The 922,746-nt window shown below is 53.4% G+C and carries 776 protein-coding genes, 7 tRNA genes, 5 pseudogenes, 1 CRISPR repeat array and 4 riboswitches (2 of these 793 cut by a window edge); of the genes and pseudogenes, 435 read left to right on the top strand and 353 right to left on the bottom strand.

What is annotated here, in order from left to right; translation table 11 throughout:
- Positions 1-1,171, top strand: the 3' portion of a protein-coding gene (gene urdA / locus K5621_RS19205; protein WP_221050063.1) for a urocanate reductase. The gene continues 584 nt to the left of window position 1, outside the view; only the last 1,171 of its 1,755 coding nucleotides appear in the window; its start codon lies off the left edge, out of view; its stop codon occupies positions 1,169-1,171.
- Between the two features lie 130 nt (positions 1,172-1,301).
- Here urdA and mtnC read toward each other — a convergent pair whose 3' ends face one another.
- The 3 genes from mtnC to K5621_RS19190 all read right to left on the bottom strand — a co-directional run bounded on the left by mtnC (position 1,302) and on the right by K5621_RS19190 (position 6,439).
- On the bottom strand, positions 1,302-1,982 hold the full coding sequence (gene mtnC, locus K5621_RS19200) for an acireductone synthase (protein ID WP_100143278.1): 681 nt from the start codon (positions 1,980-1,982) through the stop codon (positions 1,302-1,304).
- Between the two features lie 169 nt (positions 1,983-2,151).
- Positions 2,152-5,283, bottom strand: coding sequence for an efflux RND transporter permease subunit (locus tag K5621_RS19195; protein WP_100143279.1), 3,132 nt, complete (start codon positions 5,281-5,283; stop codon positions 2,152-2,154).
- Between the two features lie 13 nt (positions 5,284-5,296).
- Positions 5,297-6,439, bottom strand: coding sequence for an efflux RND transporter periplasmic adaptor subunit (locus K5621_RS19190; protein ID WP_100143280.1), 1,143 nt, complete (start codon positions 6,437-6,439; stop codon positions 5,297-5,299).
- 471 nt (positions 6,440-6,910) lie between these two features.
- On the opposite strand from K5621_RS19190, the gene K5621_RS19185 reads away from it, so the two are divergent.
- The gene (locus K5621_RS19185) at positions 6,911-7,858 is read left to right on the top strand and encodes a LysR family transcriptional regulator (protein ID WP_100143281.1); all 948 of its coding nucleotides are present in this window, start codon (positions 6,911-6,913) and stop codon (positions 7,856-7,858) included.
- 139 nt (positions 7,859-7,997) lie between these two features.
- Positions 7,998-8,735, top strand: coding sequence for a TorF family putative porin (locus K5621_RS19180; protein ID WP_054744273.1), 738 nt, complete (start codon positions 7,998-8,000; stop codon positions 8,733-8,735).
- A 140-nt stretch (positions 8,736-8,875) separates the two neighbouring features.
- Here the strand turns inward: K5621_RS19180 and K5621_RS19175 are convergent, their stop codons facing one another.
- On the bottom strand, positions 8,876-9,340 hold the full coding sequence (locus K5621_RS19175; protein ID WP_342370133.1) for a GNAT family N-acetyltransferase: 465 nt from the start codon (positions 9,338-9,340) through the stop codon (positions 8,876-8,878).
- 83 nt (positions 9,341-9,423) lie between these two features.
- Positions 9,424-10,083, bottom strand: a complete 660-nt coding sequence (locus K5621_RS19170; protein ID WP_100143283.1) for a 7-cyano-7-deazaguanine/7-aminomethyl-7-deazaguanine transporter — start codon at positions 10,081-10,083, stop codon at positions 9,424-9,426.
- 168 nt (positions 10,084-10,251) lie between these two features.
- On the opposite strand from K5621_RS19170, the gene K5621_RS19165 reads away from it, so the two are divergent.
- Positions 10,252-10,998, top strand: coding sequence for a substrate-binding periplasmic protein (locus K5621_RS19165; RefSeq protein WP_221050062.1), 747 nt, complete (start codon positions 10,252-10,254; stop codon positions 10,996-10,998).
- On the opposite strand, the gene K5621_RS19160 is transcribed toward K5621_RS19165, so the two are convergent.
- Positions 10,995-12,353 carry an isochorismate synthase gene (locus K5621_RS19160; RefSeq protein WP_221050061.1) on the bottom strand — a complete coding sequence of 453 codons (1,359 nt, stop codon included), beginning with the start codon at positions 12,351-12,353 and terminating at the stop codon, positions 10,995-10,997. The two genes, K5621_RS19165 and K5621_RS19160, sit on opposite strands and share 4 nt — an antisense overlap.
- A 354-nt stretch (positions 12,354-12,707) precedes the next feature.
- On the opposite strand from K5621_RS19160, the gene K5621_RS19155 reads away from it, so the two are divergent.
- From K5621_RS19155 to K5621_RS19120, 8 genes are all read left to right on the top strand, one after another.
- The gene (locus K5621_RS19155) at positions 12,708-14,792 is read left to right on the top strand and encodes a TonB-dependent receptor plug domain-containing protein (protein WP_221050060.1); all 2,085 of its coding nucleotides are present in this window, start codon (positions 12,708-12,710) and stop codon (positions 14,790-14,792) included.
- A 2-nt stretch (positions 14,793-14,794) separates the two neighbouring features.
- Positions 14,795-16,144, top strand: a complete 1,350-nt coding sequence (locus K5621_RS19150) for an ATP-binding cassette domain-containing protein (protein WP_221050059.1) — start codon at positions 14,795-14,797, stop codon at positions 16,142-16,144.
- Positions 16,134-16,817, top strand: a complete 684-nt coding sequence (locus K5621_RS19145) for an energy-coupling factor transporter transmembrane component T (protein WP_229671979.1) — start codon at positions 16,134-16,136, stop codon at positions 16,815-16,817. The genes K5621_RS19150 and K5621_RS19145 overlap by 11 nt, the downstream gene beginning before the upstream one ends.
- Positions 16,804-17,358 (top strand): core component of ECF transporter, encoded by a 555-nt coding sequence (locus K5621_RS19140; protein ID WP_100143289.1) that lies wholly within the window; start codon positions 16,804-16,806, stop codon positions 17,356-17,358. Before K5621_RS19145 ends, K5621_RS19140 begins: the two co-directional genes overlap by 14 nt.
- Before the next feature lie 13 nt (positions 17,359-17,371).
- Positions 17,372-18,103, top strand: coding sequence for a DNA-binding protein (locus K5621_RS19135; protein ID WP_221050058.1), 732 nt, complete (start codon positions 17,372-17,374; stop codon positions 18,101-18,103).
- Complete coding sequence (locus K5621_RS19130) at positions 18,104-18,319, top strand: hypothetical protein (RefSeq protein ID WP_100143291.1); 216 nt, start codon at positions 18,104-18,106, stop codon at positions 18,317-18,319.
- A gap of 447 nt (positions 18,320-18,766) precedes the next feature.
- Positions 18,767-19,948, top strand: coding sequence for a cyclic di-GMP phosphodiesterase (locus K5621_RS19125; RefSeq protein WP_221050057.1), 1,182 nt, complete (start codon positions 18,767-18,769; stop codon positions 19,946-19,948).
- Between the two features lie 75 nt (positions 19,949-20,023).
- Positions 20,024-20,641, top strand: a complete 618-nt coding sequence (locus K5621_RS19120) for a paraquat-inducible protein A (protein WP_101055879.1) — start codon at positions 20,024-20,026, stop codon at positions 20,639-20,641.
- Here the strand turns inward: K5621_RS19120 and K5621_RS19115 are convergent.
- The 4 genes from K5621_RS19115 to K5621_RS19100 are packed head-to-tail and all read right to left on the bottom strand — an operon-like array spanning position 20,632 to position 26,186.
- A complete protein-coding gene (locus K5621_RS19115) occupies positions 20,632-20,937 on the bottom strand; it encodes a DUF3240 family protein (protein WP_025009174.1) in 306 nt (101 codons plus the stop codon). The genes K5621_RS19120 and K5621_RS19115 overlap by 10 nt on opposite strands.
- Entirely contained in the window at positions 20,934-23,987 is a 3,054-nt protein-coding gene (locus tag K5621_RS19110; RefSeq protein WP_221050056.1) for an efflux RND transporter permease subunit, read from the bottom strand. The genes K5621_RS19115 and K5621_RS19110 overlap by 4 nt, the downstream gene beginning before the upstream one ends.
- A gap of 1 nt (position 23,988) precedes the next feature.
- The gene (locus tag K5621_RS19105) at positions 23,989-25,011 is read right to left on the bottom strand and encodes an efflux RND transporter periplasmic adaptor subunit (RefSeq protein WP_221050055.1); all 1,023 of its coding nucleotides are present in this window, start codon (positions 25,009-25,011) and stop codon (positions 23,989-23,991) included.
- The gene (locus K5621_RS19100) at positions 25,008-26,186 is read right to left on the bottom strand and encodes a TolC family protein (RefSeq protein WP_221050054.1); all 1,179 of its coding nucleotides are present in this window, start codon (positions 26,184-26,186) and stop codon (positions 25,008-25,010) included. Before K5621_RS19100 ends, K5621_RS19105 begins: the two co-directional genes overlap by 4 nt.
- Positions 26,187-26,336: 150 nt before the next feature.
- Here K5621_RS19100 and K5621_RS19095 point away from each other — a divergent pair, with 150 nt between their 5' ends.
- Positions 26,337-26,861 (top strand): helix-turn-helix transcriptional regulator, encoded by a 525-nt coding sequence (locus K5621_RS19095; RefSeq protein WP_221050053.1) that lies wholly within the window; start codon positions 26,337-26,339, stop codon positions 26,859-26,861.
- A 404-nt stretch (positions 26,862-27,265) separates the two neighbouring features.
- On the opposite strand, the gene K5621_RS19090 is transcribed toward K5621_RS19095, so the two are convergent.
- On the bottom strand, positions 27,266-28,189 hold the full coding sequence (locus tag K5621_RS19090) for a YeiH family protein (RefSeq protein ID WP_100143297.1): 924 nt from the start codon (positions 28,187-28,189) through the stop codon (positions 27,266-27,268).
- Between the two features lie 215 nt (positions 28,190-28,404).
- On the bottom strand, positions 28,405-28,959 hold the full coding sequence (locus tag K5621_RS19085) for an aldolase/citrate lyase/malate synthase family protein (RefSeq protein WP_190533901.1): 555 nt from the start codon (positions 28,957-28,959) through the stop codon (positions 28,405-28,407).
- A gap of 146 nt (positions 28,960-29,105) precedes the next feature.
- On the opposite strand from K5621_RS19085, the gene K5621_RS19080 reads away from it, so the two are divergent.
- The gene (locus K5621_RS19080) at positions 29,106-30,644 is read left to right on the top strand and encodes a DUF3612 domain-containing protein (protein ID WP_221050052.1); all 1,539 of its coding nucleotides are present in this window, start codon (positions 29,106-29,108) and stop codon (positions 30,642-30,644) included.
- A 104-nt stretch (positions 30,645-30,748) separates the two neighbouring features.
- Here K5621_RS19080 and K5621_RS19075 read toward each other — a convergent pair whose 3' ends face one another.
- The 3 genes from K5621_RS19075 to K5621_RS19065 form a co-directional block, all read right to left on the bottom strand.
- Positions 30,749-31,066, bottom strand: a complete 318-nt coding sequence (locus tag K5621_RS19075; RefSeq protein ID WP_221050051.1) for a hypothetical protein — start codon at positions 31,064-31,066, stop codon at positions 30,749-30,751.
- Positions 31,067-31,217: 151 nt separating this feature from the next.
- Positions 31,218-33,128 (bottom strand): methyl-accepting chemotaxis protein, encoded by a 1,911-nt coding sequence (locus K5621_RS19070; RefSeq protein WP_100143300.1) that lies wholly within the window; start codon positions 33,126-33,128, stop codon positions 31,218-31,220.
- A 262-nt stretch (positions 33,129-33,390) separates the two neighbouring features.
- Complete coding sequence (locus tag K5621_RS19065) at positions 33,391-35,040, bottom strand: electron transfer flavoprotein-ubiquinone oxidoreductase (RefSeq protein WP_221051247.1); 1,650 nt, start codon at positions 35,038-35,040, stop codon at positions 33,391-33,393.
- Positions 35,041-35,272: 232 nt separating this feature from the next.
- Positions 35,273-35,408: riboswitch (molybdenum cofactor riboswitch) on the top strand.
- On the opposite strand from K5621_RS19065, the gene moaA reads away from it, so the two are divergent.
- The 14 genes from moaA (at position 35,396) to K5621_RS18995 (ending at position 44,750) form a co-directional block, all read left to right on the top strand.
- Entirely contained in the window at positions 35,396-36,376 is a 981-nt protein-coding gene (moaA, locus tag K5621_RS19060; protein WP_100143301.1) for a GTP 3',8-cyclase MoaA, read from the top strand. Its footprint overlaps the riboswitch before it by 13 nt.
- A 70-nt stretch (positions 36,377-36,446) precedes the next feature.
- Positions 36,447-36,977, top strand: a complete 531-nt coding sequence (gene moaB / locus K5621_RS19055; RefSeq protein WP_100143302.1) for a molybdenum cofactor biosynthesis protein B — start codon at positions 36,447-36,449, stop codon at positions 36,975-36,977.
- Positions 36,970-37,446 (top strand): cyclic pyranopterin monophosphate synthase MoaC, encoded by a 477-nt coding sequence (gene moaC / locus K5621_RS19050; RefSeq protein ID WP_025889198.1) that lies wholly within the window; start codon positions 36,970-36,972, stop codon positions 37,444-37,446. The genes moaB and moaC overlap by 8 nt, the downstream gene beginning before the upstream one ends.
- A 4-nt stretch (positions 37,447-37,450) precedes the next feature.
- Positions 37,451-37,699 carry a molybdopterin synthase sulfur carrier subunit gene (moaD, locus tag K5621_RS19045; RefSeq protein WP_044735499.1) on the top strand — a complete coding sequence of 83 codons (249 nt, stop codon included), beginning with the start codon at positions 37,451-37,453 and terminating at the stop codon, positions 37,697-37,699.
- A 1-nt stretch (position 37,700) separates the two neighbouring features.
- Positions 37,701-38,159 carry a molybdopterin synthase catalytic subunit MoaE gene (gene moaE / locus K5621_RS19040; RefSeq protein ID WP_039034613.1) on the top strand — a complete coding sequence of 153 codons (459 nt, stop codon included), beginning with the start codon at positions 37,701-37,703 and terminating at the stop codon, positions 38,157-38,159.
- A gap of 12 nt (positions 38,160-38,171) precedes the next feature.
- Positions 38,172-38,972: a molybdate ABC transporter substrate-binding protein gene (gene modA / locus K5621_RS19035; RefSeq protein WP_221050050.1), complete on the top strand. Its 801-nt coding sequence runs from the start codon at positions 38,172-38,174 to the stop codon at positions 38,970-38,972.
- Positions 38,973-39,638 (top strand): molybdate ABC transporter permease subunit, encoded by a 666-nt coding sequence (gene modB, locus K5621_RS19030; RefSeq protein ID WP_221050049.1) that lies wholly within the window; start codon positions 38,973-38,975, stop codon positions 39,636-39,638.
- On the top strand, positions 39,635-40,729 hold the full coding sequence (locus tag K5621_RS19025; protein ID WP_100143305.1) for an ABC transporter ATP-binding protein: 1,095 nt from the start codon (positions 39,635-39,637) through the stop codon (positions 40,727-40,729). Before modB ends, K5621_RS19025 begins: the two co-directional genes overlap by 4 nt.
- A gap of 122 nt (positions 40,730-40,851) precedes the next feature.
- Complete coding sequence (locus K5621_RS19020; protein ID WP_100143306.1) at positions 40,852-41,214, top strand: YgiW/YdeI family stress tolerance OB fold protein; 363 nt, start codon at positions 40,852-40,854, stop codon at positions 41,212-41,214.
- A 55-nt stretch (positions 41,215-41,269) separates the two neighbouring features.
- Positions 41,270-41,791: a PepSY domain-containing protein gene (locus K5621_RS19015; RefSeq protein WP_221050048.1), complete on the top strand. Its 522-nt coding sequence runs from the start codon at positions 41,270-41,272 to the stop codon at positions 41,789-41,791.
- 2 nt (positions 41,792-41,793) lie between these two features.
- A complete protein-coding gene (locus tag K5621_RS19010; RefSeq protein ID WP_100143308.1) occupies positions 41,794-42,471 on the top strand; it encodes a response regulator transcription factor in 678 nt (225 codons plus the stop codon).
- A gap of 49 nt (positions 42,472-42,520) precedes the next feature.
- Positions 42,521-43,783: a sensor histidine kinase gene (locus K5621_RS19005; protein ID WP_100143463.1), complete on the top strand. Its 1,263-nt coding sequence runs from the start codon at positions 42,521-42,523 to the stop codon at positions 43,781-43,783.
- 3 nt (positions 43,784-43,786) lie between these two features.
- Positions 43,787-44,467, top strand: coding sequence for a TIGR01621 family pseudouridine synthase (locus tag K5621_RS19000; RefSeq protein WP_100143309.1), 681 nt, complete (start codon positions 43,787-43,789; stop codon positions 44,465-44,467).
- 115 nt (positions 44,468-44,582) lie between these two features.
- The gene (locus tag K5621_RS18995; protein WP_039034620.1) at positions 44,583-44,750 is read left to right on the top strand and encodes a YqaE/Pmp3 family membrane protein; all 168 of its coding nucleotides are present in this window, start codon (positions 44,583-44,585) and stop codon (positions 44,748-44,750) included.
- Positions 44,751-44,835: 85 nt separating this feature from the next.
- Here K5621_RS18995 and K5621_RS18990 read toward each other — a convergent pair whose 3' ends face one another.
- Positions 44,836-45,492: an FMN-dependent NADH-azoreductase gene (locus K5621_RS18990; RefSeq protein WP_221050047.1), complete on the bottom strand. Its 657-nt coding sequence runs from the start codon at positions 45,490-45,492 to the stop codon at positions 44,836-44,838.
- Positions 45,493-45,600: 108 nt separating this feature from the next.
- Between K5621_RS18990 and K5621_RS18985 the strand changes: the two genes are divergently transcribed.
- Complete coding sequence (locus K5621_RS18985; RefSeq protein ID WP_221050046.1) at positions 45,601-46,485, top strand: LysR substrate-binding domain-containing protein; 885 nt, start codon at positions 45,601-45,603, stop codon at positions 46,483-46,485.
- On the opposite strand, the gene K5621_RS18980 is transcribed toward K5621_RS18985, so the two are convergent.
- The 5 genes from K5621_RS18980 to moeA all read right to left on the bottom strand — a co-directional run bounded on the left by K5621_RS18980 (position 46,454) and on the right by moeA (position 50,982).
- A complete protein-coding gene (locus tag K5621_RS18980; RefSeq protein ID WP_221050045.1) occupies positions 46,454-46,963 on the bottom strand; it encodes a M23 family metallopeptidase in 510 nt (169 codons plus the stop codon). The genes K5621_RS18985 and K5621_RS18980 overlap by 32 nt on opposite strands.
- A gap of 261 nt (positions 46,964-47,224) precedes the next feature.
- On the bottom strand, positions 47,225-48,031 hold the full coding sequence (locus tag K5621_RS18975; RefSeq protein WP_221050044.1) for a hypothetical protein: 807 nt from the start codon (positions 48,029-48,031) through the stop codon (positions 47,225-47,227).
- A gap of 3 nt (positions 48,032-48,034) precedes the next feature.
- Positions 48,035-48,694, bottom strand: coding sequence for a Bax inhibitor-1 family protein (locus K5621_RS18970; protein ID WP_221050043.1), 660 nt, complete (start codon positions 48,692-48,694; stop codon positions 48,035-48,037).
- Positions 48,695-48,977: 283 nt separating this feature from the next.
- Positions 48,978-49,730, bottom strand: a complete 753-nt coding sequence (gene moeB, locus K5621_RS18965; RefSeq protein WP_100143315.1) for a molybdopterin-synthase adenylyltransferase MoeB — start codon at positions 49,728-49,730, stop codon at positions 48,978-48,980.
- Positions 49,731-49,737: 7 nt separating this feature from the next.
- Complete coding sequence (gene moeA, locus K5621_RS18960) at positions 49,738-50,982, bottom strand: molybdopterin molybdotransferase MoeA (protein WP_221050042.1); 1,245 nt, start codon at positions 50,980-50,982, stop codon at positions 49,738-49,740.
- 274 nt (positions 50,983-51,256) lie between these two features.
- Between moeA and ftnA the strand changes: the two genes are divergently transcribed.
- Positions 51,257-51,781 (top strand): non-heme ferritin, encoded by a 525-nt coding sequence (gene ftnA / locus K5621_RS18955; RefSeq protein ID WP_100143464.1) that lies wholly within the window; start codon positions 51,257-51,259, stop codon positions 51,779-51,781.
- Positions 51,782-51,858: 77 nt separating this feature from the next.
- On the opposite strand, the gene K5621_RS18950 is transcribed toward ftnA, so the two are convergent.
- Both K5621_RS18950 and ribB read right to left on the bottom strand, forming a co-directional pair.
- Complete coding sequence (locus K5621_RS18950; protein WP_157929055.1) at positions 51,859-55,080, bottom strand: EAL domain-containing protein; 3,222 nt, start codon at positions 55,078-55,080, stop codon at positions 51,859-51,861.
- A gap of 251 nt (positions 55,081-55,331) precedes the next feature.
- On the bottom strand, positions 55,332-55,985 hold the full coding sequence (ribB, locus tag K5621_RS18945; protein WP_221050041.1) for a 3,4-dihydroxy-2-butanone-4-phosphate synthase: 654 nt from the start codon (positions 55,983-55,985) through the stop codon (positions 55,332-55,334).
- Between the two features lie 114 nt (positions 55,986-56,099).
- Positions 56,100-56,286: riboswitch (FMN riboswitch) on the bottom strand.
- A 211-nt stretch (positions 56,287-56,497) separates the two neighbouring features.
- Here ribB and K5621_RS18940 point away from each other — a divergent pair.
- The 3 genes from K5621_RS18940 (at position 56,498) to K5621_RS18930 (ending at position 60,129) form a co-directional block, all read left to right on the top strand.
- Positions 56,498-58,636 carry a S9 family peptidase gene (locus tag K5621_RS18940; RefSeq protein WP_425332450.1) on the top strand — a complete coding sequence of 713 codons (2,139 nt, stop codon included), beginning with the start codon at positions 56,498-56,500 and terminating at the stop codon, positions 58,634-58,636.
- A complete protein-coding gene (locus tag K5621_RS18935; RefSeq protein ID WP_025889227.1) occupies positions 58,633-58,908 on the top strand; it encodes a GIY-YIG nuclease family protein in 276 nt (91 codons plus the stop codon). Before K5621_RS18940 ends, K5621_RS18935 begins: the two co-directional genes overlap by 4 nt.
- 426 nt (positions 58,909-59,334) lie before the next feature.
- Entirely contained in the window at positions 59,335-60,129 is a 795-nt protein-coding gene (locus K5621_RS18930; protein WP_245003115.1) for a class I SAM-dependent methyltransferase, read from the top strand.
- 72 nt (positions 60,130-60,201) lie between these two features.
- On the opposite strand, the gene K5621_RS18925 is transcribed toward K5621_RS18930, so the two are convergent.
- Positions 60,202-61,359 (bottom strand): iron-containing alcohol dehydrogenase, encoded by a 1,158-nt coding sequence (locus tag K5621_RS18925; protein WP_100143321.1) that lies wholly within the window; start codon positions 61,357-61,359, stop codon positions 60,202-60,204.
- Positions 61,360-61,552: 193 nt separating this feature from the next.
- Here K5621_RS18925 and K5621_RS18920 point away from each other — a divergent pair, with 193 nt between their 5' ends.
- A complete protein-coding gene (locus K5621_RS18920) occupies positions 61,553-62,422 on the top strand; it encodes an AraC family transcriptional regulator (protein WP_221050039.1) in 870 nt (289 codons plus the stop codon).
- Positions 62,423-62,425: 3 nt separating this feature from the next.
- Here K5621_RS18920 and K5621_RS20110 read toward each other — a convergent pair whose 3' ends face one another.
- Positions 62,426-62,971, bottom strand: coding sequence for a prepilin-type N-terminal cleavage/methylation domain-containing protein (locus K5621_RS20110; protein ID WP_221050038.1), 546 nt, complete (start codon positions 62,969-62,971; stop codon positions 62,426-62,428).
- Between the two features lie 303 nt (positions 62,972-63,274).
- Here K5621_RS20110 and K5621_RS18910 point away from each other — a divergent pair, with 303 nt between their 5' ends.
- Entirely contained in the window at positions 63,275-63,616 is a 342-nt protein-coding gene (locus K5621_RS18910) for a hypothetical protein (RefSeq protein ID WP_100143324.1), read from the top strand.
- A gap of 94 nt (positions 63,617-63,710) precedes the next feature.
- On the opposite strand, the gene K5621_RS18905 is transcribed toward K5621_RS18910, so the two are convergent.
- The 4 genes from K5621_RS18905 to K5621_RS18890 form a co-directional block, all read right to left on the bottom strand.
- Positions 63,711-65,267 carry a tetratricopeptide repeat protein gene (locus tag K5621_RS18905; RefSeq protein ID WP_221050037.1) on the bottom strand — a complete coding sequence of 519 codons (1,557 nt, stop codon included), beginning with the start codon at positions 65,265-65,267 and terminating at the stop codon, positions 63,711-63,713.
- Positions 65,268-65,661: 394 nt separating this feature from the next.
- Positions 65,662-67,188: a tetratricopeptide repeat protein gene (locus tag K5621_RS18900; protein WP_221050036.1), complete on the bottom strand. Its 1,527-nt coding sequence runs from the start codon at positions 67,186-67,188 to the stop codon at positions 65,662-65,664.
- A gap of 165 nt (positions 67,189-67,353) precedes the next feature.
- Positions 67,354-67,674 carry an excalibur calcium-binding domain-containing protein gene (locus K5621_RS20170; RefSeq protein ID WP_167387660.1) on the bottom strand — a complete coding sequence of 107 codons (321 nt, stop codon included), beginning with the start codon at positions 67,672-67,674 and terminating at the stop codon, positions 67,354-67,356.
- A 168-nt stretch (positions 67,675-67,842) separates the two neighbouring features.
- A complete protein-coding gene (locus tag K5621_RS18890) occupies positions 67,843-68,016 on the bottom strand; it encodes a hypothetical protein (RefSeq protein ID WP_221050035.1) in 174 nt (57 codons plus the stop codon).
- Between the two features lie 352 nt (positions 68,017-68,368).
- Between K5621_RS18890 and K5621_RS18885 the strand changes: the two genes are divergently transcribed.
- On the top strand, positions 68,369-69,256 hold the full coding sequence (locus tag K5621_RS18885; protein ID WP_221051245.1) for a patatin-like phospholipase family protein: 888 nt from the start codon (positions 68,369-68,371) through the stop codon (positions 69,254-69,256).
- A 75-nt stretch (positions 69,257-69,331) separates the two neighbouring features.
- Here the strand turns inward: K5621_RS18885 and K5621_RS18880 are convergent, their stop codons facing one another.
- Positions 69,332-70,498: an MFS transporter gene (locus K5621_RS18880; RefSeq protein WP_100143329.1), complete on the bottom strand. Its 1,167-nt coding sequence runs from the start codon at positions 70,496-70,498 to the stop codon at positions 69,332-69,334.
- A gap of 342 nt (positions 70,499-70,840) precedes the next feature.
- Between K5621_RS18880 and K5621_RS18875 the strand changes: the two genes are divergently transcribed.
- From K5621_RS18875 to K5621_RS18860, 4 genes are all read left to right on the top strand, one after another.
- Positions 70,841-71,689: a PfkB family carbohydrate kinase gene (locus K5621_RS18875; protein WP_221050034.1), complete on the top strand. Its 849-nt coding sequence runs from the start codon at positions 70,841-70,843 to the stop codon at positions 71,687-71,689.
- Between the two features lie 298 nt (positions 71,690-71,987).
- Positions 71,988-72,692 (top strand): MOSC domain-containing protein, encoded by a 705-nt coding sequence (locus K5621_RS18870; RefSeq protein ID WP_219159191.1) that lies wholly within the window; start codon positions 71,988-71,990, stop codon positions 72,690-72,692.
- An 18-nt stretch (positions 72,693-72,710) separates the two neighbouring features.
- A complete protein-coding gene (locus K5621_RS18865; protein ID WP_039035737.1) occupies positions 72,711-73,046 on the top strand; it encodes a DUF4870 domain-containing protein in 336 nt (111 codons plus the stop codon).
- Between the two features lie 47 nt (positions 73,047-73,093).
- Positions 73,094-73,576 (top strand): hypothetical protein, encoded by a 483-nt coding sequence (locus tag K5621_RS18860; protein WP_144158165.1) that lies wholly within the window; start codon positions 73,094-73,096, stop codon positions 73,574-73,576.
- Here K5621_RS18860 and K5621_RS18855 read toward each other — a convergent pair.
- Positions 73,567-73,869 (bottom strand): DUF1145 domain-containing protein, encoded by a 303-nt coding sequence (locus tag K5621_RS18855; RefSeq protein ID WP_221050033.1) that lies wholly within the window; start codon positions 73,867-73,869, stop codon positions 73,567-73,569. The genes K5621_RS18860 and K5621_RS18855 overlap by 10 nt on opposite strands.
- Positions 73,866-74,453 carry a 16S rRNA (guanine(966)-N(2))-methyltransferase RsmD gene (gene rsmD, locus K5621_RS18850; RefSeq protein ID WP_025888876.1) on the bottom strand — a complete coding sequence of 196 codons (588 nt, stop codon included), beginning with the start codon at positions 74,451-74,453 and terminating at the stop codon, positions 73,866-73,868. The genes K5621_RS18855 and rsmD overlap by 4 nt, the downstream gene beginning before the upstream one ends.
- Before the next feature lie 225 nt (positions 74,454-74,678).
- Between rsmD and ftsY the strand changes: the two genes are divergently transcribed.
- From ftsY to K5621_RS18820, 6 genes are all read left to right on the top strand, one after another.
- On the top strand, positions 74,679-76,433 hold the full coding sequence (ftsY, locus tag K5621_RS18845) for a signal recognition particle-docking protein FtsY (RefSeq protein WP_221050032.1): 1,755 nt from the start codon (positions 74,679-74,681) through the stop codon (positions 76,431-76,433).
- Between the two features lie 3 nt (positions 76,434-76,436).
- Entirely contained in the window at positions 76,437-77,129 is a 693-nt protein-coding gene (gene ftsE / locus K5621_RS18840) for a cell division ATP-binding protein FtsE (RefSeq protein ID WP_025012145.1), read from the top strand.
- A 3-nt stretch (positions 77,130-77,132) separates the two neighbouring features.
- On the top strand, positions 77,133-78,098 hold the full coding sequence (gene ftsX / locus K5621_RS18835) for a permease-like cell division protein FtsX (protein ID WP_025012146.1): 966 nt from the start codon (positions 77,133-77,135) through the stop codon (positions 78,096-78,098).
- Positions 78,099-78,268: 170 nt separating this feature from the next.
- Positions 78,269-79,126 carry an RNA polymerase sigma factor RpoH gene (gene rpoH / locus K5621_RS18830; protein ID WP_028780766.1) on the top strand — a complete coding sequence of 286 codons (858 nt, stop codon included), beginning with the start codon at positions 78,269-78,271 and terminating at the stop codon, positions 79,124-79,126.
- 329 nt (positions 79,127-79,455) lie between these two features.
- Positions 79,456-81,615 carry a hypothetical protein gene (locus K5621_RS18825; protein WP_221050031.1) on the top strand — a complete coding sequence of 720 codons (2,160 nt, stop codon included), beginning with the start codon at positions 79,456-79,458 and terminating at the stop codon, positions 81,613-81,615.
- 10 nt (positions 81,616-81,625) lie between these two features.
- Positions 81,626-83,554, top strand: coding sequence for a toxin-antitoxin system YwqK family antitoxin (locus K5621_RS18820; protein ID WP_221050030.1), 1,929 nt, complete (start codon positions 81,626-81,628; stop codon positions 83,552-83,554).
- 8 nt (positions 83,555-83,562) lie between these two features.
- On the opposite strand, the gene menE is transcribed toward K5621_RS18820, so the two are convergent.
- The 5 genes from menE to K5621_RS18795 form a co-directional block, all read right to left on the bottom strand.
- The gene (gene menE / locus K5621_RS18815) at positions 83,563-84,981 is read right to left on the bottom strand and encodes an o-succinylbenzoate--CoA ligase (RefSeq protein WP_221050029.1); all 1,419 of its coding nucleotides are present in this window, start codon (positions 84,979-84,981) and stop codon (positions 83,563-83,565) included.
- 42 nt (positions 84,982-85,023) lie between these two features.
- Positions 85,024-86,067, bottom strand: a complete 1,044-nt coding sequence (gene menC, locus K5621_RS18810) for an o-succinylbenzoate synthase (RefSeq protein ID WP_221051244.1) — start codon at positions 86,065-86,067, stop codon at positions 85,024-85,026.
- Positions 86,067-86,855, bottom strand: a complete 789-nt coding sequence (gene menH, locus K5621_RS18805) for a 2-succinyl-6-hydroxy-2,4-cyclohexadiene-1-carboxylate synthase (RefSeq protein WP_221050028.1) — start codon at positions 86,853-86,855, stop codon at positions 86,067-86,069. Before menH ends, menC begins: the two co-directional genes overlap by 1 nt.
- The gene (menD, locus tag K5621_RS18800; protein WP_221050027.1) at positions 86,855-88,576 is read right to left on the bottom strand and encodes a 2-succinyl-5-enolpyruvyl-6-hydroxy-3-cyclohexene-1-carboxylic-acid synthase; all 1,722 of its coding nucleotides are present in this window, start codon (positions 88,574-88,576) and stop codon (positions 86,855-86,857) included. Before menD ends, menH begins: the two co-directional genes overlap by 1 nt.
- Before the next feature lie 148 nt (positions 88,577-88,724).
- Complete coding sequence (locus K5621_RS18795) at positions 88,725-89,789, bottom strand: LysR family transcriptional regulator (RefSeq protein ID WP_221050026.1); 1,065 nt, start codon at positions 89,787-89,789, stop codon at positions 88,725-88,727.
- 301 nt (positions 89,790-90,090) lie between these two features.
- Between K5621_RS18795 and K5621_RS18790 the strand changes: the two genes are divergently transcribed.
- The 5 genes from K5621_RS18790 (at position 90,091) to K5621_RS18770 (ending at position 93,045) form a co-directional block, all read left to right on the top strand.
- Positions 90,091-90,558 (top strand): hypothetical protein, encoded by a 468-nt coding sequence (locus tag K5621_RS18790; protein WP_221050025.1) that lies wholly within the window; start codon positions 90,091-90,093, stop codon positions 90,556-90,558.
- Positions 90,559-90,636: 78 nt separating this feature from the next.
- Complete coding sequence (locus tag K5621_RS18785) at positions 90,637-91,098, top strand: multiheme c-type cytochrome (RefSeq protein ID WP_100143341.1); 462 nt, start codon at positions 90,637-90,639, stop codon at positions 91,096-91,098.
- A 12-nt stretch (positions 91,099-91,110) separates the two neighbouring features.
- The gene (locus K5621_RS18780; protein ID WP_221050024.1) at positions 91,111-91,794 is read left to right on the top strand and encodes a 4Fe-4S dicluster domain-containing protein; all 684 of its coding nucleotides are present in this window, start codon (positions 91,111-91,113) and stop codon (positions 91,792-91,794) included.
- Positions 91,791-92,732 carry a cytochrome c nitrite reductase subunit NrfD gene (gene nrfD, locus K5621_RS18775; RefSeq protein WP_100143343.1) on the top strand — a complete coding sequence of 314 codons (942 nt, stop codon included), beginning with the start codon at positions 91,791-91,793 and terminating at the stop codon, positions 92,730-92,732. The genes K5621_RS18780 and nrfD (K5621_RS18775) overlap by 4 nt, the downstream gene beginning before the upstream one ends.
- 22 nt (positions 92,733-92,754) lie before the next feature.
- Positions 92,755-93,045: a cytochrome c3 family protein gene (locus tag K5621_RS18770; protein ID WP_100143344.1), complete on the top strand. Its 291-nt coding sequence runs from the start codon at positions 92,755-92,757 to the stop codon at positions 93,043-93,045.
- 193 nt (positions 93,046-93,238) lie between these two features.
- Here K5621_RS18770 and K5621_RS18765 read toward each other — a convergent pair whose 3' ends face one another.
- On the bottom strand, positions 93,239-93,664 hold the full coding sequence (locus K5621_RS18765; RefSeq protein ID WP_100143345.1) for an Lrp/AsnC family transcriptional regulator: 426 nt from the start codon (positions 93,662-93,664) through the stop codon (positions 93,239-93,241).
- Positions 93,665-93,804: 140 nt separating this feature from the next.
- Between K5621_RS18765 and yjeH the strand changes: the two genes are divergently transcribed.
- Entirely contained in the window at positions 93,805-95,070 is a 1,266-nt protein-coding gene (yjeH, locus tag K5621_RS18760) for an L-methionine/branched-chain amino acid transporter (RefSeq protein ID WP_100143346.1), read from the top strand.
- Between the two features lie 10 nt (positions 95,071-95,080).
- Here yjeH and K5621_RS18755 read toward each other — a convergent pair whose 3' ends face one another.
- Both K5621_RS18755 and K5621_RS18750 read right to left on the bottom strand, forming a co-directional pair.
- Positions 95,081-95,536 carry a tellurite resistance TerB family protein gene (locus K5621_RS18755; protein ID WP_100143347.1) on the bottom strand — a complete coding sequence of 152 codons (456 nt, stop codon included), beginning with the start codon at positions 95,534-95,536 and terminating at the stop codon, positions 95,081-95,083.
- Between the two features lie 145 nt (positions 95,537-95,681).
- On the bottom strand, positions 95,682-96,212 hold the full coding sequence (locus tag K5621_RS18750; RefSeq protein ID WP_100143348.1) for a DUF2780 domain-containing protein: 531 nt from the start codon (positions 96,210-96,212) through the stop codon (positions 95,682-95,684).
- 186 nt (positions 96,213-96,398) lie between these two features.
- Between K5621_RS18750 and K5621_RS18745 the strand changes: the two genes are divergently transcribed.
- Positions 96,399-97,103 carry a hypothetical protein gene (locus tag K5621_RS18745; RefSeq protein WP_100143349.1) on the top strand — a complete coding sequence of 235 codons (705 nt, stop codon included), beginning with the start codon at positions 96,399-96,401 and terminating at the stop codon, positions 97,101-97,103.
- Between the two features lie 24 nt (positions 97,104-97,127).
- Positions 97,128-98,540, top strand: coding sequence for a tetratricopeptide repeat protein (locus tag K5621_RS18740; protein WP_221050023.1), 1,413 nt, complete (start codon positions 97,128-97,130; stop codon positions 98,538-98,540).
- On the opposite strand, the gene K5621_RS18735 is transcribed toward K5621_RS18740, so the two are convergent.
- On the bottom strand, positions 98,537-98,836 hold the full coding sequence (locus K5621_RS18735) for a hypothetical protein (RefSeq protein ID WP_221050022.1): 300 nt from the start codon (positions 98,834-98,836) through the stop codon (positions 98,537-98,539). The genes K5621_RS18740 and K5621_RS18735 overlap by 4 nt on opposite strands.
- A gap of 323 nt (positions 98,837-99,159) precedes the next feature.
- On the opposite strand from K5621_RS18735, the gene K5621_RS18730 reads away from it, so the two are divergent.
- The gene (locus tag K5621_RS18730; protein ID WP_221050021.1) at positions 99,160-101,031 is read left to right on the top strand and encodes a methyl-accepting chemotaxis protein; all 1,872 of its coding nucleotides are present in this window, start codon (positions 99,160-99,162) and stop codon (positions 101,029-101,031) included.
- 24 nt (positions 101,032-101,055) lie between these two features.
- On the opposite strand, the gene K5621_RS18725 is transcribed toward K5621_RS18730, so the two are convergent.
- Positions 101,056-102,015, bottom strand: a complete 960-nt coding sequence (locus K5621_RS18725) for a LysR family transcriptional regulator (protein ID WP_100143469.1) — start codon at positions 102,013-102,015, stop codon at positions 101,056-101,058.
- A gap of 113 nt (positions 102,016-102,128) precedes the next feature.
- Here K5621_RS18725 and K5621_RS18720 point away from each other — a divergent pair, with 113 nt between their 5' ends.
- Both K5621_RS18720 and K5621_RS18715 read left to right on the top strand, forming a co-directional pair.
- Positions 102,129-103,334: a multidrug effflux MFS transporter gene (locus tag K5621_RS18720; RefSeq protein WP_221050020.1), complete on the top strand. Its 1,206-nt coding sequence runs from the start codon at positions 102,129-102,131 to the stop codon at positions 103,332-103,334.
- A gap of 199 nt (positions 103,335-103,533) precedes the next feature.
- Positions 103,534-104,130: a tRNA-uridine aminocarboxypropyltransferase gene (locus K5621_RS18715; RefSeq protein WP_221050019.1), complete on the top strand. Its 597-nt coding sequence runs from the start codon at positions 103,534-103,536 to the stop codon at positions 104,128-104,130.
- Positions 104,131-104,345: 215 nt separating this feature from the next.
- Here K5621_RS18715 and K5621_RS18710 read toward each other — a convergent pair whose 3' ends face one another.
- A complete protein-coding gene (locus tag K5621_RS18710; RefSeq protein ID WP_100143355.1) occupies positions 104,346-106,439 on the bottom strand; it encodes a putative bifunctional diguanylate cyclase/phosphodiesterase in 2,094 nt (697 codons plus the stop codon).
- A 213-nt stretch (positions 106,440-106,652) separates the two neighbouring features.
- Between K5621_RS18710 and K5621_RS18705 the strand changes: the two genes are divergently transcribed.
- From K5621_RS18705 to K5621_RS18695, 3 genes are all read left to right on the top strand, one after another.
- Positions 106,653-107,006, top strand: coding sequence for a hypothetical protein (locus K5621_RS18705; RefSeq protein ID WP_245003113.1), 354 nt, complete (start codon positions 106,653-106,655; stop codon positions 107,004-107,006).
- Positions 107,007-107,132: 126 nt separating this feature from the next.
- A complete protein-coding gene (locus K5621_RS18700) occupies positions 107,133-108,461 on the top strand; it encodes a M16 family metallopeptidase (protein ID WP_100143356.1) in 1,329 nt (442 codons plus the stop codon).
- A gap of 56 nt (positions 108,462-108,517) precedes the next feature.
- The gene (locus tag K5621_RS18695; protein ID WP_425332474.1) at positions 108,518-109,891 is read left to right on the top strand and encodes a M16 family metallopeptidase; all 1,374 of its coding nucleotides are present in this window, start codon (positions 108,518-108,520) and stop codon (positions 109,889-109,891) included.
- 68 nt (positions 109,892-109,959) lie between these two features.
- Here K5621_RS18695 and K5621_RS18690 read toward each other — a convergent pair whose 3' ends face one another.
- The gene (locus K5621_RS18690) at positions 109,960-110,937 is read right to left on the bottom strand and encodes a hypothetical protein (protein ID WP_221050017.1); all 978 of its coding nucleotides are present in this window, start codon (positions 110,935-110,937) and stop codon (positions 109,960-109,962) included.
- A gap of 276 nt (positions 110,938-111,213) precedes the next feature.
- Between K5621_RS18690 and K5621_RS18685 the strand changes: the two genes are divergently transcribed.
- Positions 111,214-111,771, top strand: coding sequence for a hypothetical protein (locus tag K5621_RS18685; RefSeq protein WP_100143358.1), 558 nt, complete (start codon positions 111,214-111,216; stop codon positions 111,769-111,771).
- Entirely contained in the window at positions 111,728-112,267 is a 540-nt protein-coding gene (locus tag K5621_RS18680) for a hypothetical protein (protein WP_221050016.1), read from the top strand. The genes K5621_RS18685 and K5621_RS18680 overlap by 44 nt, the downstream gene beginning before the upstream one ends.
- A 1-nt stretch (position 112,268) precedes the next feature.
- Here K5621_RS18680 and K5621_RS18675 read toward each other — a convergent pair whose 3' ends face one another.
- The 3 genes from K5621_RS18675 to exaC all read right to left on the bottom strand — a co-directional run bounded on the left by K5621_RS18675 (position 112,269) and on the right by exaC (position 117,445).
- Entirely contained in the window at positions 112,269-112,733 is a 465-nt protein-coding gene (locus K5621_RS18675) for a tRNA (cytidine(34)-2'-O)-methyltransferase (RefSeq protein WP_221050015.1), read from the bottom strand.
- 130 nt (positions 112,734-112,863) lie between these two features.
- Positions 112,864-115,728 (bottom strand): TonB-dependent receptor plug domain-containing protein, encoded by a 2,865-nt coding sequence (locus K5621_RS18670; RefSeq protein WP_221050014.1) that lies wholly within the window; start codon positions 115,726-115,728, stop codon positions 112,864-112,866.
- Positions 115,729-115,924: 196 nt separating this feature from the next.
- The gene (exaC, locus tag K5621_RS18665) at positions 115,925-117,445 is read right to left on the bottom strand and encodes an acetaldehyde dehydrogenase ExaC (RefSeq protein ID WP_071476350.1); all 1,521 of its coding nucleotides are present in this window, start codon (positions 117,443-117,445) and stop codon (positions 115,925-115,927) included.
- Positions 117,446-117,692: 247 nt separating this feature from the next.
- Between exaC and K5621_RS18660 the strand changes: the two genes are divergently transcribed.
- The 5 genes from K5621_RS18660 to dddY all read left to right on the top strand — a co-directional run bounded on the left by K5621_RS18660 (position 117,693) and on the right by dddY (position 124,515).
- Positions 117,693-119,489 carry a sigma-54-dependent Fis family transcriptional regulator gene (locus K5621_RS18660; RefSeq protein WP_221050013.1) on the top strand — a complete coding sequence of 599 codons (1,797 nt, stop codon included), beginning with the start codon at positions 117,693-117,695 and terminating at the stop codon, positions 119,487-119,489.
- 208 nt (positions 119,490-119,697) lie between these two features.
- The gene (gene acuI, locus K5621_RS18655; protein ID WP_221050012.1) at positions 119,698-120,681 is read left to right on the top strand and encodes an acrylyl-CoA reductase (NADPH); all 984 of its coding nucleotides are present in this window, start codon (positions 119,698-119,700) and stop codon (positions 120,679-120,681) included.
- A gap of 414 nt (positions 120,682-121,095) precedes the next feature.
- Positions 121,096-122,616, top strand: coding sequence for an acrylate reductase flavoprotein subunit ArdA (gene ardA / locus K5621_RS18650; RefSeq protein ID WP_100143365.1), 1,521 nt, complete (start codon positions 121,096-121,098; stop codon positions 122,614-122,616).
- Positions 122,617-122,642: 26 nt separating this feature from the next.
- On the top strand, positions 122,643-122,996 hold the full coding sequence (gene ardB / locus K5621_RS18645; RefSeq protein WP_100143366.1) for an acrylate reductase cytochrome subunit ArdB: 354 nt from the start codon (positions 122,643-122,645) through the stop codon (positions 122,994-122,996).
- A 274-nt stretch (positions 122,997-123,270) separates the two neighbouring features.
- Entirely contained in the window at positions 123,271-124,515 is a 1,245-nt protein-coding gene (dddY, locus tag K5621_RS18640; protein ID WP_221050011.1) for a dimethylsulfoniopropionate lyase DddY, read from the top strand.
- A 112-nt stretch (positions 124,516-124,627) separates the two neighbouring features.
- Here the strand turns inward: dddY and K5621_RS18635 are convergent, their stop codons facing one another.
- The gene (locus tag K5621_RS18635) at positions 124,628-125,482 is read right to left on the bottom strand and encodes a LysR family transcriptional regulator (protein WP_221050010.1); all 855 of its coding nucleotides are present in this window, start codon (positions 125,480-125,482) and stop codon (positions 124,628-124,630) included.
- Positions 125,483-125,595: 113 nt separating this feature from the next.
- On the opposite strand from K5621_RS18635, the gene K5621_RS18630 reads away from it, so the two are divergent.
- Positions 125,596-126,279: a TetR/AcrR family transcriptional regulator gene (locus K5621_RS18630; protein ID WP_245003112.1), complete on the top strand. Its 684-nt coding sequence runs from the start codon at positions 125,596-125,598 to the stop codon at positions 126,277-126,279.
- Here the strand turns inward: K5621_RS18630 and K5621_RS18625 are convergent.
- Positions 126,257-127,624: an ATP-binding protein gene (locus K5621_RS18625; RefSeq protein ID WP_221050009.1), complete on the bottom strand. Its 1,368-nt coding sequence runs from the start codon at positions 127,622-127,624 to the stop codon at positions 126,257-126,259. The genes K5621_RS18630 and K5621_RS18625 overlap by 23 nt on opposite strands.
- On the bottom strand, positions 127,624-128,310 hold the full coding sequence (locus tag K5621_RS18620; RefSeq protein ID WP_221050008.1) for a response regulator: 687 nt from the start codon (positions 128,308-128,310) through the stop codon (positions 127,624-127,626). The genes K5621_RS18625 and K5621_RS18620 overlap by 1 nt, the downstream gene beginning before the upstream one ends.
- A 208-nt stretch (positions 128,311-128,518) precedes the next feature.
- Between K5621_RS18620 and K5621_RS18615 the strand changes: the two genes are divergently transcribed.
- The 3 genes from K5621_RS18615 to K5621_RS18605 are packed head-to-tail and all read left to right on the top strand — an operon-like array spanning position 128,519 to position 130,398.
- Entirely contained in the window at positions 128,519-129,139 is a 621-nt protein-coding gene (locus K5621_RS18615; protein ID WP_229671975.1) for a Spy/CpxP family protein refolding chaperone, read from the top strand.
- 45 nt (positions 129,140-129,184) lie between these two features.
- The gene (gene fieF, locus K5621_RS18610; protein WP_221050007.1) at positions 129,185-130,054 is read left to right on the top strand and encodes a cation efflux pump FieF; all 870 of its coding nucleotides are present in this window, start codon (positions 129,185-129,187) and stop codon (positions 130,052-130,054) included.
- Between the two features lie 11 nt (positions 130,055-130,065).
- Positions 130,066-130,398, top strand: coding sequence for a hypothetical protein (locus K5621_RS18605; RefSeq protein WP_221050006.1), 333 nt, complete (start codon positions 130,066-130,068; stop codon positions 130,396-130,398).
- A gap of 51 nt (positions 130,399-130,449) precedes the next feature.
- Here the strand turns inward: K5621_RS18605 and glnG are convergent, their stop codons facing one another.
- The 7 genes from glnG to K5621_RS18570 all read right to left on the bottom strand — a co-directional run bounded on the left by glnG (position 130,450) and on the right by K5621_RS18570 (position 138,966).
- Positions 130,450-131,853 (bottom strand): nitrogen regulation protein NR(I), encoded by a 1,404-nt coding sequence (gene glnG / locus K5621_RS18600; RefSeq protein WP_093983933.1) that lies wholly within the window; start codon positions 131,851-131,853, stop codon positions 130,450-130,452.
- 16 nt (positions 131,854-131,869) lie between these two features.
- Complete coding sequence (gene glnL / locus K5621_RS18595) at positions 131,870-132,928, bottom strand: nitrogen regulation protein NR(II) (RefSeq protein WP_039034706.1); 1,059 nt, start codon at positions 132,926-132,928, stop codon at positions 131,870-131,872.
- 115 nt (positions 132,929-133,043) lie between these two features.
- Positions 133,044-133,595 (bottom strand): DUF4124 domain-containing protein, encoded by a 552-nt coding sequence (locus K5621_RS18590; RefSeq protein WP_221050005.1) that lies wholly within the window; start codon positions 133,593-133,595, stop codon positions 133,044-133,046.
- 71 nt (positions 133,596-133,666) lie between these two features.
- Positions 133,667-134,824 (bottom strand): iron-containing alcohol dehydrogenase, encoded by a 1,158-nt coding sequence (locus K5621_RS18585; protein ID WP_221050004.1) that lies wholly within the window; start codon positions 134,822-134,824, stop codon positions 133,667-133,669.
- Between the two features lie 12 nt (positions 134,825-134,836).
- The gene (locus K5621_RS18580) at positions 134,837-136,816 is read right to left on the bottom strand and encodes an FUSC family protein (protein ID WP_221050003.1); all 1,980 of its coding nucleotides are present in this window, start codon (positions 136,814-136,816) and stop codon (positions 134,837-134,839) included.
- A gap of 123 nt (positions 136,817-136,939) precedes the next feature.
- Positions 136,940-137,797 (bottom strand): DMT family transporter, encoded by an 858-nt coding sequence (locus tag K5621_RS18575; RefSeq protein ID WP_221050002.1) that lies wholly within the window; start codon positions 137,795-137,797, stop codon positions 136,940-136,942.
- A gap of 122 nt (positions 137,798-137,919) precedes the next feature.
- Positions 137,920-138,966 carry a toxin-antitoxin system YwqK family antitoxin gene (locus K5621_RS18570; protein WP_221050001.1) on the bottom strand — a complete coding sequence of 349 codons (1,047 nt, stop codon included), beginning with the start codon at positions 138,964-138,966 and terminating at the stop codon, positions 137,920-137,922.
- A gap of 225 nt (positions 138,967-139,191) precedes the next feature.
- Here K5621_RS18570 and K5621_RS18565 point away from each other — a divergent pair, with 225 nt between their 5' ends.
- Together K5621_RS18565 and K5621_RS18560 are read left to right on the top strand one after the other, a co-directional pair.
- The gene (locus K5621_RS18565) at positions 139,192-140,115 is read left to right on the top strand and encodes a C-GCAxxG-C-C family (seleno)protein (protein WP_221050000.1); all 924 of its coding nucleotides are present in this window, start codon (positions 139,192-139,194) and stop codon (positions 140,113-140,115) included.
- Positions 140,116-140,124: 9 nt separating this feature from the next.
- On the top strand, positions 140,125-140,622 hold the full coding sequence (locus K5621_RS18560) for a hypothetical protein (RefSeq protein WP_100143380.1): 498 nt from the start codon (positions 140,125-140,127) through the stop codon (positions 140,620-140,622).
- Between the two features lie 95 nt (positions 140,623-140,717).
- Here the strand turns inward: K5621_RS18560 and glnA are convergent, their stop codons facing one another.
- A complete protein-coding gene (glnA, locus tag K5621_RS18555; protein WP_100143381.1) occupies positions 140,718-142,127 on the bottom strand; it encodes a glutamate--ammonia ligase in 1,410 nt (469 codons plus the stop codon).
- Positions 142,128-142,582: 455 nt separating this feature from the next.
- Between glnA and typA the strand changes: the two genes are divergently transcribed.
- Positions 142,583-144,397, top strand: a complete 1,815-nt coding sequence (gene typA / locus K5621_RS18550) for a translational GTPase TypA (protein WP_221049999.1) — start codon at positions 142,583-142,585, stop codon at positions 144,395-144,397.
- A 185-nt stretch (positions 144,398-144,582) separates the two neighbouring features.
- On the opposite strand, the gene K5621_RS18545 is transcribed toward typA, so the two are convergent.
- The 3 genes from K5621_RS18545 to K5621_RS18535 form a co-directional block, all read right to left on the bottom strand.
- Positions 144,583-145,797 carry a 4Fe-4S binding protein gene (locus K5621_RS18545; protein ID WP_100143472.1) on the bottom strand — a complete coding sequence of 405 codons (1,215 nt, stop codon included), beginning with the start codon at positions 145,795-145,797 and terminating at the stop codon, positions 144,583-144,585.
- A 182-nt stretch (positions 145,798-145,979) separates the two neighbouring features.
- The gene (locus K5621_RS18540) at positions 145,980-146,630 is read right to left on the bottom strand and encodes a DUF2959 domain-containing protein (RefSeq protein ID WP_039034687.1); all 651 of its coding nucleotides are present in this window, start codon (positions 146,628-146,630) and stop codon (positions 145,980-145,982) included.
- A gap of 20 nt (positions 146,631-146,650) precedes the next feature.
- Positions 146,651-146,869, bottom strand: coding sequence for a hypothetical protein (locus K5621_RS18535; protein ID WP_028780047.1), 219 nt, complete (start codon positions 146,867-146,869; stop codon positions 146,651-146,653).
- Between the two features lie 182 nt (positions 146,870-147,051).
- On the opposite strand from K5621_RS18535, the gene K5621_RS18530 reads away from it, so the two are divergent.
- The 5 genes from K5621_RS18530 to K5621_RS18510 all read left to right on the top strand — a co-directional run bounded on the left by K5621_RS18530 (position 147,052) and on the right by K5621_RS18510 (position 150,592).
- On the top strand, positions 147,052-147,939 hold the full coding sequence (locus tag K5621_RS18530; protein ID WP_226684670.1) for a virulence factor BrkB family protein: 888 nt from the start codon (positions 147,052-147,054) through the stop codon (positions 147,937-147,939).
- On the top strand, positions 147,890-148,882 hold the full coding sequence (locus tag K5621_RS18525; RefSeq protein ID WP_245003111.1) for an alpha/beta fold hydrolase: 993 nt from the start codon (positions 147,890-147,892) through the stop codon (positions 148,880-148,882). Before K5621_RS18530 ends, K5621_RS18525 begins: the two co-directional genes overlap by 50 nt.
- Positions 148,879-149,316, top strand: a complete 438-nt coding sequence (dtd, locus tag K5621_RS18520) for a D-aminoacyl-tRNA deacylase (protein ID WP_028780049.1) — start codon at positions 148,879-148,881, stop codon at positions 149,314-149,316. The genes K5621_RS18525 and dtd overlap by 4 nt, the downstream gene beginning before the upstream one ends.
- A gap of 1 nt (position 149,317) precedes the next feature.
- Entirely contained in the window at positions 149,318-149,788 is a 471-nt protein-coding gene (locus K5621_RS18515; RefSeq protein ID WP_221049998.1) for a thioesterase domain-containing protein, read from the top strand.
- Positions 149,789-149,998: 210 nt separating this feature from the next.
- The gene (locus K5621_RS18510; RefSeq protein WP_100143384.1) at positions 149,999-150,592 is read left to right on the top strand and encodes an FMN-dependent NADH-azoreductase; all 594 of its coding nucleotides are present in this window, start codon (positions 149,999-150,001) and stop codon (positions 150,590-150,592) included.
- A gap of 244 nt (positions 150,593-150,836) precedes the next feature.
- Here the strand turns inward: K5621_RS18510 and K5621_RS18505 are convergent, their stop codons facing one another.
- A complete protein-coding gene (locus K5621_RS18505; protein WP_044735420.1) occupies positions 150,837-151,157 on the bottom strand; it encodes a rhodanese-like domain-containing protein in 321 nt (106 codons plus the stop codon).
- Positions 151,158-151,315: 158 nt separating this feature from the next.
- Between K5621_RS18505 and K5621_RS18500 the strand changes: the two genes are divergently transcribed.
- Complete coding sequence (locus tag K5621_RS18500) at positions 151,316-152,431, top strand: HD-GYP domain-containing protein (RefSeq protein WP_245003110.1); 1,116 nt, start codon at positions 151,316-151,318, stop codon at positions 152,429-152,431.
- Between the two features lie 100 nt (positions 152,432-152,531).
- Here the strand turns inward: K5621_RS18500 and K5621_RS18495 are convergent, their stop codons facing one another.
- From K5621_RS18495 to K5621_RS18380, 24 genes are all read right to left on the bottom strand, one after another.
- The gene (locus tag K5621_RS18495; protein ID WP_221049996.1) at positions 152,532-153,764 is read right to left on the bottom strand and encodes a beta-ketoacyl-ACP synthase; all 1,233 of its coding nucleotides are present in this window, start codon (positions 153,762-153,764) and stop codon (positions 152,532-152,534) included.
- Positions 153,761-154,486, bottom strand: coding sequence for a 3-ketoacyl-ACP reductase FabG2 (locus K5621_RS18490; RefSeq protein ID WP_221049995.1), 726 nt, complete (start codon positions 154,484-154,486; stop codon positions 153,761-153,763). The genes K5621_RS18495 and K5621_RS18490 overlap by 4 nt, the downstream gene beginning before the upstream one ends.
- Entirely contained in the window at positions 154,483-154,974 is a 492-nt protein-coding gene (locus K5621_RS18485; RefSeq protein WP_025010139.1) for a hotdog family protein, read from the bottom strand. Before K5621_RS18485 ends, K5621_RS18490 begins: the two co-directional genes overlap by 4 nt.
- On the bottom strand, positions 154,971-156,161 hold the full coding sequence (locus K5621_RS18480) for a beta-ketoacyl-[acyl-carrier-protein] synthase family protein (RefSeq protein WP_221049994.1): 1,191 nt from the start codon (positions 156,159-156,161) through the stop codon (positions 154,971-154,973). The genes K5621_RS18485 and K5621_RS18480 overlap by 4 nt, the downstream gene beginning before the upstream one ends.
- 31 nt (positions 156,162-156,192) lie before the next feature.
- Positions 156,193-156,876, bottom strand: coding sequence for a DUF3261 domain-containing protein (locus tag K5621_RS18475; RefSeq protein ID WP_221049993.1), 684 nt, complete (start codon positions 156,874-156,876; stop codon positions 156,193-156,195).
- Positions 156,873-158,129 carry an NAD(P)/FAD-dependent oxidoreductase gene (locus K5621_RS18470; RefSeq protein ID WP_221049992.1) on the bottom strand — a complete coding sequence of 419 codons (1,257 nt, stop codon included), beginning with the start codon at positions 158,127-158,129 and terminating at the stop codon, positions 156,873-156,875. Before K5621_RS18470 ends, K5621_RS18475 begins: the two co-directional genes overlap by 4 nt.
- On the bottom strand, positions 158,126-160,483 hold the full coding sequence (locus K5621_RS18465; protein ID WP_221049991.1) for an MMPL family transporter: 2,358 nt from the start codon (positions 160,481-160,483) through the stop codon (positions 158,126-158,128). The genes K5621_RS18470 and K5621_RS18465 overlap by 4 nt, the downstream gene beginning before the upstream one ends.
- Complete coding sequence (locus K5621_RS18460) at positions 160,483-161,334, bottom strand: LolA family protein (protein WP_221049990.1); 852 nt, start codon at positions 161,332-161,334, stop codon at positions 160,483-160,485. Before K5621_RS18460 ends, K5621_RS18465 begins: the two co-directional genes overlap by 1 nt.
- Positions 161,331-161,768: an acyl-CoA thioesterase gene (locus tag K5621_RS18455; RefSeq protein WP_221049989.1), complete on the bottom strand. Its 438-nt coding sequence runs from the start codon at positions 161,766-161,768 to the stop codon at positions 161,331-161,333. Before K5621_RS18455 ends, K5621_RS18460 begins: the two co-directional genes overlap by 4 nt.
- Complete coding sequence (locus K5621_RS18450) at positions 161,765-163,318, bottom strand: HAL/PAL/TAL family ammonia-lyase (protein ID WP_100143394.1); 1,554 nt, start codon at positions 163,316-163,318, stop codon at positions 161,765-161,767. Before K5621_RS18450 ends, K5621_RS18455 begins: the two co-directional genes overlap by 4 nt.
- Complete coding sequence (locus K5621_RS18445; protein ID WP_221049988.1) at positions 163,315-165,027, bottom strand: glycosyltransferase family 2 protein; 1,713 nt, start codon at positions 165,025-165,027, stop codon at positions 163,315-163,317. Before K5621_RS18445 ends, K5621_RS18450 begins: the two co-directional genes overlap by 4 nt.
- Positions 165,024-165,386 (bottom strand): ApeI family dehydratase, encoded by a 363-nt coding sequence (locus tag K5621_RS18440; RefSeq protein WP_221049987.1) that lies wholly within the window; start codon positions 165,384-165,386, stop codon positions 165,024-165,026. The genes K5621_RS18445 and K5621_RS18440 overlap by 4 nt, the downstream gene beginning before the upstream one ends.
- The gene (locus K5621_RS18435; protein ID WP_221049986.1) at positions 165,379-166,749 is read right to left on the bottom strand and encodes an AMP-binding protein; all 1,371 of its coding nucleotides are present in this window, start codon (positions 166,747-166,749) and stop codon (positions 165,379-165,381) included. Before K5621_RS18435 ends, K5621_RS18440 begins: the two co-directional genes overlap by 8 nt.
- A gap of 10 nt (positions 166,750-166,759) precedes the next feature.
- A complete protein-coding gene (locus tag K5621_RS18430) occupies positions 166,760-167,308 on the bottom strand; it encodes a COG4648 family protein (protein WP_221049985.1) in 549 nt (182 codons plus the stop codon).
- Positions 167,308-167,556: an acyl carrier protein gene (locus K5621_RS18425; RefSeq protein WP_025010131.1), complete on the bottom strand. Its 249-nt coding sequence runs from the start codon at positions 167,554-167,556 to the stop codon at positions 167,308-167,310. Before K5621_RS18425 ends, K5621_RS18430 begins: the two co-directional genes overlap by 1 nt.
- 9 nt (positions 167,557-167,565) lie before the next feature.
- Positions 167,566-167,820: a phosphopantetheine-binding protein gene (locus tag K5621_RS18420; protein ID WP_025010130.1), complete on the bottom strand. Its 255-nt coding sequence runs from the start codon at positions 167,818-167,820 to the stop codon at positions 167,566-167,568.
- Positions 167,807-168,604, bottom strand: a complete 798-nt coding sequence (locus K5621_RS18415; protein ID WP_221049984.1) for a lysophospholipid acyltransferase family protein — start codon at positions 168,602-168,604, stop codon at positions 167,807-167,809. The genes K5621_RS18420 and K5621_RS18415 overlap by 14 nt, the downstream gene beginning before the upstream one ends.
- The gene (locus K5621_RS18410; protein ID WP_221049983.1) at positions 168,601-169,329 is read right to left on the bottom strand and encodes a beta-ketoacyl synthase chain length factor; all 729 of its coding nucleotides are present in this window, start codon (positions 169,327-169,329) and stop codon (positions 168,601-168,603) included. The genes K5621_RS18415 and K5621_RS18410 overlap by 4 nt, the downstream gene beginning before the upstream one ends.
- A 243-nt stretch (positions 169,330-169,572) precedes the next feature.
- A complete protein-coding gene (locus K5621_RS18405) occupies positions 169,573-170,439 on the bottom strand; it encodes a DUF3014 domain-containing protein (RefSeq protein WP_221049982.1) in 867 nt (288 codons plus the stop codon).
- Between the two features lie 270 nt (positions 170,440-170,709).
- On the bottom strand, positions 170,710-172,785 hold the full coding sequence (gene recG, locus K5621_RS18400) for an ATP-dependent DNA helicase RecG (protein WP_221049981.1): 2,076 nt from the start codon (positions 172,783-172,785) through the stop codon (positions 170,710-170,712).
- A gap of 161 nt (positions 172,786-172,946) precedes the next feature.
- A complete protein-coding gene (locus tag K5621_RS18395; RefSeq protein ID WP_221049980.1) occupies positions 172,947-173,189 on the bottom strand; it encodes a YrhK family protein in 243 nt (80 codons plus the stop codon).
- A gap of 167 nt (positions 173,190-173,356) precedes the next feature.
- Positions 173,357-173,962: a hypothetical protein gene (locus tag K5621_RS18390; protein ID WP_221049979.1), complete on the bottom strand. Its 606-nt coding sequence runs from the start codon at positions 173,960-173,962 to the stop codon at positions 173,357-173,359.
- Between the two features lie 45 nt (positions 173,963-174,007).
- The gene (locus K5621_RS18385) at positions 174,008-174,376 is read right to left on the bottom strand and encodes a nuclear transport factor 2 family protein (protein ID WP_221049978.1); all 369 of its coding nucleotides are present in this window, start codon (positions 174,374-174,376) and stop codon (positions 174,008-174,010) included.
- 46 nt (positions 174,377-174,422) lie between these two features.
- A complete protein-coding gene (locus K5621_RS18380; RefSeq protein WP_221049977.1) occupies positions 174,423-174,890 on the bottom strand; it encodes a hypothetical protein in 468 nt (155 codons plus the stop codon).
- Between the two features lie 574 nt (positions 174,891-175,464).
- Between K5621_RS18380 and K5621_RS18375 the strand changes: the two genes are divergently transcribed.
- Positions 175,465-175,986, top strand: coding sequence for a DUF3332 domain-containing protein (locus K5621_RS18375; RefSeq protein WP_100143408.1), 522 nt, complete (start codon positions 175,465-175,467; stop codon positions 175,984-175,986).
- A 150-nt stretch (positions 175,987-176,136) separates the two neighbouring features.
- Here the strand turns inward: K5621_RS18375 and K5621_RS18370 are convergent, their stop codons facing one another.
- From K5621_RS18370 to gmk, 7 genes are all read right to left on the bottom strand, one after another.
- Positions 176,137-177,066: a calcium/sodium antiporter gene (locus tag K5621_RS18370; protein ID WP_100143409.1), complete on the bottom strand. Its 930-nt coding sequence runs from the start codon at positions 177,064-177,066 to the stop codon at positions 176,137-176,139.
- Between the two features lie 168 nt (positions 177,067-177,234).
- The gene (locus K5621_RS18365; RefSeq protein WP_221049976.1) at positions 177,235-178,890 is read right to left on the bottom strand and encodes an AMP-binding protein; all 1,656 of its coding nucleotides are present in this window, start codon (positions 178,888-178,890) and stop codon (positions 177,235-177,237) included.
- Between the two features lie 159 nt (positions 178,891-179,049).
- A complete protein-coding gene (gene trmH / locus K5621_RS18360; protein WP_221049975.1) occupies positions 179,050-179,742 on the bottom strand; it encodes a tRNA (guanosine(18)-2'-O)-methyltransferase TrmH in 693 nt (230 codons plus the stop codon).
- 57 nt (positions 179,743-179,799) lie between these two features.
- Positions 179,800-180,183 carry a RidA family protein gene (locus tag K5621_RS18355; RefSeq protein WP_025888534.1) on the bottom strand — a complete coding sequence of 128 codons (384 nt, stop codon included), beginning with the start codon at positions 180,181-180,183 and terminating at the stop codon, positions 179,800-179,802.
- A gap of 23 nt (positions 180,184-180,206) precedes the next feature.
- On the bottom strand, positions 180,207-182,315 hold the full coding sequence (gene spoT, locus K5621_RS18350) for a bifunctional GTP diphosphokinase/guanosine-3',5'-bis pyrophosphate 3'-pyrophosphohydrolase (protein ID WP_028780077.1): 2,109 nt from the start codon (positions 182,313-182,315) through the stop codon (positions 180,207-180,209).
- A 25-nt stretch (positions 182,316-182,340) separates the two neighbouring features.
- Positions 182,341-182,622, bottom strand: a complete 282-nt coding sequence (rpoZ, locus tag K5621_RS18345; RefSeq protein ID WP_100143412.1) for a DNA-directed RNA polymerase subunit omega — start codon at positions 182,620-182,622, stop codon at positions 182,341-182,343.
- Positions 182,623-182,681: 59 nt separating this feature from the next.
- On the bottom strand, positions 182,682-183,305 hold the full coding sequence (gene gmk / locus K5621_RS18340) for a guanylate kinase (protein ID WP_221049974.1): 624 nt from the start codon (positions 183,303-183,305) through the stop codon (positions 182,682-182,684).
- Between the two features lie 227 nt (positions 183,306-183,532).
- Here gmk and K5621_RS18335 point away from each other — a divergent pair, with 227 nt between their 5' ends.
- The 6 genes from K5621_RS18335 to K5621_RS18310 all read left to right on the top strand — a co-directional run bounded on the left by K5621_RS18335 (position 183,533) and on the right by K5621_RS18310 (position 190,616).
- On the top strand, positions 183,533-184,837 hold the full coding sequence (locus K5621_RS18335) for a hypothetical protein (RefSeq protein ID WP_221049973.1): 1,305 nt from the start codon (positions 183,533-183,535) through the stop codon (positions 184,835-184,837).
- A gap of 111 nt (positions 184,838-184,948) precedes the next feature.
- Positions 184,949-185,884 (top strand): NTP transferase domain-containing protein, encoded by a 936-nt coding sequence (locus K5621_RS18330; protein WP_221049972.1) that lies wholly within the window; start codon positions 184,949-184,951, stop codon positions 185,882-185,884.
- On the top strand, positions 185,877-186,947 hold the full coding sequence (locus tag K5621_RS18325) for a phosphotransferase enzyme family protein (protein ID WP_221049971.1): 1,071 nt from the start codon (positions 185,877-185,879) through the stop codon (positions 186,945-186,947). Before K5621_RS18330 ends, K5621_RS18325 begins: the two co-directional genes overlap by 8 nt.
- 99 nt (positions 186,948-187,046) lie before the next feature.
- The gene (gene yjjG, locus K5621_RS18320) at positions 187,047-187,760 is read left to right on the top strand and encodes a pyrimidine 5'-nucleotidase (RefSeq protein WP_221049970.1); all 714 of its coding nucleotides are present in this window, start codon (positions 187,047-187,049) and stop codon (positions 187,758-187,760) included.
- A 223-nt stretch (positions 187,761-187,983) separates the two neighbouring features.
- Positions 187,984-190,152: a TonB-dependent receptor plug domain-containing protein gene (locus K5621_RS18315; RefSeq protein ID WP_100143418.1), complete on the top strand. Its 2,169-nt coding sequence runs from the start codon at positions 187,984-187,986 to the stop codon at positions 190,150-190,152.
- A complete protein-coding gene (locus K5621_RS18310) occupies positions 190,152-190,616 on the top strand; it encodes a TlpA family protein disulfide reductase (protein ID WP_167387661.1) in 465 nt (154 codons plus the stop codon). The genes K5621_RS18315 and K5621_RS18310 overlap by 1 nt, the downstream gene beginning before the upstream one ends.
- A 158-nt stretch (positions 190,617-190,774) precedes the next feature.
- On the opposite strand, the gene K5621_RS18305 is transcribed toward K5621_RS18310, so the two are convergent.
- The 8 genes from K5621_RS18305 to K5621_RS18270 all read right to left on the bottom strand — a co-directional run bounded on the left by K5621_RS18305 (position 190,775) and on the right by K5621_RS18270 (position 200,357).
- Positions 190,775-191,716, bottom strand: a complete 942-nt coding sequence (locus tag K5621_RS18305) for an alpha/beta hydrolase (protein ID WP_221049969.1) — start codon at positions 191,714-191,716, stop codon at positions 190,775-190,777.
- A 25-nt stretch (positions 191,717-191,741) separates the two neighbouring features.
- The gene (gene caiE / locus K5621_RS18300; protein WP_221049968.1) at positions 191,742-192,332 is read right to left on the bottom strand and encodes a carnitine operon protein CaiE; all 591 of its coding nucleotides are present in this window, start codon (positions 192,330-192,332) and stop codon (positions 191,742-191,744) included.
- A gap of 65 nt (positions 192,333-192,397) precedes the next feature.
- The gene (gene caiD, locus K5621_RS18295) at positions 192,398-193,183 is read right to left on the bottom strand and encodes a crotonobetainyl-CoA hydratase (RefSeq protein ID WP_025010097.1); all 786 of its coding nucleotides are present in this window, start codon (positions 193,181-193,183) and stop codon (positions 192,398-192,400) included.
- 233 nt (positions 193,184-193,416) lie between these two features.
- Positions 193,417-194,973 (bottom strand): crotonobetaine/carnitine-CoA ligase, encoded by a 1,557-nt coding sequence (caiC, locus tag K5621_RS18290; RefSeq protein WP_100143421.1) that lies wholly within the window; start codon positions 194,971-194,973, stop codon positions 193,417-193,419.
- A gap of 80 nt (positions 194,974-195,053) precedes the next feature.
- Positions 195,054-196,280, bottom strand: a complete 1,227-nt coding sequence (caiB, locus tag K5621_RS18285; protein WP_100143422.1) for an L-carnitine CoA-transferase — start codon at positions 196,278-196,280, stop codon at positions 195,054-195,056.
- Positions 196,281-196,396: 116 nt separating this feature from the next.
- Positions 196,397-197,539, bottom strand: coding sequence for a crotonobetainyl-CoA dehydrogenase (gene caiA, locus K5621_RS18280; RefSeq protein ID WP_100143423.1), 1,143 nt, complete (start codon positions 197,537-197,539; stop codon positions 196,397-196,399).
- Between the two features lie 62 nt (positions 197,540-197,601).
- Positions 197,602-199,122: an L-carnitine/gamma-butyrobetaine antiporter gene (gene caiT, locus K5621_RS18275; RefSeq protein ID WP_100143424.1), complete on the bottom strand. Its 1,521-nt coding sequence runs from the start codon at positions 199,120-199,122 to the stop codon at positions 197,602-197,604.
- Between the two features lie 128 nt (positions 199,123-199,250).
- Positions 199,251-200,357 carry a hypothetical protein gene (locus K5621_RS18270; protein ID WP_157929059.1) on the bottom strand — a complete coding sequence of 369 codons (1,107 nt, stop codon included), beginning with the start codon at positions 200,355-200,357 and terminating at the stop codon, positions 199,251-199,253.
- 521 nt (positions 200,358-200,878) lie between these two features.
- Here K5621_RS18270 and fixA point away from each other — a divergent pair.
- The 5 genes from fixA (at position 200,879) to K5621_RS18245 (ending at position 205,916) form a co-directional block, all read left to right on the top strand.
- Entirely contained in the window at positions 200,879-201,652 is a 774-nt protein-coding gene (fixA, locus tag K5621_RS18265) for a putative electron transfer flavoprotein FixA (protein ID WP_221049967.1), read from the top strand.
- Between the two features lie 10 nt (positions 201,653-201,662).
- A complete protein-coding gene (locus K5621_RS18260; RefSeq protein WP_100143427.1) occupies positions 201,663-202,613 on the top strand; it encodes an FAD-binding protein in 951 nt (316 codons plus the stop codon).
- 60 nt (positions 202,614-202,673) lie between these two features.
- On the top strand, positions 202,674-203,966 hold the full coding sequence (locus tag K5621_RS18255; RefSeq protein WP_215773801.1) for an FAD-dependent oxidoreductase: 1,293 nt from the start codon (positions 202,674-202,676) through the stop codon (positions 203,964-203,966).
- Complete coding sequence (locus K5621_RS18250; protein ID WP_100143429.1) at positions 203,963-204,250, top strand: 4Fe-4S dicluster domain-containing protein; 288 nt, start codon at positions 203,963-203,965, stop codon at positions 204,248-204,250. The genes K5621_RS18255 and K5621_RS18250 overlap by 4 nt, the downstream gene beginning before the upstream one ends.
- A gap of 346 nt (positions 204,251-204,596) precedes the next feature.
- The gene (locus tag K5621_RS18245) at positions 204,597-205,916 is read left to right on the top strand and encodes an MFS transporter (RefSeq protein WP_100143430.1); all 1,320 of its coding nucleotides are present in this window, start codon (positions 204,597-204,599) and stop codon (positions 205,914-205,916) included.
- 47 nt (positions 205,917-205,963) lie between these two features.
- Here the strand turns inward: K5621_RS18245 and K5621_RS18240 are convergent, their stop codons facing one another.
- Entirely contained in the window at positions 205,964-206,611 is a 648-nt protein-coding gene (locus tag K5621_RS18240) for an MBL fold metallo-hydrolase (protein ID WP_100143431.1), read from the bottom strand.
- 343 nt (positions 206,612-206,954) lie between these two features.
- Here K5621_RS18240 and caiA (K5621_RS18235) point away from each other — a divergent pair, with 343 nt between their 5' ends.
- Positions 206,955-208,091, top strand: coding sequence for a crotonobetainyl-CoA dehydrogenase (gene caiA, locus K5621_RS18235; RefSeq protein ID WP_100143432.1), 1,137 nt, complete (start codon positions 206,955-206,957; stop codon positions 208,089-208,091).
- 68 nt (positions 208,092-208,159) lie between these two features.
- Here caiA (K5621_RS18235) and K5621_RS18230 read toward each other — a convergent pair whose 3' ends face one another.
- Genes K5621_RS18230 through K5621_RS18220 form a run of 3 tightly spaced genes read right to left on the bottom strand, consistent with a single transcriptional unit; the run spans position 208,160 to position 211,108 of the window.
- Positions 208,160-209,191: a porin gene (locus K5621_RS18230; protein ID WP_221049966.1), complete on the bottom strand. Its 1,032-nt coding sequence runs from the start codon at positions 209,189-209,191 to the stop codon at positions 208,160-208,162.
- A gap of 14 nt (positions 209,192-209,205) precedes the next feature.
- Positions 209,206-209,577 (bottom strand): cytochrome c3 family protein, encoded by a 372-nt coding sequence (locus tag K5621_RS18225; RefSeq protein ID WP_221049965.1) that lies wholly within the window; start codon positions 209,575-209,577, stop codon positions 209,206-209,208.
- 10 nt (positions 209,578-209,587) lie between these two features.
- Positions 209,588-211,108, bottom strand: coding sequence for an FAD-dependent oxidoreductase (locus K5621_RS18220; protein ID WP_221049964.1), 1,521 nt, complete (start codon positions 211,106-211,108; stop codon positions 209,588-209,590).
- A gap of 179 nt (positions 211,109-211,287) precedes the next feature.
- Here K5621_RS18220 and K5621_RS18215 point away from each other — a divergent pair, with 179 nt between their 5' ends.
- Entirely contained in the window at positions 211,288-213,042 is a 1,755-nt protein-coding gene (locus K5621_RS18215) for a sensor histidine kinase (protein WP_221049963.1), read from the top strand.
- Positions 213,017-213,628: a response regulator transcription factor gene (locus K5621_RS18210; protein WP_342370130.1), complete on the top strand. Its 612-nt coding sequence runs from the start codon at positions 213,017-213,019 to the stop codon at positions 213,626-213,628. Before K5621_RS18215 ends, K5621_RS18210 begins: the two co-directional genes overlap by 26 nt.
- Before the next feature lie 4 nt (positions 213,629-213,632).
- Here the strand turns inward: K5621_RS18210 and K5621_RS18205 are convergent, their stop codons facing one another.
- Positions 213,633-214,001: a YbbD-related protein gene (locus K5621_RS18205; RefSeq protein ID WP_083399806.1), complete on the bottom strand. Its 369-nt coding sequence runs from the start codon at positions 213,999-214,001 to the stop codon at positions 213,633-213,635.
- Between the two features lie 168 nt (positions 214,002-214,169).
- The gene (locus tag K5621_RS18200) at positions 214,170-215,690 is read right to left on the bottom strand and encodes a YifB family Mg chelatase-like AAA ATPase (RefSeq protein ID WP_221049962.1); all 1,521 of its coding nucleotides are present in this window, start codon (positions 215,688-215,690) and stop codon (positions 214,170-214,172) included.
- Positions 215,691-216,067: 377 nt separating this feature from the next.
- Here K5621_RS18200 and K5621_RS18195 point away from each other — a divergent pair, with 377 nt between their 5' ends.
- Positions 216,068-216,316, top strand: coding sequence for a hypothetical protein (locus K5621_RS18195; RefSeq protein ID WP_100143438.1), 249 nt, complete (start codon positions 216,068-216,070; stop codon positions 216,314-216,316).
- Positions 216,317-216,536: 220 nt separating this feature from the next.
- On the opposite strand, the gene K5621_RS18190 is transcribed toward K5621_RS18195, so the two are convergent.
- Complete coding sequence (locus K5621_RS18190) at positions 216,537-217,340, bottom strand: substrate-binding periplasmic protein (protein WP_221049961.1); 804 nt, start codon at positions 217,338-217,340, stop codon at positions 216,537-216,539.
- A 224-nt stretch (positions 217,341-217,564) separates the two neighbouring features.
- On the opposite strand from K5621_RS18190, the gene paeA reads away from it, so the two are divergent.
- The gene (gene paeA, locus K5621_RS18185; RefSeq protein WP_221049960.1) at positions 217,565-218,896 is read left to right on the top strand and encodes a polyamine export protein PaeA; all 1,332 of its coding nucleotides are present in this window, start codon (positions 217,565-217,567) and stop codon (positions 218,894-218,896) included.
- A gap of 102 nt (positions 218,897-218,998) precedes the next feature.
- Here paeA and ilvY read toward each other — a convergent pair whose 3' ends face one another.
- Positions 218,999-219,871 (bottom strand): HTH-type transcriptional activator IlvY, encoded by an 873-nt coding sequence (ilvY, locus tag K5621_RS18180; RefSeq protein ID WP_025010072.1) that lies wholly within the window; start codon positions 219,869-219,871, stop codon positions 218,999-219,001.
- A gap of 148 nt (positions 219,872-220,019) precedes the next feature.
- Between ilvY and ilvC the strand changes: the two genes are divergently transcribed.
- From ilvC to K5621_RS18150, 6 genes are all read left to right on the top strand, one after another.
- Complete coding sequence (gene ilvC, locus K5621_RS18175; protein WP_100143441.1) at positions 220,020-221,501, top strand: ketol-acid reductoisomerase; 1,482 nt, start codon at positions 220,020-220,022, stop codon at positions 221,499-221,501.
- Between the two features lie 412 nt (positions 221,502-221,913).
- Positions 221,914-223,590: an acetolactate synthase 2 catalytic subunit gene (gene ilvG / locus K5621_RS18170; RefSeq protein WP_039035773.1), complete on the top strand. Its 1,677-nt coding sequence runs from the start codon at positions 221,914-221,916 to the stop codon at positions 223,588-223,590.
- Complete coding sequence (ilvM, locus tag K5621_RS18165; RefSeq protein ID WP_025010070.1) at positions 223,587-223,844, top strand: acetolactate synthase 2 small subunit; 258 nt, start codon at positions 223,587-223,589, stop codon at positions 223,842-223,844. Before ilvG ends, ilvM begins: the two co-directional genes overlap by 4 nt.
- 36 nt (positions 223,845-223,880) lie before the next feature.
- Positions 223,881-225,737, top strand: coding sequence for a dihydroxy-acid dehydratase (gene ilvD, locus K5621_RS18160; RefSeq protein WP_221049959.1), 1,857 nt, complete (start codon positions 223,881-223,883; stop codon positions 225,735-225,737).
- A 1-nt stretch (position 225,738) separates the two neighbouring features.
- Positions 225,739-227,292, top strand: a complete 1,554-nt coding sequence (ilvA, locus tag K5621_RS18155) for a threonine ammonia-lyase, biosynthetic (RefSeq protein WP_039035775.1) — start codon at positions 225,739-225,741, stop codon at positions 227,290-227,292.
- Positions 227,293-227,419: 127 nt separating this feature from the next.
- Positions 227,420-228,550, top strand: a complete 1,131-nt coding sequence (locus K5621_RS18150; RefSeq protein WP_045283242.1) for a pyridoxal-phosphate-dependent aminotransferase family protein — start codon at positions 227,420-227,422, stop codon at positions 228,548-228,550.
- A 49-nt stretch (positions 228,551-228,599) separates the two neighbouring features.
- Here the strand turns inward: K5621_RS18150 and K5621_RS18145 are convergent, their stop codons facing one another.
- Complete coding sequence (locus tag K5621_RS18145; RefSeq protein WP_044735363.1) at positions 228,600-229,367, bottom strand: phosphatase PAP2 family protein; 768 nt, start codon at positions 229,365-229,367, stop codon at positions 228,600-228,602.
- A gap of 168 nt (positions 229,368-229,535) precedes the next feature.
- Complete coding sequence (creD, locus tag K5621_RS18140; RefSeq protein ID WP_221049958.1) at positions 229,536-230,957, bottom strand: cell envelope integrity protein CreD; 1,422 nt, start codon at positions 230,955-230,957, stop codon at positions 229,536-229,538.
- 250 nt (positions 230,958-231,207) lie between these two features.
- Between creD and K5621_RS18135 the strand changes: the two genes are divergently transcribed.
- Positions 231,208-232,173, top strand: a complete 966-nt coding sequence (locus tag K5621_RS18135) for a DUF3187 family protein (protein WP_100143447.1) — start codon at positions 231,208-231,210, stop codon at positions 232,171-232,173.
- Positions 232,174-232,237: 64 nt separating this feature from the next.
- On the opposite strand, the gene ubiK is transcribed toward K5621_RS18135, so the two are convergent.
- Entirely contained in the window at positions 232,238-232,492 is a 255-nt protein-coding gene (gene ubiK, locus K5621_RS18130) for a ubiquinone biosynthesis accessory factor UbiK (RefSeq protein ID WP_221049957.1), read from the bottom strand.
- 262 nt (positions 232,493-232,754) lie between these two features.
- On the opposite strand from ubiK, the gene rep reads away from it, so the two are divergent.
- Positions 232,755-234,767, top strand: coding sequence for a DNA helicase Rep (gene rep, locus K5621_RS18125; protein WP_221049956.1), 2,013 nt, complete (start codon positions 232,755-232,757; stop codon positions 234,765-234,767).
- A 27-nt stretch (positions 234,768-234,794) separates the two neighbouring features.
- On the opposite strand, the gene K5621_RS18120 is transcribed toward rep, so the two are convergent.
- The gene (locus K5621_RS18120) at positions 234,795-237,449 is read right to left on the bottom strand and encodes a sensor domain-containing phosphodiesterase (protein WP_221049955.1); all 2,655 of its coding nucleotides are present in this window, start codon (positions 237,447-237,449) and stop codon (positions 234,795-234,797) included.
- 221 nt (positions 237,450-237,670) lie between these two features.
- Here K5621_RS18120 and K5621_RS18115 point away from each other — a divergent pair.
- From K5621_RS18115 to K5621_RS18100, 4 genes are all read left to right on the top strand, one after another.
- Positions 237,671-237,747 (top strand) — tRNA-Arg (locus K5621_RS18115).
- 37 nt (positions 237,748-237,784) lie between these two features.
- Positions 237,785-237,860: transfer RNA gene (locus K5621_RS18110), tRNA-His, on the top strand.
- Between the two features lie 34 nt (positions 237,861-237,894).
- Positions 237,895-237,971 (top strand) — tRNA-Pro (locus K5621_RS18105).
- A 146-nt stretch (positions 237,972-238,117) separates the two neighbouring features.
- A tRNA-Pro gene (locus K5621_RS18100) sits at positions 238,118-238,194 on the top strand.
- Positions 238,195-238,353: 159 nt separating this feature from the next.
- Here K5621_RS18100 and K5621_RS18095 read toward each other — a convergent pair.
- The 12 genes from K5621_RS18095 to hemC all read right to left on the bottom strand — a co-directional run bounded on the left by K5621_RS18095 (position 238,354) and on the right by hemC (position 272,484).
- A complete protein-coding gene (locus K5621_RS18095; RefSeq protein ID WP_221049954.1) occupies positions 238,354-240,273 on the bottom strand; it encodes a bifunctional diguanylate cyclase/phosphodiesterase in 1,920 nt (639 codons plus the stop codon).
- An 8-nt stretch (positions 240,274-240,281) separates the two neighbouring features.
- Positions 240,282-240,989: a transglutaminase-like cysteine peptidase gene (locus K5621_RS18090; RefSeq protein ID WP_100143450.1), complete on the bottom strand. Its 708-nt coding sequence runs from the start codon at positions 240,987-240,989 to the stop codon at positions 240,282-240,284.
- A gap of 17 nt (positions 240,990-241,006) precedes the next feature.
- Positions 241,007-241,612: an OmpA family protein gene (locus tag K5621_RS18085; RefSeq protein ID WP_221049953.1), complete on the bottom strand. Its 606-nt coding sequence runs from the start codon at positions 241,610-241,612 to the stop codon at positions 241,007-241,009.
- On the bottom strand, positions 241,612-243,015 hold the full coding sequence (locus K5621_RS18080; protein WP_100143452.1) for a TolC family outer membrane protein: 1,404 nt from the start codon (positions 243,013-243,015) through the stop codon (positions 241,612-241,614). The genes K5621_RS18085 and K5621_RS18080 overlap by 1 nt, the downstream gene beginning before the upstream one ends.
- A 33-nt stretch (positions 243,016-243,048) precedes the next feature.
- Positions 243,049-244,431, bottom strand: a complete 1,383-nt coding sequence (locus K5621_RS18075; protein ID WP_100143453.1) for an HlyD family type I secretion periplasmic adaptor subunit — start codon at positions 244,429-244,431, stop codon at positions 243,049-243,051.
- A 1-nt stretch (position 244,432) separates the two neighbouring features.
- Positions 244,433-246,604: a type I secretion system permease/ATPase gene (locus K5621_RS18070; protein WP_100143454.1), complete on the bottom strand. Its 2,172-nt coding sequence runs from the start codon at positions 246,602-246,604 to the stop codon at positions 244,433-244,435.
- A gap of 102 nt (positions 246,605-246,706) precedes the next feature.
- On the bottom strand, positions 246,707-259,651 hold the full coding sequence (locus K5621_RS18065; RefSeq protein WP_221049952.1) for a retention module-containing protein: 12,945 nt from the start codon (positions 259,649-259,651) through the stop codon (positions 246,707-246,709).
- A gap of 249 nt (positions 259,652-259,900) precedes the next feature.
- Positions 259,901-268,213: a retention module-containing protein gene (locus tag K5621_RS18060; protein WP_221049951.1), complete on the bottom strand. Its 8,313-nt coding sequence runs from the start codon at positions 268,211-268,213 to the stop codon at positions 259,901-259,903.
- Positions 268,214-268,486: 273 nt separating this feature from the next.
- Positions 268,487-269,656, bottom strand: a complete 1,170-nt coding sequence (locus K5621_RS18055; protein WP_221049950.1) for a heme biosynthesis HemY N-terminal domain-containing protein — start codon at positions 269,654-269,656, stop codon at positions 268,487-268,489.
- Positions 269,653-270,762: a uroporphyrinogen-III C-methyltransferase gene (locus K5621_RS18050; protein ID WP_221049949.1), complete on the bottom strand. Its 1,110-nt coding sequence runs from the start codon at positions 270,760-270,762 to the stop codon at positions 269,653-269,655. Before K5621_RS18050 ends, K5621_RS18055 begins: the two co-directional genes overlap by 4 nt.
- A 51-nt stretch (positions 270,763-270,813) precedes the next feature.
- Positions 270,814-271,542 (bottom strand): uroporphyrinogen-III synthase, encoded by a 729-nt coding sequence (locus tag K5621_RS18045; RefSeq protein WP_221049948.1) that lies wholly within the window; start codon positions 271,540-271,542, stop codon positions 270,814-270,816.
- 12 nt (positions 271,543-271,554) lie between these two features.
- On the bottom strand, positions 271,555-272,484 hold the full coding sequence (gene hemC / locus K5621_RS18040; protein WP_100141806.1) for a hydroxymethylbilane synthase: 930 nt from the start codon (positions 272,482-272,484) through the stop codon (positions 271,555-271,557).
- A 202-nt stretch (positions 272,485-272,686) separates the two neighbouring features.
- Here hemC and K5621_RS18035 point away from each other — a divergent pair, with 202 nt between their 5' ends.
- Positions 272,687-275,110: a class I adenylate cyclase gene (locus K5621_RS18035; protein ID WP_221051240.1), complete on the top strand. Its 2,424-nt coding sequence runs from the start codon at positions 272,687-272,689 to the stop codon at positions 275,108-275,110.
- Positions 275,111-275,124: 14 nt separating this feature from the next.
- Here the strand turns inward: K5621_RS18035 and cyaY are convergent, their stop codons facing one another.
- Positions 275,125-275,454 (bottom strand): iron donor protein CyaY, encoded by a 330-nt coding sequence (gene cyaY / locus K5621_RS18030; protein WP_025011356.1) that lies wholly within the window; start codon positions 275,452-275,454, stop codon positions 275,125-275,127.
- Positions 275,455-275,534: 80 nt separating this feature from the next.
- Here cyaY and lptM point away from each other — a divergent pair, with 80 nt between their 5' ends.
- From lptM to K5621_RS17990, 8 genes are all read left to right on the top strand, one after another.
- A complete protein-coding gene (gene lptM, locus K5621_RS18025) occupies positions 275,535-275,684 on the top strand; it encodes an LPS translocon maturation chaperone LptM (protein ID WP_162887842.1) in 150 nt (49 codons plus the stop codon).
- Entirely contained in the window at positions 275,685-276,929 is a 1,245-nt protein-coding gene (lysA, locus tag K5621_RS18020) for a diaminopimelate decarboxylase (RefSeq protein WP_221049947.1), read from the top strand.
- A 49-nt stretch (positions 276,930-276,978) separates the two neighbouring features.
- On the top strand, positions 276,979-277,806 hold the full coding sequence (dapF, locus tag K5621_RS18015; RefSeq protein WP_039034028.1) for a diaminopimelate epimerase: 828 nt from the start codon (positions 276,979-276,981) through the stop codon (positions 277,804-277,806).
- Positions 277,803-278,438, top strand: coding sequence for a DUF484 family protein (locus tag K5621_RS18010; protein ID WP_025011355.1), 636 nt, complete (start codon positions 277,803-277,805; stop codon positions 278,436-278,438). Before dapF ends, K5621_RS18010 begins: the two co-directional genes overlap by 4 nt.
- Positions 278,438-279,334 (top strand): tyrosine recombinase XerC, encoded by an 897-nt coding sequence (gene xerC, locus K5621_RS18005; protein WP_100141808.1) that lies wholly within the window; start codon positions 278,438-278,440, stop codon positions 279,332-279,334. The genes K5621_RS18010 and xerC overlap by 1 nt, the downstream gene beginning before the upstream one ends.
- Positions 279,334-280,050: an HAD-IA family hydrolase gene (locus K5621_RS18000; RefSeq protein ID WP_221049946.1), complete on the top strand. Its 717-nt coding sequence runs from the start codon at positions 279,334-279,336 to the stop codon at positions 280,048-280,050. The genes xerC and K5621_RS18000 overlap by 1 nt, the downstream gene beginning before the upstream one ends.
- A gap of 79 nt (positions 280,051-280,129) precedes the next feature.
- Positions 280,130-280,600, top strand: a complete 471-nt coding sequence (locus K5621_RS17995) for an Sbal_3080 family lipoprotein (protein ID WP_025889827.1) — start codon at positions 280,130-280,132, stop codon at positions 280,598-280,600.
- 119 nt (positions 280,601-280,719) lie between these two features.
- Complete coding sequence (locus K5621_RS17990; protein ID WP_100141811.1) at positions 280,720-281,304, top strand: HupE/UreJ family protein; 585 nt, start codon at positions 280,720-280,722, stop codon at positions 281,302-281,304.
- On the opposite strand, the gene K5621_RS17985 is transcribed toward K5621_RS17990, so the two are convergent.
- The 8 genes from K5621_RS17985 to K5621_RS17950 all read right to left on the bottom strand — a co-directional run bounded on the left by K5621_RS17985 (position 281,274) and on the right by K5621_RS17950 (position 287,452).
- Positions 281,274-281,789, bottom strand: a complete 516-nt coding sequence (locus K5621_RS17985; protein WP_100141812.1) for an AlbA family DNA-binding domain-containing protein — start codon at positions 281,787-281,789, stop codon at positions 281,274-281,276. The genes K5621_RS17990 and K5621_RS17985 overlap by 31 nt on opposite strands.
- A gap of 64 nt (positions 281,790-281,853) precedes the next feature.
- Positions 281,854-282,555, bottom strand: a complete 702-nt coding sequence (gene ric / locus K5621_RS17980) for an iron-sulfur cluster repair di-iron protein (RefSeq protein ID WP_100141813.1) — start codon at positions 282,553-282,555, stop codon at positions 281,854-281,856.
- A gap of 127 nt (positions 282,556-282,682) precedes the next feature.
- On the bottom strand, positions 282,683-283,873 hold the full coding sequence (locus tag K5621_RS17975; protein ID WP_221049945.1) for a tetratricopeptide repeat protein: 1,191 nt from the start codon (positions 283,871-283,873) through the stop codon (positions 282,683-282,685).
- On the bottom strand, positions 283,857-284,516 hold the full coding sequence (locus K5621_RS17970; protein ID WP_221049944.1) for an energy transducer TonB: 660 nt from the start codon (positions 284,514-284,516) through the stop codon (positions 283,857-283,859). The genes K5621_RS17975 and K5621_RS17970 overlap by 17 nt, the downstream gene beginning before the upstream one ends.
- Positions 284,485-284,892, bottom strand: coding sequence for an ExbD/TolR family protein (locus K5621_RS17965; protein ID WP_025011347.1), 408 nt, complete (start codon positions 284,890-284,892; stop codon positions 284,485-284,487). The genes K5621_RS17970 and K5621_RS17965 overlap by 32 nt, the downstream gene beginning before the upstream one ends.
- A gap of 3 nt (positions 284,893-284,895) precedes the next feature.
- Positions 284,896-285,390, bottom strand: a complete 495-nt coding sequence (locus K5621_RS17960) for a MotA/TolQ/ExbB proton channel family protein (protein WP_221049943.1) — start codon at positions 285,388-285,390, stop codon at positions 284,896-284,898.
- Complete coding sequence (locus K5621_RS17955) at positions 285,387-286,715, bottom strand: MotA/TolQ/ExbB proton channel family protein (protein ID WP_221049942.1); 1,329 nt, start codon at positions 286,713-286,715, stop codon at positions 285,387-285,389. The genes K5621_RS17960 and K5621_RS17955 overlap by 4 nt, the downstream gene beginning before the upstream one ends.
- Positions 286,712-287,452, bottom strand: coding sequence for a DUF3450 domain-containing protein (locus K5621_RS17950; RefSeq protein WP_221049941.1), 741 nt, complete (start codon positions 287,450-287,452; stop codon positions 286,712-286,714). The genes K5621_RS17955 and K5621_RS17950 overlap by 4 nt, the downstream gene beginning before the upstream one ends.
- Positions 287,453-287,658: 206 nt before the next feature.
- Between K5621_RS17950 and K5621_RS17945 the strand changes: the two genes are divergently transcribed.
- The 10 genes from K5621_RS17945 (at position 287,659) to cas6f (ending at position 304,211) form a co-directional block, all read left to right on the top strand.
- Positions 287,659-290,121 (top strand): TonB-dependent receptor plug domain-containing protein, encoded by a 2,463-nt coding sequence (locus tag K5621_RS17945; RefSeq protein ID WP_221049940.1) that lies wholly within the window; start codon positions 287,659-287,661, stop codon positions 290,119-290,121.
- Positions 290,122-290,179: 58 nt separating this feature from the next.
- On the top strand, positions 290,180-291,952 hold the full coding sequence (locus K5621_RS17940; protein ID WP_221049939.1) for an ABC transporter ATP-binding protein/permease: 1,773 nt from the start codon (positions 290,180-290,182) through the stop codon (positions 291,950-291,952).
- Between the two features lies 1 nt (position 291,953).
- Entirely contained in the window at positions 291,954-294,803 is a 2,850-nt protein-coding gene (locus K5621_RS17935) for a M16 family metallopeptidase (protein WP_221049938.1), read from the top strand.
- A gap of 215 nt (positions 294,804-295,018) precedes the next feature.
- A complete protein-coding gene (locus K5621_RS17930; RefSeq protein ID WP_221049937.1) occupies positions 295,019-295,855 on the top strand; it encodes a BrxR family transcriptional regulator in 837 nt (278 codons plus the stop codon).
- Positions 295,856-295,968: 113 nt separating this feature from the next.
- Positions 295,969-296,958, top strand: coding sequence for a type I-F CRISPR-associated endonuclease Cas1f (cas1f, locus tag K5621_RS17925; protein ID WP_028781394.1), 990 nt, complete (start codon positions 295,969-295,971; stop codon positions 296,956-296,958).
- Positions 296,955-300,359 carry a type I-F CRISPR-associated helicase Cas3f gene (cas3f, locus tag K5621_RS17920; RefSeq protein ID WP_221049936.1) on the top strand — a complete coding sequence of 1,135 codons (3,405 nt, stop codon included), beginning with the start codon at positions 296,955-296,957 and terminating at the stop codon, positions 300,357-300,359. The genes cas1f and cas3f overlap by 4 nt, the downstream gene beginning before the upstream one ends.
- Before the next feature lie 14 nt (positions 300,360-300,373).
- Positions 300,374-301,636 (top strand): type I-F CRISPR-associated protein Csy1, encoded by a 1,263-nt coding sequence (gene csy1, locus K5621_RS17915; protein ID WP_221049935.1) that lies wholly within the window; start codon positions 300,374-300,376, stop codon positions 301,634-301,636.
- The gene (csy2, locus tag K5621_RS17910) at positions 301,633-302,520 is read left to right on the top strand and encodes a type I-F CRISPR-associated protein Csy2 (RefSeq protein WP_221049934.1); all 888 of its coding nucleotides are present in this window, start codon (positions 301,633-301,635) and stop codon (positions 302,518-302,520) included. Before csy1 ends, csy2 begins: the two co-directional genes overlap by 4 nt.
- Positions 302,521-302,531: 11 nt before the next feature.
- Complete coding sequence (gene csy3 / locus K5621_RS17905; RefSeq protein ID WP_071475679.1) at positions 302,532-303,563, top strand: type I-F CRISPR-associated protein Csy3; 1,032 nt, start codon at positions 302,532-302,534, stop codon at positions 303,561-303,563.
- Between the two features lie 9 nt (positions 303,564-303,572).
- On the top strand, positions 303,573-304,211 hold the full coding sequence (gene cas6f / locus K5621_RS17900; RefSeq protein WP_221049933.1) for a type I-F CRISPR-associated endoribonuclease Cas6/Csy4: 639 nt from the start codon (positions 303,573-303,575) through the stop codon (positions 304,209-304,211).
- A 150-nt stretch (positions 304,212-304,361) separates the two neighbouring features.
- Positions 304,362-307,749: direct repeats of the CRISPR family, unit length 28 nt; unit sequence GTTCACTGCCGCCCAGGCAGCTTAGAAA.
- 118 nt (positions 307,750-307,867) lie between these two features.
- Here cas6f and pbpC read toward each other — a convergent pair.
- Positions 307,868-310,153, bottom strand: coding sequence for a penicillin-binding protein 1C (gene pbpC, locus K5621_RS17895; protein ID WP_221049932.1), 2,286 nt, complete (start codon positions 310,151-310,153; stop codon positions 307,868-307,870).
- A complete protein-coding gene (locus K5621_RS17890; RefSeq protein WP_221049931.1) occupies positions 310,150-315,792 on the bottom strand; it encodes an alpha-2-macroglobulin family protein in 5,643 nt (1,880 codons plus the stop codon). Before K5621_RS17890 ends, pbpC begins: the two co-directional genes overlap by 4 nt.
- Positions 315,793-316,282: 490 nt before the next feature.
- Here K5621_RS17890 and K5621_RS17885 point away from each other — a divergent pair, with 490 nt between their 5' ends.
- The gene (locus K5621_RS17885) at positions 316,283-317,494 is read left to right on the top strand and encodes a tyrosine-type recombinase/integrase (RefSeq protein ID WP_221049930.1); all 1,212 of its coding nucleotides are present in this window, start codon (positions 316,283-316,285) and stop codon (positions 317,492-317,494) included.
- A 148-nt stretch (positions 317,495-317,642) separates the two neighbouring features.
- Here the strand turns inward: K5621_RS17885 and K5621_RS17880 are convergent.
- Positions 317,643-318,152 (bottom strand): annotated as a pseudogene (locus tag K5621_RS17880) (IS5 family transposase); the annotation flags it as partial.
- 433 nt (positions 318,153-318,585) lie between these two features.
- Between K5621_RS17880 and K5621_RS17875 the strand changes: the two are divergent.
- From K5621_RS17875 to K5621_RS17845, 7 genes are all read left to right on the top strand, one after another.
- The gene (locus K5621_RS17875; protein WP_221049929.1) at positions 318,586-320,310 is read left to right on the top strand and encodes a type I restriction-modification system subunit M; all 1,725 of its coding nucleotides are present in this window, start codon (positions 318,586-318,588) and stop codon (positions 320,308-320,310) included.
- Positions 320,303-321,523, top strand: a complete 1,221-nt coding sequence (locus K5621_RS17870; RefSeq protein ID WP_221049928.1) for a restriction endonuclease subunit S — start codon at positions 320,303-320,305, stop codon at positions 321,521-321,523. Before K5621_RS17875 ends, K5621_RS17870 begins: the two co-directional genes overlap by 8 nt.
- Positions 321,524-321,535: 12 nt before the next feature.
- A complete protein-coding gene (locus tag K5621_RS17865) occupies positions 321,536-322,393 on the top strand; it encodes a hypothetical protein (RefSeq protein WP_221049927.1) in 858 nt (285 codons plus the stop codon).
- Entirely contained in the window at positions 322,381-323,052 is a 672-nt protein-coding gene (locus tag K5621_RS17860; protein ID WP_145839090.1) for a hypothetical protein, read from the top strand. Before K5621_RS17865 ends, K5621_RS17860 begins: the two co-directional genes overlap by 13 nt.
- Positions 323,049-326,210, top strand: coding sequence for a type I restriction endonuclease subunit R (locus K5621_RS17855; protein WP_221049926.1), 3,162 nt, complete (start codon positions 323,049-323,051; stop codon positions 326,208-326,210). Before K5621_RS17860 ends, K5621_RS17855 begins: the two co-directional genes overlap by 4 nt.
- A gap of 11 nt (positions 326,211-326,221) precedes the next feature.
- On the top strand, positions 326,222-326,929 hold the full coding sequence (locus K5621_RS17850) for a M48 family metallopeptidase (RefSeq protein WP_221049925.1): 708 nt from the start codon (positions 326,222-326,224) through the stop codon (positions 326,927-326,929).
- A 117-nt stretch (positions 326,930-327,046) separates the two neighbouring features.
- Entirely contained in the window at positions 327,047-327,898 is an 852-nt protein-coding gene (locus K5621_RS17845) for a hypothetical protein (RefSeq protein WP_221049924.1), read from the top strand.
- 334 nt (positions 327,899-328,232) lie between these two features.
- On the opposite strand, the gene K5621_RS17840 is transcribed toward K5621_RS17845, so the two are convergent.
- The 7 genes from K5621_RS17840 to prmA form a co-directional block, all read right to left on the bottom strand.
- Positions 328,233-329,084: a YagK/YfjJ domain-containing protein gene (locus K5621_RS17840; RefSeq protein WP_107005230.1), complete on the bottom strand. Its 852-nt coding sequence runs from the start codon at positions 329,082-329,084 to the stop codon at positions 328,233-328,235.
- A 189-nt stretch (positions 329,085-329,273) separates the two neighbouring features.
- On the bottom strand, positions 329,274-329,495 hold the full coding sequence (locus tag K5621_RS17835) for a helix-turn-helix transcriptional regulator (protein ID WP_107005229.1): 222 nt from the start codon (positions 329,493-329,495) through the stop codon (positions 329,274-329,276).
- Positions 329,496-329,506: 11 nt separating this feature from the next.
- Positions 329,507-329,710 carry an AlpA family phage regulatory protein gene (locus tag K5621_RS17830; RefSeq protein ID WP_107005228.1) on the bottom strand — a complete coding sequence of 68 codons (204 nt, stop codon included), beginning with the start codon at positions 329,708-329,710 and terminating at the stop codon, positions 329,507-329,509.
- Positions 329,711-329,812: 102 nt separating this feature from the next.
- Positions 329,813-330,619, bottom strand: coding sequence for a DUF6387 family protein (locus tag K5621_RS17825; RefSeq protein ID WP_123117042.1), 807 nt, complete (start codon positions 330,617-330,619; stop codon positions 329,813-329,815).
- Between the two features lie 124 nt (positions 330,620-330,743).
- Entirely contained in the window at positions 330,744-331,049 is a 306-nt protein-coding gene (gene fis, locus K5621_RS17820; protein WP_025011339.1) for a DNA-binding transcriptional regulator Fis, read from the bottom strand.
- A gap of 14 nt (positions 331,050-331,063) precedes the next feature.
- Positions 331,064-332,035 carry a tRNA dihydrouridine synthase DusB gene (dusB, locus tag K5621_RS17815; RefSeq protein WP_100141824.1) on the bottom strand — a complete coding sequence of 324 codons (972 nt, stop codon included), beginning with the start codon at positions 332,033-332,035 and terminating at the stop codon, positions 331,064-331,066.
- Between the two features lie 152 nt (positions 332,036-332,187).
- Positions 332,188-333,069, bottom strand: coding sequence for a 50S ribosomal protein L11 methyltransferase (gene prmA, locus K5621_RS17810; RefSeq protein ID WP_221049923.1), 882 nt, complete (start codon positions 333,067-333,069; stop codon positions 332,188-332,190).
- 351 nt (positions 333,070-333,420) lie between these two features.
- Here prmA and K5621_RS17805 point away from each other — a divergent pair, with 351 nt between their 5' ends.
- The 4 genes from K5621_RS17805 to K5621_RS17790 all read left to right on the top strand — a co-directional run bounded on the left by K5621_RS17805 (position 333,421) and on the right by K5621_RS17790 (position 337,760).
- Complete coding sequence (locus K5621_RS17805) at positions 333,421-334,146, top strand: fumarate reductase cytochrome b subunit (protein ID WP_221051238.1); 726 nt, start codon at positions 333,421-333,423, stop codon at positions 334,144-334,146.
- 130 nt (positions 334,147-334,276) lie between these two features.
- The gene (locus tag K5621_RS17800; protein WP_100141827.1) at positions 334,277-334,942 is read left to right on the top strand and encodes a fumarate reductase cytochrome b subunit; all 666 of its coding nucleotides are present in this window, start codon (positions 334,277-334,279) and stop codon (positions 334,940-334,942) included.
- A gap of 65 nt (positions 334,943-335,007) precedes the next feature.
- The gene (locus K5621_RS17795; protein WP_221049922.1) at positions 335,008-337,035 is read left to right on the top strand and encodes a fumarate reductase flavoprotein subunit; all 2,028 of its coding nucleotides are present in this window, start codon (positions 335,008-335,010) and stop codon (positions 337,033-337,035) included.
- Entirely contained in the window at positions 337,032-337,760 is a 729-nt protein-coding gene (locus K5621_RS17790; protein WP_028781383.1) for a fumarate reductase iron-sulfur subunit, read from the top strand. The genes K5621_RS17795 and K5621_RS17790 overlap by 4 nt, the downstream gene beginning before the upstream one ends.
- Positions 337,761-337,908: 148 nt before the next feature.
- Here K5621_RS17790 and purD read toward each other — a convergent pair whose 3' ends face one another.
- Positions 337,909-339,204 carry a phosphoribosylamine--glycine ligase gene (gene purD / locus K5621_RS17785; RefSeq protein ID WP_221049921.1) on the bottom strand — a complete coding sequence of 432 codons (1,296 nt, stop codon included), beginning with the start codon at positions 339,202-339,204 and terminating at the stop codon, positions 337,909-337,911.
- Positions 339,205-339,338: 134 nt separating this feature from the next.
- The gene (purH, locus tag K5621_RS17780) at positions 339,339-340,928 is read right to left on the bottom strand and encodes a bifunctional phosphoribosylaminoimidazolecarboxamide formyltransferase/IMP cyclohydrolase (RefSeq protein ID WP_028781381.1); all 1,590 of its coding nucleotides are present in this window, start codon (positions 340,926-340,928) and stop codon (positions 339,339-339,341) included.
- A 276-nt stretch (positions 340,929-341,204) separates the two neighbouring features.
- Here purH and zntR point away from each other — a divergent pair, with 276 nt between their 5' ends.
- Positions 341,205-341,696: a Zn(2+)-responsive transcriptional regulator gene (gene zntR, locus K5621_RS17775; protein WP_028781380.1), complete on the top strand. Its 492-nt coding sequence runs from the start codon at positions 341,205-341,207 to the stop codon at positions 341,694-341,696.
- Positions 341,690-343,024, top strand: a complete 1,335-nt coding sequence (locus tag K5621_RS17770) for an SO_0444 family Cu/Zn efflux transporter (RefSeq protein ID WP_028781379.1) — start codon at positions 341,690-341,692, stop codon at positions 343,022-343,024. The genes zntR and K5621_RS17770 overlap by 7 nt, the downstream gene beginning before the upstream one ends.
- Positions 343,025-343,108: 84 nt before the next feature.
- Here the strand turns inward: K5621_RS17770 and K5621_RS20105 are convergent, their stop codons facing one another.
- Together K5621_RS20105 and K5621_RS17765 are read right to left on the bottom strand one after the other, a co-directional pair.
- The gene (locus K5621_RS20105) at positions 343,109-343,240 is read right to left on the bottom strand and encodes a hypothetical protein (RefSeq protein ID WP_096141150.1); all 132 of its coding nucleotides are present in this window, start codon (positions 343,238-343,240) and stop codon (positions 343,109-343,111) included.
- 419 nt (positions 343,241-343,659) lie between these two features.
- Positions 343,660-344,547 (bottom strand): DMT family transporter, encoded by an 888-nt coding sequence (locus K5621_RS17765; RefSeq protein WP_245003108.1) that lies wholly within the window; start codon positions 344,545-344,547, stop codon positions 343,660-343,662.
- 137 nt (positions 344,548-344,684) lie between these two features.
- On the opposite strand from K5621_RS17765, the gene K5621_RS17760 reads away from it, so the two are divergent.
- Positions 344,685-345,488 carry an AraC family transcriptional regulator gene (locus K5621_RS17760; RefSeq protein ID WP_221049920.1) on the top strand — a complete coding sequence of 268 codons (804 nt, stop codon included), beginning with the start codon at positions 344,685-344,687 and terminating at the stop codon, positions 345,486-345,488.
- Positions 345,489-345,850: 362 nt separating this feature from the next.
- Here the strand turns inward: K5621_RS17760 and K5621_RS17755 are convergent, their stop codons facing one another.
- Positions 345,851-346,240 (bottom strand): GreA/GreB family elongation factor, encoded by a 390-nt coding sequence (locus K5621_RS17755; RefSeq protein WP_167387625.1) that lies wholly within the window; start codon positions 346,238-346,240, stop codon positions 345,851-345,853.
- 225 nt (positions 346,241-346,465) lie between these two features.
- Positions 346,466-347,440 carry a LysR family transcriptional regulator gene (locus tag K5621_RS17750; RefSeq protein WP_100141892.1) on the bottom strand — a complete coding sequence of 325 codons (975 nt, stop codon included), beginning with the start codon at positions 347,438-347,440 and terminating at the stop codon, positions 346,466-346,468.
- 661 nt (positions 347,441-348,101) lie between these two features.
- On the opposite strand from K5621_RS17750, the gene K5621_RS17745 reads away from it, so the two are divergent.
- Together K5621_RS17745 and K5621_RS17740 are read left to right on the top strand one after the other, a co-directional pair.
- A complete protein-coding gene (locus K5621_RS17745; protein ID WP_221049919.1) occupies positions 348,102-348,569 on the top strand; it encodes a GNAT family N-acetyltransferase in 468 nt (155 codons plus the stop codon).
- Positions 348,570-348,887 (top strand): putative quinol monooxygenase, encoded by a 318-nt coding sequence (locus tag K5621_RS17740; protein ID WP_025011549.1) that lies wholly within the window; start codon positions 348,570-348,572, stop codon positions 348,885-348,887.
- Between the two features lie 58 nt (positions 348,888-348,945).
- Here the strand turns inward: K5621_RS17740 and K5621_RS17735 are convergent, their stop codons facing one another.
- The gene (locus K5621_RS17735) at positions 348,946-349,197 is read right to left on the bottom strand and encodes a hypothetical protein (RefSeq protein WP_221049918.1); all 252 of its coding nucleotides are present in this window, start codon (positions 349,195-349,197) and stop codon (positions 348,946-348,948) included.
- A gap of 206 nt (positions 349,198-349,403) precedes the next feature.
- Here K5621_RS17735 and K5621_RS17730 point away from each other — a divergent pair, with 206 nt between their 5' ends.
- On the top strand, positions 349,404-350,282 hold the full coding sequence (locus tag K5621_RS17730) for a radical SAM protein (protein WP_221049917.1): 879 nt from the start codon (positions 349,404-349,406) through the stop codon (positions 350,280-350,282).
- Here the strand turns inward: K5621_RS17730 and K5621_RS17725 are convergent, their stop codons facing one another.
- A complete protein-coding gene (locus K5621_RS17725) occupies positions 350,283-351,128 on the bottom strand; it encodes a mechanosensitive ion channel family protein (RefSeq protein ID WP_100141835.1) in 846 nt (281 codons plus the stop codon). It lies immediately after the preceding gene.
- Between the two features lie 123 nt (positions 351,129-351,251).
- Between K5621_RS17725 and K5621_RS17720 the strand changes: the two genes are divergently transcribed.
- Entirely contained in the window at positions 351,252-351,743 is a 492-nt protein-coding gene (locus K5621_RS17720; RefSeq protein ID WP_100141836.1) for a hypothetical protein, read from the top strand.
- A 19-nt stretch (positions 351,744-351,762) separates the two neighbouring features.
- Here the strand turns inward: K5621_RS17720 and ygiD are convergent, their stop codons facing one another.
- A complete protein-coding gene (gene ygiD, locus K5621_RS17715) occupies positions 351,763-352,542 on the bottom strand; it encodes a 4,5-DOPA-extradiol-dioxygenase (protein ID WP_221049916.1) in 780 nt (259 codons plus the stop codon).
- A gap of 413 nt (positions 352,543-352,955) precedes the next feature.
- Here ygiD and K5621_RS17710 point away from each other — a divergent pair, with 413 nt between their 5' ends.
- Complete coding sequence (locus K5621_RS17710) at positions 352,956-354,131, top strand: type III PLP-dependent enzyme (RefSeq protein WP_100141838.1); 1,176 nt, start codon at positions 352,956-352,958, stop codon at positions 354,129-354,131.
- A 73-nt stretch (positions 354,132-354,204) separates the two neighbouring features.
- Here K5621_RS17710 and K5621_RS17705 read toward each other — a convergent pair whose 3' ends face one another.
- Positions 354,205-354,417, bottom strand: coding sequence for an HP1242/YdcH family protein (locus K5621_RS17705; protein WP_100141839.1), 213 nt, complete (start codon positions 354,415-354,417; stop codon positions 354,205-354,207).
- Positions 354,418-354,723: 306 nt separating this feature from the next.
- Here K5621_RS17705 and udp point away from each other — a divergent pair, with 306 nt between their 5' ends.
- Positions 354,724-355,482, top strand: coding sequence for a uridine phosphorylase (gene udp, locus K5621_RS17700; RefSeq protein ID WP_100141840.1), 759 nt, complete (start codon positions 354,724-354,726; stop codon positions 355,480-355,482).
- Between the two features lie 57 nt (positions 355,483-355,539).
- Here udp and K5621_RS17695 read toward each other — a convergent pair whose 3' ends face one another.
- Positions 355,540-356,292 carry an outer membrane protein OmpK gene (locus tag K5621_RS17695; protein ID WP_100141841.1) on the bottom strand — a complete coding sequence of 251 codons (753 nt, stop codon included), beginning with the start codon at positions 356,290-356,292 and terminating at the stop codon, positions 355,540-355,542.
- Positions 356,293-356,706: 414 nt separating this feature from the next.
- Between K5621_RS17695 and K5621_RS17690 the strand changes: the two genes are divergently transcribed.
- From K5621_RS17690 to K5621_RS17680, 3 genes are read left to right on the top strand one after another with little or no spacing between them, the layout of a single operon-like run.
- Positions 356,707-357,168, top strand: a complete 462-nt coding sequence (locus K5621_RS17690; protein ID WP_100141842.1) for an NfeD family protein — start codon at positions 356,707-356,709, stop codon at positions 357,166-357,168.
- A gap of 22 nt (positions 357,169-357,190) precedes the next feature.
- The gene (locus tag K5621_RS17685; RefSeq protein ID WP_100141843.1) at positions 357,191-358,117 is read left to right on the top strand and encodes an SPFH domain-containing protein; all 927 of its coding nucleotides are present in this window, start codon (positions 357,191-357,193) and stop codon (positions 358,115-358,117) included.
- A complete protein-coding gene (locus tag K5621_RS17680; protein ID WP_100141844.1) occupies positions 358,114-359,061 on the top strand; it encodes an SPFH domain-containing protein in 948 nt (315 codons plus the stop codon). The genes K5621_RS17685 and K5621_RS17680 overlap by 4 nt, the downstream gene beginning before the upstream one ends.
- A gap of 72 nt (positions 359,062-359,133) precedes the next feature.
- Here the strand turns inward: K5621_RS17680 and rho are convergent, their stop codons facing one another.
- On the bottom strand, positions 359,134-360,399 hold the full coding sequence (gene rho / locus K5621_RS17675; protein ID WP_039034049.1) for a transcription termination factor Rho: 1,266 nt from the start codon (positions 360,397-360,399) through the stop codon (positions 359,134-359,136).
- 213 nt (positions 360,400-360,612) lie between these two features.
- On the bottom strand, positions 360,613-360,939 hold the full coding sequence (trxA, locus tag K5621_RS17670; RefSeq protein ID WP_100141845.1) for a thioredoxin TrxA: 327 nt from the start codon (positions 360,937-360,939) through the stop codon (positions 360,613-360,615).
- Between the two features lie 153 nt (positions 360,940-361,092).
- Here trxA and rhlB point away from each other — a divergent pair, with 153 nt between their 5' ends.
- Both rhlB and K5621_RS17660 read left to right on the top strand, forming a co-directional pair.
- A complete protein-coding gene (gene rhlB, locus K5621_RS17665; RefSeq protein ID WP_100141846.1) occupies positions 361,093-362,406 on the top strand; it encodes an ATP-dependent RNA helicase RhlB in 1,314 nt (437 codons plus the stop codon).
- Positions 362,407-363,336, top strand: coding sequence for a Ppx/GppA phosphatase family protein (locus K5621_RS17660; protein ID WP_100141847.1), 930 nt, complete (start codon positions 362,407-362,409; stop codon positions 363,334-363,336).
- 92 nt (positions 363,337-363,428) lie between these two features.
- On the opposite strand, the gene K5621_RS17655 is transcribed toward K5621_RS17660, so the two are convergent.
- The 11 genes from K5621_RS17655 to ubiE form a co-directional block, all read right to left on the bottom strand.
- Positions 363,429-363,965, bottom strand: a complete 537-nt coding sequence (locus K5621_RS17655) for a DUF6568 family protein (protein WP_221051236.1) — start codon at positions 363,963-363,965, stop codon at positions 363,429-363,431.
- 197 nt (positions 363,966-364,162) lie between these two features.
- A complete protein-coding gene (hemB, locus tag K5621_RS17650; protein WP_221049915.1) occupies positions 364,163-365,173 on the bottom strand; it encodes a porphobilinogen synthase in 1,011 nt (336 codons plus the stop codon).
- Complete coding sequence (locus K5621_RS17645; RefSeq protein WP_221049914.1) at positions 365,170-367,071, bottom strand: sensor domain-containing diguanylate cyclase; 1,902 nt, start codon at positions 367,069-367,071, stop codon at positions 365,170-365,172. Before K5621_RS17645 ends, hemB begins: the two co-directional genes overlap by 4 nt.
- Complete coding sequence (locus K5621_RS17640; RefSeq protein WP_221049913.1) at positions 367,064-367,867, bottom strand: TatD family hydrolase; 804 nt, start codon at positions 367,865-367,867, stop codon at positions 367,064-367,066. The genes K5621_RS17645 and K5621_RS17640 overlap by 8 nt, the downstream gene beginning before the upstream one ends.
- A complete protein-coding gene (locus K5621_RS17635; protein ID WP_100141851.1) occupies positions 367,864-368,376 on the bottom strand; it encodes a hypothetical protein in 513 nt (170 codons plus the stop codon). The genes K5621_RS17640 and K5621_RS17635 overlap by 4 nt, the downstream gene beginning before the upstream one ends.
- A 47-nt stretch (positions 368,377-368,423) precedes the next feature.
- Positions 368,424-369,179 carry a twin-arginine translocase subunit TatC gene (tatC, locus tag K5621_RS17630; RefSeq protein ID WP_100141852.1) on the bottom strand — a complete coding sequence of 252 codons (756 nt, stop codon included), beginning with the start codon at positions 369,177-369,179 and terminating at the stop codon, positions 368,424-368,426.
- Positions 369,180-369,189: 10 nt separating this feature from the next.
- Complete coding sequence (gene tatB / locus K5621_RS17625; protein ID WP_100141853.1) at positions 369,190-369,594, bottom strand: Sec-independent protein translocase protein TatB; 405 nt, start codon at positions 369,592-369,594, stop codon at positions 369,190-369,192.
- 6 nt (positions 369,595-369,600) lie between these two features.
- Positions 369,601-369,846, bottom strand: coding sequence for a Sec-independent protein translocase subunit TatA (tatA, locus tag K5621_RS17620; RefSeq protein ID WP_044735310.1), 246 nt, complete (start codon positions 369,844-369,846; stop codon positions 369,601-369,603).
- A 59-nt stretch (positions 369,847-369,905) separates the two neighbouring features.
- Positions 369,906-371,555 carry a ubiquinone biosynthesis regulatory protein kinase UbiB gene (gene ubiB, locus K5621_RS17615; protein ID WP_221049912.1) on the bottom strand — a complete coding sequence of 550 codons (1,650 nt, stop codon included), beginning with the start codon at positions 371,553-371,555 and terminating at the stop codon, positions 369,906-369,908.
- The gene (locus K5621_RS17610; protein ID WP_221049911.1) at positions 371,552-372,184 is read right to left on the bottom strand and encodes a ubiquinone biosynthesis accessory factor UbiJ; all 633 of its coding nucleotides are present in this window, start codon (positions 372,182-372,184) and stop codon (positions 371,552-371,554) included. Before K5621_RS17610 ends, ubiB begins: the two co-directional genes overlap by 4 nt.
- A gap of 1 nt (position 372,185) precedes the next feature.
- The gene (ubiE, locus tag K5621_RS17605) at positions 372,186-372,941 is read right to left on the bottom strand and encodes a bifunctional demethylmenaquinone methyltransferase/2-methoxy-6-polyprenyl-1,4-benzoquinol methylase UbiE (protein ID WP_100141856.1); all 756 of its coding nucleotides are present in this window, start codon (positions 372,939-372,941) and stop codon (positions 372,186-372,188) included.
- A 12-nt stretch (positions 372,942-372,953) separates the two neighbouring features.
- Between ubiE and K5621_RS17600 the strand changes: the two genes are divergently transcribed.
- Complete coding sequence (locus tag K5621_RS17600; protein ID WP_221049910.1) at positions 372,954-373,136, top strand: hypothetical protein; 183 nt, start codon at positions 372,954-372,956, stop codon at positions 373,134-373,136.
- Between the two features lie 76 nt (positions 373,137-373,212).
- Here K5621_RS17600 and K5621_RS17595 read toward each other — a convergent pair whose 3' ends face one another.
- Together K5621_RS17595 and rraA are read right to left on the bottom strand one after the other, a co-directional pair.
- Positions 373,213-374,235, bottom strand: a complete 1,023-nt coding sequence (locus K5621_RS17595; RefSeq protein ID WP_221049909.1) for a formimidoylglutamase — start codon at positions 374,233-374,235, stop codon at positions 373,213-373,215.
- 108 nt (positions 374,236-374,343) lie between these two features.
- Complete coding sequence (gene rraA, locus K5621_RS17590; protein WP_025011574.1) at positions 374,344-374,829, bottom strand: ribonuclease E activity regulator RraA; 486 nt, start codon at positions 374,827-374,829, stop codon at positions 374,344-374,346.
- A 334-nt stretch (positions 374,830-375,163) separates the two neighbouring features.
- On the opposite strand from rraA, the gene K5621_RS17585 reads away from it, so the two are divergent.
- The 3 genes from K5621_RS17585 (at position 375,164) to K5621_RS17575 (ending at position 377,144) form a co-directional block, all read left to right on the top strand.
- On the top strand, positions 375,164-375,406 hold the full coding sequence (locus tag K5621_RS17585; protein WP_100141858.1) for a YgjV family protein: 243 nt from the start codon (positions 375,164-375,166) through the stop codon (positions 375,404-375,406).
- A gap of 121 nt (positions 375,407-375,527) precedes the next feature.
- A complete protein-coding gene (locus tag K5621_RS17580; protein WP_100141859.1) occupies positions 375,528-376,040 on the top strand; it encodes a phosphatase PAP2 family protein in 513 nt (170 codons plus the stop codon).
- A 9-nt stretch (positions 376,041-376,049) separates the two neighbouring features.
- Positions 376,050-377,144 carry an MJ1255/VC2487 family glycosyltransferase gene (locus K5621_RS17575; protein ID WP_221049908.1) on the top strand — a complete coding sequence of 365 codons (1,095 nt, stop codon included), beginning with the start codon at positions 376,050-376,052 and terminating at the stop codon, positions 377,142-377,144.
- 43 nt (positions 377,145-377,187) lie between these two features.
- Here K5621_RS17575 and K5621_RS17570 read toward each other — a convergent pair whose 3' ends face one another.
- The 3 genes from K5621_RS17570 to ubiD all read right to left on the bottom strand — a co-directional run bounded on the left by K5621_RS17570 (position 377,188) and on the right by ubiD (position 379,971).
- Positions 377,188-377,568, bottom strand: a complete 381-nt coding sequence (locus tag K5621_RS17570; RefSeq protein WP_100141861.1) for a gamma-butyrobetaine hydroxylase family protein — start codon at positions 377,566-377,568, stop codon at positions 377,188-377,190.
- Positions 377,569-377,723: 155 nt separating this feature from the next.
- Positions 377,724-378,422, bottom strand: coding sequence for an NAD(P)H-flavin reductase (gene fre, locus K5621_RS17565; protein WP_221049907.1), 699 nt, complete (start codon positions 378,420-378,422; stop codon positions 377,724-377,726).
- A 67-nt stretch (positions 378,423-378,489) separates the two neighbouring features.
- Entirely contained in the window at positions 378,490-379,971 is a 1,482-nt protein-coding gene (gene ubiD, locus K5621_RS17560; RefSeq protein WP_054744491.1) for a 4-hydroxy-3-polyprenylbenzoate decarboxylase, read from the bottom strand.
- A gap of 211 nt (positions 379,972-380,182) precedes the next feature.
- On the opposite strand from ubiD, the gene K5621_RS17555 reads away from it, so the two are divergent.
- The 38 genes and pseudogenes from K5621_RS17555 (at position 380,183) to K5621_RS17370 (ending at position 422,822) form a co-directional block, all read left to right on the top strand.
- Positions 380,183-380,692: a hypothetical protein gene (locus K5621_RS17555; RefSeq protein ID WP_221049906.1), complete on the top strand. Its 510-nt coding sequence runs from the start codon at positions 380,183-380,185 to the stop codon at positions 380,690-380,692.
- Entirely contained in the window at positions 380,689-381,351 is a 663-nt protein-coding gene (locus K5621_RS17550) for an SDR family NAD(P)-dependent oxidoreductase (protein WP_221049905.1), read from the top strand. The genes K5621_RS17555 and K5621_RS17550 overlap by 4 nt, the downstream gene beginning before the upstream one ends.
- Before the next feature lie 79 nt (positions 381,352-381,430).
- On the top strand, positions 381,431-382,267 hold the full coding sequence (locus K5621_RS17545; RefSeq protein ID WP_100141865.1) for a thermonuclease family protein: 837 nt from the start codon (positions 381,431-381,433) through the stop codon (positions 382,265-382,267).
- Positions 382,268-382,443: 176 nt separating this feature from the next.
- Positions 382,444-383,691: a malic enzyme-like NAD(P)-binding protein gene (locus K5621_RS17540; RefSeq protein ID WP_221049904.1), complete on the top strand. Its 1,248-nt coding sequence runs from the start codon at positions 382,444-382,446 to the stop codon at positions 383,689-383,691.
- 228 nt (positions 383,692-383,919) lie between these two features.
- Entirely contained in the window at positions 383,920-385,833 is a 1,914-nt protein-coding gene (gene csrD / locus K5621_RS17535) for an RNase E specificity factor CsrD (RefSeq protein WP_221049903.1), read from the top strand.
- Positions 385,834-386,024: 191 nt separating this feature from the next.
- On the top strand, positions 386,025-386,909 hold the full coding sequence (locus K5621_RS17530) for a type IV pilus biogenesis protein PilM (protein WP_245003107.1): 885 nt from the start codon (positions 386,025-386,027) through the stop codon (positions 386,907-386,909).
- Entirely contained in the window at positions 386,906-387,505 is a 600-nt protein-coding gene (locus K5621_RS17525; protein WP_100141868.1) for a PilN domain-containing protein, read from the top strand. The genes K5621_RS17530 and K5621_RS17525 overlap by 4 nt, the downstream gene beginning before the upstream one ends.
- A complete protein-coding gene (gene gspM / locus K5621_RS17520; RefSeq protein WP_221049902.1) occupies positions 387,502-388,161 on the top strand; it encodes a type II secretion system protein GspM in 660 nt (219 codons plus the stop codon). The genes K5621_RS17525 and gspM overlap by 4 nt, the downstream gene beginning before the upstream one ends.
- Complete coding sequence (locus tag K5621_RS17515) at positions 388,142-388,468, top strand: general secretion pathway protein GspB (RefSeq protein ID WP_245003106.1); 327 nt, start codon at positions 388,142-388,144, stop codon at positions 388,466-388,468. Before gspM ends, K5621_RS17515 begins: the two co-directional genes overlap by 20 nt.
- Positions 388,468-390,147, top strand: coding sequence for a pilus (MSHA type) biogenesis protein MshL (gene mshL / locus K5621_RS17510; RefSeq protein WP_221049901.1), 1,680 nt, complete (start codon positions 388,468-388,470; stop codon positions 390,145-390,147). The genes K5621_RS17515 and mshL overlap by 1 nt, the downstream gene beginning before the upstream one ends.
- An 8-nt stretch (positions 390,148-390,155) precedes the next feature.
- Positions 390,156-391,067 (top strand): ExeA family protein, encoded by a 912-nt coding sequence (locus K5621_RS17505; RefSeq protein WP_221049900.1) that lies wholly within the window; start codon positions 390,156-390,158, stop codon positions 391,065-391,067.
- The gene (locus K5621_RS17500; protein ID WP_221049899.1) at positions 391,064-392,377 is read left to right on the top strand and encodes a tetratricopeptide repeat protein; all 1,314 of its coding nucleotides are present in this window, start codon (positions 391,064-391,066) and stop codon (positions 392,375-392,377) included. The genes K5621_RS17505 and K5621_RS17500 overlap by 4 nt, the downstream gene beginning before the upstream one ends.
- On the top strand, positions 392,374-394,128 hold the full coding sequence (locus tag K5621_RS17495; protein WP_100141873.1) for a GspE/PulE family protein: 1,755 nt from the start codon (positions 392,374-392,376) through the stop codon (positions 394,126-394,128). The genes K5621_RS17500 and K5621_RS17495 overlap by 4 nt, the downstream gene beginning before the upstream one ends.
- A gap of 2 nt (positions 394,129-394,130) precedes the next feature.
- A complete protein-coding gene (locus K5621_RS17490) occupies positions 394,131-395,351 on the top strand; it encodes a type II secretion system F family protein (RefSeq protein ID WP_100141874.1) in 1,221 nt (406 codons plus the stop codon).
- Positions 395,351-395,845, top strand: a complete 495-nt coding sequence (locus tag K5621_RS17485) for an MSHA biogenesis protein MshF (protein WP_221049898.1) — start codon at positions 395,351-395,353, stop codon at positions 395,843-395,845. The genes K5621_RS17490 and K5621_RS17485 overlap by 1 nt, the downstream gene beginning before the upstream one ends.
- Before the next feature lie 65 nt (positions 395,846-395,910).
- Positions 395,911-396,513, top strand: coding sequence for a prepilin-type N-terminal cleavage/methylation domain-containing protein (locus tag K5621_RS17480; RefSeq protein ID WP_100141876.1), 603 nt, complete (start codon positions 395,911-395,913; stop codon positions 396,511-396,513).
- 34 nt (positions 396,514-396,547) lie between these two features.
- On the top strand, positions 396,548-397,054 hold the full coding sequence (locus K5621_RS17475) for a prepilin-type N-terminal cleavage/methylation domain-containing protein (RefSeq protein WP_100141877.1): 507 nt from the start codon (positions 396,548-396,550) through the stop codon (positions 397,052-397,054).
- Positions 397,055-397,069: 15 nt separating this feature from the next.
- Complete coding sequence (locus K5621_RS17470; protein WP_221049897.1) at positions 397,070-397,585, top strand: type II secretion system protein; 516 nt, start codon at positions 397,070-397,072, stop codon at positions 397,583-397,585.
- A 108-nt stretch (positions 397,586-397,693) separates the two neighbouring features.
- On the top strand, positions 397,694-398,161 hold the full coding sequence (locus tag K5621_RS17465; RefSeq protein ID WP_221049896.1) for a pilus assembly FimT family protein: 468 nt from the start codon (positions 397,694-397,696) through the stop codon (positions 398,159-398,161).
- Positions 398,151-398,651 carry a type II secretion system protein gene (locus K5621_RS17460; RefSeq protein ID WP_100141880.1) on the top strand — a complete coding sequence of 167 codons (501 nt, stop codon included), beginning with the start codon at positions 398,151-398,153 and terminating at the stop codon, positions 398,649-398,651. Before K5621_RS17465 ends, K5621_RS17460 begins: the two co-directional genes overlap by 11 nt.
- The gene (locus K5621_RS17455; protein WP_221049895.1) at positions 398,651-399,487 is read left to right on the top strand and encodes a PilW family protein; all 837 of its coding nucleotides are present in this window, start codon (positions 398,651-398,653) and stop codon (positions 399,485-399,487) included. The genes K5621_RS17460 and K5621_RS17455 overlap by 1 nt, the downstream gene beginning before the upstream one ends.
- Positions 399,477-399,950, top strand: a complete 474-nt coding sequence (locus tag K5621_RS17450; RefSeq protein WP_229672031.1) for an MSHA biogenesis protein MshP — start codon at positions 399,477-399,479, stop codon at positions 399,948-399,950. Before K5621_RS17455 ends, K5621_RS17450 begins: the two co-directional genes overlap by 11 nt.
- Positions 399,943-403,398: a DUF6701 domain-containing protein gene (locus K5621_RS17445; RefSeq protein WP_221049894.1), complete on the top strand. Its 3,456-nt coding sequence runs from the start codon at positions 399,943-399,945 to the stop codon at positions 403,396-403,398. Before K5621_RS17450 ends, K5621_RS17445 begins: the two co-directional genes overlap by 8 nt.
- A 120-nt stretch (positions 403,399-403,518) precedes the next feature.
- The gene (locus K5621_RS17440; protein WP_221049893.1) at positions 403,519-404,961 is read left to right on the top strand and encodes an inorganic phosphate transporter; all 1,443 of its coding nucleotides are present in this window, start codon (positions 403,519-403,521) and stop codon (positions 404,959-404,961) included.
- Between the two features lie 208 nt (positions 404,962-405,169).
- Positions 405,170-406,219 (top strand): rod shape-determining protein, encoded by a 1,050-nt coding sequence (locus K5621_RS17435; RefSeq protein ID WP_025011854.1) that lies wholly within the window; start codon positions 405,170-405,172, stop codon positions 406,217-406,219.
- Positions 406,220-406,261: 42 nt separating this feature from the next.
- Complete coding sequence (gene mreC, locus K5621_RS17430; RefSeq protein WP_221049892.1) at positions 406,262-407,140, top strand: rod shape-determining protein MreC; 879 nt, start codon at positions 406,262-406,264, stop codon at positions 407,138-407,140.
- Positions 407,137-407,625: a rod shape-determining protein MreD gene (gene mreD, locus K5621_RS17425; protein WP_025011856.1), complete on the top strand. Its 489-nt coding sequence runs from the start codon at positions 407,137-407,139 to the stop codon at positions 407,623-407,625. The genes mreC and mreD overlap by 4 nt, the downstream gene beginning before the upstream one ends.
- Before the next feature lies 1 nt (position 407,626).
- Complete coding sequence (locus tag K5621_RS17420) at positions 407,627-408,229, top strand: Maf family protein (protein ID WP_044735292.1); 603 nt, start codon at positions 407,627-407,629, stop codon at positions 408,227-408,229.
- Positions 408,230-408,360: 131 nt separating this feature from the next.
- The gene (gene rng, locus K5621_RS17415; RefSeq protein ID WP_167387627.1) at positions 408,361-409,827 is read left to right on the top strand and encodes a ribonuclease G; all 1,467 of its coding nucleotides are present in this window, start codon (positions 408,361-408,363) and stop codon (positions 409,825-409,827) included.
- Complete coding sequence (locus K5621_RS17410) at positions 409,827-414,143, top strand: YhdP family protein (RefSeq protein WP_221049891.1); 4,317 nt, start codon at positions 409,827-409,829, stop codon at positions 414,141-414,143. The genes rng and K5621_RS17410 overlap by 1 nt, the downstream gene beginning before the upstream one ends.
- Positions 414,067-414,912: a carbon-nitrogen hydrolase family protein gene (locus K5621_RS17405; RefSeq protein ID WP_028781337.1), complete on the top strand. Its 846-nt coding sequence runs from the start codon at positions 414,067-414,069 to the stop codon at positions 414,910-414,912. The genes K5621_RS17410 and K5621_RS17405 overlap by 77 nt, the downstream gene beginning before the upstream one ends.
- 36 nt (positions 414,913-414,948) lie before the next feature.
- Positions 414,949-416,397, top strand: a complete 1,449-nt coding sequence (gene tldD, locus K5621_RS17400) for a metalloprotease TldD (protein ID WP_109247108.1) — start codon at positions 414,949-414,951, stop codon at positions 416,395-416,397.
- Positions 416,398-416,823: 426 nt separating this feature from the next.
- Positions 416,824-417,336, top strand: a complete 513-nt coding sequence (locus K5621_RS17395; protein WP_198552062.1) for a hypothetical protein — start codon at positions 416,824-416,826, stop codon at positions 417,334-417,336.
- 107 nt (positions 417,337-417,443) lie between these two features.
- A pseudogene (locus tag K5621_RS17390) lies at positions 417,444-417,648 on the top strand (alpha-amylase family glycosyl hydrolase); the annotation flags it as partial.
- Positions 417,649-418,137: 489 nt separating this feature from the next.
- Positions 418,138-419,538 carry a TolC family protein gene (locus tag K5621_RS17385; RefSeq protein WP_221049890.1) on the top strand — a complete coding sequence of 467 codons (1,401 nt, stop codon included), beginning with the start codon at positions 418,138-418,140 and terminating at the stop codon, positions 419,536-419,538.
- Positions 419,528-420,502 (top strand): HlyD family secretion protein, encoded by a 975-nt coding sequence (locus K5621_RS17380; protein ID WP_028781331.1) that lies wholly within the window; start codon positions 419,528-419,530, stop codon positions 420,500-420,502. Before K5621_RS17385 ends, K5621_RS17380 begins: the two co-directional genes overlap by 11 nt.
- A gap of 2 nt (positions 420,503-420,504) precedes the next feature.
- Positions 420,505-421,662, top strand: a complete 1,158-nt coding sequence (locus tag K5621_RS17375; RefSeq protein ID WP_221049889.1) for an ABC transporter permease — start codon at positions 420,505-420,507, stop codon at positions 421,660-421,662.
- Positions 421,659-422,822: an ABC transporter permease gene (locus K5621_RS17370; protein WP_221049888.1), complete on the top strand. Its 1,164-nt coding sequence runs from the start codon at positions 421,659-421,661 to the stop codon at positions 422,820-422,822. Before K5621_RS17375 ends, K5621_RS17370 begins: the two co-directional genes overlap by 4 nt.
- On the opposite strand, the gene hydF is transcribed toward K5621_RS17370, so the two are convergent.
- The 9 genes from hydF to yjgA form a co-directional block, all read right to left on the bottom strand.
- Positions 422,782-424,014, bottom strand: coding sequence for a [FeFe] hydrogenase H-cluster maturation GTPase HydF (gene hydF, locus K5621_RS17365; RefSeq protein ID WP_100144579.1), 1,233 nt, complete (start codon positions 424,012-424,014; stop codon positions 422,782-422,784). The genes K5621_RS17370 and hydF overlap by 41 nt on opposite strands.
- Positions 424,007-425,020, bottom strand: a complete 1,014-nt coding sequence (gene hydE / locus K5621_RS17360) for a [FeFe] hydrogenase H-cluster radical SAM maturase HydE (protein ID WP_221049887.1) — start codon at positions 425,018-425,020, stop codon at positions 424,007-424,009. The genes hydF and hydE overlap by 8 nt, the downstream gene beginning before the upstream one ends.
- Positions 425,017-425,628 (bottom strand): hypothetical protein, encoded by a 612-nt coding sequence (locus K5621_RS17355; protein WP_221049886.1) that lies wholly within the window; start codon positions 425,626-425,628, stop codon positions 425,017-425,019. The genes hydE and K5621_RS17355 overlap by 4 nt, the downstream gene beginning before the upstream one ends.
- Positions 425,625-427,079, bottom strand: coding sequence for a [FeFe] hydrogenase H-cluster radical SAM maturase HydG (gene hydG, locus K5621_RS17350; RefSeq protein WP_100144585.1), 1,455 nt, complete (start codon positions 427,077-427,079; stop codon positions 425,625-425,627). Before hydG ends, K5621_RS17355 begins: the two co-directional genes overlap by 4 nt.
- Before the next feature lie 67 nt (positions 427,080-427,146).
- On the bottom strand, positions 427,147-427,812 hold the full coding sequence (locus K5621_RS17345) for a cytochrome b/b6 domain-containing protein (protein ID WP_100144587.1): 666 nt from the start codon (positions 427,810-427,812) through the stop codon (positions 427,147-427,149).
- 10 nt (positions 427,813-427,822) lie between these two features.
- Entirely contained in the window at positions 427,823-428,140 is a 318-nt protein-coding gene (locus K5621_RS17340) for an iron hydrogenase small subunit (RefSeq protein WP_100144589.1), read from the bottom strand.
- Between the two features lie 10 nt (positions 428,141-428,150).
- Entirely contained in the window at positions 428,151-429,383 is a 1,233-nt protein-coding gene (locus K5621_RS17335) for a [FeFe] hydrogenase, group A (RefSeq protein ID WP_100144591.1), read from the bottom strand.
- A 284-nt stretch (positions 429,384-429,667) separates the two neighbouring features.
- The gene (locus K5621_RS17330; RefSeq protein ID WP_071238680.1) at positions 429,668-430,072 is read right to left on the bottom strand and encodes a putative periplasmic lipoprotein; all 405 of its coding nucleotides are present in this window, start codon (positions 430,070-430,072) and stop codon (positions 429,668-429,670) included.
- Between the two features lie 132 nt (positions 430,073-430,204).
- Entirely contained in the window at positions 430,205-430,738 is a 534-nt protein-coding gene (gene yjgA / locus K5621_RS17325; RefSeq protein ID WP_221049885.1) for a ribosome biogenesis factor YjgA, read from the bottom strand.
- A 148-nt stretch (positions 430,739-430,886) separates the two neighbouring features.
- Between yjgA and pmbA the strand changes: the two genes are divergently transcribed.
- A complete protein-coding gene (gene pmbA / locus K5621_RS17320) occupies positions 430,887-432,230 on the top strand; it encodes a metalloprotease PmbA (protein WP_221049884.1) in 1,344 nt (447 codons plus the stop codon).
- 82 nt (positions 432,231-432,312) lie between these two features.
- Here the strand turns inward: pmbA and K5621_RS17315 are convergent, their stop codons facing one another.
- Together K5621_RS17315 and K5621_RS17310 are read right to left on the bottom strand one after the other, a co-directional pair.
- Positions 432,313-432,660, bottom strand: a complete 348-nt coding sequence (locus K5621_RS17315; RefSeq protein WP_221049883.1) for a hypothetical protein — start codon at positions 432,658-432,660, stop codon at positions 432,313-432,315.
- Positions 432,661-432,762: 102 nt separating this feature from the next.
- A complete protein-coding gene (locus K5621_RS17310) occupies positions 432,763-433,623 on the bottom strand; it encodes a substrate-binding periplasmic protein (RefSeq protein ID WP_100144599.1) in 861 nt (286 codons plus the stop codon).
- Between the two features lie 318 nt (positions 433,624-433,941).
- Here K5621_RS17310 and K5621_RS17305 point away from each other — a divergent pair, with 318 nt between their 5' ends.
- Positions 433,942-434,166: a ribosome alternative rescue factor ArfA gene (locus tag K5621_RS17305; protein ID WP_221049882.1), complete on the top strand. Its 225-nt coding sequence runs from the start codon at positions 433,942-433,944 to the stop codon at positions 434,164-434,166.
- Positions 434,167-434,203: 37 nt separating this feature from the next.
- Here K5621_RS17305 and rimO read toward each other — a convergent pair whose 3' ends face one another.
- Positions 434,204-435,628, bottom strand: a complete 1,425-nt coding sequence (gene rimO, locus K5621_RS17300) for a 30S ribosomal protein S12 methylthiotransferase RimO (protein WP_100144601.1) — start codon at positions 435,626-435,628, stop codon at positions 434,204-434,206.
- Between the two features lie 234 nt (positions 435,629-435,862).
- On the opposite strand from rimO, the gene K5621_RS17295 reads away from it, so the two are divergent.
- Positions 435,863-436,570: an oxidative stress defense protein gene (locus tag K5621_RS17295; protein ID WP_025010213.1), complete on the top strand. Its 708-nt coding sequence runs from the start codon at positions 435,863-435,865 to the stop codon at positions 436,568-436,570.
- Between the two features lie 206 nt (positions 436,571-436,776).
- A riboswitch (Lysine riboswitch) is annotated at positions 436,777-436,948 on the top strand.
- A gap of 88 nt (positions 436,949-437,036) precedes the next feature.
- Positions 437,037-438,617 carry a Na+/H+ antiporter NhaC family protein gene (locus K5621_RS17290; protein WP_221049881.1) on the top strand — a complete coding sequence of 527 codons (1,581 nt, stop codon included), beginning with the start codon at positions 437,037-437,039 and terminating at the stop codon, positions 438,615-438,617.
- 83 nt (positions 438,618-438,700) lie between these two features.
- On the opposite strand, the gene K5621_RS17285 is transcribed toward K5621_RS17290, so the two are convergent.
- From K5621_RS17285 to K5621_RS17230, 12 genes and pseudogenes are all read right to left on the bottom strand, one after another.
- Entirely contained in the window at positions 438,701-439,831 is a 1,131-nt protein-coding gene (locus K5621_RS17285) for an HlyD family secretion protein (protein WP_221049880.1), read from the bottom strand.
- Positions 439,832-440,142: 311 nt separating this feature from the next.
- Positions 440,143-440,377: pseudogene (locus tag K5621_RS17280) on the bottom strand (DUF3302 domain-containing protein); the annotation flags it as partial.
- A gap of 122 nt (positions 440,378-440,499) precedes the next feature.
- A complete protein-coding gene (locus K5621_RS17275) occupies positions 440,500-441,012 on the bottom strand; it encodes a GNAT family N-acetyltransferase (RefSeq protein ID WP_221049879.1) in 513 nt (170 codons plus the stop codon).
- Positions 441,013-441,124: 112 nt separating this feature from the next.
- A complete protein-coding gene (gene ureG / locus K5621_RS17270; RefSeq protein WP_039033554.1) occupies positions 441,125-441,745 on the bottom strand; it encodes an urease accessory protein UreG in 621 nt (206 codons plus the stop codon).
- An 8-nt stretch (positions 441,746-441,753) separates the two neighbouring features.
- A complete protein-coding gene (locus K5621_RS17265) occupies positions 441,754-442,497 on the bottom strand; it encodes an urease accessory protein UreF (RefSeq protein ID WP_221051233.1) in 744 nt (247 codons plus the stop codon).
- On the bottom strand, positions 442,487-443,041 hold the full coding sequence (gene ureE, locus K5621_RS17260; RefSeq protein ID WP_221049878.1) for an urease accessory protein UreE: 555 nt from the start codon (positions 443,039-443,041) through the stop codon (positions 442,487-442,489). Before ureE ends, K5621_RS17265 begins: the two co-directional genes overlap by 11 nt.
- Before the next feature lie 35 nt (positions 443,042-443,076).
- A complete protein-coding gene (gene ureC, locus K5621_RS17255; protein ID WP_221049877.1) occupies positions 443,077-444,780 on the bottom strand; it encodes an urease subunit alpha in 1,704 nt (567 codons plus the stop codon).
- Positions 444,777-445,097 (bottom strand): urease subunit beta, encoded by a 321-nt coding sequence (locus tag K5621_RS17250; RefSeq protein WP_039033551.1) that lies wholly within the window; start codon positions 445,095-445,097, stop codon positions 444,777-444,779. Before K5621_RS17250 ends, ureC begins: the two co-directional genes overlap by 4 nt.
- Before the next feature lie 13 nt (positions 445,098-445,110).
- The gene (gene ureA, locus K5621_RS17245; protein WP_039033550.1) at positions 445,111-445,413 is read right to left on the bottom strand and encodes an urease subunit gamma; all 303 of its coding nucleotides are present in this window, start codon (positions 445,411-445,413) and stop codon (positions 445,111-445,113) included.
- 15 nt (positions 445,414-445,428) lie between these two features.
- Entirely contained in the window at positions 445,429-446,274 is an 846-nt protein-coding gene (locus K5621_RS17240) for an urease accessory protein UreD (protein ID WP_245003105.1), read from the bottom strand.
- Between the two features lie 215 nt (positions 446,275-446,489).
- A complete protein-coding gene (locus tag K5621_RS17235) occupies positions 446,490-447,392 on the bottom strand; it encodes a helix-turn-helix transcriptional regulator (RefSeq protein WP_221049875.1) in 903 nt (300 codons plus the stop codon).
- Between the two features lie 88 nt (positions 447,393-447,480).
- Entirely contained in the window at positions 447,481-449,373 is a 1,893-nt protein-coding gene (locus K5621_RS17230) for an alkaline phosphatase D family protein (protein ID WP_221049874.1), read from the bottom strand.
- 213 nt (positions 449,374-449,586) lie between these two features.
- On the opposite strand from K5621_RS17230, the gene K5621_RS17225 reads away from it, so the two are divergent.
- Together K5621_RS17225 and K5621_RS17220 are read left to right on the top strand one after the other, a co-directional pair.
- Positions 449,587-450,879: a sensor histidine kinase gene (locus K5621_RS17225; RefSeq protein WP_425332449.1), complete on the top strand. Its 1,293-nt coding sequence runs from the start codon at positions 449,587-449,589 to the stop codon at positions 450,877-450,879.
- A complete protein-coding gene (locus K5621_RS17220; RefSeq protein WP_100144621.1) occupies positions 450,876-451,406 on the top strand; it encodes a response regulator transcription factor in 531 nt (176 codons plus the stop codon). Before K5621_RS17225 ends, K5621_RS17220 begins: the two co-directional genes overlap by 4 nt.
- Before the next feature lie 120 nt (positions 451,407-451,526).
- Here the strand turns inward: K5621_RS17220 and K5621_RS17215 are convergent, their stop codons facing one another.
- Positions 451,527-453,572 (bottom strand): TonB-dependent receptor, encoded by a 2,046-nt coding sequence (locus tag K5621_RS17215; RefSeq protein WP_100144623.1) that lies wholly within the window; start codon positions 453,570-453,572, stop codon positions 451,527-451,529.
- Positions 453,573-453,746: 174 nt separating this feature from the next.
- Positions 453,747-454,343, bottom strand: coding sequence for a response regulator transcription factor (locus K5621_RS17210; protein ID WP_268239857.1), 597 nt, complete (start codon positions 454,341-454,343; stop codon positions 453,747-453,749).
- 266 nt (positions 454,344-454,609) lie between these two features.
- Between K5621_RS17210 and K5621_RS17205 the strand changes: the two genes are divergently transcribed.
- Positions 454,610-456,376 (top strand): sensor histidine kinase, encoded by a 1,767-nt coding sequence (locus K5621_RS17205; protein ID WP_100144931.1) that lies wholly within the window; start codon positions 454,610-454,612, stop codon positions 456,374-456,376.
- A 29-nt stretch (positions 456,377-456,405) separates the two neighbouring features.
- Here the strand turns inward: K5621_RS17205 and K5621_RS17200 are convergent, their stop codons facing one another.
- The 4 genes from K5621_RS17200 to K5621_RS17185 all read right to left on the bottom strand — a co-directional run bounded on the left by K5621_RS17200 (position 456,406) and on the right by K5621_RS17185 (position 461,645).
- Complete coding sequence (locus K5621_RS17200) at positions 456,406-457,548, bottom strand: putative sulfate/molybdate transporter (RefSeq protein WP_208243222.1); 1,143 nt, start codon at positions 457,546-457,548, stop codon at positions 456,406-456,408.
- Positions 457,549-457,812: 264 nt separating this feature from the next.
- Positions 457,813-459,213, bottom strand: coding sequence for a tetrathionate reductase family octaheme c-type cytochrome (locus K5621_RS17195; RefSeq protein WP_221049873.1), 1,401 nt, complete (start codon positions 459,211-459,213; stop codon positions 457,813-457,815).
- A gap of 12 nt (positions 459,214-459,225) precedes the next feature.
- A complete protein-coding gene (locus tag K5621_RS17190; protein WP_221049872.1) occupies positions 459,226-460,953 on the bottom strand; it encodes a DUF3373 domain-containing protein in 1,728 nt (575 codons plus the stop codon).
- 365 nt (positions 460,954-461,318) lie between these two features.
- Complete coding sequence (locus K5621_RS17185; RefSeq protein WP_025010197.1) at positions 461,319-461,645, bottom strand: c-type cytochrome; 327 nt, start codon at positions 461,643-461,645, stop codon at positions 461,319-461,321.
- A 557-nt stretch (positions 461,646-462,202) separates the two neighbouring features.
- Between K5621_RS17185 and phsA the strand changes: the two genes are divergently transcribed.
- The 4 genes from phsA to K5621_RS17165 all read left to right on the top strand — a co-directional run bounded on the left by phsA (position 462,203) and on the right by K5621_RS17165 (position 467,352).
- A complete protein-coding gene (gene phsA, locus K5621_RS17180; protein ID WP_100144630.1) occupies positions 462,203-464,482 on the top strand; it encodes a thiosulfate reductase PhsA in 2,280 nt (759 codons plus the stop codon).
- Positions 464,483-464,494: 12 nt separating this feature from the next.
- Positions 464,495-465,067: a 4Fe-4S dicluster domain-containing protein gene (locus K5621_RS17175; protein ID WP_039033542.1), complete on the top strand. Its 573-nt coding sequence runs from the start codon at positions 464,495-464,497 to the stop codon at positions 465,065-465,067.
- Positions 465,064-466,008, top strand: coding sequence for an NrfD/PsrC family molybdoenzyme membrane anchor subunit (nrfD, locus tag K5621_RS17170; RefSeq protein WP_221049871.1), 945 nt, complete (start codon positions 465,064-465,066; stop codon positions 466,006-466,008). The genes K5621_RS17175 and nrfD (K5621_RS17170) overlap by 4 nt, the downstream gene beginning before the upstream one ends.
- Positions 466,009-466,158: 150 nt before the next feature.
- Entirely contained in the window at positions 466,159-467,352 is a 1,194-nt protein-coding gene (locus tag K5621_RS17165) for a conjugal transfer protein TraF (RefSeq protein ID WP_100144634.1), read from the top strand.
- Positions 467,353-467,359: 7 nt separating this feature from the next.
- Here the strand turns inward: K5621_RS17165 and K5621_RS17160 are convergent, their stop codons facing one another.
- On the bottom strand, positions 467,360-468,103 hold the full coding sequence (locus K5621_RS17160; RefSeq protein ID WP_039033539.1) for a sulfite exporter TauE/SafE family protein: 744 nt from the start codon (positions 468,101-468,103) through the stop codon (positions 467,360-467,362).
- A gap of 75 nt (positions 468,104-468,178) precedes the next feature.
- On the bottom strand, positions 468,179-468,493 hold the full coding sequence (gene metJ / locus K5621_RS17155) for a met regulon transcriptional regulator MetJ (RefSeq protein ID WP_039033538.1): 315 nt from the start codon (positions 468,491-468,493) through the stop codon (positions 468,179-468,181).
- A gap of 215 nt (positions 468,494-468,708) precedes the next feature.
- Here metJ and metB point away from each other — a divergent pair, with 215 nt between their 5' ends.
- From metB to metF, 3 genes are all read left to right on the top strand, one after another.
- Positions 468,709-469,869 carry a cystathionine gamma-synthase gene (gene metB, locus K5621_RS17150; protein ID WP_039033537.1) on the top strand — a complete coding sequence of 387 codons (1,161 nt, stop codon included), beginning with the start codon at positions 468,709-468,711 and terminating at the stop codon, positions 469,867-469,869.
- A gap of 16 nt (positions 469,870-469,885) precedes the next feature.
- Positions 469,886-472,279 carry a bifunctional aspartate kinase/homoserine dehydrogenase II gene (locus K5621_RS17145; RefSeq protein WP_221049870.1) on the top strand — a complete coding sequence of 798 codons (2,394 nt, stop codon included), beginning with the start codon at positions 469,886-469,888 and terminating at the stop codon, positions 472,277-472,279.
- A 1,566-nt stretch (positions 472,280-473,845) separates the two neighbouring features.
- Positions 473,846-474,736 carry a methylenetetrahydrofolate reductase gene (gene metF / locus K5621_RS17140; RefSeq protein ID WP_100144644.1) on the top strand — a complete coding sequence of 297 codons (891 nt, stop codon included), beginning with the start codon at positions 473,846-473,848 and terminating at the stop codon, positions 474,734-474,736.
- Positions 474,737-474,819: 83 nt separating this feature from the next.
- On the opposite strand, the gene K5621_RS17135 is transcribed toward metF, so the two are convergent.
- Positions 474,820-476,730 carry a methyl-accepting chemotaxis protein gene (locus K5621_RS17135; protein WP_483414560.1) on the bottom strand — a complete coding sequence of 637 codons (1,911 nt, stop codon included), beginning with the start codon at positions 476,728-476,730 and terminating at the stop codon, positions 474,820-474,822.
- 208 nt (positions 476,731-476,938) lie between these two features.
- Between K5621_RS17135 and slyA the strand changes: the two genes are divergently transcribed.
- From slyA to K5621_RS17110, 5 genes are all read left to right on the top strand, one after another.
- Complete coding sequence (slyA, locus tag K5621_RS17130) at positions 476,939-477,403, top strand: transcriptional regulator SlyA (protein WP_221049869.1); 465 nt, start codon at positions 476,939-476,941, stop codon at positions 477,401-477,403.
- A gap of 13 nt (positions 477,404-477,416) precedes the next feature.
- Entirely contained in the window at positions 477,417-478,475 is a 1,059-nt protein-coding gene (locus tag K5621_RS17125) for an HlyD family secretion protein (protein ID WP_221049868.1), read from the top strand.
- A gap of 8 nt (positions 478,476-478,483) precedes the next feature.
- Entirely contained in the window at positions 478,484-479,512 is a 1,029-nt protein-coding gene (locus K5621_RS17120) for a DUF2955 domain-containing protein (RefSeq protein WP_221049867.1), read from the top strand.
- A 289-nt stretch (positions 479,513-479,801) separates the two neighbouring features.
- Positions 479,802-480,356, top strand: coding sequence for a c-type cytochrome (locus K5621_RS17115; protein WP_229671996.1), 555 nt, complete (start codon positions 479,802-479,804; stop codon positions 480,354-480,356).
- 9 nt (positions 480,357-480,365) lie between these two features.
- Entirely contained in the window at positions 480,366-481,418 is a 1,053-nt protein-coding gene (locus K5621_RS17110; protein WP_221049866.1) for a c-type cytochrome, read from the top strand.
- Positions 481,419-481,636: 218 nt separating this feature from the next.
- Here K5621_RS17110 and K5621_RS17105 read toward each other — a convergent pair whose 3' ends face one another.
- The gene (locus K5621_RS17105) at positions 481,637-482,032 is read right to left on the bottom strand and encodes a hypothetical protein (RefSeq protein ID WP_100144655.1); all 396 of its coding nucleotides are present in this window, start codon (positions 482,030-482,032) and stop codon (positions 481,637-481,639) included.
- A gap of 642 nt (positions 482,033-482,674) precedes the next feature.
- Here K5621_RS17105 and K5621_RS17100 point away from each other — a divergent pair.
- Together K5621_RS17100 and K5621_RS17095 are read left to right on the top strand one after the other, a co-directional pair.
- Entirely contained in the window at positions 482,675-483,055 is a 381-nt protein-coding gene (locus K5621_RS17100; RefSeq protein WP_221049865.1) for a GFA family protein, read from the top strand.
- Positions 483,052-483,258: a cysteine-rich CWC family protein gene (locus tag K5621_RS17095; protein WP_100144657.1), complete on the top strand. Its 207-nt coding sequence runs from the start codon at positions 483,052-483,054 to the stop codon at positions 483,256-483,258. Before K5621_RS17100 ends, K5621_RS17095 begins: the two co-directional genes overlap by 4 nt.
- A gap of 35 nt (positions 483,259-483,293) precedes the next feature.
- Here K5621_RS17095 and K5621_RS17090 read toward each other — a convergent pair whose 3' ends face one another.
- The 4 genes from K5621_RS17090 to uvrA form a co-directional block, all read right to left on the bottom strand.
- Positions 483,294-485,096 carry a DEAD/DEAH box helicase gene (locus K5621_RS17090; protein ID WP_221049864.1) on the bottom strand — a complete coding sequence of 601 codons (1,803 nt, stop codon included), beginning with the start codon at positions 485,094-485,096 and terminating at the stop codon, positions 483,294-483,296.
- Positions 485,097-485,265: 169 nt separating this feature from the next.
- On the bottom strand, positions 485,266-486,324 hold the full coding sequence (locus K5621_RS17085; protein ID WP_245003104.1) for a M28 family peptidase: 1,059 nt from the start codon (positions 486,322-486,324) through the stop codon (positions 485,266-485,268).
- Between the two features lie 73 nt (positions 486,325-486,397).
- Entirely contained in the window at positions 486,398-486,736 is a 339-nt protein-coding gene (locus tag K5621_RS17080) for a hypothetical protein (RefSeq protein WP_157929097.1), read from the bottom strand.
- Positions 486,737-486,743: 7 nt separating this feature from the next.
- On the bottom strand, positions 486,744-489,566 hold the full coding sequence (gene uvrA, locus K5621_RS17075) for an excinuclease ABC subunit UvrA (protein WP_221049863.1): 2,823 nt from the start codon (positions 489,564-489,566) through the stop codon (positions 486,744-486,746).
- Positions 489,567-489,784: 218 nt separating this feature from the next.
- Between uvrA and K5621_RS17070 the strand changes: the two genes are divergently transcribed.
- The 8 genes and pseudogenes from K5621_RS17070 to selB all read left to right on the top strand — a co-directional run.
- Entirely contained in the window at positions 489,785-491,152 is a 1,368-nt protein-coding gene (locus K5621_RS17070; protein ID WP_221049862.1) for an MFS transporter, read from the top strand.
- Positions 491,153-491,185: 33 nt separating this feature from the next.
- Positions 491,186-491,893 carry a single-stranded DNA-binding protein gene (ssb, locus tag K5621_RS17065; RefSeq protein ID WP_221049861.1) on the top strand — a complete coding sequence of 236 codons (708 nt, stop codon included), beginning with the start codon at positions 491,186-491,188 and terminating at the stop codon, positions 491,891-491,893.
- A gap of 910 nt (positions 491,894-492,803) precedes the next feature.
- Positions 492,804-495,818: a formate dehydrogenase-N subunit alpha gene (gene fdnG / locus K5621_RS17060; protein WP_157929098.1), complete on the top strand. Its 3,015-nt coding sequence runs from the start codon at positions 492,804-492,806 to the stop codon at positions 495,816-495,818.
- Between the two features lie 2 nt (positions 495,819-495,820).
- Positions 495,821-496,744, top strand: a complete 924-nt coding sequence (gene fdxH / locus K5621_RS17055) for a formate dehydrogenase subunit beta (protein WP_039033520.1) — start codon at positions 495,821-495,823, stop codon at positions 496,742-496,744.
- Entirely contained in the window at positions 496,741-497,382 is a 642-nt protein-coding gene (locus tag K5621_RS17050) for a formate dehydrogenase subunit gamma (RefSeq protein ID WP_221049860.1), read from the top strand. The genes fdxH and K5621_RS17050 overlap by 4 nt, the downstream gene beginning before the upstream one ends.
- Positions 497,383-498,297, top strand: coding sequence for a formate dehydrogenase accessory protein FdhE (fdhE, locus tag K5621_RS17045; RefSeq protein WP_100144673.1), 915 nt, complete (start codon positions 497,383-497,385; stop codon positions 498,295-498,297).
- Between the two features lie 67 nt (positions 498,298-498,364).
- Positions 498,365-499,786 carry an L-seryl-tRNA(Sec) selenium transferase gene (gene selA, locus K5621_RS17040; RefSeq protein WP_100144939.1) on the top strand — a complete coding sequence of 474 codons (1,422 nt, stop codon included), beginning with the start codon at positions 498,365-498,367 and terminating at the stop codon, positions 499,784-499,786.
- Positions 499,783-501,618 (top strand): annotated as a pseudogene (selB, locus tag K5621_RS20165) (selenocysteine-specific translation elongation factor); the annotation flags it as partial. The gene selA and the pseudogene selB, both read left to right, overlap by 4 nt.
- Before the next feature lie 69 nt (positions 501,619-501,687).
- Here selB and K5621_RS17030 read toward each other — a convergent pair.
- Positions 501,688-501,782: transfer RNA gene (locus K5621_RS17030), tRNA-Sec, on the bottom strand.
- Positions 501,783-501,923: 141 nt separating this feature from the next.
- Here K5621_RS17030 and fdhD point away from each other — a divergent pair.
- From fdhD to K5621_RS17005, 5 genes are all read left to right on the top strand, one after another.
- Positions 501,924-502,760 (top strand): formate dehydrogenase accessory sulfurtransferase FdhD, encoded by an 837-nt coding sequence (gene fdhD, locus K5621_RS17025; RefSeq protein ID WP_100144677.1) that lies wholly within the window; start codon positions 501,924-501,926, stop codon positions 502,758-502,760.
- A gap of 298 nt (positions 502,761-503,058) precedes the next feature.
- Positions 503,059-504,273 (top strand): selenium metabolism membrane protein YedE/FdhT, encoded by a 1,215-nt coding sequence (gene yedE / locus K5621_RS17020; RefSeq protein ID WP_221049859.1) that lies wholly within the window; start codon positions 503,059-503,061, stop codon positions 504,271-504,273.
- A complete protein-coding gene (gene yedF / locus K5621_RS17015) occupies positions 504,273-504,506 on the top strand; it encodes a sulfurtransferase-like selenium metabolism protein YedF (protein WP_025010175.1) in 234 nt (77 codons plus the stop codon). Before yedE ends, yedF begins: the two co-directional genes overlap by 1 nt.
- A 243-nt stretch (positions 504,507-504,749) precedes the next feature.
- The gene (locus K5621_RS17010) at positions 504,750-505,730 is read left to right on the top strand and encodes an NAD(P)H-quinone oxidoreductase (protein WP_221049858.1); all 981 of its coding nucleotides are present in this window, start codon (positions 504,750-504,752) and stop codon (positions 505,728-505,730) included.
- 365 nt (positions 505,731-506,095) lie between these two features.
- Positions 506,096-506,500, top strand: coding sequence for a hypothetical protein (locus K5621_RS17005; protein ID WP_100144683.1), 405 nt, complete (start codon positions 506,096-506,098; stop codon positions 506,498-506,500).
- Between the two features lie 886 nt (positions 506,501-507,386).
- On the opposite strand, the gene K5621_RS17000 is transcribed toward K5621_RS17005, so the two are convergent.
- The 6 genes from K5621_RS17000 to cutA form a co-directional block, all read right to left on the bottom strand.
- Positions 507,387-507,785 (bottom strand): DUF2391 family protein, encoded by a 399-nt coding sequence (locus tag K5621_RS17000; RefSeq protein WP_100144685.1) that lies wholly within the window; start codon positions 507,783-507,785, stop codon positions 507,387-507,389.
- Positions 507,782-508,813 carry an aldose epimerase family protein gene (locus K5621_RS16995; RefSeq protein ID WP_221049857.1) on the bottom strand — a complete coding sequence of 344 codons (1,032 nt, stop codon included), beginning with the start codon at positions 508,811-508,813 and terminating at the stop codon, positions 507,782-507,784. The genes K5621_RS17000 and K5621_RS16995 overlap by 4 nt, the downstream gene beginning before the upstream one ends.
- Positions 508,814-508,845: 32 nt before the next feature.
- The gene (gene galK / locus K5621_RS16990; protein ID WP_144438274.1) at positions 508,846-509,997 is read right to left on the bottom strand and encodes a galactokinase; all 1,152 of its coding nucleotides are present in this window, start codon (positions 509,995-509,997) and stop codon (positions 508,846-508,848) included.
- 230 nt (positions 509,998-510,227) lie between these two features.
- Positions 510,228-511,847 carry a cation:proton antiporter family protein gene (locus tag K5621_RS16985; RefSeq protein WP_100144689.1) on the bottom strand — a complete coding sequence of 540 codons (1,620 nt, stop codon included), beginning with the start codon at positions 511,845-511,847 and terminating at the stop codon, positions 510,228-510,230.
- A 127-nt stretch (positions 511,848-511,974) separates the two neighbouring features.
- A complete protein-coding gene (locus K5621_RS16980) occupies positions 511,975-513,786 on the bottom strand; it encodes a protein-disulfide reductase DsbD (protein ID WP_221049856.1) in 1,812 nt (603 codons plus the stop codon).
- The gene (gene cutA, locus K5621_RS16975) at positions 513,783-514,115 is read right to left on the bottom strand and encodes a divalent-cation tolerance protein CutA (protein WP_221049855.1); all 333 of its coding nucleotides are present in this window, start codon (positions 514,113-514,115) and stop codon (positions 513,783-513,785) included. Before cutA ends, K5621_RS16980 begins: the two co-directional genes overlap by 4 nt.
- Positions 514,116-514,315: 200 nt before the next feature.
- On the opposite strand from cutA, the gene K5621_RS16970 reads away from it, so the two are divergent.
- Complete coding sequence (locus K5621_RS16970; RefSeq protein ID WP_221049854.1) at positions 514,316-514,924, top strand: FxsA family protein; 609 nt, start codon at positions 514,316-514,318, stop codon at positions 514,922-514,924.
- A gap of 220 nt (positions 514,925-515,144) precedes the next feature.
- On the opposite strand, the gene K5621_RS16965 is transcribed toward K5621_RS16970, so the two are convergent.
- Complete coding sequence (locus K5621_RS16965; protein WP_221049853.1) at positions 515,145-516,509, bottom strand: MATE family efflux transporter; 1,365 nt, start codon at positions 516,507-516,509, stop codon at positions 515,145-515,147.
- A 249-nt stretch (positions 516,510-516,758) separates the two neighbouring features.
- On the opposite strand from K5621_RS16965, the gene K5621_RS16960 reads away from it, so the two are divergent.
- The 3 genes from K5621_RS16960 to K5621_RS16950 all read left to right on the top strand — a co-directional run bounded on the left by K5621_RS16960 (position 516,759) and on the right by K5621_RS16950 (position 520,437).
- Positions 516,759-517,049: a co-chaperone GroES gene (locus tag K5621_RS16960; RefSeq protein ID WP_025010152.1), complete on the top strand. Its 291-nt coding sequence runs from the start codon at positions 516,759-516,761 to the stop codon at positions 517,047-517,049.
- 58 nt (positions 517,050-517,107) lie between these two features.
- Positions 517,108-518,748, top strand: a complete 1,641-nt coding sequence (gene groL / locus K5621_RS16955; protein WP_039033505.1) for a chaperonin GroEL — start codon at positions 517,108-517,110, stop codon at positions 518,746-518,748.
- A gap of 613 nt (positions 518,749-519,361) precedes the next feature.
- Positions 519,362-520,437, top strand: a protein-coding gene (locus K5621_RS16950; protein WP_221049852.1) for an IS3 family transposase whose coding sequence is annotated in 2 segments (ribosomal slippage) — positions 519,362-519,611 and positions 519,611-520,437 — 1,077 coding nt in all. Because the reading frame shifts where the segments join, the coding sequence is not laid out codon by codon here.
- Between the two features lie 226 nt (positions 520,438-520,663).
- Here the strand turns inward: K5621_RS16950 and K5621_RS16945 are convergent.
- From K5621_RS16945 to K5621_RS16930, 4 genes are all read right to left on the bottom strand, one after another.
- Positions 520,664-521,146, bottom strand: coding sequence for a hypothetical protein (locus K5621_RS16945; protein WP_221049851.1), 483 nt, complete (start codon positions 521,144-521,146; stop codon positions 520,664-520,666).
- Positions 521,147-522,029: 883 nt separating this feature from the next.
- Positions 522,030-522,332: a hypothetical protein gene (locus K5621_RS16940; protein WP_221049850.1), complete on the bottom strand. Its 303-nt coding sequence runs from the start codon at positions 522,330-522,332 to the stop codon at positions 522,030-522,032.
- A gap of 381 nt (positions 522,333-522,713) precedes the next feature.
- Positions 522,714-523,334, bottom strand: a complete 621-nt coding sequence (locus tag K5621_RS16935; protein WP_221049849.1) for a hypothetical protein — start codon at positions 523,332-523,334, stop codon at positions 522,714-522,716.
- A 360-nt stretch (positions 523,335-523,694) separates the two neighbouring features.
- The gene (locus K5621_RS16930; RefSeq protein ID WP_221049848.1) at positions 523,695-525,209 is read right to left on the bottom strand and encodes a coiled-coil domain-containing protein; all 1,515 of its coding nucleotides are present in this window, start codon (positions 525,207-525,209) and stop codon (positions 523,695-523,697) included.
- Positions 525,210-526,197: 988 nt separating this feature from the next.
- On the opposite strand from K5621_RS16930, the gene K5621_RS16925 reads away from it, so the two are divergent.
- Positions 526,198-526,884 carry a cold-shock protein gene (locus K5621_RS16925; protein WP_221049847.1) on the top strand — a complete coding sequence of 229 codons (687 nt, stop codon included), beginning with the start codon at positions 526,198-526,200 and terminating at the stop codon, positions 526,882-526,884.
- Positions 526,885-526,994: 110 nt separating this feature from the next.
- Here K5621_RS16925 and K5621_RS16920 read toward each other — a convergent pair whose 3' ends face one another.
- Positions 526,995-528,020 carry a nuclease-related domain-containing protein gene (locus K5621_RS16920; protein WP_221049846.1) on the bottom strand — a complete coding sequence of 342 codons (1,026 nt, stop codon included), beginning with the start codon at positions 528,018-528,020 and terminating at the stop codon, positions 526,995-526,997.
- Positions 528,021-528,261: 241 nt separating this feature from the next.
- Here K5621_RS16920 and K5621_RS16915 point away from each other — a divergent pair, with 241 nt between their 5' ends.
- A complete protein-coding gene (locus K5621_RS16915; protein ID WP_221049845.1) occupies positions 528,262-529,209 on the top strand; it encodes a tetratricopeptide repeat protein in 948 nt (315 codons plus the stop codon).
- 86 nt (positions 529,210-529,295) lie between these two features.
- Here K5621_RS16915 and K5621_RS16910 read toward each other — a convergent pair whose 3' ends face one another.
- From K5621_RS16910 to K5621_RS16895, 4 genes are all read right to left on the bottom strand, one after another.
- Positions 529,296-530,936 carry a sigma-54-dependent Fis family transcriptional regulator gene (locus K5621_RS16910; protein WP_071238729.1) on the bottom strand — a complete coding sequence of 547 codons (1,641 nt, stop codon included), beginning with the start codon at positions 530,934-530,936 and terminating at the stop codon, positions 529,296-529,298.
- 190 nt (positions 530,937-531,126) lie between these two features.
- Complete coding sequence (locus K5621_RS20160; RefSeq protein ID WP_425332473.1) at positions 531,127-531,393, bottom strand: cytochrome c3 family protein; 267 nt, start codon at positions 531,391-531,393, stop codon at positions 531,127-531,129.
- Between the two features lie 123 nt (positions 531,394-531,516).
- Complete coding sequence (locus tag K5621_RS16900) at positions 531,517-532,707, bottom strand: DcaP family trimeric outer membrane transporter (protein WP_221049844.1); 1,191 nt, start codon at positions 532,705-532,707, stop codon at positions 531,517-531,519.
- 57 nt (positions 532,708-532,764) lie between these two features.
- Positions 532,765-534,294, bottom strand: a complete 1,530-nt coding sequence (locus K5621_RS16895; protein WP_240613089.1) for a flavocytochrome c — start codon at positions 534,292-534,294, stop codon at positions 532,765-532,767.
- Positions 534,295-534,840: 546 nt separating this feature from the next.
- On the opposite strand from K5621_RS16895, the gene K5621_RS16890 reads away from it, so the two are divergent.
- Positions 534,841-536,043 (top strand): IS4 family transposase, encoded by a 1,203-nt coding sequence (locus K5621_RS16890; RefSeq protein ID WP_221049843.1) that lies wholly within the window; start codon positions 534,841-534,843, stop codon positions 536,041-536,043.
- 296 nt (positions 536,044-536,339) lie between these two features.
- Here the strand turns inward: K5621_RS16890 and K5621_RS16885 are convergent, their stop codons facing one another.
- The 4 genes from K5621_RS16885 to K5621_RS16870 form a co-directional block, all read right to left on the bottom strand.
- Positions 536,340-536,660 (bottom strand): hypothetical protein, encoded by a 321-nt coding sequence (locus tag K5621_RS16885; protein ID WP_100144721.1) that lies wholly within the window; start codon positions 536,658-536,660, stop codon positions 536,340-536,342.
- A gap of 311 nt (positions 536,661-536,971) precedes the next feature.
- Positions 536,972-537,406, bottom strand: coding sequence for an HNH endonuclease (locus K5621_RS16880; protein WP_221049842.1), 435 nt, complete (start codon positions 537,404-537,406; stop codon positions 536,972-536,974).
- A gap of 48 nt (positions 537,407-537,454) precedes the next feature.
- Complete coding sequence (locus tag K5621_RS16875; protein WP_206191798.1) at positions 537,455-537,736, bottom strand: hypothetical protein; 282 nt, start codon at positions 537,734-537,736, stop codon at positions 537,455-537,457.
- 151 nt (positions 537,737-537,887) lie between these two features.
- Positions 537,888-538,544 (bottom strand): QnrA family quinolone resistance pentapeptide repeat protein, encoded by a 657-nt coding sequence (locus tag K5621_RS16870; protein ID WP_100144725.1) that lies wholly within the window; start codon positions 538,542-538,544, stop codon positions 537,888-537,890.
- A gap of 521 nt (positions 538,545-539,065) precedes the next feature.
- On the opposite strand from K5621_RS16870, the gene K5621_RS16865 reads away from it, so the two are divergent.
- From K5621_RS16865 to K5621_RS16730, 28 genes are all read left to right on the top strand, one after another.
- On the top strand, positions 539,066-539,824 hold the full coding sequence (locus K5621_RS16865; RefSeq protein WP_221049841.1) for a substrate-binding periplasmic protein: 759 nt from the start codon (positions 539,066-539,068) through the stop codon (positions 539,822-539,824).
- A 79-nt stretch (positions 539,825-539,903) separates the two neighbouring features.
- On the top strand, positions 539,904-540,383 hold the full coding sequence (tsaA, locus tag K5621_RS16860) for a tRNA (N6-threonylcarbamoyladenosine(37)-N6)-methyltransferase TrmO (RefSeq protein ID WP_100144729.1): 480 nt from the start codon (positions 539,904-539,906) through the stop codon (positions 540,381-540,383).
- A 568-nt stretch (positions 540,384-540,951) separates the two neighbouring features.
- On the top strand, positions 540,952-542,715 hold the full coding sequence (locus K5621_RS16855) for a hypothetical protein (RefSeq protein ID WP_221049840.1): 1,764 nt from the start codon (positions 540,952-540,954) through the stop codon (positions 542,713-542,715).
- A 4-nt stretch (positions 542,716-542,719) separates the two neighbouring features.
- A complete protein-coding gene (locus tag K5621_RS16850) occupies positions 542,720-544,627 on the top strand; it encodes an NHL repeat-containing protein (RefSeq protein ID WP_221049839.1) in 1,908 nt (635 codons plus the stop codon).
- 57 nt (positions 544,628-544,684) lie between these two features.
- Positions 544,685-546,574, top strand: coding sequence for a hypothetical protein (locus K5621_RS16845; RefSeq protein ID WP_221049838.1), 1,890 nt, complete (start codon positions 544,685-544,687; stop codon positions 546,572-546,574).
- 267 nt (positions 546,575-546,841) lie between these two features.
- A complete protein-coding gene (locus K5621_RS16840) occupies positions 546,842-547,873 on the top strand; it encodes a hypothetical protein (protein ID WP_221049837.1) in 1,032 nt (343 codons plus the stop codon).
- Positions 547,874-548,269: 396 nt separating this feature from the next.
- On the top strand, positions 548,270-550,225 hold the full coding sequence (locus K5621_RS16835) for a BCCT family transporter (RefSeq protein ID WP_221049836.1): 1,956 nt from the start codon (positions 548,270-548,272) through the stop codon (positions 550,223-550,225).
- Between the two features lie 81 nt (positions 550,226-550,306).
- On the top strand, positions 550,307-550,708 hold the full coding sequence (locus tag K5621_RS16830) for a hypothetical protein (protein ID WP_100144742.1): 402 nt from the start codon (positions 550,307-550,309) through the stop codon (positions 550,706-550,708).
- A gap of 576 nt (positions 550,709-551,284) precedes the next feature.
- Complete coding sequence (locus K5621_RS16825) at positions 551,285-553,717, top strand: TonB-dependent receptor plug domain-containing protein (protein ID WP_221049835.1); 2,433 nt, start codon at positions 551,285-551,287, stop codon at positions 553,715-553,717.
- Between the two features lie 64 nt (positions 553,718-553,781).
- On the top strand, positions 553,782-556,583 hold the full coding sequence (locus K5621_RS16820) for a M16 family metallopeptidase (protein WP_221049834.1): 2,802 nt from the start codon (positions 553,782-553,784) through the stop codon (positions 556,581-556,583).
- 41 nt (positions 556,584-556,624) lie between these two features.
- Positions 556,625-558,307: an ABC transporter ATP-binding protein/permease gene (locus K5621_RS16815; RefSeq protein WP_221049833.1), complete on the top strand. Its 1,683-nt coding sequence runs from the start codon at positions 556,625-556,627 to the stop codon at positions 558,305-558,307.
- Positions 558,304-559,077, top strand: coding sequence for a DUF3450 family protein (locus K5621_RS16810; RefSeq protein WP_221049832.1), 774 nt, complete (start codon positions 558,304-558,306; stop codon positions 559,075-559,077). Before K5621_RS16815 ends, K5621_RS16810 begins: the two co-directional genes overlap by 4 nt.
- Positions 559,074-560,333 carry a MotA/TolQ/ExbB proton channel family protein gene (locus K5621_RS16805; protein ID WP_221049831.1) on the top strand — a complete coding sequence of 420 codons (1,260 nt, stop codon included), beginning with the start codon at positions 559,074-559,076 and terminating at the stop codon, positions 560,331-560,333. Before K5621_RS16810 ends, K5621_RS16805 begins: the two co-directional genes overlap by 4 nt.
- Positions 560,326-560,730, top strand: a complete 405-nt coding sequence (locus K5621_RS16800) for a MotA/TolQ/ExbB proton channel family protein (protein WP_221049830.1) — start codon at positions 560,326-560,328, stop codon at positions 560,728-560,730. Before K5621_RS16805 ends, K5621_RS16800 begins: the two co-directional genes overlap by 8 nt.
- Positions 560,727-561,128, top strand: coding sequence for an ExbD/TolR family protein (locus tag K5621_RS16795; RefSeq protein WP_221049829.1), 402 nt, complete (start codon positions 560,727-560,729; stop codon positions 561,126-561,128). The genes K5621_RS16800 and K5621_RS16795 overlap by 4 nt, the downstream gene beginning before the upstream one ends.
- A gap of 3 nt (positions 561,129-561,131) precedes the next feature.
- Complete coding sequence (locus K5621_RS16790; RefSeq protein WP_100144758.1) at positions 561,132-561,800, top strand: energy transducer TonB; 669 nt, start codon at positions 561,132-561,134, stop codon at positions 561,798-561,800.
- Positions 561,797-563,176: a tetratricopeptide repeat protein gene (locus K5621_RS16785; RefSeq protein ID WP_221049828.1), complete on the top strand. Its 1,380-nt coding sequence runs from the start codon at positions 561,797-561,799 to the stop codon at positions 563,174-563,176. The genes K5621_RS16790 and K5621_RS16785 overlap by 4 nt, the downstream gene beginning before the upstream one ends.
- A gap of 194 nt (positions 563,177-563,370) precedes the next feature.
- A complete protein-coding gene (locus K5621_RS16780) occupies positions 563,371-563,943 on the top strand; it encodes an aminodeoxychorismate/anthranilate synthase component II (RefSeq protein WP_100144762.1) in 573 nt (190 codons plus the stop codon).
- 206 nt (positions 563,944-564,149) lie between these two features.
- Complete coding sequence (locus K5621_RS16775; protein WP_221049827.1) at positions 564,150-566,630, top strand: S9 family peptidase; 2,481 nt, start codon at positions 564,150-564,152, stop codon at positions 566,628-566,630.
- 138 nt (positions 566,631-566,768) lie between these two features.
- Entirely contained in the window at positions 566,769-567,911 is a 1,143-nt protein-coding gene (locus K5621_RS16770) for an HDOD domain-containing protein (RefSeq protein WP_221049826.1), read from the top strand.
- Positions 567,912-567,948: 37 nt separating this feature from the next.
- The gene (locus K5621_RS16765; RefSeq protein WP_221049825.1) at positions 567,949-568,854 is read left to right on the top strand and encodes an alpha/beta hydrolase; all 906 of its coding nucleotides are present in this window, start codon (positions 567,949-567,951) and stop codon (positions 568,852-568,854) included.
- 306 nt (positions 568,855-569,160) lie between these two features.
- Positions 569,161-570,378 (top strand): aspartate aminotransferase family protein, encoded by a 1,218-nt coding sequence (locus K5621_RS16760; protein WP_221049824.1) that lies wholly within the window; start codon positions 569,161-569,163, stop codon positions 570,376-570,378.
- Positions 570,379-570,480: 102 nt separating this feature from the next.
- Positions 570,481-571,500 (top strand): arginine N-succinyltransferase, encoded by a 1,020-nt coding sequence (gene astA / locus K5621_RS16755; RefSeq protein ID WP_039035546.1) that lies wholly within the window; start codon positions 570,481-570,483, stop codon positions 571,498-571,500.
- Positions 571,501-571,510: 10 nt separating this feature from the next.
- Entirely contained in the window at positions 571,511-572,971 is a 1,461-nt protein-coding gene (astD, locus tag K5621_RS16750; protein WP_101095569.1) for a succinylglutamate-semialdehyde dehydrogenase, read from the top strand.
- 83 nt (positions 572,972-573,054) lie between these two features.
- Positions 573,055-573,855, top strand: coding sequence for a DUF1338 domain-containing protein (locus tag K5621_RS16745; protein WP_221049823.1), 801 nt, complete (start codon positions 573,055-573,057; stop codon positions 573,853-573,855).
- A gap of 363 nt (positions 573,856-574,218) precedes the next feature.
- Positions 574,219-574,611, top strand: a complete 393-nt coding sequence (locus tag K5621_RS16740; RefSeq protein ID WP_100144777.1) for a hypothetical protein — start codon at positions 574,219-574,221, stop codon at positions 574,609-574,611.
- Between the two features lie 51 nt (positions 574,612-574,662).
- Positions 574,663-575,526 (top strand): hypothetical protein, encoded by an 864-nt coding sequence (locus K5621_RS16735; protein ID WP_221049822.1) that lies wholly within the window; start codon positions 574,663-574,665, stop codon positions 575,524-575,526.
- Between the two features lie 23 nt (positions 575,527-575,549).
- Entirely contained in the window at positions 575,550-578,987 is a 3,438-nt protein-coding gene (locus K5621_RS16730; RefSeq protein ID WP_221049821.1) for a zinc-dependent metalloprotease, read from the top strand.
- A gap of 106 nt (positions 578,988-579,093) precedes the next feature.
- On the opposite strand, the gene K5621_RS16725 is transcribed toward K5621_RS16730, so the two are convergent.
- From K5621_RS16725 to crp, 4 genes are all read right to left on the bottom strand, one after another.
- Positions 579,094-580,425 (bottom strand): ATP-binding protein, encoded by a 1,332-nt coding sequence (locus K5621_RS16725; protein WP_221049820.1) that lies wholly within the window; start codon positions 580,423-580,425, stop codon positions 579,094-579,096.
- The gene (locus tag K5621_RS16720) at positions 580,425-581,099 is read right to left on the bottom strand and encodes a response regulator transcription factor (RefSeq protein ID WP_100144785.1); all 675 of its coding nucleotides are present in this window, start codon (positions 581,097-581,099) and stop codon (positions 580,425-580,427) included. The genes K5621_RS16725 and K5621_RS16720 overlap by 1 nt, the downstream gene beginning before the upstream one ends.
- The gene (locus tag K5621_RS16715) at positions 581,080-581,427 is read right to left on the bottom strand and encodes a PepSY domain-containing protein (protein WP_100144945.1); all 348 of its coding nucleotides are present in this window, start codon (positions 581,425-581,427) and stop codon (positions 581,080-581,082) included. Before K5621_RS16715 ends, K5621_RS16720 begins: the two co-directional genes overlap by 20 nt.
- An 84-nt stretch (positions 581,428-581,511) precedes the next feature.
- Positions 581,512-582,147 (bottom strand): cAMP-activated global transcriptional regulator CRP, encoded by a 636-nt coding sequence (gene crp, locus K5621_RS16710; protein WP_025011303.1) that lies wholly within the window; start codon positions 582,145-582,147, stop codon positions 581,512-581,514.
- 356 nt (positions 582,148-582,503) lie between these two features.
- Here crp and K5621_RS16705 point away from each other — a divergent pair, with 356 nt between their 5' ends.
- Positions 582,504-583,286: a tetratricopeptide repeat protein gene (locus tag K5621_RS16705; RefSeq protein WP_373289266.1), complete on the top strand. Its 783-nt coding sequence runs from the start codon at positions 582,504-582,506 to the stop codon at positions 583,284-583,286.
- A gap of 155 nt (positions 583,287-583,441) precedes the next feature.
- Here K5621_RS16705 and K5621_RS16700 read toward each other — a convergent pair whose 3' ends face one another.
- A complete protein-coding gene (locus K5621_RS16700; RefSeq protein WP_221049819.1) occupies positions 583,442-584,398 on the bottom strand; it encodes a sensor domain-containing diguanylate cyclase in 957 nt (318 codons plus the stop codon).
- A gap of 14 nt (positions 584,399-584,412) precedes the next feature.
- Complete coding sequence (locus K5621_RS16695) at positions 584,413-585,408, bottom strand: response regulator (protein ID WP_100144791.1); 996 nt, start codon at positions 585,406-585,408, stop codon at positions 584,413-584,415.
- A 368-nt stretch (positions 585,409-585,776) separates the two neighbouring features.
- On the opposite strand from K5621_RS16695, the gene K5621_RS16690 reads away from it, so the two are divergent.
- Complete coding sequence (locus tag K5621_RS16690) at positions 585,777-586,580, top strand: crotonase/enoyl-CoA hydratase family protein (RefSeq protein ID WP_100144947.1); 804 nt, start codon at positions 585,777-585,779, stop codon at positions 586,578-586,580.
- A 92-nt stretch (positions 586,581-586,672) separates the two neighbouring features.
- Complete coding sequence (locus tag K5621_RS16685; protein WP_100144793.1) at positions 586,673-587,176, top strand: YqhA family protein; 504 nt, start codon at positions 586,673-586,675, stop codon at positions 587,174-587,176.
- Between the two features lie 75 nt (positions 587,177-587,251).
- Here K5621_RS16685 and K5621_RS16680 read toward each other — a convergent pair whose 3' ends face one another.
- Positions 587,252-588,259: a DUF3530 family protein gene (locus tag K5621_RS16680; RefSeq protein ID WP_221049818.1), complete on the bottom strand. Its 1,008-nt coding sequence runs from the start codon at positions 588,257-588,259 to the stop codon at positions 587,252-587,254.
- A gap of 235 nt (positions 588,260-588,494) precedes the next feature.
- Complete coding sequence (gene rapA / locus K5621_RS16675; RefSeq protein WP_100144797.1) at positions 588,495-591,401, bottom strand: RNA polymerase-associated protein RapA; 2,907 nt, start codon at positions 591,399-591,401, stop codon at positions 588,495-588,497.
- 343 nt (positions 591,402-591,744) lie between these two features.
- Here rapA and K5621_RS16670 point away from each other — a divergent pair, with 343 nt between their 5' ends.
- The 4 genes from K5621_RS16670 to K5621_RS16655 all read left to right on the top strand — a co-directional run bounded on the left by K5621_RS16670 (position 591,745) and on the right by K5621_RS16655 (position 602,348).
- Positions 591,745-593,139 carry a PhoH family protein gene (locus K5621_RS16670; protein ID WP_100144799.1) on the top strand — a complete coding sequence of 465 codons (1,395 nt, stop codon included), beginning with the start codon at positions 591,745-591,747 and terminating at the stop codon, positions 593,137-593,139.
- Between the two features lie 147 nt (positions 593,140-593,286).
- A complete protein-coding gene (locus K5621_RS16665) occupies positions 593,287-596,979 on the top strand; it encodes a response regulator (RefSeq protein WP_221049817.1) in 3,693 nt (1,230 codons plus the stop codon).
- A 60-nt stretch (positions 596,980-597,039) separates the two neighbouring features.
- Entirely contained in the window at positions 597,040-599,445 is a 2,406-nt protein-coding gene (locus K5621_RS16660) for a zinc-dependent metalloprotease (RefSeq protein ID WP_221049816.1), read from the top strand.
- A 119-nt stretch (positions 599,446-599,564) separates the two neighbouring features.
- On the top strand, positions 599,565-602,348 hold the full coding sequence (locus tag K5621_RS16655) for a M16 family metallopeptidase (RefSeq protein WP_245003101.1): 2,784 nt from the start codon (positions 599,565-599,567) through the stop codon (positions 602,346-602,348).
- Here the strand turns inward: K5621_RS16655 and K5621_RS16650 are convergent.
- Complete coding sequence (locus K5621_RS16650) at positions 602,345-604,153, bottom strand: protein kinase domain-containing protein (protein WP_100144805.1); 1,809 nt, start codon at positions 604,151-604,153, stop codon at positions 602,345-602,347. The two genes, K5621_RS16655 and K5621_RS16650, sit on opposite strands and share 4 nt — an antisense overlap.
- A 228-nt stretch (positions 604,154-604,381) precedes the next feature.
- Here K5621_RS16650 and K5621_RS16645 point away from each other — a divergent pair, with 228 nt between their 5' ends.
- Entirely contained in the window at positions 604,382-604,729 is a 348-nt protein-coding gene (locus tag K5621_RS16645) for a hypothetical protein (RefSeq protein ID WP_100144807.1), read from the top strand.
- 137 nt (positions 604,730-604,866) lie between these two features.
- Positions 604,867-605,523 carry a thiopurine S-methyltransferase gene (locus tag K5621_RS16640; protein ID WP_100144809.1) on the top strand — a complete coding sequence of 219 codons (657 nt, stop codon included), beginning with the start codon at positions 604,867-604,869 and terminating at the stop codon, positions 605,521-605,523.
- Between the two features lie 113 nt (positions 605,524-605,636).
- On the opposite strand, the gene K5621_RS16635 is transcribed toward K5621_RS16640, so the two are convergent.
- Positions 605,637-606,725 carry a porin gene (locus tag K5621_RS16635; RefSeq protein WP_221049815.1) on the bottom strand — a complete coding sequence of 363 codons (1,089 nt, stop codon included), beginning with the start codon at positions 606,723-606,725 and terminating at the stop codon, positions 605,637-605,639.
- A gap of 551 nt (positions 606,726-607,276) precedes the next feature.
- Between K5621_RS16635 and tcdA the strand changes: the two genes are divergently transcribed.
- Positions 607,277-608,110: a tRNA cyclic N6-threonylcarbamoyladenosine(37) synthase TcdA gene (gene tcdA, locus K5621_RS16630; RefSeq protein ID WP_221049814.1), complete on the top strand. Its 834-nt coding sequence runs from the start codon at positions 607,277-607,279 to the stop codon at positions 608,108-608,110.
- Between the two features lie 127 nt (positions 608,111-608,237).
- Positions 608,238-609,467: a peptidase T gene (gene pepT / locus K5621_RS16625; RefSeq protein ID WP_221049813.1), complete on the top strand. Its 1,230-nt coding sequence runs from the start codon at positions 608,238-608,240 to the stop codon at positions 609,465-609,467.
- 27 nt (positions 609,468-609,494) lie between these two features.
- Here pepT and K5621_RS16620 read toward each other — a convergent pair whose 3' ends face one another.
- On the bottom strand, positions 609,495-611,126 hold the full coding sequence (locus K5621_RS16620; RefSeq protein ID WP_221049812.1) for a sensor histidine kinase: 1,632 nt from the start codon (positions 611,124-611,126) through the stop codon (positions 609,495-609,497).
- A gap of 161 nt (positions 611,127-611,287) precedes the next feature.
- Here K5621_RS16620 and K5621_RS16615 point away from each other — a divergent pair, with 161 nt between their 5' ends.
- Positions 611,288-611,899, top strand: coding sequence for a superinfection exclusion B family protein (locus K5621_RS16615; protein WP_100144817.1), 612 nt, complete (start codon positions 611,288-611,290; stop codon positions 611,897-611,899).
- A gap of 81 nt (positions 611,900-611,980) precedes the next feature.
- On the opposite strand, the gene K5621_RS16610 is transcribed toward K5621_RS16615, so the two are convergent.
- Positions 611,981-612,109 carry a DUF3149 domain-containing protein gene (locus tag K5621_RS16610; RefSeq protein WP_071237139.1) on the bottom strand — a complete coding sequence of 43 codons (129 nt, stop codon included), beginning with the start codon at positions 612,107-612,109 and terminating at the stop codon, positions 611,981-611,983.
- A 279-nt stretch (positions 612,110-612,388) separates the two neighbouring features.
- Here K5621_RS16610 and K5621_RS16605 point away from each other — a divergent pair, with 279 nt between their 5' ends.
- From K5621_RS16605 to K5621_RS16595, 3 genes are all read left to right on the top strand, one after another.
- Positions 612,389-613,978 (top strand): bacteriohemerythrin, encoded by a 1,590-nt coding sequence (locus K5621_RS16605; protein ID WP_221049811.1) that lies wholly within the window; start codon positions 612,389-612,391, stop codon positions 613,976-613,978.
- Positions 613,979-614,108: 130 nt separating this feature from the next.
- A tRNA-Leu gene (locus K5621_RS16600) sits at positions 614,109-614,195 on the top strand.
- A 1,070-nt stretch (positions 614,196-615,265) separates the two neighbouring features.
- Positions 615,266-615,835, top strand: coding sequence for an acetate uptake transporter (locus K5621_RS16595; protein WP_100144819.1), 570 nt, complete (start codon positions 615,266-615,268; stop codon positions 615,833-615,835).
- Positions 615,836-616,094: 259 nt separating this feature from the next.
- On the opposite strand, the gene K5621_RS16590 is transcribed toward K5621_RS16595, so the two are convergent.
- Both K5621_RS16590 and metH read right to left on the bottom strand, forming a co-directional pair.
- Positions 616,095-616,634 carry an outer membrane beta-barrel protein gene (locus K5621_RS16590; RefSeq protein ID WP_221049810.1) on the bottom strand — a complete coding sequence of 180 codons (540 nt, stop codon included), beginning with the start codon at positions 616,632-616,634 and terminating at the stop codon, positions 616,095-616,097.
- Between the two features lie 667 nt (positions 616,635-617,301).
- The gene (gene metH, locus K5621_RS16585; protein WP_221049809.1) at positions 617,302-621,021 is read right to left on the bottom strand and encodes a methionine synthase; all 3,720 of its coding nucleotides are present in this window, start codon (positions 621,019-621,021) and stop codon (positions 617,302-617,304) included.
- 241 nt (positions 621,022-621,262) lie between these two features.
- Between metH and K5621_RS16580 the strand changes: the two genes are divergently transcribed.
- The 9 genes from K5621_RS16580 (at position 621,263) to K5621_RS16540 (ending at position 629,909) form a co-directional block, all read left to right on the top strand.
- The gene (locus K5621_RS16580; RefSeq protein WP_221049808.1) at positions 621,263-622,006 is read left to right on the top strand and encodes a histidine phosphatase family protein; all 744 of its coding nucleotides are present in this window, start codon (positions 621,263-621,265) and stop codon (positions 622,004-622,006) included.
- Between the two features lie 68 nt (positions 622,007-622,074).
- Positions 622,075-622,211: riboswitch (cobalamin riboswitch) on the top strand.
- 99 nt (positions 622,212-622,310) lie between these two features.
- Entirely contained in the window at positions 622,311-623,252 is a 942-nt protein-coding gene (locus K5621_RS16575) for an ABC transporter ATP-binding protein (RefSeq protein ID WP_221049807.1), read from the top strand.
- A complete protein-coding gene (locus tag K5621_RS16570) occupies positions 623,249-624,319 on the top strand; it encodes a FecCD family ABC transporter permease (RefSeq protein WP_221049806.1) in 1,071 nt (356 codons plus the stop codon). The genes K5621_RS16575 and K5621_RS16570 overlap by 4 nt, the downstream gene beginning before the upstream one ends.
- A gap of 17 nt (positions 624,320-624,336) precedes the next feature.
- Positions 624,337-625,401, top strand: a complete 1,065-nt coding sequence (gene cobT, locus K5621_RS16565; protein ID WP_221049805.1) for a nicotinate-nucleotide--dimethylbenzimidazole phosphoribosyltransferase — start codon at positions 624,337-624,339, stop codon at positions 625,399-625,401.
- Positions 625,401-626,177: an adenosylcobinamide-GDP ribazoletransferase gene (locus K5621_RS16560; protein ID WP_221049804.1), complete on the top strand. Its 777-nt coding sequence runs from the start codon at positions 625,401-625,403 to the stop codon at positions 626,175-626,177. The genes cobT and K5621_RS16560 overlap by 1 nt, the downstream gene beginning before the upstream one ends.
- Positions 626,174-626,770 (top strand): bifunctional adenosylcobinamide kinase/adenosylcobinamide-phosphate guanylyltransferase, encoded by a 597-nt coding sequence (gene cobU / locus K5621_RS16555; protein WP_221049803.1) that lies wholly within the window; start codon positions 626,174-626,176, stop codon positions 626,768-626,770. The genes K5621_RS16560 and cobU overlap by 4 nt, the downstream gene beginning before the upstream one ends.
- A gap of 74 nt (positions 626,771-626,844) precedes the next feature.
- Positions 626,845-628,494: a cobyric acid synthase gene (locus K5621_RS16550; protein ID WP_221051228.1), complete on the top strand. Its 1,650-nt coding sequence runs from the start codon at positions 626,845-626,847 to the stop codon at positions 628,492-628,494.
- Entirely contained in the window at positions 628,484-629,098 is a 615-nt protein-coding gene (cobO, locus tag K5621_RS16545) for a cob(I)yrinic acid a,c-diamide adenosyltransferase (RefSeq protein ID WP_025011252.1), read from the top strand. Before K5621_RS16550 ends, cobO begins: the two co-directional genes overlap by 11 nt.
- Before the next feature lie 454 nt (positions 629,099-629,552).
- Positions 629,553-629,909, top strand: coding sequence for a hypothetical protein (locus K5621_RS16540; RefSeq protein ID WP_144360944.1), 357 nt, complete (start codon positions 629,553-629,555; stop codon positions 629,907-629,909).
- Positions 629,910-630,195: 286 nt separating this feature from the next.
- Here K5621_RS16540 and K5621_RS16535 read toward each other — a convergent pair whose 3' ends face one another.
- From K5621_RS16535 to K5621_RS16515, 5 genes are all read right to left on the bottom strand, one after another.
- Positions 630,196-631,467, bottom strand: coding sequence for a hypothetical protein (locus tag K5621_RS16535; protein WP_221049802.1), 1,272 nt, complete (start codon positions 631,465-631,467; stop codon positions 630,196-630,198).
- A 415-nt stretch (positions 631,468-631,882) separates the two neighbouring features.
- Entirely contained in the window at positions 631,883-632,449 is a 567-nt protein-coding gene (locus K5621_RS16530; RefSeq protein ID WP_221049801.1) for an imm11 family protein, read from the bottom strand.
- Positions 632,450-632,523: 74 nt separating this feature from the next.
- The gene (locus tag K5621_RS16525) at positions 632,524-634,197 is read right to left on the bottom strand and encodes a hypothetical protein (protein WP_100144837.1); all 1,674 of its coding nucleotides are present in this window, start codon (positions 634,195-634,197) and stop codon (positions 632,524-632,526) included.
- Between the two features lie 12 nt (positions 634,198-634,209).
- On the bottom strand, positions 634,210-636,561 hold the full coding sequence (locus K5621_RS16520) for a carboxypeptidase-like regulatory domain-containing protein (protein ID WP_221049800.1): 2,352 nt from the start codon (positions 636,559-636,561) through the stop codon (positions 634,210-634,212).
- Positions 636,562-636,571: 10 nt separating this feature from the next.
- Complete coding sequence (locus K5621_RS16515; RefSeq protein ID WP_245003100.1) at positions 636,572-637,984, bottom strand: glycerophosphodiester phosphodiesterase; 1,413 nt, start codon at positions 637,982-637,984, stop codon at positions 636,572-636,574.
- A 288-nt stretch (positions 637,985-638,272) separates the two neighbouring features.
- Between K5621_RS16515 and K5621_RS16510 the strand changes: the two genes are divergently transcribed.
- The 4 genes from K5621_RS16510 (at position 638,273) to K5621_RS16495 (ending at position 641,011) form a co-directional block, all read left to right on the top strand.
- A complete protein-coding gene (locus K5621_RS16510) occupies positions 638,273-639,127 on the top strand; it encodes a cobalamin-binding protein (protein WP_483414563.1) in 855 nt (284 codons plus the stop codon).
- A 322-nt stretch (positions 639,128-639,449) separates the two neighbouring features.
- Complete coding sequence (locus K5621_RS16505; protein ID WP_052248079.1) at positions 639,450-639,824, top strand: curli production assembly/transport protein CsgE; 375 nt, start codon at positions 639,450-639,452, stop codon at positions 639,822-639,824.
- A gap of 12 nt (positions 639,825-639,836) precedes the next feature.
- On the top strand, positions 639,837-640,229 hold the full coding sequence (locus tag K5621_RS16500; protein WP_100144842.1) for a curli assembly protein CsgF: 393 nt from the start codon (positions 639,837-639,839) through the stop codon (positions 640,227-640,229).
- A complete protein-coding gene (locus K5621_RS16495; protein ID WP_025008874.1) occupies positions 640,226-641,011 on the top strand; it encodes a CsgG/HfaB family protein in 786 nt (261 codons plus the stop codon). The genes K5621_RS16500 and K5621_RS16495 overlap by 4 nt, the downstream gene beginning before the upstream one ends.
- A 205-nt stretch (positions 641,012-641,216) precedes the next feature.
- Here K5621_RS16495 and K5621_RS16490 read toward each other — a convergent pair whose 3' ends face one another.
- On the bottom strand, positions 641,217-641,831 hold the full coding sequence (locus K5621_RS16490) for a TetR/AcrR family transcriptional regulator (protein ID WP_100144844.1): 615 nt from the start codon (positions 641,829-641,831) through the stop codon (positions 641,217-641,219).
- Positions 641,828-643,276 (bottom strand): coniferyl aldehyde dehydrogenase, encoded by a 1,449-nt coding sequence (locus tag K5621_RS16485; protein ID WP_221049799.1) that lies wholly within the window; start codon positions 643,274-643,276, stop codon positions 641,828-641,830. The genes K5621_RS16490 and K5621_RS16485 overlap by 4 nt, the downstream gene beginning before the upstream one ends.
- A 199-nt stretch (positions 643,277-643,475) precedes the next feature.
- Between K5621_RS16485 and K5621_RS16480 the strand changes: the two genes are divergently transcribed.
- Entirely contained in the window at positions 643,476-643,859 is a 384-nt protein-coding gene (locus K5621_RS16480) for a SpoIIAA family protein (RefSeq protein ID WP_100144848.1), read from the top strand.
- A gap of 50 nt (positions 643,860-643,909) precedes the next feature.
- Here the strand turns inward: K5621_RS16480 and K5621_RS16475 are convergent, their stop codons facing one another.
- A complete protein-coding gene (locus tag K5621_RS16475) occupies positions 643,910-645,154 on the bottom strand; it encodes a lysozyme inhibitor LprI family protein (protein WP_221049798.1) in 1,245 nt (414 codons plus the stop codon).
- Positions 645,155-645,242: 88 nt separating this feature from the next.
- Between K5621_RS16475 and K5621_RS16470 the strand changes: the two genes are divergently transcribed.
- Complete coding sequence (locus K5621_RS16470; protein WP_100144851.1) at positions 645,243-645,674, top strand: universal stress protein; 432 nt, start codon at positions 645,243-645,245, stop codon at positions 645,672-645,674.
- A gap of 24 nt (positions 645,675-645,698) precedes the next feature.
- Here K5621_RS16470 and K5621_RS16465 read toward each other — a convergent pair whose 3' ends face one another.
- From K5621_RS16465 to K5621_RS16455, 3 genes are read right to left on the bottom strand one after another with little or no spacing between them, the layout of a single operon-like run.
- Entirely contained in the window at positions 645,699-646,262 is a 564-nt protein-coding gene (locus K5621_RS16465) for a DUF924 family protein (RefSeq protein WP_221049797.1), read from the bottom strand.
- A 25-nt stretch (positions 646,263-646,287) separates the two neighbouring features.
- Positions 646,288-647,766, bottom strand: coding sequence for a PH domain-containing protein (locus tag K5621_RS16460; protein ID WP_245003191.1), 1,479 nt, complete (start codon positions 647,764-647,766; stop codon positions 646,288-646,290).
- Positions 647,767-647,771: 5 nt separating this feature from the next.
- Positions 647,772-648,320 (bottom strand): PH domain-containing protein, encoded by a 549-nt coding sequence (locus K5621_RS16455; RefSeq protein WP_221049795.1) that lies wholly within the window; start codon positions 648,318-648,320, stop codon positions 647,772-647,774.
- A 283-nt stretch (positions 648,321-648,603) separates the two neighbouring features.
- On the opposite strand from K5621_RS16455, the gene K5621_RS16450 reads away from it, so the two are divergent.
- Positions 648,604-648,909, top strand: a complete 306-nt coding sequence (locus tag K5621_RS16450) for a winged helix-turn-helix domain-containing protein (RefSeq protein WP_373289265.1) — start codon at positions 648,604-648,606, stop codon at positions 648,907-648,909.
- 143 nt (positions 648,910-649,052) lie between these two features.
- Here K5621_RS16450 and K5621_RS16445 read toward each other — a convergent pair whose 3' ends face one another.
- Entirely contained in the window at positions 649,053-649,391 is a 339-nt protein-coding gene (locus K5621_RS16445) for a DUF2956 domain-containing protein (protein WP_100144860.1), read from the bottom strand.
- Between the two features lie 241 nt (positions 649,392-649,632).
- Here K5621_RS16445 and K5621_RS16440 point away from each other — a divergent pair, with 241 nt between their 5' ends.
- Positions 649,633-651,435: an ABC transporter transmembrane domain-containing protein gene (locus K5621_RS16440; RefSeq protein ID WP_425332448.1), complete on the top strand. Its 1,803-nt coding sequence runs from the start codon at positions 649,633-649,635 to the stop codon at positions 651,433-651,435.
- A gap of 2 nt (positions 651,436-651,437) precedes the next feature.
- Here the strand turns inward: K5621_RS16440 and K5621_RS16435 are convergent, their stop codons facing one another.
- The 3 genes from K5621_RS16435 to K5621_RS16425 are packed head-to-tail and all read right to left on the bottom strand — an operon-like array spanning position 651,438 to position 654,013.
- The gene (locus K5621_RS16435; RefSeq protein WP_221049794.1) at positions 651,438-652,187 is read right to left on the bottom strand and encodes a PepSY-associated TM helix domain-containing protein; all 750 of its coding nucleotides are present in this window, start codon (positions 652,185-652,187) and stop codon (positions 651,438-651,440) included.
- Positions 652,184-652,750, bottom strand: coding sequence for an FMN-binding protein (locus tag K5621_RS16430; RefSeq protein WP_221049793.1), 567 nt, complete (start codon positions 652,748-652,750; stop codon positions 652,184-652,186). Before K5621_RS16430 ends, K5621_RS16435 begins: the two co-directional genes overlap by 4 nt.
- A 42-nt stretch (positions 652,751-652,792) precedes the next feature.
- Positions 652,793-654,013, bottom strand: a complete 1,221-nt coding sequence (locus K5621_RS16425) for a porin (RefSeq protein WP_221049792.1) — start codon at positions 654,011-654,013, stop codon at positions 652,793-652,795.
- 402 nt (positions 654,014-654,415) lie between these two features.
- Here K5621_RS16425 and K5621_RS16420 point away from each other — a divergent pair, with 402 nt between their 5' ends.
- Positions 654,416-655,144, top strand: coding sequence for a DUF3581 domain-containing protein (locus K5621_RS16420; protein WP_221049791.1), 729 nt, complete (start codon positions 654,416-654,418; stop codon positions 655,142-655,144).
- A gap of 2 nt (positions 655,145-655,146) precedes the next feature.
- On the opposite strand, the gene K5621_RS16415 is transcribed toward K5621_RS16420, so the two are convergent.
- Positions 655,147-657,090, bottom strand: a complete 1,944-nt coding sequence (locus tag K5621_RS16415; protein ID WP_221049790.1) for a GGDEF domain-containing protein — start codon at positions 657,088-657,090, stop codon at positions 655,147-655,149.
- Positions 657,091-657,362: 272 nt separating this feature from the next.
- On the bottom strand, positions 657,363-658,961 hold the full coding sequence (locus tag K5621_RS16410) for a TerC family protein (protein ID WP_221049789.1): 1,599 nt from the start codon (positions 658,959-658,961) through the stop codon (positions 657,363-657,365).
- A gap of 559 nt (positions 658,962-659,520) precedes the next feature.
- Here K5621_RS16410 and K5621_RS16405 point away from each other — a divergent pair.
- The 9 genes from K5621_RS16405 to K5621_RS16365 all read left to right on the top strand — a co-directional run bounded on the left by K5621_RS16405 (position 659,521) and on the right by K5621_RS16365 (position 671,843).
- Positions 659,521-660,135, top strand: coding sequence for a CDP-alcohol phosphatidyltransferase family protein (locus K5621_RS16405; protein WP_100144874.1), 615 nt, complete (start codon positions 659,521-659,523; stop codon positions 660,133-660,135).
- Between the two features lie 25 nt (positions 660,136-660,160).
- Positions 660,161-661,930: a bifunctional alpha/beta hydrolase/class I SAM-dependent methyltransferase gene (locus K5621_RS16400; RefSeq protein WP_221049788.1), complete on the top strand. Its 1,770-nt coding sequence runs from the start codon at positions 660,161-660,163 to the stop codon at positions 661,928-661,930.
- Positions 661,930-663,315 (top strand): phosphatase PAP2/dual specificity phosphatase family protein, encoded by a 1,386-nt coding sequence (locus K5621_RS16395; protein ID WP_221049787.1) that lies wholly within the window; start codon positions 661,930-661,932, stop codon positions 663,313-663,315. The genes K5621_RS16400 and K5621_RS16395 overlap by 1 nt, the downstream gene beginning before the upstream one ends.
- Positions 663,308-663,736, top strand: a complete 429-nt coding sequence (locus tag K5621_RS16390) for a hypothetical protein (protein WP_221049786.1) — start codon at positions 663,308-663,310, stop codon at positions 663,734-663,736. The genes K5621_RS16395 and K5621_RS16390 overlap by 8 nt, the downstream gene beginning before the upstream one ends.
- Positions 663,737-663,755: 19 nt before the next feature.
- Complete coding sequence (locus tag K5621_RS16385) at positions 663,756-664,394, top strand: lysophospholipid acyltransferase family protein (protein WP_025889733.1); 639 nt, start codon at positions 663,756-663,758, stop codon at positions 664,392-664,394.
- A complete protein-coding gene (locus K5621_RS16380) occupies positions 664,391-665,314 on the top strand; it encodes a phosphatidate cytidylyltransferase (RefSeq protein ID WP_093983661.1) in 924 nt (307 codons plus the stop codon). The genes K5621_RS16385 and K5621_RS16380 overlap by 4 nt, the downstream gene beginning before the upstream one ends.
- A gap of 99 nt (positions 665,315-665,413) precedes the next feature.
- The gene (locus K5621_RS16375) at positions 665,414-666,271 is read left to right on the top strand and encodes a pirin family protein (protein WP_221051224.1); all 858 of its coding nucleotides are present in this window, start codon (positions 665,414-665,416) and stop codon (positions 666,269-666,271) included.
- Positions 666,272-666,624: 353 nt separating this feature from the next.
- On the top strand, positions 666,625-668,985 hold the full coding sequence (locus K5621_RS16370) for a TonB-dependent receptor plug domain-containing protein (protein WP_221049785.1): 2,361 nt from the start codon (positions 666,625-666,627) through the stop codon (positions 668,983-668,985).
- Positions 668,986-669,053: 68 nt separating this feature from the next.
- A complete protein-coding gene (locus K5621_RS16365; protein ID WP_221049784.1) occupies positions 669,054-671,843 on the top strand; it encodes a M16 family metallopeptidase in 2,790 nt (929 codons plus the stop codon).
- Between the two features lie 76 nt (positions 671,844-671,919).
- On the opposite strand, the gene K5621_RS16360 is transcribed toward K5621_RS16365, so the two are convergent.
- The 8 genes from K5621_RS16360 to K5621_RS16325 all read right to left on the bottom strand — a co-directional run bounded on the left by K5621_RS16360 (position 671,920) and on the right by K5621_RS16325 (position 682,794).
- The gene (locus K5621_RS16360) at positions 671,920-672,951 is read right to left on the bottom strand and encodes a site-2 protease family protein (protein WP_221051223.1); all 1,032 of its coding nucleotides are present in this window, start codon (positions 672,949-672,951) and stop codon (positions 671,920-671,922) included.
- Between the two features lie 111 nt (positions 672,952-673,062).
- Complete coding sequence (locus K5621_RS16355) at positions 673,063-673,425, bottom strand: DUF4144 domain-containing protein (protein WP_221049783.1); 363 nt, start codon at positions 673,423-673,425, stop codon at positions 673,063-673,065.
- A gap of 103 nt (positions 673,426-673,528) precedes the next feature.
- Positions 673,529-675,199, bottom strand: a complete 1,671-nt coding sequence (locus K5621_RS16350; RefSeq protein WP_221049782.1) for a flagellar assembly protein A — start codon at positions 675,197-675,199, stop codon at positions 673,529-673,531.
- 302 nt (positions 675,200-675,501) lie between these two features.
- A complete protein-coding gene (locus K5621_RS16345; RefSeq protein ID WP_221051222.1) occupies positions 675,502-676,539 on the bottom strand; it encodes a methyltransferase in 1,038 nt (345 codons plus the stop codon).
- 126 nt (positions 676,540-676,665) lie between these two features.
- Positions 676,666-679,857 (bottom strand): bifunctional proline dehydrogenase/L-glutamate gamma-semialdehyde dehydrogenase PutA, encoded by a 3,192-nt coding sequence (gene putA / locus K5621_RS16340; RefSeq protein WP_221049781.1) that lies wholly within the window; start codon positions 679,855-679,857, stop codon positions 676,666-676,668.
- 254 nt (positions 679,858-680,111) lie between these two features.
- Positions 680,112-680,690, bottom strand: a complete 579-nt coding sequence (locus tag K5621_RS16335) for a TIGR04211 family SH3 domain-containing protein (protein ID WP_167387688.1) — start codon at positions 680,688-680,690, stop codon at positions 680,112-680,114.
- Between the two features lie 127 nt (positions 680,691-680,817).
- Positions 680,818-682,086 carry an inorganic phosphate transporter gene (locus K5621_RS16330; RefSeq protein ID WP_100144898.1) on the bottom strand — a complete coding sequence of 423 codons (1,269 nt, stop codon included), beginning with the start codon at positions 682,084-682,086 and terminating at the stop codon, positions 680,818-680,820.
- A 27-nt stretch (positions 682,087-682,113) separates the two neighbouring features.
- Positions 682,114-682,794 (bottom strand): TIGR00153 family protein, encoded by a 681-nt coding sequence (locus K5621_RS16325; RefSeq protein ID WP_100144900.1) that lies wholly within the window; start codon positions 682,792-682,794, stop codon positions 682,114-682,116.
- Positions 682,795-683,026: 232 nt separating this feature from the next.
- Here K5621_RS16325 and K5621_RS16320 point away from each other — a divergent pair, with 232 nt between their 5' ends.
- Positions 683,027-684,511 carry a CYTH domain-containing protein gene (locus K5621_RS16320; protein WP_245003099.1) on the top strand — a complete coding sequence of 495 codons (1,485 nt, stop codon included), beginning with the start codon at positions 683,027-683,029 and terminating at the stop codon, positions 684,509-684,511.
- 83 nt (positions 684,512-684,594) lie between these two features.
- Here the strand turns inward: K5621_RS16320 and K5621_RS16315 are convergent, their stop codons facing one another.
- From K5621_RS16315 to K5621_RS16280, 8 genes are all read right to left on the bottom strand, one after another.
- Complete coding sequence (locus K5621_RS16315; protein ID WP_100144965.1) at positions 684,595-685,395, bottom strand: ion transporter; 801 nt, start codon at positions 685,393-685,395, stop codon at positions 684,595-684,597.
- A 71-nt stretch (positions 685,396-685,466) separates the two neighbouring features.
- Complete coding sequence (locus K5621_RS16310; RefSeq protein ID WP_100144902.1) at positions 685,467-685,793, bottom strand: hypothetical protein; 327 nt, start codon at positions 685,791-685,793, stop codon at positions 685,467-685,469.
- A gap of 6 nt (positions 685,794-685,799) precedes the next feature.
- A complete protein-coding gene (locus K5621_RS16305) occupies positions 685,800-686,450 on the bottom strand; it encodes a hypothetical protein (RefSeq protein WP_039034530.1) in 651 nt (216 codons plus the stop codon).
- Positions 686,451-686,456: 6 nt separating this feature from the next.
- Positions 686,457-687,146 (bottom strand): PspA/IM30 family protein, encoded by a 690-nt coding sequence (locus K5621_RS16300; RefSeq protein WP_221049780.1) that lies wholly within the window; start codon positions 687,144-687,146, stop codon positions 686,457-686,459.
- 11 nt (positions 687,147-687,157) lie between these two features.
- Complete coding sequence (locus K5621_RS16295) at positions 687,158-687,571, bottom strand: YjfI family protein (protein ID WP_025010359.1); 414 nt, start codon at positions 687,569-687,571, stop codon at positions 687,158-687,160.
- A gap of 79 nt (positions 687,572-687,650) precedes the next feature.
- Positions 687,651-689,378 (bottom strand): polyamine aminopropyltransferase, encoded by a 1,728-nt coding sequence (locus K5621_RS16290; RefSeq protein WP_221049779.1) that lies wholly within the window; start codon positions 689,376-689,378, stop codon positions 687,651-687,653.
- A 4-nt stretch (positions 689,379-689,382) separates the two neighbouring features.
- A complete protein-coding gene (locus K5621_RS16285) occupies positions 689,383-690,282 on the bottom strand; it encodes a DUF350 domain-containing protein (protein WP_039034533.1) in 900 nt (299 codons plus the stop codon).
- Between the two features lie 31 nt (positions 690,283-690,313).
- Entirely contained in the window at positions 690,314-691,264 is a 951-nt protein-coding gene (locus K5621_RS16280; protein ID WP_039034534.1) for a hypothetical protein, read from the bottom strand.
- A 235-nt stretch (positions 691,265-691,499) separates the two neighbouring features.
- Here K5621_RS16280 and glnE point away from each other — a divergent pair, with 235 nt between their 5' ends.
- The gene (gene glnE, locus K5621_RS16275; protein WP_221049778.1) at positions 691,500-694,355 is read left to right on the top strand and encodes a bifunctional [glutamate--ammonia ligase]-adenylyl-L-tyrosine phosphorylase/[glutamate--ammonia-ligase] adenylyltransferase; all 2,856 of its coding nucleotides are present in this window, start codon (positions 691,500-691,502) and stop codon (positions 694,353-694,355) included.
- Between the two features lie 61 nt (positions 694,356-694,416).
- Here glnE and zapE read toward each other — a convergent pair whose 3' ends face one another.
- The gene (gene zapE / locus K5621_RS16270; protein ID WP_221049777.1) at positions 694,417-695,535 is read right to left on the bottom strand and encodes a cell division protein ZapE; all 1,119 of its coding nucleotides are present in this window, start codon (positions 695,533-695,535) and stop codon (positions 694,417-694,419) included.
- Between the two features lie 184 nt (positions 695,536-695,719).
- On the opposite strand from zapE, the gene K5621_RS16265 reads away from it, so the two are divergent.
- Together K5621_RS16265 and K5621_RS16260 are read left to right on the top strand one after the other, a co-directional pair.
- Positions 695,720-696,061, top strand: coding sequence for an FKBP-type peptidyl-prolyl cis-trans isomerase (locus K5621_RS16265; RefSeq protein ID WP_025890081.1), 342 nt, complete (start codon positions 695,720-695,722; stop codon positions 696,059-696,061).
- A 100-nt stretch (positions 696,062-696,161) separates the two neighbouring features.
- A complete protein-coding gene (locus K5621_RS16260) occupies positions 696,162-696,983 on the top strand; it encodes an N-acetyl-ornithine deacetylase (protein ID WP_221049776.1) in 822 nt (273 codons plus the stop codon).
- Positions 696,984-697,036: 53 nt separating this feature from the next.
- Here K5621_RS16260 and K5621_RS16255 read toward each other — a convergent pair whose 3' ends face one another.
- Positions 697,037-697,951, bottom strand: a complete 915-nt coding sequence (locus K5621_RS16255; RefSeq protein ID WP_100144914.1) for a L,D-transpeptidase family protein — start codon at positions 697,949-697,951, stop codon at positions 697,037-697,039.
- Between the two features lie 635 nt (positions 697,952-698,586).
- On the opposite strand from K5621_RS16255, the gene K5621_RS16250 reads away from it, so the two are divergent.
- On the top strand, positions 698,587-700,311 hold the full coding sequence (locus K5621_RS16250) for a potassium/proton antiporter (protein WP_221049775.1): 1,725 nt from the start codon (positions 698,587-698,589) through the stop codon (positions 700,309-700,311).
- Positions 700,312-700,368: 57 nt separating this feature from the next.
- On the opposite strand, the gene K5621_RS16245 is transcribed toward K5621_RS16250, so the two are convergent.
- Positions 700,369-701,292 carry an LpxL/LpxP family Kdo(2)-lipid IV(A) lauroyl/palmitoleoyl acyltransferase gene (locus K5621_RS16245; RefSeq protein ID WP_221049774.1) on the bottom strand — a complete coding sequence of 308 codons (924 nt, stop codon included), beginning with the start codon at positions 701,290-701,292 and terminating at the stop codon, positions 700,369-700,371.
- A 105-nt stretch (positions 701,293-701,397) separates the two neighbouring features.
- On the opposite strand from K5621_RS16245, the gene hldE reads away from it, so the two are divergent.
- From hldE to K5621_RS16015, 45 genes and pseudogenes are all read left to right on the top strand, one after another.
- Positions 701,398-702,828 carry a bifunctional D-glycero-beta-D-manno-heptose-7-phosphate kinase/D-glycero-beta-D-manno-heptose 1-phosphate adenylyltransferase HldE gene (gene hldE / locus K5621_RS16240; RefSeq protein WP_221049773.1) on the top strand — a complete coding sequence of 477 codons (1,431 nt, stop codon included), beginning with the start codon at positions 701,398-701,400 and terminating at the stop codon, positions 702,826-702,828.
- Positions 702,828-703,655, top strand: a complete 828-nt coding sequence (locus K5621_RS16235) for a hypothetical protein (protein WP_221049772.1) — start codon at positions 702,828-702,830, stop codon at positions 703,653-703,655. The genes hldE and K5621_RS16235 overlap by 1 nt, the downstream gene beginning before the upstream one ends.
- Before the next feature lie 155 nt (positions 703,656-703,810).
- On the top strand, positions 703,811-704,290 hold the full coding sequence (locus K5621_RS16230; protein ID WP_221049771.1) for a TetR family transcriptional regulator: 480 nt from the start codon (positions 703,811-703,813) through the stop codon (positions 704,288-704,290).
- 372 nt (positions 704,291-704,662) lie between these two features.
- Positions 704,663-705,181 (top strand): Hcp family type VI secretion system effector, encoded by a 519-nt coding sequence (locus tag K5621_RS16225; protein ID WP_025890191.1) that lies wholly within the window; start codon positions 704,663-704,665, stop codon positions 705,179-705,181.
- 318 nt (positions 705,182-705,499) lie between these two features.
- A pseudogene (locus tag K5621_RS16215) lies at positions 705,500-707,580 on the top strand (type VI secretion system Vgr family protein).
- A gap of 6 nt (positions 707,581-707,586) precedes the next feature.
- On the top strand, positions 707,587-707,964 hold the full coding sequence (locus K5621_RS16210; RefSeq protein ID WP_221049768.1) for a DUF4123 domain-containing protein: 378 nt from the start codon (positions 707,587-707,589) through the stop codon (positions 707,962-707,964).
- A 155-nt stretch (positions 707,965-708,119) separates the two neighbouring features.
- Positions 708,120-708,776: a hypothetical protein gene (locus K5621_RS16205; protein WP_221049767.1), complete on the top strand. Its 657-nt coding sequence runs from the start codon at positions 708,120-708,122 to the stop codon at positions 708,774-708,776.
- Between the two features lie 262 nt (positions 708,777-709,038).
- Entirely contained in the window at positions 709,039-712,059 is a 3,021-nt protein-coding gene (locus tag K5621_RS16200) for a hypothetical protein (RefSeq protein ID WP_221049766.1), read from the top strand.
- Entirely contained in the window at positions 712,059-713,165 is a 1,107-nt protein-coding gene (locus K5621_RS16195; protein ID WP_221049765.1) for a hypothetical protein, read from the top strand. The genes K5621_RS16200 and K5621_RS16195 overlap by 1 nt, the downstream gene beginning before the upstream one ends.
- Positions 713,166-713,176: 11 nt before the next feature.
- Complete coding sequence (locus K5621_RS16190; RefSeq protein WP_221049764.1) at positions 713,177-714,328, top strand: hypothetical protein; 1,152 nt, start codon at positions 713,177-713,179, stop codon at positions 714,326-714,328.
- A 15-nt stretch (positions 714,329-714,343) separates the two neighbouring features.
- Entirely contained in the window at positions 714,344-715,462 is a 1,119-nt protein-coding gene (locus tag K5621_RS16185; protein ID WP_221049763.1) for a hypothetical protein, read from the top strand.
- 334 nt (positions 715,463-715,796) lie between these two features.
- The gene (locus tag K5621_RS16180) at positions 715,797-716,951 is read left to right on the top strand and encodes a hypothetical protein (RefSeq protein WP_221049762.1); all 1,155 of its coding nucleotides are present in this window, start codon (positions 715,797-715,799) and stop codon (positions 716,949-716,951) included.
- Between the two features lie 57 nt (positions 716,952-717,008).
- Complete coding sequence (locus K5621_RS16175; RefSeq protein WP_221049761.1) at positions 717,009-718,157, top strand: hypothetical protein; 1,149 nt, start codon at positions 717,009-717,011, stop codon at positions 718,155-718,157.
- Between the two features lie 15 nt (positions 718,158-718,172).
- Entirely contained in the window at positions 718,173-719,294 is a 1,122-nt protein-coding gene (locus K5621_RS16170; RefSeq protein WP_221049760.1) for an SEL1-like repeat protein, read from the top strand.
- 886 nt (positions 719,295-720,180) lie between these two features.
- The gene (gene tssB, locus K5621_RS16165; protein ID WP_025012103.1) at positions 720,181-720,669 is read left to right on the top strand and encodes a type VI secretion system contractile sheath small subunit; all 489 of its coding nucleotides are present in this window, start codon (positions 720,181-720,183) and stop codon (positions 720,667-720,669) included.
- A gap of 85 nt (positions 720,670-720,754) precedes the next feature.
- Complete coding sequence (gene tssC, locus K5621_RS16160) at positions 720,755-722,230, top strand: type VI secretion system contractile sheath large subunit (protein ID WP_025889984.1); 1,476 nt, start codon at positions 720,755-720,757, stop codon at positions 722,228-722,230.
- A gap of 5 nt (positions 722,231-722,235) precedes the next feature.
- Positions 722,236-722,664 carry a type VI secretion system baseplate subunit TssE gene (gene tssE, locus K5621_RS16155; RefSeq protein ID WP_051472870.1) on the top strand — a complete coding sequence of 143 codons (429 nt, stop codon included), beginning with the start codon at positions 722,236-722,238 and terminating at the stop codon, positions 722,662-722,664.
- A gap of 2 nt (positions 722,665-722,666) precedes the next feature.
- Complete coding sequence (tssF, locus tag K5621_RS16150) at positions 722,667-724,433, top strand: type VI secretion system baseplate subunit TssF (protein WP_221049759.1); 1,767 nt, start codon at positions 722,667-722,669, stop codon at positions 724,431-724,433.
- Positions 724,397-725,407 carry a type VI secretion system baseplate subunit TssG gene (gene tssG / locus K5621_RS16145; RefSeq protein WP_071237775.1) on the top strand — a complete coding sequence of 337 codons (1,011 nt, stop codon included), beginning with the start codon at positions 724,397-724,399 and terminating at the stop codon, positions 725,405-725,407. The genes tssF and tssG overlap by 37 nt, the downstream gene beginning before the upstream one ends.
- Before the next feature lie 15 nt (positions 725,408-725,422).
- Entirely contained in the window at positions 725,423-726,751 is a 1,329-nt protein-coding gene (gene tagH / locus K5621_RS16140; protein ID WP_100144116.1) for a type VI secretion system-associated FHA domain protein TagH, read from the top strand.
- Positions 726,751-727,281 (top strand): type VI secretion system lipoprotein TssJ, encoded by a 531-nt coding sequence (gene tssJ, locus K5621_RS16135; protein ID WP_025889986.1) that lies wholly within the window; start codon positions 726,751-726,753, stop codon positions 727,279-727,281. The genes tagH and tssJ overlap by 1 nt, the downstream gene beginning before the upstream one ends.
- 2 nt (positions 727,282-727,283) lie before the next feature.
- Positions 727,284-728,615 (top strand): type VI secretion system baseplate subunit TssK, encoded by a 1,332-nt coding sequence (tssK, locus tag K5621_RS16130; protein WP_071237773.1) that lies wholly within the window; start codon positions 727,284-727,286, stop codon positions 728,613-728,615.
- A 3-nt stretch (positions 728,616-728,618) separates the two neighbouring features.
- A complete protein-coding gene (gene icmH, locus K5621_RS16125) occupies positions 728,619-729,410 on the top strand; it encodes a type IVB secretion system protein IcmH/DotU (RefSeq protein ID WP_028781258.1) in 792 nt (263 codons plus the stop codon).
- A 10-nt stretch (positions 729,411-729,420) separates the two neighbouring features.
- Positions 729,421-732,009, top strand: a complete 2,589-nt coding sequence (gene tssH / locus K5621_RS16120) for a type VI secretion system ATPase TssH (RefSeq protein WP_071476947.1) — start codon at positions 729,421-729,423, stop codon at positions 732,007-732,009.
- Positions 732,009-733,565: a sigma-54 interaction domain-containing protein gene (locus K5621_RS16115; protein WP_221049758.1), complete on the top strand. Its 1,557-nt coding sequence runs from the start codon at positions 732,009-732,011 to the stop codon at positions 733,563-733,565. The genes tssH and K5621_RS16115 overlap by 1 nt, the downstream gene beginning before the upstream one ends.
- A complete protein-coding gene (gene vasI, locus K5621_RS16110) occupies positions 733,565-734,218 on the top strand; it encodes a type VI secretion system-associated protein VasI (protein ID WP_025012072.1) in 654 nt (217 codons plus the stop codon). Before K5621_RS16115 ends, vasI begins: the two co-directional genes overlap by 1 nt.
- 3 nt (positions 734,219-734,221) lie before the next feature.
- Positions 734,222-735,622 carry a type VI secretion system protein TssA gene (gene tssA / locus K5621_RS16105; RefSeq protein WP_071476949.1) on the top strand — a complete coding sequence of 467 codons (1,401 nt, stop codon included), beginning with the start codon at positions 734,222-734,224 and terminating at the stop codon, positions 735,620-735,622.
- 16 nt (positions 735,623-735,638) lie between these two features.
- The gene (gene tssM / locus K5621_RS16100) at positions 735,639-739,199 is read left to right on the top strand and encodes a type VI secretion system membrane subunit TssM (protein WP_221049757.1); all 3,561 of its coding nucleotides are present in this window, start codon (positions 735,639-735,641) and stop codon (positions 739,197-739,199) included.
- 75 nt (positions 739,200-739,274) lie between these two features.
- A complete protein-coding gene (locus tag K5621_RS16095; RefSeq protein ID WP_221049756.1) occupies positions 739,275-740,549 on the top strand; it encodes a type VI secretion system ImpA family N-terminal domain-containing protein in 1,275 nt (424 codons plus the stop codon).
- Positions 740,550-740,811: 262 nt separating this feature from the next.
- On the top strand, positions 740,812-741,330 hold the full coding sequence (locus K5621_RS16090) for an Hcp family type VI secretion system effector (RefSeq protein WP_025890191.1): 519 nt from the start codon (positions 740,812-740,814) through the stop codon (positions 741,328-741,330).
- Positions 741,331-741,636: 306 nt separating this feature from the next.
- The gene (locus tag K5621_RS16085; RefSeq protein ID WP_221049755.1) at positions 741,637-743,703 is read left to right on the top strand and encodes a type VI secretion system Vgr family protein; all 2,067 of its coding nucleotides are present in this window, start codon (positions 741,637-741,639) and stop codon (positions 743,701-743,703) included.
- On the top strand, positions 743,690-744,649 hold the full coding sequence (locus K5621_RS16080) for a DUF4123 domain-containing protein (RefSeq protein ID WP_221049754.1): 960 nt from the start codon (positions 743,690-743,692) through the stop codon (positions 744,647-744,649). The genes K5621_RS16085 and K5621_RS16080 overlap by 14 nt, the downstream gene beginning before the upstream one ends.
- Positions 744,636-748,115, top strand: coding sequence for a toxin VasX (locus K5621_RS16075; RefSeq protein WP_221049753.1), 3,480 nt, complete (start codon positions 744,636-744,638; stop codon positions 748,113-748,115). The genes K5621_RS16080 and K5621_RS16075 overlap by 14 nt, the downstream gene beginning before the upstream one ends.
- 2 nt (positions 748,116-748,117) lie before the next feature.
- On the top strand, positions 748,118-748,906 hold the full coding sequence (locus K5621_RS16070) for a hypothetical protein (RefSeq protein WP_221049752.1): 789 nt from the start codon (positions 748,118-748,120) through the stop codon (positions 748,904-748,906).
- A gap of 111 nt (positions 748,907-749,017) precedes the next feature.
- A complete protein-coding gene (locus tag K5621_RS16065; protein ID WP_221049751.1) occupies positions 749,018-749,800 on the top strand; it encodes a hypothetical protein in 783 nt (260 codons plus the stop codon).
- A 24-nt stretch (positions 749,801-749,824) separates the two neighbouring features.
- Complete coding sequence (locus K5621_RS16060) at positions 749,825-750,616, top strand: hypothetical protein (RefSeq protein WP_221049750.1); 792 nt, start codon at positions 749,825-749,827, stop codon at positions 750,614-750,616.
- Positions 750,617-751,289: 673 nt separating this feature from the next.
- Positions 751,290-751,808 carry an Hcp family type VI secretion system effector gene (locus tag K5621_RS16055; RefSeq protein WP_025890191.1) on the top strand — a complete coding sequence of 173 codons (519 nt, stop codon included), beginning with the start codon at positions 751,290-751,292 and terminating at the stop codon, positions 751,806-751,808.
- A gap of 321 nt (positions 751,809-752,129) precedes the next feature.
- On the top strand, positions 752,130-754,808 hold the full coding sequence (locus K5621_RS16050) for a type VI secretion system Vgr family protein (protein ID WP_221049749.1): 2,679 nt from the start codon (positions 752,130-752,132) through the stop codon (positions 754,806-754,808).
- A gap of 134 nt (positions 754,809-754,942) precedes the next feature.
- Positions 754,943-755,365, top strand: coding sequence for a hypothetical protein (locus tag K5621_RS16045; protein WP_221049748.1), 423 nt, complete (start codon positions 754,943-754,945; stop codon positions 755,363-755,365).
- Between the two features lie 45 nt (positions 755,366-755,410).
- The gene (locus tag K5621_RS16040; protein WP_221049747.1) at positions 755,411-756,274 is read left to right on the top strand and encodes a DUF4123 domain-containing protein; all 864 of its coding nucleotides are present in this window, start codon (positions 755,411-755,413) and stop codon (positions 756,272-756,274) included.
- On the top strand, positions 756,271-758,352 hold the full coding sequence (locus K5621_RS16035; RefSeq protein WP_221049746.1) for a phospholipase effector Tle1 domain-containing protein: 2,082 nt from the start codon (positions 756,271-756,273) through the stop codon (positions 758,350-758,352). Before K5621_RS16040 ends, K5621_RS16035 begins: the two co-directional genes overlap by 4 nt.
- 1 nt (position 758,353) lies before the next feature.
- Complete coding sequence (locus K5621_RS16030) at positions 758,354-759,463, top strand: DUF2931 family protein (protein WP_100142253.1); 1,110 nt, start codon at positions 758,354-758,356, stop codon at positions 759,461-759,463.
- 22 nt (positions 759,464-759,485) lie between these two features.
- Positions 759,486-759,770, top strand: a complete 285-nt coding sequence (locus tag K5621_RS16025) for a type VI secretion system PAAR protein (RefSeq protein WP_025886893.1) — start codon at positions 759,486-759,488, stop codon at positions 759,768-759,770.
- A gap of 100 nt (positions 759,771-759,870) precedes the next feature.
- Entirely contained in the window at positions 759,871-760,452 is a 582-nt protein-coding gene (locus K5621_RS16020) for a hypothetical protein (protein WP_100142252.1), read from the top strand.
- Positions 760,453-760,721: 269 nt separating this feature from the next.
- Complete coding sequence (locus K5621_RS16015) at positions 760,722-761,804, top strand: rhomboid family intramembrane serine protease (protein WP_100142251.1); 1,083 nt, start codon at positions 760,722-760,724, stop codon at positions 761,802-761,804.
- 198 nt (positions 761,805-762,002) lie between these two features.
- Here the strand turns inward: K5621_RS16015 and pntB are convergent, their stop codons facing one another.
- Both pntB and pntA read right to left on the bottom strand, forming a co-directional pair.
- Complete coding sequence (pntB, locus tag K5621_RS16010) at positions 762,003-763,487, bottom strand: Re/Si-specific NAD(P)(+) transhydrogenase subunit beta (RefSeq protein ID WP_100142250.1); 1,485 nt, start codon at positions 763,485-763,487, stop codon at positions 762,003-762,005.
- Positions 763,488-763,498: 11 nt separating this feature from the next.
- Positions 763,499-765,025 (bottom strand): Re/Si-specific NAD(P)(+) transhydrogenase subunit alpha, encoded by a 1,527-nt coding sequence (gene pntA / locus K5621_RS16005; protein ID WP_100142249.1) that lies wholly within the window; start codon positions 765,023-765,025, stop codon positions 763,499-763,501.
- A gap of 432 nt (positions 765,026-765,457) precedes the next feature.
- Between pntA and K5621_RS16000 the strand changes: the two genes are divergently transcribed.
- Genes K5621_RS16000 through K5621_RS15990 form a run of 3 tightly spaced genes read left to right on the top strand, consistent with a single transcriptional unit; the run spans position 765,458 to position 769,765 of the window.
- Positions 765,458-767,272, top strand: coding sequence for an assimilatory sulfite reductase (NADPH) flavoprotein subunit (locus K5621_RS16000; protein WP_221049745.1), 1,815 nt, complete (start codon positions 765,458-765,460; stop codon positions 767,270-767,272).
- Between the two features lie 32 nt (positions 767,273-767,304).
- The gene (gene cysI, locus K5621_RS15995; RefSeq protein WP_221049744.1) at positions 767,305-769,011 is read left to right on the top strand and encodes an assimilatory sulfite reductase (NADPH) hemoprotein subunit; all 1,707 of its coding nucleotides are present in this window, start codon (positions 767,305-767,307) and stop codon (positions 769,009-769,011) included.
- Positions 769,004-769,765, top strand: coding sequence for a phosphoadenylyl-sulfate reductase (locus K5621_RS15990; protein WP_221049743.1), 762 nt, complete (start codon positions 769,004-769,006; stop codon positions 769,763-769,765). Before cysI ends, K5621_RS15990 begins: the two co-directional genes overlap by 8 nt.
- A 520-nt stretch (positions 769,766-770,285) precedes the next feature.
- Here K5621_RS15990 and K5621_RS15985 read toward each other — a convergent pair.
- Entirely contained in the window at positions 770,286-771,776 is a 1,491-nt protein-coding gene (locus K5621_RS15985; RefSeq protein WP_221049742.1) for a S41 family peptidase, read from the bottom strand.
- A gap of 71 nt (positions 771,777-771,847) precedes the next feature.
- Positions 771,848-772,759 (bottom strand): phospholipase A, encoded by a 912-nt coding sequence (locus tag K5621_RS15980; protein ID WP_221049741.1) that lies wholly within the window; start codon positions 772,757-772,759, stop codon positions 771,848-771,850.
- Positions 772,760-773,143: 384 nt separating this feature from the next.
- Here K5621_RS15980 and cobA point away from each other — a divergent pair, with 384 nt between their 5' ends.
- Genes cobA through cysC form a run of 5 tightly spaced genes read left to right on the top strand, consistent with a single transcriptional unit; the run spans position 773,144 to position 778,693 of the window.
- Positions 773,144-773,965, top strand: a complete 822-nt coding sequence (cobA, locus tag K5621_RS15975; protein WP_221049740.1) for a uroporphyrinogen-III C-methyltransferase — start codon at positions 773,144-773,146, stop codon at positions 773,963-773,965.
- 18 nt (positions 773,966-773,983) lie between these two features.
- Positions 773,984-774,892, top strand: a complete 909-nt coding sequence (gene cysD, locus K5621_RS15970; protein ID WP_221049739.1) for a sulfate adenylyltransferase subunit CysD — start codon at positions 773,984-773,986, stop codon at positions 774,890-774,892.
- Positions 774,892-776,307: a sulfate adenylyltransferase subunit CysN gene (cysN, locus tag K5621_RS15965; RefSeq protein ID WP_221049738.1), complete on the top strand. Its 1,416-nt coding sequence runs from the start codon at positions 774,892-774,894 to the stop codon at positions 776,305-776,307. Before cysD ends, cysN begins: the two co-directional genes overlap by 1 nt.
- A 1-nt stretch (position 776,308) precedes the next feature.
- Positions 776,309-778,045: an SLC13 family permease gene (locus K5621_RS15960; RefSeq protein ID WP_025009978.1), complete on the top strand. Its 1,737-nt coding sequence runs from the start codon at positions 776,309-776,311 to the stop codon at positions 778,043-778,045.
- Positions 778,046-778,054: 9 nt separating this feature from the next.
- Positions 778,055-778,693: an adenylyl-sulfate kinase gene (gene cysC / locus K5621_RS15955; RefSeq protein WP_221049737.1), complete on the top strand. Its 639-nt coding sequence runs from the start codon at positions 778,055-778,057 to the stop codon at positions 778,691-778,693.
- Positions 778,694-778,707: 14 nt separating this feature from the next.
- On the opposite strand, the gene K5621_RS15950 is transcribed toward cysC, so the two are convergent.
- Complete coding sequence (locus K5621_RS15950) at positions 778,708-779,538, bottom strand: TIGR03899 family protein (protein WP_100142239.1); 831 nt, start codon at positions 779,536-779,538, stop codon at positions 778,708-778,710.
- Positions 779,539-780,047: 509 nt separating this feature from the next.
- Between K5621_RS15950 and hemG the strand changes: the two genes are divergently transcribed.
- On the top strand, positions 780,048-780,590 hold the full coding sequence (gene hemG / locus K5621_RS15945; RefSeq protein WP_221049736.1) for a menaquinone-dependent protoporphyrinogen IX dehydrogenase: 543 nt from the start codon (positions 780,048-780,050) through the stop codon (positions 780,588-780,590).
- Positions 780,591-780,602: 12 nt separating this feature from the next.
- Complete coding sequence (locus tag K5621_RS15940; RefSeq protein ID WP_221049735.1) at positions 780,603-781,127, top strand: cytochrome b/b6 domain-containing protein; 525 nt, start codon at positions 780,603-780,605, stop codon at positions 781,125-781,127.
- A gap of 68 nt (positions 781,128-781,195) precedes the next feature.
- On the opposite strand, the gene K5621_RS15935 is transcribed toward K5621_RS15940, so the two are convergent.
- The 4 genes from K5621_RS15935 to K5621_RS15920 all read right to left on the bottom strand — a co-directional run bounded on the left by K5621_RS15935 (position 781,196) and on the right by K5621_RS15920 (position 786,810).
- Positions 781,196-782,812: an AMP-binding protein gene (locus K5621_RS15935; protein ID WP_221049734.1), complete on the bottom strand. Its 1,617-nt coding sequence runs from the start codon at positions 782,810-782,812 to the stop codon at positions 781,196-781,198.
- 358 nt (positions 782,813-783,170) lie between these two features.
- Entirely contained in the window at positions 783,171-784,577 is a 1,407-nt protein-coding gene (gene ccoG / locus K5621_RS15930; protein ID WP_221049733.1) for a cytochrome c oxidase accessory protein CcoG, read from the bottom strand.
- Between the two features lie 193 nt (positions 784,578-784,770).
- Entirely contained in the window at positions 784,771-786,183 is a 1,413-nt protein-coding gene (locus tag K5621_RS15925; RefSeq protein ID WP_245003098.1) for a sigma-54 interaction domain-containing protein, read from the bottom strand.
- Between the two features lie 84 nt (positions 786,184-786,267).
- A complete protein-coding gene (locus K5621_RS15920; protein ID WP_100142233.1) occupies positions 786,268-786,810 on the bottom strand; it encodes a thioredoxin family protein in 543 nt (180 codons plus the stop codon).
- A 191-nt stretch (positions 786,811-787,001) separates the two neighbouring features.
- Between K5621_RS15920 and K5621_RS15915 the strand changes: the two genes are divergently transcribed.
- The gene (locus K5621_RS15915; protein ID WP_221049732.1) at positions 787,002-787,619 is read left to right on the top strand and encodes a LysE family translocator; all 618 of its coding nucleotides are present in this window, start codon (positions 787,002-787,004) and stop codon (positions 787,617-787,619) included.
- 387 nt (positions 787,620-788,006) lie between these two features.
- On the opposite strand, the gene K5621_RS15910 is transcribed toward K5621_RS15915, so the two are convergent.
- Positions 788,007-788,333, bottom strand: coding sequence for a DUF3144 domain-containing protein (locus tag K5621_RS15910; protein ID WP_100142230.1), 327 nt, complete (start codon positions 788,331-788,333; stop codon positions 788,007-788,009).
- A 332-nt stretch (positions 788,334-788,665) separates the two neighbouring features.
- Between K5621_RS15910 and ung the strand changes: the two genes are divergently transcribed.
- Positions 788,666-789,334 (top strand): uracil-DNA glycosylase, encoded by a 669-nt coding sequence (gene ung / locus K5621_RS15905; protein ID WP_100142229.1) that lies wholly within the window; start codon positions 788,666-788,668, stop codon positions 789,332-789,334.
- A gap of 114 nt (positions 789,335-789,448) precedes the next feature.
- On the opposite strand, the gene K5621_RS15900 is transcribed toward ung, so the two are convergent.
- Entirely contained in the window at positions 789,449-791,404 is a 1,956-nt protein-coding gene (locus K5621_RS15900) for a methyl-accepting chemotaxis protein (protein ID WP_221049731.1), read from the bottom strand.
- Positions 791,405-791,723: 319 nt separating this feature from the next.
- On the opposite strand from K5621_RS15900, the gene K5621_RS15895 reads away from it, so the two are divergent.
- From K5621_RS15895 to K5621_RS15875, 5 genes are all read left to right on the top strand, one after another.
- Positions 791,724-792,749 carry an ABC transporter substrate-binding protein gene (locus tag K5621_RS15895; RefSeq protein ID WP_221049730.1) on the top strand — a complete coding sequence of 342 codons (1,026 nt, stop codon included), beginning with the start codon at positions 791,724-791,726 and terminating at the stop codon, positions 792,747-792,749.
- Positions 792,746-793,753: a FecCD family ABC transporter permease gene (locus K5621_RS15890; RefSeq protein ID WP_221049729.1), complete on the top strand. Its 1,008-nt coding sequence runs from the start codon at positions 792,746-792,748 to the stop codon at positions 793,751-793,753. The genes K5621_RS15895 and K5621_RS15890 overlap by 4 nt, the downstream gene beginning before the upstream one ends.
- Before the next feature lie 8 nt (positions 793,754-793,761).
- Complete coding sequence (locus K5621_RS15885) at positions 793,762-794,490, top strand: ABC transporter ATP-binding protein (RefSeq protein ID WP_221049728.1); 729 nt, start codon at positions 793,762-793,764, stop codon at positions 794,488-794,490.
- A 40-nt stretch (positions 794,491-794,530) separates the two neighbouring features.
- Positions 794,531-795,340: a class I SAM-dependent methyltransferase gene (locus K5621_RS15880; RefSeq protein ID WP_221049727.1), complete on the top strand. Its 810-nt coding sequence runs from the start codon at positions 794,531-794,533 to the stop codon at positions 795,338-795,340.
- 107 nt (positions 795,341-795,447) lie between these two features.
- Entirely contained in the window at positions 795,448-797,445 is a 1,998-nt protein-coding gene (locus K5621_RS15875; protein WP_221049726.1) for a TonB-dependent receptor plug domain-containing protein, read from the top strand.
- 87 nt (positions 797,446-797,532) lie between these two features.
- On the opposite strand, the gene K5621_RS15870 is transcribed toward K5621_RS15875, so the two are convergent.
- Together K5621_RS15870 and K5621_RS15865 are read right to left on the bottom strand one after the other, a co-directional pair.
- Complete coding sequence (locus tag K5621_RS15870) at positions 797,533-798,093, bottom strand: PepSY-associated TM helix domain-containing protein (RefSeq protein ID WP_221049725.1); 561 nt, start codon at positions 798,091-798,093, stop codon at positions 797,533-797,535.
- Complete coding sequence (locus K5621_RS15865) at positions 798,083-798,550, bottom strand: DUF4920 domain-containing protein (protein WP_100142221.1); 468 nt, start codon at positions 798,548-798,550, stop codon at positions 798,083-798,085. The genes K5621_RS15870 and K5621_RS15865 overlap by 11 nt, the downstream gene beginning before the upstream one ends.
- A gap of 278 nt (positions 798,551-798,828) precedes the next feature.
- Between K5621_RS15865 and folM the strand changes: the two genes are divergently transcribed.
- Entirely contained in the window at positions 798,829-799,536 is a 708-nt protein-coding gene (gene folM / locus K5621_RS15860; protein ID WP_221049724.1) for a dihydromonapterin reductase, read from the top strand.
- A gap of 1 nt (position 799,537) precedes the next feature.
- On the opposite strand, the gene K5621_RS15855 is transcribed toward folM, so the two are convergent.
- From K5621_RS15855 to K5621_RS15845, 3 genes are all read right to left on the bottom strand, one after another.
- Positions 799,538-800,425 (bottom strand): universal stress protein, encoded by an 888-nt coding sequence (locus K5621_RS15855; RefSeq protein WP_100142219.1) that lies wholly within the window; start codon positions 800,423-800,425, stop codon positions 799,538-799,540.
- Between the two features lie 263 nt (positions 800,426-800,688).
- Positions 800,689-801,108, bottom strand: a complete 420-nt coding sequence (locus tag K5621_RS15850) for a VOC family protein (protein WP_039033140.1) — start codon at positions 801,106-801,108, stop codon at positions 800,689-800,691.
- A 50-nt stretch (positions 801,109-801,158) separates the two neighbouring features.
- Positions 801,159-801,761, bottom strand: a complete 603-nt coding sequence (locus tag K5621_RS15845; RefSeq protein WP_221049723.1) for an NADPH-dependent FMN reductase — start codon at positions 801,759-801,761, stop codon at positions 801,159-801,161.
- A gap of 139 nt (positions 801,762-801,900) precedes the next feature.
- Between K5621_RS15845 and K5621_RS15840 the strand changes: the two genes are divergently transcribed.
- Together K5621_RS15840 and K5621_RS15835 are read left to right on the top strand one after the other, a co-directional pair.
- Positions 801,901-802,539 (top strand): helix-turn-helix transcriptional regulator, encoded by a 639-nt coding sequence (locus K5621_RS15840; RefSeq protein WP_221049722.1) that lies wholly within the window; start codon positions 801,901-801,903, stop codon positions 802,537-802,539.
- Positions 802,529-803,242, top strand: coding sequence for a 16S rRNA pseudouridine(516) synthase (locus K5621_RS15835; protein ID WP_221049721.1), 714 nt, complete (start codon positions 802,529-802,531; stop codon positions 803,240-803,242). Before K5621_RS15840 ends, K5621_RS15835 begins: the two co-directional genes overlap by 11 nt.
- A 15-nt stretch (positions 803,243-803,257) precedes the next feature.
- On the opposite strand, the gene K5621_RS15830 is transcribed toward K5621_RS15835, so the two are convergent.
- Together K5621_RS15830 and K5621_RS15825 are read right to left on the bottom strand one after the other, a co-directional pair.
- Complete coding sequence (locus K5621_RS15830; protein WP_245003097.1) at positions 803,258-804,145, bottom strand: methyl-accepting chemotaxis protein; 888 nt, start codon at positions 804,143-804,145, stop codon at positions 803,258-803,260.
- A 342-nt stretch (positions 804,146-804,487) separates the two neighbouring features.
- A complete protein-coding gene (locus K5621_RS15825) occupies positions 804,488-806,023 on the bottom strand; it encodes an MFS transporter (protein WP_221049719.1) in 1,536 nt (511 codons plus the stop codon).
- 336 nt (positions 806,024-806,359) lie between these two features.
- On the opposite strand from K5621_RS15825, the gene K5621_RS15820 reads away from it, so the two are divergent.
- Positions 806,360-806,617 carry a putative hemolysin gene (locus K5621_RS15820; RefSeq protein WP_221049718.1) on the top strand — a complete coding sequence of 86 codons (258 nt, stop codon included), beginning with the start codon at positions 806,360-806,362 and terminating at the stop codon, positions 806,615-806,617.
- 24 nt (positions 806,618-806,641) lie between these two features.
- On the opposite strand, the gene K5621_RS15815 is transcribed toward K5621_RS15820, so the two are convergent.
- A complete protein-coding gene (locus K5621_RS15815) occupies positions 806,642-807,130 on the bottom strand; it encodes an acyloxyacyl hydrolase (protein WP_221049717.1) in 489 nt (162 codons plus the stop codon).
- A 141-nt stretch (positions 807,131-807,271) separates the two neighbouring features.
- A complete protein-coding gene (trpS, locus tag K5621_RS15810) occupies positions 807,272-808,273 on the bottom strand; it encodes a tryptophan--tRNA ligase (protein WP_221049716.1) in 1,002 nt (333 codons plus the stop codon).
- Positions 808,274-808,608: 335 nt separating this feature from the next.
- Between trpS and K5621_RS15805 the strand changes: the two genes are divergently transcribed.
- The gene (locus K5621_RS15805) at positions 808,609-809,208 is read left to right on the top strand and encodes a HupE/UreJ family protein (RefSeq protein WP_100142208.1); all 600 of its coding nucleotides are present in this window, start codon (positions 808,609-808,611) and stop codon (positions 809,206-809,208) included.
- A 74-nt stretch (positions 809,209-809,282) separates the two neighbouring features.
- Here the strand turns inward: K5621_RS15805 and K5621_RS15800 are convergent.
- From K5621_RS15800 to yjjX, 6 genes are all read right to left on the bottom strand, one after another.
- Positions 809,283-809,359 (bottom strand) — tRNA-Pro (locus K5621_RS15800).
- 112 nt (positions 809,360-809,471) lie between these two features.
- On the bottom strand, positions 809,472-809,924 hold the full coding sequence (locus K5621_RS15795; protein WP_221049715.1) for a SufE family protein: 453 nt from the start codon (positions 809,922-809,924) through the stop codon (positions 809,472-809,474).
- 3 nt (positions 809,925-809,927) lie between these two features.
- Positions 809,928-811,142, bottom strand: a complete 1,215-nt coding sequence (locus K5621_RS15790; RefSeq protein ID WP_221049714.1) for an aminotransferase class V-fold PLP-dependent enzyme — start codon at positions 811,140-811,142, stop codon at positions 809,928-809,930.
- Between the two features lie 79 nt (positions 811,143-811,221).
- Positions 811,222-812,262, bottom strand: a complete 1,041-nt coding sequence (locus K5621_RS15785) for an NADP(H)-dependent aldo-keto reductase (RefSeq protein ID WP_221049713.1) — start codon at positions 812,260-812,262, stop codon at positions 811,222-811,224.
- A 369-nt stretch (positions 812,263-812,631) separates the two neighbouring features.
- Positions 812,632-813,609 carry a bifunctional helix-turn-helix transcriptional regulator/GNAT family N-acetyltransferase gene (locus tag K5621_RS15780; protein ID WP_221049712.1) on the bottom strand — a complete coding sequence of 326 codons (978 nt, stop codon included), beginning with the start codon at positions 813,607-813,609 and terminating at the stop codon, positions 812,632-812,634.
- Between the two features lie 238 nt (positions 813,610-813,847).
- Positions 813,848-814,384 carry an inosine/xanthosine triphosphatase gene (yjjX, locus tag K5621_RS15775; RefSeq protein WP_221049711.1) on the bottom strand — a complete coding sequence of 179 codons (537 nt, stop codon included), beginning with the start codon at positions 814,382-814,384 and terminating at the stop codon, positions 813,848-813,850.
- 233 nt (positions 814,385-814,617) lie between these two features.
- On the opposite strand from yjjX, the gene K5621_RS15770 reads away from it, so the two are divergent.
- The 3 genes from K5621_RS15770 to K5621_RS15760 all read left to right on the top strand — a co-directional run bounded on the left by K5621_RS15770 (position 814,618) and on the right by K5621_RS15760 (position 820,289).
- On the top strand, positions 814,618-817,179 hold the full coding sequence (locus K5621_RS15770; RefSeq protein WP_221049710.1) for an acylase: 2,562 nt from the start codon (positions 814,618-814,620) through the stop codon (positions 817,177-817,179).
- A 416-nt stretch (positions 817,180-817,595) separates the two neighbouring features.
- Positions 817,596-818,909: an aromatic amino acid transport family protein gene (locus K5621_RS15765; protein ID WP_100142199.1), complete on the top strand. Its 1,314-nt coding sequence runs from the start codon at positions 817,596-817,598 to the stop codon at positions 818,907-818,909.
- A 15-nt stretch (positions 818,910-818,924) separates the two neighbouring features.
- The gene (locus K5621_RS15760) at positions 818,925-820,289 is read left to right on the top strand and encodes an L-serine ammonia-lyase (protein ID WP_221049709.1); all 1,365 of its coding nucleotides are present in this window, start codon (positions 818,925-818,927) and stop codon (positions 820,287-820,289) included.
- 2 nt (positions 820,290-820,291) lie between these two features.
- Here the strand turns inward: K5621_RS15760 and K5621_RS15755 are convergent, their stop codons facing one another.
- Positions 820,292-820,741 (bottom strand): GNAT family N-acetyltransferase, encoded by a 450-nt coding sequence (locus tag K5621_RS15755; RefSeq protein WP_221049708.1) that lies wholly within the window; start codon positions 820,739-820,741, stop codon positions 820,292-820,294.
- Between the two features lie 268 nt (positions 820,742-821,009).
- On the opposite strand from K5621_RS15755, the gene K5621_RS15750 reads away from it, so the two are divergent.
- The gene (locus K5621_RS15750) at positions 821,010-822,332 is read left to right on the top strand and encodes a dicarboxylate/amino acid:cation symporter (protein WP_100142259.1); all 1,323 of its coding nucleotides are present in this window, start codon (positions 821,010-821,012) and stop codon (positions 822,330-822,332) included.
- Positions 822,333-822,391: 59 nt separating this feature from the next.
- Here the strand turns inward: K5621_RS15750 and metK are convergent, their stop codons facing one another.
- On the bottom strand, positions 822,392-823,543 hold the full coding sequence (metK, locus tag K5621_RS15745; protein ID WP_100142196.1) for a methionine adenosyltransferase: 1,152 nt from the start codon (positions 823,541-823,543) through the stop codon (positions 822,392-822,394).
- Positions 823,544-823,988: 445 nt separating this feature from the next.
- Between metK and tkt the strand changes: the two genes are divergently transcribed.
- The 4 genes from tkt (at position 823,989) to fba (ending at position 829,575) form a co-directional block, all read left to right on the top strand.
- Entirely contained in the window at positions 823,989-825,983 is a 1,995-nt protein-coding gene (gene tkt, locus K5621_RS15740; protein ID WP_221049707.1) for a transketolase, read from the top strand.
- 131 nt (positions 825,984-826,114) lie between these two features.
- A complete protein-coding gene (gene epd / locus K5621_RS15735) occupies positions 826,115-827,131 on the top strand; it encodes an erythrose-4-phosphate dehydrogenase (RefSeq protein ID WP_025010017.1) in 1,017 nt (338 codons plus the stop codon).
- 87 nt (positions 827,132-827,218) lie between these two features.
- Entirely contained in the window at positions 827,219-828,394 is a 1,176-nt protein-coding gene (locus tag K5621_RS15730) for a phosphoglycerate kinase (protein ID WP_100142194.1), read from the top strand.
- 113 nt (positions 828,395-828,507) lie between these two features.
- Positions 828,508-829,575 carry a class II fructose-bisphosphate aldolase gene (gene fba / locus K5621_RS15725; protein WP_100142193.1) on the top strand — a complete coding sequence of 356 codons (1,068 nt, stop codon included), beginning with the start codon at positions 828,508-828,510 and terminating at the stop codon, positions 829,573-829,575.
- A gap of 163 nt (positions 829,576-829,738) precedes the next feature.
- On the opposite strand, the gene K5621_RS15720 is transcribed toward fba, so the two are convergent.
- Positions 829,739-831,154 (bottom strand): aminotransferase-like domain-containing protein, encoded by a 1,416-nt coding sequence (locus K5621_RS15720; protein ID WP_221049706.1) that lies wholly within the window; start codon positions 831,152-831,154, stop codon positions 829,739-829,741.
- A gap of 141 nt (positions 831,155-831,295) precedes the next feature.
- On the opposite strand from K5621_RS15720, the gene K5621_RS15715 reads away from it, so the two are divergent.
- From K5621_RS15715 to K5621_RS15685, 7 genes are all read left to right on the top strand, one after another.
- Positions 831,296-832,693, top strand: coding sequence for a cytochrome ubiquinol oxidase subunit I (locus K5621_RS15715; protein ID WP_221049705.1), 1,398 nt, complete (start codon positions 831,296-831,298; stop codon positions 832,691-832,693).
- Between the two features lie 2 nt (positions 832,694-832,695).
- Positions 832,696-833,703, top strand: coding sequence for a cytochrome d ubiquinol oxidase subunit II (cydB, locus tag K5621_RS15710; RefSeq protein WP_221049704.1), 1,008 nt, complete (start codon positions 832,696-832,698; stop codon positions 833,701-833,703).
- Positions 833,687-833,869, top strand: coding sequence for a DUF2474 family protein (locus tag K5621_RS20130; protein WP_240904979.1), 183 nt, complete (start codon positions 833,687-833,689; stop codon positions 833,867-833,869). The genes cydB and K5621_RS20130 overlap by 17 nt, the downstream gene beginning before the upstream one ends.
- A gap of 152 nt (positions 833,870-834,021) precedes the next feature.
- Positions 834,022-834,759, top strand: coding sequence for a DUF481 domain-containing protein (locus K5621_RS15700; RefSeq protein ID WP_100142189.1), 738 nt, complete (start codon positions 834,022-834,024; stop codon positions 834,757-834,759).
- A 221-nt stretch (positions 834,760-834,980) separates the two neighbouring features.
- The gene (gene nhaD, locus K5621_RS15695; protein WP_221049703.1) at positions 834,981-836,435 is read left to right on the top strand and encodes a sodium:proton antiporter NhaD; all 1,455 of its coding nucleotides are present in this window, start codon (positions 834,981-834,983) and stop codon (positions 836,433-836,435) included.
- A gap of 156 nt (positions 836,436-836,591) precedes the next feature.
- Positions 836,592-837,383 (top strand): hypothetical protein, encoded by a 792-nt coding sequence (locus K5621_RS15690; RefSeq protein ID WP_100142187.1) that lies wholly within the window; start codon positions 836,592-836,594, stop codon positions 837,381-837,383.
- Positions 837,376-837,984: a hypothetical protein gene (locus tag K5621_RS15685; RefSeq protein WP_221049702.1), complete on the top strand. Its 609-nt coding sequence runs from the start codon at positions 837,376-837,378 to the stop codon at positions 837,982-837,984. The genes K5621_RS15690 and K5621_RS15685 overlap by 8 nt, the downstream gene beginning before the upstream one ends.
- Here the strand turns inward: K5621_RS15685 and K5621_RS15680 are convergent.
- Together K5621_RS15680 and K5621_RS15675 are read right to left on the bottom strand one after the other, a co-directional pair.
- The gene (locus tag K5621_RS15680; RefSeq protein WP_100142185.1) at positions 837,981-838,526 is read right to left on the bottom strand and encodes a hypothetical protein; all 546 of its coding nucleotides are present in this window, start codon (positions 838,524-838,526) and stop codon (positions 837,981-837,983) included. The genes K5621_RS15685 and K5621_RS15680 overlap by 4 nt on opposite strands.
- 10 nt (positions 838,527-838,536) lie before the next feature.
- The gene (locus K5621_RS15675) at positions 838,537-839,358 is read right to left on the bottom strand and encodes a cytochrome c3 family protein (protein WP_100142184.1); all 822 of its coding nucleotides are present in this window, start codon (positions 839,356-839,358) and stop codon (positions 838,537-838,539) included.
- Between the two features lie 431 nt (positions 839,359-839,789).
- Between K5621_RS15675 and K5621_RS15670 the strand changes: the two genes are divergently transcribed.
- From K5621_RS15670 to K5621_RS15660, 3 genes are all read left to right on the top strand, one after another.
- Positions 839,790-840,539, top strand: a complete 750-nt coding sequence (locus K5621_RS15670) for a winged helix-turn-helix domain-containing protein (RefSeq protein WP_100142183.1) — start codon at positions 839,790-839,792, stop codon at positions 840,537-840,539.
- Positions 840,532-841,041, top strand: a complete 510-nt coding sequence (locus K5621_RS15665; protein WP_100142182.1) for a hypothetical protein — start codon at positions 840,532-840,534, stop codon at positions 841,039-841,041. The genes K5621_RS15670 and K5621_RS15665 overlap by 8 nt, the downstream gene beginning before the upstream one ends.
- A 126-nt stretch (positions 841,042-841,167) precedes the next feature.
- Positions 841,168-842,787, top strand: coding sequence for a hypothetical protein (locus K5621_RS15660; RefSeq protein ID WP_245003096.1), 1,620 nt, complete (start codon positions 841,168-841,170; stop codon positions 842,785-842,787).
- A 60-nt stretch (positions 842,788-842,847) separates the two neighbouring features.
- On the opposite strand, the gene K5621_RS15655 is transcribed toward K5621_RS15660, so the two are convergent.
- The 4 genes from K5621_RS15655 to K5621_RS15640 all read right to left on the bottom strand — a co-directional run bounded on the left by K5621_RS15655 (position 842,848) and on the right by K5621_RS15640 (position 846,678).
- Positions 842,848-843,561, bottom strand: a complete 714-nt coding sequence (locus K5621_RS15655) for an RNA pseudouridine synthase (protein ID WP_221051220.1) — start codon at positions 843,559-843,561, stop codon at positions 842,848-842,850.
- A 59-nt stretch (positions 843,562-843,620) separates the two neighbouring features.
- Entirely contained in the window at positions 843,621-844,295 is a 675-nt protein-coding gene (locus K5621_RS15650) for a hypothetical protein (RefSeq protein ID WP_100142180.1), read from the bottom strand.
- Positions 844,296-844,398: 103 nt separating this feature from the next.
- A complete protein-coding gene (locus K5621_RS15645; RefSeq protein ID WP_100142179.1) occupies positions 844,399-845,736 on the bottom strand; it encodes a Na+/H+ antiporter NhaC family protein in 1,338 nt (445 codons plus the stop codon).
- Between the two features lie 231 nt (positions 845,737-845,967).
- On the bottom strand, positions 845,968-846,678 hold the full coding sequence (locus tag K5621_RS15640; RefSeq protein WP_221049701.1) for a TetR/AcrR family transcriptional regulator: 711 nt from the start codon (positions 846,676-846,678) through the stop codon (positions 845,968-845,970).
- Between the two features lie 230 nt (positions 846,679-846,908).
- On the opposite strand from K5621_RS15640, the gene K5621_RS15635 reads away from it, so the two are divergent.
- From K5621_RS15635 to K5621_RS15615, 5 genes are all read left to right on the top strand, one after another.
- A complete protein-coding gene (locus K5621_RS15635) occupies positions 846,909-847,649 on the top strand; it encodes a nucleoside-specific channel-forming Tsx family protein (protein WP_221049700.1) in 741 nt (246 codons plus the stop codon).
- A 15-nt stretch (positions 847,650-847,664) separates the two neighbouring features.
- Positions 847,665-849,425 (top strand): aryl-sulfate sulfotransferase, encoded by a 1,761-nt coding sequence (locus tag K5621_RS15630; protein WP_221049699.1) that lies wholly within the window; start codon positions 847,665-847,667, stop codon positions 849,423-849,425.
- 48 nt (positions 849,426-849,473) lie between these two features.
- A complete protein-coding gene (locus tag K5621_RS15625) occupies positions 849,474-850,088 on the top strand; it encodes a thiol:disulfide interchange protein DsbA/DsbL (protein WP_245003095.1) in 615 nt (204 codons plus the stop codon).
- Between the two features lie 10 nt (positions 850,089-850,098).
- Positions 850,099-850,713 (top strand): disulfide bond formation protein B, encoded by a 615-nt coding sequence (locus K5621_RS15620; RefSeq protein WP_221049698.1) that lies wholly within the window; start codon positions 850,099-850,101, stop codon positions 850,711-850,713.
- 132 nt (positions 850,714-850,845) lie between these two features.
- Complete coding sequence (locus K5621_RS15615; RefSeq protein ID WP_100142174.1) at positions 850,846-852,135, top strand: O-acetylhomoserine aminocarboxypropyltransferase/cysteine synthase family protein; 1,290 nt, start codon at positions 850,846-850,848, stop codon at positions 852,133-852,135.
- Positions 852,136-852,266: 131 nt separating this feature from the next.
- Here K5621_RS15615 and K5621_RS15610 read toward each other — a convergent pair whose 3' ends face one another.
- Complete coding sequence (locus K5621_RS15610) at positions 852,267-855,341, bottom strand: DUF2339 domain-containing protein (protein ID WP_221049697.1); 3,075 nt, start codon at positions 855,339-855,341, stop codon at positions 852,267-852,269.
- Between the two features lie 252 nt (positions 855,342-855,593).
- Between K5621_RS15610 and mpl the strand changes: the two genes are divergently transcribed.
- The 5 genes from mpl to K5621_RS15585 all read left to right on the top strand — a co-directional run bounded on the left by mpl (position 855,594) and on the right by K5621_RS15585 (position 859,984).
- Positions 855,594-856,976, top strand: coding sequence for a UDP-N-acetylmuramate:L-alanyl-gamma-D-glutamyl-meso-diaminopimelate ligase (mpl, locus tag K5621_RS15605; protein WP_221049696.1), 1,383 nt, complete (start codon positions 855,594-855,596; stop codon positions 856,974-856,976).
- Positions 856,973-857,614, top strand: coding sequence for a flavin prenyltransferase UbiX (locus K5621_RS15600; RefSeq protein WP_025010042.1), 642 nt, complete (start codon positions 856,973-856,975; stop codon positions 857,612-857,614). The genes mpl and K5621_RS15600 overlap by 4 nt, the downstream gene beginning before the upstream one ends.
- Positions 857,615-857,621: 7 nt before the next feature.
- Positions 857,622-858,152: a hypoxanthine phosphoribosyltransferase gene (gene hpt, locus K5621_RS15595; protein ID WP_025010043.1), complete on the top strand. Its 531-nt coding sequence runs from the start codon at positions 857,622-857,624 to the stop codon at positions 858,150-858,152.
- Between the two features lie 126 nt (positions 858,153-858,278).
- Entirely contained in the window at positions 858,279-859,217 is a 939-nt protein-coding gene (locus tag K5621_RS15590; protein ID WP_221049695.1) for an ABC transporter ATP-binding protein, read from the top strand.
- Complete coding sequence (locus K5621_RS15585) at positions 859,214-859,984, top strand: ABC transporter permease (protein ID WP_221049694.1); 771 nt, start codon at positions 859,214-859,216, stop codon at positions 859,982-859,984. The genes K5621_RS15590 and K5621_RS15585 overlap by 4 nt, the downstream gene beginning before the upstream one ends.
- 1 nt (position 859,985) lies before the next feature.
- Here K5621_RS15585 and K5621_RS15580 read toward each other — a convergent pair whose 3' ends face one another.
- The 8 genes from K5621_RS15580 to sfsA all read right to left on the bottom strand — a co-directional run bounded on the left by K5621_RS15580 (position 859,986) and on the right by sfsA (position 866,637).
- Entirely contained in the window at positions 859,986-860,492 is a 507-nt protein-coding gene (locus tag K5621_RS15580; RefSeq protein WP_221049693.1) for a DUF4124 domain-containing protein, read from the bottom strand.
- A gap of 162 nt (positions 860,493-860,654) precedes the next feature.
- Positions 860,655-861,500 carry a pantoate--beta-alanine ligase gene (gene panC, locus K5621_RS15575; RefSeq protein WP_221049692.1) on the bottom strand — a complete coding sequence of 282 codons (846 nt, stop codon included), beginning with the start codon at positions 861,498-861,500 and terminating at the stop codon, positions 860,655-860,657.
- Between the two features lie 21 nt (positions 861,501-861,521).
- On the bottom strand, positions 861,522-862,316 hold the full coding sequence (panB, locus tag K5621_RS15570) for a 3-methyl-2-oxobutanoate hydroxymethyltransferase (protein WP_221049691.1): 795 nt from the start codon (positions 862,314-862,316) through the stop codon (positions 861,522-861,524).
- 77 nt (positions 862,317-862,393) lie between these two features.
- Positions 862,394-862,882 (bottom strand): 2-amino-4-hydroxy-6-hydroxymethyldihydropteridine diphosphokinase, encoded by a 489-nt coding sequence (folK, locus tag K5621_RS15565; RefSeq protein WP_221049690.1) that lies wholly within the window; start codon positions 862,880-862,882, stop codon positions 862,394-862,396.
- 1 nt (position 862,883) lies between these two features.
- A complete protein-coding gene (pcnB, locus tag K5621_RS15560) occupies positions 862,884-864,269 on the bottom strand; it encodes a polynucleotide adenylyltransferase PcnB (RefSeq protein ID WP_229672014.1) in 1,386 nt (461 codons plus the stop codon).
- A gap of 113 nt (positions 864,270-864,382) precedes the next feature.
- Positions 864,383-865,252 (bottom strand): tRNA glutamyl-Q(34) synthetase GluQRS, encoded by an 870-nt coding sequence (gene gluQRS, locus K5621_RS15555; protein ID WP_221049689.1) that lies wholly within the window; start codon positions 865,250-865,252, stop codon positions 864,383-864,385.
- Between the two features lie 68 nt (positions 865,253-865,320).
- Positions 865,321-865,764, bottom strand: coding sequence for an RNA polymerase-binding protein DksA (gene dksA, locus K5621_RS15550; RefSeq protein ID WP_100142164.1), 444 nt, complete (start codon positions 865,762-865,764; stop codon positions 865,321-865,323).
- 168 nt (positions 865,765-865,932) lie between these two features.
- On the bottom strand, positions 865,933-866,637 hold the full coding sequence (sfsA, locus tag K5621_RS15545) for a DNA/RNA nuclease SfsA (RefSeq protein WP_100142163.1): 705 nt from the start codon (positions 866,635-866,637) through the stop codon (positions 865,933-865,935).
- Between the two features lie 164 nt (positions 866,638-866,801).
- Between sfsA and pepB the strand changes: the two genes are divergently transcribed.
- Positions 866,802-868,079, top strand: coding sequence for an aminopeptidase PepB (gene pepB, locus K5621_RS15540; RefSeq protein WP_100142162.1), 1,278 nt, complete (start codon positions 866,802-866,804; stop codon positions 868,077-868,079).
- A 91-nt stretch (positions 868,080-868,170) separates the two neighbouring features.
- A complete protein-coding gene (locus K5621_RS15535; RefSeq protein ID WP_221049688.1) occupies positions 868,171-868,629 on the top strand; it encodes a GNAT family N-acetyltransferase in 459 nt (152 codons plus the stop codon).
- 1 nt (position 868,630) lies between these two features.
- Here the strand turns inward: K5621_RS15535 and thpR are convergent, their stop codons facing one another.
- Positions 868,631-869,179, bottom strand: coding sequence for an RNA 2',3'-cyclic phosphodiesterase (gene thpR / locus K5621_RS15530; protein ID WP_221049687.1), 549 nt, complete (start codon positions 869,177-869,179; stop codon positions 868,631-868,633).
- A 143-nt stretch (positions 869,180-869,322) separates the two neighbouring features.
- Between thpR and K5621_RS15525 the strand changes: the two genes are divergently transcribed.
- The 3 genes from K5621_RS15525 to mrcB all read left to right on the top strand — a co-directional run bounded on the left by K5621_RS15525 (position 869,323) and on the right by mrcB (position 876,456).
- Entirely contained in the window at positions 869,323-871,494 is a 2,172-nt protein-coding gene (locus K5621_RS15525; protein WP_221049686.1) for a putative bifunctional diguanylate cyclase/phosphodiesterase, read from the top strand.
- 64 nt (positions 871,495-871,558) lie between these two features.
- A complete protein-coding gene (gene hrpB, locus K5621_RS15520) occupies positions 871,559-874,114 on the top strand; it encodes an ATP-dependent helicase HrpB (RefSeq protein WP_221049685.1) in 2,556 nt (851 codons plus the stop codon).
- A 14-nt stretch (positions 874,115-874,128) separates the two neighbouring features.
- Positions 874,129-876,456, top strand: a complete 2,328-nt coding sequence (gene mrcB, locus K5621_RS15515; RefSeq protein ID WP_221049684.1) for a penicillin-binding protein 1B — start codon at positions 874,129-874,131, stop codon at positions 876,454-876,456.
- A gap of 100 nt (positions 876,457-876,556) precedes the next feature.
- On the opposite strand, the gene K5621_RS15510 is transcribed toward mrcB, so the two are convergent.
- The 3 genes from K5621_RS15510 to nfsB all read right to left on the bottom strand — a co-directional run bounded on the left by K5621_RS15510 (position 876,557) and on the right by nfsB (position 878,859).
- A complete protein-coding gene (locus tag K5621_RS15510; protein ID WP_100142156.1) occupies positions 876,557-877,294 on the bottom strand; it encodes a DsbA family protein in 738 nt (245 codons plus the stop codon).
- 140 nt (positions 877,295-877,434) lie between these two features.
- On the bottom strand, positions 877,435-878,076 hold the full coding sequence (locus K5621_RS15505; protein ID WP_100142155.1) for a DNA-J related domain-containing protein: 642 nt from the start codon (positions 878,074-878,076) through the stop codon (positions 877,435-877,437).
- 129 nt (positions 878,077-878,205) lie between these two features.
- Positions 878,206-878,859 (bottom strand): oxygen-insensitive NAD(P)H nitroreductase, encoded by a 654-nt coding sequence (gene nfsB / locus K5621_RS15500; RefSeq protein WP_221049683.1) that lies wholly within the window; start codon positions 878,857-878,859, stop codon positions 878,206-878,208.
- Between the two features lie 183 nt (positions 878,860-879,042).
- Between nfsB and K5621_RS15495 the strand changes: the two genes are divergently transcribed.
- Positions 879,043-879,405: an MbcA/ParS/Xre antitoxin family protein gene (locus K5621_RS15495; protein ID WP_100142153.1), complete on the top strand. Its 363-nt coding sequence runs from the start codon at positions 879,043-879,045 to the stop codon at positions 879,403-879,405.
- Between the two features lie 37 nt (positions 879,406-879,442).
- On the top strand, positions 879,443-880,189 hold the full coding sequence (locus K5621_RS15490; RefSeq protein ID WP_221049682.1) for an RES family NAD+ phosphorylase: 747 nt from the start codon (positions 879,443-879,445) through the stop codon (positions 880,187-880,189).
- A 63-nt stretch (positions 880,190-880,252) separates the two neighbouring features.
- On the opposite strand, the gene K5621_RS15485 is transcribed toward K5621_RS15490, so the two are convergent.
- From K5621_RS15485 to K5621_RS15475, 3 genes are read right to left on the bottom strand one after another with little or no spacing between them, the layout of a single operon-like run.
- On the bottom strand, positions 880,253-880,978 hold the full coding sequence (locus K5621_RS15485) for an amino acid ABC transporter ATP-binding protein (RefSeq protein WP_100142151.1): 726 nt from the start codon (positions 880,976-880,978) through the stop codon (positions 880,253-880,255).
- Positions 880,971-881,648 carry an amino acid ABC transporter permease gene (locus K5621_RS15480; RefSeq protein WP_044733837.1) on the bottom strand — a complete coding sequence of 226 codons (678 nt, stop codon included), beginning with the start codon at positions 881,646-881,648 and terminating at the stop codon, positions 880,971-880,973. The genes K5621_RS15485 and K5621_RS15480 overlap by 8 nt, the downstream gene beginning before the upstream one ends.
- A gap of 6 nt (positions 881,649-881,654) precedes the next feature.
- Complete coding sequence (locus tag K5621_RS15475) at positions 881,655-882,380, bottom strand: basic amino acid ABC transporter substrate-binding protein (RefSeq protein ID WP_100142150.1); 726 nt, start codon at positions 882,378-882,380, stop codon at positions 881,655-881,657.
- Between the two features lie 407 nt (positions 882,381-882,787).
- Here K5621_RS15475 and K5621_RS15470 point away from each other — a divergent pair, with 407 nt between their 5' ends.
- Positions 882,788-883,354, top strand: coding sequence for a phosphoribosyltransferase (locus tag K5621_RS15470; protein WP_100142149.1), 567 nt, complete (start codon positions 882,788-882,790; stop codon positions 883,352-883,354).
- A gap of 99 nt (positions 883,355-883,453) precedes the next feature.
- Here the strand turns inward: K5621_RS15470 and K5621_RS15465 are convergent, their stop codons facing one another.
- From K5621_RS15465 to K5621_RS15435, 7 genes are all read right to left on the bottom strand, one after another.
- On the bottom strand, positions 883,454-883,666 hold the full coding sequence (locus K5621_RS15465; protein WP_157929023.1) for a hypothetical protein: 213 nt from the start codon (positions 883,664-883,666) through the stop codon (positions 883,454-883,456).
- A gap of 134 nt (positions 883,667-883,800) precedes the next feature.
- Positions 883,801-886,446, bottom strand: coding sequence for an aminopeptidase N (gene pepN, locus K5621_RS15460; protein WP_245003094.1), 2,646 nt, complete (start codon positions 886,444-886,446; stop codon positions 883,801-883,803).
- 212 nt (positions 886,447-886,658) lie between these two features.
- Entirely contained in the window at positions 886,659-887,252 is a 594-nt protein-coding gene (gene lpoB / locus K5621_RS15455; RefSeq protein ID WP_170946744.1) for a penicillin-binding protein activator LpoB, read from the bottom strand.
- Between the two features lie 22 nt (positions 887,253-887,274).
- The gene (locus K5621_RS15450; protein ID WP_221049681.1) at positions 887,275-888,630 is read right to left on the bottom strand and encodes a COG3014 family protein; all 1,356 of its coding nucleotides are present in this window, start codon (positions 888,628-888,630) and stop codon (positions 887,275-887,277) included.
- On the bottom strand, positions 888,627-889,115 hold the full coding sequence (gene def / locus K5621_RS15445; protein ID WP_100142145.1) for a peptide deformylase: 489 nt from the start codon (positions 889,113-889,115) through the stop codon (positions 888,627-888,629). Before def ends, K5621_RS15450 begins: the two co-directional genes overlap by 4 nt.
- Before the next feature lie 22 nt (positions 889,116-889,137).
- The gene (locus K5621_RS15440; protein WP_025011529.1) at positions 889,138-889,350 is read right to left on the bottom strand and encodes a SlyX family protein; all 213 of its coding nucleotides are present in this window, start codon (positions 889,348-889,350) and stop codon (positions 889,138-889,140) included.
- 3 nt (positions 889,351-889,353) lie between these two features.
- Positions 889,354-890,328: a WD40 repeat domain-containing protein gene (locus tag K5621_RS15435; protein ID WP_221049680.1), complete on the bottom strand. Its 975-nt coding sequence runs from the start codon at positions 890,326-890,328 to the stop codon at positions 889,354-889,356.
- 205 nt (positions 890,329-890,533) lie between these two features.
- Between K5621_RS15435 and fkpA the strand changes: the two genes are divergently transcribed.
- Entirely contained in the window at positions 890,534-891,310 is a 777-nt protein-coding gene (gene fkpA / locus K5621_RS15430; RefSeq protein WP_221049679.1) for an FKBP-type peptidyl-prolyl cis-trans isomerase, read from the top strand.
- Between the two features lie 69 nt (positions 891,311-891,379).
- On the opposite strand, the gene K5621_RS15425 is transcribed toward fkpA, so the two are convergent.
- Positions 891,380-892,348 carry a zinc transporter ZntB gene (locus tag K5621_RS15425; protein WP_221049678.1) on the bottom strand — a complete coding sequence of 323 codons (969 nt, stop codon included), beginning with the start codon at positions 892,346-892,348 and terminating at the stop codon, positions 891,380-891,382.
- 403 nt (positions 892,349-892,751) lie between these two features.
- Here K5621_RS15425 and K5621_RS15420 point away from each other — a divergent pair, with 403 nt between their 5' ends.
- Positions 892,752-893,126, top strand: coding sequence for a YacL family protein (locus tag K5621_RS15420; RefSeq protein ID WP_221049677.1), 375 nt, complete (start codon positions 892,752-892,754; stop codon positions 893,124-893,126).
- A gap of 55 nt (positions 893,127-893,181) precedes the next feature.
- On the opposite strand, the gene K5621_RS15415 is transcribed toward K5621_RS15420, so the two are convergent.
- Both K5621_RS15415 and narQ read right to left on the bottom strand, forming a co-directional pair.
- Positions 893,182-893,811 carry a response regulator gene (locus K5621_RS15415; RefSeq protein WP_100142140.1) on the bottom strand — a complete coding sequence of 210 codons (630 nt, stop codon included), beginning with the start codon at positions 893,809-893,811 and terminating at the stop codon, positions 893,182-893,184.
- Positions 893,804-895,513 carry a nitrate/nitrite two-component system sensor histidine kinase NarQ gene (gene narQ / locus K5621_RS15410; RefSeq protein ID WP_100142139.1) on the bottom strand — a complete coding sequence of 570 codons (1,710 nt, stop codon included), beginning with the start codon at positions 895,511-895,513 and terminating at the stop codon, positions 893,804-893,806. Before narQ ends, K5621_RS15415 begins: the two co-directional genes overlap by 8 nt.
- Before the next feature lie 314 nt (positions 895,514-895,827).
- Here narQ and nrfA point away from each other — a divergent pair, with 314 nt between their 5' ends.
- Positions 895,828-897,231 carry an ammonia-forming nitrite reductase cytochrome c552 subunit gene (nrfA, locus tag K5621_RS15405; protein ID WP_221049676.1) on the top strand — a complete coding sequence of 468 codons (1,404 nt, stop codon included), beginning with the start codon at positions 895,828-895,830 and terminating at the stop codon, positions 897,229-897,231.
- A 92-nt stretch (positions 897,232-897,323) separates the two neighbouring features.
- Here nrfA and K5621_RS15400 read toward each other — a convergent pair whose 3' ends face one another.
- Entirely contained in the window at positions 897,324-897,866 is a 543-nt protein-coding gene (locus K5621_RS15400; RefSeq protein ID WP_221049675.1) for a hydrolase, read from the bottom strand.
- A 301-nt stretch (positions 897,867-898,167) separates the two neighbouring features.
- Between K5621_RS15400 and glnK the strand changes: the two genes are divergently transcribed.
- From glnK to K5621_RS15380, 4 genes are all read left to right on the top strand, one after another.
- Positions 898,168-898,506: a P-II family nitrogen regulator gene (glnK, locus tag K5621_RS15395; protein ID WP_100142136.1), complete on the top strand. Its 339-nt coding sequence runs from the start codon at positions 898,168-898,170 to the stop codon at positions 898,504-898,506.
- Between the two features lie 10 nt (positions 898,507-898,516).
- Positions 898,517-899,767 carry an ammonium transporter gene (locus K5621_RS15390; RefSeq protein ID WP_221049674.1) on the top strand — a complete coding sequence of 417 codons (1,251 nt, stop codon included), beginning with the start codon at positions 898,517-898,519 and terminating at the stop codon, positions 899,765-899,767.
- Positions 899,768-900,099: 332 nt separating this feature from the next.
- Positions 900,100-900,471 (top strand): hypothetical protein, encoded by a 372-nt coding sequence (locus K5621_RS15385; protein WP_245003093.1) that lies wholly within the window; start codon positions 900,100-900,102, stop codon positions 900,469-900,471.
- Between the two features lie 166 nt (positions 900,472-900,637).
- On the top strand, positions 900,638-901,792 hold the full coding sequence (locus K5621_RS15380) for a hypothetical protein (protein ID WP_221049673.1): 1,155 nt from the start codon (positions 900,638-900,640) through the stop codon (positions 901,790-901,792).
- 160 nt (positions 901,793-901,952) lie between these two features.
- On the opposite strand, the gene K5621_RS15375 is transcribed toward K5621_RS15380, so the two are convergent.
- Together K5621_RS15375 and K5621_RS15370 are read right to left on the bottom strand one after the other, a co-directional pair.
- Positions 901,953-903,242: a DUF4785 domain-containing protein gene (locus K5621_RS15375; RefSeq protein ID WP_221049672.1), complete on the bottom strand. Its 1,290-nt coding sequence runs from the start codon at positions 903,240-903,242 to the stop codon at positions 901,953-901,955.
- A gap of 10 nt (positions 903,243-903,252) precedes the next feature.
- Positions 903,253-904,110 (bottom strand): lipase family protein, encoded by an 858-nt coding sequence (locus K5621_RS15370; RefSeq protein ID WP_071238526.1) that lies wholly within the window; start codon positions 904,108-904,110, stop codon positions 903,253-903,255.
- Positions 904,111-904,672: 562 nt separating this feature from the next.
- Here K5621_RS15370 and aroG point away from each other — a divergent pair.
- Positions 904,673-905,728: a 3-deoxy-7-phosphoheptulonate synthase AroG gene (gene aroG / locus K5621_RS15365; protein WP_221051216.1), complete on the top strand. Its 1,056-nt coding sequence runs from the start codon at positions 904,673-904,675 to the stop codon at positions 905,726-905,728.
- 38 nt (positions 905,729-905,766) lie between these two features.
- On the opposite strand, the gene K5621_RS15360 is transcribed toward aroG, so the two are convergent.
- Positions 905,767-905,940 (bottom strand): hypothetical protein, encoded by a 174-nt coding sequence (locus tag K5621_RS15360; RefSeq protein WP_096142315.1) that lies wholly within the window; start codon positions 905,938-905,940, stop codon positions 905,767-905,769.
- Positions 905,941-906,259: 319 nt separating this feature from the next.
- Between K5621_RS15360 and K5621_RS15355 the strand changes: the two genes are divergently transcribed.
- Both K5621_RS15355 and K5621_RS15350 read left to right on the top strand, forming a co-directional pair.
- A complete protein-coding gene (locus K5621_RS15355) occupies positions 906,260-908,065 on the top strand; it encodes an ABCB family ABC transporter ATP-binding protein/permease (RefSeq protein WP_221049671.1) in 1,806 nt (601 codons plus the stop codon).
- 61 nt (positions 908,066-908,126) lie between these two features.
- On the top strand, positions 908,127-908,396 hold the full coding sequence (locus K5621_RS15350) for a hypothetical protein (protein ID WP_221049670.1): 270 nt from the start codon (positions 908,127-908,129) through the stop codon (positions 908,394-908,396).
- An 11-nt stretch (positions 908,397-908,407) separates the two neighbouring features.
- On the opposite strand, the gene K5621_RS15345 is transcribed toward K5621_RS15350, so the two are convergent.
- The 3 genes from K5621_RS15345 to K5621_RS15335 all read right to left on the bottom strand — a co-directional run bounded on the left by K5621_RS15345 (position 908,408) and on the right by K5621_RS15335 (position 910,744).
- Positions 908,408-908,626: a hypothetical protein gene (locus K5621_RS15345; RefSeq protein WP_100142130.1), complete on the bottom strand. Its 219-nt coding sequence runs from the start codon at positions 908,624-908,626 to the stop codon at positions 908,408-908,410.
- Positions 908,627-908,737: 111 nt separating this feature from the next.
- Entirely contained in the window at positions 908,738-910,228 is a 1,491-nt protein-coding gene (locus K5621_RS15340) for an FMN-binding glutamate synthase family protein (RefSeq protein ID WP_221049669.1), read from the bottom strand.
- A gap of 9 nt (positions 910,229-910,237) precedes the next feature.
- On the bottom strand, positions 910,238-910,744 hold the full coding sequence (locus K5621_RS15335) for a phosphoglycerate mutase family protein (protein ID WP_221049668.1): 507 nt from the start codon (positions 910,742-910,744) through the stop codon (positions 910,238-910,240).
- Between the two features lie 136 nt (positions 910,745-910,880).
- Between K5621_RS15335 and K5621_RS15330 the strand changes: the two genes are divergently transcribed.
- The 3 genes from K5621_RS15330 to K5621_RS15320 all read left to right on the top strand — a co-directional run bounded on the left by K5621_RS15330 (position 910,881) and on the right by K5621_RS15320 (position 912,927).
- Positions 910,881-911,459: a DUF5610 domain-containing protein gene (locus K5621_RS15330; protein WP_221049667.1), complete on the top strand. Its 579-nt coding sequence runs from the start codon at positions 910,881-910,883 to the stop codon at positions 911,457-911,459.
- Between the two features lie 114 nt (positions 911,460-911,573).
- Positions 911,574-912,323 (top strand): ferredoxin--NADP reductase, encoded by a 750-nt coding sequence (locus tag K5621_RS15325; protein ID WP_100142126.1) that lies wholly within the window; start codon positions 911,574-911,576, stop codon positions 912,321-912,323.
- Between the two features lie 13 nt (positions 912,324-912,336).
- The gene (locus K5621_RS15320; RefSeq protein WP_190534926.1) at positions 912,337-912,927 is read left to right on the top strand and encodes a glutathione S-transferase N-terminal domain-containing protein; all 591 of its coding nucleotides are present in this window, start codon (positions 912,337-912,339) and stop codon (positions 912,925-912,927) included.
- Here the strand turns inward: K5621_RS15320 and K5621_RS15315 are convergent.
- A complete protein-coding gene (locus tag K5621_RS15315) occupies positions 912,889-913,344 on the bottom strand; it encodes a hypothetical protein (RefSeq protein WP_221049666.1) in 456 nt (151 codons plus the stop codon). The genes K5621_RS15320 and K5621_RS15315 overlap by 39 nt on opposite strands.
- A 212-nt stretch (positions 913,345-913,556) precedes the next feature.
- Here K5621_RS15315 and K5621_RS15310 point away from each other — a divergent pair, with 212 nt between their 5' ends.
- The 5 genes from K5621_RS15310 (at position 913,557) to K5621_RS15290 (ending at position 920,234) form a co-directional block, all read left to right on the top strand.
- A complete protein-coding gene (locus tag K5621_RS15310; RefSeq protein WP_208128465.1) occupies positions 913,557-914,573 on the top strand; it encodes a Fe(3+) ABC transporter substrate-binding protein in 1,017 nt (338 codons plus the stop codon).
- 39 nt (positions 914,574-914,612) lie between these two features.
- On the top strand, positions 914,613-916,244 hold the full coding sequence (locus tag K5621_RS15305) for an ABC transporter permease (protein ID WP_101059765.1): 1,632 nt from the start codon (positions 914,613-914,615) through the stop codon (positions 916,242-916,244).
- The gene (locus tag K5621_RS15300) at positions 916,241-917,284 is read left to right on the top strand and encodes an ABC transporter ATP-binding protein (RefSeq protein WP_186298158.1); all 1,044 of its coding nucleotides are present in this window, start codon (positions 916,241-916,243) and stop codon (positions 917,282-917,284) included. The genes K5621_RS15305 and K5621_RS15300 overlap by 4 nt, the downstream gene beginning before the upstream one ends.
- Before the next feature lie 272 nt (positions 917,285-917,556).
- The gene (gene ggt / locus K5621_RS15295; RefSeq protein ID WP_232786073.1) at positions 917,557-919,200 is read left to right on the top strand and encodes a gamma-glutamyltransferase; all 1,644 of its coding nucleotides are present in this window, start codon (positions 917,557-917,559) and stop codon (positions 919,198-919,200) included.
- 98 nt (positions 919,201-919,298) lie between these two features.
- Positions 919,299-920,234, top strand: coding sequence for a Dyp-type peroxidase (locus K5621_RS15290; protein WP_208170708.1), 936 nt, complete (start codon positions 919,299-919,301; stop codon positions 920,232-920,234).
- 59 nt (positions 920,235-920,293) lie between these two features.
- On the opposite strand, the gene argR is transcribed toward K5621_RS15290, so the two are convergent.
- Positions 920,294-920,764: a transcriptional regulator ArgR gene (gene argR / locus K5621_RS15285; protein ID WP_025012091.1), complete on the bottom strand. Its 471-nt coding sequence runs from the start codon at positions 920,762-920,764 to the stop codon at positions 920,294-920,296.
- 285 nt (positions 920,765-921,049) lie between these two features.
- Between argR and mdh the strand changes: the two genes are divergently transcribed.
- Complete coding sequence (gene mdh / locus K5621_RS15280; RefSeq protein WP_025012092.1) at positions 921,050-921,985, top strand: malate dehydrogenase; 936 nt, start codon at positions 921,050-921,052, stop codon at positions 921,983-921,985.
- A gap of 77 nt (positions 921,986-922,062) precedes the next feature.
- Here mdh and K5621_RS15275 read toward each other — a convergent pair whose 3' ends face one another.
- A complete protein-coding gene (locus K5621_RS15275; protein WP_221049665.1) occupies positions 922,063-922,506 on the bottom strand; it encodes a DUF4124 domain-containing protein in 444 nt (147 codons plus the stop codon).
- Between the two features lie 91 nt (positions 922,507-922,597).
- On the opposite strand from K5621_RS15275, the gene pssA reads away from it, so the two are divergent.
- Positions 922,598-922,746: the beginning of a CDP-diacylglycerol--serine O-phosphatidyltransferase gene (gene pssA, locus K5621_RS15270; protein ID WP_145840185.1), read on the top strand. It continues 754 nt past the right edge of the window; 149 of the gene's 903 nt are visible here — the first part of the coding sequence; the start codon lies at positions 922,598-922,600; its stop codon lies beyond the right edge, outside the window.

Genomic DNA, 922,746 nt, shown 5'->3' with positions numbered 1-922,746 from the left:
CAAAGAGCTGTTTATGCAAGACACGCTAAAAGGAGGCGACTTCAAGGGTGATCCTGAGATGGTTAAGGTATTGGTAGACAATGCCGTTGATGCTGCCGAATGGCTGCGTGACTACGTCAAGGTCGAATACTATCCTAACCAGTTGTTCCAGTTCGGTGGTCACAGCGTCAAGCGCGCCTTGATCCCTAAAGGCCACACGGGCGCCGAAGTGATTGGCAAGTTTGCCAAGAAAGCCGAAGAAGTCGGTCTGCCTATTCACACTAACACTACCGCCGAGCGTCTGTTGATGGACAATAATGGTCGGGTTGTCGGTGTTGAAGCGACTAAAAATGGCAAGAAGATCACTTATCATGCCAAGCGCGGTGTTGTGGTAGCTACCGGTGGCTTCTCTGCCAACGTGGCTATGCGTAAGCAATACAATCCAGAGCTGGACGAGCGTTATGGTACGACAGGTATCTCAGGTGGTACAGGTGACGGTATTGTCATGGGTGAGAAGATCCACGCCGACACCCGTAACTTGGGTTATATCCAAACTTATCCAATCTGTAACCCAGAGACTGGCGCTATTGCCCTGATCGCCGACTCTCGCTTCTTCGGCGCGATTCTGGTCAACCAAAACGGTGAGCGTTTTGTGGAAGAGCTGGAACGTCGTGACGTGATCTCCCATGCGATTCTGGAACAGCCTGGTCGTTACACCTATGTACTGTGGAACAAGGACATCGACGATGTAGCCGGCACTATTGCGATGCACCAAGGCGAGTACAAAGACTTTACCAGCCGTGGCCTGATGTATGAAGTCGACAGCATTGAAGAAGCCGCCAAGGTGTTCAACATTCCGGTGGAAAACCTCAAGAAGACCATCAAGGATGTGAACCACTACGCGAAAATTGGTAAGGATGAAGCCTTCAATCACAGAGCCGGTCTGGTGGATTTGAGCAAGGGCCCATACTGGATCCTGAAAGCCACACCATCTGTACACCACACCATGGGTGGTCTGGTAACCGATACCAAGACCCACGTGTTGAACGAGCAAGGTAAGGTGATCCCAGGTCTGTTTGCTGCCGGTGAGGTAACTGGTCTGACTCACGGTACTAACCGTCTGGGTGGTAACGCCTATACTGACATCATCGTATTTGGCCGTATTGCGGGTCAGCAGGCCGCTGCTAACTGAGCTTCATTGACCGTTTCGAATAGGAGCTGACTCATACAGTTGAGAAGGGAAAGCTCCTGTCAGGAAAGGCATTTAAAACAACAAGGGGAGCCAATGGCTCCCCTTTTATCTACCTATCATTAATGCATTATCAGTCGATCTTCAGCTCGGAGAAGCTCTTCACTTGACGGAAATCGCCGGTGCGTTGTCCCGCTTCACGCGTCATCTGACAAGTGATCATCCCCGCCGCCGCTGCGGCCTTGAGTTCTTCCAGAACGTCAGAGACAAACAGTATCTGCTTTGGACTTAGACTGATGGTGTTGATGATGTTGCTGTAGGCTTGTTTATCCAGCTTGCCGCCAGTACGGGTATCGAAATGCCCATTGAACAGCTCGGTCAGATCGCCGCCATCACTGTGACTGAACAGCAACTTTTGGGCTTCCACAGAGGCGGAGGAGAAACTGTACACTCTCAGCCCTTGAGCTCTGTATTCCTTGATAGCCTCAATGAAGTCAGGGTAGATATGGCCGGTAAACTCATTCTTGGCATAGCCCTGTTTCCAGATCAGCCCCTGCAGCGTTTTCAGCGGCGTGGCCTTGCGGTCTTCGGCTACCCACTGCTGGAGTATTTCCGTTACTCGCGGCAGATCGGCATCTGGCTCCAGCGCCATCTCCTTGGTGTCACTGATGCAGTTTTCTACCAGAATATTATCCTGATAGCGCTCCAAAAATTCCGGCAATGCCTCGGCCGAATAGGGGAAAAGCACATCCTGAATAAAGTTAAGATCTGTCGTAGTGCCGGCGGTGTCGACGACTATGGCTCTGATACCCATAAGGTGAATTACTCCAAAAAGTGCTGTTTTCTGTGCAGATCCTAAGCTTTATTAGCGCGCTTGACCAGCTTCTTTAACCCTTTGTTGCCTACCCATATTCCAATTTGAAGTATTTGTACCGGCAACAAAAAGCCCGGCATATCAGCCGGGCTTTATGGTGATTACTGAATTACTCAGCCTGTTTTCGTAGTTTGCGTTCTTCACGCTCTCGCTTACTGAATAGGCGCTCTACCACCACGAAGAAGAGTGGGATAAAGAAGATACCCAGGAAGGTTGAGCTGATCATACCGCCCAGCACCCCAGTACCGATGGCGTTTTGACTGCCTGAGCCTACGCCCGTACTGACTGCCAGTGGCACAACCCCGAGGCCGAATGCCAGTGAGGTCATCAGAATCGGCCGCAGACGCACCCGCACCGCATGCAGGGTCGCATCGACAAGCTTGGAACCTTGTTCATAGTATTCCTTGGCGAATTCCACGATCAGAATGGCGTTCTTAGTTGCCAGACCCACAGTGGTCAACAGACCTACCTGGAAGAACACGTCATTTGGCAAGCCACGGCCATTCATGGCGATCAGGGCACCGATAATACCTAGAGGTACCACCAGAATTACCGCGAAAGGTACAGACCAGCTTTCATACAGAGCCGCCAATACCAGGAATACTACCAGAATTGACAGCGCGTAGAGCGCAGGCGCCTGGTTGCCTGACAAACGTTCCTCGTAGGAGAGGCCGTTCCATTCGATACCAAAACCGGGTGGCAGCTGCTTGACCATGTCTTCCATGATGTTCATCGCCTCACCTGTACTGAAGCCAGGAACCGTTGCCCCCTGGATGTTCATCGCCGGTAGACCATTGAAGCGTTCCAGACGCGGTGAGCCATACTCCCAGCTGCCGGTAGCAAAGGCAGAGAAGGGCACCATGTCTCCCTTGGCGTTGCGTACATACCAGGAGTCCAGATCTTCAGGCTGCATCCGGTATTTGGCTTCAGCCTGAACATAAACTTTCTTCACCCGGCCACGGTCAACGAAGTCGTTGACATAGGAACCACCCCAAGCGGCAGAGAGCACATTGTTGACATCACCTATGTTGACGCCCAGCGCTCGCAGCTTGGCATGATCTATATGCAGCTGATACATGGGTGCATCTTCCTGACCATTGGGGCGTACGCCCACCAGGTTGGGATTCTGAGCCGCCATACCCAGCAGTTGGTTACGAGCTTGAACCAGCTTTTCGTGTCCTTGGCCGTTTTTGTCCTGTAGGAAGAGGTCAAAACCGTTGGCCGTACCCAGCTCGATTACCGCTGGTGGCACGAAGGCAAACACAAAGGCTTCCTTCATCTGGCTGAACACCGCCATGGCACGGCCTGCGACAGACTGAACATCACTGCCGGGAGCAGTACGTTCTGACCAGTCTTTCAGCCCAACGAAGGCGATACCCATGTTCTGACCCTGACCGGCGAAACTGAAGCCCGCCACACTCAGAACCGACTTAACGTTATCATCTGCCAGGAACTGATCTGAAACCTTTTCCAGCACCTTCAAGGTGCTTTCCTGAGTGGAGTTGGTTGGCAGAATCGCTTGGGCAAAAAGAATGCCCTGATCTTCGTCCGGCAAGAAGGCGGTTGGCATGCGGATAAAGATCCAGCCGACGGCTACCACCAGTGCCAGGTAAACTGCGCTCATGCGGACAGAGCGTTTTATGATACCGGCAACAGTGCCTTCATATTTGCCCGTCATGCGATCGAAGCTGCGGTTAAACCAGCCGAAGAAACCGGTTTCGGCGTGGGTATGTCCCTTCTTCAGCGGTTTGAGCATAGTGGCGCAGAGTGCCGGCGTCAGCACGATTGCTACCAATACCGACAGTGCCATCGCCGATACGATAGTGATGGAGAACTGACGATAAATCACCCCGGTGGAACCCGACATGAAGGCCATAGGAACAAATACTGCCGACAGCGTCAGACCGATACCCACCAAGGCGCCGGTGATTTGTCCCATGGACTTCTTGGTCGCTTCTTTGGGACTGAGGCCCTCTTCGGACATTACCCGTTCAACGTTTTCCACCACCACGATGGCGTCATCCACCAAGAGGCCGATGGCCAATACCATGGCGAACATGGTCAGGGTGTTAATCGAGAATCCGGTGAAAGACAGGATGGCGAAGGTACCCAGCAATACTACCGGCACCGCAATCGTTGGGATCAAGGTAGCGCGGAAGTTTTGCAGGAACAGATACATGATGACGAACACCAGCACCACGGCTTCCAGCAGGGTATGAACCACACCTTCGATAGAGTTTTTCACGAATGGAGTAGTGTCATAGGGATACACAACCTGCATGCCGGCTGGGAAGAAGGGTTTCATCTCTTCCACTTTGGCGCGCACGGCTTCGGCGGTATCCAGCGCGTTGGCGCCAGTGGCCAGTTTGATCGCCAGACCCGTGGCAGGGCGTCCATTATAGAGTGATTCGATAGAATAACTCTCTGAGCCCAGTTCGACCTTGGCAACATCGCCTAGATAGACGTTGGCACCAGAGGTACTCGATTTGAGGATGATGTTGCGGAATTCCTCAGGCGTTTGCAAACGGCTCTGAGCCGAAATAGTCGCATTCAGTTCCTGACCTTGCACCGCTGGAGCGCCACCCAATTGACCGGCAGAAACCTGAGCGTTCTGCTCCCGGATCGCGGCGATCACATCCAGAGTCGTCAGGTTATAGTTGGTCAGTTTCAGTGGGTCGACCCAGATACGCATTGAGTATTGGGCACCGAACAGGGTAGTTTCACCTACACCAGGCACACGGCTCATAGGATCCTGAACGTTTGAGCCCACGTAGTCGGCGAGGTCGGCCTTGGTCATGGAGCCATCTTCGGAAATAAATGCGACCACCATCAGGAAGCCCGAACCGGACTTGTTAACCCTGATACCTTGAGCCGTTACTTCCTGAGGCAGCAAGGCCATGGCGGCCTGCAGCTTATTCTGTACCTGAACCTGGGCGATGTCGGGGTCCGCCTCGGCGTTAAAGGTCAGAGTGATTTCGGCGTTACCGAAGCTGTCACTGGTGGACTTGATATAGCGCAGATGGTCGAGACCTGTCATGCGTTGTTCAATCACCTGAGTGACAGAATCTTCCACCGTCTTGGCCGATGCACCTGGATAGTTGGCGGCAACCACAATGGTTGGCGGCGCAATGTCCGGGTACTGGGAAACCGGCAGGCCCTTAATAGCCAGGACACCTGCCAGCATGATAATAATGGCGATCACCCATGCGAAGATGGGGCGATCGATAAAGAAACGTGCCATAACTTCCGCCCTGTTATTGCTGATTTGCTGTCATGGGTTTGGCCGTCACTGGCATGCCGGGACGGATTTTCTGCAGCCCTTCGACAATCAGCTTGTCACCTGGCTTGAGGCCATCGGTAACTCGCCATTGATTATTGATCACATTGGCTGTTTTGATGACGCGAGCTTCAACCTTGTTTTCGGCGTTAACCAACATGGCCACTGCTTCACCCTTAGGATTACGGCTAATCGCTTTTTGTGGCACCAGAATCGCTTGAGGATCGATGCCGGTATTGAGGTTAGCACGTACATACATGCCTGGCAGCAGGGTGTGATCCGGGTTCGGGAACTCGGCTCTCAGAGTCACAGACCCCGTATTCTCATCGACACTGACTTCGGCAAACTGTAAGCGCCCCTTGTGATCATAGACAGAGCCATCTTCCAGCAGCAGAGTGACTTCGGCATCTTTGGCCGCTTCCAGCTTACCGGCTTTCAGCAGACTCTTGAGGCGCAACATCTGGGTGCTGGACTGAACGATATCCACATTGATGGGATCCAGCTGTTGGATGGTCGCCAAGGCTTGAGCCTGGTTGGCGGTCACCAGAGCACCGGCGGTAACGCTGGACTTACCGATTCGGCCCGAAATAGGCGCCTGAACTTCGGTATAGTTGACGTTAATGGTTGCAGTATTGATGGCTGCCTTGGCCACTTCTACCGCCGCCAGCGCTTCTTTATAGGAAGCATCTGCCTTGTCGTACTCTTCTTTACTTATGTATTTGGTCTTGAGCAGTTCCTGGTAGCGAATATGAGTCGACTTGGCTGAAGCCAATGCCGCTTCGGCGCGGGCCAGCTCAGCCTTGGCGCTCTGCAGAGACGCTTTATAAGTAGAAGGATCGATCTGATACAGGGACTCGCCCTGTTTTACATCTCCGCCTTCGGTGAAACTACGTTTTAAAATGATGCCATTGACTTGAGGCCGTACTTCGGCTTCAAGATAAGCTATGCTGCGCCCTGGCAACTGCACTTGCAGCGCCTGCGGAGCCGACTTGACTTCGAGGACACTGACTTCCATAGCGGGGGCCGCCTGATTGCTTTTGGCTTGTTCAGCTTCCGACCCACAGGCCGTCATCCATAACGCCATACTTACAACTGAGGCAACTTTTAATACATGCCGCATGATAACTCCTAATCAGTATCTGCTTGCCGGGAAGGGAATAATGTCTCGCGTGACAGCTTTCCTGGCGCAGTTAGTCAGCAAAAATGTCGAACCTATATTTATCGCACAAGCATTCTGTCTCAACAAGCTACAGGATAAGCGAAAAGTGTAAATGATTGAAAACTTTTTAATCAATAAACGACACTATTGCCATTTATTTACATTTAGTTGTGATATTTATGATTTCAACAACTTATGTTTCCAGTTTCGGCGTTTCCTTAACTAGGTCTGCATCCATTTTTTTGTCTGGGGACACCTTGCTCTTCCCGGTTACAGCAAGTGTTTTGAGGAGGGCGTGAACAAGGCTGAAATGAGAGAAATATCTCTGTTTCATGCTGGATCCCCCTCCGAGAGGCGAGTATTCTACTACTGTCACTATTATTTTATTAGTCACATAGAAATAAACCCACTGTCCCACAGGTGCAACAATAAATGGATCTAAACAGGGTACAAATATTTGCTCAAGTTGTTGAGCAGGGTAGCTTTACCGGTGCCGCCAAGGCGTTGGGGCTCACCAAGACCACCGTCAGCCGTAAAGTCGCCGAACTGGAAAAGGCGACCGGTGTTCAACTACTGTTCAGAACCACCCGGGCATTGAGATTAACCGAAGCCGGCTCTGAGTATTACAATAAGATCACCAAGATTCTGGTAGACCTGGAAAATGCCGAAGCCCAACTCAGTGCCAACCAGCAACGGGTCAAGGGTAATTTGAGGGTAGTCTGTCCGATTGAGATGGGGCAGTTGTTTCTCGGTCCGGTATTTGCCCGTTTTCTCGAGGCCTATCCGGATATCACCATAGAGGCTGAGCTGACCAACCGTAAGGTAGATATGGTTGAAGAGGGGATAGACATACTCTTCCACCTTTGTGGCATCGAAGATTCACGCCTGCAGCATTACCAACTGGTGAAGACCAGTACTACCCTGATGGCCAGCCCGGATTACCTCAAACGCCATGGTACTCCGCAGACTCCGGATGATCTCTGGCATCACAAGGGTATAGAGCAGGGCGGGATCCAGCTTATCAATGATGGCTGTTGGAAAATTTTCGATGGCAAGCAATGGCAGGTGATCACTCCTGAGGTGCAGCTCAAGGTCAATAATATTACTCTGGCTCGGGAAGCGGCCATCGCCGGCCTGGGGATCACTTGTCTGCCGCCGATGATCGCCGATGAAGCCTTGCAAAAAGGGACTCTGGTTACTGTGCTCGAAGATTTCCCCATGGAACACAACACCTTGCTGCTGTCTTATCCCAAACGAGCCTATTTGCCACGTAAATACATTATTTTTATAGATTTTATCTATCAGGCCTTGTTCGGTTACTGGGGTAACATGCTGCTGGAGATCCCCGAGTATGTGAAGCGCCCCGAAGGCTTCGAATAAGCCAGAATGACTGCGACGTTGCCGCAGTCATTCATAATTATTCACATTCATTCCTCCATGGTTCATTCAGCTAGATAACCTTGTTCACAACTTCTTCTTACTATCCAGGCTAACAACACTCAAGCTCTGGTGGATAAAGATGAACCCAACTCATAAGCTGTTTTTATCAGGTTTGCTGCTGTGCAGCAGTTCTATGGCACTGGCAGACGAAGCTCCCCGTTTCGCCGGTGGCAGTTTTGCCGGCAATCTGACCTTTGCCTCTGACTATGTGTTCCGTGGCGAGTCGGAAACTCTGGATGGCGATGTGCCAGTCGTTCAGGGGACTTTTAGCTGGAACCATGACGCCGGCTGGTATGCCGGGGTTTTTGCCTCCAACATTAAGTTTGCCGACCCCAACCTCGAAATCGTTACAGCACCTTTCATCGGCAAGAGCGGTGAGTTGGGTGATTCAGGCTTCACCTATGATGTCATGCTGTTCTCTTACCTCTATCCGGGCGCGTCCTACTCCAACTACACAGAGTTGTGGTTGAAACTCGGCAAGTCTTTCGGTCGAGCCCATCTGCAACTGGAAGTAACGCCGACTGTGGATGACTGGTTTGGTGTTGATGGCTGGCATGGTGTCAACTATGCCCTGCATCCAAGCTATAGCTTCGAGAACGGTATCAAGGTTTCCGGCTCAGTAGGTTATCAGGACCTGAGCGGTAATGGCGCCGAGGGATGGGGACACTGGAACCTGGGGGTAAGCAAGGAGTTCTATGGTTTCAACCTGGACTTACGTTACCACGGCAGTACGGTTGAATCAGACCACAAAGTTTATGGTACCCAGACAGAAATCTTCGATGACAGGTTAGTAATAGGTATCAGCAAAGCGTTTTAATGACTGCTTCCCTGCAGTTTTTAAGAGTACGCCATTTGGCGTACTCTTTTTTTTTAGGGAAAGTGCGAACAAGTTCCATCTGTGCTCTGCGTCGTTAACAGGCCTAGATGCAAGGCGTGGTTCGTAGTAGCAAGACGTTCTTAGCACATGCTCTTTTCAAAATAGAGGCGGTTGTCGGCAACATGCCCGGGTTCGGCGCGGAAGTCCACCACCTGATAGTGATGGCTGATCAGCATATTCAACATAGAGCGGAATTGGTTGCGGGTCTTAACCTGGATCTGTTTATACCCGGCCTGAGTGGCCCAACGTTCCTGAGCTTCCAGCATGCTACGCGCCAGCCCCAGACTGCGATAATCGGGTAACACACCGCCCAGCCAACTGTAAAAACACTGTTCGTCCAGCGCATAACCCAGTTTGAATCCAGCCAGCTCACCTTCCACAAAGGCCAACAACAATAAACAGTTGTTGCCTGTCAGTCGGCGTTCAAATTCTTGCTGTTGGTAGCCGGAATCAAACTCGGGGATCTGAGCACTCAAGGCCATGATCTCATTGATCTGTTGCTGATCAATCTCAGTAATAGCTTTGATTTCAATGGAGTACATCATTATTCTCTCAACGGGCCGCAAGTCTCACTGGTTGCGGGATAAAAACTGGCCAAAATTATAACAGGTCTGGCCAGTTGAATGCATCAGGAGAATTGCTGCTGGTTTTCCGTCTGTAAGATCTTATCTTGCAGCAGTCGCAGCAACACGCCATAGGCCGGCAGGAACAGTCCCAGACTGACCAACAACTTAAAGCTGTAGTCCACTGCGGCGATTTCCGGCCAGTTGGCGGCCATGAAGGGGTCACTGGAGGCGAAGAAGGCGATACTGAAGAACACCAGAGTATCCACCAGGTTGCCTATCAGGGTTGAGGCCGCCGGAGCGACCCACCAGGCACACTGGCGGCGAATTCGGGCAAACACCGCGATATCCATCAGTTGGCCCACTAGATAGGCGGCAAAACTGGCAAAGGCGATGCGGAATACAAAGGTGTTGAAGTCCGATAGTGCACCTAGCCCCTGAAAATTGCCCTGATGAAACAGTACGCCCATGGCGTAGGAGATCAGCAAAGCCGGTAGCATAGCCTTGAAGATGATCTGCCGGGCGGCGGCTTGGCCGAATATCCGTACCGTCAAGTCGGTTGCCAGATAGACGAAAGGAAAGCTGAAGGCGCCCCAGGTTGTGTGGAAGCCGAATAGCTGAAATGGTAGCTGCACCAGATAGTTACTGGCACTGATAATCAGAATGTGAAAACTGACCAAGAGGATCAGCGCGCGTTTGAGCTGCGCATTGGTTAACATTAACATATTGTGACCTTTTTAGTTGGTTGGGCGGGGTGAGGGAACCCGCATCTTCGGTTTTACCGAAAGGGCGCACATTATAGTGCCCAGAATCAGGCTGACAAGAGGGGAGCGTAAAAAATGTCCAGTCCATCTCAAGCTACTCTACACTGAAAAGGAAGACAGGAGAGTAAAATGAATCGAATCTGCTGCCTGTTGTTGGTCTTGCTAGTTTTTGCCTGGCCTGCGATTGCCGAACCGACCAAGATCCAGGTCGCCACCGCCAGTTGGGGCGGTTATACCGAAACCAATGGCGAAGGTTATTATTTTGAGTTGTTGCGACGGGCTTTCCCCGCGCCGGAATGGCAACTGGAAATTCAGTTTGTGCCCTTTCCCCGTTCCCTGTATATGCTGGAGCGTGAACAGGTGGACATGGTGTTGGGGCTTTATCTGGGAGATATTTCCAAGGGGGTCTACAGTGCTCAAAAGGTCGAAACCGAGGTGATAGATGCCGCAGTGACCCCCGAGCTGGCCAGTGTTTGGCAAGGGATAGACTCTCTGACTTCTCGCCGGGTTCAAGCCCTGATCGCCTATCGTTTTTTTACCCTGACTCAGGTCCCCATGTACTATCAGGAAACCAGCAGCCTGCTGGAGATGTTACGGCAGGTCAATGTCGGCAAAATCGATGCGGTGCTCGACTATAAACCGGATATGCTGCCGTTATTGCAGCAACTCGATCAACCTAGGAGATTGGTTATTATAGAGGACGTGTTGCGGGCCGATGTCTACTTTGCCTTTGCCAAAAACCCTAAAGGGCTCAAGTTAAAACAGATATTTGACCAGCAGTTTGCCGAACTGGAGCAGTCGGGTGAGCTGGAGGCTATCAAGCAGAGATGTATGGAGCAATTGCAATTGCGGATGCAGGAGCCACCCCCGCCTTAAAAATCCAACAGAATCGACATTATGGTGGCGAGCTTATTCTCTAACTCTTGCCATTCGGCTTGTGGATCTGAGCCTGCGACTATACCGGCGCCGGCGAACAGATTGATGCAGCCGGGCTCCAACAGGGCACAGCGAATGGCTACCGCAAACTCACTCTCATATTTATTCAGATAACCGCAGGCTCCGGCGTACCAGCCGCGCATATAACCTTCTCGTTGGCGCAGAAAACTGATAGCCGACTCCCGTGGCAGGCCGCCGACGGCCGGGGTTGGGTGCAAGGCTTGCAGCAGTTGAAAATCTTTTACTCCGTGCCGCAGCTCGGCGCGAATCGATCTGTGTAGGTGTTGAATATGGTTGAGTTTAAAGATGGTTGGCGTCTCATCGGCGCCGACATAACGGCTCAGCGGGGTCAGCGCTTTGACAATATGCTCCCTGACCAACTGATTTTCATGGCTATTCTTGCTGTCATCCAACAGTTGTTGCGCCAGACGCTCATCTTCTTCCGGTGTTAGGCCGCGAATGGTGGTGCCGGCTAGGGCTTCGGTATACAGCTCTTGCTGCTGGCGGCGATAGAGACGCTCGGGCGAACAGGAGATAAAGCTGCGCTGTGGGCTGAATTCGAAACCAAACTGAAAACTATTGGGGTTGCGCCCCTGCCAGCTGGCCAATACTTGCCAGGGATCCGGCGTGTCTTTCACCTGCAGCTGAGTCAGGCGCGACAGCACCACTTTGGGCGTGTTCTGGTTGAATCTGGGGGCGGTAACCTGTTCCACCAGTGTCTTCCAGCGCGGGTAGTCAGGTCTGTCATTGCGTGACAACTGTTCTGTCTTGGTCGGTGGCGTCATGGGTCGGGCTGGCATTAAAGCATCCAGCGCGGCTTGTGCCAGAGTTATTTCCGCTTGCTTGTCAGGCTGGCCCAAATTCAGGTTAACCAAGAGGCGGAAATGGTCCGAACTACGTCTCAGCTCGATTCTGGGTAACAGGAATCTGGCGCGACCAAACTCGGGCCAAGAGGCGATTTCGCGATCGAAGGCGACACCGCCATAGTAGCGGATCTCCTGATTACTGGAGTAGGCGCGCTGCTTTTCATAGACTTCGGCCAAGGCCTCGTCTGTGACTTCATCCTCGAAGCGAAAATCCAGGCAGCAGCCGATGGCAGCCACTTCTTCGAGTCGGTCCCTTCCTTGCCAGTAGACCCTCGGATAGCTGGGCTGGGAGGCCAGCCAGGAGATCAGCGGAATCGCCTGTACCTCAGCAGCCAATTGGACAATAGGCTCTGCTGGCGTCAGTTTGGCCAGTTGACACAGTTTGTCTTTGAGTGACGAAATGGCCTGAGGCAGGGTAAGTGCTGACAAAGGGGGGGACTCCGAACAATCCGAACAAAGGGATCCGGAAGCAGAAAGCGTCCGGCTAACAGTATCTTTAACACAAACTAAAGTTCCACACTCCGAGTGTCAAGCCATCGAAGGGGCCTGTGTGACGTGTAGCATGATCCCATTAATCAGTTTAAGTTAATGTGATGTAAGTGGACATTTTTGCTCGGCAAATTGTCTGGGTGGGACAATCTGTCTTATCGGCATTCGGTTTCGTACTCCCTACGAACTAATATCTCGATCTATATTGGTTTTTGCTGTTATTCAGCTTGTGGCTTTTTTGGGCGGCGCCAGAATAGCCCGGATAATTCCAACCTGAAATGACAGAAGAGCCTTATGTCCCATATACCGGTAAAACTCTCTGCCCTCGCACTGGCGTTGGGCTGTGCCATGCAGGCCAATGCGGCCCCTATTGAACGTGATCCTTTGGTGGACAACGCAATGGATGTGATAGTGGTGCACGGTGAGCGTGCCAACGCTACCGAAGTTGCTACTACCAGTTGGAGCATTTCCGAAGAGGAAATCCAGGCACTGGGAGCCCAGAGCCTGGATGAAGTGTTGAAGAATGTCCCCGGCGTTTACGTGCGTTACGGCGGCGAGGGCACTCCAAGAGTGGATATCCGCGGTTTCAAGACCCGCCATGTGACCCTGTTGATCAATGGCGTACCGGCCAATAGCGCCGATGATGGTCAGTTTGATCCCAGCGTGATCCCAACTAGTCAGATTGCCAGGGTTGAAGTCTCCGTTGGCCCAACTTCAGTACTCTATGGCCCAGGCGGCGCCGGTGGTGTTATCAACATCATCACCAAACGAGGAAGCAGCGCTCCTGCGTTATCCGGCAACCTGGAACTGGCAAAGGATGACACCTTCAAGGGTGATATCAGTGCCGCCGGTTCGGGCGACAACTGGCAGGGGCTTATCAGTGCTGGTTATCAGCACACAGATGGTTTTCCTATGTCATCTGACTATCAAGTCACTGAGTATCAAGATAAATATCTACGAAACAATGCAGATAAAGAACTGACCAACCTGTACGCTCAAGGCAGCTACTGGCTCAGTGACAACACTCAACTGATTGCCAATATGGCACTGCGCTCAGGCGAGTGGGGCAAGCCACCAAGAGATGGCAGCGGTAGCGGTCGGGTCAAGTTTGAACGGGTCGATGACTATGATTCACAGACTTTCCAACTGGGTCTGGCACACAAGTTCAATGATACTTTCACTTTCCGTGGCTTTGGTTATCACAACCAGAGCGACACCTATGAAACCGTTTACGGCGATGACAGCTACGCCGCATTGACCGACTCCCAGGACGGCCGCTCTACAGTGCAAGGCGCCAATCTACAGCTGATCACCGACTTCGACACCGCAGGCATGCTGACGACTTCAGTGATTGCTGAAAAGCAGAGCTGGGAAGCGCTAGCCGAAAGCCTGGGCTCCTCCAAGTCAGGCAGCCGCAAGGCCTCTGGTGGCGGTAAGGGATCCGGTGGTGGTTCTGGCGGTGGTTCGGGCTCCGGCGGTGGTAATGGTTCTGGTGGTGGCAGCGGCTCTGGTGGTGGTAGCAGTGCTAGCACTGAATTATTCGATGATTCGGCCTGGGTTTATACTGCGGCGGCCGAGTATCAGTTCCAATCAGAAGGCGATTGGGGCTTTACTCTGGGTGGTGCTTACCACGATATGGACAAGACCGAAGGCAACGAGAACGATTACTCGGCGCTGGCCTCAGGTTTCTGGCAAGCGGCCGATGAGACTCGTCTGAGCCTGAGTGCGGCTCGTAAGGTACGTTTCCCCTCGATGCGTAACCTTTATTCCCTATCTTCCGGTAACCAGGAGCTGGAAACGGAAATCTCCAAGCATGTTGAGCTGGGGCTGGAGCAGGGGCTGGGAATGAATACCGAGCTGCAGTTATACCTCTATCACACTGATGCCGATGATTACATTGCCAAAGATGTCAATGGCATGTACCAGAACATAGGCAACTATCGCTTCCAGGGTTTGGATACCGTGCTGTCCAACAACAGCATAGAGAATCTGGATCTGAGCTTGAGCTACAGCTATCTGAACGCCGAAGACAGAGACAGCAGCACAGGGTTTGATGGTCTGGACTATCGTCCCAAGCATCAACTGCGCTTCCAGTTGGGTTACAAGTTGCCGATCGAGACTCGCATCCACCTGAACGTAGAACGCATCATGGACCAGAACTACTACGATAAGGAGAAGATCGGCGGTCAAAAGGTGTGGCAGGAGAAATCCCTGGAGGATTACACCCTGGTGGACATCAATCTGGTACAGCCTTTGCTTAAAGACAACTTGGAACTCTACTTGCGAGCCACTAACCTGCTGGACGAGAATTACTATCAGAGCGATTCTCTGCCTCAGGCCGGTAGACAAGTCTTTGTTGGGATTAACTGGCAGATCTGATAATGCGCTTACTCGAACTCGAAGGGATCAATTTCAATTACGGCTGTTTGCAGCCTTTGATTTTGAGGGATCTGGATCTGAAAATAGAATCCGGCTCCTGCCACTGCATCAGTGGCCCCACGGGTTCGGGTAAGTCCAGTCTGCTGGCTCTGCTTGCCGGGCTGCAACATCGCCCCTGTGAAGGCGGTATTTTTAAGCGTCAGGGGCTGTTGGTGGGCCTGGTGATGCAAGACCCCCAAGTACAAATATTGCGCCAGACAGTCGGGGCTGAGGGGGCCTTTGCCCTGGAAAATCTCGGTGTACCCAGCGACCAGATGATCTCCCGGGTGCAGCATGCACTGCGCCGGGTGGGCTTGTTTGTTTCGCTGGAAACCCCAATTAGCAAGTTGTCTCTTGGACAAAAGTATCGCCTGATGATAGCCGCCCAGTTGGTGAGTGAACCGGCGGTTCTGCTGTTGGATGAACCTTGGGCGCAACTGGATGATGCCGGTGTCGATGAATTGCTGGCAGTGATCCGTAATCTGCGGGCTGAAGGTATGGCCGTTGTCTTGGTGGAACACAACGCGCAGGCTTTTGCCTCGGTTGTTGAACACTTCTGGCACTTGCACCAAGGTCGCCTGCTGCCCGGCAGTTATCGGGTTGAGCCCGGCAGCCATTTGCAACGGCTGGAGCCGGATCGGAGCCGGGAACTGGTCAGTGCCACTTCATTTGAATTTCGTTATCAGGGGCATACGCCCCTGTTTGTGTGTCAACAGGGTCTGTCTTTGGGCGCCGGTGAGCTGGTGACCCTGATGGGTAACAACGGTTCGGGCAAGAGCAGTTTACTGAAGGCGATAGCCGGTATTCAACCCGCGGTAGCGTCACTGCCGTTGCGGGTCTTCGGTCGTAAGCCCAAACCAGGCATCTTTGGTTCTATGCTGGGGCTGTTGATGCAGCGTCCCAACCGTCAGTTGTTTGAGGCCACAGTGATCGAGGAGATGCAGTTTGGTCTGCGCCGCTTCGACCTGCCGCTTTCCCGGGCCGAAAACCTACTTGAGCAGCTCGACCTGCTGCATCTCGCCCAAAGCTCGCCCCATACACTGTCCTATGGTCAGCAGCATTTGATCGCCTTGGCCTCCATCGCCTGTGTGACCCCTAGCTTGATGCTGTTGGATGACCCCTTGGCTGGATTGGATGGCGAATATCTGGGGCGATTGTGGCAGATCCTCAACTACCTGCGTGAACAGGGGAGCAGCATAGTGATAGCCAGCCACAGACCCTTGCCGAACTTGCCATCCAGCCAAGTTTGGCGGTTACAACAAGGACAGCTGGAGATAGAGGTTACTCCGGAGGAGGTTGCCTGTGTGGGTTAAAGGACGGCGCCACGGCCGTACTTCTCCTAAGGGGTTGGATTTAGGCATGTGGGGCAGCGCCACCGCTCTGTTATTGGTAGTGACCTTGTCATCGGCGGCGTTTCTTCTGCCTCAGGCGCAGCTTCCCTGGTTAGCCGCCATCAATTTGATCTTGGTAGTTCATGGCATGCTGCAGCGCGGCGCCATTGGCGGGGTGATCCGCTTTGTCTTGCTGCAACTCGGTTTTACTTTGGGGTTGTATGCACTGATGCACGGCGGCGAGCAGCTGGGCCAAGGCACCTTGGCCGTGGCCCGCATCACTCTAGCGCTGCTGCCGGGATGGTGGCTGTCGGTTTCCGTACGCCCGGAACGAATAGGCGAGGTGTTGTGCCTGGTCATGCCGGCCAAATGGGCCTTTGTGGTGGCTGCCTCCATAGGCCTGCTGCCCTTTATGACCCAGGAGATCGCCGAGATCTATCAACTGCAGCGGCTGCGGGGGGCGCGAATTGCCCCCAAGCAACTGCTCAACCCCCGCAATTGGCCGGAGCTGGCCTACTGTGTGTTATTTCCCCTCTTGATCCAACTGCTTAAATTGGCCAAACAGATGGCGCTGGCCGCCAAGAGCCGCCACTTTGGCCACACTTCCAAGCCTACCCATTGGCGGGACAACCGGAGCGAACATGGCAACAAATAAAACTAAAGGATTTCAACTGCAGGATGCGCTCTTTATCGGCTTTTGTGCCACCTTGCTGGTGGCGGTCAAGAGCATGCTCAGATTAAAGCTCGGCCTGTCGGGACATTCTATGTTGCTGATGAGCTTTTTCTATCTCACCTGTTACGGCATTGTTGGGCGCATGGGGGCCATGACAGCCTGCGGCGCCTTGGCCGGAGTAGTTGCCATGACTTTGGGGGTGGGCAAGGGCGGCCCGCTGATCTTGCTTAAGTTCGTGATCCCGGCCGTGTCGATGGACCTGGCGCTGCTGCTGTTGGCCAATGCGTTTAACTTGCGCTGGCGTTTCATCGCCCTGGCCTTGGTGGGCTGTATCGCCTGGGCCGCTAAAGGGCTGGTAGAGGATCTGCTGGTCGGCATGAGTGAGCAGGTGGCCTTGGTGCGTTTTGGTCTCAAGTGTTTACAAGGTGGGGCCTTTGCCATAGTCGGGGCGCTGCTGGTGCCCCCTGTTTTGAGACGCCTCAAGGCCCACGATCTTCTCCACAAAGATATTCAGACAGATTGATTAAGGTTGATTGATGAAAGATTGGCTGATTTGTATAGACGATACCGATGATATCGGCACTAAAGGCACCGGTGAGATAGCTTCTGAGATTGCTGAGTTGTTGACTCAACAAGGCGGGCAAACCTCCCTGGTGACCCGGCATCAGCTCTATGTGCACCCGGATATTCCTTACACTTCCCACAATAGTGCCATGTGCTTTGGTTATCGTGGCGAGCTTACCTTAGCGGCGATACGTGAAGTGGCCATAGCTCATCTGCTCAGGGAATCGGCCAGCGCCGCCGATCCTGGGTTGGCACTCTTGTCTCTAGCCGATTTCAGCGGCCAGGAAGCACTGATGGCTTTTGGCCGTGAGGCCAAGCAAGAGGTCAAGACCAAGGAGCAAGCCTACGGCTTGGCCGAACACTTGGGTATCAGTCTCAGCGAGCACGGCGGCACAGGGCAGGGTGTTATCGGCGCGCTTGCCGGCCTCGGGCTCAGGCTCACGGGGAATGATGGCCGGGTGAAAGGCCAGCTGAAATTGGGTCAGACAGATGACGCGGCGCCCTTCAGCGTTGCCGACATACTAAAGCGCTCAGAGCTCGATGGCGTATTGACCACAGATGGTGAGTGGTTACAGGAAACCGACACTGTCTGGCTTAGCGGCAAGGTCAAAGCCGTGTGGGCCGAGCATAGGTTTGCCCTCTTGGTCAGCAAACGTGGCGCCGAGTGGCACAATGCCGGTAAACAGCAGCTGAAGGAGTTCTGAATGCAGCAATGGTTTGAACTCAGGCAGGGTAAGCGATTGTTTCTCGGCGGCAACAGCAATCTACAGGCTGCCCGCGAGGTGGCTGTTCAATGTGCTTGTTTTACAGAGGATGACGAAGACGAGCAGATAGATGATGTGACCCGCTCCTGTTACAACTGCCAGTATCGCCGCTGGTTGAGTGAAGGGTTTCAGTGTCTTGGTCCGCTCTCTGAATGAGATTAGCCTCATAAAGCGACATTTTACCTCGATAGGTGCATAGGCAATTGGGGATTTGGCTTCTAAAATGAAGCCAAATCCGGGTGACCATATGGTTGGTAACGTCTCTTCTACCATTCTTCATCGGTGTTGACTCCTTCAGTGATAGGAAAAATCGGCTCACAACGAGAATCATGAAAGGTTTATCGGGATAAACTGACATGCTCTGTGTTGCGTGGGCCGTTTTTCTGCTTTTTTTGAGGAACTGGCAACTAAAGGATTACCGTTGCTGTTTGTCTTGTTATAGCGAGTGACTCTGTTTGGGTATAGTCTGGTTATATCATGGCAAGTAAGCCGGTATTCTGATGGTTGTATGCTCCGGTTGGCGTAAACATCCATGGGAATCGGTATTAACCCGGAATAAACGTCTTTTGGTCTGTTACCAAGAGCCATTGCCGGAGTGAAAGAATGACAGATGCGGTACCGACAGCAGCTCTTTTGAAGTTGCCTGTCACTCAATTGGGGATAGGCATGTATGTGTCGGCCATTGAAAATAATGGCCAGCTGACTATCGCCAATGCCGGCCAGATCAAGAGCCGTCAGGCGATCACTAAGCTCAGTAACAGCGGCATTCGTTTTGTCTGGGTTGATGTTGAGCGTTCCAGCGAAAGCTGCGGTCTGAAAAAGCAACGCCCCGGCCTCAATAGCAATCCACGCAAAACCTCGATTAACCACGAATTGGCAATGGGGCAGGCCAAACAGCTGCTCACTGAAGCCAAGAGCTTGGTGCGCAAAGTCCTCAGTGAAACCTTCGAAGGCAAGGCGATAGAAGTCGAGCCGTTTGCGGCGCTGGCGGACAATATGATCGAGTCGGTGATGCTCGACTCGGATGCGATGAAATGCATATCGGCGCTGAGATCCAAAGATGCCTACTTACTGGAACATTCGGTCAATGTCGCTTTCCTGCTGATTACCTTTGGTAAATATCTCAAGCTGGATCGCGAGATGCTCAGACAGCTGGCGATCGGCGGTGTTCTCCATGATATCGGTAAGATCAAGGTGAATAACAAGATACTGCACAAGCCGGGCAAGCTGACGCCGGAAGAATTTGAGCATATGAAGTTGCACCAAGTCTACGCCATCGAGATCATGGAACAGGCCAAGGGCTTGTCTCAAGTGAGCAAGGATGTGTGCCTGATGCACCACGAAAAACTCGATGGCAGTGGTTACCCAAGGGGTCTGAAAGGGGATGAGTTGACGCTGCATGGGCGTATGAGCTGTATTGTGGATATCTATGATGCCCTTACCGCCACCCGCTGTTATAAAGAGGCGATGAGTCCGGCAGCTGCCTTTAAAATTCTGCTCAGTCTGACCCCCTTCCATCTGGATGAGAGTCTGGTGTACGAATTCATTCGCTGTATCGGTGTCTATCCGGTCGGTTCTTTGGTGCAACTGTCCGATGGTCGGGTGGGCATAGTCTGGGAGTCCAAGAATAGAGATGCATTACATCCAGTAGTTAAGTGTTTCTATTCATTGAAATTTAAACGGTATACTGAAGTGACCATGGTGGATCTTTTAAAGTCGGATCTCAACATAGACAGAGGTGTGTCGCCCAGCTCATTGGATGTTGATCCCAAGCCTTTCTATTGATCTGGCTGCAAACTGGGTAAACTGATGGGCCCGCCGAGTGGTGGGCCTTTTTGTTGAGTTTGTGGAGTGACCCCGATGCGCCGAATTTTACCTATTATGACCCTGTTATTGTCGCTGGCCTTGCTGATCCCCGGGGTGACTCAACCTATTTTGAGTGTCAGCGGCACGGTGGAAAAGGCCGAACTGACCGAAGCCGGGTTGGACATGATTGCCGAAGCCGTCAGTGATGATTCCGGGCGCGACAGTGCCAGGGGAATGCTGGCGATGATCAGCGGTATGTTGGGGCTGAACAATCTTCAAGGTGAAATGGAGGTGTTCAACAAGACCCGCAGTATCTGGGGCACAGTGACCGAGCTGCATCAACACGGCAATACCCTGGTGGCGGCGCTGGTGATGCTGTTTTCCGTGATAGTGCCGGCCTGCAAGCTGGGGTTGATGCTGCTGGCTCAGGCGCCGCTGTCCAGTAAGGTGCGGCAGATCATCGACAGTATTACCGCGGCCATTGCCAAATGGTCCATGGCCGACGTATTTGTGGTGGCGCTTATAATCACCTATATGGCCGGTAACGCCTCGGCCGGCATGGGGGATTTGGTTCACACCCACGCCAGCCTGGAGTCGGGCTTTTGGTTCTTCCTCGGCTATTGCCTATTGGCCATCGCCGGCCAGTATTGGCTCAAACCTCGTCAGTCCTGACCCAGCACGCCGTCTGTCGCTATCGGTACTATCCAATAGCGGCAGGGGTTGTGGCGGCAAACTTCCGCGAGGGTTTGCAGCAGCGCCTGCTGTGACTCTTGCGGGTGCATCACCTCAAACTTGTAGAATTCCCGATAACCTTCCACCTGTTCCTTGAGATTGAAGTGGCTGTGCTCGCGGCTGAAGCCACAGATATTGATCAGGCTGAAGCCGGAGAGGTAGTCCAGCGACATCAGGGTGTCGACCACATCGTCTTTTAGATTGTGCTGCACTATCAGCACCAAGAGTTGTTTCATTGGCGTTTCTCCAGGGTTTGATACAGCAGCGGCAACAAATAGAGGGTGGTGATAGTGGAGGTGATCAGCCCGCCTATGACCACGATTGCCAGCGGCCTTTGAATTTCGGCGCCGGGCCCGGTGGCAAAGGCCAGCGGGATCAGGCCGAACATGGCGGTGGTGGCCGTCATCAGAATCGGCCGCAGTCGGCGGGCGGCACCTTGTTCGACCCGCTCACTGAGGCTGGCAAACAGATGCCGCGACTGTTCATAGTAACTGACCATCACCACGCCGTTGAGCACGGCTACCCCCAGCAGGGCGATAAAGCCCACTGAGGCTGGCACCGACAGGTATTCGCCCGAGATAAACAGGCTGAAGATACCGCCCATCATGGCAAAGGGGACGTTGGCCAGGATCAGCAAGGCCTTGGAGATATTGCCGAAGGTGGTGAACAGGATCAGGTTGATCAGCATCAGCGCCACGGGCACCACCAGCAACAGGTTACGGGTTGCCCGTTGCTGGTTCTCGAACTCGCCACCGAAATTCAGGCTGTAACCGCTGGGCAGAGACAGTTCAGCGGCCAGCTTGCCCTGTAGTTCTTCGACAAAGCCGACGATATCGCGGCCGCTGACATTGGTGGTGACCACGGCAAAACGGTTGCCTTGCTCGCGCTCAATCAGTATCGGCCCTTCGCGATAGCTTATTTGCGCCAGTTCACCAAGGGGCCTGAGGCTGGCATCCGGCATTACCAATAGCCTTTGCTCCAGTTGCGGCAGGCTGTTGATACCATCTGCTGCCTGGGCGATCAGCACGGGAGTTCGCTTCTTGCCCTGGATTATCTCGGTTATGGCCAGGCCTTCCAGTTGGCTCTTGAGATAGCGGCCAAACTCATCGGCACTCATGTTGTAACTGCGGGCCAAACCCTCCTTGAGACGGAGGTTGATAAAGGGGCTGCCTTCGGTCATGGCGGTTTTGACATCCTGACTGCCGCGAGTGGCGCTGGTCAGGTGTGCCGTCTCGCTGGCCAATCTTGAAAGCGTCTCATGATCTTCACCGAAAATTTTAATTGCCACATCGCCTATGCTGCCGGTAAGCATCTCGGAGACCCGCATCTGGATAGGTTGGGTGAAGTTGAAATTGATCCCCGGAAACTTGAGCACTTCGGTGCGTATGGCATCGATAAGCTCCTCCTTGCTGGCAAAGCGCCACTCCTCCACGGGTTTAAGTTCCATGAAGACATCGGTCTCATTCAGCCCCATGGGATCCAGCCCCAGCTCATCGGCGCCGGTGCGGGCGACCAACTGGCGTATCTCGGGCACAGTGGCCAGCAGGTGCTGCTCTATCTGAGTATCCAGTGCCAGCGAGGCCTGCAGCGAAATCGATGGGGACTTCTCCAACTGCAGAATAATGTCACCCTCATCCAGGGTCGGCATAAAGGTTTTACCCACCTGAGTAAACAGCCCCAAGCTCAGTACCAGTGCCACCAGTGCCGTGGCGCAAAACGCCTTACCGTGCTGTAACACCCACTGCAGACTGAGCAGGTAGCGCGCCTTGAGCCAGCCAATGGCCTTGGGTTCGTTGGCCGCTTTTTCATTGACCAGATAGGAGGCCAGCACGGGGATCACCGTCAGCGACAGTGCCAGTGCCGACAGCATGGCAAACACTATGGTGATAGCCACTGGGGTGAACAGTTTGCCTTCGAGGCCGCTGAGGGTCAGCAGCGGTGAGAAGACTATGATCACTATCAGGGTGCCTGACACCACAGGCACGGCCACATCTTTGGTGGCGCGGTAGATGAGGTGCAGCCTGGGCAGGCGTTTGCCGCCGGCAATCTGGTTGACCATGTTCTCCACCACCACCACGGAGGAGTCCACCAACATGCCGATGGCGATCACCAGGCCACCGAGGCTCATCAGGTTGGCCGACAGATTGAAGTAGCGCATCAGCATAAAGGTGGCCAGCGCCGCCAATGGCAGCGACAGTGATACCACCAATGCCGCCCGCAAGTTGCCGAGAAACAGCGCCAACAACAGAATAACCAACACCACGGCCTCAAACAGGGCATCTGAAATGGTGCCTATGGCTGTGCCTATCAGGTTGGCCCTGTCGTAGAACACATTCAGCTGGCTGCCGGGAGGAAGGGTCTTTTCTATCTGAGCCAGCTTTTCCCGTACCTGTTTGATGACCTGATCGGTATTGGCATCCTTGAGGCCGACGATCAAGGCCTCTGTGGTTTCTTCTCCATTACGGGTCACGGCGCCGTAGCGGCTGAGATGGCCTATTTCGACCCGGGCGAGGTCTTGCAGGCGATAGCTGCCGCCCTGATTGGTGGCAATCACCAGTTGTTGCAGGGCTTCCAGTGAGTCGATGCGCCCTTCGGTGCGAACCGTCAGGTTATCTGTCCCTAGCGTGATGCGTCCGGCACCGGTGTTGCTGTTGTTGCTCTCGATACGGGCTATCAACTCTTCCTGGCTGATACCGGCCTGAGCCAGGGCGACTGGGTCAGGGGTGATCTGCAGTGTCTTGGCAAAACCGCCGAGAATGTTGACATCGGCGACTCCGGGCACGGTACGCAGCAGCGGCCTGACTTCCCATTCCAGCAACTGACGGCGCTCCAGCAGCGACAGCGAGGGATTCTCCAGCGAAAACATAAAGATTTCACTGAGCGGGGTGCTCATGGGGGCGACGCCGCCTTCCAGATCGGCGGGCAATTTGTCCCATACCGCCGCCAAGCGTTCACTCACTTGCTGTCTGGCCCAGTAAATATCTGTGCCTTCGTTGAAGTCCAGGGTGATGTCGGTAATAGCATACTTGCTGGTGGAACGCAGTATCGCCTGCTTGGGGATCCCCAGTAACTCAGTCTCAACCGGTACTGTCACCTGGGCCTCTATCTCTTCGGCTGTCATGCCGGGAGCCTTGAGGATGATTTTCACCTGGGTCGGCGAGATATCCGGGAAGGCGTCCAGTGGCAGCCCCAGCCAGGAATAGGCGCCGGCACCACAGAGCAGCAGCGCTGTTATCAGGGTAAACAGCCTTTGAGTAAGGGAGAAACGGATAATGGCACTGAGCATGCTATTCGCCCCCCAAACCCAGGAGTATGCCTTTGACGGCCGCCACTGAGTCGCTCAGCACCTCGGCACCGACCAGTGTCTCATTGGGCGCCAGGAAGTAGCTGTCGGCGCTGGCGCCTAGCACTTGCACGTCGGTTGGCCGCAGCTTATTTTGGCTGTGACTCAGCACCTGGCTGCCAGTGCCCCAGGAATAGAGACTCTGTTTGGGTACCACCAAGGCATTGATGGCCTGCAGCGGAATAACCTGCAACTGCTGCCCGGGTTGCAGGCCGCAGCTTGGGGGAACGGCCTGGCTCCAGGCGTCGACAAAGCCCTGTTTGGCCAGCTGGTCCTTGCGACTTATCTGCAGTTGGCACTCTCCGGCCATCACGGCATTGACACTGTCTTTCTGAGCCAGGGGTAAACGCAGCTTAAGCCTGAGTTCGTCGGCGGGCAGTATCCCCAGCAGAGGGGCGCCGCTCATCAGTGGCTCACTGCTATCGCCGTATTGCAGCAGTCCGGCCATGGGCGCGTGCAATATCAGAGTCTCGGGATTGTCCCCCGGCTTAAGCAATTCACTGAAGTGCTGCAGGTGTTCATATTGCAGCAAAGCGTCGAAATACTGCTGGCTTATCTGCGACCAGGTTTCGGCACCTATGGCGCCGTTGGCCCGCAACTTTTGGTTGCGATCATAGCGCTGCTTGGCGAGCTTGAATGCCGCTTCGGCGGCGGTAAATTGCAGTTGAAAGTGGGCAATTTCGGCGCCCTTAAGTTGCACCAGCGCTTGGCCTTCATCGACCCATTCTCCTTCGGCCACCAACCAGCGTCGCTGTTGGATGGTTTCCGGTGCCGTGAGATAGAAGCTGCTGCCGGGCTGAGCCGCCAATATTGCCGGTACAGGGGCGGCCTCTATCTGTTGTACTTGGTTCACTGAGGTGAAGCTGAGTGTCAGCTTGCCTAGGTCCGCAACCGAGATTTCCTGCGCCCACAGCGGGGAGAAGAACAGTGTCGACACCAGTGTGCCAACCAGGGTTTTAGGGGTCATAGGGTAACTCCGAGCGCTTGCAGTTGTTGGGAATGCAGCTGGGCTTGTGCCAGCCGGTTGAGCGACAGCCTGGCTTGGGTATCCAGGGCCTCAAGATGGCGCCGCAGCCAGGACTCATACTGGGCTGGGCCTTGTTCGGCCGTGGTCAGCAGGGTTTGGCTGAGCTGTTTGCTCAGCTGCAAGGCTTGCTCCAGCCCTTGCTGCTCTTGTTGTAGCTGGGCTTGACGACGTTTGAGTTGCTGCAACTGCAGTTGGCTCTGCAGTAACTGCTGTTGTTGCTGTTGCTCCAGTTGCAGCCTTTGTTGCTGCAACTCGCCAAGCTGTTGCTGGTTCAGGCCGTTGCCAACAGGCAAGGGGATCTCCAGTGCCAGACCCAGAGACTGTTCATCCTGTCCCAGAGTTGCAGTGTTTTTGGCCGTGACAGACACCAGCCAAGGAGTGTCATCTCCTTCGAGTTGGGCGTTTGTGGTGAGCTGCTGACGTTGCTGCTGCAGCGCCAGCAATTGCCACATGGGATGCCCGGCACCGGCATCATCCGGCAGGGGGGTGTCACTTTCATCCAGTGACGGCAGCTGTTGCAGTCCGGTCAGGCGCTTGAGTGCCTCATTGGCTTCTTGTTGTTGTTGCTCCAGTGGGAGTTTAGTGAGCGACAACTCCAGCAATTCACGTTTTAACAGCAGTACCGCAGTTGCCGGCATTTCACCACTTTGGCTCAGGGCCTGTTGCCGTTGCAGCAGTTGCTGCAGTACCTGTTGCTTGTGGCGCAGTTGCGCCAGCTCCTGCTCGGCTTGTGCCTGTTGCCACCAATACTGACGCAACAGGCCTGAGAGATAGAGGCGCTGCAGTTGGCTCTGCAATTCCAGCATGCGTTCGTTAATGGGCTTGAGCTTGGCATTCTGGCGCTGCATGGCCGGCGACTGAAAAGGCAGGTTGAGTGAGAGCTCCTGCTCATAGCTGTTGTGGCTTTCCAGGCTGCCAAGATGGCTCAAACTGATGCTTGGCAAGCCTGTCAGCCAGTCCGAGCTGTGATATATTGGAGCCAATTGTGCCGAAGATGTGTGCAGCCTGTTTTGACTCAGGGACAAAAGGGCGTCTCTGTCTGTTTCCGGGGCCGCTCTCAGCTGAAACACCATTAACAGCAGGCTACAACCCAGATAGAGGGGGCGGATTTTCATGGGAGTGTCTCTTGGGGAAATACCAGCCGCCAGCCTGGCACTGATTTGGCCTGTTGTCTTCGGCGACCTGTATCATATTTGCACTTATGGGACATATGTACCATAAGTTAACTGCATGTTTTTTAAGCTTATTAATCGGGAGTTGCGTCAATGAAGGATCTGGTGATGATAGTGCTGCTCAGTGTGATCATGACGCTGAATCTGCTGGATGTGTTGTCAGATATGCAACTTGGTGTGCCGACTTATCACATAGTGCAGGAGGGCATTTTGGTGGCGCTTTCCGCCTGTGGCGCCCTGTATATCAGTTTTGATCTGCTCCGCCGCAGCCGTGAGATGCAGCTACTTAAGTCAAAGTTGGCCAATGCCGATGCCAGGATCTGCAATATCTCCAGTCGAATGCAAGCCGCCCGCCAGGAATACACCCAGGCGGTACAGCAACAATTTGAGCTCTGGTCGCTGACCCGCAGTGAGCAGGAAGTGGCTTTATTATTGTTGAAAGGCTTGAGTTTCAAAGAGATTGCCAGTGTTCGCAGCACCAAGGAGAAGACGGTGCGGCAGCAGGCCTCGGCAATTTACGCCAAGGCGGATGTCGATGGCCGCCATACCTTCTGTGCCTGGTTTATGGAAGACTTTATTCAACCCGTTGCTAGCGCCGATACTTCACAGGCGGCCTAAGATGCGGGTGGCATCTGTCGTTTTGGAGCGACTTTACACGAGTTTCTTGAAGCCAATCCTGCGGCGGCTGAGCAAGTAGGATTAGGTATTTCCCCGGCAACTTTCCTTCTTGCTAGCAGGCTATCCCCGTCTCAGAGAGCGGGTTTCCTGCCAGTTAATGTATATAAAAAGGAATAAAAAATTTTTTCTTAGTGCTTTGGGTTCTTTATTATTGAGAATCGATATTGGCACCCAGGCTCCACAGACACCAATAATAGCGGCATTATTTAACTGTGGAGGTGGCGGTGAAGCCTGGCTATATCCTGCTGTTTCTCTTGCTGGTGGTACTGGCATCGACCCAGACCCAAGGCTTGTTGCGGGCTCTGATAGAACTCAGTGCCTTCGTAGGCTTTTGTTACCTGTTTTCAACCCTGCCAGAGAATATAGCCAAGAGACGAGCTGCCGATAAGCAGCCAGAGGATCACGCCGAGAAGTAAGGGCTTACTACCGCTCTGTTGTAGTTTCCTGAAGGTGATACCACAGCCAATCAGGAACAAACACACTACCAGGGTGCGCTTCGCCAGCTCAAATAGCTCCTGATAGATAAATTGACCCTGAGGAAACAAACTGGTGATAACGATAGCCAGGCAGTAAAACAGAATAAATCCGGGAATATTGAGTTTCCCCTTGCCACCAAATAACAAGGCGCTGATTGCCGCCAGAGGCACTATCCACAAGGCACGTGCCAGTTTGATGGTGGTCGCTGTCTTAAGTGCTTCTTCACCGTAGGTGGATGCGGCGCCCACCACTGACGAGGTGTCATGAATGGCGATGGCGCTCCAAACTCCGAAGTCATGTTGGCTTAATTGCAGCAGATGACCTATCACGGGAAAAACGAACAGGGCAACCGAGTTAAGTACAAAGACGCAGGCCAGGGCAATGGCGGTTTGTTCGTTGCGGGCATTGATAGCCGGTGCCACCGCGGCGATGGCGCTGCCACCACAGATGGCGGTGCCACTGGCAATCAAGTGACCGACTCGCCTATCCAACCCCAAAACCCGAGTCAACGCCGTGCCCGCCAGCAGTGTCAGCAATATTGATCCCAGGATTAACGGCAAATTGCCTACAGAGGCGTCGATCGCCTGTTGCAGCGGAATACCAAAACCCAGGCCGACAATGGAGATGGCCAGCAGTTTTTTGGTCAGTTTCCCCAGATCCCAGTCCGATGGCAACCAGCCGAGATTAGCCAGCACAAATCCCACCAAGAGTGCCAGAGGTGAGGAGATTGAGGGGTGTAGGCAGGCGATGGCAAGCAGGCAAAACAGCCACTTTTTCTGCAGTTGGCTCATGGACAAGAGATAGCAAGATTCCGGGAGCGTTAGTATAAGTGAGGCAAAATGCTAGGAAAACTAAAATTAACTTAATATCCAGCGTAAGTTTTACTGAATCTCTGACTAAGACAACAGGATCAGGGAAGCCAGTTCCCCGCTCCTGAGTCGATGTCACGTCTGGCATAAGTTTGCTGTGTTTAATAAGGCCAAGTGCCTATGACGCTCTGTTGCGATTAGACCCGTGAAGACAACTGATATTCATGGCCATCTTTAGTGGTAAAGCGTTTGCAACTCTTGTTGCTGCGTGGTTGACCGCCATCATTGTGCAACAGGCTAATCCACTCACGCTTGAGTTTGTTGTCCTGACAGCGGCCATCGATGAGACAGCGTTCCAGCTGAATGTCTTCAATGGCGGCACAGTCGCGGCTGCCGATGCAGCCCTGACGATCGAAGCTCAGTTCCAGGTGACAGCCGCAATCATCCTTGAGCAGTATGGCTTCTGGCTCGCTGCGGTGGCCGCTCAGGGCGACAAACTGTTGTGGCTGTTTGAGGCCACACTGGCTGCCATCGGCAAAGCAGGCCAAGAGATGCTGATAGTAAACCACATAGCAAACCACCTCGGCATGTGAGCCGTTTGCCAGTGGGAACAGCCGGTCAAGCAGTTGCTTGGCATTGGCCATCTTGTCGGCGATATGGCGTTCACCGAGTGCTTCCACGGCAAAGACGGCTTCGGCGATGAAAGGGTTGTGCTCTTGATTGATTTTTTGCTGCATAGTGGAGATGTTCATCGTCTCGCCCTCGTGTTTTGCTTTCCTTGACCTGATGGCACTGTCGCCTCATGGCCGGACAATTCCTGTGAATTGCTTAATTTGTAGGCTAGCGTTTTTTTGATTACAATTTCACAATAAAAATTTTACAGTGTGAATTTTACAAAATGCGCCAAGACCAAAGCCTGATCCGTAAGTCACATTTTCTGGGTACTAAAATAAGAAACCTCAGAAAGCGCAATCACTTAACTATGGAAGACTTGTCGGCACGCTGTGTCAGGGTCGATCCTGAGTCGGCGCCGTCTGTGTCATACCTGTCGATGATCGAAAGGGGCAAGCGTGTTCCCAGCGCTGGTATGCTGGCGGTCATAGCCGCAGTTTTTCAGAAAGAGGTGAGTTGGTTTCTGGACGATGCGCCTGAGGAGCAGGCAATCACCCCGGACAAGGGGCGACGCGGCGGGGTCAGTGGTATGCCGCTGGAGCCGGGCTTCCTGTTTTCCAATGATATCCTGCAGATAGCCATTCCCGAGATGTTGTCACAAACGGGGATCAGCGGCCGCCAGTTTGCCCACCTGTTGATCCGCGCCCATCAGGAACACCATCAAAACCATTTCCCCGATCTGGAAAGGGCCGCCGAAGAGGTGGGTAAGAAGCGCCTGCCCTTGTCGGTAGAAGAGATGCTGGATCTCGCCGCGGCGCAGGGACTGAAGATCCAATGGTTCGCCCGGCCGGCAAAACTGCTGACGGATGCCCAGGGGAACAGTGCCGGGGAGTTGGTGACTTCCTACATGGAGCCGCCGGGAACGCTATTTCTCAACGAGATCCTCAAGTCTCAACCTACTAGGCTCAAGTACGATTTGGCGGTGCATTTAGGTCACTGTGTGCTGCACAATCGCGATGGGCTGAGCAATGTGTTGACCGTGGGCCGCAGTGGTTTCAGTGAAACCGATCCCCAGATCCAGAGTTCGTCTCTCAATGCCCAGGATATACTCCAGGCTTGGCGTGGTTTTGAGGCCAGTTTCTTTGCCGGGGCCTTGCTCTGCCCCAAGGTGGCATTCAGGCAACTGCTGGACAGGTACGGCTACGAGATAGATGCTCACCGATTGGCTGGGGTTTCTCCTTCGGTAGCGATGCGGCGTATGACAGTGGTTTCACCTTATCCTCACTGGCATTACTTCGATGCCTATGCGCCGGGCAAGCTAAAAGCTGTGTATCGCGGCAATGGTATTCCGCTGCCCTGGGGCAATATGCGGGCGGTGGCCGATCCTTGTCAGCACTGGGCGGTATTTCGGATGATCACCGAGCCCAAGGAAGGCAGTTCGGCGCAGATATCCATTCTGGATGTGGAGCAACAACCCAGGATCTATTGCTGTGAATCGGTCAAGGTCAAAGACTTGGCCGGCAATCATCATGTGCTCTGTGCCGGAATAGATCTCAATCCTGCCATTGAGGCCCAGGGGGAGGATGCCTTGTCATTGGCGCAGGATCTTAAACAGGCTTGTGTCGAGCAGGGCGGAGAAGGCGCCATTCCCAGAAAGATAAAACAGCAACTGTTGACGGTTGCACGGATCCTCAATATCAATTGGGTCGAGCGTGGTATCGCCGGTGATGCCAGATTGATCTGCTCCAGAGGTGCGGTTTGCCCAAGACGACCCTCCTGTTATGGCGAGCAGCCAGAGGTGAGCTTTCCCTGGCCCAAACAATAACCTTGGAACACTAAGAGAACCTTGGGTTGGCAAACACAGACCATAGATAACTCATATTCATCCATGGTGTGTTTTGAATGGCGCAGTTATTAACGGGTTTTAGCTTATTCCAATATGGCCATTAGAAAGCCTATGGTCAACAGAATGGCCATGATCAGTCTAAGGCTGCTCTGTTGTTTCTGATAGCGAATAATCACAGGATCTTGGCTGTTGGCCAGAGTGCCAGACTCCAGCGACTGTTTGACTCTTATCGCTATATTGGATGAATTATTTTCATCTATATGAGTAAGTTCAGGATACTGAACCCGTATATGTTTCAATAGTTGCTGCCAACGCCAAAGCTGCAAGACAAAGAAGAGTCCTGCCAGAATAAACATCAGCCAGGCGATATGTGACAGCGCCCATTCTATCTGTGGTTCCATGAATACTCTTTTATTAGCCGAAAGATAGTTGCGGCTATGTTATACCAATCAGCAGTAAGATTCAGAAGTGGCATGTGTACTCAAGGCTTTGCGGGAATGAGGTTCAGTATTCCCAACGGCAGTGGCAAGGCTGCCGTTGGGGAACCTGAGGTTAAACCTTGAAGCGGGCGACTAAAGTATCCAGCCTGCGGGCCAGATTGTTGAGTGCATCGCTGGCTGCTGCTGCGGCTTCAGCTGTTTGGGCAGTGCGCTGAGTTATCTCATTGATCTCACTGACGTTACGATTAACTTCCTCCACAACGGTGGATTGCTCCTCTGTGGCTGCCGCGACTTGGATGTTCATATCGCTTATCTGGGCAATTTGTCCCGAGATACCACTGAGCGCCTGACTGGCTTCATCCACGGCCTGCACCCCTTCATGGGAGCGATTGCGACTCAGCTCCATGGCACTGACGGCTCTGGCGGCTTCGGCCTGCAACTTATCTATCATCACCTGCACTTCATCGGTTGAGGCGGCGGTGCGGGAAGCCAGGTTGCGAACTTCATCGGCCACAACCGCAAAGCCACGGCCGGCCTCACCGGCTCTTGCCGCCTCAATGGCGGCGTTCAATGCCAGTAGATTGGTTTGCTCCGAGATGGCACGGATCACATCCAGAATGCCGCCGATGGACTTGGTGTGGGTCGCCAGCGACTCGATCACTTCGCCGACCTGAGCCACATCCTGCGATAATTGATTAATGGTATCCCTGGCATGGGTTACTACCTGTTGGCCCATTGCCGATTCGCTGTCGGCCTCTTTGGCTGTCAGCGCCGCCTGCTCGGCGTTGGCGGCAATCTCGTTAACGGTTGCCCCCATTTCGTTGATGGCGGTTACCACCATCATGGTACGTTCCTTCTGATCCTGGCTGTCGTTCATGGTCTGCTGGGCCTGCGCCGAGACATCCTTGGCGGATAGCCCTAACTGTTCGCTGGTAGCGGCCACTTCAATGACAGATTCCTGGATCTTGGAGATAAAGCTGTTGAAGCCTTTAGCGAGTTGGGCGATTTCATCCTCGCCGTCTACCGGCAAGCGTTGGCGTAAGTCGCCTTCACCTTCACCTATGTCGCGGAACATTTCGGCGATATTACTGATGGGGCGGCTAACAGAGCCGGCTACTAGCACGGCCAAGAAGATGAAGCCAGCGGCAATCAATACTGTCCATAACAGAATTTGATAGGCGGCCTCTTGCAACAGGGCAAAGATCTCTTCTTGCGGAACCTGAGCCACCACATACCAATCCATGGAGGGGATATAGCTGCTGGCAACCAGCATGTCGGTACCATCGACTTCGGTTTCGAGTAATTGGAAGTCACCCTTATTCAACAGCTTGCTGGTGCTGCCCGGGTAGAGATCCTGTAGATTTTTGTTATTCATCAAGCTCTTGTCAGGATGAAGTTGGATCTTGCCCTGATTGTCGGTGAGGAACACATAACCGCTTTGCTCTATCTTAAAGGAGTTGAGCAGGCGCACCATATCATCGAGAGACTTGGCCAGTCCCACCAAACCTCGGCCATCTGGCTGCTGATAGTTGATGAAAAGCTTCACTTCACCGTTGGCCTCGGTGAACACATTCATCATACGTTCCCGACGACTGTCTCTATAGACGAAGAACCAGCCATCCTGTTGTGGATTGAGGATCCGCAGGAAGCCGTCTTGGGTATAGTAGGCTCCGGTTTCTCGGTCGGCATAGGCGGCTTGAACCAGATGATATTGGCGAATCAGTCCCTGTAGTTGTGAAATGACCAGAGGCTCTTCAGCTTCCGGGCGTCCCTGCTCCAGCCAGTGGGTGAGTAATGGGCTGTGGGCCAGTTGTTCTGCGGCATGCATTGAGGGGCTGATCTCCAGATCCAATTTGTTGCGGATCTGCAGCATTAAGCTGGGCAGTTCTGAGCCTAGCATGCGTTGTTCGACGACTTCGCGGGCGCTACGTTGGCTGAGAATGCCAACTAAAATAGTCGACATCAGCACGGCCAGAGTCACCGTCAGTAAAATCTTTTGTTTGATGGTAAGCATGAGTTTCATAACGATCGCCTGTTCCATAACTGTTATTGCGTGGAAAACGGCGCCAACTTCGAGTCTGGTCGGCCTGAATGCCACTTGGCAGGGACTTCCCTTTAAGTCTTTGTAGAGTATAGGTGGGTCAGTTGTTTTATGGAGCTGGATCTTATTATGTGGGGACGAATTATGGACAAAAAAAACTCTTGTATCAATAGGGACTAATGTTGCCGGGGGTAAATAATAAACGCGCCTTAAAAGGCGCGTTTTTGTGGTTTACAGTCATCAATTACATATTGGGGTAGTTGGGGCCGCCACCACCTTCTGGCGTTACCCAGGTGATGTTCTGGCTGGGGTCCTTGATGTCACAGGTCTTGCAGTGAATGCAGTTCTGGCTGTTGATCACAAACTTGGGTTGTCCCTCGTCTTCAACCACCTCATAGACCCCCGCAGGGCAGTAACGCTGCGCCGGCTCATCGTATTTCACTAGGTTGACCGCAATAGGGATGTTGGCGTCTTTCAAACGCAGATGGCAGGGCTGATCTTCCTCGTGGAAGGTATTGGACAGATACACGGAAGAGAGCTTGTCGAAGCTAAGCTTGCCGTCCGGCTTGGGGTAGTCAATCTTGCTGTAGGCGCTGGCCTCACCCATCTGGGCATAGTCGGGATGCTCGTCCCTCAGGGTGACAGGGAACTTACCGCCAAACCAGTTTTGATCGATATAGTTAAAGGCGCCCCCCAGGAAGGTGCCGAACTTGTGCATGGCCGGGCCGAAATTACGCGAGCGGTAAAGCTCATCAAAGAGCCAGCTCTGCTCCAGCCGCTCCTGGAAGCAGTCAAGATCTTTACCGCCTTCAACCCCGGCGATAAGGCCTTCGGCCAGAGTCTCAGCCGCCAACATACCGCTCTTGATGGCGGTGTGGGTGCCCTTGATCTTGGCGAAGTTGAGTGTCCCGGCATCACAACCTATGACCAGACCGCCGGGGAAGCTCATCTTGGGTAGAGAGTTGAGGCCCCCCTTGGTAATGGCGCGGGCACCATAGCTCAAACGCTCGCCGCCGCTTAAGGTCTTGGCGATGACAGGGTGGGTCTTGTAACGCTGAAATTCATCGAAAGGGCTCAGATGCGGGTTCTTGTAGTTGAGGTCGATGATCAGTCCCACGGCAACCTGGTTGTCTTCCATATGGTAGAGGAAACCGCCGCCGCTGGCACCTTCCTGCAGTGGCCAGCCGCCACTGTGAACCACTTTACCCTGTTGGTGTTGTTCGGCCGGGATCTTCCAAATCTCTTTGAAGCCTATACCGTAATGTTGTGGTGTCTTGCCGTTATCCAGGTGGAATTTTTCTATCAGTTGCTTGCCCAGATGGCCACGGCAGCCTTCGGCAAACACAGTATATTTGGCGTGCAACTCCATGCCCGGCATATAGCTGTCTTTGGGCTGGCCATCGGCGCCTATGCCCATGTCGCCAATCAGTATTCCCTTGACGCTGCCGTCTTCATTGAGCAGCAATTCGCTGGCGGCAAAACCGGGGAATATCTCCACTCCCAGGCCTTCGGCTTGCTCGGCCATCCAACGGCAGAGATTACCGACGCTGATAATATAGTTGCCATGGTTGTGCATGGTCTTGGGTACTAGGCTGTTGGGCAGATGTTTGCCATCTTCGGCCGACTTGAGCAGATAGATCTCATCTTCTGTAACCTGGGTATGCAGGGGGGCTCCCAGTTCTTTCCAGTCACCGAAGAGTTCTTCCAATACGCTGGGTTCAAAGACGGCACCGGAGAGAATATGCGCGCCAACTTCAGAGCCTTTTTCGACCACACAGACACTGATCTCTTTGCCGCTGTCTTTGGAGATCTGCATCAAACGGCAAGCCGCAGCCAGTCCGGCTGGGCCTGCACCGACGATAACAACATCGAATTCCATTGATTCGCGTTCCATCATGTCACCTCTATCCTTCAAAGTCCCCCGATGTAAACGGGTGTTTTATTTTTATCCAGCTCCAACCTTACCTGAAAATCTATTCAGGGCACAGTATTTGATCGGAAAGCAGACGTTAGTTTTGATGAAATTTCTGAGTGAAGCTTGTCACAAAAAGTCCACGCAGATTTGAACCAGATCGGGAAATACATTTTTAGGGGTATGGTTCACCCCCCTTTTCGTCCTATAATTGGCGCAGACGGTTCTCCGAGCTTTTGGTCCTACGTCAGTGAAGATATGGTCCTTTAGCCGTGGCAATTTTGCCACCGGGGTGAGCAAAGAAATGCCCTCACCTCCCTGACTTGGAAAGGTGATCATGTCCCAATTACAAGACAATTTTGGTCGAAGATTTCACTATTTGCGGATGTCAGTCACTGACGTCTGTAACTTCAAATGCAGTTATTGCCTGCCGGATGGTTATCGCCCGGAGGGCAAGCCCTCTTTTATGACGCTCAGCGAGATTGAGAATCTGGTTGCCGCCTTTGCCAAAGTAGGTACCCGCAAGGTACGGATCACAGGTGGCGAGCCTACGCTGCGCAAAGACTTTACCGATATCATCCGCGCAGTTGCCGACAACAGCGAAATTCACACTATCGCCACTACCACCAATGGTTATAGGCTCGAGAAGCACGCAAAAGAATGGTATGACGCCGGGCTGAGGCGGATCAACGTGTCTGTGGACAGCCTAGACCCCAGGATGTTTTATCAGATCACCGGCGAGAACAAGTTCGATGAGGTCATGCGTGGTATAAATGCGGCGCTGGAAGCCGGCTTTGAGCGGGTCAAGATCAACGCCGTGCTGCTCAAGGATCTCAACGACAAGGATCTGCCGCGTTTCCTGCATTGGATCAAACATACCCCCATAGATCTGCGTTTCATCGAGCTGATGGAAACCGGTTTGGGTCACGACTACTTCAAGGCGCATCACTTGGCTGGAGCCGATATTAAGGCCAGACTCGAGGCCGAAGGTTGGCAGTATGATCAGCCTGCGGCCGAAGATGGTCCGGCGCAAAACTTCAGCCATCCTGATTATCGTGGCCGTATTGGGCTCATCATGCCTTATGCCAAAAACTTCTGCGCTAGCTGTAATAGGTTGCGGGTTTCTGCCAAGGGTAAGTTGCACCTGTGTCTGTTCACCGAACATGGTGTCGATCTTCGGGATCTGCTTCAGAGTCCTGAACAGCAGGATGAGTTGATTGCCCGTTTGCATCAGCAGTTGCAGCAGAAGAAAGAGACCCACTATCTGCACCAAGGCATTACCGGTGTGACCCAACACCTGGCCTCTATCGGCGGTTGAGGGTGGCGCTCGTCTGGGCGCCCGATACCTATCATCGCCATCTCGGTAGCATTCAGCAGCAGGAACTGACATGGGACATTGCATTCATACCCATTTTGAGCCCTTGAATATCGCCATTCTTACCCTTTCAGACAGCCGGGATCTGCAGACGGATACCTCCGGGCGTTTTCTGGTACAGGCACTGCAGGAGGCTGGGCATAACTTGGTCGAGCGTAAGCTCTGCCCGGATGATAAATACCAGATGCGCGCTATCGTCAGCCAATGGATAGCCGCGGCCAATGTCCAGGTGATCATCACCACCGGCGGCACCGGCTTTAGCGGCAGAGACAACACCCCAGAAGCGCTGCGGCCGTTGTTTGATGCTGAAATAGAAGGCTTTGGTGAACTCTTTCGCCACATCACTTACACTGAGCTGGGCACTTCTACTGTGCAGTCGCGGGCATTGGCCGGTATCGCCAATCAAACGGCACTGTTTTGTCTGCCCGGTTCCACCGGCGCATGCCGTACGGCCTGGAACAAGATCCTCAAAGAGCAGCTGGATGCCCGGCACCGGCCCTGTAACTTCGTATCCCATTTGAAAAAGGTTGCTATAGATGACTAATGCCTTTACCCATATCAATGCCGACGGCAACGCCCATATGGTGGATGTGACCGAAAAGTCGATCACCGAGCGCGAAGCCCGTGCCGAGGCTTATATTGAGATGTCAGCTGAGACGCTGCAGATGATCATGAGTGGCAGCCACCATAAGGGCGATGTGTTCGCCACTGCCAGAATCGCCGGCATTATGGCCGCGAAGAAAACCTCAGAGCTGATCCCTCTGTGCCATCCCTTGATGTTGACCAAGGTCGAGGTGGATCTGCAGGCCGAACCGGAGCAAAACCGGGTTAGGATCACCAGCCTGTGTAAGCTGGCTGGCAAAACCGGGGTTGAAATGGAAGCCCTGACGGCGGCCTCGGTTGCGGCGCTGACTATTTACGATATGTGTAAAGCGGTGCAGAAAGATATGGTGATTACCCAGGTAAGACTGCTGGAGAAACGCGGCGGTAAATCCGGTCATTTTAAGGTGTAACGATATGATTAAAGTGCTGTTTTTTGCTCAAGTACGCGAATTATTGGGAACGGCTGCCATTGAAGTCGCGAGCCAGCCGGGTTTGACGGCCGAGGCGCTGCGTGCCCAACTGGCGGCCACAGACGACAAGTGGGCCAGAGTGATGGCGTCCGACAAGCTGTTGGTAGCCGTCAACCAAACTCTCAGCCCTTGGCATACAGAGATCAAAGCGGGTGACGAGGTGGCCTTCTTCCCACCGGTAACCGGAGGTTGAGATGCAAAGCGATCGTATTTTGGTACAAACCGCCGACTTTGATGTCCCGGCCGAATATGCCCGCATCGCCGCCGATAATAGCGATGGCGCCGTGGTGACCTTTGTTGGCAAGGTGCGCGACTTCAACGATGGCAGTGCGGTTACCGACCTGACGCTGGAACACTATCCCGGGATGACAGAAGCCGTTTTGGGGCAAATCGCCACTCAAGCCCGTGAGCGCTGGCCGCTGAATCAGCTGACCATCATTCACCGGGTTGGCACTATGCATCTTGGCGAGCAGATAGTGTTTATCGGTGTCAGCAGTGCCCACCGCAAGGCGGCGTTTGCGGCTTGTGAGTTTCTCATCGATTTCCTCAAGACCAAGGCACCATTCTGGAAGCTGGAGGCCGGTGACAGTGGCCAACACTGGGTTGAGGCCCGCGATGCCGACGAGCAGGCCGCCAAGGCCTGGGAAAAGTAACCGGAGCGTTTGATGGTGCTATTGGAGCGATTGCTGAATTTGACGACCAAGGCCGTGCTGACCGCACTGGCGCTGCTCGGTCTGTGTCTGCCGGCTGCGGCGGCGCAAAGCGTTCATGTGGCTGCGGCGGCCAATATCAAGTTTGCCCTGGATGATATCGCCGAACGCTATCAGCAAGAGACAGGACGCCAACTCCAGATCTCCTACGGTTCTTCCGGTAACTTTGTAGCGCAGATAAAACATGGTGCGCCGTTTGAGCTGTTTCTCTCGGCCGACGAGCGTTATGTTGAGGCGTTGGCTGACGCCGGCATCACCCGTGACAAGGGTGTCGTCTACGCTTACGGGCGCTTGGCACTGGTGGCTCCCAAGAATTCGCCACTGAAACTGGATCAAGAGCTACTGGGGCTGCAACAAGCACTGGCCGCCGGGCAGATCAAGCGCTTTGCCATCGCCAACCCGGATCATGCTCCCTATGGCGAGCGCGCCCGTGCGTTGCTCAAGCAAAAGGGCTTGTGGCAGGAGTTGCAGGCCAACCTCATCTATGGCGAAAACGTTTCCCAGGCGGCGCAGTTTGCCTTGAGTGGCTCGACTCAAGGCGGCATAGTTGCCCTATCGCTGGCGGTAGCGCCGCAGTTTCAGGCGAGAGGTCACTATCTGGCGTTGCCGATAGATTCCCATGCCCCGCTGACCCAGCGGATGGTGCTGCTTGAGAAAGCCGGCGACGATGCCAAAGCCTTTTACGACTATCTGCAGGGGCAGGAAGCGCGACAAGTGTTCAGCGCCTATGGCTTTGCCCTGCCCGAGGGAAGCTGAATGGATTGGCAGTCGCTGTGGCTCTCGGTCAAACTGGCTGCCATCAGTGTCTTGGTGCTCTTGCCGCTTGCCATCTTGTTGAGCCGCTTGCTGGCCTACCGTGAGTTTCGCGGTAAGTCCTGGATAGAAGCGCTGATCATGGTGCCCCTGGTGTTGCCACCTACAGTGATCGGTTATTACCTTTTGGTAGGGCTTGGCAGTGAAAGCTGGCTGGGCCTATGGCTGCAGCAAACCTTGGGAGTGCAGCTGGTATTTCATTTCTCCGGCCTGGTGGTCGCCTCGGTACTGGTCAATATTCCCTTTGCGGTGCAGCCGATTCAAAGAGCCTTTGAAGCCATTCCTAAGGATGTGCGTGATGCCTGCGCCTGTTGCGGCATGAGTCGCACTAAGCAGCTATTCAAGGTGGAGTTGCCCTTGGTGTGGCCGGGGATTTTGACGGCCCTGGTGCTGTGTTTCTCCCATGTACTCGGCGAGTTTGGTGTCGTCCTGATGATGGGGGGCTCCATCGCGGGAGAGACCAAGACGATTTCCATCGCCATCTATGACAGTGTCCAGGCATTTGACTTCGCCTCGGCCGGTACTATGTCGCTGGTACTCTTGCTGTTTGCCATCACCACATTGGCATTGACCACAGGGCTGTCGCGGCGGCTCGGGAGATTGAAATGACCCCGACAGATCTGCATGTCAGCGTTCATCAAACCAAGGGGATCCCACTGCAGGCCGACTTTGTTTGCCGTGCCGGTGAAGTCCTGGCCGTGGTGGGGCCCTCCGGTGGCGGCAAGACCACGCTGCTGAGGATGATTGCCGGGCTCAATAAGCCGCAATCCGGCAGTATCCGCTATGGTGATAGACCCTGGTTTTCCGAGACGGTGAACCTGAGCCCACAGCAGCGCCATCTGGGGTTTGTGCCGCAGCACTTTGGCCTGTTTCCCAATCTGAGTGCGGTCGACAATGTTATCGCCGGGCTGGATCATCTGCCGAAGGCTGAACGCCGGGCCAGAGCGCTGGATTGGCTGGAGCGGGTCAATCTGCACGGTTTGCCGGATCGTTTGCCGGAGCAGTTGTCCGGTGGCCAGAGACAGAGGGTGGCACTGGCCAGAGCGTTGGCGCGTGAGCCGTCGGTATTGCTGCTGGATGAACCTTTTTCTGCGGTCGATCGCGAAACCCGTGAGCGCCTGTATCTGGAGCTGGCTCGGCTCAAGTCACAGCTGCATATTCCGGTGATCATGGTGACCCATGACCTCAACGAAGCCTTGTTGCTGGCCGACCGCATGGTGCTTATCAGCCAAGGGCAGTTGCTGCAACAGGGTGTGCCCCATGAAGTGCTGGCTAAACCCCGCAACGAGGCGGTTGCCCGGCAGATGGGTCTTAGAAACCTGTTTGACTCAGAAGTGGTGGCCCTGGAGCAGGAGCGGCAACTCACCTGGCTCAAGTTTGGCGAGCAACTGATTGCCTGTGACTATGATGCGCGCCTGAATCCGGGAGACAGGGTGCGTTGGGTAGTGCCCAATCAAGGCGTCAGATTCAACTCCATCAGCCGTGGCCGCCTGTGCCGCAGCTTCAATAAACTCAATGTCAGGCTCGAATCCCTACTGGTGATGGGCGAGTCTGTGCGCCTGCTGGCGGCAATCGAAGGCGTGGATCAGAATCTCAGCGCCGAAGTGCCGTTACATCTGGCGCGCAAGCTGGGGCTGGTTGCCGGCATGCAGACCGAAGTTGCGCTCAAATCCGAACAAATTCATATCCTTGAGTCTTAAGGCATACAGTTTTTCACGACTGTTGTTGATTAGATGATCAAAACTTAATTTAGCTTCCATCCTGGGTTCAAATGCTGAAATTTATACTACAGCCATTGAAACAACCACAAGGGTGAAACAAGATGCAAAAGTTAGCTTATTTATTGGTATTATCATCATTTTGCAGTGCCGCGGCTCTGGCTGCTTATACAGGGCCTGGAGCTGAAAACCGGGTCAATAGTGCGTCTCAGGTCGAGCAGGCCAATGACGACTCTAAAGTTGAACTGACTGGATACCTGGTGAAGAGCCTGGGCGATGAAACCTATCTGTTCCGTGATGACTCGGGTGAAGTGAAAGTCGAAATCGATCATGACTTGTGGCGCAATATTAACGCCGATGTGAAAGAAAGCACTCTGGTTAAATTGATTGGTGAGGTCGACAAGGAATGGAACGGCAAGGAAGTGGAAATTGAAAGTATCACCCTAATTGGTGACACTGCAAAGTGACCCATGGCTTGTATGAGTGGCTGGCCTTCAGTGCCAGCGCTCGGATGGAGGCAAAATGAGACGTTTATTGGCGGGGTTGGTGCTGTTTTCATCGGCGGCAGTCGCGTCCCCCACACTGTTGGAACTGTTAAACGATAATGACCGTATCCAACCCATAGAGCTGATGCAGCGTATTGAGTCCCAGTTTCCTGGGGTGATTGTCGAGTTTGAAACCGATGTGGAAAACGGGGCCTTGGTCTATGAAATCGACCTGATTAACCCGGATGATCGTACTACCACAGAGTTGGATTTGCTTGCCAGCAATGGTGAGATCCTCAAGCGTAAGGTAGAGCGTCTGGAGGCCGATGATATGGCTGAACTGGCGGTGGTCAAACTGCTGGTGCAGAAGCAGCTCAGTTTTTCCCAGTTAGTGGAAATGGCAGTACAAAACAGCAAGGCTCACCTGCTGGAGGCTCAACTGGATAAAGATCTGGGGATTGCCTACCTTGAGCTGAAAGTAATGGATGAACGTGGTAAGCATAAGCTGGCATTCGATATTGAAAAACAGCGGCCATTGCCTCTACTGAAATGGGACTGACAATGAAGATATTACTGGTCGAAGATGATGCAACTACTCGGGACTATATCGTCAAGGGATTCCTGGAGCAGGGGCACAACATTGAAACTGCAGTCGATGGCCATCAAGGGTTGCTGCTGGCGACCAGTAGTCAGTATGACTTGGTGATCCTGGATCGTATGTTACCCGGGCTCGATGGCCTCAAGGTATTGGCGGCGCTTCGGGCCACTGGTAATCAAACCTCGGTGTTGATCCTCTCGGCGCTCAGCCATGTCGATGAGAGGGTCAAGGGGTTGCGCGCCGGTGGTGATGATTATATGACCAAGCCGTTTGCCTTCTCCGAGCTGCTGGTACGGGCCGAGAAACTGATGTTGCGTGGTCAGTCACAACCGGCCAAGACAGATCTCAAGGTGGGTCTGTTGGAGATGGAGCTGCTGACCCGTAAAGTGACCCTAGACGGCACCGAACTGATGCTGCAACCCAAGGAGTTCCAGCTGCTCAAGTACCTGATGGAGCATGCCAATCAGGTGATCAGCCGTACCCTGTTGTTTGAAGCCGTATGGGACTACCATTTCGATCCCAGAACCAATGTTATCGATGTGCATATCGCCAAGCTAAGACGCAAGTTTGAAGAGCTGGGCCATGGTGAACTGATTGAAACCATAAGAGGGGCTGGTTATCGTCTCCGCCAAAGCCATTAAGCCTTACCAGAGCAGCGTATGGCGCATCACTATTTTCTTTTCTATGCTGGTGACGCTGATCATCGGCGCCTTGCTGTTCGCCCTCTATCAACAGTTGGTCACTGAGCAGCAGTCTCAGGTTGAGAAACACTTGGCCTCGGAGGCGCAGCGCTATCAACAGTTGGCCTTGAGTGTCGATCAGCGAGGCTTTGCGGCTCAGATCCGCGCCGCGGATCCGCAAACTGCGCTGATCGCCTGGCAGGGTAGCCCGGATATGGTGGGGGCGTTGACCTTTATGCCGGATGATATGCCGCTGTTGCCAAAAACCCGCGATTTCCCGATTCTTACCGGCGGCCCGGATAAACTGCATATTCTCACCGGCGGTGTGGTCACCACCCGCTATGGCCCTGTACTCATTGCCACCCGTACCGACCACCTGGCGACCCTGATCGAGAAGTTTCTCAGCGCCGCCGTTACCGCCGTGATGCTGACAGTGGTATTGACACTGGCCATGGGTTACCTGTTCTCCAAGGCACTGCTCAGGCGTCTGGTGCAATACAACCGCTTGAGTGAACGCATAGAGCGAGGCTACTACAACACCCGTCTGCCGGTGAGTCGCAATAGTGATGAATTCGATATGCTGGCGCGTCAGTTCAACCGGGTGCTGGATACGCTGGAACGTAACCTGACTGCGGTGCGCGGGGTGACAGACAATATCGCCCATGACCTGCGTACGCCTCTTTCACACTTGAGGATCGGGTTGGAACAGCTGCCGCAATACCCGGCGGAGGAACTCCCTGAACGCAGCGCCATCTTGATCGAAAAGCTGGATCACTGTCTGGCGACCTTCAACGCCATGCTGTCGCTGACCCGTATCGAAGAAGGGCAGCAAAAACTGGAGTTGGAGAGCTTCAGCTTGCAGCAGATGTGCACCGATCTGCTAGATATGGCTGATGTGTTGGCCGAGGCGGAAGGTCAGCAGCTCAAACTGGAAACTAATGAGGATTGCCGTATCACAGGCGATAAACACCTTGTATTCCAGGCACTGTTCAACCTGGTCGACAACGCCATTCGCTATGCGGGCGAGGGAGCCTGTATTACCATCTCGCAGCAAGCTAACCAGGTCATCATCAGCGACAATGGCCCTGGGATCCCTGAGGCGGAGCGTGAGCGGGTCTTCGAGCGGCTGGTGCGGCTGGATCCCAGTCGTCATAAACAGGGCACCGGCCTGGGACTCTCCATGGTCAAGGCGATCCTTTCGCGGCACAACGCCAGTATTTCGCTACAGGATAACCATCCCGGCCTTAGGGTCATAGTCACATTTCAGGTTTAACCCATGTATTCAGTGATAGCCACAGAACCCGACTTTATCCTGCTGGATAAGCGTCCTGGGGTTCATTTTCACAGCCAACACGGCGATGCTGGCTTAGTGGCCAGCGCCGAGCAGGAACTGGGCTATAAGCTCTATCCCGTACACAGGCTCGATACCTTGACCTCTGGCCTGTTGCTGCTGGCCCGTTCATCCGCGGCGGCGGCCGAATTTACCCGTATGTTCAGTGAACACAAGGTGCAGAAATATTATTTGGCGTTGGCCAAGGGTAAACCGGGTAAGAAACAGGGTTGGATCATAGGTGATATGGCTAAGTCCCGCCGTAGCCAGTACAAGCTGTTGCGTTCCACCGACAACCCGGCCGTTACTCAGTTCTTTTCTTGGTCGGTCGCCGAAGGGCTGCGACTGTACCTGCTTAAACCCCACAGCGGCAAGACTCATCAGCTGAGGGTGGCGCTTTCCAGCCTGGGAGTGCCGATTCTGGGGGATACTCTCTATGGCGGCAGCGCTGTTGAGGCTGATCGTGGCTACCTGCACGCCTATGCTTTGGAGTTTGAATGGCGCGGGCAAGTGCTTCGATACCTGAGTTTACCATCGCAAGGCGAAGTTTTTATGCAGCCGGGCGTTTTGAGTCAGTTGCAAACGCTTAAGCAACCCTGGGATTTGGATTGGCCCAAGCGCAAATGAATCTTGGGGCCGACCTTGCGGCTCACTCTCAGGGAAGGGAAAAAGGTTGCAAGCTGGGTGTCATGCTGCCAAGTTAAACGGGTTGTCCCTTTAATTCCTTGCCAGGAGTCATACCATGGATACCAACAAACTCTTGCTCGTCATTATCGCCATTTTGTTGCCACCGGTGGCGGTATTCCTCAAAGCCGGTGCCGGTAAAGACCTGCTGATCAATATCATTCTCTGCCTGTTCTTCTGGTTCCCCGGGCTGCTGCATGCACTCTGGGTGGTGACCAAGGACTGAGAACAAACGCTGAGACAGCGGCATTGGCCGGTCTTTGTTCGCGGCCAATCCGGGCTTTGGTTTCTCAAACGCAGAGGTTTGATTATTACATTTTTTGGGCCAGTTCCCTCAGTGAGGCGCTGGCCGCTTCGATGGAAGCCTGATGGCGCTCGTCGGCAAACTCCTGATATTCACTGCGCACTTCATAAAACTGCTCCACCCCCAGATAGTGGCTCAGGGTCTTGATGTGGGGACCCAGGTGATTCATTTCGGCGCGAATGCCTTCGTCGCCAAAGCCAAACTCGCCGCAGGAGTAAACCAACACCAGTTTCTTGCCGCTGAGTATCGGCCGCAGCGGAAAATCGCCACGCTTTAAGTCGAAGCTGAATGTGCGGTTGATGCGGATGACCTGATCAAACCAGGCCTTGAGTGCTGCCGGCATGCCGTAGTTGTACATGGGCGTTGAGATCAGAATGATATCGGCCTGCTGCAGTTCGTCGATAAGGCGGTCAGACAGTGCCAGCAGCCGTTGCTGCTCTGTGCTTTGCTGTTCCTCAGGGGTAAATACAGCGGCAATCCAATCTTGGGTGATGGTCGGCGGCGCTTGGTCACCCAAATCGTTATAGATGAATTCTGCTCCTTCATTTTTTGTCAGCCAGTGATCGCAAAATTGCTGCGCCAACGACTTGGAAATCGAATTATAGCTGGGCTTGTCATTGTCGGTTCTTCTCGCGCTGGCATCTATTCTTAAAAGGGTTTTCATCACTTTCTCCGTTTGTTTGCTCAGGGCATAACTATCTGGAATACCGCTCGAGTTGACAAAGGGTCATTTCTCACTTATAGATGAGTAAAATTCACTTATTTGACCGCAATGTTTGCCCATTTACCCACACTGAATAACTTGAGAGTGTTCGAAGCCGCCGCCAGGCATCTGAGCTTCAAGCTGGCTGCGGAGGAGTTGAGTCTGACTCCGACTGCCGTTTCCCATCAGATAAGAAATCTCGAGACTCAGCTGGACACCCGCCTTTTTATCCGTCAGACCCGGGCGGTATCACTGACACCGGCCGGAGCTGAGTTGGCAGAATCCTGCCGCCAGGCCTTGCTCGGCATAGCTCAGGGGATTGAACGTTTGGGAGTGACACCAAACCAGCTGAGAGTTTCCACCACCCATGGCTTTGCCGCCCTATGGCTGGCGCAGCGATTGCCGGACTTTCAGCAGCGTTTCCCCGAGATTCGGGTGTCGGTCAGCAGCAATGAAGGGCTGCAGCCTAGCGATCCTCTGGGTGAGACAGATCTCTGCATACGCTACGGCAAAGCGGCAGAAGGCGAAGAGGTGCTGTTCAGTGAGACCTTCGGCATTTACGCCAGTCCCGGTTATCTCAAGAGCAAGCAACATCAGGTGACGCTGTTGCAGACCCGCTGGCAGAACCCGGCTCTCGACGGGCTCGATTGGCAGCAATGGCAACAGACCTATCACGAGTTCAAGGGTGCCAGATTGCTGGAGTTTACCCAGGAGGATCACCTGGTACAGGCAGCTCTGGCCGGTGAAGGCCTGGCACTTGCCAGTTCTGTGCTGGTGGCCTCTTTGGTGGAGCGGGGATGGTTGAAACCTTGCTTGCCGGGCAAGGTGTTGCCTGGGCTCAGTTATCGGCTGCTGCCGGCACCCGGCCGCGAGCAGAGCCACAGAGTCAGGGTGTTTCTCGAATGGCTCAGGCAGCAGGCACTCAGCGGGGCGCCAGATAGGTCACAGGATTGAGATAAAACGCCTTCTTGTATCCCTGGGGCGCATCATCCATCAACCAAGGCATGGGCATCAGGCTGACTATGCTGTAGTGCAGATGGGGCGGCTTGCCTTTGGCATTGCCCGAGTCGCCGACCGTGCCCAGTTTGCTGCCCTGAGGTAGGTAAAAACCGTTCGGCTCCAGGCTGTCCAGATGGGCGAAATAATGCAACTTCCAGCCTGGCCCCAAGGCTAGCACTACCTTGCCGCCGAGACGCCACTCCCCTTGATAGAGGCGCAGCATGGGCGTCGGGGCCTGCACTTGAGTGCCGCGGGCGGCGAAGATATCTATGCCCTTGTGTACCCCTGAGGCGCCCCAGGGGTAATACCAGAAACTGTCTTTATGCCAGTCTTTGGCGCTGGCCTGGTGAACCGGCACCTGTGGGTTTTCCGGGATCAGGGCACCGGCAAAGATCAGCAGTAGCAGCAGGATAAAGCCATAACGTTTTTTCATTGCCGACACCTTCCTTAGCTTCAAAATTAACAGCAGATCGCTATTCGTGCTATCGAGCTTTAGTTCATCACGAGCCTATCAAGATAGCGCTTGGATGCAAAACCTATCCTGGTTCTGGAGCTTTACACTTGGCTTGCGTCCGGGAGTGCTATCACCGCTCTGCGCCAGAAAGATTTTCCGAGGACACCCGCCTGCGACATCAAGGGGTTGGGATCTCGGGTTATTCAGCAGCATCTCTGTAATCGAACATCCCATAATGCTTCAGTGGATTGGGACAAACAGTTCGTCCTGAATGGTCAGTTTATCTTGCTGCAAGCGGTAGACTGAGTCGAGCATGAAAGCCGCACTGCCTTGCCAGCAGAATCCGCCACTTCCTGAAATGCGTAATTGCTTATCGCGGCCCAGAGCCAGAGTAGAGAAGCCGCAAAAATCGCCACTGCCAAGCTTGCCGTCGGCAAAGGCCAGTTTGTGGCGCTCGGTGGCGGTTATCAGTTCGACATAGGGCGGTATCTGATCGCCGGCATCAAACTCGGTTTCCGCTTGCCCCGGAAACAGCCGCAAACAGGCCTGGCCCAACTGCCAGCTTGAGGGAATCGCCAGCGCATCCGCAGCACCTGCGATTGGGCAAGTTGGTTGACTGAAACTGCCGAGCTTTTGCTCTCTGTTGCTCTTACAGTTGGCGGCGTTGTATTGCAGGGCCGCCAGCACGGATTCACCCCCGAGGCGATAAAAGTGGCTACCCCAATTGAGCTCTTCATACTCGGCCAGGGCTATGCATTCGTTGAGCTGTCCGCTGCGCGACAGACCCAGCAAGAGATCGCTTATCAGCCAGTAGTAGCGGCGAACATCTTCGATGGCTGGCTCGGTCGCGCCTTTGATTTTGGGGAACAACTCATAGCCACATTCTTGATGAAAGGCGGCGAGTGCCGCCGTTGCCTGTTGATACTCGCCTTTGGCATAACCTTGCTGGAAATCACTCCTGGCCTTGGCCAGAGCCTGAGTGCTGCACTCGGCAGCGCTCAGAGAGGAAAAAGCCATAGAGAGCAGCAACAGCAAGAGTAAACGCATGGGTTAATTCCTTCTTCCCAGAATGCTCAAAATGCGCAGGAATAGGTTGATGATATCCATATAAAGCGCAGCGGCGCTGTCGATGGCGTTGTCGACCGTTTTTTCCTTGGCGTTGGCCTGGCCCCAGTCATAGCCAATGTAGCCGCAGAAGATTAGCACCACTATCCAGTCGATAATGCCGTGATGGGTCTTGAAGATAAATAGCTCTACCAGTTCGACAATGATCACCAACAGCAAGGCTATCGTCAGGGCGCTGGCTATGCGGGCAAAGAAGGCGGGAAACAGGGTACCCAATATCATCATCGCCAGGGTGACAATAGTAGTTATTCGCAGCGCCTCCAATACCAGAGTCGAATCATAGCTGCTGACCACCAGGTTAACTATCAGGCCGAAGGGAATAACGACTAGGTTGTAACCGAGAAAGCTTATCGCGGGCTGGGCTGAGCGTTCAAATAGATAGATGCCCGCCATACAACAGCCGAAGTAGCCGATAAAGAACAGCCAGGTTGGAATGGTAAGAATGATTTCGGGATTGATATTCAACACCATCAGGTAGTTGATCACAAAACCCCAGATCAGGGTCAGACCAACGACCAGGTTATATTTACCGGCACTGATCTGGCCCTTGTCGGTGCCATAGTTGCGTCGCAGGCTATTGTCCATAGCGAGAAGTTTCCTAGTTGTAGATTTCAGGCAAAATGAAAGCGCCACACGATATAGAAAAATATCAGGCTCAACAAGGCGCTATCGCCCAAAAGCTTGTGCGATATCTTCCTGCTTAGCAGAGACTATAGGCATAATCATGCTATAGAGATAAACCGTGGCTGACATTGTTGTGGGATGGGGTTTATTCGAAGCGGGCCGTGGCTTTAACTGGCTTGTTCCGGGCATTATCAAAGGATAGTCAGTAAAGAGGCTGCCCAGGCAGCCTCTTATTATTGCAGCCTCAACCGCAGACGGGGCAGTTGGCGATTTGCGGCAGCTTCATCTCGCGAAACTCCATGGTCATGGCATCGACCATCAGTAAACGACCGTAGAGCGGCTTACCGATCCCGCTGATGACCTTGATGGCTTCCACAGCTTGCAGGCAGCCCATCATACCGACGACCGGCGCCAAAATGCCCGACTCGACACAGCTGAGTTGCTGCTCGCCGAACAAGCTGCTGAAGCAGTGGTAACAAGGCATCTGTTGCTGATAACCGAAGACGGCGATCATCCCTTCCATCCGGATAGCGGCGGCGGACACCAAGGGTACTTTATGCCGAAAACAGCTGCGATTGAGCTGTTCGCGCACCGCAACATTATCGGTGCAGTCCAGCACCAGATGGTGCTCGGCAACCAGTTGATCCAATTCGGGATCATCCAATACCCCATTGATGGCTTCTATCTGCACATGGGGATTGAGTGCACTCAGGCTCTCTTTGGCCGATTCCACTTTGGGTTGGCCAATATTGCCATCCTGGTGCAATACCTGGCGCTGCAGGTTGGAAAGTTCGACAGTGTCGAAGTCCACTAGGGTCAACTTACCGACCCCGGCAACCGTCAGATACTGACCGGCAGCGCAGCCTAGGCCACCGGCACCTATCATTAGCACCTTGGCCTGTTTGAGCTTCTCCTGGCCTTCAATGTCCATCGCCTTGATGGAGATCTGCCGACTGTAGCGCAACATCTCGGCATCTGTGAGTATCTCGTCGGTCATATCGGCCTCAGCACAGCACGCTGTTATAGGGTTCTACTGTGACTCTGGTACCTGCAGGTGTGTCACCCTGCATCTGCTCCAGAATAATAAAACAGTTGGCCAGGCTCATGGAGGTTAGCATGCCGGAACCCTGAGAGCCGGTTACCGCCACTTCCAGTTCTCCATCCTGGTTGCGGCTTAAAATACCGCGCTGGTATTCCACTCGGCCGGGTTGTTTGCGGATTGGCGCAGTCAATTTGGCGTCCAGTAGTAACGGTTTATTTTGCGGCAGTCCCTGAAGTTTGTTCAACAGGGGCCAAACCAACTTGTAGAAGGTCACCATGGATGAAACCGGATTGCCTGGCAGGCCGCAGAATATCGCCTTGCCTATATGACCGAGGGCAAAGGGTTTGCCTGGTTTGATCGCCAGTTTCCAGAAGCTTATTTTGCCTTCCTCATCGAGGATCTGCTTGGTGAAGTCGGCATCACCAACCGAGACACCGCCTGAGGTGATCACCATATCGGCGCTGGCCGAGGCGTTGCGAAACGCTTGGCGGATAGCCTCAGGATCATCCGCAATAACCCCGAGATCCTGCCACTCGACACCGGCGCGGCTGAGCAGGCCCTGAATCGAGTAACGGTTGGAGTCGTAGATCTGACCGGGCGCCAACTCTGAACCCACAGGGCGCAATTCATCACCGGTGGAGAAGAAAGCGATTTTGGCCTTGCGGATCACTCTCAGACTGCTGATGCCTATGGTGGCCATCACTCCCATTTCGGCGGCGCCGATCAAGGTCCCCGCCTTGAGGACCTTGGTACCAGCCCGCAACTCTTCGCCGCGGCCACGGACATTATCTCCGGCCTGTTTGCAGGGCTCTATGGTGATCTGCTCGCCATTGGCCTCGGTTTTCTCCTGCATTTGCACTGTGTCGAACCCTACCGGCACTGAGGCGCCCGTCATGATGCGGACACAGCCGCCAGGCTGATACTCGCCTTCAAAGGGATGGCCAGCAAAAGAGCTGCCTAATAGTGTCAGGTTGCCCTTTTCGGGCAGATCGGTATAACGATAGGCGTAACCATCCATCGCCGAGTTATCGAATGGGGGCAAGTCTATGCTGCTGGCCAAGTCTTCTGCCAGCACTCGTCCCAGAGAATCCGACAGTTGCACGGTTTCTGTATCTTCCAACGGGGTGACTTGCTCGAGCAGCAGGGGGAGAGCGAGATCCGGGTGCATCAGCCCTGGATGGGCACAGACGTCTTGCGGCTTGGACATAGAGCAACCTTATTTGAGCTATTACTGAACCTGGTTGGCTATTATGCCATGCTGAAAGCGGATGACTATGATCTGCATGCCAGTTTTCGAGCCCTGGAGCCCGGCTTTTCCTTTTACTGTCAGCAGATTGCAACAAATGGCAAATGATAACTCAAGTTAAATGAAAAGTGTTTTCATTATAAATCATTGCCTTAGGTAAAGATTCTTGCATTTGTTGTGCCCCTTGATAACAATAGCGCCCATGAAACAGATACCCGAAATGAGAGGCAAGGATATGTTGGCACAAGCCATGATTGATAAGTTGAATGAGCAGATCAATATGGAGTTTTTCTCCTCTAACCTGTATCTGCAGATGAGCGCCTGGTGTGAAGACAAGGGCTTTGAAGGCGCGGCCAAGTTCCTGCGTGATCACGCCGATGAAGAGATGCAGCATATGCGTCGTCTGTTCACTTATGTGAGTGAAACCGGTGGTATGCCTCTGCTGGGCGCCATTGAAGCTCCCAAGGCTGACTTTGAATCCCTGCTGTCCCTGTTCGAGTACACCTATGAGCACGAACAACTGATAACCAGCAAAATCAATGCCTTGGCACATACCGCCTTCACGACTCAAGACTATTCTACCTTCAACTTCTTGCAGTGGTATGTGGCCGAGCAGCACGAAGAAGAGAAGCTGTTCAAGTCGATAGTCGATAAGATCCGTCTGGTGGGCGAAGATGGCAAGGCGCTGTTCTTGATCGACAAAGATCTGATGCAATTGGCCAGCGAAGCCGGCGCAACCGTGATGAATGCACAAGTGTGATCCGTTGGCTTGTTCGCGTTAGTCAGGCATAAGGTGAAGGCCTATGCCTGACCTCAACGTTTTTAAGAGCCTGAATGTTAATTGGGCTCTTCGCCGATAGGCATCAGACGTTTACTAAAGATGTCTCCTTCGAGTAGCAATTGAGTCAAGGCATCGAAGGGTAGTGGTCGGGACATGAAATACCCCTGGCCATAATCGCAGCCCATGGATTTCAAGAGTAACCATTGGGCCTGTGTTTCAATACCTTCGGCCACCAGCTGGAGTTCCAAGCTCTTGCCCATCATGACTATTGCTCGCACCAGATTGGCATCGGCCTCATTATTCAAGGCGTTATCGACAAAACTCTTGTCGATCTTGATGACTGAAATGGGGAACTTGCGCAGATAGCTCAAGGAGGAGAAGCCGGTCCCGAAATCGTCCATGTAAATAGTGATCCCCTGGCTGCGGATGCTACTGAGGATTTCCAGGGAGTTGGGGTTGTCATCCAACAACATGGACTCAGTGATTTCTATGTGCAATTTTTCAGGCTCGATACCATGCCGCTTGATCGCTTCGGCAACCAGAATGTCGAAACTTTCACCTCGGGCATTGATGCACTGACGACTGGAAACATTGATAGCAACTTCAAGGCGGATCCCTTTTGCCTGCCAGCGATTGAGATCTGTCAGTGCCTGTTCCAGCACCCACTCGCCAATGGGTTCTATCAAGCCTGTGCTTTCCGCTATCGGGATAAAGCGTTCAGGACTAATCCAACCATAATCGGGATCATGCCAACGCAGTAAGGCTTCTACCGAGGTGATCTTACCTGTTTCCATTGAAACTATGGGTTGGTAATGTAATTTGAATTCCTGACGCTGTACTGCCTGACGTAAGCGCTGTTCCAACTGCAGACGCTCCAACATGCTGGCATTCATGGCCGGGGTAAAGTATTTGTAGTTATCGCGTCCATCATCTTTGGCGCTATACATGGCGGTTTCGGTATTACGGGCCAAAGCATCAATATCCTCACCATCCTCCGGGTACACTCCGATACCAAAACTGACCGAGATCAGTGTCTCTTTACCATCGAGATCGAAGGCGCCGTTAAACAGAGCCTTGACCCGGTCGGCAATGGCCGACAGATCGATATCATTCTTGCAGTGTGGCAGTATGACGGCGAACTCATCACCGCCGATGCGGGCGATAAATAGTTGTTTGTCTGGCAATGACTCTAAGCGTCGAGCCACTTGTTGCAACAATAAGTCACCATGTTTGTGCCCCAACGCATCATTGATGTATTTAAAGCGGTCCAGATCTATCAGTAGGGTCGCTACCTTGTGGCCATGCAGCCTGGCTTGCAATAGCTCGTGGTGCAGACGTTCGTTGAACATCTTACGGTTCGGCAGGCGGGTTAAAGCATCAAAGTGGGACTGATACCAAATATCTTGCTCATATTTTTTGCGGTGGCTGATATCAACAAATAAACCTATGTGTTTGAGTATGTTGTTGTTATCGTCGCGAACCAGTGTAATGGCCAGGAATTCCGGATAGATCTCGCCGTTTTTGCGTTTGTTCCAGATCTCACCTTCCCATTTGTTATGGGTTAATAGGGTATCCCACATACTGGTGAAGAAGGCCTTATCATGGCGATGGGAATTGAGCACCGATGGGTTGCGCCCTTGCACTTCTTCCAAGCGATAGCCGGTAATACGAGTGAACGCAGGGTTGATCAGTTCAATATGGTTATCGGCATCGGTAATCACTATCCCTTCACCCGAATAGTCAAAGACGGCGGCCGCTTGTTTGAGCTGTTGATGGGACTTTTGCCGTTCATTGAGCATTTGCGACAAGGCCTGAGCCATGTCGGCCAATTCATCTTTGCCTTCAACATGGATAGCCAAATTCAGATTAGGATCTTTAGCCATCAAGTGCATATTGTCGCGGATAGCATAAATCCGCTTGAGCAGGTTTTGGCTCAGGGCTTGGCCAATCCACATCAAGATCACTACAGTGATGATCGAGCAAACCAGATACAGGCCGATTAGTTTCAGTGAGTGGTCTAATTGCTGGCTGGACATGGCCAGAATATCATCGGTGATATTGTCGGCCATGGCGTCCATTTGCTGAATTCGTTTGCTTGCCAGACGCCACCAGACTTCCGCGGGTACCGGGGGGCTGGGTTCACTCAAGGTCCTCAGGGCAGTGTGGATAGCTTCATCAGAGAGTTGTACTTGTTGATCTATGGTGCTGACTTTTACACCGCTGGCCCGCAGTTCGGTAACCAGCAGCATTTTTTGCGCATACTCTTTTAATTTATTATCGAGCGTATCTATGGCCTGTTGCTGTGTACTGTTTAAAAACGGCATTTGTTGCAGTTTGGCCAAGATCTGCTTAAGGGGAGTGAGCTTGTCGTAAAAGTCTATCCGATAGTGTTCATCTCCACGATACAAGAAATTTTTGAATTCATGTTGTAAGCCATCGTAGCCAATTAAGGCACTGAAATGTTCGACTTCGCGACTGATGAGATCCTGACGCCGTAATTGTTCACGGATCTTCGAGAGCTCTTGGCTTTCTTCATTGTCCAGCAGCTTTTCCAGGCTGAGTTTGTGGTTTTCCAGGGCTATGGATTGATAGAGCTCCAGGCTCTGGGCTTGTTCTGTCAGCAGGATTGCCAGTTGTTCATAGTTTTGAGTGCTAAATCGGCGTTGAGTCAAGAGTCGGTTGGCCAGCTCCCTTTCCCTCACAGCCAGCTCCTGCAGTCGCAGTAGGGCGGTCAAATCAGCATAGGCCATGGCTTGTTGCACATCGCCGGCCAAGGATTGCAGGTTGACTATACCCAGTAATAGTTCATCGTTGAATTCAGAGTAGAAGTTAAGCGAAATACTCTGCGCCTGGCTCAGCAGGCAGTTACGATTGAGTTCCAGCTGTTCGGTACGCTCATCGAGCATATCCAACTCTTTGAGCAGCTTTTGAATGGCATCAGGGTCGTGACTTAATTTTTCTGCCAACTGGCTGATATAAGGGGACTGATTGAGCTCACTAATCAGGGCCGATACTTTATGCTGTTGCTTGGTCAGCTCCTCGTTGAAACAGCTCCCGCGGCAGCTGATATAGGCAGAAGTGAGGCCTCTCTCCTGTTGTACTTCATAGAGTAAATTTGAAAGGCTTCTAGATATTTCAACCGCATAGCGGCTTTTCGTGGCTAGCTGGTAGTTCTGATACAGCTCAAGGATACGAATACAGCCCAACAGACAAAGCACCAGAATGGGTACCAAGGCGTACAAGAGCAATTTGTGCTTCAGGCTGAATTTGCTGAACACAGACAAGGTCTCCAGGGGGACTTATGAATAAAGAATGAGCTATGACCAATGCTTGGTTAATAAGCCGTGCGACCTCACATTGTTAGCACAGATAACGGAGGGCGGCGAACCCTTACTGAAGGATTTCTTAAGCTGGTCACGAAATTATTTGTATAGCGACCTTTGTTTGTAAATAAGTGTTTTATTTGATAAAAAACTGTTTCGCCATCTAGGGTCCACAGGGCAACTCCCCGTGGACCAATAGCGGGAACTTAGCCGGCGTTGGCCAGCAGAGATTCACGATAGCTGACAATATCCTCGATGGAGAGAACCGGCAGGTCGTGTTGGGCACCAAAGGCGATGATTTGTGGCAGTCTGGCCATGGTGCCATCCGGATTGGTCACTTCGCACAGCACTCCGGCGGGTTTTAGGCCTGCCAGTTGCATCAAGTCCACAGTGCCCTCTGTGTGACCGCGGCGGGTCATCACACCACCGGGCTGAGCCCGCAGCGGATAGACGTGCCCAGGGCGGGCCAGGTCTTCCGGTTTGGCGTTGTCGGCAATGGCGGTCTTGATCGTCGTCACCCGGTCGGCAGCGGAAACCCCGGTCGTGACTCCGACTTTGGCCTCAATGCTTACGGTAAAGGCGGTGCCGAATTGGCTAGAGTTGTTTTCCACCATGGGCGGCAACTGCAGGGCCTTGATTTTCTCGTCGGTAAGGCAGAGACAGACAATGCCGCTGCATTCGCGGATCAGCATCGCCATCTGGGCGTTGGTCAGGCTCTCGGCGGCGAAGATAAGGTCGCCTTCGTTTTCTCTGTCTTCATCGTCGACCACCAAAACACCGCGGCCTTGACGCAATGTTTCGAGGGCGGTTTCGACTCTTTCAATCGGGGTGCCAAAAGGCGCTAATAATGACTGATTCATGGTAAAAATCCTTAAATTACGGCTTGGGTTTTCCAGAATCAGGGCAAAGAAAGGAATAGTGGGCGTCTCTGCCGCTGGCAGAGACGTATCACTAAGCGGATCGCCTCGCGGCAATCTGATTCTCTTTCATCCGGACTGAGCCATCTAAATGGCAACACCGTCGGCTCTGGAATAGTCACGCTAGGTCGTGATGACACCAGATCTGCTGACCCCGCCAAAGTCTGGCGGGCGCTCGCGGGCTTTCATGTCGCTGACACGATTTACCGCCGGTGGGGAATTTCACCCCGCCCTGAGAATTGACCTGTCACTTGTATGTGGCAGGCGGCACCAGCATGCGCCTGTTACATACAAATGACAAGCGGACAGGGTCACATTTTCTGTGGGTGAAGGGGGAGCCTTTGAGAGTAGGGCTTAGATGGCAGGGCTTGCCGTTGGCGCCGGTCGGCGTCACTATATGCAGGCGGCCTGTAGTCGAGGGAGTAGGCCGCTGATATTAACGCTAAGGAAGAGTGATGAGTCGAGCAGGATCCCTGATGTTGGTTTTAGGCACAGCCTTGTGGCTGTGCGGATGCAGTGGAATGAATTCAGAAAATAAGCTGGTGGCACCGGTTGCCGAAAAACGTCCCCACACCATGAGTCTTCACGGTGTAACCAGGACAGACGACTATTATTGGCTGCGTGACGATGAGCGCAAGGCCCCGGACGTTATCGACTATCTGGAGCGAGAAAACGCCTATACCGCCGCGCGTCTTAAGCCTTGGGAACCGCTGAAACAGAAACTGTTTAAAGAGCTGACCTCCAGGCTGGAGCAGGATGAAAGCAGCGTGCCATATCGCTGGCATAACCATTGGTATTATCGCCGTTTCGAGGCCGGGCTGGAGTATCCGGTGATCGCCAGAAGCCGTGAGCTCAATGGTGAAGAGCAGTTGCTGCTAGATGTTAACCGGCGCGCCGAGGGGCAGGAGTTTTACGCCCTGGGCGGAGTGTCTGTCAGCCCGGATGAGCAGATACTGGCCTTTGCCGAGGATACCCTCAGCCGTCGTATTTACAGCGTTTATTTTAAAGATCTTGCCACCGGGGAACTGCTTGCCGACAAGCTGACGGGCGTCGATGGCCGGGTTGTCTGGAGCAATGACAACCGTTATGTGTTCTATATCGCCAAAGACCCACAGACTCTGCTGGGATACCAGGTTTTCCGGCACAAGCTGGGAAGCCCCCAGAGCGAGGATCTGCTGGTTTATGAAGAGCAGGACGATACCTTCTATATCTCTCTCGGCAAGAGTCTGGATGAATCCCTGATTGTATTGCACCACGAGAGCACCACGACCAGTGAAGTTTCCCTGCTCGATGCCAACGCCCCGCTCGGCGAATTCCGGGCGTTTCTGCCGCGGGAAGAGGGCCACGAATACAGCATCGCCAAGCGTGGAGATGAATTCTTCATCCTCAGCAACTGGCAGGCGACCAATTTCAGGCTGATGAAAACCACGGCTGCCGATGCCGACGACAAGCGCAAGTGGCAGCAGGTACTGGCCCATGATCCCGAGGTGCGCCTCGAAGACCTGTTATTGCTGGACGATTATCTGATAGTACAGAGCCGCAGCCAGGGGCTGAGCCATATCAAGGTCTATCCCCATACAGATCTCAGCCGCGGCTATGAATTGACCTTTGATGATCCGGCCTATGTGGTTGGTCTGGATATCAATCCCAGCCAGCACAGTCGCGAACTGAGGTTATATTACTCGAGCCCGACTACCCCCGAGAGTATTTACAGTTATCAACTGGATAAGCCGGGCGAGCGTAAACTGCTCAAACAGGAAAAGGTGTTGGGGGACTTCGAGCCCGGCAACTATCAGGCCGAGCGCTTGTTGATCCCGGCCCGTGATGGTGCCCAGGTGCCCGTGACTCTGGTGTATCGCAAGGACAAGTTCCGTAAAGACGGCAGCAACCCGCTGTATCAGTACGGTTATGGTGCCTACGGCCATATCATAGAGCCGGACTTCGACGCCTCTGTTCTAAGCCTGCTGGATCGCGGCGTGGTCTATGCCATTGCCCATGTCCGGGGCGGAGAGATGCTCGGCAGGCCTTGGTATGATGATGGCAGGCTGTTTAATAAACGAAACAGTTTCAATGACTTTGAAGACACTACCCGAGCACTTTTGGATCTGGGTTATGCCGCACCCGGCAAAGTGGTTGCCGCCGGAGGCAGTGCCGGTGGTTTATTGATGGGCGCCGTGGTCAATCAGGCTCCGGATCTTTACCTGGCGGTGGCCGCCCATGTGCCCTTTGTGGATATAGTCACCACCATGCTCGATGAGTCGATTCCGCTGACGACCAATGAATATGATGAGTGGGGCAACCCCAATGACAAGCCCTACTTTGACTATATGCTGAGCTACTCGCCTTATGACAACATTCGCCATCAGGCCTACCCGCATCTGTTGGTGACCACAGGGCTGCACGACTCCCAGGTGCAGTATTTTGAGCCGGCCAAGTGGGTGGCCAAACTCAGGGATTATAAGACGGACGACAATCTGCTGCTGTTACAGACGGATATGGAGGCCGGCCATGGCGGCAAGAGCGGACGTTTCCGGCAATTTGAAGATACCGCGCTGGAATATGCTTTCTTCCTCGGCCTGTTGGGGCTGGAATGAGTGGTGATAACTGGCAGCTGTATATCCTGCGCTGCGCCGGGGGCGAACTGTACACAGGGATCACCAAGGATGTGACCCGGCGCCTGCAGGAGCATCAGAGTGGCGGCCCAAAAGCCGCCAAATATCTGCGTGGTCGCGGGCCTTTGCAACTCGTTTATCGTGAAGAGATTGGCAGCCACGGTGATGCCTTACGGCGGGAAATGGCGGTAAAAAAGCTGAGCAAGCGCGCCAAACTGAGTTTGATTGCGAAGTCCGCAGCTATGCCGGGGTGAGTGACCTTAAAAAAGAAAAAGGAGCAGGAGCGCCAATGGCCGGGCCATTACAGCGGGCGCTTCCTGCGGTCGGGAAGAGGGTCCCCAAGGAGGGGGTGATGGCTCATCGGCGATGGCCCATCAGGAAGATAGTGACAAAGGGCCGCGGCCGGTGAGTTCCGCAATGCCAGTCGACGACTGTTTCTCTTATCAGCTAAAGCAGAAAATATGCCAAAACATAATGCATTGTTTATGTTTGCTATTTTTGCAACTACTTTCCAGCAAGTGTCCGCAGTAGTGTCCTCTTTCCTTAAAAAGTGACCGATTTGGCTATTCGGGTGTCCGCCGGACACTCGGCTCAATCAGGGACTGAGCCTCAGTTTGTAAGCGCCCGGAGATCGCCGGCGAATAAACCAATATCAGGCAGAAAATCTGGAGATGAGATAGATGAAAGGGATGGATCATCAAAAAGAGTACCAAAGGCTGAATCAACTGGCCTGGAATGAGCGTACCAAGTTACATCTGCAGTCAGAGTTTTATGACGTTAAGGGTTTTCTCAGTGGTCGCAGTTCGTTGCGGGAAATAGAGCTGGCGGAACTATCGGTCAAGGGCAAGTCCTTGCTGCATCTCCAGTGTCACTTTGGTCTAGATACTCTCTCCTGGGCCAGGGAAGGTGCCGCCAGTGTCGCAGGCCTAGATTTGTCTGACGAGGCCATTACCAGCGCCCGCCAACTGGCGGAGCAAGCCGCTATCGACGCCGAGTTTGTTTGTGGCGACCTCTATCAGGCGCCGGCTTTGCTGCAGCGCCAATTCGATCTCGTGTATGTCTCTTATGGCGCGCTGGTTTGGTTGCCGGATCTACATCGCTGGGCAGAAACTGTGAGTGCTTGCCTTAAGCCGGGCGGTGAACTCTACCTGGCCGAGTTCCATCCATTGCAGGCATTGTTTGACGGTTATGACTACTTCCACACAGGTAAGGCCGATGTAGAGTTGGAGGGCAGCTATACCGAGAATGCTCAGGAAGCACAGCATACCACGGTTTGTTGGTCACACTCCCTGAGTGATGTCATCAGCGCCTTGTTGGCCAATGGTTTGCAGTTGCGGGCTTTTCGCGAGTATGACTTCAGTCCCTATGACTGTTTCGAGGGCTTGCAGGAGGATATGCCGGGGCGTTTCAGGTTATATCATCAAGGCAAAGCCATTCCCTTGGTCTACAGCTTGAGAGCGGTCAAGGAAGGCTAAAGAAACAGGGCCTAAAGGCCCTGTTTAAACTGTATTTTATCTCAGGCGTGAGAATCGTTTGGCTCGCTGAACTTACCAGGCGAGCTCAAGAATTTCACGGCTGCTGTCCAGACCAAGATCGCCGGTTTCAGACAAGGCGGTCATGCCGTGAGCTTCCAGTGCGGCAACGACATCGGCGATACGTTCTTGCGGCACATCATAGTCGCGCAGACGAGTCTTGAGGCCGACCTGTTCAAAGAAGGCCTGAGTGGCTGCAATGGCTTGCTCGATACGGCTGTCTTCATCACCCGAAGTGATATCCCAAACCCGCTCGGCATATTGCAGCAGTTTGGCGCGTTTCTGTTCCTTGCGCACCCGCCATACAGAGGGCAGGACTACGGCCAGCGTTTGCGCATGATCTATGCCGAACATGGCGGTCAGTTCGTGGCCTATCATATGAGTGGTCCAGTCTGCCGGTACGCCGCTGCCTATCATGCCGTTGAGCGCCGAGGTGGCACTCCACACCAGGTTGGCGCGGGCATCATAGTTCTCCGGCTCGGCCACGGTGACAGGGCCCACTTCAATCAGGGTCTTCAGTATGCCTTCGGCCATTCTATCCTGAACTCTGGCATCCACGGGGAAGGTGACGTATTGCTCGACCACGTGTACGAAAGAGTCGACTACGCCGTTGGCGACCTGGATCTTCGGCAAACTGAAAGTCAGGCTGGGATCCAGCACGGAGAATACCGGGAAGCTCTGTGGATGAGTCACGGGGAACTTGCCACCCTGATGGCTAATCACGGCAAAGGCATTCATTTCTGAGCCTGTGGCCGGCAGTGTCGCTACCGTACCGACGGGCAGTACCTCTGTCACAGGAACCGGGTTGAAACCGTGATGCAGCAAGCTGCTGCTGTCGCCATCGAATTTTGCCGCCAGGGCAATAAACTTGGTGCCGTCCATCACTGAACCGCCACCGACGGCCAACAGAAAGTCGATGGATTCGCGCCGCGCCAGCTCGGCAGCTCTGGCCAGGGTGTCATATTTGGGGTTGGCCTCAATGCCACCGAACTCAAACACAACGCGGTCGCCCAGCGCGGTTATGACCTTATCCAGGGTGCCGAAGCGTTTGACACTGCCACCGCCGTAAGTCACCAGCACCCTGGCATTCGTCGGTACCAGTTGATCCAGTTCTGCCAGTCTGTCTTTACCAAATACTATGTGGGTAGGATTGCGATAGTCGAAATTGAGCATGATATTTCTCTCTTCTACAGCCGAAAAACTATGCTGTCATCTTAGTCCCCTTAGCTTGGATTGAAATACACATTGCTGGAGCATTTATGCCTATTCCTGCCTAAATTGGTTAATAGGGGCTTGAATATGGCTATTTTGATGCTTTTTTCTGTAATAGTGCTAGCATCCAACCCATTGAAGGTTGGAGAGTGTTATGAGTGATATTGCAGCCTTAATGGCGGCCCTGGCGGTGGATGAAGGGGTCAACAGCACCAGCCTGCCAGGGGTGCATCTGTTTCGCAGTTCGGCCTATGGTAGCCGTGGCCCCATGTGTTATTCCCAAGGGATCATGATAGTCGGCCAGGGGCGTAAGCGTGTCTATCTCGAAGATAAGATCTATGACTATGACCCGCAGAACACCTTGGTGATGACAGTGCCTATGCCTGTGGAGTGTGAAACCTTTGCTTCCGAGGAAGAGCCGGTATTGGTACTCATGGTGGATATAGATCTGCAGCAACTGAACCAGTTGATCCGCATGATGGATCAACACCACAAGGTGCCCAAGGATCTCGATGATGCCCGTCAGAGCGGCTTCTTTGTTGCCGCCAACAGCGAAGACATGCTCTGCTGTGTCGAGCGTTTGCTGCTGGCTCTGCAGTCGCCGTTGGAAGCCGAGGTCTTGGGTAAGGCCATGGTGCAGGAGTTGCTGTTTCGGGTGTTGGCTTCCGACAATGCGGCGCCTTTATATGCGCTGGCGCTCAGTCATACCCGTTTATCCCGGGTAGAGAAGGCGCTCAAATATCTGCATCAGAACTATCGTGAAAGTGTGGAGGTAGAGCAGCTGGCCGAGTTGGTCAACATGAGCCCCTCGGCATTTCATCGCTGTTTCAAGGAGGTCACGGCCTCATCGCCCATTCAGTACTTGAAGAAGATCCGCCTCAATAAGGCCAAAGAGCTGCTGCAAAGACAGCGCCTCAAGGTGAAGGAAGCGGCACTGGAAGTGGGCTATGAGAGCCCGGCTCAATTCAGCCGGGAGTTCAAGCGTTACTTCGACCAGAGTCCGGTAGAGGTTGCCCGTTTGTAGTTGTCAGGGGCGAGGGGTCCAGTGGGTCTTCCTTACTGTTACTTCTCCCGTATCTGGTTGATATTCCATGATCAGTGTCTCTTCATTTCGCTGAATAAAGTACACGGAACGATAGGTGCAGATATTGGGGTCCTGACTATAGGTGTAAGCAATATCGACATTAGCTTTGGGCAGATCGACATCTTCCACATAGGCAATGCTGAGGTCGGTATCTGTGAGACCATGCCACAACTGTTCGCAGGCGTTGAAAATATGGGTATCTTTACCTGCAGTGGCATAGGGCCAGCCATTGGCACTGGAATCGACGCTGCCGTCACCAAAGCTGGCGAGATTGTCGATGGCGCCCTGATATCCCTTGGCCAGATAGCCGCTGTGATAGAGTTTTACCGCAGATTCAAAGGCGGCATATTGGCCTTTAAGCACCTGTTCTGTGGCATCGTTGCGCAAGTTGATGAATTTAGGTGCTGCAACAACAGCTAGGATCCCGAGAATGATAATGACGACTATCAGTTCAATCAGGGTAAATCCCTGATATCGAGTTACTTTCATGTTGGTGCCTTTTGAGAATGAACTTGAAATCCATTCAGACTCCTGATGAGCTGAATGTGCGGCAGTCTAGCCAAGCAGAAATCTTCTGACAAGCGGAGAATATTCTGGATGGCTGCAGCTCCGGAATGGCGTTTTACCACAAATAAAGAGGCCAAACCTTGCGCAGACTAAAGTATTGTTTTCCTCGAAACCATAGTCAGGTTCACATTCTGGTGGGCCTGTCATTAAAAGAATTTTGTTGCTGACCCTATTGGGGAGATAACGGGCTAATATTGATACAGAAACTATCAGGGAGGAAAACAGATGAAATGGATTGGGATCTTGTGTGGCTTGTTGGTGTCACTGCCGGTAGCCGCCGAAGGGGAATACTTCTCTGAGGAGATAGTTCAGCAAGGGACCTTGGCCAACGAAACCCTGCTCAAGGATACTATGCCAGGCGTGGCCGCCGAAGTGGCTCGTCGCGGCTGTGAGGTGCCGGAACAGTTTTTCGCCTTTGTGCTGGCGATGCCCAAGGGCAAAGTCGGTGAGCGCTACTGGCATGAACGCTGGATAGTCGAGGGTTGTGAGCGTGAGTATCCGGTGGATATCGAATTTCGCGAAGATGGTGTCAACGCCGCCTACTGGACCATTAAGAGACCAGGCTGAACCACTGGGTTAGTGGTTCTGGCAATACTCTCAGAAAGAACAGACCCCGGCCTTGGCCGGAGTCTTGATCTTCAAGGTTTAACATAAACTGGCTTTAAGCGACCTCGGGGGTGTTTTGCGGCAATTGCGCCCGAACCTCTTTGAGACGCTGTTCATACCAGGCGGTTTCGGCTTCGGTAAAGCTCCGCAGCAGCTCCTGTTGCTGAAGCACCAGATCCCCCCCCGGTAAACTGATCCGGTTACGGTCTTCCAGTTCCAGCTGCAGCCATACGGCGGCGTCTACCCGTTGGTTCAGCTCTAGGTAGGTTTCATACAACTCTTCATAGGCCGTAGTTTCTCCGCCGGAGGCGGCCTTTTCCAGCCAGGGCAGTGCTTGTTGGAGATAGTTGCGTGCTTGTTCATCCGCATACAGTAAAGCCTGCCCCTTGAGCAGATCCAATCGGGCCTGCGCTAGGCCATCTATGGGGTGTAGCGCCAGATATTCTTGCCTGAGTGCTTCGGCCTGTTGTTTTTCCGATTGGCTCATACGTGCGGCCAGCGCCTCTCTCGACGCGATATATTCGGCTTCGTCACCCATGGAAGCAAACTCGAAGTGCATCAATGCCCGTGGTAGCTGACGAATGACCCCCAGCCCCAGTTCATATATTTGGCCGAGATGAAAATGGGCGTCAAGATCCCAAGCCTGTGCCAGGGGCTCCAGTATTGCTTTGGCGCGCAGGTGATCCTGACTGTCGTGGGAGTACGCGATTAGGAAACCGGCCAATTCCATCGCGGCTTCGTAATCATCATCGTCTTCGCTGGCGGCAGCTTTTTCCAACCATGTTCTGGCCTTGTGCAGATCTTGGGGTAACTCTTCACCATCCAGATAACGTTGTCCCAGCTTTAGTTGAAAATAACTACTGTCCTGGGCCAGCTCAATCAATAGCTGTTCGGCCTGGCGTTTGTCCACCGGGCCGCCTAGGCCTTGCAACATCATTTCTGCCAGCTGGATTGCGCACCCTGTTTGGCCGAGCTGGTATGCCTTGGTGAGCCAGAACCTTGCCCGCTGCAAATCGGCTTCGCCTTGCCTTGGCTCAAGTAGCATTTCCCCCAGATTCATACAGGCTTCGGGATCATCTTTGGCGGCGGCCAATTCGAGCCATTTCATCGCCTTGCAGCCGTTTTCATCGAGTGTCGGATTACGGGAATAGATTCGTCCCAGTTGGCTCTGGCTCTTGATATCACCGGCTTCGGCTCTGGGTAATAAGTTTTGTTCCAGTAGTTGGAGATTGTCACCCAAAGCAGGGTGCTTGTTTAACTCCAATTGGAAGTTAAACATATGGGCAAAATTATCATCCAGAGCGGAGGCCTTGATGGCCCAATATTTTGCCTTGTCGGCATCGTTGGCCACCATCTCCAGCTCGGGACGGGTATAGAACTTATAGAGCAGCATCGCAGCGATATGATTATCTTTATTGGCGGCTTGCTCCAGCTTCTCGATGCCTTCAGCGACTCTATTGTGGTTAATGAGTCTTATGCCCTCATTGACCATGGCACTCGGCTCGTTGCTCTGTAGTGCGAGTGCTCGCCGCTGGTCTTTCACGAATATAAAAAAGGCTATAAACATAATAAAAAAGGTCATAAACGCGATAGCGTACAGTACTAGTTCCATTGTTTTCCTTAACCTTTAAGCTAGTGACAGCGATTGAAGAAACACTTTTGCAATCCTGTGAGCCATTTTCCTGAGTACTGAGACCTTGGCTTATGGGGTGAAAGTCCCTAAACAGCGATCCCGGCAGGTACCATTATTTCTCCTTGGCTTTCAGGCTAACTTATCATTTGGTATTAGGCCATCGGTCAATTCGGTCATTTGCATCAACAAATTTTTGCATCACTTGATGCCAGAGATGATCTATGAGGAGTGAATCGGGATGAATGCTGCCAACCATCTTGGTGATTAGAGGTTGCACCGCTCTGTCGACAAAGAGCTCCGGATGGGCCGTCAGAAAAAACAGACCCCGGCCTTGGCTGGGGTCTTGATCTTCAGGGGTTAACATAAACTGGCTTTAGGCGGCCTCGGGGTTATTTTGCGGCAACTGTGCCCGAACCTCTTCGAGACGCTGTTCATACCAGGCGGTTTCGGCCTCGGTAAAGCTTTGCAGCAGTTCCTGTTGCTGCAGCACCAGATTACCCAACAAACCAAACTGGTTATGTTCTTCCAGTTCCAGCTGCAGCCATACGGCGGCGTCTACCCTTTGGTCCAGCTCGAGGTAGATTTCATACAGCTCTTCATAGGCCAGAGTTTCTCCGCCGAAGGCGGCCTTCTCCAGCCAGGGCAGCGCTTGTTGCAGTTCCTTGTATTCTCGCTCATCCGCATATAGCAGAGCCTGGCCCTTGAGCAGATCCAATCTGGCCTGGGCCAGGCTGTCTATGGGGTGCAGCGCCAGATATTCCTGCTTGAGTGCTTCAGCCTGCTGTTTTTCTGATTGGCTCAGGCGCGCCGCCAGTGACTCTTTGGCTGCGATATACTCAGCTTCCTCGCCCATGGCGGCAAACTCGAAATGCATCAGTGCCAGCGGCAACTGGCGATTGACGCCCAGCCCTTGTTCATAGAGTTTACCGAGTTGAAAATGGGCACTAAGATCCCAAGCCTGTGCCAGGGGTTCAAGTATTGCCTTGGCACGCAGATGATCCTGACTGTCGCGGGAGTGTTCGAGCAGGAAACCGGCCAACACTGTACCTGCCAGGCTATCATCTTCATCGGCCGCGGCCTTTTCCAACCATTCTCTGGCCTTGTGCAGATCTTGAGGTAATTGGTCACCGCGCAGGTAGCGCTGTCCCAGCATCAACTGAAAGTAACTGCTGTCCTGGGCCTGCTCTATCAACAGCTGCTCGGCCTGGCGTTTATCCACCGGGCCGCCTAGGCCTTGCAACATCATTTCCGCCAGATGACCGGCGCTAGCCGCTTCACCCAGCTGGTGTGCCTTGGTGAGCCAGAATCTTGCCTGCTGCAAATCGGCTTCACCTTGTCTGGGTTCCTGCAGCAATATCCCCAGATGAAAGCAGGCTTCGGGATCATCTTTGGCGGCGGCCAACTCGAGCCATTTCATCGCCTTGCTGCCGTCCTTATCGAGTATCGGGTTACGGGAATAGACCCGTCCCAGTTGGCTCTGGCTCTCCGTATCACCGGCTTCGGCTCTGGGGAGTAAGTTTTGCTCCAGCAGTTGAATATTGTCACCAAAAGCAGGGTGTTGGCGCAGCTCCAACATCAGGTCATGGAGCTTGGCAAATTCATTGTCCAATGACGAGGCCTTGGCGGCCCAATGCATCGCCTTGTCGGCATCGTTGGCCACCATCTCCAGCTCGGGACGGGTATAGAACTCATAGAGCATTTGGGCAGCGGCGGGATGATCTTTATTGGCGGCCTGTTCCAGCAGTGCTATGCCTTCATCGACGCTATTTCTGCCAATCAGTCTCAGGCCTTCGTTGGCCATGGCATCCGGGTCGCCGCTTTTTACCGCCTGGGCTCGTTGCCACTTTTTAAGGGCGATAAAGAAGGCCACAAACGCGATAATGATCAGTATCAGTTTCATTGTTTTCCTTAACCTTGGGGAAGTTGGCGCGGACACAGTAAACGCTGATATGGACCTATGGCAATAGTTGTTCGTAGCCGATCGAGATGCATTCGAGCGCGATAGGCCCAAATGGGGGAGAAATGCCCATAGTGGTGACTTGTTACACGGAGTGCCAGTAATTATTTACCAACGGTTGTCATTCTCACAGGGGTGGCCATCATTGTCGCCATCCATCTTGGTGTTGGGGCAATAACGGTTGAAATATTCGGCCTCGGCTCTGGAGGTCATCTGACTGCAGTACTGGCGTCCATCGCAGTGAAAATTGGCATTAATATCCACGGGTTTAGAGGCATAGCGGGGCGCGGTTTGGGCGGCTTCGCGGATGCTATTGCTTATGGTGTCTTGGTGAATGTCGGTCAGCTGTTGCGGTTCATTGCCGCTGAGCTTTCCCCAACTCAGATAGCAGGCGTAACCAAAAATAAAATAGAAAACAAAACGCTTCATCTTTTTCCCTTTAGTGTGTCGGCATCCTTGGCCAATTGGAGCTGGTCTTGCCTCTTTGAGCAGACGGGTTGTTCTGGGTGACATTAAGTGCAGCTATTGCAGCTTGTTTTGGGGAGAAATTCAACTTAAATTTGATCTAGATCACCCTGCACCAGGGTGCAATACCCATCACTCTTTCGTTAGCGCTTGCAGCCGATTAATTTCATCTTCTACCTGTTGCACGTATTGGTCCCGATAGCCTAACTTTTGAAATTCTTCCAGGCAGCGGCGGTAGAGTATGAGCTTGTGCTTGTTGGCCAACTGCGGCAGTAAACAAATATCCCTTTGGTTAATGACATCCATTCCTAAACTCCTATCGAGCGAAAGCTGGTGGCTTCCAGCCACTACAGATAAGTTACTTTTTAATACTTTACTTGGTCTTCCAGATTTATTTGGGCCAGATACTATTTTGCCTTGGCCAAGTGAACTCAAATCCAATGCCGGTGGGATTGAGTCGACATTAAGCAAGAATTAATTTGCATGGTTTTGGCGGATCGCTTGGCTATAAATCAGCTATGGCTTAAGTATTTGGTGGTAAATCTCTTACTGCTAAAGTACGGGTGTTTCAAGAGCAGCTTTCCTTGTGGGGCATGCTTGGCTATGCTGCGCTATTGGCTGTATTGGGGGAATCATAATGGTCACAGAGTTTACGCAACTGCAAGGTACGGCTTTGGTACTGGAGGGCGGCGGCCTGCGCGCCATTTATACCGCCGGGGTGCTGGATGCTTTCCTGGAGGCCGGGGTCATGTTTGCTTATCAGGTAGGGGTGTCCGCTGGCGCCATCTATCCGGCTTCGTACCTTTCCAGACAGAAAGGGCGTAACCTGTTAATTCAGCAGCGTTATCTTGCAGATAAGCGCTACATGGGCATGAGGCACTTGTTGAAGAAGGGCAATTATGTCAACACTGATTTCACCTATAGACGTATGGCTCACGAGTTGCTGCCGTTCGATTTTGAGACTTTCCTGTCTTCGGGAGCCGAATTCAAAATAGGCGCCTTCAACTGCCTTTCCGGTGAAACCGACTTCTTTGGCATGAGTGATTTTGGTGGCCACGACCAGTTGTTGCAGATACTGATCGCCTCAAGCAGCCTGCCTTTTATCTCCAAACCCGTCGCCATCAATGGGGTGCCTTATCTTGATGGTGGCATTGCGGCTCCTATCCCACTGCAACAAGCCAGAGCCGACGGCTATCAGAAACAACTGGTTATCCTGACTCAGGCCGCGGATTACAGTAAGTCAGCCTTTAAGTTTAAATGGTTGGCACAAAAGGCTTATCGGCGTTACCCCAAGGTTGCCGAGGCTTTGCTGAGGCGCCATCAGGTGTATAACCAGGCACAACAGCAATTACAACAGGCGGTGGCACTAGGGAGTGCCATGGTGATCCAACCCAAGATGGCGCTGGACTTGTCGAGGCTGGAGCGCGACATCAACAAGGTAGAGGCTGTGTATCATTTAGGACTGGCCGATGGCCGTGAGGCGTTGCCTACCGTGCTGGAGTTCAGTTGTTATGGTGACAAGCCAAGGGATGTTCACAGAGCGTAAATGACTCAGAAGTTCTGAGGGGCATTCCAAGTGAGTGTCAGCCTGAATGGCTGACACTCAGCTCGGGGAGGGAGATCATGGGCGCAGTGCCGGCATCCGGCCACGGGTTGGTCGCACACTGGACAACAACATATAGATACAAGTTGTGGTCAGACACAAGCCCAAATACATGAGCAGGCCCTGCTGTTGCTGGAAGCTGTTGGCTACCAGAGGCCCGATAACCGAACCCACAGAGTAGCTGAGCAGCATAAGTTCGGTTGCCGCTACTATCTTACTGCTATCGAGGCGATCACAAGCCAAAGTGATGGCTATCGGGTATAAAGCGAAGGCGGCAGCCCCCAGCAGCAATAGGTTAAGGCCCATCATCAAAGTGCTGTGACTCAGCAGCATGCCCGCCACCCCGGCGGCGCCCAATAAACAGAAAAACGCCATCAAGAGAGTCTTGCTGAATCTGGGAGACAACCAACTAACCAGGGGTTGCACCAACATGGCTCCGAGGATCACTATGGCCATCAGTTTGCCCGTCAGCTGGTGGTCACCTGTCTGCTCGCTGAGAAACACAGGCATCAGGCCATAGATGGGCCCCAATACCAAACCTGCAACCAAGCAGCCCATGATGGCAGGGCGGCTCACATGCCTGACTTCTTTGAAGCTGATCTTCTGATGCTGTATTTTTTGTGGTTGGCAACGTTTGGCCAGCAGCGGTGGCAATACGGCCAACACCAATACTATAGCCACCAAAATATGCGGCATGGCGCCATCGACACCCAATTGCCCCACACCCAGTTGTCCCAGGGCGTTACCGCCATAGAGTGAGCCTGTATAGAAGCCCAAACGTTTGGCTCTCTGCTTGGCGGTGTCGGCGATCAACAACCAGGATTCCACCACCACGAAGATGCCGGCCACGGCAATCCCGGCAATAAAGCGTGCCGCCAGCCAAAATTGGCCATTAACCACCAAGGGCATGCCAGCCACTGTCGCCGCCAGCAGCAATAGAAACAGGATGAAGGCGCCCCTGTGTCCCAGGCGTGCCACTACCGGTGAAATACAAGTTGCCCCGAGCAGCAAGCCGAAATAAAAAATACTCGCCAGCCAAGCCGCCAGATCTGTCGCTAAGCCGAAACCGTCCAATGCCAGCGGCAGCAGACTCATATGATAGCCGGAAGCCAGAGCAAACAGGGTCAAACCCGCAACAGGTACCCAGGCACTGTTGTTGTGAGCGGTGGCGTGAGGTTGGGACAACTCAGACTCCAAATAGAAAAACGACCTTTTAAACGAGGAAATGTTTAAAAAGTCTGAATGGTGAAATTTTCCGCGAATATAGGAGTCTGCAGCGCTGGGGTAAAGTGAGTTTATTTTGTTGTCTTGGAAAGAAAATTTCACCAAAGTCTGGATGGTTAATAGTCTGTTTTAACTTTAAATAAATGTAAATAAAAACTCGTTTAAACAGTACTTTTTCATGAGTTAAAATGGTGTTTTTAGCCGTTTGGCAATGTCACCTCTTGGGGCCTTTGTTGTTGGCTGCGCTGCATTTCGTGTTGGCCCTGGGGTAAGATGGGGCATTCGTTTCTGCGGAATACTTCTATGGCCAAGATTTTGCTCGTTGCCAATCTTAACTGTGACCGAATCTTATTGCTGGATAAACCCTTGCGCACCGGAGGCCGATTCCATTATCAGGATGGTGGTCAACGCTTGGGGGGCGGTGGCGCCAATACCGGCATAGGACTGGAGTGGGCCGGTCATAATGTGGCTCTGGTCAGTCAGGTTGGGCGCGACGAGATGGGCGATTGGCTGCTGGCCGAAGCCAGTACCCAAGGGCTGGATTGTCGCAGGGTGCAGCGGCGAGCAGGCAATACCTGTGAAATGCTGTTGGTGATGACCCCGGATGGCGAGCGCACCATTATCCGGCCGCAGCGACCGATATTTGAATTGCCGGCGCCGCCAAAGTGGTCGCAGTGGGACGCGCTATATATCAACTCCTCTGCAGAAGGGGCGGTCAGTTGGGCGCGAACCGCGCTGGAACACACTCTGGTGGTGGCACAATTGGCCAAAGATGACAGGCCAAGACCCTGTCATGTATTGCTGTCTTCGGTAACCGATATGCAAGGGCGCAGTGAGCTCAGTCCTTGGCAGTTTGGGCGTCAGATAGCCGGTGATGCACTTAAATACTTTATTGTGACTCAAGGCGAGCAGGGCGCAGTGTTATACCAGGAGAGTGGTGAGACGCTGATAGCGGCGGTTCCTGCGAAAGTGGTGGATACCACGGGTGCCGGTGATGCCTTTGCCGCCGGGCTTATCCATGGCTTGGTATCGGGAATGGCAGTGGAACAGGCCATGACGGAAGCCGCTCAATGGGCGGCTTTCGCGGTTGCCTCGGAAACCTCGATCCCGGGAGATGCCTTGCGTCAATACCTGCAAGCACAGCAGGATTGAGCGTGTCATAAAAATCCCGCCTTAATGTCATGCCTCTGTCATCAGCTGGGCTTAATCTTGCTGACGATCTTTGGATAGAGCTCAAGGGCTCTGCGGTTTTCTCCCTTCTTGTTTATTTATGTGCTAACTGGCTTGCCCTGCTCTTTGAGCGGGGCTTTTTTTGTTTACGTCCAAATATCTTCGCCATCGTCCCCTATATAGGGTTCATACCATCGCTGCAGTTGGTATGGAAATGTCCGTGATCTGTCCCGTAAGCTTGGAGTATGATTTGGCTTTGGCACTCGAAGGGAGACGTAACGTGACCAAGTGTTTGATTGACAAGATTTCTGGGCTGTATGCCGGTGATAAACTGACATTCAGGGACAAGCTGGCAAGCGGGATAGATAACAAGTCTCGGATGGAGACGCTGGAGGTCTTTGGCGACAGGGTTGCGGGTGATGCCCAGGCGGATCCCAAACATCATGGTGGCCCGGATAGGGTGCTGCATCATTTTCCTCGCGAGCACTATGGCCACTACCGGCGCATGGGGCTGATAACCGCGGGGCAGGATGCACCTGCCATGGGAGAAAACATCAGCAGTGTTGGCTTAACAGAGGAGGATATTCATATCGGCGATATCCTCAGCTTTGGCGAAGTCGAGCTGCAGGTCACCCAACCGCGTTCCCCCTGTTTTAAGCTCAATCACCAATATGGCCAGCGGGACTTTGCCCTTGCCATGCAGCAAACGGGTATGTCAGGCTGGTTCTATCGAGTGCTTAAGCCTGGCATCATAAGCTGTCAGGATGCTCTGATACTGAAACAAAGGCGTACCGATATCAGTGTTGCCGAGGCGATGAAGCTGTATTTTCGCCCCGAATTTGATGCGGCCGCCTATGATAGGCTGCTCAGTTGTGAAGGTTTGGCGGCCAGCTGGGTTGGCAGCTTGCAGCGCCGACTGGAGCGGGGCAGCATAGAAGACTGGCAGATGCGCCTCTATGGCCCGGATAGTTTGGCTTTGAACTGAAAAAAGTTAGGAAACAACATGGAAAAGCAGGAAAGAGACATGGGAATGTTGGTGCACCTGGCGAGTTTTGCCGGTTACCTGATCCCTTTGGGCACTATCTTGGGGCCGTTGATCGTTTGGTTGATGAAACGGGAAGAGTTTGAATTTGTCGATGTTTGCGGCCGTAATTGCCTGAACTTCAAAATCAGTATGATCATTTACACCATCATCAGCCTGATCCTGATCTTTGTTGGCATAGGTTTGGTGCTGGTGGCCGTGCTGGCGATTTTCGATGTGGTGGTGACCATAGTCGCAGCGGTCAAGGCCAGTGAGGGGGTGGAATACAAGTACCCCTTGGCAATCAAATTCCTGTGAACCCGGGCCATCCTTTGGATGGCCTTGTTGCCGACAGCGGAGGAGCAATGCGAGCCTTTTTATCCGGTATCAATAACTTTTGGGTCGGTCTGGTGTTCGGGTTGTCACTGCCGCTGTTGTTAATTGTGCTGACGCTGAGCGTGACCCTCTATCAACTCACTGACTTTGCCAATGATGTTGCCATAACCCCTCTGTATCAGCGTGGAGAGCAGACTTTGGCGCGGGTCGACCAACTGCTGGTGACTTTGGATCAACGACTCAGTGATGACGACCCAGGTTTATTGGCACCATTGAAGCAAATAGAGTTGTTGCCTGAGCTTAAGTTGTTGGCTCTCAGCGTTGCCAAGTTACAGGTTGAAGAGAACCAACCGGCCCTCTCTGCTGTGAAGGCTGAGCTGGCGACTCAACTCGATGCATCCCTCAAGCAAAGGTTTGCGGCAGCCGAGGCTGAAGCCCTGAGCCAGCATTTACAGCAAATTCTGGAAATATTGGCCAAGGGTAAAGAGGCGCCTTTGCCTCCTCAATCCTGATTATTTGCCGAGGTTTCTGTAGCTAGTTTACTCAGCGCTCGTTGGCGGTATTCCAGCAAGGCAAACACCCCGAATAGAAAGGCGTTGAGATAGTCTTTGGCCTTGAGCGGCAACAACTGACAAAATATCGTGTGAAATATCAATACCTGCAGCCCATGCATCATGGCGGTTACCCCGAGAAGTATGGTGAGTATCACGCCGATATTGCCTTCAAACGGGCTGAATAGATTGAAAAACATCAACACCCAGGCCAATAGGGTCGCCAGTTTTCCCAACACTAATACGGCTTTCATGACTCTACTCCTCCCGGGAAGCGATACAGGCGGTAGCTGACCTGGCCGGCCTGCTTCTCTTTTAATGCCTCCCAGTCAGCGGGTATCGGCAACTGCTGCAATTCAGATTCCACTTCGAGATAGATAAGGGCGCCAGGGTTGAGCCATTGATGCCGGGCCAGCAGGGTTAGGGTTTGCTCGGCCAGTCCCTTGCGAAAAGGAGGATCGATAAACACGATATCGAAACGGCGATCGGCAGGGCGCGCCAAACCGGCCAATACATCGCCGTTAATGACCTCGGCACTGTCGCATTTTAGGGTTTGCAGATTCTGCTGCAGTTGCTGAGCGGCGGTTTTTTGCAGCTCATAGACTCTGGCAAACGCGGCATAGCGGGATAGGGCTTCCAATGCCAGGGCGCCACTGCCACCGAAACAGTCCAACACCGAGCTGCCACTGAGTTCACCTGCCAGCCAGTTAAATAGTGTTTCCCGCACTCTGTCTGTGGTTGGCCTCAGGCCTTCCAGATCCTGGATGGGTAATTTTCTCGAGCGCCATTGGCCTGCGATAATACGAACTTGACCGCTGCCCGGTCTATTTTTGGCCATCTTGCCCCCGTGATTTTGCCTGAAGAAAGAAAGTGGTAGACTATGCCACCTTAAAAGCGTCGCTATTTTATAACAAACTCAGCCGAAAAGGTGAGATGAAGCTAAAGCCCTTTATCGCTCGGGAATGCCAGTAACAGGCCCCGCTGCTCCAGGGAAATAGTTGCGACCTCAAGCGGGAGCCCGGCTCCTGAAGATCCCCCACGATGTTGAGCACTGGTAGCACTGATGGCAAAGAAAGGTTTTTTTTCCTGGTTTCGTAAAGACAAACGCAACGACGAAGCCGAACAGGCGGCCAAACTCGCCGAACAACAGGCTGCAGAAGCCGCGGCCGAGGCCGAACGTTTAACTGCTGAAAAAGCCCAGGCCGAACAAGCCGAAGCTGAGCGTATTGCGGTTGAAAAGGCGCAGGCCGAGCAAGCCGAAGCCGAGCGTATTGCTGCTGAAAAGGCACAAGCCGAGCAAGCTGAAGCCGAGCGTCTGGCGGCTGAAAAGGCCCAGGCCGAACAAGCCGAAGCCGAGCGTATTGCGGTTGAAAAGGCCCAGGCAGAGCAAGCCGAAGCCGAACGTATTGCTGCTGAAAAGGCACAAGCCGAGCAAGCCGAAGCCGAGCGTATTGCGGCTGAAAAGGCACAGGCAGAGCAAGCCGAAGCCGAACGTTTGGCGGCTGAAAAGGCCCAGGCCGAGCAGGCAGAAGCCGAGCGTATTGCGGTTGAAAAAGCGCAGGCCGAACAAGCCGAAGCCGAGCGTATTGCGGTTGAAAAAGCGCAGGCCGAACAAGCCGAAGCCGAGCGTCTGGCGGCTGAAAAGGCCCAGGCCGAGCAAGCCGAAGCCGAGCGTCTGGCGGCTGAAAAGGCCCAGGCCGAGCAAGCCGAAGCCGAGCGTCTGGCAGCTGAAAAGGCCCAGGCAGAACAAGCAGAAGCCGAGCGTCTGGCGGCTGAAAAGGCCCAGGCCGAACAAGCCGAAGCTGAGCGTCTGGCCGCTGAAAAAGCACAAGCTGAACAGGTTGCCGAGGAACAAGCTCAACCTGAGCCACAGGCAAAACCTGCTAAAGAGGGCTTCTTTGCCCGCCTCAAGCGGGGGCTGATGCGCACCAGCGAAAATATCGGTAGCGGTTTTATCGGGCTGTTTCGCGGTAAAAAGATTGATGATGACCTGTTTGAAGAGCTCGAAGAGCAACTGCTTATTGCCGACGTTGGGGTAGAAACCACCAGTCGGTTGATCTCCAGCCTGACAGATCATGCTTCACGCAAGCAGCTCAAGGATGCCGAAGCCTTATATGAATTGCTGCAGCAGGAGATGCTGGCGACGCTGGAGCCTGTGAGTGCGCCTCTGGTGCCGGACAATGCCGCCGGGCCTTTCGTTATTTTAATGGTGGGTGTCAACGGCGTTGGCAAGACCACCACCATAGGCAAGTTGGCCAAACAGTATCAGCGCGAAGGCAAGTCTGTCATGCTGGCAGCCGGTGATACCTTCCGCGCGGCTGCGGTTGAGCAGCTGCAGGTTTGGGGCCAGCGCAACGATATTCCTGTGATTGCCCAGCATACCGGTGCCGACAGCGCCTCTGTGCTGTTTGATGCCCTGCAGGCTGCCAAGGCCAGAAATGTTGATGTGTTGATTGCCGATACCGCCGGTCGCTTGCAGAACAAGAGCCATTTGATGGAAGAGCTGAAGAAAGTGGTTCGGGTGATGAAGAAACTGGATCCGGACGCTCCCCATGAAGTGATGCTGACCCTGGATGCCTGTACGGGCCAGAATGCCATCAGTCAGGCGCAACTGTTCCAGGAAGCGGTCGGGGTTACCGGTATCAGTATCAGTAAGCTGGATGGCACCGCCAAAGGCGGAGTTATCTTTGCCATTGCCGATAAATTTGGTATTCCTATTCGTTACATAGGCGTGGGAGAGCAGATAGACGATCTGCGTACCTTCAATGCCAAAGACTTTATCGAAGCCCTGTTCAGTCAGGAGAAGGCGGATAACTGATATATGATTCGATTTGAGCAGGTCAGCAAAATTTACGCCGGGGGCCAAAAGGCACTGTCTGATGTGAGTTTTCATCTTCAGCGGGGCGAAATGGCCTTTCTTACCGGACATTCCGGAGCCGGTAAGAGTACCTTGCTCAAATTGATCACTGTTATCGAGCGCGCCAGTGCCGGCCGGGTATGGATCAACGGCCATGATATCGCCGGTATCAAGCGCGGCCATGTGCCTTACCTGCGCCGCGATATCGGGATGATTTTCCAAAGCCACCATCTGTTGATGGACCGAAGCGTGTTTGACAATGTGGCGCTGCCCTTGGTTATCGAAGGTTTTACCCTGGGGGAGATCCGCAAGCGGGTAGCCGGTGCTCTGGATATGGTGGGTCTCTATGGTAAAGAGCGCCATAACCCCATCATGCTTTCGGGCGGTGAGCAGCAGCGGGTAGGCATTGCCAGGGCGATAGTCAACAAACCCCCTCTATTGCTGGCCGATGAACCTACGGGTAACCTGGACCCTAAGCTGTCCATGGATATTCTCAGGCTGTTTGAAACCTTCAACGATGCGGGCACCAGCGTGCTGATTGCCACCCATGATCTCGGTCTTATCGCCAGAATGAAATACCGCACCCTGACCCTGAAGCAGGGGCGGATGATAGGTGGTGAAGAACTGGGGACCAGCCCCATGAGTGCTAAGGAATAAGCTATGTCTGCCCAGCCTTCATTGACCCGCAGTAAACTCCCGCTTTCCGGCCGGATAGTGATGTTCTTTATCCGCCATATACAGCATGCCATGGCCAGCATGGGGGAGTTGTGGCGCAACCCTATCTCATCGCTGATGACCATGGCTGTGCTGGGTGTCAGCCTGAGTTTGCCGGCCGCCTTGCAGGTGCTGGTAAAAAATGCCGAAACCATTACCCAATCCTGGAGCAGCGCGGCACAGATCTCCTTGTTTATTGAGGGGAACCGCTCAGAGCAGAGTATTCAGAGCCTGCTGGCACGGATAAAGGTCTACCCGGAAATAGACGAGGTCGACTATATCAATCGTGACGAGGCACTGGCGGAGTTTCAACAGCTGTCTGGTTTCGGCGAGGCGCTCTCCTATCTGGAAAGCAACCCTTTGCCGGCGGTGATCAGCGTGATCCCCACCGAAAAGTATTCCAGCCCCGCAGGCGCCAGAGAGCTTTTGACCAAGCTGGAGCGTGAGCCTGAGGTGAGCTTTGGCCGTCTGGATATCGAGTGGCTGGAGCGCTTACAGGCGCTGGTGCGCTTGTTGGAACGTACCGTGCTGGCGTTGGCGGCGCTGCTGATCCTGGCTGTGGTGCTGGTCATAGGTAACACGATTCGCTTGGCTATAATGAATCGGCGCAGTGAAATTGAGGTCATGAAGCTGGTCGGGGCCACGGAAGCCTTTATTCAGCGACCCTTTCTCTACACCGGCATCTGGTATGGTGTTATCGGCGGTATTCTCGCCTGGGTGATAATCAACCTCTTGGTCTGGTACCTGGATGGGGCGTTGGCCTCGCTTTTGGGCCTGTATGGCAGCCAACTTGAGATGCAGTCCCTGACCTTTGTTGAGCTGCTGCAGATGATGGCACTGGCGTCATTTTTGGGCTGGCTGGGGTCTTTCCTGTCGGTGCGCCAACACCTGCGAGCCATAGAGCCTCACTGATGTAAAAATGAACTTACCTTCACTTGCATTGTCTTATCTTCGGGGTAAAAATAACCCAGGATGTTAGACGCGGCGTTGACAATATATGTCAATTGACCGATAGTGCATCGGCTCATCAATGTTTTTTAGACTCGAAATGAGCATCAAAGCAGTAAGAAACAGGAGCGTGAATGACTGATCAAACGCAATCAATGGCACTGATGGTTCCCCAAGGGAGCAGCAGTCTCGAGGCCTATATCCATTCGGTAAACAGCATGACCATGCTGGACGCCGAGCAGGAGTATGAGCTGGCGAAGCGTTTGCAGGAAACAGGTGATCTGCAGGCGGCTAAGCAACTGATTATGTCGCACTTACGTTTTGTGGTGCATATTGCCCGCGGTTATGCGGGTTATGGTCTGCCACAGGCAGACCTGATCCAGGAAGGCAACATAGGCCTGATGAAGGCGGTCAAGCGTTTCGACCCTGATGTGGGTGTACGTTTGGTATCTTTCGCCGTGCACTGGATCAAGGCAGAAATTCATGAATATGTGTTGAAGAACTGGCGCATAGTCAAAGTCGCCACCACCAAGGCACAACGTAAGTTGTTCTTCAACCTGCGTAAGGCCAAGAAACGTCTGGGTTGGTTCAGCGATGAAGAGGTCACTATGGTGGCCGAAAACCTTGGCGTATCCAAACAGGATGTGACCGAGATGGAGTCGCGAATGGCGGCGCAGGATCCGGCCTTCGACCTGACCAATGATCACGATGATGATCATGACTTTGCCCCGGCGCTTTATCTGGAAGACCATTCTTCCGATCTGGCCGCCCAGGTAGAAAATGACAACTGGGAATCCAACGCCCAGAACAAGCTGTTGTCTGCCATCAAGACCTTGGATGAGCGCAGCCAGCACATTCTGCGGGCCCGTTGGTTGGACGATGAAAAGACCACACTGCAGGAGCTGGCCGATACCTATCAGGTGTCTGCCGAGCGGATCCGTCAGTTGGAGAAAAACGCCATGAACAAGCTCAAGGCTTGTATGGACGTATAACGCAGTCAGCAAACTATTCAGTAAAACCCGCCTTCTGGCGGGTTTTTTGTTGCCTTAGCTAAACAACAGCCAAAGATGTAGGTTTTAGTCAGAGGAGTCGCTAGCCGCTGAGTTCAATCCGGGGAGGGAGAGATACGGTGTAAACCCTATCTCTCTGCTCCTTGAGCGGCCTCTGCCTGGTTGCAAAAAAGAATATTCCCCTGTCACTGGTGAATTTGCGAAGTTTGTCCGGCAAAAAGGTTAACGCCCGTGGAATAGCTGCAGAATTATGACTTTTGATTTGGCATAATGTGGCGCTAATTTTTAAGCGTTCTTCTTCAAGGAATGAAATGAAGCAGTATCTTTCCCTCTTCGGGCTGTTATGGCTCTTATCCGCGTGCTCCCCCAATTCCCATGTTGAGTTTGACCCTAAAAAAGGCGATCGACTCGATTACTGGGTGCAGACAAAAGCCAGCATAGATATTGGCGGACGGGTATTTACTCAGCACAGCAACTCTCTGATGCACTATGAGGTGATTGAGACCTCGCCTGCACTAAAGTTGGAACTGGTGCCCAGGTTTATGACTATGTCCGGTGGCGGCAATAGTTTTAGTAGTTTTACCGCTGCAAACGATGAGCCCGAGTTGCAACAGATGTTTTCCAGCGGCTTTGAAATCACCCTGGATAAAGACTCCGGCAAATTGCTGGCATTTAAGGGCAAGGATGAAGAGAGTTGGCAAAAGATGTTGGCACGCTCGGGCCCTGAGTTAATCGAACATTTGACTCAGGGGATGGAGACTCCCGGTGTGTTGCAAAAGATCCCCGCCAAAGAGGGCAGTACGCTGATACTCGAGGGGTTCAATGGTCAGCAAACGGAACTATTGGTCACTAAGGTGACCCCGGAGATAGTGGACGCAGAGTTGACCGCCGAAAGCGGCGATAGTCGCCTGTATGGTCATATGCGCCTGGCACGTGAGAGTGGCTGGTTGCAGAAAATGGTGTTGGTGCTGGAGAGCAAGATTGACGCCATGGGCCAACAAGGCAACAACCATATACAGATAGTGATGTCGCGCAAGGATCTGCTCGAACAGGTGGGCGATCTGAGGCAACAAATCGCCTTCGATGATATGGACAACTGGAACCCCATTATGGCATCGCCCCCTAAGCCAGCCGATGGGCTTGAGCTCAGTGCCGAAAGCTTATTCCAATATGGCAAGGGCACATTTCGTGGCGAGTCAGAACATCTGCAACTGGAACTCTTGCTGACCGAAGTCGATAGAGAAGTTTTGGGGGAAATCCGCTACCGAGATCTGCAGGCGCTGGATGCCGAAGATAAACCCATTGCAATGGAGTGGAGCATACTCAGCCAGTTGGGTCCCTATCGGGAGAGTGGTGCGCTAATCACCAGCACCGCGATTGTGCCCCTGGGATGGGATCAGCGAAACCAGTTTGAAAAAATATCCTCCTTCAGTGCCGTGGCAGACTATACGCCACTCGAGTTGGTATCGGTTTCCAGCCAATGGCGGTCTGGGCAGGAGCAGCAGTTGGCGCTGGCCGGTGGCACACTCACTATTACCCCGGTAGCGCAGCAAGAGGGCGAGTATCTGCTGCATTTCAGTGGCGCCGATGGTTATCTGGTGCCGTTTTTCGATGGGCTTGAAGGCGAGTTCCGCTATCAGACACCGCAAGGTGGCCCCGAGTGGCTCAACAGCATGGATCGCAGTTTGCTGTTTAGCGGCCAACAACTTTTTCGGGTGAAATTGACCAAGCCGGCAGCTGAGGTAACCTTCCATGCCATCTTGGATCAGCAACAAGCCGGTTTCAGCCGTGAGGTGCGCTGGGTAAGCCGAGAGGCCTTTGCCGCTGATTACACTCTGCCTCCCATGGGCAAGCATTACCTTTATTACAATGATACCGACGAAGAGGCGGTCGATTTTGATCCGGCCAGCTTTGCGACTCAGGCCGATACGCCACAGGGTGCCAAGCTGATTCTGCCGCAGGACTGGGCCGGTATCTGCCAGCTGCAAATTGAAGGCGATTTTAAACAAGGGCCATCGGCTTTGGTCTGGAAAGCAAAGCCTAACGAGCGCATGACGACTCAAGTCGAGTACCAACTGAGTACCGAGGATGGTATACGCCGTTATTTCTATGGTCTGGAAATACCCAGTCACCTGCATTGTGATGGTCGCCCGGTATGGAACTCTGTCGACTATACCCCGGGTGAACGTGCCTGGTTGGTGCCCCTTGAAGTGTTTGGCGAGCTGGATCGGCAGCAATCTGTGCAGCAATTCCTGCAGAATTACCATCTCTACAGCGCCGATGATGTGCAACTGCCGTTGCTGGACAAGCAGGCGCGCTACCTGAGTTCAGAGGATATCCCGCTGAGCGAAGCCATCATGGAAGATAAATACCTAAGGGTTGCCGATAGCGTGGAACGTATCGGTAAACTCGACTACCAGGGCGAACCCCTGGATATCCGCTGGGTCAACAGTTTCCCGCCACTGCCTTAAGGACAAGAAAATGCGTGTATTGATATTACTTTGTGGCCTGATGAGCTGGATGGCCAGCGCCGAGACAGTGTGGCTGAATGAGGATTGGCAAGTGGTCGACAGTGAGCGCCAGGCCAGTTTTTATGTCAAAGATCCGCAAACTCAAGATCAACAGGGTTGGCAGACCACCATCTATTATGTCGGCTCGGATACCCCCAGATTCAAGGGCAGCTTTGCCAAGCCGGGTATCTTTCAAAATGCCTTGGGTAACTACCAGTTCTTTCACAATAACGGCAAGCTGTCTTCCGATGGCCGTTATAACGATAACAGCGAGATGGAAGGCCCGATCCGTTTCTATGATGAAGACGGCATCTTGACCATGGAGGCCGGTTTTGTTGATGGTGAACAAAGAGGCACTCAAAAAAACTTCTACAGTAACGGTCAGTTAGAGGAGGTTTATCAGCAGTTGGGCGACAAACGCGTCGGTAAAGACAGCCACTATTACCAGGATGGCAGTCTGCAGGCGCAGCACTCGCTGGTCAATGGTCTGCCGGAAGGGGAGCAACTGGAATACTACCCGGGTGGGCAACTGCGTGAGCGCAGTCTGTATCTGGCGGGTAAACTGACAGGGGAGCGCAAACGTTATCACCGCAATGGTGAGCTGTCCTCCATTGACACCTTTGGCCCTAAAGGTCAGCAGGGAAAAGCCTATGAATACTGGGATACAGGTGTCCAAGAGGCCGAGTATGTCTATGTGGATGGTCAGCGACAGGGACCGGCCAAACGCTGGCATAAAAATGGCCAGCTTAGTCGGGAAACCAGTTTCCGGCAGAATCGAGAGCACGGGGAAAGCCGCCAGTATGATGCCAAGGGACAGCTGACTCGAATTGAACATTATCAGCAGGGCAAAAAGGTGGGCGAGCAGCAAACCTTTTATACCAGTAGCTCGCAGCTGCAGCAGTTGCAGCGCTTTGACGAAAAAAGCCGTTTGGTCTTTGAACAAAATTTTGCCGATGACGGCAGCAAGACCATGGAGTTCAACGCCCGTTTTGTCAAAGACAAACAGATCCTCGACAGACAATACTTCCAAGACGGCAAACTCAGCTCAAGAATGCAGCAGGATATGACTCGGGTGTGGACTTTATACCAGAAGTTTGATGCCAACGGCGTTGTCATCGAACGAGAGGAGGAACTCAATGGCAAACGCGAGGGGCTGGCCGTGCAAATGTATCAGGGGCTCTGGGACGATGAGCCCAATATAGAGACCAGCCATTACAAAGAAGGTCAGCTCCACGGCGCTTATGAAAAGAAACTGGTCAGCGGCAAGCTGCTGGAGCAGGGCGAATATGCCCATTACAAAAAGGTGGGTATCTGGACTTATCAGGATGCCCGTAACCGCCGCACAGAACAGCGTGACAGTCAGGGGCAGCTGCACGGTGAAGTGAAAGAAATCCAGATACACGATGGCCAATTGTTGCAGCTGGCGCATTACCGGCACGGGCAGCTTGAGGGGGAATACCGAACCTACAGCGAAAAAGGTGAGCTGCAAGCCAAGGGGAATTATAGCCAGGACAAACGGCATGGCCAGTGGCAGTACCAGGATCCCTATGAAACCCAAGTGTCCCTCTGGCAAGGGGAGTATCATTACGGCAAAAAAGTCGGCACTTGGCTGGCGTACTCTGCAGCAGGTTATGAACTGGGGCGGGAGCAATATGACGCCAAAGGACAGGAACAAGGCAGCTTTTACTATTTTACCGAAGACGGTTTATTGAACAAGGTTGCCCGTTATCAGGATGGTAAGGAGCATGGCGAAACCGTGTCTTACATCCAGGGCAGAGCTTACTATATTCAGATGTTTGAACATGGTGAGTTCTTGGGCAGCCGTGATGTCGATGACGATGAGCCTAAGGCCGAGAGCGACTGCGATAGCTCTGCCTCATCGCTGCTGTTTGGCTGTTGAGGCTTTATCTATGGCTTAGCCCTGTGGGCTGAACGAGTTGCCGCAATAAGCTGTTTGCGCTGCACCTTTAGCCCCTCGGCAACCTGTTGTGGCCAGGGATAATAGTGCCTCGGGCGCTTAAAGCGGGCCAGCTTGTCTGCCAGGAAGGCGGTCAACTCGGCTTCGCTCGGCGCCTGTGAGCCTCGATAACGCAAAATGGCGGCTGGCAGTAAACCAAACTCAGGGTTATCTTCACCAAAGACAATGGCATCCAGGATGGCCGGGTGCCGTTTCAGCGCCGCTTCCACCTCTTCCGGTTGAATATTCTCGCCGCCGCAGATAAACATATTGTCGACCCGCCCCTGAATATGCAGTAGCCCATCCTGGCTCCAGCAGCCTTTGTCCTTGGTGCAGAACCAACCGTCGTGGGTCTCTTTAACTATGCTGCCATCCCGCTGCAGATAACCCATAAACAGGGTCTCGCCCCTGACCCAGATAACTCCCTGTTCTATTTTGAGTTCGCGCCCGGGTAATAGGCGGCCACTGCTGCCATCACTGCGGGCGATTCCCGTGGTGATCTGCGAGCCCATCTCTGTCATGCCGTAACTGGTAAAGGCTTTCACCTTCAAAGGGGATAGCCTGTCCAGCAGGCCTTGGCCTATGGCGCCGCCGCCGAGTAGCAGGCACTTTACCCCCATAAGGCTTTCGGGGCTGTCGTCCAACAGGTGTTGCAACTGGGTGGCTACCAATGAGAGATGAGTGATGGCATCGCGCTTTAACTGCGCTGCCATAGTCAGCTCATTATCCGGCAACACCACGGCTGCCGCAGCTAGGGCACAGCGATTGAGAATGGCCAGACCACCGATATGGAACAGCGGTAGCGAGAGTAACCAGGCATCACCACTTGCCAAGGGGATCAACTGCCGACTGCCATTGGCGTTGGCGATATGGTTGTTAAGGCAGTGGACTGCGGCCTTGGGGCTGCCACTGGAGCCCGAGGTAAGAATAATATTGAGCGGCGTATTGGCCGAGACCGTGGCTATCTCGGCTGGGATACCATTCGATTCGAGAATGGCAAAATCCGCCTGCACTCGGGTGATATCCCGCGTTTGCCAAAGCTTATTCCGGGCGTTATCCGGACACCAGATAAAGCGAATATGTAAACGCTCAAGCAGCTCCTGGAGCTGACTATCCGGAAACTTGGGTGACAACGGGCAAAAGAGCAGCCCCAGATCCAGGCAAGCCCAATACAGCAATATCAGCTCACGGCGGTTGGTAGCCACACAGGCCAGTTTATCCCCGCGCTGCAACCCCAAGGCTCGAAGCTTAACGCCGAGCGCCAACACTTGCCGGCTTACTGCCTGATAACTATGGCTGATACCGCCCTCTACCAAGGCGATGGCATCTGGAGTCTGTTGGCCACTGAGGTGAAGGGGCGAGTAGGTCATGCGCTTTCCTGTTAATGAAATTGGAGGTTGCAGAGGCGGCGGTTACAGACAGGGCCACTGACCCAAGAGTTCCAGCTCAGCAAAGTCCAGACAGGGTTTGTGGCCTTGGCCGACAATAATATCGCGTCCGAAAGGCGCCAGAGTATCCAGTCCGGGGGCTTCGTTGGGGGTCAAGAGGGCACTGACAGCCTCCAGATCGGCAATTCCCAAAGAAGATTCCAGGCTGGAGCTCAACAGGGCGCGCACACCGGCCGCTTCGGCCTGTTCGATCAGGGTTTGCAGTCTGGTTAAGCTGCCGAGCAACATGGGTTTAAGCACCAGCGCCGTGAGACCGCTCGCAAAGTCATTGTAGTCAGGTACAAACTCACGTTGCAGCAGGCTTTCATCCAGGGCATAGCGGATCCCTGTGGCCTTGAATAGGGTCGGATTATCGTCGGCGCGGCGGCAGGGTTCCTCAATATACTCAATGCTGGCCTTGGGCAGACAAGCGCAAAAATCCACAGCTTGTTGATACTCAAAGCCCTGATTGGCATCCAGCCTGAGTTTGAGATGAGGTTTGGCGGCCAATACAGCATGGATCAGTCTGAGCTCCTGCTCCATGCTGGTCTGGGCGACTTTGATCTTGGCTCTGAGAACCGTATCGGGAAGCGCCGCCAGCCTTTGTTGCAGTAGCGCCAGAGGCTCTTCTTCCCTGTGATAGATGAGTGGAATGGTTTCAAAGGCCGGCCAACGCTGTGGCAGCTGTCCTTTGAGTTTGGCATCGAGCAGACTTAGCCCCCAGGCGAGCGAGGGATACTGACAGGCATCGGCCGCCTGACTCAACTCCAGCTCTTTGGCTGCCAGTGCTGGCATCAGTGCCAAGGCTGCTTCTGTCACCTCCGCCAGCGATTCACGGCTGAACCCCTGCAGTGGCTCGCCGTTGGCATCCAGGCCGCTCAGAGGAGCGACTTCTACAAAATGTTCTTCATTGCCGTAACAGGCCTTGATAATCAGCCCGGATCTCTGCTCAATTCTTTGCTTACCCACAGGTAGTGAGGTTTCCAGCGGCAGCCTATAGCGGGCCAGTGACAGTGAGTCTGGATGCATCATTCACCCCTTGAAATCGCGTTCAGGGCGCCTTTGAGCGCCGTGGCAAAAGCGCCGGGTTGGGCCTGATGGCTATTATGGCCCGCATCGGCAATGGTATGCAGCTCGAATCCGGCTTGTGGCTGCCAGGCCTTGGCGAGAGCGCTAAACTTGGCATCCTGCTCCCCGAGGTAGTAGTGGCTTGGGCAGGCAAGCTTGGCCGGCACCTGGCGCAGATCCTGTTGCAGTGCCAGTGAGGTGGCCTGGTAACAGTTGATTAGGCCAAGCGGCTGCTGATGGCGGCGTTTTTCGATTAAACCTTCTCGCTCGGCGCTTGATAGGTCGGCAAACACCCCCTGCTGATACCAGAGGGCCAGCACTTGTTCAATCGGCATAGTGTTAAAACGTTCGGCCCACAGCTTATCGGCCATCGCCCTCTGCTGACGTTCATCAGGGGATAACAGGCCAGGATGACAGGACTCAAGATGCAGGCCCAGTAGCGCCTCGGGCCAGGTTTGAGCCAGATGCAGCGCGATACGGCCACCAAGCGAGTATCCCAATAAGTGAAAGCGTGGGATGCCTGCCTTGAGCAGTGTATGGCGCAGCAAGGCAACACAGTCACTGAAGCCTGGGCTGTCGATTTGGATATCACAGCTGCGACCATGGCCCGGGAGATCGACCGCAATACAGTAGTAGTCCTGACTCAGGTGCGGCAGCAACTCGCGCCAATCATGGCTGCTGCCGAGAAAACCGTGCAGCAGCACCAAAGGCGGCTGGGTTGCTGAACCCTGAGTCGTTGTGGCTAACATCAGCTTTGCTTTACCCATTGGCCTATGCTGGCTATCTGGTCGCTGGCCTGGGTTTGGCTGACGCAAACCTCAATGACCGAGGCGCCGTTATAGTTGAGCGCTTCACTGTAGGCATCCATAAAGCCCTGGAAGTCTTCCACCCTATTGTAGGGCAGGCCAAACATGGCTGCGCCATAGCCAAACTCCAGCCCGTGGCTTAATCGGTAATAGTGAGCCCTTACTTGCTCATCCGGTACCGGCAGGATATTGAAGATATTGCCGCCATCATTGTTGAGTATCACTATCACCAATGGCCCCTGAGCCTGGCGTGCCAGTGCCAGAGAGTTGAGGTCGTGCAGCGCCGATAGATCGCCGAGTACCAAGGTGGTGGCCTGGCCCTTGTGGTTGGCGACGCCGCAGGCACTGGCCAGCAGGCCATCTATCCCCGAAGCGCCGCGGTTGGTATAGGTGATGGCGGCACAGCAACTGATGGGCGCGAACATATCATAAAGTCGCACCGGTAAGCTGTTACCGATAAACAGCTGCTGCTCGCCGGTGCGGATTGCCGCTATGGCCCTGATCACCTGGGCCTCACCGAACTCGCCGTTATCGATTTGGCGTACAAAGAGCTCATTGAGCGCCTCATTCTGGGCGGTGAGCTCCAGCGCCCAATTGGCGGAGGACGAGCGTGGCCACTCAAGCGCGGCTATCTGCTGTAGCTCTGCCAGCCAGATCTGCTTGGGTTTATGGCTGGGATCCAGGCGCATCTGCTGCGGCAATACTTGCCAATATTGGTGCCAGTTCTGCTGTTCCAGATAACTTATCAAGCGTTTCGACAGTAGGCGTCCACCAAACACCAGTGCCCGGTCGGCTTGTTGCAGCAGGGCTCGGCCCTTGGGGTTGAGCAGCAGTTGGTCGACATTGCCTATCGCGGCAGGATGTTGGCGCAGCTGAGACTGGGCATCTGTCAGCAGCGGCCAACCGAGTTTGCTGGCCAGTTCGACCAACTTTTGTGGATTATCGGCACTATCCAGGGTGCCGGCGATGATAACACCCTTGCCGTGAACAAAACGCGCCATGGTATCCCAACTGGGGACTTGTCCCATGCCTTTGTTGGCATATTGGTTATAGGGCGTGCTTGCCTGTTGCCAGTTCGTCAGAGGTTGCAGGTAATGCTCTATGGCTTGACTTCTGGGGGCATCCAGGCTGCTTGGGTACAGTGGCTCACGATACATGCAATTGATGTGGACCGGCATGCTTTGGTTGGCCACGGCTTCATCAATCTGAGTCAGCAGCGCTTGGGGAGCTATGGCCAGATCCGGTGTCGGCAGGTTTAACTGCTTGGCATATTGGCCGAAAATCGCCGGTTGGAGTATGGCTTGGTTGGCGCCGCAAGCTATCAGCTCCGGCGGTCTGTCGCCGGAAAGCACGACCAAGGGGACTTGAGTCAACCAGGCCTCAACGATGGCCGGATACAGGTTGGCAACGGCCGTACCCGAGGTGGTGATAATGGCCACCGGAGCCCGACTGGCCTTGGCGAGCCCGAGCGCCATAAAGCCCAGTCCACGCTCATCGAAGTGCAGGTGTTGTTTTAGTTTGTCCTGGCGGGCGGCTGCCAGCGTCAGGGGCGTGGAGCGCGAGCCCGGCGCCATGCACACATGCTGAGCCCCAAGGCGTGCCAGTTCTTCAAGTATGAGGGAACCCCAAAGGAGATTGAGTTCGGCGTGAGAATTGATTTGCATAAACAGCTTACCCAGTATCGAATGCTCATTAGTGTACCGCTTTTGACACCACTGTTGTATGAACTCTTGGGTAAAACTGCTTGTGCACCTCAAGGCAAAAGAACAGCCTGACTATCAGGCTGAGGTCTTTATCGCGACTCCAACCCAATTACAGTAAGTTACCACTCACAAGACGCAGTTGTGAGCGAATCCACTCCAGCTCTATGTCTTGTTGGCCGACACTGCTGAGCAAGGTGAGTGTCAGTGGCTCGGTAACGTTGAACAATCGCGTCGTTTCCATCTCTGACAGTTTGCACAGGTGTAGTTGAGGCTCTTCCCCCAAGAGATCGAATACCGCCTTATAGGGCACCAAAGCCACCGCCTGCGAGGCCTCCAGGTAGGCGCTCAGCGAGGAGATGCCGGTGATAGTCATCTCGACATTTAAATCAAGATGATTGATTCGACAATAATCCTCGAACGGACTCTGACTGTTGGGTATCAGACCTAGATCGGTATTGATATAAGGATACTCGGCTATGGCTTCCAGGGTGAGATCGCGTGAAAGCAACGGGTGATTCTTGTTACAGATGAGGTAGAGGCTATCGAGTTTTCTGAGTGCCTCTATCTGCAGCTTGCCGCCGAGAGAGAGCAGTTCGTCTGGGTAGCGACAACTGCAAAGTCCGGCGCTGATGTTGCCATCTATGAGCCCTTGCAATGAACTGCAGCTCCAGGAGTTTAAGTTAATATGCAGTTGCTTGCCTTGCTGTTTTATCGCAGACATCAAGGCTTTGGGATAGGCATAAGAAATCAGGCCTGGAGTAACTAATTCGAAATTTTTATTGCCTGCCAGTGCGGGGTTACCCAAGTGACTGAAGCCTTTGGAACAGTCGACAATTTCTTTGGCAATAGGATAAACCTTAGCCGCAAATTCATTGGGAATAAGACCATACTTTTTTCTTAGAAATAGTTCGTTACCAAAAATAGATCTGGCTGTTTTTAAACAACGGCTTATTTTGGGTGCAGGCACATTCAGAATTTTGGAAACATGTGTTGCAGACTTGTTTTCGTATAGGCTAACAAGGATGGAAAGGCTTAAAATATCCAGCTTTTCAAAGTCGATGTGGTTCACCTGCAATACTCCTTTAGTGGTATACCCAATTTCTATATTAACCACTTTTTTCAAAAAAAAAATAATTTTATTTGCAGCTATTTTTGATTCTGTATTCCAGATCACTAAATGCTGGTGTTGAGGTGGTTTTTAGTCTGTTGCTCATGCGCTAGCCCGTCAAGAATATATTTTTCAAGTACTGAAATAATTCATTTTCAAATATTAAATTTTGTAAAATCGTTTTCTTGGTTTTAGTAGTTTGATTTCTAAAAAGTGTCAATGCTATCAGTGTCTTATGTTTTGTTCTTGCAGTCTTTTACCCGGTAGTTATTTGATGGCGATCAATTTTTCAATTGTCATTGATAGTAATAATTCGACTGCGCAGCAAGCGCGACTAAAAAACTAAAATGATGTTTTGGAGGGTTATATGGATACTTCAGTTATTCTGAGTTACGCCTTTGTCTATTTCGTTCTTTTTATTGCAGTGCCATTCGTGCTGGTGGTATTTGTGATGACTTGTATCAAGTTCTTTAAGACGGAAGAGACACATAATAATGAAGTGGTAAAACTTAAAAGTCGATTCTTTGACAACAAGAGTTTAGACTTTTTTAAATCTCTGAAATCTTTAACCAGTGGTCGATATGAAGTTTGCAGTAATGTCACCTTGGGTTCAGTGGTAGATATAGACTCACATGCCGCAGAAAGCCATGTCCGCCTGGATTATGTGCTGATAGATCAGAATTCTTCAGAAATCAAAATGGTGATTTCAGATTTCAGCGATGCTGAAAGTGCCAGCTCAAAGAGCCTGCTCGAAAAACTTAATATTCGCCTCATTGATATGAAGCGCTCCAATCCTCTGGACGCACAGCATCTTCAACAGGTGCTTGCGGCTTAAACCTGTAATAGAGGGTGGCGGCGTGAGCTGCCACCCTTGAGTCCCTGTAATATCCAAATTGAAATGTGAGGACCCGAGATGTCCAGTATTCGATGGCGTGCAATATTAGGCGCGGCCTCTTTGACCTGTTTGTTGGGGGTGAGCGGTATCGCCTCTGCCGAGACCGCGTTAAAAATCAATAGTGATCCCTGTGTGAAGTGCCATAAACGCAATGGTTTGATGCAGGGACATCATGGCCAGGATCAGCTCAATATGAGTTGTAGTACCTGTCATGGTGAAAAGGGTAAACATCCAAGAAAACCGAACGACCTGAGAGTTTTTACTCCCCATGAAGGGATCTCACCTGCGACCCAGAACGAGACCTGTCTCAAGTGTCACCAGCCACAGAAATTGGCTGAGAAAGAGTGGACCCACAACGTCCATGCCGACAAGTTGAGTTGTGCCGCCTGCCACAAGCTGCATCCATTGGACGATCCAATGAAACAAGCAACAGGCAAACAGCACAGCAAGTTGTGCCTCGATTGTCACAAGGTCAACTAAGAGGGGAGAGTAATGGAAAATTCCAGAAGACGTTTTTTAAAAGGGGGCTGTGCCCTGATGGCCGGAGCCTCTCTTTATCCATTGAGTGGCAATGAGGCGGTTGCCAGCGCCGATCATGATTCAGGCGTTAACTATGCCTTGCTGCATGATGAAACCAAGTGTATCGGCTGTAATGCTTGTAGTGATGCCTGCCGGGAAGTTAACCAGGTTCCCGAAGGGGTCTCGCGGTTAGAGATTATTCGCACTGGTCCTTATGGCGAGTACCCGAACCAGTTTTATCACTTCAGCCGCAAGTCTTGTCAGCACTGTGAAGATGCGCCTTGTGTCAATGTCTGCCCAACCGGTGCGGCGTTCAAGGACAAGCAGACCGGCATTGTGACTGTGGATGCCTGGAAGTGTGTCGGTTGTCAGTACTGTATTGCCGCTTGCCCTTATCAGGTGCGCTTTATTAACCCTGTTACCAAAGCAGCCGATAAGTGCGATTTCTGCCGTGAGACTCAACTCAAGCAGGGCAAACAGCCGGCCTGTGTGGAAGCCTGTCCGACTAAGGCCTTGGTGTTCGGTAATCTGAAAGATCCAAGTTCAGAAGTGGTACAGATGATCCGGGCCAACCCAACCCAGAGATCCAAAGTCGATCTCGGTACCCGACCCAAGATGTTCCGAATAGTGGCCAAGCAGGGGGAGATTAAACTATGAGCCCTTTTCACTTTGATACTTTGGTATGGCACTGGCCCATTGCGTTCTATCTGTTTTTCGCCGGGGTTTCGGCGGGCGCCATGTTCTTTGCCGTATTGTTGAAAAATTTGTGCTTGAAACAGGATGCCTGGCGTTCAGGTTTTGTCCAGGCCGCTTGTTTGGTGGCGCCGCTGACCGTGATGGCGGGGCTGGGGATCTTGGTTATCGACCTGACCAAACCATTCCATTTCTGGAAGATTCTGGTGTTCTATAACCCCACTTCGGTGATGTCTGTCGGGGTGATGATCCTCATGGTTTACATGGTGTTCATGTTCGCCTGGATCGCCATGGTATTCCGTCAGGTCATTGATAACTGGTGTGAGCAGCGTTTCCCAGTGGTGCTTAAAGTGACCGGCTTTTTGGCCAAGCATGAACCCAGCTTAACAGGTTTATTGGTGATCTTCTCTTTAGCGCTGGGCGCTTATACCGGCTTCCTGCTGTCGGCTCTGCCTGGTTATCCCATGCTGAAGAATCCGGTATTGCCGTTGCTGTTCCTGGTCTCTGGCCTGTCTTCCGGTGCGGCGGCGTCTCTGCTCGGTGGTGTACTGCTCAAGGGTAACCCTGACGGTAAGGAAGTGCACTTTATTCACAAGATAGAGATCCCACTGATCCTGGTGGAAATTGCAGTGATCTTCACCTTCTTTATTGGTTTGGTACTGACTGGAGGTCAAAGTAAGGTTGCGGCGTTCAATGCTATAGGTGAAGGCTTCTGGGGCTGGGTATTCTGGCTCGGTATCTTGGGTTGTGGCCTCTCTATTCCATTAGCCATGAACCTGTTTATGACCGCCACGGCCAAGCGTAAATGGTCTTATGTGGCTGCGACAGCAACCCTGAGTCTGTTGGGGGTCATTTTGCTGCGCCACTTCATCCTGTACACAGGACAAATGACGATTGCTTAATCCCCATAAAAGGAAAAATGTGATGTTGAAAAAAATGATTCTGATGATGGCTCTGGGTTTTTCAGGTTCACTGCTGGCTGCCCCAATTGCCGATACCCACACCGACATGTCTGGTTGTGAATCTTGCCACCAAGATGGCACGCCTTCTGCCGACTATGCTTTTGAAAACGAGCAATGTGCTTCCTGTCATGGTGACATGAAGTCACTGGAAGGCGATTCACACAAGAAGCATGATGGTGTGCTCACTTGTACTGACTGTCATACAGCCCACGAAGAGAAAGATCCTGCCGCTGGCTGTAAAGATTGTCACTAATAAGAAGTTAAGGATACGGCGGCCTTGGTGTTAATAAAAAGTTCCGTCGTATCCTGAAGCAACGTTGCTACGTTGCTGACAAGGAAGTGATTGGGCAGGAAGCCATCTTGTTATTGCGCTGTTGACGCATTTCCCGATCCTCCACGGGACTCGCCACCTATTGAGCACGCGGGTGGCTTTTCTTGGTTTTAGTTCACTGATTATTAATCCACTCGCTCATCACCACATGGGTCTTGATCTTCACTATCTCGGTATGAGTGTCTATATATTCACGGATCTCGTGCAATCGCCGCATCGAGGGCGTTTTGACGAATACCAGCAGGTCCATGTCGCCGGAGATCCCGTGACAGGTGACGACCTCCGGAATTGCATGAAACACATGTACCACATCGCTGCAGCGGGGACATTTGTGCTGAATTTCGAAGTAAGCACTCACAGCTTCTTTCTGCGATTCGCTGAGCAGCAACTGATAACCCCGGATCACCCCGTTTTGTTCGAGTTTCTTGATCCTGTCCGAGACGGCGCTGCGGGAAAGCGATACCTCGGTCGCCACATCTGAAATACTTCTGCGGGCATTTTTCTTTAGCGCATTGATGATTGCTTTATCGAACTTATCCATGATTCCTGACGTTTTGCGTGTTTTTTATTGATTTGCCGTCATTTTGTCGGTTTAAAGCAGTATTTGACGGAAACGAATGACAGAAAGTCTGTCGGAGAACGACTATACTGGCGCCATTCAAGATACTGATAATTTAACAGATGAATCAAGTTACAGGAACAATCGGACGCTGGCAGGGTGCTGGCTTAATGGCCACCACATTGTTGGGTACCGGGGTGTTTATTTTGCCGCAGATGACGGTCGACAAGGCAGGTAGTGGCGCCTTGCTGGCTTGGGCCCTGTTGACCCTGGCCATTATTCCGGTGACCCTGGTGTTTGCTCGTCTGGCTAGCCGCTTTCCTCACGCCGCCGGCCCCGCCTATTTTGTCGAACGAGCCTTTGGCCGCACCCTGGGCCGCACCATAGGCCTGAGCTTTTTGATGGCTGTGCCTATCGGCGCGCCTGCCGCTATTTTGATGACTTTCCAATTCGTTAACGCGCTGGTTCCCGTGTCCGGCTGGGTTCAGGTGGGCTGTGAACTCTTGGTTCTACTCGGGCTTTGGCTATTGAATCTCAGGGGTATTCAGGTGTCGGCCAAGGCGCAATTTGCCCTGACGCTGGGGATTGTGGCCGTGGTGGTGATGATGTTCGGCGCCGGTGGTGCCAAGGCCGGTGAATTAGTGTCCTTGACCGCTCATTCCACTCCCGACTATGACGGCGTGATGCTGGCGATAGGCATCGCCTTTTGGAGTTTCCTCGGTGTGGAGGCCATGACCCACTTGGCCAACGATTTCCGGCGCCCGGATCGAGACTTGATCCCCGCCATGGTGATAGGGGTGATTTTGGTCGGCGCGGTTTATCTGGCTTGTACCTTGCTGCTATTGCTGGTGGAAGTGGACACCAAGGTCGCCATGATAGGCGCATTCGATACTCTGCTCGGTGGGTACGGGGCTCAGGTGATAGGTGTGCTGGGGATCGCCAGTGGTTTGGCGGCGGTTAACGTCTATGCCGCCAGTGTATCGCGGCTGCTTTGGAGCTTCAGTACCGAGGGAATATTGCCGGCCTGGTTCCGTGAGCGCAATAGTCACCAAGTGCCGGTCAGAGCCTTGTCGGCCGTGTTGGGTACCATGGCGGTGGTGATAGTGCTGACCTATGTTTCCGGCCAACAGCTTGAGCAGCTGATTGCCTGGAGTAACGGAGTATTTGTGGTGATCTATTTGTTGTCTATGTTGGCGGCCATCCGTTTACTGAGCAAACGCTACCTGCCTTTGGTACTGCTCAGCTGTGGGCTCTGTGTGTTGCTGGCATTTGCACTCGGCAGCGCCATGGCCTACGCCTTGGGTTTGCTGTGTGTGCTGGCCGTATTGCTAACGTTGCAGCAGCAGTGGCAGAAACGCCAATTACCGCCGGTGATCCCGATGCAATAGCGGATAGAGCTTAGCCGACTCTGCCAGCCATGGCCTGGTTGCGTAGTTGGATCAGCTCTGAGTGTTTGAGATACAGCAGATCGGCGCAGCGGCGAATAATCTGGTCTTCGTAGCGGCACAGTTCGCCATCGGCGTAGGCCACGCGCCACATCGCCAGGATCAGTTGCTGCTTCTGCTCCAGCGTAAAGCTATCGTTGATGGCCGAGGTGAATTCAAACAGTGAGGTGGCATCGTGTCGGCTCTGTTTGGCTTCGACTATCAACTCGGCAGCCGCTTCGGCGGCTATGCCCAGCGTCTGTTCCAGGAGTTCGGGTAACAATTGGGATTCTGTGCCGGACATCTCCTCATCGGCATAAACCACTTCCAACAACATGCTGGCGGCCGCCAGTTCCAGTTGTTTCTGCTGTTCCTGTGGGGATTTGCTCTGTTGATGGGCATTCAAAAACTGTTTGAGTTTGGCGATCATAAGTGTCTCTTGTCAGTTGATTCGGCGAGGCGAACGGCATCTGGCCACATATCAGCAGGCCCTGAATCGAGCTTATAGACCTAGGCAGCCATGCTTTTTTAGACTCTATCAGTGGCAGCGGGTTCCCACTGCCGCAGGGATCGCTTTACAGCAAAGAACCCAACCCCTTCATCAACAGGTCGGCAGTGCCTTCGCCACCGCTGCTTTGTAGGTAGTTTTTGACTATGTCTATCATGGGCGCTGCCAGCTCTTTGGAGATCCCCAGTTTGGCGAAGGCATCATAGACCATGGCGCTGTCCTGCAACGAGTTACCCAAAGATCCGGCCTTTGACAATAGACCCGTCATCCCTGAGTTACTATCCAACTTGGGCGCTGCGGCGAGCAAGCCGTCAATACCGGGAATACTGGCGGCAATGGGAGAGAAAGACTCTTGTCCCAGAGAGGTCTTGGCCAAACCGAGCAGGCTGCCAAGCCCTCCCTCGGCCTGGGTCTGGGTTAGCCCCAGCTGTGACATCACAGAACCAACCAACTCGCTGTTTTGAGTGGCGCTCTGGCTATGGGTGACCGTTTCGGCTTGTGCCTGGGTGTCGCTGGTGAGTTTGTCGAACCAACCGGCCTGCGCCGGGGAGCTCAGGAGTGGGCAGAGCATTAGGGTTGCGGCTATATAGGCTTTCATTGTTGTTTTCCTGGATATATTCAAGATCGTCAGGAGCGTATTTTAGCTTTATCTGTAACAACTGATCATCGCTTTTACGTGATTGGCCGGGGTTTTGCCATATTTCATTTGTGCATTGAGGTGGGAATTTGGGTATCCTTGGCGTCTATCCAGGTCCTTTAATTACAACTTTTTTGGGAAAGCTGCATGTCTCTGTCTGCCATCCTGACCGAAGCTTATAACTTCTTTCGTAATCATATCGTTCAGCTGGCGATGCTGACCGGCCCACTGCTGTTGCTGCAGGTGGGTATTCAAATTTGGCTTGGGGCCGAAATCCAAGGCGCCGACCCCCAGAATCCACAATTCGGTACGCCACACATGTTGGCGGTGATTGCCCTGATGGTGATCTTCTCTGTGCTGATTGCCGCGTTGACACTATTTATGGAGCTGCGCACCGAAGGGATGCAGCCCAGCACGGGGCAAGTGCTGAAAGCCAGTCTGGTCTTTGTGCCTGGGCTGATGCTGGCCGGAGTGTTTTCTGGCATGGCGATAGTTGCACCGACTATGATCCTCGCCGCCATAGGGCCGGTATGGATCCTGGGGCTGGGGATCAGCCTCTACCTGTTTGCCCGTTTGGCTTTTGTTAACTTTATGGTGGTGGCCGAGCGGTTGACGCCATTGCAAGCGATCAAGGCCAGTTTCGAGTTCAGTCGTGGTCTTACCGGTAAGACAATGTTGGTACTCTTGAGCTATTTCCCACTATTGATCATGGGGAGTGTGCTGTCGCAATTGGGGCAGGCCGGTGGTATGCCGCTGCAGTTGTTGGTAGATACCTTCGTGGCTTTCATTGGTTTGTTTGTCAATGTGGCCTTATTCCGTCTCTATCGGGTTGCCCGCAAGGGCAGAACCTGAACTCGATGTCTGTGAGGTCAGCCTGTGCTGGATGATGTTGCCTTTATAGCCAGTGTGTCGGAAGACTTGGCCCGGGAGTACCGCACAGCCAAGCGCTACGTGCAGGATGTGCCAACCCAGGCACTTCTGCATGTTCGCAGTTTCGCCCATAGACTGACCGAGCTTCTGGCCGCCCCGGCCAGGCTCAGTTTTGATAGCCCCAACCTTTACGATAGGATCGAACAGCTCAATCGTCAGCGGTTGATCGATGTGCGCATCACCCGTGCATTGCACCGCCTGCGGGCCGATGGTAACCGCGGCGCCCATCCGGAAAAATTTCACCTCACCGAAACTCAATTGCTGCAACTGGCTAAAAAAGCCATCGGCGATCTGCTGAAATTGATGGAGCTGGCTTACCCTAAACTGAAGGGCCGGGAAGCGCCTGAATATCACTTCGATGACTTTGATCTGCAGGCCGGACGTGAACTCTGCTACCGAGCCGTAATGGAGGATGATGCCGAGGCGCAATATCTGTTGGGGATGGCGCTCAAGAATCGGGCGCTGATCGCTCGTGGTCAGGAGCAGGCGCTGCAGGATAAGGCTGACGAGTCGCTCGCGGGTGACTCGGCGCGAATGCTGGCCAAGGCGGCATATTGGTTTGCTGAAGCATCAGCGAGCGAGCCCAAGGCACTATTCGAACAGGGGGTTGCCCTGATCCACGGTTACAGTGGCGAAATAGATATTGCCGCCGGGCAGCGGGCGATTCGTCAAGCCGCCGAGGCTGGCGTGACCGATGCCATGGCTCTCATGGGTTACTTCTATCTGGTCGGCAGTGGTGAGCTGGCTAAAGATGAGACCGAGGCTGAGCGTTTCCTCAGTGCTGCTGCCGCCAATGAACAATCTGAGGCGATGGCCAATCTCGGGGTGCTTTGTTATCAACGCGGTCAGCTGCAACAAGCCTTTGAACACATAACCCGGGCGGCCAGAGCCGGGGATCCCCACGCTCAGTATCACCTTGCCTTGATGTTGGCCCGAGGCGAAGGCTGTGAAGCCGACCCAGGCGCCAGTGAACAATGGCTCGCCGAGGCGGCGGAGCAGGGACAGCTCGATGCCATGTTGGCGCGAGCGCAGCATATGCTCAACGATGACACCGCCTTTGGCTCAGATCTGTCCCAGGCAGAGCGTTATTTACGGCAGGTTATCCGCTACGGTCACAGTGTGACTGCCATGATTGAACTGGCGATAGCTCTGACCGATGGTTGCCTTGGCCGCATAGACGTAGTGGAGGCTGTTGCTTGGTTGCGTCTGGCGCGGGATCGCGCCGATGAACGTGAGTTGGAAGTGATAAGGCCCTTGTGGCAGTCACTGCAACAACAGGTCGAGAGTGTACTTCGACTGAGCCAGTCGGCAGAAGAGCGGCGTGCCCTGAAGCGGGCACAGGAGCTACTGGCCGATTAGTCCGGTTCGTGCTCTATGATACGGCCCCTTGGGCTCAAGCCTGAATCCCGGCACAGGTTGGGATCCAGGTCGTAGAGATCTCTTTGTCTGCCTCTTTGGCGGCATTGGTGAATGCTGGCCAACTGGCGTTTCAAATAGCTGCGACCAAACAGAGCCAGACACAGCAGCGTAGTTGCCGCCAGGATCAACACCAATGGCACAAGCAAGAGTGCCAGACTAAAGGCACTGAGACTCAGCAGTGCTCCCATCAAGGTTCTGGGATTGAGTGGCTGAATCTGCGCAAACTGTCGGTACATTTTTCTTCCTCCGGGCTTGGCCTGGGCCTTAGTGTGACCTCGTCCTGAGCTCAGGTCACGTTAAATCTGCTTCATTATTCATCATGTTTAATGCGACTTTATTAAGAAAGCGTTAAGAGGCTGGCGTTTGTCGCATAATTTTTATTCATCCAGTCGGGTTTAAAACTCAAACTTGATTTTTTGTTGAAAAATTGACCTGTTTCACAACTAATTGTGAACTAACACTCAGCCAAATCAGCAGAATATGCGATTATTCCGCCACCCCCAAGGGGAGCTCCCCAAAAGAGAGTTGGCCTTTTCTACAAAATCGGATCCCGCTGAAAATGAAATTCCGTTCACTGAAACACAAGTTGCTGGTGTGTGTGGTACTGGCATTGACTCTGGTTGTGGCAGCACTTTCCTGGCAAAGTTACAGCAGTCAAAAAACACAACTGTTGCAAACCGGCCAACAGGAGTTAAAGCGTATTGGTGATATGCAGGCGCAGCGTATTACCGAATGGTTGGCGATTCGCACCAATGTGGTTTCGACCTTGAAGGACTATATCAGCGATGACTTTGTGCCAGCGCTGCAACAGGCGAGGGCGGCCGGTAAACTGGAATCGGTTTACTTCGGTGGCAACGATGGACGAATGCAAGATGCCGACCCCAGTGTGGACAACAGTCATTACGACCCCCGCAGCCGCCCTTGGTACCGAGATGCTATGGCTAAAGGTCGAGCCATTATTACCAAACCCTATATTGATGCCGGTTACGGGACTCTGGTTGTGTCTTTGGCACAGCCGACCGCTAAAGGGGTGATAGGGGGGGATTTGGCGATCGATACCCTGGTGACAGAAGTGAATCGCATGGCCATCCCGGCTGAAGGCTTCGCCATCATGATGCATAACGATGGTACTGTGATAGCTTACAAGGATAACGGCAAGGCGATGCGTCCGGTCGTTGAGATCGATAATGACTTAGGCGCAGGCATTCTGGCCAATATTCAAAAAACGGCGCAGCTACAATCCCTGTATTTTGACGCCGATGGCCGGGAAAAACTGGTGTGGGCAACAGCCATCCCGGATACCGATTGGCAACTCTTGCTACTACTGGATAAAGCAACGCTTGAAGCCCCTCTTGGCAAACTGCTTTGGACCCAGGTCGGCCTGGCGGTGCTGGTGCTCTTGGTCAGTATTGCAATTATCTCCTGGTTTATCGGGTTATTACTGGCGCCGCTTGGGCGAGTATCCCAGGCTTTGGCGAGGATTGCCGATGGTAATGGCGATCTGACTCAGAGGATCACAGTCGACAGCAATGATGAAGTGGCCGAGCTGGCCGACAACTTCAACCGTTTTGTCTCGGCGCAGCATCAGCTGATTAGCCATATACGTCAGTTGGCGGCCGAACTGGATCTGGATGCCGAGCGGGGATTGAACACCACTCAAAGCACGGTGACTGAGCTGCAGAGGCAGCAGCAGGAAGTCGCTATGGTGGCAACCGCCGTCACCGAGATGGCCAGTGCCACTCAAGAGATTGCGACCAACGCCGAGCTGACTGCCACCGCGGCGCAGCAATCCTCATGCAGCTCGCAGCAGGGCAAGAGTCTGGTGCTGCAGACCCGTGACTCGATCCACTCCTTGGCCGAAGAAGTGGGGCAAACTACCGAAGTGATCAACGAACTCAATCGTCATGCCTTGGCCATCAGCGGTATTCTTACCGCGATTCAGGGGGTGGCCGAACAGACCAATCTATTGGCGTTGAATGCTGCGATTGAGGCCGCTCGTGCCGGCGAACAGGGTCGCGGCTTTGCCGTAGTGGCCGATGAGGTGAGAGTCTTGTCTCAACGAACCCAAGATTCAACGGCTGAAATTCACGCGACTATCGAAGCATTGCAGCAAACCACGGCCAGAGCAGTGGCCTCTATGGAAAATAGTCGCCAGATGGCGGGACGCAGTGTCGGTGATGCCGAAGAGGCCAGTAAGGCGCTGGAAGAGATTGCCATTGCGGTGGCACAGATTTCAGATATGGCCGGGCAGATAGCCACGGCGGCAGAGGAACAGACTCAGGTAACAGGGGAGATCACCCAAAACACCACGGCCATCAAGGATGTTACCGATGAGATCACCGCTATCGCCATGGACGATCTCGAGCACGCCAAGGCGCTCAAGGTGTGCGCGACCGATCTCAATGCCAAGGTTGCGACCTTCATTCTATAATCACACCGAGCAAAAGGCCGCCACTCAGGCGGTCTTTTTATCGCTCATGCTGTCACCAATTAACTGCCGCATCCAGCGGTGGCCTGGGTCATTGTTATTGCGCTCATGCCACAGCAACACATAAGCCATGGGCAGAAAGTCTATCGGCAGCGGCAATTGTTGCAACGAGTAGAGCTTGCAGGCGTGCAAGGCAAAGCTTGAGGGCAAGGTAAACACCAAGTCACTGTGGGCACAAATACTGGCAGCACCATAAAAGTCGGGTACTGTGGCGCTCAGGCGGCGATGATGACCAAGCTCCGCCAGAAAATAGTCCAGCGCCCACCAATCGTTGCCTTCACACCGCACCTGTACATGGGGCAGTGCCAGATAAGCCGCTAGATCCCAGACCTGATTCTTCTCGGCCTGCAAGGCCGGATGCCCTTGGCGTACTAGGCATACCTGATGATCCTGGAATAGGGTTTGGTACAGGATCCCCTCCGGCAACTGGTTGAAGTGAAAACTGGAGTTGGGCTGCAGATCCCGTCCCGAAATTCCCAAGTCTATCTGTCCCTGTTGCAGTGCCTGCATCGATTTCTCGGTCCAGACGTAGGAGTCGAGCCTGAGATTGGGCGCATTGTTGAGTAAGCGACCGATAAAACTGGGTAACAAGGTTTCATAGGCACTTTCTACCATGGCGAGCGAGAATTGCCGGTTGCTGCTGGCCGGGGTGAATACCGGTGGTTGAGTCAGTTGATGCAAACTCTGTAAGGCGATAGGCAGATGTTGTGCTAACTGTTCGGCGTGAGCCGTCGGTTTGAGGCCGTGGGCGGTACGTTGGAACAGAGGATCGCCCAGCATCTCACGCAGGCGGTTGAGGCTCTTGCTCAATGCCGACTGACTCAAATGTAACCTATTGGCGGCGCGGGTCACGCTGCGCTCTTCAAGCAATATCTGCAGTATGACCAGCAGATTAAGGTCGATACGAGCCAGATTATCCAGATTCACTATGATATTCCCCAAGGGAAATTACATTGTGAGATTATATCATTTCTTTTCATACCAGTGGCTCATTAAAATGTGCCCCATCTTAGTTTTCACTCAGGATTGAACGACAACCTATGGCAAAAAACCTCCTGCCTATGCTGATGGCCATGGTGCTGCTAAGCCCCCTGGCTATCGATATCTATCTCCCCTCCTTGCCGACCATGGCGAGTGAATATGGCGTCAGTGCGGGTGACGTCCAGTCTACGCTGGTGCTTTTCCTATTCGCTATGGGGCTGGGGCAGATCCTCATAGGTCCTTTGGCCGACCGATTTGGCCGTCGGCCTGTGGCATTGGGAGGAATAACTTTCTATGTACTCAGTGCGCTATTGGCTGTGGTAGCCATGGAGTTCGAATGGTTACAGATTGCCAGGGTATTGCAGGGGTTGGCCGCTTGTTCCACTTCGATAGTGGTGTTCAGTGCGGTACGTGATTGTTATAAACCGGCCGAAAGTGCTCGCATCTACAGCTATCTCAATGGCGCGATCTGTGTGATCCCGGCATTGGCGCCGACACTGGGTGGGGTGATGGCATTGCATTTCGGTTGGCGTTCCACCTTTATGTTGATGGCGCTATACGGCTTGGTAATGTTGTTGCTGGTGGGGATGCGTTTTCCTGAAACTCGCCCCGAGAATACTATCAGTAGCGGTCCACTGTACCGTTGGGGTCGTTATCAGCCGGTGTTGGCCGAGCGGCACTTCTTGTTTTATGCCTTCTGCTGCATGGCGGGAATGGCGTCAATATTGAGCTATGTGTCTTATGCCCCTGTGTGGCTGATTGGTCATTTGCAGATGTCAGAGTTGGCATTCAGCGGTCTGTTTGGCCTCAATGCCTTGGTCAATATCATCGCCTGTTTTGCCGCGCCAGTGGTCACCAAACGTCTTGGAAATCGCGCGACTGTGGTGTTTTCTCTCTGGTTGCTGTTGGCCTCGGCCGCGATACAACCGGCGTTGCAGATCTACGGTCCTCAGCAAGGCATGGCTGCTGCCATGAGTTTTATGTTGCCCATGATGTTGCTGTGTGTCGGTTTCGCCTTCCTGTTGGGGCCAGCCACCAGCATGGCGTTGGCGGCCTTCGGTGAGCGCGCCGGTACAGCGGCGGCCTTGCTCGGTTTCATTCAGATGAGTGGCGCCTCCTTACTGGCTGGCCTGGTACAACAAACCGACCTCAGCGCGCCCTTTGCAGTGACACTGGTGATGGGCAGCCTATCTATGGTTTTGCTGCTGATCATGGCCCAGAGTCGTTTCAACGCCTGGCATCAAGAACAGTTGGTGCATCACTGAGTTTCAACAGATTTAAGCATCACCCTTGGCCCGTTGCAGTTGACCGCTGCTGCGGGCATTTTTTTGTTTTAAGGGCAGCATAGATGACAGTCTGCAGTGGCAGTTGAGTCATGAGGCTTGTGTTACCATTGCGGCCTCCGTATTGTGGTCATCTCACGCCTAATGCCGTCTGGAAACTATTGGCCTTGAGAGAGGAATCATGACTCGTGCTTACTGTGAACAATGTGGTTATCCGCAAACCGCCTGTGTTTGTGGTGCCGTAGCAGCCATTTTTCCCCGCAGCCAACTGTGGATATTGCAGCATCCTTCTGAGGTGGAACACGCCAAAAACAGTGTGCGCCTGTTGCAGTTGGCTGTGCCGGATGCCCGGGTGATAGTGGGCGAAACCGAGGCGGATTTTGCTGCGCTGAGAGCCGAATTGACCGGGGATAGCCTGCCGACTTTCTTACTCTATCCCTCTGATGAGAGTCTGCCACTGCCAGCTACCGTTGCATCTGAAACGGTGCGGCTAATTTTGCTGGATGGCACCTGGCGCAAAACCTTGAAGATGTTTCGGCTTAATCCTTGGCTACAGGCGTTGCCCCAAAGACATCTGCCGCTGGCGGTGCCGACAGCGTATTGCATACGCAAGGCCAGCCGCAGCGATAGTTTATCGACGCTTGAGGCCGCGGCGGTGGCATTGTCTCAGCTGGAACCCGGGCTGGATGTGACCCCGATGCACGACTTACTGGCGGAGTTGGTTGAGCAGAGATTGCGGCGGATGCCACCCAAGGTAAGGGAAAGATATTCCAGATAGATGATTGATCTCTAAGGAAATGAAATAAAACTGCGGCCTATGATGAAAACTCTGTATAGATCACGACATTTATAGGCCGTTATGGTTTTAATTAACCCACATCATCATCCCTGATGATGGAGTGGGACTGTCGGCGAATCGCTTTTTGCAGGGGAGTGGTTGCAGAAGATTTCTGTTGCCGACAGTCCTGTTTCTCTCTGGTTTACCCGGAATTATTACAGTTGAAAATGGGCCAGGGTGAATTGCTCAGGATGCAAGGGGTAACCGAAAAAGAACCCCTGCGCCAGCCCATCGCCCATCTGCCTTACCAGATCATTTTGATGCGCCGTTTCTATCCCCTCGGCAACAAAGTTAAGCTCCAGCGCCTGAGACAGCTGCACTATGGCCTGACACAGACGTTTACCCTTGGGGTGCTGTAGTTGTTCGGCAAATTCACCGGCTATTTTTAGGCCATCCAGGGGCAGGCTGCCCAGACGACTCAATGATGACAGCCCGGTTCCGAAATCATCGAGGACGATTCTAACGCCCAGTGCTCTGAGCTGTTTGAGGGTTTGTTTTGCCTGGTGTGGATGACCCAGCAGAGCCGATTCGGTGATCTCTAAAATCAGTGCATCGCTGGGTAGTCGGTGGCGTTGCAGCGCCGACTTTACCTGCTGATAAAAGTCCAAGTGTTCCAATTGTAGCGGCGAGATATTGACCGAGATAACAAAGTCGCTGTCATGTTGCCGCCACAGCGCCAGTTGCCGACAGGCTTGCTCGACCACCCAGTTACCGATAGAGACTATCAGCCCAGTTTCCTCCAACAGGGGGACAAAGTCGGCGGCCTCCAATAATTCATGTTTATTTTTTTGCCAGCGCAGCAGGGCTTCCGCTCCCGCCATACTATGGTCTTTGAGCCTGACTATGGGCTGGTAAAAGAGGCATAGTTGCCCCAATCCCAGGGCATGACGCAGATCGCCGAGCAGTTTGAGCTTATGTTCGGCGGCTTCACTCATGGAGCTGTCGTAGAAATTGATATGGCTGGCACTGCGCTTGGCACTGTACATGGCCGTATCGGCTTGACTCAACAGCTCGGATGATTCTATCTCGTGTTCCCCAAAGATACTGATCCCTATGCTGGTACCCAGGTAGAACTTTTGTCCTTCCAGTTCGAACGGTGTTTCGAACAGCGCCAGTATCTGTTGGGCAAAATGATAGATCTCCTCCCGGTTCTGGCAGTTTTGTAATATCAGGGTGAACTCATCGCCTCCCATGCGGGCAATATCTGCCCGCTCCAGGCAACCGGCTTCCAGCCTGGCCGCAACCAGTTGCAGAATTCTGTCGCCCATGGAATGGCCAAAACTGTCGTTGACGTGTTTAAAGCCGTTGAGGTCGAGAAACATCAGGGCGCCGATGTTGCGATTGCCTAGCTCTAGACTATGACTGATGGCGCTGCGTAATTTACGCTTCAAATGGCGGCGATTGGGGAGTCCGGTCAGCATATCGAACATGGCCTGTTCTGTTAGGCGCGACTCCAGTTGTTTACGCTCGCTGATATCATTGAAGATGGTGACCAGATAACTGCCAGAATCGGTCTGCAACTTGCGGCTGCTCTGCCAAGCCGGGAAATGACTGCCATCCGCGCGGGTGTGACGGACCTCTCCTTGCCAGAAGTCCCTTTGAGCCAGCGCCATGCGGCACTCTCTCTGTTTGGGATCATTCTCGGTTTCAATGACTTGTAAACTTTTCCCTATTAAGTGTGTCTGGCTGAAGCCACAGAGGCGGCACAGCGCCCGATTGACCGCAAGAATTTTCCCGGCGGTATCACTGATGACAACGGCTTCGGCACTTTCTTCAAGGATCCCGGACAAGACGCTGCGAGGCAGTAATCCGAAAATGTCTTGGTTTTCCCTCTTGGTATTATCGTGAGACGCCAGGGATTCGAAACGCACCAGAATCATCTTGTGACTATCTATTCTGACCGGCTCCAGATAGAGGCGGGTGGGCAGCTCTTTGCCGTGGCGATTGAGATGCAACCAATCCCAAGTTTGCGATTGTTCCGTGGCGGCCTGCAGTAGTTTTCGGGCCAGCTCTATGCTGCATTGCCCATCAAGTTGCAGTCTGGGAGCAAAGTCATAGAGAGTCGCATCGAGAATTTCCTGATCCACACAGGCGAAATAATTCAAGGCTGCCTGATTGGCGGCGAAAACTTTGCTCCCCTTGAACAGTGCCAGAGGTGTCGCGTGTGGGTCGCTATGCCAGAGTTGCAGTTGGGGGGCGAGTTTTGCATCGGCCACCAGCATCTGCAGCAGTTGTGTCCATCGGATCATCCGGGATACTCCCTTGTCATTCTCTGCTGAGAATCCTTTCCTTTTGAAGTTGTTATTCCATTCCTTTGGTTTTAACACTTAACAGCTTTACTTTGTGGCTCAATCAAAATGTCGTTTTGTTGCTAAAAGTATCTATTATCAGTCAAACTGGTGAAAAAATGTGTGATAGTCCTAGAAAGATGGATTTTTGTACTCTCTAAGTTGAGGGATTTTATGAAGAGGTTACTGCTGTTATTGGGAATGGGGTTTGCCTTTGGTACGACGGCCACCGATTTGACGCAGCTGAGTGAAAAGGCCAGTGAAGATGCCCGGCGCCTGGAACAGGAACAGTTGGAAAAGGCCAGAGCCGCCGCCAAGGAAACTGCCGAGCGGGAGCAAAAGGTGCTCAAGCGCCAGCAATCCGGTGATTGGCAGGAGGAGCAGAGGCTGAAGGCCAGTCAACAGTTTGATGAGAGGGCGCAGCGGGAACAGAAATACCTGCAGGAAGCCAAAGAGGCGGCGGCCAAAGAACGTCAAATTGAACCGCCTAAGATGAAGAAGCTGAAACAAAAACAGATAGAGCCCTAAGTGAAAGCCGTTCACACCTTTACTTACAAAATATGCTAAGTCAGTGACACTTGTTACTTGATTTGCAGTGCTTTTTTACCCGATATTGGATCTTTTGAAATCAGCAATCAGCCAAGGAGCGACCCAATGAAGCGTACGCTGACCGCCCTGCTGATGTCAGCCAGCCTTCTTGGGGCGGCGACAACGCAGGCGACCACGGCCGAAGATATTCAGAGTTTTACCCTGAATAACGGCATGAAAATCATGGTATTGGAGGATTCATCCATTCCCAATGCCAACATGTATCTGTTTTGGAAGGTGGGTTCACGCAACGAGGTGCCCGGGATCACAGGGATCTCCCACTTCTTCGAGCATATGATGTTCAATGGCTCCAAGAAATACGGCCCCAAGATGTTTGACCGCACCATGGAAGCGGCCGGTGGCGCCAACAACGCCTACACTACTGAAAACGTGACCGTTTATACCGACTGGTTCCCTTCCAATGCTCTGGAAACCATTTTTGATCTGGAAGCCGATCGGATTGCGGCGCTGGATATCAATGCCGAGATGGTAGAGAGTGAGCGCGGCGTAGTTGCCTCCGAGCGTACCACAGGGCTGGAAAACTCCAACTGGCGTACCCTGCAGGAAGAGGTAAAAGGTGTGGCCTTCAGGGCGCATCCCTATAGCTGGTCTGTGATTGGCCATGAATCTGATATTGCAGCCTGGACCTTGGAAGATCTGGTGCAGTATCACAAGACCTACTATGCCCCCAACAATGCGGTTGTGGTGATTGCCGGTGACGTTAAGCTGGCCGAGGTCAAGCGTCTGGCCCAGCGTTACTTTGGCCCTATCCCGGCGCAAGAGCCACCCAAGGCGGTGAAGACAGTCGAGCCGCTGCAAAAAGGGGAACGACGGGTCTTCGTCAAGAAAGAGTCTGTCAGCACGCCCAATATCATGCTGGCCTATCACGTACCGGCCACCACCAATAAAGACTATTACGCGCTGGATCTGCTGACCTCGATTCTGAGTGAAGGTAATAGCTCGCGCCTCTACAAGGCTTTGGTGGACAAGCAGTTGGCGATTGCCGCCGAGACTTATATGCCCATGTCTTTTGACCCCAACCTGTTGTACATCCTTGGGGTGGCGGCCCCAGGCGTCAGCGCCACCACTCTGGAGCAGGCATTGATCGAAGAGGTCAACCGTATTGCCCGTGACGGCGTTAAGGCTGAAGAGTTGGCAAAAGCCAAAAATATCAAGCTGATGGATTTCTATCGTAGTATGGAAACCATCAATGGCAAGGCCAATACCCTGGGCACCTACGAACTTTATTTCGGTAGCTTCGACAAGCTGTTCCAGGCACCGGATGCCTATAACCAGGTCACAGTGGCCGACATTCAAAGGGTGGCAGAAACATACCTGCGCCGTGCCAACCGCACTGTGGGGGTACTGGCTGCACAAGAGGAGGCGGATCAATGAGCAAGGTTTTTTCTCTCAAGGCCTCTCTGGGCGCAGTGGCCATTGCCGCAGCCTTGATGGTTTCAGGTTGTCAGTCTACCCAGGTGAAGGTGAGCCAGGATACCGGCCACTTTGTACTGCCAACTTATGAAAGAGTCACTCTGGATAATGGCCTGACGCTGATGCTGATGCCGCAGAAAGAGGTACCGCTGATCACCCTGAACGCCGTGGTGAAAGTCGGCAGCGTCAATGACACCACAGCAGGTGTGGCAGAGGTGACGGCTCAGGGCTTGTTGCTTGGCGCCGCCGGTCGCACCAAGGCCAGCATAGAGCAGGAGGTGGACTTTCTCGGTGCCAGTCTGAATGCCGATGCCGGCCGTGAGGGCAGTTACCTCAGTGCCGATTTTATGGCCAAAGATGTCGATACCATGCTGGGATTGTTTGCCGATGTGCTGACCCTTCCCGACTTTGATGCCACCGAGTTTGATAAACTCAAGAGCCGCAGAGTCGCCGAGCTGGCGCAGGAGAAAGAGAGTCCCAAGTCCGTGATTGGGCGCTACTTCAACAAGTTAGTCTTTGGTCAGCATCCTTATGGCAATGCCACTTCGGGAACCAGCGAGTCTGTGTCCCAGTTGACGGTCAACCAGCTGAGAGCCTTCCACAAGGGCTACTATCAACCGGCCAATACCGCTATCAGCGTGGTGGGCGATTTCGACCCGGCGCAGATGAAGGCCAAGCTGCAGGCGGCATTCGGTCAATGGAGCAACAGTGAATCGCTGCGTGCCGTTGACCTCAAGCAAGGGCTGCCGACTCTGTCTGCCAGCCGAGTCTTGCTGGTGAATAAGTCGGACGCGATAGAGACCACCTTCACCATAGGTGGCCTGGGTGTGACTCAGGATAACCCTGACTATGTGGGCCTGACTGTGGTCAACACCATACTCGGTGGCCGTTTTACCTCCTGGCTCAACGATGAGCTGAGGGTGAATGCCGGTTTGACCTATGGCGCGCGCTCGGGTTTCGTTCCCTATCGTGACTCAGGGGTGTTTATGATCAGTACTTTCACCAAGTCGGCTACTACAGAGGAAGCCATTGACTTGGCACTCAAGACCTACAGTCGCCTGTGGCAGAAAGGGATAGATCAGCAGACTCTGGATTCGGCCAAGGCCTACGTCAAAGGCCAGTTCCCGCCCAAGTTTGAAACCAGTGGCCAGTTGGCCGGTCTGCTGTCAGACATGTACTTGTACGGTTTTGATGAGTCCTATATCAATCAATTCCAGCAACGGGTGGATGGACTGACTCTGGCGCAGACCAAGCAGTTGGTCGATAGCTACTTCCCCAAGGATAAGTTGCAGATGGTGCTGATTGGCAGCGGCGACAAGATAGCCCCGATAGCGGCCAAGTATGGCGAGGTGACCCGGGTCGATATCAAGGATGTCGGTTTCGGCGGTTAACCCGACCAACTGGATCATAAAGCCACCTCAATTGAGGTGGCTTTTTACATCATTCTGCATCCGCGCTTTTACTTTGGGGCTTGAACCTCACACAAGTTCAGCCTGCGTTTGTCGTGAACGACAAACAGCCTGTCATCCATAAAGCTGACCTGAGCCTTGGCCGGTTTGATGTCACCGAGACTTTGAACCTGGGTTAGTGCCAGTTCAAAGGCGCTTTGATCCTCGGCCAGTGGATGACACTCGAAGCGATTGTTGCCCTTGGTTCTTAACCACAGCTGTGGCCCACAATGGCTGAAACGGGCGCTGCCAGGCGCCAGAAGGCGAGACGATTGCAACAGCAGATCTTTTTCCTGACCACTGCCGAGCATTTTGGAAAGCTTGCCAAAGAGGCTGTCCGGCAGGCCATATCTGTACTCTGCCAATATCGTCTCTTGACTGTCCGCTGCAGACTGCCCCTGACAGAGGCAGAAAATCTGCCTGTCACAGACCTGGATCGCTTCAAGCCAGTGTGGGCTGCCTGGCTTTAAGGCGGTGAGCTCAGGTTCGTCCGGCTCCTTGTATCTGTTGACCAGGTGACACTGATCATCCTTGATAAATAACCAGGAAATGGCTCGGCCCTTACGGGTATTGGGGGAACTCATTCGTAGCAGCAGTTGATTGTCATCCAGCGGGCAAAGCTGCAATGGCAGAAAGTGGAAGTGTTGCTGTTCCACAGTCATGGAAAGCACATCCGGATTGGCAAAGGGATAGTGCTGCGCCTGATCTTCTGCCAGCGACTGCCAGATCCAGAGCCCGGTTTCATCCACCAAGGTGAGTTGTTGACGCCAGAGGCAGACCTGGGGATGCCCCTTAAATTGAGTGAGATCCAGCAGCAAGCTGGGGGAGTCCGCCTCGGTAGGCCAAATGGCCAGCAGCGGCTTACGCTCTGACTCGTCCCACAGCGTCAGCGCCAATAGCTGCGGTGCCAGGAAGCGTGCGGCCTCCAGCAACCAGCCTTTGTGGTTGAAATCCCACTCTCTGATGATACGGCTCTTGAGTCTGTGCATGAGAGCTCCGGCAATAACAGCATTGGCATTGATTGTCGCAGAAACTGTGCAATAGATCTGCTACGAAAACAGAAATTTATCGGCTTGTTTATCGGGAAACTTTGTTCTGATCCAGGCGCGGTTCGACTGTGGGATTTGGCGGAGTTAAAAAGCTCCCGGGCACTAACACATAGTCACGATACCGGGTTGCCGTTTGCCGACCGCGCCAGGTAAGAGGCAAAAGGCGTTTTATGTCCTAAACTTCTTTATGCCTGCCACTCAGCCACAGAGATCCCCATGACAGATAACAAGCCGCTCGAAACGCCCACGACTCTGGATTCACTCGATTCGGCCCAATGGCTGCATATCTCGGAAACGGTAAAACTCCTGTTGTTGTCGATAGCCCAGATAGAGTTGACCCTGACTGACGGTGAACACAATGTTACCGGTCTAGGGAGCCTGTTTACCGACATGGCGGAGCAATTGCGTGAGGTGAATGCTTGGTTGGAAACTCAGGAGAATACTCCGGCCGAGATCCGCGATCATGGCCGCCATCTGGCCGGTAAGGTTAATGAAGGCATCATAGCTTTTCAGTTCTATGATCGTCTGTCACAAAGGCTCAACCATGTGGTGACCGGGCTGGCGCTGACTGAAGAAGTTTTGCGTGATGAGCATGGCCGCACCTCGGAACATGCCTGGAAAATGTTACAGCGTACGATTAAGTCGACATACTCGCTGGACTGTGAACGCAAAATGTTTGATCTTGTGCTGCAGGGAATGCCACTACACGAGGCTTTGAGCCAGTATCAAGATGAACATCTCAAGCACAACAGCAACCATATCGAACTCTTTTGACTTTCTACGCCTGTTTATTATTTCCCTGGCTCTGGCCTGGCAACCCGCCTGGGCCGGCAAGGCCTCCTTTAGCCAATTCTGTGAAGCGCTCAATGGCCATTGGCAGGGGGATGGCGCCCAAAGCGGACAAACACCTAAGCAACTCAGCCTGGATGCCATCTGCAGTAAAGACAAGCGTCAGTTGTTACTCAGCGTCAGTGAAGGGGCACGCCATCCCCTAAGTGAAACCTGGTGGTTCAGAGACCAAGACCCCAGCGTGGGGCTCTGGTACTTTGACGGTGTGACCGAAGAACGCTTTCAATCCTTCACCCTTTACCATCAGGGCGGCGGATTTTCCCTGCTGGGAGAAGGGCAGTCCGGTGGACGTCCGGCGCTGATCCAACTGCTATTCGAAGCCGACAATGACGGCTGGCTCTGGCGCCAGAATTTGCATTATCTGGATGAGGACTCGGATAGCTATCGAACCTACAGAGCCATCTCACTGCAACCTCGCTGATTTATATGGCGCCGCTGAAACCCTGTTGACGCCATGCTTCATAGCTGATGATAGCCACTGCATTGGAAAGATTCAGGCTGCGGCTAGAGGGCACCATAGGGATCCTCAATCTGTGCTCTGCAGCAATGCTCTGCAATATTTCCTGAGGCAGGCCGCGAGTCTCGGGGCCAAACAAGAGCACATCCCCTTGCCGATACTCGAGTTCAGAATGTGGTCGGCTGCCCTTGGTGGTGCAAGCCAAAATGCGTTTGCCTGCCATGGCCGCGAGAAAATGCGGAAAATCCGGGTAACGGTTTACTCGGGTCAGATCGCCATAATCCAGCCCGGCCCGGCGCAGTTTTTTCTCTTCCAGATCAAAACCCAAAGGTTCTATCAGGTGTAGCTCGCAGCCGTTGTTGGCGCAGAGACGGATAATGTTGCCGGTATTGGGGGCGATTTCGGGTTCATAGAGGGCGATGTGGAACACGGGTTGACCTTATTGCATGCAGATTGGGACATTATACCATTCCGCAACGGAGTGTTCCCCTCTCAGTGAGAATGCAAAGTCGCTAGAAAGTAAAAAAGCCCCTTAAGGGGCTTTTTCGGATGAGAGATGCTTACATCTCGTATTTGACAGTCAGGTAATAGAAGCGGCCTATGTTGTCATAGCTGGCACTGCCTGCACCTGTACCAGTAGTGCTGCCTGGCAGATCACGGTCGAATGCGTTGTCTATCCCGAGACCGAACTCCAGACCATTGTCCATGGTATAGGTGGCATACAGGTCGGTAACACTGTATGAACCATAGCTCATGACATTGGAGTAAGGCACGTCATAGTTGGCGCGGAACTGTGGTGTATACAGATCTACCGAGTCCAGATAGCGTGTCTTCCAGTTCAGGTTCCAAGCATCATAACTGTAGTTCAGTACCAACTGACCTTGCCACTGTGCTTCACCTATTGTGCCGGCATACTCTTCATAATCGGAGGAATCATCCTGGAAGGGATATTCGTTGCGCTCGATCAGATAGGTACCCAGTAGGTTGGTGCGCAGGTCGCCGCCAAATAGCGGGAAATCATAACCGATTTCGAAGTCGACCCCTGAGGCTTCCTGCTTGGCTATATTCTGCACAATCTGAGTGATGTTAGTGATCTCGTGTGAGGTCGCGTCACGGGTGAGCAAATCACAGTATTGGTTGTTGATCCCTGTGGGGGAGTCGATACAGCGATCGATAATATCCTGAGCAGCGATATTGGCGATAGCATCTGTGATTTCAATGTTCCAGTAATCCACCGTCATCACCAGACCTTCAACGAATGAAGGCTGATAAACCAGACCGACTGTGTAGCTGTCAGACTCTTCAGGCTCCAACTGGTCATTACCACCGGAAACCCCTTCGAGGGTGGCGCTGTCATAGCTGGAATCGAAATCAGTTGGTACCCCGAGTGCGGCGCAGTTGGCAGCACGAATCGCTCGCTGCTCTGGAGTTACCTTGGCCAGTTCGCTAGTTTTACAGGTGTCATCAACATTGAAGAAGTTCTGACCTTGGGCACCATAGTATTCGCTGATGTTAGGGGCGCGCAGAGCGGTAGACAGAGTCGATCGTAAACGCAGCGAATCTATGATGGTCCAGTCCAGCCCCAACTTCCAGCTGGTGGCATCGCCAATAGTGGAGTAGTCGGCGTAGCGGACCGCGCCATCCAGAGTCAGGTTCTGGATACCAGGCAGGTCTTCCAGCAGTGGTACAGATATCTCGGCATAGATTTCTTTGACATCGAAATCACCGCCTTCACTCTGCAGGGCGTTGAAGAAGGTGGCACCGGTGGCGGCAAACGGGTCTTCGTTGTTCTGACTCTTTTCCTTGCGGTATTCGATACCGGAAGCGAAACCTACCATACCGGCAGGCAGCTCAAACAGGGCAGAGTTGGACATAGAGCCGCCGATTACATACTGCTCGATTTTGAATTTACCTGTAGTGGTAGTACTGAACCAGTCGGCAGCTTCGCGGGTTACCGCTCCGTCACCAAACAGATTGACGGGCACACAACCTGCGGCCTGGGCATCTGTGTCACGACAGACAATTTCGCCGCTGACCGGATCGCGAATAGCATCGACTGACTGCTGGAAATTTTTATAGATCAAGTTGTTGTAATTGGTACGGGTCTGCTCTGTCTGACCATAGATGGCGTAGGCTTCCATCTCCCAATCTTCCAGCACTATACCATTTAGACCGAGCACATACCTTTGGGTGGTACGCTCATCATCTTCGGTGCGGGGACCCAGATCCGACATAAAGCGGTTGACTACCACAGAGTCTGAGCCGACCTGATCCATCAAAGCGCCCAGTTCATCGGAAACGTAGGGGTTATCACGGGTTACTGTCGTATAATCATCATTGAAGAAGAAGAACGCCGGCTGCCCTGAAGTGGTGGCATTGGTTCGGCTCCACTTGGCTTCAAAATAACCGTTCAGGTTATCGGTAAAGTCATAGTTAGTCTTAAAGTTGATGGTGGTACGATCAAACTCTGGCTGCAGTTCTTCCCACTGACGCAGGTTGATATAGTCACAGCCCTCACCGGCACATTTTATACCGTCCGTGATTTCACCTAGACCAATAGTTTTCGGAGTACCGTCCGGGTTGAAGCTATAATAACCCGGTGTGCCGCCATAGAAGCCAACAACACCGGCATTATTGATCCCCCAGTAACCGGCATTTGGCAGCAGCTGCTTAACAGTGCTGTCATCGATAGTATTATTGAGCTCGCTCCAAGAAACCGCTGTTTGGTCACGTTCCAGCATTCCGAGGCGATCTTGCTGTGAGTATTCGACCGAGATAGCCGCGTTACCGCGATCATTATCAAAGTTGGAACCATAGGCCAGACTGAAGCGCTGGTTATTGTAGTCGCTGTCATCGGCAATACCGGCGGCGGCAGAGGCAGAGAAGCCTTCAATCTTCTTCTTCATCTTGAAGTTAACAACACCGGTAACCGCATCGGCACCATAAATGGCCGAGGCACCCCCCGTGATGATTTCAACACTATCGACCCACTCGGTTGGAATGGTGTTCACGTCGACAGAGGATGTACCTGGGCTACTGGCCACATGACGCTTGCCATCGACCAGTACCAGAGTCCTGGCTGCGCCCATGCCACGCAGGTCCAACAAGTTCAGACCGGCAGTACCGATAGAGCTTCCCGAGTTGGCCAGTGAGTAAGTGTTTGCCAGAGCTGGCAGTTCGTTGAGTGCTTCACCTATGTTGACGGCCCCGGTTTTAATCAGAGACTCGCCCGAAATAACGGTAACCGGGCTGGGGGCAATAGCGCCCTCACGCATAATGCGTGAACCTGTTACCTGGATTTTTTCAATCTGCTGCTCATTTTGTTCCTCCGCCATGGCCGGAGAGGCCACTGCCAGAGAAGCAAAACCCGTTGCTGCAAAAAGTGAAAAGCGAATGGCGTTCGCTAACAATTTCTCTTTTAACATACCAACTCCCTATGAATTTGTTTCTATCTTGTTATTTATGTTTCTCGTTGTAGCTAATCAATACTAATGTTTGTAAAAAACTCTTTCAATAGTTGATTTTATGGTGTGTCTTGTATTAGTGGGTGTTAATTGAATGCGCTGACTTTATATGGTGGCAAGCCCAACAGAAGCCGGGCTTGTTTTTACTGTGTTTGATTTAAAAGAAACCCAAGGGACTGGTGGAGTAACTCACCAGCAGATTCTTGGTATTTTGGTAGTGAGACAGCATCATTTTGTGGGTCTCCCGGCCGATACCTGACTTTTTGTATCCTCCGAAAGCGGCATGTGCCGGATAGGCATGATAGCAGTTGATCCAGACTCGTCCTGCCTGGATCCCCCGCCCCATCCGCTGTGCCCGATTCATATCCCGGGTCCAGACGCCGGCACCCAAACCATACTGAGTGTCGTTGGCAATGCTGAGTGCTTCTGCTTCATCTTTGAAGGTGGTTACAGCAACGACAGGGCCAAAGATCTCCTCCTGAAATACCCGCATCCGGTTATGGCCGCTGAGTATTGTCGGGGTAACATAATAGCCCTGACTCTGGGAGCCAGGCAGGCTGTTGGCCTGACCGCCAAGCAGTACCTTGGCGCCTTCATTGCGGCCAATTTCCAGATAGCTGAGTATTTTATCAAATTGCTCCTGTGACGCTTGAGCGCCGACCTGAGTGTCGGTATCCAGCGGATCGCCCTGTTTGATACTCTGGGCTCTGGCGATGACCCGCTCGATAAACTTGTCGTAGATGGACTCCTGGATCAGTACCCGGCTGGGACAGGTGCAGACTTCACCCTGGTTGAAAAAGGCCAGCAACATGCCTTCGACCGCCTTATCCAGATAGTCGTCTTCCTGTTCCAGGACATCGGCGAAATAGATGTTGGGGGATTTTCCACCCAGCTCAACGGTCGAGGGGATCAGTGACTCAGCGGCGCACTTGAGTATGTGATAACCCACTTCGGTTGACCCCGTGAAAGCCAACTTGGCGATGCGTTTGCTGGTGGCCAACGCTTGACCCGCCTCGGCGCCAAAGCCGTTGACGACATTAAGCACCCCGGCAGGCAGCAAATCCTGAATCTGCTCCAGCAGTACCATGATGGAAACCGGTGTCTGCTCTGCCGGCTTGAGTACGATACAGTTGCCGGCCGCCAGTGCCGGGGCTATCTTCCAGGCCGCCATCAAGAGTGGAAAGTTCCAGGGAATGATCTGCCCAACCACGCCCAAAGGTTCGGGAAAGTGATAGCTGACCGTGGTGGCATCAATATCGGCAGCACTGCCTTCCTGCGCGCGAATACAGCCGGCAAAGTAACGAAAGTGGTCCACCAACAGGGGTAAATCGGCATTGAGGGTTTCCCTGACCGCCTTACCGTTTTCCCAGGTTTCGGCCACTGCCAGCATCTCCAACCTCTGCTCTACTCGATCGGCAATGCGCAGTAACAGATTGGCCCGTTCGGTGACTGAAGTCTTACCCCAGCTCTCTTTGGCGGCATGGGCCGCATCCAACGCCAGCTCGATATCCCGGGCATCAGAGCGGGCGGCCTGACAGAAGACTTCGCCGGTGACCGGGGTACGGTTATCAAAGTATTGTCCGCCAACCGGCGCGAGCCACTTTCCACCAATAAAATTGTCGTACTTGTCCTTGAACTGCAGCAGGGCACCCTGAGTGCCGGGTTGGGCATAAATCATGGTGAGTTTCCTCGTCTTGTTGAAAGGTTTTTCTTGTATTTATCTGTTCGGCCACAGCGGCCTTGGCTCAGGTAAACGCAAAGGCCGGGCCAGTGTTAGCCTGCTTGTTCATTTATTGTGCTAACAGTATGATGAAAAACTAAATTTGCGATTGCTGTATCTTGGCGTGGTGCCGGGTACTCGAGTTGTCTATCGCGCAAACTGTGGCAAAAAGGTACACACAGGTGTACCAGAATGGAGCAGGGCTATGACACTCAAGACCCATTCCCAATCCTGGTTATCGGCTTCCTGGCAACGTTGCCAGGGGGCCGGGCTCAATCCCGCCGCCATACCCGATGAACTCAGGCTCAATACTGCAGCCCTTGATGAGCGGCGCCAGCGCCATGGCCGGCTGCTGCAAGCCGTGGAGCACAGTGCATTGCCACTGTTCAATCAACTTATGGGGCGAACCCAGAGCCGGCTCATCCTCTCGGATCCTCAAGGTTTTGTGCTGCATCACTGGGGCGTGAGGCGCTACTCACAAAAGCTTGTCAATATTGCCTTGGATACCGGGGTCAACTGGCTGGAGCAATACAAGGGAACCAATGCCATAGCCGCGGCACTCAGCGAACGCCAGTGTGTTTCGGTTATCGGTGAGCAGCACTTTATCAAGAGTCACAGATTTATGAGTTGCACCGCCAGCCCGCTGTTTTCCCCGGACGGTGAGTTGCTGGGAGCCTTGGATATCACCAGTGAGCAGCAAATCCATACCCCAAAGACAGCCATTTTGGTGTCCAGTTTGGCGCAGCAGTTGGAGCTGGCCTTATTGTGCCGACTCCCCGGCGCTGCTGTTCGATTGGATCTGGCGCCGCAGCAGGCCCTGTTGCATTCTGGTTGGCAAGGCGTATTGGTGCTCGACCTTGGTGGGCGGGTGCTGGGCGCCAACCCTATGGCAAGGCAACTACTCAAAGGCATCAACCTGGGCCAAATTCATCAGGCCTTGTCCCCTCAGATATTGAGTCGGGGCAGTGGCCGCTTGCAGCAGGGATTGGTGTTCAGAACCCAGGCGTTGGAGTTGCCTCAACATACCAAGCCTGTGGTTGGTGCGAACCTGAACCGGGAGAACCGAGAAAGCAACGCTGCTTTTAAAGAACCCAGGTTGGAGCAAGCCTGGCAGCAGGCGCGTAAGGTGTTGGCACGAAATATCCCTTTGCTGATCCTCGGGGAAACCGGAGTGGGCAAGGAGCAGTTTGTCAAACAGCTGCATGTGCAAAGTTCCAGGCATCAGCAGCCTTTTGTGGCGGTTAACTGTGCCGCGATCCCGGCGGAGCTGGTGGAATCAGAGCTGTTTGGTTATCAGGCGGGTGCCTTTACCGGAGCTTCCAGGCAGGGATATGTCGGCAAAATACGTCAGGCGCACCAGGGATCCCTGTTTCTGGATGAAATCGGCGAGATGCCCCTGGCGGCCCAGAGCCGTTTGCTGAGGGTGTTGCAGGAGCGCGAGGTGGTGCCCATTGGCAGTAATCAGGCACACAGCGTCGACATTCAGGTGATTGCCGCCACTCATATGGACTTACCAGCATTGGTGCAGCAGGGGGCCTTTCGCGCCGATCTCTATTACCGGCTCAATGGTTTGCAGGTCACACTGCCTGCATTGCGCCAGCGAAGCGACCTGCGGCGTCTGATCCACAAATTGCACCAGCGCTATCGAGTTCGGCCCCAGAGCCTGTGTCCTGTGCTGGAGCAGCGATTACTGCAATATCATTGGCCGGGAAACCTACGGGAGCTGGATAACCTGATGCAGGTAGCTTGTTTGATGGCCGAAGAGTTCCCTGAACTCAACTGGCAAACGCTGCCTGAGAGTCTCCAGCAGACCTTGGGGACTGCAGAAGAGGCGATGGCCGGCTTGGCACCCGCGCCGGGCAACAATCTGCACAGTCAAATGCAGACGCAAATTCGCGACACCTGGCTGGCCTGCAATGGTAATGTCAGTGAAGCGGCACGCCGTTTGGGGATTAGTCGCAATACCTTATATCGTAAGCTTAAGGCATTGGCGTTGAAGTGATTTAACCTGTTTATATTTTGTTAATGGACTTGCCTGGGCACAGGCCATTATTGAGGACGATGCAACAGATTGAGATTATCGAATGTGAACCAGGCCGCGAAATGGTCGATGAGTTGCACGCCTCGACACTCTGTCAATGATCCTGTGTTCCGTTGCGGTTTTTTCCACTAGTCTTGAATTTGTATTTTTAACAGCAGGAGCGGTAATCATGTTCAAGGCACTGGTATTGACCCAAAACGATAAACAGACCCTGGCCCAAGTCACTCAGTTGCAAGACGGCGATCTGCCCGAGGGGGATGTCCTGGTCGACGTTGCCTACAGCTCGCTGAATTACAAAGACGGCCTGGCGGTGACAGGGCTTGGCAAGATTATTCGTCAGTTTCCCATGGTGCCGGGTATCGACTTTGCCGGTGTGGTGCGAGAGTCGGCCCATCCTGACTATCAGCCAGGCGATGAGGTGATCCTCACCGGCTGGGGCGTTGGTGAAAACCATTGGGGTGGCATGGCCGAGCGTGCCAGAGTCAAGGGTGATTGGCTGGTGCCTATGCCGAGTGGCTGCAACGCTGCCAAGGCGATGATGATAGGTACCGCCGGCCTCACGGCCATGCTGTGTGTACAAGCGCTGCAACAGGCGGGGATCAAACCGGAAGATGGTGAGGTGCTGGTAACAGGTGCCAGTGGTGGGGTCGGCTCGGTGGCCGTAACGCTGCTGGCCAAACTCGGCTTTAAGGTTGTCGCCAGCACAGGGCGCCTGGAGCAGAACGCGACCTGGCTTAAGCAGTTAGGTGCCAGTGATGTAATTGAGCGCAGCGAGCTTGAGCAGGATGCCAGACCACTGGATAAACAGCGCTGGGCCGCCGTAGTGGATACCGTAGGGAATAAGGTGCTGGCCAGCGCCTTGTCACAGCTGAATTATGCTGGGGTCGCCGCGATTTGTGGCCTGGCGGGGGGCTTTGCCCTGCCAACCACGGTAATGCCCTTTATTCTTCGAGGGGTCAGTCTGCTGGGAATCGACTCGGTGCAGTGCCCGGCCGCCAAGCGCCGCGCTGCCTGGGAGCAGGTAGTGGCTCTGTTGCCTGAGAGTTACTATCAAGAGGCTTGCCATGAAATTACGCTGGAGCAGGTTCCCGAGGCCGCAGCGCAAATCGTTAAAGGTGAAATCAGCGGCCGCACTCTGATTAAAGTTTGCTGATCTTTGCCTAAATGGCAGTATGAGGGGGCATGAATGTGCCCCCAGAAGCCCTTTGGGGACATTACAGGCCCAACGTTCCAACCTATTTATCCTTTCCTGTTTACATTTTTCGAATTGAGTTTGGCCCTGAGCAACTCGAACACTGATTTTAGCTCTGGAGTCAGCTCATAGCACATTGGCGTTTAAGTTCCGCCATATTCTCCAGATTATTCAATTGCTTTTTGATTTAAAGCTGTCATTGGAAACCGTTCCAAAAAATGCCGCACGTTCAGTTTTAGGGGCAAAATCCAGGTCAGATGTCACTTTTGCATGTTGGAGTTTTGTTTAAAACGCAACTGACGCTTAACTCCCGTTTTGGAATTGATTCCATTCCTAAGATGTCATTGTCGATGGAAACAAAAAAGGTGATGACAGATGAGCAAAGTAGATCTGCTGGGACGCCGTAATTTTATCAAAGGCGTCGGGGCTGCTGCCGGTGTTGCTGTGGCCGCTCCCGTGTTGGCTGTTTCGGAAAAAGCCGCGGATGTGAACTGGGATAAAGAAGTCGAAGTGTTGATTATCGGTTCGGGGTTTGCCGGTTTGGCTGCGGCGATTGAAGCGACCCGCAAGGGCGCCAAAGATGTGCATATCTTTGAGAAAATGCCCTATTTCGGTGGCAACTCGGCCATTAATGGCGGCTTGTTTGCGGCGCCCGGCTCGCCGATGCAGCAACAGGAAGGTGTCAAGGATTCAGTAGAACAGATGGTTGCCGATCAGTTGAAGTCTGGCCGGGGGATCGCCGATGAAGAGTTGCTGCGTCATGTGGCCTCTCATGCGGTGGAAGCTTTGCAGATGACGTTGGATGCCGGTGCCGAATACCATCCTTACCTGCAACAATTGGGGGGACACTCGGTTGCCCGTACGTATCAGACAACGGTCAGTTGCGGCGCGGGCATTACTCAGCCTCTGTATCAAGAGTGTCAGCGGCTTGGGGTCAAGACCCATAATCGTGCCAAGTTTGAGGGCTTTGTCCTCGGCAAGGATGGTCGCGTCGAAGGGGTGAAGATGCGTCAGGGGTATTACTTCGGTGAAGAGGACTCTGGCAAGCTGGTTTACATCAAGTCTAAGCGTGGTGTCTTGGTGGCCACCGGTGGCTTTGCCCAGAATATCGGCCTGCGAATGGCGCAGGATCCCACTCTGACCCATGAGGTGGGTTGTACCAACACTCCCGGCGCCACAGGTGAAGGCATGTTGGAGATGTTCCGTCTCGGCGCGGTACCTGTGCATCTGGCGCATATTCAGTCCGGGCCCTGGGCCTCTCCCGATGAGGGCGGTTTTGGCTATGTCTCCAACTATTCTATCTTCAACTTCCCTCATTCAATAGCGATTAACCGTATGACGGGTAAGCGTTTTATGAATGAAATCGCCGACCGCAAGACCCGCGCCGATGCCGAGTTGGCCTGCCGCGACGCCAAGGGGGAGCCACTGCCGCCTATCTTGATCACCAGTTATAAGGATTCCAAACAGCACCCCAATACCGCCAAGGTGCTGAAATACAATGTGGGTTGGAAGTTTGATTCGCTGGAGGCGCTGGCCAAGCATTTTGATGTGCCATTGGAACCGCTCAAGGCACAAATCGAAGAGTACAACGGCTATGTCAAGAGTGGTGAAGACAAGCAGTTTGGCAAGAACATGACCAAGGCAAAAGACAAGTATATTGAAGCACCTTTCACTGTGGTGCGCTTATGGCCAAAAGTTCACTATTGTCAGGGCGGGGTACAGGTCAATACCAAGGCTGAAGTCAAAGATAGCCTCACTGGTAAGCCGATACCCGGACTCTATGCCGCGGGTGAAGTGTGTGGCGGCATTCATGGCGTCAGCCGTCTGGGTAGTTGTTCTATTCCCGAATGTATGGTGATGGGGATGACTGCGGTACGTAGCATGATGCAGGCCTGAATTGGACGGTGAGAGAGGAACAAATGATGAAGAAAGCAAACTTAGTGTGGGCACTGCTGCTGGCAGGATTAACTTCGGTATCGGTTCATGCCGTTCAACAGCGCGATTATCACAAGGCGGTGATAGGTAACGATTGTGAAGTGTGTCACGACCAGGGGGTAGATCAATACCCATCTGATAAGACTTGTTTACAATGTCATGATGTCGATGAGCTAGCGAAAGAAACCGCCCGTAGCGGCGAGGACAGATGGCAAAATCCCCATGATAATTTGCACTATGGAAAAGACCTTCCCTGTGTTGAATGTCATGGTGAACATCATCCGAAAAAGCCTTTGTGTAACAGTTGCCATACCTTTAAATACGACAAACATCAGGAGTAACAGCTAATATTTGATGCTGTTTTATTTTCCTCCACAGACAGTACGAATTATGAGTTTTATTGAATGAAAAAATAGTTCCCTGCAAGTGACTGTTTTAATTCAATACCAGGCCCTTTTCATCATAAAAAGGGCCTTTTTTTTGTTCGATGTGTTACAGCGATTTTTCATTCTATTATCTTTTTTTGGCTATTGTGTTCTGACAGTATTTTTGGAAAAAGTTCCAAAGATATGCTTTCACTCTACTTACTTTGGGTGTGAAATTAGGTGTAGGGTAATGAATAAAAAGCTGATATTTATTTCACTGCTATTATCTAATACAGTAATGGCGGAAAAACTTCCCGATTTTTTAGCGTTGACCGATATTGAAAATGCAACTTTTGTTTGTTTAGGAGAAACACCAGAGTATTCTAAGCAAGATCAAAAGTATGTCGATATTCTTTGGGATGAAACCTTACGTTATTTAAATGGTTTTGCCCAGGCGCTTACTCATGGCGAACAAGCAAATTGCCTGAATTCGGATGAGGCTATTTACGACACCAGTGCCGGCGGACAAAAGTTCTGCGTAATGGATAGCCGCGATATGCAGCTGATGGTGAAAAATATCTATCAGGTATTACACAATCCCCAAAGTGCCAAACGTTGTTTCGGGGCTCGCCGTGACGTTAATTGGATCTACAGCCCGGGTGGGGAGCTGGAGCAAAAATCCCCCGTGGCCCAGTGGGCAAAACGCATGAGCTTCAGTGAGTTCTTCGAGCAGAAGGTCAGTAACAAACAGGTGCAAAAACAGGGTAAAAGTTTTACCGATAATTTCTATAGAATGGTCACAGGGGATGAGGTGAAGATGCCATCGACTTTTCCCTATGACATCAGCGCCAACGCCTTGCCCAATTTGTGGGCCGCTGCTGGCTGGTTCCCCATGTATGCCGAAGAAAGCCAGCGCAATGACAAGAACTTTACTAGTGTTCGTGGTGGTTATGCTTATGCAGAGATCTTAGGTCATTGGGGCCTGTTGAGAATTGACAGCATCAATGGTGAGAAAGTCGGCGCCGAAGTGGGCATGACAGTACAGGCGGTGGATACTCTTTACCCGTTTCACAACCATGCTATTTCTGAGATGTATTACAACATGCGCTTGCCAGCCTGCACCAATCAGTTCAAGAGCCTGGCGATTAAAGCGGACTCCCCTCTGTTGAAAACCGTAAAAGAGGATGCCAAGATGCGCCGGGTTCGTTTCGATGCCGGGCAACCCAATGTCGATGCCATGTGGCTTTCCGGCAGTAGCGAACGCGATCCTCTGTTGTATTTTCACCAGAACACGATTCACGCCTTCGATGTCGATGGGCGCTGCGAAGCCAAGCCGGAAGAGCGGGCTCTGGTCTCGGTATGGGCCAGAAGTAATGCCCACAATAAGCACAATGACTATGGTACAACCTTGCTTTGTGAATCGGCCAAACAGCCGGGCACGCCGGCCAAAAAAGGCGAAGTCATTCAGTGCGATCTCACTAAACTCAAGTGGTAGTGGGTGGTAATGCAGAGTGAGAACCCGGTCTTCGCCGGGTTCGATTATCATCAACATTTTCCATTGAAGCAGCGGTTTATTTTTTGTCTAAATCAGTAGTCACTTTCAATAATTAATTCAATACCTTGAGGTTGGCCTTAAGCAAGGTGATCAATTGCTCACAGGCTTCCGTCTGGCTGTCTGGATTGAGATAAAGCGATTCATTGAATACCGGCAACGATGGTAGATCGTGTGCTATGGGATCGAGAATTTGCATTCTGTCATTGATCCTGAATTCGGCAATCGGGGCTATGGCCAAATCATTTTCAACCGCCATGCAAAGGGCTTGAGGCGATGGTGTGGATAGCAGTACATTGATGGGGCGCATCGACAGCTGATGGTTGGCAAATACCTGGGCGCGTATTGGGCAGTTCTCTGGGTAAAGCGCCATGGGTATCGTCTCCCGCCTATGGGCACTGCCATGTTTGGCGGCCACCCATTGGAAGCGGCGTTCGAACAGGAGTTCACCTTGAACCGGCGGTTGCCAATGGGTCGCTACTATCAGGTCGAACTCCCCCTGATGCAACCGCTTATACAAGTTACCGCTGACATCCGTGTCTATCACCAGTTCAATACAGGTAAATTCACGCACAAATTCCAACAGTCCATTATCCAGGTAATAGGTAATGTAATCAGTGGGAACCCCGAGGCGAATGACTTCACGATTTTGACAATCTTTCAATTCATCAAGGGCTTGGGTGTTGAGTTGGATCATCTTATAGGCGTAGTTGAGCAGAGTCTTTCCTGATTCAGTTAATACTACTCCACGATTATCGCGTAGTAATAAAGGCTGGCCAACACTCTCTTCAAGCTTCTTGATTTGCAAACTTAATGCCGAGGGGGTGCGACAAACTTTTTCTGCGGCCTTAGACATATTTCCACATTCGGCCACAGCAATAAAACTCTCGAGCAATTCTATTTTTAACATTGGCTATTGAGATGATTCATAATGCTATCAGTATTACTCAATGCCAGATTAACAAAAAGCCTGTTACTATTTTATTGTGAAGTTGGGAGTTAAACTTTGCTCAGGAGTAGTATATGGGAAAGTGGGAACGCCGAGGTAAATATCTGGTTGAGGTGGCGCAACGTTGTTTAAAAGGACAGAAGACTTTCAGTTTATGCCGTTCGCATTTAGTGGATGCCAGTCAAATATCCAAAGGTACTGTATATAATCATTTTATGACGGAAGCCGATCTTATGGTGGCCGTTGCCAGTAGTGAATATGAGTATTGGCTACAACAGGCAAAGCAGGATGAAATACAATATAAAGACCCTCTGGAAAGGTTTTTATTTCATCATTGTCAGCGGCTCTATGATGTCTTATCGACAAAAAAATTCGTGATAGAGCGGATAATGCCTAACCAAGCTTTACTATTGTCGGCAACTGAATTTTATCGTCACAGGTGTGAAAAGCACTTCGATGAATACATGCAATGGAATGCCAAAACTATTTCGGAAATCGGTGATGTGCCGGGGTTTGATCGGGTCGAGTTGGTGATGAGTTATTTGCGCGGTGCCATGATCAATACCGATGATGCTTGTAAGGCTCATGATGATCCTCAGCTCTATTATCAATTCAGCTATGCACTGGTTCACTTGATGGGGCACTCAGATAAGCGCCATCCATTCAAGCGAGTGTTTACCTGCTGGTTGAAGCAGCGACCATGCCTTGAGGGGGAATATTGCTTTACAACCAATATCAGTCGAGTGGTAAACGGATAATGACTTCCAGCCCCCCTTGTGGGCGATTACTTGCAAGGATATTGCCACCGTGGGCTTGTACTGCGGCATGGGCGATGGCCAGCCCCAGTCCCCAGCCTCCACTCTCTCTGTCCCTGGCCGAATGGGGTCGATAGAAGGGTTTGAAAATGGCTTCCAACTCTTCCGGGGCTATGCCGGGACCATCATCGGCAATAGTGATGTCGACACACTTGTCAGTTTGCTCTGCCTGGATGCTGACCCGGGTTTGGCAGTAACGAATGGCATTGCGCAACAGGTTTTCAATCGCTCTGGATAAGGGTTTGGGATAGATGGGTAACTCCAACTCTTCCGGTATCTGAATCTTGAGCCCCTTGTGCTGCTGTTCGGCTTCAAACTCGGCATCGTCCAGGACTTGGCTCAGTGATTCAGCCAATCCAACGGTTAATTTGTTGTCTTTGGTTTTTAGCTTCACTCTGGAGAGTTCCAGCAGCTCGGCAATCATTTTTTCCAGCTGGTTGGCCTCATAAGCGATGCGTTCGGCTTCTTCACCGGCCATCCCCTTCTTGCGCGCCAGTGCCAGTGCCAGCTGTAGCCTGGTCAACGGGGTACGTAGTTCATGAGAAATATCGCTTATCAGCCGTTGTTGGTTGTTGACCATGGTTTCGATGGCGGCTGCCATGCTGTTGAAGGCCTGGGCCAGTTCCCCCATCTCATCGTGACGTCCAGCCGTGGCGTCATCGACTCGATTGCTCAGTTGTCCCTGAGCCAGGGCATTGGCACTCTGTTTCAATGAACGCAATGGTTTGCCTAGGTGCCAGGCCAGTAAGCCGCAGAGTAACCCTGACAGCAAAATAGCCAGCGATACTGTCAATAACTTGTGTTCGATGAAGAAAAAGAACCAAGGCATGGGGTGATGATCCGGAAGACGGCCATAGAGGCCGTAGTTCTTGCCTTCGACTTCAAAGTTGAACGGGCCGAAGATCAGTTCATCGCGAAACTGGTGTGAAATGGGAGTTGTGGCCTCATCCGCCATCAACATAAAACGGCGCATTCCTCGAGAGACTCTGCGGGTGTTGATTATCTGTCCCTGATCATTGACCAGGTAGATGCGAATTGGCTTGCCTTCCATGCTGCGTCTGCGTTCCCAATGATGCAGAAAATGGCCGTTTAGCTTGCTGGGCTGTTGTTTGAGTTCATCGGCAACCTCAGATAGCACCTGCCGCAGATGGGGCGGCATGGGGGCTCTATCATGGTTTTGCTGCAGCAGTGGCAGCATGCCCACGGCGACAATGATCAAACTGCTGCAGAGCCAGAACCCAAGCAGGAGTTTGATAAATAATCGGTTAGGCAATAGGAATGATTTCATCAAGGGATCCAGATATAACCTTTACCGCGAATGGTTTTGACTCTGGGACGGCCATCATTTCGCTCTGGCAATTTTTTGCGCAGATTGGACAGGTGCATATCCAGACTGCGATCAAAGGGCATCAGCTTCTTGCCCAGCACGGTTTCGCTCAGCTCATCTTTGCTGATCAGCTCACCGGCTTGATTGGCCAGGGTGTAGAGTAGGCTGAATTCAGTGCCGGTCAGCAGCAGCAACTGCTCGTTGCAATAGGCCTCCTGGCGAGCAGGATCCAGGCTGAGGTCGCCTATGGTTTGAATGCCGCTCTGGGGAGTATCCTGAGGGGTGATATTGGCGCGGCGTATGATGGCGCGGATCCTGGCGACCAGCTCTCTGTCGTTGAAGGGTTTGGGCAGATAGTCATCTGCGCCTATCTCCAGGCCAATCACTCTGTCTATTTCATCACCGCGGGCGGTAAGCATCAGCACCGGAGTCTGCTTTTTATTACGTAACTCTCTGAGTACTTCAAAGCCGTTGAGCTTGGGCAGCATCACATCCAACAGGATCAAATCGTAATCATGGCTAACGGCCAGTTCCAGACCGTTCTGGCCATCATGAGCCAGTGTCAGCTCAAAGCCTTCCAGCTCCAGCAATTGTCCCAAGAGTTCAGCCAGGCCCAGGTCATCGTCTATCAATAAAATCCGGCTCATTTATACGCCTCACACAATTTCTCTCTGCCGAGTATACCCGCTTTTAGGTCAACTGCGGTTTAGCTGTGTAAGTCTGGGTAAAGATTGGGATGTTTAATACTTATGACCAATATTTACAGTGCTTTACTCAGCATGAACCCTCACTTACACATGGAAGATTAGACTGTATTACATCAAGTTCTTCCCGATCCGAAACGAGGATACTCTTATGAATATTTCAATCAAAGCAAGTTTGTTGGCACTGATTGCCGGAACCGCTTTAATGACAGGTGTCGCTCAGGCCGCCAATGGTTACGGTGATTGTTATCATCGCGGTGATTATGCCGGTTATCACCATATGAATGGCGATCGTGGCTATCGTTGTGATGGTCCTGCTCGTGGTTATCACCATATGAATGGCGATCGCGGCTATCGTTGCGATGGCAATGGCTACCATCGTATGCATGGTGATAGAGGCTATCGTTGTGACGCTAGTGCTCGTGGGGGCTATTACGGTATGTTCGGTCTGAGGGGGCTGGGGCTGACCGAGGCTCAGTGGACAAAGATTGATGCCTTGATGGAGCAGCACAGAAGCAGCATGGTTCGTCCGGATGCCGCAACTCGCGATGCTCGCCGCGCCGAAATGCATGCATTGGTTACAGAGGCTCGCTTCGATGAAGCCAAGGCCAAGAAATTGATTGAACAGCGCCAACAAGTACGTGAACAGCATATGTTGGAACGCATGAAGTTACACAATCAAATTTATAATTTGCTGACACCTGAACAGCAAGCGAAATTCAAAGAAGGTCCTTACCGTTGTGGTGATTGTTTCGGGCCAGCAGCAAATTAAATCTGCTACTATGGGCTCAGTGACTCCCGACCGCTGAGCCCTTGAATGACACCGACTTCCCGCTACGAGTTTTGGGTAAAATTGGCGAGCCGCGCCGCTGTGGCGACCGCGATTACCCTGATCCTGATAAAACTGGCTGCCTGGCTCTGGTCCGGGTCTGCCAGTATGTTGGCTTCCCTGACCGACTCCTTTGCCGATGCCCTGGCTTCCATAGTTAACTTTATTGCCATTCGCTATGCCCTGGTCCCTGCCGATCAGGAGCACAGGTATGGTCATGGCAAGGCTGAGCCACTGGCGTCTTTGGCGCAATCGGCTTTTATTATGGGGACGGCATTCCTGCTGCTGTTTCACGGCGGCGAGCGCCTGGTCAATCCCATGCCTTTGACCCATGCCACTCTAGGTATTGTGGTATCCATTATCGCCATGGTGCTGACCTTGGCTTTGGTATTACTGCAAAAACGGGCCTTGGCAGCTACCAAGAGCACAGTGGTCGAAGCCGATGCCCTGCACTATAAGTCAGATCTGTTTCTCAATGGCGCCGTGTTGTTGGCGCTGATTTTGGCACAATATGGCTGGTGGTGGGCCGATGGTTTGTTCGCAGTATTGATCGCCCTCTACATAGGTCAACAGGCCTGGTCGCTGGGGTATCGCTCGATTCAGGCCTTGCTCGATAGGGAGCTCGATGATGAAACCCGGCTGCGCATTCGGCAATTGGCCGAGCAGGATACTCAAGTGCGTGGCATTCATGACCTGCGTACCCGTCAGGCGGGCAAGACCACCTTTATTCAACTGCATCTGGAGCTGGACAAAGACCTGAGCCTGCAACAGGCCCACGATATTGCCGTGGCCACAGGTGAGCGGATCCGCGCCGACTTTGACCATGCCGAGGTGATTATTCACCAGGATCCTGTGTAGCGGGCACTGTTATGGCATGGATGCAACAACAGAAGTTGAATCTCGAAGGGGGTGAACTGCACTGTCGGTATTATCCATTAAGCAGTCGCCTGGAACTGGAATGGCAGGGGCAACAGTGTTTTTGTCAGCGCCTCTATGGTTTGCCAAGACGGCAAATCATAGTCTTGAATGGTCAAGACTACCGACTGGAGATCATCTCTTTACCGCTTTGGCGCGCCGAGTTGATTGCAGCCGATGGTTCCAGTTGGCCACTCTTGCCTGATCGCAGACGTAGGGGACTGATCCGTTGGGGCTATTCCCTGAGTTTGGCGGCACTGCGTCTGGGCGCCAAAATCCTCTCTTAATAACCTTCACCCTTGGGCTTGTTTGGGTCATGTCCCCATCTTTATGAGGTTTCAGTCCATCGCCAGTTCTTTGAGCTTGCGGGTCAGGGTGTTGCGGCCCCATCCCAGGCGTTTGGCGGCTTCCTGTTTGTGGCCTTGGGTATGCTCCAACGCGGTTTCCAGCAAGATGCGCTCAAACGCGGGTTGGATTTCGGTCAGCAGATCGCTCTCGCCCTGTGACAGGCGCATATCCAGCCACAATTTCAGCGCGTTTTGCCAATCCTGGGACGGGTTTGCACTGCCTTGAGGTGCCTTGGGCTCCTTGAATAGCTCAGGCGGTAGATCCTGAGGGATAATTTCCTGGCCCGAAGCCATCACGGTCAACCAGCGGCAGGTGTTTTCCAACTGGCGCACGTTGCCGGGCCAAGGCAGTTGCTGCAGCTTGGCGGCGGTTTCCGGGGTGAGTATTTTGGCCTCTACCCCTATCTCTTTGGCGGCACTGGCCAGGAAATGGCGTGCCAACTGCGGAATGTCTTCCCGCCGCTGCGACAGCGGTGGCAGATGAACTCGAATCACGTTCAGGCGGTGGAACAAGTCTTCCCGAAAGCCCCCCTTGAGTACCAGTTGTTCCAGGTCCTGATGGGTTGCGGCAATAATCCTGACATCGACTTGCACCGGAGAGTGGCCGCCGACCCGATAGAATTGGCCATCGGCCAGTACCCGCAACAGCCGGGTCTGTACGTCCAGTGGCATATCGCCTATCTCATCGAGAAACAGGGTGCCGCCATTGGCCTGCTCAAACCGCCCCTGACGCACACTGGCAGCGCCGGTGAAGGCGCCTTTCTCATGGCCGAACAGCTCGGATTCGATCAGCTCCTTGGGGATGGCCGCCATATTGAGGGCGATAAAGGGTTTGTCTTTGCGTGGACTGTGTTTGTGCAGCGCCCCGGCAACCAACTCTTTACCCGTACCGGACTGACCGTTGATCAGCACACTGATCGATGAGCGCGACAAACGGCCTATGGCGCGAAACACCTCCTGCATCGCGGGGGCTTCGCCTATGATCTCAGGTGCCTTGACCTGAGGCTCGGCCGCTGCAGGAGCCTGCTCTGTGGCATGGTTGAGCGCCCGCTCCACCAGGGCAATCGCCTCATCTATGTCGAAGGGCTTGGGCAGATACTCGAACGCTCCGGCCTGATAGGCGCTGACGGCACTGTCTAGATCTGAATGGGCCGTCATTATGATCACCGGGATATGGGGATAATGCAGGCCGATACGTTCCAGCAGGGTCAGGCCATCGGTCCCCGGCATGCGGATATCCGAGACTATGACCTTGGGCTGGGAGATTTCCAGCGCCTGCCACAGCGACTCGGCGGCGGCAAAGCTGGCGCAGCTGAGTTTGGCGCCTTGCAGCGCCCGTTCCAGTACCCAACGAATTGAACTGTCATCATCGAGGATCCAAACCTGTTCACTCATATTGTTTCCTCTCTTGTTAGCCGCTGTGGTTGTTGATCGGCAATGTCAGGCTGAACTCTGTGTGTCCCGGGGCCGAATCGCAGTCGATACGGCCGCCGTGGAGCCTGGCAATATTGTGGGCGATGGATAGCCCCAGGCCGTTACCGTCCTTACGGCCTGTGACCATAGGGTAAAACAGGGTATCCACCAGTTCCGGGGCAATACCCGGGCCGTTGTCTATGATTGACAGCACCAGCACCAACTTGTGTCTCTGGTTACCTATGGTGACCTGATGGGCGGTGCGGGTGCGGATCATGATATCGCCGCCCTGATGCTCCAAGGCTTGTACTGCATTTTGCACTATGTTGAGGATTGCCTGTTGCAGTTGATCTTCATCCATAGGCAAGTCCGGAATCGAGGGGTCGTAATCCTGACGCAGATGTATCTGTTGCGGCAGGGTCACACTCACCAGATTGATCACCTTTTGCAGCACCAGATGTATGTTCTGCAGCTTGTGCTGCGATGGTTTCTGCGGCCCCAGCAGTCGGTCGACCAGGGCGCGCAGCCTGTCGGCCTGCTCTATGATGAGTGTGGTGAACTCCTTGAGCTGCGGCTCGCTGAGCTCGCGGGACAAGAGCTGCGCCGCGCCGCGCAGTCCACCCAGCGGGTTTTTGATCTCATGGGCCAGATTGCGCACCAGATATTGAGCCGCCTGCTGCTGGGCGTCCAGGGTCAACTGCTGGTGAATGCGCCGCTGCTGATCCACCTGCCTGAGTTCCAACAGGCTCAAGGGCTTGAGCTGTTCTCCCTGCTCCAGTGGGATCAGTGTCATATCTACAGTGTGGTGCTGGCCATCCAGGCTAATGAGTTGGGCGGTATTGACCGTCAGCCCCTGACGTTCCAGCACTGCGCTTTGCAACACCCTGGGTTCAACCCCTATGGCATGCAGATGCTCTGTCAGTACCTGCTCCTGCAACCTGTGGCGGGAGACGCCCAGCAACTGCTCGGCAGCGGCGTTGGCATAGCTGGGGAGCAGGTCACTGTCGATGACCAGAACGGCAGTGGCCAGATGATTGAGCAGGATATTTGTGTCCATTGAGTTTCCCATAGCAGGATTGCACCATAATGGTGCACCAATTCGGTGCAGGCCGCAAGCCAACAACTCTGTGGACTAACTCGAAATGCAAAGTAGCTAATTCATTGAAATGACATTAGTTACTTGGCTTGGGGCCCTTCCCGGGAGCCGGGAAGGCGGGTTGCATCAGTCCGGCTTGGTGCAGAAAAATGGTTATGGGACTACTGGATGCAAGGACTTTGCCGTTTTGTTGCACCGCCTTGAGTTGCAGCGTGTGTTCGCCGCGGTCGATGTCCTTGAGCTGGAAGAGATTGCTGCGCTGAGCGTCGCTGGTGGAGATGCCATCTATGTAGAGTTGCAGAAAATGACCCGATGCCAGCTCCGGCTCTACCTCTACCTCTACCTGAACCTGAAAATCACCGGCGTTATCGCGAATGGTTTCTTCATGCTGTGGTGAAAGTATCTTTAACGCATAGCCGATCTGTTCCACTTCTATGGGATCGGGCAGAGGTTTAGGCGTTTCCAGGCTTATTTGATTCTGGGTCTTGTCGGTGAATTCCACTGCTTGGGCTTGGGGGGTGGGTTCATCACTGTAATGCACCTTGCCATCTTTATCGACCCACTTATAGACAGTCGCCTGGGCAACCAGCGACAGCAGTGCCAGGCTGATTATCATCAGAGTACGCATAAAGACTTCCCTTGTTATGCAGTTGTGAACTTGTTTCAGATTAGCCTGTTTATTGGCAAAAATCACTGCCTTTAAAGGCTGGCCTGAAAAACCTGTCGGCTCAGCTCAAGGTCGACCCGGCCGTCTTCCCCCAGTTGGGTCAGGCCCTGGCGCTCAAGGTTTTCCAGCAGCGGCGTTATGGCCTCGTGGCCTATGCCATAGTCACTGAGGTGAGTCTTGATTCCCATGGATTCAAAGAACAGTCGGGTTTGCTCTATGGCTGCATCTATGCGTTGTTCTTCGCTGCCGTCGCTGAGTTGCCAGACCCGTTCGGCATACTGCAGCAGCTTGGCGTGTTTGGCAGCTTTTCTCAGGCGCAGCATGGCCGGCAGCAGTATGGCGAGGGTCACGGCATGATCCAGGCCGTGGCGCACCGTCAGTTCGTGACCCAGCTTATGGGTCGACCAGTCTTGCGGAACACCGGCGCCGATCAGGCCGTTGAGCGCCATGGTGGCGCTGAACATGATATTGGCGCGCACCCGATAGTTTTCGGGCTCTGCCAGCGCCTTGGGGCCTTCCTCTATCAGAGTGAGCAGCAGGCCTTCGGCAAACCTGTCCTGCACCTTGGCGTCGACCGGGTAAGTCAGGTACTGCTCGGTCACGTGCACAAAGGCATCCACCACGCCGTTGGCAACCTGTGGTTGCGGCAGGCTGAAACTCAGTTGTGGTGCCAGCACAGAGAAGCGGGGAAACACCGAGGGATGACGAAAGGAGCGCTTGAGGCCAAGAGTGCTATTGCTGATCACCGCGCAGTTATTCATCTCTGAGCCCGTGGCCGGCAGGGTCAGCACAGTACCGAGCGGCAGAGCTTGGTCAATGTGGCGACCGTCGGTTTCCAGTATCTCCCAGGGTGCTCCCTGATAGGGCACGGCGGCGGCAATAAACTTGCCCGCATCTATGATGGAACCGCCGCCGATGGCGAGAATAAAGTCCAGATTTTGTCGCCTTATCTGCTCTACCGCCTGCAACAGCTGGTGGTACTCGGGGTTGGGGCTAATGCCGCCGAACTCGGCGCAGACACGTTGACCCAATACCTGGCTGACCTGGGTCAGGGTGCCATTGCGTTTGGCGCTTTGGCCGCCGTAGAGCAAGAGCACTCTGGCATCATCGGGCACCAGAGTGTCCAACTGCTCCAGGCTGCTACGGCCAAAGAGCAGGCGGGTTGGATTGTAAAATTCAAAATCGTACATCTTGGACTCCTGTCAGCCGTGAGTATTGCCGCCTAGGGCATAGGGACGTTGCCAGTCAAGCCAAGCATAGAGATGGGCGATATCCTGCATTACCCAAGCGGGAATCGCTTCAGCTTGTTTGGCTGACAGCTGCGTAGGTGCATCTGTTGAATTGGGCGCTGGCCCGGACTCGGCTTGATGCATCTCTGTTGCCAAAAAGCGCTGGCGAAACAGCTGGGGCCAGGCCGCCAACTGTTGCTCTGCCAGATGCAGCGGCGGCTTTTGCTGCTGGCGTGCCACCAACACCAGGGTGCAGTGCAGCGTCAGCCCAAGCCAGAGAAAACTCTGCCAGTCCTGCAGCTCCCGCTGGCCTGTGTTGGGCTCGAGCTTCAAAAAGCCGACTTCTTGCCCCAGTTGCCTCAGCGCCGCATGGGACTGCCAGCGCAGGGCGTTGTCGGCTTTACCTGCATTGATACTGGCAAGCCAAGCCCGTTCCAGCTCGATAAAGTGGCACACATAGCTGTCGAGCCAGCGCCGGGTCCAACTGGGAATAAACAGATGCATCGCCAGAAATGCCATCAGGGCGCCGGTAAAGGTGTCCAGCGCCCGGTAGAAGGCGATATAGGGGTCGCTTGGCAACAACAGGGTGATGGCAAACACCATCAGCATGGTGAGCCAGAATACATGGATCTCGTATCTGGCCTTGTAAAAGGTGGCAAAGGCCAGAAAGGCACTCAGGCAGGTGGCCGGTAATAACCAGCTACCGGCGCCCAGATACCAGATAAGCCCCAGTGCCAACACAGAGCCGAGCACTGTGCCATAGAAGCGGCTCCAGATCCTGGCCTGCAACTGCCCGAGCGGTGCTACCATCAGCACTATGTAGGCGGTGAGCGTCACCCAATACCCCTGCGGCAGTTGCAGCAGTTCCACCACGGCCTGACAACACAGCAGAGTGAACAGAATTCTCAGGCCGTGGTGCCATTCCCGCGAGTGTTTCACCAAGGCCTTGCGCCATTGACTGCGAACGCTTTGGGCATCGGAAGGCCAGATAAGCCCCAGGCGCTCGCGCCAGTCGGCTGCCAGTGGTCTTTGGGGATCCAGCGCCAAGGCCAGGCGGTTGGCAGCATCCAACAGCAGAGGTTGCGGCTTGTCCCCCAAGGGCAGTGGCGTCGGTTCTGTGCCTTGCTCCCTGTGGGTCTTGAGTTCGCTGGCAAAATTAGCCAAATACTGTTTTAGCGCCGGGTTACTGGTAGGACTCTGTTGCAAGCGACCTATGCTCTCCAGAGTTTCTATCAGGATAAGATTCGACTCCAGTTGCCAGGCGATGCGTTGCACCTCGGCTTTATCCGGCATTTCCAGCAGCCAATGGGCCAGTACGGCGATGGCATCATCGAGCTGTTCCCGCAAGGCCAGACGCTGGCCGACATTAGCGGCGTCCGAGCGGCTGAGGATGTCGCACCAGAAACCGAATTTGCGCTGCACACTGGCTAGCAGCTGTTCGCCCTGACGTATCGCCATCCAGGGCCCGGCGATGACCGCGCTGATGACAGCCAACCAGCTGCCGAACAGGCTGGAGAGCAACAACATCTTCCAGTCGGTACCCGACTCCAGCAGATGCAGGCCACAGATCAGGCAAAAGCCGGCGTTGTAGGTCAGCAGCTGAATGTACTTTCTTTGGTTGGAACTGAGGCCATATAACAGGCCTATGGCGCCGAGTACGCTGATCCCCAGCCAAGGGTGGAGCAGGCTCAGCAAGGCTAGGGCACTGCTGATACAGCAAAGGAGTGCCGACTTGCTCAACAACCCAGCTCGTTTGGGATAAGCCAGGTTGCGGCCCTGGACGCCGACCAGCCAGGCACAGATCAGGGCGTTGACGCCGCTGGCACTGTCGCCGAGAAACGAAAACAGCAACAGGCCCGCCATCATGGGCAGCCCTATGCGTAAGCCTTCGGGAAGATCGGCACGATCAGGCAGCCATTGCAGCAGGCGCTGGAATAGATTGGATAGTTTCACTTTATGTTGCTTAGACAGCAGAATGGCACAAGAGGGACGTCATTCTACCTCATTTGAGTCTGCTTGAGTGCCGGGTGGATAACAATTTTCCACCCGGCAAATCGACTCTGTGGGCTTGCAGACTCAGCGCCGGACGGGGCGTAGGCGATACCAGATGGCCGGGATAGGAAGTTTCATCAACAACAGTGACGACATGATCAGACCGATCCCCAGCCATTGATAGCCGTCCAGTTGTTCGCCGACCAAAAATACGCCGAGCGAGACGGCCACCACAGGGTTGATCAAGGCCATCATGCCCATGATTTGCGGTCCCAGATGCTTGATGGACCAGATCCAGGCCCAGTAGCTCAGCGCCGTGCTGAAGATGGCCAGCCAAGCGATGGCGGGCCAGGTCTTGGGCTCGGGCAGTGTGGGAGCCCCTGCTACTGTCCAGGCCAGCGGGATCAGCATCAAGCCGCCGAGCAACAACTGCCAAGCACTTAGTACCAGAAGATCGCCGGTTTGCCAGCGTTGCATCCAACGGGATGACTGAGCCACCAGCAGAGTGGCACTCAGGGCGCAGAGCACACCAATCATGTCCAGCTTGGCCGAAGGATTGAGCAACAAGATCACTCCACTCAGTCCCAGCAGCGCCAGCAAGGTCCACTTCAATGCCGGCCTTTGGCCATCAAGCAGCCAGGCCAGCAGCAGAAACATCAGTGGCAGTGTGGCCCCCAGGGTGCCAGCCACGGCGCCTGGCAGGCGGTAGGCGCCCATAAATAGCAAGGCGAAGAAGGCGCCGATATTACAAAATGCCAGCAAGAGTATTTTGCTCCAGGCGAGCGAAGGCAGCTTGGGTCGCAGCAGCAATAACAGGATCCCGGCAGGCAGGGCACGCCAGACGGCGACCCAGAAAGGGGACATATCCTGCAGGTACAGGCTGACCAGGGCATAGGTGGTTCCCCAGAAGACGGGAGCCAAGAGTGCGATTAAATAGGGCATTTCTTTTCTTAAAGTATCTTTATGTGAAGATATTTTAGAATTCAGTGCTGGGATAAGCAAGCCGCATTTGAAAAAGAGCTGGATTCTCTGAGGATGATAAGTCTAACTAATTGAATATTAATTCAATCTTGATAGGTTAGTTTACCCTGCTCATCATAGACTCGGGTATGCAGCACCTTGCCATTCGCGCCTATCTCTTCCTGCAGATAGTTGTGCCCCTGCTCATCGAAGTAATTCAGAGTCTGAGGTATGAGCTTGTCCTGGTCGAAACGTTTGCTCACCTGCAACTGGCCATTGCAGTGAAAGAGCTGCTCCTCGCCCTGCTTGGCGCCTCGACTGTAGGGGGTGCGTTTGCTCAAGGCGCCATTGCTCTCGCAATAACTGAGCCAGATGCCATCGGCGGCTATCGAAGGAAAGAAACCATAATGTTGTTCGGACTGGCGCTGGCCATTGCGCCAGAAGGTGTGCTGCACCGCGGTGCGCTGCCGACGGTCGAACTGGTAGTCCAACTTGAGCCGACCGTTGGCGTAGTAACCTTGTTCCTGGAGTTTTCTGAGATTTTCTTCATCCAGATGTTCACTGAAGCTCTTTAATGAGCCATCTGGGAAATAGCTTTTCCAGACGGTGAATTTCTCGCCGTCTCGTTTGAACTGTTTCCTTCGCTCCCGCCCCTGCTCGTAAGAGATGAATTCAATCACTTTACCCTGGTCGAAACGCTTGAAACTGTCGAGTTGGCCTTGGCTATCGTAGAGCCAGAGCTCTTGGCGCTCACCGTCTCGATACAACTCCCGGCTGCGTAATTGGGTTTGCTGATATTGAAAGCTCAACTGCCAGCCGTGCAACTTGCCATTTTTATACCAGGCGCTTTGGCTTAGCAGACGCTCGGGCGGCGCGGATGTGCTGAAGCTGTAGCCGTCCCGCAGGCCATCCTTGAACTGGGCCACACTATAGCTGAGGCGATCCGGTGCTCCCCAAATGGCAATGCCGCTGAAGGGTTCACCTCGGTATCCGTCAATGCAGCCTTCGAGGTAATAACCCTGGGCGCCATTGTTATCCTTTACTTCCCGGCAGTGGATTGGCTCCAGCTCGTCAGCCTGAATGGGTAGTTGCCCCTCAGAGTGACAGCCACTCAGCAACAGTGGAATGAGTAAAAAGACCTTGAGATTCATGGCTGATCCTTGCTTGACGAAGAGCTTTATTGTCACCGCCTAAGCATCCAGGCTCAAGTTGATCACAGGTGTTTGCGCTTTTTTATCCTGAAATCCGTTTTGGATCACATCTGAACAACACTGGTGGGCGTAAGCTGGATTTGCTTGTAAGTTATTGATTATAAATAATTAATTTTCACAAATTTGCAATTGTGCAATATGCAAGTGTAAAAAGAGGTGATGAGTATGAACGTGAATCGACGTCAGGCAATGGGTCAGATAGTGGGTTTGGTTGGTGTGGCTGCAGGGAGTTCGCTGATCGCGACTACGGCCCTGGCCGCAGAGTCTTGTCCCGGAGATACCAGCATAGGGATCGGCAGTGACGGGGGCGTAGAACTGGGCACCAAGCTGCTGACCTATGTGAAATTGGACCCGATGGAGGTCGCCAAGCTGGCCTATGAAGGTTATGGTCGTGGCGGTTGCATGTATGGGGTTTTCGATGCCCTGGTGAAGGCGTTGGCGGCCAAAGGGCATGCCGATGCCTGTAAGTTTGCCGCTATTCCTACTAACCTGGCGGCCTATGGTGGCGGCGGTATTGCCGGTTGGGGAACCCTATGTGGCTGCTTGAATGCCGCGGCCATGGCGGTCAACGTCCTGGGCGGGGTCAACCGCACCGCGGTGATCCGCTCCGTGTATCGCTACTATGAACACACGCCCATGCCGAGAAATGATGAGGCTTTCCTCAAGGCGATTGGCGCACCAACCCGTACAGACAACGCCGGTGAGCTATTGACCGCAGATAAGATAGGCCAGTCGGTTGCTAACTCCATTCTCTGTCACACCTCGGTGAGCCTCTGGTCGAAAGCGAGCAAGTACGGCTCCAGTCACCAGGCGAAAATGGAACGTTGTGCCCAGTTGACGGCCGAGATTGCCTATATCACCACTGACTTCCTTAATAAGTCGCTGGACAATGCTCTGAATGAGGAAACTGTAGCGGCAGGGAATGCCGAGTGTAGCAGCTGTCACAGCAGTACCAAGCGGGAGCCAGACACCTATATAGGAACAGATGTTAACTCACAAATGGAATGCCAGACTTGCCACAGTGCTCATGATATTGGTGCCGGTTTGACCGGAGTTCACGAAGGTGCGGTCTGCAGCGATTGTCACTAGGAGGCTGTTATGAAACATAAGAGTTTGATAGTGGCGTCTTTGTTGTTATGCCTGGGCGGTTGTGACTGGTGGGACGATGATGACGATCCTGTGGTTCCACCTAAACCTGAACCGGAGCAGTCGGTATCCATCAATGAAGCCGAAAGCCTCAAGGTGGCACTGAGCGCCATGGATCCTCAAAGCCAGGCACTGACCTTTAGCCTGACTACGGCGGAGGGCAAACCCGTCAAGGATGCCGGCAGTAACTATCTGGTGATGTACCTCAAGATGCCGGCTGCGCAGGCTTCAGCCTTCTCCATGCCTTGGCATAAGGGGGTGCGTTTCGAATGCAGTGAAACCGTCGACACCTGTGCTGGCACCATGGAAGCGCTGGAGACTGAAGGCCAATATCGCTTTACGCCAGAAGGACTTGAGGAGTTGAACCAGACAGAGGGTGAACTCAAGTTGGCGGTGATCCTCACCGGGGCCAAGGCCCAGAGTGCGTTGGAGATCGTCAGCGCGCCTTGAGTGTTAAAGCCTTAAAATAGTAGCGCCCCAGGATTGCTCCCGGGGCGCTTTTTTTATTATCCGATGGCTTGACTCATCGGTTGATTGCAGGGCAATTAGAGGCTGTAGTACAGCTCAAATTCGACAGGGTGAGTGGTGCGACTGACACGCTCTGCCTCGGCTTGTTTCAGCTTGAGATAAGAGTCGATAAAGTCATCGCTGAACACACCGCCACGGGTCAGGAACTCACGGTCTGCATCCAGAGCCGCCAGGGCGACTTCCAGAGACTCGGCCACAGTCGGGATTTCCGCTGCTTCTTCGGCCGGCAGGTCGTACAGATCCTTGTCCATGGCATCGCCAGGATGGATCTTGTTCTGGATGCCATCCAGACCGGCCATCAGCAGCGCCGCGAAGGCCAGGTATGGGTTGGCCATAGGATCCGGGAAGCGGGTCTCGATACGGCGAGCCTTAGGGCTGGGTACTACAGGAATACGGATAGAAGCAGAGCGGTTACGGGCAGAATACGCCAGCATCACAGGGGCTTCAAAGTGTGGCACCAGACGCTTGTAGGAGTTAGTGCTTGGGTTGGTGAAGGCGTTCAGGGCACGGGCGTGCTTGATGATACCGCCGATATAGTACAGGGCAGTTTCAGACAGGCCGCCGTACTTGTCACCGGCAAACAGGTTAGTACCGTCTTTAGAGAGTGACTGGTGAACGTGCATGCCACTGCCGTTGTCGCCGACAATCGGCTTGGGCATAAAGGTCGCAGTCTTGCCATAGGCGTGCGCCATATTGTGAATGACATATTTCAGCTCTTGAATCTCATCGGCTTTCTTTGTCAGCGTGTTGAAGCGAGTGGCGATCTCGTTCTGACCCGCGGTAGCCACTTCGTGGTGATGAGCTTCTACAATCTGTCCCATCTCTTCTAGCACCAGACACATGGCGCTGCGCAGATCCTGTGAAGAGTCTACAGGAGCAACTGGGAAGTAGCCGCCTTTAACGAATGGCCGGTGGCCAGTGTTGCCTTCTTCATAGCTGGTACCTGAGTTCCAGGCGGCTTCTTTGGCATCGATCTTGACGAAGGTGCCGCTCATGTCGGTACCGAAACGCACGTCATCGAACAGGAAGAATTCTGGCTCAGGGCCGATCAGCACAGTGTCGGCGATGCCGGTAGCGCGCAAGTATTCTTCGGCTTTCTTGGCGATGGAGCGAGGGTCGCGATCGTAGCCCTGCATAGTGCCTGGCTCAAGGACGTCGCAGCGGATCAGTGCTGTGGTTTCTTCGGTAAATGGGTCCAGTACAAAGCTGTCTGGATCTGGCATCAGTACCATGTCAGATTCGTTGATCCCTTTCCAACCACCGATGGAGGAGCCGTCGAACATTTTGCCGTCTTCAAAGAAATCAGCATCTACCTGATGAGTCGGGATAGATACATGCTGTTCCTTACCTTTGGTATCGGTAAAGCGTAAATCAACAAACTTAACTTCCAACTCTTGCAGCTTTTGTAAAACTGATTCGACTGACATTATCAAGCCTCCGGTAGGGTAAAGGGGGTGCCCTTTGTCAACTCTTAGTATGTAGCGTCTGGCGCCTTGTTGGTCTCTATTAAGCCAGACTTGTGCCAATATTCTATTTTGTTGAAACTAAAGGGAAATATAAAATGGCGGGCCGATGAGAGAAGCATTTTTGCACCAGAATGGTGCGTTGTGTGGTCCAAAAAGGTGCGTTCACCATAATGGTGCGCGTGCTTCCCAAGCCGGATATTCATAGGTGTTTAAAAAATAATCCTGTGCGATAGCCCTCCGCTAGAGTAGAATGGCACGCTTTTTAAAGCAACCATCCGGGGAAATTGTGTTCCTCGATACGATGGTAACCCAGGTTTTATAAGGCCTGGAGGGCAATCGCCAAGTAGTCAAAAGTGGTTGCACTATTCTTTTATAATGTTGCATCCCACAGAACAGAGATCGTAAGAGGCAAAACTGTGTTAGAGAATTTACGTAACATCGCCATCATAGCGCACGTTGACCATGGTAAGACTACCCTGGTAGACAAGCTGTTGGCACAGTCAGGAACCCTGGCCACCCGTGGAGAAGCCACCGAGCGGGTGATGGACTCCAACGATCTGGAGAAAGAACGTGGGATCACTATTTTGGCGAAAAACACCGCCATTAAGTGGAACGACTATCGAATTAACATAGTAGATACCCCTGGACACGCCGACTTCGGTGGTGAAGTAGAGCGGGTTCTGTCTATGGTTGACTCAGTATTGTTGTTGGTGGATGCGCAAGATGGCCCTATGCCTCAGACTCGCTTCGTAACCAAGAAAGCCTTCGCCCAAGGCCTTAAGCCTATTGTGGTTATCAACAAGATTGACCGTCCTGGCGCTCGTCCAGATTGGGTTATCGATCAGGTATTTGACCTGTTCGACAACCTGGGTGCTACCGACGAACAGTTGGACTTCCCTATTGTGTATGCTTCTGCTCTGAATGGTTTTGCCAGCTTGGATCCCGATGAAGCCAGTGAAGATATGACGCCGCTGTTCCAGACTATCGTTGAAAAAGTATCTCCTCCGGATGCCGATGCCGATGGTCCATTCCAGATGCAGATCTCTCAGCTGGACTACAACAGCTATGTAGGGGTTATCGGTGTGGGTCGTATCAAGCGCGGTAGCGTCAAGACCAACCAGCAGGTTACTATTGTCGGTGCCGACGGTAAGACCCGTAACGGTAAAATCGGTCAGGTTCTGGGCTACATGGGCCTGGAACGCCATGAAGTGGACACTGCCAATGCCGGCGATATCGTTGCCATCACAGGTCTGGGTGAGCTGAAGATCTCCGACACCATCTGTGCTGTTGGTCATGCCGAGGCTCTGCCGCCATTGTCTGTTGATGAACCTACCATGACTATGACCTTCCAGGTCAACACCTCTCCTTTCGCGGGTAAAGAAGGTAAGTACGTGACTTCACGTAACATCCTTGAGCGTCTGCAACAGGAGCTGGTACACAACGTGGCTCTGCGTGTGGAAGAAACCGAGAGTCCGGATCGTTTCCGCGTATCCGGCCGTGGTGAACTGCACCTGTCCATCCTGATCGAAAACATGCGTCGTGAAGGTTATGAGCTGGCGGTTTCCCGTCCTGAAGTGATCATCAAAGAGATCGACGGCGAGAAGTGCGAGCCATACGAGCAACTGACCGTGGATGTGGAAGAAGAGCATCAGGGCGGCGTTATCGAGAAGCTGGGTACCCGTAAGGCCGACATGCGCGACATGCAGCCAGACGGCAAGGGTCGCGTACGTATCGACTTCATGATCCCAAGCCGTGGCTTGATCGGTTTCCAGACTGAGTTTATGACTGCCACTTCAGGTACAGGTCTGCTGTATCACACCTTCGACCACTATGGTCCCTACAAGGGTGGCGATATCGGCCAGCGTAGCAACGGGGTATTGATCTCCAACGCGACCGGTAAGGCACTGACCTTTGCTCTGTTTGGTCTGCAGGATCGCGGTCGTCTGATGATTGGCCACGCCGCCGAAGTTTACGAAGGCCAGGTAGTCGGTATTCACAGCCGCTCCAACGACCTGACAGTAAACTGCCTCAAGGGTAAGCAGCTGACCAACATGCGCGCCTCAGGTACTGACGAAGCTCAGGTACTGACTCCGCATATCCAGATGTCTTTGGAACAAGCACTGGAATTCATCGATGATGATGAACTGGTGGAAGTAACGCCTAAGAGCATTCGGATCCGTAAGCGTCATCTGACTGAAAACGACCGCAAGCGCGCCAGCCGTCAAGGTTAATCTAGCCCAGGATGTAGAGACCCAAAGCGGACTCTTCATCAAACGGCACATTAGGCCTGATTTCGGTAACTGACCGTGATCAGGCCTTTTTTCAACTGCTTATCTCTTAAGACTCTCCTTAAGTTCCACCCTTGTTCGTTTCAGCCTAGCCGCTGATGCTCCGTTGTTTGCCGTTAATGCAGGGATTAGTGACCCACGTAATCGATCATCTGTAATAGGTGCATGCGCACCGCATCCGGTGTTTGGCTTTCCCAGAAGCCCGAGGTGTAAGCTATCAAGGGCAGCAGGAACAGCAGTCCAAGGACCAGCAGCATTACCGACTTGGCCGACCAGAAATGATTGCGGCTCAGGCCGAACCCCAGCGCCGCTTTCTTGGGACAGGCGGCCACGCAGCGCATGCAGGCCTGGCATTCATCGCTGTGCACTGTATTTTTGGTATGCACTATGATGCCGGCCGGACAGGCGCGAGTGCACTTGTCGCATTTCATCCCCTTGGACTCTATCAGGCAATGCTCCGGGGCGCGGCGGATTTTCAGCGGGCTGAGAAAACTCAGCAGTCCCAGCAGGGCGCCATAGGGGCAGAGGTAACGGCAAAATCCCTGACGGCGCCAGGCGACAATGGCAAGGATCAGGCCAAAGCAGGCCAGGGTGATGAGCCCCGGAGTGATGAAAAACAGCGCCATCTTGAGATCGGCTATCTTGTGATAATTACTCTCCAGGTAGCCGGGGATCCCCATAGACGGCATGCCCAGCACTATGTAGAGCAGCGCTGCCAACAACAGATACTTGAGCATACGCAGTGGCCAGTCGAGCCAGGCAGGCGGCATAAATTCGCGTTTGATGAAGCGTTTGCGCAGGCGATAGAGGTACTCTCCGGCCAATCCCAGCGGGCAGGCCCAGCCACAGAAGGCCCGCTTGCACAGCAGTCCGGTCAACAACACCACTGCCAGCATCACGGCCGCCGCCGGGTGGGTTTGATCCCAGAGTCCCAGGGTGGCTATCGCCTTGAGCTCTATACCGCCGGCGATGGGCAGAAACGCATCCACCACATCCGGGCGTCCAATCCAGGGCGTGACTCCGGCCTTGAGCATCAGGCTGTTGATGGTGTACTGAATCGCGACCAGAAACAGGGACAGCGCCAACAGGTGCTGGCAGCCGCTGCGCAGGTTATTGATCCTGGGCTCGGATTGCAGCAAGCCGGGGCGCAGTTGCTGCAGTAATGCCAGGCTACCAACGGCTGTCAGCGTGGCCAGCAGTAACATGGGACTGCTGCTAATCAGCAGCGCGGTTAAAATCAGCAGCAAGGTGAGGCCGGCGCCGAAACGGCGGCCGCTCCACCAGAGTTGGCTGACACCATAGAGGAGTGCCAGCATGAGAGTGAGTGATTCTGTCAGTGTCATGAGAATAGAGGCCAGCAACAAACGACTGCCTATTGTGAACTCAAATAAGGGCACAAGTTCTTGAGTCAAAAAAGGAAGTGTGCAGCAGATCCAAATTTACATTCGCAGATAGAGAAATTCGTGCACTGGCTCACAGCTGAAAAAAAGCCCCGCGGTGCGGGGCTATCTCTATGGCTTGGCGGTCAGTTACCCGACTCCATTGCCGCGATAAAGCGGTTGGACTCATCGATGGATTTATTCATCTCTTTGATAAGGCCGGAGATATCGCTCTGCAGACTGGCAAACTCCCCCTTGATGGCCCCTATGGTCTGGGCGTTGAGGTTGTGCTTGAGGTAGAGCATGTTGTCTTTCATTGAGGTCAGGATAGGAGGCATCTTGCTCTCGGCACGGCGCATGCTGCGGATTAGCTGCTCGTAGGAGCGGCGGGTTTCTTTCAGCTTGGCCTGGCTCTTACTGCGCAGGCTGGCCTTGCTGATCTCACCGATTTCCCCTTGCCACTCATCGAACAGGGCTTCAGCCACATCTTCCACCTTGTTGATGCGGTTGCTGACATCATCGGCGGCTTCCTGGGCCGACTCATATTCGTCTTTGGCCTTGTTGTAAGCCTTTTCCAGATCGCCGCCGTCATGGTTCAGCAGCGCCTGCATCTCTTCCAGTGCCGAACTGAACTGCTCCTGAGCTTCCTGTTGCGATTCTTTGGCGTCTTTGACCCGGTCGACCATGATGTCACGTTTGTGATAGCCAACCTTTTCCATGGCACCGTAATAGGCACTCTGGCAGCCACCCAGCAGCAATCCCAGGCTGACCAGGGCGGTGGTGAGGATCTTGTTCATAAGCTTTCTCTTTTCTCTGTTTATGCTTTGTATTTGGCGGCATCTATGATGCACCAGAGATGGGCGATGGCACCTATGATAGCAGGAACTACCAACCACCAGAGGGCGTAACCTGTGACTGTCACCAGAAAGAAGATCAATGCGGCCAGGATCCGCCCCTGAACCAACTGTCCCAGACCCGGGAAAAATACGCTTGCCAGCGCGGCAATCACATTGCCCGCCGATCCTTGTTGTGACATTAACTCTCTCCTTTAAATTATGGGAGAAGCGCTGAACGACGGGCCTCGGCGCATGCCTATGCATAGCGCTGGCGTCATTCTCGGCTTCCTTTGCCCTGCTGCAGTGGCAGCATCACACTTTGTAATCCGGGCATTATTGTACGAAGATAGCGACACTAGACCCAGAGGATCAAGAGAAAACCGTGAGCAACAAGATAGATACCCGCAATTTCAGTTTGTTTATGAAAGGCTGCTGGCACTTCCTGCTGCACCTGAAACAGAGATTGCAGGACGATCAAATCAATATCCGAGCCGGTCATCTGGCCTATGTGACCCTGTTGTCGCTGGTGCCCATGGTGGCCGTTACCATGTCTATGCTGTCGGCTTTCCCTGTCTTCAAGGGGGTACGGCAACTGATAGAAAACTTTATTTATCAAAACTTTCTGCCGGCCGCAGGTGATACGGTTCAGGTCTATATCAACGAGTTTGTCGGCAACGCCTCCAAGGGTACAGCCGTCGGTATCGGCGCCCTGGTGGTGGTGGCCATTTTACTGATCTCCGCCATAGACAAGGCGCTGAACTATATCTGGCGCACCAAAGAAAAACGCCAGACTGTGGTGTCTTTTTCCATGTACTGGATGATCCTGACGCTGGGCCCCGTGTTGATGGGGGCCAGCCTGGCGGCCACTTCCTACTTGGTATCGCTGAAAATATTCAATGAAGCCGATACTTATGGTGTAGGTAGTTTCTTTGTCGCGCGTTTGCCATTTCTGTTTTCTGTCGCGGCCTTCCTGCTGCTTTACACTGTGGTCCCCAATCAAAAGGTGAAGCTGCTGCATGCCCTGCTCGGGGCCATAGTGGCTGCCTTGCTGTTTGAGGCGGGCAAGAAAGGCTTTGCCCTGTATGTGACTCACTTCCCCAGCTACGAGGCGATTTATGGCGCCTTAGCGACGATTCCGATACTGTTTGTCTGGGTCTATCTGTCCTGGATGATAGTTCTGATGGGAGCCGAGATCACCGCTTCTTTGCCGGAATTTCTCGATGGTGACGCCCCATTGGAGCCGCTGGATGATGACCCCGGATCGGCATAATCCGTTTGCCCGCGACTGGCTGGAGGTGGGTGGTGGCCACCGCCTGTATCTGGCGCAATTCGGCAACCCGGAAGGCATTCCGCTGCTGTATCTGCACGGCGGGCCCGGCGCCGGTTGCAGCCTTGAAGAGTTGGCACTGTTTGATCTGCGCCGCTTTCGCTTATTGTTTCTGGACCAGAGGGGCGCCGGCTTATCGCGCTCCGAGAAAGGCCTGGCGCAGAATCACTTCCAGGGCCTGCTCGATGATCTCGAGTCGGTCAGAAAGGCGCTGCAGTTGCCGCGCTGGTGTCTGGCGGGGGGCTCGTTCGGGGCAACCTTGGGGCTGGTGTACGGCGGTTTATTCCCTGAGCGGGTCATAGCCCAGACATATTGGGGCAGCTTTATCCCCTCTGCCGAGGGCCGCGATTGGCTCTATGGTGCTGCTGGCGCCGCCAGCCGTTTCCCGGTGGACTATCATGGTTTTTCCCGCTGGCTATCCAGGAGTGAGCGCAGCACTGCGGCGCTGCTGGCAAGCTATGCCAAGGGATTTACCTGTCTCAATGCCCAGGATTATATCCGCAGTTGGCTACGCTGGGAGCAGCATCTGTCTTTACCCGGGGTGCTGTTGCCGCCGCCAAGGGCGCCTCGGGACAGCAATATGGCCAGAATCGAACTTCACTATGCCCGCCATCACTATTTCGAAGCCATGAGTCTGTTTGACGCAGGGCTCAATAACTGGCCGAAACATACCCGCTTGCTGCAGGGGGAAAACGACTGGGTCTGTCCAACTCATTTGCTGCAGGCTCAGCTTGCACGCCAGACCCGCCCGGCCGAGTTGCAGCTGGTGGCCGGAGGTCATCACTCGCTGGTGGATGATAAAATGCGTCACGCCGTGGTTGCAGCCCTGTGTGCTATGGGCGACACTGCGGCCTCTTGTGAAACAGAATTAAGGAGTCAGGATTGATCGCCCTGATACAGAGAGTCAGCCGTGCCAAGGTAACGGTTGCCGATGAAGTGACCGGCGCCATAGATAAAGGTTTGTTGGTGTTGTTGGGCGTTGAACGCCAGGATGATATGGCGGCGATGGAAAAGCTGGCCACCAAGGTGATGAATTACCGGGTATTCAGCGATGACAACGGCAAGATGAACCTCAATCTGACTCAGGTCGGCGGGCAGTTGTTGGTGGTGTCGCAATTTACCCTGGCTGCCGATACCAGCCGCGGTCTGCGTCCCAGTTTCTCGGGTGGTGCCAGTCCGGCTCAGGCCGAAGAGCTCTATGAAGCCTTTGTGGCATTTTGCCGTAGCAAGGGGGTGACCACAGAAACCGGCCGCTTCGCTGCCGATATGCAGGTGGAACTGCTGAACGACGGGCCTGTGACCTTTAATTTGAGTGTTTGATATGTCTGAGCCATCACTGCTTAAGCAGCTGGAAAACACCTGGCATGGCACCATCCCCGTCAGTGCCTTTATGGGGATCCGGCCACTGGCTTTTGATGGCACAGAATTTCGTGTCGGTGCACCGCTGCCGCCCAACATCAATCTGCATCAGACCATGTTTGCCGGCAGTATTTATACCCTGTGCACTCTGTGTGGCTGGGGCATGCTCTGGCTGCAACAGCAGCGGGCCGGAGTGAGTGGTGATATAGTGCTGGCTCAGGCCGAGATCCGTTATCGGGCGCCGGTGACTGCCAATCCCGGCGAGTTGATCGAGGCCAGAGTCAGCTGGCCGGGCGTGTCACTGACGCCTTTGAGTGAAGGGCGCAGGGTCAAAGTCAGGCTGGAGGTGGAACTCTGGAGTCACGGCCTTTGCTGTGCTTCTTTCTTGGGGGTTTACGTTAGCCAGCCCAAGCAAGAGCCGACCCTGTCCTAACTGGGATTACCTGGGCTTACAGGTTCGGTTTTAACCTTGTAAGCCTTGAGTGATAAGCCCGAGATAACAGCCTTTCCTTTCTAAAAAATCGAATTTAATATCAAATTTTCTCCGCTTTTTTTCTATTTTATCCATCAGTAAACTGCTCAGCATAGATTGGAGCAAAAGCTCTGACTCAAACAAATTCCTGAATCGAAGCGGAGCAGTATCATGAGCAAAGTATTAGTTTTGAAATCCAGCATCCTGGGTGGTTACTCTCAGTCCGGTCTCTTGGTCGACCACCTGATCAAGCATTGGCAGGAGCAGGGTTCCAGCATCACAGTCAGGGATCTGGCGGCCGAGCCTCTGCCGGTACTGGACGGTGAAATTGCCAGCGGCCTACGCGGCGGCGAACAGCTGAGCGAGCGCCAACAACAGGCGTTGGCCTTGTCTGATGAGCTGATCCAGGAACTGAAAGATCACGACACACTAGTAATAGCTGCGCCCATGTATAACTTCGGTATTCCGACCCAGTTGAAAAACTGGATTGACCTGATTGCCCGCGCCGGTGTGAGTTTCAGTTACACAGAAAATGGCCCTGTGGGTCTTATCACTGGTAAGCGCGCGGTAGTGATCACTACCCGGGGTGGGGTACATAAAGACTCGACCACAGACCATGTGGTGCCTTATCTGAAAACCGTGCTGGGCTTTATTGGAATTACCGAAGTGGAAACCGTCTACGGTGAAGCGCTGAACATGGGCCCGGATGCCAACGCCAAAGGTATTTCAGCAGCTAAATCTTCGCTGGCGGCCATCTCTGCCTGAGGCAAACATCCTCTTCCACCATCAATCTGAACGCCAGTTGTTTGACTGATTTGGTTCTACTGCCCCGGAGGTGACTCCCCGGGGCTTTTTTGTGACGGCTTGTTCGGCTCGAGCGCCTTGCTGCAAAGGGGGCAAGCGGCATTAACCCCTTCCGCGGGCCACTGCTCGCGATAACGTACCCGCGCAGAGGCTTGGCCGCGATGTTGGCTTATCTGAAATCGCCCGGGCTTGCTTGTCATTATGGTTACTCAGGTTGGCAACAGACCAGCTCCTTGAAGGCGCCGCCGTTGAGCACGCAATCAAAGCCGTTGGCCCGCAGAATGTCGCAACCTTTCTGGGCGCGCATGCCGGCGCCGCAATAGAGTACAAAGGGTTCCTGCTTATTCGGTTGCTGCTTGAGCCAGGTATCCAGGGTATCCAGTGGTACATTCACCGCCTGCGGCAGGTGCCCTTCGGCGTATTCGGCGGCCGAGCGGACATCCAGTACCCTAACTCCCTTGGCGATCATCTCATGGCATTGCTCAGGGTTTAGGCGACCATCTTGTGGCGTGACGTTGGTTTGCATTTTCAGACTCTCTATCAATTAGAAATTTTTCAATAAGGTTAATCTTATGAATTTGGAAATGCAATGGCCTGGATGTTGGTCGTTTTCTCGCCATGACTGTTTTTTGTTCTATCCTTTGGAAAAAGGAAATGATTTGAAAATAGTGTATGGACAAGAATATGCCAACAGCTCTCTGGTTGCAGGGGCACAACGCTTCTGAGCGTTTGGAACGCATTCACGAGCATCTGTTGCTTAGCTACCCTTGGGTGGATCGTATCGCCTGCGCCCTGTATCACGATTCGACCGGGCTGCTAAAAACCTTTATCAACAGCACTCACAGGGGACAGGCCATAGTGGGTTATGAATATCCCATGTCCGACAGCCCGGTGCTTAGCCAGCTGGCTGACACAGGGCAGTATCGGGTGATAGACGATATCAAGGCCAATATCTTGCCGGAAAACAGCCATTCGCGTTGGTTGCTGGAGCAGGATTACAACTCTTCCTTTACTGTGCCCCTCTACGATGAACAGAGGTTTCTGGGGTTTCTGTTTTTCGATTCATACCGTTTGGCGGCCTTCGATGCCAAGGCGCAGCGGGATATGGTGCTCTATGCCAACTTGATCAACATGTCTCTGTGCGCCGAACTCAGTGCGGTGCGCACTATTCTCGCCTCGGCTCAGGTGGCAAGGGACTTTGCCGACCTGCGCGACTTTGAAACCGGCGCTCACCTGGATCGCATGGCGGCCTATTCGGGCCTGATCGCCAGCATAGTCGCCCCCAAATACGGCCTGAGTGATGAGCAGATAGAACATATTACCCAGTTTGCGCCGCTGCATGACATAGGCAAGATAGGTATTCCGGACAAGGTACTGTTGAAGGAAGGGCCCTTAAGCATAGACGAGCGTACTCTGATGGAGACCCATGTGGATAAGGGCGAGTGCCTGATCCGCAAGGTGCTGGGGGATTTCGGTCTGGCGCATCTGCCGGATTCGGCGATCATGCTCAACATAGTGGCCTGTCATCATGAGTACCTTGATGGCAGCGGTTATCCCCGATGCTTAAAGGGGGAAGCGGTGCCGATTGAAGCCAGAATAGTGACTGTGGCGGATATCTTCGATGCCCTCAGCAGTGAGCGACCCTATAAGCAGGCCTGGCCACTGGATGCCTGTTTTCGTGAGTTGAGAAGCATGGTGGCCGCCGGCAAACTGGACGGTCACTGCGTCGAAGCCTTGGCGGCTTCGACTACACAGATCCTGGATATCATGGGGCGCTGCCGCGACGACAAGGCAGCCTGAGAAGAGGCCTGCAGTGCCGATGCATTCCGTTAAAGCTTCTTGGGCCTCCTCTGGTTTTCTAGCGCTTCCTCTGGTTTTCTAAGGCTTCCTGGGGCTAAGCTCATTCCTGCCAGCGGCGGAAGATTAACGAAGTATTTATGCCGCCAAAGGCAAAGTTATTGCTCATCACCAAGTCGGTATCCAGTGCCCGGCCAGCGGCGCGAATATAATCCAGCTCGGCGCAGTCCTCGGCGACATTCTCCAGGTTGATGGTGGGTGCAAACCAGCCGTCACGCATCATCATAATGCTCCACCAGGCCTCCAGCGCGCCGCAAGCGCCCAGGGTGTGGCCGGTATAGCTCTTCAGCGATGAAATCGGTATCTGCTCGCCAAATACTGCGGCAGTAGCCCGGCTCTCGGCGGCATCGCCGCGGTCGGTGGCCGTACCGTGGGCGTTGACATAGCCTATCTGCTGCGGCGCTATCTTGGCGTCTTTGAGTGCCAGCCGAATCGCCTTTTCCATGGTGTCGGCGTTAGGTTGCGTCACATGCAGGCCGTCTGAATTGGTACCAAAACCCAGCACCTCGGCGTAGATACGCGCGCCCCTGGCCTTGGCATGCTCCAGCTCTTCGAGCACCAGGGTGCAGGCGCCTTCGCCTATCACCAGGCCGTCTCGGTCGCGATCGAAAGGCCTGGGGGTCAACTCAGGAGTGTCGTTGCGGGTACTGGTGGCAAACAGGGTGTCGAAAACGACAGCTTCTGTGGGGCAGAGTTCTTCGCCGCCACCCGCCAGCATCAAATCCTGCTGGCCATACTTGATGGCTTCATAGGCATAACCTATGCCCTGGCTGCCGGACGTACAGGCGCTACTGGTGGTTATCACCCGCCCCTTGAGGCCGAAAAATACCCCGACATTGACCGCCGTGGTATGGGCCATCATGCGGATATAGCTGGTGGCGGTGACGCCGCTCATATCGCCGTGTTTGAGCATGTCGCCAAAGGCGGTGATGGGTTCTGTACTGCCGGTGGATGAACCGTAGGCTATGCCCATAGCACCTGAGGCTATCAGAGGATCATGCAACAGGCCGGCATCCTCCAGCGCCATTTCACTGGCGCGGGTGGCCATCAGCGACACCCGGCCCATGGAGCGGATCTTTTTGCGCGAATAGTGCGCCGGAGTGCTGAAGTCGCTGACCGGCGCCGCCAGACGGGTGTGCAGGCCATCAAACCTGTCCCATTCATCCATACGCACCACGGCATTTTGGCCAGCTTGCAGCCTGGCCTTGACGCTGTCCCAATCCTGGCCCAGGGCAGAAATGCCGCCCATACCGGTAATCACCACCCTGCGGCTCATAGCATGCCTCCGTTGACCGAGATCACCTGGCGGGTGATATAACCGGCTTCGTCAGACATCAGGAAGTTGGCCAGGGCCGCTATCTCTTCAGGCTGGCCCATGCGCCGCAACGGCACCAGTTGCTGTACCAGTTCGGGGCTGAAGGCATCAACCATTTCGGTTTCGATGATCCCGGGAGCGATGCAGTTGACCGTGATCTTGCGTTTGGCCAGCTCCAATGCCAGCGCCTTGGTGGCGCCTATGATACCGGCCTTGGAGGCGCTGTAGTTCACCTGGCCACGGTTACCGGCCAAACCGGAAACCGAAGACAGCGTAATGATGCGGCCGCCCTTGCGTCGTTGGATCATCGGCATCAGCGCCGGATGGATCACATTGTAGAAACCATCGAGATTGGTGTGGATGACGCCATCCCATTCGGCCTCTGTCATCGCCGGGAAAGCCGTGTCGCGGGCAATACCGGCATTGAGAACCAGGCCGTGATAGACACCGTTGGCTTCTATGTCGGCCTCAATGACTTGGCGGCAGGTCTGGCGCTCGGCAACATCGAACTGCAGTAGGCTGACCTTGACGCCCAAGGCTTGGATTTCGGCGGCGCTGGCCTCAGCGGCCGCTCGATTGGCATGAAAGTGCAGGGCGATATCAAAGCCGGATTGCGCCAGGCGCAGGGCGATAGCCTTGCCTATGCCGCGGCTGGAACCTGTGACCAAAACTCTCTGTGTCATGCGGAATCTCCCTGCATCGCCTCCAGACTACCGGCAATATAGGCCTGGGTGTCCTGGGGCTGAAAAACGTTTACATTGGCGCTGGCGATCTCTGTGTCGCCATCAAAGATGCGGCAGTCGAACACTGCCAGTCCCGTGTCTTCCTGATAGAGGCGCTGCACCTGAGTCAGGTACTCGCGTCCGGGCAGGAATCCCGGGGTATGCATGCTCAGCTTACGGCTGCCCAGCAAAAAACCGACCCGGATAATATCACCGCGGGCCTCGGCTTCCACTCCGGCCAGTGCCGCTATGCTCTGGGCCATATATTCTATGCCGACATAATTGGGCACCAGAGCCCGGGCGTCATCGAAATAGGGGCTCTGCTCACTAATCTTCACCTTGGTCAGCAGCCTGTCTTGGCTGTGCTCGACCACGGCGTCTATCAGTATCATGGGCGCCCTGTGGGGCAGAAAATCGGCGATATCACGCTCGGCTAAAGGCTGGGTCATTCCGGGGCTCCACGGCTGAAGATCAGGCTGGCATTGCTGCCGCCAAAGGCGAAGGAGTTACTCATCAGGTGATTCAGTGAGTGGCGACTGCCCTGTTTGACCAGTGGCAGTGCGGGATCTTTGCCATCCTGCTCACCGTCCCACAGATGCGGCGGCAGTTGCCCATCAGGGTTGAGAGGTGAGAGCAGCAGCCAGCAGAATACCGCTTCCAATGCCCCTGCGGCGCCCAGTGCGTGGCCGGTCAAGGGCTTGGTGGAACTGCAAGGCGGCAGTGCTTCGGCAAATACCGAGTGCATGGCGCGGCTTTCCATGGCGTCATTCTTGGGGGTGGCAGTGCCGTGCAGATTGACATAGTCGATATCATCAGGCGTCAGCCCCGCTTGCTTGAGTGCCATCTCCATGGCGGCAATTGCGCCGCTGCCCTCGGGATGGGGCGCCGAGATATGGTGGGCATCGGCCGACTCGCCGACACCGGACAGCAGCACCTGGCCGCTTCCTCTCTCCAGGGTAAACAGCGCCGCGCCTTCACCTATGTTGATGCCGTCGCGGTTGGCGCTGAATGGATTGCAGTGCCCCTTGGAGACAGACTCCAGCGCATCGAAGCCGTTGAGGGTCAATTGGCACAGGCTGTCGACCCCGCCGACTATCACCATGTCGCACAGTCCGGCGTCCAACAGCCGTTTACCGGCGGCAAACACCTTGGCGCTGGAAGAGCAGGCCGTCGACAGTGTGTAACAGGGGCCGCTCAGTTTGAACCAGGCTTGCAGGAAGCGACTGGTACCCCCCAGCTCCTGCTGAAAATAGTGGTAATCCGAGGGGAAATGGCCGTGGCGATTGCGGTACTCCAGTGCTTCTTCGCCTTTGGAGATCCCTGAGGTGCTGGTGCCTATGACAACCGCGATGCGCTCCTTGCCATATTTGGCCTTGGCGGCTTCCACCGCCGGGGTAATTTGCAGCGCGGCGCACAGCAACAGGGCGTTGTTACGACAGTCATAGTCGGCAAACTCGGCGGGAATGGCCGGTAATTCGCTGTTCACTACCCCGACTACGGCTGGCCGTTCAAACAACAGGTTGTCGCGGCTGACCATGCCGCGGCTGTCACCGGCGAGCAAGGCGTTAAGCACCTCATCGGCCCGGTTGCCGAGAGGGGTACAAAAACCCGCATGATTTATGGCTGTAGTTGTCATATCTCTGTTTTGGGATCCGGCCCTGTATCCATTACAGGGGCTTAATGTTCAGTTTTAAATCGGCCTGCGGCATGTTCAAGGCCACTTCCGCATGCCAGATGTCGGGGCTGGAGTAACTTATCCGCATCAGCTCGTGATTGTCATTGCTCAGCAATACCCGGCACAGGACGGCGGCGCAATCTTCCAGTTTCACCCTGGCGCCATCCAGATAGGCGTTCAGCTTTTCCTCCGGCCAATAGATGAGTTGCAGCAAGGCCAGCAGATATTCTGCTTTAAACTCATTGCCGAGCAGTACACTCTGCTCGCTGGTCAGTGTATGTCCATCGTAGATCAAGGTAAACAGTGCTTGGCCAAGAGGTGCCAGCCCCACCACAGTCATCTGTTGCGACTGCAGTTCCAGTTGGCTGATAAGCTCATGGCTCTGCTCCCCTCGTTGCAGCCGCACCTGCTGGCTGAGACTGAGCGTTTGCTCCAAAGTTTGAGCTTGAACCGAGTCACTGCCCAGGGGCTCATCTGGCTGCTTTGAGCCTTTGGCAGCCTTGGTATCAGAGGTTTGTCCCTTGGGCGCGGCTTGGTTCAGCGGCAGCGGCGCCAGACAATAACTGACATCCTTTGCCAGGGCAACGCAGGTTTGGCGATACAATAGCTGGCTGCAGCCACTCAGGCCAACCAGCACAGTGGCAAGCAGCAGCAAGCGGGTGACAGTGGCTGTCATAAGGCTTCCTCGACAGCGTCGCGGCAGAGGTTCACCACCAGATCCAATCTGCGCCGGGATTCACTGACAAAGGGGTTGTTGCTGTCCCAGGCGTAGCCCGCCAGGATAGAGCAGATCATCTGTTTTATTTTCGGGTTGGCGTCTTCAAAGAAGATCACCTTCTGGAATCTGCCGTCATACCAGGCTTCCACATAGGTGCGGAAGGTGTTGACCCCCAGCATCAAGGGCTCGGCATAATCCTGTTGCCAGTCTACCGCTTCCCCCTTGAGCTGGCGTACCAGACAGTCGCAGGCCAGACTGGCCGAGTGCATGGCTATGGTCACCCCGGAGGAGAATACCGGGTCGAGAAACTCACCGGCATTGCCCAGCAGGGCAAACTTGTCGCTGGCCAGGGTGCTGACATTGGCCGAATAGCCCTTCAAGCTGGCGCAGTCGCGGATCACTCTGGCGTCCTTAAGCAGCGCCTCCAACCCTGGTTCTTCATTGACTATGGTGCGCAGTTGCTGCTCCAGGCTGCCTTCGAGTCTTGCCAGCAGATGCGGTTCGGCCACCACCCCCAGCGAACAGGTGCCGTTACTGAAGGGGATCAACCAATACCAGATATCCTTGTTGCGCGGATGCACGCTGATAAGGATCTTGTTGCGGTCAAACTCCGGGTCGCTGATATTGTCCTCAATATGGGTAAAGATGGCCGAGCGGGCCGGCAGGCTGGAGGGGCATTCCAGCTGCAGTAATCTTGGCAGTACCCGGCCAAAGCCGCTGGCATCCAGCAGATATTTGGCTTGCACTGAATAGACTCGTCCATTTTCGTCTGCCACTGTCAGCCGTGGCTCTGCGCTGAGATCCACCGCGGTGACTGTCTGGCCATAACGTATCTCTACCCCTTGGGTACTGGCGGTGTCGGCCAGCAGCTTGTCGAACTGGCCTCGGGGAACCTGAAAGGTGGTGCCGGGGCCCGGGGTAAACTTGTCACTGAAATCAAAGGTGGTGTAGCGGCCGTTGCGCCGAAAGGCGGCGCCGTTTTTAAACTGAAACCCTGCCTCGGCTACGGCTTCTGTCATCCCAGCCTGCTCCAGCACTGTCATGCAGCAGGGCAACAGGCTCTCTCCGATGGAAAAGCGTGGAAATTGGGCCCGCTCCAGCACCAGGGCATCTACTCCTTGTTGTTTCAGCAGACTGGCCGCGACCGAGCCGGATGGCCCGGCACCGATAATTACTACATCGACTTGTTCCACGGCATTGGCAGTGTTCACTTTGCATTCCTTGTAAGAGTTGAGGTTAGGGGAGCGAGTAACAGGGTAAAACCTATGCCTAGCGCCAGGGTTATACCAAAGGCGGCTATGGCATAGGTGTCACTCAAAGCCAGCAGGCCAAAGGCCAACAGGGTGGAGGCGGCAGACATCAGCACCGCCAACATCACGCCTCTGGGATGCTGTTTGGCTTCGGCAAAAAACAGGCTGTAGTCCACGCCTATGCCGAACACCAACACCAGTGCCAGGGCATGAAACAGGGTCAAGCCGCTGCCGAGCCAGCCGAGGGCGCCCAGAGTCAGAATCGCCGCCAGCGTTGGCACCAGCGCCACCCAAAGGCCGCGGCGCAAACCAAAGCGCCAGCTGAAAATCACCGCCGCCAACAGCAGTGCCAGCGCCAGCATCATCAGGGTCAATTGACGGTATTTGGCCATCAGCGCCGAGATATCGGCGACCTTGTCGACCAACTGCACGCCCGGGTTGCTGCTTGCCAGCTGCTTGAGGGCGTCGAGATCATGGATGCCACCGAGCAGCACTATGGCGGCGTGAGCCGATATTCCGTCAGTGGGGGCGAGGTAGAGGTCACTCAGCCCTGAGGATTTAGCCCCTTCACTGGCGAGCCAGTCTGTGGCCGAGAGCGGCTGGAATTTGGCCCATTGCCTCGAGAGCGGCCCGGCCAACTCGGCATTCAGCCCCAGGGTGTCCAAAACTGTATCTGTCTGGCGATAGATAAGCCCCTGCAGCTGATGATCTTGCTGCTGGCGTTTGATGCTCGGCAAATAGCGGGCGATATTGACGCTGTTGCCGAGTTTGCCTTCCGCAATCAAACGCTCGAGCCCGGGCGCCAGCTGTTCGAGACGCTGCAGCATCTCCTCGGCGCTGTCACCCCGAACCAGCAGGAACTGATTGTCCGTGCCGCCACTCAGCAGTTGCCTGAGGGCATTTTCCGGCTCGCTGACCGTTGGTGGGCTGCTCTGCAGCGCCCGGATATCATCGTTGGCCTTGAGATAAATGCCGCCAAACAGCAGCAATAACCCCAGTGGCACCAGGATTAACAGACTGCTGCGCTGACCGAGAGCTTGCCAGAGACTCAGCAAGCGGCCAGCCAGCGCCAGGCGGCTGTCTCCGGCAAGCAAGGGGCTGGCGGCTATGGCCGGATACGCCAGCAGCAGTGTCAGCCAGGTGAAAATCAGCCCGCTGGCACAGAACACGGCCACCTGTTGCATGCCGGGGAAAGGCGCCAGGCCTATGCCCAGGTAGGCGCCGACACTGGTGATCAAGGCCAGGGTCACGGCCGGGAATATCTGGCCAATCACCTGCCTGGGAGAAGCCTTGGGATGTTGCAAGCGCTCGCAGTAGAAGTGAAAGCTGTAGTCGATGGCGATACCGATAAGGCTGGTGCCGAACACTAGGGTCAGCAGATGCAGTTCGCCAAACAGTGTCAGGGTAGTGACCGTCGCCGCCAGGAATCCACTGCCCAGGGTGAGCAGTGCCACCGTCAGCGGCATCAAGGAGCGAAACGCCAGCAGCACCAGCAGGATCACTCCAAGCAGGGAGACTAATCCGATACGGTTGATCTCGCTCTTGGCCGATTCTGTGGCGGCCGCGGCATGAAACAGGGCACCGGCCTTAAGCACTCGAATCTCTTGCGGCAGAGGCGCCAAGGCCTGCTCCAGCGCCTTGAGCTGGGTTGACTGTTGCTGCGGGTTAAAGGCGCTGCCTATGCCCTCGGCCATCACTATGGCTGCATACTGGCCTTGCGGCGTTGGCGCCAATAGTATGCCGTCGGCCTGGGTGAGACTGCGGCCCTCGGCCAGCGACTTGAGCCAGTCGGGGAACAGCAACAGCGGATCTTCGGCAATCAGGTCGCTGCCTGCGGCGCCAAAGGCGCTGTAGAGCTGTTGCTGAGCGTTTTGAATCAAAGGGGTTAATTCACCGCTAGCGAGTTGCTGCCTCTGGCTGTCACTGAGCAGCCCCATGCGGTAGGGGAAATAGAAACGCCCCAGGGCGCTGAAGCTGTCGGCCTCGGCGCTGCGCACTCTCTTAAAGGCGCCTTGTTCCTTTTCCAGCGCACTCAGTAGCTGTTTGCCGGCGTCGATCGCCTGAGGCTTATCCTTGGCAATCAGGCCGATATACAGCTGATTGCCCAGCTTCTGCTCCATGCGTTTCAGCGCCGCTTCGGCGAGCGGATCTTCCTGCACCTTGGGCAGCATGGCGAGAATGTCGCTCTGAATACGGCCGCCCTGTTGCCACTGCCAGACGCCAAGCAGAATGAGCAGCGTCAGCAGCCCCAGCCACAACAGCAGGCCAACCGGCGCCGAGAGCCTGGGACGAGCGGGTTCAGGGCGAGGCGACATCAGGGGGCCACCTCGGGAAAGAAGCGAGCGCGCTCGCTGTCATTGAGTGGGGATTTATCCAGTTCAGAGAAGAATATCTGGCTGATATCGCCGTTTTTGGCCAGCAGGGTCAGAGATTCGAGATCCTGATTGCCTTCGAGCACCATTTGCGGCAGCAGAGCCGCCATTGTCTGCTCCTTGGCCTTGAATCCCAGTTGCCAATGACCCGCTTGGTCATTGAGCAGATAGAGTTCAAACCCCTGGCTCAATGCCTGAATATCACCGGAGAGCAGGGATTGCATCATGCGCGGCAGCATTTCAGCCACGGCCGCCGGGCCGGCATCGGCTTTGGTGACACTGAGTTTGCCCTGGCTGTCCTGCTGGATAAGCTCGCCCTGTTTCAGCAGCAAGAGGTTGCCAAAGGGAGTCTGCTGTTGCCAGAGCATGCCCAGCTCTCGCTGAAACAGAAATTCGCCGCTGCTGCGAAGTGGTTGTTTCAGCACCCTGAGCCAGCGCACCTGCTCAAACTGGCCTCGGCTGCTGTCGCTGAGGGCCATCTTAGTGCTTAACTGTTGCAGGGCCTGCTCTGTGGCCGCCTTGGCAAAGAGTTTGTCAAATGCCTGCACCTCCGGCCTGATTTTTCCCTTGGCTTCGGCGGCCAACACTGCCACCGGCTCTGTCTGAGTGTTATCAGCCGCCACTTTTCCCAATGCCATAGTGGTTGGCGCCACTTCTCCCAATACCATAGTGGCTGGCGCCACTTCCCCTAAAGCCATGTTGCTGCAAGCGGCACCAAACCAAACCAGTCCCAGCAGCCCAAGCAGTGTGGCGGGCTGCCGAGTGAGCCGAAAGCCGCAGGCTGAAGGGTTCATGACTTGGCCTCGGCGGCCGCGATAAAGGGCGCCAGGCGCTCACGGAACACCGGCGGGGTCACCAAGCACAGTTCCTGAGTCTGCATATCCACTGCGGCCTGTATGGTGTAGCCCTTGGTGAGGCGCTCACCGCTGATGGCGTCACAAATCTGGTAGTTGATCTTCAGCCGATTTTCCCACTCAACCAGGGCGGCACTCACCCGGATCTTCTGCTCGAAACGGCTGGGTTTGACGTATTTCAGCTGCAGATCCACTATCGGCCAGGCGTAACCCGACTCCTGCATTCGGCGGTAGCCGTAGTCGAACCTGTCCAGCAGCTTGCAGCGGGCTATTTCAAAATAACGCAGATAGTTGCCGTGCCAGGTAATGCCCATGGAATCGACATCGTGGAAGGGGATCTCCAGCTCTATTTCAGTGCTGAGGATGGCTTTCATCGGCACACCTCCCACTCCCCGGCTTGGATCTTGGCCAGGGTTTGCCGCAACAAGGCTTCCAGCGGCCTGTCTTCAATCAAGAGTTCAAAGTCGGCTTCCAGCTGCGCCAGGGTGGTGGCCACAGACTCGGTCAGCGACTCCCGTTCCAGCTCACCGGCGAGCAGGCGCAGGCGGATCCCCTGACTCATGGCCAGCAGTGCGGCGGCGGCCACCTGCTCGGTCAGTTCCAACACCCGCAGGGCGTCACGGGCGGCAATGGTGCCCATGCTGACCTTGTCCTGGTTGTGGCATTCGGTAGAGCGCGAGAACACGCTGGCGGGCATAGTGTGTTTCAGTGCCTCGGCGGTCCAGGCCGAGCAACCTATCTGCACTGCCTTGAAACCGTGGTTGATGGGGCTGCGTTCGCCCTGGCTGGCCGACAGGTTGGCAGGCAAGCCGTTGTTGAATTTGGGATCCATCACCAGAGCCATCTGCCTGTCCAGCAGATCCGCCAAATTGGCCACCGCATTCTTGAGGCTGTCCATGGCAAAGGCGATATGGCCGCCATAGAAGTGGCCGCCGTGGAGAATATGTTCCCCCTCGCCGTCGACTATCGGGTTGTCGTTGGCACTGTTGAGTTCGGTCTCGATAAACTGGCGCATAAAGGGCAGGGCATCGGCCAAGACCCCGATAATGTGCGGCGCGCAGCGAATCGAATATCTGTCCTGCAGTCGGTCAGAGTTGCGTGGGTGCTCGTGGTGGTTGAGGTCTTCACGGATCCAGGCCGCGACCTGGTTCTGCCCCGGGTGCGGCTTGGCGGCAAACAGTATCTCGTCGAAATGGTTGGAGTTGCCCTTGAGTGTCAGTGAGGCCATGGCGGTAATGCGGGCGCACAGGCGGCCCAGGTACTCGGCCCTGTCATAGGCCAGACAAGCCAGCGCCGTCATCACGGCGGTGCCGTTCATCAGTGCCAGGCCCTCTTTGGGCCTGAGCTTGAGGGCGCTGATCCCAAGTTCAGCATAGACCTCGCTGGTGGCGCGGCGCTGTCCTTGATAGAAGACCTCCCGCTCGCCAACCAGTACGGCGGCCAGATAAGACAGTGGCGTGAGATCGCCGCTGGCACCCACAGAGCCTTCCTCCGGGATCACCGGCACTATGTTGAGGTTCAGCAGCAGGGCTATGCGTTCCAGCAGCTCATAGCTGACACCGGACTTACCCACGGCCAGTGAGTTGAGGCGACAGGCCATCACGGCTCTGGCCTGGGGGATCTCCAGCACCTTGCCCATGCCGCAGCCATGAAAGCGCGACAGATGCAGCGGCAGTTCGTGTACCAGATCCGGGCCGACATTGACGGTACAGGAATCGCCGTAGCCTGTGGTGACCCCATAGACCACGCCTTCTTCATGAAGCAGGCTGTCGATAAAGCGGGCGCCGCGCTGGATATAGTCACGGTACTCTGCACTGGCGTTGAGGGTCACCGGCGCCCCTTTGGCGATGGCGACCACCTGTTCCAATGTCAGTGATGTTTGGCCGAAGCCGACCGTCTTGGCGGCCAGATCTGTTGCGCTCATGAATTGTCCTTGGGGCGGTCAGCAACTTGGTCCTGCCGCCAAAAATCGAAAAAGTTAAACCACTGCAGTGGTGCCTTGCGGGCAAAATGTTCCAGTCGCTGAGCATAGAGGCCTGCTGCCTGTTGCAGCCGTTGCTGCCGCTCGGATCTCGGGCCTTTGAGGCTCTGCTCGAAGGGCTCTAGCCAGACCTTATAGCCCTGCTGCTCCCGCAGGCAAAACATGGTGTAGATGGGGCAGTCCAGCAGACCGGCCAGAATAAAGGGGCCCTGGGGGAAGGGCGCCATCTCGCCGAGGAACGGCACTTTCACCGTGCGACCCGGGCTATGGCTGGAGGTGCGATCGGCGGCTATCACCACCAATTCACCGGCCTCGACCTTGCTTTGCAGCAACATGGAGGTGGCCGGGTTGAGTTCGGTGACCTGAAGTAAGTTGAGTTCACTGTCCGGGTTCAGCTGCTTGAGCACCCGGTTGAAGTTTTCGGCATTGCGGGTCATCACCATCACATTGACCTTCACCTTGCGCTGGTGAATGGAGATGGCGCGGCACAGCTCGATATTGCCAAGGTGAGACACCAGTAACACGGCTCCCTGGCCACTTTGTAACTGCTCGGCCAACTGCTGACGGTCGCTGAACTCCACCTGTTGCAAACGAATGCGATCGCACCAGGCATCGATGCGATCCAGTGCGGCATTGCCGAAGGCGAAGAAGTGGCGCAGGCTGTCGCGCCAACTCACCGGCTGACCGAGACTCGGGTGCTGTGGCTCCAGTGCCTGAACCCGCTTTAAAAACGCTTGTGATGCCTCGCGGGCCTGTCGCCCTGTGATAAAGAAATAACAGATCACCGGGTACATGATCGCCCGCGCCAGCCAGTGGCCGCCGAAACGATAGCTCTCGGCCAGCAGCTTGATACCCCAGTAGCTGCCCCGCTCCTTGATGTTGGACCAATGAGCGCCTTGGGGGTTGTCTTGTGCCGCTTGGGTTGGCCCCAGTTTCTGCCCCTGGAGCTTGCGCCACAGCATGGAGAAAAACAGCCTGGTGTGCAGCTTGCTGATCCGCACATTGTCGGCCAGCCCCTGAAAATGGCTACTGCCGTCTTCCGGGTAGATCACCTTAGTGGGAATATGTTCTATGGCAACACCGCGCCAGTAGAGACGCACCATGACTTCGATATCAAAGTCCATCCGCTCGCCGAGGGCTTCGCTGCTAAGCAGGGCCTCGGTGGCCGCCAGTGGATAGATTCGAAAGCCGCACATGGAATCGCGGATATCCAGGCTCAGGGTCTCGACCCAGACCCAAAAATGGGTCAGGTAACGGCCGTAGAGCCGACCCTTGGGCACGGAATCATCATATTGCGGCAGGCCGGAGATCAGCGCCTTGGGGTTGAGCTGTGCTTTGGCTATCAGCGCCGGAATATCTTCCAGATTATGTTGGCCGTCGGCGTCCACCTGTAGGCCGTGGGAAAAACCCGCGGCCCAAGCGGCGCGCAGGCCTGTCATCACGGCGGCGCCCTTGCCGCGGTTGTAAGGGTGATGCAGCAGGCTGACCCAGTCGCTGTGTTGTTCGGCCAACTGTTGCAACAGATAGCGGGTCTCATCGTCGCTGCCGTCGTTGATCAAAAAGCAGGGCAGCCCCAGTGGTTTGAGGGCTTCCAGCGTCGCAGCGATATGGCCCCTGTGGTTGTAATTGGGGATGATCAGCGCCAGCTTCATTGCCTGGCCTCTGTCTTGAAGGCGATACGACCCGAGCCGAACTTCTGTTCGCCGTTGCTGTAGCTGAAGCTCAGTTTACCCTTGGCGGGGTTATTGCTGATGCTGAGGGTGACTTGCATATTCGGCAACAGCAGTTGTTGAAACTTGAGCACCTCGAGTACCGCGACTTCGGCATCATAGCCGAATGCCTGGCTGCCGAGACGCACGGCCCAGTCCAGTTGAGTCACGCCGGGCAATACCGGCTGGCCGGGAAAGTGGCCGGCAAACATAGGCAGCTCGGCCGGAATGCTCAGGCGCCAACTGGCTTCATTGTCCTGATGCCGGTGTTGAACAATGGGCGGAAGAACAGACTTAATCATGATCAAACAGCTCGAGAATATCGTTTTTGAGCAACTTGCCCTGGGCATTGAGTGGCAGCTGCTGTGGATAGCGCCAGCGCCTTGGCAGAGTCACACGTTCAAATTGGCTCAGCAGATGGGCCTTGAGGGCGTTGTTGATGCTGAGTTTGCCCTCGGCTTCGAGCTGTGCCTTGCCAGCGGCGGAAAGCTCTACCGCCGCGCCCAGTTGCACTCTGGGGTTTTCCAGCAGCACCAGATGCGATTGGGTCACCCAGGGATGGGCGTTGAGCAAGGTTTCCATCTGCACCAGAGACAGGCGCTTTTCCTCTATCTTGACGATACGGTCCAAGCGGCCTTCGAGGCAGAACTGGCCTTCGCCCAGCAGCCGAACCTTGTCTTCACAGCGGTATTGGCCATCGTCTTCGAGATAGGGAGAGCGTAGCAGCAAAGCGCCGTCGCTGTCATTGCTCAGCTCCATGGGGGCAAAGGCCTGCCAGGGCGTGTCGCTGCTCTGTTGGCGCCGATAACCTATGCCGCCGGTTTCCGTGCTGCCGTAGACCTCGATTGGCAGGCTACCGTAGCAGCGCTTGACCCCTTGGGCGGCTTCCAGGCTCAGGGGGCCGCCGGAGCTGAAGATCAGGCTGGGAGTGTGCAGCTGGCGTTCATGCTCCAGCGCATCCGGCAGCCTCGACAGCTGCGCCGGGCTGCTGATCAGGCACAGGTTGGGAAACAGGGCGGTGTAATAACTCAGGGTTTCCGGGTATTCCACCAGATCGCTGAGGAAGGGGCGACTGGCCGCCAGTGGCCAGAGAATCTTAAACAGCAAGCCATAGATATGCTGGTGGCTGACGGTGGCAATCACACTGCACTGTGGCAGGTGAGCGGCGAAGGTCTGCTCCAGCACACTGACTTCGGCATCCAGTTGCTGCAGGCGCTTGCGAACCGCCTTGGGTTGGCCGCTGGAGCCTGAGGTGAACAGCAGTAGTTCGCCGAACTCATCCCCCTCGGCCATCTGCGGCCAGGGCGAGTGGGGCAGTGACAGCTCTTTTTTCAGCTCGAGCCAGAGCTTGCCCTCACACAGGGGGCGGTCTGACACTATGGCATCAAACTCCTGGGTCAGTTCGCTCAGAGTCCCCGGCTGAGTGTTGGCCGGCAGTATGATCTGCTTGCCCGACAACAGGGCGGCACAGAGGCCAACGGCGAACAGATCGCTGCTGTCGCAGGCCAGTAACCAACGCTTTTCCGACCGGGCTTGCAGGCGCTGATGCAGATGATAGACCTGGGTGGCGAACAGTGAACCCGTGACTATGTCATGGTGGTTAAAACTGATCAGTTGTTGCCCTGCTGGGCCTTGGGTAAGCCAGGTTTTCAATAACTCTGTCATAACTGTCCCTTTATGATCGCTTCAGACAAAAGTGGCGATAGAGCCATTCTCCGCCACCGAGCAGCCCCATCAGCAGATAGGCTATCAGGCCGTTGTACAGGGTCCAGGTCTCCAGGCTGGTAAACAGCGCCGTATAAGCCGCCATGCCGCCGTTGAAGACAAACAGACCACACCAGAGTTGTGTGACCCTTACCAGGTAGGGCCTGGCTTCCTCGGGCAGATCCGGCTCGGCCAACCTGGCCAGACGTTCCACCATGCTGGGACCCTTAAGCAGCGAAGAGGTAAACAGCACCAGCATGCAGGCATTGACCAGCATAGGGTAGTACAGCAGCCAGTCCTGACGCTTGGCGAGCAGGCTGCCGAGCGCCAGCAGTAACCCCAGAACGACCGGAGCGGCAAGCGCCTTGAGCTTTTGCTTCCCCAGCAGCAACCTGGCACCGAGCAAGGCCGCTAGCAAGAGTGCCAGGCCATTGCCCGGCAGATAGTTCAGCCCCAGATATACCGCCAGGGGATATCCCAGCAGCAACAGGGCCGTGACTGTCTGAGCCAGGGCACGCATCAGTCTTTAACCAGTCCCTCGATGGCGTTAACCACGTCGTTGACCGTCCGTACCGACTTGAATTCATCGGGCTGGATCTTTTTGCCGGTCAGCTGTTGCAGTTTGATCACCAGATCCACCGCATCTATGCTGTCCAGATCCAGCTCTTCATAGAGGGAAGCCTCTGGGGTTATCGCCTCGGCGTCCACTTCAAACTCATCGACCAGGATCTTGCTCAGCATTTCCAATATCTGTTCACGGCTTTGCATGAGCACCTCCTACGCGCGCTGGGATTCGATAAACGCGGCAAGGCTGGCCACACTGTAAAAGTGGGCCTTGGTTGCCTCTGAGTTGGCTTCGATCTTGACGTCGAACTGCTTCTTGATCGCCAAGCCCAGCTCAAGTGCATCGATGGAATCCAGTCCCAACCCCTCACCGAACAGCGGTGCTTCGGTATCTATATCGTCGATACTGATATCCTCAAGATCGAGGCAATCTATGATTAGCTGTTTAATTTCGTTATGTAAGCTCATAATTTATATCTAATTGTTGTTTGTAATAGGTTTCCAGATCTCTGGTGAGTTGACGTGCCATCCGGGCATCGCCACCGCTTTCGGCATCATACCTCAGATGCGCTATGCTTGCCCCGGTTTCCACTTGCATCTGTATGGTGCGTCTCGGGATTTCGTACCAGGGATCCTGTTTGGTGAGCCCGGGATGAACCACCCTGAGTACCACTGGCAGAATATCGGCTCCGGCGCGCAGGGCGATATTGGCCGAACCGCGGGCAAAGGGGTTGATTACTGTGCCTTTTACCGTGCGGGTGCCCTCGGGAAAGATGATCAGATTGGTGCCTCTGGCCAACACTTCACGGCAGTCCTGTAACAGCAGCTCGGCGCCGCGATTGGGAATATAGCCGGCGGCGGAGACGACCCCGCGCAGAAAGGGGTTGCGCCACAGTCCCTGTTTTACGATGCAGCCGGCATTGGGCATCAGGCTGATTAACACCACCACATCTATGAGGGTGGGGTGATTGGCAATCACCACCATGCCCTTGGCCTGCTGTAATCGTTGCAGATTGACTGTGCTGACCCTGACCACACCGGCCCAGGTCAGCATATGTACAAAACCGCGGAACATGTAGTGCACCGCTTTTTGTACTCTTTGAATGCGCACATCGCGCTCGCCGGGCCAGAATCTCAGCACAGGTAAAATGGTCAAGGAGCTCAGTAAGCCACCGAGGCCGAAGGCGATATAACAGCTGATACCCGCCAGCCAACGGGGAAAATAGCCGATGCCGGTCGCCGGGGCTGTCATAGCGGCTCCCGGGAAGGTTCCAGCTGCCAATACCACTGGGCCAGTTGTCCCTGAATTGCCGTGCCGCTTGCCAGTGCCTGCAGCAGGGCACCGAAGCACAGCGGCTGCCCGGCGCCGGTCTGCTGGCTCAGGGTGACTCGGGCGATACCGGTGACATCGGCCGGAGCCAATAATAGCGATAAGGCCAGTGGCAGCTCCATCTCTTGGGTAAATTCATCATAGACAGGCGGCACAGGATCATCGCCAAACACCAATAGCAGAGGGCTGGGGTCTTCGGCCAATTGAGCCCAGGCTTCCAACATGGCCTGGGACAGGGTATCTGTGCCTGCCGCCACTGAAGTAGAGGCGGCGGTGTTGCCTGTGACTATGCCAAACAGACCGCTGGCGGTGTTGTGAACCGATTGGCTGAAACCCATGGGGGAGAGTGGCTGCCTGACGATAATATCCTGCAGCAATTCTATGGTGCGATTGAGTTCGCCATGGCGCGAGGCAAATACGCTGCGGCATTGGCTGGGAGCTTCGGCCTGGAAAGCGGCTTCCAGCATCATCTTGCTCAGGCGGCTGAAACGGCGCCGCTGCATGGCGGCAACCTGAGGTAACTTGGGGGCGAGGCGATCGCTGTCATCAAGGGCGCAGTTGCTGCTCTGCCACTGTTGCCAATCTTGCTGCTGTTGATACTCCGGAGACCAGGCTCCCCAGGAGAGAATACTGAACGCTAGTTGCACTGCTTTGCCTCTGCCACAGATCTTTATTGCCATCCCTTACGGGGCGTGAGGGAGTGAATCTGTTGGGTCGGAATGCGACCGCCGTACCGATTGCCATTCCCTCTGAAACACCGGTACAAAGGGCTTCATTCTACACCGAAAGTGCGGTTTTTAAGAAGGGGTTTAGGTTACAGCTAAAGATCAGTTACAACTTTTTACTAACAAGCAAATCACCCGGCGGCTGCCGGGTGATTCAGATACTGCTTAATTGTTCAACTGGCTTTGCAGTCGCCGCAGTGCCGTTTTGATTTTGCGAGTGTTGTCGGGCCCCATGCGCACCAACATCTTTTGCGCGTTGGGCAGGGCTTCCAGTTTGGGATCGACAAACTTGTAGTTCACGCTGATGGAGTAGAGTTCGATGGGATCTTCTATCACAGGAGTAGCCAACAGCACCTTGATAGCCTGTTGTAATCTTTGATCAAATTTGAGGTTGGGATAACCCAGCTCATCGAAGGCCTGCTCCAGCAGTGGCGACAATTGACGATAGGTATTGAGTAACTGCTCATCACTCAGGCCGGTGAGGAGATCGCCATACAAGTCGTATCTGTGGTAACTGTCCGGATCCAGGTAGGTCTTGTTGGCAATTTCTGATACGGTGAAGGTGTCGCTCGGGCCTTTGAGTGGGCTGGTTTTACGAGCCAGTTCACCTTGGGCCAGATTATCGACAAACACCACAAACTGACGCACCAGATCATGCTCAACCAGCAGTGGCTCTATTTTCATGCCATCGGCCATGGCTACGGTCTTTTCATGAACATATTCGTCACTTTCAGCCAGTGCTGGCAGAGGTTGTTCCGGCTCGACTTCGGGCTGAACCACCTCAGGTTCTGGCTCAGGTACGGTTTCAGGTTCTGGCACCTGGACTTGGGTTGGCAGCGGTTCGCTGGGAGCGGGTTCAGGGAGTTCAACCTGGGTGGGCTCTGCTGCTTGTTGCGGCTCTTGCTCGCCGCTGAAATAGTAGTAGGCTCCTCCTGCAATCAGCAATACCGATACCAAAAGGATGATAGCAATACCACTGTTGCCAGAGGATTTTTCCTGAGGCACGATTCTATCTTCTTGATTGACTTGCATTGGATTTCCTTTCATTGATATCTGTGAGGCAGCGCCTCTTTCATTCTGCAAATATTGGCCATCTTGTCCAGCGTTCGACCATTCAGCAGGAAGATTTATTTGTGAAATAGTGCCAGTAGAGCAGATCCTGTGGTGGCCGACTTGAACTCCGGCTGAACTCTCGGCAATTTCATGGCGCCTTTGGCGCATTAGAAAAGGCGAATCTGTCCTTGTGGCATGCTCTTTTGGAGAGAGTGGCTTACACAGCAATTGGCATTCCAGGCATCTTCCTCAGGCCTGAACATACTGCTGCCGGTCGCCCAGCCAGCGCTGAATGATGGCATCGACATTCTCCGGTGCCTGGCTCATCACATGGCGGGCCAGTTTCTGGATGTGGGGAATAAGCGCCTGATCCCGTACCAGATCGGCCACCTTCATATCGGCTATACCTGTTTGGCGGGTGCCCAGCACTTCACCGGGGCCGCGGATCTCCAGATCTTTTTGGGCAATCACAAAGCCGTCGTTGCTCTGGCGCAATACTCCAAGCCGTTTGGTGGCCGTGTGTGACAACGGCGCCTTGTACAGCAGGACGCAGTGGCTGGCCACGGCGCCGCGACCGACCCGGCCGCGCAACTGGTGCAGCTGCGCCAGTCCCAGCCGCTCCGGGTTCTCGATGATCATCAGACTGGCGTTGGGCACATCGACCCCCACTTCAATGACAGTGGTGGCCACCAACAACTTGAGTTCGCCGCGTTTGAAGCTGTCCATAACTTGTTGTTTTTCTGCGCTCTTCATACGGCCATGTACCAGGCCTATGCTCAGCTCCGGCAGGGCGGCACGCAGTTCTTCGCAGGTGTCTTCGGCCGCCTGGCATTCGAGCACTTCGGATTCTTCGATAAGGGTGCAGACCCAGTAGGCCTGGCGACCGTCATTGAGCGCCGCCTGACGTACCCTGTCGATCACCTCCTGACGCCGACTGTCACTGATGGCCACTGTGGTGACCGGGGTGCGCCCCGGCGGTAACTCGTCGATGATGGAGGTATCCAGGTCCGCATAGGCGGTCATCGCCAGGGTGCGGGGAATAGGGGTTGCCGTCATGATCAGCTGGTGGGGATGAAAACCCTGGCTGATGCCTTTCTCTCTCAGCCCCAGGCGCTGATGTACGCCGAATCTGTGTTGCTCATCTATGATGATCAACGCCAGCTTGTGAAACTGTACCTGCTCTTGAAAGATGGCGTGGGTGCCTATCACCATGTGGGCACTGCCGGAGGCGATATCCTCCAGCGACTGGGCCCTGGCCTTACCCTTGAGCTTACCCGCCAGCCAACCGACCTTGAGCCCCAATGGCTCCAGCCATTGGCTGAAATTAATCGCATGTTGCTCGGCCAACAGCTCAGTGGGCGCCATCATGGCCACCTGATAACCGTTTTCTATCGCCTGCAGCGCCGCCATGGCCGCCACCAAGGTCTTGCCCGAGCCGACATCGCCCTGAACCAGGCGCATCATGGGTTGCGGCTTTTCAATATCGCGGCCGATATCTGCCACCACTCGCTGTTGCGCTCCCGTAGGTTTAAAGGGCAAGGCGGCGAGGAAAGGATTGAGCAAAGCGCCGGTGGCGGGCAAAGGCACGGCTTTGTCATGATTACTGCGCTCTCTGAGCTTGAGCATAGACAGGTTATGCGCCAGCAACTCTTCCTGCACCAGGCGTTGCTGCGCCGGGTGTTGCCCCTGTTCCAAGCGATAGATATCGACATCTGCCGGGGGCCTATGCAGGGTGCGCACCGCCTGGGCCAGGCTTTGCTGATTGGGGCGCAGAGCCTCGGGCAGCAACTCTTGCAGTCCGTCCTCCTGCAGCAGGCTTAGAGCCTGCTCGGTCAATTTCATCCAGCTGGCCTGTTTGAGTCCTTCAGTGGTGGGGTAGATGGGCGTCAGGGTTTCGCTGAGGTTAGGCGGTTCGTCGCCCTTGAGTATCTTGTAATCCGGATGAATGATCTCGGCCTGATGATTACCTCGGCGCACTTCGCCGTAGGCTCTAATGGTCAGCCCTTGTTGCATGGCATTGCGCTGGGCGGCAGAGAAATTGAAGAACCTCAGGGTCATGGTGCCGCTGTCATCACGGACATTGCAGATCAACATGCGCTTGCGGCCATTGATGATCTGGCTGGATTGAATTTCGGCTTCTATGGTGCCGTAGCTGCCGGGTGTGAGGCTGGCTATGGGATAGATGCGGGTTCTGTCTTCGTAGCGCAGCGGCAGGTGGAACAGCAGATCCTGTACCGTGTTGATTCCGAGCTTGTGCAGTTTCTCAGCCATTTTAGCGGCTACGCCCTTGAGCTCGGTGATAGCAATAAGATCCAGTCTCTGCAAACCTTTAGCACCGGATTACTGTGAATTTATACATATACTATCAGAGAAATAGCCCTTGGCAATGCGTTGCTTTTATCGGCTGGATAAAGTGTGGCGTAATGGTGGCAGGGCTTCTGCTGGGATGTGATGAAGGTACGGCAAAAGCCCTGGGGCGGATTATTCTACCGTCGCCGCCAGTTTAACAGGGTGACCAAGGGCTTTATCAGTAGCTGAACACTACCGATGACAAACAGCCAGGCGCCGATAAGAGTGTGAACATCGGTGAGAAAAAAGAAGCTGCCCAGTAGAAAACAGAGCGCGACTATCAGGTCGCTGAGGGTATTGAACAAGGCGTGTTTGGGAAGAGGGGTGGCGGGGGCTTTGATATCTTGCTCGGCAAAATATCGCTGCTTACTGTCGATCATGGTTCCTTCTTGGTAGTTATGATTTGCCGCGATACCTTAACGCTGCCACCTTCAGGGTGCAAATCTAATTCTCTGTTTTAATAAAATAAATATATCAACATAATCATTGGATTAAGTTAATAGCTGGCCCCTTTGGTTCGGCAGGTTTGGCTAAAGCGTAGCGTAACTTAACGGCCCAGGCCTGAACCTTGGGTAACAGTTATTTCACCGTTAAAGCCTATCAGTTCGGCGAGGGTTTGTGCGTAGGCTCTGGCCTTGTCTGTGGCCTGTTTTTGAGGTTTGAACAGGCCAAAACCGAGTCGCTCACGCTCAGCAAAACAGAGTACCACGCTGACACTTATGAGCTCTTCGTCAGTTAGGTGTTCAAGCATGTGACTTCTGAATCTTTCGTTATAGGTATTGCGTTGCAGCTCTATGCGGCAGAGTTGACTGAGAGGCTTGCTTTTTCCGCCCTGGAAGAAGCAACCCTGTTGCAGATCCAAAGTTACGGGTTTGAGCAAGCGGTAGAGGTTCAGGCCCATGATGATGCCGCTGAGCCCCAACACTATGGCTATGATGGCAGCCGTAAACCAAGTGTCCTGTCTGGCGGGGTTCAACACCAGTACTCCCAACATTCCGGCAAGCATCAATAGTAGTCCCCAAAGTGCGTATTTCAGTTGCGTTTGCCTGCTGCGCCAGACGAGTTTCAATTTGCCCGGCTCGGCTTTGAGCTCTGTCATCAGCATATGCTGCTGATATTGGCAGAGCCTGGCCTGCTGTGGATTTTTGGTCATAAAATGGTCACCATGAAATCAGTCGTTTGTCGTAAAACCCAGTGCTCAAACCAGCAGGCTCGAGTGAGCCGCTATCAGTTGCCAGCCGCTTGTCCTGTGCAGCCAAACCCGGGTAAAGCGAAAACGACCGTTGGCCGGTGCTTTGGCATAGCTGCCCTGAATATTCACCTCCGCCGATACTATCGCAGTCCCCTGATGCAGTCGTATCTCTTCGGTTAGAGTGTCTATCCGAGTGATATTGAGCAGGCCTGAGCTGTGGGCATGCAGATCCTCTGCTTTGCCGAGCACTTGTCCCAGGTGATTGGTGAATATCAGTTGAGGCGACAACAGTCTATCCAGCAAATTGATATCCGAATTCAACATGGCACTACGCAGTTGGCTTTCCAGTTGCTGAATCTCTGTGATGTGATTCATGGTTATTCCCAAGGTCTGATGACTGGCGGCAAAGACGCAAGAAGGTTTAAAAAATACTGACTTTGGCACACTTGCCACAGTACCAGGAGTTCTGCCATTGATTCAGCGCCGCCTGGTATTGCTGCATCGACTTTCGCCCTCCCAAGTAATTTTTCCACAGCCAATCGGCGCTCAGGATCAGAGTAAAACAGGAGACAAAAAAGCACAGCACTCCCAGCCAAAAACTGCTCCAGTTGCTGCCTGCCTGAACCCCCAGGTAGCCGCCCAAGAGTAGTCCGGGGAAAGCCGCCAGAAATAGCACCAAGGGCTGAGGGTCAGATGGCGGCGAGCAGCGCTTGGCCAGTTCGGTTTGCAGTTGGGCGCTACCCTTGAGTTTTTGTTTTCCATGCACAGAAAAGGGTTGGTTGTTCCACACGGGTTTGGCCGAGGCGCTGACTGAAACTTCTGTGGTGCCCTCGGCATGAATGGCTTTGAAGTGTCTGATATTGTCTGAGCCGCAATGTCTGCAACGCATTGATTGTTCTCCTTAACTTAGACTAACCGGATCCCTGATTCTTCTCGTCCAAACAACAGCCTTTGGATAACGAGCCTTTGCTGGTCGCCGAATCATGGTAAAGCTTTTAGCCTCAGGGTTGAACCCCGATATGCTGCGCTTGCGGTATATTCAAGTGAACCCGCATTTATGGATATATAACAGTGAAATTTATCGGGCGTGTGCCCCTTAAAAAACCAAGCCATTTTAGGACGGGGCAGCGCTTTACTCCCGATATTCGCAGAAGGGAACCGGGTTTTGCCTGTTTTGGCAACAGCGATTGATAGCCGGTCTTGGTATCCTAAACCCCTGCGACTGAGGCTCTGGGGCTCAGGATACAGGTCACTGCACAAGGTAAGGGAGTTGTGTTTGTTTGAGCGCCTTTATAACCAGTGCCTTACTGATTTTCCCATAGAGAAAAACATCCAACAGCCGAGTAACTTACTCGCCAAAAAACTAACCTCAAGTTGTGAGCCCCTGCATAGTTAAATTGATTAACCTGCGTAAAATCCGCGCGCCAATAACATACGCGTAAACACTATTTGGGGAGATATCGATGAAGTTGAGTAAAGTCGGCCTGGGAGCCACTCTGTTGATCTGCTCGCAACTGGCGGGTTGTATGGGGCAGATGGGCCTTTCAGGCATGCTGACTAAAGGTAATTTGAGTGCGGTGGACAACCGTTACGGCCGCGCCGGTTTGTACGTGTTGTTGGCGCCCGTCTATGGCATTACCGCCACCGCCGATCTGTTTATTTTCAATAGCATTGAATTCTGGACCGGCAAGAATCCCATTACCGGCAAGTCACCGGCCTTGGTGGATATGCCGGCCGATGCCGTGTTCAAGATCAATCATAAGCTGGATAAGGATCTGACCACTGCGCCGGTAAAACTGAGCCGTGCCAGCATGTCAGCCATAGATGACAATACTCTGGCGATGACGCTGAGCTATGAAGATGGCACCGAGCAGGTAATGCTGGGGCGCAAGCAGGGGGAGATGGTGGACTTCTACTTGGATCAGCAATTCATTGCCAGTGTCAGCATCGCCGAGATGGAAAGTTATGTAGCGGCTCGCTCTTGAGCGCTTTAGGGCTGTTTTGACCCTTAACTTGATGATATCCCGGGTTTTGACTATCTATTCTTGACGTCAAAACCCGGGATTTTTTTATGCTACAGTGGCTTGGCAATAAAGTTCTTCAGCATCATTCCCTTGCCAGTCCTGTACTTAGATTCAGGCGCTGGCGTGGGTGACCAGGTAGGCCATATAGCCGCAGTAACCCAACAGCAATACGGCACCGGCGCGGCGGCCGATACGTAATCCTCTCCAGGCAAAAGGCAATACCAACAAGGCCAAAGCCAACATCACGCTGAAATCCAAAGTACTGAAGCCGGCAGAGCTGATAGGGTGCACTAGGGCTGTGACCCCGAGGATCCCCAGCAAGTTGAACAGGTTGGAGCCAACCACATTACCTATGGCGATATCGCTCTGGCCCTTGAGTGCGGCCAGAATCGAGGTCACTAATTCCGGCATGCTGGTGCCTATGGCAATAATGGTCAGGCCGATCACTACTTCGCTGATGCCGAAGGTACGGGCCAACTCGACCGCGCCATCGACAAACAGTATGCCGCCACCCACCAACATGCCGATACCGGCGATGATAAACAGCAGCGACAGCAGAGGGTTCTTGGGACCTTCAATAGGTTCGTCTGTCTCTTCGCCCTTGCTGCTGAAATAGCTGAGCAACAGATAGCCTACCAGTAAGCTGGTCAGCACGGCGCCGTCAATCAGGCTCAGTTCACCGTCGAGTACCAGCAGCCACATCAGAATAGAGGCACCAATCATCAGTGGAATGTCGCGTCTGACCATCTGTGTCTGCACCCCGATCGGGCGGATCAGTGCGGTCAGCGCCAGGATCAGACCGATATTGGCGATATTGGAGCCCACCACGTTACCCAGGGCAATGCCCGGGCTACCGGCCAGTGCTGACTTAACGCTCACTGCCAGTTCGGGAGCACTGGTACCGAAGGCGACGATCGTCAAGCCGATCACCAGCGGGGTGATCCCCAGGCGCAGGGCGATGACGCTGGCGCCGCGAACCAAGGCTTCGGCTCCGAGAGTCAAAATTAAGAAGCCGCCGAGAATAGAGAGTGCAATCAACATTGAAAACCGCTTTTCCTGTCAATAAGGTGCCATACAGAACGGCACCGATGAATGTATTTGGGCTGCCAGCATAAGGTTTTTCCCCTCGAAGGCAACCCCTTTTTGACAGAATATGTCATAAAAATCCCGGCCGGAGCCGGGATGATCAGATAAACCAGGATGAGGGCTTTAGATTTCGTCTTCCCAGACGACCTTGGCGCCGCGGATGCCTTCCATCCGGCTGGCGTATCTGCTCTCCAACACATGGCGCTTGATTTTTAGCGTTGGGGTCAGCACATCGTTTTCTATGGTCCAAGGCTCCTTGACCACCAAAACAGCTTCCACGGTTTCATGGGATTCCAGGTTGGGGTTGACCGCATCCACAGTGGCCTTGAGCGAGGCGCGTACCTCTTCTCTGGCTTGCAGCGCCGCGCCTTCAGAGAGTTGCACCAAAGCCACAGGGTGGGGCAGTCCCAGGCCGATGACACAGATAAGCTCCACATGGGGATCCTGCGCCAGCTTACGTTCAATCGGCACTGGCGCCACATACTTGCCCTTGGCGGTCTTGAAGTTGTCCTTGACCCGGCCTGTGATGCTGACGCAGCCGTCGGCATCTATGGCGCAGAGGTCGCCGGTGAGGAAAAAGCCCTCTTCATCGAAGGCGGCGGCTGTGGCTTCCGGCGCCTTGTAATATTCACGCATCAATCCCGGGCTCTTCACCAGCAGTTCGCCATTGGCCGCCTGCTTGACCTCGCAGCCGATCACCGGCTTGCCGACAGTGCCTATCTTACTGGCATCGAAGGGGAAGTTGATGATTGAGTAGGCGCAGTTTTCCGTCATGCCCCAGGCTTCGCAGATATCCAACCCTATGTTGTGATACCACTCCACCAGTGATGGCGGTATCGGCGCCGAACCTGAACCGAGCAAACGACACTTATCCAGCCCCAGGCCCTTATGGATCTTGCGTTTGACCAGATGGCTGATGAGGGGGATCTTCAGTAGCAGATTGAGCCTGGCGTAGCCGACCTTATCGATAATGTTCTTCTGGAACAGGGTCCACAGCCGAGGTACCGAGAAGAACACGGTTGGCCGCATTCGCTGTACATCGGCAACAAAACTGTCGAGGCTTTCGACAAAGGCAACGCAAGAGCCGGAATAGAAGGAGGAACCCTCTATCGCCACCCGCTCTGTGATATGGGCCAGCGGCAGGTAGGACAGCAGTCTGTCTTTACCATCTGTCTTGAGATCGCGCACCACGGCATTACAGGTCCAGCCATAACTGCCGAAGGTTTGGATGGCGCCCTTGGGCTTGCCGGTGGAACCTGAGGTGTAGATCAGCGTCATCACCTGCTCGGCCTCGGGATAAGGGGCATCCACCAGAGGTGTACCGAGATTCAACAGTTGCTGCCATTGATATTGAGCCGGCATGGTGTCATAAGGCATCGCCAGGCGCAGAATATCACCGCCGACACCGGCTTCCTGATCGGCCCAGTGATCCAGTTTACCCAGCATGATGGCCTTACAGCCACTGTGTTCCAGCACGTAGCGTATGGTATCGGCATTGGCCGTGGGGTAGATGGGCACACTGATATAGCCGCCATGCATCAGCGCTAGATCGGTAATGAACCACTCGGCGCAGTTTTTCGACAGCACGGCTATCTTGTCGCCGGGTTGCAGCCCCAAGTGACGCAGGCCGCCGCAGAGTTGTTGCACCTTGGCCTGTACCTGACGCCAGGTCAGATCCTGATATTGGCCGTTGATTGGCTGCCTGAGATAGATCTCATCGCCTTGAGTCTCTACCCAGTGGTCGAGCATTTCCACCGGGCTCTTGAATGATGCTTCCATGGGGTGTCCCCTTTACTGTTCTTGTTATCTGCGTAGCTGCAGCTTCCCCCACGGCGGCTGCAACGATCTGATTATCTGTTAGTTTCGCTATGCAGTGGCCAAACCAGTATGGCGACAATTGTGATCTGGTGCAATATTTAATCGGTTGTTTGAAATGCTTCACAGTTTGGGGGCGGGTTCACGCATCCGTTGCCACCAGTCGGCAGCGGCGACTATCTGGCCCTGCGCGTCTATGGCCGGGTAGGGAATGCCTTTACGCCGACAGGCTTTGGCATAAATGGGGTGGCCTTGCTCAAACAACATGGTCTGGCAATAGTCATTGTCCAGCTTGCGACTGCTATAGAGCCCGGCCTCCTGCCGCTGACGCTGCGCCTCATACAATAGCAGCGCCGATGCCACCGAGACATTGAGGGATTGCACCATGCCGACCATAGGGATCACTACCTGCTCGTCGGCGGCGGCCAGGGCTTCGGCGCTGATGCCATCACGTTCATTACCGACAATAAAGGCGGTGGGACGGCGGTAATCCAGCTCCCTAAAGTCACGGGCCTGGGGGCCGAAATGGGTGGCGACCAGCTGCATCCCGCGCGCCTTGCAAGCCTTGGCCGCCGAGGCGAAGTCATAGTGTTTAATGGTTTTGACCCACTGCTGACTGCCGGAGGCGGTATTGCCGGACAGGCGCATATCGGCATCGGGCCAGACCGCATGGATTTCGTGGATACCCACAGCATCGGCACTGCGCAGCGCGGCGGAAATATTGTTGCTCTTGTGGACTCTGTCCAGGATCAGGCTCAGATCCGGCTGGCGCATGTCCAGCATTTGGTTGATGCGAGCGAAGCGTTCGGGGCTCATTGGCGGGGGATCCTATATGAAAAAGGGCGCCGTAGCGCCCTGTATTGGGGAGGGAACTCAGAGTTCCATCACACCGTCCATCTCGACCAGAGAACCCTTTGGCAGCTCTTTCACGCCGATGGCGGCGCGGGCCGGGTAAGGCTGGTTGAAGTAACGGCTCATGATTTCGTTGACCGTGGCAAAGTTGCCCAGATCCAGCATATAGATATTCAGCTTGACGATATCGGCCATGGAACCGCCGGCGGCTTCACAGACGGCCTTGAGGTTGTCGAATACTCGTACAACCTGGGTTTCAAAGTCGTCACCGGCCAGTGCCATGGTGGCTGGGTCCAGCGGGATCTGCCCGGACAGGTAGACTGTGCTGCCTACTTTGACTGCCTGGGAGTAGGTGCCGATAGCGGCGGGAGCCTTGTCTGTTGCTATGATGATCTTCTCTGCCATAACGCTCTCTCTTTTTTCTGTTATCAACGGTTACGGGATGTACGCAGAACCTCGGGCAGTACCCTGATTCGGCGCATAACATTTGCCATGTGGATCCGGTCGCGAACCGAGATGCGCAGGTTGATCAGATAGACGCGGCCATCGCGCTCTTCGGTGCTGAGATTGTGAATATTGGAGCCTTCGGCGGCAATGATATTGGTGATCTTCGCCAACGCGCCCTGATGGTTGACGATTTCGACCCTCAGGTTGGCCTGGAATTCGACCCCATCGACGGCATCCCATTGCACCGGAATATACTTGTCCGGCTCGCCCTGATAGCCGCGGATATTGGCGCAGTTTTCCATGTGCACCACCAGGCCCTTGCCCGGGCTCACGTGAGCAATCACGGCATCCCCAGGAATGGGGCGGCAGCAGTTGGCGAAGGTAACCAGCATGCCTTCGGCGCCGCGGATCGGCATCAGCTTGTGCTCATCATGTTGCTTTTGCGGCTCTATCTTGTCGCCCTTGAGGCGTTGGGCTATGACTATGCTCATGGCATTGCCAAGACCTATGTCGGCCAGCAGTGATTGCAGATCGGCGTGTTTGGTGTCTTTGACGACCTTGTCTATCTGCGCCGGATCTATCTGTTCCAGCTTGGTTTCGCCCAGTGCATGGTTCAGCAGACGCCTACCCAGGGTGCTGGCTTCGTCCTGCTTGAGGCTCTTGAGCACCTGACGGATTTTGGCGCGGGCCTTGCCGGTAACCACGAAGTTGAGCCAGGCGGCGTTGGGGCGGGCGCCTTTGGCGGTGATGATCTCGACCGTTTGCCCGGAAATCAGCGGTTGACTCAAGGGGTAGGCCTGGCGGTTGACCCGGGCGCCGACACAGGTGTTACCCACATCAGTGTGTACCTCATAGGCGAAATCCACTGCGGTGGCGCCTACCGGCAGTTCCAGAATGCGGCCCTCGGGAGTGAACACATAGATCTCTTCCGGGAACAGCTCTGTCTTGACGTTTTCAACAAATTCAAACGAGGTGGAAGCACTCTGCTGCAGTTCCAGCAGGCTTTGCATCCATTTGCGGGCGCGCAGCTGGGTAGTGGTACCCGAGGCGCCGGTCTGGCCACTCTTGTACATCCAGTGGGCCGCAACCCCTTTATCGGCCATCTGGTCCATGTCTTCGGTACGGATCTGAATTTCCACCGGTACCGCATGGGGACCAAACAGCGAGGTATGCAACGACTGATAACCGTTGGCCTTGGGAATGGCGATATAGTCTTTAAACCTGCCCGGACGCGGCTTGTAGAGGCCGTGCATCACCCCGAGCACCCGATAACAGGTGTCTATGGAGTCCACTATCAAGCGGAAGGCATAGATATCCATCACTTCCTGGAATTGCAGCTCTTTGCTGCGCATCTTGTTGTAGATGGAATAGAGGTTCTTTTCCCTGCCCTTGACCTTGCCCTTGATACCCACATCTTCCAGGCGGGTACGAATGGCGGTTTCTATGCTTTGGATCAGTTCCTTGCGGTTACCGCGGGCGGCACGAACCACCTCTTTGAGTACCCGATAGCGCATAGGGTAATAGGCCTGAAAGCCGAGATCTTCCAACTCTGTCTTGATATTGTGAATACCTAGACGGTTGGCGATGGGGGCGTAAATTTCCAGGGTTTCGCGGGCAATGCGGCGACGTTTGTCCGGCCGCAGGGCGCCCAGGGTGCGCATATTGTGGGTGCGGTCGGCCAGTTTGATGAGGATCACCCGGATATCCTGGGTCATGGCCATCATCATTTTGCGGAAGTTTTCCGCCTGGGCCTCTTTCTTGTCGCGGAATTTGATCTTGTCGAGCTTGGAGACACCTTCCACCAGTTCCGCCACCGAGGCGCCGAACAGTTCGGCCAGATCCTGATGGGTAACTTGGGTGTCTTCTATGGTGTCGTGTAGCAGGGCGGCCATCAGCGTCTCATGGTCGAGACGCATTTCGGCCAGGATGCGGGCAACCGCAACCGGATGGGTAATATAGGGTTCGCCACTGGTACGCATCTGCCCTTCATGGGCATCACGCGCCACCTGATAGGCCTGCTTGAGTAATTCTACCTGCTCCGGCTCCAGATAACTGGCGGCAGACTCCTTGAGACCTTCAAACAGATACAAGTGGCTGTTCTCCTAAGAATATGCCTTAGAGTGAAGAGTGACCTTCTGCAATCGCTGCCACGGCAGCAATTTCAGCTGCTTCGCGCTCACGTACGCTCTGACGCTCATCGGCATCCAGAGTCGCTGAGTTAACCAGTCCCTGTTCGATTTCGCGCAGTGCGATAACAGTGGGTTTGTCGTTTTGCTCTTCAACCAAAGGATCTTTACCCTGGACGGCGATCTGACGGGCACGACGCGCCGCAACCATGATCATATCAAAACGGTTGCCGATCTGTTTAACGGCGTCTTCTACAGTAACGCGAGCCATGTGTTGAAACTCCAGTGATTTGAATGGAAAAAATGACGCAAAATTGTACACGAAGGCAATTAATCTGCCAACAGACCCTTAAGCATATCATTGTGAGTGTTAATTTGACTAGCACGAGTCAGGCGTTGCGAGCGAATGATCGCGCTCAGATCACTCAGTGCGGTCTCAAAATCGTCGTTGACTATGATGAAATCATACTCTTTATAGTGCGACATTTCCGATACCGCCTGTGCCATGCGTGAGGCGATGACTTCGCTGCTGTCCTGACCTCGACCGGTCAGGCGGCGCTCCAGTTCTTCGCGGGACGGCGGCAGAATAAAGATGCCGATGGCCTCGGGCATCAGCTTCTTCACTTGCTGGGCACCCTGCCAGTCGATATCCAGGAACACATCTATGCCTCGAGCCAGTGTTTCTTCAATGACCCTGCGGGAAGTGCCATAAAAGTTACCGAAGACTTCGGCCCACTCGAAGAAGGCTTCTTCGGCGATCAGCGCCTTGAACTCCTCCACCGACACAAAGTGATAGTGTTGGCCGTTAACCTCGCCCGGGCGGGGTTGGCGAGTAGTGTGCGATACGGAAACTTGTTTGTCGGCTGGTTTGTTGGCCAGCAGGGCTGCAATCAGTGACGATTTGCCCGCTCCACTGGGGGCCGAGACAATAAAGAGGTTTCCGCGTGCGCTCATAATATTTGGGTTCCAAGTCTTTGGTTGCAAAAAATCGGTGGCTGATAAAGAAAGAGGCGAACAGCCGCTCTGTCGGCAATCGGGCTTGCACAAAAGATGTTCAATACCGCTTTCTTAAGGGCCGCTATTATATAGGCAGGCAGCGCTGTCATGCCAGTGGCGCTGACAATCGCCGTCAAATTCGTTAGTCTGCCATCTGTAAGTTGGCCGATTTTTTAAGGGGTTCCGTGCTGTATCAATCGCTCATCTGTATTCAGGGTTACGATAATGGCCAGCGGCATGCGGCCATCAGTGGCGCCGTTTATTTTTTACTACTCGTGCTGGGGCTACTTTCTGGTGGCGGTAGTTTCATCTGGTTGCCCGGGGTTTTACTGGCACCGGTATTACTGCTCAGTTGTCGTCGTCGCCTGGGTGATGGTGGCCTTAATCCCTGGTTGTCGCTGATAGCTCTGCTGCCTTGGCTTATTCTGTTGTTGACCTTGGGTAGCGGCCAGGAAGGCGGTTATCTGATAGGTGCTCTGGTGCTGGCTTTGGCGCTGCATACAGGTTTGGCATTGTTGCCAGGGGAGAGTCGCGGCGCCCGAAGCCAGCGAGACTATGTGCAGGGATACTGTGGCCCTGTGCCTTTGAGCGCCGCGCGCAAAAACAAGATAAGACGGGTCGAGCCAACCCTGGGTGGCGCCTCAGTCTCTGGGCCTGAACGTGAGCCTGAACCTGAATTTGCACCTGGCAATGCTGCCGAGCGCGGCGCTGCTGAGTATAACGCCGTCCATGACCTCAGTCATGACGCCATCTCCTATGGACCTGGCCGCAGCCGTTATTTCGACTCGGCGCCGACCGAGGGCGATACCTCCGCGATAGAGACAGAGCCTGGCTGGCATACAGATAAGCAAGCCAGGCATAAGGTCAATAGCGCTGAGCCTGGGTTTGATGATGAGGTCGACCGCACCGGTTCCTTGTCGGTATTGCTGCTCTCCTGGCGTGATGCTGGAATGCAACTTTGGCTGCGGCTTGGGGGCTTTTCGGCCGCCCAGCGTAAGGGGCTTGCCATAGCCGCTCTGGTCACAGCGCTGCTTGGCTTGGGAATGATCATATGGCTGCTGTGGCCTCAGGCTGAGCCTAATGAAGCATCAGGCAATGATGAGACTACTGAGATTGTGGCCGAAACTTCCGACAGGGTGACAGTGCGCCTGCCTGACAGCTTCAGTCTATCGCTTGATGGTGACTTGCTGCGTATGAGCTGGCTTGGCGATACTGATGCCCCGGGCACCTTGTGGGATCTGGCTACCGCCAAGGGCGACCGCCGCTGCGCCGAGCTGGTGTTCAACAATGGCACTGGCTATCGGCCCATGTCGGTCGTTATCGGCGATAACGGCAAGGTCGAAGCGGCCTTTAGCCCCCTGGATAGCCAGGTGATTGTTCAGGACATGGCGCGGCGGGGCTCGGTTAAGCTCTGTGGCTATGACTTTAGCCTCAAGGGCAGTCTGGCGGCATTGGGTTCTGTTCCGGCCTTCCGGCAACTGATTGAATAGGGAGCATATCGGCGCACGGTTAACCACAGCTTTGATTTATCAGAACCGTGGTTCTGTTATACTGCTTCGCCTCTTTCGGCTCGGCTTTCTTCGCGACACATGCGACGGTTTATGGCGACAAAATTAACTCTGGTGATTATGGCCGCCGGGCTGGGGAGTCGTTTTGGCGGCGATAAACAGTTGGCGGCATTGGGGCCCAATGGGGAAACCATGCTGCAATTGGCGTTACGCTCGGCCATCAAGGCCGGGTTTACCCGCGCCGTGCTGGTTATCCGCCCCGAGCTTGAACGCGAGATCCATCGCCAGTTAAGCGACTTCCTGCCTTCCGGGTTTGAGTGGCATCTTTGTTATCAGACGCTGGATGATCTGCCACAGCCGGTATCGGCAAGGCAGACAAGGGATATCACAAAGCGCCACAGTAACAGGCAAAAACCTTGGGGCACGGCGCATGCCCTTTGGAGTGCCAGGCATCTGGTCGATGGCCCCATGGCAGTGGTCACCGCAGATGATTATTATGGCGATCATGCCTTTGTGCAGTTGGCCGAGGGGCTTAGGCAATATCCCAATGAATGGATGATGGTGGCCTGGCCGCTGGGACTGACTTTGTCCGAGCATGGCGGGGTGAATCGTGGCCTGTGTGAGGTCAATGATAGGGGGTACCTGACTTCGGTGCAGGAGTGGCTCGATATTCGTCAAGGCACCCATGGCCTTGAGGGAGAGCTTCAGGGCGAACGTCGGCCGATAGCCGCCGATGCCTTGGTATCCATGACCTGCTGGGGCTTTTCGGTGAATATATTTGCCGCACTGGAGCAAGGGCTCAGAAGCTTTTTGGCAACCCATGGCGATGATCTTAAAGCCGAGTGTTATCTGCCCGCGATAGTGCAAAATGCAATCGAGCAGCCAGACCCTGAGCCGTGTCAGCAACAGCAAAACCTTATTACCCGCAGTGTCAGGGTGGAAACCGCCCGCGAGGCCTGGTTGGGAGTGACATATCCCCAGGACGCCGCCCGGGTGAAACAGCAATTACAGGAGTTAATGGGTGCTTGAGCTTATTCGGCAGCAGGTGCTGCCTCACTTCGGGATCCCCAATGATGCCAAAATCAGCCCACTGGGCAATGGCCATATCAACGACACCTTTCTGATCCGCAGCGCCGATAGCGAACTTGTGCTGCAAAAGATCAACACCCAGGTATTTCCAGCGCCCAACGCCTTGGTCAATAACGCAGCCAAAATCAGTGACCATTTGAGTCAGTGTGCTGCTGAAGGTCGCTATCAACTGCAGCTGATAAAGCCTGTGATGACCCGCGAGCAGCAATTGGCACTGGATCTCGGTGAACAGGGATTCTGGCGCGCCATTAACTATCTGCCTTTCAGTCAGAGCCTCGAAGTGGTGCGCTCTGAGGTCGAGGCCGAACAGGCGGCCCGTGCATTTGGTCATTTCGCCCGCGCCTTGAGCCGAGTCGACCCCCATGAACTGGAAGATGTGATCCCTCTGTTTCACCATCTGCCGGGCAGAATTGAAGCGCTTTCCAAGGCGGTTGCCGAGGACCCGCTTGGGCGCCTGCAGCACTGCCTGCAGTGGGCCGAGTTGGCCTTGTCCCAGCAATCGCTGCTTGTGGAGCTTGAAGATACCTGCGCCGGTTTGCCGCTGCGGATTTGCCACAACGACACCAAGATCAACAACATGCTGTTCGACAAGCGTGATATGTCCAGCATGGCCATCATAGATCTCGACACCTGCATGAAGGGTTTCCTGATGTATGACTTCGGCGACATGGTGCGCACCTTCTGCTCGCCCGAGGCCGAAGACTCCACTGCACTCGATAAGGTCAGAGTCAGGCCCGAAGTGTTTGCCGCCATCTGCCGGGGTTACCTGGCAGAGCTGGGCGAGGTGTTGACGCCACTGGAGCGCCAGAGTCTATGGCTGGGTGCCAGAGTCATTTGTCTTATGATAGGTGTGCGTTTCCTTACCGACTATCTGTTGGGGGATAAGTATTTCCATATCCACCGCGAAGGTCACAACCTGGACAGAGCCGCCAACCAGTTCACCCTCTATCTCAGCTTATTGCAGCAGAGCGAGGCCCTTAAGGCGTGTTTGCGTTTGGGCTAGATGCCGTGTTGGACGCAGTCGACACCAGGGCGTAAAATCCGCGGCTTGTATCTGGCATAACGCGATGTTTTCGGGTTATGGCTTGGGGTTTCAAGAAGAATGGGGAAACAGGAGAGAAGAGTGCCATACGCGAATAGTCAGGCTTACCAGTGGGTATTGTTCGATGCCGATGAAACCCTGTTTCAGTTCGATGCGCCGCGGGGGCTCAAGCTGATGTTTTCCCGCCAAGGGGTGGATTTCAGCGATGCCGACTATGCCGAGTATCAGCAAACCAATGCGCCGCTGTGGGTGGCCTATCAGGACGGCAAGATCAGCGCCAGTGAGTTACAGCTGACCCGATTCAGTCATTGGGCCAAACGTCTCGGACGCACGCCTTTTGAACTCAACAGCGCCTTTATGACGGCAATGGCCGATATTTGTGAGCCGCTTCCCGGGGCTGCCGAGCTGCTTGATAGCCTCAAGGGGCGTGCCCGCTTGGGGATTATCACCAATGGTTTTACCGAGCTGCAGCAGGTGCGGTTGCAAAAGACCGGCTTTGCCGAACACTTTGAGCTGTTGGTGATTTCAGAAGAGGTCGGCTTGGCCAAGCCGGATCCGGGTATTTTCGAGCATGCGCTGGCCAAGATGCAGCAGCCCGAACGTAAGCGGGTATTGATGGTGGGTGACAACCCTCACTCGGATATTCTCGGCGGCCTCAAGGCCGGTCTGGATACCTGTTGGCTCAACGTTAAGGGCGAGGCGGCTCCCGAAGGGATTCAGCCCCATATCGAGGTGCGTTCATTGAGTGAACTGCAAAGGCAGCTTTGTAGCTGATACCGCATCGACTGCAAGATTTTCAAACCGAAGGCCCGCCATTATGCGGGCCTTCGGCATTTCTGCATTATTTAACCGGAAAATGTCACTGTTCGGGTAATACCTTTAGGGGATCTGTTCACATATTGGTGTCACTGTTAAAAAACATGATCCTCATCAATTGATAATCATTATCATTAGTATAATATGACGCAACTTTATTTGATTTTATGGAGCGACCCGAGTGAAACCGACTTATCTGGCAGTTGTATTGGCGGCCCTGTTGAGCCCACAGTTGATGGCGGCTGAAGCAGAAAAAGCGCAGGAGCCGGCCGCAGAAAATATTGAGCGGCTCAGTGTAGTCGGGGTTAGACAGCGGCTGGAGCAAGCCGGCACCCTGGCTAACACCATAATGAAGACGGAAGTCATCGATGCCAGCATCATAGAAAACAAAAATGCCGTTAACCTGTCGGAAGCTATAGATAACTCTCCCGGGGTAAAAGTCTCCAACGAATGCTCCATGTGTGGTGTAAAACGCATCATGCTCAACGGCATGAAAGGCGAGCAGACCACTATTTTGGTGGATGGTTTGCCGGTGCATACCATGATTTCCGGTTATTACGCCGTCGATGCCATTCCTACCACAGGGATAGAGCGCATCGAAGTGGCCCGCGGCGCCGGTGCTTCACTGATCGCCCCTGAGGCTATCGGCGGCACCATCAACATCATCAGCTATGAGCCCACCGAAAACGGCGCCGAGTTGGATGTTGCCGCAGGTGAAAACGGTTATCGCAAAGTGGGTTTCCTCGGCAAGGGCGTCAGTGAAGACGGCCGCACCCGGGCAACGCTGGTGGCTCAGTATGACGACAGAGATCAGTTCGATGCCGACAATAACAAGGTCAACGAGGCGCCACTGCAGGAAAACCGCAGCGTAACTGCCAGAATTTCTCAGGATATCGGCGACTTTGACAACCTGGTGCTGCGCATGGCCAATATCCAGTCGGAGATCTTTGGTGGCCCCATGCTGGGCAGCAGCTTTGCCGATGGCACCGCCTCCAGCATAGGCAATGTACTCTCAGGTTTTGATGATAAGCCCAGTGAGCCGCAACAGCTGTTTGAAGACGGTGATATCCGTAATCCCTATACCGGCAAGGCCTGGGAAACTACCGAATGGATCAAGACAGAGCGCAACGAGGCCTCGCTTGCCTGGCTGAAGGAATTTAACGACGACTGGAACATGCACCTGGCGGTAAGCTATGCCGAGCACAAGCAGGACTCCTTCTACGAAGGGTTTGACTATACCGCCGATGACAAGATGTGGTTCTTCGATGCCAGATTCAACTACCTACTTAACGACAGCCATCTGTTGACCTTTGGTGCCGATCTGCGTACCGAAGAGATGCGCTCCCACTCCCGCGCCGGCAGCGCCAACCCTGACTATGTTTCCGACTCTTTTGACTATGACGTCAAGGGCCTGTACCTGCAGGATACCTGGCAGGTGACCGATGACCTCGAAGTGGCCATGGCGCTGCGTTACGACAGCATCACAGCCGACTTTACCGACCCCAGCAAGCCGGGCACGGAGTTGGACGAGTCGATACTCTCGCCCAGAGTCGATATTCGCCTGCGTCACAATGAACTGTGGACTTCGCGTCTGTCTGCCGGTCGTGGCTATCGGGCACCGCTGTCATTCTTCGAGACTGATCACGGCATTCTGGATGGTTCATTGGGGTTCGATATCGATATCGACGAGCTGGAGCGTTCCAACTCGGTGAACTATGCCCTGAGCTACGAGGGTGACAGACTCACCTCTACTGCCTCTGTGGCCTGGACCGAAGTCGAGCATCTGGCGGCGCTGACCACCAACGACCAAGGGATCCCGCTGCTGACCCAGTTGGATGAGAAGGCCAGTGTGGTGACCACAGATATCGCCCTGGGCTATCGTCTGACCGATGATCTGACGGTTAACCTTACCGGCGAGCACTTCGACTATGATTCGGTATTCAAGTCTTCCTATGCCGTGGCACCGGTCGAGGAACGGGTGACCCTGAGCGTGGATTGGGACGTCAACGATTGGGAATTTTTCGCCAACCTGGTGTGGATTGGCAGCCGCGATCTGTCGCAGTACGGTTATGAAGGTTATAACCGCCTGGATGCCAACGGTAAGGTGGATCCCGATTCGAAGAAACGTACTGATGCGCCGTCCTACTTTACCCTGGACTTGCGTGCCAGCTATCAGTTCAACGACAACCTGTCTTTCTATACCGGGGTCAGCAACCTGTTTGACTATACTCAGGCCGGTGACGAGGAAAGCCCCTTGTTCTATGACGCCGAAGGCGCCTTCGATGTGGGTTACATCTATGGCCCGCTGCGTGGCAGAGAGATCTATGCCGGCATGAAACTGGTGTTCTGATGATGAAGCGCCTGGCCCTGGGATTATTGCTGCTGTGTGCCATGCCGTTGCAGGCCTCACAGCTGACCCGCGACTATCAGTTCCAGCCCCTTCGTGGGCAGGAACAACAGACGCTGGCACATCTCGAGGGCCAGAGTGCTGTGTTGATGTTCTTTGAGCCCGAGTGCCCCTGGTGTGTTAAGCAGGCGGCGGTGCTGAAAAAGTTACATCAGCTGTGCCCTGGTCATCTGCAGCCGGTGGCGCTCGGCGTTAATGGCAATCAACTGGCCCTGAAACGGGCGCTGTTCCGCCTCAACTTTCCGTTTGAGGCCTATAGAGCGCCAATGGAGCTGGTCAGGGATATGGGCGGTATTCCGGCAACCCCCATTCTGTTGCTGCTGGACAGCAAGGGCAGGTTAATTAAGGGCTATCGTGGTTTGACCGGGGAAGCCGAACTGCAGGCGCAGCTCTGCCCGGCGGCTTGAGCGAGCCAATTTCAGACTCGAACCCATCGAGATAAAAATGCCCGGCATCGAGCCGGGCATTTTGTTGTCAATCTTAACCCCCTCCCATGGAGGTGGTGATTTTGGGCGGCTGTTTGGGTGCCCAATTTCAGGGCTGCCAAAATCAGGCGCTTGGGTTGTTAATCCTTGACCGCCAGCAGCTCTCTTACTTGGGCGCCGACATCGCGCTGGAATTCATCGGCCTGATCGAACACTCCCAACATCTTAATAAAGCCGTGAATCGTACCCGGGTAGCGCTGATAGTGCACGGCTACGCCAGAAGTCGCCAACTTGTCGGCGTACAGGCGGCTGTCGTCGCACAGGGGATCGCATTCGGCGCAGTAGAGCAAGGTTGCAGGCAGCTTGCTGTGGTCGGTTGCCAGCAAAGGTGAGCAATAGGGATGAATGGCATCGGCCGGGCTGCGTAGATAGTGGTTCCAGTAGTACTTCATGCTGTCCTTGTGCAGCAAAAAACCTGTGGCGTATTTCTCGGCCGAGGCCGTGTGCCAGCCGTACTGCACCGGCGGATAAACCAGTACCTGGCAGGCGAGATCTGCCGAGTCTTCATCACGGCACCTCAATGCCACCGCTGCGGCGAGATTGGCACCGGCGCTGTCGCCAAAGATACCGATTCGCTTGGGATCCAGCCCCAGTCTCTCGGCGTGTTTGAACACCCACAGGGTTGCCGCGTAGCAGTCATCCATGGGGATGGGGAACTTGTGCTCCGGCGCCTTTTGATAATTAACGGCAATCACCACCACGCCGCAATTCTTGGCCAGTGCCCGGCTGAAGGGGTCGTTGATCTCTATGTTCGACACCATCCAGCCACTGCCGTGAAAGTAGATCAGTGCCGGTTGGGGTTGTTCGCTGTGTTTGGTGCGGTAAATCCTAACCGGCAGGTCGGCAGTAGGGCCGGGAATAAATCTGTGTTCAACGGCGGCCATCTCTTCCGGTGGTCTGGCCGGGGGAATATCGCTGTGTTCCTGATGACGACCGGCCTCGGGCGCCAGATCTTCATAGGGGGTAAAGCCTGCGGCATAGGTTTGCTGCAGGAAGGTTTCAACCTGGGGATTGAGTGGCATACGGGTACTCCATTCAGCAAGGGGATCAGGCCTTATAGGTCACCTCTGTGACCCCTTTGAGCCTGGGACGGTTGGCTTCGGCTTGTGTCAGCGGCCTCACTTCCCGAAGGGAGTTGTGGCAGCGCGGCACCAGCGCCTGATATTCCTGGGTATTGAGGCGTTTCCAGTGTAGATCCTGCTCTGTGACATCGCGGATATATCGGGCGGGAGAGCCTGCCAGTAACTGCCGCGGTTGGCCCTGAAAGCCGGCTTTGATAAAGCTCATGGCGCCGACTATGCTGTCTGGCCCTATCTCGGCGCCATCCATGATCACGCTGTTCATGCCTATCAGGGCATTGTGGCCTATGATGCAGCCGTGCAGCACGGCGCCATGGCCGATATGACCATCTTCGGCGACTATGGTGTCCTGATCGCAATAGCCGTGCATGATGCAGCCATCTTGCAGGTTGCTGCCGGCCTTGAGGATCAGCCGACCATAATCACCGCGAAGGGAAGCGTGAGGGCCAACGTAGACATTGGCGCCGACTATCACATCGCCTATCAGTACGGCACTGGGGTGAACAAAGGCACTGGGGTCGACAACAGGGATCAGACCTTCAAATGCATAACAGGTCATGGTATTTATCCTGGTGGGTTGCAGGGGTGGGACATCCTTGTCCCGGTTGGCGTGCTTTCCTTAAATTATTTGCCTTTCCAGACAGGATCGCGTTTTTCGGCAAAGGCCTGTGGCCCTTCCAGCGCGTCTTCTGAATGCAATACGGAAGGATAGTGTTTCAGCTGACCGCTGCGGATAAAGCGATAGGCTTCTTCCACCGGCATTTCGCTGGTGGTGCGATAAACTTCTTTCAGAGCGGCGATGGCCAGAGGAGCACTCTGGGTGATCTCCTGCGCCAACTCTCGGGCGGTTTCCATCAGTTGGCTGTTGTCCACTACCCGGTTGACTATGCCCCAGCGCAACGCTTCCTGGGCATCCATGCGGCGGCCGGTCATCATCATTTCATTGACAATCGCAGGTGGGATCAGCTTGGGCAGACGCAGCATGCCGCCGCTATCCGGTACTATGCCCAGTTTGGCTTCAGGCAGGGCGAAGCTGGCGTTGTCGCTGCAGACTATCATGTCGGCGGCCAGGGCCAGTTCGAAACCACCACCGAAGGCATAACCGTTGACGGCGGCGATAACAGGCTTGTCCAGATCGAACAGCTCAGTCAGACCGGCAAAACCACCAGGACCAAAGTCGGCATCCGGGGCTTCGCCCTCGGCGGCGGCTTTCAGATCCCAGCCGGCAGAGAAGAAGCGCTCACCGGCCCCGGTGATAATTGCCACCCGCAGTTCCGGATCATCACGGAAAGCGATAAAGGCTTCACCCATGGCAAAACTGGTCTTGGCATCTATGGCATTGGCCTTGGGGCGATCCAGGGTGATTTCCAGAATATGGCCATTGCGGCGTATGTGTAACGATTCGTTCATGCTAATACTCCATCTGGATTAAAATATCACTGAGTATGTGCGAAATACAGTTAACGCTTATCGCCAGCCTAAGGCCACAATTATCTATGGCTTAAGCAGATATTACCCAGCTATTACATTTATTGGTAATAAGCAACTTACCAAATACTTTTTGGTTTTTACGGTTTGCTTTTTAAGCCTTCGATATATTGAAGGCTTAAAATTTTAATTCGGTTTATTTGTTTGGCTGATTGTTAGCAAAGACTCTTCTTTTTTATTTTCCCCGAACAAGTTCTTGGTAGACTCTTTCTGATTTCAAGGAAAGAAGGCACCTTGAATTTAGCCATATGTTCTTCGCAATATTCGAAGAACTCCTCTTCGGTAATTGTTTGGTTTTCATGCAAGACAATAAAAGCCTTGATGGCTTGATCTCGAATTGAGTCTTTCACCCCAATAATGGCGACATCGGCAATTTTGGGATGCTCGGAAATAATGTTTTCCAGTTCGACACAGGAGATATTTTCGCCGCAGCGTTTGATCATGTTGCAGCTGCGATCGATAAAGTAGAAAAAGCCTTCCTCATCGACGTAGCCTGAGTCGCCTGTGTGCAGCCAACCGTCGGCCGAGAGTGTCTTGGCGGTCTCTTCCGGCAATTTGTAGTATTCACGAAACAGTGTCTTACCCGGTTCGCCCTTGATGCAGATCTCCCCGGTCTCGCCGGGAGGTAGTGGGCGCCCTTGTTGATCGCGGATCTCTACCTGATAGCCCATGCCGACTCGGCCGATGGAGGGCCAGCGCCGCTTGTCACCTGGGCGGTCGCCTATGACGCCGACTATGGTTTCTGTCATGCCGTATGAGGTAAACAGACGCACGTTAAAGCGTTCGACAAAGGCGTCTTTTTCTTGATCAGACAGGTTGAGGTAGAACAATACTTCACGCAGGCAATGCTGTTTCTCCCAGGGCATTTGCGGCTGCATCATCAGGGTGCGGATCATCAGCGGGATACATTCTGTGACTGTGGCACGATACTTACAGATTTGCCCCCAGAAGGCGCGGGCGCTGAATTTTTCCAGCATCACAAAGGTGGCTCCCGCCGAAAAGGCCGCCATGGCTGCGGTGCACTGGCAGTCAATATGATAGGCGGGCATGGGGGTCAGGTAGATATCATCGTCCCTAAGGGCACATTGCCAGGCGGTATAGTAACCGGCGAATCTGAGATTGTAGTGGGTAATTACCACGCCCTTGGGACGGGAAGTCGTGCCCGAGGTAAATAGGATTTCGGCAACATCGCTGCTGCTCAATGGCACTCTGTGTTGCAGCTCGTCGGGTTGTGCCAGCCTTAGGCGGTGAAAATTGAGAATATTGGCCGGCGCGGTGGCAGATTCATCGGCAATCAGCAGTATCTGCTGTAGTGGAGAGCCGGGATCTTGCTGCAAACAGCTATAGAGTGATTGAAAATCGCTGCTGGTAACCACCAGCGAGATACCACACTTGTCCAGAATGTAGGCGGTTTCTTCCTGCAGCAGATGAGTATTTATTGGCACCATGATGGCGCCTATCTTGGCCAGACCGAACCAACAGAAGATGAACTCGGCACAGTTGTTGATATGCAGTGCCACCTTGTCGCCCTTGGTGACGCCCAGCGAATGAAACAGGTTAGCGGTGCGGTTGATCTCTTTATTGAGCCCGGCATAACTGTATTCCTGGGCTAGCCCTTGAAGGTTTTCGACGATAAGCGCCGTTTTCTCTCCATAGTTGAGGGCCAGATCATCCCAAGTCTGACGTAAATCTTGTCCAGCTATTATATCCATTTGACACCTTGCTCAATAAAACGTTTTCAGCGGGGTATACTGCGAAGGCTTGAACACAAGCCTTCGCGCGACTTCAGGAGTTATTTGTCTCCTTTGATTTTGGCCAGCCCTTTATTCACTAGCTCTTGGATAGCGGCTTCGTCGTAGCCGATATCTTTGAGAATGGCATCGGTATCCATGCCGTGGCTTGGCATACCGCGCCAGATCTGGCCTGGGTTGTTCTTGAATTTGGGCATCACATTGGGGCCCTTGCAGGTACGGCCGTCCATAGTTTGCCACTCGGTGATCGACTCACGGGCGATGTACTGAGGGTTGGACTCCAGGTCTTCGGCGCTGAGTACCTTGGCACAGGCAATCTTCAGCTCGGCGAAGCGCTCGCGCACCTGTTCAATGGTGCGCTGGCCTATGTAGCGTTCCAGCGCATCTTCAATTTCCTGTCCATGTGGGCATTCGATGCGGTGGATAAGCTGAGTGCCCTCCGGTACGGCTTCTGTGTGCAGCAGGTGGCCAAGACCTATGTCTTTGAACAGCTCTTCAATCTGGGTGACGCCGACCATTTCCATCACTATGTAGCCGTCTTCACACTTGTACAGACCACAACCGGCATAGTAAGGGTCACGACCCTTGTACTGGCGTGGAGCCATCTTGCCGCCGTTGAAGTAGTCCATCATGAAATATTGGCCCATGCGTAACATAACTTCATACATGGCCACGTCGATGCTTTCGCCAACACCTGTTTGTTGCGCCTTATACAGGGCTGCCAGTGCAGATGTGGTTACTGTCATACCTGAAAAATAGTCAGCTGTATAAGGGAAGGATGCCATGGGTTGGTCGACATCGCCGTTCTGCATCAGATAGCCGCTGAAGGCCTGGGCAATGGTGTTATAAGCGGCCAGGTGAGTGTATTCCTCGGTACCGTATTGACCAAAACCAGATAAGTGAGCGATAACTAACTTTTTGTTGCGTTCCCACAAGACTTCATCCGTGATACCGCGACGAGCAAAGGCCGGGCCCTTACTGGCTTCGATAAAGATGTCTGTGGTTTCCATCAGCTTGAGGAAGGCTTCGCGTCCTTCATCCTTGAAGATATTCAGCGACAAGGCATGCAGGTTACGGCGAGACAGCTCTGGATAGTTGGGTTGTACCCGGATAGTGTCTGTGTAAGCCACGTTTTCAATCCAGATGACCTCGGCACCCCATTCGGCAAACAGCTGCCCGGCAAATGGACCGGCAATCTCGATACCGGAAAACACCACTCTGAGACCGGAGAGCGGACCGAATGTAGGCATAGACAAGTGTTGTGACATGATCTGTTCCTTCTAGCAATTCTTGGCATAGATGGCGCTGTGTGCAGCGTCATATCGACCGGCCGGTTTCACCGGGAGCAGGGAGATTGGCAAGCCCGGCCGGTACTCAAGGGCAACTATTTGTTGCGGTAATCTTTCAGCACTGCACGACCCAGAGTCAGGATCTGCATTTCGTCTGAACCACCTGAGACTCTGTCTACCCGCAGATCGCGCCAGAAGCGGCTGATGCGGTGCTCACCGGCGATGGCGTAGCCACCGAAGACCTGCATGGCATGGTCGACTACCCGGAAGGCGGCGTTGGCGCAGTAGTACTTACACATGGCCGCGTCACCAGAGGTCATCATGCCGTTGTCGGCTTTCCAGGCTGTGTGGTAGATCATGTTGCGCATGTTGTTCAGCTCGATGGCCATGTGGGCAAACTTCTCCTGGATCAGCTGAGTGCGGCCAATGGCTTCACCGAACTGTACCCGCTGGTTGGCATACTTGGCGGCGTCTTCGAAGGCGCAGTAAGCCGTACCATAGTTGGTGCAGGCCACCAGGAAGCGTTCGTCGTCGAACTCTTCTTTTACCCGCAGGAAGCCGTTACCTTCAGTGCCGAAGAAGTCTTTCTCTTCCAGTTCAACATCGATGAACTGCACTTCACAGCAGCTGTCCATCTTCAGACCGAGTTTGGGAAGCTTGCTGACTTTGATACCTGGCTTGGTCATGTCGACGAAGAACTCGGAGAACACAGGTTTCTCAGAGGCTGAGTCTTTGGCCATCACTACCAGGAATGGGCAACCGGCGGCACTGGTGATAAAGCACTTGGTGCCATTGAGGTAAATCTTGCCATCGCGGCGAGTATAGGTAGTCAGCAGGCTACCAACATCGGAACCGGCAGACGGCTCGGTGATGGCGGAGTTCCACATCTGTTTACCTGTACCCAGGAAGGCCATGATCTTGTCGATCTGTTCTTGGGTGCCGTGTTTCAGTACCGTAGTAAAGCCGGCCAACTGGAACAGGACATAGGTGGGGGCACCGAGGCGGCCCAACTCTTCCCAGATAACCGCCAAGGTCATCAGTCCGGCTTCCATGCCGCCGAACTCTTCCGGCAGTAACAGGCTATCTATGCCCATATCAGCCAGTTCTTTTACAAATCTTTCTGGATATTGACTATTTTCGTCGCACTCAGAGAAATATTGTTCCCAATTTTCTCTTTCCATTAAGTCACGAACACCTTTAACGAATAGTTCCTGCTCATCTGTTAAACGATAATCCATGAAAACTCCCCTATATAAATATATTTAATCAAGTTAAGGTGTGAGGTGAATCTATAATCCGATTAACTCTTCCAATTATTTTTTCGTGAATCTTTCAAGAATGAGATAATGATCATTATGTTCACGAAAACGAGAGGTGCACCGCCGGCAATAATTGCTGTTTGCAATGGTTTTAATCCACCAAGTGCCAACAAAACAATACCGATAACACCGACCAATACAGACCAACCTACACGAACCCAAACTGGTGGTTCATTATCCGCATCGACGCCTTTACAGGTTGACATGGCCAATGTGTAAGAACAGGCGTTAATTAATGTCACTGTTGCCAAGAAACACAGAATAAAGAACATCCACATGGTGATGGTGCTCATTGGCAAAGCGGCCCAGGTTTCAATAATGGCCCTGGCGGCACCATATTGTTCAATCAGGGCAGGCATATTGACGATATTTTCATTCATCAGATTAAGTGTGTTACTGCCCAGAATGGTCCACAGCAACCAGGTAGAAGCTGTCAAGCCGCCGACCATGGCCAGACACAGCTGACGCACGGTTCTGCCGCGAGAGATCTTGGCCAGGAAGATACACATCTGGATGCCGTAAACTACCCACCAGGCCCAGTAGAACACTGTCCAATCCTGAGGGAAGCTGCTTTCACTGACTGAGGCAGTGTAGAACAGCATACGGCCCATGTTCATCAGCAATACCCCGATGGAATCGGTGAAGTAGTTTACTGTGAAAGTGGTGGCGCCAATGATGAATACCCAGGCAAGGATGATGATGCTCAGGTAGCTGCGCAGGTCACTGGCAATCTTGATCCCTTTTTGCAGGCCAAAGGCTACACAAACGGCGTTGAAGATGATCCAGGCTGAGATGATGGTGGCATCTACTTCAATGGTGCGCGGAATACCGAACAGATATTGAATACACTCGGTAACCAGAGGCGTTGCCAGACCCAGACTGGTACCCATGGCCAGGATCAGCGCGACGACATAGATGTTATCTATGATGGTGCCTATGATGCCTTCACACTTCTTGCCCATGATGGGATAAAGCGTACCGCTGGGGCGTACCACGTCCATTTTCTTTACGAACAGGAAGTAACCCAGAGCGACAGAGAAGAAGGCATAACCGGCCCATGGCAGTGGTCCCCAGTGGAACAAACTATAGGCCAGACCAAATTCTTTGGCTTGGACTGTCAGAGGCTCCATTTCAAATGGGGGATAACTGACATAATAGTAGATCTCCAATGAACCCCAGAACAGCACGGCGGCTGAGGTACAGGAGGCAAACATCAGGAAGATCCAGCTTCCGGTACTGAATTCCGGTTCTTCATTACCGAGACGGTTATTGGCATAAGGACCGAATAGCAACCAGAGCCAGCCGGCCAGCATGACTATCATGTACCATTCAAATGCCCAGCCCCAACTATGGGTTAAATAGTGGAAGACTGCGCTGATAACTTCATTGGCTGCATCAAGGTCTCTCACGGTAAAGTAGGAGAGAAGGATCACCACCAATAGTGAAGGGAAAAATATTTTCGCTTCAATACCGGCCTTTTTGATCTTTTTATTTTCACTCATCAAAATTCTCCATACCCAAAAAGTCTTTAACTGATTTTCAGGAAAGGTGAGCCCGTGAGGTTTAATTAAAAACCTCAGATTAATATAAAATGATTTGGGTTTGAGCTACTGGCTAAATAGCTCAGTTATTAAAACCAATATTGCAGGTGAATGTTGAATCGACCATTCCACTCCTTATCACTGTCCTCTAGACCTAGACTATTGTCACCCAGCCATAGAACATTTTTGGCATGATAATAGTCGACATATACAAAGAATTGTTTGTATGAAAGAGAAACCCCAGTACTATTAAGTACAGAGTCATCAAATTTTGACTCATCTGGAGTCAAAATGCTGAAGTCGTTGTAGAAGGTGAATTGACCACCCCATTGAGTATCGACAACTTTTGACAGGTTGAAGGTCATGATGTCGCCTTTGGCGGCTACTTCATAAAAACCATTTACTGCACCAACACCAATTTTTGAAGTATCGATTTGACCATCATCATATTGATCAAAGTCATATTTCAAATACTGGAGTTGTACACCCCAACCACGATATTTGGCATCCAGGTGAACGGCATAGTTCAGGTTGTCTCCTGATTCATCGGCTACTGGATTATAAAGTTGGCCGTATTCAGCGGAGGCTCCCAGGAGTACTTGCCAGTTGTCATTTTCCCATCTGTAGGTCTCACGCAGACTGACTGTATTGTATTCCTTGTTATTGTAGGTAGTGCCATTGACTGTGCCTGAACTTATGGTGCCGGCGAAGTTGCGATGGTCGCTGCCCTTGTAGAGAGAGCTCTGAATAAAAGAAAAATCAGTTTCGAAGTTATTGAATTTGTGGTTGATATTGAAACCAACACCATAGTCGTCTTCAAAGCCCAGGTAGTAGTTGAGGCTGTACCACCAGTTATGAGAAGCAAAGTTCTTGTTACCGAATGCCTTGTTGACCACCCCGAGCTGCAGGGTCAGATCTTCGTTGGCATTCCAGTAGGCATAACCGTTTTTAAGATAGTCATAGCCATCGGCAAAGCGGTATTCAGCGACAAATCCATAGTCTTCAAAATCTTGGGAGAGCTTTATTCCCAAGGTATTGAAATCGAAGTCACCACCCGTGGCCTTGGAAGCATCACTAAAGTCTTTAATACTGTAGTTAGCTCTTATTGAACCACTGATGTCCACCGCCATGCTTGGCGCGCTAAGCGTTAATCCTAATAGCATCAAGCTTAGGTTTTTTAGCTTGAACTTATTCATCCAGCATCCTCCGTTTTTAATTTGAACCGATTATGGTTTCGTAAATTAATAAAAAAATGTCGCGCCATCACAGTTTTGATTCGCCTGGATAAAATTATGTGATCAATGTCAATTAAATGCTCCAAAATGAACAGTTGAAGGTCGTTATATAATCAAATTTTACTATTAACCGATTAAAATTTAGATGCACTTCACAAAAAACACCTCGCCGAGCGAATTTGTTTGGTCTCTGGTGGGAATAGCTTGTATTAATAAAATAACGCTGATGATTGGGAGAGGTTTTCTTAATTAACTCAATAATCAATTAAGCAACTCTAAATTTGGTTGGCATGAATTAATCTGATGTCCATTTGTGATATTGAATGGATTTGGCGGTTTATTTTCTTTTTCCCAGAGTCAGGGACTGTATTTGTGTGACATAAGCCAGAAGTTTTATAGGTTATGGGTTTTAGGTCACCAATATAGATGTATGCAAACCGGTAGAGATAAATGTTTATAGTGATACTTAGACTGGAGATAAGATGAAGATCATTGCATGTTATAAGCTTGTCCCGGAAGAGCAGGATATCAAAGTCATTCCCAACCTTCCTGTAGACACAAGTAATGTGAATAAAAAAATTGGCCAATTCGATCTGTGTGCCGTTGAAGCCGCAGTGCAACTGAAGGCCTCCCAGAGTGACTGCAGCGTGATTGCGCTGAGTATTGGTGCCGATGCCTTGGCGGCTCCCAAAGCCTGTAAAGATATTCTTTCAAGAGGCCCGGATGCACTGACTCTGGTCTGCGACCCTAAGTTGGAACAGGTATTGCCGCATGAAACTGCCAGAGTGCTGGCGGCGGCGGCCAAACAGGAAGGTTATGACCTGATCCTCTGCGGTGACGGTTCCGGTGACCTCTATGCTCAGCAAGTAGGCTTGCTGCTTGGTGAATTGCTGCAAGTGCCTTGCATCAATGGTGTTAGCAAGATTCTGGAAGTCGCCAATGGTGTGGTCCGGGTCGAGCGCGAGCTGGACGATGAAGTTGAAGAGCTGGAGTTGTCACTCCCTGCCGTGTTGGCCGTTTCTGCCGATATCAACGAACCTCAAATCCCTTCAATGAAAGCCATTCTGGCCGCAGGTAAAAAGCCGGTCAACAAGTTGGCTTATGCCGAACTGGCGCTGGAAGAGATCCCACAACTGGTTGAGCTGGTGTCTATTACTGCGCCTGAGCAGAAGGCTCGCAAACAGATCATCATCGAGGGTGATGACGATGGCCAGGTTGCCGAGTTTGTCGGTCATATTGGCAACGTATTGAATTGAGGGGGATGAAATGAGCAAGCTAGCAAATGTTTGGGTTTTCAGCAGTGAGGCCACTCGTCTTCCCGAAGTAATGGCCGCCGGTCTGCAACTGGGTAACAGTGTTTCTGTATTTGTCTTGGGTGGTGCTGATGAAGTCGCCAGAGCTGCAGCACTGGGTGCAAACAAGGTGTATCACCTGGGTGAGAAGGATTCTAGCCGCATAGTTGAAGATTATGCTCTGACCATGGCCAAGGCCATTGAAGCCGAAGCGCAGCAATCTTTGGTCTTGCTGCCTGCCAGCCGTCGTGGCAAGGCGTTGGCTGCCAAGCTGGGTGTACGCCTGAGTGCCGGGGTTTTCAATGATGCCGCCGAACTCACAGTCGATGGTGAAGGCCATGTGGGTGCCAAGCACCTGGTCTACGGTGGCCTGGCCATAGGTGAAGAGAAGATCACCTCTCAAATTGCCGTAGTGACTCTGGCTGCCGGTGCCTTCAAGGAGTTGCCTGTCGAAGAAGCGGGTCGCAGCGCCGAAACTATCGCTCTGGAATTTGTTGCCCCTGCCAATGGGATTCGTTGCCTGGCTCGTCGGCCAAAAGAAAAGTCCAATGTGGATTTGGGTAAGGCTAAGCGCGTTATCGGTGTCGGTAACGGTATCGGTTCTCTGGATAACCTGAAGTTGCTTGAACAGCTGGCCGACAATGTGGGAGCCGAACTGGGTTGTAGTCGCCCGATCGCCGAAACCGAAAAATGGATGGAGCGTGAGCGCTACATTGGGGTTTCAGGTGTGATGATCAAGCCTGATGTCTATGTGGCTGTCGGTATTTCCGGTCAGATCCAGCACATGGTCGGTGTCAATGATTCCCAAACCATTATCGCCGTCAACAAAGATAAGAATGCCCCCATTTTCCAGTATGCGGATTACGGCATTGTCGGTGATATCAACAAGATAGTTCCAGCCTTACTGAACAGTTTCAAAGGTTAACTGTCTGGCCCGACTACCGGCTCAAGGGGCCGGTAGTCTCGAATTCAAGAGAGGATCAGCATGTCAGAAGATGCATTTGACGCAATCATAGTGGGAGGCGGACTCGCCGGCTGCGTTGCTGCCTATGTCCTGGCCAGTCAGGGCGCCGATGTTCTGGTGATTGAACGCGGCAACTATGCCGGGGCCAAGAATATGACTGGCGGTAGACTCTATGCTCATAGCCTGGAAAAGATCATGCCTGACTTTGCCAAGCGGGCACCGCTGGAGCGTAAGGTCACCAAGGAAAAAGTATCGTTTCTCACTGATGATACAGCAGTAACTCTGGACTATCACAACGGCCGTGGTCAGGAGCCGGTAGAGGAATCTTATACTCTGCTCAGGGGCACTTTCGACCAGTGGTTGGCCGAACAGGCCGAGGAAGCCGGGGCTCAGTTTATTACCGGTATTCGGGTCGAAAAAATTCTCAAGGAAGACGGTAAGGTTGTTGGTGTAGAAGCCGATGGCGATTCACTGCTGGCCAAGACAGTGATTCTGGCTGAAGGAGTCAATCCACTTCTGGGTGAGCAGATCGGCATGGTGAAGCCCAAGGTGCAAGCCAGTGCCATGGCGGTCGGTGCCAAGGAGCTGATTGCCCTGTCCGAGCAGCAGATTAAGGATCGCTTTAATGTCAGTGGTGACGAAGGGGTTGCTTGGTTGTTTGCCGGTTCACCTTCCAATGGTCTCTTGGGTGGGGGCTTCCTCTACACCAATAAAGACACAGTCTCTCTGGGCGTAGTGTGTGGTTTGCACCATATCGAAACTTCCTCCAAGACAGTGCCGCAGATGCTGGAAGACTTCAAGAATCATCCGGCGATCAAGCCTTTGATTGAAGGCGGCAAGCTGCTCGAGTACTCAGGCCACGTGGTTCCCGAGGCCGGACTGAACATGGTGCCCAAGCTGGTGGATGATGGTGTCTTGATTGTCGGCGATGCCGCAGGTTTCTGTATCAACGTGGGCTATACGGTTCGCGGAATGGACTTGGCTATTGCATCCGGTGAGGCTGCAGCCAGAGCCGTGCTCGCAGCCAAGGCCAAGAATGATTTCAGTGCCGCTGGACTCAGTGCCTATCAAACACTGTTGGACAACAGCTTTATCATGAAAGATCTCAAGCTGTACCAGAAATTACCCGCCTTTATGGAGAACCCAAGGATCTTCAATCAGTATCCCAAGCTGGTCGCCGATCTCATGCAGGAGATGTTCACCATAGATGGCAGCGCCTCGCAGCCTCTGCGCAAGACCCTGATGAAGCATGCCAAAGAAGTGGGTTATATGAATCTGATTAAAGATGGTATTAAGGGGATGACAGCGATATGAGCGAGCCAGTCAATGTTGATGTGAAGCTGGGGGTAAACAAGTTCTATGTTGATGAAGGGCATCCACATATTGAGCTTGTTGAAAACCCGGATATCAATGAATTTCGTAAATTGGTCAACGCCTGTCCTGCAGGGCTTTATAAAATTCAGGACGACGGCAGCCTAAAATTTGACTCTGCCGGTTGCTTGGAATGTGGCACCTGTAAAATGCTTTGCGGCGAGACCATTATCAAGAAGTGGGAATATCCTAGAGGCACGTTTGGTGTCGAGTATCGCTATGGTTAGTTTCAAATGAAAACACTGGATCTGAAACTAAGTTAGTTTTCTAACGAGCTCGATTGTGCAAATTGAGAGCACATATTTAATGGCGTAAAGCTAATTTATGAATTTGGTATACTCCCATTTTAAGTGTTGTGCTCTTATTTATTTTGATTTTTGAACCAATTTAAACCTTGTCTGCAACTTATGTAGTTCGTTAACTCTAACCTTTTCTCACTTTTGAGCTTCAGATTTGTTTTAATTCCATTTTTTATTCAGTATTTCTCAGTTGAGAAGTCAAGCTGAAGATTAATGGCACATTTTTGAACGAATAAATCAAGATGTTTATTGATTTAATATAAGAGATTGGCATATGAAAGCTAAAAAGTTCGATGAAATGGAGTTTACGCCATTACATAAGAAAATCATGTTTTGGGGCAGTGGTGGCCCCTTCCTCGATGGCTACATTCTGGTCATTATTGGTTTGGCGCTGGAACAGCTGATCCCCGAGATGCAGTTGGATGCCAACTGGATTGGTTTGGTTGGGGCATCTACCCTGGTGGGCCTGTTTGTCGGTACTGCGCTCTTTGGCTATGTGGCAGATTTGTTTGGCCGCAAATTGATGTTCCTGATAGATATCATAGCGATAGCCGTGCTGTCAGTCGCCACTATGTTTGTCTCCTCCCCAATAGAGTTAGTGGTGATGCGCTTCCTTATCGGGGTGGTGATCGGCGCCGATTACCCCATAGCCACCTCCATGGTGGCCGAGTTCTCTCCCACCAAGAAGCGCGCCTTTACCATGGGTTTTATCGCGCTGATGTGGTACGTGGGTGCAACGGCGGCCAATGCGGTTGGTTATCTGCTTTATGATCTCGAGGGTGGCTGGCGTTGGATGCTTGGCAGCGGCTTGATCCCTTGTTTGGTGATCCTGCTTGGACGTTTCCATCTGCCCGAGTCACCCCGCTGGTTGCTGCGTAAGGGCCGGGTCGCCGAGTATAAACGAGTGATGCAAGAATACTTTGGCGGTAATGTTCATATTGAAGCGGAAGAAAAGAGCGATACTCAGTATCGTAAGCTGTTTGAAAAACGCAACTTCACCATGATCATCTTTATCGGCACTATCTGGACCTGCCAAATTATCCCCATGTTTGCCATTTACACCTTTGGGCCACAGATAGTGGGGGCCCTGGGCTTTTACGACGGTAAAGATTCGGCGCTTGGTAATATCATCATCAGTGCCTTCTTTATTATTGGTTGTATTCCGGCCATGTATTGGCTCGACTCCATCGGCCGCAGGCCACTGCTTATCATTAGCTTTGCCATGATGACCTTGTCACTGGCGATGCTGGGGCTGGTGTCCTCGCCTGGTATCTGGTTGGTGATTGCAGCCTTTGGCATGTATGCCTTCTGCTCCGGTGGCCCGGGGATCTTGCAGTGGCTCTATCCCAATGAGTTGTTCCCCACTGATATCCGTGCTTCGGCCGTAGGGGCCGTGATGTCTTTCAGCCGCATAGGGACCATACTCTCGACCTATGCCTTGCCTGTATTTATGAATGCTTATGGGGTTTCCTGGACCATGATGGCCGGCGCCGCTATTTCATTGCTGGGCTTGGTAGTGTCTATTATGTTGGCCCCGGAAACTCGCGGCATGAAGCTGGCGGACACTTGTGTCGCCGGCTTTGTCCAACGCTGAGCGGCAAAACCTCGGATATAGCCGCCTCCATCGAGGCGGCGATAATTTCAACGATCGGCGACATAAGGATTGTGGCGCCGCTCTTCTGCAAAGGTGGACATGGGACCATGGCCGGGAATAAAACTCACCTCTTCACCCAGAGGCCAGAGTTTGTGCTTGATGGAATTGAGCAGTGCCGCATGATCCCCGCCGGGAAAGTCGCAGCGGCCTATGGAGTGTTTGAATAACACATCGCCAACCCAGGCCAACTTGAGTGCAGGGGCAAAGAATACTAAATGCCCAGGGGTATGACCCGGACAATGAATCACCTGAAGCTGTAACTCACCCAACTGAATCACTTCGTCTTGCTCCAGAAAACGATCTGGATAAAACACCTCACAATGGGGGAAATGATATAGCCGAGCTTCATCCGGTAGCATATCAAACAAGAATTTATCATCTTTATGGGGGCCAAGTATTTCTGCCGATGTTTTATCGGCCAATAATTTGGCAGCACCAATGTGATCTATGTGACCATGGGTTAAAAGTATTTTTTCAAGTTTTAACTGATGCTGTTCAATGAACGCAATGATCTTTTCTATTTCACCACCTGGATCAATAATGGCGGCTTTTTTACTGTCTTCATACCAAAAAATGCAAGTATTTTGTTGGTAGTGAGTCGTTGGGATTATTTTGATTTTTACATTATTTGACATTTATATCTCCATATTTGTGAATTCAAAATGAGTCTACAGTTTAATGCCTTGATTGAGTTGATGTTGGTCATGAATAAGAATGATTTTTGTCATTTAATAATATTTTATTAAGTAAATGAACGGGATTGGACTTTAATTTTGTATGCTATTGTCTGATAATCTATGTTATCTGAGTTATTCACTGAATGACTCACTTTGGTTAGATGGATTTTCTATTAATTGAATCATTTTGTAGCGTTTTGTCTGGATTGACTCGAATATGTGCAGAGTTATACTGCCTTGGTTCCTGTCCAGATGTTTAGACAGGTGGGCTGCTTACTGATGAAGACTTGCTGAGGTATCGATGAACTATCGACTGACGAACGAACAAGAAGCATTTATTGCAGGAGTAAGAGAGCTGATGTCACAGGAGGACTGGGAAAGTTATTTTTCCGCCTGCGACGACAGCAACGAATATCCTGAGCGTTTTGTCAGAGAACTGGCCAAGCTAGGGCTGGATAGTTTGCTGCTTCCGGAAGAATACGGCGGCAGCGATGCCGGTCTGGTGACACTGGCCTTGATCTGGGAAGAACTGGGTCGCCTCGGTGCGCCAACCTATGTGCTTTATCAGATGGCGGGATACCCCACTATTTTGCAGGAAGGTACCCAGGAGCAGATCGATAAGATCATGGCCTATATAGGTACCGGCAAACAGGTGTGGAACTCGGCGGTCACCGAACCGGATGCCGGCTCGGATGTGCGCAGTCTGCAGACTACTTATACCCGAAAGAAGGGCAAGGTCTACCTCAATGGCACCAAATGTTATATCACCAGTGCCGCCGAGACCCCTTATCTGGTGGTGATGGCCAAAGATTCTGCCAGCTTTGAACCGATTTTCTCCGAGTTTTTTGTCGATATGAATAAACCGGGGATCTCAGTCAGCCTTATTCCTAAGCTGGGGTTGAAAATGGATAGCTGCTGCGTGGTGAAGTTCGACAACGTGGAGTTGGAAGAGAAGGACTTCTTTGGTACCGAAGGCAACGGTTTTGCCAGGGTGAAGAAGGAGTTTGATCTGGAGCGTTTCCTCATTGCCTGCAGCAACTATGGCTGTGCCTATTGCGCCTTTGAAGATGCCGCCCGTTACGCCAACAAGCGGGTACAGTTTGACTTGCCTATCTCCAAGACGCAGCTGATCCAGGAAAAGTTTGCCTATATGTCGGTGCAGCTCACCAACATGAAGAACATGATTTATCACACCGCCTGGAAGGCCGACAACGGCCAGATGACCCCGGGCGATGCCGCCAAGTGTAAGCTCTACTGCTCCAAGGCGGCCTTTGATGTGGTCGACAATGCCATGCAGGTGTTTGGCGGTCAGGGGATCACTGGCGAGCATCGCATTAGCCGCTTCTGGCGCGATCTGCGGGTCGACAGAGTTTCCGGCGGCTCGGAAGAGATGCAGGTGCTGACGCTGGGCCGGGAAGTGCTCAGGGAGTATGTGTAACAGGCGCTGCTTCGTAGCGTTATTTCATTGAAAAGGCCCGCGAATGCGGGCCTTTGACTGCAATGGTTTTAGAAGTCGTATCTTAAACCTATGCTGGTGATAGTGTCGTCAAAGTCACTGTAACCCTTGGCATCGAACTGGCCGATTTCGGTGTGGACTCTGGTGGACTTGGACAGCTGATACTCGGCGCCTATGCCCCATTGGCTGATCTCAGGCACTGTCTGGGCTGCTTGTCCCAGGGCATCGTAAATTCGCGTGGCTATGAGTCCGGTTCCCGAATCATCTTGGCCGTACTGGGCCTTGAGCATTAACTTGTCCAGTTGATAGGAGGCACTGACAATAAATCCTGTGCCCTCCCGCGCCTGCCATTGCGGCTTGGCCGGATTGACCAATTCCGAGTGTTGGATCAGGGTTCCCAGCTTGAGCTGCTGCAGCTTCCAGTGCCCCACCAGGCGCCAGGCCTTGATATCTTCCACTCCGTCTGAGTAGGCGGCGGCCAGATACAGATCGCCTTGCTTGAGACGCTTATCACCCCAGCTCAATGCCAATTGGAAGTTGCCGTTGTCACGACGAGCATCATCCGTGTCAAAGTGGTTGTCTTCCAGCAGGTAGCTGACCCCCAGTTGCCAGCCGTGCCAGTTTGGCGTGCGATATTCCAGTGAGTCGCCCCAACGTTTATCCCCGGCCATTAGGCGATCGTGTTTCATGCTGTAGTTATCGAACACATCGACAAAGCCTTTGGTCATCTTGAACACAGGCTCCATGCGTCCGGCCGCCAGCGAGCCCCATTCTTGATGCCGTAGTCCGAGAAAGGTCGATCTCGCCGATACGGGTTTATCGCCCGCATCCTGTGCGGCGGCGTTGACTCCAAGCTCAATCTGGTAGAAGACTTGCCAGTCGCTGCCAAGATCGTTCTGCCCCCGGACGCCCAGGCGAGTGAAGTTGTTTTCCAGCACTGTGCCTGACTTGGCTTTATGGGTGGCGCTGCCCGAGTCCGAGTGGGTGACCGAATAATCCAAGCGGCCATAGAGAGTCGGGGCGGCGCTGACGGCTCCGGAAAAGGCGGCGAGGGCTGTGATAGCCAGTGGTAATTTTTTCATCTTGACCTCTGAATTCAGTGGCTGAAATTGGAGAATGTGAACTGGTGGCAGTCGTTACATAACACCTTTGCCGGCTTATGCTCGCCGTGGCACACGGTGCAGGGCACATCGGCTCCCCAGTGGGGGGCATCGTGTGGGTTGGGCTTACTGTCACGGGTTTGCTCGGCAATTTGCTGGTAATCGCCATGGCATTCGAGACAGGCGGTTTCTGTTGCTGGGCCTTTGGGGGCACCTAAGTGACAGGTCTTACAGTCCTTTTCTTGATACATGAAGGCGTGGTTGCTGCGGCCTTCGCGGGAGCTGGACATCTTGGTCAGTTCGCCGGCCCAGGCTTGGCTCGCCAGCAAGGTGCCCATCAACAGGGCTGAGATCAGTGAAGTTTTCATGGGCGACTCCTTAAGCTTTGGCAACTTGTTCACCGGCAATCACCCCAAAGGCGAAGGCATCCGGGCAGGAACAGGCGGTAAGACGAATACGGCCGAACAAGCCACCCGTGGCTTCGCCGCAGGCATACAGCCCCTTGATGGCTTGCCCTGTGGTTAGCGAGATGACCTGGGCTTGTTCATTGATTAGCACGCCACCTTGGGTGTAATTGAACTTCGGACGAGCCTTGATGGCATAGAAGGGGGCGCGTTTGACACTGACCTGCTTCAGGGCCTTGAAGTCTTTACCGAACTGGCTGTCGGTGCCGGTTTGGGCATCGGCGTTGTACTGCTTGAGTGTCGCCTTCAGGCCAGGTAGATCTATGCCTTCGCCCTGGGCCAGGGCTTCGAGCGTGTCGTAGCGTTGCATCATGCCTTCTTCCAATGCCAGCTGCAGGCGCTGCTTGTCGTGGAAGTTGTCTATGCCATCCTGGTCATAGATGTTCAGCGGGAAGCGACCATTGTTGCGATCCATTATGTTGCAGATGGCTTCAGCCACTACTTGGCGGTTATTTCGCTCGCTGATGAAACGTTTGCCGCTGGCCGGGTCGACCAAGGCGCCCCACTGCAGATCTTCGGTGGGAATATCGAAGGCAAAACGCATCAGCGACAGGTGCACGGTTTGCGCGCCGGCGGCCACCAGAGCCTTGAGCGCACCGGCCGTGGCACCTCTGTGGGTGGTGGTGGGAATGTATTCGCGGATATTGGGAAACTCGGCCGAGCGGAATTCCACATCGCGGCTGTAGCCTCCCACGGCCATGACCACACCTCTACGCACTCGATAATGCTTGATAATGCCGCTGCGGTTGTCACGATCATCGTTGGCCAGGGCGGGATCGAAGTGGTATTGCTCCCGGACCTGCAGCCCCAGCACATCGCCATTTTCGTTCTGGATCAGCCGCTCGAACTTGACCCGGCGGCGGATCTCACCCTGCAGCTCCTGGGTGTAAAAGGCTCGCAGTGGTCTTAGGATCCCCTTGCCGCCGCCATTGACCGGATACAGGGTTCTGGGCACTGAATGGCCTCCCAGGCTCTTGAGCTTGTCGTGGAAGCGGCAACCGCGCTCTATTGCCCAAGGCAGCACCCGGGTCGTGGTTTCAGCCATGGTCAGCGTGAGATTTCTATGGTTCTGGAAACCTCCGGCGCGACTGATATCTTCGGCAAACAGTTCGGCCGAGTCATGGATACCGTCTCGCTGTTGTAGATGACTGTTGACCACGGAGAAGTTGAGTCCGGAGATCGCCGACGTTCCGCCGAGTACCGGCATTTTCTCGATGATGATGGTGTCGGCGGCGCCTTGCTCTTTGGCGCGAATGGCGGCGCAGGTACCGGCCAACCCGCTGCCGACCACCACGACATCGAAAGTTTCATCCCATTGGACTTGGGGTTTGCTGCTCTTGTCGGCAGCCAGAGCCACAGGTGCCAGTCCCAGGGCGGAAACGGCCAGCCCTCCCTTGAGAAAAGCCCGCCGGCTTTGCGTCACTTTAGCGTTCATATCAGCCTCTCTTTTTGTTTGCATGGCACCATGGAATCAAAATCATCGGCGCCGCTATATAGCGGTTTTCCGAAAGCGAATCTCAGATGTGAAGCCGATCAACTCCCGCGCTTAAAGCCGCTTGTCGCGGCATGAAATAACGCATAATGGCGAGGTGTTTAATGCTTAACTAATTTGCCATGTGCCGTTATTTGCCAAGCGTGTTGTTGCTGTTTTGCCTGTGCCTGCCCCAGGCCTGGGCCGATATCCGTATCGGTATCCTCACTTTTGGTGAGCCGGCCGATACGCTCTTGGCCTGGCAGGACACGGCGACAGCAATAAGCGAGCATACCGGCCAGAGGGTGACTCTGTTGCCTCTGACTCCGGCTGAGCTGGATCAACAGGTGAGCCAAGGCGCTTTGGATTTTATTCTCGCCAATCAATACGCCACAGTGGGTTATAAGAAAGACTATGGTGTCAGCCAGTTATTGACGCTTATACCCAGAGATGGCCGGGATCCGGAACTGGCGATGGGGTCGACGCTGGTGGCCCGCCCCGAGGTGCAACTGACGAGTTGGCAGCAGTTGTCACAATTGAGGATCATCTCTACCGATCCCAAGGCTTTCGGCGGTTTTCTAATCTTCAGCGGTGAACTGGCGCGGCGGGGGATCAACCCTGCCACCGAGCTCAAGGCGTTGCAGTTTGTTGGCTTTCCGCAGACCGCTTTGTTGGACAGGTTGCTGAGCGGCGAGGCCGATCTGGCGGTATTGCCCGCCTGTGTGCTGGAGCAGGCCATCGCTTCCGGGCGTTATCCCAAAGAGGCGTTTAAGGTGTTGCTGGCGGAAAAGCCCCCTGGGTTTCAGTGCCAGGTATCGAGCCGTTTATATCCCTATACCGCCCTGTCCAAGCCGGGTCACACAGATAGTGCCCTGGCAACCGAAGTGGCCAGGGCACTGCTGGCGCTGACTGAGGATTCAGCCGCGGCCAAGGCGGGCGGGTATGCGGGTTGGTCTGTGCCGGTGAACGACAGCAGCGTGTTTGCGCTGCGGCGCACTTTGCAGCAATGGCCGTTTCAAACCAACTGGCACAGGGTGGTTTCAGGTGTGGCTCCCTGGGTGGGGGCCATCTTGTTGTGCCTACTGTTGGGGTATCTGCATCACTTACGGATAAAACGTCTGGTGGTGCAGCGCACCGGGGCACTGCGCAGCGAAATGGAGCAGCACAGCCGAACCCAAAAGGCTCTGCTTGAGCAGCGGAATCAGTTTTATCGGGCGCAGAGGGTACTACTGACTGGTGAAATGGCCTCAGGTATCTCTCACGAACTCAAGCAGCCTCTGGCCGGGATCCGCTATCTGGCCCAGGGGTGTCTGTATCGTCTGGGAGACGAGCAGCAGGAGATCAAAGACGCCCTCAGCAAGCTTATCAGCCAGGTGGACAGGGCCCAGGATACGATTCGCCGATTACGGGAGTTTTGTCAGCAGCCCTGTGAGCGTCGCTGTTTTCGTCTGGACGAGCTCATTCGCGACACCCTGGCGCTGACGGCGCCCGAGCTCAAGCGTCTGGGGGTTGTCCCTGTGTGTGAGTTGCAAGCCGTGACCATAGATGGGGATGCCAACTTGTTGCAGCAGGTATTGGTCAATCTGTTGCTCAATGCCTTGGATGCCATGGAGCAGAGTGAGGAACCCTGGTTAAGACTCAGTCTCGAGTACAACGCCAATCAATGTCGGCTGACGATATCCGATGCGGGCACTGGCTTGAGTGAGGCTCAGCTTGAACGGCTGTTTTTCCCGTTTGAAACCAATAAGAGCAACGGCCTGGGGTTGGGGATGATTATCTGCAAACGTATTGTGGAAGAACATGGTGGCAGCATCAGTGCCCACAACAGCGAGCGCGGCTTGGACATGGTGGTGGTACTGCCGAGGAGAATCGATGATGACCCCTGTATATCTGGTTGATGATGATCAGGATGTGCTTGAATCACTGCAGTGGATGCTCAAGGGCCAAGGCATAGAGGCAGTTGGTTTTGACTGTGCGGCAAGCTTCCTGGATGGTGCGGCCTGGCAACTGCCCGGGGTACTGGTACTCGATGTGCAGATGCCCGGCATGGATGGGATCAGTCTACATCAACAACTGCTGCAAGCGTCCAGTCCATTGGCGGTCATCATACTGACAGGTCATGGCAATATCGCCATGGCGGTAAAGGCGATGCAGCAAGGGGCGATGGATTTTCTCGAAAAGCCAGTCGATGGTGATCGGCTGCTTGAACTGCTAAGCAAGGGCGCAGCCCTGACGGCGCAGCGTTTTACTGTCGGCAGTGAACAGGCCGAGATCCGTTCCCGTCTGGCAACCTTGACCCCGCGGGAGCGAGAAGTGATGCAAAGAGTGTTGGCGGGCAAGCTCAACAAGGTGATTGCCGCCGAGCTCTACGTCACCCAGAGAACGGTGGAGCTGCATCGAAAGAAAGTACTGGAGAAGATGGCCGTCCACAATGTGGCCGAGTTGGCCTTCCTGTTGGCCAAGCTGCAACCGTTACCTAGCTGAAGCCTTACTGCAGTTGGTACTGGATAACTCCGTCCTGGGTCAGGCGGAAGATCCACAGGGAGTCGCCTTCGCGGTAATACCAGCTGTTGGCCAGACCTTCTTCGGCTTTTAACTGAGAAGTGAACTCGCTCATCGCCGACGCGGGCAGGCGGAAACTGCCGCTGGAGCTGTTGTTGTCCAGATCATTGTTGACCTTTATCTCTGTGGCCGAGGGCGGCAATATCGGCGGCAGCCAGCCACGCTCGAATACTCCTTCAGCCCGGGCTTCGGCCTCGGTGGGGTATTGTTCGCTGATGACATCGCTGCAACCCCAGAGTAAGGCGGTTAATGTCAGCATGGAGCTGATGGAAAGGGAACGCATCAGGGGTTTCATCTTGGGCTCCTTGTCAGAGAAATGGTGTTCTACTGTAACAAAGGCGGCCTGTACCTAGTCTGAAGCCAAGGTGCTTTCAGCTGTTTTGCTTTTTCTGGACGCTTGGTTTATGGCCATAGGCCCCTTTGTTGACTCGCCTAACATGCAGGCATCAATCCACATGGGTCATTAAAGCTGTTGCAGACTGGCTAGCAAACGGTCCATCGCCCGATAACCCAGGGCCTGGGCCAGATGGCGTCGCTCGACCATGGGACTGAGCTGCAGATCGGCTATGGTGCGCGCCACTCGTTGCAGCCGATGAAAGCTGCGCACCGATAATCCCAGCTGATTGACACTCTGTTCGAGAAACGCCAGATCGCCGGGTTTGAAACCTGCCTGCTTCAATGCCTTACTGCCCAACTGACTATTAAGTACGCCGGCGCGGCTGAGTTGTAGTTCCCTGGCCGCAGCGACTCTGGCGGCTATCTGCTCACTGGTTTCACCTTGCGCCGTATCTGAAGTCAAGGCGCCTGGCGGGAGTTTGGGCACCTCAATGGTGAGGTCGAATCTGTCAATGAAAGGGCCTGACAGCCGGGCCAGGTAACGGCGGATCTGCTCTGGGCTGGCGCGGCTTCCCGGGCCGGCATCTCCACAAGGGCTGGGATTCATGGCGGCGATAAGTTGAAAACGGGCATCGAAGCGCAGTTTGGCTGCGGCGCGGGAGATGATGACATGGCCGGTTTCCATGGGTTCACGCAGGCAGTCGAGTACCTTGCGGGGAAACTCGGCAATTTCATCGAGAAACAGCACCCCCAGATGAGCCAGTGAAATTTCGCCAGGTTTGGGAATCGAGCCGCCACCCACCAAAGAGATGGCCGAGCTGGTATGGTGCGGAGCGCGAAACGGGCGGCGATAAAACTCCCCCGGCTCAGTGGCCATACCGGCCACTGAATGAATCGCAGCCACTTCCAGCGCCTCTTCATAACTCATGGGGGGCAGGAGTGAGATTATCCGGCTGGCCAGCATGGTCTTGCCTGTGCCAGGTGGCCCCAGCATCAGCAGGTTATGCCCGCCGGCGGCAGCGATTTCCAGCGCTTGTTTGGCTTGATATTGGCCTATGACCTCCGACAGGCAGTCACTCGAGTGGGGCTTGGATTGTTCCAGCCATTCGGTTCCCGGCACTATCCCCGGCAGGGTTTGCTGCCCGTGCAGATAGGCGGCGATATGTTGCAGGTGCTGGGCCAGGCAACACTGTTGATAGCCCACCAAATCCGCCTCACTGCGGTTATCCTGTGGCAATACCAGTTTGATGCCTCTTTGACGGGCGGCGATGATCACCGGCAGGATCCCAGTGCAGTGCCTGACCTCACCGGACAGCCCAAGCTCACCGACAAATTCATGATCGTCCAGGGATTTCAGTGGCAGTTGTCCGGATGCTGCCAGAATGCCAATGGCAATAGGAAGGTCGTAACGTCCACCCTGTTTGGGCAGATCGGCCGGTGCCAGATTGATAGTGATCCTGCGCATGGGGAATTCAAAACCCGCATTGATTATGGCGCTGCGGACTCTTTCTCTGGCTTCCTTGACCGAAGCTTCCGGCAACCCCACCAGATTGAAGGCCGGCAGGCCGTTGGAAAGGTGAGCTTCGACCAGTACCTGAGGCGCCTCCACACCTTTGGCGGCTCGGGTGGCAACTCTGGCTATGGGCATAACAGTTCCTTTGTTGTGCACTTCCCTAGATGTTCTAGAGTGTAGCAGTTGCTTTGAATTTCAGTATGGTACGAGGAAGGTGACAGGGGATTTCGCTCGTTTAGGGAGATCATGCTGCCGCTAAGTGATGGACGGTTTGTCATCGAGGAGCGTGAATCATAGGTGCGAACCCACTCTAACGGTTTAACCTTAGTCACCGGGCAACAACACAGTGAAGAGTCATATAACAGCCGGTATCGGGGACCGATTCGAGTAAAAATTATCACTGTCACGGCAAAAATTTCTCGTTATCATTATGTGAATTTTGTTGGTAGCTTGTGCTTGTATTGTCCGTGCTGCGCTGATGTGTCGGCACTTTACTCACACAAGGAAACAAAATGAAAAGCTTAACTCTGCTGCTGGCTGGTATGTTACTCAGCGGTGCTGCCTTGGCAGCCGATGAAGAAAACGCTCTGCCTCAAGCCAGCGAAACCGATATTCAGCAGTTTCTGCAAACTTGTTTGCAAATGGCTGATGAAGATGGTGTTCCCGTTGAAGAACGTCAACAATATCTGCTCGATTGCGTTAATGATCAGCTCACTGAAATGGGATATCAACCTCTGCAAAGCCTGCCGGAAGCGAACTAGTCGCGGCAATCTCATTCCGACCTCTCCCAGGACTTAATCATTTAAGTTGTTTGCCATGAGGAATAGTGGCTTACGGCCGAGTTTGTTTCCAGTGCCTTGAGTCGAGCCTGTGATTGGTCGGGGTGAATCTGGCTCATGGTATTTCACTCTTATCACCCATTTTGGGTTGTCCCGTGTAATGGGGAACCCAAGAAAGTCATCAGGAGTGGTTCTAGTCCCGTCATTTGCCGGTGAACTGTTGCAATATCTGCTGCAGTTCACCGCTTTTCTCCAGTTTGGTGATGCCCTCGTTGAAGTTTGTCAATAACGCCATTTTGTGTGGGCTTTGTCTCGAAACCAGCATATAGAAGGGCTCAGGATGCGTATCGGGTATGACTTGTGATACCAGCCCAATCGCTTGGGGATCACGGTTCATCAGTTTTAGGGTGCCAGCAAAAATTTCCAATCGTGCCAGAAAGAAATCACATCGCCCCCGTTGCAGTAACTCGGGGATCAATGGCAGATCTTTACTCAGGGATAAGGGGATGGCGTTGTCCCAACCGAAGTGGCGATAGTTGAAACCACGAATGCCACACACTGTGCCCATCTGCGCCAGCTCAGTCAATGAGTTGAATTGTAAGCCTTCCGGGAAGCGCCGTTTGAGGAAGACTACCCCGGGAGTGAGGTAGTAATAGGAGCGCGATAGCAAAAACTTACGCCTTCGCTCGGGATTGGCCGAGGCGCTCATGGCGGCATCTATCTTGCCCTGTTCCACTTCCAACATGCATCTTGGCCAAGGCAGGGCAATGATGTGTAACTGCCAGTCCGGTGGCGGAAACAGTCGATAAAGCAGCTGAATATCATAGCCGTCACTGTTATGGGACTTACGGCCATCTATTCTGGAAAAGTAATTGAAGGGGGGAAATTCAGACTCTTCGACACATATTTTTAATGGTACGCCATTAAGCTCGTTTGCTGCGTTGGAGACCGGTGAGATAAGCATCACTGTCAAAAATGCCGCAAATGGATATAATGTGAGCTTCATTCCGGTAGAAGAGGCCTGCAATGGGTTTCTTGGAGTATAGCAAAGCCACTCAATTTGCCATTTTACCGCCCATACCGGTAACCAGTTCGCCTTTCTGACCTCCCAGTCATTCCACTTTCAGGCCTGGACAAGGGCACGGCATAGAAGCGCTTTGTAACTAAGGTTTGTGTCAATAAGCCAACGTCATACCTAGGCTTTACACTTACCCTAACTTAAGGTGTTGTATGAGTTTATTCGATAATTTGGTGATTATCTTTTGCCTGATCGGAACCAGCTGCTTTTTTTCCATGTCTGAAATTGCCCTGGCCGCTTCCCGTAAAATTCGTTTGCGGCAGATGGCCGAGGAGGGAGACTTACGTGCCGAAAAGGTGTTGGCGTTACAAACTACGCCGGGTAGCTTTTTCACCGTAGTGCAGATTGGTCTCAATGCCGTTGCCATTATGGGTGGTATTGTCGGTGAGTCTGCTTTTACCCCTTACTTTGCCGCAGCCTTGGCTCATGTGGTTCCGCCGCCCTGGGTCGGACAGCTAAGCTTTGTGTTGTCTTTCGTGTTGGTGACCAGTCTGTTTATTTTGATCGCCGATCTGATGCCCAAACGGGTTGCCATGGCCTTACCGGAGAAAGTGGCCGTTAACTTGGTAAACCCCATGCTTGTCTGTATAGCCTTGCTGCGTCCCTTTGTATGGGTATTCAACGGCATGGCCAACGGTATCTTCAAACTGTTGCAGATACCTACTGCCCGCAATGATGAAATCACCCCAGATGATATCTACGCCATTATGGATGCCGGTGCCGAGGCCGGTGTACTGGATAAGGGCGAGCAGCAGATGATCGAGAATGTGTTCGAAATGCAATCTGTCAGCGTCACCTCGGCGATGACCGCCCGTGAGAGCCTGGTGTATTTCCTGCTGCAGGATGACGAAGACGCTATCAAGAAAAAAATCGCCGAGGATCCGCACAACAAGTTTTTGGTCTGTGATGGTCAGCTGGACAATATCAAAGGGGTGGTGGACGCCAAGGAACTGCTGCTGCGGGTGATCAACGGCCGCAAGATAGATTTGAAAGATACCTCGTTAGTGCGCAACTGCCTGATTATTCCCGACACCCTGAGCCTGTCGGAAGCCATGGAATATTTCCGTCATCACAGGGCCGACTTTGCCGTGGTGATGAATGAATACGCTTTGGTGGTGGGGATAGTGACTACTGACGATCTGCAAAGTGCGGTAATGGGCGCCTGGTCGCTGCATGAAAGTGAAGAACAGATAGTGCCCCGTGATGCCAACTCCTGGCTGGTGGACGGAGTGACGCCGATAACCGACGTGATGCGTGCCTTTGGTATTGAAGAGTTTCCGCAAAACCAAAACTATGAAACCATCGCCGGTTTTATGATGTACACATTGCGCAAGATCCCCAAGCGCACCGACTCGGTCAACTACGCAGGTTATAAGTTTGAGGTGGTGGATATAGATGCCTACAAGGTTGACCAGTTGCTGGTCACCCGCCTCTTGCCTCAGGAAGATCAGCTGCCCAAGGATGAAGAGTCACTCGATATTTAAGGTAAGCTCGAAGGGCGTGGCATACAGACCATAGACTGAGTTAAGCATTTTGCATAGGGCTCAGTTATAAGTGGTAAAGCCCGCCCGACTTTCCAAGCTTAGCTAAATCACTTCCAGAAACGCACTCACCAAGGGATCCTGGCGCCGCTTGGCCTTGCAGCAGCACCCGAGTTCAAAGGGGGCTATCTCGGCCGGTGAGGCCAGGGTTTTTATCCTCTCGCCCAGTGGACTGTTGGCTACCACTACATCCGGGGTGATGCTGACACCGCAGCCCAGAGCCACCATGGGCACTATCGCCTCGTGGCCCGATACCTGGGCATAGATATTGGCCTTGATCCCCATCGCCTTGAACCAGCGCTCGGCCCGTAAACGCCCGGGGCCGTGGTCGGGCACGATAAAGGGCAGTTGCTCCCAGGGAATAGGATTTTGCGCCAGCAGCGACTGCAGCTGACAGTTGATGGTGGGCGCGATAATCGATAGTGGTACCTCACCTATGGGGGCAAAGTGCAGACTCGGCGGAAAGTCCTGCGGCAGGGCGGCGATGGCGATATCCGCCCTCTGCTGCTGAATTTCCTGTACCGCATCGGCGGCATCACCCGTGGTGAGTTTGATGTCGACCAGGGGCTGCTGGCGGCGAAACTTATCCAATAGGGCCGGCAGGTGGCTATAGGCGGCTGTGACCGAGCAATAGAGTTGCAGCGTGCCCCTCAGCAGCTTTTGCTGCGGATCCAGCTCGCGGCGCAGCTCTTGCCACTGAGTCAGTGTCTGGCTGGCGAAGCGGCGAAAGGCTTCGCCTGCGTGGGTCAGGGTGACGCTGCGGTTGTCCCGCTCCAGCAGCTTGCTGCCCACTTCATCTTCCAGCCTTTGCAGGGTGCGACTTAAGGTTGAAGGGCTGACATGCATCCGGGTGGCGGTGCGGGAAAAATGCAGGGTGTCGCAGAGATCCAGATAGAGTTTTATCGCCCGAATATCCATGCCGTTTTGCCTCTCTTGTTGTTGCGTTTTGTGCAACATGACATGCCGAATATATCATTTCAAGCAATTTAAACCATGGGCTATAGTGATTTGCATCACTGAGCCGTTTCGGCTTGATCCCAGGAATTCGGTTAAACAGGTGGCTAAGATGGCAAATTACTTCAATACCCTGAATCTGCGGCAGCAGTTGGCACAGCTGAGCCAGTGCCGTTTTATGGAGCGCAGCGAGTTTGAAAACGGCTGTGACTATATCAAGGACTGGAATATTGTCATCCTTGGCTGTGGTGCCCAAGGTCTCAATCAGGGGTTGAACATGCGTGACTCAGGGCTGAACATCGCCTATGCCCTGCGCAGTGAAGCCATCGCCGAGAAACGCGCCTCCTGGCAGCGGGCTACCGAAAACGGTTTCAAGGTAGGCACCTTCGAAGAACTGATCCCCACAGCCGATCTGGTACTGAACCTGACTCCTGACAAGCAGCACACACCTGTGGTCAATGCGGTAATGCCCTTGATGAAGCAAGGTGCGACCCTGTCCTATTCCCACGGTTTCAACATAGTGGAAGAGGGGATGCAGGTGCGGCCGGACATCACTGTCATCATGGTGGCGCCTAAGTGCCCCGGTACCGAAGTGCGTGAGGAATACAAGCGTGGCTTTGGGGTACCGACACTGATCGCCGTGCATCCTGAGAATGATCCCAATGGCGACGGCCTGGAGATCGCCAAGGCCTATGCCAGTGCTACCGGCGGCGATCGTGCCGGTGTGCTGCACTCCTCGTTTATCGCCGAGGTGAAGTCTGATCTGATGGGCGAGCAGACCATTCTCTGCGGCATGCTGCAGACAGGGGCGATTCTGGGTTACGACAAGATGGTGGCCGATGGCGTTGAGCCGGGTTATGCCGCCAAGCTTATCCAGCAGGGCTGGGAAACCATCACAGAGGCGCTCAAACATGGTGGTATCACCAATATGATGGATCGCCTGTCCAACCCGGCCAAGATCAAGGCGTTTGAAATTGCCGAAGAGCTTAAGGTGTTGCTGACCCCGCTGTTTGAAAAACATATGGACGACATCATCAGCGGCGAGTTTTCCGCCACCATGATGGCCGACTGGGCCAATGACGACGCCAATTTGCTGCGCTGGCGTGAAGAGACCAATAACACAGGTTTTGAAAAGGCGCCGACCTGCGCCGAGCAGATAGATGAGCAGACCTATTTCGACAAGGGGATCTTCCTGGTGGCCATGATCAAGGCCGGGGTGGAACTGGCGTTCGATACCATGGTCGATGCCGGGATCATCGAAGAGTCGGCCTATTACGAGTCGCTGCATGAGACGCCGCTGATTGCCAACACCATAGCCCGTAAACGCCTCTATGAGATGAACGTAGTGATCTCGGATACCGCCGAATATGGCTGTTATCTGTTTAACCATGCCGCCGTGCCGCTGCTGCGTGACTATGTCAATGCCCTCTCTCCCGAGGTCCTGGGCGCCGGTCTCAAGGATTCGGGCAATGGGGTCGATAATCTGCGTCTGATCGAGGTCAACGAAGCGATTCGCCATACGGCCGTCGAGTATGTCGGTGCCGAGCTTCGAGGTTATATGACTGAAATGAAAAGGATAAACCTGCAAGATTGACGTAAACGTCAGCTTGATTGCCGCCGGCGGCAATCAAGCTGTTTAGGCGAGCCATTGGCGAGGGTGCCATAGCCAGGCCAAGTTGGAAGATTTTCAGGTTGTGAATTTTTTTGTTGTGTTCTGAAAACACTTTATGGTAATGGTTAATAAGTGCGCCGCCAAAGGGCTCGCCAAGCAGATAAATTGAATACAGGAAACTGTCTGAGAAATGTTTAACTTAAGCGCCAAGCTCCTCCTCGTGATTATTACCGTCGTGATTATTCCATCACAGCGGGGGCGGCTCGTGGCGCGACGACAGACCAGATAGGGTCAGAAATTGCAAACAAACCCCCCGCTCCGAAAGGACCGGGGGGTTTGTCGTTTCAGGGCCATTGAAAACTTAAACAGCAGCAAAAATAGGCGAGATAACAAGATGGAACAAGGGCAGAAGATCAGCGGCAGTGAAGCAGTTATCAAGGTATTGGCCGCCCATGGGGTGAACACGGTTTTTGGTTATCCCGGCGGAGCCATCATGCCTATCTACGATGCTCTCTACGACAGCCAGATCGAACATCTGCTCTCCCGTCATGAACAGGGCGCCGCCTTCGCCGCCGTCGGTTATGCCCGCTCAAGCGGCAAGACGGGCGTCTGCCTGGCTACCTCGGGCCCGGGGGCGACCAATCTGATCACCGCCTTGGCCGATGCGCTGCTGGACTCAGTGCCGCTGGTGGCCATCACGGGCCAGGTTTCCACCTCTGTGATAGGCACAGATGCCTTTCAGGAGATGGACGTGCTGGGCATGAGCCTGTCATGTACCAAACACAGTTTTATGGTGACCCGCGCCGAGGAACTGGTTGCTACCCTGTACCGCGCCTTCGAAATCGCCGCCTCCGGCCGTCCCGGTCCTGTGTTGGTGGATATCCCCAAAGACATCCAGCTTGCTCAAGTGGAATACAAGGCGCCGCTGCAGGCGGTGCCCGATGAGCCTGAGCTGGACCAGGCGGCTTTGGCAGAAGCCAACGCCTTGCTGGCGGCCGCGCGCCAACCCATGTTGTACGTCGGTGGCGGCGTCGGTATGGCGGGCGCAGTAGAGCCGCTGCGGGCCTTTATTCAGCGCAGCGGTATTCCTTCGGTGGCAACGCTTAAGGGGCTGGGCGCCATAGCCCACGGCACTCAAGGTTACCTGGGCATGCTGGGGATGCACGGCAACAAGGCCGCCAATCTGGCGGTGCAGCAGTGCGATCTGCTGCTGGTGATCGGTGCCCGTTTCGATGACAGGGTCACGGGTAGGCTGGAGAGCTTTGCCAGCAAGGCCAAGGTGATCCACCTGGATATCGATGCCGCCGAACTTGGCAAACTGCGCCAGCCGGATGTGGCCATGGATGGGGACTTAAGAAGCATATTGACGCAACTGGCGCCGCAAGCGCTGCAGATAGCACCCTGGCAGGCGGAAGTCGAGCACCTGCGGGCGCTGCACCAGTGGGATTACGCCCACCCAGGCTCACTCATCTATGCGCCGGCCATGTTGCGCCGTCTGGCCAACAAGCTGCCGAGTGACTCTGTGGTGAGCTGTGATGTCGGCCAGCACCAGATGTGGGTTGCCCAGCATATGCACTTTCGCCGCCCGGAAGATCATCTTTCCAGTGCCGGGCTTGGCACCATGGGCTTTGGCTTGCCGGCGGCCATAGGCGCGCAGATGGCAAGGCCGGATGCCACTGTGGTTACGGTTTCCGGCGATGGTTCTTTCATGATGAATGTGCAGGAGCTGACCACCATCAAGCGTCGTAAACTGCCGGTGAAGATACTTTTGATAGATAACCAGAAGTTGGGCATGGTGAAACAGTGGCAACAGCTGTTTTTTGAAGAGAGATACAGCGAAACCGACCTGTCCGATAACCCCGACTTTGTTACCCTGGCGTCCTCTTTCGATATCCCCGGACGCACCATCTACTCGGCCGATGAGGTTGAGCAGGCACTGGATGAGATGCTCAGTGCCAAAGGCCCCTTCCTGCTGCACGTCGCCATAGACGATGCCTTTAATGTCTGGCCGCTGGTTCCCCCCGGCGCCTCCAACTGTGAAATGATGGAACAAACGGAGAAGCGATCATGATCCATAATCTGGAATTGACCCTGGAACAACGCCCCGAAGTACTGGAACGTGTATTGCGGGTAACCCGCCACCGCGGCTTTACCGTCCGCGATATGCATATGACTTTGGCCGAGGATCAGCGCCTGCAGCTGGCAATGGCGGTCGACAGTGACAGAGCCATAGAACTGCTGAGCCGTCAGTTGACTAAGCTGGTAGACGTGGCCCGCTGCACTGTGCGGCCCGCAAGCAGCCTTTCCCGTACCGTCAACGGCTAACCAAGAATCATCAGAATAAGCGTAAGGAATTGAGCAATGCCCAAACTCAGATCAGCAACCAGTACCGAAGGCCGCAACATGGCCGGAGCCCGAGCCCTTTGGCGTGCCACAGGGGTCAAGGAAGGCGACTTCGGTAAGCCCATTATCGCCATTGCCAATTCCTTCACTCAGTTTGTTCCCGGTCATGTGCATCTGAAAGACATGGGCGCCCTGGTGGCATCGGCCGTCGAAGAGGCCGGTGGCATCGCCAAAGAGTTCAACACCATAGCGGTCGATGACGGCATCGCCATGGGGCATGGAGGCATGCTCTATTCCCTGCCTTCCCGTGAACTGATTGCCGACAGTGTCGAGTATATGGTCAATGCCCACTGCGCCGATGCTCTGGTGTGTATCTCCAACTGCGACAAGATCACCCCCGGTATGTTGATGGCGGCGCTGCGGCTCAATATCCCTGTGGTATTTGTTTCCGGCGGGCCTATGGAAGCGGGCAAGGCCAAACTGTCCGATAAGCTTATCAAGCTGGATCTGGTGGATGCCATGGTAGCGGCGGCCGATGACAGGGTATCCGATGCCGACAGCGATAAAATCGAACGCAGCGCCTGCCCAACCTGTGGCAGCTGCTCCGGCATGTTTACCGCCAACTCGATGAACTGCCTGACCGAGGCGTTGGGGCTGTCGCTGCCGGGCAACGGCTCCATGTTGGCGACCCACAGCGATCGGCGCGAACTGTTTCTGGAGGCGGGCAGAAGAGTGATGGCGCTGGCCAAGCGTTACTACTCGGATGATGATGTCTCGGTATTGCCGCGCAATATCGCCAACTTCAAGGCGTTCGAGAATGCCATGACCTTGGATATCGCCATGGGCGGTTCTTCCAACACTGTGCTGCACCTGTTGGCGGCGGCTCAGGAAGCCGAAGTGGATTTCACCATGACGGATATCGACCGTCTCAGCCGCAAGGTGCCGCATCTTTGCAAGGTGGCACCTTCGACCCCTAAATACCATATGGAAGATGTCCACAGAGCCGGTGGCGTAATGGGGATCTTGGGTGAGCTGGAACGCGCCGGTTTATTGCATACTGATGTTAACCATGTGGCTTCCGATGATGGCTCACTTGAGTTTGTGCTGGCCAATTATGATGTGATGCGCACAGAGTCTGCGAAGGTAAAAGACTTCTTCCGCGCCGGCCCCGCGGGGATTCCTACTACCCAGGCCTTCAGCCAGGATTGCCGCTGGCCATCGCTGGATACAGATCGCCGTGAAGGTTGTATCCGCAGCCGCGAGTTTGCCTTCAGTCAGGAAGGGGGCTTGGCGGTACTGTCCGGTAATTTGGCCGAGCATGGCTGCATAGTGAAAACCGCCGGGGTGGATGAATCCAACCTGAGGTTCAAAGGCGTGGCCAGGGTATATGAGAGTCAGGACGAGGCCGTTGCCGGGATCCTCGGTGGTGAAGTGGTCGCCGGGGATGTGGTGGTTATTCGCTACGAAGGCCCCAAAGGTGGCCCTGGCATGCAGGAGATGCTTTATCCCACCAGTTACCTCAAGTCCCGCGGTTTGGGCAAGGCCTGCGCCTTAATCACAGATGGCCGCTTCTCCGGCGGTACCTCTGGGCTGTCCATAGGCCATGTGTCACCGGAAGCCGCCTCAGGGGGCACTATCGCCTTGATTGAAAATGGTGACGCCATTGAAATCGATATCCCGGCCCGCAGCATCACGCTTAAGCTGAGCGATGCTGAGCTCGCCCAGCGCCGTGAGGCGATGCAGGCCAAGGGGCCTTTGGCCTGGAAGCCGTTGGCGCGGGTACGCCCTGTGTCGCTGGCGCTCAAGGCTTATGCCATGTTGGCCACCAGTGCCGACAAGGGCGCCGTGCGCGATCGCACTAAGTTGGAGGGCTAGTATGTTGGCGCTGGCATCCAAGAGTCAGCTGTCGCTGGCCAACTATTATCTGCAGAAGATCCTCTTGTCCCATGTCTATGATGTGGCGCGGGTTACCCCGCTGTCGAGTCTGAACAAGTTGTCGGCCCGTCTGGGCTGCCAGGTGTTTCTCAAGCGCGAGGATATGCAACCGGTACACTCGTTCAAATTGCGCGGCGCCTATAACCGCATCGCCGCCTTGAGCCCCGCTGAGTGTGAAAACGGAGTGGTATGTGCCTCGGCCGGTAATCATGCCCAGGGCGTTGCCATGTCGGCCTCGAGCCGCGGCGTCGACGCCGTGATAGTGATGCCAACCACCACCCCGGACATCAAGATAGATGCGGTGCGCCGCCTCGGCGGCAATGTGGTGCTTCATGGGCAGTCGTTCGATCAGGCCAATCAGTATGCCATGTCGCTGGCCCAGGATGAGGGGCGGGTGTTTATTCCCCCCTTTGATGATGAGGCGGTGATCGCTGGGCAGGGCACGGTTGCCCAGGAGATGCTGCAGCAGCAAAGAGATCTCGAAGTGGTGTTTGTGCCTGTGGGTGGCGGTGGCTTAATCGCCGGCATTGCCGCTTACTACAAAGCCGTAATGCCTGAGGTGAAGATCATCGGCGTCGAGCCGGAAGATGCCGCCTGTCTCAAGGCAGCGCTGGAAGCCGATGAACCTGTGACGCTGGAGCAGGTGGGTTTGTTTGCCGATGGGGTGGCGGTTAAGCGTATAGGTCAGGAGCCTTTTCGATTGGCGCGGGAATATGTCGATGAGGTGGTGACTGTCAGCTCAGATGAGATCTGCGCCGCGGTCAAGGATATCTTCGAAGATACCCGTGCCATTGCCGAGCCGGCCGGTGCTTTGTCGCTGGCCGGGCTGAAAAAGTATGTCGGTGACAAGGGCAAGGGCGAGAAACTGGCGGCGATTCTCAGCGGAGCCAATGTCAATTTTCACAGCCTGAGATATGTGTCCGAGCGCTGCGAACTGGGCGAGCATAAAGAGGCGGTACTGGCAGTGACCATTCCGGAAAGGCCGGGTTCCTTCCTGCATTTTTGTGAACTGCTGGAGCGGCGGGTGATGACAGAGTTCAACTACCGTTTCAGCGGGCGCGATCGCGCCGTGGTCTTTGCCGGGATCCGTCTTAGCGAAGGTGTCAGCGAGCTGCAGGCGATTGTCTCCCGCCTGGAGAGTGCCGGTTTTGCGGTGCAGGATCTATCTGCCGATGAGGCGGCCAAACTGCATGTGCGTTATATGGTGGGCGGCTTGCCACCCGAGCCTTTGGAAGAAAAACTGCTCAGCTTTGAATTCCCGGAGCATCCCGGAGCCTTGCTGCAGTTTCTCACGACATTGAAGAGCAAGTGGAACATCAGTTTGTTTCACTATCGCAACCATGGCGCCGCCTTTGGGCGGGTGCTGGCCGGCTTTGAAGTGCCCAAGGCCGATGAAGCCGCCTTTGATCAGTTTCTGGATGAGTTGGGGTTTGTCTGTCAGGACGAGACGGATAACCCCGCCTACCGGCTGTTTCTGGCGCGCCCAGGCCAGTGAGATCCTGAAAGGGAAAAGGTCGACTGTCTTCGCCAAAAGCAGGGGCAGTCCGGCGGTCAGTTTTATGCTATGGTCTTGAGTTATTATTCTAATCCGTACCCTGAAACCTCTTGTAAGGAGAGCCAAGATGTTTGCTGCACCCTCGGTTAGCGCTTTTAACCCTCCCCGCCGGATCCTGATGGGCCCCGGCCCTTCGGATGTCTATCCTCAGGTATTGGCGGCGCAGTCGCGGCCGACGGTCGGGCATCTGGATCCTCTGTTTGTGGCCATGATGGACGAGCTCAAGAGTCTCATTCAATATGCGTTTCAAACCCGCAACGAGATGACTATAGCGGTATCTGCCCCGGGCAGCGCCGGTATGGAGACCTGCTTCGTTAACCTGGTGGAGCCGGGCGAAAAGGTGATTGTCTGCCGTAACGGGGTGTTTGGCGACAGAATGCGCCAGAACGTCGAGCGGATTGGCGCCGAGGCGGTGATGCTGGATTTCGAATGGGGCACAGCGGTTGACCCAGAAGTGGTGGAAGCCGCGCTGAAGGCGCATCCCGATGCCGCCTTCCTGGCCTTTGTGCACGCTGAAACCTCCACCGGCGCGCTTTCCGATGCCAAAACGCTGTGCGCCCTGGCGCGTGAGCATGGCTGTCTGTCGATTGTCGATGCCGTAACTTCCCTCGGTGGCGTCGAGCTCAGAGTCGATGATTGGGGCATAGATGCCATCTATTCCGGCAGTCAGAAGTGCCTCTCCTGTGTGCCTGGGTTGTCTCCTGTGTCTTTCTCACCGGCCGCAGTGGCCAAACTCAAGGCGCGCAAGAGTCCGGTGCAGAGCTGGTTCCTGGACCAGTCCCTGGTGATGGGTTATTGGAGCGGTGATGGCAAGCGCAGTTATCACCACACGGCGCCTGTTAATGCTCTGTACTCACTGCACGAAGCGCTGCGGTTACTGGCCGAAGAGGGGCTGGAAAATGCCTGGCAACGCCACCGGGATATGCACCTTTTGCTGCGTCAGGGGCTTGAGTCCATGGGGCTAGAATTTGTGGTGGCCGAGCAGAGCCGCTTGCCGCAACTCAACGCGGTTTATATCCCGCAAGGTGTCGACGATGGCGCCGTGAGAAAGCAGCTGTTGGATAATTATAATCTGGAGATAGGTGCCGGTCTCGGCGCCTTGGCCGGAAAGGCTTGGCGTATCGGCCTGATGGGTTACGGTGCCAGACGGGAAAATGTTGCCTTGTGCCTGCGGGCTCTGGCCGAAGTGCTTAACTGATAGCCCGCCTTTAGATAAACGCCCCGTCCAATGACGGGGCGTTTTCGTTTCAGCCTTTACTCACAGCCCCTGTGAACCAAGGTTCCAGGCGGCGATAGCTGTGACTGCCGACATAGATAGCCAAGGCCGACAATATTCCGCCCAGCAGGGTCGAGGTCAACACATCGACACTCCAATGCATTCCCAGCAACATACGGCTCAGCCCCATCAGCAGCGCCCAGCAGATAAGCAGCGCCGGAAGCCAGAGATTGTTGTGCCTCAGCAGAAAGAAACTGCTGCACATAGTCAGGGTCACGGCAAAAATGGTGTGGCCGGAGGGAAAGGAAAACCCCGTTTCTATCTGCCAGTGGCGCTGGATCTGTGCCGAGATGGGCATATCCAGCGGTGATACCCCGGGAAGAACCTGTGCCAGCAGTTCCCTGCGGGCGTACTTGTCTATGCTGTAGAACTCCTTGATATCCAGATGCTGCTGGTGGGACAGCCATTCGATATAGGGCCGGGATTCGGCAAATACCAGCTTGAGCTGTTCATTGAGCAGCAAACACAGCACCAAGCCCAGCGAAGTGCAGAACATCATCTTCAGCCAGCTGCCCCTTGGCAGGATAAAAAAGCTGATGGCAAACACCAACAACACGGTGCTTACGCCCCAGGGCGCTGAACCGGACACGGTTAACCAGTACCAAAACTGAGCGGCGGCACTATCGAGATTGAGCCAGGGGAAGAGTGGCTCTGACAGGGAAAACAGCGCCAGCGGCAAGCTGAGCAGAAACAGCCAACAAATGGCCAGGGAGGTCAAAGGGACGGCTGCATATTTCATTAATACACCCTTATCGGAACGGACAAACCGCCATTGTGCCAGAGGGGAGGAACGCGGCAAGCATTAATGGCGTCCTCCATCGAAGTAGGCGCTTTGGGCGGCAGTTTGTCAGCACACTTGTAAAAAAACGGCTGCCCAAGTGTGGCAGCCGTTGGTTGGCAGTAAATATTACTCTTCAATTTGTTGGTGACGGGTGAGATACATGAGCACCAGCATGATCAGTACCAACAGTCCGGTTCCCATCAAGAGGGCGTAATCTTCCAGCTGGAGTATGGAGTAGAGTACGCCGTAGAGACTCGCCAGCATGGCCGCAACTATAGCTCCTTGGCGCCGACTGCCACTGGCACTGGCAACATAAAGCGGAATGCTGAGCAGGGGAACAGCCGCGGCCACCAGATAAGCGGTTAAAAACAGCAGGTGTTCCGACAGCGACAGCAGCAATAGATAGAAGAGACACATGGCGCCACCCACCATCAGATACTGTACTGCGCTGAGGCGTGACTTGTTGCCCAGCTCGAAGATCAACAGCAGTATGTAGGTCAGTAAGATAAAGAGTATGCCGTACTTGAGCGACCTTTCTATCTTGCCGTAGTGAGTCACGGGTTCGAACAGGGTAACACTGGCACTGATCTCGGTGAGATCCCGGCCATCACTGGCGCGGAATACCTGAGGGAAGTTACGACTCAGATGGCTTATCTGCCAGTTGGCATCAAAACCTTCAGTGCTGAGATTACGGCTAGCGGGCAGGTAACCCTGGAAGCTGGGATGCGGCCAATCGGCATGGATATCTATCTGGCTCAGTTCTGCCAGTGGCAGTACTTCCAAGCCCTCGGAACCCCTGAGGCTGAGCTGGAAGGTCAGGTGATATTCACCTTGGCTCGGATCCAGAGCTATGGTGCGATGAAAGCCGCGGCCAAGGCCGTCTGTGTTGTCTAGGCCTGTACCTGACATCAAGCTGGGCATGTCCTGCTCACCAGCCAGATTAAAACGGCTGACCGTCTCAATAGCCTGGTTGGCTGAAACGCCGAACACCAGCCGGGCCTGGTTATAATCAAAGCCGAGTAGGCCGGGGATATTGACCTTGGGCAGTTCGAAGTTGGCCTGGCCCTTGACTTGTCCCAGATACACGAGTGACTGATAGATACCGCGATGGCGGAATTCGTGCTGCAGACCAGCATCCAGCGTCATGCCTTTGGGCAGGATCAAGAGTTCATCGCTGTAAACCTGGCGACTACGGTGCTGTTTGCCGTCGATATTGCTGTCGGAGATCACTTCGTAGCGAAACGGCAGTACCAAAACCGGACCGGCCAAGGTTTGGGCATCGCCCCAGGTGTGGCCTATCTCACGCACCACTTGGCGATAGAGGCTTTCTCTATCTTGGCTGAGATCCTGGATCATTCCCAATGGGATCAATGACAACAGGCCCACCATGGCCACAGCAAAGAGTTTGAGCGTTAATTTGGATTTGAATTGAGGCAGCGCCGCTTGGCCGTTTTGTTTCTTCATCGCACTTTTCAGCAGCAGATAAGCCCCGAAACCCATGGCACCAAGAAAGGCCAGCGCTATCACCAGGACGATAATTTCAAACATCAGGTATGTTCCTTTAACCTATAGTGGCTGCATTAGAACAGATTTGACTGGAGATATCATGACAAGTCGCTGATCAATAATGGCAAAATTGTGGCAATCTTGTTTTCTGAGTAGTGGGCAAAAAAGGTTTATGCACGATTGTCACATTTATTATGACAATGTGGTCGTAATTGAAACATCTATAATGAGTGTGAATCAATGCTGCAGTCATTTAAAATAACCGCCTATACAATCTGCTGTGAAGATTCCTATGAAGTACTTTTCCAAAATCTGTTGGATGCCGGCTGTGTTCTGTTTGCCCCTGCATGCCGAACTGGCCGATTTTGACGACTATGGTCCGCTGCGGGTCTACGCCCAGTCTCCCCTGCAGTCCAGTAGTCTGACTCCTATGTTGCGCTCGGGCTTTTCCATGGCCGAGGGGCAAAAAGAGTGGTATCTGACCGGTAATATGGCCAGTGTCTGGGCCGAGACAGACGATTATCTGGCCGACTATTATCACAACGCTTTGACTGCGGGTCTCAAGTGGCAAATCGATGACCGCTGGATGCTGGATGCCAACTACACTTGGCGTTTCAGTGGCAATAATCATTTGGATTCGCTGACCATGTGGTTTCACGATGCCTTCGGCTTCGATCAGAATGGGCGTGAACATCAACCGCGAAATCAGAATCAGATTTACTCCAAGCAACACGATATCAATCTCAGTGATTTTGGTGGCGAGACGATGAATAACGCCTTCAATATCTACCTGGGGTATCAACTGCTGCAAAACGAGCACCATGGTCTGTCTGTTGGGGCCAGTCTGTATTACAACTATGTGGGTTCGGGCCCTTTTGCCAATGAGAACTTTGAACAGGCGTTGCAGCTTAACTACAGCTATCGCAACGGTCGGCACAACTTCCATTCAACACTCGGCTTGAGCTTCCGTGAGGATGAGGAAGTGTTGTCGGATATGCCCTATGAGTCCAACGCTTTGATGCTTGGCCTGGGCTATGAATATCGTGTTGGTCGTCATGGTTGGATGCTGGAGTACCACAGATATGAGGGGATGACAGAGGCCGATGATGACTTCTCTGAAGCCTCCAATGAAGCCTTGCTGGGCTACCGTTATTATCTGGATCGCGGTGCCATAGAGTTTACTGTGATTGAAAACTTCCTCAACATGGATAACAGCACGGATATCGCCTTTACTCTGGGCTATCGGCATATGCTCTAACTTTAGCCGTGTTAAAACATAAGGCCGCTCATGAGCGGCCTTATCTATTCTTGGGCGAGATGTATTACTCCGCCTGTTCAGCCTTGGCTTCCAGAGCCTCGACTCTGGCTTGCAGGGCTTCCAGCTTTTCGCGGGTCTTGAGCAATACATGCTGCTGTACTTCAAACTCTTCCCGGGAGACCAGATCTAGTTTCAGCAACTGGTGTTGCAGTACTTGCTTGCTGCGTTCCTCAAACTCACCGGCAAATTGCTTCAGCCCTGAAGGCAGGTTTTCGCTCAGCTGTTTGGCTATTTCTTCAATTTTCTTGGGGTTGATCATCTCTTTAATCCACTGGCAAGGTTTTAACTGATTGTAACTTATAGGCCGTACTGAACCCAAGGTTAACCTAAGGAAGGTGCGAACAAGTCCCATGTGTGCTCTGCGTCGGTTTACAGGCCTAGATGCAAGGCGTGGTTCGCAGCAAATGGCCCTAGTCCTTTGCAAGAAGCACTTCCCTAAGGGGATTTTGGGGCTGCCTCCGGCACTGATTCTGGTATGATCTCAGCCTCTAAACCTGCCTTGTGTGAGATATCGATAACCTATGAAGCTCAATCCTGCCCAGAATGAAGCCGTCCATTATGTTTCCGGTCCCTGCCTGGTATTGGCTGGAGCCGGCAGTGGCAAAACCCGGGTTATCATCAACAAGATAGCCCATCTGGTGCAGAAGTGTGGTTATCAGGCCAAGCATATCGCCGCTGTGACTTTTACCAACAAGGCAGCACGGGAGATGAAAGAGCGGGTGGCTCAATCCATGGGCCGCAAGGAAGCCAGGGGGTTGTGGATCTCTACCTTCCATACTCTGGGGTTGGAAATCATCAAGCGTGAACACAAGACATTGGGCCTCAAAGCCGGCTTCTCTCTGTTCGATGATCAGGACACCTTGGCGCTACTCAAAGAGCTGACTCAGGACGAGCTGCAGGAGGATAAAGATCTGCTGCGGGCGTTGGCGACTATGATCTCCAATTGGAAGGGGGGCTTGGTGATCCCGGATCATGCCCGCAAGATAGCCAAGGGTGAACAGGAGCAACTGTTTGCACTTTTGTATCAGCGTTATGCCCAGCACATGAAGGCTTACAATGCACTGGATTTTGACGATCTTATCCTGCTGCCGACCCTATTGCTGCGGCATAACGCCGATGTTAGAGCCCGTTGGCAGGCGAAGATCCGTTATCTGCTGGTGGATGAATATCAGGATACCAACACCAGCCAGTATGAACTGGTTAAATTGTTGGTGGGAGAGCGGGCGCGTTTTACTGTGGTAGGCGATGATGACCAGTCCATCTACTCCTGGCGTGGTGCCAAGCCACAAAACCTGGTGCTGCTGGGCAAAGACTTTCCTGAGCTCAAGCTCATTAAGCTGGAACAAAACTATCGCTCCAGTCAGCGAATATTGCGGGCGGCCAATATTCTGATCGCCAACAATCCCCATGTGTATGATAAGTCGTTGTTCAGTGAGCTGGCCTATGGCGAGCCGCTGCGGGTACTGTTTGCCGCCAATGAAGAGCAGGAAGCGGAGCGGGTGGTGGCCGAAATCATTCGCCACAAGTTTATGGGTAAGACCAGCTATGGTGAATACGCCATTCTCTATCGGGGAAATCACCAGTCTCGCTTGTTGGAGCGGGCGCTGATGACTAACCGTATTCCCTATAAGCTTAGCGGTGGCACCTCATTCTTTGCCAGAGCCGAAATCAAGGACATCATGGCCTATCTGCGCTTGGTGGTGAATCCGGATGACGATAACGCCTTTCTGCGTATCGTCAACCTCCCTAAGCGCGGAATTGGTCCGGCAACCTTGGAAAAACTGGGGAATTTCGCCAACCAGAAACATATCTCCATGTTTGAGGCGATTTTCGACGCTGAATTGAATCATCACCTGCCTCCGGCGGCCATGGGCTCACTGTATGAGTTTGGTCGCTTCATCGTCGATACCGGTGAAATTGCTCAACGCGGTGAGGGGGTTGATGCCATCAAGCAGTTGATCCGCAAGATAAACTACGAAGACTATCTCTACGAGACCAGCACCAGCGCCAAGGCAGCCGAGATGCGGATGAAGAACATCTCCGAGCTGTATCGCTGGGTGACAGAGATGCTGGCCGGTGATGACCTGGATGAGCCCATGAGCCTGCCCGAAGTGGTCAATAGGCTGACGCTTAGAGACATGATGGAAAGAAACAATGAGGATGAAGGCGGCGATCAGGTGCAGTTGATGACGCTGCACGCCTCCAAGGGACTGGAGTTTCCTTATGTGTTTATGGTGGGGGTGGAAGAGCGAATTCTGCCGCATCAAACCAGCATAGATGAAGACAATGTCGATGAAGAGCGGCGTCTGGCTTATGTTGGCATCACCCGGGCTCAGAAAGAGCTGTGGTTTATGCTCTGCCGTGAGCGGCGCCAATTCGGCGAAACCATGCGCTGTGAACCCAGCCGCTTCTTGATGGAACTGCCTCAGGACGACCTTATCTGGGAAAATCGCAAGCCGCAACAGAGTGAGCAGCAACGAATGGAAACCGGCAAGGCCAATATTGCCAACCTGCGGGATATGTTCAAGAAGTAACTGTTAGAGTCGTCTTCAAGGCTCTATTCAGGCACAAACCTGGGATGTCGTATCTATGCTCTCGGTGCTGTTATTATGACTGTCTGTAGTGCTCAAACGATGGCCCAGCGCCTGTCCCTGGCCAGCATTAAAGCCTATCTGTGTCAGTTGCTGTTTCTGTTCTTGAGTGTTGACGCCATCCAATACCAATTCAAGCTCCAGTGCGCCGGCACTCAAGTGGATCGCTTTGAGCAAGCGTTTATGATGAGGGCTCTGCAGATGTGACACCAGGCTGGCATCGAGCTTCAAAATATTGACTGGCAAGAAAGACAGGCTAACCAAAGGGCTGTAACCACTACCGTAGCCGGTGATCCCCAGGGTGACCCGCAAGCGTTTAAGTACTTCAAAACCATTGATATGGTTTTCCAGATCTCTAGATAAGGCTTGTTCGTTGAAAAACAGGCAGAGATCGGTAAGTGGGAAGCGGCAGTTTCTTAGGCTGTTTTTCAGACTGCGCAGCGCATGTTTATGCTTAAGGTGTTGGCTACAGATGGCCAGATGCAACTTGGTACCTGTGGCCAGTTGCAGTTTGGGCAGTTCACTGTTGAGCGCCTCTATCGCATATCTATCCAACTCCAGCTGCAAGTTGGCCTGCTCTGCCAAATTGGCGAGTTGTGGTTGTTTGATTTTACCGTGTTGTGGATGAGGCCAATACAGGCGTACATCCAGGGCTTGTAGCTGCCCGGTCTCGAGATCCTGCACCGGGAAGTAGCTTAGCCGAATGTGCTGGCTATCCAGTGCGTTTCTCAATTCATTTTCCAAACTCACATCCTGCATGAGTTGCTGATGTGATTTCTCATCGAACACAACATAGCAACCCTTGCCGCGCGTCTTTGCCATATACATGGCAGTGTCGGCATCTCGCAAAATGGATTCACTGGTGTCATCCCTATGATGACCACTGACGGCTATACCAATACTGGCGCCGGAGTTGAACTGTTTATTGGCCAGTTCATAGGGGCGAGAAAGTTCTTTGAGGATCCGCTCGGCGACTTCCTTGGCATCGTCGGCCGTACGCAGGCCATCCAGCAAAATCACAAACTCATCGCCACCGAGACGAGCAAGGGTGTCGTTGTCGCGAATACAAAGCTTGAGGCGGATGGCGGTCTCAACCAGAAACTTGTCGCCTTCCAGATGCCCCAGGGTATCGTTAATCAACTTGAAACGGTCAAGGTCGATAAACAGGATGGCAAACCTATCTTGTACATGGCGGCGGTTATGCTTAACGGCCTGGCTCAAGCGTTCCATAAACATCAGTCGATTGGGCAGACCCGTTAGACCATCGTGTTTGGCATCGTGCAGCAGTTGTTGCTCAGCCTTACGACGTTGGGAGATCTCTTTTTGCAATTCTTGGTTGGCGTTGGCCAATTCACGGGTACGCTCCAGGATCTTTTCTTCCAGTTCCTCGTTGCTGCGCTTTAGGGCTTCGGTGGCTAGCTTACGTTCGATGGCCGTGGCTATATGCTGCGACACAAAGGTCAAGAGCTCGAGATCCTTGAACTGATAGTTCTGGTGCTTGCTGAAACTATAGATGGTCAGGGCGCCAGCAATCCTGTCTTGAATAAACAGTGGTACGCCAATCCACTGGTGCATGCTCTGGGTATGATTGAGCTCTGGGGCTTTACTATAAATCTCTTTAACCTTGACTAAGGTTTGAATATCGCTCTGGCCCAATAATATCGGGCGTTTTAATCTGAGCAGGTACTCCACCAGTCCATCCATTAGTGGACGGCTTTTGGGAGGCTGTTTGCCTAGTTGGGATACGTAGAAGGGAAATCGTAATTCGGTGGCTGTGTCATTCAGCAGAGCTATATAACAGTTGCTCGCGGGGAGCAGATGGCTGAGAACTCGGTGCAACTCGATATAAAACTCACTGTCATCCAGATTGGAAGAGGAGAGTTCGGCTATTTCAAACAAAGACTGTTGTAGTCTCTCGGCGCGGCGTCTCTCATAGACCTCCTGTTTCAGTTTATCGTAGGCCTGGCTTAGCTCCTGGGTTCTCTGGGAAATGGCTTGTTCCAGTTGTTCATGATGTCTTAACCGTTCCATGGCTCCGGCGATGTGATGACTGATGAAGGTCATCAATTCAAACTCCATCTCGCCGTAAGAGCTGGCCGGATCATAGCTCTGTACCACTAAGACACCAATGGAATTACCATTTTGCATGATGGGTACCCCTAACCACTGATGGCAAGGTGATCCAAGTGTCTTAATTTCACCTGTGGCGGCTAATTTTTCAGCCTTGCGTTCATCACAAAGCAGGGGCTTGGCGGTTCGCAGCACATAGCCGGTGAGGCCCTGCATTAAAAGATCAGACAGCTCTTGTTCCGGATAAAGTTCGGATGGGTGGGAGTCTTTCTCATCGGAAAAAAAAGGCAGCTCCAGAGCTTTTCTCTGGGGATCGAGCAGGGAAATATAAAAATTGTCGGCGCGGATGAGTTTTTTTAGGTGCAGGTGCATGCCCTGATAGAAGCTCTCCATTGAGGTCGCCTTATTGGCTATATTGGAGATTTCCAGCAGTGCGTTTTGGGTGGCTTCGGCTCTTTTATACTTGGCAGCCAGGTGCTTGAGTCTGATGACCCGTTTTTTTAAACTCGATAGTTCCTGAGCCGAATGCCGATGGAGAGTGTCATCCCTAAACATGTTACCCGCCAAGGAATAATTGCAATATAATAGTTGTGTGCTTTTCAATCAAAGGATAGGAATAGCATGAAATACGGTATTATCCAAGTCAATTTTTTGGCTGGTGTCGAATAATTGTTGTACCGTTTGAGTCAAAACTTGAGCAAACAATCGAAAAAAAGCAAATCAGGTGTAGACATGGAGAGTAAATCCTCCTACTATTTGCGGCGCTGATACGGCGGGCGCCCATAGCTCAGCTGGATAGAGCGCACCCCTCCGGAGGGTGAGGCCGAGGGTTCGAATCCTTCTGGGCGCACCAGTTTGATTCGACTGTGTCAGTGAAAGAAATATCAGTGGTGATTGTAGCTCAGTTGGTAGAGCCCCGGATTGTGATTCCGGTTGTCGTGGGTTCAAGTCCCATCAGTCACCCCACTTCTTTCGTGAAGCAAATCAGCTTCAAAACTTACGGTGATTAGCGCAGCCTGGTAGCGCATCTGCTTTGGGAGCAGAGGGTCAGAGGTTCGAATCCTCTATCACCGACCAAATTTTATTTATCTGACTGCAAGTCGGGTAACAGCTGGAAAGTATTTCGGTGATTAGCGCGGTTTGGTAGCGCATGCCGATTTGGCAACCAGAGCGGAGCAGAGGGTGACCCTCTATTTGCAAAGGTAACCAGCAATACAGTATTTCGGTGATTAGCGCAGCCTGGTAGCGCATCTGCTTTGGGAGCAGAGGGTCAGAGGTTCGAATCCTCTATCACCGACCAAAACATTTAAGCCCCTGAGAAATCAGGGGCTTTTTTGTTGGTGTTTTTAACACTCAAAGCCTTCCTGTCTTCATCCTAAGTGCGTAAGTGTTTTGGAACTTCTCTATCTCTAACCGCTTAGGATAAGAGAAAGGCTCCACAACGGAGCCTTAAATCAAGTTACTCCACATTCACCGGCGGTGAAATAAAGCCTTGGTATGCTTGGGTCTTGAGTGGCGTAAAGCGCTCCAACTGACCCTTCTCCTGAATACCTGTGACTATCACATCGATTTCCAGTCCTCGGGCCACGTTCACCAGTGCCCGGCACAGTTCGCTGTTGTGCTGGTTTTCATCATATTGTGCGAAGGATTGGTCCAGCTTGACGTAAGCCGGCCGCAGGCTTTGCAGATAAGACATAGAGCCGAACTGACGGCCGAAGTGGTCTATCCCTATGCTGGCGCCATTGTCGCGGATAACGGTACACAGCGCCTGGCAGGCATCGATATCGGTATAGATGGCGGCTTCCGGTAATTCAAAGGCCAACCGGCTTGCATGGCGACTGTTGCGCAGGAAGTGATTAAGCCATTCGTGGAACTTGGGATCGCTGATGCTGTGATGGGTAAGGTTAACCGCAATAGCTTCGGCATTTTTCTCCAACAACTCATCTTCGCTGATCTTTTCAATCAGGCAGCGGTCGAGCAGGCTACCCAAGGACAATAGCTCGACATAGGGCATGAACTGGCCGGCGTGTACCAGTTTGTCAGCTATCTGCAGCTGACAGAAAAGCTCCCGCTGCAGTACGTTGTCAGAGTCCTGATAGTGCACTGGCTGCCAACGGAAACGGAACTGCTTACGGTTAATTGCTTCGGTAAGCTTGTCGCGCCATTGTTCGCGGCTGAACAACTGCTGCTCATTGGTCTCTAACCAGTGATATACCTTGCCTTCCTTGAGGGCGATTTGCAGGGCGTTGTCCGAGCGTGCCAGTAGTTCAGAGCTGTTCATCTGTCCTATGCGCTCGGCAATACCTATGGCGTAGTCTTCATTGGGTTTGCAACCCGCCTTGACCATTTCCTGATTGATGGTGCGGATCAGAGTTTGCAGGTACTTACTCAGCTGTTCACGCTCGACATTGGTAACCAGGAAAGCGAATTCATAGGCGGCAATGCGAGCTATAACAGATTCACTGATTTCGCCCAGTTCATGCTGCAGTTTTTCCGAGAGCAGCTTGATGGTTTCGTCTCTTACTTGATAACCATATTTACTGTGGACTTCTTCTAGCCAGTCAAACTTGGCCATCATCAGGGCGCCGCTGCCGGGTTCGCCGAGCCAACCACCTATTCGGCCCATCATATACTGGCGGTTGGGTAAGTTGGATACCTGATCGATCAGGTTCTTCTTACGCAGCGCGGTGACTTCTTCGTCCAAGGAACTGAAGATTTTTTTCAGTTGGGCCGACATGCTGTTGAAGGCGTTGACAACATCTCTGAGTTCCAGAGTTTTGGGCAGCGGCATATCCGGTCCGAATTCCCGTTTGGCAATGCTCTTGGCATGTTCGGCAATAGAGTGTAGTGGACTGAGGATCCAGGTTAGACCGAGGCGTGCAAACAGAATGGCAATCAAAAATAGGATTGAAAAGGCTATTAGGGTATGGCTCATAATGCGCCATAACTCGTGGTAGCCAAACCCGGGGTGTGCAGTAATTTCCAGCTTGGCCAACTGCAACCAACCCGAAGTGATGGTGCTTTCCTTACGTAATGGAGTGAAGATCCCCAGATCGATAAACCATTGGGGTACATCTTCGATGCGGATATTGTTATTCCAGGTTTGCTGTTTTCCGTCGACCAACCAGGTGAGTTTAACCTCTTGGTAATAGCCACCTTCGAAAATGACATTGACCATGGTTTCTACGGTGGCGAGATCTCCGGCTTCCAACGATGGAACCAACATCAAGCCTAAAGAGTGGCTGACATTATTAAGGTCGGATTCCATCTGCTCAGTCAGAAAGTTCTGGGTCTCATTGAATTGTACATAGCCCACACTGGCGACAACCAAGAGAAACAGCCCAAACAGTAACGAGTATATCTGTCGAAACAGTGTCATTGCTGTAGCTACTCCAGTTTTAATTTTGGCTGACGTAAGCGATCAGCCCCTAATCTGTGTCTCAGGTCATTCCACTTTTCTAAGCGAGCGGATGAGCCTGCCAATACACCGCGTCCTTTCTCTTTGTTCAGCCACAATTGTTTACCGTTAAAGCTGTACACAGGGATCAGGTCTCTGCGTTGCGTTGCCGGTTTGAGCTCGCGATCCAGGTTGTCCAAAATGAGTGGAACAGAGGAGGGCGTCTCATAATAGGCCAGTACCATATGGTACTGATTAACACTGGTTGCCTTAACCATGGTGATGCGCATCTTGTCTTCAGGTATGCCCAACTGCAGCAGAGTGAAGTATTTGGCAATGGAGAAGTCTTCACAGTCACCGCCATTTACTCCGATAAACTCTAAAGGGGTGGCCCAGTAGTTAGCCATCCCCCAGAGTTTGCTATCATCTACAAAGCGAAACAGGTTAAAGAAGTTGTTTACCTTGGTGATTTTCCCCATATCGTCCAACCCTTGCGCCTCGTCCAGTATTTTGAACCAGGCTCTGGCTCTGAGGCCAGCCCGCTCACCATAGTGAGATTCCATTGTTCTGGTAATGCTGTTGGCATCGAGTCGTTGGGTTGATGCAGCGTACAGGCATGACACGGCCAGAGTCGATGCCAGTACTGTATAATGGCAGACCCTTCGGAGCAGTGAATACTGATTGAGCCTGCCTGTCATATGGGGATATCAAGGTCCTATTTCGCTTCTTGATCCACAGTGTAGATGTTCCACTTCATATCGGCCATAGTGTCTTCGCCTGTTACTTCGGCGATCACTCGGCGGTTACGCTTGTGGGCCAGTTGCGTATCTGTTGGATCTACCGGTCTATCGTAACTGTAACCTATGGCGGTCAGTCTATCGGCAGTAATGCCGAATTGATCTTCAAGTACCTTGGTTACGGCGTTTGCCCGATTCTGTGACAGCTCGAGGTTATGCTCATAGCTGCCGGTACGGCTACAGTGTCCTTCAATAGTCACCTTGGTGCTGGGGTATTGCTTCATAAAGTCTGCAATGACACCAATTTGATCATAGTACTGAGGATCTATGTAGAAGGAGTCGTTGGCAAAGAGTATTTTCAACTCGGAACGTTCATTGATAGGCTTGATCTTACCACAGCCGTAGTTATCAATGTTGGCCCCTTCCACGGTACCTGAGCAGCGCTCACGGGCCTCGATAACACCGTCTCTGTCGTGATCGTTGAGGTCGTTGACCTGAGCCGTCGGCTGATCCATGGAAACTGTGTCACGCATTGAGCAGCCCGCCAGTATGGCGACGCTAAGCAGAGTGATAAAGAGTTTCATTATTTAACTCCTCCTTCATATTCACGCTCCCCTTTCCATACATCGGGGCGAGTGACTCTAAGCGAGTCGAGTAGTTGACCTGTGGCATTGAGTACGCGGTATTTGGCAATCACTTCATCATACTCGGCGGTCAGATAGTCTTTTCTGGCTTCAAACAGCTCGTTCTCGGTATCCAGCAAGTCGAGCAGGGTACGCTGACCCAGGTTAAATTGCTGTGAGTAGGCGACTTGAGTGTCCTTGGCGGCAATGACATGATCGCGAATGTATTGCTTCTGTGGCCCCAGGAACTCGTAAGCGTTCCAGGCGAGGTTGGCACCTTCAACCACTTCACGATAGGCTCGCTCACGGATCTCTTTCGCTTCACCTATCTTGTAGCTGGCCTCTTTCTCGCGAGCTAAGTCGCGGCCACCGGCAAACAGATTGTAACGAACCCTGACCATAGCCAGAATGTCATTGTTGTAACCACCGACATTTTGGCTGGCGATCCGGCTATAACCGTCTTCACCGTCTAGGTCGTTGTTCATGTTACCTTCTACTTCCAGAGTGATCTTGGGGTAGTAGTTGGATTGAGCCGAAGACTTCTCATATTCGGCGGCGCGGATATCACTGGCGGCCGATTTGAGAATGGGATGGTGCTCCTGGGCCATCTTGATGCTGGAGTCTATGTCTGCCGGTAACATATCGGCATCCGGAACCGGTACTATCAGGTCTTCCGGTTGCTGATGGGTGATACGGAAAAACTGACTCTTGGCATCGAGGAAGTTATTGCGTGCCGATACCACGTTGGCGTTGGCGCGGGCCAGGCGCCCCGTGATTTGCGACAGATCCGCCGTAGAACCCAGGCCCGAATCAGTACGTTGCTTGATCTGTTCGTAGATATCCTGGTGGCTCTTGAGGTTCTTCTCGGCCAGTGTCAATACCTGCTCGGTACGTATATAGTTGATATAGACCTTGGCAACATCCAGCGCCATATCTTCGGCAGCGGCAAACAGCGCCCATTGATCGGCACTGGCTTCGAAGCTGTATCTGTCGACTTCACTGCTGGTAAAGAAGCCATCGAACAACATCTGCTTGATACTGACGCCAAATTCACCCCGTTTGAGTTCAATTTCATCATCCGTGGTGCCGGCCAAACGACGCCGAGTGGCCGGACTGTCTGTGTATTCATAGCCGTAGCCACCGGTAATATCTACCGTTGGCATGTAACCGGCTATGGCCTGGTTTACCTGTTCTTCTCGAGCCTTGAAGCGGTTAAAGGCGAGCCGTAGTTCCGGGTTGGTATCCAATGTTTGCGCTACGGCTTGTTCCAGGGTCTGACTAAACCCTGCCGTGGGCAACATCAGCCCGGTAATCGCCAGTGCCAAGGCACTGGGTTTCACCAGCCGAGTAACTTTCTTGTTCATGCTAAACCCTCCAGGTTTATTGTGACTTTGAGCCTAGCGTTCTCTTAACGCTGTTTCTTTGGCCCTTAGAATGGGATTAAGTATGTACTCAAGGACAGTTCTTTTCCCGGTAATTACGTCAACAGAGGTCAACATGCCGGGAATAATGGGCATCTCAGTGCCATCGTCTTTAATTAAACTGGACTCTTCGGTCCGCACTTTTACCAAATAAAAGCTGTTGCCTTCTTCATCCTGAGTGGTGTCTGCACTTATCTGTTCCACTGTGCCTTTCAACCCACCGTAACGAGTAAAATCATAGGCGGTCACCTTAACTATGGCGGGCAGTCCCGGATGCAGGAAGGCGATATCCTTTGGCAAAATTCGTGTTTCGATCAGCAGTTGGTCTTCGGAAGGAACTATCTCCATAATATCGATACCTGGCTGAACAACCCCGCCTAATGTGTTGATATTTATGGTTTTGATAGTTCCATTCACCGGGGAGGTGATGACGGCCTTGCTGACTTTATCCTTGGTGCCTACCTGGGCCTCATTCATTCTTGCCAGCTTGGCCTGCATTTCGTTCAGTTGTGCGCGGGAGTCGGCGGCATAAACCAATACGGCTTCCCGGCGTTTGAGAATGGCTTCATCCATGTTGGCCTTGAGCTTGGGACGCATCACCCTGAGGGTAGCTAGTTCGCCTTGAATATCGTTAACCGTGCGTTCCAGCTTCAAGAGTTCCACTTCGGGCACTATGCCTTTTTGTGCCAAAGGTTTGGTCAGCTCCAGCTCGCGGCTGACCAAGCGATAACTGGTGCTGAGGGTGCCGATTTTTGAGGTTAACTCTTCGGTTTCCTGCTGCCGCTGCTGGATTTGCCTGGCTTGGATCTCCACCTGGTTGCTGAGATTATCCAGACGGCCGGCGTATTCATCCTGTTGGCGCTTGACCAGTTCAGGTTCTTTTTCTGTCAGCTCGGCAGGAAATACCAGCGGGATCTTGGTGATCTTTAGCTGTTCGCGCCAGTCGTTGGTCATGTCTGAGATGAAGATGCTGTTCAGCTCGGCCTGCAGGCGAATAACATTGGCCTGCAGGCTATAGACCTCTTGTTCTTGCTGGGCGGCATCGGAACGGAAACGGGTATCGTCTATGCGTACCAGGGGCTCCCCCTGTTTGACCAGCATACCTTCTTGAACGTACATCTCTTTCAAAATGCCGCCATCCAGGCTTTGGATGACCTGTACCTGGGAAGAGGGGATCACTTTACCCGTGCCCTTGGTGACTCGGTCGAGGGAGGCGAAATAGGCCCAAGTGAGGAAGCAGAGCATCATGGCTGCCAGCGACCAGATGATCAATCTGTGGCTGGTGGGAGCATCTGTCATCATGGCGCCGTAGACATCATCTACCATTTCCAAGTCATCAGAAGTCAGGTGCTTGCTCATGTTACTTGCCTCCTGCCATCAGCCCTTGGTTGAGCTTTTCAAGCACTTGGTTTTTCGGGCCATCGGCAATAATATGGCCCTTATCCATCACTATGATACGGTCCACTAAGTTCAGCAAGTGCATTTTGTGAGTGATAATGATCAGGGTTCTATCACGGCTGACATTATGCATGGAACGCATAAATTGCTTCTCGGCCCTGGCATCCAAACTGGCTGTGGGCTCATCCATTAACAGCACCGGCGGGTCATTGAGAATGGCTCTGGCTAAGGCCACTATTTGCCGCTGGCCTCGGGATAGAGAATGTCCGCCTTCACCTACTTGTTGATCCAAGCCTTCTGATTCCATATCGGTAAACAGATTGACTCCTGAGAGTTGTACGGCTCGGATCAATTGATGCTCGGTGACCTGACGGGTACCGAAGAGAATATTGTCCCTGACTGAACCGTGGAACAGGGTGACATCTTGTGGCAGATAGCCGAAGTTACGGCGTAGATCGCTCGGGTGGATCTGGGCGCTGTCTATGCCATCGTACCTCAGGCTACCATTGCTGGGTTTGAACAGTCCGATAAGTAGTTTGGCCAAGGTACTCTTGCCACTGCCGTTGCGGCCTATGATGGCGATACGTTCACCAGGGTTAATTCGCAACGAAAAGGGATTTAAAACCGTTTTTTCTGAACTTGGGTAACTGAAACTGAGATTATCGGCCTCAATCTTGCCCATCAGACGCTGTTTGCTGACCAGGTGACCTTTGTTTTCAAATTCATCTTCTTGGGTCATGATCTGATCCAGCTGTCTCAACGCGCTGGCAGTTTGGTTGGCTCGGGTCATTAAATTAGCCAGCTGTGCCATAGGTGCAACGGCCCTGCTGGCAAGCATCACAGCGGCAATGATCCCACCCATGGATATATCATTATCGGCAACCCGGTAGACCCCGAGAATGACTACACTGACAACGGTTAGTTGCACCACAAAGTTGGCGACATTGGCTACGGAGTTGGAAAGCTTTTTCGAGCGCAGCTGCCAGTTGGCTGTGTGACCTATCATCTGCTGCCAGGCTTTTTGTACCAGGCCTTCCGCGCCGTATGACTTGATGGACTCCAGAGAGGCGAGACTCTCAATCAAATGGCCGTGCTTGAGGCTGGCAAATTTATTGCTTTCCTCAATGGCTGTCTTGAGCCTGGGTTGAACAATTAAGGTATAGCCGATGATGATGAGGCTAGCGACAAGTGGGATCAACGCCAGATCGCCAGCAACCAGATAGATTATCAACACAAACAACAATGCAAAGGGCAGATCGACCAGCGTGGTTATTGTTGCCGAGGTGAGGATTTCCCTGATGCTGTCAAACTCACCTAACTGACGCGCCATGCCACCAATACTGGGAGAACGGTTTTCCAGAGGAATACCTATCGCCTTATAGAACAGGCGCGAGGACACTATGATATCGACTTTCTTACCGGCAATGTCGATCAGATAACTTCTCAGCTGTCTCATGACCAAGTCAAACAGGTAAGCAATACCGGCTCCGATAGCCAGAACCCACAGTGATTCGAATGCCAGGTTGGGCACCACTTTATCGTAGACGTTCATGATAAACAGCGGTGAAACCAGCGCGAATAGATTCACCAGAATTGAGGCTATCAGGGCATCACGATAAATGGGGGCTGAGTCTTTAATGGTTTGCAGTAGCCAGTGTTTACTGTGGTCATGATGGTAGACATCAAACCCCATATCGCCACGGTACTGTTGTTTTACCAGAAACAGATAGCCTACATAGAGGGTTTCCAACTCTTCTATAGATAGGCGTTGTTCGCCGCCGGTCTCAGGTAATTGGATCACCGCATGTTGTTGCTCCAGATCCAGCTCGCGCAGGATGCAGGCCTTCTTGTCTTTCAAGAGTAAAATACAGGGTAACTGAATGGCAGTAACCTGATTCAGACCTTTACGGGAAAGTTTTGCCGTCAGACCAGCTCTGGCTGCGGCTTGTGGTACCAGTTCCGGAGATAAAACTGCAGAAGACAGAGGAAGCCCCGCTGCCAAAGACTCACTGGAACAGGGGCAGCCAAAGTACTCTGTCAATAGAACCAGACTATCGAGCAGGGGATCAACCGTGACTCGCTGAGAAGCCGAAATGGTCCATTGCTCAGGTTTAGGAGAAGCGGATGCGGTCACAGAACAACTTATCCTTCCGTTTTATATCATTAATTCTAGTATCAGCCATGGCAGCCCATATTGCGAATTGCAATATGGGCTGCCATTCAAACCACCGGGCTTTTAGATTACTGAGTCCAGTGTTTTAGGCTCTTCCAGCCCAGAAGAGCTACTTTGGCTGACGTAAGACGCACTGGGATTGGCCGATTGAGTCTCGACAATCAGTGGGCTATCACTGCTGTTACTTCCCAGCAGGCCATTAATGATGTCACTTTCATCACTGCCATAAGTGGCGAATAGGTCAACGCCATCGAGCACTATATGCTGATCAAATTCACCATTGAGATCCACATCGATAGAGATGGTGGTATTACCATCTTCGACGCTGAACTGGAAATATTGCTCCAGTGAGTTGTGCTCTTCACCCAACAGCAGATCGCTGAGATCCAGCTTATCTTTGTTAACTTCAAAGTCAGTGATATGGTCAGTGCCGGTTTCGCCTGCTTTCCAGCTGAAGGTATCTACGCCTTGACCACCAGTGAGCCAATCATCACCATTGCCGCCAACCAGCATGTCATTACCATTGTCGCCGTAGAGTTCATCATTACCGCCTTGGCCAAAGAGGATATCGCTGCCCTCGCCGCCGCGGATGATGTCACCCATATCATTAATGCCTGACTTATCAAACAGGTTAGGATGCTCGCTGATAAAATTGTGAATTTCAGCATCGGTTGCATCGCTTTGGCCCAACTCGCCGGCAATAAAGGCTTTGAGTGCGCTGTAACCCTGGCCTTGAATGCCATCAAAGCGAATCACATCACCGAAGATGATGTCGTTACCCGCACCGCCATCCAAGGTATCTGAGCCTGGCATATCGGTGATTTCGTTGCCGAGAATCGCCTTGGCCAGTTCATCGGCAGAGACATTGGTTTGGACAGCTCCATCACTGTCAAACTGTTGCAATGTGCCAGTCGAAATATTGTTACCTATACCTATGGCTTGCACAATGACACCATTGCCTGTCAGTAATGGCAGGGCACTTAGGGCGTTTTGCAATGCCCAGTAATTACCATTGAAGGTGCTTGATATCTCGTAAGTACCGTCCCCTTGAGCCCGAATATCGCCAATATTTTGCGAACTCCAGCCTCCACGACCTTGGCTCCATTGATAAAGATTTCCGTCGGCATCTATGATTAGTCTCGACTGTCCTCCGATATTGGCGTAAAACGCCTCACCCAGAGTAAAGTTATTGACGTTGACCAAGTCATCCAGAGTCTCGCCAGTCTTTCGATTGACTATCGGGTTGGTATCCTCATAGTACTGATAGACAGATGGCGCGCCATCCGTGATAAAGAATGCCAGATTCTCAGCGTTACTGTTGGCAAGAGCCGTATCGCTGTGGAACCAGTTGGCCGTTGTCTTGATAACATCTTCATAGTTGGTGCCACCACCGGTCCAATAATCTCCATCCATGCTATCGATAACGGTTTGGAGCTTACTCAGCGCATCTGGATCTCCCAGGTCGACGCTGACTGACAAATTAGCTTGAGAGTCGAAATCGGTCAGGAATATGTTAACTGTGCCGGCATTATCTGAATCGGCACTGGCTTTCAGTGTCTCAAATACTTGAGCCAACTGAAGTTTCATCGCCTCCATAGCCGAATTACCAATACTTCCTGAGCTATCGACCATAAAGGCGATATTGTAATCCTGCCCGGGAACCACGACTGAGCCATCCAGGTCGCCGATAACGATATCTTCGGCGTTACCCAAATTGAGCGTTTGATCGCCTGGACCCGCTTCAGTGACCTGATAGTTAAATACAGGCACCACAGCGATATTGCCACTGTAAGAGTCGCCATCGGCATCGGTTACCGTGACCGCAAAGTCCAGGTCGCCGTCTTCGGTGCCCTGCATCGTCTGGTACTGATAGAAGTCCCAGTGACCCGTGCCAGGGGTGAATTCCAGCTTAAAGACCAAGTCGCCCGAGTCTGTTTGACCTAGCAAAGTATTGCCTGAAAGGGTCACTTCAACGGCTTCTCCGCTGGCGGTCACCAGGGATGTGTCAGTTACACCGGCCAATGCAAGACTGCCTTGGCCATCTGCGCCCCATTGTGCCGTTACTTCACCGGAAGCATAGGCGATTGCCGGGGCATTGCCTGTACCAGTGAATTCTATGGAGGAAATAGTGAAGTCACTGTTGTCTTTATGACTGGGGGCTGTGCCGTTGTCGGTTGCCTTGATAACAACTCTATCAAAGCCGCCATCCTGCACGTTAAAGTCAGCCGCATAGTCACCGTTGCTTTTATCCGATCTGAAAGTTTGGCTGGATATCAGTTGGCCATCACGCCAGAACTCAACCACACCGCTTTCAAGCTCACCTCCAAAGATATTGGCAAACTCTATCTTCATGCCGAACGCCAGGGTGTTGGGATCCAGATCTATGATGACCTCTTCAGAAACCCCAGTGCCATCAGCAAATTCCCGGAAATCTATTTCGTTGGCCAAGTTGAAGTAAGGTGAGTCTACACTGGCAACCCCTATGCCTGAACTACTGCCGTTAATATTTGCAGAGGTTAGGGTGTGATCGGTAGATGAGGTAAAACCTCTGGCTGTGATGGTGAAACCATTAAAGTCCAGTTCCCCTCTATTACCTGTGTAACCGGTCAGATCGAAGGCGCCTATGAGAGTATCCGGAATATCGGTTGCCGTAGCCGTTACCGGAGCAGTATCCGGCATGTAAGGCGCATCATCTTCGACGCTGACGACGAAGCTGCCGGAGACAGTGCCGCCATTGCCGTCATCGACATTGACCTCAAAGGTCAGATCTTTAACATCTTCAATGCTGGTATCTGGGTGATCTATTGGTCCCAACAGCTTGACCTGATAGTCCCAATCACCACTGCCATTACCCGCTGGCGGTGTCAGTACCACAGTCATTACTGCAAGGTTACCTACAGAGCCTGTCAGTGTGTGAGTCGCTGCGTCCCACTGCCAGGTAACTGTCTGGCCACCTGAGGTGATACCACTTGGTGGTATCAGGCTAACAGTCAGTGCATCACCATCCACATCCTGAAGCTGGATAGTGCCATTTGCAGTGGCATTGTCAGTGGTATCACTGCTGCCATTTGAGTCCGGCAGGCCATTGGTCAAGCCTTCCTCTGAGACAACGGCATTGGTTGTGGTAACTATAGTCGGTGCGTCGTTGACACTGTTGACCTTGATAGTCAGGGTCGCAGTATCACCATTGTTGGTCACATAGGTGATAACCGGCACAGTACCGTTCCAGTTGGCTTCCGGAGTAAAGGTATAGCTACCATCCAGATTGATAACCAGATTGCCCCCCTCAACTGTGACATCTTCTCCTGCACTGTATACCTGGCTATCCCCGGCTACGGTAAAGCTGGCCAACTCAAGGTCTTGGCCATTGTTTAATTCACCTGTGTCATTGTCAAAAATGTTGCCGCTTGCCAGCTGATCTTCATTGATTTCCTGATAATCATCCACAGCAGCCGTGTACTTCTCGACTTTAACATCCAGAGTCGATACTGCGGTTTGGTTGTTGTTATCTGTACCAACAATCTCAATACCTGAAATCTTCAGCGAGTCGACATCTATGTTATGAGGCAGATTCCCTATCAGCTCAGCGTTGACTATGATATTGCCTTCACTGCCCGCCGCTATGGCAGACCAATCCAGACTGATCTTCAATACATCTTTGTTGGGACCATTACCCGGCATTGAAGCTATCAGGTACTCACCCTCAAGGCGCCAGCTCAATGGGAAGTTTTCTCTTATCCCTTCCACTGTAATACCGCTGAAGTCACCATTTTGATAGTTGAAGCCGAAGTCTGAAAGTTCACTGTCACCAGCCTTGAAGCGCAGTGACTGTTGATCGGTATCCAGGTTGTCATCCTGCAAACCAAATTCATCCAGACTGGCCAGAGCATAGGAGGTAATAGCGACTGGAGCGCCTCCTGGAGCATCCAGGTGAATATCCAGATTGCCGTTGGTCTGATCGCCGTCACTGTCAGTGACCACTACACCAAAGTCCAGATCCAGAGGCTCTGTGGAGCTGACGATCTCCTGAGCGGTTGTGCCGGTCAATTGGAACTTGGCACCGTCAGGCGTTATAGCACTCAGCTCGATATAGGCGATAGCGCCCAAATCACTGATAACTTCGTTGGGGCCGATTTCGCCTTCACCCAGCAGTTGACCGTTGGCATCATAGGCCTTGTAGTGCACCAGCACTGGGTCGTTATTACCGACGTTGAAGTTAAAGCTGGCACTGGCTACTGTGTCTGCATAGTCAACGATAAGGGTCTCATCACCTGAAACCCAAGGGTTAGCCACCCCAAAGCCGTTGTCTGTACCATTGACATCGGCCAAGTCTCCGTTGCCATCACGGCCATAAAGCGTGAAAGCAACTTCGGCATCAGAGGGCACTTTGCTTGGATCGTTGTATATGTTGTAGGCACCGGTAGCGTTGTCATAAGTGACATACACGGTACCGCTGATGCCTCCTTTACCTCCGTCCAACGCGCCAATGTCTATCTCTTCCAGCTTGTCTATGCTCTGCAATATATCCAGTTGATAGCTGTCGCTGTTTGGATCTGTGTTGAGGGTAAAGATCAGCGTCTGATCAGGGTTAGACGCATCATAGGCCGTAGCAGGGCTTTCATCGCTTGTATAAGCGAACAGTTGATCCGGGTTGTTTGGATCGACAAAGAAGAAGACTGTTTTGCCTCCGGCCGTGATATCAGAAGCACCAAAGTAGGTTTGAGAACCAGCATCCCAGCCGTTTACGTTGCCGCTGAGATCGGCACTATAGTCTTTATCTGCTCCTGATGTGTTCATGACCCCAGTATAGGTGCCAACAGTGTTGACCCCATCCAAGATAGGTTCAACATCGACAACAGGTGAGTCGTCTTCAACTGTAACCTGGAATGAACTTGAGTCTGTCGCTCCTGAACCATCCGCGACATCAATGCCAAAGTTCAAATTGAGCACATCTTCAACATTGGCTACAGGATGATCCAGTGGAGCATGCAGTGTGACCTCATAACCCCAAGTACCACTGCTGTTACCCGCAGGAGCCGTGAGCGATATGGTCATCACCACAGTTGAACCGGCAGAGCCTGTCAGGGTTTGAGTACTGGCATCCCAACTCCAGGTAACATCAACGCCTCCTGACGTGATACCGACAGGGCCACTGAGGGTAACTTCCAGCTCATCGTTGTCAGGATCTTGCAGCTCAATGGTACCGTTGGCTATCACTGCATCTGTTGTATCTGTGTCGCCGACTTCATCCGGCGCACCATCGTTCAGCCCCTCTTCAGATACGGCAACATTGCCAATTGAAATAATGTTCGGCGCATCGTTGACCGGGGTGACGCTGATAGCCAGGGTGGAATCGTCAGTGCTGGAGCCATCGGTCAGGGTGTAGTTGACCACCGGCACCGTACCGTTCCAGTCGTCCGCCGGGGTAAAGCTGTAGGTGCCATCCTGGTTGATCACCAATACGCCCGCGGTCAGGTTGATACTGAAGCTGGTGTGGGTGTCATCAAAGGTATAGCTGCTGCCATCGACCGAGAAGCTCTGGACCGTCACCGGGCCATCGACACTGCTGGTGCCGCTGAGCAGGGTGCCGCTGTGCAGGCCGCTGTCTTCGGCCAGGGTGACGACTTCATCGGCATCGGTGAAGTTATCGTTGACCGGGGTGACGCTGATAGCCAGGGTGGAATCGTCAGTGCTGGAGCCATCGGTCAGGGTGTAGTTGACCACCGGCACCGTACCGTTCCAGTCGTCCGCCGGGGTAAAGCTGTAGGTGCCATCCTGGTTGATCACCAATACGCCCGCGGTCAGGTTGATACTGAAGCTGGTGTGGGTGTCATCAAAGGTATAGCTGCTGCCATCGACCGAGAAGCTCTGGACCGTCACCGGGCCATCGACACTGCTGGTGCCGCTGAGCAGGGTGCCGCTGTGCAGGCCGCTGTCTTCGGTCAGGGTGACGACTTCATCGGCATCGGTGAAGTTATCGTTGACCGGGGTGACGCTGATAGCCAGGGTGGAATCGTCAGTGCTGGAGCCATCGGTCAGGGTGTAGTTGACCACCGGCACCGTACCGTTCCAGTCGTCCGCTGGGGTAAAGCTGTAGGTGCCATCCTGGTTGATCACCAATACGCCCGCGGTCAGGTTGATACTGAAGCTGGTGTGGGTGTCATCAAAGGTATAGCTGCTGCCATCGACCGAGAAGCTCTGGACCGTCACCGGGCCATCGACACTGCTGGTGCCGCTGAGCAGGGTGCCGCTGTGCAGGCCGCTGTCCTCGGCCAGGGTGACGACTTCATCGGCATCGGTGAAGGCGTCATCGACCGGGGTGACGCTGATAGCCAGGGTGGAATCGTCAGTGCTGGAGCCATCGGTCAGGGTGTAGTTGACCACCGGCACCGTACCGTTCCAGTCGTCCGCCGGGGTAAAGCTGTAGGTGCCATCCTGGTTGATCACCAATACGCCCGCGGTCAGGTTGATACTGAAGCTGGTGTGGGTGTCATCAAAGGTATAGCTGGTGCCATCGACCGAGAAGCTCTGGACCGTCACCGGGCCATCGACACTGCTGGTACCGCTGAGCAGGGTGCCGCTGTGCAGGCCGCTGTCTTCGGTCAGGGTGATGACTTCATCGGCATCGGTGAAGTTATCGTTGACCGGGGTGACGCTGATAGCCAGGGTGGAATCGTCAGTGCTGGAGCCATCGGTCAGGGTGTAGTTGACCACCGGCACCGTACCGTTCCAGTCGTCCGCCGGGGTAAAGCTGTAGGTGCCATCCTGGTTGATCACCAATACGCCCGCGGTCAGGTTGATACTGAAGCTGGTGTGGGTGTCATCAAAGGTATAGCTGCTGCCATCGACCGAGAAGCTCTGGACCGTCACCGGGCCATCGACACTGCTGGTGCCGCTGAGCAGGGTGCCGCTGTGCAGGCCGCTGTCCTCGGCCAGGGTGACGACTTCATCGGCATCGGTGAAGGCGTCATCGACCGGGGTGACGCTGATAGCCAGGGTGGAATCGTCAGTGCTGGAGCCATCGGTCAGGGTGTAGTTGACCACCGGCACCGTACCGTTCCAGTCGTCCGCCGGGGTAAAGCTGTAGGTGCCATCCTGGTTGATCACCAATACGCCCGCGGTCAGGTTGATACTGAAGCTGGTGTGGGTGTCATCAAAGGTATAGCTGCTGCCATCGACCGAGAAGCTCTGGACCGTCACCGGGCCATCGACACTGCTGGTGCCGCTGAGCAGGGTGCCGCTGTGCAGGCCGCTGTCTTCGGTCAGGGTGATGACTTCATCGGCATCGGTGAAGTTATCGTTGACCGGGGTGACGCTGATAGCCAGGGTGGAATCGTCAGTGCTGGAGCCATCGGTCAGGGTGTAGTTGACCACCGGCACCGTACCGTTCCAGTCGTCCGCCGGGGTAAAGCTGTAGGTGCCATCCTGGTTGATCACCAATACGCCCGCGGTCAGGTTGATACTGAAGCTGGTGTGGGTGTCATCAAAGGTATAGCTGCTGCCATCGACCGAGAAGCTCTGGACCGTCACCGGGCCATCGACACTGCTGGTGCCGCTGAGCAGGGTGCCGCTGTGCAGGCCGCTGTCCTCGGCCAGGGTGACGACTTCATCGGCATCGGTGAAGGCGTCATCGACCGGGGTGACGCTGATAGCCAGGGTGGAATCGTCAGTGCTGGAGCCATCGGTCAGGGTGTAGTTGACCACCGGCACCGTACCGTTCCAGTCGTCCGCCGGGGTAAAGCTGTAGGTGCCATCCTGGTTGATCACCAATACGCCCGCGGTCAGGTTGATACTGAAGCTGGTGTGGGTGTCATCAAAGGTATAGCTGGTGCCATCGACCGAGAAGCTCTGGACCGTCACCGGGCCATCGACACTGCTGGTGCCGCTGAGCAGGGTGCCGCTGTGCAGGCCGCTGTCTTCGGTCAGGGTGATGACTTCATCGGCATCGGTGAAGTTATCGTTGACCGGGGTGACGCTGATAGCCAGGGTGGAATCGTCAGTGCTGGAGCCATCGGTCAGGGTGTAGTTGACCACCGGCACCGTACCGTTCCAGTCGTCCGCCGGGGTAAAGCTGTAGGTGCCATCCTGGTTGATCACCAATACGCCCGCGGTCAGGTTGATACTGAAGCTGGTGTGGGTGTCATCAAAGGTATAGCTGCTGCCATCGACCGAGAAGCTCTGGACCGTCACCGGGCCATCGACACTGCTGGTGCCGCTGAGCAGGGTGCCGCTGTGCAGGCCGCTGTCTTCGGCCAGGGTAACCACTTCATCGGCATCGGTGAAGTTATCGTTGATCGGGGTGACGCTGATAGCCAGGGTGGAATCGTCAGTGCTGGAGCCATCGGTCAGGGTGTAGTTGACCACCGGCACCGTACCGTTCCAGTCGTCCGCCGGGGTAAAGCTGTAGGTGCCATCCTGGTTGATCACCAATACGCCCGCGGTCAGGTTGATACTGAAGCTGGTGTGGGTGTCATCAAAGGTATAGCTGCTGCCATCGACCGAGAAGCTCTGGACCGTCACCGGGCCATCGACACTGCTGGTGCCGCTGAGCAGGGTGCCGCTGTGCAGGCCGCTGTCTTCGGTCAGGGTGATGACTTCATCGGCATCGGTGAAGTTATCGTTGATCGGGGTGACGCTGATAGCCAGGGTGGAATCGTCAGTGCTGGAGCCATCGGTCAGGGTGTAGTTGACCACCGGCACCGTACCGTTCCAGTCGTCCGCCGGGGTAAAGCTGTAGGTGCCATCCTGGTTGATCACCAATACGCCCGCGGTCAGGTTGATACTGAAGCTGGTGTGGGTGTCATCAAAGGTATAGCTGGTGCCATCGACCGAGAAGCTCTGGACCGTCACCGGGCCATCGACACTGCTGGTGCCGCTGAGCAGGGTGCCGCTGTGCAGGCCGCTGTCTTCGGTCAGGGTGATGACTTCATCGGCATCGGTGAAGTTATCGTTGATCGGGGTGACGCTGATAGCCAGGGTGGAATCGTCAGTGCTGGAGCCATCGGTCAGGGTGTAGTTGACCACCGGCACCGTACCGTTCCAGTCGTCCGCCGGGGTAAAGCTGTAGGTGCCATCCTGGTTGATCACCAATACGCCCGCGGTCAGGTTGATACTGAAGCTGGTGTGGGTGTCATCAAAGGTATAGCTGGTGCCATCGACCGAGAAGCTCTGGACCGTCACCGGGCCATCGACACTGCTGGTACCGCTGAGCAGGGTGCCGCTGTGCAGGCCGCTGTCTTCGGTCAGGGTGATGACTTCATCGGCATCGGTGAAGTTATCGTTGATCGGGGTGACGCTGATAGCCAGGGTGGAATCGTCAGTGCTGGAGCCATCGGTCAGGGTGTAGTTGACCACCGGCACCGTACCGTTCCAGTCGTCCGCCGGGGTAAAGCTGTAGGTGCCATCCTGGTTGATCACCAATACGCCCGCGGTCAGGTTGATACTGAAGCTGGTGTGGGTGTCATCAAAGGTATAGCTGCTGCCATCGACCGAGAAGCTCTGGACCGTCACCGGGCCATCGACACTGCTGGTGCCGCTGAGCAGGGTGCCGCTGTGCAGGCCGCTGTCTTCGGTCAGGGTGATGACTTCATCGGCATCGGTGAAGTTATCGTTGATCGGGGTGACGCTGATAGCCAGGGTGGAATCGTCAGTGCTGGAGCCATCGGTCAGGGTGTAGTTGACCACCGGCACCGTACCGTTCCAGTCGTCCGCCGGGGTAAAGCTGTAGGTGCCATCCTGGTTGATCACCAATACGCCCGCGGTCAGGTTGATACTGAAGCTGGTGTGGGTGTCATCAAAGGTATAGCTGCTGCCATCGACCGAGAAGCTCTGGACCGTCACCGGGCCATCGACACTGCTGGTGCCGCTGAGCAGGGTGCCGCTGTGCAGGCCGCTGTCTTCGGTCAGGGTGATGACTTCATCGGCATCGGTGAAGTTATCGTTGACCGGGGTGACGCTGATAGCCAGGGTGGAATCGTCAGTGCTGGAGCCATCGGTCAGGGTGTAGTTGACCACCGGCACCGTACCGTTCCAGTCGTCCGCCGGGGTAAAGCTGTAGGTGCCATCCTGGTTGATCACCAATACGCCCGCGGTCAGGTTGATACTGAAGCTGGTGTGGGTGTCATCAAAGGTATAGCTGCTGCCATCGACCGAGAAGCTCTGGACCGTCACCGGGCCATCGACACTGCTGGTGCCGCTGAGCAGGGTGCCGCTGTGCAGGCCGCTGTCTTCGGTCAGGGTGATGACTTCATCGGCATCGGTGAAGTTATCGTTGACCGGGGTGACGCTGATAGCCAGGGTGGAATCGTCAGTGCTGGAGCCATCGGTCAGGGTGTAGTTGACCACCGGCACCGTACCGTTCCAGTCGTCCGCCGGGGTAAAGCTGTAGGTGCCATCCTGGTTGATCACCAATACGCCCGCGGTCAGGTTGATACTGAAGCTGGTGTGGGTGTCATCAAAGGTATAGCTGCTGCCATCGACCGAGAAGCTCTGGACCGTCACCGGGCCATCGACACTGCTGGTGCCGCTGAGCAGGGTGCCGCTGTGCAGGCCGCTGTCCTCGGCCAAGGTGACGACTTCATCGGCATCGGTGAAGTTATCGTTGACCGGGGTGACGCTGATAGCCAGGGTGGAATCGTCAGTGCTGGAGCCATCGGTCAGGGTGTAGTTGACCACCGGCACCGTACCGTTCCAGTCGTCCGCCGGGGTAAAGCTGTAGGTGCCATCCTGGTTGATCACCAATACGCCCGCGGTCAGGTTGATACTGAAGCTGGTGTGGGTGTCATCAAAGGTATAGCTGCTGCCATCGACCGAGAAGCTCTGGACCGTCACCGGGCCATCGACACTGCTGGTGCCGCTGAGCAGGGTGCCGCTGTGCAGGCCGCTGTCCTCGGCCAGGGTGACGACTTCATCGGCATCGGTGAAGGCGTCATCGACCGGGGTGACGCTGATAGCCAGGGTGGAATCGTCAGTGCTGGAGCCATCGGTCAGGGTGTAGTTGACCACCGGCACCGTACCGTTCCAGTCGTCCGCCGGGGTAAAGCTGTAGGTGCCATCCTGGTTGATCACCAATACGCCCGCGGTCAGGTTGATACTGAAGCTGGTGTGGGTGTCATCAAAGGTATAGCTGCTGCCATCGACCGAGAAGCTCTGGACCGTCACCGGGCCATCGACACTGCTGGTACCGGTGAGCAGGGTGCCGCTGTGCAGGCCGCTGTCTTCGGTCAGGGTGATGACTTCATCGGCATCGGTGAAGTTATCGTTGACCGGGGTGACTGTGATGTCAACAGTGGCAGGAGTATTGTCTGCGAGTCCTGCATTATCAATAGAATGATAAGTGAATGAAGTCTCTCCATGCCAATCTGCATTAGGCACAAAGATCAGTGTTGCTGAATTAGTCGACGTTGGTATTTGATCGCCGACTTGGACTTCTACTCCATTGAGAAGCAAAGTTCCATTAGCTGGTAATGTATCTAAAATGAAATAGTTAACGCTACCGTCAGAATCTGAACCGACAAGACTGACTTCAATACCATTGGAATCTTCCTCCCCCATGGCAGAAGTGTCATCGGTTGTTGGTGGTGAGTTTGTGTCAATGATACTGGTTTCAACACTGGCATCACTGAGGTCGAGTTGCTCAAAAATTAGGGTTCCATCAGGATTTGTTATACCACTGATATTAACGGTAAAGGATTCAGGTCCTTCATATGGTTGGTCCGCCACGGTGGATATATTGAAAGTAGCGGTAAGACCATCCTCACCAATTACCGCTTGAATAGTTTCAATAATATCGTCACCACTTGCAGTGGTATAGCTATAACTCAGAGCCACTATGCTGCCAACAGGGGCGGGGTTACTTAATGTAACCGTATAAATATCAGTAGCTTCACCTTCCATTACACTTGCTGGGCCAGTCAGAGTGACCGTGGTGGTATCTATGGTGTCATTGACCTGGGTCGAGGCGGTGTCGCTGGTGTCCAGGTTTTCGTAATTGCCGCCCTGGGCATCGGTGATGCCGACCGTGAGGGTTTCACCGTCCTGATAGACATCCTCAGTCGGTGCCGCAACGGTGACGGTGCCGGAGGTTTGACCGGCGGCAATGGTGATGCTGGCGCCGTTGGACAGGGTCAGTACCAGGTCGGTTTCGGGGGCATTGTTGACCGTGGCGGTGTAGGTGATCTGACCGCCTTCACTGACTTCAGCCGGGGCAGTCAGAGTGACCGTGGTGGTATCTATGGTGTCATTGACCTGGGTCGAGGCGGTGTCGCTGGTGTCCAGGTTTTCGTAATTGCCGCCCTGGGCGTCGGTGATGCCGACCGTGAGGGTTTCACCGTCCTGATAGACATCCTCAGTCGGCGCCGCAACGGTGACGGTGCCGGAGGTTTGACCGGCGGCAATGGTGATGCTGGCGCCGTTGGATAGGGTCAGTACCAGGTCGGTTTCGGGGGCATTGTTGACCGTGGCGGTGTAGGTGATCTGGCCGCCTTCATTGACCTGATTTGGGGCCAATAGAGTTACAACGCTGGGAGCAATCTGGGTTACTTCAAAGGTGTTTTGTGATACTTCATCTTGAAGCGGGGCGGCATTAACTTCGATACCTGCGGTGTCATAACCACTTGCTGCTAAGGTTTCTGTGCCACTTCTTGCCAAAGACACAAACCCAGAAGTTCCTTCATTTCCTTGTGCTCCACCGGCAGCGGTATCGGGCAGTGAAGCTGTTGGATCTTCTCCTGCTGCGATAAGCGCTTGTAACTGCGCGATTTCAGAATCGGTGATTGCATCGTTACCTTGTACACTTGGCTGTAGTGGGGCGGTTATATTTTCATTGCCGAGACTACTTCCGTCATCAAGCAAGAGTTCTACTTGTGCATTATCTTCAACTATGACTTCGCTTCCTTGCGCAATAAAGTCGCCGGGCTTTAGTTGTATTTGGTGACCATTTGACATGACATAAGCTTTGCCATTCAAACTCTTAACTTGACCATCCTGTGTTGTGATAAGTGCTTTCATGTTCCGCCTCCGGCGATTGCAATATCCGTATCAATAAAGTTGCATCTCATTGGTGCTAGGTTGCAACTTGGCAAATGGTGTAAAACCCTTGGGACGATTTTAAATGAATTGAATCTGAAGGTCAATTTTTTGACGCTATTTAGTGTTTTATTAATACGTTGATTTAAAAGAGATATTTTTAAATGTTGATTAATAAAAAAACAGGAGCCTTAAGCTCCTGTTGATTCTTGAGGGGGTAACCCTTCAGGTTTAAGGGATTAATTGTTCCTCTGATGAATAGGTATAGTTGGGTTCAGGTAGAGATGCTTGTATGGGAGCCTCAGTGACCAACAATGAATTGTCATTTATCAGAGACTGAATAATTGCTGCTTCATTTGTTGTTCCATATTCTGCAGAAAGGTCTACACCATTCAGAATTATGGTAACACTGCCACCGCCAACTCCAGTTGTGTCGACGCTTATGATGGTGTTGCCACCCACAAAGCTGAAGTCCAGATAATCATCTAATACACCGTTTTCCTCATTGACTAAAATATCCGATAAATCCAAGGCATCTATGCCAACGGTAAAGTTGTAGACGTTATCTGTACTGCCATCTGCTGAACCGGCATCCCAGATTAAGATATCTCTGTCACTGTCTAGACCGGCATCAAGACGGTCACTGCCGGGGCCACCGACTAAATAATCGGCACCTGTACCGCCATAGATATAGTCATTACCTGCCCCCCCCAGCAGTTGGTCGTTTCCTTCAAGACCATAGATGGTATCGTTACCTTCACGACCGACAATTTCATCACTTTGGTTAGCTCCGGTGAGGGAGTCACTTTGAGTGGTGCCGAATATGAGATTGTCTATGTCATCGGTTCCTGTCACTGTAATGGCATCATCGGGCAACAGTTCATGGGTAAATACAGCTTGTACGTAACGGGCTTGATAGCTACCTCCATCGTTGTCGAAGTAAGTGATGGTCCACAGATCGCCGGCTTGAGCGGGATTCAAAGCCAGGTAGTCGGCGAGGGTTATTGAGTTATCCGATTCTTGTACTATCTGATCATAGCCAATACTGGCCTTCATTAAGCCTGAATCCACATCATAGAACCAAGTCTGTTCTACGTTATCGACAGGATCTGCCAATAGCACTATGAAGGTTATGCCGTTAATGGTTAGCCTGACTGATACCTCTGTTTCCCGCTTGCTGCCTGCGGTTGTGTCAATATCTCTCTCATCCCCGGGAATTGGAATGGCAAAGGGGGATTTTTGGTAATCGGTGAACAGATCCAGACTACCGTTTGCTGGCGCTAAATTAATGGCATCGGCAAATCCCGCACTAATACTGAGGACTGCATCCTGATCATTACCTGAGGTTAAAGGAGATGAACCATCACCTATGGTGACACTTTCGCCCCCTAAGCTATTCCCGGGCACAGCATGGATAATGAAGTTTCCATCCACCTGATCTGGACCTGAATTGACTGTGAAGGTTAGGGAAATGTCCAACTGCTCTTCTATGTCACCGTTGTCCCCTGGCATATATACCAGACTACTCAACTCTGCTGCAGACAAGGCCTCCGGATTGTTGAAGTCATACTCTACCAGCATCTGGCTGTTATCATCCCAATACCAAATTGAGCCTATTTCGGCGGTTTCCCCTGGGTCGATAAACTCAAGGCTCAGGTTTGTGATGCTAATGCCATCAGTAGTATCTACATCAGTTGGCGCATCAATATTCAGCGGATAGCCGGCAAGATAAGGATCTGAGAGTTGCAACAATGAAGCTGGCACCCAGATCTCTTTGGCAAACTCACCTTCAACCGGATCATTGGTACCAGTGATGGTGATAGTCACTGTGTCAGTATCAGTGCCGCCGTTGCCGTCATCGACCGTGACATCAAAGCTTAAGGTGATGGTTTCGCCGACGGCGAGGAACTGCACCAGGCTGTTGGCAATGTCATAGCTCCAGCCGGAGTTGTCGACACTGAAGCCGGCCGCCAGTGCATCCTGGGTGGCTTGATCCAGAGCGCCGCCGCTCCAGAGTACATCGCCGTTATAGCTGCTGCCGACACTGTGGCTGTCGTTGATATCAACATCGGTGAAGCTCAAATCGCCGCTGTCGCTGAGCATCCCGGCCACGACATCGACATCCTCGGTGACTGCGCCGCTCATGTCGATGCTCAGCACCGGCGCATCATTGGTGCCGGTGATGGTCACCGTGACGGTGTCGGTATCGGTGCCGCCGTTGCCATCATCGACCGTGACATCAAAGCTTAAGGTGATGGTTTCGCCGACGGCGAGGAACTGCACCAGGCTGTTGGCAATGTCATAGCTCCAGCCGGAGTTGTCGACACTGAAGCCAGCCGCCAGTGCATCCTGGGTGGCTTGATCCAGAGCGCCGCCGCTCCAGAGTACATCGCCGTTATAGCTGCTGCCGACACTGTGGCTGTCGTTGATATCAACATCGGTGAAGCTCAAATCGCCGCTGTCGCTGAGCATCCCGGCCACGACATCGACATCCTCGGTGACTGCGCCGCTCATGTCGATGCTCAGCACCGGCGCATCATTGGTGCCGGTGATGGTCACCGTGACGGTGTCGGTATCGGTGCCGCCGTTGCCATCATCGACCGTGACATCAAAGCTTAAGGTGATGGTTTCGCCGACGGCGAGGAACTGCACCAGGCTGTTGGCAATGTCATAGCTCCAGCCGGAGTTGTCGACACTGAAGCCAGCCGCCAGTGCATCCTGGGTGGCTTGATCCAGAGCGCCGCCGCTCCAGAGTACATCGCCGTTATAGCTGCTGCCGACACTGTGGCTGTCGTTGATATCAACATCGGTGAAGCTCAAATCGCCGCTGTCGCTGAGCATCCCGGCCACGACATCAACATCCTCGGTGACTGCGCCGCTCATGTCGATGCTCAGCACCGGCGCGTCATTGGTGCCGGTGATGGTCACAGTGACGGTATCGGTATCGGTGCCGCCGTTGCCGTCATCGACCGTGACATCAAAGCTTAAGGTGATGGTCTCGCCGACGGCGAGGAACTGCACCAGGCTGTTGGCAATCTCATAGCTCCAGCCTGAGTTATCGACACTGAAGCCGGCCGCCAGCGCATCCTGGGTGGCTTGGTCCAGAGCGCCGCCGCTCCAGAGTACATCGCCGTTGTAGCTGCTGCCGACGCTGTGGCTGTCGTTGATATCGACATCGGTGAAGCTTAAGCTGCCGCTGTCGCTGAGCATTCCGGCCACGACATCAACATCCTCGGTGACCGCGCCGCTCATATCGATAGTCAGCACAGGCGCATCATTGGTGCCGGTGATGGTCACAGTGACGGTATCGGTATCCGTGCCGCCGTTGCCGTCATCGACCGTGACATCAAAGCTTAAGGTGATGGTCTCGCCGACGGCGAGGAACTGCACCAGGCTGTTGGCAATGTCATAGCTCCAGCCGGAGTTGTCGACACTGAAGCCGGCTGCCAGCGCATCCTGAGTGGCTTGATCCAGAGCGCCGCCGCTCCAGAGTACATCGCCGTTGTAGCTGCTGCCGACGCTGTGGCTGTCGTTGATATCGACATCGGTGAAGCTTAAGCTGCCGCTGTCGCTGAGCATTCCGGCCACGACATCGACATCCTCGGTGACCGCGCCGCTCATATCGATAGTCAGCACAGGCGCATCATTGGTGCCGGTGATGGTCACAGTGACGGTATCGGTATCGGTGCCGCCGTTGCCATCATCGACCGTGACATCAAAGCTCAGGGTGATGGTCTCGCCGACGGCGAGGAACTGCACCAGGCTGTTGGCAATGTCATAGCTCCAGCCGGAGTTATCGACACTGAAGCCGGCCGCCAGTGCATCCTGGGTGGCTTGATCCAGAGCGCCGCCGCTCCAGAGTACATCGCCGTTATAGCTGCTGCCGACACTGTGGCTGTCGTTGATATCAACATCGGTGAAGCTCAAATCGCCGCTGTCGCTGAGCATCCCGGCCAGCACATCAATATCCTCGGTGACTGCGCCGCTCATGTCGATGGTCAGCACCGGCGCATCATTGGTGCCGGTGATGGTCACAGTGACGGTATCGGTATCGGTGCCGCCGTTGCCATCATCGACCGTGACATCAAAGCTCAGGGTGATGGTCTCGCCGACGGCGAGGAACTGCACCAGGCTGTTGGCGATATCATAGCTCCAGCCTGAGTTGTCGGCACTGAAGCCGGCCGCCAGTGCATCCTGGGTGGCTTGATCCAGAGCGCCGCCGCTCCAGAGTACATCGCCGTTATAGCTGCTGCCGACACTGTGGCTGTCGTTGATATCAACATCGGTGAAGCTCAAATCGCCGCTGTCGCTGAGCATCCCGGCCACGACATCGACATCCTCGGTGACTGCGCCGCTCATGTCGATGGTCAGCACCGGCGCATCATTGGTGCCGGTGATGGTCACTGTGACGGTATCGGTATCGGTGCCGCCGTTGCCATCATCGACCGTGACATCAAAGCTTAAGGTGATGGTTTCGCCGACGGCGAGGAACTGCACCAGGCTGTTGGCAATCTCATAGCTCCAGCCGGAGTTGTCGACACTGAAGCCGGCCGCCAGCGCATCCTGGGTGGCTTGATCCAGAGCGCCGCCGCTCCAGAGTACATCGCCGTTATAGCTGCTGCCGACACTGTGGCTGTCGTTGATATCAACATCGGTGAAGCTCAAATCGCCGCTGTCGCTGAGCATCCCGGCCACGACATCAACATCCTCGGTGACCGCGCCGCTCATGTCGATGGTCAGCACCGGCGCATCATTGGTGCCGGTGATGGTCACAGTGACGGTATCGGTATCGGTGCCGCCGTTGCCATCATCGACCGTGACATCAAAGCTTAAGGTGATGGTTTCGCCGACGGCGAGGAACTGCACCAGGCTGTTGGCAATCTCATAGCTCCAGCCTGAGTTGTCGGCACTGAAGCCGGCCGCCAGTGCATCCTGGGTGGCTTGATCCAGAGCGCCGCCGCTCCAGAGTACATCGCCGTTATAGCTGCTGCCGACACTGTGGCTGTCGTTGATATCAACATCGGTGAAGCTCAAATCGCCGCTGTCGCTGAGCATCCCGGCCACGACATCGACATCCTCGGTGACTGCGCCGCTCATGTCGATGGTCAGCACCGGCGCATCATTGGTGCCGGTGATGGTCACTGTGACGGTATCGGTATCGGTGCCGCCGTTGCCATCATCGACCGTGACATCAAAGCTTAAGGTGATGGTTTCGCCGACGGCGAGGAACTGCACCAGGCTGTTGGCAATCTCATAGCTCCAGCCGGAGTTGTCGACACTGAAGCCGGCCGCCAGCGCATCCTGGGTGGCTTGATCCAGAGCGCCGCCGCTCCAGAGTACATCGCCGTTATAGCTGCTGCCGACACTGTGGCTGTCGTTGATATCAACATCGGTGAAGCTCAAATCGCCGCTGTCGCTGAGCATCCCGGCCACGACATCAACATCCTCGGTGACCGCGCCGCTCATGTCGATGGTCAGCACCGGCGCATCATTGGTGCCGGTGATGGTCACAGTGACGGTATCGGTATCGGTGCCGCCGTTGCCATCATCGACCGTGACATCAAAGCTTAAGGTGATGGTTTCGCCGACGGCGAGGAACTGCACCAGGCTGTTGGCAATCTCATAGCTCCAGCCGGAGTTATCGACACTGAAGCCGGCCGCCAGCGCATCCTGGGTGGCTTGGTCCAGAGCGCCGCCGCTCCAGAGTACATCGCCGTTATAGCTGCTGCCGACGCTGTGGCTGTCGTTGATATCAACATCGGTGAAGCTTAAATCGCCGCTGTCGCTGAGCATCCCGGCCACGACATCAACATCCTCGGTGACCGCGCCGCTCATGTCGATGCTCAGCACCGGCGCATCATTGGTGCCGGTGATGGTCAAAGTGACGGGTTGTGAATCACTGGCGCCAAAGGCATCGGTGACTGTTAGTGTGAAGCTCAAGGTGACGGTTTCGCCGACGGCGAGGAACTGCACCAGGCTGTTGGCGATATCATAGCTCCAGCCGGAGTTATCGGCACTGAAGCCGGCTGCCAGCGCATCCTGGGTGGCTTGATCCAGGGCGCCGCCACTCCAGCTTGCATCATTGTTGTAGCTGCTGCTGACAACATGGCTGTCACCAATATCCACATCGGTGAAGCTCAAGCTGCCGCTGTCGCTGAGCATGCCATTGATGACATCCAGATCTTCAATGACGGCTCCACTTGCGTCAGCGCTGAGAATGGGGGCGTCATTGGTACCTATGATGGTAATAGTGACCAGTTGTTCGGCGCTGGCGCCATACTCATCCGTTACAGTAACCGTAAAGGTCTCGGTGCGAATTTCGCCTTCCAGTAAACCATCAACGGCGGCGTTATCGAGCTGATAATTCCAGGCGCCGGTGGCGGCATCAACACTGAAGCTGCCCAGTGGGCTGTCGGCACTACCGGACCAAGTCAGATCTGCACCGTTGTCGACATCGCTGGCGCTGAGTTGGCCACTGACACCCGGAGTTCCGGGATCGACGCTGCTATCGTCAAATTGACCGGCTTCACGCACAGTGCCGTCGGCATCGCCCTCGCCAGGAGGGTTAATTATCGGGCCATCGTTGGTGCCATTGATAGTCAGAGTGACTAGCTGTGAATCACTGGCGCCAAAGGCGTCGGTGACCGTCAGTGTGAAGCTTAAGGTGATGGTTTCACCGACGGCGAGGAACTGCACCAGGCTGTTGGCGATGTCATAGCTCCAGCCGGAGTTGTCGGCGCTAAAGCCTTGGGCTAGCGCATCTTGGGTCGCTTGATCCAGGGCGCCGCCGCTCCAGCTTGCATCGCCATTGTAGCTACTGCTGACAACATGGCTGTCACCAATATCCACATCGGTGAAGCTCAAGGCACCACTGTCACTGAGCATACCATTGATGACATCAAGATCTTCGGTGAGACTGCCGCTGCTATCGGCGCTGAGAATGGGGGCGTCATTGGTACCTATGATGGTAATAGTGACCAGTTGCTCGGCGCTGGCGCCAAACTCATCCGTCACAGTAACCGTAAAGGTCTCGGTGCGAATTTCGCCTTCCAGCAGGCCATCGGCTGCGGCGTTATCGAGCTGATAATTCCAGGCGCCGGTGACGGCATCTATGGTGAAGCTGCCAAGTGGGCTGTCGGCACTGCCGGACCAAATAAGCACGGCACCATTATCCACATCGCTGGCGCTCAGTTGTCCGCTGACACTAGGGGTGCCAGGGTCTATGCTGCCGTCATCAAACTGACCGGCTTCTCGTACAACACCATCGGCCTCACCCGGCTGAGGCGTGCTGATCACCGGCACATCATTGGTGCCTGTGATAGTGATAGTCAAGGTCTGGATGCTGGTATCGCCATCGGCATCGGTCAGCAGATAGGAGAAAGTTTCCGTCAGGGATTCTCCCTGAGCGAGCGCTTGAACGGCTTGCGCTGCAGAGTTAATTTGATAGCTGTAACTACCATCGGCATTGAGGGTCAGCAGGCCGTAGCTGCCTGAAACCTGGCTTTGATTGGATACGGCATTATCAAGGTTGCTGCCACTGCCAGCGGCTGTTACCTGTGCGGTATCGCCGCCCTGAACATCGTTGTCGAGCAGATTGCCGCTAATGGCTAGTAGTGAGTCTTCATCTACGCTGTTGATGTCATCCTGGCCGCTTGGAGCGTCATCCAGTACCGAGATGGTAAGGGTATTACCGACACTGTTTCCTTCTAGATCGGTCAATATCAGGTTGAAAGCCTGCGAGAAGTCATCACTTGAGCTGTGGTCAACCGCAGAATTGAGGGTAAAGCTATAGCTGATATTGCCGTTTATCAGGTCAACGGCGTTGATGGTGAGTACACCGTATTCAGTATTGATACTGACAGGGCCGTTAAATACGCCGCCAGAGACAATGGCAATCCCATCTAGGGTCAAGCTTGCCACGCCGGCCGCAGCGCTAAAACTCAAGTTACCGGTTTGGGTCAAGGCGGCGGGTGATGGAGTGGTTCCTGTCGGCAGGTTGGCATCTGAGAGTGTGGCTGCGCTACTGCTGAGTGTTGGGCCAGCCAAGGGGAGATCCTCAAGCAGTATCTCTTCTTGAGTGGTAATGGCGGTTTGATCGAAACCACTGGTGTCATAACCTGCACTTGCCAATAACTCAGAGCCGTCCCTGTCTACGGCGACATAACCGAAATCACCTTGGTTACCTGTTGTCCCGGCACCAGCTGCGGTAGCAGGCAGGTTTGCGGTAGGGTCGTCACCTGCAAGTATTTGTGCCTGCAGTGCGGCTATTTCGGCATCGACCCCTTCATTGGCGAATTGGGCGACATCTGCGGCCACGGCATCTGGCTGAGGTTGAGCGCTGGGTTGTGCATTTTGCTCTGTCAGCCTGGTACCATCGGCATATTCGATAGTGAAGGTATCGTTCGCGGTGAAGATGATCTCTTCACCATTGCGGATGAGATCCCCGATGCTCAGATCGCGGATATTGCCATTTTCGTCCTTGGCCTTGAGTTGTCCAACCAAATTGGTGACAACTGCGTCTTGCTTGCTGATTGCGACGCCCATAACTCATACTCCTTTGCACGCAAATACTGACGGCAAGGTACTCAAGACCATAAGCGTCAGTTATAAGTTCTAATATTAAGTCTGGGGTTGAAACGAAGGCTGTCAAATGCCTGTCTTTAAAGGCTGGCTGCAGATTAATAATGGCTGATTGATTTTAGATATGGGAATTTACCACCCATTCATAAGGTTACAGATGATGAGAAAGTGACTTTGCTTTTCGTAATAAAAAAGCCACTAAAAGAGTGGCTTTTTTATTACGAAAAGGTCTAGCGATTAGCTGCTCTTGGCGGCCTGTTTGTAACTATTGAAGGCTCCCTGATGATCGGCCAACTGTTCCTGAAGTTTGGCCAAGGCCAGCCAATACTCCTTGCGCGGCAGCAAGTGACACAAGCGTTCCCATGCGGCTCGGGCCAGACTGAATTCACGGCAGAGCTCATGGATTTGAGCCATGCAGTGTTGGTAGTCGGCATGATTTTCGAGCTTGGGCTCCAAATTTTTCAGCAGCTTCAGGGTTTCGTTGTCTTGGGCTTCAAAAATTTTCGGCAAAACTTCAAGTACAGCGGAGCAAGGCTCTTTCTTTAGGGCCTTATTCAGCAGTTTCAGCGCTTCGTCACGGCGGTTGAAGCCGGCCAGACCCAATGCATATTGCGCCATATTGGGCTGCTGGCTGCGTTCCTGGCGGCTAAGCCAGTGCCAACATTTTTCCAGTTCCTGCTCGTTGCGAAGGGCCGCCTGCGCCAGCAAAGCGTTATTTACCCTCTGGTTCAGGAGTTCGTATTCTTCACTATCCAGGATCTGCTTTTTGCGCAGCGCCGGCAATAACAGTTTTAGAGCCTGCCAGTCCAGCTGGCTCTGGTAAAGCTCCAGTGCCAGCTGCAGTACCGGGGCCTTGCTCTTGCTGCTGGGTTGCAGTTTGTCCAGCTGCTCGCGGGCTTTTTCCAGCTCGCCTTGCTGCATGTAGTAGCGCACTCTGGTGGTGGTGACGGCTTGGGTCGCCAGTGGCAACTGGGCCGCCTTATTCAGGTATTCATCCCGCTGTTCATTCTTGAACTGTCTTTGGGCCGCTCTGGCGGCTGCCAGATAATTAAGAGCAGGCAGTTCACCGGCTTCGGCGCCTTTTTGCATCGCCTTTTCGGCCGCAGGCCAATCTTCTTCTGCCAGTGCAAGGGCACCAGTAAGAGTGTGCTTGCGGGCGGCATTGCGGCGCCAGCGCCGCGGCAGGTAGCGACTGCTAAGCACCAGATTCAGCACAGTGACCAGTAGCCATTCCAGTAGCTGCAACAGGGCAAAGAAGATGATGAGTGCCATAACGGCAAACAGCAGGTTGGTTTCCAGTTGCCAGTCCAGAAAGGCGATATAGACATAGCCCGTCTTCCCGGCTAAGAGCGGGCTAAGGCAGGCACCAGCCAGAATAATCACCAGGTAGATGAGTACTCTTATCATAGTTCCGCCCCCGGCATGAGTTCACCATAGGTGACCAACTGCTTGAGCTGGGCGCTGGATTCAAATTTGGTCAGATTAACGGGATCCAGTTGCAGACTGGACAAAGCATTGATTGCGGTCAGCACCTCTTCGGTGCGTGGATCGTCGAGATCAAAATATTGCTGGATCCACTTGCGGGCCATGGCCAATGACTGGCGGTAGTTGAGCTCATCATATTGATAGAGGGCCAGCTGTGACTGCAGTAGTTTATTGCGGATATTCTCGAATAAATACCATTCTTGCTGGGGAGACAGCAGCGGAGTGATATCTGAGCTTATCTTGCGAATAGTGAAGAAGTCTTCCTTCAGTGCGCTCCAGGTCTTGGCCAAGTTGCTTTGCCAATCTCCAATGGAGTCAGACATCTTGTTTTCTGTTTCCGGCTCCATTTGCTGGCTGCCGACACGGTTGAGTGGCAGCTTGTCCAGCTTGGTGATAATGCCATCCAGGGTGAACACAGTTCCTGCTATATCGGTATTCTTGATGGCGCTGACCGCTGCAATATCGTTGGCGAGGGCTCGACGCAGTGGCATAAGAGATGGCTCCTGCATGGCGGCAATACGCTCATCGGCGGCTTGTAACAGGCCGGTTGCTGTTTGCGGATCTTTCTCAAGCCACAGCTTACGTCCCGCCATCCGCACCAAGTATTCGGCTTCTGCCGCCATCCAATGGTTGGGACTACGTTGTGCCAGAGTGGCGATACGGTTTTGCATCTGCTGCTGGGCATCGCTCAGTTGGGCTATGGCACCTTGCAGCTGTTGATTTTGCTGCAGGTCACTTTTCAGTTGCTGCTCCAGTGCCTGTAATCTGGCCTCAGGAGCTTGTTTGACCTGTTCGAGGGTAGTTGTCAGTTGCGCATTGGCGGCTTGCTGTTGTTGTAGTTGCCAAAAGAGATAAGCACCTATGGCGCAGGCCAGCAGTGCCAGCAACAGGCTCAATAGCAGCGTCAGTCTCAGTGGCCATGAGCTGCGCTTGGCTGTCTCCGCTGGAGTTTCTTGCTCTGTGGTACCCATGGGTTGGGTAGGCAGTGCGGGGGTATCGCTCCCGACTTCTGGCTTACTGTTATCCATTAATGCAGTCCTTTAACGCGACAATAGGGCTGGAAATCGGGAGGGGGAAAACTAGAGCCTCAATGCTTTGAGTACGGCCTTACTATTGGCTGCCGTGGCATCGGTCACCTGAGTTAATCCGGCGATCACGGCCTTATCTACCACCCGAATACTGGGAACTATAATATGACATGCTTGCAGCCAAGCAAAATACTCTTTTGGCAGCAGTCGGATAAGGTTCATCAGGCTCTCGGCGCTGCTGAGCACTATGGTGTCTATCCCGAAGGCTTGCCATTCTTTGACCAGTTGTATTGCATCGTAGGCGGGACAAGTGCGGCGGTAGACTTCCCAGAACTTGACTGAAGCACCATATTGCTGGAGTGTTTGTCCCAATACTTCCCTGCCACCGTTACCGCGAATTATGACCACTTGCTTGTGTTTTACTGCTTCGGGTTGCAGTCCTGGCAGGGTTAACAGGCCCTCGGTCTGTTGGTTGTCATCCGGAGCCTTATGGCCGTGGATACCATATTGCGCAAAGGCCTCGAAAGTCGCTTCGCCGACGGCAAAATATTGAATGTGTGACGGCCAGGGGGCATTGAGTGCCTGAGTACCGAAATGCACCGCATTGGTGCTGACAAACACAATAATGTCGGCGTCCAGCACCTCGGTAGGGGAAATAGTTTTGTCTTCCATGGCCTCGACTGCCAAGAGAGGGGTCACCATAAAAGGTATCCCTCTTTCTGTCAGCGCTTTTTCCATGGCGTGATTGCGCCCCTCGGGGCGCGTCAACAACACTCTCATGGTGCCGCCTTGTTATTTGCCGTAAACGGCATCCAATATAGTTTTGGCGCCTTTGCTCAGCAGTTCTTCTGCCAGGGCGTTACCCAAGGCTACCGCTTCGTCCTGATGACCACTTACGACTCCAGAGATCACTTCAGAACCGTCTGGATTACCCACCAGACCTCTCAATGTCAGCTGTTGGTCCTGGATCTCGGCATAGGCGCCGATAGGTACCTGACAACCGCCTTCCAGACGAGTATTCATGGCCCTTTCTGCCAGTACGCGGTAGCGGGTTTCTTTGTGCTCAAGCGGTGCCAGTAAGGCTTTTACCCGCTCATCGTCAGTGCGGCATTCGATGCCGACAGCGCCTTGGCCGTTGGCCGGCAGTGATTCTTCGGCGCTGATAAAGCTGGCGATACGCTCCGACAATTTCAGGCGGATAAGCCCGGCAGCGGCCAGAATGATGGCATCATATTCACCGGCGTCCAGCTTACCCAGACGGGTTCCCACGTTACCGCGCAGATCTTTGATTATCAGGTCCGGACGACGGGCTCTGAGTTGGCACTGACGACGTAGGCTTGAAGTACCGACAACCGCACCCTGAGGCAGTTCATCGATGCACTTATACTTATTGGAGACGAAGGCATCACGGGGATCTTCGCGTTCACAGATCACTTCCAGCCCCAAGCCTTCTGGGAAATCGACCGGCACATCTTTCATGGAATGTACGGCGATATCCGCCTGGTCTTCCAGCATGGCGACTTCCAGCTCTTTAACAAACAAACCCTTGCCACCCACTTTGGCCAGAGGGGTATCGAGAATAATGTCCCCCTTGGTGCTCATTGGCAGCAGTTCTACTGTCAGCCCGGGATGAATGCGTTCCAGTTCGGCTTTGACAAATTCTGCCTGCCACATGGCGAGAGGGCTTTTACGTGTTGCTATGCGAATGCGATTTTCTGACATGCCAGTCTTTTCCGTGAGAGTACATTAAATGCGCCAATGCTAACATTGCCTATTGGAGAATGGCACTGAGCGCTGCTCAATCTTTGAAGTGGGCACGTTAAATTTTCGTCAAATAGTGTGATCTTGATCTCATTACTTGCCTGTCGGCATAAAAGTGTTAGCATGATCATCTAACTGCTTCAGGAACAGTGAAATTCTGATGATCGAGCGTCAGCGACAATATGCCGAATGCGCCGAGCGCCTCAACCGAGTGCGTCTGGCCCGTGCTCAAGCGCTGTTCTCTCCCTTACAGCGGCATCTGTTTAATCTTATTCCGCTATTGTTGCATCAACATCACAACCGCTTGCCCGGATACAATGGTCCCATGACGCCTCGTGGTATCAAGGGATTCTCAAATACCATCTCGTTTAAGGAGTCGCTCGCTACCCTCAAGCTGCCACTGCTTGAAGACTCACCGCATGTCAGCCCGGTATTGGAAGGGGTTTACGTGATGGGTAGCACCGCCAGTTTTGGCCAGAATCCCAAGAGTGATGTGGATGTTTGGTTGGTCTATGACGCAGGGCTGACCCTGGAAGAAGTAGAGTTACTGAGGGACAAGAGCCTAAAACTTACCCAGTGGTTTGCTGGTTTTCAATTCGAGGTGAACTTTTATCTGGTACATCCGCGGCAATTTTGCCGTGATGATGCCTGCCATCAGGACGCCGAATGGGAGCTGTTGGGGCATGAGCACAGCGGCAGCGCCCAGCATTGGTTGCTGCTGGAAGAGTTCTACCGCAGTCATATTCGCCTAGCGGGCAAGACGGTCGCCTGGTGGCCTAATGCCGAGCCTTGCAGCGATTTTCTGTTTCTTGGTGATGTGCACCAACTACCAGCCAATGAGTATTTTGGTGCCTCTTTATGGCAGCTCTACAAAGGCTTGGACAAGCCGCACAAGGCCCTGCTCAAGGTACTGCTGTTGGAAGCCTATGCCAGTAATTACCCACAAACCAATCTGGTCAGCGAGTGGGTGTGGTTGAGAACTCTGGCCGGTGACTTTTCCAACGCCAACGATGCCTACTTACTCCTGTATCAATATATAGAGTCTTATCTGCTCAAAGTGGGCGATAGGCGGCGACTGGAAATTGTACGGCGTTGCTTTTACCTCAAATGTGGTATCAGGCTGACTGATACAGAACAGTATCACGATTGGCGTTACCACAAACTCAGGCAGTTGGTAGAACAGTGGGAATGGCCCCAGAGTCTACTGACGACCCTGGATGATTGTGAACATTGGCACAGTGGCCAACTACAGTGGTTTAATGCCCAGCTCAACGAGTTGATGCTGGCCAGCTATCAAACCCTGTTGCATTTCGCTTCGACTCATAGGTTGAGTGAGTACTTTAAAATTGAAGACTTGGGGCTGTTGACCCGCAAGTTACACACCTATTTCAGTGAGGACAAGCAGCAGATCCTACGGCTTAACCGGCTTTGGAGTCAGTCGCTGGCGGAACGAAACCTGACCATAGTCCGCAGCGAACAGGATGGTCGCTGTCATCTCTATCGTCTGTCGCCGGAGCCGCGGCAGTTTATGGGCGAAGTAGCCATCTATCAGGCCGATGATGCCGCCTCTTTGATGATTTGGGCCTGCCTCAATGGGGTGGCAACCGCCAACAGTCGTTGGTTTGAATACGGCGCGGGTCGTCTGCGCTGCCGGCGTCTCAATCAAGTGGTCGAACGGCTATTGCCTTACACCGAAGACAAGAAGTGGCGAGTGTCGAAACTGGATCTGTGTCAGCCTTGGCACTATCGCAAATTAGTGTGGATCCTCAATCTGGAGCAGGATCCCAGCGAACATTGGCAGGGCCAAAGCTTGATGCTGGAACTCATGGGCAGCAACCTGTTGGCGACAGGCAAACCGGCAGCTAGCCTGCTGGGTTCGGTGCAACTGATGAGTCTCAACTCCTGGGGCGAATGGCATTGTCACAGCTTTAGCGGTGAACAGGCGCTATTGGAGGCCATCGCCTTTGCCACTCCAGGCATGAGAAGGGCGCCACAACAAGTGGCCTTTGATGTCGTCAGCGCCTCGCAAAAGCTGCAGTCTCAGTTGGAACAAACTGTAGTGGATATTCTCAAGCAGGTGCACCGGCTGATAAGAGATGCCTGTCCTTCAAAGACCCTGGTGCAGCCACTGCAACTGGGTGAAAAGAAATATGGCCTGTTTTTCGATGCCAAGGGCATGAGTTACCGGGATCTTAGCGATGTAAAGTCCCTCTATCGTCAGTTGGCCAGAGGCGAACTACAGAGTTTGCCAAGGCCCGAGCTTGCCGACGACCCTTGGGTCAAGGTGCCCGAGGTTATCCAGAACTATGCGGTGAAGGGGGTGATCCAGTATTTCCTGCGCAGCCGGGAAGACGAGTTGGACGTGTTTGTACTGGATGAAGGAAATGGCCTGAGCCACTATGTGCACAGCAATCCGGATGTCAGTGAATTGGTGAATACTGTCACCCAGCATTACGCCTTCGGTGAAGTCCTGAACCTTAAAAATCAGTTCAACTTTCCGCAGTTTTTCCGCTTGGTGCGTCAAAACGGCAATCTGGACGTGGTGCCTTTCGGGGTCACGGCAAGGGCGGCGCAGACAGAGTTCTGACCGCCCCTAAATTATCAGAACGACAGTTCTATTCCGCCCTGGCGGCTGATGGACTCTCTGACGAAGGGCATAAACTCGCCGCCGTTGCGCTCATCTATCCATTTACCGTCGACATAGCCAAAGTGATAACCACCGAAACGGGTTGCTACCCAGATCTGGTGCAGCGGCTCCTGCTTGTTGATCACGATTTTGGAGCTGTCGGCAAACTCGAGCTGCAGCACATTGCCTGAAGCGTCGATATCAACATCGGCATCCTGCTCATCGATTGCATTCTCAATTGCGGTTTCTATCCGGTCGAACATTTCATCGGCGAGCTGATGATATTCGGTATCTGTCATGGCCATGGAATATCTGTCCTTTGCTTTCATCAAGATGAATGCGATTATAAGGCTAATGTAATCCTGCTGCCCAGATGTTGAGTAAAATGAGACTGTTTTTATCCCTGATGCTTGCTAGCCTGTTGCTGCTTGGTTGTGGTCAAAAAGGCGCGCTATACAAGAGCCCTGATCTGCCGGACAACCAATCCCAGGCGGAACAAACCGAGCAACCCCAGCAATCGACAGAGGAAAACTAATTGGATCATTTTCAGTATCAAGCTCAGGCTCTGTATGCCGAAGACTGCGCCGTAGCCGATTTGGCGGCTCAATATGGTACGCCTTTGTATGTCTATTCGCGGGCGACACTGGAGCGCCATTGGCATGCCTTTGATAGGGCCGTGGCCACTCATCCGCACCTTATCTGCTATGCGGTCAAGGCAAACTCCAATCTGGCGGTGCTCAATGTGTTGGCGCGTCTTGGAAGTGGCTTTGATATTGTCTCAGGCGGAGAACTGACCCGGGTAATCACCGCAGGTGGCGATCCGGCCAAGGTGGTGTTTTCCGGTGTCGGCAAGACAGCGGCGGAAATGAAACTGGCTTTGGAGCTGGGCATATATTGCTTCAATGTCGAGTCTCGCGCCGAGCTTGAACTGCTCAACGAAGTGGCAGGCTCTTTGGGTAAACAGGCGCCGGTTTCGTTGCGGATCAACCCGGATGTGGATGCCGGTACTCACCCCTATATTTCCACCGGCCTGAAAGAAAACAAGTTCGGCATCGCCATGGATGAAGCCGAGGAAGCCTTCCTGCAGGTGCAATCCTTGCCGCACCTGGTCATCAAGGGCGCCGACTGCCATATCGGCTCACAGCTTACTGAACTCAGGCCGTTTCTCGATGCCATGGACAGAATGCTGGCATTGATCGATAGGCTGGCAGAAAAAGGCATAGTGGTTGAGCATCTGGACGTGGGCGGCGGTCTGGGAGTCACCTATGGTGAAGAAACCCCGCCACAACCGGACAAGTATGCCGCCGCATTGCTCGAGCGTCTGGGTGAACGACCACTGAAGCTAATTTTCGAACCGGGCAGGGCGATTGCCGCCAATGCCGGGATCTTTGTCACCCAGGTATTGTTCGAGAAAGAGAATGCCGGCAAGCATTTTGCGATAGTGGACGGTGCCATGAATGACCTTATCCGGCCGTCACTCTACAGCGCCTGGCAGCAGATTATCCCGGTGCAGCCAAGAGAGGGTGAAAGCCGGGAATACGACATAGTCGGCCCAGTGTGTGAAACCGGGGATTTTCTGGGTAAATCACGCGCCTTGGTGTTGCAAGCTAAAGACCTGCTGGCGGTGCGTTCCAGCGGCGCTTATGGCTTTGTGATGTCCTCCAACTACAACACCCGTCCGCGAGCGGCCGAAGTCATGGTCGATGGCAGTGAACATTATCTGGTGCGTGAACGGGAAAAGCTGGAACAACTGTGGCAAGGTGAGCACTTGCTGCCGTAAACTAGTGTGAGTACTTTCCCGCTGTAGGCGTTGGAACCTAGGAGTAATCTTGATCCACTTCACTAAGATGCATGGTCTGGGCAACGACTTTATGGTCGTCGATGGCGTGACTCAGAATGTGTACTTTTCGCCGGAGCAGATCCGGCGCCTGGCCGACCGCAACTTCGGTATCGGTTTCGATCAACTGCTGCTGGTCGAGCCGCCCTATGATCCGGATCTGGACTTTCATTATCGTATCTTCAATGCCGATGGCAGCGAGGTCGAACAGTGCGGCAACGGCGCCCGCTGCTTTGCCCGCTTTGTTCGCAACAAGGGCCTGACCCAGAAATACAAGATCAAGGTCAGCACTTCATCCGGCAAGATGACCCTGCGCCTGGAGCGCGATGGCAATGTCACCGTCAATATGGGCGTACCTATCTTGGATCCGGCGCGGATCCCCTTCAAGGCCAAAAAGGCCGAAAAGACCTACCTGTTGCCTACCGAAGGGCAAACCTTCCTCTGCGGTGCTGTTTCCATGGGTAACCCCCACTGCGTGCTGGAAGTCGAGGATGTGGCTGCCACGGATGTCGATGTTATCGGCGCGCAACTGACCAATCACGAACGCTTCCCCAAAGGGGTCAACGTCGGCTTTATGCAGGTGCTCAACAAGGGTCATATCAAGCTCAGGGTTTATGAGCGCGGCGCCGCTGAAACCCTGGCCTGTGGCAGCGGTGCCTGCGCGGCTGCTGTGGTGGGCCAACTGCAGGGCAAGCTGGGCAATACAGTGCGGGTCGACCTGCCCGGCGGCACTCTGACAATCAAATGGGACGGTGAGGGCAAGCCGCTGTGGATGACAGGCCCGGCCGAACAGGTATACGACGGACAGATACAGATATGACAGACGCCAAAGCTAAGCTCAATCCACCTTTTGATGAGCAGATCATCCGTGAATATCTGTTGGATAATCCGGAGTTTTTCTGCCGTCACCCCGAGCTGCTGTTGGCTATGCGTCTGCCCCACGGCGAGCGTGGCACAGTTTCTCTGGTGGAGCGGCGGCAGGAGCTGCTGCGCAGCCGGGTACAGCAGCTGGAAGAGGAGATCACCGCGCTGCTTGGCATGGCCAGCCGCAATGAGAAAATCTTCCGCTTTAACACCCAGCTTTCATTGAAGCTGCTCGATTGCGAAGATATGGGCGAGCTTAGGCAGGTGTTGTGCGCCGAGCTTAAAGAAGCCTTTAACTTCAGCCATGTACGCCTGATTACCGTGCATGATATCGACTCAGAACTCTCGGCCATCTGGCGTAAGCGCCTGCAGCACGGCTATTACTTTGGTCGCTTGACCAAGGAGGAGTCCAAGCGTTTGTTCGGCTCTGAAGTCGGCTCAGTGTCACTGGCACGGCTGTCGGAACAAAATGGCCAGGTGATCTTTGCTATCGCCAGTGCCGATGTGACCCACTTCCATCCGGAGATGGACAATATGCTGCTGGATCAGTTGCGGCAGCTGTTGGACCATCTGCTGCCCAAGCTCTGATGGCCGTTAAACAGGATTCTCCCTGGCTTGGCCGCTTCGAGCGCCATCTCAGTGCCGAGCGGCAACTGTCTCCTTACACAGCCCGCAACTATCTGCGCGAACTGCAACGGGTTGCCGGGCTGTTGCCGCAGGATATTGATTGGGATCAGGTAACCGATCCCCAGTTGAGTGCTGTGTTGGCCAAGTTACACCGTCAGGGGCTCAGCCCCCGCTCTTTGTCCCTGTGCCTGTCGGCGGTCAAGCAGTTCTACGAATTTCTGCTGCTCGAAGAGCTGGTCAAGAGTAATCCCGCCCGGCAACTGAGTGCACCGAAACAGAATAAGCCGCTGCCCAAGAATCTCGATGCCGACAGCATCAGTCATCTGCTGGATATTGAGGTGACAGATCCCCTCAGTGCCCGTGACAAGGCGATGATGGAGCTGTGTTACTCCTCAGGGCTGCGTCTGGCCGAGTTGGCCTCGCTGGATGTACCGCAACTGGATTTCGCCCAGCAGCAAATTAAGGTGATGGGTAAAGGTGGCAAGGAACGGCTGCTGCCGGTGGGCTCGGTCGCCATTGCCGCATTGCAACAATGGCTGGATTACCGCCGTGATATTCCCTGTGAAGATCAGGCGCTGTTCGTGACCGCCAAGGGCAAGCGCTTGGCGCATCGCAGTATTCAGGCGCGCATGGCGCGCTGGGGGCAGGAGCAGGTGTTATCCGCCAGGGTGCATCCTCACAAACTCAGGCATTCCTTCGCGACCCATATGCTGGAGTCCAGCGGCGACTTGCGGGCGGTGCAGGAGCTACTGGGACACGCCAATCTGGCGACCACCCAAATATATACCAGTCTGGACTTTCAACATCTGGCCAAGGTGTATGACGGCGCTCACCCCAGAGCCAAAAAGGACAAGTGATGCAGGTGTTTCTTCGCCCCGGCGCTATCAAAGCCATCAGTTTTGATCTCGACGATACCCTCTATGATAATCGGCCAATTATCGCCGCCGCCGAAGGCGCATTGCTCGAGTGGCTGGCCAAAGAATACCCCCGGAGCGGCAATTGGCAGGCCGCAGACTGGCGGACATTGAAGCGCCAGCTGTTGCGGCAGCAAGCCGAGCTGACCCATGACACCAGTGCCGCGCGATTGGCGTTATTGCAAACCGGGCTGGAGATGCTGGGATATGATAAGCACAAGGCAAAACTGGGCGCGAAAGCGGGTCTGGCCTTGTTCCTTGAGCGGCGCAGCGACTTTAAGGTGTCACAGGAAGTGCTCGCCTTACTTGCGCAATTGGCTGAGCGTTTTCGCCTGGTTGGGATCACCAATGGCAATGTGGATGCAGACAGAATTGGTCTGGGAGAGATGTTTGAGTTTGTGCTGCATCCGGGCAATGGCATCAGACGCAAACCTTGGGGAGATATGTTCCTGTTGGCCGCCGAGCGTCTGGCTTTACCCTCTGAGACGCTGCTGCATGTCGGCGACCACCCGCTGACTGATGTCGCAGGTGCCCGTAAGGCCGGTTGTCAGGCTGCTTGGCTCAATCCGGCGTTTGCCGGTGACAACTGCAAAGCGGCCAATACCCTGCTGCCTCACATTCGGCTCCATTCTCTGAGTGAATTGGCACTTCTATTGTGATTTTGTTGCGTTTTTGTGTTTTCTGAGTAGATTGGCTGCGCCCGGCCGGGCTGTAACTACCTCTATGGATAAGAAGAAAATGACAAAACGACTCGCCATACTACTGCTTACATCTTTTTTGGGACTCAGTGCTTGCTCCATCAAACAACAGGTCGACCCCGTGGCACTGCATCAAGATGCAGGCCTCTGTATTCTGGAAAATCCGCAGGTGAGGGAAGGTTTCTTGCAGGAAGTAGAGAAGGTGTTGCGTGAAAAACAGATACGCTATCGACTGGTTCAAGAGTTAAACGCCGCCGATCAATGTGATTGGACTGCAACCTACAGTGCGAATTGGGCATGGGACTTGGCGCTTTATATGGTTTACGCCGAGATTAAGGTGTATCACCAGGGTAGACTCGATGGTCAGGCTATCTATGATGCCCGGATGGGCGGAGCCAATATGAACAAGTTCATTGATGCCGAACCTAAGATCCGTGAACTGATCAATCAATTGATCCAACAGAAACAGGCGCGGGTTTCCTGGGCACAGCCACTGACTCTGGCTCCCTGAAACAATTTCTCACCATTAAAGCGCGTATCAAAGCGCGCTTTTTAGTTTCTTATCATTTTTTTAACATTGACTTGATGTTAGTGTATAGCTTCTTGCCGTTGTGCTCTGAGGTTTAACCTATGCCATCCCGAATAATCATGCTGCTATTGCTGCTGTTGAGTCTGCCGATCTCTGCTCACGAGCTGCATGCGGATGGGAGTTTCTGGGATGGTTTCAATCACCCCGTGTTGGGGTTTGATCACCTGTTGGCCATGCTCAGTGTCGGTATTCTCAGTACCCAGTTGGGGCACCGCGCCATCTGGTCTGTACCGCTGGCCTTTCTGTTTTTTATGGGGTTGGGCGCCATCACTGGCATGCTTGCTACACCTATACCCTTCGTTGAACCCGGCATAGCCCTGTCGGTGCTGCTCTTGGGGCTGGCCATAGTGCTCAATCGCGAGATGCCTATCTCTTTTGCTATGGCCTTTGTCGGTGTCTTTGCGCTATTTCATGGTTATGCCCACGGCGTCGAAATGCCCGAGTTGGCCAGGCCGGGTATTTACGCCATGGGCTTTTTGTTGGGAACGGCGGCCATTCATGTGGCCGGGGTGATCATCGGCAGTTTGATAAACCCGGATGGCAAGCGTAAACGTGCAGTGCAACTCATGGGCTCGGCTATCGCTCTGGTGGGAAGTTATTTGATGCTGGATTTGTGGCTGGCTTGAGCACTGTGTCTCTGCTTACGTCTTAACATGCGTTTCACCTGCGCCGGGCTGGCGCGCATATCGGCATCTCCGACCCTGATATAGGTGCCGCCAATCGCTTCTGTTCCTAGATAGATGGGCTGCTGGCTATAGTCGGCCTGAGGTACTCGAAAGCGGATCAACTGCTTACCGGCCAGTTCTATTAGCTGAATGTCGGCCGGGCCAAGAATATTGGCGCTGATCTTTTGCGAATTATTGAGGATCTTCCAGGCTTCATCGATAAGGGGCCTGGGCTCGGCTATCCCTTCGATAAAAAACTCGCCCTTTTCCTCCCTGACACCGAGAATGATCTCGCCACCATTGGTATTGGCAAAGGCGCTGTAGCTTTCCCACAGTGCCTGTGGCAGTGCGCCCTTGCCATGGCGTCCGGCGGCGAGCTTGAACTCCACTGCGGCGGACTCACGCAGATTTTCAATATCGTCCAGAATGAAACCTGTAACCGGCATGACTGACTCCTTGTTTACTGCTGTTACTGCAGTTGTAGCAAGTCAGCCGGGATTTGAACAGCCCTCAGTTCACCAGTGCCAGAGCCTTGGGAAACAAGAGGTTATTTTCCAGGTGGATGTGACGGTGCAGATCGGCTTCAAACTCGGCCAAGGTGGCATAGCATACCCGCCAGGTAGTACAGGCATGTTCAGGAGCCTGGTAGTGATTGGTCAACTGCTGCAGCTTGGCCAGAATTTGTCCCGCCTCATCATGCTCATATTCCATTGCCCGGATAGGATTGCCTATATGGCCGAAACAGGCGTTGAACTCTTGCCCCTGACTCAGGGCGCGAATGGCCGGAAACAGTATCTGTTCCTCTTTTTGCAGGTGGGGTAAGAGGTCGTCCATCAGGGCGCGGATCCAACCGGCCAAGGGCTTGATCTCTTCATAATGCTCACCGTGGGCTCGTACCATCTTCTGGGCATATTCCAGCAGCAGCGGTGCGGTATCGCGTATGTACTTGTGGTGGGTCGCTTCGATATGCTCGATAAGCTCACCAAGTGGCAATTTGGCCAAGGCATCGTCCGGTGTGCCCTCTGCGGCCAGTTGGCTCAAGGCGTGCAACACCTCGGTAGGCTCGGCGCCGGCTCGCTCGCAGGCCGATGCTAATGAACGGCCACCGCCACAGCAAAAGTCGATACCAAAACGGCTGAAAACATGGGCGTTACGGAAGTCTTCGGCGACCAGTTCGCCGACTCTGCGTTCGAGGAGGATTTGCGCTGACATAGGATGCTCTCTGTATTACCAATTTACATGCATAATAAAAGCATCTTTAAGTGCATCCAAGCTTAGACCAATAAAACTTGACTGTTTTGCTTGGTTAATCACATTTTGCAACAAATCGGCTAGAGCCTCAGGGGCTGTCCGTGAGGTAGTTTATCTGATTCAGCCACTGAGCCGCCGTCGTCTGGTATTCTCCCTGGTCGATCGCTTTAAGCAAGGTTTTGGCTTGTTGTAACTGCCCGGCTTCGTAGTGGCTCAGGGCTAGCAACAGCTGCCAGTAGCGGTTATCTGCATCTTGCTGCCGTAGCTGTGACAACAGCTGTTGTGCCAGCGGCCATTGCCCTAGGCTGTAAGCCAATTGTGCCCGCAGCGGCAGCGATTTCTGCCCTTGGGTTTCGTTTGATTTCTGCAGCAGGCGCAGCGCCTTGTCTCTTTGGCGTGACAACAGATAAGCCTGAGATAACAGCGGCTTATAGCTGGAGTGTTGTGCCAGTGCCTCGCTGTGTTGCTCCAGTAGATCTGCCGCCCGGCCGGGGGCCTGATGCAGCATCAATAACTGTGCCAGCAGCGGAATGCTGCGTGTGGGTAACTGCCCTGCCTTGTAGGCCGAGCTGAGGACATTGAGTGATTCCCGCTCTTGCCCCTGTTGCTGCAGGTTATGGCCCAGGCGTTCCCAGTAGAGGGGGCGATCCGGATAGGCGGCGATCATCTGCCTCAGCAGTTGTTCTTCTTCCGCCAAACGCTGCTGCCGCTGATACAGAGACTGCAGAAAGTGTTGCCGGGTTTCGGTGACTTCCCAATCCAGTGCCAGACGCATCTGTTCAGTGGCCTTTGGCAGCTGCTGCAACTGAAATTCGGCGTAGGAGGCCAGCGAGTGCATGGTGGCAAATTCAGTGGCGCCGGGTTTGAGCTCTTGTTCTTGCTCTATGATTTTGCTCGCCAGTTGCAGCCATTGCTTGCTGTATTCCAGGCTTTGGCGGTATTCGCTTTGCTGGTAGTTCAGTTGGGCTCCCAGTTTATAGAGATCCCGCTGCTGCAATGGTGTGACGGGTAAAGTCAGCAACAGCCGGGTTTGCTGCGCGGCGCACTGGTAGTCCTTGAGACTGATACAGGCCTGCAGATGCAGGTAGGCCGCCATCTGCTGCTCGTTGTCGCTGCCTTCGGCATACTGACGTTGAAAGCTTTCAATCGCCTTGAGCGCCGCAGCCGGATCCCGCTGCAATTGAAACTGCAGTTGTTGGTAACGTTGCAGTGCATTGCTCGCCAGCAGCGGCGCGCTGAACAGAATGCAGCAAAACAACAGGCTATTTTTCAAGTTCATATCTGATCACTATCCGTTGCCATTGAAGCTGCTTGGGCGCCGCGAAGCGCCACCTGAGCACGGCCCTGGAAGCCGAGCGGTAAAACACGCCGCTGGGGGTTTCATCCACCAACTTGATATCTTCCACCCGACCGTCCGGGTTGATCGCTAAATCCAGAGTCACCTGTCCTTCAATGCCCCGCTGTTTGGCTTGCAGCGGGTATTCGGGCGGCATTTGAAACACCACCTGCGCCATGGCGATACTGGCTTGCATGGTATTGCCGGGGGCGCTGCCGCTTGGGCTGAAATTCAGCGTTGGTGGTTGGATTTGCTGAATATCATCCGGCGTTGGCCACAGGGGATCCGGCACTGGAATACCCGTGTTGGCATCCAGCGCGCTGAGATCCAGTGTCATGGGTGGAGGCGGTGGCGAGGATGTCAGCGGCGCCGAGCTGAGGCGAACCTCAGGCAAGGGCTCTTGCGGCTTACTATCTTGCCTTTCGGGAAAGTAGACTCCGCCCAATGTGACCCGTTTAGCCGGCGCCGCGCCCTGTCCCAGAGTCAGGGCATAGATCAGGCTGGCCAATGCCAGATTGATCAGTATGGCACTGGTGAAAACCAGTCCTGTTTGGCTAGCTGGGGTCTTGGGTTGCGACGGCCACATTATTGACTCCTGCGATGCGTACTTTGTCGACCACTTCGATGAGCTTGCCGCTGGTGACATGCTTATCCACTTCGATAATGGCCGAACTCTGCTCTGAACTTGCCAGCGTGTGTTTCAGTCTGGCGGGTAGTTCAACCGCCTTGACGGCTTGCTGCTCCAGCCAGATCACATTGTGTTTGTCTATGCTGATTAAGATGGCGCGCTTATCTTGATTGTCTTGCACCTGAGCTGTGGGGCGTTCCAGCTCCAGCGACTGGGTCTTCTGAAATGACGCCGATAAGATAAAGAAGATCAACAGGATAAATACCACGTCTATCAAGGGGGTGAGATCGACATTGGCTTCTGTGCCTTGATCATCTGTGTGTTTAAATTGCATCAGTTACTCCGAAAGTATTCGGCGCAGCTCCGCCAGCAACCGCTGATTGCTCTGCTTGAGCTGATAGGCCAGATAGAGTCCGGACAGAGAGGTCACCAAGCCTGCCAATGTGGTCAGCAGTGCCGAGCTGATCCCGGATGACAGCTGTTTTTGGACATCGAGTTGCCCAAGCTCGGCAAAACTGCTGATCATCCCATCGACAGTGCCCAAGAGCCCCAGCAGCGGCAGTATCCTTATCAATGAATCTATCCAGTCGAGTCCGCGGTTCAAATTCAGGGCGGCGCGGCTGAGAAAGGCCTGTTGCAGCTGCGCCTTTTGCCATAAGTCATAGCGCGTAAGCCTGACGTTCAACTGATTTGCATCATCCAGCCAGCCGGGGCTCAGGCGGCGAATACGGCTAAAGCCCTTCAGCAGCAGATACCACATCAGACAAGAGAGCAGCAGTATCAGCCAAACGATGACGCCGGCCTGCAGCACAAAATCATAGAAGGCGCTCATTGACCGGGGTTACCTGTGTCGCCAAAGCGCTGTAATACCACCAGTGCAGCCGCTTCCTGCTCAAGCATCTGGGTCAGTTGCCGACTCTGGCTCTTGACCGCGCAGTGCAGTAACAGCAGCGGAATGGCTGTCATCAGTCCCAGCTGGGTGGTCAGCAGTGCCTCGGCAATGCCACCCGAGAGCAGCTCTGTGTTGTTGCTGCCGAAACGGGTGATCACATCGAAGGTTTCAATCATGCCACCAACCGTGCCCAGAAGCCCCAGTAGTGGTGGGATCCCCGCCAATACCGCCAGGGTGCCAGTGCCACGGGTCAGGCGGGGAACTTCGCTGAGTACGGCGGCGTTGAGCCGCGCTTCGAGTTGCTCCTCGGGGCAATCGGTTGCCGCCAACATCACCCGGCCGAGGGCATTGTCACTCTTGACTTGCTGGCTGGCCTGCTGTTGGGTCAGCCGCCGTTTTTCGCGGCGCAGTATCCACAGGCGGTTCAGGGCTATGCCTGAGGCTATCAGGGCTATCAGGCCGATAAAGACGCCGACTATCCCTGCCGGTTTGAGCTTGTCGAACCAGCCGTTAGCGTTTGCCGCCTGTTGCAGCAACTTGCCAAACGAGGGGTCGAGCCAGACACTCCCCTGGGTGGGCGATAGCTTTGGCTGCTCAGCCAGCAGTTGCCAGCTTTGCTGCGCCGGCAAGTAGCGTACCCAGCCTTTATCGCTGAGGGCATTAAAAGGCCCATATTCGGTGACATTCAATAGCACTGGGGTGCCATCGGCATTGAGGCCTTCGCTGCTTTGCACTATGGGTTTGGCTGCCAATACGCTTTGTTCTGTCAATGCGGTCCAAAGCGCCTGCAGTCGCTGCAGGCCAAGTTGGTCAGTGGGTATCTCGGCAAGGCCACTGCTGTCGTGGCGCCATAGGCTGTGGGGTGCCACTGTGGTGAGCAGCAACTGCTCATGTTCCTGGATGGCGCGAAACACCCCGTCGAGACTGGCTTTCTCGGCGTTGAGCTGGGCCTGTTTGTCCTTAAGGCTTTGCTGCAGTGCCAGCAGTTGGTCTTCAAGTTCCAAGTTATTTGCCTGAGTCCGGGTGAGTTGCTGCTGCAGTTTCTTATGGTTGCCGCGCACCTGCTCCAGGCTCTGACGGCTCAGGTTCTCTTGCCGCTCGGCGGCCGCTTGTTCCTGGCGACTGCCACTGCGAACCTGCTCCAGCACCTGTTGCAGACTCTCGGCCTGGCAGGGGAGGGATAATGAGAGCGACAACAGCGATAGCGCCCACAGTAATGCGGGACGCATCATGCTCTGGCGAGTGAGGGAAGACAATAAACTCATGATGCCTCCGTAATCAGAGGCAGTTGCAACAGTGCCGGTATGCCTTCTCCGGAGGCGACTCGGATGGCAGCGGCGACATTGCTAAGCTGCTCAGGCGCCAGCGCCTGCCAATTATCTCCCTGCCAGCGGCCACCGGCCTTGCCATCCAGGGTAAGGAAAAAGTACCCCAGGCGCCCGGTGCGCAGAAAATTCACCAGCCGACCGTCACCGAGTTTGCCCTGCCAGCTCTCCACGCTGTAGCCGTAGCTGAGCTCCACCTGATAGGCGTCCAACAGCCGGGTCAGTTTCTCGCCCTGGTTCAATTCGGCGCTTTGCAGCAGGAGTTGCAAGTTATCGAGACGCTGTTGCCGTTCCTGCTGCTGAAATGGCAGATCGGCCCGCACCAGTTGCGTGAGTGATAGCAGCATTTCGTCCATCATCGGGGCCAGTTGCATCCGGGTCTGGCGCAGCTGCCGACGCTGCTCGCCAAGCTCCTCCAGAGCAGAGTGCAGCTGCCCTATCTGCTGTTGCAACTGTTTTTGGTAATGGCTGGCCAGTTGGATTTCATGCTTGAGTTGGCGGTTTTCCTGGATCAACGATTGCTGCTCATCATCGAGTTTTTCTATGACTTGCTGAGCTTGTTGGCTGGCTTTTAATCCCTGACGGTCGGCCCTGTGGATCTCGTTGAGGTCACTCGGCGTGGCCGCCACCTGTAATACCCAGGCGGCCAAGACAGATACTGCTGTTTTAGTAAACATCTGAATGAAAATATTTTTTGTCTGGAATGCTGTGGTTTTACTCACATGATCACCAGAATGTTGACATGATTTGAGACATTATCAACAAATAGTAATGATAACAATTGTCATTTGTATTTGATCAAGTTATTTTGGCCAACCTCACACTTTAGTGGTGCGGGTTCAGCACCGGCATCGCTGTTTTTTTAACAATAAAGGGATTGAGGATGAAGAAACACGCGGCTGTAGTCTGTGGTCTGGCATTAGTGCCGGTAGCTCAGGCGCAACAGGTTGATGTGGCTGATCAACAGGAGATAATCGTCAGAGAGCAGGCCGACAATGGCCTGACCCAACATGAAACCCTGACCCGGGAAGATATCAAAAAACGTCCAACTGGTGACGGTAACCTGACCGACTTGCTCAGGTCCAATCCGGCGGTGCAGTTTTCCAACAGCGCCAACAGCAGTCTGAATCAGGGGGAGATCAAACCCGCCGACATTTCCATTCACGGCAGCAACGCCTATCAAAATGCCTTTCTGCTCGATGGCATGAGCATCAACAACGATCTGGATCCGGTCGATGGCAGCGTGGTCACCAACGCCCGCCTGTCCAGCGACGAGCAGGGTCTGTATGTCGACAGCCGCCTGATAGACAGCGTGACCCTTTATGATGCCAATATCCCGGTGGAATTCGGTGGCTTTACCGGCGGGGTAGTGGATGCCACAACCCGCAGTTGGCAAGGGGAAACTGCCGCCAGCGTCTATTTCCGTCAAACGGATGCCAGTTGGAACAAGGTGCATATAGATGACAAATTGCAGTTTGACTCGGCCAATAATGACCTGTCACAACCGGCCAGATTCCAGACGGATTACAGCAAGCGCAACTATGGCCTGAGCTTTGAAACCGGCATTACCGACGACTTGGGCTTTGTGGCTTCGGTTTCCCGGCGTGAGTCGAAAATCCCCATGATGAATGTACCTGCTACCGCCGTGGGACTGGATGCCAACGGTGAGTTGGTGGCCTTCAAGACAGGCGGCGGCCTCAAGCATCAGCGGCGCACCTCAGACAACCTGTTCAGCAAGTTTACCTGGTACGCGTCACCACGCACCACGGCGCATCTGTCGCTGGCCTATTCGGCCTATGAGGCGGACATGTTCTTCAACGGGGTGGCCAATTCAGACTACCGCGATGAACACAAGGGCTACAGTTCTACCCTGGAGATAGAGCATGGCTTTGACGCTTCGACACTGGAGTTGTCGCTCAACTATAACCGCATGACAGACAAGCGTGCCGGCGAGCAGACTTACTGGGTGCAATTGATGGACTGGCAGAGCAATCGCTCCTACTCCTCCGGAGGCCCGGGCGATCTGGACTCTACCCAGGAAACCAGTACCGCCAAATTGAAGTGGAAATGGGATCCCCTCAAATGGGCCGGTATGAGCCACACCTTTACCCTGGGGGGCGAGGCCAGTTACACCGATGCCGAGTTCAACCGGGACAAGACTTACTACCGCAACAACTACGACGGCAGCCTGGAGATGATGGGCTGGTCACAACTGCGTCTCGATGCCTTTTTGGAAGGCAGATACAAGAGCACTCACAGCCAGTACGCCCTCTATGTTGAAGATGTGATCAACTGGGGCGATTTCAGCTTCAGGCCTGGTCTGCGGCTGGATCACGACGGCTTTGTCAATCGCAATAACCTGGCCCCTAGGTTCAGCAGCAGCTGGAACCTGTTTGGCGATGGCAACACCCTGCTGACCGCCGGGGCCAACCGTTACTATGGTCGCTCCATGTTGACTTACGCCCTCTACAGCGGCCAAAACGGTGGCCTGGTACATTGTTACTTTGACTGTAAGCCCAACTCTGCCGACAACGACTGGATGTCGACCCGGGATTATGAGGGAATGGAAGAGCTGCAAACGCCCTATAACGACGAGTTTACTGCCGGTGTTCAACAGATTTGGGGCAACAGCATCTGGAAGCTGAACTATGTGCACCGCAACGGCCGCGATGAAGTGCGCAGCCGTTATAAGTATCCCGGCACTGATGACTATGAACAACGCGCCATTCGAACCTTCGATAACAGCGGCAGCACCAGCCATGACAGCGTGATCTTCACCCTGATGAACCGGGAAACCCTTCAATTTTGGGGTGCCAATCACCAGGCCAAGTTCTCGGTCGCCTGGCAGGAAACCGAGAGCAACACCCCAAAAGATCAGGGTTACAGCTATTTCGAATCTGGTCTCAATGTGGATGCCGATAAGGTTTGGTATGACGGCAAGGTCATTGCCGCGGCCGATTTACCGGCCACCGACTTCAATGCGCCCTGGAAGATAGATCTGGAACTGACCCACGAGTTCGATGACTACGGCCTCACCTGGTATAACCTGCTGCATTGGACCTCCAGCCGTGAGCAGGCCAGCCGCGATCAGAACGGTTATTTCCGCGATCCCGAGACCGGCAAGGATCTGGTTAAGTACGCCAAAGTGGATTACGCCTCGACCTTCCGTTGGGATACCAAGTTGCAATGGCAGCCTGAGTTTGCCAAGGGCGCCTCTGTGTCGGTGGAGATCTACAACCTGCTCAACCGTAAAAATGCCAACGACTCCTTTGTTCACCAGGAACAGCTCTATTTCAACTATGAACCGGGGCGTCAGTTCTGGTTGCAGTTGAACTACGAATACTAAGCAGACCCTTTGGCGGGCGGCCCAGCGGCCGCCCGTTGCTATTGATGGATTTTCCAATATGAAACATCTGGCCATGTTCTGGCATTTGATAAAACCTTTTTGGTGTAATCGGCAACGGCTACCGGCGTTGGCATTGCTGCTGGTGGTGTTGACCTTAAGCCTCTCCTCGGTCTGGTTCAGCGTGCAGCTCAACCAGTGGAACGGCGACTTCTTCAACGCGCTGCAGCAGTTGGATGGCAGCCTGATTTACCCCCTGTTGCAGCAGTTTATGCTGATCATAGTCGCCTTGGTGCTGGTGTTGGTGTACGCCGACTACCTGAAGAAAAAACTCATCATTCAGTGGCGTGAATGGATGACCCGGGATCTCTGTAGCCGTTGGCTGTCGCCGGACAGTCGCCATTACCGAATCCAGCTTGGGCAGCAGGAGCCTGATAACCCGGATCAACGCATCGCCGAGGATGTTTATCTGCTGGTGGACACTTCACTGGATCTGCTGTTGTCCTTCCTGCGCTCTGTACTCACCATAGGTTCTTTTGTGGTGATCCTCTGGACGCTGTCCGGCGAGATCAGCATTCCCTTGGGCGATGCCGAACTGACCATACCCGGCTACATGGTGTGGGTCTGCCTGCTCTACACCCTGATTGGCACCCTGATCACCCACAAGGTGGGTAAGCCATTGCACCGGCTTAACTTTCAGCAGCAAAAGCGTGAGGCGGATTTCCGTATCGCCCTGGTGCAGCGCCGTAACCATAGTGAAGCCATTGCCGGTCAGCGAGGCGAGGACTGCGAGCAGCAGGCATTGGCGCACAGCTTCTCCCGGGTAGCCGGTAACTGGTACGCCTTGATGTCCAAGGAGCGTAATCTGGCCTTCTTCACAACAGGGTACAGCCAGGTCACCATGCTGGCGCCGATATTCTTTGCTCTGCCCAAGTTTCTTGCCGGGGCAATTCAGCTCGGCGGTTTGATGCAGATAAAGATGGCCTTCACCCAAGTGGCCAGTGCCCTCAGCTGGTTTATCTACGCCTATAAAGACCTGGCGCGCTGGAGCGCCACAATCGAGCGTCTGAGTCATTTTGAAGCCAGTTTGTTTGCCGATACGCCGCGGCCCGAGGCGGCAGTCGCCGCCAAGCCCTCAGCTGCAACCGATAGTGTCCCAGAGAAAAGTGTTAATGTGCTCGATTCACAGGCCGTGCCGCTGTTGCAGGCCAGTCTGGATCTCTTGTTGCCGGATGGTCGGCTGCTGCTGCAAAGACTGCGCCTTTCACTCACACCGGGAAAGCTGCTGGTACTGCACGGCCGCTCCGGTATCGGGAAAACCAGTTTACTGCGAACCCTGGCTGGCTTCTGGGATGGCTATTGCGGGGAACTGGCGACTCGGGTCAGTCCCTGCTGGATATCCCAGCGCCTTTATCTGCCTGAGGGTTCACTCAAGTCGCTCATCTGTTATCCGGCTGCCACTCAGAGGTTTAGTGATGAGCGTTGCCGCCAGGTGTTGCAGCAGGTGGGGCTGGGGGAGCTGCAGGACACGCTCGAACACACAGATAACTGGCTGCAGCGGCTATCGGGCGGCGAGCAGCAAAGAGTAATGTTTGCCCGGTTGCTACTCAACGCCCCAAAGCTAATCCTGCTGGATGAAACCACCTCGGCGCTGGACATAGCCGCCGCGACTTCGCTGCTGCAACTCTTGCGCGCCGAGTTGCCCAAGGCCTGCATAGTGTTGGTTAGCCATCAATTGCAGTTACATCAGTTGGCCGATGAGATTATCTCTCTGGAACAGGACGATCATTGCTTGTTGCCGCCAGCCACCATTACCCACTTGAGGGAGGTCTGAAATGAAACCCTTGATAGTATGTTTGCTGGCGGGTTTGCTGCTGGCTTGTCAAAGCACTACTGAGCCGAAACCACAGTCACAACAACAGTCGATGTCACTGCAACCACTCGCCGAGGGCAGCTTGCCACTGAGGCCAGATCTGCAAACTTATACCTTGGAAAACGGTTTGCAGGTGATGTTGCTGCCCAGGAAAGATCCGCGGCAAAATGTGGAACTCAGGCTGCTGGTCAAGGCTGGCTCGCTGCAGGAAAACGACGCCCAGCAAGGCTTGGCCCATTTCGTTGAACACATGGCATTTAAGGGCACAGAGGCATTTGCAGATCAGCAAAGCTTTAAACAGCTGGAGCAGCAGGGGATCAGTCTTGGCAGCCATGTTAATGCGGTCACCAGCTTTGCTTCTACCGTCTATAAGTTGTCTTTACCCGCCGCCGATGAGCAACAAGTGGCGTTGGGACTGAAAATCTTATCCCAGTGGGGGCATAAGCTGACGTTCGATCCCCAAGCGTTTGAGCGCGAGCGGGAAGTGATCATCGAAGAGTGGCGTCTGCGTCAGGGGCTAGGGCAGAGGATCAATAGCGCCCTGGAGCAACTGCGTTATCAAGGCAGCGAACTGGCCGAGCGTAATCCTATAGGTCTGCCTGAAGTGATCCGCAATGCACCTGTGACCCTGGCCAAGCAGTATTATCAGGATTGGTATCAGCCGCAGAATATGGTGCTGATGATGGCCGGTGAGTTCGACGTCGAAGACGCTCGGCAGCATATCGAGCACTTCTTCGGGCCTATGGCGAAGGGCGACAGTAAAGTCACCGCCGACTGGGGCCGTTTCGATTCCTCCGCTGCCGAGGTGCAACTGCAAACTGTGTTGGATCCCGAGCAATCGCAGCGTTTCATCCAACTCATGCTGCAACAGCCCATGCCCGCGCCGCTCAATAGTGTCAACGGCCAATGGCGAGATCTGCTCGACAGGCTCTGGCTGGCGGTACTGAACCGTCGTCTCGGCCTGATGGTGGATGAACAGCTGTTTGCCAAGGCGCAGCTCGGCGATCAGAGCGCGGTACTATCGCCCTCGCGAATTCAGCATCTGGCGATTCTGCACCCGCTCGATGCCGACTATGGCACAGCGTTGCAGCGCTTTGCCACCGAGCTTAAACGTTTGGCGAGCCAAGGGGTGAGCCAAGCCGAGCTGGATGCCGTTAAGGGGCCCTTGTTGGCGCGCTTGCAACAGCAGGCGCTGAGCGAGTCGCGCTATGAAAGCGGTTATCTGCTTGAGCAACTGACCAATGCCGTCAGCTTTCAAATGCCTATGCTGAACAAGCAGCAAGAGTGGCAGATGACCCAGACCTTCCTCGCCGAGGTCACGCCCGAGCATCTGCAGGCGGCGGTGCAGTCTTTGCTGCAACAGGCCGAGGTCAAAATTGCCCTCATAGGGCCGGACACAGACGCTGAAAAGCTCAATAAAAATAGCCTGCTGACCGCCTGGCAGCAAGGGCTGGCGAGCACGCCAGGCGCCTTTGCGCTCAAACCCAGGCAACTGACACTGGACTTAACGCCGCCTGCGATGAATAAGGTTGTGGATAGAGCATCACTGCCGGCGCTTGGCGCCTTGCCCAAGGTGCGCAGTGAGCGCTGGCAACTGGCCAATGACCTGACCTTGCTGCTGCACAGCGATCCTATGCTGACCGATAACATTCAGCTGGATCTGCGCCTTCCCGGGGGCCGCTCTCTGGAGAACCACAACACCAAGGGCTATGTCAGCCAGGCGCTTTACCTGCCATCCTCCTGCGGTATCGGCGAATATTCGGGCCGGGATCTGCTGGCCTTGCAGAAGCAATACGGCATCAGCATCACCCCCTATGCCGAGCTGCTGCATCATGGCCTGCGTGGTCAGGCATCCGCCGATACCCTGGCGCCACTGCTCAAGTTATTTGCCCTGCGTTTGACTCAGCCCAAGTATTGCCAGGAGGCTTTGAGCAGGCAGCAGCAGGCCATTCAGCAACAGCGGAATCATATGCCCGCCGAGCGGCGCTTTATGGACGCCATCACACAAGCCGCATTCGAGAACGGAGAGCTGCTATTGATGCAGGGCAGTGAACCTGCATCAGAGCTGGCAAGGCTTGAGCAATTGGATAGGCAACTGCTGGGTGACCCAGGCGCCATGGTGCTGAGCATCAGCGGCAATCTGCCGCTCAAGCAATTGGGCGAGCAGGCCAACCTCTGGCTCGGTCATCTTGCTAAACAGGAGGACAAAACGGCGCAGAGCTGGACTGATCGCAACATTCGCCCCAAGGCCGAGTCCATGGAGCGCCGTTACCCCTGGAGCAGCAGCCCGAAAACCATGGTGCAGATCCAATACAGCCAGGATGCGAAGTGGAGTGCGGCAAACAGCATGGCGATGCAACTGATAGAGCAGGTGCTGAACCAAAGGCTGCGGCAGAAACTGCGCACCGAGGCTTCCGGTGTTTATGTGATCCAGATGTCGCAGCTATTGGCGCGTGACCCGGCGGCTTATTATCTGGGACGGCTCAACTTCACCGCGGCGCCTGAGCGGGCCGAGGCGCTGGCCGCAGACGCCGATACTGTAGTGCAGCATCTGGTGCGCGAAGGCATGAGTGTCGCCGAGTTCAAACAGGCCAAGCAAACCCTGGCCGTGTTGCAGCGTCAACAGCGCCAAAGCGCCGCCTTTTGGAGCGCCGCTCTGGCGCAGACCATGGCCGATGAAGGGCGACTTCAGGAGCTGGCCGAGACGGATAACACGCTGAATAAGCTGACGCTGGAACAGACCAATCAGTTGCTGCAACAACTCATGGGACAGCATAAGAAGGTCTTTATGTTGGAGCCAGCAGAGGTTTAATACCCAAGAGCCGAGGTATCTAACAAGACGGCCATTCGGCCGTCTTGTTTTACTAAACAATATGTTGAGGGCATTTATCAGAGTGACTTTTACCGAATCATATATTGTATGAGCCGTGTCGAATATTTCGCCATCAGACCTACTCGTTGACATGGGGCTATGGCAGACTGAATTTATGTTCAGGTGACGACAGCTAAATGTCCATGGAGGGGAAGGTGAGCAATTGTAAGTTGCCGATAGAGCGATTTGCTTTTCTCGAGATGTTGGCCTTTTGGAAAGGGAGAGTCCGCAATAAAGATATCGAACACCAATTTATCATTACCCGTCAGCAAGCCCACAAAGATTTGGCCAAATATCGGGAATTGCACCCCGGCGCCCTGATAAAGCTTGATAAGGCCTGCTTCGGGTTTGCAGAGCACGCCAGTCTTAGCTACTCATCTGCTTCCCTGGATGACTTTTTCCTCTGGTACGAGACAGGTTACTTTGCTCAGCCCCGCCCCTTGAATGGCTCCTGTGCCACCCGAATGGCATTGCCGGAACGCAACATTTGCCGCCATGTCCTCGCCGGTTTGATTAATGCCATCGAGCAAAACCTCAGGCTTGAGGTGGAATATGTCTCTCTGTCTAATCCCGAAGATGAAGGCCGAATTTTTACCCCCCACACCTTAGTCAAGGCCGGCAGCCGCTACCATGTTCGGGGTTACTGTGAAAAGTCAGCGGCTTTTCGCGATCTTGTTCTGAGCCGTTTTCGGGGAATTCCTGTTGTGGAGGGCATCGCCCATCAAACTGTAAAAGAAGACTCGGCCTGGCAGACCATGCTGGCGGTAATTCTGGCTCCGGATCCCCGCCTGACAGCACAGCAACAACAGGTGCTGGCCAAGGATTATCAGATGGAGGGTGGGCAACTCATTATTCAGTGCCGGGCAGCCTTGGTGGATTACCTGCTCAGGGAGATGCAGGTCAATACCAAGTATCTGGATGGCACTCCAGAGGCTCAGCAGTTGGTGCTGGTAAACCGAAATGACATCAAGCAGTGGTTATTCAATAGCTAGAACCGGCATGGTTTGAGCCGAGGTAAACTCAGTTAACCTGAGTGTCTGTACAGTATTGGTGGCAATAGGAAAGTTGGGTAAAAGTAACTGATATCTAACGCCGAGGTATTTAAATGGACGATTTCTCACCCTCTGATCTTAAAGTGATTCTGCACTCAAAACGCGCCAACATGTATTACCTCGAATATTGTCGCGTAATGCAAAAAGATGGCCGAGTACTCTATTTAACCGAAGCTGATAAAGAAAACCTCTACTTCAATATCCCTATCGCCAACACTACAGTCTTGCTGCTTGGCAACGGTACATCAATTACTCAGGCCGCGATGCGTATGCTCTCGCAGGCCGGAGTACTGGTAGGGTTTTGTGGCGGTGGTGGCACACCGTTGCATATGGCGACTGAAGTGGAGTGGTTTACACCGCAAAGTGAATATCGCCCTACCGAATACCTGCAAGGCTGGCTCTCATTTTGGTTTGATGATGAAAAGCGCTTAGCCGCTGCAAAACAATTTCAAAATGCCCGAATCGACTACTTACAAAAGGTGTGGCGCACTGACCGTGAACTCGCTCTGGAAAAGTTCAATGTTCAGGATCAGGTTATTCAACAATCACTTGAAACCTTCCACAAGCGCACAGTGGCAGCCAGTCAATCTTCAGAGCTGCTGCTTACCGAAGCGCAATTAACCAAAGTTCTATACAAATACGCGGCCAATAATACCGGCAAAGAGGGTTTTTCTCGCCAACAACAACCCGACAAAAAATGTACCGACAAAGCCAACGACTTTTTAAACCATGGCAACTATTTAGCTTATGGTTTGGCAGCAAGCTGTTTGTGGGTATTGGGGATTCCGCATGGCTTTGCCGTGATGCATGGTAAAACCCGCCGCGGTGCTTTGGTGTTTGATGTGGCCGATTTAATCAAAGACGCCATTGTGCTGCCCTGGGCCTTTGTTTGTGCCAAAGAAAACGCAACCGAACAAGAGTTTCGCCAGCAAATATTGCAAGCCTTTATTGAGCACAAAGCCCTCGACTTTATGTTTGACACAGTAAAACGCGTTGCCCTGCGAGATCAGGGTGAACAAGAGCGCGAGGCAATCCCATTATGATGGTCACCTTTGTCTCTCAGTGTGAAAAAAACGCGCTTAAGAAAACCCGTCGCGTACTGGATGCTTTCGCCAACCGGATTGGCGATAACACCTGGCAAACCCTGATCACCGAAGAGGGATTGTTAACGGTGAAAAAAATGCTACGTCAAACAGCCAGCCGCAGCACTGCCGTCAGTTGCCATTGGATCCGCTCTCGCTCCCGCAGCCAGTTTTTATGGGTGGTGGGGAGTAAAAAGAAATTTAATTTGGAAGGTGTGGTGCCAGTTAACAGTACTGAGAAAGATTTACTCAACAGCGACTATGAAAGTGATTGGAAATATTTGCCACTGATTAAAGCGCTCGCAGCTATGGCCGCTTTGTTGCACGATTGGGGTAAGGCTTCTTTACTGTTTCAGGAAAAATTAAACCCAGAGATTAAAACCCAGCATAAAGGCGACCCACTGCGCCATGAGTGGATCTCTTGCCTGTTATTTCATCAGTTCGTTACAAGCCAGATGAGTGAGAGTCACGATGAAGCATGGTTGAACTTTCTGATCAACCAAGGCATTGATGAGTCGCGATTGACTTACCAAAGGTTACAAACGGAAAAGCCACTAAGCGAACTGCCCAACGCAGCAGCATTGATTAGTTGGTTAATTGTTTCTCATCACAGATTACCGCTGCCCAAAAAAGAAGAGATGTGTCGGGAACAGCGAGAGAATTGTAATAGTTCGCTTGGTGATTTGTTGGCCAGAATTACTTCGGCATGGGGGTATGAAAACCAATTTGAGGATTACAACAGGTTGTTACCCAAATGCTTTGAATTTCCTTTAGGGCTACTTTCCCAATCACAAACTTGGCTAACGGCATTGCAACGCCGAGCTAAGGATTTATTGCATCAGTTGCCTTTGTTAGAGCAAGCGATGAATGACGGTAGCTGGCGCGTGGTTTTACACCATGCACGATTGTGCTTGATGCTGGGCGACCATTATTACTCTTCGCAAGCCAATGATCCTCGTTGGAAGGTTTCAACCGAGCTGTACGCCAATACAGATCCCGAGACCAAAGAGCGTAAACAAAAGCTGGATGAACATTTGGTTAATGTCGCCAGGGTGGCGGTGAATACGGTGAAGTTACTGCCCTTTTTTGAATCTGAGCCGCTAAAAGCGACTGAACTTACCGAGCTGGCACCCAAAAGCAGCACCCCAAAAGCGTTCCGTTGGCAAGATAAAGCGGTACGTAAAATTATCGAGTGGCGTGAGCATACTGAAGATAAAAGCCAAGGTTATTTTGTGGTCAACATGGCGAGTACTGGCTGTGGGAAAACCATGGCTAACGCCAAAATCATGCAGGCGCTCTCGGAGGATGGTGAAAGTCTGCGTTTTATTCTCGCGCTTGGTTTGCGCACTCTTACTTTGCAAACCGGCGATGAATACAAGCAGCGGCTCAAACTGCAAGATAAAGATCTCGCTGTGCTCATTGGCTCTAAGGCGATTTACGAGTTACATCACCAGACTGGTGCACAAGTCGATAAGGAGGAAGTGGAACTTAATCAAGCTGAGCTTGGCTCTGAATCGATGGAAAGCTTGCAAGAAGAAACTGATGAACTGCATTGGCAGCGTGTATTGCCCGAAGAAGAACTCACTACTGCTTTAATCGAAGAAGAACTCACTACAGTTTTAATCAAGGAAAAAGATCGCAAATTGCTGTATGCCCCGGTACTGGCTTGCACCATAGATCATATTATGGCGGCTACCGAAACCAAACGGGGTGGGCGTTATATATTGCCTTGCTTACGGTTAATGTCATCCGACTTGGTGATAGATGAAATCGATGATTTTACTGGCGACGATCTGATTGCGATTGGCAGACTCGTTCATTTGGCCGGTATGCTGGGGCGCAAAGTCATGATTTCCTCTGCCACTATCCCGCCGGATTTAGCGCTCGGTTTGTACAATGCCTATCGCCAGGGGTGGGCAGTATTTGCCGCCAGTCGTGACCGAAACGCCAGCATTAATTGTATTTATATTGATGAATTTACGGCACATACTCAGTTGGTGGGGAGCAATGATTATGACTTGGAGACTTACCAGGCCTTGCAACAAGGCTTTATCAATAAACGGGTCGAGAAGCTCAAACAGCAAACCGCCAAACGTAAAGCCGAAATTATCCCCTGCCTCAAACAACCTGATTTACCGCTTGATACTCAGTATTTTGCAACGGTAAAGCAAGCGGTGCTGGCCAAACACCGGCACCACTTTACCTTAGATCCCCAAAGCCAAATTCAAGTTTCCTTTGGTGTGGTGCGCCTTGCCAATATTCAACCCTGTGTCGAGCTAACCAAGTACTTGCTCAGTTGTGATTGGCCTGCAGATACCGAAGTACGTTGTATGGCTTATCACAGTCAGCAAGTGCTGTTGCTGCGCCACGAGCAAGAAAAGCATCTAGATGAGGTGCTTAAGCGTAAAGAAGCCGCGAACGAATTACCGCTTGCCTTCAGCCATTCCATTATTCGCGGTCATTTAAATGCCTGTTCTGCAAAAAATATGATCTTTATTTTGGTGACGACGCCTGTGGAAGAAGTGGGGCGTGACCATGACTTTGATTGGGCGGTGATAGAGCCCTCTTCTTTTCGTTCGATTATTCAAATGGCAGGCCGTGTACGCAGGCACCGTGATGGAGAAATTCCTGTGCCCAATATTGGCTTGTTGCAGTACAACCTCAAAGGGTTCAAGGGGAGAGAAGAGCGAGTATTTAACCGTCCTGGCTATGAAACCGACCGAACTACTCAGCTCGTCACTCATGACTTAACCCAGTTGGTGGACGAAAAGCCATTGCTGCAATCGGTTAATGCAGTTGCTCGAATTCAGAAGCGAGCGACGTTGGAGCCACAAAAAAACTTGGCGGATTTAGAGCACTTTGCCACCGCCAAAACATGCGGCACGGATCAAATCGGCAAGTCAGAAGTAAGCGAAGTTAACCGCCGGGATAGATTCAGCCGCAACCGTCGCGAAAGCCGACCTCAATCTTGTTGGTGTGAGCATTTACACGGTCATATTCATGGCTACTGGTGGCTTACGGCATTGCCGCAATACTTCAAACGCTTTCGTAAAAGTGAACCCTCAGTGCAAATCTACTTAGTTAAAAAAGCGCGCAGCATTGAGTTTTGTTTGCGTGAAGATCAGGGCGGCTTACACCCGATTGAACGCACCTTGAATATTGAACATCTACCGCTTCCATCAACCCAACAACAGAAGCTTTGGCTACAGCGTGATTACAGTGAGTTAGTCAGTTTATACAGTCCAAGCCCTGAGCAGGAGTTTGTCACGTCAGTACGATACGGAGAAATCAGTTTTATCTACCGGGAAGGAAGTCAGCAATACAGTTACAACGACCAATTAGGCTTGGTTAAGGTCAAATAGTGGAGGGATTTACCGTGTTAGATCCAGCAATAGTCACCTTTTTTGCCGAGCGCAAAGAAGCCTGGCTTAAGAAAAATGTCAGTACCTCGATGCAAGAATCAGAAGTATTGGAAAAACAGCGGGAGTGTGAGCAAAACTTTCTGTTGGCAAATTGGTTACCCGATGCCGCTAAAAGGGCTGGGCAAATCTCAATAGCCTCACATCCCTGCACCTTTAGTCATCCGAGTGCGCGAAAGAACAAAAATGGCTATGTTTCATCGATAATTGCCAAGAATAAACCGAGTGCCGATGGCTTTCTGCGATCAGGCAATGTGGCGGTAGAGCCTGATGCACTCGGTAATGCAGCGGCATTGGACGTGTATAAGTTCCTGAGCTTGCCGATGAGCGATCAACGCTCTCTGCTCGTGCATATTGAACAAGAAAGTGAGTTGGCTCGCCAGTTGCTTGAGGTGCCAACCTGTGATTATCAGACGCTACGAGACGGTTTTTTAAAAATGATCGATAGCGATCAAGCTTCGGTATCCAGCTCGAAGATTAAGCAGGTCTATTTTCCGGTAGCCGAAGGTGAATATCATTTATTGTCGCTATTGACCCATTCAGGCCATCTTTTTGAATTACGCAAACGACTTGATGCAATGCGATTTGGGGAGCTTGTCAAAGAGGCCAGAGAGAGCAAAAAAGCCAATCGATTTCACCCAGAGGGTTATCAAGAAATATTTGGTCTAACGACCATTGGCTTTGGCGGTACAAAACCTCAAAACATCAGCGTGCTCAATAACCAAAATGCGGGAAAAGCCCATCTTCTTCCATCCATTCCGCCTAATTTAACACCCAGAGAAATCCGCTTGCCTAAGACGGACTTTTTCAAAGAGTGTTTTACCGCTTGGCAAGCCAAGGAGGTGTTGGAAGCGTTGCATCGACTGTTTAAGACTGACTATAACAACATCAATATCCGTGATGGACGCGATTACCGTATTCAGCAATACGTTGATTTGGTTATTGAAAAAATGTGGCAAGTGCGCCTGTTTCTCACTGGCCATCAAGGCGATCTACCAAGCGAATTGCCATTGGAGCAAAAAGTTTGGTTGTACCCTGAATTTGAGTCGCAGCGAGAACAAGAGAATGAGTGGCTCGATAAAATCACTCGTCAAATTGCCCGTGGTTTAATCAACCACTACAGCCGCAGCAAAGTCATCAGCAACCCCTTATTACTGGCCGATCAAGAACTCTTGGCCATTGAGACAGTGGTTGCCAGCAATAGGGAGAACTTTCGATGAGAGTGCTGATTTTGCCCCATATTAGAATTCACAACGCCAATGCACTCTCAAGCCCTTTTACCATAGGTTTTCCGGCCATGACAGCATGGTTAGGGTTTGTCCACGCTTTGGAGCGCAAATTGAACCAAGCCGGTCTGTCTGAGTTAATGCTGCACAGTGTCGCCGTTGTCAGTCATTGCTGTGATGTACAAACTCACAAAGGTGAGGGCGATTTTGTCCATTCAATTATTGGTACAGGTAACCCACTCGATAAGGACGGTTCGCGTTCGGCATTTATAGAAGAAGCACGCTGTCATTTAGACGTCTCTTTAGTGATTGAGTGGAGTGGCGATGAGGAACAGGTGCAAAATCCTGATTTTGCAGGGCAATTGCAAGCGGTCATCGCCACCATGAAAGTAGCGGGTGGTGATGTCATCTGTATAGGAAAGCCCGCAATCGGCTCAGTGGTGACAGAAGAGGATACGACGCGAGTTCTACGCCAACTGATGCCGGGCTATGTACTGCTAGAACGGCGCGATCTAATGATAGAGGCCATGCAGCAAGACAATGATGCACTAGATGCACTGCTTGGCTACCTCAGCGTTAACCACAATTGTGAACAGCTTGAAGATGGCAGTGTTGTTTGGCACAGCCAGCGCAAAACCCATGGTTGGATTGTACCCATAGCAACCGGGTTTCAGGGCATTTCACCATTAGGTGAGGCGAAAAATCAACGGGATCCCACTACGCCCCATCGTTTTGCCGAAAGCGTGGTCACGCTAGGTGAGTTTGTTATGGCGCACAAAATTAAAAACCTCGATGACGCCCTTTGGCAATACAACTCCGATTTAGAAAACGATCTTTACCTTTGTCAGCAAGTTAACGCTATCAACGAACATGAATAAGGAACAATCTCATGGCTAAAATTAACGACACCGCTTCAGTATTGGCATTTGAGAAGAAACTAGTCCCATCAGATGGCTATCTATTTGGCACTAGCTGGGACGCTAAAGAACAGGTCACTCCTTTATCGTTACAAGAAAAATCGGTACGTGGAACCATTTCTAACCGTTTAAAAGCGGCAGTAAAAAATGATCCACTTAAGTTAAATGCCGAAGTGGAGAAAGCAAACTTACAACGTGTCGATGCCTGTGCTCTGGGGCAAGATCAAGACACTCTTAAACTCCATTTCACCCTAAAAGTGTTGGGTGGTTTAGCTCAACCTTCGGCTTGTAATAATGCGCAATTCAAACAGAGCTATAGTGCCGCAGTTGAGCAGTACATTGCCAAGCATGGTTGTTTTGAATTGGCAAAACGCTACGCCACTAACCTGGCAAACGCGCGTTTCTTATGGCGTAACCGAGTGGGTGCTGAAGAAATCGAAGTGCAAGTTAAGGCGCTTAATAAAGGAGCGGAGCAAACTTGGACGTTTGACGCCAAAAAGTTCAGCACCCGTCATTTCGATCATAACGATGAACAAGTGAGTAGTTTGGCTGAACGCATTGCCAAGGCCTTGGCCAGTAAGTCCGAACACCTGATGTTGCAAATTGACTGCTACGCAAAAGTGGGTAAAGCGCAAGAAGTTTATCCAAGTGAAGAGCTAGTGTTGGATAAAGGCAATAGCAAAACCAAGAAAAGTAAAATTCTTTATGCCGTTAATGAACATGCAGCAATGCACTCACAAAAAATAGGTAATGCATTGCGTTCTATTGATACTTGGTATCCAGAATACGCTTTGGCAGAACAAAGTGCAGGGGCGATTGCCATAGAACCTTATGGCGCAGTGACCAATTTGGGTAAAGCATTCCGCACTCCGAAAGATAAGCAGGATTTTTACAGCTTCTTTGACAAGTGGGCTCGTGGAGAACCACTACCGCGTGAAGAAGATGAGCATTATGTGGTGGCCGTGTTGGTGCGCGGCGGGGTATTCGGCGAAAGTGATAAATAGGTGGCGGTAATGAACTACTACCAAGAAATTACCTTACTACCGGATGTCGATATCTCGCTTGGTTTCCTCTGGCAAAATGTATTTCAACAAGTGCATATTGCACTTGTTGAACACAAAGTGGATGCAAATCAGTCTAGTGTTGCGGTTGGCTTTCCTGATTATCTCCGAGCTAAGTTTCCCCTGGGCGGTAAATTGCGCCTCTTTGCCAAAGAACAAGCGTCATTGGAAAAGCTAGCCATTCACCAATGGCTGAATCGGTTCGAAGACTATGCGCATATTAAAGGGATCAAACCCGTACCGAGTGATGTTTCCTACGTGAGCTTTGTACGCAAGCAGGTGAAATCGCCTGATCGGATTGAGCGGGCTATGCAGCAAAAGGCGGCATTATGGGCTGTAAAGTCGGGCAAGCCGCTGGCCGAGTGCTTAACCGATCTTGCAAAAAGCAAACCGACTGGGCAGTGTGATTTGCCATTTATCTTCTTGCACAGCCAGCAAACGAAACAACGTTCGCCGGACAAAAACAGCAAGTTCCCGCTGTTTATCGAAAGATATCCGCAAAGTACACCTGTGGATGGGCCGTTCGATTGCTACGGGCTGAGTCGTAAAGTTAATGGTATTGCATCGCTTGGAACAGTACCGCACTTTTAAGCATCAAAGGGTGAGCTTTACCCTTTATTTTTGCTCTTTAAAAATAAGCTTTATATACAATCAGTTACAACAGGTGGTGTTCAACAGGGTAAAAATAGGTTTTTTATCCTAACCACCTGTTGTGACTTTCTTTTATTGATTTATTCTATTGTTCACTGCCGCCCAGGCAGCTTAGAAAAGTCTCTGTAAAGCTCTTTTGAACCATCATCCGTTCACTGCCGCCCAGGCAGCTTAGAAATCGTATTTCTCATTGTGTCGCGCCGCTCTGGCGTTCACTGCCGCCCAGGCAGCTTAGAAAGCGCTGGCAGTCGCCTACGTAATGAGGGGCAAGTTCACTGCCGCCCAGGCAGCTTAGAAAGAAGGGCGCGAGCTGTTCGAGTTCTGGAGCGCGTTCACTGCCGCCCAGGCAGCTTAGAAAATCATCGTCCTCGATGATTTCCATGAATCTGAGTTCACTGCCGCCCAGGCAGCTTAGAAAATCTGGAGGCGGTCAAATGCCGATTGATTGGCGTTCACTGCCGCCCAGGCAGCTTAGAAAACCAGACGTACCAGACTCACGAATCAGCATCAGTTCACTGCCGCCCAGGCAGCTTAGAAAGAATTAGCCGCATACGTTGCGACTAACACTCCGTTCACTGCCGCCCAGGCAGCTTAGAAAACGAGAAGGAGCAGAACGGCGATAATTGCAATGTTCACTGCCGCCCAGGCAGCTTAGAAATCCATCCATTTCTTTTTCTTGGTTACATTTAGGTTCACTGCCGCCCAGGCAGCTTAGAAAACCTTCAAGCAAAACAAGGTGGTTGTCGATATGTTCACTGCCGCCCAGGCAGCTTAGAAAACCACAGCGCCTGCTCATCTGCTGTGTGAACGGTTCACTGCCGCCCAGGCAGCTTAGAAATAAAAACGGATACAAGAGGCTGCCAATAAATTGTTCACTGCCGCCCAGGCAGCTTAGAAAGTTACGGGTACTTGCTCCGTTACGGGTTCAGTGTTCACTGCCGCCCAGGCAGCTTAGAAAATACGGAGGATTGCACCAAACTCGACCGAACCGTTCACTGCCGCCCAGGCAGCTTAGAAACTCAGCAATGAACACTCCTGATACACCATTGCGTTCACTGCCGCCCAGGCAGCTTAGAAAAGTACTTATCCTCGTACTGTTTGCGGTCTTCGGTTCACTGCCGCCCAGGCAGCTTAGAAAGTCCGAGTGTTTTGTCCTCTCTATAATTTCCTGTTCACTGCCGCCCAGGCAGCTTAGAAATTCCCAATGCGCCCTGTTTCCAGGGGCACTGTGTTCACTGCCGCCCAGGCAGCTTAGAAAAGCTGGCCCCAACGCCAATGCTTGAAGCTATCGTTCACTGCCGCCCAGGCAGCTTAGAAAGCTTGCGCTGTGAATTGGGCAATTTTGAGATTGTTCACTGCCGCCCAGGCAGCTTAGAAATTCAAGATGTACCAGAGCAGCGGATTTAGAGAGTTCACTGCCGCCCAGGCAGCTTAGAAAGACACAGGGGAAATTCTCAACCGGCAGCAAACGTTCACTGCCGCCCAGGCAGCTTAGAAAAGTCCAGAAACTTGGCCAGCAGCTCCGGCCCCGTTCACTGCCGCCCAGGCAGCTTAGAAAATCGTAAGAAGCGGCGGTAAGCCACCCGTAATGTTCACTGCCGCCCAGGCAGCTTAGAAAATGGCGCGAAGTGTGGTACCTGCCTGCGAACTGTTCACTGCCGCCCAGGCAGCTTAGAAAGTCAGCGTCAAACTCTCCCGCTCTCAACTCAAGTTCACTGCCGCCCAGGCAGCTTAGAAAAACATGCAAATCAACCAAATCCACCTGAACTCGTTCACTGCCGCCCAGGCAGCTTAGAAATGAACTCAACTATCCGGAAAGGCCAGATATTTGTTCACTGCCGCCCAGGCAGCTTAGAAAGTTTTCGTCTTTGGGGTGGCCGCCAGTGATGGGTTCACTGCCGCCCAGGCAGCTTAGAAATTTGTCAAACGCTGCCGGGTTTAAAGAAGGCAGTTCACTGCCGCCCAGGCAGCTTAGAAATCCCCACCCAAGAAACGCTTGATAGCCCTTAGGTTCACTGCCGCCCAGGCAGCTTAGAAAGTTTGGGGGCGGAAACGTCTTTTAGTGCCTCAGTTCACTGCCGCCCAGGCAGCTTAGAAAGCCAGCTCCGCCAGCAAAGCAAGGAAACGACCGTTCACTGCCGCCCAGGCAGCTTAGAAATTGCAGTGACTCCTTTAAAACCACCTCATTAAGTTCACTGCCGCCCAGGCAGCTTAGAAATATCGGTGTCGGTCTGGCGTTGGCATTTTGCCGTTCACTGCCGCCCAGGCAGCTTAGAAAAATAAAGGTCACGCAGTACCACGCTGACAATTGTTCACTGCCGCCCAGGCAGCTTAGAAAACCTATCAAAATCATGGCAATAGAAATACCTTGTTCACTGCCGCCCAGGCAGCTTAGAAATAAGCGGGGCTTTTTTCGTTGTGGCCTGAGCCGTTCACTGCCGCCCAGGCAGCTTAGAAAAGGCTACCGGGTTCTGGCTCAACGAAGTCAAGGTTCACTGCCGCCCAGGCAGCTTAGAAAATACGATTACATCAAAGAGTATGTATGGACGAGTTCACTGCCGCCCAGGCAGCTTAGAAACTACGCTTACGTCTGTGCGCTTGATGCTTATCGTTCACTGCCGCCCAGGCAGCTTAGAAAATTACGTACTGATTCAAGTCCTGCAGCATAGTGTTCACTGCCGCCCAGGCAGCTTAGAAATAAGTCCCTCAGCCTTTTCTCTAGGTGTTTCTGTTCACTGCCACCCAGGCAGCTTAGAAAATCAGCGGTTCCAACTCATAGCGTCCGACAATGTTCACTGCCGCCCAGGCAGCTTAGAAATTAACTTCTGGGCCTGTCGCTTGTTGCCATTCGTTCACTGCCGCCCAGGCAGCTTAGAAATGATATAGGCCCGGCTCCGGGCGTTTCTCGGGGTTCACTGCCGCCCAGGCAGCTTAGAAATGTCATTCAGAGTAACGACACAGGTTATAATTGTTCACTGCCGCCCAGGCAGCTTAGAAATGTTCAGGTTATCCAGGGGCGCGGCGTATTCAGTTCACTGCCGCCCAGGCAGCTTAGAAAGCAGATCTCCCCCAGGAACACTGCAGCAGAAAGTTCACTGCCACCCAGGCAGCTTAGAAATCAAGGCGATGAAGAATATGATGAATCAAAAAGTTCACTGCCGCCCAGGCAGCTTAGAAATGACAGCTCCATGTTACACCGTCTATTGCATTGTTCACTGCCGCCCAGGCAGCTTAGAAATGCCAATGAGTAACGACGCAGACGAAGCCCAGGTTCACTGCCGCCCAGGCAGCTTAGAAATCAGCAGGGCCGGGATGATTAAGCCGAACTTGGTTCACTGCCGCCCAGGCAGCTTAGAAAGAGAAGATTAACTGGTTCTTTGAAACCGTGGAGTTCACTGCCGCCCAGGCAGCTTAGAAAGAAGCACGGGCATATTGTGAAGTTTACCAACCGTTCACTGCCGCCCAGGCAGCTTAGAAAGTTCTTCTGGTGATGACCTTTCCCCCGAATTTATCACTCGGCCCCAGCAATATCCGAACGTCCTGCATTTATGGGGCTGAAGAGGCCGAAACTGAGGTGATTTAAATAGCGGCCCGGCTCAAGGCAGCATATCTACTCGAAGTAGTCTGCTGGCGCTGCGGCCTTTGTCGTCGCTGACCGATAACTGGAAGCGTCCTGCTCTGGGTGGGCGCCATTCCAGGGTTTGGCCCGGCAGGCTCTGGCCGAGCAGGCTGTTACCGGCAAACCAGTAGAGTATTTGGCTGTCGGAGGCGGCGTCGGCCTTGAGGGCTATGTGTTCATTGGCCACGCTTTGGCGCAGGCTGTAGGTGACACCCTTCAAGGGGGAGCGGATAAGCGGGGCCGAGTCGCTAACCGCGACTCTTTGGCTACAGGCGGCCGGAAGCTCCGGCGGCCTCCTGCGGGGTAAACCTGCCTGCTCGAACAGGGCCGCCAAGTCTGACGGCCAGAAGGCAAACACCTCCTGGTGGTGAATTGCCGAGTCGTAGGGTGGGCAGACGGCGGCGCCGGTTTTGTTATCCAGCCACACGGGGCGATGCAAGTTGGAGACCTTGATGGGGGAAACTCCCGGGATATACCAGCCATCGACCAATTTGGGGCACCAAGGGTTGGGCAGCTCGCCGGAGGCGGCGCAGAAGGCTACCTTTTTCACTGTATCCGGCGGCGTGTTGGCCATGTCAGCCGTGCCCGGCAGCGCGCCCTGCAAGGCATCGCTGAGGGCGAAGAACAGGGGCCCGGCGGTACGGACGCCGACAAAGGCCGGGTTGGGGGTGGCGTCGAAGTTGCCCACCCAGACTACCAACACATAGGGGCCTGTGATACCGGCGCTCCAGGCATCGCGATACCCCCAGGAGGTGCCTGTTTTCCAGGCCACTGTCCAGTTGCTGCCGGGCAGGCCGTCGGCGCGGGGGTTGTCCTTGAGTATGTCCCGCACCATAAAGGCGGCGGCCGGGCTCAGCAAGCTCTTTCCTTGCGGGCTGATGGGCTGGCTTTGTTGATCCCGCAGCGGGTAGTCATGGCCCTGGCTCGCCAGCATCAGGTACAGCCGCGCCAGCTCCGCCATGGTCAGCTCGCCGCCGCCCAGCGCCAGGGATAATCCATAATGACTTTCACCCCTGAGCCCCTGAATGCCTGCCTGGCGCAGGAAGCCGTAGAGATTGGGTTGGTTCACTTGTCCTGCCAGCCACACGGCCGGCAGATTGCGGCTCTTGACCAGGGCGTCGTGGGCGCTGATGGGGCCGGTAAATCTGTGGTCAAAGTTCTCCGGTTGGAAACTGCCAAAGGCGGTGGGCGCATCCTTGAGTATGCTCAGCGGGTGTATGAGCCCCTGATCTATGCCCAGGCCAAACAGAAATGGTTTCAGGGTTGAGCCCGGCGAGCGGCGGGCGGCGACGCCGTCCACCTGGCCTTGGATATCGGTATCGAAGAAGTCTGCCGAGCCTATCCAGGCCTTGATGCTCTGATCGCGGCTGTCCACCAGGATTGCGGCGGCATTCTTGACCCCCAGATGGCGCTGGCTTTCGATATACAGCCCAAGGCGCCGCTCCAGCAAGGCCTGCAAGCCGACGTCCAGGGTGCTGTGAATTAGGGTGTCACTATTATCCCGCAGCAGGCGGCGGCTGAAGTGCGGCGCCAGAAATGGCAGCTCAGTGCGGTCATGGCCGATGGCGGTGAGGGTCAACAGGCCGTTGTTGCGGGGATCGTCGCGATAGCTTTGTTGCCAGAGCAACGCCAGACGGTCGCGGGCATCCTGAAAGTCGGCGCCGAAACGGGCGCGCCGCGCCGGGCTTTGCGGCATGACCGCCAGGCTGAGGGCTTCACTGAGTGACAGTTCACCGGCGTCTTTATGAAAGTAGATGCGGCTGGCAGCGCCGACACCTTCAATATTGCCGCCCATGGGCGCCAGATTGAGATAGGCCTCGAGAATATCATGCTTGGAGTAACGCAGCTCCAGCCAGAACGCCGCCAGCATCTGCTGCAATTTCCCGGCAACCTGGCGGCTGTTGATGTTGTAAACCCGCCGGGCCAGCTGCATGGTCAGGGTCGAAGCGCCCTGGCGATCATCCTTAAGATAGGTGGCGACTATCGCCCTGGCGGTGGCCGCCGGGTTGATGCCGGGGTGGAAGTAAAAATAGCGGTCTTCCTTGAGCAAGATGGCTTGCACCATGTTGTCTGAAACCCCTTCCAGGGGTTGCCAGAGCCGATACTGGCCATCACTGGCCAGCGTCAGCCGCAGCAGACTGCCATCGGCGGCCAACACCATGCGGGAGCTGGGTGCCAGTTTTGAAAAAGGTTGTGCCGGCCAGAGTCTCAGCCCCAGCAGCAAGGCTGCCAGGGCCAGCAGGCACAAATAGCGGCGTTTCATGGCGCTTCGATCACCAACTCACCACTTGGGCCCTGAGCCTGAACCAGGGGATCATACAGCCCCTCGGCGTAGGCGGGCGGCACCTGGAACTGGCCGACATTGGTGGCCCTAACCTTGTAGACAAAGGTTTTGGCATCGCGCCAGGCGGTACCGTAGAGCACCAGGCGGTCTTCGCGTACATTGAGCCACTGTGGCGACCAGTCGCTGTGCTGAGCCATGCCTACAGGCGGCTGCCAGCCATCGAAGCTGTCATCCTTGTCACGATAAACCGGCTCCACGCCGCCGGGCAACAGATCTATTAGAACCACCTGCTGCAACTTGTCCATATCTGTGGCGCGCAGCCGCAGCCTGACCAGGAATTCATCCCCGACCTTGACCTTGGCAAGAGGTTGCTGCTCCAGGGTCAGATAGTCGCGGCTCACCTCCAGCCCCTGGCTGAAAGGCTTGGCCGAGCTTTGGTCAAATCCCTGCTGGCTGAGAAGATAGAAGGCATCATTGCTGCCGGTTTTCTGGTATTTCACCTCTTCACTGCCGAGGGGCAGCTGGGCCTTGGGTAGACTCAGTGCCTGCCAGGCCTTATCGACCAAGGCTTGCATGGCCAGCCCCTGATCGCCGCGGGAGTTATCCAGGGCGGTCAGCGCCCGCACCAGAGTACCGGCAGACAGCGAGCTGTAACGCTGCTCGCTGAGCCACTGGCCCATGCGCGGCAGTAGCTGTTCCGGCAGGTCATCCAGGCGCTGTGGCGCCTGACGGGCGATGAGTGTCAGCAGCTGGGCATCGTGCACCATGGGATCCAGGTAGAGGCCTAGGCGCTGGGGCTTATCCTCAAGCAGCTGCCACTTCTGCGCCTGCCACAGCGGCTCGGCCAACTGTTGCTGCTGCATCAGGGTAAAGCTGGCGGCCAGCCAGGCACTGGCGATGTCTGCTTGCCAATCTTTGGGATAGTAGCGCTGCAAACGCTCGCGGATGTCGGCCAGGGCGCCGCTCACCTGCACCCCCTGGCGGGCCAGCAGATACGCGCCATAGGCACGCTCGCGCAGCTCATCCAGGCCGCTGCTGGGGCCGGAGCTCACGCTCGACAGATAGCTGTTGGCCTTGTCCAGTAGATCCTGGGGCACGGGGTAACCCTGGGCCTTGGCGTCCAGCAGCATGTCTACCACATACAAGGCCACCATAGGCTCGACTATCGGGTTGGCGGCCCAGAGACCGAAGCCGCCGCTGCTGTTCTGGCGGCTACGCAACTGGCCAATGAGTTGGTTAAAGTCATTGAGATTATCCTGGGGCTTACCCAGCAGCAGCGCAGGTACGGCTTTGGATACCAACTGCTCGGTACAGGCGTGAGGATAGTTGTCCAGATAATGGCTCAGCCCCTGAGCCCAAACCAGCGGACTGTTGCCGAGGGCCGCTTCCACCTTGCTGAACGGCGTAAACAGCTGACGGTCAAGTTTGAGCTTGGCTTCGGCGCGGTCGAGCACAGCCGTGGCCAGGGTTAAACGGTGGGGCGTTAACGGCCGTACCGAGATGCTCTCACTGATCTTGAGCTCGCCTTCGCTGGTGGCGAGCTTCCAGTGGAGTTCTCCTTGACCCAAATTTTCGCCTGCCTTGACGGCAAAGTGCGCCGTGGCCTCACGGCCCGGTTCGATATGGAACTGCTGCGGTTGCAAGTCGCTACGAAGGGCGCCGCTCAGGCTGAGGGTCAGGGTAACATCCTGCGCCTCGGCTTCTGTGTTATAGAGTCCCACAGTAACATCGGCGCTGTCGCCGGGGGCCAGGAAGGCCGGCACATTGGGACTCATCACCACAGGCGCTTTAACCGCGACACTGGCCTCGCTGGTGCCTATGCCGCTTTCGGTGGCACTGACGGCAAAGAAGCGGATACTGCCGTTGAAGCTGTCGGGCACTGTATATTGCAGCCGCTGCTCTCCGGCGGCCAACTCACGAATACCCGACCAGTAGACCACAGGCTTGGCGCGCTTGCGCTTGAAGGGGTTGAGGTTGGCTGCCAGCAGCGCGGCGGCGTCACCTCCGGGGGCAGCCTGGCGCATCAGCACCTTGAGATCCGGCAGCAGCAGGTCGAGAATTTGGCTCGAATCTACGCTGAGAGCCTTCTTGTCGAAGAAGTGCGCCAGTGGATCCGGCGCTTCATAACGGGCCACCTGCAAAATACCGGCATCAACCCCGAATACCACGACTCTGGCTTTGCTTGGCAGCTTGAGGTCGATATCCAGTTGCGTCCCGGGTTTAACCTTTTCCGGCAGGCTCAGGGCGATGGCTTGACGCCGCTCACCGAGATCCACCTTAAAGGGTTTCACGGCATAGGACAGCGGGCTCATAAAGACTTCTTCCGAGTCCGGTGCCCGCAGGAACTGCACATTGATATAGGCATTGCCCTCAATGCCTTGCGGCAGGGTAATGCTTTGCAACGAACGAGTGCTGTCGGCCTTGAACCATTTGAAGGCGTAGACCTTGTCTCTCTCTATGGTGATGAGTCCGGCGCCGCTGTAAGGGGCCTGGATCGCTACCTGAATGCTTTCACCCGGCAGATATTCTGCCTTGTTTAGCGTCAGTTCCAGCTCGGCGTTGCGCTCCAGCGTGCGACTGACGTTGCCGCTGCCGGCAACGCTGTAATCTATTTGGTTCAACTGGCGGCCGTTTTCATCCAGCAGTCGCAGGCGGTAGTCACCCGGCTCCCTGGTGTCGAGTTCCAATTGGCCACCGCTTGCGGCCAGACTCAGGGCAGTGCTGCCCAGCAGTTTGTCTTTGCGGCGCGATTCATAGCGATAGGTGCCGTCATTCTGTTTCACCAACACAGACACCCAACGCCGGGCGATACGCTCGACTTTGAGCTCAGTAGCTACACCTTGAAGGTCCTGGCCAACGGCTTGCAGGTTGAGCACACGCTTGCCGTCTTTGCTGATGAAATCCAGAGCGCCATCGCTCTTGTAGCCCAGTAACCAGTCGGCATCGGATACCAGTAGCTGGTCTTGGGCGCTGACGCCGTGGCCTGAACCGGCTTCAAATACCCGCGCCAGCAAGTGCAGCTTGTAAGTGCTGCCGGCAAAGCGGTCCAGCGCCAAGTCCAGGCTAGCCTTGCCTTCGCCGTCTGTGGTGGTTTCGCTCAAGTCTTCGCGGAACGATTCCTTGAGCTTGCCCAATACCCCAAAGCGATAGCCAGGCCAGGCTTTGAAGCTGATATCGGTTGGTGACAGCACCATCTCGCCGCTGACACGGCGATCGCTCGCCGGGCCGCCGAAGAGTTGCTCGGCCAAGACCTCGGCCTTGAGCTGCTGCGGCTTGCGCCAGCCTTCAAACTGCTTGTCGGTGCCCAGAGAGACTCGCACCTTGATACGGTCCGGCTCGAAGTCGCGCACCTTGAAGGTGACATCCCCCAGACGCGTGAGGCGGTATCTGTCTTTGATGAGGGACAGAGTGGCGAGATAGTCACCGGCAACAGCGGTTTCACCGGCGCTGAAGTCCAGGCTGTCAAAGCCGCTGCCATCGAGTTTGAAGGTGCGATCCAGCACGGTTACCCCGCGGGGATCGGTGATCTGCATTTTTACCGGCAGGCCACCCAGGGCGGTACTCCAGTCCTGCCCCCGCACCAAACTGGCGATATGAGCCGTCTCACCGGGGCGATACAGCCCGCGGTCGGTGAAGAGGTAGGCTCTCAGGGCGCCGGGATCGTCGCTCTCATAGCTGCCGCCGGTGTCGAAACGGGACAGATTGAGCTGGCGACGCCAATCAGCCAGCGGCAGGAAGGAGAGATCGCCATCTTTTTCGACCCGATAGTAGAGCGGGGTCTTTTCCCGGCGCAGATCGCCAAGCTTGGCAAAGCTTGCATGACCGCGTTCATCGGTCAAAGCCTCGGCTACCGCTAAACCATTGCGGCCGATGACGGCCACCCGGGCTCCGGCCACCGGAGTCCCCTTGCCTAGGGATTGCACGAACAGATCCTGGCTGCCATCATGGCTACGTTTGGCGAGTATCCCCAGATCTGTCACGACCACAAAGCGCAGATCGTGGGCCTCGGTTTGGTAATAGTCGAAGGTTTGGCTGTCTCTTTCATCGGCCGGGGTCAGCTTGACCACAAAGATGCCACGCTTGTCCTTGAAGAAGGGCTTGAGGTCGACGCTGCCGTAGAGCGTCTTGCTGGGATCGCGCCCGGCAAGCTGTTGCTTGAACACCTGACGGGTAACCAAACGGTCGAAATCTGTGTTGTTGAGGTAGGGCTCGGCAAAGCTGCCCGAGCTTTGATCTATCAGGGCATTAAGCTGCTCAGGCAGTAGCTGGGCGACCTCAATCTGCACCTTTTGCACCCCACGGGCCAGATAGCCGAGGCGTTGATCGTCGTCCAGAGTCAGCAAGGAACCTTCGCCGAGGAAATTGAGCGCCTTGGGATATTGCGGCATTCGCAGCACAGTCAGCACGGCATCGCGGGACAGATAACCCCCTTGGCCTTCGACTTCCTTATCCACCATTACCGCCACGTAGCGATCGACCGGAGCTTTCAGCTTGAAGCTGTGCAACTGGTTGAGGCCTTCGGCACCGGGGATCTGGGTCAAGGTCAGTTTGTCGGCCTTGGCCAGTACCTGTTCGGTGACATTTTCCTGATACCAGTGACGGCTTCCCTTGGGATTTTTCACCGGCAGCAACCAGGCATGTACCTTGCCTTGAAGCGCTTCGTCGTTGACCGGACGTGAGCTTTCCATCGTCAGTACCGGCTCGGGTTCATCCTTGTCGTTGTAGGCGAAGTTGACCTGAGCCTGTTTAAAGCTCAGCTGATAACGGCCGGGAACCTCTACTTGCCATTGGCTCTTGCCCGCCTTGTTGCCGCCCTTAGCCGCCTGGATCCCTTTGCTGACTTCCAGGGTTACAGTGCTCTGCTCAAGTGGCGTGGCGAGCGCAGGAGAATGTATGTAAGCGAACAGATGCTTGTCGTCGAAGGTGACTTCGGTATCGCCATTGCCGCTGTAGGTCAAGCCGGGGCTCAGCAATATCGCCAGTTGGGGTTTGACCGAGGCCGTGTCCACCGGGTGGCTGAAGGCCAGGGTGGCGACCAGCTTTTGAATGCTCGGCTGGGCCGGATCCTGGTACAGACGCCCCTCAGAGATGGTGGCCGTGAAGGCGGCTGTGCTGAATTCGCTCTGGTATTTATCCAGTAAGATATGGTCTGCCAGCAGCTGCTTCTTATCCAGGCTGACTGCGAACTTTTCCGCAATCGGCCAGTCGTTATCCGGAGTAAATTGCAGATGTTTGTCACTGGCCCAGCGCCACTGCCCGGCGAGTTGGGGGCTGAGGCTGACACCCTTGGATACAGGTTTGCCTATGACATCCAAAGGTGCGACCGAACCACTGAAGGTCAGGGTCAAGGGAGCGACCTGAGGTTTGGCTTGGTGGTAATCGGTCAGCCGCGGCGCCTTGAGCGTATAATGCAGGGTATAGGGCTTGGGTAAATGCTGGTACCAATACCAGCCGCCCCAGCAAAGCACAGTCAATACAGATAGCAGCAGTAGGCTTCCCAATGCTTTAAAGGGATGTTTTATGCACCAATGCATCCAGGGCGGAGCCTGCCAGTGACCAAAAACGGTAGCGAGAACTCGCCAAACTACCGAGAAGAAATTTCCTATAAGCTGTCCCATCAGTCCATGTCCTTGCTGTGTCTCGTAGCGCTATCGCCAAGTTGGGTGACGTTTTAAAGATGTCAGTCGCCGATGTCAATCAGACCGGGGCGATGCTGTGATGCCCTATTCGATATCGCCTCTGTAACTGTGGCTATATGGTACAACAATCAGGCTGATTTTCATCTGTGTTGCTTTGATAAGTCGGTGAGGATCAACAATATAGTGTCTTCATGGAGGGTAAAACAAAAAAGGCTTACCGTTTTATGGGTAAGCCTTTTTTGTTACAGCATCTAGCGAACTGGTTATCAGTTCATGCCGTATGATATAAAACGACGTTTTGGCACGTTTTTTGTTGTCCTGAGTTGTGCGTTTAACCTATTGAATTTGTGTTATTTTATCTCTTTTCTTGTTCATGTTTGTATTGAGTTGTTTTGGTTCTTATGGTTAACTCGGGGTACATGTGGGGGTACATGGAATTGCTTCATGTACCCCAGAAAAAGAGGTCGACATGGGCAAGTTATACGACAAACATTTGAAGGTTCTTTTGAATAAACCTCAGGAGAGTATTAAGACCCTTTCTGATGGTGAAGGGCTGGGTGCTCGAGTCTCGTTACAAGGAAAAATTCGTTGGCAGTTTCGCTATAAGGTTGATGGTAAGAATAAGCGAATGGATTTAGGTGATTACCCGGAAATTTCGTTAGTGAAAGCTAGGGACATCGCTATGCAATGTCGTATGTGGTTGGCTGACGGGTACGATCCAAAACTCCAACGACAGGTTGAACGACAAGCCACTTTACAACCTGTAACCGTTCAAGAAGCCATCGATTATTGGTTTGTTAACTATGCTAATGATAATCGTGTCAATGCCGCTCGCCATCGAGCTCAGTTTGAAAAGCATATTTATCCCTACATTGGCCATTTGCCGCTGGAGCAAACAGAAACCAGACATTGGCTAGAATGTTTTGACCGCATACGTCGTGGTGTACCAAAGCGTAAACAACGTCCGGCGCCAGTTGCTGCTGGCTATGTCTTCCAGAATGCCAAGCAAGCTTTAAGGTTTTGTCGAGTAAGACGATACGCGGTTAGTCGTGAGCTTGAAGATTTGACAATTCCTGATGTGGGTGCCAAGCAACGTAAGAAAGACCGGGTGTTATCTGAGGTTGAGCTCAACGACTTGATCGCTTTTATCCAAACACGTAAGTGCAATCGCTATTACGCTGATTTGATCTGGTTGTTGCTGGTCTTTGGTGCTCGAACGCAAGAAGTCCGTTTATCAACATGGGATGAGTGGGACTTTGATAAAGGGCTTTGGACTATTCCACGTGATAACAGTAAAAACTCAGAAATCATCCTTCGCCCCATCCCTGACGCATTGCGTCCGTGGTTGTTACAGCTTAAAGCTAAAAACCAGAAGAGTGGCTACTTGCTTGGTGAATTGAAGAAACCGGAGGCTGTCAGTATGTTAGGTAGCAATATTTGGAAGCGTCTAGACCATGATGAAAAGTGGACTCTGCATGATTTACGACGCACCTTGGCAACTCGTTTGAATGACCTTGGTATATTGCCTCATGTGGTTGAACACCTCTTGGGACACACGATAAGTGGGGTTGAGGGGATCTATAACCGCAGTCAGTACATGAACGAAAAGCGTGCCGCGCTGGATCTCTGGGTAAGCACAATCACGCCCGCCTCATGGGAAGGGTATCGGGCATTCGCTTAAGGAAGCTGCGATTAAGTGGTCCGCAGCTCCTGATATGACGTCCCAAACCGTCCTTTATCGACGTCCTGTGGCTCAATTTTCCAATTTTCAGCCCAAAATCGTCTCTTCGTGGCTGATTTTGGCCCTGTTTCAGGCCAATTTCCTCATTTCAGGTAGATCTCGCCTGTGCCCGTATCAATTGGTCAACTCGAACCAGGTTCGCCAGGGTGAATAACATCGTCAGTTGACTATCGTTTTTAGCCAGCCCCTTGTACCTGGCTTTGACGAAACCAAACTGACATTTTACTATCCGAAATGGATGCTCAACCTTCGCTCGAATACTCGCTTTCAGGTATTCGTAACGGATGGCCAGCTTGTTCTTGCGCGGGTGTTGCTTCAATGCATTCACTTTGCCGGGACGCTCGGCGATAAGCCAGTCTGCGCTGACATCGCTGAGCTCATCGCGCTTTTCGGCCCCCTGATAACCGGCATCGGCTGAGATAAATTCTTCATCGCCATGCAGTAACTTGCCAACCTGATTGAGGTCGTGCTCGTTAACCGCCGTGGTCACCAGACTGTGGGTCAGGCCACTTTTGGCGTCCACACCAATGTGCGCTTTCATGCCGAAGTACCACTGGTTACCTTTCTTGGTCTAGTGCATGTCTTCATCACGGCTGTTGTGTTAACACCTTGTCCTTGCTCATGTTATTTGTGTGGTCATCAGCGCAAAATAAGTGGGTCTAAGGTCTCAGAAATAAGACAAAAAGCCAAATACAGTTAAACCATATTGGGGAGGGCTATTTGCCCCCACTCGTTTTTATGCTGAGGATTTGCAGGTAAATTAACGTAGCGCAACGTGGGGTGAATAAGTTATCGAATCGCCGTTAACCATAAGCAAAGCACGACCCTATTGCCAACATACTGCGCCAACGAGGCATAGATGATGAGGACATAAATAACCAATTAATTTAGCCAGTTATTGACTCCCTTCCTTGATGGCGTCATTTGTGACCATTGGCGTGCGAAGGTGTGAACGCACTGTGGTACATTCCAGTCTACTGACATGTTGATGTTAAGATACGCTCAGAATCATTTTAAGGTTGTATTGATTAATGACCCAGAAACTCACTCTCCAACAGCTTGAATCTTTCCTGTGGGAAGCCGCTGACATCCTGCGCGGCAATATGGACGCCTCAGAGTACAAAGACTACATCTTCGGCATGATGTTCTTAAAACGCTTGTCTGACGCCTTTGAAGAGGCGCAAGAAGGCGTGGTGCAGTATTACCTCGGTAAAGGCAAAACCAAAGAGCAAGCCGAGGCGCTGGCGCAAGATGAAGACGAATACGATAAAACCTTCTTCGTGCCTAAAAGCGCCCGTTGGTCAGCGTTGAAAGACTTAAAACACGATATCGGTGCAACGCTCAATAAAGCCACCGAAGCGATTGAAGAGTACAACGGCAGCCTTGAAGGCGTGTTGGTCACTATCGACTTCAACATTAAAAACAAGCTGTCAGATAAAAAGCTGCGTGACTTACTGTCGCACTTCAGTAAACACCGCCTGCGTAATGAAGACTTTGAACGGCCTGACCTGCTGGGCACCGCCTACGAATACCTCATTAAAATGTTCGCCGATAGCGCGGGCAAAAAGGGCGGTGAGTTCTACACCCCAAGTGAGGTGGTATCGCTGCTGGTGGCCTTACTCAAGCCTAAAGCGGGTATGCGTATCTATGACCCAACCTCCGGCTCTGGCGGTATGTTAGTCCAAACCCGTAACTACCTCGCCGCCCATGGTGAGAACCCCGGCAACCTGTCGCTGTTCGGCCAAGAGATGAACCTAAACACATGGGCCATCTGTAAGATGAACATGTTCCTACATGGTGTGCTCAGTGCCGATATTCGTAAAGGCGATACTCTGCGCGAACCTAAGCACACCGAGGGAGGTGAGTTGATGCGCTTTGACCGCGTGATTGCCAATCCACCGTTCTCATTGGCGAAGTGGGGTAAAGACGAGTGTGATAACGATGGCTTTGGTCGTTTCCCTTATGGTACGCCACCGAAAGACACGGGTGATTTAGCCTTTGTGCAGCACATGATCGCCAGCACTAACGCTGAAGGTATGGTCGGTGTGGTCATGCCGCATGGGGTGTTGTTCCGTGGTTCCAGCGAAAAGGCGATTCGTAAAGGCATTTTAGAAGACGATTTGCTCGAGGCGGTCATTGGTTTGCCATCCGGCTTGTTCTACGGCACAGGCATTCCGGCCTGTTTGCTGATCATCAATAAACAAAAAGCTGCTGAGCGCAAAGGCAAGGTGCTGTTTATCAATGGTGAGCTGGAGTATGAAGAGGGCAAAAACCAAAACAAACTGCGCCCGCAAGACATTGAGAAAATCGTCACCACCTTCGACAACTTCCAAAACATCAAGCGTTACGCCCAAGTGGTCGACATTAGCGAGATTAGCGATAACGACTACAACCTCAATATTCGCCGCTACGCCGATACCGCGCCACCAGCAGAGATTTTTGATGTACGCGCCATCCTCCATGGCGGTGTGCCTGTGCGCGAGGTTGAAGACGAGTATATCCAAGAAGAGATCCTGCAAGGCTTTGACGTTAGCCGCGTGTTTACCCTGAAGTCCGACGGTTACTATCAGTTCCGTCCAGAGATTAGCGCCAAAGAGCAGATCCGCGAGTTTGCCACGGATGCCACACCCGCCATCATCAGCCAGTTAGAGCGCTGGTGGGATAAATACCAAGTATCACTCAAACAACTGAATGATGAGGTTGCGACCGCTGAGAGTGTGATGCAAGGCTATCTCAAGGAGCTGGGGTATGAGTAATCTGGTGCCTCATGATTGGAAAATTCTTCAAGTTCGAGATGCCTTTCTGATTGGCCGAGGGCGTGTCATTGGTAAACCAGAGATCAGAGACAATCCGGGGCCATATCCTGTGTTTTCCTCGCAGTCAAAGGATAATGGAAGAATGGGGGCCATTAGTACCTATGATTTTGACGGAGAATATATAACTTGGACGACCGACGGTGCTTACGCAGGGACAGTATTCCATCGATACGGTAAATTTAACTGTACAAACGTTTGCGGTACGTTAAAGGACAATTGTAAGTACCCCGTTTTTCCTAAATTCGTTGCTAGTTATTTAGGGACAGTAGCCAAAAATCACGTTTCTTATGTTGGAAACCCTAAGTTGATGAATGGCACCTTTGCTGACATTGAGTTTTTACTTCCGCCCCTTCCAGAGCAACAAAAAATTGCCAAAATCCTGACCTCGATGGATGAGGTGATTGAGAAGACACAGGCGCAAATCGACAAGCTCAAAGACCTGAAAACGGGCATGATGCAGGAGTTGTTGACCAATGGCGTCGGCGTCGATGGCAAGCCGCACACCGAGTTTAAGGATTCCCCTATCGGGCGGATTCCGAAGGCGTGGCGATGTAAAAAGCTAGGTGAGCTAGTAATTGATAAAGGACTTCAAACCGGACCGTTTGGTAGTCAGTTGCATTCGCATGAGTACATAGAGTCGGGCATTCCAGTTGTAATGCCAAAAGATATGAAGGGCAACAGAGTTTCAAAAGACTCTATTGCAATGATATCAAGAGAAAAAGCTGAAGAATTAGATAAGCATCGAGTGATTGCAGGCGATATTTTGTTTAGTCGTCGAGGTGATATTGGCAGATTCGCTTTAATTGAAGAACAGAATAGTGGATGGGTTTGTGGTACCGGAGCCTTAAGAGTTAGGGTTAGTAGCGAGCTGAACGCCTCATTTCTCGCTGCATATCTAACATTGAAAGCCGTAATCGAGTGGCTAAATGTGAACGCTGTTGGGCAGACGATGTTGAATTTGAATACATCAATCTTGGCTGAGCTGCCTGTGGTTGTCCCTAGTAAATCAGAACAACAATTGATAGCTAACACGCTGAAATCTATAGATGATAATTTGAATGCAAAACTAGAACGACTAGAACAATTACATTTGATGAAAAAAGCCCTCATGCAGGACCTATTAACGGGCAAGGTGCGGGTCAACATCGATTAGCAAGGACGAGCAATGTTACAGGCAATTCTCCATGGAAAGGCGGGGCGTATCGACGGCGACAAAGGCCAGTCGATAAGTTGGCGTGAGGTATTCAAGGGACGGGAAGACCTAATGACAGCGGCGGTGTTTGGCCGCTTTGCCTATCTGTCTGCGCCTGTACAAGCAACCTTAATGCAACGCTGGCTTGGGGGATCTGAGCTAGCCTTTGATGACTTTGAAAACATCGATTTCTGGCCCAGCTTTTCACTGGAAAATAACGATGATCGCAATCGCGTCGAGCCTGATGCGGTACTCAACTTTGCCAGTGCTACCGTGATTCTGGAGATCAAACCCCCAGACGGTGGCGACCAATATATAGACCAATGGCAGCGTGAGATTGCGTCTTACCTGCAAGCGGAAGAGCGCAGTCAGTTACCGTTATATTTTCTCGCCATTGGCCGTATACCTTCGCGTAAGACGGTTGATGATTGGATTGACACGCTCAAAAGTAAGTACAAGAACCAGCTAACAGGGATTAACGCCTTGGCGTGGCAACCCGTTGTTAACGACATACTCGAACTCGACAAGGGCGTTCTCGATTGTGAGCCCAATGCACAAGATAAGCGCATTATCGCCGATATTCTGCAAGCGGCGCGCTTATATCAACTCAAAACAAAGGTTTACAGTTGGAAGACGTTACTCGACCACCAGCTACCGCGCCTGAGCTTAAAGCAACCGCTAATGCGTGATAGACAGAGCCACCAAGCGCCTGCTCAACCTGAACCTCAACCGTTTTCAGCGACCCAAGCACAACGCCGTTGGCACGAGCTAGCCACGTTTGCCACATCGCACCCCATTTCACTTAAGGACATCAACACATGGAACAAGTAGATGATTTGCTATTGCAGGTACGTACCGCGCACCGTTTATTGGCGGCGTACTATCAGCGTATGGTGCCAACGATTAAAGAGATGGCGAACAAACTTGAGCTGACCTTTTGTTATTGGGGAAATGTTGAGTTCGGGCTCACGCCAACCACTCATCGCGATGTCACGGCATATTGGCAATGGGATCTGTTGCCGGGTATGAATTCGCGTTATTTGTATAGCCAGTTCCAACAAACCAATAAAGTACGCATTGGCGACTATTTGGTTGAGTTTATGCTGGTGTCAGATACGGGGGTGGATAGCCATGGCAATGGACACAAAAATGAGCCTGATGCGCTAAATCTGCCGTTATCCGTCGATAAAGCGCAAAGCTTATTGCGCGTAGTGATATGTGCGCCATATCAAACGTTTGAAGATAGTTGGTATCGCAATATTTGGGCTGGCACTGCTTACCCTGATTTCAGTAACTCCCCTATACCCGCGAAAGATAAAAAGGGTGAGCCTTGTTTCTTGACGGGTTACGAGTGCCCGTTAGCTGAGCTGATGTCTGACGACGGTGCTGAGCAGTTAGTTGAGCTTATTAAGCGGCATATAGAAGGCACCGTTGCAGCGGCTAAAGCCGAATATGAACGTGTTGCTGGTGGGCTGGGGGTAGCATCATGAGCAATGACGAATTCGACAAGGTAGAACGCCCAGCCATTGCACAGCTCCACCAGCTAGGTTGGCGTTACGTTCCCGGTAAAGCGCTGGCACCAGAGCACAGCAATCAAGAGCGTGATTACTTGCGCGATGTGGTATTGGTTAAACGCTTAACTCAGGCGATTGAGCGCATTAACCCGTGGATCAATGAAGAGAACTTACGCAAGGTTGTCCGTGAGGTCACGCACCCGCAGTGCACGGGATTGATGGAGTATAACCACGGCTTTTATCAAACCATGGTGGGTTATCTGTCAGTTGAGCAAGACCTTGGCAAAGGCAAAAAAGGCCAAACCGTTAAGCTGGTGGACTTTGATAACATCGACAACAACGAGTTTATCTGTGCCAACCAGTTTAAGGTTGAAGGCCCCAATCAAACCATTATCCCCGATATCGTGTGCTTCGTTAACGGCCTGCCGTTGGCAGTGATTGAGTGTAAATCGCCTTATATTTCCACGCCTATTTATCACGGCATCGACCAACTGCGCCGTTACGCAAATCAGCGCCATCCCGAGCATTTTGAAGGGGCTGAAAAGCTATTTTGGTACAACCAACTGATGGTCTCAACCTGCCGTGATCTGGCGCGAGTCGGTACGATTAGCTCACCCGCACAATACTATGGCGATTGGAAAGACGCTTACCCACTGACTGATGCAGATATTGCCCAGCAGGATAGCGATAATGTGCTGCCGCTCGCCAATAAGCTCGATGTCGAGTTGCCTATTGCTACTGTCGACCCTGCTGGTGGTGAGCTTAAGCAAGTGGCCGAGCCAGCAGCCGATTACCAAGTGGCTAAGGTCACGGCGCAGCAGCGCTTATTAGCAGGGATGTTTAGCCCAGAGAACTTTCTCGATATCGTGCGCAACTTCATTCTGTTTGAGCCGGATGATGGCCGCTTGATTAAGAAAGTCGCTCGCTATCAACAGTTTCGCGCCGTAAACAAGGTGATTAAACGGCTCAAAACCGGCCAAACCCGTAAAGAGAAGTCGGGCGTGGTGTGGCATACCCAGGGGAGTGGGAAATCGCTGACTATGGTGATGCTGGCGGTAAAGATGCGCCACGACCCAGAGCTTAAGCAATACAAGCTGGTGTTTGTCACCGATAGAACTCAGCTCGATGAACAGCTCTCAACCACCTTCCAAGGTGCGCAAGGTGAAACCGTTTACAACGCTGACTCTGTGGCCTCGTTGCGTGAGCTATTGAAAAAAGACAGCTCAGACCTGATAACTGCCATGGTGCAGAAGTTCCAAGACGCCGAAAAGGAAGCTGAGCAGCAGGGCGACAATAGCTTTGTTGACCTTAATACCTCTGACAAGATTATTGTGCTGGCTGATGAAGCGCACCGAACCCAATTTGGCGGCCTAGCAACCACGATTAACGCCGCGTTACCTAACGCCCCTAAAATTGGTTTTACCGGCACGCCACTCCTTAAAACCCAAAAGATGGATACCGCCTTTGGTGGCTACATTGATAAGTACAAGATCAATGAGGCGGTAGAGGACGGTGCCACAGTAAGGCTGTTGTATGAAGGCCGTGAGGTGAAAACCGCCGTGGCGGGTGAGTCGCTTGATGCGCTGTTTGAAGAGTATTTTGGCGAATACACTAAAGAAGAACAGCAAGAGATTAAGCGTAAATATGGCGTTGAGCGCGCCGTGCGAGAAGCCCCTGCGCGTATTCGCTGGGTGTGTATCGACCTATTAAAGCATTACCGTGAGCGCGTTCGGCCTGATGGCTTTAAGGCTATGATAGTGGTGGGCAGTCGCCATGCGGCTACCGTCTTTAAAAAGACCCTAGACGAGCTCGGTGCACCGCCATCAGAAGTGATTATTTCCGGCGATCATAACGACCCGCAATACATCGCTCAATACACGGACAAGGTGCATCAGAAGAAGGTTATTGCTAACTTCAAGAAGCCATTTGGCACAGATGCACCGGGCACGGACGAGAAACAACGTAAGTTTGATAACACCGCCTTTTTGATTGTGAAGGACATGCTGTTAACGGGCTTTGATGCGCCGATTGCGCAGGTGATGTATATCGACCGCAAGCTACAAGACCATACGCTGATGCAGGCCATTGCGCGGGTTAACCGTAACTATAAGGGCAAAGAGTGCGGCTATGTGGTGGACTACTATGGCTTGGCCAGTTATCTCACAGAAGCGCTGGAGCTGTTTAGCAGTGATGACGTTGAAGGCACTTATCAAAGTCTGAAAGATGAACTGCCCAAGCTTGAAGACGCACATCGGCGAGTTAAGGCGTTCTTCAAAGGCGTAACCAGCGATGATATTGATGACTATGTGTTGGCGCTAAAAGACGATGCAGTGCGGGCGCAATTTGAAGTCGCCTATAAGCGTTTTGCCAAGCAACTCAACGTGATTCTGCCGGATGTCTCAGCTAAGCCGTATATCCCTGATATGAAGCTCTGGGGCAAGGTGCATCATGCGGCGCGTAACCAGTATCACGATGATGGTATGGATTTGATCGATGTCGGTGAGAAAGTTCGCCAGCTGGTGGACGAGCACATATGGAGCACTGGGGTTGATCCGAAAATCCCACCGATTGATTTACTGGCGGCCAACTTTAAAGAGCACGTGCTCAAGAAAAAATCGGCCGAATCCAAAGCCTCTGAAATCGAGAGCGCGCTGAAGCACCATATCAATATCAAGCTAGACGATGACCCCGAGTATTACCGTTCGCTGAGCTTGCGGCTGCGAGACATTATTGAAAAAACCGCCGGTAATTGGGAACGTCAGCTGGAGCTGTTGCTGGAAATGACGGACGACCTTAGTGCGGCGCATAAGCAAGCGGCGCAAGAGGTTGGTCTGAGCGAAACCGAATTTGCCTTTTACAACATTATGATGGTTGAAGTAGCTAAGGCTAGAGACGGTGAAGTGATCGACGATCAGCTACATGAAGAGATTAAGGCGACAACTCAAGAGCTGGTGCAGATGTTTGATGAAGCGACACAGATAGTCGACTTCTTCAAAAAAGACGATGAAGTGAAGCGTATGAAGAAAAACATCAAGCGCGTAGTTATGGATCAATCCTTTGGTGATAAGGTGCTGGTGGCGATTCTGCAAGAGCGTTTTATCGAATTGGCTAAGCACAAGTTCGGCAATAAGTGATGACCCCGGCAATGCAAGATAACGAGGTGATTAAACAAACGGGCTACGAGGTTACTGTGGTTCGTACTGCGCGTCGTAAATCCGCCACTATTAAAGTGGAAGAGGGCGTTGTTGCTGTTGTGGTGCCCAAAGCGTTACCCATGGAGAAAGTCCACCAGCTGGTAGCCGCAAAACATCAATGGATTATAGAGAAGCTCGCAATCCACACCGAAGCACAGCCATCGCGTGGTAAAGAGTATGTGTCTGGTGAGGCCTTCCCTTATCTTGGGCGTAACTACCGTCTAAAAGTGGTTCAGGGAAAGGTGACGCCAACCCGATTAGTCAACGGCAAGATCACTGTAACTGTGCCTGAATATGCCAAGCAAGAGACGTTTGTTCGCCGTTCGTTAGTCCACTGGTATAAGCGCAACGCCGATACGAAAATCCGCGAAAAGGTGGAACGCTATCAATCGCTTGTTGGGGTAGAAACGGCAGTCGTTCGGATCAAAGACTTTAAGAGTCGTTGGGGCAGTTGTACTCCCTATGGTGACTTGGAATTCAACTGGCTGATTGTGCTAGCCCCTAACCGTATCGTCGATTATGTGGTGGTACATGAGCTTTGCCATCTGCTGCACCATGATCACTCACCGCAATTCTGGCGTGAGGTTGAGCGCGTGATGCCTGACTACCGAGAGTGCAAAGAGTGGTTGAGAGATAACGCTCAATTGCTGGTGGTGTAATGGTTAATTCTCACAGAGCATCCTGCATAAAAAGGGACATATCATCAATAGATTTGTACTCATCTCAGGGGTAAGGTTGCCGCTAGGGCTAAATTTTTTGAATAGAAGGTGTCGGTTATGGATTTGGACAATATCCCTAATATTAAATCTCTTGTCTCACAAGAGGCCATTCGCTTCACCGGACATAAGCCTTATATAAAAACATTTTATGATTTATTACGTAGTGAATACGAGTTTGCAGAACCTATTCCAATAGAGAGCGGTGAGAGAGTTGAGCTTTCCCCCGAACCAATAGTCAGGCCGCATCAAGACAGCCTTGAGAATAATTTTGATATGCCAGAGTTGCCAAGTGGCATATCGGTTCCTATCGATGAGCAAACTTTGTATCACATTCATCTAGGGGATGACTTTGAGCTCTCAGCCTTGGTTCATTCTTCAACAGGAATCGAGCGTAAGCTTATGTATCGCAAGTCACAGATAGCAAGTCGTAAAGCGCTACAAGCCTTGCGTGATATACATAGTGAATTGAATACCTCTCAGGTATTTACCATTTGTCCTAAATGCCATCTCTTGGTTGCTGCAAGTTTGTTTGGTCATGAGAGTAGAGCAAGTGCTTCCGACTGTGATGAGCATTTTGTACAGCCTTACGATGTCAGCCAAATGGATCGTGTTACAGACCGAAAAAAAGGAAAGGTTTGGGCTAGGAAAACTGCTCATGGGATTGAGATTTATCTTTCTGAAGTGATTTGGCTCCATCCACACGAATGGGCATACAGAGATAGGTTGATACAAGTACTCCCTAGGGGCACATTACCAGCCCTGGTTCGGGAGGCGAAGTCGGCAATTTATCATCAATGCAAACCCTCACGAATATGTGGGCAGTGTGGTTACACAGGCGATGCTGCATTCTTTTTCAATGAAGATACTTGTCACGAGTGTGCAACCAAGGTTTATGCCGTGAGGTACTAAGCTGAGACCACAGGCCGTCATGCTCTAGGTGCTCATTCATCCAAGTGCAATACGCATAAGTATTGCCTTAGCTATTTAAGAGCTCCGGGCACAGTGATAGGCGATTGTTCGACTGTATGTTTATAGCACCCAATTAGGACGAGGATCACTTGGTGATCACCTATAAAGTGATCAGTGAGTAGGTGATCAGGTCATGCCGTGGGTGATCACCTGCCTAGTTAAATAACAATATCTTATTTATCAAGTCGTTAATTGGAAATTCGCCGCCCGAACAATCTATAAAGTCTTCACGGAATACTGTCAATATCTTCATTTTGATGAAACGGTTAACATTTTAGTCATATTCGACAGAGTGAAACACTCGTCTCCCCAAGGTTATCAGATACGGCAATTGAAGCCGCTGCTTATTGATAGGTACTCGGTGTATGTTGGCGACGTGAATAGGTGAGTTATTACTATCCATCACAACGGCTGTATCTTTATAGGTGTAGACCTTCGGTTTGACACCTATGGCTTGCGCTTCAGCGGCTTTAATCAAGCGTACTTGCCGCATCTGTTTGTCCACCAGCAATAGATAAGGTAAATCAATCGACGCTCTGCGTTGCTTCTCTGGCATGATGCCGGAGCATAGGTAAGAGGTAGCCCTGGGATTTAGCTGTTTTGAGCTGGACTTAGCCAGATAGGTCAGGCGGTAGATAGCTGGATCTATGCTGTCTTTGTCGCCTCGTCGCAATGTGTAATACGGATGCTTTACCAAGTAGCAACTGCCTTGGGTTTCACGTTGCCAGCGTTCGCTTATCTTCTTTTGGAGCGCTTCAGGGTGTTGTAGTTTATGACCGCTAATGAACAGGGCTAAGTGGTAATGCTCTTTATCTGAGCTGTTTTGTTCCCGAGCGCAGAGATAACCCACGTTAGACTGATATTGCTGAGTCAGTGCGATTTGAAGACCGTGCAGGAATTGCTTAATCAGTTTGTTGTCTGCGTTGAAGCTACGGGGTTTTAAGTCAATTCTGACCATCACTACACGAGAGTAACGTGCGAGCATTGATTCAACGAGCTCGAATGATTTCTTGAGTATTCTTTTACTACAAAGTGATTGGTAGCTGTCTTTGTAAATAGGCCAAGAGTGATCATTATAGACATACCGTTGTGAGTTATGTGGCGTGATGTTAAATGGATGACTCATTAAGATCCCCCTAAGTTTGCTTACCTATATTCTTTAATATCCGCCGAATTTCTGGGTGAATACGGAGTGCAAAACCCCATTAGCTATGAACTGTGAGCTCATGCCGCTTTGTGTGACATGTGGTGGCATGTGTCAGTGTGTGTCACCAATAGGTGAAAAAAAGCAGGGTCGGTATCCCTGCTTAACGTTCTATTTATGGTGCTTAGCTAGCCAGTCGTCATAGTCTTCTTTATGCCAGAAGGCGATAGCGCCATGTTGATCAACTGGTGGCGGGAAGATGCCTTTTTCTATCCATCGATAAAGTGTGGAACGGCTAATACCTAAGAGACGCTGAACCTCGGTTCTACGTAGGATGCGTTTGTTATCGATGTAAATCTCTAGAGGGTCTTGGCGGTACTTGCAGTTGCTCATATCTGTCCCTCCTACGCCACTTGTCGATTTTTAACCCATTCCATTAATTCTGAGAAACGCCATCCGACGGAACGAGAGCCAATGAGAATACGTTTAGGGAATCGACCCAGCTTTTCTAGCTGATAAGCTTGAGAACGAGAAATAGAGGTGATCCGTTTACGTTCATCTTCGCGGACGATACGCTCTTGGAAAATTTGGGTTTCAGTAAGTTGCATTATGTCTCCAACTGTTTTCGTTTAACTTGGTGAACATGATGCAGATGAGGGGGATTAATTTCGGGGTAAAGATGAACACGGCATTTTTACCCCAGGAGTTGGTTAGAGATCTTTTACCTGTGTATTTGCCAGCACTTTGTCGTTTCGGATGGCTGAAAACAGCATTGCTAAAAATTGTTCGTCAGCTTTGTCACCAATTAGTTTGTTGTAGAAGCTTTTATAGGTTTTTTTGAATTTTTCTGCTTCAACAGCGTCATTTAAAAGCAACTTGGACAACATGGGGAGGCTAAATTCTAGCGGTTGCCAGTATTTGTCATTTGGCAGGGCATTGTGGCAATACAGCATCAAATCCATATATGGAATTGCTTTATAAAAGAGCAACTTCTTGAACGACTTAATGTTTGCTTTTGCTAAGCGGGGGAACTTAGGTTCTTCGATGTTATCGCGTGCTCTGACTTGATTGATGAAATGCGTAAAGTTACTTAGCAGTAGTGCATCATCTGCGTTGGCTAAATCGATGGCTAATAATGCTATCCCTTTGCCATTTGATGGGAACAGGTAGTCAGGTTCAATTGGGAGGCCGTTGCTAATCAAGAAGTCTTGGTAAAGCGCTTCGATGTCTGCGGCATTCAGTTCTCTGACTGCTTCACAATCAGGAGACTCTTGAGTGGTATAGCCCAACAGTACATCTCCCCGCTTAATAGCCCGCCATTTGCGATCATCTGTGAGCCTTCTGCCTTTGCTATCACATGGACAGTGCAACAAAGTCAGGCGTTCTTGAAGTTCGATGATGAACTGTTTCGCTGATAGAGTTTCAAGGCATTTGTAGTTTTCTAAGTCGAACCAGTCGGGCCAATAGCGATGACTTTCGTTTGTGACTTTTTCAACTTTGCTGGTGGGCGATGACATCACAATGATTCCATTTTAGAAGGTCTAGTATTTTCCTCGGGGTACATGTGGGGGTACATGAAAAGCAAAAAAGCCCTTCTTATTAAAGAAAGGCCTTTTTATTTCAATACATTATGAATTTATATCAGTTCATGCCGTATTTTTTCAGCTTCTTGCGCAGTGTGCCGCGGTTGATGCCCAGCATGTTAGCGGCGCGGGTCTGGTTGCCACGAGTGTGCTGCATAATGATATCAAGCAGAGGTGCTTCAACTTCGCATAGCACCATTTCATAAACTTCCTGAGCTTCTTGACCGTCCAACTGAGCGAAGAAGTTGCTGACAGCGCGCTTTACAGCGTCGCGCAGTAACTGGGGCTTGATGGTGCCGTTAGCGGTTTCGATTTTGCCTACGGTAAGCTGATGAGCTTCTGTGTGAGTTGTCTGATCAAACATTCGTATTCTGCTCTTTATTTATCTAGTACACATTCATCAAAAAAACGTTCCACCATGGAACATTGTTCTGCAGCGGTTTCCAGCCGGTTAAAGTCGGCACGGAACTGGCGCTGTTCTTCCTGGTCCAGGTACCATCCCATATGTTTTCTGGCGAAGCGGACGCCCTTTACTTCCCCATATAAATCATAAAGTTTGGTTAGATGTTCCAGCATCACTTGACGCTGCTCTGCCATCCCTATGGGCGCTAGCTTGCTACCTGTGTCCAGGTAATGCTGGATCTCTCTGAAAATCCAAGGCCTTCCCTGGGCACCCCGTCCTATCATCAGGGCATCGACACCTGTGTAATCCAGCACAAAACGCGCCTTCTCCGGACTATCGATGTCCCCGTTAGCGATAACAGGAATCGAGACATTCTGTTTGATCGCCTTGATGGTGTCGTACTCGGCATGACCCTTGTACATGCATTGGCGAGTGCGGCCATGAACCGCGAGCGCCGTAATGCCACTCTCTTCGGCAATCCGGGCGATTTGAACACCATTTCTGTGCTCTGGAGCCCAACCCGTGCGAATTTTCAGCGTCACCGGTACATCCACGGCGGCAACCACGGCATCCAGTATTTTCTTTACCAGTTCCGGCGATTGCAGCAGGGCAGAACCCGCGAGCTTTTTATTCACTTTTTTTGCCGGACAACCCATGTTGATATCTATGATCTGGGCGCCTTGCTCTACGTTGTAGCGGGCGGCCCAAGCCATATTATCGGGGTCAGCCCCGGCGATTTGTACTGAGCGTATGCCTTCTTCACCCGAGTGCGTCATTCTCTGGCGGCTCTTGTCTGTGTCCCAAAGGTCGGGATTGGACGAAAGCATCTCTGACACTGCCATGGCAGCACCATAACGGATACAGAGATTGCGGAAGGCCTGATCGGTGACACCTGCCATTGGTGCCACGATCAGCTGATTCATCAGTTGATAGGGTCCAATCTGCATTTTACTGTTTCACCTTGCTCTTCAAAGGGGCGCTATAGTACGCCTTTTTGCCAGCGGTGAAAAGGTCAATAAATGACCTGAGCAAAACTTTTTTACTTGACTTTTGACAGGCAGGAAGTCAGCGCCAGTGCGCTCTGGCGCCGCCTTTAACGCTATTTGCGCACTCCTGTCAAGCGGCTCCAATCTTCTTTGTGAACCGCTTCGTCCATCTCGAACCATTGAGCGTAAAATTCGCGGATCTCTTCGGCTTGTTCCTGCAATAAGCCGGACAGTGCCAGTTTGCCACCCGGGCGCACCAACTCGGCGATCAGGGGGGCCAGTTCCCGCAGCGGTCCTGCCAGAATGTTGGCAACCAACACATCGGCCTGAATGCCTTTGGGTTGATCCTCAGGCAGGTAGAGGCTGAGTCTGTCATCCACGCCGTTGCGTTTGGCATTGTCGCGGGAGGCGTCTATCGCCTGGTAGTCTATGTCTATGCCTATGGCGTTGGTTGCGCCCAGCTTGAGACCGGCGACAGCCAGAATGCCGGAACCGCAGCCGAAGTCGACCAGCTGTTTACCCTGCAGATCCAGGCTATCGAGCCACTCAAGGCACAGGGCGGTCGTCGGGTGAGTGCCTGTGCCGAAGGCCAGGCCGGGATCCAGGATCACGTTGACGGCTTCGGGCTCTGGGATTTCACGCCAGCTGGGACAGATCCACAGGCGCTTGCCGAACTGAATGGGGTGGAAGCTGTCCATCCATTCGCGGACCCAGTCTTTATCTTCTATCTGCTCTATCTTGTAGTTCAGCTTGCCTTCGAGGAAGGGCAGTTGCTTGAGCATCTCGACCGTAGGAGTCAGATCTGTGCCGGCATCGAACAAGGCGACTACCACAGTGTCGGCCCACAGCGGGGTTTCGCCCAGTTTGGGCTCAAAAATCGGCGTATCTTTACCATCTTCAAAGGTGATGGACACGCTGCCTTCCTCCAGCAACAGGTCGCTGAGCGTTTCGGCGTGCTCGCTGCTGCTGTGGATGCGTAACTGGATCCAGGGCATGGAATCTTCTCTCGTGGGGGACAATAAAGCGCTATTGTAAGCCATAGGCCATCGGCCTTGCCAGCACGGCGGGGTAAAGAGAGCGGAGTGAAACCCGGTTTCAGCTTTGCTCGGTCAGCGGTTGGATTTACGGTAATTTGCTGTCTTTTTCGTTTCAAATTTTCAAATAAACGTTTGATTTATAGTGGATAATTGGTATTACCTCTGTTTTGCTAAAAGTGGCTTATTTGTGAGCAAGATCGAATTAACCCCTACTTTCGGGTGAGGCAGGTCACACTCAGACTCTTTGGCCATTGGCGCAGTTTGGCTGTGAGTTATGTTGTAGATCCCAAGGATCTGTACCCAAAAAACATGCTGACAAAATATCACATCCCTGAGCGCTGGCTCGGTCATGCCAACAGCCATTACTGGTCGGCCAGAGCCGATCGCCTGCAGAGTGCCACCGGCATTTTGCTGGGCATGTTTCTATTGGCGCATCTTCACTTCGAATCCAGCATCATGCTGGGCAAAGAGGCTTTCTATAGAGTAGTGCAGGTGCTGGAAGGCGGTTGGTTCAGTGCCAGTGGTCACGGTTACCCACTGCTGACGCAACTCTTCTCTGTGTTCATTCTGCTGGTGGTGATACTGCATGCTGCCATGGCGCTCAGGCGCTTTCCGGCGCAGCTCGGCCAATGGCGGGCGCTTCGCAGCCATCTGCATCTGATCAAACACCGCGACAGTCACGCCTGGTTTTGGCAGTTGGCTACCGGCTTTATCCTGTTCTTCCTGGTGCCCATGCACTTGGTCACCATGATTGCCAATCCGGAAATCGGCCCCAATATGTCGGCCTACCGAGTTTGGCACGACAACACCTGGCTGCTGTATATCCTGCTGCTGCCCGCGGTAGTGATCCACGCCATGATAGGCCTGTATCGGGTAGCGGTGAAATGGGGGTTCAGCTTTAACCGCAGTGGCCTGAGAAAAATAGCCAAGCTATTGATTGTGTACCTTATTGTGCTTGGTTTGGGCAGCTTGGTGACCTATATGCAGCTCGGCAATGAGCTGAGCCTGCCGCTGCAGCCGTTCGTTCCCGGTTAATTTTATATCAGCTAAAGATGAATTAACCGGCGGAAGTTTGATCTGCCTCAGGGTTCGTTCGCCCTTTGTGATCCACATTGGTTTGACTATCTTTAAGCGGTTAAGCCATTGGATGACAGGGAGAATCTGGATGATACGACTGAATGAACGCTGGGGCGGCTGGCTGGATCTGGGGCAGAGTGCTTCAGGCGTGTTGCTGGCGCTGTTTTTGTGGACCCACCTGTTGCTGGTCTCTTCAATATTGCTGGGGGCACCGGCAATGGAGTGGGTGGCCCGCAATATGGAGCTGAGTTTTCTCAGTGACGATGGCCACGGCTATCCCTGGGTGGTGAGTCTGATAGCCATAGCCGTTGCCGGGTTGGCGTTGCTGCACGTGCTGGTGGCTTTGCACAAGTTGCCTCTATCGCTCCGGCAGCAAAAGGTTCTGAAACAGCAACTAGTGCAAATTGATCATGGCGATACCCGCTTGTGGGTGTGGCAGGCAGCTACCGGAGTGGTGATTTTGCTGCTGCTTCCTGTGCATCTTTGGTTGGTGGGTTCGGCCCCGGAAACCATAGGGCCACAGGGCTCGGCCGACAGGATTTGGAACCAGTATGCCTGGGCCTTGTACCTGCCACTGCTGCTGACCGTGGAGTTGCATGCCGCCATAGGACTGTACCGGGTGGCATTGAAATGGGGCGCGGCGCGGGATCTCAACAGCCGGGCGCGCCTTAGAAAAATTAAAACCATACTCAGTGTGGCGTTTGTCGCCGTAGGTCTGGCGTCCTTGCTGGCCTTTTGGCCCCACGCAAGCTGAGTATCGATAACCCAAACAGATAGCTTTCGGGTAAACGGCATTGGGCCGTCCCATAAGGAGTGTGCGTGAAACTCATCTATACGGATTCGTTGGTTGTCGGCGCCGGATTGGCGGGTCTGCGGGTAGCCATCGCTTCCAAAGAGCGTGGCCTGGATACTCTGGTACTGTCGCTGATCCCTGCCAAGCGTTCCCACTCGGCTGCGGCCCAGGGCGGCATGCAGGCCAGTCTCGGCAATACCGTCAAGGGCATGGGCGACAGCGAAGATGTGCATTTTCAGGACACGGTCAAAGGCTCAGACTGGGGCTGCGATCAGCAGGTGGCGCGAATGTTCGCCCACTGTGCTCCCAAGGCGGTGCGTGAGCTGGCTAACTGGGGCGTACCCTGGACCAGGGTGACTGCCGGGCCGCGTCAAGTGGTGGTCAATGCCGAAAAGGTAACTCTGGAAGAAGCCGCCGAGGCTCACGGGCTGATCAACGCCCGCGACTTTGGCGGTACCAAGAAATGGCGCACCTGTTACACCGCCGATGGTACCGGCCACTCGCTGCTGTATGCGGTGGACAATAAGGCGATCTCCATGGATATCCCGGTGCATGAGCGGGTCGAGGCACTGAAGCTCATCCACGACGGTAGCCGCTGCCATGGGGTCATTGCCCGCTGTTTGATCACCGGTGAACTCAGGGCCTATATCGCCCGGGCCACCACCATAGCCACGGGCGGCTATGGCCGTATCTATGAGGTGTCCACCAATGCGGTGATCTGTGAGGGGATAGGCCAGGCGCTGGCGCTGGAAACCGGGGTGGCGACCCTTGGCAATATGGAAGCCGTGCAGTTCCACCCCACGGCCATAGTGCCCGTGGGCATTCTGACCACAGAGGGCTGCCGTGGAGACGGTGGCTTGCTGCGGGATAAAGACGGCTACCGCTTTATGCCCGACTATGAGCCGGAGAAGAAAGAGCTGGCCTCCCGTGATGTGGTATCACGGCGGATGACAGAACATATGCGTAAGGGCAAGGGAGTCGACAGTCCCTATGGCCCTCATCTGTGGCTGGATATCACCCTGCTGGGGCGCAAGCATGTGGAAACCAACCTGAGGGAAGTCAAAGAGATCTGCGAAAACTTCCTCGGTATAGATCCGGCCGAAGAGTGGATCCCGGTGCGGCCGACCCAGCACTATTCCATGGGCGGTATTCGCACCAATCACACAGGGGAGAGCCCGCAGCTCAAGGGGCTGTTCAGTGTCGGTGAGGCGGCCTGTTGGGACATGCATGGCTTTAACCGTTTGGGCGGTAATTCGCTGGCGGAAACCGTGGTCGGCGGCATGATCATAGGCAAATATGTGGCCGACTTCTGCGAGCAGGAGGAGCTGGTGCTGGATACGGCGCTGGTACAGCGTTTCCGTGATGAGCTCAACCAGGAAATAGACGAGTTGCTGGCTCGGGAGCAGGGCGAGAGCCCGTTTGAGCTCAAGCGCCTGATGCAAAGAGTGATGATGGACTATGTTGGCATCTTCCGTAACGGCCCAGAGCTGGAAAAGGCGGTGGCCGAACTCAAGGATTTGCTGGCTCGCTCGCGCAATATTGTCGTCACCTGCAAGAAGCGCCACGCCAACCCCGAGTTGGTCGAGGCCCTACGGGTTAGGCGTATGCTTAAGGTGGCACTGACTGTGGCCTGCGGCGCCCTGGCGCGCACCGAGAGTCGTGGCGCCCATGCCCGCGAGGATTACCCGCAGCGTAACGACAAAGACTGGCTCAGCCGTACCCTGGCCCGCTGGCCGGACGCCGATGCGCTGGAGCCTGTGCTCAGCTACGAGGCGCTGGATGTGATGCAGATGGAACTGCCGCCCGGCTATCGCGGCTATGGTGCCGACAATGCCATTGCCCATCCGGATACCGCCAAACGCGAGCAGGAGATTGCTGCCATTCTCGCGTCTTTGGGGCCGGATGCCAGCGCTGAAGACAAGCAGCGGGCGCTGATGCCGTTCGAACTGCCGGAAAGCCTGCGCCCCGGCAACGAACGCCTGAGCGACCGCCTGGCTTGCCCACAGACTTCAACCCCTTCTCAGCCTAACCCTGCCGGAGATGACAACGCATGAGTGGCCGCACTTTAACCTTCAGGATCTTCCGTTACGACCCACAGCAAGCGGGAGACAAGCCACAAATGGTGGACTATCAACTGCAAGAAACCCCGGGGATGACGGTATTTATCGCCCTCAATCGCCTCAGGGAGGAGCAGGACCCATCGTTGCAGTTCGACTTTGTCTGTCGCGCCGGGATTTGCGGCAGCTGCGCCATGGTGATCAACGGCTTTCCTACCTTGGCTTGCCGCACCTTGACCGCCAAATATCCAGATGGACTGATCACCCTGATGCCGCTGCCAGGCTTTGAGCTGATAGGGGATCTGTCGGTCAACACAGGCAAGTTTATGCGTGAGCTGGCTGAAAGGCTCAAGCTGTGGCTGCACCCCAAGCCGGATCAGCAGGATATCCACCATCTGGAAGCCCCGATGGACCCGGAGGAAGCCGCCAGACTCTATGAACTGGAGCGCTGTGTGGAGTGCGGTGTCTGTGTCTCGGCCTGCGCCACCAAGCAGATGCGCGACACCTTTGTTGGCGCCGTCGGCATGATGAAAATCGCCCGCTTCGAGCTGGATAGCCGCGATGCCCGCAGCGCCGAGGACTTCTACCATGTGATAGGCAATCAGGATGGGGTGTTCGGTTGTATGACCCTGCTGGGATGTCAGGATAACTGTCCTAAAGACTTGCCCCATATGCAGCAGATAGCCTACCTGCGCCGCAAGATGGCGAGTACCTTGCTTTAAAGCAAGTGACTAAGCCTTCAGAAAAGAAAGTGACTAAGCCCTCAGAGAACTAAGCCCTTAAAGCGCTAAGCTGAGGTTCAAACAAAAAGCCCGGAAAATTCCGGGCTTTTCTGTTGACTGTTGAGTCTGGCTAACTGAGTGAAAGCCGTTATGCCTGCTCGCGGGCGATGGCGCGATAGCCTATGTCGGTTCTGAAGTAGACATCGTCCCAATGGACTTCATCCACCAGGGCATAAGCGGCCTGCTGGGCCTCGGTCACTGTGTTGCCCAACGCGGTGGCGCACAATACCCGGCCGCCATTGGTAACTACATGGCCATCGACCATCTTGGTACCGGCGTGGAACACCTTGGCTTCATTATTGCCGAGCGACAGCCCTTCGATAACATCACCCTTGCGGTAATCATCCGGATAGCCCCCGGCGGCCATGACCACACCGACGGCGGCGCGCTGATCATATTCGGCGCTGACCTTGTCCAGCTCACCACGGCAGGCGGCCAGGCAGAGCTCCACCAGATCCGACTTGAGGCGCATCATGATAGGTTGAGTCTCGGGGTCGCCGAAGCGGCAGTTGTATTCCAGCACCTTGGCGCTGCCATCGGCGGCAATCATCAAGCCGGCATAGAGGAAGCCGGTGTAGACATTGCCTTCGGCGGCCATGCCGTCAACCGTTGGTCGGATAACATTGGCCATGACCCAATCGTGCACTGTTTGGGTGACAACCGGCGCCGGGGAGTAAGCACCCATGCCGCCTGTGTTGGGGCCGTTGTCGGCGTTGTCACGGGCCTTGTGATCTTGGCTGGTGGCCATAGGCAGAATATTGTTGCCGTCGACCATCACGATAAAGCTGGCTTCTTCGCCGCGCAGAAACTCCTCAACGACCACTCTGGAGCCGGCTTCGCCGAACTTGTTGCCTGCCAGCATATCGTCGATGGCGGCATCGGCCTCGGTTTGATCCTGGGCGATGATCACCCCTTTACCTGCGGCCAGACCATCGGCCTTGATCACCACAGGGAAACCTGTGCGACCGGCAAGCTCGGTGACATAGGCCTTGGCCGGGGCAATTTCAGTGAAGTTCTGGTAGTCGGCGGTTGGGATCCGGTGGCGGGCAAGAAAGTCTTTGGTAAAGGCCTTGGAGCCTTCCAGTTGCGCTGCCGCTTCGGTGGGGCCAAAGATATTCAGGCCTTCGGCGCGGAAGGCATCGACCACTCCCAGTACCAGAGGGGCCTCTGGGCCGACTATGGTGAGGGCTATCTGTTGTTGCTTGGCAAAGGCCAGCAGCGCCGGGATATCCGAGGCTTCTATCGCCAGGTTTTCCAGCTTGGGCTCCAGCGCAGTGCCGGCATTCCCCGGAGCAACAAATACGGTTTCCACGGCGGCAGATTGCGCTGCCTTCCAGGCCAGGGCATGTTCACGACCACCACCACCAATCACGAGTACTTGCATCTTCTTATCCTTTTTCGCTTAACGCCTTGCGGGCAGCTTCAGGCCGGGCAGGGCTTTGTTACGGCGAATCGCCGGAGGTTATTCCGGCGATAAGTTCATTGCATCAGTGCAGGCCGGTTTGGGCCTGCTGACTATCAGTGACGGAAGTGGCGCATATTAGTAAATACCATGGCCATTCCATGCTCGTCTGCAGCGGCAATCACCTCTTCATCGCGGATGGAGCCACCGGGTTGAATGATGCAGCTGATACCGGCAGCAGCAGCGGCATCGATACCGTCGCGGAAGGGGAAGAAGGCATCGGATGCCATCACTGAACCTTCCACGACCAAGCCTTCATCGGCGGCCTTGATACCGGCGATTTTGGCGCTGTAGACCCGGCTCATTTGACCTGCGCCCACCCCTATGGTCATGCCGTCTTTGGCATAAACAATGGCGTTGGACTTAACGAATTTGGCGACCTTCCAACAGAACAGCAGATCTTTGATTTCTTCGGCAGTAGGTTGACGCTTGCTGACCACCTTGAGGTCGGCCTCGGTCACCATGCCCTGATCTCTGTCCTGGATCAGCAGACCACCGTTGACCCGCTTGTAATCCAGGCCCTTGGTGCGGCCTTGCCACTGACCGCATTCAAGCAGACGGACATTGGCTTTCTTGGCAACCAGCTCGCGGGCTTGCTCGCTGACCTTAGGAGCGATGATCACTTCAACAAACTGACGCTCGACAATGGCCGCCGCAGTGGCGCCGTCCAGCTCACGGTTGAAGGCGATGATGCCGCCGAAGGCCGAGGTAGGGTCTGTCTTGAAGGCGCGGTTGTAGGCGTCCAGCAGATCGCTGCCCAGGGCGACACCACAGGGGTTGGCGTGCTTGACGATAACGCAGGCGGGTTGCTCAAATTCCTTGACGCATTCCAGTGCGGCGTCGGTGTCGGCGATATTGTTGTAAGACAGCGCCTTACCCTGCAGCTGCACGGCAGTGGCGACCGAGGCTTCGTCTGTGTTGAGGTCAACATAGAAGGCGGCACTCTGGTGGCTGTTCTCGCCGTAACGCAGATCTTGTTTCTTCAGCAACTGAGTGTTGAAGGTGCGCGGGAACTTGGAATCCTGATGACACTCATCCTTGCTGTGGGCCGGAACTTGAGTGCCGAAGTAGTTGGCTATCATGCCATCATAGGCGGCCGTATGTTCAAAGGCGGCAATGGCCAGATCGAAACGGGTCGCCAGAGTGGTTGAACCCTGGTGGGCCGCCATTTCTGCCAGTACGCGTTGATAGTCAGAGGCGTTGACCACTATGGTGACATCTTTGTGGTTCTTGGCCGCGGCGCGCACCATGGTCGGGCCGCCGATATCGATATTCTCGATGGCGTCTTCCAGGGTACAACCCGGCTTGGCAACGGTTTCGGCGAAGGGGTAGAGGTTAACGGCCACCAGGTCAATCGGGCCTATGCCGTTGGCTTCCATGACGGCTTCGTCCTGGCCTCGACGGGCGAGAATACCGCCATGCACTTTGGGATGCAGTGTCTTGACCCGGCCATCCATGATCTCTGGGTGACCTGTGTAGTCTGAAACTTCAATGACAGGTACAGCGTTATCCGCCAGCAAGCGGGCGGTGCCTCCGGTGGACAGCAGTTCAACGCCCTGGGCATGCAGCGCCTTGGCGAACTCCAGGATTCCGGTCTTATCAGATACGCTCAAGAGCGCGCGACGTATGGGTCTGGCATTATTCATTTGGGTACAGTATTCCACTTTTTTATATTCAAGGATCTTTCGGAAAACCAGGCAGTGCTGATTGGCATTGTTTTCCAAAAGTCCCTCGAATGGTCCGGGAACCCTCAAGGCGCGCCGTATTTTAACGTAAAACGATTTGCCGCGGTGTTTTTTCTACGCGTTTCACAATATTGCTCTGCGAACAAGCCAAAACCCCGAAGCGGGATAAAAAACACTTGACCTTGGATTAAGCTCTAAGCTTTATACTTGAATAGGAATTATTAGCAGGAACTGCATATGTACAGGATAGGTGAACTGGCCAAGCGCTTTGATATCAAGGCCGATACCCTGAGGTTTTACGAGAAACACGGCCTGCTGGCACCCTCTATGCGCACCGACTCCGGTTACCGGGTCTACAGCGACAGGGATGCCGAGCGGCTGAAGTTTATTCTCAGGGCCAAGGCGGTGGGTTTTACCCTGGGGGAGATAGCCGAACTCTTGTCCATTGAACTGGATAAGTCCAACCGTGCCTGCAGCGATGTCAAAGGCATGGTGGACGACAAGTTGGATAAGGTGCAGCAGAAAATTGCCGAGCTTAATCAGTTCCGCCAGTCTTTGCAGTTACTGTCGGATACTTGCTGTGGCGGCCCTGAAAGTGCCGAGCATTGTTCGATTTTGGAGGCGTTGGAGTCCTGTGACGATGAGCTGTCCCCCAGAGTCGAAACCGGCAAGGGTCACAATCACAGTCATGCCAATAGCCGTGTAAGTAGGGGCGCAAAATCATGTTGATGGATAATTTTATTGAGCTGTTTCTCGAGTCGGCACCCTGGCTGCTATTGGGGCTGGTGCTGGCGGGGCTGCTGAAGGTTTTTGTTCCCATGAGCTGGATGCAAAAACAATTGGGGGGCCATGGCCTCAAGACCACGGTTAAGGCGGCCCTGCTGGGCGCGCCTTTGCCGCTGTGTTCCTGCGGCGTTATCCCGGCCGCCGTTGGCCTGAGACGCAGTGGCGCCTCCAAGGCGGCCACCACCTCTTTTCTGGTATCGACCCCTGAAACCGGTGTCGATTCGGTCACTGTGTCCTATGTTCTGCTCGGCCCCTTTATGGCGATTGTCAGACCTATTGCCGCGGTATGCAGTGCCATAGTGGCGGGTTTGTTGGTTGGCCGCGATGATGAGCCGGTTTTGCCCTCTGAGGTAGTGAAGAAGAGCGAGCCGGAAAAGGCTCAAGCCAAAACAGTGGCTCAGTTCAAGCCGGCAGCCGCCGCCAACTACAGTCCTCTCAAGGCCGCGCCGACACAAGCTCAGAGTTCCTGCTGTGCCCCGGCCAAGGTGCAAGAGGCAGACTGCTGCAGTACGGCTAAGATCAGTACCGCTAAGGCCAGCACCGTCGGCGGGTCTTGTTGCTCTTCGGTCAAGGAAGAAGCCACTCAGTCCTGCTGCTCTCAACCTAAGGTAGCGACGGCTTCATGTTGTTCATCATCGCAATCGGCCTCGAACTGCTGCGACAGTGACGATATGGCGGCTGAACTCAAGTCGAAGTCTGTCTTGCATAGAGTGCTGGCCGGTCTTAAGTATGCTGCCACGGATCTGGTGCGTGACACCGCCATCTGGTTGCTGGTGGGGTTATTCTTTGCCGCGCTGGTACAGACCTATGTTCCGGGAGACTTCCTGGCCCAATGGGGCGGCGGTATTCTGGCCATGTTGGTGATGGTTCTCATCTCCATCCCCATGTATATCTGTGCCACAGCTTCGACGCCGATAGCGGCAGGTTTGCTGCTGGCCGGGGTTTCTCCGGGCGCTGTATTGGTGTTTATGCTGGCGGGACCAGCTACCAACATAGCCACCCTAGGCGTAGTAGCCAAAGAGATGGGTAAACGGGCGCTTTACGGCTATCTTGGCGGGGTACTCGGGGTGGCGCTGCTGGCCGGAATGCTGGTGAACCTGCTGGTGGCGAACTTTGGTTTTGAAGTGATGCCGCAGATAGGGGAAGAGCACCAGTTACTGCCACAGGCTGTGGTCAATTGGTCGGGGATTATTCTGGCGCTGCTGATGGCCAAGGTGATTTACGACAAGATCCCCAGGCGTTGGCTGCGGCGGGATTGCTGCTCCGGCTGACACTCAACTGAATATAGGGAAAGGCGCTCGATTGAGCGCCTTTCGTTTTATCTATTGCCAAACAGGGGCTGTGAAGGGAGGGGGTCATTTGCCTTGTTTGATATTCTCCACAGGATTGAGTTTGGCCTGTTTCTTGGCCATTTTGGCGGCCCGCTTCTCCTTGGCGGAGTGCATGGGTTTCTTCTTTTGCTCTTTGCTGTTTCTGTGCTCTTTCATGGTGTTTATTCCATTGATAGCGAAAGCCTGGCTGGGGTTTATCTCCCCGCTTCCTGCAATTTAAGATCCACTTACAGCTGGCATACCGGTCAGTCAGACACCGGCGTGATTCAACCAGTTGGTCGGCCAGGGCCGACTCGGATATTTTACGCCTGTTACCGAAATACTGCTGTCGGCTTCAATAGAATATTTGAGAATAAGTTTTTGTTTTTGAGATGGTATTTGACTAAGGAGCGAGAACAAGTTTTATCTGAGCTCTGCGTCGGCTTGCTGGCCTGAATGCAAGGCGCGGTTCGCAGCCAATGGCCCTTTGCAAGAATTTTCTAAGAGTATTTCACTACAAAGTGGCCAGGGTTTGCGAAAGCTTGTGCGAGAGCGAGTGAAAGCCTGGACGAATCAGTCGCTGCCACAACCCTTCTTTAAAGTGCTTCCGCCTTGAGTATGGCTCTTGGGCGTCTTACACGGTACTGCACCAGGCTGACCCCGGTCAGCACTAAAGCACCGCCGACATAGTGAGGGACTCCCAACTGCTCACCCAGTAACGTGGATGCCAGCACGGCAGTGAAGATTGGCATCAGGTTCATAAAGATGGCGGTTCTCTCTGTGCCCAGTAGGGCTATTGCTTTGATCCAGGCCCAAGGCGCCAGAATCGAGGCACAGATAGCGGCATAGGCTATCAAGGGCAGTGAAGCCTGAGTAATGCTGATACTGCTGGCAAAGAGCAGCAGGGGGGACAGCATGAACACGGCGAACAGTATTTGCATGTACAACAAATCCCAGGTCGGCAGTTGCAGTGACCAGCGTTTCAACAGCACGCCGTAGAGGGCGTAGACCACGGCGGCCAGCAACAACAAGAGATCGCCGGGTACCACAGAGGTTGACAGCCGGGCCAAGTCGCCTTGGCTGAGCATAAACAGCAAACCGCTGAAGGAGACAAAGGCGCCAAGCAGTGCCAATTTGGAGAGCCTCACTCCAAGCAAAGGCACCGCCAGCAACAGGCTGAGAACCGGCACCAGAGAGGTGATCAGCGCCATATTGGTGGCGCTGGTGGTCGCGGCGGCAAAATACGCCAGGCTTTGGTTCAGCACCATTCCCAGGCTTGCCAGCACGGCGAGTTTGCCAAGATGGGGACGGATCATGGCGCGGCGGCGCCAAACCCCGGGGAGCAGCACTGGGGTCAAGAGCAAAAGTGCAAAAGCCCAACGGTAGAAAGAGATGGCTTCCGGCGCTATGACACCGGCGGAAAGTTTATTGACCAGACTATTGCCGGCCCAGATGGCTACCGCCAATAAGGGAAACAGATACAAAACAGGGCTCCTCAGAACTAAGAGCAAGGCTCAACAGACAAACCTGGGTTGGATAATTGGGGGCAGATTATTCCACGTCTTATGTGATATACATATCTGTTATCAGACAAAGTCAACCCGCCTTCGGACATTTGCATATGGCCAATATCTATCATCCACCTGAGCAGCATCCCGGTGATGGCTCGCAGGTGTTTTTCTATTATCAGCAGTTTTCACCCGATACGCTGACGCCCATGCACAGTCATGCTTGGGGGCAACTGCAACTGAGCCGCGGCGGTTTGATGGAGCTGGTGGCTCAAGGACGGCGCTTTATGTCGTTGTCGCAGTGCGGTATCTGGATCCCAGCCGGAGTAAAGCATGAGAGTTACATGCGCCGCTGCGTGCAGTACAGTTCAATGAATGTGCCACGGGAACTGGCAGCCAGGCTACCCAAGCACATCTGTCTGCTGGAGTTGAGCCCGATAGCGGAAGCTATTTTGATGGATTTGAACTCAAGAGGCGTCGAGCTGGCACATACACCTGAGGATCAAAGACTGCTTAAGGTGCTGTTGGATCAGCTGGGTCAGGCCAGGGAAGTACAACCCTTTTTACCGGTAACCGACCATCCCATGTTGCAGGCCATCGCTGCCGAGCTGGAAGCCGAGCCTGAGGGCGGGCGCAGTTTTGCCGCCTGGGCCAATACCTTAGGTACCACAGAACGCACTTTGGCGCGCTTGTGCCAGGCAAGGCTTGGAATGAACTATACCGAGTGGCGGCAACGCTATCGTTTCATCCACAGTTTGCAGCTGCTGCGACAAGCGATTTCAGTGAAGGAGGTGGCACTGACGTTGGGTTACCACCAGACTTCGCCCTTTATCAGCCTGTTTCGCAAGTACGCAGGTTGTACACCGCAGGCCTACAGGCAACAGCTGGCCCAAGGAAGTGCGCTTGTCTTACCTTGAAAAAAGGGGCGCCCTAAGGCGCCCAAAAAGGTGGCTCGAAACTAAGTAAGCTATCGGAGTAGTTTGGGATTACTCCTGATCTGCGCGTTTTTCGCGTTTTTCCCGTCGTTTTTCTTTCAGGGATTTAGTCGGTTTTTTCTTTGCTTTTTCTTTACTCATGAGCATATCTCCTCTTGAATACCCTCACATCATGCCGCCGCTTTGCTCAATGTGAGGGCAAGCTCCTTATCTCCCGGCCGGGAAAGAATCGGCGGTCAATAAGGTGTAAGCCATAACCCAAATCAGTTGAACTGGGTCGTTCACGGCTGAGTTAAATCCTTCAAGGCACTATCTCCTCTTATTTCAGTGTGATAAGCATGCAATTAGGTCGGTAGGCAGGGCCTTGGTTGATTCAGCGACAGGATCTGAAACAGTACTGGGCCACCTGGGACATCCACTTCAATTAGGTCATTCAAGGTACATCCGAGCAGGGCTTCGCCCAGGTCGGACAATACTGAATAGCGGCCTGAGTTGGGGTCGTGTTGTTCTGGATATACCAGCTCTACTTCGAGAGGCTCGCCGGTTTTGAGATTTTGTAGACGCGCCTTGGTTCCCGGGTGCACCACACCGCCGCCGGGACAGGGCTGTGCCAGCCTGGCGATCACCGATGCCAGGGTCAGCGGTCTCAATGACACATTGAACGAGTTTTGCAGATAGAGCTGCGATGTTTTGAATGAAAATAGATCTGCCAGTGCAGACAAAGACTTATACACCACCACAACCTCACAGGCTGAAACGGAAAATGAATAGGAAACTTTGTTACTGCCGGATGCGCGGCCGCACCCGGCTTACACTGGAAATGTCAGTGAGGTGCTCTTGAGAGGTAAAGTGTGACTGTACATAATGAGCCTCCGCAACATCAATGCAAGCACTTAAAAATAAGGGAAAAAATTTAACCAACGTCCACCATAGCCCAAGGAGATCGGAAAAGCAAACCCTCAGTGGTCGCAGCAGATATTGGTCGGGCTCATCTGGGCCCAATTCTCCGGTGGAATGACATAGGGGGGCACGTCCAGTACCAAGTTGCCCCAACGTTGGAACAAGGCTTCATAGAAGTATTCGATAAAGGTGCGGCATTTTCTCGGTAGATAGGCGCGTTTGGGATAGATGAGATTGACAGTGACATGTTCCATGGGGAAATCTTGCAATATGGGGACTAAGTCGCCGCGTTGCAGTGCGTCATAGGCAATCATCATAGGTAGGCTAGCGATCCCAAGACCATCTATGGCAGCTTCTCTGGCCAGGGTGATATTGTTGACCTGAAGGCGGCAGTCGGGAATGATCTCTTGCCATTGCTTGCCATCAAAAATCCGCCAGTTGCCATCTATGTAGGGCGATGCCAGACGTATTCCTCTGTGGTCGAACAATTCTGCCGGAGTGAGCGGTGTACCGAATTTTTGCAGATATTTCGGACTGGCCATTAGCACCTTGTGGGCATTTATCAAACGGAAATTTTCTAGTCTGGGATCATCGACTCTCTGGACATGGAACATGATATCGATCCCTTCTTCGACCATATCCACCTTGCGGTTGGTCAGCTCGGCTTCTATTTGCATTTGCGGATAGTCTTCCAGAAACCTGGCTATCACAGGGCCGAGCACTTGCTGACCAAACTCTATCGGGCAAACGATACGCAAGTTACCGCGGATAGTCTGTTGGCTGGCGCTGAGTTGATCTTCGGCGCTGCGCAAATCTGTGAGTATTTTATTGACCTTGTTGAAGTAAATGGAACCGGCTTCGGTGAGTTTCAGGCTGCGGGTGGTGCGCAGCAACAGTTGCACCCCGGTGTTGTGCTCTAACTCGGCTATCTTGCGACTAACGGTCGCTTTAGTGATGCCCATCGCCTTGGCTGCGGCAGTAAAACTCCCTTTATCAACAACTTGAGCAAAAATTTGTACCCGATTGAGATCCATTTTATTGTTGCACCTGTGAAACAGTGGGTTGAGTGTATGGCATCTAATAAACTTGCTGAGACAGTTGTAAAATACCACCGCAAAAATCAGGAGTCTAATAATGTCCATGTTCAAGGTTGCCGACGTTATTTTCGGCTTTCTTCGAATGTGGTTACAGCTATAGGTTGTCAGACTTATTGAAGGCACAGAGCGTGCTTATATTAAAACTGATATTGCTTTTGCTCGACTCTTGGTGCCGGATGGGTTAACTGGGTGGAAAACTGAATAGTTTCCGATCCTCCCATCTATGACCCGGTTAGCCGATACAGGTTTATCTCGATGCGTTTCCCGACCATACCTTTACAGGTGTTATCGATCGCTTGCTATCGGCTTCCGGCACCAAACCTACCCCGCCTGCTGCAGGTTAATTCGCTTTTCTCACCCATTGGTTCTCGGCTGCGTCGAGAGATGGTTTTGCGTAACAACCAAAGCCGGTTACTTTAACGGCCGGGACGGGCGTTCACTGTTTTATCGACCAGTTCGTGGGGCCGATCAATGATTGGAGCGTGCGTCTATTGAGCATACATATTCACCCCTCTCATCGTACTCATTGCTGAGATATTTTGCGCCTGATTTCAGCCTGGTGTAGGCTGAGTGGCCGATAAATAACAGAGTACTATCCGTGCAGTGGCAATTATTACCCTTTGCTGAGTTAACCCTGGACACCCTCTATGAATTGATGAAACTGAGGGTGGACATCTTTGTGGTAGAGCAAAATTGTCCCTACCCCGAATTGGATGAAAAAGACAGAGCGGTGGGGGCCATGCACCTGCTTGGCCGCAGCAACTCCGGAGAGTTGTTGGCCTATGCCAGGCTGCTGCCAGCCGGGGTCAGTTATTCCCAGGTCAGTATCGGCCGGGTGGCCGTTGCCGCCAAGGCCCGAGGGGGTGGCCGTGCCAGACAGCTGATGCAGGAAGCGATTGGCGGCTGCCATAAGCTGTGGCCCGCTGAAGATATCAAGATTGGCGCGCAGGATTATCTGCGGGCGTTTTATCAGAGTTTGGGGTTTGAAGCGGTTTCAGAGGTCTATCTGGAAGATGGCATTCCCCATCTGGATATGTTGTTGCACTCTCAAAAGAAGGACACTTGAATGTCGTTATATCGTATAAACCAGCGTCAAATCGTTTGTGTGGCCAGCTTTCTGGCCAAGCCGGGTAAGGAGCAGGCCTTGATTGAGGCTCTTGGTGCGCTGATCCCAGATACCCGCAAGGAGGATGGCTGCATTCGCTACGAATTGAACCAGAGCCGCGACGAGCCCCGCCGGATCACTTTCGTTGAGAAGTTTGTCGACATCGAATCTTTCGATCAGCACTGCGCCAAAGACGCTATCCAGCACTATTTCCATCAGCAGATGCCTGAGCTGGTAGAGTCCCATCATGTAGAGACTTATCAGGAAATCATCGTCTAATCTTTCCGGGACGTATTGCAAATCGCTGCAACTAAAAATGCCCCGTTAGGGGCATTTTTCAGGCTCGGAGGCGAATATCCGGCTGCAGATCCAACTCACCTGCCGAGGAGATAGTCGCCAGCTGGGTATGCTGGGCTATGATGGCCAAAGGGCCGCTGAGCAGGTTACGTACAAACAGCAAGCGATAACCATATCCCTGAATGCGATAGAAGGCGAGTTGTTGCTCGGCAGTCATGGCATGCCAATGAATGCTGTTACCAACCTGGTCGGCATCCGGCTTTCGTCTGTCAGGTACTTGTGTGGCGATCATAGTGACTCTTACCCCGGGAAACCATCGCTGACTAAAAAGGCGCTGCAGCTGTTACGTATTTGGCTAATATAACAGGCTTGCGCGGGGTAAAATATGATTTTGTGCAAAAAACGCGCAAATTAGCGCTTCGGGGTTAACCTCAAGGCTTAAGCCTGCCGCCTCCGACAACCGGGGCAAAATAGATTGAGTCATAAACAAGGAGCTGCATGTTGTCATATATTGAACCTGTGTTTCGGCCGCCATCAGAGTGGAAATCTCTCATACTGCAGGTGACCAATGGTTGCAGCTGGAATCGCTGCGCCTTTTGCGACATGTATACCCAGGAGCAGAAGCGTTTCAGGGCGTTCAAGTTGGAAAAGGTGGAAGCAGACCTGCGCCGGGTTGCGGCCTCCGGCGCCCAGGTGAGCCGGGTGTTTCTGGCCGATGGTGATGCCATGACGTTGCCGTTTTCCAGGCTGGAACAGATTTGTGAGCTGATCCATCACTACTTGCCCAATGTCAGTCGTATCAGCAGCTATTGTTTACCGCGTAACCTAGGCAACAAGAGTGGGGAGCAGCTACTGCGGCTGCGGCAACTCAAGTTGTCCTTACTGTATGTCGGTTGTGAGAGTGGCGATGATCAGGTGCTGAATCGTATCGGCAAGGGTGAGAGTTACGCCTCCTCGCTGGCGGCGCTGGAGAAAATTCGTGCCGCCGGAATAAAGTCATCTGTGATGATACTCAATGGTCTGGGTGGCGTGGCTTTATCGAGGCAACACGCACTTAATTCGGCGCGGCTGATGAATGCGGCGCAGCCGGATTATCTCAGTACCCTGGTGGTGACTCTGCCACTTGGCAAGGAAAGAATGGATAGTGCGTTTGATGGCGACTTTCAAATGCCGGACCAAAGACAACTGTTGCAGGAGATGCGTTATTTGCTGCAGGCGCTGGAGTTAGAGCAGACCATTTTCCGCTCGGATCATGCTTCCAATTATTTGGTGTTGAAAGGCATACTTGGCCGGGACAAGGCCAGATTGTTGGCGACGGTTGAGGAGGCGCTCGCAGGACGCTTCGCCCTGCGAGCCGAGTGGCAAAGAGGTTTGTGATCAGTCCTCTTGCCGCTCAGTGATCCTTATGTCCCGTGCCGGACAGGGGATCTGGATCCCTGCTTGTTGCAACCCTTGCCAGATTTGCAGATTTATTTGGTACTTATCCTGGAAATAGCTGGCAGTGGGGACCCAATAGCGCACACCTATATCTATGCCTGTACTGTTGAAGCCATTGATACCCACCTGTGATGGGGAGTTGGCATCGACACTGGGATGGCTGCCGAGCACCGCCTGGGCTATGGCTATCGCATGCTGGGGATCGGCCTTGTAGTCGATATTGAAGTGGGTTTCTACCAATTTGTTGGCAAAGGAGTTGTGCAGTATCTCGCCGATAATGTGTTTGTTGGGAATGCTGATCTGCTCGCCCTCCTCGTTGGTGAGTATGGTCAGCCCCAAATGAATATCTTTGACCAAACCCGTGACGCCTTTGACCGTGATGGTGTTGCCCACGATAAAGGGGCGGGTGACGATAATGGTCACCCCGGCGGCATAGTTGGACAGCATGCCCTGAATCGCCAACCCGGCACCCAGTGACGCGGCGCCTATGGCTGCCACCATGGGCGTGACGCTGATCCCCAGTTTGCCCAAGGCAACGATGGCGATCATTATGACAATCAGTATCCGTACCAGATGGGTGACAAAGGTCGCTAGGGTGACATCGACATTGTGTTTTTCCAACTGACGGCCGACCGTGTTGGCTACCTTGGCGGCCAGCCACAACCCCAGCAGAAAGATGATCAGCGCTCCCAGGAGTTGGAAGCTGTATTTCACCAAAAATTCGGTTATCAGATCATAGACATTTTGCAGCTGTGCCAATTCCTGTTCCAACCCGGTATTCTTCATTGCTTGGCTCCTTTCCTGAAATGCCGCAAGATATGGAAACGATATTCCTGAGTCATGTCACTCACTTGTATATAACAACAAGGTATTCTGCCTCTTTGCCGTGGCAAATTAAAAGGAAACTATATGAAGTCTTTTGCAATACTGCTCTCTGCGTGTTTGACCCTGTTTGTCAGCCCTATGATCCAGGCTTCCGAATATGCCGTGGGAGATAAGCTGGAACCCATTTCGCTGCAGGATCAGCACGATGCCGCCAGAGTGATGGACAGCTCGGCCAAGTATCTGTTGTTTGGCCGTAGCATGAAAGGCGGGGAGATCATCAAAACCGCACTCGAAGGCCGTGATAATCAGGCGTTGCAACAGGCGGGTATCTTTTACCTGGCCGATATCAGCGGTATGCCATCCTTGATCGCTAAATTTGTTGCCATCCCACAAATGCAGGATCTGACTTTCAGTATTGCTCTGGACAAAGAGGGTGAGATCAGCAAATTACTGCCCGCTGCCAAGGATGCCGCCAGCCTGATCTCTCTGGACCAGTTGACCATCACCAAGCTGCAATACTTTGATGACGCCGAAGCCCTGAAGCTGGCTCTCAAAGACGCCGGTCTGCAAGACTGAGTCCTTGGCAGCTCGAGCTTCAGCCGAGCTGCAGACTCAACATACTGATAGCCCCCATCTCCAGGCTGTTGTTGAACAGCAGCCTGCGCTCTCCCGGGAAGGCGCTTCCCAACAAATAAAACAGCGGCTGCAGATGCTCATCTGTTGGATGACACAGCTCGGCCGTGTCGGCATCGACCAAGGTTTTGTAGTCCAGCAGCGCTGAGTATTCTTCTGCCATTAAGCTCTCGGTAACCGCCTGATGAAACCGGGAGGCCCAAGGCCATGGTGGGTTACCAGGTGCCAGGGCGCGCAGATTGTGGACCACATTGCCTGAACCTATGAGCAGTACGCCTTGCTCGCGCCAGCGCCTTAACTCGCGTCCCACCTGGAACTGCTGTTGCGGGCTGAGGTTTTGATCCAGACTCAATTGAAATACCGGAATATCGGCCTCGGGGTAGAGGTGAACCAAGGCCGACCAACTGCCATGATCCAACCCTTGCGAGTCGATACGAGTGACAGGAATGCTCAGACTGGCAGCAATCTGCTCCGCCAACTCCGGCGCGCCGATGGCCGGGTACTGCATGGCAAAGAGCTCGGCGGGAAAACCGCCGAAATCATGTATGGTTTGCGGCCGACTAGCGGTGGAAATAGCTGTGCCCCGTGTCAGCCAATGGGCCGAAAGTAGCATTATCGCTCTGGGGCTGGGAAGTGTTTGTCCTAGCGCTTGCCACTGCTTTGTGGTGGTGTTGTTTTGCAAGGCGTTCATCGGGCTGCCATGGCCCAGAAACAGCGCCGGCATTATTTGTGTTGCGGACATAGAGTCTCCAAATCAGCGGTAGAATGCAGTATGCCGTTCCTGACATATCTGCCTTCAGCTTACCCGGATGCTCGATTGAAAATAATCGCAAAATACTCGCCATACTCTCCCATTAAATCGAATATCCCCTGCTCTCTTGCTTGCCGCTATGCTTTACCTGTAGCCGTTTGCTTTGAAGCGCCTTCAAGCGAGCAGCAATCATGGTGTGTATTTGAGGGTGAAAGTAGTAATTGCATGATTCTTAATGCTTTTATTTTGTAGTCGCTGCGACTTGGATTTGTGGAATAAAAAATTGATTTTAATGTATAAAAATTCATTGCGTGAGCGGCGGAAATAGCGTTTACTGCGCTGGATTTTAACCCGCTTCGGCGAGGCTGTTCGCCGCACTTGAATGTCGAGGAGACACAGGGCCAATGAGCCAATTTCAATCTATTGATGTTGCTGATTACTATGACAATGAAACCTTTGAGCGTATCAAAGCTTTTGCCAGTGATAAGGTGACACCTTTTGTGGTGATAGATACCAAGATCATCGCGAAACAGTATGATGATATGGTGCAGAGCTTTCCCTTTGCCAGCGTTTATTATGCAGTAAAGGCCAACCCGGCACCTGAGATCCTCAGCTTGCTGCGTGATAAGGGCGCCAATTTTGATATAGCTTCCATCTATGAGCTGGATATGGTGATGGAGTTGGGTGTTTCCCCCGAGCGGATAAGCTATGGCAATACCATTAAAAAACGCAAGGATGTCAGAGCCTTCTACCAGCGTGGCGTGACTATGTTTGCCTCTGACTCAGAGGCCGATCTGCGGATGATTGCCGAAGAAGCCCCCGGGGCCAAGGTCTATGTGCGGATCCTCACCGAAGGGACAGAAACCGCCGATTGGCCTTTGTCGCGTAAGTTCGGCTGCCAAAATGAGATGGCCTATGAGCTTTTGGTGCTGGCCAAGGCGTTGGGGTTAAAGCCTTACGGCTTGTCGTTCCACGTGGGCTCTCAGCAACGGGACATCGGGGCTTGGGACGCGGCTATAGGCAAAGTGAAGGTGATCTTTGACCGGCTCAAAGAGGAGCACGGCATAGTGCTGGAGATGATCAATATGGGCGGCGGCTTTCCGGCCAACTATATCGACAAGACCAATAGTCTCACCACTTACGCCGAGCAGATCATTCACTTCCTCAAAGAGGATTTTGGTGAGCAGTTACCCAAGATAGTGTTGGAACCCGGGCGCTCCTTGATTGCCAATGCCGGTGTGCTGGTCTCTGAGGTGGTATTGATCAGCCGCAAGTCCAACACGGCACTGGAGCGCTGGGTATTTACCGATGTCGGTAAGTTTTCCGGGCTGATTGAGACTATGGACGAAGCGATTAAGTTTCCGATTTACACCGAGGCTCAAGGGGAGCTGCAACCTTGTGTCATAGCCGGGCCTACCTGTGATAGCGCCGATATCATGTATGAACAGTACAGTTACGGTTTGCCAGAGGAGCTAGCCATAGGTGACAGACTCTATTGGTTGACCACTGGCGCTTATACCACCACCTATTCGGCGGTGTGCTTCAATGGTTTTCCCCCCTTGCAAGACTACTATTTATAATCTCGGCGAAGAGTGAGGCTTTAGCTGAGATCGATTTAGACAGGGCGCCAATAGGCGCCCTGTCTGTTTTAGATTAACTGTTGGCCTTGAGGATGGCGAACACTTGTTCTTTCAGCTCCAGTTTACGCTTTTTCATCTCTTTGACTTCCTGAGTATATTCACTGGATAGCTGGCTCTCCTTATGCTTGATCTCTTTGTCCAGCAGATTGTGTTCATCAAAAAGCTTCTGAAAATGATTATCGCTGTTCTTGAGACTGGTGATCTGATCGCGGTATTCCGGAAACATTGGCGCACTCCTGTTGGCTGGGGGATTAGTATTAACCCTAACTCGTTTGAAGTGGTGAATATGTGACCTTGATCAACTGAGAACCGAGTCATTTGTTGCAGGTGAGTCGAGGTTTTTGCTGCTATGCTTTTGATTAATATGTTGTAAGAAATGCTCCGATATCATTGATGTTTGGTAACTGTTTTACGATTTGGTGTTTGGTTGTTGTCATAAAATCTGTGATCAAGTTAATCTTATCTGTCTGCTGACTGGGTTAGAGTCTGAATAAGACGAATTTTATAATCAAATTTGAAAGAGGTTTTCACTATGGCTGATGTATTTCACTTGGGTCTGACCAAAGATATGTTGGATGGCGCCACTCTGGCTATTGTGCCCGGCGACCCTGAGCGAGTTAAACGTATCGCTGAACTGATGGACAAACCGACCTTCCTGGCCAGCCATCGTGAGTACACCAGTTATCTGGCATATCTTGATGGTAAGCCTGTGGTGGTTTGCTCTACCGGTATTGGTGGTCCTTCGACCTCTATCGCAGTGGAAGAGCTGGCGCAACTGGGGGTTAATACTTTCTTGCGTGTTGGCACCACAGGTGCGATTCAGCCCCACGTGAATGTCGGGGATGTGATAGTGACTCAGGCTTCGGTGCGTCTCGATGGCGCCAGTTTGCACTTTGCACCTATGGAGTTCCCCGCTGTGGCCAACTTTGAGTGTACCACTGCCATGGTTGCTGCCTGTCGCGATGCCGGTGTTGAACCACACATTGGGGTTACAGCCTCATCCGACACCTTTTACCCGGGGCAGGAGCGCTATGATACTGTCAGTGGCCGGGTAACCCGCCGTTTCGCCGGTTCAATGAAAGAGTGGCAGGAGATGGGCGTACTCAACTACGAAATGGAGTCGGCGACTCTGTTCACCATGTGTGCCTCTCAAGGCTGGCGTGCTGCTTGTGTCGCCGGTGTGATTGTCAACCGTACCCAGCAAGAGATCCCCAATGAGGCAACCATGAAACAAACTGAAGTCAGTGCGGTTTCCATTGTGGTCAACGCCGCCAGAAAACTGCTGGCCTGATTAGGTTAAAATGGAAAAGGCGCTCAACGAGCGCCTTTTTTAAGGTAATTTTTCGGCTCAGAAATGGTACTGAGCTATCACCGAATAGGTGTTCTGGTCGATACCGTCCACACCATACTTGTTCTGCCAGTAATCATATTCGATACCCACCAGGAGTTTATCCTTCTTGGCTTCACCAAAGAGTGTGGCGCCTAGGTCATATTTTATCTGGGGATTGAAGTGGATATTTTCTTTATAACCGTCTTCATCGGCGGCGAATACCCAGTCAATAAAGCCATCGAAGACAATCTTGCTGTTGCCCACTGGAATATCCATGCGGAACACAGGAGTCAATTGCCAGCCATCGCTGATATTGGCGCTGTTTTGGGCGTCGCGGCGATAGGTGTTCAGCTGGAAATAGGTGAAGTAGGGCAGTTTGAGATCCATGCCGACACCGTAGAGTAGTGTCTCAACCGGGCCTTCACCCTCTTCAAACGTCAGTGCCAACGACAGGTCGGTTACCGGACCGAAACCTACAGGTTCGCCGAGAATTTTACCGGCGCTGAAGCGGGTAGAGATCTCGCCATAGGTCGTATTGTCTTTGCCGCCATTGTGACCGTTGAAGTTGATAAAATCTTGAAACACAAACCAATCACCGTATTTCCAGCCGCCGGCGGTTTCCAGAGTAAAAGTGGTTTGCTTATCGGATGGTGCCAGATCGTAGTCTTGGCCATAGAGTGCCGTTACACTGAGATCCCACCATTGCACTAGAGGTTCGCTGAATGCTTGAGGTGAGAGCAGCAGAGCTGCGCACAGGCAGATTTTTTTCATCTTAGAGTATCCCTTTGGTAGAGTCAGAAGCGATTTGCTGTTATGCCGACAGCTGTTGGTTGACGAAACGTTTCGCCAAGGTTGAATTCTCTGATTCGATTGCCGGTCAAAAAGCCATGGCAATATAGGGAAAAACCGCGTCGGACTCAAAGCTTTTTTAAGCTGCTGGATCACGGTTGAGATAATGATATTTTTTGATTCTGAATCAATATTTTATGTTGTATTTTGTGAGCGATTGTTATCATTTGCCTCTGTGTTGACTTAAGGAAATGTTGCATTTTGTGAGCTGAAAGTCATTTGTGCCGTTCATCTAAGGCCGTTTCAACGGGAATGTGATGACATATTATGTCGAAAAGAGGCAAAACTACTGATATAGTGCCTGCAATGGACACTTGATTTCTGGGGGAGGGATATATGGCGTCTTCGGATCCCATGCTTTATTGGGCCTTAGTCGGTATAGTACTGATGCTGGCCGAACTGATACTGCCTGGCGGGATAGTGGTATTTCTCGGTGCCGCCTGTCTGGTGGTCGCCGGGGCTATCTGGGTGGGGGTGGTCGAGGGATTGGCACAAAGCCTAACCCTGTGGTTTATCTCCTCAATCGTCTTGTTGTTGAGCTTCAGGCAATTGACTCAACGCTTGGTGGGGGGCGACTCCCACGTTGGCAATACCGACGAGGAGCTGGATCTGTTTAATCTGCCGGCTCGGGTCAAGGAAACCATTGGACCGGGTGAAAAAACCGGTCGCGTCGAATTTCAGGGGGCGGATTGGCCAGCACTGGGAGACGGCTCGGAGATCCCGGCCGGTACTCGGGTGAAGGTTATCTGTCGCGATAATATCGCTCTGGTAGTGGAACCGCTCGACGACTCTGAATAATCAATCAAGCAGGAAGGACTCTATGTTTGCATTTACCATTTTTATACTCTTTGTTCTGTTCATTCTCTATAAGTTGATGTTGATTGTGCCCATGCGTGAGGTGCATGTCATTGAGCGTTTGGGAAAATTCCGTACTGTACTGCAGCCTGGCTTTCACTTTTTAATCCCCTTCTTCGATCGAGTCGCATATCGGCACGATACCCGTGAGCAGGTGCTTGATGTACCGCCGCAGAGCTGTATCTCTAAGGATAATATCCAACTGGAGGTTGATGGCCTGGTCTATCTCAAGGTGATGGATGGCAAACTGGCCAGCTATGGCATTGAGGATTATCGTCTGGCGGCGGTGAATTTGGCACAAACCACAATGCGTTCCGAGATAGGTAAGCTGACACTGAGCCAGACTTTCTCCGAGCGTGATGCGCTCAATGAGGCAATTGTCCGCGAAATCGACAAGGCGTCCGATCCCTGGGGGATCAAGATGCTCAGATATGAGATCAAAAATATCAGCCCATCCAGGCATGTGATCCACACCCTGGAGAAGCAGATGGAAGCCGAGCGCCGCAAGCGCGCCGAAATCACCCTGGCCAGCGCCGAGAAAGAAGCGATGATCAACCTGTCTCAAGGTGAGCGTCAGGAAGCGATTAACATCTCTGAGGGTCAGAAACAGAAGCGCATTAACGAGGCTCAAGGTACGGCGCAGGAGATTGCGATTGTTGCCAATGCCCAAGCTGAGAGCATGGCCATGATCGCCAAGGCGCTGGCGGTCAATGGCGGTAACGAGGCGATGAACATGCAGCTGAAAGAACAGTTTATCGAACAGGTCGGTGAGATCTTGCAGAAGGCCGATATTTCAGTGGTTCCCACTGAACTGGCGAAGATGGAAGGTTTTTTCGAGGGTATTCAGCAAGTCAGCAATACTGCTGCCGGTAGCAAAGGAGCGCGCAAATGAATCTGGGACAGATAGATACCGACATGGTCGTACTGGGGATCTGGGGACTGATTTTCCTGGTCTTTATCATCAAGCTGTTTCAGTCGATTCGCTTGGTGCCAACCAAATCCGCCTACATTGTGGAGCGTTTGGGTAAATACCATATGACCCTGGACGCCGGTTTCCACGCGCTGCTGCCATTTATCGATAAGGTTGCCTATATCCATGACCTTAAAGAAGAAACCATAGATGTGCCGCCTCAGGAGTGTTTCTCCAGCGATGAAGTGAATGTCGAAGTCGATGGCGTTATCTATATTTCTGTGGTGGATCCGGTCAAGGCCAGCTACGGGGTAACCGATTACCGTTATGCTGCTATTCAACTGGCGCAGACAACCACCCGCTCTGTGATAGGTACTCTGGAGCTGGATCGCACCTTTGAAGAGCGCGACTTGATTAGTGCCAAGGTGGTAGAGGTATTGGATCAGGCCGGTGCCACCTGGGGGATTCGGGTGCATAGATATGAAATCAAGAATATTACGCCGCCGGAAACTGTGAAAAATGCCATGGAGATGCAGGTCAATGCCGAGCGTGAGCGCCGGGCATTGTTGGCCAAGAGTGAAGGCGATAAGCAGAGTAAGATCAATCGCTCCGAGGGTTTGAAGCAGGAGATGATCAACCACTCCGAGGGTGAGATGCAGCGCCGAATCAACGAGGCCGAAGGTAAGGCCGAGGAGATACTGGCGATTGCACGCGCTACAGCAGGTTCGATAGAGAAGTTGGCCGAAGTGATCGCTGCGCCCGGTGGCAAAAATGCACTGCGGATGCAACTGGGTGAGCAGTATCTGGCGCAGCTCAATGGTCTGAGCAAGCCTGGCAGTAAGATAGTCTTGCCGGGTAACATGGTGGACTTTGAATCCTGGATGGCCTCAATTGGGCTGACGGAAGAGAAAAATCCTAACGTTTGATACAACTGACGGGATCAAAAAAGCCGCTCTTGGAGCGGCTTTCTTATGGTGTTAAGTTGCTGAGTCAGACTATCAAGACTTGGTGCGTTTCATCGCGGTGAAGAACTCTTCATTGGTCTTGGTCATTGCCAGCTTGTCGATCAGGAATTCCATCGCGCTGACTTCATCCATAGGATTGAGGATCTTACGCAGGATCCACATCTTCTGCAGCTCATCCGGTGTAGTCAGTTTCTCTTCACGGCGGGTACCACTGCGGTTGAAGTCAATGGCAGGGAACACCCGCTTTTCAGCGGCCTTGCGTGACAGATGCAGTTCCTGGTTACCTGTACCCTTGAACTCTTCGTAAATTACTTCGTCCATCTTGGAGCCGGTATCGATAAGCGCAGTGGCGATAATGGTCAGACTGCCGCCATTTTCGATATTACGGGCTGCACCGAAGAAACGCTTGGGTCTGTGCAGTGCGTTGGCATCCACACCACCTGTCAGTACCTTGCCTGATGAAGGCACAACCGTGTTGTAAGCCCGAGCCAGACGGGTGATAGAGTCCAGCAGGATCACTACGTCTTTCTTGTGTTCAACCAGGCGCTTGGCCTTTTCGATAACCATCTCTGCAACTTGTACGTGACGGCTTGCAGGTTCATCGAAGGTGGAAGCGATCACTTCACCCTGAACCAGACGCTGCATTTCAGTCACTTCTTCAGGACGTTCGTCGATCAGCAGCACCATCAACACCACTTCAGGGTTGTTGTAGGTGATTGACTGGGCAATGTTCTGCAGCAGCAGAGTCTTACCGGCTTTAGGCGGCGCAACAATCAAACCACGTTGGCCCTTACCCACAGGGGAACAGAGATCCAAAATTCGGGCGGTGATATCTTCGGTGGAACCGTTACCGCGTTCCATACGCAGACGCTCTTCTGCGTGCAGTGGGGTAAGGTTTTCAAACAGGATCTTGTTGCGGGAGTTTTCAGGCTTATCGAAGTTAACTTCGTTGACTTTCAGTAGAGCAAAATAGCGTTCGCCTTCTTTGGGGGGGCGAATTTTGCCGAAAATAGTGTCACCCGTTCGCATGTTGAAACGGCGGATCTGGCTTGGAGAAACATAAATATCATCGGGACCGGCCAGATACGAACCATCGGAACTGCGCAGGAAACCAAATCCATCCTGAAGTATTTCCAGAACGCCGCCGCCGAAGATGTCTTCACCGCTCTTGGCATGGGCTTTCAATATAGAGAAGATGATATCCTGCTTGCGGGCACGAGCCATATTCTCCAGCTTCATTTCTTCGGCCAGTGCAACTAAGTCAGCAATAGACTTGTTTTTTAATTCAGTTAAATTCATTTTTGGTGGGTCTTGTTTCACGCGACAAAGCTTACGCGCTCAATCTCTCAAATTGGACTTGATGGATGTTGATTGAACAGCGAGAAGTGGGTTAGTAGAAAGAATCTGGTTATTAAAGTAGCACTATCAAGGCAGGGCGTCCAGAAGTTTAACTGAACCCGGCACATTTTTATTTCGGGGGCGTGCCGGGTGTCACTTATTTGATTTGAGTGATCAAATCTGGGCGTCAATGAACTCTTTCAATTGAGTCTTGGATAGCGCGCCCACTTTAGAAGCCAGTAGTTCACCGTTTTTGAATAACAACAGAGTAGGAATACCGCGAACACCATATTTAACCGGTGAAGCGTTGTTCTGATCTATGTTCAATTTGGCGATAGTCAGTTGACCTGCATACTCTTCGGCGACATCGTCCAGGATTGGAGCGATCATTTTGCATGGACCACACCACTCGGCCCAAAAGTCCACTAAGACAGGCAGTTCTGATTTCAGAACGTCGTTTTCGAAGCTGTCGTCGCTCAGGTATACAATTTTATCGCTCATGATGTTCTCCAGTTGGGTTGCCATTGCTGGTTTGTTAATGGCTTAACCTGTATATTGGGTTGGATTAACGGCAATTCAAGTTACCGTTTTTTTCTTGTCGCTATTTCAAACGATCGAGTATCTTATTGCAACCCTAACTGGTATGCTTGCGCTATGAGCGAAACACATTTATCCCAACAAAAATTTGCCGAACTGCCATTACATCCTGAAGTAATTCAGGCGCTTGCAGAAAACGGTTTCGAATATTGTACGCCTATTCAGGCGCTTTCCCTGCCAGTACTTTTGCAGGGCAAAGATATCGCCGGTCAGGCTCAGACAGGTACGGGCAAGACCCTGGCCTTCCTGGTCGCAACTTTTAACCACTTGTTGTCCACCGAGATCCCCGCAGAACGCCAAATCAATCAGCCTAGAGCCATCATTATGGCCCCCACTCGGGAATTGGCGATTCAGATAGCCAAAGATGCCACTCTGCTGTCCAAGCACACAAAACTCAAGGTGGGGATAGTCTATGGCGGCGAAGGCTATGATGCCCAGCGTAAGGTGCTGGACAAGGGTGTGGACATATTGATTGGTACCACAGGACGCATCATAGATTACGTGCGTCAAGGGGTTATCAACCTCAGCGCCATTCAGGCCGTAGTGTTGGATGAAGCCGATCGCATGTTCGATCTGGGCTTTATCAAAGACATTCGCTTCCTGTTCCGCCGTATGCCGGATGCCAAAGACAGACTCAATATGCTGTTCTCGGCAACCCTGTCGATGAAGGTGCAGGAGCTGGCTTACGACCATATGAATGATCCGGTCAAAGTCGAAATTGCGCCGGAAGAGAAGACCTCGAAAAATATCAAGGAAGAGCTGTTTTATCCTTCGATGAAGGACAAGATCCCACTACTGCTCACCCTGATAGAGGAAGATTGGCCGGATAAGGCGATAGTCTTTGCCAACACCAAGCATCAATGTGAAAACCTCTGGGGCTGGCTCGAAGGTGATGGTCACAGGGTTGGTCTGTTGACCGGTGACGTGCCACAAAAGAAACGTCTCAAAATCCTGGAGCAGTTCACTAAGGGCGATCTGGACATCTTGGTGGCAACAGACGTGGCGGCCCGTGGCCTGCATATTTCTGATGTATCTCATGTCTATAACTTCGACCTGCCCGATGACTGTGAAGACTATGTTCACCGCATTGGCCGTACTGGCCGCGCCGGTGCCAAAGGGGTTTCGGTCAGCTTTGCCTGTGAAGAATATGCCCTCAATCTGCCGGCCATCGAAGACTATATCAAGCACTCGATTCCGGTAACCTCATACGATGCCGAAGCTCTGCTCGATGATATTCCAGCTCCGGTTCGTGTTCATCGTAAGCATGCTGGCCCGCGAAATACCCGCGACCGTACTCAGGGACGCCCTCAAGGGGCTCATCGTAGTGGCGGCCGTCCACCTCGTCACGACAGGACCCGCAGACATTCCTGAATGCCGAAACCCGCCTACGCTGCCATAACCCTTGGCTCCAATAGCTTCAATATGCTGGTTGCCCGCACAGTCGGCGGCCAGCCCAAGGTGCTTGCCAAGTATAAGCGTAAGGTGAGGTTGGCCGAGGGAATCGAGGCCGATGGCAGTCTTAATCAGGCGGCATTCGAACGAGGCCTTGATTGCCTAGCCATGTTTGCCAATATGCTCGTCGAGCATCAAGTCGATGATGCCAATGTGGCCGTCATTGCTACCGCAACCCTTCGCTGTATCAGTAATGCGGATGAATTCAATCATCGTGCCTTGCAAATATTAGGGCACCCGATAGAGATCATCTGTGGTATGCGTGAAGCCGAACTTATCTATCAAGGCATGGTAGCGACCACTCATGGCGAAGGGCGACGCCTAGTGATTGATATCGGTGGTGCCAGTACTGAGTTTATTGTGGGTGACGGTGAAAAGGTGCTGTTTAAAACCAGTCTGCCGATAGGCTGTGTCACCTACAATCAATGCTTTTTCACCTCTGCCCCTCTGCAACCGCTGGATTTTGACGATGTTCGCGTCAGGGTGGATCTGGCCTTGGCTGAACACAAATCGACTTTGAAAGCGCTGGGCTGGCATTCGGTGGTCGGCGCTTCCGGAGCGGTACAATCTGTGGTTGAAGTGTTGCAGCACAGGCAGGAGTCGGAAACCCTGACTCTGACGGTGCTGGAGTCGCTGAAACAGGAGTTGTTGGCTCAGGAGAGTCTGACTCTGGATGGCATAAGTGGCCTTTGCCCCGAGCGGGCGCCGACCTTTGCATCCGGTGTTGCCATTTTGCTGGCGCTGTTTGAACTGCTGGGTATTGAGCGGTTGCACTTATCCGGCGGTGCTTTGCGCGAAGGAGTATTGCAGATGTTAGCTAAACGGCAATCTTTAGCCCCGGCACAATAAAAAGGACCTTCACCAGGTCCTTTTTACTATCTGATTTTTTACTGCTACGGTCCTAATGCACCATAGGTTACCCGGCATAGTGGCTTGAAAGATCACTTGAGGATCTTGGCCAGATCCTGCTCCAGAGAGACTTCCGGGCGTTCAACGATACGGCCAATCTCTTTACCATCCTGAAGCACGATAAAGGTTGGAATGCGTTGGAAGTCATATTGAGCGGCAAGACCTTCTGGATCTTGCTTCTGGCGGTCGACGCCTATGTAACGCACTTGAATATTAGGGTTGGCCACTTGCTCCATGATCCGGATAAAGCGCGGGGTTTCTCTGTGGCAATCCGGGCACCAAGTACCAATGATCACCACTATCTCAGTGGCTTTATCGACCGCTTTTATCGGCGCCAACGAGTCCGTATCTACATTGTAATTCTTATAGTTTTCAATAAATTCAGGTAGCTCTGTTACTAATTTCTGTGCATCTACTGCGCCCACAATAATCACTTCCTGTTTCTCCTCACTGCAGGTGGCGATAAAGCCTTCCTGTTTGCCTTCAAAACCACAACCGCCATTGGCCATAACCTGACAACTGAAAAAGAGCGCGGTGGTGGCGAGTAACGCTTTTACATTCTGACGCATCATACTACCTCGGGTGGGGTGACTCCATTGCTTGATTCAATCATCAGTGTGAATTTAGACAAAGACATAAGTTTCATGTGTGTTATCAAGATCACTAAATAATTCTAATCTGAACAATATGCCTGACCCAGGATAGTGAGATACAAAAAAGCCGCCATAACGGCGGCTCTTGAGTTAGGTTTGGACAGCTCAAGTGGTTACTTAGCGTCTTTCAGCCATTGAGCAGCTTGCTTGGCAAAGTAAGTGAGAATGCCATCGGCGCCTGCGCGCTTGAAGCAAAGCAGCGACTCCATCACTATGGCTTTTTCTGCCAGCCAGCCATTTTGAATTGCTGCCATGTGCATGGCGTATTCACCGCTGACCTGATAGGCAAAAGTCGGCACACCCAGCTCGGTTTTAACTCTGCGCACTATATCCAGATAAGGCATGCCTGGCTTAACCATCACCATATCGGCACCTTCCTGGATATCCAAGGCGACTTCGTGCAGTGCTTCGTCTGAGTTGGCAGGATCCATTTGATAGCTATGCTTGTTGCCACCCTTGAGGTTGCCGGCAGAGCCGACCGCATCGCGGAAGGGGCCATAATAGTTGGAGGAGTATTTGGCGCTATAAGCCATTATCTGGGTGTTGACGTGGCCTGCAGCCTCAAGTGCTTGACGTATGGCACCGATGCGGCCATCCATCATGTCTGACGGTGCCACCATATCTGCCCCGGCTGCGGCATGGGACAACGCCTGCTTCACCAAAATTTCAGTGGTAATGTCATTGATGATATAACCCGTCTCATCAATGATGCCGTCTTGGCCGTGAGTGGTATAGGGGTCCAGCGCGACATCTGTCATTACGCCCAGCTGAGGGAACTCGGCCTTGAGCTCACGAACGGCTCTTTGTACCAAACCATCCGGATTGTAGGCTTCTTCGGCCATCAGAGATTTTTTCTCTGCCGGCGTGACGGGGAAGAGGGCAATCAAAGGGATCCCCAGTTCTACCAATTCTTCGGCTTCCTTGAGCAGCAAATCTATGCTGTAACGCTCAACGCCTGGCATGGAGGTTACAGATTCGGTGCGCTTGTTGCCTTCGAGAACAAACATAGGGTAGATGAGGTCATTGACCGTCAGTTGGTTCTCAGCCATCAGGCGGCGGCTGAACTCATGTTTGCGCATACGGCGCATACGACGCTGTGGGTAGGCACTGGTAATTATGTTCAATTTTGACTCCTGACTGGATCTGAAAGGGTATCTTGCGTGGGATCGAATGCACATACGCGATCCCTGCCTGAATTCTTGGCTCGATACAGGGCTTTGTCGGCTTGCTCCAGCAATTGGGTAATATGTAAATCCGACTCTATGATAGCAATACTGACTCCGATGCTGGCCGTCATGGGAATCACTCGTTCGCCCCAACTGACATTCAAAGATGCTATGGCGTGGCGTATCTGCTCCGCGATGCTCAAAGCTCCGTTAGTATCAGTATTGGGCAATATAATAGCAAACTCTTCACCACCAAAACGTGATACCAGATCGCTTGGCCGTTTGAGTATGTTTCTCAATGTATCGGCGATACACTTCAGAGTTTGGTCGCCGGCCAGATGGCCATGGTTATCATTGATGGTCTTGAACTTGTCGATATCCAGCATCAGTAGCGCCAGCGGCGTTTGTTGGCGGCGGCTGATACGCCCTTCTGCCTGCAGACGCTTATCGAAAGTGGCGCGATTTTTAACTCCGGTAAGACTGTCTATTGTGGCTTGCTCGGTAAGCTTCTGGTTGGCCTCGTTCAACTCCCTGAGTGCAATTTCCAGCTCAAGCGTGCGTTCTTGCACCATACGTTCCAGCTTCTCGTTGCTCTCGGCTTCCATCCTCAAGGTTTCTTCCCGGGCTTCACGGATCCGCTCAGCTTGTCTCAAGGCCTCTTGTTGAATTCTCTGTTTGGACTTGCGTTCATCGTTATAACGTATCGCCAATACCGCCGCCATAAACACCACTTCGAAGGTGAGTCCAAGTAATACGGGGGTTTGTGGCATTAAAGGCAGTTTGATAAGCCCCAGGTACATGAGGCAGGAAATGAAAATACCCAGAGTCATTCCACTCCAGGAAATCGTATAGAGTTTAGCAAGTTTGTTGCCGCGTAAAGCCTGCAATATGCTGAAAAACAGCAACATTATGCTTACTGTCATCACAGCGTAAAGCTCTATATAGATAGCTAGACTGTAGTTGAGCAGCACTGAGGCAAACATCAGTATGATTGCGCTGGCGGCGGTATAGCGGCATGCCCTCAGCATACGAATATTGTTGTACTTGAGTTGCAGTACTTTTTCAGTAAATAGAATGCCAAAGGCGATAACTAGAGGAACCAGCAAAGGAATAATGTGTTGTTGTAATTGCGGCAGGTTGGGCCAAAGGTAGCGGAACGCATTCCCGTTGATACAGGCGACCAATAGGGTCATGGTCAGCACATAGCCGGCATAGTAGCTGTAGCTGAAAGAGCGGGTAGTTAAGGCGATAAACAGTGCAAACAGGCCTATAGCAGCCAGGGCGCCGAGTTGGATGCCATTGAGTAAGTTGCGGGTTTCATGGCTTTGCAACAGTACATGGGGTTCCCATAGATGGATTGGCAGATAACTGCTGCCGGATGTGGTCAGTTTCAACCAAAATTGATGTTTTTCCGGATATTTGATTTCGAAAGCATAGAGAAAATCGGTACTCAATATGTTTCTGTAGCTAAAGGGCTGGCTATCTCCCAGGGTAAGCTGGCGTTGCAGACGGTCGTCTATGAAATGATAGATTTCCAGTTTATCTAGGCTGGGATTATTAAAAGTCAGTAAGCGGCTGTAATTGCCGGGTTCCGTGGCGATAAGGGTAAAATTGAACCACAGGCCATGGGGCTTCAAGTTGACAAATCTATAGTCATTGGCGGCTCGCCACGCCGATGCTGGCAACTCTTGTACTAGACCGAGATGACTGTCAGTTGTCATTTCGTAAATCTTAGTGCTGGGACGCAGGTCTAAATCCAGCCCCTTTGAAGCGGAAATTTCTACTTCTGGGGCGGCGTTAACCGCCAGTGATAACAAACTACAGAAGAGCAGCAGTACAGAGTACGCATTAGCCATGAGTGCTCTCCAGTTTGAAGAAACGCAGGCTGTTGCTATAGCACTGGCGCGCGAGACTGGCCAGTGACTGGCCGCGGATCTCGGCGATAGCCTGGGCGATGTAAGGCAGATATTTGGGCTCATTACGGCCGGATTTTGGCTTAGGCCTCATACTGCGTGGCAGTAGATAGGGACTGTCGGTTTCCAGTAATAATCTGTTGTCCGGGATTAAGGGCAGAGCGCTGACTAGATCTTGTCCACGGCGTTCATCGCAAACCCAACCCGTTACGCCCAGGTACAGATCCCTGGCAATGTAGTCTTCGGCCTGTTTGGGGCCGTCGGTAAAACAGTGCAGTAGCGCCGCCGGAAGGGCTTCCAGATAGTCATCCAGAATAGCCAGAAAATCCTCATGGGCATCGCGCTGATGCATCAGTACCGGATACTGCAGTTCTACCGCCAGAGCCAACTGGGCCTCAAAAGCCTGGCGCTGCTGCTGGCGCGGCGAAAAGTCTCTGTTGTAGTCCAGGCCGCATTCCCCTATGGCAACCACGCCCGGTTGCCTGGCCAGCTGCTTCAGTTCGGCGGCGCTCTCCGTCTGCCACTCGCTGGCATGATGGGGGTGGACACCAGCTGTGGTGTAGACTTTTTGGGGATATTGCCGACAAACTTGGATGCAGCTTCGGCTTTCATCCAGATGGCTGCCAATAAGGATAAGCGGCGAGACGCCTTCGCTTGCCGCTTCATTGATAACTCGATTGAGATCTTGTTCCAGGTGGCTGCCAATCAGATTGACAGCAATATCCAGGTATTGATTCACTGCAGACGCTTGACCCTGATAGTACTATTGCGCCCTTCAGTTCCCAACAGGAATGAGCCTAAGGCGGCTTTTTCGATATAAACTTTCTGTCCGGAGTCCAGACGGAAATTGCGGCTGTCGGTCTGTTTCCATACTTGGCCGTTGCTGAAGCTGATCCTGAGGGCGCCATAGGGGTCTTTATCGACCTCGCTAATGGTCAGGAAAATTTTCGTCACTTCATTTTGCTTGCTGTTTTGGAGAGTGGATTCCAAGTTGTCGGCACCAAAGTCGGCCACAGGATCGGCCTGGACATTCTGGGTAACTGGTGCTGCGACAACTATTGCGGCAGTTTCGGCAGAACTGACTTCGGGGCTTTTTACATGGGGGACTCTGGCAGCCAGCTCATCGTAACAGATGAGCCGTTCTAGCTTGTCAGAGAGTGAAGCGCATTGAGCCAACTCCTGTTCAATTCCAGCCTGAGCCTGAAAACAAAGCAATGCAGCAGAGGCAGCAATCCAGGTTAAACGCATGAATATCATCCTTCTTTTATTCTTGTTTTACCCTTGCTGCCCGCCGATTATGCCTGTTTTTCTTCGGACTCGTCCTCGTCTGATTCATCCGAAGCCTTGCTGTAGAAACGGGCAGCAAAGAGTCCGCCCTCAAACAATAACAGCATTGGCACGGCCAGCATAGTCTGAGAGATAACATCCGGCGGTGTCAGTAACATACCCACCACAAAAGCGCCGACCACAATATAAGGGCGTTTGGCTCTTAGGTCTTCGGGGGTAGTGACACCGGCCCAGCACAGTAGGATCACGGCGACCGGGATCTCGAATGCTAAACCAAAGGCAAAGAACAGTTTCAGAATAAAGCTCAGATAACTGCTGATATCGGTCGCGACCTGAACACCTTCCGGAGCCACACTGGTAAAGAAACCGAATACGACTGGGAACACCACGTAATAGGCAAAGGCGATCCCTAAATAAAACAGTAAGGTACTGCTTACCAATAGCGGGATAACCAAGCGTTTTTCATGTTTATACAGTCCGGGCGCAACAAAAGACCAGATCTGATACAGCACATAGGGCACTGCAATGAAAAAAGACAATACCAGCGTTAATTTAAAGGGAGCGAAAAATGGCGCGGCCACATCCGTTGCAATCATGCTGCCGGTATCCGGCAGTGACTGCATCAACGGGATCGCCATATAGTGATAGATGTCGTTAGCCCAGTAAACCAGGGCGATAAACACGATAAGCACACTTGCGATAGCTCTGAGCAGTTTAGTGCGCAGTTCCAGCAAGTGGCTGATTAATGGTTGCTGTTGCGACATGCGTTACCCATTATTTAGTATCAGTACCTGTAGGCTTGGTTGCCGCTTCCGAGGCCGGTGCCTTGTCTCCGGCGGGCATCTCTGCCTTGGGAGTTTCCTGAGTGCGGGCGGTATCTTCAACTTGATAGGGGCGGTTAACCGATTGGGCCGCTTCCTTGAGTTGATCGATAGACTCTTGCAATTCAGGTGACAGATTGCTGAGGCCCTTGCTCTCGGCCTTCTTCAGGTCTGCATGTAACTGCTCGATCTTGAGCTCTTGCTCAAGTTCATCTTTGACCGAATTGGCCATGCGTTTCATGGCACGGATCCAACCGGTAATTGAACGCACTGCTACCGGGAGACGTTCGGGGCCGAGAACGACCAGCCCCAATACCCCGATGAGCAGCAGCTCCATAAAGCCGATACCATCGAACATAGGGAATTACGCCTGTTCTTTGTCCTTGGACTCTGGCTTCTTGTCAGCCGCCTGTGCTTTGGGGTCTGCCTGAGTATTCTGTGCAGAAGTGTCCTCGATGGCTTTCTTGTCCTCGTCACTGGACATGGCGTTCTTGAATCCCTTAACTGCTCCGCCGAGGTCGCCGCCCAGTGAACGCAGCTTCTTGGTGCCGAACAGCAGCACTACAATTAACGCGATGATGAGAAGTTGCCAAATACTGATACCACCCATGAAGGTTTCCTCTTAGATAATCTTGGTTCAATTATGAACCTTTAATTAAAATGTACTAATTAAAATTTCTTAATTTTGGGCCTGGATCGCCATCCAATAAACCACAGGATTGCTCCGGCTCCCATAGTGACATAGGAAGGCCACAGTGTAGCGTCCTGACTGAGTGAAATCGTGCCACAGATCAACAAAATTGCGGATGTGATTAACAAATAATTGCTCTTGTGCGCTTTCTGCTGGTGCTTCAGATATTTGTCCAACATCTGCTGCTGAGCTCCAAGGAGATTTCGCCCCAGCTTCAGATTGTCATATATCAGCTCCGGAAACTCTGGAAGTTTATCAGACCAGAAGGGCAATTGTGTTTGCACTTTTTTGAACATTGCCTTGGGACCGACCTGTTCGGCCATCCACTGCTCGAGGAAAGGCTTGGCCGTTTGCCACAGATCCAGCTGAGGATAGAGCTGACGTCCCAAGCCTTCGATATAGAGCAAGGTCTTTTCCAGCAAGACCAGCTGCGGCTGTACTACTATATGGAAGCGGCGGGCGGTACGGAACAGTTCCAGTAGCACATGGCCGAAGGAGATCTCATCCAGCGGCTTGTTGAACATGGGTTCACACACCACTTTGACTGCTTGCTCGAAGGCCTGAATGTCGGTATCGGCCGAAACCCAACCGGATTCCACATACAGCTGGGCGATACGGCGGTAATCGCGGTTGAAGAAGGCGAGGAAGTTTTCCGCCAGATAGCGTTTATCCGTGTCGTTGAGCGTCCCCATGATGCCGCAGTCCAGACCTATATAGAAAGGATCTTCCGGGTGCTCACGAGAAATAAAGATGTTGCCCGGGTGCATGTCGGCGTGGAAAAAATTATCGCGAAAGACCTGGGTAAAGAAGAGCTCCACCCCGCGCTCGGCCAGCAGCTTGAGGTTAGTGCCTTGGGCCTTGAGGGCGGCTATGTCCGACACCGGGATCCCCTCGATACGCTCCATCACCATCAAGCGCTGATAGCTCAGTTCTTCATAAACATAGGGAATGTAGAGGGCGTTGGAGTCGAGAAAATTGTTGCGCAGCTTAACTGTGTTGAGCGCTTCCAGTTTAAGGTTGAGCTCCCCCAGAATGGTAGTGCGGTAGTCTTCCACCACTTCGGCTGGGCGCAGGCGATTATCCGGGCCGAGAATGGTTTCCAGCAGCTTGGCACTCTGGCTCATCAGCTGCAGGTCGGCGAGAATGTTTTGCTCTACATTGGGGCGTAATACCTTGAGAACCACGGGCTTGCCGTTGGACTTGAGCGTCGCCGTATGTACTTGGGAAATAGATGCCGAGGCCAGCGGGGTATCATCAAAATCGTCAAACAGGGTTTCTATGGGGGCCTTGAGCTCGGCTTCAATGGCTTGCCGCGCCAACTTGGAGTCAAATGGCGGAACCCTGTCCTGCAGCATGGCCAATTCGTGGGCCCAGTCATCGCTGAGCAGATCGCGCCGAGTGGAGAGCATCTGGCCGAACTTGATATAAACCGGCCCCAACTCTTGCATGGCCAGTTTCAGCCGTTCACCACCTGCCTTGGATTTATGTTTGTTGCGCAGCCAGAACAGACTGCGACGCCAGAGCTTGAAGTACCAAGGGGTCAACTTTTTCGGCAACAGCTCGTCCAAGCCATAATGCAGGGCAATGCTGATAACCTGATATCCTCTCTTGATACTGGCGAAACTCATGGGCTTTTCTTGTCCTTCAAATTGGCGAGTCGTTGTTCTAAGGCGTCCGTGGCGGCCGCAAGTTCGTCAATTTTGTCGCAATGGTGAATAAATTCAAGCCGATGAGGGGCTAATCCGTATTCTTCGGTAGTTAATTGCACCAGATGGGACTGGGTCTTGCTAAACACCCGACTTAAATCTGCTTTGGCACGCTGCAGAGCGCTAAACAAGATATGCGTCGGGGCATCGCCCAGATAACGGGAGAGTGGCTCGGCAAAGTCAAACCTGACCTGCTGCAGAAAATGGCTGAATGTTTGCAGCAGGGCGAGTTCGCCTTCGATGACCAGCTTGTCTTGTTTGATAAGCTCGGTGAGGCTTTCGCCTTCACCCAAGCGATATAAGGTGGTGGCATCGGCCTTGACGACCACGGCCACCTCGCCTTCATAGCTGGAAAGCACCTGAATTTTCTTGGCAAACACTAAATAAAGCGGCCAATTCAATTGACTGAGTTGCAGGCACAGGACTTTACCGTGCAGCGACTTCAACCGGGCGTATTCCCCCTCGGCTTGGTCGGTGACTTTCTCTAGCGCCATCTCCAGAGCAGCGCAGCAAAGCAGCCGTCCCTGGGATGTCAGGCTCAGCTCATTCATCTCAGAACTTATAGCCTCGGTGCAGAGCCACTACGCCGTCGGTCATATTGATGTAATCCACCTGCTCCAGACCAGCGTCTAGCATCATCTGCTTCAGGGTTTCCTGATCCGGGTGCATGCGGATAGACTCGGCCAGGTATTCGTAGCTGTCGGCGTCATTGGCAACCAACTGACCCATCTTGGGCAGGATCTTGAATGAATACAGATCATAGGCCTTGCGCATGATCTCATGCTGGGGCTTGGAGAACTCCAATACCAGCAGCTTGCCGCCCGGTTTCAGGACTCGTTGCATGGAGCGCAGCGCCGCGTCTTTGTCGGTCACATTACGCAGACCAAAGGCGATGGTGATGATATCGAAGTGATTGTCCGGGAAGGGCAGCGCCTCGGCGTTGGCCTGGACATAACTGACGTTACCCACAATGCCTTTATCACGTAGCTTGCTGCGGCCGACTTTGAGCATGGAATCATTGATATCGGCCAGAATAACCTGGCCCTTGTCACCCACCAGGTGCGAGAATTTGGCGGTTAAATCACCGGTACCACCGGCAAGATCCAATACCTTCATTCCTGGGCGAGCACCGGCGCACTCTATGGTGAAGCGTTTCCAGAATCTATGGATACCAAAGGAAGCGACATCGTTCATGATGTCGTATTTAGCGGCAACGGAATGGAAGACTCCGGCTACCAGGTCGGCCTTCTTTTCGGCTTCGACAGTTTTATACCCGAAATGTGTACTCTTTGGTGAGCCTTCAGACATCAGTGTATTCCTATGACTAACTTGTATTGCAGCGAGTGTAAGCTATTGGTGCGGCTTGCTGAATCTTTGCGCGACCAAGCTGTGATCGCCGCAGTAAAAAACGCTGTTGGCCCAGTGGCCAGACTGCGCATTAGACCACAATATCCGCCGGGGGTGAATAGTCCCGGCGGCTATCGTATTCTGGACAATGGTTGAGAATGCCGTGGCCATGGGTATATGGCTCGAGCCAGTGATGCCGCCGCGACGCTATGACGAGGATTGGTGCTGGTTATCAAACTTGTTTGGCCTGTAGATAGGCGTAAATCAGTTCGGCAAGACACTGACCCACGGCCTTGTAACCGGCGGTTAGGCCTGCATCGTGGCATGCCGGGGCGCCTTCGGCCAGATGCAGATAGATACTCGGGGTGTGGCGCGCCATATGGCTGACATAGTGGGCGGCATCCAACAGCGGAATACCGGCAACGGTTGAGGCACTGGAGGGCATCTGGGTTATGGCATCCAGATCCAGCTCTATGGCGACAGGTAGTCCCGTATGGCGCAGCTGGCGAGCGATGTCGCTCAGAGCCTGCTCCAAGCTCAGCTCGCGGCGTACCCAAATCTGCTGCAGGCTGTGCCAGCTGCCTCCAAATGCCGTAAGTTGTTCCAGATTGGCTTCACTGTTTTTCAGCTCATGCAGCCCGAGCACATGATAATGTCCCAGGGCGCCGTTGGCCGCCGCGTAACTGAAACCATTGCCACTGTGGCGGCCTTCCCGCAACCTGAAGTCGGAATGGGGGTCCAGATTGACCGCCGCCAGCGGCTTGGATAATGCCGCCCGGGCGGCGCTAAGTATGCCAAAAGCGTTGTTGTGGCCACCGCCGATGACGATGGGCTCAAGTCCAGCGGCAAAAACCGGAGTTAGCGCCTCGATGACCTGCCGATCCAGCGACTCCACCTCTTGTCTGAGTTGCTGACAATCATTGGCAGCATTGGCTACCGGGGTGATCTCCCCTAGCAGCAGGCATTCTTCACCACTGAGAAAGCGGTTGGACTGCAGATTGAGCAGCGCCGGCAACATAGCATCAAAGGCCTGATTGGCACCACCTTGCCCCAGATTGGCCCTGGGCCCAAGATCTTCCTTGATACCGATAATGGCAAAACGGGCGCCTGCGGCTTTGGCCTGAGTCAGTGCATCCATATAGCTTGCCGCGCCTGGCAGCAGGCGCACTTTCTGACCAAGGCGGGTTTCACCTTCTCTGGGGCTGAAAGATTGAGCCAGCTTGGCTTGCGTGATGGGGGAGAGCGGCAGTTCCATAGAATATCCCTTTCTCTGACGGGGCAAGAATAGTCTCTATTCTGGCCGAGGCTGAGCAAAAGGCAACAAAAAAGCCGGCGGAAGCCGGCTTTAGTTCAACAGAGATTATCAGTCGATATCTAAGGGTTCGGGAGAGAGGATCACCCCAGTGTTATCGGCGTAGATATGATCGCCCGGCAGGAAGGTGACACCACCGAAGTTCACCGGAATGTCCACTTCACCAATGGCATTGCCATCGGCACCAACAGGAATGGAGGCCAGAGCCTGGATACCTATATCCAGCTCTTCGAGGGCATCAACATCGCGCACGCTACCGTAAACGATAATGCCTTCCCAGTTGTTATTGACCGCAACCTCGGCAATCGAGGCATCGATCAGAGCCCGGCGCAGAGAACCCCCGCCGTCTACCAGCAGAACCTTTCCTTCACCATCGTCTTGCAATACATCGAGAATGAGGCCGTTGTCTTCGAAACACTTGATGGTGCTAATGGAGCCGCCAAATGAACTACAGCCACCGTAGTTGCTGAACATAGGCTCGACGACATCGACAACATCCAGGTACATGTCACAAAGTTCTGAGGTGTTGTATTCCATATTTACACTCCTGTTGAACCGCAGGGTCTGACAAGACCGCGGGATAACGCACTAAATGCCAGTATATAAGGGATTCTTGAAAAGAAAAGTGTTATCAATCACGGTATTGCTGGATTTTCTCTCCGTTAACATTTGCGTGGTAATATTTCGTAACTCCTGTCTATATATGCAGCGTTTTTTGATGTGAGTCATTAAATAACGTATTTTTATTACAACTCTGTTGTGGCTTTTGTTAGCATTGGTGCCATTCAAACTTACTTAACTTTAACCTGCTTTAGGGGCACGGATCCCCCGTCAGGCTTACGGATGGCAGAGAGCCTGAATGAGGTGCCTTATGGAAGCTCTTAACACAATTGAAATTATTGGCTATTTTGCCTCCATCATGGTGGCCATTTCTCTGATGATGAAGGACATCATCTGGCTGCGTTGGATCAACTTTACCGGTTGTACCCTGTTTGTGATTTACGGTGCCGCTATTTCTGCCTGGCCAGTAGCAGGGATGAACGCCTTTGTGGCCTGTATTAACATCTATCATTTGATCAAAATCTATCGCGGTCGGGCTACTGTCACCGCCTGATGTCATAAAAGCTTAGGGCAGGTGTCACCTGTCCGTCACACCCCTTGACTAGGCTCTTTACTGCTACACAGGTTGGAGCCCTTGCCCCGGCTCCTTACTGTCCACAGAAGGAGCCTCAGCCATGTTTACCTACCTTGCTGAACTCGATCTTCGAACCTTTCGCGCGCTGACACAATTTGGCCGCAAATATGACTTGGAAACCTGTGCCCTCAAGTTGTCTGCATCGGGTAATGGTCCGCTTTACCTGTGTCTGGCGCTGCTCATGTTGCTGGAGCAGGATGGGTCGCGTTTCTTCGCCTTGTTGCTGTTGGCGTACGCTGTGGAATTGCCTTTGTACCTGCTGCTGAAAAATGCCATTCGCCGTAAACGCCCATGCCATCAGGTTATGGTGGGCTTCAGGGCCAGCTTTGAGCCCTCTGACAAATTCAGTCTGCCGTCCGGCCATACGGCGGGTGCCTTCGTGTTCGCCAGTGCGGTATGGCAAATTTACCCGCAGCTGGCAGTGCCGGCATTTATCTGGGCTGGCCTGGTTGGGGTTTCCAGAGTGTTTCTCGGTGTTCATTACCCTCTCGATATCTTGGCCGGTGCCCTTTTGGGCAGCAGTGCCACTCTCATAGCAGTAGTTTGGATATAAGGACTATCAATGCGGATACTTTACGGCGTTCAGGGCACAGGGAATGGCCATTTGAGTCGCGCCAGAGTAGTAGCCAAAGCCTTGGCAAAGCACGATATTCAGGTTGATTATTTCTTCAGTGGTCGCCAGCCGGAGCAGTTTTTTGATATGCAGGCCTTCGGCGATTACCGAGTCTGTGCCGGGCTGACTTTTGTGACTCAAAAGGGACGGGTCAGCATCCCCAAGACACTGATGCACAATTCCGCCATTGAGCTTTGGCGGGACATTCGCGAATTGGATCTCAATGGCTATGATCTCTTGCTCAATGACTTTGAGCCGGTTTCGGCTTGGGCCGCCAGGCGTCAGGGAGTGCCCAGTATAAGCATCAGCCATCAGGTGTCCCTCAGATATCCGGTGCCCAAAGTAGCAAACTCCTGGTTCAATAACTGGTTGCTGGAGAACTTTGCCCCGGTGGATCAGGCATTGGGGTGTCACTGGCATCACTTTGGTTATCCGATATTGCCGCCCTTTGTCGATGTCAGTCGCTGCGCCGTGGAACATTCGCACGATATTTTGGTGTATCTGCCGTTTGAGAGCCCACAAGCTATTGCCGAATTGTTGCACCCTTTCCATGACTACCGTTTTATGGTGTATCACAGCCAGGCGGCGCCAGTTGCTTTACCTGAGCATATTCTGTGGCATGGTTTTGATCGTGAAGGCTTCAAGGCCGATCTCGCCAGTTGCGGTGGGGTGATAGCCAATGCCGGATTTGAACTGGCCAGTGAAGCCCTGACCCTGGGTAAAAAGCTCTTGGTTAAACCCTTGCTTGGGCAGTTTGAACAGCTGTCGAATGTCGCCGCCCTCGAGCTGCTGGCAGCGGCCGACAGCATGATGACGCTGGAGCCGCAAACGGTGAAACGTTGGCTCAAACGGGGTAGCCCTGAGCCGATTAACTACCCGGATGTGGGCGATCTGCTGGTGCCTTGGCTATTGGCAGGCAATTGGCAGGACAGTCAATCGCTGTGCCGGGAGCTGTGGCAGCAGGTGACATTACCCGACACCTGGTTTTCCAAGCAGGATGCCAGGGCGCTCAGCGGACTGCCTTTGGGCTCGCTGATCCGCTAGCAAAGGTACGAATAACTCCTCGCGGAATTTGTTCGCATCTTCCTCAGTTATATTTGATATTCATGCTGATCAGGGCTTCACGGCTGCCCTTTTCGGCACGCAATCGCGCCAAATACTGTTCCCAGAGTTCAGTTTGTTGGGTGCAGAGCTGGTGCAGTATCTGCCAGGAATAGAGGCCGGTATCATGGCCGTCGTCGAAGACCAGTTTCACCGCATAATTGCCGACCGGCTCGATGGCGCTGATATTGACCTCTTTCTTGTGAGTTACCAGCTTGGGGTTGCCATGGCCGTGAACTTCGGCCGACGGAGAGTGAACCCGCAGAAATTCGCAGCTCAGCTGATACTGACTACCATCATCGAAGCCTATCTCGAGCAGTTTGGATTTACGCTTCAGTTTCAGTGATGTGACTTGAGGGTGACTCATGGGAACTCCATTGTATCCGGCGTTGCTGTGTATCTGCTTATTCTATGTCAGAGCGCTTGGGCTGTGCACCCCGATGGATGAGAGCTGACACACATTAATGGTGGCAAAAAATAGCGGCCGCATGCAGCGGCCGTGATTGATAATGGGGGAATAACCTATTTGATAAAGGCGAAGGCATCGCCGTAGAGGTGGGCTTCATCCAGTCCCATCTCGCGGAATTGTTCGCGCGCAGCCCCGACCATGTCGAAACGACCGGCAATATAGATGTCATAGCCCACCAGGCTGACAAAGTCTGAACGTATCTGCGCCAGTAGATTGGCTTGTTTCCCAGCCCAACCGGCCTCTGCCTGCTCTACGACCGGCACGAAATGTAACCAGGGGTATGTTTGCTGCCACTCTCTGGCGATGGCTTCGTAGTACATGGCTTCTGGGTTGCGGCAGCCCCAATAGAGCAGGGTTTCAACCTTTTGCCCCAAGGCGATTTGCTGCTCCACCAGGCTCTTGATATAGGAGAAACCTGTACCACCGGCAATCAAGAGCCTAGGCCTGACACTCTGGTGCCTGAGGAAGGCTTCGCCGCCCGGGGCTTCGATATCGATATGGCTGCTGTTTCTCAGCCGCTCGACCACCTGCATTGGGTAGCTTTCACTGACGGCCGCACCTATGTGAAGTTCTATGAGTTCGCTGCCGGGGGCCGAAGCTATGGAGAAAGAACGTTTGTCTTTCTCATCCATTACTACACGCAGGTACTGACCGGCCTTGAACTCCAGCGGTTTTTCGGGGCGCAGCAATACTTGGTACACAGCGTCATTAAATGGGGCAACTTTCTCTATCTTACAGCGGATACTATTCATCGAACTTCCTTTTTTACCTCTCTGTTGAAGGCTTATTTTTAGTTTCGGTTTAAAGCAGTCATTGTGATTAAAGGGTCGCTTGGTCTTCTATGCCCAACTGTTCCCAAATCTCGTCCACTCGCTGTTTAACCTCTTGATCCATCACTATGGGGGTGCCCCATTCGCGGTTGGTTTCACCTTCCCATTTATTGGTGGCATCCAGGCCCATCTTGGATCCCAGCCCTGCCACGGGCGAAGCGAAATCCAGATAGTCAATGGGGGTGTTGTCTATCATCACAGTGTCGCGGCTGGGATCCATCCGAGTGGTTATGGCCCAGATAACGTCCTGCCAGTCGCGGCAATTCACGTCTTCATCGACTATGACAATAAACTTGGTATACATAAACTGACGCAGGAAAGACCAGGCTCCCATCATCACCCGCTTGGCATGGCCGGGATATTGTTTGCGGATGGAGATCACCGCCATCCGGTAGGAACACCCCTCCGGAGGCAGGTAGAAGTCAACGATTTCCGGGTACTGCTTGCGCAGGATAGGAACGAAGACCTCATTGAGTGCTACCCCGAGCATGGCCGGTTCATCCGGTGGCCTTCCCGTGTAGGTGCTGTGGTAGATGGCGTCTTTTCTGTGGCTGATATGAGTTACGGTAAACACAGGGAAGCTGTCGGTTTCATTGTAGTAACCTGTGTGGTCACCGTAGGGGCCTTCCACCGCCATCTCTTCGGGATCGATATAACCTTCGAGAATGATTTCGCTGGTGGCCGGTACTTCCAGATCGCAACTCAAGGCCTTGACCACTTCGGTGCGCTCGCCGCGCAGCAGTCCGGCAAAAGCATATTCACTCATGGCATCGGGGACTGGAGTGACGGCGCCGAGGATGGTGACAGGGTCGCTGCCCAGCGCCACTACCACGGGATATTTTTCACCTGGGTGCTGCTGCTTAAAGTCGGCAAAGTCCAATGCGCCGCCTCTGTGTGACAACCAGCGCATGATTAGCTTGTTCTTGCCCAGCAGTTGTTGGCGGTAGATCCCCAGATTCTGGCGTTTCTGTCTCGGCCCCTTGGTGATGGTCAAACCCCAGGTCACCAGCGGTGCAACATCGCCGGGCCAGCAGTGCTGAATGGGTAGGGCGGTCAGGTCGACCTGATCGCCTTGCAACACCACCTCTTGGCAAGGGGCGTTACGCACTGTTTTGGGCGGCATGTTCAGTGCTTGCTTAAACATGGGGATCTTGGCAATAGCATCCTTGAAGCCCCTGGGGGGCTCGGGCTCCTTGAGAAACGCCAGCAGTTCGCCCACGTCTCGCAGCGCCATGGGATCATCTTTACCCAGTGCCATGGCGACCCGTTTCGGAGTCCCGAAGAGGTTAACCAGCACAGGCATTTGTTTGCCCTTGGGGTTTTCAAACAGCAGGGCCGGGCCACCGGCGCGCAGCACCCGGTCGGCTATCTCGGTCATTTCAAGATAAGGATCAACCGGATAGCTGATACGCTTGAGCTCACCCTGACTCTCAAGGTGATCGATAAAACTGCGTAAATCCTTAAAACTCATGTGGAAATAGCCTCCGCTGCCGAATGCATTAATGGCGCGCACTATAGCATTAATCATAGCGGTGGTTAACTGTTAAGCTTTAATCCTTAAGCTTCAGAGATCTTGTGTGCCTATATGTTTATTTGGGGCTGAGGACTCCTCTGGTCCCAGATGAAACCAAGCGCTAGGCGTAGTAGCATGCAAGCAGTGGGCCTTGAAGCCTGGAGGCTATATGAAACGAGCTATTTTCCTGAGTCTGATACTGATGAGTTTGCCACTGTTGGCTGCTGCCGGAGATAACTCCCATGCCGAGCGCCACTATCAAAGGGATATTCATAGAGAAGATTATAACCGTCACCATAACCATGGCTCTAGGAGTCACTGGGGCCTGTATTGGGGCGTCAATAATCCCTGGCTATCGCCCTGGCGCTATGACCCGTGGAATCGCTGGCAGTGGGATGAACCTTGGTACAGAGATCGCTGGCAGCGCCCCTATGTATATCGCAGGCAACCCAAGCCGGAGCCTGTGGTGGTTGCGCCACCGCAGCGATTCACGACTCACTTCGAAACCTTGGCGGACACCGAGAGTCGCGCCAGCCTACCGGCCAACGCCAGGGTGATACAACAAGGTAATCGCACCTTGTATCAATGGCAGGGCAAGACTTATCAATTTGACTGGCAAAGCCAAACCTATCGGCCTCTGCCGCAGTCCCCATCTGAAGTTGGAGAGCAAAACAAATGAAATTGATCACCGGAGCCAGCAGTGGCTTGGGGGCCGCGCTGGCGAGGCGCTATCATACTGAAGGTGAGTCCTTACTGTTAACCGGCCGCAGTGAACAGAGGTTGCAGCAACTGGCGGCAGAGTTGCCCGGTGTCAGTTTTCAAGCCACAGATTTAACCAATCCGAGCGCGATTGAGGCTCTGCTCGACACTTTGGGCGAGGCCCCCGAAATGCTGCTGCACTGTGCCGGCAGCGGTCGCTTCGGTAACCTGGAAACTCAGTCACCGGCCGAGATCAAGAGCCTTATCGACAATAATCTGTTGTCTACTCTATTGCTGCTCAGAGCCATGCTAGCTCGTTGGCGGCAAGAGAGCATGACACTGGTGATTGTCATGTCTACCGCGGCGCTGCAACCCAAGGCCGAAGAGAGCAGTTACTGCGCGGTAAAGTGGGCCGTCAGAGGCATGTTGGAGTCCTTACGCTTGGAACTCAAAGGCAGCAAAATAAAACTGATAGCCGTCTACCCCGGTGGAATGGCAACCGGTTTTTGGCCCAGCAGCGGTAAGTTGGTGGATACATCGAGTTTTATGACGGCCGATGAAGCGGCAATCATGCTAAGTAACGCCTTACAAAACTGCGATCACGGCTATGTTTCGGATATCACCCTGACCCGGGGCTAGGATACATAGTTAACAGTTAAAAAAGATTTTGCACTGTGAGTCGGGGCCGCCAAGAAGTAACACAGCCAAGGGAGGCGCTATGATATTTCAATGGAACCTTAATCGCCTAGGCGCAGGCTTTGGCCTGCATTCGGGTTTGATAAATTGCTTGTTGTTGCTGGGCACTCTGCTGTCTACGGGATGGGTGCAGGCCAATGCCGCAGACAATCTGTGCATTCCCTATACTGCCAGCGAAACGGTTACACTCGCCTATATCAATGATGGTGATACCCTCACTCTCAAAGATGGTCGCCTGATACGCTTGATAGGCGTCAATGCCCCCGAGATAGATCATCAGTATCCGGGCCTCTCCCAGCCCTACAGCTTAGAGGCCAGAGCCTTTGTCGCCTCTAAGCTCAACGTGGGGGACAAGCTGGCGCTGATGTATGGCCCGACCCAACTAGACCCCCATGGTCGCACTCTGGCCTATGTGTTTACTGCGGATGGTTTATTATTGCAGCAGGCGTTGCTGCAACAGGGTTTCGCCATGGCCAGGGTCTATCAGGAACATCCATTTTGGGAATGCTTTGCCGAGTTGGAGCAACAAGCGCGCACTCAGAATGTTGGCTTGTGGCAGTTTGACGACTATGCGCCCAAGGCGACTTTGGCTATCGGCCAGCAGGATTTAAATCAATATCGCCTGGTCAGAGGTGTAGTGACAGATTTTGAAAGAAAGGGACAGTATTTGTGGCTTATTCTGGATGATAACTTCTATGTCGGCATACCTCAGGCCGGATCTGGTAATTTTAGCAATGTTTTGGCGCTGAACTCGCTTAAGAGAGCCGTTGTGGTGCGGGGTAGGTTGTATTTTTCCTACAAAAAATGGCAGATGATTGCCACTCATCCCTCACAGATAAGTTTGGAAAATCCCCCTTAGAAGCAAAAAGCCTGACTTAATTGGAAAATTTGCCATCCACTGTTTTAAAATCGCGCCTTTTCGCGTATCTTTAGCGCCTTGTGATTTGAGTCACTGTGGTGAGAGTTTCGCAGTGATCCAGACCTGTGTTTGTACGGTTTTTTACTTAATATCATTCCGCATTTCAGGATTTTAAAATGACAGATTTCCGTCAAAAAGCGCTCGACTATCATGAGTTTCCCGTTCCAGGCAAAACTGCAGTCATGCTGACCAAGCCCGCCGAGACCAGTATGGATCTGGCGCTGGCCTACAGCCCGGGGGTGGCGGAGCCGGTACGTGAAATCGCTTCCAATCCTGCCAATGCGTACAGATACACCAACAAGGGCAACACGGTTGCCGTGATTTCCAACGGTACCGCCATTTTGGGACTGGGTAACCTCGGCCCCTTGCCATCCAAGCCAGTAATGGAAGGAAAGGCATTGTTGTTCAAGCACTTTGCCAATATCGATGCCACTGATATTGAAGTAAAACACCGTACAGCTGAAGAGTTTATTCATACGGTTGAGGCGATTGCCGACTCCTTTGGCGGTATCAACCTGGAAGATATCAAGGCGCCCGAGTGCTTTGAAATTGAGCGTGAACTGATCGAGCGCTGTCAGGTTCCTGTGTTTCATGATGACCAGCACGGTACGGCAATCGTTACTGCCGCCGGGATGATCAATGCCCTCGAGATCCAAGGTAAGAAATTGGAAGAGGCGGTATTTGTCTGTATGGGCGCAGGCGCAGCGGCTATTGCCTGTATGAGCATGTTGGTCAAGTGTGGTGCCCAGCGTGAAAATGTCTACATGCTGGATAGAAAAGGCGTGATCCATACTCGCCGTGAAGATCTCAACGAGTACAAGGCGCTGTTTGCCAACAACACAGACAAGCGCACGCTGCAGGATGTGATCAAGGGGGCCGACGTGTTCCTGGGGCTGTCTGGCCCTGATGTTCTCGGCGCCGAGGAAGTGGCTATGATGGCCGAGAAGCCGGTGATCTTCGCTTGCTCCAACCCGGATCCCGAGATCAAGCCTGAACTGGCTCATGAGATACGTAGCGATTTGATCATGGGAACCGGTCGCAGCGACTATCCCAACCAGGTCAACAATGTGCTCTGTTTCCCATTCATTTTCCGTGGCGCCCTGGATGTGCGTGCCAGCCGCATCAATGATGAGATGAAGATAGCTGCGGTTTATGCCATTGCCGAACTGGCCAAGGAGCCTGTGCCCGAATCTGTGTTGGCGGCTTACCCCAATGTCAGCGAGTTGAGCTTTGGCCCTCAGTATGTGTTGCCCAAGCCGATGGATCCAAGATTGCTACCTAAAGTCGCCAAGGCTGTGGCCCAAGCCGCAATAGACTCTGGGGTGGCTCAGATAGACACGCTGCCACAATATCAGGAAGTCTGATCGGCGCATATTTCAAGTACCATTTCGCTTACGTTTACCGAGTCAAACTTTATCGGAAATGGTATCAGGGGCCTAGTTGGCCCCTTTGTTGTTTCTGTGGGGTAACCAAAGCATTTGTTTGCATCGGTTGCCTTTTGTGCATGGCTACTGAATAATCAACCCACTGAGTTCCCGCAGTGAGGCGGCTCAACACCCAGAAGAATAAGAAGACTGGCAGGAACGCCCTCGATGAAACTCACCCGAATTCTCACCAAAAAACTCACCAGCTTTTGGCTGTTGTCGCTGACGACTGTGGCATTTGTATTTTTGCTCTGTGCCATGATGAGTTTTCTGCAGCTGACCTATAAGTTCCAGCAACAGAAGGTCACAGAGTTGGAAACCATGTTGGCCAATCAATACCAGCCCAGCAATAACTGGGAGCTGGAGTCCTGGCTGCCCCCCATGTTACTCGCCTACAATGCCGCCAGCTTTAAGCTCTGGCATCACGATAAATTACTGTTTGAATACAAAGGTAATATAGCTTCAGAGAGCCTGGTCTATTATCACGCTCAGCTTAAAGGCAAACCTGGGTTAAGGATGGAATTGGAACTGCCGCAGCCGTTTTCACAGCACAGGCCCGGTTGGTACGAAGTCTTGATTATTCTTGTTGGTGTGGGGGCCGTACTGGCGTTTGTTCGCTTCGGCTATCTCTGGTACTCGCGGCAACTGGAGGGGATTGAAGAGTTGGCTCAGCGCAGCCGTTTGATCCTCCTGGGTGAGCATGAAAAAGCACTGGCGATGCCGGGCAAGGGGAAGCCGAGGTTGATTAACCGCGCCCTCAGTCGTTTGCTGGAAGAGCTGGCCGATGCCCAGAAAGAGCGTGCCAGATTTGACAAGTTTATCCGCAGTAATACCTTTTTGGATCCCGACACCCGCATAGGTAACCGCTTGTTTCTCAATAATCGCCTCGATGCCTTGAGCAATGAGCAGGGCATGATTGCCCATGGGGTGCTCTACCTGCTGGAGTTGGAGGATCTGGATCTGTTGCAACAAAAGTTGGGGGACAGCCTGACGCTGGAACTGCTCAGACAAAACGTCAATGGCATCAGCCAGATACTGCAGTCACAGCCCAACAGCTTTTTTGCCCGTCGTTCCCATAACCAGTTTGCGATAGTGGTGACCCAAATTTCGCTGGCGGAGGCTGATCAACTGGCGATCCGTTTGTTAAAAGTCTGCCAAAGCCAAGTGTTGCCCAAGCTGGACAACGCCGACAACTTCTATCATCTCGGCGGCGCTTACTTCAAGGTGGGGGATGGTCAGCAGCAGCTGTTGGAAGAGGCAGAAATGGCGCTGAGAGCGGCGCAGTTGCAGGGGATCAACACCTGGTTCATGTATGATAAGGGCGCGGTAGATCAGGAGTTTGCCAAGGGCTCGGTGCGTTGGCGCAGTTTTTTGGAAATGGCCTTGGTCAACAAGCGTTTTCTGGCTTATACCCAGTCCGTGATGGATTGTGATGGTAAGCTGCATCACAGAGAGGTGTTTACCCGAGCCAGAGATCCCGAGGGCAACCTGGTGCGGGCGACCCTGTTTTTGCCGATGGCAGTTAAATGCGGCTTGATGCCGCAAATCGAACGCCAGACACTGGAAAGAGTCTTGTTTGAGTTATTGCCGAAAGAGGCGGACAAGAGGGTCTGTTTCAGCATCAACCTGAGCCTGGATTCGTTGATGAGCCGCGCCTTTATTCGTTGGTTGCGCACGACTTTATTGGAATATCGTGATCTGACCGGTAGATTGATCTTTGAGATCAGTGAGGATATCGCGGCCCCCAACCAGGAAAAAATCGCCTCCCGGCTGCAGATGATCCGTAAAATGGGGGCGCGCTTGTGTGTCGATCATGTGGGACAGCAGGTGATCAGTACCCAATATATTCAGGACACGGGGTTCGAGCTGATAAAATTGCACAGATCCATAGTGCGACAGATCCATCTACGGCCGGAAAATCAGCTGTTTGTTCGTAGCCTGATAGGTGGACTCTACCGCACCGAAGTACAGGTTTGTGCCGAAGGGGTGGAGCTGTTCGAAGAGTGGCAAACGTTGAGAATACTCGGGGTCAGTGCCGCCCAGGGCAGTTGGTTCAGTGAACCTGTATCTGAAATAGCCTGATTGACTTGTTTATCAGCAATGGCAGACCTATCTTTAAGAGCAGTTCTCAGTTTGAGAAGATTTGCCTATAAAATGAAGTGATTAGTCTTTAAAATAGTCACGCCAAAATATTGACTTAAATCTTTAGGGGCCGTAGACCCTGTCTTTGTCTGCGGTTTCACCAGTTTTTCACAGGGACTCAGGGGTTATCTATGACAAATATGTCATTTATCAGTCGCCTTTTTCACTTTGGCTCGCCCCACTCAGGTGCCGCTACCGGCCTCTTCCTCGCGGCTAATCAGGCCTGGGTCTTTCGTCCCGCTAGTGATAATCAGGATACCCTTTGTCAGAGCTATCCCATTGAACAGGATGATTGGAATGCCCTGTTTGCTTCCATTTATGCCGACTTTGGCCCCTCCAAGCTGCAGTTAACTCTGGGCTTTGGCCGCTATCAACTCCTGAATGCCGACCGGCCCAGAGTGACTGAAGATGAGATGGCCCAGGCACTGGTGTGGGCTATCAAAGATATGGTCAGTATTCCACCGGCCGATATTCACCTGGATTACTTTGAATCGCCGATAAAAAGCAGTGACAAACTCAATGTGGTGGTTTGTTCCCGCAGTGGTTTATCGGCCTTGGCCCAAGAAATAGACCAGGCTGGCATGGAGCTGGCGGGGATCAGCATCGAAGAGTTATTGCCCACTAACCTCTTTAACCAAGACCCTTTGGCCAGATTGATGATAAGCCAAGTGCCGGGACAGGAGTTATTGCTCACAGTGGTGCGTGAAGGCGAGCTCTATATGCAGCGACATATCCGCGGATTCTCTGAACTGCATCAGACCGATGCTGAATCCTTGGGATTTGGTATTGCTGATACCTTGAGCCTGGAGATCCAACGTTCGATGGACTTTTTTGAAAGTCAGCTCAGGCAAGCACCGGTGGCCTCAATCGACCTCATGGTTCAGGGGCAAACCGATGCCTTGGCTCAGTTGATATCCCGTAACTTTAATCAACAAGTGCGTCCGGTCAATGGCATGGATGTTGGTATGAAAATGGCTGAACTCAGCTATCAGGAACTTAAGCGGGGAAGCAAATGAGCAAGACCCGGATTAACCTCTATTCCTCTTCACTCCTGCCCCCCAGATTAAGGTTGAGTTTCACCCGCCTGCTGGCTGTTGCAGGTGTGCTCTTGTTGTTGGGAGGAGTGCTTATCGGCCTGGGATGGTGGCAACAACAGTCTCTGGCCAAACAGTTGGTCGAGATCAATGCTCAGCGGCAGCTACTCGATGTTGAAAAGCAGCAGTTAGAGGCCCAACTGGCCAAGCGTCAGCCGAGTGCCGAGCTGGTCATTGAACTGGAACGTCGAACTCAGGAACGTGAGCTCAAGCGCATGCTGCTGACCGAACTTGGGCAGCGGGAGCGTATGACCTCCAAGGGGTTTGCACCTGTATTGCAGGAGTTGGCTCAAGTGTCTGATGGCAGTGTGTGGTTGAGTCGCATCAAGCTGGAAGACGATCTGTTGGAGTTTGAAGGTTTCGGCCAATATCCACAGAGCCTACCGCGCTGGATAGACAAGCTCAAACAAACTGAGAGCCTGAGAGGGCGCTCGTTTGCCTCCATGACTATGGCTCGTGAGCCTGGTCAGCCGCTGGGCTTTGTTCTGACCAGTAACGCTCCGGAGGTGAAAAAATGAGTTTCCTTCGGCGCCTAGGGCAGGCTTTTAATGGCCTGAGCCAAAGAGAGAGAGGCATGGTGGCAGGAGCCGCCCTGTTGTTGCTGTTATTACTACTATATCTGCCGCTGGAGTCTTTCTGGCTGGAGCGCCAGAGCAATTTGCAACGCCTGCATGCCGACCAGAGTAGCATCAAGCTCAGTCAGCAGCAGCTGGCGCTCTATCGCCAACGTCTGGCGGAAGACCCTGATACGCCGCTCAAGGCAAGTTTGGCGCAAGTGAATCGTGATATCGTTGCGCTGGATCAACAGCTGGACAGTCAGATGGTCGACATGGTGCCCGCCAACTATATGCCAGCCCTGCTCACCGCCTTGTTAGAGCGGGTTCAGGGTATACAGTTGACCGGCTTCAAGTCTATTGCACCAACGCCTTTGCTGGTGGTGGGTAAGGACGATGAGCAGCAGATGAATCTCTATAGTCATGGGATAGTGCTGGAGTTTGAGGGCGACTATTTTGCTGTGCTTAAGTTTATGCTGGCAGTGGAAAATATGCCGGATAAGCTTTATTGGAAACGCCTGGATTACCGGGTGTCTGAGTATCCCAAGGCCAGTGTGCAGCTCGAGTTATATACGCTCAGCATCAATGAGGACTTTATCAGTGTGGCATCTACTCGCTAAGGGCTTAATCTTATTGGCGCTGCTCTGTAGCCAGGAGCTCGTTGCCGCCAGTTTACGGGATCCCACCATGCCGGCACAGGGGGTGAGCCTTTCGACCAAGCAGCCGGGCGAGCAGAGCCTGGTGCTTAACAGCCTGCTCAAGGGGCCACAGGGCAAGCGGGCCGTGATCAATAATCAAATTTACCGCCAGGGAGACAGAGTTCAGGGAGTGGTATTAAGCCGTATCGATCAGGACAGCGTTTTGCTGGCCGACGGTCGCCGTCTCTATCTGTTTCAAGCGATTACCGAGCGCAAGGAAAAACATTAATGAAAACCAGACTCGCCTATATGCTGCCGTTGTTGGCTTTGGGCCTGGCGGCCTGTCAAACCACGGATAGGCCCAACCCAGCCGCTTCCAAAGAGGCGTTACGCGACTCTTTGGCACAGCAAAATGCCAAGGCGGTGGTGCCGCCTCCGGCCAGCCTGCCTCCCGGTGTGCAGCAGGAGTTGAATGCCAATAGTCTCCTGAGTGGACTGGCAACCCCCATGCAGACCGAGCGACGCTTCGATGTCTCGGCTAATGATGTCGATGCCAGGGTGTTTTTTCCGAGTCTGGTGGAAGGCACGCCCTTCAGCGTGGCCGTGCACCCACAAGTGAGCGGCAATATCTCTCTGTCGCTCAAGGGGGTGACCCTGAGTGAAGCCTTACAGGTAGTGCAGGACATTTACGGCTATGAAATCAGCCGTGAAGGACGAGTCTTGAGGGTTTATCCCGCTGGCCTTAGAACCGAGACTTTCCCGGTCAATTACCTTTATATGGAACGCATCGGCCTGTCGCTGACCTCGGTCAGCTCGGGTAGGATCTCTGACGACAATAACGGCAATAATAACAACCAGAACAACAGTCAGGGTAACGACAGTAACAGTAATTTCAGCAATAACACCAGTAACAACGGCAACAACCAGAACAGCAATAACACCAACGGTACCTTTATCAGTTCCCGCACCAAGACAGATTTCTGGGGCGAACTGCAACAGACCCTGGAATCGATTCTCGGCAGCCGCGGTGATGGTCGCTCAGTGGTGGTGACACCTCAGGCCGGCTTGGTAACCGTCAGAGCCTATCCGGACGAGTTGCGGCAAATTCGCAGTTTCCTTGCCACCGCTGAGAGCCATCTGCAGCGGCAGGTGATTCTGGAAGCCAAGATCCTCGAAGTCACCCTCTCCGATGGTTATCAGCAGGGGATCCAATGGCAGGATGTGCTTGGCAGCGCTTTGGCCGACGGTAATACTGATATCAAATTTGGCACCAGCGAGGGCTCGTTTGGCAATCAGATCACCGAAGCGATCGGAGGGGTAACCTCTTTATCACTCAAAGGCACAGATTTCGCCGCTATGATTACCCTGCTCGATACCCAAGGCGATGTCGATGTGCTCTCTAGTCCCAGAGTGACAGCGTCCAACAACCAGAAGGCGGTGATCAAAGTTGGCCGTGATGAATACTTTGTCACGGATGTCTCCTCCACCACTGTGGCCAGTACCACTCCGGTGACTTCGCCTGAGGTGGAGTTGACGCCTTTCTTTTCGGGGATCGCTCTGGACGTGACGCCTCAGATAGACAAAGACGGCAGTGTGCTGCTGCATGTGCACCCTTCAGTCACGGATGTGAAAGAGCAGAACAAGAGCATCAAGATCAGTGACTCGGCGTTGGATCTGCCCTTGGCCCAGAGTGAAATCCGTGAGTCCGATACTGTCATCAAGGCGCTGTCCGGCGATGTGGTAGTGATAGGCGGCCTGATGAAGAGCGAGAATACCGAAGTGGTATCCAAGGTGCCGCTGCTTGGCGATATTCCCTTTATCGGTGAAGCCTTTACCAATCGCAGCAAGTTAAAGCGCAAGACTGAGCTGGTGATTTTGCTCAAGCCGACTGTGGTGGTTGATGGCACCTGGCAAAAAGAGCTGCAACGCTCCCAGAGCTTGCTCGACCGCTGGTATCCACAGGAATAGCCGCCACTATGTATCTGCAGCATTTTGGCATGCAGAGCATGCCTTTTGCCCTGACCCCCAACACAGGATTTTTTCTGGGGTTGGCTCCCCATGTGGAGGCCTTGCAAGTATTGCAGGTGGCGCTGCAAACCGGTGAGGGTTTTATCAAGGTTACCGGCGAAGTGGGAACCGGCAAAACCTTGCTGTGCCGTAAATTGCTCAACGAGCTGCCGCAGCAGTTTTGTTGCGCCTGGTTGCCCAACCCTTATCTGACCCCGGCAGAACTCAGGCTGGCGATTGCCGAAGAATTGGGGATCGCCGTGAATGACGTGAAAGATCAGCAGCAACTCAGTGGCTTGATCCAACAACAATTGCTGGCGCTTAGCGCTCAGGGACTCAATATTGTTCTCTTACTCGATGAAGTTCAGGCCTTGCCGGATGAGAGCCTGGAAGCCTTGCGGCTGCTGACTAATTTGGAAACCGAGAGTCGCAAGCTGCTGCAGGTGGTGATCTTCGGCCAGCCCGAGCTGGATGCGCGCCTGGCACAGCAAGAGTTTCGCCAGTTACGCCAGAGGATCACCTTCAGCTATCGTTTGCGGCCGCTGACCCGGGACGAAGTCTACGCCTATCTGCGCCACAGGGTGGCGGTGGCCGGTTATCAGGGACCGGCGTTATTCAGCGCCGCAGACAGTAAGCGTATCGCCATCGCCGCCAGAGGGATCCCCAGATTGGTGAATATTTTGGCGCACAAGGCGCTGCTGCTCTGTTTCGGTGAAGGTAAACAGCAAGTGACATCTACGCATATCAAGGGCGCCATCAAGGATACCGAAGATGCTTCTCATCTTGGCAACTGGCGTTGGTTTTGGCCGACTCTGGCGTTGCTCCTTGCTTCAGTCGGCGCCTCGGTCGGGGTTTATGCCATGAAGGGAGCCGGACTATGAGCGTGGTCAATCAGATGCTCAAAGATCTGGATAAACGTCAGCAGCCGCACAACTTAGCTCATGTGCCGATAGGGCAGGCCAGTCAAGCGGCCAATCCCTGGTGGTTGCTGCTGGGTGGCACGCTGCTTGGCATCATTCTGTTGGCGCTGGGATTATGGCTGGGCGGTTATCTGGGAGATAACAATCCAAGCTCATCCCAAACTCAAAACCTAAGCGGTAGCCGAACCGAGCCATCGCAGACAGTGCCGTATGAGCCTGGTCCCTCTGGCCGTCATCGATTGCCGCAGGTGGTTGCCGGTATGAGCGACGACAACCGCGGCTTAAGTCCTGTGCCAGAGACGCACACCTCGGCGTTGCAACTGCCCAGCAAGAGCCTGGCGCCAAAGCTAACAAGTGAAGAGTCTAGCGAGCTTAATGCAGCATTGAACGCCCAGGGCCCAGACTCAGAAACGAATCACTCAAAAGCCGTTAGCTTAAACTCGAACCGTGCCGCCTCTGGGAAGCTTGATACCAAGGCCGTTAGTGATATTCCGGCCGCCAAGGCTGATGCAAGACTCGAGCAACAGCCCGAACAAGAGCCTGCTCATTCAATACAAGCCGAAAGCCTCGGTCACCATGAAGCATCAAGTCGGCCAGCCGATCTTGGGCGGCAAGAAAATACCCAGTTCCCTGGCGCGGAAGCCTCCAAGCCCAGTCAGGCGAAAATGAGCGTGACTCAGGTTTCTCTGACCCCGGCGGAGCTGTCGCAGAAAAAGTTACAACAGGGACTGCAGGCCAAGGAACTGGGCCAGACAGACAAGGCGATGTCGGCCTTCGCCGATGCATTGCGCTCGAATGATGCCAACCACAGCGCCCGTCAGGAGCTCGCGGCGCTGTTTTATGGCCGCGGCGAGCTGGACAAGGCGGCAGTATTGCTGCGTCAGGGCGCCGAGCGTTATCCGCAGCAACCTGTGTTTTGGTTACTGCTGGCCCGGGTGCAAAAGGCCCGCAGCGAGTTGCCTCTGGCGCTCGCCAGTCTGCAACAGATAGCCGATGGCAGCGAGCTTGGCCGGGAAAAATGGTTGCTGCAGGCCGAAATAGGCCAAAGCCTCAAGGATTGGCCCTTGGTACAGCAAAGTTATCTTAGCCTGATCCAGCAGGATGCCTCTCAGGGCCGCTGGTGGCTGGGGCTGGCTTATGCCCAGGATGCGAGTGGCGCTTATGATGCCGCGAAGGCCAGTTACCAGGAGGCACTCAAGCGCCAGGGCTTGTCCGCGGATGCCCGTGATTACATAGAAAACCGACTCGCCCAGATAGGAGGCCGCCAGTGAAACCCAAGTTGAAAATGCGCCTCGGTGATCTCCTGGTACAGGAGCAGATTATCAGCGAAGTGCAGCTGCAAAACGCGCTGTCGCAACAAAAGCAAACCGGCCGCAAGTTAGGGCGCACCCTGATAGACATGGACTTTATCAGCGAGGAGCAGCTGTTGCAGTTCCTCTCTCATCAGCTGAATATTCCCTTTATCGACATCAGCAAACGTCCCATTCCTACCGAGGTGGTCAACCTCTTGTCTGAAGTACAGGCACGGCGTTTTCGGGCGCTGGTGATTGAGGCCGATAACGATTCTGTGCTGGTGGCTATGAGCGATCCAGCCGATCTGCAGGCGTTGGATGAGCTGGATGCACTGTTGGCTCCAAGGCGCCTGAAACTGGCGGTAGTTAAAGAGCAACAGCTGTTTGATGCCTTTGATAACCTCTATCGCCGCACCGGCCACATCGCCCAGATGGCCGGTAAGTTGGAGGAGGAATACGCCGCCGATGATCAGTTCGATCTCGCCAGTCTGACCGAAGGCGACAGCGATAATGAGACCACAGTGGTTAAGTTGCTGCAGTCGATTTTCGAGGATGCGGTGCAGATCCGTGCCTCGGATATTCACATTGAGCCCGGCGACAAGTCGCTCAGGATCCGCCAGCGGGTAGATGGTCTGTTGCAGGAAAACGTGCTCAAAGAGGTCAATATCGCCGCGGCGCTGGTGCTCAGACTCAAGCTGATGGCCGGCTTGGATATCTCGGAAAAACGCTTGCCCCAAGATGGTCGTTTTCATATTGAAATCAAAGGTCATCAGATAGATGTGCGTATGTCTACCATGCCCATCTATCACGGCGAGTCTGTGGTGATGCGGCTGTTAGACCAATCGGCTGGCCTCTTGACCCTGAATGAAACCGGGATGCCGCCGCATATTCTCGAGCGGGTACGGCGGCAGATAAAACGCCCCCACGGCATGCTGTTGGTTACAGGTCCTACCGGCTCGGGCAAGACTACGACACTCTATGGCATTCTCAGTGAACTGAATAAGGCTGAGAGCAAGATCATTACCGTGGAAGATCCGGTGGAATACCAACTGCCGCGGATCAACCAGGTGCAGGTCAATCACAAGATAGGCCTGGATTTTTCCAATGTACTGCGCACTACCTTGCGCCAGGACCCCGACATCATAATGGTGGGGGAGATGCGGGATCAGGAAACCGTCGAAATCGGCTTGCGCGGCGCCCTGACAGGTCACTTCGTGCTCTCGACCCTGCACACCAATGATGCAATTACCAGTGCCCTGCGTTTGCTCGATATGGGGGCGGCCAGTTATTTGGTGGCCAGTGCCCTTAGAGTCATTATCGCCCAGCGCCTGGTGCGGCGGGTGTGTAAGAACTGCGCCACCGATTATCAGCCCACGCCGCAGGACAGAGTTTGGCTCCAGAGCATCAGCAAGCGCGACTTTTCCGATGCTAGGTTTAGAGTGGGCACTGGGTGTCAAAGCTGTTCCGGCACCGGCTATCGTGGCCGGATCGGGGTATTTGAACTCCTCGAGCTGGATGAAAACATGATAGAGGCGATGCGCCGCGGGAATCCCCATGAATTTGCCCGCGCCGCCTATGCCAGCGAACAGTTTACCCCTCTGGCTGAATCGGCTCTGGAGTACTTGCACTCGGGCCTGACGACCATAGAAGAGGTTGCCAAACTGGTGGAAGATGTTTCCGAATCTCAAGTGCCGTTGGCGGCCGAGATGATGGAACGGGATGAGGTCTGATTATGCCGCTCTATGCCTATCGGGGCCGAGACGCCCGCGGTGAACCGGTCAAGGGACAGCTGGATGCCGCCTCCGAGAGTGCGGCGGCCGATCTGTTGCTCGCCAGAGCCGTGATCCCGTTGGAACTCAATGAGGTCAAAGCGGGCCGGGATCTCAGCCTCAAGGGCCTACTCAAACGCAGAGTCAGCCTGGAAGAGCTGCAGATCTTCACCCGACAGATGTATTCCCTGACTCGCTCCGGCATTCCTATTCTGCGCGCCATTGCCGGGCTAGCGGAGACCACCCACTCCAAGCGGATGAAAGAAGCGCTGCAGGACGTCTCTGAGCAACTGACCGCCGGGCGGCCGCTGTCATCGGCGATGAACCATCACCCGGATGTGTTCGATTCGCTGTTTGTGGCCATGGTGCATGTGGGTGAGAACACCGGCAAGCTGGAAGATGCCTTCCTACAGCTGTCCGGTTATATCGAGAGAGAGCAGGAAACTCGTCGGCGGATCAAATCCGCCATGCGTTATCCCATGTTTGTTCTATTGGCAGTCGCACTGGCATTGGTGATCCTCAATATCATGGTGATCCCCAAGTTCGCCGAAATGTTTTCCCGCTTCGGTGCCGAATTACCCTGGGCGACCCGGTTGCTTATCGGTACTTCCAACTTGTTTGTCAATTATTGGCCCTTGATGTTGCTGGGGTTGGTCGCAACTGTGCTTGGACTGCGTTATTGGCACAAGACAGAGCAAGGGGAAAAGCAGTGGGATCGCTGGAAACTGCATATTCCGGCGGTGGGTTCCATCATAGAACGCTCGACCCTGGCCCGTTATTGCCGCAGCTTTGCCATGATGCTGAGTGCCGGGGTACCCATGACTCAGGCGCTCAGCTTGGTGGCCGATGCCGTGGATAACAGCTATATGCACGACAGAATCGTCAATATGCGCCGCGGAGTCGAAGCGGGGGAATCCATGCTGAGGGTTTCCAACCAGAGTCAACTGTTTACGCCATTGGTATTGCAGATGGTTGCCGTCGGCGAAGAAACCGGCCGCATAGATCAACTGCTCAACGATGCCGCCGATTTTTATGAGGGTGAGGTAGATTATGATCTCAAGAACCTCACCGCCAGGCTGGAGCCGATCCTGATCGGCATAGTGGCTATCGTGGTGCTGATCCTAGCTCTGGGCATCTATCTGCCGATGTGGGACATGCTGAATGTGGTCAAGGGTGGGCGTTGATGCCAAACCAACACCAGGCAGAGGAAGATCTGCTGCGAACCTTCGCCAAACTGGCCGCGTTGGTGATATTGTTGATCGTTCTGGCGGTGCTGGGCGTCCGTTATTTTTCCGCTGTGGATCAGGTATCGGCCAGAGGCTTACAGCTTGAACACCATAGGTTGCTGAATGTGTTGGCCATGGTGAGGTCCCAGTGGTTGAGTCTGGGGCGCCCGGAGCAGATGTTGCTCGATTGGCAAACCCAGGGGCAGTCACCACCATTAAGCCAATTGACCATGAATCAGGCCGGTTGGCCACAGGCGCCCAGTCGGGATGACAGTGGCTGCGCGGCCCTTTGGCAACAGCTTCTGGGGGGCGTACCGGATAAGGCCGTGATTCAGGCACAATTTATTCAACAGGATCAAAGTTGTCGCTATTTGAGTTCCTCAGGCGAAAGCTTGAACTATCAGTTGGAAAGCGGACGGGTCATTTTTTTGACGGTTAATACAGATTATTGACCGAGGCGGTATTTTCTCTCGATGGAACTGCTAAAATCCATGATAAATGGGTGGAGGAAACCTGGATGAAAAGACAGATACAAGGCTTCTCGTTAATCGAGTTGGTGATAGTGATAGTGATCTTGGGGCTATTGGCCGCGACCGCTATTCCACGTTTTTTAAATGTGACCGATGATGCCGAGGATGCCAGTCTCGAAGGCGTGACAGGTGGCCTGGCCACCGCGGTGAGTTTTGTTCGTTCTCAATGGGAGGTCGATGGTCGCCGCAATACTTCGGTTATCCTCGATGGTACGACTGTGTCTCTGGATACCCGTTTTGGTTATCCCACAGGAGTCAGTAATACTTCGGCTACCGCTATGGATGATGCCAGTTGCCAGCAAGTATTCAACACAGTATTGCAGAGTGCCCCTAAGAATGTGCTCTATACCGCAGATGCCAGGGATCAGCGTTATACCGTCAGAGTCTTGGAAGGCGCAGGTGCCAGCGCCACAGCCATTGATGGTACTGTGGTGACCGGATTGGATCTCTGTGTCTACCATCAAGTGGCGTCTCTGGCCTTGAACCAAAATTCAGGTGTGGCAACTCCCGCGCCGGATTTGACAACGCCTGGCGCCAAAGGGATTACCTATAACCCGGGAACTGGCCAGGTCTTGAGTTTCAACAACTGATTGAATTGTATTTTTTGAACCAAAGGAAAGCGCTATGCAAAGGCAACAAGGTTTCACCCTGATCGAGCTGGTTGTGGTGATCATTATTCTCGGTATCTTGGCGGTGGTAGCAGCGCCTAAGTTTATCAATCTGCAATCCGATGCCAGGGAGTCCACTCTCCAGGGAATGAAGGCGGCACTTCAGGGAGCCAACGCCATGGTGTACTCCAAGGCAGCCATTCAAGGCAAAGAGGGGACTGCGACAGCTTCAATCATCATTGATGATAAAGGTAATGCGGATGCCAGTGATGACATCAGCGCTAACGTTGCGTTTGGCTATATTCAACAGAATCAAGCAGATTTGACTGCAATTCTGGATATTGACGCTGCAGAGTGGGCCATTATTGGAGCGCCTTCAGTTACAACGACACTGAAAGGTGCGGCAATTATTCATCCAGCAGACCTGACACCTTCTGATACTGCTAAATGTTGGGTGGAATATCTCCAATCATCAGCAAAAGGTGCTTTGCCCAGCTACCATGTTGAAAAATCAGGCTGTTAATCCAGAGGAATAAAAATGAATAAACAACAAGGTTTTACGCTAATTGAATTAGTGGTGGTTATTATTATTTTGGGGATCTTGGCTGTCACTGCTGCGCCTAAATTTTTGAATCTACAGTCTGATGCCAGAGCTTCAACGATTAAAGGTTTGGAGGCTGCTATCAAAGGAGCTGATACTTTGGTTAACTCCAAATCCTTGATTGCTGGCAATGAAAAAGTTGCTTCGGGCACTTCGCCTGCTCCGAGTATAACTGTGGATGCAGGTAACTCTGTATTGTTGAACTATGGGCATGCACTTCCTCAATGGACGGGCTCTTTAGCCAATGCATTGGACATCAATGCTTCTGATAAAGGTACATCAAGCGAATGGCTTTATGTTGAAGATTCTAAAGCCAAAACGATTTACTTTTATCCCCAGGGAAGTAACAGCCCCAAGGCCGCGAATGAGCCTGGGACTTGCTATGTTGAATACATCAACAATCTTACCTCATATGGTCCAATTACTGTGAATGCAGTTACTACAGGCTGCTGATAGCCCGTAGCTGAAAAGGCCTGCCAAGCAGGCCTTTTTTACATCAGGATTCAAACTATTGGGCTTATTTGCCATACTTGAGCGGGTATAGCATTGGCGGGAAATCATATGGCTGCGACTAAGGGGACAGGCACCCGGGGATTTACTCTGGTGGAGTTGGTAGTGACTATCATGTTGCTGGCCATACTTGCCGTCGTGGTGCTGCCCAAATTGGTATCCTCCAGTAGTTACAGTGCCTGGACGCTGCGACAGGAGTTGATTGCCGAGCTGCAAAAGACCCAGATGTTAGCACTCTATAATCCCGACCGCTGTTATCGGCTCACTATCAGCAACAGCGCCTATCAACTCAGCCATTTGACCCAGGATTGCACGAGCGTCATCCGCAGTAATCGCGCCGAAAGCTTGCCGCGCAATACTCAAATACGGCTTCAGAGTAACGGCGCTAACAATTTTCAGATCCAGTTCGATGCTTTAGGCCGCACCAACCTTGCTTGCAATGGCGCCTGTCTCTCCGTGGTCGCCGATGACACCCTGACTATCGCCATAGAGTCCGAGGGCTATATCCATGAAGGCTAAAGCGCGGGGATTCACCCTGATAGAACTAGTGATCGGCATGTTGGTGCTCGGCATTGCCCTAGTGCTGTTGACCAGTGTGTTGTTTCCTCAAAGCGATCATGCGGCGCAGACTCTGCACCGAGTGCGCAGCGCCGAGTTGGCTCAGGCTGTGATCAATGAGATCTGGGGCAAGCGTTATGATGAGCGCAGCGGCGCCAACGGTGGTCTGCCCGCCTGTGACGGTGTGGGTGGCTTCCCCTGTACCCAGGAAACCCATTATGGACCGGATGGCGAGAGCCGGGAGCAGTTTGATGATATCGATGATTATCAAGGTCTTAACGAACAAAGTCTGATGCTTAACTCCAGCCAGAGTTACCAGAGCATTTATCCCGGTTATGGTCTCAGCGTTCGGGTATCCAGTTATCAGGCCAACAGTAAATTGGTGACAGTTACCGTCACCACTCCTGCAGGCGAGGCAATCCGTTACGATGTGCTGAGGAGTAATTTCTGATGCGCTTGGGGCAGGGAAAAGGATTAATACAGACCAAAGGTCTGGGCTCTACCAAGGGTTTTACCTTGGTGGAATTGGTCACTGTGATACTCATTCTGGGCATTCTGGTGGTCGGTGTCAGCAGCTTTATTATCTTTGGTACCCGTATCTTTGTGGATTCGACCGCTATCGACCGAGTGTTGGGCAGCAGCCGTTTCGTGATGGAACGTTTGAACCGTGAGCTGCGTAATGCCGTGCCTTCCAGCCTTAGGCTGCAGTCGAGCTCTCAGCTGCAGTGTTTGGAGTTTGTGCCTATCAGTGCCAGCGGCAGCTATCTGTCATTGCCTTTGGCACCGGATATCCAAGCAGACAATGCCACAGTATTTGCCCCGGCGACGGCGATTTCGGCCGGTGAACAATTGCTGGTTTATCCGCTGACCCATGCAGATATTTATGCCGCAGCCAGCAACAAGCGCCACACCATAGATGAGGTCACGGCCAATGGCTCACTGCTGAGGTTGCGGTTTGCCGCCGCGGTTAACTTCGCCGAAGCCTCACCGGCGAAGCGTTTCTATGTGGCCAAGCAACCCGTCAGCTACTGTTTTTCTCAGGCAGATGGCAGCATTCGCCGTTATAGCCACTATGGATATCGAACCAATCAGCCCTTGCCGGATAGTATGGGGCAAGGAGTTCTAATGGCCGAAGGCTTGAGTAACAATCTGGCCATCGACCCGGCGGTGCAGTTGCTGCCGGCGACTCTGGTCAATAATGCCATAGTGCAGTTGCAGCCGCAGTTTTCTGTGGTTGGTGAAAAATTTCAGTATCAACATCAGGTGCAGGTGATCAATGTTCCCTAGTCGAAATTATCACTATCATATGCAAAGACATCAGCGCGGCAGTGCCCTGGTGATAGCCATCTTTGTGATCCTGGTGATGTCATTGTTGGCCGCGACCTTATTGAGAGTGGGCGGCGATGCCGATGAGGGGGTTAATCTGGAGGTCTGGGGATTGAGGGCATTCAATGCGGCCAATAGTGGCGCCGATGCGGCCTTGGCCCGCCTGTTCCCATTGAGCGGCGGTACGGCAGGCTGCGCCGCAGTAGGCTCAAGCTGGGCGGTACCGGATGTGAGTGGATTTCACGGCTGCAATGTACAGCTCAGTTGCGAGACTTTGAGCCAGGATGCAAGCCCAGATAGCGCTAAACTTTACCGTATTCGCAGTCTGGCCGTGTGCGAGAGCGGCAGTTGCGGCGCGGCAGCGGTAGCAGACAGCCAATGTCTGAGGGTAAGTCGGGTTGTGGAGGTAGAAGCCCGTGAATAGTCGCATACTGCTGTTACTCGGGATCTTGCTTGGCGCTTGGCCTATGACGGCCTTTGCCGTGCCTCTTTGCAGTGATATTTTTACCGATCCGCCTAGTGGTAACCATCTAAATGACGGTTTTGTTCCGCCCCCCAATCTGCCTCCAACGCAGGGGGTGCTGCATTGTCCTTATAACGGCACGTTTTGTAGTCAGCCCCTGGCGGCCGGCGATATTAATTTTAGTCATGGCAGTTTTTTTCATGGCCGCTTTCTGTACCCAACCACGACCACGACCAGGCTCTATTTCGATAGTTTGACTCTGAATAATGCCACCCTGAACCCAGGAGGAAAGGCTGAGAACCTGATCATCTATGTGCGCGGTTCGTTGGATATTACCGGACAAAATACGGTGAATGCCATCATCTATGTGGCAGGCTCGGTCAAAGTAGCCGGTGGGGCTTCCATCAGCGGTGCCATGGCTTCAGGCGGGGCCTTGGACATCAAGGGCAACTCGGATGTAAATATCGACCTCGGTGCCGTCGAAGAGGCCGATTTCGGTGGCATGTGTAGTAATGAGCCAACGCCAGTTTTAGGTTGTTTCAGTGATGACTTCCGGGCGGCTTCGCTGTCGATGGATGACTGGGCTACCAAGGTGCTGGGGTATTCGGTGACGCCGCACATAGTCGATGGCCGTTTGCGTCTGACTCAGGCGCGGGGCAATCAGGCCACTTCCAGCACTTATCAGCGCTTGTTTCCGGCCGAAGGCAACCTGGTCACGGTAGAGTTCGATTATTACTCTTGGTCGCCCCAGAGTGGCACCGGCGGAGATGGGGTGGCGGTGATCCTCTCGGATGCGGCCGTGACGCCGCAGCCGGGCAGTTTCGGTGGCGCCTTGGGGTATGCCCAGCGTAATGATGGTACCCCGGGGTTTGCCGGTGGCTGGCTGGGGGTTGCTCTGGATGAGTACGGTAATTTTTCCAACCCGATCGAAGGGCGTGTGGGTGGGCCGGGTTTTCGGCGTCAATCTGTGTCCATTAGAGGTGCAGAGGCGGGCGCTTATCGTTATCTGAATGGCACCGGGGCTTACATCACCCCCAGGATAGATGTTCGAGGCACTCAGTATCCCGCCCCAGGGCACAGGTATAAGCTTACTCTCGACTCTCGTCGGGTGGGTACCACTATGGTGTCTGTCGAACGAGATATAGGAAACGGCTACCAAAAGTTGGTGGACTCATTCAACGTGCGCCGATTCTGGGGGCAAAGCCGGGTTCCGGAAGATTTTTACCTGTCATTTACCGGCTCTACCGGTGATGCCTACAACAACCATGAGATCGACAATTTCAAGGTTTGTGCCCTGGAGTCAAAACCCGTGGGCGAACAGGTGCATCATTTTGAGTTCGATTACAGCGCCTCACCTTTTACTTGCCGTGCCGAACCCATCACCTTGAGAGCCTGTAAAAATGCCAGTTGTTCGCAACTCTTTACCGGTACAGTCACGGCGAATTTGAGCCCGAATCCTGTCGGCAACGGGCGTTGGTTACCGGCAAGTTCGGTCACCTTCAACGGTGGCAGTACCCAAATTCAATTGCAGAAGTTTGATCTATGGCCGCTGACTCTGGGGGTTTCCTCCTCGACTCCGGCCACCCGCCCCGGTAGTGATACCCTTTGCCGCAGTGGCAATGGTCCCTTGAGTACGGCGGCCTGTCGCCTGAGTTTTGCTTCCAGTGGTTTCATCTTTGAGGTGGCTGATAAGCTGGCCAACAAGCCAGAGACGAGCGTGCTTGTGAAGGCAATGAAGTCTGATGGCACGGCTCAATGTGTGCCGGCCTTTGCCAATACCTACAAGACCCTGGCTTTCTGGAGTGACCCCCTATCGGCGGTTGTCGGTTCCCCCAAGGTGGCGTTGAAGCAGACGGGAGCCTGGCGTTGGCAGGAGATCGGCAATAATCAAACCATAGCCATGCCGTTGACCTTGGCCTTTGACAGCCAGGGGCAGAGCCGAATCGATGTTAACTATCCCGATGCTGGCCGGGTTGAGCTCAATGCCCTTTATCGTGGCAGTAGCAGAGGCGGGGATGCCGGATTGGTGATGCATGGCGCCGATGATTTTGTCAGCTTCCCGTTGGGGTTCTGTGTCGAGGCCGAGCAATACTGTCAGGCGGCTGATGCTTCCTGTGCGCCTTTTCGGCGAGCGCAGGAAAATTTCCCACTCAGCATCAGCGCCAAGGCTTGGTCTGAGTATGGTAATACCAATCTCTGCAATAACCCCACCACACCATCCTATCAGCAGGCAGGTCTCTCCTTATGGCATAAGCTGATTGCCCCGGCATCGGGTCAAGCGGGTGAACTGCAACTGCAGCAGTATGATCATCTGCGCCAGCAAACGCCTGAGAATAATCGGCTTGCTCAAGCGGTCAGTGAGGTTGGGGTGTTTGAGTTTGGGGTCACGGCGCCCTTGCCCTACGAGGGCAGTGTGGCCTTCCCTAGCTTGGTGGGCAGCAGATACTGGCAGGGACCGAGTGGCAAAACTGCAACGCCGGTCGGGCGCTTTGTGCCGGCCTTTTTCCGTGTCGATGACGCTAATTTGCTGCCGGCCTGTTATGGTTTCAGCTATATGGATCAGCCCTTTGATGTCCGTTATAGCGTCAGTGCTCTGTCGCTGGATAGGCAGTTAACCCGAAATTATTTCGGTGACTTTGCCAAGGCTTACAGCCGTTATCAGGCGGCAAATCAACTCGACGGAGTGGCCCTGGATAGTCGGGTTTTCGGTGGAGAGATATTCGCAGATAGCTGGAACCAAGGTCAGGCAGCGTTTCGCGGGCAACTCAAGTTTGCCCGCAAGGGGCCGTTGCAGGCTGATGGACCTTTCCCACTCTTGGATATAGGCCTGGAAGTGCGGGATCCGGACAAGATTGCCAAGTTGCTGGACAGCGATATGCAAAGTAACTTCATTGGTGATTGTGCCGTGGGGGGCAACTGCAGTGCCGTGCGTCTTGGTAGTCAGCAGATGCGCCATGGTCGCCTGGCGCTGGAAAATACCTTTGGCCCGGAAAATCAGACCTTGAATATGGCGGCGCGGACAGAGTATTGGGATGGCAGCGGCTGGCGCCTGAATGACCTGGATAACTGCAGTGTGTTCAATACGTCGCTTGAGTCTCAACTGGATTTGCCGGCACTGGGTTACCAGTTTGAACCCGGACTCAGCGCCGGTCAGTATGTGAGCCGGTTTAGTTATAGCGGTAATTATGTTCGCGCCGAGAGGGGCGAGTTTGAACTTCTGTGGCGGGCACTCGGCAGCTCGGCTTATCGCGGTAAGGTGACGGCTCCTCTCAAGGTGCCCGAATGGTTGCAATGGTACTGGAATTGGAATGGACTCAATGATGGCGCTCTTAGCGACCCCAGAGCCAGCGTCTTCTTTGGCCGCTATCGCGGCAATGACAGGATCATAAGCTGGCGTGAAGTTAACTGAAACCGATTGACAAGAGTGTGAAGCGAATCACTAAAGTGTCAACATGTAGATAATTTAACTTTGTCTTCAACTCACATTGAGCATAATCGACAGCCTCTGCTGTTTTAGGCTGGTTAAATTATGTTGGAAGCGCTTGCGGGTTTGGGGTGGGTCTGGTCTTTAGGACTGATCTTTGCGGTACTTTTTGTCTTGGCATATGAGTTTATCAATGGCTTCCATGACACCGCCAATGCGGTAGCCACTGTGATTTATACCAATGCCATGCCGGCCAGAGGCGCCGTGCTGGCCTCGGCGCTGTTCAATTTCGCCGGGGTGTTGCTGGGAGGGCTCGGCGTAGCTTACGCCATAGTGCATCTGCTGCCAGTCGGGCTCTTGCTGGACATGGATTCATCACAAGGGTTGTTGCTGGTGTTTTCCTTGTTGTTCTCGGCCATCGTCTGGAACTTGGGCACCTGGTTCTTCGGTATTCCAGCCTCCAGTTCTCATACTCTGATTGGTTCCATCATGGGGGTTGGTGGCGCCTATGCCTGGCTTAACGGTCAATCGCCGCTGGATGGAGTCAATACCGGCAAGGCGATAGATATCATGCTCTCCTTGCTCTTGTCTCCAACTCTGGGTTTTATTCTGGCGGCGATTTTGCTGTTGGTAATGAAGCGTATCTGGCGTAAGCCCAAGCTACATCGTACTCCGGCGGAGCAAATGGCGGTCAATGGCAAGAAGCACCCGCCGTTTTGGGCCCGGATTACCTTGATAGCCTCGGCCATGGGGGTCAGTTTTGCCCATGGCTCCAACGATGGTCAGAAGGGTATAGGTCTGGTGATGTTGGTGCTTATCTGCATGGCGCCGGGTTATTTTGCCCTGGACTTGAACAGTCAAAGCTTCGATATGGATAAGGCTCAAGATGCCAACCGGCGCATCATGGCTCTGTATGAGCGCAACCCGCAACTGGTGGCTAACTTGGGTGAGCACGCTGCCGACAGTCGCTGTCAGGACTCGGCCATCGCTTCGATGCAGAGCCTAGATAGGCTCCTTGAACAAGGGAATACGGTTAAAGAGCTGACTCAGGAACAGCGTCGGCAAGCACGGCAGTTGATCCTTTGTATCGATGACAGCACCCGCAAGTTGGCCAAACAGCCATTGCCCGCTGCCGAAGTCAGTCAGTTAAAACACTGGCGTAGTGAGCTCAATGCCATTACCGAATATGCACCACTATGGGTCATAGTGGCCGTTGCCCTGGCACTGGGTTGCGGTACCATGGTGGGCTGGCGCCGGATTGTGCACACGGTTGGCGAGAAAATTGGTAACGGTGGCATGACCTACAGTCAGGGGATTGCCGCGCAGTTGACCGCCGCCGGTTCTATCGGTATCGCCAGTATGACAGGCATGCCGGTATCCACCACCCATATCCTGTCTTCGGCCGTGGCCGGCACCATGGTGGCCAATGGCTCTGGAGTACAGAAAAATACCATCAAACAGATCCTGCTGACCTGGGTACTGACACTGCCTATGACCATAGTTTTGTCGGCCGGGCTCTTTATGCTGGTGCAAACCCTTTTTGCTTGATAAATGCACAAATCATGTCAAGGGATTGGCATGATCCAAGCTTTTGGCAACTTTATTTCAGCGCATTCCGATCTCTTTTACCGAGATATGCTAAAAACCCTCACGGATTAGCGAATGTTAACTCCGTGAGTCTTGTGGAATGCCGGAGGCATTGATAAAGTTAGCTGATTTTCATTTCTTCTGACTCCACAGAATACAGGCTAGTTACATGTTCAAGAAGCTGCGTGGCATTTTTTCTAACGATCTGTCGATCGATTTGGGTACAGCTAACACTCTCATTTATGTTCGTGAAGAAGGCATTGTATTGAATGAGCCTTCCGTGGTCGCCATCCGTGGCGAACGAAGCAGCTCTGGGCAGAAATCCGTGGCCGCCGTCGGTACTGAGGCGAAGCAGATGCTGGGACGTACCCCCGGTAATATTCAGGCCATCCGCCCAATGAAAGATGGGGTTATCGCCGACTTCTACGTGACCGAGAAGATGCTGCAGCACTTTATCAAGCAAGTGCACAACAACAGCTTTTTCCGTCCAAGCCCTCGGGTACTCGTGTGTGTGCCTGTAGGTGCCACTCAGGTTGAACGCCGCGCGATCAAGGAGTCAGCGATGGGCGCCGGCGCCCGTGAGGTTTACCTGATTGAAGAGCCAATGGCAGCCGCCATAGGGGCCGGCCTGCCGGTTTCCGAAGCCACAGGCTCCATGGTGGTGGATATCGGTGGTGGTACCACTGAAGTGGCCATTATCTCGCTCAACGGCGTGGTTTACTCCTCTTCCGTGCGTATTGGTGGTGACAAGTTTGACGATGCCATCATCAACTATGTGCGCCGCAACTACGGCAGCCTGATTGGTGAAGCAACTGCCGAACGCATCAAGCACACAATCGGCACGGCTTATCCAGGTGATGAAGTACTGGAGATTGAAGTGCGCGGCCGTAATCTGGCCGAAGGGGTACCGAGAAGCTTTACCCTGAACAGCAATGAGATCCTCGAAGCGCTGCAAGAGCCGCTGTCGGGCATTGTCAGTGCCGTGATGGTCGCACTGGAGCAGTCGCCTCCAGAGTTGGCGTCCGACATCTCTGAGCGCGGTATGGTGCTCACAGGTGGTGGTGCCTTGCTGCGGGATCTGGACCGTCTGCTGATGCAGGAAACCGGGATCCCTGTAATGGTCGCCGAAGATCCGCTTACCTGTGTGGCCCGCGGCGGCGGTAAAGCACTGGAGATGATCGATATGCACGGTGGTGACCTGTTCTCAGAAGAAAACTAATACTTTCCAGCACAGGCGGTATCTTACCGCCTTAGCTTTTCTATGAAGCCTATTTTTGTTCGCGGTATTTCAAATCAGTTCAGGTTGACTCTGGCAGTGGTCATGTCGGTGATCCTGCTGGTTGCCAATGATCGTCTCGAACCTGCGAGACAGTCGCTGGCATCTTTACTGAGCCCTCTACAGTACCTGGCCAACGTGCCCGGTGAGCTGCTGGATTGGTCTGCCCAGAGTCTGGCGACCCGTGACATGCTGGAGCAGCAAAACAAAGAACTCTTGCGCCAGCAACTGCTGATGAGTGAAAGACTGCAGCGTTTTGAACACCTGCGCCAGGAAAACCAACGCCTGCGTGAACTGCTGGGCTCGCCGGTGCATATGGACTCGCGCAAGATGGTGGCCGAGGTGATGGAAGTGGCCAGCGACCCCTTTCATCATTATGTGGTGATCAACCACGGCAGTCGCAACGGCGTGTTTGTTGGTCAGCCGGTGGTGGATGCCCAGGGGGTTGTCGGCCAAGTGGTGCAGGTCAGCGAACTCACGGCCAGGGTGTTGCTGCTCTCCGACCCCAAACACGGCTTGCCGGTGCGTATTACCCGCAACGATGTGCGCCTGATAGCCAACGGCATAGGCGAGCTCGATGAGATAGAACTCAGACACGTGGCCAAGAGTACCGACATCAAGGTCGGCGATCTGCTGGTGACTTCCGGGCTTGGCAACCGCTTCCCGGAAGGTTATCCGGTGGCGCGGGTGATTTCGGTTTCCCGGGACGATGGCCAGAGTTACCTCAAGGTCACGGCGCAGCCGCTGGCGGCGCTGGACCGAATCCGTTATCTGCTGCTTATCTGGCCTGAAGACCATCCCGGCGCCAAGCCTGAGTCACAAGAGTCGGCTGCAACCGATGCTGACAGTGGAGCCGAATCATGAGCCTGGAAAATGCTAATGGCCGTTTGGCGGTATGGCTGACCCTGCTGCTGGGTATGCTGCTGCAGATCATGCCGGTACCGGAAATGTTCAGCGCCTGGCGCCCCGATTGGTTGGTGCTGGTGATGATCTATTGGGCCGTGGCACTGCCCCACAGATACAATATTCTCACCGCCTGGGTGTTGGGGGTGCTACTGGATATTCTACTGGGGGCAACCCTGGGGATCCGCGCACTGGCCATTTCCCTGGTGATCTATGTGGTGGTACTGCACTTTCAGAAGTTGCGTAACTTCCCCATGTGGCAGCAGTCTTTGGTGATCGCCAGCCTGATCTGCTTCTATCATCTGATTATTTTCTGGGCCCAGTTTGTGGTATCAGGGGCGCATTTTACCATGGAGCTATTCCTGCCTTCCCTGTCCAGCCTGGTTATTTGGCCCTGGGTCTTCTGGATACTGCGCCGCATCAGGCGCCACTACAAGGTACGTTAATATGCCGCTGATTTTGGCCTCAGCCTCCCCCAGACGCCGCGAGCTTTTGGCGCAGCTGGCACTGGGAAATCCGAACTTTGGTTTTGAGATCCTGCCCGCCGATATCGACGAGAGTCATCAAGCCGGGGAAACCCCGGAGCAGTTTGTCAGCCGCTTGGCCGAAGAGAAGGCGGCAGCGGGTTTAGCCCTGTGGCGCGGGAACCCTGAACATCAGCAAGGGTCTGATACTCTAGTGCTGGGCTCAGATACTATAGTGGTATTGGGCGACAGAATTTTGGGTAAACCCGTGGACAAGGCCGATGCCTGCGCCATGCTCAAGAGCCTGAGTGGTCGCAGTCATCAGGTGATGACCGCCGTGGCCTTGACCGATGGCAAGCGCACAGAGGCGGCTCTGGTGGTCACCCAGGTGTACTTCTGCGACTTGAGTGATGCCGATATTCAGGCCTATGTTGCCTCGGGCGAGCCCATGGACAAAGCGGGAGCCTATGGCATTCAAGGGCTGGGTGGCAGCTTTGTCGCCAAGATTGAAGGCAGTTATTCGGCGGTAGTGGGCCTGCCCATGGCTGAAACCCGGTCGCTGTTGCACAAGGCCGGTTGTTTGTAAGCTCGCTTACACAAACTGACGAATTTTTAGCAGCTTTAACGCCCGCCAGCCGATAAAATCAATGAATTAACATCCAACAAGGGTAAATCGTGAATACCAGTCGCACAGTCAATAGCAAGGCTCCGCGGAAGATGGGGTCAGAACTGCTGATCAATGTGACGCCCACGGAAGCGCGAGTCGCATTGGTAGAACACGGTGTCCTGCAGGAAGTGCATATCGAGCGGCGTATGAAGCGCGGCTTGGTGGGCAATATCTACAAGGGCAAGATCAGTCGGGTTTTGCCCGGGATGCAGGCGGCATTCGTCGATATCGGCCTGGAAAAGGCGGCCTTTCTGCATGCCTCGGACATAGTGCCGCACACAGAGTGTGTTGCCGATGTGGAAAAGGGCAACTTCGTGGTGCGTGATATTGCCGAGCTGGTACGTCAGGGCCAGGACATCATGGTGCAGGTGGTCAAAGACCCCCTTGGCACCAAAGGCGCGCGGCTGACCACGGATATTACCCTGCCTTCCCGTTACCTGGTGTTTATGCCGGGCTCAAGCCATGTGGGCGTTTCCCAGCGAATAGACTCCGAAGAGGAGCGGGCGCGGCTGAAGAAGATTACCCTGCCTTTTGTCGACGATGACGGCGGCTTTATCATTCGCACCGCGGCCGAAGGCATAGGTGAAGATGAACTGGCGCAGGATGCCGCTTTCCTGCGGCGGGTGTGGGCCAAGGTCAGCGAGCGGCGCAAAAGGCCCAAGGCCACGCTGTTGTATCAGGACTTGGCCTTGCCGGTGCGAATTGTCAGGGACTTTGTCGGTGCCGAGCTCGATCGCATTCAGGTGGACTCGGGCCACACCTTCGAGGAGCTGCTGCATTTCGCCCAGGAGTTTATGCCGGACATTGCCGATAAGATAGAACACTACAGTGGCCCGGCGCCGATTTTCGATCTCTACGATGTGGAGAATGAGATTCAGCGGGCGCTGGAGCGTAAGGTGGAACTCAAATCCGGCGGCTATTTGATCATCGACCAGACAGAAGCCATGACCACTGTGGACATTAACACAGGAGCCTTTGTCGGCCACCGTAACCTCGAAGAAACCATATTCAACACCAACCTGGAAGCGACCCAGGCGATTGCCCGTCAGCTGCGGCTGCGTAATCTCGGCGGCATTATCATTATCGACTTTATCGATATGCTGCAGGATGAGCACAAACAAAGGGTGCTCAACAGCCTAGCCACGGCACTGGCCAATGACAGGGTCAAAACCAATATCTCAGGTTTCTCTGGCCTCGGCCTGGTGGAAATGACCCGCAAGCGTACCCGCGAGAGCCTGGAGCATGTGCTTTGTGGCGAGTGTCCTGCCTGCCGTGGTACCGGCTCGATGAAGACAGTGGATACCGTCTCCTTTGAGATCTTCCGCGAGATCATCCGTCTCAACCGCACCTATGATGCCGATGAATTCCTGATTTACTGTGCCCCTGCGGTGCACGCCTGCCTGTCCGATGACGAGAACCACCTGGTGGCCGAGCTCGAAGTCTATATCGGCAAGCGTATTCGCATTCACTGCGAGCCCATGTATGTGCAGAGTAAATATGATGTGGTGATGGTCTAGTGCGGCTGTCTTTTTGCCCTCGAACCTTCGGCCGCTATTGCTGGCGCACCTTGGCCGTGACCTTGGTGCTGTTCGCCTTGATGGTGAGTCTCATCCGCGGACTGTTGCCGCAACTGGATGAAGCCAAGCAACAACTGGCCGACTATGTCGAGCGCGAATATGGCGTCGAGGTCAAGATAGGCAGTCTGTCGGCCCGTTGGCAGGCCTTCGGCCCGGCGCTGACGGTTGAGGACTTGGTGTTGCCGCCGCAGGAGCGTTTGCCGGTGACACTCATGATCGACAAGGTCGATGTCAAATTGGATTTCTGGCAGAGTCTGATTACCGCCAGCCCGCAAGTGGAAGACGTGATCTTCGACGGGGTGCAACTGGCGCTGGATCTGGATCATCTGGGGCAAAAATCGACCGCGACTCTTGATACTGAAAGTAAACCTGCCCCAGCCACCAATATTGACTGGCTCTATGCCTTGCTGCTGGAGCAGTTGGACCGTTTCTCTATTCGCGATGCCAGTGTGCAGCTGCTGTCCAGCAACCATGATTATCGCCCCATTCATCTGCGGGACCTCAGTTGGCGCAATAAGGGATCGCTGCATCAGGGCCGCGGCGCCCTCTATCTGGATGAGCTGGCAACGGCGACCGAACAACTCACTCTCAGGCTGGATCTCAAGGGCGATGGCTACAAGCCAGATAGTATCAAGGGCCAGGCCTATCTGCAGGCGCAGTCGCTGGATCTCGGCAAGTGGGCCTCACGCCAACCCAATCCTTATAACCCACAGACCAAGTTGCCGCTGGAAGGAGTGGTTAACTTGGAGGCCTGGGTCGGATTTGCCAATCGCAGTCTGGAATCCGGGGTGATCAAGCTGTTGCCCAGTTGGCTGCGCTGGTCGCTCAGAGACGAGCCTCAAAAGTTTGCCATAGACGGCGGTGTGATAGCCTGGCAGCCCATAGCCGATGGCTGGCGCCTGGACAGCAGCGAGCTCAAGCTGGCAACCAATGACAAGCCCTGGCCCAAGCTGGAGTTTCACGCCATGGAGACCGCCGGGGTGCTTTACGGCAAACTCAATGAATTACAACTCGATGGTCTGATGCCGCTGTTGCCGCTGATTCCCGGCATGCCCTTGGACGGCTTGCATACTTGGCAGCAGCTCAGGCCTCAGGGCAAGCTCGGGCCTTTGGCCCTCTATCGCCCCAAGGACGGTGAACTGCAAGCCAAAGTGACGCTGGAGCGGGTTAGCTGGCAAGCTGCCGAGTCCATTCCCGGCAGCACACCAATCGATCTTTCTCTGGGGTGGCGGGACAACTTCCTCAGTGCGGCACTGCCTACCCAGGACTATAAACTGGACTTTGGCGACGGTTTCAAGGCGCCGCTCAGTTTTCGCGCCGATGCCTTTGAGCTGGGCTTCTCGCTCGATAGTCAGGCGCTGATGCTGCCGGCACTGCATCTGGGCAATGACGACATCAGCCTGGACGCCTCTATGCGTTTGCTGCTGGCCGACAAGCCGCACCTGGCGCTGTCTTCCCGGGTCAAACTGCTCAACGCCGCCAATGCCGGGCGTTATTTCCCGCGCCATGCCATGGGTGAGTCACTGGCCGATTATCTGGAAGGCGCCATCAAGGCCGGTCGCAGCGATGATGCCGCCGTGGTCTGGCATGGTGAGTTGGCCGGATTTCCCTATCAGGATCATTCCGGGGTATTTCAGGCCGGTTTCAATCTGACCCACGCCGAATATGCCTTCCAGCCGGATTGGCCGGCGGTGACCGACTTGAGTCTCAAGGCGCTATTTGAAAATGCCCGGATGGATCTCTGGGTTAACAAGGGCAAGCTTTTGAATGTGGCGGCCGATGGCGCCCATGTCTATATCCCCAAGATGGATCACCAGAGTCTGCTGCGGGTCGAGGCGCAACTGGCGACTCAAGGGCAGGATGCCACCGAGGTGTTGCAGCGCTCGCCGCTTAAAGACAGTGTCGGTATCACCCTGGATGTGGTGCAGGTTCAGGGGCCTGTTAGCGGCAAGCTGGATCTCAGTATTCCGCTCTATGACGGTGAAGAGGCGCAGATCCTGGGTGATGTCCAGTTTGCCGGGGTGCCGATTTATATTCGTGAGCCCGGGGTGCTGCTGGATAAGGTCAGCGGCAAGGTGAGTTTTCATAACGAGGTGGTCAAGGGCGAAGGCTTGAGTGCCAGCCTGTTCGGCCAGCCGTTGCAGTTTGGTTTTGATACCGGCAAGGTCAACCAGAATATGGGGCTCAATGCCAGGCTCAAGGGCCAGTGGAACCTCGCCAACTTGCCGTCCGAGCTGGACAATCCTTTAAGCGATTTTTATCAGGGCGCGTTGGATTGGCAGGGGAATCTGAAGCTGATCTTTGATGAGATAGGCTATCGAATTCAAGCTAATGTTAATGCCGATCTCAAGCAGACGGAGTTGCTGCTGCCGCCGCCTTATCAAAAGGCGCCCGGGCAGGCGCTGACGCTCAAGGCCGAGCTGCTTGGTGACAACAAGACCAGCTCCCTGGGCGTGCGTCTGGGGGATAAGGCCGAATTCTGGGGTGGCTTTGATGCCGACTCAGGTAAGGGCCTGAAACACTATGACCTGCTGCTGGGGCGCCTCTATCGCAGCGGCGATCAGTTGCAAAAACAGGATGGTCACTTACGGCTGGCCCTGGATGAGGTGGATTTTGCCCAGTGGCAGCCGCTGATCAACGCCTTTATCGGCGGTGGCAATCATGACAAACAGGCTGCAGCCGAGAGCCAAACAGCAGTTCAAGCCGTGACTCAAGCTAAGACCCAGGCTAAGACCCAGGCTGAGACTCAAACCGAGAGCACGGCCGGTACCACAAGCATTGCAGCAGATAAAGCTTTTTTCCCGCCGCTCAAGGGGATAGAGGCCAGAGTGAAGCAGCTTGAGCTATTGGGGCAGCGCTTTACCGAGTTGCAACTCAGTGCCCGCCCCGGAGAGCATGCCTGGCAGATAGAGGGACTGTCACCGGAGTTTTCCGGTCGGGTAGAGATCTACCCGGATTGGTACAGCCAAGGATTGAAGCTGGTGGCCTCGCGCCTGTATCTGAATCCAATAGCGGCTGAGCCTGAGTCCAAAGCGCAATCCGAGCCCGAGCCTGAAACCAATCTGCCTCAGGGCAGTGACCTGCCGCCGCTGGCGGTGGAGGTGGATGATTTCCGCTATCAGGATATGGCGCTGGGGCGTTTGTTGTTGCAGGCTAACCCGTCGGCGACGGGCTATCAGATCCAGACTCTGGCGCTCAGCAGCGATGATGCCAATTTGCAGGGCAAGGGGGAATGGCTGAGCCATGACGGTAACAATCGGACCCAGGTCGAACTCAATCTCAAGGGAGATAAATTTGATCTGTTGGCTACTCGCTTGGGACTGGATCCCGGCGTGAAAGACTCGCCGCTGGAGGTCAAGGCCGAGCTCAATTGGCAGGGGGCGCCATCGGAATTCAATCTGGAGAGTCTCAGCGGTAAAGTACGTTTCGATTTCGGCAAGGGGCATATCGAACAGCTCAGTGACAAGGGGGCGCGGATCTTCTCCCTGTTCAGTCTGGACTCGCTGTTACGCAAGTTGTCACTGGACTTTACCGATGTGTTTGGCAAGGGCCTGTATTACAACTCCTTTGGTGGCGATCTGACCCTGGAGAACGGGGTGCTCAAGACCACCAATACCGAGATGGACGCCATTGCCGGGAACATGAAGGTGCGCGGCTATACAGATCTGGTTACCGAGAGCCTCAACTATGATATTCGCTTTGTGCCGCAACTGGCCTCCAGCGTGCCGACTGTTGTGCTGCTCAGTACCAGCGCCTGGACCATGGGCCTGGGGGCTTTTGCCCTGACCAAGGTGCTGGAACCTGTGATTGAGATTATTTCAGAGATACGTTTCCGCTTGACCGGCACCATGTCAGACCCCAAGCTGGAAGAGTTGGAGCGAAAGAGTAAAGAGATAGAGATCCCTGAGTCTGTACTGCCACGGCAACCCAAGTCGGCGCCTGGGAAAGGACAGACTCAAGTGCAGGACGATGAGCCTGCGGCCACGGATGCAGGCCAAGGCGATCAAGCCAAGGGCAACAAAGCCAAAGTGCTTAATAGCGACCAAGAGAGGGCTGTTGAAGAGGGTGGCGGCGCTGAGGCTGAAAAACCTTTGCCTCAAGCCGATAAAGTCACGCCGCTGCCGCTCAAATCGCCGAGTGAACCCAAGACAGAAGTGCCAGTGAAACAGGAAGTCGAACATGCAAGTCAGTCTGCTACAGTGTCAGAGTTGCCGCGAGCCGGAACAGAACCTGCAATTTATCGTCTCGCAGCTTGAGACTCTTCCCCGCCAAGATAATGAACCCCAACTCGTGGTGCTGCCCGAGTGCAGCCTGCTGTTCGGTGGCCATGAGAGCATGCAGCTGGCCTGGGCCGGTGAGCCTGGGCAAAGCCCGCTCAAACGGCAACTGGCCGAACTTGCCACCCAATTTCAGGTATTCCTGCTGGCCGGCTCTATTCCGGTAGCCAGTGGCGATGGCCGGGTTTACAGCCGCTGTTATCTATTTAATGATCAGGGGCAGGTACTCGGCGACTACGACAAGCTGCATCTGTTTGACGCGGAAGTGACCGACGGTACAGGCCAATACCGCGAGAGCGATACTTTTTGCCCGGGTGAGCGGATAAGCGTGGTAGATACCCCTTTTGGCCGCATCGGCCTGGCTATCTGTTATGATCTGCGTTTCCCGGATCTGTTTCGGGCGCTGCGTTTGCAAGGCGCCGAGATCATCGCCTTGCCCTCGGCCTTTACCAAGGTGACAGGCGAGGCGCACTGGGAAGTGTTGCTCAGAGCCAGGGCGATAGAAACCCAGTGTTTTATACTGGCGGCGGCGCAATGGGGCCAGCATAATCAAGGAAGCCGCGAGACCTGGGGCCAGAGCATGATAGTCGACCCCTGGGGACGCATTCTGGCGCAGAAGGCCGAAGGCACAGGCTGGGTGCAGGCGCGTTTGGACAAGGCCGAGTTAGCGCGGGTGCGCAGCGCCATGCCCGTAGAGACACACAATAGATTTTTGCCGCCGCAACTGGGCGACGGTAAGCGGAAATAACCAACAAGGCCACAGGGCCGGATTGAGAGAGACCCAATGCCATTTTTAACCCAAGTGGGACAGAGTTTACTGCAAGAGGGACTGCACCTCGACGATCTGCAAACTTACCTGGAGCGAATCCACCAACACCAGGTGGATTTTTCCGATCTCTATTTTCAGGGCAGCCGTCATGAAACCTGGGTGCTGGAAGATGGCATAGTCAAGGAAGGCAGTTTTCATATTGAGCGTGGTGTCGGTGTCCGAGCCATCAGTGGTGAAAAGACAGGTTTCGCCTACGCCGATGAGATAACCCCCAAAGCCTTGGCTGCCGCCGCCGATGCCGCCAGAGGCATAGCCCAGACTGGGGGCAGCTATCAAACTCAGGCCTGGAAGCGCCGCGGCGCCAAGGCGCTGTATCTGAGTGAAGATCCGATAGCGGCACTGGAAGAGGGCCGTAAAATCGCCCTGCTCAAGGAAGCGGATGCCTATATCCGCAGCCTGGATAGCCGCATCATTCAAGTGGTGGTCAGCCTGGCCGGGGTGCATGAAGAGATACTGGTGGCTGCCAGCGATGGTACTCTGGCGGCGGATATCCGGCCGCTGGTTCGCTTCAACTGCTCGGTGATCCTCGAAGAAAACGGCCGCCGTGAACGGGGCGGCGCCGGTGGCGGTGGTCGTCACCACTATCAAACCCTGATGGCTGCCGCTGATGACGGCCTGCCCATGTGTTTTGCCTTTGCCCGCGAGGCCGTGCGTCAGGCGCAGGTTAACCTACAGGCGATAGACGCCCCCGCCGGTGAAATGCCTGTGGTTCTGGGCGCAGGTTGGCCTGGAGTCTTGTTGCATGAAGCGGTTGGCCACGGCCTGGAAGGTGACTTCAACCGTAAGGGCAGCAGCGCCTTCAGCGGTAAGATTGGCCAGCAGGTGGCCTCCAAGTTGGTCACTGTGGTGGACGATGGCACGCTGGAAAACCGCCGTGGCTCGCTGACCATAGATGATGAAGGTACCCCGGCGCACAAGACAGTGTTGATTGAGAACGGCATGCTCAAGGGCTATATGCAGGACAAACTCAATGCCCGCTTGATGGGACAAAAGCCCACCGGGAATGGCCGCCGCGAATCATACGCTCACTTGCCTATGCCGCGGATGACCAACACCTATATGCTGGCCGGTGAGTCGGCGCCTGCCGATATTATCAAGTCGGTGAAAAAAGGCCTCTACGCCCCCAACTTCGGTGGCGGTCAGGTGGATATCACCTCGGGTAAGTTTGTGTTCTCGGCCTCTGAAGCCTACCTGATTGAAAACGGCGAGATCACCAGTCCGGTGAAGGGCGCGACCCTGATAGGCAACGGCCCGGAAGCCATGGGGCAGATCTCCATGGTGGGCACAGATCTTGAACTCGACAAAGGCGTCGGCGTTTGCGGTAAAGACGGCCAGAGTGTCCCGGTCGGGGTTGGGCAGCCAACGCTTAAACTGGACCGCCTGACGGTCGGTGGCACAGCCTGAGAAATGCTGTCGAATCCTTGATTCGGCAGCTGAGTTTAGCGCTGGTTCCTGCATTGCTCTTGGCAAAGTGATAGCCGCTGTGGCGGCAGAAAGTCCCGGAGCAAATGCATCCCTATTAATCTAAATCGTTGGTGATCTTTGCAGAAACAGGCTTAAGCCTGCCGCAGGCAGGCCTGGCAAGGACAATTCTGCATGAACCTCCGAAAGTGAGCGTCTCAGAGAGTCTCATTTTCAAAAATCCGTCGTTATTTATCAGAGACTGACACCCTGCAGCGGGCTTTCTTGCAGCTCAGAAAGTGTTTAGGATGCCCTGTATATTGTGACTGAATTGAATAAAAAGGGAATTATCTGGGGATTCCTTAGAACAGGGCGTTATGTGAAAATTCTCCTGAAGCCGTTGTTAGCTCTAAGTAAAGGTATTAGATAGTGAAAGATACAATGCTCAAATTAGCGTACTTTACGCAGCATATAACTTTGAATAAAAATGATTACGAATACATAGGGGAAGACGAGCTTAGCGTTGTCTTTCGCTACAATAATAGTGTCCTTTGCCGCCCCTATATTTATTTTCGACCAATAAATATGAGTGGTTCTTTTTTGAACGAACGTGAATTTATAGAGACCATATTCGAATGCTACGAGGGGCATGTTGCAATTGTCTCTCAAACTTTTACCGAGCTTGAAGACAGATTTCAGGTAGTTACACGCTATTGTATGGTTCTTGACGATAGCAATAATGGTGAATTTTCGGGATGTGAGTTTACTTATACGCAAGATAGCGACAACATTTTTAAGTACCAAGTCGAAAACTCCATAACGCCTGAAAATGAATGTTGTACACCTTTGAACCCTCTTAAGCTCTCCGTAAATGGAACGCTAGAGTGTGAGGTTGTGGAAGAACCGTTAGTAGGTTCTGTTCTCTGCCCATCGAAAAGATAGCGAAAAGATAGGACGCCGAAAAGATAGGACAGCCATATCTTTTTGATGTTTCACACAGCCTAGACTAGGTATTTGAAATACCGATCAAAGCTCAGTCGAGGTTGGTTATGACCACTGCCCGTCGCCAGTTGATAGATGCTGAAAGTACGCCCTTTTACCACGTGATTAACCGTTGCGTAGAAGGGCATTTTTGTGTGGTGAAGATGCTCTGTCGGGGCGCAGTTACCAGCATAGACGTGGCTGGATAGTGGATAAAATCAGGCAGTTGTTTGCGCTTATGCGGTCATGAGTAATCACTACCATTTGGTGCTGGCATCCAAATTCATCCACGGATAAGGTCTGCTCGCCATCCTTGGCTCACGCCCATAGCCCATTCGCCGCTGGCTACTTTATTTGCGCTAACAGGCTCTCGGCAACATCCAAGGGGAACAGCGCAATTCTGTAAGTCTAAATTCGTGAGTTTAGGATGTGTGTCTATTCCTCGGTGCAGGTTCGCCGATACGACTGCTCGGCTTAAAGTCTGGAAACTGCTGCTATACGTAGCAGATTAGCTAAAGATCTGGGTGTGTATAACCCAGTCTCATACTTGGCGAGATAATCGTCGGCAAGCTTCACTCTTAGTGTTAGTTTCAATACAGCTTAAAAAAGACTAGGATCCAGTGGCTTGTCAGGTTTTTTAACCTTTGTTTCCGCGGAATTTGGCTGTCTTGCGCCGCCGCGCAGCAAGGTTAACTGGTGGCCGACAAGCGAGGATGATATCCTTTTTGCTCAGGAATTAGAGTTTTTACTCTAGGGGTGTAGATGAAATTGACCAAATTTGCCTGGTTGCTGTTGTGGCCGCTGGCGGCTCAGCCTGCGTTTGCCGCAGACTATAGTTTTGCCTCGGCCTGGCAACAGTTGCTGGAGGTGAGCGACAAGCTGGCGGCCGAAGGCCAGGAAGTCAGCCGCGCCGAGGCGCAGCAAGAGGCCGGGCGCGACCTTAATCTGCCATCGCTCAACATCAACGGCAGCTATACCAGGCTGGAAAAACCGATAGAGCTGGATCTGCGCGATCTCAATCCACTCGCCTCTATGGATCCCGCCACTCTGCCACCGGCCATAGGTGGCATTATCGGCTCGCTTCCCGGCTCCATGTTTGTGACTCCTTTTACCGAGCAGGATGTGTTCCGAGCCAGCTTACAGGCGATGTGGCCGATTTATACCGGTGGCCAGATCTCTGCCGCTCAAGGCATTCAGGCGGCTCAGGTCGCTGAGAAGAAGCAGCAACTGGAGTTGGCGCGGCGTGAGCTGTTTACCACACTGGTAGACAGATACTATGCCGTCACTGTGACCCAGGCTTTGGTGCAGACCCAGGCTCAGCTGGTGGCATCGCTGGAAAAGCATTACAGCCACGCTGAAAAACTGGAACAACAGGGGCAGATCGCCAGAGTCGAGCGCCTCAATGCCCAGGTGGCACTGGATCAGGCCAAGGTCGACCTCGGCAGTGCCAAACGCCGCCATGAGATGGCGCTGATAGCCCTGTCACGCCTGCTGCACCAGACTGATATCGCCACCAAGTCACCGCTGTTTATGGTGCCAAATTCCCCTTCATTGCCGCAATTGACTGAGCTGACACTGAAGCAGCATCCAGCCTTGCGCTTGCTGGAAGCGAAAGAGACCCAGGCTCAGGGCCTGGTCGATATGGAAAAGGGAAAATACTTCCCCACGGTTTTCCTCTACGGTAATTACACCCTCTATGAAGACGACAGTCTGTTTTCTAAGGTCGAACCCGACTGGATGGTAGGCGTCGGGGTCAAGGTGCCGCTGCTGTCCCGTGATGGTCGCAGTGGCAAGGTGCAGGCGGCCAAGAGCGCCCTGCTGCAGGCCAGATACACCAAGGCACAAACCCGTCAGGATCTCAGCCTGTTGGTGGATCAGAGCTATCGCCAACTGCTGCAGGCCGAAGAGGAGGTCAATGCCTTGAACAGTTCTCTGGCGCTGGCAGAGGAAAACCTCAAGCTGCGGGAACTGGCTTTCAATCAAGGGCTGTCTACCTCTATCGACAGGGTGGACGCCGAGCTCAAGCTCAGTGCCGTACGCACCAAGCAGTTGGCGGCTCAATATCGTTATGTTCAGGCCTATGCCCGCTTGATGGCGGTCAGTGGCCAGTTGGATGAATTTATCGGACGCAGTGACAAGCAGGAGATACAGGATGCGGGTTAATCCTTTAGTGGCCATAGTGGCCCTGGTAACCATAGTGGCGGCGCTGGTATATGGGCTGATCCTGGCTTACTCCCCCAAGCCACAGCTGTTGCAGGGGCAGATAGAGGCCAGGGAATACAATGTGTCTTCCAAGGTGCCGGGCCGGGTAGAGCAGGTGTTGGTGCGCCGCGGAGACAGTGTCAGTGAAGGGGATCTGCTGTTTGCTATCGACAGCCCCGAGCTCAATGCCAAGCTGATGCAGGCCGAGGGTGGCCGCGATGCCGCCAAGGCGATGCAACAGGAAGCCGACAGCGGTGCCCGTAAGCAGCAGGTGGCCGCCTCCCGCGAGCAGTGGCTCAAGGCCAAGGCCGCCAGTGAGCTGGCCAAGACTACCTTCGACCGGGTAGAAAACCTGTTCCGCGATGGCGTACTTGCCCGGCAAAAGCGTGATGAAGCCTTTACCCAATATCAGGCTGCCAAGTATACCGAGCAGGCCGCCTATGCCATGTATCAAATGACCGAAGAGGGCGCCCGGGAAGAAACCAAGGCCGCCGCGGCCGGTAATGCTCGTATGGCCGAAGGCGCGGTGAAAGAGGTCAGTGCCATACTCGCCGACAGCCAGATGCGCGCGCCCAAGGGCGGTGAAATCACTGAGGTGCTGTTGCAGGTGGGCGAGCTGGCACCCAGTGGCTTTCCTGTGGTCAGTTTGGTGGATATGACAGATGCCTGGGCCGTGTTTCAGGTGCGTGAGGATCAGCTCAAGCAGTTCAAGAAGGGCGAGCGTATGACCCTGACACTGCCGGCGCTGCAACGCAGTGTCGAGTTTGAGGTCAGCCACATCAGTGTGCTGGGCGACTTCGCCACTTGGCGGGCGACCGAGAGTGGCCACGACTTTGATATGCGTACCTTTGAAGTGGAGCTCAGGCCGCTGGAGCCGGTGGCCGATCTGCGAGTGGGCATGTCAGTATTACTTGAAAAGTCTTGATTATGAAGAAGTTGCTTCGGCGAGAGTGGCAGGCTGTCTGGCGCGATCCCTGGCAGCTGGCACTGATAAGCTATCTGCCGCTTATCGGTGTGCTCTGTCTTTGGTGGTTGTTCTCCGCCGGGTTGCCCAGGCAGTTGCCGGTGGCGCTGGTGGATCAGGATAACTCCAGCCTCAGTCGTGAGCTTGGGCGTCATCTTGAGGCTAATCCTGTCACCGCCCCCAGGCGCTATCTAGCGCTGGACGAGGCGGTCGAGGCGATGCGCCGCGGTGAGGTCTATGCCTTGGTCATCTTGCCCTATGGCCTGAAACAGGAACTGCTGACCGGGCACACTCCCACCATAGATTTACGTTACAACGGCCAGTTTTTGCTGGTGGGCAAGCTGCTGGCCAGTCAGTTGCAGCTGACCCTAGCCGATGGTTTGCAGCAGGTGGCCAGGCTCAAGCAACTAGCGGCCGGTGTCAATCCGTCCCAGGTTGAGGTGCGTCTCAGCCCTGTGAGCACCCAAACTACGGCGCTGTTCAACCGCAATAACAACTATGTCGGCTTCCTGGTGCCGCCAGTGCTGATAGCTTTGTGGCAGTTATTTGCCATGCTGGCCTTTGCCGGCAGTCTCAACCGTGAGCTGCGCCAGGATACCTTGGGCGAATGCTTCCGCCTGGGTATGCCCTCCGTGCTTTTGAGTAAGTTTATGGTCAACGGCGCCTTTATGCTGCTACACGGCGGCTTTATTTTGGTGTTGCTGTATCAGCTGCTGGGGCTGCCGATTGCCGGGCAACTCCTGTGGCTGCTGCCGATGCAACTCTTGATGTTGATGGGCGTTTGGCTCTGGGTGCAGGGGATTTTCTTTATGCTAGCCGACTGCGCCAGGGTGATCAGCTTTTGCACCGCGCTGTTTGCACCCGCCTTTGCCTTTATGGGCATTACCTTCCCGACCGGAGAAATGCCGCTGCTGGCGCAGTGGTGGCGTCTGTTGATGCCATCAAGCCACTATATAGAGTCGCATGTGGCGTTGGTGAGCTATGGCGCCGGGCCGATCAGCTTGCTGCCTCAGGCGCTGGGTTATCTCGGCTTTCTGCTGCTGTTGATCCCCAGCTGGTTCTTCGCCCGTCGTTATGCCAGGGTGCTGCAGTCGCAGTTGCCGCTTGAGGAGAGGTTATGACAGCCAAGTCCCTTTCGTTATGGCAGTTGATCTGGTTGGATTTACGCGCCTTGGTGCGTGACAAGGCGATCTCTTTGACCCTGTTTGGCGGCGTGCTCTTCTATGCCGTGCTCTATCCCTTGCCCTATCTGCATCAAGTACCCACAGAGCAGCAGTTGGTGGTGGTGGATCACGATAACTCTTCGCTGTCACGGCGGCTTATCCGTCACGCCGATGCCAGTGCCCGTATTCAGGTTGTCGGCCGGGTCGGCTCCATCGACGAAGCCAAGGCCTGGATCACCGATGGCCGCGCCCATGGTTTATTGGTGATCCCGTTTGATTTTCGCCGCGATCTGTTGCTGGGACGGGGCGCGACCTTGAGCTTCGGCGGTGATGCCAGTTACTTCCTGATCTATTCCGCTGTGGTAGAAGGTTTGGTGAGTGCCGGTATGGATGCCGGCAAGCAAATCCAGCTCAAGGGACTATTGGCCTCGGGCCAGAGCCCTGAGGCCGCCGCTCAGAGTCTGGCGCCGATTAAACTCAATGCCGTGCCCGCGTTTAATAAAGGTTTGGGTTATACCCCCTATGTGGTGCCAGGCTTGTTTCTGCTGATTTTGCACCAGACCTTACTGATAGGCGCAGGCATACTCGGCGCCGGGCAATGGCGTCAGCCGGGCTATTGGAACCGGGTCAGCCCCTTGATGCTGGTCAGTGCGCGGGTGTTGGCCTTCAGTCTGCTCTATTGTTTGTTCAGTGCGCTCTATATTGGCTGGTGTTACTACGCCTATCAGGTGAGTCTACAGGCGAGTCTGGGGCAGGTGTTGTTGCTGATGTTGCCTTTTCTACTGACCACGGCCAGCGCCGGGGTAGCGCTCAGTTGCCTGTTTGTGCGGCGCGAGTTGCCGACCCAGGTGATACTCTTGGTTTCTATGCCTATTCTGTTTGTCAGCGGCTTTGTCTGGCCCTTGGCACTGATCCCTGAGCCCTTGGTGTGGCTGTCGCAGGTGATCCCGGCGGTACCGGCGATTATGGGAATGTTGCAGTTGAATCAGATGGGAGCCGAGTGGGCAGCCATAGCCCCCAAATGGTTACACTTGTGGGGGCTATTGTTGCTGTTCTTCCCTCTGGCGGTTTGGGGCGTTAGTTGGCGTCGGCGTCAGCTGCCAGCAGCGGCGCACTGACCCGCTTCAGCACCCCACTGGCTTTGGCTAGTACCAGCCCGTAGTTGGTGATGGCAACACCGCGGCGGCGACATTCGAGAATGCGCCGCTGCATCTCTGCCCGACCCAACATACAGGCGCCACAATGGACTACCAGTTTGTAGCGTTCCAAATCGGCCGGAAAGTCATGGCCGGCACAGACGCTGAACTGCAACTGCTTGCCGGTCAATTTGCCGATGGCCGCCGGGATCTTCACTCTACCTATATCTTCATCCTGCACCTCATGGCTACAGGCTTCGGCGATCAATACCCGATCGCCATCCTCAAGCCTTTCGAGCATCTCGGCGCCTTGCAGCTGGGCCGGTAGATCGCCCTTGGCCCGGGCAAACAGGGTGGAGAAGGTGGTCAGCGGAATGCTGTCGGGTACCTGAGCGGCCACTTGTCTCACCGCCTGGGCATCGGTCACTACCAGTGCCGGTGGCGTGGGCATGGCGGCTAAGGCTGTGGCCAGCTCAGACTCACGGCAGATGCTGGCGATGGCACCGTTATCCAGCGCTTCTCTGAGAACCTGCACCTGAGGCAAAATCAATCTGCCCTTGGGGGCGGCTGAATCTATCGGGGCGACCAGCAGCAGCTGCTCTCCGGTGCGGTAACAGTCGGCGGCCAGCACGGGATCGCGGCGAAAATCGGCCGGTACCAGTTGAACCAGCTGCTCGACCAAGTCTTCCCGGTGTTTTGCCTCTTGGGTCGACAGGCATAAGAATTTGATGCCTTGGTCGTTGAGCCAGTGTTGATGCTCTGCGGGCAACGGCGCCAGATCTTGCTTGTTCGCTACCACCAGGATCGGCAGCTGCCAGCTTTGCAGCAGCAACAGCCAGTCGCGGTCAAACTCATCCAACCCCTGTTCATCCAGCACATAGACGGCGATATCGGCCTGTTGCAACGCCCGGCGACTGGCGGCTATTCGCTGAAGCCCCAGAGCGCCGGTATCGTCCAGTCCGGCGGTATCTATCAGGGTAGCGGGGCCGACCGGATGCAGCTCAAAGGGCTTGCGCACCGCATCTGTAGTGGTGCCCTTGGTCTCAGAGACTATGGCACTCTGTTGGTTGGATAAGTAATTGAGCAGGGAGGATTTCCCGGCGTTGCGACGACCACACAATACTATGTGCAGTCTGACTCCGCGGGGGGCTGCATTGGGGGCCGAATTACACATTAATTTGTCTCCTGGCGTTGCCTCTGTCCGCAGAGCAATGCAAGCCGCGGGCTTTGAGGCTGAGTCTGATATCGGCGAGACGCTGTTCCAGCGGGCAGCCGGAGGCATTCTTGCCGGGGTAAATAAGGTATTTACTGCTGTCTTTCTGTGGCGTGAACGAGGGCATAAGCACATTGCAGCCGCGACTCAGGGAGTCGAGCCTAGCGCCGCTTTGCAGGGCATCCAGGGCGCTGGTGGCTGGTATGTTGGCGCCGGGGTTAAGTAATCTGAGTATGGCGCAGGCCCGTTGGCACTCGAGCACATTGCCGTTGGCCGTGTTTGCCAGCGGGGTTTGTGGATGACTGACGAAGGGACCGACCGCCAACATCTCCAGTTCCATGGCTGAGAGCGCCAACAGGGCGTCAGCCAGGGCATCGCTCTTGCTGCCCGGCAGGCCACAGATAATGCCGCTACCTGTCTCATATCCCAGGCTCTTGAGGGTTTCCAGTAGCCTTAGGCGTTTGTCCAGCACTCTTCCCGGACGCAGGCGGCTATAGAGCTCGGCATCGAGAGTTTCCAGTTTCAACAGATAGCGATCGGCGCCGGCTTCGCGCCAGAGCGCCAGTTCACTGTGGCTGCGTTCACCCAAAGATAGCGTGATGGCCAACTGGCTTTGCTGTTTGATAGTGCTGAGGATGCGGCTTATGCCATCCTGGCGAAAGCGGCTGTCTTCCCCGGATTGCAGCACCAGGGTGCCGATGCCGGCTTTATCTACTTTGAGGGCCGAGTCGATGATTTCCTGGTGGCTGAGCCGGTAACGCTCAATGTCGCGATTGGCGGCTCTCAGGCCACAGTAGTGACAGTCGCAGCGGCAATAACTGGAAAACTCCACTATGCCTCTGAGCCAGATCTCCTGACCGAAGTATTGACGCTTGACCTCATCGGCACGGGCAAACAGCCAGTCATCGGCCTCTCCTGCCAATAACGCCTTGATTTCCAATCTTCCGAGAGTCTCTGCCGGTTTCATGCTTGGACTCCCGCCTGTTTCAGCACTTGTGCCAGCTCATCGGCGTAGCGATACAAGGCCTGTTGCCAGGGTGTGGCAGCGACCTTGGTGCGGCCTTGCATCCGTTGCCATAGGCCCGCCGGTGGCAGCCCCAGCTCGCGGCTGTCCAACTTGAGCCACAATCCCAAAGGCGCCAGATGTGGGCTATGGGCATAGTGGCCGACAAACAGTTGATCATCGAGCAGCAGCAAAGGCGCGCTGGCGGCCAGCTTACTGTTGACTGCCGTCACCTGCTCGGGCCAGGAGGTGGCGAGTTGCTTGCTCCAATGCTGAGACACCCGGTATTCCTCGAGGATTTCCGCCTCGGAGGACTCTGGGCGCAACATTTTGCCAAACGCCAGCCCGGCTTCGCTTTGTAACTCTTGTGTCACTATCAACAGCTGCGACAGCTGACTGCTTTGCAGTCTTTGTCGCAGCAGCTGATCTATCGCCCCTTCACTGAAATTGGCATAGTGGCCGGCATGCAGGGCCACTCGCCGGGCGCGGCTCAGTGCCGACTTCAGCTGTTGTTTTGGTAGCCCGGCATAGAGTCGACAACCGGGTGCCAGTACCAGGGTACGACCTTTCACAGATAGATATCCCTCTCGCCTGCATCGGTGCGCGTGAGGCAAGCCTCGATATTGCGTCTTCTGGCGGGACTGAGTTTATCCAGCTCGGCGGCTATCAAGGCTTCGCCGGCTTCACGGGTCTGCTCACTGGCGTAGTCGTTGAGGTATTCCTTGAAGGTGATCAAGGCGTTGGGTTGACAAAACTTGCCGATAAACTGCTGCTTGGCCAGGCCGATAAAGTGATCGCCGGTACGGCCCTTACGGTAACAGCCGGTGCAGAATGAGGGGATGGAATGGCTATGCTTGACCAGATCCAATACCACTTCATCCATGCTGCGGTGATCGCCCAGGCTAAATTGGGCCGCATCGTCTTCCTGATTGTAGCCACCTGGGGTAGTACGAGAGCCGGCACTGATCTGTGAAACCCCCAGGCTCAGGAGTTCACGTCTGAGTTCGGCACTTTCGCGGGTGCTCATAATCAGCCCTGTGTAGGGCACTGCCAGGCGGGTAATGGCTACCAGGCGTTTGAAGGTGGCGTCATCGACCGCATAGGGAGGCCGCTCCGACAGGCTGGAGCCATCGGCGGGCTCAATCCGCGGGAAGGAGATGGTATGTGGACCTACGCCACAATCCTGCTCCAGTTGCTGTACATGGGCGAGCATGGCCAGCAGCTCGAATCTGTGGTCATAGAGACCAAACAGCACGCCAATGCCCACATCGTCGATACCGGCTTCCATGGCTCTGTGCATGGCGTAGAGACGATAGAGGAAGTCCTTCTTGCGGCCCTTGAGGTGTACCTGTTCGTAGGTCGTTCTGTGGTAGCTTTCCTGAAAACATTGATAGGTGCCTATGGCGGCCGTCTTCAGCAGCTTGAAGTCTTCTGTGTCCATGGGGGCGCAGTTGACATTGATGCGGCGGATCTCACCGCCTTTGCCTTTGCGCACGCTATACATGGTCTTGATGGAGTCGACTATGGCGCGGGCGTTATTGCGCGGGTGCTCACCGTAGACCGCCAGGATCCGTTTGTGGCCCATCTCTTCCAGGGTTTCCACTTCGGCGATCAGCTCCTGCTCGCTCAGAGTCTTGCGTGGCAGCTCATGGTTGTCGGCGCTGAAGCCGCAATAGCTGCAAGCGTTAGCGCAATAGTTGGAAACATACAGGGGAGCGAACAGTACAATGCGATTGCCATAGATGGCATCTTTGATGCCACGGGCAACGGCAAACAGCTCTTCGTCTACAGTGGCGTCCTGGTTTTGCAGTAAAACCGCTACTTCCTCCAGAGTCAGCCCCTGCAAACGGCGGGCTTTTTCCAACACCTGACGCACGGCTTCTTTGTCGGGTTGTTGATTATTGTTGAGCAACGACCAGATGGCGTCATCATCAATAAAATTCACTGTGGGGTTATAGTCTTTGACTTGAATCGTCTCGGCATGGCCCGATACAAGCGGGTCTGATATCAAAGGGCCTGACATCTGTGGCTCTCCTGTGAAAAAAGGAGCGCAGTCAAACTGCGCTCCCTGAATTTAAAGAAGGGGAGGGTTACTCGGCGTGCTTGGTAGAAACCGGAACGACCTCCTCCTGTACCCATAGTGGCGTGTATTCGGCGGCGTCGTGATAAGGCACTTTACCGTGCAGCATCATCGCCTTGAAATCGTCGAAGCGGTAAACCGCCAGGAACAGGTGAATGGGCAAAAATGCTGTCAGCAGCAGGCCACAACCCAGGTGGATCATGCCCAGCAACCAAGCGGTATCACGTGGGATTGCATAGGGAACCAGCCACAGCGCCAGACCTGTGATAATCAGTGCAGTACCGCCGAGCAGAACGCAAACCCCGAACAGTTTCTGTCCAGAGTTGTACTTGCGCATAGGAGGCACGGCAACCTTCTTACCCAGCAAAAACTTCTGTGGGTAGCCACCGAGTACCTTGAACCAACCGACATCGTTGCCACCGAAGGTGAATACTCTGTTGGTGAACAGCACGACACGGTCGAATGCCATCAGGGTGAAGGCCACCGCATCCAGTGACATGATGACACCGGCGACAATATGAATGTCATAGGTCAGCCCCATGGCGCTGTCGCTCAAGGGTTTAAAGAACAACAACAGCCCGGTAGCCGCCAGTGGTAGGAAGCTCAGCAGCAAGATGTAGTGGAACACCCGAACATTCAGCGGGTGCTTGAGAATGGGACGATTGTCCTGATGCATAGCCGACTCCTTAGGATTTCAGTTTAGTGCGATCGACAAAATGGGTGTGCAGCAACTCGTGCGACAGATGCCCCAAGGGTTCACCGCCAAATTCGCTGTAATAGCGGGCAATGGCTGGGTTGGCGTGGCTGACGCGGTACTTGGCAATGGCATCATCCAGATAAAGTGCATCGGCACGCGCCTTGATGTATTCGTTGCGCTTGGCGATACGGCTGCTGAGCCAACCTACAGGCAACGCCAGTACGGTCAGAATGGCTGCGCCCACGGCCATGAAGCGACGCCGTGACAGCAGAAAACCATCTTCGGTAAATTGATACTTGTCTGTCATGAGCAACTCCTTACAGTTGAGCAACCCAGGATGTTCCTGAGCCGTTGATCGGTTGACCGCCACCGTTGACGCAACCACCGGCGCAGTTCATCACTTCGATAAAGTGGTAGGGTGAAGTGCCGGCCATAATCTGATCCAGCAATGGACGGATATTACGGCCCATGTCATGTACCACGGCGACCTTCAGTTGCACATCTTGCTGCAGCTGTTTGTCATGAATGGTGAGTTCGGCTTCCTTGACGCCTTCCAGACCGCGTACCGGAGTCAGCTCCAGTTTGGCCAGTTCTTCGCCTGTGAGTACCTTGTGTGCGGTACGTACAGCGGCTTCCATCACGCCACCTGTGTTACCGAAAATGGTGCCAGCCCCTGTGTATTGGGAAAACAGGCTATCACCCTTATATTCGGCCACATCGGGTAGGTTGATGTTGAGGCGCTTGAGCAGTTCGGCCATCTCGCGGGTGGTCAGTACCACATCGATATCGGCGTAAGGTGCGGCATCGTTGCCATGTTGTTGGTGGAATTGCCAGGCTGATTTGAACTCTGGACGTGATGCTTCGAGTTTTTTCGAAGTACAAGGCATAACCGCCACAGTGAAGATCTTTTCCGGAGCCATATCGTAGACTTTAGCGCCATACGTTTTGGCGACAGTACCGGCCATCTGTTGTGGCGACTTGGCGGTAGAAAGATGTGGCAACAGGTTGGGATATTCGATTTCCAGGAAGCGAACCCAGCCAGGGCAGCAGGAGGTGAACTGTGGCAGCTTGCCGGCATCGGGTTCCTGACGCAAATTGGCGTGCAGTCTGTGAATGAACTCAGAACCCTCTTCCATAATGGTCAAGTCAGCGGCGAAGTTACAGTCGAAAATTTTAAATCCCGCTTGGTGCATGGCGCCATAGAGTTTATTGGTCAGCAGTTGCCCCTTGGGCAGATTGAAGGCTTCACCTATGGCAACCCGTACTGCTGGAGCCAGAATGCCGACCACTTCAGTGTTGGGATCCTGGAGCTTGGTTAATACTGTATCCAAGGCACTCTGGGTTTCATGAATGGCACCGAACGGACAGTTGATCAAACACTGGCCGCAGCTCAGGCAACGCTCTTCATCAATCTTATGGGGGGCACCGGATGCGCCCTCAATAGCATGAGTGGGACAAAATTGTTTACAGGCGTCACACCCTTTGCATTTGAGCGCATCTATCTGGATCAGTCCGCGGATCTCTCCTGGCTGATAGCTGGTTGCTGTCATGGCAATGCGTTCCTTGTTATCTGAGAATGTTCTTATTTTCTAATTGCTTAAGTATTTGTCGTGCCCTGTGAAAGGGCGAAGGCATTATAGGGAATGATGGCAAGCTATCTGTGATCCACAGCAAATCAACCTGGAGATTTCACAAGTTTTTATATGAAATATGATGAAATTTGCCGGCGATCCGGTGAAGTGGGACTTTTTGACTTAGTAATGTTCTTTTTTATGAGTTTGAACGGCGTTAATAGGAATAACACGGAAAATTGGTTATTTACAGCGTTCGAGCATTAGAAGTAGAGGTTTTCGACACTTTTGCCGTCAACCAGGATTTCGCACTTGTCGCCATTGCTGGATTTTGAGGATTGCACCGCGCTGGCAATAATGCCAAAGGCACCACCTTGGCTGCCGAGCACGGAGCCGAAGTAGCACTTGCCGTCGATCTCCATCTCTTTATAACGGCCACCCAGGTTTTGGGTTGGGGTATATGGAGGGAAGGTGCCGCGCATTATGGGATCACCGTTGACTGTCAGTTCCAGTTTCTTCTTGTCGGAAAAATAGCGTCCACCGAGCTTCAGCGTTTGGCCTTTCACTTCGACGGTTTTTTCCTGGGCTATGATGGGTTGTGGGGTTGAGCTACAGCCTGCCAGCAGTGCGCCGGTACAAGCCAGTGAGGCAAGAGTCAATTTACGCATTAATCCGTCCTTTATTGGATGCGATATTTATGGGGTATTACTTTTCCGTGTTATCCGCGCCGGATTATAACGTCTTGGCAACAAAAAACGCCAGCATCAGGGCCGGCGTTTTTTATGGTATGGCAGACTGAATCAGCCTTCCAGTTCGCTGCGCAAATACTTGAACAGCTCGGCAGAGGACTTGGACTGAGGCCCCTTGGTCAGCTCCTTATTGGCCTGACGCACCAGTTGCCTGAGTTTTTGCCTGTCCAGTTGCGGGTGCTCCTCCAGCAGGGACTGCACTTCGGCATCGCCACCACTGAGCAAACGGTCACGCAACTTCTCAAATACTTGAGCCTTGGCGGCCGCTTCATTGTTCTTGTTCAGCACCCGCTCAAGCGAGGTTTGAATTGCCTCGAGATCTTCGTTGCGCATCAGCTTGCCGATAAACTGCAACTGACGACGGAAGGCCTCGGTATTGGGCTTGATGTTCTTGGTTTGCATGATGGCATCAAACAGGGACTCACCCATCTCAATTTTAGCCAACTGACTCTTGCTCAGCGCTGCCAGCTGCTTGCCCAGATCCTGAGCCTCTTCACTGTCGCGTTTGAGCGAGGTCTTGCTGATATAGTCCTCGTCCTCATCATAAGGCTGTTTAAAATGCTCTGAATCGCCAACTATTTTCATAAAGTCTTTCCTCTGATACTGGCGCTGATTGTAGCATCCCCCTTGGCGCTTCGTCTTCTACGGCAGCAAAATTGATCTGTCGTGGTTATGTGAATAAAGCCGGCTTTTGTTATGCTAGGGGCAGTTTAGCCAATTCAAGAGTAAACCTGTGTCTGCAAATTTTATTGATAGTGAACTGAGTGCGTTGAAAGACGCGGTGGCAATGGCGCTGGAGTATGCCAATAGCCTGGGCACCAGTGCTGCCGAGGTGGCCATCAGCAAGCAACAGGGCCTGAGTGTTTCCACTCGCCTCAAGGAGGTGGAAACGGTCGAATTCAACAAGGATGGCGCGCTGGGGATCACCCTGTATCGCGATGGACACAAGGGCAGCTCTTCTACCTCGGATCTGTCGCCGGAGGCGATTCGCCAAGCGGTTAAGGCCGCCGATGGTATCGCCCGCTATACCAGTGAAGACCCTGCCAGCGGTTTGGCCGATCCTGAGTTGATGGCGAAAGATTTTCCCGATCTGGATCTCTATCATCCCCGTCACACCAGCCCGGAAGAATTGGCCGAGTTGGCCATTCGCGCCGAAGCTGCAGCGCTGGACAGAGACCCGAGGATCAAGAATTCGGATGGTGCCAGTGCCAACGCCCACAACAGCGTCAAGGTCTATGGTAACAGCCATGGTTTCCTGCAGGGCTACTGCAGCTCGCGCTACAGCCTCAGCTGTGTGGTGATTGGCGCCGAAGACAACGGCGATATGCAGCGCGACTATGACTATGGTATCAACCGCTGCTTCGACGCCTTGTTGAGCCCGGAGCAGGTGGGGATTAAGGCTGCCGATAAGACGGTTGCCCGTCTCGGTGCCCGCAAACTGGCAACCGGCAAACTGCCTGTGCTGTTTGCGCCGGAAGTGGCCACAGGTCTGGTGGGGCATCTGGTCAGCGCCATCAGTGGCTCAAGCCTGTATCGTAAGTCCAGCTTCCTGCAGGATGCTATCCACACCCAGATTTTCCCCGAATGGTTCAGCATTGCCGAGCAGCCGCATCTCAAAGGCGCTCTGGCCAGTGCCAACTATGACAGCGAAGGGGTTGCGACCCGTGAGCGGGATATAGTCCGTGACGGCACACTGGAGAGTTACCTGCTGACCAGTTACTCGGCGCGCAAGCTGGGACTGGTCAATACCGGCCATGCCGGCGGCATCTACAACTGGACGCTGGCCGATACCGGCCACAGTTTTGATGAATTGGTGCGTTCCATGAGCCGCGGGCTCATAGTCACAGAGGTGATGGGTCAGGGCGTGAATATGGTTACCGGCGACTATTCCCGCGGCGCCGCCGGCTTCTATGTCGAGAATGGCGAAATCCAGTTCCCGGTCGAGGAGATCACCATAGCCGGTAACCTGAAGCAGATGTACCGTTCCATGCAGGCGGTTTCCAGCGACAGAGATCTGCGCTCCAGCATCCGTACCGGGGCAATATTGCTCGATGAGATGAAGATAGCCGGTAACTGAGCCGGTTTATCATGATCTGAAGCCCGCCACTCAGGCGGGCTTTTTTAGGGGCTCTTGATGGAATCAAGCTCTCTGCGGGACCTTACAGGGGACGATAGGCGCTTTCGCTCGGGTCTGTGCTCTCAAAAGCGCTCTGCCGCCTTGGGCTGAGCTCTTTTAAGTTATTGCAGATACTGTGGGCTCTGTGCTCGTCTCCTTGATGCAAGATGGTGAACATATATTGCAGTGCCATGGCATTGAGATAGTCCGGGTGAACCGGCGGGAAGATATCGGCATCGATTTTAGCCCGCTGTAGGCGTTTGTTTATCGCTTGTAGACGGCTGTGCAGCACCTGCTCTAACGCGGTTTTCAAGTACTGCTCTTCTTCGGCCATCAAGTTCATGGCCAAGTTCAATTGTGCCTGAGGGGCCAATGGTTTGCGGGAAAACATCTGATAACTCTCCGGACTCAAAGCCGCATGGTAACGCCAGTATGCTGGACTCAGGCTGAACTTCGAGTACCTCAGCCTGAGTTATTGACGGCAAGATCATTATTATCCGTGGGAGTGAGGCATCTTGGTCGAACCCTGGCTCAGCTGCATATGGTGTTGCAAGAGCCGCTCGGTCTCACCACTGCTGGCCATGTTCTGCAGTGCTTGTTGTAACGCATAGGCGATGCTGCCCGGTCGCAATTCTTTAGGGTTGTTGTCGATGGAGAGTGGCTCGTCGGCAACATAGTCTGGGTTGACACGGGCATTGAAATAACGACTCTTGCGTGAGAATCCCAGGTGTCCCTGACGCGGGAGTTCGCAGCAGTCTGGATGCAGTTTCAGCCCGCGCTGTGGATGGCTTTCCAGCCAATATTTCAGACTGGACTCATCATAAATATAGAAATCGCCCTGATGCTGTTTGAGAAAGGCTATCGCCGAGTCTGTGCCCATATCAGGTGGGGTTCGCGTTATCAGTTGATCCGGCAGCCCCCCGAGTTGATAACTGCCGGGAGAGATCAGCAGCACCAGCTGCTTGTCTACCAGTTGCTGCAGCGAAGTGATATCACTCAGGTCATCGCGACTGACGCCGATATAGCGTTCAGATAGACCGTTGGCAATGAAATAGGCATAACGGTTGCGTTCCTGGGAGAAGGCCAGTCCGGGATAGAAGTCGATATTACCCTTGGCGATTTCCCGAAGGATGCGCTTTTTAGGTGCGCGTATAATCTTGAGACTGCAGCCTATTCTGGCTGCCGCCTCTTGATAGAGGCCGAGATAGAGGCCGCTGTTATCCGGGGCCTGAGCAATAAAGGGGGGCCGGGCATTGGTGCGATAGCCCATGGTTAGCTCACAGGTTTTGGCGGCAAGCGCTTGTGATGAACAAACGATAGCCAGCAGTGCCAGACAACAGAACTTGATTGTCACAGAACAAAACCTCCCGGATTGACTGAAACAGACTGAGTCTCGAGTGCTTTTAATAACATGATTAATATGCCGTTCGACATTGTACTTTGGGCTATAGTATTTCGCATGATTATTGACCGGCTTGGCCTGTTTGTATACAGAGTCAGTTACAGGATCTATGCTGCCGCTCGCGAATGTCCGGCCCAGGTTTTTGGCCGAGCAAAATTTTCTGCGACAGGGAAGAAGGAGTTGGTGTTGTGGATAAAAGGGAGTAGTATTTGCGCGATTTTTGTCCGGTATAGTCGGGCAAGTCTCATCCAATTGAAATAAGGAGCCGATATGGTCAAACATATTAAGCAGACTGCACTGCTGGAGCATGAATCCGGTCGTGGACAGATCAAAGATAACGCCCTCAAGGCGGTGGTGACCAGTTCACTGTTTCGCTGTCGCAGCGAGAAGCCGAAGAAGGGCAAAGGATCATACAGTCGTAAAGGACGCAATGGAAAGGGGCAACAGGGTGTTGCCCCTTTTGATTTAATGACTCTAATCTTTTCACCCTGCTGACACCTCAAGAAAGATTTCTCCAAGGTGTTGGGAGAGTTTATTCCGGCATCTGCACCAGTTCGGCCCACAGATCGTGCTCATCAGAATGAGTGATCAGTGCGCGCACCATGTCCCCTGGGCTTAGTTCCACTTCACCGTTTAAGAATACCATGCCGTCGATTTCAGGCGCATCGGCATAGCAGCGGCCAATGGCGCCTTCCTCGTCCACATCATCGATAAGGACATCCAGCTCACGGCCTACCAGGCGCGCCAGCCGCTCGGCACTGATCTCGGCCTGCACCTGCATGAAACGCTCATAGCGGTCCTGCTTGACCTCTTCACTGATAAGCTCGGCCAAGGTATTGGCCACGGCGCCATCGACTTCCGAGTACTTGAAGCAGCCCACTCGGTCCAGCCTTGCTTCACGCAGGAAGTCCAGCAGGATTTCGAAATCCTCTTCGGTTTCACCGGGGAAGCCAACGATAAAGGTTGAGCGGATCACCAGATCCGGGCAGATCTCACGCCATTTCTTGATGGCGTCCAACTGGCGGTCGACCCGGCCGGGACGCTTCATCATCTTGAGCACGCGAGGGCTGGCGTGCTGCAGCGGCAGATCCAGATAGGGCAGGATCAGTCCTTCGGCCATCAGCGGGATCAGCTCATCGACCCAAGGGTAAGGGTAGACATAGTGCAGGCGTACCCACACACCCATCTTGCCCAGATGGCGGGCCAGGGTGGTGATATCTTGCTTCACCGGCATGCCGTTCCAGAAGTCGGTGCGGCCGCCCTTGTCTTTGCCGTAGGCCGAGGTGTCCTGGCTGACGACCAGAATTTCCTGAACGCCGCTTTCCACCAGGCGTTTGGCTTCATCCAGCACGCTGCCGACACTGCGGCTGTCCAGATCGCCCCTCAGCGCCGGAATGATGCAGAAGGTACAGCGGTTGTCGCAGCCTTCGGAAATCTTCAGGTAGGCATAATGCTTGGGGGTCAGCTTAACGCCGGCTTGTGGGATCAGCGAGGTGAAGGGGTTGTGCTCCGGCTTGGGCACATACTTGTGCACATGGTTCAGCACGGCCTCATAGCTGTGGGGGCCGGTGATCTCCAGTACATCCGGATGCACTTCGCGGATCTGGTTTTCCTTGGCGCCCAGGCAGCCGGTGACTATCACCTTGCCGTTTTCTTCCAGCGCTTCACGCACGGCATCCAGCGACTCTTCCACCGCGGCATCGATAAAGCCACAGGTGTTGACTATTACCAGGTCGGCATTGTCATAGCTGTTGGTAACCTCATAGCCGTCGATGCGCAGTTGGGTGAGGATCCGCTCGGAATCCACCAGGTTCTTGGGGCAGCCCAGGCTGACAAAGCCGATGCGATTGCCGCTGGTTTGGGCCTCGGCAGGGCTGTTTCCCTGTGCCAGAGTCTTGGCCGGAGTGTCCAGAGTCGTGGTCTGCTTGGGATCAAAAATGTCGACTGATTTCTTCAAGAGCTGTTTTCCGCAATGCTAAAGCTGATGGAGCACGCTTGGGTGCCGGTAAAATTGGCGGCGATTATACCTCAGCCAATAAAAAGGTACAGTTGGACTGGTTGATTTATGTTCTATGTTGCCATCTCGGTTGCCGCTTCAAAACGTCGTTGAAAAATTTTTTGATTTTTTTAACCCTTTTGGCAGCTGGCTGCGTTTCTATGGTCAACGAAGCGAACTTTTTGGAGAACCAAGATGAAAAAATCTCTGCTGAATCTGGCGCTGATAGGCGCATTGTTACCCGCTACTCTGATGAGCCACTCAGTACTGGCTCAGGATAGACCTCTACTGGAAACCACAGGCGTCAGCCAGATACAGGTTGAGCCCGATATGGCCGAAATCCATGTTGAAGTGTCATTAAGCGAATCTGATGCCAAGGCGGCCAAGGCCGCATCCGACAAGGCTGTGGCCGCTTTTATCGAGCGCCTGCTCAAGGCCGGGGTCGCTAAGGAGTCGATTGCCGCCGCCAATCTGAATCTGCAACCTGAGTATGTTTACCTCAAGGACAAGGCGCCCGAGCTCAAGGGGTATCGCGCCAGTCGTAGTGTGACCGTGTTGGTGAAACAGTTGGATCAGCTCAATCCCATACTGGACTCGGCGTTAATAGGCGGGATCAACAAGGTGAACCAGATCAACCTCAAGTCCAGTAAAGAAGCCGAGATGCGCAAGCAGGCGCGGCAGGCGGCCATTGAAGATGCCAAGCAAAAGGCCAGTGAGCTGGCGGCCGGATTTGGCGAGAAACTCGATGGCGTCTGGTCGATTCGTTATTTCGACCAAGGCCCGGTGCGCCCAGTGATGTACAAGGCCGCCATGATGGCTGAAGGCGCTATCAACCAGAGCTATGAGTATGGCCAGGTAACCTTCTCCGACAGGGTAGAGGTCAGCTACAAGCTGCGTGACTGAAGTAAGCATTCGGGTGAGAGCCGCCGGCTCGCTGATGCAGCGAAGCAGTTTTTAACCGTGGCTCGTGAACAAGCGGTGCCGGTATTGCTAGGCCGTGACATGAGTCACTTCCCCTAGGCTTAATGCCCGCCTAGCGGGATATTTACCGCCAGAGGCACAATCCAGCTTGCTATTGGGGCCGTGATAGTTAGAATGCCAGTCGAATACCTTTGAGTAGAGGCGCGCTGCCTAAGAGTAACCGGGAAGAGGGTGATGCCTTTGAGGCCCGGGGAAAGGAGTCGGCGCCGAAGTAGCCAGGTCATCAAACCTGACTGCTGGTTCTGTATCTAATAGGTGCAGGACTGCCATAGTCATCCACTATGGAGCGCTACCTGAAGGAGCTGAGAAGTTTCTGCCCTCCTTGGTCTGAGTTTCTTCGATCCTATCGGTAGATCTCCACCTTAGTTGTTTTAGGTGTAAAGAGATCATGAATATCATGCATTTTGCGGACTCTCCCTGGTCCATAGTTCCTCCTCTGCTGGCGGTTGCGCTGGCGATCATCACCCGTAGAGTACTGCTCTCCCTTGGGGTAGGCATAGTCGTCGGCAGCCTGATGTTGCAGCAGTTTTCACCGCTGCAATCGCTGCGCTACCTGGTTGACAGTGTGCTGAAAATCTTCTGGGTCGATGGTGCTCCCAACAGCGATAACCTGAATATGCTGCTGTTTATGCTGCTGCTGGGTGGGCTTATCAGCTTGATGACCGCCTCGGGTGCGACCCGGGCCTTCGCCGAATGGGCCGCCAGGCGCTGCCAGAGCCGCAAGGGCGCCAAGTCGCTCACCGGCTTGATGGTGTTTGCCTTTTTTATTGACGACTTCTTCCACAGCCTGTCGGTGGGGCCCATTTGCCGCCCTGTGACCGACAGATTCCAGATCTCCCGCGCCAAGTTGGCCTATCTGCTGGACTCGACTGCGGCGCCCGTATGCGTATTGATGCCCATCTCCTCCTGGGGGGCCTATATCATCGCCCTGGTGGGCGGCATACTCGTGGCCCATGGGGTGACAGAGCAGAGCCCGATCGCCGCCTTTGTGCAGATGATCCCCATGAATCTCTATGCGGTATTTACCCTGATCATGGTGGTGGTGGTCATCGCCTTCCAACTGGATATTGGGCCGATGCGACAGCATGAGCAGCGGGCGCTCGAAGGCAAGCTCTGGGATGAATCCAAGGGCCGGCCAATCGGGCTGGATATGGAAGCCCCGGCCGACAGCCGCGGCGGCATGCTGGATATGGTGTTGCCGATAGTGACACTGACGGCGGCGAGTATCTATTTCATGCTGGACTCCGGGGCCCAGGTATTGGCCGCCAATGGTCAGGCCTTCAGCGTGCTGGGAGCCTTTGAACATACCAATGTGGGCTCATCTTTGGTTTATGGCGCCCTTTGCAGCCTGGCGGTGTCCGGCCTGTTGGCTCTGCGTCTCGGCCTTGGGATCGCCACTTGGCTGCGCGCCGCCCCCAGAGGCGTCATGGCCATGTTGCCGGCGATCAACATACTGCTGTTTGCCTGGACCATAGGCGCCGTGGTGCGTGACATGGAAACCGGCAAATATCTCGCCAGCCTGGCTAACGGCAACCTGCCCACAGGGCTGCTGCCTGTGGTGGTGTTTGTGCTCTCCTGCGCCATGGCCTTTGCCACAGGCACCAGTTGGGGCACTTTCGGTATCATGTTGCCACTCGCCGGAGATATGGCCGCCGCCAGCGATATCCAACTCCTGCTGCCCATGCTGTCGGCTGTGCTGGCCGGTGCTGTGTTTGGCGACCACAGTTCGCCCATCTCCAGTACCAGTATTCTGTCGGCCACCGGCGCCGGCTGTCACCATATAGATCATGTGTTGACCCAGTTGCCTTATGCCCTGACCGTCGCCTTCGGGGCAGCACTGGGTTATCTGGCCATGGGGCTGCTGCATTCCACCCTGGCCGGTTTCCTGGTGAGTGCCGCCTGGTTTGCACTCTTCTGCCTCTATCACGCCAGGCGCTTCCAGGCGGCTCCCGAGGCCGCCATCGGCTGAGGCTGAGATGGGATACCAAAAAGCCCCGGGAGTTTTTCCGGGGGCTTTTTACTCTTGCCAAAGGCTCGCGAAGATAAGGAGTCTCAGTGATCCAGATAGAGATAGTTCTGCCAGCTTTTCATCCTTATCAATACCTTACGCATGATTGATACATGCTCAAAGCTATCGGAATAGATGGCGATCTCCACATTGGTACCCAGTGGCAAATGATACTGACTCAGATCATCCAGCGGCTTGAGTTTCACCAGAGGTCGGCCGTTGAGGCGAATTTGTGACGAGCCATAGAGCTGCCCCTGCGCCTGCACCTGAGATTCACCTATGGCCGGCAGCACTTCGACCACTTCGGCTTGAAACACCTTGCCCGGCAGGGCGCGGAAGATCAGCTCGGCCTTGAAACCGGGTTTCAGCCGCAGCAGCGAGTTTTGCCTAAAGGCGCCGACAAAGAAGCGCTCCTCCTGATGGACAAAGGTCATCACAGGCCTGAGGGGCATGGGCACCACCATCATTCCCGGTCTCAGGGTCAACTGGGTCACATAACCGTCTGAGGGGGCGCGCATGCTGGTTTCCTCCAGATTGAATCTGGCTTTTTCCAACATGGCGGCAATTTCGGCCACCTGGGTGTTTTGCCCCTGATACTCGGCTTCCAGTGCCAGCTTGGCGCGCCGGGCTTCGGCCTCGGCCGCCTCTACTGAGGCCTGGGCGCCGAGATAGTACTGACGACGGTTGTCGACATCGGCACGGGTGAAGGCGCCTTTTTCAAAACCGCTGCGGTAGCGCTCATATTCCAGTTGGGTTCTGTCCCGTTCGGCCTCGGCCTTGATGCGACTGGCCTCGGCGGCCTTATAGGCGGCGTCCAGCCCCAATACCGCCTGTTTAGCCTGCTCCAGGCTGGCCTCCAGCCGGGTGACTTCTGTCTGATAAGGAGTCGGATCGACCCGGAACAGTAACTCGCCCTCTTTCAGCAGTTTATTGGGGGTGACGGGCACTTCTATGACCTTGCCGCGCACCGAGGGGATCAGCGGGGTGGTGACATACATCTGGCTGCCCATGGCGGTATGGGGATGGTTGTAGTTCATCAACAAAATCAAGGTGCCTATCAGCACTACTCCGCCGAGCACGGCGGTGGGCACGCTCCACTTGTTGAGTGGAATGCGGAAAATCTTGAAGATGGCGACACAGATGGCGGTGTAAGTGAGGATAAGCAAGAGATCCATTTATCTGTTCTCCCCATTCTTGTTATTGCTTTGGGTCTGATTATCTGTACCTGGAATGTCGGTCGAGTCTGCTGCCGTATCCAAGTCCACGCCGCTGGTGGGTTTGGGGGCGGCTTGGGGCTCTTCTGAAGATGTTTGGACTTGGGTTGGGGCTTGGCTTTGGCTTTGGACTTGGGCACTCGGCGCGGCAAGGGCCTCTGTGGCGGCATGCTTTTGGGCTTCCAGGGCGGCGACTTTTTCACTCAATAGCTCCAACTGCTGCGCCAGAAGTACGGTTTCATGGTGCAGTGATTGCTGCTCCTGTTGAATTTTGTCAAAGCCCCAGCCCCTGTCCTCGCGCCAGAGCGTGGCCCAGATCCACAGAAACGGCCACAGCACATGCAGGGTAAACAGGCTCACCCAGCCTGCGTAGTGAATAGCGTCCTGATGGGGGTGGTTGCGTTTCTTGGCCAGTTCGTAGGGGATGTCGTGGATCACTATCACCCCGTAGAAGATCACCAGGGCGACAAAGATCAGCAGCCCCAGCGCGATATAATCCAGTGTCATCTAATCGGATTCCCTTATTGGTAAATACGCTTGAATAAGTGTAGATGGCCGCTGGCGGATTGCCCGGGAATGATGAATTTTTTCAGGGGCATAAGACTAAAACCGACTCGCGCCCGAAAGGGTTAGGGCTCGGCAGGTCCCGGCAGCATAAGCTGATAAAATGCCAAATCCAGCCAACGGCCGAACTTATAGCCCACCTGGGGCAGGGTGCCTGAGTGCTTGAACCCCAACTTCAGGTGCAGGGCAATACTGGCCTGGTTTCCGGCATCTATGGCGCCCACCATGGTGCGCATGCCGCGCTCCCGGGCCTGGGTTATCAAATGCTGCATCAGAAAGCGCGCCACCCCTTTGCCTCTATGCTCCGGGTGCACATACACAGAATGTTCCACCGAGTAGAGGTTGGCTGGATAGCCGCGAAACGGGCCGAAGCTGGCAAATCCCAACAGTTGCCCCTGCTCATCCTCGGCGCCCAGAATTGGCCAGCTGCCTTGTTGTTTGGCGCCGAACCAGTCGCGGATCTGCTGCTTGTTCCTTGGCTGGTATTCATAAAGGGCTGTGGTATGGGCAATGGCATGGTTGAGGATGGCGCGTATCGCTTCGCCATGTTGCTCAAGTTGGCAGTGACACAGATGCATTCCAGGCTCCCAAGGTGGTTTCGCCTGAGTATGCCACAAGCCGGTCGGCGTGCCACCTAATGGACTGGATATCAAAAACAGTGCCTGCCCAGGTGGCAGGCACTGCTCAGGCTCAGTGCTGATCCAGCATGCCTTGGGTGACAATAAAGTCGATGATTTCAGCCACCCCTTGCCCCTGCTTGAGGTTGCTGAACACCCAAGGCTTGTTGGGGCGCATTCTGGCGGTATCTTCGGCCATCACTTCCAGTGAGGCACCGACATAGGGTGCTAAATCTATCTTGTTGATCACCAGTAGATCGGAGCGGGTAATGCCCGGGCCGCCCTTACGGGGGATCTTCTCGCCCTCGGCCACATCTATTACATAGATGGTCAGATCTGCCAGTTCCGGGCTGAAGGTGGCACTGAGGTTGTCGCCACCACTCTCGACAAAGACCAGATCCAGGCCGGGATGGCGCGCCGTCAGTTCTTCCACTGCCGCGAGATTCATAGAGGCGTCTTCGCGAATTGCCGTATGGGGGCAGCCACCGGTTTCCACGCCTATGATGCGGTCGGCGCTCAGGGCCTCGGCGCGGGTGAGAATTTTGGCGTCTTCCTGGGTATAGATATCGTTGGTGACCACGGCCAGGTTGTAGTTGTCACGCATCGCCTTGCACAGGACTTCCAGCAGTGCTGTCTTGCCCGAACCAACGGGGCCGCCAACGCCTATGCGCAAAGGTTGTTTGGTTGTTTGCATATTTTCTCTCATGAACGAAACAGTCGGGTGTATTGGGTTTCATGGCGGGCACTGGCAATGGCCAGCGCCGGGGTATAGCTGCCGATATCGGCCTCGGGCCAGTCTTGCGCCTTTTGCAGCGCCTCGGGGATCTCGGCGCTCAGTTGCAGCAACAGCTGCTGACCGGCACTCTGTCCCAAGGGGATCAGCTTGACGCCGGCAGTGACGGCATTTTCGAGCCAGCTCCAGCAATAGGCCTCGCACAGTTCATATGTCGGCAGTTGCCAGTGTTTGGCTGCGAGGGCAAAGGCCGCCAATTGGGTTTGCAGCACCAGTTCCCGTTCCTCGGACGCAAGTGGGATCCCCAGTTGTGGCAGCAGTTTGGCAAAGGCCTGACCGCGCTGGCGTTCTTCCTGCCTTAGTTCTGCGGTTTCGCGACTGGCCAGCAGTAGGCGGCAATAGTCGCTCGCCGCAGAGACGTGTTCCTGCGCCAGCGCCTGACACAGACGCATCAGCAAGGGCAGCTCCAAGGTGGCCAGGCTGTCTTTAAGTTGGTTTTGCAGCCAGTGTCCCAGGGTGACAGGGTCTTTGACCCAGCCCCGCTCTATGGCCCATTCCAGTCCTTGGGAATAGGTAAAGCCCCCCACAGGCAGAGACGGACTCACCAACTGATAGAGGCGCAAGCGGCCAAGCTCGCCGGGGGCCTTGGTCTGAGGCTCAAGGCACTGCTGCCCATAGGCTGGAACCCGGCCTGGGCAGATATTAGTGGTCATGGCTGTGGTCGTGAGCATGTTCGTGAGAGTGCCCATGACTATTGCCGTGACTATGGGCGTGACTATTACCGTGACTATTACCGTGACTATGGCCGTGACTATGGCCGTGGGCACTGCCACCATAGGCCCCCGCCTCGGGTTGGAACTTGTCCTGGCGATAGCTGACCGTGAGTCCGAGTCCCTTAATCATCTCGTCCAGAACATGATCGTGCAGGTAACAGCATTGGCCTTGGGTTATCTGCAGCGGCACATGACGATTCCCCAGGTGATAGCAGGCACGAGCCAGCAGCAGTGGGTCTGAGCTGCTGACCACAGACAGGCTTTCGGCCTTGGCAAAAACCTTGGCCAACTCGCCCGTTTCCGCCTTGAGAATATCGCCCTCTTTGAGGACAGTACCGCGTGGCAGAAACAACCCGGCTTCGCTGCCGTCACTCAAGGTCACTCTTTGGCGGCTGCGAACCCGTTCATCCATCGACAGCCACAGCTGCAGTGTCGGGGTCTGTTGGCATTCATCGGCTTCCAGGCGTTGACAAAAATGGATCATCTAAACTTGCTCCTCTTGGTTTCAAGGCCCGAATATCAGAACAGGAAGTAGCGCTGGGTCATGGGCAACTCAGTGGCCGGTTCACACACCAGCGGCACACCATCGGCCTTGACCTCATAGGTTTGGGAATCCAGTTGGATCTCCGGGGTATAGTCGTTATGCAGCATCTGTTTTTTACTTATGTTGCGACAGCCCCTCACTTCACCTATGCGACTCTTGAGCCCCAACTTACCTGGGATATCCGCTGCGATGGCCGCTTTGGACAGAAACAGCATGGAGCTGCTGTGCAGCGCCTGGCCAAAACAGGCATACATGGGGCGATAGTGCACGGGTTGCGGGGTGGGAATGGCTGCATTAATGTCGCCCATAGGGGCATAGGCTGTCAGGCCACACTTGAGCACCAGCGCAGGTTTAACCCCGAAAAATGCCGGATCCCAGAGCACGATATCGGCCAGTTTGCCCGGCTCTATCGAACCCACCTCATGGGCTATGCCATGGGCGATCGCCGGGTTGATGGTGTACTTGGCCAGATAGCGTTTAATGCGCTGGTTGTCGTTGTGCTCCGTGTCTCCCGCCAGAGGCCCGCGTTGCAGCTTCATCTTGTGGGCACACTGCCAGGTACGCATTATCACTTCCCCGACCCGGCCCATGGCCTGGGAGTCGGAGGACATTACTGAGATGGCTCCGAGATCATGCAGTATGTCCTCGGCGGCTATGGTCTCGCGGCGAATGCGCGACTCGGCAAAGGCCACATCTTCGGGAATGGCCGGATCCAGGTGATGACAGACCATCAGCATATCCAAGTGCTCATCCACTGTGTTGACAGTGTAAGGCATGGTGGGATTGGTAGAGGCCGGTAGAATATTGGCTTCTCCCACTGACTTGATCACATCCGGGGCATGGCCGCCACCGGCGCCTTCGGTGTGAAACACATGAATGACCCGGCCATCGATCGCCTTAATGGTTTCTTCATAGAAACCGGCTTCGTTGAGTGTGTCCGAGTGAATGGCTACCTGCACATCCATCTCATCGGCCACCTGCAGGCAATGATCTATGGCGGCTGGTGTAGCCCCCCAGTCCTCGTGGATCTTGAAGCCCATGGCACCGGCCGCTATCTGTTCCCGCAGTGCTTCCTTATTACTGACATTGCCCTTGGCGAACAGGCCTATGTTGATTGGCAGTGAGTCCACGGCTTCCAGCATCCGGTGCATGTTCCAGATCCCCGGAGTGACTGTGGTGGCGTTACTGCCGGCCACAGGCCCAGTGCCGCCACCGATAAAAGTGGTGACGCCACTGACCAAACCTTCTTCGGCCTGTTGTGGGCAGATAAAGTGGATATGAGTATCCACCCCACCGGCGGTGACCAGCTTGCCTTCACCGGCCACCACTTCGGTTGCCGGGCCAACCACTATGTTGACACCATCCTGCACATCCGGGTTACCGGCCTTGCCTATGGCCTGAATGCGGCCGTCTTTAATGCCTATGTCTGCCTTGACTATGCCCCAGTAATCCAAGATCAGGGCGTTGGTGATCACCAAGTCGACACAGTCGGCCGCCAGTGCCTGGCTCTGACCCATGCCATCGCGGATCACCTTGCCGCCACCGAACTTGACCTCTTCGCCGTAACGGCAGTAATCCTGCTCTACTTCGAGGAAGAGCTCAGTGTCGGCCAGCCGTACTCGGTCGCCCTTGGTTGGGCCATACATGTCGGCGTAGGCCCGTCGTGATAACTTGCTCATTTTGCCTCCAGTGCGCCCATGATGGCGCCGCGAAAACCATAGATGGCCCGGCGACCGCCAAAGGGCACCAGCTCCACGGTTCTTTGCTGGCCGGGCTCGAAACGGATCGCCATGCCGGCCGGAATATTTAGCCTTAACCCCTTGGTTTGCTCGCGCTCGAACGCCAGTTGGGGGTTGACCTCGTAAAAGTGGAAATGCGAGCCGACCTGAATTGGCCTGTCGCCCAGATTAGCCACCGAAATTTTCAACTTGGGCAGGCCAGTATTGATTTCAATGTCGCCCAGTGCCTCATTGAGACGGTATTCGCCCGGGATCATCTGCTGCCTCCAATCAGATTATCGGTTCGTGGATCGACACCAACTTGGTGCCGTCGGGGAAGGTGCATTCCACCTGAATGTCGCTGATCATCTCAGGGACGCCCTCCATCACATCCTCGGCACTGAGTATGGTGCGGCCGTAGTTCATCAATTCGGCCACCGTCTTGCCGTCGCGGGCCCGCTCCATGATTTCACAGGAGATCAGGGCTACCGCTTCCGGGTAGTTCAGCTTCAGGCCACGGGCCCGGCGACGTTCAGCCACCAGCCCGGCGGTGAACAACAACAGTTTGTCTTTTTCTCTTGGGGTCAATTCCATCTTCTGGTCTCGCTATCAGGTCGCCCAAATCCTTGGCGGCTGCGGCAGACGTCCGTGCCAGTGTTGGTGGATCTGTTGCCAGACGGCAATCAAGGCCGTCATCAGCACTTCGGTTTGGTGTCCCAGCAAACGGATACAAAGAATGCCGTCTACCAGGGTGGCACCGTATTCAAAGTCGTTTGTGCCTGCGGCGAAGGTCGTCAATGCCTGGCGTACCAACGCCAGCAACTGCGCATCGGCGGGGAAAACGTAGCAGTTGCCCTGCATGGGATAGGTTTGCAATCCCGCCAACTGCTCTGGGTTGCCGGCCTGCTGCACAAACAGGCCTTCGGACAGGCGCAGCTCGCCATCCAGATAAATTTGGCTGCGGCCGCGAATATCGCCATGGCTGAAGCATTCCTTGAGCACAGGGCGACCGAAGCAGAGCATCTCCCAGCCGATGAAGCGTGCACCTGTGACCAGCTCTATGCGGGTTTCCAGGCGGGCACAGGCACCGGGGAAAAACAGGGTTTCCTGGGGCAGCCATTCCAGCAGGGCGCCATCGGCCACTTGCAGTTGCAGTTGCTGAGCCGCATATTGGCCGCCGCTGCGGTAAAACTTACCGGCGCCCGGAGTGGTTACCAGGCTGTGGGCACCGCTGTCGGCGGCGATAATAATTTGTAGCTGGTCGCCGCCGACTACGCCTCCCGGTGGATGTAATAGATAGGTGTGGCAGACCCCGGCTTCGGCCTGAAACGGGCGCTGCACCAGCAAGGGACCAAACTGTTCCCTTTGCAGCAGCCGGGTTTGCCCCCGTCTGGGGCCATAGCGCAGATAGAGTCGGGCACGCCAGTTGGCATGCGTTACAGGAATTACAGACACACTTACCCCTGCCCAGGAATTGTCAAAAGGCATCTAGTTGTTTGAAAGTTGGACTCGATTTCGATCAGTTCGGCGTCGACCACGCCCTGGATGCACCGCAGAAAACTAAGCGGTAGGGCGAAGAGAGAAAGGTCGACGGACGCCGGAGATCATAGGAGCTGTCAAGCATGGCGACAAGAGTCGCCCAAGCGAATTCATTTCGTTATCTGCTCATTTTATTTCGCAGTTGTTGTTTCCGGAGGTTCCGCCAGCACCAGTGATGGACGTCTGTGCCCAGGTGAGCCGCTATCCTTGAGGGCAAACAGCGCCAGAATGTCGTTGCCGCTGCGGGAATGACTGCGAAACTGCAGTGGGGTCATTCCCTGATGCTGCTTGAACTTGTCGCAGAAATAGGCCGGGCTGTGAAACCCGGACAGCTTGCTGACCCGGCTGACCGGGAAGTCGGTGAAGGTCAAATAGTTGAGAGCCACCCCCATGCGCACTTCCAGCAATAACTTACTGAAACTGTAGCCTTCCTGTTGCAAGTGACGCCTGAGTGTGGCCGGGCTGGTATACAGACGGGCGGCGACTTGTTCCAGGGTCCATTTATGACCGGGATCTGTCATGATCAGGCGTGCCAGCGCTCTTTCCCTGGGTTCGTCATATTTGACTCTGAGGGTATTGAACAGATCGACTCCGGCGGCCAGTATTGCCTTGAGGATAAAATACTGACATTGGCGTAGCAGACAGGGGGCCTGGGGGGTTGGGCTCACCAGTTCATGGGTGAGCCGCAGCAGTTCAAAGTTGTCTCTGGCGGCATCCGGCGTACTCAGGGCGTAGCGGCGATAGTGACCATCTGTCTGACATTGGCCCGGCAGATAGTCGACGGCCAACTCTTCCAGCAAAGCTTCATCCAGCGTCAGCGTTTGTAGCGTCAGCGGTTGCTGCGCCGCTTCTATATGACAGGAGATGTGGGCAAAACGGGGAATGATCAGCAGAGTATCCTGGTTCACGCTCAGTCGCTCACCATTGATACTGACCCAGCCATGAGCGGAGTGCAGACGCACCAAAAGCGCGTTATCTATATAAAATTCGCGCAGTTCTAAATGTCTGGATGAGTCGATATGTCGGTATTGCATCGTGAGTCTTGCCCGGGATGAATGCCTGCATTATAACCTGAGCCGGCTTGTCACCAAGCCGGGCAGAATAAAATCCGCTCTCCAGGCTTCAGTCGCGGCTGTCTTTGGGGGCTTGAAACTCGGTCAGGCTCATATCGGCGTGCAGTACGGCTATCCGCTTGGGGGCGCCGTTTTCTGCCAGTTCCAGGAGGCCGATACCGCTTTGGTTGACTAGGCGCTTGCTGGGGGCTCCATTGGGGCGGCGGCCGCGGATCGACATGCGTTTGCGTTTGGTCAGCAGATTGAGCGGCGAGAAATGACCATAGAGCCAGCCGTTGAGCTTATCAAATACAGGCAGCAGCTTTTCCGGGAACTGATTTTTGATGCCGCTGGCGGTGATCTGGTAGATGTTGGGACTGGCACGGCGAAAGCGGATCCCTATGTCATAAGCAAAGGAGTAGTGCACATCGCCGGAGAGGATCACAAACTCCTGCGGGGTACGTCTGTGCATGAAGATCGACAGCAGGGCGTTGGCGGCGCCAGGGTGCGCCATCCAGTTTTCGGCATCCACCAGCAGCGAAGCTCCGATCAGGGTGGCCGTGCGCTGCACCGCCTCAATCAGTTTGACCCCGAAAATCGGTGCCGCCGACACTATGATGACCTTATCCTGGCCCAGCAGTGCCTGCTGCAGATCCATCAGCGCCTCCCAGTCCATCAACCCGGAAGGCTTGGCCAGGTTGGATTCGCTGCGCCAGCGGCGGGTACGGGTATCCAGTACCACCATTCTGGGCTGAGTATCCAGGGTGTAGTGCCAGTTTTCACACTTGAGCAGCTTGTCTATCAGGGCATCCTGGCGCTCGCTGTCGGCCAGATAGAGGCCGCTCAGCTCTTCGAAAAAGTCGGTAAACCTCTTGGGTTGATTGCCAAGGGCCTGAAACAAGGTGTAACCCAGCAAGGCATTGCCTATGATGCGCTTGGAGAAGGCGTGACCATAGGCGGCCTCTTCCCAGCGGGCGGTCAGGTTCCAGTCGTCGGTGATGTCATGATCGTCGAAGATCATATAGGTGGGCAGATGCGCCAAAAGGCGCCTAACCTTGCCAAGGCCCGCCTTGAACTCCAACAGATGTTGCCACTGGGTCTGCCACTCCTGTGCCCGTTTGCCGGTCAGCCCGGGTAACTGCTGCGGCAGTTCCAGTTGCTGCCACAGTTCCGGTGACCAGATCAGCAGATACAGGGCAGTGACTTCGGCGAAGCTCAGTAGATGGTTTTCAGCCATCGAAGAGGTGAATATGGGGTGATTGATATACCAGCGCCAGATGAAGGTTTTGCCCGGATATTGGGTGCGGGGCAAGAGCTGTTTCGGCCTTTGGTAGAGAGAGTCTGGACCATAGTCTATCTGTGTCGAGTCCTTGAGCGGGGCGTCACTAAAGCTTTCCTGTTTCAGTCCCAGCAATGCGATTACCTGGGCAATGGCCACCAGGGTGGGGCCGGTCACATCATCGACATAGAGCTGATCGCCGCTTAGCATCAACAGCGCCGGGCGCTCGGCCGGGGCATTGTTCTGTTCCAGCAGAGTATCGGCCGCCACCAGTGCATCGCCGCTGTGATGATGCGGGTTGCGACAGGAGCCGTGCAGCAAACGATCCAGCCTGGGCTGCAGCACCAGTTCGGGAGTGGATTTGCCCGGATAACATAGGCCGTCGATACCGGCGAACAGAGACTTACCATCGGCATCTTCCAGGCTATAACCCACGGCTTGCCCTTGGGGCAGCAATCCGGGAACCTCAAGGTGCAGCAGATACTGCCAGGCATGTTCGCCCAGTTGCACTCGGTGCACTTGTTCTTCATTCAGCGGCAAGGGCGCCGACTTGTGACTCAACTTAAGCGTCAATTTTGGGCTCAACGGTTTGCTGCTGACCCACCAGAGGGTGAAATGGTCCCGGTCGCAGTGACGCAATATCGGGCCGGCCAAGATCAGCGGCAAGGAAGAGGAAGTGGTCATCGGCGGATTTCGCAGCCTCTCAGGAATGAAAAAGGGTGAATCCACAGGGTAAACAAGTGCTTTGGCTTTGAAAAGCCCCTAGAATGTGAAGCCTTGTTAATGTGTTGCAAAAATGTCAATGGCAGGTGTTTCCAATTTTGAGTCTTGGAATTTCAAGGCGGGCTTACCATGGATGCCGGTCTGATACTTTTGCCAGATTGGGATGAGTGATTCATGAAAAAAGTGTTGCTGGGGATGGATGGGCTGTTTGGCCGAACCGGCGGCCTGGCGGCGGCGGATCAGCTGGCGTTGCTGAGAGGATTAGGGTTGATATTGCAGCTGGGGCTGACTCTGTTTGGCAGTGATGCCTTTGGCCTGACGCCACAACCCGAACCCTTGACGTGGATCCTGGGGCTGGAAAGCGCCTATCTGGCCCTGACCCTGTGGCTGCGCCATCCCCTCTATCGTCAGAGTGCCGGTATCTTCATCGCCCTGTTGCTGGATACCCTGTTCTGGATCTCCTGGTTATGGTTTTCCGGTGGCGCCACCAATGCCTTTATTTCGTTGTTGCTGGTGCCGATTGCGCTGGCGGCGGTCACCTTACCCGCCTGGGGCAGTTGGAGCCTGGCGGTGCTGTCGACCCTGGCCTATAGCCTGATGATCTTAAGCCTGCCGGAAGGTCATGTGCGCCATCACGGCATGGATATGAGCTCACACTTTCTGGGGATGTGGCTCAATTTTGTGGTGTCGGCATTGGTGTTGACTACCAGTGTCGCCTTGATAAGCCGCCGTCTGCGGCGTCAGGATACTGAGCTCGGTTGGCTGAGGGAAAATCAGCTGCGACAAGAACAGCTGTTGGCGCTGGGCACGGCTTCGGCGCAGATGGCACACCAGTTGGCGACTCCACTAGCCAGTCTCAGATTATTGTTGGACGAAGTCATGGAAGAGGGCGCAGATAGGGAGGCACTCGAACAGATGGGCCAGGCTCTGGCCCGCTGTGAGGTTACACTCAATGAGCTTCGGAATGCCACTGAATCGATTCGAGAGCGCCGTCGTCAGCTCATCAGTTTAGATGACCTGGGACACAACATGCGCCAACAGCTGATGCTGCTGATGCCCGAGGTGGATTTTAGCCTTACCCTGCCCGCTGGCCTGACTGAACGTGAAATTATCACAGATGCCAGCTTGTTACCGGCTTTACTGGCGCTGGTGGATAACGCCGCCAAGGCTAGCCTCGGTAATATCAATGTACCTAAAGTTGAAATCGGTTTTGAAGCTGCCACTGAGACCCAACTGGAGATCCGCATCAAGGATTATGGTCGCGGCATAGAGGCGCATCTCTTGGGTGAACTCGGGCTGATGCCGGTGGCGAGCCGCACCGGCATGGGCGTTGCCGTACTATTGAGCCACGCCAGCCTGGAAAGGTTAGGTGGTCAATTGATCCTCCAAAACGGCCCCCAGGGTTGTGAAGCGCGCGTCAGTCTGCCCTTGCAGCCTCTCGCTGCCACTGTGGGAAAACCGGCATGAAGCGACTGTTGATCATTGAAGATGACCTGGCATTGGCTGCCATTTTGAAACGGCGCATGCAGAGGTACGGTTTTGAATGCTGCCATGCCGAAGAGGCCAGTCAAGCGTTGCTCAGCGCCCGCAGTTGGCAGCCGAGCCATGTATTGCTGGATATGAAGTTGGCGCAAAGCAATGGCCTAAATCTGATTGTGCCGCTGCGAGCCAGCCTGCCCAAGGCCTGTATCGTGCTGCTCACAGGCTTTGCCAGTATCGCCACTGCGGTAGAGGCGGTCAAACTGGGGGCCGATAACTATCTGGCCAAGCCGGCCGATACCCAGACTCTTCTGGCGGCGCTTCATGTCGACCCCGAGCCTAACATTGTCCAGCCGTTGCCGGACGAAACCCCGTTACACCCCAAGCGGTTGGAGTGGGAACACATTCAGCAGGTACTCAATGCTAATAAGGGGAATGTTTCGGCCACCGCTCGCCAGTTGGGGATGCACAGACGTACTTTGCAACGCAAGTTGGCCAAGAAACCTGTTGCCTAAAAAAATCCCGGCCTTTCGAGACGAGAAAAGGCCGGGCAGGTTCAATAGCAGTGGATATCTCTAAGGCCTGCGGGAGCACGAAGAGGATGAACCCGGAAGTGGGCGTCAGTCAGGACTCCCTTAAAAACGGTACTCGCCCATGACCCAGGCGTTGAGACCGGGTTGTGGCAAACGCTCGCCTACCGCAATATCACCGCCCATCACCCGGTTATAACCGGCGAGATGGTCGACATATTCTCTGTCCAGCAGGTTGTCTACCCCAAGCTTGAGCATAAAGCTGTCACCGCGGTAACCGGCCGCCATATTGACTAAGCCATAGCCTGCAGTTTCCTGCTCCAGCTGAGTGGCCGAGACCTTGTCCTGGGCGGCAACCGCTACTGTCTCCAGGCGGGCAAACCAGCTGCCTTGATCCCAGTTGAGGCCCAGGGTCAGGTTGGGCGGGGCGATACGGTAGAGTTTGTCTTCCACGTCGCGGCGTTCGCCATAGGTATAGGCCGCCTGCAGATCCAGACTCCACTGTTCATGCAGTTGCCAGCGGGCGTTGACATCCATGCCGTAGAGCAGGGCATCGGTATTGCTGAACACCAAGGTGTTGGCATCTCCGGCGGCGATAATGGCCGGGTCATCCGTGGGGAGGCCCTGAATATAGTTGTCGATCCTTTGGACAAATACCCTAGGGGTCAGACTGAAATCCTGGCGGTGTAAATCCAGTCCCAGTTCCAGCTGCCAAGCGGTTTCCAGATCCAAGTCCATCTGGCCCACATAGGTACGGCCATCGGCCAGCCCGCCGGTGGATTGCATCGGCACCCATAGGTAACGCTGTTGGTAGCTGGCACTGGCCTGTTTGCGCGCCAGGCCGATAATGGCATCCAGCTCATTGTCGATTTCAAAGCGGCCGTTGATCACCAAGTCCAGCCCGGTATCGTTTTGGCTGCGATCGGCCTGGTTGAATCTGTCCATCAGGGTCTTGATTGCCGGTTTCATGGCCGCCATAGAGTGGTTCACGGCATCGGCATCAAACCTGTAGTGTTTTACCCGGCTGCCCAGTTGCCAGCTCCAGCGGCCAAACTCCTGCTGCCATTGGGCGTAGAGGCTGTAAACGCTGTCGTTGACACCGTTGAAGTTATCCACCTGGAATTTGCTGTTGCTCGGATCTGTGATTAGGGTGTCATGCTCGGCCTGACGCCAGTCAAAGCCAAATTCCCAGCTATCTTTGGCAAGTTGCCAATGGCCATCGAAACTCTTGGAGTCGGCTATGGTATAACGCGGTGCCACAGTGGGCTTTTTCATCCGCAGGCTGAAGTTGTCCATGCCGTGGCGGGCATCGCTGTAGCCCAGGTGCCAGCGCATCTGCCAATCGGCCAGCAGGTGCTCGCCACTGAGTTTGAATCTGTCGGTGCGGATATAGCCGATATCCATCGGCAGTGCCGGGGTGGCGGCATCTGTGGTTTCCAAATGTTGGAATGAGAAGGCTATCGACTCGTCATCGGCGCTGCTGTCGGCCAGGTTGAATCTGTATTCACCACCGAATACCTGTTTGTCGTAGACGCCTGGCAATAAGGGGTGGTTGTCGCCACTCTCGGGCACATCATTGCCCTTGAACATGTCGCCATACAGCATGAGCGCTTGGCGCTCGCCGCCGAAATTACTCTTGACGCCGATGCGGCTCTGCTCGCCATTGTGCTGGTATTGGCCGCTGACCAGACCGCTGAATTCATCGAAACGCGCCTGAGATTCCACGACCCGGATGCTGCCACCCAGGGTATCGACGCCGCTGGCTACCGGGGCTATGCCGCGATCCAGTTCTAACTGCTCGGTGATCACCGGCACGGCATAACTTAGCGGGGTATCCATGGCATTGGGGCCGGCTCCGGCCATGCTCATGCCGCCGACCTGGGTTTCCACTCTGTCACCGAAAAGGCCACGATACTGAGCTATGCCGGTCAGCGGGCCGTTGCTGTTAACGTTGGCGCCGGGAAGAGATCTTAGTAAGCCGCTGATGTCGGCCTTGGGAGACGCCGTTTCGGGTGAGGTATGCAGTACGCTGCTCTGTACACTGCCGCGTACCACCAGCACTTCCATGGGAGAATCACTGGCCTGGACAGAGGTGCCAAGGCCGAGAATAGGCAATAAAGCCAAATATAGAGTCGAAGGATAAAAGCGCATATCTTATTGATTTTGGTTGTTTTGAAGGAGGCCCATTCTGTGCCTGATAACCAAGCTGGGCAAAGGTAAACAGCCAAAGTGCGACAAGCTGTCGCACCTGCATCATTATCCCTAAGTGGTTTTATCTGTGTTGGGGGGGGGGAGCCAAGAGGACGGCTCTCATTTGGGCCGCTATTATGCCAGCGGAGTGAACTTGATCAGTTCGGCAATGCTGTGGACACCGAGCCGCTTCATGATCTTGGCGCGATGCACTTCTATGGTACGTAGTGACAGGTAGAGGGCCTCGGACATCTGTTTGTTGGTCATCCCTTGCACCAAGAGCTGCAATACCTGCTGCTCGCGTTCGGTTAGGGTGGCGTATTTCTGCTGCAGCTGTTGCTGTTCATGGGTCTTGAGGCTGTAGTCGAACGCCTTTTCGATGGCCGCAGCCAGTGCCTTGCCGGCAACGGGTTTCTGGAAAAAGTCGCAGGCTCCCTGGCGGAAGGCGTTGACCGCCATGGGGAGATCGCCATGACCGGTAAGAAAGATGATCCCCAGCGGGCTGTTGGCTTCCAGCAGTTTTTGCTGTACCTGCTCTCCCGTGAGCTCCGGCATGCGGCTATCGAGAATGACACAACCCGGCCCCGTCAGCTTGGCGTTATTGAGAAACTCCTGGCCACAGGCAAAGGCTTGCAGTTGGTAACCAAATTGGCTGAGCATAAAACTGAGCGAGTCACGGACGGCAGCATCATCGTCCACCAGATAAAGTACGGTGTCAGTTACATTTGTCACTAAGATTTCTCACTGGGGTGAATAAGCCAATCCTAATCTTTGTTGTATCTGGGCTCAAACCTGGTTGCTGGCTTTTAGAGCCAGATCACTGAGGTATTGACCGACATTTGCCCTCCATCAAGTTATTCTTTTGCTGGCTGTATTAGCTTATCTTCATGGATGAAAGGGGAGTGGGAATGGCCAAAATATTAATCTTGATACTGTTGTTGGGAGCCGGATGTGCTTCGGCTTCGGCGCAACTGTATGAACCGGCGACCGATGCCGAAATGGGTGACGAACCCATAGAGGCTGTTTTTCGGGTCGGAGTCTTGGCCAACCATGGGGTCGCTCAAGCCAAAGAGAGATGGCGTCCCATGATGCGTTATCTGAGCCAACAGCTGCCCGGTAATCGCTTTGAAGTTGTGCCACTGACATTTACGCAGATGAATCAGCAACTGCTGGAGCACAGGATCCACTTCATTGTGACCAACCCGGGACAGTATTTAAGTCTCAGCAGCCAGTTGCCCCTGTCGTGGCTGGCCACCATGCGCAGTCGCAAACATCAGGGCACCACCTTTGCCATCAGTTCGGCGATCATAGTGCGGGCCGACAGCCCGGTGCGCAACATTGAAGAGTTGCGTGGCGCCACTGTGGTGGCCAGCGATCCTCAGGCGCTGGGAGGATATCAGGCGACGGTAGGCTTGCTGAATAAGCGCGGCTTTGCCGCCAAACGTTTCTTCGGCGAGGTGCGTTTTTTGGGGTTCCCGTTGGAACCTCTGGTTTATCAGGTGCGTGACCGCACTGTCGATGCCGCCATTACCCCTTTCTGTACTTTGGAAGAGATGGTGGAAACCGGTTTGGTCGAGCGGGAGGACTATCGGGTGATTAACGGCGTTAAGCCCGAGGGTTATGACTGCGAGACCAGCAGCGCCCTCTATCCCAACTGGTCGTTTGCCGCCTCTGACCTAGTGCCCAGCCATATTACCCAGGCAGTGACTCTGGCATTGTTTGATCTGCCCTATGACTCTGAAGCCGCAATTCAGGCAGATATTATGGGGTGGACCGCCCCCATCAGTCAGCTCAAGGTGATTAAGTTGTATGAAGAGCTGGAGTTACATGGCGGTCCGCCACCACTCTATGAAGCCGCTATCGACTGGGTGCGTAAGAACCAGGAGTGGGGCGGCGTCTTGTTGTTATTGTTCCTGATCTCGACGCTCTATCACCTATGGCTGGAATACAAGTTTCGTCAGAAGAGTGAATACCTGTTGGCGGCAGAGCGGCAACTGCGGGAAAAGGCACTGCAACTGGAGCGAATACAGAGTGCTGCCATATTGGGTGAAATCGGTGCCGGGCTGGCGCACGAACTCAACCAACCCATAGCCGCCATTACTCAATACAGTGAGGGCGCCATGATGGTGTTAGAGCAGCGCGCCGCCAGCGGTTGCGGTGAGCGTGCCGATGCCATGCGCGAGGTGCTGACCAAGATCAACAACCAGTCTATCCGCGCTGGAGCTGTGGTACATCGCATTCGTGGCTTATTGCGTCGGCGCCGTGCAGAGCCGGAACTGATCGAGATTGAGCACTTGCTCAAAGATGCGCTGGCACTGTTCCAACGTCCCATAGAGCAACAGCATATTGAGCTCAAAATCAGTCATCATGGGACGGCACGCCCCTTGTTGGGAGATGCGGTAGGCCTGAGCCAAATGCTGGTCAATCTATTGAAAAATGCCATCGATGCCTTGGAAGGGGTAGCGGGCAAGCGGGAAATTCAGGTGGCGATCGACTACGAGTCTCCCCCCCCATCAACTGCTGCCAAGGGAGAGTGGTTACTGCTGGAGTTATTGGATTCCGGCGCTGGACTCAGTGCCTCGGCAGAAGAGCTCATCGCCTCTTTTGCAACGACCAAGGAGGATGGTTTGGGATTGGGACTGGCCATCTGCCGCGATGTAGTGACTCAGCATAATGGTCATCTGGAGCTGGAAAACCGCCGCGATTGCCGCGGTTGTCGGGTGCGGGTCTGGTTGCCCTTGGCAGAGGCATTGCCTGCCGAGTGAGGCAATGCCTTGTGAGCAATGCTTGGGTGTTAGCGCAGCGCGCTCAGGGTTTGCCACTGGCGGCGGCCGAATTCCAGCACCACACCTACTGCCAGACCGGCGGCGGCATTGACGGCCAGGCTCACCACGGCGGTCGCCAGGATAACAAAGATACAGAAAGGCTTGCCGTCCAAGAGGCGTTTGGACCAGGCCAACTGCAAGCCGGCGGTGGACAGCAGACTACCGAGAATAGCCAGCGGAATAAGGCTCAGCAGCCAGGCCACGTTTTCCCCCCAGGAGAGGGCTATTAGCAGGCAACTGCCGCCGAAGATCAGCGGCGCCCACAGGTGGCGGGCACCGAAATGGTATTGCACCGCCAATCCACCGGCACCGTGGCACATGGCCGAAGCACCGAAGGGACTCAGCAGCAGATTGGCCAGGCCAGAGCTGGTGGCAAATGCCTTGGGGCTGAAACGCTGGCTGTCTTCGGGGAACTTCTCTTTGGCCATCACTGAGGTGGCGATAACGGCATTGGTCAAAGTCAACGCCAGTTGTGGCAGCACCAATAGGGTCGCTGCGGCGCCCCAGTCATTTAACTCGGGCCAGCTCAAGTGCCAAGGCGTGTTGTTGAACACAAAGCCGCTGTCGCTGCCGCCTTGCTGGTATTGCCACAGCATGCCGAGGGCGATCACCAAGGGCATGGCCAGATAGCGCAGCGGGATAAAGCGGGCAAAGAAGATCAGTGCGAATGCGCCGAATCCCAGCACAGGCTCGTCGGCCATCATCTTGAAACCCATCCATAACAGCTGCAGCCCTATGGCCAGTTGGATACCGACACTGACAGCCTGGGATATTTGCCGCGACAGCCAACTGATGGCGCCGGAGGCCGCCAGTACCAGCAGTATTACTCCCATCAGCATGGCGCTGGCTTGCATCATGCCCGGTGTCAGCCCCTGGGCGATGACCAGGGCGGCAATCACCTTCATGGGTTGTACGGGAATGGGGCGGCGATAAAATAGGGCGGTGGCGATGGCAAAGAGACCGAAACCGAGAAAAATGCCTTGGGGAGAAAACTGATTCAGGGCGATCAGCCCAAGTACTAGAGGGAGGAAGGTTCCCAGATCGGCGAAGGCGCCGCTAAGCTCTCCCAGGGAGCGGTTTAATGAGGAAAAAGTCTTGCCGTTTGTTGTCATTGCACTTGCCACAGAAAAGGATGCCCAGACAACGCAAGAAAAATGCCATTTTTTACCGCGAGTTGCATCATCAATGACCCGAATTTACCGCCATAGTCTAATTTAGTGTAGCGCCGCTTGGACACTTTGACCTGGAACTGGGTCTAAATGTCTTTTTGGGCTCAGTGATTTTATGACTTTATTGGGGGTGGGGATGTTAAGAGTGACCGGCTCCCGGGAGGTGGGAGATGCGGGAGCCGGTCTTCAGGACTTACCTGAATCGGATCAGCGGGCGTGGCGAGCGCCGCCTTTGTACTTCATGGGATCGCCCTCATAGCCCAGCGCCCGCCAGTCGAGGCGGTCACCGCCGTTGTGGCAGTCGGCGCACTTGAGTGCTTCGCTCTTGGGCGAGACCATGTGGTTGATACGCCACCACATTTCGGTTTGGGCAAAGCCGTACTGACCGCTGTAGCTGATGCCCTTGGCCTGCATGGGCTCGCTTGCGGCCATCCCTAAGCGAATCGCCTTATCCCAGTCAAACTCAGACCAGAAACCGCCCTTGCCATAGGTCTTGGGATTGAGCAGCACCTTATTGACCTTGTCGTACACCTGCTTGCCTGTGTGCACCTTGAAGGGGTAGATCTTCGCCTTGGGATCCTGAATGTCACCCAGGGGGAAGGTCAGACGGGTGACCTGCTCTGGATCCATCTTGTCACCGGCCATATAGGCATCGGCGCGGCCGTTGTACCAGGCGTAGCTGGGCTTGACCATCTTGCCCCAAACGAAGCTGCCCTTTTTCTTGGCGTAGCTGTGACGACCATATTGATCCAGGCTCTCTTCCCTGTCTTCACCGGCAGTGGACCAGTCCCAGTGCAGCTTGGTGGGCTCATGGCGGGCAAAGAAGGGGATGTGGCAGGTCTGACAGGCCACAGTGGCTGCGTGCTTGTTCAGCTGTTTGTTGCCGTGTGGTGCACTGTCGTGGCAATTGTCACAGCCGATATGATCTTCACCGCCGGGGGACACACCCATGGCGTTACCGCTGATCATATGCTTTTGGGTGGTGTGGCAGTCCTGACACTGGAAGTCGTTGCCGTCGCTGTCCATATGTACATCCGTGGCCTTGTCCGGGTAGGCCATGGAGGAGTCGAGATCGCCATGCTTGACCGCATCTCCGCCGCCACCATAGAAGTGGCAGCTGCCGCAGTTATCCCGCACCGGCTTGCCGACATTCTGGGCGACCCGCAGCAGATCCACTGTCTTGAATACCTCTCCGGCCGCAACGGGATCTTTAACATAGGTGCCCGTGGTGTCATGGCACACCAGGCAGTCCACCTTGGTCTTGTCCTTGAAGTCGAAGCTGTTGTCTTTCCAGCCGTAACCGGCATGGCAGCCGGTACAGCGAGGTTCATTACCGGCAATGGAAACACAGAAGTTGTTGATGGAGTTTTTCTTGCCCCGTTTGACTGTACGTCCGGGCAGTTCCTGCTCCAGCTCCCAGGTCCAGTGGGATGACAGCATAAAGTCATCGGCGTCTTTTTCATGGCACTCAAGACAGGCCTGGGTCACTTCCGAGCCTGTGTTGAAAGGGCCCTTGAGCACCTCTTTGTGGGGGCCAATGGCCTGGGCCTGGCTCAGGAGGCCGAGCCAGAGTGCCGTGGCTATAAATGGCAGATAAAATGTTTTCATCTGTGTTCCTCCCTAGAAATTCACAGTCAGTGAGGCGTTGATATCCAGCGCCGTATCCACCACGGGCAATAACGAATAGGCGCTGCCGTCCAGCACTTCATCCACCTTCACAGGTGCACCCACGGGCGTGCCCGAGCCAGTGTATTCATAGTCGTAGTAGAGCCCCGCCAGCTTGATAAACATCCTGGGATTGATATCGAAGATGTAGTAGGCCTCGGTCACATGGCCGCGGGTGGCCAGTTTGCTGCCGACCGGGTCGTCCTGGGCCTGGGTGAAGGGCGTCCAGTACTTGGATCCATAGTTGTATTCCAGACCGAACTTGCCGTAAGGCGCCGGGATCTGCATGCCGATATAGATGCCGTAACCATCGTGGGAGGCATCGGACTCGGCGCTGGATGGCACCAGCAGCAGTTCATCGCCACTGCTGTTGAGTTCTGCCTGGAACACGGCATCGGTCAACATGCCGCCGAACATGCCGGCGTTGCCGTTGCTCTCAGCGCGGGTCCAGCCGAAGGAGGCAAACAGCTTGAGATCGTCATCGGACTCATAGGCATAGCCCAGGCCGCCCAGGTACATGTCGCCTATGACCCCGCTGGGTTGCACCCGGGTAACAAAGTTGAAGTTGTCGAATTTCTGCAGATCACTGTAGAGGGTGGGAGCGAAAATTCCGGCCAACTCGTTGGGGAAGGCCATGGTGCCCTTGAAACCATCGTTGATATCCCGCGCGGCAAACAGGGTCAGTTGCAGGAAATGGTTACCGTCGTTGATCACATCAATGTTGAAACCGCCCAGATGGGTGTCCTTGCTGACGGTATCGCCATAGAGCTCGCCATTGCCCCATTGGGACTCAAAGCCCTGACCGTAACAGAAACGCACCACTTGGCCTTCTATCCCGGTGAGCTCTCCAAGCTTGTAGCCCAGAGTGGCGCCGTCAAAGTTGAAGTTGACCAGGTGTCCGGAAGGGGTGCCGCCACGCTTTTCATTTTCCCGGTAGTGGCTCGGCGGACCATAGGTGGAGGGGCGACGGCCGACAGACAGATAAAACTCGCTGCCGCCGATGTTTTTCCAGTCAAAGTAGGCGCGCTCGACCCGCAGCCAGTCGCCACTGGGGTTGCCTGAGTTGGTGCCGTCCATGGTGAAAGAGCGCCAGGAATCAAACACCTGCACACCGGTGGAATCGCCCCAGTCCTTGAACATGGTCAGGCGTCCGGCAAAGCTGACGTTGTCCCACACCTTGGCCTTGAGATCGAGCCGCAGCCGAGTGGTGTAGAAGATGTCATTGTCTATGTCGCCACTGCGATAAGGCGCCAGCACATAGGGCATAACGCCCTGCAGTTGTCCCTGGGCAAAGGCGTTGGCCAGCTCAGGGTTGGCGGCCATCATCTTGCCAAGGGGCGAGGTGGGATCCATGGGGTTGCCCAGTTCGCCGGCCATGGCTTTGGCGCCGAAGTCGTTGAAGTCCATCTTGATCGCCGGATGCCAGGTGACATTGCCATAGTGCAGCGAGTGGGCTCGAGTGCGAAAGTCACCGCTGATCTCCAGTCGATCGAGCGCCGTGTGCCGCTCTGTCTTGTCCACCCGGCTGTTGAGTATATCCAGCTCTTCGGTGATCTCCTGCAGTTGCTGTTTAAGCTCGCGGATCTTGGTGCTGTCATCCAGTTCTCCGGCCTGGAGCTGGGGGCTGCCCAGCAGAGCCAAACCCAGTGCCTGGGCCACCGCCAGTGCGATAAGAGTACGCATAGTAGATTCTCCTGACCGGCCTTGCCGGTCGTTTTCAGGCAGCAAGCGGCCCTGGGGTAACCCCATACTTGGCTTACTGACTGTTAATGATTATGGGAAGGTGCGAACAAGTCCCATGTGTGCTCTGCGTCGGCTTACAGGCCTGGATGCAAGGCGTGGTTCGCAGCAAATGGCCTAGTCCTTTGCAAGAAGCACAACACAGCAGGCAGGCCTGTAAGCCACGCCCTTCGGGGCTCTCACAGCAACCGGCTCTCTACGTTATCCGACTTCGACAGGCCCCGGCATGCCTTCAGTCAGATGCCTTGAACGCCAATTGCTGTGCAAGCCAGAGTGCCACGAGGACTTATTCGCACCTTCCCGCGCTATCAACCGCAGGTCTGGGGTTGATCCGAGTCGGCGGCATGGTCGTACAGGAACTGTTGAATATCCTTGAGTTCCTGCTCAGTTAAAGGCTGAAACGCCTCGGGTTTGGCTTTGTGTTTGTCTCTGGCGAAGAATCTGTCCCATTGGCTCATGGTCTTGCTCATGGGAGTCAGTTCGCCGCCTATGCCTGCTTTGCTGTGACACTCTTTACAGACTTTCTTGTACAGGTGTTTGCCTTTCTTGGGGTTGCCGCCGTCGGCTGCGGTGGCGCCTGTGGCCAATGCACAGGCTAAAAGCAGAAGGCCGAGTTTGCTGCTGGTGTTCATCATCTATTCCTCTGGGTGACCGCCCGCTCCGTTAATGGGCTGTTATTTTTAGTGTCCATTCGGTTATTAATTTAACAACTCGGGAGTTTTTCAGCTTTGAACTGGATCACTTCCATGAAATAAATCTAATTGATAAAAATTTCATTGAAATTAATCTAATGTAAGTGTGGTGGTTTTTATTTAACAATATGATTTATAACAGTTTTGTTTTTGTTTTCTGACAAGGGTAACAACAAGAAAGGCGTAAATTTTAGCTGTGATCTGCTTAACAATTGTGAATATTTGTCATCTGTTCACTTGTGAATGTAAATTTTTTTGATGTTTTTGAGTCTAAAAATATCGGCTCAAGCCAGGGGCGATTGCCTTCACATTTTTAAGGACTTTCAAAAGTGTTTACCGTGCCTGGATCACACTCATCCTCGCTATGTGGTTTACCACAATACCCACACAAATCTAATGGGTAAACAATAGGTTCAAGCCGCGGTAGTCAAGCGGTATCCAATACAAACAATAACCTGTGTGAGCGACCTTTCCCTAAGGGGAGAGGATGGAGGTAAACCATGATAGAGCTTGATCGGCGCACCTTTCTGAAAGGGGCTGGAGCCGGAGGGGCAACCTGTGCCCTGGCCGGGGTTCTGCCCGGTTCACTGGCGGCTTTGGGGCATGGCCCTTTGACCGGCAGTGCCACTGAAATTGCCAGTATGTGTGAGATGTGTTCGACCCGTTGCCCGATTTCGGCGCGGATAATCGACGGCAAAAACGTCTTTATTTCTGGTAACAAAGAAGCCAAATCATTCGGCGGTAAGGTTTGTGCCCGTGGCGGCGCCGGCCTTAGCCTATTGTACGATCCACAAAGGATCGTTAAACCACTCAAGCGCGTTGGTGAACGCGGTGAAGGCAAGTGGGCCGAAATCAGCTGGCAGGAAGCCTATCAAACCATCGCCAGCAAGCTGAATCAAATCAAGGCCGATCACGGCCCTGAAGCCGTGGCATTTTCCTCCAAGTCAGGCTCGCTGTCCGGACACCTGTTCTATTTGGGGCAGGCTTATGGCAGCCCCAACTCCTTTACCCATAACACCACTTGCCCGGGCGGTTATGTGGTCGCCGCCAAGGCGATGTTCGGTACCAAGGTGAAGCGGGATCTCTCCAACTCTAAGTACATTATCAACTTTGGTCATAACCTCTATGAAGGGATCAATATGTCCGAGACCCGTGGCCTGATGAAGGCCCAGGCCGACAAAGGCGCCAAGTTGGTGGTGTTTGAACCCAGATTCTCGGTAGTGGCCGATAAGGCCGATGAGTGGTATGCCATTCGTCCCGGCTCGGATGTGGCCGTAGCCCTGGCGCTGTGCCATGTGTTGATTGCTGACAACCTCTATGACAAGGCTTTTATCGAGCGTTATGTCGTAGGTTTTGAAGAGTTTGCCGCCGAGGTCAAGGCTTATACTCCTGAGTGGGCCGAGAAAATTTCCGATGTGCCCGCCGCCGACATTCGTCGTATTGCCCACGAGTATGCTGCTGCTGCGCCTCATGCCGTGGTCGACTTTGGCCACAGATCTACCTTTACCCCGGAAGAGTTCGATATGCGCCGGGCGCTGTATGCCGCCAACGTGCTGATCGGTAACCTGGAACGCAAGGGTGGCCTCTACATGGGCAAGAAGGCGGGTGGTTACAACAAGTTTGCCGGTGAAGCCGTGGCCCCTGAGCTGGGCAAGCCGGGCGTCAAACTGCCCAAGCCGCAAGCCAAACGCATCGACCAGATGGATGAGCAGTTTGCCATGGCCTGGTCCGGTGGTGGTATCTATCAGTCAATCATAGATGCGACTCTGGAAGCCAAGCCTTACCAACTGCGCGCCTGGGTTATGAGCCGCACTAACCCGATGCAGACCATGACCGACCGTGCCAAGGTGGTTGAGAGCCTGAAGAAGTTGGAGTTTGTGGTTTCCTGTGATGTTTACATCAGTGAAACCGCCGCCTGGGCCGACATCATACTGCCCGAGTGTACTTACCTGGAGCGGGATGAAGAAGTCGCCGACAAGTCCGGCAAGAACCCGGCCTACTACCTGCGTCAGCAAGTGGTGGATGTGATTGGCGATGCCAAGCCTTCCTGGCAAATCTTCCGTGAACTGGGCATAGAGATGGGCTTGGAGCAGTACTATCCCTGGGAAAACATGGAAACCCTGCAATTCCTGCAGGTGAATAAAGACGCCCAGCTGCTGCAGCATATCAAGGACAAGGGTTTTGTCAGCTACGGCAAACCGCTGATGCTGCGTGAACCCAAGATGGTAGCCGACTTTGTCGCCGCCTACCCCAACGCTAGAGCCATGGATGAAGACGGTACTTACGGCAGCGCGCTCAAGTTCAAGACCCCCAGCGGTAAGATTGAACTGACCTCCGCCAAGGTGGAAGGCATGGCGCCTGGACGCGGCACTATCGCCTATCGTGAAGTGACCCTGAAACAGCCGGACGAGCTCTACTTTATTCAGGGCAAGGTGGCGGTGCATACCAATGGCGCGACCCACAATGTGCCTATGCTGGCCAACCTAATGTCCGACAACGCCGTTTGGATCCACCCTGACACAGCCGCCAAGCATGGCATTGAGAATGGGGATGCCATTCGCCTCACGTCCAGTGTCGGTAGTGAAGAGGGTCATGCGCTGGTGACCAAGGGTATACGTCCCGACACAGTGTTCGCCTACATGGGCTTTGGCTCCAAGAACAAGGAGCTGGCACGGGCGACCGGCAAAGGTGTGCACTGCGGTAACCTGCTGCCCAACGTGACTGCACCTGTGTGCGGTATGAACGTACACACCACAGGTGTGAAGCTGGAAAAGGCATAAGGGGAGGCGAAGATGACTAAAAGATATGTGATGGTGCACGACGAGAATAAGTGCATCGGCTGTCAGGCCTGTAACGTCGCCTGCCGCAGCGAAAATGGTGTACCTGAGAGCGTAACCCGCCTGCAGGTACGGGTAGAAGGCCCATTTGGTGATGCGCCGCATCTGCACTTCAAGTATCACAGGGTGTCCTGTCAGCAGTGTGAAGATGCCCCTTGCGTCAAGGTTTGTCCTACTGGGGCGGCCTATGTGGGCGAGGACGGCATTATTTCCATCAAGGCGGAGAAGTGTGTCGGCTGTATGTACTGTGTGGCGGCCTGCCCCTACAAAGTGCGCTTTATGAACCCGGAAACCAAGGTGGCCGACAAGTGCAACTTCTGTAAGGACACACGTCTGGCTCGAGGCGAACAACCCGCCTGTGTGACCGTATGTCCTACCGATGCCCTGGTGTTTGGTGATGCCAACGAGGCCGGTAGCGAGGTGGCGACTCTGCTCAACACCCGCGTGACTTATCAGGACAAGACCCATCTGGGGACTAAACCCAGAATCTACCGTATTCCTGTCAAGAGAGGGGGGATCCAATCATGAACAATACTTGGGGCGATATGACACAATACGACCCTGTAACCTGGAACTGGGTCATTGCGGTTTACCTCTTCTTGGCTGGGTTATCGGCGGGCAGTCTGCTGATTGGGATCGGGCTGCGTTGGGTACAAAACAAGACAGAGGGGGATAGCGGCCTTCTCAAGGCGGCAGCCTTGATAGCACCCGTGGCCATCTGTCTGGGGATGGTGTGTCTGGTGTTTGACCTGACCAAACCGTTCCACTTCTGGCTGATCCTGATCAACTACAACCTGACCTCCGTGATGTCCATCGGGGTGTTGGCGCTGCTGGCCTATATTCCGCTGACCTTTGCCTATGCGCTGGTCGTGCTGAAAGATGATCTCGGTAACTGGGGTTTGGGCTTCCTTAAAGGGATTGCAGAATCACTGACTGGCCTGCGCAAGACCATGGAAGTGCTGCTGTTCGTGCTGGCGATTGTCGTGGGGGCCTATACCGGCTTCCTGATCTCCGCCATGAATGCCTATCCCATGCTGAACACTGCCGTATTACCGGCGCTGTTCCTGGTGTCCGGCTTGTCGGCCGGTGCGGCCGCCAATGCGGTAGTGGCGCTGCTGCTGTTCAAGACAGACAAGCACTGCCCGCAGCTGGGACGGATGCATGGCCTGGAACTGCCCATAATGGCGACAGAAATTCTGTTCCTGTTCATGCTGTTCTGCGCGCTCTACTTCAAGGGCGGTGCCGCCGCCGCGGCGCTGGCATCATTGACAAGTGGCGTCTGGGCCAGTGTGTTCTGGATTGGAGTTGTGGGTATAGGTTTTGGGATCCCACTGCTTTCCATGTTGTTGCTACCGGCGAGTACCCGTCACACCAAGGGCGCCATGTTGGCGGTAGCCTGCTGCAGTCTGACCGGGGTGCTGGCACTTAGACACTTCATTCTCTATGCAGGTCAGAGCTATCTTGGTTAACAAGCACCTCTGAACCTGTTTTGCCTCAGCCCGTATCATTTGATACGGGCTTTTTTGTGTTTGATGTCATAGTTTCATCGAGATTTGGACTATCTTTAACCCAGATAACCGCTTGTGTCAGGTTATAGATAAAAACAAGAGGGTGATGAGATGAAACTGAGTCTGTTGACACTGCTTACCACGGGGCTTGCCAGTACGCTGACGCTGGCAGCGCAAGATGTTTATGAGGCCCGCTCCGATGCCATGGGCGGCGTTGCCGTGGCGGCCGGTAATCGTGAGGCGGCGGCCTTTTCCAATCCGGCGCTGCTGGCTTTGCCCTCGCGCCGCAGCAGTGACTTCAGTTTACTCATTCCTACCATAGGCGCCGATGGCGCCGATAAAGATCAGATGATCGATAAGTTTGACGCCCTGCAGGATAACTATGACGCTCTGGTCAATGCCATAGACGCCGCCGACACAGCGGCTATCGATGACTACCGAAAGCGCCTCAGTGGTGACTTGCAATCGCTGCAGGGCAATAGCGCCTACGTTAGTGCCGGTATCAATATGGCGTTGGTCATGCCCTCGGATGGTTTTAGCTATGCCTTTGTGTTCAAGAGTTATCTCGATGCTCTGGGGATAGCCGAAATCGCCGCTGCAGATATTGATACCCTGGATAATCTGGATCCCAATAACCCGCCGGAAATCCAAGATTTGACCTCCCAGGGGCGAGTGGTAGCCGGGGCGGTTTCCGAGCTCGGGGTTGCCGTGAGCTATCCGCTATCTATCGTCAACATGCCGGTGACAGTGGGAGTCACTCCCAAGCTGCAACGGCTGGATAGTTTCAACTATGCCGTCAGCGCCAATAACTTCGATGCCGATGACTTCAACGACGATGATTATCGTAGTGATGATTCAGGCTTTAACCTGGATCTTGGCCTGGCATTCCAGCCATTGGATGGTTTGGTTATCGGTGTCAGCGGTCGTAACCTCATCAAACGGGACTTAAGCAGCATAGAGGCCGGCGGCGTGCAGCTTACCTATCAGGTGAAACCTATGGTTACCGCCGGGGTGGCCTATGACTGGGCGGCTTTTTCGCTCAGCAGCGACTTGGATCTTACCGACAACGACAAGTTTGCCGAGCTTGAGGGCAGCCGCTATTGGCGTTTAGGCGGTGAATACCGGCCTACCGACTGGGTTGCTTTGCGGCTCGGTTATCGCCAGGATCTCAATGATCACAGCGCCGATCTCTACTCACTCGGGACAGGGTTCGCCATAGGCAACAGCTTCCGGCTGGATCTCACCGGTATGTTTGGCAGTGACGATGCCATAGGCGGAGTACTGCAAACCAGCTATCACTTCTAACAGCGATTTAACCGTTGATGAGCGCCAGGGTTGACTTGATAGTCAGCAACAGGGCGCTCAGGGTGCATAGCGCCAAGGTTAAGCTGCGGGTCTTCTCTTTATCCACCCGGCCCACCAAACGGCCAGCGACCAGAAAACCAATAAATACCGCAGGCAGCAGCAACAGCGATAGCCACAGATGCTTTAGGGTCAAGAGGCCAAAACAGCCGAGAATGATCAAGGCTATCAAGGAGCTGAAGATGAAGAAGGCCGACAGCGCTGCGCGGAACTGACTGGCATCCTTACCCGCCAGCAGCAGAGCCATAGGTGGTCCACCTATGGCCGCCACGGTACCGAAGATCCCGGAAAATACCCCGGCAATAAACAGGCTGAGGCGGTTGATCTTAATGCTGTATTTTCTGAAGCTGAGAAATACGGCCACGGCCACAATCAGGGCTATGGTCAAGCCCATAATCGGTTGCGGTGCCAGCAACAACAGGGTGGCACCAATCAGGCCGCCGGGGAGTCGTCCCAGCAAGGCATATTGCAAGCCGTTGAATTCCAGGTGGCCGCGTTCGCGTATCAAGGTCAACAGGGCGATAGAAAATCCCATCACAATCACAGGGACGGGAACCAGTTCCGGATCGACGATATACAGCAAAGGTGTGGCTACCACGGCCAGGCCAAAGCCTATCAGCGACTGGGTCAGGGCGCCGGTAAATATGATCAGGGATGCCAGCAACAGGGTGACGGGATCTATCAGTGACAGCATTCGCAAGCTCCCAAAAGAAAAGGATCGCGCAGCGATCCTTGTTCAACAATAAGATAATTCAGAGGAATAAGACACTTATTCCATGTCTTCCCATTCAATGCCCATGGCATCCATCATGCGTTTGGCTTCTTCCGGGATGCTGTCTGGTTTGTCTTTGGACAAATCCTCATCATTGGGCAGTGGCTGGCCGGTATAGGCATGCAGGAAGGCTTCGCACAACAGTTCGCTGTTTGTGGCGTGCCGCAGGTTGTTTACCTGGCGCCGGGTGCGCTCATCGGTCAATACTTTCAGTACCTTCAACGGAATAGAGACAGTGATTTTTTTCACTTGCTCATTCTTCTTGCCGTGTTCGGCATAAGGGCTGATGTATTCGCCATTCCATTCAGTCATTGATTCACCTGTGATCTCACTAATTCGCAGCAGATTTTAAACCCTTACAGGATACAGTCAAATGATTGCCTGCAAAATCTGTGCAATATGAACAGAAATCCATACATTTGGACGTCCAAACGTCTTGATGCCTATTGACGGCTGGATAGTCATTGGTTAGATTTAGACGTCCAGACATCTTTATGGTGTCGAACCTCAGCATTCAGGAGTCGATTATGACAGAGCGGCGATTAGCAACCACAGCGGTCCGGCAGGGCATCGAATCAGACAGCCAGCACGGGGCCGTGGTGCCACCCATCTATCTGTCGACCAACTATGCCTTTGAGGGGCACACTCAGCCAAGAGCCTTTGATTACAGCCGCTCGGGTAATCCTACCCGCTCCATTCTGGGGGATGCCTTGGGGGAGCTGGAACAGGGTTGCAGTGCGGCAATTACAGCGACCGGCATGGCGGCCATTACTCTGGTGGTCAACCTGCTGGGGCCGGATGACCTCTTGTTGGTGCCCCATGACTGTTATGGCGGTAGCTATAGGTTGTTCACCCATCTGGCCGCCAAGGGCCAGTTTCGTTTGCAGGTTTTGGATCAAACCGACCCGCAAGCACTCGCCGCTGCCCTGGCGCAAAAGCCGCGCATGGTGTGGCTCGAGACGCCATCTAATCCGCTGCTGCGGGTTGTGGATATCACCGCCATTGCCGAGGCGGCCCACCAGCAGGGGGCATTGGTGGTGGCCGACAACACCTTTTTATCGCCGGCGCTGCAACAGCCTTTACTGTTGGGGGCCGACATAGTGGTGCACTCGACCACTAAATACATCAATGGCCACAGCGATGTGGTGGGCGGCGCCGTGATTGCCAAAGATCCCGAACTGGCAGAGCAGCTGCACTGGTGGTCCAACACGCTTGGGCTGAGCGGTGGCGCCTTCGATAGCTACTTGACCCTGCGAGGCCTGCGTACTCTGGCGCTGAGGATCCGCGAGCATCAGGCCAATGCCGAGCGCATAGTGGCGCTGCTGAGCCAGAGCCCGGTGGTAGACAAAGTTTATTATCCGGGGCTTAAGAGTCACCCTGGTCATGAGATTGCCGCCAGGCAGCAGAGTGGCTTTGGCGCTATGCTGAGTTTTGAACTCAAGGGCGATGAGACGCAGGTGGTTGCCTTCCTCGGCGCGCTCAGGCTGTTTTCCGTGGCCGAGAGCCTGGGAGGGGTTGAGAGCCTGGTGGCCGTGCCCGCCACCATGACCCACAGAGCCATGACGAGTGAGGCTCGCGCCGAAGCCGGTATTAAAGATACGCTTATTCGCTTGTCTGTGGGCATAGAAGATAGCCGGGATCTGCTAGACGATATCGCCGCCGGATTGGCGGCAGCCGCAAACTGTTGAATTGAAGGAGCTTGAGATGGCACGTTGTCACCTACATAAGTTTGGCGGTTCCAGTCTCGCCGATGCCGATTGCTACCGACGGGTCGCCCATATTTTGCTGACCCATGGTCATGCCGATGATCTTGTAGTGGTTTCCGCCGCCGGCAAGAGTACTAATTTTCTCTATAAACTGTTGAACCTGAAGGAGTCGGGCGCTCTGTGGCAGGAGGAGCTACAGGAGCTTGTCGGCTATCAGCAAAATCTGATTGAACAGCTGCTGGGCAATGAACAGGCACGTCAACTGCGGGAGCGTCTGTCTACAGATAAGGCGCAACTGGCCAGTTTATTGTCTTTGCCTGAACTCAGCGAATACCAATGCAATCAGGTGGTGGGTTTCGGTGAACGCTGGTCGGCCAGACTGATGGCGGCGCTGCTGCGGGAGTCTGGTGTCGCCGCTTCCCATGTGGATGCCCGCAGCTTGTTGATTGCCGATGAGGGCGCAGTACCCAGGATTCGCCTCGATGAGTCCCGCGAAAGGGTGCAGCGGCTGCTGGCCGAGCATCCCGATGAGCGTCTGGTGATCACCGGCTTTATCTGCGCCAATAGCCAAGGCGAAACTCTGCTGCTCGGTCGCAACGGCTCCGACTTCAGTGCCACCCTGATAGCCAGCCTGGCCGATATCGACAGGGTGACCATTTGGACAGATGTCGAAGGGGTGTTCAATGCCGATCCCAACAAGATTGCCGATGCCAGGTTGCTGAGCAGTATGTCGCTGGCTGAGGCCGACCGCCTGGCGCGGCTCGGCTCCCCGGTACTGCATTGCCGTACCCTGCAGCCTTTGTTTGATACCGAGGTCAGCCTGGCGGTGCGTTCGAGCTACGCCTCGCATACCGACTTTACCCTGATAGCCCCCAAGAGTGATGCTGCAAGCGCCCCTGTGGTGACCAATCTCAATCAGGTGTCCCTCTTGAGCCTGGAGTTCAATGGCACCCAGGCTCAGACGCTTGATGCGCTCAATGAGGCGGGTTTGAACCCGCTGGCTTACTGGTCTCAGGGACAACACAAACTGGAGCTGGCCTTTACTCCCGAATTATCCCGCCAAGTCTGGCAGTTACTGGAAGCGCAGACATCCGAGCTCAAAATTCAAAGCATTACCGAGGACAGAGAGCTTGGGCTGGTGGCGCTGGTAAGCAGTGGCGCCGGCAGTTATCGCCGCAGCTTTGCCCGCTTGCTGAGCCGTGAAGCGCGGCCTCTGTATCAGGACCAACTCAGCCTGGTCACCCTGGTGCCTAAATCGCAGGTGAACCTGCTGACCCAGAAGGTGCACAGGCGCTGCGCCGGCCCCCGCAAACGCATAGGCGTTATTCTGCTGGGGGTGGGTAACATAGGCGAAGCCTGGGTGGAACTATTTAGCCGAGCCCGCGACGGCCTCAAACGTGAGCTGGAAGCCAGTGTTGAACTCCTGGGCTTGGCGAGTTCGAGCCGTGCCTGGATCTGCAATGAAGGGATCGTTGGGGAAGACTGGCAGGCAAGGTTTGAAGCCGAAGCCACCCCTTGGCAGTATGAACATCTGTTCGAACAGCTTGCGTTGCTGCAAGCCGATGAACTGGTGGCGCTGGATATCAGTGCCAGCGCCGGACTGACACTGCAGTATCCTGAGTTCTTTGCCCGTGGCATTCATATGGTCAGTGCCAACAAGTTGGCCGGCTCTGGGCCATTGCCTTTCTACCGCGAGCTGAAACAGCAGTTGGGTAACCGCCGACTGTTCTGGCGTTACAACGCCAGTTGCGGCGCCGGGCTGCCGGTGCAGCACGCGCTCAATGATTTGCACAACAGCGGCGACAGGGTAGAGGCTGTCGGCGGTATCTTCTCCGGCACGCTCTGCTGGCTGTTTGAGCATTTCGATGGCATCAAACCTTTCTCCGAGCTGGTGTTGCAGGCCAAAGAGCTGGGGATTACTGAGCCAGATCCCAGGGACGATCTTTCCGGGCGTGACATGCAGCGTAAGCTGTTGATTTTGGCTCGTGAAATAGGTTTGGAACTAGAGCTTGAGGATATTCGCTTAAGCTCTCTGGTGCCTGAGGCGCTGGCCGATATTCCGCTAGATGAGTTTTTGCAGCGGATCCCCGAATTGGATGCCACTCTCGCGCAGCAGTTTGCCGCCGCGGCCGAGCAAAACAAGGTGCTGCGCTATGTGGCTTCACTGGAGCAGCAAGATGGTCGGGTTAACGCCGAAGTCTCTCTGCAGTGGGTCGAGCGTCAACATCCATACGCCAATCTGACCCCGGGAGATAATGTGTTTGTCATCCGCTCGGCCTTCTACCAGGGTAATCCGCTGATCATTCGCGGCCCAGGTGCAGGTAGGGAAGTGACTGCCGCGGCAGTACAGTCGGATCTGGTGCAGATCTGTCGCGATCTGCTGCAGGAGTAGGGTTGGTATTGGCGTCATATTTGAAGCCGGTGGGCTTCTGGCTAGGAAAAGCCTGTGTGAGTGGCCGTTCTCGGACGTCCTGTCCTTCACGGTATTCGGGCTTTCAGCCTATCCGCACCGCAGGTGATGGGCTTGCGGTTTAGCTGGAAGCTGAGATCAAGTTTATTGGTGAGTTTTGGCTTAAAGCCATGCTAGCCGCTGTGCCAGCGGTCTAAAGTCGTGGAGCAAGTGCATCCATGCACAAGGGCCAGTTCGCCATCCCTGGCTCTCGCTCGTAGCCAGTCGCTATGCGACACTCGCCGCCCCACACCCGAGGAAAGGGGGCTGTATCGACTCGCCCCCTTTCCAAACCCCCAGCGACCCGCGACGCAGCGGACAACCCCTTGTGCTTATGATGCCAATTCGCTATCGCGCCAGACGCTCAGAGTCACATCCATGTGACTCTGGCCCTGCTCAACATCCTGTTTCGCGCTCGTTAGCTCGTCGCTAGGCGACACTCGCCCCTGATTCGACTGGCGCTGCTTCGGCATCCATGCCTCGCTACGCGATTGTCATCAACGCCCTGCGGCCGCTTCGAGCGGGAGTCGGTGTAATTCTGTGAAAATGGAGTAGCTTGAAATATTTGAGCGATTTGCAGACATACGCCTATTTTCCAGGCACAGGCGGGACTGTGACCTTCCGAGCCAGGGATGGCGAGGCAGAGCTTACAGGGATGTACTCGCAGCGAGTCACAGGATCGCCTGTGCATAAGCCTGCGGCAGGCAATGAGTAACATCCGTCGCCGGAAGCTCGGCCAATACTAACTTAGATACTCTTAGTTGGAAGCTATGATAGCCGCTGTACCAGCGGCCTAAAGTCGTGGTGTAAATGCCTCCATGCACAAGGGCCAGTTCGCCATCCCTGGCTCTCGCTCGTTAGCTTGTCGCTAGACGACACTCGCCGCCCCACACCCGACCAAGAAGGGATCAACAGCAATCCCCTCTTGGATCTCCCTTGCCGCCCCACACGGTGTCGAAAGCCTCTTGGCCTAATGGCGCAAATAACTACCGCTTCAGACGCTCAGAGTCACATCCATGTGACTCTTATCCAGCTCAACATCCTGTCTCGCGCTCGTGAGCTCGTCGCTAGGCGACACTCGCCCCTGATTCGACTGTCGCTGCTTCGGCATCCAAATCCTTCCATGGATAAAGGCCAGCTCGCCTTCCTTGGCTCGCGCTCATAAGCACACTCGCCACCGGCGAGCATTCGCCCTCAGCCACGTTATTTGCGCCAACGGCTTTCGGCGACACCGAGGGGGAATCGGTGCAACTCTGTTAGTCCTGAGCAGCTTGAAATATTTGAGCGATTTGCAGACATACGCCTATTTTCCAGTCACAGGATCACCTGTGCGAAAGCTCTCCCAGGTGCAAAACTGAGGCTTTGCAGAAACACTCATTAGTGGCTTTTATACCGATTAAGATAAATACACCTTTGAAGCCATCTTTGGGCTTGACTTCAATGATAGTTTCTCTAGTATGTGGACATGTAGACGTCCAAACGTCCAGATAGACAGTTGAGGGAGTTTCAATGGCTTTTCATCACGCACAACATGCGCACTCGCTGAACCAGAGTTTGTCCGAGCTCAACGGCGACATTAATGTTTCTTTCGAGTTCTTTCCGCCCTCAACGCCTGAGATGGAAACCTTATTGTGGAACTCAATTCAGCGCCTGGAGCCACTGAATCCCAAGTTTGTTTCTGTCACCTATGGTGCCAACTCAGGAGTGCGGGATCGCACTCACAGCGTGATCGAGCGGATCCAGCAGGAAACCGAGCTGGTGGCGGCGCCGCACCTGACGCTGGTAGATGCCAGTGATGAAGAGTTACTGGAGTTGGCGCGTCACTACTGGAACAGCGGTATTCGTAACATAGTGGCGCTGCGAGGCGATCTGCCGGAAGGCAGCCCCAAGCCGACACGTTTTGCCTCTGATCTGGTGCGTTTGCTGCGCTCGGTCGCCGACTTTGATATTTCGGTGGCCGCCTATCCAGAGGTGCATCCGGATGCGGCCAATGCCCAGGCCGACCTTATCAACCTGAAGCGCAAGATTGAGGCCGGTGCCAGCCGTGCCATCACCCAGTTTTTCTTCGATGTGGAGTCTTATCTCAGGTTCCGCGACCGTTGTGTGGCCGCCGGCATTGATGTGGAAATTGTTCCCGGAATATTGCCTGTGGGCAACTTCAACCAGCTTAAGCGTTTCGCCGCCATGACCAATGTGTCTTTGCCGGGATGGTTGCATAGCCAGTTTGAAGGCTTGGATAACGACCCCGCAACCCGGGCGCTGGTGGGGGCCAACGTGGCCATCGACATGGTCAAGGTACTTTCCCGTGAAGGGGTGAAAGACTTCCACTTCTATACCCTGAACCGTGCCGAGCTCACCTATGCCATCTGTCATACGCTGGGAGTACGCCCCGGCAAGTGAAGGCCTTTGATAACGGCTAAGCGGATAAAAACGAAGCCCACCATTTTGGTGGGCTTGTCTTTAGTGTGTTTTTAGTGAAAGGGTTAGACCTTGAATTGGCCAATCAGCTGTTTGAGGCGTACCGACAGCTGCGCCAGCTCTTCACCGGCAACGGCTATCTGGGCTGCACTTTCACTGCCCTGAGCCACACCATCATTGATATTGGTAAGGTTACGATTGATCTCGGCCGAGACGGCGCACTGCTCATTGGCGGCGCTGGCTATCTGGATATTCATCTGGGTAATGGCAGAAACGGCATCTCTGATCTGATCCAATGCCGTTCCGGCGCCCCGGACCTCGGTCATGCAATCCGCAGTGGTATTGTTGCTTTGTTGCATGACGACAACGGCGGATTTGGCTCCCTGTTGCAAGGTTTCGATCATCTGCTGAATCTCGGTTGTCGATGTCTGTGTGCGGCTCGCTAGAGTGCGCACTTCATCGGCGACAACGGCAAAACCTCGTCCCTGCTCTCCGGCTCTAGCCGCTTCAATGGCGGCATTGAGAGCCAGTAAGTTGGTCTGATCGGCTATGTTGCGGATGACCTCCAATACAGAATCGATGGACTGAGTATCCCGCTCTAATTGATCTATCGCTTCGGTTGCTCTCTGCGTTTCTGCAACCAAGCCTTCCATCATATTGATCACTCTTTCTACCAAGCGATTGCCTGCATCTGTGGCTTCATCTGCAGATTCTGCAGAGTCGGCGGCAACGGTAGCATTTTGGGCGACTTCCTGAACCGTGGCAGCCATTTCATTCATGGCAGTGGCCACTTGTTCGGTTTCTCTTTGCTGTTGCTCGGCGCTGTGACGGCTGTTATTGGTAATACCAGACATCTCTTCGGCCGAGGTCGCCAATGAGTCTGTAGCGTCAGCGACTTGCTGCATTGTTTGGTGAATTTTACCGACAAATAGGTTGAATGCCCGTGCCAGATCGGCGATCTCATCTTTGCTGTTGATCTCAATGCGCTTGGTGAGGTCACCTTCTCCTTGAGCAATATCCTCCATGGCGCGGGCAGTTTGCGCTATGGGGCGGGTGATGCTGCGGGCGATAAAGAAGGCGATGATCACTCCTACGAATAGCGCTATGCCCCCCAGAGTCATCAGGGTGACTTTGATTTGCCATAGCTTGGCTTCTGAGTGAGTCCGGTCCATGGCGAGAGCCAAGACACCAATCGCTTGGCCTGAGAAATCTTTTACGGAATGGAGATAGAGTACGTTACTGACTCCACCCAGTTCGATATTGGATTTATTTGTGGTCCCCTGCAGGACTTGATTCATTAAGTTGGCGTTGTTGAAGACTTCTGTATTGAAGGTTCCACCAAATTGTTTGTAGCCGCTTCCATCCGGAATTAACAAGGCGATGTCGGCTTGATAGTTCTTTTTGAAAGTGTCGAAGAAGGGTTGACCAAAGGACATACCGAATTCAACTGAGCCTATATGCTGCCCCTGAAAACTCATGGGGGACAGGCCGCGGATCCCCAATCCGGCCACACCTTTTTCTAGACCCTTCATGGCTTGTTTGCGCTGATTGGTTGCTACTACGGTTTGGCGGAAGCTTGAGAGGTCATCGCCAAACTTTTCCGGTTTGTGAACCCTTAAAAATGAGGTCGCACTAGGCTTGTGGAACTGAAATTGTTGTACGGAATAGTTTTCTTTGAGTGGCTTAAAGACTTGTTGGCTGCGGTTATTCAGCGCCTCACGATCACCATAAGCAAAATCTTGCTGCATCTCAGGTGTATGAGCGACCTGGGTTGCCAGCGCTTCGGCCAGTTTCCCAGAGGAATCTATCTCTGCATTGGCTATTTGGTAGAGATCATGTAGCTCTCTTTGTTCGGAATCGTTTATCAGTTGACTGAATTCCGATTGTACCAAGGGCATGATGAAGCTCATCATGGCGATCAAGAGTAACGAGATCCCCAGTATGATTCGAGTTCCTATTTTCAGTTGTGAAAACACTTCGGCCTCCAGGCTAAGTCACAGGGTTCGAGAAGAAATTATATGGCCGCCATTATTAAGCAGTTGCGACACATAACAAACTTTTGTCGTTAACTAACTATTTTTCCCCGGCTTTCTCTGAACGAATTTATCCGACTCTCACTCAGGTGTTTACTTGATTTTTTGAACTGCTAAAATACTTAGCCTGCTAACCAATAAGCCAATCAAGATGAACAGATATATAGAACAGCTGACCGAGACTTCTCTGGGAGAGCGCTTGGGGCGTTTACACCGCTTATGGCGCATGGTCGCCGACAATGAATTGGCGCCTTTGGGGCTGACCCATCCTCGCTGGACCGCGCTGTGGAAGCTGAGACGAATGGGCGATCACATCAGTCAAAAACAGTTGGCCGAGTCGCTGGAAATTGAATTGCCTTCTTTGATGCGGACCCTGGGTCAACTGGAGCAGCAAGGGCTAATCTCCCGTCACAGCTGCGAGCATGACAAAAGGGCGCGCATCGTGTCCATGACCGCTGAAGGTGAAGAAGTCATTCGCTCCATGGAAGCCAGGATCATCCAGGTACGGGCCAAGTTGTTGGCAGGCATAGATCCGGATGAGCTAACCCATTTTGAAGCCGTGATCACCAGGATTTGCGATAACGCCCAACATCAGCTGCAGCAAGAGCAAGCGTAATGAGAGAGACTTTATGACGCCAGATCAACAATTTGCCAGACTCGTTAAAATTTCCATGGCAGGCTTTGTGCTGGTCTTCGCCTATTTTATGTTGGCGGATTTGGAGATGCCGCTGACGCCGCAAGCGATGGCGACCCGCACTGTAGTCAAGGTAGCGCCCCAAGTGAGCGGCCCGGTGCAATCTGTGGCCGTGGCCAATAATCAACATGTAGAGGCCGGGCAGTTACTCTTCGCCATCGACCCGGCTCCTTTTGAGCTCGCGCTGGAGCAAGCCAAATTGGCGCTGGAGCAGGCGGTGCAGGATAACGCCGAGCTGGATGCCGCCATTGAGGCCGCCGCCGCCGAGGTCAGCGCCAATGAGGCCATGTTGCAACAGAAACTACGTGAGGCCAAGCGCCTGGATGCCCTCTATGCCAGCAATGGAGTGTCACGCCAGCTCAAGGATCAGGCTGATACCGATGCCAGCTCGGCGCTAGCCAAGTTGGCCGCTTCTAAGGCGCAGTTGGCTAAACTCAAGGTTTCCCGCGGAACAGCCGGGACAGAGAACCTCAAGTTGCGCCAGGCCCGCAGCCGTTTGGCTCAAGCAGAATTGGATCTGAGTTACACCAAGGTGCTGGCAGAGAACGAAGGCATAGTGACCAATCTGCAACTGGCCAGTGGCAGTATGGCCAACAAGGGCCAACCCGTATTGGCCTTGGTGTCCGAACCATTGGATATCATCGCCGATTTTCGTGAGAAAACTCTCAGGGGCGTGGAGCAGGGCACTGAGGCCTGGGTAGCGTTCGATGCCGAGCCAGGCAGACTCTACCCTGCCAGGGTAAGCAGCCGTGATGCCGGGGTTAGCGCCGGACAATTCGATGCCAACGGCATGTTGGCGACGCCGACCGAGTCGGATCGTTGGGTGCGGGATGCTCAGCGTCTGCGGCTGCATCTTGAACTCCTGGGAGAAGAGCACCCGATGCTGGCAGCCGGTTCCCGAGCCACAGTTCAGTTGCTGCCGGACAATAGTTTCTATCGTTTCATGGCTAAGCTGCAGATCAAGGCCGTTAGTTTGCTGCACTACATCTATTGAGGTGGCCGATGATCCTGCGTCACCACCCCTTGACTCAGAATGAGTTGCGCCAGTGCCTGCGCATAGCCACCGGCGCCAGCCTCGGCTTTCTGATCTGTAAGCTGATGAATTGGAACTATGGGGTGTTTTATACCGTCACCCCCATGCTGTTGCTGGGACTGGTACCAGTGATGAACGGCCATGCGGCGCGGCAGTTATTGGCCGCGGCAGTTGTCTGTGGGGTTGAGGTGGGCATCATAGGCGGTTTGTTTGGCAGCCATCCGGCACTGATGACCTTGATTGTCTTCGTGCTGTTTCTATATCGCTTTGCCTGCATGTCCCGCGGCGCCCTGTTTCTGTTTGGTGCCAACGGGGTGATCAGCCTCAGCATCATGCTGCATTTTGCCAGTTATCCGGATACCGATCTTAACGATCTCATCTTCGGTAATTTTTGGGCCAGTGTACTGTCAGTGCTGATTGCTTATCTGATGACAGTGCTGATCCCGGATGTTGAACCTCGCGGCGCCTATGTGCCCGGACCCAAACAGCCCCACAGAATGCGCCATGAAGCGCTGATGGGGGCCAGCGTTGCCACTCTTTCCTTCTTGATATTCCAGGCCTTCGATCTGCGCGATTCCATGTCGGCGCAGGCTACCACTCTGCTGTTGCTGTTTCCCATGCATTGGAACGGTGCCCTCGACTATGCCCGTAAACGGGCGATGGGCACAGTGCTCGGGGTGGCATATGGTATGGCGGTGCAGTTGTTGCTGTATGACTGGTCCGGTGTGCTCTTGTTGGTCGTGCCTATGCTCTGGCTCGGGACTCTGCTGTTTGCCCTGGCCCATGTCAAAGAGGCCAGTGGCTCGGCGGTGGGCTTTGGTGCCATGACCACCCTAGGGATACTGTTCGGTCAGTATTTGGCACCGGGTAATGATTTGATCTTCAGCGCTCTCTACCGCGTGAGCAGTATTCTGGTGGCCATAGTTGGCACCTTGTTGGCCTGTTATCTGTTGCACCATTTACTCAACAGTTTTAAGGCGACGCATTTTGGTGAATAGCGATTCGTAAACGATAATCGTTATCCAATATATTGTTAGCAAAGGGTTTTTTATAAAATCAAAATCGTAAGCAAATATTTCAAAGTTGGACTCATGTCGATGCTGTAAACCTTATGGCATAGGGATTGTGCCAAGGCGCCATGATTTTTTGATATTTATCGCAAACTTCTCATATATGTGATTTGGATCTATGCTGTTCGCCATTACTCATAATGGGGGATAACAGATGAAATCAATCACGCTCGCCGCTGGTGGCCTGCTGCTGTTGGCTCAGTCCATAGGGACAGCCATGGCAACAGAACCGACTATGCCACCACAGGCTGCGCTTTGTGGCAGTTGCCACGGCCCTCAGGGACAGGGCATTGAGCCACTGGGCCCGAGACTCGCCGGACTCTCAAGCCAGTATATTCAACAACAGATCAAGCTGTTCCAGGCCGGAACCCGCCAAAACGCCACCATGATGCCTATGGCCATGACCCTGCAGGGAGATGAGGTTATCGGTCAGGTAGCGGATTACTTCGCGGCCCAGAGTGTCGCTGAAGTTAAACCTCAGCTCAGAGGTGAGCAGGTGGTATTTGCCGATCCGACTGAAAAACTGGTGTACCAGGGTGACTGGACCCGGAACCTACCCGCTTGTGTAACATGCCATGGCCCGTCAGGCCTGGGGGGCGGCACTTTTCCAAGGCTTGCCGGTCAGCAAGCCAGTTACATCAAGACTCAACTGCACGCCTGGCAGGATGGCAGCCGTAAAGGCGATGTCGATGGCATGATGGAGCATGTTGCCAAACAGCTCAACAGCGCCGAAATCGACGCCATCGCCAGTTATTTTGCCAATCTCAAGTAAGGACGCAGCATGAAAAAATCTACTCTGTTTATCATGGGTGCTGTGGCCGCAATGACAGCTCAGGCCCAGGCCGAGAATCTGCCCGATCGCCAGGCGCAACTGCCATCATCACCCAAGGTACAAGGGCAGGAATATCTGATCCCCAGACCACTGGATGCGATTCCGGCCGGCGCCTTTGGTGATAAGGTGCGTCAGGGCTATCAGTTGTTCGTCAATACTCAGCAACTGCGCGATAAATACGTCGGCAATGAGCTGAACTGTGTCAACTGCCATATGGATGCCGGCCGTAAGCCCAACGCTTCTCCTATCTGGGGCGCTTATTTTGCTTATCCTGCCTATCGGAAGAAGAACGACAAGGTCAACAGCTTCGAAGAGCGTATTCAGGGCTGTTTCACCTACTCAATGAACGGCAAGGCGCCTGAAAGCGGCAGCCCTGAGTTGGTAGCCTTGTCTGCCTATGCCTATTGGCTTGGGGTTGGTGGCTTGATGGATCAATACGGTGTCAAAGGCGAAGTGCCTGAACTGGCCGATGCCGAGCTTATCAAGGGCGGCAAACGGGAAGACTTCCCCATCCCTGAAGCCATTAAGCAGCAGTTGACGGTAGAGCAACGCGCCAATCTGCCGGGCCGGGGTTACCCTTCAATACCCAAACCTGAATTGGCTTATGATCCGGCCCGCGGTGAGCAGGTTTATCAGGCTCATTGCCAGGCATGTCATGGCGCCGATGGCCAAGGTCAGGCGATAGCCGGTGTGTATGCCTTGCCACCGCTTTGGGGGCCGCAGAGTTTTAACTGGGGCGCCGGAATGCACAGGGTCAACACGGCGGCCTTCTTTATCCACGAGAATATGCCACTGGGCAAGAGTATGCAGCTGACCACTCAACAAGCCTGGGATGTGGCCGCCTATATCAACGCCCATGAACGTCCTCAGGATCCCCGCTTCAAGGGGAATCTTGAGGAAACCCAAGGCAAGTATCACAAGCATGCCGGTTACTATGGTAAAGAGGTAAAGGGTACCTTGCTGGGCAAAGAGGCTTATCCCATCTTCCCCAAGAAGTCGTAAGGCAAGAGCCTTAATCTATTCGGCGCGCCACTAGGCGCGCTTTTTTTGTTTGGAAGTACAGGGTTGGGAACTTGACTCTGTGGCTTTAGCCCGAGGGCTGGTAATTGACTGACTGAAGCCATGAAAAAGTAAAAGGCCGGTCTCAGGGGGAGGACCGGCCTTGGATACTGATGGGCTCAAACGGAGATGAGCCTAAGCATCACGCTCTGCTCAAATGATCAGAGGTTGTTTTCCAGGTACTGGCGGATAGCGGTGTCGTTAAAGACACAGGCGTGGTTGCCGCCGAAACCGACTTCGAGAGCGAAAACGCCATCACCGATACGCATGTTCTTGGCTTCTTCGGCATTGTCGTTGATGTTCTTGATATGCAGAGTCTTGATCTGCGCAACAATCTCTTCCTTGGCGTCCTGGTCGTTGGCGAGTTCTTTGAACGCGGATTTGACACGATCCAGTGCATAGGTGGGCACATACATGATCTCTTTGGCGCTGTCGAAGCTGTCCCAGTCAAAGGTTACGTCCAGGTCGGCATCCAGAATGCTCTTTATGTCCTGTTTGAACTCAACCACATACTGCTCTTCGATAGAGCGCTTCCATTGCTTTTCTTGTAAACCCATTATTTCCTTCTCTATAAGTTGAGGAGAGCGCGTACTGGCCACTCAAGCAACCGATTTACGCCCCCAAATCATATCCCTTGGTTTGTTTCCAAGGAGGTAAACCGGGGCCAGTCTACCTACTTTGTGGCATGGGATCCATAGGGTTATAACCGAAAAATGCTTCCTTAAAATTAAGTTAAAAACTCAACTAATCAATGAGATTGGTTATTTCTGTCCGGGGAACGGCTATTTGTTCGCGATCGAAAACACTCGTTAGCAACTCTCTAGCGCTGATGGCAAATCCTCGCTGCGCTAGGGACGGAAAGGCGTTTGGCCATTATGTTTAGCGTCAGACTGAGGCGGTGGTCGCCCGCGCCTTATCACCGACTCTTGGGGTTGAAATTCGGCATTGGCTTGAGCAGGGGCGCAGCAGATGTGGCCGCAGTTTGCTCCATTATGATGGGGAGTCTTGGCTATTGGCTGCAGCAATATCGGGAGAAATGCTTACTCTTTGTTGGGAAGATTACTTTCTTTAGCTTGGCAGTTCAGCTGCTGTCTATTGGCAAGCTGTGTACCCTGGGGCAAGATGAAACAGGCCGTATGTCGTTTTGCTCGAACTTTCAGTATAAGCTTGCCCATTCAATCAGGATCACAGGGATTGTCATGACTCAGACTCACTATATTGCCCGTTGCCATTGTGGCGGGATTCAGGTGGCGCTCACGTTTCCCGAAGGAGTGAACAATGTTCGTCGGTGTGATTGCTCCATGTGTCGCCGCCGCGGTGCGCCGGTAGCCTCTGTGTCCTTGACCAATCTCAAGCTAGTGAGCGGTGCAGAGCTGCTCAGCTGTTATCAGTTCAATACCCATACCGCTAAACATTATTTCTGTAGTCGCTGCGGTATCTATACTCACCATCAACGGCGCTCGAATCCACAGGAGTATGGCGTTAATCTGGGGTGCATCGACGAGTTGGATCCTTTTGTCTTCAAGGATGCTCCCGTGATGGATGGCATCAATCATCCCGCTGACAGGGAGGTCTTATGACCGATAAGTCCGTCGCTCGCTGCCCTGTATGTCAACAAGCCAACCAATGCGCCATGGCGGCCGGGACAGATCCTGCGCTTTGCTGGTGCATGAAGGCTGACTTCAGTTACCTGGAGTTGGCGCTGCGAGAGATTCCCAAACACAGTTGTATCTGCCGACACTGTTTAATCAATATAAAGAAAAATGCCGCTCACCATGAGTGAGCGGCATTTTTACCGAGTCAATTTAATCCGCTGGCTCAGCCGCGGTCGTCACGACGACGGGGCTTACGATCAGGACGGCGCTCTCCAGAGTGCTTGCGAGGGCGACGAGCAGGGCGCTGTTCACCTTCGAAGCTCTGGCTACCGGCTTCATGGATATTGATAGGCTTGCCACATACCCGAACTTTCTTCAGGTGCGCCAGTACGTCTTTAGGCATACCTGCGGGCAGATCGACTGTAGTCAGAGAGTCAAACAGTTGGATCTGGCCAATGTAACGACTGTCTATGCTGGCTTCGTTGGCGATGGCACCCACGATATTGCCCACACCCACACCGTGCTCACGACCCACATCCAGTACATAACGGCACATCTGCAGATCCGGGTTATCCTTCAGGGATTCGGCCTTGCCGAGATCGCCGGGAACCGGACGAGAGTCACGACGACGCGAACCGCGATCTTCCCGTGAGCCACGATCGTCGCGTGAGCTGCGATCATCACGGCTGTCACGCTGACGTTCCTGGATCGGAGGCAACTGCAGCGGACGCTCCTGCTGTACCTGTTGCAGCAGTGCGGCCGCCAGAATATCTGTGTCCACTTCCAACTGCTGACACAGCTGAGCCACGGCGCCCTTCATAAAGTCCAGCTCTTCGTTGGCTATGATGGCAGCAACCTGCTCGCCCAGGCGTGACAGACGGCGCTCGGCCACAGTCTCAGGGCTTGGGATCTTCATCGGTGAAATACGGCTGTTGGTGGCACGCTCAATGGTGCGCAGCATGCGCATCTCTCTGTGAGTCACAAACAGAATCGCCATTCCGGTACGACCGGCGCGGCCGGTACGACCGATACGGTGTACATAGGCTTCGGTATCGTAAGGGATGTCATAGTTGACCACGTGACCGATACGTTCAACGTCCAGACCTCGGGCGGCAACATCGGTGGCAATCAAAATGTCCAGCTTACCGGACTTGAGTTGATCCACGGCGCGCTCACGGGCCTGTTGGTTCATATCACCGTGCAGTGGCGATGAGGCGTAACCGCGGGCCTCCAGCTTCTCGGCCAGTTCCACACAAGAGTTACGGGTACGCACAAAGATGATGATACCTTCGGTGTTTTCCACTTCGAGTACACGCACCAGGGCTTCCAGCTTGTTGTGCTGAGATACCTGCACAAAGCGCTGCTCGATGGAGTCAACCGTGGTGTGGCTGGCGGCAATGCTGATGGTGGCAGGGTTGTTCAGATGCTTGTTGGCAACCCGCTTGATCTGCTCAGGCATGGTGGCAGAGAACAGTGCCAGCTGACGCTCGGCCGGAGTATGATCCAAGATCCACTCGATATCGTCGATAAAGCCCATTTTCAGCATTTCATCGGCTTCATCCAGCACCAGAGCCTTGAGGCTGTCGAGCTTGAGGGTGCCACGGCGCATATGGTCCATGACCCGGCCTGGTGTACCAACTACGACCTGAGGACCACGACGCAGCGCCTGCAGTTGTTGGTGCATGCTTTGACCGCCATAGATAGGCAGTACATGGAAACCTTTCATGAATTTGGCATAGCTGGAGAAAGCTTCTGCTACCTGTACCGCCAGTTCGCGGGTCGGTGCCAGCACCAGGATTTGCGGTGCGTTGAGGTTATGATCTGTTGCATTAAGCAGAGGCAGAGCAAAGGCGCCGGTCTTACCCGTACCTGTCTGTGCCTGGCCGAGAATATCCTGGCCCGCCATCAGGGGGGCGATACTCGCGGCTTGAATTGGGGTCGGATTCTCATAGCCGAGCTCATCTAGAGCACGCAGCAATGCCTCGGAGAGGCCGAGTTCCCGGAAAGTTTTTTCATTGGATGACATGGGTTGTAGCCTTGTGGACGCGTCTGGATGACGCAGAAAGTTTCACAGACAGAAAATCAACCCCGTGTCGATTTCCCGCATCGAAAACGCCAGATTATAACAGCGAAATCTGCTATTTTCCACGGCTAAAGGTGTTTTTATGGCAAATTTAAAGCAAATAGTAGGCCAACTATCGGTTTTGTAACTGTTTCGATGGCAGTCGCAGCAGCAGATCGGCCGCTTCGGCCACGGCGCCGATGAATGGATAATCCAGTCTGTCGGGCGTGTCGTCACGGGTGTGGTACTGGGCGTGGGCGGGGACGCCGAAATAGAGCCAGGGGATCTCGGCTCGGTGGAAGGGGTAATGATCCGAGGCCCTGAGCCAGTCGCTGCGCTGCACGCTGCGGCCAATGGGGCGCGGATGACTGGGGCGAATGCACAGGCCTGTGCCCGCCATCAGATAGGCGCTGAAGTCATCATAGTGGCGGAAATAGCGGCTGCCTTCGAGGTAGATGGCATAGGGAAGCCCGGGCCTGCCTATCATGTCCAGATTGACCGCCAGCGAGATGTGCTCGGCAAAACCGCTTTGCTGCAAAGCGCTCACCAAGGCTTTGCTGCCATAGAGTCCGGGTTCTTCGGCGTCACTGGCAATAAACAGCAGGTTGTAGCGACTGGGCTCTTGCTTGACTCTCTGGGCGATGGCCAGCAATGCCGCCACGCCAGAGGCGTTGTCGTCGGCCCCCGGATAAAAGCCCGGACCGCGATCGCCTAGGTGATCATAGTGGGCAATTAGCAGGCGCCACTCAGTGGTCGGTCTAGCTGCCGGTAGCCAGCCCAAAAGGTTGATGCCCTGAACTTGAGTAAAGCCATCGACATAGTTGAATGAGTGTTGAAAGCCGCTCAAGGCGTGGGTCAGGGGCGGAAATACCGAAGTGAGCGGCTGCAGGCCGATTAGTTCAAAGCGCTCTGTGAGGTACTCACGGCTGAGTGCCGCACCTTGGGTGCCGCTGCGCCGACCTTGCAATCTGGGCGAGGCCAACACTTCGACATCCTGTTGCAGCTGCGTCGTCTCGGCCCAGCTCAGTTGAATCTCTGCGCCGCAGCGTTCGGGCGAGCTGCTGCAGCCGGCAGCAAGCATCGGCAATATCAATAGGAGTGCCCACAGCGGCAGGCGGATAGAGAGTGCCCACAGCGGGTGAGGGATAGAGAGTCCCCACAGCGGCGGGCGGATAAAGAGTGTCATCGGCATCCTGCCTCCGGCAACGGCAATCAACTCAAGCTATGTTGCAGTTTATACCATTCCCCGAGACGGGGTTGCCCGCTTATTTAACGAGTTGTGCCGCGCCGCCCTGCGGAGCGTTGTGGTTACGGCTGGCCGAAGGTGTTTCGGTTTCCGCTCGACCCTTGAGCCTGAACGCTTCAATACCCGACACCAAATGACGCTTGGCGCCTATGGTGACCAGCGTCGCCGGCGGCAGGGCACTGGGTTCAACCAGCGCCCTACGGCCATCGGGCAGGGCGACGGTAGTCCCGTCCGGGCCGGAATGCACCACTTCACCCAAATAGCGTTTGCAGTTGCCCACCAAGGGGTCAAAAGCCGCCAGCAATAAACCCGCCATACAGGGAGCCAGGGCCAATAACAGTAGTCTGTTGCCTGTCACCGTCACCTCATAGCATAGGCTTCAGGAAGCGGGCGGTATGGGACTCTGGATGCTCGGCTACCTGCTCCGGGGTACCGGCCACCAAAATCGTACCGCCACCCGAGCCGCCTTCCGGCCCCAGATCCACTATCCAGTCGGCTGTCTTGATCACATCCAGATTGTGTTCAATCACCACTATGGTGTTGCCCTGGGACTTGAGTCTGTGCAGTACATCCAGCAGCAGCTGGATATCGGCAAAGTGCAGCCCTGTAGTGGGTTCATCCAGAATATAGAGGGTCTTACCGGTATCCCGCTTTGACAGCTCTTTAGCCAGTTTGACCCGCTGAGCCTCGCCGCCGGAAAGAGTCGTGGCGCTCTGGCCCAAACGTATATAAGACAGACCGACATCCATCAGGGTTTGTAGTTTACGGGCAATGGCCGGCACCGCATCGAAGAACACTCGGGCCTCCTCGACCGTCATCTGCAGCACTTCGTGAATGTTTTTGCCCTTGTACTTCACTTCCAGCGTTTCACGGTTGTAGCGCTTGCCCTTACAGACATCGCAAGGTACGTACACATCCGGCAGGAAGTGCATCTCTACTTTGATAAGGCCGTCACCCTGACAGGCCTCACAGCGGCCGCCCTTGACGTTGAAGGAGAAACGCCCCGGCTGATAGCCGCGGGTACGGGATTCCTGAGTCGCCGAAAACAGTTCGCGGATCGGGGTAAATATGCCGGTATAGGTGGCCGGGTTGGAGCGCGGCGTACGGCCTATGGGGCTCTGATCTATATCCACCACCTTATCGCACAGCTCCATGCCCTCGATACGCTCATAGGGCGCCGGCTCTTCGGCGGTGGCGCCGTTGAGCATGCGATGGGCAATCTTGAAGAAGGTGTCGTTGATCAGGGTGGACTTACCCGAGCCCGATACCCCGGTGACACAGGTCAGCAGCCCGACCGGGATCTCCAGATCTACCTGTTTGAGGTTGTTGCCGCTGGCACCGAATAGCTTGATCATCTTGTCGGGATCGCTGGGCACCCGACCTCCGGCCACGGTGATCTTTTTCTTGCCGGACATATATTGGCCGGTGACAGAGGCTTCACAGGCCATGATGGCGTTGATGTCACCGTCACAGATCACTTCACCGCCATGCACCCCGGCGCCGGGGCCGATATCGATAATATGATCCGCCATGCGGATGGCATCTTCATCGTGTTCGACCACTATCACTGTGTTGCCCAAGTCCCGCAGGTGAGTGAGGGTGTTGAGCAGGCGCTCGTTGTCGCGCTGATGCAAACCAATCGAAGGCTCATCGAGTACATACATCACCCCGACCAGACCGGCGCCGATTTGGCTGGCCAGGCGGATCCGCTGCGCCTCGCCACCAGAGAGGGTTTCTGCCGAACGAGATAAACTCAGGTAGTTGAGGCCGACATTGACTAAGAAACCCAGGCGATCGCCCACTTCTTTGAGGATCTTCTCGGCTATCTGCGCCTTTTGCCCCTCAAAGCTCAGGGTGGCGAAGTAGTCGCTGGCCTCACCAATGGACCAAGTGGTCAATTCCGGCAGGTTGATATTGCCGATAAACACGTTGCGGGCCTCTTCGCGCAGGCGCGAGCCGCCGCAGCTGGAACAGGCCTGATTGCTAATGTACTTGGCCAGCTCTTCACGCACCGAGTTGGACTCTGTCTCCCGGTAGCGTCTGTCCATGTTGTTGAGGATCCCCTCGAACGGATGGTTGCGAACCACCACATCGCCGCGATCATTGATATAACGGAAGGCGACATTCTCTTTGCCTGAGCCGTAGAGCACTATTTGCTTCACTTTGGCTGGGAGATCGCCAAAGGTGGTTTCCACATCGAAGCCGTAGTGCTCGGCCAGCGAGGTGAGCATCTGGAAATAGTAGAAGTTGCGTCTGTCCCAGCCGCGAATGGCACCGCCTGCCAGCGACAGCTCGTCGTTGGTGATCACCCGATCGGGATCGAAAAACTGCTGTACCCCGAGGCCGTCACAGGTCGGGCAGGCTCCGGCGGGGTTGTTGAAGGAAAACAGCCTGGGTTCCAACTCGGCCATGGAGTAACCACAGTGAGGGCAGGCGAAGTTGGCGGAGAACAGCAACTCTTCATTGCTGCCTTCCTCCATGCTGGCCACAGTGGCCACGCCGCCGGACAGCTCCAGTGCGGTTTCGAAAGATTCCGCCAGCCGCTGCTGCAGATCCTCGCGCACCTTGAAGCGGTCAACCACCACATCGATATTGTGTTTTACATGCAGATCCAGCGCCGGTGGATCGGAAAGATCGCACACCTCGCCATCGATCCGGGCGCGAATATAGCCCTGGGCCGCCAGGTTCTCCAGTAATTTGACATGCTCACCCTTGCGGCCCTGCACTACGGGGGCCAACAGCATCAGGCGCTCGCCTTCGGGGCGCTCCAGCACCTTGTCTACCATCTGGCTGACGGTTTGTGCCGCCAGCGGCTGGCCGTGAACCGGGCAGCGGGGTTCGCCCACGCGGGCAAACAGCAATCTGAGATAGTCGTAGATTTCGGTAATGGTTCCCACGGTAGAGCGCGGGTTGTGGGAAGTGGACTTCTGTTCAATCGAGATCGCCGGGCTCAGACCTTCGATATGATCCACATCCGGTTTTTCCATCAGACTCAAAAATTGACGGGCATAGGCCGACAGGGATTCCACATAGCGCCGCTGACCTTCGGCGTAGAGGGTATCGAAGGCGAGAGAAGATTTGCCCGAGCCAGATAAGCCTGTAATAACAATGAGTTTGTCTCGGGGAATGGTCAGATTGATGTTCTTGAGATTGTGGGTTCTGGCACCGCGAATGTCTATCTTGTCCATCACTCTCTACTTTGGCTAATCACTGGAGAAAAAGAGCACAAGTATCACATATTTTGCGCTGTGCCGATAGCGGCTGTGCATCCGTCCTACTGACACCATGCTGTCAGTAGTCCCCCCGGATTGCAGGCGGAGGAGGACTTGGTTTTTCTCTTTGAGCTGTTTAAAACCTTCGTGGTAACATGCGCTCCCTTAAAAAATTCTTAATCCAGGGCAAAACTATGGCCAACGGTGGACTTTCCGGCACAGAAAGAAAAGTCGCGTTCTCATTAGCCAGTGTATTTGGGCTGCGCATGATGGGCTTATTCATGATCATGCCTGTCTTTGCGCTCTATGGACAAGATCTCAAAGGCTTCTCACCTCTGTGGGTGGGGATTGCCATCGGCGCCTATGGTCTGACTCAAGCGATACTGCAGATCCCCATGGGGATACTGTCAGACAGAATTGGCCGCAAGCCGGTGATCCTCGGTGGTTTGTTGGTGTTTGCCCTCGGCAGCGTGTTGGCCGCCATGTCCGACAGCATCTACGGCGTTGTTGCCGGCCGTGCCTTGCAGGGAATGGGCGCCATCGCTGCCGCGGTACTGGCGTTGGCGGCGGATCTCACCCGGGATGCGCAACGCACCAAGGTGATGGCCATTATGGGGATGTGTATCGGCTTCTCCTTTGCCTTATCGCTGCTGGTGGGGCCTGTGGTGGCGCAGCATCTGGGGCTATCCGGTCTGTTTGCCCTGACTGCGGGTCTGGCGCTGCTGGGCATGTTGATAGTGCAGCTGTTGGTGCCTAACCCTGTTTCCCATGCGCCCAAGGGCGATACGCTGGCGGAGCCGGGCAAGCTGACCAATATGCTTAAAGATCCGCAGCTGTTTCGCCTCGATGCCGGTATTTTTATTTTGCATTTGGTGCTGACGGCGGTATTTGTGGCGCTGCCACTGGATTTGGTCGATGCGGGGCTTGCCAAAGAAAAGCACTGGATGCTGTACTTTCCGGCCTTTGTTGGCGCCTTCTTTCTGATGGTGCCGCTGATCATCATCGGGGTGAAGCGTAACAATACCAAGGGGATGTTTCAGTTTGCTTTGTTGATCATGCTGGCATCCTTGCTGGCGATGGCGCTGTTTTCCCATAGCCTTTGGGTATTGGCGTTGGCCATAGTGGCCTTCTTTACCGGCTTTAACTATTTGGAAGCCTCGCTGCCTAGCCTGATCGCCAAGTTTTGTCCCGTGGGAGCAAAAGGTTCTGCCATGGGGGTGTATTCGACCAGTCAGTTTCTCGGTGCCTTCTGTGGCGGTTTACTCGGTGGTGGCGCTTATCAAATCATGGGCGCCGCCGGGGTGTTTAGCGTGGCAGTGGTGCTGCTGATTATCTGGCTGGTATTGACCCTGGGAATGAAAAATCCTGTGCTGCTCAAGAGTTACACTCTGGAGGCCCAGGTGGACGGCCGAGAGCAGGCGCAGAAGATGGCCGCCGAGCTTTCTCAATTGCCGGGGGTTGCCGAAGCCATAGTGGTTTTGGAAGAAAGAGTCGCTTACCTCAAGGTGAACGATCAATTCGATTTAAGACAAGCCAGAGCTGTGTTAGGCTCTGTCAATTAAGCTAAGTTTAAGTGAAAATCGCAGGAGATTTCGATGGCCAGTCGTGGTGTTAATAAGGTAATTCTGGTGGGCAATCTGGGGCAGGACCCAGAGGTGCGCTACATGCCAAACGGCAACGCCGTAGCGAATATCACAGTGGCCACCAGTGAGTCATGGAAAGACCAGCAGGGCCAACAGCAAGAGCGTACCGAATGGCATCGGGTTGTCATGTTCGGCAAGCTGGCTGAAATTGCCGGTGAGTACCTGCGCAAAGGCTCGCAAGTGTATTTGGAAGGCAAGCTGCAGACGCGCAAGTGGAAAGATCAGAGCGGTCAGGACAAGTACACCACTGAAGTGGTTGTCGATATGGGCGGCACCATGCAGATGCTGGGTGGCCGTAACCAAAACCAAGGCGGTATGAGCCAAGGCGGCAATCAGGGCGGTATGAACCAAGGTGGTATGAACCAAAACCAAGGTGGTTACGGCGGTGGTCAGGCACAGTCTCAGTACAATGCGCCGCAGCAGTCTGGTGGCTATCAGCCCAAGCCTGCTCAACAACCGCAGCAGCCACAGCAGCAGTACAACGCTCCGCAGCAGCAAAGCTATGGTCAGCCGCAGAATTCAGGTTATGCGCCTAAGCCACAGCAGCCAGCGCCACAACAGGCTGCTCCACAGCAGCGTCCGGCACCACAGCCTCAACCACAACAGCAGAACTACACGCCGGATCTGGATGACGGCTGGGATGATGATATCCCGTTCTGAGGTATGCTGGAGATAGGCACTCGTGCTTGATACCCACAAAAGCCACTGCAATTGCAGTGGCTTTTTAGTTGGCGCCTATCGGGCGATAGGCGTTGCCATTTCTGCAAAAATTGTTTGAGGCTCGAAAGCGAGTTATCGCTTGTTTGGCAGGGTCTCTTCGGGGAGGCCTGGCGAGGAGGGGCTTGCGATAAAATATTTCTTTGGGAGTGTTTACCTTACCCAACAATGCTCATCCGATAGAGTCCTTAGAGCGTTTCCTTAGCAGAGGCCAGAGTCGTATATGTTAAAAGTGCTCATAAGACTGAGTGATTTTTAGATAAAACTGACAATCTTTACGTTTGTAAGCTCTTTGTGCCGGGAGACCAGGCATAGGGTAATAACGGCAGGTGGGTCAATTTGACTTGTTGGTGTTCATTCTGTATCTGGGGGGCTTTGTCGTGGCCAAGGTAAAAGTGTGATTAAATTAATGCATTGTTTTATATGACATATTTCCTGAGCCCACGTTGTATTCTGCTATTTTTGACTCACTTTTTTACCGGATTCTTCTCTTACTATCTCCCGATCTTGTCTTTGTTGACAGTAATTGCACTGCAATTTTTGCGGTTGGGACAAAATTTACCTATTCGTTTGGACAAAATGTCTTTGTGGGTAAATATTGTTCTATTTGGTGTTTTTATCTGTTTTTGGTGTTTTTGTTGGATTTTTATTCCTGATAACGTGTGTTTTATTGCGTGGAAAATCTATAGCCATTCCTTTGTGATCTCTATCTCGTGTCATTATTTGTTATCCTTTGTCTCTTTAGGGATAATCTTACTCGGAGTGTGGTCTTTGATTTTACTGCACTCGGTAGGTCGTAACTTAGGGTTGCGACCCCCATCAAAACTCATAACGACAAGAGTGTGAGGACGCTATGAACAGACGTCAGTTTTTCAAACTGTGCGCTGCCGGGGCGGCAACTTCAGCCATATCTGCGCTGGGGTTGTTGTCCGAGAAGGCTTATGCCGCAGTTCGGGAATTTAAACTACTCAGAGCCAAAGAGACCCGCAACAACTGCCCGTATTGCTCGGTGGGTTGTGGCCTGCTGATGTACAGCCAAGGCAGCGGTGGCAAAAACTCTGAGCATGCCATTTTTCATATTGAAGGTGATGCCGACCATCCGGTAAACCGCGGGGCACTCTGTCCTAAAGGCGCAGGCTTGGTGGACTATGTTAACAGTCCGCACCGTCTGCAGTACCCTGAGTATCGCGCTCCGGGTAGCAATGAATGGAAGCGCATCAGCTGGGGTGAAGCTTACAAGCGTATCGCCCGTTTGATGAAAGATGACCGTGATGCCAACCTGATTGAGAAAAACGCCGATGGCGTTACCGTCAACCGCTGGTTGACTACTGGGATGATGACCTCATCCGGTATGGCGAACGAGAGTGGTTTTGCTACTCAAAAGTTTGCTCGTTCTCTCGGCTTAGTTGCCATCGATACCATTGCACGTAACTGACACTCCCCAACGGTAGCAAGTCTTGCTCCAACATTTGGGCGCGGTGCCATGACCAACCATTGGATCGACATCAAGAACTCTAATGTAGTGATCATTATGGGCGGTAATGCTGCAGAAGCGCACCCTGTCGGTTTCGGCTGGGTCACGGAAGCTATGCAACATAACAATGCCAAATTGATCGTGGTTGACCCTCGTTTCAACCGCAGTGCAGCTTTGGCCGATCACTATGCTCCTATCCGCTCAGGCACAGACATTGCGTTCTTGCTGGGTGTGATCCGCTATCTGATCTCCACCAACCAGGTTAACTTCGACTATGTGAAGGCCTATACCAACGCCAGCTATCTGGTGCGGGAAGACTTCGAATTCCACGAAGGGCTGTTCTCAGGTTTCGATGAAGAGAAGGGCGACTACGATAAAGAATCCTGGTTCTATCAACTCGACGAAAATGGCTATGCCAAGGTAGATGAATCCCTTGAGCACCCACGTTGCGTATGGAACTTGCTGAAACAGCACGTCGAGCGTTACGACTTTGCCACCGTCAGCAATATTACAGGGACGCCGGTAGACGACTATCAGGTGGTTTGTGATGCCATTGGCAGCACTTACACCAAAGACAGGGCCGCAACCTTTATGTATGCCCTGGGCTGGACTCACCACAGTAAGGGTGCGCAGAACATTCGTACCATGGCCATGGTGCAGTTACTGCTGGGTAACATAGGCCAGTTGGGTGGTGGGGTTAACGCCTTGCGTGGTCACGCCAACGTTCAGGGGTCAACCGATATGGGTCTGCTGTGTCAGAGCCTGCCGGGTTACCTTAAGCTGCCCAATGATAAAGACGTCAATCTGCAGGCTTATTTGGAGCACTATACGCCTAAGCCGTTGCGTCCGGGTCAGACCAACTATTGGCAAAACTATCCCAAGTTCTTTATCTCGCAAATGAAGAGTTTCTGGGGCGAGCATGCTACCCCTGAAAACGACTTTGGTTATGACTGGTTGCCCAAGTGGGATCAGATGTATGACTTTGGCCGCTGTCTCGACATGATGTATCACGGTCAGATCAACGGTTGTATCGTACAAGGGGTTAACGCGATTAACTCCATGCCGAACCGCAACAAGAACCTCAAGGCACTGAGCAAGCTCAAGTACCTGGTCGTACTGGATAACTTGGCATCTGAAACCGCGACCTTCTGGCAAAATGAGCCGGATTACAACGAAGTCGATACCGCCAGTATCCAAACGGAAGTGTTCCGTCTGCCGACAACCTGTTTTGCCGAGGAAGAAGGTTCCATCGTCAACTCGGGTCGCTGGATGCAGTGGCACTACAAGGGCGCTAATGCCCCCGGTGAAGCCATGGCCGACTCTGAGATTGTGGCCGGTATTCTGCTGGAGCTGAAAAAGCTGTATCGCGAAGAGGGCGGTAAACTGCCTGAACCTGTGGAAGCCATCAAGTGGGACTATGCCGATCCGCATAACCCAAGTTCGGTGGAGATGACCAAAGAGTTGAACGGATACGATGTTCACACCGGCCGTCAACTGAGCAGCTTTACTGAACTCAAGGACGATGGCAGCACCGCCTGTGCCTGTTGGGTATATTCAGGTTCCTGGACCGAACAAGGCAACCAGATGGCGCGTCGTGACAACCACGATCCATCCGGCAAGGGGATTACCCCGGGATGGGCATTTGCTTGGCCTGCCAACCGCCGAGTGCTCTACAACCGCGCCTCTTGTGATGTCAACGGTAAGCCTTGGGATCCAAACCGCACCATAGTCGAGTGGAAAGATGGCAAGTGGGAAGGCATAGACGTGCCTGACTTCAACGCCAAGCTCAATCCACAGGACAGCGCGCACCCATTCATCATGCAGGCAGAAGGTGTGGGCCGTTTGTTCGCGCTGAAACTGCTGAAAGAAGGGCCGTTCCCTGAGCACTATGAGCCGGTGGAATCACCAATCGGGACCAACCCATTGCATCCTAAAGTGGTGCACAGCCCAGTGCTGCGTTGGTTTGAAGGTGTGAAAGAAACCATAGGCACCAAAGAGGAGTTCCCTTACGCCTGTACCACATACTCGCTCACTGAACACTTTAACTTCTGGACGACTCACTGCCGTTTGGCGGCGATCTCCATGCCAGAGACCTTTGTGGAAATGAACGAGCAGTTGGCAGCAGAAAAAGGCATCAAGAATGGTGATTTGGTGAAGGTGAGCTCCAAGCGTGGCCACATCTTTACCAAGGCTCTGGTGACCAAGCGTTTGCAGCCACTGCAAGTCAATGGTCAAACGGTACACACCCTGGGTATTCCACGTCACGGTAGTCATAACGCCCTCACTAAGAAGGCATATACCTGTAACGTGCTGACCACCGAGATGGGTGATGCCAACACGGGTGTTCCTGAGTACAAAGCGTTCCTGGTGAACGTTGAGAAGGCGGAGGTCTGATAATGGCAACACAAGATATTATTCGACGCTCAGGCACCTCAGCGGCAACGCCGGCATCGCAAACTCGGATTGGTGATATCAAGCAGGTAGCAAAACTGTTTGATGCGACCAAGTGTAACGGCTGTAAGGCCTGTCAGGTGGCGTGTTCCGAATGGAACGATCTGCGTGAAGAAGTGGGCAGTTTCGAGGGCAGTTATCAAAACCCGATGAAACTCTCCGGCCAGGTCTGGACTTTGATGGAGTACAACGAGGTGATGGACGAGCGCAACAAGTTGCGCTGGCAGTTCACTCACTCGGCTTGTATGCACTGCGCCGATCCCGCCTGTCTCAAGGCGTGTTCGACCGCAGGCGCCATTATACAGCACGCCAACGGGGTAGTGGATTTCGATTCAGACAAGTGTGTTGGTTGCGGTTACTGCGCCAGTGCCTGTCCGTTCGATATCCCCAAAATCGACCCCAAGGACAACAAGGCCTACAAGTGCACCATGTGTTCCGACCGTTTGGCGGTCGGGCTGGAGCCTTCCTGCGTCAAGACCTGTACCACAGGCGCACTGCGCTTCGGTACTCGTGAAGACATGTTGTTCTATGCCGACAAGCGGGTGGCCGAGCTCAAAGAGCGTGGCTTTGCCAAGGCCGGGTTGTACAACCCGGAAGGTGTGGGTGGCACAGCGATGATGATGATATTGCATGATGTCACTCAGCCTGAAAGCTACAACATGCCGGAAGATCCACAGATCCCACTGTCTGTCACTCTGTGGCAGGACTGGGTCAAGCCTTTGGGTACTGTGGGGATCCTGGCAACCGCCGCCGTGGCTTGTCTGCACAAGATCACCGTTGGCCGCAACATAGTCGAAGAGGATCAACCCGGTTATCAGCCGCCTGAAGAAGATCAGCAAGCGGCTCAGAAAGAGGAGGACGGCAAATGAGCAAGCATCACAAGCAAGAGATGATAGTGCGTCATAAGCTGTTCGACCGCATCTGTCACTGGTTCATTGTGGCGGCAGGTTTGGTCACCTTTCTGACCGGGTTTTCGTTCTTTTATCCTTCCTTCCAGTGGATGGGGGCTATTGCGGGCACGCCTCAATTGGCGCGCTTCGTTCACCCCATTGCCGGGTTGTTTATGTGTCTGCCGCTGATGTTGATGCTGGTGCGTTACTACCATCACAACAAGTGGGAGAAGAACGACCTGAAATGGATGCTGTCCATCAAGGATGTGATGTTTGAGAACGAGGACAAGATCCCGCCTATCGGCCATTACAACCCTGGGCAAAAGGTGCTGTTCCGTGCTTTCGTGGTGACCTCCATCGGACTGACGGTGACCGGTTTCATCATGTGGCAGCCCTATTTTGCACCTTACTTTTCAGCCACTACCATTGGCTGGGCGATTCTGGTGCACGCCGTCTGTGCCCTCATCATGCTGATTTTCGTGATGGTGCATTTCTGGATGGCGACCTGGGTAGAAGGTTCAGTTGCGGGCATGCTCTACGGCAAGGTCTCCAAGGCCTGGTGCCGTAAGCACCACCCCAGAATGCTGGAAGAAGATTCGGAAACGGAGAAACACTAAATGAGTCAAACAGCCGAGATACCCCTGGCCCCCGGTAGCGAATCGCCGCTGGAGCTCAAACCACTGAAAGCCGCCGATCCTGTCAGCGTTTATCTGCGCAGAGCCAAGCGTCTGGAGGTGTTGGCCAAGGACTCGCCGCTGGCTGATTACCTAGAGCTGTGTCGCCGTTTGGTCGCTGTTCAGGCCAAACTGGCGGCGGAGGAAGACTTCGGTCTTCCTCCCGCTTGGGACAAGTCCGAGGGCGAGCCCCTCGCAGACTTGGGACCCAGTGCCGACAGTTACTGGCAGGGCTTGCTGCAGCAATTGCTCAGTGAACTCCTGCCGCAGGTGGATGAGTCGGTCGCCCGGGTGCTGCGTCTCTTGATGCAACAGGCACCCGAGCAACTGAGTGCCTGGGGGCAGGCGCTGCGTCAGGGCAATCTGAGTGCAGTGCCCGCCAGGTTCAGTCTGTTTTTGTGGGCCGCCATGGGGCTTTATTGGTCTCATTGGGCGCCGGCAGTTATTCAGCGCATGGATCAGCGCCGGGTCAAACAACAGAGCCTGTGTCCGGTCTGTGGCAGTCATCCGGTTGCCAGCGTGATAGTCGATGAACCCAGAGCCGGTTTGCGTTATCTGCATTGCAGCCTGTGTGAGAGCGAGTGGCACTACATACGTGCCCACTGCACTTGCTGCGGGCATGACAAGGAGATGACCCTCTGGTCTCTGGACGACTATCAGGCCGATGTTCGCATCGAAAGCTGCGAGGCTTGTCATGGTTATACCAAGATGATGTTCCTCGAAAAGGCGCCGCTGATGGATGTGGCCGCCGATGATTTGGCGACCCTGATGCTCGACAGTCAGCTCAATGAGAAAGGCTATGGTGCCACCACAGTCAATCCCTTGTTGCTGGCTCACGAGACGGAAGACAGCGAGTAACTAGCTCATTAGTAACGAAAGCCGGGAGGGCTTAGGCCCTCCCTTTATTCAGTCAATGATGAAACAGATGATGACCCAAACTGCCGATACCCTCAAAGACCTCTATCGGGCTTTGCCTTCCATGGATAGCCTGTTGGCCGAGCCAGCACTGGCCCCGCTGCTGAGCCGCTTTGGCAAGGCCGCCGTCAAACAGGCGCTGGATGGACAACTTCGGCTGGCAAGAGCCGGGATAGGCCGTGAGCAACGCCTGCCCGACTGGTGTCACTCACACCAAGCCTTGTATGGCATTTTGGTTGATCAGCTGTCCAGCGATTATCGCCATAGTTTACGGCCGGTATGGAACCTCACCGGCACTCTGCTGCACACCAACCTGGGACGGGCGCAGCAGTCCGAGGCGGCCATAGAGGCCGTCACCTCTGTGATGCGTTACCCAACCCCACTGGAATTTGAGTTGCAGGCCGGCAAGCGCGGCCATAGAGACAATGCCGTCAGCTCGCTCATTCACCGCCTCACCGGCGCCGATGCCTGCTGTGTGGTTAATAACAATGCCGCCGCTGTGCTGTTGATGCTGTCGGCGGTGGCGGCCGGTAAAGAGGTGATAGTTTCCCGCGGTGAGTTGGTGGAGATAGGCGGCGCCTTCCGGATCCCCGACATCATGCGTCAGGCCGGAGTGACGTTAGTGGAAGTGGGCAGCACCAACCGAACCCATCTCCGGGATTACGAACAGGCGATAACCGAAAACACCGCCGCCATTATGAAGGTGCACACCAGTAACTACCATATTCAGGGCTTTACCGCCTCGGTGGAAGAGTCGCGGCTGGCGACCCTGTGCCGCGAGCATGATATTTCGCTGATCTCGGATCTCGGCAGTGGCTCGCTCACCGACTTGCGCCGCTTCGGGCTCAAGCAGGAACCCACTCCCCAGGCGATGCTGGCCGATGGCGTCGATTTGGTAAGCTTCTCCGGCGACAAGCTGCTCGGTGGCCCTCAGTCCGGGCTGATTGTCGGCAAACAGTCGCTTATCAACAAGTTGCAAAGCCATCCGCTCAAGCGGGCGCTGCGCTGCGACAAGCTGATTCTGGCGGCGCTGGAAGCCACATTGATCCATTATCTCAACCCGGAAACCCTGGATAGCGAACTGCCTATGATGGCCAAGTTCGGCCGCAGCCAGCAGCAACTCAAACTGCTAGGCAGCCGTTTGCACCAGGCGTTGCAGCCCCTGTTTGCCCCCGGCTATCAACTGGAGCTGGTGGAGTGCCGCACCCAGGTGGGCAGTGGCTCACAGCCGGATACCTTCCTGCCTTCGGTGGCGCTGGCGTTTAGCGCCAATCCGGGGGCTAGCCTGATTGAGCTTGAGCAACACTTCAAGCAGGCCGAGCGGCCGGTGATCGGCCGGATCAGCAATGAGCAACTGCTGCTGGATCTGCGCGGGGTCGACGATGAAGCCGAGCTGCTGGCTGAGCTGAGCACCCTGGGGGTGTCGCTGTGATCCTGGTAACCGCCGGCCATGTAGACCATGGCAAGACCAGTCTGATCCGCGCCCTGACCGGGCAAAATACCGACAGATTGCCGGAAGAGAAACGCCGCGGTATGACCATAGATCTGGGTTATGCCTTTATGCCGTTTGCCGACGGCCAGCGACTGGCCTTTATCGATGTGCCGGGTCATGAAAAGTTTATCAACAACATGTTGGTGGGCGTCAGTCATGCCAGACACGCGCTCTTGGTGCTGGCCTGTGATGACGGCGTGATGCCGCAGACCCGTGAACACCTGCAGATTTTAGCTATGTTGCCGCTTAAGAGCCTGACACTGGTGCTCACCAAGAGTGACCTGGTGGAGCGGGCCCGCATCGATGAAGTGGCTGCAGAGAGTGAGGCGCTGCTTCGTGAGTTTGCCCTCAAGGCCTCCGGCGTCTTTAGCGTTTCGGCCAGTAATGGCCAGGGGATCGACTCGCTCAGAGAGCATATTCTGGCGCTGGCATCGAGCGAGCTGCAGCTTGAGAAGGCTTGTATTGCAGCAGACGCGCAGCAGGCCTTTCGCATGCCCCTAGATCGCGCCTTCAGCGTCAAGGGCGCCGGTTGGGTGGTCACGGGCACAGTGATCAGTGGCAGTGTCAAGGTCGGTGACAGCCTTTTCAGCTCGGGTCAGAAAGACAAGCTGAGGATCCGCGGCATTCACTGCCAGGGGCAGGAGTCGCAGACGGCGCTACCGGGCACCCGGGTCGCCCTCAATCTCAGTGGTGTCGATAACCACAGGGCGCCGCAGCGCGGCGATTGGCTCAGCAGCTTGCCACAGCCGGATGCCTGTGGCCGCCCAGTAGTGCAGATCCGTGCCTTTGAACCTGTGACTCACTGGCAGAGCGTACATTGCCACCACGGCGCCGAGCATACCCTGGGACGCATATCCCAGTTGACCGAGGCCGATGAGCGCGGCTACTGCCTGGCTGAATTGGTGCTGGATAAGCCGCTGATATTGTGTCAAGACGACCCCATAGTGCTGCGTCATGCCAGTGGTAAGCATACCCTGGGTGCCGGCAGAGTACTCGCACTCACAGTGCCCAATCGCAAGAAACGCACCGACGAGCGGCTCGCTTTTCTTGGCCGTCTCGCCGATGCCAAAACACCGGCTGCCGCACTGGCCCACTTAGGTAAACAGCAGGCCTTGGCCGTGGCTGATTTGGCCTGGCGCTGGCAGTTGACCGAGGCCGGTTTGAGTCGGGTCATCGAAGAATCCGGACTCAGCCGTCACGGCGGTTTCCTGTTGGCTCCCGAACTGCTCGAGGCCGAGCAGCAGCACTATTTGTCGTTGCTTGAGCAATACCATCAGCAACACCCGGATCAGTTGGGGTTAGGGCGCAACCGCCTGCTGCGTATGAGCCACAGCAAGTTACCCTTGCCACTGGCCGTTTTGATCCTGGAGCGCCTCTGTCGCGATCGCCGCATGGTGCTGCGCGGCGCCTTGTTGCAGTTGCCGCAGCACAGAATGACTTTGGATCCCCAAGCCGAAGCCTGTTGGCAGCGTTTATCCCCCTGGCTGGAGCAGCAGGATACCCCTGTGTGGGTGACTGAGATGGCCGAATACCTTGAGCTGGAACCGGGTGAGCTGCGGCCGTTGTGTTTCCAGTTGGTGCAGCAGGGGTTTATCACCGCAGTGGTGAAAGACAGATATCTGCTCAGCAGTAAGCTGTGCCACTACGCCGATCTTATTCGTGGTCATTTAGACCAAAAGGGACAGCTGGAAACTGCCGAGTTCAAGACGATGATAGGTCTTGGCCGCAAGGTGAGTATTCAACTGTTGGAATTCTTCGATCGCAGCGGTTTTACCCGCAGGAAGTATCGCAGTAACAGTCGGGAGATCCGGGACGCTGAACTTTTCTGGTCCCATGAAGGTTGGCGGAAGAACATAGGAGTCGAACCTACCCGGGACTGCTGGCAGCCCCACCCGGATTTGAAGTCCGGACGCCTCACCGGAGACGACGTTCTTCCATCGAAAGACAGGGAGATAATAGAAAATGAATTCAGTTGAATCAACCCTGTTTTTATTTACTTTATGAGTTTGTGATATAGCTCTTGTTTTATTTTAAAGACTGTACTTTTTTATTATTTAGATAGGTTCAGAGGGTACTTATGTATTATTATTCGCATGACGTTGTCACCGAGAAACAAGTCACCCTTATGGAGCAAGGGCAGACTTCGGAATTAACTGATTACTTAGCGAACGAAGTAAGAATCGCCTTGGTCTATAATGGCATTGCCCATACGGTAATGTTGGCCAGTCCACAAGATCTCGAAGCCTTTGCCATCGGCTTTACTTTGTCGGAACGTATAGTCAGAAACATAAATGAAATCAAGGGTGTTGAACTGGAATATACCGAGGAAGGTGTGCTGGTTCAGATTGAGATAACCCAAAGATGTTTTATGGAATTAAAGCAACAAAGACGCAATATGGCCGGTAGAACCGGTTGTGGGCTTTGCGGTGTTGCCCAACTTGAAGAAGCGGTTAAACCTGTTATTCGAGTTGATGATGGTGCCGAGTTTAATATCAATAATTTAAAGGTTGCCTTGAATTTTGTTAAGGACAATCAACAGCATTTTAAATTAACCGGTGCCACCCATGCTGCCATGGGTTTAAATAATGATGGGCATATTATTGATGCCTATGAAGATATTGGAAGACATATAGCACTGGATAAGTTAATCGGTGCCTTTTCTCAGAAACATGCCGAGCGGCCAATCGCGGTTTTATTGACCAGTAGAGCCAGTTTCGAGATGGTACAAAAGGCTGCCAGTGCCAATATTCAGATTCTTTTTGCCATGTCCGCCGTGACCTCACTGGCGTTGGAGCTGGCAGAGAAGAGCAACATCACGCTGGTGGGCTTTTGCCGCAACGGTCGTGCGACGCTCTACACCCATGGTCACAGACTGACGGGACTGAGCCGCGCGGGTCTGGCTAAAGCCATTTAGGGAAGTTAATAAAGGGTCTTTCGCTGACTCGCACTCCCCTTGGCGCAGCGTCTACTGTCTGCTCATCATCGTTGCTAAACACTATTCCTGACCGGTCGGAACTCAGTTTCGGCCGGTCTTTAGTGCTTTGATGATGGCAGACCGGCGGTCGTTTGCAGCATTTCAGTGGTTTTATCGCCGTAAAGGCATACATAAGATGCGACAGGTCAGTTGCTGTGGGCTGCCTGTTCGCACTTGCAATGGTTGACGGACACGCCCGTGTCCGTTTTGACAAGGTCTCGTTCATTAGGGTAATGACATGACATGGCAACAATTTAAACAACAATATCTGGTCCGTTTCTGGGCCCCCATGCCGGCAGTGATCGCCGCCGGTATTCTCTCCACTTACTATTTTGGTCTGACCGGCACCTTCTGGGCCGTGACCGGCGAGTTCACCCGCTGGGGTGGCCATTTACTGCAAATGCTCGGTGCCGAGCCGGAAACTTGGGGTTACTTCAAGGTGATAGGTCTGGCCGGTACGCCGCTGGATCGCATCGATGGCATGATGATTATCGGCATGTTCGGTGGCTGTATCGCCGCGGCGCTATGGGCCAATAACGTCAAGCTCAGAATGCCGCAGAGCCGGGTGCGTATCATGCAGGCCCTGGTTGGCGGTATCATCGCCGGCTTCGGTGCCCGCTTGGCCATGGGTTGTAACCTGGCGGCCTTCTTTACCGGGATCCCACAGTTCTCGCTGCATGCCTGGTTCTTCGCGCTGGCCACGGCAGCGGGCTCCTACTTTGGTGCCAGGTTCACCTTGCTGCCGATGTTTCGCATCCCGGTGGCGCTGAAGAAGGTCACCAAGGCTAGTTCGGTCAAGCAGGACGAAAACCAGGCCAGACGACGCTTTCGGATCGGCATGCTGGTGTTTATCGGCATAGTCGGTTGGGGACTCCTGACCCTGTTCAATGCGCCCAAGCTAGGTATTGCCATGCTCTTCGGGGTCGGTTTCGGGCTGTTGATTGAGCGGGCACAGATCTGTTTTACCTCGGCATTTCGCGACATGTGGATCACCGGCCGTACCCATATGGCCAAGGCGATCATCATAGGTATGGCGGTCAGCGCCATCGGGATTTACAGCTATGTGCAATTAGGGGTTTCACCCAAGATCATGTGGGCCGGTCCCAATGCGGTTATCGGTGGCTTGCTGTTTGGTTTCGGCATAGTGCTGGCCGGTGGCTGTGAAACCGGTTGGATGTACCGCGCCGTGGAAGGGCAGGTACACTTCTGGTGGGTTGGCCTGGGCAACGTTATCGGCTCCACTATTCTGGCCTACTACTGGGACGACTTGGCCGAACCACTGGCCACCAGTTGGGACAAGGTCAACCTGCTTGCCAGCTTGGGGGACAAGGGTGGCTTGTTGGCCACCTATCTGATGTTGGGGCTGGCGTTTGTCGCCATGCTCGCCTGGGAAAAACAATTCTTTGCCCGTAAAGCCAAACGGGATGCTCAACTGACTGCGGAGGCCGCGTAATGAGCCAATATACTCCTGATTATCAATTAGATATGGTTGGTGAACCCTGTCCATATCCCGCCGTTGCCACTCTGGAGGCCATGCCCCAGCTCAAGCCCGGCGAAATTCTGGAAGTGATCAGCGACTGCCCACAGTCGATCAACAATATTCCACTGGATGCCAAGAACCACGGCTACAAGGTGCTGGAGATAGAGCAGAACGGCCCGACGATCCGTTATCTGATCCAGCGCTGAATTAACATTAATTCCCGCTGGTTCAATCGTTTAAAGACGCTGCTTTTGCAGCGTTTTTTTATGCGAGTTTCACGGATGGTTGCTGTGAGAGTTTGTCATTTGGGCATCAGAGCGGTATGACTATTGCGACAGCGAAAAGCGGTGAGCCAATGGCCGCCATGATTCGATGCCAGATTTGCACTGTACCGAGTTAAAGGCAAATATAAGCTGTGGTTTGGCTCTTCCCTACATCAAGGAGCGGTAATGAAACAGGTTATTTTTGATAATCCCGGACAACCGGAAGTGCTCTATTTGGCTGATGCCAAGATCCCCACTCCCGGCCCGGGTCAGGTGTTGATCAAGGTGGCGGCGGCTGGGGTCAATGGTCCGGATCTAGCACAGCGTAAGGGCAACTATCCGCCTCCGGCAGATGCTTCTCCGGTGCTGGGATTGGAAGTAGCCGGTGAGATAGTCGCGCTGGGGCAGGGGGTCGACCAATGGCAAAATGGGCAAGATGTCTGTGCCCTGGTGCCTGGTGGCGGTTACAGTGAGTATGTACTTACCTGGGCGAGCCATTGTTTGCCTGTGCCCAAGGACTGGAGCCTGGAAGAGGCCGCGGCCATTCCCGAGACCTTCTTTACCGTATGGAGCAATCTATTTATGCGAGCCGGGTTGCGCTTTGGCGAGACAGTGCTCATTCATGGCGGCTCCGGCGGCATTGGCAGTAGCGCTATCGCACTGGCCAAGGCGTTTGGTGCCAGAGTGCTGGTGACTTCCAGCAGTCCGGAAAAGTGTGCCTGGTGTCGGCAACTGGGAGCCGAGTTGGCGGTCGATTATCGGCAACAAGACTTTGTTGAAGCGGTGATGGATTGGACCCAAGGCAAGGGCGTCGAGGTGGTGCTGGATATGGCCGGTGGCGACTTCGTCAACAAGAACCTCAAGCTGCTTGCCTGCGACGGCCGCATGGTATCGATTGCCATGCAGCGTGGTGCCAAGGCCGAAGTCGACCTTTTCCGCTTGATAGCCAAGCGTATTGTTTGGACCGGCTCGACTCTGAGGCCTCAAAGCGTCGCGGCCAAGGCGGCGATTGCTGCCGAACTCAAAGCCAAGGTCTGGCCCTTACTGGATAAAGGCATGTTGAAGCCCCATCTCTTTGCCCGGTTTCCGCTAGAAGAGTGCATTGCGGCACATCATTTATTGGAGTCGGGAAGCCATTCTGGCAAGGTGGTGCTGACACTGAAGTAAGTAGCTACTGACATGCTACTCCCTGCCACTGCTGACGATGGCGTCAGCTGCTTTTTTCTACCGTCACGATAAGGCTGCAACATGCGGCCTTAAGGTGTTTGCGCCTAAAATTCAACTTGCCCTGCTGGAAATTTGGACTAAAGTCCTCTGTGAACATTGAGAACTGTGCAGTCTCGATAAATTAATCGTTATTTCGTTGGAAAAATCACGGTTTGTAGCATTGATTATCGGGAAGATTCTGTAAGAATACGCACTTGAAATCCCGCCTGTATGGGGTGGAAACCAAGATGGCAAAGTGAGCAGTAGTGCGCTTCTTTGGCCAAAGAAACTTTAGTGTATGTGTTGATTTAAGGGTATTGGCATATATGTATAACACTGCAAAGAAACAAGTTTGGTATGGCGAACTCAGAACCGCACGAGGCAATGCAATCGTCGTCCATGACAATCAGTTACCCGAGGCTTCTCCTGGACGTATCTACCTGTTCAATACTCAACGTAAGGCGATTATTGAATATGTGGAAGATATCGTTAAACCCAACCTGCATGATCTGGGTGAGGCAGAAGCCAAGGCTGCCGAGCGTGAGTTCGGTAGTGCATTCAAAGCGGCTCGCAGCGAATTTATGCAAAAGCAACAGGCCCGAATCAATCTGAGTAACGTCAAAGACAGCGCTCCGGCGCGTAAGCCCAAGCCGGAACCTGAAGTTGAGGTGGAAGGTGACAACATGGGTGACAATTTCGACGACGATTGGGATGACGGCTTCGACGACTGATATCCCTATGCCCGGCCGGCCGTCTTCAGTTCTCTGAAGCGGTTGCCGGGTGACCGGACAGTCGACCGCTGAAATTTTAAGACGATGATTTATAAGCTGGAGAATAATGACAGCAGATATTAACTAAGAATATTATGTACTGATATGTGGCTCTGGAAAGCTGCCTTCCCTTTATCTTTCCAGCAGTAAAAGTTATTGTCTAATTTTTAGATAACCGACTTATCTAAAAATGCCAGGTTCAGGTTGAATCTGGGACAGATAATAATGAGATTATTCCGCTGAGCGAAGCAATGACAGCATTAAGCGAACCATTATTGTCAAACAGAATAAGTAAAGTACTGGAATACTTTGATCTTTATTAGGTACAGCTGTTCCCTGCTTTATATACCCACAATGATGAAAGTGTACATTCATATTCAATTTTAGTCGTAGAAAATGAGATTGATGCTTATGGCTTTGATAATGGAAAATACATTGGGATTTTAGAAGATGGTGAAGTGGGAACCTAAGGAATTGCCGACAGGACTCTAATAAGTTATCTAAAATACCTCTTGAAAAGAGATGTGTTTTCCAAATTCCAGGGATGATGGATTATTTGGTGCATAATCGCATAGCCATTAATCGCCTTGAACGCCAGTGGTTTGTATTGGGTTCCAGTACTGGAATGGGATCTTAGCTTTGGTATGACAATTTAATAGCTGGGTTAAAGACGAATAATTATCAGATTTTTCATTACAGCAAATACTGGCAGAAATTAAACTAAGTAATTCAAGCTAATATGGAGCGAATGATATAGATTCAACCCGTTCTGCCTTTATTGATAATGAAGTTTAAATTAAATTGTGATGTCAATGAAATACGACAATCAATATCCGGTGACAGTCGATTATTCTTTATCGAAGCTATCGACTATGATGGCGCCCATAGAGGCCGGCATGGCGATCAGCAGGGTGCGCTTCAGCGCCAGTAAGGGATCGCTCAATAATGGCCATTTATCCAGGGCCAGCAAGACGACACTCACCACCAGCAGGGTCAGGGCATAAGCCAGCAGGATCCGCAGCCAAAACACCCACACCCTGGCCTTGATATTGGCCTGAAACACACTCTGATAAGCAAACAGGGCGATAAAGCTCAGGCTCAATACCACCACCAGCACCAGATTCACCATCGGCAGATTGGCCGCCAGCATCCAGGCCTCCTCGGAAAAGGAGATGGGCACGGACAAGGCAAAGGCGCCTATGCTGATCTGGCCGAGATCCTCGGCGTTGAAATAGAGTTTGCTCATCCCTGGGTATCGAACTCGTAGCGGCTTAAATGATGATAAATTTGTCCGGGTGTTATCCAGGGATCGCCGTGCAGCAGTGGCTGATTGGCGCCGTTCGGCAGCATTTGTGGCTCGAGACAGACGCCCTGCCAGGCCTTCATTGCCTGGCCCTTACGCCCCTTGATGCCTTCGAGTCCGGCGCCTGTGTAAAGTTGAACTCCGGGTTGGTTGGTGTACAGCGTCAGGCCGCGACCCGATAGCGGCGCGCTCAAACGGCCCACGCGCCAGAGCTCATCTTTCTGTTGCCGACTGATAAAGCAGTGATCCAGCCCTTGACCGCCGGCCAGTTCCGGCTGTCCCAGCAGCGTCTTGAGTTTCTTGCCCTGACTGAGATCCAAAAGGCTGCCTTGGGTATCGACTATGCCGCTGGGAATGCCTTCGGAATCGGTTGCCAGGGCTTTGTTACTATCGAGTTGCAGATGATGCTCAGCGATATCCGCTCGGCCATCGAGGTTGAAATAGCTGTGCTGGGTCAGGCTCACCGGGCAGTCTTGGCTACTTGAAGCCATAAACTCCACAAACAGGTTGTTGCCCGCCAGACGATAGTCCAGCTGCACCCGGCATTCACCGGGAAAACCCATATCGCCGTCCGGGCTGATCAGGCTAAGGCGTACCCCGTCAGGCAATGTACCCAGTTGCCACTGGCGCCGATGAAAGCCTTCGTGGCCGCCGTGCAGGCAGTGGCCGTTGAAGTTTTTATCCAAGGAAAAAGTCTTGCCCTGGCCGTGGATTTGCCCTTGCTTGATGCGATTGGCGTAACGCCCGACAGCCGCACCCAAACAGGCGTTCTGAGCCAGATAATCGGCTGCAGAGTCACAGCCAAGCACGATATTGGTTCGCTCACCGTGGCGATCCGGCGCCCACAGTGAGCGAATAATGCCACCGAGACTGAGCACTTCCAGTGCCAGAATGCCATTGTCGATTCTGACCCTTTCTATCTGGCCGCCGCGGGGATCTTCCCAACTGTCGAGTGCGCTGAAACGTATCATCTGCTAGTTCCTTTTGGCTTTGGGGCTACAACTCAGTCCAGGCGGCTGGCTCCGTCGCTGGGGCTGCATAGGTACACACTGGCCTCCAACTCGGTTTTGGCCGGGTATTGCTGCTCGACGGCGGCTATCACCTTGTCGGTCAACTCATGTTCCACCAGGGCGATGACGCAGCCGCCAAAGCCCTTGCCTGTCATTCGCACTCCGCCGCGTTCGCCGACGACTTCGGCTATCAATTCCACCAGGGTATCTATCGCTGGATGGCTGATTTCAAAGTCATCGCGCATCGAGCGGTGTGATTCGGCCATCAGTTTGCTGAGCCTGGCAATGTCGCCCTGCTCCAGGGCGCGGCAGGCGCTCTGGGTGCGTTGATTTTCACTGATCACATGACGGGCACGGCGAAAGGCAACCGGATCCAGTTCATCTTCGGCGCTTTGCAGCGCCCTGAGTGACAAGTGGCGCAGGGTATCCAATCCGAAATGACCGGCCACCTGCTCGCACTGCAAGCGGCGTTCGCCAAACTCTGTGCTGTGGGCGATGGAGGGGAGGCCGGAATTGATGATCAGCAGGCTGAGATCCTCGGGGAAGGGCACGCTTTCGCAGTCCAGATCCAGGCAATCTATAAGCAGCGCCGACCCAGCTTCGGCCATGGCACAGGTGATCTGATCCATGATGCCGCAGCTATGGCCGACATAGTGGTTTTCGCCTCGCTGCGCCAATTGCGCAATCGCCAGCGGCGACAGATGCAGTTGACTGGTGTCATTGATAGCGGTACCAAAGGCGATTTCCAGCGAGGCCGACGAAGCTAGACCGGCATTGGCGGGCACATTGCCGATCACCGCCAGGTCTAGGCCGCGGGCCGGCAGGCCACTCTGGGCCATGGCCGAGGTAAAGCCCTTGAGATAACTGACCCAGCCCTCATCCTCGCTCATGTTGCCTTCATCGCCATAGTGCCATTCAAAAATGCCGGGAAAGGCGCCCGACACGGCGCGGAACTTGTCATCGTCACGACGTTTGACTGCGATTATGGTGTGAAAGTTGATTGCCGCCGGTAGCACCAGACCATCGTTATAGTCTGTGTGTTCCCCGATAAGGTTGACCCGTCCGGGGGCCTGATACAGGGCATCCGGCTTGGTGCCGAAGGTTTTGACAAAGAGTTTGCTAACGCTGGGGGCAGGATTCGACATGCTTTTATGGATTCCGCAAAAAAACGCTTATGCAGCAATATAAATGACTGCTTTCCTGCAGTTATATCATTTCTGTCTCTGAGGTGTAAGTGAGATTTTTATTCCGGTTGTGACCCGGGGCCGATTGAGGTGATATCCGCAGGCTCTAAATAAAAAGCCTCACTCATCCTGAACGGAGCGAGTGAGGCTTGCAAGGAAAGAGCCGCCTTCGAGGCGACTCATTGACAATCTCAGGATACCGCCTCCTTGGCGGGTGGCTCGTTGACGGTTTCTGCCGCCAATAGTTCGCTGACGACATGCTCAACAAAACCGGCACCGGCGGCCTCATAGAGGTTATAAACGCTGTGGACGCCGGATTCGCGCAGCGCCACGCCATCATCACTGTACTGCACTATGGCGCTGATCTTACCGCTGTAGTTCAACTTCTTCAGTTGCTCAACGGCAAACATGTTCCCTATGTGATATGGCATGGCCAGCAACACCATTTCCAGTCCGGGGGCTCGATCGAGCTTTTCCCAGAAGTCGGTATCCGAGGCATCGCCCTGTACCACGTTGCGTCCTTGTTCGCGGTGGAAATCCACCAACTCCTGTTTGTGTTCTATGCCGAGGATCTCGCCATCAAACCTAGCCTTGAGCTCATCGTAGGCGCCGGAGCCAATGCGCCCCATCCCCAGAATAAGGAAGCGCGGATTGCCCACGGGGATCTGCCTGTCTTCCGGATGCAGCGGATGTTTCTCGAGCTTGACCAGCTTCTGCTGATACTTCTGGTAGATGTTGCCCACCATGGCGTTGAGTGGCGCCGCCAGCACGAAGCTCAGGCTCAGGGCTACGGCAATGATCACCAGCCATTGGGCGGGGAGCCAGCCCTTGCTGGTAGCCACCGCGGCCACAATCAGACCGAACTCACTGAAGTTACCCAGGTTGAATGAGCCCAGCATAGAGGTGCGTGAGCGCAGTTTGAAGCGGGTAAGAATATAGACAAATAGCAGAATTTTCAGCGGGATCAGAGTCACCAGCAGTACCGCCAGCATGATATCGCTCATACTGGGCAGGCCGTTGAGACCTATGGTGAGGAAGAAGGCCACCAAAAACAGTTCTTTAAAGTAGAACAGCGACTTGGCCAACTCGGATGCCTTCTTGTGCCCGGCCAGCAGTATGCCGACGATCAGCGCGCCGAGATCTGGTTTCAGCCCCACAGACTCAAACAGCCAGGCGCCGACCACCAGAGCCATCACCAGACCGAAGAGTACCAGGAGTTCGCCATGGCCAACCTTATCAAAGGCCCTGTATATCAGCGGCTTGGCCAGCGGCAATAACAACAGCGCCAAGGCCCATATCGACGGGAACTCGCCCTTGGAAATGGTCAGGAACAATACCGCAAAGATATCCTGCATGATCAGAATACCTATGGCGACTCGGCCGTAGAGAGATTGCATATCGCCCTTGTCTTCCAGCACCTTGACCGCAAACACTGTACTGGAAAAGCTCAGGGCAAAGGCCAGCAGGGTCAACTGTTCAACGCTGAGATTGGTCAATTGCACTAGGCCAACCAGCCCCAGCAGCTTGAGTATGGGGACAAAGATCACCATAGACAGCATCAGGTGTAGGCTGGAGCCAGCCCAGACTTCGGCCTTGAACAGGCTGCGGATATCCAACTTGAGGCCGATGGCAAACAGCAGCAGGGTCACCCCCAGGCTGGCCAGTTCATTGAGTAGCGGCAGGCTTTCATTTTCTATGCCCATGGTATAGAGCACAAAGCCTGCGGCCAGATAGCCGATAAGCGGTGGTAAATTGATGCGGTTGACCAGCATACCGCAGGCCAGGGTAATAACGAGAATTGCAGGTTCCATTTTGCTCTTTCAGGAAGGAGGCTGGCTGTTTAAAGAGTATTCTATAAGAAGAGCATTAAATTTAAATAAAAAAGCGAACTTATCTGCTGATAAATTCGCTTTTTCAGAAATGTTGGCGCAAAAAGTGCTAATTTTTGAGCAGAATGTCCAGGTGAGCGGCAAACTCTTTCGGAGCCATGAAACCTGTCACTCTCAGCTCATTTTTCAGCTGGCCCTGTTCATCGATAAACAACAGAGTCGGCAGCCCCAGCACATCGTATCCTTCCAACAGGGCAACATCGGCTTCATCCATGGCGGTCACATCGGCCTGCAGTAGCACCATCTGCTCCATCCGCTGTTTAACCTCGGCATTCTTGAAGGTGATCTGCTCAAACTCCTTACAGGCCACACACCAATCGGCATAGAGATCCAACATCACCGGCTTACCGGCGGCCTTGGCAGCCGCCAGTTCGGCCTGGAAGTCCTCAAGTGATTTGATCCGCTTGAAGGTATGATGCTCGGCTTGCTGTTGCCCCATGAAGTGGTAACCCAAGGCGCTCATAACCGCCTGGAAGCCATAGGAGAAGCTCGACAGCAGCAGCAGGGTCAGGATCACGCTGCGCACCGTCTGTTTCCAGTTGAACTGGCTCAGCTTGTTCTGGTGCATCAGATAGCCGACAAAGACGATGGCCCACACTGACCACATGAGATCCGACACCAATCCTGGCCAGATACGACCCAGCATTATGATGGATACGGCCACCAGCAGGAAACCGAATACATGCTTGATGATGTTCATCCAGGCTCCTGCCCGCGGCAGCAGTTTACCGCCAGAGGTTCCTATCAGCAGCAGCGGCAGACCCATGCCCATACTGAGAATATAGAGGGTCAAAAAGCCCTGTAGCAGATCGCCGGTTTGCGCCACGTACACGAGTACCGCCGACAAGGGCGCCGTGGTGCAGGGCGATGCCACCAGGCCCGAAAGCACCCCCATGACAAATACGCCCAGTAGATTGCCGCCCTTTTGCTTGCTGGAGAGACTGTTCATCTTCTGCTGCCAACTGGCGGGCAGGCGCAGCTCATAGAGACCAAACATAGACAGACTGAGTACCACAAACAGTACGGCTATGGTGATCAGTACCGCCGGGTGTTGCAGTGCCGCTTGGTACTTGAGCCCGGCCGAAGCCACCACCAGTCCCAGCAGCGAATAGGTGATTGCCATCCCCTGCACATAAGCCATCGACAGGGTAAAGGCCTTACCGGTGGAGACTTTCTGCCCCTGGCCGACAATGATCCCCGACAGTATGGGGTACATGGGGAACACACAAGGTGTCAGCGCCAGTCCTATTCCCAACACGAAGAAGGTCAGATAGTTGAGCAGGGTGCTGTCGCCGGCGAGCAGTTTATCCAGCAGGTTGTCCTGTTGGGTCAGTGGCTGACTCTTGGGCGTGGTTGCACTCGCCTCTGTCGCACTCTTATCGGCATCGTTGAGGATGCCATCATTGGCCGCTACGGGTTTAAGTTCAGCGTCACGAGTGGTGGGCGGAAAACAGAGTTTGCCCTCGGCGCAGCCCATAAAAGTGACAGATAGCTTGGCTCCTGCCGCCGCTTCCTTGATGGCAAGGGGAATTTCGATATAGGAGTAGTACACCTGCTGCTCACCGAAATAGTCATCCATGTGGCTTTTGCCCTGAGGCAGGGCTATCTCACCCAGTTCACCGCCATCTATGCTGAACTTGAGTTTGTCACGGTACATGTAATAGCCGTCGGCTATTACCCAACTGAGCTTGACCTTATTGTCTTGCTGACTGAAGTCGAAGGCGAAGGCCTGATCCACAGGCATCAGCTCGGGTTCACTCTGGAGAAAATCGAATTGCTTGTTGCCAAAGAGCCCATCGGCCTGAACCAGCGGGCTGAGGAGCAACAGGCTGCCTAGCAGCAGGGTAAGTACTTTTTTCATAGTTTAGTGTTGTCTTTTATCCAATCCAGATAGGCGGGTAGCCCATGACTGATGGGCACAGCAATAATTTCAGGTACTTCGTAGGGATGCAGTTCGAGTATTCTCTGCTCCAGCTTAGGGTAAGCGCTGGCCAGACACTTGAGCTGCAGGCTGACTTCGGCCTCTTGGCAAAGCTCGCCCTGCCAGACATAAAAGGAATCCACATTCTGGCTCACCTGAGCACAGGCCACCAGTGACTCACGCACCAAGGTTGCGGCCAGGCTTTTGGCACTGTCGGTATCCGGGCAGCTGCAAAAAACCAGCAGCACTTGTTGAGATTTTATGTCCATAATGAGCGGGTTAAATTAAACCTGACTTAAGCCAAGGGGATTAAAATCGAGCGTCTACTTTACGTGTTTTGCCGCAAGCTTGCATTAAGGCTTTGCTGAAACAGTGAGCTTAAGCGTCAAACCTGAAACCGGCTGCGGACTTGAAATCAGACCGGGTTATCCCCATTTAGTTTTCAACTACTGCAAAAAATGAGGCCTACATGCCATTTCTGATAATGTTGATCATCTTTGTGCTGATCCCTGTCGTCGAACTCTCGGTACTTATCCGGGTCGGCGAAGTCCTGGGCAGCTGGAACACAGTGGCATTGGTGATCCTCACCGCGGTGGTCGGTGTTTCTCTGGTTCGCAGCCAGGGCTTGAGTACCCTGATGTCGGTACAGAAAAAGTTGGCCATCGGTGAAGCGCCGGGGCAAGAGATAGTCGAGGGCATGATGCTGGCCATGGCCGGTATTCTGTTGCTTATTCCGGGGTTTGTGACCGACCTTATCGGCCTTATTCTGCTGACCCCTATCACCAGGGCACCGCTGGCACGTTATTTCTATCAGCGGATGCAACTCAAGGTGGTTACCGGCGCCCAGTTCAGAACCGGTGCCAACCCTTTTGAACCGCCACATCAAAGAGGTCAGGGTGGGGATGTGTTCGAGGGCGAGTTTGAGCGCAAGACCGACCCTTCCGATAAGCGTCCCGAGAGCCATCAGCTGGAAGAAGAGAGCCATCAGCGAGGTGAAAACAGCCATCAGCGAGGTGAAAACGGCCCTCAGTCGCAGGATACGAAAAACCAAGACGATGAGCGGCCCGGTAGCCGATGAGCGGCACAAACACTGATAAAAAGACCTTCCGCTCGGAAGGTCTTTTTTCATTCTCACCTCATAACTTACAGCTCTGACTGGAAAACATTTATCACTAGTGTCATTTGCTATCGCGGTACTTTGATGAGGCGTCGTAGCAGTGACCGCTGCGTCAGTTTAAGGATGCTGTCGCGGCAACCACAGCCGTGCATACTCTCAGCACTCTAGCGTCGCCAAGCGCTTATCCCTCGTTGGGGCAGGGGGAGTGCAGCTTATGCGGCTCACTGATATTGCTGGCCAGATAATAGCTGGCTATGCCCATCAGTATGTTGGTCAGCGGCAGTGCCAGCATCAGGCCTTTTACCCCACCGAGGAAGGCGCCCAGCGCCGCCAGTGGCAGCATCAGCAGGAACAGGCGGCACAGATTCAGTACCAGCGAGGCCATGGGTCTGTGGTAGGCGTTGAGCGAGGTGGCCACTATGATCACCACGCCCAGCGGGCCGTAAGCGGCAGGCAACACCAGAATATAGAAGCTGAGCCATTCCAGTACCTGGGGGTCGGTACTGAACAGGGCGGCAATCTGCGGCGCCAGCAGCGCCAGCGGAATATACAGCAGGGTCTGGAACAGGAGCACAAACTTCAGCGACCGCAGCAGTGCCTCTCGGGCGCGCTCCTTCTGCCCGGCGCCCAGATTCTGGGCGATAAAGGGCACTAGGCTGGAAGACAGCCCCATCACCACAATCAACAGCAGAGACTCCAGTCGGGTACCGGCACCGAAGGCGGCTACGGCGGCGTGATCTATCCTGGCCAACATCGCCATCATCACAGCGTTGGCCAGAGGGTTGATCAGATTCATCAACGCCGCCGGTTGGGCGATATGAGCCAGCTGTTTCCAGTTATCGGCAAAACGGCTGAAACACCAACCCGCGGCCACCAACATATGGCGTTTGACCACCAACAGATAGCTGGACAGCGACAGCGCCACCAACCAGGAAAGCAGGGTGGCGGCTGCCGCCCCTTGGATCTCCAGCCTCGGAAAGGGGCCGATCCCAAAGATCAGCAGCGGGTCGAGGATCAGGTTAATCAGCGCCGCCAGTGACAAAATTGCCGCCGGTGAGCGGGTGTCGCCGGTGGCTCTCAAGCCCTGATTGCCCACCATCAATAGCACCAACAGCGGTGCCCCCAGATACCAGAGGTTCATATAGTCATGCACCAAGGGCAGTATGTCGTCTTTGGCGCCGAGCAGGGAAAACAGCGGGTCGATACATAAACTGCCCAGCAAGGATAGCCCGGCGGTCAGCATAAAAGTCAGCAGCAGGGCATCGTGCAGAAACACCTTGGCCTTGGGAGCGTGGCCGCCCCCGATGAGGCGCCCCAGATTGGTGGACACCCCGGCACCTATGCCGATGGCAATACTGGATACCACCAGGGTCACTGGGAAGGTAAAGCTGATCGCCGCCAGCGCCTCTGTGCCCAGCTTGCTGATGAAATAGGTGTCTACCAGGTTGAAGCCCAGCACGGTGAGTATTCCTAACATGTTGGGAACACTCATATTAAGCAGTACACGACCTATCGGCTGACTGAGCAGCCCGTGTCTGTCTTTCATGGCCCGTATCTGCCTCTCGTGAAATGGATGACGAAAAATCGTGCGGAAGCGCGATTCTAACAGGATTGCCCCGGCTTTAAAAAACGAGGGTCAAAAATTTTCAAAAAATTTTGACCTGCCCCCTTGGAAGTGTGGAAACCGACCCCATATAAGCCAACATCATGCGGCTAAAGCCCGTTGGCCTGGCCGCCTTTTACATCAACCATGAACCGCCTCATATTGGGCAAAAATCATTAGGAGAATCCATAGATGAATATTCGTCCATTACATGACCGCGTGATCGTCAAACGCCTGGAAGTTGAAAGCACTTCGGCCGGTGGCATCGTACTGACCGGCAGCGCAGCCGAAAAGTCTACCCGTGGTGAAGTACTGGCTGTTGGCAATGGCCGCATCCTCGAAAACGGTGACATTAAGCCATTGGACGTGAAGGTAGGTGACGTAGTGATCTTCAACGAAGGTTACGGTGTCAAGAAAGAGAAGATTGACGGTGAAGAAGTCCTGATCCTGTCAGAAGCTGACCTGATGGCCGTAGTGGAATAAACCACTCACAACCATTAAAGACCTTCCAAAGTAATCGAAAAATTTAAGGATAATCAACATGGCAGCTAAAGAAGTAAAATTTGGCAATGACGCTCGCGTAAAAATGCTGGCGGGCGTGAATGTTCTGGCTAACGCAGTTAAAGTCACTCTGGGCCCTAAAGGCCGTAACGTCGTTCTGGACAAGAGCTTCGGCGCACCACTGATCACCAAAGACGGTGTTTCCGTTGCTAAAGAGATTGAACTGGAAGACAAGTTTGAAAACATGGGCGCGCAAATGGTTAAGGAAGTTGCTTCCAAGGCCAACGACGCTGCAGGTGACGGTACCACTACCGCCACAGTACTGGCTCAGGCTATCGTGACCGAAGGTCTGAAGGCCGTTGCCGCCGGTATGAACCCAATGGATCTGAAGCGCGGTATCGACAAGGCTGTAATCGCCGCCGTTGCCGAGCTGAAAGCCCTGTCTCAGGATTGCTCCGACTCCAAGTCTATCGCTCAGGTAGGTACCATCTCTGCCAACTCTGATGAGTCTATCGGTGAAATCATCGCCACCGCGATGGAAAAAGTGGGCAAAGAAGGCGTGATCACAGTTGAAGAAGGTCAGGCGCTGGAAAACGAACTGGACGTAGTTGAAGGTATGCAGTTCGACCGCGGTTACCTGTCTCCTTACTTCATCAACAAGGCTGAAACCGGCTCTGTTGAACTGGACAACCCATTCATCCTGCTGGTTGACAAGAAGATCTCCAACATCCGTGAGCTGCTGCCTATCCTCGAAGGCCTGGCCAAGACTGGCAAGCCTCTGCTGATCGTTGCCGAAGACGTTGAAGGCGAAGCCCTGGCGACTCTGGTTGTCAACAACATGCGCGGTATCGTTAAAGTGGCTGCCGTTAAGGCGCCTGGTTTCGGTGACCGTCGCAAGGCCATGCTGCAGGATATCGCTATCCTGACCGGTGGTACTGTTATCGCCGAAGAGATCGGCCTGGAGCTGGAGAAAGCCACTCTGGAAGACCTGGGTACCGCCAAGCGCGTGGTTATCACCAAAGACAACACCACCATCATCGATGGCAGCGGTGAAGAGTCGCAAATTCAAGCCCGTGTTGCCCAGATCAAGCAGCAGGTTGAAGAATCGACTTCCGACTACGACAAAGAAAAACTGCAAGAGCGTATGGCCAAGCTGGCCGGCGGTGTTGCGGTAATCAAAGTCGGTGCCGCTACCGAAGTGGAAATGAAAGAGAAGAAAGCCCGCGTTGAAGATGCGCTGCACGCTACCCGCGCCGCCGTTGAAGAAGGTGTGGTTCCTGGGGGCGGTGTTGCCCTGGTTCGCGTTGCCTCCAAGATTGGTGAGCTGGACGTGAGCAACGAAGATCAGAAGCACGGTGTGGTTATCGCCCTGCGCGCCATGGAAGCCCCACTGCGCCAGATCGCTACCAACGCAGGTGAAGAAGCCTCTGTTGTCGCCAACAACGTCAAGAACGGCAGCGGTAACTATGGTTATAACGCCGGTAACGACACTTACGGCGACATGCTGGAAATGGGTATCCTGGATCCAACCAAGGTTACTCGCTCTGCGCTGCAGTTCGCGGCCTCTGTAGCCGGTCTGATGATCACCACCGAAGCCATGGTAGCCGAGCTGCCAAAGGAAGAGGCTGCGCCTGATATGGGCGGTATGGGTGGTATGGGCGGAATGGGCGGCATGATGTAATTCTAGCTGGTTAAAATCGTCTATAGCGGCGTTATCTTGCCACTCGTTTAGTTCACTAAACGTCGCGGCACGATGCCTGGCTCTAAAACGATTTTTCCTGCGCTAGACGCAATGTCGGTCTTAAGCTCAGCACCTTAAAAAAAGCCCCGATACTTAACAGTATTGGGGCTTTTGCTTATTCCGAGAAAGGAAAAGGCCCGCGCCTCGAACGCGGGCCTTTTCCATTTCTGTGGTTTCTGCCGAGGGCGGGGGAGTGGTTTGGGTTTGCAATGGCTTCCGGCTGATTGTGCCACTCATTGCCTGCCGCCGCAGGCCTTATGCATATGCACCTCAGTGACACGCTGTGAATACATCCTTGTAAGCTCGGCGCCAACATCCATGTTGGCGACGGTCACTGATGCGCATATGCCGGGTGATTTGGTGCAATCTGCGGGTGAAGTGTTATGGCTGTCCTTACTCTTTCCTTCCGTTTCAGCGGTTTCTGCCAAGGGCGGGGGAGTGGTTTGGGTTTGGAATGGCTTCCGGCTGATTGTGCAACTTGACCTTTCCCCCGAATTTAAGACCATGACATTGATGAGATTTCCAATACACTAGAGCCAATGGAGATCTCAACATGAAGAAACGTTACACCGAAGAACAAATCATCAAGGCCATCAAACAACATGAGGCAGGGGCAAAAGTCGATGACATTTGCCGTGAAATGGGCATATCCACGGGCACTTTCTATAACTGGCGCAGCAAGTATGCCGGGCTGGAAGTGAACGAAGCGAAGCGGCTGAGGGAGTTGGAAGCGGAGAACAACAAGCTCAAAAAGATGTTAGCCGACAAGATGCTGGAAGTCGAAGCAATGAAGGATGTGCTGTCAAAAAAGTGGTAACGCCAGCGGCCAAAAAGCCTGTTGTTCAACACCTGATTGAGGGATTCAGCCTAAGTGAGCGAGTAGCCTGTAAGCTGGCAGGGCTTAGCCGGACTGCATATCGCTATCAATCCAGGACAAAGCCAGACAATGGGCTCAGACAGCGACTGAAGGCGCTGGCGACGCAATATCCTCGCTACGGGTATCTGATGCTGCATGGTTTGCTCAGGGGTGAAGGCTGGGTCAAAAACCGCAAACAAACCTATCGGCTCTACACGGAGGAAGGCTTGCAGGTCAGGACGAAGAAACGCAAGAAGCTAACCCGGCCAAGGCAGCCTATAGAGGTGCCAACAGCCCCCAATCAACGTTGGTCGATGGACTTTGTGTCAGACCAACTCAGCAATGGTCGCCGCTTTCGGGTACTGAATGTCGTGGATGATTATTCGCGGGAAATGGTTGGTCAATTAGTCTCTGTGGCCATTAGTGGTAGGCAGGTCGCCAGATTCTTGGACCAATTGATGGAAGAGCGAGGCAAACCCAAGAAGGTTACTTGCGACAATGGGACAGAATTTACCAGCAAGGCAATGTTCTTCTGGAGTAAGGAAACGGGCGTCACACTGGGCTTTATCCAACCAGGAAAGCCGACGCAAAATGCCTTTGTGGAAAGCCTGAATGGCAAATTCAGGAATGAATGTCTGAATCAGCATTGGTTCAGAACCTTAGACGAAGCCAGATACGAAATCGAGCTATGGCGTGAACACTACAACCATGTTCGCCCTCATAGTTCACTGAACTATATGCCGCCTGTTGCGTATGCCAAGCAAGCAGCATAAGCTGGAAAATCTCATCAAGAGATTGGTACTAATCTCGGGGAAAGGTCAAACTCATTGCCAGCCGCAGGCCTTTATGCATATGCGCCTCAGTGACACGCTGTGAATACATCCTTGTAAGCTCGGCGCCAACATCCATGTTGGCGACGGTCACTGATGCGCATATGCCGGGTGATTTGGTGCAATCTGCGGGTGAAGTGTTTTGGCTGTCCTCACTCTTTCATGAAAATCAAATTCTCTTTATGCTGCACTGCTCCAACAATATTTCCGGCTTATATCCTACAGTGTTAAAGTCCGCTTTAACAGAAACCGCTCCGGGTGCTGGGGAAGTTGATATCACAACCCATCTTTTATTTTCTTCAATTAAGATAAGTCCGCATTCAGCAATTATGTCATCTTCTTCATTTATTAGAATATCAAGCGATGAAATATCTATCGGCTCAATATCCACATATGTAATTAATTCTTTATTACTTTCAACTGGCTTCAAGTCCATTCTTAAATACCCATATTCTTTCCATCCTGTAGAACTCGCAACATCTGATGAAAAACTGAGAGTTTTATCAAAACCTTCAAAATAAAGGTTAAATATCCAAGCACAAGATAAGTTCTGTGATGTTGGGACACCATACCCAATCACTCTATTGTTCAAAAGAATGTGTTTTATAATGTTCAGTGAAACATCACCAGTACTAAACTTTAAGTATTTCATTGTTTATTCTGCTCTTTTGATGGGTAATGCAATGTCTCATGAGGTTTGTCGCCATTAGCAGGAATGTCAATACTTGAGCCACTTCTTCTATTTTCTGGCCTTCCAAAGATTCCATTTTCACCGATCTGACTGCCTGGAGGTGCCGAATCTCCTGGCCCAGCAGGACGAGTCCCACCAGAGGGCTGCAGGCTTGTCGCCCTCTTACTAATAGATAGATCCCTGTAGACTCCACACAGCAAAAGTGTTGTGGGTGTCCTGACTTTACTTGTTTGGATTTGGAATGGCTTCCGGCTGATTGTGCAACTCATTGCCTGCCGCAGGCCTTATGCATATGCACCTTAGTGACACGCTGTGAATACATCCTTGTAAGCTCGGCGCCAACATCCATGTTGGCGACGGTCACTGATGCGCATATGCCGGGTGATTTGGTGCAATCTGCGGGTGAAGTGTTGTGGCTGTCCTCACTCTTTCTTTTTTGCTTATTCCGAAAAGGAAAAAAGGCCCGTGCTTCGAACGCGGGCCTTTTCCATTTCAGCGGTTTCTGCCGAGGGCGGGGGAGTGGTTTGGATTTGGAGTGGCTTCCGGCTGATTGTGCCACTCATTGCCTGCCGCAGGCCTTATGCATATGCACCTCAGTGACACGCTGTGAATACATCCTTGTAAGCTCGGCGCCAACATCCATGTTGGCGACGGTCACTGATGCGCATATGCCGGGTGATTTGGTGCAATCTGTGGGTGAAGTGCTTTGGCTGTCCTCACTCTCTGTACGTAGAACTATTAAAGTTGAATGATATTTAAGCATATTGAATGTGGAATCCCACCCTGGCGGGTGGGAGAGCGATCATCCTTCTTTTGATTTGATCAACAAGGCCTGTTTGGAACATTAACTTATATTCGCTAACTGCCAGTTTTCACCATTTTTTTGATTCTGTAATTTCACAAAATCAGCCTTTTCTAAATAATAATCTTGGCAAAAACCTTTTAACAAAACGATGAAAACTAGATCTGTAATATCTTCATTCGAAAAACCAGACTCTAAAATTTCAAAGTCGCATTGTAAGACTCTATCAATCACCTCTAGTCGAGGAATCTTAATTATCTCAGTTTCATTCTTTTCAATAGCATAGTATCCAGGTTCAGTCAGATCGCAAAACGTACCTTCAAATTCATTAAAATTAAGCATCACCTTGTTCTCCATCCAACTTTATAATCATATCATCAATGAAGTGTTATGGCTGTCCTCACTTTTTCCTTCCGTTTCAGCGGTTTCTGCCGAGGGCGGGGGAGTGGTTTGGGTTTGCAATGGCTTCCGGCTGATTGTGCAACTCATTGCCTGCCGCAGGCCTTATGCATATGCACCTAAGTGACACGCTGTGAATACATCCTTGTAAGCTCGGCGCCAACATCCATGTTGGCGACGGTCACTGATGCGCATATGCCGGGTGATTTGGTGCAATCTGCGGGTGAAGTGTTGTGGCTGTCCTCACTCTTTTGGCTGTCCTCACTCTTTTCTCACTCTTTTGTGTGCACACTTAATTTGTTAATTTTATTGGCTTTTGTGAATTTCTCATTTATTCGATGGCGACGAGATGAGGTTGGTATGCTTTTTTTGGTTATCTACTAATTTTTCTGCTCTGTATATCTTTGTGAATGAGTAAATGTTTTTAAGAGCTATCCAGCCAAAAGCTGGTAATGTAATTACTGATAAATATATGATTTCATTTGTTTCACTTTCTAAGTACTGATTGAATATAAGTGGAGACATGGATAAGGAACCAAATATTATATAAAGTGTGATGTAAATAGCTTTTCGCCATGTTCTTGACCATCTATTCTTGTATTTTTCTGAGAATTCTATTTTGTTCCCTTTTATTTCATCTAGATGAGATAAGTATTTTCTCGAAAGTATATAGGCTTTAAGACTATGACTAGGATTCTCCAGTGAAAGGATATAGTCTATTTCCTTCTCACTAATCAAGTCTGTTCTTGCAATTGCTAAATATCCTTTTTCAATAACAAATGGGTGAGGTTTTGGTTTTTGGTTAAGATCGTTAAAAAACTCCTTGGCAAATCTATACTCTTCTCTTAACTTTGCCCTACTTCCTAATGAAAAATCGTATACTATTTTAGCAGCACCAAATATTCCAAGTACAGCAGTTGCAAGTCTTAGTACTATCTCTGGTTCCATAGTTTCATTTAATCCAGTCTATAATTTCACAGATCCATTTTGGTGGTGAAATTTTGTTGTCATTTCTATATGCTTCTGTGCAAATTTAACTTTTATTTCTTTGGTTGAGAAAATTTCTTTCATAGTTAGGGTAATCCTCTCCTTTTTAACCGCAGTTAAAAGTAGAGGTTAAGCGACCATTAAAGGTGGTCGCCCATGGTTGGCTTTGTGTGGCCTTTCGTGATTGTAAAACCAAAGCCATTGTTCTTATTGGGTTTGGATAGGGCTGCGGGCTCTACTTTTCGGCTCGTCGCCCTCTTACTAATAGATAGGTCCCTGTAGACTCCATACAGCAAAAGTGTTGTGGGTGTCCTGACTTTTCTAGGCAATTTTGCTTCCAGCATTATCTTTTTCTGCAATATTTTCTAGTGTTTCAAATGCTTTTGTTATTCTATCATCTGTATCTTTTAGGATGTCATTAGACTCTTTTTCTAATTTTGCTGCCAATTTTGTTAGACCTGGAATATTCTTTAGTTTGTCTATGGCATCTGCTAGTTTTACGCTTTTCTCAAGTGCATCCATGAGCGGATGATCAGTTGTTTTATAATTTGATATTAATTTTCCAGGGTTTTCTGAATTTACGTGTAGTAGGTTGAATAAAAGTTTAACTCTTAACTCGCTAGAACTATTGTCATCATTAATCTCCTGAATTTGTGTGGATAATCCTTCGAAGGTTTTACTAAGAACCCCTTTATGAGTGTATTCTTCTATTAACCTTTTGGATAAGTTCATTTTCTTATTAGAAGAATATGCCATCCATAATACAGGGAAATATAAAGGTAATATTGATAGGATAAGCTTTGGAGTTTCTGCTATCACTGAAACTAAATCTTGTTTCATAAATACTAATAAATAAAGATCAGTTATAAATGGTATTATAGAAATAGCAACAAGCCATTTTATTGCCTTTTCAAATGCAGCACTGTGCTTTGTTATTTCTTTTTCTTCTGATTCAACTTTTTCATTGTAAGCAGCACTCAGACCTGCAGTTAGAGCAGCTGGTAGAAGATCAGTTATTCTTTGGTAAACATCATTATATTGTTCCTCTTGGTTGCTGAGCTTATTTTTAATATCTATGTCGGACTGGTTTAGCAAGTTATTATAGTTATCACTTGCATCTCTTTTTAGCTGAATAAGATTGGTGTTTAAGTCATCAATTTTTTGGCTTAGTATGGAGTAAGTTGATTCTAATTCATCCTTTAGCCCGTCTATTCTTTCTATCTCACCGTCCTCGTTTTCAGCTTCATAACCGACTATTTCATCTCTTAACTCTCTAACTTTTGTATGATGAGTTGCTATATTTCTTAATATTCCTTGGGACTTTGAATCAGCCTCAAGAAGTTTTTCTATCAAGTCATGAGTTTCGTCCAGTCTATCTGGCAGCTCATTGTTTTCATCTAATAACTCTACAGTCTCATTAATTCTTTCAATTACTCTATCGTGTTTTTCTGATACTTCAACAAAGAAGTTATTGCAACTACTAAATGTTTGGTCATATTTCAAAATCTTCTCATCAAGCTTTGATGCGCTTTGCTTAATCTCTTCAAGAAGACTGTTGGATTGCTCAAGGTTTTCTGTGAGCTTTACAATAACTTCATCGACTTCTACTTTTGTTCTCTGTATTTTCCCTTTGTACTGAGCGATAGATCTTGATGCTTTCTGAGCTTCTTCTTGGCTCTCAGATGGTCTTTTTACTTTTTCATCTAGAATTTTTATTTTTTCTTGAAATGTATCTTGAGATGATAATAAATCTTCAATTTGTTTTTCTAATGGAACTAATCTTTTCCACAACAAGCCAATTTCGTTGGAATTGTTCTTTTCACTCCCATACATCATTTTTTCCTCTCAGTTTTATTAGGCTTTGAAAATAAATGGCTTGGTTTACTTTCTTATATATAAATTGACCGTTGTTAAAAAGTCAATTTTATCAACTTATATTTTAAATTGAGAAAAAGAGTGGGGGACACCCACAACTATTTCACTAAACACTATGGCCAAAGGTTTCAGACTATTTCAGTCCATAAGGCCAAAGTGCTCGGCTTCGTCGGGTGAAGCCTGGAAGGTTTAGATTCTGGGTCGCTTGTGAGGCGACAAATCCAAATAAGGTTTGGTCAAACGCAGCTTGGCGCATGGTTGCAATTGGACTGGGATGGCTACCGCAGTGAATTCTAGCTATCCCAGAGCGTACTAAACCGAGTTAAATTTCAATAAAAACAACACTAAAGCTATCAATTTGTTGCCGGTGAAACCTTAGTCTGGGTCACAAATTGCACAGCGGTTAAAGTGGCTTGGGTCAGGGAGGAATATGAGGTGAGGTGTTGAAAGCTTGTCCTTGCCTTTTGCCTGCTCCGGGTGAGAGAGCGGCGCTATCCCTGATTGTTATTCGCACTTTAGCTAACGCTTAAGTATTGCTTTTCGTTGGTTTTTTGTTAAAAGCCTAGCCAATCCTACAGTATTGCTGCGGTGAAAAACAAGCTTTACCGCATGGGGTTTTGTTGTGCGGTTTGGCTGAAGTGACTTGTTTGAGTGACTTGTTTGAGTTGCCTGCTTGAGTTGCCTGTTTAAGTTGGCCGCTTGAGTTCGCGGCTTCAGTGAATGGTTTTGCTGACCTGTTAACTGGCAAAAAAGTGGCTGGCGGGGAGCGGCAATGATTTTTAGGGAAAAGTGAACGGTTTTAACCGGTTTTTGAGGATGTTGCAGCAGTTGCTGCCGGGTTGAGATGTTAGTATCGGTTGCTTGAATCTGTTCTGTTGCTGCGGCGGTTTTTGTGGCTGTTGTTGTATAGGGCTTTGGAAGTCGTAGAGAAAGTTATCGGGATTGTGTAGTGAAAGGAAAAGTCGTTTCGTATGTCTCATCTAAAAAATTTGGCTTTATCAATGGGGATGATGGTGAAAGCTATTTTCTGCATGTTTCGGCCCTGGTGAACAGGAGTGATGAGGCTAAGCTGGTCAAGAATGTGCTGGTCGAGTTTGACCCTACGCCAACTCCCAAGGGATTGTCTGCCAAGCAGGTCCGTATTCCTGAGGTCTATATAAGCGAGCGACTGCTGAATTTCTTCACCTCCAAGGGTCGCAATCCCAAGCATGGTGATGCCGCGTTGCGCTTGCCTATTTCGACCCGTTTTTTCAAAGATCCGGCCAAGGGGCGCCAATATATAGAGCAGCTGGCTAAGCAGTGTGGCTGCAATGCCGTGCTCGGGCTCGAGTTTGAAAAGAAGACCTTCTCTGAAGGCAACTATCGCTTTACCGGCCATGCTTTCAAGGGGGAGTTGGCCCTGGTCACTGAAAAGCAGCCCTGTGACACCAAAGAGATGGCCCTTGCTGCCGAGCGGCAGTTGCAGCAAAGAATTCAGGCGGCTGAGCAGGCCTTTGGGCCGATACAAGAGACTGAGCTTAAGGCCAGACAGAGCCAGCTTTCCGGCTGCCTCGGCAGCGCCGTTGCTGTGCTTGCTGTGGTGGCAATCCTGCCCGCAGCCATTATCGCCGGTATCGCCGGGCTGTTCCCACAGTAGCTAACAAGGCTATTTCAGCGCCTTGAAAGTGTAACAAACTACACTTTTAAGGCGTTTTCGGCTTGAATGGATGAAAAAGTGTATTTAACTACACTTTTTCATTGGAATCGCTAAATCAGCCTTTCAGTAAACTGGCACTCTTGGCAATTGAGAGTGTAAGTCTCGGCCCGCTTTTGTACTCGGGTGTTTTTACTTTGGCACTGAGGGCAGCTTTGTTTCATCGGGGTATTCTTGCTGCACTGGTGACATTTGATGTAGTAGCCAAACTTGCCGTACATAGGGATGTAGTTGCTCGATTCACCACAATGTTTGCAACTTAACCTTGCTGTTAATGCTGCCGCATGGGGCTGGGTTTGGTAGTCTGCAGCGCGGCTTTCCTGTATCTGTGTATGCCTTTCTTCTACTTCTGCTTGGACTTGCATCGCAACTGTACTGGTTGATGTTTCAGCGTTGGTTAGTGGAGTGTCGGTTTCCTGCTGAGAGGGGCTACTGATATCCTGCGCTATCAAGAAGTCGCAAATTGATTTAAGTTCATCTTGGCTGAAATCTGGCCGGGTATCGCTGAAGTTTACCAAGCGCATAAAGCTGCTTTTGAGGTTCATCACCTCATTGAGTTTGTCGACCAAAAACTCCGTTTTGACCAGCTTTTGTGAGATCTCGCTGGGCATAGTGTCACGGTTGATAATGGCGTCGCTCGAGACGGCGCAGAGATGATCCCAGACGCGTAGCTTAAAGCCCTGCTGTTTGATACCCAGTAATTTCCCGAGAATTTCTCGTTTGTGATGGGTCAGGAGTTGCAGCAACAGCGCCTGTTGCAATTCCACCTGCTTCAGTGGCGAGGTTATGCCAAACCACTGGTTTTGGTGGCTACGGGTCCATTCGCCCTGTTGGTTGACGTTGACGCGGCCCTTAATACTCTTGGATTCAATTAACACGAAGCCATAGGTATAGATGATCAGGTGATCTATCTGGGCGGTTTCGCCGTTAAAGTTGAACTTAAAGTCGTTGATGACCATGACCTGGGGATGGTCTTTGAAGGCACGACGCAAAAAGAAGGCGACGTCCTGTTCCTGCTTTTGCCCGGCATAGGCTTGGGGAGATTGCGTAACTTGGAGTGATTTACTTTTTAGAATCATTTATCAACTGCATCCATTCACTGCTCAATAATGAGCAACTTGATAATGGCCCAGTGTATCTTATTTGGCCTGAGTGCCAAAGTGTCTGTAATTGAAGTTGAGTGCCGCACTGGTGATTGAGCGTGCTTGGTTTTTTTATCGGCTTCAATCAATAATGCGGCCTTTCGCTTCCTCGCAAAGGCACGGTTATTTGGCCGGCGTTTGAGTTGTCGGGATAAAACTATTTGTAGGGATACAAAACATGGATCAAGAGCTTGGCCCGATTTTGTTTATTGTGGTGCTGACCCTAGGGGTTATGTGGCTGGTCGAGACGCGGCGTAAGCCGACCCTGATGCAGGGCTGGTTGGATAAGCAGGGCAGCGAGCGCTTGTTTACCTACTGGGATGCGCCCAGTGCGGCAATTTATGCAGAAGGCGAACCACGGCACTATCGGCGTTTGCTTGAGGCTTGGCAAGGGTTGACGCCGCTTGAGGCCTGGTTTCAACATAACCTCAGCCGTATCGGGGTAACGCCTGTGGGAGCGACGTTGGGCAGTGCCAAGCGTTGGTGTCTTAGGACCTGGCAGAAACAGCAGGACCCGGCGGCGGCCTATTATCTGGGGATGATGCAGCTGATGGGATTGGGAGGCAAACCCGAATACCGCTCGGCGCTTGAGCTGTTTACCGCGGCGGAGCAGGGCGGCATTGCCAACGCCATTACCGCCCGCGGGCTGATGTTGCTGCGAGAACCCGCCAATGGCGAAGATTGGCCGATTGACCTTCCCGAGCAGCAGCGCTTTGTCGAGGCCGTCGCCTGCTTTCGGCAGGGGCTTGAACATGGTGATAAGCTGGCGGCCTTGAATCTGGGCTACTGCTTGGAGCATGGCATAGGCATAGCGGCCGATACCGAGGCCTCCATCGACAGTTATCTGATGGCGGCAAGACAAGGTGAGCCCGCTGCCCAGTATCGTTTGTCCATGCTGTTTGCAGCCAGAGGCGATTTGGCTGAGGCCTATGTCTGGGCCCGTGTTGCCAGCCAGTGCTCCGAATCTGATATTGCCGTGGCGCGCAGCCGCAATATTGAGGCCATGCTGGAGCCGAGCCAGCGCCATCCGGCCCGTCAGAAGGCGGCGCTGTTTACCCTTGAAGTCGTGGCGCCGCGAATGCAGGCATTGGCCAAGAATATGAATTTACTCAAGGGACTGGGCTGATCTTATCTAAGCGAAAAGTCAGCATTAGGCAGCGCAGATTAAACCGTGCAGCTTAGGCAGCGCTGCTTAAACCGTGCAAGCTGGGCTTAATCTTCAAGATCTTGCTTATGGTATTCCTTGAGCTTTCGATAGAGGGTGGCCAGGCTCATCCCCAGTTTCTTGGCGGCCAGCGCCTTATTGTTATTCAGCGCCTCCAGCACCGAAATAATATAGTCCTTTTCAATGGTATTGAGGGGCTTTATGCCGTTGTTGACTGTGGGTTTGGACAGGTTATGGTGAAACTCTTCTGGTAGGTCTTCCGGCATTATCTGGGGGCCAGAGCTGAGTACCACGGCGCGCTCTATGGTATTGGCCAGCTGCCTGATATTGCCGGGCCAGTCGTAATTGAGCAGCAGATCGGCGGTTTTGTAATTAAAACTGGTGACTCCCCGGGAAAATTTTTGATTAAAGTCCGCCAGGAAATGGCGGGCCAGAGGCAAGATATCTTCCCCTCGTTGTCTCAGTGGCGGAATTTTCAACTGGATTACATTGAGTCGATAATAAAGATCCTGACGAAACTCCCCTTTTTCTACCGCTTCTTCCAGGTCCTTATTGGTGGCTGAAATAATCCTCACATCGACGTTTTTAATACTATTATCACCCACACGGCGGATCTGCCGTTCCTGAATGACCCGCAGCAGTTTGGTCTGCATCATGGGGGAAAGTTCTGCGACTTCGTCCAGGAATAATGTGCCGCTATCGGCGCTTTCAATTAAGCCAATCTTTTGCGATTCGGCCCCGGTAAAGGCGCCCTTAACATGACCGAAGAGTTCACTGTCGAGTAAGCTTTCAGCCAAGGCGCCACAGTTTATCGCCAATAAAGGTTTATCACTGCGGTTGGAATGTTTATGGATAAACTCGACCAACTTCTCTTTGCCGACGCCGCTTTCTCCAGTAACAAGAATTGAGGTCGGCACATCGGCCACATTGAGTGCCATGTTGATGAGTTTTTGCATCGGGTAACTGTTGGTCGGATAGCTGTTGCTAAAGAAGGGGGTATCGGCGGGAAAATTATTTTCTTGCTTGAGATATCGAGGCCGATGATTTTCATCCTTGAGGATTTCATCGACTTCGGCCTGAATATTTTCCGCGGTTATGCCGTTGAAAAACGGCAGGAAGGGCGTGAGCTCATCTCCCCACTCTTCAAGATAGTTCCCGATAAGGTGACAGTGACAGTCGCCTTTGCCCTGACATTCAGACTCGATGAAATAAACTGTGCTCTGTTGGACATGAGACACATAACCACTGGCAAAGCCCACCTGTTCCCAACAAACAACCTGATCGGCCTGACCGTTGATTTTTAACTGTTGCTCCGCCTCGTAGGAACCGATGAAATAGGTTTCTACCAAGGGGTCGCCATGGCGTCCATCGGTGCGATGGCTGCTCAAGACTTCACCGAATCCGAACATTGAGCAGACCATGGGGCCCAATACCCCCTGTTTGGCCTCGGCCCAGACATCGGGCAGTTGGCGTTTTAATTGTTCGGCCAGTAACCAGCCACGGATAAATCCCGAGCGGGTGATTATGGTGCGGCTGAGATCATTGCCAACGGTTTCGATAATTTCATTTCGGAGTAATCCATGAGACGACATATCCATCAGATACATTCTTCTCCCCAGAAAACTCATGGTGCCTCCATGGGGTTTAAATGCCAGAAGTTCTCTTAGGTCAAGCTGGGATGTTTTCATCTAAAACAACACCTTAACATATTATGCTATCGACGAGCTTAGCATTACAGGTGTTAGCTTTCAGTGACCGCCTTCCTGATTATTCGTGTTTAAAATGTAGGCGATGAGTTGATGTTTTTAAGAAAGGCCAGCCCATTTTCGTGAGCTGGCAAGATTGGTTTTTACTTATATAAAGGCATTATTCGAACGTTTAAGGCACATTAAATTCGAATTCATGGCAGCTATTGCAAAAGTTTTCCGATTCTCCATGTTCGATATGACAATTTTCACACTCCAGACTCGTCCCATAATGAGGGGAATCATGGGCATCCGGCGCTCCGTGATAGTCCTCTTTTTGCTTGGGTTGTTCGTGACAGGTAAGGCATTGATCCATTTCAACTGCGGCAAAAGGTTTGCTGAGATGGCAGCTCTTACAGGTTAAACCCGCATCTTTATGGTGAGATTTTATTTCATTCATTGCAAAGGATTGGGAAGAGCATATTAAGGTAGCAGTTAATAAAATTGCTAGATTGTTTATGTTCATCATTTTCACCCGGTTATTATTGGTGTCATCATGCTGACGATGATATTTCCCGTTGAACTAGAAGGTGTATTTGAGATAGGTTTGAAAACGGGTCATATCCCCCTCTCTGTCTCCCATGTTTTCAACTTCTCCAGATCTCACTCCTATGGCATATTCAATATCAGGAGTGATATTCCAAAATAGATTGGTATGCCAGGAGAAGGCGGTCTTATTGGCATGTTCGGTTAAAATGCCTTTGTCGAACCCCTCATCGTCCTGCTCTGAATAACCGGCCCCAAGAGTCCAACGTAGATTGTTTCCCAGTGAGAATATGACACCGCCATTGATACTGCTGAACTTGAGCGTATCTGTGTTGCCTTGAGCATCGATACCGGCACCGGCATTGAATCCCAGACCCGCATAACGGCCGATGCCGTCACCGTACATCAATCCCAGTATCGCCTTATGCCCGTCACCAAACTTGAGGCTGGTATTGAGCGCCAGGCCATAGCCGAAGGCATCGTCGCCATCCAGCTCAAATCTACGCACCACGGCGCGGGGAGAGACAGTTAAATACTCATTGGCATAGAAATACTTGGCCACTATGTCCGGCATGATATCTTCGCTGGAGGAGCCGCTGTTGACATGGGTAAATGGCCCCGCCTTGGTTAAGCCCAGAGTCGGGTTTTCCAGGCTGATGGCCGCATAATGCCCCTTGCCCATGGTGTATTGGTAACGTACCTGAGCCTGACGCACAAAGCTTGATCCCGGATCTGTGGCAAAGTCGAGTGAAGGCATGGTGCCGGCAAAGTCCATGAAGGCCGTCCAGGTTTGCCCCGCCAACAGCGAATGGGCGCCATTGTCCATCTTGAAATAGGCATGGCGAATACGGAATCCATTGCTGTTGGACCAAGTGGGACCATCGTTGTCGATATCGGCGAAGAAGTCCCCCTCGAAGTGGGAGGTTAATTTGCCATAGTCGGTGTCTGTGCTCGATTTGAGATAGATTCGGCTTTCTCTCGCGGTCATTCTAAAGTCAGACAGTTCGGCATTGGGTGAACCATCCAGTGGTGTCGAGTACACGCTGTAGAGATCACCGTTGCTGGGGGCGGTTACCGTGCCGTCGGTGTCATACATACCTGTCAGTTTGATAAATCCGCCCAAGTTAAGCTTGGTATCTTTGATTTCGAAGTCATAGCCAAGTGCAGGAGTCGTGGATGCAAGTAACGCGGCACCGATGGCAATTCCTAAATAGTCACGTTTTAACATGTGGTTATCCTCAATCTATGTCGGTTAACGGCCAGCAGACCTGGCCGTTGCTAGCCGCTATGCTTTGGCAGCGTTTTGTCCCGCGATACGGCCGAAGACAATGCAATCTGGAATGGCGACCGTACCCAGTCGGCAGGCACCATGGGTGCCACCTGTGGCTTCCCCGCAGGCGAATAGACCGGGAATCGCTTCTCTAGTGGCGATATTGAGCACTTGCGCTTGGGTATCTATTTCTATGCCACCCATGGTGTGGTGGACTTTCGGCCATAGGCGTACGGCGTAGAAGGGGGCGTTGACAATTGGCTTTTGGTTCATAGAGAAAGGTTTGCCAAACTCAGGGTCGCTTTTTTGCTTCACATAATCGTTGTAGCGTTCTATTTGGGCTTTCAGGGTTGGCGCCGACATTTTGTAATACGAGGCCAGCGACTCTAAGCTATCGAAAGTGCGTACTACCTGGCGTTCGAGCAGTTTGGGCATCACGTGCATCGATGCCTGGGCACCATCGGCATCACAAATGGCAACCGCAATATTGCCGGTTTTTATGATGGCATCGGCCCGTACTTTTCTGTCTGCCAGTTCATCTACGAAGCGTTCGCTGGTTTCGGGGTTAATCATCACCCCGTGGGTAAACGCCGAATAGGCGGCGAAAATTGGCGCAAGACCAAAACCCTTTTCATCCGGAGATGCCCAGGGGCCGAGCTGGATCCAGGAGAGTTGCACTGGGTTGGCACCAACGCGGATCATCTCTTTCAGGCATTCAGCGGTAGCGCCACTGTGGTTGGTCGTGCGCAATTCATCCGTGAGTCTGGGATCTTGTGTGGCACGATAAAGGGCATCTGCCGCAAAGCCGCCCGATGCCATCACCACACCTTTATTGGCTTTAATAAAGTGAGTTGCCGCTGTGTCTTCCTTACCTGGCTTATACTTTTTGATCACTTCCAGGCCGATGACACGACCTTCAGGATCTGTGATGAGACGTTTAACGTAGACCTTTTTGTGCAGGGGGATATTCAGCTCATCACACTTTTTCAGCATGGGTTGAATGATGCCTGAGCCGGATTGGTTATAGGTGGTGTGAGTTCTGGGGATGGAATGGCCGCCGAACTGAGCCAGTTTATCTTTCCATTTAACTCCGAGAAAATCTCTGCACCATTCGAAGGCGTCATTGGAGCGCTCTGCCACCATGCGAGCCTGATCCGGGTAGTTGAGATTGAGGCCGGCCTTATACATGTCTGCGAGCAAAGCATCGACCGAATCTTTAACACCGTTGGCCTTTTGAATATCGCTGCCAACAACCGCCATGCCACCGCCATTGATGGTCGAGTTTCCACCCGGTACCGGCATTTTTTCCAAAATAACCACAGAGGCATTGGCATTTTTAGCTTCGATTGCCGCAGAAAGACCGGCAAATCCACTGCCGACTACGACAACATCGTACGCTTCATCCCAATCAATCGGTTGGGTTTTAGGCGTTGTTTGAGCGACTGCCAATCCGGATAATGCCAGCCCTGCCGTTGCGGTTGTGATACTGGTAACTTTTAAAAAATTACGTCTGGATAAGTCTGCATTATTATTTTTTGTCATCATCGATTTCCTTTATTCGAATTTAGTCATTTGTATTGATAAATTGCTAATTAAGTTGAGCTTTAATATAGGTGTTTAACTGTGCTCAATTTATTATTGGCATATTGCGTGCCAGTTAATATTGTATTTTAAGTTGTTGTTTTTGATGGTTTTTGTTTTTGGTTGGGGTGGAGTGTGATCTGAGTCGCTATACTTTTGAGAAATATATTCTCATTCATTTATTGTTTTTCTTTTTATGAGTGTGACATAGGTCTTGTTGGCTGGTTTTAAAACGTTTATTAGTTAGAATATTGGCCGAAAATGTTTTAGTAAGTGATGAAATTAAACTGACGGTTTAGTGTGTTTTATATTCTATTTTTGAGTTTATTTACCGGAATTTGGTTTCCGCCTGCGAGCAGGACTTGTTTTTCTGTTTGGCTGGTATAGAGAGCGGGATAAAGCTTGTGTCTAGGGAATCCCCAGATAATTCCCTTTTTATTCAATTTAGTAGACACGCATGGTGTTGATTGATCTAATTGATTTCGCCAAAAAACTACCAGATCCAACACCATGCGTGATGTCCACATCTTACACGATTTACTCAAAAAGCAATGCCCACAAATACATCAAAAACGGCTTAATTCTCTGATGGTTGCTACAGAAGCGTTACTTGATGGCAATCAGTTGTCACTGACTCAGCTTGGTCGCAATATCTCTGGCGCGGTGGCGCCAAAGCACAACATCAAACGGATAGACAGGCTACTCGGCAACCCGCATCTACACTCTGATAAATTCGCTATTTATCAATGGCATGCAAAGTTACTCTGTGCAGCTAATCCCATGCCGGTAATCCTCATTGATTGGTCTGATGTCCGTGAACAACTGCGGATGATGACATTGCGAGCCTCTGTCAGTGTGCAAGGGCGCTCGGTTACCCTGTATGAGCGTACTTTCAAGTTTGCCGACTACAATGCTCCTCGCAGTCATAACGCCTTCTTGGCGGAGTTGGCACAGGTGCTGCCATCCCATGTTTGTCCACTGATTGTCACCGATGCAGGTTACCGCAATACCTGGTTTCGGGAGGTGGAACGATATGGTTGGTTTTGGCTTGGCCGTGTCCGTGGGGATGTCGGCTTTCTCCTGGCCAATCATGCCCAATGGCAGTCGAATAAGTCGCTTTATCCCTCCGCCACGGCGAAAGCCCGGCATATTGGTTACGTAAAACTGGGACGAAAATCGCCTATGCGCTGTCATTTACATCTGTACAAGGCTGCGCCGAAACATCGAGCCGACAAGCGGTCATCCAAAGCAGGACGCAATCATACGGCACAACAAAGTTACCGTCTTGGCAGTAAAGAGCCTTGGTTACTGGCAACCAACTTGCCTACTGAGGCGTTCTCGTCAACGCAGGTGGTCAAACTTTATGCCAGACGGATGCAGATAGAAGAAACCTTTCGCGACCTCAAAAGTCCCCAATACGGCATGGGACTCAGACAAAGCCGCAGTCGTTGTCCACGCCGTTATGATGTGTTGTTGCTGATAGCTTTGTTGGCAGAAATCCTGCTTTGGTGCATCGGTCTGGCTGCCAGGCATCTGGGATGGCAGCGGAGGTTTCAAGCCAATACGATACGTGACAGAAACGTGCTATCTGTGCTCAGGCTCGGCAAAGAGGTGAGACGACGTCCGGAATACTCAATCAAAGAATCGCATTTTCGCTGGGCTTGGGGTGAATTTCTTAAACTGGTTAACACCTCAGGGAGGCCCGAATTATGAGGGGATCCTCCAGAGCTTGTGTGTATGCATGCTCGACGCCTTTATTATTTGTGGCGATCTCTGTGGATTTTTACTGGCTTGAGAGATATTGAGTCGTGCCGGCGCGATATTTTCAAGAGGGCTGAGCACAGATATTAGCGGCTCTAGTATCCTTCTTGAATACCGATAAAGGGCGTGTGAGCCAATAAAATACTGGCAAACAAACCTTTGGCAATGGGAGGCGGAATATGGTGGCCGGAGTTAACCGGCCAGGGGTACAGGATAAGGGCTTAATCGAATGCCCCAGCAGCTTTGGATTAGTCTCTATGGCCGTGTGCTAGCTCAAGCACCTGCTCAAAGTCCATACCATCAATCTTTTGCCCTATTAGACCGAAGTCCATCTGACCATATTGATCTGAGTGATGCATCGCCGCCAGGGGATCATTAAATTGAGCCCGTTGAATGCTTCGCAGGGCCATAACCAATTCTTGTTTATCATGGGAGTTAAGCCTTGCCATCAACCTGATAATATCCTGTTGGGTGGACTTTGCGCTGCTGCCATCGAAGACAATGGCGTTGGGGGCGGTACTGCAGGCCGTCAGGCCGGTCAAAACGATAGCGATTATTATATTCTTCATTAGCTAACTTCCGTTTATCTGTGTATGACTTCCATGTTAATTTGTTGTTGTCTGTGCTGCTGTGAGAGCACTGCCAAGGCGTAGCTAAGAAAAGCTGTCAAATTACAAGTGCATGGAAGTGTCAAAGCACTTTAGGGGCTCCAATATTTCGAGATGAGTGAGTTGGGTTGTTCGAGAGATTGAGGTTCCGGAAGTGAGGATTGCCGGTATTTAAACTACCATAGCCTCCTCGAGCGGTTTCTTCCTTGAGCCAATTCTGACAAACGCGTTACAGGATACCCTACCCTAAAATTGCCAGCAAGTTATGCGGCTTATTTATCCAGCTTTCCTAGATTGCAATCTTCACAAAGTATTTGCATGTTATTAATATCCAGCGCTTTGAGCGGATACTTGCTGCGGGGCAGAATATGGTCAACATGCAGCACGATATTATGTTCGGCTTTAGTACGGTTGCACTTCGCACATTTGTGTTCGTGAGTTTGCAGTACCTGATATCTGAGCGCCAGCCAGGCCCTGGATTGATAAAAGTTATCTATGGTTTTGGGCTCGAACTCGCTGAGCTGCTCCGGATGCTCAAAGGCGCGGTGGCCGAACTCGGGAGAAAAGAAGCTGGCCTGAATATCGGCCTTGTCCTGATGCTTGTTGAGCCATTTCCAAATGCCGCGCAGGGCACTCTGCTCACTCTTGTAACGCCGGGTTCTTATGCTGTCTCCAGTGCGAAAAGTCACTTGAATTTCCAGTTCCACGGTATTTCCTTCTCTTTTATCTGGTGGGGTTTTCTCGGCCTACTGGCATCAGGTTTCCTTGAGTTCATCCAGCTGTTTGAGGATCTGCGTTTGTTTCTTGGTGAGCTTGATGACCTTCAACGCCTCCCAGAAGGCGATGGCCGAGCCTATGGCGATCAGTGCATAACAGTTGATGGGGTTATTGAGCGCTGGGACGAAGGCATCACCATCGGCGATAATCAGGCCATAGAGTGCCAAGCCTATGAGCAACATGCCGGGGGCTCCCAGCAGTTGAGTGATGACCAAAGAGCGTTTGACCTGGGCCAGCTCGGCGTGCAGTTGAGTCTTCATAATGCCTCCTTTGAAGCGAAGGTATAACATCGGCTACTACAGCAGAGGAAATGGTATTCCGGCGGTTATGCGTTGTCATAGCTGAATCTGCCCTGTTGCAAGCGGGAACTCAAGCGATATTTATCGGTTGCTGTCTGAACCCACCTTTGCATTAATCCGGCAGCACTATGACTCCCAAGGGTTCCAGCAGTTGCTCCTGTTGCCAGGCACAGATCTTGACCCCTTCGAGGTTGACCCGCCTGGGATCGAGTCCATCCAGATCGGCAAAGGTCAGGTCGCAGCCCCGCAGATTGACCTGTTGCCAACAGTCGCGGGAGAAGGTGCCGCGGCTGAGATCTGAGCCCATCAAGGAAGCACCGCTGAGATTGGCATTGCTCCAGTTGTTTTCAAACAGCTCGCATTTTTCCAGGCATTGGCCGCTCAAATTGGCATAGGCTAGGTTACAACCCGAGATATAAGCCGAGCAGAAGTACATCTTATGGCTGACTTGATTGTAAAAGCGGGCCCGGGAAAAGTTGGCGCCCTTGAGATCGCACTCCCTGAACTCTATGCCAAAGCAGTTGGCACCGTTGAAATTGGCCAAAGACAGACGGCAGGCCTTGAAACTGGCATCGCGCAGATCGGCATAGCTGAAGTGGCACCCTTCGACGGCGCCGCTTTCAATGAAACTGCAATCCTCGAAACTGGCATCCCTTAGCTGACAGTGGCTGAAGTCACACTGATAGAAGCGGCAGCGGCGAAAACGGCTGTCACTCAAATCTTGGCGTGAGAAATCCTCTTGCTGAAAAACTTTATCGATAATGTCCATACGGCTTCCTTTAATCAGGGAAGAGGCTACCTCTTTCGATGAGCTCTGCCTAGGCAGGCAAACATGGAGTTGGTTCGCGCCTTCCCAACAATCTTTGCAGGCTAGCATCGGCACTCTGGAATATCACTAAAAATAAAGCCTTTAAAATCATAGCTTTGAGAAGTGCTTAAATCGCGATTTTAAGGGGGTAAACCGACATTTTGAGAGCCTTTAAGTGGGTTCCATGCTCAAGGCGTCGTGAAAAATAATTCAAGCTCGCGGAGAACTGCTGACGAGGCTTGTAGAGTGTCAGAAGTTTTCTCTTGATAGCTTGTTTGAAAAATCATTTAAAGACGATGGTTTAAATGAACCCCGGGTTTGTATATTGAGCCGCCTTTGACAACACTTAAGCAGGGCGCGAGTAAGCCTTCGTGATCTTCTCTTTTGTCGAGAGTGGCTTGCACAACCGTTGGCGTTCAAGGCATAGGACTGAAGACCTGCAGAGGTCTTTCCTATAGATACAGTTGTCCGGGGGGATAGTTATGCGCTTACTTTTTCCGCTATTGCTCTATTGTTGCAGTGTGCAGGCGGCTGCGGATCTGAGCCAGCTCAGGTATCTCACCGAAGAATACCCTCCTTACAATTTCAGTGCGGAACAGGGGCAGGTTTCTGGATTCACAACCGACATTTTGCATCTTGTTTGGCGGGAGATGGCGGTTGAGCCGCAACCCATAGAGATATTGCCATGGGCCAGAGGCTACTACCTGTTGGCAAGCCGCGATAACGTGGTGTTGTTTTCCACGACCCGGACCGATGCCAGGGCTCCCCTGTTTCAATGGGCCTGCAGTCTGGGCACTCTGGAGTTAAATCTGTATGCATTCAAACAGACGGCGCCGAGATTAACCCGTCTGGATGATGCCAAGCGGCTAGTGGTGGTGGCAGTCAGAGAAGATGTAGGTGAGCAGTTGCTGTTGAGTCATGGCTTCAATCCCGCCTTGTTGGTGCGTACCAGCAGCCTGGAGCAGGCGATTAGGGTGCTCAGTAGTGGCCGAGCTAATTTATTGTCCAGCAACCGATTAACCTTGGTGAGCACCCTTAAACGGCAAGGCTATGAACCGAACATGATGGCGCCTTTGCTTGAGGTCAGTCATAAGCCTTTGTGTTTTGCATTCAGTGCCGGTATCCCTGCACAATTGGTGAGTGACTTTCAGGTTGTGCTCAACCGTGTTTTGAGCTCGGAAGAGGGGCGGCGTCTGAGGCATAAGTACTTTGATGAAGAAACCTTACTCAGCGTACCCTGAAGCGGGAATGTGAGTTGTCTTGAGGATCCCCCCGGAGCCTTGAGGTAGACTGCAGCTCCGTAATTACAACGGAGTTATTATGCAAGTTGTCAGCTTTACCACCATAGGCCACGCCGAAACCCAGTACACAGAACTGGCCAACATGCCGATCCAGGGCAGTAAGGTCGCCGATAACCAAGGGGTCTTGGTGATCCATCCCGATTATGCCGAAGGGTTGGCCGACCTCGATGGTTTTTCCCATGTTTATGTGCTGTTTCACCTGCACCAATGTAAGCAGGGGGCGCTCAAGGTTAAACCGTTTCTCGATAACCAATTGCGCGGTGTGTTTGCGACCCGTTCACCCAAGCGCCCCAATCCCATAGGTCTGTCGATACTGGAAATTGATCGTTTAGAGGGCAACCGCATTCATGTTAAGGGGATCGATATGCTCAATGGCACCCCCATCATAGATATCAAACCTTATATTCAGGCATTTGATTGCGTGCAAAATACTCGTGATGGTTGGTATGAACAGGGCAAAGATCCGTTGCAAACTCTTTCCGACGACAGATTTGCCTGACACAAAAACCGTTCCTATTTTATCACCGGAGCAGCATATCCCGGTTGCTCTGGTTTCCTCGCGCCTGGCCACGCCGACATTCTCGCCGCTGTGAGCTGAGCTTTTTATCCGTTTAGTCGGTTTTGACTATGGTGTAAATTTTTTCCCTCTTATTGATTCATATCACTTTGTTGGCGTTTTAACTTGTTTCCAATGGCTGGAATCGTCAAAATCCATCCTCCCGCCAAGGGATCTTAAGGATGCTCTGGCGGCCGCCTCGACTGTATTGACTGTGCTTATCATCGCGGTCGAATTGAATTTAAGCGAGCCCTGGATGGGCCCAGGCCTTAAGGCCATCGAAAAGGATTGTTTTGAAAACTGCTATTGTCGTTCAGTTTCCCATTAGGCTGCTGGTTAATCTAGGCCAAACGCTTTCTTCCCCTTTATTTGCTCTGCATACGCACCTGGCAAGCCCCCTTAGCCATGCCAAGTTGTTTTTATGTTTGATGGGTGCTTTGGGGCTATTTCATCATGCCACTTCGATTTGCGGACGCGGCTATCTCTTTACTGTTAACAACAGGAGTCTCAGATGACAGCTGCCAAATGGATTTTACATTCCCCGAAGCAGGCCGGTGCCCCGCAGTTGCAGCTGTTGACGCCGCTGGCTGATGGCCGTCAGCAATTGCTTTGGCAGTATGAGTTACCTCAGGCCGAGGATGAAGTGGTGCTGAGCGCCTTCTACAGCGACAGCGAATTTGTGGTCGCCACCTGCTCCGGGCAGATCTATGCCGGTGATATCGAAACCGGGCCTCGGCTGATGGTCAATCTGCCAAATGTCGGCATCTATGGTCATGGTTGGCTGGATAAAGACAGAGGCGAGTTCTGGTATGTGGCCGAGCAGCCAAGAGGGGATGATGAATATCCCTGTCTTCTGGGCTGGTCGCTGGCCGACTGGCGGCCGATTAAGGATATCTGCTTGCCTGAATATCTGGATAATCGTCGCCTTGGCAGCACCATGGTACGGCGCCGTGACGGTTGTTTTTTATTCTATGAGCGTAAATGCGGCTCTCTGGCGCAGCGGGAGCATGGCTTCTGGTGCACCAATGTGGTCGATGGCCAGAGCCAATTTCACCGGATTGAGGGCAAACCGCTGCTTAAAGGCGTCCGTTACCCGAGTATACACCTTTGCCCTGAGCGGCAGTTGGCCTTATTGCCGGTGTCTGAGTGTCTGTTGGATGAGAGCGGTGACAGTCCACGCATTGGGTTGCAGTTGCAACTGGTAGCTCTCGAATCCCTTGATGTGCTTTGGCAACAGCCGGTGCTTTGGTTCGACAGCCATGATGGCTTGTTGGATCCGGATGAGTTTTCCACTTTGCTTGAGTCGCTCAGGAGCGGCGAAGATACCTGTGATGAAGATGAGCAGACTGATGCACTCGAAAGCCTGTTTGACGGGCTGAGCGGTATCCGCCTTTGCCGGGATGAAGCCGCTTTTTGGCTGAGTTGGCGCAGTGGCGAGCTGATGAAGGGCTATCTGGCGCCAGAGGAACACTTCCGCCTCAAGGCGGTGTCGCCTCGCTATCGCGCCAACGAATGCCCACTCCCTGGCGACGAAGCCAATCCCTTTGCCCTGGTAGCCTTTGACCACTATGACTATCAATTGACCTCACCTACGGCCAATCGTTTGCTGCTGGTGGGGTTCAAGATATATGCGCTGGATACCAGCACTGTCAGGCCCATGCTGCCTGGGGAAGCCGAGTGCCAGAGTTTACCCTGTTATTTCTGGCCTAAACCTGAGTTGGTGATGAGTGAGCAGCAGAGCCTGGCCCATGGTGAGGCGGGACTCAATATTATTGAGGCCGATTATCTGGAGCTGGGGGAGTGTTTGCTGGGCAGCGCCAAAGAGATGGTCAGTCGCCTGGCCGACTTACCAAACAGCGCCAAGGGTGAGCGCCTGGAGTGGCGTTTTAGCGACAGACATGGCCGTGAATGGACCGAGGCGCAGTTTGTGGCCGCGCTGATAGCTGTGCCGGGCGGCGCCGAGCTGTTGGCAGAAGCCGTTGAGAAGCTGCTGGCCTATCCGGATGTGGCAAGTCTGCGCAGTGGCGCCGACAAGTCGGCCTTGTCGGACACAGTGCTGGCGCTGGCCGGTGATGACATAGCTTATCTGCCTTTGTTGGCTCGTTATTTCAATATGCTGGCTGATGTTCCAGGCGCGGCTTTCCATCAACAGCACTCAGTGCCGCTTATTCAACGGCGCCACGGCCAGGGGCTGCTCAAGCGCCGCCAATATCGCCGTTTTGTCCAGGATTTGTCCTGGCCGATTTCCCCGCCTGATTGCAAATCACAGGAATAACTCAATGAATGCCAATGTAAGAACCAATATCCGCCTGCAACAGGCCAAGCTGTTTTTTATCGGCCCTGAACTTATTCAGGTTATCCAGAGTTCTGCCGAGGCCGACACTCTGTTGTGGCAATGTGAGTTGCCGGGAACCGAGGATGGCGAGCTGGCCTTGTTGCAGTGGCTGGATGACACTCGCTTTCTGGCCTTGGGCCAAAATGGACTGCTTTTTGTCTGCGATTATCAGGCGCGCAGTTGTGAACAGGTGCTGGATTTACAAATCTCCGGAAGCCCCGGGGCCTGGCTCGATAGCCATAACCAGACCCTGTGGGTGGTCGGGCGGGTGGGCATCGCTGCGCGCCGCGGCCACAGCTTGCTCAAGGTCGATCTCGCGGCCATGGAGCCGGTACAGCATTGGCCTGTGAGCGCCGAAATCGAGCCTGAGTCACTGATTCTGACCCGGGATGGACGCGTGGCCTTCTATGGTCGCAATGATCATGAGGGTTACCGCTTCCGCTTTCAGCAACTGGTGTATTTTGACCCGTCAAACGAAACCTGGTCCGAACAGCCTCTGCCGGGGAAACCGGCTCCAGTGCAGGTTTCACCGCGAGATTATTGGTTCCAGAACCGTGCCAACGGCCTTATCACTACCCTGGCCGCCGATGGGGTGAGCCGTCATCAGGCCGAGGGCGAGCCTGTGCGTTACGAAGCCAGGTTGCAGCTGATAGATATGAATCTTGGCCGTCAAGTTGATGCCGGGGTGCGCTTGCTGGCCATGGCCGATATCTGTGATGAATATGATGCCGAAGCGGTTCAGGAAGCGCTGGAGCGGATTGCCGCCGGTGAGATATCCCACCAGGATAACGACGAGTGGCAGCAACTGCTCAACAGCCTGACTTCCAGCTATTTTTGCGAGCAGGAGCAAGTCTTCTGGCTGGGCTGGAAAGGGGGGGTAGTGCAAAAGGTGTCGCCGGAGGGCGAGAGGCTTTCCCCTCTGTACCAACTGGGCAGTCAAGACTCTGCGGGGCAGTGGCGGCCCTTGAGCCACTATGGTGATGATCTGGTCATGATCAAGGGGGTTAACCAAGGGCGGCTCTGGTTGGCGTTCGGTGATCTCGATGAGCCCAGTCACTACTCGGTCGACATCGGCTCCCAAGCTGCTGTGCCCCAGAGCCTGCTGGCTGGTGAACAGCAAAAGTGCCCGCTCAATTGCTGCAGCTATCAACCCAAGCCGCTGCAAATTCCCAGCCAACTGCAGGCCGAGCCTTGCCCCAGTGGTAGGGTGACTCTCTATTGTGACGATCTGACATCGGATCAAGGCAGGCTGCAACTCTTGCAGCAACTACTGGCGGTGCTCCCCAAATTGGAGCAGAGCCTGGGGGAGGCGTGCGGAGCGCCCTTAGCCTCAGTAACCGCCAGAGCCCCAGTAGCAACCAGAGCCCCGGTAGCAACCAGAACCGGCTGGCTTGGCCGCTTGAAACAGAAAATAACCCATAGTGCGGTTACTGAGCCTGGCAGGCTCTGGTTTGCCTTTGTCGATGGTTTGGGGAATCGGCACAGCGAGTACGACTTCTTCCACTATGCCGTGCGTCTGGAGCAGGGGCCTGAGTTGATTGCGGCCATCCTGGCGGCATACTGCCGTCTGCCCCAGGCCAGATGCTTGCTGGGAGCCAAGGGGCGGCCTGTGCTGGCCGAGGCTGCCTTGGCGCTCAGCCAGCACAGGCAGGCACTGCCGCAACTCGCGGACTATTTCAATGTTCTCAGCGCCTTACCCGTGCATCCATTTCATATCAATCGCACCTTGAAAGTGATCTTTGCCGAACATCAGGACTCGCAACAGTTGGCGGCTTTCCTGGCGGCGGTCCCAAGCCCCTATAACGACCCGGAGTTTAAGCTGGCCGAGAAAGGCGACTATGACGACGAATAATTCGATAACAAGGATAACTGGCAGTCGCTGGTATTTTTGAGCAAAGGATAAAGAAATATGTCATTCACAAGTTCGCCGGTTGGCGACGGTAAACTCATCTATATCGATGCGGACAATGGCTGCCCTTGCCTGTATCTCTATGAAGCGGCAGATACGGGCTCGGGTTATCGGCTCATCTGGAGCACAGACTTTCCCATGGCCGAGGGCACTATGCAGGTCAGTGGCTGTTTTCATGGGGTGCCGGGGCGTGAGCAGAGCTGCGTTATCTGGGATCAGCAGGGCTGTATCTACTTGGTGGATCTGGCGCATCGGCAGCAGGAGTTTTTGGCTCATACCGGGATGGAATATCTCAAAGTTGCGGTATTGAGTGATGGTCGAACCCTGGCATCACTGGGCGAAAATGACCGGCGCTGCTGTTACGATTTAATGCTCTGGCACTGGCTGGAGGACAGGGAACTCTCGCCCTCGGCTGCCATGCAGCTGAATGATGAGGTGGATAATCAGGGCAGCCCTTGGGCCGAGGTCGATGCGACCGGACTGCCGGACAGCATGGGGCTGAGTTTTACCGATCGCCTCTATGCCGGGCCGGATAACAGCTTGATCCTGCATTGTCACCGCAGTCGGCGTCGTCGGTCCCAGGCCTGGCAGTTTTTGCTGCGGTTGGACCCTATGGCTGTCGTCGGCAATGATCTTGTGGGTAGTAACCCCGTAGGTAGTAGCATTAACCAAGTTCAATGGCAGGGCCGTTATTCCGAGCTCTTGCAGGTGGCGGCCATGCCATTGCCCAATCCGCCGGGGAATGAAGCGCTCTGGGAGTGTGCCCTGGCGCTGGACAGTGAGCGCGGTGAGCTTACCCTGCCGGCCATGGAGTTGAGCCGGGTAGCCGATGCTGAAACCGAGGCGCTGGCGTATCAGTTGCAGCGCATCGACTTGCGCCTAGGTCGCGAGATAGGCCGTTTTTGCGTGCGTCAATATACCCGCGAGCAACTGGCTGATGACGCCGACATGCTGTTGGCCCCGGCCGATGTCGACAATCTCGACTGGCAAGAGGCCCTGGGGCGTTTCTGGCTACAGCTGGATGATATTGCCTACTGCGATGGCGAAGCGGCGCTTTGGCTTTGCTGGCATGGCGGCGCGACTCGCAAGGTTTCTCTGGACGGGCAGTGGCGCTCACCCCTGTATCTCCCGGATGGCGAAGATGACTTATACGACGAGGAGGGCATGAAACTCCTCTGCAAGGGAGCCTTGTTGACCGACTGGCATTATCTGTGGCGCGTCAATTCCAACGTCAATCCCAACCCCACTTTGGATCTGGCCAGCCAGATGAACCAAGCGCCCGCCGCCATGGACGCGAGCTTTGCTGTGCAATTACAGCAGACAGAATGGAGCAGCTTCCATGCCCAGGCGCAGGTGCAGGATACAGTTCCCCCTTTGCTCGGTTTTTCGCGAATCGAAGTCAGGGATCTGCAGTCAGCGAGTGCGAGGCTTGAGGCCTTGGACAAGCTAGTGCTGCGGGCATTGACAGATTTTGAATCGCTCAAGTCGGGTAAAGACTTGCGCCTCGGTTTTTATGATGCCAACGAAAGCTGGGATGAGGCACGCTTCTTTGAGGCTGTGGCCCTCCAATTGGAAGGCCGGAACTATATGGCACGTCTGCTGGGGCTATTCATTGCCAATGAGCGGCTCCATTACTGTTACAGCGATCCACATATCAGCAAGCCGGCACTGGCCGACTGTGCGTTGCAATTGGGATTGGCCGGCAGCCAATATCTGCCGCTGGTGGCCCAATACCTCAACTGTATCGATGTCGATCATGAGCTGTTTTTCCAACAGGATGGCAATCTGGATACCTTGCTCGGCAAGTATGCCGATACCCCTGACGGCGAGGCCTTTAACCGCCTCCTGCCATATGAAATGAGCCATCAGGATGAAGATGATTATCAATAAAATGATGATTAAATTTAGGGGTAATTGTCATAAATAACAAAGGGTTATTTTGTGATTGAAATTTTGGATTTTGCCCCGTATCCAGAGAGATACGCCCAGGGGGGCGAATTGGGCCCCAGGTTGCTGAAAGTAAAGTCTGATATAGGTGGCCCGGTTCTCCATCTATTGCAGATGCGTCCATTCGCTGAAGGCGGCACCGAACTGCTTTGGGCTGCCGAGTTGAGTTCATCCAGTTCTGACTGGCAAGCATTTCGAGGAGGATGAGCAATGGGATTGAGACAATCGGCCAACAGCATGGCTAAGGTGATTAGCGATCTCTTTGTTCAGCCAGAGTTTGGCGGGGCAGAAAAAGCCCGCGACCGGAGTCGCTATTTTATTGCGCTGCTGCCCATACTGGCTATCCATTATCAGTGGCAACTGGTGTACATGTTCTCACCTTCATTGCTGCTGGCAATTCGAGAGGTCGACTTCTTTATTTCACTGTTGGCTATCTTGGCAACTGGGCTACAACTCAGTATAGGTGCGGGGTTGCTGGCAGCGCATGTTGCTATAGGGCGACGGGCGTTCGGGTATTGGTGCGGTGTGCCGCTGGCATTGGTGAACATCCTGTTCGGCTTCTCCTACCCAAAGCTACTGAGCATGCTTCAGTTTGACAAGATGATGCCTTGGCTGGGCTTGATGTTTACCTTGGGCTGCGCTGTAGTTTGGCTGGTGGTGCAGTTACTGATCTACCTGTTTCGGCCTCCCTTGGTAAACGTTGAACCTGAACACCCTTTGCTGGCGCATCGTAAGGGGTGCGCCCCCGATCGTCAGACGCCGGCGTTGGCTTTCTTTCGCAGCAGCATGATACTGGGGATCTTCAACGGATTGTTTCTCGGATGGCTAACCTTTATGGTGCAAACTTCCGGTTCCCCTGCTTTTGCGTTGCGGTCTTTGCTGCGGCTTGAAGGGCAGGGGACAGGAACGCTCATCATGTTTTGGTTACTGCCCAGCCTCTATTTCGGCTACAGGATTATCAGTCGCAGGGCTCGTAATCTGGGGTGGTCAGTCGCCAAGACGGTATGTTTGATGCTGTTTATTACTCTACTGTTATTACCCGGGAGCGGTGTGGTTTTCGGTCTGGCCCTGTCCTCAATAGACTCCTACGTCAGTTATATCCTTATCAGCATCTCACTGATGCTGCTTTGGGGAGCCACGCTCTCGACGTCACTGCTGAATATGATGCTGCTTTGGCTGGTGCCAAAGGACCCCAGAAGCAGTCGTGATACCCAGGCCGCCTGGGTGAAGTTGAAGCAGTAGCGAAGCGGCAGACTGGCAGCCAGATTCTGCCGACTGTTGGTACTTTGTCTGTATGGGGCCCCTGTGACTGTGGGCTCCTTTGCTTTTTGAGTCTCTTGGCTTTTATAAATCTCTTGCTTTTATGAATGACACCTCCCAGACAGGGGCAAACTTGCAATCAAGCACATAAATCCTTATGGTCTTAAGCGTTTTATCGTATTTACTGAAATAGTCAGCAATCCATACAAGCTGGACACAAATATATCATCAAGTAACATCTCATTGATTTACGTCACTTTTTGTACGTTTTCCGGATAAATGTAATCGACTGGATGGCGACTTGCGCCTATTTTATCCGGCATGGGCCTCTGCCTGTGATCCCAGCTCCCGAACGGAGACAAACAGAAGAGCAAAAGCATGAAAAAACACTTCGAACTCATAGATAAAGCCACTTTCTTTGGTGCACTGGGCTTGCTGCTGGCGGTGGTGATCCCGCTGGCGCTGTTTCCGGTTGAAGGCGCCGAATGGATAGCCGTTGCCAAGGCGTTTATGACGGATAAGTTGGGTTTTGCTTACCTGTCGCTTGGGCTAGCCGCCTTCTTCTTTATGATTTATATCATCTTCTCGGATATCGGCCAGATTAAGCTCGGCGATGCCGATGAAAAGCCGGAATTCGCCACAGCTTCCTGGGCGGCAATGCTGTTTTGCGGCGGGATAGGCGCCAGTATCCTCTATTGGGGCACGATTGAGTGGGCCTATTACTATCAGCACCCGCCGTTCCAACTTCAAGCCGGCAGTGAAGAAGCGGTGCGCTGGGCCGCGACTTACGGCCTCTTCCACTGGGGGCCTATCGCCTGGAGCATCTATTTGATCCCGGCCATCCCTATCGCTTATTTCTTTTATGTTCGCAGGCAGCCTGTGCTCAAGGTATCGGCGGCCTTGATGCCCGTGATAGGTGAAGGCCGCAGTCACGGCAAGCTCGGTAAGTTTATCGATATATTGTTTATTTTCGGCTTGCTGGGGGGGGCGGCGACAACGCTTGGGTTGGCGGCGCCGCTGATCAACGAAGGTCTGAGTTACCTGTTTGATCTACCATCGACCACGGGTAGCCAGATAGGGGTTTTGCTCCTGTGTACTGCACTGTTTGCCTATTCCTCCTACAAGGGGATGGATGAAGGCATTAAGGTGCTGAGTAATATTAACTTCTGGGGCGCGCTGGCGCTGCTGGCATTTATTTTGTTTGCCGGCCCTACCATCTTTATGTTGGAAACCGGCCTGGACTCTCTGGGACGTATGCTGAGCAACTTCTTTATGATGGCCACCTGGGCCGAGCCTTTCGGTGGTTTGGGCACCTTTGAAAATACCCACTTCCCTCAGGACTGGACCATCTTCTATTGGGCCTGGTGGTTGGTGTTTGCCCCCAGCATGGGATTGTTTGTGGCGCGGATCTCCCGCGGCCGCACCATCAAACAGATGGTGGCCGGTTCAATTTTCTTCGGCTCTCTGGGCTGTGCCATGTACTTTATGATCTTGGGTAATTTCGGCTTGTCGTTACAGTTATCCGGTGAGCTGGATGTGGTGGCGATCCTCAATGATCAAGGGGCGACCAGAGCGATTTTTGCGATATTGGAGCAGCTGCCGTTCAGTTACCTGGTCATCGCCGTCTTTACGATCTTGTGTATCATCTTTACCGCCACCACCTTTGATTCCATCTCTTATATTCTGGCATCCGTGGTGCAAAACAATGTCACCGAGGAACCACTGCGCTGGAACCGCTTGTTCTGGGCCTTTACCCTGTCTTTTATGCCTTCGGTACTGATGTTTATGGGGGGGCTCGCCACCTTGCAGACGGCGGCTATTGTCGGTGGTCTACCGCTCTTGGTGATCGCCGTGATGTTGATGATGTCCGGGGTCAAGGCGGCCATGTTGGACTTGAGTCATCAGGATGGTTATGAGGATCCCGTGATTAATATTTCGGATCTGCCTGAGGTCGACCCCTGGAGCCGTGAGGGCCAGGCGCTGGCCAAGTTTGAGCAGCTGCGAGACAGCGCCATCGAGGCCGCCGACGCCGAGCGTGAAGCCCTGGATGCCATCTGGGAGCTGAAAAAGCAGCTGCGCCGTGAAGCCTTGAGCCGCAGTGAGTCGCACCTGGAGTTGGGGGATGCGCCCGATGAGTCACTTGCCGAATTGCAGCGCCTCACAGATGAAGCCATGGCGGCGAAGGAACGTAAGCTGCAAGCCTCAGAGCAAGCCCAGGCTGCCCGTATTACTTTCAATGATTTGATGCGGCAGAAACAGGAGGAGGAAGCGCGGCAGGCGCAGGAAGAAGCCAAGGCACAGATCATTGAACGCCTCAACGGCCGCGACTCGTAACGCTATGGCCCGGTTTGCCGCCCGGGCCTAAAACAGCTAAAATTTTTACCTCATAAATCAATTGAATATAGGACGTTATACATGAATGGAGCGGGAGGGAGTTCCGGCGGCATTGGTCAGTTTTTTATTGGCCTTATCATGATGTGTGGTGGTGGTTACATGCTGCTCAATGCCATTAGGGTATCCAGCAGTTTTGGTCTTGGCACCCGCTTGTATGGTGTTCCCGCATTTGGCAGCCAGTGGGGGATCACCGGCGGTATGATCCTGGTGCCCTTTATTCTAGGGGTTGGGATGATTTTCTATAACGGCAAGAATATTCTTGGCTGGTTATTGGCGATTGGCTCAATCACAGCGATGATTTTCGGGGTTATTTCTACCATTCACTTCAGCCTGCGCAGCATGAGTAGTTTTGATCTCTTGGTGATCCTAGTATTGCTGACAGGTGGCATAGGTTTGTTCCTGCGTTCACTCAAAGGCAGCTGAGACAGTTAAAGGAGGCAGTGCCTGGGTCGACAACGCCTCTTTATCTTTGTTAAACCACAGCCATGTGGCATGCGCTTTACGATGCTCGACTCGTCTTGCTCTAGGGTTGTCTGATTCCTCTCGAGAGGACAATCGAGCCCTTTTGCATTCGTTAGCGCTCATCGGCAGTCAACGGCAGTGAGGTATCCGGCGGCTTTGGCGGCGGGTCAAGTGTCTGATGACAGACTCGGGCTATCCTCCTTCGAACAGACAACATACACAGCGAGCCATGGGGCGGTTGCGACTCTATCCAACCTGCGCCGCCCGGTTTTTGACAACTTTCAAGCAATCCTCCCCGCCGTTTCCCTGACGGCATTACACAGATAGTTAATTTGTTTTTTGGCTTTAATCTTTAATTTCTAATCGGTTTTATGGCAGTTGGTTGTTTTGCCGAGTTTATTAACTTGGTATTTCCAAAAGTAAAAATTACTGCACATGTCACGGAATGATAATGGATCTCATTTGTGTCTGGATTTTTATTTGTAAGATGTTGCACAATATGGCCACTGTCTGTCCACTCCCTCGATAAGGATTCTAATGAACCGGAAACATGCCCCCGCTAAGCTGTCTATGTGCATATTGTTGAGCCTCTATGGCGGTCAGGCGCTGGCAGCTGAGATAGCGACTTTGCCAGAAACTCAAGCCGAAACCGAAAAGGTGCAGGCCGGGATTAATATTGAACGGCAACAGATCGCCAATACTCCTGTTGGCAATACAGACCTTTCCAGTTTATTACAGCGTCAATCCGGTATCGGTGTGGATAACGGAATTTCCGGTATGCGAGGGGGGGATCTTGCGCCGGAAGCTATCTCCATTGCGGGAGCCCGGCCTCATGAGACTCAATATATGATTGGTGGGGTATCGACCAATAATATTACTACCGCAGGCACACTTGAAAATTCGGGAGCATTGGGCTCAGGCCATACTTCCGGATACTTTGTCGATACCGCATTGATGGAGAGTGTCGAGGTTCTGGATCGCAACATTAGCCCTGAATACGGCGGTTTTACTGGCGGGATCGTCAATGTCGAATTGCGTAAACCGACGAACGAATTCCAACTGGAATATAACTATCGCATGACCGACAGCGACTGGAATGCCAAGCCAGAGACCTCGGCCAAGGATAAAGGATTTGATGATGGGGCCTATGGTGATGGTCGCTATCAACCTAATTATCAAAAACGATTTCATAGTTTGCACCTCAGTGGCGCCATCAGTGAACATCAGAAACTTGCCGTTAATCTGAGTCGCAAAGACTCGGAAATTCCACTTAATAATGGCGGTGAAGTCAAAGATTACGGTCAGAGCATCGACAACCTGTTTCTGACCCACTTCCTGGAATGGGGCCGTTGGCAGCTGCAGTCAGATCTGCGTTATTCCAGTTTCAGTAGCAAGGCATTTCGTAATGATGCTTTGAATAATGACGCCGCTCAGGCCGAAAGCGACTCCACCAGTGAACATCAAGGCTTGGGAGCAACATTCAAACTCGAAGGTGTCTTCGATTGGGGGACCTGGAATACCTCTTTGGCATTTGACCAACTCGAAGATAGCCGCACATCTGAGGTCGATTATCTCAGGATCAATATCATTTCCGGTGAGAACTTTAAACGGGAAAACATCGGAGGGCTCGGCAACCTCAGCCAGACTCAAGACACTTGGCAGCTCAAGTCAACGCTTGAGCTGGCTCCCTTGTATCTCGGACAAACCCGCCATGACCTTATGCTGGGGGCTGAGTTTGTCAGCCAGCAGGCGATGCAGCAGAGAAATAAGGACTTTAGTGCCTTTCAATACTCAGAAAAAAGCTCAGATAACAAGAGTATAGTTAATTGGAACCTGTATGAGGCCGGTAGGGTTGAGGTCGATAGCCGCCGTATCGCCCTGTTTGCTTCGGATACAGTGGCATGGGATAAATTGACGCTCAATCTGGGCGGACGTTTGGAGCATCTGGAGGCGTTTGACGATACAGTATTTTCTCCTCGGCTGAGTGCCAGTTGGGATTTTGACACTGAATTTACCAATAGAGTGACACTGGGTACCAGTCGTTATTATGCCAGCGAGCAGTTGAGTTGGGCGCTGCGCAATGAAGCTAGAATCCTGCATACACAGTATAAAAAATGCACCTCAGCAACCGGTGACTACTCAAGTAACCAGTTGGCTGATTATCAATGCCTTTCGTCTAACCCTAGTCAGGTTCTTGATCTCAATACTGCAGAAGTACCTTACGCCAATGAATACAGCGTGAATTGGGACTTGGAGCTGGGGAATTGGGGGATCAATAGCGGATACCTCATGCGGCAGCAACGCAAGGGCTTATCTATGGTTATGGTCAAGGATCGCATTGCCAATGAGATTAAAAGTGACAGTCATATCCTGAGTCTGGATATCCACAACCTGGAACGATTTAATTTTGTTGGCGGGAAGTTGTCGACTTATTTAAATCTGTCCTATGAGGACCGCAAAGCCAGCGGTAACTTTAGCCCTAAATATGATGCGGTCAATGATCTGTCCAACGCCTATGAGGAGGAGTGGGTCATTTATAACGGCCAATTGATCAAAAGTTCAGAAATGGATACTTCCGGCTTGAGCTCTCCATGGGAAGCCAGATTGGGGGCTGATATTGAATGGGACAGCCTGGGGCTGACCTGGAGTAATCTGCTCAATTATGAAGATGGCCGTAATCTCAGCCAGTTGGTCGGGTATCAAAGGGTTGAGATAGACGGCCAAACAACCCTAGCCAAAGCCATCAACTCGGCCAAAATGGATAGCCTAATCACCTGGGATACCAGTCTGCGCTGGAGCCCGGAAGCCTTGGTGAAACATCACGCCAGTATTGAGCTCAGTGTTACCAACTTACTGGACTCCCATGCTCAGATCAGCACCCATGGCAGCAACATCAATGGTCGCGACATGAGCTTCAACTACTTCAACAAGGGCCGTGAGGTTTGGCTGAGCCTGACTATCCGCAATTGATCTTCTTCATTTGATTTAAAACGGGCCAATGCCGTTGGCCCGTTGCTATAACCTTGGAATAATTATGAAAAAACTCTACCTGGCTGTCATCGTTGGTACGCTTTTGATGACAGGTTGTAGCCAGCCTGTTGTACCGCAGTCGGCTTCCCCCGAGGTGATGAACACCTTGTCTCTTCGCAGTGGCATTGAACAAGGGCAGCTGGCCAATGGTATGCGCTATGTGTTTGCTCACAATGAACATTCCGGTGAGCGTGTCTCTCTGCAATTGATTGTGCATTCCGGCTCCCTAGATGAGGCCGATGATCAACAGGGGATTGCCCATTTGGTTGAACACATGGCATTCAATGGCACCAAGGCCTTTCCGGGCAACGCCATTATTGAACACCAAGAAGCGCTGGGTATGGCGTTTGGCCGCGATGTGAATGCCATGACCGAGTACCACACGACCTCCTATTTCTTGCATCTACCCAATAATTCGCTGCCTATGTTGACAGAAGGCTTCAACATGTTGTCCCAACAGGCGTTTGAGCTGGAATTTGATGCCGCAGAATTGGAAAAAGAGCGTCCTGTCGTTGAGGAAGAGTGGCGCGGCGGACGTAATATGATGGCCAGAATGGGGACAGAAAACCGAGCCATTCTGCTCCAAGGCAGCCGTTATGCCGAGCGTAATCCCATAGGTGATATGGAGTTGGTTCGCCATGTCGATGCGGGGCGGATAAAGGACTTTTGGGAAACCTGGTACCACCCCAATAATATGACCTTAGTGATCGTCGGTAATACAGATAAAGCCACTATTTTACCCCTGCTCAATCAGTTTTTTGCGGCCAAGCCAGCGGCTGAATTACCGCAGCGGGCCGAGATCACCCTGCCTCTGAATAACACACTGCAACTTGCCAGTATTGAAGATGATGAAATCACGACTGAAGTGGTATCCATCAGCTTGCGTGGGGTTCAGGCCGAGGTGATGGATACGGCGAGCCTGCGCGGTGAGCTGATCAATGAGTTGGCGATGGCCATGTTGAGCAAGCGTTTGAATGAAACCTATCAGACCGATGGTGGATATATTACCCGTATGGTGGCCGCCAGCCAGCCGTTGATCCCTGGATACAATAACAACCGCATTATTGCCATTCTTAAAGACAAACAGTATGCGCAAGGATTCTCAGAGCTGTTTACCCAGTTGAGCCGCTATAAGCACCATGGTTTTGAAGCCACAGATCTTGAGGTCGCCAAGGCTAACACCCTGCAGCGCTACAGGCAGATTGCCGAAGGGCAGGCCAATGCCACCAACAATCGGCTCCTGATGGCGATATTCAACCAAATTCGCAGTCAATCTCCTCTATTTGATCCAAGCGGAAAATTCCAACGGGCCGAGCAGCTGCTGGGCAAGATTACTTTGGATGAAATCAATCGCTATTTCGCTGACATGTTGGATGAGCGGGCACCAACGGCAATAGTGCAGCTCAATCCCAAGAATCATGATGCCTTACCCGGTGAAGGTGATGTGCGCCAGCTATGGCTTGAGACCATGGCTAATCCACCTTCGGTCGCAACAAAGAGCGCTCAGATCAAGCCTTTGTTTGAAGCTCGCCCCGATAAGGTAGAGCCGGTGTCCCATCAGGAGATCAATAATACCCATATCTGGCGTTTCGCCAATGGCGCCAGCGTTTGGTTTCTGCCAAGCCAGGAAACAGAGAATCAACTGATGATCCGTTGGCAAGGTCTGGGTGGCAGCACTCATCTGCCACAAGCGCAACAGCGAGCCGCGCAATTGGCGGCGCAGAACCTGGGGCTGTTTGGTTATGGCGGGCATAGTGCCTCTGAACTGGCGGTCGCCAATGCCGGAAAACAGATACGCCAGATGGCCACTGTCTCTGCGACCGAACATATGCTGTTTGGCAACACGGACAGGCATAGCCTGGAAGCCTGGTTGCAAAACTTGAACCTGCGGCTGACAAAACCGCAAACCGATGATGCCGTATGGCAATCACGCAAAAATTTGATTGAGCGGGGATTAAAGAACCGCACCGCAACCGCCGCCGGTCAGTTCAATCACGCCATCGATGCTATTCGTTATCAGGCATTACCCATTATGTTGCCAATGCAGGAGCAGGAGTTGGCACAGATCACCGCCGAGCAGCTGTTGCAAGCCTGGCAAGCCATTTTTGGTCATGCGGCAGATCATCAGTTGGTCATTGTCGGTGACGCCGAGCCTGAAGAGGTGCTCGATCTTGCCAGCCGCTATATTGGCCATCTACCTAAAGGCATAGCTCGTACCGATAAAGTGCTCCCGGCCTTTGGTGAAGGTAAGCATGACATTCGTATTCAAGCCGGCAAGGAGCCTGTCGGTCTGACGACTGTGCTGTTTAATGTTGCTTACCCTTACAGTGTTGACGCCGAGCAGCAGGCACAGCTTCTCAGCCGGATTATCGGTACTCGCTTGAGAGAGGCCTTGAGGGAATCTGCCGGTGGAGTATACAGCCCAAGGTTTGGTATACGCCTGGATCGTGAGCGGCAACAAGCCTACGGCATGATCAGTTACAGCCATCAACCGCAACGCGGAGATGAACTGCGTAAGCTTGCCTCTGATGTGATCAGCAAAGTACTGAGTGAGGGGATTACCGATAGAGAGCTGGCTCAGGTGAAACAACAGTTTCAATCATCATTGGCGCCTGAAGTACTGACCGATAGACACAGGTTCAGTACCTTGGTGGATAACGCCAGATTCAATCGCTTTGAACGTTTGCCGGAAGATTATCTGAACTGGCTGGAACAGGTGACCAAAGAGGAATTGGATGCCCTGGCCCAAGTGGTGCTGACCAGTCCCAATCAGATTGATGCACGTTTGACCCCAGAATTGAATTGAGCAAGCGGGCCCGGCGTTTGTCGCCGGGCCGGAGAGTGTATATGTTGATAGTGAAACAATTCTGGCTTTTGGCTAAACCTTACTGGGCCGACAGGCGCAACTGGTTTACCTGGGTGCTGTTATGCGTGTGTATTGCCGCCCACCTGGCCGAAGTGGAAGTGGCTGTATGGCTCAATGATTGGAACGGTGAGTTTTTTGATGCTATCGCCGCGGTCGATGTGGATAAAATCTATCCGTTACTGATTGAGTTTACTGGTATTTTGGCCTTGCTGGTTTTACTGGCGGTTTATAGCAACTGGTTGATCCAACTGATAGTCATACGTTGGCGTACGGCGTTGACCGCAGAGTTTGTCGGCAAGTGGCTGACAGACAAGCGTTATTATCGCCTGGGACTGGGCAGTGAGCCGGATAACCCGGATCAACGCATAGCCGAAGACACGCGGCTATTGGCCGACAGCACAGTGAAACTGTTTGTCGGCGGCATTCAGTCGCTGGCCACCTTGCTGACCTTTTCCGCCATTCTGTGGCAGTTGTCCGGTAATCTAAGCTTTGAATGGCAGGGAGAGCCGACACAAATTGCCGGTTATCTGTTTTGGGTGGCATTAATCTACTCCATCTTCGGCACCATGTTGACCCACTTCTTTGGCCATCAATTACATGGTTTGAATTTCCAGCAACAGCGTAAAGAAGCCAACTTTCGTGCCCTGTTATTACGTAAATTGGATGCCGCCGAGCAGATCGCCTTGCTGGGGGGCGAACGTCGAGAACAGCAGCAATTGAAGCAGAGTTTCGACGATATTGCGGGTAACTGGATCTCTTTGATGAATCGCGAGAAAAAGCTCGGTTTCATCATCAATACCTATCACAGGATTGCCACTATGTTGCCCTTGTTTGCCGGGATCCCGGCATTATTGGCCAAGAGCATCACCATAGGTGGTCTGTTCCAAGTGCGGATGGCTTTTATGCGGGTCTACAGTGCGCTCAGTTGGTTTGTGCACCAGTACGACGAGCTGACTCGCTGGAGTGCCACCGTCGTACGTTTATCCCAGTTTATACAGGCACTTGAACAACTTCCCTTGGGGGATGAAGTCCCCAAGGCGCAAGGGCTCGCTTGTGACAAGCTGTCAGTGGCCAAACCCAATGGCGACTGGTTAATTGAAGAGTTGGATTTTCGACTGAATCCGGCGGCTTGTCTGATGGTCAGCGGCGCCAGTGGGTTGGGCAAATCAACGCTTCTACGAACGCTGGCCGGAATATGGCCCTTCTATAAAGGCCGCTATCGCCACGGCCAGGGGCAAACTCTGCTGTTGCCTCAAAAGCCTTATTTGCCCAGCGGCTCGCTGCGGGACTGCCTGTGTTATCCGGGGGAGGGGCTATGGACGGATTCTGAGCTGCAACAAGCCTTGAGCTTGGTGGGGCTGGCAGCGCTCGCCAATCAGTTGGATGTTGAAGCGCCGTGGCAGCAAAAACTCTCAGGAGGGGAGCAGCAGAGATTGAGCCTCGCCCGAGCGCTCTTACACAAACCCCAAACTCTGATTTTGGATGAAGCGACCAGCAGCTTAGATGAACCCTCTGCCAAAGCCATGGTGACTGTGCTGAAACAGCAATTGCCAGAAACCAGCATCATGATGGTCTCTCATCAACGCCATCTAGATGCCTTATTTGAACAAACACTGGATCTGAACGCTTACGCCAATGTGGCAAACCTAAGGGGGGCACAATGAAACGGCTACACGGGTGGCGCCTGGGTATTGGCATGCTGGGCCTAGGTTTGATTTCAGGCGCTTATGCCGATGCCCTGCAAACAACCGACGCTATGATGGAAGAGAAGTTGGGATATGACAAAGCCGGTACAGAGTTGAAAGCTCACTGGCAACAGGAACAACAAAGCCTGAGTCGTTTACTCAACAACTATCGAGTGGAACGCCAGTTGCTGCAACAGAGGCTGCAATCGGCTAATGCCGAGGAGGGTGAGGCCGGAGCTCGCCGGGAAGCATTGGCATCGGAGCAATTATTGCTGGAGCAAGAGGCCGGGCAGTACAGCAAATTGGTGGATACAGCCGCCCAGCGGTTGTCTGCCATTTGGTCAAGATTGCCGGCTCCCGTGGTGCGTGAACAGCAAGACGAGTTGAACTTGCTGCTTAATTCCCAGGAAAAATTGGCTAGTCGATTTACGGCCTTGGTAAATTTAATCGAGGCCTTGGTGAGTTTTGATCAAAGCATAAGTTTGGATCACACCCTGCTTGTACAGGAAGAACAACAGTGGCAAGCCCAAGTGCTCTATTTGGGCCTGGGGCGAGCACTTTATCGCTTGCCGGACGGTTCCCGCACCGGAGTGGGGTTCCCGGATGACTCAGGCTGGAAGTGGCAGACTGTTGCGGCAGAGGACCATGATGCCATCAATAACGCCTTTGCCATTTACTTACAGCAGCAGTCTGCGGCTTTGGTGTCACTGCCTTTGCTCACCGGCGAGCAGGGAGGTGATGGTCAATGAAAAAACGCCTGTTTGGGATCTTTGCTGTGGTGAAGATCGCCGCCGTCACCGCCTTACCTTTGGGCATGGCTCACAGCGCCAATGCCCAAGACCCTATGCTCGAATATCAAGCTCAGTTGAAGCGAGAATTGGTTCACTCCAAAGACAGATTCACGCAAGCGCAAAAGCGGGTTGAATCGGAGCGGGGCGCCCTACTCAAACAGCTTACTGCTCTGGAAACTGAGCTTATTGGCTTACGCCAGCAACTGGCGGGGCAAACCCGGGCGCAGGATGAAGCCTTTGTCAGTATTGCCGCCATGGAAAAGCGTTTGAATCAATGGCAGGAGCAAAATCGCTATATTCATAATCTGTTGGTTCGTCATGCCGGTCATAATGGCGGCGATCCCTTGAGTGTGTTACAGCAAGAGTTAGTCGAGTTACCGAGCCAACTGGCCCCGCAATGGACGCCAGGGCAAGCGATTGCCGCCAATGGCGCAATTGTCAGTGGCAAGCGCTTGGATATCGGCCCCCTTAGCTATTTACTGACGCAGCAAGAGCTGAGTCTACTGCAATGGCAGGACACCCTTGGCCATGAGTTGCCAGTGATAATGCTGTCCTTGAGCCAGACATCGGCCAGCCATCTCCCCGTCGATGTGAGCGGAAGCCGCGCCCTGCGCATTGCCGCCGAGGAAAAAAACTGGTGGCAGCGCTTGGAGCTTGGCGGCATATGGGTATTTCCCATTATCGGCATGGGAATCTTGGCGCTGGTGATGGCCTTGAAAAAAGCCTGGCAGCTTCGCGGCCAACCCAAGCCCAATTGTGCATTGGTGGCCAGATTTATGTCTGATGGCCAATTGCCGGAAGGCGCCGGATGGCAGCGGGAATTGATCCGTGAGGCTTGGCAGCGCCGGGGTTGTGGTATGGAGTCCATGGCCGATCAGTTGCATCAAATTCTGCTGCAGTTCAAGTCCCGTCAAGATGCCGGTATGGCAATGATCGCCGCAACGGCGGCCGTGGCTCCTCTGATGGGGTTGCTGGGGACTGTCAGTGGCATGATCCATACCTTCGAAATGATGAATCTGTTTGGTAATCAGGATTCCAGCTTATTGGCGGGTGGCATTTCTGAAGCCCTGATAACTACTGAGCTGGGCTTGGTGGTGGCGATCCCGGCATTGCTCATTCATGCCTGGCTCAGCCGACGTCATCAAGGCTTATTGAATCAGCTGGAAGCCGACGTCATGTTGCTGAACCAGTTGGGAGATAGACGAGATGAGTGACGCTTTGCACCAGTATCTGCCTGATTGGGTGCTCGGGGGCGGCCCCATTTTGGTGTTTATTCTGTTTTTTGCCGTAGTGCTCTATTGGCAGCTGGCAGATTTACTACTGCAACTTAAGTGTGTCGGTGGCAAAAGTTGCTGGCAATGCCGTAACCACAAGTGTGTACAGCTGCTTGCCTGGGTGAGTGCCGCACCGTTACTCGGCTTATTGGGGACAGTGGATGGCCTGCTCGGCAGCTTCGAGGCCATGACTCAGGGGCATGGTGAGGCGATAACTCGGGGAATGGCGCAAGCCTTGTTGACCACAGAGGTGGGGTTGGCCGTCGCGATCCCTGCCTGGTTATTGTTGCTGCTTGGACAGCAGCATTGTCAATCTCAATTGGAACAGCAGATATGAAGTATCGCCGCCCCCTGCTCAGCCAACAGCAAGAGAAGAATCTGGCAGTAGATATCTCTCCTCTACTGGATGTTGTATTTATTCTGCTGATTTTTTTCATCGTCTCTGCGGTATTTGTGCGCGAGACCGGCGTGGAAATTCATCGACCTCAGGCTGCCAGTAGCGAGAGTGTCGCCGAACGGAGCGTGTTGTTGGCCATTACGGCCAATGGTGAAGTTTGGCATGGCGGGGCTCATATTGGCCTTGCCGGCGTTGCCCCTTTGCTGAGGCAGATGAGTGACCGCCCAGTGGTCATTCAGGCCGATAAAGACATAGATGCCGGACGCCTTATCGCGTTGATAGATGCCTGCAAATTGGCGACATCGGCCAGCGTCAGTGTGGCAACGACTTTGGAGTAGAAGATGGCTTATTTTTCTCAGCGGATATCGTTTCCCCGGCCCTTACTTAAACTCATGTTGGTATTGCTGATGCTGCTCTTGCTGGGCACCATAATGCAAGTCAGAAAGCACGCGTCCTCGGCGCCGGAACAACTCTTGGTGAGAGAGGTGGTGGTGGCCAAGTTGACACCACCACCCGCACCGCCGCAAGCGCAGCATCAAGATGCCTCCAACCAACACCCCAAGTTGCTGTTGAGTGACTCGGCCGCCGAAGTCAGTTTAATGGTCACCCCTATGGAGGTGGCATTGCCAACACTCAGTGGCCCGGTAGCACCTGAGCCCAGTGCGCTGGCGCTGCCAAGTTTCAGTCTGTCTCAGCAGGAGACAGTTGCCGAAAGCATAGAAACCTTTGCCTTGGAACAGTTGGATCAGGTGCCAAGATTACTCAGCCGAATTTCCGCCAAAGTCCCACAGTCACTGGCGGCAAAAGGGGTGCATGAATTGCAACTGACCTTGCATGTGGTCATTCACGAAAACGGGAGTGCTGAGTTCAAGGGACTGGAGTCTCAGCCTTTGGCAGAGTTGCTTCAAGTCGCGCAACAAATTGCTCATCAAGCCAGATTCACGGCTCCGATGCGCGGCGGCGTAAAAGTTAAGGCCGAGTTCTATTGGCCGGTAAGGATTAAAGCATGAGATATTTTGCCTTGAGGGGAGCCAATGGTGGGCGCTGGTTAGTGTTGCCTGTGTTGCTGGTGTTGTCCCTTTATCGTTTTGCTTCAGCAAATGAGTTAGTAGATTTACCCTCAGTGCCGCAGTTTATGATGAGTCCCATAGGGCAATATGAACCTGGGATCGATCTGGAAGAGCGGCAGGTGCTGCGTCAAGTCAGTAAATTGGTTGAAGCCGACAAGTTTACCGAGGCCAGGGTTGAACTCAAGTTGGCCTTGAGCCGTTCCGGAGACGCCGCCCTTTGGTACACCTTGGCCGGGATTGAGCAGCAGCTGGGGGATTTGAAGGCTGCCGCCCAGGCGTTGGAGAGCGCCCTGCAACTCTTGCCCGATTTCACCCGTGCCCAGGTTCAGTTAGCCGGGATCTTAACCTTGCAGAAGCGTTATGTTGAGGCTCGCCCCTGGTTGCAAAAAGCCCTGGCCCGGCAGGCCAGTGCGCCCTTGTATGGCATGTTGGGATACGGCTATTTACTGGAGGCTGAATATCTCCCCGCTAGGGCGGCTTATCAGCAAGCCCTGTTGTTGGATGCCGACAATCGGGAGTATCAAAAAGCGCTGTTGCAACTGTCATTGGCCATGGATGACTTAGCAGGGGCAGAGCAAGCTTTGAATTTATTGATTAAGTCAGACCCCTCCCAGAGCAAAAAAGAGGCGGAACTCTATCTGCTCAGGGCTAATCTGGCACTAAGGCAGGGGCATGATATTAAGGCCATCAATAGTTTGACCTTGGCGAAGTCCTTATCTGATAACCATAAGCAACGCCGAGCCATTGATTGGCAATTGTCGCAGCTTTATCTGAAAAATGGCTTGCATGAAAATGCCTTACCGGCGCTTTATGCCGTGGTTAATGCCGGGACCTTGCCCCCTTGGTCCGAGTTGATAGTGACCCTGAATTATCTGTTACAACAGCAGCAACACCAGGCGGTGAGTGAGCTGGCCGCCAAACTGATGCAACAGAAAAATCTGCCTCAGGTGCAACAGAGTCAGCTGTATGTCTTGATGGGCAAGGGGATGGTATCGGAAGGAAAAAGTGTATCTGCGGTTAAAAAGTTTACTCAGGCGTTGTCTTTGGATGCCCTGAATGGGGACGCCTTGATTGAATTGGCGCTGCTCAAGCAAGAGGCGCAGCCGCAAACTGCGGAGCAACTGCTGCAGCGGGCGGCCGATATCCCCGAAACTCAGATCAGGGCGTTGACTCTACTCGCTCAGCTGTTGGTTGAACAACAGCGTTACGACAGAGCCTTGCTGGCATTGAAACAGGTGTCGCATCTGGCGCCGGATACCCCAGGGCTTAAGCAAAATCTGCAAGTCGTGACCAATTTAACGCGTTTGAGCCGCTAAGCGGTTTCGAGAGGGGCCGAGCTATCTCTTCGGGGGCTGCCCTGCTCGGTATCTTGGGTTAGACAGCATTATTGATAACCGCTGACTTGAAGGCTGGTGTTTAGCCTTTAATCTCACTGTCAGTGGACGAGCCCCTGACATAGAACGTAATATAGCGCCTGTATTAGGTTTTAACTCAATCGGTTCCCGTTAATATGCTGCTGATGATCGACAACTATGATTCCTTTACCTTCAATCTGGTGCAGTATTTTCAGCAGTTGGGGCAGCAGCCTGTTATCAAGCGTAACGATGAGATTGGCCTCGATGAGATCCGTGAGTTGGCACCGGATTATCTGGTGATCTCTCCCGGGCCCTGTAGCCCGGATCAGGCGGGGATCTCGCTGGCCGCCATCGAACATTTTGCCGGTGAGTTGCCTATTCTGGGTGTCTGTCTTGGACACCAATCGCTGGCTCAGGTGTTCGGTGCCAAGGTGGTTCGGGCCAAGCGGGTGATGCACGGTAAGACATCGGCAATCAGTCACCATGGCCACGGGCTGTTTCAAGGCCTGGCCAACCCCTTGACTGTGACTCGTTATCACTCGCTGTTGATTGACAGCGTGCCCCAAGGTTTTACTCTGGATGCCTGGTATGACGACCCGCTACACGGGCGGGAAATCATGGCCATCAGCCATGCCGAGAAACGCCTCTACGGTGTGCAGTTTCATCCCGAATCTATTCTGACCCAGCAAGGGCTGGAATTGCTGAATAATTTTCTGCGTCTGGCGTAGCAGAGCCTCGAGTTTAAAGGGGGGTATCCGCCCGAAGGATGCTCTGTGACTTACCCCCCCCCCCTCTCCTTAACAAGCCTTTACAAGTTTTCAGCTTTTGCCGAACAACATCCCCTGACAAATATGGTATAACAGGCCGCAATCGCTTGTTTTCTATCATATGCCGCTTCCCGGCGGCCAAGATAACTATAAATAAAGGAAGGATGATGAAAAGCCTGATGCGTCATGCCGGTCTGAGTGTTTTGACTCTGGCCGTTCTCAGCGGCTGCGCCGCCACCGAGCCGCAACTCACCACCCAAGAGATCACCAACCCCAGCCAAACAGTACCCTTGGCAGCGCCTCCTGTGGCCGATAAGCCGTTAACTCTGAATCAAATTATGGCGGATCCCGATTGGATGGGACTCGCCCCCAAGGGTGCCTACTGGAGCGATGACAGCAGCGCTGTGCTGTTTGCCCGCCAGCAGAGTGCATCTGCGCTGCGCAGTTACTATCGTCAGGGAGTGACAGACAAACAGGCGCAGGAACTGGCGTTGTCTGAACTGCATACCGTCTCACAACGAGACGGCGTTCTGAGCCCAGATAAACGCCGCAAGGCTTATATCTATCAGGGCAACCTGTTTGTAAAGGACTTGGGCAGCGGTGAGATTACTCAGTTGACCCGGCAAAATACCAAGATTGAAGGACTGCGCTTTTTAGCGAATGGTGATCTTGCCTATTGGCAGGCGGGGCAGGTATTCAGATTGCATGCAGGCTCGGGCCTTGTGGAACAGCTCGCGGATATCAAGATGGCCAAAGAGCCGGTGCAGACCCAAGAGCCGGAAACTTATCTCGCCAAAGAGCAACATAAACTGATCCGCTATGTGGCCAAGCAGCAGGAAAACGCCAAGTCTCGGGAGACATATCAGCAGCAGCTACAGAGTGAAGATCCGACCCTGACGGCCAAGCCTTGGTATCTGGGTGAGAGTGAGCAACTGGTGGAACTGAGCCTGTCGCCGGACGGTCGCTATCTGTTGTTGGCTTTGCAGGATAAGAGTTATAACTGGCGTGGCGAGCATGACATCATGCCCAACTATCTTGGCAAAGATGGCTATGTCGATCCCGTGCCGGTGCGAGCCAGAGTGGCTGAAGACAAGGCACCGGGGCAGCGTTTGGTGTTGCTGGATTTGCAGCAGCGGAGTCAGAAAGAGATAACCATCGAAGGCTTGAGCGGCTACGACCAGGATGTGTTGGCCGAGGTTAAGGCCGAAAACGCCAAGGCGAAAGGCGAGCGCTATGAAAGCAAAAAAGCCCCGCGCAAGATCCAACTGATGCAGGATTGGGGCTGGCGCCAGAGCGCTATTCAATGGCAAGAGTCGGGCGAGCGAGTGGCCGTAATGCTGGAAGCCGTGGACAACAAAGACCGTTGGCTGGCCCGGGTCGATCTGGCCAAGGGCAAGCTAATCACTGAGCACAGGCTGCATGATGATGCCTGGGTAAACTATGACTACAATCAGTACGGTTGGCTACCCGGCAGCGACACCCTGTACTATCTGTCGGAAGAGAGCGGTTATTCGCAGCTGTATCTCAAGCCGCTCGGCGGCAAGGCGCGGGCTTTGACCTCGGGCAAGTTCGTGGTCAGTGACTTAACCCTGAGCCCGGATAACCGTTATATTTACTACAAGGCCAACAAGGATCACCCCGGCAAGTACAATGTCTATCGGGTTGAGATCAGTAGCGGCAAAGATGAACAGTTGACTCAGTGGAACGGTGTGCTCGACTACAGCTTGAGCCCGGATGGTCGTTCGCTGCTGTTGACTGCCTCCAGCCTGACCCGGCCGGATGAGCTCTATATTCAAGCCATAGGCGGTGAGTTGACTCAACTGACCCATTACACCAGTGATAGCTTCAAGAGTTATCCTTGGCAGGCGCCGGAGGTGGTTGCCGTGCCCTCCAGCCATGGCGCCGGTGAAGTCTATGCCAGGGTGTATCTGCCGGCTGGTTTCGACAAAGATCGCGCCGAGTCATATCCGGCAGTGATCTTCAATCATGGTGCCGGTTATCTGCAGAATGCCCATTATGGGTTTTCCGGTTATTTCCGTGAGTTCATGTTCCATAACCTGCTGGCACAGCAGGGATATGTGGTGATGGACATGGATTATCGCGGCTCCAAAGGCTATGGCCGCGACTGGCGCACCGCTATCTACCGCAACATGGGGCATCCGGAAGTGGAAGACTTGGCCGATGGCGTCAAGTGGATGAGCCAACATGCCAATGTTGATGCCAAGCGGGTGGGCACCTATGGCGGTTCTTACGGCGGCTTTTTGACCTTTATGGCACTGTTTACTCAACCCGAGTTGTTCCAGGTCGGTGCCGCGCTGCGGCCGGTGACCGACTGGGCTCACTATAATGCGCCTTATACCTCGAACATACTCAACACCCCAGAGGTGGACCACATCGCCTATGAACGCAGCTCGCCCATCTACCATGCCGAGGGTTTGCAAAAGCCGCTGCTGATCATGAGCGGAGTCATGGACGACAACGTCTTCTTCCAGGACAGTGTCCGCCTAGTGCAGCGACTGATAGAGCTGGAAAAGCCGATGTTTGAGACGGCTATCTATCCGGTGGAACCCCATGGCTTCAGACAGCCATCGAGCTGGCTGGACGAGTATCGCCGCATCTATAAGTTGTTTGAACAAGAGTTGAAATAATCACTTTACAGGCCTCATTCGAGGCCTGTTTCTTTTTGCTATCAAGATATTGCTGATAAAGCCGCTACATATATAACAATAAAGGGGCTAACATAAAAACACAGGGCCCGGACACGGGCGTGGCAGGAAGGGACTGATTTGGCCTTGTCGGTAGCGGGTGGCGTTAAACCCGGTAGTGTAATAGAGATAGAGCAGCGCCTGTATCAACAACTGATACTGGGTAAGCAGCGCATTGACAGCGGTGGCGATGAGCTTGAACCTGAGCTGGAGGCGGTGGCCTTCAAGCTTGAGGTTGAACGTGAGGCGACTCTGGAGCGGCTCGCCAGGCAGCAACAAGCCAAGGCGCTCTATCAGAAGGTATCGGCTCAGTTAATCGAGACTCTGGCGGCAGAGCTCGGCAACCGTCTTGCCTCCATCGAAGAGGTGACACGCTTATCAGGCATCACAGACAAACAGATCTTGCTGCTGGAGCTATTGCAGCATCCAAGGCTGGATCTGGCACGTCTTCGCCCGGTCGTTGCCGAGCAGAGTTGGCTGGTGAGAGACTTGAGCTCTCTGGTCAACAGTCCCTCATTCAGGGCTCGCAGGCCGCAGAATCTGGATGTACAGCTGACAGATCTCAAGTTGGTACTCAGCTATATCGGGGTTGAAAATCTGCGCATTTTAGTCCCTTACTACACCTGTCGTCATTGGCTGCCCACTGGTCATGCCAGTCTGCTTTGGACGGTACGTAAGCTATGGCGTTTCTCGCAGGTGCAGGGCATTGCTGCCAGAACCCTGGCCAAGTTACATGACTTGGATGCCCCTATGCTGTATGCGGTTTCCCTGATGCAACAACTGGGGATCTCTGTGCTGCTCTCCATGAGCGCCAAGCTGTTTGAGCAGTTGCGTGGCTCCTGGCTCAGAGAGGCGAGTCGAGACAGGGATAAGGCACTCTATGATGCCATTGCCCTGTGTGATTTCCCCGCGGCCCTGGTCTATTCCTTGATCAAACAACATGCCGGAGCGCTCAATTGGCAACTGCCGACCCAGCTTGGGTTTGCGGATGCCGCCATGGTGACCCTCCTTAAAGAGCGGGATACGGCACTGAGTTTTAATCAACTCTCATCCCATGCGGCTGTGCTAGCCAAAGCCGATTGTTTTGCCAAGTGTTTTTTACTGGAAGAGATGCGGCAACTGGAATTCAGGGACAGGCGGATCATGATGGCGTATCATGAGCTCACTGAACAGGAACTCATTCGTCTCAAAGGCCAGAATTACCGCAAACCCGAACTGCTTTAAGCGCTTGCGGCGCCTGTAGGCCTTTCATGGAGGAGCTATGCCCAGTTGGCAAGCCTCGGTATTGAACCGGTTGTTAACTTATGTGGCGCGGCCATCGGTCAGTCGCGGCAGTGCCAAAGTCCCACTCAGTGTTATTCGTCAGCGTTTGCTGGAGATGGATCGTCGCTTGCTGGGCTGGCCGCCGGAACTCAAGGTCGAACACTGGCCGTTGAGCCACTCGCCGCTCATCCATTACCAGCTGCCGCAACCCAGAGAAGTCAGCCTCTTTTATATCCGCGGCGGCGGCTTCTGTTTTAAGACCCCCCATGCCCATGCCCGTTTTCTGGCCGATATCATGCAGCGCAGTCTGGCAGATTGTTACGTGCCCGATTATCGTCTGGCACCTGAGCACCCATTTCCGGCGGCCTGTGATGATGTGCTGGAAGCTTATCGGATGACGCTTGAGCATTGTGACCCGGACAAACTGGTGCTGATGGGGGACTCGGCCGGAGGCAACCTGGCCTTGAGCCTGTTGTTACAGCTGAAACAGCTTGAGTTACCGTTGCCGAGAGCCTGCGTGTTGCTGTCTCCGGCCTTGGATCTCGGTATTACAGGCGATACCGAGCGCATTTTGGCAGCTGACGACCCCTTGTTTACCGTTGAATCCCTGCTCAGACTCAGGGGGGCCTATCTCGCCGGTAGCAACCCCATGTCTGAGCGAGTCTCGCCGCTTTATGGCTGTTTTAAGGACTTGCCGCCCATCTTGCTGCTGGCCGGTACCCGTGAGTTGTTGCTGCAGGATGCCGAGCGCCTGCAACAGGCGGTATTGCGCGACGGCGGTCACATAGAAGCCGGTTTTTACCTCCATATGCCCCATGTCTTTCCACTATTTGAACTGCTGCCCGAGGCCACTGAGGCCAGGGGGCAAATCGCTGCTTTTATACGCAATAATCTGCTGTTATGATGCGTTGCTAACTATGCATTTTTTATGAATAGTTAGTGGTTTGGGCGTCAGTTAAGACTTTTTGTGACTATTTATGCCGTTAAATGGCAGTTATTTGCCTGCTTAATTCTCAAACTCAGATCTTTATGCATTTACAGGTTAATAACTTGGCCATGATTATTGATAAAACTGGTGTTTTGATCACAATTTCGCTAATAATGACACCTAAGCAACACAAGTGGGTGCAGTTTTGCTCACAAAAAATAAAGATTAACTGCTTAAATTGGTGGCCGTCAGAGCCGCCGATAACACAAAGGATGAGAAGGAATGAGTGTAAACATGAATTTGACACGTGCCCAGTTTGATGAAGTCATGGTGCCTAATTATGCACCATCACCCGTTATTCCGGTGCGTGGCGATGGCAGTCGTGTTTGGGATCAGGAAGGCAAAGAGTATGTCGACTTTGCCGGTGGTATTGCGGTGAATTGTTTAGGCCATTGTCATCCGGTTGCCGTTGAGGCGCTTAAGGCGCAGGCTGAAAAACTCTGGCACTTGTCCAATGTGATGACCAACGAGCCGGCACTGGCATTGGCGACCAAGTTGGTTAACGCCACTTTTGCCGACAAGGTCTATTTCGCCAACTCAGGCGCCGAAGCCAATGAGGCGGCGCTGAAACTGGCCCGCCGCTACGCTCTGGATAATTTCGGCGCCGAAAAAGATCAGATTATCGCCTTCGACAAGGCTTTCCACGGCAGAACCTTCTTTACCGTCAGTGTCGGTGGCCAGGCCGCCTACTCAGATGGTTTTGGCCCCAAGCCGCAGGGGATCACACACCTGCCATTCAACGATGTTGCCGCATTGGAAGCCGCGGTGTCAGACAAGACCTGCGCCATCATGCTGGAGCCGCTGCAGGGTGAGGGCGGTATCATAAATGCCACTCCAGAATTTTTGGCCAAGGTGCGTGAACTGGCCGACAAGTACAATGCGTTGGTGGTGTTCGATGAGGTGCAAACCGGTGTTGGCCGTACCGGTGAACTGTATGCCTACATGGGCACAGATATAGTGCCGGACATTCTCACCACGGCCAAGGCCCTGGGCGGCGGTTTCCCCATCGCGGCCATGCTGACCACTGACAAGATTGCCGCTCATCTTAAAGTGGGCACTCATGGTTCCACCTATGGCGGTAACCCTCTGGCCTGCGCCGTCAGCAACGCGGTATTTGATGTAGTCAATACCCCTGAAGTGTTGCAGGGCGTTAAGCGTCGTGAGCAACTGCTGCGTGATGGCCTGGAAAAAATCAATGCCAAGTACCAGGTGTTTTCCGAGGTGCGCGGCAAGGGATTGTTGCTCGGCGCCGTGTTGAATGAACAGTATCAGGGACGCAGCCGTGAGTTTCTGTTGGCCTCGGTCGACAATGGCCTGATGACACTGATGGCCGGTGCCAACGTGGTTCGTTTTACTCCTTCTTTGATCATCCCTGAAAGTGATATTGCCGAGGGTCTGGCACGCTTTGAAAAAGCGGTCGCCAAGGTGGTTGCCGCCTGATCCCCGTGGGCCTGGGCCCACTTAGCGCAATAGACTCACAGCTGCTGTTCTGACGGGCCATTCCCGACGGAGCAGCAACTGTGGATGAGTGGAGATTTAACCATGTTAATCATACGGCCTATCCGAGCCTCAGATTTTCCGGCGCTGCGCTGTATCGCCGAAGAATCGGGTCATGGATTCACCTCGCTGCCGGTCAATGATGAGCTGCTGACCCGCAAGATCGCCCGTTCGGAAACCTCTTTCGCCAAGGCGGTGGAAACGCCTTTTGATGAAGGTTACCTCATGGTGCTGGAAGACACAGAGACCCAAGAGGTTGTGGGCACCTGTGGTCTGGAAGCCGCGGTGGGAATGGAAGATGCTTTCTATCATTACCGTTTGGGCACAGAGGTTTATCATTCGTCGCAGATAGAAGTACGTAACGAGGTTGAAACCCTCAGCCTGTGTCATGACTACACAGGTGCCGCCGAGCTCTGCACCCTGTTTCTGAGAGACTCCTACCGCAAGGGCAACAATGGCCGCATGCTGTCACGCAGCCGCTTTCTGTTTTTGGCCCAGCACGCCAATCGGTTCGGTGAAACTGTTATTGCCGAGATGCGCGGGGTCAGCGATGAAAACGGTAATTCCCCTTTCTATGGCTGGCTGCAGCAAAACTTCCTCGGCATAGACTTTATTCAGGCCGATTACCTCTCAGGTCTGGGACAGAAGGCCTTTATGGCCGAGATGATGCCCCGCAGCCCTGTCTATGTTTGCCTGTTGCCCGAAGCGGCGCAGAAGGTTATCGGTGAAGTGCACACCAATACACGCCCGGCCTTGAGCTTGTTACAGGCGGAAGGTTTCCGCTGGCGCAACTATGTGGATATTTTTGATGGTGGCCCCACGGTTGAATGCAACCTGGCGGACATTCGCTCCGTGCGCGAGAGTCGCTTACTGACGGTGCGTATCGGTGATATGCCTCAATCAAAGGACAGCTTTATTCTCTCCAACACCCATTTGGCAGACTACCGTGCCGGTTCGGCCAAGCTGGCGCTGACAGACGACAGTGAAGAAGTGATCCTGTCGAGCGAGTTGGCCGCCGCACTCTTGGTGGCAGACGGGCAATCGGTCAGGGTATTGGCAATATAGGAACAGCATAATGACACAATTTATCAAGGGCCAATGGCTCGCTGGCGAAGGCCAGGCAATGAGTTCAAGCAACCCGGCCAACGGTGAAACCCTGTGGCAGGGTAATGCCGCTACTCCGGCTCAAGTAGAAGCTGCCGTTGCAGCCGCCAGAGAGGCACAGTTTGACTGGTTTATGCTCGGTTTTGACGGCCGCCTGCAGGTGATAGAGGCTTATCGCGATCAGCTGGAAGCCCATAAGGCGGAAATCGCCGACACCATAGCGCAGGAAACCGGTAAGCCATTGTGGGAAACGGCCACCGAGGCGGGTGCCATGATAGGCAAAATCGGTCTGTCTGTTGCGGCTTATCACAAGCGTACCGGCGAAACTGAAAATGAACTGCCTGCCGGGCGGGCCGTGCTGAGACATAAGCCCCACGGCGTGGTGGCGGTCTTTGGGCCTTATAACTTCCCAGGCCATCTGCCCAACGGCCATATAGTACCGGCTTTGCTGGCGGGCAACACCGTGGTATTCAAGCCATCGGAACTGACGCCAAAAGTGGCAGAGCTGATGCTCAAGCTGTGGGAGAAAGCCGGTCTGCCAGCCGGGGTTATCAATCTGGTGCAGGGCGAAGTGGAAACCGGCAAGGCGCTGGCTTCACATCCTCAGCTTGATGGTCTGTTCTTTACCGGCAGCTCCCGCACCGGCCACTTGCTGCATCAGCAGTACGCCGGTCATCCGGGCAAGATCCTTGCCCTGGAAATGGGTGGTAACAATCCGCTCATCGTTAAAGGGATCAGTGATATCAAGGCGGCCGTGCACGAAATTATTCAATCTGCCTATATCTCCAGTGGCCAGCGTTGTACCTGTGCCCGCCGTCTCTACATAGAGAAAGGTGAGCAGGGCGATGCTTTGATTGCCGCCCTGGTTGCAGCGGTCAAAGCGATAGCTGTCGGCCCCTGGAATGCCGAACCACAGCCCTTTATGGGCTCGATGATCTCTGAAGCAGCAGCCAAGGGCATGGTCGCGGCGCAGCGTAATCTGCAGAATCTCGGCGGGGTTTCGCTGGTGGAACTGACCCATATTGAGAGCGGTACCGGCCTGGTGTCACCTGGGCTGATTGATGTTACCGAGGTGATTGAACTGCCCGATGAAGAGTATTTTGGGCCCTTGCTGCAACTGGTGCGCTACAGCAGCTTTGATCAGGCGATTTCGCTGGCCAATGATACCCGTTATGGCCTTTCTGCCGGGCTGCTGGCCGATAGCCGTGAAGACTATGACTATTTCCTGGCACGGATTCGTGCCGGCATAGTGAACTGGAACAAGCAGATCACCGGAGCCTCTGGTGCGGCGCCATTCGGCGGCGTCGGGGCATCGGGTAACCACAGAGCCAGCGCCTTCTATGCGGCCGACTATTGTGCCTATCCCGTGGCTTCCATGGAGGCCGATGGTTTGAGTTTGCCACAGGCATTGAGTCCGGGACTTAGCCTCTGACAGTGAAGGGAAGCGCTGTGGCGCTTCCCTTTTTTGAACATACCATTTGCCTTTGGGCAAACTGCATTACACAGGGAATAACCATGCATACAGATATCAATGCGCTGTTCAATGCCATGTGGCAGGACTATATCAAGATGACGCCATCGGCGGCCAAAGTGCACCAGCTGTTGGGGCAAGGCAAGGCGATTATTAACGACCATATCGCCTTGCGTACATTCAATCTGCCCAAGGTGGGCTTGGATGTGCTGGCAGCCCATTTCGAAGCGCTGGGCTATGTGGCTTGCGGTGATTATCGCTTTGAGCAGAAAAAGCTGGTGGCAAAGCACTTTGAGCATCCGGACCCGACTCAGCCCAAGGTCTTTATTTCTGAGCTGCTGGTGGAAGAGTTCAGCCCTGAGCTGCAACAGCGGGTTGCCGACTTGGTTGAGCAGATCCCAACCCAGGCTTTGACCGCAGATAACTTTACTTATTCAGGCAGACACTGGCAGCTTGACTATGATACCTACCAAGCCCTGCTCGCCGAGAGTGAGTATGCTGCCTGGGTTGCCGCCTTTGGTTATCGTGCCAACCACTTTACCGTGTCTGTGAATCATCTGGCCGAGTTCAGCACCCTGACCGCCGTGAATATCGCGCTCAAGGAGGCTGGTTTTACCCTCAACAGTGTTGGCGGTGAGATCAAAGGTTCGGCCGAAGTCTTGCTGGAACAGTCTTCCACCATGGCCGACAGAATCCCCGTCGCCTTCGATGACAAGACGGTAGAGATCCCCAGTTGTTTCTATGAATTTGCCCTGCGTTATCCCAAAGCCGATGGTGAACTCTATACCGGCTTCGTTGCGGCCTCGGCAGATAAGATTTTTGAGAGCACTAATGCCAGAGCTTAGTCGCAGGGAATTCAACGCTAACACTGTTTTGTTATTGATAAATATGGTTGTAGTTAAGCCCTCTCGATAAAGAGGGCTTTTTTGTATTTAAATAAATCATTCTGATTAACTGTGTGTTTTATGTTGTTCTATTAATGTTTTCGCCATGTTTGGTTTGAGTATTCTTTCCTTCGGGTTAATTTATATTTTTGATGTTTTTTATGACCTATATCCTGTTTTTAATCTATTTAGAATAGTGATTGGGTATTGGTGTTGATCACTGTGTTTTTCGCGCTTATGCTTATTTACATAAGTAACAATATGTATTGAGAGCATTCGAGCTAATATCGAGACGCTATTCCGTTTGGGGCGGCGGAAAATCACATGAATAATAGAAATAAGTCATATAGGAAAATTCAGTGTCTGGTCAGGTTGGCCATGCCTTTTCTATTATTTTTGGCTTTTTCTAATACAGCGATGTCGAATAAGTTTGAGGAAGTTAATACTCTCATTTCAATCGCCAATCATGAGGGTTCATCGGTACATAAATTGGCGATGTACACTCTGTCTCTCCCCTGTATTTTGGCTGTTAAGTTGGCAGATAATGCTGTTTTAGTTGAGCTTTTTAAGTCGATAGCCGTAAGTTGGTTTTTTGTTTTTTTCTGCGGACCACGAATCCCTAATCAGGGAGTCTCTCAACCTTCTTCCGATTGGATTCCCTATTGGACGCAACTGCTTCTTGAATGGGTTAAACCAATTCAAGGAAGCACCTCTTAGACTGGAAGTTTTCCAGGTTAATTCGTTTTAAATAAATTAAGGCTTTTAAATATGAGATCCGGTAAATATCACCGCGATCTGGCCTTGTCACGCATAATAAAAAGTAAAAAAGCAAAGACAACATTACCTTTGCTGGGCTTTCTATTGTTTGCTGGACAAGCTCAGGCGGTTAACGAGTTTGAAATCAAACAGGAAGAATTTGGCGAATGGACTGCCTATTTCAACGCATCTTATACCCGCAATGTCTACAGTGAATCGGCCTTCGATGCCTACCGGGCTTATAGTCTGGATGCCAGGGTCGATTACAACAGCGATTGGGGCAGTGTGCTACTGACCTTTGGCGGTGAAAAAGAGACGCTGCACGGTAAGGAGTCAAGCTTTTTTGATCCCTTACTCGAGTATCGGACGCCGCTGTATTCCCTGACCGACACCCTGTCGCTCAAGGGCAGTGTCGGGGTTTATCTACCTGCGGGGCATTACACCAAGCTGGATAGATTGGAGTATGCCCCCAGGATTGCTGCCTATCTCTTCTATCGCCCTGAAGGTGATTTCAGCTTTTATCTATCTCCCAGATATAGATACAACGCCTACAAGTATAAGACTGCGGGTGAGCGGGTGCTGATTGAACATCAGGTCGATCTGGTGGCCGATGCCTACTGGCAGTTTGCCAGCCAATGGTATCTGGATATCAGTGGTCGCTATCGGATGTCGAAAAATTATCGTGGTCGTCGTATGGATGACCAATTCACGTTTGCCCAGGAACTGGGATGGATGCCTGCCGAGAGTTGGACATTGGCCATAGGTCATAACAACAGCGGCAGTTTTTATCACCCGGAATTGGGGCCTTCGGAAGGGTTTGAAGTGTATGACAAACGCAGTTCAACCTTCTATTTATCAGTAACAAAATACCTATAAACTCAATTTATTCAGAGGATTAAATGAAGAAGTCAAGTCTGAGTCTGGCCATAGCTGCCAGTCTGGCACTCGCAGGATGTGGGGCAGGAGAAGAACCATATAAGGAATTGCCCAAAGATGAGAAGCAGATCAGCAGCGACTCGATAGAGAAGGCGGGTGAGCGCCAGTACCTCTATATTCGTAGCGTTGGTAAAGCGCCACGTTATGCCGGATCAATAAGAGGCTTCAGTCAGGGAGACCCTAAGCTGGTGACCCTGCATAAGACAGAGAATGGTATTCAGGTTCGTCAATTAGACCGTGACGCCATTGGCCTAGGTCATGATAGCCGTTATCAGGAAGGCATCAACCAGGCGCCAGTGCTGACCATTCCCGGTGAATACATCGACTTCAGATGTACCGAAGACAAGTGGCGTGAATGTATCAACGTCGAGCAGGTTAACACGGATGCCAACCTGACCTGGCAGGACAAGCGTTACTTTGTCCCCGACTTTGCCGACACCAAGATTGCCGAATTGGGGATCAACGATATCTTTATGTTTGGTGAGTGTGTCACTGAAACTGAAGATCCCAAATTGGTCAATACAGGTGCTTACAAAGGCTATGAAATGGATCTGGATAAAGGGGTGATCAACTTCGAGATTGAACACACCTATCAGGTTTCTGGCCAGTGTTTTAATAAGTTCCACGGCGGTAATCTGGACAATCTGTCATTCACCACCACTGAGTTTATCTCTATCGTGGCGCTGGATCAGTTGGCCAGCAAAGATTATCAACCCATCCCTTACAGTGAGCAGGAAAAAGGTACCTTTGGATTCTTTAACTCCAGCCACAGCTATCGGGATAGGACCGACTCCGAAGGGGTGGATGGCTATGTTCGTACTTACTTGAACCGCTTCAACCCGGCCAAGGGAGAGTTGGTATATTACCTGTCCAACAACTTCTATGAGCCCAAGAACAAGCCGTTCCTGGATGCGGCTATCGAGTCTGTGACCGCGATGAATATCGCCAACAGCCGTTATCACACCGGCTTGCCACAGATTAAGCTGGAAAAAGCGGGCGATAAGCGCCACGGCGATCTGCGTTATAACCATATCACTCTGTTTGATGAACCATTGGACAATGGTCTGGCCGGTTACGGCCCTTCAGCCGCCAACCCACTGACAGGGGAGATTGTCAGCGCCAGGGTTAACCAGTACAGCTCCAACCTCAAGCAAGGTGCGGTACGTTACTATCGGCAACTGATGTTGGACTATAACCGTGGCAAGCTGGATGCGGCTTCGGTTGAAACCCTGACCGGCGTGCCTTATCAGCAAGCCGTAGTTAAGCCAGCGGCTTCCACCACATTGCAAGCTGTGCCTGCCGCGCTGGACAAGCCCGCCGATGTGATGATGGCCGCCGCTCCTACTGCACTGCCATTAATGCCTGATGAACAGCAGTTTAACGCCTTGGCCGATTTTGATGAGGCCAATCGCGACTATTGGTCCGAGCATACTTTGATGCATGTCGATACTGTGTTTGCCACAGGTGGTCAACAAAGAATGCTGCCCTCCGGCGTCAAGGGCCACAAGATTGATTGGCAGAATCCCGAGCTGTGGGTCAATGGTGATGTTGGTGGTAAGCTGCAGGCATTCGAGAAGCTGAGTCTGGATCTGCAGGATAGTCTGAGCACGGCGCTGGCCGCCCAGGCCTTTGCCGGTACCTTGACCCACGAAATGGGTCATAACTTTGGTTTGAGACACAACTTTGCCGGTAGTCGTGATGATGCCAATACCTTTAAACAGACAGAGTTGGAAGGATTGAACCAGGCCTTTGCCAGTGCCGGTTATCCGGAATTGAAGGTGAACGCCGAGTTTTCCAGTCAGATGGACTACAACGTCAACCGTTTTGCCACGACATTTGAACCCTATGACCTGGCGGCACTACGTTTCGGTTATGCTCGTGAAGTCGAGGCTAAAGACGGTGATTTTGTCTCCCTCAAAGAGGAAGATGCCAAGCGTCGTGAGGAGCTGAAAAAAGGCATACTTCAAGGGGAGACCCGCTACGGTGCGCTCTATAATATCGAGCAGAACCATGAGTTGCGTAGTTATGCTTTCTGTACCGATGAACATGTGTCGCTCAACAGTAACTGTAACCGTAGTGATGCCGGTAAGAACCTGGATGATATCGCTCAGTTCTATATCGACAGATACCATGACAGCTATGAAACCAGTAACCTGAGACATAACCGTCAGTCACTGTATGAAGACAGCAGTCTGAGTTACACCATTGCCCGTAAGCGTCAGTTTGACGAGATCCGCCAATTTATTGAAGATGTCAGTTTCCTCGAGGACATTTTCAATTTACCGGAAAACTTCTTTGCCAACGATTGTCAGGCCAAAGCTGCAGCCGGTCAGGATGCCTGGTATTGTGCCAATCAGCGGGCGATGAATAAGGCCGCTGACCTGTTCCTGCATCTTGCCGGTGAAAACGACGCCGTACTGGATGTTACCTTCCGTACTGCAGATGGTAAGGCTGTGTCCAAGCAGCAATTTAACTTCGCGAACTTGTTACAGCAGTATCGCTTCAAGAGTGCGGACATGACTGCTAAGTTTGCTCCGGGCGAAGTGATCAGCCAGTTTGCCGACTCTCCAGAGACGCTGAAGGAACTGCTGATTAATGCCAGTATCAAAGCGGAATACCGCGATCTGGTGACTGCCGATGTTACCTTCGCCGGCCGTTTGCTGAACGGGATCAAGGCTCCGGAAGGCTCGCCTAACCATCCTTATGTCAACGAGCGGGATGTGCTCGGAGTATGGCCTGACAAGCTGTTGGCAGTGCGTGCCTTGGTGAGCCGAACTACCCCGAGATCGACTTCCAGCCGTGGTCATAAGGCGCTGGTGGATCTGCCACAAACCGGCAAGTTGTTCAAAGAGATGCTGTGTCGTATGGCGCTGGGTAATGGCCCGGATCTGGTCAGCAATGGCAAGCCTTTGTTTGCCGATGCCTGTAACAGCAGCCCGGAACTGGCCAAGTATCTGCCTTATTACAGCGACTTTGCCAGCCAGAGCATAGAGCCTCTGCCTAACTATGACCGCACTGTATCACGCTTCTTCGGCTTTGATACCGTCAATGGTCAACCCAAGGGTAAGAGCAACCTGCTGCAGATGGTGCTGAGACAAGTAGTGTTGGCTTCGGTCGACAGCGACTATCAGGGCGAGCAAAAGGCCAGGGTATGGCGTGAATACGTTGGTATCCATCAGGCTGCTCCCGGACTGGATATTCAGGCCCAAATACCTCTGAACGGTAAAATCTATGCTGCCACAGCCGAGAACAAGTTGGCGCTGGCATTGATTGCCCGTATCAAGGAAGTGGAGCAGTTTGTCGCAGCCGCGGCTGTCAATGGTGAAACTGTTCGTGAGAGATTGAACCAGCAGTTAACCCGTGACCGCCTGGCATTAAGCTATCTGCCAGTGCTGGATTAAGTGACAGCATAAAACCAAAGAACCCAGCCTTGGCTGGGTTCTTTTTTGTGGGTAGATGACCGCCGAGCCCGGGCGTATAAATGCCCCTTGGTGGTTTCCTACGCTTTCAGGCCTTAAAGGTCAGTGAAACCTTGAGTCCCCCGAGTGCCGGGCTCTTACCGAAGTCGATATCCAACTGATACTGCTCGGCGATATCCTTGACTATTGACAGCCCCAGCCCATGACCATTGATCTCTTCATCGAGTCGATTGCCGCGGCGGGTGAGGGTTTGCATGTTTTCCTCTGCCACCCCAGGGCCATCATCTTCGACGCTGACATATACCTGCCCCTGATGTTGCCACACTCTCACCAATACCTGGCTTGAGGCCCACTTATAGGCGTTATCCAGCAGGTTACCGAGCAGTTCCATGCCGTCTTCCCTATGGATTGGCAGCCTGGGAATGCCTTCGCTGATATCGAAGCGCCAGCTGATCTGTTTGTGTCTATGCACCTTGTCCAGGGTTTGACACAGGCTTTCTAGGTCTCTTGGCAGCACCAATTGTGCCGCCGGTAGCATATCGCCGGTGATCCGCGCTGCCGCCAGCTTACGCTCTATCATCTTGTGGATCTGATCCAGCTGTTGTTCCAGAGCCCTGGCGGTATCGGGATCTTTCAGCCCCAGCGCTTCGACCTGTTGGCGCATTACTGCCAGCGGCGTCTTCAGGCCATGGCTGAGGTTGCCCAGATTATTGCGGCTGCGCTGAATTTGGTTACTGGTGTATTCAAGCAGCTCGTTGTAGGTCTCGGCCAGGGGTTTGACTTCGGGAGGTATAGTCTCCAGCGACAGCGAGTTGATCTCCCCCTCCCTGAGTTTGGCCAGTGCCTGTTTTATCTGCTTCACCGGCTTGAAGGATTGCCGCAATACCAAGAAAATCCCCAGGATCATCGCCAGCAACATGGCCAGGTTAACACTCAGCTTGGTGCCATAGACCTCGGTAAATACCTTGCGACCTATGCTGAGATCCTGCGCCACCGTCAGGGTGGCATTGATCTTCTTGCTGCTGGAGGTCAGCCCCAATGACAACAGTTGAATATCGTGGTTTTGTGGGCCCTTGGTTTGCCAGGCGCGGGTTTGCCCTGGCTCTAACGGCACTATCTCCAGGCGTTGATCCCACAAGGAGCGGGAGCGGATCTCCCGATCCGGCAGATTGAGCTGATAATAGCGCCCGGAATAGGCGGGTTTGTAGAAGCCGGAGAGCAGGCTCTGATCGATGAGGATCTCGCCGTCATTGAGATGAGTAGCCAGCGCCACCTGCTCCAGATCTTCCTGTAAGCGGTTGATGATAGAGTCGTGGAATGCCTGACGCAGCATGGATTCCATAAACGCCAGGCCTATCAAGGTACTCAGTAGCACCAGTGCTGTCAGCCACAGGCTCAGCTTGGTGCGAATGGACATCATCAGGATTGGCTGCCGTGAAAGATATAACCTTGGCCGCGGCGGGTTTCTATCGCCGCCTTGCCCAGTTTCTTGCGCAGGTGGGTGACATAGACCTCGACCACATTGCTCTCTTTCTCATCGTCAAACTGGTACAGCTTGTCGGTGATCTGTGCCTTGGAAAGCAGCTTCTTGGGCGACATTAGAAAGATCCGCAGCAAGCGGAATTCCATGGCCGTGAGGTCAAAATGTTGGCCATTGACCGTCACTGTCTGTTCGGCTTCATCCAAACTGACGCCGCCGAAGTTTAACTGTTTGCCCGGTACATTGGCGCGGCCATGGGTGCGGTGGATAATGGCCTGCAGTCTGGCCAGCAGCTCTTGGGTATGGAAGGGTTTGCCCAGATAGTCATCGGCGCCGGCATTGAAGCCTTCGACTTTCTCGTGCCACTGACTGCGGGCGGTCAACATAATCACGGGAGTGGACAATCCCTGTTGACGCCATTTCTCCAGCAACTGCAAGCCGTTGCCATCGGGCAAGCCAATATCGAGAATGATACAGTCATACTGGGTTTCTTTGACCAGGTAGTCGGCTTCTACCGCTTTGTCTGTGACATCTGTGACATAGCCAGCCTGTTTCAATTGTTTTGCCAGCTCTTCAACCAGCAGGGCGTTATCTTCAACGAGTAGCAGTTTCATTGGGACGACATTCGCTCGGTAATGGGGTTTGGTTATCGGGTAAGCCTGTGCCTGCATCCAGACTCAGACTGACGATACGACCATGTTCGACTTTTATCTGCAAATCATAACGCCATTCACCCTCTTTCTGATAGAGATGAGCGTCGATCAATTTGCCATGGCACACCCATTGTAGCTGAGACAGTGTGGCATCCAGGGAGAGGATCGTCCCGGACTTCACTAATTCTTTGGCGATATCGTGATCGGGTTCCAGGTGGGGACTGGCTACTTCAGCCTTTGCGGTACTCAAGGTCAGGCTAATAAAACAAATGAAAAATAGCCCTCTCAATTGATGCTCCTGAAAAACAAAAGTGGCCAAGGTTATTACCTTGGCCACTCTATAGAATCAGGCTTAAATCAAGCTGAAGCTGACTTAGCGGGTGCCGTAAACCACAATGGTTTTACCATGAGCCTGGATCAGATTTTGTTCTTCCAGCATCTTGAGGATGCGGCCCACGGTTTCGCGGGAGCAGCCAACGATCTGACCGATTTCCTGACGGGTGATCTTGATCTGCATGCCGTCTGGATGGGTCATGGCATCGGGCTGTTTGGCCAGATGCAACAGGGTCTGAGCGATGCGACCGGCCACATCAAGGAAGGCTAGGTTGCCCACTTTCTGGCTGGTGCTTTGCAGACGATGTGCCATCTGGGCGGCCAGCTTCATCAGAATTTCTGGGTTAACCTGGATCAGCTGCTTGAACTTCTTATAAGAGATTTCAGCAATTTCACAGGCTTGTTTAGCGCGAACCCAGGCCGTACGCTCGGCTTGCTCTTCAAACAAGCCCAGTTCGCCGATAAAGTCGCCTTGATTCAGGTAAGAGAGGATCATTTCCTTACCTTCTTCATCTTTAATCAATACGGCAACAGACCCTTTTACTATGTAATACAGAGTGTCTGAATCTTCACCAGCATGGATCAGGGTGCTTTTGGCTGGATACTTATGAATGTGACAGTGTGATAAAAACCATTCCAAAGTCGGATCTGGTTTTGGCTTACCAATCAGAGCCATGCCTATGTTCCTCGATTGATTAAAACGAAAGTAAGGATATTCTAAATAAGGATTTTGCGTCAATGCCAAAGGTTCAACTTTGCACTTGGTCTTACTTTAGATTGAGTGAATCAACGCAATTAAATCGCTAATCTTGGTTATCATTTTGATACTTTAGTGATACATGTCAACCAATACAGATTAAAAGCCCCTGGAATCGCTCCAGTCTGTAGGTTAAATCACATCTTCTTCGCCTTGCTCACAATCCGCCAAGCCGTTAGAGGGCTATTATTAGGATTTTATTGTTGGATTCGCCTCGACTTTCACGCCGGGTTCGAGCTAATTTATGAGTCAGTATGCATAGAATATTAAAGGGTATCAGAGTGAAATCTCCCCTAATTGCAGCGGTTGCCATGTTGGCCTTGAGTCTGTTCAGTGAACAGACTCAAGCCTTTGCCATTCCCCAGCCAAGCAAGGAAATTGCCGCCAGCAAACTGGCCTATATTCAGCTCAATGCCGCCAATGGTGAAGTCGAGGCTCAGTACCTGCTCGGTTTGATGTATCTCTCCGGCCGTTTTGTCGCCGAAGACAAGGTTGCAGGCCTTGCCTGGTTGACCAAGGCTGCCGAAGGCGGCGAAACCAAGGCACAACAAACCTTGGCTGACCTGGCATTTGAAGGCAAGTTGATGCAGCGGGATCTGGTGCTGGCGGAGCGTTGGTATCTGCCGTTGGCTGAACAGGGCAACCATTGGGCCAGGTTCAGACTGGGTTTCCTCTATGCTTCCGGCGGCGAGGGCGTTGACCGTCACTGCGGCAAGGCTGTGGCGTTTTTCAGTTCGGCCGGAGATGACATCTCTCTAGGTAATGCCGCCTGGATCCTCGCCACTTGCCCCGAAGCCAAGTACCGAGATGGTGGTCGAGCTTTGGCGCTGGCCAAGCAACTACTGGAAGACAACAATCAGGATCCGACCAATCTCGATAACTTGGCGGCCGCTTATGCCGAGTTGGGAGATTTTAGCGCCGCGGTGGCGACTCAACAGCAGGCGATCACGGCCTTGGAGTTGTCACAGGATCTCGGTAAAGTGCTGGAATTCCGGCAGCGGCTGGAGAGTTACCGCAGCCACAAACCTTACCGGGAAGTAGTTCCCTTGATGGAATAATGGCTTTGCTGCAGTTATCACGCCGAACCAAATCTGTGTGGAACAGCCGATAATTTTAAATACAAATTGAGGCCAAATAGTCTGCTAGCCATTGAAATAAAAGATAAAAACGAGGCTGATAGCAGACCTGCTCTCAGCCTTTGCTTTAATGTCGTTTATTCAAAAATTCTAACGCAGTTACGGCCGGAAATCTTTGCTTGATACAGTGCTCTGTCTGTGTTGGCCAGCCATTGATCGCTGTTTTCGACTTCATCATTCAGATCGCAGATCCCCAGGCTGATGGTAAAGGGCACCGGCTGGCCATTGAAGCTGAAACGGCTGTTTTCCATCTGAGTCCGCAGTCGTTCGGCGAAGGCGAGTGCATCCTCGGCACTGGTATGAGACAAGACCACGGCAAACTCTTCGCCGCCATAGCGTCCGGCGCAATCGGTTTCCCTGAGGTTTTGGCTGAGAATATGGGACAGATGCTGAATAACCCTGTCTCCGGCGATATGCCCCAGGCTGTCGTTGATCCGCTTGAAGTGATCTATATCGAACATCACCAGACTGGCAGGATCGCCATAACGGGAGTGGCGATCAAATTCCCGCTGCATGCACAATTGCCAGTGTCTGCGGTTATGCAGCTGGGTCAGACCATCGGTTTGGCTCAGATGTTCCAGGCGTTCGTTGGCACTCTTGAGTTGCAGCTTGTTGATGGCGATATCCGTCACATCATAAATGATGATGCTGATATGGGAGATCTGCCCGGTCAATGAGGCCAGTGGTAGCAGGGTAACGTTCTGGAACATGAACTCGGCGCGACCGGTAATGGGTCGGTAGTTCCTGAATTTAAAGACGTAGGGTCTTTGTTCCCAGCTGATGAAGGCGCGGTTTTTCAGCAAAAACACCGACTCCATCTTCTGCTTGAGCCAGTTGGCCGGCAGATCCGGGAAGCGCTCAAATAGGTTATCACCCTTGATATCGTTGGGAGAAACGCCGCTGTGGTTCTCCATAAAGCCGTTCCATAGCTGAATATTGTAATTTCGGTCCAGTACCACCAGGCCGACATCTATGGTTTGCACCATATCGATCAACCAGTGCAGTTCATTCATTGCATCTAAGTCAGTTGCCATGGCGAGCCTGTTTATCAGTTCATCAAATAGCCGAGCTTGAAGTTCAGCGTCGGCAGGGAGTCTTCGGTAAAGAGCAGTAGCAGATCGCACTGCACATTATGGCCTTCGATACGATAATTGATCTCCATCGCCAGCGTGCGCTGCCAACGATCTGAATTGTCGTGGATCAGCTCGTTCACAGTACAATGCCGTCCGAGCACCACAGGGTGCGCCTGGCTGAATTGCATATCCAACTGCTCTGCGATCCCGCTGAGAAAGGCGCCGATCAACACGTTGGCGGTATCGATCATCACCTCGATTTCGGTGTTGGCATCTTCGGGGTCCGACAGGCCCATTAACTTGGCCATATCCTTGAAGCTGGAGTCGTGAAACAACAACAGAGCCTCACCTGCAATACCGGCGCCGATAAAGCCCTGGCACAGTGCCGATATCTTGGGGCTTTCTTCTGTGGCCTTGAGTGCCATGGTCAGTTCGCTGACTTCCAGCACATTGACGTTGGGAATAGGCAAGAGCACAAATACATCCAACAGCTTGGCCAGCAGATCGGCGGCGCGGCCCATGGCAACGTTGGCAACCTCCTGGCAGGCATCGCGCATATCGACCTGGATCATCGGCTCTTCATTGCTGTCGCCGCCTTCGGCCAACTGCAAAATGCCATATTCCTGCAGTATGCTGCGAATGGCATCGGCGCTGACGGGTTTTTGAATAAAATCCAATGCGCCCAAGGCCTTGACTCTTTGATGAGCCTTAATCTGTATATCGCCCGAGACGACTATCACCATGGCTGGCAGGTCTTGCTGCTGAATGGTTTGCAGCACTTCGTAGCCGTCCATGACCGGCATATTGAGGTCCAAAAAGACTATTTCGCCCTTGCCTGCGCGAATGGCTTCCAGCCCTTCGGCGCCGTTGGCGGCAAAGCTGATCTCTACTTCCCAGTCTTTGGGAAGAGTGCGGGCCATCTGTTTACGTGCCAGCGCAGAGTCGTCACATATGAGTACCGGAATCGCCATAGAGGTTTCCTGTTTTACTGCATTACTTGAAGATAACACTTTCAACGGTATTTTTTGAGATCATCCCTTGGAGCGTACCGCTGGGTTACTTAAGGTTTGGGGTGCTGAATATATACCGGTGAGCTTAAGTTTAATGCTCGTTTTCCCATATTTTGGCATGACAAAATCTTATTATAGTGCAATGGCTTGCCTTTTGAAGGGGCGACATTGTGACCACTTGCTGTTCCTAAGTCAAAGTTAATGTCAGATTGTTGACGATCGTCAGTATTTAACGTTTCAACATTATGGAAATTGCGGAATTTTCACACTGGCCTGACCTGTATGATAATGATACCGTTAACATAACATCAACTTTCAAGGACCTGCAGATGCAATGGCAGACTCTCAGCCTGGAATGGCAACAACAGCTGGCTATCGTTAGCTTAAATCGGCCGGATAAACTCAACGCCATTAACTACACCATGTTCAGTGAACTCAAGGCGATGGCGCGTCACTTGCGCCGTCAACGACACTTGAGGGCGGTGATCCTCAGAGGCGAGGGCGGCCAATTCAGCTCCGGCTTGGATATCAAGAGTGTGGCCAACTCTCCCTGGCAAGCGCTGAAACTGCTGTTCAAGTGGTTACCGGGCAATACCAATTTGGCGCAGCAGGTGTCTGTCGCCTGGCGCGAGCTACCGGTTCCTGTGATTGCCGTCTTGGATGGCCGTTGTTATGGCGGCGGCTTGCAAATTGCGCTCGGCGCCGATTTTCGCATTGCCGCCAATGATGCCGAGTTGTCCATCATGGAGGCCAAATGGGGCCTGGTGCCCGACATGGGCGGCCTGGTGAGTTTGCGTGAAATTCTCGCCAAAGATCAGGCATTGAAACTCAGCATGACGGCGGAATTAATCCCGGCATCCAAGGCTCTGCAGTTGGGGTTGGTGACCGAGTGTAGCAGTGATCCTCTGGCCCGGGCACAAGAACTGGCAGCTGAGCTCAATGAGCGCTCTCCCGATGCGTTAGCGGCGATAAAGCTGAGTATCAACCGCAGCTGGAACGGTTCCCGCAGGCGCCTGCTGGCGCGGGAGTCCTGGAGCCAGGTGCGTCTGCTCTTGGGGCGTAACAGAGCCATTGCCGCCGTGCGTCAGGGTAAGGATCCCGAGCGAGCCTTTGAACCGCGGCGAAACTGGTGAGATACCTATCACGCCCGATGGGATATTAACTTGACCTCTACGGCAAAATTGCCTGAAAATCCGTCACTTTATTTTTAGAATGGAAATATGGGATGCGGATTTTTTTTGAACGCTTGCTCTGGGGGAGTCGCCTGTCTGTCATGGTTGGGGTCTTTTCCTGTGTGCTGGCGGCCTTGGTCACCTTCGTCATGGGCGCCAAGGACGTGCTGCATATGTTTGCCCTGCTGTGGGAATACCTGCTCAGTGGCAGCTATGATGTGCGCAACGATCTTGTGATGGTACTGGTGGAGATACTGGATACTTTTCTGCTCGGGGCCGTGCTGCTGATCTTCGCTTTCGGTCTCTATGAGCTCTTTATCCGTAACCTGGAGCCGGCTGGTGAATCGGATACCGGCGGTAAGATACTGATCATCTCCAGCATAGATGCGCTCAAGAGCAAGTTGGGCAAAGTGATATTGATGATGTTGATCATCAAGGTGTTTTCCTTCTTTGCCGATATCAAACCCAGCTCAGCACTGGACTTGTTATTCATGGGCGGCACTGTGGTGCTCATTTCCCTGGCGCTGATGTTCTCCAAGGGCGGTAAGAAAGAGTAATCGCACTGCCGACATTTGCTCTATGGGAAGCTTGGTCTGTCGGCCGGCTTCGGCAGCAACTTTTGCATTAGGCGGTCACTGATGGGGTTCAGTGGCCACTTTTTCGTTTGGCGCCTGCTGTTTCAACACCTTTCTGGCCATGCCTTCTATCATCAGCAGGGTATTTTCAAAGGCAACATCCTGACGTAGATCCAGCGCCAGCACCTGTTGCCGGTATTGATTATCCGGCTTGCTCATCGCTAGCGTTTTGCGACTTTCCACTGTAGCCTGCGAGGCTTGGTGACCATCGGGGGACTGGATATCGAGTACCGCCAGCTCTAACCCGGCCAGCTGTTTTGGCAGTGTCAGATTGGCATCGGGATCGTCGAGGTAGGGATTGATCACCACCAGTAAGTCCGGCTTAGCCAATTCCTGCGCTGCCAATAGCTCTATCACCAAGGCGGCAGATTGATCTTGGGCTATCAGCAAGCGCTGACCAGGAAAGGGCGCTCCCAAGGCGTCCAATTGCGCCAGACTCTTTTGGATAAAGCTCTGTTGTTGTTTTCTGAGCTTTTGCCACTCCTCGGCCTCTCGGCGGCTCGTTGCCTGGTTGCGTTTCCCCGGCATCTTGCCATCGCCGGCCTTGCTTATTTCCTGGGCCTCTGTGGTGAAGTTGGGCTGCTCCGGAAAGGGGGGAGGCGTGATGCTGATGCTGGCCCAGCCTGCTGGATTGATGCCGCGGCGTAAGAAGGCGTTAAGCCCGGGGGCATCGGCGTGGGTGCCGGGTGGCGGCAACAACAGCGCCGCGCCCAATTGTTTCTGGCCACTCCAGGAGCGCACCAGAACGGCTTGATCCTCGCCATCTATTTGGATCTTTTGCAACTCAGAGGCGGCAACATGTTCCAACGCCCGGCTATTGTCTCTGGGTTGCATCTTGGCCGTTTCAGGCGGTTGACTCGCTGGCTCTGGCTCTGGTTCTGGCTGAGTCTGCTCTTGGCTGGGCGCATTTTTATTGACAGAGTCTGGGTTGGCCGGCTCATCGGCAGCCAGTGCCGCCAAGGGCAAAAAGCACCACATAGCTATCATCTTGGATATCCGTGCCAACTGAACTCCTTACGCTTATCATGGGCTGGAATCGCATGATTCTGCAGCCTTTATTGACCCAGCCCAAATTATAATCCGCAAACCTGTCCTGTAATACCGCTTGTGTAAAAAGTTTGCGCCACTTAAGCCAAACTCATACACCTGTTCCTCAAAGACGCCTGACATCGGACATGGAGTGAAGCACAAAAAACAAGACCCGCAGGAGCGGGTCTTGGGGATGATATTTGAGTGGCTATCAGGCGTGGCTGACCAGCACCAGACGTATGGCATCGAGCTGCAGTTGGCACTGATCCAGATAACCGCGTAGTTCGACGATCTGATTTTGCAGATACTCAAGCTCGGCGTCACGGATATTGGGGTTCACCGCCTTGAGGGCTTCTAGGCGCTGCAGTTCGGCGCCCAGTTGGCGCTCCATCTGCTGCTGGGCTTCGGCCTGCAGGTTGGACATGGCCTCCATGGCGTGGGCTTCGCCCTTGGCCAGCAATGGATGCAGTATCGCCTGCGAGGCGTTGACCAGCTTGCTGCCGATATGGCGGTTAACCGCGCTGAGCTGGCGATCGAAGTGCTCGTAGCTCACCTTGTCAGACAGATTGTTGCCGTCTTTATCCAGTAGAATACGCAGCGGTGTCGGCGGCAGATAACGATACAACTGGCTGGACTTGGGCGCCGAGGCCTGTGCCAGGTAGATAAGCTCCAGGAATACGGTACCGGCTGGCAGCGCCTTGTTCTTGAGGATGGCAACACTTGTGGTGCCAGTTTCAGATCCTGTGATCAGATCCAACCCGGTTTGCACCAGTGGATGCTCTTGGGTTATCAGGGCGATATCGTCGCGGGACAGGGCGGTATCCCGGTCGAAAGTTACGGTAATGCCATCTTCCGGCAGGCCGGGATAAGTGGGGAACATCATGTGCTCGCTCGGGCGCAGCACTATGGTGTTTTCACCTCTGTCGTCCTGATCCAGACCTATGATGTCCCACAGACGGATCACAGAGCCGATAAGCTGGGTGTCGTTATCCATCTGCGCCAGCCTTTCGGCCAGGGCCAGTGATTTAGTGCTGCCATGGGAGTTGAGTTCCAGCAGCTTGTCACGGCCCTGCTCCATCGCCTGCTTGAGCTCTTTATAACGGCTACGGGTATCGCGCAGCAGCTTGGCCATCTCTTCTTCGTTTTCTTCCACCAGCAGTGGCAGCAACTGAGCGCCAAACTCCTTAAACAGAATATGGCCGCCGGGGCAGGTAAGTTCGAAGGCGTTGAGGCCCTCGTGGTACCAGGCCAACAGACGCTCCTGCGCAGTGTCGGTAAGGAAGGGCAGGTGGATCTCTACATCATGGTTCTGACCTATGCGATCCAGGCGACCTATGCGCTGCTCCAGCAGATCCGGGTTCAATGGCAGATCGAACAGCACCAACTGGCTGGCGAACTGGAAGTTACGTCCTTCGGAACCGATTTCCGAGCAGATCAGCGCCTGGGCGCCGCCCTCTTCCTGGGCGAAGAAGGCACCGGCCTTGTCACGTTCTATGATGGACATGCCCTCATGGAACACAGTGGCGAGGATCCCTTCACGGGTGCGCAGCGCTTCTTCCAGACTCAGGGCAGTGGCGGCCTGACTGGCGATGATCAGCACTTTCTTGCTGCGATTTTGCTTGAGGAAATCTATGAGCCAGTCGACCCTGGGGTCGAACTTCCACCAGGCGGCGGAGTTTTCATCAAACTCCTGATACATTTTTTCCGGCGCCAGCGCATAGGCAGCCTTCATTTCCAAGGTGCGGTGACCATTCATCATGGCACTGACTCGGGCTGCGGTGAGGTACTGCTCCGGCATGGCCTGTGGGTAGGCGTTGAAAATGCGTTTCGGGAAACCTTTGACCGAGGCGCGGCTGTTACGGTACAACACTCGACCCGTGCCGTGCCTGTCGAGCAGCTCCTGCAGCAGCTCGTCACGGGCGGCTTGCTGCTGCTCAGAATCGACGCCGTCAGCCTGGATAAGGCGAATGGCGGGGGCGATATCCTTCTCGGACAAGAGTTCGGTCAGGCTGTTGATGGCATTGTCGGGCAGCTTGTTGCCACTGGCCAGCGCCTCGGCGGCGAGGGCCACCTCTTTGTAGCCTTCTTCCTCTTTGATAAAGGCTTGATAGTCGTAGAAACGATCCGGATCCAGCAGTCGCAGTCGGGCAAAGTGGCTCTCATGGCCCAGTTGATCCGGGGTCGCGGTCAGCAGCAGTACGCCGGGCACCACTTCCGCCAGAGCTTCAACCACTTGATAGGCGCGGCTTGGAGCTTCTTCGGTCCACTCCAGGTGATGGGCCTCATCGACCACCATAAGATCCCAGTCGGCATCCAGCGCCTGGTCGAGACGGCGCTTCTTGCGCAGCAATTCCAGCGAGCAGATCACCAACTGTTCTGTGTAGAAGGGGTTGTCGTGGTCGGCAAAGGCCTCGATGCAGCGGTCTTCATCGAATACGGCAAACCGCAGGTTAAAGCGGCGCAGCATCTCCACCAGCCATTGGTGGCGCAGGGTATCGGGCACTATCACAAGTACCCGCTCGGCGCGGCCTGTCATCAACTGTTGATGAATAATGAGGCCGGCTTCTATGGTCTTGCCCAGGCCCACTTCATCGGCCAGCAGTACCCGTGGCGCGTAGCGGCGCCCAACTTCATGGGCAATCCACAGCTGATGCGGAATAAGGCCGACTCTGGGGCCCTGCAGTCCCAGCAGATCTGAGGTGGCCAGATTGTGGCGCAGTTGCTGGGCGGCGTAGCGCACCCCGAATCTGTCCAGTCTGTCTATCTGGCCGGCAAAGAGTCTGTCTTGCGGTTTGTTGAAACGAATATTGTGATCCAGCAGGGTTTCCCGGAGCTGCACTTCTTCGCCGGTTTCGCTGTGAATGCCGGTGTAGATCACCAACCCGTCTTTTTCATCCAAAGAGTTGATGGTCAGTGTCCAGTCTTCATGGCTCTTGACCTGATCACCTGGGTTATAAATCACCCGGGTTAACGGGGCGTCGTTGCGGGAGAACATGCGGTTCTCTCCGGTGGCGGGGAACAGCAGTGAGACCATGCGGCCTTCCAGTTGTACTACTGTACCCAAACCAAGCTCTGATTCGGTATCACTGATCCAGCGTTGACCTAAGGCGAAGGGCATCTTTAACTCTCATCTCCGGGCGGATTCACAAAGGGCGCGTATGTTATACCAATCCGAGTATAATACCAATCCCGCCCTCCTGGCCTTTTCGCCCGCCTGTCATCCAATCGTCATCTTTGACGCCCTACACTCAAAATGGCTTTTGCGCAGTGACGATTAAAGAGGTTGTAAAGGGTATTTGTCATCCGTTGTTAAAGGTGCCAGTATTAGTTTAAGCCATATCACAGTGGTGAAACTTACCCGCATCAGTTAGAAACAGGAGTGCCATATACCCCAATCCCAGGCCTGCGCTGGCCCATGACAACAAAGCTGTGAGTAGCTCATTGACGCAAATGGAGGCGCCATGGAACAAGACGACAGAAAGTTGTTTGTACTTGATACCAATGTGTTATTACATGAACCCTTAGCGATTTACTCCTTTAAAGAACATGATGTTGTGGTCCCAATGACGGTACTGGAGGAATTGGACCAGATAAAAGACCGAAAGCGGGATGTCAGCCGCGATGCCAGGGTCGCCATTCGGGCGCTGGAAGATATCCTCGGCGGCAAGACTACTCCGGAACAGATAATCAAAGGGGTTCCCCTTCCGAGCCGCGAAGGGCACACAGATGCCACAGGTACTCTGGCCATCTTCCCCGACCACCAGATTGAATTCACCATAGGCTCGCTGCCCGGCGACAACAACGACAACCGCATCATCAACACCGCCCTACATCTGCAAAATCAATATGAGCCCCGTACCGTGGTGCTGGTCACCAAAGACATCAATATGCGTCTCAAGGCCAAAGGTGCCGGGATACTCCTGGTAGAAGACTACCGCACCGATCAGTTGATCGATGACATACGTTTTCTATCCAAGGGTTTTCATCAATTTGAAGGCAACTTCTGGGAGCATCTGCACAAGGTGGCCACCGAGCGTCATGGCCGTCATACTGTGCATGATGTGCCGCTCAAGGACCTGGGCGACGATCTCTTTTATATCAACCAATATCTGCTGGATGAGGAATCCGAGTTTTGTGGTCGGGTGGTCGGCCGCAGTGAAACCAGTCTCAATGTGCTGGATCTCGGTCGCGAACGCCTGATGAATATGGAGGCCTGGGGCGTGAGGCCGAAGAACATCTATCAGGGCATGGCACTGCAGGCCTTGATGGACCCAGATATCGATTTGGTTATTCTCACCGGCCCTGCCGGGTGCGGCAAGACCTTGCTGGCGATGGCGGCGGCACTGGAGTTGGTGGTGGAGCGCAATCTCTACGACAAGGTAATCGTTACCCGTAACACCCCGGAAATTGCCGAGTCGATAGGCTTCCTGCCAGGCACGGAAGAGGAGAAAATGGCGCCCTGGCTGGCGGCAATTACCGATACTCTGGAGGTGTTGCACAAGCATGATGTCAATCCCAGTGGTTCGCTCAACTACATAATGGAAAAGGCCAATATCCAATTTAAGTCGATCAACTTCATGCGTGGGCGTTCGATTCAGAACTCAGTGGTATTGCTGGATGAGTGTCAAAACCTGACCGCCTCACAGTTGAAAACCATGATCACCCGAATGGGAGAAGGTACCAAGCTTATCTGTTGTGGCAACCTGTCACAGATAGACTCCAACTATCTGACCGCAGTCACCTCGGGTTTGACCTATATGGTTGAACGCTTTAAAAATTTTGAGGGTAGTGCCAACATTTATCTCAACGGTGTAGTGCGCTCACGGCTGGCAGAGTTTGCCGAAGAGCACCTCTAGAGAAACCCAGCAACAGAAAAAGGCCCCATTTAGGGGCCTTTGCTTTATGCGGGGGACTGCATATTGGCTCAAATTAAGTATATGATATTGGCTCTGTTCTTTGTGCTTTCCCGCCGCTTGGGATGGGCCGTGATGCAAGGGTAATGGATGAAATTGAGTGAGCCGGATCTGCAGCTGAAATCTCCGATCCAGAGAAATTACAACCGCGCAGTGTTTTACACCTATATGGGGGTAATCGTACTGGCGCTGCTCACCGCCTGGGTGTTTTTTGAACGCCAGAAGACCCAGCAGATGGAGCTCAGGGAGGAACAGGTCGATCGCCATGTGATGCAGATTGATCTCTTGCTGGAATCCAGTATCCGCGCGGTCAAGAGCCTGCGTAATGTGGCCGTGGATCATTTGCGCCTGGCCGAGCAGGTACGTAAGGACAGATTGCCCCAGTACGAGAAGTTTAACGAAAGCGGACAATTCTTTACCCTGGAGCCCAATTACGCCAAGAGTGGCGAGCCCTTCACCAACATGGGGCGGATAACCGGCTCCGGCTCTCTCGATGGCCGCAGCGACAAGTTCTATCAGGAACTGGAGATGCTGTTCGAGCTGTCGTTGTCTTTCCCGGTCGCCAAAGAGGCCGCGCCCAAGGCTTCGGCCATCTATTACCTGTCCAAGCGGCGAATGATGTCTTACTACCCCTGGCCAGCGGACGAGCAGCGTTTTCGCGATGAGATGCTGAGTAAGAAACAGTTCCAACTGGCGACACCGGCGATGAATCCCCAGCGCAGCGTGTTCTGGAGTGAGGCCTATGTGGACTCGGCCGGTAATGGCTTGTTGACTACCCTCGGGGTGCCCATCTATCTCGAAGATGAGTTTATCGGTTCCATTAATCTGGACATGACACTGGCATCGCTCGCCAAACAGATACGCCTCTATTTCAAGATGCCGGGCACAGTGATTTTGCTGGATCAGGGCAACAATATTCTCTCCCACAGCGATTTTGATACCTCCAGCATCAACCGGGTCTACCACATCAGCCAGCGGATCCCATCCGAACTGCATTCGCTGCCTGAGTCTGAACTGTTCGATGCCCACGAGGGGATGATCCGCAACGGTTATTACATCCACTCGGTGGCGCTGCACAACGCCCCCTGGCGCCTACTCTACCTGCAGGATGTCGATGAGTTGTTTCTGGATTCGTTCGAGAAACTGCAGCTGACCTTTATTCTGGTGGTACTGGCCTTGTCTGTACTGGTGACCATAGTGCACTGGCAGACTCGCCGCGCCTTCGTCAGCCCGGCCTCGCGTCTGTTGTCACACCTGGAAGACTGTTCCCGTGAGCCGATCCGACCACCGGCGAAGATCACCCAGGGCTGGGAGCCCTGGTTCCAGTTGGTCAGCCGTATTTTTGAAGAGAACCAGCAATATACCCGTCACCTGGCGGAGCAGAACAAGCGGCTGGATAAACTGGTGGCCCGGCGCACCGAACGACTGAAGGAAACCACTGAGCGGCGGGAGCGGGAATACGCCCTGCTGCGCTCTCTACTGGACTCGATTCCGGAAGCCATTGTCTTCAAAGACAAAGAAGGCAAGTACCTCGGTTGTAACAAGTCGGCCGAGCGGGTGCTTGGCTACACAGAAGCCGAGATGATAGGCCTGAATTCAGACACTTTGACCACCCCGGAGCAGGCCGCCAGAATTCGCGCCGAGGATGAACAGGTACTCAAGGACAGGGCGCCGCTGCGTTATCAGGAAAAGGTCGAACTGGCGGGCAAGCCCGTGCTGCTCGATACCCTCAAGCTGCCGTTTTATAACCGCCGCGGTGAGATGCTGGGCTTGATTGCCGTTTGGCGTGATGTGACTCGCGAATATGAAGCCGCCGAGCAGTTGCGATTGTCGGAAGAACGTTATCACCTGGCGATGGATGCGGTAGAAGATGGCCTGTGGGACTGGTATCTGGATTCGGAGCAGATCATCTGTAATCCAGCCTACTACACCATGCTGGGCTACAAGACTAATGAGTTTCCGGCGCTGCTGTCGACTATAGACGAGCTGATCCATCCGGATGACAGGATCCGGGTCGAAGAGTATCGCGAGCAGTATCTGGCCGATCCTATTGGAGCCTACGAGATAGAGTTCCGAATGCGCGGCAAGAGTGGTCAGTATCACTGGGTGCTATCCCGTGGCCGGGTGGTGGAATTTACCGCTAACAATGAGCCCAGGCGTATGCTGGGTACCCACAAAGACATTACCCGCAGCAAGAGCAATGAAGTGGCCTTGTTGGAGGCCAAGAAAGATGCCGAACTGGCCAACCTCTACAAGAGTGAATTCCTGGCCAATATGAGTCATGAGATCCGCACGCCGATGAATGCCATCATAGGCATGCTGCAGCTGGCGCAGCGCACCAACTTGACGGTGCAGCAGAAAGATTATCTGGAGAAGGCCGGCTTCTCGGCTCAGTCACTGCTGCGGATCATCAACGATATTCTCGACTTCTCCAAGATTGAAGCCGGTAAGCTGGAGCTGGAGCGGGTCTCCTTCCCGCTGGATAAGGTGCTGGAGCACGCCCTGGATATCAACTCGCTCAAGGCACAGGAGAAAGGGGTCGAGCTGTTGTTGTATGCCCCTGTGACCGCCGGGCTGATCCTCAAGGGCGATCCGCTGCGTCTTGGCCAGGTGCTGGTGAATCTGCTGTCCAATGCGGTTAAGTTTACCTCAGAGGGGGAGATTGAACTCGGTTGTGAAGATGTCGGCGAACGCGATCATCGCATTACTCTCAAATTCTGGGTTCGGGACACCGGCATAGGGATCAGCAAGGAACAGCAAGAGATACTGTTTGACGCCTTTGCCCAGGCGGATGGCTCCACCACTCGTAAATATGGCGGCACCGGCCTTGGCTTGTCCATCAGTAAGCATCTGGTGTCCATGATGGGCGGCAAGATGCAAGTGCAGAGTGAGCCGGGTGTCGGCAGTGTGTTCAGCTTTACCATCAGCTTTGAGATCGCCGAGGAGGCCAAGATTGAACCTCTGGTGATGCCGGAGCAGCTCAACAGCCTGCGGGCGCTGGTGGTGGACGATAACTCTACGGCGCTGCAGATATATTCGACCCTGATGCGCGACTTCCACTTCGAGGTGGACACCGCCGCCAGCGGTGCCGAAGCCCTCTATAAGCTGGGCAAACAGGAAACCGACCTGCTGCTTATCGACTGGATGATGCCGGAAATGGATGGCCGCGAGGTGATCCGTACCCTGGACGAGATGGTGGCCGATGGCAGAATAAGCAAGCGCCCCGTGGTGATCATGATGACGGCCTATGCCGCCGAGCCGCTGGCACAGGAGGTGGAAGATGCCAATGTGTTTGCGCTGTTGCAAAAACCCTTCAAGGCCTCGACTCTATTTGATGAGATAATCTCAGCCTTTGCCGAGAAACCCCATCCGGCGACTGCGGCTGAAATTACCGATAATCAGAGCGGTGGTCATAAAGGCTTGGTGCTGCTGGTGGAAGATAATCTGATCAACCAGCAGGTGGCCTCTGAACTGCTGCGTAGCGCCGGTTATGAGGTAGATCTGGCCGACAATGGCCAGATTGCCCTCGAGATGGTGGAGCAGCGTCAATACGACGCGGTATTGATGGATATTCAGATGCCCGTGATGGATGGCCTGACGGCGACCCGGGAACTGCGCAAGAAATACGACAGGGAGACGCTGCCGATTATCGCCATGACGGCCCATGCCATGTCAGGCGATCGTGAGAAGAGCCTGGCGGCAGGAATGAACGCCCATATCACCAAGCCCATTATGCTCAATGAACTCTTTGATACCTTGAGTGAATGGGTGGGCAGGACTTGAGATAAACCGGCCAATCCCTTAACTTGAATGGCAACTTACAGATAACAATCAGGAGATGGGATGAAACCTCAAAGTTGGACCTTGTTGCTGGCGCTGATCGCGGTACCCGGATTGGCGCAGGCGGCACAGGAGAGGGAGGCCGCAGACGTCATCAGCGAAAGCACTCAGGCCGAAGGTTTTATCAATCTCTTTTATGATGCCAAGGCCGGGCAGCTGTATCTGGAACCGAGCAGACTCAACCAGCCCATGTTGTTGCTCTCCAGCTTGCCCCACGGCGTTGGCTCTAACGACATAGGGCTCGATCGGGGGCAACTGGGGCATACCCGCATGGTGCAATTTGAACGCCAGGGCCCCTATATTCTGCTCAAACAGCTCAACACCCGTTTTCGCGCCGATACCGACGACCAAGCCGAGCAAAGAGCCGTGCATGAAGCCTTTGCTGAATCTGTGCTCTGGCGCGGCAAACTCCTGCCGGGAAAACGTCTGCTGGTGCCGGTCAATGACTTGATGTTGCAGGACCTGCATGGCATCAGCCAACAGTTGGCGGCCAGGGGCCAAGGGCATTATCGTCTGGACACCAGCCGCTCTGTGGTGTTGCCAGCCTCGGTCAAGTCGTTCGAGCGTAACTCGGATGTGGATGTGCAACTGACTTTCGCCAGTGATAAGACCGGCGCCAGAGTCGCCGAGGTGACTCCGGATGGCCAGGCCCTGTCTCTGAGACTGCGCTACTCCTTTATCGCTTTGCCCGAGCCGGGTTATCAGGTGCGTCGTTATCATCCCATGAGTGGTTATCTGTCCGATGAGTACAAGGATTATGCCACCGCCATAGATCAGGATATCAACCAGCGCTTCTTGCTGCGCCACCGGCTGCAGAAGGTCAATCCCGGCCCCGAGCCAAGCGAAGTGGTTGAGCCCATTACCTATTATCTGGATCCCGGTGTACCCGAGCCGATTCGTGGTGCCTTGCTCGAAGGCGGACGCTGGTGGGAGCAGGCCTTCAATGAGGCGGGGTTTATCAACGGTTTCAAGTTGGAGCTATTGCCGAAAGGCGCCGACCCTCAGGATGTGCGCTACAACGTGATCCAGTGGGTGCACAGGGCCAGCCGTGGCTGGTCCTACGGCGCGGCGGTGACAGATCCCCGCAGTGGTGAAATCATCAAGGGCCAGGTCACTCTGGGGAGTCTGCGGGTGCGTCAGGATCACCTGATTGCCCGTGGCCTTACCGCCGGGTGGGAAGACAGACAAGCGGCCGATGCAGCCGCCATGGCCTTGTCTCTGGCGCGTATTCGCCAGTTATCGGCTCATGAAATCGGTCACACCCTGGGGCTGGACCATAACTTTGCCGCTTCCACCAATAACAACGCCTCTGTGATGGATTACCCCCATCCCTATGTGCGCCTCAATGGCAAGCGGGTGGATATCAGCCAGCCTTACGCCGAAGGGCTGGGGGCCTGGGATAAGTTTGCCATCAAGTACGGTTATGGTGACTTTGGTGATGAAGCCCAAACCCAGGCCGCGCTCAAGTCGCTGCTCAAAGAGGTGCAGCAGCAGGGGCTGAGATACATAGGCGAGGGTGACTCGCGAGCGACTTCAGCCGCCCATGCCTATGCCAGTCTTTGGGACAGAGGCGAGGATCCGGTCAAGGAGCTGGCCAGAATGCAGCTGGTCAGGCGCCAGGCACTGGAGACTTTCTCCGCCAAGGCACTGTTGCCGGGGCAACCCTTGGGCGAACTCAGTGATGCCCTAGTGCCCATCTATCTGCTGAATCGCTACCAGATCAGCGCCGCGGCCAAGTTTGTTGGCGGTATTGACTATAATTATCTGGCCGATGCCGATAGCGGTAGTTGGCATTATATTGCGCCGGAATTGCAGAAGCGGGCACTCGATACCGTGCTGGCGACCCTGGATCCCAGAGAGCTGTATCTGCCAACCGAGCTACTGGAGCAACTGGTGCCCAAGGTCGGCAACTATTACCGCAGCCGCGAGAGTTTCGGCTCATCTCTGGGGGGGGCCGTGGATCAGCTGGCCATGGCAGAAGTGCTCAGTCGCCACACAGTGTCGGCGCTGTTGAACCCTCAGCGGCTCAACCGTGTGGATCAGGCCTTTACCAGAGACACAGAGCAGCTGTCGGTAGAGGATTTGCTGGACAGATTGCTGGCTAAGACACTGCTGAAATCCCTGCCTTCTAGAGATCAGACCAGTATTGCGATGCGGGTTAATGCGGTGGTTTTGGACGGCATGTTGCAGAGTTTCGAGAGTGACGCCAGTAGTCCAGAAGTTAAAGCCATATTGAGAATGAAGCTGGAATATCTGCTTAAGCAGTTGCCCAGAAAGGAAAAAAGAAGTTCAGGTTACAAGGCTGCCCACTATGACCATTTGCAAGCTGTGCTTGAGCAGGCACTGAAACAACCTGGGGTCAGAGTGATCATCAAGCCTGCTGAAATACCACCGGGATCGCCGATTTAGTACGTTGTAAGGTATTGATTATGTGACACAATTAATCCTATGTCTTATATTGGTATCTTTCATATTCCAAAGGTTCGGGCCTGTTTTGCACCGAACCTTTGTTTTTTGGGGGAATTCTTTTGCCAAAAATCCTGTTTCTCAGAGCCTGGCTCGGCGGTTTATTGCTGCTGCTCTGCTTCATCGCCAAGGCCGATGGGCTCATTGTCAGCCCACGTATTCACCAGGGCCAACTGGACAATGGTCTTAAATATCAATTGGTGGATAACAAGACTCCGGCGAATGCTATAGTGATGCGGATGCGGATCGCTTCCGGCTCACTGCTTGAGGCAGAAAATGAGCAGGGGCTGATGCACCTGCTGGAACATATGGCGTTCAAAGGCTCCGCCGCTGTGCCTGAAGGGGATATGATCCCAAGATTGCAGCGTCTCGGCTTGAGCTTTGGCGCCGATACCAATGCCGTGACTGAATTTACCCAGACAGTCTATAAGTTCAACATCACCCAAGGAGATGAGCAGAAACTGGATACCGGGTTGATGCTGATGCGGGAGATTGCCGACAGACTCACTCTGGACCCCAAGGCGCTTGCCCAGGAAAAAGCCGTGGTGTTGGCCGAGCTCAAGGAGCGCACCTCGGCCGGGCTGGAAAATTATCGTAACCAGTTGCACTTTGAGTATCCATCCAGCCTGCTGCCCAGACGTTTCCCTATCGGTGAAGCCGCCAGCATCAAGGCGGCAGATGTCGCCAAGCTGCGCTCTTTGTACCAACGTTTCTATACCCCGGAGCGGACAACGCTGATCCTAGTTGGCGACCTGGACATTGCTCGTTCCGAGGCTCAAATCAAGCAGTTGTTTGCCGATTGGAAGCCGCACCCTCAGGCGGTTGCCCCGGCTCAGGTGAAGCTTGCTCCGCCTGCAGTCAGAAAGCAGCCTCAGGCGGATGCTTTCTTCGACCCCAGTTTGCCGACTCAAGTCTCTCTTGGGGTGCTGACGCCCATAGAGCCAAAGCCCGATGGTATTGAACGGCGTCGTCAGCTGATGCTTGAGTCGCTGCTGAGTAATATGCTCTATCAGAGGTTGCAACCGCACCTGTTTGCCGAAGAAGGTTTCACCGATGCCGCCGTTGAGATAGGCGAAGAGTTTGGCACCGCAGTAAGGGTGGAATTGACTCTGGCGACTCTGGAAGACAACTGGCCGCAAGCCGCGGCCCTGTTGGAGCAGACCATACGTCAGACCCTGCAATATGGCTTCAGCAACGAAGAGTTGCAGCAGGCGCTCAGGCGTCAGCATAGGCAATATCAACTCAATCTGGCCGGTAGCGATACTATTCACAGCCTGAATATGGCGGAGGCTTTAGTTTCACTGGATGCCAAGGCCATGATACCGCTTGAGCCTGCGGATGAACTGGCTATTTTTGAGGCCTTGGCGCCGCAAATAACCCCGGCATTGATGAGGCAGACACTGGTAGAGCTCTGGCAGGGACAACCCGGTATCTATCTCTCTGCTGCCAAGGCGCCTACCGCAGTAGAAACACAACTCTTGGCGGCATATGAACAGAGTCAGCTGCAGCCAGTTACTCCCTATACAAGCACAAAGGCCAGCGAGTTTGCTTATCAGAGCCTTGGTGAACCCGGGAAGATAGTGGCCGATAAACGGGATCCCGATACCGGAATACGCCAGTTGCGTTTTGCCAATGGCACTCTGCTTAACCTCAAGCCTACCGAATTTGAACAGGACAATGTCGCCGTCAGTTTGTCATTGGGATTCGGTGAGTTGCCATTTCCGCACCTAGAGGGGGTGGGTACCCTGTTCAATCAAGCCTTTGTTTACGGCGGACTGGAGCAGCACTCCTGGCAGCAGTTGATGGATATCTTTGCCGGGCAAAATATTTCGGTCAACCTGGGGGTCGGCCTGCAAGGCTTTGGCGGCGTCACTCATACCAATGCCGCTGAACTCAGAACCCAGTTGGGGTTACAGGCCGCCTTTCTTAGTGCGCCGGGCTGGCGCCAGGAAGCCATTAGCCTCTTTCGGCAGCAAGTCGAGGCTGGAAGTCAGAGTCGCAATGCCAATCCGGAACAGGCCTTCTGGGATGGCCTAACGGGGCTCTTGTTCCCCGGCGACCCCCGTTATGGGTATGGCCGGGAAGAGCAGGTATTGCAGCGGGACTTTTCTGAAATTTCCAAGGTGTTGGCATCGGCGCTGGATAAAGGAATGCTGGAAATCGCGCTGGTGGGGGATTTCGATGAGGCTCAGGGAATAAAGGCGGTTGCCGAGACATTCGGTGTCATCGAGCGGCATCCGGCCAAGGAGTCGACCTTCGAGCGGCCGGTATTCCCCAAGGTGCCGGCTCAGAGGCAGATTTTCCATAGAGGTGCCGAGAACTCGGCGGCACTGGCCTGGCTGTGGCCGACCACCGACATGCAGGATGTTCGGCGCCACAGTGAACTGATGTTGCTCGAGCAGGTGATGGGTATTTTGTTGAATGAAGAGGTTAGGGAAAAAGCCGGCGCCGGATATTCGCCCTATACCTTCAATCATTTCGATTGGCATCCAACCGGTTACGGCTATCTGGGGCTGTTTACTGTCACTGATATGGCCAAGCTGAAAGCGGCCGAACAAGGCTTTGCTGCGGTCGTAGCCAGAGTCAAGGCCAAGGGCGGCATAGATGGCGAACTGCTGGAGCGGGCGCGCCAGCCCTTGCTGCAATGGTTTGAAAGCGCCCCGGCAAGCAACGGTTTCTGGCTGGAACTGGCAGCAACGGCCCAGAGCCGACCTGGCCGTTGGCAGGGATGGCAACAGCGCAGGCAGATATTGGGGCAACTGGATGGTGAAGTTTTGGAAGCCTTGGCTCGTGAGTATCTTGACAATGATCGCCGCTTGAGCGTGACGACCACTTACGCCAACTAAGCACTGGTCTTGGGATTTCTCGGATAGAAGCGCTCCGGCTTGCGCTGCAGGTGTTCGAACCTGCGGGTATTTTTATAGGGTAGCTTCATAAACCCCGAGACGCCTTGACCTTGGATCTTGTCGACATGACTGAGGATCCTGTCCAGACAGGCGCGAAACTGCGCCTGTTTTCTCGGGTTGAGTAGTCTCAGGTAGCTGTGGATCTTCATATGAGTTGGCAGGGCTTCGAAGATGATACAGCCTGTGTGGTGTATCTGGTTGAGCCAGCCAAGTTCAGTCATGATTTCCGCAGGCAGCTCCAGGTTTTCATCCGGATCCCGGCCATCTTCAAAGTAGGAGTGCAGCCGGGATTGATCTTCGAGTGTCGGCACATCGCCCACCTCAAAGGGCAGCAGCTGATCTGCCTTGGCCTTGAACGGCTCTGAAGGGGCGCTTCGCTCCAGGTGCAGGGTATCTTTGGCGTTGAAGAAACAGGCCTTGAAGATACCTATGCGATGAATGCCTCGGGCCAGAGTCACCATGTTGTTGACCGCTTGAATTAATGCCGGCCTGAGCTCTTCATCATAAAGCGCCAGGTTGGAGTCGATATAGACGCCTGTCTCCTGCCAATGAATCGCCAAACCGCCCACAATCGGATACTGACCCAGGCGGCCAACGGCGGCGATAAAGCCCTTCTCTGTGTCTCCCATGCCGGCGAGGAAGTTGCGGTAGTACTTCTCCAGTTGAATATCTTCGGCGCGAATAGCCTCGGCATCGGCGTCCGGATGATGGCTGCGCAGAAACGACTTCCGCGAACTGTAGCTGACAGTTTCCACGTCCCGGGCCCGCTTCTGTACCCAGACGGGGATCTCGGCGGTCAAATCCTGTGGCAGCGGCGGCAGCAAAAGATGCTGGCTGTATCTCATGCTGCGCAGGAAGTAGTCACCGGCCTTGAGACGGGTGAGAGGATCTGGGCCCAACATCCCCTCGAGGATCCTGGCCAGTTCTAGCGGCAGACCTATGCTGGTGGGCGGGATCACCTGGGAGCCGAAGCGGCTGGCCTGGCCGGACGCCAGCGCATAGAGGGTGGCGGCAACCCCCTGTTCATCAAACCTGGGGCTGGAAAGTGCCCCCGAGAGTTGCTCATCGCCGATAAAATAAACATCGCCCATGCGGGCGTTGGTATGCTGTTGATCGCTTGACATTAACTCCATCACATTGCCGCCGACCGGGCGGTTATCGGCATCGCGCTGGGCAAATACCGCCGAGCCCCAGTCAATCAGAGACAGCTTATCTTCCTCTGGGTCATAAACCAGATTGGAAGGTTTGATATCCCCGTGTACCAAGGGTCTGCCGTCACGCAGATACTGCAGCAGATCTGCCAACTGTCTGGCAATGCTCATGATCTCCGCCACCGGCAAGGCGCCATGTCGGCGACAGCGCTGATCCAGATCCTGGCCCCGAGCTCTGGCCATTACCAAGATCCCCTGGCGCCCAACTCTGTCGAACTTTATCAGTGGCGGCACATTGGGATGATTGACCTGAGACAGCATGAAGGCTTCTTCTTCCAGTCTGTCCTGTACCTGTTGGGGCAGGGTGATGCGAGAGAACTTGAATACATGTTCCTGGCCATGGCGGTTTCGTCCGGCGAACACAAAACCATAGGCGCCTTTGCCTATCAGTTGCGGATCGTCATAGCCCAACTTGATCAGTTGCTGGCGGCAGAGGCGGATCCAGGCCCTGTGCTTGCGGGCATCATCGGCCTTGAGCAGATAGACAGACTGCTCTTCAGAAATATAAAAGTGCTGCAGCTCAGGTGTTTGCAAGCGATTTCTCCATTGGCAGAGGCAAGGATACAAAGTAACAACAAGCAAAAGCTCATTAAAACAGCAAGGTGTGAGACCGGCAAGTGGTGACTCTGGGATCCAGCTCAGAACCAGGCTTCCTAGCGTATCCTTTTGGGCTGCACTTTGACCTATATCAATTTCATCGCAGCTGCCTCGGAGTAACCTGTTCGCAACAAGCCATAATGGCAAAAGCAATATGGAGGCCTTATGTCAGTGCCAGACAAGCAAGAGCTGATCGCACTGTTCGAGTATGCCCGTCCCCGAGTGATACAGTCGATGGAATTGCGCCATTGCCCCCATGCAGGTTTCTATAATCCGGTGGATGAGCGCTGCAATTTTTGTCATCAGGGAATGGAATGTATCTGGATGAACCAGAATGATGAGCTGGTGGATCTGGAGCAGAAATCACTCGAAGAGTTGAAGCAGCAGTTATTGATAGCGGTCGACTTTGTCGACTCCAGCCTGAGCCCACACCATTTGTCACGGCGTAAGTGTCAGTGTGATAACTGTAATTGGCTGCGCAAAGTGCAGGATATCCTGGCCAGGTTGCCCTGAATCCGAGAAAATTTATGCGGCCCACCCTGGAGTCATCGGCTCCTGGGTGGGCTTTTTTGTCTGTGGCAGCAGCGCTCTTTGCATTCGGCGTGCAAGTCGATAGAGTATTAAGATTTTCTGATGCACAGGATGGATAGATGGAACCCGGATTTTGGCACGAACGCTGGCACAAGCAGCAGATAGGTTTTCACCAGCAGGATATTAACCCCTTCTTGGTCAAGTACTGGCCCACACTCGCACTCCGGGGCAATGAACAGGTCTTTGTCCCACTCTGTGGCAAGTCTTTGGATATGTGTTATTTGGCCGAGATGGGCCATGATCTGCTCGGTTGTGAACTGAGTGAATTGGCCGTCAGGCAGTTCTTTGAAGAAAATGGCCTTGCGTATCAACAGAAAGCCTTTGGCGAACTGCAGGCTTTTTCCAGCGAACAGATGACCCTGTTGCAGGGCGACTTGTTTGCATTGCAGGTTCAGCAACTGGCATCGGTAGGGGCCTTCTACGATAGGGCAGCGCTAATCGCCTGGCCTGAGGAGATGCGTTTGCAATATGCCGCCAAGCTGGCTGCCTTGTTGCCAAGTGGTTGTAGTGGCCTGTTGGTCACCCTAGAATACCCTCAGGATATGCTCAAGGGGCCGCCATTCAGTGTGACCCGGGAGTGGATAAGGGAGCATATGAGCCAGTGGTTTGAGGTCACGCTGCTGGAGCAAGTCGATGTGTTGGCCGACAACCCAAGATTCATTGCCAAAGAGGTGCCTTGGCTCAACGAGAGTGCCTATTTGCTGAAACGTAAATAGATTTCTCTGACGAGGATAAGCGTTGAAGGCGTGAACAGCGCTTGGTTAAAAGCTCGACAAACAAAAAGGCGACCCTAAGGTCGCCTTTAGTTCAACCACTATCTCAACAGAGATTAGAAGTCGTAACGTACACCCACGGTGAATACGTTGTCGTCTTGCAGGTCTTTTTTAACATTATTGAATACATGCTCACCTTCGTAATGAGCATAGTGGCCGTATACCAGAGTTGACTTGGAGATGCGGTAGTCGGCACCGACAGTGATGTTAGTCACTTCGATATCAGAACCTTCATTGATGATGGGTTTGTTGTTAACATCTTTACCAATGGTGTTGACGTTATTGTAGTATTTGCCTTCACCTGATTCATCATAGCCGTATTGCAGCTTCAGGTTTACACCGTTCAGGTTGTACACTACGTTGACGAAGTAAGTGTTGTAGTCGTCAGAGTTGGCTGCAACACTTTCGGAGTTCTGATACAAAGCACCGATTTTGAAGTCACCCAGTTTAACTTGACCTACGGCGCGGTAAGCGTCGATGTTGCTGATGCCTTTGTTGTAGGCGATAGCTGCATAGTAGTTCTGAGCCTTCAGCTTCTTGTCACCTATGGTGGCGCTCAGAGCGTACTGGCTGTCATTGCTTAAAGAGCTTTCGTTGTTATCGTCAACCAGGTAAGTGGCGTTCAGAGTGATCAGGTCGGCGATCTTTGGAGAGTAGTACCAGAAACCGTCAGCGCTACGGGTCTGACCACCAACCAAACGGTCGATATCCGCGTTGGTGTTACCGAAAGCATCTACGCTGCCTTCAGCTTGCTTGAATACTGTGTCGTTACGACCGACCAGTACAGTACCATAGGCGGTCTTGGCACCCAGGAAAGTGTTACGGGCTTTGAAAGTATCGCCTTTACCAGAAGTGTTCTCTACTTGGAACTCCATCTGATAGATGATGTCTACACCGTCAGTCAGCTTCTCGGAACCTTTTACACCTAGGTTTGAGAAGTTGTTCTCGATGTAAGTTCCGGAGTTGTTCTCATCTGCATAGCTAGCATCTAAACCGTTAGTACCGCCTTGCAGAGTGGCGCCTGTGTCAGTGTGAGTTACAGCCAGATCCAAACGGCCATACAGAGTTGGGCCATCAGCCAATGCACCGAAAGAGGCTGCAGCCAGAACTGTTGCTACTGACGCAGAGATAAGGGTCTTCTTCATGTGTTGTGCTCCCTAGAACCTGAGTTCTAATCCATGTATTTATGGTTATTTAACAAACGAGTGTTCCTGGATTTGTAGCGGACATCCTGTCCGTCACAAAGCTGCGCTGATTCTTACAGTTTTGTTTGCCCAAGATTGTGGCCTGGATCAAACTTTTGCCCCCATTTCGGCCGAAAAAGCCTTAATCTGTGACCAAAATGTCCGTTTCGGTTAAAAAGTGTTCCGATGCTATTGTTTGTAAAATCAGCACAATCATTTTTCTCCTATAAAAAGGTGATTTTTCAGTATGTATGACTGTATCTGTCGGTTAATTTTAATGGAGTTAAATGTAAATTAGTGATAGATGATGTTCGTTGAAAAGTGAAGTTTTGCATCATAAAAATGATATTTATGTGCGCTAGTTCTCATTGGTTGTGCGAAAAAGAGGTTGTTGCTGGAAGTTATTCAGGCTGATAAGTGTATCAGACCGCTGAAAACCCGATACATGCTGCAGTTTGGGGAAAATGGGGAGTTCGGCTAGAATGCCGCCGAAGATAATTGGGAACCAAATTATGCAAGATACAGACACAGACTTGTTGAATTCAGAGGCCTATCAACAGCGTTTTGGCGGTATTGCCCGTCTATATGGTGTTGCTGCGCTGGCAGCCTTTGCCAAGGCCCATGTGATGGTGATAGGGATTGGCGGCGTCGGCACTTGGGTGGCCGAGGCGTTAGCCCGCAGTGGCATAGGGCATATCAGCCTGATGGATCTTGACGATGTCTGTGTCACCAATACCAACCGCCAGATCCATGCTTTGGCAGATACCATAGGTGAATCCAAGGTGGCCGTAATGGCACAAAGGATTAAGGCGATTAATCCTTTGTGCCGGGTGGATGAAATCGAAGACTTTATTGCTGCGGACAATCTGAGTCAGTATTTGTCACAGGATAAGGGCATAGACTTTGTGGTGGACTGCATAGATGCGGTTAAGCCCAAGGCGGCCTTAATCGCCTGGTGCAAACGTAATAAGATCAAGTTGGTGACAGTGGGGGGAGCCGGCGGCCAGATTGATCCTACCCAGATCCAGCAAACAGATTTAGCCAAGACGTTTCAAGACCCTTTGCTGGCCAAGGTACGTAACTTGCTGCGTAAAGAGTATGGTTTTACAAAGAACCCGCAACGGCGTTTTGCCATAGATGCGGTGTTTTCCAGCGAACATCTTAAATACCCCCAGAGTGATGGCAGTGTTTGTGCCAGTAAGGCCGGGGCTCAAGGCAATATGAGAATGGATTGTGCCTCGGGGTTTGGTGCTGCGACCATGGTGACCGGTAGTTTTGGTTTCGTGGCCGCCAGCCGGGTACTGGCGCGGTTAGCGCAAGCTGCCGATAGCAACGGCCAGGAATGAGTCGGGCCTTGTGGGGGGAGAACAGTCTGGCCCTCAAGGAAACTGCGCAAAACATGATCTGAGTCTAATGCGGGCCAAGTCTGGATTGTTAGAATCCTGACACTTTTTCGCTACAGATATTCAAATTATGCGACAAGCACTGCTCAATCGTTTTTTGCGCTATGTTCAACAGGATACACAAGCCAACCCTGACTCAGTTGCCGTTCCCAGCTCCGCAGGGCAAGTGGCCTTTGCTAAACAGTTGCAGCAGGAATTGCTCGAGCTGGGATTTGACGATGTTTTCCTCAGTGAATCATGCTGTCTTTATGCCAAAATCGCAGCGAATACTGCCAAGGTGCCGGCGATCGGTTTCTTGGCTCATCTTGATACCGCGGCCGACTACTCTGGTGCCGGGGTTAAACCTAGGGTGATAGACAAGTATCAAGGACAGGTCATCCCATTGGAACAAGGGGAAGAGCTGAACCCTGAGCAGTTTCCTTCTTTATTGAATTACCTCGACAAAACCCTTATCACGGCCGATGGCACCACGCTATTGGGTGCCGATGACAAGGCCGGTATCGCCGAGATCATTACGGCGTTGCATTATTTACTGCAACACCCGGAAATTCCCCATGGAGAGATCCATCTCTGTTTTACTCCCGATGAAGAGATTGGCCGTGGCACAGATGGCTTGGAGCTCGAGCGCTTCGGTGCCGATTGGGCCTATACGGTCGATGGCGGCGCGATAGGTGAGCTTCAATATGAGAACTTCAATGCGGCCACAGCGGTAATCACTGCCAAGGGGAACAACTGTCATCCCGGTAGCGCTTTTGGGGTAATGGTTAATGCTCTGACCATGGCTGCTAGGTTCCATGCTCGCATGCCCCTCAATGATGCTCCCGAGACCAGTGAAGGCTATCAGGGCTTTTTCCATTTGCTCTCTATGGAGGGGCAAACAGAAGAGGCCAAGCTGGTATATCTGATTCGGGACTTTGACCGAGCTCAGTTTGAACAGCGCAAGGTCTGGCTGCAAGAGTCGGTAGCTAAATGCAATGCCGAGCTGCAGGCCGGTAGCCTGGAGATCAGCATCAGCGACAGTTACTACAATATGAAAGAATGTATCTTGCCCGTGCCTCATGTGACAGATATTGCCTGTCAGGCGATGGAGATGGCTGGTATTACACCGGATATTAAACCCATTCGGGGTGGTACCGATGGTGCACAACTGTCCTGGAAGGGGTTGCCTTGTCCCAACCTCTTTGCCGGCGGTCACAATTTCCATGGTAAGCATGAATATGTTTGTCTGGAGTCAATGGAAAAGGCGGTTGAGGTGATAATCAATATTGCCAAACTGACCACTCAGAGATACGCAGAGTAATTAGGCTCACCACCGGACTAAAACGGGTTACATAAAGAGTTCCACCCTGTCGTCATCGGCGGGGTGGGACGTTAATGTCGCCGGAAAGCGAACCCGGAAATGCGCACCACCCAGTGGGGAATCGGGTACAAGAGTAATACTGCCCTTGAGTAAAGTGGCGGCGTTAAAGGCGGCAGCCAGCCCCAATCCTGTGGCCCCGGTTCGTCTACTGGTGGTAAAGAAAGGCTCAAAGATCTGACTGGCAATCTCGGGTGCGATCCCCTTGCCATTGTCTTCGATATCCAGCAATAGTTCTGGACCCTGCTGTTGTGCGCTGATGCTGATCTTATGGCCGGTATCACCCTCAAAGGCGTGAGCATAGGCGTTGGAAATTAAATTGGTGACTATCTGCTTCAATAAACTGTGGTTACCGGTGAGCCAGAGGTCGGGGGCAACGTCAATCTCCACATCTACTTGTAATTGCTTGAAAGATAGCGCCACAGCATCGGCAAATTCCTGCAATACCTGAGATAGCAGCATCTGTTCATTGGTATCATTGCCTTGCTCGGCGGCAATCGCCTTAAATTTCTGGATCAGATTACTGGCACGGGTAATATTGCTGATGATCAGCTCACAACTCTGTTGATACTCATTGAGAATGGCATTGAGCTCCTCCAGCGTAGCGCCATCACTTTGCAACAGTTCAATCAATTCATGAATATGTTGTAGTTGGCTACTGGCGGCAGTGAGACAGATACCTATCGGAGTATTGATTTCATGGGCTATCCCGGATACCAGCCCGCCGAGCGCCGCCATTTTCTGTTGCTCGACCATGACCTGCTGGGCGCGCTTCAGTACCAAGAGTGACTGCTCAAGCTCTTTGGTTTGCTCTTTGACTTGTTTGGCCAACTCATCTTTATAACTGCGTTCCAGTTCCAATAATCTTTCTCTGTCGTTCAAGGCCTCTTGCAACTCGGTGCGGGAAAGGTTGAGTTGCGAAAAGGTGGTGCGCAGTTGTTGTTGCATCAAGTTGATGGCCTGAGCAACCCGGGTAAATTCATCCTGTTTTTCCCGGCGTTTGAACTGCAATGGTTGATAGTCCTGCTCCAAATCGAGCTGCGAGCAATACTCACTCAGTTGTAACAGGTGTCGGGTGATCGTGGCCCAGACCAGATAGAGAATGAAGCCTGCGACCAGGAAGGTCTTGATAGCGTTAGCCAGTAGGATCAGTAAGGCTTTGTTGACTAATCTATCGTAGATTTTGGAGAGGTCGGCCTGTACTCTGAGTTCGCCGACATTAAAGGTTTGATCGCCGGTTTGATGTATCAAGGGAAAGCGTTTTTCTATCACTCCTTGGTTACGGTGTTCACCGGCCGTCCATTCCTTGCCGCTATCATCTTCTATGATCACAAAGCTGGTATCCGGCAATTGGTAAAGGCCGTTCAACTGGGTCTTGATGAGCCTCTCATCTATTACCCAAATACTTGCCGCGAGCACATCCAGGTTGGCCTTTTCAATATTGGCAAACTCATTGTTTATTCGGCCAATGTCGCTCTTGTAATCAGAAATCAGCTGTAAACCCGTGGTCACCAGGGTGATCAGCGAGCTGAACAATATAATCGCCAAGGCTAGTCTTCGACCTATGGGGCTGCTGATGAGCTGTTTTAAAAAACTGGGCATTCAACAATCTTAAGTACTTGCTGTAGATAGCCTTAAGCATAGCCTCGCCGCCAAATTTCGTAGTTTTTTGTTATCGGATAATCATGAAGCGTTTCGAATGAACGTGGCACCGTTTTTGCTTGTTTAGTGGTTGGAACAATTTTCTGACGCTGGATAGAGCCATGAAGAGACTGAAATTTGAGGTATTGAAAGAGGGCAAGTTCAAGGCCGCTGCATTGCAACTGACACTGTGGGTGCTGCTGATAACCACATTGCTGCTGTTTATGCCTAAGTCCTTACTGGCTCTGTTGCATTTGGAGTCTTGGGTTGATAGTCATGCTCATTATATTGGCCTGACGTTACTGCTGGCTTTGGCTTATATCGGTGCCTTGGCCGTCAATCTTTTGCTGGATGAAGCTATTGGTCGTCTGAGCGAGCGCAGGATCAATGAAACGATCGAAGAAAAAGTGAGGTTGTTGGATCCTGCCGAGCGCGCGCTATTGAGGGAGTTCTTCCTGCAGGGTGCCAGTGTTTTGACCCTGCCGCAAAATGAGGCTCCTGTGCAGGCGCTGCTAAAGGCACACATACTGGAGAGTCTGGGGAACGAGCGACATTACGCCATTCAAGGCCCTACTGCCGAGTACAAGATAGCCATGGCCGCCCGTAAGCATTTAAACCGAAGAGTGTTGCGTCTTCCTCCGGGAGAACCGAGTCAGGAAGAGTTGCAATACCTTATCAAGGCAAGGCCGCAATTTATCAATGGTATTGCCCAGGTGCGCAAACACGCTGCCTGATATCGGTTAAAAAAGTGGGCAGCCTTAGGGCTGCCCAAACATTAGATCAAAAATGTCATTGCATTTAAAGAACATGGAAATCTAAGGCTTTGCCGACTTTACGATAAACATCCACATAATGTAGGAGATAATACCGATAGTACTGAAGATAACTATCATCGACAGTAAGCCTATAGGGTTTCCAAACATTAGATCCAACCAGAATGCCATCACTGAAGTCCTCTTTCTTGTAAAGTCAAAGCTAAACTAACCAAATCGACGTTGAGCAGAACTGATCTCGATCAACAAATGTTACCTGAGCGTTTAATCTGACAAACTACCTTGTTAAAACATGATTTGAATCATGTTTTGCTGAATTAGGTGGTTGCGAAATTATCTGCGTTAACGGCAAGGGATGTTGAGAAAGGGATAAGCTCAAAGGCTAATATTAACCTCTACACTAAAGGGGTAGAGTGAACGGCGGCGATAACCATTGGCAAGGAGCGTGCGATGCAAACATCCCAAAGCGTGTTGAAACTCATGTTGCAAAGGTGGCAGTGGTTTCCTTTGCTGTTGTTATTTATCTATCCACTTTTTATGTTGTTGAGCACAGCCGCTTATCTTGCCTTTGGCTCATTGTTGCTCGCTCTCCTGTTGTTGGTTTGGCTTGGCGTCAAACAACTCTTCAATCTCAAGCGCTTGGAAAATGCCGCCCGTCATTTCGGCGAGGGTGACCTCAGTTATCAATTATCTGAGCGGGATGCCGGTATGTTTCATTCCGTGGTTCATGGCATTAACCGTATGGGAGAGGATGTTAGCCGAACGATTCTTTCCTTGGTCAATACTGCCGAAGCCATGAAAAAGGTTTCCATGGATATCAAATCCATCAGTGATACCGCCCATCTGGGAGTCGAAGAGCAGGAAAAACAAGCGGAACTGGCCGCGACAGCCATGACTCAGATGGTATCTACCGTACAGGAGATCAGTCGCAACGCCGCCAGCACCGCCAATGCTGCGGAGCAGGCCAAGCAAGCGGCTCATCGCGGCGATCAAACAGTTAGGCAGGTGGTACAACAAATTGATGGTATGTCTGCCCAAGTAGGGCAATCCCAACAAGTGATCGCCAGACTGGCCGAAGACAGCAACAATATCAGCACTATCATTGACACCATTTCCCAAGTGGCCGAACAGACTAATCTACTGGCATTGAACGCCGCTATTGAGAGCGCCCGTGCGGGTGAGCATGGCCGAGGTTTTGCTGTGGTTGCCGATGAGGTTCGTAGTCTGGCGCAGCGAACGTCCGCGGCTACGGTCGAGATCCAACAACAGATACTGCAATTGCAGCAGGGAGCCGATGCGAGTGTGAGGGTCATGACCACCAGTGTTGCGCAGGCCAATGCTACTCATGAGATGGCTCATCAGGCGCAGCAGGCTTTGGGACAGATAGTGGCGCAGATTGAAAGTATTACTGATATGTCGCATCAGATTGCGGCAGCATCGGAACAGCAGCAAGCTGTGGCCGAAGAGATCAGCAGTAATATCTCATTAATGGCTCAGGTCGCGGTCGAAAATGCCAAGGAAACTCATAGCACCAACCTCTCCAGTCTGAAAGTGTTCAATATGTCACAAGAGATAAGCGCCCTACTTGGGCGGTTTCATGTGGATAAACAAGCCATGGCGCAACTCGAAAAGCGTCATCGTTTTGTTGAATGGGGACCGCAATTGGATCTTGGGATGGAAGAGATCAATCGTCAGCACCTGCGTTTGGTATCCCTGATCAATGAACTGCATCGCACCCTGGAAGAAGCTTATGGCCTGGAAGCGATTAAACGCATTGTTCAAGGCCTGGTGGATTACACCGCCAATCACTTTGCTTACGAAGAGGAGTTATTTGCCCGCTTCGGTTATCCGCAGACCGAGGAGCATAAGCTGAAGCATCAACAACTGGTAGCCAAAGTATTGGATTTTCAAAAGCGGGTTGCCAAGGGAGAAGATGTGGCCAACGAACTGATGGCTTTTCTCAAATCTTGGTTAATCAACCATATTCAGGGTAGCGATAAGGGCTATACCAGCTTCCTTATTGCCCATGGCGCCCAGTAGTCAGACTGAATTTTGTCCAAACGATCAGGATTTTGGCAAACAAGCTTGTAAAGCACTTGCCATTGGACTGAGCACAGGTATAATTCCGTTCACTCGCTGATGAGGCATCATCGCGAAACAATCTATATGTGCCAGAGTGGTGAAATTGGTAGACACAGGGGATTCAAAATCCCCCGCCCTTAAAAGCGTGTCGGTTCGAGTCCGACCTCTGGTACCATCTCTTCTAGAGATAATAAGCCGACCTTGAGTCGGTTTTTTTATTTTCAGGCCCGAGTAAGTTATTGCGCCACGCGCGTGTCGGCTGGAAGGCCAGCCCCGTCGTTCCGACCTCTGGTACCATCTCTTCTAGAGATAATAAGCCGACCTTGAGTCGGTTTTTTTATTTTCAGGCCCGAGTAAGTTATTGTGCCACGCGCGTGTCGGCTGGAAGGCCAGCCCCGTCGTTCCGACCTCTGGTACCATCTCTTCTAGAGATAATAAGCCGACATTGAGTCGGTTTTTTTATTTTCAGGCTCGAGCAAGTTATTGCGCCACGCGCGTGTCGGCTGGAAGGCCAGCCCCGTCGTTCCGACCTCTGGTACCATCTCTTCTAGAGATAATAAGCCGACCTTGAGTCGGTTTTTTGTAAGTTTTTGATGGTGCCGAAAGGTACTGGGGTTTTTCCCTCTATTGCGGCTTATTAAACCTTCTTTGTCAGGCTATCCAGCACTTCCAGTTCTACTTCGCGACCCTGTGGGAAACTAACGCCTTGAGTGTTATTACGGTGAAGTTGTCACAACAAGTCCCACCACAGCCAATAGCTTCACCTCAGGCTGACGGCCGTGGAGCCGCAGCTGAATGGCATTGTGTGCTGCTTTATGGCGGGATGGAAACAAGTGTTATCAATTTGTCTAAAATTAGACATGTCTCAACTTTGGCGGATTTATGAGGGGAAGTTAATGTTTTTGAGGTTTTTTCATCCGTTCATTGCCCAGCTTTTCTTTGGCCAGACAGTAAGAAATTTGAGCTCTCGCAAAATTACCATTTAAATTCGAGTGAGAGCGGGATTTTACTGGCTATTTTATAGTTAATTGAATCGTAAAAGGTTATTTGGGCCTATATAAGCCTTCCTACGTTTTTACACGTTTAATTATTTGAATTTTAATAATAAATTTTTAATTTCAGCCTTGCTAATGTTTTGATTGTGCTCCGTTCGCTTGTTATCTAAAATTCGCCGCTTTTTAGATAACAAGTACGGCATGTTGACTGCCTGTGCTGAAATTAACTTATTCATTTTGGGGACTTTTTGTGTCTAAAACACTGGCGAATCCTGCTCCATTAGGCTTAATGGGCTTTGGTATGACGACTATCCTGCTGAATATTCATAATGCGGGTTACTTTCCGATTGATGCAATGATCCTGGCGATGGGCATTTTCTATGGCGGACTCGGTCAAGTCATTGTCGGTATTATGTGTTTTATGCGAGGTGACACCTTTGGGACGACAGCCTTTACATCCTATGGTTTATTTTGGTTAACCCTCGTCGGGCTTATTCTTATGCCCAATGCTGGTGTAGCGGCTAGCCCAACTCATTTTATGGGATGGTATTTGACCCTTTGGGGGATCTTTACTGCCTTTATGTTTGTGGGATCGCTGCGCTACCCCAGAGCTAAACAGTTTGTCTTTGCGTCGCTAACCATTTTGTTCTTCCTGTTGGCCGCGAGAGATTTTACCGGCAGTGCTCTGATTGGCACTATTGCAGGTTTTGAAGGCATTATCTGTGGCGCGAGTGCGATTTACTTTGCTATGGCGCAAGTGCTCAACAATGAATATGGCTACACGATTTTGCCAATAGGCGAGTTAAAGGCCAAGGCTTAGCATTCAGTGAAAACTGAATAATACGGCGATTACTCCCGGCATTGTATAGGCATTGCTTGGATATCAGTGCTGCGATAAATACAAGGACATGCGCTCAGGTGCATTGGCATCTGAGTTTGCAAGACATGACCGAGCCGGATTAAAAAAGAATGCCAGTCAGTTCGAGCTGACTGGCATTAGCCAAATGGCCATTGGGTTGATGAATTAAGGATGAGAATAAATTCGCTGGCTTAGCTATCGGCAATTACGCCGCTACAGTTCAGAACTTGTAATCCAGGGTCAAATACACTTGTTGACTGTCATTGATTTCAATGCCGTTTTCTTCATAGTCCTGGGCCAGGTAGCGATAGCCGAGGTCTGAGGAAAAGTGTTCGCTCCATTTGTACTGCACACCGACTTGACCGCCCCAAACAAAATCTGTTGAAGATTCACCGGCAATCTTGTTGTCATTGGCGCCCATACTGACACCGGCGAACAGATTGACATCTTGATGCACTGGCAATAGGTAGTCATAGGAGACTAGCCAGCTGTATTGTTCCTGTTTGTAGTTGTTGGCGGCCAAGCTGAACTTATCTTCCATGTAACCAAAAGTACCGGTAATACGGTGTTGCTGTTCAATCAGCATGCCTATACGTGCCTGATAGCTCATATCTTCGGCGTCTTTATTGACTACGCCCTCGATTTCATCGCTTTGGTAGCCTAAGCCTACCCCGGCAAAGTAATCTATCTCGACCGCTTGTGCGCCGCTGCATACCAATGCTGCTCCTGCAGCCATCATCATTATTTTGTTCAGTTTCATCATTGACTCCTAAGACTGCTAAGTCGTTTAATCAGAATGTTTATTGGCTTGGTGAGTCATACTTTATGGCAAGCAAAGCAGTGATAGAAGCCCGTAACTGTGTGTCTCTTTGTCTCAAAAAATAGAACAATAAGAGCCTTGTCACAGAGATAGTTCCAGATCTTGTGTGATAACTATGAGCGGAGAGGAAGATGCTGAGATTACCGTTGTCAAAGATTGTATCTACCTGATTTAAATATACATTTTAAATAAACCAAGTTGGAGTTGTCAGGCGAGTTGTGCACAAGTTCCATGCGTGCGTAGCGTCGGTTTACCGGCTTGGATGTAAGGCGTTATTAGCCGTCGACGTCCCAAGCTAATTCATATAATTTTATTATTTAACAGTTGGTTAGGTTTTGTTTGGCGGGTTGGGGAGTACATGTTTTTATCTTTCCTGAACCTAAGCTGACTCATTGCCAATTATCCTTCGGGATATTCAACACCGCTGATATAGATGCTGATGTTTTTGCGGCCTTTACACCAGAAAGCCCAGAGGGCTGTGATTGGAGGCAATAACGGGTTTTGGGGAGCGCTAGTTTTAAAGGGGAGCAATGGTCAGCAATCAGGGGCTCTGATGAGAAAAGGCGAGAGCCCCTGAACGGCTCAGTTGTTCGCTTAAGAGCCTCTTTTACTCAGGATCATAATCCAACACCGGGGCCAGCCACTTCTCGGCCTCGGCCACTGTCATCCCTTTACGGCGGGCGTAGTCTTCCACCTGATCTCGGCCTATGTTACTTACCCCAAAATAGCGTGATTGCGGGTGCGCAAAGTACCAGCCGCTGACCGCCGCCGTGGGGTACATGGCAAAGCTCTCGGTGATCTTAAGGTCGATACACTCGTCTGGCTTAAGAAGCTGCCAAAGCAGGCCTTTTTCCGTGTGGTCCGGGCAGGCAGGGTAGCCGGGAGCCGGGCGTATGCCCTTGTACTTTTCACGAATAAGCGCCTCGTTATCCAGGTTTTCTTCGCTGGCATAACCCCAGAACTCCTTACGCACCCGCTCGTGCATCCGCTCGGCGAAGGCTTCGGCCAGGCGGTCGGCCAGACACTTGAGCATGATGGCGCTATAGTCATCGTGGGCCGCCTCGAAACGGGCAATATGGGCATCGATGCCATGGCCGGCGGTGACCGCAAATCCCCCCATATAGTCGGTCACGCCGCTCTCTTTGGGAGCAACAAAGTCAGAGAGACAGAAGTTGTGGTTGCCCACCCGCTCCAGCTGCATCCGTAGATGATGGGTGGTCAGCAACACTTGGCTGCGTGAGTCATCTGTGTAGATCTCGATATCATCGAAGTTGACGCTGTTGGCGGGAAAGAGGCCGATAACGCCCTTGGCGGTGAGCCACTTCTCTTGGATGATTTGCTCCAGCATCGCCTTGCCGTCGGCATAGACTTTACGGGCCTCAGTACCGACGACTTCATCATCCAGTATTTGCGGGAAATGACCGTGCAACTCCCAGGCGCGGAAAAACGGCGTCCAGTCGATGCGCTCGAGTAAGTCCTCAAGCGGATAGTCGTCAAACACCTGGATCCCCGGGGTGTTGGGCTTCACTGCTTGGTAGTTGGCCCAGTCGTGGCTGCAGCGGTTATCCCGTGCTACCTGCAAGGGCACTATCTGCTTGCGCTTGGTCTGTGACAGACGCTTTTGGCGCATCATTTCATATTCGCGATAGGTTTCGTCTATGGTGGCCTGGCGGGTTTCATTGTTGATGAGCTTGCTGACCATGGGCACGGCGCGCGATGCATCGGCGATATAGATGGCGCCATGGGGATAATGAGGCGCTATCTTCACTGCGGTATGGATCTTGGAGCAGGTGGCACCACCGATAATCGCCGGCAGGGTCAGACCTTCGCGCTCGAAGGTTTTAACGTTGTGCACCATCTCATCCAGGCTCGGGGTAATGAGCCCGGACATGCCTATGATGTCGACCTTCTCGGCCTTGGCGACTTCGATGATTTTCTCCACCGGCACCATGACACCGAGATCTATCACTTCATAGCCGTTACAGGCCAGCACCACACCGACTATGTTCTTGCCTATGTCGTGAACATCGCCCTTGACTGTGACCATCAGCACCTTACCGTTGCTCTGGCCTTCAACTTTTTCGGCTTCGATATAGGGGTTGAGATAGGCGACCGCCTTTTTCATCACCCGGGCGGACTTGACCACTTGCGGCAGAAACATCTTACCGGCGCCAAAGAGATCGCCCACCACGTTCATGCCGTCCATCAGCGGGCCTTCAATCACATCCAGCGGCCGCTTGGCCTGCAGGCGCGCTTCTTCGGTGTCGGCGTCTATGTATTCGGTGATCCCTTTCACCAGCGCGTGTTCCAGGCGCTTGTTGACCGGCAACTTGCGCCATTCGAGATCTTCTTTCTTGCCTGCGCCGCCCGGGCCACCGCGATACTTCTCGGCGACTTCGAGCAGCTGCTCTGTGTTACTGGAGTCGGCAACCGGGCAGGGCAGGTTGAGCACCACGGCCTCTACCTTCTGCTTCAGCTCAGGGTCGATATCGTCATAGATGGCCAACTGACCGGCGTTGACTATGCCCATATCCATACCCGCCTTGATGGCGTGATAGAGGAATACGGCATGAATGGCTTCTCGCACCGGGTTGTTGCCGCGAAAGGAGAAAGAAACGTTGGACACCCCGCCGGAAATCATCGCATGGGGCAGGTTGGCCTTGATATCTGCAATGGCGCCGATAAAGTCCACCGCATAGTTATCGTGCTCCTCTATGCCGGTGGCGATGGCGAAGATATTGGGGTCGAAGATAATATCTTCCGGCGGGAAGCCCACCTTATCCAGCAGCACCCGGTAGGCACGGGTACAGATTTCGGTTTTGCGCTCCCGGGTGTCGGCCTGGCCCTGTTCATCGAAGGCCATGATGATGGCGGCGGCGCCGTAGCGCTTCACCAGTTTGGCCTGTTCAATAAACTTGGCCTCGCCCTCTTTGAGGGAGATGGAGTTGACTATTCCCTTGCCCTGAATGCACTTGAGCCCGGCCTCAATCACCTCCCACTTGGAGGAGTCTATCATCACAGGCACCTTGCTGATATCCGGCTCTGAGGCGATAAGGTTGAGGAATTTCTGCATCATCTCTACCCCGTCGAGCATGCCCTCATCCATGTTGATATCTATGATCTGGGCGCCGTTTTCTACCTGGTCACGGGCCACCTCCAGCGCGGTTTCGTACTGGCCTTCTTTGATTAACTTGAGAAACCGGGCCGAGCCGGTGACATTGGTGCGCTCGCCCACATTCACAAACAGGCTGTTTGCATCTATGGTCAGGGGTTCCAGTCCGGAGAGGCGACATGCTACCGGCAGCTCAGGCAGCGGCCTTGGTGCATGAAGGCTAACAGCTTCAGAAATCGCCTTGATATGCGCAGGCGTGGTGCCGCAGCAGCCGCCGACAATATTGAGCAGCCCCTCTTCGGCCCAGGGGCCTATCACGCCTGCCATCTCTGCCGGGGTTTCGTCATAGCCTCCGAATTCATTGGGCAGGCCGGCATTGGGGTGCGCCGAGACAAAGCACTCGCTGATACGGGAAAGCTCCTCGACATAGGGCCGCAGTTCTTTCGGGCCCAGGGCGCAGTTGAGGCCTATGCTCAGAGGCTTGATATGTCTGAGAGAATGGTAAAAGGCCTCTGTGGTTTGCCCTGTCAGGGTGCGGCCCGAGGCATCGGTAATGGTGCCGGAAATCATCACCGGCAACCTTTGGTCCAGTTTCTCGAACACATTTTCGATGGCAAACAGCGCCGCCTTGGCATTGAGAGTATCGAAGATGGTTTCCACCAGGATGATGTCGGCGCCACCGGCGATCAGCGCCTCGGTGGATTCGCTGTAGGCCAACACAAGATCGTCAAAATGTATGTTGCGAAAGCCGGGGTCATTCACATCCGGGCTGATGGAGCAGGTGCGGTTGGTGGGGCCGAGCACCCCGGCCACATAGCGGGGAATACCGCTGGCGGCGGCCACCTCATCGGCCACTTCGCGGGCGATTTTGGCGCCTTGGTAATTGATCTCCGCCGCCAGGCTCTGCATCTCATAGTCGGCCATGGCAATGGTGGTGGCGTTGAAGGTGTTGGTTTCTATGATGTCGGCACCGGCCAGCAGGTATTCCCTGTGAATGGTCTTGATGATCTCGCTCTGGGTCAGTACCAGCAGATCATTGTTGCCTTTGACATCGCAATGCCAATCTTTGAAGCGCTCGCCGCGGTAATCGGCTTCTTCCAGCTTGTAGTCCTGGATCATGGTGCCCATGGCGCCATCTAAAATCAGGATCCGCTCTTTGAGGGTCTGTTTGAGCTTGAGCTCTGTCTGGCTTGGGGAGTGCTGGGAAGTCGCCATAGGGTTACCTTTCATACCTGTCTTATTGCTGTTTTACATTCGCGGTGCTTGGCATCCGCGACATCATCTCTGCCGACCTGACGCCCGGGACACTATCTGGCATGATAGCCAAAGGCGTGTGTGGGCGCGGAAAGTTATTTTGGACATTTATACGTATAGACGTCCGTAATATACGGATTCCGGCGGCCTGCGGCAAGGTTAAATTGGCCCGGTAACCACCGGACTCTGACGGGAGAAGTGTGTGGCTGAACATAGGCAACTGAATATCTATCTGCTGCGGCACGGCGAATGTGAAGGCGGCGAGATTATCCGCGGCCGCAGTGATGTGGCCCTGAGCGATGAGGGCAAAGCGCAGATGTGGCGCAGCTGGCGGGCTATCAGTAGTGCGCTGGAGCAGTTACCGAGCCAGCCCGAACGCCTGGCGCTGCTGAGCTCCCCGGCCCAGCGTTGCCAGGCCTTTGCCGCCGAGCTCAAGGCCGATATGCCTGATTATTTCCCGGCGCCGCTGCAGCAGCATGACTGGCTCTGGGAGCTGGACTTCGGTGACTGGGACGGCATGAAGGTGGCGAGTGTCTATCAGCAGCATAGCGAGGCGGCTGAAGCCTTCTGGCGTGACCCCGTGGCCAATACTCCGCCGGGCGGGGAATCGCTGCCAGCCTTTCGTAGCCGGGTGTTGGATGGCTGGCAGACTATGGTGCAGCGCTGGCTTGCTAGAGAGGTTAGTTCTTCCGAAAGCTCTGTTTCAGGAGATTCTGGTTCCTCAGCAAGCGCCGATGCGGCACTGATCTTGACTCACAGTGGGGTTATCCGGCTGCTGCTGGCCGAGATTTTGCTGCCGGGGCAAATACCGCCTGCGGCAGTGTTCAACGCCTTGGAGCTACCTTATGCGGCCTGGGTCAGAATAACCCTCTATGCCAGCCGTGATGCCAGCGGTGAAAGTGACCAGGAATGGCAGTGTTTCAGCAAGCTCCACTGGCCGCAATAGTGCTGCGCTATTGCGCCGGGCAATTGTGCCGGGCGATAAAACCGGGATAATAACCCCAAATGGCCGCCAAGTGCGGCAGCAGCCAGGGTGTTGGCGCCTTTGCAGGTGAACCAACCCAGGGAACCGGGAAAGCCCGGACTGTGCCCGCAACTGTGAGTCGCCGTTGGCGACGAGTCAGGAGACCTGCCCAGGCTGATAAACCAAACCAGAAACCCGGGCGGGTAAACCGGGGGAGCGAATAGATGATTCTTCCACTGCAGCTTGAGCCTTCTGCCGGTCACAGGCTCAATGTCGGGGGGCGGTTATGAGCCTGGCACTCAAGGTGCAACAGCTTAGCTGGCTTCCCGGTGGTCACAGCGTATTGGCCGATGTGGGTTTTGAGCTGCCAAGTGGCAAGATGCTCGGGCTCATAGGCCCCAATGGTGCCGGTAAGTCGAGCCTGCTGCGCTGCCTCTATCGTTATATCCGCCCGGACAGCGGCCAGATCCAGCTGTTTGGTCAGGATATCCATAGCTTGTCTGCCAAAGCCTTCGCCAAAGAGGTGGCCGTGGTGCTGCAGGATACCCCGGCCCAGTTGGCACTGGATTTGACTCAATTGGTGGCCATGGGACTGACTCCCCACAAGGGGTTGTTTGATATGCCATCGGCGACCGACAAGGCCCAGGTGCAGGCGGCATTGGCGCAGGTCGGGTTGCAGCACAAGGCCGCAGAGCCTTTCGCGCAGCTTTCCGGCGGTGAGAAGCAAAGGGCCTTGATTGCCCGCGCCATAGTGCAGCGCCCCAAGCTTTTGATCCTGGACGAGCCCACTAATCATCTGGATATCCGCTATCAGATCCAGATCCTCGAGCTGGTGCGCAGCCTGGGGGTCACGGTGATCGCCTCGATTCACGATCTCAATCTGGCCTCGGCCCTGTGTGACGAACTCTTGCTGCTGGATAACGGCCGCCGTATTGCCCACGGCTCGCCCCAGAGCGTATTGACCGAAGACAGAATTGCCGGTGTCTTCGGTGTTTGCTGCCAGGTGGGGACGCATCCGCAGTTGGGACGGCCGCTGATCCACTACTTTTACGGCTATCAGTCGCCAGAGCCTGGTCACGGCAAGGCTGTAAGCTCGGCGGCGCTCGCCAGTGGCGAGGTTCAAGGCGCTGCGATAGTCGAGCCAATGGCAGGGCCTGCCTCGGCCGAAACCTGTGTTGCTCACAAGGAAACTGACCGGCGCCCAGGCTCGGTGGGAGGTGGCGCATGAATGCTTCCGTGGCCGCACCGGGGCGCTCGCTTATCGGCTGGTTTCTCAGGCCCTTGCCCAGACTTTACTGGTGCTGGCTGCTGTTGCTGCTCTGCACTGTGTTGACACCCTTGGCCGCCGCCGGTTTTGGCGCCGCCGATATCAGCCTCTTCGATGTGGCAAGAGTGATTGGCAAACACCTGCTGGGCGTGGGTGAGCCTTCTGCCATCAGCGAGCGTATCGTCTGGGATCTGCGCCTGCCGCGTATCTTGCTGGCCTTTATCGCCGGCAGCGGTTTGGCATTGTCGGGTTATGTATTGCAGGCGGTGACCCGCAACCCGCTGGCCGATCCTTACCTGTTCGGTATCAGCTCGGGCGCCAGCTTCGGCGCCGTGGTCTCGGTCGCCCTGGCGACCGGCCTTGGCCTGAGTTCGGCCATCTCCGGGGTATCGCTGCCGCTGGGAGCCTTTATCGGTGCCAGTTTGGCTGTGCTTATGGTACTGCTGCTCGCGGGCAGGAATATCGGCAACCAGATAGAGAGAATGTTGCTCTCCGGGGTCGCCATCTCCTTTATGTTCAGTGCCCTCACCAGCTTGATCTTGTATTTTTCCACCCCGCAGGCCACCACCTCCTTGCTGTTTTGGAGCCTGGGCAGTTTTGCCCGTGCCAGTTGGGATGGGCTTGGACTGCCCACTCTGGTGGTGCTGGCGGCCTTGCTGGTGATCCTGGCCTTCAAGCGCCAGGTACTGGCGATGCTTGCCGGTGATGAAACCGCCCACACTCTGGGGATCAGGGTGCAAAGGCTCAGGGTTTCCATGCTGCTGTTATGCTCGCTTATTACCGCCACTTTGGTGGCCCACTGCGGCGGGATAGGTTTTGTGGGGCTGATGGTGCCTCATATTGTCAGGTTGTTGCTGCCGGGGCAGCATCCCATGGTGCTGACGGCACTGGCGGGCGGCCTGTTTATGGTTTGGGTCGATGTGCTGGCTCGCAGCATACTGCCCACCCAAGAGCTGCCGGTGGGGGTGATCACCTCGGCCATCGGCAGTCTGTTTTTCCTGATGGTGCTGCGTAAACGCGGCCAATAACGATAAGAGAGGGAAGGATGTACCAGGTTGCAGCAATCAATCACACGCTGGATGACGCGATTCAGGCCCGCATAGACAACAAGACCAAACCCCTGGGCGCTTTGGGTGAGCTGGAGGCTTTGGCGCTGCAGTTGGGGCGCATTCAGCTCGGTTCCGCCACCGATGAGTTGGTCATCCGCCGCCCCGTGATGCTGGTGTTTGCCGCCGACCATGGTATTGCCGCGGCCGGGGTGTCGATTGCCCCCAGCGAGGTGACCACCCAAATGGTGCTCAACTTTGTTGCCGGCGGCGCCGCCATCAATGTGTTTTGTCGCCAGACCGGCTTCGAGCTGGAGGTGATTGACTGCGGCATTCTCAGCCCCTTGGGGATCCCCGAGGTTACAGAGCAGCGTCTGGGCGCCGGTACTGGGCCTATCCACAAACGCGCCGCCATGACTCTGGGCGCTGTGCATCAAGGGTTTGCCATGGCGCGCACCTTGGTAAAACGCCATATCGATGCCGGCAGCAACCTGCTGGCGCTGGGGGAGATGGGAATAGGCAACACCTCTTCTGCCGCCGCCGTGATGGCCGCCCTGACCGGCCTGCCTGTGAGTGAATGTGTCGGCCGCGGCACCGGCATAGATGCCGCGACGCTTAAGCGCAAATGCCTGCTGATAGAGCAGGCACTGCTGCTGCACCACTGCGAGCTGACCGAGCCGCTCAGTATCCTCGCCTGCCTCGGAGGCTTTGAAATAGTGCAGATGACAGGAGCCATGTTGGCGGCGGCCGAATTTGGTGTGCCCGTGCTGGTGGACGGTTTTATCGCGTCGACAGCGGCGCTGGCGGCTGTGCGTTTGGCGCCGGGGGTGAGGGATTATCTTATTTTTGCCCATGAGTCTGAAGAGCGCGGCCACAAGTTGCTGCTCGAGGCCATGTCCGCCAAGCCCTTGCTCAGGCTTGGACTCAGGTTGGGTGAAGGCTCGGGCGCGGCGCTGGCGCTGCCTTTGGTGCAGGCGGCGGCCAACTTCTACAACCAGATGGCCAGCTTTGGTGAAGCCGGGGTCGACAAGGTGGTAGAGCCAGCTACCCAAGAGGTGCTCTGATGGGATTCTGGCTCGGGCAGCTGCGGCTGTTTTTGATCGCAATAGGTTTTTTCACCCGTATTCCTGTACCCAGCGCCCTGACGGTGGACAGCGACAGCCTCAACAAGGCCAGCCGCTACTTTGGCCTGGTGGGCGTGGTGGTGGGCTTGATCTCCGCCTTGGTGTTACTGCTGGCCGCCGGCATATTGCCAAGCTCCATCGCCATAGTGCTGGCGATGATTTGCAGTGTGCTGGTTACCGGCGGTTTTCATGAAGATGGCCTGGCCGATACCGCCGATGGTTTCGGCGGCGGTTGGCGGGTAGAAGACAAACTGAAAATCATGAAAGACAGCCGCCTTGGCAGCTATGGCGCCTTGGCATTGGTGTTGGTGTTGCTGCTCAAGTACCAGGTACTGCTAGAGTTGGCACTTTACGACATCAACCAGGCGGCGCTGGCCCTGGTATTGGCGCACTGTGTCAGCCGGGTGACGGCGGCCAGCATTATCTTCAGCGAAACCTATGTTCGCGACGAGGGCAAGAGCAAACCTTTGGCGCAGCAGCAGGGGCTCAATGAGCTGGGTATTTTGCTGCTGACTGGAATTGTGCTGACGGCACTGCTGTCCACCACGCTGCTGTTCTGGCTATTGCCGACCATGTTGCTGCTGCGTTGGGCCCTGGTGTTCTGGTTCCGGCGCCAGATTGGCGGCTACACCGGCGATACCCTGGGAGCGGCGCAGCAGGTGAGTGAGCTGGCGGTTTATATGCTGTTGCTGGCATTGGGAGGCAGCCCGGCATGATCCATCTTATTCTGGGCGGTGCCCGCAGCGGCAAGAGTGGCTACGCCGAGCGGCAACTGGCCGACTTGTGCCCGGCCAATGTCCGCCCCTGGTATCTGGCAACAGCCGAGTCCGCCGATGAGGAGATGGCCCGGCGTATCGCCCACCATCAAACCGCGCGCCAAGGCGGCAGCCTCGAATGGCAGTTGGCCGAGGTGCCGCTCGATTTGGCCAAGGCGCTTGTGCAGCGCTCAGGCTCTGGAGCGCCGGTATTGGTAGACTGCCTGACGCTTTGGCTCAGTAATCAGCTCTGCTTTGGTGCTGATATGGCTTGCGAACGCGCGGCCTTGCTGCAGGCGGTAGCCGAGTTTGACGGCGATCTGCTGCTGGTGAGCAATGAAGTTGGCTCCGGCATAGTGCCGCTTGGGGAGCTGAGTCGGCGTTTTGTCGATGAGGCCGGTTGGCTCAATCAGGCGCTGGCCGCCAAGGCCGACAGAGTCACTCTGGTTGTCGCAGGTTTACCGCTGGCGTTAAAGCCTGTGAGCTCTGATAGCAGTGGCTCCCTGGGCTTGAGCGCTTCGGGTACAAGCCCGGATCAGTGGGGTAATACATGAGCGGCCCAGTAACAGCTATTAGCGCTGAACTTGAAGCCGCGCTCTCGACTCTGGCCCGGCCTGGTCGCAGCCTTATGGTGCAGGGCACCACTTCGGATGCCGGTAAGAGTACCTTGGTGGCCGGACTCTGCCGGGTGTTTCATCGTCATGGTCAGCGAGTGGCGCCCTTCAAGCCGCAAAATATGGCGCTCAACAGCGCCGTCACCCGGGATGGCGGTGAAATTGGCCGGGCCCAGGCGCTGCAGGCGGTGGCCGCCGGTCTTGAGCCGAGAATCGACTTCAACCCGGTATTGCTTAAACCCAGCTCAGATACCAAGGCGCAGGTGATTATTCAGGGCAAGGCGCTGACCAGCCTGGAAGCTGCCGCCTTTTTCGGCCCCGAGAGTCGTGACTATAAAGCCGCTGCCATGCAGGCGGTGTTGGCATCCTGGCACAGGTTGCAGCAGGAGTTTGACTGGCTGCTGGTAGAAGGCGCCGGTAGCCCGGCCGAAATCAATTTGCGCCAGGGCGATATTGCCAATATGGGTTTTGCCGAAGCGGTGGACTGCCCGGTGATCCTCATCGCCGATATCGACAAGGGCGGGGTATTTGCCCACTTGGTCGGTACCTTGGCCCTGCTGTCCGAGAGTGAGCAGGCGCGGGTAAAGGGCTTTGTGATCAATCGTTTTCGCGGTGATATCTCATTGCTGCAGTCCGGGCTGGATTGGCTTGAGGCTCACACCGGCAAGCCGGTATTGGGCGTATTGCCCTACCTCGATGCCCTGCATCTGGACGCCGAAGATGCACTGGTGCAGCCCAATGCTCAGTCTCAGGCTGCTACCGAGCAGCCGACAACAGCTCAATCAGCACGAGCTCAATCTGAAACAGCTCAATCTGAAGCAACTCAATCTGAAAGAACTGGGACGCGACTGCGAGTCGGCGTCTTGGTGTACCCCAGGATCAGCAACCATACCGACTTTGATCCGCTGCGGCTGCATCCGGATATCGAGTTTTGTTATATAGGGCCGACTCATCAGGGTGAACTTCCAGGGCTGGATCTCCTGCTGTTGCCCGGCAGCAAGAATGTGCGCGCCGACCTGGCTTTTGTCCGCCAACAGGGCTGGGATAAGGGCATAGCCCGCCATCTGCGCTATGGCGGCAAGCTTATCGGTATCTGCGGCGGCTTTCAGATGCTGGGGCAGAGCATTGCCGACCCCTTGGGGCTGGAAGACTTGCCCGGTACCAGCCAAGGGCTGGGCTACCTGCCGCTCACTACCGAGCTGCAAGTCGAAAAACAGCTGCTCAATGTCAGCGGTACCCTGAGGCTTGGGCAATCATCGGCGTCAGTCTCCGGTTATGAGATCCACTGCGGAGCGTCGCGGATCCCGAACCAATGCACCCAGCCACTGTTGCTTAATGAGCGAGGCGGTGACGGCAACTGTGCCAGTGCCACTGAGCCCGCAAAAATCACTGAGCCTGCAAAAACCACAGCACCCCGCAGCGAAGGTCTGCTGTCGGAGGATAATCAAATTCTCGGCAGTTATTTGCATGGCCTGTTTGACAGCCCTGAGGCCTGTGAGCTGCTGCTCGCCTGGGCCGGGATGACGGCGTCACAAGGCCGCACAGTGGATATCAATCAGCAGCGGCAACAACAGCTGGATCGTTTGGCCGATGTGCTGGAGCAACATCTGGATTTCAATAAAATAATCAACATATTCAAAGAGGAAGACCCGGGTGACCGATAATAATCAAACCGATATCAAGGCAGAGCGTCATAAACAGCGGCAGCAGAAAGTGAAAGCGGCGGTGGATGCCAAAATCGCGGCTGCCACCGAAGAGAAGGGCATACTCCTGGTAGTGACAGGTAACGGCAAGGGCAAGTCCACCTCCGGCTTTGGCACTCTGGCCCGTGCGGTCGGTCATGGTAAACAGGGCGCCGTGGTGCAGTTTATCAAGGGCACCTGGGAGTGCGGTGAGCGCAAGCTACTGGAAGGCGCCGGGGTCAAGTTTGAAGTCATGGGCACAGGCTTTACCTGGGACACCCAGGACAAAGCCAAGGATATCGCCGCCGCCGAAAAGGCCTGGGCGGCCGCCGAAAAATGGCTTCAGGATGCCAGCATAGACATACTGCTGCTCGATGAACTCACCTACATGGTCAGCTACCACTATCTGGATCTGCAGCGGGTGATAGATGCGTTGCAAAATCGTCCCCCCATGCAGCATGTGATCATCACCGGCCGCAACTGCCACAGGCAACTGATTGAATTGGCGGATACTGTCAGTGAGGTGAATAGCGTGAAGCATGCGTTTGAGGCGGGGGTTAAAGCGCAGCCTGGTTTCGACTACTGAATCTGCAGCCTGGTTTCGACTACTGAATCTGCAGCCTGTTCTTCGAGGCTGACGGTATTGCCAGCGTAGCTTCATCCCATCACCTAGGATAACTAGGCTCAGGGACTGAAGCGACTCGGCGGCTTTGTCAGCCCTCGATCAGACTGCAGTGCTTTACTTTTTGTGCGACCGTGGCGTTATTGTCTGCGTCGGCTCACCCAATCACATACTCATTGTATGCTCATGGGCTGAGCCTCCTTGACGGCTTAGCCACAGCAGCAAACCGTTTGAAATAGGTGGACTGGTTTTAGGGATTGAAGTGTGTCAGCCCGCGATCACATATTCATTGTATGCTCATGGGCTGAGTCTCCTTGACGGCTTAGCCACAGCCGCAAACAGTTTGAAATAGGTGCTTTGATTTAGGGATTGAAGTGACTCTTCTTTTCCCATTTTTATTTTATGTTCTGAGGGATTTATGAATATCGATGAATTACTCAATGTTGTAGCAGAACAAGAATCTAATTCTTGTTCTGAGTGCGGAAAGGAATCCAAGCTTCATTTGACTAACTCTGATGGCCTGGAAAACAAACTTCATTTTATGGGTAAAATAGAACCAATGACTTTTCTCGGTTATCAGACTTACAGCAAAAATGGTAGTAATCCATTTTCAGATATGGCTCCTGTGAGTTTGTCGCATTACCCTTACAACGGTAGTGATGTATATCGTTGTGATTCGTGTATGGCTACATTTGTCATATATTTAGAAACTGGTGGGCATGCTGCAAGATACCAAGCAAGGTGGATTAGGCGTGATCTTAACTTTTTACCCTAACAAGTAATAATGAACTGACCTTTCCCCCGAATTTAAGACCATGACATTGATATGACTCCCTTGGCCAAATTGATGAAAACTTATGATAAAGAGATTAGATAATATGATGGCTTGCTATGATTTATAAATTGTTGCTTTGGCTTGGTTTATTATATTTTGATAAAAATAACGTGTTAAGAGTGAACAAATTCAAGATGCCAGAGTTGTTGAAAGGGTTGGAATCAAGGGGCTGAGGTGTTGATTCAAACTCGCCCCCTTGATCGCCATTTTATATCTAGCCTTTAGTCTAGCCCTGATCATAGTGGCGAATGGGCAGCTGGCTGACGCTGTCGAGTCGCCAGGCTCCCTTCTCATACACGAAGCTAACGCTGTGCAGGGCATCCTTAAAGTCATAGCGTTGGTTCGAGTCTGGCAGGAGATTGTTAAACTCCAGCTGAATGTGTTGATAACCATCCTCGATAGACAACTTCCCCAGATGATTTGGTAGATCGATAAGGCGGCTCAGCGCCTTGTCCAACTCGCGATCTTGTATTGGCAGTTGCTGCTTAAACTGCTCACTGAACAGGGCGGCGAAGGCCTGTTTGTCCTTGCTGTGGATATAGGCGGCGCTGGTCCAGTCGGCTAACAAGAGTTCGAAGGTCTTGTTTGCCTGGGTCAGAGATGCGATGGGGGTCTTGTTGTCGTTGGTAAGGTAACTTTTAAGAGTCGCCTCGGCTTCCTCAAGGCCGCGCTCGAATATTTGCGCCACCTTTATCGCAGCCGGATCCTGGCTGGCCTTTAGCTCAGCGCTGACTCTGTTGACGGCCTCCACCCGCTCTTGCCAACTGTTGAAACCCTTCATTAGAGCTTGCAGTGAAGCTTTATGCTGCTTCATCGCTTCGGCGACGGCCTTATCCTGTTGCCGCGCCGCTCTGGCTTCGGTGCTCACATAATCTCTAAAGGTGCTGTTGAGTACGGTTTCGGGGGCATCGAAGTAGAGTCCCGCGCCGCTGTAGGGATCGACCCAGAGATCGCCTGTGCTTATTGGGGCTGATGGCTTAGGGTGGATATCGCCATAGTAGATTCGATCTAATTTGGCTTGGTTTTGGCTAAGGAAGGCGCCAATCGCCTTGCCATCTGTGGCGGACAGCCGTTGGTATTCGACTGCCAGTTGTTGCAACTCTTTGGAGTTCTGCACCCTTTGGCTGGCATAGTAGCCGCAGCGCAGGTTACAGGCTTGCTTGGTCAAACTGGAAGCCGGGCCCAAGGTGAGCGCCTCGCTCTGGACAAACACCTCGGCGGTATAGATGCCCCTGGGGATGGCACCACTCTTATCCATCAGATAGATGGTGTTGTTGGGGCTGTGGCGGCCGACGACTTGGAGATCTTGCTTACTGGCGCACAGGGAGTAGTCCCTGCTGGTGACCGGTAGCTCCTTGTCATAGGTGGAAACGACCAACTTATCCAGGCTAATCCCTTCGGGCACAGTGCCTGTGATGCTGAGATCGCACTGCTGAGCGTTGACATTGAGGGTTAGGCCACCCAGGGCCAGGCCAAGAAATACCAATCCTTGTTTCATGCAAAGTCCTTGTTGCGAGTTGTTTCATTAAGCTTGTAGCTGGGCTTTTGCCATCATTTTTTCGCAAAATACCCCTGTATTTACAATTAAAATGAGGGGCTTAGTGAATGATGGTTTTCATTCGCTTATGCTATCGTGAACAGTCCTGCTTTGTCATCAGTTTATAGGGGGCAAGGGGGAGGGGGAAATGGCTGCGGTATGGGGCTTTTAGTGCAACGGTTATTTTTCGGGGCTACCGCCATTAAGGCGGGGTGCCCATGAGTGGCCTTTCTGATTGTAAAACCCAGGCTATTGAATCGCATGGTTCGGTAACGCTTCGATTGCTTCAAACCAATGTTTGCTGATCCGCTCCATATAAAGATGCCGGGCGGCATTCTTGGTAGGATTCATAGCCAGGTGCATCCGTTTTAAAGGCTTATATTCTAGGTGTCTCTTCAGATGTATCAAATGAGAATGCCACAATGCTGGTGTTTATCTTTCCTTCCTCGTCCAGGCGTATGAGGGCTTCAAGTAATTCAATAGAGAAGAATGTTTTCGTCATTCCTATCGGTTTGAATACGTGCCTCTTACTTTCGGGGAGTTTGTTGATTTTTTCAGCTGATAAGAAAAACCGGCTGGTAGCGTTGGTTATTTTGATGCTGTTTTCGGTATCGACGGCATCCACCAAGTTGTCTACTGCCAGGATATAACGATCGGTTAAAACCCCTGAGCCGGCGCAGGTTAACTTGGAGGGATAGACTTCAACCCCGTAAGGGTCAAAGCTCATGATTAATTCGGCTATCTCCTTGGTAACATTAAAAGCGCCCCCTCTGATTAAGTCCAGCGCTTCAATATCGAGGATGTCAGTGTCCTGCCATACAATCTCATTCAGACAACTTGTTGGGATAAAGTCATTGTCATCATAAAGTGACGAGCGAATATCGACCGCACTAAATAGTGATTCCCCTTCATTAATGTCTTCGTTTATATAGGCTACTTGCATTCTCAATTCTCTATATTTTTCTCTGGGGCAAAAAAAGCCACCTCGTGAGGTGGCTTGGGGAGTATAAACCGGCTTTAGCCCATACGTTTAAGCTTTTCCTTCAATTCTGGGATGGCGCGAGTAAAACCGTCGATATGGTCGGTCAGGCGTGACAGCAGTTTACGTTTACGCTCTTGGTTACGCCGACCATACAGTAGGGTCCAAACCAGGAGTACTGCACTGACCATGATAAACACCACCAGGGTCAGGTTGTGTCTGAAAAATGAGGTGCTGTAGATGGGATCCAGCAGCGGGAAGTAGAGCATATCGAACAGCGGATACCAGATATGATCCGGGCCCCAGAAGTTGAAGATCAAGGCGGCAATCGCCAACAAGATCCAGGTGCCTGCGCCGTTGAGCTTGCCGTATTGCTGGAAAGATGTGTTGTTATAACGTTTGCTCTTGGTCAGGTTATAGGCGTACTCACGGTTATAGTCATCAACGCCCAATTTGGCCCTTGAGCTGGCGTAAATCATCCAATCGCCCACATCCAGATCCCCCAACAGATCTTCGCCGAAGCGCATCTCCCGCACTTCACCATCGGCCAGTTGCAGCAAGACTTCGCCATCAACGTTGGAGCTGCGGCTGCGATGGCTGCTGGTTTCAGTGTCTGTGGTGCTGTGGGAGAATCTGTTACCCACATAATGGTCTGTGGTGGTGGTTTTAGTGGTGGTGACCGTGAAGTCATCGACACTGGCGCTGGCACTTCTGTCGAGCACTTTGCCCATGATACAGGAAACGCTGACTTCACCCTTTTCATCGCCTGCCAAGACATGCTTGTGCAGATAGGGCTCACGGTAACTCAGGCTGTATTGCCGCATCATGGCCTCTTCCTCATCGCGGACACTGAGGCTGTTGGCGGCCGTTGCCGGTGCCTGCTGCTGCGAGCTGCCGCACTGAACACAGTAGCCGTGCTCGCCATCGATGCGACTCTGGCATTTGAAGCAGAAAATATCCGAGTCTTTTCTCGGCCGCTGGGCGATATGGTAGCCCAACGCTTCTTGGGTGACAGACAACAGGCGTTTCATCGCCAGTTGCAGCGCCTCGTAGCGGCGCAGTTCCCTGGTGTGTTTCTTCTGGTTGCGCTGACGCTCCAGAATGAAACACACCACAGACAGAACCACGGCTACCCCGATAGCGATTTCTGTGGGTTGCTTGGCACCAAAGTACAGCAACAAGGCGCTGGCAATCCCCAGCAGCAGCCACCAGAAGGCGCTGGATTGGCTACCCGGCTCATAGTCGGGCACTATGGTGGAGCGTTGACCGTCGGCTTCATGACTGATGGCTGCCGGAGCCATATGGTTATGGCTGACCAGGCGTTTGGCGTCTTTACCTTCGATGCGGTAATTCAGGGTGTAGTCTGTCGGATAAAACAAGGTCAGCACATCGCCGCGGCGAAGTTGGTCGTAGAACTTGTTCTCGGCGTTGACACTGACCCGCTCTATGTTGCCGTCCTTGTCTTCCAGCTCAAGCCACCAGTAGCTGTAGGTGAGGTTATTGCCACTGTCTACCCGGCGCCGCTTGTAGAGGAAGCTGGAGTTGACCCGGCCGGTGAAGGTTCTGGCGCCGGAATAGTGGGGTTTGAGATCTTTTAGGATCTCAGGGGCGACATCCTCAATGTTCTTCAGCTTGGGCTGCTCAGGCAGGGACTCTCCGCAGTGACCGCAGAAGTTTTCCTTGGCATAAATGGGTTGATTGCAGTGGTGCATTCAGTTTCCTTGTCAATTGGGTAAAAGACGGATTGTCAGTGTTTGTTCGCCGCCATTCAGGCTGTGCCATTTGCGGTAGGTCTGATAACCGGGGGCGCTTACCTGCACATCGTAGTTGCCCGGTTTAAGCCGGATCCCCGGGTGATACTTGGGGCCGATATTCATGATCCTGATATTTGCGTTGTTCGCATTGGTTTTGACCTTGAGGCGTGTCTCGGTCGGTGCCAGCTCGCTGGCCTTGAGTGGTGTTGGAGTGCTCTTGTGCAGCAAGTCTATCTTGGCCAGTGAATGCGCCAGTGGCGAGAAGGCCTGATAGATACCCGTGTGTTGCTCAAAGCTCAGCCCCAAAGGATGCAGTAGCGGCTGGGCGTGCAGTGTCCAGCGCAGGGCATAGGCAAAGCCGATATTGCCGGACTGTTCCACCTTGGTGAGGAAGTAGTTCACCGGGCTGGTATCATCCTGGGTGTAGCGGTTTTGCACCAAAAGCACCGGCAAGGTCAGCAGCAACAGGGGCGGCAACAACTTGGCGGTCAATGCCAGCCAGCGGCGTTTGCCGGACTTGGCACTTTCATTGGCATTCTCATCTATGCCGGTACTGTCTTCGCTGCCACTTGCTTGACTCGTGCCGGGGCGGAACAGCTGCAGCGTCTTCAGCGGCAGTTTGATGAAGGTCATGCAGATCAAAAACAGGCTGAGTGACATGGAGATGGGCGGAATAATCACAGAACGCAGCGCCTGCTTGCCTTGCTCGGCATAGCGTCCGCCATCGGCAAATTCACGTTCCGACTCGGCCAGCATCTGCAGGTAACTCTGGGTACGCTTCTGGATGTTGGGATCCAGCACATGGCGTTTGAAGTTGGCCTGGTTCCAGTCGGCGCGGACGTTAGGCACATAGAGATCGCCCATGCGTGCGGCTATCTTGCTTTGGATCTGCGGATGCAACTGGAAGGCGTTCCAACTTAAGTTGATGGGCAAGTCCAAACCGCGTTTACGCATCTCGCTCTGCCAGCGGGCATCGGCTTCGGCCTTAACCGTCTTGGCCACGCTTTGACTAAACAGCGGACGATTGCTGATATGCCAGCTGTCAGGCAGTTTCAGCCCCTTGGCCTTGAGGGCCCGGCGCAGTTTCACCTGAGTCACAGGATGCACCCTGAAGTCGGCCAGTGACGCTATGTTGAACGGATAGCCGGTTTCCTTTTCAAACATCGCCTGGAACTTGGGATGGGCCAAGAACAGACGCTGGTAGTGATCCGGATCGTCTGTGTACTTATAGCGTTTGTCCTTGAGACCGCCATCGCCACCTGTAGCCAGACTCAGCGCCTGCATGGCGGTGCCGACACCGGCTGTCATCACCCCGAACAGGGCGCTGGACAGCAGGTTTTCGCCTGTGCTGATGTCTTCGACTATCAACCAGTAGTTGGGATCTATGTAGCCGAGCCCCGCCTTGGAGATCATTGTCTTGTAGCGGGCGTTTTCCCGTTCTATACATTGATAGCGACGTTCTTTCTGGGACGACTTCTTGTAGCGTTCCTGGCAGCGGTTGGTGTCTTCATGGTAGGCGAAGATCTTGGGGCCGTATTCCTGGGCCCTGGCACCGGCCTTGGCCACATGGGCCTTTTGCGCCTGTTGATACTTGCCCCAGCCCTGATTGACCTCTTGCTCTATGTTCTGCCAGTAACCCATCTCCCGCTCAGGGATCCCCGCCAGGGTCTGGTTGTAGCGGTTGGAGCCTTCGGCATAACTGCGATAGCTGGCCGACAGCTCATCATAGAGTTGACCAAAGTCGTGATAGTGCTGGTCAAAGTCGCGATAGGCCCGCTTTTGCACGAAGTTGTGAATGATCTTCTGTTTGTAATCATCCAGGTTGTCGGTGAGGTTGTGGTCGGCATAGGCCAGGCCGCCGAATAGGGCCAGAAAGGTCAGGTTTTCAGAGCTGTGCAGCTCTTTGGGGTCGTAGTTGAGACCTTCGACTTCGACCGCATTAACCGCCAGGGCATCACGCAGCGCCGCGCTGTAGGCCGCGTATTGACGCTGCTCCGGGGTAGAGGGTTCAATCAGCCATTGCTCTATCAGGTATTTTTGGCCGAAAAACACGCTGGGCCAGACACACAAGGTGAGCAGCAACAGGGTCAGGCTGCCTCTCAGGCCGGTTTTGAACAGCCGTGCCGGCAAGAGATCGGCCAGCAGCAGGGTCACACCTATCCCGGAAATGGTGCGGCCGTATATCTCCAGGTGTTCGAGTTGCTCGGGCTTGGGGGTGCCCAAGCCCACCAAAGAAACCAGTTGGGCGTTGAAGATGGCCTCAGGGATCAGATAGGCAGCGCTCAGCAGCAGGAAAAATACCCGCCAGGATAGTTTTTTCATCCTTGGTTCCTCACTGCTGCTCGCTGCGGCGCAGCTCGATTTTCACTGCGTCATCGGCGGTGAGGTCTACTTGGGTCTGGTTTTCTCTGGGGCCGGCCTGGGTTTTCATGATCACAGGAACAAAGCCGCCGCCAGCCTCGGACTGGGACGCCTTGCCTTTATTGGCCACAGCGCCTGTCTTGAAGGACTTCAGTTTGCCATCCACCGCCGGATACAGGCCGTTGGGCCAGTAGGTTTCCAGCAAAGAGAGTTTGGAAAGATCCAGATCCTTGGGCAGCGTGGCCAGCTTGCGGGTCAGCTCAGTACTGCCTTGATAAGGCAGCATGGGCGGCAGGGCGAAGCGGCTGCAAAAGCCATAGAGACTGTCGTCGATAATCACAGAGTCGGGCAGTTGACTGCGCTTGAGTCCCAGCAGGCTCTGTTCGTGGTAATCATGGCCATTGATGGTATAGCTGGCCACAGGAATGCCGCGGTTATGGGCCAATGATTTGAAGCCTTGGGCGTTTCGCCGATAGTGGCGTATGTCCACGGCGATACCGAAGTTGGACTTGAGCGCCTTTCTCAGCTTATTGAGTCCGGCCGAGGAGTCATAACGTTTTTCCCGGTAGCGGCGGTTGGCGTAACCCTGAATATCCTCCAGCATGGATTGATTACGCAAAAAAATGGGATCTTGACCTGCGCCGCGTTTCATATCGGCCGCCAGTTTGTTCATCGAGGCCTTGGCGGGGCTCTGGATAAAGGACAGGAAAACAGCGTCGTTTATCTGCCTCATTTTTTTGAGGTTTTCCAGCTCCAGACTGCTGTAGAAGTAGCGCCCCTGGCCTATGATACTGAAGGCCAGATAGTCGAGCATCTCCAGATCCCGGCTGCCGGCACGACTCTTGATCTCAATATTCAGCTTCTGTCCGCTATGGGCATAGCGACTGAACACCTGCGCCAGTTGGCGAAAGTTGGGCGGTACCGTATCTGTGAGGGCGCCGGTTTGCATGTCCCGCTGGCGAAGATAGCCCCACTCTTTCTCATAGCGAATCGACTCTATCTTGCGGCGCTTATTGTCTATGGTGCCGGTTTCGCGTCCGGTGCGGCCATCGTGATGAATGACCCAGACATCATCCCGGGTCAGGCGCACGTCGATTTCAACCACATCAAACTGGTTATCCAGGGCATCTATGACGGCTTCCAGCGAGTTTTCCGGAAAACGTATCGAGCCTCTGTGGGCCTGGAGCTCCAGGTTGCTGCACTGCCTGGCACCCAGATAATTGATGTTATCCAGTGTTGACAGAGTAAAGCCTCGGGCATTGAAGGCTTGTTCCAGCGCCAGTTTTTGCGGATCCACGGGCTGAGGTTCGGGGGCGGAGGGGGTGCTTTTACAGCCGCCAAGCAGGCCGAAACAGCAAAATATCAGGACAAAAAAGAGGCGCACTTGTATTCCTTGGTGCTCTGTAACTATATATAAAAACAGGGTATTAAAATTAATTATTTACTCTCGGTCAACCTGTGATGCCAATGTTTAACAAGTTTTACTTGTGCCGTCTCAAAACTGAACATTGGCTGACTTTTTATTGGTCAAATGGTGCGCTTTTTTGCGGCCGCAGAACCTGGGCCGCGCGTTTTACTCGCAACTTGCTTGAGGTATGCTTGAAGCAATTTTGTGAATAACCAAGGAAACCAGGTGAACCGACTGATACTCTGCCTGCTTTGCAGTTTGGCTCTGAGCCCTGTCGCCCAGGCCAAGTCGCCCGACAAAGCAGTCAATAAGGGGGGCAACAAAAGCGTCAGTGCCAGGCCGGCCATGCGCATAGTGGCGCTCTCTCCCCATGCGGTGGAGATGCTGTTTGCCATAGGCGCGGGTGAACAGATAGTGGCCACCACAGACTATGCCGATTTCCCCGAGGCCGCCAAGGCCATTCCCCGCATAGGCGGCTACTACGGCATACAGATAGAAAGAGTGATAGAGCTGAATCCGGATCTGGTGGTGGTCTGGGATACAGGCAACCGCAGCGAAGATATCGAACAGCTGACCAAGCTTGGGTATCGCATTTACGGTAGTGACCCCAAGACCTTGGAAGGTATTGCCGAAGAGCTGGAACAGCTAGGGCGTCTCACCGGCCACAGACAGCAGGCCGGGGAAGTGGCTGCCGACTACCGGCAACAATTGGCAAATTTGCGCCGGGACAATGCCGCCAAGCCGGAGATCAAGGTGTTCTATCAACTCTGGTCCGAGCCTTTGATGACAGTGGCCCAGGACAGCTGGATCCAGCAGTTGTTGGAAGTCTGCCATGGCAACAACGTCTTCAAGGACAGCAGCTCTCCCTATCCGCAGGTAAGCATGGAAAATGTGCTTCTCAGTCAACCCGAGGTGATCATCAAGACGGATGAAAAGGGCGATGGCAAGCGGTTGGACTGGAGCCAATGGCAGGAGATCCCTGCGGTGAAAACGGAACAAATCTACACACTTAACGCCGATCTCCTGCACCGGGCGACCCCAAGGGCGCTGGAAGGTGTTGAGGCTATCTGCAAGGTGCTCGACCAGGCCCGCGAAGCGAATGCCAAGGCAAAACCATGATGCCGCGACTCGGTTATTTCCTGATGTTTATCGGTTAAAGGCACCTTTATTGTCAGCAAAAATATTGGGATAACGGTTTGCTGGAACGGATGTGGTTACCGCAACAGCGAGTCATACTTTCGGGTGGTTTTTAACGGATCTCGACTCAGCCGAAATAGCTATTTTTCAGGTAAATATGTCGCTGGCGGGTGACTCGGTTCCGGCGCTGCTGTTAATGTAATGCTCTTGTTAAAGGAATGGTCTTTTCAGGCAATAAAGGGAATTTTCGGGGACAATGTCGCACTCTGTCTTGTTATCCATGCGCTGTATCTTGTGCTTACTGATGCTGACACTTGCGCCTGCTCCGGCGTTGGCCGCAGCCGAGGCGGATGACATAGAGATCAGTGGCCTGGTCATAGACAGAACCCTGACCCGCTTTGGCAAGGATTTTGGTTTTTACTACTCGGGGTATTGGCGGGATCTGCCCTTTACCCAGGGATTCAATGTCACCCTTTACGAAACGGTTTTCCCTCAGGCCGGCACCTTGCTGACACTGGAGGTTAACGGTACTCGTATTTACCAAACCCATTTTGGCCGCAGAGCCAGTCCCATCAAGGAGCGGGCCGAACAGGCGATTCTCTTGACCATAGATTATATCGCCTCGGTCAGAGCCCAATCCATGACAGGGGAATTGGGATCCCATTGGGATGGAATTTAGGAAGCAAGCACAATGACACTCAGGATGTTAATCGCGGCCGGCGCCTTGCTGGCTTTTTCGGGGCAGGCCACCGAACTGGTCTATACCCCAATCAACCCCAGTTTTGGCGGTAACCCTCTCAACGGTTCGTTTCTGCTGAATAAGGCCCAGGCCCAAAATGACAATCAGCCCAGCGGCAATGAAAAGGACTTTGTTACCCGCTTCAAGGAGTCGCTGGAGCGTAACATTATCAACTCCATCACCCGCGGTGTGGCCGACGGCGAGATAACCGACGGTGTGTATGACACGGGGGACTACCGGGTCGAAGTCGCCTCCACCGGTAACGGCGTGATGTTGACTATTACCAACCTGCTTTCCGGCGAAGTCACAGTGATAGAGATGCCTATCTATGGAGGTAATCCATGAGGTGGCTGGCACTGGTTCCACTGTTACTGCTGGGGGGCTGCAGCCTGGTTCCCAAGCCTGATTTGAATATCAATGAGGCCCAGGTAAATCCCTTGAGTGAAACCATGAAGGCGCTGCAGTCGCGTCCCGGGCCGCGTTTTCCTATCCCGGTTGCGGTTTACTCTTTCCGGGATCAGACCGGGCAATATAAGCCCCAGGCCAATGTCAGTTCCTTCTCGACCGCAGTGACTCAGGGGGCCACTTCCATGCTGGTGCAGACTCTGCTGGATTCCAGGTGGTTTACCCCTGTGGAGCGGGAAGGGCTGCAGAACCTGCTGACCGAGCGCAAGATCTCAGGTAAGCAGCAGGGGCGCAATAATGAAGTGCCGACCCTGACCAATGCCAGGCTGCTTCTGGAAGGCGGGATCATCAGCTATGAAACCAACGTGGAAACCGGCGGCAGCGGCGTGGAATACTACGGTATAGGCGCCTCCGAGCTGTACCGGGAAGATCAGGTGACCATTTATCTCAGGGCAGTGGATGTACACACAGGTAAGGTGCTGATGTCGGTCAATACCACCAAGCGGGTGTTCTCTCAGGAGATGCGTGCCGGCCTGTTCCGTTACACCAGTTTGAACCGCTTGGCCGAGGCCGAAGTGGGCTTTACCACCAATGAGCCGGTACAGTTTTGTGTGTTGCAGGCGATAGAACTGGCGGTCTCCGAGCTTATCGATAAGGGGAGCCGCATGGGTTACTGGAGCGCCGAGGCTTCGGGCGACGACAACAGCCTGAGTCAGGGATAAACAGCTTGAGCGAGAGAGCAACAGCTTGAGCGATAGGTAAACCGCAGTTTGTTGATTTTCAAAAAGAAGGGCCCGCAATTGCGGGCCCTTTGTTTGACTAACTCCAGGGCGTTCATTTCAGCTGGCTCATTTCAGAAAGCTGATTTCAGAAGGCCGATTTCAAGCGGCAGGCTGGCGGCTGTCATTGGACTTTGGCTTCAAATGGCTAGGCTGCCACACCGCGCCAGAACAGGCGAAAGCTGGCGTCTCTGGCCTCCTGAGTGGCCTTCTGAGGCTGGTTGCAGAAGAAGCGCGCCGCCGCCAGGAACTGGCTGTGGCAAGCTTCCAGCAACAGCTCTCTGGGTAGGTCAGCCAATACCCCTTGGTTGATGCCCTGCTCCAACAGCTCAGCGATAAAGCCGAGAATGCCATGCATCGCCTGCTGCCTGACCGCTTCACTGACACTGGGCGACATGGCGTATTGCACAAAGAAGCTCAGCTTCAGAGGCTGTGCCAGCGCCCAATCGAGCCCTGCCTGCCATAGCATTTCTGCCCGCTGCGGTAATTCAGTAATGCTTGCCGGCGTCTTTGGCAAACTTGCTGAAATGGCGTTGGCAAACTCTGTCTTTATGGCCAGAAACAGCTGGTCCATCAGGATTTCTTTACTGCTAAAGTGATGGAACAGGGTGCCTGTGGCGACACCAGCGTGACGGGCTATGCTGGCGGTCGAGGTGGCATAGAAACCTTGCTCGACAAACAGTTGCAGGGCGCTGCCCAGGATCTGCTGCTTCTTGTCCAGTTTGCCGCTTATTGCCCGGGTTGCTTCGCTGCTGCGCTTCATCTGAGAAACACCTTCAGCAGCAGCTTCTGGATCCCCTTGCCGTAGGGAGGATGCACCAGTTTGCCGGTATTGAATCGCCCCCGGGACAGCACAGTGCGGGCGTGGCTGAAGGTGCGAAACCCTTCCTGGCCGTGGTAGTGCCCCATGCCGGACGGGCCTATGCCTCCGAAGGGGGCATCGTCGGCGGCCACATGAAACACGGTTTCATTGATACAGACACCGCCAGAGTGGGTTTGGGACAATACCTTTTGCTGCACTTCTTTATCGAAACTCATCAGATACAGGGCCAAAGGTCTGGGGCGGGCCTTGATATAGTCGAGTGCCTGCCCCAGCTCTTGATAACTGACCAAGGGCAGCAAAGGGCCGAAGATCTCTTCCTGCATCAGTTTCATATCATCACTGACCTTGGTCAGCAGCAAGGTGGGCCATTTGCGCAGTTCGGCGCTGGGCAGTTTGCTGAGTGGTTGCTCGCGGTCGGCGGCAAATACCTGTGCCCCCTTGGCGGTGGCATCTTCCAGGAGGGCGACCAGTCTCGCGGCCTGACGCTCGTTGAGTATCTGGCCATAGTCCGGGGTGTTGGCAAAGTCGGGGTAGAACTGCTGGAAGCGGCGCCGATAGGCGCTAATAAACTCGGCCTCTTTACCACTGGGGCAGAGAATATAGTCGGGGGCGACACAAATTTGCCCGACGTTGAGGCACTTGCCATAGATGAGGCGCTCTACCGCTGTCTCCATGGGCATGTCCCGGGCGATTAACACAGGAGACTTGCCTCCCAGCTCAAGAGTCACAGGGGTGAGATTATCGGCCGCCGCGCGCATTACATGGCGTCCTACCTGAGTCGAGCCGGTAAACAGCAGATGATCGAAGGGCAGGGCGGAGAAACTGGCGGCAATCTCGGCTTCCCCTTCAATCACACAGACCTCGGAGCCATCGAAGACTTCGGCCAGCAGGGTACGCAGGGCTGCATTGGTGTGGGGAGTAAATTCAGACAGCTTCAACATGGCGCGGTTACCGGCGGCAATGACTGTGGCCAGCGGACTCAAGGACAACATGATAGGGAAGTTCCACGGCACTATGATGCCCACCACTCCTTTGGGCTGATACTCCACCCTGACGCTGGCCGGGGCCAACAATAATCCGGCATGGCGGCGACTGGGTTTCATCCAGCCTTTGAGATGTCTGAGGCTGTAGTTGATCTGGGTAACGACCGGCAGTATGTCGGAGATCAGGCTATCGTCGGTCGACCTGTGGCCATAGTCGCGGCTGAGTGCATCCGTGAGCGCTTGCTGGTGTTTCAACAAGGCTTGTTTTAACGCCTTGAGCTTGGCCTTGCGCTCGTCAAGGCTTGGCATGGGGGCGGCACTGAAAGCCTGGCGCTGCACGGTGAATTTTTGCAGCAGTTGCTGATTTTCCACTGTGAGCGGCTCTGGGTAAACAAGCGACATTTTGCCTCCTTTGGCAGCCGTTAGACTGTCTTTAAAATAACCGACTGATTAGTCGGTCTGATGTTAGTTCAGTCTGCGTCTGTTGGCAATAACCCGGCTATATTTGATGTGGATCACAGAATGCGTTACGGCCGCCAACTAGACTGAAATCGAATAGATGGGGCTTTGTTTTTGAAATCGTTGACATAAGGAATTGATGATGAGCTTGAACATGCATGGTATTTCAATCGGAATTGAGCGTTATGGTGATGACGATTTCTTTGTCACCATGAAAGCCGTGGGAAAACTGACCCACGAAGACTATGAATATATGGTGCCTATGCTGGAGTCGGCGATAGCCGGTGTGAAGGATCCGGATATTTACGCCCTGCTGGATGTCACCGAAATGGATGGTTGGGAAGCCAGAGCCATGTGGGACGATCTCAAGTTGGGGATCAAGCATGGGAGTCATTTCGAGAAGATTGCCATCATAGGCAATACCAGTTTGCAGGAATGGATGACCAAGATGGCCGACTGGTTCACTCCCTTAGATGTGAAGTTCTTTGTCGACCGTCTCGATGCCATCGACTGGCTGAAAGACTAAACCGTCTTGCCATGAAATGCCCGCGACCTGTGAGGAGGCGCGGGCGTTTTTTATTGCCATTCTAACAAGGTTTTGAGCTGCTCGCTGCGCTCTTGAGTCAAGAGTGCCTGCCACTCCTGCTCAGTGGTGGAGCCTTTAAGTGCGGCAAATAGGCGCGCATTGCTGTCGCGGTATTTAAGCCACAACCGCTGCACCGCGCGAAGGTCTTCTTTGGTCACTTCAAACATATAAAGCTCTGGGTCATCCGCCGGGCGCAGTTTCTTCATCAAGGCGCGGTACACCTGGTTGAGCTCTTTGTCGGCGCTGGCAAAGTCAGGAAAAGTGCTCACCACTTGCTCTTCGTTACTGAGCATTTCCAAACGTGCCAGATAGTTTTGCCGCTGCTCGCTCTGGGAGCCGATAATAAAGGCGCTGCGCCCGCTGCCGCCATGGCCTTCCTCCCTTGAGGTTTTCGCTTGCAGCCACAGCTCGAATGCGCTGTTGGCCGGCTCAAGTAATTTAAGCGGCGCTTGCCCCAGGCGTTGTTTGATACTTTGGATGATCCGCTCTTGTTTGGCGAGGCGTTGTTGCTCCAGCCGCTGCTCTTCCCGTGAGGCACAAAAGCCCATTCCCATGCCGCTGGTAATCGCGCTGCAGAGATCAAATTCAGTGGTCTGTTTGGCACCGGGGTCGAGTTTGAGCCTGTCTTTGACGGCGATATCCAGCTCGGCCGGTACCTCGGCGCCATAACAGACGAGCTGTAGCACCTGGCGATCATAATTGTTGCCATCTTGCAGTTTGGAGAGATTCTCGGCCTGTTGCCACAAACGATAGCTATAGCCTTCCTCTAAGGGAGCGCTCAGAGCATTAAGCCAGTTGAAATCGGGCTTGCCGACATAGATGCAGGCATCCAGCGTGGTTTGATAGTCAAAGCTAAAGTCCGGATGGTGACTTTGATACTGTTTTAACACCTCGCCCAGCCTGAGCGGGTCGGCACTATTTGCTGAGCCGCCGCGGGTCAACAGGCGCTCTGTCAGGTAATAGAATGCCTTGGGGTGACCGGCCTTTGCCGCCTGGCTTAAATGGGCTATGTCTTCGGCCAAAGGTAAGGAATAACTGTAGCTCAGCATGAAGTGGGCTTCGCTGCTGCCAAGGGCCGCGGCTCGTTCAAAGAGCGGCTTGGCCTGTTGGCTCTGTCCGGCTTGTTGTAGCGTCTTGGCTTCTTCTACCAGACTGGCGGCATCCTCGGCGTAAACCGGGGTAAAAATAATCACCAATAAGCTTACGGTTGTGGCTAAATGGAGTAAAGTATTCATAGGGTGCTTAAAGTTTTGCAATATAACTTGTTGATATTGTTCGGCAGGTATCTCATCAGTCGATGCCCGCCGTGTCAAGGAGGTCGCTATGCGTAACAAAGATATCCTCTGGCCCACTGATTTCAGTGATACGGCCGCCAACGCCTTGAGATATGCCATTGAAATGGCCAACCTCTATCATGTTGGGCTGCGGATTTTGCACGTGGTAGATCAACCTATAGGTGATGAAAACTATCAGTTGTTGATCATCACTCCGGAAGAGCTGGCACAAACCATGGAAAAGGCCGCCGCCGAAAAGATGCATGAGTTGCTGGCCAAGCTGAAAAGCCCACTGAAGATTGAAACTGTTATTCGCCGCGGTGACGCGGTTGAAGAGATCTTGGATGAAGCCGAGTCTGCCGATGTTGGCATGATAGTGATTGCCAGCCATGGTCGCAGTGGCCTGGCCCATTTTCTCAGCACCAATGTGGCCGAGGCCGTGGCCAACAAGGCTCGCTGCCCCGTGCTGGTGGTGAAGTAGCAAGTCGTACCGCTTGCATGAGCACTAGAACGAGGAGCCGGGTTGCTCGAGAAAGGTCAGCTCCTCGGCGGTCGACTGTCGTCCTAATATGGCATTGCGATGGGGATAGCGGCCAAACCTGTCAATAATCGCCTTGTGCCTCAACTCAAAGTCATAGTTGTCCCTGGTCTGTTCCGAGGCGAATAGTTCCAGGGCTTTTTGATGGATAAGCGCCGACTCGCTGTGCATAAAGGGCATATAGAGGAATGCCAGCATAGGGGCTTGCAGTAGTTTGTCGGCGCCTATGCTGATCGCCTCCTGCGCTAGAGCTAAGGCCATGGGATCGGCACTGAAGGCATCGGGAGTATCACGGTGAATGTTGCGCGAGAACTGATCCAGCAGCAAAATTTCCGCCAGGCGTCCTTGTGGCGTTTGCCGCCAATGCCATAACTCGCCCTGACGGGCAGCATTCAGCAAGGCGCCGAAGCGGCGCTCAATTGTTTGGTCAAACTCAGGATCCTTGCCCCACCAGGCCTTGGGACTTATCTCTTCAAACCAAAAATGGATTATCTGTTGTGGCCTGTACTCGGAGACGATTTGCGCTGACATGACAATTCCTTCTATTGACCTGAGATTAAATCCAGTTGCTGTGATCATGGGCGATAAGCCCAAGGGTTTGCGCTGCGATATCCTGCGCCTTGGCCAGCGGGATGGATGGCAGCGTCAGTTCACCGCTGGCCAGCCCCAGCTTGAGACTGGCAAGGCCTCGGCGTTTTTGCCCCCGGCTTTGGATTAGCTGCAGATGTTGCACCTTGCTCAGAGACACCAACTGCCAACTGTGACCTAGGAGCCCCTTGTGGATCCAGAGATCGTTTTCAACCCGCCAAAATCCCCATTGACGATAGCGCAGATAAAGTGCCGGGACAGCCATTACTCCTGGCAGTAATAGTAGCCAAACTTCTGTCGTCAGACCCCAAAACGCCCATGTCAACGATGCGGGAGTTAAGCACCACAGCGCCCTATAGTAAAACCAGCTCGGGTGAATGGGGTGCCAACGATTGGGAATACGGTCGGCCTTGCTGCTTCTTTGGTTGAGTCTTTTTAGCAGGCGGCGCACTTCGCCTCTACCGAGCGATGGCACCAACATTTGATGGTTGCTGCCGCCTTCCACCTCATGGCCTTTTACCTGTTTGAAGCTCAGAGTCCAGCGTTTCAGCCAGCGGGCCAGCAACGACTGCTGCAAGCTGATGAGTTGAATTCTGCGCTGTTTGAGTATGTCTTGCTGGTGGGACAGCAGGCCGCCGCTACGCTGCAATGTCTCCTGCTCTTGGATCAGGCGATAGGGAGCATATTTGAGCAGCGCAGCGACTATTGAGATCACGGAAAACAGCAGATAGCCAAGGAGCAGCAGGCCTAATAGACACCCCAGTTCCAGCAGCGGGTTGCCGCTTACCTGTTGCTGATGCCAGTCGAAGACTCGTTTCAGTCCCAGCTCCATCAGTTGAGTGCCTTCGAGCTGGCTGAGTATTGGGCCTGTAATGACGGCAAACCAGACAAAATTATTTTGATACAGGCCAAAGAGGGCTAACTCTGGCAGAGACTTCTTCACCAGTAAGCGGGAGTTTGGCGGTGCTGAGGTGGGGGCGCTTTCGTCTGTGTGACCCCGAGTCATCAGCTGCAATCTTAGTGACTGGGCTTGAGTTTGAGTGACGGCGCTTAAGCAGACCTCATCGTCAGTGGATCCCGCAGTTTCCACCAGTAGATTACCCAGTCGCAACGGCTTGAAATAAAACGGTTGCTCCAGACGCACATTCTGAATTTTGTCTATCGGCAGCTCGACTTTGCGCCTGAACAGGGCGCCACTGTGGACCTCGAGTTTCCCTGGAATCAAGCGATAACGGAATTTACGCCAGCTCAATAGCCCATGGGCAAAAATCACTACCAGGGTCAATGCCAGCGCCAGTGGCAGCCACACAGAGTCAAACCCCTGTTGCCAGCCGGTGTAGATAATAGGCACCAGGGCGTAACCGTTGCTGAAGAACTGCTTCAGGCTGGAGAAACTGAAGCTGATGATCGCCCAGGGAGAGAGTGATTGCCAGTCGGCTTGCTGCACCTGGTTCAATTCGGCATCTCCTCCGAGGTTTCACCGCCATCCTTCCCCGCCAAAGACAACAGGTGTTGGCGCAATGCTTCGGCGACTTCAATATCCAGCCCGGGTAGGCTGACTTCGGCCGCCGAACTGCCAGCACTGTAGCAGCGCAAACTTGTCAGCCCGAAATGGCGCTGTAATGGCCCCTGAGACAGGCTCACATGCTGCAGCCTGCTGGCCGGCATGGCGGTATGGCTCTGCCACCAAAGCCCTTCACGCAGCAATATGCCGTATTCACAAACACCATAAGCCATGGCTTCGGCTTGTCTTTGATTGAGCCAGGCCTTGAATCCCAAGAGCAGCAGTGCCAGCATCACAGGCGGGATGAGCTCAAAGCCACTCAGTTGGGCGCCGAGCAACAGAGCAGGCACCAGCAGCAGTATGACCAGCGCCGTCAGCAGCAAGTTTTGCCACAGTAGTTGTTGGCGGTAACGAGGAGACAAGGTGAGCAAGGGCTGGCTGTCAAAGCCCAACCACTGCTGTTGAGGCAGGGGCGAGTGCGGCGAGCGGGTATCCATCTGCTTTGAATCCTTGTGGTCTGACTGCGACAAGAGAGAGTCTATACCATTCGCTATCAAAGTTTTAGCTCACAATCAGCCCTATCGCTCTCAGGCGTTTTACCTCCACCTGTTTGCGCATGGCGCGTGGATGACAAAGATTTGATGCAGTTCCGGATCCGTAGCGATTGCGCTTGTGTTAACAACTGGATATCAAGTAATTTGGAAGCAAGACTTTGTTGCCCGTGCGGCGCATCTTTTCCAAACGCGCCAATACTGGCTGTAAACCATCAGGATGATGAGTATGTTTCAAGCCGATAAGGTATCTAAACAACAAACCGCCTTTCTGCGTAAACTCTATCTGGCCCACCTGATAGACGATAACCAACATAATTTGTTGTCCTTGCAGAAGGAAACCGGCATGCCGCGCCGCACCTTGCAGGATGCCATTGCCGCCTTCGGTGATATAGGTATTCAAGTGGACTTTATTCAGGATGGGCGCCGGAATAACTCAGGACACTATCATATTCGCACCTGGGGGCCGATTAACAGCGCTTGGGTCGGCACTCATCTGGAGCAGATCCGCGCCTTGCTGTTCCCCGAGGCCTGAGTTTTTCTGGTGGGAGGGGCTGTGAGGTTCTCTTCTATTCCGGCCACTTTAAGTGGTCATTGTTTTGGGGCTCATCCTCTGTGAGGACTTGGCGCCGCTCGCGATGTTGGGCCCCGAATGTCGATTATTCTCGCTAGATAAAATCAGATAAAAGCAAAACTCAGCCAGCTCAGGCCAAGCAAAACCCAAGGTAACCACAACAAACATTTGGTTAGGGCATTGCTGGACGGTTTTTCCTGTGTCTCAGCGTCGTCATCTGCACAGTGTTGAAGCCGAGTTTTCTGCCGCAGCTCTTGCTTGCGAGCCTTGTCCCTCTCTCTGGCCTTAATCTTCTGCTGCTTCTTGTATTCGGCAATGCCTTTCTCTATGCCTTGGGCGATCAGTTTAGTTTGCTCTTTGGTCTGGCCCGCTTTTTGAGTGGCTTTGGCTATACGCATGGCTTCGGATTGGGTCTCGGTAGAAATAGGTTGCTTTTTGCTCATGGTGACTTGGGCTGTTGACTGACGACGAGATTATACCCGCCCGCCGAGAGATGACCACAACTGTGCCTGTGACTTGGCCCATATTGTTGGGGGAGGAGTCGGTATCTTGCCGCGGTCAACATCCAACAAGCTTGGGGCGTGCGCTGTTGGTTCATCTGGGCGCGGGAAACCTTCCCTTTGCTGGACTCATCGGCGCTTTGGCGCCACAATCCTGATTAACAGTCATTGTCTGGATTTTCGCTTGTCTGCTCCTCAAATCGCTTCGGCTCGGATCCTGCCCTGGATCCTGAGCTTTCTTAAGCCCTATCGTTTGCGGGTCGCCCTGGCGCTGCTGTTTCTGCTGCTGGGGTCACTGGCCTGGCTGGCCCTGGGACAAGGGGTTCGCTTGATAGTGGATGAGGGCTTTATGGCCGACAACTCGGGTCGCCTCAACGAAATTGTATTGCTTATTCTGGGGATCACCCTGGTCAGTGCCGTGGCCGTGTTCTGCCGCTTTTATCTGATGACCTGGCTCGGTGAGAAAGTCAGCAACGATATTCGCCGCTTGGTGTATCACAGGTTACTGGAACAAAGCCCGGTGTTTTTCGCCCGCTTGCGCACCGGGGAGATCATCTCCCGCTTTACCGCCGACAGTACTCTGTTGCAGACAGTTATAGGTTCTAGCCTGTCGATGGCACTGAGATCTTCAGTGACCACTATAGGTGGCTTGGTGATGATGGCTTTTACCAGCATCAAGCTCACGGCCTTGGTGCTGCTGGCCGTGCCGCTGGTGTTGGTGCCTGTGGGCTTACTCGGGCGGCGGGTACGCAAGCTTGCGCGCACCAGTCAGGACAGTGTCGCCGATCTCGGCGCCTATGTGGATGAAACCTTGCATGAGATCCACACGGTACAATCCTATGGTCACGAGGCTCGCGATCGCGATAATTTTGACGGCTACCTGGCGGCGGTGATGCGTGCTGCCAGTGGCCGCATCCGCTATCGCTCGGCGTTGATCTCCTCTGTCATGTTGCTGACTATCGGTGCCATAGTGGCTGTGACCTGGGTGGGAGCCAGAGACGTAATGGCCGGTGTGGTCAGCGCCGGTGAGCTGTCGGCATTCATGTTTTACGCCATGATGGTGGCCGGCGCCGTGGCCACCATAAGCGAAGTGATAGGGGATATTCAGCGGGCTGCCGGTGCCAGCGAACGCTTGATGGAGCTGGCCGAGTCCAAGGCAAATATTGCCGAGCCGGCCAAGCCGCTGGCGCTGCCCAGTCCGCTCAAGGGAGAACTCAGGATAGAGCAGCTGAGTTTTGCCTATGATGAGGGCGCAGCTGTGCTTGAGGATCTCAATATCCATATTCAACCCGGTGAACGGGTGGCTCTGGTTGGGCCCAGCGGCGCCGGCAAGAGTACGTTATTTCAGCTGCTGCAGCGCTTCTATCAGCCGAGTTGTGGCCGCATTCTGCTCGATGGCGTCGATATCGCTTCTGTATCATTGGCGAGCCTGAGGGCACAGTTTGCCCTGGTGCCCCAGGAGTCGGTGATCTTCGCCACCAGTGTGCTGGAAAATGTGCGTTATGGCCGCCCGGAGGCCAGCCTGGAAGAGGTGGTTGCCGCCTGTAAGGGCGCCAGAGCTCATGAATTTATCAGTGAGTTTGCCCAGGGGTATAACACCTATTTGGGTGAGCGTGGCGTGCGCCTTTCCGGTGGTCAAAAGCAGCGAATTGCCATTGCCCGCGCCATCTTGGCCCGCAGGCCTTTACTGCTGCTCGATGAAGCCACCAGTGCCCTGGATGCGGTCAGTGAAGTCAAGGTCAAGCAGGCTTTGGATGAGTTGATGGCGGGACGAACCACGCTCATTATAGCCCACAGGTTGGCGACAGTGCTCAATGCTGACCGTATTCTGGTGCTGGAGCGGGGGCGATTATTGGCCAGTGGCAGCCACAACGAGTTGATGCAAACCAGCCCGCTGTACCGTGAGTTTGCCAGTCTGCAGTTGCTCGCGCCCGATAGTCTGGCCAGTGGCTCAAACGAGCCCGGGCAGGCATCATCGCTGGCTTGATCTCAGCGCTTCTGTTTTAAATAAATAATCAGGCCAGTCACCGCCAGTAACAATAAGGCGATCGCCGCCAGATCCATCAGATAACTGCCGGCAGCGCCGAAGATTCGGCCGCTGTGCAGATCCTGAAGAACCCTGTGCCAAGACAGGCGACTGGCGCGAATATCTCCGAGCAACTGCTGCGTTTGTATCTTTGCCCCTTCGAGTGGTTTTATCCAGGGGAGGGCCACCAGGCTGCTGGCCGCTTGCCAATCCAACAGTTCGCTGTCGCTGCGATATTGGCCCCGGGGTGTTTTCAGCCAGACACTGCCGGGCTCGACCGCCATGGCGTTTATCTGCGGCGGCAAACCTGTCAGTTCGGTTTGGGTTTCCAGCACAGCAAGATCCTGGCTCAAAATCGTCAAACTGTTTCGGGTCAGCAGCAGCCACTTGTCTTCAAAGGGGGCTATGGCCAGTATCTCATCGGTTTGCTCGGCTAGCGGCGTGCCGGCTATCCATGCCTGACCCTTACTGCTGCCCGCCAGCGGCTGGGCTTGCCAGACTTTGACATCTTCCGGGGCGCCAATGCCGTAATAGTCTTGCAGCCATTGCCAGTGCACGCCTTGGGATAGGTTCAGCTCACGGCCGTGATTCAAGGCCAGGCCGGTCAGTGTCAGCAGCAACACAAGCACACTGCTGATGATGCCAATACGTCTGTGCCAAGGGCGCAGGGTACGCAGGAGACGGACTCGAAAGTCCGGATGTTTACGTGTCATCTGGGCTCACTGTTTTGTTGCAGGCTGTGTTGTTGCAGGCTGAGTTGTTGGTCAAGATAGAGGGCGATGCGGGCCAGTTTGGTCAGGGCCCTGACGGAAAGTGTCGCTCCGGTAATGCCATCTATATGTTTGTCCAGCTGTTTATCTTTTGTGAGTGTTGCCGATTTAAATTGATCGGTAAAGAAGTCGTGCCTGACCTCATCACCGCGGCTCTCGCGGTAGATAAGCACCTTGGTGCGATAAATCTGTCTATGGCGCACCTGAATGCCCACAGTGATTGGCGCTTCTTTGCCTATCTCCTCGAGGATCCAGACAGTGTCGTCTCCCTGCTGCCAATAGCGGGTACGCAGCGGCCGAAAATCGTGGGCCAGTATCTCTTCTATGACCAGGCGTTGCTCGGCGCTGAACCAAAAGACTTTGGCTTTACCTTTACCTTTACCTTTACCTTGGGAGCCCAAGGCCTGGGTGATAAAGTCTGCCGGGCTTTGGTAAACGCTTTGCGCCGCCAGGGTTTGAGCGAATGGCAGCAAAAACAGTGAGAGTAGTGCAATAAGGGTCTTCATAAGTGCCTCAACGAGGGTGCCCCAGAGGGCACCCAAAGATCATCAGAACTGATAACCTACACCCAGATTGAACCCATCTGAGTCTGACTTACCGCCACGTTTTTCGTAGTCGGCCTTGAACACCACATTCTCGTGCAACCAGTAGTTGACACCCACATTGGTTTGAGTTTCTTTGGTGTCTTGATTGTCACCGGCATTGTTGTCCCATTCGTTGTAGCGGGCGAAGATGCCGAACTGCTCGTTAAAGCGGTAGGACGGCTCTATATACCAGCCATTTTGCTTGTCGCGGCCCAGGGCTTCTGCTTCAAATCCATCTATGTCCCACTCGGCATAGAGGGCTCTGATGCTGAAGTTTTCTAGGTGGTAGATGGCGTGCGCCGACCACATCAGAGCCGAGGCTGTGTCTACACTGGCTTCGCCTTGAGTCAGATCCGATTGGTACTGCACCGTGGCGGCCAGCTCCAGACCGGGAACGGCTGTGTATTTCACCCGGCCGGTATAGGCCAGATCGTCAGCCTTGGCCTCGGAAACCTTTTGGCGACCGCTTCTTGGCTTATAGGCATTTTTTCCTGTGGTAGGGACATTCAGGCCCGAGGTCACGGCCGCATCGAAGGCCAGTCCGGGAGCTGCCTGGATATTCATTGCCAAACCCGCTTCCCACCAGGTAGCCGGGAGTATGTCTTTCTCAACCGGGTTGCGCTCGACACCATAAAATGCCGGTGGCTCGTGGGTTTCATTGATGATGCCAACCGGCATCAGGAACAGACCCGCCTTGGCAGTCAGTGCTTGGTTGAAGTCGTGCTCTATGTAGGCCTGCTCCAGCTCGACTTCGCCATTTTGACCATCGCCTGAGATGGAGTGCTCCACTTCCAGCTCGGAGAAGAAACGGGTGTTTTCGGTAAACTCATGGCCGAAGAAGAGCACGAAACGGTGGAAGTCGAACTCTTTCTTATCCTCGCCCAGCTTGTTGTCTATGTTGTTGTAGTGCAGCTCGCCATAGCCGCCAATAGTGGTGGCGGTTTTTTGCGGGGTGGAATCTACCACCTCGGCGGTCTGTTCAACCCGCTCAGCAGTTTGCTCGACCCGCTCGGCAGTTTGTTGCTGACGCTTTTCGGTTTCTGCTAGACGGCGCTCCAGATCCTTGAGGACCTTTTGCTGCTGTTCGATGATTTTGCGCAGCTCCTGAGTCTCGTCCGAGGCGAATGCCTGCGGGCCGCACAGGGCTGTCAGTAGCGCACTGGCAATGAGAGTTTTCTTGATCATCTTGGTTCCCGTTGTGATGTTACTGTTGTTGAAATCGGGCGAATTCTAGCAATTGATTTAATAAATGCAAACGATTTGCATTTATTAATGTGATAAAAATTAACAAATGTCAGCATCTGTAAACTTGCTTGTTATTGTTAATGTTTTGTCTGAAAACGGATGCTTACAATGTAAGTTTTTTGATCTTTTTATTAAAGTATTAAGACTATGTTTTAGTCGCAAGGGGAGAACCTGACGTCATTCCCGGATAAATCCGTTGAAGTGCGATTGCTGAATTTTTGAACACTTAACTTTGGCTGGAAGCCTGGGCCAACAGATCGGGTGAGTTATTTGTCAAAAGGCGGTTAAACTGGTCGGCCTTTTTATTCCGGTTAGCCTTGGCTTTGTGAGTGTTCGAACAAGATGTTTCTAGTTGATTATTTTAAAAGAGAAAATAACCAAATAACCATAGGCCGCAAACAGGCCAGTGATTTTGCCAAGGGTGTCGCAGGAGATTTCAATCCCATCCATGATGAGGATGCCAAACGTTTTTGTGTTCCCGGCGATCTCCTTTTTGCCCTGGTGTTGAACGATTATGGCCTCAGCCGCCGGATGCTGTTTAAGTTTGAAGGCATGGTCGGAGACGGCGTATGTCTGCATTTCCCCAGTGACCAAGGTGCTGAGCTGGCGATAGAAGATGAGCGCGGCAAGCGCTACCTGAATGTCCATCGCGATGGTGAAGTGCGCCACTGCGAACGGCAGTTGGAGTCCTTTATCCGCAGCTATGTGGCCTTTTCCGGCCTCAACTTCACTCATGTTTTGGTGCCTTTGATGCGGGAGCATCAGGTCACCATCAATCCGGCGCGGCCCTTGGTTATCTATGAAAGCATGGGTTTTGAGCTGGACACCCTGGAGTTTGAGCAGGTTAAACTGGAGCTGATTAACAGCAATCTCAAAGTCGATGGCAAACGCGGCGATGTGACGCTGGATTTCGCGCTTATCAGTGATGACAAACAGGTAGGAACCGGACGTAAGACCTTAGTACTCAGTGGCTTACGTCCTTTCGACGAGGCGGCTGTCGAGGCTATGGTCAGTGAGTATCAGGCGCGCCGCGATGGCAGCTGGAATGGTGGCTCACAGACAAACGCTTGAATTCAAACTGCGCCGGCTTCTGAGCCAGGCGACAGCTCACTTTCGACCCGGTTACGCCCCAGCTGCTTAGCCTGATACAGGAGTTTATCTGCAGTATCAGTCAGTTGGCTGAAGCTCTGGCTGCCATCGGTGTCTAAAGCCAACCCCTGACTGACGGTGAGCCTTAGCGGCTCGCCATTTTCCAGGGTGAATATGTGCTCGGCCACACTTTGCCTCAGAGTTTCGGCGATTGCCACAGCGTCATTCAAACCGGTATTGGGCAGCAACAACATAAACTCTTCACCGCCAACCCGGGCCAGTAGATCATCTTTTCGTAGCGAAGCTTGCATGACCTTGGCCAGTTCGAACAGTGCTCGGTCGCCGTTATTGTGGCCATGGGTGTCATTGACCTTTTTGAAGTGATCTATGTCGATAGCAAGCAGCGCCAACGGGCCATGGTTGCTCTGGACTTTGGCTGGCAGCAACAGTGTTTTTAGCCGAACAAGCAGCGTGCGCCATTTGGACAGGGATTCTAGGCCTTTATCCTCTGAAGCTTGATGGTACAGCAACCAACCGGCCAGATAGCGGCGGTTATAGAGGCCGGTGAGGCTGTCGGTCTTGGCCAGCAGGCCCCACTTCAGGCGTGAGCGATTGAGCCAGAGAATGATGATTGTGGCCAGCAACAACAGTAACAGGATGATGCTGCTGATGATATTGAGCTGATTCAGGGTAGTACGGTTGGTTTCCAGTTCCAGCTTTTGCAACACGTTGTTCCAGTTGAGATCCTGGTTTTCAAACTCGAGGCGCTCTAAATCGAACAGTAACTGTTGGCGATCCAGATTGTTGAGTAACTCTTTGGAGCTGTATGCGGCGAAGCGTTGCTGGTACTGCTCCAGCACCTCGTAGGCACGCTTGAAGTTACCCAACCCGGCAAAGCCTTCGGCGCTGACCTTTAACAGCTCTATCTGGGAGCGTAACAAGATTTGCTCCTTGGTCAAGCCGATAAGCAGAGGATCGACATAGACGGCCATCTCGGCATACTGATGCTTGTTGAGCAAGTCCTGGGCCTTGAGCAGTTGAAATCGACTGGTGTAGTAGGTCGAAGTCTCGCGATATTGTAGGTTGTCGGCCAGTTGTAGGTGCTTTGCCATGGAAGATTCATCCCCCAGCTCCCGGTACTTCAGCGCCAGTTCTACATTGATGCGAAAGCGATACAGGCCGTAACCCAACACTCTGGCCAGCTCCAGCGCAGCTTGGTATTTGTCGATGGCGGCTTCTGCCTGGCCCTGACGTTCAGCCAGCTGCGCCAATTCCAATTGCACCAGCATCTGGTTGTAGGACATCCTTCTGTCCTTGAAAAAATTAAACGCCTTCTTGAGCAGTTTTTCAGAGCGCTCAAAGCCGTTGAGGCGCACCAGAAGTTGGCCCATGCCAAAGGAGATCCGTTCAAGCAACTCCTTGTCCTGGCTCTGATCGGCAGCGTCCAATGACAGCATCAGGCTGGCGTAGGATGCATCCAGCTTGCCCTGTTGTTCAAGCGCCTTGCTTTTCAGCAGCAGGGCTTCGGCCTGCAACGCCTTGTCGGCCGAATTTTGCTGACTATCTATTACTTTTTGCAACTCGCTGATGGCCTGTGTGACCTTGCCGGTTTGCAACATCACCTGTACCAGTCTCAGCTCCAGCTGGCTATGTTCGCTGGTTCCCGGAACCGCCAGTTTCAGGCCCTCTTTGGCGGCTTGCTCGGCGGCGGGTATCTCATGCAGCAGCAGAGATACTGTCGCCTTGGTCAGGTAAAAACGGGTCAACAGAGGTTTGGGCAGGTCTTTGAGTTGTCCGCCTTCCATCTCATGCAGTTGAGCCTGCGCCCTTTGTGGCAAGGAATAGAGCTGGCTTTCAGCCCCCTTAAGCAGGCGGGAGAATTGCTCTGCATTGGCCGCCGATAGGCTCGGGCTGGCCAGTATAATCATTATTGCTATCCATGGCAGGCAGAAGCGTTTCTTCATACTCTTGGTGCTCTTTGAATCGAAAATGTCTGATACAAGTGATATTGGGGAGGGATTATCGCGTTGGCGGCTTGGGTTTGTCTAATTATTCACGGACGACTACTTAAGTTTGGGAATTGTCTGATAGAGCCGCTGCGCCCGCAGGAGCGAGGTGATCAACAAGTGAGGGTAAAGGTTGGTTGCAGTAAAACAGCGCCGATAGTAGCAGATTTTGCTTGGCTATCGGCGCTTGTGGATCAGTTTTCTACTAGCGTTTGATAGGAGCCGTCGTTGGCTGGGCAGTTTTCAATTTGCTGCTTCAGACGGCTTATTTTGACTTCGGCTATCTGGTGCTGATTCATCGCCGTCACCTCAAAGCGCCAAGGCATCAGAGTCAGTACGCTACCTGCTTCCGGGATCCGGCCAAAGCGCGCCAGCAACATGCCCGCCAGGGTGACGTACTCGTGATTATGGCTCTCGAGTTCATCGCAGCCCAGTAGCTTCTCCAACTGATGCAGGTTAATGCTGCCGCGAGCGCGCCAACCATCACCATCGATACGGATCTCTTCGGCCTCATCTTCCTTGGGCAGCTCGCCGACTATGGCTTCGAGAATGTCGTGGCCGGTGACCAGTCCCAGTAGGGCTCCGAATTCATCGGTGACCAGTGCCATGTCGGCCTTGGCGCGTTTCAGCTCTTCCAACAAACGGAACACGCTGATGCTTTTCGGCACTATCACCGGCTTGTGGCCGGGGCGCAGACTCTGCAGCGGCCGTTGTTGTTCTATGGCGGCCAGCAACTCCTTGGCACTGACCAGTGCCACGACCTTGTCTATGTCGCCGTCACACAGGGGGTACTGGCTGAAACTGTCGCTAAGCAGTTGCTGTTTTATCTGCTCGGAGCTGTGGCTGAGGTTAACCCAGCTTATTTCGGCCCGCGGTGTCATAATGCTCTTGATGCTGCGCTCGGCCAGAGTCAGCACCTCGCCGACCATGTTGCGTTCATCTTCACCAAAGCACTTACTTAGGGCGCGCTCGTCTTCGGGCAACTCTTCATCTTCTTCAATTTCTTCAAACTGCTTCTTGCCACCCATCAACTTAAAGATGGCGTTGGCCGTCCTGTCCCTCAAGGGTTTGCGGGCCTCTCGTTGTTCGAACCTGCGTTGCCCCAACTGGTTGAAGAACTCGATCATGATGGAGAAACCTATGGCGGCATACAGATAGCCTTTGGGAATATGGAAACCAAAGCCTTCGGCCACCAGGCTGAAACCTATCATCAGCAGGAAGCTGAGACAGAGCACCACCACGGTTGGGTGGGCGTTGACAAAGCGAGTCAGCGGTTTGGAAGCCAGCAACATCACGGTCATGGCCACCACTACGGCTGTCATCATCACCCAGAGTTCATCCACCATGCCGACCGCAGTGATGATGGAGTCGATGGAGAATACCGCATCCAGCACCAATATTTGGGTCACAACTATGCCAAAGCCGGCATAGGCGACTTTCTGGCCAATTTCCGGCTCTTTGGACTCCAGCCTTTCATGCAGTTCGCTGGTGGCCTTGAACAGCAGGAACAGACCACCGGATATCAGGATCAGATCCCGTCCGGAAAAACTGAAATTGGCAAGGCTGAACAGAGGTTGGTTGAGGGTGACCAGCCAGGACACCACGGCCAACAGGCCAAGGCGCATCAACAGGGCCAGCGACAGGCCTATGACCCGGGCTTTGTCTCTTTGATGTTGAGGGAGTTTTTTAACCAGAATGGCAATAAATACCAGGTTGTCTATGCCGAGAACTATCTCGAGGATGATAAGGGTAAAGAGTCCGATCCATATGTGTGGGTCGAGCAAAAGTTCCATAGTGGTGAACCAAGGGCCTCAAATTGGGTTTAACTTGAGCCTATTGCAGCATAACTTGGGTGGAATGCTGAATTAATTTTGGTTAATCATTTTTGAGCACAACAGAAGGTGAGTGCAACACTATGTCTACACCATTCGGGGCGTTGAGCTGTGTTTGGTTTTTTGAAACGCAAGCTTGCTTAAATTAGTCAAAGTATCAATTTGTTGTATGGTATGTCAGAACACTTTGAGTGTTTTTCTATTTGAATAATCGTCAGTGTGGCTATTCCAAATGCCTATTGGGGCTTAGTTACTTGACTGGGCCATTCATGGCTATCTATCAGCAGGATAACCCTAAAGCCTATCATCGGAGAGAATCAATGGACTGGATACAGAGAGGTGTAGCGGCATTTTTGTCCCTTGCTGGGGGCGCCGCCACTGTGGCGTGATTCAGCCGCGGCTTTTTCCCTCAAGCACTTTGAAGCGCACTAAAAATCAGGCATAGTGCGCTCTGGTCATTTGCGCGAGACTCAAGGATGACTGTGAGAACTTTTCTTTCTCGATTAGGATGTTGTAGCCAATGAGTTTGTCTGTTTATCAGTTGAAATCCCGCTTTCAGGGCCTACTGAGGCCACTGGTTGCCCGTCTGTATCGGCGCGGCGTCAGCGCCAATCAAGTCACGTTGTTGGCGGCGCTGGGTTCTATACTGCTGGGAACCCTGTTGCTTATCTGGCCTCATCCTTGGCTCTTTGCCCTCATCCCGATTTGGATGCTGAAAAGAATGGCACTCAATGCCATAGATGGCATGTTGGCCCGCGAGTTTGGGCAACAATCCCGTCTCGGCGCCTATCTTAATGAGCTCGCCGATATTGTTTCGGATGCGATACTCTATCTGCCTTTTGCCTTGCTCGGTGGTGTGGAACCTGCACTGGTGATCGCCTTGACCTTACTGGCCATAGCCAGTGAATATGCCGGGGTGCTCGGCCTGATGGTGGGAGCCGAGCGCCGCTATGATGGCCCCATGGGCAAGAGCGATCGCGCGTTTGTCTTCGGTATTCTGGGGCTGGCCGTCGCCTTGGGTTGGTTGACGCCATTCTGGCTCAATTTGATCCTGTCATTGGTGCTTCTGTTACTCTGCCTGACCATATTCAACCGGGTAAAATCCGGTTTGAAGCAGGGCGAGAGCGCAAGTTAAGTTGGTTATCAAAGGAATGAAATATATGGATAATGCCGCGAGGGTACCCGAGGAACACTTTTTTACTACCCATGATGGATTCCAGCTGTTTTATCGTTTCTGGCCGGCGCAGGAAACCAATGAACAAGAGGATCCCGGGGCCGTGTTGCTGTTTCACCGTGGCCATGAACACGGTGGCAGAATGGCGCACCTGGTGGATGAACTGGCGCTGCCTGAGCAGGCTTTTTTCGCCTGGGATGCCCGTGGTCATGGGCAATCACCGGGCGCCAGAGGCGACAGCCCCTCCTTCGGTACCAGTGTTCGCGACATTCAGACCTTTGTGGAACACATAGAGCGCAAACATGGTTTCAGCCAAGAGCAGCTGTGTGTGGTGGCCCAAAGTGTCGGCGCCGTGCTGGCCAGCACCTGGGTGCATGACTATGCGCCTGCTATTCGTGCGCTGGTGATGGCGTCGCCGGCCTTCAGCGTCAAACTCTATGTGCCTTTTGCTATCCCTGGGCTCAAGCTGCTGAAGAGCCTCAAGGGCAACTTTTTCGTCAACAGCTATGTTAAGGCCAAGCTGTTGACCCATGACCCAGCCAGACAATACAGCTTTGAGACAGATCCACTGATCGCCAGACCGATCTCGGTCAATGTGTTGTTGGGACTCTATGATGCCGCCGAAAGGGTGGTGGCTAATGCCCAGGCGATTACTGTACCGACTCAGGTACTGATCTCGGGCGCCGATTATGTGGTTCGGCGCAAGCCGCAGCAGCAGTTTTTTGAGCGTTTGGGTTCTCAGCGTAAAGAATTGCACCTGTTGCCCGGGTTTTATCATGACACCCTGGGAGAGCTGGACCGGGCCGACCCGATAGCCAGGATCAGACGCTTCCTGCGGGCCAATATCGCCTCGCCGCAGGCGGCAGTGAATTTGTTGCAGCAAGATAAATTCGGCCCGAGCTGCGCCGAGAGTGAATCGCTCGCCGCCCCTCTGCCCGAGGCTTCCTGGCAGGCCAAGTACTGGCAAGCCACCCGCGCAGTGATGAAGCTGGGGGAGAAATACTCAGAGGGTATCGCCTTGGGTTTCGAGCGCGGCTTCGACTCTGGCAGCACCCTGGACTATGTCTATCGCAACACCCCCTCCGGCAAAGGGGAGTTTGGCCGCTTTGTTGACAAACAATATCTCAATGCCATTGGCTGGCGCGGCATACGCCAGCGTAAACGCCATATCGAAGAGCTGCTGGCGCAGGCGCTGTCGACGCTCAGAAAGGAAGAAAAGCCGCTGCATTTGATGGATGTGGCCGCCGGACATGGCCGCTATCTGCTGGAGAGCCTGGCGAACAGCGATATCAAGCCCGATTCTGTGCTGCTGCGTGATTACAGTGATATCAATATCCGCGACGGCCGCGCTCTCATCGATGAGCTTGGCCTCAGTGACATAGTACGCTTTGAAAAGGGCGATGCCTTCGACTTTGATTCGCTGGCGGCGGTCGAGCCCAAGCCAACCCTGGCGGTAGTCTCCGGCCTTTACGAGCTGTTTGGTGACAATGAGATGGTGTCCCGCTCCCTGGCGGGTATTGCTGCGGCGCTGGCGCCAGGAGGCCTGCTTATCTACACGGGCCAGCCTTGGCATCCGCAGCTGGAATTCATCGGCCGGGCCCTGACCAGCCACAGAGATGGTCAGCCTTGGGTGATGCGTCGCCGCAGTCAGCAGGAGATGGATCAACTGACCAAAGCCAACGGCTTTCACAAGTTGACTCAAAGAGTGGATGAGTGGGGCATATTTACCGTGTCCATGGCGCTTAAGGCCGACTGATGCCTGAGCTGCCCGCCCGTCGACGCGAGGTCGGCACCATTCGCCGGGGCCTGCTTTGGCTGGCCTTGTTGGCACCGTTTTTCTTTGCCAGCTATGGTTTTGCCAATTGGTATGCCTCGCAGCAAAGTGAGGTTGCCAGTCTGGTGTTTTCCTGGGAGCACGCCATTCCGCTCTGGCCCTGGACCATAGTGCCTTACTGGTCGATAGATCTTCTCTACGGCCTGGCGTTTCTGCTCCCCCTCAGCCGCAAGGGGATAGACAGACTGGGGCTCAGGTTGCTGAGCGTACAGCTTCTGTGTATCGGCTGTTTTCTCATCTGGCCACTTAAATTCAGTTTTGAGCGCCCGCCGCTCGACGGCGTTTTTGGTGGTTTGTTCGATCTCCTGATGGGGTTTGATAAGCCTTTCAATCAGGCGCCCTCTTTGCACATCGCCCTCTTGGTGGTGCTCTGGAGTGAATACAGTCAGCGGGCCAAGGGCGCCTGGCGTTATCTGCTCCACGGCTGGTTTGCCTTGATTGGCCTGTCTGTGCTGACAACCTGGCAACATCATTTTATCGACCTGCCCACAGGGCTGGCGGCCGGTCTGTTCTGCCTCTGGCTGTGGCCACGACATTCGTTCAGCCGCTTGAGTTTGGCGAGGGAACCCCGCAGGCTCAAGCTGGCAGCGGCTTATGGCGTGGGCGCCGTCTTGCTGCTGCTCGCGGCCTTGCTCTGGCCCATGAGTCTGCTTGGCATGCTGCTGTTTTGGCTGGCCTTGGCGCTGGCCATGGTGGCGCTCAATTATCTCCTGTTTGCCGCCGCGGGTTTTCAAAAGAGTGAGCTGGGCCATCCCAGCTTCGCCAGTCGCTGGCTGTTGTTACCTTATCGTTTGTTTGCCTGGCTCAATATCCGTTTCTGGACCGGTGGCCAGGTGGCGGCGCAAGAGGTGCTGCCCGGGGTTTGGCTCGGGCGCATGCCCACCATGAGTGAAGCGCAGCAATATGATGCCATATTGGATCTCTGCGCCGAGTTGCCTTTCCCCTATTCAGGCAAGGCCTTGCTGACACCCGCTCGGGGAATGACCGAAGGCAAGCTCAAATGGTATCAGCCCATGCCCATGCTGGATTTATGTTTGCCGGATGAACAGGACTGCCTGGAAGCGGTCAGGCGGCTCGAGTGTTTGCGCACCTCAGGTACTCTACTGGTATGTTGCGCCTTGGGTTATGGCCGTAGCGCCTTGGTATTGGCAGCCTGGTTGCTGCTGAGCGGTCGGGCCGGCAGTGCCCAGGATGCCGCAAAGATGATTGCCGCCGTCAGACCCAAGGTGGTTTTCAAGCCAGAGACTCTGGCTTACCTGGAGCGGCTCAAGTCCGGTTTTTGCCCGCCAGAGGTGCAACATGCCTGAGTCGCAGCAGCGGGATCTGGCAAAATTGGTGGCCACTTTATTAGGCAATGCCGCGCCGCTGCGCTGGTTCAGTGCCGTTTTGATGTTGGCACCTTTGTTGCTTCTCTGGGGCGGCAAGCTTCAGGGATGGCCGGAACTGCTCAGCGCCCTGTTGATGGTGCTTTTCGGGCTGGGCGGACAGTATTTTGGCCTCAGAGTGGCGCTGGATGCCAAGCTGTTTGCCGCCCTGGCTGGGGAGCATTCCTGCGAACGTCTGGATCACAGCATGCAGCAGCTCGGCTGGCTTAAAGAAGAACAGGCTGGTCGCAGTATGCTGCTGCGTGCCCAAGGGGCGCAGGCGCTGCTAAAGCGTCTGTTCCTCTGCTTTGCCGGGCAGGCCGCGGCGCTGGTGTTGTTACTCGTCTGGCGCTTTTTCCTGTAAGAGGAGTTTACCCTTATCTATGGATACCCTAATCGGCTGGCTCGCGGGATTGACCGCCTTTGGGATCACCTCGGCGGCCAGGTTGGTCACCGGTGCCCGCGCCCTGTGGCTTGGCTGCCGCGCCAATCACAATCAGCGGCTCTACTTTGCCAATCACAGCAGTCACGGTGACTTTGTGTTGCTGTGGGCATCATTGCCTGCCTTGCTGAGACGCAAGACACGTCCGGTCGCCGGCGCCGAGTATTGGCAAAAGACGGCGCTGAGGCGCTTTATTATTCAGCGGGTATTCAATGCCGTGCTTATTCCAAGAGAGAGCCATGGTGAGGGCAATCCCTTGGCGCCGGTGGAAAAGGCGCTGGCAGAGGGTGACTCGCTGATCTTCTTCCCGGAAGGTACCCGTAATCTGAGCGAGGCGCCATTGTTGCCGTTCAAGAGTGGAATCTATCATCTGGCGCACTCGCGCCCGGATCTGGAACTGATCCCCGTGTGGATTGCCAACCTCAATCGCGCCATGCCCAAGGGGCGTTATCTGCCGTTGCCGCTGCTCTGCACTTTGAGTTTCGGCACGCCTATCAAGCTGCAGCCGCAGGAAACCAAGGTGGCCTTTCTCGAGCGTTTGCGTTTGGCACTATTGGCGATGTCACGGGAGGAAGTATGAACCAGACACTGTGGTTGTTTGCCGGTATAGGCATACTGCTGGTGGTAGCGACCCTGATAGGTCGTTTGCTGGCCTGGCGTAAGGGCAACAACGCCGTTATTGCCAATCTCAATGCCAGAATCGATGCCTGGTGGATGATGGTGCTGGCCATAGGTATCGCTTTCCTGTTCGGGCTCTATGGGGTGATATTGCTGTTTGCCCTGGTATCTTTCTATGCGCTCAGGGAGTTTTTAACCCTGACACCGACCCGGGCCAGCGATTATCCGGCCCTGGTCGCCGCCTTCTATTTTGCCTTGCCGGTGCAATATCTGCTGATCGCCATCCATTGGTACGGCATGTTCAGTATCTTTATTCCCGTGTATCTGTTCCTGCTGATGCCGATTCTGGCAGCACTTGGCGGCGATACTACACGTTACCTTGAGCGTACCGCCAAGGTGCAGTGGGGGCTGATGATAGCCGTCTATTGTGTCTCGTCAGTGCCGGCGCTGATGACCTTGAAGATAGAGGGCTATGAAGGGCGTAACTTGCTGCTGATCGCCTGGCTTATTCTGGTAGTGCAACTCTCCGATGTGCTGCAGTATTGCTGTGGCAAGCTGTTTGGCAAACGCAAGGTGGCACCCAAGCTGTCGCCCTCCAAGACCCTGGAAGGCCTGGTCGGTGGGGTGTTGCTGGCGACGCTGGTGGGTACTTCGCTGTTTTGGATCACCCCATTCACCCCCTGGCAGGCAGCAATCATAGCTTTACTGGTGAACCTGCTCGGCTTTGCCGGGGGACTGGTGATGTCGGCCATCAAGCGTGACCGCGGCGTCAAGGATTGGGGTCATATGATAGAGGGCCACGGCGGCATGCTGGATCGCATGGATTCTGTCTGTTTTGCCGCGCCGGTTTTCTTCCATGTGGTGCGCTATTGGTGGGTGTGACCTTTCTATAAAGTCGAAGACTCATAGCGGATAAATGCGCTTTTTGTTGTTATTTGTCGGCAGTAAGCTGGGGCTATTCCAAAGTGAAGGAGCCCAATGATGAAAATATTGCAAATACTGCCGGCGCAACCCACCTCTGACGGCGATGGGGTCAATATCAGCCGGGTCGCCGATTTTCAGGCTCTGGCGTTGGATCCTTATCTGATGCTGGATGAGATCCGCTCCGACGATGAACGCGATTATCTCGGCGGTTTTCCGCCGCATCCCCACCGCGGAATGGAAACCTTTACTTATATCCGCAAGGGCGGCTTTGAGCACAGGGATCAACTGGGCAATGTCCGCGCCATCCGCGAAGGCAAGGTGCAGTGGATGAGTACCGGCCGCGGCGTGGTCCACTCCGAAATGCCGCTGGCCGATGCCAAAGAGGGGCTGCATGGCTTTCAGATCTGGCTCAATATGCCGGCCAAGGACAAGATGCGGCCGCCCAGGTATCAGGACAGCGCTGCCGATGAACACCCGCAGCTTGAAACTGACGGCGCCAGCCTGAGACTGCTGGCCGGTGACTGGCGTTTCGCCGGTACTGAAGCCAGTGCTCCCTTGACCGGGTTGGCCGGCGATGCGGCGATTGCCAATTTGACGCTGGCGCCTGATGCCCAAGCCGAGTTGGATCTCAGTCATCTGGGGCGACTGGCGCTCTATCTGCACAGTGGTGAATTGCAACTGCCGGATGGCAAACAACTGGCGGCCGGTAATATGTTGCTGCTCGATAGTCGTTATCCTCTCGAGCTGCAAGCCGGTCTCAAGGGCTCGGGCCTGCTCATTCTGGCCGGTAACCCCATTGGTGAGGCCGTGGTGCAGATGGGGCCTTTTGTGATGAATACCCAGGCGGAGATCCTGCAGGCCATTCGTGACTACCAAAACGGTGATTTCGGTGAGATCCCATCCGGTTCCGTTTAACTGACATAGGCAACAGACGGCTGCTTTGCTGTGGCCGCCTCTTGCCTTTTATTCGCCTAAATAGCACATCAGCACTGATACAAATGTAAATTTTTAAGATTTTTTCGTTAAAAAGTCATTTGGGATGTGATGCGGTTAACCTGTGATAGGTTTTGTCCAAACCCACCTTTGATTGATTTTAAAGGTTAGCCTGAGCCTGATTGTTTGCTCCCCTCTTAAAAAGTTACCAAAAGTTAAACTTGTGGTGCTTTTTACAAAACATCCTTATTACCTTGGCTGAATTTTGGCTATCTTGTCGGGAAATATTTTGCCTGTAACAATTATGAGAATCATTCTCATTAGTCAGGTTTTATATGCAATACCCAGCACCTTCTGCCGTGGCTTTGGCTGTGGCTGCCGTACTCTTTTGCGCCGCATCCGGCGCCGAAACGCTAAATAAGCAAGCGCCCTCTTCGGATGAGTCGCCGGAGACCCGCGCGGTTGTGACAGTCAAAGACAGAGCCGATAACGGTTTGGATGGCAAAAGCACTCTGGATGAGCAGATGATCCGCCGTACCCCTTCGGCTGATGGCAACTTGAGCGACTTGGTCAAATCCAACCCTGCGGTGCGCCTGGAGGGGCTGGATGAAGGGTTTAGTGGCGGTGAAATCAAACCGTCGAAGATCTCCATCTATGGCGCCGAGTCTGAACAGACAGCGTTTCTTATTGATGGCATCAATATCAACAACGATCTGGATCCCAGCTCAGGCCTGTTTGACGGCAGTGTCGGGGTCTTGCCGGGGATGAGTTCGGAACAGGCCTATTTTTTCGACGCTGCCATGCTGGCCGGGATCACCGTTTATGACAACAATGTGCCGGCCAGCCTGGGGGGCTTTACCGGCGGGGCCGTAGTGGCCGATACCTTAAGCTACAACGGCGTCAACGGCGGCCAGCTGCGTTACCGTACCAGCCGCAGCAGTTGGACCAGCCAGAAGGTCGATCCCAACATCAACGAGTTTTTGCAGCAGGCCAGGCCCGACGGCGGTAAGGCCATCTATCAGCCCGATTTTGTTAAACACAGCTATTCGGGGCAGTGGCAGCAGGGGATTAACGACGAGCTGGGCATGGTGCTGGCCTTTGGTCAACGCCGCTCCAGCATTCGCCAGAGCAGGATCATGGATGCAGAAGGCACGGTTGATTCTCAGGATCAGAGTCGTAGATCGGACAACCTGTTGTTGAATCTGGCCTGGACGCCGGATCCCTTGACCCGAATCGACTGGGACTGGCGTTATTCGGCCTACCGTGAAGGCCTGTTTATGGGCGAGAACATAGACAATGACTTTGAAGACAGCCACTCGGCGCTGGGATCGACCCTGAGTCTGGAGCGGGAGTTCAGCCTGGGAAGTCTGTCCCTCAAGGCGGCCTACGACAGCTTTGAGGATGAGCGTCACTCCCAGAGTGATACTGTGCTGGTGATCAGTGATGCCGATACCGGGCTGGATTACCAGAAGGGGGGCTATGGCGACAGTCGTCTCAAGCAGCGAAATCTGCAACTGCTGGCCGATGTCAGTTTCAAACGCCTCTATTGGGGCGATGTCAGTCACAGCCTGGAAACCGGCTTGAGTTTCCAGCAGACCGACTATGATTTCTATCGCCCAAGGGAGGTCAATCAGGAGATCCGCTTGATAATGTCGGGCATGGAGATGCCGCTCGATGAACAAACCGTATTGGCCGGCAGCATAGACACCCGCCACCGCAACTCGGCGGCTTATCTGCAGGACACCATTAAATTCGGCTCCTGGCAATTCCGCCCCGGGTTGAGGCTTGAGCATGATGACTACCTGGATAATCTCAACCTGGCGCCGCGGCTGGCACTCAACTGGGATGTCGTCGAGGGCACCCGGGTGGATATCGGGCTTAACCGTTACTATGGCCGCTCTTTCGCTTCGATGAAGCTGGCGGACGAAATACTTAAACTCAGCCAGGATCACACCCGCAGATACGAGAGCATCAAGGATCTGAAAACCCCCTTCTCCGATGAGTTGACTCTGGCGCTGCACCAGAATCTGGGCAATTTAAGCATTAGCGGTCGCTATACCCTGAGGGACTATCGCGATCGCCTGGTGACCCATAGAAGCCAGGTAGGCAGCGTCAAGGTGGACGACTATCGCAATGGCGAAGACTACAAGGTTCATGTCTATACCCTGCAACTGAATAACATAGCGCCGCTGACCTTAGGTGCCAGTCAATGGGAGTGGTCGCTGGCGGCCGATTGGCTGGAGACAGATCGCAACGATCTAGATGCGGCGATGAACCCGGATGAGGCGGTGATGCTCGATGGCGCCGTGATGAGCCGTCGCCAGATGGAGCAGAAGGTCAACTCATCCGAGGAAGAGTGGATGGTGCGTCTTGGGTTGGATATGGAGTTACCGGCCTGGAATATCACCTGGGGCAACAAGCTTTACGTCAAGGCGCCGGTACGGGGATATGAGTCGGTAAACAGCCAGGCGGCGCTGGAGATGTACCGCAGCTATGACTTCGGCAGTCACACCCAGTGGGATAGCCGTATTCGCTGGGAGCCGCAGGCGCTGGGCGGTGAGGTCTATCTGCAGCTGGATATCAACAATGTGCTCAACCAGGTACGCCAGTATAGCCTCAAGGCCAACCAGAACGGCGAATACGGCCTCTATACCCCAGGGCGTCAGTTCTGGCTGGAAGTGGGTTATCGCTTCTAAACCCTGAGTCGTAGTGATGAGCAGCTTCACCGGAAGCTGCTTTTTTGTTGAGTTCTGGAAATCCTGAGATGATTGTTAAAACACGATTCGGCCGCCTGATGATGGCGGCGATGGTCTGCCTGTTGGCGGCCTGTCAAACCAGCGAGATGCTGCCTCTGAACAGCGATCCTGACTTGGTTCAGGGGCGGTTGGACAATGGCTTTCGCTATTATTTGGCCCCCAACGATGCCCCGGCTAAACGCGTGTATCTGCGTTTGGTGGTCAACGCCGGTTCCATGCATGAAGATGACGACCAAAGAGGCGTGGCCCATATGGTCGAGCATATGGCCTTTAACGGCAGTAAGCACTTTAAGGGCAATAGCGTCATCAACGCGCTGGAGGATGCCGGGCTGAAGTTTGGCATAGATGTCAATGCCTTCACTGATTTTGAAAATACCGTCTATCTGCTCAATCTGCCGGATAACCGGCCGCAGACTCTGGAGCTGGCGCTTAGAATTATTGCCGACTGGGCGGCAGAGGTGAGCATTGCCCGCGACGATCTCGATGCCGAGCGTGGCATAGTGCTGGAGGAGTGGCGGGCAAGGCTTGGGCCTATGCTGCGTTTGGGGGACAAAAAGTCTGCCATCGAAATGGCCGGTTCCCGTTATGCAACGCGCGATCCCATAGGCGATCCCGAAACCATACGCCAGGTATCCGGCAAGCGGGTGGCCGACTTTTATCGCCGCTGGTATCGGCCGGATAATATGGCGCTGGTGGCGAGCGGTGATATAGATGTCGCCAAATTCCAGGCCATGGTCGAGCAATATCTGGGAGCTATGCCTGCGGCGACGACACCACTGGAAACCGTGGACTTTGGCATACCGCTGCAAGACGGTCTGAGGGCCGCCAAGGTGCATGAAGTCGGCGCCGAAGAGCCGGCGCTGGAACTGAGCTTTTTCTCGCCGCTTGAGGCGGATTATTCACGGGCCGGTTATCGCCGCGAGCTGGCCGAGCAGATAGCCGGGCGTATGCTGAATCTGCGTCTGCAACAATGGGAGAAGCAACATCAAGACTGGCTGCTGTCGGGCGCTTTCTTCTCCTCGGCCATCGGCCGCGAGACCAGGCAGAGCATTTTCACCTTGCAGCTCAAGAAGGGGGAGTACCATAGCGCGGCTAGCGCACTGTTTGATCTTCTGGCCACCCTCAAGCAGCATGGTTTCAGCGATAAGGCGGTGGCCTCCCAGCTGAAACGCCAACTGAAATTGGAACAGCGCCGCGCCGATAAGGCGGTTTACAGCATAGATATTGCCGGCGACCTGGTCACTACCGCTGCCAATCTCGACCCCTGGCTGAGCTATAAAGACAGAGCCAGGCTCAACCTGGAGCTGATTGGCTCGCTGACGACCGAGGATATCAATCAGGCGCTGGCGCGTTTAACGGCGCCAAGTTCCCGCTTATTGCTGCAGACTCTTGGGGCGGGGGAGATGTCGGCACTGACGAGTGCTGAAGCCAATGCATTGTGGCTGCAGAGCATGAACAGGCAGCACAGCGACTTTGACGCCGGGCAACAGACCACTGAGATGCCCGAGTTCAAGGCCGAGGTCGGCAGCAGTCGCTTTATCGGTGAAGCCGCCGATGGACGCCTGAAGGAGTATCGACTCAGCAACGGGTTGCGTCTGGTATTCAGCCAATCTGATCTCAATTCGGGTGAAGTGCACTTCAAGGCCTTGACTGTCGGGGGGATGGGCAGCCTGGCGCCTTCGGAGGCGCAAAAGCTGCGTCTGGCGGTGAACCTAGCGGATGAGTTCGGTGCCGGCGAGGTGCCGCAGCAGGCGATCGACCACTATGACAGCGACTATCCTCTGGTGCTTTCCAGTTTGCTGGACGGCCAGACGCAAGGCTTTTCCGGCTGGGCCCACAGGGATGATCTGGCGGCGTTGTTGCAGCTGTTTCGCTTCAAGTTGCAGCAGGTACAGTTTGCATCGAATGCCTTGAAGCTCTGGCGCGAAGAGTATCAGGCTACCCGGGCACAATATGCCAATGATCCAGGGGAGCAGTTTGCCCGCACCATAGATGCCAAGCGCTATCCCGGAGTGCCGACGGTTTACAACCCGGCTCCCGAGTTGCTGACGACCCTGACCGAGGATGAGCTGCTGGCCGATTATCGCCGTCACATGCTGGGTAATACCGACTTTATTCTGTTCTTTGTCGGCGATATCGACGAGGCACGCCTCATTCACTTAGCCGAGCAGTATCTGGCGGGGATTGAGGTAAAAAGGGAGGCGCGCAAGCAATACCAAATTCGGCCGGCGACCCCAAAGGAGCGTCTGCAGATGCCCGTCTCCAGTGAGCCCAGAGCCGAAACAGAGGTCTATCTGACCTCCTATCCGCAGCCTTGGTCAGCAAAGCAAGCCTATCAGTTGTCGCTCATGGGGGAGCTTATTCAGGAGCAGCTCAGGCTTAAACTCAGAGAGGAGGCCAGCGGTGTTTATGGGGTAACCGCTTGGTTCTGGCAGGAGCCGGGGGAAGACTTCAGCTCGGGCCGTATCAGCTTCAGCAGCGATCCGGAGCGGGTCGATGAATTGATCCAACAACTGCATCTGGTGCTCCAGCGGATGGCTGATGAGGGCGTATCGCCCCATTCGCTGGAAAATAAGCGCCGTCAGCGTCAAGACAGGCTGCAGCGGGAGCTTAAATCCAATCTCGGTTGGCTGGAGGCGGTCAGCCAAAGCTATATGACAGTGGGCGGGCCGCAGCAGATAGGGCAAAAAGCTCGCTTCAATGAGGAGGTCACAGTCGCCGAGCTGGATAGCCTGCTTAAGCAGTTTATCCGGCAAAGCCGGGTCTTTGAGGCTGTGATGTTGCCGGCAAGTCAGTAAAAAACAAAGCGCCACAAAAGTGGCGCTTTGTTTAGAGAGTCTGGGCCGCCGCAAACGCTTAACCCTTTGGCGCTTGTCAGCTCTGCAATATCTTGAGTGGCAGTCCCAGCATGTCATCTCCGCTACCCGCCAGATGCCAGATAACCGCCACCAGGGCGGCCACGGTTAACAGATACCAGATAAGGGAAAACACTTGCCCATACCTGTCCAGCGGCAACAGATGGCTGTGATGACGCTGTTTCCACTCAAACAGAATCTCGGCGCTGCCTATCAGCAATAGGAACCCCAGCAGCGCCAGCCCCAGACTGTAGCTGATAAATACTCCGATGGCGGCACCGACAATACAGGCGATAAGGCCGATAGCGCCGTTCATCGAAAAGCTGATGCTCTTGAGAATATGTCCGCCGTCCAGCGGCAGAATTGGCAACAGGTTGAACAGATTGAGTAAGGCGTTGAAGGCCGCCAGACCGGCAAAGAAGGGATTGCCAGTGATCCAGTAGGCCACGAGTGCCGCCAACGACATCAACAGGCCAAAGGTTGGCCCCATGATGGAGATCACCACGTCTTGCCAGCGGGTGTTGATCTTCTCATCGGACAAGGCCAGGCCGCCCATAAAGGGAATGAGGTAGATACCCTTGGTCTTCATGCCAAAATACTTCATCGCCCGGATATGGCCATACTCGTGAAACACCAGACAGGCAATAAGGGCCAGGGCAAACTGCAGTGAAAACAGCCAAGAATAGGCGGCAATACTGGCTCCAGCCAGGACGACCTTGATCACCTTGGCACTCTTGAGCAGTTTAAAGCCCAGAGATACCAGCCCCACCAGACTCAGTTTCTGTTGTTTCACCGGCGCTATGTCTGGTGTTTGCCGCTCAATATCTTTGCTATTGCGGCGGCCTTCAATCGTGACTTGCTCATCGATGAGCAAACGATAGCTCAGCTCAAAGGGTTGCCAGTTGAGCTGGGTTTGTAAGCAGACCTTGATGCTGCTGCCATCGGTGCGACTAAGGCTGAACTCATGGCTGCCGGTGCCTTGGTCATTGGCGCTGGCGGCTTGCTGTGAGACCAATTGGTTATCCCAAAAGAGTTGCTGCCAACCGGCCATGGAACCTTCCAGCCTCAGAGGCTTACCTAAGCAATCTATTTTCAGAAGTTGCAAATCTATGACTCCGATGAGAGAAAACGCGCCGATTATACCCGTGGGCGCCGAGCTTTGTCAGAGATTGTCGAGATAACGCACCATCTCCAACCCTTGGGGAAAAGTGATAAAGGCCAGTTTGGCGACGCAACAACTGCCGAGCGCGGCGGCGTGCTTTTGCAGTAACAGTTTGAGATCTTTAAGTTCGAGTCGAGACTGGCTCGGGCCTATTTGTGGTAAGGCGGCCAGTATAGGTTCGTCACAGCGAATGGCCGGGAGTATGGGATAACATAAGCCGCCGGAATCTATTAGTTGATCGCCCTGGCAACTCAGATGTTGATTCAGGCAGATGTATTCCAACCAGTCGCTTTCATTTTCGAGATACAGAAGTTCGTCTGCATCTGCCGGTTTAAGAATGACGGGCCAGGTGGGCTGTGTCATAGAGGCTCCATGGATAAACCGTTCCCCACACCATAACACAATGGTTTGGTGTTGCTATTGCCTATACTGCACCAAGCAGATGCCCGCATTTACGGACTTGGTGTTAGCCGCGATTGCTGTAGTCGAAATGGATTTCTCCGTTGTGGTTTTCAACCACACAGGGACCGTGTTCCCTCTGGGTGCGTTGCTGCGCCGGGCCTATGTGAATTTCCACATTGGAGTAAATATGCTTCAGAGCTTCGATAAAGTAGTGGCGGTAGTAACCTTCGGTTTCCGCCTTCAGCAGTTCGAGTTCGGTTTCTTCACGCCGTCGTTCATCATCGACTCGATGCTTCTCTTCCAGCATCATTTTAACCTGCTCAACCATGGTCGGATCTGCCTGCCATTCGCTCTTGGGTGGCAGTTTTCTCAGCCTGGCTTCCATATCCAAACCGGCCACGACCAAAACCCGAACGCTCTCTTCGAGTTCTTTGAGGTTTTGGCGGTACTCCCCCAAACGCATGGCGCAGAAGAGATCTGTTTTAGTATCGGCGGTGGCTCCGATGGCGACGGCCTTGATACCTTTTTCTGCCTTGGCAATGCCGCCCACCAGATCTCCGCGGCGGCCGTTGGCATCGCTGACAATTAATTTGCTGTCGGTGCAACTGTGACTGTGTAGTAGTTGCTTGGTCACCAGGATATCGCCCTGGCACTGGAGGTCCGAATATTGTACAAACTGGGCCGAGATCTGGCCTTTGGCTCTGATCTGCGTCGACAGTTCAGTGGCACGGATCTGTCGGCCTATGATGCCTTTGCTGACCGTAATGTCCCCTTCGGCTATCAGGGATGCCGAGTCGACAAAGCCCATGACTGTGATATCGCCGCTGCTTTTGACCTGCATCCCATCATGGACATCACCGCTGATCAGGATACTGCCCTTGAAGTCGACATTGCCGTAGCCCACGTCCACATCTTTTATCTGCAGCACATCATCTACCTGCATGCCATTGCGGATTTCCACCGGCTGACCGGCCACAGTGGCAATAAGCTTATTGCTGTCTTTGCTGCTGAACTCTGTGCCCTTGCCAGCTACCATCTCCAGATCTTTCCCCGGCTTGGCTGGCAATACTTCACCGAAGACATTGTATCCCGGTGTTCCTTGAGTTGCGGGGATCCTCTCCATTAAGAGATCGCCAGCATTAACCATGATGACGGCGCCTAGATTGCGCATGTCCACTGTGCCATCCTCACGCTCTTGCGGATGCAACAGGCGTTCACGGGCCAGTGGCACTTTGCGGTCCAATTTGGCATGGTTGCCATTCACTGCCGCCTTGCCGCAGGCAATGATGCATTCGAAGGTTTCACCGGGTTTGCTCTGCTTCAGGCGCTTGAGCATGGTCTCTATTTTGATTTTCGATAGCCCCATGCAGATCTTCTCTTCTTTCAGGCAGCGAAGAATGTCCGGTAGGGTGATCTCCTTGCCGCCCCAGGCTGCAGTGAGGCTCATACTGGCCTGCATCTTATCTTTACTGGGCTTGAGTGAGATCTGGCCGTCGCGGCGCTCGGCTATCTGAAAGAACTGCTCGAATTGGCCATCCTCTTCGGCGTAGAGCTTATTGATCTCTTTGACGGCTTTGGCGATTTGACTGTCCAGAGGACAGAGATTGGCGAAGTCAGGGAGGGCCAGCAGGTGACGAATGGCGTCTTCCGTCACGGGACCATGATTTTTGGGAATGAGCTTTAGCTCAGCAAATTGTTTGTTACTGCTGAGTTCAACGAGATCCGGCGCCAGCATATTAGAGTATCCAGGTTAGTTATACCCTTCCTTTTGAACGTTTGAGCAAATCTGCCATTCGAGTACGAACCTGTTTGTTGTGTCACAACAGAACAGGGCGTTAATCGACTGAGTGAGTCAACTCCCGTGTGGAATGGTACTATTATTCTTTTCCAGACTGCTGTTTGAGTATAACAACATAAGCTCGTTGAAATGAAGCCTGTGATTAACATCCCGTTAGCAGTCGTTAAAAAAGATAATAGCCTTGAATACTTATAAAAATCTTTGATCTCTTAGCGAAAAGTTACCAAAATTGCTTGGAGTTACTTTTTGTTACCAATATTCCGATAAAGCTTGTATTTGTTGTTTTCTGCAATCACGTTCACGTTACCGAAATGGGCCGCGATTGTATCGCTGTAGGGCAGGTGGCGGTTGGCCACTATCTGCCAGACTCCTCGGTCTTTAAGCGTTTTGGCGCTGTCGGCGATAAAGCTTTCGGCAATATGGGTGGTTGCCGCCAAGCCATCGTGAAACGGTGGATTGGAGATGATGGCATCGAACTCGCCTTGAGTGGCACTCAAGCCATCGGATGGATAGACCTTGGCCGTCAGAGCATTGGCCTTTAGCGTCAACTCACAGGACAGCAGCGCCATGGCGTTGATGTCGACACATTCCAGATGAAGATCCGGCTGGGCCTTGAGCAGGGCGGCCGCAATTACACCGGCGCCGCAGCCAAAGTCCAGTACCCGACCTTCAAGTTTGGGCAGATGCGACAGCAGCAGCTCAGTGCCCTGATCCAGGCTTTTTTCACTGAATACCCCGGCCATATTGCAGATCTGCACATCTCCTTGGGGAGTGGGCAAGCTGTAATGGCTAACAAAGGCTTCAATATCCAGCGTTTCAGGGCTGGCGATGGCCTCGGCGGCAAACAGCAGGCAGTGACGGGCGTTGTCCAGTTTGACCGCATTGCTGAACCAGCGGCTTTGCTGTTTGGCAAACGACTTTATCCCGCCTTTGTTTTCCCCTATGACCAGCAGTTGGCCTCCCGGCTGCAGGTGCAGCGCCGCCAGCTCCAGTAGATAGGCCAATAGCGGTTTGGCCTTGGGGTAATAGACGACAACCGTCTCGAACTTTTCAGTATGAGGTAGTTGATGGCCGAAGTAACACTGAAGCCTGGCTTGGGCCTGCGACTTAAGTTGTTGGAAGTGATTGAAGTCCAGCGCCAGCGCATCGACTCTGGGGCACAGACTCAACAGCTCTTTGGCACAACTGTCACTCTCGTGATTGAGTAGTAACAGGCTCTGGCCTTCAAAAAGCGCACTATTGCGCATTAATAATTGCGATGGCGGTGTCAGCGACATGGGGGGATTCCAAGGATAAAATCTGCCGCGCATTATAGCCAATCCTCGGGGGGGCAAGGCAAATCTTATGCTTGCAAGTGATAAAAAGCCAGGAAACTATTCCTGGCTTTGTTCATGGGTGGAAGATTATTCCGCATCCCCCAGTGACAGCAGAGTGGCATTGCCACCTATGGCTGTGATGTTGTTGGTGCGGGTCTTTTCCGTCATAAAGCGGGTCAGGTAGTGTGGCCCGCCGGCCTTGGGGCCTGTGCCGGAAAGCCCCTGGCCACCGAAGGGCTGCACACCCACCACGGCGCCAATCTGGTTACGGTTGATATAGACGTTACCTACATTGACTCGGTCGGCAACGCTCAGGGCGTGGCCCTCGTTGCGGCTGTGGATCCCCAGAGTCAGGCCAAAGCCTGTGCTGTTGATATCGGCAATCACCTTGTCCAGCTCTGAGGCTTTGAAACGGATAACGTGCAGTATCGGGCCGAAATGTTCTTTCTCCAGCACCTTGATGGAATCGATTTCCACCGCGGTTGGAGCAACGAAGTGGCCATCCTTACAGTCAGCGGGCAGCTCCACCTGTTTGATAAGCTTGCCTACCTGCTTGAGGTGCTCGATATGGGCGTTGAGATTGGCCTTGGCAGTGGCATCGATCACAGGGCCGACATCTGTCTTCACTGAACCTGGATAGCCAATGCTGAGTTCATCCATGGCACCCTTGAGGATCTCCAGTACCCGATCGGCAATATCTTCCTGCAGATAGAGTACTCGCAGCGCCGAGCAGCGCTGGCCAGCGCTGGTAAAGGAAGAGGCAACCACATCGTTGACCACTTGCTCCGGCTGGGAAGTGGAGTCCACCACCATGGCATTTTGACCACCGGTTTCGGCGATAAGCGGAATAATGGCCCCTTCGCGGGCAGCCAGAGCACGGTTGATCACCTTGGCCGTGCCGGTAGAGCCTGTGAAGCAGACGCCGCCAATGCGTTCATCGCTGGTCAGTGCAGCGCCAACGCTGGCGCCTGTGCCCGGCAGGAATTGCAGCGCTTCTTTGGGGATCCCGGCTTCATGGGCCAGTTGTACGGCGCGGTAACCCACAAGGCAGGTTTGCTCGGCAGGTTTGGCGATAACTGTGTTGCCGGCAGCAAGGGCTGCTGTCACCTGACCGAGGAAAATCGCCAACGGGAAGTTCCAGGGGCTGATACAGACAAAGACACCGCGGCCTTGAACAAACAGCTCGTTCAATTCGCCTGTCGGCCCGGGGAGCAGTTCGGGTTTGCTCATCATCTTCTTGGCCTGCACCGCATAGTAGCGGCAGAAGTCGATGGCTTCACGGACTTCATCTATGCCGTCCTGTAGGCTCTTGCCTGCTTCGCGGGTACAGAGCACGATCAGCTCTTCGCGATTTTCTTCCAGCAGGTCGGCCAGTTTTTGTAGCGCGCTGGCGCGCTGTGCCACTGGCGTGCGACACCAGGCAGGGAAGGCGGCAACGGCTGAACTGATGGCCTGCTCGACGGCTTGGTTGTCGGCAAAAACCACCTGACCTACGGTTTGTGTCGTGTCATAGGGGCTGACAACCGGCTTTGACTCGCCGCTCAGGGTTTCGCCATTGATCAGCGGGCCGCCATGCCATTGATGAGTCTTGAACTGATCCAGTGCCGCGAAGAAGGGTTCGGCTTCAGAGAGAATGTTCATATTGAGTCCCTTGGAGTTTTTACGTTCGCTGCCAAAGATGTCGGCAGGCTTCACTATCTTGTTATTGGCCAGGGTTTTGTATTGTTTGACTGTCACCAGAGGGTGGGTGATCAGTGAATCGATTGGTGTGTTGGGATCCACCAACTTATGCACAAATGAAGTGTTGGCACCGTTTTCCAGCAGACGGCGCACCAGATAGGGCAGCAGATCTTTATGGGCACCTATCGGGGCATAAATTCGGACGGTGCGAGCTCGGCTTTCCGCCAAAATAGTGTCGTAGAGTTCCTGTCCCATACCGTGCAGACGCTGGAATTCAAACTCACGATCGCCGGCCATATCGCTGATGGCAGCGACCGTCTGGGCGTTATGGCTGGCAAATTGTGGATAGATGGCACCACGGGTCTTGTCCGACAGCAGGAAGCGGGCACAGGCCAGATAGGAGATATCTGTTCCCACCTTGCGAGTGTACAGCGGGTAACCGGCTTCACCTGCCTGTTGAGCCCACTTGAGTTCGCTGTCCCAATAAGCACCTTTCACCAGTCGCAGCGGGATTTCATCACCTTGATCTTTGGCAAGCTTGGTCAGCCAAAGGAGTACAGGCAGTGCCCGTTTGGAGTAAGCCTGCACCACTATGCCCAATAGGCCCCAGCCCTTGGCGGCTTCTGAGTTGTATAGCTTGCGGAACAGCTTGAGTGACAGCTCGAGACGGTCTACCTCTTCGGCATCGATAGAGATACCGACATTTAGGCCGCGAGCCTGCTCAATCAGCTTGATCACTGTGGCATACAACTCGGACATGACTCTGTCTTCATTGGCCACTTCATAGCGGGGATGCAGCGCCGACAGTTTGATGGAAATCGTCGGTCTGGGCGCCTGGGATTCATCGTACTGCTGGGCTCCCAATTCGCTGATGGCGTGGGAGTAATCCTGGAAGTATTTCTGGGCGTCTCTCTGGGTCAGTGCGGCTTCACCCAGCATGTCGTAAGAGTGGGTATAGCCCTGCTTGCGCTTGTCTTCACTGTTTTTCAGCGCTTCTTTAACTGTGCGGCCGAGTACGAACTGTTTGCCCATGATCTTCATGGCGGCATACATGGCCTGACGTATCACAGGTTCACCCAGGCGATTAACCAAGCGCTTCAATAAGTTGCTTGGACTGCCATCCAGGTTGCGATCCAGTTTGACGATTTTTCCCGTCAGCATCAGGCCCCAGGTCGAGGCGTTGACCAATACTGAATCACTCTTTGACAGATGCTCGTCCCATTTGGCACCTGAGAGCTTGTCTTCAATCAGGGCATCGGCCGTTTCCGGATCCGGGATCCGCAACAGGGCTTCGGCCAGGCACATGAGTATGATGCCTTCCTGGGTTTCAAGACTGTATTGTTGTAAAAAAGCGTCTATACCTACCATCAGACCTTTTTTGTCATATTGACGAACCTTACTGACCAAGTCGTGGGCCCGATGGGTCACACGCTCTATGGTTTCGTCACTCGACGGGACTAGCTTGATCAGATCGGACAGATATTGTTCTTCATCGACAATATAGTTGTCACTGATGGCTTTAAAGAGTTCGTCGAGATTGGCGTTATCGTAGTGGCCTGCCAGAACTTCACTCGCTTTGAACATAGTTATCGCTTCCATCTCAGCCGGTTGGGGGCAGTTAAGGACTGCTCGAATTACCTGGAATATGTCTGACGCAGAAGGCGCTTTATTATTTTTGTATACAATATCGGCGCTCGCGCGCGCTGATTATATGATCAAATGTGACTTATGGCACTAAGGTGGTGAAAGTGTGATATATGTTTAATTGGTTTTTAGGGGGGCCAGCTGTAAAGCCACATAAACAAAAGGCCAGTGGTTTTAAACACTGGCCTTTGGAAGGAGTATGGAAGCTATCACATCCAACGATCTTTCTTGCGCCGCTGCGGTCTTGGTAAATAGACCAGAATGACCCCGAGGATCAAACCCAGAGCGGCGATGAGTCCGCCTTCCTGCCACATGCGGAAACGCTCGTTATCTTTCATCGACTGCAGTTTGGCGATGGCTTCATCGCGTTCTGTGCTGGCTTGGCTGAGCTCGGCTTGCGCCTTGTTCAACTGAGACTTGAGGCTATCGAGCTCGCCCTTATAGTCACCGTTTTCGTTTGACAGATTGCTTAGCCGACTCTTGGCATCGGCCAGTTGGCTTTCCAGCTCAGGAACGCGAAAACGCAGCGACTTGTCCTTGGAGATCATGCTGGTCAGTACCCAGCCTTCACGATCCTTATGGTCGATAATCTTGGTGTAATCACCTTGGCGCTCAGGCAACACGCTTATCTGTTGTCCGGCTTCGATACTACCCAAGATCCGGTATTGAGTGCCGGGTCCGCCGTGAATATAGATATAAACCTCGTCGGAAATATAACGAGTTTGGCCTTGGGCCAACAGGGTGGGAGACAGGAGCATCATCCCTATGAGAGTCAGGAGTCTTAGCACTTAGTCATTCTCTGTCGCAAAATACTGCCCACATGCTAGGGATTTGAGGGCGTCAATGCAAGAGGGAAGTCATTCGACTTCCCTCTTATAATCATGATATTTACCGTGATTTTATTGGCTATGTCTGTTAACCGAACACACCCTTGATGGTGAAGAAGAACAGAATAGACAAACCGGCACCGGCTGGCAGGGTAACGACCCAAGAGACCACGATGTTGCGAACCACCCCTATGTTGATGGCGGCAATACCCCTGGCCATACCTACACCCAATACCGCACCTACCAGAGTCTGAGTGGTAGAGATAGGCAAGCCAGTCCCCGAAGCGATAACCACAGTGGAGGCTGCAGCCAGCTCGGCGGCAAAGCCGCGACTTGGGGTCAGGTGAGTAATATTTTTGCCTATGGTGGTCATTACGCGCTTACCGAAGATGGCCAGACCCATAACGATACCGACGGCGCCCAGGGGCAGGATCCACCAGACCAAAGCTGATTTTGAACTGATTTCACCACCGCTGTTGACTACAGAGACTACCGCAGCCAATGGGCCAATGGCATTGGCCACGTCATTGGAGCCGTGAGCAAAGGCCATACAACAGGCGGTCACTACCATCAGAATAGCGAAGACCTTCTCTACGTTACCAAATTGAGTCTGGCGATCGTTTTTGCTGCTCATTTTCAGGCGGCTGATGGCGATTTTGCCCGCGATCCCCACCAGAATGGCGATCACCAATGCTAGCAGATAGGCTTCGACAGTGCTGAATTTGAGACCAACATGCTTCAATCCTTTGGTGATAGTCACCAAAGACATCACAAAGCCGGCAAAGGCCATGTAGAAAGGCACATAACGTTTGGCGTTACCCAGAGGATCTTCGGTATTGAAAATCAGTTTTTGTACACTCTGGAAAATCATAAAGGCGATAAAGCCGGAAATCGCAGGGGTGATGACCCAAGAGCCAACAATACCAACCACTTTACCCCAGGCAACGGCTTCAGTGCCCACGCCCACGGCAGCAAAGCCTATGATGGCACCCACGATAGAGTGAGTGGTGGAAACCGGCCAGCCTAGTGCTGATGCGGCGACCAACCAAATACCCGCGGCCAGCAGCGAAGCTATCATGCCGTAGACCAGGAGTTCCGGCACTTCGATAAAGTAGCTGGAATCTATGATCCCGTTGCGAATGGTACTGGTGACTTCACCACCGGCCAAGTAAGCACCGGCGAATTCGAAGATCATTGCGATAATGATCGCTTGCTTAATGGTAATAGCGTTTGAACCAACAGACGTACCCATTGCATTCGCTACGTCGTTGGCACCAATGCCCCAGGCCATAAGAAACCCGAAAACCGCCGCGATACCTATGAGCCAGGGGCCATAGGTGACTAATACATCAACCATGTTGTTACCTTGATAACCTTTTGTTTGTTAGACGCGAGCCAGCATCAGCTCAAGGCGGGAACCGACACGTTCGGCAAGATCTGCCAGGTCACCAACCCACTCAATTATCTTATAGAGGAACATGACATCGATAGGATTCAGCTCAGCTTCCATGGCGAACAGCTGTCGACGCACCTGAATTTGCAGATCATCAGTGTCTTCTTCGATAGCATCGAGTTCACTGATCATCTTGGCTACCAAATCCACTTCACGGCCACGGAAGCCTGCTTCCAGCAGATCATCGAGCTCGTTGATCGCTTCTTTGGCTAGGGCGACTGCGTCGAGGCAGCGCTGCAAATAGGCGATAAATGGGGTTTGGATGGTTTGAGGGACAAGCAGTTGACGGCCGATGATTCGACCGGAAATATCTTTGGCTTTATTGGCGATTTTGTCCTGTTGAGTCAGGAGTTCCAGTAAGTCAGTCCTTTCTACTGGCATAAACAAGCCACCTGGCAGTGTCAGGCGGATTTCGCGCTTTAGAAAGTCAGCTTCTTTTTCCTCTTGGCTGATTTTCTTGCGAATAGTGACCGCATTATCCCAGTCTTCAGCTATGGTCGCTTCGAAGAAGGGCACGAGCAATGAGGCGCAATCGTATACTTTGTCTATATGCTCTTGCAGAGGTTTTATCGGCGATTTTGCAAACACGCCTAAAATAGAGTTTACTGGCATAGCCGTTTACCTATTTAGGTTATTCCACTATTGGAAAAGCGGGCGAATGTTAACCCAAGCGTCCGCTTATTGAAACTGTGTTTTTACAGAAAACACGTCGGTTTTTATTCTATCGGGTTATATAACGCCCGACAGGATAATCCTAGGTCATTTTTGTGACAACAATATGACATTGTGACCTTCGGATGACGAGATGATGAATTTTTGATGACAAAATGAGCAGTAGCCCACCATGGATGCCGAAAATCAACAAAATGAGATAGAGCTTAAGCTCTTTTTCCCCGCCACAGAAGTCAGTCACCTGACCACTTTTTTAAATGCTTTAGCCAACTGCAGGGCCGAGGGCTGTCAGCAGTTGAGTAATGGTTATTATGATACGCCCGAGTTGGCGTTGCGTCAGCTGGATATGGGTCTTAGAGTCCGCGGATGTGACAGCAAGCGGGAGCAAACCATCAAAACGGCCGGTCGGGTCAGCGGTGGGATCCACAGTCGACCGGAATACAATGTCGATATTGATGCCAACAGCCCGGTTTTGTCGCTGTTTCCTGCCGAAATTTGGCCTGAAAATACCGATGTCGATGCGTTGCAAACTCGCCTCAGATGCCTGTTTCATACCGATTTTCAGCGTTGCCGCTGGTTGGTGGTTCAGGGGGAGAGTCTGATAGAACTGGCGCTGGATACCGGCACTATTGCTGCCGGTGGCCAGAGCGAGTCGCTTTGTGAGCTGGAATTTGAGCTCAAGCGGGGGCGAGCGGCCGATCTATTGCCGCTGGCACTGCAGGTCGCGGCCAATGTACCCATGCGCCTGGGTAAGGCCAGTAAGGCGCAGCGAGGCTATCGGCTGGCGCAGCAGGCCAGCCCGCTGGCTTTGGAGGCGTTGCAATATATCAGTCTGCCCTGCGACAGTGATGTTAAGGCGACTCTCCTAGTGGTGCTGGAAACGGCGCTGGAGCGCTGGCAATTGCTGGAGGGTATGATTGCCGAGAGTTTGGATGATCCGGCAGGGCAAGCGCTATTGTGGCAGCGTCTGCGCTCTTGCGTGCGCCTGCTGCGCTTGACCCTGGGGCAGTTTACTCTGAGCAATAGCCAGACAGATGCGGGATTTTCCTGGCTGGAGCAGCAACTGGTCTTTGTGACAGAAGCAAATTATCTCGGGCGTTTGGTCCAGGATAAGTTATTGCTTGGCAAATTGGCCAATGCCGAGAGTGTGCGCGGCCAGGCCGTGCAACAGTTGCAAAAGATGGATTTCCACGGCCGTTTACAAACGCTATGGCAGGATTGCCGTTATGGTCAGCTGCAGTTGCAACTGGTGAACATGTTGCTCGAGCTGGCCAGTGGCGAGATGCAGATAGCCGTGGCAGGGGGCTTGAAGGGAACCTGTGACGGCCTGCAGGAGGCCTCCTGGCAAAAGCTGCTGGCGGCCATGCCGGGAGATGAACTCGGCCGTGATGATTATTTGAAACTGGCCGCTCCCTTGGATGAAGGCATTCTGGTGGGGCTGGCCTATGGCAGTCTCTACTCATCCAAGGCTCGCGATAGTTTCCGCGCGCCCTGGCAGGACTTGAGTCAGGGGATCATCAGTCTTGGCGCTTATGCCATGGCCGAGCAGTTGGCACCAGAGCTTGCCGAGGCCTTGGCCGACAAACAGCAGAGCCTGATTTTTGCGATGGAACAATCCCGTAAGATGGCGCTGCAGCAACATCCTTACTGGCGCTGATGCCTGGTAGAACTAAGCGTTTCGGACGAATCGCTCGTGAGTAAGCATTAAGAAGGACGCCTCGGCGTCCTTTTTAGTTGATTCTATTCGTCCCGTTGTTGCTGCGCCAACTTCTGTTTCAAGTCGGCGATTTCCGTCAGCATCTGTTGTTGGTTGGCTTCCATACGTTCGAGTACCAGATCCAACTCGCTCTTGATGACCTTGCTTTGGTTTTCCAGGCTCTCCTGCTCATCGGGGGCGACAAACAGCGATGCCATATAACCGGAAATGACCCCGAAGAAACTGACCCCGCAGACGATAACTACCCCACCTATCACATGGCCCACAGTCGTCACAGGGTAGAAGTCACCGTAACCCACAGTGGATATGGTCACTATCGCCCACCAGATGGCGTTTTCGGCGGTTTGAATATTGGCGCCTTCGACGCCACTTTCCACCAGCAACATCATTACCGAGGCGATAGTGATGATGGTCACCATAGATACCAGCAAGCTGGCGATGGTGGCCTGACGCCTTTGTTTTAGTAGTGGCCCTATCAGGGAACGACTCATACGAATGAGCCGCAATACCCTGAGGATCTGGAATAAACGGGCGAAGCGCAGCGCTTCAATCGCCGGAATACTGGCAACAAAGTCGACCCAATGGTATTTGATGTAGGCGAGTCGATTTTCTGCCCGGAAAAGCCCTATCAGAAAATAACTCATAAAGATAAAACAGATACCCGTATCGATGTAAAACAGTAGTTTGTGGGTTTCGGGATCGACAGGGACAAAGGTCATGACCAGGATCACAACCACGGAAATCAGCGACAATAACATCATCGCCAATTCGAAAGGGGAGACTTGAATAGACGGCTTCAGGAACCAGCGAGATTTATCCGGCATCGGTTCTTCCATTGAAAAACTAGATATCCTTTCAGGGTAAAAGACTTGCCGTTAGCTGTAAACGCGCGTGTTTATTGTTCGTCTACGAATTGTACCAGGTCTTCCAGTACCCGTTTTTTAATTTCCAGCTGTGCATCCGGCGTCAAGCCGTATTTTTCGGCGAGCTGGACATAGTCGGCGGGGCTGAGCGAAACGGTTAACCGTGGCCGCTTGGGACGCTTGGCCACGGATAAACCCAGTATCATGCGGATCTGATCTGAGGGGCTGACACCTGTATCCAGGGCCGCCTTGCGGATAGAGTATTGAAACCTTTCATCCAGATCGAATGCTACCTGAGTCGCCTTGGCAGCCTTTTGGTTTTGTAACCATTTTTCCGGATAAGGGTGGTTCTTGCTCATGCCGCATTATTCTCCTGGCCAGTAGTCACGAATATCGCTGAGGGGGCGGTAAAGGGTCAGCGCAACGTCGGTTTCGCCGCCTTCATAGACTTCGATATCCACAGCGCGAGACTCGTCATCATCCAGCAACTGATAGCTTTCGAAGGCATCTCCTGTTGCACCGTCAGCATCCTGAGGCGGCCTGAGTCCACGGTAATCTTCCCGGTGGAAATAGCCAAACTCAGCAAAACTGACCTGATGGTAGTGTTTCCCGAGCCATTGCTCAAGCATCTCAGTCTCGGCAGTGAGTGCCTTGGTACTCAGCTCAGCTTTCCCCGGTTCATCGAAGATGGCGGAGAAATCATCCAGATCGAATAAGGCATCCACCTGAGCGCGGCTTATCTTCAGCGAGAAAGCCAGCCAGGTTTCGTCGTCTTCATCCAGCCCCAGATAGATGGCTTCGCCGCTGTGCCCCTTGAGCACCCATTCAGTCGACTGACTACGCTGATACTCATAGGTATTGACGGCTTCGACCCTAAGCTGCTGCCCGCGCAGATGCGCGGGCAGGGCAAAGCTGTCATCAAGGGAGATCATATCGCCCTTTTGCAGCTCAGATGGGTGCTTAAGCTGACGCACTGGAGTTTCTTTTTTGCCAAACAGGCTGCCAAAGAATCCCATAAGTTATCAGCCTTTCTTGGCTTTCAAACGCTCGAGCACATCGCTGGCGTTGCTCTTCTGCTCGCCGATACCGGCTTCAGCCAGCTTGGCTTTCAGCGATTGGTCACTGTTCTCGGCTTCCAGGTTTTCGGCAGCCTTCAGGCGGTCGTCAAACTGTTGCTGACGGGCCTTGATACGCTCCAGTGAGTCTTTGGCGTTGAGCAGCTTGGAGTTGCTTGACGCGAAAGAGTCGGTAATGGAAGCCGTGGCCTTTTGCACGCTTTCAGTGGTCTTGACCATGCTCAACTGACGCTGATAGTCGGCCAACTGACGTTCGGTCTTCTTCACCAGATCTTTCAGGCGGGCAGCATGGGCGCTGAAGCTGTCGTTGGCGGTTTGTTGCTCGGCCAGTTCCATTTCCAGCTGGGCAATTTTCTCGGCCACTTCCAGCGCCAGGATTTCATTGCCTTTTTCCAGTGCCTGAGTGGCATAGCCTTCATGCTCGGCGACAGCACGTTTAATGCGATCGATTTCACGGCTGGCTTGCATCTCTTTGGCCATCACATCTGTCAGTTCACGCTTGGCCTTGGTGAGGTGTTTCTCGGCGTCACGGATCTCCTGTTCGAAGATGCGGGTTGAGTTGGCGTCCACTATGCTTTGGCCGACTTCGTTGGCCCCACCGCGGAATGCTGTAAGAATTTTGTTCAGTATGCCCATGATTTGGCTCCTTATTTCAAAAAGTCGACCAGTTCGTCAATGACTTCGAGACAGTTGTCAGACAGGACCGAGAGTTCCTGTTCTATTTCCAGCATGCTCGATTGCAGGGAGAGTGCACCGTAAACCACATACTTATCGTCAATCTTGGCGAATGAAGACAGTGGCATAGGGATGTTGAGTTCCAACATGGTTTCAAACATCTCGGCACGGCGTTCCTGCTTGAGTTCATCCTCTCCCCAGAGATAACTGATGCAGAGGATTTGGTTTTCCGTTACCGAAACAAATACGGGGATCTCTTCACGGCCAACCACATTGACCTGCAACACTTCTACATCCCCTTCAATGGGGTAACAGTCAAACTGGAACCCAGTAGAGCTGTTGTCGCCAAGTCCATTTAAATGATTGGCAATAGTGTGAATATTCATATTTGTCCTCTTTGACATATTATGTCTGCGTTTAAAGATAACACCGAGACATAATATGTCAAGCGTTATCTTTGCCTGTTTAAAAGGTTGCTACACCCTGTTCATCTGTCCATGCCTGCAGGTGGTAGTAATACAGCTGCAGTGAGCCTATGGTGTTGGGCTGAACCTGGTCCATCTTAGTGTAAAACTGTTTCGGAAACTCGAAGGCGCCGCGAATAAGCCCGGGCGTCAACCAGTCATCCTCTACCGGCAGTTGCTGCATCTGTTGCAGTCGGCTCTTGGCATCCTGGCCATTGAGTGTCCCTATGGTCCAGCCCCATTCGCCAAAGCTGGGCACATTGTGGTGATACTGATTCACCTTGAATCCCGCCAGTGCCAGGGTCTTGCCTACAGAGATAAAGGCCTTGGTCGCATGGTAAGGCGAGGTGGACTGTATACTGATGGCCCCATCCGCGCTCAGAAGTTCCCTGAGTTTTTTATAAAACAGGTCTGAATAGAGCTTATTGAGATCCGGATGTGAGGGATCAGGCAAATCCACTATGATGGCATCGTATTTATCGCCGCGGGCCAGCAAGCGGTCGACACCGTTAAAGGCATCGTCGAAAACCGTTTCCACCCTGGGATCGGCAAAGGCGTTGCCGTTGAGGCCGAGCAATGCTGTCCTGAGATCTTCCGGTACTTCAGCCCCGGGTTCTTTGAACAGTTTGACCATCTCGGCATCGAGATCCACCAGAGTGACCTGCTTGGGTTGCCATTTCAGTACCTGTTTCAAGCCCAATCCATCACCGCCGCCTATGATCAACACCTTGTCGTGACGGGCACTGGCCGCCAGAGTCGGATGTACCAGGAAGGCGTGATAGATGTGTTCATCACTGGAGGAGAACTGCAGCCTGCCATTGATATAGAGGGAGTACACCGGCGGCAGATGGTTACCCATCAGGCGCTTGGTCAGTGTCAGTTGCTGAAACCGGGTAGCCTTGGCATAGACGACCTTGTCTTGATACAGGAGGTTGTTGAATCCTTGCTCCCAGGTCGGCCCCTTAATGGCCAGCATCAGCAGTATCCCCGTAGCCAGTACGTGTGCCGCCAGTAACCAGTTGGCGGCGCGGATCCTGTCCCTGAAGCGGATAATAAAGATAAACCCGGCCAAGAGGTTAAAGGCGGCGGTCATGGCGGCAGCCAGCTGGATATCCAGCGCCAGCATAAAGCCGACCCAGAGCGCCGCACCCACACCAGCACCTATATAGTCGGCGCCATAGATGGTGCCGGCATTGTGCAGCAGGTGTTCTTCGGAAAGAGCCTGACGCACCCTGGCGATAAGCGGGATCTCCATCCCTATCATCAAACCGAGCAACACACCCCAGAGATAGGGCAGGTAGCGGGACAACTCCTGAAAACGGCCGATAAAGCCACCCTGAGGCAGATGATCCGGCGGTAGCCCCAGGGTTCGTCCTATCAGTTCCGGCAGCTCGTGGCCAAAGCCGATGACGGCGGCGGTGATCAGAATCGCCAGTGAGCCCAGCAAGGCGACAGTTAATTCCAATACTGCAAAGCCGCTGAAGGCGCACTTTATCTTGCGGGCGGCAAAGGCCCCCAAGCCCATGGAGACTATCATCAAGCCTATCATGGTGTAGATGGCTGCCTCGAGGGCGCCCAAAATGCGCCCGGCATAATGGGAAAGCAGGTATTCGTATATCAGACCACAGGCCGCCAGTACCCCCATGATCCCCAAAAGCAAGGTATCATCGAGGGCACCTAAGTGGCGTCTGTTGGGCTCTTGGGGGTTGGCGTGACTACTTAATGCCACGGGATCAGGCCATCAAAGCGGTGAGGATCAGCGCAACCGCTATGCTGATCGCCATTTCAACCGCGGCCAAGCCTATGTTGTGCTGCTTTTCCACCTCATCGGCGAGGTCAATTTTTGCCAGCACCAGGAGTTTGACCAAGGGTAGCAACAGGCTCAGTACCACCAACATAATGAAGGAGAACACCAGCCAGCCAAGGGCGTTGGTTACATAGGCTTCAGGGCTGAAGACGATAAAGTGACTGGCGGCATTGAAGCTCAGCGCCATGGCGATCATCGCCCCGGCATGACGTATCGCCAGGGCGGTATTTCCCTGCGCCAGCGCTTGCTGCATTGAGCTGTCCTGGTTGCGGGCGGCGTAGCGATTCTCTCTGAGGCGGGTCAGCAACACCAGCATCAATTGAGAGATGGCGAAGGCACTGAGGATGGCAATAAAGGTATCCAGAGTCAGATCTTCGGCCCACAGCAGCACGGCGCGGATAATAATCGCAGTGGCGATAGCGGCCGAGGCATCGACTATGGCAACCGACACATTGCCTTTGAGTACCAGGGCGTTCTTGTCGATATTATTCAAGGCGATTTTATCGTGCAAAAAGCGCCCCATTTTGATCAGCACCAGACCAAACAGGCCGTAGGCGCTCATGCCGATGGCTTCCTGCAGATAACTGTGAGCGGCGGCGCCGGTAATGGCGCCTGTCAGCACTATACCCAGTGCCGCAACAGCGCCGGCGGTGCTGATGCCGAAGGCGAAGTTGTCTCTGACCGCCAGCTCTTCACTGCTGTTTACCCGAATACTCCAGCCCTGCAGGTAGCGGGTCAGAGTGAGCAGTACCACGGCGATAGAAAGGTCGATGGCGAGTATGACGGCCAGTTCCTGAGTGATGCCGAATTCCTGAAATAGAGTCATGTTCATTCCTTAAGTTGTGATCCTGGCTGAGTTATTTGCCCCGGCTGACACCACGGCTGGTGCGACTGCCAGAATTACGGAAACTGCTGTCTTTAGAGTAGTTTGAGCGAAACTTGCTGGCCGATTGTCCACTGCTGGATGGCTTGGGTGCGGCGCTGCTCTGACGAGAGAGGGCGCTGGAGCCGGAGCGGGACTTGGCATAAGGGCTGTCAAAGCGTTTGCCTTGAGAGTCGAAACGTTTTTTGGTGCGCTCATAGACCTGAGTTTGGGCCTTGGCCTGCTTGGGGGAGGTATAGCGATAGCGGCCCACATCATTGTAATAGCTGTAATCCCTGCCTCTGGACCAGTTGTCATAATAAACCGGCCTGTGGAACAGGTTGGAAAACATGGAGTACATGCCATACCAGGCCCAAAAGGACATGCCGTTGGAATCGGTTTGCCACTGGCCATAGGCGGGGTTACCCACCAACTGGCTGCCGGCACCAAAGTCTTCCGAGCCATTGGCCAGGGTTGAAGCCTCGCGGCTGATGGCGTTGACCCTGGCGAGTTTGCCCTCTGACATATCGGCAATCACATTGACGGGATCTGACAGCATGTCGTTGAACAGGCTTGAGTCCAGCGCTTGATAGAGGTTGTTTTCCTCTTCCAACTGTTGGTCAAGATTAACAAAGTTGCTCGCCACCTTGGCGTCTTTCACCCTGCTTTCCAGTGACTTGTACAGTGGTCCTTTACTGGTGGCATCCAGTGTCAGTTGCTCCACCAGCGGTTGTAATTCCGGCCGCTGCTGCGCCAGAATTTGACCATACTGTTTAAGTAAGATGCCGTTGCGCAGCTGGTCTTTGTCCAGCATCTGGCCGAGTTTTTCCAGACGTTGGTCATTCAGCTGTTGCAACTGGGCGATCTGCTCGGGTCTGTCGTCACCGCAGGCTGTCAGTGATAACAGCATTAGCAGACTGAGAATACGGATCAGCATTCCTGCCATGTTTTCTCCATTATGATAAGCACTTGAGACTGGCAAACGGTGCTAAAACCTCTGGTCCCCGTAGGCCGTCAGTGCAAGTTGGTGTAATCTGTGCACAGAGTATCACCCACAAGAATTGGGGTGAAGTCAGAATCACAGGCATCGATTTGGTAACCTTCATGTCGAGCAGAGATACGTGCAGTAAAATGACATAATATGTCTAAATAATCTTGAATACAATCGAACAGGGATAACTATGGAATTGGGGTGTGACAGTCAAAAGCCGTTTTCCGAGTTGCTGTGTAAGCAGGCCGGTAAGCATTGGCATCTGCTGGTGGAGCGCTGGCCTGAGGTGGTCACCGAGCTCAGCCTCATCGAGCAGCAGGAGCTGCAGCGAGTTATGGGCCTGAGTGATTATGTTGCCACTCAGCTGTGCCGCCACCCAGAGTGGATTGCCCCCTTGTTTACCGGCCAGCTCACTCGCCTGGATAGACAAGACTTTGCCGGCGAAATTCAATCCCTGCTCGACTCTGTCACCCAGGAAGAAACCGCCAAATCAGTGCTGCGAAATTATCGCAATCGGCAAATGGTACGCCTCGCCTGGCGCGACTTCATGGGTTATAGCCCGCTGCAGGAGTCACTGCTCGATCTCTCTGTATTGGCTGAGGCACTGATCATCGGCGCCAGAGACTGGCTCTATCGTGAAATGTGCCAGAGTCTGGGAACCCCCTGTGACAGCGACGGCAAGCCACAACCCTTGATGATCCTGGGAATGGGCAAGCTGGGCGGTCGTGAGCTGAATTTCTCATCCGATATCGACTTGATCTTTACCTTCCCGGAACACGGCGAGACCCAGGGCGGTCGGCGCAGCCTGGATAACCAGCAGTTCTTTATCCGCATGGGGCAACGCCTGGTCAATCTGCTGGGGCAGGTCACAGTCGATGGCTTTGTGTTCCGGGTCGACATGCGTTTGCGTCCCTATGGCGAGAGTGGCCCGCTGGTGGTCAGCTACAGCGCCCTTGAGGATTATTATCAGGAGCAGGGGCGTGACTGGGAGCGTTATGCCATGGTCAAAGCCCGTGCGCTTGGTCCCTGGACTCAATACTCTGATGAGCTTCACGACCTGCTGCGCCCCTTTGTTTACCGGCGTTATATCGACTTTTCTGCCATAGATTCCTTGAGGCGGATGAAACGCCTTATCGCCCAGGAAGTGCGGCGGCGCCAGCTCAAGGACAACATCAAACTCGGTGCCGGCGGTATCCGCGAAGTGGAGTTCGTGGTGCAGAGTTTTCAGCTTATCCGCGGCGGCCGGGAGCCTGCGCTGCGCAGTCAAAGCCTGTTCGATGCCATAGATACCCTCTTTCGTTTGGGGCAACTTGAGTACCTGGCGGTAGATGAACTCAAGCAAAGTTATCTGCTGCTGCGCCGGGTAGAAAACCTGTTGCAGGCCATAGGAGATAAACAGACCCAGACCCTGCCGGATAACGGTTTGGATTGGCATCGTCTCTGCTATGCACTGGAGATGGCCAATGAAGCAGAGCTGCGCAGTGAGATTGATTCTGCCATGTTCAAAATTCATCGCCATTTTCGCGATACCGTCGGCGGTGATGAAGACAATGAGGAGCAAAGCGACAGCTGGGCCTGCCAGCTCTGGGTCTGTGACAGCGAGGAAGACATACAATCGCTGCTGGCCGAGCGAGGCATAGAAGACAATGAACTCTGGAGCAGTCTGGCCCATTGGCACGAGACGGTATCACGCCGGGCCATAGGCCCAAGAGGGCGGGATACCCTGGATAAGCTGATGCCGAAAATGCTTGAGGAGCTGACGCTGCAGCCCAATCCCGGCAAGGCATTCAAGCCGGTAACCGGCGTACTGGAGCAGATCCTCACCCGCACCACTTATCTTGAACTTTTGTGTGAAAACCCCGGCGCCCGCCAACAATTGGTGAGCCTGTGTTGTGCCAGTCCCTGGATTGCCCAGCAACTGGCGAAATTCCCCATGTTGCTGGATGAGCTGATCGATCCGGCGCAGCTTTATGACACCACCTCTCTGGATGACTACGGCAGTGAACTGCGCCAATACTTGCTGCGGGTTCCGGAAGAGGATATGGAGCAGCAGATGGAGGCGCTCAGGCAGTTTAAACTGTCGCAACAGTTGAAAATTGCCGCTGCGGATGTCACCGGGGTCTTACCTATCATGCAGGTCAGCGATCACCTGACTTTTCTTGCCGAGGCCATCATAGAGCAAGTGGTGCAACAGGCCTGGCAGCAAATGACAGAGCGCCACGGCGTGCCGCCTGGCCTGGCTGACGGGGAGATAGGTTTTGCCGTCGTCGGCTATGGCAAGCTGGGGGGCATTGAGCTGGGCTACGGCTCGGATCTCGACCTGGTGTTTCTGCACAATGCCAAGGGTGGCTCGACTGACGGTGACAAGCCGTTGGATGTAGGGCACTTCTATCTCAAACTGGCGCAGCGGATATTACACCTGTTTTCCACCCGCACCATGTCGGGCGAGCTCTACGAGGTGGATATGCGCCTGAGACCATCGGGCGCCTCCGGGCTCTTGGTCAGTGAAATTGGTCGTTTCGGCGAGTATCAGCAGCAGGAAGCTTGGACCTGGGAACATCAGGCTTTGGTTCGTGCCCGCTTTGTCTTCGGTGACAACGTCCTGGCGCAGGAGTTTCAGACGGTGCGAGACAGTGTGCTGCGCCAAGCAAGAGACAGGAAACAGCTGGCCAGCGAAGTGCGCGAGATGCGCCTTAAGATGCGCGACCATCTGCTCAAAGCGCCGCAGGGAATGTTCGATCTTAAACAAAGCGTTGGCGGTATCGCCGATATTGAATTTATCGCTCAGTATCTGGTGCTGGCTCATGCCCATAAGTACCCTGAGCTGTGTATCTGGTCTGATAATGTGCGGATTTTTGAGGTGTTGGCTGAGCTTGAGCTGTTGCCCTTGATGTCGGCGCAGCATCTGACCCAGGCCTATTGCATGCTGAGGGATGAAAACCACAGGTTGACTCTGGCCGGGTTGCCTGGGCAAGTGGCGCAGGAAAAAGTGGCGGAGCAGGCCGAACGGGTCAGCAACATCTATGAGCTTATCCTGGGGCAATAGTTATTTATGGCTGATGGGCATGGCTCGGATACAAGAGGTTGATGCCATCTTTATTCGACTTTCAATAACCTGCCCTTGGCTTGCCGGGAGTTCCCTGCAACATTTCGCTTAAGCGGCTGTAGGTGCGGCGAAACTCGAAGTTGAGGGCGCCGCCCTGATACAGCTGCTCCAGTGGTACTTGGGCATGTAGCACCAGTTGTTTACCCCTGTCATAAAACTCATCTATCAGGGCGATAAAGCGCCGGGCGGCATCATCCTCCGGCGCATAACTGAGTTTTCTATCGCCTGTGCTGACGGCTTCGGCAGCATCTTCGGTGCCGCGGGCGCGGATCCAGCCGCGGCGCTCACCGCCAAGCCTGGGCACATGGCTCAGCAGCAGAGTATCCAGTGTTTCGGCCAGCTCCATATAATCCAGAGTGGATCTCGGCCCTTCGCAGAGCTGATCGAAGCGAAACCAGGCCAGGGATTGTGTGGCTTCCATGGCTTGGAAAAAAAGCGCTCTGCCCATGATGCTGAGTTGCCCTGGGCCCGAGGCGTTTTTTGAAAACCACTGGCTGAAGTCAGGTTCATTGCCAAGCTGCAGCAGGGGAAGTGCCGCCTGGGCATGGGGCGCGCCTTTGGTGAGGCGATGGTCTCGCTCGCCATTGAGGTGCAGTGATTCCATCTTCTGTTGCAACAAGTCGATAGTCGGTAAAAAGCGCTCTCGCTGCAGGCCGTTTTCATAGAGGCGCTCGATTGGCGTATTGGAAGTGCTGACCAGCATAACGCCACGGTTAAACAGGCCTTCGAGTAAACGTCCAAGAATAATGGCATCGCCGATATCCGAGACGAAAAACTCATCGAAGCACAGCAGGCGGCATTCTTTGGCCAGTGTGGCGGCAATCTGATCCAAAGGCTCACGGGTGCCGCTGATGCGGTTCAGATCTCTGTGAACCCTGGCCATAAAGTGATGAAAATGCAGTCTGAGCTTGGGCTGCCCCTCGACGGCATTGAAAAAGAGATCCATCAACATGGTCTTGCCGCGGCCGACATCCCCCCACAGGTAGAGCCCGGGGACTTTGTTTCCCTGACCGAGTGCCTGAAAACGCTTATCAAGCGCTGCCAGCGCAGGCAACTGGGCTGGGTCTTGCAGCCAAGGGCCTTGGGCATAGCGTTCAGAGGGGGAAATTGTGTGCTTCATTCTGGACGTCCCATCCTGTGACTGTTATTTAAGTGCCATATAAGTGCCGCGGGCGGCCAGTATAGCAAGGGCTTGAGCCTGAAGGAAAAGTGCCTGCCATGCCGCTTTATCTATCCATGGAATAGTGTTCAGTTCCTTTTACGGCTAAGATGCGCCTTTTGAGCCATAGGTTGAGGAACAAGCCATGACGGCAGAATTGGCAATCATAGATATCGAGGAAGGTCAGGGCAAAGCCGCGGTGAAAGGAGCGCTTATCACGGCTCACTACCGAGGTTGGTTGAGTGACGGTACTCAATTTGATTCTTCCTGGGACAAGGGCCGTCCCTTTCAGTGTGTCATAGGCACAGGGCGGGTGATCAAGGGCTGGGATCTGGGCTTGATGGGGATGAAGGTCGGTGGCAAACGCCGACTCAAGGTTCCGGCACATCTGGCTTATGGTGAACGCCAGGTTGGGGCGCTGATCAAGCCGAATTCGGATCTTGAATTTGAAATCGAACTGCTGGAGGTCCTGACCCGCGACGATTGAGTCCTGGGCTTTTGAGCGCTATTGGCTAAGATGGATTTTGTTTTTATATAAAGCTGATATTATAGCTTTGCCCTTCATTCATCTGAGTCATAAAAGCACTATGAGCCGTTCCCCCTTCGCATCTTTTCAATGGCATTCAGACATTTTTGCCTGCGACAGTACGGATATCGAACATTTCTATGCCCAATTGCAACAGGAAGTTGATCGTCTGCAGCTTGGGCGCAAGAAGCTGGGCGAAATAGGTGATTATCCACTGGAGCTGTATCAGTCGCCCTCAGCGACGGCGGAGCTGCCTTCTGTGTTGATCAGTGCCGGATTCCACGGTGAAGAGGCGGCCGGCCCTTGGGGTATGCTGCATTTTCTCAGTGAACTGCAACAGGATATTTTCGAGCGAATTAATCTGAGCTTGTTGCCCTTGGTCAACCCCACTGGCTTTGCCAAGGGGCACAGATTCAATAAGTTCGGTGAAAACCCCAATCGGGGTTTTTTGCAGCCCAAAGAGGGCGAAGCCAGTTCACCTTCGGTTGAAGGCAAGCTGCTGCTGGAATATGGTCAACTGCTGCAGGGCGCCAGCCGCGAAGGCATATTGACCTGTCATGAGGATGTGTTGCAGCAGCATACCTATATCTATTCTTTTGAGCCCAGACAATCACCCGGTCAGTTCAGTTTGCAGCTGCGTGATACTCTGGGGCGTTTCTTTGATATTGCCGCCGATGGCGATATCGATGGCTGTCCGGTGCAAGACGGGGTCATCTTCAACCACTTTGATACTTCGTTCGAGGCCTGGCTGGTTCGCTCCGGTGCCAAGGTGGGTGTTTGCAGTGAAACACCGGCAACCCAGAACCTGGATCAGCGAATTCTGGCCAACAGCGCCGTGATGCACGCCTTTGTGCAGCAGCAGTTGGCTCCCATCAAGGGGTAACAGCCAAAAGCAAGACCCCAGCCTAGGCTGGGGTCTTGTTCTTTTTAAAGGGGTCAGGGATTGATGCGGGTAGGAATACCGCTTCTGTCATCCAACAGGCGTTTGAGCACGGTCGAGTCGGTATCGGCATGAGCGAGAAAACGGCTGATGGCCGGGGTCATCTTTAATACCACAGGCGCGGTGGATTCAAACTCGGCCTCGGTGCGCGACAGCGGCTGATGCACTTCCAGATAGCGACCGCCATCCGGCTCCAGGCTGGCCTTTATCGGCTGATTGACAAACTGTACCCGGGTGCCGTTGGGCACAGTATTAAACAGATGCTCGATATCCTGATTGCGCAGGCGGACACAACCCTGGCTGACACGCAGGCCGATACCGAAGCTGGCATTGGTGCCGTGAATGGCATACAGGTTACCGATATAAAGCGCATACAAGCCCATGGGGTTATCCGGGCCTGCAGGCCAGACCTTGGGCAGGGTGATACCGTTGGCGGCATATTCCTTGCGGATCCTGGCCGTTGGGGTCCAGGTGGGGTTGGCGCGTTTGCGATAAACCTTGGTTACCCAGTTTTCCGGGGTATCCCGGCCTATCTGGCCTATGCCTATGGGTAAGACCTGTACCGTATTGCTGTCTTTGGGATAGTAGTAGAGGCGCATTTCGGCCACGTTGATCACTATCCCTTTACGGGGGGCATCCGGCAGGATCAGCTTGTGAGGGATCAGCAATGTGCTGCGGGGCTTGGGAAGAAAAGGGTCGACCCCTGGGTTGGCCTCGGTCATGTTGGTCAGTCCCAGTTGATATTCGTCGGCAACACTCTCCAGTGTGCGCTTATCATCGGGCACCACATAATACTGGTTGTCACCGACGATACTGCTGCCCTCTGGCGGCAGAGGATATTCAACGGCCTGCGACAGGCAGGCGGGAAGCAACAGGCCCAGTAACAGGGCGAGGCGGGGAATTCTTGTCATAGGATATTTTTCTTCATTAAACGCTGTCAGTCGCCATGGTTTCAGGCATCAGAGTCGAGCAGGCATCCTTACCTTTTCCGGCGCAGATTTCAACAGATTGCAGCAAAATTTTTCGTACCTAAGTCTATTGTTCGATGATAAGACGAAGTTGTTTTCCTTTCTATTTGGGGTCCCAAAAATCCTTAAGATGTCTAGGATAGTTCGAGCTCATCTCCATCCGGAGAGTGGCTTTTTTGATGGGAACTTTGTTCTCCAGCAGCCCATTTATTGGCGTAACTCCCCTTTAATGTGAACCATATATAAAGATAGCCTTTATCACTTTACTCTTATGTTTGTTTTTTTATGTATGTTTGTTTAAGCAATTGAAAAAAATAAAATTTATTCATTAATTTGAGTTTATGTTTGTTTTTGCTTGATATCTCGATTAAACGATTAAATTTTCTATTTTTTAAGGGGTTACATGGCTTCTTTTGCTGGTCTTTTTCGCTGAAAACAAAAATAAGTCAACTGTTTCTACTGAAAAATAACCCTAATTAATGATATAATCCCGTCTGTAACCCACGTGTTTTCCGGAGTCTCGTTAGAGTCAGGTTTCTCTTTTATTAGCTTCCCCGCATTTTCAACTGGAGGGTCATTTGAACGCAGATATCATCAACAGCTTTTTCCTTGTCGGGGCCTTGCTTGTCGCAGTCAGCGTACTGCTCAGCCCAGTATCGTCGCGACTCGGTATTCCTATTTTGGTGGTATTTCTTGCGGTGGGTATCTTTGCCGGTGAAGATGGCCCAGGCGGCATAGTATTCAATGACTATTCAGTGGCTTATTTGGTCAGTAACCTGGCGCTGGCGGTTATTCTGCTCGATGGTGGCATGCGTACCCGGGTTGCCAGTTTCAGGGTGGCATTGTGGCCGGCTCTGTCATTGGCCACTTTTGGGGTGGCGTTAACCACCACACTGACAGGTTTGTTGGCTGCCTGGTTATTCGATCTCAACTTACTCCAGGGCATGTTGGTGGGAGCCATTGTCGGTTCGACCGATGCCGCGGCGGTATTTAGCCTGCTCAAGGGCAAAAACGTGAATGAGCGTGTCGGTTCGACACTGGAAATCGAATCCGGTTGTAACGACCCCATGGCTGTGTTTTTGACCGTGACTCTGATTGCCATTCTCGGCAGCAGTGGCGATGAACTCTCGGGTAACTATCTGGCACTGAGCTTTATCAAACAGTTTGGCCTGGGCGGGATCCTCGGTGTCGGCGGCGGTTGGCTGTTGTGGCAGGTTATCAATCGCAATCAATTGCCGGAAGGCCTCTACTCCATTTTGGTGCTGAGTGGCGGACTGATGATCTTCGCCATCTCCAATGCCCTGGGAGGCAGTGGTATTCTGTCTATTTATCTGGTGGGTCTATTTCTCGGTAACAAGGCGACCCGTGGCAAACACTCGATTCTCAACGTGCTCGATGGTATGACCTGGCTCAGTCAGATAGGCATGTTCCTGGTACTGGGACTCTTGCTGACGCCATCGGATCTGAAAGATATCGCCTTACCGGGTTTGGCACTGGCGTTTGGGATGATCTTTCTGGCGCGGCCGATTGCGGTTTGGCTCAGTTTGCTACCGTTTCGCAGCTTCCATGACAGAGATAGATGGTTTATCTCTTGGGTAGGGCTGCGCGGCGCAGTGCCCATTATTTTGGCGGTATTTCCCATGATGGCGGGGCTGCCACAAGCGCAGCTTTACTTCAACCTGGCCTTCTTCGTGGTGATGGTTTCCTTGCTGCTGCAGGGCAGTACCTTGTCCAAGGCGGCGCAGCTGGCCAAGGTGGAGTTGCCACCCAAACCGGCACCTATTTCCCGCGCCGGGGTGGAAATTTATCCCACCAGTGAGTGGGAGATATTTGTCTATCGACTCAGTGAAAACAAATGGTGTATCGGTGAGCCTCTGAGGCGTCTTGCCATGCCGGCGGGAACCCGGATTGCCGCCGTATTTCGCAATAACGAACTGTTGCACCCTTCGGGGAGTACCAGGCTGATGGCCGATGACATTCTTTGTGTGCTGGGGCAAGAGGACGATTTGGAGCCTCTGAGTCAGCTGTTCAGTGAGGCGCCAGAAAAACGCGAGGCGCCCCGCTTCTTTGGTGACTTCTTTATTTCAGTGGATGTGATGCTGGCCGATATGGCACCGATTTACGGCATGCAGCTGGAACCCGAATATGAGCAGATGCGGGTTGCCGACTTACTGCAGCAGCAACTCGGCAGTCACCCTGTGGTGGGGGATCAATTCCTCTGGCAAGGGCTGGACTGGATAGTCGCCGAGGTGCAGGAAGGCACTGTCAGCCGGGTTGGTTTGAGATTGCCCTCAGAAGACTGAAAAAAGCGAAGAACGAAGAAATGCCGACCTTGAGTCGGCATTTTTACGGTTACTTTCTCAATAGAGTGAGGGCGTGCTCTCATTGGGGCGGGTCTTGAACCTGCGGTGCAGCCACATGTATTGCGCCGGGTTACGGCTGATCAACTGCTCGACAATGCCGTTACCGCGTTTGGCGTCTTCCACCTCATTTTCGCCGGGGAAGTTATCCAGCGGCGCCTGGATCTCTATATTGTAACCCGTATCATCGGCGTTGCGCTCGACAAAGAAGGGCAGTACTTTGGCTTTACCCAGCTTGGCCAAGGTGGTGCCGCCGGTGATGGTGGCAGCATCGGGAACGGCGAAGAAGGGGATAAAGATGGCGCTGGAGCGGCCAAAGTCCTGATCTGCTGTGTACCAAATGACATCAGGGTTACGCAGGCAACGCACCATTTGCCTTAGATCCCGCTTGGGAACCAGCGCTTTGTTTGAACGCAAACGGCCCTTCACCTGCAGATATTCCATTACAGGGTTGTTGTGGGGGCGGTACACACCAACCCCGGGCTGAAATTGGCCAAATATTCTTGCCCCCATTTCCAGCGGCAAGCAGTGAACCGCAAACAGAATAACTCCTTGACCGGCGGCCAGTGTCTGCTCAACATGCTCCTGGCCCTTTATCTGCATGTGCTTCTGCACTTTGTCGTTGCTCCACCACCAGGCATTGATAGTGTCGAAAATGGCCTTGCCGGTTTCCTGGAAATTACGTCTGAGCAGCGTCTCTCGCTCGGCCTCACTCATTTGTGGAAAACACAACTCCAGGTTGCGTTTGGCGGTGTTAACCCGGCTTCTAGCCAGCTTCATTGCCAGCAGACCTATGCCACTGCCAAGCTTCATCTGCCACTTGAGTGGCAGCAGGAGGGTCAGTCTGGCCAGACCGACAGCCAGCCACAGCAACCAGAATTTAGGGTGATACAAGTGAGCGGAAAATTGTGCTTTCTCTACCAAAACGATAAACCCGTTTACAGGAAAAATTACCGCATATTCTAACCCAATTCAGTGTAAAAATTAGGTACAATCGGGGTTTATTTTGCCTAATAAGACAAGTCCGTTATGAAGGTAACTCTGCCCCCATTTGAAAAAGCCAAGGTTCTGGTGGTTGGTGATGTGATGCTCGACCGTTACTGGGTTGGCCCAACCGGCCGTATTTCACCCGAGGCGCCTGTACCTGTGGTGCGTATCAATCAGATAGAGGATAGGCCCGGCGGAGCAGCCAACGTGGCGCTGAATATCGCGGCGCTGGGCGGCTCGGTGCAACTGGCCGGTATTGTCGGAGCCGATGAAGCCGCATCGGCCCTGCATATGGGCATCAGTACTCTAGGTGTGGAGCCTAAGTGGCTGACGGTTGAAGATAAACCCACAATCACCAAACTGCGGGTATTGAGTCGTAACCAACAGCTTATTCGCTTGGATTTTGAAGAGACCTTTGACCAGGAGCAGAGCCAGGCGCTATTGGCGCAGAGCGAAGCTCTACTGGACGATTGCAAGGTGCTGGTGCTGTCTGACTATGCCAAGGGTGCCATCTTTGAGCCTCAGGCCTTTATCGCCAAGGCTAGAGCCAAGGGGATCAGTGTCTTGGTGGACCCCAAGGGCAGCGATTTCGGCCGTTATGCCGGTGCCAGTTTAATTACTCCCAACATGAGTGAGTTTGAGGCTGTGGTGGGTACTGTCAGCTCGGAAGCTGATCTGGTGGCCAAGGCCCAGGCTTTGATTAGCAAGCATCAACTGGGGGCGATTCTGGTTACCCGCTCGGAGAAGGGCATGACACTGATCACCAGCGAAGGGGATGAGCTGCATATCCCTACAGTGGCTCGGGAAGTCTATGATGTGACCGGCGCCGGAGATACTGTGATTTCGGCTCTCGCCACAGCTTTGGCGGCCGGCAGCGACCTGCCGCAAGCCTGTGCCATTGCCAATACCGCCGCCGGTGTGGTGGTTGGCAAACTGGGCACTTCCACTGTCAGCCGCATTGAGCTCATCGAGGCTCTGGCTCAACATCAGGGAGAGTCTGGCTTTGGTGTGGTCAGCGAAGATCAACTGCTGTACGCCATGCAGCAAGCCAAGCTCAGAGGTGAGCGGGTGGTGATGACCAATGGTTGCTTTGACATACTCCATGCCGGGCACGTCAGTTACCTCAAAGAAGCCCGTGCCTTGGGCGATAGATTGATTGTGGCGGTCAATGATGACGCTTCGGTTAAACGGCTCAAGGGCGAGGGGCGTCCAGTCAATAGTCTTGAGCGGCGAATGGCAGTACTGGCGGGGCTGGCCGCTGTCGATTGGGTGGTGCCTTTCAGTGAAGATACACCGCAGCGAGTGATCTCTAGATTGCTGCCGGATCTCCTGGTCAAGGGGGGCGACTACCGGGTGGAAGAGATAGCCGGAGGTGAAGAGGTGATCGCCGCCGGTGGCAGTGTCAAGGTGCTGGGGTTCGAAGATGGTATCTCCACCACCGCCATTATTCAGAATATTATGGCCAAGCCCTGATGTTGATGGCGGTGTTGCTATCGGGAAGCTTGTTTTGGGCTGATGTAGGTCCAAAACAAGCCTTGATATGCCCGCCATCGGAACTGCCTCAGTGTTTGCAACAACTCCCCGATAGAGTCAAACAACAACTGCCCCTGTCTCAAAAGGCTTTCTTCGATGCACTGGGAATGAGAGGCGCCATGTCTCTGCCCGTCGAAGATGAAAGCGTTGCCGGCATGGTTCTCTGGGCGCCGTACTATCTCCCACAAAGTCAAACTGCTATCTGGAATGGTCAAAATCATGAACTGGTGTTGCGGCATCAGCCGCAATTAACTCTCTGGCATGAGTTGGGGCATCTGGAAGTAAAGCGTCTGCAAGGAAATGTTTTGCCTGCCGAGTTGTCTGAACTGGACCATGAGTGGTTGGCTGATACTTATCTCGCTTGGCGTTGTGCTAAAGAATGGAACAGTCTGGAACTTGTGTGGCAACAATACCACAGGCGTAACCTGGCAGTATTTTCCGATATCGGCAATTTGTCACATTGGAGCCCACTTTATCTGATACAAGTGTTAAATAAGTATGATCTGAAACAAATCGCGGAATTTGCTGATTTTGCTACATTTGTGCTCAGTTTTTATCCGGAAATCCGCCGTTATTCTCCAGATGAAGTGGCAGAGTTTTCCAGCTTGCTGCAGCATCTCTTTAACCGGAGTGGCCGACAAACCCTGCCAGAATACATGTTTTGGCGCCGTAAACAGTTGGGTGAAGTGTTGCAACCTACTCTTGAAAAACTGGTGGGGAGCGAAACAGCAAAACTTTGGTTATCCAAAGAAAGAATGTTGCGGTAATGTGATTAACAAGGCTTTTTTTAGCTCTCCTAGCTGAACCTTTGCTGAACAAAGGTGAAAAACGCTGTTAACACCCCTCTTTTTGGCAGTATTCTCTCTATGCCTTTGATAAGCTCCTTGGCAATAAAAATAACGGGGATAAGAGGCAGACAAGAATGGCCAAGCGTTCAAAGGCTCAGACTGAGCTGACTATCAATCAGATTATGGACGAAGCTCTCAAACAGATCTTAACTATTGGTTTTGAGGCTATGTCTTACACAACGCTTTCTGAAGCAACGGGAATTAGCCGCACGGGGATCAGTCACCATTTTCCGCGCAAAATCGATTTTCTTGCCAGGTTGGATGTGCGTATTGGTCGGTTGTTTCTGGCCGCTCTGGATTTTTCCAGTGTTGAAGCACTCGAAAAATCCTGGATGCAGGCGTTGCAGCAAGCAGAGCACAGGGCTGTATTGAGACTCTTCTTTAGTCTCTGCGGACACAACAATCCTGAAATCACTCTGTTTCGTGCTGTGACTATGGCTAGGGAAAATGCCCAGATAGAGCTGGGTGAAAAGGGCGAGCAGATGATCAATGATCTCCTGGGCCGCAGTGCTGTTATGTTGCTTGCCGATCCCGGTATCGCCTGCGCCGCTTGAAATTCCGTTTAAGCGACTCTCATTCAAGCGATTCATAGAAATAATTGAGACAGCAAGCTAAGGCTTGCTGTTTTTTTATCCCTTCATTTTCTTATCGAATTACGCGTTATTGGCTCACAAAAGCCAATCGACTTCGGCCTACCCTTTGGGACATTCTTTCAGGCAACTCTTTCAGGCCACTCTACTTGGGCAACTCTCTTCGGGCAAGAAGTTGCCCGGCGAGCAAAAAATTGCCCGGGTTTGGGCAATAAATTGCCCGGAGAGTGGGGGTAGGTTTAGATGTTGTTGTAAAACAGTAGTTTACGATTTGGCATGCTTCTGGCATTGGCTGATGAAGTTTTATCACTCATTCAACAGTAAAAGGAATTAACCATGCCAACACCATGTTATATCTCCATCGAAGGTCAAACCCAGGGCAATATCACCGCAGGCGCGTTTACAGCCGAGTCAGTGGGCGACATCTTTGTGGAAGGTCATGAAGACGAGATGCTGGTTCAGGAATTCAACCATGTGGTGACAGTGCCGACCGACCCACAGTCAGGTATGCCTTCGGGTCAGCGGGTGCACAAGCCGTTCAAGTTCACCGTGGCGCTGAACAAGGCGGTGCCTTTGATGTACAACTCGCTGTCATCCGGTGAGAAGCTGAACAAGGTTGAGCTGAAGTGGTACCGCACCTCTATCGAGGGCAAGCAGGAGCACTTCTTCACTACCAAGCTTGAAGGTGCGACGATAGTGGACATCAACTGCCACATGCCACACTGCCAGGACCCGAACAAGGCAGATTTCACTCAATTGGTTGAGGTGTCAATGGCCTATCGCAAGATAGACTGGGACCACGTGAGTGCCGGTACTTCAGGTGCGGATGACTGGCGCAAGCCCATCGAAGCCTGATAGTGTGTCAGCCACCGCCTTGCGGTGGCTGTTTGCCATTGGGGTGTTTTCTGGCGGGGACGTCAACTGACAGTGTAACCGGTTGATTAAGAGCCAGAGAGCAGGCCAATGGCTTTTGGTGCAATTCGGCTAAACGGACATTCAACAGACATTCGAGTCAATCGCATTTAAACCAAGAGCAAAACGGCACTCAGCGAGCGGAGCTCAACGCCTTCCCTAAAACAGGGGAAGCCGGGGCTCAGACAGCAAGAGCTCAGACAGCAAGAGCTCAGACAGCAAGAGTACCGCGAAAGGACAGGGACAATAAGGACAGCGAAGATGAGTCATCAAGGGAGTGGCATGCGTTTTGGATTCAAGGCGGGCAGTTTGGCAGAGGATAGCCTGTCGGTGCTGTCGTTCAAGCTGGAAGAATCGCTGTCGAGTCCTTATGTGGTTGAGCTTGAGTTGCTGAGTCGCCGGGACGATATCAAGGCGAGCGACTTGGTGGACCAGAGCGGGGTACTGAGTTGGTGGCAGGACGGCGAATGCCAACGAGAATTGCACGGCATAGTAAGCCGCTTTGGCCGCGGCGACAGCGGCCACAGACAGACCCACTACCGGCTGAGACTGGAGCCACCCTGAGCCGCCTGCAGCTGCGGCGCAACAGCCGCATCTTCCAGGAAAAGAGCCTGACCGACATCATCGCGGTGCTGTTCGGCGAAATGGGCATTACCGATTACGCCTTTCGCTGTGACCCGCGCCATGAAAGCCGCAAACGGGAATACTGCGTGCAGTATGGCGAGAGCGACTTTGACTTCTTCGAGCGCCTGACCCGCGAAGCGGGACTGTTCTACTACTTCGAGCACAGCAGCGACAAACACACCCTGGTGCTGTGCGATGCACTGGACAAACTGAGCCTGAGCCCCCACAGCTACCCCTACAACGCCCTGGCGGGAGGACGCGCCGAGCAGGCGAGTGTCCGCAGCGCCGAATACCGCCACCGCCGTGCCGAGAGCGGGGCCACCCTCAAGGACTACAGCTTCCGCAAACCGGCCTACAGCTTCCTGCAACCGAGTACAGAGGATGCAGACTGGCAACAGAGCGGCTATGAACACTTCGACTACCCGGGGCGCTACAAGGACGATGCCGACGGCAAACTGTTCAGCAAGGTGCGTCTGGCGGGACTGCGACGGGAGAGCGAACAGCTGCTGCTCAAGAGTGACCAACTGCAGGCGTTGAGCGGGCAGAAGTTTGCCCTGAGCGAACACCCGGATGCGAGCCTTAACCGCGAATGGGTAATAGTGGGGGGCAGCCACACAGGCGAGCAGGGCAATGCAGCGGAAGAGGACAACAGCCGCCGCGGCACCACTTACAGTAACGAGATAGTGGCGGTGCCATCCTCCATGCAATGGCAAGCGGAGCCGAAGGCCAAACCACAGATGGCGGGGCCGCAGATAGCGACCGTGGTGGGGCCGAAGGATGAAGAGATATTTTGTGACGAATACGGCCGAGTGAAGGTGCAATTCCCCTGGGACAGATATGCCAAGGGTGACGAGCACGGCAGCTGCTGGATACGGGTCAGCCAGGGCTGGGCCGGTGGTCAGTATGGCTTTATGGCACTGCCGCGGATAGGGCATGAAGTGATAGTGTCGTTTCTGGACGGCGACCCGGACCAACCCATCATCACCGGCCGGGCCTACCATGCGGTGAACCAGGTGCCTTACGCGCTGCTTTACCACAAGACCCGCACCGTGCTGAAGACCCAGAGTCACAAGGGCGAGGGCAGCAACGAGCTGAGGTTTGAGGATGAAGCGGGGGAAGAGGAAATCTACCTGCACGCGCAGAAAGACCTGAACCTACTGACCGAGAATGACAGACACGAGCATATCAAGCACGACAGCCACCTGGATGTGGACAATGAAAGGCGCAGCCGCATCGGCGGCAACGACCACCTGACGGTGCTGGGCGAGTCCCGTCAGCAGGTAACAGGCGACAAGAGCCTGATAGTGGATGGCAGCTTACATCTAAAAAGCTTACCCGTGTGGGTTAATGAAACCGGTGATGAAATTCATATCAAGGCGGGGCAAAAAGTGGTGTTGGAGTCTTCCTCTGAAATCACAGTCAAAGCCGGTGGCAGTTTTGTCAAGGTCGATCCGGCCGGGGTGCATCTTTCCGGCCCCGGGATCAACCTTAATGCCGGCGGCGGCGCGGCATCAGGCAGTGGTTATAGCGGTAAAGCGCCGGAGCTTCCGGGAAAAGTGGCCGCTGCCGAGCTTCCTAATCCCTTACCTCTGCAATTGGCTCCCGCCAGCATGGAAATGCTTTCCTACAACAATGTCGCCGTGGCTCGCTTGTGCCAAAAGCAAACCGATGGCAGTTGTCCTCTGGAAGATTGCCCCTGCTTGAAGCACAAGGGGTAATGGGCCATGAGTGAGTTACTGCCTGAATTGGCCGGTGTCGAGTATTGGATGCTGACCGACAAAATTCGTTATCCCAAGGTGATGCAGCTGGCTTATCAACATGAAGCGGCTCCCGAATTGGCCGATCTCTTCATCAATAGTCCATTTGCCTACCTGATGCCACAGAGCCCGGTCATCTTTCGTTTGCGCCACGACAGCAGCCTGTTGCCCATATGGCAAAATGACTCTCTCTGGCGCAGCTCGGCGGTGATTTTTGCCAGCCAGGCTGGGGCGTTCGACACACTGAAACAACACTTGCTGGCCCTGTTACAGCCCAGGATCCTGGGGCGCCAGACCATCTTCAGATATTACAGCAATCAAACGCTGGACCCCTTTGTACTCTGAACTGGATGCCGATGACAGGGACACCCTTCTGGGGCCTGCCTCGGCGCTTTGGTGGACCTCCCAGCAGGGCGAACTCAGGTCTCTGAAACACACACCCAAAGCCGTTGAAAGCTATAGCTTTAATTCAGCCGTTTTTAGTAAATGGATTTAGTGAAATGAATCATAAAGATAACTTGGCACTTAGGGCTTGCCAAAACGTCCAGGATGAATGCCTGAGAATGTTGGCCGACTATCACAAAATGGATTATGCCGAATTGGCGAACATGAATACTCTGGAGCTGCAGAATAAATTCATCAGTTGGAAGTATGAAGTCGTACCTATTGACGTCAACAAGCATCTGCCTACCGTTACGCCTCCAGAGGATGGGGCCTGTGGAAAAGGAATTACAACCTGTGAAGGTGCCTATGTGGAGTATGAAGACGTACTCTATGTGCCAAATCATCCAAAGGATGGGAAGCGCTATTGGTATGCTCTGACCTCTGAAGCGTTAGAAAGACTCAAGCAAGAAAGACAGCATTTGCAGCTCAGTGACATGGATATCAATGCGCCCGACTTTAATGAAAAGATGCTGCAAAAGCTCAATGAGCTTGGGTTGCTCTCTCGTTATGACTATTTACCGTATGAGATATTTCTTTCTGATGCGGCAGATAAAGAAAGGTACAAAACATTATGGTTGCTCAAATGGAGCCAAGGACTGGGACTCTGGGTAAAAGCTGAACTTAATGAGTTGGATGATTATGCTCGCAGCGTAGGCTTTGAGTTGCTGGCTAAACATTCTTTTTTATCAAGAGTGAGGTTGAGCTGCGCGTAAGAGCGGCCAATCATTACCCATCAGGCTCTTTGGATAGCTTGAATACCCAATATGTCTTGGGCGAGGCCAGAAAGAAAATTGAATTAGAACTGAAAGAATATGTGTTGGCTGAATGCAAAAAGCTGGAAGATAAAGCCAAAAACAGGCCAATGGTTGGGAAACCGATGATGGCACTAAGTTTATTTATGATGAAAATTTAGATTATTTCACCAGTGATAAAGAGAAGAATGTAAGTCTCTATGTCAGCAGCCTGAAACGCACCTTGGGATTTGAGTATAAGTCATTAGCTTCTCAAAGTGATAGTGAAGCTGCTAAAACATTTAATTATTTCTGGGGGGAAGAGTTCTTTCAGTATGATGATATTTTTAATGAGCCAGAAATTTCCTGGTATAAATTAAGTAGCCTTAGTGGTTCTTTAGGCTATGATACTAGGAAATATGGTTTTTACTGGAATCTTTTGATGTTTAATCTTTCCGGTATGGCCCTCAAGGAACAATGTCTTACATTAGATGAACTGAATAATAATAATCTATATAAAGAAACGTTTTCTTCATATAGGCAGTATTCAAAAAAATATAATGCTGTTGTGAATGTTCGGCGTTCATCATTTTTTGGCGATGATGAACTGAACAATGAACAGATAGACCTTCTTTTTGAACTGTTACAGAAGGATCGAAAACAAAAGCATTTTGAGCAATCGGATGACTATGTCTGGCTCAAGGCTTTCATGGAGAGTGGCGGTTTTCAGTGGGGCTATTGGGATACGGTAGCTCTGGATATTAAGCTGGATGCTTTTTGGGAGAAGCAAGTTAAAGACCTACGGCAGATAAAACTGGAATCCATTCCGGATTTCTTTGAAAAACCCTTGTTAATCAAGAAAGCCTGTAAAGTTCGAATGGATTACTGGAAGGCGCTTGCAAACTCCAGAGCTCAAAAGGGCGATGTGATCAATATCAGTAAGAAAGTCAACAAGAAATCCTATTCAGTGCTTTGGAATTTTGAAGACTGGAGACCTGCCGTAAAACACCCGGGCATGATAATGAATCTGCCTGATAACAATGATCTCAGGGTTGTTGAATGTTATCTGCTCTCAGAAGGAGGTGAAGGTACCCCTTTCTACCTCAGAACCCCATCTTGGTTGCTACCCGCATCCTCGGAAAAGCACCTGGTTAGTTCAGGCAAGGGGCATGTTAAAGACATTTCTCAGCGGGTGGCCTTATCAGCCTCAACCAAAGCGGTTGAATCCAAGGAGGAGCGTGACGAATTAAATGCGGCTGAAGCGCAGCAGAAAGAACCTACGCTGAACCAATTTCCCAAGGATGTGGCTGAGACAGTCAAACAGACAAAAGTCCGACTGCCTAAAGATGCATACAAGAAGTTTATGAATCAAATTTCTGAGAATAAACAACTTTCTCTTGATATGTCCTTGATTCATTTTCAAAATGAGCATTCTTTACTGGGCAAGGATTGGGCTTACCAATCCAACACCAGTATGGATGGCTATACTGTTTCCGCCGATGCCCAACTTATGCGTTTCACCTCATCGGCAACCACTTCTTTAACGGCTCCGGGGTTGGCTATCCAAGGTTCTGAAGTAGCCAAAAGACTCAGTGGAGACACTGCGCTTAATCTATCTCTGGATCTGGCCAGAGCACAATTGGGTTTCAGTGCCTGGTTTCCTTTGGGAAACAAGGCTCCCGGGAACGCTTATGTGCCTTATAACCCCATGCCAGTGAAAGGGTTACAGCTTGATTTTCCCTATATTGCGCGCAAGTCAGGTAGTGAAGTCAAGCAACTGTATCAAGCCGGTGAAATTTGTTTTTGGCTACAGGTAACCACATACGGCCTTATAGCAGCCAGTTTGAATTTGGCTACAAACATCAGCATAGGTTCCAGTTCAGATAAGAAAGAGATAGGCGTTAGAGGCTCGGCATTTCGGCCATCGGGTTATAATCGTTCGAAAATAAAGGCCGAGGGGCCAGAGAATGTTATAGAAGGGGCCGCCCAGGCAGGAGCCACTGCGGAACTGTTTGCCGGTGCAGAAGTCGGCGGCACGGTAACAGGAGAAGTTCATTGGAAACCCCCTGTGTCTTCCGATGTTCTTGATAAGAAGCAAGAGAAGGAAACCAAAGAAACGAAGCAAGATAAGGAGCAATTAAACACCAATCAGTGGCGAAAACTCGGTTCAATAACTGCCGGCGGCGCAGTTGGGATAGGTCTTGGATTCGAGGGGACATTTCGTCTAGGCTATGATGCGGGTTGTTTCTTCTTGGTTGTCGGCGCCAAGGTCGTTTGTGGCCCTGGGGTAAAGGGCAGCTTGAATATTGCAATCGACCCTTTCAGTACAGATCTTTTTGTTGGCTGCTTGTTGAACATGCTAAAGCAGAGCGGCTTTAGTCGTTTGGCCGTCTTTGACGATGAAGACTCCAAGCTTTTTTATATACTCAACCAAAGATTGACCTTGGCAATCGCCACAGGGCTCAGTCTGGCCGATATATTACTTTTCCCTCCCAGGGTTTACGCAGATTGGCTGCATAAGTCGACTCAGGAAGATTATGCGCCAGTAATTGCCTCCCGGATTCTGCAAACTCAGCAACGTGAGAAGACACGGACCTGGCTTAAGGATTCTCCTCCGGAAACCTTGGCTGCCTTATTCGATGCCTTAATAGCATCCCCGGGAGGGAATGGCAGTGGCATTCAGGCCGAAGCACTGCTGTTTATTATGCGACAACTGCAACCGGGAGACGATACAAGGGAGGTTGTATTGCGCCGCCGCCAATTTACCAAGGCACTGGAGTTAATGGGAGTGAAGGAGGGCCAGGAGGCGGCCTCCTATCTCAGGCGTTGGCAAAGAGTACTCGATAGCTGGCTGAAATTGGCTTATTTTATTAAAAAAGTTAGGACTACGGATGGCAAGCTCATAGACGTGATTAAAGATAGTTTTGATAGCTTGGGAGGACGCCTATGTGCTCATATGTGTTGGTATTCCAACGAATGGGATGAGCCAGGGATTGGTCGTGATGGCAAACCAAAGGTCAACCGTAAGAGTGTCTATGGCTGTTATCTGACCTCAGAAGGATTACAGGCCATGGTCACTGCCAAAATAGTCGATCCAGATAGCCAAAAATACCAGACTCTGCAAGAATCCGTGAGTGAGGCAGAAAACTTGGCCATGTTCGAACACCGGCGGAATGGCTTGTTCAAGCAAAGAACTTGGAGCCTTGCTGAGTTGGATACCCTGCTTCCCCCTTCCAGAACAAAGAAAATAGAGGGCTTGCTTTGATGGTGCAAACTCAAAGTTCAAAATTTAGTAAAACCCATAAATTAATCATTGCAACACTAGTGTTATTGATATGCCTGCTCGGGCTATGGCGATTTGGGAGCCAGAGTACACAACCCAGCCCCCATGCTGCGATTATTGATAATGACGAGTTACTGGCCTTGGCGGCCGAGAGTCAGCCCAATCCGGATATCTATGCCAGTAGCTTGGTCAAACCCGGTGATCCTTTATTCAAAGGTTTATATGAGTTGCAGTCGCTGAGAAGGGATTTGGCCGAAAAGGCACTCTTACCGCTGGCCGAGGCAGGGAACAGTGATGCCATGTTATGGTATGGTATGACGGTCTTGCGTTCCAGTGTTCTATCTGGTGGAGACAAATGGATCCATGAGGCTGCTATGGCCGGAAACCCCTATGCGATGCGGCGCTTGGTTCCGGAGGGAGAAACCCTTCAGGATTGTGAATGGTATCTGGGCAGTTACTGCGACGATGCCTGGGTCGACAAGGCGCAGGAAGCTTTCCAGCAGCGCTTGCAAGCCAACCCCGATGATGTACTGAGTCGTTATGCCGCCTCCATGGATGCCGACAGGGCGGCTGAAGCGGCCAAGCAGAAGTATTATGCCCCTATGGTCAAGCTGGCGCTGAAATATGGTCAGGCTTATGAGGCTGGTGAACTCAGTGAAGTCGATGCTGCCAAGGTGGTAACTCTACTCAAAATGGCGGCCAATGATAATTTTGCGCCCGCTATGTATATGCTATCTGCATCATTCAGTAAATACTTGGGGAAGGAAGAATCATTGTTTTATGCTGAGAAAGCACTGATGTTAGGGTATAACTCAATTGTATCTATTTATGTGGAAGGGCGGAGGTCATTTGATTCTACCGGAAATATAGATGAACTGAAATCATTGTTGCCATATGCTTATGTTGCTAAAAACTATTTTAGAGAAGATCGTTTCTTAATGCTTATAAAATATCGTTTGGAAGATAATAAGTACATACTTACAAGCAAAGAAGAATCCAAAGCTAAAGAACAAGCTGAAAAAATCATCTCAGAAATAACACCGGTTATTTATATCGATGCAATTTACGATGTAGAAGCCTATCACTAGCTGAGGTAAGCATGGATGCGACTGTGGGCACAATCATAGAGAAGTTTGAAAAGATCTCTGAAAAGAAGAAGCGGGTTGGGTTACTGTTGCTGGCGGTAGCCACGTTTTCTGCTCTCTTGGCCGTTGTTATCTACTTATATATCAACAGAGATCTTAGCTATTCGCATCAACCCATTCTTGAAAATAAGGAACTCTTGGCACTAGCAGTCAAGAGTCAGCCTAATCCGGACATCTATGCCAGTAGTTTGATTAAACCCGACAACCCCTTATTTTCCGGTCTTTATAAGTTGCAGTTACAGCAGTATCGTGCTGCCAGTGGTGAGCTGGCGGCCTTTGCCGTTATAGACAACCCCGAGGGAATGTACTGGTATGGCTTGGCATCATTGGGACTGAATATACTCAGCTCTGATGCGCCGAGTATGATAGAGCGGTCGGCCAAGCTGGGTAATCCTTACGCGATGAAAAAGCTTATTCCCACTAAAGACAAAGAAAATCTCTGCCACTTTTACTTGGTGGGCTTCTGTGATCGGAGTTGGGCGGATAAAGCCCAGCAAGCCTTTGAAGAAATTGTAAAAAGTAACCCAACAGATGTGCGGGCTCGTTATGCTGCTTCAAAGGCGTTGAATAGAGTGGCTGAGGCCGCAAAGGGCAAGTACTATTCGCCTATGATTGAACAGATTAAAGTATATTTCAATTCTCTTGGAAAGGGGCAAAGTCCAAGTGATGCAGAGATGAAGGAGCTGGTTTCACTTTTGATTATGGCAGCAAATGATAATTTTGTTCCGGCGATGCGGATGCTAATAGGCGGTGCATTCGATAATGCTATCGGCTATGAAAGAGTTATATTTTGGTCTGAAAAAGCAATGGCGTTAGGTAGTCACTCTGCAAATTCAATATACTTTATAAATAAAGAGAAGTTTAAAGATACATCTAAAAGAGAGTATCTGTTAAAGTCATTGCCAGCGGCATATGTTGCTGATAAATATTTTGGTGATGAAGGATTGTTACAACTTTTAAATGATGATGTTGGTAAAATAAATAAGCCATTTTCTGAAGCTGAACTGAGTGATGCCAAGCATAAAGCAGAACAAATTATTTCAGAGATAACCCCTGTTGTATATATCGATGAGTTATTCGATCATGATTATTATCACTATTATTGAGCCTACTATCTGTAGATGAGACAACAAACTGTTAAGTCTAAAATGGATGCTTTTAGTGTTTCATTGCGAACAACCGGAACACTGGTGTTATCGATATGCCTGCTCGGACTATGGCGATTTGGGAGCCAGAGTGCACAACCCAGTCCCCATGCTGCGATTATTGATAATGACGAGTTACTGGCTTTGGCAGCCGAGAGTCAGCCCAATCCGGATATCTATGCCAGTAGCTTGGTCAAACCCGGTGATCCTTTATTCAAAGGTTTATATGAGTTGCAGTCGCTGAGAAAGGATTTGGCCGCAGAGGCACTCTTGCCGCTGGCCGAGGCAGGCAACAGTGATGCCATGTTATGGTATGGCATGACAGTCTTACGACTCAGTGTTCTGTCTGGTGGAGACAAATGGATCCATGATGCTGCTATGGCCGGAAACCCCTATGCGATGCGGCGCTTGGTACCGGCGGGAGAAACCCTGCAAAACTGTGAGTGGTATTTAGGTAAATACTGCGACGACGCCTGGGCGGATAAGGCGCGGGAAGCTTTCCAGCAGCGCTTGCAAGCCAATCCAGATGATATGCTGAGTCGTTATGCCGCCTCCATTGATGCCGACAGGGCAGCTGAAGCGGCCAAGCAGAAGTATTATGCCCCTATGGTCAAGCAGGCTCTTAGGTATGCTCGGGCTTATGAGGGCGGCAAGCTCAGTGAAGCCGATGCTGCCAAGGTGGTGACTCTACTCAAAATGGCGGCTAACGATAACTTTCCGTTGGCAATGGACATACTGGCGGGGTCTTTTTACAAAATTATCGGTTTTGAGATGGCCAATTATTATGCCAAAAGAGCATTTCATCTAGGTTTTAACTCTTTAGATGCCATTATCCTCGTGAATATTAAAGAGTGGCAGAAAGGAACGAATCGGGATGAAATGCTGGTCGCTTTATCCTATATATATGCCGCTGAAAAATATTATAGAAGACGTAACTTGGACTTTATAATTATAGGCGACCTTGATAAGGGAGGAGCTCCTGTAAGTAAAGTGGAAATTTCTGCGGCTAAAGAAAAAGCCAAAAAAATCATCTCAGAAATAACGCCTGTTATTTATATCGATGAGATTTATGATGTCGAATCTTATAACTACTAAATGTTTAGATAATGAGCGAGCGAGGATGCGAGGGAAGAGTAGGTGTCATCCGTAAGAGTTTATTGGCCCCGAAGGGAGACATTTCTCTCCGTCCTGAAAACAGAGGGCTTGCTTTGATGGTGCAGATTCAAAGATCAAAATTTAATAAAACCCATAAATTAATCATTGCAGCATTGGTGTTATCGATATGCTTGTTCGGACTATGGCGATTTGGGAGCCAGAGTGCACAACCCAGCACTGATGATGTTACATCCTGGAGCAGTTCATACTATTAAAGCATGGCATCGTGATGGTTAATATTTTGATTATTTACATAACTTAAAAAGGAACTGATGTGGCTGATATTACAGTAGGCACAATCATAGAGAAATTTGAAAAGATCTCTAAAAAGAAGAAGCGGGCCGGGTTGCTGTTGCTGGCGGTAGCCACGTTTTCTGCTCTCTTGGCCGTTGTTATCTACTTATATATCAACAGAGATCTTAGCTATTCGCATCAATCCATAATTGAGAGCCAAGAACTCTTAGACTTGGCGGCTAAGAGTCAACCAAATCCTGATATTTACGCAAGTAGTTTTATTATGCCAGATGACCCTTTATTTACTGGAGTATATGCATTGCAACTTCGTAAACGTAAAGTCGCTGCTGAAGCGCTTGCTCCTTTAGCTGCAAAAGGAAATATTGAAGCCATGTATTGGTTGGGATTTACGACTTTGGGGTTGAATATACTTAGTTCAGATGCACCAAGTTTGATTGAGCGCTCAGCTAAGCTTGGAAACCCTTATGCAATGCGTAAGTTAATTCCAGCAGGTACAACACTTAGAGATTGTGAATGGTATTTGGAACAATACTGTAATGATTTATGGGCTGAGAAAGCACAACGTTCCTTTGAAGAAAAGGTTAACAATAATCCAAAAGATGTGCGAGCTCGTTATGCTGCCTCAAAAGAGTTAAATAGAGTGGTTGAGGCAGCAAAGAGTAAGTATTATGCACCAATGGTTGAGCGGATTAGTGTATACCTTAATTCTTTTGAAAGGAGACAAGCTCCAAGCGAGGAGGACTCACAGAAATTAGTTTCACTTTTAACCATGGCTGCAAACGATAATTTTGTACCTGCCATGCGGATGCTGGTATCTGTGTTTAACAATGAAATTGGATATGAAAAAGCTATTTTTTGGTCTGAAAAAGCTATGGGGTTAGGTAGTAATTCTGCTGTTTCAATATATTTCAGAAACAAGGAGCTTTTTGATGAAAGTTTGGATAGGAGGTATTTGCTAAATTCACTTCCTGCTGCATATGTTTCAAAGGAATATTTTGGTGATGAAGCATTTTTGTTTTTTATTGAAAATGATGCGGTTAGAATTAACGAGCCAATTACAGATAATGAGAAAGTTGAGGCAAAAAAAATGGCTGGAGATATTGTTGAAGGAATGAAACCAGTTGTGTATATTGATGAAATATTTGATATTGATATCTATGGTCGTGGTATGTAGTTAATTTTTTAAATACTCCTTCTTGAATTAATTTTAGTGATCATGATGGGCAAAGTCATGGATTTTACAGTAGGCACAATTATAGAGAAGTTTGAAAAGATCTCTGAAAAGAAGAAGCGGGTTGGGTTGCTGTTGCTGGCGGTAGCCACGTTTTCTGCTCTTTTAGTTGTTTTTATCTACTTATATATCAACAGGGATCTTAGCTATTCGCATCAACCCATTCTTGAAAATAAGGAGCTCTTGGCACTTGCAGCCAAGAGTCAGCCTAATCCGGACATCTATGCCAGCAGCTTTATTAAACCCGACAACCCCTTATTTTCAGGTCTTTATAAGTTGCAGCTACAGCAGGATAGAGCAGCCAGTGGTGAGCTAGCTGCCTTTGCCGTCATAGACAACCCCGAGGGAATGTACTGGTATGGCTTGGCATCATTGGGACTGAATATACTCAGCTCTGATGCGCCGAGTATGATAGAGCGATCGGCCAAGCTGGGTAATCCTTACGCGATGAAAAAGCTTATTCCCACTAAAGACAAAGAAAATCCCTGCCATTTTTACTTAGCGGGCTTTTGTGATCGAAGTTGGGCAGGTAAAGCCCAGCAAGCCTTTGAAGAAATGGCAAAGAATAACCCAACAGATGTGCGGGCTCGTTATGCGGCCTCAAAGGCATTGGATAGAGCGGCTGAGGCAGCAAAGGGTAAATACTATGCGCCGTTAACCAGTTTAATTCGTATATATGTGAATGAAAGTGAAGTTCATATTCTTTCAGCTGAGGAAATTCGTCAATTAGCACAATTATTGACATTGGCAGCAAACGATAATTTCGTACCCGCAATTCGTTTATTAGCTGTTCGCACTTTTACTGATACTATCGGTTACAGTAAATCAATATTCTGGGCAGAAAAGGCTATGCAGCTCGGAAGTGATTCTACTAGCTCAATATATTTTAGAAATAAGAAGATGTTTAATAAGACATCTGATCGAAATTATCTTCTACGCGTACTTCCTTATGCATATGTTTCGAATGACTATTTTGGTAATAAGACTGTATTAGACTTGCTGAATCATGATGTGAGTAAAATAGATAGGCCATTTGTTGAAGCTGAACTGAGTGATGCCACGGAAGAAGCGAAAAAAATTATTGAGAAAATAACACCGGTGGTATATATCGATGAGTTATTCGATCATCGTTATTATAATTATTATTAATCCTACTATCTGTAGATGAGACAACAAACGGTTAAGTTTAAATTAGTTGCTTTTAGTGTTTCATTGCGAACAATCGGAACACTGGTGTTATCAATATGCTTGATCGGGCTGTGGTTATATGGCGGCCAGAGTGCACAACCCAGTCCCCATGCTGCGATTATTGATAATGACGAGTTACTGGCCTTGGCAGCCGAGAGTCAGCCCAATCCGGATATCTATGCCAGTAGCTTGGTCAAACCCGATGATCCTTTATTCAACGGTTTATATGAGTTGCAGTCGCTGAGAAGGGATCTGGCCGAAAGGGCACTCTTGCCACTGGCCGAAGCAGGTAACAGTGATGCTATGTTATGGTATGGCATGACAGTCTTACGACTCAGTGTTCTGTCTGGTGGAGACAAATGGATCCATGATGCTGCTATGGCCGGAAACCCCTATGCGATGCGGCGTTTGGTACCAGCGGGAGAAACCCTTCAGGATTGTGAATGGTATCTTGGCAGTTACTGCGACGATGCCTGGGCAGACAAGGCGCGGGAAGCTTTCCGGCAGCGCTTGCAAGCCAACCCCGATGATGTACTGAGTCGTTATGCGGCCTCCATGGATGCCGACAGGGCAGCTGAAGCGGCCAAGCAGAAGTATTATGCCCCTATGGTCAAGCTGGCACTGAAATATGGTCAGGCTTATGAGGCTGGTGAACTCAGTGAAGCCGATGCTGCCAAGGTGGTAACTCTACTCAAAATGGCGGCCAATGATAACTTCGCGCCAGCTATGTATAGGTTATCCACATCATTTAGAAAGTACATTGGTCAGGATGAAGCACTGGTTTACGCCAAGAGGGCCTTGGCACTGGGATACAATTCTAATGCTATTCGTTCTATTTATGCAGCATATATAGGATACGGTGATAATGTAATCGGGAGAGAAAATATTTTGTTGCTCCTTCCTTATGTATATGTTTCTAAAGATTACTTTAGGGATGATTCATATGTAATGCTTATACAGTATCATGCAAGAGAATTGAATTCACCACTCACTGAAGATGAAATATCTGCGGCTAAAGAACAAGCCGAAAAAATCATCTCAGAAATAACGCCGGTTATTTATATCGATGCAATTTACGATGTGGAAGTCTATCACTAGCAAGAGCATGGATGCGGCAAGACAAGACTATATCTGTGCTGATGTAGTTATATCTCAACAGAGATCTTAGCAACCCATCCCTGCAAATAAGGAACTCTTGGCCTTGAAGGAGTCCCTAACCATTCGGGCCTTCCTGCAGTATTTACCTGTTTAAAGAAGTCACTCCAGATCCAGCGAAAAGGTGCTGATTTTTTGGGGATCCCTGGCACCACTCACTTCCTTGTCGAGGCTGCTTAGCGATAACACTTTTCTAGCTTGTATCGAATAGGTTTGGAACCTCTGCCGCCATCCAGGATGCCGGGCAGCTAGAATGATGTGGCAAAGCAGGAAACAATGGGCAAAGAAAAGTGGTCACTGTTTGTAGCATTCGCGGCGAGACTCGCCTCGCACCCACTGCTGTTTACCTATGTAGAGCGCGTATGGAACCCATAGGGAGCTTCCTTAGCGGTCCTTTGCTTGCTTGGTGACTCTCTGCTCTCTACTCTCTGGCTTGGTTTTTTGATCGGTTACTGTAATTTAACAAACGCTAATACTTAGGTCTTGGTTTTTCCCACTTTTGTAGAATAGGCCCCGGATCTTTCTTTATTCACTGTAAGAGATCTCTTACTTTTTGTATTTATAAGAGACTTTTTAATGGAGGCTCATCTTTATAAAAAAGCAGTTTTGATTATCTAATGTTCTTAAATTTAGCCTTTTGGGATAATGGATGCCCCACTTAAGTATTACTCTTCTTGATATTATTGTTTCTATTGTTAATTAAATGTGAATTTGATTATTATACTAAGGTCTGAAACGCCGATTGACTATGACTTGTTGGGCTTGTAAGTTAGGTCTGCTTTTGAAATGGACTTACCAGTCGTAAAAGATCTTATATGGAGATAATCTCATGGCGAAAGATGGTTCAGTCGCTCCGAAGGAACGTATTAACATCAAATATGTTCCCTCTACGGGTGATCAACAGAGTGAAATGGAACTTCCTCTTAAGTTGTTGGTTTTAGGTGACTTTAAGGGTCATCCTGAAGACTCTCAATTGGAAGAGCGTAAGACGGTTCAAGTTGATAAATCTAATTTTGAATCCGTTATGAAAGAAGCCAATCTGTCAATTTCTGCGACAGTTGACAATAAATTGACAGATGAAGATGGTGCTGAGTTGTCTGTTGATCTTAAATTCGATTCCCTCAAAGATTTCTCACCTGATTCTATTGGTGAGCAGGTTCCTGAAATTCAAAAGTTAATCGAACTTCGTGAAGCTTTGGTTGCACTTAAGGGACCATTGGGAAATATTCCTGCCTTCAGAGCCAAGTTGCAGGAATTAATTGCAACGGAAGAGTCTAGAGAAAAACTGCTGAGTGAATTGCAGCAGATGGAACAATAATTCAAGCCAATATAAGCCGTTATGGAGATAGGCTGTGGATTATGTCTCGGATATAGACACAAGTGTAATTGAGGAATCAAAATTCATGGATGTTCAAAATCAAACATCAGGCGCTTCCCAAAGTGCCAATGCAACTCTGCTCGATCAGATAATGGCACAAACCCGGATGGCGCCGGTGGATGAAGGCTATGACATTGCTCGCCGTGGTGTTGCTGCTTTCATCGGTAACATTCTGGAGACAGACAACACTGCCGAGCCGGTCAACAAGGCTCTGGTCGACAAGATGTTGGTTGAGCTGGACAAGAAGATCAGCCAACAGATGGATGCCATTCTGCACAATGAAAAGGTGCAGCAGATAGAATCAGCCTGGCGTAGCCTCAAGCTGTTGGTCGACAGAACCGATTTCCGTGAAAATATCAAAATTGAATTGCTGCACGTCACCAAAGACGAGCTGCTGGATGATTTTGAATTTTCACCGGAAACTGCTCAGTCCGGTCTGTACAAGCATGTTTATTCTGCCGGTTACGGCCAATTCGGTGGTGAGCCTGTTGGCGCTATCGTCGGTAACTATGCCTTCACCCCTTCGACTCAGGATATGAAGTTGCTGCAGTACGTTGGTGCTGTTGGGGCCATGGCTCATGCGCCGTTCCTGTCTTCAGTTGCGCCTGAATTCTTCGGTGTCGACTCGTTTGAAGAACTGCCGAATCTCAAGGACCTCAAGTCTACTTTCGAAAGCCCCAAGTACACCAAGTGGCGTGGGCTGCGTGAGTCTGAAGATGCGCGCTACATAGGTCTGACGGCGCCTCGCTTCCTGCTGCGTGTGCCTTATGACCCAATCGATAACCCGGTTCGCAGCTTTAACTATCGTGAAAATGTCAGCGCCAGCCACGAAGATTACCTCTGGGGTAACACGGCGTTTGCTCTGGCTACCCGTTTGACAGAGAGCTTCGCCAAGTATCGCTGGTGTCCTAACATCATTGGCCCACAGAGCGGTGGTGCGGTGGAAGATCTGCCGGTACACGTGTTCGAATCCATGGGCGCTTTGCAGTCCAAGATCCCGACCGAAGTCTTGATCACCGACCGCAAGGAATTTGAACTGGCCGATGAAGGCTTTATCAGCCTGACTATGCGTAAGGGCAGTGACAATGCGGCCTTCTTCTCTGCCAACTCGATTCAAAAACCTAAGGTGTTCCCCAACACCAAGGAAGGCAAGGAAGCCGAGACCAACTACAAGTTGGGTACCCAGATCCCTTACATGATGATCATCAACCGCCTGGCACACTACATCAAGGTGTTGCAGCGTGAGCAGATAGGTTCTTGGAAAGAGCGTCAGGATCTGGAGCGCGAGCTGAACAACTGGATCAAACAGTATGTTGCCGATCAGGAAAACCCACCGGCAGATGTTCGTAGCCGTCGTCCTTTGCGTGCCGCCAAGGTTGAGGTGATGGATGTTCAGGGCGATCCAGGTTGGTATCAGGTTTCCATGGCTGTGCGTCCGCACTTCAAGTACATGGGTGCCAACTTTGAACTGTCGCTGGTAGGACGTTTGGATCAGGAGTAATCACGTTGTTGAACGATGATTTCTCCGGAACTTTTGGTGTCGGCTTCTTTGAACGCTTGGGAGCCGAACGCCAAAGTGGATATGGCGACAGCAGCTTGGATGCTGTCGTCGATTCCATCAAACGTAATGTTTCACATATTCTCAATACCCGCATTGGAGAAAGCCAGAGCTGTCCTGAACTGGGACTGTTCGATTTCAATGATGCCAGTTCCGGCAGTGTGGATCTTGGCCTGAGGATGCGTAACGGAATCAAGGCTTGCCTGAGCCGCTTTGAACCCAGGCTGACAGATATTGATGTCAGCGTGTTGTTCGATGAGGGCAATCCGATGAACCTCAGGTTCCACATCTACGGCAGCATCAGAGTGGCTTCCAACAAGGATAAGTTGAAGATCGATTTGTTATTGGATAACAGTCGCAGATACAGAGTGGTTTAGCAGTGCCTCAGGACAAATACTTCAGGGATGAACTTGCTTTCTTGAGAGAGCAGGGGCGGGAATTTTCGGATATCCATCCGCAGTTGGCGCGTTATCTTCACGGTAACCACACTGATCCCGATATCGAGCGTTTGCTCGAGGGCTTTGCTTTTCTGACCGGTCGACTCAGGGAAAAGATTGACGATGAATTCCCCGAGTTTACTCACTCGATGATCAGCATGCTGTGGCCCAACTATCTCAGGCCTATTCCCAGTCATACCATCATGCGCTTCTATCCGCATGAGAAGGGGATCACCCATAGGCAGGAAATTGCGGCCGGTTGTATGCTGGACAGTCATCCGGTTGAAGGGCAGATCTGCCACTTTCGTACCTGTCGTCCTGTTGATGTTTATCCGGTGCAAATCCGTCATATAGACGCTTCCCATTCCCGGGAAGCCTCTATTATTCAATTGGATTTTGATAACAACAGCGACCTTTCCCTGCTTGAAATGGGGCTGGAAAGCCTCAGGTTTTATCTGGGAGGCCAAAGCTACAGTGCCCAGATGCTGTATCTTTGGTTGAATCATTATCTGGACTCTATCGAAATTGTCGGCGCCCATGGCAGTTATCGCTTGCCGCGCAGCAGCTTTGCGTCAGTAGGATTTGAGGCCGGCAGTGGTATCTTGCCCTATCCGAAAAACGTCTATGAAGGCTATCGGATCCTGCAGGAGTACCTGACATTCCCCGAGGCGTTTCATTTCTTCGATATCAAGGGAATCGCCAAGTGTATCCCCGAATATCTCAAGGGTGACTTCAGCCTCAAACTCACTTTTTCCAAGACGTTGCCTGCCGACGTGCATGTGCGTCAGGATACTTTCCTGCTCTACTGTGTTCCGGCTATCAACCTGTTTGAGCACGACGCCGATCCTATTGATCTCAACGGCAAGCGGGTCGAATACCCGATTGTGCCTTCCAGTCGCCATCCATCTCATTTTGAAATCTTCAGTGTCGACAAGGTGCAGGGTTGGCTGGACTCCAATGAGGGCAGAATGCGCGGCCAACAGCGAGTCTATTCGCCGTTTGAGAGCTTCCAACATGAAGTGGAGCGCGCTCGTAATCGCACCGCGCTTTATTACCGGATGCGGGTGCGCGACAGCATGCGCAACGATGGCCTGGACCATTGCCTCTCATTTGTGCGCAGTGACGAAACCCAGTGCCTGGACATGACAGAAGCCGTGTCGGTGACACTGACCTGCTCCAACCGGCAACTGCCGACCAAGTTGGGCAAGGGCGACATCTGCGTCGCCACAGATACATCGCCAAGCTTTGCCCGTTTCAGCAATATCACCGAGCCCAGCCACCCTTTGCGGCCTGTGCTCGATGGCAGTTTGCTGTGGACCCTGATCTCCAACTTGTCGCTCAACTATCTGTCACTGCTGTCCCGTGATGCCATCTGTTCCATCATCCGTGCCTATGACTTCAAGGCGTTGGTCGACAGACAAGCCGAGCGGGTCACCCGGATGCGACTCGACGGCATCAGCAGTATTCAGTCCGGGCCGACCGAAAGAATTGTCAGGGGATTGCCGGTTCGTGGCCTCAAGACAGAGCTGGTGCTCGACCAACAGTATTTCGGCTCCGAGGGTGACCTTTACCTGTTCGGCACTGTGCTGAACCACTTTTTTGCCCTCTACGCCAGCATCAACTCGTTTCATGAGTTGGTGGTTATCAATGCTCATAACAAGGAAAGGTACACATGGGATATCCAGAGCGGTCAACAACCGCTGATATAACCTTTCCGGAGCCGGGTGGCAGCAGGCTGCCGCAGGATTACCGTGAGTACAGCTTTTTCCAGTTGGTGGAGTTATTGCACCAACTGGAAGACAGAGATCCGGAAGATGCCCAGTGGGAACTGGCCGGTGAGTTGCAGTTCAGCGCCAATCCAAGCCTTGGATTTGCGCCGGCGGATATCTCCATGCTCGAGTCTCTGGGGGATGGGCGCCTGCGGCTGGAGACCTGTTTTCTCGGTCTCAATGGCGCCCAGTCGCCGCTGCCCAGTTACCTGCTGGATATGCTGCTCGACGATGAAGACGGCATTCGGCGCAACTTTCTGGATTTCTTTAATAACAGATTGATTTCCTTGTTGTATCGCCTGTGGCGCAAATACCGTTATTACGTGCGTTTTCAGGACGATGCCAGCGACAGTTTTTCGGCCCAGGTCTACGCCCTGGTGGGACTGGCCAATGAGGATATCCGCGGCGACACGCCAATCAACTGGTGCAAGATGCTGGCCTACGCCGGCATGCTCGCCGGTCGCAGCCGCTCGCCCCAGGCGGTTGCCGGCATAGTGGCGCACTGTTTCGACCTGCCCCAGGTGAGCATTCGCCAATGGCAACTGCGACAGGTGGAGATCCCCGAGTCCCAGCGTTGCCGTTTGGGGATGGCCAATTCCAGGCTGGGGGAAGACACCATGCTCGGGGAGCGGGTCGGCGATCTTTGCGGCAAGTTTGTGCTCTGTATGGAAGAGCTGTCGTTAGAGCGTTTTCGCGATTTTCTGCCATCCGGGCGGGAGTTCCAGCCACTTTGTAAGGTGATGGAAGTGATCCTGCGGGAACAGATGGCCTATGACCTTGAGCTGACGCTCAGGGAAGATGAAGCCCCGCTGCTGCAACTGGGGGAAGAAAAGGGCGGCCAATTGGGATGGTCCTCTTTCCTCGGCAAGGGCGATAGCACGCGCAAGAGCGTATTGATTCAAATCAGGCAATAAAGGGAGGTTGGCCTCTTGAGTAATTTGATTGCGTTGAATGTGGTGAACTCCCAGCTGTTGGAGTCAGGCCTGGTGCCCCACACAAGAATGAACAAGGACGGCGGCCTGATAGGCGCCGGCCCAGGTTGCGAATGGGTGCTCAGGGACAGGGAGCGCACCATAGGCGACTACTTCTGTCGCATCCTCTGGTTGGACGGTCATTTCTGTATTGAAGATCTCTGCGGCCGGGTGTTTCTCAACGGCTCCACCGTGGAGCTTGGGCGGGATCGCAAAGCCCGGCTGAATGAGAACGATCATATCGCCATTGGCCCCTACAAAGTACGGGTGACGCTGCTCGACAGCGAGCAGGCCGATGACCCGGTAACCGGCCAGCTTTCTGAATGGTTCAAGTCTGAGAACGGTTCACTTATTCAGGCGGAAACCGCCGAAGAAGAGGAAGAAACCGATGCCAGTCTGGATGACCCTTTACTGGCACTGGACAGGCAACAACAGGCCGCGGTCAAAAGCGTTGAATTTGACCAGGAATCTGTGACCAAAGAGCAGGAAAACGCCGAATCCCTGCTGGCCAAGGAACTCTACTGGCAAGGCAAGAATTTTACCGCCCAGGCCGACACGGACTTCGATACCGGTTCGGCTATTCATCTGAACAAACGAGCGAAAATGGACAATATTATGGACGAGAATGCACTGGACTTACTGGAATCTGAAGTCAAAAACGGCCTGGGCAATGATTGGCCCGCCGATGAAGGCACCCATATCGCCACCGGACCTATGCTGCGCGGCTTAGGGGTACAGCTGGGTGATATGAACGACACAGGCACCCAGCAGGCACTGGCCATTGAAATGGGCGCTGCTTTGCAGGCCGCCATTAAAGGCCTGCTGTCACTGCATCAGGACGCGCAAAGCAGCCGTTATGATCTGATCAACAAGAACCTGCAGCCCATCGAAGATAACCCGCTGCGTCTGGGGCTGGATTATCAGGAAACCGTCCGCACTCTGTTTGATGACAACAAGAGCCCGGTGCATCTGTCTCCGGCGGCCGCCATCAGCGAGAGCCTGAATTCCATCGAGCACCACAATGAAGCGGTACAGCACGCCATCACAGAGGCGCTCAACTACATCCTCAAGTCTTTCTCACCCGACACCCTGCTGAGGCGCTTCAGCCAATACCGCAAGGTGAGCGAGTCGGCGCTCAACCCAGGTGAGAACTGGGCCTGGGAAATGTACGAGAACTACTACCAGGAGTTGACGTCATCCCGTCAACAGGGCTTCCGTAAACTCTTCTGGGAAGTGTTTGAACAGGCCTATGACAAGAAACTCAGGGAACTGCAAAGGGAATTCTGATGGGACTGATAAGGCTGGGTTTAATCGGGCTTTGTTTGCTTCAGCTGGCCGCTTGCAGCTCGGCATGGAATGCCACCAAGAAAACGGCGCAGGTACTGTGGGACCCTTCCATTCCAGTGGGAGAGGCCAAAGACCTGCCGACACAACTGACCTACAGCATGTATGCGCTCGATAAGGTCAACCCCAATGCGGCCGGCGATGCCACGCCGCTGGAGCTGGTGGTGTACGAGCTGGAAGATGACTCCAAGTTTCTGGCCGCCGACTTTGACTCGCTCAAGGCGGATTACAAAGAGGCGCTCGGCTCCAATTATATCGACCACAGTGACTACACCCTGCTGCCGGGACAGTTCAAGTTTATCGACCATTTCGCTGTCGATGAGGACACCAGATACATAGGCATCATGGCGCATTTCAGTGATCCCGAGGTCGCCCAATGGAAGAAGGTCGTCAAGATCAAACCCATGGGCCGTGAATATCACCTGCTGATGTTTTTCAGTGAGCAGGACATAGTACTGGATAAAGTGGAATAACAATGTCTTCAAGAAACAGAGTGATATGGAGTGAAGGGCTGTTTATCAAGCCTCAGCACTTCCAACAGCAGCAGCGTTATCAGGAATACCTCACTGACGCCAGGCTCAATGCGGTCAGCGGTTACCTCTATGGGATCACCGAGCTTGAACTCAACCCCGAGTATCTCAGCTTTGGTCGCATTGCGATTCAGCGTGCCCGTGGTGTAATGCCGGACGGCACTGTGTTCAACATCCCTCAGGAGGATGTATTGCCGGACGCACTGGAAGTGGCCGACAGCTCACTGGCCAACCAGATTGTTTACCTGGCGCTGTCGCTGCGCAGTGATTCAATTACCGAAGTGGCCCAGGACGAGCAGGGCGCCGGACGCTATCTCAATCGGCGTCACGAGGTGCGGGACATTCACACCCATCAGGGCGACTTTACCGCCATTGATGTCAGCCCGGTCAGGCTCAGATTGATGCTGGAGAAGGAAGATCGCAGCGCCTACAGCTCGCTGGCCATCGCCCGCATTCTGGAAAAGCGTCCCGACGGCAGTGTAGTGCTGGATCCCAACTTTATTCCCTGCCACTACAATGTCAGCGCCGTGCCGATTTTGCACCGTTTCCTCGGCGAGATGGCCGGTCTGATGCGCGAGCGGGCCCGCAATATCGCCCAGCGCCTGGGCTCGCCGAGCCAGGGCGGGGTGGCAGATGTGGCCGATTTCATGTTGCTGCAATCTCTCAATCGCATGCAGCCTGTGTTGCAGCACCAGTCCCTGTCGCGGACCCTGCATCCGGAAACCCTGTATCAGGCTCTGGTCAGTGTTTGTGGCGAGCTGTTCACCTTTACCGATGATAGCCGCATGGCACCGGCGTTTGCCGCCTATGACCACGATATGCCGGTAGCGGCCTTCACTCAGGTGATGTCGACTCTGCGCCAGTCTCTCAGCATAGTGCTCGAGCCCAAGGCGGTATCGCTGCAGCTGCACAAACGCAAGTATGGCCTCATGGTGGCGCCGGTGCAGGATCCGGATCTGTTGAAACAGGCCGACTTCATTCTGGCGGTGCGTGCCAGAATGCCGCTGGACGAACTCAAGAAACTGTTTATCCAGCAAACCAAGATCGCCTCGGTGGAGAAGATCCGCGAGCTCATTTCGCTGCAGCTGCCGGGTGTGCCTCTGTCTCCGCTGCCGGTGGCCCCAAGGCAGTTGCCTTACCACGCGGGTTACACCTACTTCCAGCTGGAGCGTTCCAGCCGGGCCTGGGAGATGCTGGTGAATTCCAGTGGTTTTGCCTTCCACGTGGCGGGGGACTTCCCGGAACTCGAACTGCAATTCTGGGCTATCAGGAGCTAAGAAATGGATATCAAAGCAGAAAAACAGCCTATATCGCCTGAGCAGGTCGAAGAGCTGCTCTATGACGAAGCGCAGAACATGAATGCCGATAAAGAGTATTGGTTTCAACTGCGTGGTGACAGCCTCAATGCACTTATCGATGCGGCATCCCCCCTTATCGGCATGGTGTTGCGGGTACGCAAGCTGGCCATCTTGGATGATGTGGAAAAGCTCTATCACAACACTGTGGATGACATCATGGCCATCGAGGCAGAGCTCACCGAGGCGGGCTATGATCGCGCCGAAGTGCTGGCCTATCGCTATGTGCTTTGTTCCTTTATCGATGAAGCCGTGATGAATACCCCTTGGGGCGCCGACAGTGCCTGGGCCGAACATTCGTTGCTGACCCGTTTTCACAATGAAACCTGGGGCGGTGAGAAGGTGTTTGGCATCCTGCAGCGTCTGGAAACCGAACCGAGCAAGTATCGTGAACTGCTGGAGTTTATCTACCTGTGCTTCTGTCTGGGTTTCGAAGGGCGCTACAAGGTGGTGGCCAACGGCCGTGAGGAGTTCGACAAGATAGTCAACCGCCTCTATGAAACCCTGCGCCACCTCCGGGAAGAAGAGCCGGAACTGCTGACCGGGGCCACAGAGCATGTGGTCAACACCCGTTATCGCCTTGGGCGCCAGATGCCTATTTGGACAGTCTTTGCCGGTTTCGGCCTGATGCTGACCATAGTCTTTCTGTTTTATTCCCTGTCCCTGGCGAACAAATCCTCGGGCGTGCTCAAGCAACTGTATCAGATCCTGAATTGAGGAAGCTGTGATGATCCGAATTGAACTCACTACCTTGATCGGCAAGCTCAATGCCGTGACCAAACTCGCCATGGAAGAGGCGGCATCACTCTGTATTGCCCGTCAGAACCCGGAAGTGACCTTTATGCACCTGCTGACTTGTCTGTTGGACAATCCGTTGGGTGATGTGCGTCTGCTGCTCAAAGCCGCCGAAGTCGATGCCGAGCAGGTAAGGCAAATTGCCGGTGAAACCCTGCCAAGGGAAGAGAGCCTTGAAACCTATCCGGCATTTTCACCGCTGCTGGTCGAGCTGCTGCAGGATGCCTGGCTGCTTTCAAGCACTGAACTTGGCCAGACGGAACTGAGATCCGGCGCCATCTTCGCCGCCGCATTGATGCAGGCCGAGCGCTACTTGCCAAGGGATCTCGCCACTCTGCTTGGCAGCATCAATCGCGAAACCCTGAGACGGGAATTCAATACCCTGACCCAGGCTTCATCCGAATCGCAAACGGTCAAGGCCGAACGCGGCGCGCCGGTACTGAATGAGGCCCAATCGTCGCTGGCGAAATACACCAGCAACTTTACCGAGTTGGCCCGCAAAGGCGAGCTGGATCCTGTATTGTGCCGGGATGATGAGATCAACCTGATGATCGACATCTTAAGCCGCCGCCGTAAGAACAACCCGATAGTGGTTGGTGATGCCGGTGTGGGCAAGAGTGCCGTGGTGGAAGGTTTGGCGCTGCGTATTTGTGACGGCCGGGTGCCGGATGCGCTCAAGGGGGTGCAGCTGTTGTCGCTGGATCTTGGTCTGTTGCAGGCCGGCGCCGCGGTCAAGGGCGAGTTTGAAAAGCGCCTGAAGTCGATTATTGAAGAGGTCAAACAGTCGGCCGAACCCATCATACTCTTTATCGATGAAGCCCATACCATGATAGGCGCCGGTAATCAGGAAGGCGGCGGTGATGCGGCCAACCTGCTCAAACCGGCTCTGGCCCGCGGTGAGCTGCGCACCATAGGCGCCACCACCTGGAAAGAGTACAAGAAGTATTTCGAGAAAGACCCGGCGCTGAGCCGCCGTTTCCAACTGGTGAAGCTCGATGAGCCCAGTGTCGAGCAGGCGGTGAATATTCTCCGTGGCCTGCATGGGGTCTACGAGTCTTCCCATAATGTATTGATCCAGGACTGCGCCCTGCGCTCGGCGGCTTATCTGTCGGCGCGCTATATCTCCGGCCGTCAGTTGCCCGATAAGGCCATCGATGTGCTGGATACCGCCTGTGCCCGAATCGCCATTAATCTCAGCAGTACCCCCAAGCGTTTGGCGGCATTGGATAACTTGCGCCATCAGCGCCATATGGAAACCGAACTGCTGGAGCGCCAGAAAAAACTTGGTCATCCGGTTGATGAAGAACGCCTGGATCATCTGCATCAAGCCCAGGAAGAAGCCGACAGTGAGTATGCCGAGCTGGAATCCCTGTGGCAGCAGCAACAGGCGGGAGTCACTCAAGTAGTGGCCCTGAGACGCGCCATTCTTGATTGTGACGATGAAGCCGAGCTCGAAGGGCTGCGGCTGGAGCTGCAACAGGCCGAAGAATCACTCGAAGCCATCAGTGGCGATCAACGCCTCATTTACCCTCAGGTGGATGAGGCCCAGATAGCGGCAGTCATCTCCGACTGGACCGGCGTGCCGGTATCGCAAATGAGTGGCGATGAGCTGCACAAGATAACCCATCTGCCTGAGCTCTTGGGGCATAGCCTCAAAGGGCAGGATGTGGCCATTGCCCGCCTGCACAAGAATATGCTCACCGCCCGGGCAGATCTGCGCCGCGCCGGACGTCCCAAGGGCGCCTTCCTGCTGGTGGGCCCAAGTGGCGTCGGCAAGACAGAAACCGTGGTGCAGATTGCCGAGCAGCTGTATGGCGGCAAGCAATTCCTGACCACTATCAATATGTCCGAATATCAGGAGAAGCACACTGTCTCCAGGCTGATAGGCTCGCCTCCCGGGTATGTCGGTTTCGGTGAGGGCGGTATTCTGACCGAGTCCATCCGCAAGATGCCTTACTCCATAGTGCTGCTCGATGAGGTGGAAAAGGCGCATCCGGATGTGCTGAACCTCTTCTATCAGGCGTTCGACAAGGGCGAATTGGCCGATGGCGAAGGCCGGTTGATTGACTGCCAGAATGTGCTGTTTTTCCTGACCTCCAACCTGGGCTATCAGACGATAGTGGACTACAGCGCCCAGCCAGAGCTGCTGGACGACAAGCTTTACCCTGAGCTGGCGGCCTTCTTCAAGCCTGCGCTGCTGGCACGGATGGAGATAGTGCCCTATCTGCCGCTGGGTGAAGAGGTGCTCAAGGAGATCATTCACTACAAGTTGGCGTCGCTGGAGCAGCGTTTGCTGGAGCGTTACAAGGCCAAGGTGCATTGTGAAGAGGCTCTGGTAGATGAAATCATGCGCCGCGCGACCCGCAGTGAAAACGGCGCCCGTATGCTGGAAGCCATCATAGACGGCCAGGTACTGCCGCCCTTATCGCTGTCGCTGCTCAACAAGCTGGCGGCCAAAGAGGAGGTCAGTGAGATCCATCTGGGCTGCCGTGACGGTGAGTTCTTCGGAGAGGCGCGATAGTGGTGACTGAGCAGTGGTTGGAACAGGCGGCAAAATTGCTGGAATGCCAGCAGTTTGATGGGCTGTTGCAGCAGTTTCTCGATACTTTGGCATTGGAGCTGGGGCTGGATAACCATCTGTTTCTGGCGCCTGGCTTCGATGGTCGGGAACTCAAGCCACTGTCCTGCCTTGGCCTGTGCGAAGGGATCCCATTGCAGGCGCTTTGTTTGGCGGTTACCGACTTTCGTCATCCGTTCGCCCATGTGTTGCAGACAGGCGAAGCCATGCTGCTGAACAAGGCCCGGCTCGCCTACTGGCAGGAGCACAGCGGTTTTGTCAGCCTGTGCGATCGGGTCGGCAAAGAGCAGGCACTGCTGCTTTTCCCGCTGAGCCATGAGGGGCATGTGCGGGCTATCCTCTGTCTGCGTCTGGCCGAGCAACAGGGCAGTGGTCTGCTTGTCCGTCAGGACTGGCAGCAATATGCCACCGTCTTTATGCGCCACTGGCAGTTGCTGGATAAGTTGTTGCGGCAGAATTCAGATCAGTCTCAGCTCTCCAGCTCGCTCGATGAACTGCGTCGCCAGCAGCAACAACATGATGCCATGCAACAACTTGGCAAGAACCTGGTGGGCGACAGCCAGGCCATGAGTCAGCTCAGGCAGGAGATAGTGCGCGGCGCGGCCTCGCAGTTGTCTGTGTTGGTGCAGGGCGAAACGGGGACGGGCAAAGAACTGGTGGCCCGGGCGATACACGACTTTTCCGAGCGCAGCGGCAAACCTTTTGTGGCGATCAACTGCGCTGCAATACCGGAAAACCTGCTGGAGTCCGAGCTGTTCGGTTACGCCAAGGGGGCCTTTTCCGGTGCCGACAAGGATAAGCAGGGGCTGATAGCCCAGGCGCACCAGGGCACGCTGTTTTTAGATGAAATCGGTGATATGCCTTTGAATCTGCAGTCCAAGTTACTGCGGGTACTGGAGACGGGGCACTACCGGGCACTGGGAGGCAACAAGGAGATCTACGCCGATTTTCGCTTGGTGGCCGCTACCCATGTGAACCTCAAGGAGCAGATCCACAGTGGCGAGTTTCGTCGCGATCTCTTCTACCGCTTGTGCCAGTTTCCACTGCAGGTACCGGCGCTCAGGGAGCGGCTCGAGGATATCCCCGATTTGGCGGCGCACTTTATTGCACTGTTCAATCAGAGTCAGCAGCGACAGATCCCCGGCATCCGCTTCAGCGCCCTCAATCGGCTGAAGAACCACGGCTACCCGGGCAATGTCCGCGAGCTGCGCAATATGCTGGATTATGCCTGCGCCCTCACCGCCGACGGTGTCGAGATAGATACCGCGTCTTTGCCGGCAACGGATTCGGAAATGCCCAAGCCGCAATTGCCTACCGAAGAGGGGCAGGAGTTTGAGACCATTTCCGATCTCAGGCTGGCGGTAGCTCAGTTTGAGCGGGCGGTGATCAGCGCCAGATTGAAGGCCTGCAACGGTGACAGAGCCAAGGCGGCTGTCAGTCTGGGAATGCCGAAACGCACCTTTTCCCACAAATGCCAGAAGTTGGAGATTAACGAATAATGTCAAGGATTCAAGGCGTTATATTTTTATGCCTGTGGGGGCTGGCCGCTTCGGCTCAGGCCTCGGACGACACAGTGGCCAAGGCAGAGGCTTGTACCCAAATCCCCTCCAGACTGGAGCGACTGGCTTGTTTCGATGAGCTGTTCAACACTCCGGTGGCAACTGTGGTGCCGCAGCAAACCACTGACAGCAGCCCTTATCCCGAGGCGTTTCAGGTCGCCATGGCGTCCGAGAAAAATCGTCAGCAGGGCATGGCCTTTATTGCCGGGCATCAAGCGGATGCCGTAGAAGATCTCTGGTTGACCGCACCCGCCATAGGCGCCTTGCCACCGCGTCCGGTACTTATGCTCAGCTGCATCGACGATATCAGCCGGGTCGAGCTGATGTTGCCCACGGCGTTGGAAGATGGTTGGGCCCAGGTAGGGCTGCAGATCAACGGCGTCGAGCAGCAGTCGCAGCGCTGGCTCAGTGATGATACCGGCTATATCTTTCGCACCGGCCGCGGCCTGCCGGCCATTCAGGTGATGAAAGCCCTGATCCGCGGCGACGATGTGCGCCTGCGTTCGGCCAACAAGGCGATAGACGGCTTACAGTTTGATACCCGAGAACTTGGCAGTGCGCTCAAGCCACTGCGCCAATCTTGCAGGTGGTGATAGATGGATCTGAATCAATACCTGGATAAAGTCAGCCGCCCCATCAGTGAGGCCAATCCCATAGGAGAGCGCCTCAGCGATGATGTGCTGTTTGACTATGTGGAAGGCCAGATGATGAAGGTGGGGTCGCTTTCGCATTCCGAAGTGCAATGGCACGAGGTGGAAAGTGCGGCCTTAAAGTTGCTGGAAACCAAGAGCAAGGATTTGAAACTGCTCACCTATTTGCTGCAGTGCCTGCAGCATCAGTGCAGTTTGGAGCGTTTCTCCTGTTCGCTGGCACTGCTGGAGCGTTTTATGGCCTCCTTCTGGGAGACTTGCCATCCGGCGCCGGGCCCCAGAGGCGTGTTGCCCAGGCGCAAGTTTTTCGCCCAAATAGTGCAGCGAACCCTGAAGGCGGCCGAAGGGCTGGATACCGATTTTTGCGATCCCGACACCAAGTCGGTATTGCTGCAGTCTCTCAAGGCTCTGTGTGATACCGCGGCCGCCAAAGAGTTGCCTGTGGATGAACTGCAGGCCCTGGAGGCCAAGCTCAAGCGCCGTTTCAGCAGTGAGCCTGCCAACAAGCCCAAACCCGCGCAGGAATCCAGCGCCGGTGAAAGCCGCAGTAGCAGTGAAAGCAGGGATATGCCTAGGCTGGAGATAGACAACAGCAGTGACAAGGCGACCAAGCAAGCTCTGCTCAAGGTGGCAGACTTTATCGCCGAGAATCCGGCGGGCATGGCGCTTGGCCTCAGGCTCAGACGCTTTGCCATCTGGTTCAGTGTGACCTCGGCGCCGGAAAATGCCAATGCCAAGGGCGAAACCAGCCTGATGCCTATCTCTGCCGACAGAGTGGCCGAGTATCGCAGCCAGTTGGCCAAGAGTCCGGATCTGGCGCTGCTCAGACGCATAGAGCAGAGCCTTAGCCTGAGTCCTTTCTGGATTGACGGTCATTGTCTCAGTGCCCAATTGGCACAGACCTTGGGGCAGCCGGCCTGGGCTCAGGCGATTCTGGAGGAGACGGCAGCCTTTGTTGAACGTCTGCCTGCGCTTTTGGATATGTCGTTCAAAGGTGGCGTGCCTTTTGTTTCCAAAGAAACCCGCAGTTGGCTCAACGGCAGCGAGCAGCAGGGTTCAGGTTCGGCCGAAGGCAACAGTTACGAGCAGGAAATTTGGGAACTGGCCGCCAGTGGCGGGTTGTCGCTGGCATTTGCGGCGCTCAACGAAAAACTGCACAAGGCCACTGAGCCGAGGGACAAGTTCTATCTGCGGCTGCTGGGGGCCGATTTGAAAGACAAACACCAGTTAGGGGCTATGGCAGAGGTGGAGTACCAAGTGCTGCTTGGCCAGGCCACGGACACCAGTCTGGCGGATTGGGAGCCGGGTCTGATGTCTCGTTTACAACAAAAAGTCAATCTGAGTTAGGTACAGGGAAATGTATATGTGGTCGATGATCAAATCCTTTTTGAGGAAACTGTTGCCGGAACTGAAGTCGGCGCTGCCCATTTTGCTGGTGGCTATCTTCGTTCTGGTCAATGTGGCGATTTGGTGGGCGGGCCCCTGGCTGGAGCTGGACGGTGAGAAACCGTTGGCATCGACAACGGCCCGAATTATAGCCAGCACCATCTTCTCCCTGTCCTGCTTTACTATTTGGGGCTGGGTGCAGTGGCGTCGTCTGTTACGTATCGGCGCCTTGAAGGTCAGGGAGCAGCAGCTCAAGGAAGACCCGGTGAAGATCCTGGTGGAACGCCAGGAGCAGGAACTCAACGAGGTGATGGTGGGCATGAAAGAAAGCCTCAACACCCGTAACTACCTGTACGCCTTGCCTTGGTTCCTGGTGCTTGGGGTGGAAAACGCCGGTAAGACCAGCCTGATTAACCGCTCCGGGCAGAAGTTTGTTTTCTCTTCCGTTATGCGAGCCTCGGGCAAGAAGTCTGAAAACCCTTTCTCTTTTGACTGGTGGATAGGTGACGATGCCGTACTGATTGACCCGGACGGTGAGCTGTTGACCCAGAAGCCTTCGGTAACCAGCCCGGATGGCGAGACAGAGCGCCGCCTGTGGTTGCACTTTGTCGAGTGGCTGGAGCGCACCCGCAGTCGCCGCCCTCTGAACGGCGTGGTGTTGGCGCTGGACATGGCCAGCCTGGTCAGCGATCCTGTGGCTGAACGCAAGGCCTACGCCCACTTGTTGCGTGCCAGATTGCGCGAGCTGATGGAAACCCTGTCAACTCGTCTGCCCGTGTATATCACCCTGACCAAACTGGATCTACTGCTGGGATTTGAGCCCTTCTTCCGCCATTTCACCCAGGCGCAGCGAGATGAGATCCTCGGTTTCACCTTCTCCCTGAATTCGGTCAACGATCTCGACAGCTGGCTCAATGAGTTTGATCAGGATTGGCAAGACTTTATTCAGCGCATCAATGCCGGCTTGCCAAGGGCGCTGCTGCAGTGTCGCGACAAGGAAGAACGCTCGGCCATCTACAGCTTCTCACGTCAGATTGCCGGTGCCCACAAGGTGCTGCGTGAGTTTTTCGTCGATGCGTTGGCAAGCGATCAGTTCTCGACCTCGGCACTGGTGCGCGGGGTTTATATGACCTCTGTTTATCAGCAAGGTGTGCCGACAGATGCCTATGTGGATGGCGCTTCCCGCCGTTATGGCCTGAGTGAGTCGGTCAACAGTGCCCAGCGCAGTGAAAACTCTACTCCCTATTTCACCCGTTCGCTTTTTACCCGCATCATATATCCGGAAGCGGGTCTGGCTTCGGACAACTTCAAGGTGGCCAAGCAAAAACGCCGTATCATGGCGCTGTCCTTTGTGGCCTGCTCCATCGCCTCTGTGCTCTTGATTGGCAGCTGGCACAGATACTACCTGCTCAACAGCGCTCAGGCCGATGCCGTGCTGAGTAAGGTGAATGAATACAACGAGCTTATCGATAACACCAACTTTGATCCGCTGGCCCGCAACGTGATCCCGCCACTGAACACCATTCGGGCGGCCACGCTGGAGTTTGGTTTCTTCCGTGACAAGCCGAGGTTAATCTCAGATCTCGGCCTCTACCAGGGTCACACCATAGGACCCAAGGTGGAAGAGACCTATCTGAACCTGCTGTCTTATCGTTATCTGCCGATACTGCTCCGGCAAGTAGCGCGGGATCTGGCCGATGCGCCAGAAGGCAGTGATGAAAAGCTGGCGGTATTGCGGGTATTCAGAATGCTGGCCGACAAGAGTGGCCGCCGCGACAGCTTTGTTCGCGAATACTTTGCCGATGTTTGGCAGAAGGCCTATGAAGGCAATCGTGAGCTGCAGACCCAGCTGATGGAGCATCTGGATTACGCCTTGTTGCACACAGATTTGCAGCATGCACGGCTGGAGTCCAATCCGGACGCCGAGACTGTGCTCAAGCCATTCGATACCATGGTGGCCCAGGCCCAGAATGAGCTGAGCCTGTTGCCGATAGAACAGCGGGTATACAGATACCTCAAGTCCTCTTCCGTATCTCAGTTGGGGGCGCCGCTGGATCTGCGTTTGACCGTTGGACCGGCCAATGAATTGGTGTTTGACTCCCAGATAGCTGCGCAGGATCCTGAGATCTTCAAGATCCCGAAAATACTCACCAAACAAGGTTTTGAGCGCTTCTTTATCCCGAGATCTGATTCAGTCGCCGAGCTGGCGTTGATTGACAGCTGGGTACTCGGCCAGGCTCACAGCACAGACTTCAGCGATGCCGACAAGACGGCGCTGCGTAACAAGATAGTGGCCCAATATCTGGCCGACTATAACGCCAGCTGGCGCCGGGCGCTGAATGGTTTTGAACTGAAGAATTTCGAAGACATCAACCAGGCGGTGTTGGTACTGGATAACGTGGCCATGAGCAACAAGCCGCTGTCGCGCCTGCTGGAAACGCTGGGCAGCAATACCCAGCTGTTCCCGGATATGCCGGATGATGATCAGGCCCGTCAGGCGCTGCTCAAGTCGCCTCAGTATCGTATCGCCTCGACCATAGACGGTGACTTTGTCGAACTGAACCAGATGCTCAAGTCCCAGGACGGTAAGCCGGCTTATCTGGATGAAGTGATGGAAGCCGTGGTGCGCCTGCACGCCTATCTGCGCGGGATCCAAAACTCCCCGGATGTGGGCAAGGCGGCACTGAAGGCGGCTCAGGAAAGGCTCAAGCTCAACGACGCCGACCCTGTTTACGCGCTGGAACGTATTTCCGATGGCCTGCCCAAGCCGCTGGACTCCATGGTGTCCAAGTTGGCCAAGGAGAGCTGGAAGGTCGTGCTGCAGAGTGCTATCAAGCATCTTGAGGTGCGTTGGTACAACGAAGTGTATATGGAGTTCCAGCAGAATCTGGCATCCCGTTATCCCTTCAATCCAAAGGCCACTAAACAGGTGTCGATTGCCGATTTTGAACGTTTCTTCGGCCCGCAAGGCACGCTGGATACCTTCTATGATCAGCAGATGCGGATGTTCCTGGAAGAAAACATGGATCAGCTCAACCAGCTGGCAGGCAGTGAAACAGGCCTGATCCGTAAAGAGGTCTTGCAGGCGATAGAGCAGGCGAAACAGATCCAGACCGCCTTCTTCAACCTCAAGGGCAACCTGGACGTACAGTTCACCCTGGAGCCACTGCAGATGAGCCCCAACAAGCGTCGTAGTGTGATCAACGTCGATGGCCAGTACGTGGAATACACCCATGGCCCACGTCGCGCCATCGAATTGGTATGGCCCAACACCTTGCGGGAAACGGCCGAGAGTAAGCTGACTTTGGTGCCAAGCGAAGTGAATATGTCACCACGTTCCTTGAGCTACGAAGGCCCATGGGCATTCTTCAGGTTGCTCGACAGCGCCAGGATCACCGGCTCCAGCTCGACCAGTGTGGATTATCAGTTCAATGTGGATAAGGGCGATATCTCCTATCGGATCCACACGGCAGACAACAGTAATCCCTTTACCTCAAATCTGCTCAGCAACTATCAGTTGCCTAAAACACTCTACTGAGCCGCCGGGCTTCCACAGCGTGGAAGCCCAATTCCCCTGTGGGACTCAACTTAATGGAATTTGAGGTGTACCAAGTTGATACAGCAAACAACAGTGAATGCCGGATGGTTCAGAATGACCGCAGCACCGGCTCAGCTTCGGGAAGATAACCGCTATCAGCAGATGCGTAGTGAGATCAACCGGCGCCAATCTCCCTTCAGTGGTGGGACGGATTGGGAAAAGGTCTATGATCTCGCCGCCACCCTGGCGATGACTGATGGGGTGGATCTACTGGCGGCCAGCTACTTTTCGGTGGCTGCAGCCAAGACCCGCGGCATTGCCGGTTTGGCATCCGGGCTGGAGTTACTGTTAACCGTGTTGGCGCACTCGAAAGAGATGGGCACTATCAGCCCGGAAAAGTGCGCCGAAATACTGAACTGGGCCATAGGTAAGTTGTTGCCGGAGCTCAAGGATATGCAGGCTACTGAAGGCAATATCCGTGAGTGGTATCGTTGTGAATATGCCTGTCAGCAGCTGTTTGAGCTGATGCAGGCGCGTCAACCCAAGCAGATGCCAAACCTGGATGCGCTCGGCTTTCAAATCTTCGACAAGATCGATGGCGTTAAACAGCCGGCCAAGCGACCCGCTGTTGCCACAAGTGCTCAGCAGCAGGCTAATTCCAAGGGGCTGAGTTGGCCGCTGGGACTAATCCTCTTGTTGCTGGCATTGACGGCGGGACACTTTGCCGAACCTTTGGGGCTGACCATAGGGCAGAAGTTCTGGCCGGAGCGATTTGCGCCCAAACCACCCGAGCAGGTGACCCAGTTGCCGACTGAAACGGCATTGCCGCTGTGGCAGAAGATAGATCAGCTATTTGCCGCCGCACCTTTGGCCAACGATGAGCCATATGTTTATCCCGAGCAGGTGGATTATCTGTTGGAACTGGACAAGTATTTCCAGCGTTTTGCCGCCAGCCGCACCCGAGCGGCCAACTTAAGCAAAGAGTTACAGCAATGGCAGGGGCTTGATGCCAACAAACTCAGTGCGCTGCAGCGTCAGTCACGGGATATGGCCGAGTATGCCAGCAGCCTGTCCCCCGTGTTGGCCAGAGCCTATTTCATCGATGAGCTGCTCAAGCAACAGCAAAATGAGCGTGCAGCTCAGGAGCTGGCACTGCTGGACAGGCAACTGAAATCCCTGCTGATCAAGCGCACTTTGTTGGCCCAGAGTTTGGGGCTCACTCAGGCTTCTGGCGTGACAAATGACCCGGCAGCCAAAACCGCCCCTGACTCGGATAAAGCGCCAATGGCGGCGGGTTCAGATAGAGCTAATGTCCAAGATGCGGCCGACGTTCAAGATGTTGTTATGTAATACAAGAATTCCCCCGTTTGGCCGCCTTTGTGTTCGCTCTTGAGCTCTGGCCTTTGGCGGCTTTTGGCCACTCTTTCAGGCAGCTCTCTTCGGGCAAGAAGTTGCCCGGCGAGCAAAAAATTGCCCGGGTTCGGGCAAGAAATTGCCCGGAGAGTGGGGGTAGGTTTGGATGTTGTTGTAAAACAGTGGCTTATGATTTGGCATGCTTCTGGCATTGGCTGATGAAGTTTTATCACTCATTCAACAGTAAAAGGAATTAACCATGCCAACACCATGTTATATCTCCATCGAAGGTCAAACCCAGGGCAATATCACCGCAGGCGCGTTTACGGCCGAGTCAGTGGGCGACATCTTTGTGGAAGGTCATGAAGACGAGATGCTGGTTCAGGAATTCAACCATGTGGTGACAGTGCCGACCGACCCACAGTCAGGTATGCCTTCGGGTCAACGGGTGCACAAGCCGTTCAAGTTCACCGTGGCGCTGAACAAGGCGGTGCCTTTGATGTACAACTCGCTGTCATCCGGTGAGAAGCTGAACAAGGTTGAGCTGAAGTGGTACCGCACCTCTATCGAGGGCAAGCAGGAGCACTTCTTCACTACCAAGCTTGAAGGTGCGACGATAGTGGACATCAACTGCCACATGCCACACTGCCAGGACCCGAACAAGGCAGATTTCACTCAATTGGTTGAGGTGTCAATGGCCTATCGCAAGATAGACTGGGACCACGTGAGTGCCGGTACTTCAGGTGCGGATGACTGGCGCAAGCCCATCGAAGCCTGATAGTGTGTCAGCCACCGCCTTGCGGTGGCTGTTTGCCATTGGGGTGTTTTCTGGCGAGGACGTCAACTGACAGTGTAAACGGTTGATGGAGAGACAGAGAGCAGGCCAATGGCTTTTGGTGCAATTCGGCTAAACGGACATTCAACAGACATTCGAGTCAATCGCATTTAAACCAAGAGCAAAACGGCACTCGGCGAGCGGAGCTCAACGGCTTCCCCCAAGCAGGGATAGAAGCCGGGGCTCAGACAGCAAGAGCTCAGTCAGCAAGAGTACCGCGAAAGGACAGGGACAATAAGGACAGCGAAGATGAGTCATCAAGGGAGCGGCATGCGTTTTGGATTCAAGGCGGGCAGTTTGGCAGAGGATAGCCTGTCGGTGCTGTCGTTCAAGCTGGAAGAATCGCTGTCGAGTCCTTATGTGGTAGAGCTTGAGTTGCTGAGTCGCCGGGACGATATCAAGGCGAGCGACTTGGTGGACCAGAGCGGGGTACTGAGTTGGTGGCAGGATGGCGAATGCCAGCGAGAATTGCACGGCATAGTAAGCCGCTTTGGCCGCGGCGACAGCGGCCACAGACAGACCCGCTACCGGCTGAGGCTGGAGCCGGCCCTGAGCCGCCTGCAACTGCGGCGCAACAGCCGCATCTTCCAGGAAAAGAGCCTGACCGACATCATCGCGGTACTGTTCGGTGAAATGGGCATTACCGATTACGCCTTTCGCTGTGACCCGCGCCATGAAAGCCGCAAACGGGAATACTGCGTGCAGTATGGCGAGAGCGACTTTGACTTCTTCGAGCGCCTGACCCGCGAAGCGGGACTGTTCTACTACTTCGAGCACAGCAGCGACAAACACACCCTGGTGCTGTGCGATGCACTGGACAAACTGAGCCTGAGCCCCCACAGCTACCCCTACAACGCCCTGGCGGGAGGACGCGCCGAGCAGGCGAGTGTCCGCAGCGCCGAATACCGCCACAGTCGGGCCGAGAGCGGGGCGACCCTCAAGGACTACAGCTTCCGCAAACCGGCCTACAGCTTCCTGCAACCGAGCACAGAGGATGCAGACTGGCAACAGAGCGGCTATGAACACTTCGACTACCCGGGGCGCTACAAGGACGATGCCGACGGCAAACTGTTCAGCAAGGTGCGCCTGGCGGGACTGCGACGGGAGAGCGAGCAGTTGCTACTCAAGAGTGACCAACTGCAGGCGTTGAGCGGGCAGAAGTTTGCCCTGAGCGAACACCCGGATGCGAACTTAAACCGGCAGTGGGTGATAGTGGGGGTCAGCCACACAGGCGAGCAGGGCAATGCGGCGGAAGAGGACAACAGCAGCCGCGGCACCACTTACAGTAACGAGATAGTGGCGGTGCCATCCTCCATGCAATGGCAAGCGGAGCCGAAGGCCAAACCACAGATGGCGGGGCCGCAGATAGCGACCGTGGTGGGGCCGAAGGATGAAGAGATATTTTGTGACGAATACGGCCGGGTGAAGGTGCAATTCCCCTGGGACAGATATGCCAAGGGTGACGAGCACGGCAGTTGCTGGATACGGGTCAGCCAGGGCTGGGCCGGTGGTCAGTATGGCTTTATGGCACTGCCACGGATAGGGCATGAAGTGATAGTGTCGTTTTTGGACGGCGACCCGGACCAACCCATCATCACCGGCCGGGCCTTCCATGCGGTGAACCAGGTGCCTTACGCGCTGCCGGCCCACAAGACCCGCACCGTGCTGAAGACCCAGAGCCACAAGGGCGAGGGCAGCAACGAGCTGAGGTTTGAGGATGAAGCGGGGGAAGAGGAGATTTACCTGCATGCGCAGAAAGACCTGAACCTACTGACCGAGAATGACAGACACGAGCATATCAAGCACGACAACCACCTGGATGTGGACAATGAAAGGCGCAGCCGCATCGGCGGCAACGACCACCTGACAGTGTTGGGCGAGTCCCGTCAGCAGGTAACAGGCGACAAGAGCCTGATAGTGGATGGCAGCTATCAGCAGAAAGTCGCCGCCAAAGAAGCGCTCGAAGTGGGCAGTGAAGTTCATCTCAAGTCATTGGGGAAAATTGTGCTCGATGCCGGCGCCGAGATCAGCATCAGTGCCGGTGGCAGCTTCGTCAAAGTGGACCCGGCCGGGGTGCACCTGGGCGGCGCGGCGGTTAATCTCAACTCGGGTGGCAGCCCCGGCTCAGGCAGCGGCTTTGCCGGCAAGGCACCGGAGCTTCCGGGTGAAGTGGCCGATGCCGAGTTGCCCCAAGGCGAAAAAGTGATTTTGCCCAATCCATCCCAGCAGAGTGGCACTCTGCTGCTGGCTGCCAGTACGGCTAAAGGTGTGTGCGAAATTTGCGAGCAGCCGGAGGAAGAAGATGCCCCTGCCTGATCTCGCTGGACTCAAGGGGCAGCTTTATCTGCTTTGGGATGCCTGTTTGCACCGAAACCTGGCGCAAACCCTGTATCAGCTGGACAACCGCGTCTTTATGCTACCCCTGTATCAGGGGACTCAGTTCGAGTCTCTCGGCGATATTCAACCCTTGCTGCTGCAATGTCCAGCCGACAGTCAGTTGTTGGATTGGTTGGAGCAACAGCTTTGCTACCGGGACAGTGTCTGGCTGTTTGAGTCAACCTCCTCCAGTGCTGAATTGTTGCACTATTTTCAGCAATTACCTTTGCAGCAACACCCGCTGGGCCACCAGGTATTATTTCGCTATCAGGACCCCAGAGTGCTGGCGGGCTTTATGGCGGCGCAACTGCCGCTGGAAGCACTGTTCCCGGCGGGCATATTCGGCCGGGTATGGGTGTATGACACTATTGCCGAACACTGGCACTGCCGAGTGCCTCAGTCGGCTCAGTCCAGTGAGGCAACTCAGCGCTTTCAATTGACCGATGACCACCTCAAGGTGATGCAGCAGGTCTGCTGGCAGCAATTTGGTCTTAGGCTGCAGCAGCATTTGAGGCACTTCTTTGCCGATGAGTTCGGTTCGGTTTCCCTGGCGGGAACCTTGGCTATTGCCGAACGCGCCGCCGCGCAAGGGTGGGAATCGGAGCGGGACATTTTTCTTTACGGCAATATTTTGGGTTATCTCGGTGCCGACTTTGAAAAGAATCTTATCGGTAATCAGACAAGCAGTGCTTCCGGGGCTTTGCTTGATCAGCACCAGGCTAGCGATGAACCCGTCTCTCAATCAGAGTACGCCGGCATTATTAACCTGATGCAAACCCGGGGAAGTGACAGATCTGCGGCTTTGGCACAAGCCGCAGATTTGGCCAAGCAGTTAAATCAACAAAGAGCCAATGCGTTACAAGGAGTTACCCATGTCGGCCGATAGACAACAACAGGATGCCAACGATAAGGCCACTCAAGAGTCGGACACTAAAGCCGGTTCTTTACTGGCAACTTGCCCACTCAAGGCGCAAACCGTCAAAATCGTGCCTGTGCGTTATGCCTTGGATGAATTCCAGTTGGTGCCGGAGCCTTGCCCCAAGCACAACTTGCCTTCAGAAGGTAACTTCCCCGGTGGCTACTTCAGCAAACAGCTCAAATGTAATAGCTACACCCTGCGTCAGCTTACCGATGGCTGGCTTTATGTCTGGAACCAAACCGAAAAGACCCTGCACGAATATGAAGTCAGGGGACCTCAGCTGATCCGTTACCAGTTTGGCGACAACGAGGCCGACAAACCGCTCAGCGAGCGCGGTACAGAGCTGGAGCCTAAAGTCTATCTGGAATATAACCGCGGCTCTGAGCTGTATCTGATGTTCAGCCAGCTAAGGTGCTCCTGGCCTATGTTGGAGCATTATCGCAGTAATGGCGAAGCCCAGCGACGCTGGGGACGCAAGCTGTCATTGCCCGGATTTTGCCGCACTATGGCAGAGCCCCATACTGCCCCAATCAAGGTGTTGAGCCAGGTTGCCGATATTGCCGGCGAGGCCAAGTTCCCTCTGGCGGTCCCTTCCCTGCAAGACAGAGGGGAGGGAGATGAAAAGATCAGCGGTAAGCCGGTTCAACCACTGACTACCTACCTAGGCCCTATAAGCGATAAAGACTCGGCCCTGATGGTCGCACTGGATGATATTTGGTCGGATATCAACGACATGATGTCACAAGTTGCTTATCTACCGGGACAAATGCATGAACTGGATGAAACTGAAGTTTATCGACGTATGAATGCGCAGGCAGTGATCCAACTCTGCGGCGCCGGTGATATGCTCAGCATGGAAGATTGGATGCATAGTAAAAGGCTTCCTCCCAAAATCAGAGGCAATAAGCTGGCGATCGGCCGTTATCTGGATAAGGTGAGTGACTATGCGTATGAGAAAGAACAATGGAATATCGCTGTCCAAAGAGCGTCTCGAAAGCTGAATGACAGCTTTGATCTGCCATCCAGCGAAGTGTTCAAACGGCTTGAAAAAGAGATAGTTGAAGAGTATGGGCGTGTTCCTGTCATTCCCAGTGGTTGGGAAAAGAATAAGAAAAAGCGCCAATATGCTGACCTTCAGGCTGCTGAAGACTTTTTAGCTGAACATCTAAAGCATGACAGTGACCTGAATGATGAAATTGAGTTAAGAGTCGAAGAGCTGTTTAGCTGCCATCTCAGTATTCCACCCGATGCCCGTATTGTCGGGGCAGATTGTCACCATCCGGAACACCAGTTTGCATTGACCAATTGGATCGGTGAAAACTTCGAACTGCTGATGCCCTTTATAGATGGGCCAATCAAAGAGCGGTTGATGAATGCGCTATGGCACTCCGATAAACCTGAAGCATTAATCATACTGAGTTACAGCGGCTTCGATAGTGAGTTATATGATGGGATCCGACAAATATTAAGTCATTTCCCAGAAGATCCAAATGCTACTGGTAGCAACTCTGTGGCGTTAGCCAATAATGCCAATTCAAGAGTGAAAGAAATTTTCTCGGCATTTGATGAAATAGGCTTGATGGAACACGATTGGGCGACGCGATTCCATGGCGATGCGCTTAAAACGCTAACGGCCATGCGCGATGCCTTAGGGCATGAGATCAATCGAGGTTGGACCAACCTGATGCATGCCTTTTTACCTCTTATTCACTTAAAAAGACAGGATATTGCCCAGGCTGGTAATATCAGTTCACTCATCTCTCCCAGAAAAATGTTGGGCATGACGTTGATTGCTTCATTTGTTAATGATGAAAAACTGGCACCCAATGGAGACTATCATAGGAATAAAAACAGAGCAGATAAAGAGGTTAAGAATCTTTCTGGTAAGTTGGCAAAGCAAAAAGGAATACTGGAACGAGGATATCTGCCAAACAGGAATGCGGAGCAAGTTAAGCTCGGTAAGATTGAGGCGGAATGGGCAGAGGCATTTTCGCAGCAAAAAATTAATAACAGTGGCTGGCTTGCAGTTTTAAAGAATAATGAGGTGATGGAACAATATCGCGTTAAAGTTGATAACGCGATGAAACTGTTTGCCTCAAAAGGGGCTACAGCGTTAAAGAGTTTGGGGATTGGCCGGGTTGCCGTATTACTGAATCTTTGGAACCTGTGTGAAACACCTATGCCTAAAAGTATTGATGTTGACAACTTTTATCTAAGAACATCAGATAAGAATAGTATAAAAGTAAAAACACTGGTTTCGAATGTGTCTTATTTTTCTGCTGCGTTAACGGCTATTTGGTACGATACAGCTTGGGAAGAGCTTAAGGATAATGTAAAAAATGCTGAAGGCAAGCTAAAAAATACCAGTCCAATATATAAAGTTCGGCATCGTGTGGGGAAAGAGACTAAGGCAATACTCAAACTTTCATTGAAAGAAGCCGCTGATATCCGGGGAGGAAATTTCTCCACTCTACTCAAAAACTTTAGAGGGTTAGCCAGGATTATGGGCGCAGCAACTATTGTGGCATCCGTGTTTGAACTTATGGTGATAGGCTATGATCTGGGTTACTTTGGCAGTAAGGGTAAAGATTACAATGAACTGGAAAGAGGCATAGTGCTGGTCAAAGGGGTGGCTACTGCGGTAACCGCTATCAGCGGAACTTACGTATTCTTAATGGGATTGGGATGGGTTGCCGGTGTTGCTTGGATGGGGCCTTTGGCCGCCGTTGCCGGGGTTGTTTATCTGATCACCAGTGTACTGCAGGAGCTTATATTCCGTGATGATTTGGATAAGTGGCTGGAAAAATCCAGTTTTGGCAAACTAAAACTCTGGCAGAATAACCCAGCGGCAGAGTTTCAGCATCTGATGGACTGCCTGATAAAACCTTTTGTTTACGCTGAAGCCTGCTTTGATGTCATAATCGGTGCTGAGGGATATGTACGCCATGATGTCAAAGGCTGCTGGATTGTCTTTCGTTTACCACTGAAAGATATGACAGTGGATATCTCGGAAGTTTACTATAAGTACCGATTTTGGGGGCTGGAGCAGTGGCATGACCCAAAACTGAACGAGTTGATAGCGACCCCTATATCTGAGAACACTTTTGATAAGATTATTCGTGATGGCTTGCCCGATAGCTTGGACAATATCGATTTCTTATCTGAGAGTAAGGATCCAGAGCTTGCTTCCAATATATGGCTGTTAGGAGTAAAGCTTGATAAGGTTAGCGATTGGTTTATAAAAGATGTGGCCGATATTTGGCTGGAGATCACGCGTCCAGAGAGTCTCGGCGTATCCAAGTCGTGGCAGTATACGATTGAGTCCTATGACTTGATATGGCGAGGGAAAAATTATGAGCATGAAGCAATCGATAAGCCTGAATCCTTCAAGGCTGTACCCTTGAGATTTCCTAGTAGCAAAGAGGGAGTATAAACTTGAGTATCTTGATTAAGCGGCCTGATTATATTGAGTATTATCCTTACGTTGAGGAGGGGGACTTCCCGCAGGCAGAGATTGATAAACTGGAGCAGGAACCGGCATTGTTTCAGTGGACTATGCCGCGAGCTTTTTTTTGGAAGGATTCCCCATTAGTACATCATTTGAAAGCAGTTGGTCTCTTATGTGGTATACCTGTGGGTTTCTTCCTGTTTATTGGTATTGTTGGCGATAAGGGCGTTGACTATGAATTAATCGAGTCCTTGTTTGTTCTGTTCACGTTTATGTTTTCTATACTGTTATTTTTTTATTACATAACCAGAAGCCAATATCACAGCGTGGCCTATAAAATCACTGAGTCCGGTATTCTAAGGGATAAAGTGAAAACTTACCCTAAGTGGCGCTATAAAAATGAGGTGCCGGAGTCATTTCTCTTTGTCTTAAGAGGCGTTGCACTCTTGGTGATCCCTATCGCCTTGATGGTCAATCCATTGCTGTTGGCTGGGGCGGGAGGGTTAGCCTTGTTAAGTTTTTATCCTTTTCCCAAAGGCGAACCTGAATATGCTCATTACATTCCAGTATTCTGGCATGAGAAAGGTTTAGAGGCTGCTAGCGAGTTAAGTATAATTAATATTTGTGATAGCCGAAGAATTATTCATGTCAGGAGCAAGGATTGGTCTAATGGAGCAGCTATATTATGCACGAAAGAGAATTATAATGATGTGAAAGAATTTGTTTTAGGAAAGTTGCCAAAGGCAAAAATAGTTCAAGAAGAATTATCCATTTAAAGTGAATTTTCAATTGATTTGGACGGATGATGAGCCAATTAGTAAAAAGACCTGACTATATCCAGTATAGTCATAGTCGATTGGTATTAGAGTTTTTAATAGGATAATAGTTTGAGTCTGTTAATTAAGCGGCCAGATTACATTGAGTACTACCCTTACGTTGAAGAGGGCGCTTTTCCACAGGCAGAGATTGATAAACTGGAGCGGGAACCGGCTCTGTTTCAATGGACTATGCCGCGTGCTTTTTTTTGGAAGGATTCAGCTTTGGTTAATCATTTGAAAGTTATCGGGCTTTTATGTGGTGTTCCAGTGGGGGTGTTTTTCTTCCCAAATTTGTTGAGTGATAAAGGGATTACCTGGAATTTGATGAAGTTTTTAGCAGTATTATTTACCTTTATGTTTTCCATACTGCTTTTTTTTTACTATATGACAAGAAGTCAATATCACAGCGTGGTCTATAAAATCACTGAGTCCGGTATTCTAAGAGACGAAGTAAAAATCTACCCCAGATGGCGTTATAAAAATGAAGTGCCGGAGTCATTTCTCTTTGTCTTAAGAGGCATCGCACTCTTAGTGATCCCTATCGCCTTGATGGTCAATCCATTGCTGTTGGCGGGGGCGGGAGGGTTAGCCCTGTTAAGTTTCTATCCCTTTCCCAAGGGTGAACCTGAATATGCTCATTATATCCCATTTTACTGGCAAAAAAATGGGCGTTATAATGTAGATTTCATAAATATTTGTGAAGGTCGTAGGATAATAGATATATACAGCAAAGATCTTAGTCGAGGTGCGATAATATTTTGTGCGGAAGAAAATTTTGATCAAGTAAAAAAACTGGTTATAGATAAACTTCCTGAAGCTAAGGTGCTTAATGAACCGCTCGAAATTTACTGATGTGACATTTTTATGGTGGTCGCTTTGAGTGCACTTTTTGCACGGCCAGGTTATATTCAGTATAGTCAGGATGGCTTGGAAAGAGGCTGGTTCACCCAAGCCGATATTACCAAGCTTGAAGACGAACCGGCCATCTTTCAATGGACTATACCAAGGGCTTTTTTTCATCGATTTAGTGGTTTGGCATCGATTTCAATGATTTGGGGGATTTTCGCAGGTATCCCTATGTTGTTTTTTTCATTGATAAATCTAGCATCAGAAAATCCACAACCTGATGATTGGAATTCAGTTATCGGTATTGGCGTTTTCCTTTCGTCGATTTTATTGATAATTTATTATTTCACTCGACTTCAATATCACCATGTAGCATATAAGATCACCGCGTCGGGTTTTTTAAGGGATGAGGTTAAACTGTGCCCAAGGTGGGGTTATGGCGCTGTTAACCCGGAAGGTTTGATGTGGGTATTACGGGTCATGGCGCTGATCCTGGTACCGATTGCCTTGGTTGTACACCCATTTTTATTGGTGGGTGTCGGCGGCCTGGCGTTATTGAGCTTTAAAAAGGTAGAGCTTTCTGAGCCGGAAAAGGCTCACTATATTCCTGTGCTTTGGGATGATAGTAAGATGGTAGATGAAGATAAGGCGAGTCTAATTAATCTTAATCCTAAAAGACGTATTGTCCATATTAGAAGTCGTAGCTGGTATTATAATGATGCAATATTTTGCACCAAAGAGAATTATGAGGAAGTTAAAGCGTTCGTACTAAATAAATTGCCTAAAGCCAAGATTGTGCAAGAGCAATGGACTATTATTTAATAGTACTGCTCTCTGTATACCAACTGGCAGAGTTTGAGACTCTGCAATATTTACATGAGTTAATGGCTTTAGCCTGTTAATTAACCGTCCTGATTGTATTGACTATTATTCTTACATTGCGAAGGGCCCTTTCTCACAGGCATAAACTAATTAGTGGCTGGCTCACACAACAGCACTGGAGGCCTGGTCTCAGCCGTTGCCTGAAAGTGAATGGGCCCAACCCAGCGCAGAGCTGGTTCGCTTAAAAGCGGAAATCACCGCGCACTACCAAGCCGGAGGTTCTCTGGGGGATTTTGTCAAACCAGCCGCCTAGGGCTATGACGACGAGCTAATTTACCCCAGAGCTATACCCAAATTGCAAAAGGTGAACGCCACCAGGGCTTATTCACACCTTCTCTAAGACTTTTACAGGAATGCTCTTAAAGCCAGTCGACTTTCGCTTACCCTTTGGGACATTCCTTCAGGCAACTCTTTCGGGCCACTCTTTCAGGCAACTATCTTCGGGCAAGAAGTTGCCCGGCGAGCAAAAAATTGCCCGGGTTCGGGCAAGAAATTGCCCGTAGAGCGGGAGTGGGTTTGGATGTTGTTGTAAAACAGTGGGTTACGATTTGGCATGCTTCTGGCATTGGCTGATGAGGTTTTATCACTCATTCAACAGTAAAAGGAATTAACCATGCCAACACCATGTTATATCTCCATCGAAGGTCAAACCCAGGGCAACATCACTGCAGGTGCGTTTACGGCCGAGTCAGTGGGCGACATCTTTGTGGAAGGTCATGAAGACGAGATGCTGGTTCAGGAATTCAACCATGTGGTGACAGTGCCGACCGACCCACAGTCAGGTATGCCTTCGGGTCAACGGGTGCACAAGCCGTTCAAGTTCACCGTGGCGCTGAACAAGGCGGTGCCTTTGATGTACAACTCGCTGTCATCCGGTGAGAAGCTGAACAAGGTTGAGCTGAAGTGGTACCGCACCTCTATCGAGGGCAAGCAGGAGCACTTCTTCACTACCAAGCTTGAAGGTGCGACGATAGTGGACATCAACTGCCACATGCCACACTGCCAGGACCCGAACAAGGCAGATTTCACTCAATTGGTTGAGGTGTCAATGGCCTATCGCAAGATAGACTGGGACCACGTGAGTGCCGGTACTTCAGGTGCGGATGACTGGCGCAAGCCCATCGAAGCCTGATAGTGTGTGTCAGCCACCGCCTTGCGGTGGCTGTTTGCCATTGGGGTGTTTTCTGGCGGGGACGTCAACTGACAGTGTAAGCGGTTGATTGAGAGCCAGAGAGCAGGCCAATGGCTTTTGGTGCAATTCGGCTAAACGGACATTCAACAGACATTCAAGTCAATCGCATTTAAACCAAGAGCATTTAAACCAAGAGCAAAACGGCACTCAGCGAGCGGAGTTCAACGCCTTCCCCTAAAGCAGGGGAAGCCTGGGCTCAGACAGCAAGAGCTCAGACAGCAAGAGTACCGCGAAAGGACAGGGACAATAAGGACAGCGAAGATGAGTCATCAAGGGAGCGGCATGCGTTTTGGATTCAAGGCGGGCAGTTTGGCAGAGGATAGCCTGTCGGTGCTGTCGTTCAAGCTGAAAGAATCGCTGTCGAGTCCTTATGTGGTTGAGCTTGAGCTGCTGAGTCGCCGGGACGATATCAAGGCGAGCGACTTGGTGGACCAGAGCGGGGTACTGAGTTGGTGGCAGGACGGCGAATGCCAACGAGAATTGCACGGCATAGTAAGCCGCTTTGGCCGCGGCGACAGCGGCCACAGACAGACCCACTACCGGCTGAGACTGGAGCCGGCCCTGAGCCGCCTGCAGCTGCGGCGCAACAGCCGCATCTTCCAGGAAAAGAGCCTGACCGACATCATCGCGGTGCTGTTCGGCGAAATGGGCATTACCGATTACGCCTTTCGCTGTGACCCGCGCCATGAAAGCCGCAAACGGGAATACTGCGTGCAGTATGGCGAGAGCGACTTTGACTTCTTCGAGCGCCTGACCCGCGAAGCGGGACTGTTCTACTACTTCGAGCACAGCAGCGACAAACACACCCTGGTGCTGTGCGATGCACTGGACAAACTGAGCCTGAGCCCCCACAGCTACCCCTACAACGCCCTGGCGGGAGGACGCGCCGAGCAGGCGAGTGTCCGCAGCGCCGAATACCGCCACCGCCGTGCCGAGAGCGGGGCCACCCTCAAGGACTACAGCTTCCGCAAACCGGCCTACAGCTTCCTGCAACCGAGTACAGAGGATGCAGACTGGCAACAGAGCGGCTATGAACACTTCGACTACCCGGGGCGCTACAAGGACGATGCCGACGGCAAACTGTTCAGCAAGGTGCGTCTGGCGGGACTGCGACGGGAGAGCGAACAGCTGCTGCTCAAGAGTGACCAACTGCAGGCGTTGAGCGGGCAGAAGTTTGCCCTGAGCGAACACCCGGATGCGAGCCTTAACCGCGAATGGGTAATAGTGGGGGGCAGCCACACAGGCGAGCAGGGCAATGCAGCGGAAGAGGACAACAGCCGCCGCGGCACGACTTACAGTAACGAGATAGTGGCGGTGCCATCCTCCATGCAATGGCAAGCGGAGCCGAGGGCCAAACCACAGATGGCGGGGCCGCAGATAGCGACCGTGGTGGGGCCGAAGGATGAAGAGATATTTTGTGACGAATACGGCCGGGTGAAGGTGCAGTTCCCCTGGGACAGATATGCCAAGGGTGACGAGCACGGCAGCTGCTGGATACGGGTCAGCCAGGGCTGGGCCGGTGGTCAGTATGGCTTTATGGCGCTGCCACGGATAGGGCATGAAGTGATAGTGTCGTTTCTGGACGGCGACCCGGACCAACCCATCATCACCGGCCGGGCCTACCATGCGGTGAACCAGGTGCCTTACGCGCTGCCGGCCCACAAGACCCGCACGGTGCTGAAGACCCAAAGCCACAAGGGCGAGGGCAGCAACGAGCTGAGGTTTGAGGATGAAGCGGGGGAAGAGGAGATTTACCTGCATGCGCAGAAAGACCTGAACCTACTGACCGAGAACGACAGGCACGAGCATATCAAGCACGACAGCCACCTGGATGTGGACAATGAAAGGCGCCGCCGCATCGGCGGCAACGACCACCTGACAGTGTTGGGCGAGTCCCGTCAGCAGGTAACAGGCGACAAGAGCCTGATAGTGGATGGCAGCCAACAGATCAAGGTTGCAGACAAATACCTGCTGCAGGCCGGGCCGGAAATTCAACTGAAAGCCGGTGCCAAGATAGTGATCGAGTCCGGCGCCGAAGTAACGCTTAAAGCCGGTGGCAGTTTTGTCAAAGTCGATCCGGCCGGGGTGCATCTTTCCGGCCCCGGGATCAACCTCAACTCAGGGGGCAGCCCAGGCAGTGCCAGTGGTTTCAGCGGTTTGGCACCTGTGTTACCCGGCGCGGTTGAACAGGCGGTATTGCCTCAGGGGGGGAGTGTTCCCCTATCTGCGCTGTTGGTTGCCGAGGAGTTCGCCGCGCCTGCAGTGCAGGTGTGCCCGCTGACCGAAGAGGAGGCTCAATCTCAGCCTCAAGCTCAGTCGCAAAGCGCTGCTGAGACTTCAACTGAAGCCGATACGGCAGAAACAGCAGACGCTGCGGCCGGTGGCGGAGCGGCATCTGCAGTGGCGCCCGGCGCCGCAGATAGTCAACAAGCTGAGACCCAGCCACAGACAGAAGAAACTGAAGCCGAGCGCTTTCGCCGTGAAGTGATCCGGCCGACGCTGGCAAAACTTGATGTGGTCGATGAAGATGCCGAAATTCTATTGCTGGGGACGGCAGCTCATGAGAGCCATCTGACCATGAGAGATCAGATGGGTAACGGACCCGCCAAGGGGCTGTACCAGATGGAACCGGCGACCCACAATGATATCTGGGACAACTTCCTGAAGTATAAGTCGAAATTGGCGAAGAAGGTTTCGGCACTGCAAGGCTCGGATGACAGACTATCCGAGCTGCGCAACAATGATGAATACGCCACCGCCATGGCTTACGTGCACTATGCCAGAGCCAGATTCAGAACCGGAGAGGCCTTCCCTGATGGTCAGGATATCAAGGCGGTAGCCAAATATTGGAAGCAATACTACAACACTGTGCTTGGCAAGGGCACAGTGGAGAAATTTGAACAGGACTGGTGGCGTATCACCGGTAAGGCAGACAAATAATGAGGCAGTTGGTATTAGCTTGGGTGTTGTTGTGTTGCGGTGCGATTCCGGCTTGGGCAACAACAGCAAAAAGCGGTTTTTCCCAGAAGTCAGCGGAGGCGAGTTTAACGCTTGAGTTGCGGACTATTGCCAGAGTGGATGTCTCCACCCTCTGGTTTGCCGATAGCGAAGGCGATCGCATGCCCACCGCGGAGCTTTATCTGACGCAATATAATCGCCAGGGTTATCCACGGATCATCGACGGTTTCACTGGCCATACCCCCCAATTGCAAGCGGTTGATCTCGACGGAGATGGACAAGTTGAGATTCTGCTTAGATACAAGGCAGGCGGGCACCAGACCCTGATGAATGTTTATCGGCTCGAGGGCAATCTGCTGCAGCGACTGCCTTCCGATGACTTGGTATCGGATAGAGATGGAATAGAACTGCAGTACACCTCCGCCGGAGAGCCAAGGATCAGAGTCATCAGCGGCAGAGATACAAATGCGGATAAGGCTTTGCTGGTTACCACTGATTACCGTTTGCAAGATGGCAAGCTGGTTGAAGCCAAGGATTGATTGCTGCCGGAGTCGCCGCGCGACTTTGGTTATCAAGGAGTGGAAATGTTTGTGCAACGGAATGACACCCTGAGTGAATCAGGCTATTGGCTGCTTAATCCCCTGGCCAATGAAAAGCTGCTGCCCGCTTATTATCAACAGGGCGGCGTGGATGCCGTGCCTTTGTTTCAGGGCACCTTGCTCGAGTCCCATAAGGATAAGGGGCCATGGTTGGTGTCGGCACGGCCGGAACTGTTGCAGCAAGTGCCATTTGCCGATTGCCCTATTCTGGCGCTGGATAGTCATTTGCCCAGGCCGCAACTGCTTGCCCACTTGAAGAGCCTGCTTCTGGCTGCATGTGATGGTGAACGAGTGGTATTCCGCTTCTATGACCCCAGAGTGCTGCAACCTATGCTGCCGCGCTTTAGCCAAGTTGAGTTGGGGGCTTTTATGGGGCCGATAACCCGTTTGAGCTTTGTCGGCAAGCCGCTGCCAAGCGGCGATAGCGACGACCCTATGGATGAGGCGCAGCATCTTGACCCCGCCAGCCCCGTTAAGGCCCAGCATGGCAGCATTGTTGTGCAGCACCCGGGCGAGCCCGGTTATACCGAGCATGCGGATATCTGGTGGCAGATGAAACCCGAGCATCTGGCCGGACAAAGCGACATCCAGCGCCATATCTATATTGTTGAGCGCCAGCTATGGCGAGAGTTGCATCCCTTGATGAGTCAGCAACCCAAGCGGCGGGAGATCATTAAGGCGGCGATTCTTCGGGGTCGTGAACAAGGGGTGGATGAAGAGGATATCCCTGTGTTTGCTGCCGCGCGTCTGGGGCGCAGTGTCAGCTATCCTATGCCGGCGATCGCCCAAGGAATGAGATTGAATCAACAGGACTTTTTGAATTTGGCTAAATGGATGGAGCATGCATGAGTCAGCACACTATCCCCTGTGAAACCTTAACCGACTGGATTGAAATCGACTTTCGTGATGAAAGCAATCAGCCCTTATCCGGGTTAACAGCCATTGTTACCGATGCCGCCGGCAACAGTCGACAGCTCAAGTTGACGGGGGGGCCGCAACTGATCACCTGCTTGGCGCCGGGGGCGGTGACGCTGACTTTTGATACCGACAGCTGGCTCAAGGCTGTGATGTCCAGGCGTCCCCTGAATGCAGCCGAAACCTCGGCCGTGCCTGAATATGTTAAGGCGGCCAAGGGCTTCAACAATACGGTTAAACAGCATTTGCAGGCAACGGTTGGTGATTTTTGGCAACAGCCTCCCACAGCCGCCGTGGCAGAGCGCCATCAAGCCGGTAAAGGCAAGAGTGGTGCCATAGAGCTACTCAGCCGCAACGCCTATGTGGTGGAGATCCAGGCATTCAAATGGTTAACCGTGCGTATGGGGCTGTTTTTCGATGGCACAGCCAACAACACTTATAACGTCGATTGGGGCAGGCAACAGCAGGAGCGGGCGGCGAATTACTGTATGAACCGCTTCTCGGTGGAGTCACAGGAACAGGCCCTGGAACTGGCGGCTCAGTGTCAGGCACCCATGCCCAAGGCGATGGAGAATCTCAGTGCCACCAATGAATACACCAATGTGCAGAAACTTGAGTGGCTTTACGCCAATCAACTCTATGGCGCGGGCCTTTTGCAGTTTGGCTTGTATGTCAAAGGGATAGGTACGTCTCTGGAAGAGCCGGCTAACGGTATAGATGATGATGATGCCTTTGCCGGGGGGGCAGCCGGACGCGGGGATAACGGTGTTGAGTCTCGGGTGGAGCAGGCATTGAATGATGTCTGTCAGAACAAGCTCAAGTCGCAGTGGGGCCGCCTTGCCAACCAGTATGATGGCGTAGGTAAGTTTGAGTTTGATCTCTTTGGTTTCAGTCGTGGTGCAGCGGCGGCACGTCATTGCGCCAACATGGTGCTCAGGGAAAAAGATAACCTGTTCCAGGCCGCGCTGGCGAAGCATTGCAGCGATGTACCGCTGCGCTCGGATATGGACTGGCAAAACAATGAGCATTGTCAGATCCACTTCGTCGGTATTTACGATACCGTCGCCGCAATTGCGACCCTGTGGGACGGCATAGATCCCCATGATGAACACAATGGTGATGTGAAGCTCTGGCTGGATCCCAAGCGGGTGAAGAAGGTGGTGCATCTCACTGCCAATCCAAGGGATGAGTTCAGGTATAACTTCTCGCTCAATAGCCTCAACAACGCCTCTCGAAACCCAACGGCCCCCTTCTTTGAGGCTGTGTTGCCCGGGGCACACTCGGATCTTGGCGGTGGTTACTATTCACGCCAGTTTTTCGATGGCAAGGTGCAGTCCTACAATCCGCTGTTTACCGAGACCAAGCTGGTTGCCGCCTATCACAGCCGCTTGCCGAAAAACGCCGTCAGCAGCAATAGCCCGGTGGCTTTTGGTCAAGGGGACGATCCGGCATTGACCGCCAAGGTGATGGCCTCCAATGCCGGTAAAAAGGTGCTGCGGGAAATCGACCGTTTGGTCACCATGAACTGGTGTCAGACCTCGGACTTGAGTATCGATTATGTGGTCAGGCCTGTATTGCAGGGCAACGAGAACAGTGATCCGGAAGAGAGGGTAACGGTGAAGCTGACCATGACGCGGATTGTTGAAGGGGATCTGTCACGCCTGTATCTAAGGCTGATGGCCGGTTTGGCCAAGTTCAGCGGCGTGAACTTTGATGAAGGCGCCTTCGAGCAGAAATGGAGCTCGGACAGCAGCTACAAGGTGGAAGATCTCAACAGTCACTTTAACCTGCTTGGCCGTTCATTCGCCACTATTTGCGAAGAGGTATTGCAGCAGGCGACGCAGGGGCAACTGCACCCGCTGCTTGGCGATGAATCTTTCAGGCGGGCACTGAGGCCACACTTTATTCACCACAGCGCCGATGTGGTATCGGTCGCCGGTGGTTTTATCGTGCCTTATATCCCCAACGACGGCAATGCTCGCGCCGTGCACCCGGCCGTAAAAGGGAAATAGTATGCCTATGGGGTTTGCCACAGTACTTCGCCTGTTGTTATTGCTGATGAGCGGCTTTCTGTTTGCCTGCTCGGGAGGCAGCATGAGCGCCAGAGCCGCGTCTCAGAGCGAAGGTATTCCCTGGGATATAGAGATAGTGGCGCCTTTTTACTATGAAGTCATGCCCATGGGCAATCCTGTGCCGACTGTCTATGGCCTCAACAGTAAGCAGGACTGGACTTCGGTGCATACCGGCTTTCGGCGGATCCCGGACCTCAAGACCCATAAGGCCAATGCTCCCGGAGGGCTGGATCCCTGGACACTGGATTTTTGTTTCAACTGCATCAGCAGTTTTTATAACGCCGATGCCTATGTTCAGCCGCCGGAAGAGATATTTATCCGCTATCTGGCGCTCACTGAAGAGCGGGTCTATGAACTGAGTTTCCGCCTGCCTGATGAGTTGCAGCGGCAGATGTTGGCCGCGGCAACCGGCGATAATGACAGTGGTAAAGCTTGTCAAACAGGCATTTTATTTGGCTTGTTGCCGGGCGGCGAAGCCAAGGTTTGGCTCGCGGTTTGCGGCCGTTATCAGTACCTGCGTCAGGCCCAGGCTCAGTTTGGCCCCATGACACTCGATGCAAGTGACAGGGATTATCGCCAGTATATGCTGGCCATTGAGGGACAGAGGCGCAAAAATGCCGCGTCCGCAGAGCCTTTGCTGCCTGTCCGCCCTGAGAGGCTGGAGTCGATGCGCCAAAGTGGCCCGGGAATGGAGCAAGAACCTATGTTGCTGAGCGATAGCCGCTGCTGGACCGATAAGCCCGAGCGCCCCTTGAGCCCACAAACGCCGCTTAGTCGGCAGCAACAACGCTGGCTCAGCCGTTTATGGCTCGATGCCAAGCCGTTGCTAGATAGCAGTGAACTCTATTACAGCTTGCCGCAGGCAGTCACTCTGGCCTGGGAGGAAGCCGCCGCCAAGGGCCTGAGTCCAAGAGAGTCTGAATTATGGGTGCTGGCCAGAGTGGCTGCATCATCGAGCGGCGAGTTGGCACCCTTGGCAGCCAGGCTGCAGCTGACAGAGACAGAGCTTGCCAGGGTGCAGCAATGGGCAGATAAATTTTGCGGACGTTAATCAAGGTATTAAGGAGTCAGTTATGGGCAATGCCGTTAAGTTGGGCGATATAGGGACAGATCATGATGGGTTTCCACCCACGCCGGTGACTTCGGCCTCTTCCACGGTCAAGGTGGATGGTATTCCGCTGGCACGTCAGGGCGATTCATTGGCCCCCCACGACAAGCCCAAACATCCGCCGCACCCTCGTACCATTGCTGCGGGTTCGGGCAGTGTTTTTATCGATGGGAAGCCCGCTGCCAGAACCGGTGATGCGGTTGACTGCGGTGGTACTCTGGTGGGCGGCGGCACTGTGAATATTGGTTGAGATCTGAGCGGTAAAAATGACCCATGGGACTGGCTCGAGGTTGCCCCCTTCTGTATGATGGCGGCCTCAAAAATTCAGTCAGTTTCATAGAGGTATCGAAATGGAAGTCAATCAAGAGCCAAGTCAGCGTCGGGGCGCCAAAAAAATCAGATTCGATAATCAGGAGTTGGTGAAAACCAGCTTTTGGGTCAGCCAGATTTTTATGATTATCGCCACGGTTGCCGGGGTTTATTTGGCGGCGCAGGAAGGTCTGTCACAGGCGATTAAGTTTGATAGCCTGACCAATATGCAGAACAATTATCATCTGCAGCATTCTCTCTATGAGGAGCTGAAAGACAATGTCAAAGTCATGACAGAGTACACTGAGCTTATCGAGAAAGAAAAACCTTATAATATCAAAGAATATCATCCAGTTATGGCGGACTTCATCTGGCAAAATATGAAGTACTCGGCCTATACCCTGGAAACCCCCAGCGATATCCTCTCCGGTGCCCGCCGTTTCTATATGGGTTCTGCTGATGTTGTCGGCAAGATAGAACGTAAGTTCTATGGACCCAGCTTTGGCTCCAAACAGCTGCGAGCCCTGATTGAAGAGGTGGAAACCCACACCTTACCTAAGTTAGAGCAAAGCTATAAGAAGATGGCCGATGAGCTTAAGCGCGCTGGAATAGAAGTTAACTGACGGCTTGGGCCAAGACTTAGTACATCGTTAGCGAATGGCGCAGATAGGGTAAGGCCTCACCTGTCATTGAGCCTGGTTGTGTTGAGCAAGCAGGTTCAGCGCACGAACCATTGCGAATATACAACTAACTTGATCTGGTATCGGTACACAGGGCGTATTGCCTGAAAAGGAAGATTGTGACCGATACTCTGCCTGAGCTGTGCTTGATTTTTCAAGGCCTTTAGCAGCGGCTCTATGGCGTGGATGTGAATATCACAGAGGAATAATCCATGAGTTTAAAGTGTCCCGGGTGTCACAGCGAATCGATGCGCACCTTCGAACTTTACGGTGAGCAGGTGGATAGCTGCAATCACTGCGAAGGTATCTGGTTTGATAACGGCGAGCTTAATGGCGCGCTGTCAACTGCCGACAATGGCAATGATCATGTGCGCATAGAGGAGTCGCTCGGGCCTCATCTTGGGCTTTCCAAGCGTCACTGTATGCACTGTGAAGAACAGATGCACAGGTATTATTTGATGGATGGTTATCAGATAGAGCTGGACGTCTGCCACAGTTGCAGTGGCGTCTGGGTCGATAAAGATGAAAGGAATAAAGTGGTGCAGTCCCCAAGGCTGCAGGGGCTGTTGGCTGAGCTGAATGGCAAGATCAGTGTCAAAACCTGGCTGTTTCAGTTTCTGTCGCAAATGCCGGTGGAGTTCAATCTCAAGACCCGCTCACAGCCTGCCATCACCTATCTGCTGCTGGCACTCAACATCATGATCTTTGCCGCTTATGGCACAGACTTGGACATAGCCGATACCGTGTTTGCCAACTTTGCCCTGCGGGCCGATGAGGTGTTGCACGGCAGCCATGTATGGACCCTGTTCAGCCATATGTTCCTTCACGGCGACTGGCTCCACCTGGCGGGCAATATGTACTTCCTCTATGTGGTTGGCGACAACCTGGAGGATGCCTTGGGGCGGATGAGGTTCCTTGGGCTTTATCTGCTTTGTGGCCTGGCGGCCGCAGCGGCGCAGATCATTGCCGATCCCGGCTCTAATATCCCTATGGTGGGTGCCAGTGGCGCCATTGCCGGTCTGTTCGGCATGTATCTTTTGTGGTTCCGCCATGCCAGCTTGACCTTTATGTTTGTTATCTATCAGAAGAAGTTGTCGCCGATGGCTTTCTTTGCCATCTGGTTGGTCTTCAATTTGGTGGGGTTGTTGCTGGCCGGAGAAGGCGTGGCTTACTGGGCTCATATCGGCGGTTTTGTGATGGGGCTTATCTTGGGGTTTGGCCTCAAATCCAGAGTGATGCAGCAAAACCCCTTGCTGGCGATGCTTAATGAGCCTGAGGTGAAGATCCGCCGCTGAGTCTCACTCTGTGCTTGTCCTAGGGCTTGTTGGCCGATATTGATTCGCCAAGTGAACTTGGCTTACTTGATAGCGGACAAAGTCAAAGACAGCTTTGGGCGCAGAAGATAACGGTCTGAGAGCTTAAATCTTTATTGAGCTGGTAAAAGAAGAGGGAGCCACCGGGCTCCCTCTTTGACTATGGGTTTAGCAGGCTATTTAGAGCGATTTCAAAATCGCTTCTACGCTGGCCTTGGCATCGCCGAACAACATCTGGGTGTTGTCTTTGAAGAACAGCGGGTTCTGCACCCCAGCATAACCTGTATTCATCGAGCGTTTGAAGCCGATGACGTTGCGGGCCTTCCACACTTCCAGTACCGGCATGCCGGCGATTGGGCTGGAAGGATCTTCAGTGGCCGCCGGGTTAACCGTGTCGTTGGCACCTATCACCAGTACTGTATCTGTGTCTTCGAAATCATCATTGATCTCGTCCATCTCCAGCACTATGTCATAAGGCACTTTGGCCTCGGCCAACAGCACGTTCATATGGCCCGGCAGACGCCCGGCAACCGGGTGGATACCGAAGCGCACCTTAACCCCCAGATTGCGCAGTTTCTGGGTGATCTCGGCCACGGGATACTGCGCCTGGGCTACCGCCATGCCGTATCCGGGGGTGATGATCACTGAGCTGGAGTTTTTCAGCAGCTCGGCTACTTCTTCGGCCGTGGTTTCACGGTATTCGCCCATCTCTTCATCACCACTGGAAACGGCGCCATCGGTACCGAAACCACCGGCAATCACAGAGATAAAGGAACGGTTCATCGCCTTACACATGATGTAAGACAGGATGGCACCGGAAGAACCCACCAGGGCACCTGTGACGATCAGCAGGTCGTTGGACAACATAAAGCCGGCCGCCGCGGCCGCCCAGCCAGAGTAGGAGTTGAGCATGGATACCACAACCGGCATGTCGGCGCCGCCTATGCTGGCTACCAGGTGCCAGCCAAAGGCAAAGGCTATCAGCGTCATGATCAGCAGAGGCCAGATGCTGCCACCTACGTTGACGAAGTAAATCATCAGCAGCAGGGATACCACTACCGCCAGCAGGTTGAGCTTGTGGCGATGAGGCAACATCATCGGCTTGGAGGAGATAATGCCTCTGAGCTTGCCGAATGCCACCACAGAGCCGGTGAAGGTCACGGCACCGATGAAGATCCCCAAGAAGACTTCCACCAGGTGGATGTTGAGCATGGCACCCGTCATGGGCTCATGCGCTGCCGAGGCGGCGGCCTGTTCTATGGCAACCTTGGCGGCTTCCAGCGTGGCATTGAGGTCATTACCGACAGTGACTATCACTTCATTCATCGCCTGTGGATGCAGGCCGAGGAAAGAGTTGAAACCCACCAATACGGCGGCCATACCCACAAAGCTGTGGAGAATGGCCACCAACTCGGGCATTTCTGTCATCTCAACCTTGAGCGCCAGACGAATACCTATGGCACCGCCTATCACCATGGCGAGAATAATCCAGTGAACCCCATTGGTTTCGGGATTCAGTATGGTAGCGATCAAAGCGATCGCCATCCCTATAACCCCAAACAGGTTTCCATTTTTTGCAGACTCCTGCTTCGATAAGCCTGCGAGGCTTAAGATGAAGAACAGGGCCGCTATGATATAGGCTGCTGTTACCAGTCCTTGAGACACGATATACCCCCTTAATCCTTACGGAACATCTTCAGCATGCGCTGGGTGACGGTAAAACCGCCGAAGATGTTGATACTGGCAATCAGCACGGCGATAAATGCCAGTGCGGTCATCAGGGCCGAGCCCTGGCCAACCTGCAGCAGTGCACCTACCACAATAATGCCGGAAATAGCGTTGGTGACTGACATCAATGGCGTATGCAGCGCATGAGTCACGTTCCAAACCACGTAGTAACCCACCACACAGGCGAGCACGAATACAGTAAAGTGCGACAGAAACTCAGCCGGAGCCACCGAGGCCACGGCGCCGAAGGCGGCCACACCCAGAGCGCCCAAAATATACTTGAGCTTGGATGGCGCTTTCTCTTCTGCTTTTTTCGGCTCAACTTTGGCAGCCGGTTTCTTGGGCGCCGCGGTCACAGAGATCTGTGGTGGCGGGAAGGTGACTTCACCGGCCTTGACGACCGTCATGTTGCGCATCACCACATCTTCGAAGTCTATGCTGGCGTTGCCGTCTTTCTCCTTGCACATCAGCTTCATCAGGTTCACCAGGTTGGTGCCGTAAAGCTGGGATGACTGTGCCGGCAAACGGCCAGGCAGATCTGTGTAACCTATGACTTTAACGCCATTGTCGGTCACAAAGAGTTCGCCGCTTTGGGTGTATTCGCAGTTGCCACCGGTGGCGGCCGCCAAGTCCACAATCACTGAACCCGGCTTCATGGAGTCGACCATCTCTTTGGTGATGAGCTTGGGCGCAGGTCTGCCTGGAATCAGCGCTGTGGTGATGATGATATCCACTTCCTTGGCTTGCTCGGCGAACAGCGCCATTTCAGCCTTGATGAATTCATCAGACATCACTTTGGCATAGCCATCGCTGGAAGAGCCGTCTTCCCCGCCGAAGTCCAGCTTGAGGAACTCACCGCCCATGGACTCGATCTGCTCGGCCACTTCCAGACGGGTATCGAAGGCGCGCACTATGGCGCCCAATGAACCGGCGGCACCGATGGCGGCAAGACCGGCAACCCCGGCGCCTATCACCAACACCTTGGCCGGGGGGACTTTACCCGCGGCAGTGATTTGGCCGGTAAAGAAGCGGCCAAACTCGTGGGCAGCTTCCACTACGGCGCGATAACCGCCGATATTGGCCATGGAGGAGAGGGCGTCGAGGGACTGGGCGCGGGAGATCCGCGGTACCATGTCCATCGCCATCACGTTGATGTTGCGCTGTGACAGCTTTTCCACCAATTCAGGATTTTGGGCCGGCCAGATAAAACTTACCAGGGTGGCTCCATCTTTGATTTGGCTGATTTCATCTTCGGTTGGCGCGTTGACCTTAAAGATCAAGTCGGCCTGCCATACATTCGGTACCACACTGGCACCGGCGGCTTCGAAGGCGGCATCACTGAAGCTGGACAGCGCACCCGCGCCTGCTTCCACCGCCACATCAAAGCCGAGTTTTTTAAGCTGCTCTACCGTTGCCGGGGTCGCAGCGACCCGGGTTTCACCGGCGAGACTCTCTCTCGGTATTCCAATCTGCATGACTATTCCCTGATGGTTGATAAACAAAATTCACCCCGCCAAAACTCCGCTGGCAGAGTGAAAGAATACAAGTCCGTTGACCTGGACTCGGGGACTGGTCTTTCCCTTCCATTGGGGACTGCCTGAAATATTTTCAGGAACCAAGCCCGCTCATGAATGAAATCCTGAGTGTGGGGTACAGACATTCACTTCATGGCCCCTAGCGTGCTTTTGGCATTGTCGCAAGTCTTTCAGTGGAAACAAGCGCATATTCTTCATGTGATGTGTTTCTCAACTGGTCTGAGCAAATTCTTTGCGCTGGGCCACACTTTTGTAGCTTAATTTTCACACTAGGCATATTCCATATTTGCATAAAAAATTAAATATTATTCTTTTTTGCTTTTCGATAGTGGGGCTAAGCTGCTGACATTACTCTGTCACTGGGCCGTCTCAATGTTACTGAAACAACTCTCTTCACTGGCTTCGCCACTCTCGGCGCCACAAGTGGATAAGCTTAAACAACTCACTGCCGAGCTCAGCCCACTGCAGCTGGCATGGGTCAGTGGTTATCTGGCCGCCAGCGCTCAGGGGCAGGAGGGCGCTTCCCCCCAAAACCAGAGCGGGCAAACTCTGACCATACTCTATGGCAGTCAGACGGGCAATGGCCGGGGTATCGCCAAGGCGCTGGCCGCCAAGGCTCAGAGTCTGGGCTATGGGGTCAATCTGGCATCTATGGGCGAATACAATGTCCGTAATCTCAAGCAGGAAACCCTGCTGGTGGCCGTGGTGAGTACCCATGGTGAAGGTGAAGCCCCCGATGATGCCATTGAGCTGCACAAGTTTCTCGGCTCCAAACGCGCCCCCAAGCTGGATAAGCTTCAGTATGCGGTTCTCTCGCTGGGGGATTCCTCCTATGAGTTTTTCTGCCAGACAGGTAAAGACTTCGATGCTCGCCTGAGCGCCCTCGGGGCCAAGTCTTTACTGCCGAGAGTGGACTGTGATCTGGACTATCAGTCTCAAAGCGACAGCTGGCAAACCGAGCTGCTTGAGCAGGTTAAGCCTCTGCTGCAGGCGGCCGATGGCGCAGCGACCAATGTGGTGTCCATCAATGCCGTCAATGCAGGTATCAATGGCAATATCGGTCAGGAATATGATAAGCAAAACCCCTACAGCGCCGAAGTGATAGTCAGCCAGAAACTGACGGGCCGGGATTCACTCAAGGATATCCGTCATCTGGAAATCGATTTGGGCGAGTCGGCCATCAGCTATCAGGCGGGTGATGCGCTGGGGGTCTATTTCCATAACGATGAGGCTCTGGTGGCCGAAATTCTCGAGGCGCTTGCGCTGGCGCCGGATACCCGGGTCAAGCTTGGCAGCGAGTCTGTGGAGCTGCGTGATGCTCTGATTGAGCGCAAAGAGCTGACCCAGCTCTATCCCGGTCTGGTGCAGTTTTGGGCCGAAACCGTAGAAAGCGGCGAGCTGCTTACTATCAGTCAAGACAAGGAGCAGACCCGGCAGTTTATTCTCAGCCACCAACTGGTGGACCTGGTGAAACGTTATCCTCTCAATGGCGCCAAGCTGGATTCTGCCCAGGCTCTGTTGGACAAGCTGCGCCCTATTACCCCAAGGCTTTACTCCATCGCCTCGAGTCAGAGTGAAGTGGAGTCTGAAGTGCATCTCACAGTGGCGCTGGTGGAGGAGGAGCGTGATGGCCAACGCCGTTTCGGCGCCGCCTCTCACTTCCTGGCCCGGGCCGAGGAGGGCGCTCAGGTGCGGGTGTATGTGGAACCCAACAAGCACTTCCGCCTGCCCGAAGACCCACAGACGCCAGTGATCATGATAGGGCCGGGAACCGGTGTCGCGCCATTTCGGGCCTTCATGCAACAAAGAGTGGCCGAGGGCGTGGCCGGCGACAGCTGGCTGTTCTTCGGTAATCCCCATTTCGAGCAGGATTTTCTCTATCAGACCGAGTGGCAACAGTACCTCAAGAGTGGCGCCCTGAGCCGGATCTCGCTGGCCTTCTCCCGGGATCAAGCAGAGAAAGTCTATGTTCAGCACAAGATTAAACAACAGGCCAAAGAGCTGTGGCAGTGGCTTGAGCGCGGGGCTCATATCTACCTGTGCGGCGATGCCGAGCGAATGGCCAAAGATGTGCACCAGGCACTGCTTGAAGTGGCCATGGAGCAAGGCGGTTTGACGAGCGAGGCCGCCGAAGCGTTTCTCGATCAACTGCGCAGCGCCAAGCGTTACCAGAAAGATGTCTACTGAGCTGAAGAACCTAGGAATAAAGAGATAAGGCCATGAGTGAGCAGAAATTATCCGCCAACGAGCATATCAAGACCGACAGTGACTATCTGCGCGGCACCATACGCGAGGGTCTGGGCACGGAAGTGACAGGCGCCTTCAGCGACGACGATCAGCAACTGATCAAGTTTCACGGTTTCTATCAGCAGGACGACAGGGATCTGCGCAATGAACGTAAGGAGCAAAAGCTCGAGCCGCTGTACAGCTTTATGCTGCGTGCCCGGGTGCCGGGTGGTGTCTGTACTCCAGAGCAGTGGCTGGGTGTGGACAAGATAGCCTCGGAGCTGACCAGCTCCAACAGCATACGTTTGACGACCCGGCAGACATTCCAGTACCACGGCATCCCCAAGCGCAACCTGAAAACCATTATTCAGGGGCTGGACAGGGAAGCGCTGGACTCGATTGCCGCCTGTGGTGATGTGAATCGCAACGTCATGTGTAACCCCAACCCGGTAGAGTCCAAGCTGCATCAGCAGGCTTATTTCTGGGCCAAGAAGTTGTCGGATCATCTGCTGCCGCACACCCGTGCCTATGCCGAAATTTGGCTCGACGAGGAGAAGCTGCTCAGCACAGAAGATGAGCAGTCGGCTGCGGTCGAGCCTGTGTACGGCAAGACCTACCTGCCGCGTAAGTTCAAGATGGCGGTAGCTGTGCCACCGGACAACGACGTGGATGTTTACACCAATGACCTGGGTTTTATTGCCGTGGCGCAAGAGGGGGAGCTGGTGGGCTTCAATCTGGTGGCCGGTGGCGGTATGGGTTCGACCCATGGTGAAGTGGAAACCTTCCCGCGGCTGGCCGATGACTTTGGTTTTATCAAGGCCGAAGACACCATTAAGTTTGCCGAGGCCGTGATGACGGTGCAGCGCGATTGGGGTAACCGCAGCAATCGTAAACGCTCGCGTCTTAAATACACCATAGTGGATCACGGCTTTGAGGCCTTTAAGGCCGAGGTTGAGAAACGCGCCGGGGTTAAGTTCGCCCCCAAGCGTGAGGTGGTCATTGGCGATCGCGGCGACAGATACGGCTGGGTTAAAGGCATAGACAACCACTGGCATCTGACCCTATTTATCGAAGGTGGCCGGGTGAAGGATACCCAGGGTAAGTTGTTGCAGACCGGGCTTCGGGAAATCGCCAAGCTACATAAGGGCGATTTTCGGATGACTTCCAACCAGAACATCATTATCGCCAAAGTGGCGGATGAGGATAAGGCCGAAATCGAAGCGCTGGCACGTAAGCATGGCCTGATGGGGCAGGTGATCACCGCAACCCGTGGCCATTCTATCGCCTGTGTGGCGCTGCCGACCTGCGCCCTGGCCATGGCCGAAGCCGAGCGTTATTTCCCCGAGTTTATCGACCATGTGGATGCGCTGCAGGCCAAGCACGCCATAGGCGAGCAGGCGATAGTCGTGCGCATGACGGGCTGCCCCAACGGCTGTGCCCGCCCCTTTGCCGCCGAAATCGGTTTTGTGGGCAAGGCCCCCGGGCGCTACAACATGTATCTGGGCGCCAGCTTCGAAGGCACCCGATTGAACAAGATGTACCGTGAGAATATTCAGGAAGCCGAAATCCTCAGTGAGCTGGATAACCTGTTTGGTCGCTACGCCGCCGAGCGCGAAACCGGCGAGAGTTTTGGTGATTTCACGGTGCGCGCCGGAATAGTAAAACCTGTATTGGACGCCGCGAGGGACTTTCATGGCTGATACCACAAGTTTATTGCATAGCGCCGAGGCGCTGCAGGCCTTGCTGGATGCGCCGGCCTCCGAGCAGCAAAGTGCCCTCGCTGCCATCAATGGCTATCTTGGCGGATTGAGTGCCGAGGCGCGGATCCAATGGGCCCTGGCCTATCTGCCCGGGAGTCATGCCCTGTCGTCCAGCTTTGGCATTCAGGCGGCAGTGATGCTGCATCTGGTGAACTCGGTGCAGCAAGACACGCAAGTGATCTTGACCGACACCGGCTACCTGTTTCCCGAGACCTACCGTTTTATCGATCAACTGACAGAACGGCTCGGACTCAATCTCAAGGTCTATCGGGCCGAGACGAGCGCCGCCTGGCAGGAGGCCAGATTCGGTAAGCTTTGGCAGCAGGGGCTAGAGGGGCTGGAGCAATACAACCGTATCAACAAGGTGGAGCCGATGCAGCGGGCACTGGCTGAGCTGGAAGTTGGCACCTGGTTTGCCGGTTTGCGCCGCTCTCAGGCATCGACCCGGGAAGGGTTGCCGATTTTGGCCATCCACGGCAAGCGCTACAAGATGCTGCCGATTATCGAGTGGAGCAACAAGCAGGTGCATGAGTATCTCAAGCGCTATGACTTGCCCTATCACCCCCTCTGGGAGCAGGGTTATGTCTCTGTGGGGGATAGCCATTCGAGCAAGCCACTGGAACTGGGGATGACGGAAGAAGAGACACGTTTCAATGGGCTAAAACGCGAGTGTGGATTGCACTACGAGATCTGATTTGTGGCCGCTGTCATCAGCGGCTTTTTTCTGCCTGTGGACAAGTTGAAAGGATTGTCATCTTGTGGTCATCTTGGAAAGTTAGCCTCTAGGATTCCTATTGTTACGGTCTTCTAATCGTTGAGGGTCATACTTTAGTACATATTTGTTCACAGGGTTATGCACAGGAAGTTTTTCTGGTTTATAATCCAAAGTTCCCGCGGGGGAAAGTGTGATATGTCATTCTGTATCGGGTGTTTTTATGAAACATCGGCTTAGCGGCAGGCAGTGAGGTCGGCAATACACATCAAGACGGCTCGCCCTTTTGGCATCGGTTGCCCAGGTTTTTCAGCAGTCGGTCGCGAGTGACCCCGAGCTTTGATTGGCTTGCTGGCGCAGCTTCAAAGCACTCTCCATGTCCCGGATAGCCCACTTACCCTTTCATGGGGCTATCCGGGAATTGTTTCTTCCTGCTTCAATCCTCTTTGACCCAATCTCCTTTGACCCAATCTCCCGCAGGCTTTTATTGATGCTGGGCTTGTTACTGCTGATCTTTCTTTGCTTGGCTGTCTTTTACTTTAGTGCCCTTTACTTGAGTGTCTTTTTCCTGAGTGTTCTCGGATTGCCCCTCTGCAGAATGCTGCAGGCTTTGCTCCGGGGAGATGAGAGACAGCAATCCCTGCCATTGCAAGGGTTCATCTGTTGGCAGTTGCAGATCCGGCTCTGTGCCGACCCCGGAAAGCAACTGACCATAGCCATCATAGCCAAGCGAGGCGCTGATACTCAGTTTAAGGCCACTGGCCGGCAGGGTGAAATGATGTAAACGCCCCAGATCGCCACGGGTAGGTTCGCCCACCAACAGCGCCCCGCGCCAACGTTTAGCGGCAGACGCAATCCATTCACACTCCTGACGACAGTCCGGGCCGATAAGCAGGACCAGGCGTCCCGAGTCAGGCACGGGTGCAGCAGCCAGTTTGGGGATCGGGCGGGCATACCAGTGACTCAGGTTGGGCTGGGGCTGATTATCCAGCGCGGCCCGCACCGGCGGAAACGGCGCGAATTGGGTGAGCGGCTCAAAGTGCAGCGGCCGCAGAAAGTCGCGCCGCAGCTGTGGCGAGCGGCGGTAGCGGCCATAGCCCAGCGGTTGGCTGCTGAGCCCGTCCTGGTAGTTGCCGAGAAACTGCAGCAGGCTGTCGCTGAAGCCGCGGGCGCGGCGCAGATCCAGCACCAGGGTGCGATTGCTCATGGCGCGCAACAGATCTTGTTGCAGCTGAAGATCTGTCTCTATGGCGTTGAGATCCGTCAGGCTAAACAGGGCTGTGTCAGGCGCCAATTGCTGCCAACTGGCCAGAATCGACAAAGGGGCACTGCGAAACTGCAGCGGTACTTTCATCTCTATGTTTTGCGGCTGGAGATCGGCTCCATAGAGCGTAAGCAACACCTCATCTTTGACCCTGAGTCCCATCTCTCGCCGCAGCAGATCCAGCTGCTGCAACCAGGGGAGCTGCAGCTGCACGCTATTTTGCTGCTCCGGAGGCAAGAAGCGATTGGCAATCTTCTGCCAATGGCTGATGGGCAGACCGTCGATATGGCTGATAAAAGGCATATCACTGTGGAGGGGCTCGTCCTTGTCATTGAGGGCCAGCCATTTGTCTTCCATGGCTCTCAGCCTGAGGGGCAAGACCCCGGAAGGCTGCGCCGTTTGACTGAGCCGGACCCCGGGGTCTTTTAGCTCTCCCAGCAGCTTATTGACTTCGGCGGTGAAACGGTTGATGGCTATGTTGTCTCGGTATTCCTGTTTCAGTCGTTGCAGCCGTTTTTCGAGCCGTGGCTCAATGTCCGGATCCAGTACCCAAAAGGCCGAGTGCTGCTGCAGTTGCTCGAGCAGCACAGTCAGGTCGGCCTGCATCTGCCTTTGGCTCAGCAGCTCTTTTTTCGGTGGCTCAGGCAGCAAGAATCGTCCCAACTGCAGACTGGAGATCAACAGCAGCAGGACAAAGCAACTCACTATTTCACGGTATCCCGGTTTCATATCACTCCCGGATGTCAGCCTCTGGACTTTTTAGCGGTTCAGAGGCTGTTATCGAGTTCGCCTTTGGCGGCTCAAAGAATATCGTTGATGGCAACCCCTATGCCTATACGTTGGTTATGGGCGTTATAGTCGATAAGGCTTTCACCATAGCCATTGAAATACTGGGCATACAGGCGCAGGTTGCCGAGTATGGGGTAACTCCAGGTAAACTCCACCGCGCCGCGGTTGGGACTCTGCAGATTGTTACGCAACATCAGGCTGAATCTGTGGTCGTCTATGCCGTAGACACCGGTCAGCTCGAAGTGGCCGAGGTAATCGCTGATATCCGGGTTATCGTCGCCGCGGGGATCGCCTTCATACTCTTTTTCACTTTCCGGGATCCGCCACCACACCTTGGCTGATATTGCCATCGGCCCTTTGTCGAACACCATGGTGCCATAAATACGGTTCCAACTGCGGGACAGATCGCCCGACTTGCCATTGGACTGATGCACCGCGCCAAAGCCCCAGAAGGAGTTGGTGAAACCGCCTATTTTCCAGTCGTTGTTGAACAGCATAAAGAGTTCGGGCTCGTGGTTGGTTTCCCGAAACGGCGAGGAGATATCTTTGTTGTACACCTGCCACCAGGATTGGTTGGTATAGGCGAAAAACAGATGACCATTGTCGCCAAACACGTTGTACATCAGCGGGAATTTGAAGCTTATTTGGAATTTGGCTTCATATTTATCCAAAGTTTCATTTTCTGAAGTCGTTTTCGATTCAAAAGGGGCCATGTTGGGCGAGGGATTATAGGTGACCGGCAGTATGTAGTTGACCTTGTGCGGAGTGATCACAAAGGGTCGCTCTGAGGTTTCCAGTTCCTCTTTTACCCTCTGGTCGACTAGCGAAGGGACATTGTCTTCGGCGGCGGAGAGTTGGCCGGTCGGCAGTATCGCCAGGCCCAAGATCAGGCAGCTGAGGCTGGAGCGGATTTTGGTATACATATTCTTCCCTGTTGTCTCTGAGGCTTGATGGAATGCCCGGCTATTGCTTCGGCCTGAGAGTGTACCATCCCGGCTTTACTGTGCACATTCCCATTTCAAGCCGTTGTCACCGAGATAAAACTATAATTTTTTGCCATAAGTTAGTGCCAAAAGCGGCAGTAGACAATAGGAAATTTCAGTAATTCACTTCTGCTTTTGTTTTGTAATTCATTGAAAATAAAAGGTAATGTTTTTTATTAACAGATTTATCCGTCCCAGATATCTTTCCTGTTATCGCGATTCCCTCATATATAGCTAAAAGTAATAACAACTAATGATTCTCTATTTATAGTGGAATATGTGTAGCCGCTATATTGCTTACATCAGCAAGATGGGGAATAGCGCATGGAATTACTGACACTGCCCGGTAAGCGGGCCAAGGGCAAAGTTTATCTGCTTGGAGCCGGTCCCGGCGATCCAGAACTATTGACCGTCAAGGCGTGGCACCTGCTTAAGCGCGCCGATGTGGTGCTGTTCGATGCCTTGGTCAGTCCCGAGATCCTGGCGCTGATCCCCGAAGGTGCCGAGCGCATTGCTGTGGGCAAACGGGCCGGTGAGCACAGTGCTTCCCAGAGTGAAATCAATCGTTTGTTGCTGACCAAGGCCTTAACCCGCCAAACCGTGGTCAGACTCAAGGGGGGCGATCCCTTTATCTTCGGTCGCGGCGGCGAGGAGTTGCAGACTCTGGCGCAGGCCGGCGTTGCCTTTGAAGTGGTGCCTGGCATAACGGCCGCCAGCGGTACCGCCGCCTATGCGGGGATTCCCTTGACCCACAGAGATTTTGCCCAGGGGGTCAGCTTTATTACCGGTCATTGCCAGCTGCAAAACCGCCCCATGGATTGGCAAGGCTACGCCAACCCGGCCAACACCCTGGTGGTGTACATGGGGATCCTCAATGCCGGGCTTATTCAGCAACAACTGATTGCCCATGGTCGCAGCCCGCAGACGCCGGTGGCCATAGTTTCCAAGGCCACGACCAGGCAGCAGCAGCGTGTTATCGGCACTCTGGAGCAGTTGCAAACCCTGGCTCAGGACTCGCGGGTAGTGATGCCGGCGCTGATGATCATAGGCGAAGTCGTCGCTCTGGCGGACAGCCTCAGCTGGTTTGAACCCGAGGCGGCGAACAATGGCCTGCAACTACAACATGATGCTGTTACAGCACTTTGAATCAATTGGAGAAATAAGATGTCAGGGCCAGTGTTGAGTCACCTTGAACAGTTGGAAGCCGAGAGCATCCAGATCTTTCGCGAAGTTGCCGCCGAATTTGACAACCCGGTGATGTTGTATTCCATCGGCAAGGATTCTTCCGTGCTGTTGCATCTGGCGCGCAAGGCTTTTTATCCGGGCAAGATCCCTTTCCCCTTGCTGCATGTGGATACCGACTGGAAGTTTCGCGAGATGATACGTTTTCGCGATCAGGCGGCCAAGAAGTACGGCTTCGAGCTTCTGGTGCACAAGAACCCGCAAGGCCTGGCGATGGGCATGAATCCCTTTACCTTCGGCTCGGCCAAGCACACAGACGTGATGAAGACCGAAGGCCTGAAACAGGCCCTGGATAAATACGGTTTCGATGCCGCTTTTGGCGGCGCCCGCCGCGACGAGGAGAAGTCCCGCGCCAAGGAGCGTGTCTATTCCTTTCGCGATCGCCATCACCGCTGGGATCCCAAAAATCAGCGCCCCGAGCTGTGGCACACCTATAACGGCCAGGTCAACAAGGGGGAGAGCATCAGGGTTTTCCCGCTTTCCAACTGGACCGAGTTGGATATTTGGCAATACATCTATCAGGAAAACATCGACATAGTGCCGCTCTATTTTGCCGAGCAGCGCCCTGTGGTGGAGCGCGATGGCAGCCTGATCATGGTCGATGACGAGCGGATGCCGCTCAATGAAGGCGAAGTGCCCGAGTATCGCCGGGTGCGTTTTCGCACTCTGGGGTGTTATCCCCTGACCGGCGCCATAGAGTCCAGTGCCGCGACACTGGCAGAGATTCTCGAAGAGATGTTGCTGTCCCGCTCCAGTGAGCGTCAGGGTCGGGTCATCGACAGGGATTCGTCCGGGTCGATGGAAAAGAAAAAGCGTGAGGGGTATTTCTAATGTCGGTTGCACAACAAGTCAATGAGCTGGGTATAGAGCAATATCTTGAAAATCAGCAGCATAAATCGCTTTTGAAGTTTCTGACCTGTGGTTCCGTGGATGACGGCAAGTCAACCCTGATAGGCCGTTTGCTGCACGACAGCGCCCAGATCTATGAAGATCAACTGGCGGCACTGCACAAGGATTCCAAGAGCCATGGCACCACGGGCGAAGCCGTGGATCTGGCCTTGCTGGTAGATGGCCTGCAGGCCGAGCGCGAGCAGGGGATCACCATAGATGTGGCCTATCGTTACTTCTCTACCGAGAAGCGCAAATTCATCATTGCCGACACTCCCGGGCATGAGCAGTACACCCGTAATATGGCGACCGGCGCTTCCAACTGCGATCTGGCGATTATCCTGATCGACGGTCGCTACGGGGTGCAGACCCAGACCCGCAGACACAGCTTTATCTGCTCTCTCCTGGGGATCAAGCAGTTCATCGTGGCCGTCAACAAGATGGATCTGCTGGATTTTAGTGAGGAGCGTTTCGAGGCGATCAAGGCCGACTACCTGGCGTTTGCCGGCCAGTTACAGTTGGAAGAGCTCCGCTTTGTACCGCTGTCGGCACTCGATGGCGACAACCTGGTGAACCGCTCGGCGCGCACCCCTTGGTATCAGGGCGAAACCCTGCTTGCCATGCTGGAGAGTGCGCCTGTGACCGGCTTTAACCACGCCTTTGATGCCCGCTTCCCGGTGCAGTATGTCAGCCGTCCCAACCTGGATTTCCGCGGTTTTGCCGGTACTTTGGCTTCCGGCAGTCTGCAAGTTGGCCAGAGGGTCAAGGTGCTGCCTTCGGGGAAAGAGTCGACTATCGCCTCGATTGTCACCTTTGATGGTGAGCTGAAGCAGGGCTATGCCGGCCAGGCACTGACCCTGACCCTGAGTGATGAGATAGATATCAGCCGCGGCGATGTGATAGTGCCGGCGGCGAGCCCTGTGGGCGTTTCCAACCGGCTGCTGGCCAAGGTGGTGTGGATGCACGAGCAGCCGCTGACACCCGGCAAGCAGTACAACATCAAGCTGGGAACCAAAAAGGTGCCCGCCAGTGTCAGCCGCATACTGCACAGCATAGATGTGAATACCTTGGCACAGGACAGTGTTGCCGAGCTGAGCCTCAACACCATAGCCCTGGTTGAACTGGAGTTGAGCGAGGCCGTGGTGTTCGATGCCTATAATGACAATCGCGATACCGGCGGTTTTATCTTTATCGATCGCATCAGCAATGTCACTGTCGGTGCCGGTATGGTGCAGCAGGCGCTTGGGGAAACTGAAAAAACGACCCATTTCAGTGAGTTTGAATTGGAACTCAATGCCTTGATCCGCAAGCATTTCCCCCATTGGCAGGCGCTGGATATCCGCGCTCAGGGAGACTGAATTGTCTGAAACCTGGATCCTGGGGTTAATACTGCTCGCGCTGGTGGCCGGACTCGTCAGTGGTCTGGCATCACCGGCCATGCTGTTTACCATAGCGGCGCTGCTCAGTTACCTCTTGGGTATGCTGGAACTGGAGTCGCTGCTGGGCAGTTTTACCAACGCCAGTCTGGTGACTCTGGTGCTTCTGGTGCTGGCAACCACGGCACTGGAGAAGACGCCCTTGCTCGGTAGGCTCAGCCAGGTCATAGGCTCAGGCTCCTTGGGACTGACCATGGCCAAGCTGGGGTTTTCCACCGCGCTGCTGTCATCTTTTACCAACAATACCGCAGTGGTGGCCTCGCTGATTGGCGTGGTGCGTCGCAATCAGCAGCACGCACCGGCCAAGTTATTGCTGCCCTTATCCTACGCGGCGATTTTGGGCGGCACCCTGACCCTGATTGGCACCTCGACCAACCTGATAGTGAACTCCTTTGTTGAAAATGCCGGGCTGAAACCCCTGGGCTTTTTTGAGTTTTCCTTGATTGGCCTGGCCGTGGTGGTGGCCGGTATCGCGCTTTTGGTGTTGCTGTCACACTTGTTGCCCGATGGCGATGAGCAACATGGTGATGAAAGTCTGCCCTATCTGTTGGAAGCCAAAGTGCTGCCCGGCTCGACCCTGGTGGGCCGCAGCGTGCAGGACAACAGACTCAGAGCCCTGAAAAAGCTCTATCTGGCTGAGCTCGAGCGCAGCGGCATTCGCATCTGCCCTGTGCCGCCGCAACTCGTGCTGGCCGCGGGGGATGTGCTGCGCTTCAGCGGCGCGGTGGAGTCGGTGGAGTTGCTGCATCAATTCGATGGTTTGGAGTGGTTCGGCAAGCAGCAGGCCAGGGGCCAGAATCTGGTGGAAGCCGTGCTGGCGCCGTCTTCGGCTTTGGTGGGATCGTCGCTCAAGGCCTCACGATTTCGGGAGCAGTTTGATGCCGCCGTAATGGCAATTCGCCGCGGCCATCATCCACTCAAGGGCGGCTTGGGCGACATAGTGCTGCAGGCCGGAGATGTGTTGCTGTTGACCCCGGGCGATGGCTTTGGCCGGAATCCGCGTCTCAGTACCGACTTTGCCGCCGTCAGCGGCCTGGACCTGAGTGTCAGGCTGGACAGTCGCCGCAGTCAGTGGGTGCTGGCGGGCTTTGTGCTCACCATAGCTGCCAGTCTGCTTGGCTGGCTGCCGCTGGCCAAGGGGCTGGTGCTCTTGCTGCTCAGTTATCTGGCGATAGGTGCGGTGACCCTGGGAGAGCTCAAACGGCGGTTCCCGCTGGAGCTGGTGTTGATTGTCGGCAGCGCCCTGAGTCTGGCCAATCTGATGTTGGATACCGGCTTGGCCAAAGGGATGGCCGATACACTGCTCGGCGCCTTTTCCGGCTTTGGGGTCTTTGGCGCCTTTGTCGGGGTTTATTTGTTGACCTTGCTGTTGACCGAACTCATCACCAATAACGCGGCGGCGGCCTTGGCTTTTCCCGTGGCCTATGCGATTGCGACCAGCTTCGGGGTCGACAGTCGACCCTTTATTCTGGCAGTGGTGTTTGGTGCCAGCGCCAGCTTTATTTCGCCCTATGGCTACCAAACCAATCTGATGGTGTTCAACGCCGGTAATTACCGCTTTATTGATTTTGTGCGCTTGGGGCTGCCACTGTCGCTGCTTTACTCGGCGATAGTTCTGTTTCTGGTGCCCATGCTGTTCCCCTTTGATGCGGGTCTTTAAGGAGTGACAATGAAGAATTCTACCCAGCCCAATGCCGATATCGTTTGGCACCAGCATACTGTCGAACAGGCGGCTAGGGCAGCCCAGAAGGGCCAACAACCTGTGCTGCTTTGGTTCACCGGGCTGTCCGGCGCCGGCAAGTCGACCCTGGCAGGCGCCCTGGAGCGGGCACTGTTCGAGGCGGGGTTTCATACCTATCTGCTTGATGGCGACAATGTGCGTCATGGTCTTTGCAAAGATCTCGGCTTCAGCGCCGCCGATAGGGATGAAAACCTGCGAAGAGTGGGCGAAGTGGCGCACCTGATGGTGGATGCCGGTTTGCTGGTACTGTCGGCCTTTATCTCGCCGACCCGGGCCGAGCGTGATGCCATTCGTGGCCGGTTTGCCGCGGGACGTTTTATCGAAGTGCATGTTTCCACGCCGCTGGCTGTGTGTGAGGCCCGCGATCCCAAGGGCTTGTATCAGAAGGCGCGTAAGGGGGAGATCCGAGACTTTACCGGGATTTCGGCGCCCTACGAAGAGCCGTTGGCCGCCGAGTTGACCATAGATACCAGCAAGGGCGATCTCAATACCCAGGTGCAGGCATTGCTGGATTACCTCTCTGCCTTGGAAGTGATCCCGTCGACGCGATTACAGGCCAGCGCCTGAGGCTTAGTAGATGCCTAGCTAATACTGAAGTCTTTGGTAAACAAGGCCTTCAGCGCCTTGATATAGGCTTCGTCTTCCCTGGGACGCACCAAGAGTGCCAGTTCATCGCCCACTGGGGTAAAGCGGTAGTAGCTGAACAGCAGGTGGCCTGATTTGGGGGTCAGCTTCAGGTGTTGTTGCTGGATCTGCAGTTGCAGCGGGCTCTTGCTGTCCAATATGCCGGTCTCGAATTCGCCCCTGTGCAGTATGCCGCCATCCACCAGGGTGAGTATGCTTGAGTAGGGCATGCCGAATTGCGACAACCCCAGGTTGACCGCGCTGTGTTTACGAAAATACTGGCCTATGCCGCCGCTGACTCTGTAACCACTGATAAGCTTGAGTCGGCTCTCATTGTTGACCTTGACCGCCATCCCCAGCGCTTTTTCCAGTATGTGTGCCTCTCTCAAGGTCAGCTGTTTCAGGGTTGCCAGGGTACGCAGGCTGAAATTACCTGGATTGATGATTTCACTTGAGAGGATCCGAGCCCACAGATCCTGCATCTTGCGATTGTGGATCTGCTCGGCCATTTGGAAGAATTGATGTACCCAGTCGGGATCCAGCTCCACCCCGGTCACATCGGATGGGGTATAGCTCAGTGCCATGGCGTAGATGTTTTCCAGGTTGCGTTGGTACTGGACTTGTTGTCTGTCGATGCGAAAGGCAGCCCGCTCGGCGATGCTGGCATTGGCAGGTTTATAGTCCTGCTCAGAGGCGAGTCCCAGCAGGCGTCCGAGGCGCAGCGCCTTCTTGCGGGCCGACGCCTGACCGGGTTCTTCAAACTCTTTAGGGAGCTTTTCCTCTGCCATCTTGATTATCTTTTTGCGAAAACTGTGTTTCTTTATGCATAATTTTCAGCTAGTTGTCCAGTTATTCAGCCGCCTTCCTGCCGTTGAATGACTGCGGTGGGCTGAGCCTGAGTCGTTGAGCAATACCGAGAGTGTCAGCTAAATGTTTTTTGAGGGCAAAAAGTCAACTGCCATCAGTGTGCTTGTCGGTCGCGATTCCAATCTTGGGTAAACAAGTCGGTAACATCAATGATGAAGTTTTTTGGGGATTGGCAAACTTTGTTGAAAAATAACTTTTAGCTGTAAAGTCGCTGTAGCAGTGCGATACAGCCACAAAAGGCTTACAAAATAAATTGAAGACCTGTGCGTTACTCGATGGTTCCCGAATAGGTTATTTTTTGTGAACTACCCGGTATTTCCGCGACTTGGATAGCGTTTCGCCCTATGCTCGTGATCTGTTTCATGTAAATAAACTAATGGATCACCTAAGATGCATCAATACTAAAAGAGTGAATTATTTAGGGGACAAGGTGAGCAAGACTCTTCTGCTGTATTCCAGTGTGCATGGTCAGACCCGCAAGATCTGTGACGTTATGGCAAACCAACTTGGTGCATTGGGACAGCAAGTGACCATGGCGGCGATAGATGAAGCACCGGATCTGGCCGATTTTGATCGGGTGGCCATCGGAGCCAGTATTCGTCACGGTAAGCACAATCCCGCGGTGTTTGACTACATACGCCAACATCAGCAGCAACTGGAAAGCAAGGCCAATGGCTTCTTTTCCGTGAGTCTGGTGGCGCGCAAGCCGGAAAAAAATACCCCGGAAACCAATCCCTATATGCAGGCATTCCTGGCCAAAACTGAATGGAAGCCCAAGCAGTTAGCCGTATTTGGTGGCAACTTGAACTATCAGGGCTATGGGGCCATGGACAGAAACATCATACGTTTCATCATGTGGATCACCAAGGGACCGACCGATCCCAATACCTGTATCGAATACACGAATTGGGACAAGGTGCAGGAGTTTGCCGAGCAATTGGCGGCGCAGACTTTATTATCCAGGGCGGGTTAAGCGAGGCTGAAAATGGCTCTGTTGCAACGCCTGTGGCGCATCTATAGTGCCCATCAACACTTGTTGTTAATTCTCTTGTGCCTGTTTTTGGTGCTGGGCAGCGGTAGCTTAATGATGATCCGCAGCATTAGGGCCAGCGCTGGCTTCTGGGATCTGAGCCATGTTTATCTCGGGCTCCTATGCGTACCTTTGTCGCTGACATTTCTCGTGAGCAACTGCACCTCGGGCCGCTGGCGCCAGTATTTCAGCCTGTTTATCGGTGATTGGCGTCAGATAGGTGCCGATATTGGCGGCTTGTTCAAAGGCAAGTTACCGGTTGCCGGTGGCAAAGGGCTGTTCAGCCTGATAGAAGGGCTGGGGATGTTGCTGCTGCTAGGGGTAGCTTTGACCGGCATGCTTTGGTATTTGACCCAAGGCTCCAGTGATGCGCTGTTCTGGCGAGGCTGGCATTCACACTTGGCCCATGGTTTTATCGGTTTTCTGATAGTGCACGCCATCTGTGCCCTCAGCCATCTGCTGGACTTCTTCCGTCAATAGTAGAACGCTGAAAGTAAAAGAGTTCTTATAATAAAAATGCCGCTTAATAGCGGCATTTTTATTTTGGTTTATTTGCGCAGTTCGCGCCTGAGTATTTTGCCGACCGTACTCTTGGGCAACTGGGCGACAAACTCTACCACCTTGGGCACCTTGTAGGCCGCGAGCTCTGCCCGGCAGTGGGCTTCAATGGCTGCTTGAGCATTGGCGGCATCGACCTCCGGTTTGAGCACTATTACCGCCTTGACGGCTTCGCCGCTGCGTTCATCTTCAATACCGATAACCGCGCATTCGAGTACCAAGTCGCAACGAGCCAGCACGTTTTCGACTTCGTTGGGGTAAACATTGAAGCCGGAGACGATAATCAGATCTTTCTTGCGATCCACTATGCTGTGGTAACCATCTTCGCTCTCGATGGCGATATCTCCTGTCTTGAAGAAGCCATCTTCTGTCATTACGGCCGCAGTTTCATCGGGCTTTTGCCAGTAGCCACTCATCACCTGAGGGCCGCGCACCGCCAGTTCACCGGCTTGCCCAGGCGGCAGCGGCTGGTCATTGCCATCGAGAATTTGCACCTGAGTTTCGATAACCGGCTTGCCTATGCTGCCAAGACGCTCTAGCCCAGGGGCGTTGAGGGAGATAACCGGCGAGGTCTCACTCAGACCATAACCTTCAGATATGGTGCAGCCAGTAGTTTGTTGCCAGATTTTGGCCGCGGCTTCGGTAAGGGCGGTACCGCCGGAAATAGTGATCTTCAGATGGGAGAAGTCCAGCTCACGGAAGGCTTGCTGGTGGCATAGGCCAACAAACAAGGTGTTGAGCCCGGCGAAGCCGGTAAAGGGATACTTGGCCAAGGTCTTGATCAGTGAGGCGATATCCCTCGGGTTGGGGATCAGTACTGTCAGGGCGCCGCGCTCGAAGTAGAGCACCAGATTCACCAAAAAGGCGTAAATATGATAGATGGGCAGCGGGGCGACGAAGATCTCTTCCCCCTGAACCAGGTTGGCGCCGATGCGGGATTCACATTGCAGGGCGTTGGCGATCAGGTTTCTGTGGCTGAGCATGGCTCCCTTGGAAAGGCCTGTGGTACCGCCCGTGTATTGCAGCGCCACCAGATCGTCCAGCTTCAGCTTTACTTCGGTGAATTCCAGCTCTCGTCCCTGTTCAAGAACCTTGGTAAATTCGAGGTTTTTCAAACCGGTTTTCGGTTGAATTTGTGGCTCGATCAGATCCAGTGGATGGGTGGAAATCACAGTTTCAATCGGGGTGCTGGCAACGACCTTGGCCAAAATTGGCAGGAGATCCGACAGTACCACCAGCGCCTTGGCGCCTGAGTCCTTGAATTGATGGATCAATTCTCGCTCAGTATACAAGGGGTTGGTATTTACTAGCACCAGGCCTGCGCGAATTGCGCCATAGGCGGCAATGACAAATTGGTTGATATTGGGCAGCTGGATGGCGATGCGATCGCCGACTTGCAGTTGGGTGTTGTGCTGCAGGAAAGCGGCGAAGGCACGAGAGTCTCGTTCCAGTTCACGAAAGCTGATGGCCTTACCGAGGCAGGCAAAGGCGTTCTTGTCGCCGTAACGCTCACAGCTGCTGACAATCATATCCGCAAGCGACTCATAGCGGGAAAAATCCAATTGAGTCTGGGTATCGTATACCTGATTCTGTATCACTCTTGTCATCACCTTTTCCTTTGGAATTTATTATTGTTATTGGGTTTTGAAAGCTTATTGGCCTGATATTAACTTGGGCCTATGTCTCCCCCGAAACTTTTTGCGCCGGTTTGAATACCGTTACATTGAGCAATGATCTGGGATCAGGTTAGAGGCAAAGTGAGGTCAAGGCAATGGTGGCGAATGAAAAATCCTATACAAATAATTGGTTAATCAATGGGCGTTGAGGGTGAGAAATAGGCAGCTTGACAGAGAATGCGTACAGCCGCTCGCCAGGGCGATAATAGTGCCAGACTGCAACAAGGCCGCAAACGGGTAAAAAGCGGGCGGCGAAGTCGGGTGAAGCTCTTCGCCGCCCTGAGGCAACTCAAGGGGCAAAAAATACTGACTTCTGGCTGACGCTATTATCCAGTGCATCGGCCTCAAGCACTGTAAACAGCAGATTGCTGCGGCTGTTGTCAATTTGCGCCACGGGCACAGTCAGGGTCAGCGGCAATTCATACTGCTCGCCGGCGGCGATGTGCACGCGATTGGTCGACAACTGATAGGGCAGGGCACCGCTGATCTCTATTTTGTATAGTTTATCTTGCTGGGTCTTATTGCGTATTTTCAGCAGATAGCTGTTTTCTATGCCGTCATCCAGGGTTTCCCGGTATAGGCTTTGGCGGTCGCGGATCACATTGAGCGTGATGGGATCTCGCGAGTAGATATCCAGCCCCATGGTGCAGAGTATGGCCAGCAAGGCGGCGCCATAGCCGATAAAGCGTTTGCGTTGCCACAGTGGTGGAGTTTGCCCGTTCAGTGATTCTTCACTGGTATAGGAGATGAGCCCGGGGCGATAACCAAACTTGCTCATGGTCTGATCGCAGGCATCGACGCAGGCGCCACAGTTGATGCACTCATATTGCAGGCCGTTACGAATATCTATCCCGGTGGGACACACCTCGACGCAGAGATTGCAATCGACACAGTCGCCAAGCTCTGTGGCTTGTTTGCGCTTTCTTGGGCCGCGGCTTTCACCCCGCTGGGCATCATAGGTCACTGTCTTGGTGAAGGAATCGAACATGGCCGATTGGAACCTTGAGTAGGGGCAGCAATGCAGGCACATCTGTTCGCGCATCCAACCGGCATTAAGATAGGTACACAGGGCAAAAAAGTACACCCAGGCGCTGTCCCAAAAACCGGCGGAGAAGGTAAAAATCTCCGGATACAACTGCTTGGCCGGTACAAAGTAGGCGATAAAGCCACAGCCGGTGAGCAGTGAAATCAATATCCACAACAGATGTTTGCCGCCGCGTTTGCTGGCCTTACTGACAGTCATGGGCGAAGCGTCCAGCTTGATCCTCTGGTTACGGCTGCCTTCCAGCTTCTCTTCTACCCAGGCGAAGCCGAACGTCCAGGCAGTTTGCGGGCAGAGATAACCACACCAGACCCGGCCCCAAAACAGGGTTACAAAAAACAGGGCAAAGGCGGCAGCGATAAAGAACCAGGCCAACAGGGTAAAATCCTGGGGCCAGAGGCTAGCACCAAAAAAGTAAAACTGTTGATTGGCCAGATCGAACCAGATCGCTTGCCGCCCCTGCCAGTCGATAAAGGGCAGTAACAGAAACAGGGCTATCAACAGGGCGTTGAGGCCACTGCGCCAGCGCTGAAAATAACCGCGTTGGCTACGAAAGTGGATTTTACCGCCTTGGTGGCTGCTCTTCTTGTCTTGGGGGGAGGGGATAAAAGTGACCGGAATCGCTTCCGATGACTGTCTTGCCTGTTGAACCATGCTACTTCCTGAATTGTGACTGACACACGCTTAACTAATGGCAAGAGGTGTGCCAGTTCAAATGCAGGATTAACTTGTTGATTTATATCTAATATTTGTTTGGGGGCATGGAAATTAACTCACGACATAGCGTGATTTGGCGATATGTCGTGACTTTTTACGCCTTGAATCCCCTGTGATGGCTTTAACTGCCCTAGCGGCGGATCCCCAGCTTTTGCATCCGCGATCTCAGGGTGCTGGGAGGCAGCCCCAGACTGCTGGCCGCGCCCCTTGGACCGGATATTCGCCAGTGACAGGCGTCCAGTGTCGCCTTGATATGGGCCGCTTCCACTTCGGCCAGGGTCTGACCCACGGCCGGCAGCGGCGTATCGCTGGGCAAGGGGGCGAGATGCAGTATCGGCTCGCGGGCAAGGATGGCTTCCCGCTCCAACAGGTTTTGCAATTCACGGACATTTCCCGGCCATTGATATTGCATCATCCGCCGCAGACTATCGCCATCAACGCCCGCCAGCGGTTTACCCAGTTTCAATGACAGACTCTTGAGCAGCTGTTGCACCAGCTCGGGGATATCTTCCCGCCGCTGTCTCAGTGCCGGGACCTTGAGCGGAAAGACATTGAGTCGGTAGAAGAGATCCATCCGGAACAGACCTTGTTCCACCCGCTGCTGCAGATCGTGGTGAGTGGCGGCGATCAGTCGAATATCCACCTTAATACTCTCGCTGCCGCCAACGCGTTCAAACTCCTGCTCCTGAATGACCCGTAGCAGCTTGGACTGGGCCTCCAGACTGAGCTCGGCCACTTCGTCGAGGAACAGGGTGCCTCTATGGGCCAGTTCGAAGCGCCCCTTGCGCCGCTGACTGGCACCGGTAAAGGCGCCTTTCTCATGGCCGAATAGTTCGCTTTCCAAGAGTCCGGCAGAGAAGGCGGCGCAGTTGACCGAGATCATCGGCTTGTCTTTGCGGCTGCTGAGTCGGTGCAACTGGCGGGCGACCAGCTCTTTGCCGGTGCCATTTTCCCCCTGGATCAACACGGTACTGTCGGTATTGGCCACCAGGCGCAGCTGTTTGAGCAGGGTTTGGATCATCGGGCTGTTACCGGCAATCTCCTGGGTGCCCGTCTTGTCTTCCAGCTCGGCCTGCAGCCAGGAGTTTTCCGAGGCTAGCTGTTCCGATAGCGCCTGTACCTGTTCCAGCGCCTGACGCAGCGACAACTCAGTCTGCTTTTGCAGACTGATGTCACGAAATATCGCTACTACGCCCTTGAGCTTACCGTCCTGCCACACAGGCGTGGAACTATAGTGTACGGGAAAGCAACTGCCGTCCTTGCGCCAGAAGACCTCAGTGGTGATTTCTCTGGCTTTGCCGTCTTTGAGTGTCTGATAGATGGGGCAATCTTCGTGGGGATAGGCGCTGCCATCCGCATGGCTGTGGTGGTGAAAGTCGTGGATCTTGCGCCCTAGGAGCTCGGCGGTGCTCCAGCCGGTCATCTTCTCGGCAGCCGGGTTGATAAAGACTGCATTACCTTTAAGATCAAAACCATAAATGCCTTCACTGACGGCATTGAGCAAGAGGCGGTTTTCGGGTAAAAAGCTGTTTGAGTCAGACAAGAGCGGCTCCTTCGGCACAGAGGACCGCGCCAGTATAGAGCCGCTTACCGGGCTTGTCAGTATGAAGGCACGATATATCGTGCCTTAAGGGTTGGCTTGAACATGAGTCAGCACCTTGAGCAGATCGTTGACCGTCAGGACGCTGGGCATCACGATTCCCTCGGGCACGGCCGGGCCATGGATGCGGTTATAAGGCACTCCGGCAACGCCCTGGGAGCTGAGATAGTTGGATACCGCCGGGTTGGGCTCACTGAGGTCGCCGCGCATCAATACAATATTCGGCTCGGCCAGCGCCCTGACTATCTGCTCCCGATGGAGCACATTGGCCTTGTTGGCCTGACAAATCAGGCACCAATCGGCACTCACATCGATGACGACTGTTTTGCCTTCGGCCACCAGAGCCGGGATTGCCTGGCTGTCTAAGGTTTGCCAATGCAGTTCCCGGTAAGCCTCATAATCTTCGCCGCGATACACAAAACTGACCACGGCGGCGACACAAAAAGCCATTCCTCCCAACACCAGGATCACCGCCATGGGGATCTTGGCGCCGCGGCGTTTTTTGATTAACAGCAGCACAATCACTGCTATCAGGCTGAGCAGAGCCAGCATGCTGAGAGTAAGTATCATCCGGGCCTCAATGGGGTTAGGGAGCTATAAGGGCGCCCAGTATAGTCAGCAAGCCTTAAAACTAATTGAAAATTGGCGGCTCGAAAGCGCTGGCTTCATAGAGTATATTGACCAACCTGTTGCGGATGGTACTTGTCTTTTGTGGGTCACAAAACAGGGCAAACTGGTGTGGGTTTCATCGAGGGGAAACAATGAATTGGAGTGACTGGGTGGGACTGGTGGCTATCTCGTGTTTGGGGGCCATGTCACCCGGACCTAGCCTGGCCATGGTGGTGCGTCACACCTTGGGGGGCGGTCGCAGCCGCGGTATCGCCTGTGCCTGGGCGCATTCTTTGGGGATAGGCGTTTATGCTTTTATCACCCTTTTGGGATTGGCAGTGGTGTTGAAACACACCCCTCTGCTGTTTAACGGCATCGCCATATTGGGGGCACTTTATCTCGCCTGGCTTGGGATTCAAGCGTTGCAATCCAAGGGCGGAATGCAGCAAAAACTCAGTGCCGGCAAGCCGACGGGCATGCTGACAGCGGCCCGGGACGGCATTGCCATCTCATTGTTTAATCCGAAAATTTTGTTGTTTTTCCTAGCCTTGTTCAGCCAGTTTGTTGCCGCTGCGGACAGTCTGCTGGGGCGAGGCATCATAGTCTTGACGCCTATGCTGGTGGATGGCCTCTGGTACACCCTGATAGCCTTCTTGTTGTCGCAGCCAAGGGTACTGCCCAAGCTGAGAGAGAAGGCACAGTTGATTGACCGCCTTAGCGGCCTAGTGCTTATCCTGTTGGCCGGACGGGTGATCTATTCCCTGTTTTGACCTTGAAACGCAATACGAACATAGTACTGTCTCCTCTGAACCCAATCAGGAGCTAGGCGCCGTGGTTTAAATGGACCGCTTGGATTGAGCTTGTTAATGGCAGAGAAGTTTGCCGGCTGAGCTTTCAAGGATTGAGCGCTGCCAAGATATTTTTCAGCTGTCTAAGGTGCTTGCTTGTACTTTTTCCTGGGATTGGTAACAGCCACTCGTGAGTGATAGAAAACGACTTTTGACTCGAGTGATAGTGAGGTCGTCAAATTGGCTACGGCTTTGTAAACCGCCAGGACTGAAAGAGAAGTAACAAATTGCTCGGTCTTAAAGCCAAGCCGGAAATGAAAGTGCCAGATAGCGCGGGGCAAATGCCCCGCGGCTTGTTATCAAAGGAGCTTAGAGCTTGAATTGTTGTACGGCATTATCGGTCGGCTCGGCCGCTTCTTCGCCGTTGACCACTGGGGGGTTGGCAATGTGATCTTCCAGGTTGTCATCCAACATGTCGCGATATTCGGCGGTAAACCACTCTAGGGCATTGGCTTTTTCGGCGCCCAGATCGGCAGACTTGATAGCGGCTTCAAAGGCGTTGAAGCGGGCGGCAGCAAATCTCAGGGCGGTGCCGACCTTGCCGACGTCGCCTTCTTGTTGGGTCAGCTCATTGGCCAGGGCGATAAACTGATCTGCTAACTGAAATATGGTGGTTTGGTTGTTGGCATCGGACATATTATATTCGCTCTTGCTAAGCCAAAGATTGAGGGCCGATTCTAACCTAAAAAGGCGCCGTGCCAAGGAAAAAAATGAACGATTGAGATCTGAGTCCCCGCCTTTGCTGGCAAATATTCCACCATTTTGGCAAAAAGTCGGCCAACCCCAGGCCGTTGCTGCTGTCACCCAGGTCAGTGTTCGTGGGTTATCTTGGCTTACTCCTCAATAGCTTGGCTTGCAAAACCGAGTCCAGTTCCTTCGAATATAGGCCACAGAGCCGATACTCGGCGCTTGTATCCCGCAGTCGGCACTCTTAAGCTATGACCTCTTTTACGCAGAGGATTATCACCATGGCGCTTCCCACTGACTGGCAGGCATTTATTGCCGCCGAACAACAGGCCCCTTATTTTCAGCAACTCAGTGAGTTTGTTGCCGCAGAGCGCGCCGCCGGCAAGGCCGTCTTTCCTCCTGAGGACGAGGTGTTCAGTGCCTTTGAACTGACACCGCTGGACAAGGTGAGAGTGGTGCTTATCGGTCAGGATCCTTACCATGGCCCAGGGCAAGCCCATGGCCTGTGTTTCTCGGTCAAGCCCGGAGTGAAGACACCGCCTTCGTTGGTCAACATGTACAAGGAATTGGCGACAGACATCCCCGGATTCTCAATCCCAGATCATGGTCATCTTGTGAGCTGGGCCAAGCAAGGGGTCTTGATGCTCAACACTGTGCTGACGGTGGAGCAGGGCAAGGCGCACTCCCATGCCAAGGCGGGCTGGGAAACCTTCACCGACAGGGCACTGCAGCTGCTCGATCAGCGTGAAGAACCGATTATTTTTGTGCTTTGGGGCAGCCATGCCATTAAGAAAGGTAAACTTATCAAGGCGCCACAACATAAGATCTTAAGTGGTCCGCATCCTTCGCCTCTTTCCGCCTATCGCGGTTTCTTTGGCTGTGGCCATTTCTCGGCCATCAACCAGCAGCTGAAACAGTGGCAGCAAGCCGAAATAGATTGGCAGGTTTAGAGAAGGGGCTTTTTCGCACTTTCTTTTAGCACTTTCCTTAGCTAGCGGGATAGCGGCTATTTCACAGTATCGAGCAGGGCCTAGGGCTTGCTCGATACTGCAGATTGAATTGCCTCAGACCTTGAACTGCGCCGTGGTGACCCCAAGTTGATTCGCCAGCCCCAACAAGCTACGGGTGCTGATGGCCACTTGGCTGATGGCGGTGCTGTTTTCCTCGGCCGCAGCGCTGAGACCGGAAATTCCCTTGGCCAGGGTAGCCGATACCGTCGTTTGTTCCTCTGCCGCCGTAGCCGTTTGGCTCATCAGTGCATTGAGCGTTTGCAACCGACGGCTAATATCTTCGACCGCTTCGCGCATGCCCTCGGCCTTCTCTGCGCTAGCGGTAGCCTCATCGCTACAGGTTTGACTGTGGCTGACCAGAGAGCCTGACTGGCGCTGGATCCCTTGTAGTACATGGCCTATATCCTGAGTGGCTTCCTGCACTTTGACTGCCAACTGACGTACCTCGTCGGCCACCACGGAAAAACCGCGACCATGTTCGCCGGCGCGGGCGGCCTCAATGGCAGCGTTGAGTGCCAGCAGATTGGTCTGCTCGGCAATGCTGTCTATCACTTCCAGCACAGTACCGATTTTTTGGCTGTCCTGCTCTAGCGAGTTAACCTCTTTATGGATCTCGGCAAAGTTGTTGAGGGTGACCTCCAAACTGGCACGGGTATGATCCAAGTTTTGCTTCAAGGTTTCGCTGGCAACCTGACAGGCGTTGACTTCATCGGCCGCGCGAGCCGTATTCTGACCCACTTCGGCGGCGGCATAGCTCATCTCTTCCACTGCGGTTGCCAGCATGTCGGTTTCCTTGGCCTGAAGCTGGATGCTGCAATCGGCCTGGGTGATGGCGGCAGAGTTTTGCTCCGCTACCGACTCCAGCTCCTGTCCCATACCTATGAGCTGGGCGATGATCTCCTTGAGCTTGTTTTGCATTCTGGCCAACCAGCTCATCAGATGGTTGTCGCTCTGCGCGACTTGCAGCGTGCTGGTGAGATCGCCGGAGGCGATGACTGAGGTGAGCTGACACATGTCCGTAGGTTCACCTCCCAATGGATGCAGCACAAAGTGACTGACCAGTTTGGCTGCCAGCAGCGCCAGTACTATGGCGCTGAGGCATACCATGCTCCCAATAAAAATCATATGCATTGCCGGTGCGGATACTTCGGCGGCATCGATTTCAGCCAACAACGCCCAACGAACCCCTAAGGCATCTATGGGAGCATAGGATGAAACCACAGGATTGCCTTTGTAATCATTGAGCTGCATGACACCGCTTTGGCCCTTGAGCGCTTGTTCCACCGCTTGGGTATCTATGCCATTTTGCCTGACTGTACCGGCAAATGAGGCTTTGACCGTGCGATTGACCGGGTCGAGAAAGGAGTCGGAGCGCATACGCTTGTCGGCGCCCACCAGATAAGTTTCACCGCTTTGGCCCATTCCTTCTCGGATTTGCATTACGGCATTGATCCTGTCGATGGAGAGCTGGGCGGCAACCACCAAGGGGCGGCCTTGGTATTCAATGCGCTTGCCAATAAAAGCGGCCGCTTCATTCCCCGAAGGAGCATAAGGGCTAAAGTCGGCCATCACAGCGGCGCCGTTGCCGTTGAGAGCGTTTCTAAACAGGCGGCCGAGGCCTGAGTCTGCATAAGGCCCGGTTTGCAGGTTACTGCCCCAGTCGGCTTCATGGGTCGCGGTATCTTTTACCAGACCTGAGTCTTCGATGATGAAAATATCGTAAAAGCCCAACTCTTTATTGAGGGCTTCTAGCATGGTGCGGGATTGGCTGAGACTGTTGAGTGAATCACTGTTTTGGATCACGGCGGCGATCGCATCCAGATTGTTGCCGAAGTTGGCAAACATGGCATCGAGCTGGCGCTCTTTGATCTCTCTGACCGCCAGCAGCCTGTCTTCGGCCTGATTATAGAGTTCTTTTTCCGCAAGCCAAGTGACCAGAGCCGTTGCCAATACTAAAGGAACCAGCACGATAAGCAGACTGATGAGTTTTATTTTGGTGGTAAAGCGCATGACTTGACTCCCTGTCGGGTAGCCGGGAATAAACAGCTACCAAATCCATTTTAATGTGGTGTGGTGCAGATACTTGATTGCTTAAAATTTAGAACAGTCGTGAGAGTCCGGCTAAATTTATTGGTTGAATTTTTGTCTTGGTATCAAAGCTAAGCAGTAACTTAATGATAGTTTTGATAAATCCAATTATCCCCTTGGAAGGTAAGCCAGTTACAAATCTTCTAATTGTGAACTCTATCCATTGCCAAGTTTGGTTGAGAAAGGTAAATTGCACCGCTATATATTTTTGTATATAACGGTTGCGGTGGGGACTTGAACATTGGATAGAAGATGTTTCATCAAGGGCAGTATGGGATTGGGGCTACTGGCCTGTTATCCCTGGTTGGTCCATGCTTCAGTGTTGAGTCCCACCGCACAAGAGTCATTGCCGCAGGCTAGAGATATCAAGCGGGTCGTCAGTGCCGGTGGGCCGGCAGATCTGTTGTTGCTGGCCTTGAGTCCGGAAAAGTTACTCGGTTACGCTCACCTCAAGCCGGATTTGCTGCAACAGTACGGCTTTGCTTCAAACCTGTGGCAAAAGCCCAGGCTTGGACGCTTGGTGGGGCGCAATGCCAGCCTTTCACTGGAAAAGCTGATGACTCTGGATGCAGATCTGGTGGTGGATTATGGCAATGTCAGTCAAAACTACCAGTCGATGGCGCAAAAGGTTGAGCGTGTCAGTGGTGTGCCATTTTTGTTGCTCGATGGCTCACTGGCCGATATTCCGCTGCAGTTGAAAAAGCTGGGACAGATCCTTGGGGTCCACGAGCGGGCTGACTTTTTGGCCAAACGCACGGCTGAAATCCTCAGTGATGCCAGAGAGTTCGGCCTTAGTCTGGGCGAGGCGCGGTCTTTTTACTTCGGCCGAGGGGCAAATGGGCTTGAAACTGGGGTCACTGGCTCCATTCATACCGAAGCCATAGAACAGCTTGGGCTTAAGAACGTGGCCAAGGCCGGTGACTATCGCGGCCTGGCCAAAGTCTCTCTGGAGCAGCTAATGGCCTGGGAGCCCGAGATCATCATCAGCCAGGATCCGGAGTTTATCCGTCATATACACCGAGACCCGGTCTGGGGCACGTTGGCGGCGGTACGTAACCAGCGGATCTATTGGTTGCCGAATCGACCATTTGGTTGGATTGACACCCCGCCGGGGATCAACCGTCTATTGGGCATGAGTTACCTTAGGCTGCTGTTGTCCGGCGCTGATGAGCGCGCACAGCAGGCACTGGTTAAGGATTTCTACCGCGATTTTTACCACAGTGAGCTGAGTGGAGAGCAGGCGGCCAATCTGCTGAGCCCCGAATGAACGACAGAATCAAATACCCGTTGGCAGCCGGGATCTGTCTCAGCATTCTCTGTTTTGCCGCAGCCAGTGGCCAGTATCCGCTCAGTCTGGCGCAGCAGGGGCAGGCGCTTTGGCATGCCATCGGTGGCGATGTGGCTGCCCTGGACAGCAAGAGCGTCAGTGTCTTCTGGCATTTACGACTGCCCAGAATTTTGGCGGCACTCATGATAGGAGCCGGTTTGGCCGCCAGCGGTGCCGCCTATCAGGGGATGTTCCGTAATCCTTTGGTGTCGCCTGATATTCTGGGCGTTTCCGCCGGGGCCGGTCTTGGCGCGGTATTGGGTATCTACCTAGATTTGCCGGTTTACAACATCCAGCTATTTGCTTTTATCGGCGGTTTGCTAGTGGTGGCTCTGGTCTGTTTGCTGGCGCGGCTCAGCCGCCAGGGCGATCCTGTGTTGGCTTTGGTTCTGGTGGGCATTGCCATCGGCGCCTTGTGCGGCGCCGGTATTTCGTTAATGAAGTTGTTGGCCGATCCCTATAGTCAGCTGCCGTCCATTACTTTCTGGCTGATGGGGGGATTGTCGGATATCACTCTGGAAGATCTCAAGTCTAGCCTGCTTCCTATGGCACTGGGGCTGGCGCCGTTACTGCTGCTGCGCTGGCGTATGAATCTGTTAAGCCTGGCCGACGATGAGGCTAGCAGTCTCGGGCTTAACATAGCGAAAACCCGGCTGATATTTATTCTGGCGGCGACCTTGCTGACCGCAGCGGCGGTTTCCATCGCCGGGATTATAGGTTGGCTTGGGCTGGTGGTGCCGCATATGGCTCGCCTGCTGGTGGGCGCTGACTTCAGACGCTTGTTGCCCATGTCCATGCTACTGGGCGCCTTTATGTTGCTGCTGACCGATACGTTGGCGCGCACACTGGCGCCGATCGAGTTGCCGCTAGGGATTTTAACCGCTTGTATCGGAGCGCCTTTCTTTATGTTTTTACTGTTAAGAGGCGGAGGCCGGGGCCAATGATTGCCTGCATGCAAGGCGTCTCAGTGGGTTATGCCGGTAAACCTTTGCTGTCCAATGTGCAGCTTTACCTGGCCGAGGCGGAAATAGTTTGTTTGCTCGGCTGTAATGGCAGCGGCAAGACCAGCTTATTGAAAACGCTACTTGGCTTGCTACCGCCGCTGGCCGGTGAGATAAAGATAGCCGGCAGGGAAATTCATCAATGGTCGCAGCGTGAGCTGGCGCAGCAGATGGCCTATGTGCCGCAGGCGCAGTTGAGCCGTTTTTCCTTTCGGGTGTTGGAAATGGTGCTCATGGGCTGCCAGTCGCGACTGGGGCCGTTTGCCGTGCCCGGCGCCAATGAGCAGAAGCGGGCGTTGGCGGCCTTGAAGCAGTTGGATATTGCCCACCTGGCCGATTGCGCCATGGATCAGATAAGCGGCGGCGAGCGCCAGTTGGTACTGATTGCCAGAGCCTTACTGCAATCGCCGAGACTGCTGGTAATGGATGAACCGGCTGCCAGCCTGGATTTCGGCAATCAAATCAAGTTGTTGGCCCAGGTAAAACGACTCAAACAGCAGGGGATCGCAGTATTGATGTCGACTCACCATCCACGTCATGCCGAACTGTTGGCCGATAGCGTGGCGCTGGTGGAACCCGGTCACGGCCTGAGGCAAGGTGCGGTGGCTGGTCAGTTACAGGTATCAGGACTGGCGCAGCTCTATGGCGTCAGTGAATCTGCTATTGCCGAGCACCTATAAGGGGTCGGCGGGAGCGTTAAATCTTAAGCAAGGTGAATTCATGATAATAGAAGAGCTGGACTTTGCCGCCATGTACCGCGAGCACCTGCAAAGGGCTGAGCGCAGCCACAAGAGTGCCGAACATTGGGACAAACGGGCGGAAAAGATGGCCGAGAGCTGCGCCAGACCCAAGGACAGTTATCTGGAGGGCTTTTTCAAGCTGATGGACTTGAGTGATTGCGACACGCTTTTGGATATGGGTTGTGGCCCTGGCTCTGTGTGCCTGGGATTGGCCGACAAGATGCAGGCCGTCTATGGCCTGGATTACAGCAGTGGCATGTTGGAAGTGGCCAAGCGCCGCGCCGATGCGGAAGGCTTGAGCAATGTCACTCTCATTCAAAGAGCCTGGGAAGATGATTGGAGCGACATTCCTGTGTGTGATATCGCAGTGGCGTCGCGCTCGACTCTGGTAGGCTGCCTCAAGAGTGCCCTGGAAAAGCTCAATCGCCAGGCTCGCAAGCGGGTTTATACCACTCATACCGTTAGCTCAACCTTTATCGATCCCGCCATTATTCAAGCCATAGGCCGTAAAGTGGTGACCCTGCCTAACTATCTGTATGCAGTGAATATTTTGCAGCAGATGGGCATTAAGCCCAAGGTGGACTTTATTGAGTCCAGTGGTTGTATGAACCAAGCCGAGAGTTACGCCCAGTTTGAAGATAATGTCGCCTGGTCGCTGGGAGCTCTGGATGACGCCGAAAAACAAAGGTTGCAGGAGTATTATCAGCGTCATAAGCAACAGGGTAAACCGCTGCGAACCGGTGATCGCAGTTGGGCCATGGTTTATTGGGACGCTGTGGCTCTAGCCTGAGGCGATTGTCGAGTTTTTTATACCCGGATTGCTCAAGGGATCCGGGTATTTTTTAAGTATCGATATATAGGTGTTTATATATCGCTGTTATGTTGAAGGTCTGTAGTATGAAACGAAAGAGTTATTACCCTATTTTGCCGCTGATGTTGGTTTCGCCATTGGCATTTGCCAATGGCAGTGGTGTCGAGCCCGAGAAGAAAACCGACACCAAAATCGAGAGGATCAGCGTTTGGGGTAGCCCAATTGCCGCCAATCAAGACAGCGTCAATCAAGACACCATCAAGATGTTGAATAAGCAGAACGTGGCTGAGGCGCTGAATATTATTCCCGGAGTCAGTCTGCAAAAATCCGGTCGCCGTAACGAGTTACAGGTTAAGGTTCGGGGTTTTAACAGTAAGCAGGTACCGTTGTTTTTCGATGGGGTTCCGATTTATATCCCCTATGATGGCAATCTGGACTTAGGGCGGTTTCTGGCCTCGGATCTGGCCTCGGTGGAAGTCTCCAAGGGATATGCCTCTTTGCTGCAGGGGCCGAACATGATGGGCGGTGCCATCAACCTGACAACCCGTAGACCGGAAAAGGAGTTCGAAGGGCAAGTCAGTGCTTCTCAGGGTTGGGCTCGAGGCGAAGACAACGGTTATAGCCTGGATGCTAGCCTGGCCGGCAGCAATGATTGGGGCTTTATCCAATTGAGTGGTAACAAGCTGAATAAAGACTTTGTCGGCCTGTCTCACGATAATGGCAATCCAATTGCCGGTAGTGATGGCAAACGCGCCAACTCGGCATACAGTGACCGTCGTGGTACCGCCAAATTTGGCCTGACACCCAATGAAACCGATGAGTACATCTTTACCTATATCCGCCAGGAAGGGGAGAAGAATAGCCCGCCTTATGCCGGCACTGAAGCGTACGTTCGTCCAATGTATTGGCAATGGCCGCAATATGATAAGCAGAGTTTTTATTACAGTGGTTACAGTCAGCTCACTCCGGGAGTGGTGTTACACAGTCGTCTCTATCGCGATGAATTTGAAAACACATTGCGGATCTACAAGAGTTTGAAAAACCTGCAGCAAAGGAAAGGGCCTTACAGTCATTATGACGATGCCAGCAATGGCGCAGGTTTGCAGCTCAGCATAGATATGCGCAAGGAAGATATGCTGTCGTTTGCCACTCACTGGAAGGAAGATCTGCACAAGGAGCAAGGGAAGCCAGATGGTGAGTTTGATAAGTACAAAGACCGAACTTTGTCGGCGGCGGTGGAGTATCAATGGGCGCTGAGAGACAATCTGGATCTGGTTGGGGGCATCAGCTATGACTCCCGCAAGAGTCTGGAAGGCTACAAATATGAGAAGGACGGCAGTCTGACTCGCTATGAGGATAACTCACAGAATGCTTTCAACTGGCAGGTGATGGGCCGTTATGAACTGGATAATCTGGATACACTGCAGTTGTCTCTGTCTCAGCGTAGTCGCTTTCCAACCTTGAAAGAACGCTACACCACCTTCAGACCCGCTTTTGGCCAAACGGCGATAGTGAATCCACATCTGGAGCCTGAGCGGGCAACTAACCTGGAGTTGAGCTATAAGGCCTCATTGCCTCTCGACTGGCAGTTGGACAGCAGCGTCTATTATAACCGGGTGTCGGATGCCATTTTGACCCATAACATCACCCCAACCCTGATCCAAAACCGCAACAGCGGTCGGGTCGACTATAGCGGGCTGGATTTAGGGCTTTATGGCGATATCAGCGATTGGGCCAGTGTTGGCCTGAGCTACAGCTATATTCATGCCGATGTGAAGGATGAGCAGCTCGATGTCACCGGCCTGCCGGAACATCAAGTCTTTGCCTGGGTTAAGTTGACTCCGTTTGATGCACTGGACATTGTTGTCAGCCAAGAAGCGCGCAGTGATAGCCTCAGCAGTTCCAGAGGCACTCAAGTAGCCAGTGGTTTTGGCGTCACCGGTGTTCGTTTCGACTACCGTGTCTGGCAGGGGCTGAGTGTCAACGCCTCGGTCAATAACCTGTTTGATCGTGATTACGCTTACACCGAAGGTTTCCCTGAAGAGGGCCGTAACTATTGGTTGGGCATGGAGTACAGCTTTTAAGCTTGGTAATAGTTCACGGTTATTGCAATAGAAGAACCCGGCCATGGCCGGGTTCTTTCTGATTCGGTGTCACCGCTAAACAATAAGTCAGCGCAACATAATAAACAGCAGCGGAAGCAGTACTCCAGAGAGGGTCAGCCAGGTCTTACGGCTCTTCATCAAGTTACTGCTGCGTAACATCACCAGTGCCGAGAGCGCCAAAAACAGTAGCATGGCGGCATAGATATCGGCAATCCAGGTCCAAGCGTCGCGAGCATGATTAAGGTGCAGGTAGTTGAGAGCCTGCAAAATAGGGCGAGTGTTGACCATCTCAGCCGAAACTGCGCCAGAACTCAGGTTGGCGCTCAACTGACTGCCATCTTTGAGAAATAGTTGGTACTCGGTGGCGCTGGCGCGATAACCGCTGCGGATACTATCCTGCAGTGAAAAGTGTTGACTCAACAATGCTTGAATATCGCTATCGCCCAGTGACGGTGTCAGCCCGGCAACGTGGCTCTCGCTCTGGGTAATCTTATAGTTGGGGTTCCAGTCATTGATGTGATTGACGGCAATTCCCGAGATGGCATATACCAGAGTCATGCCTATGCACAGATAACCTATGTCTCTGTGTAATAAGCGGATCCATTTACGTACTTTGTTATTCAGCATCACGGATTTCGACCCCATATGGTTGCAACTGATAGAAGGTTAGCCCTTGAGTCACTGACTCGGGATCGAAGGGCTTGTTATGTTGCTCAGCCTGGTGCCCCAAAAAGGCGCGGGTTTCCTCAATATTTAACTTAATGGCTTTGAACTCGCCGGTGGCATAGGCTTTCAAGCCTCTGGCACTGACGGGAAAGACCATTTCACCATCACGTACTTTTACCTTAAGGCGGTCGAAGCTGTCGTCTGTCGCCAATTCCATCCAACAGCCGCGTTTGCTGCACACAGAGACGATGGTGCCTTCCACTGTCAGTTCCTGACCAATGTAATCATCGGGGGCCGCCATCAGGGTAGAGATAGGCATGAACAAATTCATGTCAACGGGCTCGCCGAATTTGTCGGTAGCGCTGTGGGCGAGAGGAGTAAACAGGGCAGCCAATAGGATTAACTGATTGATACGCATGAGGAGTATCCTTTGTGATTAATAAAACTTGATTGAGAATGATTATTATTATTTTGCAATATTATTGGAGCCGGTATTCATATTCAAGCCTTGGACACACTAAGATCCCAATATGAGAGCTGATTGGCATTTCTCTGATTGCTTGGGATTATCTATTTATTTTTTATGGTTTTTCTGTAAGGAATCCACCAACTAAGCTCAACGGTTATTCTGCACCTCTGGTCAGGGGCCGCTTGAGCGTGAAACAATGTGTCGGTGAACATATTAAAGGAAAGAGTATGCAGCCTATTTTGATCACTGGCATAGGTAAACGTCTGGGACTGGCAATGGCCAGGAATTTGATGGCTCAGGGTTATCCCCTTATCGGCACTTATCGCAGCCATTACGACTCCATCGATGAACTCAAGGCCGCAGGCGCCGAGCTGTATCGAGTGGATCTCTTGCGAAATAGCGAGCTCAACGGCTTGATTGCCGAGGTAAAAAGCAAGCATGAGTCTCTGCGGGCGATTATTCACAACGCCTCGGATTGGATGCCGGAGCGGTCTGACACAGATGCGGCTGAGGTTTTTAATCGCATGATGCAGATCCATGCCTCAGTGCCCTATCAGTTGAATCTGGCACTGGCGCCGCTATTGCAGACTGATGAGATAGGCAGCCGGGATATCATCCATATCAGCGATTATGTGGCGCAGAAAGGCAGTAAGAAGCATATCGCTTATGCCGCCAGCAAGGCGGCGTTGGATAATTTGACCCTGTCATTTGCCGCCAAGCTGGCGCCGGGTGTCAAGGTCAACGGCATAGCACCGGCATTGATGTTGTTTAACGAGCAGGATGATACTGCCTATCGGCAAAAGGCGCTTGCCAAGGCATTGTTGCCCAAAGAGGGCGGTGAGCAGGAGATGCTGGCCGCCGTGGAATATCTGATGGCCAGCCGTTATATGACTGGCCGCACCCTGTCACTCGATGGCGGGCGGCCGCTGAAGTGATTCAATGCAGTAGCGGGCAACTGGGCTTTAGGGCCAGCACATCACACTCGAGTTGATTGAGCATCTGCTCCGAGGCGTGGCCCTTGAGTTCACTCAACAGTCCTCTGTGCTCTGCTGCGCCCATGATGACTATGTTGCTGTGCCATTTATGGGCCGCTTCAGGCACTACATGATCCGGCAGGCCGCAGGACAGATGTAACTGTTCCTCACTCAATGCCAGCAATTTGGCTGCCTGTTGCAGTTTTTGCCATTGATTTTCTTGTTGCGAGCGACAACCCGGCAACTGTTCGTCGAAGGCCATGCTGATGTCTGCCTGTTGATAGCAGTTGAGCAGATGCAATTTCTGTTGCAGTAAATCGGCAAATTCATTGGCTTGTTGCAACAGCCTGTGATTGAAATGGGCATGGTCTTCCGTGTCTTCATCCAGCTCAAGTGCTGCCAACATAGACCCCTGTTGCTCCCAGGGCATGTCGCTGACAAACATCACCGGCAGGGGAACTCGTTGCAGCAGTTGCCAATCATAGGTATGGCCCAATTCACACTGCAGGGCAGAATAGCTGTGGTGCTCGACCAGCAACAAATCGTAATGTGTTTGATTGAGTTCAGTCAGAATTGCCGTTGGCAAGTCTCGGGCCTGGCAGTGCTTTAAACAGATATCCAGTTCCCGCGAAGGATAAAATGGGCGTTTTTCTCTCTGTTGTGAGACCGAGGGGGTGGAATGGATTTTCTGTTGTAACCATTGACCAATGCCTTGATATTTTGGTGTTTTAACCCTGAGTAGTGTGAGGTCGGCATGGCTGGCATTGGCCAGTTGCACCGCCTTTCTCAGGGCCTGTTTCCCTCTGTTACTGTCGTCTGAAACGGCCAGTAGGCGTGTAAATACACTCATGACGTTATCCTCGAAGCCAGCCTATTGTTGGCTTCGTATAAGTCTAGTCATACAGCGCCGCGCCATCAGATCCTTTTGCTCTTGAAACCCGCGTCAATAGCGGCTTTGGGTCTTTGTGCCGGTCTATTTTGAATTCGGTCTTACGGCAAGGTGCCGTCACCCTGGGCTGGTTATACAGTCTGTTTGCCAAGAAGTGAATCAAGGCGGCTCCCCCACCCAGTGAGCGAAGGCGAGGGAGCCTGTAAGGCTATTTATGACTGTCCTTAGCTAGGGCGATTGCGCTGTTTTGGCAGATCGCTCAGATACTGGACAAACTCCACTTCAAACCCGGCCGGGTCGATAAAGTACACATTGCGGCGCCAGGGCTCGTCGGCACCGTCTTTATCTATGCTATAGCCTGCGTCCTGCAGGCGCTTGATCACCCCGTCAATGTCTGCTGTGACAAAGGCGAAGTGGGCCAGCCCGGGTTGATGACCGCTCAAGTCGCGGTTATTGCCCTCACCGTTATCGCTGAAAGCCAGGTATTGATAGTCATCACCGAAGTGGAGCCATTTTCGTGGCTTGCCATACCAGCTTCCTTCTCCTTGGCAGCGGATCTGCCAGTGAGGAAAGGCGGCGCGGTAAAAATCCAGGGTCTTGGGGAGGTCTGCGACCACCAGGTTCAGATGTTCCAGTTGTATCATTTGCGTTCTCCTTGGTATTTGCCCTTTTTCCTTCTTATCTGGGCCTTTGTTTACATGCCGTAGCAATATTCCTGTTGTTTGGGAAAGGGGGCGTCCCTGTGGGCAAAACGTATCTGTGCCAGTGCTGCTGCATACTGGGCCAACATATGCAGGCTGTAGCCGATCCTTTCTCTTAATCTGGCATCGCGGATGCTGTCGCATTCGGGGTTGAGCATTTTCTCGACATCGCGGACGATCAAATGATCCGGCACCGCCACCAGTTTGTTGTTTTTCATGGCGTTCATTCTCAATTCACTGATGGGATAGGCGCCGCTTATGCCTGAGACAACTGCAACCAGCAGCACAGGCTTATGGGCCGTATGTTGGCTGTCACACATCAGCAGAAAGTTCTTCAGCAAAGGTGTCGCCATGCCGCCCCATTCCGGAGTGATAAGCACCAGAGCATCGGCTGCTGTCACCTTGGCTTCTATCCGTTGCCAGTCGGCGCCTTTGTTTTGTTGTTCACCATCCCAGAAGGGAAGATTGCAACCGCAGAGCTCCAGATGCTCCGCCTCTGCGAGTTGCTTGGTCTTTATTTCCCGGGTGATGAATTCTGCGACCTTGGCACTCTGGGATTGGAAACGTTGGCTGGCGCTGACGACTAGGTATTTCATTTTAAGTAAACCTTTTTGTTTATTTATTGTTTTGTAAGGTATGTGCTTTACTTAATAATGTAAAGATAAAATAAACAAAAAAGTTTATTTATTCTGGATGCGGCGTCCTGATCCGGGCATAATCAGCGCTGGAGGTGACATGAAGACCACAGACAAGATAGTCGACATTCTCAAGTTGAACGGAGCCCAGACGGCCCAGAGCCTGGCCGTTGAGCTGGGGCTGACCAGTATGGGGGTGCGTCAACATCTGCAAGCCCTTGAAGCCGAGGGGCTGGTGCGGACAGAAGACAGGGCCGAAGGCCGCGGCAGACCTGCGCGTTATTGGACGTTGACCGAGCAGAGTCGCTCGTTGTTTGCCGACCGTCACGATGAGCTGAGTCTGCAGCTGATAACTTCAGTGCGTCAGGTCTTTGGTGACGAGGGCTTGGATAAACTCATCAGTCACAGGGAGCAGCAGAGCCTCGAGAGCTATTCGAGCCAGATGGCCGCTGGCGCTTCCCTGGCCGACAAGCTGGAATGCCTAGCCGAGATCCGAAGCCGTGAAGGCTATATGGCGCAGATTGAAGCGGACAGTACCGGCTTTTGGCTGCTGGAAAACCATTGCCCCATTTGCGCAGCGGCTACGAGTTGCCAGAACTTTTGTCGCTCTGAGCTGGCGTTGTTCCGGCAGTTGCTGGGGCCAGAAGTGGAGATCAGTCGCCGCGAACACATTCTGGATGGCTCACGTCGCTGTGCTTATCGGATTGAAGCTAAAGGTACTTTAAACGATGCGCAGTAAGAGAGGGCGGCTGGATAGGTTTCTCGCCGGGCAGTTGAATATTCCCCGCAAACAGGCCAGGCAATTGCTTGCCGATGGCCGGGTTTGGCTCGATGACGAGCAGGTGTTTGCCGCAGACAGACTTATCCATGAGTTCAGTCATATTCGTCTCGATGAGCAATGGCTGCAGCGGCAAAACCCTGTCTACTGGATGCTGAACAAGCCTGCCGGAGTAGTGAGCGCCACCCAAGACCCCGAGCATAAAACCGTGCTCGACTGCCTGCCCCCGGCGGCATTGGTGCCGGGGCTGCATATCGCCGGCCGCCTGGATAAGCAGAGTACCGGGCTGGTGCTGCTCAGTAATGATAGCCGCTGGACCCAGGCGTTGACCCTGCCTTCATCGAGCAAGGCCAAGCGTTATCGGGTGTGTCTGGCCAATCCGCTGGATGACACTTATATCGAGGCTTTCAGGCGCGGATTTTTCTTTGAGTTTGAAAACGTCATCACAGCGCCGGCCGAACTGAGAATTTTGGCAAGCCATGAGGCCGAGGTGATACTCACTGAGGGCAAATATCACCAGATAAAACGCATGTTCGGCCGCTTTCGTAACCCTGTGCTGGCGCTGCATCGCAGTCAGATAGGTCAGATAGTGCTGGATGACTCTCTGGCCGAGGGCGAAGCCAGAGAGTTGACCCGGGAAGAGGTAGAGTCGGTCACTTACTGACGATTTTACTGACGGCTACTGAACTGAGGCGATGAGCATGTCTATCGCCAGCACCACCTGCATACTGGCATCTTCCATCCGTTGCAGCGCCATCACCTGCTCTGTGGTGTCGCCGGCTGCGGCCTGTTGCAGCGCCAGGCGGCCACTCTCGTGCACCAATGCATGTGGCGCTTCCAACTCGCGGAAACCCGGGAGTGAGCTATAGAGGCTGGCGCCTTGTCCTTCGTAGTACCACTTACCCAAACGGCAGTCATGGTGGCTGTTTACCGGCTGATCAAAACACTGGTTTTGCAGCAGTTCATAGATATGTTGTTTCCATACCGCATGATCCAGCTTGGTGGTGTTGAGGAAAGACACAGTCGCGGCATGGCTGATCACCTGCTGCATCTGCGCCGATTGCGCCAATACCTGAGTGACCACTGTGTCTATCTGCACCGCCGAGCTGGCCACTTCATCGGCGCAGCCTTGGTTGTCATCTGTCAGGGTTCGTATGTTTTCAGACTGAGTGATGATCTGTTGTACCAACTGCTCTATCTGTTGGCTGGCGTCACTGGCCTTGGCCGCCAACTGCCGGACTTCATCGGCCACCACGGCAAAGCCGCGACCAGCCTCTCCGGCGCGGGCGGCTTCGATGGCGGCATTGAGCGCCAACAGGTTGGTCTGTGCCGAAATGCCCTGAATGGCACTGACAAACTGGCTGATGCTTTGGGTACTGGTATCCAGTTGTGCCACAGTGCCCAGGCTATGCTGTGACTGTGAACTGAGCAGGTGGGCTCGCTCTCCCAGCCTGGTCACGGCGCTGCGGGTTTGTTCGAACAGGGTGTTGAGTTGCTCCAGTTTGCTTTGTTCCTCAAGCAGACGTCCGGCGTCTTCGGCCATGGCTTCGCGTACCGATTGCAACATGAGCCCGCCCTGGTTCTGGCAGGCCAACATGGCGGCGAAGTCGCGGTTTTGTGCCAGAGCCTGATCCCTTTCCTGTTTGAGTTGCGTCAGTTGCGACTGTAATTGTGCCTGTGTCGTTCGCTGCTGTTGGTTCTGCTCTTCGAATTGCTGTTTTAATGAAGCTATTTGCCGGTGAAGATGATGATTGAAAAATATAAAACTTCCTTATGATACAAATAGTTACGTGTTTTTTTTGTTTTTTTGATTATAGGGTCTTGCTGATTTCTTGAAGGGGATCGAGTTCTCATTTGCTGGCAATAATTGGCGGATAAAAAAAACGCCACCCTGAGGTGGCGTTTCCAATTAGGCCTGGGCCTGCTGCATTCTCAGCAGCCACTTACCGTAGATATAGATGCCGACGGCGGAAATGGTGCCTATGGCGCCTATGATGTACCAGGCCATGCCTATGTTATGGCTCTGGTAGAGGATCTCAGTCAGCTCGCGGCCACTTTGGCCGGTGAACTCAACCAGCCTATGAAAGGCTTCCCCCTGCGGAATGGCGGCTACATCCTTCTGTGACATGCCCTTATCCAGCAGCATCTCCCGGGAGAAGATCTCTTTGGAGGCAAAGATCTCATAGAGTTTGGGGCCGAAATAACCTTCCAGGCCCCAGCCTATGCCTTGTGGCAACATCACAAAGCCGAGGTACATGGCCTTCTTGCCTTCGGGGGCGATATTGCCCATAAACTCGTTCTTCTTCGGGCTTATCATCATTTCGCCGAGGGAGAACATGGCGATTGCCAACACGATAAACCAGGCCGCATGGGTTGCACCGATCAACACAAAGGCAAATATAGACAGCAGACAGCCGGCCAGCATGGCGCTGGTGATACGGTACTTGGCGGTCAGGGCGGCTACCAGGAAGCAGCTGGTCATAATCAGACCCGCGTTGAGGTTGAGCATGCCTTCCGGCATCACCTTAGTGCCTTCGTTATTCAGCCCGAGCCAGAACTGCAGTACGCCGTTGCTGGTGCCTTCAGGGCCAAACAGGCTGGTGACAATCACACTGGTATCGACCCATTCGGCAATATGAATCGGCAGCACGTCAAACAGGGAGTTGAACAGGAACCAGAAGCCGGAAAACACCAGCATATAGTAGATGACTACCGGCTTTTTCAGTTCGCTCCAGGCGTCTTTCCAAAGCATCTCCTGCTTGAGTTCGCCGGACTTGATCTTACGTTGCCGTTCCAGACGTTGCTCTTTACCCGGTTCCTTGTAAGTCAGCAGGAACAGGAAGTTGAGCGAGATAATGGCGGCGCAGGCGTAGAACACATTGTCCCAGGACAGCTGCCGCATATGCACTGCCACCAAGGGACCAAGGAAGCCACCGATATTCACCACCTGATAGAAGATACCCCAGGCCATGGAGGTGTTGTTACGGTTGGTGGACAACACCAGCGTTCCCTGGATGCCAGGCTTGAAGATGCCGGTACCTGCCGCCAGCAGCATGGCGCCGAACAAAAAGCCCCAGAAGCTGGGGAAGAAGGCCATACAGAGGTAGCCACAGATCTTGATGATGGTCGAGGCAAAGATAGTCTCTTTATAGCCGACCCTATCTGAGATCCCGCCGGTAAATACCGGCACAAAGGTCTGCAGCAAGGCCCAGGCTGAGATAATGATACCGTAATCGCTGAGGCTGATACCCAGGCCACCTTCGGAGGCCGGCGCCTTGGCATAGAGTCCGGCACTGGCCTTAACGCCGTAGTAGGCGATACGTTCAACCAGTTCCATGCCGCCGACCAGCCAGAAGATATAGCTTAAACTGGCGATGGAGGCCCACATTCCCAGTTGCTTGACTTCGCGCAGGTCATTGCCCGCACAGGAGTTGGAGTCGCTCATACTCTTCCCTTGTCTGTATTATTATGTTTGTAGGTCTTTTATCAATTGCAGGCTAATGCCTTGTATCAAAAAAGGTGATAACCGCGACACTTTACCCGCTTTACTGTCAAACGCCAAAAAACCAACCCGATCAAATTGGAAAAACCACGATCTGCTTGGCAAAAATTGCGGATCTATCTTAACAATGTTCATCACTTTCGATTTGTTGACTTGGATAAGTGGCTCATTCGCTTGCAGACGCTGCTGTGCCCTTGTAGCTTGGAGAGGGTTCACGCTGGCAGCGGCCAATTTTTGGCCGCTATTGATTGTATTCAAGGAACAGATTAAGGAGCCAAGATGCGAGTATTAACTGTAATGACTGTGGGCACTCTGCTGTTGTTGGGGGGCTGCTCTGAAGAGGCGGCAAAAACCGAGTCCGAGAGTCTGAAAGATACTGTGGGAAGCCCTAATCCGGCAGCGGTATTTTGTGTCGAATCCGGCGGTAAGCTGGAGCTGGTTCAGGAGCAAAATGGTACTGTAGGCTATTGTCACTTGCCGGATGGCAGCATTGTGGAAGAGTGGACCTATTTTAGGGCCAATCAGCCGCTAAATTGATTGGCCCGATACCCTAAAAGGATGTTAGAAGCGGTAGCTGTAGGCCAAGTTGACAAAGTCGAGCCCTAGGGTGGGTTTGCTGAGGCCGGCATTGGAATAATGCAAGTAGGTGATGGCGACTGTCTGCTGGCGCTCACGGCCAAATTTGAAGGCAAAGCCCAATCTGTCTTCAAACTGATAGTGAGAGCCGACATCCTTACCTGCAAACTGGCTGTCATCCAAGAGGGCAAATCCGATCCCGGCCTCCAGATAAAAGTCCAGCCATTGCCCCCTCGTCAGCGGGTCTCTCAATATGGGTGATATGGTCAGCAGATGATTGACATCATGCTGGTTATTCTCGCCGTATTCCCAAAAGTTGATACTGGCTTCCAGGGGCAGTTCAAAATTTCCACTGATAGGTTTCAGGGGGTCCGGATACAGCTTATAAGCCAGTTTGCTACCCTTGGCCTGGCCTTCTTCATGGATATAGTTGATTGCCACGCTTTGTTCGGCGGCGTTGGCATAGCTTGGCATGATACAGCACTGCAATAAACAGCCTGGCAGTATAGCGCTCGCAGTATCAAGGTTAGTATGAGTGCCAACAGGGGGAGTTGTTTCTGTGAGAGGCTCAGCCAAGTGCCGGGCTTATAGACTCTTGGCTGAGTGAACAATCGTTTAGCGAAGCAGATTAAGCCCGATGGCGGCTTTGACATCTTGCAGTACGGCATCACTGATGGCTCTGGCTTCTTCCGTACCCCGCTGCAGTATCGCCAGCAGTTGCCCTTTGTCTGCCAGGGCTTGCCTGCGCCGCTCCCGCATGGGCGCGAGTAATTCCTGCAGGCAGTCGTTGAGTATTCGTTTGCACTTCATGTCCCCGAGGCCGCCTCTGCGATAATGGGCCTTGAGCTCGGCTACCAGCGCCTTGTCCGGATGGAAGGCATCGAGATAACTGAATACCGTATTGCCCTCGACTCTGCCTGGATCTTCCACCCTCAGATGGTTGGGATCCGTATACATGGAAAACACCGCTTGCTTGAGTTCGTCACTGCTCATTCCCAGCTCTATGGTATTGCCAAGGGATTTGGACATCTTGGCCTTGCCGTCGAGCCCTGGGAGGCGGCCAGTGTCACTGAGAATTGCCTGACACTCCTTGAGCACTTCGGCCCCCACCAGATTGTTGAAGCGACGGACGATTTCATTGCTTTGCTCCAGCATGGGTAATTGATCTTCACCCACTGGCACATGAGTGGCGCGAAAGGCCGTAATATCAGCGGTCTGACTGACGGGGTAGACCAGAAAACCCGCCGGTAGGCTGCGCTCAAAACCTTTTTGTTGGATCTCCGCCTTGACTGTGGGATTGCGCTCAAGCCGGGCAACCGTCACCAAGTTTAAGTAGATACAGGTGAGTTCCGACAGCGCCGGTAGCGCGCTTTGCAGGCAAAAACGTGTCTTGGCCGGATCCAACCCGGCCGCCAGGTAGTCGGCCATGACTTCGAGAATATTGTCGGTCACCTTTGCCGGGTTATGGCCGTTGTCGGTCAAGGCCTGATAGTCGGCGATCATCACGTTCTGATCGAACTCATCTTGAACCTGGACTCTTTGCCTGAGTGAACCGACATAGTGGCCGATATGCAGTTTACCTGTGGGTCTATCGCCTGTGAGTATGATCTGTTTCATCTTGTTCTCCTTGAGATTGCCGGAGCCATAAGACGTACAGATACACAAAGGCCGCCTTATGGCGGCCCGGAAGATATGATTTTACCTATGTTTAATCCTGACGCCGCCGGTTTGGGCTGCGCCACCAAGTCTGTTGCATGAGCAATGAGTCGATTGGGGAATACATAGGATTAATCAAAAATACATTTAAAGACCCAAGGATAGTAAGGCTTGAGTCTGTGTTATGCAAGTCAATTAAAGGTCGGTTTTTTGTCAGGAATTTGTGCCAGGTCAAGCATTTTTTTACCGTAAGGTATAAGGTTAAAGCGTAGTCACTCGGCAAGTGAGAGGTGCTTATGATGCGGTCCTTGTTTGCTGGCAGATCTTGGCTGTTTTTGGGTGTTGGTGCCAGTCTGCTATTGTCGCTGGGGGTTGTGGGACGCTTTCCCGAGCAGGTGATGCAACTCAACCCTTTGATGCTGGTGGCCAGTCTGCTGGTGGCCGTTGGCGTCGGAGTCTGGTCGGCGCAGCTTGGCGGTAAAGCCTTGTGGGTGGTGCCGCTCTCGTTTGTGCTGGTGATGTTGGCTGGTACTTTGACGGCGCAAACCTCGATGGCGCTTATCGTCAGTAAATCCTTTGTTCTCCTGTCCATGTTTGTGCTCGGCATGTTGATTGCCGGCAATATCTGTTTTGCTACCCATGTCGCCGCGGCCATGGTCGCCATGTTGGCATTCGCCCATGGTTACACCCTGGGCAGTGCCAATCTGGGCGTGGCGGACTGGACTCTCAGTGGCTCCAATTTGTTCTTGGGGTATCTAGTGGGGATCGGCGCGACAGTGTTGATCCTCAGCATGGTGGGAGAGGTAACCTGTAAAGTGCTGGCTAAGAAACACCTGCAATACGTGCTCGGCACTTGTCTGTTGCTGGCCGGCTTGATGATGGTTGTGGCAGTGTGACGGGGCAGAAACAACAAGGGCAAGTTCGATGAACCTGCCCTTGAGTCTTTATGCCGCTTGGATAGCGGTTTAATTGGTCGGAGCGACAAGATTCGAACTTGCGACCCCTGCCTCCCGAAGACAGCGCTCTACCGGGCTGAGCTACGCTCCGACTCTGGAACCAGATGGTAAGTGAAGCTTAATTGGAAAAATGCCAACCAGGCCGCAAAATTATTCTCCGATGTGAGCTGGATAGTTGAAGCGCTGAAAAAAGCATCATGGCATTAGCACTGGCTGAGCTCGATGATTCTGCTTATCAGGGCATAGAGGCCGTTGCTGCGGGATGGGCTCAGTTGCCCCTCCAAACCCAGTTGTTTGAGATAAGCCTTGGGCTCAAATTGCGCCAGGGTTTGGCTGTCGCTGTTATTCATAGCATGCAGCAACAAGGCGATCAGCCCCTTGACGATGCGGGCATCGCTGTCGGCAATAAACAGATGCTTGCCATCGATTTGGTAGTGGTAGAGCCAGGCGGCGCTTTCACAGCCGCGTACCCGGGCGGCTTCTGTTTGCAGCTCGGGTGGCAGGGCTGGCAACTGCTTGGCGCCTTGCATCAACTGGCGGTATCTGTCCTGCCAATTATTGGCCGAGGAAACGGCTTCAAATAAGTCGGCCAGCGGCGCCTGGGTTTGCTTGGCAAACTGGATAAAGTCGGCAGCAGTGAGTGTTTGCTCTGTCATGGTTCAGTATCCCAGTAGTTCGGCGCTTGCCTTCAGGGCATCGAGAAAACGTTTGATATCTTGCTCATCAGTGTAGATCCCCACAGAGGCCCGGCAGCAGCCCTTGATACCCATCAGCGACATCAGCGGCATGGCGCAATGATGGCCGCAGCGTACCGCTATGCCTTGTTGATCCAGCAGTATGCCTACATCCTGGTGATGCTCGCCCTTGAGATTAAAGGCCACGGCGCCCAGATTATCCCCGTGGGCGGCGTAAAGTTCGACCCCGGCAATGGCGGATAACCCCTGTTGCAGCTGGTTCAGCAGTTTTTGTTCGGCAAGCGCCAGGGCTTGTCTGTCTTGCTGTTCGAGAAAGGCAATGGCCTCTCCCAGACCTATGACCTCGGCGATCGGCGGGGTACCGGCCTCGAGGCGGTTGGGTAAGTCGCCAAATGTACTGCCCTGGAAACTGACGGTTTTTATCATCTCACCGCCGGTCAGCAGTGGCTCCAGGGTGTCGAGCAATTCATAGCGGCCCCAGAGTACGCCTATGCCGCTGGGGCCATACATTTTGTGGCCGGAAAAGGCGTAAAAATCGCACCCCAGTTGCTGCATATCCAACTGCAGATGGGCGACGGCCTGGGCACCATCCACCACACTGATGGCACCGGCGGCGCGAATATCCTGACACAAGGCTTTTATGTCATTGACTGTACCCAATACATTGGAGACATGGCTGAGGGCCACCAATTTGGGCTTTTGCTGGAGCAGCAGGCTAAAGGCCGCCTTATCGAGGCGCAGATCTTTATCCAGCGGAATGGGTTCCAGCCTGGCACCACTGCGTTTGGCCAGTTGTTGCCAAGGCAGCAGATTGGCGTGATGAGCGCAGCTGTCGACCAGAATGAGGTCATCCTTGCCAAAGCGCTCGCCAAGGCCCCAGGCCAGCAGGTTGATGGCTTCGGTGGTGCCGTGGGTGAAGATGATTTCTTCCCGCCGGGCGGCATGGATAAAATCTTGCAAGGCATCACGCACAGCTTCGTAGGCCTGGGTCGCCCGGGCGGAAAGCTGATGGGCCGCTCTGTGCACATTGGCGCAATCTTCACGGTAGAAACGCGCCATCGCTTCCAGTACCCGCTGGGGTTTTTGGCTGGTGGCGGCCGTGTCGAGATAGACCAGGGGATAATCCCCCAACATCTGGGTGAGCGCGGGAAACTGGGCGCGCAACTGTGGAGTGCTCATTGCTGTGGATCTTCAATCAAAAGGGCGCACAGATCTTTATGGATTTGTGCGCCCAATGCAAGGTGAAATATCTCAACCCTTAAGGACAAGGCAGGCGAAATCGGCTCGACAGCGAGTTGAGTTCACCGAGCAGTTCCTCACTCAGCTTAAGCTGCGAGGCGGCAATGTTCTCCTTTAACTGTTCCAGATTGGTGGCACCTATGATATTGCTGCCCACAAAGGGGCGGGAGTTGACGAATGCCAGTGCCATCTGCGCCGGGCTCAGGTGGAATTTTTGGGCCAGCTTGACGTAGGCCTCGGTGGCCTCAAGCGCCAACTCGGTGCCGGTGTAGCGGGCGAAGCGCTTGAACAGGGTCAACCTGGCGTCTGCTGGCCATTGGCCATTTAAATATTTGCCTGTGAGGGTACCGAAGGCCAGTGGCGAGTAGGCCAGCAGCGGTAACTCCTCGCGGTGGCTTATTTCACTCATGCCCACTTCAAAGCTGCGATTCAGCAGGTTATAGGGGTTCTGCACGCTGACAATCCGCGGCAGGCCGTGTTTCTCAGCCAGTTGCAGGTATTTCATCAGGCCCCATGGGGTTTCGTTGGAGACCCCGATATAGCGCACCTTGCCGGCGCGGATCACTTCGCTCAAGGCTTCTAGGGTATCCAGAATGGGGGTCATCGACTCCTGCTCCTGCTGCTCATAGAAGAGTTCGCCGAAGAAGTTACAGTTTCTGTGGGGCCAGTGGATTTGGTAGAGATCGATACAGTCTACGCCCAGGCGCTGCAATGATGCATCCACCGCCAGCTGGATATTACGCCAGTCCAGTGCCATCTTGCTGCGGATATAGTCACTCTTGCCGCCGGGAGCCGCCACCTTGGTGGCAATCACCAGGTTGTCTCTGTTGCCGCGGGCCTTGAGATAGGCGCCAAGAATGCGTTCGGTCTCACCCTGAGTCTCGGGTTTGGGCGGCACCGGATACATCTCGGCAGTGTCGATAAAGTTAATCCCTTCGGCTAGGGCCATATCCAACTGGGCGAAGGCGTCGGCCTGGCTGTTTTGCTCGCCCCAGGTCATGGTGCCGAGGCACAGTTTGCTCACTTCCAGAGTGGAGTGGGGGATACGTCTGTATTCCATTGAAAGCTCCCGCTAATTTCCTTATCTGCAAGCTAACAAGTGACAGAGGTTGATTGTCAATAAATAAAACCGTTTTTGTGTCACTTTTGTTGTTTTTCAGTTTGTTGAGCGGGAGGTTCAGGAATGGGAACTATGGTTTGGATTTCAATCTGTTGCATAATGCCATCGCTGATAAATCAATCAAGGGAGAGGTGGCAATTGAGGACTAGGGGCTGGCGTTAGCAGATTGCCAAAGTCACACTCCTAAGAATAGCTGTAGCAATCACAGCGGCATTGCATCTATTGTGTTGGTGCGCTTTTTAAGCGTGGGCCGTAGCTGCCACCAGAGCCTCCGGTGGTAGCGGCTTGCTTGGTTAGAGTCTTGCCCAGTTAGAGTGTCAGCAACATGGGGATTTCGCAGGCGCTGTGGCCGGTATTGCCAAGGTGCTTGGGCAAAACGGTAAAGCCCAGGCTGACGTAGAGGCCGAGCGCTTGTGGCAACAGTTTGGTGGTTTCCAGATAACAGGCCTTATATCCCTGCTCGCGGGCAAAGCTGAGACATTGCAGTGCCAAACGGCGGGAGAGCCCCAGGCCTCGCAGTGCGGGCATAAAGTACATCTTCTGCAACTCACATACGCCCTCTTCGCCGGGCAAGGGGGCTATGCCGGCACCGCCGAGCAGTTGCTGCTGTTTTTCAATTACCCAATATTGGCTGCCTGGCTGACCATATTGGCGACTCAGGTGATCCAGGGTCGGGTCGGCAACACTGTAACCCTTATCGGGTGTCAGGCCATATTCGGCCGATACTGCACGTATCACGGCGGCTAGCTCGGCATCGTCTGCCGCCTGTAGTGGCCTGATCACCACCCCTTGTTGACTCTTGGCCTTGGTAATCGCCTTGTTGTAGCTGCGCAGACTGGTTTCCAGTTGGGTCACCTCGCTCGGTGCTAACTGGGCAAGAATGTCAGCAAATTGGTTATCCTGCTGAGTATCCAATTGTTGCAACATCTTATGCCCGGTCGGAGTCAGGCTGACCTGCAGACAACGATTGTCTCTGGGATTGGCCTTGGTTTGGGCCAGTTGTTTGTTAACCAGATGACTGACGGCACGGCTGGCATTGGATTTATCGATATTGAGCAGGCTACTCAGTTCTTTAATGCTGAGATCTTGCTGTCCCAGCTCCAGCAGTGTGTGTGCCTGCACCGGGGTCAGCGGCAGCTGTCCGCAGGCGCCGGACAACATGCCCAGCTGCCGGATCAAATGACGTGACAGGTGTCTGAGCACAGGGCTGACTTGGGCCAGTTCATCCAGAGGCGATTCTTGCTGATTGTCTGTCTCAGTAACATGGGGCTTGATGTTGAGGGACATCTAAGGGATAACCTCGCAAATAGATAAATTGGTTGCGACAAGCAACTAATGCTGAATTCAACTTAGCTCAGTCTGTATCTGTTTGCAACAGCTTGTTTCATGGCGAGGTTGGGTAATGGCCGGGCATCTTCACAGGCAATAGGAAGAATTGCGTGGAAGCCGGTCAATGTAAACACCACTGCGATTAATCGCGTTGTTCATTGGTAACAGCGCCTATTAATAACAGCGGTGACTGGTATTAGTAAAGCTCCGGGTAACGCAGTGGCGCCGATGCGAGCAGCAAGGCGGAGTGATAAATACTCTCGCGAGTAGCATGCCCCTGGGTCAAGAGCCCTATGGCGCCACCTGCCTGTTTGACATTGACGGTATTGAACAGCGAATCCATTACATCCCCCAGTTCTTCACCGGCTTTGAGCGCGGCATAAACCTTGGGTGGCAGGGGCAGGTGAGCACTGCGGCCGACGCAGAGGCGTTCTTTGGTGGCGATGACCACATAGGCAAAGGTGGCCGGCCCCTGGGGGAAATTATCCACCCCACCTTCCATTGCCAAATAGTAATCGGCATCAGCATGTGCCTTACACCATTCTACCCTGTTGATGGCTCCCTGGCGGGTATCGGCATCTGTCATGGGTTGCTCCGCCACACCAGATGGCGCCTTCATGGCTTGGCAGTGGATTTCGGCATCGGGATGTAGGGCGCGGACCGCATTCTCGGCGGCTTTGAGTTTCACCGGGTTGGTAGAACCCACCACTATCTGCAATTGATGTTGTTTCATATTTGTTTGCTTGATGAGTCTTAAATGTGGACGACTATTTGAATCGTTGTTTAAATGGTCGGAGGTGCGACCTTGAGTTGGGCGTCATTGTGACGCGCCATAAATCACAACGCAAGGTGCACCGAGGGACACGACATAGGCGCCATGACAGACCCGTATGGCTTTTGGGGAGTTGTATTGTTCAAGGGGCTGGGCCTTGTCGGATAAATGGCATTAAAAAAGAGATAATTATAATGAAATTCAACAAACTCATGTACGCCATGGGGCTGGCAGGCACCCTGGCACTCGTTGGCTGTTCGGATGACGATAATGATCAGAACCCGCCTCCGGTCGACAACACACTGCAGGCATTTGCACCGGACGGCAAGCTCTCGGTCAGTGTTCGGCGCACCAGTTTCGGTGTACCTCATATTCAAGCCGACAATTTGGAAAGCCTGGGATTCGGTAACGGCTATGTGCAGGCGCAGGACAATCTGTGCATCCTGGCCGACGGTTTTGTTAAGGCCAACTCAGAGCGTTCCATGTATTTCGGCCCCCATGCCAGCCTGGACTTCACCACAGGGATCCCGGCCCGGGAAGACAATGGTAACCTGATCTCCGACTTTGCCTACAAGGCGCTCAAGGTCAGAGCTCAGGCCGAGGCCAAATGGCCTGAATTCAGCGAAAACTCCCGGGCACTGATCAGCGGGTTTGTCGCCGGCTATAACCGGTATTTGAGCGATGTGGCCGAAGGCAAGCAACAGGCCGAGCCCTTCTGTGCCGGGCAACCCTGGGTCAAGCCTATTGAAGCTGAAGATGTGGTGACCTACCTGTTTTCAATTGCCCTGTTGCCGGGAGCGGCCAACTTCCTGGATCTGATCTTTTACGCCAATCCGGGTGATGGTGATGAATATTTGCCGCGAATAGTCGGCCCGGCTCCGGCCTCTGCCGCCCAGACCGCTTTTGTCAATGACATTAACAGCAAGCTGATTGCCAGAGCCGCCAATATTGCCACCCCGGAGACCAACCCGGGTGAACTGGGCTCCAACGGCTGGGGCCTTGGCAAAGACAAGACGGAAAACGGCAAGGGCATGGTGCTGGGGAACCCGCACTTCCCGCATACGGGTAACCTGAGGTTCTGGCAGTCCCATGCCACCATTCCCGGACACTTGGATGTGATGGGCGGCTCTCTGGTCGGCATGCCGGGCCCAATCAATATTGGTTTCAACAAAGATCTCGCTTGGACCCATACCTTCTCCACCGCCGAACATTTTGTGGTCTATAACCTGGAGCTGGTTTCCGGCGACCGAATGCAGTATCTGTTTGACGGTGAGCCTATGCCTATCAGCAAGGAAACTGTGCAGGTGCTGGTCAATGCCGGTCCGGCGGGTATGCTGGTAGCCGAAAAAGATATCTATACCACGCCCAAGGGACCTATAGTCGAAGCGCCTGTCACCCAGGCACCTTTTGGCTGGGACGATGGCCAGGCCTTTATGTTGCAGGATGCCAATATGGCGACCGTGGATCCCGTGGATCACTGGCTGGCGATGAACATGGCCGCCAACAAACAGGAGTTTGTGCAGGCATTTAAAGACTATGACGGCATGATCTTCAATAACACTATGTATGCCGACAGGGAAGGTAACGCCTTCTATATCGATGACTCTACCGTGCCGGGATTATCCGAGGCGGCTGTGGTATTGCTGAAGACTTCCCCTGAGATCAAGGCGGCCAAGGCGCAGGCGGGCTTTACTATATTGCCGGGCAATACCTCACTGTTCGCCTTCGATGGCCCCACGCCTTTCGAGCGGGCGCCCAAGTTGGAACGCACAGACTTTGTGCAAAACTCCAATAACTCCTTCTGGTCTACCAACCCGGCCGAGCCGCTGGAGTATTTCTCCCCCATGTATGGCCCGGAGCGTGGCCAACTGAGCATGAGAACCCGTATGGGTCTCAAGCTGCTTGGTGATGCCGCCGGTAGTGATGGCAAGTTCAACCTGGATGAACTGGAGGCGGCAGTGCTCAACAACCGCAGCTATCTGGCCGAAATGGTTTTGGATGATCTGATTGCCCAGTGTGAGGCAAAGGGCAGTGAACCTGTAATGGTCGGTACCCTTGCCAAGGATATCAGTGCTGCCTGCGCGGCGCTCAAGGCCTGGAATGGTCATCAGGACAACGACAGTAAAGGCGGCGCTTTGCTTCGGGAATTCGCCCACCTGTTCAATGACAAAACCATGTTGACCCAAGGCTTTGATTATCTGCAGCCGGCGACCACTCCCACAGGACTGAGTTCTGACGGTTCGGCGCTCACTGCGCTGGCGCATGCCGCGCTCAACCTGGAAGCGGCCGGTTTTGCCGTCGATGCGCCCCTTGGCAGTGTGCAGTTTGTCGAGCGTTCATTGCCGGATGGCAGCGCCAGTGGCGTGCGTTTGCCCTGGCCTGGCAGTCATCATGCCGAGGGTGGTTTCAACGTATTTTCCACCAAGACCAGTGGTGACGATACGCTGATCCCGCAGCACTCTTACGCTCCGGCAACCGATGTACTGAGCGGCAAAGCGCTGGATTCCGGTCTGAGCGCCAAGGGCTATCAGATTCGTTATGGCTCCAGCTGGATGATGGCGGTGAGCTTTACCGATGAGGGCCCGGAGGCGAGAGGGATACTGACCTACTCAGAGACCAGCAATATTCTGCGTCCCGAGTTTGCCGATCAGACCGCGCTCTACTCCAGTGAGAAACGTTTCCGCCCCTTGCTGTTCAAAGAAGCGGATATTGATGCGGCAACCGTATCCAAGATGGAACTGACGCTCGAGCGTTAAGCACTATTCATTCTGCTTCAATGCCGCTCATCTTGATGAGCGGCATTTTTGTCTGCTGCCAGGCTGTTAATAAAATTACAATTTTGATTGTGATCATTGGCGGATTTTATTCCGGGTTTGCTGTGCTTTGTCTCATTTATCTTTTGAGTGTGTCGGCGGTCACGGCTGCCGGTTTTCTCCTCTGTGCTTGGGCTTTATCGATTGAGATTCAAGGTAGCACCTGTGTTTCCGCGGTTTTACAGGCTGAAATTAATTTGTTGCTGAATTGAAATTTTATTACAGCTAAAGGCCGATCTGGATCCCAGTTATGACGTAGAGCCCAAGTTCTGTGGTGCGAATAGCGGTTCAGATCAATTTCTTTGCCGGGTGATTGGCTATGCTTGCCGCCAATTTCAGCCGAAGTTAAGGTAATCCTTATGCAACAAGAGATCACAGGTACGCAGGTTCAAGACGCTGTACTGACCCCCACTGTTACGGACAAGGTGCAAGTTTCCCGCTCGCTGCCCTGGACGGCCCAGGACACCACCTGGATGCTGAGTTTATTTGGCACAGCCGTGGGCGCCGGGATCCTGTTTTTACCTATGAATGCCGGTCTCGGTGGTTTTTGGCCGCTGTTGTTGCTGACCATTTTGATAGGTCCTATGACTTATCTGTCTCACCGGGGCTTGTCTCGCTTTGTCTGTGCCTCGAAGATTGAAGGCAGTGATATCACTCAAGTGGTCGAGGAGTACTTCGGTGTTGGTGCCGGTCGCGCCATTACCTGGCTCTATTTTTTGGCCATCTATCCGATTGTGTTGATCTATGGCGTGAGTATCACCAATACGGTTGACAGTTTTATGGTGCATCAATTGGGGATGGCATCCTTACCGCGTTGGTTACTGTCCGGGGCTTTGATTGCCGGTATGATGGCCGTGATGGTAGCCGGTGAGCGGTTGATGCTCAAAGTGACTCAATTCCTGGTCTATCCTCTGGTCGGCATCTTGCTGTTTATGTCGCTCTATCTCATTCCCGATTGGAAGATGGATGCCTTGATGCAAGTTCCATCGGCCGGAGAGTTTCTCGGTATTGTTTGGGTCACCATCCCTGTGTTGATCTTCTCCTTTAACCATTCTCCGGCTATTTCCCAGTTTGCGGTATCGCTAAAGCGGGAACATGGTGCCAATGCGGCCAAGAAGGCCGATATGATCTTGCGCAATACTGCCATGATGCTGCTGGGGTTTGTGATGTTGTTTGTGTTTTCTTGTGTTCTGGCCATGAGTCCGGCACAACTGGCACAAGCCAAGGCATCCAACCTGCCGATTTTGTCTTACCTGGCCAATATCCATGACAGTGTATTTATCAGCTATGTGGGGCCGGTTGTTGCGTTTGTGGCCATAGTATCCTCTTTCTTCGGCCACTATCTCGGAGCCACTGAAGGATTGAAGGGAATTGCCTCCAAACAGTTGCCATTTGTTCGAGAGCGTTGCAGCGACAAGGGACTGAATCGCGGTATTCAGCTGTTTATGTTCCTGACCGTTTGGGGCGCGGCGATTGCCAACCCCAGTATCCTGACGATGATTGAAGCTCTGGGCGGCCCAGTGATTGCGGCCATTCTCTATCTGATGCCTATGTATGCCGTTTACAAAGTACCGGCACTCAAGGCCTATCGCGGTCGCTTGAGCAACATCTTTGTGATCGTGGCCGGTTTGATGTCTATGACCGCCATTTTTTACTCCTTCTTCCAAGGCTAAGCTACTGAGGTGAGCATGTTCAGTACCTTTGATATTTTCAAGATAGGTGTGGGCCCTTCCAGCTCCCATACCGTAGGCCCTATGAAGGCGGCGCGGGATTTTGTCGAGCAGTTGCATCTTGAAGGACGTTTGAGTCGACTGACCCGGGTAAGTGTCGATGTTTACGGTTCTCTGTCATTGACAGGCAAGGGCCACCATACCGATATCGCCATCATCATGGGGTTGGCGGGCAATAGTCCGGAGACTGTGGATATAGATGCGATTCCGACATTTATCCAACAGGTGCAGACCTGTGGTGAACTCGTGCTCGGACACGGGCACAAGGTGGCCTTTCCGGCCGATGCCGTGCAGTTTCACAGTGAGACCCTGCCGCTGCATGAAAATGCCATGCGGCTCACCGCCTGGGCCGGTGAGTTGGTATTGAGCAGCAAGACCTACTATTCCATCGGCGGTGGTTTTGTGGTGGAAGAGGCCGACTTTGGCAAACAAGTTGCGAGTGAGCAGAGCGTACCTTATCCCTTTACCGATGCCGAAGAGTTACTGTCACTGTGCCGCGAACATGGCATGAGTATCAGTGCCTTGATGCTGGCCAATGAAAAGGCATTGGCTCCGGAGGAGCGCATCTACCGTGGTCTTGGTAATATCTGGCACACAATGAAGCAAGCCATCGACAAGGGATGTCATACCGAAGGGATTCTGGCCGGGCCTTTGAGAGTGCCAAGGCGGGCACCGGCACTGTTGCGACAATTGCAAACCGGAGAGCGCCTTTCCAGCGATCCTATGGTCATAGTCGATTGGGTGAACCTGTTTGCTTTGGCGGTCAGTGAAGAAAATGCGGCCGGTGGCCGGGTAGTGACTTCGCCGACCAATGGAGCGGCCGGGATTATTCCGGCCGTGATGGCCTATTTTGACAAGTTTATTCGTCCTTTGGGGCAGAAGGAGTACAGTCGCTTCTTGCTGACCGCCGCGGCCATAGGTGGGCTTTACAAGCGTAATGCCTCTATCTCGGGCGCCGAAGTAGGGTGTCAGGGGGAGGTCGGGGTTGCCTGCTCCATGGCGGCGGCCGGTTTGGCCGAGCTGATGGGAGCCAGCCCAGCCCAGGTGTGTATGGCGGCCGAAATCGGCATGGAGCACAATCTGGGGCTTACTTGCGATCCTGTCGCCGGGCAGGTTCAGGTGCCCTGTATTGAGCGTAACGCCATTGCCGCCGTGAAGGCGGTTAACTCGGCCCGAATGGCGCTGCGACGTAACTGTGAACCCAGAGTCAGCCTGGATAAGGTGATAGCCACCATGTATGAAACCGGCAAGGACATGAGCGCCAAGTACCGGGAAACCAGTCAGGGTGGCCTGGCCATTAAGGTTACCAGTATCTGCGCCTGAACTCAGGCGGGCTTTTCTTCATACATCAAGTAATGGCTCTGACTCATGCCCAGTGATTGGTAAGTTTGCTGGGCGCGAGCGTTTTCCTGCTCGACATAGAGCCTGAAGCTGGCGGCGCCCCCTTGGCGCTCTGCCAGCGCTTTGACCTCCTGATACAGGGCGCGGTAGATCCCCTTGCGTCTGTGCTCGGGTTTGATATAGACACTCTGGATCCAGAAGTAGTCGGCGGCGCGCCAGTCACTCCATTCATAGGTAACCATCAAGGAGCCTGCAATCTCTCCACCGATCTCCGCCACCAGATAAAAACCTTTGGCGGGGTTTTCCAATAGAGTGCTGACGCCACGGCTCAGGGTGTTGCTGTCCAGTGACAGTCCTTCGGTTTCCTGTGCCATCGCTTGGTTGAAGGCCACCAGGGCCTCGGCGTCTCTTGGGGTACCTTTTCTTATTAGCATAATTATTCCTTTGTGTTCTATTTGCTTTTGCCCCTGGATTGTTTGTGGGGCGGGGCACAATTTATCAGCAGTCTTATCCGGGCGCAAAGTACGATGATTTTGAACATGGCTATTTAGGTTGCCGGCTATGATGAGAGCCAGGCAGCGTGATGTAGATCATCTCTAAGGGGTACCCCCTGTGCTAAAATCGCGCACCGGCCTTGATGTCTGATCTCGGCCATCCGCCAAGGATATGGCCCCTCTCTTTTTCAAATATCAAGGTTTACACATGTCAAAACACGAACCTTCATTCGTTGGCCGTCAATGGTCACGCTGGATGGCTGTGCCCCTGTGGTTGCAAATTCTTATCGGTATGGTGCTGGGGATCCTGGTTGGGTTATGGCTTGGAGAACAGGCCAGTAACCTCAAACCTATCGGGACTCTATTTGTCAACACTATCAAGATGTTGATAGTGCCATTGGTATTCTGCTCATTGATAGTGGGCGTGACCTCAATGCAGGATACTGCCAAGATGGGACGGATAGGTTTTAAATCCTTTGCCTTCTATCTGGGTACCACATCTATCGCTATCAGCTTGGGGCTGGTGGTCGGCTCTGTGATCCGTCCCGGATCCGGGCTGAATATGACCCCAGAGGTAGGTACTGAAAAGGCGGCCCAAACCCCGTCAGTGATGGAAACCCTGATCAATATAGTACCGACTAACCCAGTATCGGCCTTGGCTGAAGGGCAGATATTGCAGGTGATCGTATTTGCCGTAGCACTGGGGGTTGCCTTGGTGTTGATTGGTGAGCATGGTAAACCGGCCATTCGGGTATTCGAGAGCCTGGCAGAAGCCATGTACAAGCTGACCGATATGGTGATGAAGTTGGCGCCTTATGGGGTGTTTGGCTTAATGGCTTGGGTCGCCGGTGAGTATGGCATGGAGATGCTGTTGCCACTCATTAAGGTGATTGTGGCTGTTTATGTCGGTTGTTTCCTGCATATTGTCGGTTTCTACAGTTTGATATTGAGTGTGTTTGCTCGCCTCAATCCGTTGCAGTTCTTCAAGGGGATCAGTAATGCGATGGCGGTTGCCTTCACCACCTCAAGCTCAGCCGGTAGTCTGCCGGCCAGTATGAAGTGTGCCAGTGAATACTTGGGGGTGAATAAGAAGATCTCCAGTTTTGTGTTGCCACTGGGTACTACCATCAACATGGATGGTACAGCTCTCTATCAAGGTGTGACCGCGCTGTTTGTGGCACAAGCCTTTGGCATAGACCTCACCTGGGTGGACTACATCACTATTATTCTGACCGCGACACTGGCTTCCATAGGTACTGCGGGTGTGCCCGGCGCCGGTTTGGTGATGTTGACTCTGGTGCTGACTACCGTTGGTTTGCCGCTGGAAGGGGTGGCGATTATTGCCGGTATTGACCGTATTCTGGATATGGCCCGCACCGTGGTTAACGTCTCTGGCGACTTAGTGGCTACCACTGTGATCGCCAAATCAGAAGATGAACTGGATATTGAGCACTACAATGCAGACATGGCACAGAGTGCCTTAATTGCAGAGCAGAATGCAGCCTCAGATGGAAAAAAGCTTGAGAGCTGAGTTCGTATAAGTCATAAAAAAACCGCCTTTCGGCGGTTTTTTTAGGTTGGCAGAATCTATTATAGACCTGCATCTGCGCGTAGCGCTTCAGCCTTGTTGGTTTGTTCCCATGGGAACTCGTCACGGCCGAAGTGACCATAAGCGGCAGTGCCTTGATAGATGGGGCGCGCCAGATCCAGCATCTCGGTCAGGCCGTATGGGCGCAGATCGAAGTGCTGACGAACCAATTGGATCAGCAGCTCTTGCGAGACTTTGCCGGTACCGAAGGTTTCCACACTGATGGAAGTCGGTTCGGCCACACCAATGGCGTAAGACACCTGGATTTCACAGCGGTCGGCCAGACCGGCAGCAACTATGTTCTTGGCAACGTAACGGGCAGCGTAAGCGGCGCTACGGTCAACCTTGGATGGGTCTTTACCTGAGAAGGCGCCACCACCGTGACGGGCCATGCCGCCGTAGGTATCAACGATGATCTTGCGACCGGTCAAACCACAGTCACCCATAGGGCCACCGATAACGAAACGGCCGGTTGGGTTGATGAAGTACTTGGTGTCCTTGTTCAGCCACTGAGCAGGCAGTACCGGCTTGATGATGGTTTCCATCACGCCTTCTACCAGATCCGCCTGACTGACGCTGTCGCAATGCTGGGTAGAAAGTACCACGGCATCGATACCGACAATCTTGTTGTCTTCGTAGGCGAAAGTCACCTGAGACTTGGCATCGGGACGCAGCCAAGGCAGAGCGCCGCTCTTGCGTACTTCTGACTGGCGCTTAACCAACTGGTGAGCGTAAGTGATAGGAGCCGGCATCAGCACGTCAGTCTCATTGCTGGCGTAACCAAACATCAGACCCTGGTCACCGGCACCCTGCTCTTTGGGATCGGCGCGGTCTACACCCTGATTGATATCGGGGGACTGCTTGCCGATGGCGTTCAGTACCGCACAGCTGTCGGCATCAAAACCCATATCTGAGTGGGTATAACCAATATCGCGAACGGTTTTACGGGTCAGCTCTTCAATATCAACCCAGGCGGAGGTGGTGACTTCACCGGCCACCAGTACCATGCCAGTCTTGACCAGGGTTTCACAGGCTACACGGGCCTTGGGATCCTGAGCCAGAATCGCGTCGAGTACCGCATCAGAAATCTGATCGGCGATTTTATCTGGATGTCCTTCTGAGACCGACTCAGAGGTAAACAAGTGTTTTGCCATAATTCGGAAAATCTCGTCTTTGGAATTCAAACGTGTAGAAGCATCTACATCTAGACGGCCATTTTAGTTGAATTCAACCTGGATAACACCCCTTGTCGCAAATATTTGTGCGCCAAGACGCAGGAATGGGCGTGAACAACTAAAACCTTTTTTCACTGTTTTCAGCTATTTTGCTGAAATATGAAGGTTAAATTTGTCGCGGTTTCAGTGTTTTTTGTCTGCGATATAGATCCCATGCCTGAAGTGAAAGTTGTTTTTGAGCCTGATTACCGTTCACTTTGTTGGGTGGGTGTTTTGCCTTTGTTGTGTAAGCGTAGGCAGTAGGTGAGCTTGTCGATATCAATGACGACCCGAGAGGGTGAATTTTATTTGCGTCCTTCTGCCCGGTGGGGGAAAATATGGCTCCATTTTGCCCAAGACCTCTAAGAAATAAGCAGGAGAGAGCATGTCTTCCCGTAAAGAACTCGCTAACGCTATCCGTGTTTTAAGTATGGACGCAGTCCAAAAGGCCAATTCCGGCCACCCTGGGGCTCCCATGGGGATGGCTGATATTGCCGAAGTCCTGTGGCGGGATCACCTCAAGCACAACCCTGTGAACCCTCAATGGGCCGACCGCGACCGCTTTGTGCTGTCAAACGGCCATGGGTCCATGCTGCATTACTCATTACTGCATCTGAGCGGTTATGATTTGGGCATTGACGATCTCAAGCAGTTCCGTCAGCTGCACTCTCGTACTCCGGGCCACCCTGAATATGGTTATGCCCCTGGCATCGAAACCACCACAGGGCCTCTGGGTCAAGGCATCACCAATGCCGTGGGGATGGCGATTGCAGAAAAGACTCTGGCGGCTCAGTTTAACCGCGAAGGTCACGATATTGTCGATCACCACACTTATGTCTTCATGGGTGACGGCTGTCTGATGGAAGGTATCTCCCATGAGGCCTGTTCTCTGGCCGGTACTCTGGGTCTTGGCAAACTGATCGCCTTCTGGGATGACAACGGTATCTCCATCGATGGTCATGTTGAAGGTTGGTTCAGCGATGATACTCCCAAGCGCTTTGAAGCCTATGGCTGGCACGTGGTTGCCGGTGTCGATGGTCACGACCCACAAGCTATTAACGCCGCCATTGAAGCCGCCAAGGCTGATCCGCGTCCATCGCTGATCTGCTGCAAGACCGTAATAGGTTACGGTTCTCCCAACAAGTCCGGTTCTCATGATTGCCACGGTGCGCCACTGGGTGATGCTGAAATTGCCGCCACCCGTGAATTCCTGGGCTGGAAGCACGACCCATTCGTGATCCCATCTGAAATTTATGCTGCCTGGGATGCCAAGGAAGCCGGTAAGGCCGCCGAAAGCAGCTGGAACGACAAGTTCGCCGCCTATGAAGCCGCTCACCCTGCGCTGGCCGCCGAGCTCAAGCGTCGCCTCAACGGTGAACTGCCTGCCAACTTTGACGCCGATGCCAAAGCCTACATAGAGCAGCTGCAGGCTAACCCTGCCAATATCGCTTCCCGCAAGGCCTCGCAAAATGCACTGGAAGCCTTCGGTAAAATGCTGCCGGAATTCTTAGGGGGCAGTGCCGACCTGGCGCCTTCCAACTTGACCATGTACTCAGGTTCCAAGCCTATTTCGGCCGAAGATGCCAGCGGCAACTACCTGCACTATGGTGTGCGTGAGTTTGGTATGACCGCCATCATCAACGGTATTGCCCTGCACGGCGGGTTTGTACCTTACGGCGCCACCTTCCTGATGTTTATGGAATACGCCCGCAACGCCATGCGCATGGCTGCGCTGATGAAGGTGCAGAATATTCAAGTCTATACCCACGACTCCATTGGGCTGGGTGAAGACGGCCCGACTCACCAGCCGGTTGAGCAGATTGCCTCTTTGCGTATGACTCCCAACATGAGCACCTGGCGCCCATGTGACCAGGTAGAATCTGCTATCGCCTGGAAATACGCCATTGAGCGCAAAGACGGCCCAACTTCGCTGATCTTCTCGCGTCAGAACCTGACCCAGATGCCACGCAGCGCCGAGCAACTGAATGATGTGGCCAAGGGCGGTTATGTGCTGGTGGATTGCGAAGGCGCGCCCGAGCTGATCATCATTGCCACCGGCAGCGAAGTCGAGTTGGCGGTTAAGGCCCAGGCTGAGCTGGCCGCCACAGGCGCCAAGGTGCGTGTGGTTTCCATGCCATCTACCGACGTATTTGACCAGCAGGACGCGGCTTATAAAGAAGCCGTACTGCCAGCCAATGTCACAAAACGACTGGCCGTGGAAGCGGGCATTGCCGATTACTGGTATAAGTATGTCGGCCTGAATGGCCGCATTATTGGCATGACGACTTTCGGTGAGTCGGCGCCTGCCAATCAGTTGTTTGAGATGTTCGGTTTCACTGTCGATAAAGTAGTTGAAGCCGGTAAGGCTCTGCTCGCCTGAGCCGCGCCTGCCTGATTGGAAATGACTGTGCGGCAACCAGGTAATGGAATGCCGCACAGGAAGTGCAACGGCCTGTCGGGAAGGCAGGCCGCTACCCAATCAGCATCCCTCATTAGAGGAACAGGATCTCCATGATCAGAGTCGCAATCAATGGTTATGGCCGCATCGGCCGTTCAATTCTCCGTGCCTTATACGAATCGGGTAAAAGGCAGCAAATTCAGATCGTTGCCATCAATGAACTGGCCAAGCCCGAGGCCATAGTCCACCTCACCAACTATGACACCACCCATGGTCGCTTCCATAGCCGCGCGAGCCTTGCCGATGGCATGATGCAACTGGGTGACGATAGCATCAGACTGTTGGCCGAGCCGGAGGCGGACAAACTGCCCTGGGGCGAGCTGGATATCGACTTAGTGTTCGAAGCCACCGGCGCCCTGTCTGATAGACAGAGCTGCGAGGCTCATATCCAGGCCGGTGCCCGCCAGGTATTGATAAGTCACCCCTCTTCGGCGGATGTTGACGCCACCATAGTCTATGGTGTCAACCAGGAACTGTTGGCCGCCGAGCACACTGTGGTGTCCAACGCATCCTGTACCACCAACTGTATTGTCCCTGTCATCGATGTGCTGGATCGGCATTTCGGGGTCAAGAGCGGTGCCATTACCACTATCCACTCGGCGATGAATGATCAACAGGTGATAGATGCCTATCACGACGATCTGCGCCGAACCCGCGCCGCCGGGCAATCGATTATTCCGGTCGATACCAAGCTGGCCCGCGGCATAGAGCGTATCTTGCCGCAGATGAAGGATAAGTTTGAGGCTATCTCTGTACGGGTGCCCACTATTAATGTCACCGCCATCGATGTGTCTGTGACCCTCAACGACAGAGTGGATATTGCCAAGGTAAACCAGGTGCTGGAACAGGCGACCCATGGCAGGCTCGAGGGGATTCTGGGCTATACTGATGAGCCTCTGGTATCATGCGATTTTAATCATGATCCGCGCTCCAGCGTGGTCGATGGTACCCAGACCCGGGTCAGTGATGGCCAACTGGTGAAGCTGTTGCTTTGGTGCGACAACGAATGGGGCTTTGCCAACCGCATGTTGGATACGGCATTGGCGATGATCAAGGCCCGCAGCGCCTGAGAGACTGCAACAGATTATTCCAGGGGGCAGGGAAGCTGCCGCCCTTAGTGAAACAGATTTGTTTTTGATTAAGAAGGAAGCGTAAAAATGGCAATTATCAAGATGTCAGAGCTGGATCTTCAGGGTAAGCGCGTGCTGATCCGTGAAGATCTCAACGTGCCGGTGGCCGATGGTGTCGTCACCAGCGATGCGCGTCTGCGGGCGTCACTGCCCACCATCAAGTTGGCACTGGAAAAAGGGGCCGCCGTGATGGTGATGTCCCACCTGGGACGACCAACCGAAGGCGAATACAATGAGGAGTTTTCCCTCAAGCCTGTGGTGGATTATCTGGCCAAGGCGCTGGACTGCCCGGTGCGTCTGGAAAAAGACTATCTGGATGGCGTCGAAGTTGCCCAAGGCGAAGTGGTGGTGTTTGAAAACGTCCGCTTCAACAAGGGTGAGAAGAAAAACGACGAGGCGCTTTCTAAGCAGCTGGCAGCCCTGTGTGATGTCTATGTGATGGATGCCTTCGGTACCGCTCATCGCGCCCAGGCCTCGACTCACGGAGTCGGCATGTTTGCCCCGATAGCCTGCGCCGGCCCATTGCTGGCGGCAGAGCTGGATGCCCTGGGTAAGGCGATGGATAACCCGGCGCGTCCCTTGGTGGCGATTGTCGGTGGATCCAAGGTGTCGACCAAGCTGACAGTGCTTGAGTCTCTGTCCGGCATAGTGGATCAACTGGTGGTGGGTGGTGGTATCGCCAACACCTTTATTGCCGCCGCCGGCCATCCTGTGGGCAAGTCGCTCTATGAAGCCGACCTTATCGATGAAGCCAAGCGCCTGGTGGCCAATGCCCAGAGCCGTGGCGGTGATATCCCTGTGCCTACCGATGTGGTGGTTGGCAAGGAGTTCAGCCCTGCAGCCGTGGCTACCTTGAAGCCAGTGGCCGAGGTTGCCGACGATGAGATGATCTTCGACATAGGCCCGGACAGCGCCGAAGCCCTGGCAGCTATCCTGCAACAAGCCGGTACCATAGTCTGGAACGGCCCTGTTGGGGTGTTCGAGTTCGATCAGTTCGGCGAAGGCACCAAGCGTATCGCTCAGGCGATCGCCGAGTCACCGGCCTTCTCCATCGCAGGTGGTGGTGATACTCTTGCCGCCGTGGATAAATACGGCATTGCCGACAAGGTGTCATACATCTCTACCGGCGGCGGCGCCTTCCTCGAGTTCCTCGAAGGTAAAGAGTTACCGGCAGTGGCCATGCTCAAGGCCCGCGGTAACTGAGCAAAGTCAAAAGAATTATAAAGAAACCGCTCCCGGCTTTGCCGGGAGCATCAAGTTAAATCCAAGCGATAGCGACCTCGGTGAAGCAATTCACCCTATTACTGGAGTAAAAAATGGCCCTTATTTCCCTACGCCAAATGCTGGACCACGCCGCCGAACATGGATACGGTGTCCCGGCGTTCAACGTCAACAACTTGGAGCAGATGCGTGCCATCATGCAGGCCGCCGAAGCCACTGACAGCCCTGTGATTGTGCAGGCTTCAGCCGGTGCCCGTAAGTATGCCCGTCCTCAATTCCTCAAGTATCTTATGGCTGCGGCCCTCGAGCAGTATCCGGATATCCCTGTGTGTATTCACCAGGATCACGGTACCCACCCTGACGTGTGTCAGCGTTCCATCCAGCTCGGCATGAGCTCTGTGATGATGGACGGCTCCTTGATGTCTGACGGCAAGACTCCTGCCTCTTATGAGTACAACGTCGATGTTACCCGCAAGACAGTGGCGTTCGCCCACGCCTGTGGTGTTTCTGTTGAAGGTGAAATCGGTTGTCTGGGTAGCCTGGAAACCGGTATGGCCGGTGAAGAAGACGGTATCGGTGCCGAAGGCACTCTGAGCCACGAGCAGATGCTGACCAGCCCAGAAGAAGCCGCCCGCTTCGTGGCCGACACTCATGTGGATGCCCTGGCCATCGCCATAGGTACCAGCCACGGTGCTTACAAGTTCAGCCGCAAGCCTACCGGCGATGTGCTGCGTATCGACCGCATCAAAGAGATCCACGCCCGTATCCCCAACACTCACCTGGTCATGCACGGCTCTTCTTCTGTACCTCAGGAGTGGCTGCAGATCATCAACCAGTATGGTGGCGCGATCCCTGAAACTTACGGCGTGCCGCTGGAAGAGATTGTTGAAGGCATCAAGCACGGTGTACGTAAGGTTAACATCGACACAGATTTGCGTCTGGCATCTACCGGTGCGGTACGTAAGTTCCTGGCCGAAAACCCAACTGAGTTTGATCCACGCAAATTCCTCAAGGCCTCCATGGAAGCCATGGCCGACATCTGTACCGTGCGCTACGAAGCCTTCGGTTGTGCCGGTATGGGCTCCAAGATCAAGCCGCTGTCACTGCAGGCCATGTACAAGCGTTATCAGACCGGCGAACTGGACCCACAGATCAATCTGTAATCCCGTTCTCTGTATTGAAAGCCCGCATTCGCGGGCTTTTTTACTTTTAGCTTCCAGAGTGTAAATCTGAGGTGGGTGCTAGTTGTTGCGCCTTGGCTGTTACGACACACTTGGGTGATAGGGCTGAGGTTGGCGGAGTGTTATCCGGATGGCTCTTGAGTCATCACAACGCCTTTTTGATAAGCTTGGCTAGGCTGGCGATTGATTGCTCCAACTTTGGCCCGCCAGGCAGTGAGGCGTTGATGCGAAAACAGTGGCTGAACTCCCGGTGCGCCGAGAACATCTGTCCCGGCGCCAGGCTTATTCCTTGCCAGAGTGCCTGGCGATAGAGCTCTGTGGTGTCCCGCTCCTCGGGTAACTCTACCCAGAGAAAATAGCCGCCATCGCCAAAATGCACTCTGACACTGTCGGGTAAGCGGTTCTTCAATGCCTGCCAGGTGGCGAATTTTCGCTGCTCCAGGGTGCGCCTCAATTGTCGCAGGTGGGTCTCATAACTGCGGGTCGACAGGTAATGAGCCAGTGCCAATTGCACCGGGGTGCTGGTGGCCAGGGTGCTCATCAGTTGCAGTTTTTGAATACTGAGCGCCATCTTGCCGGCGGCCACCCAACCGACGCGAAAACCGCCCACCAGAGACTTGGAGAAGGAGCCGCAGTGCAGGGTTCTGTTGTTCGGGTCGAAGGCCTTGGCCGGCAGGGGCTTCTCCTTGCCGAAATAGAGTTCACTGTAGACATCGTCTTCAATCAAAAAGCAGTCGTGTTCCTGCAAGAGTTTCAGCAAACGACGCTTCTTGTCATCGCTCATACTGCAGCCAAGGGGATTTTGAAAGTTGGTCATCAACCAGCAGGCCTTGACCCTGTGAGTTTGCAGCGCTTGGGCCAGAGACTGCAGATCTATCCCTTCCTGGGGATGGGTGCGAATGGCGAGCGCCTTGAGGCCGAGGCGCTCCAGCGACTGCAGGGCGCCGTAGAAGGCGGGGTTTTCTATCACCACCCAATCCCCGGGACGGGTGACCGCCTGCAGGCTCAGGTTCAATGCCTCCAGTGCCCCTGCGGTGATCACTATTTCATCCGGCGAGATGCTCATTCCCTGCGCCGCGTAGCGCTGGGCTATGATATGCCTGAGCGCCGGGTTACCGGGAGGCAGATTGTCCAGAGCGCTGGCGGAATCCAGGGTCTTGGCGCTTGAAATCAAGGCCCGGTTCAACTGTTTGTGGGGCGACAGCCCGGGATCCGGGTAGGCGGAGCCAAACCCCGTGATCCCCGGATCGCGACTGGCCTGCAACACCTCAAAGATAAAGGCGTTGATATCCACCGACTCGGCGCGGGTCACAGCACTGGACTGGTGCAGACCTTGAGGCTTGGGGGCAGCCACTTTCGGGGCGACAAAGTAACCTGAGCGGGGGCGGGATATTATCCAGCCCTGGCTCTCCAACACCTGATAGGCATGCATCACTGTCATCAAACTCATCTGGCTCTGCTGAGTCTGCTCCCTGAGTGAAGGTAAGCGGTCACCCACCTGCCAGACACCGCTCTGTATCTGCTGCCTCAATTGCTGGATCAGGGTTTCATATTTGGCCATGGTTTACTCTGCTTTATTGCCAGTGCCCAGCATAACAATTATTCAATCTGTTATATATAAAATCGTATTTTCTGTATCTATTATAGTTTTGTCTCAGTCCTTAAGATGCCAGCCAGGTTTATTGACCCTTTGAGGTGGTTCATGTTTGGACTGGATGCACTCGAAATGGCACGCATACAGTTTGCCTTCACGGTTTCTTTTCACATTATCTTCCCGGCCATCACCATTGGCCTGGCAAGTTATCTCGCGGTACTGGAAGGGCTTTGGCTCAAAAAGCGTAATCCGGTATACAAGCAGTTGTATCATTTTTGGTCCAAGGTATTTGCGGTCAACTTTGGTATGGGGGTGGTTTCCGGGTTAGTGATGGCTTACCAGTTCGGCACCAACTGGAGCGGCTTTTCCGAGTTTGCCGGCAGTATTACCGGCCCTCTGTTGACCTATGAAGTGTTGACCGCCTTCTTCCTCGAAGCCGGATTTCTGGGGGTGATGCTGTTTGGCTGGAAAAAAGTCGGCGATCAGCTGCACTTCTTCTCCACCTGTATGGTCGCCCTCGGCACCCTAATGTCCATGTTCTGGATCTTGGCCTCCAACAGCTGGATGCACACGCCGCAGGGTTTTGTCATTGAAGCCGGTCAAGTAGTACCGACAGACTGGTTGGCGGTTATCTTCAACCCTTCCTTTATTCCGCGTCTTTCGCATATGGCGGTGGCCGCCTTTATCTGCTGCGCCTTGATGGTGGCGGCATCGGGCGCCTGGCACTTGCTTAAAGGCAACGACAACCCGGCGGTGCGCAAGATGTTCTCCATGGCGCTGTGGATGATCCTCGCCTGTGCACCTTTGCAGGCCTTGCTTGGGGATATTCACGGGCTCAATACCCTGGAGCATCAACCGGCTAAAGTCGCCGCCATGGAAGGCCACTGGGACAACAGCTCAGGGGAGCCGACACCGCTTATCCTGTTTGGCTGGCCCAATATGGAGACAGAAACCACTGACTATGCCCTCAAGATCCCGGCGCTGGCCAGCTTGATCCTGATGCACGACAGCCAGGCCCAGGTGCCGGCGCTGAAGGAGTTTGCCGTGGAAGACAGGCCCAATGTCCCTATCGTCTTTTGGTCATTTCGGGTCATGGTCGGATTGGGCATGTTGATGCTGCTGCTCGGTGTCGTCAGCCTTTGGCTCAGGCGCAGTGGTGGCCTGTACCAGCGCCGCTGGTTTCTGCGCTTCAGTCTGTGCATGGGACCATCGGGACTCATAGCGCTGTTGGCCGGTTGGATAACCACGGAAGTGGGGCGGCAACCCTGGATCATTCATGGGGTAATGCGCACCCAGGATGCGGTCTCCGCCCATGGCGAGCTGCATATGAGCCTGAGCCTGCTGGGGTTCTTTGTGGTCTACAGCCTGGTGTTTGGTTTGGGGTATCTCTATCTGCTCAATCTTATCCGTCAGGGACCCAAGGTCGAGGAAGCCTTATCCGAAAGCCCGGCGTTGGTCGGGCGAATTTCACAGTTTCACAGCGACGAGCTGCATAAGGAGAGCTGAGTATGGGTATCGATCTGGCTGTTATCTGGTTTGTGATTATTATTTTCGCTACTTTGATGTACATAGTCATGGATGGCTTCGATTTGGGCGTGGGGATACTGCTGCCCTTGGTTGAAGACAGGGATGACAAAGATATCATGGTGAACTCAGTGGCACCTGTGTGGGACGGCAATGAAACCTGGCTGGTATTGGGTGGGGCCGCATTGTTCGGTGCCTTTCCGCTGGCTTATGCGGTAATTATCGATGCCTTGGCGATTCCGCTGACCTTTATGCTGGTGGCGCTTATTTTTCGAGGCTTGGCGTTTGAGTTTCGCTTCAAGGCGTTTGAAGGCCACAGAAAAGCCTGGGACAGGGCATTTGCCATCGGCTCTGTGGCAGCGACCTTCTTCCAGGGCGTGGTGCTGGGGGCTGTGATATCCGGTTTCCCCGTCATAGAGCGCAGCTTTGCCGGCTCGCAGCTCGATTGGTTGGCGCCTTTCCCGCTTTTATGCGGTGTCGGGCTGGTGGTCGCTTACGGACTCCTTGGCAGCAGCTGGCTGATCATGAAGACTCAGGGGCATCTGCAGCAACAGATGTTTCTGCTGAGCCGCTCTTTGCTCATAGGCTTGCTGGTGGCCATAGTGCTGGTCAGTATCTGGACGCCTTTGGCACATCCCCAAATCGCCGAGCGTTGGTTTTCGCTGCCGAACCTTATCTTCCTGTCACCCGTGCCTTTATTGACGGCGCTGCTGGGCTGGAATCTGTACCTGGGGCTGCAAAAACAAGATACTTACCAACCCTTTGTGATGACGCTGCTGTTGGTGTTACTGGGGTTCTGCGGTCTTGGGATCAGCATCTGGCCCTACATTATTCCACCGGGCATCAGCATCTGGCAGGCCTCGTCCCCGCCCCAGAGCCAAGGCTTTATGCTGGTGGGAGCCCTGTTCATTATCCCGATTATTCTGATCTATACCTGCTGGACCTATTATGTGTTCCGCGGCAAGGTGAGCGCCGATGATGCCTATCATTAATGCTTTGAGGGGCCGGGCCATCCGGCTGTTGGCCCCCGCTAAGGCTTGGCTCGATAGCCGTCCAGGCTGCTGGATGCTGCTGCTTTGGTGCTTGAGTGTGCTTTCTTTGCTGAGTGTCTCTTCGCTGTTGCGATTGCTGATGTCTGCGGCCGGGTTGAAGGCCTGATTTGTTCGTCCCCTTTGAGGCTAAGCCCGTTATTAGTGTCAGGATTTAGGCCTTTTCTGTGACAAAATGCGAGCTGTTTCGCATTTTGCTACATAGATGTTACTATGGCGCCCGTTTTTTTAGGGGATTGCTTTGAACGGAGATGTACAAGAATGAAAAAACTGCTTAGCGCTGCAGCCATTCTGTTGGTCGCGCCCTTTGCTCACGCTGGGGCTGATTTTGTCGAGGGCGAGAAGACATTTGCCGGTGAGGCTGAGTTGGGGGCAACCCTGACCACAGGTAACACTGAAACCTCTTCGGTGAAGGCTCGCCTGGCGATGAAACACGAACTGGGCAACTGGGAAAACCAGTATCTGCTCGAAGGACTGTATAAGGAAGACTCTGAAGAAGTTACCGCCAAGCGTTACTTTGGTGGTGTTCAGGGTAACTATCGTCTGGATGAGCGCAGCTATCTGTTTGCCAACACCAGTTACGAAGCCGATCCCTTTACAGGTTATGATTACAAGTTCAACAGTGCAGCCGGTTACGGCTACCGTATTTTTCAGGGCAGCAAGAGTTTCCTGGATGCCGAGATAGGTCCAGGTTATCAGTATCAACGCCTGGACAGCGAGCAGAGCGCCATTCTGGGCTATAACTCCGACGCCAGCTGGGTCGCTCACGGGGTGATCAACTATGAATTGGAGATCAGCAAGACCTCTAAGTTCCGTCAACTGTTTATCGCCGACTATGGCGACAAGCTAGATGCCCGCTCCGAGACATCGCTGACCGCCAATATCATAGGTGCGCTGGCGATGAAGTTTGCCGTGATAGTGCGTTATAACAGCGATCCGCTGGATGATAAAAAGAGCACTGACACTGAAACTAACATGACACTGCTGTATTCTTTCTAAAAAAGCCGTGACATAAAAAGTGTGAACCAGATAAAAGCGCCTGCGGGCGCTTTTGTGATCTATGGTTGTTTTATTGCTGTTTTTTGTGCGGTCCTTTGTTCAACCTGTCGCTTATAGGTTGTTCTTGCTCACTTAAATTGCAGAATTTTGCGTTTTATCAAGATTTGCCTTCGGTTTCTTGTGCTAGGTTTTAGCTAATTTCCTACCGAGAGATAATTGAAATGAAGTTGATGCGTTTGCATGGGGGCTGCGCAGCCTTAGGAGGAATTTTGTCCGGACTGTTTTCGCCTGCGGTCCTGGCTAGCACGGAAGCCGTAAACAACCTGAGTCTGACCGACTCAACCGTGGGGTACCTGGCTCTGACTCTGTTTGCCATCGCCTATTTGCTGGTGATGGGGGAGGAGAAGCTGCACCTGAGAAAGTCCAAACCTGTGCTGGTTGCTGCCGGTCTTATCTGGGGCATGATAGGTTATGTCTATACCCAGAATGGCATGTCGGAAGTGGCTGAGGCCGCCTTCAAACACAACCTGCTCGAATATGCCGAACTGTTGCTGTTTTTGCTGGTGGCCATGACCTATATCAACGCCATGGAAGAGCGCCGATTGTTCGATGCCTTGCGTTGTTGGATGATCAGTAAAGGATTTAGCCTGTATCAAATTTTCTGGCTTACCGGTTTCCTGGCCTTCTTCATCTCACCGGTTGCCGATAACCTGACCACCGCGTTGCTGATGTGCGCCGTGGTAATGAAAATGGGCGCCGAAAATCGCCGCTTTATCGTCCTTTCCTGTATTAATATCGTGGTGGCCGCCAATGCCGGTGGTGCCTTCAGTCCCTTTGGGGATATCACCACCCTGATGGTATGGCAAAAGGGTATGGTGCACTTTTCCGAATTCTTTAAGTTGTTCCTGCCCTCACTGGTGAATTTCCTGGTTCCGGCGCTGATCATGAGCCTGTTTATTTCCAGGGAAAAATCTGATGCCTTGGTTGAAAAGGTCTACACCAAGACGGGCGCCAAGCGGATAGTGCTGCTGTTCCTGTTTACCATAGCCATGGCAGTGTGCACCCATTCACTGCTGGGGCTGCCGCCTGTGCTTGGCATGATGACAGGCCTTGGATTGCTGCAGTGTTTTGGTTTCTATCTGAGGAAGAATTTCCCGAAAGCACTGGCAAGAGCGCAGGAGAAGGCGCGCCTGATGCAGGATGAAAAGCGTCTGGAGCAACTAGGTAACGTGGTGCCCTTCGATGTCTTCAGCCGTATTGCCAGAGCCGAGTGGGACACCTTGCTATTCTTCTACGGCGTGGTGCTTTGTGTCGGCGGCTTGGGCTTTATGGGCTATCTGAGTATGGTGTCTCACGCCATGTACACCCAGTGGGATCCCACCTATGCCAATATCGCCATTGGAGTGCTGTCTTCTATCATAGACAACATCCCTGTGATGTTTGCCGTATTGACCATGAATCCGGATATGGCGCTGGGACAATGGTTGCTGGTGACTCTGACCGCCGGTGTCGGGGGCAGTTTGCTATCTATTGGTAGTGCTGCCGGGGTGGCCCTGATGGGCCAGGCCCGCGGGATATATACCTTCGGAGCTCACCTCAAATGGACTCCGGTGATCGCTCTTGGTTACATTGCCAGCATATTAGTGCATCTGTGGATCAACAGCTCGACCTTCTAACAAGGGGGCGAACAGACGGAGACAAAGCCGGTAGGCACTTTGGTGATGTTTCTGTATGAGATTGTTTGTTAAGTTTTTTAATTCTAAATCTCTGCTCTGAGAAGTAGTTCACGCTTCTCGTTAAAAGGATATAAACACCCATGCGGATTATTCTGGATGGGTGTTTTTTTCTTTTATACTGCGTTTATTGTCCTTTATGTGAACAATAGTATGCAGATAGGTTGCTGTTGGTTTGATGCCGATAAAGGCACGCTCAAACACTGTGGTTCACACAAGAGCTGGACACTTTCTTTCGTGGAACAGGTTACGCTGACTACACTGCTGGCGCAGCGAGGACGAGTGGTGTCCCGGATGCAGTTGGTACAAGCTGCCAAACTTCCCCCCGAACAGGTCTTCCTGCTCGAACAAGCCGTAGAAAATATCAAACAATATCTGGGACCAGAGCACGCCGGGCTCTTGGAGCAGATTGATCGAGAAGGTTTTTTGCTACACAACCGCATCACATCTCGCAAGCCTATGCCGCTTTCGCCCAAGGGGCGTACCCTTTGGCGTCATTATTGTTGGATGTTATTTCTCATTATTTTGGCCTTATGGTTTATTTCATCCAGAGTCGGGCCACTCAATTACTTGGAAGTCCCCGATAAGGTGATGGTCGTCTCGCATCCATCCGGTGAACAAGTGTTTTTACGCTTTTATGGTGATCATCAAACCTTGACGTCCATGGCAGGATTTGCCGCTGGGATAGAGGCTTGGATTAAACGCTGTCCGGATAGTCGTTGGCGTACCGTCACTGTATCTCTGTGTGATGAAACCAAAGCCATCAGCCTGATCGCCAGGGGTGAAAATATGGATGGTGACCACATCAAAGCTTATAAACTGACGATGGCACAGATGACGGCCTGCTCTCCTGAGTATGCATGGCTGCAGGAGGCACTAGATTGTGAATGAGCCGATATTCAAGCTGTGGCAACAACTGCAACGACACCGGATTTGGATTATTCAGCTTTTGTTGCTGGCGGTTATTGGCACCGGGATCCTTTGGGTCGATAAGCGGATTTCCAACCACCTCAATCCCCATTTTAACTGTGAAGCGACGCTGATAGACCCATCGTTACCCGATCCCCATTCAGCAGAGAAGAAGCTGAGATTAAGGATCTTCTCCCAGGGTAATAGAGCTCTGATCCGAGTGGGATATCATCATATTGAGCAATCCTGGGTCGATATCGAATTGAGCGGCACCCTCAAAGGGGTTGAAGCCGGTTCTATGAGTTATTCAATCAATCTGGATAAACACCAGGAATGGTTACATGTTGCAGAGGATGAATTGCCCTCCTACTTATTGGGAATGAAGCGTCAAATCAAAAAATCGCTCGAACAAAGCGCCAGTTTGGACATCAAACTGCATGTATTGGAGATGGATGTCTTATCTGATTATGCTTTATTACGGGTGACCCCAGGGGATCATTTATGGGCTTGCCGTATGAGAGAGACTTCGTTCAATGAAGCGGAAACGCCGCTGAACACTTGGTTCAGCGGCTTAATGGATTAATTGGCGCTCGTGGGAGACAGCAGGGTTATTTCATTGCTGAGTTCAGTCCCGAAAACCTCGATAGCGACTTTGTAGCGGCTGACGGCACCATTGGCGGCATCGGCATCCCAATCCAGCCCTGATGGACTAAAGCTGTAACTGCCAACATCATCCAGTGCCCTGAGTGGCTCTGGGCATTCGGCTGCCGGGTCACAACTGTAGCTATAGGTAACATGCCAACGTTTCCAAGCCTTGGGCTTGGTGGAAGCCTGCTCTTCAGCCGGATAACCAAAGTAGGTAATGCGATACTTGGCGGCATTGGTGAGCGCTTTGCCTTCGGTGTTTTGCAAGGCAAAGATAACTTCTCCCGAATCGGGATTGAAGCTATTGAGGGTTAACTCAATGCTGCTGGCCTCGCCGATATCCAAGCTTGGGGTCTCAACCGGAGGAGGAGGTGGCGGTGGCGTAACCTCTCCGCCGCCATTGTTATTGTCATCATCGCTGCCACAGCCTCCCAGGAGCAGGGCCGAGCCGAGCAGCAGGCTCAGATAGCTGATTTTCATTGGATAGTCCTCAATTAAAGTGTCCGGTATGACAGGTAGTACATTCCATGTCTGTCTTGACACTGGCGGCCGGGCCCATGGTGCTGCTGGCACCGTGGCAACTCTGACAGCTCTGGGCTTCTGCGCTGGGTTTACTCTCAGGCAGGGCGCCTAAGTCTTCACCCTTGTGGGCTCGGTTCAGGAGTTCCACCAGGTGATAGACAATCGAGGCCGACAAGCGGTAGCAACGTTCACCTTTTTCGGAGAAGGTCTTGCCTGAAGCCTTGGACCAGTTACTGATGGAGGAGTGACACAGCACGCTGTTGGCAACCGAGGACTTGACCACCAGGGCGGTCTTTTCGGCGGTGGAGCCGATCCCGGCAACGAACGCATCACTGGACAGCGGCAGTTCGGTATTCTCGTAATAGCGGAACAGCGAGCCTATGACGGCAGCATTCTGGCCATTGATGTCATCGAGAATATTAACCAACATGCCTACCGCATTGAGGTTGCCGCAAAGCGTGCCTTGACCTGTGACCCCGGCAAAACCATAGCCGGCCAGTGCCGTTGGAATTGTGGCAAACTTGTCGGCATCGACGCTGGTCGATTGTGCCAGTTTGGTTACCATGGCGTGAAATACCTGATGCATGCAACCACCGCCGGTTTCATAGGCGAGTTTAGCTGTTTCCATGGCATCCAATGGGGCATATTTGAGTTTTTCTCCTAATGCCAGGCGATAGTTTCCTGACTCATCTGTGGCTGCAAAAGCGCAAGTGGCCGTGAGGCTGGCTCCGGCGGCTGCGGCACTTATCCCAATGATCTGGCCCAAGGCCTGACGTCTGTTGATGCTCATATGTATCACCCTTTGTTTGTTGTCTTTGTTTTTTTGCCGACTTGGTCGGTTGTCTTCAGCATAGGGGGATGGATTGTGAAAAGTGTGATTCAGCACACATGAAGATTTGTGCTCTTGTTACCGTATTTTTGATGATTTAAATAGATTGGGGTTTATATTAAGCATCTTTTATTGCGATTAATATTTGAGTTGTATCACTAAATTTGTTTCATTCATGTTAATTAAGGCGGTTTAGAGCCATCTTGGTTGTAATCTTCGCGGACTTCATCAGCCGGAACTGGCTCACAAAATATTACTTGTTTCTGTTTTAGCGGTGCCTTGGGCTGAGATGGATCACTTTTTAAATTTTTTCCTGTTTCAGGGTTAAGAGGATCACAGTAGTGATTAGATTTTTTGCATAGACTGACAACCACTAAAACAGGAGGAATATAATGCAGATAGGCGACTGCTGGTTTGATGAAACCAGTGGTGAGTTACAACATAAAGGCAGGGGAGATAGTTGGCATCTTCCTCGGGCGGAGCTGCAGGTGCTGAAACTCCTGCTTGCCAATCAGGGGCGTTTGGTGTCCCGAATGGAGTTGCGTGCCGGTGATGATACTCATCCTCCTTTAAGTGATTCTTCCGTAGCACGGGCCGTCTGTATGTTGCGCGCCTTTCTGGGACCCGAATATGAATCATTGATCGAAACGGTCAAAGGGCAGGGGTATTTGTTGCGTTCCTCTGTGGTTCGTAAGCCTCATACCGGAGTGATGGAATCGCGCTTGAATGCCGGTCCCAAGCAACTACTGGTGGGGTTGGTGTTGATACTGATGCTGGGCGTGAGCGTGTTTTATTTGTATCGCTTACCGCGGGTGACGCCGACGGTTCCGCTGAACAAGCAGGAATTGATTTTGCCTTCGGGTCAAAGAATGGAACTGTTCTTCTATTCCAACTCCCGCACCAATAATCAACTGTTAAGCGAACAGAGTAAGATATTGACCTCTGCGTTAGCCCAGTGTCAGAGCAGCCCTTGGCGCAAGTTATATGTATCCCTGTCTCACGATAAACAGGTGCTGAACCTGACGCTGAGAGGGGAATACCTGGGGCAATCTGTGGTGCGTAACTTGAAGATAAGTGATGGTCGGCAGACTAAGGCATTTGTCAGTGTACCTTGGCTCAAGGAGGTTGATCTCTGTGGCTAGACGTTGGCTTTGGATGATAAATCTGTCAATCCTGATCTTTCTGCTCGGCTGTTTGCTGGTGATATACCGTTTCAGTCAAGCCGATCCGGCGCTTGCTCTCAACTGCAGTTCAGAACTCTATGATCGCCAATTGCAACTAGGGGACGATGCCCAACATTATCTTTTGCTGGACTTGCAGACCAAGGGTAAGCGCGCCCTGGTCAACTATCGCTACTTCAACATGGACGGCACTCCGGCCGGTAGCATTTTAATGCAGGGACAACTGGCCTCAGAAGAAGCGGGGCGTTATCAAATTTTGGTCACGGATAAACAGGAAATTTCCGGCAAGGGCGCCAGGCCTGCCCACATGCAATACCTCTCCTATATTTCCAGCTTTAACCTCAGCAATGAAGGCCTGCATCATCTGGCGCTGGAAATTCTCGATGCCGATGACGCCAAAGATTATGCCATAGTGTTGTTTCAACCAAGCAATACGGTTTGCGGTTGTCGCCTGATCCATTAATGGTTGGATCTGTGCCGACCCGCTCCTTTCTCCTTTTCGAAATGCCACCGCCAGCTATCCCATTCACAGTGTGCTTGGGCTATAGTCAGGTTCTTTCATCCGTTCATTGATAGCGTTGCCATTATTGTGTCCAAGCTACGAATTAAGCAGGAAGAAAATCTATCCATTAAGTTCAGCCACCTGATGGGGGTTGGGGAGCAGCGCAAGCTGGATCTCTACTTTTCCCTGCCCAAGGAGATGGGCATAGGGCCGCAGAGTCTGAATGAAGAGGAATACTATTTCAGTGCCATTTTTGGTAGACGTTCCTATTATTCTGACGGCTTGCATCTGCCCTTGGTGCAATCCCGTTTTGTGAGTCAGAAGAAACGTACAGTCGAAGAGTTTCGTCTCTATCTGAATCTGTTCGCCTACCAGTTTGTTGTAGCGATGGAAAACGATGCTAAAGAGATCTCCAGGCAAGCCGAGCCGGACAGTTTCTACCCTTTGCTGGAGGAGTTGACCGAACAGACGGCGATTTTGTTGAAGAAGTTTCGCCGTAACGAACCGGCCGATCCCAAATGGAAGCACTACTTCGAGAATGCCGATAACTACCTGTCCTGGTTTTGTGAGCAGCAACTGCTGAAGTTATTGGCTCATGGTCCAAGAAGCAGTGATTTCAACTGTGTTTCCGATAAGGTGATCACCTTGTGTCGGGTAGAAAATAACTATCGCGCCGAACGGCACTACAACTCGGTGCAGACTCTGCAGGATCCTAATCGAATCGCCAACAAGATGTTGTTGCTTAGACGGCTGATTCAGCAAGGGGTGGTACTCAAAGAGGAACTGAAACCCTTGGGTACTGGGCTGAAGAGAATGACTACTGGGGTTGCCACTGCGCTGGTGATGTTGGTGGTATCGGCCTTGATTATCAAGGCGCAGGGGATATTCAGCGGCGTAACCCTGGTATTGGTGCTGGTGCTGGCGCTGATTTATGGTGCGCGGGAAATTTTTAAAGACGATGTTCGTAATGCCCTTTGGCGTTATATCCAGCGGGGACGACCACGCTGGAGTCGAATACTGCGAGATACGACCAACCAAAAATTTATAGCCAAACAGTTGGTTTGGCTAGAATTTATGCGAAATCAAGATCTTCCTGATGATGTCAAAGAGATCCTCCGGCGGCGCCACAGTCAAAATAGGGTCGATGCCGAAATTCTTCACTATGGTATTCAGACCAAGGTGGCTGATACCGATTTTCTCTCCGGCTACCATACATTACAGGAACAGGTGGTGTTTAGTCTGGTGCCTTTTGCCCGCTATCTGGAGCGCGGCAAGGCTAAAATTTACACTGAAACTGATGGCAGGATCAGTAATGAATCGGTGGAGCGCCGCTATCAGATAAATCTGGTGGCCGTACTCAAAGAAGGCAAGCAGGCCCCAAGGTATGCCAGATACAAGATCACCATGAATCGCTCACAGATAGTGGATGTCAGCCCCAGCGATATTCCTGATTCTTTACCTGGGATTGAAGACCTGCCTTATGATCCGGAGGTCAAGATCAACAGCGATGTTAGGCGTAATAGGGAAGAACGTGCAAGCGAACCCGGCGCCAGTGCTGCGGATGAGGAGCATAAGGCCAACATAGCCTCTGTGACTCATGCGGCGCATCTTTTGTCTGAGTTGCAACACACTGGCAATACAGAGACTCCCTCTGAGCCGAGCAAAGCCCCCAGGGAGCCCAAGGACAGTGTGGGCAGTCAACCCTGATAAACGGCTGCTTTCAGGCAGCCGTCTACTGAGTGAGCCAAAGTGTGGTAAGGCGCGGATTCAGTTTTGGCACAGCTGCCTGAGAGTGGTGATTTCATCTTGATTCAGCTGCCTAAATTCCCCTTCGGCAAGGTGGTCGAGCGTTAGAGTCATTATCCCGGTGCGGCAAAGATCTATGACTCTGTAACCTAAATGCCGACACATGCGGCGAATTTGCCGCTTCTTACCCTGAGTCAGAATAATTTCAAAACTGTTTGCTGAAACTGGCGTGACCTGTGATGAGCACACCTGGCCATGACCGTAATCCATCGGGCTTCTCAAGGTATGGATAAACTCGTCAGTAAATGCCCGCTCCACAGTAACCCGGTAACACTTGCTGTGGCAGAAATCCGGGTGCATCAATTTATGGGTCAGCTCACCATCGTTACTGAGCAGTAACAGGCCACGGGAGTCTTTATCCAGTCTTCCGGCCGGATACAGCCGCTTATCCTGAGGCAATAAATGCAACAGGCTGCTGGGGTCATTCTTGAGCAGGCGGCAATCTATGCCAACGGGTTTATTGAATAACAGATAGGTGTACGGCTCAGGGAGGGATATGGGTTCACCTCGATAAAACAGCTTTTCGAGACAATGGCGCTGCCCGGCTACCAGGGTGACTCTGTCTGTGTGTTTGGCGAGTTTGTCACCCAGAAAAATCTCCCCGGCTTCGATACGCCTGGCAGCTTCACGTCTTGAACAGAGGCCGGTTTGCGCCAGATAGTGAGCGAGGCGCATTGTGGCTTGTTGAGATGAGTTTGCTTGGGTCATTTCAGGCCTTTATTGCCAGCGTCGTGTCAGTCGTTTATCGGCTGCGACCAGTGCCACAGCCGATAAACCGTGGCCGACAGGCTGAGGCCGGCAAACACAGTGGCGATGGAGTGTAGCCACATAAACCATACCGAAGGGCACAGGGTTTGCACCGGACAAGAGGCATAATTCATCGATGGCCATTGCAGCTGAGATAACAGGCCGATGGCGGACACTATTCCCAGCAGGCTAAACAGGCACAGCGGCAGGTTACAGAGCGCTCTGTGGGAGACAAAGCAATAGCAGCAGAGAGTGAACATCAATAATGTACTGATGATAAAGAAAATGGCCGCCAGCTGGTGGGCAAAGAGCTCGTTGTAGGGAAACACGCCCAGCGCCACTATTCCTAGGCCAACGGCTATGCCTGAGCGTGATAGCAAGCCTGCCACCGCACTGTGTTTTTGCCACCAGAGCCCCCCCATGGCCAGTATGAAGCAGACACCTCCGGTCATCATTGAGATGTTGTAAACATAGGCCAACGGCGAGCTTAAATAGTCCCCCAATCTGTCGATTCGCATGTTAAAAATAGCGCTGCCCATGCTGTCATAGGCGGCCCAGAAGGAGGAAATCATACCCAGCGCCGCTATGCTGACGCCTACCAGAGACATCATAAATGCCAGGCGCTGCGGATCTTGTTTATCGTATTGCTCGTACAGGGGCATGAAATGGCTCGTATGAGTACTAGGATTCAATCATAGTCGCCAAATAGCGGCGACAAAAAACCGGTCGCAGAGACCGGTTTGTTTGGTTGTTGCGCTCGCTAGTTTAACTGCGGGGGCGCAGTATCACAATCACCACGGCGACCAGGGCCAGGATCATGCAGTACCAGGTATTGGCAACCGCTTCCAGAGGGGAGATCTTGAAGTGGGAAGCTATCAGCAAGGCCTGGGCACCGTAGGGAATAAGTCCCTGAATAATACAGGCGAAAATATCCAGAACACTGGCGGCGCGTTTGGGAGTAACCCCATGTTTGGCTGCCAGATCTTTGGCGATATCACCGCTGACCACAATCGAGACGGTATTATTGGCCACACAGGAGTTGGTCAGGGCGACAATCCCGGCCATGCCTAGCTCTGCGGCGCGGCAGGAGGCTTCACCCTTGGCGCGGGAAAAGCGGGCTATTAGCTTCTCTATCTGCTGGCTGACAAAGCTCAGACCACCTTGCTGTTGCATCAGGGCCGCCAGGCCACCAACCAGCATGGAGAGGATAAAGATCTCCTGCATATTGCCAAAGCCTTTATAAATGTCTTGGCCGAAGGTCAGCAGCGAGTAATCCTGAGTGACAAACCCTGTTATCCCGGCTAGCAGAATGCCGATGGCCAGTACCACAAACACGTTCAACCCGGCGACGGCCAGCACCAGAATACTCAAATAGGGCAATACCTTAACAAAGTCGACTTCCTGCGGTGGCAGTTCGGCCTGACCGGAAGAGAGAAAACCGAATAGCAGCAGGGTCACAATCGCTGCCGGAATGGCAAAGATCAGGTTTTCACGGAACTTGTCTCTCATTTCGCATCCCTGAGTGCGGGTCGCGGCAATTGTGGTATCAGAGATAATAGATAGGTTGTCACCAAACAGGGCGCCAGACATCACAGAGCCAGCCATCAGTGGCAGCTCGATTCCGGCCTGATCGGCAACCCCGAGTGCAATCGGAGCCACGGCGGCAATCGTGCCCATGGAGGTGCCCATGGCGGTGGCGATAAAGGCGGCGATAATGAAGAAGCCGGGCAGTAACAGATTGGCCGGGATTAGTTGCAGTCCCAGGGCTACAGTGGCATCGACCCCACCGGTGGCACTGGCCACGGCGGCAAAGGCTCCGGCCAGCAGGTAGATGAGGCACATGGCGATAATGTTGTTGTGGCCTATCCCCGCCATAAAGGTGTTCATGGTCTGGTTGAGCCTTTGCTTGGACAGCAAAATGGCCAGTACAATCGCTGGCAATATCGCTATCGGGCTCGGCAACTGATAAAAGGCGAAGTCTACTCCTTGGCTTTGGAAATAGACCCCGGCACCGATAAACAGCGCCAGAAACAGAAACAGTGGCAGCAGGGCCACAAATGAGGCCGGAGCTTTAACGGCTGGAGAAGTGTTGTTCTGGGTCAAAATCTACTCTCTGTAAATCACGTTCGGCCGGGCATTCCCTCCGCAGCAGCCAAACTCGCTGAATTGCATTGTCTTAACGGCATCATCTCCTGACAAATTAGGCGAAAGAATAGGGGATAGCCAGTCGCCTGTCAATTTAGACGTCTAGATGTTTTTACTTCTGTGCTGATTTTGTGCACTGTGCGGCTTAAATCCCGGTTGCTGTGCAATTACTCAGGGCCTTTGATTCACTCAAGTGTTCAGCTGTTGTTGGCGCTGAGCCCTGTGTTGGGGCAATTCGCGGCGTAACTGCTGCGCCCTGGCAAGAGTTTGAGGATTGAGCCTTTTATCTGGACACAACTCCTTGAGCAGTTGAGTGAGCAGGCGGGCGTTATCAAACCTGACATCTTGGCTGTATTCTTTACCGGCGTAGGTGTTTCCCACTAACTCACGGCCTCTCAGATAAGTACATAACAGATGACAAAACTGCTGGATTTGTACATCACTGGCCAAGATCTCCTGCTGCTCTCTCGCCTGAGTCAACAGCTGGATCGGGGTTTCCCAGTAATCCATGGCCAGTCGATTCAGGTTACGCAGATAGGTGGCACTGGCCTTGTTGAAGATCAGTTTGTTGCAGGAGATGGTGGAGATGGAACTGCGCAGGCAGTAGGTTTCGGTAAATTGGATCTCATTGAGAATATAGGCGATAAACTTCTCCAGTCCTGAGTAGCCCTCCAGATTGAGCCACCAACGCAGTCCCAGTACCTGATCAAAGGCGCGGCCGGTGAGAGCCACCAGAATATCTTCCTTGGTCTTGAAGATGCTGTAGAACAGGGTCGTGGATATGCCTACTCCCTTGGTGATATCCGATACTTTCAATGACAAGATTCCGTCTTTGGCAATAACAGATTCCGCCAAATCCAAAATAGCTTCTCGTATACGGTTATGCTCGGGTTTATTCATATTTTTGACCCAACAAAGATTTAACTCATTATAAGTGGTTACTTTAATGTTGTTGCTTTAGTTTTGACTCTTTGTGATCTTGCTCATCAAAAAATAAAATTTTATTTTTTGATGATCCTTATTAGAAGTTTTAACAAAAGAGTAAAAGTCATATTTTCTTGTGATTCAGTTCACCTATTCATCTCCGATTCTGTAAATAATTAACTCAGGTCGGGAAGGAAGGATTGAATATGAATACGAAATTGTTATGCCCATTAATAATCTCTGCCTGCCTTGGTGGCAACTGTCAGGCGGCTATGTTGGCGGTCGAAGCTGGGATGATGGATTGGCAATCCAAAGCATCGGATTATTTTGGTGAGGCCAAAGACAATAATCCCTTTATCACTCTGAAAGGCGCCGCTGGCAACGCGTATGGTGATATTTATGGCCATGTAAAGTGGGAAGACCCGGATGATGGGGCTTACTACGGCACAGAGATTAATGTGATAGGTCAGATTAACTTAGGGGAGACAGACTGGAACCTCTATGGCCAAGTGTTTGATAAGAGTAAACCCAGTTGGGGCGAAACCAACACCATGTTGGGCCTGAGCTGGGACAAGAGTTATGGCGAAACCTATCTGCAAGTTGCTCTGGCTGGGCATTTTGTCGATGCCACTTATAAAAGTTTTGATGCCAATTTTGAAGGTGGTTTCAACGGCGGTTATGTTTATTTACTGGCAAGTCATCAACTAAATCTATTTCAACAAGACTTTAAATTAACCTGGTGGCAAGAACACTTTTTTAATCGCGAAGATGATTATTTAGTTTTATCTGGTGATGGAAAGGATTTTGGTTTTAATGGGGCTGTATCTGTTAATTGGTCTTTTACTAAGAATTTAAGTTTTATTCTGAGTTATCGATACGCTGAAAATAACTTAGGAAAACAAGGTTATCACGACGCTATTTTTTATTCTCTGCAATATCAACTCTAATTGGAAGGTGACAAGATGAAAATGAAGAGACTCTGTTATTTAATGTTGGCGGCATCCAGTCTGACATTGACTGGTTTCTCAGCCCAGGTGATTGCCGGCGGCGATCTGCCGGGGACCAGTTCCAGTGCCGTACCTCAGGGGCAGTTGGGTTATGTCTATGTGGATCCTTACAAGTTCAGCCCCTTGGTGGCGGTGATCGATCTCGGTGGCAAGTCCATCAGTGACGTCAAGGTCACGGTCAAAGGCAAAGGAAAGAAAGGGATTGATATTCAGTACCCTGTGGGACTGACTCAACTCAACACCCACAGCGGTATTCCGGTATTTGGCCTCTATCCCGATTATTTGAACCGGGTTGAGGTCAGCTACAAACTGGCCGGTAAGCCGGTGACCGAGGAATACAAGATCCGCACCAGTGCATTGCCTCACCTGCATATCGATGGCAATGACCGCACTCAATATGAATATGAGCCGGTCAAAGTCGCCAAAGGTTTTGAAGACAGATTCTATCTGGTTGATGGTCAGGTGATCCCACCCAATATCCGTGACCACTGGGACTGGATCCCGACCCAGAACATCATAGATACCAACGGCGATGTGCGTTGGCATCTGAACAGCGATGTTATCTATGACCGTCCGGGCGGCTCCATGTCCTTCAAGCAGACCCGTGATGGCAAGCTGATCTTTGGTCAGGGGCTGATGTTTGAACTGCATCAAGGGTTCCAGGTGCCTTACTACGCCAAGTATGACTTTATCGGCAAGCCTATCTTCAAGCGCGAACTCCCGCGGGGCTTCAATGGTTTCTCTCATGAGATCACCGAAATGCCCAATGGCCACCTGTTGCTGAGGGTGGGAAAGCGTGATTATGTCACGCCGGATGGACTCAAGGTCGACACAGTGCGCGACCATGTGATTGAAGTGGATCAGAACGGTGATGTCGTTAAGGTTTGGGATTTCAACAAGATACTCGACCCTATGCGTGACACTGTGCTCAAGTCATTGGATATGGGTGCTGTTTGTCTGAACGTGGATGTCTCCAAGGCCGGTGAAACCAAGACAGCCGAAGAGCTGGCCAGCGAACCTTACGGCGATGTTGCCGGGGTCGGAACCGGTCGCAACTGGCTGCATATCAACTCCATAGGTTATGACCCTGCCGATGACAGCATCATTGTCAGCTCACGCCACCAGTCTGCGGTGATCAAGGTTGGCCGTGATAACAAGGTCAAGTGGATCCTAGGCACTCCCGAAGGCTGGAAAGGAGAACTGGCCGCCAAGGTACTGAAACCCGTGGATGCCAAAGGCCGGGCGCTCAAGTGTGACGCCAAGGGCTGCGAAGGCAACTTTGACTGGACCTGGACTCAGCACACCGCCTGGCCGGTACCGGACAGAGGTACAGTCACAGTGTTTGACAACGGCGATGGTCGCGGTTTGGAACAACCCGCGCTGCCAACCATGAAGTATTCCCGCGGTGTCGAGTACAAGGTTGACATGGGCAAGATGACAGTGCAGCAGACCTGGGAATACGGCAAAGAGCGGGGTTACGAGTGGTATAGCCCAATCACTTCCATCACAGAGTGGCAAGCGGATCACAAGACCATGTTTATGGCCTCGGCTTCTGCCGGACTGCTGGAAGGGGATAAGGCTCCCGAACATTGGATCACCGAGGTGGATCCCAAGACTAACGAGGTCAAGGTCGAAATCAAGGTGAAGACCCTGATGAAACATGAGCCTGGCTATCGCTCTACCGTGGTTCACCCTGAAACCATGTTCAATCGTTAATTATTGTTGTGGCGGCAGCCGGGCTGCCGCCTGTTTGGAGTCCGTATCATGATGAAGAAAAGTCTGTTGGCACTAAGTGCCCTGTTATTGTCCTGCTCTGTTTCTGCCGCCAAATATAATGAAGGCGAACACTATCAACTGCTGGGGGCCGCCAGCTTTGATGCTCCCAATCAAGTGGTGAAGGTGTATTCGGTCAACTGCCCCTTTTGCTACAAATACGACAAGGCAGTGATCCCCAGCATGGTGAAAAATCTGCCCAAGGGAGTGACCTTCGATGATTATCACATCACCACCAAGCCGCCATTCGGCATGGAGAAAGCCTTGGTGCTGGCTTATGCCCAAACCCAATCCGAGCAGGCTTTCAAGACAGTCAAGATGGCACTGTACAAGAAGTATCATGACGACAAGGCCCGCTTTGCCTCCGCCGATGAAGTGATCGACTTTGGCCTCAAGGCCGCAGGCCTGGATCGCGCCGGTTTTGAAGCGGCCAAGAATAGCCCTGAGGTGCAACAACTGCTGAGTAAATGGGACAGAGGCGTTGAAGTCGCCAAGATCCAGGGGATCCCGGCACTGGTGGTCAATGGCAAGTATCTGATCAACACCAAGTCAATTCGCAGCATGCAGATGCTCGATGAATTGGTGGCCGAACTGGCCGCCAAGTAAGGAGTCTCGGATGAATAAATTGAGTATGTTGTTTCGGGAGTTTACCCAGGCTCCCGTTCCCACTCTGGCCCGCTGGCAACAGGGGCGAGTACTCTGGAGCATAATGCTGGGCGCGGCGGTATTTTTGCTCGCTTCCGCTATGGGCTATTTTCAAGTGTTTCTGGAGATGGATCCCTGCGAGCTGTGTGTCTACATACGCTTCAGCCAATGCTGCATAGTACTGGCCGGTGCCATCATATTGATCAATCCGAAGAACCACGTGCTCAAGGCCTTGGGTGTTGCCCTGGCACTCTACGGCGTGATCCAGGGAATGGCCTGGTCGATTCAACTGATGAATATCCACGACGCCGCGCACCTGGTAGTGGATGAGTCGATGGACTTCTTTGCCGAGGCAGGTTCGGCGGCAGGCTCTGCCTGCTCCACCGAGCCGCACTTCCCTCTGGGCTTGCCGCTGGATAAGTGGCTGCCATTTGAGTTCGCTCCTACCGGCGGCTGTGGTGAAGATGACTGGGCACTGTTTGGCATGAATATGGCGCACTATTGCATCATAGCCTATTCAGTGTTTGCCATCGGCCTTGGCGGCGCAATAGTGGGTTGGCTGGCGAGCTTCAAGGCCAAGCCATAACAGACAGCTAATCGCGCCTGGCAAGAACCACCCTCAGGGGTGGTTTCTTTTTATTTGGACATCTGGACGTCTGTCTGTTAATTTGATTGCTCACTCATTCAGTCAGCATTATCTGTCATCAAGGAGCGCGAGATGAAACTGGAATCCCTGGCGTTGCACCATGGTTATGAATCGGAAGCCACCACCAAGTCGGCGGCGGTGCCCATCTATCAGACGACGTCCTATACCTTCGACGATACTCAACACGGCGCCGATCTGTTTGACCTCAAGGTGCCCGGCAATATTTACAGTCGCATCATGAACCCCACCAACGCCGTGCTCGAAGCCAGAATGGCAGCCATCGAAGGTGGCATTGGCGCGCTGGCGCTGGCCTCGGGAATGGCGGCCATCACTTATGCGCTGCAGGCGCTGACGGAAGTGGGCGACAACATAGTCAGCAGCAGCCAGCTCTACGGCGGCACCTATAACCTGTTCGCTCACACTCTGCCGCGCCAGGGAGTAGAGGTGCGCATGGCCTCGTTCGATGACTTCGATACCCTGGAGTCGCTTATTGATGAACGCACCAAGGCGGTATTTTGTGAATCCATAGGTAACCCCGCCGGTAATATTGTCGATATTGCGCGTCTGGCAGAAATTGCCCACAAACATGGCGTGCCCTTGGTGGTGGATAACACAGTGGCTACCCCTGTACTGTGCCGCCCCTTCGAACATGGCGCCGATATTGTCGTCCACTCGCTGACCAAGTATGTCGGTGGCCACGGGACCACAGTGGGCGGGGTGATCATCGATTCGGGCAAGTTTGACTGGGTTGCCAATAAACACAGATTTGCTGTGCTCAATCAGCCGGACCCTTCCTACCATGGGGTGGTGTATACCGATGCCTTCGGCGCGGCGGCCTATATCGGCCGTTGCCGTGTGGTGCCGCTGCGTAATACCGGCGCGGCTCTATCACCACACAGCGCCTTTTTACTGTTGCAGGGGCTGGAGACCTTGAGTCTGAGGATGGAGCGCCACTGCAGTAATGCCGAAGCGCTGGCAAGTTACCTGCAGTCCCACCCATTGGTGAACTGGGTCAATTATGGCGCCCTGGCAGACAGTCCTTATAAGGCCAATTGCGACAAAATCACCTCAGGCAAGGCGTCCGGTATCATCAGCTTTGGTATCAAGGGGGGCAAAGAGGCCGGTGGGCGCTTTATCGATGCGCTGCAGATGATCCTGCGTCTGGTGAATATAGGCGATGCCAAGTCACTGGCGTGTCATCCTGCCACCACGACCCACAGGCAGCTCAACGCCGAGGAGTTGGCTCGTGCCGGGGTGAGTGAAGATCTAATCCGGATCTCTGTGGGAATTGAGCACATAGACGACATCATCAGCGATGTGGCCCAGGCCCTGGAAGTTTCCCAGGGGGGAGTCGGTCGCTAAACACATCTGTTGTAAGCCGAACTGTCGTAAGCACAGACTAACTGTCTCAAAAAGCCCCCGCCGCCAATACGGGGGCTTTTGCTAATGGCTTTGCGCCTTTGTGGCTGTCGTGCGCTCCGTCATATAAGCCATTATTGTGACAGCAATCGGACTCTGGACTTCTGGTAGAAGTAAGCCACCCCGAGCAGCAAGGCACCAATCAGCATAAAGACGATGATCTTTTGCAGCAGATCGGCGGCGGCCATATCCAGCAGCAATACCTTGAGGCAACTGATGGCAAACAGACCTGCGGCCAGTTTGAGCATAATCTGGCAGCCGGGACGCAGGCTGAGGAACATCAGCCAGCAGCCGTGGGACACCATGAGCACTGTGCTTAAGGTGGCATCGAACCCGGTTGGCATCTGGTAGGCCAGAGGCAGATAGGCCAGCAGCAACAGGGTGTGCCAGGCGATAAACACCATATTGGTCGGCAACTGTTGACGATAGCGTCTCATGGCCAATGGCCGTTTACGGATAAACAGTGCTAGCAAGGCCAGGTTGCAAGCTTGTGCCAGCGCCATCAACCAAGGCTCAGAAGGCCGAGTCAGGGCATCGAGCTGCAACGACTGCAGGCTGTCGAGCCAACTGAGCCAGGGCAGCAGCAAGGCGATAAAGAAGCTGGCAAAGGCAAAAGGGTAACCCGGGCGCAGGGCCTTGAGCGGTTTGCGGCTGAGCAGGATAAAGAAGTAGCCGCTCAGCACCACACTGCTCAGTGCCAGAGTGTGGCTGAACAAGACCTCCAGGCTGTGACTCACCACCGCCAGCAGCAGCGCGCCATAGAAGGGTGACAACTGCCAGCCGAGTCGGCAGGGGCCTTGCCAGAGCCTTGGCAAGGATGGATAGCGCCACAGCAGCAGACCAGAATAGAGACTGCCCAGCAGCAGTGCGACAAGCCCGGGCCATTGTCCTGCCAGGCAGGCAAAAGCGGTTTGGGCTATAGCCAGCACCAGCAGCACATCCGCTTCGCGTTTCAGTATCGGCTGCCTGAACTTGCGGGCCAATACTAAGCTGACAAAGCAGGATAACCACAAGGCCGGGGCCAGCCAATCTTCAAAGCCAAGGGCAATTTTGGGCAGCCACAGCAGTGGCAAGAGCACTAGGCAGGCCAGGCGAGCGTACCAGGCCAAACGCTTAAGTTCGCCCTGGGGATGGAAGCGCCGGTATGCATACCAGGCCTGTAATAGACAGAGGAACAGCTCTACCCTGGCGATTTGCGCATATAGCGGCTGAGCGCGGAAACTCAGGCTATGCACATCCACAACGGCGAAGATCACCTGAGCCGCCAGCGGTAACAACAAGGCCCAGGCCAAGGCCTCGCTGACCCTGAGTTGTTGCCTGCGCGCGAGTAGCAGCAAGGTCAGACTCAATCCGGGAATTATCACCAGGAAGTAGTGTTCACTCATCAGCCAAGCGCTAACCAGGGCTAAAGACACCAGCAGCACGTTGGCAAGCTCGCGTCCCAGCTGCAGCAGTTGTTGCTCCCAGTGGCTGAGTTCGGGCTGTTTGCCCAGCAGTTGGTTAAAGCCAAACAAGGTAAGCGTGCTTAGCCCCCAAGCCAGTAGCGGCAGTGACAAGAGCGCCGGCGCTTCATTGATCATATCGCCAAGGGCCAACAGGTTGATGAACAGTCCCAGAGCCAGCAGGGTGATGGCCTCGATTCGCAGCGAGGCTTGCTGCTCACGGCAACCTAGCCACATCAACAGCAAGGCTTCGAGCAGTAACACCAGCCCCAGCAGCTCACCACTGAGCAGGCTGAGCGCGGCAAAACCGAGACAGGCACCGGTCGCCAGCCACAATAGCGTCTGCAGCGGTTTGTCTTGTTTAAGCCAGAGCGACAGGCCGATAAGCACGGCGGCGTTGGCCAGCAGCAGCTCGCCGGCGTGGGGGCTGAACTGGCTCAGGCTATAGACCAAAAAGGCCAGCAAGGCCGCAGGCAGAGCCAGCAGCCTGTGGCTGAGACTTTCCCGGCCAAACAGCCAAAGGCTGCCAAGTCCATAGCCATAGAAGAGGCCGTGCAGGGAGATGAGCGCCAGAACTCCCATTATCCCTTGCCCTTGCAGCGGCAGCTCGACAAAGAAACTCAGGCTCTCGATACAGGCGATGTGCAGTATGGCTGTCGTTTCCAGCAGCACAGGCCAACGTATCTTGTGACTCAAGAGTAAAGAGCAGCCGCCAATCAGCAGCAGGAAGGGCAGATACATCAAAGGCGCCTGACTGCCGGAAAGCAGCATCAGTGGTGCCAGTGAGCCACCCAGCAAGGCGACTATGCTGATGACTCTGGCTTCCAGTTTCAGCGCCAGACTGTAACCGGCTACAGTGATAAGCAACAGCAGCAGATAACTGACGCCATCCGGTACCAGCTCGAAGTAGGGACCGACAAAATAGGCGCACAGATAGTTGATAATCAGCCCAAGGCCCACCAGACCCGAGCCGAAATCGGCCATTGCTCGTTGCCGTTTGCGGATAAAGGCTCCCAAGGCCAGAATGCCATTGGCGCAGACAAAGCCAGTCAAAGCCTTTCCGGTGTCCGACAGCCAGTGGTTCATGGAATACTGCAGCAGATAACCAAAGCCCAGAGTCATGGCGATGATCCCGGCCAGGGTCATCATAAATACCGGGCCCTGACCTTTGGCTTGATAGTGCTGATAAAAATCTTTGGCTTGTGCGAAGAGTCCCAATAGCGGGCTCAGCATAGCGGCAAAAAAGGCGGCCACAGCCTGATCAAACTTACGCCCCCAGTTGGGAGTCTGCTGCCCTCGACCCGCTTGTGTTTGGGGGGATACTTTTGGGGCGGCGGTTTGCGCTTTGGCTGCAATTGGTGTTGCGGCTATTTCAGCTGTTATTGGTTTGGTGTGCTCGATAGGCTGAATATCGGCCCTGCGCTGCCAGGCGTCCTGGCGCTGAGCCGGCGACTCGAAAGACAAATCGGCGGCTTTGGGCTCGGCCTGAGGTTCATTTTGTTCAGGCATTGCTGACGGCTCGGCAACCTTGGGCGCCAAAGGCTGAGCTTGCTCTTCGGCAAGCTGATTGACGGCCGCAAACAGCGCCTCGATTCTTTGTTCTATCGCGTCGAGGCGGATATCTGTCCTGATTTCCAGGTTAGTCTCTTTGAGTTTGAGATCTTCAAGCTCGCGCCTGAGATGTTGGAGTTCTTCCGTTAACTGCATGCTGCTTTCCTGATGCTAATCGCATTTGCGTAGGCTGCGGGCATTTTAAACGCGCGGCCCTGTCCTGACCAGCGTTCGGCTCAGGTTTTGGGAAATTCCTTTATCTATTAATCACATTGCTTAGCGAAGATGAGAGAAAGCTGAACAGCTGGCAGAGGCCTCTCGCGTCTTGCCTGTGGCATAGGTACAATGAGCGGCATGCAAACTCGCCCAACGAGGGGCGAGCGGACTCACTGCAGAAGGATGGCCTTAATGCACGTACATATTCTGGGGATCTGTGGCACTTTTATGGGGGGCTTGGCACTGCTGGCCCGCGCCATGGGACATAAGGTCACCGGCTCCGATGCCAATGTATACCCTCCCATGAGCACCCAGCTTGAGCAGCAGGGGATAGATCTTATTCAGGGGTTTGACCCTTCACAGCTGGATCCCGAGCCGGATCTCGTGGTGATAGGCAATGCCATGAGCCGCGGCAACCCCTGTGTGGAAACCGTACTCAACCGCGGCCTGAAATACACCTCGGGCCCGCAGTTTTTGCATGACCATATATTGCCCGAACGTTGGGTATTGGCTGTTTCCGGTACCCATGGCAAAACCTCAACCGCCAGCATGTTGGCCTGGATCCTCGAAGCCTGCGGCTATCAAGCTGGCTTTTTGATTGGTGGAGTGCCGCAGAATTTCGGTATTTCGGCCAGGTTGGGCGAGTCGCCTTTCTTTGTGGTCGAGGCCGACGAATATGACAGCGCTTTCTTCGACAAGCGCTCCAAGTTTGTGCATTACCAGCCAAGAACCCTGGTGATCAACAACCTGGAGTTCGACCATGCCGACATCTTCGACGATCTCAAGGCGATACAGAAGCAGTTTCACCATCTGCTCAGAATCCTGCCTGGGGATGGCCGGGTGATCTGGCCGCAAGACAGCCAGGCGGTTGCCGGCGTGATAGCCAAGGGCTGCTGGAGTGAGCAAGAAACCTTGAGCCATAAAGCGGGCCAGGGTGACTGGAGTGCCAGGATGCTGGCAGATGATGGTCACGAGTTTGAGCTATTTTTCCGCGGTGAATCCCAGGGCGTTTTGAGCTGGGGCCTGATTGGGCGTCACAACATAGACAACGCCACCATGGCGATAGCCGCGGCGCGTCATGTTGGGGTCTTGCCGGTAGATGCGCTCAAGGCGCTGGCAGACTTTACCCCGCCCAAGCGCCGTCTCGAGTTGCTGGGCAGCGTAGAGGGTGTCAGTGTTTATGACGATTTTGCCCATCACCCAACGGCAATCGCCACAACTCTTCAGGGAATGCGTGCCAAGGTGGGCCAGGGCAAAATCACTGTCGTGCTTGAGCCTCGCTCCAACACCATGAAGCAAGGGGTACATAAAGACACTCTGGCCAACGCCATGGCCCTGGCCGATGAGGCTGTGTTGTATCAGGCGGATAATATCGATTGGGATATTGCCGCGGCCATGCAGGCGGCGCCACTGCCGGTGCAGGTTTTGCACGACATAGATGAGATAGTGGCCAAGGTCAGTGGTGAAGCTAAGCCCGGCGATACCGTGCTGATCATGAGCAATGGCGGCTTTGGCGGCCTGCATCAAAAGTTGCTCCAGGCCCTTAAAGCCAGAAGTGGCGAGGTCAAAGTGTGAAATATCAGCAGATTAAGAGTATCAGCCTCGCCTGGACCGGCGCCTCCGGGGCGCCCTATGGACTGAGGCTGCTGGAGTGCTTGCTCAAGGCCGAGTTTCGGGTTTTTCTGATGGTGTCCAGCGCCGCTCGGGTGGTGCTGGCAACGGAACATGGGCTTAAACTCAGTAGCGCGCCGGACAAGGCCACCGAGCAGCTCAGAAAACTGTTTCCCGAAGGCGGTGAGCTGAGGGTGCTCGGCAAGGATGAGTGGTTTTCTCCACCGGCGTCTGGCTCGGCGGCGCCAAAGCAGATGGTGATCTGTCCCTGCTCAACCGGCACCCTGGCCGCGGTGGCCACAGGTATGAGCAACAGCCTGCTGGAGCGGGCCGCCGATGTAGTGCTCAAGGAGCGCGGTCAGTTGTTGTTGGTGCCCAGAGAGACACCTTTCAACGCCATTCATCTTGAACATATGTTGAAACTCAGCCAACTGGGCGCCATCATAATGCCGGCCGCACCCGGCTTTTATCACCATCCCAAATCCATTGAAGATCTGATAGACTTCATGGTCGCCCGGATCCTGGATCATCTGGGTGTCGAACATGCATTAACGGATCGCTGGGGTTATGACAAACCCAAAGACAGTGAGATCGACAATTGAGAGTGATATGAAACACACCACCGAAGTGATGATCTCGGCAGAAGAGATCAACCAGAAACTGGATGAATTAGCCGAGCGCATCAATGCGCATTATGCCAATGCCGACAAGTTGCTGATGGTCGGCCTGCTCAAGGGCTCAGTGGTCTTTATGGCCGATCTCTGCCGTCGGATTAAGGGCCATGTAGAGATCGACTTTATGTCTGTTTCCAGCTATGGCAATGCCATGACCAGCTCCAGAGACGTGAAGATACTCAAAGATGTTCAGTCGGAAATCGCCGATCGTGATGTGCTGATCGTCGAAGATCTGATTGACTCGGGCAACACGCTCAACAAGGTACGCGAAATGCTGCTGCTGCGTGAGCCAAAGAGCCTGACACTCTGTACTCTGCTGGATAAGCCGGATCGCCGTGAAGTCGATGTACCGGTAGACTTTGTCGGTTTTACTATTCCTGATGAATTTGTGGTCGGTTATGGTATCGACTACGCCGAGCAGTATCGCAACCTGCCTTATATTGCCAAGGTGATCCCGCAGGAGTAAGCAAGCTGTGATGTCGGCTTTGTTTATATAGTAAGACAGACTCCCGCCACGGCGGGAGTCTTGCTTTTTGCGTCCCGGGCCGCTGCCGATACCTCAGGTATTGGAGGCTCTTTAGGAGAAACATCTATGACGACCAAAGCTCTGGCGTTGGAGCTGGACAATCTTAAGAAGACCTACAAGGGCGGCGTCGAGGCCGTCAAAGGGATTAGCCTGAATGTGGCTCAGGGCGACTTTTTTGCCTTGCTCGGCCCCAACGGTGCCGGTAAGTCCACCACTATCGGTATCATAAGCTCGCTGGTGCACAAGAGTGGCGGCAGTGTGCGGGTCTTTGGCCATGATCTGGATAAAGAACTGGAGCAGGCCAAGTTGTGTATCGGCCTGGTGCCGCAGGAATTCAACTTCAACCAGTTTGAGACAGTGCTGCAAATCGTGGTTAACCAGGCCGGTTATTACGGTGTGCCCAGAGCCGAGGCCCACAAGCGGGCCGAGAAATACCTCAGGCAACTGGATCTCTGGGACAAACGCAACAGCCAATCCCGGCAGCTTTCCGGCGGCATGAAGCGGCGTTTGATGATAGCCAGGGCCTTGATGCACGAGCCCAAACTTTTGATCCTCGATGAGCCCACCGCCGGGGTGGATATAGAACTGCGGCGCTCCATGTGGGAGTTTCTCAAAAAAATCAACGCTGAAGGGGTCACCATCATACTGACGACCCACTATCTGGAAGAAGCGGAAATGCTCTGCCGCAACATAGGCATTATCGATAAGGGCGTGCTGGTGGAGTGCACCAGTATGAAGTCCCTGCTGTCGAAACTGGATATGGAAACCTTTGTGTTGGATATCAAGCAGCCGCTTGTTGAGGTACCCAAGCTTGGCGATATTAGCGTCAGGCTTACCGATCCTATGACCCTGGAAGTGGACTTGGTGAAGTCCCACAGCTTGAACGCCGTCTTCGGTTTACTGAGCGAACAGGGGGTTGAGGTGCTATCCATGCGTAACAAGGCCAATCGATTGGAGGAGTTGTTTGTGAAACTGGTTGAAAATGCCCAAGGAGGCAAGGCATGAGAGGTCTGTATCTGGTTGCCTTCAAGAGTATTTTAATCAAGGAAATTACCCGTTTTACCCGCATTTGGGTACAGACGCTGGTACCGCCGGCGATCACTATGACACTGTATTTTCTGATCTTCGGTAATCTGGTGGGCAGTCGCATCGGTGAGATGGGTGGGGTGTCCTATATGGAGTTTATCGCCCCGGGCCTTATCATGATGTCGGTGATCACCAACTCTTATTCCAATGTGGCATCTTCCTTTTTTAGCGCCAAGTTTCAGCGTAACCTGGAAGAGCTAATAGTGGCGCCTGTGCCCCACTATGTGATGATCGCCGGGTATGTCGGTGGCGGTGTCGCCCGTGGACTGTTGGTGGGCCTGATAGTGACCCTGGTAGCCATGTTCTTTGTCGATCTCAGTGTGCAGCACTTGGGGTTGGTGATAGTCACTGTGTTTCTGACCTCAGTGCTGTTTGCCCTTGGCGGCCTTATCAATGCCGTGTTTGCCAAGAGTTTCGATGATATCAGCATTATCCCCACCTTTGTGTTGACGCCGCTGACCTATCTTGGTGGGGTGTTTTACTCGTTGTCGCTGTTGCCTGACTTTTGGCGTGGCATATCGGCGCTGAACCCTGTGGTGTATATGATCAACGTGTTCCGCTACGGTTTCCTGGGATTTGCCGATATGAGCGTGCCGCTGTCCATTGGCGTGATGCTGGGCTTCTGTGTGGGTCTGTGGTTGTTGGCCTATTACCTGATCTCTCGTGGGATAGGGCTGCGCAGCTGATTCAGGGCTGAGCCTCGGCTTTCTGCTGCAGCAACTGTCTGTGTTGCTGCAGCTTGGCTATCTTGTCATCATTGGCGCGTTTGAGCTCATCAAAGTGGGCGTTTATCTTGTCGCGCTGCTCAATAAACGCGGGATCTTCCCGCGCCAGTTTCTGCCAATAGCCTTGCCGTTCCTGCTTTTGTAGCTCACTGGCCCGCAGTATTTCCAGATAGCTGTTTTGTTGTTGCAGCCGATAGATCTCGGCGGCCAAGCGCTGCAATAACTTGTCTTCGGGCAGGCTGTCGTTCTCCAAAAGGGATTGCAGCGGATCAACGCTTTCTCCCTCGGTCGTTTCCGTAGTCACGCCATACTGATATTCAATTCTGTGCTGGGTAAAGGCTTGCGGGCAGGGCTGCTGGCTGAATACCACCTTGTCTTCTTTGATACATTTATAGACGGTAGCGGCTTGAATTTGCCAAGAGAGCAGCAGCGCCGTAAAGAGCCAGAATCTGAGCTGTCCGGGCAACATGGGAACGGGAATCCTTGGGTTACGTATTTAAAACAAGTGTAACCAATATGACTCAAACCTTTATTGAAGACCAGTTTTTGACTAAGGAAATTTTTTTGGCGACCAGGAAAAAGGTCTTTGGAAGAAAGAGGGGGAGGATTCCCCCCTTTTAAAGAAAAGAGATCAGCGTGACAGCGTCATATTGTCTATGAGGCGGGCCTTTCCCAGATAAGCGGCGGCCAGGATCACCAGCGACTTGTCATCGCTGCTCACGGGTTTGAGGCTTGAAGCCTCACGCACTTCCAGATAGTCGGGTTCAAGCCCGGCGGCGCGCAGAAACTCCTTGGCATCGTTGACGGCCTGGTCGATATCCTGCCCCAGTACAATCGCCTCGGCCAGTTTATCCATGGCGGCCTTGAGCTTGGGCGCCCGTGCCTTTTCGGCCTCGGTGAGGTAACCATTGCGCGAACTCAGCGCTAGGCCGGAATCCTCGCGAACAGTTTCTACCCCTATGACCTCAATGGGCAGCGACAGATCGCTCACCATGGTCTTGATCACTTGAAGCTGTTGGTAGTCCTTACGGCCAAACAGGGCGATATCCGGCTGTACTATATTGAATAGCTTGCAGACTATGGTCGCGACCCCGCGAAAATGCCCTGGACGGCTGGCGCCGCAAAGTTCATCGGAGATCCCGGGGACTTCCACAAAGGTCTGGGCGTCCAGCCCCTTGGGGTAGATAAGCTCGGGTGTTGGGGTAAACAGTAGCTCGCAGCCGGCTTCGGTCAGTTTCTGTTGATCGGCGCCCAGAGTGCGGGGATAAGCATCGAGATCCTCATTCTTGCCAAACTGTAATGGGTTGACAAAAATCGAGGCTACCACGTGATCGGCGCGGCGCGCGGCTTCGAGGATTAAACTCACATGTCCCTGGTGCAGATTGCCCATGGTAGGGACAAAGGCAACGGTTTCCCCTTTTTGGCGCCATTCCCGTACCCGGGCACGGATCTCATCTATCTTGGCTGTGGTCAGCATAATCTTGCGAAACTCCCCGGCTCAGTTAAAGGTGTGTTCTTCAGCGGGGAATTGTCCCTGCTGAACTTCGTCGATATAGGCCTTCACGGCCTCACGGATTTCACCTGTCTGCTTAAGGTAGTTTTTGGAAAAGCGTGGGATATAGCCGCTGGAGATCCCGAGTACATCGTGCATCACCAGGATTTGACCATCAGTATCCTTGCCGGCCCCTATGCCGATCACCGGAATTTGCAGCGCGTCGGTTATCTGTTTTGCCAGCGTTGCCGGGATACATTCGAGTACCAGCAGCTGGGCCCCGGCACCTTCCAGCGCCTTGGCCTCATCCAGGATCCGTTGGGCGTTGTCGGCATCGCGGCCTTGCACCTTGAAACCACCAAAAACGTGCACCGATTGTGGTGTCAGTCCCAAGTGAGCACAGACGGGAATGCCGCGCTCGGTCAACATGGAAACCGTTTCCAGCAACCATTGGCCACCTTCAATCTTGACCATGTTGGCACCGGCCTGCATCAGCTTGGTGGCATTGGTCATCGCCTGTTCGGGGGTGGCGTAGCTCATGAAGGGCAGATCGGCCATCAACAGACAGCGACTGATGCCACGGCGAACACAACGGGTGTGGTAGGCCATCTCCTCGACACTGACCGGCAAGGTATCGTCGTGACCTTGCAGAACCATTCCCAATGAGTCTCCTACCAGCAGGACGTCTACGCCTTCGCTGTCAAAAGCGGCGGCAAAACTGGCGTCATAAGCGGTCAGAGCGGTAAATTTTCTGCCTTCCTGCTTGAACTTGCGCAGGGTAGCTGTGGTTATTTTGGACATAATGCTCTTCTTATTAACCGAGTGAAGTGGTGTTATATGCCATGCGGAGTGGGACTGCAACGATCCGGCTCAGGTTCTCAGCCTGAGGGATGGATCAATTGCAGCGATTGACGCATGGCATTAGTGATCAGTGTGGCTATGCCGGTGCCGCAGGGCAGCACCAGTGAAGGATTGAGCTCTTCCAGTGGAATGAGGACAAACTCGCGGCTCTTGATGCCGTAGTGCGGCACTGTGAGCCTTGGAGTCTGTATCTGCTGATCGCCGTAGAGCAGCAGGTCCAGATCCAGGGTTCTGGGGCCCCAGCGCACTAAACGTTGCCTCCCTTGTTGCAGTTCGATTTCCTGCAAGGCGTCAAGGAGTTCCAGCGGTGCCAGTTCGGTCTCGAAATAGGCCACCGCGTTGACATAGTCAGGCTGGGGAATATCGCCCATGGGAACCGAGCGATAGTAAGATGAAACGCGAAAGCTGTTTTGCTGCGCCAGCTGTTGCAGCGCCAGACAAGCACTATCAAGCTGGCGCTCGGGAGAGTCCAGGTTAGCGCCTAGCGCCACATAGACTCCGATCATCTTACTCGGCCGCCTGTGGTTTTTCACTTGGGCGACGTGGCTTGCGGCGTCGGCGCTGATTGGCGTTACGGTTGCGGCTTCCGCTTGTTTTGTTACCGCTGCGTACCAGTTGCTGCCTCTTATCGTCATCAGACTCGACAAACTGTTGCCACCAACTGGCCTGCTTGGCCAGATTGCCGCCTTCGGCATTGGCCCTGAGCAGCAAGAGATCGTAGGCGGCGCGGAACTTGGGATGTTCCATCAGCTTAAAGGCGCGGCCGCCTTGAGAGCGTTCAAAACGCATCTGTAACTGCCAGATATCCCGGGCCGGGGTACTGAAGCGACGGGGAATGCTCACCGAGCGGCACTGCTGCTCGAGTACATCGCCCATGGCGGCAAAGAAGGCATCATAGGGGCTGAGACCGCTTTCCAGAGCGATATCCTGGGCGCGGTTTTGCAGCGGATACCAAAGGAGTGCGGCATAGAAGAAGGCCGGAGTCACAGGCTTGTCTTCACCAACGCGCACATCTGTGTTGTGCATCATTTCGCTCAGCAGTCTGCCGGCAGGACCCTTGGGGTCGTCCCGCAGCAGGCTTTCTACCAGAGGGAATATCGGTGCAAACAGTTGATATTCGCGCATCATCTGATAGTTGTTCAGTGCCTTACCGGCGAAGAACAGCTTGAGTACTTCTTCGTACATACGCGCCGCCGGAATATCTTTAAGCAGCGGAGCCAGGTTCTTGATCGGGGCCGCAGTGCGTTTTTCGATGGACATCCCAAGCTTGGTGGCAAAGCGCACGGCCCGCAGCATACGCACCGGGTCTTCCCGATAACGGGTCTCGGGATCGCCAATCAGTCGCAGGGTTCTGGCCTTAAGATCATGAATACCGCCGCCATAGCTGCGAATGGAGTAGTCGGCAATATTGTAATAGAGGGCGTTGACGGTAAAGTCGCGGCGCTCGGCGTCTTCGTCTATGTCGCCATAAACATTGTCGCGCAGCAGTCGTCCGGCCGAATTGACCTTGGAAATCTTCTCTTCGCTGTTGCCGTGGTGGCCGCGGAAGGTAGCCACTTCGATAACATCCCGGCCAAAGACGATATGGGCCAGGCGGAAACGACGACCAACCAGTCGGCAGTTGCGAAACAGCTTCTTGATCTCTTCCGGAGTGGCATTGGTGACCACGTCAAAGTCTTTCGGCTCCAGTCCCAGTAGCAGATCGCGTACGCCGCCACCGACCAGATAGGCGTTAAAGCCAGACTTATGCAGGCGATACAAAACCTTGAGCGCATTCTCGCTAATCTGTCTGCGGGAAATGCTGTGGCCATCGCGCGGGATAACCTCCAGGCTTAAACCTGTGTCTGTGTTGTCTTCTTGTTGAGCCTTGGCTGTCTGACTGTCGTCAAACAACTGCTTACAAAACTGACTGATACGGCGAAAAATGGGACACCTCGGAACGTTAACGCAAAATAAGGGTTAAAAACTGGCGGCTATGATATACCAAATAGCGGGCGATGAGTATATCAGCGGCCGATGAGGATCTCTGTCTGTTTGGGAATGCTGTCTGGATCAAACTGAGCCACCGCCTGGGACAACATCTGAGTCACATCGGCTTGGGGCGTGACAGCCGCCTGGCCGAGAAACTCGAGTGCCGCCAGCAGCGCCGGCTGTGGATGGCGTTTATCCACCGGCGTGGCATGGTTCTGCTTGGATAGCTTGAGTCCTGCCTGGGTGCTGGCCAGCGGCAGATGAAAAAAACTCGGTTCCTGAAACCCGAATTGCCGAAACAGACTTATTTGTCGGCAACTGGCTTCCAAGAGATCGGCGCCGCGGACGATTTCTGTGATGCCCTGAAAGGCATCGTCCAGCACTACCGCCAGTTGATAGGCGTACAGACCATCGCTGCGCTTGATAATAAAGTCTTCTGCGGCGAAGGCCGGGTCGACACAGACTTCACCCAAATGACCATCAGTAAACTGAGCCACCGCCAGTTGGTTGTGAATACGAATGGCGCCTTGTTTGAGTTGCAACTCCCGGCAGCGGCCGTCGTAAACGCCACCTCTTTGCTGGATCTGCTTGCGGGTGCACTGGCAATAGTAGGCCTGATTGGATTCCAGTAAGGCATCAATATGTTGCTGATAGTCTTGCAGGCGTCGGCTTTGGTACAGCACTTCGCCATCCCAGTGTAAGCCGAAGGCTTCCAGTGTGCGCATGATGTCATCGGCTGCGCCGCTGACTTCTCTTGGTGGGTCGATATCTTCTATTCGCAGCAACCACAGCCCTTGCTTTGAGCGGGCGCGTAGATAACTGCCGAGGGCGGCAACAAGAGAGCCAAAATGCAAAGAGCCTGAAGGCGAGGGGGCGAAACGGCCTATGTAGGAAGTGGTGTTCATTAAGGGCTGAGTAACAAAAAAATCGCGGGGCCAGTTTAACACTAGGCCCCGCGCTGTGGCAGATTAGATTAACCTGCCATCTGCTTTTCTTTGATCTCTGCTAGCGTTTTGCAGTCGATACACAGATCGGCTGTTGGTCTGGCTTCCAGACGACGGATGCCGATTTCAACGCCACAGGATTCGCAGAAACCGAAGTCATCTTCTTCAATTTTCTGCAGTGTCTTTTCGATCTTTTTGATCAATTTGCGTTCGCGATCGCGGGCGCGCAGTTCGAGGCTGAACTCTTCTTCCTGGGCGGCACGGTCGACCGGATCCGGAAAGTTTGCAGCTTCATCCTGCATATGAGTGAGAGTACGGTCCACCTCTTGACGCAACTGATTCCGCCAGGCTTCAAGAATGGTCTTGAAGTGGCTCAGTTGTTGCGGGTTCATATACTCCTCACCGGGTTTTTCCTGGTAAGGATCTACACCAGCGATAGCGAGTACACCAAGTTTTTTAGTGCCTTCAGGCATAACGCATCTCCTGTTTCCATTTGCGTCGTAGGGCATTCTTATGAACGGCCGCTATCTATATCAGAATCTCTCTACCTAGGCAAATATTTCGATTTACTTATTGTTAATTATTTGAATATGTCTGCTAAACCCGATTAAATCAACTTTTTATCACTTTTGAGTGTCGCGCTAACGGACAAATTTGAGCCGAGACTCCACCCTGAAGCCTTGAGGTGAAAGGCTTGTAGCATAGGCCAGCACTTCGACCCCGGCCTCTATGGCTTCGTTCAATAAATCGGCATATTTTGAGTCGATATGGCGGGCCGCTGATACGGTTTTTATGCCGGTATGTTGCACTAAAAACACCAATACCCCTCGTTGGCCACTTTTGACCACGGACAGCAGTTCCCGCAAGTGTTTTTGACCGCGGCTGGTGACGGCATCGGGAAAGTAACCACGCCCCGCTTCCAAGAGTGTGGTGTTCTTCACTTCGATATAGCAATCGGCCTCGGCCCCTTCGCTGAGAAAGATATCGATACGGCTGTTTTCATCCCCGTATTTCACTTCCCGCTTGAGGTTTTGGTATCCCTGTAGTTCCTTGATGACACCCGTTTGGATCCCTTCCTCTACCAGAGCATTGGCCCGGCCAGTGTTGACTCCAATCAGGTCGCCTCCAGGGGTTTGCATCAGTTCCCAGGTGTGGGCGTACTTACGCTTGGGATTGTCAGAAAAGGAGAACCAAACCCGCTCCCCTGGGAACTGGCAGTTCTTCATTGAACCCGTATTGGGGCAGTGCAGAGTAATCTCAGTGCCATCATCCAGCCTGACATCGGCCAGAAAGCGTTTATACCTTTGGATCAAAATGCCGGATTGCAGTGGTGGGATAAACTCCATCCCCATCTCCCTGAAGTGACTGAAAACTCCAAAGCCTAGCAGGCTTTACAGTTGGCAACAATTCTCATTCGGCGCGGGGCTTCAAGTGCCGGGCTGGAATGCAGTACACTGGACGCAATTGTGGCGCCTAGCGTTCACTACATATAAAAGAAGAAGGAATCGAAATGAGTCAATCCATGAAGATAGCGCTGACCCATGAGGCCCCAGCGGCCCATTGGGGCAAGGCCGATGTAACCTACAATGCTGAGCAGGCTCAGATCCATCTGCAGGGAAACGATGCCCTGCGACAAATTCAGATGGCTGCCCGCAAGCTGCGTAACCAGGGGATCAATCAGGTGTCTTTGGTGGGAGAGGGGTGGGACCTTAACAGTCAGTGGGCCTTTGCCCAGGGCTTTGTCACTGCCAAAGGCGGTCATGAGATCCAGTGGGCCGGTGATGAGGCGCTCAAGGGCGCGCTGACCAGCAGGGCTTACAGCGCATCGTTTGCCCGCAGTCTTATTAATGAAACCCCGGAAAATCTGCCACCTCTGAAACTGGCGCAGCAGGCGGCCAGTTGGCTGGCCGAGCTCGGCGGTGACAAGGTCAGCTACCGGATAGTTGAAGGGGAAGCCTTGCTGCAGGAGCAGTGGATCGGCATTCATGCGGTTGGCCGCGGCAGCGAAAGGCCACCTGCGTTGCTGGAACTGGACTTCAACCCTCTGGGGGAAGATGCTCCTGTGTCCGTCGCGCTGGTAGGCAAGGGGATTACCTTTGACTCGGGCGGTTACAGCATCAAGGCTTCCGAAGGCATGCTGGGCATGAAGGCCGATATGGGCGGCGCGGCAACGGTTACTGCGGCGTTGGGGCTGGCGATTCAGAACGGTCTCGACAAGCGGGTCAAACTCTATCTCTGCTGCGCCGAGAACCTGATAAGTGGTCGTGCCTATAAGCTGGGAGACATACTGACCTACAAGAACGGCACCACGGTTGAAGTGGTCAATACCGACGCCGAGGGACGCTTGGTGCTGGCCGATGGCCTGCAGGCCGCCTGCGCCAGTGGTGCGACTCGGGTTATCGATGCCGCCACTCTGACCGGCGCCGCCGTGATGGCCGTTGGTCGCAACTATAACGCCATTTTCTCCCCCAGCCAGCCACTGCTGGCGTTGACGCAGCAAAAGGCGGCTCTAGTGGCCGAAAATGTTTGGCCTTTACCTCTGGAGCCTTGGCATAAAGAGATGTGTCCTTCTGCCTATGCCGATACCGCCAACAGCCGCCCGGTAAAAGGTGGCGGCGCCGGAGGCGCTTCCAATGCCGCCGGTTTCCTGTGGCGTTTTGTCAATGAAGGTGTCGATTGGCTGCATATCGATCTGGCCGCCGCATTTGAAGACAATGCTTCGGCCCTTTGGGCTGCAGGCGCCACGACTCACGGTATGTTGACCATAGCCGAACTGTTGGCGGACTGAGTCATAGGGAATTAACGCCCAAACCAAGCCGCCCACTGGGCGGCTTTTTAATGTCTGTGTATCGCTATTTTTCAACCAAGGAAAGTGCAGGATGAAGTTACGCAAGGCCAGAATGGAAGACGCGCAAGCTGCCTGGGATATCCGCAATCTGGCTATTCAAGCCGGTTGCCGGGGATTTTACGCAGATGAAGAGCTCAGAATTTGGACCCAAGGCGAGATGCCCTCTGTCTTTATCACCATGGTGGAGAGAGACTTTTATCTCATCGAACATCAGGGAAAAATACTGGCGACCGGCATGCTGGATAACGACCGAATTGAAGCCCTGTTCGTGCATCCACAAGCCATGGGTCAAGGGCTCGGGCGTGACTTACTCGCTCATCTCGAGTCTTTGGCGCGTGAAAGAGGCGTGACTGCGCTTACGCTGGAGTCTACCCTCAATGCCGCCGACTTCTATCGTAACTGTGGCTTTTGCGGTGAGGGGATAAGCCAATATCACTCCCCAAGAGGCATAGTGCTCGACTGCGTGGTGATGCACAAGGCGCTTAAGTGATTCAGTCGCTTAACGGCCAGCTGGCCAATATCCGGTACTCGACGCCGGTCGGAGTACTCAAAGACTCGTAGAGTTGCAGCTCGCTTGGCGTTAAATCGAGCGTTGGAACATCTTCGAGTTTCGGTAGGTTGCCGGCCCTTCGCATCAAGGTGATATGGGGCCGGTAATCATATTCGCTGCTATGCAACCCCAGGGCGGCCGCCAGTTGTTGCGCCGCCCCGGCGAGCGCCATTAACGCCGGATCTTCGGCTATCCCGGCCAGGCAGAGTATTTTCGGCCCGGGCCAGAAGCAGAGATGCTCGAGCCGCACCCGAAAGCGTTTCAAGGGCAAGCCGGGAATGGCGGCGAGTAAATCCTCGAGCTGTTCTGCCGTCACCTGGCCGAGAAACGCCAGGGTGAGATGCAGATTGGCCTCAGTCACTTTCTTGAGACCTGGGGCTGACGGTTCATCAGCTTGTTCACAAGCTTGCTGCAACTTCAGCAAGCTCGCTCTTTCTGCCGCGGTTGGCGCGAATCCCAGAAATAGTCTTTTAGGCGTAATTGCGTTCATTTCCCCTTCCCGGTTAGGAGCTTGACCTATACTATGGCTTATATCATCTTGCAGCCAAGTTGGCTCATTCTGCGAGAATGAAAGTGCAGTGGTAACAGACGGATTCTTCAGTTCAGGAACAGTCGTAAGGAAATGACCTCACTATGCCCGCGAGTCTTGCCAATCAATTGCAACATGCCCTGGTGGATGTCTTCAGCGATTCGCCGCTGATCACCCTGGAGCAGAATGTTGATCGCGCCCTGGAGATCATCACCCGGCAACTGGACTGTGACGGCGTGTTTGTGCTGGCGGCCGGTAAGGCACCGGGGCGACTCAAGACCCGCAACCTCTATCTCAAACCCCAATTCAATACTCAGCAAGCCGCTCGTGAGTGGGGGTTGGGGAACATGCCCTTTTTTCGCAATCTGTTACGCCACCCCAAACTCTTGACCTTGGACAGTATTGAGGAGCTTCCCAAGGAAGCTCAGGAAGAGAAACGTTTCCTACGCCAGTGGCAGGTGCGTAGCCTGCTGGTGTTGCCACCACTGCATCTGGGGGATACCCATATCGCCGTTGGCGCCCTGCAATGCGGCGGCGAAAAGCGCTGGCGAGAGGACTTTGTCAATGAGCTTAGCCATGCGGCCGCCATGATAGGCTCGGCGATGGAGCTGACCCGAATCGCCTTGGCGCTGCTGGCCAGTGAGCGCAAGTATCAGGAGCTATTCCAACAGTTACCCCTGGCTTGCGGGCAGCTGGACAGTAGCAACCAACTGACCATGATGAACCGGATAGCCAAGCAGACCTTGGTGGCCAGTGACAGCCAGGATCTGCTGGCGTTGGTGCGTGAGGATGACAAGGGCATTTTGCTCGATACCCTGGCCGTGGTACGCGATGGAGTATTGAATCAGGCCTGGTGTGAGGTTGGTTTTCTGCATGGACAGGAGCTCTCCTGGCAAAAACTCAGTTTCAGCCGCAGTAAGGCTGATAAGCGTACTTTGGTGCTGATGGCCGAAGATGTTAGTGAGCGCCACAGATTGGCCAGTGAGCTGTCATTTCACGCCAATTATGATGCACTGACCGGCCTGCCCAATCGGGCGCATTTCGAAGCCCTGTTGGCCAAGGTGTTGACTGAAGAGCGAGATTCGCCCGTGTGTATTGCCTTTGTGGATCTGGATCAGTTTCGGGTGATCAACAATGTCAGCGGTCATATCGCGGGTGACAGGCTCTTGTGTCAGGTGGCGCAGCGGCTCAAGCAGTTGGTGCGCAAGGGGGATGTGGTGGCCAGGCTCGGCGGCGATGAGTTCGGGATCCTGATGCATTTTTGCAACCCAGAGTCGGCCAAACATATTGCTGAGCGTATCTGTCAGCAGCTGTTTAATCATGAATTCAACTGGGAAAACCGCAAACACGGGGTCTCGGCCAGCATAGGCATAGCCCTGTTGGAACCATTGGCGCAGGACATCTATACCGTCATGGGCCAGGCCGATGCCGCTTGCCGGCTGGCCAAGGAGCAGGGGCGCAATGGCTGGTTACTCTACGACAGCAGCGATCCCCGCCTCAAGCGGCTCTACAGCGAAATGACCGCCTCGGTCGATGTCCTGGGAGCCCTGGCCAACGACAAATTTGAGCTCTATTTCCAGGAGATCCGCCCGCTGGAAGCCACAGATAGCGGTATGCACCTGGAGATCTTGCTGCGTATGTATCAGGAGGAGGGAGAGATGTTGTCACCGGCAATTTTTTTGCCGGCGGCTGAACGTTATAACCTGGCATCCAGAGTGGATCGCTGGGTGATAGATCATCTGCTGCTTTGGGGCAATCGGCATCTTGAGTTGTGGCAATCCCTGTCTTTGGTGTCGCTGAACCTTTCTGCGTCCTCGCTCGAGGATGAGGAGTTTATGGACTGGCTTGAGATGCGTCTGCTGGCCGAGCCGGAGTTGGTCGATAAGCTGTGTATCGAAATCACCGAAACGTCGGTACTCAGCCAGCTCGAGCAGGCTCATAGGTTGATTGAACTGCTCAAGCCTTTGGGTTGTAAGCTGGCGATGGATGACTTTGGCGCCGGTTTTTCCTCTTTTGCCTACCTGAAACAGTTGGCGGTGGATTATGTGAAGATTGACGGCCAGTTTGTGGTCAATCTCTGTGAAGACAAGGCGGATCAGGCGATTATTGCCGCCATGTGTCAGTTGGGGAAGCAGATGGCGTTTCAAACTATTGCCGAGTTTGTGGAAACCGAGGCCATAGTGGCGAAACTGCGGGAGCTAGGAGTGGATTATGCTCAAGGTTACGCCATAGGTAAACCCAGGCCCTTATTGGCGCTGAGCGAGCCAATCCGTTAGGTTAGCCACAGCGGCGGAAACTGGTTACACTGAGCGCCTGTTTTTGTAAGCCATGCCCTGAATCTTGAACGACTTACCCATTCAATCCCTGTTGCCTCAACTGCGCCAAACCTTGGCCACTTGTCAGCAAGTTATCCTCGAAGCACCTACCGGAGCCGGTAAATCCACCGCGCTGCCCTTGGCACTGCTCGACTGGCCGGAAATCGATGGCAAGATCCTCATGCTGGAGCCCAGACGGGTGGCGGCGCGGGCCATCGCTGGCTTTTTGGCGCGCCAAAGAGGGCAGGCGCTGGGGCAAGAGGTGGGGTTCAGGGTTCGTGGTGAGAGTCAGGTCAGCGGCAACACCCGACTCGAGATCATCACCGAGGGGGTGCTGACCCGCATGATCCAGCAGGACCCTGAGCTCAAGGGCGTTGCCATGATCATTTTCGATGAGATCCATGAGCGCCATCTGAGCACAGATCTCGGTCTGGCGCTGGCACTGGAAGTGCAGGCCTCATTGCGGGACGATTTGCACTTGTTGGCCATGTCGGCAACCCTCGAAGGCTTGCCGTTACAAACCTTGATGCCGGATGCCAAGCTGCTTGCCAGTGAGGGCCGCAGTTACCCTGTGACTATCGCCTACAGCGCCGCTTCGGCGCAGAGGCGCAGCGGCTCGGGTTCCGGCACTGGCATGGCGCCTTGGCTTGAACACATGGGGCGGCAGCTGTTGGCGCTGCTGGACCCTCAGCAAGCCAGCGCTTTGGGGGTTAGCGAAGCGCAGCAACAGGGTTCGATTCTCGCCTTCCTGCCGGGACAAGGGGAAATTCAGCGCCTCAAGCACTATCTGCAATCCCGAGTTGCGGCCAATGTGCGCATTTGTCCTCTCTATGGTTCACTGAGTGCCAAAGAGCAGGATGCGGCGATTGCCCCAGCCAATGCCGGTGAGCGTAAGCTGGTGCTGTCCACCAACCTGGCGGAATCCAGTTTGACCATAGAGGGGATTACTCTGGTGGTGGACAGTGGTTACAAGCGCCAGGCCAGTTTCAACCCCCGCAGCGGCGTGACCCGTTTGGGACTCAAGCGTATCAGCCAGGCATCGGCCACTCAAAGAGCCGGGCGGGCTGGGCGCACCAGTGCGGGTTTCTGCTTAAGGCTTTGGGGCCAGGAGGAGCACGGCCGCTTGCCGCAGGCGGATGAACCGGAAATCTTGCATGCCGACTTGCTCTCCATGGCCCTGGATGCGGCCTGCTGGGGTGTGCGCAGCCTCAGTGACTTGCCTTTACTGACGCCACCGGCCAGAGCCAATGAGGCGGTGGCCTGGCAGCTGTTGCAGTCGCTGCAATTGGTAGACCCGCAACGTAAGCTTACTGCCCATGGCCGCGCGGCCTATGCACTGGGGGCGCAGCCGCGGCTGGCGCACATGCTGCTCCGGGCGCAGAGTTTGGGGCAGGGGCGCGGCGAGCCTGAGCTCGCCGGTCTGGCTTGTCTGCTGGCTGCCTTATTGGAGGCCAGAAGCCTTGCGGGCAACGGCGCCGACATCATGGATAAACTTTCTCAGGCCACTCAAGGCCTTGAAGCCAGACAAGTCGGCAACTGGCTCAGACGCTTAGGACTTAATGGCAAGGCGGCGGATTTTCTGAAATTGGCGAATCGTGCCGATTGCGCCCTGTTGTTGGCGCTGGCATTTCCTGACAGGATAGCCAAGGCAAGAGGCGTCGAGGGTTACCAGTTGGCCAATGGCAGCGGCGTGGTGCTCGATGCCGGTGACAGCCTCAGCGGCTGCGAGTTTCTGGTGGTGGCCGACTATCAGGAAACCGAGGGCCGCAGCGCCGGCCGCATCTATCTGGCGGCCGAATTACCGGCGGGATTGCTGGAAAATGAGCTGGCTTTTCTCTGTACTTGGCAACAGCAGGCGGGCTGGGATGAGTCCAAGGGACGTTTCTTTGCCGAGCGCCAACTGCGTCTGGGGGAGATAGTGCTCAAGCGGGAGGCCGAGAAAGAGGCGGATCCCAAGCTGAGGGCTCAGGCGATTATGGCGCTGCTGCGCAGCAAGGGCTTGGCGCTGCTCAATATGGATGAGGATGTCAGGCAGCTCCAGTTCAGGCTGGCACTGGCAAGATCCAAAGATCCGAGCCTATTTCCGGACAGCAGCGATCCGGCGCTGCTGGATTCTCTCGAGGAGTGGTTGGAGCCGTTTTTGAGCGATATCAAGCAGCTAAAGGGATTAATGGCATTGGATATCAAGCAGCTGCTGCTCAATCGCCTCGAGTGGCAGGCGCAGCAGACACTGAATGAATGGCTGCCGAGTCATTGGAAAATGGCCACGGGCACCCGGGCACCGATCCGCTATGATGCCGGCGGGCGGGCGCTGCTGAGTGTGCGTCTGCAGGAAGCGCTGGGCATGGCCGAAAGCCCGCGGCTACTGCAAGGGGAGCTGACCGTAACCATGGAACTCTTGTCTCCGGCGCAGCGCCCTTTGGCGCTGACGGCCGATCTGGCCAGTTTTTGGCAAGGGCCCTATGTCGAAGTGAAAAAAGAGATGCGTGGGCGCTACCCTAAACACCTGTGGCCCGACGATCCGGCCAATACTTTGCCGACCAAGTTCACTAAGAAAAAGACCTTGAATATCCAGCAGTAAATTTTGGGATAAGCATGACCATCAAGAAAAGTACCACGAAAAAAAGTACCAGAAAAACCAGCCGCAAGAGCAAACCGGCGCGGCAAAGCCCCGGGCTATGGCGCAGGTTATGGTCGATAACCTGGAAGCTGGCCCTTATTCTGGTAGCGGCGTTGACCATCTATTGTATCTACCTGGATCAGATCATCGCCCGTAAGTTCGAAGGGCAGAAGTGGCACCTGCCTGCGCAGGTGTTCAGTCGCTCCATGGCGCTCTATCCCGGGGCGGCGGTGAGCCACGCCCAGTTGATGGCCGAACTTAAACTGCTGGGCTATCGCAAGGTGGCCAATCCGCGTCAGGTGGGCGAGTTTTCTGCCTCCAGTACCCGAATCGAGCTGTGGCGCCGCCCCTTCCTGCATCCTGAGGGAAGCCAGGCAGAGCAGCGGGTGATGATAAGTTTCGACTCCAACGGCGTCACTTCGGTGGCGCGCATGAGCGACAAACGCCAACTGGCGGTGTTTCATCTCGAACCTGTGCTGCTGGACAGGATCATCGCCGGCGATGGTGAGGACAGGCTATTTGTGCCGACAGAGCAGATCCCCGAACACATAGTCGAAGCGCTTATTTTGGTGGAAGACCGCAGCTTCTATGAGCACCACGGGGTGAATCCCTTTGCCATCGCCCGCGCCCTGCTGGTCAATATCAGTGCCGGTCGCACGGTACAGGGCGGCTCGACCCTGACCCAGCAGCTGGCGAAGAACTTCTTCCTCTCCAGCGAGCGCTCCTTGATCCGTAAGGCCAGGGAGGCCTTGATGGCGCTGATTATCGATTTTCGTTACAGCAAGGATGAAATTCTCGAGGCCTATCTCAATGAGGTCTACATGGGACAGGACAAGTCCAGAGCCGTGCATGGCATGGGGCTGGCATCGCAATTCTATTTTGGCCGCCCCGTAGGAGAGCTGACCCTGGCGCAGCAAGCCTTCCTGGTCGCCGCCATCAAGGGGCCATCTTACTACAACCCCTGGCGCTATCCTGATAGGGCTCAGGAGCGGCGCGATCTGGTGCTTAGGCTCTTGATGGAAGGCAACAAAATTTCTGTCGACCAATATAAGGCGGCAGCGGAGTCGCCGCTGGGATTAAGGCGCTCTGACAAACCTGTGCATCAGAAACTGCCGGCCTTCTTTGCAGTGGTTAAACAGGAACTCAAGGATCGCTATGGTGCGGCGCTGCTGAAGCAGTCCGGCGTCAAGGTCTATACCACCTTGGATCCCATGGCGCAGGAAGCTGCCGAAAACGCCGTTGAGCGAACCCTGAAGGAGCTTGGCAAGAAAGATAAAGAGTTGCAGGTGGGCATGGTAGTGACCGACAAGTACAGCGCCGGGATCGCCGCCATGGTGGGCGATAAGGTGCCGGGCTACGAGGGTTTCAACCGGGCGGTGGAAATTCGCCGTCCCATAGGTTCACTGGTCAAGCCGTTTGTTTATGCCACGGCGCTGGCACAGGGCAGTAAGTTCAATCTCGCCAGCCCCCTCAAAGATGAGGCCATTACCCTCAAGAATGAGCAGGGCAAGACTTGGTCGCCCCAGAATGTGGATCGCAAGTTCCGTGGCCAGGTGCCACTGTTGACGGCGTTCAAGAAGTCGATGAATGTGCCGACCGTGAATTTGGGCATGATGGTAGGCGTCGATGCCGTGGCCGCGACGTTAAAAGAGGCCGGTTGGAATGAGGCTGTACCGGCTTATCCTTCCATGTTGCTCGGCGCCGTGAACGGTTCCCCTTTGATGGTGGCGCAGGTATATCAGACCCTGGCGGACGGCGGGCGTTATCGTCAGCTCAATGCGGTGACTGCCGTGCTGAACAGCGACAACCAGCCTCTGCCTGCGGCCAGTATGCCACGCCATGAGGCGATAACGCCGGCGGCCAACTATCTGGTGCAGTACGCCATGACCAAGGTGGTGGAGTCCGGCACGGCTTCGCGCCTGGGGGCGGCCTTCCCCGGCGTGATGCTGGCGGGCAAGACGGGCACCAGCAATGACCGCCGCGATTCCTGGTTTGCCGGATTTGACGAGCGTAACGTTGCCGCCGTTTGGGTTGGCCGAGATGACAACGGCAAGACCCAGCTCTATGGCAGCAGTGGTGCGATGACGGTTTATCAACGTTTCCTCGCCGAGCGGCCGCCGCTGGGGTTGAGATTGCCGCCGGTCAACGGCGTGGTGCAGGGCTATTTCGACCGGGATAGCGGCGCGGCGAAACAAGCAGATTGCCGTAATGTGGTGGCGGTACCTGCGCTGGCCGATAGTTATCATCCGGCGCCCAACTGTGGTGAACCTCTGCCTTGGTGGAAGCGGATCCTCGGTGGTTAACCGTGTAGAGGCTAATAGACACTAGATAGCAAAAAGGCCACCACGAGGTGGCCTTTGACTTGTTTGAGAATATAGCGCTTTATCGCTATACCGTCAGATTTCAGCGGCGACGTCTGGTAACGGCGGCGACACCGGCGAAGGCCAGGAACAACCAACCCAGGCTGCCACCTTCATCTTTCTTGGCATCTTTTTCGGTAGCCAGGAAGTTTATCAGGTCGGTCAGTTCACCTAGGGTGCGTATTTGATCCAGATTAACCATATATTTGTCGTTCACCACGAAGCTTGGCACACTCTGAACACCAAATTCATTCTGTTGTGTACGCCACAGGGCGATGACATCATTGATTTTCTTGCTGTCGGCCAAGGTATCATACTGACTGATATCGACACCGTTGGCGGCAAACAGCTGCTTGATATCGTCGCGGCTGTTGATGGCGGAGGTATGCTTGTGTCCAGGAGCGGAATGGTCATGGCCGTGAGCCCCTTCCTCGCCCTGAATGGCGGCAAACATGGGGTGAGTCAGCTTGTCGGCTACGCCCAGCTCTTGCATGATGGCCAGAGATTTCATCACCTCGGTGCCGAGATCGCTGTTCATAAAGTCGACATGCTTATTGTCAAAATTAACATCTTTTTTGAGACCGGCCTTGATATCTGCCAGGTACTGGGTCTCCATGTTAAAACAGCTGTGACAGTAAAAAGAGAAAAACTCGGTGAGTTTAGGCTCTTCACTACCATTCTTGGCTATCTGGGTATAGTGTTGACCTTCGATAAAGTCGGCGGCATTGGCGGCCAGCGGGATCAGGGTAAGTGCCATTGCGGCAACCAGTGGCTTGAGCAAAATAATCTCCTCAGAGTTGACCGGGCGCAGCGCCCTTTGTTGTCAGGTTAGTGTGACTGGCTTAATTATGACTTAAGCGACGGTGCCTTTGGCGGCCATTTCTGTGAGCGAGGCTAAGCTTTGACGGTTTGCCTGATTATTCAACCTCGCAGGGCTTGCCAGGCCTCGCAGATCTGTCTGAACTTGGCGGCATCACCGCCTTGTCTATCCGGGTGCCACTTTAGCGCCAGTTTACGCCATTGGCGGCGGATCTCCTTGTCGCTGGCATCGGCTTCCAGCTCCAATACCCGTAGCGCCTCTCGTTGGGCAAAACGGCCGGGACGCACGCCAATATAATCCTGATAACTGTTCCAGAAGGATTCCAGCATCTCACGGACAACATTGACGCAGGTGTCATAGTTGTTCCAGTCGAGGTAGTAGTCCCTGAGCGCTGAATCGTCTTGTTGCAGTTGCAGCACATTTGCCGGAGGGATCCGCAGCAATATGATATCCATGGCCTGTACCTGTAGCCATTGGCCAGGCAACAGTATGTGTTGTAGTTCATAGAGGGCATTCATCAGCAGGAAGTTGCGTTTGAACAGATCTTTCTCTGGCAGAGGATCCAAGTCGTGCATCAGTCCCTGTTGCTGCAACTCGGTAGCGAGATGATGTACCTTCCAGGAGCGGTTGCTGCGTTTGAGTAAGCTGAGCAGTGGCCAGATAAGTGGGTTGTCGCCCTTGAGTCGGGTCGGCTTGACCCCTGTAGTCTCTGGCTGGGCCAGTGTGGGTTTGGCAAGCAGCATAGTGGGACATTCATCCTGACCTAATAATGAAAACTACTATGCCACAGGTGGCTGTGGGCGCAAGGTGAAAAATAATAGAACCCGGCGGAGTGCCGGGTTCTGAAAGGGGGAATATAAACTCGTTCCTCGTTAGATCTTGGTAAAGAGCTCTTCTTGAGGCAGGCGAGACTTAGGCAGCTTGGCGTTGAAGTCTGATTCGTCATGGTAGCCGAGGGCAACCACTACGCTGGCGGTGAAGCCTTGCTCTCTGAGGCCCAACACCTGGTTGAGCTTAGTGGCATCGAAGCCTTCGATAGGGGTGGCATCTATGTCCAATACGCTGGCGCCCAGCAACAGAGTACCCAGCGCCAGATAGGTTTGTTTCTCCATCCAGTGCTGCAGATCCTTGAGTTCGAATCTGTGCATATTGGTGAAGAAAGAGCGGCCGTTATGTTGGCCTTGTTTGGCGTTTTCATCGGCGAAGCGGCCATCGGCATCTTCCTGCTCCAGCAGACGCAGCAGATGGGCTTCATCCATGTTGTTGCGGGTGCAGAGTACTACCACGTGGGAAGCGTTGAGGATCTTTGGCGTGTTAAAGCCATAGTCTGCGGTAGACTCGGCGATTTTGGCTTTGCCTTCATCTGTTGCGGCCAGTACAAAGTGCCATGGCTGGGAGTTCACCGAGGAGGGGCTGAACTGCAACAGGCTCTGCAGATCGTCAATTTTATCCTGGGGGATCTTCTTGTTGGGATCAAAAGCCTTGGTGGTATAACGCTTTTTGGCAAGGTAGGTCAGATCTGTCATGTCGCTGCTCCGGACAAATGAGGCTGAAATGCTTCTGGCATTCTACGATCTCTGTTGCGCTTTACAACAGGGTTTCAGTCTCTTGGTTTAATCGACTTTTATTTGCACTTTTATATGGCCAAAAATTGCATTTGCAGGTGGCATTGGTTAATCTATGGTCAGGTTTATGGCGGAGCAGCAAAGATGAATACCCTAGAGAAAGCCAATGCCTCCGAGGTGTTATTCAAGGCATTTTCCAATGCTTGCCGAGAGTTACAACTTACCCAGGCCGAGGCCAGTCGCATCATAGGCGTTAATCCCAGCACCTTGAGCCGTAACAGCGGCAAGGGGTTTAAACCCGACTCCAAGCAGGGGGAGTTGCAGTTGCAACTTATCCGTCTGTATCGTTCGCTGTATGCCATGGCGGGGGGAGAAAAAGCCTTTATGCGTCACTGGCTCAATAGCCCCAACAAGGCGCTGAATGGGACGCCAAAGGCTCTGTTGCAAACCGTGGTTGGCCTGGTGAGTGTTAACCAATATCTGGATGCGATGCGAGGCAAGGTTTGACAGACCATAGTCGATGAAAGGAGACAACCAACTGAAAATGGATTTTAGCGCGTTAGAGCCACAGGACTTTTTCCCTCGCCCCTACCTTGGCCGTGGTTATCGCCTGGTTGAATCTCAAGAAGAAGCCGCCACTCTGAGTCTGGTGGATGATTTTGACGAACAGATGCTGCTCGAATCCCTGCTCGATGAGGTTAAACCGCCTTACCGGAGCGGGACAGAGCATTTACATTATCTGCTCAAGACCCCGTTTCGTTACCCGCCGCTGCGCCATGGCTCGCGCTTTGGCAGTATCACTATGGAAAGCTTCTTTTATGCCAGTGAGTCCTGGCAGACCTGCTTGGCCGAAGTCGCCTATTATCGTTTTGTCTTTATGGCCGACATGCTGGAGCCTTATCTGGAGCCACTGCGCTCTGAGCATATGCTGTTCTCTGTGAATATTGATGCCCGCAATTGTGCCGATCTGACACTATTGCAGCGGCAGGAAGTGCAGCAGCAACTGACTCACAAGTCGAACTATGCCTATACCCAAGCATTGGGGGCCTGGTTGTTGCAGCAGCAGGCGCAGATGATCCGCTACACTTCGGCCAGAGCTGAAGAGGGCGTTAACCTGGCGCTGCACGATCCTCTGGTGTTGCAATCAACCGAGCCGCAGGAGTGTGAATACTGGATCTGCCAAAGCTCGGCCGACAAGGTGGCTTTCAGTCGTCGTAATAGTCGCAGCATGCCATTGACCTGGTTTTTAAAAGACTTTTTGCGGGACGGACAGTTGCCGCGTCCCGCCTGAGAGTGAGCCAGATATAGCTGATTGACGCTTGAGGACTGGTGTCAACTCGGAAGGCATATGCCTCTAACGCAGCACCTTAGCAAGGAAACCTTGAGTGCGGGGGTTTTGCGGCGCATTGAAAATCTGCTCCGGTGTGCCCGCTTCCTGGATCACCCCTTCATCCATGAAGATCACCCTGTCAGACACCTCGCGGGCAAACCCCATTTCGTGAGTGACTATCACCATGGTCATGCCGTCGCGAGCCAAGGATTGCATCACATCCAGTACATCGCCGACCATTTCCGGATCCAGCGCCGAGGTGGGTTCGTCAAACAGCATCAGCTCCGGAGACATGGTCAGGGCTCTGGCAATGGCCACCCTCTGTTTCTGGCCGCCGGACAGACTGGATGGATAGGCATCTTTCTTGTCTGCCAGGCCAACCTTAGCCAGCAGCCCCAAAGCCTTGGCTTCGGCCTCGGCTTGAGTCATCAACCCCAGCTTGACCGGTGCCAGCGTTAGGTTGGCCAACACTGTCTTGTGGGGAAACAGGTTGAAGTGCTGGAATACCATGCCCACTTTCTGTCTGAGCTTATCGACACAGGCACCAGGCGCCGTTATCGATTCACCGGCTATCCGTATGTCGCCTTCGGTAGGTTGTTCCAAAAGATTGATACAACGCAGAAAAGTACTCTTGCCACTACCACTTGGGCCTATGATACTGACTACTTCGCCTTTGGCGATATGCTGATCTATGCCCTTGAGTACTTCCAGTTTGCCGTAGGACTTATGCAGGTTGGTTATCTCAATCACTTTGTTTCAGCCTCGCTTCAAACTTACCCAACAGCCAGGTGAAGCTGTAGGTCAATAACAGATAGATCAGGGCACAAGTCAATAGTGGCACCACATCTTCAAAGGTCCGGCTGCGGATGATTTCACCGGCACGCATCAGATCCACGCCACCGATAAAGCCGATGACCGCGGTTTCCTTTAACAGCACTATAAATTCGTTGCCGAGCGCCGGTAGGATATTCTTGATAGCCTGCGGCAATACCACCTCACGCATGGTCAGTGAATGGCTCATCCCCAGAGAGCGGGCGGCCTCGGCCTGGCCCTTGTCGACCGCCTGGATACCGGCGCGGATGATCTCACTGATGTAGGCGCCGCTGTTGAGACCGAAGGCGATGATGGCGGCGGTTACCTTGTCGACATCCATAGCGGCCAACACGATAAAGTAGAGGATCACCAGTTGCACTACTACAGGAGTACCACGGATCACCCCGACATACAGCTTGGCTGGCCAGCGTAGATACCAACGCTCGGACATGCCCATCAAGGTGGTGAGCACCCCGAGAATGGCACCGAGGATCATGGCGAAGAAGGTCACAGTCAAGGTGACCTTGAGGCCGCTTAGGATCAGCAAGATGCCGATCATGCCATCTTCCCCTATGGGGGTGAACAGCGAAGAGATTATTGCATCCATCTAAGACTACTTCTGGTATTTTTCAAGGAGTTGTTGGTATTCGCCAGAGCTTTGCAGCCGCGAAAGAGTGGCATTGATCTGGCCGAGCAGTTCGGGTTGATCCTTGGCGACAGCAATACCGTAAAACTCGGGGGAAAATTCGATATCCAGCTGTTTGAGGGTGGGGTTCTTGGCCAGATAAGTGGCTGCTGGTTGGCTGTCGAACAGCACTAGATCAACCTTGTGGTTTTTCAGCTCCATGAAGGCCTCAAAACCCGTGTTGAAAGCGACGACTTCGGCCTTGAGCTCCTTAGCCATGATGTCGCCGGTCGAGCCCAGCTGCACCGCAATCTTCTTACCGGCAAGATCGGCAGGAGTGGTGAATACCTGGCTGTCTTGATTGACTATCACCACCTGGGTGGCTTCGTAGTATGGCGTGGAGAAGTTGACGCTCTTTTGCCGCTCATCCGTGATTGTCATCCCTGAGGCGATAAAGTCGATTTTGCCTGAGTTCAGCGCCACTATCAGAGAGTCGAACTTGAGGTTTTCTACCTTGAGAGTTTTACCGGCGTCGGCGGCAATCGCCTTGGCAATATCGATATCCAGCCCTTTTACCTCATCACCATTGGCGCCCCCCATATATTCAAATGGAGGGAAGGCAGCATTGGTACCGACGACCAGTACATCTTGATCTTTACCGCAGCCGGTCAACAGCAAGGCCGTGACAGTGGCCAGAAGCAGGGATTTTTTCATCTTGGAGATACTCTTGAGGAACCGTATGACTGGCACTATAGCCAGTTTCAATTCTCCAATCAATAACTAATCATAAAAAATGACTATTTATTCATTTTAATGTCTCGCGTTGTTACAAGATCGTTGTTAATTATGGGTTTATTTATTAATAAAATCTGCAGGGTTGAATAAAATGGATATTGCTTAAGTTGGAGGGGCGCTGAGAAATTTTTTTGTCGCCTGAGACACAAGAATGTGTATTTGGCACAGCGCCGAAGAAAAATTTGTTATAAAATGCGCGCCCAAAATCCTCTGCCTGCCTACAATGGTGGAAGCCCACTCCGGATTTTGGAACAGGCCTCCAATTCAGTACCTGCCAAAGCAGACAGCGAAGCACACAAAATAGAACAAGATGGGGTCGTATACCTATGATAGAAAAACGCTTTATTACCGCTCAGGAATTGCTGGAGGATTCATTTCGTCTGGCTGCACAGGTCTATGACAGTGGTTTTCGGCCACAGTTTATTGTTGGGATCTGGCGTGGCGGCGCCCCAATAGGGATCGCGGTGCAGGAGTTTTTCGACTTCAAGAAGGTGGAAACCGACCATATTGCGGTGCGCACTTCATCCTATTACGGCATAGGTACAGACAAGCAGAGCAAGGAGATCAAGGTTCATGGTCTGCATTACATTGTGGAAAATGCCAACGCCGATGATGGTTTGCTGATTGTTGATGATGTCTTCGATTCCGGGCGCAGCGTTTTTGCTCTCAAGGAAAAGCTCAGTCAATCCATGCGTCTGAATATGCCCAAGGATATCCGTATCGCTTGTCCTTACTACAAGCCACAGAATACTGCTGTGCCACTGAAGCCCGACTACTATATCCACGCCTCGGATGAATGGCTGGTATTCCCCCATGAAGTTTCTGGCCTGAGTCCGCAAGAGCTGGCCGAAGGCAAGGGCGATCTTAAAAATATCAAAGAGCTGTTCCTTTAAGATTTGGGCAGCAGCATATTGCAAGAGGGCGCCAATGGTTGCCCTCTTTTCGTTTAATGACCTTACATATTTATGCTGTTGGCGCAGTCCGTAATAGCCTCAGAGACGATTGATCTTGTCCTTTAGATCGTAGCTCTTGTCTGTGACTATGGTTTCCAGGTTGGCAATCCGCTGCTTCAGTTCATCCACTTCCCGTTGCAGTTTTTCTATCTCACGGTTTTGGCCGTCTTGCTGCTTACTGTTGTAGTCCTTGATGAGTACCATGGCAAAAAAGCCTATGGCTATGACGGCTACCAGACTCATTAATCCCATAATGACTCCTTGGGTGTTAAGCATATTGAATATTTTGGCACATCATTCTCGCACATTACGGCACTATTGTGTGGTACGGCTGGACCAATAGTACGCCAAGGGCCTCATCGAGGCCCTTGAATTTGCTTTGCCAATTAAGGCTTAAGGGTTTCTTTAATCAACACGCAGCGCCGCTCCCTTTCTATTGCTTGCTTGAGATTGCGCTGGGTCTGGGCCGATAGCTCTGGGTTGGCCTGCAAGGCTTTTTCGAGCCGCAGCACTGAGGCGTGACTGCATTGACGCGGTAATAATGCCGGCGCGTAACTGCGCATAAATACCGGGTCTTTTTCGGCGTCCAGGCTGGCCAGCTGACTCAAGCGCTGCTCTGCGGTGCTGGCCTGGAGTTGCCCTTGGCTGCTGGGATAGAGGTTTTCCATTGCCACCCTCAGCTTGGCAAACGGCAGCGCCGAATGGTTGATTTTCTCCAGCCAGCGGCGTTTACCGGCGGTGTCCGGGCGCACCACTTCGGCGGCGATGGCCGCCTTTTGCCCCGAATCGCTGTTATCAAGTTTGGCTTCTTGCTGCAGCAGATATTTGCTGGTGGGATAATCGTAACGGTTCAACTGATAGATAAGCTGCCAGCGGGTATCCTGATCCAGCTCTATTCCCTTTATTTTACTGTAGCCCTGCAGCAGTGATAGCAGGTGATCCAGCGAGTCACCGTCGCGGGCAAAGTCCACATAGGCATCGAACCAGCGCCGCTGCAGATCTTTATTATCTGCGTTTTGCATGGTCAGACGCAGGCTCATCTGCGCCAGCGCTCTGATGGCGCGCTCGGCATAGACTGAGTGAATCGGAGCCATCGATTCGAGCAAGGCCTTGCTATAGCGCATATTGCTGAGAATTTGCCCCAGCAGGGTGTAATCGCTCTCTTGGGGAGCATTGATAAGCACAGTTTCCAGATACTTGTTCAAGGGCAAGTTACCGCTCTGGACACTGTCCCACAGGCTTTGCCAGAGCATGGCGCGCAGCAGGGGATCTTCTACCTTGGCCAGGTGATTAAAGGCAGTATCGAACGAGCGTGGGTCGAGCTCGACTTTGACGTAGCCCCAGTCCTGATAGTTGGGATAAACCAAATCAGGACAGGACGCACCTGTAAGTTGCGGCACCAAGGTCTTTTCACCTTGGTAAGTAACGGTCAGTGTTTGCTGTAAGCGCATCTCATGGCGGCCCTTGCTCAGTAAGGCTAACTGAACTTTTTGCTCTCTGAGAGTCGGATAGGCGGGATCGCTTGTTGACTGCAACAGGGCAAATTCACTGATGCGGCCATCTCGGCACTGGAACTCGGCCTTGAGGCTGTTGACACCGGCGCTGTAGAGCCAATCCCGGGTCCACTGACTCAGATCCCTCTTGGCGGCTTGGCCTAGACTGCTAATGAAGTTTTCCAGTGTGGCGTTTTGCCAGGAGTAGCGTTTGAGGTAATCACTGACGCCACGGCGGAAGGTTTGCTCCCCAAGCAGGTGGCGCAGTTGAATGAGAACCGCGGCCCCTTTCTGATAAGTGATGGCATCGATATTATCGAAGGCGTTGGCACTACTAGCCACTGGTACTTCTATGGGATGGGTGGTAACGCCAGAATCCTGTTGATAGGCGCTCTGTTTGCCCCTGGCGTAAAAACTGCGCCAGGTGTTGTCAAACTCAGTGGCTTCGGCGCTCGCCAGCATGCCCATAAAGGAGGCGAAGCTTTCATTGAGCCACAGACCGTTCCACCATTTCATGGTCACCAGATCGCCAAACCACTGGTGCGCCATTTCATGCATGATCACAGACGCCAAGCGCTGGCGCTGATTGGCTGTCATCTCACCACTGCCAAGAAAACGCCCCTCGGCAAAGGTGATGGCGGCGGCATTTTCCATGGCACCATAGAGGAAGTCAGGCACCAGCAGCTGATCGTATTTTTTAAAGGGGTAGTCGATACCGAAATAGCCGTCAAAAAACTTAAGCCCGGCGTCTGTGTATCTGAACCAGTCGGCGGCATTGACCTGGGCCGCCACAGATTGGCGGGCAAACAGGCGCATGGGGTATTTGCCGCTGTTGTCTTGCCAGACATGGTAAGGGCCGGCATGCATGGAAAAGTTGTAGGGGCTCAACTTGGGTGTTGCCGGAAACTGCCACAGCTGGTTGTCACCCTCCGGGGTCACACTCAATTCTTGGGTGGTGCTGATCACCTGCCAGTCTTTGGGGGCCCTGACGGTTAACTTGTAGCTGGCCTTGAGATCCGGTTGATCGAATACGGCAAACATCTGCTGCGCGGCGGCGGGCTCAAAGTGGGAGTAGAGATAGACCTTGCCATCGACGGGATCCACAAAGCGATGCAGCCCTTCACCATTGCTGGAATGTTGGCGTGTGAAGCTGACTTCTATCTCATTGTCGCCTATGAGCAGCAACTTGGCACTGATCTCCAGATAGGCGCCATTGTATTTGGGATAGAGCCTGTGGCCGTTGATCTTAAGGCTGGTGATCTGCGCCTTGCTCAAGTCCAGTGTCAGGGGCTGTTGGTTATCGCTGAGACTGAAACGTACCAAGGTGCGGTTGGCAAATCGCTCGCTGCCATCCAAGGTAAAGTCCAGTTCATAGCTGACATTGCTGACTCTGGCAGAGCGGGCCATCGCCTGTTGCTCACTGATATAGCCGCTGCCATCCCGCACTCCGGCGGAGGATTGAGTGCTGCTGCAGCCGCTGAGTGATATCAGTCCGGCAGCCAACAGGCTGAGACCAAACAACCGGGGAAGAGATTTCACAAACAGATTCCTTGCTTTTTATTGTTTTACCATTGGGTGTCGGTGTTTTCCCTCACAACAGGAATAAAAGGGAGGGATACGTCTTGAGTTAATACCCTGTCGGGCTTGGCGCCCGCGGCATAAATTACGCTATTTGCCGCCAAAGAACAAAGGAGAAATGTTACAAAAAAGCCGCTATGACAGCGGCTTTGGGGAAGGAGCGTTAGGCTTGGTTAGAGCCCGAGGAAGGACTTGGACTTCACTTTGCGGATCTCTTTTTCATCGGACCATTCGATCAAGCCGGTTTCCAGGTCCATCAGGCGCATGGTCATCTTGTAGTAGACATCACGGGTGCTGCCATCTTGTTTGACTATGCTGGAAAGGTTGCCATAGAGCATGTATTGAGCGCCTATCTGACGACCGAACTTGATGGCGGTGGATGGGTCAACCATGCCGGCGTTGTTCTGGTAGTCCAGTTGCTTGCGTACTGAATCCACCTTGGTCATATCGATAAAACGGAACTTGCCTGAGCGCAGCAGCTTGTTGCTGATGGAGTCGGTCACTGACTCAGTATCTATATGCTCAGAGGTCTTGTTCTTGATCTTGTCGACAAAGATGATAGGTCTGTCGTTGGCTGTCATGGCCACCACAGGGGGGAAGGTCAGCATGCTGTCGACCATTTTGGCGGCAATGGCTTGCAGATCTGTCGAACCGAAGTTTTCATTCACTGTCTCTACCTCAGTGGCATCACCGTATTCCACTTTGGATTGACAGGCTGCCATGCCCATGGCCATTGCCAGTATCAGTATCAGCTTCAAGTGTTTCATAGTCAGTTCCATTTCAAGGTTATCAAATCAATTTTGTATAAAAACGTGTGACATTGCCAGTGTCTATTGCCCAGACCAGAGTAGTCTTGCCACTCTGAACCTGAATTTCCGTGCCCTGATTGTCCAGGGTCAGTTGATAGCTGCCGGCATCGACAAACTGCCTTGCTATCTGTGCCTGCCTAGGTAACGTGAGCCAACTGCGGCGATCGGCCTGCTCTGTGACCACGTTGAATATCTGCATGGCGATCACCCCAAGATCCGAACTGTCTTTGCGCTCGGCCTTGCGGGCCATTTCCGACTTGGCATAGACCCTGGCGGCCTGGCGCACCAGCAGATAGGGTAGTTCCTCCTTGAGCGCCGTGATGGCCAAGGCATCTATGTTGGCTATCGGGGCTGCGGTCATAGGTTTTGACAAGCCGCGGATATGGGCACTGCTTACCGGCACTCTGGAGGGCATATAGGTGGGCAGAGAGACAGTTTGCCAGTTGCCGTGAATGGTGAAGGGAACCGTCAGGCTCTCCTTGGCGGGCACAAAGCCGCGCTCCAGCAGCAAGATGACCTGACCTTGCCCCTTGGTGGGCGTGGGCGCTTCTCCCCAACGGCGTTTGAACTCATCATATTGAGGCATGGCAAGCTCTTTGGCCAAGCGCACCAGATCCTGCTGCAGATAAGGATTATCCGGCATAATCTGCGCCGCCTTGCGATAGTCGATAAAGGCATCGTTGCGCTCACCAAGGATTTCGTGCAGTACCCCTGTGGTGTAGTAGCTGTAGGCGTTCAAAAACGAGCTGGTGACATTGCCGGCGGCCTTGCCGAGTTTATCCATTTCGGCGCTGATGGTGCCGTTGGCCATCTGTTGCACCGCACTGCTGGATTTCTCATACCTTTGCTGCTCCAGCGATTGCAGTTCATTGCTGCGACGCACCTCCACCAACGCGCCTTCGGCATCGTCGGCAAACAGATAATTGAGCGCTTGATACTGGTGCAGCATGATGCGCTCATACCCGGGGCCGCGATAGGGAATGATATTGTCGTTCAGCAGCAGGCTGCCGCCCTGTGAACCCAGCTCGGATAAACTGAGCTTGGCCTTGTCGTCAAACGCCTGATAGGCGGCTATGGCGCTCTGGTAATAGTCTTTACTGGCGATGAAATCGCCGCTTATCTGGGCGGCGCGCCCCGCTTCCTGGGCATAGAGCAGACCATCGCGGCCGTTTATTCCACCTGCCAACTCCTTGGCGGCATTGCCCGGCATTGATGAGTTGAGCTCGGCGCGAATGCCGGCCAACTGGGATGGGTAGTTGACTAATACACTGTTGAAGGCGCAGCCAGTGAGGCCCAATGACAACAACAGCGGCAGTAGTAACTTACCTGACTTCAAGCATCGGCTCCTTGGTTTTGGATCTCCAGTCGCTCTATCAGGGTAAGCCCTTCCAGATGATCATATTCATGCTGGAAAATGCGCGCGACAAAGCCCTGTAACCATTCCTGCTGCCACTCGCCGCTGAGATCCTGATAACGTACCTCAATGCTTTCATGGCGCAAAACCTGTACTCTTTCGCCTGGCAGCGACAGGCACCCCTCTTCCCCGGTAAGCATCTTGCCTGAGCGTTGGAGTATTTGGGGGTTGATCACCACCTGAGGCGCCATCAAAGGCGCATCCGGATATCTGTCGTTGGGGTGGGATGCCATAATAAATAAGCGGATACCTTGGCCCACCTGAGGCGCGGCTATGCCAACCCCCTGTGCCAGTTTCATGGTCTCGAGCATTTTCTTGGCCAGGGTCGCCAAGGGTTCATCGAACAGTTGAACCGGCTGGGCTGCCTGCCCCAGAATACGTTCTCCATGGGTTGCTATGGCTAACATCCTTATTCCCCCTTTATTCGACTCAATAGTGAGGCGGCGGAGTTTCTTCCGATTGAGACGCGATATTGCTCGGCTCTACCGCCTTGAGTTTGCTGATTAACAACTGGATCTGAAACTGCTGCTCGGCCACGACCTTATTGAGTTCGAAAATCTCCTGACTCAATTCTTCCAGTGTGGCTTCCTGAAATGACAGCTTGGTTTCGAGTTCTTCGATCCTGTCCGGGATTGCTTGCATTACTTACCTCTGTGTTGGCGCTGACCAGCGTTCCAGTAAGCTGGCACTGCTGATACTCTGAAGTTGGCCGTTGTCGGATTCAGACACTGAGTATACTACGGCGCTTTGGGGCAAAGGCTTTTTTGGCAATGAAACTTGCCAGTTGGCGACTTTTTTCCCCGAATCGACCTGCCAAAGGCTTAACTCTCTGGCCGGTGTGCCGGTTAACAAGGCCTGTTCCTGTTGGATAAAGCGTGCTGCCGAAAAGTTCATTTGCCGCCGGACTATCGCCAGCGAGCTGGCCAGTTTTCCTGAGTCATTGTGCCAAATGTCGGCATTGCCGGTACTGTCGGACACTAAACTGAGGCTGCCGCTGTGGCTGAGGGCAACCTTTAGTACCCTGGAATCCATCTGCCAGCGCCTCAGCACCTGAGCATCTTGAGGGCGCCACAGCAGAGCGGTGGTATCGTTGGCGCCGGTTAATGCCAGGCGGCCATCGGCAGAGAGGGCAACGCTGTTAACCTTTTCGCTGTGGCCAAGAAATTTTACCAGCACGCCTGTTGTTGGCGTCAGTGACATTACCGCGCCATCGGCCAGCCCCACCAGCAACTGGCCGTTGTCGGCCACGGCTACAGCTTGGGCTACCGCCGGCAGTGACCACCAACCTGCCGCTCGGCCGTCGGCGATTTTCCACAGTGCAACTGAATCGCGGCTTAACGTCACTGCATATTCACTATTGGCCGAGATATCGGTGGCGATCACATCATTGGCTGCACTGCCTTGAGCCCACTGATACTTGACTGTCCCTTGTCTGAGATCCCAAAGTCTGAGCCCTTCCTGACTGCTTATTAAAGCATAGCGGCCATCGGCAGAGAGACTGGCGCTGTAACTGGGATCGGCCGCCAGGGATTGGCTGCTATTGGGGCCAGGATGGCAAGCGCCAAGGCCCAGCAAAGTAAAACTGAGCGTGCAAATAAGTAGCAATCTGTTTATTGCCATGAACTTATACCGCCTCGACTTGTCATTTTGAGTAAGGGTAAAACGCTGTCACTTCCATACAGGGGGCTCGGTTCGTCGACCAGCTCTCCCTTGTTAACCAGTATGGATAATCTGCTTTGTATCTCAAAGTTAACTGGTATAAAGTGAGTCGTCTTACACATTTAGGGTTAATTGTAACCATTTGAAGATCCTGAGGATGCCTTTAATGAAACCGATTTACAAAATTTCACTGGTCGCACTGGCCCTGATCGGCCTTTCCGCCTGTAACCAAGAACAAAAAACAGCGAGTGCCGACAAGGTGGAACTGAGCTCTGTCGAGCAGAAAGAAGCTTATAGCGTGGGCGCCTCTATCGGCCGCTATATGGCCGGCCATATCAAAGAACAGGAAGAGCTGGGTTTCTCAGTCGATCGTGCTTTGATTGTGACAGGTTTTCAACAGGGTCTGAAAGACGAGCTGCAACTGACAGAAGATGAGATGCAGAAAGTACTTGAAGGTCTGGATCAAAAGCTGAATGAAAAACGCATGGCCAAGGTTCAGGAGATGGCAGCCAAGTCGATGCAGGAGAGCAAAGCCTATCTGGAGCAGAACAAGGCCAAAGAAGGTGTGGTCACTACTGAGTCCGGTCTGCAATATGAAGTCCTGACACCCGGTGAAGGTGAGAAGCCAGCTGCTGAAGACATTGTGACAGTTCACTACCGTGGTACTCTGATCGACGGCACTGAGTTTGACAGCTCCTACTCCCGCGGTGAACCGGCAGAATTTGCCCTGAACCGGGTGATCCCAGGTTGGACTGAAGGGGTTCAGCTGATGCCTGTAGGCGCCAAGTATCGCTTCGTTATCCCATCTGAGCTGGCCTATGGCGAGCGTGATATGGGCACTATTCCGGCCAACTCCACTCTCATTTTTGAAGTCGAGTTGCTCAAGGTCAAGAAAGCCGAAGCTCCTGTCGCGCCGACCGAAGCCGAAGCTTCTGCCAAGTAATCTCTTGTTTCACGGAAAGTGGATACCCGATATTGAAAAGGACGCCGTTGGCGTCCTTTTCTTTTTCCATTACAGCCACTTATAGCGATAGAACAGCCACAGCTGTCCCCCTACCAATAGCAACAGGAACAGGCAAAAAGCTCCGAAGGCCCAGCCGACATCGGCGCCAGGGATCCCGGCGATATTGACTCCGAGCAGACCGGTAAGAAACCCCAGCGGCAGGAAGACGGCGCTGATCAGCGACAGGAAATAGAGGCGGCGATTGACGGCCTCGGCCTGACGGTTTTGTAACTCTTCCTGAGTGACGCTGGCCCTGTCTCTGATCGCGTCCAGATCTTCGATACAGCGAATGAGTTGATCGTTGATTTCGTTGAATTTAAGCCGTTGATGTTCATCAAATACCTTGGCCGAGTCTGCCAGCAGGCGGCTAAAGGCTTCCCGCTGCGGTGCCAGGTAGCGTCGGACCACCACTATCTGGCGCCTGAGTTCGGCGATATCGCTGCGCAGATCCCTGTCGTTGCCGGCCATCACCTTGTCTTCCAGATCGTCGACGGTTTCCTCCAGGCGATCGATAAACTCCGTCTTCCGCTGGGTGAGACGCTGCGTTAGCGTCAACAAGTATTCCCCTGTGTTGCCGGGGCCAGAGCCTTGGCCGACGCTCTGGATGATGTCTTTGACCGATAACAGCTCGCGACTGCTGGTGCTGATTATTCTGTGATTGTCCAGGTAGAGGCGTATCGACACCATGTCTTCAGGGTCGGCCCCAGGGTTGTGATTGACGCCTCTGAGCGCCAGTAGTAGCCCGTGGCCAGATTGGACCACCCTGGGGCGAGTGTCCTGCGCCAACAGGGCGGCCACTTCTAATGCATCGAGGTCGCTGTGTTGTTGCAACCACTGACGGTTGGATTTCTTCTTATAGTCCAGATGCAGCCAGAGTATGCCTTGCTCTGGCTGCCAGTCGCTGATCTGTTGCAGCGTCAACTCTTTGCCTGCCATCTCTCCACTGAGCAGCAAGGCACAAAACTGTTTTTCGGCCATAGATTCACTCTCATAGGTTTGCTTTAGTTCAAGCTAACCTAGTTATACCATTGGGTATAGGAGTTTACTCACTCAGCGGCAATGAAAAGCAGGGCAGACAAATAGGCTAATGGGCGGTTTCTCGGGATAATATGACATTGGTCTGTTGCATACGCGCTTTTTCAACTCGTGCTTAGGGAGCTTGTCAGCCATCCGATAGTGATACCAACTTGCCTCGCTGTAGCATCATTATGTTATCGCGAGTTTGGCTGGAATTCCCATGGTTGACACAGTTATGAGCAAGGCAAGCTTCTATAAGGAATGGTATTGAGATTGAAAGTAAAGCCCTGGCATAACTATGGGCAATACCCAGGCCCTGGGTTAAAATTAGGGTAGGTTTGGTTACAGCAAAAGAAGTGACACCATGGAATACGAATTTCGGCGCAATTCACTGACGGGGACCGTAATGGCCTATTTCAGTATGGAGCATCATGTACTGGGGCAATGGTTCTCTGAAGAGTTGGCGGATGACGCCGAGATCTGCACTCGGGTCAAACAGGCATTGGCGGACTTGCAGTCCGGGCGCATTCGCGAATGGCAGTTGATTGGCCGGGATCTGACACTGCAACTGGATCAGGAGCAGGTACGTGTCTACGCCAATGTGCTCGAATTTGGCGAGAGTCAGGAGATGGATGAGTCCCTCTCTCTCTACGATGCCGAGTCAGAAGCCTGGTGCGGCCTGGAAGACTTTCAGGATGTGCTTGAGAGTTGGTGTGACTTTCTGCACCAGAGCCGCTGAACAAGCGGCATTGGCTGCAATGACAAGGGACGCGGTGACGTCCCTTTTTTGTGGCTTAACGGTTGAGATAACGCACAGCCATTTCGGTGCGGGATTTGGCGTTGGCCTTGCGGAGCAGGTTTTTGACATGTACCTTGACCGTGCCTTCGCTGATATGAAGTTCCTCGGAGATCACCCTGTTGCTCTGGCCTTCAGCCAGATGCTGCAGTATCTGCAACTCTCTCGGTGTTAGGCTATCGAGCCAGGCTTCTTCATCGGTGGCATTTTTCAGTTCAAACAGATAGTCTTCCACTTCGGCGCTGATCACTCTGTGGCCGGACATGGCTTCCTTTAACTGTTCCAGCAACAGATCGGGTTCGGTGTCCTTGAGCAGGTAACCATCGGCACCGGCTCGCAGCAAACGAAGTACATCTTGCTTGGCATCGGAAACCGTTAGGATAACGATTCTGGAAGTCACTCCCTCTTGACGCAGGGCATTCAGGGTATCGAGACCCGTCATCCCTTTCATATTCAGATCCAGCAGGATAATGTCCGGCTCGTTTTCGGTGGTAGCCGCCAAGGCGTCAAGCCCGGTACCGGCTTCACCGAAGAGACTAAAGTCAGGATCGGATGCCAGTAACTGACAGATACCGCGACGTAGTAAGGGATGGTCATCGACTACCAGAACAGAATAAGGTTTACCCATGATATGGCTCCTGCTGAGGTGGGAAAGTCAGGACAACATTGGTGCCTCCCGACGCATTGCTGGAAAATTCTACAGTACCTGAAAGACGGCTGGCGCGTTCGTGCATTATCCCTATGCCGAAATGCTGATCCCTTTCCTTGATGTGTGCCAGACCAATGCCGTTGTCCGAAACGCTGATGACGACCATGTTATCAGAGTTTTTTTCACAACTGATACAAATACGACTCGCATTGGCGTGTTTAATAGCATTAAGGGTGGCTTCTCGGGTGAGCTGCAGAATATGAATGTGTTGGTGCGCTGCCAGTAACTGGGGCGGCAGGCGATAGTTGAGTTCCAGCTCTGTCTCTGTCTGGCTGCTCAGTTGCTCCAGCATGGCTTCGAGGGCGTTACGCAGATTAGGTTCTTTGACGGTCAGGCGGAAGGTCGACAGCAGTTCCCTGAGCTGGGCATAGGCTGTGGTCACCCCTTCATTGAGTTCTTCGAGCTGCTGGGTTACCGCCGGGCTTTTGCAGCTCTGGTCGAGGCCTTTACGCAGCAAACTTATCTGGATTTTCAGGAAGGACAAGAGTTGCCCCAGCGAGTCGTGCAGCTCTCTGGCGATAACCGCCCGCTCTTCCAGCAGGGCCAGCTGTTGGCGCTGTTCGGTAGCGTTATGAATCACAATCGAGCGGGCCAGCATAATGGTGAAGTTTTCAAACAGGGGCACATTGATATCGTGTTCGCCAAACACTTCCAGAAAGCCGAGCTCTTGCTGCTCAAACTTGAGCGGAAACTGCATGGTCTGCCCGGATTGTGGCCAGTTGCCCTCATCGGTGGCTATCACCTCCATGGCATCTTCATCTTGCTGAATAATCAGCCGTAAGTGTTGCAGATGTTCATACTCCTGGAGCTGTATCAATGATTGACGCATGACGTCATAGTTCAGCTTCCCCGAATGTAGCATCACCAGGTTATCGTAGAGGAACTTGAGTTCGCGGTTGGCACGAGTCAGCGCCAGGGTCTTCTCCTTCACCTGGGTTTCCAGGTTGCCGTAGAGGGTTGCCAGCTCCTGAACCGTGCTGTCTAGGGCATCGGAAAGAGCGCTGAGCTCGATATACTCTGTCTTGGGCATTTCGACGGCAAAGTTACCCTTGGAAATAGTGTTGGCCGACTCCATCATCTGTTGCAGCGGCACCACCACCTTGCGTTTGGTAAAACGCACGGCGATAAAGGCAATCAGCAACATCAGCCCCAAGCCCACTATCTGGCTGACGGCCAGTAATCTTAGTTTAAAGGCGGCGTGATGCTCCATCTCCAGTACCAGCAGATCTATGGTATCGACAAAGTCTTTCAGTGAAATGGCGTAATTGCGCGAGTCTTCCTGCTCTATGTAATACTTCATGACCTTCCACTTATTGATCACCAGTTGGTATTGCTGTCCGAGTCTGGCCGGCGATGACCAGTCCATCGAGCGCACCAAGGCATCTGAGTAGAGGGTATTTTCAAATTCGCGAATTTTTTGCAGTGCTTCTTCACTGCCGGAATTGGCATAGAACATCAACCGGTAACTTTGCATCCGCAATGAACCGGAGGCGTTGATCGCCCGGGCATCTCCAAGGCTGTAGGACAGATTGATGATGGCAAAAGTGGCCAGACCGCTTGAGAGCAAAATAAGGGTCAGCATTAAGCCTAAAATGGTAGAGGTTAAACTGCCTCGTTTCATGAAATATTCACTCACTTTTGCTAAGGTTTCCTGAGTCCTTTGCTGTGTTGCCTTCGGCTGGCGGAAGGAACTACGCCGATAACGTCATCGAGAAGAAAAAGGACTTGAGTCTCAGCGTTCTACATTAGCCTGCGCTTGAATACATTAACAAGAGTACAAAAATGTGAGCAACATCGCCTTCACATTTTGATCTGGCGCAAACTTCGCTCCGGATACTCCCTAAGAGGTATGTTTTTGGCTTATTCAAGAGGCTACTTTTGACCTTGGAGATGTCGTGGTTATTGCAAATAATGATAAAGTAACACGGAGATGAGATGGTGAGAAAAATAAACCAAAAATCCTTTGCAATCAGTGCATTGGTCGCCGCAAGCCTTATGGCTGCCGGTGCGTTTGCGAGTGATAAGACCGAGCCTCGTAACGAAGTTTACAAAGACAAGTTCAAAAATCAATATGCCACTTGGCATGACACCGCCGAAAGTTCTGAAATTGTTGACGTACTGGCCGAAGATCCCAATCTGGTGGTTCTGTGGGCCGGTTATGGTTTCGCCAAGGACTACAATGCCCCTCGCGGCCACATCTATGCCGTAACTGACTTGCGCAATACCCTGCGTACCGGAGCACCCAAAACAGCTGAAGATGGCCCAATGCCAATGGCTTGTTGGAGCTGTAAGAGCCCGGATGTTCCTCGTCTGATTGAAGAGCAGGGCGAAGACGGTTACTTCAGCGGCAAATGGGCCAAAGGTGGTCCAGAAGTGGTTAACGCCATAGGTTGTGGTGATTGTCACGAGAAAGGTTCTCCTAAGCTGCGTCTGGGGCGTCCTTTTGCCGAGCGCGCCATGGAAACCCTGGGGATGCCGTTTGATAAGGCTTCCCGCAAAGACAAGCAGTCCATGGTTTGTGCTCAGTGCCATGTAGAGTACTACTTTGAGAAAGTGGAAGGTCGTAAGGGCTTTGTTAAGTTCCCATGGGATCAGGGCACTACAGTGGAATCCATGGAGGCTTACTACGATGCCATCGAGTTTGCCGACTGGACTCACGCGCTGTCCAAGACTCCTATGCTGAAGGCACAGCACCCAGGTTATGAAACTTGGCAACTGGGGGTTCACGGTAAGAACAACGTGACCTGTGTTGACTGTCACATGCCGAAAGTGACCAGCGACAAGGGGCGTAAGTTTACCGATCACAAAGTGGGTAATCCTTTCGATCGCTACGAAGAAACCTGTGCTCAGTGCCACACTCAGAGCAAAGAGTTTATGGAGAACCTGACTGCCGAGCGTAAAGCTAAGGTGAAAGAGCTGAAGCTGAAGGCTGAAGATCAAATCGTCAAGGCACACTTCGAAGCTGCTGCCGCCTGGAAAGCCGGTGCGACCGAAACCGAGATGAAGCCTATTCTGACTGACATCCGTCATGCCCAATGGCGCTGGGATTATGCTATCGCCTCTCACGGTGTTGCGGCTCACGCTCCTGATGAAGCGCTGCGGGTACTGGGTACTGCGGTTGACAAGGCGGCCAACGCCCGGGTGAAACTGGCGCAGCTGCTGGCTAAGAAAGGTATCACAGAGCCAGTCGCTCTGCCTGATATCTCCACCAAGGCCAAGGCTCAGGCTGCTCTGGGTATGGACATGAAGAAGATGGTTGCCGACAAGGAAGAATTTAAGAAAAACGTTCTGCCTAAGTGGGATGCCGAAGCCAAGAAGCGTGAAGCGACCTACAAGTAACAGTCGTTAACACTCGTAAATGAAAATCCCCGCACCGCGGGGATTTTTTTATCTTACAAGAAATCAGTGGTAGCCCGTGAGGGATTACAGGCTTATTTGATCAGCTTAAGCAGAGCCTTAAAGCGTTCACCTTCTGCCTGATGTTGCAGTTCAAACAGTAAAGACTCGCTGTTGTTGAGCCTGGCTCCCTGCTGCTTCATCATCTCTATTCCCAAGTGTTTGTTGCTTTCACTGCGGGAGCTGACGGCATCGGCTATCAAGTGCACATCGAAACCCTGCTCGATAAGATCACCACAGGTTTGATAGACACAGACATGGGTCTCTATCCCGGCCAGCAGTACCTGTTTGCGGCCGGTACTCAACAGTGCCTCACGGAACGCCGGGCAGTGCCAGCCACTGAAGTGATGCTTGGCAATCGGCGCAGTGGTCTTGGATAGCAGGGCGGCCAGCGACTCTGTAGTGGGGCCGAGCTTCTGCGGCAACTGTTCCAGCCAGAGCACCGGGATATCAAACAAGGCCGTGCCTTCTATCAGCATGGCCAGTTGCTGATGCAGCTGTTCACTCTTGTCCATTATCTGCGCCAGTTTGCCCTGAACATCCACTATGACCAGCACACATTCTTCTGCTTTTAACATCTTGTTCTCCTTCTGGTTGGCCTTAGGACAGGTGTAAACGAGCCCTTCTTTTGCTTCAGTTAACCTAAGGACATTCAGTTAACGACAGGACAGGGCTTAAGCCAATAGGCCTTAGGTCGTAGATGGTTGCGCTTTTTTTGTGCGCCTAAACCTTAATTGCACTTAATTGGTGCATATCTGCAGCTCTCAACCTGGTCCGTAAAAGCTAACTCTTTATAAAACAAAAAATTAACATTTTGGCCTAATGCTTGAATTGTTTTGGCATAACATCAATCACAGCAAGGCGATTCTGGAGGTCTGGATGAAATTAGTCAGCGCAATCATTAAGCCGTTCAAGCTCGATGATGTCCGCGAAGCGATAGCGGGCATAGGCGTAGAGGGGATGACTGTCACCGAAGTCAAAGGTTTTGGCCGACAAAAGGGGCATACAGAGCTCTATCGGGGAGCCGAGTATCAGGTGGACTTTCTGCCCAAGGTTAAGCTTGAGATAGCCACCAAGGCTGAGAATCTCGATGAGTTGTTGGAAGCCATCAGCAACGCCGCTCATACCGGCAAGATAGGTGACGGCAAGATCTTTGTGACAGATCTGGAACAGGTTATCCGTATTCGTACGGGCGAAACAGACACAGAAGCGCTGTAAGGGGGAGAAGATGGAAGAACTGAGCAAATTGGGTACTACGGTCACAGAGCTGCGTTTTGCGCTGGACACCTTTTACTTTCTGATCTCCGGCGCGCTGGTGATGTGGATGGCGGCGGGTTTTGCCATGCTGGAGGCCGGGTTGGTGCGTTCCAAAAACACCACAGAGATACTTACTAAAAACATCTGTCTCTATTCAATCGCCTGTATCACCTACCTGATTGTGGGTTACAACATCATGTATGTGGACAATGGCGAAGGTGGCTGGCTGCCGAGCATCAGCACCTTGATAGGAGCTCAAGCTGCCGACGCCGACCATGCGCTGGAGTCTGATTTTTTCTTCCAGGTGGTATTTGTGGCCACTGCCATGTCGATTGTTTCCGGCGCCGTGGCCGAGCGCATGCGCCTGTGGGCTTTCCTGGCATTCAGCCTGGTAATGACGGCTGTCATCTATCCGGTGGAAGGTTACTGGACCTGGGGCGGTGGTTTCCTTTCCGAAGCCGACTATGTCGACTTTGCCGGTAGCGGCATAGTGCATATGGCCGGTGCGGCCGCGGCCTTGGCCGGTGTCTTGCTGCTGGGAGCCCGCAAAGGTAAATATGGCGCCAATGGCCAGGTTAACCCTATCCCGGGTTCCAACCTGCCGCTGGCAACCCTGGGGACTTTTATCCTCTGGATGGGTTGGTTCGGTTTCAACGGTGGTTCTCAGTTACTGGTCTCTGATGCCGAAAATGCCAGCGCTGTGGCCAAAGTCTTCGTCAACACCAATTCGGCGGCGGCCTTCGGCGCGGTATCAGCACTGATCGTCTGTAAGATGGTGTGGGGCAAGGCCGATTTGACCATGATACTCAATGGTACTTTGGCTGGTTTGGTGGCTATCACGGCCGATCCATTGTCGCCCTCGCTGCCGATGGCGGGTGTGATAGGCCTGGTAGCCGGCGGTTTGGTGGTGTTCTCCATTGTGGGCTTTGACCGCATCAAGATAGACGATCCTGTCGGGGCTATCTCGGTGCACGGGGTCGCCGGTTTCTTCGGTTTGATGATGGTGCCTCTGTCCAATGCAGAAGCCAGTGTGACAGGGCAACTGTTTGGCGCTGCGGTGATCTCTGCCTGGGTGTTCCTGTCGTCATTGCTGGTGTGGGGCGCCTTGAAAGTGACTATGGGGATCCGAGTGACCGAAGAGGAAGAGTACAACGGTATGGACGCGTCGGACTGTGGTATCGATGCCTATCCTGAGTTTGTGACTGTCAAGAACGCCAACTGAGAGGCCAGGAACGCCAATTGAGAGGCCAGGAACGCCAATTGAGAGGCCAAGAACGCCAACTGAGAGGCCAAGAACGCCAATTGATAAGCCAAGAATGCCAGCTGATAAGCCATGAGTGTTCTTGAGAGATCAAGCAGGCTTCCTTCACCTTTAAGCCATCTCTTGTGAGGTGGCTTTTGGTTAGAGCTGGCTTTGGGGTTACCGGCCTTGTTGTTACCTGGCTTGGCGGGAGTCGGCCAGGAAAAGCGCATTTTGGGGCTATGGCGCTTGATGACAGACGCTCTTGGGGGCAGACTGAAAGCAGAAACAGCCTGGAGCCTAAGGGGATGGCGATGAAGACTCTCAGTGGAATGAAGCTGACCGGTACTTTTTTCGGCGCTTTGTTAATTACCTTGCTGTGGCTTGGCAATGCCGAGGCAGGTCAAGTGGTGGTTCGTGATGCCAGTGAGCCCTTCGATGCCTTTGCCGTCAGGGATGAATTACTGCGTCAGCATGAGTGGCAGGAACTACTGCGCTCGCAGCAACAACTGGAGATCCTCCGCAGCCTGCCTGCCATATGTGTTCCTTACATGCGCCCCTATCGCTACTTTTCCTGCAATGGCCATTTTTATCGCCCCTATCTTTACCGGCAACAGCAGCTCTATATAGGGATCCCCAAGCCGGGTTCCGAAGTTATCGCTCCCGGAAATGAAGGCTTGAACTAGGGTATATTCACATTTTGTCACCCTTTGGCGCGGCAGGAGTGGCCAGTCTGACTTAAGCTTTCAGTAAAGAAGCCTTAACTCAGGAGGCCTTATGTTCTCAGGCACTTTCTCAAGCGCTTTCTCCGGCTCTCTCACTCGTGCTCTCTCTGGCGCTCTATCAGCTACCATGTTGAGTCGCTTAATTGGTGCGGTTTTGCTGCTGCTATTTTGCGGTTGCAGCAGTACACCGGTGCCAAGCAAGATGGCCCTTGGCAGCCTGTTTCAGGATAACCAATTCAAAGAGGTTGGGAATATCCCCGAGCCCGCCGAGTTATTCGCCTTGCCTCCCGAGGCGGTGCAGTTGCTCAGAGGTGCCCATAGCCGCAGCGCACTCACGTCCAATCAGGAGTTGGCCCACGAGTGGTTGGCTGACTATATCCATGCCGACAAGGGCGGCTTTCGCTATCAGGACAACTACACCCGCACCGCCGCCGAAACCTTTCACGACAGGGCCGGAAACTGCATGTCACTGGTGATCCTGACGGCGGCCATGGCGCAACAACTGGGGATAGAGGTTGAATTTCGTGATGTGGAAGTGCCCCCGGTCTGGGATCGTCAAGGCGCCTTTTATCTGGTCAATGGTCATATCAATCTCAAGTTATACCCGCCCAAGAATAATCATGTCTTCCATGTCACCGAGCGTTCCATTCTGGTGGATTTCCTGCCCGAGCGTGCTGTGCGCAGCTATAAGGTCAATAAGATCAGCCAAGGTACTGTGGTCGCCATGTATTACAACAATGCGGCGGCCGAGGCATTGATCAATGAGAATTGGGATCTCGCATACGGCTTGCTGAAAAGGAGCCTGCAACAGCAGAGTCTGTTTATTCCGGCGCTCAACAGCCTGGCGGTGCTCTATCGCGCCAGGGGCATGGAACAGATGGCCGAGCGGGTCTACCGCTATGCGTTGACGCTTGAGCCGGAAAACATGACTACCCTCTATAACCTGGCGGTCATGCTGAGCAGCCAGGACAGACTGGATGAATGGGCCGAAGTGCACAAGGTACTGGAGCTTGCCCGGATCCGTAATCCTTATTACTACTATGATATGGCGCAACAAGCCTACATGGATCACCAATATGATGAGGCGCTGAGTTGGTATCGAAGAGCGATTGAGAAGGCGGATTATCGTCACGAGTTTTACTTTGGTTTGTCCAGAACCTATTGGGCAAAAGGGGACTCCGACCGGGCGAAGAGCAATCTGCAAAAGGCGTTGGCGCTGGCCGGTGACGGCGAGCAGAAAAAACGCTATCAGGCCAAGTTGCATGCGATGGAAGGGCATTGATTCAAAAGCTTGGCTGAAAGAGTGGGGTTATAAAGGCGCAATTGGTTGCAGCCAAGCTGCAGAGTAAAAAGCCCGATGCTGACATCTGCATCGGGCTTTGTTGCTTTTGGGCTATAAGTTGCTTTCTGGCTATAAGTTTCTCTCTGCCTGAAAGCTGGCCTTAAAGGGCTTCGAAACTCAGCGCCTTGTCGCGGTAACTCAAGCGCGCCATCTGCCCCATATCCTTGAGCTCAACTGCCCTGACACCATAGGGCGGCTTTAAGCCCGAATTTTGGATTAGCTCAAGGTTTAGAGGCAACTGCAGACTGTTTTGCTCTTGTGTCAGCCAGGCCGCAGTCTCACTCTGCAGTATGGCGATTTCCCGCCCCTGGGAGTCCATCCCTGTCAGTATTGCCGACACCCCAAAACGACCACTTTTGGCCAGCTCCAGCGTAAAGTTGAGGGCGCTTGGCAGACCATTTTGCCAACCAACTTTGATTTCGGGTGCCAGCCGCGCCGATGGATAGAACTGCTTGAAGGCGGTCTTGACGGTACGTCGTACCAAGGTGTTATCCACCTGGGTCTCAATATCGACCACCAGTTCACTGAAACCCGCATTGCTTGATGGCATGGGCAGCTGCTCATTTTGCAGTCGCCAGCTGTCGCCACTTTGGCTGAGTTGCAGTGGGGTTTGCTCGCCGCTTGCTTGCTGCAGCCGGGCACTGGCCAAACGAGGTGAACCCATGGCCTTATCGTTCTCAAGCGCCAGCTCCAACTCGAGATGGGTGTTGGCCTCGAGTGATGATGGGGTGCTTAACTTGAGACGATAGGCAGAGCCTTTCTCTTTGACATTGACCAGATAGTTGTCAGTGGCGGTCAGCGCTGCGGCGACCTGCAGGCGATAGAGACCGGGCTTGATATCTGAGTTCAGCAGCAGGGCACTGGAGTCATCATCCATCCCGGCGCTGGCCAGAGACTCAGAGTCTACGGCGCGGCGGATAAGACGCTTGTTCTCAGTTTTGCCTGCGGCCGAGCTGAGTTGAATCGCGTCCGGAGCAATACTCTTGGGGGCAGTCGGGGCGCCGCTGCTTTTATCCCAGCGCGGTGCCAGACGGATAACGCTGCTGCCTTGGGTTAATGGCAGCTCTATGCCTTGGTTAAGCTCGGCGCCTGTAACCATCAACCAGTATTCATCACTGCTGGTACTGGCGGTTTTGTCCGGCAGCTGGGCTTGATACTCCCCTGACAGCGCCCTGACAAAGCTGACATCTTCCCTGGAGGTATTCAAGGGCGGCAATTGCCCTGTATCAAGCTCTTCTGAAGCCTTGATATCGCTTGCCTGGGGCGGCACCATGGCCAAGGTCAGGCTTTTGGGCTGTAGGTTTTGTTCTACCTTGGCATCATCCTGGCAACCCGTGAGGCTCAGGAGTATTGCTGCCAGCAGCGGTGTCTTGCTGATATGCATCTTCATACTTACGTCCTCAGATATGATTGCGCAGAAGGGTGTCGAGATTAAAACAGGCCCGGCGGCTTTGATGGTGGCTCAAAGGTTCTCTGTCACGGGTTTTCTGCTTATCGGTAAACCAGACACTGCCGGCGGCACTCTGGGAGCTGCACTCAAGAAAACCGTCGGAGCAGTTATCCAGCCAGTTTTGGGTAGTCTCCAGGCCCACTTGATTCTGATAACCGCCGCAATAGCTGTCGCTGTCCCAAACTGCCGACTCCACGTCCGAGCCGACAACAGCTTCAAAAGGCTTACCCAGAGAAGGACGCCCGGCTGTGCCGTACAACCATTGACTGTTGTATTGCGCCATCCAACCCACCTGCTGCTGTTTGACGGCATCGCTGTCGTAACCGAGCAGCCAGCCGAGACTGGTTTCAAACACATTGCCTTGAGTGACGGCATCGGCCAGTGGTGTACCGGCACTGGAAGGCGCCAGCGCTATCACTCGGCTGATGCTGTTGATCACAGCTGGATAACGTCCATCCCAGGTGGGATTGGACAAGACCCAGCGCACTATGTTGCCGCCATTGGAGTGGGTGATGAGGATCAGTTGATCCAGATTGCGGGCGTTGATAAAGCTCTGCAGCTGATCGACCAAACAGCCGGCAGCGGCCTCATCCCACATATATTGCTCGAAGTCACAGTTGATGACCTGATAGTTACTCGGGGTGCTGATACCTTGACGAACTGAATCGACAAACTCGCGGGTCCAGTAATCGTTCAGGGCATCGGTTTGTTTTCCTGTTCCATGGACAAAGGCGACGCCGGTGGCGCCATGACTCAGGGAGCAGACACTACAAAGACCCAACATCATTAGGGTGGTGGATATTTTCATGTCGCATTTCTCTTGTTGGTTTTCATTATTGGCGGATAGGTTTACTTATCCGCTAGTTAAGCTAGCGCTGATATTGGTTGGCGGCAAGTTGATGGTCGAAATATTTACTCTGGTAAGCCGGGTTTAATGGGGATCTCGGAGGAACTGCTGATCAAATACAGTTGATATCAACAAAGCTTGGTTCAATTGGAAGTGAGCTATGCGGGTTTATTTGCCTATGGTCGCTTCTATTCCATAACTCCTGGGCTAAATATCCGGTAAGCGACTCCTCTGAGGGGCGGAGACACGGTTTCAGGATAGAGTGATAAAAGTATTTGAGAGTTCAAGACGATGCGGGGGCTATGTCTTGATTGAAAGTGTTGTTGGTGGTTTGTCTTTCAATAAGGCTAAGTTTAGGGAATTTCTCATCGGAAGGCTGGGATTGTCATATAAAAGATAAAAAATAACATAAATTGCCTATAAATCTATATGAGTTAATTGCAATGGTTGAATATAGCGGATAGATTGAAACTGTTATTCAAAACAAGAGATTCTTATCAATAGCCGGAGCTGTGTGACGTTTATGTATTACCAGAATGATGATGTACGGATTAATGAAGTTAAAGAGTTACTGCCACCGATAGCCATTCTGGAACGATTTCCGGCAACCGAACGCGCCTCATCCACCGTCTTTAAAGCCAGGAAGAATATTCACAAAATCCTGCATGGACAGGACGATCGCCTGCTGGTGGTGATAGGCCCATGCTCTATTCACGACCCTGAGGCCGCGTTGGAATATGGTGCGCGTTTGGCCAAACTCAGAACGGCCTATCAGGATCAGTTGGAAGTGGTGATGCGGGTTTATTTTGAGAAACCCAGAACGACAGTGGGCTGGAAGGGGCTGATTAACGATCCCTACATGGATAACAGCTTCAAGCTCAACGATGGCCTGAGAACGGCCCGCAAACTGCTGCTCGAATTGAATGACAGCCAGGTACCGACTGCAGGTGAGTTCCTTGATATGATCACCCCGCAATATATGGCCGACCTCATGTGTTGGGGCGCTATCGGCGCCCGTACCACAGAGTCTCAGGTTCACCGGGAGTTGGCATCGGGCCTGTCTTGTCCCGTGGGATTCAAAAACGGCACAGATGGCACCATCAAGGTGGCGATAGATGCCATTGGGGCCGCCAGCGCGTCACACCATTTTCTGTCGGTGACCAAGTTTGGCCATTCGGCAATTGTGTCAACCAAGGGCAATGATGACTGCCATATCATTCTGCGTGGTGGACGCGAACCCAACTACAGCTCGGCTCATGTGAATCAGATATGTTCTCAGCTTGAGAAGGTTGGCCTGAAACCTAAGGTGATGATTGACTTCAGTCATGCCAATTCCAGTAAAGACTTCCGGCGTCAGATGTTAGTGGCTGAAGATGTCTGCGGCCAGATTGCCGCTAAACAGCAGGCGATTTTCGGAGTGATGGTGGAGAGTCATCTGGTGGAAGGGCGTCAGGATCTCAACCCCGGGGAACCCCTCCGCTATGGCCAGAGCATTACCGATGCCTGTATCGGTTGGGATGATACAGAGAAACTGCTTTCAATGCTCAACGACAGCGTGCTGAAGCGTCGACAGGCTTGAGCTGCTCTGTGGCATGGATAATGGCGCCATCGGCGCCTTTATTTTTGGGCTTGCTGTGCCAGGTATTCGTTGGCCTTGGCCAGGCTGCCAAAGGAAGCTATCAGGTTGTTACGGCCTTTTTCCTGGATCTCAGGATTGCCCGATTCGATCATCATCCATACCCAGGTTTGGATCAGTGGCAGGGGGGGGTATTGAACTTTTGAATCCAACATAAGATTTCCTTCAACAGATACGGTAAAAATCGGTGCGGACCGGTTTGTTTGACACTTTTTGAACACTTGTTTCCGCCCGTACTCAATAGCTGGAAAGAGTAGCAAATTCTTTTTTCACGCATAACCATCTTTCAGCTCTTTGAGGTGATTTTGGCGATAAAAATGCCATGACTAGTCTTTTAGTCTAGGTTAAATGTGATTTTTGTCATTCTAAAGTGCTACTTGTGGTGATTATTTCCAAGCGCTCAGCCAAACAGATCGCAGACTTGAGCTTTGGGCGCTGCTACACTCGGAACACTCTTTTCCCCTGGCAAGATGTATGCGTCCAACTCTCTACCTTGAAGGTCCCGTCGATAAGCTCAACTGGCAAGTGCTGAAACTTCTCTGGCCCTATCTGCTGGAATATAAGGGGCGCATAATGTTGGCACTATCGTGCCTTGTGGTGGGAAAGCTCGCCAGTGTCGGCTTGCCTTTCCTGTTGAAGCATTTGGTTGATGATCTTGGCGGCGAACAAACGGCGCAGCTGTTGGTTGTGCCCATAGCACTGGTTTTAGCTTATGGCGGCCTGAGGTTGGTTAATGCGCTCACAGGGGAGATCAGGGATACCCTCTTTGGCCGAGTGACCGAGAGAGCGATACGACGCCTGGGACTTCAGGTCTTTGAACACCTGCACCGGTTGGATCTCGGTTTTCACCTCGACAGGCGCACCGGCGGATTATCGCGGGACATAGAGCGCGGCACCAGCGGCATCAGTTTTCTGATGCGTTTTATGGTGTTCAACATAGTGCCTACCTTGTTGGAAATCCTGATGGTGGTGGCCATTTTACTGTGGAATTACGGTATCTGGTTTGCGCTGATCACCTTCTGCTCCGTACTGGCCTATGGTTTGTTTTCTGTTGTGACGACTGAGTGGCGTACCTCTTATGTCCGTGAGGCGGCGAAGGCCGACTCTGTCTCCAACACCCGCGCTATCGATAGCCTGCTTAACTATGAAACCGTCAAATACTTCAACAATGAAGCCTATGAGGCGAATGAGTATGACAAGGCGTTGGCAGACTGGGAGGTGGCCAAGCGCAAGAATCGCCTGTCGTTGTTCGCCCTAAATGCCGGTCAGGCCACCATTATTGCCATTGCCATGACCTTGATGCTGGGGCTGGCGGCTTTTGAAGTGACCCGCGGGCAGATGACAGTGGGTGACTTTGTATTGATCAACGCCTTTATGATGCAACTCTTTATGCCGCTCAACTTCCTGGGTTTTGTGTATCGTGAAATTCGGGGCGCTTTGGCCAATATAGAGAGGATGTTCTCGCTGCTGGATAAGACCCCACTGGTAAAAGACAGTCCTACGGCTAAAGCCGTATCGCTGACAGAGGGCCTAATCAGTTTTGACTCGGTTGGCTTTGGCTATGGTGACAGGCAGATACTCAAGGGCGTGAGTTTTGAGATAGAGCCCGGGCAGAAGGTGGCTGTCGTGGGTGAAAGCGGCGCCGGTAAATCGACGTTGGTGCGCTTGTTGTTCCGCTTTTACGATGTCAGCCAAGGAGCGATTCGAGTCGATGGTATCGATATTCGCGATATGACCCAAGATGCACTGCGCCGAGCCATTGCCATAGTGCCTCAGGACACTGTGCTGTTTAACGATACTCTGTTTGAGAATATTCGCTATGGCCGCCCCGATGCTTCGGACGCCGAAATCTGGCAGGCGATAGAGTTGGCCCACCTGAAGCAGTTTATTGAGGCATTACCGCAGCAGGCCCAGACCAAGGTGGGTGAGAGAGGCATGAAACTCTCCGGCGGTGAAAAGCAGCGAGTGGCAATTGCCAGGGCGATATTGAAGCGCTCGCCGATACTGATCTTCGATGAGGCCACCTCATCACTGGACAGTCGCTCCGAGCGGGCGATTCTCAAGGCGCTCGACGAAGTTGCTAAGGGCCATACCAGCTTGGTGATTGCCCATAGGTTATCGACAGTGGTGGATGCCGATAAAATCTTAGTGTTGCATCAAGGTCAGTTGGTTGAGTCCGGCACCCATGACAGCCTGTTGGCTGCCGATGGATATTATGCTCGTTTATGGCGGATCCAGCACATAAAACAGGCTGATGAGTCGGTGCAAGTTCAGCATTGATTCAGCCTGGCTGTCGCATACTCGAAAGTCCGAAGTCGCGTCAGTCATGGGGGCAGCACAGATGGAAAACATTGCATTGCAGGTCAATATTGAAGGAATGCAGGACAAAGTCCGTACAGATTGGAATTGTCTGGCGGATGAGCTTAAGACCCGAGGTATGGATGATGTTGCCCTCAATCAATTACATACCGAGTTACGTGCCGGGCTGAGAGTATCCACTCGCGGCCTGACTCTGTCTATGGTATCTGCAGAACCCTTTAATGCGGCGTTGGAAGGGATTATCAGCGAGTCAAGAAAGCAGGCTCAGTTGCAGGGGGAAGTGCGTAGCTGAGCCTGGAGATCCTATTTCTTGGTCTGGTTGCGGTCGGCTTGCCAGCCGTCACACAGCAGATTAAAACCATTTTTAGCTTCTTTTACCGGTGTCAGTTCAGTGATTTTACCGCCTCGATAACAGAGCAACTCTCCCTCAATCTCAATCAAGCGGCTGCAGTTTTTGCAGCTGAGCGATGCCGTTTTGCTCTTTTCCGGCTTGGGGACCTGACTGACGAATGTCGTTTTCACTTCAAAATCCTCTGGAAGTGGCAAGTCTTGACTAGGTGCAAGATCTTACCACTTTTGTGATGTAACGCACAATCTGCTCGCCATTACAGTTTAGTGACAGCTAAATTATCTTCATTGATCGTAGTGAGCATAATATTTATCCAAGGTCACGGAAAGACCATTCTGGGTGACAACTCTGACATGATGCGGCTTGAGCTGTCTTGGGTCTGTGACTCCGCAGGAGTGGGCCAGCATCCCCAGATCATGGTGCAATGCCTTGTTGTAGTTGGCGACTCGGGTGGATTTGTCTCTGGGATCCAAACCCTGTTGCAGTTTCTTGTTATGGGTGGTTATCCCGGTGGGGCAGGTATCCTTGTTGCACTGCAGCGCTTGAATACATCCCAGCGCGAACATATTCCCTCTCGCTGAGGCGGTGAAATCCGCCCCCAGCGCCAGCGCCCAGGCGACTCTGGAGGGCGTGATAAGCTTGCCAGAGGCTATCACCTTAATCCTTTGCTTCAGTCCATGCCGCCGCAGTTGATCGACCAACAGTGGCAAGCTCTCTTTCAGCGGTAGGCCAACGTAATCCATCAGAGTTTGCGGCGCCGCGCCCGTACCGCCATCGGCGCTGTCGAGAGTGAAGAAATCGGGAGCCGAGTCATGGCCGCGTTGGTTAATCTCTTCCAGAAAATCTTCCAACCAGTGAGTATCACCCAAGACCGCCTTGATCCCTGTGGGTTTGCCTGTCACTTGCCTGACTCTGGCTATCATGTCGAGAATGTCGCCGACATGGTGAAATTCAATATGACCATTGGGACTGATGGAGTCTTGTCCGACAGGGATGCCGCGAATGTTGGCTATCTCTTCGGTCACTTTCACCCCGGGAAGAATTCCGCCTTTGCCTGGCTTGGCTCCCTGACTGAGTTTGATTTCGAACATCTTCACCTGAGAGCGTGCGGCCACTTCCCTGAGCTTGTCATCATCCAGGTGACCTTCGGCATTGCGAACACCATATTTGGCAGTGCCTATCTGGAATACCAGATCGCAGTTTCCCTTGAGGTGGTGGGCGCTGAGGCCGCCTTCGCCAGTGTTGAGCCAGCATCCTGCCTGGGCTGCCCCATGGGAAAGGGCGGTAACAGCTGGGCGAGAAAGGGCGCCGAAGCTCATGGCGGAAATATGGCAAATGGCGCTGGTGGCAAAGGGATGTTCGCAGTCCGGGCCAATAACCACAGGCATTGGTGGCACAATGTCTTGATCCAGCGTGGGGAAGGCGGTGTTCATAAACAGTATGCTGCCGTTGGCTTCCAGGGGCCTGGTGGAGCCGAAGGCTATGGTGCGGTCGACATTTTTCGCCGCCCGGTAGACCCAGCTGCGCTCGGCGCGATTGAAGGGAAGTTCTTCCCGATCGAGAGCGAAAAAGTACTGGCGGAAGAATTCGCCCATTTTCTCGAAGAAATATCGGAACCGGCCGACAACAGGGTAGTTATGCCGCACCGCTTGCTTGGTTTGCATCACATCGGCGATATACATATAAGTGATTACCAAGAGCCCTAAGCCGACGACTATCAAAAACAGGCCGGAAAACAGTTCCAGGCCCCACATAAACCAGTTTTGCTCGCGCATCTTCTATCCTTATTGACTGCCAAAGTGGGTGGTTACCAGACCTGTGGGCCCCTGTTCTCCCAAGGTGAGGATAAAGAGTTGATCGTATTGCTGCTCATTCAAACTAACCAGGGGGCCACCCAGAGCCTTGATGATGGCCGGAACAGTATTGCTGTGGCCGGCGATCAGCACATTGCCTTGGCTGGCTTTGACTGCATCTGTTATGGCATTGATGTGAGCCTCCAAGCCGCCTTTGGCTGGAAACACCTCAATCTTGAGTTGTTTGGCTGTTGCAATCGGTGCCAGGGTTTCCTGAGTTCGGCGAAACTCACTCGACATCAGCCTGTGCAGTCGGGTGTCCCGTAATGCCTCGGCTAGAGCCTCGGCGCGCGCCTTGCCGACGGCTGTCAGCCCGGGATCGCTTCCCTGAGCTTTTTCCGCATGCCTAACCAAGAATATGGTTTGATGGGGGGCGGTGGCCTGGGATGGCCAACTAAAAAGCACTGAAAGACAAAGCAGTAGAAAAATTCTTACCATTTTTATTTTCTATCAAATACTTAAATAACATGTGGGATCATAGCCCGAGTATCGGCCTGGGTAAACAATCACTAAACTAATTGCTGAGTTGGTCGATAATTAACCTGAGATACGCTTTTCATACGAGGAAACCAAGATGGAAATCCGCAATCATGGCGCTCAGGTCTCTGAGGTGGCCAAGGACAAGACCCAACAACTGGATGGTAATCATGGTAAGGCGGTTTCTGAAGTCGCCAGCAGCAAGAGTGCCCGCCATGTCAGCCAGCAGTTGATGAATAATGCTATTCTGGCGGCGCAGGAGGAGGTAAGCCTTAATAGTGGCAACGAACCCATGAGTCTCTTGTATCGCGCCGCGATTGAGGCCATCAATGAAGAACTAGCACCCTACATGGGGGAAAATGCCCTGCAGCAGGTGCAGGAGCAGCAGATAGATACTTCTCCCGAGGCCACGGCCGACAGAATTGTCAGTTTTGCCACTCAGTTCTTCAGTGTCTACCAGCAGCAAAATTCCAGCATGGACTTTGACAGTCAGCTATCCGGTTTTATGGACGTTATAGGCGGCGCCATAGATCAGGGCTTTAAAGAGGCGACGGATATCCTCTCCGGGCTCAAGGTGCTGGAAGGCGATATCAAGACGGGGGTGGATGAAACTTACTCCCTGGTACAGCAAGGGTTGCAGGCATTCAGAGACAGCTTTACCACAGAGCAGGAATAATTGAGCTCACGCTAAACCTTACCTGCCGATAACACCCCTCACTATGAGGGGTTTTTGTTGGCTGAATATGGGGTTATGCTGCAATAATCGTCTTGTGTTACCTAAGGAGAAGCTATGTGGACTGAAGGTCGGGTCATTGAGCGTATCGATTGGAGCAGCAAGTTATTCAGCCTGAGAATAGCCGCCGAGATAGCGCCGTTTATTGCTGGCCAGTTTATCAAGCTCAGTCAGCTGCGGGATGATAAACGTGTCGCCCGGGCCTATTCGCTGGTGAATGCCCCCGGGACTGACTATCTTGAAATACTGGCGGTGGCGGTAGATCAAGGCCAGTTGTCGCCAGACCTGCAATCTTTGCAGCCGGGTGACAGTATTAGCGTGACAGACAAAGCCACCGGCTTTATGACCCTGGATGAGATCCCAAAAGGGGAATTACAGGGGCGTCACCTGTGGTTTTTGGCAACAGGTACCGCCGTGGGGCCATTTCTTTCCATGCTGGATACTCCTGAGCCTTGGCAGCGGTTTGAGAAAGTGGTTCTGGTTTATGGCGTAAGAGAAGCGCAGGATCTCGCCTATCTCGATAAGATCCGCGGCTATCAACAGGCCTATCCCGAGCAATTTGTGTTTGTGCCCTGTGTCACTCGTGAAGATTTTGATGGTGCGCTGCGTTGTCGCATCCCTGATGGCCTGCAAAGTGGTGAGATAGAGGCCAAGGCCGGGCTGAACATAAGTGCAAAGGACTCGCAATTGATGCTTTGTGGTAATCCCGGGATGATCCAGGGGGCTACTGCGGCACTTATCGATAAAGGCTTGGCCAAAAACCTGCGCCGGGCCCCCGGACAGATAACAGTCGAAAAATACTGGTAACAGGAGAGTCTGGATGCAGCTCTATTACTCTACAGCTTCGCCTTATGCCCGCGTGGTCAGGGTTATTGCCCGCGAGCTGGGTTTGGCGTTGGATGAAAAGCTGGTCAATCCCTTCGATAACAATGACGAGTTACTGTCAGTTAACCCCTTGGGGAAAATTCCCTGTCTGCTTTTGGACGATGGTGCCGCACTGTTCGACAGCGAAGTCATTGCCCGCTTTCTGGACGACAGATTCGGCCAGGATCGTTTCTTTGGGTCATCCAGAAACTGGGCTTATGAGTGCCAGTTCTCACTGCTTAAAGGCGCGCTGGATAGCGCCGTAGGCCTAAGGCAGGAACAGATGCGTGAAGAGGAGGGGGTTCGTTCTCCTTTCTGGAGCGGCCGTTTCGAGCAGGCCCTGCTCAGAGCCTTGATGGAGGTGGAGCGTCAGGGAATCATCGCAAGCGGTCCACTAGATGCCAGGCAGGTGCTGCTATTGGTGCTACTCGAATACCTTGATTTTCGTCATCCAGATCTCGATTGGCGTAAAGTAGTGCCAGCCCTGGCACACTGGCAGGAATCGGCGTCACTCAGGCAGAGTTTCCGAGATACTCGTCCTGGATGATTTTTCTTTGATTCGTGGTTTAGCCAAGTCCGAATAGCGCCTGCCCTTGGGGTTGTCCCTGCGGTTGGTTTCACCGAAGGCACCGTAGAGATCATGGCTCATGCCATAATCCAGTCGCCTGTCGCTGAAGGGAACCCTTCTGTCTTCATGATGTTGATACTTGCAGTCGCATTGGCTGCAATCACATTCCGCCAAGGGGAGCCTGGGTGCTTCCTTCGACAAAAAACGCTTGCCTTCAAGCGCTCTTATCGCCTGGCAGGCAGTTGGCGTCAACACTATGGAAACACAGTGATACTGCTTTTCCTGCGGCGTAACAGGCTTGGCCAGCCGGCGTTTTCCTGGTCTTAACCTGTGGCGGAACAGAAACAAGATCAGCAGCAAAGATACGACAGCCAGCAGGATTTCCAACATATCCAAAGTGTTTCCCTCCCCATGCATGGGTTTTAAGGTTCAGTTTAGTTTAGTTTGCGACAATCCGGCCGATTCCAATCGCTTTGCTTCCAGCCTCTGCCATTCTGCTTGTTTCATTTGTATTCCCCTTGCCAGAATTTTTGCACTAGGCTGAAAACAAAGTGGATTAGAAATAGTTCTCATTAAATTACTCATCCCAATATGGAGTGCCGAAGAATATGAGCTACAAAACAGGTCTGATACTTTGCAGTGCGTTGGCCGCATCCAGCGTGACGCTGCCGGTGGCCGCCGCCGGTGAGGTGACGGTTTATTCCTATCGTCAGGAGTTTTTGGTCAAGCCCATTCTGGATGACTTCAGTCAGGCTACCGGGGTGAAGGTTAATTTTGTGTTTGCCAAAGATGGCATCGCCGATAGATTGGCCCGTGAAGGACGCTTATCACCGGCGGATCTGGTGCTGACGTCTGACTTTTCCCGTTTGCAGGAATTGGTGGACAAGCAGTTGGTCACACAGGTGGAAAGTGACGCGCTCAAGCAGAATATTCCGGCCCAATACCGGGATCCTGAAGGAAACTGGTACGCCCTAACCATGAGGGTGCGTAATCTCTATTCCAGCAAGGAGCGCCTCGGGCCGCTGGCGATCAACTATGAAGACTTGGCCGATGCCCGCTACAAGGGCAAGGTTTGTATGCGTAGTGGCAAGCATCCCTACAATATAGCGCTGGTGGCCTCCATGATAGCCCACCATGGTGAAGCCGATGCCAAGAGTTGGCTTCAGGGACTGAAGAGTAACTTGGCCCGTAAGCCTCAGGGTAACGACAGGGCGCAGGTGCAGGCGGTAAAAGAAGGCTTGTGTGATATCGCCATCGGTAACAGCTATTACTATGGCAAGATGCTGCAAGACCCCAAGCAGCGGCCATGGGCCGAAGCGGCAGTAATCAACTTCCCTAACCAGGAAAATCGCGGTGCCCATATCAATGTCTCGGGTATGGCGCTGGCCAAGCATGCACCTAACTCGGCCGATGCCCTCAAGTTGATGGAGTATCTGTCTTCGGATGCCGCCCAACAGAGTTATGCCGAGGTCAATATGGAATATCCGGTCAAGGTCGATGTGCCTGTCTCAGAACTGGTGGCATCCTGGGGTGACTTCAAAGCCGATGACTTGCCTGTCTACAAATTGGCAGAGCACCATCAGGCGGCGCTGAGACTGCTCGATGAGGTTAAGTTTGATCTCTGAGCTTGAAGGCGTTTTTGCAAAGGTTGTAGGGGAATAGCGGTGATCCTGACCTTCTCCAAGGGCTGGTCGTGGGCGGGGTTTACCGTCTGCGGCCTTATGGTGGCGCCTTTGCTGGCGCTGGTCATGCAGGCGTTCGAACCGGGTGAAACCCGCTTTGGGCAGATGTTTGCCACTGTGTTGCCGTCATACATAGCCAATACCTTCTGGCTGATGTTGGGGGTGAGTGTCGGCAGTCTGCTTTTGGCGGTGCCTGCTGCCTGGCTGGTGGCGCGCTGTGAGTTTCGGGGCCGGCGCCTGTTCCAGTGGGCTCTGTTGTTGCCGCTGGCCATGCCGGCCTATATTGTCGCTTATGTGTATACCGATTTACTGGATTATGCCGGGCCTGTGCAGCGGTTTTTACGCGCAAGTTTTGGTTGGCAATCGGTAACCGACTACTGGTTTCCCGATATTCGAACTCTGGGCGGCGCCACAGTGATGTTGTCGCTGGTGCTCTTCCCCTACGTTTACCTCTTGGGGCGCACCGCTTTTCTGGAGCAATCCTTAAGTTTGCAGCATGCAGCCAAGGTGATGGGCTGCTCGCCATGGCAGAGTTTCTGGCGTTTGTCGCTGCCAATGGCGCGCCCGGCGCTGGCGGCCGGTGTCGCCCTGGTGGCCATGGAAACCATGGCTGACTTGGCGACGGTCAATTATTTTGCGGTATCCACTCTGACCACGGCTGTTTACGACACCTGGCGAGCCTATGGTGACTTGGCGGCCGCGGCTAAAATTTCGCTATTGATGTTGCTTGGTGTCTTTACTCTGTTTGCGCTGGAGCGTATGGCGAGGCGCAAACAGCAATTGTTTCAAAAGCAGCTGTTGCTGGAGGCGCCAGAGCCTTACCGGCTCAAAGGTTGGCGTGAGTGGTTGGCGCTCGGCTACTGCTCGCTGTTGCTGCTGTTGGCCTTTGTTTTGCCATTTGTCATTCTCGGCAGTTACGCCTTGGATTACTGGCAACAGAGCTGGAACAGTGACTTTTGGCAGTACAGTCTCAACAGCCTAACAGTCGCCGCCATCAGCAGTGTATTGTGTTTGCTCTTGGCTATCCTCTTGATGTTCATTCGCCGCCTGAGTCCGCGAAAGTGGGACATACTGCCATCCCGTCTGGTCAGTACCGGCTACGCTCTGCCGGGCACTGTGCTGGCGATTGCCGTGCTTATTCCGCTGACCTGGCTCGATTTCAGAATCGATGATCTCTATGCCCTGTTCGAGCGCCAAGGCCCGGGGCTGCTGTTCACCGGCAGTATCGCCGCCCTGGTGCTGGCGTTTTGTATTCGCTTTGCCGCCATCGCCATCGGCAGCATAGAGAGCAGTTACAAACGGCTGTCGCCTTCTCTCGACATGGCGGCCATCAGCCTGGGCAAGACACCGGGTAAAGTACTGGCATTAATCCATCTGCCATTGCTGCGCAGCGGTATTTTTGCCGCTCTGCTACTGGTATTTATCGAGGCGATGAAAGAGTTGCCGGCTGCCTTGCTGCTAAGCCCTGTCGGGTTTCACAACCTGGCTACCCAAGTGTTCCAATACGTCTCCGATGAGCAGTTGGAGCAGGGGGCGCTGGCGGCTATTGTCATTGTGTTGGTGGGGCTGGTGCCCTTGATTTATCTCAACCGTTCGCTGGAGCAAAACAACTGATGTCGACCCTGAGTGTCAAGCAACTCCACAGCCATTATGGCGCCCAACAGGTGCTCAAAGGGCTGAGCATTACCTTGCAAGCCGGTGAAATTGCCGCCCTGCTCGGACCCAGTGGTTGTGGTAAAACGACTCTGCTCAGAGCCATTGCCGGACTGCAGCCGGTCTCCGCCGGTGAAATTCATATCAGCGGCCGTGCAGTAACCACGGATAAGCTGCAGGTTCCGGGAGAGGAGCGTGGCGTGGGGATGATCTTTCAGGACTATGCCCTGTTTCCCCACTTGACGGTCGCGCAGAATATCCTCTTTGGTGTCAAGGGGTTGAACAAGGCGCAGCGCCTGAGCCGGCTCGAGGAGATGTTGGATTTGGTCAAGCTCCCGGGGCTTGGTGAACGTTATCCCCACGAGTTGTCCGGTGGTCAACAGCAGAGGGTGTCGATTGCCAGGGCGCTTGCCTATGAACCTGAACTGCTGTTGTTGGATGAACCATTCTCCAACATAGACGCCCAGGTACGCGGCGAGCTGATGCTGGAGATTCGCGCGATCCTCAAGAGCCGTAACGTCAGCGCCGTATTTGTGACCCACAGTAAGGATGAGGCCTTTGTTTTTGCCGATACCCTGGCGCTGTTTGAAGATGGAAAAATAGTGCAGCAAGGCAGTGCTGAAACTCTCTATGCCAACCCGGTCAATCGCTATGTGGCAGACTTTCTCGGCAGTGGTAATTATCTTAAGGCCAAGGTCAGCTGCGAACATTGTGTCGATACTCAAATCGGCCGACTTAAAAGCTCTTTGCCCCATGGTTTGCCACTGAACTGGCAGGGCGAGTTGTTGCTGCGGCCACAGCAGTTGGAGTTACGACCCGACGAACAGGGGCTGGCTGTGGTTACCGAGCGGCGTTTTCTGGGCAATGTTTGCCACTATGATGTGCAGCAAGAGGGAGTCATACTCGAGGTTCGTAGTCATCAGGTACAGTTTTCTCCAGGGCAGAGAGTCAGGCTGTCGGCACTGGAACATCCGCTGGTGTTGTTCGGTAATGGCTGTTAACAACAATTGTTTCATAAGTTTGCTGTGGGTGATAATTTGTTTGTCTCTGTGTTATACCAAGCAATCGGTTTGATTGAACTCATCATAGGTATTCACTGAACCCCGGACTCGCCCATGCGCCGCTCCGGGATGAGAGCGGAGGCGAGATGCATAACCACAGCAATAATAAAATGCAGGACGCACAAGGGATACGGAATATCAGCAACAGCTCATGTCGTCAGCTGTTACTCGGCGTCATCGGGAGTTTGGCTGTTTTCTGCAGCACAGGAAGCATGGCGATGGACAGAATCACGGGCGCGGCCTTTGCGAGCCGCTCTGAAGTCTATGCGGTCAATGGTATGGCGGCAACCAGCCAACCACTGGCGACTCAGGTGGCGGTCGATATTCTCAAGCAAGGAGGCAGTGCCGTGGATGCCGCGATTGCTGCCAATGCCATGCTGGGGTTGGTGGAGCCTACTGGCTCTGGCATAGGCGGCGATCTTTTTGCCATTGTCTGGAGCGCCGAAGAGCAGCGGCTCTATGGGCTCAATGCGTCTGGCCGCAGTCCGGCTTCTCTGACGCTGGAGATGCTCAAGGCCAAAGGGCTTGAGCATCTGCCGCCTTATGGGCCTTTGCCCGTATCCGTGCCCGGTGCCGTGGATGGCTGGTATGAACTGCATGACAAGTTCGGCAAATTGCCCATGAAGGATAACCTGGCGCCGGCTATTCATTATGCCCGTGAAGGATTTCCGGTTTCCGAGCTCATCGCCTTCTATCTGGCTCGCAGCGGTGACAAGCTGGCCAAATACCCGGGGTTTAAAGAAACCTATATGCCAGGCGGCCGCATGCCGGCCGTCGGTGAATTGTTTCGAAACCCGGCTTTGGCAAACAGCTATGAAAAAATTGCCAAGGGGGGCCGGGACGTCTTTTACAAAGGAGAGATAGCCCGCAGTATTGCCGCCTATATGCAACAACAGGGCGGTTATCTTTCCTATGAAGATCTCGCTTCTCACAAGAGTGAGTGGGTTGAGCCTGTATCGGTTAATTATCGGGGCTATGATATCTGGGAGCTGCCGCCCAACGGCCAGGGAATAGCGGCACTGCAGATCCTTAAAACCCTGGAGCCATTTAATCTCAAGGCCATGGGGCTGGACAGCGCCGAATATGTGCATCATTTCGTGGAAGCAAAAAAGCTGGCGTTTGCCGACCGAGCCAAGTTCTACGCCGACATGGACTTTGCCAAAGTGCCGGTAGCGTCACTTATCTCCAAAGAATACAACTACGCCAGAGCCAAGCTTATCGATGCTGACAAAGCCGCCGCCAGTGTTGAGCCGGGTAATCCCAATCTTTTACACGGTGATACCATCTATCTCACTACCGCTGATAAAGAAGGCAATATGGTGTCCCTCATCCAGAGCAATTATCGTGGCATGGGCTCAGGCATGACGCCTCCGGATTTGGGATTTGTGTTGCAGGACAGGGGCCAGCTGTTTGATCTCACTCCCGGGCGTGCCAACTCCTATGCACCGGGTAAGAGACCGTTTCATACCATAATTCCGGCCTTTGTCACCAAAGATGGCAAGCCTTGGCTCAGCTTTGGCGTCATGGGGGGAGCCACCCAACCCCAGATGCACGCTCAGATCATGATTAATCTGATTGATTTTGGCCTCAACCTGCAGGAGGCGGGCGATGCTCCGAGAATACTGCATACAGGTTCCAGCCAACCGACCGGCGAGCAGATGACAGATGGCGGTTATATCAGTCTCGAGTCGGGCTTTTCCATGGAAACCCGCCGTGAGCTGATGAAAAAGGGGCATACTTTGAGTGATTCTCTCGGGGCTTTTGGTGGTTATCAGGCCATAGGCGTCAATGTTGAAAGCGGCGTTTATCGGGGAGCGTCCGAGTCCCGTAAAGACGGGCAGGCATCAGGTTATTGAAAGCAATCGGCAAAAACGTGCGTGAGCTAATTCAAATTAACGCTCAAGTTGCGGATAATAAGGCCGAAGATGAATTAATCTGAAAGGGTAGATTGCAAATGGATACACAGGTTATGCCACGGGAACAACTGGGAATCTGCGCTGAGGGAAATCTGCACAGCGTTTATCTGATGTTCAATGCCAACGAAGGCGGGGAGTCACAACTGCGTCCTTGCCTGGCCAATGTCGCCCAGTATTTGTATGAGCTGGCAGATCAGTATGCCGATAGTGCCTTTAATGCCTTTGTGGCGATTGGTGCCAACTTTTGGGATCACCTCTATCCGGGAAGCAGACCGGCTGAACTCAGGCCATTCCCTGCTATGGAGTCGGGTAACCGGGATGCGCCTGCGATAGAGTTCGATATTTTTATTCACCTGCGTTGTGATCGCCTGGATATTCTTCATCTGGTAGCCAATGAGGTCAACGAAATGCTGGAAGGGTTGGCTGAACTGGAAGAGGAGGAGCGCGGGTTCCGCTTTATGGACAGCCGCGATCTGACCGGTTTTGTCGATGGCACAGAAAACCCCAAGGGCAGAGGCCGTCAAGCTGTGGCCCTGGTAGGTGATGAAGACGATGCATTTCGCGGCGGTAGCTACATTCATGTACAGAAATATGTCCATAATCTGAGTAAGTGGCACAGACTGCCGCAGAAAAAGCAGGAAGACATCATAGGCCGCACCAAGCAGGACAACATAGAGTACGCCTCGGAAGACAAACCGCTGACGGCACATATCAAGCGGGTAAATCTCAAGTATGACAATGGTGAGTCGATGGAGATCCTGCGTCAGAGCATGCCCTATGGTTCTGTAAAACAGCAGGGTTTGATGTTTATTTCCACCTGTAAGACACCAAGCCATTTCGAAAAGATGCTTCACAGTATGGTTTTCGGTGACGGAGAAGGACACCATGATCACCTGATGCACTTTACTCAGGCGGTAACTGGTTCCTCTTTCTTTGCCCCATCTCTGGATTTCATGATCCAGTTTGATGATTAATAGCGCGATAACGAAAAAAACGCCCCTCAATGAGGGCGTTTTTTTATGGCATTTTCAACTCAGTCTGTGTAATTGAACAGCGACTTCACTGTTTCCAGGGTTTCATCAATGGTCTTGATGCTGGAAGGGCAGATAAAGATAGTATCATCACCGGCGATAGTGCCCAGAATACCTTCTGGCTTGCCGATGGAGTCCAACAGCCTGGCAATTAACTGCGCCGCGCCCGGGCTGGTACGCACCACTATCATGGCTTGGTTATGATCCACATCCAATACCAGATTCTTCAGCGGGCTGCCGGCAGTAGGTACCCCTAGTTCAGCCGGTAAGCAGTAGACCATCTCCTGCTTGGCGTTACGGGTGCGCACGGCACCGAACTTGCTCAGCATGCGCGAGACTTTGGACTGGTTGATATTGGCAAAGCCTTCGGCTTGCAGTGCATTGACTATTTCACTCTGGGAGCCGAAGCGCTCCTCTTTAAGCAGAGCCTTGAAGGTTCTGATTAGCTCATCCTGATTTTTGCTTGCTTGCATCATCTTCTTCTGTCGTTATTCAGAAAATCCCGGCCATTCTGCATATCAAACGGATAAGTGTCAACAAATACCCAAGATGCCTGCATAAAAATGCAATGCAGGTCATTGGGTGGGTAAAAGAAGCCTCAGTGGGCAGTAGAAAATGCTGAAGTTAATTCAGCTTTTGATGAAACAGAGTCATATGACTAAGGGATAATTGCTATTTTTGTGACGATCCTTTAATGTTGCGCCATTACAGAATTAGATCTATGTCACACATAATTCCGAGAATTGACGGAGATAACTATGAAAGTTGCTGTACTTGGTGCTGCTGGTGGTATCGGCCAGGCTCTTGCCCTTCTGTTGAAAACCCAATTGCCTGCCGGCTCTCAGCTGTCACTCTATGATATCGCCCCCGTAACGCCTGGGGTTGCCGTGGATCTGAGTCATATCCCGACAGCAGTTGAAGTTAAAGGTTTTGCCGGTGAAGACCCAACGCCTGCACTGGAAGGTGCCGATGTGGTGCTGATCTCTGCCGGTGTTGCCCGTAAGCCGGGCATGGATCGTTCTGATCTGTTCAATATCAATGCCGGTATCGTCCGTAACCTGATTGAAAAAGTGGCCGCGACTTGTCCCAAGGCGCTGATCGGTATCATCACTAACCCAGTGAACACCACTGTGGCCATTGCTGCTGAAGTACTGAAAAAAGCCGGTGTTTACGACAAGAACCGTCTGTTCGGTGTGACGACTCTTGATGTCATCCGCTCTGAAACCTTTATCGCCGAAGCCAAAGGGCTGAACGTTGCCGATGTTAAAGTCAATGTGATTGGCGGCCACAGCGGTGTGACCATTCTGCCTCTATTGTCTCAGGTTGAAGGTGTCAGCTTCTCTGATGAAGAAGTTGCTGCCCTGACCAAGCGTATTCAAAACGCCGGCACTGAAGTGGTGGAAGCCAAAGCCGGTGGCGGCAGCGCAACTCTGTCCATGGGCCAGGCCGCTTTCCGTTTCGGTCTGTCGCTGATCCGCGGCCTGCAGGGTGAAGCCAATGTGATCGAGTGCGCCTATGTAGACGGTGGCAGTGAACACGCTGAATTTTTTGCCCAGCCAGTGGTACTCGGCAAAAATGGTATCGAAAAGGTTCTGCCATATGGTGAACTGAGCGCATTTGAAACCAACGCCCGTGATGCCATGCTGGATACCTTGAAAGCGGATATCAAACTGGGTGTAGACTTCGTTAAGTAAGTCGACTCCGGGAATAACAAGGAGCGCTTCGGCGCTCCTTTTTGCTACTAGAACCTATTCTACTCTGGCCTTGCTGGCTAGTTTCTTTGGCAAAACAGCCGAATTCTTGCCTGCTGCTCCTTTATCTGCGCCTGCCGTTCTTCTTCTGTCATCTTAATCATTTCACCGGAGGTCTCATCTTTACGTTGTAGTCTGGTGTGGGTATTGAGTACATCCAATTGGAATTTGGCCTTATCACAAATAGCCTGAGCCTGGGCAGCATCTTTCTCCTTGATCAATTTGGCCTGTTTCTCAGACTCAGTTTCCTGTACAACGTCATCTTTTCGCTGCGGCGCGACCGTGCCGATTCTGGCGGGTTGCAGATTTTGGCTGTCCAATTCGGTAGCCTGTTGTTGTGGCGGCGGCTCTTGGCTGTAGTGGGTAACGCCATTTTCATCGACCCAAGTATAGATGGGGGTTGCCGAGGCAGCGTTGGCTCCGAGTAATGCCAGCAGAGCCATAAATAGGCTGATCCTTATCATTGTCTGTTTCCGTTTCTGCAGGGTGAGCTTGTCTGAGCAAGTGTGTTATCTTTGCCGCTATAGACCTTTATTACACCATCAGGTTAAGTGTATGCAAAATTTATCCAAGCCAACAATAAAAACCCGTGGCATCTATCTGTTACCCAATCTGATGACAACGGCAGGATTGTTCTCGGGCTTCTATGCTGTTATCGCTTCCATGAATGGGCACTTTGAGGCATCGGCTATTGCTGTATTTGT

The sequence above is a fragment of the Shewanella carassii genome (genome assembly GCF_019670705.1).
GTDB lineage: Bacteria > Pseudomonadota > Gammaproteobacteria > Enterobacterales > Shewanellaceae > Shewanella > Shewanella carassii.
Note: the sequence above shows the minus strand (reverse complement) of the source record. Positions and strands in the feature narration are given on the sequence as shown.

What these genes read in the sequence shown, in the direction of transcription:
- glnL (WP_039034706.1), bottom strand. Translation starts at nt 132,928, where the DNA reads ATGGACACAAATATCCTGCTCAATCATCTGGCCACTGCCGTTCTGGTC.
- K5621_RS18270 (WP_157929059.1), bottom strand. Translation starts at nt 200,357, where the DNA reads ATGAATAAGTTCAAGCTAAAAAACCTAAGCTTGATGCTATTAGGATTA.
- K5621_RS17505 (WP_221049900.1), top strand. Translation starts at nt 390,156, where the DNA reads ATGTATCTGCAGCATTTTGGCATGCAGAGCATGCCTTTTGCCCTGACC.
- ardB (WP_100143366.1), top strand. Translation starts at nt 122,643, where the DNA reads ATGAAGAAAGCAAACTTAGTGTGGGCACTGCTGCTGGCAGGATTAACT.
- K5621_RS15640 (WP_221049701.1), bottom strand. Translation starts at nt 846,678, where the DNA reads ATGAATAAACCCGAGCATAACCGTATACGAGAAGCTATTTTGGATTTG.
- K5621_RS17195 (WP_221049873.1), bottom strand. Translation starts at nt 459,213, where the DNA reads ATGAAAACATTTTATCTGCCATTTATAGCCACGGCACTCTGGCTCGGC.
- tldD (WP_109247108.1), top strand. Translation starts at nt 414,949, where the DNA reads ATGCCATTTTTAACCCAAGTGGGACAGAGTTTACTGCAAGAGGGACTG.
- K5621_RS18925 (WP_100143321.1), bottom strand. Translation starts at nt 61,359, where the DNA reads ATGCTCAATTTCGACTATCGCAATCCTACCCACATAGTATTTGGTAAA.
- K5621_RS16810 (WP_221049832.1), top strand. Translation starts at nt 558,304, where the DNA reads ATGAAACGGCTACACGGGTGGCGCCTGGGTATTGGCATGCTGGGCCTA.
- K5621_RS18260 (WP_100143427.1), top strand. Translation starts at nt 201,663, where the DNA reads ATGAGCAAGCTAGCAAATGTTTGGGTTTTCAGCAGTGAGGCCACTCGT.
- K5621_RS17305 (WP_221049882.1), top strand. Translation starts at nt 433,942, where the DNA reads ATGGTCAAACATATTAAGCAGACTGCACTGCTGGAGCATGAATCCGGT.
- K5621_RS15795 (WP_221049715.1), bottom strand. Translation starts at nt 809,924, where the DNA reads ATGACAGAGCAAACACTCACTGCTGCCGACTTTATCCAGTTTGCCAAG.
- zntR (WP_028781380.1), top strand. Translation starts at nt 341,205, where the DNA reads ATGTACAGGATAGGTGAACTGGCCAAGCGCTTTGATATCAAGGCCGAT.
- rraA (WP_025011574.1), bottom strand. Translation starts at nt 374,829, where the DNA reads ATGGAATACAACACCTCAGAACTTTGTGACATGTACCTGGATGTTGTC.
- K5621_RS17850 (WP_221049925.1), top strand. Translation starts at nt 326,222, where the DNA reads ATGCAAGATAACGAGGTGATTAAACAAACGGGCTACGAGGTTACTGTG.
- K5621_RS18485 (WP_025010139.1), bottom strand. Translation starts at nt 154,974, where the DNA reads ATGACCCAGCCTTTAGCCGAGCGTGATATCGCCGATTTTCTGCCCCAC.
- rng (WP_167387627.1), top strand. Translation starts at nt 408,361, where the DNA reads ATGGGGTCAGAACTGCTGATCAATGTGACGCCCACGGAAGCGCGAGTC.
- groL (WP_039033505.1), top strand. Translation starts at nt 517,108, where the DNA reads ATGGCAGCTAAAGAAGTAAAATTTGGCAATGACGCTCGCGTAAAAATG.
- K5621_RS15670 (WP_100142183.1), top strand. Translation starts at nt 839,790, where the DNA reads ATGCAGATAGGCGACTGCTGGTTTGATGAAACCAGTGGTGAGTTACAA.
- K5621_RS16855 (WP_221049840.1), top strand. Translation starts at nt 540,952, where the DNA reads ATGACAGCTGCCAAATGGATTTTACATTCCCCGAAGCAGGCCGGTGCC.
- K5621_RS18995 (WP_039034620.1), top strand. Translation starts at nt 44,583, where the DNA reads ATGGATACCAACAAACTCTTGCTCGTCATTATCGCCATTTTGTTGCCA.
- moaA (WP_100143301.1), top strand. Translation starts at nt 35,396, where the DNA reads ATGTCCCAATTACAAGACAATTTTGGTCGAAGATTTCACTATTTGCGG.
- K5621_RS16835 (WP_221049836.1), top strand. Translation starts at nt 548,270, where the DNA reads ATGAAAAAACACTTCGAACTCATAGATAAAGCCACTTTCTTTGGTGCA.
- K5621_RS17730 (WP_221049917.1), top strand. Translation starts at nt 349,404, where the DNA reads ATGTTGTCATATATTGAACCTGTGTTTCGGCCGCCATCAGAGTGGAAA.
- K5621_RS15915 (WP_221049732.1), top strand. Translation starts at nt 787,002, where the DNA reads ATGAATTGGAGTGACTGGGTGGGACTGGTGGCTATCTCGTGTTTGGGG.
- yjjG (WP_221049970.1), top strand. Translation starts at nt 187,047, where the DNA reads ATGGGGAAACAGGAGAGAAGAGTGCCATACGCGAATAGTCAGGCTTAC.
- K5621_RS19085 (WP_190533901.1), bottom strand. Translation starts at nt 28,959, where the DNA reads ATGAACATCTCCACTATGCAGCAAAAAATCAATCAAGAGCACAACCCT.
- K5621_RS16350 (WP_221049782.1), bottom strand. Translation starts at nt 675,199, where the DNA reads ATGCTGGCGCCGGATCTCGTTGAACTCAGCAGTAACAAACAATTTGCT.
- K5621_RS15615 (WP_100142174.1), top strand. Translation starts at nt 850,846, where the DNA reads ATGAAACTGGAATCCCTGGCGTTGCACCATGGTTATGAATCGGAAGCC.
- caiA (WP_100143432.1), top strand. Translation starts at nt 206,955, where the DNA reads ATGAACTATCGACTGACGAACGAACAAGAAGCATTTATTGCAGGAGTA.
- K5621_RS17275 (WP_221049879.1), bottom strand. Translation starts at nt 441,012, where the DNA reads ATGCATCTGTGTCACTGCCAACTTGAGCAACATGGCGAAGCGATACGC.
- K5621_RS17770 (WP_028781379.1), top strand. Translation starts at nt 341,690, where the DNA reads ATGTTGATGGATAATTTTATTGAGCTGTTTCTCGAGTCGGCACCCTGG.
- galK (WP_144438274.1), bottom strand. Translation starts at nt 509,997, where the DNA reads ATGTCGAATCCTGCCCCCAGCGTTAGCAAACTCTTTGTCAAAACCTTC.
- nrfD (WP_100143343.1), top strand. Translation starts at nt 91,791, where the DNA reads ATGAGCCCTTTTCACTTTGATACTTTGGTATGGCACTGGCCCATTGCG.
- K5621_RS15750 (WP_100142259.1), top strand. Translation starts at nt 821,010, where the DNA reads ATGTCAAAACACGAACCTTCATTCGTTGGCCGTCAATGGTCACGCTGG.
- purH (WP_028781381.1), bottom strand. Translation starts at nt 340,928, where the DNA reads ATGAATAATGCCAGACCCATACGTCGCGCGCTCTTGAGCGTATCTGAT.
- hydF (WP_100144579.1), bottom strand. Translation starts at nt 424,014, where the DNA reads ATGTGTAATTCGGCCCCCAATGCAGCCCCCCGCGGAGTCAGACTGCAC.
- dusB (WP_100141824.1), bottom strand. Translation starts at nt 332,035, where the DNA reads ATGCAGATTGGACCCTATCAACTGATGAATCAGCTGATCGTGGCACCA.
- K5621_RS15590 (WP_221049695.1), top strand. Translation starts at nt 858,279, where the DNA reads ATGACGACCAAAGCTCTGGCGTTGGAGCTGGACAATCTTAAGAAGACC.
- K5621_RS16845 (WP_221049838.1), top strand. Translation starts at nt 544,685, where the DNA reads ATGTCATTCACAAGTTCGCCGGTTGGCGACGGTAAACTCATCTATATC.
- K5621_RS18075 (WP_100143453.1), bottom strand. Translation starts at nt 244,431, where the DNA reads ATGAGCAAGCACCTGACTTCTGATGACTTGGAAATGGTAGATGATGTC.
- fre (WP_221049907.1), bottom strand. Translation starts at nt 378,422, where the DNA reads ATGAATAGTATCCGCTGTAAGATAGAGAAAGTTGCCCCATTTAATGAC.
- K5621_RS18630 (WP_245003112.1), top strand. Translation starts at nt 125,596, where the DNA reads ATGGGAAAGTGGGAACGCCGAGGTAAATATCTGGTTGAGGTGGCGCAA.
- K5621_RS18190 (WP_221049961.1), bottom strand. Translation starts at nt 217,340, where the DNA reads ATGAAGCTCACATTATATCCATTTGCGGCATTTTTGACAGTGATGCTT.
- K5621_RS17580 (WP_100141859.1), top strand. Translation starts at nt 375,528, where the DNA reads ATGTTTACCTACCTTGCTGAACTCGATCTTCGAACCTTTCGCGCGCTG.
- K5621_RS17220 (WP_100144621.1), top strand. Translation starts at nt 450,876, where the DNA reads ATGAAGCGACTGTTGATCATTGAAGATGACCTGGCATTGGCTGCCATT.
- K5621_RS16800 (WP_221049830.1), top strand. Translation starts at nt 560,326, where the DNA reads ATGAGTGACGCTTTGCACCAGTATCTGCCTGATTGGGTGCTCGGGGGC.
- K5621_RS16295 (WP_025010359.1), bottom strand. Translation starts at nt 687,571, where the DNA reads ATGAATATTCACACTATTGCCAATCATTTAAATGGACTTGGCGACAAC.
- ubiD (WP_054744491.1), bottom strand. Translation starts at nt 379,971, where the DNA reads ATGAGTTTTAAGGATTTACGCAGTTTTATCGATCACCTTGAGAGTCAG.
- K5621_RS17190 (WP_221049872.1), bottom strand. Translation starts at nt 460,953, where the DNA reads ATGCGTACTCTTATCGCACTGGCGGTGGCCCAGGCACTGGGTTTGGCT.
- K5621_RS17975 (WP_221049945.1), bottom strand. Translation starts at nt 283,873, where the DNA reads ATGAACTTGAAAAATAGCCTGTTGTTTTGCTGCATTCTGTTCAGCGCG.
- ureC (WP_221049877.1), bottom strand. Translation starts at nt 444,780, where the DNA reads ATGAGCAAGTTATCACGACGGGCCTACGCCGACATGTATGGCCCAACC.
- K5621_RS17455 (WP_221049895.1), top strand. Translation starts at nt 398,651, where the DNA reads ATGCGCTTGGGGCAGGGAAAAGGATTAATACAGACCAAAGGTCTGGGC.
- K5621_RS20170 (WP_167387660.1), bottom strand. Translation starts at nt 67,674, where the DNA reads ATGAAGCGTTTTGTTTTCTATTTTATTTTTGGTTACGCCTGCTATCTG.
- K5621_RS16050 (WP_221049749.1), top strand. Translation starts at nt 752,130, where the DNA reads ATGAGTCATCAAGGGAGCGGCATGCGTTTTGGATTCAAGGCGGGCAGT.
- paeA (WP_221049960.1), top strand. Translation starts at nt 217,565, where the DNA reads ATGAGTTTATTCGATAATTTGGTGATTATCTTTTGCCTGATCGGAACC.
- K5621_RS16430 (WP_221049793.1), bottom strand. Translation starts at nt 652,750, where the DNA reads ATGAAGACCCTTATTGCACTACTCTCACTGTTTTTGCTGCCATTCGCT.
- ftsX (WP_025012146.1), top strand. Translation starts at nt 77,133, where the DNA reads ATGTCTGCCCAGCCTTCATTGACCCGCAGTAAACTCCCGCTTTCCGGC.
- K5621_RS19100 (WP_221050054.1), bottom strand. Translation starts at nt 26,186, where the DNA reads ATGAAAATCCGCCCCCTCTATCTGGGTTGTAGCCTGCTGTTAATGGTG.
- K5621_RS18195 (WP_100143438.1), top strand. Translation starts at nt 216,068, where the DNA reads ATGAAAAGCTTAACTCTGCTGCTGGCTGGTATGTTACTCAGCGGTGCT.
- K5621_RS17575 (WP_221049908.1), top strand. Translation starts at nt 376,050, where the DNA reads ATGCGGATACTTTACGGCGTTCAGGGCACAGGGAATGGCCATTTGAGT.
- K5621_RS15840 (WP_221049722.1), top strand. Translation starts at nt 801,901, where the DNA reads ATGAAGACCACAGACAAGATAGTCGACATTCTCAAGTTGAACGGAGCC.
- astD (WP_101095569.1), top strand. Translation starts at nt 571,511, where the DNA reads ATGACACAATTTATCAAGGGCCAATGGCTCGCTGGCGAAGGCCAGGCA.
- K5621_RS18395 (WP_221049980.1), bottom strand. Translation starts at nt 173,189, where the DNA reads ATGATCGACAGTAAGCAGCGATATTTTGCCGAGCAAGATATCAAAGCC.
- K5621_RS18515 (WP_221049998.1), top strand. Translation starts at nt 149,318, where the DNA reads ATGTCTGAGCCATCACTGCTTAAGCAGCTGGAAAACACCTGGCATGGC.
- K5621_RS19195 (WP_100143279.1), bottom strand. Translation starts at nt 5,283, where the DNA reads ATGGCACGTTTCTTTATCGATCGCCCCATCTTCGCATGGGTGATCGCC.
- ygiD (WP_221049916.1), bottom strand. Translation starts at nt 352,542, where the DNA reads ATGTCCGCAACACAAATAATGCCGGCGCTGTTTCTGGGCCATGGCAGC.
- K5621_RS15880 (WP_221049727.1), top strand. Translation starts at nt 794,531, where the DNA reads ATGATAATAGAAGAGCTGGACTTTGCCGCCATGTACCGCGAGCACCTG.
- K5621_RS17790 (WP_028781383.1), top strand. Translation starts at nt 337,032, where the DNA reads ATGAGTGGCCGCACTTTAACCTTCAGGATCTTCCGTTACGACCCACAG.
- K5621_RS16385 (WP_025889733.1), top strand. Translation starts at nt 663,756, where the DNA reads ATGGATACCCTAATCGGCTGGCTCGCGGGATTGACCGCCTTTGGGATC.
- K5621_RS17120 (WP_221049867.1), top strand. Translation starts at nt 478,484, where the DNA reads ATGATCCTGCGTCACCACCCCTTGACTCAGAATGAGTTGCGCCAGTGC.
- K5621_RS18745 (WP_100143349.1), top strand. Translation starts at nt 96,399, where the DNA reads ATGTCTCTGTCTGCCATCCTGACCGAAGCTTATAACTTCTTTCGTAAT.
- K5621_RS18420 (WP_025010130.1), bottom strand. Translation starts at nt 167,820, where the DNA reads ATGAGCTTACATAACGAAATTAAACAGCTAATCATAGATTGCCTCGAT.
- K5621_RS15340 (WP_221049669.1), bottom strand. Translation starts at nt 910,228, where the DNA reads ATGCGCGAGCAAAACTGGTTTATGTGGGGCCTGGAACTGTTTTCCGGC.
- K5621_RS17540 (WP_221049904.1), top strand. Translation starts at nt 382,444, where the DNA reads ATGACAGATTTCCGTCAAAAAGCGCTCGACTATCATGAGTTTCCCGTT.
- K5621_RS19120 (WP_101055879.1), top strand. Translation starts at nt 20,024, where the DNA reads ATGCGCCGAATTTTACCTATTATGACCCTGTTATTGTCGCTGGCCTTG.
- K5621_RS17660 (WP_100141847.1), top strand. Translation starts at nt 362,407, where the DNA reads ATGCCGAAACCCGCCTACGCTGCCATAACCCTTGGCTCCAATAGCTTC.
- metK (WP_100142196.1), bottom strand. Translation starts at nt 823,543, where the DNA reads ATGGCAAAACACTTGTTTACCTCTGAGTCGGTCTCAGAAGGACATCCA.
- K5621_RS17250 (WP_039033551.1), bottom strand. Translation starts at nt 445,097, where the DNA reads ATGATCCCGGGCGAATACCGTCTCAATGAGGCACTGGGCGACATTGAA.
- nrfD (WP_221049871.1), top strand. Translation starts at nt 465,064, where the DNA reads ATGAACAATACTTGGGGCGATATGACACAATACGACCCTGTAACCTGG.
- K5621_RS18685 (WP_100143358.1), top strand. Translation starts at nt 111,214, where the DNA reads ATGACAGATAACAAGCCGCTCGAAACGCCCACGACTCTGGATTCACTC.
- K5621_RS16730 (WP_221049821.1), top strand. Translation starts at nt 575,550, where the DNA reads ATGAAGAAGTCAAGTCTGAGTCTGGCCATAGCTGCCAGTCTGGCACTC.
- K5621_RS18450 (WP_100143394.1), bottom strand. Translation starts at nt 163,318, where the DNA reads ATGAGCGCAACAGATCTGGCCGCCAAGACGGTCGGCTTCGGCCAAACA.
- dksA (WP_100142164.1), bottom strand. Translation starts at nt 865,764, where the DNA reads ATGCCTGAAGGCACTAAAAAACTTGGTGTACTCGCTATCGCTGGTGTA.
- K5621_RS16225 (WP_025890191.1), top strand. Translation starts at nt 704,663, where the DNA reads ATGCCAACACCATGTTATATCTCCATCGAAGGTCAAACCCAGGGCAAT.
- K5621_RS18435 (WP_221049986.1), bottom strand. Translation starts at nt 166,749, where the DNA reads ATGACAGAGTTATTGAAAACCTGGCTTACCCAAGGCCCAGCAGGGCAA.
- K5621_RS16470 (WP_100144851.1), top strand. Translation starts at nt 645,243, where the DNA reads ATGCGTAACAAAGATATCCTCTGGCCCACTGATTTCAGTGATACGGCC.
- mpl (WP_221049696.1), top strand. Translation starts at nt 855,594, where the DNA reads ATGCACGTACATATTCTGGGGATCTGTGGCACTTTTATGGGGGGCTTG.
- K5621_RS16455 (WP_221049795.1), bottom strand. Translation starts at nt 648,320, where the DNA reads ATGGATACCCGCTCGCCGCACTCGCCCCTGCCTCAACAGCAGTGGTTG.
- yjeH (WP_100143346.1), top strand. Translation starts at nt 93,805, where the DNA reads ATGAATCAAGTTACAGGAACAATCGGACGCTGGCAGGGTGCTGGCTTA.
- thpR (WP_221049687.1), bottom strand. Translation starts at nt 869,179, where the DNA reads ATGAACGCAATTACGCCTAAAAGACTATTTCTGGGATTCGCGCCAACC.
- exaC (WP_071476350.1), bottom strand. Translation starts at nt 117,445, where the DNA reads ATGATTTATGCCCAACCCGGCACTCAGGGTGCCCTGCTGCAGTTCAAG.
- yedF (WP_025010175.1), top strand. Translation starts at nt 504,273, where the DNA reads ATGAGCCAATATACTCCTGATTATCAATTAGATATGGTTGGTGAACCC.
- K5621_RS18380 (WP_221049977.1), bottom strand. Translation starts at nt 174,890, where the DNA reads ATGCGTTGCAGACATTGCGGCTCAGACAATATCAGACACTTCAAAGCC.
- K5621_RS17545 (WP_100141865.1), top strand. Translation starts at nt 381,431, where the DNA reads ATGATATTTCAATGGAACCTTAATCGCCTAGGCGCAGGCTTTGGCCTG.
- K5621_RS17500 (WP_221049899.1), top strand. Translation starts at nt 391,064, where the DNA reads ATGAGCGTGGTCAATCAGATGCTCAAAGATCTGGATAAACGTCAGCAG.
- K5621_RS17070 (WP_221049862.1), top strand. Translation starts at nt 489,785, where the DNA reads ATGGCCAACGGTGGACTTTCCGGCACAGAAAGAAAAGTCGCGTTCTCA.
- K5621_RS15375 (WP_221049672.1), bottom strand. Translation starts at nt 903,242, where the DNA reads ATGAAGATGCATATCAGCAAGACACCGCTGCTGGCAGCAATACTCCTG.
- K5621_RS18750 (WP_100143348.1), bottom strand. Translation starts at nt 96,212, where the DNA reads ATGAAAGCCTATATAGCCGCAACCCTAATGCTCTGCCCACTCCTGAGC.
- K5621_RS16475 (WP_221049798.1), bottom strand. Translation starts at nt 645,154, where the DNA reads ATGAATACTTTACTCCATTTAGCCACAACCGTAAGCTTATTGGTGATT.
- K5621_RS17440 (WP_221049893.1), top strand. Translation starts at nt 403,519, where the DNA reads ATGTTGGAAGCGCTTGCGGGTTTGGGGTGGGTCTGGTCTTTAGGACTG.
- K5621_RS16530 (WP_221049801.1), bottom strand. Translation starts at nt 632,449, where the DNA reads ATGCAAGTAGCCTATATAAACGAAGACATTAATGAAGGGGAATCACTA.
- ggt (WP_232786073.1), top strand. Translation starts at nt 917,557, where the DNA reads ATGGCGATGGACAGAATCACGGGCGCGGCCTTTGCGAGCCGCTCTGAA.
- menD (WP_221050027.1), bottom strand. Translation starts at nt 88,576, where the DNA reads ATGCAAATCAATTCTCACGCCGAACTCAATCTCCTTTGGGGTTCCCTC.
- K5621_RS17125 (WP_221049868.1), top strand. Translation starts at nt 477,417, where the DNA reads ATGACGCCAGATCAACAATTTGCCAGACTCGTTAAAATTTCCATGGCA.
- K5621_RS17945 (WP_221049940.1), top strand. Translation starts at nt 287,659, where the DNA reads ATGAAGAAACACGCGGCTGTAGTCTGTGGTCTGGCATTAGTGCCGGTA.
- gspM (WP_221049902.1), top strand. Translation starts at nt 387,502, where the DNA reads ATGAGTTTCCTTCGGCGCCTAGGGCAGGCTTTTAATGGCCTGAGCCAA.
- K5621_RS17985 (WP_100141812.1), bottom strand. Translation starts at nt 281,789, where the DNA reads ATGCCGGTTACAGGTTTCATTCTGGACGATATTGAAAATCTGCGTGAG.
- K5621_RS15420 (WP_221049677.1), top strand. Translation starts at nt 892,752, where the DNA reads ATGGAATACGAATTTCGGCGCAATTCACTGACGGGGACCGTAATGGCC.
- K5621_RS16850 (WP_221049839.1), top strand. Translation starts at nt 542,720, where the DNA reads ATGAATGCCAATGTAAGAACCAATATCCGCCTGCAACAGGCCAAGCTG.
- K5621_RS15920 (WP_100142233.1), bottom strand. Translation starts at nt 786,810, where the DNA reads ATGATACTTACTCTCAGCATGCTGGCTCTGCTCAGCCTGATAGCAGTG.
- K5621_RS16040 (WP_221049747.1), top strand. Translation starts at nt 755,411, where the DNA reads ATGTTTGTGCAACGGAATGACACCCTGAGTGAATCAGGCTATTGGCTG.
- K5621_RS17860 (WP_145839090.1), top strand. Translation starts at nt 322,381, where the DNA reads ATGGAACAAGTAGATGATTTGCTATTGCAGGTACGTACCGCGCACCGT.
- rep (WP_221049956.1), top strand. Translation starts at nt 232,755, where the DNA reads ATGAAGCTCAATCCTGCCCAGAATGAAGCCGTCCATTATGTTTCCGGT.
- trpS (WP_221049716.1), bottom strand. Translation starts at nt 808,273, where the DNA reads ATGAAACAGATCATACTCACAGGCGATAGACCCACAGGTAAACTGCAT.
- K5621_RS19015 (WP_221050048.1), top strand. Translation starts at nt 41,270, where the DNA reads ATGAGACGTTTATTGGCGGGGTTGGTGCTGTTTTCATCGGCGGCAGTC.
- creD (WP_221049958.1), bottom strand. Translation starts at nt 230,957, where the DNA reads ATGTTTGAAATTATCGTCCTGGTGATAGCGCTGGCCTTTCTTGGTGCC.
- K5621_RS16205 (WP_221049767.1), top strand. Translation starts at nt 708,120, where the DNA reads ATGAATCATAAAGATAACTTGGCACTTAGGGCTTGCCAAAACGTCCAG.
- K5621_RS17335 (WP_100144591.1), bottom strand. Translation starts at nt 429,383, where the DNA reads ATGACAGCAACCAGCTATCAGCCAGGAGAGATCCGCGGACTGATCCAG.
- K5621_RS19000 (WP_100143309.1), top strand. Translation starts at nt 43,787, where the DNA reads ATGTATTCAGTGATAGCCACAGAACCCGACTTTATCCTGCTGGATAAG.
- K5621_RS17105 (WP_100144655.1), bottom strand. Translation starts at nt 482,032, where the DNA reads ATGGGTTTACAAGAAAAGCAATGGAAGCGCTCTATCGAAGAGCAGTAT.
- K5621_RS17100 (WP_221049865.1), top strand. Translation starts at nt 482,675, where the DNA reads ATGACTCAGACTCACTATATTGCCCGTTGCCATTGTGGCGGGATTCAG.
- rpoH (WP_028780766.1), top strand. Translation starts at nt 78,269, where the DNA reads ATGACTGATCAAACGCAATCAATGGCACTGATGGTTCCCCAAGGGAGC.
- K5621_RS16330 (WP_100144898.1), bottom strand. Translation starts at nt 682,086, where the DNA reads ATGGTTGATGTATTAGTCACCTATGGCCCCTGGCTCATAGGTATCGCG.
- ureA (WP_039033550.1), bottom strand. Translation starts at nt 445,413, where the DNA reads ATGGAATTGACCCCAAGAGAAAAAGACAAACTGTTGTTGTTCACCGCC.
- cobA (WP_221049740.1), top strand. Translation starts at nt 773,144, where the DNA reads ATGGAATTACTGACACTGCCCGGTAAGCGGGCCAAGGGCAAAGTTTAT.
- K5621_RS16540 (WP_144360944.1), top strand. Translation starts at nt 629,553, where the DNA reads ATGAATATCGATGAATTACTCAATGTTGTAGCAGAACAAGAATCTAAT.
- lptM (WP_162887842.1), top strand. Translation starts at nt 275,535, where the DNA reads ATGAGACTGTTTTTATCCCTGATGCTTGCTAGCCTGTTGCTGCTTGGT.
- K5621_RS18385 (WP_221049978.1), bottom strand. Translation starts at nt 174,376, where the DNA reads ATGAATCACATCACAGAGATTCAGCAACTGGAAAGCCAACTGCGTAGT.
- K5621_RS16260 (WP_221049776.1), top strand. Translation starts at nt 696,162, where the DNA reads ATGAGCCGTTCCCCCTTCGCATCTTTTCAATGGCATTCAGACATTTTT.
- K5621_RS18720 (WP_221050020.1), top strand. Translation starts at nt 102,129, where the DNA reads ATGGCAAAAAACCTCCTGCCTATGCTGATGGCCATGGTGCTGCTAAGC.
- K5621_RS17420 (WP_044735292.1), top strand. Translation starts at nt 407,627, where the DNA reads ATGCCGCTGATTTTGGCCTCAGCCTCCCCCAGACGCCGCGAGCTTTTG.
- metB (WP_039033537.1), top strand. Translation starts at nt 468,709, where the DNA reads ATGACAGAGCGGCGATTAGCAACCACAGCGGTCCGGCAGGGCATCGAA.
- K5621_RS17340 (WP_100144589.1), bottom strand. Translation starts at nt 428,140, where the DNA reads ATGACAGACAAGTATCAATTTACCGAAGATGGTTTTCTGCTGTCACGG.
- K5621_RS15780 (WP_221049712.1), bottom strand. Translation starts at nt 813,609, where the DNA reads ATGTCCCTCAACATCAAGCCCCATGTTACTGAGACAGACAATCAGCAA.
- glnG (WP_093983933.1), bottom strand. Translation starts at nt 131,853, where the DNA reads ATGAGTGAACAGGTTTGGATCCTCGATGATGACAGTTCAATTCGTTGG.
- K5621_RS17005 (WP_100144683.1), top strand. Translation starts at nt 506,096, where the DNA reads ATGTATAACACTGCAAAGAAACAAGTTTGGTATGGCGAACTCAGAACC.
- K5621_RS15490 (WP_221049682.1), top strand. Translation starts at nt 879,443, where the DNA reads ATGGATTTTAGCGCGTTAGAGCCACAGGACTTTTTCCCTCGCCCCTAC.
- K5621_RS16230 (WP_221049771.1), top strand. Translation starts at nt 703,811, where the DNA reads ATGGCCAAGCGTTCAAAGGCTCAGACTGAGCTGACTATCAATCAGATT.
- acuI (WP_221050012.1), top strand. Translation starts at nt 119,698, where the DNA reads ATGTTCAAGGCACTGGTATTGACCCAAAACGATAAACAGACCCTGGCC.
- cysC (WP_221049737.1), top strand. Translation starts at nt 778,055, where the DNA reads ATGAAGAATTCTACCCAGCCCAATGCCGATATCGTTTGGCACCAGCAT.
- K5621_RS15805 (WP_100142208.1), top strand. Translation starts at nt 808,609, where the DNA reads ATGATGCGGTCCTTGTTTGCTGGCAGATCTTGGCTGTTTTTGGGTGTT.
- K5621_RS16870 (WP_100144725.1), bottom strand. Translation starts at nt 538,544, where the DNA reads ATGGACATTATCGATAAAGTTTTTCAGCAAGAGGATTTCTCACGCCAA.
- K5621_RS17380 (WP_028781331.1), top strand. Translation starts at nt 419,528, where the DNA reads ATGCGGGTTAATCCTTTAGTGGCCATAGTGGCCCTGGTAACCATAGTG.
- K5621_RS18490 (WP_221049995.1), bottom strand. Translation starts at nt 154,486, where the DNA reads ATGACACAGAGAGTTTTGGTCACAGGTTCCAGCCGCGGCATAGGCAAG.
- K5621_RS15415 (WP_100142140.1), bottom strand. Translation starts at nt 893,811, where the DNA reads ATGGGTAAACCTTATTCTGTTCTGGTAGTCGATGACCATCCCTTACTA.
- K5621_RS17205 (WP_100144931.1), top strand. Translation starts at nt 454,610, where the DNA reads ATGGGTGACGAACCCATAGAGGCTGTTTTTCGGGTCGGAGTCTTGGCC.
- cysI (WP_221049744.1), top strand. Translation starts at nt 767,305, where the DNA reads ATGAGTGAGCAGAAATTATCCGCCAACGAGCATATCAAGACCGACAGT.
- K5621_RS16370 (WP_221049785.1), top strand. Translation starts at nt 666,625, where the DNA reads ATGCAATACCCAGCACCTTCTGCCGTGGCTTTGGCTGTGGCTGCCGTA.
- K5621_RS18755 (WP_100143347.1), bottom strand. Translation starts at nt 95,536, where the DNA reads ATGATCGCCAAACTCAAACAGTTTTTGAATGCCCATCAACAGAGCAAA.
- def (WP_100142145.1), bottom strand. Translation starts at nt 889,115, where the DNA reads ATGTTAGCCATAGCAACCCATGGAGAACGTATTCTGGGGCAGGCAGCC.
- ubiK (WP_221049957.1), bottom strand. Translation starts at nt 232,492, where the DNA reads ATGATCAACCCCAAGAAAATTGAAGAAATAGCCAAACAGCTGAGCGAA.
- K5621_RS16300 (WP_221049780.1), bottom strand. Translation starts at nt 687,146, where the DNA reads ATGGGCATACTGAACAAAATTCTTACAGCATTCCGCGGTGGGGCCAAC.
- K5621_RS19080 (WP_221050052.1), top strand. Translation starts at nt 29,106, where the DNA reads ATGCGCCAAGACCAAAGCCTGATCCGTAAGTCACATTTTCTGGGTACT.
- K5621_RS16970 (WP_221049854.1), top strand. Translation starts at nt 514,316, where the DNA reads ATGCCATTTCTGATAATGTTGATCATCTTTGTGCTGATCCCTGTCGTC.
- K5621_RS16825 (WP_221049835.1), top strand. Translation starts at nt 551,285, where the DNA reads ATGAACCGGAAACATGCCCCCGCTAAGCTGTCTATGTGCATATTGTTG.
- tatC (WP_100141852.1), bottom strand. Translation starts at nt 369,179, where the DNA reads ATGTCGCAACAGCAACCATTAATCAGCCACTTGCTGGAACTGCGCACT.
- K5621_RS17345 (WP_100144587.1), bottom strand. Translation starts at nt 427,812, where the DNA reads ATGCATCAGGACAATCGTCCCATTCTCAAGCACCCGCTGAATGTTCGG.
- K5621_RS17830 (WP_107005228.1), bottom strand. Translation starts at nt 329,710, where the DNA reads ATGCAACTTACTGAAACCCAAATTTTCCAAGAGCGTATCGTCCGCGAA.
- K5621_RS15690 (WP_100142187.1), top strand. Translation starts at nt 836,592, where the DNA reads ATGGGTGTTTTTTTCTTTTATACTGCGTTTATTGTCCTTTATGTGAAC.
- K5621_RS17710 (WP_100141838.1), top strand. Translation starts at nt 352,956, where the DNA reads ATGAGCCAATTTCAATCTATTGATGTTGCTGATTACTATGACAATGAA.
- tssM (WP_221049757.1), top strand. Translation starts at nt 735,639, where the DNA reads ATGTGGTCGATGATCAAATCCTTTTTGAGGAAACTGTTGCCGGAACTG.
- K5621_RS16790 (WP_100144758.1), top strand. Translation starts at nt 561,132, where the DNA reads ATGGCTTATTTTTCTCAGCGGATATCGTTTCCCCGGCCCTTACTTAAA.
- K5621_RS18730 (WP_221050021.1), top strand. Translation starts at nt 99,160, where the DNA reads ATGAAATTCCGTTCACTGAAACACAAGTTGCTGGTGTGTGTGGTACTG.
- K5621_RS16760 (WP_221049824.1), top strand. Translation starts at nt 569,161, where the DNA reads ATGAGTGTAAACATGAATTTGACACGTGCCCAGTTTGATGAAGTCATG.
- K5621_RS18010 (WP_025011355.1), top strand. Translation starts at nt 277,803, where the DNA reads ATGACAGACGCCAAAGCTAAGCTCAATCCACCTTTTGATGAGCAGATC.
- K5621_RS16085 (WP_221049755.1), top strand. Translation starts at nt 741,637, where the DNA reads ATGAGTCATCAAGGGAGCGGCATGCGTTTTGGATTCAAGGCGGGCAGT.
- K5621_RS16185 (WP_221049763.1), top strand. Translation starts at nt 714,344, where the DNA reads ATGAGACAACAAACTGTTAAGTCTAAAATGGATGCTTTTAGTGTTTCA.
- K5621_RS19130 (WP_100143291.1), top strand. Translation starts at nt 18,104, where the DNA reads ATGCAGCAATGGTTTGAACTCAGGCAGGGTAAGCGATTGTTTCTCGGC.
- K5621_RS17970 (WP_221049944.1), bottom strand. Translation starts at nt 284,516, where the DNA reads ATGTGGCCGTCGCAACCCAAGACCCCAGCTAGCCAAACAGGACTGGTT.
- K5621_RS19125 (WP_221050057.1), top strand. Translation starts at nt 18,767, where the DNA reads ATGACAGATGCGGTACCGACAGCAGCTCTTTTGAAGTTGCCTGTCACT.
- narQ (WP_100142139.1), bottom strand. Translation starts at nt 895,513, where the DNA reads ATGAAACGAGGCAGTTTAACCTCTACCATTTTAGGCTTAATGCTGACC.
- K5621_RS18635 (WP_221050010.1), bottom strand. Translation starts at nt 125,482, where the DNA reads ATGTTAAAAATAGAATTGCTCGAGAGTTTTATTGCTGTGGCCGAATGT.
- K5621_RS16665 (WP_221049817.1), top strand. Translation starts at nt 593,287, where the DNA reads ATGAAATTGAGTGAGCCGGATCTGCAGCTGAAATCTCCGATCCAGAGA.
- purD (WP_221049921.1), bottom strand. Translation starts at nt 339,204, where the DNA reads ATGCAAGTACTCGTGATTGGTGGTGGTGGTCGTGAACATGCCCTGGCC.
- cutA (WP_221049855.1), bottom strand. Translation starts at nt 514,115, where the DNA reads ATGGACATAAAATCTCAACAAGTGCTGCTGGTTTTTTGCAGCTGCCCG.
- K5621_RS18545 (WP_100143472.1), bottom strand. Translation starts at nt 145,797, where the DNA reads ATGACACTGACAGAATCACTCACTCTCATGCTGGCACTCCTCTATGGT.
- K5621_RS15335 (WP_221049668.1), bottom strand. Translation starts at nt 910,744, where the DNA reads ATGGTAAGAATTTTTCTACTGCTTTGTCTTTCAGTGCTTTTTAGTTGG.
- fixA (WP_221049967.1), top strand. Translation starts at nt 200,879, where the DNA reads ATGAAGATCATTGCATGTTATAAGCTTGTCCCGGAAGAGCAGGATATC.
- modA (WP_221050050.1), top strand. Translation starts at nt 38,172, where the DNA reads ATGGTGCTATTGGAGCGATTGCTGAATTTGACGACCAAGGCCGTGCTG.
- K5621_RS18475 (WP_221049993.1), bottom strand. Translation starts at nt 156,876, where the DNA reads ATGACAGCCACTGTCACCCGCTTGCTGCTGCTTGCCACTGTGCTGGTT.
- K5621_RS17695 (WP_100141841.1), bottom strand. Translation starts at nt 356,292, where the DNA reads ATGAAAAAAATCTGCCTGTGCGCAGCTCTGCTGCTCTCACCTCAAGCA.
- K5621_RS16190 (WP_221049764.1), top strand. Translation starts at nt 713,177, where the DNA reads ATGGATGCGACTGTGGGCACAATCATAGAGAAGTTTGAAAAGATCTCT.
- K5621_RS16390 (WP_221049786.1), top strand. Translation starts at nt 663,308, where the DNA reads ATGCCTGAGTCGCAGCAGCGGGATCTGGCAAAATTGGTGGCCACTTTA.
- K5621_RS18855 (WP_221050033.1), bottom strand. Translation starts at nt 73,869, where the DNA reads ATGAAAGCCGTATTAGTGTTGGGAAAACTGGCGACCCTATTGGCCTGG.
- K5621_RS18500 (WP_245003110.1), top strand. Translation starts at nt 151,316, where the DNA reads ATGCCAACAGCTCTCTGGTTGCAGGGGCACAACGCTTCTGAGCGTTTG.
- K5621_RS18970 (WP_221050043.1), bottom strand. Translation starts at nt 48,694, where the DNA reads ATGGACAATAGCCTGCGACGCAACTATGGCACCGACAAGGGCCAGATC.
- K5621_RS16875 (WP_206191798.1), bottom strand. Translation starts at nt 537,736, where the DNA reads ATGAAGACTCAACTGCACGCCGAGCTGGCCCAGGTCAAACGCTCTTTG.
- K5621_RS15785 (WP_221049713.1), bottom strand. Translation starts at nt 812,262, where the DNA reads ATGGAATACAGACGTATCCCCCACTCCACTCTGGAAGTGAGCAAACTG.
- K5621_RS18985 (WP_221050046.1), top strand. Translation starts at nt 45,601, where the DNA reads ATGTTTGCCCATTTACCCACACTGAATAACTTGAGAGTGTTCGAAGCC.
- ubiB (WP_221049912.1), bottom strand. Translation starts at nt 371,555, where the DNA reads ATGAGTTTCGCCAGTATCAAGAGAGGATATCAGGTTATCAGCATTGCC.
- K5621_RS18200 (WP_221049962.1), bottom strand. Translation starts at nt 215,690, where the DNA reads ATGCCCATAGCCAGAGTTGCCACCCGAGCCGCCAAAGGTGTGGAGGCG.
- K5621_RS15580 (WP_221049693.1), bottom strand. Translation starts at nt 860,492, where the DNA reads ATGTTGCCCGGACAGCTCAGATTCTGGCTCTTTACGGCGCTGCTGCTC.
- K5621_RS17890 (WP_221049931.1), bottom strand. Translation starts at nt 315,792, where the DNA reads ATGGGACAGCTTATAGGAAATTTCTTCTCGGTAGTTTGGCGAGTTCTC.
- K5621_RS17290 (WP_221049881.1), top strand. Translation starts at nt 437,037, where the DNA reads ATGAATATCATGCATTTTGCGGACTCTCCCTGGTCCATAGTTCCTCCT.
- K5621_RS16735 (WP_221049822.1), top strand. Translation starts at nt 574,663, where the DNA reads ATGAGATCCGGTAAATATCACCGCGATCTGGCCTTGTCACGCATAATA.
- K5621_RS16320 (WP_245003099.1), top strand. Translation starts at nt 683,027, where the DNA reads ATGGATGCCGAAAATCAACAAAATGAGATAGAGCTTAAGCTCTTTTTC.
- K5621_RS20130 (WP_240904979.1), top strand. Translation starts at nt 833,687, where the DNA reads ATGATGCCTATCATTAATGCTTTGAGGGGCCGGGCCATCCGGCTGTTG.
- K5621_RS16480 (WP_100144848.1), top strand. Translation starts at nt 643,476, where the DNA reads ATGAGCTTGAACATGCATGGTATTTCAATCGGAATTGAGCGTTATGGT.
- prmA (WP_221049923.1), bottom strand. Translation starts at nt 333,069, where the DNA reads ATGCCCTGGATCCAGTTACGCATCCACAGCAGCAGCGAGCACGCCGAA.
- K5621_RS17000 (WP_100144685.1), bottom strand. Translation starts at nt 507,785, where the DNA reads ATGAGCAAACTCTATTTCAACGCCGAGGATCTCGGCCAGATCAGCATA.
- K5621_RS16805 (WP_221049831.1), top strand. Translation starts at nt 559,074, where the DNA reads ATGAAAAAACGCCTGTTTGGGATCTTTGCTGTGGTGAAGATCGCCGCC.
- K5621_RS16265 (WP_025890081.1), top strand. Translation starts at nt 695,720, where the DNA reads ATGACGGCAGAATTGGCAATCATAGATATCGAGGAAGGTCAGGGCAAA.
- ubiE (WP_100141856.1), bottom strand. Translation starts at nt 372,941, where the DNA reads ATGTCTGAAGGCTCACCAAAGAGTACACATTTCGGGTATAAAACTGTC.
- K5621_RS19180 (WP_054744273.1), top strand. Translation starts at nt 7,998, where the DNA reads ATGAACCCAACTCATAAGCTGTTTTTATCAGGTTTGCTGCTGTGCAGC.
- K5621_RS17760 (WP_221049920.1), top strand. Translation starts at nt 344,685, where the DNA reads ATGGCCAATATCTATCATCCACCTGAGCAGCATCCCGGTGATGGCTCG.
- K5621_RS18790 (WP_221050025.1), top strand. Translation starts at nt 90,091, where the DNA reads ATGGATACTTCAGTTATTCTGAGTTACGCCTTTGTCTATTTCGTTCTT.
- K5621_RS17805 (WP_221051238.1), top strand. Translation starts at nt 333,421, where the DNA reads ATGCTGACAAAATATCACATCCCTGAGCGCTGGCTCGGTCATGCCAAC.
- K5621_RS15290 (WP_208170708.1), top strand. Translation starts at nt 919,299, where the DNA reads ATGGATACACAGGTTATGCCACGGGAACAACTGGGAATCTGCGCTGAG.
- K5621_RS16505 (WP_052248079.1), top strand. Translation starts at nt 639,450, where the DNA reads ATGCTGACACTTGCGCCTGCTCCGGCGTTGGCCGCAGCCGAGGCGGAT.
- ilvA (WP_039035775.1), top strand. Translation starts at nt 225,739, where the DNA reads ATGTTGGCGCTGGCATCCAAGAGTCAGCTGTCGCTGGCCAACTATTAT.
- K5621_RS16035 (WP_221049746.1), top strand. Translation starts at nt 756,271, where the DNA reads ATGAGTCAGCACACTATCCCCTGTGAAACCTTAACCGACTGGATTGAA.
- K5621_RS16690 (WP_100144947.1), top strand. Translation starts at nt 585,777, where the DNA reads ATGCAATGGCAGACTCTCAGCCTGGAATGGCAACAACAGCTGGCTATC.
- mreC (WP_221049892.1), top strand. Translation starts at nt 406,262, where the DNA reads ATGAAGCCTATTTTTGTTCGCGGTATTTCAAATCAGTTCAGGTTGACT.
- K5621_RS17735 (WP_221049918.1), bottom strand. Translation starts at nt 349,197, where the DNA reads ATGATCGCCACACAAGTACCTGACAGACGAAAGCCGGATGCCGACCAG.
- K5621_RS18980 (WP_221050045.1), bottom strand. Translation starts at nt 46,963, where the DNA reads ATGAAAAAACGTTATGGCTTTATCCTGCTGCTACTGCTGATCTTTGCC.
- metH (WP_221049809.1), bottom strand. Translation starts at nt 621,021, where the DNA reads ATGGCGACTTCCCAGCACTCCCCAAGCCAGACAGAGCTCAAGCTCAAA.
- ribB (WP_221050041.1), bottom strand. Translation starts at nt 55,985, where the DNA reads ATGAATCAGTCATTATTAGCGCCTTTTGGCACCCCGATTGAAAGAGTC.
- K5621_RS18540 (WP_039034687.1), bottom strand. Translation starts at nt 146,630, where the DNA reads ATGAACAAGATCCTCACCACCGCCCTGGTCAGCCTGGGATTGCTGCTG.
- K5621_RS19065 (WP_221051247.1), bottom strand. Translation starts at nt 35,040, where the DNA reads ATGGAACGCGAATCAATGGAATTCGATGTTGTTATCGTCGGTGCAGGC.
- ftnA (WP_100143464.1), top strand. Translation starts at nt 51,257, where the DNA reads ATGTTGGCACAAGCCATGATTGATAAGTTGAATGAGCAGATCAATATG.
- K5621_RS16280 (WP_039034534.1), bottom strand. Translation starts at nt 691,264, where the DNA reads ATGGCAGGAATGCTGATCCGTATTCTCAGTCTGCTAATGCTGTTATCA.
- K5621_RS15635 (WP_221049700.1), top strand. Translation starts at nt 846,909, where the DNA reads ATGAATACGAAATTGTTATGCCCATTAATAATCTCTGCCTGCCTTGGT.
- K5621_RS18390 (WP_221049979.1), bottom strand. Translation starts at nt 173,962, where the DNA reads ATGACCAAAAATCCACAGCAGGCCAGGCTCTGCCAATATCAGCAGCAT.
- trxA (WP_100141845.1), bottom strand. Translation starts at nt 360,939, where the DNA reads ATGAGCGATAAAATTGTATACCTGAGCGACGACAGCTTCGAAAACGAC.
- K5621_RS15475 (WP_100142150.1), bottom strand. Translation starts at nt 882,380, where the DNA reads ATGAAAAAATCCCTGCTTCTGGCCACTGTCACGGCCTTGCTGTTGACC.
- K5621_RS16485 (WP_221049799.1), bottom strand. Translation starts at nt 643,276, where the DNA reads ATGTCGCTTGTTTACCCAGAGCCGCTCACAGTGGAAAATCAGCAACTG.
- K5621_RS19095 (WP_221050053.1), top strand. Translation starts at nt 26,337, where the DNA reads ATGAAGGATCTGGTGATGATAGTGCTGCTCAGTGTGATCATGACGCTG.
- ftsY (WP_221050032.1), top strand. Translation starts at nt 74,679, where the DNA reads ATGGCAAAGAAAGGTTTTTTTTCCTGGTTTCGTAAAGACAAACGCAAC.
- pepB (WP_100142162.1), top strand. Translation starts at nt 866,802, where the DNA reads ATGAGTCAATCCATGAAGATAGCGCTGACCCATGAGGCCCCAGCGGCC.
- K5621_RS17740 (WP_025011549.1), top strand. Translation starts at nt 348,570, where the DNA reads ATGTCGTTATATCGTATAAACCAGCGTCAAATCGTTTGTGTGGCCAGC.
- K5621_RS16535 (WP_221049802.1), bottom strand. Translation starts at nt 631,467, where the DNA reads ATGAAACAAGGATTGGTATTTCTTGGCCTGGCCCTGGGTGGCCTAACC.
- K5621_RS16560 (WP_221049804.1), top strand. Translation starts at nt 625,401, where the DNA reads ATGGGATTCTGGCTCGGGCAGCTGCGGCTGTTTTTGATCGCAATAGGT.
- K5621_RS15700 (WP_100142189.1), top strand. Translation starts at nt 834,022, where the DNA reads ATGAAAAAACTGCTTAGCGCTGCAGCCATTCTGTTGGTCGCGCCCTTT.
- K5621_RS16285 (WP_039034533.1), bottom strand. Translation starts at nt 690,282, where the DNA reads ATGACTCTATTTCAGGAATTCGGCATCACTCAGGAACTGGCCGTCATA.
- K5621_RS18680 (WP_221050016.1), top strand. Translation starts at nt 111,728, where the DNA reads ATGAACATCTCAAGCACAACAGCAACCATATCGAACTCTTTTGACTTT.
- rapA (WP_100144797.1), bottom strand. Translation starts at nt 591,401, where the DNA reads ATGCCCTTCGCCTTAGGTCAACGCTGGATCAGTGATACCGAATCAGAG.
- K5621_RS16325 (WP_100144900.1), bottom strand. Translation starts at nt 682,794, where the DNA reads ATGCCAGTAAACTCTATTTTAGGCGTGTTTGCAAAATCGCCGATAAAA.
- K5621_RS16660 (WP_221049816.1), top strand. Translation starts at nt 597,040, where the DNA reads ATGAAACCTCAAAGTTGGACCTTGTTGCTGGCGCTGATCGCGGTACCC.
- mreD (WP_025011856.1), top strand. Translation starts at nt 407,137, where the DNA reads ATGAGCCTGGAAAATGCTAATGGCCGTTTGGCGGTATGGCTGACCCTG.
- K5621_RS18210 (WP_342370130.1), top strand. Translation starts at nt 213,017, where the DNA reads ATGATGACCCCTGTATATCTGGTTGATGATGATCAGGATGTGCTTGAA.
- K5621_RS17470 (WP_221049897.1), top strand. Translation starts at nt 397,070, where the DNA reads ATGAATAAACAACAAGGTTTTACGCTAATTGAATTAGTGGTGGTTATT.
- K5621_RS16500 (WP_100144842.1), top strand. Translation starts at nt 639,837, where the DNA reads ATGACACTCAGGATGTTAATCGCGGCCGGCGCCTTGCTGGCTTTTTCG.
- hydE (WP_221049887.1), bottom strand. Translation starts at nt 425,020, where the DNA reads ATGAAACCGGCAGAGACTCTCGGAAGATTGGAAATCAAGGCGTTATTG.
- K5621_RS16820 (WP_221049834.1), top strand. Translation starts at nt 553,782, where the DNA reads ATGAAAAAACTCTACCTGGCTGTCATCGTTGGTACGCTTTTGATGACA.
- metF (WP_100144644.1), top strand. Translation starts at nt 473,846, where the DNA reads ATGGCTTTTCATCACGCACAACATGCGCACTCGCTGAACCAGAGTTTG.
- nrfA (WP_221049676.1), top strand. Translation starts at nt 895,828, where the DNA reads ATGGTGAGAAAAATAAACCAAAAATCCTTTGCAATCAGTGCATTGGTC.
- K5621_RS17265 (WP_221051233.1), bottom strand. Translation starts at nt 442,497, where the DNA reads ATGACCACTAATATCTGCCCAGGCCGGGTTCCAGCCTATGGGCAGCAG.
- K5621_RS16980 (WP_221049856.1), bottom strand. Translation starts at nt 513,786, where the DNA reads ATGAAAAAAGTACTTACCCTGCTGCTAGGCAGCCTGTTGCTCCTCAGC.
- K5621_RS16695 (WP_100144791.1), bottom strand. Translation starts at nt 585,408, where the DNA reads ATGGCGATTCCGGTACTCATATGTGACGACTCTGCGCTGGCACGTAAA.
- K5621_RS16375 (WP_221051224.1), top strand. Translation starts at nt 665,414, where the DNA reads ATGAAAATATTGCAAATACTGCCGGCGCAACCCACCTCTGACGGCGAT.
- K5621_RS16930 (WP_221049848.1), bottom strand. Translation starts at nt 525,209, where the DNA reads ATGATGTATGGGAGTGAAAAGAACAATTCCAACGAAATTGGCTTGTTG.
- panC (WP_221049692.1), bottom strand. Translation starts at nt 861,500, where the DNA reads ATGCTGACCACAGCCAAGATAGATGAGATCCGTGCCCGGGTACGGGAA.
- K5621_RS18700 (WP_100143356.1), top strand. Translation starts at nt 107,133, where the DNA reads ATGAAGCGTACGCTGACCGCCCTGCTGATGTCAGCCAGCCTTCTTGGG.
- K5621_RS18505 (WP_044735420.1), bottom strand. Translation starts at nt 151,157, where the DNA reads ATGCAAACCAACGTCACGCCACAAGATGGTCGCCTAAACCCTGAGCAA.
- fkpA (WP_221049679.1), top strand. Translation starts at nt 890,534, where the DNA reads ATGAAACCGATTTACAAAATTTCACTGGTCGCACTGGCCCTGATCGGC.
- K5621_RS18000 (WP_221049946.1), top strand. Translation starts at nt 279,334, where the DNA reads ATGCAGGTGTTTCTTCGCCCCGGCGCTATCAAAGCCATCAGTTTTGAT.
- K5621_RS16900 (WP_221049844.1), bottom strand. Translation starts at nt 532,707, where the DNA reads ATGTTAAAACGTGACTATTTAGGAATTGCCATCGGTGCCGCGTTACTT.
- menC (WP_221051244.1), bottom strand. Translation starts at nt 86,067, where the DNA reads ATGCATCCAGACTCACTGTCACTGGCCCGCTATAGGCTGCCGCTGGAA.
- rpoZ (WP_100143412.1), bottom strand. Translation starts at nt 182,622, where the DNA reads ATGGCTCGCGTTACTGTAGAAGACGCCGTTAAACAGATCGGCAACCGT.
- K5621_RS18905 (WP_221050037.1), bottom strand. Translation starts at nt 65,267, where the DNA reads ATGGAACTAGTACTGTACGCTATCGCGTTTATGACCTTTTTTATTATG.
- K5621_RS15400 (WP_221049675.1), bottom strand. Translation starts at nt 897,866, where the DNA reads ATGTTAAAAGCAGAAGAATGTGTGCTGGTCATAGTGGATGTTCAGGGC.
- K5621_RS17115 (WP_229671996.1), top strand. Translation starts at nt 479,802, where the DNA reads ATGGCAACAGAACCGACTATGCCACCACAGGCTGCGCTTTGTGGCAGT.
- ilvM (WP_025010070.1), top strand. Translation starts at nt 223,587, where the DNA reads ATGATCCATAATCTGGAATTGACCCTGGAACAACGCCCCGAAGTACTG.
- K5621_RS15620 (WP_221049698.1), top strand. Translation starts at nt 850,099, where the DNA reads ATGAATAAATTGAGTATGTTGTTTCGGGAGTTTACCCAGGCTCCCGTT.
- K5621_RS18910 (WP_100143324.1), top strand. Translation starts at nt 63,275, where the DNA reads ATGAAATGGATTGGGATCTTGTGTGGCTTGTTGGTGTCACTGCCGGTA.
- tcdA (WP_221049814.1), top strand. Translation starts at nt 607,277, where the DNA reads ATGCAAGATACAGACACAGACTTGTTGAATTCAGAGGCCTATCAACAG.
- tatA (WP_044735310.1), bottom strand. Translation starts at nt 369,846, where the DNA reads ATGGGTGGTATCAGTATTTGGCAACTTCTCATCATCGCGTTAATTGTA.
- K5621_RS15935 (WP_221049734.1), bottom strand. Translation starts at nt 782,812, where the DNA reads ATGACAAGAGTGATACAGAATCAGGTATACGATACCCAGACTCAATTG.
- K5621_RS15385 (WP_245003093.1), top strand. Translation starts at nt 900,100, where the DNA reads ATGAAGACTCTCAGTGGAATGAAGCTGACCGGTACTTTTTTCGGCGCT.
- K5621_RS16310 (WP_100144902.1), bottom strand. Translation starts at nt 685,793, where the DNA reads ATGAGCAAGAACCACCCTTATCCGGAAAAATGGTTACAAAACCAAAAG.
- fieF (WP_221050007.1), top strand. Translation starts at nt 129,185, where the DNA reads ATGACACCGACTTCCCGCTACGAGTTTTGGGTAAAATTGGCGAGCCGC.
- ilvD (WP_221049959.1), top strand. Translation starts at nt 223,881, where the DNA reads ATGCCCAAACTCAGATCAGCAACCAGTACCGAAGGCCGCAACATGGCC.
- K5621_RS18735 (WP_221050022.1), bottom strand. Translation starts at nt 98,836, where the DNA reads ATGTACCGACAGTTTGCGCAGATTCAGCCACTCAATCCCAGAACCTTG.
- K5621_RS16785 (WP_221049828.1), top strand. Translation starts at nt 561,797, where the DNA reads ATGAGATATTTTGCCTTGAGGGGAGCCAATGGTGGGCGCTGGTTAGTG.
- K5621_RS17800 (WP_100141827.1), top strand. Translation starts at nt 334,277, where the DNA reads ATGATACGACTGAATGAACGCTGGGGCGGCTGGCTGGATCTGGGGCAG.
- K5621_RS18370 (WP_100143409.1), bottom strand. Translation starts at nt 177,066, where the DNA reads ATGTTGATTGCACTCTCTATTCTCGGCGGCTTCTTAATTTTGACTCTC.
- K5621_RS19155 (WP_221050060.1), top strand. Translation starts at nt 12,708, where the DNA reads ATGTCCCATATACCGGTAAAACTCTCTGCCCTCGCACTGGCGTTGGGC.
- K5621_RS18710 (WP_100143355.1), bottom strand. Translation starts at nt 106,439, where the DNA reads ATGATCCGATGGACACAACTGCTGCAGATGCTGGTGGCCGATGCAAAA.
- glnK (WP_100142136.1), top strand. Translation starts at nt 898,168, where the DNA reads ATGAAATTAGTCAGCGCAATCATTAAGCCGTTCAAGCTCGATGATGTC.
- astA (WP_039035546.1), top strand. Translation starts at nt 570,481, where the DNA reads ATGTTAATCATACGGCCTATCCGAGCCTCAGATTTTCCGGCGCTGCGC.
- ilvC (WP_100143441.1), top strand. Translation starts at nt 220,020, where the DNA reads ATGGCAAATTACTTCAATACCCTGAATCTGCGGCAGCAGTTGGCACAG.
- selA (WP_100144939.1), top strand. Translation starts at nt 498,365, where the DNA reads ATGATGACCCAAACTGCCGATACCCTCAAAGACCTCTATCGGGCTTTG.
- caiB (WP_100143422.1), bottom strand. Translation starts at nt 196,280, where the DNA reads ATGTCACAACACTTGTCTATGCCTACATTCGGTCCGCTCTCCGGTCTC.
- K5621_RS18715 (WP_221050019.1), top strand. Translation starts at nt 103,534, where the DNA reads ATGACTCGTGCTTACTGTGAACAATGTGGTTATCCGCAAACCGCCTGT.
- K5621_RS18565 (WP_221050000.1), top strand. Translation starts at nt 139,192, where the DNA reads ATGAACGTGAATCGACGTCAGGCAATGGGTCAGATAGTGGGTTTGGTT.
- tssB (WP_025012103.1), top strand. Translation starts at nt 720,181, where the DNA reads ATGGCGAAAGATGGTTCAGTCGCTCCGAAGGAACGTATTAACATCAAA.
- cyaY (WP_025011356.1), bottom strand. Translation starts at nt 275,454, where the DNA reads ATGGCCATGACAGATACCGAATATCATCAGCTCGCCGATGAAATGTTC.
- K5621_RS16170 (WP_221049760.1), top strand. Translation starts at nt 718,173, where the DNA reads ATGAGACAACAAACGGTTAAGTTTAAATTAGTTGCTTTTAGTGTTTCA.
- K5621_RS15360 (WP_096142315.1), bottom strand. Translation starts at nt 905,940, where the DNA reads ATGTTGGATTCAAAAGTTCAATACCCCCCCCTGCCACTGATCCAAACC.
- K5621_RS18780 (WP_221050024.1), top strand. Translation starts at nt 91,111, where the DNA reads ATGGAAAATTCCAGAAGACGTTTTTTAAAAGGGGGCTGTGCCCTGATG.
- argR (WP_025012091.1), bottom strand. Translation starts at nt 920,764, where the DNA reads ATGCAAGCAAGCAAAAATCAGGATGAGCTAATCAGAACCTTCAAGGCT.
- K5621_RS16360 (WP_221051223.1), bottom strand. Translation starts at nt 672,951, where the DNA reads ATGGCCGGTTGGCAGCAACTCTTTTGGGATAACCAATTGGTCTCACAG.
- K5621_RS18215 (WP_221049963.1), top strand. Translation starts at nt 211,288, where the DNA reads ATGTGCCGTTATTTGCCAAGCGTGTTGTTGCTGTTTTGCCTGTGCCTG.
- K5621_RS16640 (WP_100144809.1), top strand. Translation starts at nt 604,867, where the DNA reads ATGGAACCCGGATTTTGGCACGAACGCTGGCACAAGCAGCAGATAGGT.
- K5621_RS16395 (WP_221049787.1), top strand. Translation starts at nt 661,930, where the DNA reads ATGCCTGAGCTGCCCGCCCGTCGACGCGAGGTCGGCACCATTCGCCGG.
- uvrA (WP_221049863.1), bottom strand. Translation starts at nt 489,566, where the DNA reads ATGGACAAGATAGACATTCGCGGTGCCAGAACCCACAATCTCAAGAAC.
- K5621_RS15890 (WP_221049729.1), top strand. Translation starts at nt 792,746, where the DNA reads ATGAACGACAGAATCAAATACCCGTTGGCAGCCGGGATCTGTCTCAGC.
- K5621_RS17840 (WP_107005230.1), bottom strand. Translation starts at nt 329,084, where the DNA reads ATGAGTCATCCATTTAACATCACGCCACATAACTCACAACGGTATGTC.
- K5621_RS15380 (WP_221049673.1), top strand. Translation starts at nt 900,638, where the DNA reads ATGTTGAGTCGCTTAATTGGTGCGGTTTTGCTGCTGCTATTTTGCGGT.
- K5621_RS19020 (WP_100143306.1), top strand. Translation starts at nt 40,852, where the DNA reads ATGCAAAAGTTAGCTTATTTATTGGTATTATCATCATTTTGCAGTGCC.
- K5621_RS17750 (WP_100141892.1), bottom strand. Translation starts at nt 347,440, where the DNA reads ATGGATCTCAATCGGGTACAAATTTTTGCTCAAGTTGTTGATAAAGGG.
- K5621_RS15825 (WP_221049719.1), bottom strand. Translation starts at nt 806,023, where the DNA reads ATGAGCGACTCCAACTCCTGTGCGGGCAATGACCTGCGCGAAGTCAAG.
- K5621_RS16465 (WP_221049797.1), bottom strand. Translation starts at nt 646,262, where the DNA reads ATGTCAGCGCAAATCGTCTCCGAGTACAGGCCACAACAGATAATCCAT.
- K5621_RS18310 (WP_167387661.1), top strand. Translation starts at nt 190,152, where the DNA reads ATGATGAAGCGCCTGGCCCTGGGATTATTGCTGCTGTGTGCCATGCCG.
- moaD (WP_044735499.1), top strand. Translation starts at nt 37,451, where the DNA reads ATGATTAAAGTGCTGTTTTTTGCTCAAGTACGCGAATTATTGGGAACG.
- K5621_RS15680 (WP_100142185.1), bottom strand. Translation starts at nt 838,526, where the DNA reads ATGAAAATCAGCTATCTGAGCCTGCTGCTCGGCTCGGCCCTGCTCCTG.
- K5621_RS17090 (WP_221049864.1), bottom strand. Translation starts at nt 485,096, where the DNA reads ATGTCATCCAATGAAAAAACTTTCCGGGAACTCGGCCTCTCCGAGGCA.
- K5621_RS15870 (WP_221049725.1), bottom strand. Translation starts at nt 798,093, where the DNA reads ATGCTGAATAACAAAGTACGTAAATGGATCCGCTTATTACACAGAGAC.
- K5621_RS18440 (WP_221049987.1), bottom strand. Translation starts at nt 165,386, where the DNA reads ATGATTAAGTCTGTTCTTCCGCCCATTGTTCAACACCGGCATCAGGAC.
- K5621_RS16700 (WP_221049819.1), bottom strand. Translation starts at nt 584,398, where the DNA reads ATGGCAACTGACTTAGATGCAATGAATGAACTGCACTGGTTGATCGAT.
- K5621_RS16400 (WP_221049788.1), top strand. Translation starts at nt 660,161, where the DNA reads ATGGATAATGCCGCGAGGGTACCCGAGGAACACTTTTTTACTACCCAT.
- K5621_RS18875 (WP_221050034.1), top strand. Translation starts at nt 70,841, where the DNA reads ATGGCCAAGATTTTGCTCGTTGCCAATCTTAACTGTGACCGAATCTTA.
- fdhD (WP_100144677.1), top strand. Translation starts at nt 501,924, where the DNA reads ATGTATTATTATTCGCATGACGTTGTCACCGAGAAACAAGTCACCCTT.
- caiA (WP_100143423.1), bottom strand. Translation starts at nt 197,539, where the DNA reads ATGGATTATCGTTTAACAGATGAGCAGGAACTATTCGTTAAAGGTGTT.
- K5621_RS16620 (WP_221049812.1), bottom strand. Translation starts at nt 611,126, where the DNA reads ATGCCCAGTTTTTTAAAACAGCTCATCAGCAGCCCCATAGGTCGAAGA.
- K5621_RS15535 (WP_221049688.1), top strand. Translation starts at nt 868,171, where the DNA reads ATGAAGTTACGCAAGGCCAGAATGGAAGACGCGCAAGCTGCCTGGGAT.
- K5621_RS18820 (WP_221050030.1), top strand. Translation starts at nt 81,626, where the DNA reads ATGCGTGTATTGATATTACTTTGTGGCCTGATGAGCTGGATGGCCAGC.
- pntA (WP_100142249.1), bottom strand. Translation starts at nt 765,025, where the DNA reads ATGCAGATTGGAATACCGAGAGAGAGTCTCGCCGGTGAAACCCGGGTC.
- K5621_RS15655 (WP_221051220.1), bottom strand. Translation starts at nt 843,561, where the DNA reads ATGCGCCTCGCTCACTATCTGGCGCAAACCGGCCTCTGTTCAAGACGT.
- K5621_RS16645 (WP_100144807.1), top strand. Translation starts at nt 604,382, where the DNA reads ATGTCAGTGCCAGACAAGCAAGAGCTGATCGCACTGTTCGAGTATGCC.
- hydG (WP_100144585.1), bottom strand. Translation starts at nt 427,079, where the DNA reads ATGTCAGGCCCTTTGATATCAGACCCGCTTGTATCGGGCCATGCCGAG.
- K5621_RS16815 (WP_221049833.1), top strand. Translation starts at nt 556,625, where the DNA reads ATGTTGATAGTGAAACAATTCTGGCTTTTGGCTAAACCTTACTGGGCC.
- moaE (WP_039034613.1), top strand. Translation starts at nt 37,701, where the DNA reads ATGCAAAGCGATCGTATTTTGGTACAAACCGCCGACTTTGATGTCCCG.
- K5621_RS18240 (WP_100143431.1), bottom strand. Translation starts at nt 206,611, where the DNA reads ATGTCAAATAATGTAAAAATCAAAATAATCCCAACGACTCACTACCAA.
- udp (WP_100141840.1), top strand. Translation starts at nt 354,724, where the DNA reads ATGGCTGATGTATTTCACTTGGGTCTGACCAAAGATATGTTGGATGGC.
- K5621_RS18445 (WP_221049988.1), bottom strand. Translation starts at nt 165,027, where the DNA reads ATGAAGCTGGCGCTGATCATCCCCAATTACAACCACAGGGGCCATATC.
- K5621_RS15585 (WP_221049694.1), top strand. Translation starts at nt 859,214, where the DNA reads ATGAGAGGTCTGTATCTGGTTGCCTTCAAGAGTATTTTAATCAAGGAA.
- menH (WP_221050028.1), bottom strand. Translation starts at nt 86,855, where the DNA reads ATGTTAGCCACAACGACTCAGGGTTCAGCAACCCAGCCGCCTTTGGTG.
- K5621_RS18615 (WP_229671975.1), top strand. Translation starts at nt 128,519, where the DNA reads ATGAATATTTCAATCAAAGCAAGTTTGTTGGCACTGATTGCCGGAACC.
- cas6f (WP_221049933.1), top strand. Translation starts at nt 303,573, where the DNA reads ATGAACTACTACCAAGAAATTACCTTACTACCGGATGTCGATATCTCG.
- glnE (WP_221049778.1), top strand. Translation starts at nt 691,500, where the DNA reads ATGGAATTGGGGTGTGACAGTCAAAAGCCGTTTTCCGAGTTGCTGTGT.
- K5621_RS15760 (WP_221049709.1), top strand. Translation starts at nt 818,925, where the DNA reads ATGTTCAGTACCTTTGATATTTTCAAGATAGGTGTGGGCCCTTCCAGC.
- K5621_RS17480 (WP_100141876.1), top strand. Translation starts at nt 395,911, where the DNA reads ATGAAAAGACAGATACAAGGCTTCTCGTTAATCGAGTTGGTGATAGTG.
- K5621_RS18090 (WP_100143450.1), bottom strand. Translation starts at nt 240,989, where the DNA reads ATGACAGGCAGGCTCAATCAGTATTCACTGCTCCGAAGGGTCTGCCAT.
- K5621_RS18865 (WP_039035737.1), top strand. Translation starts at nt 72,711, where the DNA reads ATGGAAAAGCAGGAAAGAGACATGGGAATGTTGGTGCACCTGGCGAGT.
- K5621_RS16985 (WP_100144689.1), bottom strand. Translation starts at nt 511,847, where the DNA reads ATGGAACCTGCAATTCTCGTTATTACCCTGGCCTGCGGTATGCTGGTC.
- K5621_RS17235 (WP_221049875.1), bottom strand. Translation starts at nt 447,392, where the DNA reads ATGCAATACCGACATATCGACTCATCCAGACATTTAGAACTGCGCGAA.
- K5621_RS15440 (WP_025011529.1), bottom strand. Translation starts at nt 889,350, where the DNA reads ATGCAAGCAATCCCGGACAGGATCGAAGAACTCGAAACCAAGCTGTCA.
- K5621_RS18575 (WP_221050002.1), bottom strand. Translation starts at nt 137,797, where the DNA reads ATGCCCTATTTAATCGCACTCTTGGCTCCCGTCTTCTGGGGAACCACC.
- K5621_RS17185 (WP_025010197.1), bottom strand. Translation starts at nt 461,645, where the DNA reads ATGATGAACACCAGCAGCAAACTCGGCCTTCTGCTTTTAGCCTGTGCA.
- K5621_RS17655 (WP_221051236.1), bottom strand. Translation starts at nt 363,965, where the DNA reads ATGCGTCAGAATGTAAAAGCGTTACTCGCCACCACCGCGCTCTTTTTC.
- K5621_RS18860 (WP_144158165.1), top strand. Translation starts at nt 73,094, where the DNA reads ATGCGAGCCTTTTTATCCGGTATCAATAACTTTTGGGTCGGTCTGGTG.
- ardA (WP_100143365.1), top strand. Translation starts at nt 121,096, where the DNA reads ATGAGCAAAGTAGATCTGCTGGGACGCCGTAATTTTATCAAAGGCGTC.
- K5621_RS16235 (WP_221049772.1), top strand. Translation starts at nt 702,828, where the DNA reads ATGTTGATGGCGGTGTTGCTATCGGGAAGCTTGTTTTGGGCTGATGTA.
- zapE (WP_221049777.1), bottom strand. Translation starts at nt 695,535, where the DNA reads ATGAAGCACACAATTTCCCCCTCTGAACGCTATGCCCAAGGCCCTTGG.
- K5621_RS16885 (WP_100144721.1), bottom strand. Translation starts at nt 536,660, where the DNA reads ATGAAGAATATAATAATCGCTATCGTTTTGACCGGCCTGACGGCCTGC.
- K5621_RS18495 (WP_221049996.1), bottom strand. Translation starts at nt 153,764, where the DNA reads ATGAGCCGCAGGGTGGTGATTACCGGTATGGGCGGCATTTCTGCCCTG.
- K5621_RS16080 (WP_221049754.1), top strand. Translation starts at nt 743,690, where the DNA reads ATGCCCCTGCCTGATCTCGCTGGACTCAAGGGGCAGCTTTATCTGCTT.
- K5621_RS16995 (WP_221049857.1), bottom strand. Translation starts at nt 508,813, where the DNA reads ATGATACGTTTCAGCGCACTCGACAGTTGGGAAGATCCCCGCGGCGGC.
- K5621_RS18060 (WP_221049951.1), bottom strand. Translation starts at nt 268,213, where the DNA reads ATGGGCGTCGCAATCAGCAAGCAAGACGCAGTTGTCACCAATTTGGTT.
- ric (WP_100141813.1), bottom strand. Translation starts at nt 282,555, where the DNA reads ATGTCAGCGCAAATCCTCCTCGAACGCAGAGTCGGCGAACTGGTCGCC.
- K5621_RS15885 (WP_221049728.1), top strand. Translation starts at nt 793,762, where the DNA reads ATGCAAGGCGTCTCAGTGGGTTATGCCGGTAAACCTTTGCTGTCCAAT.
- K5621_RS16575 (WP_221049807.1), top strand. Translation starts at nt 622,311, where the DNA reads ATGAGCCTGGCACTCAAGGTGCAACAGCTTAGCTGGCTTCCCGGTGGT.
- K5621_RS16525 (WP_100144837.1), bottom strand. Translation starts at nt 634,197, where the DNA reads ATGCACCACTGCAATCAACCCATTTATGCCAAGGAAAACTTCTGCGGT.
- K5621_RS18365 (WP_221049976.1), bottom strand. Translation starts at nt 178,890, where the DNA reads ATGGAAGCATCATTCAAGAGCCCGGTGGAAATGCTCGACCACTGGGTA.
- K5621_RS18785 (WP_100143341.1), top strand. Translation starts at nt 90,637, where the DNA reads ATGTCCAGTATTCGATGGCGTGCAATATTAGGCGCGGCCTCTTTGACC.
- K5621_RS18560 (WP_100143380.1), top strand. Translation starts at nt 140,125, where the DNA reads ATGAAACATAAGAGTTTGATAGTGGCGTCTTTGTTGTTATGCCTGGGC.
- fis (WP_025011339.1), bottom strand. Translation starts at nt 331,049, where the DNA reads ATGTTTGATCAGACAACTCACACAGAAGCTCATCAGCTTACCGTAGGC.
- K5621_RS18425 (WP_025010131.1), bottom strand. Translation starts at nt 167,556, where the DNA reads ATGCAAAGCCGTGAACAGATATTGGAAATGCTGAGCAAGATCCTGGTC.
- csy3 (WP_071475679.1), top strand. Translation starts at nt 302,532, where the DNA reads ATGGCTAAAATTAACGACACCGCTTCAGTATTGGCATTTGAGAAGAAA.
- K5621_RS18605 (WP_221050006.1), top strand. Translation starts at nt 130,066, where the DNA reads ATGGCATGGATGCAACAACAGAAGTTGAATCTCGAAGGGGGTGAACTG.
- K5621_RS19115 (WP_025009174.1), bottom strand. Translation starts at nt 20,937, where the DNA reads ATGAAACAACTCTTGGTGCTGATAGTGCAGCACAATCTAAAAGACGAT.
- K5621_RS17330 (WP_071238680.1), bottom strand. Translation starts at nt 430,072, where the DNA reads ATGCGTAAATTGACTCTTGCCTCACTGGCTTGTACCGGCGCACTGCTG.
- K5621_RS18940 (WP_425332450.1), top strand. Translation starts at nt 56,498, where the DNA reads ATGAGTCGAGCAGGATCCCTGATGTTGGTTTTAGGCACAGCCTTGTGG.
- K5621_RS16490 (WP_100144844.1), bottom strand. Translation starts at nt 641,831, where the DNA reads ATGAAGCGCAGCAGCGAAGCAACCCGGGCAATAAGCGGCAAACTGGAC.
- K5621_RS15470 (WP_100142149.1), top strand. Translation starts at nt 882,788, where the DNA reads ATGATAGAAAAACGCTTTATTACCGCTCAGGAATTGCTGGAGGATTCA.
- K5621_RS15755 (WP_221049708.1), bottom strand. Translation starts at nt 820,741, where the DNA reads ATGCTAATAAGAAAAGGTACCCCAAGAGACGCCGAGGCCCTGGTGGCC.
- slyA (WP_221049869.1), top strand. Translation starts at nt 476,939, where the DNA reads ATGAACAGATATATAGAACAGCTGACCGAGACTTCTCTGGGAGAGCGC.
- K5621_RS16610 (WP_071237139.1), bottom strand. Translation starts at nt 612,109, where the DNA reads ATGGCATTCTGGTTGGATCTAATGTTTGGAAACCCTATAGGCTTACTG.
- K5621_RS18355 (WP_025888534.1), bottom strand. Translation starts at nt 180,183, where the DNA reads ATGGCAGAGAAGATCATCATAGCAACAGACAAGGCTCCCGCCGCTATC.
- K5621_RS16365 (WP_221049784.1), top strand. Translation starts at nt 669,054, where the DNA reads ATGATTGTTAAAACACGATTCGGCCGCCTGATGATGGCGGCGATGGTC.
- K5621_RS15990 (WP_221049743.1), top strand. Translation starts at nt 769,004, where the DNA reads ATGGCTGATACCACAAGTTTATTGCATAGCGCCGAGGCGCTGCAGGCC.
- K5621_RS16090 (WP_025890191.1), top strand. Translation starts at nt 740,812, where the DNA reads ATGCCAACACCATGTTATATCTCCATCGAAGGTCAAACCCAGGGCAAT.
- caiT (WP_100143424.1), bottom strand. Translation starts at nt 199,122, where the DNA reads ATGAGTGAAAATAAAAAGATCAAAAAGGCCGGTATTGAAGCGAAAATA.
- K5621_RS15950 (WP_100142239.1), bottom strand. Translation starts at nt 779,538, where the DNA reads ATGGCAGAGGAAAAGCTCCCTAAAGAGTTTGAAGAACCCGGTCAGGCG.
- K5621_RS18620 (WP_221050008.1), bottom strand. Translation starts at nt 128,310, where the DNA reads ATGAGCCGGATTTTATTGATAGACGATGACCTGGGCCTGGCTGAACTC.
- ureG (WP_039033554.1), bottom strand. Translation starts at nt 441,745, where the DNA reads ATGCAAACAACCAAACAACCTTTGCGCATAGGCGTTGGCGGCCCCGTT.
- K5621_RS15730 (WP_100142194.1), top strand. Translation starts at nt 827,219, where the DNA reads ATGGCAATTATCAAGATGTCAGAGCTGGATCTTCAGGGTAAGCGCGTG.
- K5621_RS16795 (WP_221049829.1), top strand. Translation starts at nt 560,727, where the DNA reads ATGAAGTATCGCCGCCCCCTGCTCAGCCAACAGCAAGAGAAGAATCTG.
- K5621_RS18095 (WP_221049954.1), bottom strand. Translation starts at nt 240,273, where the DNA reads ATGACACTGTTTCGACAGATATACTCGTTACTGTTTGGGCTGTTTCTC.
- K5621_RS16615 (WP_100144817.1), top strand. Translation starts at nt 611,288, where the DNA reads ATGAAGAGACTGAAATTTGAGGTATTGAAAGAGGGCAAGTTCAAGGCC.
- K5621_RS17550 (WP_221049905.1), top strand. Translation starts at nt 380,689, where the DNA reads ATGAAATTGATCACCGGAGCCAGCAGTGGCTTGGGGGCCGCGCTGGCG.
- K5621_RS19025 (WP_100143305.1), top strand. Translation starts at nt 39,635, where the DNA reads ATGACCCCGACAGATCTGCATGTCAGCGTTCATCAAACCAAGGGGATC.
- nhaD (WP_221049703.1), top strand. Translation starts at nt 834,981, where the DNA reads ATGAAGTTGATGCGTTTGCATGGGGGCTGCGCAGCCTTAGGAGGAATT.
- K5621_RS15505 (WP_100142155.1), bottom strand. Translation starts at nt 878,076, where the DNA reads ATGCTGCTTGCCAAACCCACACTGGCCCAGCCAGAGACTACAGGGGTC.
- K5621_RS19135 (WP_221050058.1), top strand. Translation starts at nt 17,372, where the DNA reads ATGAAAGATTGGCTGATTTGTATAGACGATACCGATGATATCGGCACT.
- K5621_RS19110 (WP_221050056.1), bottom strand. Translation starts at nt 23,987, where the DNA reads ATGCTCAGTGCCATTATCCGTTTCTCCCTTACTCAAAGGCTGTTTACC.
- K5621_RS17490 (WP_100141874.1), top strand. Translation starts at nt 394,131, where the DNA reads ATGCCGCTCTATGCCTATCGGGGCCGAGACGCCCGCGGTGAACCGGTC.
- K5621_RS18465 (WP_221049991.1), bottom strand. Translation starts at nt 160,483, where the DNA reads ATGTCGCCTCGCCCTGAACCCGCTCGTCCCAGGCTCTCGGCGCCGGTT.
- K5621_RS19070 (WP_100143300.1), bottom strand. Translation starts at nt 33,128, where the DNA reads ATGAAACTCATGCTTACCATCAAACAAAAGATTTTACTGACGGTGACT.
- caiE (WP_221049968.1), bottom strand. Translation starts at nt 192,332, where the DNA reads ATGACCTGTTATGCATTTGAAGGTCTGATCCCTGTTGTCGACCCCAGT.
- K5621_RS15525 (WP_221049686.1), top strand. Translation starts at nt 869,323, where the DNA reads ATGCCCGCGAGTCTTGCCAATCAATTGCAACATGCCCTGGTGGATGTC.
- K5621_RS18080 (WP_100143452.1), bottom strand. Translation starts at nt 243,015, where the DNA reads ATGAACAAGAAAGTTACTCGGCTGGTGAAACCCAGTGCCTTGGCACTG.
- K5621_RS16015 (WP_100142251.1), top strand. Translation starts at nt 760,722, where the DNA reads ATGAGTTTAAAGTGTCCCGGGTGTCACAGCGAATCGATGCGCACCTTC.
- K5621_RS18045 (WP_221049948.1), bottom strand. Translation starts at nt 271,542, where the DNA reads ATGAGAGTGTTGTTGACGCGCCCCGAGGGGCGCAATCACGCCATGGAA.
- K5621_RS17465 (WP_221049896.1), top strand. Translation starts at nt 397,694, where the DNA reads ATGGCTGCGACTAAGGGGACAGGCACCCGGGGATTTACTCTGGTGGAG.
- K5621_RS17965 (WP_025011347.1), bottom strand. Translation starts at nt 284,892, where the DNA reads ATGCAATTTAAACACACAGATGATCAAGGCACAGAAGCCAATGTCGAT.
- K5621_RS17370 (WP_221049888.1), top strand. Translation starts at nt 421,659, where the DNA reads ATGACAGCCAAGTCCCTTTCGTTATGGCAGTTGATCTGGTTGGATTTA.
- K5621_RS16025 (WP_025886893.1), top strand. Translation starts at nt 759,486, where the DNA reads ATGGGCAATGCCGTTAAGTTGGGCGATATAGGGACAGATCATGATGGG.
- modB (WP_221050049.1), top strand. Translation starts at nt 38,973, where the DNA reads ATGGATTGGCAGTCGCTGTGGCTCTCGGTCAAACTGGCTGCCATCAGT.
- tssJ (WP_025889986.1), top strand. Translation starts at nt 726,751, where the DNA reads ATGGGACTGATAAGGCTGGGTTTAATCGGGCTTTGTTTGCTTCAGCTG.
- K5621_RS17085 (WP_245003104.1), bottom strand. Translation starts at nt 486,324, where the DNA reads ATGCCGATGACACTCTTTATCCGCCCGCCGCTGTGGGGACTCTCTATC.
- K5621_RS17475 (WP_100141877.1), top strand. Translation starts at nt 396,548, where the DNA reads ATGCAAAGGCAACAAGGTTTCACCCTGATCGAGCTGGTTGTGGTGATC.
- K5621_RS17595 (WP_221049909.1), bottom strand. Translation starts at nt 374,235, where the DNA reads ATGGAACTGCCGCTCTCCCCCATCACGCAAGCCAAGCTGGCTCAATCT.
- K5621_RS16890 (WP_221049843.1), top strand. Translation starts at nt 534,841, where the DNA reads ATGCGTGATGTCCACATCTTACACGATTTACTCAAAAAGCAATGCCCA.
- K5621_RS18205 (WP_083399806.1), bottom strand. Translation starts at nt 214,001, where the DNA reads ATGAAACCCCTGATGCGTTCCCTTTCCATCAGCTCCATGCTGACATTA.
- K5621_RS19170 (WP_100143283.1), bottom strand. Translation starts at nt 10,083, where the DNA reads ATGTTAATGTTAACCAATGCGCAGCTCAAACGCGCGCTGATCCTCTTG.
- ureE (WP_221049878.1), bottom strand. Translation starts at nt 443,041, where the DNA reads ATGATCCATTTTTGTCAACGCCTGGAAGCCGATGAATGCCAACAGACC.
- K5621_RS16020 (WP_100142252.1), top strand. Translation starts at nt 759,871, where the DNA reads ATGGAAGTCAATCAAGAGCCAAGTCAGCGTCGGGGCGCCAAAAAAATC.
- K5621_RS18690 (WP_221050017.1), bottom strand. Translation starts at nt 110,937, where the DNA reads ATGCACAGACTCAAGAGCCGTATCATCAGAGAGTGGGATTTCAACCAC.
- crp (WP_025011303.1), bottom strand. Translation starts at nt 582,147, where the DNA reads ATGGCTCTGATTGGTAAGCCAAAACCAGATCCGACTTTGGAATGGTTT.
- gluQRS (WP_221049689.1), bottom strand. Translation starts at nt 865,252, where the DNA reads ATGAACACCACTTCCTACATAGGCCGTTTCGCCCCCTCGCCTTCAGGC.
- K5621_RS17160 (WP_039033539.1), bottom strand. Translation starts at nt 468,103, where the DNA reads ATGCTGTCACTGATAGATCCCGTCACCCTGTTGCTGGCATCCCTGATC.
- K5621_RS17995 (WP_025889827.1), top strand. Translation starts at nt 280,130, where the DNA reads ATGACAAAACGACTCGCCATACTACTGCTTACATCTTTTTTGGGACTC.
- cobU (WP_221049803.1), top strand. Translation starts at nt 626,174, where the DNA reads ATGATCCATCTTATTCTGGGCGGTGCCCGCAGCGGCAAGAGTGGCTAC.
- K5621_RS18935 (WP_025889227.1), top strand. Translation starts at nt 58,633, where the DNA reads ATGAGTGGTGATAACTGGCAGCTGTATATCCTGCGCTGCGCCGGGGGC.
- K5621_RS16435 (WP_221049794.1), bottom strand. Translation starts at nt 652,187, where the DNA reads ATGACACGTAAACATCCGGACTTTCGAGTCCGTCTCCTGCGTACCCTG.
- K5621_RS17225 (WP_425332449.1), top strand. Translation starts at nt 449,587, where the DNA reads ATGAAAAAAGTGTTGCTGGGGATGGATGGGCTGTTTGGCCGAACCGGC.
- xerC (WP_100141808.1), top strand. Translation starts at nt 278,438, where the DNA reads ATGGCCGTTAAACAGGATTCTCCCTGGCTTGGCCGCTTCGAGCGCCAT.
- K5621_RS15370 (WP_071238526.1), bottom strand. Translation starts at nt 904,110, where the DNA reads ATGAAAATATCCACCACCCTAATGATGTTGGGTCTTTGTAGTGTCTGC.
- K5621_RS18625 (WP_221050009.1), bottom strand. Translation starts at nt 127,624, where the DNA reads ATGAAATCATTCCTATTGCCTAACCGATTATTTATCAAACTCCTGCTT.
- K5621_RS16935 (WP_221049849.1), bottom strand. Translation starts at nt 523,334, where the DNA reads ATGGAACCAGAGATAGTACTAAGACTTGCAACTGCTGTACTTGGAATA.
- K5621_RS17315 (WP_221049883.1), bottom strand. Translation starts at nt 432,660, where the DNA reads ATGTTTTCCCGCAAACCATTGGCCCCTCAGGCACAATTGAACTTGGCC.
- K5621_RS18135 (WP_100143447.1), top strand. Translation starts at nt 231,208, where the DNA reads ATGAAGTACTTTTCCAAAATCTGTTGGATGCCGGCTGTGTTCTGTTTG.
- phsA (WP_100144630.1), top strand. Translation starts at nt 462,203, where the DNA reads ATGATAGAGCTTGATCGGCGCACCTTTCTGAAAGGGGCTGGAGCCGGA.
- K5621_RS15675 (WP_100142184.1), bottom strand. Translation starts at nt 839,358, where the DNA reads ATGAGCATCAACAGACGTCAGGCCTTGGGCCAGATCATTGGGATAAGT.
- cas1f (WP_028781394.1), top strand. Translation starts at nt 295,969, where the DNA reads ATGGACGATTTCTCACCCTCTGATCTTAAAGTGATTCTGCACTCAAAA.
- K5621_RS16195 (WP_221049765.1), top strand. Translation starts at nt 712,059, where the DNA reads ATGGTGCAAACTCAAAGTTCAAAATTTAGTAAAACCCATAAATTAATC.
- folK (WP_221049690.1), bottom strand. Translation starts at nt 862,882, where the DNA reads ATGATCGGAGTCTATGTGGCGCTAGGCGCTAACCTGGACTCTCCCGAG.
- K5621_RS16590 (WP_221049810.1), bottom strand. Translation starts at nt 616,634, where the DNA reads ATGAAACTGAACAAAATAATGATGATGGCTGCAGGAGCAGCATTGGTA.
- K5621_RS17230 (WP_221049874.1), bottom strand. Translation starts at nt 449,373, where the DNA reads ATGACCACTTCCTCTTCCTTGCCGCTGATCTTGGCCGGCCCGATATTG.
- K5621_RS17645 (WP_221049914.1), bottom strand. Translation starts at nt 367,071, where the DNA reads ATGGCTAATGCGTACTCTGTACTGCTGCTCTTCTGTAGTTTGTTATCA.
- K5621_RS18585 (WP_221050004.1), bottom strand. Translation starts at nt 134,824, where the DNA reads ATGTACGATTTTGAATTTTACAATCCAACCCGCCTGCTCTTTGGCCGT.
- lpoB (WP_170946744.1), bottom strand. Translation starts at nt 887,252, where the DNA reads ATGAAACACTTGAAGCTGATACTGATACTGGCAATGGCCATGGGCATG.
- K5621_RS15835 (WP_221049721.1), top strand. Translation starts at nt 802,529, where the DNA reads ATGCGCAGTAAGAGAGGGCGGCTGGATAGGTTTCTCGCCGGGCAGTTG.
- K5621_RS16605 (WP_221049811.1), top strand. Translation starts at nt 612,389, where the DNA reads ATGCAAACATCCCAAAGCGTGTTGAAACTCATGTTGCAAAGGTGGCAG.
- K5621_RS18570 (WP_221050001.1), bottom strand. Translation starts at nt 138,966, where the DNA reads ATGAATCTCAAGGTCTTTTTACTCATTCCACTGTTGCTGAGTGGCTGT.
- K5621_RS18220 (WP_221049964.1), bottom strand. Translation starts at nt 211,108, where the DNA reads ATGAACGCTAAAGTGACGCAAAGCCGGCGGGCTTTTCTCAAGGGAGGG.
- K5621_RS15875 (WP_221049726.1), top strand. Translation starts at nt 795,448, where the DNA reads ATGAAACGAAAGAGTTATTACCCTATTTTGCCGCTGATGTTGGTTTCG.
- K5621_RS17435 (WP_025011854.1), top strand. Translation starts at nt 405,170, where the DNA reads ATGTTCAAGAAGCTGCGTGGCATTTTTTCTAACGATCTGTCGATCGAT.
- K5621_RS20160 (WP_425332473.1), bottom strand. Translation starts at nt 531,393, where the DNA reads ATGAATGAAATAAAATCTCACCATAAAGATGCGGGTTTAACCTGTAAG.
- K5621_RS17940 (WP_221049939.1), top strand. Translation starts at nt 290,180, where the DNA reads ATGAAACATCTGGCCATGTTCTGGCATTTGATAAAACCTTTTTGGTGT.
- K5621_RS18705 (WP_245003113.1), top strand. Translation starts at nt 106,653, where the DNA reads ATGAAGAGGTTACTGCTGTTATTGGGAATGGGGTTTGCCTTTGGTACG.
- K5621_RS18900 (WP_221050036.1), bottom strand. Translation starts at nt 67,188, where the DNA reads ATGAAACTGATACTGATCATTATCGCGTTTGTGGCCTTCTTTATCGCC.
- fdxH (WP_039033520.1), top strand. Translation starts at nt 495,821, where the DNA reads ATGGCAACACAAGATATTATTCGACGCTCAGGCACCTCAGCGGCAACG.
- K5621_RS15720 (WP_221049706.1), bottom strand. Translation starts at nt 831,154, where the DNA reads ATGGCCAAATATGAAACCCTGATCCAGCAATTGAGGCAGCAGATACAG.
- cobT (WP_221049805.1), top strand. Translation starts at nt 624,337, where the DNA reads ATGTACCAGGTTGCAGCAATCAATCACACGCTGGATGACGCGATTCAG.
- K5621_RS18480 (WP_221049994.1), bottom strand. Translation starts at nt 156,161, where the DNA reads ATGACAACTACAGCCATAAATCATGCGGGTTTTTGTACCCCTCTCGGC.
- K5621_RS16740 (WP_100144777.1), top strand. Translation starts at nt 574,219, where the DNA reads ATGAATAATAGAAATAAGTCATATAGGAAAATTCAGTGTCTGGTCAGG.
- yedE (WP_221049859.1), top strand. Translation starts at nt 503,059, where the DNA reads ATGACATGGCAACAATTTAAACAACAATATCTGGTCCGTTTCTGGGCC.
- K5621_RS16450 (WP_373289265.1), top strand. Translation starts at nt 648,604, where the DNA reads ATGTTTCAAGCCGATAAGGTATCTAAACAACAAACCGCCTTTCTGCGT.
- K5621_RS15330 (WP_221049667.1), top strand. Translation starts at nt 910,881, where the DNA reads ATGGAAATCCGCAATCATGGCGCTCAGGTCTCTGAGGTGGCCAAGGAC.
- K5621_RS17375 (WP_221049889.1), top strand. Translation starts at nt 420,505, where the DNA reads ATGAAGAAGTTGCTTCGGCGAGAGTGGCAGGCTGTCTGGCGCGATCCC.
- K5621_RS16840 (WP_221049837.1), top strand. Translation starts at nt 546,842, where the DNA reads ATGGGATTGAGACAATCGGCCAACAGCATGGCTAAGGTGATTAGCGAT.
- K5621_RS18770 (WP_100143344.1), top strand. Translation starts at nt 92,755, where the DNA reads ATGTTGAAAAAAATGATTCTGATGATGGCTCTGGGTTTTTCAGGTTCA.
- K5621_RS15310 (WP_208128465.1), top strand. Translation starts at nt 913,557, where the DNA reads ATGAGCTACAAAACAGGTCTGATACTTTGCAGTGCGTTGGCCGCATCC.
- K5621_RS16520 (WP_221049800.1), bottom strand. Translation starts at nt 636,561, where the DNA reads ATGAAAAAACTATCCTGGCGGGTATTTTTCCTGCTGCTGAGCGCTGCC.
- K5621_RS15985 (WP_221049742.1), bottom strand. Translation starts at nt 771,776, where the DNA reads ATGAAACCGGGATACCGTGAAATAGTGAGTTGCTTTGTCCTGCTGCTG.
- K5621_RS18085 (WP_221049953.1), bottom strand. Translation starts at nt 241,612, where the DNA reads ATGAAACTCTTTATCACTCTGCTTAGCGTCGCCATACTGGCGGGCTGC.
- K5621_RS18930 (WP_245003115.1), top strand. Translation starts at nt 59,335, where the DNA reads ATGAAAGGGATGGATCATCAAAAAGAGTACCAAAGGCTGAATCAACTG.
- K5621_RS15350 (WP_221049670.1), top strand. Translation starts at nt 908,127, where the DNA reads ATGGAAAACATTGCATTGCAGGTCAATATTGAAGGAATGCAGGACAAA.
- K5621_RS15465 (WP_157929023.1), bottom strand. Translation starts at nt 883,666, where the DNA reads ATGGGATTAATGAGTCTGGTAGCCGTCATAGCCATAGGCTTTTTTGCC.
- K5621_RS19185 (WP_100143281.1), top strand. Translation starts at nt 6,911, where the DNA reads ATGGATCTAAACAGGGTACAAATATTTGCTCAAGTTGTTGAGCAGGGT.
- K5621_RS16670 (WP_100144799.1), top strand. Translation starts at nt 591,745, where the DNA reads ATGGAACAAGACGACAGAAAGTTGTTTGTACTTGATACCAATGTGTTA.
- K5621_RS18305 (WP_221049969.1), bottom strand. Translation starts at nt 191,716, where the DNA reads ATGCCACTCAATCCCCAGGTTGAAACCTTCCTGCAGCAAACCTATGCC.
- K5621_RS15325 (WP_100142126.1), top strand. Translation starts at nt 911,574, where the DNA reads ATGTGGACTGAAGGTCGGGTCATTGAGCGTATCGATTGGAGCAGCAAG.
- K5621_RS17525 (WP_100141868.1), top strand. Translation starts at nt 386,906, where the DNA reads ATGAGCAAGACCCGGATTAACCTCTATTCCTCTTCACTCCTGCCCCCC.
- K5621_RS17705 (WP_100141839.1), bottom strand. Translation starts at nt 354,417, where the DNA reads ATGTTTCCGGAATACCGCGATCAGATCACCAGTCTCAAGAACAGCGAT.
- tsaA (WP_100144729.1), top strand. Translation starts at nt 539,904, where the DNA reads ATGCAAGTTGTCAGCTTTACCACCATAGGCCACGCCGAAACCCAGTAC.
- K5621_RS15845 (WP_221049723.1), bottom strand. Translation starts at nt 801,761, where the DNA reads ATGAAATACCTAGTCGTCAGCGCCAGCCAACGTTTCCAATCCCAGAGT.
- K5621_RS16635 (WP_221049815.1), bottom strand. Translation starts at nt 606,725, where the DNA reads ATGAAGAAGACCCTTATCTCTGCGTCAGTAGCAACAGTTCTGGCTGCA.
- nfsB (WP_221049683.1), bottom strand. Translation starts at nt 878,859, where the DNA reads ATGACAGATCTGACCTACCTTGCCAAAAAGCGTTATACCACCAAGGCT.
- K5621_RS18975 (WP_221050044.1), bottom strand. Translation starts at nt 48,031, where the DNA reads ATGCGTTTACTCTTGCTGTTGCTGCTCTCTATGGCTTTTTCCTCTCTG.
- K5621_RS18250 (WP_100143429.1), top strand. Translation starts at nt 203,963, where the DNA reads ATGAGCGAGCCAGTCAATGTTGATGTGAAGCTGGGGGTAAACAAGTTC.
- K5621_RS17385 (WP_221049890.1), top strand. Translation starts at nt 418,138, where the DNA reads ATGAAATTGACCAAATTTGCCTGGTTGCTGTTGTGGCCGCTGGCGGCT.
- mrcB (WP_221049684.1), top strand. Translation starts at nt 874,129, where the DNA reads ATGACCATCAAGAAAAGTACCACGAAAAAAAGTACCAGAAAAACCAGC.
- K5621_RS16720 (WP_100144785.1), bottom strand. Translation starts at nt 581,099, where the DNA reads ATGAAACTGCTACTCGTTGAAGATAACGCCCTGCTGGTTGAAGAGCTG.
- K5621_RS16000 (WP_221049745.1), top strand. Translation starts at nt 765,458, where the DNA reads ATGTTACTGAAACAACTCTCTTCACTGGCTTCGCCACTCTCGGCGCCA.
- K5621_RS18765 (WP_100143345.1), bottom strand. Translation starts at nt 93,664, where the DNA reads ATGGATAAGTTCGATAAAGCAATCATCAATGCGCTAAAGAAAAATGCC.
- tssC (WP_025889984.1), top strand. Translation starts at nt 720,755, where the DNA reads ATGGATGTTCAAAATCAAACATCAGGCGCTTCCCAAAGTGCCAATGCA.
- yjjX (WP_221049711.1), bottom strand. Translation starts at nt 814,384, where the DNA reads ATGAAACAACATCAATTGCAGATAGTGGTGGGTTCTACCAACCCGGTG.
- trmH (WP_221049975.1), bottom strand. Translation starts at nt 179,742, where the DNA reads ATGAGCCCCGAACGCTTCGCTCGCATCAACCAAATGCTGGACATGCGC.
- K5621_RS17960 (WP_221049943.1), bottom strand. Translation starts at nt 285,390, where the DNA reads ATGAGCGCCTTCTATGATTTTGTGCTGCAGGCCGGCGTCATCGTTTGG.
- tatB (WP_100141853.1), bottom strand. Translation starts at nt 369,594, where the DNA reads ATGTTCGATGGTATCGGCTTTATGGAGCTGCTGCTCATCGGGGTATTG.
- tssH (WP_071476947.1), top strand. Translation starts at nt 729,421, where the DNA reads ATGATCCGAATTGAACTCACTACCTTGATCGGCAAGCTCAATGCCGTG.
- K5621_RS17690 (WP_100141842.1), top strand. Translation starts at nt 356,707, where the DNA reads ATGGCGTCTTCGGATCCCATGCTTTATTGGGCCTTAGTCGGTATAGTA.
- K5621_RS17485 (WP_221049898.1), top strand. Translation starts at nt 395,351, where the DNA reads ATGCCAAACCAACACCAGGCAGAGGAAGATCTGCTGCGAACCTTCGCC.
- mtnC (WP_100143278.1), bottom strand. Translation starts at nt 1,982, where the DNA reads ATGGGTATCAGAGCCATAGTCGTCGACACCGCCGGCACTACGACAGAT.
- K5621_RS17835 (WP_107005229.1), bottom strand. Translation starts at nt 329,495, where the DNA reads ATGAGCAACTGCAAGTACCGCCAAGACCCTCTAGAGATTTACATCGAT.
- K5621_RS16380 (WP_093983661.1), top strand. Translation starts at nt 664,391, where the DNA reads ATGAACCAGACACTGTGGTTGTTTGCCGGTATAGGCATACTGCTGGTG.
- yjgA (WP_221049885.1), bottom strand. Translation starts at nt 430,738, where the DNA reads ATGAAAATAGTTGGCGATTCAGAGCATTTTAAACAGCCTTATGATGAG.
- K5621_RS15425 (WP_221049678.1), bottom strand. Translation starts at nt 892,348, where the DNA reads ATGGCCGAAAAACAGTTTTGTGCCTTGCTGCTCAGTGGAGAGATGGCA.
- ccoG (WP_221049733.1), bottom strand. Translation starts at nt 784,577, where the DNA reads ATGGTTCAACAGGCAAGACAGTCATCGGAAGCGATTCCGGTCACTTTT.
- K5621_RS16405 (WP_100144874.1), top strand. Translation starts at nt 659,521, where the DNA reads ATGAGTTTGTCTGTTTATCAGTTGAAATCCCGCTTTCAGGGCCTACTG.
- panB (WP_221049691.1), bottom strand. Translation starts at nt 862,316, where the DNA reads ATGTCCAAAATAACCACAGCTACCCTGCGCAAGTTCAAGCAGGAAGGC.
- caiC (WP_100143421.1), bottom strand. Translation starts at nt 194,973, where the DNA reads ATGGATATAATAGCTGGACAAGATTTACGTCAGACTTGGGATGATCTG.
- K5621_RS16910 (WP_071238729.1), bottom strand. Translation starts at nt 530,936, where the DNA reads ATGAAAACATCCCAGCTTGACCTAAGAGAACTTCTGGCATTTAAACCC.
- K5621_RS16570 (WP_221049806.1), top strand. Translation starts at nt 623,249, where the DNA reads ATGAATGCTTCCGTGGCCGCACCGGGGCGCTCGCTTATCGGCTGGTTT.
- K5621_RS18825 (WP_221050031.1), top strand. Translation starts at nt 79,456, where the DNA reads ATGAAGCAGTATCTTTCCCTCTTCGGGCTGTTATGGCTCTTATCCGCG.
- K5621_RS17855 (WP_221049926.1), top strand. Translation starts at nt 323,049, where the DNA reads ATGAGCAATGACGAATTCGACAAGGTAGAACGCCCAGCCATTGCACAG.
- K5621_RS18245 (WP_100143430.1), top strand. Translation starts at nt 204,597, where the DNA reads ATGAAAGCTAAAAAGTTCGATGAAATGGAGTTTACGCCATTACATAAG.
- K5621_RS16765 (WP_221049825.1), top strand. Translation starts at nt 567,949, where the DNA reads ATGCCCAGTTGGCAAGCCTCGGTATTGAACCGGTTGTTAACTTATGTG.
- K5621_RS19190 (WP_100143280.1), bottom strand. Translation starts at nt 6,439, where the DNA reads ATGCGGCATGTATTAAAAGTTGCCTCAGTTGTAAGTATGGCGTTATGG.
- K5621_RS16355 (WP_221049783.1), bottom strand. Translation starts at nt 673,425, where the DNA reads ATGACACAGCCCACCTGGCCCGTCATTCTTAAACCGGCAGATGCAGAC.
- K5621_RS17935 (WP_221049938.1), top strand. Translation starts at nt 291,954, where the DNA reads ATGAAACCCTTGATAGTATGTTTGCTGGCGGGTTTGCTGCTGGCTTGT.
- K5621_RS17720 (WP_100141836.1), top strand. Translation starts at nt 351,252, where the DNA reads ATGAAGTCTTTTGCAATACTGCTCTCTGCGTGTTTGACCCTGTTTGTC.
- K5621_RS16745 (WP_221049823.1), top strand. Translation starts at nt 573,055, where the DNA reads ATGCATACAGATATCAATGCGCTGTTCAATGCCATGTGGCAGGACTAT.
- K5621_RS19075 (WP_221050051.1), bottom strand. Translation starts at nt 31,066, where the DNA reads ATGGAACCACAGATAGAATGGGCGCTGTCACATATCGCCTGGCTGATG.
- K5621_RS16055 (WP_025890191.1), top strand. Translation starts at nt 751,290, where the DNA reads ATGCCAACACCATGTTATATCTCCATCGAAGGTCAAACCCAGGGCAAC.
- K5621_RS16345 (WP_221051222.1), bottom strand. Translation starts at nt 676,539, where the DNA reads ATGTCGCTGACACCGCCATCGCAATTATTAATGCGCAATAGTGCGCTT.
- moeA (WP_221050042.1), bottom strand. Translation starts at nt 50,982, where the DNA reads ATGTCCAAGCCGCAAGACGTCTGTGCCCATCCAGGGCTGATGCACCCG.
- K5621_RS16725 (WP_221049820.1), bottom strand. Translation starts at nt 580,425, where the DNA reads ATGATGTCCATTCGCACCAAGCTGAGCCTGTGGCTGACAGCACTGGTG.
- tssA (WP_071476949.1), top strand. Translation starts at nt 734,222, where the DNA reads ATGGATCTGAATCAATACCTGGATAAAGTCAGCCGCCCCATCAGTGAG.
- glnA (WP_100143381.1), bottom strand. Translation starts at nt 142,127, where the DNA reads ATGTCAGTCGAATCAGTTTTACAAAAGCTGCAAGAGTTGGAAGTTAAG.
- K5621_RS15390 (WP_221049674.1), top strand. Translation starts at nt 898,517, where the DNA reads ATGGAAGAACTGAGCAAATTGGGTACTACGGTCACAGAGCTGCGTTTT.
- K5621_RS17600 (WP_221049910.1), top strand. Translation starts at nt 372,954, where the DNA reads ATGACTAACTTGTATTGCAGCGAGTGTAAGCTATTGGTGCGGCTTGCT.
- K5621_RS17165 (WP_100144634.1), top strand. Translation starts at nt 466,159, where the DNA reads ATGAAACTGAGTCTGTTGACACTGCTTACCACGGGGCTTGCCAGTACG.
- pepT (WP_221049813.1), top strand. Translation starts at nt 608,238, where the DNA reads ATGCGACAAGCACTGCTCAATCGTTTTTTGCGCTATGTTCAACAGGAT.
- csy2 (WP_221049934.1), top strand. Translation starts at nt 301,633, where the DNA reads ATGAGAGTGCTGATTTTGCCCCATATTAGAATTCACAACGCCAATGCA.
- K5621_RS15495 (WP_100142153.1), top strand. Translation starts at nt 879,043, where the DNA reads ATGAATACCCTAGAGAAAGCCAATGCCTCCGAGGTGTTATTCAAGGCA.
- mdh (WP_025012092.1), top strand. Translation starts at nt 921,050, where the DNA reads ATGAAAGTTGCTGTACTTGGTGCTGCTGGTGGTATCGGCCAGGCTCTT.
- K5621_RS18375 (WP_100143408.1), top strand. Translation starts at nt 175,465, where the DNA reads ATGAAGTTGAGTAAAGTCGGCCTGGGAGCCACTCTGTTGATCTGCTCG.
- K5621_RS18230 (WP_221049966.1), bottom strand. Translation starts at nt 209,191, where the DNA reads ATGAAAAAATTACCACTGGCTATCACAGCCCTCGCCGCCTTTTCCGGA.
- K5621_RS18670 (WP_221050014.1), bottom strand. Translation starts at nt 115,728, where the DNA reads ATGTTAAAAGAGAAATTGTTAGCGAACGCCATTCGCTTTTCACTTTTT.
- K5621_RS18255 (WP_215773801.1), top strand. Translation starts at nt 202,674, where the DNA reads ATGTCAGAAGATGCATTTGACGCAATCATAGTGGGAGGCGGACTCGCC.
- K5621_RS17570 (WP_100141861.1), bottom strand. Translation starts at nt 377,568, where the DNA reads ATGAGTCACCCTCAAGTCACATCACTGAAACTGAAGCGTAAATCCAAA.
- K5621_RS16550 (WP_221051228.1), top strand. Translation starts at nt 626,845, where the DNA reads ATGGTGCAGGGCACCACTTCGGATGCCGGTAAGAGTACCTTGGTGGCC.
- ung (WP_100142229.1), top strand. Translation starts at nt 788,666, where the DNA reads ATGGCGCTTCCCACTGACTGGCAGGCATTTATTGCCGCCGAACAACAG.
- moaC (WP_025889198.1), top strand. Translation starts at nt 36,970, where the DNA reads ATGACTAATGCCTTTACCCATATCAATGCCGACGGCAACGCCCATATG.
- K5621_RS17950 (WP_221049941.1), bottom strand. Translation starts at nt 287,452, where the DNA reads ATGTTTACTAAAACAGCAGTATCTGTCTTGGCCGCCTGGGTATTACAG.
- K5621_RS15630 (WP_221049699.1), top strand. Translation starts at nt 847,665, where the DNA reads ATGAAAATGAAGAGACTCTGTTATTTAATGTTGGCGGCATCCAGTCTG.
- vasI (WP_025012072.1), top strand. Translation starts at nt 733,565, where the DNA reads ATGTCAAGGATTCAAGGCGTTATATTTTTATGCCTGTGGGGGCTGGCC.
- K5621_RS15770 (WP_221049710.1), top strand. Translation starts at nt 814,618, where the DNA reads ATGAAATTCAACAAACTCATGTACGCCATGGGGCTGGCAGGCACCCTG.
- rhlB (WP_100141846.1), top strand. Translation starts at nt 361,093, where the DNA reads ATGAGCGAAACACATTTATCCCAACAAAAATTTGCCGAACTGCCATTA.
- K5621_RS15940 (WP_221049735.1), top strand. Translation starts at nt 780,603, where the DNA reads ATGGCTCTGTTGCAACGCCTGTGGCGCATCTATAGTGCCCATCAACAC.
- fba (WP_100142193.1), top strand. Translation starts at nt 828,508, where the DNA reads ATGGCCCTTATTTCCCTACGCCAAATGCTGGACCACGCCGCCGAACAT.
- K5621_RS18455 (WP_221049989.1), bottom strand. Translation starts at nt 161,768, where the DNA reads ATGAAAGCCATCCTCAGCACTGAAATAGAGCTGGAGATCCCCTTCCAC.
- K5621_RS16305 (WP_039034530.1), bottom strand. Translation starts at nt 686,450, where the DNA reads ATGGGATTCTTTGGCAGCCTGTTTGGCAAAAAAGAAACTCCAGTGCGT.
- K5621_RS16210 (WP_221049768.1), top strand. Translation starts at nt 707,587, where the DNA reads ATGAGTGAGTTACTGCCTGAATTGGCCGGTGTCGAGTATTGGATGCTG.
- K5621_RS16415 (WP_221049790.1), bottom strand. Translation starts at nt 657,090, where the DNA reads ATGATTATACTGGCCAGCCCGAGCCTATCGGCGGCCAATGCAGAGCAA.
- K5621_RS19150 (WP_221050059.1), top strand. Translation starts at nt 14,795, where the DNA reads ATGCGCTTACTCGAACTCGAAGGGATCAATTTCAATTACGGCTGTTTG.
- rho (WP_039034049.1), bottom strand. Translation starts at nt 360,399, where the DNA reads ATGAATTTAACTGAATTAAAAAACAAGTCTATTGCTGACTTAGTTGCA.
- K5621_RS15275 (WP_221049665.1), bottom strand. Translation starts at nt 922,506, where the DNA reads ATGATAAGGATCAGCCTATTTATGGCTCTGCTGGCATTACTCGGAGCC.
- K5621_RS19165 (WP_221050062.1), top strand. Translation starts at nt 10,252, where the DNA reads ATGAATCGAATCTGCTGCCTGTTGTTGGTCTTGCTAGTTTTTGCCTGG.
- ssb (WP_221049861.1), top strand. Translation starts at nt 491,186, where the DNA reads ATGGCCAGTCGTGGTGTTAATAAGGTAATTCTGGTGGGCAATCTGGGG.
- K5621_RS16255 (WP_100144914.1), bottom strand. Translation starts at nt 697,951, where the DNA reads ATGACAAGAATTCCCCGCCTCGCCCTGTTACTGGGCCTGTTGCTTCCC.
- K5621_RS17145 (WP_221049870.1), top strand. Translation starts at nt 469,886, where the DNA reads ATGGCACGTTGTCACCTACATAAGTTTGGCGGTTCCAGTCTCGCCGAT.
- K5621_RS18890 (WP_221050035.1), bottom strand. Translation starts at nt 68,016, where the DNA reads ATGGATGTCATTAACCAAAGGGATATTTGTTTACTGCCGCAGTTGGCC.
- moeB (WP_100143315.1), bottom strand. Translation starts at nt 49,730, where the DNA reads ATGACCGACGAGATACTCACAGATGCCGAGATGTTGCGCTACAGTCGG.
- mshL (WP_221049901.1), top strand. Translation starts at nt 388,468, where the DNA reads ATGAAAACCAGACTCGCCTATATGCTGCCGTTGTTGGCTTTGGGCCTG.
- K5621_RS15650 (WP_100142180.1), bottom strand. Translation starts at nt 844,295, where the DNA reads ATGCCCCTGTACGAGCAATACGATAAACAAGATCCGCAGCGCCTGGCA.
- K5621_RS17215 (WP_100144623.1), bottom strand. Translation starts at nt 453,572, where the DNA reads ATGCGCTTTTATCCTTCGACTCTATATTTGGCTTTATTGCCTATTCTC.
- K5621_RS16410 (WP_221049789.1), bottom strand. Translation starts at nt 658,961, where the DNA reads ATGGAACTTTTGCTCGACCCACACATATGGATCGGACTCTTTACCCTT.
- K5621_RS17295 (WP_025010213.1), top strand. Translation starts at nt 435,863, where the DNA reads ATGAAAAAATCTCTGCTGAATCTGGCGCTGATAGGCGCATTGTTACCC.
- K5621_RS17110 (WP_221049866.1), top strand. Translation starts at nt 480,366, where the DNA reads ATGAAAAAATCTACTCTGTTTATCATGGGTGCTGTGGCCGCAATGACA.
- metJ (WP_039033538.1), bottom strand. Translation starts at nt 468,493, where the DNA reads ATGACTGAATGGAATGGCGAATACATCAGCCCTTATGCCGAACACGGC.
- K5621_RS20105 (WP_096141150.1), bottom strand. Translation starts at nt 343,240, where the DNA reads ATGAAAGAGCACAGAAACAGCAAAGAGCAAAAGAAGAAACCCATGCAC.
- K5621_RS18415 (WP_221049984.1), bottom strand. Translation starts at nt 168,604, where the DNA reads ATGACAGCCCCGGCGACCGGCATCGGCTATTTTCCCCGTTGGCTGGCG.
- K5621_RS17010 (WP_221049858.1), top strand. Translation starts at nt 504,750, where the DNA reads ATGAAACAGGTTATTTTTGATAATCCCGGACAACCGGAAGTGCTCTAT.
- fdhE (WP_100144673.1), top strand. Translation starts at nt 497,383, where the DNA reads ATGAGTCAAACAGCCGAGATACCCCTGGCCCCCGGTAGCGAATCGCCG.
- K5621_RS17870 (WP_221049928.1), top strand. Translation starts at nt 320,303, where the DNA reads ATGAGTAATCTGGTGCCTCATGATTGGAAAATTCTTCAAGTTCGAGAT.
- K5621_RS18050 (WP_221049949.1), bottom strand. Translation starts at nt 270,762, where the DNA reads ATGGATAACAGTAAGCCAGAAGTCGGGAGCGATACCCCCGCACTGCCT.
- K5621_RS17955 (WP_221049942.1), bottom strand. Translation starts at nt 286,715, where the DNA reads ATGAGTTTATTGTCTTCCCTCACTCGCCAGAGCATGATGCGTCCCGCA.
- K5621_RS17530 (WP_245003107.1), top strand. Translation starts at nt 386,025, where the DNA reads ATGACAAATATGTCATTTATCAGTCGCCTTTTTCACTTTGGCTCGCCC.
- K5621_RS15765 (WP_100142199.1), top strand. Translation starts at nt 817,596, where the DNA reads ATGCAACAAGAGATCACAGGTACGCAGGTTCAAGACGCTGTACTGACC.
- K5621_RS18405 (WP_221049982.1), bottom strand. Translation starts at nt 170,439, where the DNA reads ATGCAAGTCAATCAAGAAGATAGAATCGTGCCTCAGGAAAAATCCTCT.
- K5621_RS15790 (WP_221049714.1), bottom strand. Translation starts at nt 811,142, where the DNA reads ATGAGCACTCCACAGTTGCGCGCCCAGTTTCCCGCGCTCACCCAGATG.
- K5621_RS16960 (WP_025010152.1), top strand. Translation starts at nt 516,759, where the DNA reads ATGAATATTCGTCCATTACATGACCGCGTGATCGTCAAACGCCTGGAA.
- K5621_RS17585 (WP_100141858.1), top strand. Translation starts at nt 375,164, where the DNA reads ATGGAAGCTCTTAACACAATTGAAATTATTGGCTATTTTGCCTCCATC.
- K5621_RS18510 (WP_100143384.1), top strand. Translation starts at nt 149,999, where the DNA reads ATGAGCAAAGTATTAGTTTTGAAATCCAGCATCCTGGGTGGTTACTCT.
- K5621_RS18990 (WP_221050047.1), bottom strand. Translation starts at nt 45,492, where the DNA reads ATGAAAACCCTTTTAAGAATAGATGCCAGCGCGAGAAGAACCGACAAT.
- K5621_RS17095 (WP_100144657.1), top strand. Translation starts at nt 483,052, where the DNA reads ATGACCGATAAGTCCGTCGCTCGCTGCCCTGTATGTCAACAAGCCAAC.
- K5621_RS15480 (WP_044733837.1), bottom strand. Translation starts at nt 881,648, where the DNA reads ATGGATGCAATAATCTCTTCGCTGTTCACCCCCATAGGGGAAGATGGC.
- hpt (WP_025010043.1), top strand. Translation starts at nt 857,622, where the DNA reads ATGAAACACACCACCGAAGTGATGATCTCGGCAGAAGAGATCAACCAG.
- K5621_RS18590 (WP_221050005.1), bottom strand. Translation starts at nt 133,595, where the DNA reads ATGCGTACTCTGATGATAATCAGCCTGGCACTGCTGTCGCTGGTTGCC.
- K5621_RS17885 (WP_221049930.1), top strand. Translation starts at nt 316,283, where the DNA reads ATGGGCAAGTTATACGACAAACATTTGAAGGTTCTTTTGAATAAACCT.
- K5621_RS15910 (WP_100142230.1), bottom strand. Translation starts at nt 788,333, where the DNA reads ATGTCCGATGCCAACAACCAAACCACCATATTTCAGTTAGCAGATCAG.
- K5621_RS15715 (WP_221049705.1), top strand. Translation starts at nt 831,296, where the DNA reads ATGTTTGGACTGGATGCACTCGAAATGGCACGCATACAGTTTGCCTTC.
- K5621_RS16030 (WP_100142253.1), top strand. Translation starts at nt 758,354, where the DNA reads ATGCCTATGGGGTTTGCCACAGTACTTCGCCTGTTGTTATTGCTGATG.
- putA (WP_221049781.1), bottom strand. Translation starts at nt 679,857, where the DNA reads ATGGAAGCGATAACTATGTTCAAAGCGAGTGAAGTTCTGGCAGGCCAC.
- K5621_RS16920 (WP_221049846.1), bottom strand. Translation starts at nt 528,020, where the DNA reads ATGATTCTAAAAAGTAAATCACTCCAAGTTACGCAATCTCCCCAAGCC.
- epd (WP_025010017.1), top strand. Translation starts at nt 826,115, where the DNA reads ATGATCAGAGTCGCAATCAATGGTTATGGCCGCATCGGCCGTTCAATT.
- K5621_RS15435 (WP_221049680.1), bottom strand. Translation starts at nt 890,328, where the DNA reads ATGGCAATAAACAGATTGCTACTTATTTGCACGCTCAGTTTTACTTTG.
- K5621_RS17555 (WP_221049906.1), top strand. Translation starts at nt 380,183, where the DNA reads ATGAAACGAGCTATTTTCCTGAGTCTGATACTGATGAGTTTGCCACTG.
- K5621_RS19105 (WP_221050055.1), bottom strand. Translation starts at nt 25,011, where the DNA reads ATGACCCCTAAAACCCTGGTTGGCACACTGGTGTCGACACTGTTCTTC.
- pbpC (WP_221049932.1), bottom strand. Translation starts at nt 310,153, where the DNA reads ATGAAACGCCGCTATTTGTGCCTGCTGGCCCTGGCAGCCTTGCTGCTG.
- hemC (WP_100141806.1), bottom strand. Translation starts at nt 272,484, where the DNA reads ATGTCAGAAAATCGCATTCGCATAGCAACACGTAAAAGCCCTCTCGCC.
- K5621_RS15355 (WP_221049671.1), top strand. Translation starts at nt 906,260, where the DNA reads ATGCGTCCAACTCTCTACCTTGAAGGTCCCGTCGATAAGCTCAACTGG.
- K5621_RS15830 (WP_245003097.1), bottom strand. Translation starts at nt 804,145, where the DNA reads ATGTTGCAATCGGTACGCGAAGCCATGGCCGAAGACGCCGGACGTCTG.
- K5621_RS18660 (WP_221050013.1), top strand. Translation starts at nt 117,693, where the DNA reads ATGACACTCAAGACCCATTCCCAATCCTGGTTATCGGCTTCCTGGCAA.
- K5621_RS19090 (WP_100143297.1), bottom strand. Translation starts at nt 28,189, where the DNA reads ATGAGCCAACTGCAGAAAAAGTGGCTGTTTTGCCTGCTTGCCATCGCC.
- K5621_RS16895 (WP_240613089.1), bottom strand. Translation starts at nt 534,294, where the DNA reads ATGATGACAAAAAATAATAATGCAGACTTATCCAGACGTAATTTTTTA.
- K5621_RS18330 (WP_221049972.1), top strand. Translation starts at nt 184,949, where the DNA reads ATGGCGACAAAATTAACTCTGGTGATTATGGCCGCCGGGCTGGGGAGT.
- aroG (WP_221051216.1), top strand. Translation starts at nt 904,673, where the DNA reads ATGTATTACCAGAATGATGATGTACGGATTAATGAAGTTAAAGAGTTA.
- tssK (WP_071237773.1), top strand. Translation starts at nt 727,284, where the DNA reads ATGTCTTCAAGAAACAGAGTGATATGGAGTGAAGGGCTGTTTATCAAG.
- K5621_RS15820 (WP_221049718.1), top strand. Translation starts at nt 806,360, where the DNA reads ATGCGAGTATTAACTGTAATGACTGTGGGCACTCTGCTGTTGTTGGGG.
- K5621_RS15320 (WP_190534926.1), top strand. Translation starts at nt 912,337, where the DNA reads ATGCAGCTCTATTACTCTACAGCTTCGCCTTATGCCCGCGTGGTCAGG.
- K5621_RS17175 (WP_039033542.1), top strand. Translation starts at nt 464,495, where the DNA reads ATGACTAAAAGATATGTGATGGTGCACGACGAGAATAAGTGCATCGGC.
- K5621_RS16865 (WP_221049841.1), top strand. Translation starts at nt 539,066, where the DNA reads ATGCGCTTACTTTTTCCGCTATTGCTCTATTGTTGCAGTGTGCAGGCG.
- K5621_RS17685 (WP_100141843.1), top strand. Translation starts at nt 357,191, where the DNA reads ATGTTTGCATTTACCATTTTTATACTCTTTGTTCTGTTCATTCTCTAT.
- folM (WP_221049724.1), top strand. Translation starts at nt 798,829, where the DNA reads ATGCAGCCTATTTTGATCACTGGCATAGGTAAACGTCTGGGACTGGCA.
- K5621_RS15855 (WP_100142219.1), bottom strand. Translation starts at nt 800,425, where the DNA reads ATGAGTGTATTTACACGCCTACTGGCCGTTTCAGACGACAGTAACAGA.
- K5621_RS16175 (WP_221049761.1), top strand. Translation starts at nt 717,009, where the DNA reads ATGGATTTTACAGTAGGCACAATTATAGAGAAGTTTGAAAAGATCTCT.
- sfsA (WP_100142163.1), bottom strand. Translation starts at nt 866,637, where the DNA reads ATGGAGTTTATCCCACCACTGCAATCCGGCATTTTGATCCAAAGGTAT.
- menE (WP_221050029.1), bottom strand. Translation starts at nt 84,981, where the DNA reads ATGACCTACTCGCCCCTTCACCTCAGTGGCCAACAGACTCCAGATGCC.
- K5621_RS16775 (WP_221049827.1), top strand. Translation starts at nt 564,150, where the DNA reads ATGAAAAGCCTGATGCGTCATGCCGGTCTGAGTGTTTTGACTCTGGCC.
- K5621_RS20110 (WP_221050038.1), bottom strand. Translation starts at nt 62,971, where the DNA reads ATGAAAGTAACTCGATATCAGGGATTTACCCTGATTGAACTGATAGTC.
- K5621_RS18150 (WP_045283242.1), top strand. Translation starts at nt 227,420, where the DNA reads ATGTTTGCTGCACCCTCGGTTAGCGCTTTTAACCCTCCCCGCCGGATC.
- K5621_RS18225 (WP_221049965.1), bottom strand. Translation starts at nt 209,577, where the DNA reads ATGAAAACTTCACTGATCTCAGCCCTGTTGATGGGCACCTTGCTGGCG.
- K5621_RS17725 (WP_100141835.1), bottom strand. Translation starts at nt 351,128, where the DNA reads ATGAAGAATACCGGGTTGGAACAGGAATTGGCACAGCTGCAAAATGTC.
- cysD (WP_221049739.1), top strand. Translation starts at nt 773,984, where the DNA reads ATGTCAGGGCCAGTGTTGAGTCACCTTGAACAGTTGGAAGCCGAGAGC.
- K5621_RS15625 (WP_245003095.1), top strand. Translation starts at nt 849,474, where the DNA reads ATGATGAAGAAAAGTCTGTTGGCACTAAGTGCCCTGTTATTGTCCTGC.
- K5621_RS17825 (WP_123117042.1), bottom strand. Translation starts at nt 330,619, where the DNA reads ATGTCATCGCCCACCAGCAAAGTTGAAAAAGTCACAAACGAAAGTCAT.
- K5621_RS18055 (WP_221049950.1), bottom strand. Translation starts at nt 269,656, where the DNA reads ATGATAAGAGTACTCATCTACCTGGTGATTATTCTGGCTGGTGCCTGC.
- csrD (WP_221049903.1), top strand. Translation starts at nt 383,920, where the DNA reads ATGAAACTCACCCGAATTCTCACCAAAAAACTCACCAGCTTTTGGCTG.
- K5621_RS15850 (WP_039033140.1), bottom strand. Translation starts at nt 801,108, where the DNA reads ATGATACAACTGGAACATCTGAACCTGGTGGTCGCAGACCTCCCCAAG.
- K5621_RS19010 (WP_100143308.1), top strand. Translation starts at nt 41,794, where the DNA reads ATGAAGATATTACTGGTCGAAGATGATGCAACTACTCGGGACTATATC.
- K5621_RS16495 (WP_025008874.1), top strand. Translation starts at nt 640,226, where the DNA reads ATGAGGTGGCTGGCACTGGTTCCACTGTTACTGCTGGGGGGCTGCAGC.
- K5621_RS18525 (WP_245003111.1), top strand. Translation starts at nt 147,890, where the DNA reads ATGGTGACGCCCCATTGGAGCCGCTGGATGATGACCCCGGATCGGCAT.
- caiD (WP_025010097.1), bottom strand. Translation starts at nt 193,183, where the DNA reads ATGAACGAATCGTTACACATACGCCGCAATGGCCATATTCTGGAAATC.
- K5621_RS17200 (WP_208243222.1), bottom strand. Translation starts at nt 457,548, where the DNA reads ATGACAACAAACGGCAAGACTTTTTCCTCATTAAACCGCTCCCTGGGA.
- cas3f (WP_221049936.1), top strand. Translation starts at nt 296,955, where the DNA reads ATGATGGTCACCTTTGTCTCTCAGTGTGAAAAAAACGCGCTTAAGAAA.
- K5621_RS16425 (WP_221049792.1), bottom strand. Translation starts at nt 654,013, where the DNA reads ATGATCAAGAAAACTCTCATTGCCAGTGCGCTACTGACAGCCCTGTGC.
- K5621_RS17680 (WP_100141844.1), top strand. Translation starts at nt 358,114, where the DNA reads ATGAATCTGGGACAGATAGATACCGACATGGTCGTACTGGGGATCTGG.
- K5621_RS15815 (WP_221049717.1), bottom strand. Translation starts at nt 807,130, where the DNA reads ATGCCAAGCTATGCCAACGCCGCCGAACAAAGCGTGGCAATCAACTAT.
- gmk (WP_221049974.1), bottom strand. Translation starts at nt 183,305, where the DNA reads ATGAGCGCACGCGGAAACCTCTTTATTGTCTCGGCCCCCAGTGGAGCG.
- K5621_RS16445 (WP_100144860.1), bottom strand. Translation starts at nt 649,391, where the DNA reads ATGAGCAAAAAGCAACCTATTTCTACCGAGACCCAATCCGAAGCCATG.
- K5621_RS18120 (WP_221049955.1), bottom strand. Translation starts at nt 237,449, where the DNA reads ATGTTTAGGGATGACACTCTCCATCGGCATTCGGCTCAGGAACTATCG.
- tssG (WP_071237775.1), top strand. Translation starts at nt 724,397, where the DNA reads ATGGGATATCCAGAGCGGTCAACAACCGCTGATATAACCTTTCCGGAG.
- K5621_RS18145 (WP_044735363.1), bottom strand. Translation starts at nt 229,367, where the DNA reads ATGAAATATGCAGCCGTCCCTTTGACCTCCCTGGCCATTTGTTGGCTG.
- K5621_RS15865 (WP_100142221.1), bottom strand. Translation starts at nt 798,550, where the DNA reads ATGCGTATCAATCAGTTAATCCTATTGGCTGCCCTGTTTACTCCTCTC.
- K5621_RS17610 (WP_221049911.1), bottom strand. Translation starts at nt 372,184, where the DNA reads ATGAATGAGCTGAGCCTGACATCCCAGGGACGGCTGCTTTGCTGCGCT.
- cysN (WP_221049738.1), top strand. Translation starts at nt 774,892, where the DNA reads ATGTCGGTTGCACAACAAGTCAATGAGCTGGGTATAGAGCAATATCTT.
- K5621_RS16945 (WP_221049851.1), bottom strand. Translation starts at nt 521,146, where the DNA reads ATGAAATACTTAAAGTTTAGTACTGGTGATGTTTCACTGAACATTATA.
- K5621_RS17050 (WP_221049860.1), top strand. Translation starts at nt 496,741, where the DNA reads ATGAGCAAGCATCACAAGCAAGAGATGATAGTGCGTCATAAGCTGTTC.
- K5621_RS15610 (WP_221049697.1), bottom strand. Translation starts at nt 855,341, where the DNA reads ATGCAGTTAACGGAAGAACTCCAACATCTCAGGCGCGAGCTTGAAGAT.
- K5621_RS17865 (WP_221049927.1), top strand. Translation starts at nt 321,536, where the DNA reads ATGTTACAGGCAATTCTCCATGGAAAGGCGGGGCGTATCGACGGCGAC.
- K5621_RS16315 (WP_100144965.1), bottom strand. Translation starts at nt 685,395, where the DNA reads ATGCCGGATAAATCTCGCTGGTTCCTGAAGCCGTCTATTCAAGTCTCC.
- K5621_RS18535 (WP_028780047.1), bottom strand. Translation starts at nt 146,869, where the DNA reads ATGTCACAACAAGGATCGGCGGGCAATGTGATTGCCGCGCTGGCAAGC.
- K5621_RS19175 (WP_342370133.1), bottom strand. Translation starts at nt 9,340, where the DNA reads ATGATGTACTCCATTGAAATCAAAGCTATTACTGAGATTGATCAGCAA.
- K5621_RS16420 (WP_221049791.1), top strand. Translation starts at nt 654,416, where the DNA reads ATGTTTCTAGTTGATTATTTTAAAAGAGAAAATAACCAAATAACCATA.
- K5621_RS17405 (WP_028781337.1), top strand. Translation starts at nt 414,067, where the DNA reads ATGCAAGTCAGTCTGCTACAGTGTCAGAGTTGCCGCGAGCCGGAACAG.
- ftsE (WP_025012145.1), top strand. Translation starts at nt 76,437, where the DNA reads ATGATTCGATTTGAGCAGGTCAGCAAAATTTACGCCGGGGGCCAAAAG.
- rsmD (WP_025888876.1), bottom strand. Translation starts at nt 74,453, where the DNA reads ATGGCCAAAAATAGACCGGGCAGCGGTCAAGTTCGTATTATCGCAGGC.
- tkt (WP_221049707.1), top strand. Translation starts at nt 823,989, where the DNA reads ATGTCTTCCCGTAAAGAACTCGCTAACGCTATCCGTGTTTTAAGTATG.
- ilvY (WP_025010072.1), bottom strand. Translation starts at nt 219,871, where the DNA reads ATGGATATTCGGGCGATAAAACTCTATCTGGATCTCTGCGACACCCTG.
- K5621_RS17635 (WP_100141851.1), bottom strand. Translation starts at nt 368,376, where the DNA reads ATGCGTTTAACCTGGATTGCTGCCTCTGCTGCATTGCTTTGTTTTCAG.
- K5621_RS16830 (WP_100144742.1), top strand. Translation starts at nt 550,307, where the DNA reads ATGAATGGAGCGGGAGGGAGTTCCGGCGGCATTGGTCAGTTTTTTATT.
- K5621_RS18065 (WP_221049952.1), bottom strand. Translation starts at nt 259,651, where the DNA reads ATGAAAGCACTTATCACAACACAGGATGGTCAAGTTAAGAGTTTGAAT.
- K5621_RS18695 (WP_425332474.1), top strand. Translation starts at nt 108,518, where the DNA reads ATGGTTTCAGGTTGTCAGTCTACCCAGGTGAAGGTGAGCCAGGATACC.
- ilvG (WP_039035773.1), top strand. Translation starts at nt 221,914, where the DNA reads ATGGAACAAGGGCAGAAGATCAGCGGCAGTGAAGCAGTTATCAAGGTA.
- K5621_RS16780 (WP_100144762.1), top strand. Translation starts at nt 563,371, where the DNA reads ATGCTGCTGATGATCGACAACTATGATTCCTTTACCTTCAATCTGGTG.
- K5621_RS18920 (WP_221050039.1), top strand. Translation starts at nt 61,553, where the DNA reads ATGAGTGATATTGCAGCCTTAATGGCGGCCCTGGCGGTGGATGAAGGG.
- K5621_RS15900 (WP_221049731.1), bottom strand. Translation starts at nt 791,404, where the DNA reads ATGCGCTTTACCACCAAAATAAAACTCATCAGTCTGCTTATCGTGCTG.
- K5621_RS17460 (WP_100141880.1), top strand. Translation starts at nt 398,151, where the DNA reads ATGAAGGCTAAAGCGCGGGGATTCACCCTGATAGAACTAGTGATCGGC.
- K5621_RS17875 (WP_221049929.1), top strand. Translation starts at nt 318,586, where the DNA reads ATGACCCAGAAACTCACTCTCCAACAGCTTGAATCTTTCCTGTGGGAA.
- K5621_RS19140 (WP_100143289.1), top strand. Translation starts at nt 16,804, where the DNA reads ATGGCAACAAATAAAACTAAAGGATTTCAACTGCAGGATGCGCTCTTT.
- K5621_RS16965 (WP_221049853.1), bottom strand. Translation starts at nt 516,509, where the DNA reads ATGAAAGACAGACACGGGCTGCTCAGTCAGCCGATAGGTCGTGTACTG.
- hldE (WP_221049773.1), top strand. Translation starts at nt 701,398, where the DNA reads ATGAAGGTAACTCTGCCCCCATTTGAAAAAGCCAAGGTTCTGGTGGTT.
- K5621_RS17990 (WP_100141811.1), top strand. Translation starts at nt 280,720, where the DNA reads ATGCCATCCCGAATAATCATGCTGCTATTGCTGCTGTTGAGTCTGCCG.
- K5621_RS18430 (WP_221049985.1), bottom strand. Translation starts at nt 167,308, where the DNA reads ATGCGTGCCCTGGCTCAGACAGTCACGGCCCTGTTGCTGCTGGGATAT.
- K5621_RS15980 (WP_221049741.1), bottom strand. Translation starts at nt 772,759, where the DNA reads ATGTATACCAAAATCCGCTCCAGCCTCAGCTGCCTGATCTTGGGCCTG.
- K5621_RS17845 (WP_221049924.1), top strand. Translation starts at nt 327,047, where the DNA reads ATGGATTTGGACAATATCCCTAATATTAAATCTCTTGTCTCACAAGAG.
- dddY (WP_221050011.1), top strand. Translation starts at nt 123,271, where the DNA reads ATGAATAAAAAGCTGATATTTATTTCACTGCTATTATCTAATACAGTA.
- K5621_RS17450 (WP_229672031.1), top strand. Translation starts at nt 399,477, where the DNA reads ATGTTCCCTAGTCGAAATTATCACTATCATATGCAAAGACATCAGCGC.
- moaB (WP_100143302.1), top strand. Translation starts at nt 36,447, where the DNA reads ATGGGACATTGCATTCATACCCATTTTGAGCCCTTGAATATCGCCATT.
- K5621_RS16915 (WP_221049845.1), top strand. Translation starts at nt 528,262, where the DNA reads ATGGATCAAGAGCTTGGCCCGATTTTGTTTATTGTGGTGCTGACCCTA.
- cydB (WP_221049704.1), top strand. Translation starts at nt 832,696, where the DNA reads ATGGGTATCGATCTGGCTGTTATCTGGTTTGTGATTATTATTTTCGCT.
- K5621_RS16685 (WP_100144793.1), top strand. Translation starts at nt 586,673, where the DNA reads ATGCGGATTTTTTTTGAACGCTTGCTCTGGGGGAGTCGCCTGTCTGTC.
- K5621_RS18460 (WP_221049990.1), bottom strand. Translation starts at nt 161,334, where the DNA reads ATGAACCCTTCAGCCTGCGGCTTTCGGCTCACTCGGCAGCCCGCCACA.
- K5621_RS17285 (WP_221049880.1), bottom strand. Translation starts at nt 439,831, where the DNA reads ATGGATCTCTTGCTTATCCTCACTTACACCGCCATCTGTGTCGCCATC.
- icmH (WP_028781258.1), top strand. Translation starts at nt 728,619, where the DNA reads ATGGATATCAAAGCAGAAAAACAGCCTATATCGCCTGAGCAGGTCGAA.
- K5621_RS16075 (WP_221049753.1), top strand. Translation starts at nt 744,636, where the DNA reads ATGTCGGCCGATAGACAACAACAGGATGCCAACGATAAGGCCACTCAA.